The sequence below is a fragment of the Pseudoalteromonas luteoviolacea genome (assembly GCF_001750165.1).
Classification (GTDB): Bacteria; Pseudomonadota; Gammaproteobacteria; order Enterobacterales; family Alteromonadaceae; genus Pseudoalteromonas; species Pseudoalteromonas luteoviolacea_G.
In genome coordinates this window covers 1250686-2173431 of record NZ_CP015411.1, presented here as the reverse complement: position 1 = coordinate 2173431, position 922746 = coordinate 1250686, and the positions used below count along the sequence as shown (strand labels likewise).

Here is a 922746-nt window from a genome sequence, read left to right as displayed (position 1 = left end):
CATCGTTTGCGTTCGTGATGGCTTAAATGGTGCCACACACCATCTAACAAAATAAAGTCGTAAACATGCTCTTTGGTATCAAGTAACTTTAAATCTGGTAGACTATCTTCTAACCACACAATTGGCATGCCTTCATAACGCACCTTGGCTTTATCTAAAAAAGCAGCCAATGGCTCTACCGCATCTACCTTGTAACCTAACTCACAAAGCGCTGCAGCATTTTGACCGACTCCACAGCCAGCATCTAATACCTTAGAACCTTGTATAGGTAAGAATGCTAAAAAATCTTGATTAATATCTTCAAATTTCAATCCAAAACTCGCATTGGCAAAAGATGAAACATTACTTTCATATCCACAAGTTCCAGGAACCATATATATCCTTTTAATTATGTTAAATAACGCCAAAAGTACAAAAGCTATATTTACTCTACTCTATTCTTTAAAAATAAAAGTACCTTATTACATCTAAAAATCTTATAAAATAATTATGGTAAGGGTTAGCAAAATTAGTTGCCCAATCAGTAGATACTAAAATTTTCTAACTAATACAAAACGAAACGTAATCAATAAAATTTAGGTAAAGCTCGCCACGTCAGTTACGAAATAAATTAAAAACTCATTTTAAATACATGCACAAGAAAAAAGGTATTTATAGAATTAACCAAACATATAGCATCTATAACCATTATTATTAAAATACATACCAATTAATTTCTATCATCCCTTCCAAGGTGGAAAAAGTCTATTTTAATAGTTTATATGTAAAAATAAGCACCCTTGAATTTAATATTATTTATACAGGTTTAATTTTTGAAGTGAGAGTATTTTCAAAGCATAAGAGAATATTAGAGGATCTCATCTATATAAAAGAAGCGCTTCGTGCCATTAAAGTCAAATTCGACTTCATCATCCAATTGCTTACCTTTTATTGCCTTGCCCATTGGAGATAGCAAAGTCACTACTAATATCTGAGTATCTAGAATTGTAATTTTTAAGCCTCCTTCCTGTGGCCCTATAAAATACCAATAACTGCTGCCCTGATCGTCACTCAGTTTAACTAAACCCCCCTCTTCCACTGACTTCGTATTTTCAGCCTTAAAAACGGACTCAAAAGCGCTTATTGCATTATGCGCTTGTTCTACTCGCTCACTTTGGCCTTCAGCTAAATAACCTGATTCAATACTCAAAGAATCATACTGCGTTTCTGCCGCACTTTGTTCATGGATCGCGTCTTGTCTTGCACTATTTGCTGCTTCCTGTGCTTCGTATAACTTTCTCTCCAGCGCCATCCTGAGTGCTTCAATAACAACGATTTTTTTCATTTTTTATCCAAACAAAAAAGGGCCTTTCAAGGCCCCTAAACTACTTTATCAGAACTGCTAGAACAAGGACTCAAAGCTTCCATCTGGAAACAAAATACCCGGAATGCCCCTAATAGTTCGTACGTCAGCGACAAGTTTATCACCAAAGTAGAATCCACCAGTATACAAATCTTTCTTTTTCTTAATGTCTACCCAATAGCCGTCTTTACCACGTACGATCACATTAATGTTTCCAACGAGATTTGTAACTGTAATTTCACTAACATGGTCACCAAGAATAAGAGAAATATCTGCGGTGGTGAAATTTGATAGGTCATCTGGCTCACCAGTCACTTGTATTCTAAGATCCTTTCCTCCATTAAGTGCCAACTCTAACTGTGCACCAAGGACAAGATCCATATCAGAACGAAGAGCCAACGGTGAACGTTCATTCGCATATAGTCGCAGTGGAGTTACTTGATTTGGTGTCGTTAGAACACCATCAACTGACAGAAAAGGGAGTATTGACTTTGTATTGCGAATGCTCAGATTTTGCCGTAGGTAATCAACATGAATGTCACCAGTCAAATCCGCATCCCCCTGTAAAAGCGTTATTTTTCCGGACGCATTTGCGACTCCAATAACTTCACTTGCATTATTAGGGTCGAAGCTCCCTTCGCTAACGATTTCAAATACATCGAATGTATATTTTAGTTTAGTACCAGGCTTTGATATTTCACCAACTCCAAGCCCCAATATTTTATCACCAAGAGTTGGGCTGATCCGCCATTCTGGCACTGAGATATCAACGTTCACTTCAAAACCTTGCCTTACTCCAGTTACAACCCACCTAAAGCCTCCCTCCGTTTGATAGTTAATATCCAAACCTGGCAAGGTATAATTTCCCGGCACCGAATTTTCAAAAGGAGAAACATGCTTAACAACATCACCAATGACCTCAAGCGCGATCAGAAATGCGTCTTGAGAGTCATCATTGACCAACTCTTCTACCTCTTCGAGTTTAACCTTCAGATCTTCACTGTATTGCTCATCTTGCAAGCGTAAAACACCAATAGCGTTTCGAACTTCGTTCATTAAATCATTGCTATATGGCTCAATTTCAGTATGTAGTTGTCTGCTTGAATCTACCCTAAGCAATTCATTTACTTCAATTAATACCTTTTCAGATACGCCTCGATACAAAGCATTGGTTTCTTCAGTAATGAGTATCTCGATTAGGTAGTCATTGGCAAGCTGCCTATAAGGAACTAACGCCGCACTGTTACCACTTAAGCCCTCCTCAATAGCATTAGCAAATAACTGGCTATCTTGCTTGTTTTGATTATGCTGATGCATGACATCGATATAAGTCATTACATCAGAAACATATTCTGCCTTTTGCTTACTCTGAATAGTACTTTGGGTTAGGTGATTGTTAGGCGCCGCTGTCAGAGACCAGATTGAGCTATCTAGTTTGGAAGCCGCTAATGCGCTATTAAAACTCGAGAATAATACTTGGTTAATACCTGGTACTGGTAGTGCGACTAGCTCAAAATGAACTTCTGCATTAATAGGTTCACCAAAATCGATTTCATTATTGCCATTCAGATCATTAGGGTCATTTAATAATGAGCGACCACAACCAGATAATATTGGGCATGTAACAGTATTACTATTTGGTGTATACATAAAGTTATACTGCCCGCTCACAGGAACTGTTAGCGCAAACTGATTCAACGAGTCTACATTATGGATCAGCTGTGAATTATCGCTGAGATTTGTCACTGTCACCTTACCACTTTTATCCACAAAATCAGGTGCATAAAAGCGCATATTAGCTTCAAAATTCTCAGTAGTATCATTGCCAAAGCCTGGTTGAATATCAGAGACTTGAGGGACATCAGCACCGCTTCCACCACAACCAGCTATCAATGCTATAAGCAAATATAAACCACTTACTTTTTTCATTATTATTCTCCTACAACACTAAACGGATAAACCAATTAATGTTTGCGTAGTGTGCGTCATCAAGATCTAATCGGTCTGTTTTGACAGAAAGCCCAAAATAGTCATTTGCAATACCTAACTCAACAGCCTTAGAGTTTGTCTCATACCCTGAAAATACCCGCCAACTATCATTAAAGTGGTAGTTTATATTTCCTTGTATAAAGGTATCTTTATAAAATCGGCGAGTGAATACATCGAATGATACACGGTTATTTAGGCGATATTGCACATCCAAGTAATATCTGGCGTCATGTTCAAAGGAATAATCTACTTCACGGCCAAATGCAGAGGTTCGTAATCGGATAGAAGGGGCTGTTTCGATACTGTCGCCTTGTTCAGTGAAAGGCACATCTGTCGTTAAACCATTGACAAAACCAACACCTGAATATTGTGTTTCATTGATTAAATCAAGCCCTTTGAAAGATAAAGTAAGGTCGTCATTGACTTGCCATTTGATGGCCAAATCAATCGAATACCCCTCGCCTTCAGGACTCTGTTCAGGAGTAAATGACTTAAACAAGATATCTTTCGAGAAAAAATATTGTGTTTGTAATGCGCCCTTTATTTCATCGCTAAAAACAGTCCCATCGACTACCGCATCTTGAAAATGCGCACTCTGATAGTAGGTGACCTTGGGTACAATCGTTAGAGACTCATCAAAAAAATCAAAGTCATAAGAAATAAATACGCCATGAGATGTGGATTGCTTTCCCTTCAGATAATATCGATAGTTCCTTTCCTCAAATGGTAAGTCGTTTTTTTCTAGATAAGTGAAAAGCGCAGTATCTGGGTCAAATTCAAGCGCATAGTTGTATCTGCTCTGAGCACCAACAGCAACGCCTTTATATTTCACTCCAAGCTCAAAAACATTAAATGTAAAGGCACTGTCACCCGATTTAAGCGGTTTATCAAACTCATCGAGAAAAGATTTAACGGGTTGTGCTTCTGTATATATTTCTGAGTCGAACGTGTTAATTATTTCAAAATCACTTGAATAAGTAGAGCTTGAGAAAAGTACTGTAAGAAGAAGTGCATTGGGTTTTGTCATCATTATTAGATCAAAGGCGGTAAAAACCGCCTTCCTTTATTATTGTAGAGAAAGATTAGTTGATGTTTTGCCCTAAGAAATCGATATCAGTGTAATCGATCACTTGTCCATCAACATACGTGACTCTAAATCCATTTGTGATCTCAATGACGTCGCCAACCTTAACTGGCGTCGTATCATTGTAAAGCGTAACATCACCAGTAAGTGGCCCGTCAGTATCAACTAAATTGACGTTGAATACATAGCCATTAAACTCATTTAGCATAATTTTAGCTAAACCAAGTTCATCATTGTCGTCTTCATTTTTAAGCGCAAAATCAGCTGTAAAAGAAAGGCCTTCGGTAACACCTGACATAACAATACTTGCATGTTCAGTCGCACCACTGACAAACAATGGGACGGCATTGCCAGCACTGTCGGTGGATGTCAGCTCTGATGCTAAAGTACCGTTAAATCCATACTGTCCATCAACAAATTCAACGATATTGAATGTCTTAGCACTAGAAGCATCAAAGTTTCTCGCGTCTTCAATTGTCGTTATGCTGCCGTCAATGAAAATCACAGAACATGACGCGTTTGGCTGTGCAACTACGTCTAAAGACCAACGTTCACATTCCGCCAAATCAGGGGATTTAACCAATACAGTTTGGCCATCAGTTGACTTTAATGTACCAGTCCAAGTCAAAATAATTTTACTTGTCGCGCCAGAATTAACCTGCGCGTTTGCTAGGATATGCTCATCACCCTGTGTATTCGTTAGCTCAACTTCATAGGTATCTGTATTGTAGCGGTAAGTCCATTCTGGGTAATTAGGCGCTGTCCCACTGTGAGAACCTGAGTCCAAATTTTGATCCCAAATATCTCTGACTACGTCATAAACCACTTCGCCGGCATTAAATACTGCATCCGCACCTTCTTTGGTGACAAATGCAATTGATGTCATTTTATCAGTGCCTGATTTGCCTCTCGCATTATCAGTCGCAGATGAGACACTACTATTTAAAGTTCGAATATCTGATTCAGTTGCTTTAAAAGTAGTTACACTTGCAGTCACTGCTTGCTGTATTGTCGTTGACTCAGTGACAAACTGCTGCGCTTCTGTTCGCTGCGCATCTGTCGTTGCCAGCGCTAAATATTCCTCAGCACGTGTTTTTGCAAGATCAACATCGCTTAAAATTTCAGCCGTCAATGCGTTTAACGCACTGAATTTATCAACAGCACTTTGTGAACTTGCCAATGCTGCTTCTAATGCTGTTAAATCTGTACCTGCGGAAGCGAATAAATTGGTCGCATCTGAAAATTGAGATTGAACATCAGCATTGGCTGTGTTGAATGTTTGCTCGCTTTCTTTAGCACGTTCAATCGCCGCTTCTGCAAGTACCTTCGCAGCACTTGATGCGTCATCCAGCAATGCAACTGCCTTTTCTCTCTCAGCATTTGCACCAGTTACCATGCTGGTAACATTTGAACTCAGTGAAGCCGTATTGTTTACAAGTGTCTGTGAATCAGTCGCTGCTGATTGTGCATCTGTAGTCAATGCTAACAGCCCCTCAGCACTTGCTAAAATCTGCCCAGCTCTTGAGACCAATACAACAGTATCTTGTTCCAGATTAGAGCTAACAAGCTCAGCGATGAAGTCATCAGCCACCTTCAAATAGTTCTCTTTCTCCTCTTGAGTTTGCGCAGTTTCACCTAAAGCTACTACTGCTTGCAAACCTGAAATCAACCCATTGTAGGTAACATTTAAAGAAGAAAGTTGTGTTTGAGATTGAGTCAAAGAAGCCAAAAGTTCAGTTAAGCTATCGTTAATTAGACTGCTGTCATCAGCGTTACACTCATCCCCCTCACAGCCCAGATCTTCAACTGCGTTTTTGGAATCTTCTGCAGCGTCTTCAAGCGCATTTTCGTCAGTTGCACCCGATTCAATGGCTTTATCTCGAGCATCTTTAGCTTTTTCAGCAAGCTCATTTAACGAGTCGTCATCAAGTTCAGGAGCGACTTCTTTCAAAGCAGCCTTTATCGCTTCGACATCACCACTTGCTATCGCTACAAATACAGTCGCTGTTTTGTTCACCTCTTCTTGAAGAGTGGCTGCAAGTTGAGCTACAGCTGCATCTTCACTGCCTTTAAAGCTGCCGTCAGTAACACCTTGTTTTAACGTGTCAAGCACAGTATCAAGCGAAGAGCTCCCGCCAGAATTAGACGCAATGTTTTGAAGTGTGGAGGCAACATTGATGAGTGCTAACGTGCCCGCATCAATAGTGTCCTCTGACGTTACATCGGTAAAATCAACAGCACCACCCAAAGAAATATCTCCAGATAACAACACGGCGTCTTTGGCAGCTTCTGGACCAAGTAAGAGTAGTAGCGTATTCAAACTAGCATCAGCCACAGTTTCAGAGCTTACGACGCCGCCGTCTTGCGACACTTTTTGTAATAACTCAGACGCCAAAGTTGTGAAAATTGTCGCATTTGCTGTATACGCCTTTGTCGTACCCTCAGCACCTTTAGCTTGGCGACTGGCTTGCGCTGTAATTTCTTTTACTACATTAAGCGTTAGGTCATCTTGATACCATTCGTCGAAATCAATTTTTGAGTTTGAGTTGACGTCATTTTCTGAGCTTGCCGAGAAATCACCGCATCCTAAAAGTGCATCGCACTTAATAAAGCCACTTGTTTTCGTTGTTTTAATCGTGATGTAGAGTGCACCGCTAAACTGTTGATCAATATAAAAACCATATGTACCATCATCGGCGGTCAGCAGTGACTGTGGACTCTCGCTTACTATTTGTGACTTGGCTAATTCGGCTGCAACCGCCTCACTCGTACCTGTTGCTGTTTTCTCAACTGTTACTAATTCACTTCTAAAAGCGACGTCAACCAACTCACCATTTTTTAATTCTTTTACAACGAGCTCTGCACCTCGGAGTGTTCCTTTAACAGCTTTACCAGAAACAAATACATTAAAATCAACAGAAGCAGTGCCTTCGATATTTGACGGTAGAGGCTCCACAGGAACCATACTTGAAGAGTCTTCGCTTTCAAAAAGACTACACCCAGATAACCCAAGTGTTAATGCGACTGAAACTGAAAGAGAGGAACGGTAAATTTTTTTATTCACCACAGGAGGCCTCCTTAAATGCCTTAGGATTTTTCTTTTAATTGTTTTAAGCGTAGTTGCTAAAGAGTAATTCTCTAGTATATAAGCAACTTTTTTCTAAAATTCTTGTTAATTAATTTGCACTTACCCTTCAGTAAACCGCTTTTAGATTTGCAATATCCTGACCAATAGAACACAAAAAAACAACAATCCAGAAACCAGAAGCATACACAAGCCACACAATGTTACTTATATGAAAACAAACTAATCAAAAAAAATCAACAAAACAATTAACTCTGCACATGAACAAAAACCATACACGCTTTTAAAGATAAATAAATACAATTAAAAACAATAATTTAAGTGAAAAAAATAAAATTGAGAAAGAATTATATTTTATAAATGTTGCAAAACACACAACCCAAAACAAAGAAGAGCAAAAACCACACAGAAAAGTTTATTTTTTGTTTATGCTACCATAATGACAACAATAAACTTTTGGCAATAAGCAAAAAATCGGAACGGATGTACCAGCGGTAGAATTGAAAGAAATGCATTTAGTGGTTGGTGTTTAGTGAGTAACACTACAGGCATTTTAGCCGGTTAATAAACAACTTACGGATTGTGTTTAGCGATATGAAAAGAAATACAGCGACTGACTTGGCATGAAACGATTAAAAGAAGGAACCAAAATTTGCCATTGCATCTCAGCTAAGCTACAAGCCCCTACCATCACTTCTGCCTGCCACAAATTGGAGTCTACTTTCGTAAACGTAATCGGGATTTTCCCCATATACATAGAAACCCCTTCTATATACGCATTATTTAGGTCAATACCAGGCTGTGCTTTAACAGTAATAATGAAAGGTTCTTCGGCTCTTATATACTTACTTGACAGCCAAAATTGAGTTGTAGCGTTTACTTGGCAAGGCGCAGATTTCACACAACTTTTAGTTTTGACTGAACTTTCACTTTTTTCTGAACTTTCATGTATACTTGTAGATAGCTCTGAGCAGGACGTAAGTAAATAAATTGAAATTATCAAAGCGAATGTTGAAAAATAGCGCATAATCTAAGCTGACTGAAGTCAAAATTGTGTGCCTATGATACTACGCTTATCAAGCTTTGAGAGCCAGCCAAGGTTTATCTAAATCTCAGGTTAATTGACCGTGGTCATGAAAACTGGACGGTTTTAAACTACCTGCTGAAAACTTGATTGATGTCATGCTTTGGGGTGTTTTAGGTATCTTTTGTTTTGCAAAAAAATTATTATTTCCTTGCAAAAATAAGGGTTTCTCAGGCTCGCTTTGGCTTATTTAGCGTACGCAAAGCGGGGCTGTTGAAATATAAAAGAGGGCCTGTTTTACAGGTTAATCATTTCTAAACGCATTAACTGCAGCGGAATCCAGAAAATGAGCCAAACAGTAGCATCACAAACTGAGTACAACTACAAAGTTGTACGCCAATTCGCTATTATGACAGTGATTTGGGGCATCGTTGGCATGGGTGTAGGTGTCTTTATCGCAGCGCAACTTGCTTGGCCTGCTTTAAACTTCGACATTCCATGGTTGACTTACTCGCGACTTCGTCCGTTACATACGAACGCTGTTATATTCGCCTTTGGTACTAGTGCACTATTTGCAACGTCGTATTACGTTGTGCAACGCACGTGTCAAACGCGCCTTTTCTCCGACAAATTAGCTTCATTTACATTTTGGGGCTGGCAAGCAATTATCGTTGCAGCCGCAATCACACTGCCTTTAGGTATCACAAGCTCGAAAGAATATGCAGAGCTAGAGTGGCCTATTGATATTGCAATTGCAGTCGTTTGGGTAACTTACGCAGTCGTCTTTTTCGGCACATTGATTAACCGTAAAGTGTCTCATATTTATGTCGCAAACTGGTTCTATGCAGGATTTATCATCACTGTTGCTGTCCTGCACATCGTTAACAGTATGGCTGTACCGGTATCACTAACTAAATCATACTCTATCTACGCAGGTGCAGTAGATGCGATGGTACAATGGTGGTATGGGCACAACGCGGTAGGTTTCCTTCTAACCGCTGGATTCTTAGGTATGATGTACTATTTCGTTCCTAAGCAAGCTGGCCGTCCTGTATATTCATATAGATTATCTGTTGTGCATTTCTGGGCGCTGGTCTCACTCTACATTTGGGCCGGCCCTCACCACCTTCATTACACCGCTTTACCTGATTGGACACAGTCACTAGGTATGGTCATGTCAGTGATTTTATTTGTGCCTTCATGGGGCGGCATGATCAACGGTATTATGACGTTGTCCGGTGCATGGCATAAGCTTCGCACAGATCCTGTATTACGCTTCTTAGTCGTATCACTCTCTTTCTACGGTATGTCCACATTTGAAGGTCCAATGATGGCTATCAAGTCTGTGAATGCACTATCACATTATACAGACTGGACTGTTGGCCACGTTCACTCTGGAGCACTTGGTTGGGTTGCGATGATTTCTATTGGTGCTATTTACCATTTAATCCCTGCACTATTTGGCCATGCAAATATGTACAGCGTTAAACTTGTCAACACACATTTCTGGTTGCACACAGTAGGCGTTGTTTTATACATCGTAGCAATGTGGATATCAGGTGTAATGCAAGGCTTGATGTGGCGCGCAGTGAACTCTGATGGCACATTAATGTATAGCTTTGTTCAATCCTTAGAGGCTTCATATCCATTCTACGTGATGCGCTTCCTAGGTGGTGTGTTCATCGTAGTCGGCATGCTAGTAATGGCTTATAACGTATACCGCACTGTTACTGCAAAAAGTGGCTCACTAGCTACTGATGCAAACACACAAATGGCTTAAGAGGTATCGACTATGAGCAATAATAATTCGACAAATAAACACGAAATAGTAGAAAAGAACGTTGGTTTGATGGCGATTCTCACAGTGTTTGCGATTAGCTTCGGTGCATTGGTAGAAATAACGCCACTCATGTTCCAAGATGACACAACACAGCCAGTTGAGGGGCTACGCCCATTAACTGCACTTGAGATGGAAGGCAGAGACATTTATGTCCGCGAAGGCTGTTACAACTGTCATTCACAGATGATCCGCCCATTTAGAGACGAAGTAGAACGATATGGTCACTACTCTGTCGCTGGCGAATCAGTTTGGGACCACCCATTTCAATGGGGCTCTAAACGAACCGGACCAGATCTAGCGCGTGTTGGTGGTCGTTATTCTGACGACTGGCATTATGCGCACCTGATCGACCCTCGCTCCGTAGTTCCTGAATCAAATATGCCAGGTTACCCGTGGCTAGAAGAGAACGTACTGGATGGTAAATTAACCGCTAAGAAGCTTGAAGTCTTTAAAAACTTCGGTGTGCCTTACACCGACGAAGATATCAAGAATGCACAGCAAGCAGTTGAAGGCAAAACCGAAATGGAAGCCTTGATTGCTTACTTGCAACAGCTTGGCACACATTTGAAGTAATTTATTATGGATTACGGCACATACAGAGGCATTTTAACTCTGGTAATTTTAGTACTGTTCATTGTGATTGTTGTGTGGGCTTACAGCAAACGTACAAAAAGTCGTTTTGATGATGCTGCAAAAGCTATATTCGACGATGAAATAAAACACGACAACACAATTTCAAAAGAGGAAAAGGAGTCTGAAAAATGACTAGCTTTTGGAGTATTTGGGTCATCGTATTGACCTTAGCATGTCTGGCTCTCATTTTTGGCCTACTAATTTGGAACCTGAAAAACTACACGGGTGTAGAAGAAGGTGCTAGTTGTGGTCATGAGTTTGACGGCATCGAAGAACTAAACAACCCACTACCGAAATGGTGGACATACATGTTCTTCGCAACATTCGTTTGGTCTGTATACTACCTAGCAATGTACCCAGGTTTAGGTAACTTTGCGGGTCTACTTGGCTGGACTAGTTCAAACCAAGGTGTCACGTCGCTTGAAGAATCTAAACAAGCGGTATTGGACGCAAAAGACAAAGGACTTTGGGTTCAATTAGACAAGGAGTTTGAAGCAGCGGATGAACGCTTTGGTCCTATCTTCAAAGCGTTTGCAGAGCAAGATGTATTAACACTGGCCAAAGACTCAAACGCACTAGAGATTGGGCAAAGACTATATGCACAAAACTGTGCACAATGTCATGGTTCAGATGCTCGCGGTGGACTTGGCTTTCCTAACCTAACTGACAAAGACTGGTTATATGGTGGCAGCCCCGATCAAATCAAAGAAACCTTATTGAATGGTCGCATTGCTGCAATGCCTGGTTGGGAAGCGGCACTAGGTGAGCAAGGCGTACAAGAAATGACAGCTTATGTGCTGAGCCTTTCAGGCCGTACTGTCAATCAAAAAGATGCCGATGCCGGTAAAGCTAAGTTTGGTATGTGTGCAGCGTGTCACGGTGCCGATGGTACAGGCTCTGTAGCTCTTGGATTACCATTTGGAGCACCTGATTTGACGGACAACATCTGGTTATACGGTGGCTCTAAACGTGCCGTTGAAGAGTCAATCCGTCACGGCCGCGCAGGTGTCATGCCAGCATGGAAAGACATTTTAGGTGAAGATAAAGTGCACCTATTAACAGCCTACGTATACAGTTTATCTCAAGAGAAATAAACGTTATCTGAACGCGTAAGCCTCCTTTATTTGGAGGCTTACTTATAGTAAAAACACAAAAAGAATACATATTTAATAATCGCCGAAACAGGCACCAACAACATTGTAAAGTAGTGACTAATTATGAATCCAACTCCGTGGTATAAGAATTTTTGGCCTTGGTTTTTAATGTTTTTTCCACTTGTAACCATTATTGCATGCGTTTTTTTAGTAACTTACGCTGTTGGTAACGGTCCCGATATGGTCGTTGATGATTATTACAAAAAAGGTAAAGCCATCAACCTTGAATTGAGTAAATTCAATAAAGCGAAAGCATTGTACCTGCACGGCGATTTAATCGTTGAAAATGATCGTATTAGTTTTGACTTTACAAAAGGCGACCGCAGTAATGTGAATGCACTAAAAGTGTCGTTTTATCATCGTACCATTAAAGAATACGATTTCTCTACAACTCTACTTGCCAATGCCAGCGGCACTTTCACAGCGCTGCTGGATAATGAGCATAAAGGCGCATTTACCGTCTTTATTGAACCAATGGACGGCAGTTGGAAGATGAAAGAGAATTTGCAATTGCCAACAGATAAGCCAGTTTCTATTACACCTCAATACAAGTAATTCTTATGGCAAAAAGTTGTTTTCATTGTCTTGAAGCTGTGCCTTCTGGCTTTCAAGGTGAAGTTATTTTCGAAGGAATCGCAAACCCTGTTTGCTGTACAGGTTGCCAAGCTGTGGCAGAGACCATTCTTGCACAAGGAATGAGTGACTATTATAAATTTCGTACCGAAACAAGTGGTAGAGTCGAAGAGCTAGTACCAGAACAATTAAAAGAATTAACCAATTACGACAACCAAGATATTCAAAAAGATTTCGTATCTGAGCAAGGTAATTTAAAAGAAGTATTGCTCAGTGTTGAAGGAATAAGCTGCGCTGCGTGTGCATGGCTTATAGAAAAACAGTTGCTTGCGTTACCAGAAATTAAACGTGTGGATGTGAATACATCAACACACAGAGCAATGATCTTGTGGAATAATGAACTGACTCAACTCAGTGAAATCATCGGGGCACTTATGCAAATTGGATACAAAGCGTATCCATTCCAAGCTGATGAAGAAGCCGCACAGAAACAAGCCGCTTCAAAAGCTTATATGCGCCGCTTGGGCGTAGCCGGACTGATGACAATGCAAGTCATGATGTTCGCTTTTGCCATGTACTTTGGCATGTTTTCAGGCATGGAAGATGGGTTTGAGCAGTACTTCCGTTGGATTAGCTTGATTTTAGCCTCCCCCGTTATTCTCTATTCTGCCCTTCCATTCTTAATCAATGCGATAAAAGGCCTTAAAAGTCGGCAACTCAATATGGACCTGCCAGTATCATTGGCAATCTTTGGTGCTTATGGTGCGAGTTGTTATGCGACTGTGATGTCTGTCGGTGAGGTTTATTTTGAATCCATCTGCATGTTCACTTTCTTATTGCTACTTGGTAAGTATCTAGAGTTCAGAGCCCGCATGAAAGCGAGTGAGTTCACCGCTAATTTACAGAAACTATTGCCTCTTACCGCTCGGCGTATAGCTGGCGCAGCTGAGGAAGTCATTGCGGCCAAAAACCTACAGTTAAATGATTTAATCTTAGTTAAACCCGGCGAGACAATCCCAGCAGATGGGATTGTCGTTGAAGGCACCAGCACAGTCGACGAGTCAATGATGACAGGTGAACACCTCCCAATCAAAAAGTTTGCCAATCACCAAGTCTACGCAGGCACGCTGAACCATGATGGCGTGATCACTTTAAAAATAAACAAAGTTGGGCAGAACACTTTGCTCAATCAGATCATTAAGCTTCAACATAATGCGTTAATGAAAAGGCCTAAAATTGTTGAAGTTACCGATAAGGTCGCTCAATGGTTTGTCGCCTGCTTACTGATCTTTGCCTCTATTACAGCAATTGGTTGGTATCATGTCGAACCAGAGCATGCATTTTGGGTAACAATCGCAGTTTTAGTTGCAACCTGCCCTTGCGCTTTGAGCTTAGCTATCCCTACAGCGTTAACGTGCGCAGTTGCAACACTCACCAAAAAAGGTATTTTGATAAAAGAAGCGCATGTGTTAGAAACGGCGCCGAAAGTAAGTCGATATGCATTCGATAAAACAGGTACCCTCACTGAAGGTCGGTTCACCATTTCTGACATTACAATTCTAGATCAGCAATATGCCGAATCGATGATTTTATCTCTTGCAAGCGCACTGGAGCGTTACTCAGAGCATCCAATAGCAAAAGCTTTTGTTGACGATAACCCAAGCTTTATAGAAATACATCAAGCTCATGTTTCAACAGGGCTCGGAGTGAGCGGTGAGTTTGAAGGTAAACATATCGCAATCGGTAAACCTAGTTGGTTTGGAAGTCACGCATCTTTTGCACAGGCAACACTGTTTGTCGATAAGCACCCCATCGCCGACTTTTACCTTCAAGACAAGGTAAGAACCAGTGCACCTGAAGTCATTGAATATTTACAATCTCACAGACTAACTTGCCATATGTTAACCGGTGATAGCTCAAAAGCGGCAAGTAACTTGTCCAACGAACTAGGGTTAGATTCATACAAGCAAGCATGCGCACCAAAGGATAAACAACAAGAAGTTGAACAGTGGTCAAATAGAGGACATATTGTAGCTATGGTTGGCGATGGCGTGAATGATAGCCCGGTATTTAATAGTGCTCACCTTTCTATTGCAATGGAAACTGGCGCGGATATTTCAAAAAACACCGCAGATGTAGTACTGTTAAATAGTGATCTAAATTCACTGAAAACGCTACAGGGTGTGGCTGTAAAAACCAAGCAAATCATTAAACAAAATTTGACGATTTCGCTGCTTTATAATGGTTCTATCTTACCTTTGGCTGCACTTGGACTCGTCCCACCTTGGCTCGCTGTAATTGGTATGTCAGCAAGCTCAATTGTGGTCATTACTAACTCATTAAGGTTGCTAAAGTTATGAGTATTATTTACGTATTGATCCCTATCGCTATTTTATTTGTCGTTATCGCCATTGGGGTATTCTTTTGGGCTGTAAAAAGTGAACAGTTCTCAGATTTAAACAAGCAAGCCCATAGCATTTTATTTGAAGACGACAAAGAGCAACATAAAAAGAGTAACGATGGAAATTAGTTTTGCCAGTGCTTTTTTTATGGGCCTAATGGGAAGTGGACACTGTCTTGCAATGTGTGGTGGTATTGCATCAAGCTTGCAGCTTGCACAATCAAAACAAAAACCATTTACCGTCGCTTTTTTATACAACCTAGGTCGGCTTTTAAGTTACGCTACGGCCGGTTTATTAGTGGCTACCTTGGGAGCGTCACTCGCAAAGCAGCACACGGGATTTGGCTTAGCTTTATCTTATTTAAGTGGTGTGTTTATGTTACTTGTAGGCCTCTATATTATGCGCCTTGCAGGGACGTTAAACTGGCTAGAAAAACTGGGAAATATCATAATTTGGCAACGTCTCGTAAAGCTAAATCAACACATTTTGCCAATCGATACCAAAACCAAAGCGCTTGCTTATGGCGCTTTATGGGGGTGGCTTCCTTGTGGCCTAGTATATAGTGCGTTGATATGGAGCCTTCAAGCAACGAGCGCGCTGTATGGTGCGTTGACTATGGTCGCATTTGCTTTAGGCACTTTCCCTGCCTTACTCGTTGCGGGGCAGTCAGCTCAAATGCTCAATAAGTTTTTAAATCATACAGTGACACGGGTTGCACTGGGCAACCTCTTTGTGTGGTATGGATTTTACTTGATTATCATCACTAGTAATAAACTAGTAGATTAATCTAGTTTTCTGCTTGCGAATATTAGATAATGGCAAGTAGTACATAAGCAGTTAAAAGCAGGAGTTTTTAAAAGCTTATATGGTGAAAATTTCGAAGTACTTAACTTAAATAAAAATATTTGAGTTTTTGTTTTTGGCAATTTTTGAATTTATTTATTATGTGCGTCTAAGAGTAATGGATTAATTATGGATTTAAATAATCGCTCCAAAAGTCAGTGTACAATCAGTTGTACAAATTGCAGCATAAGCCAGCTTTGCCTGCCTTATTCCCTGAATGGTAATGAAATGGACAAGCTCGATGAAATTATCGAACGTAAAAAGCCTTTACACAAAGGGGACTTTTTATTCGAGTCTGGCTCACAACTTCAAGCAATTTATGCAGTCAGATCTGGCTCATTTAAATCTTACACCCTGTCTGAACAAGGTGATGAGCAAATAACTGGGTTTCATCTAGCAGGTGATCTAGTCGGTTTTGATGCCATCAACAAGATGCAACACCAAAGTTTTGCTCAAGCCCTTGAGACATCAATGGTGTGTGAAATCCCGTTTGAAACACTCGATGAGCTAGCTGGCAAGTTACCAAAACTTCGACAACAAATTATGCGATTGATGAGTAACGAAATCAATTATGATCAAGAAATGTTATTGTTGCTCAACAAAAAAACGGCTGAAGAAAGACTCGCAACCTTTATTTTTAACTTATCGAATCGCTTTGGTGAACGTGGTTTCTCTCGAAAAGAGTTCCGCTTTACTATGACTCGAGGTGAAATAGGCAACTACTTAGGCCTAACAGTTGAAACTATCAGCCGCCTGTTAAGTCGCTTTCAAAAAGCAGGGTTAATTAAGGTGGAAGGTAAATTTATTACCATTCTAGAGCCTGAAGGCTTAGCTGCTGCTGCAGGTATTACTGCTTGATCTAAACCAATATTTGTGCCGAATTCACTTTATACCTTGGCTATATCAGTTACACTCAAAGTATATTGATTAGCCAAGTGCCATAGGAGGCTTTTATGGACAAAATAAAGAGAATTCTCACTGTTATTGATCCCACTAAAGAGCAACAAAATAGCCTTGAACGCTCGATTAGTCTCGCCAAGAAAACCGGTGCAAAAATAACAGCATTTCTTTCAATCTATGACTTCTCGTATGAGATGACGACTATGCTCTCTAAAGATGAGCGAGAAGCAATGAGACACGCGGTCATCAAAGATCGAGAGGAATGGATTAATGTCTTTATAGAAAAGTATGCTGACCTCGATATTCGAGCAAAAGTCGTGTGGCATAACCGCCCTTATGAAGCCATTATTGAAGAAGTACTAGATGAGCAGTTTGACATGGTGATCAAGTCTACACATCAGCACGATACATTAAAGTCTGTGATATTTACACCCACTGATTGGCACCTAATACGAAAGTGCCCTGCTCCTGTACTTTTAGTAAAAGAGCACGCTTGGCCAGAGCATGGTGAAATCATCGCAGCAGTAAACTCTGTAAGCGACAGCGAACAACACCAAGAGTTAAACAAACGTATCATTAAAGACGCATTATTTATCTGTGATCTCGCCGATGCCTCTTTAAGCCTAGTCAATACTTATCCTGCGACGCCCGTCAATATTGCAATAGAAATCCCGGAGTTTAATCCATCTCAGTATAGTGAAGCGGTTAAAAAGCATCATGAGGATGAAACCTGGTCTTTAGCCAGTCAATTTAACATAGCAAGAGAGACTTGTATCATCGAAGAAGGGCTACCAGAAGATGTGATCCCTTCTGTCGCCGAGAAAAAGTCAGCTGAGCTTGTCGTTATTGGTACAGTCGGAAGAACTGGGTTAAGCGCAGCGTTAATAGGCAATACCGCGGAACATGTTATTGACAGCTTAGATTGCGACGTTTTAGCACTCAAACCTGACGGCTATAAGAGCCCACTAGAAAACTAACCCCTCTGCAGTCCGATTTTTAATATCGGACTTTTCTTAAATGTAGTAACAACATCCACCATATCTGTGCTTAAAACTTTCAAACATAAATAGATAAGCTAACGCTAAACAATACAAATAAAAACAGCTTAGAAGCTCTTAATAACTGATTGATTTCGACAATTTGTGTGGCCTATACGTTTTAAAATTTAAGGCCTGTCTGTATGACAGATCTATATATTACAGGCATTCATCAAGTTCATGACTTGCAGGCACTGCACAATACTTCCAAAAAAATAATCACAGCTCAGGTGATTTTCTTCTTTCAATATTCTGATAGTACAAAGCAAAATATGTAATTGACATAGTCCATTTGGCATATAATTTTTATAAAAAAGGGCCAAATGGCCCTTTGAGGAATAACCCAGTGCTCTACTAAAACACTAGTTTTTGTAAAAATAACTGTCTTTCGTAATTGAAATACTGCTATCTTCATTCGCGGAAATTGTAAATTGAATTGGGGTTCGCTTGCTGAGAATATCATAGCCATCAGCCGCAATCGTTACAGGCACAAGTAACATCTTACCGCCTTGTATCTCAATTTTTTGTGGGGCATTTAGTTTTGCATTACTTAAGCCACTGAAGCTCACTTTGTATTGCAGCGTTTGCTGCGTCTTATTTATAATGCTTAATGTGTATGGGTTTTCGACTAACCCTTCGTAATTAACCCGATAAAGCGCATTACGATCACGAATAACTGATGCTTCAATGGGCGTGCGATTAAATGCCCAAATAGCCATGGTTACGAGTATAACCGCAAATAGTCCTGCATAGCCGACAAGTTTAAGCCTCAAAGGGCTTGAGGTTTTTCCAGCTGTTTGATTTTCACTAACATACTGTATTAATCCTGTTTGATAACCAAACTTAGACATGGTGTCATCACACGCATCTATACATAACCCACAATTGATGCATTCATATTGAAGACCATTCCGTATATCTATGCCCGCAGGGCACACTTCAACACACAAGTTACAGTCTACACAATCTCCAAGCCCTTGCGCTTTATGATCAGATTTTCGCTTCCTTGGACCACGACTTTCTCCGCGCGATGTATCATAAGTTACAAGTAAGGTGTCTTTATCAAACATCACTGATTGAAAGCGTGAATATGGGCAAGCCACATTGCACATCTTTTCTCTTAAAAAACCGGCATTTCCATAAGTACAAAAAGCAAATAGAAACACCCAAAAACTTACTAAACCAGACCACTCTAGCGTGAACATTTCTATATATAAAGTTTTTGCTGGCACAAAATAGGCCATAAAAGAGGTCGCGGTAAATAAAGAGATCAATAACCAAATCGCATGCTTAACTGTTTTTCGAAACGCTTTTTGGGTAGTCCAATTGGACTTATCAAGTTTAACTCTCTGATTTCGAGTCCCCTCTACTCGATGTTCAACCCAAGTAAACATTAACATCCAAATTGTTTGAGGGCAGGTATAGCCACACCATACTCGGCCTAGCCAATTGGTGACAAAAAACAAACCAAATGCGCCTGCCATAAATACCCAGGCTAAAATCATAAAGTCATGAGGTAAAAATGTTTGGCCAAATATTCTAAATTGCTGACTAGCAACATCTAAAAGTACCGCTTGTTGGTCCTTGTATGGGATCCAAGGAATGGCAATAAATATCAACATCAAAATCCAACCGAGGTTACGGCGGATTGACTGAAAGAACCCCTTTTGCTCTCGAATATATATCGGCCCTTCTTGTTTATAGGGCTTAATGATCATATCCTCTTCTTTAATATCAAACTTCATATTACTTGCTTACGGTAAGTGGAACACGATTATTAGTTTGCAACTTTCAGACCAAACTGAAAGATATATAAACCATTGATATATAAAAAATATTTATAAAAGCACCTTCTCACTAAACGTGATATTTCACGAACCCTCATTAAATATCACGTTTTTTATCAATCCCTAACTTTTTCATCTTAGAGCGCAGTGTACTTTCATTTAATCCAAGCTTTTCAGCGGCACCGTGCGCACCTGAAATTTTCCAACCGCTCATCTCTAACACTTTAATAATATGGAGCTTTTGAACTTCATCCAAACGAACTGCTGTCTCACCTTTAATGGCAACATTCTCATCTATGTGTAAAGGCTGTGACAAATGCAATGTGTAACCGCTTGCTAAAATCGCTTCACGCTCCAAAATATTCTGAAGCTCTCTGATATTACCGGGCCAATCATAGGACTCTAATTTGATTAAAGATGCTTTCGCTATCCCCTTGATTTGCTTGCCTAACCGAACATTAAGCTTATTAATCATGTTGGCACACAGCATAGGTAAATCTTCTGCTCTTTCACGAAGCGGAGGCACTTTAATAGGGAATACATTTAATCGATAATATAAGTCCATCCTAAACGCTCCCTCTTCCACCATTTGCCACAGGTCTCTGTTTGTTGCTGCAATTACTCGTATATTAACGGATATGGTTTTTGTTCCACCGACACGCTCAAACTCTTGCTCTTGTAGTACACGTAGTAGCTTGCTTTGCGCCTCCTGAGGTAGCTCACCAATTTCATCTAAAAACAAGGTACCATTGTGTGCAAGCTCAAAACGCCCTTTTCTCTTATCATGCGCACCTGTAAACGCGCCTTTTTCATGACCAAATAATTCTGACTCTAACAAGCTTGGCGAAAATGCAGCACAATTCACACGTACAAAAGGCATTTTTGAGCGACCACTTAAGGCGTGTAGGTTTCGTGCAACTAGCTCTTTACCTGTACCATTTTCACCTAAAACAAGCACTGTACTGTCAGTTGTACTAACTAACTTGATTTGCTCAAGCATACGGTTGAAAACATGGCTTTGGCCCACCAAACCAGAACCTTGCCAATTTTGATTAATTTCGGACAACAGATAGCTATTTTCGTCTTTTAATTGCTCTGATAAAGATTGCACTTGCTTGAGCGCATCACGAAGTGCTTGCTCTGTTTCCTCTTGCTGTGAAATATCGCGAAATATCGCAACAGCCCCTATCACTTGACCATCTCGATATACAGGTGTCGACGTATACTCAACCGGAAAGCAACTCCCATCTTTACGCCAAAAAACCTCTCCTTTCACATAACGCGTTTCACCATCAAACATGGTTTTATAAATTTGGCATTCATCGGCTGGGTATTCGCTACCATCTGGGTGGCTATGATGGTGATACTGATGGATCTTCTTTCCAAGTAATTCTTCTGCTCCCCATCCTGTCATTTTTTCTGCTGCAGGGTTAATAAAAACAGCATTACCAGACAAGTCAAAGCCATATATCCCTTCGCCGACGGCATTGAGTAAAAGTTTTGGATCATTCAAAAAATGCTTAATAACAGATGACATCATCAATCCTCGTGATATTTCACGATTGATAGTACGCCAATCTGTTTTATCTAGCGAGAGTTGTTCATTGAAAGGATGATCTTGGTCAAAAATGGGATTTATTCTGCGTAAGAAATAAAAAAGCCCAGTTACAATGAACTGGGCTTTTGATCTTTAGGTTAGACTAATTAGACGTATTCAACTTCGATGATTTCGTATTCAACAGTACCGTTTGGAGTTTGAATATTAACTGAATCATCTAGCTCTTTGCCGACTAAGCCACGAGCAATTGGTGAATTGACAGAAATTAAATTGTTTTTAATGTCTGCTTCGTCGTCGCCAACAATTTTATAAGTTACTTCTTCATCAGTATCTACATTAACAATCGTTACTGTACTACCAAAAATAACCTTGCCATTATTGGCCATCTTTGTGACGTCAATTACTTGAGAAGTCGATAGTTTAGCTTCGATTTCTTGAATTCGCCCTTCACAAAAACCCTGCTGTTCACGCGCAGCATGATACTCAGCGTTTTCTTTTAAGTCACCGTGTTCACGCGCTTCGGCGATGTCAGCAACAATTTGGGGGCGAACCACTTTTTTCAGATGGTTCAGTTCTTCACGAAGCAACTCTTCGCCTCGTACAGTCATCGGAATTGATTGCATAAGTCTCTCACTTACCACCAAGGCCAAAGGCCTTGGCTTATATCCATTAGTTCAATCGCTGGTGTAATTCTTGTACAGAGTTTACAGAGCTTCTGTCATCTGCGGCATGCGCAGTACAGTTTGCAAACGCTGCATTTAGCGTGGTGGTGTAGTTAGTCTTATGCTGAAGTGCACCACGACGTAACACCTTCGAATCTTCAATCGCTTGGCGACCTTCAGTAGTATTTACGATGTAGCTGTACTCACCATTCTTGATACGGTCAAGAATATGAGGACGACCTTCAAATACCTTGTTCACGCGGCGAACTTCAATGCCAGCTTCTTCTAGTGCTTTAGCTGTACCGTTCGTTGCATCAAGCTCAAAACCGATAGCTTTCATCGTTTTAGCAAGCTCAACAACGCGTGACTTGTCGCTGTTACGGACAGATAGTAACGCGCGACCGCCACGTGGTAAAGCGTTTGATGCACCTAATTGAGCTTTTGCGAATGCTTCGGCGAAGTTTTCACCAACACCCATGACTTCACCCGTTGAACGCATCTCTGGACCACGGATTGGGTCAACACCTAAGAACTTAGCAAAAGGAAGTACAACTTCTTTCACGCTGTAATAAGGAGGAATAACTTCTTTCGTTACGCCTTGGCTTTCTAGTGATTGGCCAACCATACAACGTGCAGCTACTTTCGCAAGTGCAACACCTGTTGCTTTAGAAACAAATGGTACTGTACGCGCTGCACGAGGGTTAACCTCGATAAGGTATACTTTGCCATCTTTCACAGCAAACTGAGTATTCATTAGACCGACAACACCAAGCTCTAGCGCCATGTCACGTACTTGCTTGCGCATAACGTCTTGAATATCTTGCGATAGAGAGTGTGCTGGTAATGAACATGCTGAGTCACCTGAGTGAACACCCGCCTGCTCGATGTGCTCCATGATACCGCCGATGATCACGTTTTCACCATCACAGATAGCATCAACGTCAACTTCGATTGCATCATCTAGGAAGCGGTCAAGAAGAACTGGTGCTTCGTTAGATACAGATACCGCCTCAGTCATGTAACGACGTAAGTCATCTTCGTCATATACGATTTCCATCGCACGACCACCTAGTACGTATGATGGACGAACAACTAATGGGAAACCGATTTCTTGAGACTTAGCAACCGCTTCTTCTAATGAAGTGACTGTCGCGTTCTCAGGCTGAAGAAGGTCAAGACGTTCAACAAGTTGCTGGAAACGCTCACGGTCTTCTGCACGGTCGATTGCATCTGGAGAGGTACCAATTACCGGCACACCATTCGCTTCAAGGTCACGCGCTAATTTCAGTGGTGTTTGACCACCGTACTGAACGATAACGCCTTTTGGCTTCTCAACGCGTACAATTTCTAGCACGTCTTCAAGTGTAATTGGCTCGAAGAATAGACGATCTGATGTATCATAGTCTGTAGAAACTGTCTCAGGGTTACAGTTAACCATGATAGTTTCGTAACCATCTTCACGCATTGCAAGCGCTGCGTGTACACAACAGTAATCGAATTCGATACCTTGACCGATACGGTTAGGGCCACCGCCGATAACCATGATCTTGTCTTTGTCAGATGGCGCTGCTTCACACTCTTCGTCATATGTAGAGTACATGTACGCTGTGTCTGAGCTGAATTCTGCTGCACAAGTATCAACACGCTTGTAAACAGGTAGGATTTCTAACTGATGACGCTTCTTACGGATTTCTTTTTCAGACACACCTGCAATTTCAGCAATGCGCGAATCAGCAAAACCCTTACGCTTAAGGCGACGTAAGAAATCTTTGTTAAGACCGGCAAGACCTGCTTCTGCAATTTGAGCTTCATCTTTAATGATGTCTTCAATCTGAACTAAGTACCAAGGGTCAATCTTAGTTAGCTCGAATACATCTTCAACACTCATACCGTGACGCATTGCATCTGCAATGTACCAAATACGCTCTGCACCTGGCTCGCGTAGCTCACGGATGATGGTTTCTTTTGCTTTAGGGTCATCAAGTGCAACGATTGGGTTGAAACCTGTTGCGCCCACTTCTAGACCACGAAGTGCTTTATGAAGAGACTCTTGTTGGTTACGGCCAATCGCCATAACCTCACCAACAGACTTCATCTGAGTCGTTAGACGGTCATTTGCGCCAGCGAACTTTTCAAAGTTAAAACGAGGGATCTTAGTCACAACGTAGTCAATTGAAGGCTCAAATGATGCTGGTGTCGCGCCACCAGTGATGTCATTTTGAAGCTCATCAAGCGTGTAACCTACAGCCAGTTTTGCTGCGATTTTCGCGATTGGGAAACCCGTCGCTTTTGAGGCTAGTGCAGATGAACGAGATACACGTGGGTTCATCTCAATGATAACCATACGGCCATCTTTTGGATTTACACCAAACTGAACGTTTGAACCACCTGTTTCAACACCAATCTCACGCAATACCGCCATCGAAGCGTTACGCATTAACTGATACTCTTTATCAGTCAGTGTCTGTGCCGGTGCAACTGTGATTGAGTCACCCGTGTGAACACCCATTGGATCAAAGTTTTCGATAGAACATACAATGATACAGTTGTCGTTTTTGTCACGAACAACTTCCATTTCGTACTCTTTCCAACCAAGTAAGCTCTCATCAATTAGAAGCTCATTCGTAGGTGAAAGGTCTAGACCACGTGTACAGATTTCTTCAAACTCTTCCATGTTATAAGCAACACCACCACCGGTACCACCCATTGTGAAAGAAGGACGAATAATACATGGGAAACCAATACGCGTTAATACGTCTTTTGCCTCATCCATTGAGTGTGCGATCTCTGCTCGAGGACACTCAAGGCCAATGTTTTTCATCGCGATGTCGAAACGCTCACGGTTTTCTGCTTTGTCGATTGCATCCGCAGTTGCACCAATCAGCTCAACGTCGTGTTTAGCCAGCACACCGTGCTTGTCTAAATCAAGCGCACAGTTTAGTGCTGTTTGACCACCCATTGTAGGAAGAACCGCATCTGGCTTTTCTTTTTCGATGATTTTTTCAACAACTTCCCAGTGAATTGGCTCGATGTACGTTGCATCAGCCATTTCTGGATCAGTCATAATGGTTGCAGGGTTCGAGTTTACAAGAATGACTCGATAACCTTCTTCTCTAAGCGCTTTACAGGCCTGAGCACCAGAGTAGTCAAATTCACATGCTTGGCCGATAACAATTGGGCCTGCGCCCAAGATTAGAATGCTTTTTATGTCGGTACGTTTTGGCATTGTTACTCCAGTAATAAATTAGGCTTTGCGTGCTTGCATTAATTCAATGAAGTGGTCAAACAACGGCGCTGCGTCGTGTGGACCTGGGCTTGCTTCAGGGTGACCTTGGAAACTGAAAGCTGGCTTATCAGTGCGGTGAATACCCTGTAACGTACCGTCGAATAATGACTTGTGCGTTGCACGAAGATTGTCAGGTAAGCTTTGCTCATCAGCAGCGAAACCATGGTTTTGCGCTGTGATCATCACTACGTCACGGTCTAGATCTTTAACCGGGTGGTTACCACCGTGGTGACCGAACTTCATTTTTACTGTTTTTGCACCAGATGCTAATGCCAGTAATTGGTGACCAAGACAAATACCAAAAATTGGAGTGTCTGTTTCAAGGAAAGACTTGATAGCATCGATTGCATAAGTACATGGCTCTGGATCACCAGGTCCATTTGAAAGGAAGATGCCGTCTGGGTTTAATGCCAGTACTTCTGCAGCGGAGGTTTCTGCAGGAACAACCGTTAGCTTACAGCCACGGTCAACTAGCATACGTAAGATATTTTTCTTTACACCAAAATCGTATGCAACAACATGGAACTGCTCTTCACCTTGCTCAAGCGTTTTAAAGCCTTCGCCTAGTGTCCAGCTACCTTCATTCCAAGGGAAAGAAGATTCTGTTGTTACAACTTTTGCTAAATCCATTCCTTTTAGGCCAGGGAATGCCTTAGCCGCTTCAAGCGCCTTTTGCTCGTCAACGTCATCACCTGCGATGATACAGCCGTTTTGAGCTCCCTTATCACGTAGGATACGCGTCAGCTTACGCGTATCGATATCCGCTATCCCTAAAATATTACGTTCTTTCAAATAATCACTTAACGATTGTTCGTTACGGAAATTACTTGCTAGTAATGGTAAGTCACGAATCACAAGGCCTTTAGCCCAGATTTTGTCCGCTTCTTCGTCTTCACTGTTGGTACCAGTGTTTCCGATGTGCGGGTAAGTTAAGGTGACAATTTGTTCCGCGTAAGACGGATCTGTCAAGATTTCTTGATATCCTGTCATAGACGTATTGAATACTACCTCACCAACAGAAATACCGTCGGCGCCGATGGCAGTACCGCGAAACACCGTACCGTCTTCAAGGACTAACAGAGCGGATTTAGTCAAGTTAACCTCCATAGATATAAAAAAACGGGATAAGCAAACACGCTTTTTTCCCGTCTACAAAGCGCTTGGTAACACGCAGTAATTAAATTTTGGCAAATTCGTTACAGTCTACAGCACTTTCTGGGATTCGTCTAATGATTAGAGTAAAAAACTTGAAAATAAGCACTTAAAAGTCATTTTCAAGTGAAACCGCCAAAAAAATAAACAAACTACTTCAAACCTAGGACATCTTGCATGTCATAAAGTCCTGCTGGTTTGTTTTTCAACCACTGTGCAGCCCTTACTGCACCTGATGCAAACGTTAACCTTGATGCCGCTTTGTGGGTTAATTCAAGCCTTTCACCCATGGTTGCAAAGTAAGCTGTATGTTCACCAACTATGTCACCTGCTCGGAGGACTGAATAGCCAATTTCATCTTGACTTTTCGCTTCATGAACATTAGTGCGGTCATACCTCGCGACAGTGTCATGATCCCACCCTTTCGCTTCTGCAATCGCTTCCCCGATTGCCAACGCAGTGCCTGACGGTGCATCAATCTTATTTCTGTGGTGGGCTTCAAATATTTCAATGTCCATTTCATCAGCAAGCTTGGTTGCTGCCGTTTGCACCAAGTTTAATAAAAGGTTTACGCCGACACTAAAATTGCGCGCAAATACAATGGGGATGTGCTTACTGGCTTCTTGTAACTGTGCCATCTCTTGATCAGATAGACCGGTTGTACCAATCACCATGGGGATTTTTTTACTTACTGCCGTTTTTAGGTGAGACAACATACCTTCAGGTAACGTAAAGTCGATTAACACACCAGCTTGCAGGTCTTCACTGTTTTCGGCGCTAAATTTAAGCGCTGATGTGTGCACAGGTTGCAGTGCCTTGACTTGCGTATCCAGATATTGCGAGCTTTCTCTCACAAATGCGCCAGCTAGTTCAACCTCTTTTTCAATTTCTACCGCTTCAATCAGTGCCTGTCCCATTCTGCCGTTTGCACCAAATACACCTATTTTTGTCATTACTTTCTCATTCCTAATTTTTATCTACGCTTCAGATGGGTAGACGATAATCAATTCGCCCTCTTCATTCTATATGCGCATTTTCTTCTAGCACTTAATCGAGTAAACAACTCATTGTCACATGCTTGTACCGGCCTAGAGTTTAGCGTATCTCTATGCCATAGTCAGTTATTCAATAATTATAATAAAGACCATAGACTTTAGACGTCTAAACATTTAAACTTCCACCTTCGCCGATTTAATTATTGCGGGCGTAGAAGTTTAAATACAGCTAATAATAGCCCTGTTGGCTGTGGTTATGTCTACTTACACTGCAACTTAAGTAGATACTGTTTTTTGGGGAGTGCTATGCAGCCATCTTTTGACAACACACGTGCAAAGTTATCTTTGTTACCTTTACTTACCTTTGTTGCCCTATTTCTAGGCGCAGGTTTATACCTACAATCACAAGGCGTTGACTATGCCTTTTACCAATTACCCGCACCGGTGGCTATTTTGCCAGCGATCGTGCTTGCTTTTTGGTTAAATAAAACGTCAATCAATCAAAGCGTTGAAACTTTCATTAAAGGCGCTGGACACAGTAATATCATCACCATGTGCCTTATCTACTTGCTAGCTGGTTCTTTCTCGGCAGTCGCAGGAGCCACAGGTGGTGTTGATGCGGTTGTAAACGCGGGTCTATCACTAATTCCACCGGCATTTTTACTGCCAGGCTTATTTTTAATTGCTGCAGTTGTATCGACTGCCATGGGTACATCTATGGGGACTATTGGTGCAATAGGCCCGATTGCCTACGCTGTATCTATAAAAACAGGTATTGACCCAGCCCTGATGGCCGGCACAATCGTCTCTGGTGCGATGTTTGGTGACAACTTATCTATTATTTCGGATACCACAATCGCAGCGACACGTACGCAAGGTTGTGAAATGAAAGACAAGTTTAAAGAGAATTTAAAAATTGCTTTACCTGCGGCCTTCTTCACTGTGCTGCTTTTGGTATTCTTGACCCCTGAGCCTCAAGCTGTTGAAACTAAAGATTTCGATTGGTTATTGGTGCTACCTTATGCATTTATTCTAGTTCTTGCCGTCATGGGCTTGAATGTATTCGCTGTGCTCTTTAGCGGAATCATTTTTGCGGCTGCAGTTGGCTTTGCCGGTGATTATGAAGGCGGCGCATTCGTTAAAGACGTATATAAAGGCTTCACTGATATGCAGGAGATCTTTTTACTATCGATGTTTATTGGTGGCCTGTCTGAGTTTATTCGTATTAATGGCGGCTTAGAGTACATAGCAACTAAAATCCATAAAATCACGTCTAAGCTTGGCAAATTGAACAGTAAAGTTGCTGATCAACTTGGTATTGCCGCCTTGGTTATGACTAGCAATATGTGTATTGCAAACAACACGGTAAGTATTATCGTTGCAGGACCTGTTGCTAAAAAATTAGCGGACGATAGTGATATATCACCAAAGCGTTCAGCAAGTTTATTAGATATCTTCGCGTGTGTAATGCAAGGCTCTTTGCCATATGGCGCACAAGCATTATTGCTAGGCGCGACTTTCAGCATCAGTCCTTGGGATGTGTCTACATCTTCATTCTATTGCTTTATTTTAGCTTTCACTGCGGTTGCTGTGATTATTTTACGCCGTAATAAAGCCTAACTTGATCTGTGCACCTGTTTTTCGGGTGCACATAACCTCCTGAATTAATATATAATTACAAAGTTCCTCAACTTTTAAGATATATTAATGAACAAAAAAATCTCTCTGGCACTATCCACTGCCCTCACTTGCATCGCTTCTTCGACGTATGCTGCAGATTGGAGCAATACGCAGCTCCATATCAATCATGGGAAGTTTAAAAACCCTTTTACAAAAAATGAGGCAAATACTACTGTATATTCATTGCAGCACAGCTCTGGTTATCAATATGGAGATAACTTTTTCTTTATAGACTATCTTGTCGATGATCTAGATGATAATTATCAAGATAGAGACTTTTATGGAGAGTGGTACTCAACATTTAGCCTGTCAAAAACAGCTGGATTTGAATTTAAAAATAATGCGATAAAAGACATAGGGTTAGTTGCTGGCTTTAATATGGCTGGCGACTCTAAAGTAATGAAATACTTGCCTGGTGTAAAAATCTCTTGGAACGCTGAAGGCTTTAGCTTTTTATCAACCTTATTTACAGCTTATATTGACGACAACGAGGGCGTAGCCAGAGGTGGTGCACCTGCGGAATCAAACAGCTGGATGATAGATATAGCTTGGGGATACCCTTTTAGTATCGGCAATCAAAAATTTGAAGTGACCGGGCATGTTGAATATATCGCCCAAAGAGAAAATGAGCTAGGTTTTGACGTTAAAGGCTGGCTACTGGCTCAACCTATCATTCGATGGGATTTGGGTCACGCACTTGAAATGCCAGAAAGCCAACTGTATTTGGGATTAGAGTGGCAATATTGGCGAAATAAGTTAGGCACTGACACCAATGAATCAGTACCTCAAGTACACGTCGCTTGGACATTTTAACTAGGTTAATCACACCGAGGCGCTAATCAGTGCCTCTTGAACCGCTTAAATTTCACTCTCTTGAGCATTACTGCACTTCTCATCTAAAGTAAGCATATAAAATAAGAATAATGTATTAAAGTCTTTCATTCTTCTGCCGATAATAGTACGTATTTTAAGTAGTGGTGTTTTATAGGTACTTTATTGCCAAGGATTTTATGATGAACTTTTTACATGAAGTAAGTGTGGCTTATGGCCATAAACTAGCGACAGACCTTCAGGAAAGGGCCGCCAAAAGAGAGCAAGAAACCTTAGAGGTAGAAAATAATACTTCCGATGTGGAAAGTAAAGATGGCGATTCCACAAATAAAACAGATAAAGCTTCAGAGTTAGAGGGCACCCATAAACTCTCAGACAAAGAAAAGGAAAAGCTTTCTGGCCGAGAAGCGAAAGAAAAAGCCGAAGATAAGTACGGCGACATTCCCGATCATATCCGTCGAATGTTAGAACGTTTAGAAGAAATGAAAGAAGAGCTAGACCTAGTTAAACAAGAAGTCGCTGAGCTCAGCGCCAAAACTGACCACAATGACGAAGCACAAAAAGCCTATTTCGATTCGAGAAACCAGTATTTCATGCAATTACAAATCCACTACTTCGACATGATAGAGAGCGTAAAAGATGCAATGAAAGAAGCCGGCATTACCGACATGAGTATCTTGATAAAGGCCATTGCATAGATGGCCAAAAAGTAAAATTAAACGTGTTAATTACAGTTAAAAATAGACTAATGAGCTAAATCAAACACACTCAAGATAATTACCCTCACGAATTCCCGCATTGGTCTTCAAAAACTATCGAACTCTTATCTCCTACCAATGACATCCCCCCCCCTCTAATCGAGCACGCTAATACAGCAAGGTAGAGCGCAGATTTCCAGCTATCTGTTCAAATTAAACCCAAATATTACACTTTATTACACCGTGTTTACTCTCTAAATTTCATGTAATAAGATCTTGATAAATTTACCTAAAACATATAATTGCATTTTGCAAAATTAATGAGTGATATCAGTTTGAAAATTATTACAATTAAGGTTTTTAAGTTAACAATTGCACATAAAAACATATCACTCTGTATCCCGCCATTAATTGTTAATAATGTTTAATTACTGTAACTCGTGTTTTAAACAGGAATTACTCGATTGGCCTTTTGTCGTCTTTAAATGACCCAAGAGCACCATAAACGGACATTAATTTAAAAAGCTTATTACCATTATGTCATTAACACAGTTTTCAGATTCATATATCGATGAACGATTTGAGTCTTCTAATTACGAATTACTAAGTAAGATTGGTGAGGGTGGCTTCGGTAAAGTATTCAAAGCCAAGCAAAATAGCACAGGACAAATTGTTGCTATTAAATTTCTCTCAATAGAACCTCATTGTGAAGAGCAAAAAAAACAAAGGTACATTGAACGATTTAAGCGTGAAACATCATTAAGCAGTCAATTACAACACCCCAACATCGTTCGGCTTTTAGATCAAGGTCAAGTTGATGACAGTTTACTTTATGGCGTATTCGAATTCGTTGAAGGCTATTCATTACGTGAACACCTACTGATCGAAGGTCCTTTTAGTGCACCTGACGCAACAGACATTATGTCTCAAGTTCTTGATGCGCTCATTCACGCTCATGATAAAGGTATCGTTCACCGAGACATTAAACCAGCAAACATCATGCTGAGTAAAACAGGTGCTAAGCTACATGCAAAAATACTGGATTTTGGCATCGGTACACTTACTCAAGATAGCCGCCAATCAGACTTTAAGACGCTCACTTTAACCCAAGAAACGCTTGGTACGCCTTCATACAGTGCTCCAGAACAGCTCAGAGGAGAGCCTGCAACTATAAAAACGGATTTGTATGTATGGGGCTTGGTGTACTTAGAATGCTTGACTGGGATACCAGCTGTTAGTGGCACGAGTATAGCTTCAATTTATCATAGACAGCTCAGCGACGCCCATATCCCTATGCCCAGTCCTATCTTGGGGCATCCCCTGTCCGGATTACTACGTCGTGTGTTAAATAAAAACGCCATCGAGCGAGTGATCACCGGCGAAGAAGCATTTAATGAGCTTAAATCCATCAATGTGGCCAATTTAGTAGGCACATTAGCGCAGAGCAACGCAAAGCAATTTGTCGAAGATGAAACGCTTGTTATGCAGCAGTGTTCAGAAACATCCGGCATCCCCTATACCTACACCTCCCTCACTGAAAAAAAACAAATTACAACATTAGCAGTGCGATTTAGTACATCATTTATTGACTCTCGAGACCATGATTTGGATGTGATAGATACACTATTTAAGTCACAACGAAATCATTGCTTGGATATTGCCGTCCGCTTTGGTGGATTTCACGTAGGCAGTGTTGCTGATACATCTTTATTTTATTTTGGCCACCCTACGGCCAGCGATAATGATACTCGACTATGCGCTAGAAGCGCACTGGAAATCATCAGCGAAATCTCAAAACGCAACGCGTTAATGAAAGATGCACATGGCGCACAACTTAACGTGCATATAGGTATACATACTGGGGTATTTGTCATTTATGCTAATACAACTCCAGAAGGGCACGCTGCCAATGCTGCGATGGTGCTAGCAAGAACAGCAAAAGAGAGACAAGTTTTATGTAGTGCAGAAGCTCGGGCTATTCTAGACCCTTACAGTGAGTTTGATAATTATGTAGACCTAAAATTAGGCTTGTCTTATAGTCCTGAGCAAGTATATGAATTAAAAGGTGAACGCCAAATCGAAGCCTTTGGCTTTATGCGAGGAACGCGTAATAACCATACTTTTATTGGTAGACAAGAAGAGCTCCATAATCTTCTAACTGTGATCAAGCATTCACCTGCTCGCAAAGCCCACATCAGTGGAGAAGCAGGCATTGGTAAATCACGCCTTATTCAAGAAGTCAGACATAATACTACAGACTACCAGCATCTTATTGCTCAATGTCTACCAGAACACAAAAACAGTGCGCTTTACCCAATCCTTAACTTAGTTAAATACCTATTTAACACCAATGAGTTAAATTATGACTCTGCATACGAAGTATTCTCCAATGTGATAGAGTCGCAGCCAAAAAGCTCTGAATACAATAGAGAGCAACTCATCTTAATTTTACTTACATGGTTAAACATCGATTTAAAAGAAGGCAATCAACTTCAAACTATTAACCCAGATGAGCAAAAACAACACTTATTCGAAGGACTCTCTCGACTTCTTTTAACAAAACAATTTGGTATAAATGACAATAAGCTATTTATAATTGAAGATATTCACTGGGCTGATAATACAACTCTTGAATTTATATCTCATTTCATGTCTCAGCTTTCTTCTGCAGAAGCTGTGCTAACTACTTCTAGAGAAGCGGTTCCAAGCCAACTTGTAGATCTTCATATTACCGAAGTGAATATTAATAAACTCTCTTTTGCAGCTACTGAAGAATTTATTTACACGCTTTTTGAGCACAGAAATGTCTCTTCCAATGTAATAGATACATTGATAAATCGTACTGACGGAGTGCCTCTATTCGTTGAAGAGCTTGTAAGCATGCTGAAACAAAGAGAATTGGTTGACTACAAGCACGGTGTAATCGAATTTACCTCTCCCGCACGATTGGACCAAGTTCCCTCAAGTTTACGAGAGTCATTACAGCAAAAGCTAGATTGTTTGCTTCATGCAAAAGAAACAGCGCAATTGGCCTCCACTATTGGTCGAGAGTTTGAATACGATATACTTGTTTCAGCTTCACCTTTGAGTGAAAGCCAACTTCAAAATGACCTCATTGAGTTAATTAATGCCGATTTAGTTTTTTTACAACGTCGAACCAAGTCTGATAGTTACATTTTTAAGCATGCTTTAGTGCGCGATGCGGCTTATGATTCATTGTCTGTCGAAAACAAAATTAAAAATCACAAAAGCGTTGCGGAATCACTTCAATCGGCCTCACAAAATGACGAGCAAAATGTTGTTATTGCTGAACATTTTTATATGGCTAAAGAAGTGAATATAGCAGTCTCGGTCATTTCGGATTATGCAGGGTACTTGCTAAAAAGAGCAGCTAATCAAGAAGCGGTTTATATTGTCAACAAGGGCATAGACTGGATCGAGTCAATGGGTACAGACTGCCCGGAAAATGAGGAACTGTATGTTAAGTTGCAGCAATATTTAGCGTTTGCCGAAATGGGCTATTCGGGTTTTGGGTCTAAACAAATTTCACAGAACCTTGAACTTCCTCAGTTACACGACAATAAGCTGGTTCCACAAAATACCGTATTTGACGAGTTTTTAAAATTTCAAACACTTATCTTCAACGGCGAAAGTACAAATGCACTAAAGCTGGCATATCATATTCTTGAAAATAGCGAACCAGAATTTAAAAGAAGCAATAGCCTTCTCATTTCACCATATCTGGGAAATGCCCATATGTTACGGGGTGAATTCCAACAAGCAGAGTATATATGGAACAAATGTTTGGATGAATATGATGATGAACTGGACAAGGACATATATCTAAAGGCAGGTGTTGATCCAAAATCTTATGTTATCTACGTCTCTGCAATGCAGCATTGCTTACAAGGCAATTTAGATAAAGCTTTTGAGAATTTAGAAGTCGCGAAGAAAAAGAGTGATATACCCGGCCATGAACTGTGTTTTCACTTAGCCGTTCATTTCGATTTTATCGTCTGTGTACATACAAATAACAGAAAGCGAATAGATGATCTCGCCAGACATCACTATGACATGTTCAAAGAAGACTTTAAAGACCTTTGGATTGTTGAAGGCACTAAAATGCATTACCAATGGAGTATCAATGATATTTCTGGTTTCGAAGAATATATTAACCTGCAAATAGAAAGTGGTCGCTCTGGCGTAATTAGTACATGCCAATATATGTATGCTGATTGTTTGAGTAGAAAAAAGCTGACAGATAAAGCAATTGAGGTTTGCCGAGACGGTCTAGATAAAATGCAACGAATGGATCTAAGTTGGAATGCGCCATTTTTAAGATCTGTCCTGATTAAATCCATTTACAGAAACACCGGAGTTATTAAGGAAATTGAAATAGATAATATTATGGACCAAGTAAAGTACTTCAATCGTAATGACAACAAACTAGGCGCTCTAACCTTATTTTATAACCTTGCTTTGATTTTGTTTGTATCCAACATAAATATTATAGAGCGCTACCGCTCTGCTGATCTCAAGCCAATACCCGGAACAAACCTATTTGTAAGAATCGAAAAGTTAATCACAAAGCAAGGGAATAAATAATGAAAACACACGTTGCATTAATGGGGGTGCTCAGTTCATTGATATTCCCTCAAGTTGGATTTGGCACAGAATCTAGCGATGACTCTGACGCGCTGTATTTAAACTATCACTTGCCAACTTCGCCAATTAATAGTCCGACAGTCCTTGATCACATATCAGGTATCAACAACGCAATGACTGATTTCCTGAACTATGGTAACAATCAATTTTTAGCTCTAAATGGGTTAAGTTCGACCTTTAATTGCGAAGAGTGTATTGCAATAAAGGCACTGCCAGTCAACCCCATTTGGCTTTCTTGGACCACCACCAATGAATATATACAAAAAAATAATCCCAACAGTCGGGATAAATACATTGATCCCAATGAAGTTTGTAAAATACCTCTTCAAAATGGTGAACAGTCCAGTAAATATCGCTTTTTAGCTGATACCAAAGTCCCAGACTCAAACCCAGCTACCCCTAATACCTTAAGAGATAGCGCCGGAAACTTGATTCATTATGAAGTAGTCATGAACGATGTCATTGAAGATTATTTAGATGCATTATTATCAAAAGGGCCCATAACCGAACAGACCAAGTTCAATTTCCCTACGGAAACACTTATTAAAGAAGGTTCACTTGTCTTAAAACTCGCATGGAAAGAATTGCAAAGTGATGATGGCGAGCGATACTTTAGGCAACCAGCCTATATTTTTGATGGCAATACATGTAGGCATGCAAATGTCGCTTTAATAGCTATGCACATAGCCTATCGCTCTGAATATCTACCTCAATGGTCTTGGACCACATTTTCTCATATCGATAACAGCCCAAGTATTGGCTACAACAAAAATACAAACAAAACAGAAGTGCCAATGCGCTCACTATTACTTAAAAAATGGAATCTATACGATAGACACTCGCCATCAGAAGTAAAAGTTAACACATTTGACGAAGCTTACTCAGGCTACAACGCCCGGATCGCTAATGTCAATGAGTTCGAATTTGCTGACTTCACAAATATATTAAGAACCAACCCAGATGTAGCATACAAAAAACTTGTTAGAGAGATTGAAACAAACTTTCCCAATTCTCCATGGAAGTTTTATCGTCAGGATGCTACACAATGGGCACAAAATATAATGGAAACAGACTACGCCAATTATTCTAATTTAGACCAGCTTTGTAATGTGGAAAATAAAATAAGATTTGATAACGACAAAGGAGAATATGTTGTTGTCCCCAATAAAAAGGTATGTGTTGTACCTAAACACTTAAGTAATACAGCAATAGAGCCATATAACCAAAAAAGCAGCTGCATTAATTGCCACACACCGACTCACTTAAAGACTCAAAAAAGTTCTAATTTCACATCAAAAGATTTTTTATTTTTTCCTAACTCACTAATAAAGAAGGTTTCACAATGAAAATTGATAACAATATTATAATTAAAGATTATAACTCTAATGTTGCCGCAAACATGACCCAGTCGGACCGAATTGCCATTATCGACTCCATGTCACGAATTGCAGGAAGTGAAGACTTAAGTACTGCAATGGCTGACTATGCAAGCAAAATAGGTAAATACACACATCAAATTAAAGAGCTTGAAGACGCAAAGCCACAATCGGACTTGGTTAAGTCAAATATCAAAGAAATTACAAAAATGAGACAAACAGAAGTTGACGGAATGACAGCGCTGTTAACAGGTAACCAAGAAGTTCCTGAAAAAGGTTATTTAACGACAACACTAGCACAAGTTCTAATTGGTCAACTAGAAGCTTCAAATGATCCAGACTACATGAAGTTTTTCCTCGGTGATGTGTCATACACTGCAACTTGGTAACAGAAGTTTAGGGTTAGGGGATCAACTCTCTAGCCCAGCTTTAATATTCAACAATGAAAAATAATCAAACAAATATCAAAGAACTTACTCCATTATTGGTGGATAAATTTAAATTAGATCGTAGTCAAGTTACCTTATTACGAACGCTCGATTCAATGCATCCAAAGTGCAGTTCAATTTACATAGAAAAGAGCTTATTTAATACCAGGAAGCTGGACGTTTCAGTGTCAATTCAACAGCCCCAATGCGTGCATTGGTATGAATATGACGCTGGTGATAATTTTCGTGGTGGTGCTAATTCATTTATTTCCTTTCCAAAAGAATATGTTAAAAAAGACCAACAACTAAAAAGTTTTATATACGCACAATTACAAAACTCAAGGCTCGCCTGTAAAACAAGTTTTTTAATGCTTAGGTTATTTAAACTTCGTCGTACCTTGCCTATTGAACATTATGGTTACATGGGAGCACGTAAGGCAAAAAGCCTGAGAATATGTTCTGCGGCCTTGACAATTAATGAGCTGACTTTCCAAGTGCCTAAACTCGTTACACATTACGATGAGCTTTTTAAAAAGCTCAGCGAAGCATTTAGCTTTAAATTATCGCAGAATTTAAGTCATGAATTATCAGGGCCCGTTGGTATTGAAGTCCATGCCAAAGGACAGCATGTGACTGCTACATGGCTAACATTAATTACAACACTTATCGAGCTAGAGCTTTTAGATGAATCGCATGCACAAGAAGCAAACCCTTTTATCCAAAAGCATTTTCAGCTTTCTAAATACAATCCTGATAACGTGTCTCTAGTCTCTCCAGCTCATTTCAAACTTGTATTTCATAAAATGCACCTGATAGAGGTAAAAATATACTGCAAAGCAAATACCTTTCCCTTCTTTTAACCTAAGTTATATAAAGATGAGCTGACTATGGATATCATTGGCTGAAAAACAGCTTATAACCAAGTCCTCATCTAACACCTATCAACAAAATTTGGCTTACAACGATTAAACGACTCTTGGCAGAATACACCAGCCCAATCAGAGCCTCAGATAACTAAATGATTGTCGTATAGGCAGACTTACTCAAACTGAAACACAACTATAAGCGGTATTTAATAACCTTTAACATGCATGTTTACACGGTTATTCATAATCCATGATTATATCCACACATCATTATCAGCGGTCAGCTCTCCTCCTGTATCTCCTGTGTTAATCACACCTTTGGGTTCGATTATTAAGAGATGGCATTCTTCCAATGCGACAGGTTTGTGCTCTACCCCTCTTTCAACCACAAACATTTCACCACGATTTAAATGCACAGTTTTATCTCTAAAATAGATATCCAACGCCCCTTCTAAAACGATAAATGTTTCATCTGTGTTATCGTGTTGATGCCAAGTAAACTCTCCTATTACTTTGACAAGTTTAAATTGATAATCATTCATTTGCGCCACTACTTTAGGTGACCAATGGTCACTGAATAATGATAGCTTATGTTCAAAATTAATCGCGTTTTGGTTTTTCATTGTCTACTCACTCTAATGCTCATAAAAAGAATATGTTGCAAAAGAGCATGAATCAAATGTACATTTTTCAGATAAATATGAATATTGTACATACTATGAATTTAAGACAGTTTGACCAGAATTTGTGGCTTGTTTTGGACGCTTTGTACCAAACACAAAGTGTGTCAGAAGCGGCTGAGTTGTTAAGCTTAAGCCAATCGGCTATGAGTCACGCACTGAAACGTTTACGAGTTGCATTTGATGACCCTTTATTCGTCAGACAGCAAGGTGAAATGAAACCAACAAAGAAAGCGCTTATGATACAGCCTCTTGCGCAGCAAGGTGTCGCATTACTCAACCAAGTTGCCAGTAGCTTGGATAAATTTGATATAACTACATCCAAACGACAATTCACTATTGCTACTACAGATTTCATCGCAAGACTTTTTGTATTTCCGTTACTGAATAAACTTTCCGCTACCCATTCAGGTATTAAAATAAAAGTTGTGGATTTAGAGTCCGAGCTGCCTCTATCGGCTTTAACCATTAATCAAATCGATCTCGTTTTGACCTTTAATCACACTGATACCTTGGACTCAGATATTGAATATGAAACATTATTAAGCGGGGATTATCGGGTGATCTCACGCAGAAACCACCCACTTTTTAACAATGAGATGTCATTATCCAGTTATCTACAAGCACAGCACATTTTAATCTCTCCTTGGGGTCAAGAATACGGTAGTTTGGATATTGAGTTGAGTAAGATTAATACAGAAAGGCACATTGCAGCCATAACTCCACACCTCATGCAGGCAATCAGCTTAGTTGCAACTAGTGACTTGATAGCAACGGTCCCTACACGTGCAATCTCATCTACCGAGCAAGATTTGATTGATATTTACACACCGCCAATTGCCTTACCTCCTTATCGATTATACATGGCTTGGCATCGCGCCTTTGAATTGGATCCAGGACTGAGCTGGTTAAAAAAAGAACTCAGCGAGATTGCAGCAATTGCAATATCATCAGCCTAAATGGTCAAAAACACATTAAAGTTTACATTATAGATACAAAGGTGTTGCACTTGAGATTTTTTTATGACAACTTGGGCTTAGGCTAAGCCTATAAAATAAATAAAAATTATAGAGTAGTAAGTTATGACAGGATCTCTCAAACTATCACCAATCGCGCTTGCACTGCTAGCAAGCAGCGCATCTTTTGCACAACAAACCGAATCAACAGATACAAAAATTGAAACTATCTCAGTATTAGGCTCTAAAGTTTCAAATCGTACTGCAACTGAATCAACGTCACCCATTGATATTCTTGATACAGAGCAGCTCAACAAAGGAGGCTACACGGAGCTTGGACAGAGCTTACAATCAATCGCCCCTTCGTTTAACTTTAGTAGAACTCAAGTTTCTGATGGTTCCGACCTATTCCGTCCGGCCACATTAAGGGGGCTACAGCCAGATCAAACGTTAGTACTTATCAATGGTAAAAGAAGACATACTCAAGCTATTTTTGGTCTAACCGGAACCGTCGGCGCTGGTGCTGCTGGTACCGATATGAACTCCATTCCAATGATGGCATTAAAAAATGTCGAGATCCTGCGAGATGGCGCCGCTGCTCGATATGGTTCAGATGCAATTGCAGGGGTGATCAATTTATCTTTAAATGATTCAACCGGAGTAACCACTGGTTTTTTCCAAGGCAGTGCGACAGGCGAAGGTGATGGGGATACCTATGCTTTCGGTTTAAACCGAGGCTTTGATATAGGCAGCGAAGGCGGTTTTGTAAACTTATCTCTAGAGTATCGAGATGCAGAGGGTACTAACCGCGCTGAACGTGATACTGGTGGTTCATCGACAATCCCTGCAGGAGAATTATCCGACACGGTCAGGTGGCGACAAGGTAACTCCGATAGTGAATTTACTTCACTTTTCTTCAATGCTGCGTTGCCATTTGGTGATAAAGAGCTTTATTCATTTGGCGGATACTCCAATAGAACCGCTTTTGGTAATGGTTTTTACCGTGACTTTAACCGTGCAGAACGCAACGTGCCACAGGTATACCCAGACGGATTTTTACCTCGCATAGACAACGAAGCGGATGACATTTCGTTTGCAGTTGGCTTTAAAGGAGATATCAACCCCGATTGGAGTTTCGATTTCTCTAGTGTCTATGGCCAAAACAAGTATGGCTACTCATCATCAAATACCATTAATGCTTCCTATGCAGCCGAGTACCTTGCCAACAACCCCAATGCCAGTGATGAACAGATTGTAGAAAACGCGGGCCCTAATGGAGGTTATTCCGGTGGGTTTAGATTTGATCAATGGACAACCAACTTTGACTTAAATGGTGTTATTGAACGTGGCGATGCCGAACCTATTTATGTGTCGATTGGTGCTGAATACCGTAAAGAAAATTACGAAATTGTGCCTGGTGAAGTTGCATCGTACGCATGTGGTGCTTCGAACGCAGCAAGCTCATTCCCTTCCGTGATCGACTCTAGCGTTTTTGCAGATTGTGGATTCCAAGCTTACCAAGGGCTAAGACCTGACGCAGCCAATGAAGCTGATCGTTCAAGTCATGCTATTTACATTGAAGCAGAAACCTTACTGAATGAGTATTGGTTAGTCAGTGGTGCACTAAGGTATGAAGATGTATCAGACTCAGGTGACGAAACCATTTGGAAACTCGCAACTCGCTATGAAGTCACAGAAGATCTGGCTGTCAGAGCTGCGGCATCAACTGGATTTAGGGCCCCGTCATTACAACAAGCCGGTTACAGTGCATTCACTACAAGTTTAGGTGGCGACGGTTCACTTGCGACTTCTTTTACAGCAACTGCGGGTTCACCATTCCCAAGCGCTTTAGGTATTGATGGCTTACAACTTGAGTCGTCTGATAACTTAAATTTAGGCTTTGCATGGGACGCTAGCAATGATTTATCCATCACATTAGACTTCTATCAAATCAAGATTTATGACCGTATAAATTTAGGGAGTTTCATTGGCGTTGACAGCGAGGCGCTTGAAAACTTCCCAGAAGCCAATACAGCGCTTAAAGCTTCGGGTGCAGTGCAAGCTAACTTCTTCTCAAACTCGCTCGACTCGACAACCAAAGGGATTGATTTAATCGCATCCTACACAACCGAGATTGCTGCAGGTGAGCTTGAAGTCACATTTGCTGCAAATAAAAATGAAACCACAATTGATAAAATACATACGCCAGAGGGCATATCTGAAGACATCGCATTAGATGAACAAACGCAGTCATTCTTAACCCATGGCCAACCACAAGAACGTGCCACACTTACTTTTGACTATAAAAAAGATGAATGGTCTTCGCTACTTCGTTTAAATTATTTTGGAAAAACCGAGGTTTCGTACTTTGCAGGCAAACACATTGTCTTACCTGACTTTTTATCACCGACTAATCACTGGCAAGAAAACAGTGTTGTTGAGTCAGCCGTGTTAGTCGACATTAACTTTGCATACCAAATCAATGACAACTTTGATTTATCAGTCGGTATAGACAATTTATTTGATAAAACACCAAACGAACTGGGAGAAGATGAGGTGCTTAACTTTATCACCAATGGCGCAATGCGCTACCCACTTAGAGCTCTGCCATATGGATTTGATGGGATGACCTATTACGCAAAAGTTAACTTTAGCTTTTAAATGACACCTTCTATGTATTGGCCATATGGCCAATACATAGACATGCAAATTAACTAAATATGTCATTCTTACAATTTCTCTGATTGAAAAATCACCATATTTATAAAAAATAACGCACACGTTTTTATTTTAAATAAACACACATTGCATGGTGTCTAATACTCACCTATCAATATTTTTACCAATTTAAATCAATTCTACATTTTATTACTTCAATAATTTTCAACTAAAAAATCAATTCAAATTCGGCTGTTTGACAAAAATTCCGCATTGTTCCTAATATAAAAAACGAACAAATTTCAACCAGAAATATCTAAAATGAGACTTAATATGATTCTTCTCTGCGTTAAACAAAGGTATTTAAATATAATTATGCTGTTGTTTAGCACATGTTCTGTGCAAGCAATGGATGAAACACAACTCATTGAACAATGGCTCAATCTTGAGAAACAAAAAAGTGCTTTGACTACATCATGGATGCAAAGAAAGACACATTTACAACAAAAAAGTTTACTACTCTCAAAAGAGCAAACTGCACTGCAAAAGCTAATCAGTAATAGTAATAAAAATCAATCTCTTGTATCAGAAAAACGTGCTAAGCTCACATCACAACAGTTCACCTTTGAACACGCCAATGCCGAACTCACTCACCAATTAGATTTGTTGTCAAAGCATCTTAAATCAGTAATAACTAAACTACCCCCACCGCTCCAACAGCAATGGAAAAAGACGTTATCAAGGCTAGATACAGAGTCTAATTCAATTCGATTAGAAGTGGCTCTCAATCTAATAAAGCAAGCATATAACTTTGATAAAAGGGTGGTTTTTCATACTGGTTTAATTGAGCTAAATGAGCACGAATCTATTTTGGCTGAACAAGTGTATTTAGGGCTAGCTCATGGATGGTATATCTCAAAAGATAAACATTATTTTGGCTATGGACAAAATCAAGACAATAAATTTCAATGGCAACACAAAGATCAGGTGAATATTCCCCTCACCCAAGCACACATATCCCAAGTTACTTACATCTTAACAAACCCGATGCGCGCAAAATACGTTCAGCTGCCATTGGCAATAAACTCTCGCAGCAGTGGTGCATTATGATTCATCGAGTTTGTTACATAGTACTGATAATTACGTGCATGCCTTCAATGGCTATGGAGCCAGACTTAAAAGCGGAACTAATCAAGCGCATAGCCAGTGCACAACAGCAACTCACCGCTGCTCAAATGCGCATAAACGACGAGCACAAAAAGATTGCCAATCAACTTCAGGCCCAACTAAAAACCGTAAAAAAACTGCGTAATGAAGCCAGAAATATTCGACGTTTAGAAGATGAGCAACTACTCAACGTTAATCAGTTGGAGCAGCGTAATCAACAATGGGTAAATCAGAAAAGTTATCAAGCACAGCTCATAGCTGCATTTGAAAAAACCACGCAAAGTCATATTTCGAATGACAATGGTAACATTGATATCAATCGCATTATTAGCACTTTCAATAAAAAGCTGGAACCTACATTTAAACAAAAACAATTGTTCGGCAGTGATAACACACTTGCGACATTTGATGTGATTAAAATCGGCCCTATTGAGTATGCTATTAATAACAAAGAAGCAGGCATTGTATCCAAAACTACTGATAACGGTACACCCATATTAAAGCAATTCCACCAGCAAAATACGCTATTTAATGACTTAGCCCATTTAAAAAGTTCTGGCTTTGGCTTTATTCATTTTGACCCTACTCTTGGCAATGCTGATAAATTAGCGCAAAGTCAGTTTTCCTTTTTCGATTACCTTAACAAGGGTGGCACATGGGCTATTCCGATTATCTCATTTGCACTCGCAGCGCTCATCATTGGGCTTTTCAAAGCAATTCAACTCTCGAGGCTACCACACATAAATACGGTCACGGCACAAGTCATCAAATATGCCAATAAACCGATATCTCCCATAGAGTTGAAAGCGCTTTACGTTAAACTCAGCACAATTGAACAGGCCCTGTTTAATATTGTACAGCAAAGCGAAATTTCTCAAAAAAGAGATGACCTGTTATTGGCAGAGTTATCAAAACAAAAAGCGCTGAATGAAAAATATATTGGTGTAATTACAACCTGTGCAACAGTTGCTCCCTTGCTCGGCTTGCTTGGTACAGTATCTGGCATGATCCATACATTTTTGATGATGAATATTTTTGGTTCAGGTGAGGCATCTGTAGTATCTGGTGGGATATCACAAGCATTAATCACAACAGAGCTTGGACTAATTGTGGCAATACCTGCCCTGATCGTCAGTGCACTACTCACACGGCGTGTGAAAAGTTTTCAATCTTCATTAGAATCTCTGGCACTGCACTTGAGCAAACTTGAGATCAGCCAACAGGAGCAAATACATGGCTGATATTACTCAAATACTATCTAATGGCGTCGTGATAGCCCTATTGTGTATCGCTAGTCTAACTTATTATATTATTTTTGATCTCTACTGCCACCCTTCGCGAGATGACTGGGAAACCAATGTAAAAAATTGGCAGGTTGCCCTACTCGCATTAATTGCCGCACTTCCTTTACTTGGGTTACTCGGAACCATTCAGGGGTTGCTTAATACTTTTGAATTCATGTCAATTTTTGATGCCCTAAATCAGCAAGCGGTAATGTCTGGTGGCATTTCAAGTGCCCTTATCACAACCAAATTAGGCCTCGTTTTGGCTATTCCTGCACTCATCCTTCGTCAACTTTTACTTTTCAAATTCAAAGCGCTACGAGGTGTAAAATGAAGTCTTCATTTGAACAACAAACTGGGCGCGAACAAACCGATGATATTGATTTGGCTCCACTACTCGATGTGGTGTTTATTCTTTTGATTTTTTTTATCGTCACTACGGTATTTGTCAAAGAAACAGGTGTCGAAGTGGATAAACCATCTTCTATCTCAAGTAAAAGCTTAGCAAAAAACGTCTTTTTACTCGCCATTACCAATGACGGTCAAGTTATTTATGATGGCACCAATATTGGTATAAACGGGATACGCAGCACTCTTGAACACTTAAATCGTAAAGAAGCAAGACCGCTAATCATCCAAGCAGATAAAGCAGTGACTACAGAGCAGCTCGTTAAGGTGATTGACCAAGCTAAGTTGGCTGGTATCACTAAGATAAGTTTGGCAACACAGGACTTTCAGTAATGCGAATGCCCCAATTGAGTGTGGCTAAGTTCACCTTGATGGTCTCGGCTATAGGACTTTCGTCCATTTTATTTATCGTATTAATACTTCTCGATGGCACAAACACTACACCGCCAGATCAGGTAAAAATTGCTCAACTCGATGTTACTATGTTCATTCCACCACCGCCTCCTCCACCACAAATAACAACAACCAGTGACACAAGCCATGACACGAGTACACTCAATGTCCTAGACCTCACAGGTACGGTAAAAGTCAATTATGGCATTAAAAATAATATGGCAATGCCAAACATTACAGATATCTCAATGCCCAAGTTTTCGCTTAAGCGATTTGAGCTACGTGATTTCTATACTTCCAAGATCCCGATGCTAGAGGTAGAAAAGCTAGACAAAGTACCTAAAGTCGTCTCACAGCGTTACGTAAGGCCACCAAAGTCAGTCCGCAAGTATGGAGAAAAAAGGATAAAAACAACGGTTGAACTAATCATCGACCAATCAGGCAAACCCTTTATCAAAAAAATCATCGACCCGGCATTCCCAGAAATGATTGAAACCATAAAAACGTGGGTTAAATACGCCAGATTCGAGGTTCCGAAAAAAGAAGGAAAAGCCGTACAAGCGGTGTATTTGTACGATATAAATTTCAATTATGGGTAATATAATGAATAACAAAATTACGCTAACTCTTTTATTTACAATGAATTTTTTCGTCATATTTGGCGTAAATGCGCAAACGTATAAACTAGAACTTGAACCTGTGAAATTTGTGATACCAGGATTTAGCGAACAGTATTTAGAGCGCGAAGTGTCGCTTGCACCAGATGAATATGAATTAGCTGAAAAACTCAGAATACTACTTAATAACAATGATTTTCAGCAAGTTAAATCAGAACTCGATACCTACTATGACGTTGAACTCAGTCCTGCTCTTTTAATGATTAAAGCCCAAGTCTATTTCTCATTCAAGGCGTACAACCAAACTATTCACTTGTACCAATTGGTATTAAAACGCAAACCTCAGTTAGTACGTGCCCATGAAGAGCTTGGGGTGCTTTACCTGATCACAGAAAACTTTATTCAAGCGAGGCAACACTTTGCTAAAGCCATTGCGTATGGATCCAACAACGCCTCAGTGCACGGACATTTAGGTTACCTAAACCTCCAACAGCATGGCGGACTCAGTGCCGTTTATGCCTATCAAAAAGCATTTAGCCTAGAGCCACACAATTCGCAATGGCAGCAGGGTTTGTTAACCTCTTTAGTACAAGCCAAGATGCATCAACCTGCACTTGCATTGCTAAATGAACTCATTGCACAAGATAAAAACAATCAATCATACTGGTTAACCAAAGCTGCTATCCATATTGAGCAAGATACCCATGAGCGCGCTCTACAATCATTAGAATTCGCGCTATTACTTGGTGATATCCCACAACAAAACTTATTAATCATGATCAACCTGCATTTTGAACAAGCACAATTTGACCGTGCAGTTGCCTTACTTAAAACACATGTCAAAAGTCAGCGTCTCGTATTTGAAGATATTCGCAATTACCTGCTTTGGCTCAATCAAGCCAACCGCTGGGAAGATAGCCAGTGGTTAATCACAAATCTGAGTGAACAAAGCGCATTGAGCGCACAAAATAAAAGCCTTATGCTCTCGACTCAAGCACAAATACTTGAAGCCAAAAACCGTCATACCGAGGCTTTAGCGCATTATCAAAATGCGTTAGATACAGATCCAAATAACCAAAATGCACTACTTAGCTTTGCCCACCTGCTGCTACAACAGAAGCATTATATCAAAGCTGAGCAAATGTATATTCGTGCTGAAGCATTTGAGGCATTACAATTGCAAGCGCTATTAGGTCGTGCCCAACTATATATAAATACAGATGATTTAAAGGCAGCTTATCAATTACTCATTGACGCAAAACGCGCATACCCAAATACCTTGCGTATTCAAGACAAAATAAACTTACTTGCAAATATCATTGATATTCAAAATACCAACACATTATAAGGAGCATAAGATGGTTCGTATCACACTCTGGTCTATTTTTGTCACATTAGTAACAGGATGTAGCTCAACAAAGTACACCTTCGACTATGCCAATTGTGGTTCAGAAAGCTGGCAAGCACTGGGTCATAAAACAGCCCTATCAGGCGAAAATGTCAGGCTTTTTGACGCTGTAAAGAAAACCTGTGGAGATACTCTCCCCCCCAATGCACAAAATCAATTTGTCAGTGGTTATAGCGCAGGCTTAATCGAATACTGTACTTATGAGACAGGATATCAGCACGCAACTGAAGGAAGTACCCAAACTGATATTTGCCCTTTTGATTTACAACAAGCTTATCGAAAAGGGTTTGCACTTGGGCAACGTAAACGCACAGAGATTGACGAGTATATGGCAAGACAAAAAAGAGAAGTATACCGACATAAACAAAATCAAATAAGCAAAGAAAAGCCAAGACTAGAAATAAGGTAAATTAATGGGTTGCCAATTGCTGACAATCAGTTTTGAATAGTCAGCATGCCCACTTCTCAACACCCAAGCGTGACTTAAATCTCCCCCCTGAACCATTTCTCTTCTAAAGAAAATGCGACATTCATTATTTATGTTGTAGATAAAATAAAACATCTAAGTTCAGCTTTAGTTTAGTTACGCCTCATTATAATATGCAACTTCAATTTGAAAGGAGTATAGTCAATTGAAAAAGCTTACCATATTTACTGCAATCATAATGCTATCAGCCAACTCACATGCGGCTAAAACACAAAGCCCCCCGCTCATAAAGCACAGCAATGTAAAAGCGCACAGTACTTGTTTTGGTTTTAGTTATGAAGCTTGGCAAGCAACCATGAAAAATAAATATACCAGACGGTTAAAATCAGACGAAAAAGTCGATATGGCCATGAAGCGGTTTGTTAAATGGTTTCCAAAAAGCCAGTTTAATGAATATAAAAATAACTTGGCTTGCCAGCATTTTACATATTCTGTCGACGGCTTAGAAGTTGACGGTTATGTCATTAAACCCAAGTCCCATGAAGGCAAGCTCCCTGTCTTAATCTACAATCGAGGAGGGAATGGCAGCTTTGGAAACATGACTTTGGGACCGCTCATGGCGAATTTATTTCCCCTTGCTGATAAGGGGTTTGTGATCATTGGCAGTCAGTATAGACAAAGCAAAAAACCACAGGTCCCATTAGATGAATTTGGCGGGGCAGATGTCAATGACGTCGTAGCACTTAACGAGCTTATCCCTCATATTCACGGTGCTGACAGTCAACGAGTAGGTATGTATGGCGCAAGCCGAGGGGCAATGCAAAGTTACCTTGCAGTCAAAAAGATGCCCAACATAAAAGCCCTTGCCGCCATTGCTGGAGTTTCTGATCTCGCAAAACAGCTCGAAAGAAGACCAGAAATGGAACGCGTTTATAAACACAGGATCCCTAATTATAAAGCCAATAAGCAACACACGTTGAATCAACGTTCAGTGCTACACTGGGCGAATACACTGCCAAAAAATACCCCTATCCTGCTTTTACACGGTACCGATGATAGACGCGTCTCTCATGAACAATCCGTCGAATTAGCCAAAGCGTTTGCCTTGCACGACATTGAGCACAAACTGGTCCTATACCCAGACGATTATCATAACTTAAAGTTGAACAAAAAAGAGTCATTCGAGGAATTAGCAAATTGGTTTAATGCGTATTTGTGATGAAGCTAAAGACTCATATTGATAGCTGAAGTGACAGAAAAGCGAGAGTACAATAGCTAATTAACCATTAATTGTTGTACGTCGCCACTTAGCAAATGTTTCGTTTTACGCATAAGGCGTCTATATGAGACAATAAACCTAGAAATTTTGAATTAACGAAATTAGATAGTTCCGTGCCAACTCGTATCGTGTAATAAGTAACAGATTCATACACACTTAACTGACGCAGCGAGAAACACTAACAAAGACTATAAATACAGTGTGTAGATAACTGATCGATATATGAATAAAACAGAGCAACATCAAGCGCCAAACAATAATGACAACATCCCCACAATCTATTGGCACGATTACGAAACTTGGGGGGCAAGCCCTCAAAAAGACAGACCCAGTCAGTTTGCAGGTATCAGAACCGATTACGACTTAAACATTATTGGCGAGCCACTTATTGAGTATTGCCAACCTGCACCAGATTATTTGCCACACCCAGAAGCCTGTTTGATCACTGGCATTACACCGCAACATGCACTGAAACACGGCTTGCCTGAAAGCGAATTTATGGCAAAAATTCACGCCGAGTTTAGTAAAGCAAATACCTGTGTTGCAGGTTACAACAGCATTCGCTTTGATGATGAAGTAACGCGTTACAGCCTTTACCGTAATTTTTACGACCCTTATGAGCGCGAGTGGCAAAATGGGAATAGCCGTTGGGATATTATTGACTTAGTCAGAGCGTGTTATGCGCTGCGCCCAGAAGGCATTGAATGGCCATTGAAAGAAGATGGATCACCAAGCTTTAGGCTCGAAGAGCTCACTGTTGCCAATGGCATTGAACACAGTGCGGCACACGATGCCTTGAGCGATGTTACCGCAACCATTGCCCTGGCTAAGCTGATCAAAGAAAAACAGCCAAAACTTTATCAGTTTTTCTTTAACTTAAGAACCAAAAAGGCACTCACTGACATTGTTGATGTGTTTAACATGCAGCCTTTAGTGCATACCTCATCACGCATCCCAGCAACACAAGGCTGCACGACTTGGATTGCGCCAATGAGCTTTCACCCAGTTAATAAAAATGCCGTGGTGTGCTTTAACTTGACGCATGACCCCAGCGTGTTAGTTGATTTATCTGTTGAAGAACTACGCGAGCGGCTATACACCAAACACTCTGAGCTTGAAGACGGTATGCTACCTGTTGGGCTCAAGCTTGTGCATTTAAACAAGTGCCCTATCATAGCCCCTGCAAAAACCTTACTACCAGAAAATGCAGCGCGGTTAGGTATTGATAGAGAGCAATGTTTGGAGCACTTAAAGTTTTTAAAAGCACACCCAGAACTGCGCGACAAAGTCTCTCAAGTATTTGCTGAGCAAGGCGACTTCAGTGATACAACCAATCCTGACTACCAGCTTTACAACGGCTTTATCAGTAAAGCTGACAAAGCCAAACTAGCGATTGTTCGCAATGCCTCACCGGTCGAATTAGGCAGCTTAGCACTTGAATTTGAAGATCCGAAATTCCATACTTTACTGTTTAGATATCGAGCGAGAAACTGGCCTGAAAGCCTATCTCAGTCTGAATTAGAAACATGGAGAAAGTATTGCCAAGGTAAGTTAATGCATGGTGAAGACAACCCGTCAATCAATGCGCAAGACTTCATGCTGACACTTGAAAACCTTGTCTATGAACATGAAGGCAACGAGAAAAAAGTCACCATACTCAAAGCGCTTTATCACTACGCACAAAGTTTATAAAGAAAAAGAGGCTGTTTCTAACAGCCTCTTTTGCATGCATTTATAAATGTGACTCATACACAGCAAGTGCTTGCTCTAAATCTGCAATTAAGTCTTCAACATCTTCCAGACCGATATGCAATCGTATAATTGGTCCATGCTCCCAGCCAGTTGTTGTTCTTAAGGCGGACATTGAGCGATTCGCTGTCACTAAGCTCTCAAACCCACCCCAGGAAAAGCCCATTTTAAAGTGATGCAAGCTATCTAAGAAGCGATTAATGGCTTTTTGATTTCCGGTTTTCATTACAAATGAAAACAAGCCATTACTGCCATCAAAGTCACGCATAAAGTGTTCATGACCTGGGTTTGAAGGCAACGCTGGGTGGCGAACATGATCCACAAGTGGATGCTGCGCGACCCACTTTGCCACCTCGATTGCACTTTTCTCATGTTGCTGCAAACGCACCGGCATCGTGCGCAAACCACGTAATGCAAGGTATGCATCATCTGCCGAGGTGCACTGGCCTAACAAATAAGAGTTTTCTCTAAGCACAGGCCAATATTCTTCATTGGCAACCGCCACGCCCATCATCACATCAGAGTGACCAACAATGTATTTAGTCGCTGCTTGAATACTGATATCAACACCATGGTCAAGTGGGCGATAATGCCAGCCATTACCATATGTATTATCTAACATGGTCATTAAGCCATGTGCTTTGGCTTCTTTAACCAGAGCTGGGACATCTTGGACTTCCATGGTAATTGAACCCGGCGATTCTAAAAACAGCACCTTGGTATTATCTTGGATCAGCGCTTTAATACCGGCCCCAATCATAGGGTCATAATAAGTTGTGGTGATCCCAAGGCCTGCTAAAATCTTGTCACATAAATCGCGTGTTGGCTCATAAGCGGTGTCCACCATCAATAGGTGATCACCAGCTTTTAAAAATGACAGTAAGCTTTGGCTAATGGCCGCTGCACCACTTGGATACAATGCGCACCCTGCACCATTTTCTAATTCAGTAATGGCATCTTGCAGAGCATAATGCGTATTTGTGCCTCGGCGGCCATAAAATAAAGTGCGATTGCCGCGCTCTTTAATCGCTTCATGCATATCTGCCACAGAATCAAAAACCACGGTCGATGCACGTTGTACAACCGGGTTCACAGTTCCTTGAGTATATTGAGATTTTCGGCCTGCACTGGCTAACCTAGTATTTTTTTTCATTCGTTACTCTTTTTCTGGAAGTTGACGCCAATGTTCAACTAAAAAACGTGATATTGAGTCAGGTCTAGTCAATTTTAAACCAGGTGCATCATCGCCCCATTGACCAAAAGTATCAAGGTCGGCTCTTGAGAACCAATGGGCTTGCTCAAGTTCATCCTGCTCAACAAAAATATCTGTGGTCTTAGCCGTTGCGATAAAGCCTAGCATCAATGACGATGGAAATGGCCAAGGCTGAGATGCCAAATACTGCACGTCATCCACAATGACACCGGCTTCTTCTTCTACTTCTCTGGCGACTGCTTGCTCTAATGTTTCACCAGGATCGACAAAGCCTGCAAGCGTTGAATATACCCCTTCTGGCCAAGCCTCTTGTCGGCCTAATAAGCAACGTTCTACACCATCTTTAAATGTATGCGTGACCAACATGATCACAGCGGGGTCAGTTCTTGGGAACGTCATATGCTTACACGCTTTGTTTGTGCAGAGTCTTGCATGACCGGCTTCAACTGGGATATTTTTGTGACCGCATCGACCACAATAACAGTGCGTCTTATGCCAATAACTTAGCCCCCGAGCTAACACGCCAATAGAACCACTCACCCGCTCGAGTTTAGGGCCCACTTTTCTCATGTCAGCAAAGCGATATTGTCCTTCAGTATGCGCTTCTGTGCACACATTTAATTGTTTTTGTAACTCACTCAAATCAATACTGGACACATCTAAAGCAAAATAGGAAAACTGTTCGTCTTTACCTAAAAAAACGGCGTCTCGCCTATCCAGATGTTCTATTTGTGACTGCCGAATAAAGGCTAACTCGGTTAAGTCGGCTGTGAAAAGGTTTTGATCATTATGAATGAGCAACCAGCGGCTTTTCTCTCCATATTGAGTTAAAAGCCAGTTTTTATCTTTACGCTGAGCTGACGCTCTATCTAGCGTCATTTGTGTATAGTACAACAAGCACTTTGTCCTTTAATGTGGGTTACCTAACTAAAGCAGAAGCTCATTTTTAATTAAATAACTGGATCGTCCGTTACCATAAAAGGCATATTAAGCACAGCCAAACCGCCATTATTTAATCAAAGAAAACACGACTATTAATGTACAAAAACTAATTTTAGTCTCTATGCTGTCACGCTAACAATAGTCACGTTGTTTGCCAAGTATTTAGGCAAAAAAAAAGCCCTTTCGGGCTTTAAACTACAGTGTGAATTCACACTACAGAGAGGCAAGATGTGCTTGAAGCTTTTGGTTTTCAGCTTCGATGTGTTTGTAAAACTCAATATTGTCTAACTTGCTGGCCGCAGCTTCGTCAATCACAATAACCGCATCACGGTGTAATTGTAGTGCTGATGCAGGGCAAGACGCCGTTAACGGGCCTTCGACTGTTGCTTTGATTGCTTCAGCCTTGTTTTCGCCAGTCGCTAACAACACAACTTTCTTAGCATCTAAAATAGTACCGATCCCCATCGTAATTGATAGATGTGGCTGGTACTCATCTGGGCCAAAGAAACGTGCATTATCGTCAATCGTTTCCTTGGTCAGAGTTTTAACACGCGTCCTTGAGGTCAAACCTGAAGACGGCTCATTAAAACCAATGTGTCCGTTACGACCAATACCAAGCAATTGAACATCAATACCGCCAGCAGCAGCAATATGAGCTTCGTACTCTTGGCATGCTTCAACTGGGTTTTTAGCATTACCCGGTGGTACATGTGTATGGTCTTTGTTGATATCAACATGATTGAACAGTTGCTCATTCATGAAGTAGCGATAACTTTGTGGGTGCGTGCCCTCTAATCCTAAATATTCATCTAGGTTAAACGTAATCGCATCTTTAAAGCTAATATCGCCCTGTTTGTTCTTCTCGATAAGGTTTTGATACAAAGCAACAGGTGTCGACCCAGTTGCTAAACCCAACACCGACTCTGCTTTGCGATTTAATTGTTTTTCAAATATATCTGCACCATAAGCAGCGACTTCAGCAGCATTTTTTAAAATTACTATTTGCATGATATTAAAGCTCGTTGTTGAGTTTGAAATAAGAAAAATGGGATCTGAACCCTGCTTCGCGTGCAATCAAAACAAGGTCAGATCTAAACCTAATTGGGATACACTGTATTAGGTTATTACCATTATGACAACGCTGTCATTATTATCAGAAAAAAAGTCTTTGTAAAGTAAAAGTGAAGAAAAATTTGTATTTTTTTTGAGCCAATGAAAAACGGCCATCAAAAGATGGCCGTTTTTCTCAATACTTTACAGATTAAACACTAACAAATATTTTGCGCTTATACATCCAGTGAAGAACCAGCAATTGGACGAGCAACAGTGCTATAACAGCAAACAGAGGCTGCCAATCAGGCCCAACTGCATTGATAAAGCCACCAAACACACTCTTACTGACAAATTCCCAATTCACTAAACTCGATGCCAAATAAATAATGATTGAGTTAGCACCGATAATTACAAATGGATACGCAAACCTTTGGCCGTTCAAAATATCCACCAAGGCGAAAAATACAGCGAGTAAAATAGCACTCCAGCCGACAGTTACTAGCACAAAAGAGCTTGTCCATAACTCTTTGTTCACTGGAAACTGTAAATGCCACAACCAACCAAGAGCAACACTCAATGCACCTGCACCAAATAGCCAAGCGGTTGTTTTCCACTGCCCTATTTTATCTGCACGTGCTATCAGCTGCCCTGCAAATACCCCTACAATCGCATTCACAATAGCAGGTACACTTGATAGTATTCCTTCAGGATCTACCGGTCTGTTTTGATATGTAATACCTGGTAGTAAGTTTTGATCAAACCAAGCATTCCAACTATGAGTGCCCGGTGCAGCTAATTGACCAGCGCTGCCACCTGGCACTGGAATAAAGTTCAGTAGAACCCAATATCCGACTAAAATACCGCCAGCAACAATGCCCGTTGTTCTAAGACTCGTATGCCACACCAACATCGCACAGAAGAACCAAGCAATGGCAATACGACCAAGCACGCTAGAGTATCTAATTTCATCAAGCGCTAAAGGAATACCAGTACCCCAGCCATGGTTGTACATAATGCCTAAACCACACAGTAAAAATAGGCGTTTCACTGCTTTTTGATAATAGGGTTTGCGCTCACTAAAGGGTAAATGGTCAATTCGCTTTGGGCTCAAGCCCATAGCAACACCAGATAAGAATATAAACAGGGGAAATATTAGGTCGTAAAATGTAAACCCATGCCAAGGACTGTGCAAAGTGTGTGCTTCAAATAGTTTCCAGCCTTGCCACCCAGTTAGCACAAACAGTGCCGCAAAAATAGATTGACCACCCAAAATCCAAAACATGTCCATGCCACGCAGTGCATCTAATGAAGCCAATCGTTGTTTTTTATTCGTCATCAATACCTTTCCTGTAAAAACAAAAAATCCCCGCTAAACTGCAGCGGGGTTTTTTACCCAGGGAACTTTAAATTTTTTTTCCGCCAATGAAGTTACTCAGAACTTCTTGACTGTTGTTTAATACTACAAAGTCTGCATCAGCCCCTTCTAAAAGGTGGCCTTTGTCAGATAACCCTAAGTATTGAGCAGGATATAATGAGGCCATTCTCAATGCCTCAGTCAATGTCACATCAAGCGTGTTAACAGTGTTCCTTACAGCGCTTGCCATATCAAGTACACTGCCCGCCAACTCACCGGTTGTTGAATTCAACCTATCACCCGTTCTAATGACCTTTCGACCGTCAAAAAAGTCGAATTCCATATCATTGGTACCAACAGGAGGCATTGCATCCGTAACAAGCATAATTTTACCACGTTGCTTTGAACGGATCGCAAGTTTTGCTGATGCTGGGTGCACGTGATGGCCATCAACAATAAGACCACACCACGAATTATCTTCCCAAAGCGCGGCGCCAACAACCCCCGGCTCTCTAGATGTGTAAGCTGACATCGCATTAAATAAGTGCGTAAAGCCATCCACACCAATTTCTAGGGCAGCCATGGTGGTTTCAAAGTCAGCATTTGAATGACCAACACTTACTTTAACACCTAGGTCAATTAAGCGCTTGATATCTGCCAGTGGTACCGTTTCAGGTGCCAATGTGACCATCTTTATACCAAGATCTTGTCTCGCATAAATTGCAAACTCGTCTTCAGAAATCGGTCTAATATATTGCTCACTGTGAGTACCTTTTTTAGGGTGCGACAAATGCGGCCCTTCAAAATGAATACCAACAACTCCAGGCTCACCCTGCGCAATCGCTTGTGCAGTTGCGTCAGCAGCGCGTGCCATCACCTCTACTTTATCTGTGATAAGTGTAGGCATCAGCGCAGTTGAACCATACTTAGCGTGCGCTGTAACAATGGTTCTTAAACATTCAACAGTTTGTTCCGCATTAAAAAAGCCGCCACCGCCGCCGTTTACCTGCACGTCAATTAGACCTGGTGCTACCAAACCTTCTAAGATCTCAGCTTGGTCTTCACAGTCTTGAGTCGAAAATGAAATTTTTCCATCAACAACCAAAAACTCAACATTATTCTTTAATTTGTGCCCATCAAAAAATTGACTCGCCAAATACTTTTTCATTCTCATACCGCCTTTTCAGACTGCTGCTCAACACTTTGGATTGCAAAGAAAATTGCGCCCATTTCTGGAGGCTGTTTAGGAGATTCAACAATCTTTGCAATTTCAGGGTCAAGCCATTTACGTAATGGTTCAGATAAGCCACCTATCATTGATAGACGCGGCGGGTTATTCTCCATCAAACGATGTGCGAGTTTACTAATATAATCAGCACCATCTCTGACGATATTCAAAGCAACTTCGTCTTTGTCTTCTGCCGCTGCTAACACGAATCTAGCTAATTGCGCATAACTGCTCGAAGGCTTACCCGCCATTTGCTCGGCAATACCCATCGCTGTTGTGGTATTAAAGTGCTGTTTTAACGTGTCACTTAATGACGTTGTCGGACCAAGTTTATCGATTGAAAGCAATGCAGCTTTTACCGCTTCAAGTCCCATCCAAGCACCACTGCCCATATCACCTTGCGCGAATCCATGACCACCATAATTAACAGAGACACCATCCACCATGGCAAAACCACATGAACCAGTACCTGTAATGATTACAGCGCCATCACCGCCTTCATGCGCACCAATACAAGCAGTATGAAGGTCAGTTGTTAGAAACATCTGCTTAAACGGATGATCCCATCGCATTATTTTTTCATGTAGTGCTGGCAAATTCACTCCCGCAAGGCCAAGACCTGCATAGAGATTATGAACTGCTTCAATTCTTAGTCCTGCATCCTGCAGTGCCAATTGAGTCGATACCATAATTGACTCAATGGTTCTTTCAAAACCATGAAGAGGATTAGCAGGCCCACCGAGACCAGTTCCCAAAACGCCGTTTTTAATTGAGTAGATGGTTGCTCGGCATTTTGTACCGCCCCCATCAATACCTATATACAACTGGTCTTGTTCAACCTGTTTAGCCATCATTAAGCGACCCCTAAAAAATAAGATATGAACGCGAATTTGTCCGCGACACAGTATTCAGTCATGTTGATTTGATGTTACACAATAAATGACAGCGTTGTCATTAAGTTTTTTATTATTTTTTCTCAGTTTGAGAAATTTTAATATTGCACACTTTGAACTAATTGTCAGGAAAATTTCAAAAGTCAGCTGTATATAAACACAAAAAAACGGCCATAAAAAGGCCGTTTTTTATTTTATAATCAATTACTTACTTAACACCCAACTCTCTTAGGCGTTCTTGCAAATATAAGTCTGCTGTATAACGCTCCGATAATACAACCTCTGGCTTCGGGTGTAAAAACAGCGGTAATGAAATTCGTGATTTATCACTCGCCTTACCCGTAGGGTTGATTACTCTATGAATTGTAGATGGGAAGTAACCGCCTGAAGCTTCCTGCAACATGTCACCAATATTGATGATCAATGAACCAAAATCACATGGTACATCTAACCAGCTGCCGTCACCTCTTTGAACTTGTAAACCTGGCTCATTTGAAGCTGGTAAAACAGTTAATAGGTTAATATCACCGTGTGCTGCCGCACGAATAGCACCAGGCTCTTCGTCTCCAGTCATCGGTGGGTAGTGTAAGACGCGTAATAACGTCTGATCTGAGTCTTTGATCATATCTTTAAGATCGATCGAAAACTTCGCACGTACATCCTCTGGCGCTTCCGCTTGAACCCAGCTTAATAGCTCAGCTGCAAACTCGTTTGCAAGGCGGTAGTATTCCCTGATCTCAGCTTCAAGCTGAGCAGGAACGCGACCTTTTGGATAAACGTGAAAATATTCCTTAATATCTTTTACAGTAAAGCCTTTAGCGACTTCTGAAACTTCCGGTGGGAAATAGCCATCTTGAGTGTCCTTGTCAAATAGGAAGTCGTGCTTTTCTTCTGTGTAGAAGAACTCTTGCCAGTTTTTATATATAGACTCTACAAGCTCTTTCGGGATTGGGTGATTTTTAAGTACACCGAAACCTGTGTTACGAAGAGACTCAACAAATTCTTTTGCTGCTGTAGATGACTTATAATCAACTGTAGGTAGCTGTTGCATAGTGGTTCCACCAATTTTTTTGCGTGACTTCAATTCAAAACATTAATCATAAGAATTATTTATAATTAATACTCGAACAAAGATATAATATCTTTGCCCGCGAGCTTAGTGAAATAAAGCCTCCTACATAAGGACTTATGTCCTCGTTGCTATTGATAATTGTCAATCGTTGATTCAGATCAATCTGAATTTTCAGGGATTTCTATCATCCACTCTAACCCTCTTCCCCTATCAAGTAACTGATAAGCACCTTTAAGCGCTGAGCTAATCAAATTTGCCGTTACCGGTGCACTCAATCCAACGTGGCCACTATTACCTCGTTTTGTGGTAATAAAGGGTTTTAGCAGTTCATCAATAGAAATACCTTGCAGCCCCTCTCCATGATCGTAATACAAAAACTCAATGTGCTGCTCTTTTAATGCCACCTCAATCGAAATTGCTTTGTCGCTTTTTAAATTGCCGTGTGCGACAGAATTCTCAATCAAGTTATTAAATACTGACATCAGAATGTCTCTATCAGACACAAAACTCGCTTCTACCGCGCTGACCTGAATCTGAACATCTTTTTTCCCCCAATCAGATTTTAGGTCGTTTAGCAATGCAATCACACTCAGCTGAGTTGGCGATGTCGGACGCTCGACCCTTGCAATTTCTTTTAACACTTTTACAAACTGCGCTACACGTAACAAATTTCGCTCACACAATGCCACGCCTTGTTTTGACTCACTCAAACCATCCATGAGCTGCTGTGCGCTCAAAGTTTCCTGTTCAAAGGCACCCAATAATTGCGTCAATATACTTTCGAAATGCGTCACCGCTGTGATGGCAGCGCCCAGTGGCGTATTTATCTCATGAGCAATACCAACCACCATTTGATTCATGACTTGAGAAAGCTGCTGCTTCACAGCTAACCGATGCGCATCCAACAACTTCAACTGGGTATTGACTCTGGCTAATACTTCGGCCGGTTTAAAAGGTTTAGTGATATAATCAACACCACCTACTTCTAAAGCCTCTACTATATTATCAGTCTCTCGCTCAGCACTGACAAAGATAACCGGAATATCACGAGTTTTTGCAGAGCTCTTAAGCGTTTTACATAATGCTAAACCATCCATAACTGGCATATTGATATCAGATATAACCAACTCAGGTGAGTGTTCATGCGCTATGTTTAAAGCAATCTCACCACTGATCGCTGCAAACACTTTATGTCCTTCATCCCTTAATATCAATTGCAGAATTTGTAGGTTTTCCGCGACATCATCAACTATGAGTATTTCTGCCATTTTAGCACCCTTCTACTTTATCCAGCTCCTTCAGACAATTCACACCGCTTGTTAATTACGTGCGTGCGACTATTGTTAATATTAGTCAAGTTTTGGAAAGTAAGTTATGTCAATAAAAACAATGTTTCATTCGTTTTTTGTACTACTCCCTGCACTGCTCGTTATCAGCCTAATCGTTATGTCTAATTGGGAAAATAAGATGACGAATCATGAGCTCCAAATCGAGCAACTCAACGACCAATACGATGTATTAAATCAATTACAAACTACAAATTTGGCTTTATTTTTCAGTATAAATACTCACATTTCAAAACAAGATACAACTAAGGCTAATACACGCATTCAAACACAGCTTATTAGCTCAAGAGTCACGCTAGATGCTTTGACAGAAAAAACTCGCACTTACCCACAAGATAGTTATTTAACTCACGCCTTTAACACCTATAAAGTGATGCAAACACTTTATGAATCAATTGACAAAAAAGGCTCTAACCAAGCTCAAGACAATGCGTTAATCGATGTCCATCAACAAACAACCAATGCCATAGATGTCGCCATTAAATCAACCAAACAACAGCTGCAACAAGCAAAACAACAGCTACACCAAGGCAGCAGCGACTTGCTTTTCTACCTCTGGGTAAGCCTGATCACACTGCTGCTTTTCGCCTTATTTATTTTCTACTACTTGAATAAGAGACTGATCACCCCCTTTACTTTGCTGCATCGAGCATTCTGTATCGATAAAAATTATAATGGCCAGAGTATTTCACTGCCTGCTGAGCTTCGAGGCGAAGTTGCTGACATTGTTCAAGCTGTGTCGTTGACGTATAGAAAGCTTGATGAACGTGCTGATATTGCCAAGATAAGGCATGCATTTAGTGAAGAAATTCGTCATTGTAACTCACCTTCTCAGATGAGGACTTTGGCTGCCAACTTCTTCGCTGACCACTTTCAAAGTCCAAGTGTTTCACTCTACCGTTATGAGGATGATCATTTTATTCAACAAACTTTAGTGGGGTTTGCAGCTTATTTCGATGAGCAATCTGTACAAGTCAGCAAACTCGTCTCTCAAAGACAAACTCAGGCGTATGTGAGTGAAGGTCAAAACGCAGTGTTACATAAAGATGGCTTAACTTTAGAGGTACACACGGTTTTGTATATCCCCCTGATAATGAGTGACGAACTGACAGGCACTGTGGTGATCACATTCACCCACCCGCCCAAAGAAGTACAAAAACACTGCCTCAAACTGTTATGTGAAGATTTGAGCATACAGTTAAGGTTAAGTGAAAATACCCAAAAGCAAGTTGAAGCTGAAAATGCACTGGCTGCTCACCTTGAGCTCACCTTGCATATTATTAACGCCATTCCAAACCCAACTTATTACAGAGATAAAAAAGGTACCTTTATGGGCGTAAACCGTGCTTTTTTATCTTTTATCGACAAATTTGAAGTCGAAGTGACTGACTCTCATTTGAATGATGTGTTTGATGGACAAACCGCAGCATACTTAGATCATAAATCTCAGCGCACTATCGATCAAAAAGAAGCGCACTCATTTGCCCTTTCCATGGATAATCACCTTAAAGAACCCCGAGAATTAGTTGTCTACGAAGCGCCCTTCTTCGATAGCCTTGGTAACGTAGGTGGTGTTGTAGGTACATTCTTAGATGTCACCGAACGTAATGAACTTGAGCGTCAAATGCTCAGTGCAAAAGAAGAAGCGGATAAAAATGCGCAAGTAAAAGGTGAGTTTCTCGCCAATATGAGTCACGAAATCCGCTCTCCAATGAATGCCATAATTGGTATGGCACATTTAGCAATGAATTCAGATCTATCGCCTAAGCAGCTGGGCTATGTGACGAAAATAGATTACGCGGCCAAACAGTTACTTAAGCTTATCAACGATATTTTAGATTTCTCAAAAATTGAAGCGGGGAAAGTTGAAATTGAGCATGTCCCATTTGAATTGGATAAGGTACTCGATAATGTCACGACCATTGTTGGTATAAAGGCACAAGAAAAACAACTCGATTTGGTCTTCGATATCCCCTCAGACTTACCAAACAATTTTCTTGGTGACCCCTTGAGGCTCTCGCAAGTGCTTATTAATCTTGCAGGAAATGCCGTCAAATTTACAGAGTATGGCGGCGTTACCTTGTCCATTACCATGCAAGATATTCAATCAGATAAAGCTAAGTTAACATTCTCTGTAAAAGATAGTGGTATTGGTATGAGTACGGAGCAACAAACAAAGTTGTTCCAATCTTTTTCTCAAGCTGATACATCCACCACACGTAAGTATGGCGGAACGGGACTTGGTCTCACTATTTCACAACAATTGGTAAAACTACTTGGCGGTGAAATATTCGTTGAAAGTGAACTTAATAAAGGCTCAGAGTTTTACTTCACCTTAGCAATGGAAATCAATAATTACGCTTCAACTGCTGTAGAAAAACCGCTTACATTCAGTGGTAAAACAGCTTGTGTTATCGATGACAATGAAGATGCAAGAGATATTCTCGAAACCATGCTCCAATCGCTCGGTTTCAGTGTCACGTTATTTGAAAGTGGCAAGCATTTTGTCGATCAGCTAAGCCCGACTACCGAACAGTTCGATATCATTTTTGTTGACTGGCATATGCCTAATTTAAATGGTATCGACACCATTGAATATTTAAAGCAGCAAAAGCTACAAAATTACTTCGTACTGGTCACTGCGCACGGTCATGAAGTCGGATTCAAAGAAACACACCAAGCCATGATTGACAGCATGCTGTTCAAGCCTTTTAATCCCTCGAGCTTATTAGACTGCTTACAGGAGTGTTTTGGTGTCGAAACTGTCCAACTAGTAAAACAAGAACCAATAGAAAACCGTAACGCACTTAAAGATTTAAACATTTTGGTTGCAGAAGACCAACCCGTTAATCAGGAAATTGCAGTCGAAATATTAACTTTCCATGGGGCGCAAGTCAGCGTCGCGTGTAATGGCGAAATGGCATTAAAGGCAGTGCAAAATAAACAGTATGATATTGTTCTTATGGATATGCAAATGCCCGTCATGGATGGGGTTGAAGCGACAAAAGCCATTCGTGAAACAATACCTGCCAAACAGCTTCCGATCCTCGCGATGACCGCCAATGCCATGGGACCTGATATTGAGTTGTGCTTAAATGCAGGCATGAATGGGCATGTATCGAAACCAATTGACGTTGAAGGACTCATCAAATCCATTTTGGACACACTTGACAGCGACATTCCAAAACAAGAAGCTCCAGTTGCTCAACAACCACAGCATGAGCCTGACATTGACCTAGTTTTAGACGGCGTAAACATTGCAGAGGGCGTGCAACGGGCCGCAAACAACGAAGCCGTTTACTTTAAACTACTTGATAAATTTATAACTCAACAAGTAGAGGAAGTGATTAATTTAAAACAATCGATCAGTATGGGAAATTTAGAGCTTGCACTGGATATTTTACATGCCATGAAAGGTGCCGGTGCTAACCTCTCTATGGATTACTTCTCAGAAGTTGCAGCTACTTTAGAAGAGCAAGTAAAACAAGATAGCATTGATTCTGAGCACATAGATACACTAGCCAATTATCTTCAAGAGCTCAAAGGAAAGGCTGCGTTATTGCTAGAGCGAAGTCAAAAGTCTACTTCCCCTAAACAGACATACTCACTCAAAGAGCTTGCTCAAGCTTTAAAAGATTATGACTCCAAAGCGACCGAAATCGTTGAACAAATTGATGCAAATGAAGGGTTGGATAAGGATACTTTAAAAGAGCTTAAAGTGATGGTATCGAGATTTCAATTTTCAGAAGCCTACGAACTTCTTCAGGCAATACCCAGTGAGAGTGAATTAGAAAGTTAAGAAATAAAGCCCACCAAATAACATGGTGGGCTAATAAAACGATTAAAGGCCTAGTTCAGCCATAAAATCATCATCAGCAGCGTCTTCTTGAGGTTCTGCTTGTTTTGTCGCTTTTGACTTTGTTGACGTTGAGCTTTGATTCGCAATGATGTCATCTGGGTCAACAGATTCTGCTATATCAAAATCATGTAACTTAATAAACTCTGTTTTGTCCATTGCCAACTCAAGGTAGAAAATATTCTGTCCTTGCGTGGTAAAAGTGACTCGTCTTGCTTGTGGTCTATCCATGGTTGTATCAACCGAGATTTGAACCTGCTTGTTAATTGCCATCATTTTCGGCTGGTTTTGCGTGATTGAGGTATGTAATTGCTCTCTCACTTTACCCGTGAAATCACCAACAATTTGGTTCATCAATTCGCCCATTACATTTGATACATCGTCTGATAAGTGGCTTTGTGCAATTTCACTTTCCGGCATGCCCATGTTACGCATGTAATCTTGATAGATTTCCATCGCCGCCTGAGCAGTAAAATTAGTCACAACTAACCCTGTAAACCCGCCATCGAATAACACAAAGCAACCAATATCCGGTCGCATGCAAGTACGCGTAATCTTTTGCACCATCGCAGAATAGGATATCTGATTACCACTCGCTGAAGAAAGTACCTCAGTCACTGAGTGACACAATGTTGATAGGATATCTTCTGTACTGACAACTTTATTTTTCGCCATTTTTTATCTCATTTTTTACTTCTTATGACTAATAGTAGCCAAGCTACTCAATTTATCACTGACTATCCAGTATAAAATGCTAAAATAGCGAGATTATTTTTGTATGAGAGTAGTATTGTGACAGGCAAAGACAGTATTTATGCCGCAGAGCAAGAGGTAAAAGACTTCACATTTGATGCCAATGTCGTTGAAGTGTTCCCAGACATGATCCAACGGTCAGTTCCTGGATACGCAACAATGGTCAGTACGATGGGAAAACTGGCAGGTCAGTTTGCGCAAAGTAATTCAAACTTATATGACTTAGGATGTTCTTTAGGTGCTGTGACGCTCAGCATGCGTCGCAATATCGATAAAGAAAACTGCCATATCATCGCCATTGATAACTCAGCACCTATGGTTGAGCGCTGCAAGTTACACCTGAAAGGCTTTAAATCAGACGTTCCTGTCAATGTGGAATTGGGCGACATTAACGACATCAACATTGAAAATGCAAGTGTCGTTGCGATGAACTTTACACTTCAGTTTATCCCTCAAGACCAAAGACAGGCTGTGCTTGAGAAAATCTACGCAGGCTTAAAGCCTGGTGGTGTTCTGCTTCTATCTGAAAAGATAAAAGGCGAAAACGACATTAAAGATAACTTGCTTATCGACCTTCACCACGACTTCAAGCGTCAAAATGGATACTCAGAGTTAGAAATTAGCCAAAAAAGAACAGCTATCGAAAACATCATGCGTACAGATGCTTTGAGCACACATATTGAAAGACTTGAAGAAGTTGGCTTTTCTAACACCCAAGTTTGGTATCAGTGCTTTAACTTTTGCTCAATGGTCGCAATAAAATAACGAGGATATTATGAATACTTGGTTTAACGACTTTTACGCAGCCATTGCGAAAAACCAGCTCAGTCATTGGTTAGATACTTTGCCTGCACAGCTTACACACTGGCAAAAAGAAGCACAGCATGGTGATTGGCCAAAGTGGGAAAAGGTACTTAAAAACTTACCTGAGTCAAATACAAACCACATAAATATCGCGGATCGCGTGGAGTTTGGTTTAAGTGAAGAGCTTTCAGAAGGTCATACAAAGCAATTAAGCCATCTACTAAAGCGCATGATGCCATGGCGAAAAGGGCCTTTTCATATTCACGGTATTCACATTGATACTGAATGGCGCAGTGATTGGAAATGGGACAGACTACTGCCACACATTAGTGATCTACACGGTAGAACCGTTTTAGATATAGGTTGTGGCTCTGGATACCACTTGTGGCGTATGAAAGGCGCAGGTGCTGATTTCGTAGTCGGTATAGACCCATCAGATTTGTTTTTAAGTCAATTCCAAGCGATTAAACACTTTAACCCAGATCCAAATGTACATTTATTGCCATTAGGTGTAGAACAATTACCGGAGCTTAAAGCATTCGATACGGTATTTTCTATGGGTGTGCTTTATCACAGGCGCTCACCTATCGACTTTTTAAGCCAACTACGTGCACAATTACGCAAAGGCGGCGAGCTGGTTCTTGAAACTTTAGTCATTGAGGGCGATGTGAACACGGTGCTGGTACCAACCGACCGATATGCCAAAATGCGTAACGTCTGGTACATCCCAAGTTGCGATGCTCTCAAATTGTGGCTCGAGCGTGTTGGCTTTAAAAACGTTCGTGTCGTCAACAAAGACACCACTTCATTAGATGAACAGCGCAAGACTGAATGGATGGAAACGGAATCACTTGCAGATTTCTTGGACCCATTAGACCCAAGTAAAACCATTGAAGGCTACCCCGCTCCTCTGCGCGCTATATTCGTTGCTGAGGCATAAACAATAACGCTTTAAATAAAAAAGCCGCTCTATGAGCGTAATGCCGATCAGTTAAGAAATATTTTAATGATCAGTTGACTGATCTTTTCAAGGCTTCAAAATCCGATATCAGTATACTGGTATCGGATTTTTTAATGGAATTGTCAGAAGCACTTGCACGCACATCTATCTCTCGCCTCACTGAATTTAAAAGCTTGGCTGATGTTTTAGAGCCAGAGATTATACAAGCCTGTTTAGAGTCCAATAGTGTAGCAACATTGCGTAAACGCAAGCTCCCAATGGATGCCATGATTTGGGCAGTCATTGGTATGTCCTTGTTCCGAACTGAATCCGTTCGTCAACTAATTAATAAGTTAGACATCGTCTTGCCTCAAGACGTGGACTATGTCGCCCGAAGTGCCGTCACTCAAGCTAGAAAAAAGCTAGGTAGCAATGTAGTACAAGATGTTTTTTACCGTACAGCCCAAACTTGGCATGAACGTGCGGAGCATCCACATTGGAATGGACTTAATATTTACGGTGTTGATGGTGTAGTTTGGCGAACGCCTGATAGCGCAGCAAATAGTGCGACCTTTGCTCGAACGGCCAATAAAGCCAGCTATGCTGGTTATCCGCAAGTCAGAATGGTCTGTTTAATGGAGTTAAGCAGTCATCTCATATTGGGGAGTGCCTTTGATAGTGTAAGTGAAAACGAGATGAACCTAGCGAGCAGGCTCATTAACCATATTCCAAATAACAGCTTGACGCTATTCGATAAGGGGTTTTATTCACTTGGCTTGCTACATGAATGGGAGCAAAAAGGGAGTAACACGCATTGGCTGCTCCCCCTCAAGAAAGGGACCCAGTATGAAGTGATTGATAGCTTAGGGAAGCAAGATAAGCTGGTTCGTTTGACAACGACGCCGCAGGCTAAGAAGAAGCGCCCTGACTTACCCGACTCTATAACCGTGAGATTATTGACAAGGCGAGTGAAAGGAAAAGAAGTGAGTGTACTCACATCAATGACGGATGCAATGGCATATCCAGCTTCGGAGATTGTAGATTTATATGCACACCGCTGGGAAATTGAAATGGGCTATCGAGAAATGAAGCAACATCTATTGGAAAGTCGATTCACCTTGCGCAGCAATTTACCGGAGCTAATTCACCAAGAGCTATGGGGCTTGTTACTGGCTTACAACCTTATCCGTTACAAAATGGTATTAATGGCTAAATCACTAAAAAGTGTTTATCCAAATCAACTTAGCTTTAGAGATGCCTCATCACATATCATCTACAAACTTACTCAAATGCCTATATATGCTCCAGGAAATGTGCCTAAAATCATCCTGGATATAGAAAGAAATGCGAGTCAGTTTAAGCTTGAAGGAAAACGGGAACGAAGTTACCCGAGGGTATTGAAGGTGTCTAAAAACCGATACCCAGTTGCTAAAAGTACAAACGCCGCTCACCTTAAGTGAACGGCATTACTCTATGAGCGGCTTTTTTATTACTTACCCTGCTGGATAAATGTAACTCGACTGCAAGCCTAAAGGAATTCCTAAACCCCAATAAGCCAACAAGAAGATACTCCAACCAACTAGAAAAGCGATAGAGTACGGGATCATCAAGGCAATTAGCGTTCCAATACCTGTATTCTTAACATACTTTTGGCAATAAACCACAACCAGTGGGAAGTATGGCATTAACGGCGTGATGATATTTGAACTTGAGTCACCTACACGGTACGCCGCTTGAGTCAAATCAGGAGATAAACCTAATTGCATAAGCATAGGTACAAAAATTGGGCCCAGCAGTGCCCATTTAGCTGAACTTGAACCGACAAATAAGTTAACAAAAGCAGTAAGGAAAATAATGCCTACTACAGTCACTGAACTTGGTAATGCGAGCGCCTTAAGTACTTCTGCACCTTCAATCGCCAGTAATGCACCTAAATTAGACTGACTGAATGCACTGATAAATAGCGCACAGAAAAACGCCATGACAATATAGTAAGCCATGCTTCCCATTGACTTACTCATGGCATCAATCATATCTTTTGATGACTTAAAGGTACCAACCAAGAAACCATAGACCGCACCTGGCACCCAAAACAATAAAAAGATTAAAGGTACAATAGATTGCATAAGCGGCGCTGTGAATTCGGTTAGCGAGCCATTTGGACTACGTAATGCAGAATCTTCACCACTTGCGGCATAAACTAATAACGCAATACCTGCCAACATTACACCAGAGGCTGCTAAAAATGCGCGCTTTTCTTTTGCGTTCACTTCATCAAAAGAAGGTAAGCTGTTTGTGTCACCATCAATCTCTGTATTTTTAAGGCGAGGCTCAATGATTTTGTCAGTGATATACCAACCCAATAAGATAATGAACAAACTCGAAGCTGAGGTAAAGAACCAGTTGTTCAGCGGGTTAATTGCAATCTCAGGGTCGATAATGTGTGCTGCGCTTTGCGTAAAGCTTTGCAGTAAAGGATCAATACCCGATGGAATGAAGTTCGCACTAAATCCACCACTTACACCTGCAAACGCTGCTGCAATACCTGCAAGTGGGTGACGGCCCATGGCATAGAAAATTACGCCAGCCAATGGAATAACCAATACATAACCGGCATCAGTTGCTGTGTGGCTTACAATCGCAATTAAAATGATTGATGGAGTCAATAATGCTTGCGGTGTGCGCTTTAACATGAGCTTCAAGCCTGTGTTAATGTAACCAGAGTGCTCCGCAACACCAACACCTAACATCGCAACTAAAACAACACCTAATGGTGCAAACCCTGTGAACGTCTTAACCATGTTGGCCAAGAAACTGGCAAGTGAATCACCGCTTAGTAAGTTATGAACAACGATAGCTTCACCAGTACGTGGGTCTATCGCATCAAACGTCGTGCTTGAAAAAATCCAAGAAAGGAACCATATCAGCAACATCGCTGATAAGAAAATAATAGCAGGATCAGGGAGTTTGTTCCCCACACGCTCGATCCCATTAAGAAAACGTGCAACTGCCCCACTCGGCGCTGCCGTTTCAGGTGATTGACTCATAATTATTCCCAAACAGTAAAATTAGCTAACTTTAACTTAACAAAGCGAATGAAAGCAATCAATCGTCCCTTAATTACCAACTGGTTGACTACTTAACGTGCAAAAACAACAAAATTTGCCTCTAGTGCACAAAATTTAGAAGGTACGGCTATACTCTTTTAACGTCCGTGTAATCAGCTTAGTTTGATGTCCAACATCAAGATGGAAGAACTATGATAGAGATAGATAATGTCGTTCTTAATGATGTAGAAAAAGGTTTTTCTCTCCCACCAAAGCCAGAACTGCTCACACAGTTACATGAGCTACTCCAATCGAGCGAACCAGAGCTTGGGCAAATTGCAGATTTAATTGCCACAGATGTTGCAACATCTGCTGCGGTTTTGAAAGTTATCAATTCTTCATCGTATGGCTTTTCAAGAACAATCACGGATATTCGCCAAGCCGTCATGTTTCTGGGGCTAAATAGCGTAACACACCTAGTTACCGGCTTTCTGTTAAAACAGGCGTTTGACCAATCACGGTGTTGCATCAGCTTGGAGCGGTTTTGGGATACTGCAAACGAAATTTCAGAAGTAGCAATGATCATTGGACGCAAAATCCCAGTACAGATCCCCTTAGAAAGCCTTCATATGCTGGGATTATTTCACGATGCGGGGATCCCAGCCATGGCATTAAAGTTTGACGACTATGCAAACGTACTTTCTTGCGCAAATAGCAACTACGATATGCTACTAATTGACCAAGAAGAAGCTATTTATAATACCAACCATGCAACAATTGGCTATTTTTTAGCGAACAGTTGGAACCTCCCTAAGCCAATTTGCAAACTTATTCTCAGACATCATGATATGGAGTTTTTCAAAGAAACTCATGATGTTGAACATGCCTGCACTATGGCTACACTCAAAATGGCCGAACACCTGGTTCAGGTAAACAAACGATTTGTGTCTGTACCAGATTGGGCATATATAAAAACTGATGTTCTTCATTTATTAGAATTAGACGAGGACGCTTACCAAGATATCAAAGATGATGTCGAGGAAATTTTTAACTAACAGTTTGGTTTCTGGCAAACTAGATTTACTGGTCTGGTCTCGTTTAGTTTGCCAAATTTACTTCTAATTTATTTTCCTATCTTTTACTAACCCATCGTGTTTTTAAATAAATGTAAACAAAATCACATTTAACACTTTGATTATGTTTTTAAAAAGATTAGAATAGTCAGTTCCAAATTCAACTACAAACAGGGTGTTTTTTCAGCATGAGTGATAATACTCATGGCTGATTAAAGGAAATAGAGTGCAGTATTCAGACCTAAAAATTGCAATAGTCGATGATAATAGCGACAACACCAGATTTTTAGAAGCTTTGCTAAACAAGCAAGGTGTGTCTCATGTTCGTTCATACCGCTCAGGTCAAGCATTCGAGCGTTCTGCAAAACAAAACACATATGATATTGTTTTTTTGGACAACCGAGTTGACACCATAAAAAACCTCTATGACCTTGTTAGCGAACTGGTTTATAACGAAACTCTGCCACCGACGACCAGGCTTGTGTATATGGCAAAGAGGCAAAGTGCATTTGACTATGCTTGTGAATACCCATTCCACAGCAACCAATTATTGGAAGTCCCATACACGCCGCAAGATCTTGCGACGATATTAAAAGAACATACGCTACAAGTTAACGAGTTCAAACTTGCTTACCAATTTATCAGGGCTAAAAAGTACAAGAATGCATTATTAAAACTCAAAGAGTTACGTAATCAAGAGTACCCCAACTATTTAAAAAAAGCGCGTAATCAGCTGCTAGTCAATTTATTACTCAAGCTTGGACACTATTCATTAGCAAAAAAGCTACTTTTACCATTGGCAGACCGTAACATCCAGTGGGCAAAGTGGTCGTTATTTCATGTTAACTATGAGCTGAAAGACTTTGAAGCGTGTAAAGCATTTTTGTCTGAGCCACAAACCCGACAAGATTACCCTATTCGCGTTTTTTATTGGCAGATATACATCGCTTTCCAAACGAATAATCGAGATCTAGCGACAGCTCAAGTGTTGGCATTTCCAATAGAAGATATGTCTCCGAGTATGTTCCGCTTAAGCCTTATGGTGTTGCATGTTTGCAAAGAGCATGATGCCATTGATAACTTAATTAGACGCAAAGAACGCACTTATAATGAAGATCCGGCTTTATCTACTTTACTGTCTGCCCTATCCATTAAGATTCGCTTCTTAGAAACGTTAGATAGCAAAGAATCAATTGACTCAAAAGTACTTAAGTCAATCCAAAATGATTTAAAGTCTGCCATAACAAGACATGCATCAAATATGCAAAAATACTGTGCGGATGAATTCAATTTACTGCTGATCATGATGATGTTGTTAGAAGGTAAAGAGGCGGATGCTAGCGCTAAGCTTTTACAGCTCAGTCAGAGCATGTTGGACGATCCTAGTGCAGCGACTATCATTGCTTACTTATTCTACCTCGTAAAGGATATGGAGCACTCTAAAGAAATGCTGTTTAACGCGCATAAGGCACTTGGTAAGCAGCATAGAAATAGTCACTACGTGTTAGCGGGCTTGATGCATCGAGAAGTGTTCGCCAAAATTTATAAAGACGAATCTGACCAGCAAGAAGCTTATATGCTGTTTGCCTCCCGATTATTCGACTCTGGTGAGTATAGAGACACAATTAAAATGTGCAGTAAAGCACTTCGAAGCGGTATTAACGATCAAGCATTAAATGATTTGTTACTACGTTCAAGCCGAGAAGCTGGATTAAAAGAACAAGATTATATTCATTATTTGAAGTTAGGAAAACCACGAGAGACTATCGTCGGCTAGTAGATATTTAAACCCTTACTCAAAATCTTTTAGCACATACTCAACCAGGCTGAACTTATACTCAGCCCATCATAATATATATACATTCAGTCGTAATTCTCTTGCATCATTATTCTCAGCCTGCTTAGACTACTTTTGAAAATAATAACGACAAGAAAAACTATGTTTAAAAAAGCACTCCTCAGTTCAGCCATAATCTTAGCCTCTCACTGCACATTCGCCAATACTCTGATCCTAAAAGCGGATGCCGCTCTAGATGTTCATACAGGCAAGCTCATTACACCAGCAACCATTGTGGTCAAAGATAAAACCATTGTTTCGGTTTCCCAACACACACCCAAAGAGCAAATAAACAAAAATACCGAAGTCATTACTTTACACGGACATACATTACTCCCAGGGTTATTTGATATGCACGTACACCTTACCGGAGATTCAAAGGTACATGGCTATGAAAGACTCAGAAGAACAGTACCTCGCTCCGCTATTACAGGCGCCATCAATGCAAAACGGACACTGGAAGCAGGTTTTACCTCTGTCAGAAACTTAGGAGCTTCAGGGTTCGCAGACCTTGCCATAAGAGATGCCATTTATGATGGAGATATACCTGGTCCACGCGTATTTGCATCTGGTCCGGCCATAGGCATAACCGGTGGACATTGCGACACTAATGCATTTACGCATGAGCACAGGGTGACTTCTGAAGGCGTCGCTGATGGCCCATGGGCAGTACGCCATAAAGTACGTGAAAACGTAAAATATGGCGTTGATGTTATTAAATTCTGTGCAACAGGAGGAGTTATGTCCCAGGGCACAAAAGTTGGTGCTCAGCAATATTCATTTGAAGAAATGCGAGCGCTTGTAGATGAAGTACATATGCGAGGCCTGACTGTTGCCGCGCATGCACATGGAACAAACGGTATAAAGTCTTCTATTCGAGCGGGTGTTGATTCTGTGGAACATGTGAGTTTTCTAGATGATGAAGCAATACAGCTTGCACTAAAACATGGCACTTATTTCTCTATGGATATATACACAACTGAGTACATATTAGGAGAAGGAGCAAAGGCTGGTATACCCGAAGAAAGCCTTGAGAAAGAGCGCCAAGTAGGTTCAATACAACGTGATAGCTTTACCAAAGCAGTTAAAGCTGGAGTAAAAATGGTATTCGGGTCAGATGGTGGAATCTACCCACACGGTGACAATGCTAAACAATTTAGTAGAATGGTCCAGTTTGGTATGACTGAACTTCAGGCACTGCAAGCCGCAACCATTAATTCCGCAACACTACTCAACTTGCAAGGCCGTCTTGGTTCTCTAGAACAGGGGAAATTCGCAGATATTATTGCTGTTCCAGGTAACCCCCTAGATAACATCAAAGTCATGGAAAGCGTCACACTGGTTGTAAAAAATGGCAAAGTGGAAATGGACCAACGCTTATCTGAATAAACGTTTAATCACAATAGTAAAACCCACTCCAAAATGGATAGGCCTTTAAACAGCCTATCCGCTGCCGTTCAGTTTATACTCAACAGTCTACCTTACAAATAGCATCCAAATCGCTTCTGCCCCAGTAGCCATATAATGACTGGTCAATACTATTTCACATACTTCTTGTGTTGCAATATGAACGCCTCAAAGCACATGCTCAGTAAATTAGTACAGAGAAACTTTACATTGCACTCCCGAATATCTCGATGACTCAATGTTGCTAACAAGGACAAACGTGAGCAACCATGATTGCAACAATCACACTGTATTTTTATTCAAGCGTATTTAGACTTCTGCGTATAAATAAATATCAGAAATTTGCAATCCATAAAATATAACAGGAACAAGAATGATACTTGCGATGATAAACGATAGCGTGAGAGACTTCTGTTCCTTGCTTTTGACAAACCTAAGGCCGAAAGTAACTGCAAGTAATAAAGGAAGTAAGTAATGTACTTTGATTAACGGCACTAATACAAACAATCGAGTGACTTCAACTGGATTTGGCAAATCATAAACTTGAATTGCGAGAGGGGCTCCGACTAAGGTTCCAAGAGCTAATGTCGTGACGTAAAGAAGTATTAAGAACCACCAAGGCGTGGTTTCAATAAATTTGATCATATTTCTGTTTGTTTAACCGTAAATTAACGCAATATCACAGGTTTCTCATCACAGACATGATGAGACCCCATCTAAGGGTACCAATTTTATTTCATATCCCACGTAAGTAAACAGTTAAATCAAACTAGTTGCCCTTTCGTATATGTTCTTGTGACAACTAAGCCTCGGGTGAATGAACAATATGTACCGAATATAACATTTACTATCAGCCGATTAAGCGTTAATTACAGTAAGCCCCTCAACCTAAATGAACTGCCCGTCTATTTTTCTTAACTCAAAAACAGGCAGTTAAATACTAGGATTGCTTCACCTTATTTTGTGATTAGCATGGTATCTAGCCTAAAGCCTTCTTTTTTATCCTTGACCTTCAGTACAATTTCTTCTGTCCCATCTTGGTTAAGGTCATAGCTATAAATATCACCTGAGGATTTTGGTAGAGTGCGTTTAATGCGCTTTGCTCTGCGCGATAATCCCCTTTTTTCATCGCCAAAATAGACTTTGAGTTCATTAATATCTGCTCTTATCAATAAATCTGTTAACCCATCACCGTTAAAGTCTTTAAAAATAATGCCTCTACCAGTGCTGCTACTCGACTCATTCATATTCATTGCGATTTCAAAACTTTTCTTTGCAGCTGCCTTTTTTGAAAATTGATTGCCGCTTTTTCCTTTGAAGATACTAATTGAGCTATCGAGCACCACCTCTTTATTTTCCATCGCAGCACTGGCAATTGAGAGAATATCCATAAAGCCAATATCAAAAGAGATCACAGCTAAGTCATCACGCCCGTCTCCATCAAAGTCGCTAATGTGGGCGATCGAACTAGTTTCCTCCAAAATAAGCTTAATATCTGGACTGTCATTAAAAACCAGCCCTTTGCTCGTCTGCCGCGAGAAGAAAACTCTATGTATACTTTCACTGTCAAGATCCTTTTCTTCATCGCTACCCTCAGACAAACTTTCAATCGTATGAATATCAGGGTATCCATCATTATTAAAATCACTTAACTTCTCGATGCGCTGCTTCGCACTTTGATCAAACATCACGAGTGTTTGCCGTTGCATGCTAGGAGCATCGCTTGTCGCTAAAAAATACTGAACTGTTTTTTCCTCAAAAAACATAAAGTCTCGAATTCCATCTCCATTTACGTCAGCCAAGGTTGGGAATTGAGGCAAGGTGTGACTGATCGTTAAGTTTTGATCAGTCACATGTGTCACTGTTTTTGCACGTAAAGGAAGTGAAGAAAATTTGAACTCACCGGTGTTTTGTTGAATATAAATAGTCTGCTCTTCAATACCGGGTATGTAAAAGTCAGTGAGGCCATCACTATTTACATCTAACGTAAACGTTTGATGTTTAAACAGAGAAAAAGCCTCCGATTTAAATGCTGTGCCTATCTCTATCAGTTTATGATTCTTAGTCTCATCTACGTGATAAATGCCCTGCTCAGTTAACACAAATGCTTGCGCCCCTTGATGATTTTTAAGTTTACCAAGACTATACATAATCGGCTTTTCCGGTAGCGCTAATAGAGCGACTTGCTTAGTTTTAAAATCTATTTTTTGTAAATAGGTAGACTCACCATTACCGGCGACGAAAGCGGAATCTGTGTCTGACATAATAAGCTTGCCATCGGCTTTGAACTGTAAGTCAATTGAGTCATCTGCGTAAATTAAGCTGCTAAACAAAGCAAAAGTGAGTAATTTTTTCATATTAAAAATCCATTAAAAATACGTGCTATTCATCTGTAATATTTAGATATAATTTAATGTCGTGTTTGCGCTTAGCGCATACCTTCTGCCTTTGGCCATTTCCATGCATAGAACATCGTCATGAAAGACAACAACACTTCTAGCGCAGTAAGATACAAATAAAAACCCCACCGTGTTTCTAAATTAAGTGACACCAGCAATACAATAAACAAACTTGGAATAATGATATTTAACTTTCGATTTATATTGGGTTTTAATGCCAAAGTTAAAAAAATCATGACACTTGGTATGGACATTAGTAATGCGACAGCAAAGAACTCATATTGGATCCCCTTTCTATCTGCGCTGACAAGCAACGCCTCAGACATAACACCTGGCACGTACACTTCAATATAATCACCGTAGACATAGCAAAACATCACTGCTATCCAAAGCGCTGAGATTTTGAGCTTTACATTTATTTGATAATCTTCAAATGGAATGGAAATATCCTTCGTCGTATTCATATTTGCTCCGTTGTTATAATTTAAGCCCTAAGTTGGACAATAGTTGACGGAACTAAACGATATAACTTATAAGTAGTTAGGTCGTCCGAGACTATAAGCGCGGACACTTTTTTATGATTGTGTCTCTCAACGGAAAGTAATAAAAGGAACAAAGTTTGGTCGATCCTATCGAAATTATCCTCACTATGATGATTGTTGGGCAAGTATGTATCGGTGTGCCTATTCTTCTCTCACGTGTAACAACGCATGCGATGAACTTGCCATTGGCGCTATTTTTACTCGCAAGCGGAGTGTTGGCCTTAAATTCAACTGTCTCATCGGTGTTGCCTACTTACTATGCAGTGTACACAGCCGTCGCATTTCCAGCTTTGTTCATGCTCTGTCCTTCTTTGTGGTTGTATGTTCACGGCCTGACAGCCGATACATCTTGGCGCTTACATAAAAGATGGCTTAAACAGTACGCTTTAATAATCCCGGCCCTATTGATATCAATGGTAATATTATTTTTACCTAAAGAGATGCACACCGCCATTTTCATAAATGATAAGGAAGTCAATGACCCGATTGTCAGCACCTTACTCATAGGTATATTGATCATGATGCTACTTTGGCTATTGCAATGCGTTTATACGCTGTTAAAGATTATTCGCAGATTGAATCTGTACCGGAAAAAGTTAAAAAATATTTTTTCAAATCATGATAAAAAGGACCTTAGCTGGATGAATTGGCTGCTTTTTATTGCTGTCAGTGTATGGGTGTGCTCTGTAGTGACCGTTTTTTCATCAAGTTTATTTGACCAAGCCCTGTTTAATAGCAATACAGAAATGCTCCTTTCTGTATTGTTGTTCTGGTCCATAACCCACTTTGGGCTGCAACAAAAACCCGCATTAGCACGTCTAGGTGACGATGCAATAAGTGGCGATACAAGCAAAATTATCAAGACCGACGATAATCTCATAAATGATCATCACTGCCCGACTAAGAAATACCAACGGTCCGCTTTAGATCAAACGCAATCAACACGAATTGCAACGAAAATAAACTCAGCAATGGAGCAAGACAAACTCTATTTAGATCCAAATTTGTCACTACAAAAGCTCTCAAAACACTTAAATATTTCACCAAATTACCTATCCCAAACGCTGAACGAAACGTTGTCCGTTAGCTTTTTTGATTTCGTAAATCAATGGCGTATTGAAGCTGCCAAACCTAAAATATTAGCCAATAGCAGTACTGTGCTGGATGTTGCATTGGAAGTAGGCTTCAATGCACGTTCGTCATTCTATAAAGCATTTAAACAGACGACGGGACTCACGCCCAGTGAATATCGTAAACATGTAAAAGGTTAAACCCCACTCGTATACTTTGAAGAAAGCGATTTGAACACTGCCCTCCTTGTTAGGTCTTAAAGGTGAATTTGCACCATGGTGACATGGCGCTAATTCACTTTAGGGGAATGCTAGCAACTCTTGAAATAGAGCTTAAAAAGCTAGCGTAAACGCGGGTATATCTCAGGGATCACAACTTCATTCAGCGCTATCATTTCATAGTAAGCAGCGATTTCTTCTTCAGTAAAGTCCCCTAACTGTATCTCGACGTACATCTCATAACCATGCGACTTTTGTGTGCTTGGTACCGCACCCAATTGATAGATGTAATCTAAATAGTGTATTGGGTCTACATCAGAACCCAGTAGCGCATCTTCTAAAATAACAGGAGTAATACCTGCTTCAATTAGTTTATAGACCGCATCATACAATCCTAACTGAGATACTACGCCAGAAATCACCGCTTGCGTCTTTCCCGCAGCTTTAATATCAGCAATCACAGGGTCAATTTTTTTAAAGTTCACAACATTGGTATTTTTACGATATTTTGATGTGTAAGGCTTTCCTTTTTTATTCACATGAAAACTCGGCATATAGCTAAATAAAAACTCCTGCTCTAAACCTAAAAATGTAAACCTAGGCTCTGTTGCTGGCTTATTGTCATGTTCAGCTTTGTTCAAGCTCGCATCATCCATATTAAAATTAATCATCGCCATTTTATGGCGGTCGCCTTGATACAGCTCATCTCGCTTACCGACTGCGTAGCGTGGACTGTAGATCAATTTGTCCTTAGATTCCATCGACTGCATAATTTCACTGACCTTTGCCAGCTTAACCCCTGCTTGCTGTAAACGCTTGAAGGTTGGTCGTTCATAAATTTCCGTAGAGAACGTCGCGTCACTCGCTAAATAAACATCAAAGCCCATATTTTTAAGCCCTAAAACCGTTTGCATAACGCATACATCGGTTTCTGCACCTGCAACAACCACCCGAGAAATACCTAAATCAGACCACGCTTTCATTGCTGCGTGAATGTCAGCTTCTCGTGTTGAATTAAACGTTTGCTTGAAATAGCTTTGAGTGTTTTCATCAAGAGCTTGCTCAATACGCGTAATGTAAGGCGTATAATCTAAACCTGCATCGGTTTCGAAAGCTTCATAAGTAATAGTGGTTGGCATATTTAAATCATTGGCTTTTTGCGCCAGCTGTGCAATTCGATCAATGCTAGAGTGCAGCTGAGGATCGACATTTTGCGCCGGTATTTCATACTCTGGATAGAAAACCTTGACCCAAAAGTCATCACTGTCCATCACATACCCTTTTTGAGCATCAATAATGAGCAACCCCGTATTTTGGGCACTCAGGTGAACGTGTTCACTTTTTTTGGTTTCATGAGCTAATTGCAGCCTGTCATCAATGTTACAAGCCGACAGTCCAAACGCCAATGACAGTACTAATAAAGACTTTTTCATAAATCACCTATTTAATTATCCTTTTCAAAGCAAGTTAACGGTTAATTTTTAAACAGCCATCGATACTTAAACGTTTTGTTAACAAAGTCAAGCGAGGATAAATCAAGCTATTTTTTGCCTCAGTAATTACCTGTGAATGAATAAGGTTAAAAATTTGATGTAACAGCTCAAATGAAATGATGGGTGTGTTTCCACCCCTTTTAACAAGCATAAAACCTTAAATAAGACTAAAGTTACTACCACACTATCAGCATGAACCTTATGCCAACCGCTGGTTATACTTTTTGATTTTATTTTATAACCAACTGAAAAATATACTTACTTTCTAATAATCTAAACATCAATTAAAAGTCACTCTAACTTCAAGTCATTAAAGTCAGTTCTGGTACATTCCTCTATTGAAAAGACAGCTAACGGACCAAATACCGGAGAACACATGCTCAAAACAACGTATTGCTTTTTAATTGCTACGGGCTCTATTTTTGCAACCAGTTCCATCATGGCTAAGGAAATAGCAACTGAATTGCAAGGACCCTACTTAGGACAAACACCACCAGGGAAAACTGCCAAAGTCTTTGCGCCTGATTTATTGAGCACACAGAAAGACAGAGAATACACTATTTCGTTTACACCAGATTTGAAGGAACTCTATTTTACGCGTATGGATGCCGATACCAACAAGTGGTGGACAATGACTTACAAGCAGAGGAATAATCGCTGGTATGGTTCGATATTAGCGCCAAGAGTTGGCCGCCCCACTCTATCGCCCGATGGTAATACCTTACACCTTGGCAATAAGTATATTGGTAGAACAGACAACGGATGGTCACAAGTTAAAAGCTTAGGTCCAATGTTCGATAACAAAGATTGGGGCATTATGCGTTTATCTTCATCATCTTCAGGTACCTATATCCTCGATGATTATAAAAATGGTGATGTACTTAGGATCTCTGAGGTACAAAATGGTGTTCGGCAAGCGCCAAAACCATTACCTGCACATATTAATACAGGAAAATGGAACGCTCATCCTTTTATTGCACCTGATGACAGCTATATTATTTGGGATGGAGAAAGAACCGAAGGCTTCGGAGATACAGACCTTTATATCAGTTTTCGAAAATCTGATGGAAGTTGGGGTAAAGCGCTTAATTTAGGCCCCACGGTGAATACAGGTGCCGGTGAAGCTGGTGGGTATATATCTCCAGATGGTAAATATTTCTTTTTTAACAGAACGACAAATACAGGAAATGGTGATATCTACTGGATAGATTCTAAGTTCATTAAAACACTTAAATCTCAAGTCTATACTAAAGATTAACTGAATTAAATCTAGCGTGACATTTCAGGCCGCACTGGGTGCAGCCTGATTTTCTTTAACTCAGCGACAATTGTTATTTTTAAAGCTGAGCTCAATTAAGTCAGAAATAACAATACTTAAAGCAAGAAAAATAACACATACGTAAACGACATTTGCACTACGTTGCCACTGGTATTACAACACCTCGTGAATACTTAGAACCCACTAATATATATTAACTTTATCACCCTGCATCATCCTACACCATCCAGGAGAAGGATAAATAAGTATACGTCACAGCTAAGCGCTATCATATATCAAAATGTGCCAGTTTTTCCTTCCTATATTTTTACACGCTATATTAAAATCCCATTTAATTATTTTAAATTTAACAATAAAATTTAACGCTTAACTAAGTAAAAAACCACTTCCAAACTCGGACTTAAAAACACTCCAACTTTAATACCTGTAAAATATTATATAATTCATATAATGTGAACAACCTCACTTTCAACTTAAAGCTCAACCACTTACTCTCGAGAAAAGAATTTCGATTCCAAATATTATAATATTAATATAATCACCCACCATGTAGACTTGTATAACAAATATAAACTAAAATTAGAGTTCATTTATTGTCATAGCTAATATATTTACAAAAGGGATTCACAGTGAAAAAGCTATTACTTTCGTCACTTTATGGACTATCTGCACTTACTACAATACATAGCAACGCTGCGCTTGCTGCGCCTTACCAAGTTGACCTTCACAGTTATTTCGAAGGTATTTCATTTCAACAAAATGATGAATCAACTAATGCTAACAAGTTTAGGTTGTCGCTTGGCGACATTAAAGTCACTAACATAAAAGAAGGCAAAAACACCGTTGAAGTAAAACTGCTAGATAAAGGCGGTAATAAACATGCAGCTTGGATGTGTAACACAAATGTAGACTACTCTGAAGAGGATCCAGGAAACATCCGGTTTTTGAGTTGTACCGGTGAGGGCTCTATGCATGGCTATCAATATATAGACATGGACCCTAAAGATTATACTCTGAATTTCTATCATAAAGACTCGCTGTTCCAAACCTATGAGTTTGCCCTTGAACAAAATGAATTTGTGAAACAGAAGAAAAACCTAAAGGTTGCAAGTTTATGGGATGACTATGCCGCGATTGGTGAAGCGCGGATGGATATTTGGCAATCAAGTTCACTAGAGCTAATCAAACCAGCGCCAAACACCCTTGACAGTGCACCAGGTGGTACCCGTTTGAATTTTCAACTTATTTATAAAGATAACGTCATAGGTGAAGGTCGCGGTTCAATGACAACCTATGAAGGCCGTCTTAAGTTCACAGGAGTGAGCTTTACCAAACCACATGAAGAGCGAGGTGGTCGCATCGCTGTCTCTAGTATGGAAGATGGTGAATATCACATTATCGCTTACAAAGAAAAAAATATCCCAGTTGAGTCATACACGTTCCGAGTAAAAGATGGAAAAGTTGTCCGAGCGGGTCTCCAGCTTAATAACGACGAAAGCGGTATTTACAGTGATACTGGTATGAATTGGTTTTTAAAAAGTACTGTTAATCTAGATGAACTAGCTAAAAGTGCCACCTACCCAGAAGATCCAAAGGAAATTCGTAAAAGAGAGCAAGAAAAGCAGCGCCTTGCTGCTGAAGCAAAGAAAAAAGCGGAAAAAGAGCAAAGAGCTAAAGAAGCTGCAGAGAGAAAAGAGCAACAGCGTATCGCACAAGCAGAAGCGAAGGCTAAGAGAGAACAAGCTAAGCTAGAAGCTGAGCAAAAGAAGGAACAAGCTCGATTGGAGCGAGAGCAACAGCAGGCAGAACTTAAAGCACAAAGAGAGCAGCAGCAGGCCGAACTTAAAGCAAAAAGAGAACAGCAGCAACTTGAAACTCAAGCAGAAATGGAGCAAGCAAGAGAAGACGCGTTGCAAGCTAACTCAGGCGCAGTCTCGTTCAGTTTAAATCAACTATTGCTAGCACTGACATTGATGTCTTCAGGTTTACTTATCGCAAAAACTCGTGTTTTAACCAAAGTGCCACAAATTGGCAAAACGGTCTTAGCCATTGAAGGTCAATCATTGTATGTTGGATATGCCGTAGTTGGATTAGGGGTGTTTGATTTCTTAACTGATTTATTGTCTTTTTCTCCAATAATTGGAGGAGGCTTGACTCAAGCAGCTGCAATTGCCAGTGGTGTGTTGTTGCTTAAAAATGATGCAAAGCTTAATCAAATTCAGCCATTTGTAAAATTGAAAAGTGCGGTAATGCCTTACGAAGAGCAAATCGGATTAGCTGCCATTGCTATCGGTGTTCTACACCTACTTGTTGGTGGCCTTCCATTGATTTAAATATGCCTTTTTAACATCAAGCAATCACTACGTTGTCAAAGGCTTTACAAAGTTACTTGTAAAGCCTTTTTACTTTGCACTTTCGCTAAAGCAATGGCATCCACTAAACCACCAATATATTCTCTGCTTCGAACTAAATTTAGATAGAGTACCTGTGAAAGCCGAGGTCTAAATATTCACACTTTTTATCGCAATCGAACTAATCGCTTTTGACGTGTTGGCTCAGTGAGGTATAGAAACTGCGAATAGTCATGCGCTGCATTGATCAGCATTTTACCTTCATTATTGCCAATCCAAGTTACATCTGAATTACCGGACGATAAATCATACTCTACCAATTTATACTGGCTACCCTGTTCCAAAGTGACAAATAGCAGATTTGACTCAGTCGTTACACCAATTATCCCTGCCGCTTGCGATTGCCAAACGCGCTCAACTTCACCAGCACCAGTGCGCTTAAATACCTCAGATGTATTCGAAAAGTAAATATTATCTGCTTTATCCAACCCCATCGAATAACAAGACAATCTCTCACCTTTAGCCTCAAAATCCTTCAACTCACCTGTTTTCAAATCGAACTTTGCCGCATGAAACCCTACTCCATCCGATGAACGGTAAGATACCAATAAAGCATCACTATGGTGATATGCTTCACGAAGATAGAATGAGCTGTGTACATGTGGGATTGCCTCAACTTTATTTGAGGCAACATCAATGCGGAATATTGTATTTTTGCTAGCCGTGAATACAGATTTGCCATCTTTGGACCACGCAATGCCAAACAGCTCAACATTGTCTGGATTTTTAAATAGCAGCCGCTCTTTCCCCTGCTCATATAAAAATAATTGCTTTTGACCAAAACGATGTGACTCAAACACAAATACCGAGGACTCTGGTGCAAATACAGGCAAAAAGTCCACAGAGGAGGAGTTGACTAAGCGCTTCAAAGTCTTAACGCTTGCTCGATTCGCGCTTAAAATATCAACGTCCACCTTCACAAGCTCCATAAAAATCTCTTCACCGTTGTATGAGTAGCTCGCGTCTCGCACAATCTGATAATTTTTAAACGGTAACTTAGTCACGCTGCCTTGCAGATCAATCGAGAGTATTTCATTGCGTTTACTCAGCAGTATGCTTTTTTTATCTGGATGCCAGCTTAGTCCACTTAATCCATCTTCAATCGTTACAAGCGTCTTCGAGTATCCACTATTTAGGTCAAGTAAATCTACTCGGTACTTATTTTGACCTGCTTCAAAACCTAATGCTATAGATGCTTCATCAGGGGATAAAGACTGCATTAAGAGCCAATCAGTTTGTTTTGACTGATGTAAAACGCGCTTGTCCTTTGTAATAAGATTATATGAAACTAGCTGAGTATCACTACTTGCCCGGCGTTTTTCAGTAAAGTAAACCGTATTATCCGTCGCCCAGTCCAATCTATGGCTTGAGATCACATAATCTGTTGTACGGTATGCCTCCTCTTGATCAAGGGGCAGCATTGAAACTAGATCCAGTGTGGTAACTTGTAATGATGAACCTACCTGTTCTTTTAATGTAAAAACCAAGCCATTACTGTTTGGGCTCCAACCTAAGCTTAAATAATCTCCCGGCTGGCGAGAAATGCGCTTTTCCATTCCTGTATCAAGTTGTTTAATCCATATATGTTTACTGGTTGCTTCGTCTCGTATGAACGCAATATACAAGCCATTTGGTGACGTCATAAAAGCGAATTCATTACCTGAACTACTACTAATTGGCAACAGATCTGAAAAATCGTTTTTGTAAGGCTGTTGATTTGAAAAGAGGGACACAAGCGCCAAAACAACTATCAAAACAGCAATACCACCCCCAAACACACACTTTAAAGTGTTTGATTTAGGACTTGGCACTTCTAAGCTGTATCCTCTTTTAGGATGAGTAATTAGCAGAAATGGCTGTTTAGCGTCGTCATCAAAAGCCTTTCTCAGTATAGCAACACATCGTTGAACAGAGCTTGGGTTAAAAATTGCTTTCGGCCACACTGCGCTAAAAATCTCTTCCTGACTTACCACCTCACCTTTATGGGAGTACAAGTAAACCAATACTTCCATGACTTTCGGCTCAATGTTGATTACCTCGTTAAAAGCTGTAATTTGACACCGTTTAACATCTACGTGATAACTCCCTATTTTAAACTTCAACTTCACAACTCCCAAATAAGCTTACGATTCATATACTAAGCTTTTCTTAAGGCAATCTCTAGCTGGATTTAATAGCATAAATAGAACGCTTTAATACACGCTGTCCTCTCACTTAATAAAAAAAAGAATGAATGATGGCTGTACTTTTTACCTTAATAATTTTACTCAGCGCGTTTTTATTATTTCAAATTCAACCAATTTTAACTAAAGAACAATTATCACAGTTTGGTGGGGGAGCGTCTATTTGGTCAGCTGGACTATTTTTCTTTCAGACGTGCGTGCTGTTGGGCTACTTATATATCCACCTTATCCGCCACTTGCGACTACAGTGGCAAATTGCGTTACACCAAGTCCTTTTAATCATAGCTGTGGCGGTTACATATACACACGTGGAACAAAGTACGCTCAACACACTGCCACCTATATGGTCAGTTGTTGTGTCACTTGCCGTTCAAATAGGTCCTATTTTTATCATGCTAAGTACCACATCCGTACTGTTACAAAAATGGCATTGTTTATTAAACCAAAGCCCAGTACCCTATCACTGGTACGCTCTGTCAAACTTTGGCTCCCTAATCGCACTGCTAACATTTCCATTTATATTTGAGGTTTACTTCGCTCTCACTACACTCAAAGAATTATGGTTTCTAGCTTTACTCGTATTAGTGACACTCCTCTTCGCGCTGATGGCATTGCTCACACACAAAGTGTCTCGAAAAACATCGGTAAGCCCAACAAAGCCGACCAAGACTATTTTCAATCATCACCTCCTATGTATCACTTTGGCAGCACTAAGCTCTCTACTGTTAAGCTCTACCACCTTTATGATTAACGTTAACATTCCGCCAATGCCTTTAACTTGGGTTATTCCTTTAGCGATTTATTTGATCACTTTTATCATTGCGTTTTTACTTCCAGTGCAAAGCGGTAGTTTTTACTCTAACTCCGCTTTAGTCTTTGCGACTTTGGCGGGTATTTTAATGTACTTTTTAGGTAGTAAATTTAGCGCTGCCGCTCAGTTCAGCATGTATACACTCGTATTATTTATTTGTACATTAAGCTGCCACAGAGCATTGAGACAAATTGCGCCTAACCAGCATTCAATGACATCTTTCTATATCTGTATTGCTTTTGGCAGTGTACTTGGAAGTTTCACAAGTTCAGTTTTTGCACCTGTCATCTTTAACCTGCCATTAGAGTATCCTCTTACGCTGCTCGCAATTTTTTCATTACATCTATACAACTACACCCAATGCTCTGTATCCAAATACATGAAACTCGGATACCTGATTATACTCATGTCAGTTACGTTTAGCTTCGTTCTATTGAATAACGCGTATACAACACTTAACGTGATAACCAAAAGGAACTTCTATGGCATGCTAACCGTTAAAGACCTCACAATTAACGATACAACTGAACGCCGCCTTATAGATGGGACAACAATTCATGGTTACGAGCTAATGGATGGTGCAAGCCCAAATACAGGCTATTACCACGGAAAAACAGGGATTGCTAAAGCGATAAAGACCTTGCAAGCAAACGGCCCAATAAACATAGGGATTATTGGCCTTGGTGCAGGTGTGCTAGCAACGCAAGGCAGAAAACATGACACGATTACTTTCTATGAGTTAAACCCAGCCGTTTACCACGTCGCTAAAAAGTATTTCAGCTATCTGAATAATAGTTTGGCCGATATCGAGGTAAAAATAGGTGACGGTCGACAGTTGATTGCTAAAGAAATATCCCAAAGTGCCTTTCAACAAGATGCGATTGTTATTGATGCTTTTACCAGTGATGTGATTCCTACGCATTTACTCACCACTGAAGCATTTGAGTTGTATTGGCAAAGAATGCGCAATAACGGTGTATTAATCATGCATATTTCCAATAACCATATTGATCTCATGCCTGTTATGGCAAACCTAAGCTTACGTTTTAATAAATCATTATTGCTTTTTGATTTTAAAAGCAGTGCAAGCTCGCAGCTGGGATCTAGATGGCTCATCATGACAAGCAATGAGGTATTTATTGAGTCAATGCCAACATCTACTCTAGTAAATAGATACGTATATATAAACCAATTCACAGCACCATGGACAGATGAAAAACACAGCTTATTACCGTATATAAAGCTATAATTTTAAATTTTACTTAGATATGGCCTTGTGTAGCCAATGTTATATTTGACTACACAAGTGCTGCTCGCCACATATTGCTTAACTTACATCTTTAATATAACTAATTTTGTCATTTTTAAATTCAAAGTAAGACTTACCTTGTGTCGTCAGCGCATCACCCTCTTTTAGCCCATTTGACAGATCAACTGCAAGTACGCCTAAATAATCAATATCTACCTGAGCAGTGGTGTCGTTGATAATCAAATTGGTGACTGTTTGGTTTCTTTGACTAAACAGTTTTGCAGACTCATTGGCAAGATTCTCAAACTCTTGCTTGCCTTCGGCCCTGACATTCACTTCGCCATTAGATTCATTTTCAAACACAATACTATCATCAAATAACGACAGCATCCCCCCGATATTAAAATCATTGTAACTCTCGATATATTGATTTATGAGTGTAGCTTTTTCTCGCTCCAACATTCTAACATCCTTATAATTATATATATTTGCCTAAATACTAACCTACCGACAAAACAATAAAAAATCAAAAGGATCGCCGAACCAAAGCCCCCATTTTAAAAAAGTTTATTATATAGAATATAAAAGTTGCTAAAGAGCGACAAATTCTCTTTAGCAACTTGGTTTACTGATTGGGAGATTGTTTTATTGAAAATATTCGTCCAAAGCCACTTTAAGGTGTCTTTGCATTGCAGCTCGATGATACTTTCTAACACCATAACTTTGCTCTAGGTGTATAAAGCGTTTTGATGATGCCTCAGCACTTTTGTGACAACTATCCACAGAATCATTGCTGTGGCGACCTTGCACATTCCAAGTGCCGCCTAAACTTTTTGTGTCATTGCCATACACACATGCCTTAATTACCCCCTCGTGTTCAACACTTCGACGTATAGAGTGCAAAATACTATGCTCATTAGGATTTGTTGAATATCGGACTGTTTCACTCAGATTAAGCATTAAATCGTTATCAGTACCACACTGCGCTTGTAATTTGGCTCGTGTTGTTTTTCCAAAACCATGGTATTGGATAAATACTGTAGATAAGTCGTAATCGCTCATGTATTCATGGACCACTTGAAATAACGATTCAGTTTGATGCGCAACATCACTGGCTGAATAATTTGTACCTGTACACTCGCTAATATCATGACTGCTGTCTCGTCGTGTGCCAGCCAACATGAGTAACTTAGTTTGCGTATATAAAAAAGCGTCTATTGCCTGTGTGCCCGTAAACGAGTCTCTCTTCGGGTGTGGTGCTTGTAGCACAGCATTGCTGCCTAACGTGTTAAGCACATATGTGCCACCGCCAATAAACTTGTCGCTTGGTAGCTGATATTTCTCTTGTAGTAAATAATAAGTTTTATCTGTGTCTACATCATTAAACTGAATGACTTGATAATCTAATTCATTTGCAAGCTCACTGGCCGTCGGCCAATCTTGCTGATGAAACACTTCAAATAACATCCGAAACTGCGTTTGATACTGATGGCTTGGTTGCACCCACTTGTTGTCTGCTTTAGTGCCATAATTGTAAGACTTTAAATGTTTATCTAACTCCCCAGACATGACAACCAAGGCTTTACTTGGGAAACTTACAAGGGTGAGTAGCAATAGTAGTAAGGTAAAAAGCACGTAAATTGCCAACGGGCGTGCGCCATTCGGTAAGCGAGTAGTATCAGTTTCAAATAGTTGCATAAAACACTCCAGCGGTGTGTGTCGAGCTGTTATAAGCAAGCATCCCTGGGCAGCCAGTACCAAAGTACCAATTTTCAGCAAGTGACCATGTCAAAAGTTGCAGTTATTATTACCAATATCTAAACAAAAGCTCTACCTAAAGCTAGAAAAATGAGCTTTTGGTATTACATCATAAAAGGAACATACACCCTTAAAAATCACAAATAGCTCATTTATTTCAAGAGCTTAAAGCACTGATACGACCACTTTGTGATTTTTACATTTCACGATATTGCAGAACGGATGTAAAAATACAAAATAAAGCAAACTAAATCAGTAGGATAATTAAAATTTCGAATTATTTTCAAATCTGATAGGTATTTTTTATTCGAGCAGTAGGTATTAGATTGGGCTTGCCAATCTAATACCTCTTAATTAGAAGTGTTCAAAGAATTGAGCTTGAGGAGATCTAGTTAATGCGTCTGGCCACACCGTTGTTACTAGCCGTTTAGATTGCGCCTTGGTATGGCCAAGTGCTAATAAAAGCAAACCAATCATCAAGCATGTCCTTCCAGAGCCGCCCTTGCTGTGCACTGCAACAGTTTTTCCTTGCGTTACAACATGTAAAATGTGCTGTAAATGCTTTTGCCAGCGCAAGTTAAACTCTTTATCTGGTACTCCGTCATCAGGCATCGGAAATTGCCACCAATACAATTCAACACTGGCACAACCAGCCTGTAACCCAGTCACACCGCTTTGAATGAGCTCTTCATCGCTCATAAGCGTGATCACACCTGCTACATTCGCCTCTTTAAGTTGTTTCAACGACGTGAAGAGTGCAACGCCCTTCGTACCCGGACAAGGCGTCAAAAAGAACGTGTGTCCTGACTCAGTCTTAAACGTGTCAAATGGATGTGTTGTCATAGTTATACCCCTCGCTCTATGATCTCACTGTTTTACTTAGGGCAAAGGATTCCCCCTTGAGGTCACATATAAGTCATACCAATCATGTCTCTCAAGGCAAACATCAATTGCCTGTATCGCATTTGTTAATCTTTTTTCATGGGTTGTACCAATCACTGGCTGAACCCTAGCTGGATGGCGTAGTAAAAACGCCAGTACAATTGCTTCCGTACTCACTTGATACTTATTTGCTAGTGCTTTAACTAATTCCGTTGTTTTTCGTACTCTTAGCTCACCAGAGTATAACCCTTGTTCAGAAAATTGCCCCTTTGCCATGCTACCCCATGCTTGCAATTGGATTTCATGTTGTTGACAGTACTCTAAAGTACCACTTACAAAGTCAACTAAGTGATTACCCTGACTGCCTACCATTACTCCATCATCCAACCAATCGAGCTTTGCCAAGCTCATCTCAATCTGATTCGAAATTATGGGCATATCTAATGCTGCTTGTAAGAAAGAAATTTGATGCAAGTTCATATTCGATACTGCAATATAATTGATTTTTCCCTGATTTTTTAGATTAGAAATTTGTTCTGCCAATTCTTCAACCTGCATAAGTGGGTCTGGGCGATGGAGCATCAACACATCAAGATATTCAATGTTCAAGCGTGACAATATCCCATCTACGGAGTGTTTCACCCACTCTCTCGAAAAGTCGTATCGCCCAACGTGCTCGCCACTTTTTTTACGGATACCACATTTCGATTGAATTACCATGTTCGGCCTCAAATCAGGCCGTTCAGATAACACCCTGCCAAACACTTGTTCAGCTCGCCCATCTCGATAAATATCTGCATGATCGAAAAATTGGATATTGGACTCTAGGGCACAGTCAATGATCTTATGCGCTTGCAATACATCAGCTTCCAAAATGTGGGGCCCTTGGCCACCTAGTCCCATGCACCCATATGCAATAGGGCCTACTGTTGGAAAATACTTTTTAATTGGTAAGTTGGTTTTCATACTTTACTCCAGCTAGTCGAAATACATATCTGGCTATATGATATTGTTCTTTATTTTGAATAAAAGTATGGAAATTAGAATTCTGTGTTCATTAATTTGAACAATTAATGTTGGAGTAGAGCGAGTGAATGAACATAAACGCATTGAATTGCTGCTGCTTTTTGTCAAGCTAGCAGAAGAGCTTAATTATACAAAAGCCGCAAAATCGCTTGGGATCTCCAAAGGTCAGCTATCGGATAAAATAAAGCGATTTGAGCAAGTCCTGAATGCCCCATTGCTAGTAAGAACAACTCGAAGTGTAAAACTGACCCAATACGGCCAGCAAGTATTTGAGCACGGAAAATCAATCAGGGGTCAATTGTTCGAACTTGAGCGCAGCGTCAATACAGAAAAAGTCGACGGTATGATCCGACTGACTGCACCACGTATGTTTGCGCAAATACACTTGCCAAGACTCTGTGTAGAATTTAAAAAACACTACCCAGAAGTTGAATTTTCAATTAATTCTAGCTATACAACACATAATTTAAATAACAAAGATTTTGACATCGCATTTAGGGCTACAATGTCTCCCCCGCAAGATATGGTGGCTATCAAGCTATTTGATTACCGACATATCATTGTCGCATCACCCAGTTACATAAATGCCCACTCTGCTATTAACCAACCCTGTGATTTATCCGAACATGCCTGCATAGTCGCCAATGGTCAATCTAAATGGTACTTTGAAAACGAAACAGTTTTGGTAAATGGATGGATGTCTAGCAATGACAATACCCTCATCAAACAATATGCCATTGAAGGCGCGGGGCTCATACGCGTTGCGAATTATTTTGTGCAAGCACAATTGGATAATGGCCAACTGATTGAGGTGCTAAAAGCATATCAGTCACCACAAAATGGGATGTATCTTTTCTACCCTCAATCAAGCCAAAAAGCACATAAAATCAGAACATTCATCAATTTTATAAAGAACTATTTTACTTTGAATACCAATTAATTAGCGTCGCAATTTTCCAGCCAAAGATCTAATTTAGATGCTCTCTGATATCACTCGCAGCGGACCTTTGGCAAGATAAACGGCAAGCTAACCCTTATACTTCCCCCGCTGTTCACTTTTTAAACTACACATTACTCCCTCCATACGCATTAGTCCTCGTGTAGTTTCATGATTTATGAATCTTTTTATCATAAATTTCACTTGGATAATTTTTTTAACACGTTACCATAGCAATCAAAAACAAGGATCTAACGTGTTATCAAGCATTATGTCTAAAAGTCAGGCGCTTGGACCTGGCATATTGATGGCCACGGCATCAGTAGGAGGCTCTCATCTTGTTGCAGCAACTCAAGCTGGTGCGCTTTTTGGTTGGCAGCTACTTTGGTTAATCATTGCAGTAAACGTACTCAAATACCCATTTTTCCGCTTTGGCGTAGAATATACCCTGCGCACTAACCAGAGCTTGGTACAAGGCTACAAAGATAAGAACCCTTCTCTTTTTTATCTCTTTTTCATCGTCAATTTACTTGCAGCCGTTGTAAATACAGCTGGTGTACTGCTGATTACCGCTGCGCTTTTGCAATATATACTACCCGGTGATTTTTCCCTCACAACGCTCAGTTTTGGACTGCTGTTTGTGTGTTTGGGCATCCTCATCTTTGGTCATTACAAACTGTTAGATAACTCTAGTAAGGTGATCATGGTCTTCTTGTGCATTGCCACAGCTGCTGCTTTCATCGTTGCCTTAATAAACGGTCCCGCTCACCCAACGCCGCAAGAAGCTCCTTCCCCATATGAATTGGCATTATTGGGCTTTATGGTTGCGTTGATGGGTTGGATGCCCGCCCCAATTGAAGTTTCAGCCATCAATTCTCTATGGCTAAAGAGCAAATTAAAAACCGCTAAACTAACCAGACAACAGAGCTTGTTTGATTTTAACCTCGGCTACGCCATGATGCTTGTACTCGCCTTGGTGTTTTTCGCACTCGGTGTGTTACTTCAATATGGTCAAGAACAAAAAATTGAATTGGCAGGCGTAGCATTTTCAAAGCAACTGATTGACATGTACGCAATGACGATAGGTGAATGGTCTCGCTGGTTAATCGCCGTTGTCGCGTTTTTATGTATGTTTGGCACAACCATCACGGTATTAGATGGTTACGCAAGGACATTAGATGAATCCCTAAAAATCATCAAGCCGCATGATTACAAGCACAGTTTATCTTTATTGATAGGACTTCAATCTGCGCTGGGTATGATCGTTGTTTTGTTCTTTAAAGGCAATTTAAAAGAAATGCTGATGTTTGCTATGACAATGGCTTTTTTAACTACGCCATTTTTTGCTTGGTTAAACTTATCTTTAATCAAAGGAGAGATATACGAATCACTGCCAAAACCCGTCAAAGTTTTATCCACGTTGGGACTAATATACCTCGTCTCGTTTTCGCTGTTGTTCGTCGTATGGCGTTGGGTTTTATAACAGATAAGGTATAAACAAAAGTCACTCATGACCATGTGTCATGAGTGACTATATATTACGCAGCTAATGTCTTAACTTGCTCCCAAATACTAACAACGTGCTCTTTGTCTTCATCTGTTAGTTCGCCATTGCGGTAGGCTTTTACAAGGCTTTCTTCTATCTTAGTATTTAACTCTTCTGGTTGTAAATTGAGCTCCTCAACTTGAGCGTAGCCCACAGCCAAATCAAAATGACCTCGCAAATAGCCACCAGCAAAGAGTTCATCATCATCTGCACGATCAACTAATTCATCAAAAAACTGCTGTGCAGCCTCTACATAGGTTTCAAATGACATTTCTTCTCCTCACTTATTCTTGATGCCCAACGGCATACATCACATGATCATTATATCCTGTGACGACTTTAATATAGCCACTCAATTCATCATCAAGTGTCTGGTCGCCCGTATCTGCTATCAATGGACGACCATCTAATGCTTGTAGCTTGCGCTTTGTCGCAACTACAATAATGTTTTCTTTACCAATTTGTTTAATTAATTCTGGACTCAGCTGCTGATTACCACGACCAAAAATATGGCCCTGCCCACCTATCAAGGTAATCACTAGTTTCGTCGGATGGTCTTTGGTCAACGCAAGCAGTTGTTTTGCGGTTAAGTCCTGTCCTAACAGCTCATGATCTTGAATCAAGTCAACCCCTAATAAGGTGTTCTCTAAGCCGAGCTCTTCCATCACAGCTTCAACCGTCGAGCCTGATCCCATGATATAACGGACTTCTTCATCCATTTCAGAGATAACAAACGCGGCAATATCAGCCAAAACCAATTCATCACTTTCTTTGCCGCCGTTTTTGACACTCTGCACATAACGTACTTCGCTGGGAACTTGCATTTCACCATAACGTTTTGCTTTAACCGTGCCGGCTCTAAACGCAGCTTCATCGATGTCCATTACATCTGCTTCAGCTAAGGTAACTAACTCACCTTTGATCAACATTTCAACCACTCGACCCGCAGCTTTTGGCGTAATGGCATAAACACCACTGTGGATCTTGCAACCCGCAGGTACACCCAACACAGGAGCTTTATCATCTACCACGGAACATATATTTCGTGCCGTGCCATCGCCACCTGCAAACAAAAGCAGATCAACCCCTTGTTCAATCAATTTTTTCGCGGCACGCTCTGTATCCTGCGCAGTCGTCTGGTCGTTTACTGTATAAATAACATGTGTATCAAAACCAAGCTCTTTTGCTATACGCTCCCCCATCTCACCTGATGCCGTATATACTTGAATTCGTTCATGAAAAGGCAATAACTGTTCTAGCGCAAGCTTTGTTCGATTGTTTGACTTGGGCTCTGCACCAAGCGCCAATGCTTTTTGTGCTGTATCAACACCATCGCTGCCTTTCAAAGCCACTGAACCACCTAACCCCGCGACGGGGTTAACAATTAAACCGAGTTTAAATGACATCTTCTAACTCCTGTGGGCAATCCCAAGAAAACTGTTCTTTTTGTAATGGCCACGGCGTATTGTAAAACGCCGATAAAGCTTTTAGTAACTGTTCCGTACGATTATTAAAGCCACTGTCTAGCAATACCAAAACTTGCTGATAAACTCGCTTTTGAAAAGTAAATCGACAAGTTTGCTCACCATTTAAATTATCTACCGATACATTAAAATCAAAGCCCGCAGCAACACTCAGTGCCCACTCAATGGCCTGAGGCTTTACTTCAACACTTTCAAATTCAGCTTGTTGCGCTTTATCACGGCCATCTGGGCAATACCAATAGCCATAATCTTCCAATAAGCGGCGCGCTTCTCCCGCAACTAACCAGTGGGCAATTTCATGTAGTGCACTGGCATAAAAACCATGAGCAAAAACTACCTGATGAAAAGTACACTCATCACTGGCAGGTATGTAGATGGGTTCATCATCACCTTTAACTAGACGAGTATTGTGAGTACTTAAAAACTGAGTATCGAATATATTTTTTAGATCAGATATACGGTGCATAAACGCCAATAAAGCGCGGTTTTTCAATGGGCGCTGATTGTACGTACTTTTGGTATGAAAGTAAAAATTATGACAAGAGTTCTCATCACTCACTGACGCTAACATGACCCAAATACTACATAATGGCGCCAATTAAACTTAGCGCCATTATTGAAGTACTATGAGTTTACGCGTTTTAAACCAATACTGCGGCTAAAGCGTTGCACCTTTTCGACTAACAAATAATTCACGGGGACTAAAATGAGTGTAATTAAAGTCGCAAATATAATGCCAAACCCCAAAGAAACAGCCATCGGTATCAGAAATTGTGCCTGTGTCTGTTGCTCAAATAAAAGTGGCATCAAGCCAAAAAAGGTCGTGATACTAGTCAGCATAACAGGCCTAAATCGAGCGGCGCCAGCAGTTAAAACGGCACTCATTAGCTCTGCACCTTTCGCACGCTGCTTGTTAATATAATCCACGAGTACTAATGAATCGTTCACAACCACGCCAATCAAAGCCAACATGCCCAATAAACTCATGATGGTGAGTTCCATAGACATAATCCAATGGCCGATCACCGAACCTATTAATCCAAATGGGATCACACTCATTACGATTAAGGGCTGTATATAAGACTTAAACGGGATAGCCATCAGCGCATAGATAATAAAGAATACAAACAAAAGTGCCCAACCTAATGACCCAAACGACTCCCGCTGCTCTTTGGCTTCACCCTCGAGCGAGTGCGTCACCCCCGGGTACTGTGCAACGAGCTGATCCAAAAACACCTTCAACTCTTCTTGTAATACAGTCATATTAGTATTTTCTTTTTCAATATCAGCGGTAATATTGACCGTTCGATATCGGTCAATACGATAAATACTTGACGGGCTCTGGCCTGGGGAGAGCGTCGCAACATGGTTTAAAGGTACTGCGCCTTGGTTTTGCGTATTAATTAGTAAAGTGTTTAATGTGGCTAAATTACTGCGCTCGCTTAACGGTAAACGAACCATAACGCGAACATCGTCTCGACCACGCTGGATCCGCTGAACTTGCGCTCCAAAAAATGCACTCCGGATCTGATTTGATACCTCTGTCCTTGTCAGACCAAGCGCTTTACCTTGCGCGGTTAGCTCAATTTGCAACTCTTCTTTACCATCACTTAGACTATCCGTAATATCAAATACGGTAGGAAACGTCGCCAAATTAGCCTTAACCTGTTGTGCTGCTTCTTTGAGTACGACTAAAGAAGTACCTGTCAGTTGTACATCAATGGGGTCGCTAGAGCGGCCAATTTCAGCCCGAAAAGTTAAACTTTCAGCACCTGGAATAGTGCCAATTAAAGTACGCCATTCTCTCACTAATTGCCTCGAGTCAACACTGAGTGTTCGCGATTCTGGGGGAGTTATTTCAAAACGCACACGCCCAGAATTTGATGCACCACCTCGCCCTCCCGTTGTCGCTAAAATATGTGTAATCACGCTTTCCCCAGTATTTGGGTCAACATATTTATCTTTGAGCACCTGTGCTTTGTCAGACATCAAATCAATATATTTTGCAGTCACCTCAAAAGGTGTACCTGTTGGCAAAGTTAGATTTGCACGCACGGTTTCACTAGGGATCCGTGGAAAGAAAATGAACTTAGTCCAGCCGCTAGTAATTAGCGTCAAAATAATTAAAAACCCCCCTGCAAAAGTACTCAACGTTGCTGCCTTGTTAGAAATCGCGATTTTTAACGCTGGCTGATAGTATTTTAATATCGCACGCTCGAACCCATCCGCAAAGCGCTGTTGAAAACGACTAAACCGACCCGCTTCTTGCTCACTCTTTCGGGGTTTTAAGTGCTTTAGATGTGCTGGTAATACGAATTTAGATTCCACTAGTGACATTAATAGCACAGGGATCACAACAGCCGGAATTTGAGCGAAAATAGCACCTCGAACCCCATCAATAAATGCCAACGGCAGAAATGCAGCCACGGTTGTTAAGATACCAAATGTCACAGGTGTCGCTACCTCTTGCGTGCCCTTTATTGCCGCTTCTTCTCCAGATTCTGCACTATTCAAATGAGTATAAATATTTTCGCCCGTCACAATTGCATCATCCACAACAATACCCAGAACGAGAATAAATCCGAACAAACTCATTATATTGAGACTGATCCCAAACAGCGGCATCGCTAAAAATGCCCCCATAAAAGACACAGGGATCCCTATAAAAACCCAAAATGCGATGGCTGGACGCAAAAATAGCGTCAACAATGCTAAAACTAAAATGCCACCTTGAAGTGCATTTGAGGTCAACGTCGAAATTCGGTTTTTGACGATCACTGAGTCGTCGTCCCAATAACTTAACTCATAGCCCTTTGGCAGCGAATTTTGTCGTTCCTCGATATATGCCTTAACTCTATCTGCAACTTCAATTGCACTTTGTTGACCTATGCGATAAACCTCTATAAATGCGGCTTGCTTGCCATTGAAGCGTGTACGAACGGGAGTCTCTTCGAATCCATCTATAATGGTCGCTATATCAGATAAGTAGACAACCGAACCATCCGCACTGGTTTTTATTGGAATACTCGCAAATTCATTTTTGCGATATGCCTGCCCTTTAGAACGCAGCAAAATATCCCCGCCTGATGACTTTAAATTTCCTGCTGAAATATCTGCACTGGACTGCCCAATCAAATTGGCCACTTGCTTTATCGATAAATCATATTGTCTAAGCTTATCCTGGCTGAGTTCAATGGCAATTTCGTAGTCTCGTACCCCATCTAGTTCTACTTGTGTTACCCCATCAATACGTAATAAATCATCTCGAACTTGCTCTGCAAATTCACGGGTCTCTTTCTCCGAATAACTCGCAGCCACCGTCACTGTAATCACATCGCGTTTTCGTTCTGCCAAGGAAATTACGGGCTTCTCTGCATCCGATGGAAAAGTATTTATCGCATCTACCCGACTTTTAATATCCGCTAGCATTTCTCTGGGGTCATAGCCTGAGTCGACTTCAACCCTGACATTTGCTGATCCCTCTGAGGAGCGACTAGAAATTTGCTTTACTCCTTCGAGATCTTGCACCGCCTCTTCAATCCGTATTGAGATCCCCTGCTCAACATCTTCTGGCGTTGCGCCCCGTAGAGACATATTGATGCTTATGACATCTAATTCAAAAGAAGGAAAGACTTCCAATGGGATTTTTGTCGACATTGAAAACAAGCCGCCGAACAATATAGACAACATCAATAAGTTTGCAGCGACTGGATTACGGGTAAACCAAGCTATCATATGCCAGCCTCCTTCACTTTTTGCTCACGCTCAACCAGTAATTGCTCGACACTTATCCCGCGTTGCTCCGCCAGCCTTTTTAACCTACTTTTCTGTTTATCCGATAATTTTTGCCATGTAGGCGATTCAGAAAGCATATCCTGAACACCACCAGATTTACTCCGATTCAACACTACTTGTGTACCTGAACTTACTTGCCCAAGTGGTGTAGTAACCAATCGCATACCTGCGACAAGCCCCGAGTCGACAATGGCGAACTCATCATTTTGCCAAGATACGGTGATATCTTTACGCATCAATAAATCTTTCTCTTCAAGGATATACACGTAGGTACCCTGATAAATAGCGCTGCTTGGAATCGCAATCGCACCCTCTAATGTTCGCCCTTTTATTTGAGCATTCACGTACTGTCCAATCTTGATAGCAAAATCACCTGCCTGCTCGACCGAAAACGGGTCCTCCAACTGTGCCACTACATACAGCTGCTGAGAAAGCTCACTAATAGCGCCCTCTGTACGAACCACCACCCCACGCCATTGCTGCGCTTTAACTAGATCTGAATACAACAAAACCTCAGGGTTAGGAATATCGGCTTTACCATCTCTAAAGTGCTCTGGTAGGCGCATGAATGCCAAATCTCGGTTGTTAATAGGCAATCTTATTTCGACGTAGTCTGTTGCATACATCTCTGCAAGTTGGCTGTTATTACTAACCACTTGTCCAAGATCGACCTTTTTACTGAGTATCCGACCATCAAACGGGGCAACTAAACGAGTACGTTCCAATGCTAATTCAGCCTTTGCGAGTTTTGCCTGAGCAGATAACACATTGGCTTTTTGCGCCTCTAATTGGGGTTTTCTAAGCACCAAGTCACTGGCTTTTCCACCATCACCTAATCGTAGCCAATCAACTTGCGCTTGCTTTCCTCTTGCTTCTTCTTCTAACAAACTTTGTTGTGCATTGAGTAGTTCAGCTCGGGCAACTTGAACTTCTGCTTTGTAGTCTCTTTCATCAATTTGCAGCAGCAATTCGCCTTTTTCGAAAAAGCCGCCATCTCTGAAACTGTCGCTTATATAGCTAATTTCACCAGAAACTTGAGCTACGAGGACACTTTGTGTACGCGGTTTTACAATGCCATAGCTGTCAATCATCATGGTAAAAGGTTTCTCTTTAACCACCTCAAAATCTACAACCATTTTTGCTTGTGGTTTACCCTTACCCCGCTTCGATTGGGGGGGATTGGATGATATAAATACAACCAGTAAAACAGACACGGTGAGTATCGCTATGGGTAGTATAAATCGTTTAGCCAATGTCATTGCTCACTTCCTCAGGCTTTGTCTGTTGAAAATCGCCACCAAGAGCTAGATGAAGCTCTACTCGATTCTTGATTAGTTCATTTTTTATGGATATTAGGCTGCTCTGAGCATCAAAAGCGCGCTTTTGCGCATCTAATACTGTGGTATAGCTCACTAGCCCTTTTTGGTACTGTTCAAATGATAATTGCTCTGCTAGCTGGGCATTTTTTTCAGCCACTAAAGTCTCTTCATAACGTTGCTTGAGCGAAGTTTCTTCACTGATTTTATTTTCAACTTCAGCAAATGCGTCTTGTAGGCTGTTGAGATACTCTAACTCTTTTGCTTTAAGCTCGGTTTTAGCCAACTCTTCTTGAGCTGCCAGATTTCCTGCATTGAATATCGGTGCTGAAATACCCGATAAAAGTGACCAACCTGCATTGGATAGAGACAAAGCATCTCCGAGACTGTCTCCACTTGGGCCATAACTGGCGCTCAAATTTATACTTGGGAAACGTTGTTTATGTGCGTAAGCCAAAGCAGCATCTCGCGCTAATAATTCGTACCAGCTAGATATAAGTGATGGCTTTCGACTAATTAACGCCGAAGGTACCCCTACCGGAATCGTTGATTTTAACAACGGTAATACAGCATTCACGGCCAATGCACCTGTTGGATAGGCTCCAATTAATCGCTCTAAGGTGCGAATGCGACTGCCAACCGTCGCTTCTTGTTGTGCTAATTTTGCTTGTTCATTATTGAGCTCCGTGCGCGCTAGATAAACGTCTAACGCGCTGTTCAGTCCTTGCTTGTATCCTGACTCAATGATATCGAGGTTTTGCTTCACCACTTGTAAACGACGACTTAAGAGTAGCTGTTGCGACTTTCCTTCTATCACTGAAAACCAGCTTATAATTACTTCCGCAACTAGATCATACCTTTGTTGTTTAAAGCTTTCTAAGCTCGACATAACTTCCAGATTTGCCTGACGCTGTGAGTCACTTAACTTGCCCCACAGGTCAAGTTCATACCCCACTTTCAGCGATAGTGCATGATCAGATGAGAATTGCTCTAATGCAGACTTTCGTCTACTACTATCCAGTGCAATTGTGAGCGTTGGCCACAATGCACTGCCATTGATGATCAATCGTTGTCTTGCAGACTCAACTTCTATCATTTGTTTGCGAAGCAAAAAATTATTATTTAACGCTTGTTCTACCAACTCATGTACTTGCGTGTTTGAAACTTCATTCAGCCAATTGCTCTGAACCCTTCCCTCTGTGTGCAGGTAATGCCAAGTGGAAGGCGATTTAATGTTCGCAGCATAGTTTTCATCAATATAATGTGTCGCTACGCAACCACATATCAGAGAAGACATAATTGCAACCAACGCCGATTTTAGCCTCATTCTTTTATTCCTATAGGCTGAGTTCTACATTACTATTTTAGTGTACTGTCAAGTATTGCAATGGCCCAATCAACTTTACATAGCCTTACATTCAGCAATACTGGTAAATGTATTCATACACAGTGAAAAGGGTTTACGATCAAAAAACTTACTCTGAGTATGGCCCTCTTAATACCAGTCACAGAATGAAAAGCCACTTAATCACACAAAATATAAATAACAACAACCATCCACCATATTTACAAAATCAACTCAATAAAAACAAAAAAGAAACTTTTTTCACTCTTCGTGTTATTTTTTTGGAAACAACCTGTTTATACATAGAAACAAACAACAAAATGGAAATATAAAATGAACAACAGGTTAAACATTGTTACAGCTGGTTTATTACTGGCTCTAGGGCAAGCAAACGCCCAGACATTCGATAATAGTGCTCAAGAATATGACCCATCAAAGCATGTTTGGGAATATACATATAAACTAGCTGGTGGCGATCCACTTGTTGTACATCAATGGCACTTACAAAATAACGGCCAGCATGCAGGCGCAGTGACGCCAGGTGTTGCAGGTATAGACTTAAACTTGGACTTTACTCATCGCCGCGGCATATTAGGTCAAGGCATTAACATTGCCATTATCGATGACGGATTAGCTACATACCATCCAGATCTTGCGCCAAATGTTGTACAAGGAAGCACATTAAATCCTGACCCTTATATTTATCAATATTACAACCGAGGTCGTTTAACTACTGATAGTCACGGCACTAAAGTGGCAGGCATTGCCGCTGCTGCTGCATATAATGGCCAAGGTGGTCGTGGTGTCGCTCCAGCAGCTACCCTGACTGGTGCTAACCTAATTGGTAAAGATCGTAATTACGTAGGTCGCGATGTTGCGATTCGCGCGGTAATGGATATGGACGGCGCTGTTCAGCCAATGAATAAGCACACTGATGCACGTGTAATCAACCAAAGCATTGGTTACTCTTTTTCTGACGCAAGTATTTACGGGGACTATAAAGCTTTCTTCGATAATATTGACGAAGTCACTAAAAAAGCAGTAACAGAAAGTCATGGTGGTCGTGGTTCAATGGCTGTAAAGTCTGCGGGTAATAGCCACTTTATGGGTGGACGCTGGTTAGATAGAGATAATGGCCTTCTTACACTATTTTATCCAAATGGATATGCATTACCTTCATATGATGCATCTATAGCCGATCCAACAAATGCGAACTTCTGGAACTTGACGGTTTCTGCCTTAAATGCAAAAGGCAACCTAGCTGCATACTCTACAGGCGGTTCAGCAGTATTACTTACAGCACCTGCTGGTGAATGGGGCCGTTATAGCCCTGCTACAGTGACTACAGATTTACCAAAATGGTGTACTGATGCAACTGAAACGCAGTGTGAAAACCCAATGTACTCTTTCAATATGAATGGTACTTCAGCAGCTGCTCCTGCATTATCTGGCGCGGTGGCATTGATCATGTCTGCGAATCACCAGCTTTCATGGCGTGATGTAAGACACCTTATGATCACCACAGCGACCAAAGTAGATGCCGATGCCAAACCTCGTATGATTGGTGATTATGAAGCGATCCCAACTTGGCAAACTAATGGTGCAGGCCATTCTTTCCATTATGACTATGGCTTTGGTTTAGTAAATGTTGATGCTGCTGTAGAAAAAGCATTGCAGACAGGTCCAATCATGGGCGACTTGCAAGTCAAGTCATATGACGTCCCAGTTGCTGCTGATGCCTTGATCTATGACGGTGATTTTTCAGGTACTGAGTCTGTCCATACTCAAAAAGATGATCTTACTGTTGAAGCTGTAAAGGTTAACTTAAGTCTAGACCACGAGCGTCTTGGCGACTTGTCTGTTGAGCTTATTTCGCCGAGTAATACTCGCAGCGTTATTTTGACTGCTGGTACTGATATCGAAGGCAACAAGTTTAACAACAACGTTATTCTATCCAACCATTTCTACGGTGAATCAGCTAAAGGTGATTGGAAATTGCGTATCATCGATACCAATGCAAAAGATTCTTGGTCTGAGCGAGTATATGACTTAGGCACGGGTAAATTTGTTGAAGATTCAATCACGGTTGTGCCTCAGCGCAGTGACAAGATCCAAGCAAATAATACTAAACCTGGTCAGTTGACAGGTTGGAGCATCACGTTCTACGGTCACTAATTAATCTAAAGTAGAGAGCTATTAATAGCTCTCTATTTCCACCCATACCTACGTCAAAATCTCATATTTCAAACAATCAACCTAATTTCGTTTATACATTCAATTATATTCCTAGAATGAAAGCCCCTTTCATTCTTATTCTAAAAAACGTTCAAGTAATAAGACTCAACGTTTATTACGGAACTTCCAAATTGTCGACAAGTTACTCATAAAAAACACAGACACAATAATTAAAAACCTTTGTTATTTAACAAAATAAACCAAAAAAATTAAAACAAAACAATTTTATTGATCTTTGTTATTTTATTTGAAATGTGGCGTTTATTAATTTAAACATAAAACAAACGGAAATTAATAATGAATAATAAATTGAATATCGTTACAGCCGGTTTACTACTTGCGCTAGGCCAAGCAAATGCTCAAACATTTGATAACAGCGCCCAAGAATATGACCCATTTAAGCATGTATGGGAATATACATATAAACTAGCTGATGGCGACCCGCTTGTGGTGCATCAATGGCACCTCCAGAATAATGGTCAACACGCAGGGGCTATCACACCAGGCGTCGCTGGAATTGACTTAAATCTGGACTTTACACACCGCCGAGGCATTTTAGGTCAAGGCATCAATATTGCAATCATTGATGATGGCCTAGCGACTTACCACCCAGATCTTGCACCAAATATGGCTCAAGGTGATACACGCAACCCTAATCCATATATTTATCAATACGAATCAAGAGGCCGTGTAACAATCGATAGCCATGGTACTATGGTTGCTGGTATTGCAGCCGCTGCTGCGTTCAACGGTCAAGGTGGCCGTGGTGTTGCTCCAGCTGCAACATTAACAGGTGCAAACCTGATTGGTAGAGATCGCAACTACGCAGACCTTGACTTGGCAATTCGTGCAGTTATGGATATGGATGGTGCAGTTCAACCAATGAACAAGCACACTGATGCACGTGTGATTAACCAAAGTATTGGTTACACTTTTTCTGACGCAAGCATTTACGGTGACTACCGTGAATACTTCGACAATCTAGACAATGTTACTCGTATTGCTGTCACCGAAAGTCATGGTGGCCGCGGAGCAATGGCTGTAAAAGCTGCTGGTAATGATCACTTCATGGGTGGCCGCTGGTTAGACCGAGACAATGGCTTGCTCTCTCTATTCTATCCTAACGGTTACGCACTACCAGCGTATGATGCATCTCTGGCAGATCCGACAAATGCGAACTTCTGGAACTTAACCGTTTCAGCACTGAATGCTAAAGGGAATCTTGCTGCATATTCTTCTGGTGGTTCAGCAGTGTTACTGACTGCACCTGCCGGTGAATGGGGCCGTTATAGCCCTGCGACTGTTACAACAACTTTACCTAAGTGGTGTACTGATGCAACTGAAACACAGTGTGAAAACCCACTTTACACATTTAACATGAATGGTACTTCAGCAGCTGCACCAGCGCTTTCTGGCGCAGTCGCACTTGTTATGTCAGCAAACCACCAGCTTTCATGGCGTGATGTAAGACACCTTCTGATCACCACTGCAACTCAAGTAGATGCTGATTCTAAACCTCGTATGATTGGGGATTACGAAGCAATTCCTGCTTGGCAAGTAAACGGTGCAGGTCTTCCTTTCCACTATGATTATGGCTTTGGTTTAGCAAATGTAGACGCTGCTGTGGAAAAAGCACTACTGACTGGCCCAATTCTAGGCGAATTACAAGTTAAATCTTACGATGTACCTGTGGCAGCTGACACATTTATCTATGACGGTGACTTCTCAGGCACTGAGTCAGTTCATACACAGAGTGAAGACCTAACTGTAGAGGGTGTACGTGTAAACTTGAACTTAGAGCATGACCGTCTTGGTGACCTATCTATCGAGCTTATTTCACCGAGTAATACTCGCAGTGTAATTTTAACTGCCGGTACAGATATAGAAGGTAACAAGTTTAATGGCAATGCGCTCTTGTCTAACCATTTCTACGGCGAATCTGCTAAAGGTGATTGGAAGCTACGAATCATCGATACAAATGCTAAAGATTCGTGGTCTGAAAGAGTATACGACCTTGGTACTGGTAAATTTGTTGAAAACTCTATCACAGTCACGCCACAGCGCAGTGATAAAGTTCAGCCAAATAATACTCAACCAGGTCTATTGACTGGCTGGAGCATCACGTTCTACGGTCACTAATCCAAAAAAGAGAGCTATATTAATAGCTCTCTTTCAACCTGTATGTTGTTATATAGCCACACTATGCTGGCTTTAACGTAACCAAATGCACTGCACTTCCAACCAAAAGCAAAATACATTTAAAAACAAAGTAATGCTGACCTTTTGCTAGAGTTTGCAAGTTTTCTCCACTGAGCGACCACAGCTGTCGTAGTGGACACTTTTAGAAGGTCTAACATAAAAATCAAAATTAGCTCTCCCAAGAACACATTTAAAATGTCCACAAAGCAATATAGCAACAACAAGTTTTGTAAATAATTTCGTAGCACTAAATTCCTTTTAAATAAGGACAACTAGTTTATCTTATTGAATATTTTTGAGTATTAGCGAAGCGTTGCATCACAACGCCAGCTCGGTTGAAGTGTTCTTTGGTAACAACTCATGCTTACTACTGTTAAGTTTTTCCATTTCGCATAATATCCTATATATGCTTGAGCTTGCCCTTTTGAATAACCATAAGCCGTATAGGTTTGATCAGCAGCTACTGCATAAAATGTACTTAATAGTGCAACCGCTGCCATTAGTTTCTTTGTGTTTTTCATACTATTCCTTCATCAAATTCAATTTATACAAATAATTATCTAGTCACCTGTAAAACTTCAGAAAATATCTGTTTCTTTATATAAGTTTCTACTACTTGACCTGTCAGATTCTTGTACAAGCTGCTCATACGCCTCTAACTTACTTATGTGTTTCTCAAAACAAAGCATACTTGTCACCAGATCGTTATTTCTGCACAAATAGAAAACATCAACAAAACTTGGTGAACTACATCATTTTTATAATAAGTATCAGCAGTTGAAGGCATAAAAAGTGAATTTATAAAAGTGCCGAATTTGATTGTTCTTTATTTATTTCAGCATCTTTTTTCAACAAGAACAGCGGATATGCTCAAAAATAATACAATCAAATTAACTATGCTATTGATTAAAATTCAAGATGATGGTTAATTAAGGGAAAAGTTAATCAATCAACGCTGAAAAAAGCCAGTACGATTAAGAAGCTTAACGTGATGTAAATGGCAAGATGAAGTTTGCTTGTTAAACATTGAACAGAACTTAAGCAAGAGAAAACACCATATTTTTATGGCATTTTCTCTCGGTAAAGTATTAGCCGTAGTAAGCTTCACCCGCTTCTGCTTTCGCTTGTAATGGCTCTGATGGGGTAAACACGTCATTTTCAGTTGCATAGGTAGATAGCTCTGAACAAACCTTATTAAGACCGCGTTTATCCATATAACTGAACGGACCGCCTAAAAACGGTGGGAAGCCAATACCAAAGATTGCACCAATGTCACCATCTCTTGGCGAAGCGATGATCCCCTCGTCTAAACAGCGTGATGCCTCATTGAGCATTTGAGCAACACAACGATTTGCAATTTCTTGCTTATTTAAGCGCGGAGCTTGTGTGATGCCAAGTAAATCATAAACAGACTCATCCACTTTTTTGCCTTTTTTACCTTCATAGGTATAAAAACCACGGCCAGTTTTTCTGCCTAGGCGCTTACTGTCTATCATACGCTCAAATGCATTTGGACCTTTAAATCGCTCTCCCAGCTCTTTCTCAAGAATTGGGGCTATCTTAGACCCTATGTCGATACCCACTTCATCAAGCAATGCAAGTGGGCCTACAGGAAAACCAAACTCAACCAGTGCTTGGTCTATCTTGTCAATCGGTTCACCTGCAAGGAGCAAGTTGGCTGCTTCATTCACATAAGGTGCTAGGATCCGATTGACATAGAATCCAGCTTTGTCTTTTACCACAATTGGGGTCTTACCCTGCTTACGCGCAAAATTAACTGTTTTGGCGATGGTCTGCTCTGAAGTACCCTCGTGAGGAATGATTTCTACCAGCGGCATTTTCTCTACTGGAGAGAAATAATGTAAGCCAATGACATTTTCCGGTCGAGCTGCTTTTTCTGCAATTTGAGCAATTGGAAGTGAAGATGTATTACTAGCAAAGATTGTAGAATCTGCACATTCACGCTCAATATCAGCCACCATACCTTGTTTTAAAGCAAGATCTTCAAACACCGCTTCAATCACGATATCAATATGCTCAAAGCCACTATAATCTGTTGTGCCCGTAATGCTATTCATAGCTGATTGCATTTGCGCTTTGGATAAAATACGACGCTTTTGCTTTTTAGATAGGATATTATAACTGTAGTTAAGTGCATTACTGATCCCCTGATGTGCGACGTCTTTAATGCGCACACGTGCACCAGCCTTTACCGCGCTTACGTGGGTGATACCGGCTCCCATTAATCCACCGCCAAGTACCGCCGCTCGCTCAATTTTCGCAGTATCATCACTTTGCCACTCTTTTTTCATCTCTGTGGTTGCAAAGAAAATACCTCGAAGTGAACGTGACACATCTGTCATGACAAGATCTGCAAACCCTTCAGCTTCAGTTTTGTACGCTTTAAGCTCATCAAGTTCTACTGACGCACGAACAGCCTTGATAATTGCCAATGGCGCTGGGTAGTGGCCCCCTGTTTTCTTTTCAACATTCTCTTGTGCTTTTTTGAAAATAATATTGCGACCAAAAGGATTAGACTCTAACAACTGGCTCAGTTTATCTAACTTTGGTTTGCGTACTCTGGGCTTGCCTTTGCGAGCCAATTTAACAGCGACATCCATTAAAATACTATATGGTACGCTTTCATCGACTAAGCCTGCTTTAGCCGCTTGCTTTGCTCTAACTTGTTTACCGGTTAACATCCACTCTAATGCTTTTTGGATACCAACCAATTTAGGTAGTCTCTGTGTACCACCACCACCTGGTAATAATCCAAGTTGTACCTCAGGCAAACCAAGCTTGGTTTTGTCATCACTTGTACATACGCGGTAATCGCATGCTAATGCAAACTCTAAACCACCACCTAAAGCAGCCCCATGAATAGCAGCGACTGTTGGAAATGGTAGTGCTTTCATTTTGAAAAATGCTTGCTGACACATTTCAGACAGACGCAGAGCATCTTCACGTGTGTTGGCATTGTCGAGCATTTTGATGTCTGCACCAGCAATAAAGTTATCTGCTTTGCCGCTTACGAACACCATACCTGTTACATCATCTTTTTTGCCTTGCTCTAAAATCTCTAATAGCTCATCCGCAAAAGAATCACGCAACGTGTTCATTTTCTCGCCAGGCACATCAATGGTAACCAATGCAACTTGGTGACTGTTTAATTCATAACTAAATACTGACATTTATGCACTCTCCAATACAAAAGCCGCACCTAAACCACCTGCTGCGCATGCGGTTGTCAATGCAAGCCCACCACCTCGGCGTTTTAATTCATTTAAGCTTTGCGTAATAAGTCGGGCGCCCGTTGCCGCAAATGGGTGTCCATATGCCAATGAACCGCCATTAACATTGAATTTATCCATGTCTATTTCGCCGATAGCTTTATTACGGCCAAGCTTTTCTTGCGCAAATTTATCTGATGCAAACATCTTTACATTGGCAAGCGCTTGCGCCGCAAACGCCTCATGCATTTCAATTAAATCGAGATCTTTGAGTTCGATTCCTGCTCTATCTAATGCCAAAGGTGTTGAATGTGCAGGACCCATTAACATGTCTTCGTGCACACCAATTGCGGAGAAAGCATAAGAACGAACATAACCAAGAATTTCATAACCAAGTGCTTTTGCTTTGCTCTCACTCATCATTAATACAGCAGCGGCACCATCAGTCAAAGGTGTTGCATTAGCGGCAGTAACCGAGCCGTGTTTCCTGTCAAATACAGGACGCAACTTGGCATAGCCCTCTAGTGAGGAGTTTGCACGTATATTGTTATCCCTATCAAGAAAACTCTTGTAAGGCTCAACATGCGCAGTCATAACCTCAGGGGATAATAGACCTTCGTCCCAAGCTTTTGCCGCTAGAGAGTGGGAACGATGCGCTAACGCGTCTTGTTCTTCACGGCTGATCCCATGCGTTTTTGCCATTTGCTCCGCAGTATCACCCATTGAAAGGCCCGTTGAATACTCAGCTACTGCTGGTGGTACTGGTAATAAATCTTTTAATCTTAACTTAGAGAAAATCTTCAAACGCTGGCTCAAGGTTCTTGCTTTGTTGAGATCAACTAGACTCCCTGCCAACTTCTTGCTTACACCAATCGGCAGAACTGAGGACGAATCAGCGCCTCCAGCAATACCAACAGCACTGTACCCTGCGATGATCGACTCTGCGACATTCGCCACGGCTTGGAAACTGGTTGCGCAGGCACGAGAAACTGAATAAGCATCAACAGAGACGGGCATACCAGTACCTAATACGATTTCACGTGCAATATTTGGCGCTTCTGGCATTTGTACCACTTGGCCAAAGACTAGCTGATCAATTTCTTTTTTGTCGATATTCAGGCGCTCAAGCATTTCGTTGACCACGGTTTTACCGAGGTCAAGTGCTGGCACGTGGTGATAAGCCGTAGCTTGTTTTGCGAAAGGAGTACGTAGGCCACTAACAATAGCAATACGGTCTCCATTTATTGTTTTTAGAATGTTTTGTTCAGACATGAATTTGCTCTCCCGCTGACAGGTCTGACCTGTTATTTTAACTCGATTCTAAACAACCGAATCCATTCTGCCAATAGAAAAATGGAAATTGTGTGTAAAAATCTCAGCGCAAATTAAACTTAGCGTGATTTTTACACAAATCAAAAAGCTTCTGAAAAATATATTAAAAATATGGAACTAAACAAAATAAAAGAGTCTAAGAAAAGTGCGAAATTACACCTCAAAAGCTTGAGTTTTCCGTTTCAATCCATATAAATAAGCAACAAATTTGTCAGAACAAGGACAAACAAGCATGGCAGTTAATGAGTTTACTGAATTAAAAAAATACTTAGACACACAAATTATTGGTCAACCTGACCTTACTGAAGCACTATTAATCGCTATATTAGCAGATGGACATTTATTAGTAGAGGGGCCTCCAGGCCTTGCAAAAACCCGTGCAGTCAACGCGCTTGCAAAAGGCATTGAAGGCAGCTTCCAGCGTGTTCAGTTTACCCCTGACTTATTACCTGCAGATATAACTGGTACTGATATTTATAGGCAACAAACCAGTGAGTTTGTGTTTGAAAAAGGCCCCTTATTCCATAATCTTGTACTCGCAGATGAGATCAACCGAGCACCTGCAAAAGTTCAATCCGCTTTATTAGAGGCGATGGCAGAGAGACAAGTAACAGTCGGTAAAACAACCTACCCGTTACCTGAATTGTTCATGGTTATGGCAACACAAAACCCACTTGAGCAGGAAGGTACTTACCCACTCCCTGAAGCACAGCTGGACCGATTCCTACTGCACCTCAATATTGATTACCCAAAGGCACAAACTGAATTAGAAATACTGCGACTCACTCGCGGTGAAGCACTCAGTACAGAAGCGGTAAAATTTAGCCCAATCAGTCAACAGACTCTCTTCGAAGCAAGAAAAAAGGTGCTTGAGTTACATTTGGCTGAACCACTAGAGCTATATTTAGTTCAATTGATTATCGCTACTCGCGAAGCTTCCCAGTTAGATGCACAACTTGGCACATGGATAGAATTGGGAGCAAGTCCTCGTGCAACAATCGCATTAGATAAGTGTGCACGCGCTCATGCATGGTTGCAACAGCGTGATTTCGTAACACCAGATGATATTCAAGCTGTTTTACACGATGTCCTTAGGCACAGAATTATCTTAAGCTATGAGGCACAAGCTGATGGTATTACTAAAGATCAGGTTATTAGCCGAATTCTTGAGTTAGTGCCAGTCCCTTAAAGTGTAAGCTTGGTTTATGAAAGCAAATATTGATATCCAAAACTGGTTTAAAAACTGTCATACCAATGGTGTTGAGCTTGGGCTAAAAGAGTTGCTTTATTATAAAAGCAAATCTCGTCTGCTTGATTTGAAACCAAAGGGCCAAATCCGCAGTGCGCAAGCTGGTCAATATCTCGCGCCACACAAGGGGCGAGGTATGGAGTTTGCCGAAGTTCGTCAGTACCAATATGGCGACGATATTCGCGCGATAGATTGGCGCGTAACAGCTCGAACAGGTGAAGCGCATACAAAGCTTTATCAAGAAGAAAAAGAACGCCCTGTCTTCATCTTTACTGACCTATCAAACAGCATGTTGTTTGGCAGCCAACTGCTGTTAAAATCGGTGCAGGCTGCCCATTTGAGTGCATTGGTCGCATGGTCAGCCTCACTGCGTGGAGATAGACTAGGCGGCATTGTATTCTCAGAACACAGTCATCACGAGCTCAAACCGACAGCCAGAGACAAAGGTGTGTTAGCATTTTGCCACCAATTGTGTGACGTTCATGAAACAAGTCTCACTCGTCGAGACAATGAAAGTATCAGCCGTTTTAATGACAATCTAAAAAGACTGAAGCATTTAGCAAAACCAGGCAGCTTAATTTATTTAATTTCTGATTTCTCAGACTTGAATGATGAAAGCTTCTCACTGCTTGAAGGACTGAGTCGACACTGTGAATTGATAGGATGCCAGATTAGTGATCCCTTTGAGCACACATTACCAGCATATAGTCAAGCGGTTGAGATCCAAGGAACACAGAATACTTGGACACTACCATTAAGTGATAAGCAATTCAGAGATAAGTTTGCCAAGCGAGCACAACAAGTGTTCAGCGAACGCCTAAAACGCTTGCAGCGTTCAGGCATGATGATGCTTAACTTTTCTGCGGATACTCCTTTAGAAACTCAGCTCTCTAGGTAACTGTTATGACTCAATCTCCATTAGATGCCCTCCATGATGTGATGCCACCAGAGCAAGTGAGTTGGTGGCCTTTATCAATGCCAATGTGGGCACTCATTTGCGTTTCTATTATTTTGCTAATAGCCTTGACTGTTTGGCTATATAAAAACTGGCAATTTGGCGCTGCTAAAAGAGAGGCGATAAAATTAAGCCAGCAACACCAGCAAGACGCCCTTGCATTGCATGGCATAGTAAAAAGACTCACTAAACACTACTACGGTGCATCAGTCGCCTCTCAGTCGAGCGCAGCTTGGTGTCAGACATTAAATGCCATTTCAAAAGCACAATTCAAAGAGCAAGATATTACATCCTTTTATAAACCGGATAATCAAAATGAACATGTTGAACAGCTTATGATGGCAATTAAGACGTTTAAAACTAAGGAGTGCTTAGATGTTTGAATTTGAGTGGCCCTTAGCTTTTTTGTTGCTTCCACTACCTTGGATTATCGCAAAAGTAAAACCTGTTGCATTACAGGCCCAACAAAAAATCCGAATGCCAAGTTATGCCATTTTGGGTGGTATGGGAACACAAGAGCAGGCCCTATCTCACAAAAAAAATTGGTTGGAAATGCTCATTTGGTTGCTGTTGATTACTGCTTTGAGTAATCCGACATGGTTGGATGACCCTATTACTTTGCCAAGTGAAGGCAGAGATATCATGATGGCGGTGGATCTCTCTCATTCGATGGCTGAAGAAGACATGGAATATAACGGCCGTTATATAGATAGGTTATCCGTTGTCAAAGCGGTACTAGGTGACTTTATTGAACAGAGGCAAGGCGATAGACTCGGTCTGATTTTATTCGCTGATACTGCTTTTTTACAAACACCTTTAACCAAAGACATCAACACTGTAAGCCAAATGTTGCAGGAGTCGCAAATTGGTTTAGTGGGCAGAGCCACAGCTATCGGCGACGCATTAGGTCTTGCTGTAAAACGCTTCAATCAAAAAGAAGAAAGTAACCGTATTCTAATACTGCTGACAGATGGCCAAAATACGGCGGGTAACCTGCAACCAGAAGAAGCATTAATTTTAGCCAGAGAAGAAGGGATAAAAGTATACACAATCGGTGTTGGCTCAGATGGACGCAGAGGCAGGGGTTTCTTCTCGCTCGGCGGGATGTCAGGTGCGAGTATCGATGAGCAAACACTGACCCATATTGCCACAGAAACAGGTGGTCGCTATTTCCGCGCAAAAGATGTGCAAGGCCTTCAACAAATTTACTCTGAATTAGATAACCTAGAGCCCATCTCAGCAGAAGATGAAACATTCCGCCCTAAAATCGCGCTATTTTATATCCCACTGCTAGTAGCCCTCGCAGTATGGAGTTTGGCACTACTTATTCGCTTTGTAATGCAGTGGAGGCAAGGTAATTAATATGACCGAATTTCAATTTATTAGACCAGAGCTGCTCTGGTTATTAATACCTTGGACCATCATTTGTGTTTTGCAGTGGTACAAAAAATCCAGCAATAAACAATCGCAATTAATTGCGCCGCATTTGGCCAAAATAGTTTTAACCGAAGGTAAACAGAGCAAATCAAATCATTCTTCTTGGTTAACTAGCCTGATTCTGTTACTTGGAATATTGGCCGCATCTGGACCAAGTATTGAAAAGCAAAGTGTTCCCGTCTTTTCGGCAAAACAAGCTAGAGTGCTAGTCATGGACATGTCTTACTCCATGTATTCAACCGACATTGCTCCAAATAGGCTCACACAAGCAAGATTTAAAACACTGGATATGTTGCAGCAGTTCCGTGAAGGCGATACAGCTTTGGTAGCTTACGCTCAGGATGCCTTTATTGTGTCGCCTCTCACAAGCGACATCAATACCCTTGAAAACCTAGTTCCAAGTATTAGCCCAGACATCATGCCAGGCAAAGGTGCAAACGTACTTGCAGGTATTGACCAAGCAAAAACACTTCTCGAACAGGCTGGTTACCCTTCAGGTGAGATTATTTTAATTACAGATGAAATTGAACTAGAAGATGCGCAAGATATTCAGAATATGCTCAGCGGATCTGGGTATCGATTACATGTTTATGGCGTTGGCACCGCCCAAGGTGCTCCTATCAGTGTACCTGAAGGTGGATTCTTAAAAGATAGATACGGGCAAATCGTTGTACCTAAGCTTTATGCCGATAGATTACGCTCTTTAGCTCAGAGATTAGGGGGCAAGTATGCTACTTACTCACCGGATAATTCAGATATAGAAACCTTCGCGATCGAGAATACGCAGGACATTGAATCTTCCAATGAGCCAAATGAAACACTCTGGCGTGTTGATGCAGGTCAGTACCTACTATTTGCAATTATTCCTCTTGCGCTGTTGGCATTTCGTAACAATGCAGTGGCGTTGGTAATCTGCATTGTATCTTTTGTGCCAAGCTCACCTAGCTATGCTGCTGATTGGCAATCTTGGTTCAAAAACACAGATCAAAATGCGATGTCAGCTTATCAAGATGAAAACTTCGATCAGGCCAGTGCAGCACAGAATGCGACATTGCGTGGCGCAGCTCAGTACAAACAAGGACAATACGAACAAGCTGTTAAGACATTGCAAAACACCGATACTGCGATTGGTCAATACAACCTTGGCAACGCATTAGCACAATTGGGCAAGCTCGATGAAGCTGCAGATGCATATGAGAATGCTTTGAGAAAAGACCCTACCCTTACACAAGCTCAAGAAAACAAAGAGTTAGTAGAGCAGTTGAAAGATCAGCAGTCTCAACAAAATCAGGAGAAAAATAACCAAGATCAAAATAACCAAGAGCAATCTTCTGAGCAGCAAAACGATCAACAACAAGGTGAAGGTGAAAACCAAGAGCAATCAGATCAAACTGAACAACAGAGTCAATCTCAAAATGAGCAAGGAGATGAATCTGAGCAAGAAAACTCTGAACAGTCAGAGCAATCTAAAAGTGACGAGCAATCTGATAACCAGAATAAGCCTGAGTTAGCAAATAAAAAATCGGATGAAGAAGGCGAGCAAGAAAAGGAACAGTCGCAACAAGCGCAATCACAGCAAACGCCACAAAGTGAGTTATCAGATAACGAGCAGTCGCAGCAAATGGCACAATCTGAAATGAGAGAGCTCACACCGGAGGAGAAGGAAAAAGCACAACAATTGGACCAGCTACTTCGAAGAGTGCCAGATGACCCTGCGATTTTATTGAAAAATAAAATGCTTTTGGAATCACGACAAAGACAACAACAAAGACAACCAGTAGGAGCTGAAAAATCATGGTAATGCGATTTGCTTTCTGTTTTATTTTATTCGCTGTCGCGCTGCCCGCTTTGGCCATAGACAGACTCACAGCCAGTGTCGATAAAAACCCTGTATTGGTTGGGGAATACTTTACTTTAACCATCGAAGCTAATGGTAAGGTATCAGGTCAAATGCCTGATACCTCAGCAATTTCAAAAAACTTTGTGACTGGACCGATTAGTACCAGCTCTCGTACCCAAATAGTTAATGGCAGTATGAGCAGTGCAACAAGCTGGCAAATGCAAGTCATGTCTCGAAGTGCTGGAGAGTTCACTATTCCCGCATTCGATATTTCTGGAACAAAATCTCAACCAATTAATTTACGCGTTGTAGCTAGGGAATCTGATGAGAGCCAACAAAAAGATGTTTTCGTCACTACTGAGCTGTCGCCAGAATCCTTATATGTGCAACAGGCAGCTCTATATACTGTAAAGTTGTTTATTGGCAAAGATTTGCTTGATGCCCAAATGACTCAGCCTATGATGGATGAGGGTTCTATTACCCCTATGGGTCAGCAGGAAGAGAGCTATGAAGTACTCGATGGCCGCCGCTATCGAGTGATAACTAGGAAATACCTTGTTCAACCGCAAAAAAGTGGTAGCTTCACTATTGAAGGTCCAATTTTTAATGGCCAAGTTCGTGAAGGCTATCGCCGAATGGCTGTGAGTGCAGTGGGAGATGCAATTGATATTGAAGTCAAGCCAATCCCAGACGATTACAGAGGCGCATGGTTACCTAGTGAGTTGGTCAACCTAGCCGAAGAATGGCAACCAGAAGATAAACAAGTAATTGTCGGTTCACCAATTACCAGAACTTTTACACTTACTGCACTCGGTATTACTAAGGAGCAGATGCCAGACCTAGATATTCCCAGTGTAGATGGCTTTAGAATTTACCCAGATGAAACAGACAGAAATCAGATGGCTAGAGATGGGCGCGTTATTTCACAAATGGTTGCATCCTATGCCCTACTCCCCCAAAAGCCTGGTAAATATACGCTACCCGAAATACAGCTTCCATGGTTTAACACTGTGATAAACCGCATTCAGTATGCTACTTTGCCTGCGCGAACTATAGAAGTTATCGCAGACCCAAATCAGCCACAACAGCCAGTAGTCCAGCCGCAAACTAATGCCATCACTCAGCCTGTGGCCCCCCCCTCTGAACCAGAGCCAACGATCATCTACAAAGACTCAGAAAAGTCTTGGTTAGACTGGTTGATAATGTGTTTGGGGTATGTACTTTGGTTAGCTACGCTTCTGACTTTTTTGTTTAAAAAGTCACCAGCACCACTACAGACTTCATCTACAAATGATCAAGCAACGGTTACTACTGATGCACAGACGAAGCTAAAACTATTAGGAAAGGTAGCAAAGCAGAATGACCTCAGACAATTTTATACGCTATTGCGTGCTTATGTTGAGCTCGAGTATCAACAATCACTGAAAGCGTGGCTTAGCCAACAACCAACCGAAATTAGGGAAGAAATTGCAAAGTTGCAAGCATCCCTTTATAGTTCAAATAAACAGCAAGTTGAACTCGTAACGCTATACAATTATATGAATAAAATTAAAAAGCGTTCAAAATCAGACGCTAAGATTCACCTAGAGACGCTTTACTAAAAAATATGGCGAAAAGTGAAATAATATTGCTAAAGGCAAGGTCTAGTTAGCATGACCCAAAAACAAAAACGTTACGAATCTTTGGTTCAGGTTTACCATACAGAGCTATATCGCTTTGCTTACTGGTTATGTCAGGACCCTACCATTGCAGAAGATTTGGTTCAGGAAACATTCCTACGTGCATGGCGCTCACTAGATGCACTGCAGGATGAAAAAGCCGCCAAATCTTGGTTATTAACCATATTACGACGAGAGAACGCCCGTCGTTTTGAACGCAAACAATTTGACTATGCTGATGTAGAAAACGACACAATTGTCGACACTAAAAGTACAGCATTGGATGATGAAATGGAGCAAACTGTTGTGCAAAGACAGATCAGTCAGTTAGCTCCTGAGTATAGAGAGCCTTTACTACTTCAAGTAGTTATGGGTTGCTCTGGTGATGAAATTGCCGAAATTTTAGAGTTAAATAAAAACACAGTAATGACCAGATTATATAGAGCGAGAAATCAGCTAAAAGAGGCATTAACTAACGTGAACGAATCAGCAAAGGGGGCATCAAACTGATGGATGATTTAGAATTTCGCCGTCGCCTGTTCGCCGATCCAAGCGATGAGCAATTAGTAAATGAAGCTAAGCAAGATCCAGCTAAAAAGCGCTTAGTTGACGAAGTGCAAGATTTTGATGACATGATAGGCGATGCGTTAAATGTACCTGTGCCAGATGGCTTGCAAGCTAAATTACTTGCAAACATGCACGACCAAGACACGAAAACTCACTCTTCCGACAACGTGGTAAAACTGGCTTGGTATAAACGCTTTACTGTGCCCATTGCCTCAGCTGCATCTGTTGCATTAGCTGTTATGGTGTATTTTAGCACTGCAGTACACGCACCACTGTATGCTGGAGAGCATGCGCTTGAACATGTTTATTACGAAGAAAGTGCGTTAACCTTGAACAAAGAAGTTAACCTTCAGGTAGTAAACGAAAAACTAGCGATGTTAGGCGCTAAGTTTGTATCTTTACCTGGAAAAATCACCTATGCAACATTCTGCAATTTTAAAGGCCAACGGAGCTTGCATTTAATTTTCCAATCTGATCATGGACCAATGACTGTATTTATTGTCCCAAGTGAAAGAAACGACTATCGCCAAGGCGATACTCTGTTTAGTGATAGTCGCTTCAGTGGTTCTATTAGTAAAGGCGCTAACGCAGACACGATTTTGGTGGCAAAGCTAGGTACACCACTCGAAGACTACCAAGGTGAAGTCAACAACTCCTTACAATGGCTATAAAATAGGGCGCAAAAAGCGCCCTATTTGTTCCCATAAACATCCTATTTCAGTTCAATTTCTTTTTTAATTTCATTAGAATGTGTCTCAGTATTTAAACTTAGAGGAAAACCATGAAACAATTTTTTGTTTTATTGACTATCGTTTCAATGTTGTTTGCAACTGCTTTTGACGCTGAAGCGCGTAAAAAGTTTGGCGGCAAGAAAAAAGGTAAAACACATCAAACTTCGACTGTGCAGCAAAAGAAGCAAGTGGATACTAAATCACTGGCTGCACAACAAGGTGCAAAGAAAAAATCAAGCAAAAAAGGCATTATGGCTGGCGTGTTAGGTGGCCTTTTAGCTGGTGGTCTAATAGCAGCAATGATGGGTGATGACTTTGAAGGCTTCCAGTTTCTTGAAATGATTCTTTTCGCTATCGCAGCGTTTATATTGTTCAAGGTGATCATGGGCTTTATACGCAAAAAGCAACAGCCGCAAATGGCTGGCGCGCCAAATTTTGCTCAGCAGCAAAATCAGCCTTTCTCTCAGCCTCAACAGTTTCAGGCTAACCAAACTGCTGGCGGCTTTGGTACACAGCAAGATGTACCATTTAACTTACCTCGAGACTTCGATGTAAACGGCTTCCTTCAAGGCGCTCGTTCACATTATCAAACTATTCAAACAGCATGGAACAAAAAAGACTATGCGACAATGTCTGAATACCTTAGCCCTGAGCTTGTCGAAGAGTTCCGCCAAGAGCGTGAACAACAAGGCGACGTAGCAACTGAGGTTATGTTTGTTGATGCAGAACTTGCTCGTGCAGATGTAAGCGCAGAAAAATGGGAAATAAGCGTTATGTTCCGCGGTAAATACCGCGACCAAGGCGATATGCAAGAAGAACCAATTCATGAAATCTGGCACTTAGAGCGTAAAAATCAAGGTGATGCACCTTGGCTAATCGTTGGTGTAGAAGATCTAATTGAAAGCTAACCGCATAAAATAAAAAGGGCTCTAAGGAGCCCTTTTTCATGCATATTCTATTTTATACAAAATTCCCTGTCTTTATTCAGCACTATCTCCAAATCACATATCTGGGGTAACACTTTGATCCCCCACTCCGTCAGTCGTTGAAATGGCTGAATAAAGGCTTCTACCTGTGGCTCGCTCATCCCTTTGCCACAGCGTGCGATTAGTTTCTGTTCTTGCTCTAAACGCCACCGAAAAACACACTCAAAGGTTTGCCCATTCAAAAATACCAACTTATCAAACAATCGAAATAATCGTTGATAATCAGTCTGGAGAAAGGTATTCACTTGTGAGCGATACAAATTCTTTGGGTCTATTTGCGCTTCAAAACTATTACAACTCTCGTTGAGCTGCGCTTCTGATTGCTGTGGCAATCCTAAGCACCAGCCTTCAACCACCAATACATCGAGTTTAGAATTGACTAGAGTCCATTTACTCTCAGGGTAAGGTTCATCAGACGCTTTATCAAATCTAGGTAAAACGAAAGTTTTGCCTTGCTTGAAGTAATTAATAACAGCAATTGCTTGTTCAATATCATGTGTCCCTGGTGCACCACGAGTCGAAAATGGTGATGAGAACTGCTTGGATAAAGCCAACCGCTTCGCTTTACTATAATAAAAATCGTCGATGGATACAGACTCAGCTAAAACTCCTTGGCTTTTGAGATAAGCAACAAAATAAGCTGAAAGGGTCGACTTCCCACTACCTTGACAGCCACTCACAGCAACACATAGAGGCTTAGGTTGCTCTAAAGTGGTTTTTTTAAACCACGATAGGGCTTTATCAGACTGGTAAATATAATGTATTGGCAACTGATGTTCTTCGCAGAACAACTGCTGCCAAAGTTCAACCTTTCCCATTTACATCACTTCAAATTTATAGCCAACACCATATATCGAATGAATAAACTCACTTTCTGGTGCTATATCTTGAAGTTTTTTCCTTATTTTTTTTATATGGCTATCAATCGTTCTATCACTTACAACGCGATCATCGTCATAAATTGAATCCATTAGCCTTGCTCGATTATAAACACGTCCAGGATGCCTAAACATGGTTTGTAGCAACATGAACTCAACATGCGTTAAATCAGTGCGTTGTCCATTGTAATTTACGAACAACGTCTCTTCATCAAGTATCAAACCCGTTTGAATCGGCAAGCTGTTGTTTGTACGTCTCAATATGGCCTTAACCCTTGCAACCACTTCTTTTGGACTGTATGGCTTGCAAACATAGTCATCCGCGCCGACTTCTAAGCCTAGTAAGCGATCTATTTCTTCAACCTTCGCTGTGGTCATTATGATTGGCACTTCAGAGTCTTTACGGACTTGTGTACAAATTTCAATGCCATCAACAGATGGCAGCATCAAATCTAAGAGAATAATGTCTGGTCCATACGTTCGTACTTTGCTGAGCGCATCAGCACCATCCATCACGATATCAAACTCATAGCCTGCTTGTTCCAAATATTTACCTAAAATTATGGCAAGCTTCTCTTCATCTTCAATGATAAGGACTTTCTGCTTAATCATTTTAATACCTTAGTCGTTTTACTTTTTAGCGCGCCAGGTTTCAATCATTATGATATATAGTGCCATGAACCTAATTCGACGTTAATTTATTTTGTTACTGGTAATGTCACATCAACACTTACGCCGCACAACTCACTTGCGGTAGCAGTTATTGTTCCGCTGTGCGCTTGCACTATGCTTGCACAAATTGCGAGGCCAAGACCAGAGCCTCCAGATGCCCGATCCCGAGCTTTATCAACGCGATAAAGCCTATCAAACAACTTGGGCAATAATTCGGGCTCTACACTAGGGCTACTATCTTGCCAACGGATCAGCACTTGGTCCTTTTGCATGGTGATCAGCACCCTTATCTTGCCCGGTAATGTTTCACTTGAATCTGTGTAACGTAATGTATTTTGCATAAAATTGCCAAATAGTTGCAGCAACCTTGCCTCGTCACAATAAAGCATCGTTCCAGGTTGGCCTTCAATGGTCCACTCAAAATGCTTGCTTTTCAGTGTAGCTAAATGCGAATCAAATGTATGCCCAATGATCTCTGTGATATCACATTCTTGCATATGGTAACTAAGTGAGCCTCTATCTGACATAGAGAGCTGATGCAAATCATCAACTAACTTTGTTAATCGATTAATCTCATCATAAAGCGAATGCAATTGCGCCTCATCAGACTCGATAATGCCATCGATCATGCCTTCAAGTTCGGCCTTAAAAACAGCAATTGGTGTTCTTAATTCATGCGAAATATCGGCTATCCATTGTTGACGAGATTGCAGATTGTCTGCCAACGTGATTGCTAATGTATTCAAATCTTTCGCCAGTAACCCTAGTTCGTCTTTACTGAATGATTTAAATGGCGGCTCATAATTACCAGCAGCTATCTTTTTCGCCGCAGCCCTGAGTGACAAGACTGGCGCAACCAAAAAGCGGCTGAAAGGGATTGCCAATAAGCTACTTACCAACATAGCTATAACCGCTATGCCTAAAAACCAGTGTTGCTGCCTGCTTGCAAACAATGAGTCTAACGAGTTACTAATTTCAAGCCCATTTTCAAGCCCTATAAAGCCAAGAAGTTGTCCAGTGTTATCATCGCTTTGATACACTTCAACCCAAAGCGTCGTGTTTTTGCTATCTTTTCTACCTTTTAGTAATTCACCGGTAGCGGACTTGAACACCAATCGAGACTGCGCCCCACGCATGTGCCTTGGGGGACGTTCTTCTCTTCCTGCTCTTCGCTCTGGTGGCTTCGCATCTGTATTTGGTGAACTACTTTCCGGCCTGTGATGTCTTGGTGGCCCGCGTCGAGATGGACGTTTTACCATTTCATCTATTTCAGCCTGAGAGCGCCCGTGATATTCACCAACTAACCTTGTCCAATGCGGGCTTCGTCTAGTCATCCAATCTTGACCATACTTGTCAAAGTTTTCTCTGATAGTTGGCAATAACGCGGTCAATTTAGCTCGGCTGCTATTTTGCAAATATTCTTTGAAACTCTTTTCAAAAGCGAGCTGATTTGCATAATACACCGCAGATATAAGCACTGCATTTACTAACAACAAAATCGCAAGCAGCTTTCTTCTTAGGGTTAACTTCATTGAAACTCCATAAAAGTCAAAGATGCGGTTATCACTATCGCCAAAACTAATGCCAACCTATATCAATAAAGATCACATCAGTATATATAAAAGATATGTTTCTAATTTACTACAAGTAGTATCGGATAAGATTGTGCAAAAACCGTGGAAGTTAGAGATACGAAGACAAATCGTTGCCTTCGTATTAATTGTAACAGTGACTAATTAAATTGGACGATTTCTAGACCTACAACATATCTGTCAGTTGCATTTTCATCGCTACTACATCGAACAACTTTAGCACTGGCATTAAAAGGCGGGATAGTGGTACTTTTGCTGTTAATGAATACAGTTACCAGCTCACCAACTTCAAGCGGCTGTTCAATCTCTACCGACAAGCCTGTCGCACTGAGATCCTGACATGTACCAAGAAATTTTTCTCCAGATTGACTAACTGTAACCTCAGCCTGCGCATTGACCATCATGCGCATAAAGCGACGTTTATCTTCATGGATCATAGTGAGCTCCTAGACCATATTTTTTATTTTTTCCAAAAGCGATTGCATGGCAAATGGTTTAACAACATATTCATCACAACCCGCTTCATATCCTGCTTGTTTTTCTTGCTCAGATTCCAAACCTGAGACCATCATTACCGGTATATCTTTGGTTTCGGGTGTATTTTTCAACATGCGGCAAGTGTCATACCCGTCTAAACCAGGCATGCAAACGTCCAATAAAATAACGTCTGGTGGATCAGCTATTGCATTTGACAAGCAACTGATCCCAGATTCTGCATAACTGAATTTAAACGCATCCGACAAAGCCATCGACAACATCTCGTAGTTAAAGTACTCATCATCAACAACTAGCACATGCGGTGTTCTACTCCGTCTTTGCTGCGTGGACATAGTCAATGTCGCTTCCTTATCACAATCCAAAAATTTATATCCTCTTATTAAGGTAATTGGCTCAAAGCAAAATGCAAGTCAATTCCTATAAATCCAATTCATTTAGTGCATTCGTAACACGCTTAGATGAAATCGGATAAGGCGTACCTAATGTTTGAGCGAATAATGACACTCTTAGTTCCTGAATCATCCAAAAAATATGTGCTAGATTTTCAGGTACAGGCATGCCCTTTGGTACCTTATTACACTTTTGCGCATAAAGCTCACTTACCTTTTCTAACTCTAGTACGCATAAACGATCTCGGTTAGGATCAACAGGTAATTTTTCTAACCGCTTTTCAATTGCTTTCAAATAACGCAATAAATCTGTAATTTTATCAGCACCGTGCTCACTGACAAACCCTCTGAATATCAGTGATTCAAGCTGAGATTTGATATCACCATGTGCGGTTATCATAGTCAAATCTACACGCCCTTTCATACGCTTATTCACACTGTGTGCGATACTTAGTACTTGCTCAACTTGCGAAGCAATTTGCACCACTTTATCGCCAAGTTCACCGCGAATAAACTCTTTCGCGCGCTCAAATTCGGCTTCATCTCTAACGGTATCAAACTGTTTAAGCAAGCTATCTACTCCAGCCGCTGTGCAATCTGAAATCAAATCATGAATTTTACCAAATGGATTGAAATACAAACCTAACTTCGCTTTGTTAGGTAGGTGTTGTTGCAAATATTTAACCGGTGAAGGGATATTGAGCAGTACCAGTCTACGCAGGCCTAAACGGTGTGCTTGAGCAGCTTTCTCAGGGTGGTCAAATAACGTTATCGCGGTACTGTCTTTTTTATCAACCAGTGCTGGAAAAGCCTTAATTTCATAACCGCCCTGTGTTTTGGTGTACTCTTTGGGTAATTCGCCGAAAACCCACTCAGTGAGCTCTTCTTGCTCAATGCCCTTTTCAGCCACCTTAGATAAAGTTTGAGACACTTTACCCTGAAGCTTCTCTTTAAGTGCATCTAAATCAAAACCATGAGCAATCACTTTTCCTGCATCATCGACCACTTCAAATTGCATCTTCAAGTGGTTTTCAAGCGAGCCTATATCCCAATCAGTTTCACTAACTTTAACACCAGTCATACGTAACAACCTAGTCGCCAAAGATTCAAGCAAAGGCCCTTGCAGTGGCTCAATCGAGGCTAACACCGCGTCAGCATAGTTAGGTGCGGGTACAAAGTTTCTGCGCAGAGTCTTAGGTAAGCTCTTAATGAGTGCACAGATCAACTCATGCCTCAGCGCAGGTATATGCCAATCAAAACCTTCATTTTGAACTTGATTCAAAAGGGCTAAAGGAATATTGACGGTCACACCGTCAACCGCTTTTCCAGGTTCAAAATGATAATTAAGAGGTAGCGTCAAATTACCTTGCTGCCAAATATCTGGATAATCAAAAGCGGTGACTTTGTCAGCATCGTGTTGCATTAATGATTCTCTGCTCATATGCAACACACGTTTATCACTTTGCTTTTTAAACCAGTGATTAAATGTAGCTCGGTTATTTACATCACTGGGAATGCGCTGGTCATAGAATTCAAACATTGCTTGCTCATCCACCAAAATATCTCGGCGTCTGGCTTTATTTTCTAATGATTGGATCTCGTCAACAAGTGACTGGTTGTATTCTAAGAACTGTGATTTTTGTCCCAGCTGCTGGCCGATAAGCGCCTCTTTAATGAATAACGCCCGGCTAATAACTGGATCAATTTGGCTGTAAACAGTGCGCTTTCTAGAAACGATGGTCAAACCATAAAGCGTTTGTTGTTCAAACGCGATGACTGCACCTTGCTTTTTCTCCCAATGAGGCTCACTGTAACTGCGCTTCACCAAATGTTGCGCCAAAGGAGCAACCCATGCCAAGTCAATTTTTGCATTGATCCTTGCATAAAGCTTACTTGTTTCAACAAGCTCGGCCGACATTAGCCATTTTGGACTTTTCTTAAATAATGCAGAGCCTGGGAAAATATGGAACAAACTGTTTCTTGCTCCTTTATAGTGCTGCTTTTCGTCTTTCATACCAATATGACTGAGCATGCCGCTCAGCAAAGATTGGTGGATGGCATCAAAACCTGCTTCGTTGCCTGAACCTTTAAAGTCCATTTCGTCGCACACTGTTTTTAATTGGTAAACGATGTCTTGCCATTCACGGATCCGCATATAGGCCAAAAAGTCTTTTTGACATTGCTTTCTAAATTGGCTTCGCGACAGCGCCTCTTGCTGCTCTTCTAAATATTGCCACAGATTCAAAAACGCCATAAAGTCTGAATTTGGGTCGTCAAAGCGGCCATGCTTTTCATCTGCCGCTCCGCGCTTTTCTTGAGGCCTTTCTCTAGGGTCTTGAATGGAGAGCGCCGCAGCAATAACGATCACTTCGTTTAAAGCGCCTTGTTGTACTGATGCCATCACCATTTTTGCCAGACGCGGATCAATAGGTAAACGGCTTAACTTTCTACCATCTTGAGTCAACTTGGCGTTTTCTCTGCGCGAAGCAGGCTTAACGGCTCCCAGCTCTTCAAGCAACGCCATACCATCTTTGATATTGCGACTATCTGGCGCCTGAACAAATGGGAACTTTGCGATATCACCAAGACCAAGCGCAAGCATCTGCAAAATGACTGATGCAAGATTGGTACGCAGGATCTCAGGATCAGTAAATTCTGGTCGCCCTAAGAAGTCTTCCTCAGAGTACAGACGAATACAGATACCCGCAGCGACACGGCCGCATCGGCCCATTCTCTGGTTTGCACTCGCTTGAGAAACCGCTTCTATCGGTAGACGTTGTACTTTTGTTCGGTAGCTATAACGACTTATACGTGCGGTGCCTGGATCTATAACATATCGAATACCAGGAACTGTCAATGATGTTTCAGCTACGTTAGTAGCAAGCACTATTCGACGATGACTGTGCGCCGCAAATATTCGGTTTTGCTCCGCATTAGATAAACGCGCAAACAACGGTAAAATTTCAACGCCTTTTAAATTGCGCTTTGATAATGCATCAGCTGTATCACGGATTTCTCGCTCGCCATTCATGAAAATGAGAATATCACCGGAGCCGGCTTCACACAGTTCATCTACTGCGTCAAATATCCCCTGTAGCTGGTCATTTTCAGCTTCACTTTCTTCACCAGACACGTCGATTACGGGGCGATAGCGTACTTCAACCGGGAAAGTTCTTCCTGATACTTCAATAATTGGAGCATCGTTAAAGTGCTTTGAAAAACGCTCGGGATCAATGGTTGCAGATGTAATAATCACTTTAAGATCTGGACGCTTTGGAAGTAAGTTCTTCAGATAACCCAGAATAAAGTCGATATTAAGGCTTCGCTCGTGTGCTTCATCAATTATGATGGTGTCGTATTGATTTAAAAATCTATCTTGTTGAATTTCTGCCAGTAAAATACCATCTGTCATCAGCTTAACGTAACTTCTGTCAGAAACTTGATCACTAAATCGGATTTTAAAACCAACCTCTTCACCAAGCTGACAACCTACCTCTTCTGCGATACGATTGGCGACACTTCTAGCTGCAAGTCGACGGGGCTGCGTATGACCAATATAACCATCGATACCACGGCCAAGCTCAAGACAAATTTTTGGTAATTGAGTCGTTTTGCCTGAGCCCGTTTCACCGGCTACGATAACCACTTGATTCTCAGCAATCGCTTTCTTTATGTCTTCTTTTTTCTGGCTTACTGGTAAGGATTCAGGATAGGTAACTTGAGGTAGCCCCTCTTGACGCTGGGTCTTCAACTGCTGGCTTCGCGCAATGGACTCACCGATCTGAGCAACCACTTTTTGTTGCTTTTTCTCATCGGCTATTTTTTTAACACCTTGCAGACGTTTTCTAAATAAAAACTGGTCCTTCTTTAAGCAAAAAGGAATATCTGAATACAACGACTTTAAGTCCACTACACGACACCTTGAAAATTCCAAAATCGTCGCGTAGTTTACCAAAACCTGAGTAATCTACCCAAGTAAAAACAAGTTTTTAAACAAATCTGTTGCCTGATTCGTAGGTATCGTGCAAATGTTTGTCAAAAGCGAGTAAAACATGTGCTCTCGTAATTACCCCGACTAACCGGCCATCTTCGTCACAAACCGGATACAACTTAGGTTTGTCGTTAGACATCCTATCTGCTATTTGTAAAATGCTGTCATCGGGACTTACGCATACAGGTTGCGTATTCATAACATCTGAGACGATACTGTGGGATTCATTTTGATATGTTGCCTCCAGCATTTTTTTAATACAATCTTGCTCTGACAAAAAACCAATGACTTTGTGGTTATCATCTAACACAGGCCCACCTGACTGACCGCTTTGCAAAAGCTTCTCAACTGCCATTTCAATACGCATATTTGAATTAAATGTTACTGGTCTGTGATTACAATAATCTGCTACTTTAACTGATTGCATTGTTTATTCCCCCAAATAAAATGCCAGCTACCAATATAATAGTAGCTGGCACTGAAAAATTTGCCTAAGAATCAACAATTGAACGAGATTATTTAAAAATACCTACATAGGTTGCAGAACGGTTAGATTTACTCGCCCTATACATCCCTTTAGTATTAAAAGGCATACTGATGTTGCCTTCTTTATCGACGATGATCACCCCACCTGTGCCGCCATCTCTATGCATAGGGCCAAAAATAACATCTTGCCCTGCTTGCTCTATCGTTTTATTTTGATAGGCGACTCTTGCGCAAATATCAGCTGCTACATTATAGCGAATAAAATACTCACCATGTCCTGTCGCTGACACTGCACAGGAACTATTATCGGCAAACGTACCTGCTCCTATGATAGGTGAATCCCCTACTCGTCCAAAACGTTTTGCTGTCATCCCCCCTGTAGAGGTTCCTGCAGCCAAATTCCCATTTTTATCGAGTGCCACAGCACCAACTGTCCCCATCTTATACTGCTCTGGAAGTGCTTGGTGCAAGGCTTGGTAACCTTTAGTGCCACTTTCTTTTTGTTTTAGTTTTTCTTTTGCTCGTAATAAAGCTTCATGCCGATGCGGTGTATTAAAATAAGATGCAGGAACCACTTCAAGCCCTTGCTGCTTAGCAAAAGTTTCTGCACCTTTGCCACTAAGCATGACATGAACTGAGTTATCCATCACTTCTCTTGCTAAATTTATGGGGTTTTTAACATGCATAACACCAGATACTGCTCCTGCTTGCCGATTTTTACCATCCATGATGGACGCATCAAGCTCATGATGGCCGTCATAAGTATATACAGCTCCTTTGCCTGCATTGAAAAACGGAGAGTCCTCTAAAATATTAATCGCAATGGTGATTGCATCTAGACTATCACCGCCTTTGTCTAATACCTTATACCCTGCTTCAACGGCCTCTTTTAGCTTTAATCGATAGGCTTTTTCTTGCTCAGGCGTAAAACGACTTTTTTCAATCGTGCCAGCCCCACCATGAATAGCGATTGCAAAATTTTGATTTTCTTGTGCAGGCAATTGAAAAGCCGTGACCATTGTGATTATGGCAGAAAGAGTTTTTAACATGCGCATCCTGAGTTCCTTATAATTGTTCGTGCTTCTTTCAAGTAACAAAGCAAGATAAACACAAGAAAACATATCTGCAACATTATGCGTCAAAAGGTATTAAGTACTGAGGAAAACTGAGATATAAAAACAAAAAAAGCACCCTAAGGTGCTTTTTTCAATGAAGCTAAAAATAAATTAAGCTTCTTGAGATTGTGCTTTTAAACGCGCTAGACGAGCAACTTGGTGAGTTGAAGTCAAGAAAGCGAAAATTGGTGCTAAATAGCCACGCTTACGTAGTTCTAAAAACTCTTCGTCGCTTAGTTCATTTAGCTTACGCTCATCAACAAGGTAGATACCATTGATGTCTTTTTTCTCACCAGCAATTTCTACTGTTAGTGTTTGCTGAACAAGAAGCTCTTTTTCAGCAAGATACTTAGTGAATACTTCAGTAACACGAGCAAACTCAACATAGTTTACTAGCGCTTCTTTACGTGCTTGTAGGTATTCTGTCTCTTTGCCATCAGCAAATAGCGCATTACCAGCTTCTTCGCTAACTAGCGGGCTTGCTTCGTCAATAACAATACCGAACTGATCTTCTTCAGGGTGCTTAACAAGACCAAACGGGTAACGAGCAGCAGCTAGAGGAGCAAAGCCTGCCTGCCATTTGCCATCTTTTACATAAAGGTTTTCTCCTGGCTCAAGACCGAAAAGAGCAACAGCTTGGAACTGGCCTGATTCAGTATTTTTAACAAACGCCATTGGAAACTCTGTTGCTACACGAGCAAACTCATGCGCAACAACTGGGATTAGGTGCTGTGATTTAAGAAAATCAACGTTGATGCCATTTTGTACCTTAAGGTTAGCATGCTTCTCGTTGTGTAAAGGCTGCACTTGTTGCTCCGCCATAATACTACTCCATTCAAATTCGTAATTATTACTTTTAGTGGCCTTAAGGCTAAAGGTTTTGGAAACAAAAGAAAAGAGTATTAAAGCTTTAATTTTGATTTATTAACAAAAAATTTTTGTTAATTGTTCGTTCTTTGTCTCCAGCGTATTTTTAGTAATAAACGGTGGCATAAAAAACACTCGACCATTGATTGATTTACAAGCAAATGCGCAACCATGTAGTTTTTTAGAGAACAAAAAACATCAAAAAAATAATAATTACGAAAAACGAGATAGCCAAAGTTAGCGCTTCTGAACACCCTTTCCACGTATATAAAATTGGCTACGGCAGCAAAGTTAGAAAAGTGAAAAAAGATTGCATCAAAGTATTGGCCTAAATGAACTTTGCCGAGTGGTTTTCTCATTTCATTTTTTACTGCCCCATATCCTAAATATGATTTTGATTTTTCCAATATCGAAAAGATGCAAGCTAATTATGTGCTCGTAACATTTAATGGCCACAAACTCACACCGCGACAGGCAATTCCTCACAGTGAACTAACAGCTCAAATTAAATCGCACTCGTCAATTATCTTCGTGATGAGGGAGTTGGTAGTACTGGCTATTATCAAAACAAGTCGCAGGGTATGAAAGAACAACGCCGCAAAACAATGAGGCTTAAATCCAATTGCAAGTTGAGAGCTACTATCATTGCATTGTAGCCAAAAGCAGTCAGATAGCCGAGACACATATCTACTCTACATAAGCGTAATGTACTTTGAAGCTATGTTGACGACATTATTACCTTTCCAAGTAGTAGTTTACATTCTACTTGTATAAAGCCTCAATCTACTCCTACACCCACTGTTAGTGATGGAAGACTAACCATAACTTACTTTATAAAGTTCACAAATGTGAATCAATAATTCGCTGGCTGTAAAATATAACTTTTCATAAGGAGCTAAAACAGCCCCTATGATGTTTAATTATTACTGCTTAGCAACACCAAATTGACGGATTTTCTCAAGTAAAGTTTTGTTATCACACGCCAATTCCATTGCCTGCTTCTGCTGATACTTAATCGTACTAATTACATCAGACATCCTTTGTGTCTCAGCAGGTGAAATGCGATTTGATTCAACATTAGTCGGATATGACATCCCATAAAGTACGTAGAGATAGTTATCTACATCAAACACATCAAATTTGCCACTAAAATCATAATGTGTAGGGGCTTTATAGAGCCAAAGCTGAAGCTTCTCTTTTAATGAATCAGGGATTGAGTCCGGATTTCTGTTATCAAGCCAGAATGCACTATCTTCTCTATCAGAAATGCAATAATGAAGCTTTATAAAATCTATCACCTTGTTCCACATATTAGTGACTGTATCATTAAAATGGGGTGAAACAACATCGAAGGCAACTTTGCTAGTAGGCAAGGTCTCCGCCAACATTTTTGCAGTCACATCAAAGACTAACAAACCAGTGGCTTCCAGTGGCTCTACAAACCCCTGAGATAGCCCAAGTGCAACGCAGTTTTTGCTCCAAGCTTTGCTTCTATAACCCACATGCATATCAATTGTTCTGACATTCAACTTATCTAAATCAGTACCAATGTAACTTTCTAACTCAGCATAAGCCTGCTCTTGAGTCGTATGATGAGAAGAGTAAACATGACCAATTCCTTTGCGGTTATATAGACCAATATCCCATATCCACCCTGCTGATTGTGCTGTAGAACGGGTATAAGAAGGGATCTGCTCATTTTCGCCATAAGGCACTTGCACAGCAAGGGCTTTATCAGCAAAAAGTACATCACCTTTAGGCACAAAAGGAACTTTCATTGCTTTGCCTAACAGCAAAGATTTAAATCCTGTACAGTCGATATACAAGTCGGCTTTTTCTATTCCAGCATCGGTTACTAAGTGTGCGACTTCCCCATCATCACACATCACAACTTCTTCTAAGTCACTATATTGATGAAACACACCTAACTGACTTAATGCATGATTTTTCAGTAACTCTGAAAATGCTCCTGCATCTAGATGATATGCATAACTTGCAGCACCATCATATTGAGGTTGAGTGATAAGCTTTGGAGATAAATTATGATCGCAAAGAGTCGATTGAAAACCAACAAAGTCAGCAAAATTCGTTTTTGATTGTTGGTTTAGCCATGCTTTTACTAAACCAAGTTCTGAACTAAAAAAGTCAAATGGGTGATAATATTGATGTATATTACCATTGCTCGGTGCCATCCAATTTTCAAAAGAGATACCTTGCTTAAAAGCGACATTACATTCTTTGATAAATTCGCCTTCATCAATACCAAAATATTCGAGCGTTTGCCTCATCATTGGCACCGTGCCCTCGCCCACACCTATCGTCGGGATATTGGCAGATTCAATTAATTTAACTTCTGTTTCAGAACCAAAGAAACGCTTGCCTAAGTGGTTCGCAGCCAACCAGCCCGCCGTGCCACCACCAACAATAACAATTTTTTTAATCATAACAAATACCAAAAAAGGAGCCGAAGCTCCTTATTTTACAGATTACGAGTTATTAGTAACGTACTGAAACGCCTAGGCTATAACGTGTAGCCTGCTCGTATTCATAAAGAGGGAAACCGTCGCTGAAACCATTATTCGCTTCAATAAATGCGTTATTTCCGTATTGCTCTGCTGATTCACCAGTTAAGTTCACAACATCAAACTTAATATCGATGTTATCGTTAACGTGGTAAACTGTGCTCAAATCAACTGAGCCAAAGCCTTCATGCAAGCGGTTACCGTAACCACCTGTTTCACGGATCATATAACTGCTACGGTAGTTGTATGATAGACGAGCATAGAACAAGTCATTCTCATAATAACCAGTTACGTTATATGCATATTTTGAGCTGTCGCTTAATTCGATGTTACCATCAGTGAATACGCGAGTCACTTCACCGTTACCATTAGTAAACTCAGTAGTGTCAGCTTCACCTTTAGTGTACGTGTAGTTCACCATTGAACCGAAGCCATTACCAAAGTCTTGCTGGTACTGGAATTCGATACCTTGTACTTTACCACCTGGGCCATTGAAGTTTTCTTCAATTGTCCAACCGTTAACAGCTTCTCTGTCTGGTAATGTTGGCAAGCCAAGTCTAGTAATGTCATCAGCAGTTGCGTCACGACGGTTAATAACAATAAAGTTATCTACATCTTTAACGAAAGCAGTTAACGCTAATAGTGAGCTTGAATTGAAGTACCATTCAATACCAACTTCAGCTTGGTTTGCAGTGAATGGAACTAGACCTGGGTTACCTAATGCAACTCTTTGGTCATCGTTTTGCTCGTTATTTACACCCGATAGTGAAGGGTTGAAGTACATGTCATTGTACTGTGGACGCGTCATTACTTTAGAAGCAGCAACACGTAAAATCTTGTCATCAGCAAGGTCATATGCAAAGTTGAAGCTTGGTAAAACTTCGCTGTAATCAGCCGCTTCAACAGTACGTTGACTTGCTAAGCCTTCTTTGTAATAAATAGAAGATGCATCTGTTTGAGCGTAACGAATACCGAAGTTACCACGGTAGTTTTCACCGCTGTACTTAGCCATCACATAAACTGATGTATTTTCTTCTTCAATGTGGCTGTACGCACCAAAGTCTTCTGTTCTGCCTTGAATACTCGATTTAGCCCAATTTTTCATTGCATCGATATCGTAACGACGGATCTGAAGGTTATCAGCACCCACATCGAATGAACCGTGGTCTGTGCCGTCAAGCACGTATACTGGGTCAAAACAACCTGTAGTTACGTCTTCTGAACATAGATTTTGGGTGAATTCAAAGCGGCGGCTTGTTGCTTCGTGCTCAGCGTATCTGAAACCAACTTTAACTGAGTTGATGAAATCATGGTCAAGCATATATTCAAAGTCTGCTTGAATAAATTGCTCTTCATCCGTCTTTGGTGTTGCATTGAAGTTGCTGCCAGTACCCATTGCAAATGCACCATGAGGTGTTGCATCAGTTACACCTGGAGTGTAAGTAGCTAGGTCAAAGCCCTCAGGTAAGTTCCACTTATGGTGACCTGAAGTGAAGTCATATGTACCCGCAGAAATATCAGCATTTGAATTCGGGTTCATAACCATTTCGAAGTCTGTACCACCTGAAGACGTCGTTTCACCGAAAACAAGTTCTAGTTTGTAGTTATCGCCAGCGTACTCTACTTTGAAATCAAGGTAATCTGAGTTCATCGTCGCTTCACGAGGACGCATTTGTGCAAATGCAACGTTCATAGCACCAGCTACTGGTACACCAGGGTTCGCTTCTGAACCATTACCATGGATATATGCTGTCGTTGCGTCATCAGCACCACGCGTCAACCACATTGCATAGTTTGTGTTGTTAGCATCCATCTTCATATCAATATAGTTAACAACAAAACTTAGAGAATCAGTTGGTGCATATTCGATTGCAGTAGTGAAAGCACTGCGCTCACGCTCTTGTTCGAAACCTACTGGACCACTACCCCAAGCCCAGAAAGCCTCATTACCTTGACGTTGAAGCTGACGAGTTTGCTGAACTGCTGAGAATAAGAAACCTAGGTTTTCGCTGTCATTTTTCCAGCTGTACATACCTGAGAACTGTGGATCCGTTTCACCTGAATCATCAGAGTGAGAGAACTCAAGTGAACCATAAATTGTGTTTGCATCTAGCTCAAGTGGAGTACGTGTATTAACAATAACAGTACCACCAACACCGCCTTCAATGATGTCAGCTTGTGACGACTTGTAAACTTCTAGGCCGCCTACTAATTCTGATGGCAATAACGTATAGTTGAATGAACGCTTAGCCGGCTCTAATACGAACCAACCAGTTGAAGCTACGTTTTGACCATTTAGTGTTGTCTTAGTGAAGTCAGCACCAGCACCACGGATAGAAACAGCATCACCTTCACCGAATTGACCTTGGATTGTGATACCAGGTACACGCTTTAAAGACTCTGCAATGTTTTTGTCTGGAAATTTACCGATATCTTCTGCAGTGATTGCATCTACAACGCCGTCAGCGAAACGTTTGGTATTAAGAGACGCTTCTAATGAGCGACGAATACCACGAACTTCAATTACTTCTACGTCTTCTTTAGCTTGAGTACCGCTATCAGCAACTGCTACACCAGATACACCTGCGGTAAACGCAAGACCAATGTTTGCAGCTAGTAAACTTTTCTTAAAATTATTAGCTAACACAGGATTCCCCTTGAATCATTTTGTTGGTTTTTAAATCACTTCTGCCCAGTGATGATGACAACGCTGTCATCTAATAACAAACCATACACCCAAAATTACATAATCGCTACATGTTTTTTAAACAAAAGCTTTAAAAAAATTCAATTAGATTTTTAAGCTTTTGATTTATATAGCGTTATCTTATATTTGGTTATACTTTGTTACAAACGCGATCTAATATAGCATATTAGATGCATAAATCTGTAGTTAATAAGGTGAATGATACAACTTTTTTGTATCTAATTAAGTGACTGCATAAATTTAATGCAATAATTGAAGAGTTAATCAAAATAATAGCCTGGGCAGAAGCTGTTCAAGGTGATAACAACTCTCAATGACAACGCTGTCATTTTAGATGATTTTGCGCTTCGTGTCCAGTAAAAGCAAAAATACCCTACCCTTGCGGGACAAAAAACAAAGGTTAATGGATCAGATTGAAAATTAAGAAATTAATTTAATAAACTCGCATGTTGATTACATAAATCACAATAAACTTCGGCAGAAGTACGTAAAACTTTTTTTTATTCAATATAACAAATACGAATAAAGTATGTATTAAGTGCAAACCTTTAGACTCTATGTCCAAAAAATTTAACTGCCACTAAACATTATTGTGTGTTTTCACTGTGTAATAGTGATCCAGAATAGCTGTACACTTGATTAACGCATTTTAATTTACAGAGCGAGTACTTGAAAAGCAGCTCTTTCAAAAAACATATACTGTGATAGTGAAAAATAGATTTGCTCAATTCAAAGAGTGGAATAATTAGGAGAAATAATACAACTATAAAAAGGATTTTAAAGTGAGTAAAAGAAAAAGCGCGCTCTACGCGCGCTTTTGCAAATAAAAAGGTTTAAGGGCACCAAAATACACTAAGTTTTAAATTCGGCAGTCTTAATACAGCTCTTAAAGGTATATCCAATTCAGAGCCATCTTGTTTTGCTTCTTCATAAACTGCACGCTTTGCATCTCCACTAATAAGTAAAATTGCATGTTGCGTATTTGCTATCCCAGCCAGAGTTAAACTGATACGCTCAGTAATACTGCCCGTCACTTCGCTCTCAATAGCGTTAATGGCACATACTAATTGTTCGGTTTCAAGTGCGGACTCTAAACCCTGTGCATGTGGGAATAAAGAGGCGGTATGTCCGTCAGGACCCATTCCTAAGATCGTCACATCAAATGGCTGTTTTAATCCTTGGTAACGCGCTTCAACTTCTTCTTGACCATTAGCTGCTGTGACTTGGCTATTTTTCATAGTCACAAATGAAGCTTTTGACGCTTTATCTTGCAGTAATGTCGAGTTAATGAATGCTTCATTTGACTTTTCATGGCTTGGCTCAACCCAGCGCTCATCAACCATCGCTACCGTAATTTTGCTCCAATCTAAATCCAAACCAGATAGGCGCTTATAAGCTGGTGCAGGAGATGAACCGCCAGAAACCAAAATGCTTGCAGCGGCGTCAGTTTCTATGGCATGGCTTAATGTATTTTCTAAAATCGAAGCCAAGTGCTCAGTCATTTCGTCTTTCGAGTCGAAAAACTTTTCCGTCAATATTGCCATTAGTTATTCTCTCCAACATTAAACCAAGCATGGCCTTTTTCTTCCAATAACTCATCAGCCGATTCAGGGCCCCATGATCCTGCTCTATATAATGCAGGCGTGCCCTTCTCTTGCCATCTAGCAATAATAGGGTCAATCCATTTCCAAGCTTGTCTTACTTCATCACGGTGAATGAATAGTGATGGGTTATTTGCAGCCGCATCTAACATCAGACGCTTATACGCATCTGAGTGGAACCCATTAGGGTACTTTTCACTCAATTCAATATTCAGTGTGACAGGCTCTAGTTGCATCTCTAAATTATCTAGCCTTTTCGACATCAACGTAAGTTGGATACTTTCTTCTGGCTGAAGTCTAATAATCAAGCGGTTAGGCAAAATGGGACCAACTGTATCATCATAAACATTGTGAGATACAGGCTTATATTCAACAACGATTTCCGCACAGCGTTGCTTCATGCGTTTACCGGTTCTTAAATAGAAAGGCACACCAGACCAGCGCCAGTTATCAATATGAGCTCGGATCGCGACGAAAGTTTCAGTGGTACTTGAGCCTTCTCCCAGTTCCTCCAAATAACCTGGAACCAAAGTGCCGTTCAAATCGCCAGGTACATACTGCCCTCTAACAACATTATCATCAACAAGGTCATCAGTTAACGGCCTCAAAGCTTCTAAAACTTTTAGCTTTTCATTTCGTATTCGGTTGGCATTCAGTTTATGTGGAGATTCCATAGCAACTAAACAGAGCAACTGAAGTAGATGGTTTTGAACCATATCTCTTAAAGCGCCTGCTTTGTCATAAAAACCAGCTCGACTCTCTAAACCAACTGTTTCTGAAATGCTGATCTGAATATTATCAATTGTTTTAGCATCCCACAGATTTTCAAACAACACATTAGAAAACCTTAGTGCCATCAAGTTCTGAACTGTCTCTTTACCTAAATAATGGTCTATACGGAATATTTGGTCTTCGTCAAAGAACTTAGCAATTTTTGAGTTGATTTCTTCAGCAGAATCTCCGCAATACCCTATCGGTTTTTCAACAACGACACGAGAGTTTTCACTGATTAAGGATTTCTTAGATAAAAGTTCGCAACATGTGCCGTAAACAGCAGGAGGAAGAGAAAGGTAAAAAACGCGAGACTTATTGCTGTCATCTTGCTCTAGAATATCTCGGAGGAGGTCCCAATTATCATCAGCTTCTGTGACATTAACCACAACTGGGACTAAAAATTGAGAAAAAGCATTCCAGTCGGCTTGGTTGTATTCGCCTTTACCTAAATGTTCTTGAAGCGCCTTGCCTGCATTTTCAACGTATTCATTTTTTTTACTTTCTTCTCGAACAGTCGGTAGAATTCTACTACCTTCGGGCAAGTTGCCTTCTTGATATGCACGATACATAGCAGGCAACAATTTTCTCAACGCTAAATCGCCGCCCCCACCAAAAATTACGATATCAAAAGGATTAAGCATAATTATTTCTCACTAGGTTAGGTGCGCGGTCATTACTCAATAGAGAACACGCGCTAAAATCAAAACCGTTTGGTGTTTTAGGTAAACATGCCAAACACAACTTCACTTATAGGTTTGAATTCGTTCTCAGACCACATGATCACTTTGGTTGTAGAAGGAAATACCAAGTAATGCATTATATTTTTTATTTAAACAGTCTTAAAAATGAGTCTTAGGGGCTCTGTAATTCCTCTCACAAAAATACAGGCCCTAAGTACTCCAGCGCTACCCGTTCAAAGGTATTCTTTACTATCGCAGCTGAGAGCTACGATTTATTTATTTCTTTTTTGCTTGTAGTAAGCAATTAAACCAGATGTAGAGCTATCATGCTCGTGACTTACATCTTCTTGCGTCAATTCAGCTTCAATATTACTTGCCAACCCTTTGCCAAGTTCAACACCCCATTGGTCAAATGAGCAGACATTTAAAATAATGCCCTGACAGAAAATCTTATGTTCATACAAGGCAATCAGCTTACCAACTGCTTTAGCGTCGACCTTATCTAAGATAATTGAAGTCGTTGGACGATTACCTTGGTGAATTTTATGTGCAACCAGCTGTTCAATTTCACTTTCTGACTTACCTTTTGCAGTCAAGTCTGCTCGAACTTGTTCTTCATTAACACCAGCCATCAATGCTTCAGTTTGTGCAAAGAAGTTCGACAGTAATACATCATGATGCTGACCAAGCTCAATTTGAGGCTCCACAGACGCGATAAAATCAGCTGGTACAATAACGTTACCTTGGTGCAAACACTGATAAAAAGCATGTTGGCCATTGATACCTGTCATGCCCCAAATAATTGGCACAGTTGTATAAGGTACAGTTTGCCCTGAAAATGTTACATGTTTACCATTGCTTTCCATTTCACCTTGCTGAAGATATGCAGGTAACATATGAAGTGCTTGATCATAAGGTAAAATAGCTTGAGATGTATATCCCAGAAAACTCGTATTCCAGACACTCAATAACGCCATAAGTAAAGGAACGTTATCTTCAAAGTCAGCAGATTTAAAATGCGTGTCTATTTCAAAAGCACCTTCAAGCACTTCTAAAAATGCATCGTAACCAAGATATAAAGCAATCGGCAGACCTATTGCACTCCAAAGAGAGAAACGACCACCAACCCAGTCCCACATGGTAAACACGTTTTCATCAGCAATGCCAAATGCACGAGTTTTCTCTAAATTTGTACTCACAGCAACAAAGTGCTTTGCTATAGCATTCTTGTCTTTTGCACTTTCTAAAAACCAGCGAACAGCTGATTGTGCATTATTCATTGTTTCAGATGTGGTAAATGTCTTTGAAGAAATCACAAATAATGTCGTTTCAGAATTCACCTTTTCTAAAACTTTTGATAGCTGCACACCATCAACATTTGAAACATAATGAACATTTAACTTACCGTCACTGTAAGCACTCAGCGCTTCAGTAACCATCTGAGGGCCTAAATTTGAACCCCCGACACCAATAGCGACGATATCTTTTACAGGTTGACCAGTATAACCGGTCCATTCACCGTTACGAACTCGTTCAGAAAAGGCTTTAATTTTTTCAAGTTCGGCCTCTACCTCTGCAGTAACATTCACTCCATCGACAAAGATTGGGGATGCTTCACGATTTCTTAATGCAACATGCAGTACAGCTCTGTCTTCTGTGATGTTTATTTTCTCACCAGAAAACATTTTTTCACGCCAAGCAGCAATATCAGTTTCTTTAGCCAGCTTGATTAACTGTCCAAAAGTGTTGTCATCAATTAACTGCTTTGAAAAATCAAATAAAACGCCAGGTATTTGGCGAGAAAATTTATCGAAGCGCCCGCTATCAGCCTCAAAAAGAGTCTTTAAATGCTGTTCTTTTAGTTGTTCTGATGATGCTGATAATGCTTGCCAACTTTGTAACGTTGTACGGCAATTCATAATTTTTCCCCTAGCGATGATTGTGTGCAAAACCATAAAATACACACATAAACATATTCGAGCGTTAACCATAAGTTAAAATGACAACGCTGTCAAACTGCATGTTCCTCATTTTACTTTGCATATAATAACTGATTTTTTATTTTTTGACACCGGTATCATTAAATAAATTAAAGTTATTCAGTTATTGTTAAAATACGCACATGTTTAAATTTGACCATTTCATGAAAAGCTGAAATATACTATATTGCCCTATGACGCATGCTCACCTGTGCTGATTGGCACTAAAAGTGAGAAAATTAAAAGCCTGCGAGATCTTAAGACTCAAATTTTGGCCAAAAATTTAGCCTATACCCTATAGAAGAAAAAAAATGAAAGTAACCATCAACGACGTTGCAAAACATGCTGGCGTATCAATGAAAACTGTATCAAGGGTTATCAATAAAGAACCCTCAGTAAGAAAAAAAACTTATGATTTGGTTATGCAAGCAGTAAAAGAACTTGATTATCAGCCAAACACTGCTGCCCGGAACTTAGCGGGTACTTCTTCTTTTGCAATAGGTTTGGTTTATGACAACCCTAATGCCTATTACGTCATTGATATGCAAAATGGTGTTTTATCTAGATGTAAAGATGAGGGGTATGAACTCGTTATTCATCCATGTTGTGCACAAGATCCTGATATGCACAAAGAGATTGCCACCATGATACAGCGTTCTCGATTAGCAGGGCTCGTACTAACACCTCCCCTTTCTGAGCAACAGGACATTATAAATATGCTCGATGAGTTAGGCGTCGCCTATGTTAGGTTACTATCTGGGCAGAGTGAATCTAACTCAAGCGACCCCGATACTGCATCAGAAACTAAAAATAACAATTGCATTTACGTAGATGACTATGCAGCGGCATATGAAATCACCGTACACCTTATTAATTTGGGCCACAAAACAATTGCTTTTGCTTGTGGAGATTCTGAGCACAAATCAACAACTGAACGACTTGCAGGTTACCAGCAAGCACTGGAAGATCACGGCCTCAGTATAGAAGAGGGGCTTATTTATGAAGGAACCTATTCTTTTGAGTCTGGAGTTGAAGGTGCCAAAGCCCTATTGAAAGATAATAATGCAGCCAAAATAACTGCTATTTTAGGCGGAAACGATGAAATCGCAGCCGGTGCATTATTTGCCTCTAGGCTTATGAATATCGCAATTCCTGAACAATTATCTATTTCTGGGTTCGAGGACTCTCCCTTCTCAAGGCAAACATGGCCCAAGCTGACCACTGCACATCAAGCTAACAGTGTGATTTCAGAGCACGCAGCAAGGCTCCTTTTCTCCAAAACACGTGGTAGCCGAAAGCAAGATAAAGATATCATTACTACTTTTACCCCAACAGTGGTGGTTAGGGAAAGCACTGGACCAGCTCCAGTTTAATTAAATTGGGGCTGGTGCTTAGAGTCGTGCCAGCCCTTTGCTTAAGTTAGCGACTCTTTTTATTCCCAAAGAAAGTAATATTTCTACAGCTAACTTCGAACGATTCCCACTTCTACATACAACCAGATAGGATAAATCATCTGATAACCTGCCATCGATATAAGCATTCGCCAAGCGCCCTAATGGAATGTTAATCACCCTTTTCTCTAGCCCTTTATGCAGTTTTTCTGGTATTTGACCTTGAGATAAAAAGTGTTCTCCCTCTTCCCTTACATCAAGTACAAATGCATTATGGTTATCTATCCAACTATTTGCGGCCTGTTGATCAGCGGGTTCATCATATTCAACTGAGGTGGCTTCAAAGTTAAGCCCACTTAATGAGGTCATTTTTGAACATAGTGGAGTGCCTTCATCTGCAACGCCTGAGGCATAGAAAAGGCGGTACGTACTAGTATCTGTATCAGCCATGGTTTGAGTTACGAATACTCTTTTTCGAGTGTTGTCATTGGCAACACTGAAAATAAAAGACTTTTTACCGCCTGTCGTTTGCAATGTCAAACCCCAACCCTCGCCACTCTGGTGACAAGCGTCTTGTACAAACTGCTCCTCGGTCACAATATCTACTGATTGCCCAAAAGTGTGCTTAATATTTCTTATCAGATCATTGCTTCGATCAGCCAAATCATCTATCAAAAAAGTTACCTCATTCAACCTGTTATTTTTTAACAATCGCTGTAACTTTGGTAACAAAGACTGGAGCGGGCTAAAGACTACAGCTTTTCGATCTTTAGAAACAAATAAACAAGAGTGCGCATCTTGATGATATAGTTGTGTTAAGCCTAATAAATTCGAAGGTTGCTCACTTTGTACGAAAGGTTTAATTGTGCGGATTGCATGACATGCTTTTTCAATCAATACCGAACTGTCTGCAGGTCCAAAAGACAAACGAATTGCGTTTGAACAGCACCAATCACTTAGCCCCATAGCCTCTAGCACAAAGCTGCTATTTGCTCCAGAGCTACATGCAGAACCGCCACTGACTCTAATTCCAGCAGCATCCATTAAATCTATGACTTCTTTGCCAGTGAAATCATCCACAGAAAAATTAAGTGTAGTTGGTACAGAATCCTCAAAACGACTATGAAAGGTTATTTTAGGAAACGTATAAAGCAATGCATCAATCAGCATTTTACGATGCTGCTGTAGCTTTTTAATTGAATTGAATATATGGCTTTGAGACTTTAGTAATGAAAACAACGTACAAAGGCCTGCGATACCAGGTAAGTTCTCTGTACCAGAACGCATACCAGACTCTTGACCACCACCCGCTATAAACGGAATGTATGGCTTTCCAGCCCGAATATATAAAAAACCAATACCTTTGGGGGCGTATAATTTATGTCCCGAAAATGGCGCATAATCAATGGAAATGGCATCCATGTTAAGTTCCATTTTTCCTAATGCTTGTACGCAATCAACAAGCCATGCAACACTCTGATTATGGACGCGTATCACCTTTTCTAGTTCATATAAATTTTGCTTTACACCGGTTTCGTTATTCACCGCCATTGTACATATCATCACCGCATTGGATACGTTCTTCGCAATAAACTCATGATCTAACATGCCTCGATGGTCTACGGGGATCTCTAAAATCTTTGCATCAAGGCCAAGCATACTATTCCAATATTTAATCGTATTTGGGACAGCTTTGTGTTCCGTTGCTCCATACAGTATTGCTGGCTCTTCTAATTTATGAGGTGTGTGTTTCAAATAATGGCTTATCGCAGAGACAACCGCAGTTTGGATCCCCTCAGTGGCACCAGAGGTAAATAACAATTCGCCATCGGTAGTGCCTAAAACAGTTTTCCCAAGTAGCCGTGTTTTTTCTAGCAAGTCGCTGGCTGCAATCCCTGCCAAATGTGTACTAGATGGGTTGCCAAAATTAGCAGTCATGGTATGTGTGACTTGTTCTAAAATAGGGCTGATCACTGGAGTAGTCGCGTTTGCGTCAAGATAGATTTGCTCTTGGCCTTTGTGGTTCACGTGCACAACTTATAACTATATGAACTATGTTATTCCATTTTACACGTAAACACTCTTCCAATTAAAGATAATTAATTCCTTGAGTACAAAAAAAGAGCATATTTGCTCCTTTTTATCTAATTAAGCTGTGTACTAATTTGAAGTTGTATGGCGCTGGCTGGTAGACCAAGCATTCCCTAACGCTTTCACTAACGACGCCAAAGGAATCGCAAAAAACACGCCCCAAAACCCCCACAAACCACCAAAAAATAAAACAGCAACAATAATATATACAGGGTTAAGGTCGACGGCTTCTGAAAATAACAATGGTACGAGCAAGTTACCATCTAACGCTTGTATTATGCCGTATACGATAAGTATGGTCCAAAACTCTGGGGCTAACCCAAACTGAAACAGGGCCACTGCCGCAACAGGGATGGTCACAAGTGCTGCACCTATAAATGGAATTAACACAGACAAGCCAACTAAGGTACCAAGCAATGCAGCATAACGTAAATCTAAAACAGCAAAGGCAATAAAGCTTGTACCGCCAACGATGACTATTTCAATGACTTTACCTCGAATATAGTTCATTATCTGATGGTCCATTTCTTCCCAAACTTGCGTGATTAGTTTCCTATCTTTAGGGATTAGCTGCTTAATGCCCGTTGTTAAATTTAACTTATCTTTGAGCATAAAAAATACCAGTAATGGGACGAGTATCAAGTAGATTAGCCAAGCGACCAAATCTTTAATTGAGGTCAAAGAAACCGAAACAATCACCTCTCCTAATGCCAATACTTTGCTCTCGACACCCGTAACAATGTTCTGGACTTGCTGTACTGAAATTAAATTGGGGTAATCTTCCGGCAAATGAAGTAAATAATCGCGGCCTTTCTCTATCATACTCGGTGCTTCTTGTACCAAATTACTTGCCTGCGACCATAGTACAGGGACAATTACGAGTAGTAGCGCCAATACAATTCCTATGAATCCTAACATCACAACGCTGGTCGCCATTAAACGACTGGGTATTACTTTTTGTAAACGCGTTGCAGGCCAGTCTAATAAGTAGGCAATAACTAAAGCAACTAAAACAGGAATGACAAATGCGCCAAAGAAATACAGCATAGTCGCCATAAATACGAGCATCAGCAGCAATGTGACCGAGTCAGGATCAGAAAATTTCTCTTGGTACCAGGACTTAATTAATTCAAACATCCGTGACGTGAACCTCAATATAGTTAAAACTGCCTTTATTTAAAAAGACGTGATGATACGAATGGGCACATAAATAGCGTTGAATATCTGACATATCTTGCTTGTCAGAGTAAATAAACCTTAACTTTCCAACACTTAAACTTTTTAGCTGCCATTTAAACTGCACAAACAACTGTGGACATTGATAGCTTCGCAAATCAATAACCCTTGGTTCTTCATTTCGCGTTTTACACAAATTCTTTAGCCCCCTGTTAACCTCAGGTTAGACCAAGGTTATGACAAAACACATGCGATACAATTTAAAAACATTAGAAACCAATTATATACTCCATTTTCGCCCATCGTATTTTCAACCCAGTTTATAAATTACTCGTCTATCAAAAAGCAAGCGAAAAATCATGTATTTTGCGAGTAAAGCGGCGTCTTTCAGTAGCTTGAACAATGCCAATGGTTTATTCTTATAACAACAACAAGTTTTACGGGAAACCACATGCCAAAAGCAAATAACAAGGCACGTTTGCCGGCGAACCCCACACTAAAAGAAATCAATTGGTACAAAAAACAAATCAATTGGGGGGAGCTCCCGCCGTTTTATCACCTAGTCGCTTCGTCAGTTAGTGAGAGCGAAGGTATTTTTCAGCATGGTTTTGATAATGCAATAAAAAGACTGTTAGACAAGCGCAATTGGAACTTACAGCTTTTAGACGGATATGAAGATGACAATGGTATCGTCCACTGCGACAGTGCACCAAAAATCTCTCTCCATCAAGCTTTCACTGAAAGAGGGTATGAACTTTGGGCATTTCCAATCGCACGCAATGTAAAGGTAGACTCTTACCTTAAAGATAATAAATACTTAGAATTTAACGTATGGGATCCCCATACTATGAAGACCCTGATTAGATTCAGCCAAATGCATAAGTTTATTAGGTTTTATTTTGAACGTGGGGATATCGCAGACAAGGCATTAATACTACACGCTCATAAAGTTGTTCATCAAACCATTTCGCTTTTGAAAAGAGAATTGAACGTTATCAATGTCGATGGGGTCTCAATAAAGGATTTTTATTTATTATGTGAGAAAGACGCCCGAGCTTGTGAAGATGAGATAAATCTAGCTAAAATTATGCTCGGTGACGATTATAAGAAGGATTAGAATGCGACTAAAACAAGCACTTATTGCGACTTTATGTGCACTAACAATTGGTTACACCGCTCCAAGTACCGCCTCGGACTTTAAACTTCCTGACCTTGGTACCTCGGCAGTTCAAGTTTTGCCTATTGAAAAAGAGCAAGCCATAGGTGAAGTTATGATGATGCAGATCCGTTCAAGCTCACCCCTTGTTCAAGATCCGGTACTCAATGAATACCTTTCATCGCTTGGTAATAAACTGGTAGCCAGTGCAAATGATGTACGATTTCCTTTCAAGTTTTTCTGGCTAAACAACAAAGCCATCAACGCATTCGCATTTTATGGTGGTCATGTTGGCGTACATACAGGCTTAATTGCGCAATCAGATAATGAAAGCCAACTCGCATCAGTGCTTGGTCACGAAATTGCACATGTCACACAACGGCATTTGGCGCGCAGAATTCAGCAAGCTAAAGATAACAGTGCGCTTACTATCGCAGGTTTAATCACCGGGATTCTAGCGACTGTTGTCGCCCCAGATGCTGGCATGGCAATTTTAGCGGCAAACAGCACTCAAGCGAGCCTTAGTCAACTTACACACAGTAGAAAAGCAGAACAAGAAGCTGATAGATTTGGCATGCAAACTCTTCAAAAAGCGGGATATGATCCATATGCTGCCAGTGAGTTTTTGACCAAGCTAGCTGCTCAAGTACGCTTTAAAAATAAACCACCTGCGTTTCTACTGACTCACCCACTACCTGATTCTCGAGTGTCAGATGTCAGACTCAGAGCACAGCAATATCCCAAAAAATATGTGCCGAGTAGCGCTGACTTTAATTACGCTAAAAGCCGCGTAATGGCTCGTTATCAATTAGATAAAGAAGATGCTCAGGCTTACTTCGAGAATATATTGCGCACCAGCTCGGACCTTGATAAAAGCCAATATGAGTACGGCCTTGCCATCTCTTTACTTGACCAAAAAAAGTATGACCAAGCCGATAAAATTATCAGTAAGTTACTTAAGCAAAGTCCTAACAATCTTTTCTATTTGGACGTATATACAGATATCAAATTAGGGCAAAAGCAATTCAATAAAGCTATCTCGCTTTTAGAGCAAAAGCATCAGCTACGTCCTAACAATCAAGTCATAACGCTAAACCTAGCTAACAGCGCCATTAAAGCGAAAGAATACGACAAAGCAGAGCAGCTTCTAAAAGTTTTCTTATTAGATAAACCGAATCATGTGCTTGCCAAACAATTACTCACTGAAACATATGAACTGAGTGAGAATAAAGCGGCTTATCATGAATCAAGGGCAAGTTTGTTGTCTCATTATGGCGCTTTTATGAAAGCAGCTGACGAGGTTCAAAAGGCACTCAACTTCATAGAAAAAGAAGATGAGATCAAAAAACTACGTTTAAAAGCCCTACTGGCTAAGTATCGTAATATGCAGAAAGAGCTTGCCAAATTGTAATATCGTCAACGGCCTATCTAGCAATTTATACCTATTTATTAAGTTAATGCAAAAGATAGGCACGCTTACTTTGATAAGTTACAATCAACAAAAATATAAGTTACCGTTTAGTAAGGTTCAATATGCCAGTCACTATTTATCATAATCCTCGTTGTTCGAAATCAAGACAAACACTTGCTTTATTGGAAGAAAACGCTATCCAACCTGAAATCGTAGAGTATTTAAAAAACCCTATCGATTCAGCGACACTTGATTCCCTAATCACTCAGCTAGGCTTTGAATCAGCACATCAATTAGTGAGAAACAAAGAAGCTGTTTATAAAGAGCTGGGATTAAGTAAAGACAGCGATGAACAAACATTAAGAAATGCAATGATTGAAAACCCCAAATTGATTGAACGTCCAATTGTCGTAAACGGTGACAAAGCGGCACTGGGGCGTCCACCAGAATCAGTTTTAGATATCATTTAAGCTTATGCCAACTATTTTAGTTTTGTACCATTCGAGTCACGGCTCGGTAGAGTCCATGGCCAATGAAATAGCAGAAACACTCACTGCGCATGGCGCCACTGTGCGGTTGAGAACCTTTGTGCAAAAACACGCACATGACATCGTAGTAACCAAACAAGACCTCATCGAGTGCGATGGTTTGGCATTTGGTACGCCTACACGTTTTGGTATGATGGCAGCCCAAGCAAAATCATTTTGGGAAACAACCAGTGATATTTGGCTCAAAGGGCAACTAATTGATAAACCAGCATGCGTTTTCTCCTCTTCAAGCAGCATGCATGGAGGTAATGAAGCCACATTGCTCAATTTATCCCTTCCATTGTTACATCATGGCATGATGTTAATGGGTGTCCCTTATGATGTGCCAGAGCTTTTATCAACTGAAAGTGGTGGTACGCCTTATGGTGCCAGTCATGTTGCCGGTATGGATAACAACTCGCAGTTGACCGATACTGAAACTAAAATCTGTCGAGCTGTAGCAACTCGACTTTTTACAGTTGCAAAGAAACTATTATGAACGATACCCCAAAACAACCGAAAACAAGGCTATTCCATCGCTTAGCGCTTTTTGGCTACTTTGGTTTACTAATTTTAATGCCTGTTTGGCTATTTCTTCTCTCCCCAAGAGAAGGCCACAGTGCAGGGTTTATCTTTGTCGTTTATATTCTTCCTTTATTACTACCACTCAAAGGCATAGTACAAGACAAGCCATATACCTTTGCATGGGCCAACTTTATTGTTTTAATCTACTTTATACATGGCTTTACACTGCTGTGGATAGCAAAAGATGAGTGGCTTTGGGTAAGCCTAGAGCTGATTTTTGCCACATCGATGTTCATAGGCTGCACTTATTACGCAAGACATAGAGGCCAAGAGTTGGGGTTAAAGATTCGTAAACTTAAAGAAGACTTAGCAGATGAAAAGGAAGCCCATCAGCATAACTCTGAATAATCTTTGTGCTTTATAGGTACCTAAAAGCTAAATAGCCACGCATTGACGTGGCTATTTGATAATTAGCAATGGTTAAGCTCGACCACCTGTGATCTTATTTGCTCTCCCCTCTTCTTTTGCCTTATCAGCTCTTCGTCGTCTCGCTTCTTTTGGATCCGCAATTAGAGGACGATAAACCTCTATACGGTCACCCTCTTTGACAACTTGATGCAATTTTACTGTCCGATTCCAAATCCCTAAATTCAAGTTTGTGGGATCAATCTCAGGGCATCGCTCTAAGATACCTGACTGCATAACTACATGTTCGGCAGATGTTCCCTCAGCAACATCAACAGTTAAACATGTCGCTTTTTCTGGCAGGGCAAATACAACTTCAACCTTAATCATTTATCTTACCCCGTAGACCGACTTTGCACGCTTGGTAAACGCAGCAACCATATTTTTTGCAACTTCGTTAAACACTTTACCAAAAGCAAGTTCAATAAGCTTACTGGCAAATTCGAACTCTAATTTTAAGTGAACTTTACAAGCGTGTTCGTCCAATTCAACAAATTCCCAGTAACCTTGTAGTGATTTAAATGGACCATCAACGAGCTGCATTTTAACTCGGTTGCCTTCAAATTGATTTTTAGTAGTAAACCACTTGGTCAAACCTGCTTTTGAAATTTCTAAACTAGCTGTCATTTCTTGCGTTGAGCTACTCAACACCTTTGCACCAGAACAGTTCGGCAAAAAATCTGGGTAAGCATTTACATCATTGACCAAATCAAACATTTCTTGTGTGCTGTACATCACCAATGCACTTTTTTCTACTTGTGGCATACGATCTCCAAACTTGACTGTCCCAATTTTACCAAGCTTTTAAAGATTTATCTTGTTTGCAGCGCCACTGTGAGCGAAAATATGGCATAAAAATTAAATAACTCTGTTTTCCAATTCGATTTGTAGGTAGACTAAGCCATTATGGCAAAGAAAAAATCAAATAAATCAACAAGCAATACCATAGCGCTCAATAAAAAGGCGCGCCATGAGTATTTTTTACACGATAAGTTCGAAGCAGGTATGGAACTACAAGGTTGGGAAGTCAAAAGCATCCGAGCTGGTAAGGTTAATATCTCAGAAACTTATATCCATCTAAAAGACGGTGAAGCATTTTTACTTGGCAGTCAGATACAGCCTTTAAACAGTGCCTCTACTCATGTTATCTGTGATCCGCTTCGCTATCGCAAGCTACTGCTCAACAAACGAGAAATAGACAGATTAATCGGGGCCACTGAGCGTGATGGCTTTTCTTTAGTTGCGACAGCAATGTATTGGAAGAAGTGCTGGGTCAAACTAGAATTCCACCTTGCTAAAGGTAAGAAGATGCATGACAAACGTGCTGACATTAAAGACAGAGATTGGTCTCGCGATAAAGAAAGACTTATGAAGCACAAAGTTTAATGTCTTAAAAATACAGCCTAATTGCTTAGGCTGTATCAAACTAAGCGTTTCTAATTAGGATAAGAGAGCCTCAACTTTAAACGCAACATTCTCTGTACTATTTTCTTAGTCTTTAGTTTAAAAAGCGCTCGCTGTTGCTGCGACTCTGAAGCGGTTATTTAATGTTGAGTATTATTTACTAGTAGTTCCTTCAAGCGTTTTTTGCTTTACTACACCTAGCTAAATCCATTTTAATAGTAATCATTAAACCTATCGCCCCTAATCATCACTAAGCCCACTTCGCCATCTATATCAGCGACAATACCACCACTAATTCCATCCCTGTTCACATCAAATTAAACAACGCATTGCCTCTTTAATAAACCTCTCAAGTCATTACAATTTATATGTGCAAAAAACAAAAATATATTTTAACAAAAGTGGTATTAAGGAGAGTGCGAAGACTAAAGAGCGGTTATTACAAACAAAAAAAGCCCCGAAGGGCTTTTCGTTATGAACTAATTTAAAATTAGCCTTTATACTTTTGAACAACAAGCGTCGCATTGGTGCCGCCAAAGCCGAAGCTGTTCGACATTACCGTGTTTAGTTCAACATCACGACGTTCTGTTACGATGTCTAAGCCTTTTGCTTCTTCATCCAGTTCATCAATATTGATTGATGGCGTGATAAAGTTATTTTCAAGCATCAGTACTGAGTAAATAGCTTCGTGAACACCTGCTGCACCCAGCGCGTGGCCAGTCATTGCTTTAGTCGCACTGATTGCAGGTGAGTTATCGCCAAACAGTTCCTGAATTGCGCCTAGCTCTTTTACATCACCCACTGGCGTTGAAGTCCCGTGTGTATTTAGGTAATCAATGTCACCTTCAATAGTAGCCATTGCTTGCTTCATACAACGAACGGCGCCTTCACCTGATGGCGCAACCATGTCGTAGCCATCTGAAGTCGCACCATAACCCACGATTTCACCATAAATATGTGCGCCACGAGCTAGAGCATGTTCAAGCTCTTCAATAACCATGATGCCGCCACCACCAGAGATAACAAAACCATCGCGATTTGCATCGTAAGTACGTGATGCTTTTTCTGGCTCTTCGTTATATTTGGTTGATAGTGCACCCATCGCGTCGAATTCCATTGCAAGTGTCCAGTGAAGCTCTTCACCACCACCTGCAAAGATAACATCTTGCTTACCAAGTTGAATTTGTTCTACAGCATGACCAACACAGTGTGCAGAAGTGGCACATGCTGAACTGATTGAATAGTTCACACCTTTAATCTTAAAAGGCGTTGCAAGACACGCTGATGTTGTACTTGCCATAGTACGAGGTACCATGTAAGGGCCAACACGCTTTACGCCACGCTCACGTAAAATATCAGCGGCTTCTACTTGATACTTAGAAGAACCACCACCAGAGCCAACTACAAGGCCAGTACGTTCATTCGAAACTTGATCTTCTGATAAACCAGAGTCTTCGATAGCTTGTGCCATCGCAATATATGAATACGCAGCAGCATCACCCATAAAACGGTGTGCTTTACGATCTACTAACGCTTTGACGTCAATATCAATTTTACCTGACACATTACTGCGTAAATTCATGTCAGCAAACTCTTGGTTAAAAGCAATACCACTTTTACCCGCTTTCAAAGATTCTAATACTTCTTGCTTGTTGTTACCGATGCTTGAAACAACACCGATCCCCGTAATTACGGCTCTTCTCATGGGTAATTCCCTTAGAACTTAAAAAATTTAGGTGTATTCTACGCATAAAATACTGATCAAGTGGTCAGCTTTCCAGCGTACACACGTACTCTGAACTGATATTTGTGAAATTGCAACGGACTAATGCAAATAAAACCAGTAAAATACTTATAATTTATGAGCATTATACCAACGTATTTCTATGATAAGTAACGCACAAATCCATTTTAATGATTCCGGCACGCCCGTTGCGGACAATTTTGACGACGTTTATTTCTCGAATGATGATGGCCTAGCCGAATCAAATTATGTGTTTTTTGAGCAAAATGAATTGCCGGCGAGATTGACCACACACCCAAGGAAACACTTTGTTATTGCCGAAACCGGGTTTGGTACAGGTCTAAATTTCCTGAATACTTGGTCACAATTCAAACGCACTGAAAACTTGGCTGTTGAACGACTTTATTTCATATCGTTCGAGAAATACCCGATTAAGTTAAGTGACTTAAAACAAGCGCTAAAAGCTTGGCCCGGACTCAGTGAACTATCAGATCAGCTATGCCAGCAATACCCCTTGGCACTTCAAGGCTGCCATAGATTAGAGTTTGACCAAGGTCGAGTTATTTTAGATTTGTGGTTCGGTGATGTACAAGACTCAATGCCACAAATTGCTTACCAAAGTAAAGGCGTGGTAGATGCTTGGTACTTAGATGGATTTGCCCCGAGTAAAAATCCAGATATGTGGCAGCAATCATTGTTTAATGCGATGGCACACTTGAGCCAAGAGAATGCAACCTTTGCTACCTTTACAGCGGCGGGTTTCGTTCGAAGAGGCTTACAAGATGCAGGATTTGAGTGTAAAAAAGTCAAAGGCTACGGTCGTAAACGAGAAATGGTTGTTGGTAAACTAAAAACAGCTACTGAGCACGCAACTACACCTATATATTATCAACAACACAAAGCAGAGCTCTCTAGTGTTGCTATTATTGGTGGAGGCATAGCCAGCAGCTGTTTGCAATATCATTTGGCCAAACGTGGTGTGCAAAGCAGTTTATTTTGTGAAGACGATGCACTTGCACAAGGTGCCTCTCACAACTTACAAGGTGCGGTTTATCCAAACTTGCAGGCCGAATTTGGGATCCCTTCCGAGTTTTATGCACATAGCTTTTTATACGCTCGACGTTTTTACGACCAACTTCTCAATAATGGCTACCACTTTGACCATCAATGGTGCGGTGTCCTGCTACAAAGCATCAACGACAGTAAAAAGACACAACACAACAAAGTGGCCGAGAGCAACATTTTTCCAAAGCAGCTGATCAAAGCGGTTGATCAAACCGAAGCACAAGAAATTGCCAATATTGATACACCGTACGGTGGACTATTTATTGAACTTGGCGGATGGGTTAGCCCTCCTATGCTCACTAAAGCTGTATTTAATGCTGCACAAGATCTGCAAGCTAGCAAGTGCCACTTTAATACTCACGTTGAAAAACTAGATAAGAAAGTAGATGGTTGGTACTTGACGACAAACGAAGGTCAATTGGGTCCATTTTCAGATGTGTTTGTTTGCGCAGGTGAACACTCAGATCGGTTTGAACAAACAAAAGACATTGGCATTCACGGCGTCCGCGGACAAGTCTCTCACATCAACGAAGGAGTCGCCTCATCTAAATTGGCTACAGTACTTTGCCATAAAGGCTACTTTACTCCGAGCCTTAATGGCCTTCATTGCATGGGCGCAACTTTTGAAAAACATAGCAAATCAAGAGAAGTCACTGAGCAAGATAACTTCACCAACCGTGAACAACTTGCTGGCTTTTATCAAGGTACTGACTTCAATAATAGTTTAGGCTCAATTGAAAGCGCTAAAGCTGCTGTGAGATGCTGTTTTAACGACCACACCCCTATGATCGGGCAAGTCCAAGACAAGCATGATTTGCTGCAAGCATACGAGAATATCAAAAAAGGTAAGTTCTATGACTTTAACGACCAAAACTTACCCCATAAAGGGCTGCATGTAGTTACCGGATTTGGTGCAAGAGGGCTGTGCACTGCACCTCTTGTTACTGAGCATCTGGTTGCAAGTTTAACCCAAGAACCTTTGCCTTTTAGCGAACGCATTAACGAGGCACTGCACCCTGCGCGTTTGGTGATCAGAGATATGATCAGGAATAAAATCTAAGCATTTTATGAACTGATGCGACCAAGCCCGCTATTAGGGCTTGGATATTTGTATTATCACTCGACGGTTTGCTTCTCGCCCAATCGGCGTCGTGTTAATTGCAACGTGACGCTTCTCGCCAAATCCATCTGTCATAATTTTGTCAGATGGTACACCTTTGCTAGCCATGTACTCTTTTATGGCCATCGCGCGTTTCTTCGATAAATTTAAATTAATGTTTTTACCGCCATAGCTGTCTGAATATGCAGAGATATAAATAGAGTCAATGTCCGGGTCATTGTTTAAATACTCCCCGATCATATCTAATCGTTTACGAGACGACTTGGTCAATTCGCTTGAGTTTTTACGATAGTTCATCACCACAAATGCAATGTCTTCAAAACTGTACGGCAACAAGTTGTCTCTGCACTGTAAAAAGTCCCAATAAGACTTTTTGAAGTTTACAGACGATAAAGAAACAGCAATCTGATCATGCTTGTTATTCCAATCTTGATAGTAAAAGGTAGGTTGATACCCTTTCTCAAGTTCAGTAAGCATTTCCCACGCAACAGGATTTGATAGTTCCCCATCAAACTTTTTAAGCAAAGCCATCTTACCCATTGATCGAGCTGGCAGCCCTGCACGCCAACTAGGGGGAACAGATTCAAGACCTGCAAAATCATAGTCTTCGGGTCTAATAACCATATCAAGATTAAAGGTGAGATCTTTATTTTTACTTGCTGTCGCACTAAAAATGGCTTCACCGTAATACGGCACATCATGGGAGAGTGTGCAAGATAACCGCGTTGTTCTATCAACCATCCACTTGGAGTTATCAACCGAGGCACTATATTGCCGCATCGCACTGTGTGCACTAGTCGCAAACACACATGTGATAACAGTCGCTAAGATATTGAAATGTAAACTCACTTTGCTTCTCCAAGCCTTTGCACAACTAAATAGGCCAATTTTTTAGTGCCTATTTCATATTTCGAGATATTATGAAGCAATAAACATACCGCCTTTCGAGACAATAAATCGACAGAAACTAAAAATATCTGCTTGTTCGCCCGATCCTAATTAGCATCTTGCCTTATGATCAGTATAATAGGCGCCTAATTTTAGAAATCCAAGTTTATCATGGCAGAACAAGAGCAAACCCTATTCGCGAAACGCTTCAGAGGCTTTTTCCCCGTAGTAATTGATGTTGAAACAGCTGGCTTCAATAAAGAAACTGATGCCCTATTAGAAATTGCCGTCAGTTTATTAAAAATGGACGACCAAGGTGAGCTCAGCATTGATAAAACAATCCATTTCCATGTGGCACCTTTTGAGGGTGCTAACATTGAGCAATCTGCCATCGAGTTTAACGGCATTGACCCTTTCTCTGAGCTACGTGGTGCAGTAGAAGAAAGTGAGGCAATTAAAGAGATCTGCAAGGCTGTTAGAAAAGCGCAAAAAGATGCAGGGTGTCAACGCTCTGTTATCGTCGCTCACAATGCTGCGTTTGACCATGGCTTTTTAAACGCAGCCATTGAACGCAATAACATAAAACGCACGCCTTTCCACCCTTTTGTTAGTTTTGACACAACCTCGTTATCTGGCCTTGCTTTGGGCCAAACCGTACTTGCTAAGGCGTGTCGTGCAGCAGGAATAGAATTTGATAACTCTCAAGCACATTCTGCACTGTACGACACTGAGCGTACTGCAGAGTTGTTTTGTTATATCGTCAATAAATGGCAAGCCCTTGGCGGATGGCCTTTACCACAAAGCGAAGAGCAAGAGAACGCTGAATAAGAGCAACACAACATTTCGCGAGAATTAAAAAAAGCAGCCTAGGCTGCTTTTTTTAATTTTGAAACTCTTGGGTAATTTTCCCAGCGTCTAACTTAACAGAGTGAGGGGGGTAAATTCTGGAAAAAGAACGGCTATCTTTTGCAATAGTCAATTCAATACCTGGATGCATTAACTCGTTAACTTTAACACGGCTTAGTTTCACCAAACGCATGAGCTTTTGAGCAACAAGCTTACAATTACGCACATTTCTTTTATAGTGCGCGTCTAAACGCTGCTCTGTCGTTGCAAGCTTTTTGAGGTAATTATCACGCTTGTCTGAAGCAGGTGTTTTCTTAGCTTTAATTTGAGCGCGCTTTACAGCTAATAATTTGTCCGACAATAATTTATCGAGCTCTTTAAACTCCTTTTCTTTTTTCTTTAAATCATACCAATCTTGCGCCAGCACAATGCGAGTACGTGTGCCAGAAGGAGCGCCCACTTCACCAGCTTCAATGCGCATCGCATTGTAAACATTACCACCGATAAGTTTGCCTCTTGGCGTATCGCCTTTACCGACGCGTATCAAACGCTTTGACTTTAAATCACAGTGTAATGCTTGACGTTCAATGAATAAATCTTGTTCTGATTCTATGTGACAATATTGTCCATAGCCAACAGAGATCGTTCTTTTTGCCTTTATGACACAAGAAAAGTCCTCACCTTCAAGACGCTTCCTCCCTATTGCCCCCAGCATGACAGTCACCGCACTTGCACTTTCTAAGTGAGCTGATTCTACGAACCCTATCACCGTGATATCTCCGGTGGCTTTTATCTTCATACCATCTTTGACATCACCGCTAACAACCACACTGCCATCAAACTCAATATGCCCGGTTGTGACGTCAACGTTGTCATAACATAAAACATCGTCCACGCGCATACCACGAGGAACGGCTACCGGTACCCCTTTTGCGTTTGCTATCAATAAATTTGGATCTTCTGGGCTAATTTTAGTGCCTTCTGAAACCTGTAACGTGAAGTCTTTGCCTGGCTTAGGTTCTAAAATATCACCAAACACCGAGTAGCCCTTCTCTCCTGGTGTCGGAGGAACACGTTTCATCAAAGGACTGCCAGGTTTCACTGTGATAATGGCGCCCAAATCACGCATATCAACTTTTCCGCCCGATTTTTCCTGTGGACTCAGCACTCTGTCTTGTGCTGTCATACACAGTCTAACAAAACGCGCATCGGTGCCATCCTTCGCCCTAACACCATGAGCCACGATACCTGAATACACACTACCGGGAGATTGTTCAAACTGTTGTCCCAAGAATGTATCAAGCGCCCTTTCATTGATCCCCTTTACCACACCTGCATTGGTCAATGCATCTCTTGCTTCATCTATCGTGATTAGCTTACCGCCCCTTGCGGTCGTCAAGCGCGCTTCTGCTAACATGTTATTTTCTTCCACATGCACGACGATAGAAGCATCAACAGCCCTTGCAACGATGAGAACATCTTTCTCTCTATCATCTGAAGGAGCAAACAATTGACCAATATTGGCGTGAATGACATCAAAGTCGGCATACGAGGATTGTTCTAGCAGCTCAACTAGCTGTGCAGCACTCGCGGGAAATCCCGAATGCGCAGGATGTTCCTTCATAGAAACATACCCAGACTCCTCATCAAAACTAAACAACGACATCACTTCCTTCCTAAATACTCTTGCATATTTTACTTTTTTTTATGCAACTTCCACCATTTCAGCATATCGTCTTAACAATGTTAAGTTAAAAACGGCCACTTTTAAGGCAAATTATGAATGATTGTAAACGTATTAAACGCCAAAATAGTACAAGTTGCTATTATTACTAAATTTATCGGAAAAATGCGTGATTTCTTTAGTAAAATTCACAATATGAGACTTTATTATTAGCTGAACTCAAGTGTAAAACTTGTCAATTGATTAGCCGCTTTTCCTGCTTTGGCATCATATTCGTTTGAAAATGCCTTAATTCAATTTCACATATTTTTTTAATTAGCAAAATCTATCATGGAATTTTATGCACTTTTTGAGCCATAAAAAATTGTAAATACACTGCTCAGATCACTGACCTGTTTACTGATTTTGTTTGCGACTTTATCAAAAAGGCTGGAAAACGTTATCAACAAATTATGGAGGAAGTAAGAAGTTATATGTATACAAGAAAACTCATTCCATAACTTGGTCGTACCCATAATTCAACTTTGAACTAATGTCATATTTACTCAACAAAGTACGGTTAATGTTCTTATTGAGGTGTTCGTCTTAATAATATTGGTTAAAGTGAGTGCCAAACAGGTGATGTCACGTCACTGTGGATGATAAAACATGAACAAACAATACCTAAAACTTATCACTCAAGGTCAAGATTTTGGTTATATAACTATTCGCAGTGAAATATCTGGCTTATTTTATGGTAATGGCTTGGTCGAGCAAGCAACAGAGTTTGAGCTTATACCCTGTAGCAGGGATTATAGTGCCTTTTATTACAAAATAGCCAGCAGCCAAAAAAGCTACATGGACTTATCCGTCGCATCCAATGTTATCAAGATCACACAAGCTAATAACCCTGAAATCGAGAAGGTTTGCGCTTGGAAAATAAACCAAAACAACCTGCATGCGCTTGTATATGGGCAAACTTCAATCAAAGCCTTGGGCAGATCTACTTTTAAACATAACTCAAATATTCTATATGCAGCCCCTCCTTGTAACCAAGATTTTAGTCGGTTAGAAGTCGCGATGTGTGACATACCTCATTGCGGCAGTAAACAGTTAAGTGAATCACTGTAGTAAATGTGACTTTTTGAGCTATTTAAAATAATTTCATTATCTTTAAACAATGCACTGGACAAACAGTCATGTGCTCATTGTGTAGTTACAATTAAGCACATGAACACGACTCCTTAATCAGAAGTATTTAAAACATCACAAATACAGTGCATACTTTCACTACATTAGGCCGCTGCGCTGGCAAAAGCGTGTCACTCAAAAAGTACTGAACAACTGCTTTGCGCTTTTAGTTGTAATAGCTTTGCACTCAACTGCTCATTCATTGCTATCTGTGCAAAGTTGCCGGTGCTAATTCGCTTTACACCAAGCTGTGTCAATGTATCTATGTCTGGCAAAGAGGGGATGGCCATCACATTGATCGGTAACGATGTTGCTTTAACGACTTTAATAATATCTTGTTCATGGGCAATGCATGGGAAAAATAACCCATCCGCTCCTGCAGCTTGATAACTACTCGCTCTTATAAGCGCTTCATCTACTGCATTTTCAACCCTCAGTAAAAATGCATCACAACGCACATTAATAAACATAGGGACATCACGAGCGGTAAGCTCTGAACGCACCTCCTGCAACAATGTGGCAAACTCATCTTTATTACACAATGTGCGAGCTTCTTTTACTCGGCTATCTTCAATGTTAACTCCCACAACCCCCAATTCTGCCAGCTGCTGAATATGATTGGCGATAGTGTGCGGCTTGGTGCTAAATCCGGACTCAATATCGACACTTAATGGCAAGCTGCTCGACGCTGCGATCCTTCTAACAACAAATAATAACTCTTCAAAAGGTATGTGTTCGCCATCTTCGTAACCGAGCACCGCAGCCAGTGCCGCACTGGAGGTGCCAATTGCTTGATAACCAGCTTGCTCTGCACATTTTGCACTCGTTGCATCCCAAACGTTTGCCAGTAGCAGTGGTGTATTCTGTTGGTGAAGCTGTTTAAATTCAATCATCATTGTATCCTTATCTTTTATTTATTAATTGTATCGTTCTGTGCTCAATGGCTGCATTTTTGCAGTCTCGATTAAAAAAGACCAACGATGAAAATCGACTTTAACTATAAGCTCTGCTTATAATAAAAAAATAAATTCAAGAGCTACCAAAGTCACGTGTTTAAAAATATCAATCTACTAGTCACGTTTGAGTGTGCAGCAAGACACAATAGCTACAGCCATGCAGCACAAGAGTTATGTATATCTCAAGCTGCTGTTAGCCAGCAAATACGACAGCTCGAAGCCATACTCAATACCCGTTTGTTTATCCGCAAAGGAAAGCGAATGCTACTAACCCAGCAAGGCGTTGCCCTTTTCGATCATGCTCAAAACGGACTCACGATATTAAATAAGGGAATAAACCTAGTTCAAAGAGAAGGTATTGATGGTGAACTCACTATCACCTCCACGCAGGCTTTTATTTCGCTTTGGCTGATGCCAAGGTTACAAGGCTTCACAAATCGTTACCCTAATATTCAAATCAGCGTTTCTTCTTCAGCAAACTTTGTTGATTTGAAACAATCGCATATAGACTTAGCAATTCGATTTGGCACCTCTGTTGAACAACATACTCCAGATAATTTTAACTGCGAATATTTTGGTGAATCATCCGTTTACCCTATCTGCTCAAGTAGCTTAGCGGCACAACTAGATTTAAACGATCCAGCCAACTTATTGTCCCAACATATCGTCTCTTTAACTCATGCAGGCCCTTACGATTGGCCTAGCTGGTTTAACGTAGCTGGTGTAAAAGGGGTTGAGCAGCATACTCTTTGGACAAAAGTAAACTCGACTGATATGGCAATTAGTGCGGTTTCGAGTGGTCATGGCGTTACACTGGCTGTCCCATACTTATGTCAACAGCAACTAGATAGTGGTACTCTTACTATTCCCTACAAACTGCCGCACCCAAATAAAGTTAAGAGATATTTTATCTACGATCAAAACTCTCCAAGACTGGCAAGGCTTAAAATATTTACCGACTGGCTCAGCAATGAAATGAAGCACTGCTAAGCCATATGGTGCTGTTAGCTCTAGTTACAAACACGCACCGCTTTTAGCCCCCTCTAAGCTTATAGGATTACTAGGGCTCTCAATTTGATAGTACAGAGATAATATTTGCCACTCATTCTCTTGTTTATAGAGTTGGATGCTATTGACACCCGTAAAGTCAGGCTTCTTTTGGTCTTTATTGAATCGAGTCTCTGCCACACTATATACTTGTGCAAAACGATCATATCTCTGCACTTTTCTAACCACCTCACATTCGAAAAACCCCTTTTCAGGCACTTTATCTAACAAAGTAATGAACTCTGCACCCGAAACGGCCATCAAATTAGACTTCGCATTCGCTTGTTGAACACCAAAAATTTTGGCTTCTGCATGAAATAACGCTTTCAATTTTTCAATATCTGGCTTTTCTTTTGGAGCATGGGAAAGCGCTTCAAATAATGCGCCGACAACCTCTTCTGGCGCGCTACTTGCACTTGCACTATTTGATAGTACTGACACAAACAACATAAAACTAAATCGCATCTTATTTTCCATTCTTCTTATTATTATTGAACTTCATTATTTACCATTTTTTATGTCTGTTCCAACTTATTAAGACCTAGTCAATAAGTAGGTTGTCGTCACAGTCAAAATCACCTCTTTTACTATTACCTATAAATAATTGTCGCCATGGCACGTGGAAACCAGATGAGTTAGTTTACCCCGCATCAACAACTTAAAGTCCGACTGAGATAAATGAATACAATATTGCTTAATGTGCTCCAAGCTCACGCTCGAGAGCCGTTTCTGTACATTTTATAGTGATGGAGAAACACGCCTTAGAATAAAGGCAATAAAAGGCTATCAGGTTAGAAATCTGATAGCCTAAAAATGCAGATAAATAATTACGCTCATAATGAGCATAAGGTTAAGACCTTATACTCCACTTTACCTACTTTAGGTGTTTATCAAAAAATACCAACATTGCTTTTAAAGTCTGGATACGATGAGGTTGATAGCTCAAATGATGATCGCCATCTTCTAGCTCAATATAAGTCACATCTTTATTTCTATCTCGTAATTTATTGACCAGTTTTTTGCTTTGACTTACTGGGACAGTGACATCTTCTGTACCGTGAATAAGCAAAATAGGTTTTGAAATAAACTCTGACAAACTTACAGGCGACACCTTTTCTAATTGAGACCGATCACCTCCTAATTGCTTTCTTACCACGTCTTTGTTGGTAAAGTAACGGGCTTGTGAGTAAATTGATTCTAAATCCGTCACCCCAGCAAAGCTCGCCGCACACATAAAGGTTTCTGGGTGTTTTATAACAGCCATTATTGCTGCATACCCACCGTAGCTGCCACCAGCGATACACATTTTATTTTTCTCTGCATACCCCTGCGCCACTAACCATTTCGCGGCGTCATCTAAATCGTCCTGCATAGCCTTACCCCAACCGCCGATTGCAGCTTGGGCAAATTCGAACCCATAGCCATACGAACCTCGAAAGTTTGGCTGCAACACGATGTAACCGTTATGAGCGAAAAACTCTGACCAGTAATCAAAACCCTGATAATCTCGAGCATAGGGACCGCCATGTGGCAACACAATTGCAGGGTATTTTCTTCCAGATTCATACCCTTTCGGTAATGTTATATACCCCTCGATTTTAACCTTATCTCTCGCAGTATACTCAACCAACTGCTTTCCAAGATAACTACTCTCATCAATTAGCGGGTACTGTTTCGCAAGATATTGAATTGAATTTTTCGCCGTGTCTCCTAACAAATAACTTCCTGGGTCCTTGTCAGAGCCACTGTACACAATATACCGAGTACCCGTTTTATCCATATCGATAATGGTATTGCTTGCGCCAGGCAGAACTTGCGAAATAGATCTTTGCAATGCTTGCAAGTCACTGTCCCAATATTGAATGGAATTGTCCACATGTGCATGAGAAAAACCGGCGACAGCTCCTGTTATAGGTGAATACACAAGCGTTCCATCAACATCATAATTTGGATCATGAAACACAAGCTCTCTTGTCAACTTAGGATCCTTGAGATCGACTTTGAAAATGGAGTCTTTATCATTGTGAACTGCTTTTATATATAAAAGGGAAGGGTCAATATCAAAACCTAGCACTGAGACTTTATCTTTCGAAAAAACTTCGTAATCAAAAATGGTTTTCCATTTTGAAGTTTTGTCATCTAACAAGCGGTAATAAATACGTGTCTCGTCCCTATGATAAGACATTCGAACATTGCCCTGTCTATCAGCTACCCAACTATTTATATTCGATTTGTATCTAACAACACGTTTGAGTTTGCGCTTTTTAACATTCAGTTTATATACACCTGGACGATTCGGCTGCTTTAAATCGATTGAAAGCAGAACATGTTCTGGGTCGTCCGGCAGCATACTAATAACATGGTCTTTAAATTGAGCGTTATGTTGACCTCGTTTAGGACGCACAACCAATTTAGCGCCTTTACTTATGTTATTTAAATCAAAGCTGAGTAGCTCTGTGCGTGTATACCTCACAAGGCTCTCTCTTTTAGTATATGATATGCCAAACAGCAGAATATCGTTGTTTAACCAGTCAAACCAATTTAGCTTAGCATTTAAATTATCAGTTCTTGTTATTGCTGTTATTTTTCCAGAAGCAATGTCACGTACAGCTAAAATCAACTCCCCTTTGTTATTTATAACATAAGCGTACTTAGAGCCATTTGGCGAGAGGTTGAATTCACTTACATGCGGCAGACTTGCATATGCCTCTACAGGTAGTTTTTCTTGTACGTGTGCATAAGCGTTAAATTGAAAAGTTGACAGCCAAAATGCCATCAAAAAACATAATGCTATGGGCATTATAAACCTTATAGTCGTAAATTTTAGACCGAATTATCAAACATTGAATCAATAATATCTATTATTTTTTCTTTAAAAGCGCATCAAGTAATTAGCATTACAGCCTAACTAGCACAGCTCACTTATATACAAAATGAGCATTGATAAATTAAGTGTGTATAATGTACATCTAGCCTGTAATAAAAGCCTGATCACAATAAAAAACACAATTCGTTTAAAAAAAGACCAAAATAGTTAACTTTTCGATATTGCAAGCTACAATCATCCATCTTAATGCACAAAGTCCGGTAGCTTTAATGACACACTGTCAATTAAATTAAAATCAAATACACAAACTGCAAGGTAATGATTTTTATATAAAAAACAAAATTAACCCATATCAAAAAGGTACAAAAACCATACTTATTGATGAAATTTCACTTTCATGATTGACTTTCCCCCACACATAACAATAATTCGACTCTTTGAAATAATCATACTTGGGGTTTGAACATCAATGTTTAGTTTTGGCAAAGAAAGAAAAGCACTACAGCAGTCGTTAGCTCAAGTGACCGATGAAAAGCAAGCATTTGAGCAAACATTGGCATCCGTAGGACGCTCTACCGCCATCATTGAGTTCACACCCGACGGAAAAATCATTACTGCGAATGACAATTTCCTCCAAGTCATGGAATACGAGTTAGAAGCACTAGTTGGTAAACATCATCGTATTTTCTGTGATAGGCAATATACGAGTTCGGCAGATTACCAAAGCCTCTGGCAAAACCTGAATCGAGGTGAGTTTTTCTCTGGCACCATTGAGCGCTTTACTCGCTCTGGTAAGCAACTTTGGCTTGAAGCAAGCTACAATCCCGTTTTCAATTTCGAGGGAGATCTTGTCAAGATCGTCAAATTTGCGTCTGATGTTACTAACCGAGAGCATAGTGCAGTGTCACAGCAAAACCTGATTAATGCGCTTTACCGCTCTATGGCTGTCATTGAGTTTGACATCTCAGGTAACATACTGACAGCTAATGATAATTTTTTAAATGCAACTGGCTACCGTTTAGAAGAAATTAAAGGTCAACACCATAGTATGCTTTGTCCACAACATGTCGTTCAGTCCCGTGACTACACGGCGCTTTGGAACCAGCTGGCTGCTGGTCATTACTTTAGTGGCCAAGTCGAAAGAAAAAATAAGTTGGGTAATGAATTATGGCTTGAAGCCAGCTATAACCCTATTATCGATAAAAACGGAAAAGTCATAAAAGTCACTAAATTTGCATCCGATATCACAGATCGCATTATCGGTACACGCCAAACTCAAGAAAATGTTGGGTATGCTTCAAATCTTGCTGACAAATCGGCGCAAAAAGGCACTGAGTCTGTCACGGGAGTCATTGAGCTGATGAAATTATTAAGCGATGACATGAGTACTGCTTTAACCAAAATAGAGGCTTTGAACAAGCAATCAGACCAAATCAACAACATCGTATCCACTATCAGCGCTATCGCAGAGCAGACTAACTTACTTGCGCTCAATGCTGCCATTGAAGCAGCTCGCGCTGGTGAACAAGGGAGAGGGTTTGCTGTTGTAGCCGATGAAGTGCGTCAACTTGCAGCCAGAACCAGCAGTTCAACAACTGAGATTGCAGAAGTTGTTAAAGCAAACTTGGCACATTCAGCAGATGCATCTGCATCAATGAGAGCAAGTGCAGAGCAAGTAACTTCGGGCGTAGCGCTTATTGAAGAGCTCAACACCACCATCAACGAAATTAACCAGCAAGTGGATAGTATCGTAAATACTGTCGCGAGACTGAATTAGGTTTCATCATATTGTTCGTTACTAGCAAGCGAGAACATCGCATAATAGTGATAAAATAACCATTGATTATTAACAGTGACTGCACCACATTAATTCACTCTTAACGTCTGAGTTACCTAGTAATCATTTTATTCTTTTTTAAATTTTGCTGCTTTCAGCACCTCGTCTAGAGTGGTTTAAAAGCAGCAAAAATAGCAAGAATTACCCTACAAATAAGTAACCAATTAAGCGGGGTTCGCCACAACCTAAACCTATTACCAGCATCATATAGATTAAGTAATTGTCTAACCTGTTCGAACTAAAAAATTTTTTACTTCTAGAATAAGTTCCTGATTAAAGTTAAAGTTTTCATTAAACAAAACCCAACCATCAGTTCCCATAATTTCTAACTTCGTTATTTTTATACTTTCATGATAATCATAAAATCCAGACACTTTGAACACGCCCCAAGGCGTGTTAAGTCTATTTATTTTAAAGGACTTCATACGTACACCGTTTAACATTTATAAGCGGTTCCAGATACTTGATTTTAGCTTTAAAATAACGAAGCTAGTTCTAATTATGTTTTTTACATTTTTGCACGAGCAATAGAAGGGCGGCTACTGCCATACTCAAAACCGCTAGTGCCACAGTGATTAGCATCAACCGCAACGCTAACAGGCTTATTTGCTGTTTTTGCTGCAAGTAACATTGAATAAATGTAATCAACATTCGTATTGTTAGGATCTACGATATAAACATTATTGCTTGTTCTAGCGCAATTTTTAGGATTCACCCAAACAGCATTACCACCCTGTGTTTCAAACGACACCAACAAGTAGCCTTCTTTATACCCAGCAGTTAACTGATCCACATAAACATCCACGAACCATTTGTCAGCGCTATGCGCTTGCGAGGTTGAAAAAAAAGAGAGAAGTAATAAAGTACATGAAAAAAGCCTAAACATAATAACCCTAATTATCTATTTTAAAATAATATTTTATAAACAGTTGAATTTAAAATCAAAGATTTTTAATGAGAAATAACAATCAAGGATTAACCTAAACGGCTATTTCTATAAAAAATAACAGTTGAACATCATATTATTACTTTTTAATGGCACACTAACTTAAACAGCATAGATAAAAGCCACCATAATTATGGTGACTTTTAGTCAAATTAAAATCTCGATTTTGCTTTTATTTCTACCTCTTTAGGCACTAAAAACACCCCTGAAATCGCTTTTAAGTTCGCCTTTTTTCCCTCAGGTATTGAAAAGGTAAACTTATGTGCCAACTGAGCAAACAAAGTATGAATAATATACTTACCAAAATGCTCACCTAAGCAACGGCGCTGGCCTAATCCAAATGGAAACGCCTTACCCTGCTGCTTCTTACTCAACTCGCCATTGTCATCTAAAAAACGCTCAGGAATAAACTCATCTGGGTTTTCCCACAGAGTTTCATCACGTGTAATACTGTAGTTATTAATCACCAAAGGTGTGCCCTCAGGAATAAAGTAACCATCCAACAAGGTATCCTTGCTGGTTGCATAATTCGCGGCCGGCATCGACGTGATAGAACAATGGCGCAGCACTTCAGCAATAAAAGCTTGTGTATTCAGCAATAAAAGCTTGTGTATAAGGTAATTCAGCTTTGTGTTTGTTCAGTGGTACCTCATTACGTCCAACGACTTCGTCTAATTCTTTTTGCACGCGCGCTTGATATTCCGGATATGCAGCTAAATAAAGTAGCGCCCAACGCATCGCAAACGCGCCTACTCCGCCACCAGCACCAGCAACCTGAGTCAAAGAACCAACAACAATTTCCTTTTCACCAATGTTAAGGGCCGCTTTTGTGTCATCATCAACACTGGCATTTGCGGCAAATAGATAATCACACAAATCGCGATATTCTCCTGCCACATAACCCTCTTTGCGTCGCTTGACATTGAATGAGACATACTGATCAAGACCATTTAGGTTAGAGCTAAATTTTTCAATTGCATCACCATATTGATCGTAATACTGCTCTTGCAAGTCCTTTGGCATCAGTTCATGGCGAGTACTATTGATAAATCCATTAGGCAACCAGCTTAAGCTTTTTTCATCAAAGATACTCACTTCAAACTCACCAAAACGGTCATCAAACATGACTTTGTGTAAGAAACTAGCAAGTTTTAACGACACTTCCCTGTTCGGGTCAAACGCGATATCCCCCTGTGCTTTCCAGACTTCTGCTATGTCATTGACCTCCGTGGTCATCCAAGATTCAATCTGATCCTCATTCCACTCAAAGTTCATAGTCAATCCTTCCCTTCGAAGGAAAAGCGCAATGCTTTCCCTAACCTACCATTTGCTTACGGTCGTACTCTTCGATGGCATTTCTAAAAATGGTTGGCGCCTTCCAACCTTCACAATCAAAGCAACAGCCACCAAGCAAACGAATCACTTCATCGCGTAAGTCCGGATTTTGCATCTGGTAGCCAAAAAAGATTGGGTAAATCCAGAAGTAACGAATAAGGTCAGCTGCGATTTGCTGCCCACCATTACTCCAGTCTCGATAAGCATAAAATGGGGTTTTCCAATCATTGCCGTCTATCGCTTGCTTAATAGCATCTGCTGCGCGGATCCCCTCTTTCATGGCAAACGAAACGCCATAAGAAAAGATAGGGTCTAAAAAGCGATGCGCATCCCCAATACACAACCAGCCATCACCAACAAAAGGTTCAATACGGTAAGAAAAGTCAGCCATCGATTGTGACTCTCCAACACGCTCTGCATTTTGGAAGCGGCGTCTGATCTCAGGGCTGATATTTTCCATACCCCAAGCAATGGCATCGTCTGGGTTTTTACATTCTTTGTAATAGAGATCTTTGGGGATCACTATCCCTAAACTGTCTGTGTCTGGTGAGATTGGGATGATCCATGACCAGTGATACTGCTTCGAGTATAAAATGGTGGTGTTTGTCGAAAATGGCGGTAAATCACGCTCAACCCCTTTGTAGTGAGCAAAAGAAGCAATCTGCTGCGAAAAGAACTCAATTTCACGTTTACCGGCAATGCCCTTTCTCGATAAAAAGGTATTTTGACCACTGGCATCCACCAGTACTTTAGAGCGCACTTGATGTTCCATCCCCTCGGCCTTGTAAATAGCACCAACGACTTTACCTTCATGTTTAATAACATCTTTTACTAAGCCTTGTTGATATTCCACACCATGCTCAAGGGCTTTGCGCTTTAACATGTTGTCAAAGTCACTGCGTCTCACCTGCCATGTAGGCGCAAGAATAGGAATGAAAAACTCATTTTTAGACACAGACCCAATCACATTCACGCCTGGTTTGTCAGGAAACCCTGCCGCATTCATTTCATCTGCAAGGCCCAAATCTCTGATGATCTGGCCCGCATTACCCGTTAGGGATTCACCGATGTGAAAACGTGGAAACTCATCTTTTTCGATGCATAATACGGATAGACCCTTTTTGCGACACTCAATACCACACAGGCTACCTGCTGGACCGCTGCCAATAATGACTACGTCGTAACTTTTAAATGCGCTCATGCCATATCCACCTTAGTTAAGAAATCTTCAACAACCCAAACAAACTCTTCAGGGCGCTCAGATGCTGAGAAGTGACCACATCTAGACAGTCGCGTAACCGTGGCGTTCTCGAGTTTCTCGGCCGCTTTTTCACTCCATTCAGGCGGAATGATCTGATCATGATTACCCGCGACAAACAGTGTCGGTACCGTGACGTTTTCAAAGGTCGTTGCCATCGACTTTTTGGCATAATCATCTAAAAAAGTGTGGTACGCAGGGCGTGACAAGACATCATTTAATAAATCTTCAAGCGCAGGGGTCATTTTCGGTGGATGATAATAAGCAGCCGCTAAGAACTGCTCAGGATTGGCAGACATCTTCTTCAGCTCTCCCCACCAGCTATCGACATCTTCGACTAAGCCAAAACCAGTGCACACCAGAGCTTTTACTCTTTCTGGGTAACGTCTAGCAATTTCAGTTGCGATCATGCTGCCAGCAGAGTTTGCAACTAACACCCATTCTTGCTCTTCCAATGTTTCCAAATACTGAAGTGTGTATTCGACATGGTCTACATAAGAAGGGGCATCGTTGGCACTCTCGCTTAAGCCAAATCCGGCTAAATCCAATGCAACCGCATTATGACGCCCTTGCACAGAGCGCAGTGTTGAAGACCAGGAGGTCGATGGGTTACCAAGCGCGGGCAATAAAATCCATAAAGGGCCGTCCCCTTTAACACGCAAAGTATGCTGCTTGAAGCCGCTACCTGCTGGAACGAGTTCACTCTTGATACCGTAGCTTTCTTGTAATTTAACCAAACGGTCTAGTTCAGAGGTGGCCTCTTGTTCTTGCGCTTTACCCTCTGAACTTAACGCTGTTATTAATGCACATAAGGTTTCTATATTTTCAAAATGAACAGGTGTAATGTCATGCTCAGGAATTTTCGCACCGTAGCGCTGATCAACATGTGCCAGTAATCTGACCATAGATAGTGAGTTTAAAATCCCAAGCTCCAAAAGTGGTGTATGTTGATCCAGATCGGGCGCCGCCCCTTCCAATAAATCTTGATTTATAAATTCAATTAGTTCTTCAATCATCCTAGTTTCCTATCTAGTCTGGCAATATTGTTGACCTGCAACAAACACTCAAAACACCTCAATGTTTATCCGTATCCTCAGGCTCGTTTTCTGTAGGCACTTGACTCTATCGGCCTTGAACGGGTGCTCTATGCCCAGCTCGTTCGTCTGTAAAAACTTTATCTCTATCGTGGTTTTTCGAACATAGCTCCTGTGGACTATCCACTTGGTCCGAACGGACTATAGGCAAGGTGACGTAAAAAAATTAACTTGATGGGACTATCACTAAAAAGGAAGCAAGGGTATATGAAACAGGGTAATAACCATTTGGTTAAACCGGTCAATCGAGAATCAACGCCGCATTTGGAACCAATTTATCAAGCCATAGAGAACAACCTCGGATTTATTCCAAACGGTATCCTTACCATGGCAAAAAACCCTATGCTGGCGCAGGCGTTTGGGCAGCTATTTGGTTGCCTGAGCAAGTTTGAACACATTGATAATGAACTCAAATGGGCCATAGCCACCATCAGTAGCAATGCTGCAGGCTGTCAGTACTGCCAAGGACACTTTTCACATATTGCCAGTCGCGTCAATGTCAACAAAGCCAAGGTATTAGCTGCCTTTGAATTTGAAACCAATGTGCTTTATGACCAAGCCGAGCGTGCTGCGCTGCGTTTTGCGTTTGCATGCAGTACTTCACCTGCCCACTTAGAAAAGTCGCATTATGTAGAGCTCGGCAAGTATTACTCTGAACAAGCTGTCATTGAAATTGCAGCTGTTGTCGCTATTTGCGGTTTCTTAAATCGCTGGAATACGGCAATGGACAGTCAGCTAGAAGCCGACCCTGCAGCCATTCTTGATGAGATCAATCAAATTACTAAATTCACTGTATAGGGATGTCATAATGCCTGAGATTACATTTGTAGATTTTGCAGGAAACGAAACCAAGGTCGATGTACCAAATGGCACATCTTTGATGCAAGCTGCCATGGAAAATATGGTCGAGGGCATTGAAGCTGAATGCGGTGGCTCTGGTAGCTGTGCCACTTGTCACTGCTATTTAACGACTGATTGGCAAGGAAAAATTGCTGCACCAGACAGTAGTGAGAGTGACATATTAGAGATGGTCTCTGAGCCCACAGATTTGAGCAGACTTAGCTGCCAAGTACTGGTCTCTGATGAGCATCATGGTTTGCAAGTACATTTGCCAGAATCACAATATTAAGGAGTTTGATATGCAAAGGTGTGTCATTATCGGTGGAGGTCATGCAGGTGCACAAGCATGCATCAGTTTGCGCAAAGAAGGATGGACAGGGCAAATCGTACTGCTGACCGATGAAGACAGCCTGCCCTATCACCGCCCACCACTATCGAAAACCTACTTACAAAACCAAGTGACTGCGGAAAAACTGCTGATCCGCCCTCAAGGCGCGTACCAAAAAGAGAACATCGAATTTAGGTTAAAAACCCGAGTAAAGCGTATCGAGCCTGCGCAGCAACGTATTGAATTACATAATGGCGAGCACCTCAGTTATGACAAACTGCTCATTTGCACCGGCAGTCGCGCACGGACAGCGGACTGCATGGGGGCGCAATTAAACAATATTTTTTACATAAAAACCTTAAACGATATCGAAAAGCTCTCTCTCGCTATAGGTGAAAACAGTAATAAGAAGCGTATCGTAATGGTTGGAGGCGGCTATATTGGCCTAGAAACCGCCGCGGTGCTAAAAAAAAATGGGCCATGATGTCACCATTATAGAACGTGAATCCCGACTACTTGCGCGTGTCACGGCGAAACGTATTTCCGCGTTCTATCACAAACTACATAAAAGCAATGGCATTAAAATTTTTACACAGACGAATGTGGTGGCATTTCAAGGCAAGGATGCTGTCAGCACCGTATTGTGTGAAGACAAAGTGATCCCCGCCGACATTGTAGTTGTCGGAATAGGCGCTCAAACCTACACCGAACTTGCACAAGAGGCTGGATTATTAGTCGAGCATGGCGGCATTGTGATAAACGAGCTTTGCCAAACCACTGACATGAACATTTATGCCGCAGGTGATTGCACCATAGGTATTGAACACCACAGTGGCCTTGCAACACGCATTGAATCTGTACCCAATGCTCTGGAACAGGCAAAAACAGCCGCCGCGACCATCTGTGGAAAATATAAACCCGTCACAGCAGTCCCTTGGTTTTGGTCAGATCAATTTGATTGCAAAATACAAATTGCAGGTCTCAACCAAGGCTACGATGAAACCGTTTTACGTCAAAAAGACGACAAAGCTTTATCTCTTTGGTATCTAAAACAAGGCAAAATCATTGCGGCAGACTGTATCAACTGCGCAAAAGAATTTATGGCCGCCAAAAAAATCATCGCTAACAAGCTCGATGTGCCAAAAGCACTGTTGAGTAACACAGATATTGACCTATTTAAAGCGTTAGCCCAATTAAGCTGACTCGACAAACCGACTCACATAAAACGGCGCACACCCCAAGCGTGAAAGCCCAAAAGAGCCCTAATCGGGCTCTTTTTTTATTTGCTTGTTTGCGTGACTTTGGGCCGCTTTTTCACACTATATGCTTTAGGGTTAAATGGATGGAGTAATTCGGCTACGAAAGATTTGCCGTAACTGTCTTTCACCCCCAGCGGTTCGTCACATGGTCCGGGTACTCGATAAGTGCCAAAGGCGCGGTCAAAAATAGAAAATACAGTAGCAAAATTAGTGTGATAAGCCTCACGATTGGCGGCATGATGCCAGCGGTGCATAACCGGAGACACAAAGACCTTATTCCATTTACCGTAATTCCAAGGCAAATCTGCGTGAATAAAATAACCGTAATAGTTTCTGACCACATTATTAGCCACAATTGCGTACGGCGGAATCCCCATTAATATCAAAAATGAAGTATCTATGATCATGGTTGTGAAAAAATTCACTGGGTGAAAACGCTGCAATGTTAGCCAAGTCATATGCTCGTCAGTATGATGAACTCGATGCGAAGGCCACAGTATTTTTGAATGCTCAAAACGATGTCGCCAATAACCAATAAAGTCTCCTAAAAATACGGCAGCCAATATCACCAAAGGTTCCGGTAAAACATACCAAAAAGATCTGTCTATGATACCTACAGGGTATGAATAAAAGAACGCATATAGTCCGCCCGCTACAGGTATTAACAGTAATAAATTTAATCCCATCCAACCGAGGTTAAATGTGCCCGAAGCCAAAGCGCAACGAGCCTGTTTGAGCACTTTCTTTCCTTTGACCAATACAGCCAGCAGCATAAAAAACAATGCTATTAACAATAAATTAGAAAAAGCGATTAATATCTGCTTTGCTGCAACTTCCAAAAACTCCAGCATTACCTTAATTTACCGATAGAGATGACATGACCTACTTTTTAACAATGACAAGCGCAAAGAACAAGTCAGCTTGATATAAACGTGCACACCGTCTGTTTAAACGGTATACACGTTCAACTTTACGAATGGATGGGGCTGTGAACCGTACGCGGTTTTGCTACGCCAAAATCTTCTAAAACACTGTATAAACATGGCAATACCAATAATACTAAGCAAGTCGAAGTAATAATGCCAAATACAATACTGGTTGCCAGCGGTATTAATATTTGCGCTTGCAAGCTGGTCTCAAACAGTAAAGGCGTCATGCCAGCAACCGTTGTTACCGAAGTTAACACCACCGCACGAAATCTATCGTGACTAGCCATCGCTGCGGCTTCATGTACACTCATTCCCTGCTTCACCCGGCTTTTCACAAACTGAACCAGCAAGATGGAATCATTAACCACAATGCCCGCTAAAGAAATAAACCCCATCAAAGAAGGCATTGAGAAATTTATCCCCATGATAAAGTGGCCCCAAATCACACCAATCATGGCAAGTGGAATTGAAACCATCACGATAATAGGCTCAATATAGCTATGAAATTGCAGCGCCAATAGCAGAAAGATCCCAATCATACCCAATAGCATGGCTCTGCGCATTGAGGCTTGAGTAATCCCTGCATTTTTGACCTCACCTTCAATGCTGTAGCTCATTGAAGGATAGCGAGTCTGCAAGTCTGTAAGAAATGCTTTTTTTAAATCTCCCACCACTGCTGACGCCGTATTCAGCTCACTATCTACATCAGCATACACGGATACACTGGTCAAACTATCAAAACGATTAATCACTGCAAATCCGCGTGTTTGTTCAATATTCACCAGCGCTGAAAGTGGAATGGCGACTCGGGAAACAGGGTGAATGATTGGAAAATTATCGAAGTCTCTATAATCATTCATACTGTCTTCGCTGAGCTTGACTGTCACCTCATAGTCTTCAAGGCCAATATGCGTTTCTAGTAGCTTAGTACCTTGAAAAGCAGGCCTTAACTGATTGGCAATGATCATGGAGTTAATCCCCAAGTCTAATGTACCTGACTTAAGCGTTAAGGTGTATTCAGGTTTGCCCGGCCGTAAATCATCCGTGATATTTTGTACACCTTGATAGCCCTTTAACCAAGCTTTTAATTTGTATGCGGCATGGGCCAAATCGGTGGTGTTATCTGACATCAAACGAATATCAATCGCACGTCCTTGTGGTCCAAGTTTAGGCTCTTTAAATGACAGGGTTAGTGCCTCTGGCAAAGTGCCAAGTTCAGTCCGCCAAAGATCAGAAAAAGCCTGAATGGTGGTTTGACGCTGCTCGGCACCGAGCAAATCAACAGAGATATAAGCAAGATTGGCCCCCTGATCTTGATAGTCTGGATTTTCTCCATACGTGATGGTCATCGCTCTGACCAGCTTTGCACCTTCATCTTTACTAAGTTTTTCGTTGGTGCGCGCTAAGGCAGCTTCAATCTTGCCCATAGTTTGCTTTGTGACTCCGAAAGGCGTGCCATTAGGCATCAAAAGCCTTCCCTGCAAAACATCCCCGTCAATATCAGGAAAAGCGGTAAATTTTAACGTCCCAGAGATCAACATACTTAGCGAAAAAAAGAAACACGCAATCACAACGCCAATCACTAGGTATCTGTACTTTATTAGGCGATGGTTTAAAAACAAAATCGCATCATTCCAGCGACGAAACTTCGCTTCAAAACGACTTCGAATATCGGCTACTTTTAAGGACAAAGGATTATCTCTGGTTTTAGATTGCAGAGCATGAGATAAATGATTGGGTAAAATCAAAAAGGCTTCAATCAAAGAAACGGTGATAACTGAAATCAACACAATGGGGATCACCTTGAGGATCTGACCTAAATTCCCTTCAATAAACACAAGACCAATGAAAATACATAGTGTCGTCACAAAAGAAGACAACACGCCAGGCAACACAACCAGCGTGCCTTTTAACACAGCCTCCTGAACTGCTAGACCTTGCTCAATTTTGGTACCAATAGACTCGGCAATCACAATGGCGTCATCCATCAAAATCCCAAGCGCCAATAGCAGTGCCACCATAGACAACATGTTGATAGACACACCAAAATGCAGCATTAAAAAGAAACTCGCTAAAAATGAAACAGGCAACCCCATCATGACCCAAAAAGCATATTTAAATGAGAAAAACAGCCACATCACACCAAAAACCAATAATAGGCCTTGCCAAGCATTACTGATCAACAGTGATATTCTATCTTTCACCAAACTGGTGTTATCACTGGTTAAAGTGAGTACCACACTATCAGGCAAGCTGGATTTAATCTGTAAAAGTGCGTCCTCAGTGGCCTTGAGTACTCGCAAACTGTCATCCACTGAGTTCTTTTTCACGGTCAAAATTGCAGCTTGTCGACCATCGTAGTAAATTCGCTTTTCATCTTTTTCAAACGTATTATGCACCTGACCTAAATCAGCCACGGTCACATCATTTCCCTGTGTGCCGGACGCCACAACCAACGCACTCAGTGAATCGATATCTTTTCTTTCGTCCATCAAGCGAATTTGTGTATCCGCATTTTCAGTGTTGAGTGTACCTAATGGCAATTCAATGTTTTGACTAGACACACGCCTCCCCAGCTCTTCCATGCTCAGTCCATATTGACGTAACGTCTCCTGTGACGCACTGACTCTCAGCTGATGTTTTGAAAAATCATTAATTTCAATTATGGGAATATTTGGGTCACGTAGTAGACGTTGCTTAACTTGCTCAGCCAATGCTTTTAACTCTACACGTGTTAGATCATTGTATTTTGATGTCAGTGCGATACTGACAACGTCTTGTGTTCTACCACGTTCCTGAATGGTCCACTGCTCAACCTGCTCTGGAAAATCATCGATGGTGTCTAACGCATTTTTTACATCTGTTGTAAATTGCTCAAAGTCCCCCTGCTCAAACATTTTAACTGTCATTTGGCCAATGTTTTGTCTCGCGACGCAATGACGCTCTTCTAAAAAGCTGATCCCATCTAAAGCTCGCTCAAGGCTCAAACAAATTTTTTGTTCAACATTCTCCGCGGTTGCCCCTGGATATGGCACCACAATATCGATCTGATAGCTTTCAATTTGTGGTAACGTTTCTCGCTTAATTTGTGGCAAACTGAATAGCCCAATTGCCAAAAATAGCACCATTAAAATATTAGCAGCCGTCGGGTGCGCAATGAAAAAACGTATCATATCAGTGCCGCTCCGCTGCTGTCGTATCACTTAGCAATGCTGTAGAGGTGAGGTTTAATTGAGTCCCCGAAATTGCAGGAAACAAATCTGTAGTGATGAGCTTAGCGCCAACAAGTGATGGCTTATCTAGTAGAAAGGTATCCCCTTGCTTTATTGCACCATGCAAAGGAAGTTTTGTTAATTTATCATTTTTATCCGCCAATAACGCATGACCATCTCGAACAAAATGCCGCGGGATCACTACAAATGCTTGTTCACTGGCAGACAAAGTCACTCTCGCTCGCATACCGGCAAGCAGAGGTGGCTTTTCACCCAATGAAATTTGCTGATAACTATCAGAGATAGATACCACAACACCCACAGTTTGGCTTTGAGGATCAATTTCATCACTGAGACGCTCAATCGATGCAGGCCAGTAAACCCCGGGCTGGGCCAATATCTCTATTTTTGCCTCAAGACCTTGTGCTTTTAAGTAAGCCGCCATCCCATCCTCTGAGATATTTTGTAAGTTGGGCGCTTGCTTAAAAAATCCAGAAAATTGGTTGAATGTTTGATAAGTATATTGCGCGTTTATCAGCACTTTTTCGATATCACTGGCACTGAATAAATTTGCGCCTTTGGTAACTAACTGACCTTGCTCAATATTGACGTGATGAATTCGGCCATTAAACGGCAAGCGAACTTTGGTGCGTGCGATATCAAGCTTGGCTTTATTAACATCAGCATCGGCTTTTTTAACTTGCGCCTTTAACGCCTTCACTTCGAGCGGTAACAAACGCCCTTGATTTAAGTTTCGCTGCAAGTCTTGTTGCTGCACCAAGACATTTTGCTGACCCTTATCAAGTTCAGTTTGAGACACACTCGCCCCAGCAAACAAGCGCTTCAGTCTTGAAAATTCAGCTTCCGCTATCTTTAACTTATGTTGGCTCAATTTAATATCTAGTTGATTATTATTAATTGACGTTTTTTTTGCTGCAAGTTCAACTTCAGCGCTGGCTAAACTCGCCTCCGCTTTAGCCAACTGTAATTGGTAATCACTGTCATCAATCTCTAACAACAGTGTACCTTGTTTAAAGATCTCTCCTTTTTTTAACGCTGGATGTAAATAAGTCACAGCGCCTGAAACTTGTGCAAGGCTGTTGAGCTGAATATTAGGTGTGACTTTTCCATACCCAACAATTTCTGGCCTCACTGATTCCATCACTAGTGCTCGAAATTGAGCCGCTTGTCCAACTTGCTCAGTGTTACTGTGTTTAGTCGATGATGCTAATTTAACCACTAGAATCACAAGCACTGCCCCCACTAAAATGGCGATAGGCAAGTTTTTTTTCGCGCTAAGATCCCACCTCATTGATATCACTCTCCTTAAGTCCGTAAATGAAATGCTGGTATAAATCCTTTGCCCATGCTTCACCTTGGATTTCAGAGTCATCAATTTGCCAGGCCTGCTGACGCAAGGTTTTTAAAATATAGGGTGAAACAACAAGTGTAATAAGCTGAAAAGCTGCTAACTTTGCTTTTTTATGATCCTCTGAGCCTGTTTCTTTTTGAATCAAAAGAGGTAAAAACTTTGAAACACGCGCTGGAAACGAAGCCATAAAGGCTTGTGCCAAAGGCGTTGTTTTATTAAGGACTTCTTCACTCAACAGATGCACAATACCAGGGTGAGTTTGCAAAATTTCGCCAAAGCGGAGTATAAATTGATAAACGGGCTGAGATTGCTCTGTTAAACCTTCAAACTGAGAAAACTGTTCGTCTGCAATGGTCTGAATTAATTCAACAAATAGATTTTCTTTACTGCCAAAATAGTATTTTATCATGGCCGAATTAATACTTGCTTCAGAGGCGATGTCCCGGATAGTAATTTGACTATATGACTTAGTATTGAGCAGTTGCTTCGCTGCTAATATCAGCTTGGTTCTCTGCTCAGCTTGCTTTAACTCACAGACTGGGCGACCCCGTGTGGCTTTTTTATTGGTATCTGGTTCCATCTTGTTTTCTTATTTTTTTAATCAACTGGTTAATTAAATAAAAAGTCTAGCCCACAGTCAAATAAATGTTCAAACTTTAATCACATTATTACGTTACCCAACCAAAGCTCATAACTTGTGAAAGACACTTCCAACACAATAAGTAATAACAAGAAACTAACTAATTGCCCTACCTTCACTTTAGAGCAGACATAGGCACCAAGCGGCGCGCCAACTACGACAATTGGGATTGCAGCTAACAAATAGCTTTCTATTTTTGGCGTAATCGTCCCTAAATACCAAGCATTTACTGCACTACCAACAAGTGAAGTAAATGCCATTACCACCACAGATGTTGCCGTTGCTTTTTTAATATCTGCATTGTAAGCGATCACAAGCAATGCAAATAACGCAATATCAGAGCCAGAGCCGACAAGACCACTTGCAATGCCACCAACGAAAGCGACTGCCATAAAACGTAGCTTACTGGGCTGAATTTGTTGTGCACTCTGTTGATGGTGAGCCTTTCTCCACCAGCGAAGCAACATCGTCATAGCAAAGCACAGCAGCAAAAAGCTAAAAATTGATTTAACTAATAGCCGAGGCGCTATCGGAGCAACATACATTAAACTCAATACAACACCCAATGCAGACATAGGCAGTGCAAGTAATACCAAATTAGTATAAATAGGAATACGACGGCACAAAATTGTGATTGTCGCCGCAGTCATCCCAAAGCTTTGAATTGCTAGAGAGAATACTTTCGCTGTGTTGGGCTCAATGTTTAGCACTTTGGTCATCACAGGGAATGCCACAGCACCTCCCCCTAACGCGGTTCCACCCGCAACAAAAGAACCTAATGCCATAGTAGCTGCAATTTCTATTTCCTGAAGTACTTGTAGCATCGCGCTTGAAAGGCCTTGCATCCAAATCAATGTGGCATGTATCAGCAATGTAAAATACAGCGGCCAAGTTGATGGCTGTCTTAATTTTTCAATCATAGTATTTTTCGTGTCCCAGCAATCATGACTCGCAGTTTATCAAAGTGGAATTAGCGCTGCGAATAGTCTGATTGGACCATACTCGACTGTGAGTAGCTCTACACAATATCGATGTCTCGCAGCTTTTTAGATAACAAATAAAAAACTTTTTACTTACGCCCCGTAAATTGATTTAGATCAACTTGACAAACAACGAAAATTACAACCTCATTAAAAAAACTATAAATATCTTTTACTTAACAAGATAAACCTCACAAAAATAGCGCGTAAAAAAAAGCCATATAAATAAATTTATAGATAAAACACTGACTGTAAAACACACTTTTTTAAATTTTTACACTTATTTACCACACAATTCGTTCACTTTTCGTTGATATCTATTAGCCGTTCATGTTTAATTAATCAGGCGATTAATTAAATAGGCACCGTCACATGAAAATTAAACTTGCTGGCTAACAGGCTAAGTTGATACGCCTATCGAAATCGTATTTGTAAAGGAGAATGCATATGTTTTTGGGCTGCACAAAAGAGCTTTCGAGCGTACTTAAAGCAATCGAGTTGCTAAAAACGTCAATCATTGAACGTTCATTGGATGAAATAATTTTTCAAGAAGCGATGTCGTTTGCTGAATCGGACGGGCTATATTTAGCTCTGGTTGATAAATCCAGCTTAGAGGTAAAATCCGAGTTTTCACGTTCATTTCCAACAGAATTCAAAGAAGACTTACTCAGCATTGCCAAGGTGAAAAAGTTTAAGAACATAAATTTACTTAAGACTTTATGTAAAGATCGTAACCCGCTATCCGATATCACTATTTATGATTTGGATAATCCAAATTCAAACTTTCTCACACTGGTTGCATTTAATAACAAACGTTCAAATCGTACTGCTCCAGCATCTTACTTAATTGAGCTCGTACTTCCTTATTTGCACAAAGCACAAATTTCTCGATATCAATCAGATAAGACTACACGTTCACCAATCCACTCCCTTACCAATAGAGAAAAAGAGGTATTAGATTGGATTTCTTCTGGTAAAACAAATGGAGAGATAGGCATGATTTTGGGCATCAGCCAATACACGGTCAAAAACCATGTTGCCAAAATCTTAGAAAAGCTTAATGCACCAAATCGCTCAGCAGCTATGGCCTTAACCAAGGAGCTGGGGTTCAGCTAGCTTAGGCCCTAAATAGGCCAGCAAATACAAATTAATTCATTTAATTGGCCAACTTGGGGGCTTTGCCCTCAAGGAGCATTAAATTTGAATGTTATGAGATTCAGACCACACCCTAAGAGATTCAAGGATTTCAAGTGCAGAGCGCCCAAACTCGGTCAGCTCATAAGTTACAGCAACTGGCCTATTACTGACCACCTTACGGATCACCATGCCTTCTTGCTCAAGCTCTTTTAATCGTTGATCAACCATCTTTTTTGTCGCGCCACCTAACATTCTTGTTAAATCATTGAATCTAACAGGCTCATCTTTCAAGTGATAAATGATCGAACCTTTCCATTTCCCGCCGATCAAACGCATCCCCTTTTCTATTGCACAGGGCTCATCACACATATTCAAAACTTTTTTACGTCCTTTAGCATCTGTTTTTATTGAGCTTTTCATTTTATTCACCATGAAAACAGCTAGGTTACTAAAAGTATACTAGTTGTTATTTAATTGCAGGTACCTAAACTATACCTAAAACATATTGATTATTAAACATACCACTGGGGAGTAAGCCATGAGCAATATATTAATCATCAATGGACACCAGTATTACCCTTTTTCAGAAGGGAAGTTAAATGCAACACTCGTGGACACTGCCACCACACTACTGCAAAGCAAAGGTCACCAAACCAGAATTGTCACCATGGAAGAGGAAATAGATATTGAGCAACAACTTGCTCACCACCAATGGGCCGATTTTATCTTGTTTCAATCCCCTATTAATTGGATGGGCGTCACTTGGTCATTTAAAAAATACATGGATGAAGTTTATACAGCTGGCATGGCTGGCGCATTGTGTCATGGCGATGGTCGTAGTGCCCAACACCCGACCAAAAACTATGGTAAAGGTGGCACACTGCAAGGTAAAAAATATATGTTATCTGTCACCTTTAATGCGCCAAAACAAGCATTTGATGACAAAACTGAGTTTTTTGATGGCAAATCTGTCGATGATCTACTATTTCCAATGCATATGAATTTTAAGTTTTTCAATATGGCGGCTCTGCCTACCTTTTCTTGCTTTGATGTCATGAAAAACGCGGATATTGAAAATGATTTAATCCGATTTTCCGCCCATATTGACCAATATTTTTAAAGGAGAGTTACCATGTCTCAAGATTACACAAACAAACTTCATGCTGGCAGCACCTTTCCTAAAAAGACAGCAACACTCAAAAGTGGCGAAGAGGTTGTGCTAGGAGCGCCAAGAGCAGGTTTTGATTGGCAATTGATCGTCGTTTATCGCGGTAAACACTGTCCATTGTGCACTAAGTATTTGAACCAATTACAGAACCACATTGAAAGCCTTGCAAAGATTGGGGTAGATGTGATTGCGATCTCTGGCGATAGTAAAGAACAACTGATAACTCATACATCCCAGCTCAATACAGAGTTTGATATTGCATATGGAATGACACTTGAGCAAATGAAGGAGTTTGGTTTATATATTTCAGATCCCCGTTCAGATCTAGAAACCGATCATCCATTCGCAGAACCAGGGCTCTTTGTGGTCAATGAGCAGGGTAATATACAGGTGATAGATATTTCTAATAACCCATTTGTTAGGCCTGAATTAGAAGCTCTTGTCAGTGGCTTAACGTGGATTAAAGATCCTGATAATAATTATCCTATAAGAGGAATGCACCGCTAGATCCCTAATTGGCTGAGCAGTACTGAAATGTAATGAGTACTGCTAGATAATTTAGGTCCGTGTTACAATGATACTGACAATATCACACTATTTTGCGAGCCCGCACTGCGTTTGTGTGGGTCATGAAATATGTCGACTACTGAAAACCCTGCTTTTTTCATCATACCCGCGGAAGCTAAGTTCTCTTCGTGCCTTTCAATTAAAACCGATTCAACCCCTTTGCTTTTAGCCAACTCAATACTATTGATTAACAGCTGCGTCGCGATTCCTTTTCCACTGTAGTCTGGCGACACAACAACATCGCCGATAAAGGCAACCTTATCCAAACTGCAATATTGACTCAGATAGTCTGGACTGACTCTGCCATTAAGCAAAACTGCAAAACCGACAATTTGCTTACCGTCTAACGCTACAAGCGCCTCTGCCTCTTGCTGTTTAATTAATGTAAACTCCCCTTCAACACCATCTTGCGTAAGATAGTTCCATTCATTTGGCCCATATTTCCACAGCAAAGACTTTAAAACAGGTAACTCTGTTACTTCAGCTATTTTATATTGAATCATTCTCTAGACAGTCCTTTAGAAAATTTCGTGTTTATTTATATATAGTTTTAGCTTTGTTTTTAAAAAACAACACGCTGTATATTATTCTATAATAGAACGTTAGTTAATGGATTTTTTGGCGCAATAAAAACTAAAAAAGCGCCACTTTTAAAATGGCGCTTTCAATCAAAAATTTCAAAGTTTAGTCAAAATATGGATGAAAATACCGTAAGCGAACTTTATCTTCTTCTGTACAAGTTTTCGAATCTTGATACATACAAAATGTTATTCCATCTACAGTGTTGCTCTGTGGAACTATTTCGATCACGTAATCATAGCCATCATCTAATGTTATAAATATTTTCCCGTTTTTAAGTGAGTATTCGAATTGGCCTCGGTTGGGGATATACAAATAACGACCATTAGCATCATAACCACCAGACCAGACTTCGTTATTACTACCTAACAAACTAAAATTGATATGAAACTCAGCAAAACCGTCTTCGAAAGCTATCTCCTGTTTGCGCATTAAAAATAATTCATACGCATTAAATTGACTCTCTCTGATAAAATATACATGGTCTTCATCACGTGCCACTGGTGTATAAGAATAAGCTTGATATATCGAACACTGAGAAAAATCAGTACACCACTTAACATAACGATCTTGATTATGGTCATAATGTAAACTCTGTTTAAATTGACCATTTTCAAAGTACCCTTGTGATTCTGAAGTCTTTACACCTAGGTGTACTGTCATATCTTCATAAATTTCCATTGCACTATCGAATGTATCCAATTCTTTACTTTGTGATTTGAGCCAACGACCAACATAATCTTCTTGCTTGAAGTCAATTTGTTGTGACTTAATCATCAAGCCTGTTTGCCTAAATTGCGTGGGTCGAAAAGGATAAATAGATCCAAGTTCCCGAATAAATTGAAACCCTACGTTATCGTCACGTGTTAATGTGAAACGTTCTACACTGGTATCTGAAAATGTAAGGCTAAGTACATTGCCACCATGCATTTCCCAAGTAAACTCTACAGGAGTTTCATCATTAAATAATGTCTTCGTGCCCACTCCATCAGCAAAGTGATAGGTGTAGGCTGAACTACCTAACGTGATAATCCAATCACCGTATAGTGTCTCTTCTGTTACCTGCATACCATGAAAAGCATCAACACGAGTCGTTATCTGTTCAGAAACCAATGTATCCACTACTTTCCCTAAATTATAAACATCGACTGTCGTGGTGATAGCGAATTTATCTCCACGCTCTTCTACCTCAACTTTGCTGATATTTTCAAAGTAGCCATCTACAAATGAAATAAGAGGTCTAGCAGTGAGCACAATTTTGCTACCCGAAACTTCAATATCCATAAATGATACCGTGTCGATTGGGTGATCAAGTGCGACATATTCATCCCAACGCTGCTCGATCGCGTAATATTGAGAATTATTTGATTCTGAGATTAAAAAATAACTGGTTGCTTTTGGCATCTCTTCATATTTTGTATACCAAAGTTGTTTGTCGCTTTCATGGCATCCTATTGACACTTGATATACACACACTTCTATAAAGCTGTCTGTTTCGTTCAATAATGAAACACGCATCAGTGTATCATCAATACTGTATTCGATATTACCTTCCACGATTGCCATCGGGTAAACCACGTCATCAAAAGAAATCGTGCTACTGCCTGTAATTCTATCTTGTCTAACGTTAATTTGAGGGCTTTGTCCAAGTGCTGATTCTACGTAAAATCGAGATGAATTTGAAAACATCAAAGAATTAAACTCATCGTATTCATTACCTGAGGCATAAATGTAGTGGAGTATCCCCTCACTGGAAATATACTCATCTTCAGTATTAGGCTCGTGAACGACCTTTCTATAAACAATATAGTGATTATCCTCGATAGCTAAAAACTCATACTCCATGTAACCGTTAAGCTTGCAGTACTGTGAAAGTTCGTAGCAAGTATGGTAGCCATTAGTTTCATCGCTAAAGCGTTGTCTATAAAAACGGTTGTTTTCTAACTTTCCATGAAAATATGAAGTACGTTCTGAAATACCAACTTTGACATCTAAATTTTCGGATATTCGAAGGTGGTGTAAACTCTGACCACGACCAATAAACCCTATCCAACTGCCAGAGATTTGCTCTTGTGTTACCGTCAAGTTTGCCTGTTTTGCCACCATAATGCCTGACAGTGAATTTGTGCTTTTAACTGTCTCACCCTCAAGGTGCCTTTCTTGGGCAACAAAATAAAACCCTGAGATACTTGATTTTATAAGCCAAAACTCAACCTGCCTGTCTATTTGTTCACTGGTGTAGTTAATAACAAATGAATCATCTTCTAGTTGCCAAGTTGCTTGCAAAGCTTGATTATCAAATGTAGCAGTACCGTCAGCGTTAAATGTTAAGCGTTCAACAGCACGATCACTGTTAGTAAAATCATTGTCGCGAAATTCAATTAGCCAAGTTTTATCGATTAGCTCTTCAGCGGTGACAGACTGCGCGGCCCGTTTGTCACTGAGTTTATATACCCTCAATGTATCGAAGTCAGCATCTGAGTTATGCTCATCATTGATAAACTCTTTTGCGTGTGTATTCAGCTCAACGATACTTGAACTCTGGTTAGTATGTAATATATCTAACGTCAATTTTGACGATTTACGTACAATATGTTCAATTATTGGGTTACCAAACTCATCTAAGACATACCACCCATTTTCATCAACCTTTTCTCTACTTGAACGATAAAATATGGCGGGCTCAGCAAGTTCCAAAACAAACTGGTCATTCAACAAACTTACTTTGCTCACTGCTACCGTATTCTCAGTGACAAATTCTCCTTTCCCACTCTCATTGAGTGATAAGTTAAAAGCTGGCTGATTATAGTACTTAGGTTGATGCAGTATAAATTCACCCTGTAAAGATGTTTGTTGCTTCGCGACCAAATTGTCGTCTTCTAAAATCAGGTTTTTAACTTTCTCAAAGTGCGCTTTATCCTTCGCTCTGACCATGTTTTCAAAATAATTTGATTTTTCCTCATTACTAACCAATTCCAATGTAGAGGCAATACCATCAGGCAGATTGTAACCTTCTGAATCCACAATCACTTTGATAATTGTCGCCAAATTCAGTAAAGACTCTCCATCTATTGACTGTAACGCATTACGAAGGGTTTTATCGTCAGTTATTTTTATAAGCCCTCGCTGCAGAAGTGCGTATTCCGCAGTTGTTACATTAGTAACATTCACTGAGAAGTTCTCATTGTTTGTTAAGATACCGTCTTCTCCAGCTTGGGCTTGAAGTGTCTCAAAGGTACCAAGCTGAGAAACAAACTCTACATCAGGCTGTGCGCTAGACCCTAAAGCAACCACCTTAAGCATTTCGTCTACTTCACTTTCATCAACCTCAAGGGCTGCGGTATACTCCCCAAGTTCATTTGCTTCAACTTCAACACGAGAGTCACCTACACGCAAACTAACTTGAGCATGCGGGACAGGACTGTCCGTTACAACCCCTTTTACAGAAAGGCTCTTAGTTATTCTTTTGAATGAAACTGAGTGAACCTGTTCAACTTTTTGCTCTGAGTCATCTATAACTGAAACGGTAAAGTTAACACTATGGTCTTGAGTGATATCAGGAACTGTCAAGCTAACGCTATGATCACTCGAGTTACTCATAGCTAGGTCCAAGCTCGAATCATGTGACCAATTAACAGACTTAATTTTACCCTCACCTTCAAAATCCATAACTAAACTGAAGTCAGTTTTCTCTTCAACATCTGATGGTCCCGCAATTGTTATTGTTAATGGCTGGGGTTCAGGCTGAGGGTCAGGCTGGGGTTCAGGCTGGGGATCCGGCGTCGAAACCGGCTCAGGTGTCGTCGGTATTTGGTCAACTACGGCTGTTGGCGTGTTCGGCTGCGTTTCATTGTTTGAGCTTGAACTACCGCATCCCATCAATATTATGGAGGCGACAGTCGAAACCCAAATCGGCATTTTATAATATTTATTTGTGTACATATTTAGCTCAAAAAGAAAATTTTCCTGTATAATTATTGTTTAGCTCTCATTATTGCTACAGGCGCAATATACTACACATGGAACATTAAAACAAAATAAATGAAACATTTGAGCAACTTAAATACCAAACACAAAACATGAGAAATCAATATGTAAAACTCACCCTCAACGACTTACATACACAACACATTATTTATCATGGAAATCTAAAAATTTTAAGTCTCCAACTATTTTGTCTCACCTTTACTTCAGTTCTTGTCTAAATATATGTAGCCACAACATTAAGGTTATTTTTCTGTCTTACACAAACACAGTTTTTGATTAAAAAAAACTCGATTTAGCTCATAGTAAATACAAAGGAAAAGTCATGAACAAGCGACAATTAGATGTAGTAGCAAGTGTGAAAAAGATGACAAGCGCTTTTCATCAAGGCAATTTAGAGAAACTCAAACTACGGCGACTTTTTAACCAAACCAATGGATGCAGTGCTATAAAGCTATCTCTGTGTTTTAAAGAAGCATTAGCGATAAGGCCTGTTATTACTTATCCAAACAAGCATCAAGTCATTATTGCAGGAAACTTAGCAATACATACTGCGTATCGGGTGATGAAACCACGCTTCCTTCAGGAGAAGTCATACAAGAGTGTGGATCACCTCGCTTTGCTGAACGAGCATAAAGTTCTATGCACCATGGCAATGTAATTATGCTTAGAACCAAAAGCTAGCCTGGCATATATTCTCGGAAAGATTTTAGAGTTTGCTCACCACCAGTCTAGCGGAATTTTTTCCTGCACTCCGAAGCTTTTTGAAAACAACTACAAACAACTACAAAGAACCAGAACGGACGTCGCAGAGTTTACCCGTCAAAGCTGCCGGCTTATCAGTGAACAAGCCTCTTGCCACTGCTGTAAAAGGCTAGTTGGAGCCCGCCCAAGAAATTGTGTTACTTCCGGTAAATTGAAATTTACGAGCACTAATCAAATTGATTTTCTTAAAATTAAAAAACGTTTATCACAAACAATAGATTCACTGAAAACACGGCTTGCTCAACGATCAGCTCTAGCATTTGATGCAAGGAGCCAAATCCTTCATATAACTCTTAAGCAAGCACAGTCTTACTACCATTAACCTTTGAATTCATGAGAACTAACCAGTGTGCTCATTAACTTGAGCACACCGAACTATACAGCAAATAGGTTCCAAAACGCCTTAGATTTAAATTCTTATAACATCACTACCTTGATCAAAAATGGTAAGGTTAAGCTCTTGGACCAACTTATCTAGCTTTGAGTGATTCTGTTTGTCTAAGATTGTTTTGTATATCCATGTATAGTAGGGATTACTTTCAAGCAAAGCCCTTGCATCACGCTCACCAATCAATGAGGCCATAGCGCGGTACTCAAGATAACAAACAACTAAGTGTGTAAGCGTTCCCCCCTCATCTCCACTGCCCAATGGTCGTTTATATTCCACTTTTGGAAACTCTCTTTTTATTGCACCGCGGAACTCATCGATCGAACCTTTACCATTTAATACCACATGCCAGTGAAATTGTTCATGAAGAAAAGTGGACAATACCCTGATATCACTTTCCAAATAGGCCTTTGCAGTATTCATCGTTAATACTGGGTGGCTATGCGGTACTCTTGCCTTTTCATTTACCAATACCTTACTTGTATAAAACCACTGGTCAATATCGTATTTTTTGACTAGCTCATTTAAAGTACTTTCTATTTTTAGTTCTTTATTTGAGCCTGCTGAAGTTGTTATCGAAATATTAGCATTTGATAAAAATGGTATAGTTATTAGAAGCGCTAAAAAAGTGTTCTTTATCATTGTCTTTTCTTATTATTTTTCAATGTCATTAAATATACTCTATCAATTATAAATAGAAAATGAATGAAGGAGTATACCTAAATCAATTAAATAACGTTTCAGTAGAAACACTCTTAAATTTAGATTAAATTACAGAGCACTACGGCATCTACCTTTTGCTATCACATATGAAGTCAGTAAAAACGCAACGCCCATCACTCCATTTGTATAAAAATCAAGTGACAAACCAGCTTCAAAACCCTTTACTAATGCAACAATCAACATCAGTACCCAGCAACTCACTGGAACAAGCAATAAAAGTCCGATATTACGCGTAACACGTTCAGTTAAAAAAGCCACCGCATTAAAAGCGAATGATACTGCCGTGCAAATCATAAAAATGCCGATCAACACTGCAAAGCCTAATGATGGCCGACCAGTAAGGCCCTCGCCGAATATTGATATGATAAAAATCCAAATAGAAGCCAAAAGAAGTGATATTAGAGACATAATTGCAAAGCTCGCCCCACCAATCGCAAGCCTACGAGCCTGATAAACAGCATTTGGATACAATTTTAGAACACCTAATGTACAAGAAGCCAATGCAATAACTGCAGGGACTGCTGCCCAAAGTAAGGACATCTGGTAGCCTGAAAAATGTCGCATCCATAAGCAAACGGTGTTGATCAACATGCAGCAGCCTGCAATTAAAAACAACTTTGTGTCCCAGTGTGAAGTAGCGTTAACAGTTCCTGATATGTTCATGTTCTTTTTCTCCTAAAGTATTGAGTACATATACATCACAGTTATCATTGCCTCGTAATTGCTATTTAAGCTCTGCCTGTGATTTGATGACTCTAGTATGTGAGAAAAGGTAACTATAATCGTTCTGATGGGCCCGTTCGGTCTTTTTATTACAAATATTTTCAGCAACTTATAGACAAGATAATTAACTAGTTTGATAACAACCAGTTGTCGGCGTGCTCAAAGAGACCATACAAATTAAAAGGAGGTTTCTATTTCGCAGTCCATAAATGCGCTTTGAAGACTGAGAAATACACTGCCTGACTAACCATCTCTCGGCTATGACAACAGTATTTGAAATAGGTAATCCCCCTATCACTATCAAATCACAGGTATGACGAACATGTTCAATCACATTTATGCAAATAGCGCTTGAATGGTCCTCAAAAGCGCAGTGGTACTTTGATATAGCACTAAGTTAATCACTATGAAGCATATTGATATTTTTGATAAAAAACAAAATAAACAGGCTTCTAACGGTACGTCAAGCAAAATAACACAACCTATATACTTTGATATATCAGCGCTACACTAACCAAAAGGTTCTTCCATAAAAAATAAGGCGCATCACACGACAGTATTAGCGCCTCAAGTGCTCTGATAAAAGCGGGGGTTTTAATCTCATTGAGAACCACACCAGCTTCCAACCACGCTTTCTACCCTTAGGGTAGATTTACGCATTTGTATAATCATCAAAAAGTAAATATGGGCAGTTAAGCTTATTTGATACTGCTTTTACTACGGATGTTTTACTAGAACCGGATGTTCCGATTATTGCAATTACCTGTATTTTTAGCATTTAACAACCCATACCGCATATTAATGTTTGGCAAATAATTTACAGCGCCATGTAAGCCCAACCATGACTATTGCCAACAAATTAACTGTGACAGAAAAAACATCAAAATTAAATGATGCACCGATGGAAGAAAATGGATTAAACCCAATACTCGACTCTCCCCATTTGACTGTTGCTATTTGCAGTAAACTAAGAACTAATATCGGTTTTATCATTCGTAAAGGGGTATATTTCCAGCGATATAAGATGTATACATATAACCCCACTAAAAAGGCCATATAACCTGCTTTAATATAACCCGATACATTAATAAAGCTATCACTCTCTGTTACGAATAAAATTAAGGTTACTAGGCTTAATAAGGCCGTTATCACAATCAATACAAAATTTGATTTGTAACTTTTTAATTTTTTAAGCCGGTCTTCAACTTCTAACTGCATGACTTACTTTGCTCTTTTTAACGTCTCTAAATCATTGCCAACGATGGCTTCTAGGTGCTCAGTCACCTTCTCTACTGGCCAATTCCACCAAGCAATATCTTGAAGCATTTCGATTACATCTTGCTCAAAGCGCATTTTAATCACTTTGGCTGGATTTCCTCCAATAATACTGTATGGAGGTACGTCTTGGGTAACCACCGACTTGCTAGCAATAATGGCCCCATTACCAATTTTAACCCCAGGCATAATGGTAGATTCATACCCAATCCAGACATCATTGCCTATTTCTGTATCGCCTTTGAAAGGTAACTCACCACCCTTGGGCATGACTTTCTCCCAGCCATTGCCAAAAATTTGAAAAGGATAAGTCGAAAAGCCTGACATTTTATGGTTCGCGCCATTCATAATAAACTTCACGCCAGTGGCAATTGCACAATATTTACCAATTATCAATTTATCACCAATAAAATCAAAGTGGTATAAAACGTTTTTTTCAAAGTTTTCGGGGCCTTCTGGATCGTCGTAATAGGTGAAGTCACCGACATCGATATTTTCTGATGTAATAAAGTTTTTTAAAAAGCCAACTTGAGGAAAGCCAGCTAGTGGATGTTTATTATTTGGATTTGGTCCTGTCAAAAAATTTTCCTTATTTATGTTTTTATATAATCAAAGTTTAAATATTCGGGCGGTACATGCTCAACCAACCATACATTATTGTGCGTTCTATAAAACTGTGCACCTTGCAAGTACATTGCTTTAGCGTCAATGCCAAGCAAGATAGGTTTGCCATAACGGCTACTTTCATTGCAGTGTCTGTCGACTCTGTTAAATGAACATGATGACGTTGGCCTTTCACCAAACCGATTTCTTTTATGGACTGGATAAATCGACTTGCAGTGCCATGAAATAAGATATCAGGAGGTATGGTGGCTTCTAATGCCAGATCAACATCAATCGAGTGCCCTTGGTTAGCGCGTATCATTAGCATCAACAATCGATTGAATAAGTTCTAGAGATAAAGCGTGTTCATGATAGTTATTGATTAAATCATCTATTAAGGCCCAGCCTTGATTATTTAATTGAAGATTTGCTAGCTCCGGCCTATGTCGTAAAACTAGACTTAGGTATTTAGATATTTTTTTATTATTCATCAGTGCTTAATTTATCCTAATTACGAGGATAAATTAAGCACTATTTTATAAAATATTAATTGAAAATTCCCTCAGTAATGACTTAGCTGAAGATATCGAATCGTTGGCGGAGCCGACATAAACGATTTAAGCTGCTGTAATACACCGTTGTCACTAATGAATTGCATATATTTTTGATGATGAGAGACACTTTGCCAGTCTTCATCAATTACCATCACAGCGCTGTTCTCATCAAAACTGATGCTTACCCGCTCACACCCCGAAAAACATCTTACAGTAGGTACATTGGCCAATAAAAACGCTTCTAATTCACCTGTTTTACCCTGTGTCAGGTTACACTCTATCACTACTTTTACAGACATACTCACTCCGATTTATGAAAGTAGTAGTGAGTATATCTATGACGAATTTATTGAATGCTGCTAATACAAAAAAATGCCGTTTTTCGGTCAAAACCAGCTTTTCTAGTCAAAGCTTAATACCATCTTGCTTTGGCGTTTCACCAAACTGGTTTTTATACGCTTTAATAAAGTGAGAAATATTAGTGTATCCGACTTCTAATGCAATATCTGTAATGGGTAAGCTCCCTTGCTCCACCAATGTTTTTGCGTACATCACGCGTTGCTTGATGAGCCACTGCTTGGGTGGCTCGTTAAACAACTGTTTAAAATCTCTTTGAAAACCAGAAACACTGCGGCCAGACAATTTCGCTATATCTGCAACCGAAAACTTTAACACCGCTTTGTTCTCCAGTAACCTTTTGAGGTTTCTTCTTGCTGGTAGCGAATGATCAGCAATATTCAAAATCGACACTAGTTCATCGCCCAGTACGTGTAACAATAGGTGCAATAGCTCGGTGAGTTTAAGATTTAATATAGGCGTAATATCTATCCCCTCATCTACACACATTCTTAGCTGTTCAAAATAGCCGCTGATCAGACTATGCTCCATGTGTACTGAAGGATTAATTTGCTTCTGCCCTTTTGGCATCAAGAGCTGATTAGAAAATATAAACTGCTCGACAATGCTCCTATCAAAAAACACCAACCAAGCCTTTAAATTTTGCGCGCTGTGTACAAAATCAGAGTGCAAGTTTTGCCCCTGACAGAGCAAAACTGACTGCCCGCTACTGAGCTCAATAGCTTGATTATCCCAACAGGTGAGTGTCTCTGCGCCAGCCTCTACATAGACTAAGCAAAGCTGGTTGGTATAAAACTCGATATCAAGTAAGTTCTGCTCTAAGTCTTTGCTATAAATAGCCGAGCCGTTCAATGCAGCCAGCTTGCATACATCAGAAAGTGCCCCTAATGCCTGTGGGATCACCAATATATTCTGCTGACAATAGTTTGCCGTATTCATCCTTGCCGCCTCATAACCTTGAAAAATGACAAATAAGTTACATGCAGCTAATTTAGACTATTTTACTACGGTTAGTGAAGTACGATTTAAGAATTAAACGCACTTCCCAATAATTTAATTTGCTTGGCTTTTACATCAATCTGCAAATCACAACCCAGCGGTAAAATCACCTGAGGATCTGTATGTCCAAAGTCTAAATTGGTGACAATCGGCAAGCTATGACACTCAAACTCATCTCGAACAACAGACAAAATCACCTCATCCAGCTGAGCTTTTTCATCTGCATTGTAATCCCGAGCACGACCGACCAATAACCCAGATAATTGTTCAAATACACCCATCACACCATAATTACGAAGCCAATATTTCACATAATCAAGGGAAGGTTTCTCTTGAGAGGTCTCTAGAAATAACACTTTGCCTTGCCAGAAATCAGCTGCAGGCCAAAACTGTGTACCTTTTAACATTTCGAGTACTTCAATACAGCCACCAAAGAGCTGCCCAGACACTTTGTCTGTATCAGCCAAATTACCAACAAAAAACCTTGGCCCAACATTCTTTTGTATTGGGTTTAGTTGACCAGCTGTAGAAACGTCTGACCAATCTGGGTACCCATCATAAAAGTGCACAAATGTTGGCAAGATTGTGTCCACCAGTTCACCATGCAAAAATGCTTTAACGTAAGCTCGATACTCGTCAGACAGATTGTGTAGTTGAGCAAATCCCGCCATAACGGACGGTCCATTGAATGTTACTAAACCTAACTGGTTCAAAAACACTGACACCGCAGTAAAGTCAGAATACCCCATAAATAACTTGGGATTAGCTTGAATGATCTCTGGGTCTAAATACTTCAGTATACGCGCAGAGTCTTCTCCACCAATCAATGAAATAATGCCGTGCACATTATCATCTGCGAAGGCGCGATTAATATCTTCCGCTCGGGCTTTTGGGTTCTCAAAAACGTCTTTGGCACTCATTTTAGTCGTCGGGTACTCAAGGATATTAAACCCCATTTCAGTGAGGTTTTTAATTCCCATTTGATAGATATGCGGAAAAACACAAGACAGCCCTGCGGACGGTGCCAAGACGGCAATATTACTGCCTTTTTGTAACGGCTTTGGCTTAATCATTCACATCCCTTTTAATCTGTAAGCTTCAACATACTGTCTATCTTAATCAAATGACTAGGTAAAATGAACTGCTATTGCAACAGATGAAATGGTCAGTGAAAAAGCACAGACTAATACTGAATAAAAGTAGATAAGACTATGGCTAAAGATGAGATGTAAAAGCCCTAAACTGAGTTAGGGCTTTTAATATTTAGCTTATTTTTTCGCTGCGATGGCTGCACGCGCTTTGTGCAGTTTTGTATAGCTTTCAATCAGTTTAAGGTGCTTATCTAGCCCTTCTAATTGCATGTTTGTTTCTGTTAAACCGTAAAACTTCACGTCACCATTGATTGAACCAATCACGTTATCCATGTTTTCTTGTCCAAACATGCGAGTCAGGTTATGAATATAGTCTTCAATCTCTAGTTCTTCGTCTAAGGCGATTTCAAGCACTGTGTGCATCGCTTGATAGAAGAGTCCACGCTCAACGGTGTTGTCGTTGTATTGCAGGAAAGACTCAACCAAGTCCATAGTTTCTTCTAAATCACCTAGCGCCAAATAAATCAGTAATTTCAGCTCAAGGATAGTAAGCTGACCCCAGACTGTATTTTCGTCAAACTCAATACCGATCAAAGTGATTATATCTGTGTAGTTATCTAGCTGACTTTCTTCTAAACGATTCACCAAATTCGCCAACTCTTCATCAGACAGTCGGTGTAAGTTAAGAATATCTTCACGGTACTGAAGTGCTTTATTGGTGTTATCCCAAATAAGGTCTTCAGCTGGGTACACTTCCGAATAGCCAGGGACTAGAATACGGCAAGCCACACCTAAATCTGTAAATTCAGCAATATACGCTTCTTTACCAAGGTCTTTTAAGATTCCAAATAGCTTGTCACACTCATCTTCGTTTGTGCCAGAGAAATCCCACTCCACAAAGTCATAGTCTTTCTTCGCACTAAAGAAGCGCCATGAGATCACACCGGTTGAATCAATAAAGTGCTCAACAAAGTTTTCTGGCTCAGAGACTGCCATGCTGTTAAAAGTTGGACGAGGTACATCGTTTAAGCCCTCGAAACTACGACCCTGCAGTAGCTCTGTTAAACTGCGCTCCAGTGCAACTTCTAAACTTGGATGTGCACCAAATGATGCAAATACGCCCCCTGTTTTTGGATTCATCAGCGTCACACACATCACTGGGAACTGACCCCCTAATGACGCATCTTTGACCACTACTGGGAAGCCTTGCGCTTCAAGCCCCTTGATACCGTCTACGATACCTGGGTATTTAGCAAGCACCTCTTCAGGTACATCTGGTAATACAATTTCTTGTTCTATGATTTGCTTTTTAACTGCACGCTCAAAGATTTCAGACAAACACTGTACCTTGGCTTCTGCCATATTGTTGCCCGCACTCATACCGTTACTTAAGAACATGTTTTCAATTAGGTTTGACGGGAAGTAAACCGTTTCACCATCAGAGTGACGCGTATATGGAATTGAGCAAATACCACGCTCAACATTACCAGAGTTTGTATCTATCAGGTTTGAGCCCTTCAATTCGCCCTCTGCGTCATACACATCGCGCGTGTATTCGTCCAAAATCTCGCTCGGTAATTCATCGCTTGGACCCGGCTTAAACCACTTTTCATTTGGATAGTGTACAAAGTCGCTGTTTGCGATTTCTTCACCGAAGAATTGGTCATTGTAGAAGAAGTTACAGTTCAAACGCTCGATAAATTCACCCAGTGCAGAGCAAAGCGCGCTTTCTTTCGTCGCACCTTTACCGTTGGTGAAACACATTTGCGACGCCGCATCTCTGATATGCAGTGACCACACATTTGGCACGATGTTGCGCCATGACGCCACTTCAATCTTCATACCCAAATCAGATAAAATACCCGTCATATTGGCAATCGTTTGCTCTAATGGCAGATCTTTACCAAGAATGAATGTATTAGCATCTTGCTCAGGATTCACCATCAACATAGCTTGCGCATCATCGTCTAAGCTTTCAACATCTTCAATTTGAAAATCAGGGCCCGTTTGAATTACCTTTTTCACCGTACAACGGTCGATTGAACGTAGGATGCCCTTTCTGTCTTTTTCAGAAATGCTCTCAGGAAGCTCAACCTGAATCTTAAAGATTTGATTGTAGCGGTTTTCTGGGTCAACGATGTTGTTTTGCGATACACGAATGCCGTCTGTCGGGATATCACGAGATACGCAGTAAACCTTCACAAAATAAGCCGCACAAAGTGCTGATGAAGCTAAGAAATAATCGAATGGGCTCGGTGCAGAACCATCACCTTTATAACGGATCGGCTGATCGGCAATGACACTAAAATCGTCAAACTTAGCTTCAAGTCTAAGGTTGTCGAGAAAATTAACTTTAATTTCCATTGAATTCTTCCACAGTTTTGTGCAGCTGCTCGGAAACGCGCCCCAACAGCAAAAAATTATCTTAACTGTGCAATTATCTTCTTTTTCGTGCCATTAGTCTTGGGTTAATTGCAAATATCAGTAAATAAAGTTGGCTTTTAACCCCGAACAGCAGAGTTGTGGGTGAAATTCATACTTTAACTTAACCAAGTACCCTAAAAGAGCACTTAACCCACCAAGTTAACTGAGGGCATATTAGACGCCCTGCTGCACCATCTCTTTTATTTTCAGTGCTTTTTCAAAATGATCTAATTGGTGCGTTTGGATCCACCATGTTGCCGCTTCCATCAATAGCTCGGGATCGCTATTTTTGTTCGCAAAGAAAGCATAAAATGATACCCCGACGTCCTCTCCTTTTTTCTCAATTTTCTGTTCACACACTTGAATGATTTTATCTCTAAGGCTTTGTCTCATAAAAATTTTTATTATTTTAAAGTTTTCGCCATGTTACTTGCATTGCACCCATTTCTCAATCGCTGTCAGATAACCCTTTGCGGCTTTACACCTTTACAGGTACTTGAAATGAAAACGTTACCCCACCTGTGTCTGTCATTTCGATATCACGAATGATTTCAACCAAATGCCCCTTTTCATCCAATTGATAGCCTTGAGACTCGATGATATTAAATAACTGCTCCAGCGCAGCGGCGTATCCCGCATCAGACACCACATACACATCACAGCAAAAATAGTGCCCTTCAGCCACGGTTCGCGTGTGCTCAGATGCAGAGGCTTGCCAATCGCCAATATGGGTTTCGATATCTTGCCAGCTCTTTTCTAATTGGTTGATTGGCGTCGTCGCCATGATCCGCGTCGACTTCTCACCAAAGGTATCAAAAATCGTATCCCAGTCGTTACTCACATGCGGCAAATACTTCATTCCCCTTTGCGGATACCACACCAGTTCACAAGGCAACTTGGCTGCAAGCTTGTTTTCAATCGTGCCCTGCTCAGCGGGGTGAGCAAGCTTGCCAATGATTTCAGCCGTTTGACGAGGGGTGCCACTGACGCCCAGCGCCCTCACTTGTTTTGCGGTTAATCCGATGGCTTTTTTAAGCGCTTTACCCAGTGACTGAGATGACGAAAACCCACACTCATGAGCAATATCAATGACCTTATAATCTTGCTCAGCAAAGAGATAATGCACCACATATTGCAAGCGTAAACGGCTCAAATATTGCCCCGGCGTTTCATTAAATAGCTCAGTAAACTGGCGGTGAAAATGAAAAGGAGAAATGGCACTTTGTGTCGCGATTTGCTCCCAACTTAACCCTGAGGATAAGTCTTCATGCATTAACGTCAAAGCAGTAGCAAAACGAGTTTGCACGTTTTCAGGCAAAGCGTCGAGCAACGCATACTCTGGCACTAACACAAACGGCGTTGGTTTTTGATCAGACATAAGCAAGATAATTGTGACGAATGCCGCAACTATCTCGCGCTCTTCAAGGAAAAGCAAATCTCACCGTGTAAGCAATTGTAACTAGGTACCTTGCTGCAATAACTCAGTCACCTGTACTTTAGGCTGTTTGCGACAAAACAGCCCAAGCAATATCGGGATCAATACCAAGGTCACCAAGGTTGCAAACAACTCTCCAAAAATCAATGACACCGCCGCTGGTTTTAAATATTGCGCCTGCTCCGCTTGTTCAAACAACAGTGGCAGCAAACCACATACCGTCGTCACTGTGGTAAGGAATATGGCTCGAAAACGGCTTAATCCAGCTTGAATTAAAGCCTCATTCAATGGTGTGCCAGTTCGGTATAAATAGTTAAAGCGGGTGATCAATACCAACGAGTCATTGATCACTATACCCGTCATCGCCATCATGCCAAACATCGACAATAAACTAATTGGCAGGTCCATAATGTAATGCCCAAAAATAGCCCCAGCAAAACCAAATGGGATCACCGCCATAATGATCAAAGGCTGCCAATAAGATTTAAGCGGAATTGCCAATAAAATATAAATGAGGATCACTGTCATCCAAATGGCGGATTTAAACCCTTTAGATACCTCTGATATCTCTTCAAACTCTCCACCGGCTTTTATTTTTACACTTGGATACGCTTGCTCCAGATGACTAATCTCTGATTGTAAATTTGACATCACCTCTTCTGGCGATTGGATATGCCTGTTTTGCTTCCAATATACATTGACGACTTCCTCGCCCTCTCGTCGATAAATCGTCTCTGGCACTTGCTCAAAACTCAGCGTGGCGATATCTGCTAATCGCACGCTATGTCCTGACTCTAGTGTCAATATGCTGTGCTTTAACTGCTCGATACTTTGCCGCTCTTGCTGTGCATACCGCACTATGACCTTGGTCTCTTGGCCTTGATCTAGCAATCGGTGTATTTCTCTGTGACCAAATGCATCTCCGGTAAATTGAGCAATGTGATGCTGAGTAATTCCTAATTGCTGGCCATAATCATTTAACTTGATACGGACTTGCCACTGCCCGCCACTGGCGTCGTCATAAATATCTGATACACCCGACTGCAAAGCCAATGCATCAGATAGCAGAGCACTCACTTGCTGAGCTTGCGCTTTTTCAGGCGCAATAATCGACACAAACGTCCCACCTGCAGGTGCTTCCGATGCCGAAAATTGCACTGAATCGGCCCCCTCGATGGCACCAGTTTGCAAACGCCAGCTATCGGTTAACTCATGACTGGGGACTGCACTGAGCGCTTCATTAGAAAGCTCCAAAGTAATTTCAATATCGCCATAACCATCAGACCAAGCTAATGCATTCACAAATGGCGTCTGCTCGAGTCTGTGCTCTGCTTGAATGACATCTGATATTTGCGTCGCAGCGCGCTCTAATTGGTTTAACGCGTTCGCTTGTAGTGGTAAAGGCGCGCCATCTTGCAATGACACCTTAGCGGTAATGTAACGCCCAGGTATCTCCGGAAAAACCGCGCTTCGAATCGTTCCTGTGGACCACATGCCATAGGCTAATGTAATAAACGCACAGAAGAACAATAAACTGGCTATTTTATATTTCATTGCAAAGCTAAGAGCTGGTTGGTAAGCCTTGCTTTTTAAGGTAAGTAAAAAGCTCTGAGCTTGCATTTGCACCCAACTAACCAACGACCCGTTTTTGGATTGACGCGTGGTCGAAGTGCTCAGGTGAGCAGGTAAAATAAACTTGCTCTCTATCAGTGAAAACAGCAAAGCGAGGATAACCACCACTGAAAAGCCTGCTAATAGCTTGGCCAAATCATTGTTTATCCAAAGCATAGGAGAAAACGCAGCGATGGTCGTCAAAGCGCCAAATATGGTCGCCACCGACACCGACTGTACGCCTTTAAATGCAGCAAGTTGACTGTTTTTATGTACTCCCCGCTTTTCATGAATAGCTTCTCCGACAACCACCGCATCATCGACTAAAATACCCAAGACTAAAATAAAGCCAAATAAGGTAATGTCATTAATACTGTGATCGGTCAGCTGCAATGCACCCAAAGTACCAAATAGCGCGACTGGAATACCCGCAGATACCCAAAATGCCAATTTTAAGTCTAAAAAAATACCAAGTAATACAATCACAATGAGCAGCCCTTGCCATGCGTTGTGACCTAATCTGAATAATTGATCTTCTATATACGGAGCCATATCAGCCATGGTGCTTAGCTGCACATCAGCCGGTAGGTGCTTACGCATTTGTTCAAGCGTGTCATTGACCGCTTTGCTCACATGCAACAAGTTATCTGACTGACTGGTACTGACCAGCAGCGCAATGGCATTTTCTCCGTTGTTACGCACAATCGAACTGGTTTGGGCAAAGTCGCGATATACCTGCGCGATATCAGATAATTTAACCGTACCCTGCGCATTCGCCACAACGGGGATATTTTTTAATAATTCAGTGCTATCGGCATACCCATCACCACGCAGCAATAAGCGACCACTTTGGCTTTCAAGCTCTCCGGTTCTGGTTTCTATAGAAGCCTGCTCTATCGCCATCGCAACACTTTCCAGTGACAAGCCAAGCTGAGCAAGTTTTATTGGATCTGGTTCAACCACCAATTGCGGACTGCGACTGCCCCAGTTATCAACAGATGAAATATCTGATTGTTTTTTCAATGCCACTTCGATTTGTCTGGCAATCGGCTGTAAATCCGTATTAGCTCTGGGCGCAGAGACAATCACAAACGCCGCTAAATTAGTAAACTCGTCTTTACTTACAATCGGTCTTTCTGCCAATGTCGGAAACCCCACAATGGCATTGACCCGATTACGCACTTCACTCAATAGCTGTTCGATATCCGTATCCGGTGTTTTACGAATGCTCACCGTTGAGCTCCCTGCACTGGATTCACTCACCACTTGTTTCACACCAGCTATACCGCTAATGGCCTCTTCAACGCGCTGGGTGATCCCCGCATCAATTTGCTCAGCACTGCCACCTGGGTACGACACAGACACTGAAATCGTCGAAGCCGGGATTTGCGGAAAAGACTCAACCCGCAGTTGCCCGAGTGCTAAAACGCCACTGGCAATAATGGCAAACATCAACAAGTTTGCCGCAACCGTATTATCAATAAACCATTTAGTGAGCCAGTTCATCAGACACCTCCCCTGCACCTGTGCTGTCTGCTAATTGCATATCCTGTGATATCGGCTCAACAAGTGTACCAATTATCATGCTAAGTAAAGGATACACAACCACTTGCTTGGCATTGACACTGCTTTTTTCGAAGCGAATATGCACAGCACTTGAGCTTTTAGAAAGCACCTCAATGGCTTCTTTTTGTAACGTATTATCAATACCTAGCGTCCAAACATATCCGTCTCTCGTCACTGCGCTTTGCGGCACTTGATAAGATAAAACAGGCTCTGAAAATGCCATGCTCACCTGCACTGGTTGATTTGGCAAAAGCGCAGTAGGTTGTTCATAAGGATTGGCGACCTGCAACACGACTTGGCGCTGCCGAGTGGTTACGTCCAAATTGGGCGCAACATACCTGAGCGAGGCCGGCCACTGTTTATTAGCACGATCTGTGACATGCATTGTTATTTTTTTATCTTTCAGCTTGCCTTGTAGTGTTTGCCAAACAGGCTCGGACACCGGCACAATCACATCTATGCTGTCGCTTGCTGCCACTTCAAACAAAGCCTCCCCTGCGCTTAACCAATCATTTGGACTCACAAACCTTGATAAAATAACGGCATCAAAAGGCGCACTCACTTTTGCTTCTTGCACTCGCTTTTCAGTACTTTTAAGTGCTTGCTTTGCTTGTGTTAAGTCTGATTTTGCCGCTGCGACTTGTGGCTCTCTTTTGGCGAATGGACTTTGATTATTCGGCGACAGCATACTCAGTGCCACCGACTGCTCATGCAGCTGACGCTCTAATTCAAGTTTGGCATGTTCAACATGACTTTTTGCCTCTGCCAATTCAGACTTTAGATGCGTCATATCCAATTTGGCTAACAGCGTCTGCGCTTTAATTAAGTTACCTGGTTCCAAGTGCGTATCTAGCCAAGCTAGCTGACCATCACTGGTTACTTTCAATTGCGTCAAAAAACGCGCCCTTGTATTGCCTATGAGTGTCACTTCAGGATGATGTGCCTTTGCCACAACGGTCACTGTTGAAACTGATTGTTTCACTGGTTTTTTGACAACGGTAGGCCTTGCTTCAACAGCCAATTGTTCAACAATCACCAGTGCGACAAATATCGAAAATAGCCCTGCCGATATCGCCATTATTATTTTATACTTCATAGCTTGCTTCCTTATCATTGAGTGCCAATTCGTTTCGATTTAAGCGCTGTGTAATTTCATCTAAACGGGACAGTACCTGCAGTGTTACGGGCAACATGATTGCTGTATCAACAAATTCCAGTGAATAGGTAAGAATCGAAAATACATCGCCTGTGGAAGGGTTTGGCAACATATTCACCAACCATAAATTGCCAAGTACTGAAACAAACAGCAGTGAAAATATCAAGCCATATACCAGTGCCTCGGTATCAGAGAGTGCAATTTCATGCTTTTTAAGTTTTTCTAGGTGGGCGCTTAGAGCGGCAAAAGGCTTGTGACTTAAAATATGCACCTGCTGCTCTGTTTGGTCGTTCAACTTGCCGTTAAGACGTTTAAAAGTATCGTGACAAAATCCGTACACCATCAACATGGCACAGCTGGCCGCTAATACATTCAAAGCAAAATAGCTATGAAATGTCGCGAGTATGATCACAATTGAAACCAGTTGGATCCCCGCAGTCATCAATGCGGGTAAATCATTTTCTAAAAAATCCACCAGTTCTCTGGACATCAAAAGGCGTGCATTTTTGGCAGAGATATCAGCGCCACGTAAATTATGCGCAACCGTCTCGGCCAACTTAACGCGAATGCCCCCATATACCCGTGTGTCGTAAAATCGGCGTATCACGCTCACGACCACCAAACCAAATAAACAAGCGGCAAAGACCACTAACGGCAGAAAGTCTTTTGACAGCACACCATCAATGGCATAGCCAATTAATAAAGGAAGTAAAATAAGCAGGATATTTTCTGCTATTACCATTAACCAAGTTATCGCCACCTTTATTGGGCTTAATCGTACTACTGAAAACAGTGATATAGAATTTTGATTGGACATAACGCGCTCCTAAGTACTACTAGCGCGCAGTATGACCAATTGAGTGGAAGAAAAAGTGTCCCCAGTTGCTGTTTTGTCACTATTGCTCTTAAAAACGCACAATAGTTTGAACATAAGTAGAATTGAACGGCGTGTGCATACAAACTTGACCACACGCCATTTTAACTAACTAGACCTCTTCTCCATGTGGTGTTTCGACTAAGTGAAATGACGCACCTTTGTCTCCGTACACGTACACCTGGCAGCCTTGCCAATTTTTCGGGATATTCCACTTCAATCCAGGCTTTACATCATACGATGAGAATTGATTTTTACATCTGACTTCCAAAGAAGATAAGCTGCCATTGATATCAGCAATCGTAAATGCGTTTCTTACCAATTTATGGCTCCACAAAGAGCGCTTGATTTTCCCTTTGACCCAAATCGTTTTACTGTCGTCTTTTATTAAGGCGCGGGCTTTATCGATAAATGGCTTTAACTTGTTAATCGACGCTTGTGCATCAGGAAATTCAGCCAAGCGCTCAAATGTATGTAGTGCATAAAAGAGCAGATTATGCTCTAGGTTTAAAACGGTTGCTCGACTCAAAAAAGCAATAAACATATCATCGGGGATATACCCTTTTCTAGCTTTTATAACTCTTATGATCGCATGCAGCTCGCGATATTTATCTCCAGTAGCAGCATAATAACGCGCTTTTGCTACCCAGTAATATGTATCTTCAGTAAAGTTTTTAAGCTTCCGTTCTCGCATTTCACCAAATAACTCAGGGATTGATTCCAAATCATTGCTATCAATTTTTTTACCGATCTTTTTATAACGGTTCAAAAATGAAGAGGAAACACTACGAGGCGCATCTTGGAGATAAAATGACATTTGAACTTGGTTTTTACATTGCTTAACTGGTTTACCATTTTGCAACGCAGGCTTAAATTTCCATTGATTCACCGCCTTAAGTGCTGAACGCTCAAATGAAGCATGTCCTGACGAATGTTCTATAACTGGTGATTCAACTTCGCCTTTCTCATTGATGACATAACTTAATTGTACCCACCCTTCTCTTCCGCGATCAGCAGCTAACCTTGGAAATACTGCGGCGGACTTCTCTATCGGAACTGCATCGATAACCTTTCCAATTAAATCCTCATCGGTTTGTGCCGCTTTTGCAGCATAAGGTAAAGTAGACGCAGCGAGTAGCAATGCTGACATTAAATTCATATTCTTCCTTTTAGATTGAAATAAAGTACATGCCAAATAAAAAGTTTATCAACGATAGATTTCAAAACGCTCACTTTATCATCGATTTAACTCGATCATTTATACCTTGACCATTGCAGGCATATACTGCTTTTATTTTCGCATACCACAATAATAAAAATAAACAAATCACGAACCTTTTTTAGGTAAAAAATTGACCAAACAACCGTTTAGCAAAAAAACTAAAAAACACGCCACACAGAAAGTTAGAGTTTTTAATCCATTAAACATGATAAATTTTCAATAGCTTTAATATTAATTAATACATATGCTCGAAAAACTTTCTGTACACACATGTACAGAAAGTGAATCATATCATCAACAAGTTTGAATAAAAGGAAGCTTTATGAAACTGACATTAGATAAGAAACGCATTAAAGATCTAAGCCAAAACAAACAAGAATTATCTGGCGCACAAACACCCAATGTAGCAGGAGGCTGTAACTCAGGCTGGACTAATTGCTTTGGCAACACCCTCGCGTGTTGCTCGCAAGGCACATGCTACAGCCGCTATTGCCAATAATCGCCTAGAAAGCTAACCAAGCCACAGCATTATCGTGGCTTTTTCAATTGATGTAGTCCCACTTTACAAAGCGCAAAAAAAGGACTCAATTATTAGTGGTAATAGAAGTATTTATTGAAATAACTTCAGCAGTTTAAACACCAAAAAATAGCTAACAAGATCAATTAATGCCTATTAAACGCGAATATAATGCAGGGCAAGATCATGAACTTTACCTTGACATAAATTTATGATCTTATACTACTTTTCAAATTAAGCAGCCCAATTATGTCAGCCAATACATTGTTCGAACATTTCTCTTCCATTGATGACCCACGCCAGCAAGGCAAAGTGCAACATCCATTATCCGATATTCTGTTTCTAACTATCAGTGCCGTAATCGTAGGTTGCCAAGGTTGGGAAGAAATTGAAGATTTTGCCCATGACAAACTATCTTGGTTACGTAAATTTATACCCTTAATTAACGGCGTGCCTCGGCACGACACGATTGCTAGGGTTATAAGCCGCATCGATATGACCCAATTTCAAGCCAGTTTCTCTCAATGGATGCAAAGCTGTAGCGAGCTTACAGACGGTAGTGTGGTTGCCATTGATGGAAAAAGGCTAAAAGGTTCGTTTAAACAACCTGATAGAAAAGATGCTATCCACATTGTTAGTGCGTTTGCCTGTGAAAATGGCGTGACGTTAGGTCAATGTAAGACCGACTCGAAGTCCAATGAAATCACAGCTATCCCAGAGTTGCTTCAGCTGCTTGAGCTAAAAGGTTGTATAGTGACCATTGATGCAATGGGCTGCCAAAAGGAAATTGCAAAGCAAATTGTAGAAAAAGAAGCAGACTATTTGCTGGCACTCAAAGCCAATCAGGGCAACTTATTTGAACAAGTAAAACAACTTTTACAGCCAGAAATATCACGCCAAATAGCATCAGATAGTCTATTAAATGAAGTCGATTATCAACGAGGTCGAGAAGAGTTTCGAGCGGCTGTTGTCTGTCATGATATGGCCCTAATTCCCGCGAGTGCGAGCTGGGCCAATTTACAAAGTGTAGGCGTGATAGTGTCTTATCGTAAACCGAATAATCAAAAGCAAGGCGAATTAACATATCGATATTACATAAGTTCAGCAAACTTGAGCGCGAAAAAACTAGCTGAGGCCACACGAGCGCATTGGCATATTGAGAACAGGCTTCATTGGTGTTTGGATGTGGCAATGAATGAAGATGGCTGCCGTATACGCCGTGACGGTGCTGCGGAAGTGTTTGCTGGTGTAAGGCATATTGCATTGAATTTATTAAAGAAAGAAACATCCTTTAGCAAAGGTGTGCGCGCTAAACAGCTAAAAGCAGCGAGAAACGAGTGCTATCTAGAAAAGGTATTGAATAGCAAGTAATTTTTCATGCTCTTGCCCTAGAATATAATGCAGCTAAAAAGAGATGTATGACTGGCGTGTTGTTCAATTGAACTTTAATAGTATATTTGTGATTTTTTGAATAATTAATACAAAGAGTTTAATTATCCGATGCGATCCTGATAATGAAGGTAGATTTGACCTGCTAACTGCTCAACTAAGGCTAAATTTTCTATGCGGTTATCATACTCTATCATCGACAATCCACCATTGCATGCTCCCCAAATAGCGCATGCCATTGCGGCTATGGTGTCAGCATCACCTCCTAAATCACAAATCGCTTGCACCATGTCAGAAAATGATTGCCTTCTATATGTAAAAGCAAAATAAAGTGCTGTAATGCAAGACTCACTCGCGAGCATGCCATTGCCAAACTCTGTCTTAATAAATTGCATAGGTAACGCCTTACCACTTACAACATAATCCAAGCACTTACTCAGTCTAAATTTATATATAGGTGCTACGGCACCCGCACACAAAGCCTGTAAAATACCAATGCTTTCCACATCTTTTAACGACAAACGCGTTGCATTTGCTATCAGCAAAGCTCCTTCTATCGCTTCGGGGTGGGCATGCGTGATCTCTGCACTTTTGTGTACATAATCACTTAAAGTATCTTCGCAACCTAGACAACATAAAGCTGCGATTGGCGCTCGCATAGCAGCCCCATTGCCCATAGAACCTTGCGCGAATTTTTTTCGATTGAGACTCTCCCATGATTGCCCGCTTTTGATACCTTTAAGCAAAGAAGCTGCGCTTGGGCCATACCCTCGAGACCACCTATAGCTTTGAGCAAATGTGTGTGCGAGATGCGTTTGATCCATGTGTTTTTGAGTTAAAAATGACTGTGCAATATCAATAGACATTTGCGTATCATCTGTATACCTTCTTTGACCTGTTTTAGTTCGCCCTAAAAAGCGCCATAAAAGCCGCTCTACTGGACCCCCTTCATAAGAAGCCGCCAACGCATCACCAATCGCAAGCCCCTTGAAGCAACCAACAAACTTACTTTTTTCAATCATTATTTAGGCTCCAAAGGTATTTTCAAAAGACTAAGTAATAAAAGTTAATACCTAATTCTAGCTGAATACCAAATGAAAGCACTGCAAAACTATATTTACCATCAATGACTTAAATACCTAACACCCACCCAAATGTAAATTAAATATTAATAAATGAAATTAAATGTTACAATTATTGTGGCTTTAACGCCTATTTTATAAATACAAGGAATGAAGATGGAAAGAAAAACTAAAAAAGTCGCCTTATTATTAAGCGCACTATTAGCCACAACCAGCCTATCAACTTTAGCTGCTGACAAAACACTATACCGTGCTTACAAACATGGTAATCACTTTTACACAACCAACGTGACTGAAATGCTTAATGCAGTAGGCTCTGGGGGCTTTACCTATGAAGGCCCAGCTGTCATTTTAGTTAGCTATGACGATAGCGATGCTAACAAAGCATTTTATCGCATGCATAACCCAAATGCAGGGCCTGGTGGAAATCACTTTTACACGTCAGATGTAAACGAAGCACTTAATATCAAGTCTTTAGGCTATGAGTACGAAAGCACTGAGGGATATACCACTCACTCTCAAGCTAAAACTATCTATCGTGGTTTTAACAGTGAACTGGTTAACCATTTTTATACTGCCGATGTAGTTGAAATGCTTAATGCAACTTCAACTGGCGGTTACGTTTATGAAAAAGAGGAAGGCTACGGTAAATAGACTCAGTCTGGCATCAGTGCAATTTAGCTGATGCCTTTTAGGAAATGAATATGACAAACTCTAAAACCCAATATTTATTTATTTTATTAACGTTTATATTGTTGCTTGCCAATGTTGCAGCGCAGCTTGAGTTAACCGCCCTCTCAGAGCGGATCGCACACCTTGAGACGCAGTTAGCATTAAAACCACAGAAGCAGAGCCCATCCGAATCAAATTTAGATGTAGAGCTGGAAGATATACAAAATCGTCTACTTACACTAGAGCAATCACAACACGCTTTTACTGACCAAAAAATCACTAAAACTCAAAAGCCAAACACAAATCAAGCAACACTTTCAGATGAAGACAGAGTAGAAAAAGAGTTTTTAACAGGCAGAACCCAGTGGCAAGATAAGTATTTACCCACTTTACACGCTGACTCTGATAAAAAAGCCACCATGATGGTCAAGCATTTAGTCAAAAGCAATACATTGACACAAAGCCAGCAACAGCAAGTGTTCTCAATTTTACGAGACAACTTTGTAGAAGCTGCCTACGTCATTGCTGATACCGACGCTTACCCCACATTTGCAGACTTTACCGCACAAATCCAGAGCCTTAACCAACTAAAAACCAAACGTTTGACGCAAATATTAAGCGACGAGCAGCTTTCACAACTTAACCAAGTAGATTGGCACAGTCGATTTAAACAGCATGCACTACATTAATGGCATGAACGGACATAGTTCAGGATACTTTACAAACAAACCGGTTAGTTAATCAGCAACTAACCGTAACCGTCACACAAAAGCCATAAAAACTATTGCTAAGCCAATATATTAGGGCTACAATGCCCGAAAATAACAGCTTAACTTAGAATTAAAAGTAAACTGTTATGTACTGAATGAAAGATTTCAGGGGCTGATTAGGATTCGACAGGATTCATGAAGCCTGAGGTGCATGTCGAGGGGCGGTTGGCCTCGTAAAAAAGCCGCATTTAAAGTAATCGCAAACGACGATAACTACGCTCTAGCGGCATAATAAGCCCGCTAGCACTCCTCCAAGAAATGCTTGTGGTTCTGGATTTGGAGTGTCACCCTACATAAGATCGCTACGGAAACCCTGGCCGGGGTTGAAGGGCTAAATATAAGCGGCCTCGCCTTTACTTATCGTGTTCGTCCGAGACTTAAAGGTTAACCAATAGACGATACTAAACATGTAGGACCGAGGGTCGACGCTTTCTGGACGGGGGTTCAAATCCCCCCAGCTCCACCACATTAAGTGTTATAAAACAGCCAGTTAGAGAACTTCTTTAACTGGCTTTTTTGTTTCCTGAATGTATCGATAGAGGTACATAGTGTAACTGCCCCAATTTTAGTACAGCCCATTAGTAGAATTATGCTGCCTCAAGATAGCTCATTGGAGTTTGGTCTCCTAGTGCATCGTGAGGCCGTTCATAATTATAAATATCTAACCATTCATCTGTAATGTCACGAACCTGCTGAAGTGACTCAAACAGATATAAATCCAACACTTCTTCTCGATAGCTGCGATTAAATCGCTCAACAAAACCGTTCTGATATGGACTACCTGGTTCAATAAACTCAAGTTTTATGCACTGTTCTGCAGCCCCGCTATCTAAAGCATTTGACGTAAACTCAGGACCATTATCCACTCGAATTTGTTTTGGCTTTCCACGCCATGCTATGACCCGTTCTAGGACTCGGATAACTCGCTCAGCCGTGAGGCTTGTATCAACCTCAATGGCTAACGCTTGACGGTTGTAATCATCCAGCACATTCAGTGTTCTAAAACGATGTCCGTAGCTGAGCGCATCGCTCATAAAATCCATCGACCACGACTCATTATGTTTTCCCGGTGCGCTTAACGGCTTTGGTGTGCGTGTTGGTACACGGCGTTTTCCTTTTCGTCTAAGGTTAAGCTTGAGCATGTTATATACTCGCTCAACACGCTTTTTATTCCATACTTTGCCTTGATGTCTAAGTCGTTTAAACAGCTTAGGCATACCCCATCTAGGATGCCGCTCAACAAGCGTCAGCAAAGAATCAATCACATCATCATCCGACGGTCGCTTGCATTTATAGTAATAAACACTGCGACTCAAACCAGCTACGTCACAAGCAAATGCAACACTTACCTCAAATCTCGCACATAAATGCTCGACCCAAGCTCTGCGTCTACTCGTTTTTACAGCTTTTTTGAGATGATTTCCTCGAGCATTGAGTGTTTTAAACTGAGAGTCGCAAACATATCTTTTAGCTTGCGATTTTCATCTTCAAGCTCTTTTAAACGTTTTACATCAGAGGCTTCCATCCCACCATATTTAGAACGCCACTTATAAAATGTACTTTGACCAACACCATGTTTACGGCATATTTCCGGTACAGGCACACCTGATTCAGCTTCTTTGATCATGCCGACGATCTGTGTTTCAGTGAACTTACTTTTTCGCATCGTAAAATTTCCTTCTTATATTGATAGAAATTCTACTTATGAACTGTTTCAGTTTATGGGGGAGTTACAACATGATGAGCACGCTAAGAACGACGTTCAGACCTATGTTAAATCTAAGGGCCTTGAGCCAATAATTCTGCATTTACAGGCAAGCGGCGGAAGAACAATTATAGAAAAAATAGATCACTACAGTAACGTTGGGTTTGGAATCGTTTTATATACGGAATGTGACGTTGGGGCAAAACGGGATACCCTTATCTATAAGTGGCGTGCTCGGCAAAATGTAGTATTTGAGCACGGTTATCTAATAGCAAAACTATCAAGAGAAAGGGTGGCAGCTCTAGTAAAGGGTTCGGTAGAAACTCCTAATGATATTAGCGGAGTGGTATATGTAGCTATGGATGCGGCTGGCAGCTGGAAAGAGCAGCTAGATACGGAGCTTCGAGGTGCTGGGTACGAAATATAAACAGCTAACAAGGCTAATTCACACAGACAATCTTTCGGAACCTTCTCTCGTACCACAAATGGGCAGGTCTTGCATTGTTCCAAATTGCTGATGATTTACGACGTCATTCATAGATATTGCGCTGAAATAGGTTTAGGGGGATAGAACAGAAATGACCATAAAGAAGATTACGATTGAACATGTTAAAGGCATTTCAAATCGAAATTTTGAATTAAATATATTGGCTAATAAGCCTAGCTTGTTGGTTGCTCCAAATGGGTTTGGTAAAAGCTCGTTTGCAACTGCATTTAATAGTTTGAAGACCAACAAGCTTTCGGTTCATGAAGATCATCATCACAGGAGTGATCCAGCTTTAGCGTCAAAGTTGACAATTGAATACGAAAATTCAGAAAATACAATTTTTACACTGGAGGCTGATGATACTCATAATACAATTTCAGAACACTTTTCATGGTTTGTTATTAACAGCCAAATTAAAGCTAAAGGTGTTGGACGAAATTTTGGTGGTCGCACAGCTGTAAGTGCATCTATATCAGTGGACCCTGTTATACTTATAGAGACGACTCCGGCACGAGAGACATTCGAATATTCACATCGAATTCAAAAAACTAGTTTTGGTTGCAACGGAAAAATCCTTCAAAATATATCTTCTCACTTAGAAAACCTGGAATTTATTAGTAGTCTTGGAGATAAATTACATTTATTTGACAGAATGTCTCAGGTAAGAAATCAGAGGAAAATCGACAATTTCATCTTCGATGTAAACGCTCAAAACGGCACTACAGAACATATTTTAAAGTGGATTTCCAATAATAAGCTCGATTACTTATCCGGAATTGAACCACTCAATGAAATATCAAACACAATATTGAATTCTAACTTGGGTGTAACTGACTCCGTATCATCTTTTTTGATAGGTTTGCAGTTGCATAGTGTCTACAGGCAAGATAAAGCAAAGTTCAAAAAAGCACAGAAATACAGTGGTTATAAGCTAGAGAAAAATGAATACAAAGAAATTCTAAAAGCTTTTAATAGCTCATGGTGCAGGATTGCACCTAAAGAATCAGGGAGGAAATTAATAGTTGAATTTCCAAAAACCACCCATATTTCAAACGGTCAAAGAGATGTAATCACTTTTGTTGCATTACTCTATCGGGCTCAAAAAAAGTTAACTGGAAACAACTGCATTCTTGTTATTGATGAGGTTTTTGACTATTTAGATGATGCAAACTTAGTCGCCGTTCAGTATTACATAACTAAGTTGATCGATCAGTTCAAATATGAAGGACGTCGTTTATACCCTCTAATTTTGACTCATCTAAACCCGTATTACTTCAAAAACTTCGCTTTTAGCAAGCAAAAAGTTTACTACCTGGACAAGCGAAATATTGAGCCTAATTCCGCAATGGTTAAATTATTAAGAAAAAGAAATGAACCTTCAATTAAAGATGAAGTTTCAAAATATTTATTACACTTTAATAATGGTGAAATTAATAAACGAGCAGAATTTAATGCACTTGGCTTAAGAGCAACTTGGGGGGAAGGCAATAATTTCTATAGCTTCATTGAAGAAGAAGCCAGAAAATACCTTAAGGATGGCGAGAACTTCGATCCATTAGCTGTTTGTTGTGCTGTAAGGATTTCAGTTGAAAAGCGTGCTTATGGGCTTCTTGCAGACCAAGCGCACAAACAAGAGTTTCTTAGTACGTTTAAAACACGAGATAAGCTTTCTCGTGCAGAAAGCCATGGAGTTTCAGTCCCTGAATATTTCTATTTGTTGGGAGTTATTTATAACGACGGAATGCATTGGCGAGAAAACCAAGACAATATTTCACCTATTGCTGCAAAACTAGAGAATCAGACGATAAGGAGCTTGGTGGAGAAAGCAATGGACGCATAAATAAATACAAAACAAGGTGCTACTTTACGGCAAAGTACGGCACTTTTAACGTTTTCTTATCTTATGGTGTTAACATCTTATGGCACATTTACGGATGTCAGATTTGATTATGTCCCAATTTTCAAATCTGACTGACCTATGTTAAGGCTTGTTCAAATTATTTGTGATAGGTGCCGCATTCCCTCTCAGTAAGGGCGATAAATATTGCACTCGGATATGAAGACGGATATTTTTCCATACTCGCTAAAATTAGACTGTTGCGCTCAGCTCGCTTGTCTCCAAAGTACCAATCAATAACGCATTTTCCAGTCTCTTTACTTTTGGCGGCCGCGACATGCCCAAGCGCATACATCGCGCCTTGAATCCAAAACTTTTTATAAGAATTATCAAGCTCTAAAAACTCAGCGTTCGTCATTCCAGCAGCAACAGCCTGAAAGCTTACTCCAACGGACAGGGCTACATATAACAAAAACTTCTTTAATTTATATTTGAAAGTTGATAAAGGTATAATAACTGCGTACTCAGCAAGGGTTTAATGGTGCGTCTCACCACACTTACAGCCTGTTGAATCCTTGCTAATCTATTTATACGTAACGGGAAAATGGATTATGCCAACTTTCAAATAAAAGTTAACAAGCTCAAAAATTTGAGATGTTTTAAAAGACTGCTAATGCCCAAAAGTAACAACAACAACCACCCTAAGCGGGGCTCTTCGATCAAAGTTCAGCCCATCCGAACACGACAAGCAATCAACACCATCAAAGCACACTTAAAACATCAACCCAGAAACCTTTGCTTATTTACCCTAGGCATCAACACGGCCTATAGGGCCAATGAGTTACTATCACTCACCATAGGGCAAGTCGTACATCTGCAAGTGGGTGATTATTTAGAGCTTAAACAATCCAAAAACAAACAGTACCGCCCAATCACGTTAAACACCTCAGCCATCACCGCAATACAAAGCTGGCTAGAACACCACCCAGACCGCTTAGATCCCTCCGCCCCTTTGTTTGTGTCATTCCGAAGGCTGAGGAAACCACTCACTGTACCTGCGTTAAATCGGCTAGTTAAAAGCTGGTGCGAGCATGCAAAACTCAATGGTAATTTTGGTTCGCATACGCTCAGGAAGACATGGGGTTACCACCAACGTGTTGAAAACCATGTGTCAGTAGCACTACTAATGCGTGCATTTCGCCACGCGACCGAAGCCCAAACCCTGGACTACCTTGGCATCATCCCCGATGAGATCAAAGATATGTACCTAACACTAGAACTGTAAGCTAATATACGCATATCAGGTAAGAGCTCTCATTGATAGAAACAAAGACAGCCAAGTACATGCTAAATGAATCACCACTACTTTCCTACATCTTGAAAATAAAGTGTTATTTTTTTTGAGTTAACTTAGAATGCGAATTGCTCATTTTAGGCTCAAGGATTGCAAATAACGTGGATGAACATAAGGTACTAATTCTTACTTTGTATCAAGGAAGGTGGATTGATAAGACAAAAAATATCAAATCTCTTGAACCTTACCGTGGAGGCTTCAAAGTCGAGTTTGGAAATGGGACATATCGGTATGGTCACTCAAAAATAAAAGTGTTCCGCAACCCCGTCGAAGTAGATACCAGTGGATGTGAGATTTTCGTTCATAACATGCCTCTGAGTACGGGCACATATGAGGTTTTGAGGTTCTCTGAGCACTTTTGCATATTTGAAAATGGCAAGAAAAAGTATTACCCGATAGGAGCAGTTTCCTTCGTGAAAAATATCCTTCAGTCGCCCAATGCTTTGGGAATTGTTGATTACTATTCAAAGCTTGCAGAGCTTAAGCAAGAAGAAAAAGAATCTAAACACTTACATTATTACTATTCAAAAAAGCTTCGTTTGATCTCCGATGAATCAATAGCGGCAAGATTTATAGACAACTCCACACCAGCTACTATAGAGCACAATGAGACACTGATTTTTCCATTCGGCGTTAACCTCTCTCAACGCACAGCATTAAAGAGAGCTTTAAGTTCGCAACTGAGTTTAATCCAGGGGCCTCCAGGTACGGGCAAAACGCAGACTATTCTGAACCTGATAGCCAATTTAGTTATGCAAGGTAAGTCTGTAGCAGTCGCAGCAGGAAATAACTCCGCCGTAGCAAATGTTTTCGAGAAGCTAGAAAAGTCAAATCTTGGTTTTTTGGCAGCTACACTTGGGAGCAAGAAAAATGTCACGTCATTCTTTAGTAGTCTGCCCAATAAGCCAGATATGTCTGACTGGCAATTATTGCCCTCTGAGCAAGCTTCTACAACACAATCATTAGTCAAGCTGGATATGCGGATAACACAGCTTTTAGAGAGCAAAAACCAGCTTGCAAAAGAGAAGTCGTACTTAGATAAGTTGGCGTTAGAAAAGCGGTATTTCAATAAGAGTTTTGACACTACGCCTTTCGAGTTAGATAGGCTATCGATATTTCAAAGATGGCAGACTCCTGAAGTACTTAAATTTATGGCAGACTTTGAATACCACTCACAACTAGGTTCTCTGACTTGGAAGACCAAATTAAAGTGGCTAGTCAAGTATCGAATATACAAGTTTGAGGAGCTCAGTGAGTTTGACCTAAGTGTATTCAGGCGTCTTGTAAGTACCTTTTACCAAACAAAAATTGAAGAGACTGAACAGGTAATAAGGGTATTGCAGCAGCAGCTTGATAGCGAGGGATTTGATACGCTGTTAGAAAGGCAAACTGACCTGTCCATGAAGCTATTCAAGTCTTTTGTCGCTGAAAAGTACTCAGATACAGAATTTAAAGAAACCAATGCTAATAGTTACAATAAACGTGACTATCAAGATTTTGTGACCCAATTCCCTGTCACTTTGAGTACGACTGATTCATTAATGTCAAATAAGCCTGACGCCGTATTGTTTGACGTCCTGATCGTCGATGAAGCCTCACAAGTGAATTTACTGTCAGGCTTTTTAGCTATGTGCTGTGCTAAGAACATGGTTGTTGTAGGTGATACAAAGCAGCTTCCTCATATCGCAAAAGAAAAGCGACAAGTTGATATTGAGCATTTGTATGGAGAAACATCACCATACAATTACAAACGGAACAGTTTGTTAGCAAGCCTGATTAAATTGTTTCCATTAAGCCCGACAACTCTGCTTAAAGAGCACTATCGCTGCCATCCTAGAATTATCGAGTTTTGTAACCAAAAATTTTATAACGGTGAACTCATTGTTATGACTGATGGTATCACTGAACCATTTCAAATCGTCAAAACAGAAAAAGGAAACCATGCCGCACCTGCTTTAAACAGTAAGGGCCTAATAAACCAAAGAGAAATTGACGTTATAGAGCAAGAGGTTTTGCCCGTTGAGCTGGCACATACATCTTCAGAGGATATTGGCGTTATCACCCCCTACCGTCCGCAGGCTAACAAATGCAACGATCATTTTGGGCAAAGAGGCATAGATGCTGATACGGTTCACAAATTTCAAGGTCGTGAGAAAGACACTATCATTTTCAGCACTACCGCCAACAAAATAAATAAGCATATTGATCAACCTGAATTAATCAATGTCACTGTGTCGAGAGCAAAAAACCGACTGACCTTCGTTTCATCGCAGAGCCTTGTTAAAGAGAGTGGCACAAATATTGGTGACTTGATGCGTTACATCGAATATCAATCGGAATCACAGGTTATCTACGAAAGTTCTGTTGTTTCAATATTCGATTGTCTATACAGCGAGTACTCAGAGAAGCTCAACGCATTGATGACCCGTGTAAGGAGAAGCTCGGAGTTTTTATCCCAAGATTTAATGTCAGCATTGATAGACGAGTTACTCAATACGGGTGATTATTCGTGCTTAGCGTATAAAAAAGACTATCCGCTGTCATTTTTGTTCAGCAAGTTCGAGCACTTTACAAACCGAGAGGCTGAGTTCATCCAGCACCCTTCCAGTCATGTCGACTTTATCGTCTACAACACCATGGACATGCAGCCAGTGTTAGCGATAGAAGTTGATGGATATACCTTTCACGACTTAAATCCGCTCCAGCTTGACAGAGACGCAATTAAAAACAGTATTTTTAACAAAACTCAGCTACCTCTGTTCAGGTTCTCGACCAAAGGCAGTTCAGAAAAAGACAGACTGAAAGCGTTACTAGCCCCTTGGAAAGTTCGAGCTAGCTAATATAGAAACGTTTGCGCCTGTATAGTGAAACCAAGTAAGGTGTTCTTTTGTCCAAGGCATTTTTATAAAGCCCTTCTTTTATAACCTGCCTTCAAGCAACCACTGGTACTGTCGTCTTGCTGAAGATATTATGTCTGAAAAGCACATGACTTTAACATGTGGCTCCCTACGCTCTTGCGTCGGTAAATCTCCTCCCAAACGTCCGCCAATCAGAATTACATTAATTTGCTGATCAATCCCATTCTGATGAAAGTCATTTCTATAAGCTGTTGCTTGCTGGTAATCAGCAAAAGTAAGGCTGTGACTTGGCCTTTTAAATTCAATAAGCAATCTCTCACCATTATGGTTTTGAGTTAAAAATAAATCTGGTCGCCTATCGGCCCTATCTCCAATATATTTTTTCCCCAAGTACTCTTCAACCTGGCGTTTCAACGTAGTATTTGAACTAAATAAACTGTGCTCAACACCGAACATCCAGAGATTTCCCTCAATGGCCTTATGAACATGACTTTCAAGAGTTTCAGATCTCAAACATATTTCTTCTAAATAATCCAAAAAAGATAGACGATGTGCAGCTTGCTCAGCTACTGACGCCATTTCAACAAAACCAAACTCTTCTAACGCCTCAGCAAAGCGAGAAACCTCCGAGTTCCGTGCAGCATTAATGTGCTCAATGACCGCTCTATAATCACTATGCTCTAAAGCATCTAATAAAACGTTCACTACAGGCTCTAACTTACTCTCAGGCTCCTGATAGAATCGATCAAGCACTTTTTTGATTGCTTTATCTGCGAAGTCACGCCTATTTTCCGGTAGCTTTGATATACGTTCCAATGCTTTTTTGCGTAGCCTAGCTTGGGCCAAATGCATTTCTTGTCCATAGACACTTTTTAATTGTGCTTGGAGGAGAGGTTGAAGGGCCTCAGTTAGCTCTTTTTCAGTTTGGCTTCCCTCTATCAAGGCCCCCCAATCAGCTGTAATATCGTCATCATTCCCTTCTAGGTCTACTTCACCATATAGCTTTTCAAGTAGCTTTTTGGGGATATCGTCACTTTTATCTAACCCAAAAAATATTGGATCCCCGATTACTTTTCCATTTATCCGAACAGATATCCCTGGCTTTCTTAATTTTCGTTTTTGATCGGTAACCGTGCAGCGCAACGTTGCCTTACTCTTTCCTAGCAATATCTTCTCTTCTTTATACTCTCCTTGAAGATCATCGACACCTAACTCCTTCCCATTTACAAAAATATCGAAATTACTTTCTCGTCCATACTCAGCCAGCAAAATTTGCTTTAATTTTTGAGCCGTTGGGTATCTTAGACTCTGATTCAGATGCGACAATGTGATACAAGTACCTGAGTGTGTAGTACTATCCGACTCTTCAATCTCTAGCGGCATATCGGGTAACCCCTCATACCTTTCTAATAAGCTTTTGTCGAACGAAAATGCTGAGTACTTATTCCTGGCCCATGTTTCTAGTCTCATTGATGATGTAATCATCAAGCCAGCAAATTTACCTATTCCTTTTCTCCCCTTCACTCGCCTGCGCAGATTTGGAGAAAAGTCGCCATTGCGGTCTCTCCGGTTTCTGGCAATATTTAAATATTCACTTTGCAATTCATTTATAGTCATCCCCGAACCATTGTCTTGAACAATAATTGGATCATCAGATAAGAGCTCTGGCAATGTTACGCAAACTTTTGTTGCTTCTGCATCCCAAGCGTTATCTATCAATTCTTTTAAAGCTTTTTCAGGAGATCTGTAATTTTCACTTAATAAAAATGCTAGTCGTGTATCTACTTTAAAAGAATGTTGTGTCATCAATTATTTCCTTGACTGAGAGCTGAAACCTATTGTTCGAGCACCTGCTTCAGGTTGAAAACAGAGCGCATTTGTAAATATAAGTATGCTCTCTTTTTAATTGAAAGAAAACATTTCAGCAAATCCACAGGTTGTTTCTGTATGAGCCAATAACATACCTTTAAGTGTCACACAGAATGTATTGCCTCAACTCCCAAAGCAGGAGTTAAGGTTATTTTGGTTCGGATTGCTTGTTAGATCTTTACTATTTCACTAGCCTGCATGGTTCATATACCTACTGGTCTGAGGCTCAAATCTACGCTTCTTATGACCAAGTGAAGTGTCCTGCAAAATATCTTCGATTCTCGCCATTTCATCGAACAATTGGTTTAACTCATTTTCCGTAAGTTCCACCACATTAAGTGTTATAAAACAGCCAGTTAGAGAACTTCTTTAACTGGCTTTTTTGTGTCTGGAATAAAGTGTCCACATTGTGACCACATATTTTTAAAACCACAAACAAACCCCATCCCCGCGCGGGGCGGTCACTCGCCGTGACAGGCACTTAATTTGTACTCTTTCATACATTCTTCTCGCATCAATAAAAATAACGGACCCCCCTACGGGCTACCCCCGTGATTTATTCTTGACCCGTTCATCATTTCTGAAATGGTCGTTGTCACTCAATTAAGCGCGGGCTAAACCGCTCGCAAGCGAGCAACCCTAACTGAATTGATTAACACTCAGAGCACTTGAAAGGACCATTTGTCATGACTAAGAATCAAAAGTATGAAGCGAAGTTGAAAGCACAAGGATTAAAAAAGACAACCGTATGGCTGCCAGAAGAGCTAGAACCGGAGTTAAAAGAGTTGCTGGAGTTCTTCAAAAACAACAAGCACTGTGACCCAGTTCTGGTTGCTCGCAATCGAGAGACGAATAAGTTTACGAAGATTTCTTGAGACGGTACTAGCTCTGGAAATTGGAACTTGAGGGCTAGAGGGCTAGAATTTAGATAGGCTGACACAGAATTCTGAGCGCCCTCTTACAATAACTTCTCATCTTCACCTGTCAGTTGTGCACTTGGCTCTTGCTGTGCACTTAGCCCCCGTTGTGATTTTATCTCTTCAAACCTGAGATAATATTTCCTGAGCCCTTGACCACACATACCAGAAAATGGTTTGCCACATTTAATCAATTCCTCACGGTCAACTACATCTATCGGGTCAACAGTTTCATCTTGCCAATTAGCAAAGTTATTTATTACCATAGCAGATGTTATTTCAATATTCTCAGGCCAATCATCACTTGGGTCGCTTGTAAAATAAGCAGAACATCGTAGTTCTTGTCGGTCTAACAAAACATAAAACTTGTGTCTCCAGTACTCTTCATTTTCATCACAAATTAATCTATACGTTTTTGTTTGGATTAATTTCTTTAACTCCACGTATCTCGTAATATGTCTGGCTGACGTAAGCCAGTTTAATCTACTAGCCTTTGGTGCTTTTTCAGCACCCCCTTCAGATAAGACTTCAAAACCCCACTTAAGAGAGTTCAAGGCTTGAGCAAAAATTTCTTTATCGCTTGCGACTTTATCTTCATCTTCTTTTTTTAAGTTCGATGCTTTATAGCTTTTGTAAGCAAAATAAATTGATATTAATGTCGCCACTGACACTAATGTTCTAATAATTTCCATGGTAAAAGTGTAATTGATAACTAAACCCCTTCATTATTGTGATTTAAGTGTAAATTTATTGAAATAACAACTTACATTAAATTAGCTAATATGAGAAATAAATAGGTCATCGTTGACCACACCTTATATTGAATTTTATCACCCAACCAAGACGCTCAACTTTTCCTCCGAACTCGACTACTAAAAAGCCTTATCAAATTTACTAGTTTGCCCTTTGAAATTGATGATAAAAAAGGTTTGCATATATTGAAAACTAACGTCGACTATCTTTCCAAAAGCGTTTGATCGCGATAAAGACAAAAGCAATTAAAGCGCCAAATGCTAGCTTGTCATATTTCCTTAAGAGCTTATTTGTTAGTACTTCTGAAATGTGGTTATGTGATTCCAGTGAATCCATATGCACAACAAGACTTTCGCCTATGTAGTGAATACCAAAGTAGATGGCGATTCCTATGATAAGGATGAATAACACAGGTTTTAACCTTGAAAACACTGAAGAGTATTTAGCCATCCGGTTTGGCCCCAATTGATAGTTACCCTACGACGGTAACAATTAACACTCTTCAGAACAATCAGAGACTTTAATATCCCCCTTAAGTTAATCCACCTCAATGGCCGTGCATTCAACCCTAAGGGCCGAATCCACACCTTCGACAACAACATACCCTTGGTTAATGCATTCAGTGAATAGCTTTAATTCGTCTATATCAATATTATTTGTTGGGACAGGCACTCGAAGCTTCAATGGGAAAATGGCAATGATGGGCTCATCCTTCAAACTTTACTTACTCCAGAAAAAAGGCAATCAGCTTGAATTTATAATTGATAGATTCGGTGGGGGCCAAAGCCATTTTGAAGAATTTGAACCCGCAAACCTGAAAGAATTAAATTTACAAGGCATTGAAAAATATCAAGATCTTTTCATTTTTGGTATGGCAGAAGATATTGTAAAGCTACTAAATGGCGAACTATATCGTTGATCATTATCGATACCTAAGCTGGCAACTCAGAAGTAGGTTCACACTTTCAAGGCCAGAACCTAACAGGGCGTTTTATCCTTTCAAGCCACCATGTGGACTATGAATGTTATAGAACGCCTCCCACTCAGCCAGCTTAGCCTCTAAATCAATGTCTCATTTATACGCTTACCTTTAGGGTGAGAGCGTTCAACTTTATCATTAAGTGTAAGTCTCGATACCTCGGCTGACAATCCATAAGTAGGCTCTCACTCTCATCTCCTATTAAATCTTCTTGTGCACTTAACTCTAGTTGCGCCTTTATCTCTTCAAACCTGTTATGATATGAATTCAGTACTCGCCCACCCCCCTAAAATAAGTTTAATAATATAGCCAAGCTATAAACCACAAGCAATTGAAGGTTATTCGAATGTAATTTTCATTAGTGAAGGCAAACTATTTCAGACGGCTTATGCAGTAGAGTCTATGGAAAAAATTTCGGTAGAGCGCAAAGTGAGTTAGACCCTGAGAAAGCCATATTAAACAGTGATCAAATACCATAACGAGTCGATTCAATTTCATAGAACCAAAGTAGTATTACCCCACAACGAAAATAGATGAGAGAAAACAGAATACGTTACCGACACAACAGAGGCCTCAAGGATTTCAGTCTGCATTAGAATAAGTAGAGGTTTTATGAAAGCCTCTACACACAACCTAAAATTCAGTGGTTATCCTTTCTTAACACTCAGAGTTAATAAGAATAAACTGTATAATCTCGATCTGGTGAAGGGCTATGATCATAACCTAAGTCCCAGGCTTCAACAGCACGCGTAGTGCCACCTGCATTTTTGCAAATAATTTCAGATACAACGTACCTATATACATATTGTCCATCCGCTAAAGCCGTGCCTTCGGTAGTAAAGTGTGCACTATTAAAAGCCACCCCTTGTTTGCTTTCAATAACGCTAGGAGTTTGTCCAACTAAGTTTGAAAAAGTACACAGGCCATCTGGTGCATTATTATTTACAAAGGCTGCTGATACATAATTAATATTTGCATAGTACCCAGCATGACTGCCATTTACCCAATTTGATACCGTCATCTCGCTTTCCCAATTAATGACTGGAGCAGCAGGAATTTTGTGATATACAGTATAAGTTTTACTATCACTATGACAAGTGATCTGTAAAGACTTAGGCGTGCTTTCAAAACCACTCGGTAATGTACCTGTAATGGCCGTGTTTCCTTGTACAGGTAACTCTGCCAACACTTGCCAAGTATTTTCATTGATTACTTGCGCATTGGGGCAGTTCACATCAGTTCCTGTTACAAAAAATCGCGCTGAAAGATACGATGCACTGCGGCTTTGCACCTCAACTTCACTAATTGGACCCTGTGCATAATACGTATTAATACCTGCTTGTGAGTCTGTATCATAGATCACTTCATTAGAAACTGCTGACATAGAGGCCATTGCACATATTAAAGCTATTTTATTAATCATTATCATTCCTTTATAATTTTGGGTGGCTGCAGTGCCAAAGATGCTCAATTAATAGACACCGCGTTCCTACTATATTTCCAAGCTGCCGTCTGTCAATATCGACTAATCGCCCATTTCAACTTTTACCCAAAAATGCTAGGCAATAAAACATAAGTAGGTTTAATGCCACCCATAGGTAAGCTTTTGTTCGTCTACATACGGATTGCACTCGTTAAAACAATGTAATTTTAAAAATCATAAAACTTCGTCTTGTATGATTTACTCATGAAAGCTTGTATTAAGAACTCGCAGTCCTTTCCTGAACTTTAAGCCAATCCAGCTAAAATCAAACAATATCGGCTATTTATCATCTAAGTACCTTATACAGGGTAACGAGAATTCATTACCGAAAATTAAATACATTTCATACACAAGCTCAATAGTCATGTAGGTTTTACCATTCTCAAAATTGCTGATTGTCGCCTGGTCAACATTTAGCTTATCCCCTAATTGCTTTTGCGTTAAGTTTCTATTTTTTCTTATAATTTTTAAGTTATGCTGCATTTCTAACATTAACTTGTTAATTACCAATCTGCGCTTCACTGCGTCATGTCTCATAAATCTGCTAACCATATATTGTCCTTATAAAAGTGGTTATTGATAACAAACGGAAATTATTAATACGCTTTTGAGTAAACATTACTAGAGCGACATCTAGGCTACGCACGACAGATACTATCGTCATGAAAACCAAGGAACTCAAAGCCAAGATATTTACTTATGAAAAATCAATGTTAATATCGTGAAACAATGCATGCGGAAAAATCTCCGAATGAACAAAATGGAAGAGGATAAGGAAAGTGATAAGTGGTGATGACCTAAAAAGCATGAGAGTCAATGCAGGTTTAACCCAAAAAGAGATGGCTGACAAACTAGGCATATCCAGAGAAACCGTAAGTAACTATGAATTAGATGTCGGTCAGCCCAAAATGAGGGACTTCTTAAAATGGCTAATTTTTTGCAAAATTGATACCCGCTCTGTGGTCAACCAGATTGATGCAATACAGAGCCAAGTCAATAAAAATATCAAAGTAGAGCAAAATAACAGAAAGAAAACGAAGTAACAGTAAGAAAACGAAGTAACAGTGAGAGGAACTTAACCCAAAAAAATAAAGAAACACTTTCAATACTTAGTATTTAAATATTTATAATTTAAAGTTAAGGCACTATATTGGCTTGAATTATAAAAAATTTAATCTCAAAATAAATGTAACATTTACACCTACGATAAAAACTACTCATGCTATCACGCTCAATTATAGATTTTAGAAAGCAACATAAACACATTATTAGCCTATGAAAACCTCCTTTTTGATTGTGTTAAGCGTCGTAGCAATTTTAGCTTTTTTTATACAATTAAAGACCCCCTTTGTAGTAACTCCCTTGTATATACTACTTTTATGCTTTGCCCTCTTTGCTGGACAAGTATTAAAGGATATAAACATCTTTCACACATCTCTTTTTTTACTGACCATCAATAGCCTAAACTATATAATTTTCATCTCAGGACTTATAGACTTAACAGCAATTGATAATGATTATCTAAGCCAAGGGACTTATGTTTTTGGTGTACAGTTAATCGTGAATTTTGTCGCATTTTGTGTCTTTATTTTCAGAGTGCAGTTATCTAGACTTATTTCAAGTTCGAACAATATTAAACTCACATATTTCGATGCTTTATATCATTGGTACTTTTTGTTCCTGATGCTGGTATGTTTTCTAGCCCTAATTGAAAACTACTTGAGGATTGCTTTAGATTTTACTTCTACTTTTGTTTATGACACATTTGAGTTACTTCACTACCTTCCTTGGTCATTAACCTGTGGCACACTGTTAGCTATGATCATTTATTCAATAAAAGAGAAGAGCGGTTAAAAATCGACATCCATTTAGCTTATAATATCGGTGCTAAGTGCAAGAATACAAAAACAAAGACGCTTGAGTAGCACATTGTTTAGCTATTCCACTTGAAAAAGTGGCACCGACCTTATTAGACGAGAATGTTAAGCCAACCTACTCGTTTTATGTTTATCTCTATGCTTCTGAACATAGCTTTTTGCAGTTAACCCATAGTGCTTTTTAAAACATGCGCTGAAGTAGGATGCAGAGTTAAACCCAACAAAATCAGCCACCTCTGCTACGCTTTTACCGTGTAATAAAGGTGTTATTGACTGATACAAGCGATAATTCCTCAAGTATTCATTAGCTCCCATTGACATGACCGCGCTCAACTTACGATGCAACTGACGTTCACTTAGCGCCATCTCTTTGGCAAGTTCTGGCACTCCTACCTGAGGGTCTTGATAAGATTTATGGATCACACTATCGAGTTTATCGAGAAAGTCATAAATATATGGTTCATCTTTAAAACTAAATTTGGGTAACAATGGTAAACCATCGGTTTGGCTCTCACAGGGTTTCTCAATACGAGAGTGCCATTTTGCTATGTTTGCTGCATGGTGCATAAATACGTTGCGTACTTTTAATTCAAATGCCTGAACACTAAAAGGCTTGGTTATATAGTCATCAGCTTGACGACTCAACCCCTCTAGTTCTTTTTGTTCATTTAAATTCGCAGTCAGCAATATCACTGGAATATGCGCAGTCAGGGCATCCTGCTTCACCGAGCTTAGTAAACCAAACCCGTCCAATTTAGGCATCATGACATCAGATATAATGAGATCAGGCAGCAGTTCTTTTGCCATTTGAACTCCTTGTAAACCATCAGAGGCTTGCTCTACCTGATAATCAACACTAAACACGCTATGTAATAGCGTAAGCATGTCAGGGGTATCGTCGACAATTAAAATTGTTTTATTGCTACTATCATGCAGCTTATTTGTCACCACTTTATCAAGCGAGGAGCAATTAACATTCGAAAATGTCTCAAAAACCAAGCTAAACTCACTTCCCTTGCCAATGTCAGAGATAACGTCAATAGCGCCATCTAACTCGTCTACTACCGATTTTACGACACTCAGGCCAATGCCTAAGCCTACATTTTGTAAACGGCCATTCTCTGCCCGATACTCAGGAGAAAATATAGCTTTCTGCTCAGCAACTTCAATACCTATGCCAAAGTCTTTGACCCTTAGTCTACACCTTGGTTGAGTAGATGATGAAATCATCTCTAGACTGATCACTACCTCGCCACCATCGTGACTGTATTTAACGGCATTACTGAGTAAATTACTGACACACTGCTCAAGTTGATCTGGCCGTGCTTGAATATAAATATCTTTTTCTATGCTAACTGTTAGTTCAATGCCCCGCTGATGGGCAACAGGAAGAAATGCAGCAACTTGCTCTTGGCAAATTTGAGACATACAAAAACTTGTTATAGGTACTTGTGCCGTTTCAAGTGCCAAGGATGATTCTTGGTTTAAATTAGAAACCTGCATCAGTTGCTGAATTAGCACTTTGAGGCGTTTAGCATTACTCACAACAATATTGGCCATTTTGCTGCGTTCATCAGAATGCTGTATTTTTATCAATTGTTCTGCAGGCCCCTGGATCAGCGACACCGGAGTCATCAATTCATGTGACAGTGTTCTTAGTAAGGCTGAACGCTGTGCTTGAGCATCAGCCAAGGCTTCTGTTTTTTCTATCAGCAGCTTATTTTGTTTACTTATTTCTTGAGTTTGAGTAGCAACTTCTTTCTCTAGCGCTATTTGAATGCGCCTGAGGGTACCAATTCGAGCACGGTATAAAACAAACAGGGTGAGTAATGCCAATAAACCATATAAGCAAAATGCCCATACAGTTAGGTACCAAGGTGTTTGAATAACAAAAGAAAACCGACCTACATTACCCGACCAGTTACCGTCACTATCTGTGCTTTTCAGTAGCAGAGTATATTCTCCATGTGCAAGCTTTGGGATCATCAGCACTCGGCTTTTACCAAGCTCAACCCAAGTATTTGCAACTCCTTCTAGCTTATACTTAAATTGCTGCTTAACAGCACTTGAGAAGTTTGTGTTAGCCAGAACAAATCGAATACTTGCGTGGTCATATGGTAAAAGAGGCATATTTGTTTGATTAAAATAGCTTTGAGTTTCACCGTCTGTAAACGTCAATTCAAACTCACTGACTTTAGGTGAAGCCTCTGAAAAGTCGAACTTATCAGGATTAAAAATACTTAATCCATCTGGCGATGCGAACACCACTTGCTGATTTAAGCCATCGCCGGCACCACCTAAATACCCTTGGGGGTACAAGCCATCCCCTTTATCAAAGTGACGCACAGAAACGTTTGTATTTTCACGAGACCAGCCCATTAACCCATGACTACTTGCGAACCATGCAAAGCCATTATCATCAAAGGCGATACTTGTATCTGTTAAACTTTTAATTTTGTCTGGTAGTTCTAGCCATGCCTGTGTTTTTAAATCAAACACTCGTACATCGATATCTGTCTGGATAAATAACAGTCCCTGTGGACTGACAGATAAATCATATACTGCTGTGGTAATGTCATTGGCCAGTGGCATACCTACTGTCAGTTTTTCAGAGCGCATATCAAAAGCTTGTAACCCCTTTGATGTTGCAACCCACAAAGTATCTTCATATAACGCAATACTATGTACCTCATCACTTTTCAATGAAGAATTACCCGTGTGAAATCGCTCTACTTTTCCAGTAACTGCATTTAAATGAGTCAATCCATCAAAGCTGTGAGATAACCACACAGAGTGATCACTTTGTGAAGCAATCGCATAGATCGAGTCTGGTATTTGATAATTTGAGAAGTCGAATTGTCGAATAACTTTCAAACTATCTGGTTCAATTTGAACAAGAGTTTGATATAAACTAACCCATACGCGGCCATCAGCAGATTGTGTAATTGCTTGCGCTGATAAATCATCGGTCTCTAAACACGCTTCAAATACGCCCTGTAAAGAATAACGACAAACACCTGCCAATTGATCAGCAAACCAGATAGCATCTTGAGTCATCAAAATATCGTTAATTTCATATTGGCCAGTTTCGCTTGGGTGGGCGAAATATTGGTTTTTTACAGCATTATGATTTGCTGAGCTAAAAGTGACACCTTCACTGAAGCTACCATATGCCGTCACTTGCTCATCCTGATATAAAGACAGTAAAGGGGGTAACCCTTGATTACTTTCTACTGTACCATCATTTAAAGTGAGTAAACCGGTATTAAGTGAGGCCGCCAAAAACTGTTCTTTGTTTCTTAATAAATCAAAAACATAGCCAACTGTATCAAACTCGTTTTCATCTATATATCGCATTGATACTTTTTCCGTTTTCGCGCTATACGTTGCTAAGCCTTGTCCATGAATTGCCAGCCAAATACGTCCGTCACTTAAGCGCCATACCCTATCAGCGAAAACAGTTTCACCTACATCATTTTGCAAATATTGAACCTTAAATGTGGTCAAATCTAGGAGTAAAACACCGTTTTCGGTGGCCAATAATAGTTCATTCGGTCCTGCTTCTGTCAAAGACAACACATGAGGCGTGATTTGCTTTTCGTTCAACGTCAAAGCCATGGGCTTCAATTCATTGTCAGTATATTGGAACAATCCAGTGCTTGCGCCAACCCAAACAGTACCGAGTTGCGATTCAATAACACTATAAGCATTTAACTGCATACTTTGTTGACTAGGAGTTATGGGCTCAAACCGCTCGCTATATGGCTCAAGCAACTCAAGGCCCTGTTTACCAGCAACCCACAGGCGATTGTTTCTGTCGAATAACAAATCTCGAACTTTTAGAGACAAACTGAGCGTTGGTGTCGTATGTGCTGAAAAACGTTTCACATACATGCCATCAAACCTTGCAACCCCCTGCTCCGTAGCCAACCACATATAACCTAGATGGTCACGTTCAATATCAAATACACGATTACTCGGTAACCCGTCACCAACCCCTAGTACATTGGAAAAATTGGGCTCAGCGCTGCCCTTACTGCAAAAAAGTGCAACAAAAATAAGGAAGTAGCTAACAAAAAATGTCGATGATAAATTATGAATCATGTTACTAGGGTGTTGTTATATTTACTTATTTTTATATTTGTGGTTGAGAACCATTGTACCTATTTGACATAATAGCAACAACCTAATAATTATAAAACTTTGTAGTTAACTTTCCTTTTTGGCAGAAAATTACGCTTTTTTGTCTGTTTTTAACTACCGAGTTTAGCCCAAATTTGCTTAAAATTTTTCATATCGAATGCGCTTTGCAAATTCTAAAATCTCTGCATAGCAGTATTAAAATAACAATCGAAGCAGTAACTTATAAACCTGCGTATTAAGGAACATGCATGTTTAAAACTCAATTAAAAACACTCACGTTAGCAATATTATGCGGCTCTCTTTTTACAGGCTGTGGTGGTAAAGGCGGCTCCGGCTCACCTTCTATTGAACTCAATAATAAAAACACCAGCACGCCTCCTGTTCAACATAATGGGAATACAGGATCCCAAACACCTGAGAGTGACTCAGGATCTGCAGATAATGCAGACTCAACTCCTCCTGTAGATACAGATCAAAGCCGGTATGCTAGGCGAGGACGCGTTATTGATGGCTATGTAAAAGGCGCAACAGTTTGGCTTGACCTAAACAGCAACGCCAAAAAAGATGAACATGAACCTTTTGTAATTTCAACAGACAAAGGCAGCTACGAACTTGAACTGACTGAAGAGCAGGCCCAATGTGCGGCTTATGTACCTACTTACGTTGACGTCCCAGTAGGTGCCATTGATGAGGACTTAGGTGAAGTAACAAAAGCATATCAGATGGTATTGCCTCCGTCTTTCACAACACCGGATGATGAAACCTTGCAACATATAACACCGTTAACCACGGTATTATGGCAATCACTTTATAAATCCGATGAATTTAAAAACACCACTTGCGCTGAAATCATTGCCGACAACAAGCTAAAGAAACAGCTACAAATTGTTTTGAGCAAGAGTATAAAGCAAGTCGTTGATCACTATAATATCTCAGAAGAGCAGCTATTTAGTGACTACATTGAGAGTGGCGATGAAAGCCTAAAAAAATTAGCTGAAAACATTGTTAAAGGACTTCAAGCAAGTGTTGAAAAGTACCTTGCCCTTGCAAAAGAATATCTTGATGCGCATGAGATCCGTGTTCTTCATTACCAAGACACGCCTCCTGCGCAACCACAAAGCGAAGAGCGTGTTTGGTATAGAAGCATTGTGATATATGCTGAAGACGATGCGCCAATTGTGAATGAAACAGTTCGAATGGATGAGAACTTAGAAGAAGTTCTGTTTGTACACTACGATCGTAAAATTACAACTCAGCCTTGGGGTGATGGTCATAACTATAGACGATATGTAGATATGGAAAAAAACACACTGGACGATCTAGGTGTTTGCCACCACTCAGAAGTTTTGGAAATAAAAATTGGTGATATTACCTATTCTTTAGACAACTACAAATCAGTTGATCGCACCTCTCACGAAGAAATGTGTAATAATAAAATTGATTTTAGTGACGCACCATACAGAGGGTTGTCGGTTAGCTATAGTAAAAATGGCGTCAATTACTTAACGTCCATAACACAAGATAAAAATTCGAAAAACGATCTACCTGACTGGGTTAATTTAGCTGACAAACCAAATCTCTTAGATATATTAGTTTTAACTTATTATTTTGTTCAATCTGGACACGAGTTTGACAAAGACATTACTATTCCTTTTTACTCTTGGGAAAAGCGTATTACTGATGACTCTAGCGAAAACCGCATTACGACATATAAGTATAGTGATGGTACATGGAAACGCGAAACTTACCGAGATGACGGCACTTATATTACGCATTGCAGTAACGATGGTGAAATATGGGAAGACTGCGAAGGGTAACACCTAGATAATAAACAATCATTACTAATATTGAAATCTCCCTATAAACGGTGCAAAACCTGCCTAAATTGCACCGTTTTTTATATTGCGTCACCTAAGCTTTTTTTTAAAACCATGCCATCGTAAAAGTTACGATATTTTTAGCTTCTGAGATTCTTTTATTTAAAAAACATTCGAGTGATTAATTTAAAAATACAATTTCACTGAACACATAATAGATTTACATTCAATCCATCACATAAAATAATAAACCATTATACTAGTATGAAAAATTCAATTTTCGTAGCAACCCAAACCTATACCTAGGCGATACTCTCCACCAGAGTTGTAGATCAAAAGCTTGGCATCATTGCACTAATAATTATGTACAAAACGCCTTTATAACACTCAAAAGGTTCAAAAAATAGGTCGCGAAAAGGGCAATGCATTGAATAACAAGCCAACTTTGGACAGTGCACAGGTACAAATTTCGAGAGAAAGCCTTTTACATCGCTTTAAAGATAAGTGCAACACCGCTACAATTTTTGCATCCACTAGTACAATAGCATGAGATGTGATAAATAACTTTCACGCAACTTTCGGCAGAAAAGCCCGCAAATTAATGAATAAATCGCACCAATAAAACATAAAAAACTGATAAAATAACACTTTAAATCCCATTAAAATCAACAATAAAATATAAAACCATCTTCCATACTACAATACTTTGGCATTAATCACCTCAATACAAAAACAATAAAAAATTTAATTTTTTTGGCTTTTGCAGTTTATTTCTCGAACACACCTTGATAATATAACTTTCAACAAATGAAAAATTTAATAAACATCAGGTTAAATTTATATCGAGTAAATCCTAGTTATTTTTAAATAACATGATTATATTAATATAAGCTGTTAATTATCTCTAAATACTTGCCACGGCAGTATTATTAATGATAGCTTTTGTTAAATTTGTTATCAAAAGGTAATGTTGGAAATATGAAATTGAGAATTCGACAACTAGGACTGTTTAATGGCTTATGGGGAGAAGCTGCCAAGTCGATTAAATCGATGCGTAAAGACGCAGGCTTCACTCAAAGTCAACTAGGACAAAAGCTAATTCCAACGGTGGATCAAGCTACTATATCCAATTGGGAAACTGGTAAAACACCAGTACCTTTAACAAGTTATTTTTTAATTTGTTTTATATGTGGGTTTAGTCCAGAAGAACAAACCAAGCAACTACTCGAAAGTCAACAACCAGAAAACAAAAGAAATTAAAAGGACGTACCTGATGTTTAGTTATGAGAGTTTAACGAGTCTACTTGACTATTATGGCTTTATAATTCTTCCCTTTTATATTTTCGCACTGATAATCAGTTGGAAGAATTTAAATTTTAGATATTTATTATTATTACTAATAGGTATAGAGGCTTTTGACTCAGCAATGTACTTCAAAGCAGTTTCTTGGGGTAATGTATATTACTTGTGGGGATTCTTTATGTGTACTTTATTTATAGTACCAGTCCTTACAAGAAGGCTTATTGCTGAGAAGTTGGAACCAAATATAGAATTTTTCAGAAAAGCAAAGAAGAATTATAGATTTACGAGGCAAGAAGGTGGATTACTATTTCTTTTCTATGTAACAGCAATAACATTTTTAATTACTTTTGCCGAAGTAAACCTATATAAATTATTTTTAATAGATAGCTATCCATTCAGACTATACATATACGAACCAACTCACATATTAATATCAGTATCTGAGTTATTCCTAGTGTTTAGTATGATTTTAGATAAAAAAGAAATTGTCAATGACAGCGATAATAGTTTGGCACATGACAAATTATAAGGCTGATATATAAAATTTGAAACATAGAACTAAGGAAATAAAATGAAAGAAATCGAGAAAGACTTACTTGCATATGTATTTGGTGGCGGACCTGCAAATGGTGGTGGCGAATATCCTGTCCGTGCCGAATAAAGCCCATTGTGATTTAAAGTCTAAGCTTACTCGCTTAATGAAATTAGACCTTAGTTCCATGAAGTGCAAATTAAGTAAAATTAGAGTATGAAATTCGACTTTACTCGAACCCAAATATGAGAAATAAATTTGTGATGTTTTTCATTAATTTACTTATTTGCTTGTTTTTATCAGTTGAAGTTCAATAAAGGACTATTGTATTACTCATAAATAGGAATTTTGGTTTAAATAATCGACCTCAAAAATGAGGTCGAAACCTTTAAATTACAGTGAAAATTTGAAGGTCGTAAAAACTATTCTAGTACTAAGTTGCCACTAAAGAGACGTTAAGCGTCTTTGTTAAAAATGATTATACCTACTGTCCATTCATTGTTCACTACCCATCTCCCATCATTCCTACAGGTGGGTGCAAAATAGCGAACATAAATATTCACATTTCCCTGAACGTTCCAGAACTCAAAGCGTTTTCCCTACACTATATCTTATTAGTTATAGACTAACGTAAATAAAATTATAAACTAGCTGATAACTCACTCACTTCACACTTGAATAAAGGGTCCTTTAATTGTTTGAAGCGTTTTCTATAAACACTATCTACCATGGTATCAGCTTCATTAGCTTGCCTGTCATCTTTATTGCATTGCTTGTCGGTTGGAAAAGTATTAATACACGCTGCCTACTAATACTACTGGCTGCCCTTGAGCTCATTGCTACGATAATAGCTGAATTTGCGCTAGACTGGCGTAATTACTATTATTTATGGATATTCCTAAATAGCCTACTCTATATTTATGTTGTACTTGCTAGAAGGCTTATTATTGCACGCTTACAAAAACGCAGCCGACTTTTTAAAGATGTTCTCGATAACTTTTATTTCACCAAGCAAGAAGGTGCATTGTTATTTATCTACCTGTCCTGTTCAGTAATTACCTTTATAGCATTGGTAGAAGTAAGCTTGTATGTCATATATGCTATTAACTCCTTTCCATTTATTAAATATTTTTTTAGCCCATTACTGACGCTACTTTGCTTGCTCGAAGCCATCGTAATACTTTGGCTTGCAACAAGAACAGTCCCAGTGGATGAAGACGTTCTTACGATAAAAAATAACAGAAAATGTGCTCTAACATCGCAAAAACGTCAAAACTCTTCAAGTGGAAAGTAGCTTGTATACATAAGCTATGCAATTAACACAAAACCATTAATGCAGCCCTAAACCTGGTATATAAATTTAGCTGTGTAAAATAAACCACTGAGTATATACGTTTTATGTGGCATAAATTTCAGTATAAGTACCATGCTAAAAAAAACGATTATTTTGAATAAATAACTTATACAAACTTGTTTTTATCATACACACTAAACGTTATTTATCCGCTCATAGTTCACTTCATTAAGCCAAGATTTTTCTGGTATGCATCTATGATGCCTTTGATATGCTGACTGTTTTTAAGAATAGACAAATTGAGCCTTTGCAACTGCTTTTCTGTTAACATCCCAGGGCGAAGCATATAATGAATTGGGTTTTCATAAATGCGGACTGTGGTAGATTTTATTTTGTTTATATATTCTGACCTTTGCAGTAAATAGGCACCGGTTAAATAGTCTGCTACCGCATATTCAACTCGCTTTTTATTAATTAAGTCAAATCGCTCATGGGCAAAGTTTGTTTCAACCACACAATCTTCACAAGTGCGCCTAAAGTCTGCAAATGGCTGCCCATACACACTCCCGCGACTGACTGCGACGAGATTTTTTCCAAGGCCCTCAAGTAAATTAAAAGATGTCACGTTAGCAAGGCTCGACATGTCTTGTTGATTTTGTTTGTGCGTGAACAATAGCATGATTTCTTGTCGATAAGGTATGCTGAATTCAGCGTACTTTCGTCTAGATTGCGTAAAACTTGCGGCTGGGATTAAATCAACTTGGCTCTCTTGAAACTGTTTAAACGCTCGACTAGAAGAAGGTAATTCAACATATTGCCAGCAAAACCCTGCATCCCTTAAAATCAGCTCTACGATCTCAACTTCAAGACCAACATAGTGCGCGCCAATACGTTCAGAATAGGGCGGCCAGTTACCACTGGTGCTTACTCTCAAGGTTTTCTCACAGTTTATCTGCGCACCACTTGCTTTGCTTGCAAGTAAAATAAGCGAAAAAAAACACAGTGCCTTCCCCCACTCATCAAGCATTTTAATTGCCAACTTTCTCAATCTTAACTTTGCCTTAGAAGCTCTCATTAATTACATTATAAGCATTAACTGGATTCATAGCAGCTCGGTTGTCTTGGGCAAGCTGTGCCACGCGTGCAAATGACTCTAACATCGTTATTGATGCCTCGCTCTATCCAATTAATATTAAGTATTTTTGCCACACTCATTAATTGTTTTTTTAGATGCCACGGCACCACACTGGCACCTCCTTGTTTTATGCATAATGCTTGCAGCTCTTGTACAACCTCCTCGGCACTATACCCTTGCGCATCGATGGCTGGATTCAGGTCTATACCAGCACACAAAACATGTGCATTCTCTACCAAGTCATTTACTTTTAGTGACTCACAACAATATAAATGTGGTTTTCCATTGACGTTTAGAATAGATAATTGTGCGCTGGACTGCTCAGTTTGTGCTACAAACTTTCTAAATACAGCCCAATGCTGGCAAGGATCTTCTACACTGCGCATGTTTCCCCAAGGCAGTGGGATCCCATTCCCACGATATACAGCTTTCAGCTTACCAGGTAAATAAGCATCAAAGTAATGCCAATGCGGATATGGAGAGACCACGGTCATGCGCCGCATTGCAACCGATGGCGAAATATTTAAATGCTGATGAATGTCAATCTCATAGCCATACGAGTCTAATAACTGCCGGTAAGCCACTTTTGGGCAAAGAAGCGCGCCGGCAAAAAAGCTGGATTCAAAATCATGCCACGCGGTCAGGATATCTTGCGCATTGGGCGCAGTGTCGGAAGCTGGCAATACAGCCGTATTAAATCCGCCAGTACGCAAAACACAACGCAAACCTTCTAGTTCATGTAAAACACTGTGACCTATATGCACGGCTAGATCATACTTCAGTCTTGCTGGGTTTTTCTCCAAAGTTCGATTAATGTGCACAATATTTGGTTCACTAAAATAGGATGTGATTAAGTGGTTAAACACATGACCACTGTCATCCATCACTTCATTGGGCACCTTATCGAACCATTTAACCACTAAGCCTTGTTTTTTGAGCAACATTAATAATGCTTCAACGCTTAGATATAAATTTTTGCCACCTACTTCATCAGCCGCACGTTCTAGGTCGGGAAAATGATTCTGATGATGCTCTTGGTGAGCGCGGATCAGTAAATGTGCAAACTGACGTCCGCTGATCCCTGTTTGCGAAAGCATTTCTGGTATCGCGATTTGTAAAATGTCATTTGAAAATAAAAAGTTGGGCTCAAGCGCCATGCCCTCTATTCCACCGGATCGCCCTTTTTGTGGCGTAATGTCATCAGGCTCTGGGTCTGTGTCTAAAAACCAAGAAAGAGGCTTTTGAAACACCTCGGCAAAGTTGTCTAACATGCCACTACTTGGAGTACGTTTTCCCCGCTCAATCATAGATAGATATGACACCGATGGCGCTGTGTGCGGGTCAACTCTGATGCAGCGAGCAGACAGATCTTCCAGCGTTAAATGGTTACGCTTTCGAAGGTTGCGAATTTTGGTACCGAGAAAGTGAGACTTACGCATCAATTCTGACGATTTTTTCATTTTTAATACCAATCCTTCTAATTTAAGCGACTTTCATCAATGTTCGCGACATTTTTAAACATGTGCATGATATAAAAGAGCATAAACTCGAGCATTTTACAACAAGAGGTCAGACCAGGCTTTGTAAAATTTACACTGTAAAATTCTTTTTGTGAAATTTATTGATATTTTTTTATACACTGAAATTGTAGTCAATTAATCAGCGAGCGTTATGAGACAACCATAACGTCACAACAATTTAATTTCGGTAACTGGGGATACATCAATGAAAGCACAACTTCAAACCACACCACCACTGAGTGAAGAATGCCAGAAACTCATCATTGCAAAACAATTTTTAGATCAACACTGCCCGCTCGAATTCGGTTCACATACTCAAGTGAGTGCTTACGTTGTTTATTACAATCATCTCATGGTTTTTTTTGAAGACGGGCAACATTGTGGGTTGAAAAACACCAAGCAATTTGTCGCGCTTTGTGGCCACAAAGAAGAGCCTACAACTATATTGCTACAAAAAGATGATGGCCTACATATTGAGCTGAGCTTTAATATCGCTGGTGAAAATGGAAAATATGATAAAGCCCATATTAACGACGTACAGTATGAAACACCATTTAGTTCGATTGATACACAAAATCGTCAACACACCAAACTTTGGATGAGTTTCATTGATGGCGTTCAGCACACTTTACTCGATGAGCCTCGTTGTAAATGTTATCGCAGCAAAAACGGTGAAGATTACGAAGTATGACAATTACTGCAAATTACATTTTTTATTCTTTATGAATTTTTATTCTGGCCGCGTATGAAATCGCGGCCAAATGTGAATACTTACTCGCATCAAATCTATAACTTTCCAATGCATAACGCCCTGTTGTTATATTTCATTTCATGCATTCAGATTATTTTCAGCTAACCTCAATATAATCGCGCACCTATTTAACTGCGGCGGGTAACAATGAATAGAGTATTCGATTGGATAAAAAGCATGAACTGGATGCTGTGGGCACTGATCTTCGGTATTGCAACAGGGCTCATTTTTGGTGAACGCGTGGCGTTTTTACAGCCTATTGGCGAAGGTTTTGTCAGCTTAATGCAAATTACTATCTTCCCCTATATTGTTGTCAGCCTCGTTGTTGGCCTAGGCAAATTCAGCCCAGATCAAGTAAAAACTGTACTCGCCAAGGCCGCCATTACCATGATAGCACTTTGGGTAATAGGCCTTGCCGTGATTTGGTGCTTTACGTTAACTTTACCAAGTCATGATGCTGGTACCTTCTTTTCTCCAGCCCTTGTAGCACAAGCGCCAGAAGTTAACTTTGTTCAGCAATATATTCCCTCTAACCCTTTTGCATCTATGGCACAGGGAAATGTACCTGCTCTTGTAATATTTTGTATCGCATTAGGTCTTGCCCTTATTTCAAACGGTAGAAAAAACCAGTTACTTGATGTACTTGAGGTCGTCGGACAAGGTTTGACTGTCATGTCAAAAAAAGTAATTAAGTTTTTCCCAATCGGTATTTTCTCGATGACTGCAAGTACCGCGGGCACCATCGGACAAGAAGAGCTCAGTAATCTGCAAATTTATTTAGTCTTAGTTATTTGTTTAGGCTTTTACCTGATGTTTGCTTTACTGCCTATGCTGGTTGCTGCACTGACACCGGTAAAATACCGCGACTTAATCAAGGTAATGCGTAACGCATGGATAACGGCATTCAGTACCGGTAACGTGTTTATCGTGCTGCCTGTCATCACAGAAGGAATTAAAGCACACCTTCAAAAAATTAAACGTAGCGATGAAGAGTCTGATCATATTGCTGAAGTATTAGTGCCTATTGCATACACCTTCCCAAGCCTTGGTAAACTAACTACTTTAATGTTTGTCACTTTTGCTGCTTGGTTAACAGGTAACCCAATTTCCATTGAGCAAATCCCAAATGTAACCCTCTCTGCAATGCTCAGTTACTTTGCCAACGTCCACATTGCCATTCCTTACATGTTGGATAGTTTAAAGATCCCAGCTGACAGCTATCAGTTATATTTATCCATGTCTGTGTTGACTGCAAAGGTCGTCTCCCCAACTACGGTTGTGTATATTTTCGCAGTAACGTTGCTGTGTATTTTCTATAACAAACAACAATTACATTTAAAACGCATACGCTCTGTGTATTACCTAACTTTACTGTCAGTATTCCTACCTGCCTTTATGGTCTTAAGTTTTGCGACTAATAACTATTTGGCCAAAAGTACCAAAGGTGCCGACGATGTAATTGCTAATATGGTGGTTTCAGATCAAGTACCAAGCGATGTACTTAACCATGTACCTAAAGCCTATCAAAGCGGCGAACTCTCATTAACCAATATAGACATTATTAAAAAACGAAATCTGCTGCGCGTAGGCTATTTGGTAGATAATGTGCCGTTCAGTTATTTTAATCAAAAAGATGAACTGGTTGGATTTGACATTGGGCTTGCGCATAAGCTTGCGTCTGATTTACAAGTAAAAGTTGAATTTATTCCTTTTAAAAAGCACCAATTGCCTGAATATTTAAGCAAAGGTTATTTCGACATCGCTATGTCAGGGCTAGAGATGAGCGTTATGGACTTAAGCAGTGTGCGCTTCACCAACCCTGTTATGGAACTGCAACTGGCGCTAGTGGCAAAAGATCATAGGCTCAAAGAGTTTGCATCGAGAGAACTCCTGTTAAATAAAGATAAACTCAACCTTGCCCATGTTGAATACCAACCCCTTATGCGAGATGTCGCCAACAGATATAAGCAAATTCAAGTTACACAACTTGGTAATCACCAGTCATTTTTTGAAAAAAGTAGCGACTTTGATGCCCTTGTTATTAGTGCTGAAGCGGGATTTGCGTGGAGTATGTTTTATCCTGAATATGGCGTCGTTGTACCAAAAGGGGCTGAGCTCAAATACCCTGTTGGGTTCGCCGTAGCAAAGCGTAATGTCGATATTTTGAATTATGTAAATACATGGCTATCCATCCAACAAAGTAAGGGCGCGATACAGAGTAACTATGATTATTGGATTTTAGGTAAAGGCACACAAGTTAAAGAGCACCGATGGTCACTCCTTGATGAACTTACGGAAGAACTCAATCCGTGATAACAAAAACGCCAGTAATCACTGGCGTTATCTCTTTCCGGCTTAAGCACAGTAAAAAGTACACTACATATATATTTGCACAAACCCTACGGTACTGGCACTCAACTGCAACAAAATGGCTAATAGCAACTTGAGTTGAAATGACCATTTACTGGTTTTGTGCTGAGTAAAGTGCATAGTGAGGTGAGTAGTACAGTGCAACGCCAGCATAGATAACAAGATCAATGTTTTTTCAGATACTCTTTGCTTGTTGCTTTGCGCATACGACTTGTCTTTGTAAAATGCTAGATACATCATGGCGTTCGTCAGTACTAGTACCGTCAACACAGTCATAAGCAGAACAATACTGTGCTCAACCACGGGGATCGTCAGCATAGCAAGCGCCACCAAAGACACGGCTACACAACACTTGCTCACATAGATAATAAAAGTATTAAATAGCATAACGGTGTACTTTTATGCTAATTACCGAGTTAACAATGATCATCGCTCCGCCTCTTTCTCCATATCATCACCCATCAGCCTTTTTTGATTAATGAGATTAAACAACTCTACGGTCGCCATTGCATCATTGAGAGCCCTATGATGACCTTGAAGCGGTATATCTAAATCCTGACAAATTTTACCAAGAGAGTAGGACGCATGCCCAGGGATCCACTTGCGACCCAATTGCACAGTACATAGCTTAGCGCGCTTATATTGCCTCTCCAGTCTCGCAAACTCGGCCTTTATAAAGCCAAAATCAAAGTTAACGTTGTGCGCGACAAAAATAGCATCTTTACTAAAAGCATCGATATCGTCAACGACCTCACTAAATATCGGCGCGTCATTAACCATCTCATTGTCAATGCCTGTCAATTCGGTGATATAACGCGGGATCCGCCTCTTGGGATTGATTAGACTGTGCCATTTTCCAACAATTTGCCCATTAACAACCTTGACCATGGCAATTTCAGTGATTTTATCATGCTCTTTTTTTCCACCTGTCGTTTCTATGTCCACAATGACATAAGGCTGCATAGGTTGCACTTGCCACTGAACTGTTTGTATCCCCACGTCAAAACCTGATTCAACTAGTTTTTTTATAGTGATCAATTGATTACGGCGCAAGCTATCTCCTGGCGCTTTCACTTCGATAAACCTAACGCCATTTTGACAGACCATTAAATCCGGATATCCATCTTTCAACCCATTAAAGTCTTTACTCATTGCTCGCAAGTGGTTACACACCGCGTCGATAGGTGCATATTTAGCAAACTCAAACAGTTGCGCTAGGCCATCTGGGTGCCAGTACATTAAACGATTATGTGACCCAAACTTTTCTGACGCCTGTTTAACTAACCAACTTAATAGCTGTGCATTGTCACAAAAGGCGCTTAAACGTTGCTCTATCTCTGACTTAAACACTTGATAAAACGAGTTATCTTTTATGCACTTGGGTGTGCGTTCAAACTCATTAGAAAATGCATTTCGGGGATCTTCAAACAACTCATACCAAAAGCTTAAACAAAATAAGGTACGCCACAATCTATTTTCACAGTGATAAGCTGTGGTGCCTGAACGTCCATAAAGCTCTACAAGTCCCTGTTCTACATAACCAACGTACGCCTCATCCAGTGCTATAGGTTCACCGCTGTCTCTAAGCATATCTGTTAATAGTGAGGTTCGAGTTTGCGTGAACTTTAGTCGGTAAAAGTCCTCTGCAAAAAAGAGCAGCTTTTCGTCGCCAGGCGCATCCAACAGCTGCTCGATCAAGTTTTTACACTGCTGGTGTTCACCTTTGCCGTATAGTAAGCGGATATACTTTTCTTGCGCTTTAGGGTGACCACTCAAAACCAGCAATGATTCACTCAAGGCGCTATTTTCATCAGCCACCAAATTAGCCAGTTTATAACATAAATGATCGTATTTTATTTGTGCCAACTGGCCAATAGGCTGAGGGTATTCATGTGCTGACACACTATTAGCTAATTTGAGTGCAGACTCTTGCGCTAACCCTTTTAAATCGAGGTATAAATTACAATACAAATAGGCACTGAGCGCTTCTTGTTGATGCTCAAAATGCGCATTCCCCTGCACTCTGCCATTTTGCGTATGCATAACGCCTAAGTCTCGCATCGAGAACTGCGTCAATCCACCGCCTAATTTGCCAAAAAATAGAAACAAAAAATAAGCTAAATCTGACTTAAAAGGAGATGAAAAGTATGTTCCTATTATGGCTGATGATGGATCAAGGTTATCTAGCTGGGACAAAATATAATCGAGCCAAAGCGACTTTTTAGCTGATTTAACAGGAGTACCAGATAAGGCATGCGCTTTGGCAAGCGCAATCAGCTGGGTTTTGTTAAGCTCAGATACTAGACTCGCCAATGCAGACTTATCATCTGCGTGTTGTAACCAGCCTGCGCGTTTTAATTCATTATATGCCTGACCAAAGTCTTGGATTTCCTCATAAACAAGCTCGTCTGCACATACAAAATCACGTTTCCTATTTACTACACGAACCAACAAACACTGACTATCTTGAGAGAGTACCTTAAAGCCATTAACTTTTGCTCGCTGATTTTCACTGAGTAAATCCCAACTTGTTTGCGTTAAGTAATCAAGTAGCTCATAAAAGTGCGTAAGATAGTATTTTTCTGGCAGTGTTTTCAAAACTCAAGCCTGTATATTTAAACAGTACTTAAATATGCCAAATTTCCTGTCATATGGCTATTAATTTTTACTCAGTCACATCAGAGCGCGCGTTTTGTGTACTCAAATGCGCTTTCAGGCATTGCAACAAAGTTCCAGGTTGAATTGGCTTTGTCAAATAATCATCCATGCCCGCATCACGACATTTCTTTTCATCCCCACTCATCGCATTCGCAGTTAAAGCAATGATTTTAATGTGTTGATTGCTCTGCCCTGCCTGCCCTTGCCTAATATGTCCAGTCGCTTCATAGCCATCCATTTCTGGCATCTGACAATCCATCAATACCAAATCATAGGGTTTTGAATGCTGACAATGACGCAAAGTATTTATCGCTTCCTGACCGTTTGTGACCACGTCAACAAATTCAATACCCAACTTTTTCAGCATACTTGTTGTGACAATTTGATTTACATGATTATCTTCGGCGAGTAATAATCTCGGTTTTGGATCCCACACAACAGGCTCTTGATCATCACTCTCTTTGAAGGATTTTAAATAATGAGACGTGACTATTGGTTTCGCATTCGCAAGTGCTTCGCCATCCTCTCCTACTACAGATAGCGCATTATGCAAATCTGTTGTCGTTGCAGGCTTTGGAAAATATCCAGAGAATCCACGTTTTGCAAAATATGCCGCATCACCTTGGTGACCCATCGAGGTCATCATAATGAGCTTGATACTGTTAAGCCTTGGATCTGCTTGCATTTCAGCACCCAACTTAGCACCGTCCATCACTGGCATTTGCATGTCTAAAAGCGCGATATCGAATAGTGTTTTATTTGGGTCTTTAAGCCTCGTCTCACATTGAGACAAGGCCTCAATCGCCGAAGCGGCTTCTGTAACCGAAGCGCCCCAGATTTCTAATTGCTCACGCAAAACCGTACGATTTGTCTGGTTATCATCCACTATTAGTAACTCTAGCTTACTAATGTCAAATTTAGGCATTGGCCGATTATTTTGCTCGCCGATGTCTAACATGATTGAAAAGTAAAACTCACTCCCACAACCTTCTTCACTTTTCACCCCAATACTGCCCCCCATCAGCTCACACAGCTTTTTAACGATGGACAAACCCAATCCAGTGCCACCATATTTGCGCGTGGTTGAGGAATCAACTTGTGAAAAAGTCTCAAATAACTTGTGCTGTTTTGATAGCGGTATCCCGATACCACTGTCGATAATAGAGCAGTCTAAACGTAATTTATCTTGCACTTTGCACAACTCAGCCCGGATGATTATTTCACCTTCATCGGTAAATTTAATGGCGTTACCTACGAGATTTGATAACACCTGTCGCAAGCGACTCGGATCACCCTTTACTACCGAGCTGTCTACTTTGACGATGTCTAAAATCAGCTCGATACCTTTACTTTGAGCTTGTAAGGCGGCAGATTCCGAAAAATCCCCAAATAGCTCTCTCAAATCAAAGTCCAGCAGCTCCAACTCAAGCTTTCCTGCATCGACTTTTGAGAAGTCTAATATGTCATTGATTAAATTAAGCAGAGAGTTTGCACTATTCATCGCTAATCGAGCACGATGTTTTTGTTCATCATCTAATGGACTATTCATCATTAAATTTAACATGCCCAAGACACCATTCATTGGCGTGCGGATCTCATGACTCATGGATGCTAAAAAAGCGCTTTTCGCTTCACTGGCTTGCTCGGCTTGTACTTTGGCATCTGCCAACGCTTTTTGTTGGCGGATCTGCTCAGTTACATCCTGTAAAATGCCCACATAAGCAATCAACTTTTTGTTTTCATCCAAAACTGGGCCTATGTGCATATTGTTCCAAAATGGCTCACCATCTCGACGATAATTGAGTATCTTTTCTCTGTGAGGTTGCTGTAATTTGATGGCTTCACGGATCGCCTCAACCGCATTTGGTGATGTTTGCTCGCCTTGTAAAAACCGACAATTTTTACCAATTACAGACTCATCATACCCAGTAATACGTTTAAAAGCTGAATTAATAAAACTCAGTGGCATGTCTTTTTTATAAGCGTCAGTAATAACAATGCCTACATCACAAGACTCAATGGCATACGCTAACAAATCATTATGCTCTTTGGCCTTTTTCAATGCTTCTTGGTACATCTTCTGGTCGGTAATATCGGTGAGCGAGCCCGACATTCTTACTGCTTTGTTATGCTCATTGCGCAGCGCCAACCCTTTTGAGCGATAAAAGCGAAAATCCCCATTAAAATTTCGCATCCTAAACTCAATATCAAAAGCCTCACCGCTTTCTAAATGCGTATTCAATGCACCAAATGTATTGGTTTTATCTTTTGGGTGTACCGCCCTTTCAAGGCTTTCAAAAATATCAGGAAATCCGTTAGTATCATTGCCGTCATAGCCCAACAATTCTCGAAATCTCGGTGAAAAGAACATGCTCCCCTTTTCAATGTCCCAATCCCATATTCCATCATTACTTCCTTTGATTGCCAATTTAAAACGCTCTTCGCTTTTCTGCGTTTCTTTTTGTGAGAGCTGCAACTGCTTAAAAGGGTTTAACAATAGCTGACGACCGAAAAAAAACAGCAATAAAAAGGACAACAGCAAACTAATCACCACCGCTTTTGCTATGGCTAAGATGAAAGTATTTACGCTGTTTTGAATGATTTGTTGATCAATAAAAAACTTTATCTCAACATCGGTATCAGGAAGTTGGCTTTCAAATAACTGTAAGTACTCGAGCCCAGTCTCTGCGTTACTATACTTGACCCATTGCCCCAGCAGTTCAACGGCCAATTCACTTTGGCCCATATCAATCGCGAGTAAGGATGCCAAGTCTGTTTTAAACTCAGAGATAAGCACTCCTTCAGTAAAACCGTTATATTCTATAGGAACGGCTAAAACAAACTGAAAATCTTGCTCTTCATATTTAAGCACCACGGCTTGACCCAGCTCTCCCAATAACATCTGGTCAAGCCAAGGCTCGCGGCTAAACTTACCACTGTATAAAGGAGAATTAGTGAACACCGGCTCTGATAACACGTTGTACAAATGCAGTGGAACATGCGCACCAAGCACCTTGTAGTCTTTTAAAAAGTCAGAGAGCGATGCACGAGATATGTCGCTGCCCATAACTGCATTTGACAACATGGGGATCTTGGCCAAATCCTTTAATAAGATTAATCGCGTGGATATAAACTGACCAAGGTTACTTACCGCCAGCTTTGCCTCGGTTTGCCTAGCCTGAAGTTGTAACTCTTTTACTGAGCTGTCGGCCCTCGTGCCAACTAACGACAAACTAATCACAATTGACAAGACCAAGCTACACAATAAAAATGCATAAAATGCTCTGTCAGAAGACATGCTAAAAACTTTGTTTAGCCAACGAATCATGAATTATCCACCAGCACTTTAGTGCTGCCATTAGACTGAAAATACGCCATACACAAGTCATCAATGCCTAATGCTTCATGCGCATCTGGATTTTGAGTACTCCACCTTGAGTATGGATTCTGATAAGTTTTGATAAGCCCTTTTACTGGTTGATCGATTTGCTCAAGCGCATTTCTAAATGCCACTCTGTCTTTAGACATATCACCAGTAAGTTCAATTTTATCTATTGCTGCCAAAGCAACTTTTGCAATGTCATAGCCATGAATAAAGCCTGTGGGGGCAAATAGGAAGTCACGCTCTGCAAATTCATCGGCAAACATGCGTTTAGCATTATTCCATACTTTGCCTGCTTGTTCAGACAATGGTCGCTGTTGAAATGAAAAACAACTTTGAATAAAGTGCAAATCGATACCGGATGCCAGCTCTACTTTTGCCTGCTGAAAAAAGTCTCCGCCAGTAATGCCCCAATGGCTAATAATTGGAATTCGTTGCTCCTTTGGATAGTCAGCCATCGCTGAGACCAGCTGCTTGCCTTCAATGGCATTACCAACAAACAAAATACAATCACTGTCTTTTGCGAGCATTTCTCTGATATGAATTTTTGCGCTGCTTTCCTTCATGCCCCAATCAAACCAAGTCACCGTGGCCTCTGGGTTACCCAAAGCTTTACCAATTGATTTGTAGTTTGATTTGCCCCAAGGCGTTCTTTCTAAGAAAAGGTGAGGGTTTTTGCACGCGCGTTGATTAGCAAACTCCACAAGCTTGATACCCGCTTTGGTGTCATCCACAGACAGACGAAATACCCAATTTTCGCCCTCATCATAACGTGTAATGGGGCCACCTGCCGCCCAAGGCACCAATAAAGGAATTTGATTTGTATTAATAAACTCACGGTATTTTATGTAAGGTGAAGAATGTAACCCACCCAGCACAAACAGCCCTGATGGATCTTTCAAAAAGCGCTTAAAGTTCAGAAAGCTGCGATTGCTATTACCACGATGATCACGAGACAAAAGCTTAATTTTAAAGCCTTGGGCTTGACTATCTACCTCTTCTAAAGCACTTAGAAAACCCATTTTTATCGCGACAGCAGATTGTCTATGGGTACTATAGTCTGAATCATGATAAACATGTAACTCAGGTAAGCTTTTATCTTTTGCAAATAAACCAGTCGACAAAGCAACACAGAGCACGGCGCAACAGTATTTGAACATAAGCACGAATCAATTATTTTTAGCTACTATAAAGTTAGTCTATCTTGCCTATGAATTACAATTCCATCAAAGTATTAAATATCAATTAATTGTCTAATCGCTTGCCAAGTCTGTGGACTATTTATAACCCTACCGTGGCCTTGACCTTGCGTGCTATGTAAACTGGCATGACTGTGTTTCTCTACCTGTGTCAAAGTATGCTGGTATGGCGCGTATTTGTCCTCTTTGTCATGAACCATAAAAAGCTGAGATTGCTTAGCCAAGTGATTTTCTGCTTGCAGGGACTTAAATACCATATCATGCTCTGTCTCTACTTCATTAAGTAGTCGCTCAACCAGTTTATCCGTTATCCCTGTAGAATAAATACGCTCCTGAAATGAATTATAAAAGTCAAACGTGGGAGCAATCATGACATGTTTTGTATTATTCGTTGCATTCACAGCGCTGATTGTGCCCATTGAATGACTCACTACCCCTTTGATTTCATTACTATCAAACTCTACTAAAACGTGTTGTAACCCTCTTATAAACAAAGGTAAATTTGCAAACTTACCCGCACTTTTACCATGCCCATAATGATCAAAGCCCACCACAGAAAACCCTTCATCAATGACTTTTTGCATCAATGGATAAAATTGACTCACGCCGCCAGACCAACCATGGGTGAATACAAACTTTGGACCTTCTCCACCTTCTACCAAGTTTAGGGCACCATAGGGTGTTTCAAGTTTACGGCGACTCATTTGCTGTGGTAGTGCGATTTCTTTGCGCCCAGATGCAGGTGTTAACAGTAGTTTTCGAGTCGCATTTAAACTCATCTTAGGAGCAACTTTGGCCATGAGACTCGATACACCTCGGGTGATATGGAAGCTCATAGATTTCTTATTCTTGTCTGAAAAATATATTTTACTGCTCATTCGATTTGGCTCCATATTTGTCTAACAATGCATTAAACCCTGTTTGAAAGCGACTACGCTCATCATCTTCAAGTGATAACCAGCGCAGATTTTGACTTCCGAGATATAAAGAATACAGTTCAAACACAAATTGCTTTGGACAAGTGTCTGCTGCAAAGTCTCCATCTTGAATAGCTTGTGAAACGATATGCTGTAAATAACTCAACCAATTTTTTAAAGTGGCTTGAATATGCTCCCTAAGCGCGCCTGGTTGATCATCAAACTCAGCTGCTGCATTGATAAAAATACACGTTGCCGCGTCTGGCTTATACCAATTAAGCCAATTTTGACAAAGCTGGTTTAACTTTGCCAAGCCCCTCGTATCTTTATCACACGCTAAAATAACGTGCTCTTTAAACAAGTCAGATGCATATTCAAGCACATTTAACTGCATGGTTTCTTTAGAATTAAAATGTCCAAACAGCCCAGATTTAGACATGCCTGATGCAGTCGCCAACATGCCAATCGTCAAATCATTAAGGCCTGTTTCAGAGGCCAATGCCAAGCCTTTGGCTAAAATTTGCTGTTTAGTTTGTTTACCTTTACCCATAACACTCTAAAAAAGAACGAACGTTCGTTTTATATTAATAGATACACTAAAGAGATCAAGGTTTATTTAATGTAGTCTTTTTTCAGCTTAGAGAGACTATTCTAAAACCACTTAAAAAACAGAAAATTAACGGCATAAAAAAAGAGCGCATAACGCGCTCTTTTACTTTGCTTAACATGCTAACCCACGTTAGCTGCCAGATCCTGCATCCCCACTCATTTGACTTTGGATGTAGTTTTGAATACCAATCAAATCTATCAGGCCGAGATGTTGCTCAAGCCAATAGATGTGATCCATTTCTGTATCATCAAGCAAGGCTTCTAAGGTTTCTCTTGTTACGTAATCTTGCTCTTCTTCACACACCGCGATGACCTTTTTAAGATGATCTTTCACCACCACTTCGGCAGCTAAATCATTTTCGAGCATCTCTTTCACATTACTGCCGACATTGATAGGCGCACGTGACGCTGTGTCAGGTGTTCCCTCTAAAAATAAAATCCGCTCAGTAATGCGCTTAGCATGATCCAACTCTTCTTCATATTCATGAGATAATTTGTCATGCAAACGCGCCATTCCCCAATCTTCATACATTTTGGAGTGTGCTAAATATTGGTCCATAGAACTGAGTTCAAGGGTGAGTTGCTTATTTAGCAAGTCGATAACTTTGTTGGAACCTTGCATAATTTAATCCTCTATCTGTGATTGAAGATAGTTTTCAATACCCGTATTCTTAATTAAGAAATCTTGAGTCTCGAGCCAGTCCACATACTCTTCTTCATACTCTAAGATGTCTTCGAGTAACTCTCTACTAACGTAATCTTGCTCTTTCTCGCATAAGTCAATAGCTTCGCGCAATGCAGGTAACTGCTCGTGCTCAAAAGCAAGGTCGCAACTAAGCATTTCTTCGGTATGCTCGCCAATGCGTAACTTTTCAAGATGTTGTAAATTCGGTAAGCCCTCTAAAAATAAAATGCGCTCAATCAAATCATCTGCTTGCTTCATATCCTTGATTGATTTTTTATAGGCTTTTTCGTTTAGCTCTTCAAGTCCCCAGTTTTTGTACATCCGAGCGTGTAAAAAATATTGGTTAATGGACGTGAGTTCGAGTGTCAAAATTTTATTCAAAGTGACAATTACTTGCTTACTACCCTTCATAGGGCCCCCTAGTGGCAAATCAGTTAGACGCTATTTAACACTAGTCCAATATTCGTACTTGGCAAGACTAAATGAAAATAACAAAAAAGTTTTAATATCCTTTTAAAATAAATAACTTATAAAAGAATTAAGAACAATTTTCATTGCCAATAACAATTGAATTTAGGTCTCGATTAACACTTTAAACACGCCGTTGTGATTACCTAACTTGGCTACTTAACTTTCTTCACAGTTTCGACGCCTAAGCGCTTAGCGAGCCTAACTAAATTTGCTCGGTCGATATTAAGTGCTCTGGCTGCCGCTGCCCAATTGAGCTGATGGGTGTTAAGCGCTTTTAAAATAAGGCTGCGTTGAAAATCTTCCGTGGCCTCTTTTATTGGCTGCAACACACTACCCTGTTCAAAACGCGCATAGCTTTCCAGCTCCCCTTTTGGAGATTCAAAACTGAGCTCACAGTGGCTAGGCATAATTTTTATAATGTCTTTTTGCCAGTTTGAATGCTTAGCTTTAAGCGCCGCGCGACTCAAGACATGTTCCAACTCTCGAACGTTACCCGGCCAATCATGGGCTTTTAAGTATAGGAGCAAGTCATCATCTAATAAAAGTTGAGACACGCCTAACTTTTTGCGAAGCTGCTCTACAAAATAACCTGCAAGTGGGACGATATCTGTGCTGCGGTGTTTAAGGGCTGGAACCTGAAGCGGAAAAACTCTTAAGCGATGATACAGATCTGAGCGAAACCGACCTTCATCCACCTCTTTTTGTAAGTCCCTATTGGTAGCAGCCACAATCCGAACATTCACAAAATGCGGCTTATCGCTGCCTACGGGCTGGATCTCCCCGCTTTGCAAGGCCCGCAATAATTTGCTTTGAATATGCAGCGGTAATTCACCAATTTCATCTAAAAACAACGTGCCCTGATCGGCTACCATGAACTTGCCTTCTCGGTGTTTATCTGCACCTGTGAACGCCCCTTTTCGATGACCAAAAAACTCACTTTCTGCTAGATTGTCAGGCAAAGACGCACAGTTTACTTGTACAAATGGTCCAGTACTGCGATTAGATTGCGCATGTAATTGCCGCGCTACCAACTCTTTACCTGTGCCAGTTTCTCCCTGAATAAGCACGCTAAGATCTGAATTTGCAACTAGGCTAATATCTGATTTAAGCTTTTGCATTGGCACAGACTCACCAACCATGGTGTATTGCTGATGGCTCAACTCATTTAACATCGCAATTCCGGACTTGGCGCGCTTAGACAATCTATGCATATTGTCTACTGCACTAAAGTGGCTGGACACCGATGCTTGCACCATAGCAAGTAATGAAGCGCCATAACCGTCAAAAGCATACGGGCTTAAACTATCAAATGTGATCACACCCAACAGCTTATCTTGCTCGTACATTGCAAAGCCCATGCAGGCATGCACTGGTAAATCACCCGTCTCCGCAATCAACATACCATCATAGGGGTCGCTCAGTGGACAATCAGCAGGAAAAATCACCGGTGCCGTTACGCTTTGCGCTATGTCTTTGAGCCTTGGGTGCTCTGATAATTGAAATCGTCTTCCCATGACTTCTGGCGCCAGCCCTGTTGCAGCCAGCGGAACCAAGGCTCCTTGCTCGTGACCTAGCACCGCTATCGCATCTGCACTAATGAAGGCTTTAAGCGCATGCATCACCGCACCACAATATGACACTAAATCAACCTCGTTATCTTTTGGTAACGCCTCAGCAAGTGATTGATTAAAAGTAATTAATTGGGATAACTCTCTTTTTTCCATGTCATATTGACTCACTTATTATAAAAAGACTCCATTAAAAATATGTCAAATAGACTCTAAAGTAAACCCTTAGAATCATAACCATATGTTTTAATTGAATTAAAAAGTTGGCACATCTTGTGCGATATGTGTGACAGGAATACAAACTAAGTGGGTATACATATGCAAATGCAACAAGAGAACTTTACGGGCGTTTTTACTCGTTTACTTTGCGCTTCGAATTGGCTACTTGTCACCAGTATAGTCGGCTTTAGCGTCGCTATCATCGCCAGTTACCCACTTTCTCACCTGCTCTCTATACCCATACAGATCAGCGCGCATATTGGTAGTTTACTGTTCGCTACCCTATTAAAGATTAGCTATGTAGTAAGGTGCTTGTGCCAGTACAGCTTAGGTTTGGAGGTACGCTAGTGACAATGTTACCCATTGAAGAACCTCTATCAAAACCCATTCTTTTAAAGCCATCGACTTGGCCATTTTTGATGTTGGGATTTAGACCCTTATTTTGGCTATCAGCAATTTGGGCGGTCGTTGGCATGTTAATTTGGGCAGGTGTTTTATCCGGCATTTTACACTGGCAAAGCCAAGTTCCTGCAACACTTTGGCATGCCCATGAAATGTTATTTGGGTTTGCCAGTGCCGTCGCTATCGGCTTTTTGCTCACAGCATCTAAAAACTGGACCGGGATCCCAACGATAAATGGCGTTCAGTTGCTATTGCTGTGCAGCTTATGGGTAGCAGCGAGGTTGATTTTTGTATTGCCCGATACCCCTTACATTTGGCTCGCTATTTGCCAAGGCTTATTTTGGTTACTGAGTATTACACATCTGGCCAATACCTTATTGCAAGCTAAGAGCAAAAATAACTATCAATTTATCGTTATTTTGTCGCTCATGGCGAGTGTCAATTTGACCTTCATATGGTTGATTGCAACACATAACTACCTGTTTGCACTTGCTTTGTCACATATTGGTATACTTGGCTTTACGTTTTTAATCAGCATCATTGCTGGGCGCGTATTACCGTTTTTTATTGCAAGAGGCCTTAATCTGCAATCACAAACGACGACCCCTCTGCTCAATCTCGCATTGTTTTGGAGTGCTTTATTAGGGCTTATCGGCTTCTTCGCTCACCATGTATTTAATAGCCCTATAAACCCAGGCTACCTACTCATTTTAACAGGCCTGTTGCATATTGTTCGAAGCATTTATTGGTTCAAATTTGCAATCTGGCAAGTCCCCTTACTTTGGTCGCTCTATATCGCATATTGCTTGATGGGCATGGGCTTGATCGGATTTGGCGGTGCCTATTTGAACTTTGTGTGGCAAGCCAAAGACGCTTTGCACTTAATTACCATAGGTGCAATGGGTCTGATGATTTTATCAATTATGTCGAGAGTGTCACTGGGACATACCGCAAGACCACTCAAGGCACACCCGCTTCTGAGTGTGGCATTTGCACTGTGTTTTCTATCAGCCCTGATCAGAAGTCTATTTCCTTTATTTATCAATCCGCACGATGCATGGCTTGCCAGCGCTATTTTATGGTCTGGTGCATTTACCATTTTCGTTGCGATTTACACCCCTATTTTAATGAAATCTCGCCTCGACGGGCGTCGTGGTTAATTGGAGAATACCTATGTTATCAACTCAAACAATTAAACTGGTTAAGGACACCATTCCTCTACTCGCTAATGCAGGACCTGCGGTCACTGATCACTTTTACAAACGTATGTTTAGTCATAACCCTGAGTTATTAGATGTCTTTAATATCAGTAACCAAAAAACCGGCAAGCAACAATTTGCGTTATTTAACGCGCTGGCGGCTTATGCAACGCACATAGATAACCCGGCAGTATTGTCGCAGGCTATTGAACGCATCAATCATAAACATGCCAGTTTAAACATTTTGCCTGAGCATTATCCCATTGTAGGTACCCATCTATTGGCCACATTACAGGAAATGTTTCCCAATGAATGTACACCGGAGATCATTGATGCTTGGGCTCAAGCCTATGGCGCTTTAGCTGACTTATTCATTACCCAAGAAGAAGCAATCTATCAAAATAATGAACATAAATCTGGAGGCTGGCGCGGTCGTCGTCGCTTTGAAATTACCAAGATTGTAGAAGAATCAGAGGTCATCAAGAGCTTTTATTTAACGCCGTTGGATAAACGACCTGTGGCTAGCTATCAAGCGGGGCAATACCTGGCCGTTGATTGTGAAATTCAAGGGTCTGAAAATCGCCAGATCAGACAGTACTCATTGTCACAATCAAGTCAAAGCGATCATTATCGTATTTCAGTCAAAAAAGAGGGATTGGTTTCAAGCTACTTACACACACTTGAGCAAGGCGATGAAATAGATGCATACCCTCCTGCTGGTGACTTTATTTTGTTAGCGTCAGATGCTCCTAAGGTATTTATCAGTGCAGGTGTCGGGATCACACCAATGATGGCGATGTTGCAAACAATCAAATCAAACGCATCAAATACACCTTGCTGGTTCTTGCATGCGGCACGTACGCATGCTGAGCACGCATTTTATGACCACGTAGAGGCTTTCAAACCACAGCTATCCTCTCTACAAAGCCATTATTGGATAGAGAATAATGCCAACGGACACCGCGAGGGGAGAATGTACCTAGCTGAAATATCTTCTGAATTACCATTAGAAACCGGTGAATTTTACCTTTGTGGACCAAGCGCATTCATGGCGTTTATAAAAACCCAATTAATTGATTTGGGTGTTGACGACAGTCGTATTCTTTACGAGGTGTTTGGCCCTCACCAAGCACTATAACCTTTTAAAAAGAGCCGAATGGCTCTTTTTTATTCACTGTATATTGTTGGAGTGCGGATTGCCTAAAATTTAAAGCAAATTCAAAATACAGCGCACACATATGCGTCAACACAACAAAGTGCGTTAACAACGCCAGCACAAAATAACAACCAAGTAGCACAATCAGCACATACACAGCTCTGAACGCGTATTTGATTTCACCTATATGACCTTAAAAGAGCAAAATGAGGCAGCAATGACACTTTATCAATCAGATTATTTGACCATGGGTGAAATGGCACTTTTAACTGGTCGATATGGCCTTATTAAACATGATGGTCAACTGGGTGGTACCACGTTAAATGACGCCAACACCAAACCATTTAACGTGATAGAGCAAATGCGAGAGGACCTCACTTATGTAAAATTAAAGCACCTAGCAAAGTCTGATGTGGTAAACAATCATGAAACATTGCTTAAGAAAATTGAACACCACCAGAATGGTATCAATACACATGCTTAATCATTCAGACAGATAAAATATTCTCAAAACAATTTGCTCCAGCTCAAAGCTCATCACTTTTTATGATTATAATTGCATGCAATGGAAATCAAATTTTATAATTATTATTTATATCAATCATCTAAAGAAAGTTACGTTTATAAAAACACTCATTAAAATCAACATTCTGTCTATTTTTTAATCTTTTGGCTTGATCTCTGAAGTACTTGCTCTAGTTTTAATGTTACTAACTTGTAACAATTGGAGCATATACATGAAAAGGTTTATTTTGACTCTCATTTTAGGTTTTACTTCCTGCTTTCCACACTTAGTCCACAGCCAAGACACACTAGAGTATCCTGTCGTGCTGGTACATGGCTTATTTGGATTCGATAACTTGCTCGGGGTTGATTACTTTTATCGAGTCCCTTCAATCATTCAACAAGAGGGTGGCAACGTATTCGTGGCAGAAGTCTCCTCTGCGCATAATTCAGAATTAAGAGGTGAGCAACTGCTTGAACAAGTCGCTTTGATCAGAGCACTAACGGGTAAGGACAAGGTAAATTTAATTGGTCACAGCCAAGGTGCACAAACGATCCGTTATGTGGCATCAGTAAAACCACAATGGGTTGCATCGATAACCAGTATTGGCGGTGTAAACTGGGGGAGTCGATTTGCCGATGTCGTTAGAGGCGGTGTTGACCGAGGCTCTTTTTCTGAGCAGTTTTTGGCATCGCTCGCCAATGCATTGGCTGGCTTAATTGATTTACTTTCAGGAAAAGCCACTGCACCCAAAGATGCTTTACAAGCGCTTGAAGCATTAACCACCGAAGGTACCCTTGCATTTAATCAAAAATATCCAGAAGGTGTGCCAAACCAATATTGTGGTCAAGGCAACATGCTTGAGCACAATGGTGTTTATTATTTTTCTTGGAGTGGTGCTAAAGCATGGACCAATGTGTTTGACCCAGCCGATACACCTCTGGCTTTTATTTCACAGGTTTTTGACGAAGCCAATGATGGACTGGTGTCAACCTGCTCTAGCAATTTAGGACAAGTCATAGGCAATGATTTTAAAATGAACCATTTAGATCAAGTCAATCAGACCATAGGGATCCACCATCTATTTGAAACTGATCCGTTAACTTTGTACAGACAACATATTATTCGCTTAAAAGGGCTAAACCTGTGAAAGGAAAACATCTGTTAACGGTGACGATTGTTGGGGCGCTATGCGCCTTGGTTTTGTGGAAAATTAATACAAACACGCAAAGCGCTGAACAAATCGCACTGCACTACCCTACTTTTCAAAAACCTACTGTTCAAAAACTTAAAACACATGCAGAAACCGAGATTTCTGTTAGCTCAAACCCCATGCCAATATGCAGTTCAGTGAAAAAGTTACACAAAACATACATAGACGATTGGTTAATCACCTTGCAGCATAAACAGCAAGTTGAAAGCTGGCCTCAGTTTATTCATCAGCTGCCAGTTTGCTTACAGTCACTCGCCCATGATTACATGTGTTATAAAATGGCACTCACTAAAGTGGACCCTTTTTTAAACATACATGAACGCTTTGAAGCTTTAACGGCCTTGCAACGACAATACTTTTCCCAGCAGGTTATCGATGCATGGTTTGAAGATGAAAACAGCTGGCACACGCACACCTTGACACGTTGGCACATTCTCTCTGACAAAACTCTCAGTGAAGACATGCGCAAATCACTACTCGATGCACATATCTCTCAACTGCCAGACGCGCAGCGACAGGTAATTGAATCATCGCAGCGCTTTTTAACACTAAAAAACAACTGGCATTCTATGGACTATAACCAACTTAGTGCAAACTTTGGTGATGAGGCGGCCCAGCGACTTGTTGCATTACAATCTAAGCAACAACTGTGGCAGCAAAGAATTCAACACTACAAGCAAGCTCGCCAAGCGATTGTGGCGCAAGCCCCACTTGAACAGCACAATGAAAAAATAACGACTCTCAAACATAACTTGTTCGACAGCAATGAGTTAAAGCGTCTAGATGTTATTTTGGCTCGTGAGCAGGCTCAATCACCATAATTACATCTGCTCACCAGTAAGTTAGGCTAAAATACTCTCTCGCCCTGTTTTTTTGACGTCAGAACAAATGCTTTTTTCAGTCCTAACCGTTTATATTTCGCTGTTATTTCAACAGAGCTAAGGGCATTATCACCGTAAAAAACATTATGGAATGACAGGTTCTTCGTGTGATCCACATTGATAAACTTACCCATAACAATAATTTGGTCTATCTCACGGCCATTGCCATGGTGAGACGCTTGAGGAGACAACATCAATCCCTCCAAATACTGGATTTTCTCACCCTGTTGCATATAAATGCCAGCCAGTACTTGCTTGAAAATAGTCTCTTTTGCCTGCTTAAATTCAGTGAAAGACAGGTGTCTATCTTTATCTGTATCCGCCGCTAAAAAGTTAGATGCCGATAGCGATATCACGGTATAAACACCTGTTTCATCGAAGTTAAGCGTACCACGCTCAGCGACCATAAGGTGTGCATTAGCAGACACGCTGAACACCAAAAAACACATACACCAAAAGTGATTTCTAAAATAAGTCATTACATCTACCTTTTTTATAATTCACCTTTCACACAACGCTGAAAATATGGGTAACTGTCCGTTGCATAATAATGATAAATACCTTCAGGAAACTCAGGTGTTACACCAAAACGTCCGTTACACTCGTCTAGATCTCCGCTACCCGCCACGTATTCCCAATCCTGTGCAAAGGTGCCTAGTGCATAGACAGAAGTAGATGGGCGATTGCTGCTGACATTTTCAACCAGTTGATAACTACCTGTGATCACTTTAAGCGCGGACTGTGCATCATCTGCATCGCTATATCCATATCGCGCATAAATTGGAAAACCATCTGCCGCCCAACCGATTAATGTCATGGTTGAATCTGAGCCACCGCGCAGTGTTACAAACCCTTCTGGCATACCATGGTAATGATATGAGCCATCTGGTTGCACATGAGCGTTATTGTCATCGGTACCAAAATCAAAGCTCGTTTGACCCAACGCTTCAATGCTCCAGTTTCCTGTATTCCCCACTAGCGAACAATCATTGCCAGAGTCATCACAGGAGCCAGCTGTATTGGCATCAATTTTTACACCATTCAAAACATAACCAGTTGCACCTCTTGGGCCACCGAGCGTTGAAGTGGTCTCAGTTTTTGTTGGTGTCAGCGAGTAACTGATCGACACTGACGTTTCACTGATCGTATTAGGATTGCCTGGATTTGGGAAAGTACCTGTTTGGTGGTCGGGAATACCATTTGCTGTTAATGTTCTTGCACTGCCTGTGCAATTCCAATCGGCATTGCTCGTCGCTTGGACCGATGCAGAGTCATTAAACTCATTATAGAAATAATCACATAACACACCGTCAGTTGAACCTGATGTCGCAGCCGTCCCATTGTCAACATCATCTGAACTATCCGTGCTGCCACTCGTGTCGCCTGAATTGTCAGTGCTGGTACCACTTGTTGAAGTGTTGCTGCTGGTATCTGAAGTGCTATTCGAGCTACTAGATGTACTGGTATCTGCTGTGTTATTTACACTTTGCTGTGTAGTTGACTCAGCTTGTGTGTTATCACTACTACTGGAGCCACACCCTGCCAACATTAACATAGTCGCACTTGCTGTAAGTACAGATATGTTATGAACAATTGAACCTTGCTTCATATCAACACTCCCATAGAGAAAGAAACTTTCGTCACCCAATGTGGTTAACTATTGCTGTTTTTGTAACTATAGGAGCTAATTGTGCAAACACTGTGCAATAAATGAAATATTTTAAAAATACATTTAATTTATGAATATAAATTTAAGCCTAAATCTAAATCTCTGCATTGAAATGTGTAGGGTTTGCCTCTATCAAATTTACCATCGGAATAAATAACGGTTGTGGTAAGTTATCCCATGTAAACCACTGCCATTGCTTACATTTATGCGGTTCTAAAATTTGTGCATCTCCTTCATCACATCGCGCCTCAACAAAGATAGTGATGTAATGTTTATCTTCACGCTCAAAAAGATCATTCGTGAAACCAACTTGTTTAACATCCTCAACCGTTAATCCGGTCTCCTCAAGTACCTCACGGGCTGCACAAGACTCAATACTTTCGCCAAATTCTAAATGACCACCCGGTGTTGCCCAGGTGTTTGCGCCATGGGCCCCAATGCGCTCACCCAATAAAATTTGATTGCCTCGCTTGATAATAACACCAACCCCGACTCGAACTACTTTACTCATGGGATTTCCTTTTATAAATGAGTGGAGCTGGATTTTAACTATCTAAAAGGCATAGGCAAACAAATATTGCGTTGTAACTCAGTTAAAATTGAATTCCAACTGAGTTCTAGTTCAATTGAGTAAACCGCCGCTTAGATCACCCACAAATCCATGAATCGGTTTACCGGTGTTTTTAACAAGAGGTGTTTATCAGCAAACAAATCAATAATTTGATTACACTGCCCTTTAGGAAAACGAGTTTCCAAGTTTCGTTTGAATTTTGCTTTTAATACAGGAATGCCTTCTTCGCGACGGCGGCGATGGCCAATTGGGTACTCCACCTCAATTTTGTCGGTGCAACTTCCATCATTAAAATGGATCTGAATGGCGTTGGCAATTGAGCGCTTGTCAGGGTCATGATATTCTTCACTGTAACGCTTATCTTCGATAATCACCATTTTATTTCTAAGTATATCGATTTTCGGGTGCTGCAAATGAAACTCATCTTCATAATTTTCAGCACTCAATGTGCCAAATAATAGAGGGACTGCGACCATATATTGCAAGCAGTGATCTCTGTCAGCTGGGTTTGCCAACTCACCTACTTTAGAAATAATTCGGATTGCAGATTCATGAGTTGTTATTTCTATACGTTTTATATCATCAACTCGGTTTAAGACTTGCTTATGAAGCGTGACAGCAGCTTCACAGGCGGTTTGCGAGTGAAACTCTGCGGGGAAACTCAGTTTAAAAAGAATGTTTTCCATCACATAAGCGCCATATTCTCTTTGGAAGCTAAACTTTCGCTGTGCTTGGGGCTTCAAAGCAAGATCTTTATTCGTTTGACTAAAAGATACATCATAAAAGCCCCACTGCGGTGCACTCAACACCCCAGGTATGCCCATTTCTCCCTTAATCGACATATCGGCTAACCTTACTCCTCGTGAAGTCGCATCCCCTGCTGCCCAAGACTTCCGTGAGCCTGCGTTAGGCGCGTGTCGATACGTCCGAAGTGATGAACCATCTACCCATGCTTGAGAGATAGCCGCCATAACTTGCTCTCTATCACCTCCCATAAGATCAGTTACAACTGCCGCAGTCGCAACGCGCACAAGTAATACATGGCACAAACCAACCCGATTAAAGCTATTCTCTAGCGCCAGTACACCTTGCACTTCATGTGCTTTAATCATGGCAATAACAACATCTTCGATAGTTAACGGAGCAAGCCCAAGACTCATATTTTTCTGAGATAAGAAATCTGCAACCGCCAAAACTCCACCAATGTTGTCCGAGGGGTGCCCCCACTCAGCCGCTAACCATGTATCATTGAAATCCAACCAACGGATAATACACCCGATATCCCAAGCCGCTTTCACAGGGTCTAACGTAAACTGTGTGCCCGGAACTCTTGCACCGTTTGGTACCAAAGTCCCTTTTACCAATGGCCCCAGATGTTTTGTACACTCTGGAAAACTCAAGGCCAATATTCCACACCCTAATGTATCCATTAAACAATAGATAGCTGTATCAACCGCTTCTTGAGAGTCAACTTTATAATTTATAACGTAATCGGCTATGTCCTGAATTTCCTGATCGTAACTTGGGCGGTTTGCCAAATCGACATTTGCACTCATAGTGCCACTCCTGTGGTTCGCTGTTAGATGATTTTCATGCCAAAAAGTAATGCATTGCATAACTCAGTCACAAAATGAATGGTTGAGGTATAATTTTAGTTAATGTAAGGATATGCACCACAACCTTTGCAAATGATATTTATTTTCATTATCATTTGCAAATAACGATGCGAGAAGTGATTTAAATGCTTTGATGTATTATTAAAAAAAGGATAAACATGTCAGCCCAACTACTTACATTGGTGTCGTCCACTAACTCAGATTCTTTGACGATAAAATACAATCGTTTGATAGACAGTGCACAAACCGCATACCTGTTTGGTCATCAAGAAAAAGCTGCTAACTGCTATCAAGAGGCATTTAAAATTAGTCTCAAAATTTTACAGCAACCAAGTGCAAACAGAGTCTCGATTAACCGCATAGTTGAGGTGTGCAATTACTGCTTTGATTATTGTCCAATTTTTGATGACTCTGATGACTTTTGCTTTTTAGAAGCTGCAGCAGATACGCTAGGCAAACTAGTACAAAGCCAAACAGACTTAAAAATAAGAAAAAAAGCATTGGATGGGTTGAAGAATATTGCATGTTTGGCATGTGAGCTTGTTCGCTTTAACCAAAGTATTCGCTGTCAGGTTATTATCGATCACTATGTGAAATTAGAATCAACACATGCAAGATATTTATCTCATTGAATAAAAAATGAAAATGGCTGTGCCACAATCTAGCACAGCCTACCTAAATTAACCAAAATTAACCGTATACGCACCTATATAAGTTTTTTGATTACCCACTTTTTTACTTAAACGGCACTCTAAACTGTAGGCAGTGCCCACGTCTCTATTACTGTCACCAATCGTGCCTGCAGAGACAGACTGGTATAAAAATCCTGGATAGCTAGATAAGGTAAAATCTTTTTTTATTAAAGAAGGCTTTGTTGCATAGTGTGACCAATGTCTGCGAACTAAACTACAATACACTGTACGGTGTGGTTGATGCCAAATATCAAGCCCCTGAAACTTCAGTCCCACTTGATTTCGAATGGGGCATCGTATTGTTAAATCCTGAGTTAAGGATGCGTTTGTCACACCCGCTTCTTCAAACGCAATTTCACCATACGCGCCAACCTGCTTACACTCAGTTGGATCAACTGACACTCTTACTTGCGCACTCGCTACACAAGACATTAATAACCCTGACACTAATAGTATATTTTTCATCATGTTTCCTTCATTTTAACCTTTACTAGAAACAAAGATGATTACACAAAATATACACACTGTTAATATTTATTATTCATAAAATAGCCTTGATTAAGCCGTCACTCATTCACAACAACAATACCGTCGTTATGTTAATTGGCAAAAAAATTGATAAATACCCCTGATTTTTGCGCAAAAAACCTATATCAGGTTAAGCAGCATACACAGTCAACAGAACAAAACCCATACGCAGAGTAACAAGTACGTGTCGCATTCATTTACACGACACACACTCCTTTATTCGCGTTCTCAGCATGCATTAGTTGCAAGTTGCACCGCTTTATTCTCAACTTGTGCTTGATCTTGTCCCACAGAAAATACGGCGATTGTTTGCGGCCTTGCCTGTTTAAAATGGTGCACCGCAATAACACTTCCAGGCCCCATCCCCGTATGCCCTGCTGTTTTGAGCTTACTGTCATCATTACACATCAAGCCCAAACCGATTGCAGGTTGCGTCCAAGGCCGCTCTCCTACATTCACTTTTAAAGGAAGTGTACGCAACATTTGCGCGACTGTATCAGTGCTGAGTATCTCGCCGTTAAGCAAATAATGTAAGAATAACGCCGCGTCCCCAACCTTTCCTGCTATCAGGCCATGGTAGCACCAGTTCGGATCATAGCTTTCTTTACTGCCATAAAGTGTGCTAAAAGCCTTACTATTATTAACTAATATCGCACTATTCAGGCCAAGCTCTTTGACTAAGAGTCGTTCAACTAAGTCACAGAGTCCAGTGTCACTCAATCTCTCCACTTGTTGTCGTAGAAGTAAATAGCCAATATTTGAGTAACACCATCCACCCCCCGGTTCAAAGCGTAAAGCATCAACATTTACTTTTTCAAATAGTGTCTCTATCGACCAAGGCTTTTCATTGTTTTCTACAGCTTTATGATATTCAGGCAAAAAGGAGTAATCCCCTAATCCAGAGGTATGCTGCAGTAGCTGTCTGTAAGTAAAAGGCTTTCCTGGGTAATTATCGTCTAAATTTAGCTTCCCCGTATCACAAAGCCGCATAACCAAGACCCCAATCACGGTTTTAGTAAAACTCCACCAAGGCACGATTTCACTGCTTTGCTCATGCACCAGCACTCCCTCATCAACTTTGTTGTATATCATTGAGTACTCCACGCTTCATATTGCACAACATTCTATTTATGACGGTCGGTCCAAAATAAATTAAGTGTGCTAGGTTTAGTTTTACGCAAGGGTAAATGCTTGTTCACTCTTGTTACAATTGGTGAAATTGAATACAACCCCATAATAATATTAAAATTATAGTATTATCATGAAATTATCTCACCTATACTTTTATTGCTCTGTTGAGAATGTTAGTTTAATGACTTGTTTAAAGTGATAGCTCGATATTGATAGGCAAAAGACAATGACTCAAGATACCAAAATTTCTAATATTCTCGTTGTTTGCATGGGCAACATTTGTCGCTCCCCTACCATGGAAGCAGTCTTAAAGGCTAAAACACAAGCCCAAGGCTTATCTCTAAATATCGATTCTGCTGGCACCATTAATTATCATGAAGGTAATACGCCAGATAGCCGCAGTATGAAAGCAGGTGAGCGCCGTGGCTATAGCTTCGCACATATTCATTCTAGACAAGTACGTCCAGAAGATTTTGAAGCATTTGATCTCATTCTATGTGCTGATAAATTGAATTTAGAAGATCTTAAATCAGTTTGCCCGCCGCAGTACCAACATAAAATCGAATTATTTTTAGACTACGCCAATGATGACGTGCAAGAAGTGCCTGATCCCTATTACGGTGAAGGAGATGGATTCGAATTGGTTTTAGATCTCATCGAAAGGGCCAGTGATAATATCATTAAGCGATTATTAACTTCTTAACTTGTAAAACACTATCAGACAGTCTGTCACAAAATATAGAAAAGTGGGCTAGACGGCCACTGCAGATATACCCATAACAAAAACATACTAATAATAAGCCACAGCTTAAGGAAAAGAGATGAAAGAGTTGTCCATCGTTTTAATCGGAGATTTTGATCCCACAGTCCCTGCCCACCAAGGGATCCCTCTCTCTGTAGATTTAGCCGCAGAAGACCTTAAACTTAAAGTCACAGCTACTTGGCTTGGCACTGACAAAGTAAAAGACACCGACCTCTCACAATTTGATGGTATCTGGTGCGTGCCCAAAACCCCCTATGTGGATCCTGAAGGTGCAATCACAGCTATCCGTTTCGCAAGAGAAAATTTGATACCATTTTTAGGCACTTGTGGTGGCTTTCAGCATGTTGTTGTTGAGTATGCTAGAAATGTTATCGGTTGGTCTGATGCCGCACATGGAGAATCAGAGCCTGATGCCAAGCGACAGGTCATATCTCCTTTAAGCTGCGCATTGGTTGAAACAACGGAGAAAATCAATCTTTTTGCCCAAAGTCAATTAGCTAGTATTTACGGATCTTTGACGATTCAAGAGGGGTATCGCTGTCGTTATGGCCTAAACACGACTTTTCGTGACGCATTACTTCAAGGACCTTTAGTCGGATCTGCTGACGATGATACAACTGAAATTCGCGCGGTTGAATTAACTATTCACCCATTTTTTATCGCCACGTTATTCCAACCTGAACGTGCTGCATTAAGTGACAAGCGCTCACCGCTTATTCATGCATTTATAAACGCATGTGCGCAAAATCAAGCTTTAACTAGACAATAGTAATATACACTTGCCTTTTAGGGCTTGATTAGGTAAAAAGCCTCCACATTATCTGGAGGTGTGAATTGTCTGACTTTGACATTGAAAACATATATGCGCAAATAGCCGATGATTTGCGCTCAACTGGTTTGAGCATTATTGAAAATGCCATGGACCCAATTATTATTCAAGCTCTCAACCAACGCATTGCAAGTTTAGAAGAAGATACTTTTCAAACCGCAGGTATTGGTCGACAAAGTGACCATGAAAAAAATGCCCTGATCCGACGGGACAAAATTCGTTGGCTTGATAGAAGTAATGAGCTAGAGGCTGGGTACTTGCAAGCGATGGATGACTTAAAAGACTACTTAAATCGACGCTTGTTTATGGGTCTATTCAGCTATGAAAGCCACTTTGCACATTATGAAAAAGGTGCTTTTTACAAAAAACATCTTGATGCGTTTAAAGGCAAGGCCAACCGAGTCCTCACAACGGTCTTTTATCTTAATGAAGACTGGCAAACTGAAGACGGTGGCGAGCTTGTCATTTATCAAGCTGAAGACCACAACAAAGCATTGTGCAAAGTACTCCCCCAGCAAGGCACACTGGTTACATTTTTAAGTGACGAATTTCCTCATGAAGTGTTAGCTGCTAACAAATCAAGATATTCAATAGCAGGCTGGTTCAGAATTAATGCAAGTACCGCAGCACATATCGACCCACCACGCTAACTTGTTACGTGTGCAAAGATAGTAACTACTATCTCTGTACACTTCCTATTCACATACGATACCTCTACGCTTCATTACAATATTTAACTGTTAATTCCTATCAATTACAGATATCTTGGCAAAAAAGTTTAAGGAAAATACCATGTTTAAACTGCTCGTACCAATATTGATAATGAGTTTATTCTCAGGCTGTATATTCGTATCAAAGGAGGTGCAATATTATGACGAGCAATGTCATATAACAAAACGCAAGCATGTATTAAGCACTGAACAAATGGCTTCAATTGGTAACTGTTCAGGTACCGCATGTGCAATGGTTATGGCCGGTGCAGGTATCGTCTCCGCAGCAAGCCTTGTTGTTTCTGGGACCGTTGTAGTGACTCAAAATACGCTCTCGTGGCTCGAACAAAGCAAAGGGTGTACAAAGTCAGAGCCAAAAGATACGTAGATATTAACTTTATAACTACAAAAAAGCCCGCTTTCTAAGCGGGCAATTGATTAGCTATCAATACAAGAAAAGCTTTTAACTTTCTCGCCATGTAAGTTAAATATACTTATTTTGTAAGTCAAATCTGACTCTCCTTTATCCATCTTCACAGCATATCGCCAAGAATGCGTTGTGCGCCCCCTGAAAATAGAATAGCTATCCTCTATTAGACGGCTATCTTTATACACTTCCCAACGCATAATCGCCGCAGTCCTATGACCAGTATCCATTCCTTCCAAGTCGACAAACGCTTCTATGTAACATTGCTTCGGTTCGTTTGAAGTATGATTTTCCTGTCCAATTGGGACTAACTTATCACGCCAACTCTGCCCAAGATGGCGATCCCAAACATAAGTGCCCTTACCTCTCACATTTAATGAGAAATCCAGCTTAGTAATTTCATATTTCTTAATTATCAGATCAGTCAATGAAGATTTGACATCCGATGGTGTACTTTCGCTTACTATCAACCTCGCTAATGTGCTCATCGTAGGTGCTTCAAACTTGTCCAGAAATTCCAATGGATATTCCAAACAGCGTTGTGCCTGTTTATCATTTAATGGATTTTGACAGTACATCATTAAACGTAACAAACTTTCTTCCCTATGCTCACTAACGTCTGTTATTGAAGATAATATTTTGTGTGCTGTGACAATATTTTTCTCAGTTCCGATACCTTTAAAATGAAGCTTCGCTAGGGAAACTTTAGCATCTCTATTGCCCTTTTGAGCCCCTTGTGCAAAATAGTACTTTGCTTTGACAAGGTCTTTAGGGCGCCCTAACCCTTGTTCAAATAAAACACCCAGGTTATAGAATGCTTCACCATTATCGAACTCAGCCGCACGCTCATTATAACGCACCGCTAAGTCATAATTTGGAGTCATCAGTACATCTTCGTTGTCGTAAAGTGCGGCTATTTCTAAAGCTTCTTTTGCAAGTAGCGCTTTCTCAGCTTCAGATTTAGGTAAGAGCGGTTCTAAATCAAGTGCCCTTTCAAGAAAATCAATCACCGATAGGGTTTCTTGTCGCTGTCTAAACCAGTTTGACTGACCATGACCTGCGTGCTTAAAAAAGAGTGTTTCTACCTCTTTCTCATGTATATCTAATACTTGCTTTAACCTATGACTATGTTCAAAGTGCGCTATGTAATCTCTGCGACCTGCAATCAAAAACACAGGGGCATTCAGTTTTTCAACAAGATAAACAGGTGAAGGTTTGCTGTAAGCTTCTTCTTTAGCACCTACTGCCCCTTCTATTCTCTCTACCATTGCTTCTTTGCCATGAAAGTTCGAGCTAGAAAATAAATAAGGGATGTCATAAATACCGTAGGCAGCAATAACACAATCAAAACGCTGTGGCTCATTGATTGCGAGCATAATGGATGAGTAGCCGCCATAGCTGCTTCCCATAGCACATGTTTTTGAAAAGCTATAATCAGCTTCTAATTTGTCTAAAACAGTTAAAATGTCATCCTCAATCTCAGCACCTAATGCCCCAACGCCTAGCTTTTGAAACGCTTTACCATAACCTGCAGACCCCCTGAAATTGACTCTTAAAACCGCAAATCCTCGATTTGCTAAGAGTTGGATTTCAGGACTGTACTCATTACTGTCTCGGATACCAATTGGTCCTCCATGAGGCATCACAATTAAAGTATTGCGATCATTTACAATGGGTGTTGTTAATAAGCCTTCTAGCAGAATACCATCAGCTGTCGTGGCTTCAATGAGCTGCGTGGGCGCAAGTTTAAAATCCTCTAGCACTTCATAAGCGGAAATTAAGCGGGTGAGTGCGTCTGATTTAGTGTTAAAATGATACCAAGTTCCAGCATGTATCGGTGACGTTGCTAGCAATAGATGATTGTCGCCACTTTTATCAATTGCTAACGTAGACAGAGACATCCCCTCTAGTTCATTAGACAAACGACCCTTTAAGCTTGCTTTCTGTTTGTCTAAATATTCATTGTAGGGCCTACCATGGCGTAAATAAGAAACACTGATAACCTTACCGTTTTCTATTTCCGCCCCTATAACATCGTATTTATCATTACCGTATATTAAGTCACCGATTTTATTTTCTTCTAGAGAATATGAATATACTGACGCTTTATCACTGTCTTTATTACTTAGCACCACCATATTTTTGCTATCCAAAAATCCAATGGGTAAAAAGTAACTGCTGCGACCAAACTCTGCGGTGAGTAACAGGGACCAGTTACGATCACTTAGCCCTCTAGATGATATCGCAACCTTATCACCCTCCTCTTTAAAGCCGATCAGTTTCTCAATACTAGATTCATAGAATAACTGGTCTTGACCGTACTGAGTATAGAATAAGCTTTTAATCACCGGTTTTTCACCAGAGAACAAACTATCTATATTCACCAATGCAACTTGATTCTTATCTCGTTTTGTTCTCTCAGAGATAAGTATATGTTTATTATCTCTCGGGAACCCATCAATAACAGACCAGTTTTTATTTAGCCTAACCTCTTTAAAACCAGATTCGGTTTTTTTTGCTAGAAAAGTGTAACTCAAACTTTTTGCTTGTAATTCAAGTAAAAGCACATCGTTACTCACCCAGTACTTTTTAATTAATGGGTTTGAAATATGAACATTTTTTATGGGAAGGGCTGTATGATCCTTTACATTATAATTTACGATCAAATAGCTTTTTTTGCCCCTTTGAGTATACGTAACATTATCCCCATCTGGCGACAGACTGAATCTCCCGTATTCTGGTGCTGTAATTAATTGCTTAGAGTCTATTAGCTGTGCTTCTGTGTAAAAGCTCATGATAAACAAAAAAATCAAAACAAAAAGTTGTTTCATAAGCTTTGATTACTCCATAATTTTAGGTAGTCATCCTTGCCGGGGCCACCATATACAATCGCTTTACTGGCTAAAATTGTTGGGAATTGTGCCTTCAAAAACGCTAAGGCTAGAGATGAGTTATTGATAAGTTCCATATGGTATCGCAGCGAGCGAGCAAACATTTGTGTTCTCAGTTCAATATCTCCACCATAGTTGATCTCGCCTTCTTTAATTGTAAAAGTCCAATACTCTTGGTCATCGACATATGCACGATAATATTGGCTAAATTCAATTCTAGTTAACCTGTATTCACCTGCCTGCAAAGCCAGTAAAATATAATTACTCCCCGCAGCTAAATCTTGGCGAGTTATTCTGATATTTTTAGGTCCCTCAATTTGAATAGACTTAAGTCGGACATTACTATCGATCCCCAGCAGTATATAGCCAGAGCTTTCATTTACTAAAATGTCTTTATCATCTTTAATGGATTCAACATTAGTAGCACATCCCCCAAGAAAAAATAATAGAAAAATTAGCAAGAACTTCACTTATCTCACTCTCCTAGAACTAAAAAGTAGCTTTAAATTTCAACGTATTATATATTTTAAAATTCAAACACAATAGTAATTAATTTATGTTTATCGAGGCCCGTTTCTTGACGGCAAAATGAGCTCTACCGATAACCCACCTTGTGCTCTATTGCGAATACTGATGTGACCGTTGTGCGCATCGGTGATTTCTCTACATAGTGCCAGTCCCAGTCCCGTTCCACTGGACTTGGTTGAATAAAATGGTAACAGTGCATTGGTCAATACCGCTTCACTCATGCCTGGACCTCTATCAGATACCGTTATGTAGATACCGTCAAAGGTTGAATGAACTTTCAGCGTTATTGCGTCAATTTCTGAACCAGACTCGTGGGCATTTTTTAACAGATTAATCAGTAGTTGCTCCAGCTGTCCTTTATCTGCTGACACCACATCGACATCGCAAGAAACTGTGCAAGGCCACTGCATTTTTAGAGCTTCCAATAAAGGAGCTAGCACAATAGGCTTTATCTGAGGCGCAGGCAACTTAGCAAACGTGCCATAACCTTGAATAAACTCACATAAGTGCTCAATACGCTCTTCAATGGTGCTAAACACGCGATTGAGTCGCGCTTCATCGAGCTTATTAGCTATGATTTTACCACTGTGCAGCATGGATGAGATTGGCCCTAAGGAGTTATTCAACTCATGACTGATAACACGTATTACCTTTTTCCATACCGCCACTTCTTGGCGGTTTAGCTCTTTCGTTAGCTGCTTAAAAATAAACAGGTTATGGGGCTGGTTGTTTAATAAAAGCTTACCGACTGTGCTGTGCCATCTTTGATCCTCTCCAGATGAAGGCGTAACACTTACCAGCCCATCGGTCCCATGCTCAATGGCATGAATTATTTCTTTCGGGGTCTCTGGAAAAAGGCTTTTTATCGATTGTCCCTCTAGTGCTGTCGAGCTCGCCATCAATGTTTGCGCGCTGGGATTAGCAAACACCACAGTGCCATTTTCATCCACCAGAAGTAATGCCTGCGGAGCACTTTGCAGCATTTTATCTAACATCATTTCGCGTTGATAAAGCCACTGCTTTTCGTTTCGCAATTGCTTAGCGGTTTCATTGTATAAGCGACACAAGTCGCCAAAGCTGTCTTTTGACTGGTAAGCTAATTGATTTGAAAAGTCACCGTCTTTAAAGTTCAAAAGACCAATCTGAAGTGCATCTAGTGCTTGTAAGAATGAGCTAAAGAATAAACGTAACAATACACAGGTAAGTATCCAGCTAGACACAGAAATCAAAAACCACATTGACCAAGAAACAAAAAATGCCACGGGTAAGCACGCTAATAGCGTGCTTATGCCAATAGCGATACAGGCTTTTCTAGTTAACGCCTTTTGGGTATTTTCCATTAATAGTCAATTCCATGCTTTTGCAAACGCCGATATAAGGCTTGGCGACTCATACCAAACTGTCTCGCCACCTTGGCTATCACCCCTTCACATTGATGCATTGCCTGCTGTAATTCTTGCTTTGTAGGCTCATGATTATGTGTCTGCATAGTCTGAGTCTGAACTTGGCTCAGCCCAAAATCCATTGCATCTAATTCGCCTTGTGGCTTTAAAACGCCTGCGCGCTTGCAGGCATTTTCAAGCTCTCTCACATTACCTGGCCAACTGTGGGCACAAAGCGCTTTTTCTGCACTCAATGACAACACTCTGTCTGGTAAGAAGTGGTGCACCAAGGGAACGATGTCATCTGTTCTTTGCTTTAAGTTTGGTAAGTTAATCTCAATCACATTTAAGCGATAATATAAATCTTCGCGAAAACGCCCAGCAGCAATATCATTCAACAACTGTGCGTTAGTTGCAGATATAACACGTACATTTACTTTGCGTGTTTCAACCGAGCCAAGACGCTCAAACTCGCCGGTTTGCAGCACACGAAGCAGTTTCATTTGACCTGATAACGGCAGGTTACCAATCTCATCTAAGAATAAAGTACCACCATCGGCGGCTTCAAATCGACCTATGCGCTGCTTATTCGCTCCCGTATAAGCGCCCGCTTCTGCGCCAAATAATTCAGCTTCAATCAGGCTATCAGGTAAAGCCCCAGCATTTACGCGAATAAAAGGCTGATTGGCTAGTCGAGAGTTTGCCTGAATTATTTCGGCTACCTTTTCTTTACCACTGCCATTTGCGCCCGTAATAAGCACCGAGACATCCGACTTGGCCACTTGCAATGCCATTTCAACAGCGCGCTGCATCGCAACGCTTTTATAAATTAAGCCGCATAGTTGCGCATTTGCGTTAAAATCTGCCCGCTCTTGCTCTTGACGGTGCAACTGTTGACTATCTTGATTGGCTTTTCCAAGTGCGATGAGATTAGCGACACTTGTAAGTAGTTTTTCGTCATCCCAAGGCTTTGCAAGGTAGTCCGCAGCGCCTGCCTTAACTAAGGAAATGGCCATCTCTAGCTCTGTCCACGCAGTTAATAGAATAATGGGCAAATTAGGATTGATAGCGCGAAGCTGATAAAACAGCGCTTTGCCTTCTTCACCGGAGGTCGTATCCGCAGAAAAGTTCATGTCTTGAATGGCTAAATCAATGCGCTGGTAACGCACAATTTGCTCTGCTTCAAAAGGAGATGAAGCAAGCGCAACTTGATAGTCATGTAATTCAAAAAGTAGTGACAATGACTGCAAAACCGCAGGATTATCATCAATGATCAGTATTTTATCCATGTGCTTATTTTTATTATGTTACACCCCAATGAGTGTAACATAATATCGCTCCGTCTTTACTCTAAATACTACGTGTCGCGACACTTGGCGAAATGTTCGCCGCACGCTGTGCTGGTACAAGCACAGCAATTAAGCTCATTAATACCATCGCAATTGCCGTTAATAAAATAGACATACTCTCGAGAGGTGGCACATCATAAATACCCATTAACTTTCGTCCAAGTAACAATGCCCCTATTACACCTATCAGCATACCAAGCGAAGTCACCACCATATTCTCCAATAAAAAATGCTTGAAGATGGCTGATTTTCGAGCGCCTAACGCACGCCTTGTACCTATCTGTTTGGTGCGTTTGCTGATATTAAAATGTGTTAGGCCAAAAATACCGAGTGCCGTAATGACACCTAAAAAGACCACTATCGAGATAAGCATCTTGATCATCAACCTATCACTTGCATAGGTATCGGCTTTTGATTTATCCAGTGCTTTAACATCCATGACCACACGTCCACGGCTTAATTCCAATAGCAGAGGCTCAATCTTGTTCATGACTTCAGCGCGTTGGTGCTCTGTTGTTTTAACAATGAACTTCTGATACCCCGTACTATCTTGCAATGGTAAAAGTACCAAATTGTCGGCTATATTGGATTTAGGCCACTGACTTTTAATGGTATCAATAATGCCAATCACCTTAGCCGCATTGTTACCACTATATAAAGTCTCGTTTAAACCCTGGCCTTCCCCAAATAGCGCATTGGCCACAGTTCTGCTTACAATTGCAACGGTTGGATACTCTTTTTTCCTATCATAAACAACATCGTTTTCGGTAAAGTTACGGCCTTCGTTTACCTCAAGACCCAGCGCACCGACCAAGGTATGATTGCCATATAGGTACCCTGAGTCCACAGACTTACCTTTGAGTTCATCAGGATCCGTGCTGAGCGTCCAAGCGCCGCCGCTTCGAGTCAATGGTACTGAGCTAACTGCTAACGCCTCTATCACACCCGGTAGTTCTTTCAATTTTTGAATATCTTCATCAAACTGCTTTGCATTATCAATGCGCTTATCGTACGTCACAACAAGATATGAAATAATACTTTGCTCATCGTAACCCGTTTCCTGATTCATGTTTTCCAACCTATCGAATACAATCGACATGGCATTACTGACCAGTGCAAGCGTAATCGCGATTTGCAATACTAACAATATCGCCCCCGTTTTAGAGCGCTTTAATGCACTTAATATTGGTTTAATTTCTGACATATTCCGCACTCCTTTACTGTACTTTTAAGTGTGTTGCTGGAGAGGTTTTACACACCACCCAAGCTGGGAATAAACCTGCAATTAAGCAAGCTAAGATGGAAATAGCTGGAGCAATCAGCAGCATTTTCCAATCCATTATAGCGATTAAGTCATACCCACTCATGGTACCTCGAATGCCAGCTAGGCCGGCTTGGGCCAACAACACACCCACAATCGAGCCAAGCAGTCCAAGTAATGCGACCTCAACTAAATGCTGACTAAATATCTGTGTCTTACTCGCACCCAATGCACGTCTAACCCCAGCATCCGGTGCGCGCTTCATAAATTTTGCTAGCAACAAGCCTAGAATATTTGCGACACACACGGCTAAAAACATAAAGCTCAAACCGACAAGGATTTTATTGTCTGAGCTGACTACATGGTTATATTCCAGCCACTGTGGTACCGTCTTGAGATTGTAATCGAGCGCCTTTCTATTGAATCGACCAAGCTTTTGCTGCGCTGTCATATAATCCATGACAAACTGTCCATACATACGCTTTTGCGACTCTGCATCAAACTCAACCCAAAATTGCAGCCAAACATTTTCTGAGTTTAAAAAGTCCTCAAATGAATTAATATCTTCACTCTTCCAACCGTTGGTGTTGCCCCAGCTTGGCACCTTGTACGCTTCGATATGAGTAAAAGGCACAAATACTTGCTCCGATGCTTCAAAAGGATCATTATTTACATCGTAGAACTTAACTGTGGGCAGCCAATTTTTGGTTACGCCAACCACTTCATGCAGGCGTTCACCTAAATATATTGACTCTCCAAGCACATCTGTTTTTCCAAACAGCTTGTTTGCGAGATCTTCACTTATCACAGCTACCAGTGCAGCTTGCTTACTTTGAGACTCACTCCATACATTGCCATGTAAAAAAGGCACATCAAACAGTTTAAAAAAGTGGCGACTGGTAACCCGTAAACTCTGAATAAAGGGTACATTGTCAGGTCTGTCAATGTGCACAGCAGCGCCTGACTTGAACATAGCAACCCGTTTTTCCAGCGGTGAGTGTTCGAGTAAATATTTGGCATCGGGATAAGTTAACTGCAAAGGCACGTCATCTTCTGTCCGCCACGTATACCCGTCATCTAATACCTGTAATTGCACAGCGTGTAATTTGTCACTTTTATGGGCAATGGGATCTGCACTCATCATGTGATAAACGGAAAGTGTCGTCATAGTCACGCCAATCCCAATGCCAATAGCGATAATCATCAACATACTGACAAACGGCGTTTGCTTGATATTTCGCCAAGCCAAATCGCAATAGTGTAGCAACATATTAAGCCCCTACCGTTTTGTTGATTGTCTCGCGAGCCACATGTCCACCTTGATAAAGCGTAAAGTCAGCAACCTGCCCATCTACAATCTGGATATTTCGCGGTGTTCTTCTTGCAAGTTCTTGGTCGTGCGTCACCATCACAATGGTGGTACCGGATTGGTTTAACTCTTCAAGCAATGTCATGACTTGTCTTGCCATTAAGCTATCAAGATTACCAGTTGGTTCATCAGCTAATAAAAAGCGCGGCTCTCCTGCCAATGCACGTGCAATAGCAACACGCTGCTGTTGCCCGCCAGAGAGCTGCTGAGGCAAGTGACGAGCTCGACCTGCTAATCCCACTTGCTCAAGGCATTGTTCAACACGCTTTTTGCGCTCTTTGGCTTTAATGCCGCGATAGCGCAGAGGCACTTCAATGTTTTCAAACAAATCCAGATCGGGAATTAAATTAAAACCCTGAAAAATAAATCCAATTTTTTGATTACGTAAATCAGAGCGCTGATTGTCATTGAGTTTACCGATGTCGATGCCATCTAAAGTATATTGGCCTGATGAGTAAGGCTCTAGGAGACCTGCAATATTTAAAAACGTCGTCTTGCCAGAACCAGATGGTCCAGTGACCGCAATAAACTCGCCTTCTTCAACCGTTAAATTGAACTCTCTCAGTGCCTGTGTTTGAACCATTTCTGTTTGATATAGCTTTCCAATATTTTGCATATGTAGCATGATATGTTTCCTTTATTTTTATCTAATTAGCACTGAGTCAGCATTGCTGAACGCATCATAGCCAGAGATGATGATTTCGTCACCTTCTTGTAGGCCAGTAATGATCTCAATGTCTTTTAAACTGCTTGAACCTGTTGATATTTCAACTTTTTGAGCAAAATTGTCGCGCAATCGATAAGCGAAATAGCCGCCATTATTTAAAAATGGGCCACGCCTTACTTTCAGCACGTTTTCTTTATTTTCTAATTGAATTCGGGCATGCACACGCTGGTTTTGGCGAATGCCCGTAATATCTTGATTAGTGAACTTAACTCTTGCGGTGACTTCACGGTCGCTCACTTCAGGCGAGATAGCGCTCAGTTGACCAACAAACTCTGTTGCCCCGACACGCATCAGTACGACCATTTCTAGCCCCAGCTCATTGGCATAACTTTCCGGTACTCTCAATTCGGCTTCATATGCGGACAGGTCGACTAATGTCATAAGGGGCTGGTTCTGGCTGACTGCAGCCTTATTTTGCACCAACAAATTGCCAACGATGCCACCTACCGTTGCGCGTATTTGTAAGTTGGTGACCCGTCGTTTTATTTCCTCTACCACCAACGCTTGCCTCTCAAAACGGCTCTTTGCAGAGGCAAGCTCAAATTTCAGTGTGTCGCTGCCTATATCCGCTTCTTTTTGCGCATGAGAGAAGTTAACTTTTGCTTTCGCGTAATCGTCCTGCGCCTGCTCTAAGTCAATCTGGCTAATTAAGCTAGACTGAATTGAAAGCTGAGCGCGGCGGTTTTCACGCTCGGCAGCCTCAAGCGACACTTTTGCCAAATCTAAAGATTTCTCAAGTGTCAACGCTTGACGACGCGCTTCCAACTGCTGCCTCTGCCACTCACTTTCAAGACGAGAAAGTTCAGACTTTTGCTGTTTGAGTTCACTGCTCAATTCTGGGCTGTGTATGTATGCGACGACCTGCCCCGCTTCAACGCTGTCACCTGCACTGACATGCAAAGTTGTCACACCGACTTCTGGGCTATACACGGTTGGAGCATGTGCAGCAACAATTCGCCCATGTGCACCAATTTCTCTGGTTAACTTACCTACTTCAACAGTTGCAATATCAAGCTGTCCTTTATCTACAGAGCGCTGCGCTTGTGGCGACATAAATAACCACAAAAATATCAATATGAGCACAATTAACCCCACGATCCCTCGCACTGACTTGCGCTGAAAAAACGCTCTGCGCTCTGGCACATATTGATCCTGTCCACTGGTATCTTTAATCATCTCTGTCTCTCGTTTTTATCCTGATACGAAAACAGATACCAATACCATGCCAATTTTAAAACACTGATAAATAACAACTTTATAATTAATAAATTAATTCTGAGCGTCCGCGGACAGAAAATGTGTCCGCAGCGGACAGGTGAGAGAACTGTGTATTCTAATATGTATTCACCTACTTATAATGCATTGCGAAGGTGCAGTTATGAAAAGAACAAGATATAGTTATAAGGATATAATGATGACAGGAAGCCCTATGCGTACACTAATTTTGATACTTGTTTTTATGCTGAGTTTTTCAAGCTTGGCCATGCCAGAAAGTATTATTCTTGTTCGCCATGCAGAAAAACATAAAGGTGTCGATCCAAGCTTAACTCAGCAGGGAATTAAACGTGCTAAGATGATTGCACAAATGATGTTGCCCTACGAGCCTACTAAACTTTACTCAACCAATTATAACCGCACTAAGGCAACGCTTGCTCCTTTGGCAGATTTAATTGATACGCACATTTCACTTTACAATCCTGGAAAACTGAATGAGTTTGCGAGCATGTTAAAACAACAAACAGGAACAATCGTTGTCGCAGGCCATAGCAATACCACGCCCGTTTTGGTGAAGATTTTAACTGGGCGAGAGGTCAGTATTGCCGAAGAGGAATTTGATAAAGTATTTGTTGTAACATTTGAAGATGAGACGGCTAAATTGAAAGTCCACAGCTCAAATCAGTGAGCAGCACCTAGCCCCTCCCTATTGCTGTGTAATAGTGTGTAATGTTTACACAGCAACAATCCATATATAGTGTACCCATTACTTTGAAGAGCAGTCATATTGATAGCTGCATCGTCTTATACATAAATGGAGTACCAGAGACATGTCTTTCATTTCACCCCCTGGATCTTACAAATCAAGTTGCCGTAATGTTCATTTTGAGGGGATTCCCGGTGAGGAAGATTGCTATATCATCGCATTATGCCAAAAAGAGGATGGTAGCTGGGTTGAAAGCAAACTCAAGTACGATATCGCCAATATCAATGGCAAGCTGACATGGGCGCCAGATAGAAAGTAATATTCCCTTTTATAAATACATGCAATTCTATGTCGATACCGGGTCTAGGCATGGACCCTTTTTTCCTCTCACAGTAATGCAAAAATCGCATCTAATCCCGCTGAGATTTTTTCGGGTTCTTGCCCTGCGAAACCGAGTCGTATATGCGTTTCTCTCTCTACTTTTGCATGACAAAACGCCTGCTCTGTATGCGCAAAAATCCTTGCCTCTTCAAGCTTGGCTGGTAAACCTGATATATCTCGTTTTAAGTCTACCCAGAATGCCATGCCTCCATCTGGCTGCTTAAATTGAATATCAAAGCCTTGGTTTTTGAGTTCATTGAGTTTATCTGCCATCAAGTCACAGCGCTGCTGATACAGCTTAGTCATTCGACGCAAGTGCCTCTCAAAGTAACCTGTAGCCATCCAATCAGCGATGGACAGCTGCATCAACACGTCGTTTTTATGATTAATAAGCCTTTTTATTCCTACCAGCTGCTGGAGAACAACTGGTGCAGCCGTTACATACCCCAGTCTTGCCCCCGCGAACATGATTTTTGAAAATGTAGACAGGTAAATTATAATTTGTGCAGGGTCATTCGCAGCCATAGGTTGAAGCGGCGGGCATCGATAATGAAACTCATGATCATAGTCATCTTCTATGATGAATACACCATAGTGCACACATAGCTTGTATATCTCCATTCTTCTTGCAACAGACATAGTAAGGGTCGTGGGATATTGGTGCAGCGGCGTTAAGTACAATAAACGAATCGTCGAGTTGGCAAAACACTCAGCTAATGCGTCAACACATAAGCCCTGTTCATCTTGTTTGATATCGTAAATAACCCCACCTGCAGCCATAAATGCCTGTCGTGCCGGTGGATAACCAAGTCGCTCCATTGCAACCCCTTCACCAGAGTTCAAAAATGCCTGCGCGGTTAAAAACAGCGCTTCTTGAGAACCGTTGCAAACCAATACATCATCACAAGTTAAACCTCGGGCTTTACGTAAGTATGCTTTTAACTCTGTACGTAATTCAGGTTCTCCCGCCACATTTTGATAATGAAGTGCATGAGCATGACTAGTGCGGCATACTCTGTTAATGCTGCGTCTAAACTCATCAAATGGAAACTGAGATACATCAGGCAGCCCGCCCGCAAAATTATATTTGTATTCATCTAAAACTGGTGACTGACTAGTGGGTATCACAGCTGCAAAATGTGGAGTGATTGGCTCAAAAGCTGTGTCTTGTTCACTGGCTTGCGTGCTACGAAAAATAGGTAACTGACTATTTACTTTATAACCTTTACGCAACTCAGACACCAACCACCCTTCTGCGACTAAGTTTTGCAATGCGTTCATCACAGTGTGTCTGTTCACAGAGAAAAGCTGCCCTAGAGCTCGTGCAGACGGCAACTTTTCACCTGGTTTTATGTGGCCACTTTGAATAGCTGAGCGCACTTGCTCAGCCATTTGTATATGTTTAGCTTTATTTTTTTTATCTAGTGGACGCCCAGTAAACATCATTTTATCGGCAGCTATGTTACGTGTTATTGAGCGTACAAAAATCTCAGCCTGCCATCAAGCTGGTATAGGCAAATATTAAAATCTGGTTGTTTAATCCTGACCACAAAAGCGTAATCTGACACTACAGTAAACACATATCGTCATAACCTAAGGAGAAATGTATGTTAAAAGCGATATCATTATGCTCGGACAAAGTACGTTTAGAACCCTTATCCTATTCACACCTCGATGCGTTGCAAAAGGTCGGTGAAGCCGAAGCGCTTTGGCGCTGGGTCCCAAGTAAATATTGTCAAAGCCCACAGATCTTAAAAGACTGGTTTGAACAAACCGCACAATTTGACCCACAAGAACAAATTGTCTTTGCCATTATCGATATTGAAACTAACCAAGTTACCGGCAATACACGCATATTTAGACTAGATACCCACAACCTCCAAGCAGAAATTGGCCATACCTTTATAGGCTTAGACTGGCAGCGCAGTCACATCAATACACACGCAAAATATTTACTGCTTAAACATGCATTTGAAACGTTAGGATTAGTCAGAATTGAATTTCAAACTCATGAGCAAAATCATAAATCCCGCAGCGCCATTGCACGTTTAGGTGCGCACTTCGAAGCCATTCACCTTAAAAATAGAAAGTTACCTGATGGCAGCTTTAGAAATACAGCGCGCTTTAGTATTACAGATGATATGTGGCCCGACATTAAACAACGATTGGAGTCATGGTTATGAGGTATCCGATCAAAGATTACACCGTGCAAGAGGACGACCAGCTGTTTGAAGTAATTGAACGTTTTCCATTGGCAACATTCATCTGTAACGATGATAAGCAAACACATATTTGCCATCTTCCTGTCAGCCTTTGCCAAAATACACGGACACTCTACGGTCATGCGGTTGCATCAAACCCGATTAAGCATTGTATTTCGTCGTCCGTTGAGATTGTATTTAGAGGACCAGATACGTATCTATCACCTAATCAGATTGAGGGAATTAGCCTTCCGACCTGGGATTATGTCACGGTACAAGCTTCAGGTATTCTGAACCCTATTCATAATTATGAGAGGCAACTTGAGGCTATGGAGCATATTTTACACGCATTTGAGAGTAAGCAAGATCCGTGGCGGCTTACGTCTGTGCCTGAAAACAGATTAAAAGCTATGTGCAAAAGTTTAATATTTTTCGAAGTTAAACTGGAATCTGTATCTGGAAACTTCAAATTAAGCCAAAACAAAACTATAGAAACACGGGCTGATATTGCTAACTTACTGCGCAACACCAACCCACAAATGAGTCGTTACTATAAGTAACGCTCATTGCTAAAGTGCACTTCCATCGCAGTAGCTAATCGCTTCCCAAGGGTCGTAAGGCCCAGATTTATTAGGCTCAAAATTGTAACTCCAATGTCTTGCTTGGTATATCACCCCTTGATAAGCAACCTTTTGCCCTTTGACATCGTAAGCTAAATCAGCTTGCCAAGCACTTGCCGCACAGCCCCCCATTTCATAACCAACAGTGATAGGAATACTCAACTCACGACCAAAATCAGGCTGTAACTGTGTCACCATTGCGTCTAATTTATCACTGTGATGAAGCACAATCTCGCCTTTACCTTTGCGCTGATTGAAAAAAGGAAATGCCAATCCATCATGCTCACTGTCATGAACTTTTAACGTATAGCAACCAGCGGGCACATCGAGTGCTAACTCATGCCAGCTCGAGTCGGCAAACATATCCCAACGACTGACGGTCTTTTGCGATTTATTTAACAGCGACACACTGCTCTCCGAACCGTCTTTACCTGTAAGCAAATGCAGCATGGCACTGGACTCAATCGACATTGGTGCCTTAAATCGAGCAACTTGGCGATTATTAGCCACCTGTTGATCATACTCACTTCGTACACTAACGCTGAGCTTCGCAAGCTCTGGAGAAAAATTACCCAAAAACTGTGATACAAAAGCAATGCGTTTTGTTTCACCCGCTTCAATTTCACCTTGCCAGTGGTATTGATGAGTGCGCAAACCTTGAATACCGTAATCAAACCACAGCTCATCAACCTTTGACTTCCCGAGATTCTTTACTTCTACCTCGATTTCTCCACACGACAGCCCGACTCGATCCGGCATAGCTGAATTTGGCTTCACGATGGAGGTGAGTGCAATATCTTCTTCAATTTCCCGCTCACCATAGGTGACCAACACCGCATTGACAATATACCTAGGTGCATCTTTGCCATATTGAGATGGCTGCCAGCTATACGCTTGCCAATCTATATCAAATACAGACTCTCCCTTAGCAGCAATACTGACCGGATAGGTAAAAGGCTCAATGGCTTCCCCTGGGCACCAATTGGCACGGGCGAACAGGTAGGTGCCCCCTTGCGGAAAAGTAGCACTCTGATCACAATCTTCCCGCCATAAGTTTTGCTGAACTATAAGCTTGCCATCTTGCTCTAATGTAAAGTACCTATCACACCACTCTCCACACAGCTCTGCTTTGCCATCAGGGTTATCATAAGACAATGCATGTCCATGCGCCGTAACAATCATCTTAATTTCGGCGTATCGTTCATCAGCTTCAAAAGTTACCGCTTTAGCAGGTAAAAACTGTGCAAAATCCTCGGCTGTTTTATATGGCCACCCCTCAGATCCTGATTCATAGAGAGGGATAACACGTTTCACCGATTTCGCATGATATGCTGATTGTGAGATAAGCTTGGCGGCAATACCAAAGGCACTTTTTTTAGCTCCCCAACCGCCATAATGCACGTTAAATGTCCCCTCCCCGTTTAATACTGGCGCAAGGTGTGACACGTCAAAATAAAAAGTGCGGCGCCAGTTTCTATCAAACCCATGCATTCCTCTTTGCATGTAACCGGCGTAGGGAGTGATCAAACGTCCAAGCTCAAAGCGCTCATCCCCTTGATGCCATTCGAAACGGACTGTGTAATCCCAATCACTACAGCCATGCTCTGCACATCCTAACTCGAGTTCCAGTATATGCCTTGACTTTAAATCTGCTGGTCGCAGGTTAACCGCGAATCCATGATCACCATGTTGTGTAAATGATGTGTATTCTGTCAATATTTGTGTTGTTACCAATGCATTAGTAGCAAACAACTTTGGACATGCAAATATCAAAATCCAATAAAGTATAATCCGCATCGCTCGTTCCTTGGTTACATAAAATTAACACAACCATACGGATATGAGTGAAACAAGTAAAGGCACTTTGTTCCTTTTTCACCCAGAAATTAACGAGTGATATAGGCTTTATAATTTATTATTTAACGCAAAAAGCCGCCAAATGGCGGCTGGTTGGAAACAACATAACAAGTAAACAGGCTGAGAGTTTATTCTTTTTCTAACAATTCTTTTGTGCCAATGGCAATTTTTCTCGGCTTCATCGCCTCTGGGATTTCACGCTCAAGGTCAATTTTCAGCAAACCATTTTCTAAGTCTGCACCAATCACTTTGATGTGATCACCCAACTGGAATTTTCGCTCGAAATTGCGCTCCGCAATGCCTTGATGAATAAATTTTCGCTCGGTAGTAGAGACTTTATTTTGCTTCTCACCTTTAACCGTCAGTGTATTATTTTCTGACTCGAGTGACAGTTCTTGTTCACTAAATCCAGCAACGGCCATAGTAATTTGATACTTATCTTCATCCAATGCTTCAATGTTATAAGGGGGAAATCCAGACTGCTTTTCAGAGCTTCTTTGAGCTGAGTCCATTAATGATGCTAGGTGATCTAAACCGATGAATGAACGATAAAGTGGTGATAAATCTACAGTACGCATAAGTGTATCCTCATAAAGCGATATTAAGCCAAATTCACTCTTAAAAAAGCAGAGAATTGGCATATTAAACAATATGTTAATTATATTTAAGGTCCCTTACGGCGACCTCATAACTTTATCTATGGACGAAGCGAACAGATTTCAAGAAAAATACTTAAAAAAATACACGAAAAATTATAAGTCACTGTTTTAAATGAATTAAAACCAACAACCCTAGCTAAGCATTAACATTTGAATGTGTCTCTGTTCAAAACAGTGTAGTATCTGCGCTACTGGCACTTTCTTTAAATAAAAACCTAAGTTCCTGAGGTGGCTTTTTCAAACTCCCCAAAATGGCACTGATTCTTTCTGCGTTATCACCAAACGCTTCAACCATACCAACTAACTCATCACTGGAACTGGCAATAAGCTCATCTAGATCATTTTCATCTTGAAGGTCAAACTGAGAAATGAGACCAGAGTCAAATAGCTGTTGCTTAAGCGTAGTATTCGATTTGCTTTTAGTTTCTTTCAAACTGGCTAAAATTTCTTTATTGGTTTTTTCTATTGATAAAATTTGCTCGACCATTTCGGCTCTTCGGTTTAAATTGCAAATAGCGAGCTCTAGCGCATCCATAACATGGGCACAAATGTCACTCAACTCGCCGACATTTTTGACCAACAAAATACTGCTGCGCCAATTAAATACCATTGGCCCGTGGCCGAATTGATGTACTCGCTCAAAATCCTCGTGATGGAGTAACATTTCCTGCTCAAGTTTAGCGACACTGTCAGATGTGCTGCGAAACAGAGCTCGATTTTTAAAATGAATAACTGCCCGAAGTCCCAGACTCGACAGCGTGTTTATAAATATTTTTTGTAACACGACAAGTTCACTACAATAATGCGTCGCTTGCATAAACAAACCGATTGATTTCATGCACGCATTTTGCCTTTGTAAATCAAGTAATAACGACTCTTTTTGCGCTATATCCGCATGCGCTTCAAAATAATCATGGTCAGCCTCGAGGATAGCGACCACTTTGGCTTTGAGTTCATCTGGGTGCGTGGTTTTACACACATATTCGTTGGCACCAATCTCGAATGCCTTCAGGCGGCAATCAGAGGAGGATAAATTGGAGATAAACACAATGGGCGTATGTCGCAAGTGCTCAATTTTACGAAGCTCACAGCAAGTGGCATAGCCATCCATACCCGCCATCACAATATCCAATAAAATTACGTGAGGCTTTAACTCTATGGCTTCTTGTAGCCCTTCTTCACCACTTGACGCCACACTCACTTCATAATCAGCAAACGTCTGCGAAAGCAACGTTCGATACGTTTTATCATCATCGATCACTAAAATACGGACGCTCATCCTAGCTCCAATTGCTTTGTTATCTTCTCTCAATATAGACGTTAAACGAAACTACGCCGTATTTAGCTTCCATTTTTTACAAATAAAAAAAGGGCTGCGATTACGCAGGCCCTTTGGTCCCTCTACGGAGAGTGTGAAAAACGAAGACAGTACCTATCAACTACTAGAACTGAATATTCATACCTGCATAGACGTATCTGCCCAACGTATCATACGTGTATGGGTCCGTGTTTGAGTCGTTGTTACCTGAGTAATATGGCGGTTGTTTGTCGAACAGGTTGTTAATGCCACCAGTCAACTTGATGGTCTCACTGACAAAGTAACTACCTGAAATATCGTGGTAAGTGACACTCGGTGTACTTGGCGCATAGCAGCTACTTGGATCTTCCAAACAACTAAAGCTGTCCATTCCAGACAAATATCGCACTTTGTAGTTAGCACTCCACGCATCGGCTTTAACTGCCAAACTTAAACTTGATTTTATGTCGGCATACCCACCCAGACCAGACGTGATAAGCCCCGTGTAATCAACCGTTTCTCCAGCCATCGTAATGGTTCTTTCTTTTAAGATTGAGGTATCCCATCCCGCTCGCCAAGCTAGTCCCGCGGCATCAAAATTGTAAGCCACATTGATGTCATAACCTTGCGTCGTTTCATCACCAATATTTTGTAATTGGTTGTTAAATGTTGCCTTACCATTCGCTATCTCAACATTTGCTGACGAGCAAACAGCCGAATCTTGATTGATCAAGTCGCCGCTGCTGTTTACACAGTTATCAATGATATATTGATTGTTCACTTCACTAATGGCATTGGTGATTGCAATATCATAATAATCAACGGTCAAAGATAGCCCTTCGACAAAGCTCGGCTCATACACAAAGCCAAATGTTAACGTATCAGCCTCTTCTGGGGTTAGATTTGCGTTTCCACCAACGATAACTTCAGCTTGGTTGTCTAGTAACGGATGAGATATCTGCTCAAAAGATGGCGATTTTCCACCATATAATTCATCCACCGTTGGAGCACGAAATGCCGTTGATTTAACCCCTCTGAACATCAACTGCTCATTTAATTTCCAAGTAAAACCGAGTTTCCACGTTGAGTCACTGCCAAAGCTCGAATAGTCAAACGCTCTCACAGCAGCACTTAAATCTAAATTTTGTGCAAAAGCTACATCTGCAAGTACAGGAATGGCAAACTCAACAAACGCTTCATTCACATCATATGAACCACTTGTAGACTCAACTTTCGGGTCGTTAGCTAACCCCTGAGATGTCAGAGAATCTGGCGTATACCACGCTTTTTCAGTCCTTTTTTCAATCCCCGTCGCAAAGCCCAAATACCCTGCTGGCAATTCAATGAGTTCACCGGCCAGTGACGCACTGAAGTTCAGCATCTGGCTGCCTCCAGTATTTTGCTCGGTATATAAGTAGTCCGTCATGTTTTCGGCTGACCATGCAGATTGATCAAGAGGATTGAAATTTCCAAGTTCAATGTCTTCGGTCAAACTCCCTATATTGTGTAAGTTAGAGAGCTGATCAACTGAGTCGTTACGACCAAAATTGACTGCAACATCCCAACTCCAATCATTCTTTAAAAATCCCTCGACACCAACGACTGTCCTGACTGTATCAACGACTTGTGAAAAGTCACGAGTGCCAGTATCAGACATTCGACGACGGTAGTGAATCGTGTCGCCATACTCTGCACCATGCTCTAAGAGATCATCGCCCATCGACTCTGTGTAAGTAAAATCAAACCAAACCGGTTGAGGTGCCATTTGTTGTTCCGACCAACGCTTAGAGTACATCGCTTCGGTAAACAAAGTTGCGCTATCACTCAACTCATAATTAACTGTTCCCGTTAAGTTCAACCTTTGCATCGGCGTGTACAGGTAGCTATCAGATGCGTAGTTGTACGGATCTGTCTCAGGGTTATATTCAGCATAGTTGCCGTCTTTATCCCCTTGGAGCTCTTTCCCATTCTCAAGGTACAAATGGCCATTCGGCGTAATGGTCGAGCCTCCACAGGCCAGTGATTTTCCACCATCTACTTCACTAATTGGGCAGGATGAAAAGTCTCTATCTGCTTGACTGGCGGAACCTCTTTCCATGTACTGAATGCCAAATACCATATTGCCACGGTCGAAACTGGTGCCTACAGTCAAATCAATATTGTGCTGCTCAGCATCTCCCTCTCCAGATAAACCGGTTTGCGCGTTAAGTTCTGCACCTTCAAAGTCATCTTTCAAAATAATATTAACTACGCCAGCAACGGCATCTGTACCATATACCGCAGAAGCACCATCTTTAAGCACTTCGATATGTTTTATCATGGCAACAGGAATGGTATTGAGATCCACCGTAGATGCAGCACCAGTGCCTGAATTAATCATTCTTCGACCGTTTACTAACACCAATGTACGTTGTGCGCCAAGGCCACGTAAATTAATACTCGCATTTCCTCCTGAACCATTATTAACCCCAGGATTGGTCATTGCGCCAGCTGCTGCGGTGATATCCTGTAGTACATCATCTATGGTGACTGCACCACTGGCTTGAATAGCATCAGCGCCAATGAACGTAACAGGACTAGCAGTTTCCATATCAGATCGCTTTATGCGAGAACCTGTCACCTCTATTTTTTCAATTTGTGTGGCTTGATCATTTGCAAACACAGGGGTTATTGCACTTCCTGTCGACATTGCAATCGCAATACTGATGGCGGTTTTTCTCATAGATACTTTCCTAAATAGATATTGTTTTGACTTGCCATGGCGCTTGCTCAGACATTAGAACTGCTAAAATGAATGAAAAATTAATAAAAGCGCAATAAAAAACCAAAACAGTTAAAACACCTGCGAGAGAGCCACAACCTGAATATAAAAACAATAAAATATTATTTAAAACAACATGATATATACAATGAAAAGATAAGAAAAGATGCGTAAAGATGCGTTTTAGGTTGTAAAGTGATGTTACTATGACTGCTTTTTCAAAGAAAAACCGATTTTACAAACAAGTAAAAATGCAAAATACGCAATGGTTTTAATGAAAAATTTATACGAGTGCCATTGCGCATGATCATAAAAAATCAACGGGTATAAATATATTAATATCAATGAGTTGATTTCAAAAAAATACAATAGTTAATATTTATTATAAAAAATGTGAAATAAAAAACACAACTTGTAGGTCTTGCTTTAAGTCATTCAATTAAGGAGAGAATTATCATGACAACTTTAAGTAAACCTGCAACTTATTACCCAAACTATGAAGTTAATGCAGATGACATAATGACGGTTATAGAGATCTGTCACCCGGATAGCCCATACAAAAAACGTGCTTTTGACATGATTCAAAATGCTGAGGTTAAAAAAAGGCATCTAATCATGCCTTTAACAGACGTGGTTAAACAGGGCGACTTCGGTCAACGAGCTAAAGTATATCAGGATGCCGCCATTGAAATGGCAGAAAAAGTCGCGCGCGAAGCGATCCACAATGCGAGACTAAATGTCGACGAAATTGATATGGTCATTGCTACTTCATGCACTGGATTCATGATGCCCTCGTTAACAGCGCACCTTATTAATCGACTATCACTCAGAGCAGACACTAAGCAAATCCCAATTGCACAACTAGGCTGTGTGGCTGGTGCGTCGGCTATAGGGCGTGCATTTGAATACTGTGAACATCGTCCAGACCGAAATGTTTTGATTGTCTGTGTTGAGACCTCATCGCTGTGCTTTCACAAAGAGGCTGGTCGTCTACAAGACTTTATTAGTAACTCACTATTTGCAGATGGCGCAGCTGCGGTAGTGATGCGAGGAGACGATCAGGTTTCGGGGCTAAGATTGACTCACAATCAGAGTGTGACCATTGAGGACACAATGCCATACATCGAATACCAACTAACAGATAAAGGCTTCAAGTTTTCACTAGATAAAGATGTAATGCACTCCATTCCACATGTCGCCCCTTACCTTCAGTCCTTTTGCCAAGACAAACTCGAGGTCAATGCAAATGATGTCGACAATACAATATTCCACACCGGTGGCCGACGAATTTTGGATGAACTGGAGCGTTGCTTAGACCTCGAACCTGACAAAGTGAAGCACTCACGCGCTTGCTTAGCTGAGACTGGAAATACTTCCAGCGTCGCGGTTATAGATGTATTGCGACGCACCTTTGAACAAGCTACAAAAGGAGAAACGAGTTTACTGGCTGCATTTGGGCCCGGGTTTACATCCGAAATGAGTGTTGGTATTTGGCAATAATATTGATAAAAAGAAGAACGGTACAGATGGGAGATAAGCCATTTTACTCAACAAGCTGAGATAAATGGCTTGCCTATTAGTTAAGCATCTTCTTCGAGTTTTAGAAGCAGCGCTTTTATGCCGCCTTTGGCACTTAAAATATGATGCTTTAGGTAATCACATGCGCCGTCAATATCTTTATCTCTACATAATTGTAGTAACTTACGATGCTCTTCTGGCGCAGTATCAATGCCACCAGCCAACAGAATATGCATACGTACATAACGCTCAGAGTTTTTGCTGTACACCGCAACCAGCTCTCTTGTTTGAGGCCGAGCAGCCTTTGAATAAAGCTTATCGTGAAACTCCGAATTCAGTTTACCTGTCGCAAGTTGAGAGTCTCCAGCGGCAATGGCATCTTCAAGATCGGCTAAAATAGCTTCAGCTTCAAGCAAGTCGCGATTGGTTAGATGAACCACCGAATGCCTAAGCAGCTCTGCTTCCAGCAAAGCACGTAAATCAAATATCTCATCGATCTGCTCGGCACTGAGACTGGTTACTGTTGCTCCTTTATGGGCTTCAAAATTAACTAATCCTTCTGCTTCTAACTGCAACAGAGCTTCACGCACGGGAATACGGCTAACATTGAGCTCTTCCGCTAGCGCTGCTTGACGCAAAGGCTCCCCTGCCTTTATCTCTCCGCTTAAAATCTTATCTCTAATCGCTTCGGCAACAAGTTGAGTTCTAGTTTTATGTACAATCGCCATGGGGTTAATCAAAAATTTACAGTGACTTACATTATACGTAGCTAAATCTAAAATGCACGCAGGCCACCTTTTATCTTTGTATTAAGCGTGATAGCCAAGCCTCTAATAGATAAGCTTGGCTAAAAGACTGTTGTTAGATATCACCTTGTACACATAGTGGACGTAAAAAGCGTAATATTGCCCTCGTACCAACAGATGTACTTTTTACATCAGTTGATGACGGAAAAGGCCCTCCATGATTCATAGACATACACACTTCTACACCCGTCGGTGCTTGATTATAAATTAGACGCCCCACTTTGTATTGCAGCGATTCAATTAACTCCTCTTGTATATGGAAATCGTCAATTTTGCCATAAACACTCGCTGTTAATTGACCATCAAGTGCTGAAATTGCACGCATTAGCGCTGCTTCGTCTTGATATTTAACCAAAATAGCACACGGACCAAATACTTCTTCTTGTAGTTGTTTACTTTGCGCAAAGTCATCAGCGCTGCATGTGTAAAGCTGTACAGCTGCATGGTATTGCTTACTGAGTTTGCCTTTGGCCAATAAAGTCGTATTTGGATCCTTAAATAAAGCATCAGTGCGCTTTATAAATGCATGCAAAATACCCGGTGTAAGCAATGTATCAGAAGGGGCTGATTCAATCGCATTCACCGCAGAGCTCTCAAAATCGATATCTTCAGCAGGCACAAACCATACACCAGGACTCGTACAAAACTGACCATGGCCCATGGACATTGAATTAACAAGCTGCTTCGCCAAAGCTACTTTTTGCGGAACATCTTGTCCTTTCAAAACAATTTGCGGGTTTACACTGCCAAGCTCTCCATATAACGGAATGGGCTCTTTTCTATCATTTATAGTTTTTAACAGCGCAGTTGCAGCCGAGAGCGACCCTGTAAAGCCAACCGCTTTCACACTTGGCGCCCTCACTAATTGATGAGAAAGCTGATGTTGACGTCCTTGGAGCATAGAAAATACCCCATTCGGTATCCCACACTGCTTAATGGCTCCATCAATGGCTTTGGTCATCAATTCATTGGTTGCAGGGTGCGCTGGATGCGCTTTAACTATCACAGGACAGCCAGCCGCCAGCGCCGCAGCAGTATCTCCCCCTAGAGTCGAAAATGCATATGGGAAATTTGATGCGCCGAATACTGCAACAACACCAATAGGAATATGGGTTAAAGCCGTTCTAGGCTTTGCTATCGGCAATCTGGTTTCATCACTGTCATCAACACACTTTAATTGCAAAGGTTCAAGCTCTTGGAGCAACACGTCAGCAAAAGCGCGAAGCTGATTAATGCTCCGCAATCGCTCCCCTTCTAGGCGCTGACGCGGTAAATTAGTTTCTAACATCGTCGTTTCAATAAGCACATCTCCAAGGGCGGCTATCTCATCTGCGATGGTGTTTAAAAAGCGTGCTCTTTGGTGCTCAGAGACTCGGCGATATGCTTTAAATGCAAGTTCAGCTGACGCTGTTGCTTGGTTGACTTGCTCCAACGTGGCTTCATAGAAAATCGAAGGTAGGCTTTCATTGGTACCAGGACAAAAGCCGTTAAAGATCTCACTATGCTGATTATGTTGCCAAACTCCTGCGATATAACTCTGTCCGTTTAATGTCATTATTAACCCCAATTATTGATAAGTTTGAAAAGCATCGCTAAATTACTTGGAAACCAAACGCATAAGGATCATCGTCATCCACCGTTATGCAGTTTTTACCCGTGCGTACGGCCCAACCTTGTATGCTAGGACGAATTGCCAACTTTCCCGAAATCTCTAAGACTTCTTCCACACGGCCAATAAACTGGCTACCTATATAGCTTTCATGAACAAAGTCCTGCTGCTGATTTAGATGCCCCTTAGTAAAGAGCTGTGCCATACGCGCACTGGTGCCAGTACCGCAGGGTGAACGATCAATGGCTTTGTCACCGTAGAACACTGCATTGGCAGCGGTAGAATCAAGGTTTTGTGGTTTACCAGTCCAAAGTACATGAGTTGCGCCGCGTACATCGGCTGATTCAGGGTGTATGCACTCGATGGTCGCATTTACGGCATCTCGTACCTCGCGGCTCATTTTGATTAACGTGTCGACGTCTGTACTCTCTATCCCTTTAAAATCTCCCTGAGGCTCAACAATAATGTAAAAATTTCCACCATATGCAATATCAATGGTTAATTCACCGAGCGTGTCAATATGAATGCTCTCATTTGTATGTGCCAAAAATGCAGGCACATTGACAAGTCGAACCCACTCAACTTTGCCTTGACGCATTTTATATTGTGCATCCACTCTCCCTGCTGGGGTGTCAATTTTCACCAAGCCTGTTTCTTGGGGGTGTATTAAACCCAATTCAAGTGCAAAAGTGATCGCTCCAATTGTGCCATGCCCACACATAGGCAAGCATCCTGATGTTTCAATAAACAAGATGCTTATATCACCGTCTTCGCTGCATGGCGGATATAAAAAAGCACCTGACATCATATCGTGGCCTCGCGGTTCAAACATCAAGGCTTTGCGTATCCAATCAAACTCAGCTAAAAAGTGCTGTCGCTTGTCAGCCATTGTGGCCCCCCGAAGCGCGGGGTGGCCACTGGTAACAAGGCGCACAGGGTTGCCACATGTGTGGCCATCAATACAAAAAAATGTCCCCCTGTTCATGTATGAAACCCTTAATCAAGTTTAAATTTCTTAAGATCAATGCGGTGAGTGATCGCGTCATCATATATACGACTCACATAAGCTTTTTCGTCTTGAGTAAGGGGTAGACGTGGCAAACGCGTTTTTTCACTGCCGCGACCCGCTAGCTGCTCAGCGTATTTAATGCATTGCACCAAAGTAGGCACAGTATCTAGGCGCAGCAAAGGTAAAAACCAACGCCAAAGCTCAGTGGCTTCTTCGTACCTTCCTTGCTGTGCCAGTTTATAAATTGCCACAGACTCCCTAGGAAATACGTTCGTCAGACCAGAAATCCAACCTGTTGCACCTAACATCAAACTTTCCAATGCGATGTCATCAACGCCACCAAAAATGACAAAGCGCTCACCCAATGCTGACCGTAGCTCACTGATCCGGCGTGTATCTTCTGTTGCCTCTTTCACGGAAACAATATTTTCTTCCAGCGCCAATATCTTCATACCTTCGATAGAAACATCTACACCATAGGTGATCGGGTTGTTATAAATCATAATGGGCAATGCTGTAGCCCTTGCTACTTGTTGGTAATGATGAACAGCTTCTCGCTCTGTTGATCGATAGACCATACCCGGTAGGACCATAAATCCGTCAACACCAATTTCCTCTGCGTCTTGAACAAATTCCACAGCCAGTGAGGTTGTGGTTTCCGCCACGCCTGAAAGTAACGGTACCCTGTCGGCGACAACCTCTTTAGCTGCTTGTAAAACTTTTCGTTTTTCATCCGCACGTAAAGAGCAATTTTCACCCACAGTACCTAACACAATTATCCCATGCACCCCATCCTCAATAAGCGAATTGATCATCGATTTCGTGGTTTCAAAATTAATTGTCTCGTCTTCGTTAAACTGTGTAGTCACTGCGGGGTACACCCCTTGCCAATCTACGTTCATGGTTTTTCCTCTGTTATCATTCTTGCTTTTTACTATAGGTATATTGTATACAATAATCAATATACAATTTACAATTTACAGGAAAATCGTAACCTTGATTAAAGCACATGCCAAAGCTCCCTAAACAACTGAAAAATATAGATTTAGATAAACCAAAAAAATATTGCTGCTAGGAAATCAAAAAATGCAATTTAAAATGAGTACAACAATATGACTAAAAATAAAAAAATTGCTGTCATCGGCGCAGGCATAATAGGCTTGTGTAATGCTTTGCAATTACAACGTCAGGGGCATCAAGTTCACCTGTTCGATCCAAACGGAGTAGGAACGCAATGCTCTATGGGTAATGCAGGACACTTTGCCACAGAACAAGTATTTCCTTTAGCCGACAAAACACTATTTAAAAAACTACCAAATATGTTGTTTGATACACTAAGTCCTCTACGTATAGATTGGCGATATTTTGCAAAAGCACTGCCTTGGTTTGCTCGATTTTGTGGCAATATGCCAACACTGAAATACCACAAAAACACAGAGGCTTTAAAAGCCCTAAACCATGCAGCAATCGATGCCTACAAACGACTCTTGGGTGGCAATTTTGACGAATATATAAAGCGTAATGGAAGCTTACTTACCTTTGAGAAATTCGATTATGATGAGATAGAAAAGCTATATCAGGCCTATGTATCAAAAGGCGTTAGCGTTGAACTACTCGACCAAGAAGCGACACTTGCCTTAGAGCCTCAGCTACACAATAAAATTAACTACTCCTTACTTTTCAGAGATGCAGCACATACGCCTGATCCTTATAAATTATCAAATGCCCTCTTTCAGGAGTTTGTTCGCTTGGGGGGACAGTTCATACAACAAGCCGTGACCAACTTACAGCATCATGAAAGCGTAATCGTGACAACTGATACAGTTAGCCCCCCTGCTCACTTTGATAAAGTAGTGATTTGCACTGGTGCATGGAGTAAGCAACTGTGCTTACAATTAGGCTATAGGCTGCCACTAGAGGCTGAACGAGGTTATCATAATATGCTCAGTACGCATGCATTGAGCCGACCTGTAGCCTCAGCCGACCGCCAGTTTATTATGACACCTATGCAACACGGGCTTCGCCTCGCTGGTACTGTTGAATTTGCAGGTCTTAATAGCCCGCCATTTTATGCAAGAGCTGCTTCATTACTTATCCATGCTAAAGCTATGCTCAAAGATTTTGCCCAAGTAAAACAAGGCCGTTACTGGATGGGAGCACGACCCTCTTTACCAGACTCACTACCTGTTATCGGCAAAGCTCCAGAACACCCCAATATACTATTTGCGTTAGGGCACCAACATTTAGGGCTTACACAAGCCGCGATCACCAGTGAACTCATCGCAAATATGGTTGCAAATCAGCCAACTGTATTTGATATTACCCCCTACAGCATCACGCGTTTTCAGTAGTACTCGATAATAACGACATAGGATACATTTATGATAGGTATAGGCTTTCAATCAAAACAAGCAGCACTTGATAACCTCAACTCAATGACTTCAGGGGTACAACCCATTATCGAAGAAGACTACCGAACTCGTATTGCCAAAGCACAGGCCTACATGCAAGCTAATAAAATCGATGCTTTATTCCTTAATGCTGGCACTAACTTAAAATACTTTACAGGATTAGGATGGTCTGCCAGTGAGCGGCTCGTTGGTGCATTACTGCCTGCACAGGGCGAGGTTTGTTTTATTGCACCATTTTTTGAACTCGGCACAATCAGCGAATATCAAGTCATGAAAGGGAAAATACATGCTTGGCAAGAAGAGCAATGCCCTTATCAACTTTTAGGGCAAACAATCGCAGAGTGCGGAATATCGCCAAATGCCACTTTAGCCATTGATGAAAGTACGGCTTTTTTTGTAGTCGATGGGATCAATAAAGCTAACCCACTCTTGAATGTCATTAATGGACATCATGTTACCAGTCACTGTCGGATGCACAAATCAGCAAACGAAATCGCCTTAATTCAACGTGCTATGGATATGACTTTGGCAGTGCAACAAGCCGCAGCGTCCATATTACATGAAGGCATCACAACCACTGAAGTCGAAGCGTTCATAGCACAAGCACACAAAAAAGTAGGCGCTTCAGGTAGCTATTTCTGTATTGTTTTATTTGGTAAAGCCTCTTCATTTCCACATGGTGTAAAGGAGCCTCAAACACTGAAAAAAGGCGATGTTGTACTAATTGATACGGGCTGTAAACTGCACGGTTATCTAAGTGACATTACCCGTACCTACGTCTTTGGCGAGCCAACTGATTTCCAAAGAAAAATATGGAACCACGAAAAACAAGCACAATTGCATGCCTTCAATGCGGCCCAAATTGGGGCAACATGTGGTGACGTGGATCATGCCGCAAGGAGCTACTTTGCTGAACACAACTTAGGGCCAGATTATCAATTACCAGGCTGCCCGCACCGAACAGGACACGGGATTGGTTTGGATATTCATGAACAGCCTTACCTTGTTAAAGACAATCCACAGTTATTGGCTGCGGGTATGTGTTTTTCAAATGAACCGATGTTGGTGATCCCAGAACAATTTGGTGTCCGTTTGGAAGATCATTTCTACATGACTGAGTCAGGACCTAAATGGTTTACAGAGCCAAGTTATAGCATAGATGACCCATTTGGATTAGAAAAATAGAACCAATAGCGCCGCAGGGCAATACCTGCGGCATAGAATAAAATAACTAAGGCTTACTTTGCCCTGTAAGATTTGCTGTATAGTTTTAAATTAAACCTGAAAGTCGTATTTCTACCATTGACTGCCGACAGTTCTCCCAGTTTTTCTTACTGAAAATGCCTTGCTGGTATTGCCGTTCGCCGTTTATGGTTCTCTTATGGGATGAGAAATAACCGAGTCAAAAACCGTGCTAACTAACACTGAATCTTAATTAATTTACCATTCGGTAAAAAGATTTTATGTTGTAGCCCGTGTAACAGGTAAATGCTGGTTGACTATAATCAAAGGCGCAGCGCACAAGCCAAACTAAGTTTGTTCATAGAATGGATGAAATTGTTTCTTTTTTTAAAAACAAAGAATCTTATATGTGAAAAGGTGAGGTTGTAGAACGGCACCATTCGCTCATAACTGCCAGTTAAATGAAGCCTAAACCTCTTCATCTTTGCCGTAAGTTCAGGTATGAGCGACTACAGTTCAAACAATCAAATTAGTTTTGTTGGTCACGGATATTCTTCAAATTTACACTGCCTGAACCATCATTTATCAACTCGAACGATTGTGCATTACGCACAGAAATACTACCCGAGCCGTCATCAACAGACACTTTACCTGTAACGTTATCAACGACCACCTTACCCGAGCCATCTTCTATCCATACATTACCTTGAATATCCTCAACTAAGATTTTGCCTGAGCCATCATCAATATCTAATTCACCTTGAACACTCGAAATCTCAATGCTGCCAGAACCATCATCTATATCAAGAGAAGTAAAGTTATCCATAATATTAATCGAACCAGAGCCATCATCTATGCGCTTAACACTTGCATGTGACACATCAATTGAACCTGAGCCGTCTTTGATCTGCGTAATTAGATTTTTTGGCGCGGTAATTGAGAGGTGAACTAAAGTGTTGTTAACCCCGTTATGGCACACATTGGCTTTTAGCAAAGCTTTTTTTCCATGCTGGGACAGGTCTAAGCAATAATCCCCCCCTTCGCTTGACTGAAAAATTTCGGCTGTAACGCTAATTTTGTCAGTGTCTTCTCCTATCAATTTCAGGCTACCCGCGCCTGCATCGATTTTAAATTGCTCAACCTCTTTGGTTGATAATGTCAAAGAGGTGCTTTTTACAAATTCATAATCTGATGAGTAATATTGATTTGCAGACACAGAAAGTGAAGATAATGCCAGCGCTGTAATCATGAGAGCTTTCATCTTGTTGTCCTTTTTATATGATAATTACATAGTTAAGACGCGGCTAATTTGTGAAAGGTTTAAACACTTTTTATTTTTTCTGACATGGTGCTGAGCCAGTCTAGAAAGCAACCAAACTCACTGATTAGAAATTTAAACTCATTTTGAAAAGTATTATGCTAAATCGTGTTCGCAAAATGATTTTTCTGAGGGCAAGCTATATATTTTACCAATCGCATGTGCATACATCACCTTCATTGTTTGCCATACGTTCAAGTAGCGTTCTTCATGCGCATCTGTACTGAACCCCAATTTTTCGTACATGGTTATAGACTGTTAAGGTGAACTCCCCCCCAGATACGCTTTGTAAACGAGGACTACTCCCCTTGATAAAAACTTGCAAAATACTTAATGACAGGCAGAAGAACGTTACAACCAAACGCGATTTAGCAAATATAAAAACCTTCTATTCATAGATAGAATTGTGAAATGGTGTGGCCTATTAATACTGTAAACACTATTAATATCGAATAATATTAATGTAATAGCGATAGCGACTTATAAAGCCGCCGCTTCTTGATACCTCAATTAATCTCTCATTTATTTGCAACTAAATGAGAGATTAATTTGGTAGGGTTCGCCCATTGAGTCTTCTGCAATACCACCACCAATCCACATTGCAGTACCAAGATCATCCACATGCCCACCTCCTAAAATTGACATACCTGCTCCCGCAACTTCGACTGCCTCAGCTAGGTTTCTATTTTTTAGGTACTCTTGTTCTGGCATCGAGCCCATGTAAGTTATCGTTTCATTGACAATATAAGCTCGCGTGCTGCCATTCTCACTACAGTAATGATTAGCTTGGTCTAATGCTTCCTCGCCCGCTTTTTGTCGAGTTTCAGACGTTAAGTTTACGTAGTGTTTTCCGTCTTGAGATGGTCTTACATTGTTATGATGCGCACAGCCACTCGCTAATAGAGCGATCATTGATACAGTTAATAATTTTTTCATTGTTTTCCCCAATCATGTTTGATGAGGAAATCATAGTTCAAGGGGGTGTGTGAATCAGTCAGGGAATGTGTGAAAATGTAAAATACGCAACAAATAAACTGACAGTTAAGTAGCCATAGAAGTGATAGGCAATAGTAAAATCACCATAGGTCTTGAGCAAAAAGCACGTAACTTTAGCTTCTAGTATTACATACACCATAAGCCATCATTGCCGCCTAATTTAAACTTCATTTAGTCAAAAAAGGAATTACTTTTGCTAAAGAGCGTATAACAAAACCACACAAGTGCAAATACGAAAAGATAATACATCATAAACTCTTCCCACTTTAAGTTTGCCCCAACTCCACTAACCGCTTGGGAGCAAATACTATTAATAATTCAAAGTCATTCTAACACTCATTATGGGAACAATTAAGGTACAAAGGGCATGTGTTGAAAAAGTTATGAAGAAATTCATCATTTATAAATATTAAATAAATAATCATATCCACTTGATTTAACAACGTAAGATATCATGTCCAATCATGACTCAATTTTCTCCACATCAACCTCGTCGTTTCATGACTCATAACAAACACACTGTGTAGTACGTAATGATAAACTTCCGGCTGCTTTACTGTGTTATTGATACGGTAAACTGAGGGCTTCACTTGGCTCAAACACCCCATTCAAGTACAGCTCATACGTTAAGAAATTGACGCCCTCTTCGAATAACCTTATCTAATAAAGCCATTCTCTTCCCCAAACAACATCACCAATGTGGGTATTTATTAACCGCAAAGAATATGTACCGGTTAAAAAAACCTCAAACAAACCGAATAAACATGCATCAATGCGTGAATTTATATATCATCCGCGCGATTAAAACTAAAACGTAGGACAACAAGTATGAGTAATTCACAAGTGGGGGGCGCGAATGATGCTATCAATACCAGCGAACCACGCTGGTCCCAACATGATACTAATTGGGTTCTCAGTCTATTTGGTACAGCAGTAGGCGCAGGTATTTTATTCTTACCAATCAATATCGGTATTGGCGGATTTTGGCCCTTATTAATCATGGCCGTACTTGCTTTTCCAATGACATATTTAGCGCACAGAGGTCTTGCACGTTTTGTATTGTCGTCAAAAAATAGTGACTCAGATTTCACCGACGTTGTTGAAGAACATTTTGGTGCCACAAGTGGCCGCCTAATATCTCTGTTGTACTTTTTCTCTATATTCCCAATACTACTTATTTACGGTGTCGGATTAACCAATACTGTTGATAGCTTCATGGTAAACCAATTAGAAATGGAGTCGTTACCACGAGTCTTACTTTCAGGTTTACTTGTTGCTGGTATGATTGCAATCATGCTAGGTGGTGAGAAATTGCTTCTCAGAGCCTTTGCGGTACTTGTTTACCCACTAGTGGGTGTGCTGCTATTCCTTTCTTTATACCTTATCCCAAATTGGCAACTTCCGACAATATCTGCACCTGATGTAGGCTCATTGACTGAGACGCTTTGGCTGTCAGTGCCTATAGTTGTATTTTCTTTTAGCCACGCAGCGGCAATTTCTAGTTTTGCTAACACACAACGCAGACACTATAAATCAGAAGCTACACTCAAAGCTGAGAGTATTCTTCGCAACACTGCACTCATGCTCATTGCATTTGTCTTGTTGTTTGTATTTTCATGTATTTTCTCTCTAACTCCAGAACAAATGGCTGAGGCTAAAGAGGCAAATGTATCTGTGCTTTCTTATTTAGCGAATGTATATAACAACCCATTTATTGAAACGCTCGGTCCATTGGTTGCATTTATTGCCATTACTTCTTCATTCCTAGGACATTTCTTAGGAGCAAGAGAAAGCTTTAACGGACTAATCACAAAGCAAACCTCTCTCAGCTACAAAGCAGCTGACAAGCTAGGCGTTGTCGTAATGTTCATCTCTATTTGGATTTGTGCAGTGATTAATCCAAGTATTCTAGACATGATGGGCGCAATATCAGGCCCGATTATCGCTTTGATACTATTTGTAATGCCAACCATCGCAATTTATAAAGTCCCTGCGCTACACAAGTACAAGGGTAACCTCAGTACGTACTTTGTACTTACAGTAGGTTTATTAGCGGTATCGGCCTTACTCTTTAATATGTAAGCCAATAAAAAAAAGGTGTAATTGAGCTAATTACACCTTTTTTTCATTACTCTTTCACCAAGTAAGCCTGATCTCTTCCATTTGACTTGGCTTTATACAGGCACTCGTCCGCTTTTTGGATCAGTTCTTCTACATTGTCGTATACACCATACTGCCCCACAGCAACACCAGCACTGACTGTCACCACATCAAATTCCGATTTACAATGAGGGATCTCTAGCCCTCTAACCGCATGCACAATCGACTGCGCAATTTTCAACGCCCCTTCTTCACTGGTGTTAGGAAGCAAAACAGCAAACTCTTCACCACCATATCTAAATACACTATCAAGTGGTCGGTTCACCATTTTTACAGCAACTTTTGCAACCGCTTTGAGTGCATCGTCACCATGTAAATGCCCATATTGATCATTAAATAGCTTAAAGTAATCAATATCTAACATAATAATAGACATACACTGTTGTTGCCTGAGGTTCTGCCGAAATAAACGTGTACACTCCATATCAAAGTAGCGCCGATTAAACACCTCTGTCAGGCCGTCAAAAAAGGAGTACTGCTTTAATATGTCGGTTTGACGTTTATATTTTAAGTGGGTTCTAACTCGGTTAACTAATGTTCTGGCCACAATGGGCTTACCTAAAAAGTCAACAGCCCCAGCATCCCAGCATAGCTCCTGCTGATTTTCATTCGTATTGGAGGTTACAAATATAATGGGGATGTCATTTAACTCATCCATAGCTTGAATTTTTTTACACGCTTCAAGCCCTGTCATTCCTTCTAGGATCCAGTCCATTAATATTAAATCTGGGGGAGATTTGAGGCAATAACTTATAGCCTCTTCGGCACTGTCAACAGCTTCGACACGGCACAACCCATCTAAGCAAGCTCCCAGCACTTTTTGCGTCAGTGCTGAGTCTTCTACAATTAAAACTAAACTATCACTGAGGTCGTCAATTTCCTTGAACACGTTGCCCTCTAAAAATAATTAGATATGCTTACGTTGTTTATAGCGAATACTTCTGCACCTCACAAGAACAAAAAGTGAAAACTTATAAAAAATACTTTTATGACCTGAGGATTATTAAGTAAGGTATGTCGTCAACCTTAGTTTAATGATTTATCAGGCCAAAATTTTGTCCCTTTGACCGTTGCCTGCAGCGCAAGGCCACTTTGAGTTAATGTATAAACTGACATGTTGCCGTAATAAACTTCGCCTTGAATAGCCGCTCCCTTATCTGAAGCTTTTGCAGCTGCATCTGCGTTACCTCCGAAAGTCCAACCATGATTTACGAATGTATCCAGTGCTTCTGCGGTATGGAACACAATAACCAGCCGATAATCTTTAACACCTAACCCAAGGCCTACTCCACCCTCAGCCATATTCATATAAGTAAACTGGCCTGTTTGGTTATTTTGCACCACCCCATAACCGGTACCCGCAGAGACCAAAAGTAAATTGATATTGGCATTAGAAAATACAGCATAGCCCACAGCAGAGCGTAGCTGCGCTCGGGTATCAGGTTTATCTTTATATAATTGAGAAAGCGTTTCATTTTTCATCTCAATGATTTGAGCACGCTTTTGCACATTGTCTCCCGCCCCCATAGACGCACAACCCGAAACAATTATCATGACCAACATAATGCTTATATTTATCAACTTCTTCATTTTAAAACTCCTAACAACAGTACCAGGCGCTACCAGTGAAACATCATTCACGCCACGTGGGGCTAAAATGCAAGATTGAAGTTTAGCGTAAGATGAACAAAGGAGAATAAAAATGTACAAAAGTGTAATGGCAGCACAAAACGCCATTGACCCAGATAAGCAATAAAAAACAATAAAACGGAAATAAAAAGGCCACCATTAAATGGTGGCCTTAAACACATCATGGGTAATCATGAAAGGGATAAATGTGAAAACAACTTCATTGTAGCGATTAGGTAGTAAATTAAAATCATATTATAACGGTTAATTAGTTCGGTTTTTTCGATGATTCATATAAACTAAGCTAAGACCGCAGTTCATTCAGACTAATAACTAACTTTTTTTACCTTTCGCTCGATTTATTGTCTGCGACCTTTTACCATAGCTAAAAAATTTACTTTAATTCTATGTACTATCTCTCTTTTGTTACCTTGGTTTGGGCATTTTCTTTCAGTTTGATTGGCGTTTACCTCGCGGGTCAAGTCGACTCTTGGTTCGCAGCTTTTAGCAGAGTAGCAATTGCGTTCCTGGTTTTTTTACCATTCACAAAGTTATCAAATGTATCAGCACGCATCGCACTGACATTGATGGCAATAGGTGCAATTCAAATTGGTCTAATGTACGGCTTTTACTATCACTCTTTTCTCTATTTAAGTGTACCTGAAGTGCTATTATTTACCGTCATGACGCCCGTTTACATCACAGTTATTAATGACTTACTTGAAAAAAAGCTTCAACTACATTACCTATTCGTGGCTTTACTCGCCACAGCAGGTGCAATTACTATTCGCCAAGCGAGCATAAATGAAGATTTCTGGTTTGGGCTATTGCTGGTCCAAGGCGCCAATCTATGTTTTGCGCTTGGACAGGTTTTGTATAAAAGACTACCAACGCAAGCGCCTTTGCCCCCACAACATACCTGCTTTGGCTTTTTCTTTTTAGGCGCCCTGATTGTCTCAGGGCTGAGTTATGCACTACTTGGCAACAGTGAAAAACTGCCAACCACGGAGCTACAATGGGGCATATTAATCTACCTAGGACTCATCGCCTCGGGGCTCGGCTACTTCCTATGGAACAAAGGTGCTACACTGGTTTCCGTTGGTAACTTAGCAATTATGAACAACGTCTTGATCCCCGCAGGTGTCTTAGTCAACATCATCATCTGGAATCGACAAGCAGATCTGTTGTCACTATCGCTAGGCAGCAGCATTATTTGTGCCGCTTTATTTATCAATTACTTTTTTGAAAAAAATGCGGCCCCCCAAAAGTGACGTTCATAACAATCTATAGCGTCTTTAAAAAGTGAATCTTACTGTCTGTGCCATCTTGTAGTGGGTGGCACGCCACAATTCTATAATTGTTTTTTAATAGCATCATTAGCATATTTTTAAATCTATTCATCGACTTAACTGTGATACTTTCAAAACCCGAAGCCCTACACCACCGCTCTTGTTCATTTAACAATGTTTGAGCGAAACCCTCACCTCTAAACTCTGGCACAACCGCACCGAGCCAACTGTAAAAATGTTTCTCTTCGATGGCGTACCCAAGCTTATATGCGATAGGCTTGCCATCTCTTTTCGCAACCAGCAGCAATACTTTTTTACCTTGTAAGCGGGTTTCTATAAGCTGTTTTGTTTTTGGTGTCGAAAACTCAGGAATTTGATTTTCAATCTCCATGAGCTCGTCAATACTTCCCCGCTCAATTACGCAAGCCATAGGTCACTCCTGTAATTTTTTCATTTTATCAAAGCAGCAACAGCTACCTCTAAGTTAGTGATTTCATTTTATTGATTATCCCGCGCACTGTAAAATGGTATCAGAGTTACCCCTATGAAAAATATATACTTTTCATATCAATAAACAAGAATAAAAAAGTTCAAAAAACACACAGAAGACCGCAAAACAATTCCAAATATCACGTCAATTAGCTCACAATCCACACATCTCAGTTATAAAATTGTAAAAAACCTTTGACAAAGTTCAAAATACAACCAATCATTTAAACCGTTCCAATTTTTTTGGCAATTATGAATCGAGCAAAAAAATAAAATAAACAACGAGCCAAACAATATTGGGACTAGCCACAATCAAATTTTTTTGGAACGATACAGGGTTGAATATATGAAAACGCAAATAAAACAAAGTTCACTAAAAAAAACCAGCCTAGCCTGTTTGCTTGGTGCTTTACTTTCCACCTCGGCGGCTGCGCAAACGGATCTGACTTCTGATGACCCAAATGCCATATCCGCATCCGGTGAAAATGGCACTTTTGAAGAGAAAACCAAAGCCTTTGATAACAATAATTACAGCAAATGGTTGACCTTTTCATCTTCAGGTTGGATAAGCTATCAGTTTTCACAGCCACAAAAAGTTACCTCTTACAGCATCACCTCAGCAAATGATGCACCAAGTCGTGACCCGCAAGACTGGCAGCTGCAAGGTTCAAATGACGGCATTAACTGGGTGGTACTCGACACGCGTTATAACCAATCTTTCAATGCACGCTATCAAACAAAGCAATTCACGGTCGCTAACCCACAAAGCTTTGCATTTGTAAAAGTAGATGTGTCATCAACCAATGGCGCAAACATACTGCAAATCGCTGAAATCGAGATGTTTGCCGAAAATATAACGCCACCAAGTAGCCTACCTATCACGCAAAGCAATAGCTTAAACGCAGGTCAATGGCAGCACTTTGGCCCGTTTAATGTTGCCAATAAAATCATTGCAACAACCTCTGGTACGGGTGATGCCGATCTGTACATGAGAAACGCAGCTCAACCAACCACACAAGTATTTGACTGTAGCAGCACAACGCCAGATGCCAATGAGTCATGCACCTTACAAGGTAACGATGTGTATGTGTCCGTATATGGATACTCTAATACCAGCTACACCATTAATATAAAAGAAGAGACAACCACTCCACCAAATGGAGAATGGAAAAAGCCACAAGTAAACTTTGTCGATGTAGATCCTCAAACGCAAGGGTCCATTTTATTCAAACGTATCATCTCAGATCCTGCTGGACATATGGCCAATCGCTGTGTTGATGTGGCTAAAATCCTGTATCGCGACCCGGTTGAATCAAATCGTTTTAGAAACCTGCAATTTGAGCTTAGAGCGAAAGATCATTGGGGCAATGAGTTTGTTGCATACAAGATGGGACAAGATGGCTCTGGCGAAATGACCATTGTTGTAAGCACCAGTCACCTAGAGAAAATTTACCGTGACAGTGGTAACTCAGATGCAGCTATTCGCGATGAAATCGACGGCATTTTGTCTCATGAGGTAACACATGGATATAACAATTCTCCACTGACTCACGACAACTATGGAGATGGAAAAGCCTACTGGGCGTATACTGAAGGGCTTGCTGATGCAGTGAGAATTGGTGAAGGCCTACACAAAACTCGTACGCCTAATGTGACCGACCCTAAAAAATGGCTGGGTGGCTACACCACTACGGGTTTCTTCTTGCATTATGTCCGCGTGACACACGATGCTGACTTTTTATATAAGTTCAATAAAGCAGCTAAAGATTTAGGTAATTACACTTGGTCTTTTGATGCCGCTTTCCAGCAGACTTTGGGCAGAGGTGTAGATGAACTGTGGCAAGAGTACGCCACATTCATCAATAACGGTGGTCAATTGCCTTATTAATATAACTGATGAGTGAGCCTGTAAAGTGCTCACTCTCTAAAGGCTTATGTCAATTAAAACACAAAATTGATTGTACACCCACACAACCTTTATCGCATAAAACCCCGCCCTTCTTGCACATGCAACTTAAATCCTTGGCCCCAAGTAGAACTAAATACTTAGCATATGTCTCGGTTGTACACTATGCTGATGATAGTCAAGATAATTAATTGCAATATAAAGCTAAGTTTAGGGGTATGTGCGCTATGGCAGACAAAGCTAAGGTGCTTATTGTTGACGATGAACAAGCTGTAAGGGATATGATCACCGCCGCCTTAAAACCTTTTTTTGTGTGCGAACAAGCAGACTCGGCGACACAAGCTTATGACATTCTTGAACATTTCACACCACAAGTCGTTTTAATGGATATTAGTATGCCAGGTATAGATGGCTTGGCTGCATGTGAAAAAATTAAAACTGAGTTATCTACAACAAATTGTGCTGTCTTTTTAGTGTCTGGATACAACAACTTAGATATGAGATTACGTGCCTTTGACGTAGGCGCTGATGATTTCATTGCTAAACCTTTCCAGATGAAGGAGCTTGTCACCAAAGTACAAAAGGTCAGTGAATTTATTCAGTCACAAACCACTTTAAAAGCCAGTGAACAAGAGTCCATCACACTCGCTCTGTCTTCAATGCAGCAAGCCTCTCATTACAGCTTGGTCATGCAATTTTTTAAATTACTCAATCAATGCAGAAACCAACAGCAAGTCGTTAACCAGTTTTTTTCTACCATGAAGCAGCTAGGTATGCTCAGTAGCATTATGATAAACCAAGGCAGTATGCAATTTTATGGTCCAAATGAGTCACAAATAAGCCCGATTGAGCAAAATATTTTTGAATTACTTCGCTCCAAAGGCAGATTACATCACTTTGGTAGGCGTCTAATTGTTAATGAAAAAAATGTCTCTTTCTTAATCAAGAATATGCCAGAGTCACCAGAAGAAAGCGGCGCCATTCAAGATATTTCTGTCGCGATTATTGAAGGGGTTGAGTCCAAATTGTTAGATTTGGCGCGTCAGCAAGCTATGGAGCAAATTGTTTTGGACATCACCAGTGGAATAAGCTCTTTACAAAGTATTTCTGACGAATATAAAAGCTTAATACTTGATGTTACAAACGATTTAAATCAACAGATTTCTTCCAGTTTTCATATTCTCGATTTAACCGAAGAGCAAGAGCTTTTCATCGCGAACCTCATTGCCAAAGAGGCCAAAAAACTCAGTGCCCTTGAGCCGAGAATGGATCTACTCAAGACAAACCTAACAAACGTCATTGAGCAAACAGAAAAGTACTTCGCAATGGAGAAAACATCGGTGCCAGAGGCCGATACTAATATTGACTTCAGTTCCAATAAACCAGAGCTATTCTGAACACAATTGAGCAACTCGATTAAGTAATTCTTGCGGTCGAAAAGGCTTTCTTAAGAGGTTGTCATATAGTTTCCCATCAAAATCGGTAACTTGTTCAACATCTACATAGCCACTTATCATCTGGATTTTTATTTTTGGGCATCTTTCCACTGCTTTTTTAGCTAGACTGAACCCGTTTAAATCAGGCATAAGTACATCAGAAATGACTAAGTCATACTGGGTATGTGCCATAGCCTGAAGTGCATCACTCCCATTATCAAAAATGTCCACCTGATGCCCTACTTGTCGGAGCAACTTAGCAACGACATCAGCAAGCGATAATTCATCGTCTACCACAATAATTTTAAACGGCGTGTGCTCAGCTTGGCTGGATGCAACTTCAACATGGGGATTTTGAGAGGGTTTATAATCCACCACAGGGAAGTAGATTAAAAATTGCGTCCCTTGCTCACTCGTTTTTACTTCGACCTGCCCCTTACTCCGTTGAATGAAAGCATACACTTGACTCAGCCCAAGACCAGTGCCTTTGTCTCCTTTTGTCGAAAAAAACGGGTCAAATATACTGTCTATATATTCATCAGGAATACCTGTGCCCGTGTCTACCACATCACACCTAACATGGAGACTTGGCGAATTACCGATCAAGTCATTTTGATATAGTTGGGTCTGGGTTGAAACGGTCACTGTCCCGGCATCTTCAATTGCATGCACACTATTGATAACCAAATTTAATATCATGTCGTCAAAGTCATGCTTATCAACACTGACATTGGGAAGCTTTTCAGCTAACTGAAACACCAATCGGACGTCAGCTTTGAGTGACTTTTCCAAAAGCTGACGACTATCCACAAGCGCATTATTCAAACAAAATATTTCTGTTAATTCACTTTCCTTGCGCGAAAAGTTCAACAGTTTCTGCGTTAAGTTAGTTGCACGCTCGCCTGCTTTTATGATCGCTTTGATATGGCTTGCGATATCTTCATCAAGCTCAGGTTGCATTAGCACAATATCGCTATAGCCCAGCATTATACCAATTAAATTATTGAAATCATGTGCAATACCACCTGTTAATTTGCCTAGTGCATCCATTTTCATAGAGCGCCTAAGCTGCTCTTCTTTTTCTTTGATATTGGTCAGGTCAACACAGTTCCCAATGAACCTTCTTACGCCATTTGGCATCAGCGGCAGCTCGCTGATTGATAAATGCATGGGGAAAACACTTTCGTCTGCGCGCTGGCCAACAACCTGTCGACCAATTCCGATGACCTGCTTGTGGCCTGTTGTCATGTAATTTGAAATAAATGTATCGTGATGTTTGGCAAATTCATTAGGCATAAGCATTTTGACATTTTTACCGATAACATTCCCTGCTTGATACTGGAACGCAACCTCCGCTGCTTTGTTAAATGTTAAGATCTGTCCTTTATCATTAATGGTGATCACAGGGTCAACCATTGATTGCAACACTTCGTCTTTTTCTGCCTCTTTTAATTCCAAAGACTCAATAACCTCGTGCAACATGGTAATGTCAGATACTAAAGACGCATATCGAGGCGGCTCATTTTGGGTTTCAAACACCATAAAGCTTTGCCATTCTGTCACTCTTTGCTGCCCCTGTGCATCTGTAATAGCAATCAATTGCTTTGCAGATGACTCATTTGAGACGGTACTTAACAAATAACTCTCTAACTCGGTATTAAACTCTGAGGTCACCACTTCAGCTAAATTACTGCCCACAAGTTCGTTCTGCCCAACACCAAACAAACTGGATGCAGCTTGATTACAAAATACAATGGTTAATGACTTATCCCATTCAATAATTGCCAATGGGGCATGTCTCACAAGCCCGGCAAGCCTTTTTTGAGTCTGTTGTAATGTATGATCTGTTCTCTTTTGCGCAGTAATATCAGAAATAACCCCAGCCATGGCAAACTTGCGGTCAGATCTTTTAACAATAGGAAATAAGGTAATGGCACTATAAAACGTTTCCCCTTTGTGCTTGTAATGTACCTCTTCTCTTATATAGCTTTCGCCACTCATCACCGAGTCCATGCGTTGTGAGATAAAATCAGCGATGTTTTTCGGACAAGCTTGAAATAAATGCTCTGCGTTCTTGATCGACTTATCAATAGATAAAAACCGTTTTAACTGGCTGTTGAGGTAAGCCACTTCCGTATTTTCTTGCAGCAGAAAGACACTTTCGGGAATATTTTCAATAATAGAGTAAAACTTACGCTCACTGAGTTGTAGCTGTAAGTTCAATTCGAACTCTTTTTGCTGGTCGACGAACGCAACCAAATAGCAGGCCAAAGTCTGCTTTTTCATATTGAGCTTGGTGACTGACAAGTTGATTGCATGCCACTTATCTTCAAATAACCAAAAGCTTTTGACGCTCTTGCCTTGGTTTCTTTCAGCCTCAATAGATAAGCTTAATAACTGTTCATCATCACAAAAATGAGACAACTTAAAGTGCGAGTTAAAGTGCGCGAGAGGTTGTAATTGAGCGCTTAAATAAGACTCTGCAACATGATTAAGATCTAAAATACTGCCCTTTTCATCGACAATGACAACGGCATCTGTTATCCCTTCAAACAATGCCTGAAAGTAATCTTTTTGCTCTTTTGTCGCGGCGTGGCTGCTTGCTAGTTCTTGGAATAAACGGTTACTTCTCCTTGCTAGCTCACTAAGTTCATCCATGCCATTAATCTCTATCAGTGTCACATCTTGTTCTGAATTATAAGTGTCAAAATGGCGGAAGATTTTTTGTAAGCGCTTCTGAATAGCAACATGGAATATAAATGCGACAAGTAAGGCAGTGACCAACATGATCACGAACAGGGGTGTAAAGGCGTGCATGGTCGAATTATGGATATACCTAGATGCTTTTGAATAATCAGCCAAAATCATCAAAGATTTCGACGGATTATTTGGCTTGGTATTGGAAACTGACCCAATTAGCACCAACATTTTTGATTTTTGGTCAAAAAGCGTCAGATCTTGTGATGAAGATAAAGCTTCAGCTATTAGTTTTGACCATTCAGGCTTTAATTCAAAACTCTGTGCAACCCCTCCTAACGGGGTACCAACAAAACGGTGATTGGTGCTTGTTTCAACCGCGCCATACTGATTTAGTACCAAAGCCAAAGCGACCTCAGAGTGCGTCTTCATTAAACTTAAATACTCTTCCATCGCATCTAAACGGTTCTGTGCATTCATAAATTCAATAGCAGATTTAGCCTGAACAAATAAGCTTTTTACTTCATCGATACGAGTGGTTAAATGGCTGTCTGTCGTTTGCTTTAATGTGTATAGTTGCAAAGTCGCAACCTGCGCTAATAAACCAAAAACAACGACAACAAAAATTTTTAGTGCGATGGGAATACGTGCAAAGTTTCTAAATCCTTCCATTAGTTAACCTACCTTGCCGCATTGATACAGCGGATGAAATGCCGATAAACTAACTTGGATAACACACTGAGAGTTATGATTAAAATTCACCAACGCACACACCTTTTTACAAAGCCAATGCATTGAGCATAGTACAAGGAGATTAAATAACCTATTTGTGAAAAAGGCTAAAATAAAGGGCGATGAGGAGAAAGTTCTGAAGTTGAAAACCACTTATGAAAAGTGGCTTTCATACATTAAGCTGAGTTAATTATGACATGATGTGCTTCTGCATGTTTTAATATTAAGAAGATGGCTATAAGCAACAATTACACTGCCAATAACCGTTAAAATAGACTCCCCAAACTCTCCAAACTCTCCAAACTCTCCAAACCAATCATGTCCAAATAGTGCAGCAACAGTCAAAACAGCCAACCCGACAATACCACCACCAAAAATTTGCCATTTACGATGAGTTTTGCAACCACTATATAAAGCCACAACACTGGTTAACAAAACGCCTACCAACAACATTTGATGAAATGCTTCCTCTTTTAGAAAACTGGTCGCTAAAAATGGCAGTGCTAAAACCATTAACGGTAATAATAGACAATGTGCTAAGCACAACAAAGCGAGACCTATTGATACCCGATCTCCTGTTTGCTGAAAACTTCCTAGCATTTATCTCTCCAATAAAAAGATACAATATAACATATCCATAAAATATAGAAATGCCGCCAGATAAGCAACTTATATTCTCTAACAATACAGAGAGCTTAAATACTTGAGCAAAATAGTCACAAAAAGTACATGACAAAATCATCAAGTTTTATTCGCTATGCGATTTGATACCCTTGAGAAAAACCACAAACAGATGAAAAAATTAAAACTTTGCAAACAAACAATTAACTTTATTAATTTTTTTTCAGTACACTAGCCACAGCAATCAACAGTTCACAAGGATAATCTATGAGTACGACCACAGCAGACATTGAGTTAGCACAACAACAAGAGTCACCGTTGCTAACTGCACCAATATTTAAACAGTTTTGCTTTTTAGCGATCCCTACAATTTTAGGCATGTTAATTAGCGGTTTATACAGTTTTGTGGATGCACTCTTTATTTCTCAGGGTATAGGCGCTCAAGCAATGGGGGCCGTTTCAGCCGTATTTCCAATCCAAATGCTTTTAATCGCCATAAGCACAATGCTTGGCAGCGGTATGGCATCACTGATCTCAAGATACCTTGGCGCAAAACGTCAGGCAGATGCTAACCAAGTATTTTCTGCCTCATTTTTACTCGCTTTGAGCGCAGCTTTAATATTGTGCTTGATAACCTACTTTAATTTAGAAAACATCTTTAACGTCTTGGCGGTACCTGAATCATTAAAGGTACAAGCGCGCAGTTACATAACACCTATCGTATTGTTTTGGGCTGTCGGTTTTGTATGTAACCAAATCACTGAGGGGTTTAGAGCATCAGGCAATCCAAAAGCAATGATGCAAGTGCTCACCACAGCCTCAGTTTTGAATATCATACTTGATGCCATCTTTATATTTGTTTTTGAATGGGGAGTCGCAGGTGCTGCTTGGGCTACTATTTGCGCAATAAGCATCGCACTTATAATGGCGTTACAACTTCAAGCTAAAGGAGAAAGCAAGGTTCAATTCAACAAACAGCAACTCTTTAGCCCTTTAAAAGTGCATACTAAGATTCTCAGCCTTGGTTTACCAGTGTTGTTATCTCATGGTGGTTTCTCAGTCATTCTTGCTGCAACCATCTATTCTATATCTACCGTTTTCACAGAAAACTCTGAGCCTCTCATTACTGCCCATGGTATCTTGGTGCGTAGCTATATGTTTTTGTTCCTACCTATTATTGGCATGATGGTCGCGCTTCAGACACTGGCGGGGTTCAATTATGGTGCTGGACAATACCAAAGGGTATATAAGGCCTATATAGTAGCCTGCATCATGAGTGTTGGTTGGGGGCTTATCGTCACCTTTATACTATGCCTCAATGCGCAGTGGCTTATCGCGCTATTTACTCAAGATCAGCACGTCACCGAACTTGGCAAACAAATCGCCCTTATCTCATTTTGCGCATTTGCGCTATCTGGGTTTTGCATGATGTCGAGCGGCCTCTTTCAAGGTATGGGCAGAGCACTTCCTGCCACCATGCTTGATGCTGCGCGTACCTATATTATACTTTTACCTCTAATGGCAGTGCTGCCAGATACGTTTACTCCCGACGCATTATGGTGGTCTTTCCCGATTGCAGATACAGCTGGCGGACTGTTTGCTCTTGCCTTCTCAGTATTTACACTTAGAAAACTAATGAAAAATAACCAGATCAACACCAAGTTATAAAAAATTCATCTTAGTTTTCACATTGCAAATAAACAAATACCGATTTACCTATTGTTTTACCACTTTAGGTAATCGGTACAAATCCAAAGCAAATTCGCAATAAAAATTCAAGTCTTCATCAACAAGTTTTAATCTCTGTTTAATCTAACAAAAAGATCTATAACTAGATAACAAAAGCCCGCCATTTCATCTTAAAACTGATTTAAATTCAGAGTATTAATTGATAATCCATTTTGGCTATTTGCACTGTCTGTTCCCAAGTAACCGCTATCATGTAATACGTTGAAATCTCACCTCCACAATTCCTACATATTTATCCCTAAATTGAAAACAAAAATTCATGTACCAATCATGAAACTGGCACACTGTTTTATTCTAAAAAAATGAATTAAATCCAAAATCGCAATAAAGTAAATACTCAAATTGCAATAAAGTAAACAGTTTAAGAATTATTACAGACCGAAAATATCATTATTTTAGTAACATTCTCGTGATCAATGTTAATTATTGCAAACGATAGTGGTATCATGCCCTCCAGCAATTACAGCGAGTTTAATTAATCATAATCTATTGATTTTATGGAATACGAATTTAACAGTTTCGTGTTTCAGTGAATAAACCGGCTTAACAATGATTTTTAATATTTAAATAATGTTAATTATTAATGAAGTTTCATTTAGAGCTACAAGTTTTTAGGAAAACTCAAGGAAACATGGAACATGACGGTTAGAGAAAATACAATCTCAATCATCGGGGCGGGCATTTCAGGTATCATTTGCGCGCTAACGTTAGCAAAATCAAATGAGTGCAAAAAGAAAACCATTCGAGTTTATGAACACAAAAATCGCGTCGGTGGCCGAGCACATGCGATAAAAGTCAATGATCATTATGTCGATCTGGGTGCAGGACGCTTTTCTTCAGGGCTTCATCATAATGTCAAAGAGCAAGTGAAATCCTTAAACTTGGCCTATGAAAAATTCCCTTTTACACAACTAAAGCGCCCACAAGCATTGCATAAAAGTTTAAAGAGTATTCTGAAAAACTTGAAACCTTTGTGTGACGAGCATGCGCATGACTCATTTGAGGAGTTTTTAACGATTTACGTAGGCGGAAGTCAGGCCCGAGAAATGATAAACGCACTGGGTTATGACTCCCTATCATTACCAAACATTACGCCACATATTGCTTTCGATATCATTGAGAAACATCCCGAAATCCAAGGTTTTTCCGACAATGCAGGTTATGAGTGGTTTAACCTAAAAGAAGGGTTTTCTGCTCTACCCGAGCGTTTATATGAGCAAGCTTTAGCCCACGGCGTTGAATTTCACTTTGGCCACGAGTTAATCAAAATAGATGCTGACAGCAACACTCCGACGCTGACGCTTTTGAAAGACAACCAACAGGAAGTCACCATTAACGAAGGTGAGATGATTTTAACTTTTCCACCAACTGCAATGAGTAAGCTCAATTGCGGCTTTCCGCAAGATTGGAGTAACTATACATACGGTTCGATTCCCCTGTTCAAGGGCTTTTTATTCTATGATACACCTTGGTGGCAAGACTTGGATTTAGCAGATCACGTTGTAATTGCAAATAACCCAATCAGAAAACTGTATTTTAAAGACAACCGGTATGTATTTTTTTATACCGATAGTGACTACGCTAACTTTTGGCGTGACGCCACGTTAAAAGGTGAAGCACATTACTTACAAACAGTTAAAGAACTGATGGCAGATGCTTTAAAGTGTCATGTTAGTCAGCTCCCTGAACCATCTACACACACCTACAAACACTGGGTCCATGGTGTTGAATTTTCACAAGAGTCTAGCCCCAATCATCCAAAAACATTAGAGCATAAAAAGTCACATATTATCTCAACCTCGGACGCATACACACCTCACTGTGGTTGGATGGAAGGTGGCATTATTGCTGGCACCAATGCAGCTAATACAGTACTCGAAAGGGTAAGAAAAAGACAAGCGCTTAACCAAGAAGATTGCGAACTTGCGCACATTTAATTGTCATTAGACATAGACATAATGAAGAAATCAGTAACTAGGAAGTTTTTATAAATGAGTATTCTCGATTTTCCCCGAGTTCATTTTAAAGGGGTTGCGCGTGTTAATGTGCCAACAGGTAATCGTAATATCAACAACACGTTAGATATATCGACTAACACCGCTCTCAAGGATGGTAAACCCTATGATGTGTCTAAACCACCACACGCCTTTCATGATTACATGAAGTCAATGGGCTCTAAATTTAATGCACAAGGGCAAATTGACGAAGCCGGTGAGTTTAACCTCGCTGCTGGTTATAACATGCGTGGCAACAACCATTTCAGTTGGGAAAATACGCTTGTCACTTCTGTTCAGTTACGCCCAGGTGAGTACATTTTTGATGATAAGCTCGTCGGGAATAAACTGTCTTTGTGGGGACATTATAACGAATATCTAAGAACCTCATTTAATCGCGCACGCTGGGTTGATAATGATCCTACAAGGCGAGATTCAGCCTTAATTTATGCAGGTCAGCTCACTATTACAGATCCTAATTCGTCAGCTAATACTGCCCATATACTTTCAGCAGATATAGACTGCACGCATGGTGTTCGCTGGCTAAATAGCGGTTATATCGAAGAACCAATAAACCATTTTCTCTATGAAGAAATGAGCGAAGCTCGACTGTTTCAATTCACAGTGAGCAAAGACAGTAAAGACTTTATACTCAACCAACTTGGTTTAGATTCTGAGTTTTTAACTGAATTAAGAAATAAACTTCAAAACCCAGCTGTAAAAGGCCTGCTTATTCAGTACTGTGTAAGCAACTTGTCTCCACCCAAAGCGCCTAATATGCCTGTCTTTTGTGACTTGCACGGCACTATAGGTTTATGGCACGAAGACGATATGGACACTTGCCCTACTGGCAGAATCTTAAGACCAGATAACGGCGAACAATATGCACCAATCGCCTTATCAATAAGAGGTAACTGGTTAAGTCTAAATACCGCTATTAGTTTACCCCACCAGCGATATGAAGAAGCCATACCAGTTGACAATGGCATGCCGCCAAAACTCAGTGAAAAAGTAGATCTTGGCAACCTATATTTAAAGTCAAGTAATGGTCAAGTGATCGCCATCATACCAAAAGACAGCTATCTAAATAATGCAACAAATTCTGGGATAATTGACATCCCGCTTCCAGAGTTTGACAGCCAGTTCGAACAACAATCATTGAAGTTATGCTCCGAGCGTCATACTTGGTATGAAAGTGATTGGTACATTCAAGCTGAGCAGCATATTATCGCCATGGAAAGCCCTAACTCTGTTACAGGAGAGCCTAGTACGGTTGAGTTAGGTGTTCGCAGTTATTATCGCGGAAAACCAGCATCAATATCTCAATTAGCAACACATTCGCTTACACCTAACACTATCATCAGCTCTGCTTACCTTGATACTGACGAAAATGGCCGTGGCAGCATCATTGTTGAGAGTCAATCACCAGGCGGCGCTGAGCTATTTTTAGGGGAATTTTATAGTCCAGTGCAAGTGAGAGTGCTCCCAGATGCTTGGGCACTTGCAGATACACCGACAGAGCAAGTTGACTATGATTTTCTCTACCAGCATGTCATGGCGTACTACGAACTATTTTATCCATTTATGACCGAAGCCGTATTTAGCATGGCGGATAAATGTAAGTGTGAAACCTATGCCCGTTTAATGTGGCAAATGTGCGACCCTAAAAATAGGGATAAAAGTTATTACATGCCAAGTACGCGTGAAATGCCGGCCGCACACGCACAATTATTTTTAAAATACCTATGCAATGTTGAGCAGTCTGCCATGCCCAGTATCTTGCCTAATGAACAGCCAAAGGCACAGATTAGTGGCAATATAAAAACAAAAGCACAGCTCATTAACGCATTAAAAGATGCCGTAGATCTTGAGCTCTCGATTATGTTGCAATATATCTACAGTGCCTATTCGTTACCTAACTATGCTATTGGTGAACACTTTGTATCGATGGGCCGTTGGAGTGAGCAACAACTCGAGTTAGTTAACGGCGGCGAAGATAGGCGCTTAAACAGCGGATGGCGTGGCGCGTTACTCGAAATAGCCCATGAAGAGATGATCCATTATTTGGTTGTAAATAACCTTCTAATGGCACTTGGTGAGCCGTTTTACCCTGGTAAGCCTATACTTGGGGAAGAAGCCAAAAACAAATTTGGACTTGATACCGAGTTTTCTTTTGAGCCTTTCTCTGAACATATCATTGCGAAGTTTGTGCGCTTTGAGTGGCCTGCATTTTTTCCAACTGTTGGGAGGTCTATCGCAGACTTTTACGATGACATTACTAAAGCTATTGAACAAATACCCGATTTATTTAGTGAAAAGCGAATCAAACTCGGCGGTGAGCACCACTTATTTTTAAATGAAATTATCAATCGTGAATATCCCGGTTATCAATTCGAGGTGTACGACAAAGAAACAGCACTATTTGCGATTAACTTTGTTACAGAGCAAGGTGAAGGTGTTGCTGCTGACTCACCACAATTTGAAGTCAGTCACTTTAATCGCCTGAGAGCGATCTCAAAATCTCTAACAAATAGCGACATTCCGTTCGAACCTGCTTACCCAGTACTAAAAAATCCGGTGTTTGAACCAAGAACGGGTTGTAACCTTGTTACAAATCCCGCAGCCGTAGAGCTTATGCAGTTTTATAAAGGCTGTCACGAACTGATGTTTCAGCTCATGATGCAACACTTCGCCATTCAACCTCTGGGCAGCATGCGCCGCTCTCGTTTAATGAATGGCGCCATAGATTTAATGACCGGTATTTTAAGGCCATTATCAGTCTTAATAATGACCTTACCATCAGGTACGCTGGGCAGAAATGCTGGTCCACCCGTACCAGAACCAATCGAAACACACGTATTTCCAGACTTAGAGCAAGGGTGTATGGCTATATCAGTACAGTGTAAAAAGCTTGCAGATATGGGCAGAGCTATGGTCTGTGCAAAACCTCCAACAACACAAATTGAGTTATTAGAGTTTTTTCAAAATCAGATGCATGAAATCGCAACTGGCAAACTTTCAAGGGAAGCTTAATCATGAAGAAAATAATCGTCATTGGCGGCGGTCTAGCCGGTGGCCTGACAGCCATATACTTAGCAAAACGTGGATACGATGTACACATCATAGAAAAACGTGGAAACCCCCTACAGAGCCAGGCCGACTATATTGACCAAGTTAGCTCACGCGCCATTGGTGTAAGTATGACAGTAAGAGGGATTGAAGCCGTTGTCGCTGCGGGGATCCCTGTTGAGGAATTACAAGCATGTGGCGTTGAAGTATCTGGTATGTCATTTTTTATCAAAGGTGAGCCTAAAACACGTGAGCTGCCGCCACTTGATAAGCTAAAACCATTGTCATTAAGCCGCAGCGCATTTCAAGTTTTACTCAATAAATACGCAGAACTAGCAGGCGTTCATTACCACTATGACCAGCGTTGTATTGAAGTTAACTTAGACAGCAGCTCAGTCATGACCAAAGACAGTAATAACAACTTTGTGACCCACAAAGGTGACTTATTGATCGGCGCTGATGGCGCGCGTTCATGTGTTCGCGAGGCCATGCAATCAAACTGTCGCCGCTTTGAGTTCCATCAATCTTTCTTCAAGCATGGTTACAAAACGCTCGTGGTTCCTGACGCCTCAAAAGTGGGTTTACGTAAAGACTTACTCTACTTCTTTGGTATGGATTCTGGTGGCCAATTTGCAGGCCGAGCAGCCACCATACCTGATGGCAGTATTAGTTTTGCGGTGTGCTTACCTTATACAGGACAAGTGAGCTTACACAGTGATGACAGCACTGCGATGCGAGCATTTTTCGACCAGTACTACCCTATGGTCCCAGAAGATATTCGCCAAAATATGTTCGAGCAATTTATGGTGAAACCAAGCAACGACTTAATTAATGTTCGTTCTTCTACCTTCCACTATAAAAACACTGCGCTTCTGATTGGTGATTCAGCGCATGCCACAGCACCATTTTTGGGCCAAGGTATGAATATGGCACTTGAAGATGCATACGTGTTAGATACTTTATTTGAGCAATATGGCGATGACTTTGACAAGGTACTGAGTGAATTCACTGAGCTTCGCAAAATCGAGGCGGATGCAATGCAAGATATGGCGCGTGCAAACTACGAAGTCCTTAGTTGCTCTGATCCAATATTCTTTATGCGAGCACGATTTGCCCGTTACATGAACCAGAAGTTTCCAGACCATTACCCGCCGGATATGGCAGAAAAATTATATTTCACTTCGATGCGTTACAGTGAACTTAGAGACAAGCAAGAAAAGCAAAACGTTTGGTATAAAATAGGGAGAATGAATTAATGAAGATTTTAGTTGTTGGTGCAGGCCCATCAGGCCTGATGTTCGCAAGTGAAACAAAAAAATTAAAACCAGAGTGGGATATTCGCGTCATTGAAAAGAATCACCCTGATGCAAACGTTGTTGGCTGGGGTGTGGTATTACCAGGCCGTGCCCCGCACCATCCTGCGAATCCTCTGTCTTACCTAGCTAATCATGAAACGCTAGACGCGCAGTACTTAGAAGACTTTAAGCTCACTCACCATAACCAAAGTGCGCTCAAAAGTACCGGCGTGACACTATGTGGTGCAGAGCGAAAGTCTATGGTGAGAGAACTTAGACAACTTTGCGTCAGCCTAGGAATTACCATTGACTATGAACAGCCAGCCCTTGAAGATGCTGAATTGCTATGCAATGACTATGATTTAGTCGTGGTCTCAAATGGTATCAACCACACCACCACATATTATCGTGATGCACTAAAGCCAAAAATTGAGTTCGGTAAAAACCGCTATATGTGGTATGGCACACCCAAGACATTTGATGCCATGAACCTGATTTTTAAATCGCATTCAAAAGGTATTTTTGTAGCACACTCTTATAAATACTCAAGCACTATGAGTACATTCGTGGTCGAATGTAGCGAAGAGACCTATCAAAAATCCGGCCTAGATGAGATGTCAGCACAAGACGCTGAAAAGTTCATCGCATCAGTTTTTGAAGATGACTTAGACGGCAATCCTGTAATGGCGCAAGAAGGCTTAAAGTGGCGTAACTTTATGACTCTTAGCCACGAACAAGCGTTTGATGGCAATGTCGCACTACTCGGTGACGCGCTGCAGTCTGGTCACTTCTCAATCGGTCACGGTACAACCATGGCGGTGGTTGGTGCACAGATCTTAGTAAAGGCCGTGTATGATAACCCAGACAACGTGCAAGCAGCATTAACTGACTTCAACCAGCATGTAATGCCTATCATGCGCTTATTTGACCAACATGCCACTATCAGTCGCTTATGGTTTGAAACCGTTGAAGACAGAATGCATTTATCACCACCAGAAATTGCACAGAGCTTTGCAGATCGCCGCAGCGAATTGCCGCCGCTGCCAGCTGCTCTTGGTCAAGCACTAGAGAGAGCGCTGGCTCGTGGAGAGAAGTAATATGGACCTGCAAAAACAAAAGCAGCGACCAAAGCTACCTACTCAGTGGAGCACCAGCTATGTTTCTTACTGGCAGCCTATGCAACCAGAAGATCACATTACATCTGGTTATTGCTGGTTTGACTATACCCGCAACGTGTGCAGAATTGACGGTCTGTTCAATCCATGGTCTGAAGAAAAGACAGGTCACAGGTTGTGGATGTCTGAAATCATGTACCCTGCAACTAACGAATCTTTCAAATCAAAAGTTGCATATGGCCGTGAACATATGGACAAGCAGAGCACTTTTGAAGAGCAAGTCTTAAACGACGAAGTTGACCCGTGCCACGAGTTAATTCTAACGCAAGATGTACTCGAATTGTGTGACGCTCAGTTCCAAGGAACATGCGAGGTATTAGGGTTTGAAGCTGATATTTGGCATTTCCAACGCCCCAATGGTAAAGGTCCAGCCACATATTACTTCAAAGCAGATACCAATCAACTTTTAAGAATGGTCACAGGTGACCCTCAAAAAATGGCTTCAGTTCGGGATTTCCCTAATTTCAATACCCGTGAAATAGATCCGGATATCTTCCAACATGTGCCATTAAAACAACCTGAATAATTACCCAAGCGTATTGGGAATGAGGCGTGCCGGCCACATTTAACATGTGGCCGGTCACATAATTATCTTTCAAAGAATATTCAAACCAAACGCCTGCTTCACTCTCCCTAGTACTTGCTGTGATTTTTGATTTGCCTGTTCTGTGCCAGCCAACAAAATTGCTCTCAGCTGCGCAGGATCAGCAATGTATTGTGCTCGTTTAGCTCGAATTGGGGTGATCAAATTCACTAAACAGTCTGCTAATACGCCTTTTAATTTGCTGTCTCCCAAGCCGCCTCGACAGTAATGCTCTTTGAGTGCTGCTACATAGCTTTTATCTTCATGGAAAGCATCCAAGTAAGTAAATACAACATTTCCCTCAACCTGACCGGGATCATCTACACGAATATGATTAGGATCTGTATACATAGCGCGTACAGCTTTGACTATTTCATCATCAGTACTACCAAAGGTGATCACATTACCAAGCGATTTCGACATTTTGGATTTACCATCAACGCCAGGTAGTCGGGATACCTCACTCAATAACGGCTTGGCCTCGATTAAAACTTGCTTACCGGCAACATTGTTAAGTTTACGCACAATCTCGTTAGTCAATTCAATCATGGGGAGTTGATCTTCACCTACAGGCACCAGTGTTGCGTCAAATGCTGTGATATCCGCCGCTTGGCTTATCGGGTAACTTAAAAATCCAGCGGGAATAGAAGCGCCAAAGTCTTTGCTGGCAATTTCCGCTTTAACTGTTGGGTTACGCTCTAATCGAGCGACACTAACAAGGTTTGCGTAATACATAGCAAGCTCGGCTAATGCAGGAAGCGCTGATTGCAAACAAATTGTGGTTTTAGTTGGGCAAATGCCGACGGCCAAATAATCAGCCATAACATTAAAGATGTTGTCTGCAACTTTTTTGGGGTTATGACCATTATCTGTTAACCCCTGCATATCCGCGATCAAAATTGTTTGATTATACTCTTCTTGCAAAGATACACGGTGCTGCAAAGAACCTACAAAGTGGCCTAAATGCAATGGTCCGGTTGGTCTATCACCGGTCAAAATGGTATGTGTCATAGCTGTCTCCTTGTTTATTTACTACCGAAAGAGACAGTGTTTGTGTACCAACCCTCACCTTTCGGCAGCAGTTGAACACACGTATTCAAGCGCCGCTCTATTAAGAGCGCCACCAAGAAAAATTGATAAGAAATTCAGAAATATAAGTATTCATAACGTGCTTAAGCTAACACAGGACAAGTCATTCAGCAAGGCTATTTTTTAGACTCAAACATATTCTCTCAATATCTCTGATAGTTATATAAAAAGCCTCAAGTACAAAAGCAAGAGACACAATAAAAATTCACAAGCGTGAAAAATATTCAACTCACTCTTAAAACAGTCAAGAATTAATAAAAAAACAATAAAAAACAAAGCCTTATAAAACACTAAATTTATATTAAAACGATAAAAACAACCTAACACTCCACAAACAAGAGAATACAAATATTTATCATTTGCATATAAATTCACAAAGAAGTAGCTTGGTAAGCCTGCTTAAAAAATGTGTAGCTCGTTTTTAATGCCAATAACTAAGATGAGCACACCCGTTTTACTGAATTGGGTACACTATGAAACGATATTTATTTGATAAAGACCTCGATAAGTCTAGTTGTGGTGTCGGCTTTATTACTCACAAGCAGAGCTTAAAAACACATCAACTTATCCAACACGCACATCAGGCACTATGTATGATCCCACATAGAGGTGGTATGAATGCCGAAGGAATTGGCGATGGCGCTGGTGTAAATATTGATTTATCTCTCACATTTTTTAGAAAAGTGACTCAACACTCAAACCTTGAATTAGGTGAGTTTGGCGTCGCCAACTTTTTCTTACCCAATGACATTGCCAATCGTGAAGAAGCAATATCATTGATTAATCGAGTCCTGACTGAACATAAACTAGAAGTCATAACAACACGAGATGTCGAGACGGATAGCTCTGTACTCAACCCTGACAGTCAAAAAGCACAATTAGTAATAAAACAATTTGTTTTTACAAGACCCGTTCATATTAGCAGTCAATCCGTTTTTGAGTCGCTAATACATCAAGCACTAGAAGATATTGAGCTTCATGCGTTTACCACCGAGTCTCTTCGCGGATTGTATCCACTATCAATGAGCTCACAAACGCAAGTATTGAAGGGTCGATTAAATAGCTGGGAAGTAATCCCCTATTTCAAAGATCTCAGCGATCCAGAACAGCAGGTTCACACTTTATTTTTTCATACTCGGTTTTCGACCAATACAGCGCCTAATCCTATGTTTGCGCAACCATTTCGAAGAATGGCACACAATGGCGAGTTAAATACTGATAGGAAAAACAGACTCAGTGAAAATGCCATCGCAAAATACAAAAACAAACGTTTAATATTTCCAGCAGGCCAATCGGACTCGGCTCGGCTTGATCAAACCCTTGCAAGGCGTGTTATCGAAGATGATATGCCGATTGATGTGGCTGCGCTGGCTATGATGCCTCCAGCTTGGGAAAACGATGAAAGCTTGTCTAAGCCTGTGCGTGCTATGCTTGAGTACTTCTCATTATATGAGGAAAAAAACGACGGCCCCGCTGCCTTTATTTTTGGCGACGGCGTAAAGGTTGGCGCACGATTAGATAGACTGGGGCTGAGACCACTTCGAAGCGTTGAAACCCATGACTATCTCGCAGTAATGAGCGAAGCTGGACAAATTGACTTTCCCGAAGAGGAAATTGTTCGTAGAGGCCGCATTGAAGCTGGCGGCATGATTGTCTTCGATCATCAACATAAAGAAATAAAACTTACAGCTCAAATCTTAGAAGAGCTCGCTGCAGAGCATGATTATACGGCCTTGTTAGACAAAGCAAGACTCACGCTAGAAGAGATCCCTGCTGTTGAATGTAGTGACTTGACGCAAAATGCTCAACTCAATATTGCAGCGCAGCATGTTGCATATAGCATGAACCAAGAAAGCTTTAAGTTTATGCTTGACCCAATGCTGCAAGATGGCTCTGAAAAAATATCAGCAATGGGCTATGGTCTGGCTCCCAATGTGCTTACTCGTGAAGAAGGAGGTGTATCACGCTACTTTAGTCAGCGTTTTGCACAAGTGACAAATCCGCCACTAGATAGCATTCGCGAAGTCGATGGCATGACATTGCGTGTAGCGCTGGGCGCAAAGCCCAATATTAGTCCAACTAGCCACCGCCAAATTGTGCTCAACTCACCGCTTTTAAAACCTCAAGATTTGGCGAAGATCACTACCCAAACAGCACTCAAGGTGAGTACTTTGCCTATGCTGTTTAATGTTGATCCAGAACATATAGACCATCAACAGCAATTGCTTGATGCACTCAAAACTCTGGCTTGTCGCGCCGAGCAATTAGCTCAAGACGGTTGCGATATTATCATCTTGAGTGACCAAGCGGTTACCCATCAGCAGGCCGCTATTCCGGCATTATTAGCTGTTGCGACCATTAATCAAAAATTAATCGCTGAGGGGCTACGCTTTAATACCAGCTTAGTTTGCCATACCGGTCAAGCTGCCAGCACCCATGATCTTGCTTGCCTACTTGGATTTGGTGCATCAGCTGTTTGCCCTATCACGGTCTACAATCGCGCTGTTGAACTATTCGAAAATGAACAAGCTGTGCTCGATGCACTGGCTCGGTATCAAAAAGCCGCTGAAAAAGCCTTGATGAAAACCATGGGTAAATTCGGCTTGTGTACCGTTGAGAGCTACATTGGCGGCGAGTTTTTTGAGGCCAACTTCATAGATACACACGATCCATTACTCAAAGTAATTTTCCCCAATATTCACTCTCCGGTTGGTGGGGCGCGCTTTAAAGACCTTGTCGAAAGTGCAGTGAGCTGGCATAAAAAAGTATTTGAAGTCCAAGCTGAAGATCAAATACCTGTACTCGGTTTATTCAAAGAGCGTGCGCAAGGTGCGGGTCACAGCTTTGGTACAACCGCCGTACGCGAATACATTAATATGACGGAAGAGAAAATCCAATATATTGATGAGTCTCAATTGGAATCCACCGACACTGGTGTGATCTTGCCTGACGACGATGGTTATAAGGACTTAGGTTTCGAAGCCAGAACACCTGAGCAAATTGCGCAATTTAAAATAACGCAAGCTTACAGAGAGTTCAGCCACAACTTACTAATTGAACGTCACCACCGGCCGGCGGCGCTGCGTGATGTGCTCGCCCTCCCCTTGGATTTTACCCAACTCAATAATACACAAGCATTTATTGATGCCCTCAAGTTGATTGAAATTTCGGGCTCCTTCCAAGTGCATGTAAGGGGATTAAATGTTGAACCTATCGCACAGCACAAATGGTTATTGAGCCATAGTGCCAATAATACAGATACCAATCACTGTCTGGCTGAGGCGCTCAACCAGCTATTCAAAACAGAAGTGTATGAAGTTCTACCAGCCAATGACAAAATACTCATTGAAACGCGAACTAACTCCACACTTGATAAACTATGTAGCAAATTAATAAGCGGTGCAGATCAAATTTCTCTTACTGATGTGCAACCCGCTCATGAGATCACAGCAACATTCGCCTCAGGTGCCATGAGCCATGGCGCATTGGTCGAAAAGGCCCATGAAGCCGTTGCACAAGGCACAAACATCGCTGGAGCCATGAGCAACTCAGGTGAAGGCGGCGAAAACTCGCGCCGCTACAATACGGTCAAAGCCAGTAAAATAAAACAGTTCGCCTCTGGACGCTTTGGCGTTTGGACTGGCTATCTTGCCGATCCTGCGCTGCAAGAAATCGAAATCAAAATTGGCCAAGGCGCAAAACCAGGCGAAGGTGGACAACTGCCAGCGCCAAAAGTCAACGTAGTGATCGCCGCTGCGAGAGGTGGCACGCCTGGCGTCGAGCTGGTCTCTCCTCCACCACATCATGACACCTATTCAATCGAAGATTTAGGTCAGTTAATTCATGATGCGAAAGCCGCGCGGGTACGTGTCATTGTCAAGCTAGTATCTTCTGAAGGCATTGGCACTATTGCTGTGGGTGTCGCCAAGGCTGGCGCAGATGTTATCAATGTCGCAGGTAATACCGGCGGTACAGGCGCTGCGCAAGTAACCAGTTTAAAACATACTGGGCGCGCTGCTGATATTGGCATCGCGGAAGTGCATCAAGCACTGGCCGAAAATGGCTTACGCGACAAAATAACGCTTCGCTGCTCTAATGCACACCAAACCGGTAGTGACGTGGTTAAATCAGCGATGCTTGGAGGGGATTCCTTTGAATTTGGTACCACCGCTCTGATGATGCTCAAATGTGTGATGGCCAAAAACTGTAATTTAAAATGCCCAGCTGGATTGACCACAAACCCAGAAGTATATCGTGGCGACCCAAGAGCGCTTGCACAGTACTTTATGAATGTGGCCCACGAAGTTCGTGAAATCTTAGCCAGCATTGGTTATCGCTCTTTAGCTGAAATTCGAGGACGCTCAGATCTTTTGCATTTAGTATCTCACCCTGCCATGGTCGGTAAGCTAGATATGACAGCAATGCTCAAACCTGCTCAAGAAATAAAGATTACTACACCAATTTATTTGGAAGCCAATTTTGATATCGACAGTACATGGTTACAACAATTAGAAAGTCATTTTCTTGCCACCAAGCTAACACAGTTTGAAAGCGAGCCAGTCAAGCTTAACAACTGTAATAAAACCGTGGGTGGTCAATTGGCTATCGACATTGAGCGTATTTTGAATTACCGCTTATCGGATACCGACATTGAAAACCACCCCGCCATAATGTGCCTTGAAAATGGCCGTAAAACACTCAAGCCTAATAGCATTAAACTGCATACCACCGGCTCTGCGGGTCAAAGTTATGGTGCTTTTAATAACTCAGGCATGCTATTAAGACATATAGGCACTTGTAATGATGGCGTAGGAAAAGGAGCAAGTGGCGGACAAATCATTGTCAGCAGTGGCCAAAATTCAATCGAAGAAAATGTCCTCATTGGAAACTTTGCCTTGTTTGGTGCAACAGGTGGGCAGCTTTACGTCAATGGTCAAGCGGGAGATCGATTTGGCGTAAGAAACTCAGGTGCCGTTGCTGTAATTGAAGGCGTTGGCGACTTTTGCTGCGAGTATATGACCAATGGTGCCATTGTGAATATCGGCGCATATGGAAAGGGCTTTGGTAACGGCATGAGCGGGGGTACCGCTTATCAGTATGACCCGTCAGGTCGGATAAGTGAGCTGTGCTCTCAAGATTCAGTCACCGCTTTGCAACTAGGAGAAGACAACGCGCTTTGCAAAGGACAAGAGCAAGCATTATTACAACACTTAACTGATCATGTTACAGCAACAAGTTCCTTAAAAGTTAAGGCGCTTTTGGATGGCTGGCAAACAGCCAAGCAACACTTTTATGTGTTAATCCCAAATGCGCTGTTCCAGTATCACTGTGCGGATCGCATTGTGCAAACGCTCAATAGACGAGCCATGTTGGAAGAGCTATCACAAGGCTGGGCTGATCAGTCAGTTAAAACAATAAAGCATGCATATCAAGACTATCACAACACCAATGTCAGCTTATTTGACGGCGAACTTCCTGCATATGGTGACTGCGATACCGATCTTGTTTATCGATACATTAGCAGCGCAGGAATTTTGCACAGAGCAGATCAGCTGGTGCAAAAGCAACATGCGCAAGGCTATACAGAGGTAAGCGCACATTATTTGTTTGATACTTTAGACCACAAACTCATCGATGCCTTGGCTAAAGATGCCAAAGAAGCACTTGCCAGTTATGACGACCAAGCGCTTAGTTGCTTACTGGCGCAAAAGCGTGTGCAAGACTACAAAGAAGCTCTCTCACTCAGGGAGGTATGTGACTCACCAGCGATTGGAACAAGCGTGTGGATCATTCACAGAGACAAAGCGGTACAACAAGCCTTACGTGAATACCGTTGTTTAAATGAGTTACTCGCCACACATTATTGCCATGTACTTTCAGAAGCCGTCAGATACGCTGCGTAAGTAGGAGAAGATTATGGAACAAATTAAAAGCAACAAAAAAGTCCCGTTTTTACCACAGGATATCCCATTTAACGACGATCAAAGACAGTGGCTAGGCGGTTTTTTAGCTGGACTACACACTCGCTTACTAGTCAAAGAAGAACATGTATCAACCACCAACGCACCACAGCAACAGGTTAAACCCATTACCATCATTTATGGTTCTCAGACAGGAAATGCTGAGGGTGTTGCCGAAGAAGCCGCTGAAATTGCTAAAAACCACGGCCTTTCCCCTGTGGTACTTGATATGGATGATGCTGAATTGACTCAGCTCAGCCAAGCTGAACGACTACTGGTGATCACCAGTACATATGGTGAAGGCGAGATGCCTGATAACGCACAAGCACTGTGGGATGATATCTCCAGTGACACTGCGCCTCGCTTCGTCAACACCTATTTTTCGGTGCTTGCCCTTGGTGACACCAATTACGATGATTTTTGCCTTGCAGGCATTCAATGGGATGAACGCCTTGAAGCACTTGGCGCAACACGTATCGCTGATAGAGTTGATTGTGATGTGGCCTTTGAGTCACCCGCTCACGAGTGGATCGCTGAAACCTTACCCACCATTGCACAAAAGGGTACTAATGGGCAGAGTGAAGTTGTCGCCAGTCCACCACCTGTAGCAAGCAAAAAAGCCAAACCTAAATTCACCCGAGAAAACCCATTCGAAGCCGAATTGATCCATGCCTATACACTGAATAAGACAGGTTCTGGTAAGGAGACATGCCACTACGAGTTTTCGTTACTTGATTCAAAAGAAGTGTATGACGCGGGGGATGCCATTAATTTAATCCCTGTTAACCGCGCTGATTTGGTCGAAGAATTAATCGCATTACTTGGGGCACGCCCTGAGCAGCAAGAGCAGTACGACGGTCATACGCTTGAGCTACAAACTATTTTTAGTGAACATTTAGAGATACGCATACCTAGCAAAGAGTTTGTCGCTGAAGTGGCCGCTCGAAGCGGTGACGCAATATTTATCACTAAACTAGAGGAAGACGCTCAAGCCTTAAATGATTTTATCTGGGGGCTTGATTGTGTCGACTTATTAAGAAAGTATGCGCCCAATGCATTTACCGCAAGCGACTTTATTCGTTTAGCCAAACCGCTTGCACCAAGAGCTTATTCAATCTCTTCGAGTATAAAAAAACATGACAATCAAGTGCATTTGACCATCGCCAGCGTCCGTTATGAGCAAGAAAACCGCGCCCACAATGGAGTCTGCTCCACCTTTTTGGCCGACGTCTGTAAACCCGGTGATAAAGTGAAATGCTACTTTGCACCAAACAAACATTTTTCGGTACCTGAAGACCAATCATCGCCAATTATCATGGTCGGTCCAGGAACCGGTATTGCGCCATTTAGGGGCTTTTTAGAAGAACGCGCAGCCACTCAAGCCACTGGTGATAACTGGTTGTTTTTTGGCGATAGACAACAGTCATGTGACTTTTTATACCAAGAAGAACTCGAGCAAATGCAGCAAAGCGGCATACTTACTCGTTTAGATTTAGCATTCTCTCGTGACCAAGCGCAAAAAGTCTATGTACAAGACAAAATGCAAGAACAAGGCAAAGAGCTCTTTAGCTGGCTAGAACGCGGTGCCTATTTTTATGTGTGTGGTGATGCGTTCAGAATGGCAAAAGACGTTGATAAAGCCTTGCATGACGTCATTGCCAAGCACGGCGGTTTTGATGAAGCGCAGGCCCAAGCCTATGTCGCAAGCCTTAAAAAACAAAAACGTTATGTGCGAGATGTGTACTAAAATTTAACAAATCAGTACAAAGAGGTTGCTAAGCAACCTCTAATGACTACACATCTTTATTTTTGAGCGCAGTAGAGCCTCGCTTTGCTTGTGCACTGATAGCTACCACCGTAGGCTGACCAATAAACATTAGCACTCGAGGAGTTACCTACAAAACTTGGGAAAGATTGACCTGGTCCTGCGTAACAAGTCCAACCTGTGTCCTCTTCAGTCCATACACTCGCGTTAACTTGACTCAAAGATTCATCAAGATTGATTGGATGAAGAATAGAACTATATAGCTTTAAATCACTCCCTTGATTTACGACTTGAGTGCCATCTAATAAATAATATGCTTTAGACGTAGCAATAGGCGAAGCCGCATTTGAAATATTCCAAGCTGTATAAACACCGCTAGGTACATTCACCGACGAATCAGCTGCAGTTTGACAAAATTCATCAGCTTTATCTCTACCATAAACATCATAACCACTATATTCTTGGCTGGTTACAAATATGACTTTACCTGACTCTGGAATCTTAATCGTATCCCCTGAATGAACGTCCCCTTTTAATAATAATACCCAACGTGAATCATCACTAGGAGACAGGTTACTATCACTGGCATTAATACCAACTTTTGCTAGATACAAATCTCCTGAACTGCCCTCTCTAACCACCTGACCACTGCTGTAACTATTGTTTGATGACCAAACTAAATTCGCTGTATCAATATTTAAACCACCTACATAATCTTGCGCATAGGCGCCAGATGCAGATAAAAGTAAAGCAATCGCCGAAAGTGTTTTTCTGAGTTTCATACATATTCCCTTTATGTATAGTTAAAAATCACACAGAATATAGCACAAGAAAATAATAATATAAAAAATTAAGTTAAAATATTAATATAATAACTTATATTACTTAATTAAATATAGATATTTAAAACTTAATCTTGACTAGAAACACCAAACATATCAGCAGTAAAAATACCAATCCCTTGCTCTCTTAAATCACTTTTTGGTGAATAAGGCTGTTTTGTTTGATATAAGTAAACTTCACTACCATTTTGCTGAGCTCGGGCCGCAAATTGCTCTGGCCATCCCCACAAAATCTTACCAAACTGTTCTGGAATAACGAGCGTTGTATTACTACAGGAGCCAGGATAATAACGCGACCAACCAATAAAGATATACTTTACAAGACAGCGTTTACCCACTTCTTTTGAATACGTCATTTGCTCAGGGAATTGCTCAACAATCTCCTCCGATATACTTTGAATACCCATAAAGCTAATTCGGCTGCGCTGCTCAGCAGTCAGCTTATTTAAATGGCTTGTCACAACTTCTATTGACTCAGGACCTGCTGTTTTCACATTAAGTAAAAACGACTTTTCCGGGAATTGTGTAAGTACTTCAGATAATGAAGGAATTAGGCCAACACCTTTGCCCCTGAGTGGGTACGCTTCCTCTTCACCGACACTATAACCATAACCTGCATCTAAAGTTTTTAGGTATTCCATGGTTTGCTTTGACGTCACTCCTTCGCCGTTCGTGCGACAATCAAGAGTCCAGTCATGAAATATAGCCAGCTGTTTATCCGCTGTGGCATGTACATTCAGGTGTACTGTATCTGCACCCAATTCAAATGCTTTTCCTATTGCAGGCAGGGTATTCTCGATAAATGGATGTTCAACAGACGTCAATCTGTTTGCTGTACAAGTTTCGTTAGTCACACCTCTATAATCGGTAGGTTGGACTAATCCTTTGTAAGAGATAACTTTTCCGGGGTTTTCCAGTTCAAGGTCTGGTTGCCTTGCAACTAAAATGATGAGTATTAAAACGGATATACGTACAGCCCAGTGTTTCATGAATTCCTCAAAAGTATGCCTTTAAGTCTCGCATTTTAGCAAACTTGCTAAACTTAAGGAATTAACTGCTTCCCTATTCTGGCACAATTGAGACAACGAATTTGTTAAAAACCAACATTAGCTTTATTTTTATTCATCTGTGCGATATTTGTAGCGCTTGACTCATGTGTGTTTTTTCCTCAACGCTTGCATTAACTTTTTCCGTGAGGAATTAGGATAAATAGCCTCCAGTTCTCAGCCACATCATTTAAGTTGCTCAACTCACTGTGATGATTGCAAATGCACCACGCAATCGTATGGGTAAAGGTGGCTTTTACACGATACAGGTATACATATATTGAATAAGTAAAATTCACCATTTGAACCTTGTTTTAAACACACTCTTCTCACATATTTATCATTTATAGTTCAGGCTCAATTTGGCAAAATATTGCATTCTCTTTTTTCATGAAAAAATAGCCAGATAATCATGGATAAAGTTGAAAGTTAAAAAATAACTAAAAAAATAAGGGACACCTTATGCTACTTGAAATCGCAATCGGCGATGCTTACGGCGCTGGTTTTGAATTTGCAAGCAAAGAGAAAGTTGTGAATTTTAATAATTTAACAGCCTATCATGAGCATGGACTAGGCATCGCGCCTGGCCACTACACAGATGACACCCAAATGTCGTTAGCGCTTGCAGAACTCATAATAAGCTCAGCGCCTTGGGATGAATACACCATCACACAAAAATTTATTGAATGCTTTAAACGAGACAAGCGCCTTGGCTATTCCAAAGGCTTTTATGCATTTTTGGAATCAATTAATTCAGCTGATGAGTTTTTAGCCAAAATTAAGCCCAATAGCAAAGCCAATGGTGCTGCAATGCGCTCAGTTCCGATTGGCCTATTCCCAAACATTGAAGATGTACTTAGCAAAGCCAAATTACAAGCTAAACTCACCCATAATACCAACATTGGTATCAACTCATCTCAAGCTGTTGCGCTGGCCAGTCACTTCTTTTATTACCAAATAGGGCCTAAACAGCAACTTGCCGATTTTGTTCAGTCTCATACCGAAATTGAGTGGGACCGTCAGTGGCAAAAAGAGGTCGCATGCTGCGGCTATGAAACCATCAACGCACTACTGACCGTGTTATTGAATGCCAAAAGCTATTCTGAGCTGTTAATCAAATCGGTGGCATTTGGCGGTGATGTGGATACTGTCGCAGCGTGTGCATTGGGTATTGCAAGTTTAAGTGATGAGTATGTTAATGACCTACCTGCATTTTTATACGACGAACTTGAAAACAAACAATACGGTAAAGACTATTTAATAAAGCTCTCTTCTGACTTACTAGAAACTGTAAATAAGCTAAGGTAGCCAGTTGCCCTCTATATTACCTCACTGGTGGCAACAAGGGGGTAATATTACTACCATAATATGAAAAGACGACTTTTAGATGCTTATCTATGCTTCTCAGCTCTGCACGGCAAATATGTTTAAACTTTAAATTTGCTGAGCCCCTGTTAGAATTTAAAACTAGATTGCGTCTAAACCACATACGCAATTGTGCAGTATGTAGCGGATCATGACCGCTTAAGCATACTGATATAAATTTGCGTCCAGCATCAATGTAATCTGTGAGGTTATCAATATTGGCAGGACTATGCTTGAGTATCATTGACTTTACTGCAAACTCAGCGCTGGCAGTTTGATATGCTTGTTCAAATACATCTTTGGCAATCACCTGATGATAGTCCATAACTCAATATAACTTGATCTTTGATATTGATAATAATAATCAATATCAAAAACTCTGTAAACGTCACAGACTATTTAAATCATTAACCCATAAACGTCACTTTGCAAATAAGGCCATCTTTCACCTCGTAAGCTGCTATCACCTTAATGCTTTTATCAACCTCTTTGCTTGGTAATGTCGATGACTCAGCCAACTCATGATCAATTAAAAAGTGCTCGTGCACAATGCGCTTTAATGAAGTTGCGTGCAAGTAGCTTAAGCTGGCAAATTTTTTGCCATAGCGTTCAATCAAGGCACCTTTACCTTTGAACACTAAAGTTTGTGATTGGTAAATTTCTACATCATCGCTGTACGTTGCAGCAAAGGCGTCAATATCTTGATTATTATAAGCCTCAAGTTGACGATCGACGATGGTAATGGTGGCTTGCTCTGTTTCTGTATGCATAAATAAGGTCCAAATTATTATTAACTTGGACCGGTATACTATACAAACACATGTCGGGTGTTAACCGTTAGACATGAAAGATTTCCACCAAAAGGCATTATTATGCGCCTCTCCGGCAGTAAGTACTTCGCCAACAATGGGCGTATTGATTGTCACCTGATGCAGTTGAGCAGCTTTAGATACACGCTCTAACGGCTCATACCAAGCGTGGAATGCCAAGTCGAACGTACCATTATGAATAGGCAACATGACCCCTGCATTCAAATCAATATGTGCTTGCACGCTTTGTTCGGGCGTCATGTGGATATCAGCCCAATCTTTATCATAGGCACCCGTTTCAATAAAGGTGTAGTTAAATGGCCCGTAGCGTCGGCCTATGTCTTTAAAGCCATCGAAATACCCAGAATCACCGCTAAAATAAAGACTTTGCTCACCCGCTTTTATTACCCATGAGCCCCACAACGTTTTATTCCCATCGCCCAGTCCCCTGCCAGAAAAATGCTGTGTCGGCACAAAGGCGACCAAGCTCTCGCTGTCAACATGCTCCTGCCACCAGTCAAATACTTTAATCTTGGCTTTATCTACTCCCCACTGAGCAAGGTCCCCTTCCACGCCAAGTGGAACAAAAATTTCCTGCGTTTTATCCATCAAAGCCAACACGCTGTCTTTATCTAAATGATCGTAGTGATTGTGAGAAATTAAAATACGCTCAATTGGCGGTAAGTCTTCAAGAGAGATAGGTGTTTCTTGAAAGCGCTCAGGCCCTGCAAAACTAAATGGCGATGCGCGTTTAGAGAACACCGGATCTAACAACCAATATTTACCGTACACTTTTAATAAGACAGATGAGTGGCCTAACTTGATCATGTGGACTTGTGTGTCCGATAGCTCTGACAACATGGATTTAGTCTGTTGCACCATAGGTAATGGCTTGTTAGGCACAGGCGAAGTTTTTGACTCCGTTATAAAGCGCCAAAAAATACCCAGTGTTTTACTTAAACTTGGCGGTTGGGTTTCATTGGTGTTGTGAAACTGGCCTTCTTTAAATTGTGTTGAGCGATAACCCGCTTCATTCACTTGTGCGTCTAAATTTGACACCATAGAACATCCTCCAACCGTTAATCCAAATAATACTGCTGCTACAAAAGACACTTTATATTTAGCTTTCATATGCCACCACAAAAAGTAAACTACACGGTGCAGTTTTACACAAGAAACAATAAAAGTAAACTACACAGTGCAAGTTTTATTGATTTCAGCTACACTAGCCCCATCAAAGTGAGGAGTTAATTGATGAAGCTATCAGAGAAAAAACGCTTACAAATCATTCATGCAGCAGAACATTTATTTGCTGAACACGGTGCGCAACAAACTAGTATGGATTTGGTTGCCCAAACCGCAGAAGTATCTAAACGCACTGTATATAATCACTTTGATAGCAAAGAAGCGCTACTTTACGCCGTGATTGAAAACATGCTCAGCCAAGTAACCCAAGACCAAGAGCTTGTTTATACGAATGACAAACCTATGCGCGATCAGCTTATCGACATCGCAAAATCAGAAGCAGACATGTTGACCTCTGCTCCCTTTTTGCGCATCGCGCGGGTGGCTTTTTTAGAACTGTTGCAAAACCCAGATATGGCTGCACACTTAAATAACACCAAAGTGGGCTGTATGCGCTACTTCGAAACCTTTATTGACCACGCAATCACCGCAAAGCAACTGGAAGTCGATGATATTACTTTCGCAGCCAAGCAATTTGTCTTTCAGTTAAAGTCCTTTATTTTTTACCCTCGCCTGTATGGTTTTGAGCTTGATGCTCACATCACCCAAGACAAGGTCATTGAAGAAACCGTCGATATGTTTTTAGCACGCTATCAAATTAAAAGTGAGCGATAAATGAAGTTAGGTAAACGACTTGCACAAATTAGCCAGCTTGTTGACAACCAATACTCACACATTTGGGATTGCTGTTGTGATCATGGCTTTTTGGGCGCAAATCTACTAGATAAAAACCTTGATGCGACGGTGCATTTTGTTGATATTGTCCCCCATTTAATGCAGGCTTTAGAGGCTAAACTAGAAGAGTTTTACGCAGACAAACGTACGCAATGGCAAACCCATTGTATGGATGTTGCAAAACTCCCCCTTAAGGAAAAACCAGGGAAGCACCTTGTCATTATTGCCGGTGTTGGCGGTGACCTATGTGGTCGATTTATCAAACACATACTCGCCAATAATCCAAGTTCTGACATCGAGTTTTTACTCTGTCCTGTGCATCACCTTTATACTTTGAGACAAACGCTTAATCACCTCAATTTGAATCTGATTAATGAGACATTAATTAGCGAAAATAAACGCTATTACGAAATACTGAAAATCACCAATAGCCCTGCAGTACAAGCACACTCAATCTCACCTGTAGGTGAAGCGATATGGCAATTTAGTGATGCGCAATCCTCTGCCAATGCAAAAGCCTATTTAAGTAAAACCATCGCTCACTACCAACGTATTAATCGCGGTGACAATGACGTGTCAGATATCATTGCAGCATATGAAGGTGTGAAGGTCGCGCCCAAAAACGAATAGGCAACTTGGCAAGCGAGTAAAATCAGCGATGGCTTTATTTCAAGCCATCGGCTCTTCTCTAAATGGTGAATTCCTTTTATTTAGCAATCGTAAAAATATCGCGATACACCCCATCTGGGAAGCAGTACCTGTCCGTTTTAACGCCTCCTAAGCGCTCAACCAATGCTCGCGCAGCTACATTGTCATCGTTCATATAAGTTTGTACTTGTGTAAACTTTAACTCTGCATAAGCATACTCAATCGCCACTTTAGACGCCTCAAGGGCGTAGCCTTTGCCACGCCCCTCAGGCAACAACCACCAGGTCAGTTCCGTTGGCCAGTTGTATCCGCGCCAAAAACCACATGTGCCAATATAGCGCCCAGTTTCTTTTTCTTGTATAGCCCACACCCCAAAACCATATAAAGCCCAACACCCCAGGTCGGCTTTAAGTCTAGCGAGCACTTTTGCTGGCTCAATCGGCCCGCCGTACATTTTTGATGCACTACCATCAGTATAAAACTGCAAATAGGCATCTAAGCACGCTTCATTTGGCGCAACTAGCCTGAGCCGTTCAGTGTCCAAGGTTTTAATTGTTGTCATTGCATATCCCGTTGTGATGTTATTTTGACAGCGCTAACCTTGCTGCCAGCGCCAAAAACAGCGCACCTAAAATGCCATCAAAATGTTGGCTAATATTAATCTTTCTTGCAAATATCTTTGCTACCTTACTGAAAACAAATGAAAAAACAAAGTTAACCAGCAATACAATCGTACATAGCAACACGCCTAAAATGATGATCTGCATACTCATTGGCTGTGCATCATTGGTAAATTGCACTAAGAACACACTAAAAAATAAGATGGCTTTTGGATTCATCAAATTATTTAAAAACCCTTTTAAAACCAGATTACTAGACGATAGGCTCGGGGTTTGTACTACGTTTTCATGCTGTTGAGCATTCGCCCACCATGTGCGCAGCATAGTCACGCCAAGCCACGCCAAATACAGCGCACCCAGCATTTTTATAATCATGACCAAAGGAGGAAACTGTTGCATTAATTGACCCAGTCCCAAAGCGACAGCAAGAGTTTGTACAATGCCTGCGACAAAAATACCAATGGATATTCTGACTCCTGCTAATACACCTTGCCCAGACGAGTAAGCAGAAATAAGGACCAGATCGGGCCCTGGTGACACCGCGAGTATTAAACAGGTCATCACAAAAAGTGGCAAAATCGAAAGTTCTAGCATAAATACAATCTCCATCGTTATTACTGCAAAAAACCAACAAGTTTGCCACACATACTCCCTTTAAATAAATACGTCTTAATGATTGATTTTTATATTTTATGTACAGTGTTAAGTCTTAGATATACTCTCATGATCGGTTTCACATGTAGTCTTACTGACGGATTGCTGAGCCGAGCCATACCAGTTCACTTTGCGAGTTAAAATCATCACTAATGACAAGACAATAAAGCACATTAAGCTACCCATAAGGAGTGCATAGTCCTCTGCCCCTAACATGCCATACAGCAAGCTGTATAACATCGCCAAGCCAAGACTAAAGTACACACCTAATTTGGCATTGTTTAATACTCCAGCTACATACCAACCAAGCAAACCTGTTGCACTCAATGTTGAAATCACATACGCAAGGCCAAAACCCAGGTGTTCACTCAAAGAGATCAGTAACAAGTAAAAAATGGCCAAGGTGACCCCTACAAAGCCGTATTGCACAGGGTGAATAGGCTCTGAGCGCACCAATTCGAGTAAAAAGAAGCTTGCCATTACAAGTAAAATAACCAACAGTGCATAGTTAATAGCGCGATGACTTTTTAAATAATGATCAACCGGGTCAACAAGGGCAACGCCCAAAGTACGGTTCATAAGTTCTGTACATTCATTACGCATCACGCAACTGGTAAATATGCTTTGCATGTTGGTAGAGAAATAACTAGCTTGCCAACGCGCAGTAAAAGCTTCGTCACTGATGTCCGAACTCAGTGGTAAATACTCTCCTTCAAAACTAGGGTGAGGCCAGTTTGCTGACATGCTTACATGGGTTTCACTGCCAAGCGGCGACACAGCAAGGCGGATCATGCCTTGCAAATGTAAATCAGCAGAGAAAGCCAATGTTTCTTGTGATAACGCAGAAACAGCAATTGGCGCATGAACTCCCTCTTTTATGCTGGTAAGCAGAGTGCCTGGTAACATGTCTACTTCTTTGTTCGCTACTTTAAGCACAGAATCTAGACCTATGCCGCGAATATCTTGAATACCAAACACCAAATTTACTGACAGTATTTTGTCAGCCTCAAGCTCATTAAGATGCGCCACTGAAAATTCACCGGAGATGGTATTAATAGAGCGGTATAAAGTGGCTTTATAAATGCTACGATACTTCTCAAACGTATCTAACTTTGCATGAACTTTCAGTGTGTCAGGCAGAACAAACGCCTTATTTTTAATGGTTTTGGTTTCCTGATTACGCATTACTTCCCGCTCGTATTCTATGTATAAAAACGGGCCAATCAGACGCTGCTCGTCACTGCTGCTTTTGGCAATTTCTTGTTGCACTTGTTGCTGTATTGAACTTCGTTCATCAATTAAATCGGCAATGAACATGATGGGGATCATCAGAAAAAGTAACACGCCAATTAAAGTGGCAAACTTAATTCCGATTTTTTCTTTATTGTGATTATTCATAATTAACTCCTCAGGTTTACCAACACTGTATCAATCTCGTTTGGTATCTCTGTGGAGTTAATATGGAGTCTTTATGGAGTTTTAATCGCGAGTGTGACTTCAACGCCCTCTGGCTGATTGCAAACATTTAAATAGCCAAAGTGTAACTTAGCCACTTGCTCAACAAAATTCAGCCCAAGCCCTGTGCTTTTATTGCCATTGGCTCTTGGCAGTGAATAAAACCGCTCTGTTAAACGAGGTAATGCATAGTCGGGTATGTGTTCGCCTTGGTTAAAAATCACAAAGCAGCAATGCTTGTCTCGCGGCTCAATGCGCACTGTGATCTCGCCGCCCTCTACAATAAAATCTAACGCATTATCAAACAGATTCAATAAGGCTTGGCGTAGTAAAAACTCATCTCCGACAAGCGCAATATTTTGACTGTCATCAAACTGATACTTCACTGATTTTTGCTCAAGCTTAATGCTCAAGATATCTGCAACTGAATTGACCAAATCACGGCTTTGAATATCGCTGGTTTGCTCAAGTTCAGGCTGCTTTTCAAGTTTTGCCAATACCAGTAATTTATCAATTAAGGATTGCATCCGCGCAGACTCGCGCTCAATGTTGCTTGCAAATTGTTGCCGCTTCCTCTCTTCGAGGGGCATTTGGAGCAATTCACTGGCGCCTTTAATCCCAGACAGTGGGCTCTTGAGTTCGTGAGTTAAAGTTTCAACATACGTGGCGACGTAATCTTTGCCATCTAGCTGATTTCTCATCTCAGAAAGCGCATCACTGAGTTGCGCATATTCGTAAAACACCCTAAAAGTCGGTTTACTTGCCTTTTCGCCTCGCCCCATTTTATACGCGTAGACAGACAGTTTTTTCAGTGCTGAGTTAATCCGCCAAGCTACCACGGCACCAACCAATAAAACCATCACGCTCATTATGCCCAGCCAATTAAACACTCGCTCCTTGGAGAGCTCTATAAAAGGCTGAACAGAGCGATTAGCCTTAGCAACCGTCAAACTGCCGATGGTTTTACCTTGATGGATAATCGGTGCCGCAACATGCATCACCGTTGAAAGTGGGTCGTTGGGGTCAGTAGCCGTTGAACGCGCGCCGTACTCGCCTCGCAAAGTCAGATAAACGTCATTCCACCTAGAAAAGTCACTGCCAATATCTTGCTGCCACGAGTCCGCCACGACAATCCCATGACTATCAGTAACGTAAATACGATGAGTCATCGACTTTTTATCTACGCCCCAAATCGCCGCATCTACACTACGATTACCAAACTGCTGGAGTAAATCAGCTATTTTACTGTTTTGTAGTGTGTCATTTGCCAAATCATCCGCAATCAGCACAGCGAGCAAATTCGCCATATCTACCAAGGTTTCTTCTGTTGTCTGTCTAACCGTTGGCTTAATTTCTTTGATAAGCGTCGAGCTAACAAAGTAAGTCGTCATGATCACAATAACGAAATAGAGCAAAAACAATCTGATCCCAAGCGGAATTTTAGGCCATCGCTGCATCATAACTCCGAGTATTCAAAATAATACCCAAATCCACGTTTGGTCTTAAGGTGTTCGCTCATATCTACTGCTTTAAGCTTGTTACGAATGGCTTTAATATGAGAATCAATATTGCGCTCATAAGCCTCTTCTGCTGGCATCTGGGCAAAATCCATCAATTGTTGACGACTCAATATGCGCGGTGATGACTGCAACAATGCGTCCAACACCCTAAACTCCAGCGCAGTCAAACCAAGCCCAACACCACCTTTATAAAAATCATAGTTTTCAGACACTAAGCCACTTGATAATTTCTTTACTGCTGCGGGCAATGATGTTTGACGAGGCTTGAGTCTGAGCTTTACTCGAGCGAGCATCTCTCTTGGGCTAAATGGCTTAGTAACATAATCATCTGCCCCAATCTCTAACCCTACAACACGGTCAATTTCGTCAGCGCGGGCAGTTAAGAATATAATAGGCAATGCCGAAAATTCTCGGATCTGTTTACATAATTCAAAGCCATTACCATCAGGTAAGCCAACATCAAGAATCAATAAGTCCGATTGGTTAGTTTGTAAGTGAGTAAGGCCAGCCCCCGCGGTATTGAACCAGACGACATTGAAGCCATCCATCTCAAGTACATGTGTCAATGTATCTGCAATTGCAGGTTCATCTTCAATGATGACAATATTCAAAAGGCCTCCACTGTAAAGGCAGTCAATTTGCTTAGAGTTTGAAACGCTCAGTATAGGTGAGAGTAAAATGATAAACTACAAAAAGCATATTAAAAACGGGATGTTATGACAATAATTTAAACTAATCCGCGGTAAATTTAACCAGTTTCACCGCAACTGGGCTATCTAACTGATCGAGTGTATTCATAATACATTGATAAGACCATCGTGTAGAGCGGTTACCAGAACCTGCACCAATCAAAGGCATTGCAATGTGCTTAAAATCTTGTTGCTGAGCAAGCAAAATGGCACTCTTAACAGACTGCGTCACTGAATATTGTGTGGCAAACCAGCATAAATTTATGCCCGCAACGTGAATAATGCCTTTATAATCCAAGCTACCCGCAGAAGTCAGCCTAGCTTCACCAAGCGGGATTGCACCAAACTTTGCAACCTCTTTAAAAGGCATAGTCCCCGCTTTTCGTTTAATTGCCCCTGATACGCCCTGTGGCAGCAATAACCACCAAGGAATGATATTGCGATTCCAGCTATTTACTATCGCATCCACTTTTTGCTCTAACAAATCGCCATGTACTACGGTGACGTCAATACTCATAACATACTCTTCTTCACTTGTGTAAATATTTCACTAATAACAGGCACAACCGACAATACAAGCAGTCCAGCCATAACATAATTAAATACTTGTCTGGCTTTACCTTGAGTGAACACACGCTTTAGGGCCGTGCCACATAACAGCCAGCTTCCAACACACGGAAATGCAGCCACCAAAAAGACCAATGCTATGGTGATATTTTGCAATAGATATCCTTCACCCACTGTTGTAAACGCCGCAATGGCACCTGTTGCGACTATCCAAGCCTTCGCGTTGACCCACTGAAATAAAGCACCGTTAATAAAAGTCATTGGCTGCTGTGTTTTATGTTCCAACTCACCAGCCGCAGTGCGGGCAATGAGCCATGCCAAGTAAAAAAGATAGAGCACACCAGCACACTTGATAATGAAATGTAAGCTGGGAAAGAGCGAAAAGAGTTGACCAAATCCAAGTCCAACCACCATCAGCATGACACTAAAGCCTACACAAATACCCGATAACAGCGGTAATGTCTTTTTAACGCCAAAATTTACCCCACTGGTCATCACCATAATATTATTTGGTCCCGGCGTGATGGAGGTAGAAAAGGCGAATAAAGCCACTGCAAAAATGTATTCCATCTTTTTCATTCCTGTCGTTATTACCAGCTGCACCCATTTACCTAATATTCATACACAGTAGGACAGCGTTTGTACACAAAAAAGACAACTATCCGACTTAATAGCCCCGAAAAATCACCATTGGGAATTTTTTATTCCTAATTTTAGCTAAAGCCTACAATTATATAAGCCTTAGTCTAGAGTTAAGAGTGAGTATAGTAATTTATACTGATTAGTATTGGGTTACGGACTGAACAGGGAAAGATATTTATGACTTATACTAAGCTACTCGTCGTTGATGATGATGCCATTGATAGAAAAACCGTAATCAAAACACTCTCTGGCGAGCAACAGCATTACGATATTGTTGAGGCCAATAGTCTGGTAGAAGCTTATCAATTAATCCAAGACATGCAGTTTGATGTCATTTTGCTCGACTTTAACATGCCTTTAGTCAATGGTGTTGAAGCCATCATTGATTTACGTGGAGACTGTCACCTCAAGCACACCGCCATAGTGATGATCAGTAACCTTTATGATCACCAGCTCGTACTAGATTGCATCAACGCGGGGGCACAAGATTTTTTGCTCAAACACGAAATTACCAGCTCACAACTTGCACGCTCCATCTTGCAAGCCAGAAAACGCCATGAACTTGAGCAACAACTCCACGATAGCTATCAACACATAAAAGACTTAGCCGAGAAAGATACCCTCACAGGGCTATACAATCGCTTTCATTTTGAAGAGGTTCTCAGCCGCCTATTGCTAACCCGTACTAGACGGAATGACGAAATTGTCGCAGTTATGATGCTCGACTTAGATAAGTTTAAACACATTAATGATCATTTTGGTCATGATGCTGGAGACAGACTGCTAATAGCCGTTGCAGGCAGAATCAAAGAGATATTAAGAGAAAATGAGTTATTAGCCCGCCTTGGAGGTGACGAATTTGCGTTTGCCTGTGGCGAACTCACCAATATTTCTCAGACTAAAGTGATTGCTAAACGTATATTAAGCACGTTTGAAATACCTTTTGAATTAGATGGACATGCCATTCATTGCACTGCCAGCATTGGCATTGCTTTAGCCCCCATTAACGCAGAACACGCGAAAGATTTAATCAAACTTGCTGATATCGCCATGTATCGTGCCAAGCGTCAAAGTGGTGAACATATTGAAATTTTTCAAGACAATGTCCAAGAGACTTTTTTACTCAAATACAAGGTAGAGACCGAACTTAGGCAAGCCGCATTTAATCATGATTTTCAACTCAACTATCAACCCATCATCAACAGTAAAACAGAAAAAATTGAAATCATAGAGGCATTGATCCGCTGGCCTTTTGCACAGACAACACAACTGCCTAATGAGTTTATTCCTATCGCTGAAGAAACCGAACTGATCCAATCTATCGGTAAATGGGTACTCGAGTCAGCACTCGGACAATTTGCAGGTATGCTTAAAACAGACCGCTATGACCTCAAACTGGCAATCAACATCTCTGCAAATCAACTCGCTACCAGTGGGTTTTCGTACATGGTGATTGAAACGCTCAGCCAGCTAAGTATCCCAGCAAATAAATTGATCCTCGAGCTCACAGAGTCAGCGTTATTGCAAGATTGCTCCATCATCAATGAAACTTTAACCACACTATCAGAGCATGGGGTGAATCTGGCACTGGACGATTTTGGCACGGGTTTTTCTTCACTTCCCCATTTACTGAAATCGCCCATCAAAATGGTTAAAATTGACCGTTCAATCATTCAAAGTATCTCACATCCGGACTCAACCAACCATGATATGCTCAAAGGGTTGGCCTATATGCTCTCTAAACTTGACTTTAAAATGGTTGCCGAAGGCGTAGAAACCGCACCACAAACCTCGGCCTGTAACGAGCTGAATATCCATTTTTTGCAAGGGTATTTGTTTTATCAGCCCATGACGGAGCAAAAAGTAAAACAGTTACTTGAAGATGAGCAAAGAAACTCAGGGCATCTATCTGTGGTAAACAGTCAAACAGAAATCAGCCAACTTGGTGGCAAGACTGACAAATAGTATCCCTCGTAATTTGTCAGCTCTATGGAATCAAACAATTCAGCTTTGTGCAAGCAAGGTAATTTGCTCTGTAAGGTTATTAACACCAAATGACCCTTTAATAAAATAGCCTTTAACAAAAGAATGGCTTAACGCGACTTGTTTGTCTTTTTCTCTTTCAGAACTACTAAACATAACAATAATGATGGCGTCCAAAGCAAACTTTTTTCTAATCACTTCAAACTGCTCTAAAAACTCAAATCCATTCATTAAAGGCATATTAATATCTAAAAAAACAAATTTAGGTGGGTAAAGCGTATCAAATAAATCGAATAACTCTTTATCGTTTTCAAAAAAGTCGACCGCCTTTTGGCCATCACTCGCTTCGAAAACTTTACTGATGGGTAGCTGTGCACTATTCAACTGCCGCTTTAGGATGTATCTATCATCCTCATTATCATCAACAATTAAAATAGAAAATGGATCCATTATGTATTCCTTTTTAGATAGATCAAAAAACGCGTCCCCTTTTTGGACGTTTCAAACTTGATGTAACCTTGCATTTTATCGACGTGCTTTTTAACTATGGCCAAGCCGAGCCCAGACCCTGACGATAAATGAGGGTGAAAGCGTTTAAACATCTCAAATACTTCATCATGGTGTGCCTCTGGGATACCCACACCGTTATCTTCCACCTCGATTACCAACCAGTCTGCTCCATCACCTTTAACAGTGATCTTCACAAAATGGTTAGATTTGGCACTGTCTATATATTTAAATGCATTCGATAGAAGGTTTTCAATGATTTGTTTATACCGTGCACGCTGACCTAAGATTACTGGTGGGTGGAGTGCAACAGAAACCTCGAAATCCACCTCTTTACTGTGAAAAAATGCATCTCTTTTTACTTTAATTTCTTCTATCAAGTCATGAATATCAAATGCTTGATTTTCTTCTGTTTGCAGATCCACGCGAGTTAAAGACAAAATATCATCTACTAAAGATTCTAGCTTGCTGGCTTGATTAAAAATCCTTTCCACATTGTTTTTGGCCTCCGTTAAGTTACCCGCTTCCATATCTTCTAGTACATACTTGGCTAATTGCTTTGACGCCGTGAGCGGTGACTTTAAATCATGTGATGTGCGATACGAAAATTGACTCAACTCTTCATTGGCTGTTTCTATTTTTTCGATGTTATCACCCAGTTTAACTCGCATTTTTTCTAGCGACTGACTTAACATGGCAAACTCAAGTGGCGAGCTAATTACCAGCTTGTCGTCCAATTTTAATCTGGCTACATTTTCAGAAAATTGAGTAATTTTATGTAGAGGAGCAATAAACAGATAGCGGTAAATGAATGATGTTATTAAAAACAGTAAAACCAAAATAAACACACAGACCCAAAAAACCACAAAACCAATTTCTAATAACAGGTCACTGGTTTTGGCTAAGGGATATATTCCGAAGATCTCCCACTGCCAAGGTTCATATGAATGTCTTGTATAAAAATAAAGCTCACCTCCTAGCTCTATTAGTTCAGCTTCATCAGCATTTCCAATATCTAATGGTTGCAACGCGTCTAACGACGCGACATTTAAGTAAGCACTGTTGTAAAACCACCTTTCTAGCGTATTATCAAAAACTAGAAAACTGCCATCATAATGTTCATAGTTCTGATTAATCTCTAAAAGTACCTCTTGTTTGTAAGCGTCTACATAATCTGCATAGCCATCTAGCTTATTTTTTATTAAAGCTTGGTTTCTTGACTCCACATGCAAACCGATAAAATCCTTGGTATGAATATCATTAATCAATCTCAACTTATCAAAGGTTGTTTGTTCGATAAATTGATAGGCAATAACACCCACAGCTGCTGGACCAATAACAACAATCGGCAAAAAAACAATAAAAAGCAGGTATTTCAGCTTCATATCATCGCCCAACTAGTGATAAACATGCTCACCCGCTAGTTTGAGCAAGCTAAATGGAATAACAATACCCAAAGATGTGGCCGTCTTAATGTTAAAAGCCAAAATGTTTTTCTTTGTCGAACCTGCTTCAATATGGCTTGGGTGCATACCATTCAAAATACGTAGTGCCATTTTCGCAACTTCAGCTCCTGCTTCCTTTGGGTCAGGAATTACCGTAAATAAAGCACCTTGTTTCACCGAGCTAATATTTGCACCATATAAAACTGGTTTGAGCCCTGACATAAACGGAACAAATTCACTTTTTTCACTAAAAGGGCCATTAACAGACCAAAAAAAGTCTATTTTAGACTTCATTTTCTCAGCATTAGAATAAGCCTGAGTGTAAGTAGATTTTAAAGCTTCAGTATTCCCATCGTTATATTCAACTATATTTTTAATCAATTGAATATTGTTATAATCCTTAGCAATTTCCTCTATGCGTGCAATGTCTGTCAATGCTGCTGAATAACTTGTTGCAACAATCCCAATGTTTACTTCCTTCCTATGGAATAGTTGATTTACTATCTCTAATTTCGTCCCCCTTTCTACAGAATACACTTTGCCCGTAATAAAATCGTTACTGGGATCTGTTTTCAGTAACAACCCTGCGCCTTCAGGGTCAGCTACAGTGATAAATACCATGGGAATACCTTTATTTTTTAAAACTTTATTACCAATTTTTGCTGCTAACGTCCCGTTTGCTACCAACAAATCAAAGCAGTCACACGCCAACTGCTGCTTGATATGACTCTCAATTAAACTACTTTGGCCGTTGCCGTCAAACACCTCCACATTGACCAGCTCATCTAAGCGCTTTAATGTCGACATAATATGTTTGGTATGTGTCGTTATAATGGGAACCTGTAGAGTCTCTACAATGAGTACGTTTTTCGCTTCACTATTTAATGCCATCACTAAAGTAAATACAGCAATAATCCTAACTAACAACACATTCCTCTCCTTATAAAAAGTAAAATTGCTCGCAGACTTACCAACAGCTCCTCGGCACTGTGTTTATACTCCTTGTGCTATCGTTAGGTTTCGAGACACTGTAAAGTTGAGTTTGCTTCCAATTTCATCACCACTGTCAGAAAAATATATCTCTCCACAATGTATGTTCACTATTCTTTTAGCTGTTGCTAATCCGAGCCCAGACCCTAAATACACGTCTTTATTATGTAAACGCGCCAATGGTTCAAATACTTTTTGCCTAGCATTGCTAGGTATACCTAAACCATTGTCTTGCACAGTGAAATGCCAATAAGTTGGGGTTGTTTCGCAGGCAATTTTGATAACAGGCTGAACCTCACAATATTTAATCGAGTTTTCAAATAAATTTTGAAATAACTGAACTACAAAACTTGGAATAGCTGTGATTGAAGGAAAAGCGCCACACTCAAATACCGCGTCGACAGACTCTATTTGAGATTTCAAATTACTTTTAGCAAGCTCGATACATTTGTCGATATCTGTCGCTTCAAAAAGATGCGATTCGCCCAGATCTAGCCGCGTATAACAAACCAGTGCATTGATAAGATCGTACATTTGTTTAGACGATTGATTTATGAGTTCTAGCTTCTTTTGCAAACTATCAGGGATAGAATCTTGATAATTCAAAGCCACCAAACCACTCATTCTGCTGATGGCATTTGCAGGCTGCTTTAAATCATGGGCTAACACATAAGCAAACTGAGATAACTCTCGATTTTTTTCCTCAATTCTTTTATGCAAACGAGCTGAGTCCAAAGCATTCTTGATTGACTTCATAAGAGACAATTTAGTGAGGCCATTTTTACTAATGTAGTCAGACGCCCCTTTTTTTATTGATTCTGCTGCTACTTTTTCACTGCCTTGTCCAGTGAGCATTATAATTGGCAGTGACGGATAAAGATGATTGAGTGATGTCAGTATGCTGAGCCCATCACTACCAGGTAAAGAATAGTCTAATAATACAATATCAATGTTTCCGAGTTGCAAGGCGTCTAACCCCTGCTCTGCTGACTCAGCCTCCATTACATACCATTCGCGTTCGCAGCTTTTGAGTGTGCGCTTTAAAAAATATCGATCATCTTCACTATCATCAACTAATAATATATTCAAAAATTTCACCTGCATTCCTTCACTGTCCTAGTCTCCTTAAAAATCCGTCTGGGTTCAACGTGCTCTATATTCATTGCATAGCGCTTTATCGCTCCTCAAAAACAACTTGGGAAAAAGTACAATAAAAACGTGTCCCCACATTCAACTCAGACTCAAACCACAAACTACCGCCATGATTTTCGACAATTTTTTTCGCAAATGTTAAACCTGCCCCCGTCCCACCTGCATACTCCTGCTGGGTATTTAGACGCTTAAAAATTCTGAATATTTCATCGCTATACTTCGCCTCAATACCAATCCCGTTGTCTTCAACACAAAAAGCGCTATGCCGTTTACAATAGTAAATCTTCACCACTTTTCTATCTGAACGATTGTATTTGTAAGCATTAACGACCAAGTTATAAAAAAGCTCTTCGATATGGGTGTGATTGCCGATAATAATGGGTAAGTTATCGCCCAGGAAAACTTTAGCATTATGTTCATGTAGGGCTTCTTTTAATCGGCTAATTACTCGGTTAATCACCATACGCATACCTACATGCACTGTGTGCTGCTCTTCTCGGCTCAATCTCGAAAAATAGAGTAAGTCTCGGACCAGGTACTCCATGCGAGTACCCAAATATGCAAGTCGTTCTAATTTATAGATACCGTCTTCCCCCAAAATGGCGGCGTAATCTTCTTTTAAGAACGTTGCATGGTTTTTAATGGCTCTTAACGGTTCTTTTAAGTCATGAGAGGCAATATAAGCAAAATTATCCAGCTCTTCATTTGACTTTTTCAGCTGTGCAATCAGCGTCTCTTTTTCTGTTTCTAATTCAACCCGTTCAGAAATATCCCGAGCAACACAGCACCATAACAACTCGTCACTAACCCAAAAATGAGAAATACCAACACTGACAGGAAATCGCTTTTCCTCAGCTCTGACTCCCTCAGTCGTTATATTCTCTTCAAAGAACTGACCCTCCAGTTTATTATTCGTTATGCGATTTTCACGATTTAATTTCTCAAACGCATTATTGAAAGAGTCTGAAAACAACAAAGAGACATGCTCTCCAATTACAGTTTCTAGTTTCCTTTCAAAAATTCGCGCCACAGAGCCATTGGCATTTCTAATAACCCCATTACTATCTATGGTTAAAACTGCATCTATAGCACTCTCAAGCGCTGCTCTATATTCGATGCTTCGAGCATGTAACAAGCGTTCAGCTTTAAGCCAATTCAAAAGATAAAATAAAGAGGCCCCCGTTAAAAGTGAGAGCAAAACTCCGACGATCAGCGCTATATAATGAATGTAAGACCCATCTTGGACAGCCCTGTGTTTTTTTGGCCAAATGGCAAACGTCCAAGTCACATTGTACAAATTAAAGGTATGTCTATACCCTACATCAGGGTTAAAAGAGGAGCCTATATCTGCCCTAGCATACATAGGCTCCTCTTCTACTGATATCTCAATATTGTAATCTTGAAAAAAGGCATGTGGCAGCAGACTGTCAACTAAGCTTTTAACAGAAAACACCCCGACAATAAAGCCTTCAAATTTGCCCTCAATAAAGATAGGAAAATAGGCTAACAACCCTTTACCGCCTTGCACAAGGTCAATTGGCTTAGTTACTGTGATTTCTTTCGACGCTTTTGCTCGTTCAAGCGCAAGCCGGCGTTTTTCTTCAAATGCAAGATTCAAGTTAAGTGCGGCTTTGTTATCGCTTAGTGGTACAATCCACTTAACGATATACTCATTATTGACCCACTCAATGGCACGTAGTCCAATATGATCGTCCACATAATCTTTCGCATCTAACTGCCACTCAGAATACGGTGACCCTTGTCTTGCAACCCACCGATTTCGCATTCTTTCCAGAGCATTCATGATAAGCGGAAACGTTTTGACAAATTGATGCTCAATGAGCTCCGTTTTAGCAAATGACGTTTGCTTAATTAAATGTCGTTCTTGTGTATCAGAAAGCTGCCAAACCCCAATAAAAACACCAATACTTGTCAGTACACCAGATATCATTATAACTAGAGCAGATTTGAACCGGTGTTCCGTGTTACCTCGTAGTACACCCACAAAGTATCCTTATTTAAGAGGTTCGTTATAAACGAGTAATACTAAGTTAGTAAATAATTCGTATTTTGGCTAGCCAAATATTTGCCTCTAAACTAGGCTCTTTACAAATGAAATGTCGAACGAGAGTCCCTATTGACTGTACTTTCGTGACAAGGAGTGCAGCAAATGAACATATTGCTGGTAGATGATGAAAAAATAGACCGAGAACTAGTCAAAGAGGCACTATACTGCTCCGGTAAACGATTTGATATCAAAGAAGCGACTAGCGCACAAGATGGCTTATCTGCAATTAGCCAAAACGCATTTGATATTGTATTACTAGACTACCAAATGCCCAATCAAAATGGCTTACAGTTTTTGATGGCACTCAAAACGCAAAACATATGTGAACACTGCGCAATTATTATGATCACCAATAACCGAGATGAAGACCTGCTGGTTAATTGCATTAATGCCGGCGCGCAAGACTTGCTCCTCAAAGATGAAGTCACCTCAACCCAACTTGTACGCTGTATAAAACAGTCTCAAAGACGCATTGAACTGCAAAATAAATTGTCTAAAAGCTATCAGCAGGTCAAAGAACTCGCCGAACGAGATACATTAACAGGCCTATTTAATCGTCGTTATTTTGAAAATGCGCTCACCTCATTACTTGTCAATATGCGAAGCCTAGAGGGCTATATTGTCGTGATGCTGCTGGATATAGATAACTTCAAAATGATAAATGACAATTTGGGACATTCAGCTGGGGATGCAGTTCTAAAAGAGTTTGCTAGCAGACTGAATTCAAACTTTAGAGAAAGCCCACTCTTTGCAAGGTTAGGCGGAGACGAATTTGCCTTTGTTTTTTCCGGCATTAGAAGCTCAAATAGCGCTCTGACCATCGCAGATCGCTTGTTAACCACTTTTGAAGAGCCGTTTCATTTTGAAGATCACCAAATATACAGTACAGCGAGCATAGGTATTACGTTATCAGCATCAAAAACCACCTCTGAAGATATGCTCAAACAGGCTGATATCGCTATGTATAAAGCGAAAAAAGAGAAAAGGAACAAAGCCTGCTTTTTCGATGAGGCTTTAGAGGCTGAGTTTTATCGACTGTTTCAGATTGAAAACGAGCTTAGGTTAGCAATTAAAACGAATAATTTTGATATCTTCTTTCAGCCAATTTTCAATCAAACCGGCACGGCGATTATTGCAACTGAAGCGCTAGTCAGGCTACCTAAAAGCGATTTAAACGCATCACCTGCTGAGTTTATCATTGCCTCTGAGAAATTAAGGTTGATTGAAACCTTTGGCAGAATGATCATTCAAAAGTCGCTCTGTAAATATGCTCAACTTTTAAACTGCACCGCTTGCGATACGATTGCACTTTCAATCAACCTTTCACCGTTACAGATCCATGATTTAAACTTAGGGTCATTTATCGCTGAACAGGCAAAACTATATCAAGTAGACCTCAATAATATTATTGTCGAGGTCACTGAAACCGCCTTATTGGAGAACAATAACATCACATTAGAAACACTGAAGGTAATAAAAGAACACGGTTGTAAAATCGCGTTAGATGACTTCGGCACGGGATTTTCTTCAGTATCTCACTTGTTAAACTACCCTATCGATATAGTTAAATTGGATAAAAGCTTAATTGAGAGAACAATAGATGACAAAAAAGCATGTGCAATGCTTCAGGGTCTAACAACCATGCTTCATAAGATATCAATCGAAACTATTGCTGAAGGGGTTGAATGTGAGGCGCACGTTGCCATATGCCAAAAAGCAAACGTATCAAGGCTACAGGGCTATCATTTTGGCAAGCCGATGCCAATCGAAAGCTTGATTAAAATATTAAGTAGTTAATACAATTATGTAGTGCATCAAACGTTTTATCTGACGCACTAAAAAACAGAATATACTAGGCTTTTTTCACAAACTTCGCTGTGACCATCATTTCACCTACACCATCTACTTTGCAATCAAGTTCGTGATCTTTTTTGTCTAGAACTCGTCTCACCAAAGCTTTGGTACCAATCTTAATCACTTGTGAGCTACCTTTGATTTTAAGGTCTTTCACAACCGTAACTTTATCGCCATCGACAAGCAAAGTGCCATTGGCATCTTTAACTTGCGGCGTATCATCTTCTTCTACTTCTGACGGGTCCCACTCATATGCACATTCAGGACAGATCAACTGACTTTGATCTTGATATACATACTCAGAATTACACTTTGGACATGGAGGGCACGACATACTTTACTGCCTATATAAGTTTCTTTGTGGGCATGATAATCCCTAGACGTCGACATCGCGAGAAAAAATCTCTGCAATATGCAACTTTTTAGGCTAAAACACGCTTTTTAATGATGTTGGTCAAACTAGATTGTGAGTAGCACTGCCGCTCATATTAAATTAATACCCGACCAGCTCACCATACCCTATACCGTTGTAACCACCAGAACTCACAACCCGACCTTCCCAATAAGGTATGCTTAGTTTATTTCTCGAATCTGAGTTTACTGCTTTTATTTCAATAGGTTCAAAGCCATCTACAGAGAGTTGCCATGCAATTGGGTAAGTCACATCATCCAATTCTATGCGCTTGATTACTACCAGCTCAACTTGCTCATTGCCAAATGCACGCGTGTTGCCATCAGCATCAATAGAGGTTGCACTACAGTATTCATACCCTTTACCAGTGGCATGAATACAAAATGCCATTAACCCCCCATCTTGAGGGTTTTCTGCCTGTAAACTAAACCAGTCCCAACCAGCTTGATTCGGATTTATAAAGGCGGCTGACCACTCTCTATCTAACCAAGCTCTTCCTGTGACGGTATACACTTTTTCGTCGAAGATGAGTTCGCCACTCACATCTAAGAATGGATAACTGTAATACATGGACGCATGACCATCTTGTGTTTTTTGACTAAAGCCTTGTTTTCCATGCAGTACTCTGGGACTATTATCCATGTTAAGCGCAACACGATAACCCTCTTGACTGGCATGTAAACTCAACGGCAAAAAGGCCCCCTCAGTACTTTGCATCGACCAATTTTTCAGCCTTGCCTCAAAAGGCGATGCTTGGATAATCACATCTGATGCACGACCTGATTTTTCAAAAGCGACATGTTGTGTATCGGTTTGCACTGCAAAATGCGCAAAATAAAATTGTCCATCCCACCAAGGTCCTGTTGGGTCAGCAGACAGTTCAGGTCGGCTTACGCGAAATAAGGTCCATTGCACTCCAAAATCTTGGCCGCTGTCACTTTTAAGGTTTGCAGTGACGTACCACCACTCGATCCCCTGAGCAGGGTGTGCGCCATGATCTTCTGGAAAAGTTAATACATTACCTGCACTCACAGGGTCGCCACTTTGCATCGAAAATGGATGGGTTGATGCTGGCTTTTGAGCAGGTTCGCTACACCCTTGCAATAAACTGGTGATACAAAGCCACACGCATAATTGAACTATCGTTTTTATTTTCATTTGCTTCTCTACAACTGTGCCACACTGTCTGCGATATTGCGCTTTAACAGCCGCAGCATAGGCAATGCCCCAACAATCATGGCAAGCACTAGCACCACTATGCTAAAGGCCAATATTGCCCACCAATCAAGCACCATGGCCATACTCCAACCAAATGCCAAAGGCATCACATAGGTTAATAACACCCACCCTAATAAAATACCCAGAGGTATCGCCAGCATGATGGTGACAAGTAAAATAATCAATGTTTGGAGTAATTTGGCAGCCAATAACTGCAATCGCGTGACACCTAAAGTCTGTAATGTTGCCATTTGTTGGAGCTGTCGCCTACCCAGTGTTAAAAAGCTCACCCACACGCCAAATAATGCAATCAACATGATGAACAAGTTAAGTGCATGAGTAACACTAAAAGTATTCTCAAACAATTGCTTTGCATACTGTTTAAACACTTTATTAACGCTTATCTGAGTACTCTCTATGAACAGATGCTCTACTAAATACTTAGTCATATCGTTGATATCAATATCAGGTGCTAGCGTCAAAGAGAAACCAAATGCTTGATAACTAAAACCACTGCTTTCAATCACACCTGTTGTGGTGAGCAGTGTAGCCTCCTGCTCGCCATAATCGTAGAAAATCCCCGTAATTTGACAACTAAACTGCTTATTCCCTTGTTTTACTTGCACAACCTGATCTGTTTCGATGCCATAAATACGCCACCCAGGTTCATTCACTAGACATTGGTAGACAGCATCAGTTGTATTCGATAAGTGCTCACTTGTTACAGGTTTACCACCCAACAATTTAACCTGCTGATGCAAGTGTGCATCACGTCCAAAACTAAGCAGTTTGATGGGTATTGTATCTTGTTCACGAATAACCTCACTGCGAGCTTGCCAATAAACCCCGACGCGTTCAATTTCTGCCATTTGCTCAAGGGTGTGGTGCATGTTGCTCGACACTACTGCAGGGCGGACATAAAGATCGGCACTGAGACGATTTTCTAAATGACCATCCAATGTCTGACTAAAACTCTTCACCATCACCAACATACCAATGGCAGCGCCCATAGCCATTAATGTCGCGAGCACGGCGCTTAACAGCGATTTAATTTGGCCTTGGCTATCAGCTTTGAGCCATAAAATCAGTACAGAGTGCGTCGGCCATTGACTAGAAAATACCCTTGAGATAATGCCTGGTGTGATACAAAAGAAAATCAACAAAATCACCGCACAAAGTAGCAACGCCACCAGCTTACTCTTCGCCAGTAAGGCAAGTAACACCGCAACGATGCAAAGCGCAGCTAAGCATAACCAGAAAACCTGCTTATGCTTTATCACCTTCGCCAAACGATTAGATAAGAAAAAGATTGATAAAACAGCCGTATTAAGCGCAAACCCTAGTGCCACCATGGCCCAGTTTAAGTCAACAGTGAGGCTTCTATCCAATTGATAGAAACTACGCAGTACTTGCGTCACATCAGCAACTAAAATATTGGCAAGCGTTACACCAAGCAGAGCGCCAAAATAGGCACATAACAGCCCTAAAGCGCCGAGCTCAATGAACATGGCTTGCTTTAATTTAAGTGGTTGACAACCCAGTAAATAAAGCTGTTTGAGTTGCGCGGCCCGAGAGGAAAAAGCCAGCTTAATGGCATTAAAGCTTAAAAATGCCCCCACTATATAACCGAGTAACGCCAAAGCTTGCAGGTTGAAGAAAAACGGACCTGAGAGTGTATCAAACGCCTGTGCATCCGCCCGCTCAACTCTGGCTTGGCCTTTCAATTGTTTAGTCAGTGCAAGCTCATCGACTTCATCTAAATCAAATACTTCAAGATAACTTACTTCACCCTGAGCATTGAGCAGTTTATCTGCCAAACTAATGTCCATCAGAGCTTGAAAGCCCAAGCCTTCCATGGGCGAAACAGCATAGCTCATACCATTTAAATTGAGTGTATTGCTCTCTAGCCGAGCAAGTAACTTGGGGTCCAAATAAATCGTATCGAATAGTGAGCTTGCTTGGCTTTTTGGCTCTTTGTAACTGCTATCTTTTTTGTTCAGTGCGGATTGCGAAATCCAGTGTAATAGGTTCACCCCTTTAATATTGAGCCATTTGCCACTTTCAAGCTGTACTCGGCCTTCAAGTACCACCTCGAAGTGAGTCTCGGTTTGCCATGATAACTGCTGCCTAACACTGACAGGCAAGCGTTCGCTGCCAAGTGTCGGTTTGATAAAGTGCGAAACGGGTACTTCTAACAATGCACTGCTATTTGAATAACGTTTGGAGGCCTCCAAATTAAGGCCAAAAATAGCACTGATCAAAGCAGTGCCTAAACTAAACCCAAGTACAAATAAAACCAGTAGGCCTTTGTGTCGCACATAAAACTGCCAAAAAGCAAACAAAATTAACTTAAATTCAGTCATGCAACTGTCCGTTTTTCAATCTTATTTGCCTTTCAAATTGAACAGCCAGCTTTTCACTGTGCGTCACCATGATCAGATTAATTTCATGCTCTTTACATAAAGCTTGAAGCAGCTCTAGCACTTCTTGACTACGTTCACTGTCGAGGTTACCTGTGGGCTCATCAGCTAAAATGACTTTTGGTTTATTAATTATGGCTCTTGCGATGCCCACGCGCTGCTGCTCTCCCCCACTAAGTTCACTGGGAAAAGCCGACAACTTATGTGCAATGCCAAGCCTAGTAGCAAGCGCTGTGAGTGCAGGTTTTGTGACTTGAATCCCATTTAAGCGAGCCTGAAAAGTGATATTATCAGCCACATTTAACGCTTCTAATAGTTGATAATGTTGGAATATTACACCGATTTGGCGACGATAGAGTGCCAATTGGTTTTCATCGAGCTCAGATATTATGGCGCCATTGACATTAATTTCGCCACTGTCTGGCACCAGCAGGCCTGCCAGTAAATTTAATAACGTCGTTTTCCCTGAACCACTGTCCCCAACTAATGCTATCTGCTGAGCGTCTTGAATGGTCATCGATACATTGTCAATGATACGCCTATGAACCTCACCATCGGCTCTCGAAAATACGACATTTTTTAACTGGATCATATCAGCCTCTTTGTAACAACATTGTCATTATGCTTCCAAAGGCGCCTCCAATCTAGCTAATCACCAATTTAAATTTGTAACATGATATAGATAACCACATGAAAAATTTAACGATTACGACAGCTAATCATATCCATCAATAGAGGGTAACAGTGCAACTTTAAACCAGTAGTCTTTAAGCACTTTAAACGCATTTGCCAAGTCATCAAACTCAACGGGCTTTTGAATATAAGACGCCGCGCCCAACGCGTAACAAGACTTTATATCCTGCGGGTCGCTTGATGTAGTTAATACCACAATCGGAATTGAGCACATTTTAGGATCTGCTTTAAGGTCTCTGAGTAATTGTCGACCATCCAGACCGGGCATGTTTAAATCAACCAGTGCCAGTACCGGTCTCTTTAAGTGTTCATGAGAACCATATTTTCCACTTTTATATAAAAAGTCTTTTGCATCTTGGCCTGATTGGCACCACTGTATTGGATTCATAAAGTGGCTTTTTCGCAAACTTCTCAATATGGCCTCAAAATCATCTGGATTATCATCCACCAGTAAGATCAAACCTAAATCTTTATCCATCATTCACTCCCCTAGCTTTAGCGTAAAGTTAAAACAACTGCCATGGCCAAGTTCCGATTCGACCCAAATATGTCCGCTGTGCCTTTCTACTATCTTTTTAACAAATGTCAGTCCCACACCAGTACCTCGCACCGCATCATCTTCTTCATTCAGTCGCTTGAAAATCCGAAACACATCTTCAAAAAAACATGCATCAATGCCGATCCCGTTGTCTTTGACATAAAAAACCCGGTTTTCAAGCACATTTGTATGCGGATTCATACTGGCTTTAACGCCAATTTCAATCTGTTTGCGAGGACACTTGTTATATTTCACGGCATTAGAGATCAGATTACGAAATAGTTCTGATACACGAGGTTTATCACACGTAACCCTTGGCAATGGCGACGGGATCAACAGTTCGACACTTTGCGTGGTTTCTTCTGGTAATGTCAGCTCCGCGACATTGTCAATTAACGCATTTAAATCAACTTCTTCAATGGCTAAATCTTGCCTACCCAATCGCGAGTAATACAATAGACTATCGACCAACTTTTCCATCCGTGTACATAAAAAACGAATTCTTGAAATCCTTCTCAACCCCTCGCTTCCGAGGGAGCCAGCATGATCCTCTTCTAAAAAAAGCGCGTTGTTAGCAAGCCCTCTGAGCGGTTCTTTTAAATCGTGAGATGCGATATAGGCAAATTGGTCAAGCTCAGAGTTGCTGATTTGAAGTTTTCTAATGTAAGTGTCGATGGCTATTTCGGCCGCTTTTCGTTCCGATATATCTCTGACTGTACCAACAAACATGGTTTTACCTTGCACAGTCATCTCATTGACACCCAGCTCTAACGGAAATAGATGACCACTGCTTCGTCGACCAGTTATTTCGCGGCCAACTCCAATGATCTTTTTATCTCCCGTCGTGTGATAATTATTGAGGTAAGAATCGTGCTCAGATTGATACGGCTCAGGCATTAACATTTTGACATTACGTCCAATGACATCTCTTGCCCGATAACCAAAAATATTTTCAGCAGCCGTGTTAAAACCGTGGATCACTCCTTTCATATCAATCGTGATAAGACCATCTAACACCGTATCCATAATGGTCTCGATATGCTCGACATACGACTTGATTGATAGATCAGCCTGTTTACGCTCTGAAATATCTCTCACAGTACACAAAACCACCTCATCCGCAGGCAACACGCTAATAGACAACTCAAGAGGAAATTCGCTGGCATCTTTTTTAAGCGCAAGCAACTCTATGCCTGTACGACATGGCTTCCTGTATAGCTGTGCTATTTTTTCGTCAGTCACATTGTGTAAGTATTTAAAGTATTTAGCCTGCTCAGATCTAGGGATAAGAAATGTGATGTTTTTCCCTAATACTTCTTCTTTGCGGTAGCCAAAAATTTGCGTCGCAGAAATATTAAAGCTAAGAATGTCTCCCTGTAGATTGGTCATAAAGATCCCGTCTATGACACTGTCCATTACAGTTTCTAACTGTAATTCTCCGAGTTTCGTCACGCTTCGGCCGTTTCCTAACGTTGAGCTTGTTAATAAAGTGTAGTCAACGAAGTCAGCCTGTGCAGATTAATCTTTATTTATCAGTCCCTAAGATGAGACTAGTTGAGTAATTGCCATTTGCGAACAATTTCATCGTAGCGCCCTGAAGCTTTAATCGCGACAAGTGATTCTCGCAATTTTTTTGCCTGCGATTTTGAGAACTGTAAATTGGTTGCGAGGTGCAGCTCTGATGGGAAATCATTAAGAGTCAGTTTACTTTCTAGCAATGCAGGGTCTAGCCCTAACTCGTCTAATTCGCGCTGCAACGTTCTCGTATTTGTTAATATAAAATCCGTTCGGCCTCGATATAACATGTGCCACATACTTTTATAATGCGATGCTAAAACAAGATCATGCTCCTCCGAGAAGCCAGCTTCCTTTAGGTAATACTCACTGTAATAACCCCGAATAGTGCTAACGCGAAACCGTTTAGCCTGTTCAAGTGAAACCAAAGACGCTGAATTTGTTTTTAGACCGATTAATGATGCGGAGCTCTGGCACATGCTACCTAAAAATTGATAGTTTAATGCGCGACTTGGTGTTTTTAACCAGGCCAACATCACCACATCTGACTTGGTTTGCAGCTCATAATGCGCTCTAGCCATGGGTAAAATATCAAACTTAGCGTCCAGCCCACTGTGCGCTTTTAGTGCCTTAGCTATTTCAACTAACACTCCATCTGGTTGCCCATGCGCGTTCAGATAATGATACGGAGGCAGATCTTCTGCAACAAATCTGATGGCATTTGCGTGCGCATTCGTGTAGCTCATCGCAACGACAGTAATAATAAAGTGGATAAAAAAGCGAAATAACATTTTTTTTATTCTTGCAATAGACGTGTCGAGTTTGACTGGTTTTGGATGAAAGATCAACACACATATTTCGGCGTTTCACCTACTTATGCATTCCCTTTACCCAAAGCAATCTATCTGATTTATATTACAAAAATTAAAATTTGGCGCTAAACTTAACACTCTAGTTTATAAAGCTTCTGGTCTTATGAGTTACACATATACAAACATTCCAGCTACCCTTCTCAAGTTAGAAGTAGACGGCAGGGAAATCCAAGTTATGGAAAATAATACACTGCGCTGGTTTAATATTGACGGCATCATGCAATCAGCCATGTCCATCTCTGAGCCAAGCAGCTTGGTGTTTCCACATATGTTATTTATGGCAATTCCGACCTATGAAATCACCACAGTAAATCGGGTACTCGATATAGGATTAGGTGGTGGCGGATTGCTGCGCTTCCTCAGAGATAAATACCCCCAAGCACACATAGAAGCAGTAGAAAAAAGCCAACATATTATTGACCTGTACAGGCAGTTTTTTAACCCCAATGAAATTGAAAGTGTAATTCATTGCAAAGATGCCCACGCATTTGTCACACAACAAACCACTACCCTACCTTTTGATTTGATAGTGGTTGATATCTTTGACTCAGAAACACTGCTGCCCTTTATTTTTGAATCGCAGTTTTATTCCAATCTAAAAGACCTAGTTGCCAAAAAGGGCTGGATAGCACTGAACACCGTATTTACCAAGCGTGAGCAAATAAGTAAGCTATCAGATGTGCTGACCAAGATCTTTCCTGATACCACAATTTATGGCTTCAAGGCTGCTCAGTTTGCCAATATTGTTTGGGTGATCGCTACTGACAACCAAGCACTCAACCCAATTTGGCAGCAGCAAGCATTCTTTAGCACAAGTAAAATCGATGGCCTAACATACTTGCTTGATGACTAACTACTCCAACCCAGTTACAGCTGGTGTGATTGCTTATCTATCACTGCAATTTTATATGCAGCTTTAAGCATCACACCAATGGCAACAATATTTAATACAATACTAAACCACGCCTCGAATATCAGTAGATCAATCTGAAAGTTGCGCATATAACTTGCTAGTTGATCAACAATTTCAATTGAAATACCAATCACAATGAGCATAAACCCATAATATTCAGAGGTTTCATTTAGCAATTTGTGCTGCTCCAAATTTGGGTCTTGCTTGCTGTCCCAAGCTCGCTTTGAGAGGATTTTTCGACCATCCATGACTGCGCCAAAACCAATCAGCAAAATGGTAATGGTGGCTTCATTATCAATGATATTTTGGTAGCCATGCTCATCCATATGTCCAAATAAAAAACGTAGATCTTCTACGGTAATATTGGTCACTAGCAAACAGATCAAAACTAATGGGAATAATAAAAAAGCTCTATTTAACGCGACTGTGTAGATCAACTGACTGGTTCTCGATTTTGGCATCTTGTGCTCAGCGGCTCGATTTAAAACATTTCAAACGCTGGATCTTAGCCATTTATCAAAGATTGACAAGCCTAACTAACGTATTTCTTATATCCAAGGTACACCTTTAGACACCATAGCCGGTCCAAGTTTACAAAACTGCTATATTTTCTTAATTGCTTTTACCCCTTTTCCCCAGCATCAACCTCACAAAGGCCTTAAAAGGCAAAACTTGCATCAAAATAGCAATTAAACCCCAACGTTTTGTAATATAAACCACCCGCTTTTTTTGCTCTATCGCACGTAGAATTTGTAAGGCCGCTTTTTCCACAGGTGCAAGCCAAAAAATACCATCGCCTTTAGCCATATGGGTATCCACAAATCCTGGGCGTATATCTGTGATATTGATGTTTAGTCCAGCCTTGTAGGCACGGCAATATAGACCTTCTAAATAATTTGACATATATGCTTTAGTTGCATTATACGATGGACAAGGCCCACCGCGCAGCGCCATAATCGAAGAAGTAGCAGCGATGTGCCCTTGGCCTTGTTTAGCAAAATAGTGGTAGGCTGTATTTGCAATTGCGGTAAACCCTGACGCATTCACAGCGATAGTATCAAGCTCTCCATGCAACGGAAATTCAGGTTCACAGCTCCCCATACCTGCGTTAATAAGCACAATATCTACACCCTGCATTTTATCTAGCAATTGCTCAAACTTTTCAGCCGCATCATGTGGTTTTGAAATGTCCATTACACACGCAAACGCCTCACTCGATATAGATTGCTGTAATGAAAATAATAGCTCTTTTCGCCGACCCGTTAATCCCAATATATAGCCTTGCTGGGACATATGAATCGCTAATGCTCTACCAATACCTGATGTCGCACCAATAATAATTGCTTTTTTCACCATACCTGTTTCTCGTTTTTGTTATTTTTATGGACTTGGAGTGAGTACTGTTGCAAATGCCCCAATGGTATTTATTGCCTCATCAAGACTGTGCCCAAGTGAACATTGAGATATATGCTCAATACCTATATCTGTATGCAAGTAAATGTACATAACTACCATAAGAAAAAAAGAAAAAGGAGTTAAACAGGGAGTAGAAGCACAAGCAATTACCTGTGCTCCTTTACTAGCTTAGTTTACATCAATGGTTACGGTCGCAGGTGCACTGGTAATATCGTATAAATTATTGCCTTTAATTCGATACCTAAACGAATCTTGGCCTACAAAGCCAGCTTTAGGTGTGTAAGTAATAGTGTAATCGTCATTAACCGTCACACGACCATTTTCGGCCCAAGCATATACCTCGACACCAAAATAGTGTGGCACGTTTGCATCATTGGCTTTAACATGAATTGTCACAGCCTGATTGACTGAGGTCTGAGCATTATCATCGCTCGGGTAGTAGTCATAATCGATATTAAATGCCTCATCGAGGCTGACGCGGATCACGCCCCATTCAGATGTTTCACCTGCTGGGTTAATAACACGAAACGGGATTGTTTCTAGCTTGTTTGTTCCATCCGAAACCGCTGCATAATATAAGAGCTTTCCCTTAAACTCTATCCAACGTCTATCTATAATATTATATGCAACAGCTTGGCCATAGACCGTACGAACTTGATCGTAAAAACCAATTTGGCTGTAAGACTTATCCGCATTTAATTGGATCCTAAGTTCATTGTTTGAGTAATTCGGATCAGTGACATGACCATTGCCAAATATATCGAACTCTTCTTGTATTTTCAGGCCCGAATTAAATTCGTATGTTGTTTTATTTAGCACAGGTGCGGCCTGCACGAAGTTAGCTAGCAAGCCTGCGCTTAGTGCTACAGCCAATACCTTATAAGTGGTTTTGTTCATTTAAAAATTTCCTTTTATTTATCTTCGTTGTTATTTTCACAATATTTATACTGAAAAATAATACCCCAACCTCAGTATGAATATATTTATACTAAATTATAGGGTAATTAATCAAATTGATATCTATTACAACTTTTGCCCACTGAAGCATCTCAACCACATAAAACCAGGCAGAGTGCTACATCTCATTTGGCAAAGGCCTTTCTAAGACGAAGTAAACCCCGTTAAATTAAAGTGTATTGAAATGCAAATTTGAATGGATGTTAATTTAGTTTTTGAAGTGACATATCTAGCACTCCATGTATATCACATAAATTCAGTCTATCTGAGCAGTTATTACTGACCCGTATTTTTTATCTAAAGGCCACCCCTTCGCTACAACTAAATTCCGATAAAAAATTTAGGAGTTCGATCATGTTACTTTTAATACCCGTAACAGGTTTTAAGTCTTCAATTATCGCTTCTTTTTTATCAAGACCTATATCCTGTATCAATAACACATACTTCCATTTATATACATCTGGCGAGTTCACATTTATTTCTTTCCTCAGAACCTTGTGAATAGCTTCAATATCACATTGGTAAGCGGACTCATACAATAGCTTTTCTTTCTCATCCTTTGTGTAATTATCAAACATACCTTTTCGGTCACTATAAATAACTCTTTTAGCAGAAGAAAACCCCTCTGCTACAGCTTGATTAACAAACTTTATATATTTCTCTTTGTCAATTGTGCCATCAAGCAGCAAATCTTATAAATATCAAGGCATTCATTAACTGTATCTGAGTTAAGTACATTGACACTGTGCTCTTCACATAATTTATATGAAAACATCGGTCTTGATTTAGAACATAAAGCCACCCCCGCTCTGTCATCAACCCCATGGCTGTAAAAACTGTTCATCAAAAAAAATATAAATATGCATTTAATTGCTTTCATTTACTCCCCTTTACTACCAGTAAACGCTCCCATTCGCCTTGGCTGCGAAAGTGCATGGAGCCGCCGCTTTGAGTTATCATAATTAGCCCCTCAAGTACAGAAACGGTTAGGGTATTTTTTGATATAACACCCATTTATATAAACCATTGAGACTGAACCTATAAGGTGTCGTCCCTAATTGCAATGAGTGTTATTAATATTTAATCAAGCCTAAAATCATAACAAACACATATTTATCTTGTGTTTATAATCAGCTATAATTCACGGTTTACAATAGAGAAGACAGTATGTTGAAATGGTTTCTTTTGATATTTTTTGGATTAGCTAGTTTTAGTGCTCTTTCAGTGTCTTATAAAATAGAAATTTGTGCAATTCAGTCGCATATAAATGGAAATGCATTTATACAGCCTTGTCCAGATACCAGTGGTAAAAAATGGTATTCAAGAAATCGATGTAGTGCGGGGGATTGGATTTCTTGGAGTATGTCTAATATTGGTGGGCAGGTTATGTATTCAACTGGATTGGCTGCTTATACTACTGGGGCAACAGTTGAGTTGAATTTAGATGGCAGCTCGTGTCATGGTGCCTATGATACAACAGAAGTGATAAGGCTAGTTAAGTAATATTATATTTTTTAGTTTTTCGTAAATTTTGAGATGACACCCATTCATATAAACCATTTAGGCTGTACCTGTCAGGGCCGCCCCAAATTGGAATGGGTGTCATTTATATTTTTCTGCTCAAAAGTGCATAATTTACTTATGCTACATAGGTACTTTACTCAGCTTACTATTTCGCAGTGCTTGTGATGGCACACACTGATACCGACTTTCAAAGCTGCGCCTAATCGGTGCCAGACCCGAGTTGGAATTCATTTGTGCATAGACCTCTTCTTACACTATCCCCAAATAAAGTGAGTATTGTCTATATTTTTGTAGTTTAAATCGCAGCTGTCGCCTTTAAAAAATTTTAAAATTTTTTATCTCATGAATTGCATTAGTAAAGAGTTCGTATATAGAACATTATTCGTATAAAACTCATATAATGATTAAAAAGTATAACTGTTCTTAAATCGCAATTTAGCCAACGTTGCTTGCTCGTTGTGATCGAAATTACGCTATTTTGGGTAATTTTTTATCCTACATAGCTAAGTTACCACCTTAACTTATCGAATTGCACTTATCGCAACATCATAAAAATCGACATAAATACCTGCAATTTATCTGTAATATTCGATATCTATAAATAGGACTCCGAAATATAAGGCTGTATCGGAACTAAGTATATAAAACCATAATCGGCTTATTCACACTTATGGTGATCAAACGAGTCTGAGCCGAGTTTGTTATTTGAATTTAAAAGGAATATTTAAATGAATACAAAGTTACTTTTCAGCGCAGCTATGATCTCAGCTGTACTTACTTCTTCTTATGCATTTTCAAAAGAATTACAAAGTGCTGGAGATATGGAATATAAACTAGGTAATAAAGTCTATAAAATTCCTTCAAGCCAATCTGCCAATGTTGATACAATAATCGAGTTAATTGACTCTAACAACGATGTATCTGAATTCGGTGTAAACACATTCGAATTAGAAAGCACGCAAGTATCAAGCTCATCATTCAACATCCAGTCAGGTAATTTGGTTGTGTTTAGTGGTTATAGCGCTACTGATGTCAACGCATTCGATGCAACATTCAGATTTACTTGTCCGAGCAACATGTTTTTACAACGTGTATCCAGCTACCATGAAAATTGGGCTGAGGATCGCCGCTTTAGCTTTGAATGTGCAAAGTTTAAAACAGCGTCTGGCAGCAAAGTATACCGCGGCCGCGTGAGCTGGTCTGGCTATGCAAATGAGTTCGACTATGCGATGAATTATACTTGTCGTCACGGGGAGTTTTTAGTCGGCGTTTATGCTGAGCATGAAAACTGGGCTGAAGACCGCAGATTCAAATTTGCTTGCGCAGCGATGAACGAAGGTTCTGCATACGGTACACAACTGGAGCCAGAACAATGTCACGAAGATGGCCCTTCTTCACTAGATCGCCCATGGGATTTAGGTTCTTCTCGTGGCGCATTAGTTGGCATGAAGAGCGAGCATGTAAACTGGGCTGAAGACAGAAAAACGACTGTTACCTATTGTTTGAGTGCAAACAGCGGTTGGTAATAATCGATTGATACATTATTTTTTAAGTCACGTCAGGGTTTCTAGTATAAATAGAGACCTTAGTCGTGGCTTTTAGTCTTACTTGAAATTTTACAATTTACAATTTAAAAATGCAGATACCTGCACTTTTATCAGTTATGTAAAAGATAGTACAGTGCTGATCAAAGAAATATTGATATTAAAGGAAAATAAATATAGAGATGACACCCACTGATTTCAACTGTCGAAGCTGCGCTTATCAGGTGTGACCCAGATTAGAATGGGTGTTGTGTTTATTTTTTACTAGAAAATAACCTTCTTAAGTTTGGGTTAAAGTCACTAAACCCATGATTATTAATCCATTTTAACAGACAGAAAATGGCTAATGCTGAGCAAAAGCCACTTGAGTTTTTTATCAAATAGCTAAAAGAGTTGATTATCTGAATAAACCTTTACCGAATCTATTATCATAGAACCGAGAGTGACATTCTCATTATTGTTTAATCGTTCGGTATAACCGCTGCTTTTAATAATTTCACATAACTTTGTTCTATTGTTATTTTCAAAACCTTTTCCGACCTCTATTGAAAATATTAACTTAGCATGGTTTGGTGTAACATTCCGTTGATGTGTTTTAATTTCAAGCGCTTCCTGTGTATACGTTACCACGTTACTACCGTCTCGAATTAATGTGTATGTGTCACCAGTACCTCCTTCACCACTAGTGCCATCCGTTCCCCAATATAATCCAATATTTTTACTGTGTCCGTTAGCAGCAACGTGATCACTTACAGAATGACAGCCAGCAGAATAATTAAAACTATAACAACTCAAATGACTTACCTCATTTGAACTATAATGTGAATGCACATTGAAAAAATGCATACTTTTCCTATGCGGGTATATAGATGGAACATACTCATCAATATCGATCTCCTGACCAATAGCAGGGTTTATTCTTGGTGAATCTAACCAAATAGCAGGTTGTGCGCCTTTTAAAATACCTACATACTCAACATCCACTTCCACACGCCCCCTAAGAAATGATTTATTTGACGTTGCATACCCAGCTGTAATTAAAAAAGCTGTTTCTAAATTATCGTCATATTCACCTGGCAAACAATGTAACAACCCATCATTTGTTACTTTTTCACCCCAAACATACTTAGGACTATTATCACTATAAAATGTGGGGTTACCATTACTGTCTAGCTTTTCTATTTCAAAATGACTAACACCATAAGAGGTATCACGACCATCGTATAAGTCTAATGGGATTCTTTTTACATTATAATTGAGTACAAGCTTATTATTTGATTTGTCGTGAAATACAGCATCTTTTGTGTAATGATTAAAGGAATATTTTCGCCAGCACTCTTGGGTGTTTTTCCTGTAAGTAGAATTTTCAACATCACGATAAGATTCGCAAATATTCGCATTATATCTCCACTCGCTACCTGTCGAGTCAAATGCATCAGCAGTGCCTGTAAAGTCCTCATTTATTACCATAACATTTGCAGCAAAGGATTCAGAATCAACTAGTCCACCACTATCTGTTACTGTTAGAGTAATTACAGTGGAACCTGTCATGTTGTTTGCAGGTGTAATTGTTATGAACCGACTGTTTCCACTACCACTTAACTCAATATTGTTATTAGGTATTAATGCTAAATTATCTGTTGTAGCAGTTACAACTAACGAGTTTGCAGCGGTCTCTACATCACTTACGTTAAAGCTTGCTGTAAAAGCAGTATTGGCTACAGTATTTTGAGCAAAAATAGGGGATATACTAGGAGGTGTATTAGGCGGGCTTGGCTTAACTATAACACTAAGCTCTTGAACAGAGCTACACATGTTTTTCGCATTACATGCCTCGACAAAAAAACGATGTGTACCAACACCTGACATATATCGACGAACTGAAGTCCATGAATAATCAGCTTTAAATGTAAACCTAGACCCTACGGGTTTTTGAGTATAAATATTATATTTAGCATTTGCATAAAATACCGAAGGTTTTAGCCAGCTGAGAGTCACCACTTCACCTTCAAATACAGAGTATTTTGATGCCTTTAGCGAGCGGACTGGGTTTGGCTTAATTACTTCTACTGATTTTATTGAGGAACTTGGACCACATTCATCGTTAGTATTACAAACTTCCACTTCAAAATTGTGAGTACCAATCCCTTCCATATATCGACTAATAGAAGTCCATTTATAATCCGAACGAAATTTCCACCTATTTGAACCAGGCTTAGTGACATAAATGTTATAATATAAATCTTCCGTATAACCAGGTGGTTTTTGCCAACTTAGGGTAACTGTGTCACCATCTGTGACCGTGCTTTTTGAAACAGAGAAAGCACTAACGTTTCCTAGAGTGCTTGCTACGCTAACATGGCTACTCAATGAAGTAGCTACAAGTAGCAGAACTATCCAAAAACATTTCGACATAAATATTCCTTATTTAATTGTTCGTTATTTGATGGCTTCGCCATGCATGATAAACCTTAGTAAGTTTAACTCAATGATCATTTTAGATGACACCCGAATCTATTTAAGATCGTATCTATTTAAGATGACACCCATCTCTATTTAAACCCAACTCCCCACGGTGAATTTCTAAACATAAACAAACCTCTCAAAATTGCTTAATTCACTTAAGCTATAGAGGTGATTTACTTTGAGATTTCTATTTTTCAAGAATTTCAGACATGACTAACAACATAGCTTTTATATGCTAAGTTGAAAATGAAATATTTGGACGCCTTAAAGGTTAAGCGAGTAGTTGACTGCACTGTGTCAAATTACCTCGTGGTTTTAACTTTAAGTGTTCACAGTATTTTTGTTTTGCATCCGGCTTGCCCACTGGATGATTATTGAGATGACACCCATTACTACTAGCTTTCGAAGCCTACCCTATAAGGGATGACCCACACTGAAATGGGGGTCATGTTTATTTTTATAATTCCCAGTAAACAGTCTATATTGACTGTTATAATTATGGGTTGGTAGAAAGAATAACCTCATAAAAAGTTCGGTTTGGAGTACCAATACTGCAACGATCACCAGCTGTTGTAGCAACATCAACCCTATGTCTAGAGACTTTTGCTGCCATTAAAACTGATAAAGCCTCTTTTTTGGCATCTTTGTCCCAACCTGCAAAGTTAACCCAAGATGAACCACTAGTAGATTCTGGGCTTTCCATTAAGACAACCTTATCAAGACCAAGCTGATTATTGATAACAATTCTTCCTACATATACACCAGTGCACTTGTTAAATGCTGCTAAAGCAGGAAGAGACGATGCTAACAATACCAACCCAAATAAAAATTTCATATTTACACACTCTAAAATACAATTAACTTACAAATTTTAAACAATACCATAAACGGGACACAGTATAGGTATTCCCAATGTGAAATACGATTTACAAAAATTGCCTAGAATTTTTTGACTCTACAATTGCGTCCCTTAGACAGGGGTGCTATGAATAATTGGCTACTATTTAACAGGTGATAAAAATGAAGGTTAGCGTAGTTGTTCCAGCTCATAACGAAGAAAAATATATTGGTAGATGCCTGAAATCAATCCGAGCTCAATTGATACCGAATGATGTGCAAGTCGACATCATCGTTGTTTTGAACAGATGTACTGACAAAACACAGGAAGTAGCTGAGGTATACGGCGCTATGGTGGTTAACAATGATTCAAAAAATCTATCAGAAATCAGAAACACCGGCGTTGCACACGCAAAAACTGAATGGGTTGTCACCATAGATGCTGATAGTTGGATGTCTGATGGCGTTTTGGCTGAAATATACAGGCATTCAAAACGTACAAACGTGTTGGGTGGGGGAATACGGATTAAACCCGAAAGACTATCTCCTGGTATTGCCGTTGGGTATAGCATGATGCTCGTCCCTTCATTTTTTCTTGGACTATCTTTTGGTATGTACTGGTTCAAAAAGTCTGATTTTGACGCAATCGGCGGATTCGATGAAAAACGCCATATTGCGGAAGACGTCGACTTTATGCACAGGCTCAAGTTGCATGGTCGCAAATCAGGCAGGCAACATACAATAATTACCTCTGCGTCTGTAATCACATCTTGCAGAAAGTTTGACGAATTCGGAGATTGGCATTTTGTTCGTATTTTCGCGAATCCATGTCAGGTTCGAAGCGCCATGCTTGGAGAAGATCGCGAGTATCTGGATAAAAATTGGTACGATGTTAATCGCTAGCGGCTCTGCAAGGTAACTGAATATGGAATCACAAGGCAGTATTCTTGATATGGCTAACTTCTGCAACAAGTTCTTTTTTAGTTATCATGGACGCTTTTTAATGTGGTGGCTGCGCTGAATAGCGCAGAAATCATACGTTTATTTCGTAAATAATTACGTAAAAAATACTATTAACTATGTGTTACACGGAGGAAGTGAAATGATTAAGAAACTAGACGGAATTTTTATTTTTCTTGTTTTATTAGGTGGTGTAGGGTTTGGAATAACTGTGTTCGCTACATATATGTTTCCTGAAAATATAAATTTTTTGAATATGCCCAAAGAGTTTTCCTTTGACCAACTCTCTTGGCCAACTATATGTCTCATTTACTTCTTAACTGGGGTGATTAATGTTTGTCGTGTTATGGAACCCACAAAGATAATCTGTAGGCTTTGTATTTTGGCAAATATTCTGAGTTCGATTTATGCTATTTCACTATCATCTTTGTCTCTGCCTGTTATCTTCATTCCGGCTTGGATAAATACCTGGATCCTCATCATGATGACGTTGTTTTCTGTGTGTTCTAGTATTAAACATGCGCAAACTCCCGCTATGCAAGAAGCATAAGCGGACGTAGTTCTTTTAAATATTAGAAAATCGAAACGACAATAAAAAAGTTACGGACAAATAGACGGGGATGGAAAGGGGTCAAGTCACTTGCTTCACACTACTTTAGACCCTAGCTTCATAAGTATGCAATTGAAGGTTTGAGCTAATAGAAAATAAGGTTAAAAGGCTCGAGTCGCTTGTTACATAATAGAGATTATAAAAGGGGAAAAAGTGAGGTGTTGATATAGAATTAAGTGTGACGAATTAAACAAAAGCCAGTTCAAATTTGAGATAACACCCACTGATATCAACTTTCGAAGCCTACCCTATCAGGGGTGACCCACATTGAAATGAGAGTTATGTTTAATTTTTGCCTACTATATTTTTAATACCCCCCAAAAACTTCAAACTGAATTTATGTTGAAAAATATAAATCATGTTCATTTTCACGTTATTAAAATTAGCAAAGCTAAATCAATTATAATCAAGAATTCATTGTTAAAAAATTACTTTTGTCACTTTTTAATCTTCAACTTTTAGTTATTCTGTTATGAGCAACTCAGGGGCAGAGACTTATTCTGAGCCTGTGAATTTTATTATTAAGGAATAACATGAAAAATTTACTTTTGTCATTATTATTAGTTTCAGGCTTTAGTTATGCTGGTATGAATACACCAGGAACAACGACTTACTCTGCGCCTACGAATTTACATGTTTTTAACAGCAACGGGGATACATATGTAAATTTGCCGGCGACTGGGTGTTCTACCTCAGTCTACCATTTGAGTCCATCTCACAAGAAATATGATGCAATCTTCTCAATTTTACTCACAGCACAAACAGCAGGTAAAAAAGTTAAAGTGAGATTTGATAAATGTGTAAACAGTACAAGTAATCCATTCGGTAATATAGTAGGGATTTACCTTAAAGATTAAGAAGGTGCTCTTTGTAATTTAGTTTAAGGGTGATTGACTGTAATTCTATGAAATAAACTAGAATGAAAATACAGAAATAGTAAAAGTTGAAATTTTTTAAATAGTTTTAATTAGCATTTTAGGCTTGGCATTAGTATGTAGTGGCAAATCAAGCCCTTGAATCACAACTGGAAAAAGTGCATGATTTTCAGTGATTATAGTCATGCATTCTTCATCATGTATTATGGTGTTGTTTCTCTCAATATCGGAAAAGTAATTAAACATGAAAAAGCTAATCATGACATATATGGTCACTCCGTGTATGTCATGCTTATTTGTTTACGAATACATATGAAAAGCTCTACAAGTGGTTACCTCTATTTCGCTGACTGGCTCAACTTTCTAGCAACAAATAAAAAAACTGCCTCCAATTAAAATATTGAATAGAAGATAATGATTTTCCGTTTGATAGGTCAAGCCCCCCACTTCTGTTCCAAACTTATAGTTTGTGGAGTTGCCTAAAAATGAATATAAGCTTATGTGCCCTAAGAGGGTTAAAATCCCCCCAAAAAAATCGATAAAAATTTGAAAAATTTCACCCGTATTTTTCCACTCGTACTAAATCTTTATTATAGCGTTTAAAGTATGATTACTTACATGAAACCCGCCTTTGTTGCGATGCCCCATTTATACCACTTGTAAAGCTACCTAACAGTATCAAACTCAACTAGAAATGAACCTAACTTAAGCGCTTATTTATGTGACAAAAACAAAGGGGACATATACCCCAATGTTCATTTTATGTTTTATTTCTGTTTACCACACTCAAATTCTAAAGTTTGCAATTCAGCTTTTGACGAATTTTCAAAATACAAATTTAAAAAAGACTTTTTATTTCGCAATTTGCATGTAACAAAATTTACATACCACCCTTGTTTTTTACGCAACCCCATGTAAATAAATGACTTTACTCACTTACCAAAGTTAACTTTTCAAAACCTTAGTAACCAAACGCCATCAATGTATATAAAAACGTTAATAATAAGTACCTAAAACTTGTTCACTAGTGTGGTTTTATGTATATTGCGCGGATTTCAATTAACAAAGGTAATGGCTATTTCCTCAATAACCATTTTGATAGAAGTAACCATCGCATGTTTTTAATCATGACTAAGTAAGTACTGGTTATAACTGGCGATGCTACTGCGCATATTTAAAAGGAGTCTTACGCATTGATTAGCGTACTACAAAAACCCAAGTTACTCTGCACAATTGCAATGCTTTGCTTTATGCAAATGACAGCAATTGCTTCAAAAGCGTATGCCAAATCTGGCAGCTTATTTATTCCTATTGGCGTAGGTGAACAATTTATTGTTATCCCACGCCCTATTGATGCCAATGAATACAAAGCAAAAATTATCCAAGATAATCATGGTCGTTTACTTACTTGGTCTGCAGATCTCGGCGCTGAAAAATACGCGATTCAAGTATTAAATGACAATGGCCAATGGGAAACCCTATTATACACAACTGGCAATTCGATAAGGCTTGATGACAGATTTAACGACTTTGCGCAAGTTAGAGTAGCGGCGTGTTATAGTAGTAGTTGCTCTCTCGTTGCGTCTGGCAGTGTCGTTCAAAACATATTTGATACTCAATATGCTGATCTAACCACATCTGCACCAAACAACGCGTCATACATAAGCCCTAGCGCACCACATGTAGATAATGTGGGCACAATTAAAGGCAGTGCTGCGGTGAGCGGCGGCGGGGCATCTTATTCAATGCCGATTGAGTTAACGGCTGGACGTGCAGGCATGCAACCAAGTGTATCGTTAAATTACTCTTCACGCTCTGGTGGCGGATTGGCAGGTAAGGGCTGGTCGCTATCAGCTGGCTCCGCCATTACCCGTTGTGCAGCTACTTATGCACAAGAAGGTTACAGCGAAAATCCACAGTATGACAATGATGATAGGTTATGTTTAAACGGGCAAAAACTGATACTAATTAGTGGTCGGTATGGTCAACACGGTGCAAAATATAGAACTGAAATGGACAGCTTTGCGCTTGTTACACAAAGTGGTGCTCTAAACTCTACCAACAGTTTTTTCAGTGTAAAATATAAAAACGGCCATGTGAGCGCTTTTGGCGCTTCTAGCAATAGTCGTGACATCCGAAGTCAACACAAAGGACCCTACGCTTGGTTAATTGACTATACTCGTGACGCTACCAATAAAAACTTCATTCATTATAATTATGTTGAGTACGGTAACAACGAATTACTCTTAGACAAAATTAACTACACGGGTAACAGCAAGTCTCACGAAGGGATCCATAATATCCACTTTGAATATGAGCATTCTGGTGATCCAACCACTAAATATCTCCACGGTATTTCCTACGACAATACCCAGCGACTTAAGCGCATTATTACAAAGCATAATACACATCAGACACGTGAATACACCCTAGCCTATAAGACTAGTCTGGCCTCAGGTTCGGATCTTCTGGCTTCAGTAGAGCTGTGTTACGGTACAACTGGTAGCAACTGCTTACCCAAAACGACTTTTGATTGGGCAGATCAAGCGACTAAGGTAAAAGGCACGTTTGTCGACATCAATGCAGGAAAGAGTATTTCTGCGGTCTTACCTAATGGCGATAGAAATGGTGATGGCGCACGTGACTGGCCTGGTTTCTATATTGATGCTGAAGGCAATACCACACGCAATACACACCCCATGACAGATTGTGAATTTTCAGGTACCAGCGGCTCTAAGGTAAACTGTAATTCGCAAACCGCAGACTTTAACTTAGATGGACTGACAGATGACTTTGACTTTGTCCCTGGCTCATCTGGTTCAAAGAAAAAGCTTGTGATCTATCGTAGTAACAAAAACGGTACGTCGACCAAAATTAATACCAATATTGAAATCCCCCAACTCTCTTCATTTTTACATGTTGGTGATATGAATGGCGATAGTTTACCTGACCTCGTGATTTACGAGAAAACAACTTCATATAGTGCAGACTCTATCAATTTCTATTACCACAGTGGTAATTTTGGCTCGCCGTATTCATCGTCATATAAACAAGAGTTATTTAAAGTGAATAAGCGCTTGAATACAGCCACACCTTCTGAATCATACGCTCTAGGTGGGGATTTTGATGGCAATGGCATCCCTGATTTCTACCGAGTATCTCACGGTACAAACGACAAAGGTCAAGGCGCATTGACATCCATTCAGCTTATGTCAGCTAATGGTAGACTTTTGAGTTCATTCCCCAAGACTGTTAATTTGGGTGATGAAAGCGATTATATTCATAGACACGAAAATGCATGGGCTCGTTTTTATCGCTTTGCTGACTTAAATGGTGACGGCTTAAAAGATTGGTTCGGCTGGTATAAACCTAAAACCAATGGAAGTAAACTATATGTAAGATATAGTACGGGAGGTGGCTCTTTTTCTGCTCCAGTTTATACGGGGACAAATTTACATAGTCGTACATTTATATTTGAAGAACGCTTTGGTTTCGGCGGTGATAGAGAAAGCATACGAAGCGCCATTATACCAAAGTATGGCGATGCCATTAAAGTAGCTGACATTGATGCAGACGGTAAGGAAGAGCTATTGATGCCGAGCGGTATCAAAGTACGAGGCTGTCACAACGTTAGTCATTTCGAGTTTAGAGGAAGCAGTGTTACTGAGCTATGTGGCGAAGAAATTTATACTGAGACAGTCCCAAGCGGTAACGGAAGAATAAAGTCAGTTGCTGGTAGCTATGACCGCAGTATCTACTCATTTGTAAAACTAGAGTTAAAAGATGGCAACTTCGTTAGATCTAGCACTGATTTTATCGGTTCAATTTACCAGTCTGCAATGGTTGATGCACAAGGAGATGGTTTACCTGATCTGGTGTTCAATTATGGCTGTGAGCGCGGATCGAGTAGCTCTAATTGCCGTTTCTTAGATCGCACCCCAACGGGTTATGCAGAAGGTAAAGTTAACATTAGCCGTAACTATGGTACAGGTTCTGGAACTAATGGCAGTCGTTACCGCCCTGTAGATTTGCTGAACTCAGTGACAAACGGAGAGGGACTAAAAAGTGAATGGCAATACCGTCCACTTTCTTCATCTGTGAGCACAGGGATCACTGGTCTTTCAAAGCTGTATCAAAGTGACACGGCTACTGTTAAAGGCTATCAGAACTTTACTTCTAGCATGTATGTTGTTAATGAGTTCAAGCAGGATAATGGTATTCGTGGTGATTTCGTTCGCAGATATGCTTATCGCGGTGCTTTATTTAATAATCAAGGCAGAGGATTTACTGGCTTTAGATCGATAATTGAAGCGGATATAACCAAAGGCTTAATCACACAGTCTGATTTCCGCCAACACTTTCCCTACTCAGGTAAGTTAAAGAGAAAAGCAACATTTGCACTATCTGAATACCCCAAAAATGGTAGTGCTCTGAACTCAGTTGAAAACCAAGCGATTAGCCAGTCAGAGACATCATGGGCTGATAACTCAAACCATAAAGTCTCAGGCGTTTATAATATTTACGCTAATTCTAGTTACGAAGTAACGCGTGATTTAGACACCAAGAATGTGCTTGTAGAAAAACGCACAACCGTGCTTTCAATTGATGCGTATGGAAACATAATCAAATCAGAGCAGACACTTGATGATAATACAGGTGTGGTCAAAACCATCACAGAAAATACTTATCAAAACAACGCGTCAAATTGGTGGATAAACAAATTAGTTACAAGCACTGTAACCAAAGAGTTTGTTTCTAGCCGAAGCAGTAATGACCCCTATTATCAATACCGTGGCAGTGAAAAGCCGCTAGATAGTACGACTAGAATCACAACAAATTACAGTAACTTCAATAACGCTCGTAAAGCTGAAAAAGTTGTTGTTAGTGCTTCTTCAGGGGAAGGTCATCAGACGGAGTACCAGTTTAATAGTTATGGCTTACCGACTAGAACCACCAAAACAGCGCGAGTATATAATGATGCAAGGTGGACCAACCAAAGCAGATCAGAAAGCATATCATATACCTTAAATGGAGGCTCAGCTTCAGCCAGTGGTTATTATGTTTATGAGATGGTAAATGCAAAAGGACACAAAACACGGATTATTACAGATCCCAAAACAGGCCTCAAAAAAGAAGTACACAAACAAGTAAATTCTACAAACTATTTAACTAAGAACTTTGGGTACGATAATTACTTGCGCCCATACAGCCAAAAAATAGCTGGTTCTCCGACTTTATATACTGCGGTGCAAAGAGCAGGAAATTTTGCGCCTAGCAATGCCGTTAAGCAAATCAAAACTGTTGCTGCAGGCGCGCCTGAACAGGTGGTGTTTATAGATAAGCTTGGCCGAACGATTCGTACTATGATCATGGGGCAAGATAATGCTTGGATTATGACAGACACTACCTTTAATGCAAAAGGATATCCGTTATTTGAATCTCAACCATATAAATCGGGACTAACTAAATACGGTGTACACTACGAAAACTATGATGTGCTAGGCCGTGTTGACCGTAAAGTCACTGACCAGCAATGTAGTCCGTTTGCAAGTGGCACAATGACCGCCCAATACACTTATAATGGCTTTAAAACTAATATTAATGTGTCTGAATCGTGTTATAACATTCACCTAGGTGAAATGAGCCGCAGCTATAACGGCCTAAATCAATTGATCGAAACAGTTGATGCACTTGGAGGTCGCACACGCTATGCCTATAATGGTCAAGGGCTACCAATTGTGATTCGAGATGCCAATGGTTTCAATATTTTAGCCAAATACGATGCTTTTGGTAATAAGCTTCGAGTGGTAGATCCTAACCAAGGCAGCACAAACTTTGTATATAACGGATTTGGAGAGGTACAGCGAGAAACACGCGGTAATTCTAAGTCTGTCCATTATAACGTAGACGTTTTAGGCCGTATCATTAAAAGAAACGCTACAGGTGAGAGCTCCTATAGCTATACGTTTGATACGCGCTCATACGGCCAGTTATCTAGTTCAGTAGGCAATGGGGTTACACATTCCTACCTCTATGACAATGTCGGTCGTCCGATATCGCATACAGTGAGTGGCGATAATCATAGTTTTACAACTAAAACATTCTATGATGCTAATTATGGTCGAATTAAGGGCATGCGTTACCCAAATAACCTGACTTTAGAATATATTTACGACGATAAAGGGTACCAGACTGAAACTAAAAACAAGGCCAGTGGCTATCGTTTCCAGCAAGTGACAGCACGCGATGTTTTTGGTGCAATTCAGTCTCAGACTTTAGGAAATGGTTTAAAAACCAACACCTATTATAGCCGTCAAACCGGTCAAATGGTTGAGCATTATACCCATAAAAACAACACCAACCTGCTGTCTATCCAATACACCGCATACGATGGATTTGGTAACCTTAAAGGTATGTCAGTAGCGTCCGGTAGCATTGCTGATCGTAATGAATATGATGAAACATACCAGTACGATCATTTACATCGTTTAAAGTCAAATCAAATTCAAGGGTATACCACCATCAGCTATGCTTACGACGCCGTAGGTAATATAACGAAAAAGTCAGACTATGCATCTACCTACAATTACACCACACGCCTATCAGGACACAGTGGCGGTGGTGCAAATGCGGTAAAACAGGTAAACAAAAACGGGCGATGGGTAGGCTTTAGCTATGATGGCCGTGGTAATATGATAAGAGGTGATGGCCTAAGCGCAGCAACTTATAACGCAATGGATAAACCAACACGTATTACTAAGCATGGGATCACAGCAGACTTTGTTTACGGCCCCGACCATATGCGCTTTAAGCAAGTTCAATCGGGTAAAACCACCTATTATGCAGGCAAACATTATGAAATTGACGTTGAAGGAAACAAAACCACAACACGCGCCTACATAGGTGACGTTGCGGTTATTTCGACTAAGTCAGGTTCAAGCCCTTATATCCGCTACTTACATAAAGACCGCTTAGGCAGTGCAAGGCTTATTACAAATGCTAATGGTTATGTTATCAGTGAGCGTAACTTCGACCCATTTGGTAAACCGCGTGCAGCATCGGGCGCTTTAAAGTTCACTGCAAAGTTAGATGATATTAAATCTGCTAAAACCAATCGTGGATTTACTGATCATGAGCATTTAGATGCGCTGCAGCTCATTCATATGAATGGCCGAGTATATGACTATAATCTAGGGAGGTTTATGAGTGTAGACCCAATAATTCAGTCTCCTGGCAACTCACAGTCCGTTAACCCTTATTCATATATAATGAATAACCCACTCGGTGGTACCGACCCAACAGGGTATTCATCGGCGTGTCAGTCTAAAGGGACAAGGGCTAAGTCAGAGCCTACGCCAGGTTGTGCAAACGCAATGAGTTATGAGGTTGGTGACAAAGACAAGTTTTTTGTTGATGGCGGCAATTTGATTGTCGATGTAGGTGGTAAAGGTGAAAACTTTATCAAAGTCGATACTATGAAGCGCAGTGGTGCTAATGGTGTTGTTCAAAATATAGATTTGATTAAAGGAACAGTAACCTTTGATATAGGTTCACAGGAAAGTAACAATCACTCTTTACCAAACAGTCCTATGAGAAACGGCCACAAAGTTCGTCAGAGAGATGGGACAGTGTTTACTCCAAGTAAAGAAAATGGAGTGCTTTCAGTAGATGCTGATGGTGTACCTAAATTTGACAAAAACCATGATGATTACCATGAATACTACTTAAATAACTCTTGTAGTAAAGCCATTCCAGGTTGTACTTTAGAACGAGTTCGCCAAGGCTTAGTAAGATACCCCGCGCCAGGGGCCAATGGAAAAAGTGCCACACAAGATGAGCAAATAGGTTACGCTCTGGGAGTTGGATTAGTACGACACGAAATTTCTAAAAATGGGACTGTTATTAACGTTACATTACCACCAAATGAGAGTGGTATATTTCGACATATATTAGCTCCAGGTATAGTGCGACGCTGGGTTTCAGAAGATAGAAATAACGTTTATATTCACACTTATGGGGTAGGAACCGGACCATTCGCGACACTAAATGAAGGTTTAAAAAATGTCGTTTGGTATCCAGTTGACACCGGGGCTTTTGATTGGGCGACAGGTCCAAATAGGTAGTTTTAATGAGAAGTGAAATTAAATTTTTCAATGTTTTTATCGAAGTTATTATAGTGACTTCATTATTAATAAGTATCACTTATTTAATAGATGAGTTGAGTGGCTTTATAAACTTGAGGAAGTCACTCGGATTATGGGGTGGAATTGTTTTTGTGTTTAGCCCACTTATAACAACACCATTAGCTTATATTTTTTGGAAGCATGGCATATCTAAAAGGTATAAGTTTTACCTTATATTTACATGCATACACGCTTCACTAGGAATGTTTTTGTTATATGCATTAATAAACAGCCAAGTATGATTTAATAAAATTAATATTTGACACACCAAAACGAAAAAAGCACGGTTAATTAACCGTGCTTTTATTTTTCTAGCCTTATTAAAATAGCACTAAAAATTAAACATAACACCCACCTCTATTTTTACCACAACTCCCCACGGTTAATTTCAAAACATAAACAAACCACTCAAAAGTGCTTCATTCACTTAAGCTATAGAGGTGCTTTACTTTGAGGTTGTTATTTTTTCAGGGATTTTAGACATGACTAAGCGAGCAGCTCACTACACTGCGTCAAATTGCCTCGTCGTTTTAACTTTAGGTGTTCACAGTATTTTTGCTTTGCATCTGGCCTGCCCACTGACCCTTTAAACACGCTCGTAAACTGGGTAGTAAGCTTTAACTGGACAATTAAACATGACACCCATCTCTATTTATACCACAACTCCCCACTGTGAATCTCAAAACATAAACAAACCACTCAAAAGTGTTTAATTCACTTAAGCTATAGAGGTACTTTACTTTGAGGTTGTTATTTTTGCAGGGATTTTAGACATGACTAAGCGCATAGCTTTTACAAGCTACGTTGAAATTGGGGTGTTAATGTATATTAAAGACTAAGCGAGTAATTCACTACACTGCGTTAAATTGCCTCGTCGCTTTAACTTTAGGTGTTCACAGTATTTTTGCTTTGCATCTGGCCTGCCCACTGACCCTTTAAACACGCTCGTAAACTGGGAATTAAACATGACACCCATCTCTATTTATACCACAACTCCCCACTGTGAATTTCAAAACATTAACAAACCACTCAAAAGTGTTTAATTCACTTAAGCTATAGAGGTGCTTTACTTTGAGGTTGTTATTTTTGTAACAAATTAAACATGACACCCATCTCTATTTATACCACAACTCCCCACTGTGAATTTCAAAACATAAACAAACCACTCAAAAGTGTTTAATTCACTTAAGCTATAGAGGTACTTTACTTTGAGGTTGTTATTTTTGCAGGGATTTTAGACATGACTAAGCGCATAGCTTTTACAAGCTACGTTGAAATTGGGGTGTTAATGTATATTTGCTTTGCATCTGGCCTGCCCACTGACCCTTTAAACACGCTCGTAAACTGGGTAGTAAGCTTTAACCAATTCTCTGGTTGGATATTCAGCCTTGCTAAGATTGGTTGAGAATCTGTAATAAATCCGCGTTTGTCTTCACGAATACATCGACCTGTTAAATCAACCAGCTCAACATAATACTTGAATTCAAATGGTAAGCCTTTTGCCATGTGTTTCCTTGGGTTACCTGCAAAACGCAGTAAAGACTTGGGTTGTTTACCCACTTTTGCTGTTTCAATACGTTTTTTAATGCTGGTATGGTCTGACTCTTCTGGGGTCTTAGCCATTTTGGCTCTAACAAAAATTAAACATGACACCCATCTCTATTTATACCACAACTCCCCACTGTGAATCTCAAAACATAAACAAACCACTCAAAAGTGTTTAATTCACTTAAGCTATAGAGGTGCTTTACTTTGAGGTTGTTATTTTTGCAGGGATTTTAGACATGACTAAGCGCATAGCTTTTACAAGCTACGTTGAAATTGGGGTGTTAATGTATATTAAAGACTAAGCGAGTAATTCACTACACTGCGTTAAATTGCCTCGTCGCTTTAACTTTAGGTGTTCACAGTATTTTTGCTTTGCATCTGGCCTGCCCACTGACCCTTTAAACACGCTCGTAAACTGGGTAGTAAGCTTTAACTGAAAATTAAACATGACACCCATCTCTATTTATACCACAACTCCCCACTGTGAATCTCAAAACATAAACAAACCACTCAAAAGTGTTTAATTCACTTAAGCTATAGAGGTGCTTTACTTTGAGGTTGTTATTTTTGCAGGGATTTTAGACATGACTAAGCGCATAGCTTTTACAAGCTACGTTGAAATTGGGGTGTTAATGTATATTAAAGACTAAGCGAGTAATTCACTACACTGCGTTAAATTGCCTCGTCGCTTTAACTTTAGGTGTTCACAGTATTTTTGCTTTGCATCTGGCCTGCCCACTGACCCTTTAAACACGCTCGTAAACTGGGTAGTAAGCTTTAACCAATTCTCTGGTTGGATATTCAGCCTTGCTAAGATTGGTTGAGAATCTGTAATAAATCCGCGTTTGTCTTCACGAATACGTCGACCTGTTAAATCAACCAGCTCAACATAATACTTGAATTCAAATGGTAAGCCTTTTGGCATGTGTTTTCTTGGGTTACCTGCAAAACGCAGTAAAGACTTGGGTTGTTTACCCACTTTTGCTGTTTCAATACGTTTTTTAATGCTGGTATGGTCTGACTCTTCTGGGGTCTTAGCCATTTTGGCTCTAACAGGATTCAAATCCACATACGCTAAACATGCTGCTAAAGCGGCTTCATCTAACAAGGCTTGTGATTTAAATCGCCCTTCCCAAAAACGGCCTGTGCAACCATCTTCTTTATTGGCTTTGCGTGCGATGTCTTCATTGAGTGTACGCATAAACCAACTGATATCCGCTAGACGATTTCTATATTTATCAATCAGCTCTGACAGCAAACAACGCTCTGAATTGGTCAGTGACTCTCCACTGACAAACTTATGAGTCAGCCAAGTCCCTTTAAATTGTTTATGCCAACGAATCAAAATAGCTTTATCATTTAGACGTTTTGCTTTTTTATCATCAACATACAAAACAATATGGGTATGGTTACTCATCACCGCATAAGCACATACATCAATACAAAATACCTTAGCTAGCTGCAATAACTTCTCTTCAACCCACTCTCTTCGATGCTCAAACGACTTACCTGTTACCTTATCTTCTCCACATAAAAACGCACGTCTTACGCAGCGTGATATGCAATGATAGTACTTGGTATCCACCAAGCTAACTTGTCTCTTCCTTGCAATTGCCATAAAAAAAGCCATCCATACTTTAACAATCATTAAAGCATAGACGGCTTCTTACACTATCCCCAAATTGGAATGGGTGTCATGTTTATTTTTATCTTCTCCGCATAAAAACGCCCGTCTTACGCATCGTGATGTAACTCCCCCATAAACTGAAACAGTTCATAAGTAGAATTTCTATCAATATAAGAAGGAAATTTTACGATGCGAAAAAGTAAGTTCACTGAAACACAGATCGTCGGCATGATCAAAGAAGCTGAATCAGGTGTGCCTGTACCGGAAATATGCCGTAAACATGGTGTTGGTCAAAGTACATTTTATAAGTGGCGTTCTAAATATGGTGGGATGGAAGCCTCTGATGTAAAACGTTTAAAAGAGCTTGAAGATGAAAATCGCAAGCTAAAAGATATGTTTGCGACTCTCAGTTTAAAACACTCAATGCTCGAGGAAATCATCTCAAAAAAGCTGTAAAAACGAGTAGACGCAGAGCTTGGGTCGAGCATTTATGTGCGAGATTTGAGGTAAGTGTTGCATTTGCTTGTGACGTAGCTGGTTTGAGTCGCAGTGTTTATTACTATAAATGCAAGCGACCGTCGGATGATGATGTGATTGATTCTTTGCTGACGCTTGTTGAGCGGCATCCTAGATGGGGTATGCCTAAGCTGTTTAAACGACTTAGACATCAAGGCAAAGTATGGAATAAAAAGCGTGTTGAGCGAGTATATAACATGCTCAAGCTTAACCTTAGACGAAAAGGAAAACGCCGTGTACCAACACGCACACCAAAGCCGTTAAGCGCACCGGGAAAACATAATGAGTCGTGGTCGATGGATTTTATGAGCGATGCGCTCAGCTACGGACATCGTTTTAGAACACTGAATGTGCTGGATGATTACAACCGTCAAGCGTTAGCCATTGAGGTTGATACAAGCCTCACGGCTGAGCGAGTTATCCGAGTCCTAGAACGGGTCATAGCATGGCGTGGAAAGCCAAAACAAATTCGAGTGGATAATGGTCCTGAGTTTACGTCAAATGCTTTAGATAGCTGGGCTGCAGAACAGTGCATAAAACTTGAGTTTATTGAACCAGGTAGTCCATATCAGAACGGTTTTGTTGAGCGATTTAATCGCAGCTATCGAGAAGAAGTGTTGGATTTATATCTGTTTGAGTCACTTCAGCAGGTTCGTGACATTACAGATGAATGGTTAGATATTTATAATTATGAACGGCCTCACGATGCACTAGGAGACCAAACTCCAATGAGCTATCTTGAGGCAGCATAATTCTACTAATGGGCTGTACTAAAATTGGGGCAGTTACAGTGATATACAGTGATAATACTTGGTATCCACCAAGCTAACCTGTCTCTTCCTTGCAATTGCCATAAAAAAAGCCATCCATACTTTAACAATCATTAAAGCATAGACGGCTTCTTACACTATCCCCAAATCAAGATGGGTGTCATGTTTATTTTTATTTTTATTTTTATTTTTATTTTTATCACCAAATTGAAATGGGTGTCATTTATATTTCTAATATTTACACTTGTATATAGCACTCCACATGGACCAGAAAGTCGATAGACGCGACCACACAGGTCAAATAGGCGTGACCAGAAAGTCGGCGAAACGTGACCAGAAATAGAAAAACCCCAGCAAGTGCTGGGGCCTTATGTTAAGTGTCTTTAATGTTTAAAGTGACATAAATGGAACGTCCATATATCACCTGCATTCTACAGTTCAGATTCTAATTGTATCCTACTTTTATGCGGTTCAAGTCGCTCAATATCTCTTATGGCTCCAGAGAACAACCCAAAATGACCAAATTCATCAGCTTTGAATATTCCTCTAATAAGCACATACCCTCGCTTACTTTTTTCTTTACTATTCGGCTTGATATCTACCCAAATAGAATTTTTCATTATCGCTTGTTCAAAATCTGATTTATGTGCATAAACTGCGTTCTCTTCAAACTCTAAATTTAAAAAGCCTATAAATTGAACTTTTTTGTCATGATACTTATCAGGAGTAGCTAACAATGCATATATAGACACTGAAATGAATCCAATATCAGGGCCAGAAGCACTGACTATTTTTGTATTAATGAATGATACTAACAACAAGAGAGCTAATATCATTTTAAGTTGGTAAATTCTACTCATAATTAACCTATTTAAAGTTACACTTCCCTTCACACACCTGAATTTTTGATGCAGTTCTAGATCTCACAATTAAAGCAGGTACAATTGGTTTACCCGGTCTCATGCCAGATAAGTATGAATACTTAAACCATTCATATTTGTTGAACATCATAGTAAATTTTGAGATGACACCCATTCATATAAACCATTGAGGCTGTACCTATCAGGGACGCCCCAAATTGGAATGGGTGTCATTTATATTTTTTATGATATCTCGAAATTTGCTTCGCTTTTAAAAATGTGCCTGTCCATTTTTACGTTTTCATTTTTACGTTTTTTCCGTCCTTCGTCGATAAATTTAGCATGCTCAAACAAAGTTTTTGAATTGTTCATAGAAGCTGAGTTCAAAAAGTATGGCTTCAATCCAAGTATTCCTATTAATCATGATTATATGTACTCCATTGAATTGTCTGTTAACGATGAGACCGTTCACATTTGGTTGGGGGAAAATGAAGAAGATTCAAGACCACCTTGGTGTCAATTGTTGTTTTGGATTGGAATATATGTATTATTTATATGTGGATTTAAAGAATTTTATATCCTACTTAAGTTGAAAAGGAATTTTAATATGACAGACGATACATCAGTAAAAAACGCTATAAATGCCTTTTACAAAGGCGCAGGGCTAAATCTTACGTTCAAAGGCGATGTCAATGATCGTGTAGCTAAAGTCTTTGGTGAAATGATCTTTGCAACTCAGAAATGCACAACTGCATTAAACTGGGTTCCAAGGCCCAGTGGAGGGAAGGCAACAATATCTTGGGTCGTAAAAAACTTTTCTCAAAGTGTTTTAAGGCAGATAGAATCAAAGCAATCATTAACGTGTGCTAAAGAGGTAGTTCGTAACTATAGGACTAAACTACAGATTGCAGCATCAGGCATATAAAATGAACATAATAATTTCTTTTTTATTATTGATTATATCTAGCAATGCACTTGCAAGTGCTATATTGCAATTCCCAAAATTAAAGTGCTCAACAGGTACCTTACAGTTAAATATTGTTGATGTATCTTTTTGCCCACTGACAAGCAACTTAGAAAGAATAAGCTTTCTTGGGTTGACTGAAAAAACGGTAACCATACTCAATAATGGTGAGGAATTAACGATTGGTCTTAACCCTCCAGATATTTCAATCTCAAATCTCCATAAGAAATTTAACCTGACTGTGCATGAGTTTTTTTTGAGCTTGTATGAAGGCACATTAAAAACTGATAATTTGGGGCTAATAAAAAAAGCGTTTGATATAGATAAATCAAATAAGATGAAAGTTTATAAAAAAGGCAATTTATTCGCTTTTACTATCACAGGGAGTAATGTTGAGTATGACAGGGTTTATCTAAATAAAATAGATAGTGATATGATTTATCAAATAACAGGTGAGTTTGATGAAAAGGGGGTTTTAGATATTCTTTCAAGGATAGAGTATTAATCTGAGGGTAAAGCAAATGTGATAAATATGTCACTCCTTTACCCCAAATTAAGAAAGTTCGATTGGGTAGTTATTACTACTTTTTTACTTTTTTACTTTTATCTTGCTAAATATCAGTCGCATTTCAGTGAGCCTGAATCCAACTGAAAAGGGTCTTGTTTCCTAAATAATTGAACTTCTGATCTTTTGTGTAAAATTAAACATGACACCCATCTCTATTTATACCACAACTCCCCACTGTGAATTTCAAAACATAAACAAACCACTCAAAAGTGTTTAATTCACTTAAGCTATAGAGGTACTTTACTTTGAGGTTGTTATTTTTGCAGGGATTTTAGACATGACTAAGCGCATAGCTTTTACAAGCTACGTTGAAATTGGGGTGTTAATGTATATTAAAGACTAAGCGAGTAATTCACTACACTGCGTTAAATTGCCTCGTCGCTTTAACTTTAGGTGTTCACAGTATTTTTGCTTTGCATCTGGCCTGCCCACTGACCCTTTAAACACGCTCGTAAACTGGGTAGTAAGCTTTAACCAATTCTCTGGTTGGATATTCAGCCTTGCTAAGATTGGTTGAGAATCTGTAATAAATCCGCGTTTGTCTTCACGAATACATCGACCTGTTAAATCAACCAGCTCAACATAATACTTGAATTCAAATGGTAAGCCTTTTGCCATGTGTTTCCTTGGGTTACCTGCAAAACGCAGTAAAGACTTGGGTTGTTTACCCACTTTTGCTGTTTCAATACGTTTTTTAATGCTGGTATGGTCTGACTCTTCTGGGGTCTTAGCCATTTTGGCTCTAACAGGATTCAAATCCACATACGCTAAACATGCTGCTAAAGCGGCTTCATCTAACAAGGCTTGTGATTTAAAGCGCCCTTCCCAAAAACGGCCTGTGCAACCGTCTTCTTTGTTAGCTTTACGCGCAATATCTTCGTTGAGCGTTCGCATAAACCAACTGATATCAGCTAGGCGTTTTCTGTATTCATCTATCAACTCTGACAACAAACAACGCTCTGAATTGCTCAGTGACTCGCCACTGACAAACTTATGTGTCAGCCAAGTCCCTTTAAATTGTTTATGCCAACGAATCAAAATAGCTTTATCATTTAGACGTTTTGCTTTTTTATCATCTACATACAAAACAATATGCGTATGGTTACTCATCACCGCATAAGCACATACATCAATACAAAATACCTTAGCTAGCTGCAATAACTTCTCTTCAACCCACTCTCTTCGATGCTCAAACGACTTACCTGTTACCTTATCTTCTCCACATAAAAACGCACGTCTTACGCAGCGTGATATGCAGTGATAGTACTTGGTATCCACCAAGCTAACTTGTCTCTTCCTTGCAATTGCCATAAAAAAAGCCATCCATACTTTAACAATCATTAAAGCATAGACGGCTTCTTACACTATCCCCAAATTAAGATGGGTGTCATGTTTATTTATGGACCAGAAAGTCGATAGACGCGACCACACAGGTCAAAAAGGCGTGACCAAAAAAACGGCGAAACGTGACCAAACATGAAAAAGCCCCAGCAAGTGTGCAGGGGCTTTGGATTGGGTGTTTTTTATTTCTTCAAATTAGAATGGGTGTCACCTATATTTAATCGGCGTGTCAGTCTAAAGGGACAAGGGCTAAGTCAGAGCCTACGCCAGGTTGTGCAAACGCAATGAGTTATGATGTGGGGGATGGTGATAAGCTTGTTAAAATGAGCGATGGAAACGTCTATTTGGATCAAGGTGGTGATTCACTTATCAAGGTGGATTCAATTAAGCGAAGTGGTGCAAGTGGAGTAGTTCAAAATATTGACTTAATTAATGGAACTGTGACCTTTAATTTAGGGTCTCAGGATAGCATCGCTGCTAGTAGTGGTATCAATCAAGGTAGTGTCAATGATACCGGTATTGTTGATTCTCTCTCAAAAATCAAGAGCTCTTTATATGAATCTATTGGAGAAGCAGCTGACCAATGGTCGAGTATAGATAAAACAGGGAGAGAACAGCTTCTTAAAGAATCACTGTATCTCGGATTGAATGGTATTGGTAGTGTTGCTGGAGGTTTGATGCTTGCGCTACCAGAACCAACGACTGCGACTAAATGGTTAGGAGGAGCATTATTTGCAAAATCTGCCGCTGGGGCTGCACTAAATATAGCTAACATTAGGGAAGCGTGGTCAGGAGGAAAAAATTATGAACCAAGCTCTCTAGCGTCCTTAATCACAAGTAGCTCAAGTAAGGAGGTTCAGGCTATGGCTAACGTTGTTGATTTATCAATTGATTTTGCAAGTGGCCGAGCTGTAGCAAATACGATAATCAAACATATTCCTCAAACAGGAAAGTATGGGACTTCAAAAAATACAACGGTTCCTTATACCCTACAACATAAAATAGGAAAGCCGGCGTCAGCTCTAGCTAATACTCTTTCGATAGGGCAGTCTTCAATTATTATTAATGATAGTGTGAAATCAATTCAGAAGGATCTTCGATGATTAAAGTAATCGTTATAATAGTTTCTACATTTGCTGTATTAATCGGAATGGTAGGGGTTGGATTTAGTAAAAATATTGGGTTTGATGGTTATGACACTTTGAAATTTATGACGGTTTCATTAGTGGTTGGATATGGTCTAGGTTATGAACTTATTTACAAGGAATGGAAGTTAAAGAAAACGTTCATTGTGACCTGTTTGTTGCCTATAGCACTTGGTGCGATTTTATATTTTATCCCCTAAATCACAAGTATTATCTTGGACAGTCATTCAAATAACCTATCGAGCCACCGATAGTTAAGGTGATAGTTAATAGTTAAGATGACATATATGGACACTCCATTTATGTCAAGTTAAGCAAATCTATCGGGGCAGTTTTTACTGCCTCGTTATCGTTATTTTATTCCCTACTAGCCGCATTTCGATGATTAACCACTTGCAATAAAGCGTTGCTCTGACATATATCCGGGCTTAACTGTTATTCAGCGCCCCTAATGAGCTGCGAGCCTACACACCCTAAATTGAAAAAATTAAAAATTAAACATGACACCCATCTCTATTTATACCACAACTCCCAACACCCAATCCATCAAATTAAAAATTAAACATGACACCCATCTCTATTTATACCACAACTCCCCACTGTGAATCTCAAAACATAAACAAACCACTCAAAAGTGTTTAATTCACTTAAGCTATAGAGGTGCTTTACTTTGAGGTTGTTATTTTTGCAGGGATTTTAGACATGACTAAGCGCATAGCTTTTACAAGCTACGTTGAAATTGGGGTGTTAATGTATATTAAAGACTAAGCGAGTAATTCACTACACTGCGTTAAATTGCCTCGTCGCTTTAACTTTAGGTGTTCACAGTATTTTTGCTTTGCATCTGGCCTGCCCACTGACCCTTTAAACACGCTCGTAAACTGGGTAGTAAGCTTTAACCAATTCTCTGGTTGGATATTCAGCCTTGCTAAGATTGGTTGAGAATCTGTAATAAATCCGCGTTTGTCTTCACGAATACATCGACCTGTTAAATCAACCAGCTCAACATAATACTTGAATTCAAATGGTAAGCCTTTTGCCATGTGTTTCCTTGGGTTACCTGCAAAACGCAGTAAAGACTTGGGTTGTTTACCCACTTTTGCTGTTTCAATACGTTTTTTAATGCTGGTATGGTCTGACTCTTCTGGGGTCTTAGCCATTTTGGCTCTAACAGGATTCAAATCCACATACGCTAAACATGCTGCTAAAGCGGCTTCATCTAACAAGGCTTGTGATTTAAACCGCCCTTCCCAAAAACGGCCTGTGCAACCATCCTCCTTATTGGCTTTACGTGCTATATCTTCGTTAAGCGTTCGCATAAACCAGCTGATATCCGCTAGGCGTTTTCTGTATTCGTCTACCAACTCTGACAACAAACAACGCTCTGAATTGCTCAGTGACTCGCCACTGACAAACTTATGTGTCAGCCAAGTCCCTTTAAACTGTTTATGCCAGCGAATAAGAATGGCTTTATCGCTTAGCCGTTTTGCTTTTTTATCATCTACATACAAAACAATATGCGTATGGTTACTCATCACCGCATAAGCACATACATCAATACAGAACACCTTGGCTAGTTGTAATAACTTCTCTTCAACCCACTCTCTTCGATGCTCGAATGACTTACCCGTTGCTTTATCTTCTCCGCATAAAAATGCCCGTCTTACACATCGTGATATACAGTGATAATACTTGGTATCCACCAAGCTAACCTGTCTCTTCCTTGCAATTGCCATAAAAAAAGCCATCCATACTTTAACAATCATTAAAGCATAGACGGCTTCTTACACTATCCCCAAATTAAGATGGGTGTCATGTTTATTTATGTTTAATGTTTATTCTCATGTTTATTCATTACGCCCAAACTCATCGTAAATATAACTTTTTGACCAATCACTCGTATATTCATAGGCTAAACGATGCTTTTTCGTGTTATCGAACACCCATGTAGAGAATTTAAGATGGGTGTCACGTTTATTTTATCCTATAACGACAACGAGGCAGTAATAACTGCCCCGATAGATTTGCTTAACTTCACATAGATGGAGTGTCCATATATGTCATGTCTATTCTTTTTTACATTCAAGGTCGAATAAAATCGGCCCCTCTATATAAGGATAGATATATTTCTTAAAGTCCATTTTACTGTAATACCCCAATTCCAACAGCAGTTTTTTTTCTATCATCATTTGATCATAGTTCATAGGGTCTGCATAATATTTAGAAAGATTAAAGCTACACCCATTTGACTTCAGTATTTTTGTCAAAAAGCCATAAACTGATTCATCTAGTATAGCTTTTTCAAAAATCCTTCTATAGTCATGTTCCTTTACTTCATCCCTAAAGTTATATGGCCACCAATCACTATCATTGGCAAAATTAATTAACGGCCAGTTAGAAACTCTCCACACAAAGTTTATTGTAAACCGTCTTTTTTTAAGAATCTCATTGAGTATATCCTTCTCTGATAGCAGAGAAGATGCTGACTCAATCACTCGTTGTAAGTCTGGTTGATTAATTTCACTTTGCTTGCAATCAACTCCTGAAATCAAGTCAAAATGAGAGTCACTATCCCTGTACCGAATAAGAGCCTTACATTCTGAAGAATCATTGGAGTAGTATTCATGCCAGCCAAAATTATTCTTGTAAAGGTAGCCAACTTCAACAACTCTTTCTATTCCTTGAGAAGAAAAAGCGTTAAAAACCATAAAAGCAAAACTAATAGTTAATAATTTCAATCCTTTAACTCCGAAAAATAAATGGAAGATTTAAATGCTTTAGACGGTATAACACCATTACCTACCAGCTTAGAACCGTCAAATAAATCTATATGATTGTAGCCACCTGGTGAAGGGTCTCTAAAGAATATTATACCTTGCTTGCCTTTTATAGATGTAAAATTAGTAACCAAATTGGCGTTATCATAAACTCCCAGATAAAGTGCTAAATTTTGAGCTCCCAAAATATACCTGTTCCCTTGCCCGTCACCAGTAGTAACAAAGTCGGTGTTCTTAAAAGCATTAAGCATATCGTTATAGCCAGCTCGGTTAAATGCATTACTTACTCTTGCCGCACAAGAGCCCCCGCTGCTGCTGAGTATTGCGTTTTCAGCCCATTTTTGGAATTTCTTGCCTTCCATCATATCCCAACGAGACTGATAAGCATTACTGAGTTTTTTGTGTAAAATTAAACATGACACCCATCTCTATTTATACCACAACTCCCCACTGTGAATCTCAAAACATAAACAAACCACTCAAAAGTGTTTAATTCACTTAAGCTATAGAGGTGCTTTACTTTGAGGTTGTTATTTTTGCAGGGATTTTAGACATGACTAAGCGCATAGCTTTTACAAGCTACGTTGAAATTGGGGTGTTAATGTATATTAAAGACTAAGCGAGTAATTCACTACACTGCGTTAAATTGCCTCGTCGCTTTAACTTTAGGTGTTCACAGTATTTTTGCTTTGCATCTGGCCTGCCCACTGACCCTTTAAACACGCTCGTAAACTGGGTAGTAAGCTTTAACCAATTCTCTGGTTGGATATTCAGCCTTGCTAAGATTGGTTGAGAATCTGTAATAAATCCGCGTTTGTCTTCACGAATACATCGACCTGTTAAATCAACCAGCTCAACATAATACTTGAATTCAAATGGTAAGCCTTTTGCCATGTGTTTCCTTGGGTTACCTGCAAAACGCAGTAAAGACTTGGGTTGTTTACCCACTTTTGCTGTTTCAATACGTTTTTTAATGCTGGTATGGTCTGACTCTTCTGGGGTCTTAGCCATTTTGGCTCTAACAGGATTCAAATCCACATACGCTAAACATGCTGCTAAAGCGGCTTCATCTAACAAGGCTTGTGATTTAAACCGCCCTTCCCAAAAACGGCCTGTGCAACCATCCTCCTTATTGGCTTTACGTGCTATATCTTCGTTAAGCGTTCGCATAAACCAGCTGATATCCGCTAGGCGTTTTCTGTATTCGTCTACCAACTCTGACAACAAACAACGCTCTGAATTGGTCAGTGACTCTCCACTGACAAACTTATGAGTCAGCCAAGTCCCTTTAAATTGTTTATGCCAACGAATCAAAATAGCTTTATCATTTAGACGTTTTGCTTTTTTATCATCAACATACAAAACAATATGGGTATGGTTATTCATCACCGCATAAGCACATACATCAATACAAAATACCTTAGCTAGCTGCAATAACTTCTCTTCAACCCACTCTCTTCGATGCTCAAACGACTTACCTGTTACCTTATCTTCTCCACATAAAAATGCGCGTCTTACGCAGCGTGATATGCAATGATAGTACTTGGTATCAACCAAGCTAACTTGTCTCTTCCTTGCTATTGCCATAAAAAAAGCCATCCATACTTTAACATTCATTAAAGCATAGACGACTTCCTAGACTAATCCCAAGTTTGATTGGGTGTCACATGTATTCCCGTTGGTCACATACACCGCTATATACACTTGTATATAGCACTCTGCTTAGACCAGAAGGTCGATAGATGTGACCACCAAGGTCAAATAGGCGTGACCAAAAAATCGGCGAAACGCGACCAGAAACAAAAAGCCCCAGCAAGTGTGCCGGGGCCTTAGATTGGGTGTCTTTTATTTCTTCAAATTAGAATGGATGTCACCTATATTTACTTTTCTATATTCTAGCGCTCTTCAAGCTACACTCTGAGCTCATAATCACCGGCTTCTGTATATCAAGTTCAACATTGACTTTTTCCCAATTCTTACTTTTTGCTACCTGGTGAACATTTAAGGGCCCATCTACAGTGTGGTCTAAAGTGTTTATAAAATAATATTCACACTCTCCTTTTCCGACCACTTTCAGAACGTCGTCTATAACCTCGGATATAAGAGGTTTCCTTGAAGCATATATTACATTATCCACTAATAAAAATTGAGATAAAGAAGCTGAAATTATAACGCCTTTGCTTCTCTCCCCCCCCTCGTAGATAATAAAGTTTTGTTCTCCGCCCGCAAATGCAAAATAATATTCTGCTGCAATTTCAACGGTACCATCTTTTACGCCCGGGCCACAGCCTGACAAAAAAAACGCTATTAAAATGATAATTGTATATCTCATTCTTTCCCTATTTAGTTACTATATACTTTGGTGAGCCTGAATAATGAATTGTAAAATCTAATCCAGATCTTGTCCCCGCAACTGAAGCCAAATAAAACCCACCATAAGTTAAAGTGTTTCGAACTGCGTATTGTATCCAAGTAGGATACTGCGATCTCAAATTGAGCGTAAAATCATAAGTCCCACTTGATATTTGTATAGAGCCATCAGACTTCATTGAGAGTGCTGTAGACCCATGTACAAGCCAGTCCTTTCCATCAACTACTTTCCCGAATGCAACACCTGCCTCATTAAAATTTCCTGTTACTGTAAGTTTCGTAGCATCGACAGTTAACTCAAAATTTGGATCTGTATTAGCTCTCCAAATCTCATTGGCTTCCCAAAGCTTTAAGTGCCCATCTTCTAGATACTCCTTAGCTAAAGCCTCGGCTGGGTTTCGTTTTTCTCTTAAACTCTCACCCGCCTGATTCAACACATACTGCATTGCCCCAGTACGAGCACCATTAGCAAACTTTCCGCCTGTTATCTGCGATACTGTACCACCAATTACCGCTGAAATAACCGTGCCTGTCGCTATTTGATGGAATTCTAGCCCACTTCCACCAGGTAAAAACGCGCCGCCAGCACCTTTGGTTACACCTGCACTCACAAACCCATGACCAAACTGTCCTCCGCTAGCTATAGACGCAATACCACCAACAACTGCATGAGCCGAAATTTGGCCAGCTATTTGGCCGCTTGTTAATAAGTTACCACCAAACTCTGTTAGCATATCACTATTAACGTGCCATTTATTGTAATCACCTAACGCTTTAAAATGCTCCCCAACTTCATAAAAAGCCTGAGCCGTCACCCCTGCGATTATTCCAGCCTTAAACGCCTGAGACGAAGAGCCGCCCATTGCGCGCGTAAACTCATAATTCCAATATGCCGCACAAGCGCCTACTGCTGGACCGCAAGCCGCCGATGCTAAATTACCAGCAATACTAACCACTTCTGGTCCAAATACTTTGACAGCAGCTTTTATCAGCCCTCTTTGCACCTTTTTCAAAGCACTAAACAAATACCCACTCGGATCTGTATAACTCAGTGGATTATTCAGCACATAACTATAGCGGTTATAGTTCTGCAAATTACTCGGCGCTTGCACAAACGGGTCTGTTTGCATAAACCGCCCAGTATCTGCATCGTAGATCCGACCATTCATATGAATGATGCGGGTATCGTCACCAAACTTGACCGGTTCATGGCCTGTATACGCCCTTTGATTGCTCGCGACAGTCCAAAACAGACCGGTTTCAAGGGCCCAGTTTTGTTTGTCTAACTCGTTGTTTGGCACAGGTACTTCTGACTGCTTGCCAAATACATCATAGCTAAAGCGCTTTAACAGCTTGCCACCGTTATTGACGACTGCAACAACCGAGCCTTGATGGTCTGTAAATAACCATTGCACACTCTCTTGGCCATTTTCATGGTACGTTTTTACCGCGTCATTACCTATATTACGGCGAATATACGTTTGCGTAGATAAAGCCTCTGAACCACGCTCTTTGACGATTTCAAGTGCGCCGACGTAGTAAATGGTTTTATTGTGCTCAACACGTTTAAAGCGTCGGTTATTGGTATCATAACTAAACTGAACCAATTCACCGTTGACTGTGATATCCGTGGCCTTATTGCGTGCAGAGTACACCACACTGCGTTGAGACGCAGTCACGCCATGGTTGGTCATCACCGCGCTGATTTGATTGCCATTGCTATCATAATCAAACACTTCTATTTGGTTGCCCTTCACACGCTTTGAAATCGCATGTGGCTTGGCCCCATCATAGTGCTGCGTCCAACCAGACTTTGCGGTGAGGTTACCGTTTGCATCATAAGCAAATGCCACGCTCCCATCCACCGTTGTAACACGGTTTAGCGAGTCATATTCAAATCTAGTGGCTTCAATTGCCCCACCATCTAAAGTAAATGCGCTGGATGTGAGGTTACCCAGTCCATCAAATTCATAGCTATGTGATTGAATATACTCATGGCTGCCCCCTACATTTAAAGTGCTCAAAAAGCCGGTATCACTGTAACCAATCGACATGGCAAAGCGACCTTTATTGTAGTGAGTCACACGCCCAGCACCATCTTCTTGCGAAAATTGATAATAGACTGCCCCATTGCTTCCCTCGCGCGCTTCTTGCTTTTTGACAACCTGACCAGCGTGATAGGTAAAATGAACACCCTGTGCTTCTATGTATTCATTTCTCTGCTTAAGGCGACGATAATCATCAAACTGTTGGAATACGCGACCAAACTCATCAAATGTCGTCAGCTGCACAACACAGTGACTGGCACTCACGGATGCGAGGGTTGCGGATATTCGAACATCTTTGCTTGAGGGTTCATACGACACATGGTCCACACTCTTACAATCGAGTGCCGAACTATCAAAGTCTGTGACTGAGGCAACGCCCCGCCCAAACTCATCGTAAATATAACTTTTTGACCAATCACTCGTATATTCATAGGCTAAGCGATGCTTTTTCGTGTTATCGAACACCCATGTAGCAACATTAACCGCGTTGACTTTGTGAGATGTTTTACGACCAGCTTCATCGTAATCAAATAGATGAACATTTCCGTTAGCGTCTTCTTGCTCTATTAATTCACCAAACCCATTGTAGGTATCAAATTGAGGTGGGTGTCATGTTTATTTAGATGGGTGTCATGTTTATTTTGTTTGCAGTGATAGTACTTGGTATCCACCAAGCTTATTTGTCTCTTCCTTGCTATTGCCATAAAAAAGCCATCCATACTTTAACATTCATTAAAGCATAGACGGCTTCTTACACTACCCCCAAATTAAGATGGGTGATGAGATGGACACTCCCAAATCGGCGTCAATGCGCCAAACTGAAGATGTTAATAACGACAGTTAACAGGAGCATCCATCATGAATAACGTTAGTATATTGAGCATCGATTTGGCAAAAAATGTATTCCAACTGCTGGGCATCGATCAATTCGGTAAGCCTTGCTTGTCAAAGCGACTATCTCGAGCAAAACTTCATGAAGCTCTATTCAACTTGCCCGCCTGCGAAGTTGTTATGGAGGCTTGCAGTTCTTCTCATTATTGGGGTCGCGTATGTTTGGCCGCTGGCCATCAAGTTCATCTCATTCCCGCGCAACATGTAACTCCGTTTGTCCGTGGTAATAAAAATGATAAAAACGACTGCTTGGCAATATACGAGGCAAGTAGAAGGCCCAACATACGATTCGTTCCAGTGAAGACTGAGCAACAGCAAGCTGTCCTTATATTACATAGGATGCGAGAAAGAGTATTAGCTTCCCGCACAGCTTGTATTAACCAAACTAGAAGTCTACTGCTGGAGTTTGGTATCCACATTCCTAAAGCATACTCGATATTTAAACGAGCAATTCATGAGCTATTATCCGAATCTATTCAACCTGTTATTCGACTTATGCTACTAGAGGTGCTCGAAGAATTAGAAGGCTATGACAAGAAAATTAGGTTGCTAGATTCCCTGTTCCGACAGTCGAATGCTCAAAATAGTAGCGCAGAGATTATGCAATCAATACCAGGTATAGGCCCCATAATCGCGTCTGCTTTCAGTGCCAGTATCGACAAGGGCCAAGCATTTAAATGTGCCAAAGACTTTAGTGTGTGGCTCGGCCTCACCCCCAAACAATATGCTTCAGGTGAGACTAATCGCCTAGGCGGCATTACTAAACGTGGTGATTGTTACCTTAGAAAGCAACTTATTCATGGCGCTCGCACTGTTGTGAATCATGCTCATAAAAAAGATGACGATTTAAATCGCTGGATAACAGCTTTAAAGCAACGAAGAGGTGTCAATAAGGCTGTTGTTGCAACTGCACACCGCCTAGCAAGGTTGATGTGGATATTACTTCAAAAGAATGAATTCTACCGACCAATGTTTAACAATACGGTAAAGCAAAATGCGTAGCATAATTTCAGTTTGGTTGTTGGGAAACTCGGACGTGACAAGGGTAACATAACCCGAGTGGGTGTTGTGAGCACCTAGCAACCTCCCAACATATAGTTGCTAAAACTAGATGAAAAAAGGCCTAGCCTGTCTACATAAAACCCGACAAAGGCACGGTATTTAAACCGATTGGGTGTTTTCAATTTAGGGTGTGTAGGCTCGCAGCTCATTAGGGGCGCTGAATAACAGTTAAGCCCGGATATATGTCAGAGCAACGCTTTATTGCAAGTGGTTAATCATCGAAATGCGGCTAGTAGGGAATAAAATAACGATAACGAGGCAGTAAAAACTGCCCCGATAGATTTGCTTAACTTGACATAAATGGAGTGTCCATATATGTCATGTTTATTTTTTTCGACCAGAAACAGAAAAGCCCCAGCAAATGTGCTGGGGCTTTATATTGGGTCTCTTTTATTTCTTCAAATTAGAATGGGTGTCACCTATATTTTTCAAATTTAACCCCACCCTTGGAGACTCAATTAGCATATCGGCAATTAGCTTAAGCTCTTGTTCCTTCATATTAGACTCCGAAACCCAAGGCGCAAAGTTATGACGAATGACTTTCATATCTATCCCTAACTCGCGTGCGGCCATTATTAACTTTAAGTATGCTACAGGATCCGTTGGATCAATATGTAGTAAGTTTTCAGCAGCCTTATATGCTTCTTCATAATTTCCTTCTTTAAACTGTACTACATAGTTAGCTTTAATGATCTGATATTCATCAACTATGCCTTTATCTTTAGCAAAGGTTGTAGGTGAACATAGCGCGATTAGCACCACACTCACAAATATATAGAACTTATTCATCGAAACTCCTTAATAAACAGGTCAAAGCCACTTATTATTACACCTCTAGTTCGGTAAATATAAGAGACCTTTACCACTCGCCGGCACAGTCTTCATAAACGTACCCCATTGATTTGGGTTAATAGTCATACATCCAGCAGAACCTTTCCACGTGTTGCTATATCCTTTGTGTACACGGATAAAATTAGCTGTACTTCCTTGCTGAGGAAAATTTGGATTTGGAGCTGTAGTTGGAATAAAGCCATCTCCATTAACTGACAAAGCAGGTTGGCCTCTATGTAATCCGTGCGTTAAATCGTACTGTCCTCCCTGTACTTGCGGGTATGCATCTGTTCCGCTGACATTTGGATTTCTAGGCTTAAAGGGGTTTGGTGTGCTGCTACCTTCAAAAGTACCAATAACATTTCCATGCTCATCTAGAACTGTAACCTCCTGATTATAAACCACATTCTCTGACGTTCCGACTGCACCAAACCTAACTTCCCATTTTCCGCTACCTTTGCCAACACCAAAGGATGCATAAATCTCTCTAATCGACTCACCCGCCTGATTCAAAACATACTGCATTGCCCCAGTACGAGCACCATTAGCAAACTTTCCGCCTGTTATCTCCGATACTGTACCACCAATGACAGCTGAAATAACCGTGCCTGTCGCTATTTGATGGAATTCTAGCCCACCACCACCAGGTAAAAATGCACCGCCAGCACCTTTGGTTACACCTGCACTCACAAACCCATGACCAAACTGTCCTCCGCTAGCTATAGACGCAATACCACCAACAACTGCATGAGCCGAAATTTGGCCAGCTATTTGGCCGCTTGTTAATAAGTTACCACCAAACTCTGTTAGCATATCACTATTAACGTGCCATTTATTGTAATCACCTAACGCTTTAAAATGCTCCCCAACCTCATAAAAAGCCTGAGCCGTCACCCCTGCGATTATTCCAGCCTTAAATGCTTGAGATGAGCTCCCGCCCATTGCGCGCGTAAACTCATAATTCCAATATGCCGCACAAGCGCCTACTGCCGGACCGCAAGCCGCCGATGCTAAATTACCAGCAATACTAACCACTTCTGGTCCAAATACTTTGACAGCAGCTTTTATCAGCCCTCTTTGCACCTTTTTCAAAGCACTAAACAAATACCCACTCGGATCCGTAAACGACAGCGGGTTATTCAGCACATAACTATATCGGTTATAGTTCTGCAAATTGCTCGGTGCTTGCACAAATGGGTCGGTTTGCATAAATCGGCCGGTGTCTGCATCGTAGATCCGACCATTCATATGAATGATGCGGGTATCGTCACCAAACTTGACCGGTTCATGGCCTGTATACGCCCTTTGATTGCTCGCGACAGTCCAAAACAGACCGGTTTCAAGGGCCCAGTTTTGTTTGTCTAACTCGTTGTTTGGCACAGGTACTTCTGACTGCTTGCCAAATACATCATAGCTAAAGCGCTTTAACAGCTTGCCACCGTTATTGACGACTGCAACAACCGAGCCTTGATGGTCTGTAAACAACCATTGCACACTCTCTTGGCCATTTTCATGGTACGTTTTTACCGCGTCATTACCTATATTACGGCGAATATACGTTTGCGTAGATAAAGCCTCTGAACCACGCTCTGTAACGATTTCAAGTGCGCCGACGTAGTAAATGGTTTTATTGTGCTCAACACGTTTAAAGCGTCGGTTATTGGTATCATAACTAAACTGAACCAATTCACCGTTGACTGTGATATCCGTGGCCTTATTGCGTGCAGAGTACGCCACACTGCGTTGAGACGCAGTCACACCATGGTTGGTCATCACCGCGCTGATTTGATTGCCATTGCTATCATAATCAAACACTTCTATTTGGTTGCCCTTCACACGCTTTGAAATCGCATGTGGCTTGGCCCCATCATAGTGCTGCGTCCAACCAGACTTTGCGGTGAGGTTACCGTTTGCATCATAAGCAAATGCCACGCTCCCATCCACCGTTGTAACACGGTTTAGCGAGTCATATTCAAATCTAGTGGCTTCAATTGCCCCACCATCTAAAGTAAATGCGCTGGATGTGAGGTTACCCAGTCCATCAAATTCATAGCTATGTGATTGAATATACTCATGGCTGCCCCCTACATTTAAAGTGCTCAAAAAGCCGGTATCACTGTAACCAATCGACATGGCAAAGCGACCTTTATTGTAGTGAGTCACACGCCCAGCACCATCTTCTTGCGAAAATTGATAATAGACTGCCCCATTGCTTCCCTCGCGCGCTTCTTGCTTTTTGACAACCTGACCAGCGTGATAGGTAAAATGAACACCCTGTGCTTCTATGTATTCATTTCTCTGCTTAAGGCGACGATAATCATCAAACTGTTGGAATACGCGACCAAACTCATCAAATGTCGTCAGCTGCACAACACAGTGACTGGCACTCACGGATGCGAGGGTTGCGGATATTCGAACATCTTTGCTTGAGGGTTCATACGACACATGGTCCACACTCTTACAATCGAGTGCCGAACTATCAAAGTCTGTGACTGAGGCGACGCCCCGCCCAAACTCATCGTAAATATAACTTTTTGACCAATCACTCGTATATTCATAGGCTAAGCGATGCTTTTTCGTGTTATCGAACACCCATGTAGCAACATTAACCGCGTTGACTTTGTGAGATGTTTTACGACCAACTTCATCGTAATCAAATAGATGAACATTTCCGTTAGCGTCTTCTTGCTCTATTAATTCACCAAACCCATTGTAGGTATCAAATTGAGGTGGGTGTCATGTTTATTTTTTTATATGCAGTGATAGTACTTGGTATCCACCAAGCTAACTTGTCTCTTCCTTGCAATTGCCATAAAAAAGCCATCCATACTTTAACATTCATTAAAGCATAGACGGCTTCTTACACTACCCCCAAATTGGAATGGGTGTCACATGTATTTTCCCTATCCCCAAATTAAGATGGGTGTCATGTTTATTTTTCTTGACATAAATGGAGTGTCCATATATGTCATGTTTATTTAATGTTTCAAATTAAAACTCAGCCCTTATGTTATGAGCCTCTTCACATTCTTCAATTGTCGGTTGTAATGCTTCAATATATGCTATTAACTTACGAGATGGTCGTGGTGGACCATTTTTTAGCATTTCTTCTACGTCACTCATTGCTTTCTCTGCTTTAGTAGAAAAGTTATTTAGCTCCTCCCCAAACACTTTATAATCTTGGTTAGAAAACTTGACTGCAGCCTTACGTGCAATGCAATTAATAAAATTACCGTAATTAATCTCGCTCTCCTCATCATAGATATCAGCGTGAATTATCATGGGCAAATTATTGACTACTTTTTCAATTGAGCCCATATTAGCTCCTTTTGACTGCATCGCAGCGATTAAAAAAACAATTGAACATATATAACTTTTACTCAAAATTAAAACTCCTTTTTCACTGCTCTCGGGCTTTGTTATAAGACATCTCAAATGCCTCCAATAACGTTAAGTCAACTGGCTTGAGAGTTTTGGCCGGAAAGTTTTCTTGCTCGCTTGCAAGTTTATCAAGTATTTCCAAATTGCTTAAGCCCATCTCTTTTAGTAGGTATAGATACACCCAAAGTAACTCTGAAGGCGGAACAAATTTTGACACAGGATATTCATAGATCAAAGAATATATATCTTTTGCTTCTTTGGCCGACTCTAACTTAGTTAAAAATTCATTCAAACTAAGATACGTAGCAGCAGAATAAAGCTCCATTTGACCAGTAGGTGCTTCTTCCCATGCTACACTGCTAAAGCTGATGCATCCTTTGTTATCATCGATCAATGCCCTTCGATGATACTCATTAGCCAATGTCTTATGTTCAGTAAATAATATTGTCATGAGCTTTCCAAACAATGGGCTCCATATACAAAACCCAACTTCATACAGTTCTTCCCAAGTGTCATCTTCCAAACTTACTTCCCAAATAAAGCCCGGGAAAAGCTCTCTCTTTAACACCTCTTTTTTTTTGTCTGTAAAACAAAACCCAGAGTGTAATAACTGTTCTAATAAACTAGCCACCTGTTAACTCCAATATCGCATTTGTAAATTGTTTACCTTCATTAATCCCTACGCTAATGCCTGTTTGATTTGGCTTTACAAACTCCCAGCTTATACTGTACTGACCTGGATTTAGAGGGACTGAACCATTTGGTAATCCTTTTCCTATTAGAGTCATATTCGTTGCTTTCATGTCAAAATAAACTTGTCGAGAAGTTGTAAACGCTTGAGTAAATCCACGATAACCCATCGCTTTTCTGGATACTGGGGACGTTGAAACCCCATAGTTTCCGGAGCGAACAAATTTTACTTCAACTAATTGCCAATGCCTAACACCATTTATATCTTTATATGCTACTACATCATACTCCCTACCTCGGATATACCAATCACCATCATATTTAGCCGATACTCTCCTCTTAACGATATCCCATCCATCGTCTCTAAGTCGGCTACGAACAGCCCTTTCTGCATCTCTCCATCCTGCTATTTTTTTCCTGTAGTTCGTAGCTTCTGCATTTAGTAGGTGCATCATCGCCGCTGTCCTAGCACCATTAGCAAACTTGCCACCAGTAAGCAGACTCGAAGTACCACCAACAACCGCTGCTACCGCTGTCCGTCCTGCAATGGCCGCCCATGATCGATTATCCATATCAAAACCAGCATTACCCATTGCCATCTTAGTAAAACCAGCTGATACAAACCCATGACCAAATTTACCACCAGAAGCGACAGATGAAATACCACCAACCAAGGCGTGGCTTCCTGCCCATTGCAATTGCTGGCCTAACTGTAAATCTGCAAAACCAAAATCTTTTGTAATTTTGAATTCACCTTTAAAATGCTCCCCAACTTCATAAAAAGCCTGAGCCGTCACCCCTGCGATAACTCCTGCCTTAAACGCCTGTGACGAAGAGCCACCCATTGCGCGCGTAAACTCATAGTTCCAAAATGCTGAACAAATACCTACTGCCCCACCACAAGCGGCCGATGCTAGATTCCCTAGCGTATTCGTTACTTCTGGGCCGTATACTTTTGCATGTGCTCTTATAAGATTTCTTCGTACCTTCTTAAGCGGCTTAAAAATGTACCCACTCGGATCTGTAAACGACAGCGGATTATTCAACACATAACTATATCGGTTATAGTTCTGCAAATTACTTGGCGCTTGAACAAATGGGTCGGTTTGCATAAATCGGCCGGTGTCTGCATCGTAGATCCGACCATTCATATGAATGATGCGGGTATCGTCACCAAACTTGACCGGTTCATGGCCTGTATACGCCCTTTGATTGCTCGCGACAGTCCAAAACAGACCGGTTTCAAGGGCCCAGTTTTGTTTGTCTAACTCGTTGTTTGGCACAGGTACTTCTGACTGCTTGCCAAATACATCATAGCTAAAGCGCTTTAACAGCTTGCCACCGTTATTGACGACTGCAACAACCGAGCCTTGATGGTCTGTAAACAACCATTGCACACTCTCTTGGCCATTTTCATGGTACGTTTTTACTGCGTCATTACCTATATTACGGCGAATATACGTTTGCGTAGATAAAGCCTCTGAACCACGCTCTTTGACGATTTCAAGTGCGCCGACGTAGTAAATGGTTTTATTGTGCTCAACACGTTTAAAGCGTCGGTTATTGGTATCATAACTAAACTGAACCAATTCACCGTTGACTGTGATATCCGTGGCCTTATTGCGTGCAGAGTACACCACACTGCGTTGAGACGCAGTCACGCCATGGTTGGTCATCACCGCGCTGATTTGATTGCCATTGCTATCATAATCAAACACTTCTATTTGGTTGCCCTTCACACGCTTTGCAAAATTAAACATGACACCCATCTCTATTTATACCACAACTCCCCACTGTGAATTTCAAAACATAAACAAACCACTCAAAAGTGTTTAATTCACTTAAGCTATAGAGGTACTTTACTTTGAGGTTGTTATTTTTGCAGGGATTTTAGACATGACTAAGCGCATAGCTTTTACAAGCTACGTTGAAATTGGGGTGTTAATGTATATTAAAGACTAAGCGAGTAATTCACTACACTGCGTTAAATTGCCTCGTCGCTTTAACTTTAGGTGTTCACAGTATTTTTGCTTTGCATCTGGCCTGCCCACTGACCCTTTAAACACGCTCGTAAACTGGGTAGTAAGCTTTAACCAATTCTCTGGTTGGATATTCAGCCTTGCTAAGATTGGTTGAGAATCTGTAATAAATCCGCGTTTGTCTTCACGAATACATCGACCTGTTAAATCAACCAGCTCAACATAATACTTGAATTCAAATGGTAGGCCTTTTGGCATGTGTTTTCTTGGGTTACCTGCAAAACGCAGTAAAGACTTGGGTTGTTTACCCACTTTTGCTGTTTCAATACGTTTTTTAATGCTGGTATGGTCTGACTCTTCTGGGGTCTTAGCCATTTTGGCTCTAACAGGATTCAAATCCACATACGCTAAACATGCTGCTAAAGCGGCTTCATCTAACAAGGCTTGTGATTTAAACCGCCCTTCCCAAAAACGGCCTGTGCAACCATCCTCCTTATTGGCTTTACGTGCTATATCTTCGTTAAGCGTTCGCATAAACCAGCTGATATCCGCTAGGCGTTTTCTGTATTCGTCTACCAACTCTGACAACAAACAACGCTCTGAATTGCTCAGTGACTCGCCACTGACAAACTTATGTGTCAGCCAAGTCCCTTTAAACTGTTTATGCCAGCGAATAAGAATGGCTTTATCGTTTAGTCTTTTTGCTTTTTATCATCTACATACAAAACAATATGCGTATGGTTACTCATCACCGCATAAGCACATACATCAATACAGAACACCTTGGCTAGTTGTAATAACTTCTCTTCAACCCACCCTCTTCGATGCTCAAATGACTTACCCGTTGCATTATCTTCTCCACATAAAAATGCGCGTCTTACGCAGCGTGATATGCAGTGATAGTACTTGGTATCCACCAAGCTCACTTGTCTCTTCCTTGCAATTGCCATAAAAAAGCCATCCATACTTTAACAATCATTAAAGCATAGACGGCTTCTTACACTATCCCCAAATTAAGATGGGTGTCATGTTTATTTTATAACTTCTCTTCAACCCACTCTCTTCGATGCTCGAATGACTTACCCGTTGCTTTATCTTCTCCGCATAAAAATGCCCGTCTTACGCATCGTGATATACAGTGATAATACTTGGTATCCACCAAGCTAACCTGTCTCTTCCTTGCAATTGCCATAAAAAAAGCCATCCATACTTTAACAATCATTAAAGCATAGACGGCTTCTTACACTATCCCCAAATTAAGATGGGTGTCATGTTTATTTTTTCTTATAGACTTCATCAGACGTAATACTGAAAAAATCCATCAGATAGAGGTTGAGATGACTCTTTTCGATCGCAGTAATAGAAGCAATTCTCCAGAACTAAAAATAGTAACAGAGCACCTAAATAAATTTCGAACACCCAGCCATCGAATAACCTTATAGCCTCATCCAAGCTTGTTACACTAATGTTTCTAATCTGGTCTTATGTACTGATAAAGCTGGTCATGAAAAATTGACTTTATGGTCATACAACTTTGACTTTTCTGGTCCTATCGAGCGATATTTACATTTGTATATAGCACTCCACTTGGACCAGAAAGTCGATAGATGCGACCACACAGGTCAAATAGGCGTGACCAAAAAAACGGCGAAACGTGACCAGAAACAAAAAAGCCCCAGCAAGTGAAGAAAACCAACTTCACCTTACCAACTGACTATGCATTATTGAAAAATCCACTGTACTTACATGAACTTCCACGCCAACACTGTTACCACTTCCCCTTTGACTATTTTTTGTATTTTTGTCCATAAATACAATGATATATTCATCTGAATTAGTATTAACAGTGATATGGTAGTCAAGCAGACTTAGCTCATACCCCTCTAATATTTTTACAGCCACCGTCAAAGCTCTTAATTCTCCACCAGATATTTTAATAACCCTCTCCATTTTATCTTCCTTTGTAACATCACAAACACCTGCAAATGAAATAAAAAAACTCAATAACACAATTACTCTAATATATACCTTCACCTTAATTCCCCTTAAGCCCATAAACAATATTTTTATATGGATCAAAAGCTAGTAATCTTCCACTAGGAGTCCCTAGGTATCCTCTATAAATCCCCCCAATACTTGCATCATTTCTAATACCATTTAAGTCTGGAGTAGAGAAATTATCTGAATTAAAATGATCACGTTTAGGGTCGCTTGTTCTTATCGCCTGGCCTGTTTTACGATTATATATAGAGTAATCACCGTGTGTATGATAATCACCCACAACAATAGCAGCCTCAGGCACTAACGCTAAAGATTTGTTTAAGTCAAAACCTTGATCAGTTCCTTGCAAAGGTGTCGTATAATGATACTCTCCATCTTCCACATAAATAATGCCCCCATATTCTAGATTATCTTTTATTGACTTTTTATTCGCAATTTCTAATGCCTCTCTTGCTTTTAAATCTTGTTTGCTCAGAGTAACTTGAGATTCTGATGGAGCTTCAGAAGAATTTAATTGGTGGTTTCTTTTTCGCCACTTACCACCACTCCAATCTGCTGTCAATGCAGCCGAGAATGCACTACTAAAAGCACCATTAGCAAACTTGCCACCAGTCACTTTCGATAAAATTAAACATGACACCCATCTCTATTTATACCACAACTCCCCACTGTGAATTTCAAAACATAAACAAACCACTCAAAAGTGTTTAATTCACTTAAGCTATAGAGGTACTTTACTTTGAGGTTGTTATTTTTTCAGGGATTTTAGACATGACTAAGCGCATAGCTTTTACAAGCTACGTTGAAATTGGGGTGTTAATGTATATTAAAGACTAAGCGAGTAATTCACTACACTGCGTTAAATTGCCTCGTCGCTTTAACTTTAGGTGTTCACAGCAAATTTTGAGATGACACCCATTCATATAAACCATTGAGGCTGTACCTATCAGGGACGCCCCAAATTGGAATGGGTGTCATTTATATTTTTTTTTTATATTTTTTTATAGCCTCATCCAAGCTTGTTACACTAATGTTTCTAATCTGGTCTTATGTACTGATAAAGCTGGTCATGAAAAATTGACTTTATGGTCATACAACTTTGACTTTTCTGGTCCTATCGAGCGATATATACAATTGTATATAGCGTTCCACATGGACCAGCAAGTCGATAGACGCGACCACACAGGTCAAATAGGCGTGACCAAAAAATCGGCGAAACGTGACCAGAAACAGAAAAGCCCCAGCAAGTGTGCTGGGGCTTTGGATTGATGCCTTTTATTTCTTTAAATTAGAATGGGGATCACCTATATTTTTCATTTGGTATTTGTACTTCCTCAACTTTTTCTTCGCGCAACCATTAATAATAGGTTAACAACAAAAAGAAAAAATCCCGCTGTTCCTATAAAAAACTGTAATCCAGGTTTTTCGAAAAAATGCTCTGCAATAGAAAAGCTCGAAAATAATGCAAAAAACTGTATGAGGTATAGATAATTATAGCGTTTTCTTTTCCATAATATTTTAATGAAAAAATGTGTACAAGTTAAAATTACAGCTATCAAAATTACAAAAACTTCGTACATATTAATTCCCATTGCTCAACTTAGTTATATTCTCTAGGTTTTGTTTTATCGAATATAAATCATTAACCATTAACGGCGTACTCATTGCTCCATATATTGACACCGCTTCTAATGAATTGGCAGGTGAATGGTAATAAATAGCTCCACCTTCTAATGGTGCAAAGATTTCAGGCGTATATTTCATACTAGCCAGCGTAATTCCAATATCCGCTGCATAGAAAGCCAATTCACCATATTCAGGTGAGATTTCAATGTAAGTACTTTTAGCAAAGTTTTCTGGTGTATTTGGATACAATCCGGATAAATCGCCGATTGTCATTAACCCTTCCTGCATATTTCCAGCTCCATGCATTATTAGTAACCCTCCTAACGGAGCCCCAGCAACACTCTTACCAATAAGTGAACCTGAAACTACTTGAGTGGCTCCTCCTACAACTTGCGCTTCAGCTTTAAAAATAGACCACCACCGACCTATAAACTTCTTCGCCCGACTCCAATTAGAAGGCGAACCCGCCTGATTCAACACATACTGCATTGCCCCAGTACGAGCGCCATTAGCAAACTTCCCACCAGTTATCTGCGATACTGTACCACCAATTACCGCTGAAATAATTGTGCCTTTGGCTATTTGATTAAGCTTTAAGCCACCACCACCAGGTAAAAATGCACCGCCAGCACCTTTGGTTACACCTGCACTCACAAACCCATGACCAAACTGTCCTCCGCTAGCTATAGACGCAATACCACCAACAACTGCATGAGCCGAAATTTGGCCAGCTATTTGGCCGCTTGTTAATAAGTTACCACCAAACTCTGTTAGCATATCACTATTAACGTGCCATTTATTGTAATCACCTAACGCTTTAAAATGCTCCCCAACTTCATAAAAAGCCTGAGCCGTCACCCCTGCGATTATTCCAGCCTTAAACGCCTGTGACGAAGAGCCGCCCATTGCGCGCGTAAACTCATAGTTCCAAAATGCTGAACAAATACCTACTGCCCCACCACAAGCGGCCGATGCTAGATTCCCTAGCGTATTCGTTACTTCTGGGCCGTATACTTTTGCATGTGCTCTTATAAGATTTCTTCGTACCTTCTTAAGCGGCTTAAAAATGTACCCACTCGGATCCGTAAACGACAGCGGGTTATTCAGCACATAACTATATCGGTTATAGTTCTGCAAATTACTTGGCGCTTGCACAAACGGGTCTGTTTGCATAAATCGGCCGGTGTCTGCATCGTAGATCCGACCATTCATATGAATGATGCGGGTATCGTCACCAAACTTGACCGGTTCATGGCCTGTATACGCCCTTTGATTGCTCGCGACAGTCCAAAACAGACCTGTTTCAAGGGCCCAGTTTTGTTTGTCTAACTCGTTGTTTGGCACAGGTACTTCTGACTGCTTGCCAAATACATCATAGCTAAAGCGCTTTAACAGCTTGCCACCGTTATTGACGACTGCAACAACCGAGCCTTGATGGTCTGTAAATAACCATTGCACACTCTCTTGGCCATTTTCATGGTACGTTTTTACCGCGTCATTACCTATATTACGACGAATATACGTTTGCGTAGATAAAGCCTCTGAACCACGCTCTTTGACGATTTCAAGTGCGCCGACGTAGTAAATGGTTTTATTGTGCTCAACACGTTTAAAGCGTCGGTTATTGGTATCATAACTAAACTGAACCAATTCACCGTTGACTGTGATATCCGTGGCCTTATTGCGTGCAGAGTACGCCACACTGCGTTGAGACGCAGTCACGCCATGGTTGGTCATCACCGCGCTGATTTGATTGCCATTGCTGTCATAGTCAAACACTTCTATTTGGTTGCCCTTCACACGCTTTGAAATCGCATGTGGCTTGGCCCCATCATAGTGCTGCGTCCAACCAGACTTTGCAGTGAGGTTACCGTTTGCATCATAAGCAAATGCCACGCTCCCATCCACCGTTGTAACACGGTTTAGCGAGTCATATTCAAATCTAGTGGCTTCAATTGCCCCACCATCTAAAGTAAATGCGCTGGATGTGAGGTTACCCAGTCCATCAAATTCATAGCTATGTGATTGAATATACTCATGGCTGCCCCCTACATTTAAAGTGCTCAAAAAGCCGGTATCACTGTAACCAATCGACATGGCAAAGCGACCTTTATTGTAGTGAGTCACACGCCCAGCATCATCTTCTTGCGAAAATTGATAATAGACTGCCCCATTGCTTCCCTCGCGCGCTTCTTGCTTTTTGACAACCTGACCAGCGTGATAGGTAAAATGAACACCCTGTGCTTCTATGTATTCATTTCTCTGCTTAAGGCGACGATAATCATCAAACTGTTGGAATACGCGACCAAACTCATCAAATGTCGTCAGCTGCACAACACAGTGACTGGCACTCACGGATGCGAGGGTTGCGGATATTCGAACATCTTTGCTTGAGGGTTCATACGACACATGGTCCACACTCTTACAATCGAGTGCCGAACTATCAAAGTCTGTGACTGAGGCAACGCCCCGCCCAAACTCATCGTAAATATAACTTTTTGACCAATCACTCGTATATTCATAGGCTAAGCGATGCTTTTTCGTGTTATCGAACACCCATGTAGCAACATTAACCGCGTTGACTTTGTGAGATGTTTTACGACCAACTTCATCGTAATCAAATAGATGAACATTTCCGTTAGCGTCTTCTTGCTCTATTAATTCACCAAACCCATTGTAGGTATCAAATTGAGGTGGGTGTCATGTTTATTTTTTTATGTTTATTTTTTTATATGCAGTGATAGTACTTGGTATCCACCAAGCTAACTTGTCTCTTCCTTGCAATTGCCATAAAAAAAGCCATCCATACTTTAACAGTCATTAAAGCATAGACGGCTTCTTACACTATCCCCAAATTAAGATGGGTGTCATTTATATTTTTGTAATAACTTCTCTTCAACCCACTCTCTTCGATGCTCGAATGACTTACCCGTTGCTTTATCTTCTCCGCATAAAAATGCGCGTCTTACGCATCGTGATATACAGTGATAATACTTGGTATCCACCAAGCTAACCTGTCTCTTCCTTGCAATTGCCATAAAAAAAGCCATCCATACTTTAACATTCATTAAAGCATAGACGGCTTCTTACACTATCCCCAAATTAAGATGGGTGTCATGTTTATTTTGTTTATTTTCCTATGAGAAGAGCCTCCATAGTATTCAGGTCCACGAATGTTATCGTGTTTGAACCCAGGTTTTGTTTCGGCTAAAAACTCCCATGGCCTTGCCCTTGCGACCATATCGACGTAAGTAGGATGATATTGTTGCTTTTCCAGTGCATAAGCGCAGGCCCTTTCAAAAACAGCAGCACCAACTTTATTACAGCATTTCTGAAGCGCTATGCACCGCTTACCAATATGTCGAGAGCGCGTGTTTCTGGTAAAGTCATATTGCTTTAGCGTCATCTGTTGAGCAGCAGCACCTATCTCATGCCCCCAAGCAACAAAAAACTCTTTTGTTTTTTCAGCATCCCTTTGGTGGGCAATAGGCATATGTTCTCGAACAATCGTCGCGCCACTCGTGTGCTTGCTTACTTGGTGTTGGGTAACGAGTTTATGTTGGTAGAGTATATCCATTCGACCATTTTCATACACGCGTATTTCCACCCGCTTTCCAATATACTTATGGGGTACAGAATAAAGATGCCCTCCATATGAAATCAAGTATGTTTTTGGAACCGTTAATAATTTCTGATAAATGATGTGCTGATATTCATTAATCAAAACTGAGCGGTCCAACTCAAACTAGCACTTTGAATTATTTAAACCTTCTATACTACATCTCACACGGAAAATGTATTATGCACAATACCCTCTAATTTATTTACACTTATATCTTCAAATAATATTTCGAACATAATTAGATTAACATAAACAATATAAAGAAGATCACTTTCATCTATACAATAGTTATACAATTCGACAAATGGAGCAGAAAGTATCCCAAAGAAATTCCATAATTCAAACTGAACTAGTGATTTTGGTATATTTGTTTTTGCCCCCCGATTAGAGTTATTTATTATACCAAAATGTGAAGTTATACCAACTCCTCTGAAGCAATTTTTATTTTCACGAAAAATCAAACATACCTTATAATAATCTGTTAGATGCTTTGATATAATATGTACTTTTTTATTGGATAGGCTTCGATCATAAGTAAACCCATAAGCTTCAAGTCGAGTTTCAGAGAGCAACTTTATTATATTATCTTTACAAAATTTCTTATCATACCCTTCTAAGAAAACTACTCCGCTTCTGTGAAGCATTTCCTCATAATCTATTAATGTTTTTTGATACCAGTCAGTATAGTGTTCACTCTGGCTAATAGAACGAATTTTCTTTTGTAATTCAGAAGAGACTAGATCTAATGGATCTTTACTTTCTTTATACTTATCTTTACAGCGTAGTTCTAGCTCATTAATGAAAGGAGAGGTATATCCTCCCATAGATGCTCTAACTTTAGTATCCTCTATTTTGTATTTTTGATGAGCACTCTCATCCAGTTTAAAGTCATCAATAAGGTATTTATAGGCATCATCTAGCAACATGTAGCTAGATATTCCACGCTCTAGAAGTTGGTTTTTTCTTGCCTTTGCATCATCAATTAATGGCAAAAAAAAATCTGATAATTTATGGTGATAATATAGGAGGTTATTCAAATTCATTCACATACCCACTTTCATTCTAAATAATATCAAGGCTAAAAGAAAAAACATTTATTACTCGACTGAAATTTACAGTCATATTATTGATTATCCTTCAACCCTTAAAATTTAAGTACTAGCTAAAAAATAGTGAAGGATAATAAAGTTATGTAACTAAACCATACTATCCTTCCAAAGCTTTTATAATTTTCAATTAATAACAGGGCAAGATCGGATACTACTTTGGTTACTGCCACTGTTGATAGCAGGAACAGTTTTATCAACTGCTCTCTGATAGTTCAACAAATTTTGCGCTGTCATCTTATGTGCATCATAATAGAATACCCCACTGTGGTCATTCGCATACAAAACTATTTCATAGTATGCATCTTCAAAAAACATTGCTCCGGCTCCCATTAAGTCTGTACCAAGGAGTTCAACACCCGTACCAGCAACAAATGGGGATCCGCCTGATGTATAACTTGACAATTGGTTTTCAGCAAGGACATTCAAAGGGCCACTGGAGTAGCTAATTGGCTTCAGCTCCCATACTTTATTTCCTAAAGTATAATCTGGACCACAAAAATTAAACATGACACCCATCTCTATTTATACCACAACTCCCCACTGTGAATCTCAAAACATAAACAAACCACTCAAAAGTGTTTAATTCACTTAAGCTATAGAGGTGCTTTACTTTGAGGTTGTTATTTTTGCAGGGATTTTAGACATGACTAAGCGCATAGCTTTTACAAGCTACGTTGAAATTGGGGTGTTAATGTATATTAAAGACTAAGCGAGTAATTCACTACACTGCGTTAAATTGCCTCGTCGCTTTAACTTTAGGTGTTCACAGTATTTTTGCTTTGCATCTGGCCTGCCCACTGACCCTTTAAACACGCTCGTAAACTGGGTAGTAAGCTTTAACCAATTCTCTGGTTGGATATTCAGCCTTGCTAAGATTGGTTGAGAATCTGTAATAAATCCGCGTTTGTCTTCACGAATACGTCGACCTGTTAAATCAACCAGCTCAACATAATACTTGAATTCAAATGGTAAGCCTTTTGGCATGTGTTTTCTTGGGTTACCTGCAAAACGCAGTAAAGACTTGGGTTGTTTACCCACTTTTGCTGCTTCAATACGTTTTTTAATGCTGGTATGGTCTGACTCTTCTGGGGTCTTAACCATTTTGGCTCTAACAGGATTCAAATCCACATACGCTAAACATGCTGCTAAAGCGGCTTCATCTAACAAGGCTTGTGATTTAAACCGCCCTTCCCAAAAACGGCCTGTGCAACCATCCTCCTTATTGGCTTTACGTGCTATATCTTCGTTAAGCGTTCGCATAAACCAGCTGATATCCGCTAGGCGTTTTCTGTATTCGTCTACCAACTCTGACAACAAACAACGCTCTGAATTGCTCAGTGACTCGCCACTGACAAACTTATGTGTCAGCCAAGTCCCTTTAAACTGTTTATGCCAGCGAATCAAAATAGCTTTATCATTAAGACGTTTTGCTTTTTTATCATCAACATACAAAACAATATGGGTATGGTTACTCATCACTGCATATGCGCAAATATCAATACAAAACACCTTAGCTAGCTGCAATAACTTCTCTTCAACCCACTCTCTTCGATGCTCAAACGACTTACCTGTTACCTTATCTTCTCCACATAAAAACGCACGTCTTACGCAGCGTGATATGCAATGATAGTACTTGGTATCCACCAAGCTAACTTGTCTCTTCCTTGCAATTGCCATAAAAAAGCCATCCATACTTTAACATTCATTAAAGCATAGACGGCTTCTTACACTACCCCCAAATTGGAATGGGTGTCACATGTATTTTCCCTATCCCCAAATTAAGATGGGTGTCATGTTTATTTGTTATTTAAAGTATGAAATGATACATCCTTGTTTTCGATTTTTTTTACAGAAAACCTATGAGGGCTTGATAAACCAATATCACTATCAGCACCTTCATATATTAAATTTAATAAATCATTTGGCCCACTCTGTATCTTTTCAAGACTGCTACCTGATTGACAGCTCATTGATATAGATAGAAAAACCATTAAAAACAATTTGTACATAACTCTTTTCCTTTAGAAACACCAAATCTAAGACCTTTATTAACTATCATGGTTTCTGGTGACATCGTAGAAGCATCATAGTAACGAATTGAAGAATGGTAAATGAATTGACACCCAACTGTATTTATACCACAACCACCCCTCGACATGTTTCAAAGCAGAAACAAACTACTAAAAGTTGCTCAATTCGCTTTGAGCCTTTGATAAATTGCTTAACTTGATAACTTTGTCGGGATTTCAGACATGACTAACCACGTAACTTTTAAAAGTCACGTTGAAATTGGCGTGTTAATGTATATGAAGGACTAAGCGAGCAATTCACTACACTGAGTGAGATTGCCTCGTCGTTTTAGTTTTAAGTGCTCGCAATACTTTTGTTTCGCATCAGGCCTACCCACTGAACCTTTGAACACCTTGGTAAACTGAGTGGTGAGCTTTAACCAATTCTCTGGTTGGATATTAAGTCTGGTTAAGATTGGTTGAGCGTCTGTAATAAATCCGCGTTTGTCTTCACGAATACAACGCCCTGTCAAATCAACGAGCTCTAAATAATATTTAAATTCAAACGGTAACCCTTTTGGCATGTGTTTTCTTGGGTTGCCTGCAAAACGCATGAGTGACTTAGGTTGTTTACCTACTTTTGCTGTTTCAATGCGCTTTTTAATGCTGGTGTGGTCTGATTCTTCAGGAGTATCTGCCATTTTTGCTCTGATTGGGTTTAAATCAACATATGCTAAGCACGCTGCCAACGCGGCTTCATCTAACAAGGCCTGTGATTTAAAACGCCCCTCCCAAAAGCGGCCTGTGCAACCATCTTCTTTATTGGCTTTACGCGCAATATCTTCGTTGAGCGTTCGCATAAACCAGCTGATATCCGCTAGTCGTGTTCGGTATTTGTCTATTAACTCTGACAGTAAACAACGCTCTGAGTTAGTCAGTGACTCGCCATTGATAAACTTATGCGTCAACCAAGTGCCTTTGAACTGCTTGTGCCAGCGAATTAGAATGGCTTTATCGTTTAATCTTTTTGCTTTTTTATCATCTACATACAAAACAATATGCGTATGATTACTCATCACCGCATAAGCACATACATCAATGCAAAACACCTTAGCAAGTTGTAGTAGCTTCTCTTCAACCCACCCTCTTCGATGCTCATAAGACTTACCCGTTACTTTATCTTCTCCGCACAAAAACGCGCGCCTGACGCATCTTGATATGCAGTGATAATACTTGGTATCCACCAAGCTAACTTGCCGACTTCGCGCTGTTGCCATGATTTTAACGCCTAACTTTTAACCGTTATTTAAAGATAGGCGACACTCAGTTTTTTGCCAAATTTAAGTTGGGTGTCTTCTTAATCTCTCACAATTGCCATAAAAAAGCCATCCATACTTTAACATTCATTAAAGCATAGACGGCTTCTTACACTACCCCCAAATTGGAATGGGTGTCACATGTATTTTCCCTAGACGGCTTCTTACACTATCCCCAAATTAAGATGGGTGTCATGTTTATTTTTATTTTTATTTTTATTTTTATTTTTATCACCAAATTGAAATGGGTGTCATTTATATTTCTAATATTTACACTTGTATATAGCACTCCACATGGACCAGAAAGTCGATAGACGCGACCACACAGGTCAAATAGGCGTGACCAGAAAGTCGGCGAAACGTGACCAGAAATAGAAAAACCCCAGCAAGTGCTGGGGCCTTATGTTAAGTGTCTTTAATGTTTAAAGTGACATAAATGGAACGTCCATATATCACCTGCATTCTACAGTTCAGATTCTAATTGTATCCTACTTTTATGCGGTTCAAGTCGCTCAATATCTCTTATGGCTCCAGAGAACAACCCAAAATGACCAAATTCATCAGCTTTGAATATTCCTCTAATAAGCACATACCCTCGCTTACTTTTTTCTTTACTATTCGGCTTGATATCTACCCAAATAGAATTTTTCATTATCGCTTGTTCAAAATCTGATTTATGTGCATAAACTGCGTTCTCTTCAAACTCTAAATTTAAAAAGCCTATAAATTGAACTTTTTTGTCATGATACTTATCAGGAGTAGCTAACAATGCATATATAGACACTGAAATGAATCCAATATCAGGGCCAGAAGCACTGACTATTTTTGTATTAATGAATGATACTAACAACAAGAGAGCTAATATCATTTTAAGTTGGTAAATTCTACTCATAATTAACCTATTTAAAGTTACACTTCCCTTCACACACCTGAATTTTTGATGCAGTTCTAGATCTCACAATTAAAGCAGGTACAATTGGTTTACCCGGTCTCATGCCAGATAAGTATGAATACTTAAACCATTCATATTTGTTGAACATCATAGTAAATTTTGAGATGACACCCATTCATATAAACCATTGAGGCTGTACCTATCAGGGACGCCCCAAATTGGAATGGGTGTCATTTATATTTAATTTATATTTTTTATGATATCTCGAAATTTGCTTCGCTTTTAAAAATGTGCCTGTCCATTTTTACGTTTTCATTTTTACGTTTTTTCCGTCCTTCGTCGATAAATTTAGCATGCTCAAACAAAGTTTTTGAATGGTTCATAGAAGCTGAGTTCAAAAAGTATGGCTTCAATCCAAGTATTCCTATTAATCATGATTATATGTACTCCATTGAATTGTCTGTTAACGATGAGACCGTTCACATTTGGTTGGGGGAAAATGAAGAAGATTCAAGACCACCTTGGTGTCAATTGTTGTTTTGGATTGGAATATATGTATTATTTATATGTGGATTTAAAGAATTTTATATCCTACTTAAGTTGAAAAGGAATTTTAATATGACAGACGATACATCAGTAAAAAACGCTATAAATACCTTTTACAAAGGCGCAGGGCTAAATCTTACGTTCAAAGGCGATGTCAATGATCGTGTAGCTAAAGTCTTTGGTGAAATGATCTTTGCAACTCAGAAATGCACAACTGCATTAAACTGGGTTCCAAGGCCCAGTGGAGGGAAGGCAACAATATCTTGGGTCGTAAAAAACTTTTCTCAAAGTGTTTTAAGGCAGATAGAATCAAAGCAATCATTAACGTGTGCTAAAGAGGTAGTTCGTAACTATAGGACTAAACTACAGATTGCAGCATCAGGCATATAAAATGAACATAATAATTTCTTTTTTATTATTGATTATATCTAGCAATGCACTTGCAAGTGCTATATTGCAATTCCCAAAATTAAAGTGCTCAACAGGTACCTTACAGTTAAATATTGTTGATGTATCTTTTTGCCCACTGAAAAGCAACTTAGAAAGAATAAGCTTTCTTGGGTTGACTGAAAAAACGGTAACCATACTCAATAATGGTGAGGAATTAACGATTGGTCTTAACCCTCCAGATATTTCAATCTCAAATCTCCATAAGAAATTTAACCTGACTGTGCATGAGTTTTTTTTGAGCTTGTATGAAGGCACATTAAAAACTGATAATTTGGGGCTAATAAAAAAAGCGTTTGATATAGATAAATCAAATAAGATGAAAGTTTATAAAAAAGGCAATTTATTCGCTTTTACTATCACAGGGAGTAATGTTGAGTATGACAGGGTTTATCTAAATAAAATAGATAGTGATATGATTTATCAAATAACAGGTGAGTTTGATGAAAAGGGGGTTTTAGATATTCTTTCAAGGATAGAGTATTAATCTGAGGGTAAAGCAAATGTGATAAATATGTCACTCCTTTACCCCAAATTAAGAAAGTTCGATTGGGTAGTTATTACTACTTTTTTACTTTTTTACTTTTATCTTGCTAAATATCAGTCGCATTTCAGTGAGCCTGAATCCAACTGAAAAGGGTCTTGTTTCCTAAATAATTGAACTTCTGATCTTTTGTGTAAAATTAAACATGACACCCATCTCTATTTATACCACAACTCCCCACTGTGAATTTCAAAACATAAACAAACCACTCAAAAGTGTTTAATTCACTTAAGCTATAGAGGTACTTTACTTTGAGGTTGTTATTTTTGCAGGGATTTTAGACATGACTAAGCGCATAGCTTTTACAAGCTACGTTGAAATTGGGGTGTTAATGTATATTAAAGACTAAGCGAGTAATTCACTACACTGCGTTAAATTGCCTCGTCGCTTTAACTTTAGGTGTTCACAGTATTTTTGCTTTGCATCTGGCCTGCCCACTGACCCTTTAAACACGCTCGTAAACTGGGTAGTAAGCTTTAACCAATTCTCTGGTTGGATATTCAGCCTTGCTAAGATTGGTTGAGAATCTGTAATAAATCCGCGTTTGTCTTCACGAATACATCGACCTGTTAAATCAACCAGCTCAACATAATACTTGAATTCAAATGGTAGGCCTTTTGGCATGTGTTTTCTTGGGTTGCCTGCAAAACGCATGAGTGACTTAGGCTGCTTACCTACTTTTGCTGTTTCAATACGTTTTTTAATGCTGGTATGGTCTGACTCTTCTGGGGTCTTAGCCATTTTGGCTCTAACAGGATTCAAATCCACATACGCTAAACATGCTGCTAAAGCGGCTTCATCTAACAAGGCTTGTGATTTAAACCGCCCTTCCCAAAAACGGCCTGTGCAACCATCTTCTTTATTGGCTTTGCGTGCGATGTCTTCATTGAGTGTACGCATAAACCAACTGATATCCGCTAGACGATTTCTATATTTATCAATCAGCTCTGACAGCAAACAACGCTCTGAATTGGTCAGTGACTCTCCACTGACAAACTTATGAGTCAGCCAAGTCCCTTTAAATTGTTTATGCCAACGAATCAAAATAGCTTTATCATTTAGACGTTTTGCTTTTTTATCATCAACATACAAAACAATATGGGTATGGTTACTCATCACTGCATATGCGCAAATATCAATACAAAACACCTTGGCTAGTTGTAACAGCTTCTCTTCAACCCAGCCTCTTCGGTGCTCATATGACTTGCCCGTTACTTTATCCTCTCCGCATAAAAATGCGCGCCTTACGCATCGTGATATGCAGTGATAGTACTTGGTATCCACCAAGCTTATTTGTCTCTTCCTTGCTATTGCCATAAAAAAGCCATCCATACTTTAACATTCATTAAAGCATAGACGGCTTCTTACACTATCCCCAAATTAAGATGGGTGTCATGTTTATTTGTTATTGGCTAACAAAGAATCTGAACGAAATCAGAGCAAAACCATACAAAGAACAACTCCCTTTAAGTCATAGATTTAAAACTGACTTGGCAGAATACTTACAACTTTTTCCAAACCGTCAGTTGTACCCCAAATTATCACTTCCTCACAACTGACCAACCCGTTTTGGTTGAATTTGATTGACCAACGTGGTCGCGGCTAATCGACTTCATGGCAACAGTAAAGTGACACCGCTGGTCACATACACCGCTATATACAATTGTATATAGCACTCCACTTGGACCAGAAAGTCGATAGATGCGACCACACAGGTCAAATAGGCGTGACCAAAAAATCGGTGAAACGCGACCAGAAACAAAAAAGCCCCAGCAAAATGCTGGGGCTTAGGATTGGTGTCTTTTGTTTCTTCAAATTAGAATAACCTTTAGTATTTTCTTTCCACTCCATCAACGCCTTTTATATGTGATATGTTCTCTTCTGAATTTAAGTCATACGACTGCAGCCCCAGATCCAAAAGAAACTGATCTATTTCAATTATTGACTTAAAGTAATCAGTTCTTTCAGAGTAAATCTCCATAATAAAATAACTATCCTCTTTATTTGCACCATATATGTATTCACCTTCGACAATCCAAGCTCTAACATTCTCGACTAACATAGTTTCATTTTCGCAATTAACGAGATCATAATTCGATTGGAAATATTTTTGGCTAATACAAACATCACCTACAATAACTCCATTAAATAAATAACTCTTATCTAATATGAGATACAAAACCAAACAAAACAATATAGCTAGAGGCGATATAATAAAAAGTTTAACTTTTGTCATTTGCAACTCCCTGAACCTTTATATTTTTTAGACCAACTATCGGTAATATCATAGGGTTCCCCATTAGGATTCCAAATCGGAGGTGCGAGACCAAAGATATCATTGTCAATAAGATCATATGGATCCGTAAACTCATCAAAAAATTGGAAATCGGTAACTCCAGAGTATGAGAATCGGCCGTCCATTGTAACATCTAAAATACCTAAAAACTCTCCACTTATTGTTGCAGAACCAATAAAAAACTTATCAAGTGTAAAGTCATAGCTATTCTTAAAGCTTACATTCAAGTTATATGTACCTGGTGCGCTATTTTGAGCTAAGTTATATGCCTTTGCGTATATTTGCTTAGAAAAACGCCCTGCCAGTCCAACATACTCTGATGTTCCTTGGATTGTTGATAAATGACCAATTTGGCGTAAAGTAACATCATCTCCTCTATTTCTAAAGTGATCTAAAGCTTCACTATTGCTCCATGCTAAGCCATAGATATCAAACAACGAAATAGGATTGCCATTTGTGTAATTGTATGTATTTAGCCCGCCATGGATTCCAATAGGATCAGACTGAATATAACGCCCAATACTCGGATCATAATCACGGAAATAATTATAGCTGTAGCCAGATTCAACATCATGATACTGCCCTGGGAATCCAAAACCTTGCTGTGCTACTGTGGCTTTGTAGCTTTGCCCAAACGGCAGTGTATTACTTCGCCATGTTAATTTACCAGAGATATCAGTTTGCACCATCGGTGACCCTAAATGATCATTGTGCACGTAGTCAACCACATGAGAACTGCCCATATACCTGATTCTTGCAACACGTTGCTTGTTCAAATATATGTATTCTACAAGTGGCTCCCCCTGTGCATTGGACTCCGCCATGAGTAAATTATTTTGATCAAAGTGGTAATGTGTCGTGGTTTTCTCACCGTTGGAAGCAGTCTGAACCTTAGCAACCCGCTGCCCTTTTGCGTTGTATACGTACTGTACTTGTGAACCATCTCTAAAGGTAATTTCACTTAACCGATTTGCTGCGTTATAAACAAGTGACTTGCCATTCAAGGTATCCACCGTTGTCTGGCCATTAACATTGTACTCAAACACCCGTTCAGGTTTGCTAATCGGCAAAACTAGCTCAAGTTGATTACTGTTGAGTGCATATTGGTAACTTTCGTCTTCCAGCAACTCACTGTATTTTGACAACCATCTGCGATTAAGCCTATTACCAACTTGGTCATAATCGTAGCTCAGTTGACCATAATCACCTGAAGCAAAAATTAGCCTGTCTAGGTTATCGTATTCAAAGTACTCAGAAAGGGTATCATCTTTAACATTAACAATGTTGGTAATTTGATTTGCTTCATCATATACATAATGGCGATTTAGCAAGATATTTAATCCACTTGTAAGTAGGATCTCTCCCATTCGCCCATCTGTATCATAAGTGTTTTGCTGCATAATACCGTTCCCATAGGAGATCAATTCAGGCTCCGCAAATGGGAGGTATTCTACATTTTCAACCAAGGTGGTTGTGTTGCCTGCAAGTGAATTACTAAAGAGTGTATTGACCCGTCCAGCCTCATCATAGCCATATCTAACAACCATACCACTTGGATAAATCTGAGAATCTAACAGCCCATTATCTTTATAGTTAAAGCCTTGGCTATATTGCCTGCCTTCGATTTGGTAGGTTTTCGAAGTTAGATAGCCTTGTCCGTTGTACTGGTATTGGCTATCGCCACTGTTATCGAGAATGCGTGTTACTTTTCCTATTGCACCCGATACCGCTGGAGGCTGCGCGCTATCGAAAACCTGCTCATCATACTGATAAAATATATCTTCATTAGCAGCACCAGCAAAGTGGATATGAGTGACCCGCCCAATAGCATCATATTCATAGCTAACCACCTGTCCTGCGTTGTCAACTTTTTCGATAACTAAGCCCGCAGCGTTATGTTTATACACGGTAGTACCTGTATCAGGACTTATCTGCTTAACTTTTTCACCAAAGCCATTGTATTGGTACTCTGTGATTAATCCACGCTGGTCTGTTACTTGGGTAACTTTATCTTGTGTATCATAGTATTGATGAACTACACCACCGTCTGAGTCGGTTGTTTGTACAAGCCTGTTTAAAGCATCAAACGCATGATGTGTCGTATTACCCAGACCATTTGTCGTTGAGGTCACCTGTCCATTTCCATTGTACTGGTAGGAAACTTGGGAGTTCATTCCAACTGATGCAATTAATTGGCTCAGTTCATTAAATTGTTGTCGCTGTTGCTTTACTAGCTCACCACTGTGACTAAACACATTCGTCCTAATTGGGTTGCCTTCAAGATCTCTGACATATTCAACCTTTTCACCTAGGTGATTGCTCATGGTTTTGACTCGATAAGCTTCATCATAGGTATATGCTGTTACACCGCCGTTAGGATATACGATACGCTTAATCAGGCCTTGTCCTAGATTGTCACCACTATTGGCATACTCATAGAACGTGGTAGCTTTTACAACTTTGGCATCAACAGATGTAACTTTAGTTTTGCTACTGACCCAGCCACTCTCGTTATAAGTAAGCTCAGTCATAGAGCCATTCGCGTGAGTAATTACTAAAGGACGCCCGGATGGATTGTGTTTAGTCACTTCAGTTTTATGTCCCAGAGCATTCGTTACTGAAATCTGGTTACCCAATTCATCATATTCGTACGTCGTAACGTCAGCCACATCCGTACGCGGCCCATCTACTTCAACAACTAAACCTCTTGAGTTGTAATCATAGTGAGTCGTACGACTCGGAAATACTTCCATCAGATTTTGCAACCAGCTTTGCTCTGCAGTCAAATCGAATGTTGTATGACTCAACAGTAAACCTGAATCCGAATATTCAAACACTTGCTTAGCTTTCTCTGTTTGGATAAGTTTCTTTATCGGGTATACGTCATGCCATTCCGTTAAAGTCGCGCGTTCAATATCTGTCCCTAACGCTTCCGTCCTGCTTATCTCCAGATCTCTGTCATTGTACGAACATAAATTTTGAGATGACACCCATTCATATAAACCATTGAGGCTGTACCTATCAGGGACGCCCCAAATTGGAATGGGTGTCATTTATATTTTTGTATCATCTTCTTGCGAAAATTGATAATAGACTGCCCCATTGCTTCCCTCGCGCGCTTCTTGCTTTTTGACAACCTGACCAGCGTGATAGGTAAAATGAACACCCTGTGCTTCTATGTATTCATTTCTCTGCTTAAGGCGACGATAATCATCAAACTGTTGGAATACGCGACCAAACTCATCAAATGTCGTCAGCTGCACAACACAGTGACTGGCACTCACGGATGCGAGGGTTGCGGATATTCGAACATCTTTGCTTGAGGGTTCATACGACACATGGTCCACACTCTTACAATCGAGTGCCGAACTATCAAAGTCTGTGACTGAGGCAACGCCCCGCCCAAACTCATCGTAAATATAACTTTTTAACCAATCACTCGTATATTCATAGGCTAAGCGATGCTTTTTCGTGTTATCGAACACCCATGTAGCAACATTAACCGCGTTGACTTTGTGAGATGTTTTACGACCAACTTCATCGTATTCAAATAGATGAACATTTCCGTTAGCGTCTTCTTGCTCTATTAATTCACCAAACCCATTGTAGGTATCAAATTGAGGTGGGTGTCATGTTTATTTTACCTCGTATTTTACCTCGAAATGCGGCTAGTAGGGAATAAAATAACGATAACGAGGCAGTAAAAACTGCCCCGATAGATTTGCTTAACTTGACATAAATGGAGTGTCCATATATGTCATGTTTATTCTCCTAAAATTAGCTATTCTCAAAATGAGATTGCCAGACTTTTTCATTTTCTTTTCTGAAAGACTCTATTTCCTCGAGAATTTTTAATTCATCGCGAGATTTAAGAAACTGGACAAACTCTATAAACTTAACTGTTTTCGGATTATGCGGGTTTAACCGTTGAACTAAGGGCTCTGCTTCAAGAATAACATTAAAGTCCCTTTCGATATAAAATTTAAGTAAAAGATAATCAGCTTTAGCGAAGCTAGATAGCCTATCATAATCAGCTGATAGAAGACCTGCGATATTAAGATAATCTAGGCGTAATTTATCTCTGATCATTTCACATTTTCCCACAAGAAAGTTTGTCAACTCTTGGTCTGATGATGATGAGCTCTTGTCCAAATACAATGCTCTTTCAGCTTCTGAAATATCCACATCTATTTGTACTGAGTACGGAAAGATAAATGGAAAGCATATATCAGGAAAAACCCAGTAAAAAAATTTGGTGCCAGAGGAGTACTCACTAAACCCTACCCCTCCTCTGACATTTTTAGTTGCTGAGTCTAGTGCTAGCATCCAAGTTTTTCCTTTTTTAAAGTTGTCCACAAACATGTCGGTGTCTTTAATCAGTTGTGTAATTATTTTCTTTTTCATTGGATTCCACCTGTAGCCGGCATAATTAATATTAATTCTGTAGCACTGGGCAAGTTTTTCTTATATTGAAGTTTTTGGTATGGATAAATTACTGGTATACCGGTTTTTAATTCAAATGCAAGATGCGGTTCTGCCTCTGGCCCCCATGTTGCGTCAGGCCGGCTGGAACCCGAAGTTGCCCAGGGCGCCTCAAAGCCCAGCAGATAACTTGGCCCTTCCCCCCTATAACCATCAATCCCAGTTGAATCAATTAGCCTTGAGAACTCTCTGTGAATTTTATATCCCCGTACCATTTTATACAGCCAATCAGGCAGTGTAGTCGAAACAGCTCCTGACATATCAATGTTATTAGATGCTTCTCCAGCCAATTCTATAGAAAGTTCAATAATTTTAGACTTCTTGTTTTCATGGCTTGACCCATTGAAGTGCTGCTTCCAGCTTTCACTGACCTGATTCAACACATACTGCATTGCCCCAGTACGAGCGCCATTAGCAAACTTCCCACCAGTTATCTGCGATACTGTACCACCAATTACCGCTGAAATAATTGTGCCTTTGGCTATTTGATTAAGCTTTAAGCCACCACCAGGTAAAAATGCACCGCCAGCACCTTTGGTTACACCTGCACTCACAAACCCATGACCAAACGAAAAAATTTTGAGATGACACCCATTCATATAAACCATTGAGGCTGTACCTATCAGGGACGCCCCAAATTGGAATGGGTGTCATTTATATTTCTTCAGAGCAACGCTTTATTGCAAGTGGTTAATCATCGAAATGCGGCTAGTAGGGAATAAAATAACGATAACGAGGCAGTAAAAACTGCCCCGATAGATTTGCTTAACTTGACATAAATGGAGTGTCCATATATGTCATTTATATTTTTACTGTCTTGCTACTGAACTTCGATCAATACCAAGCTAGGAAACGAAGAATCATCAACCCAAACAGAGACTTTAGCTTTATCTCCTTTTACGTCCACCTGAAGAATGGCCTCATCTTCACTGGTAGATACTGCTAACTTTTTCCCCGGAGTACAAATAACCCCATCAAAAACTCGTTCACACGAATTTTTATCTAAATCATCACGCTGATTTGATAGCTTTATTGTTACGTCACCATCAACATCAAGTTGTGTACCAATTGATACACACTTTTCATTAGCAGCAACTAAAACATTATCAATATATTCTGGAATTTGAATATCTTGGTTCGCCGAATCATATAAAAAAACTATTGCATTCGGCACTGGTAAAGTTATTTCCATTAATTTCCTCTCTTTAATTTCACTTGCCTAACTTGACCACCTTGCCTACGGGCACAATTAATGCAGTGGGGGAAGAACTCTTTCGGATCACCGAGAGCTTGTGGAGGTTGATGATCCGCAACAGCATTCCCACTTTTAGTTCCTGGATCTTTTGTACCGCAGGTATGACAACCGTATTTTTTCATGAGCTCATTCACTTGCCTTTGCTCAGTAGCGGTAGGCCTGCCCATATGACTAGGAATCGATTCTTTAGCATATGGGCCTGGTTGTAACGTAGACGATTTATTCTTGATACTGTAGAACTTCCTTGCTTGCTCATATGCCTTATCGGCTGGCATATGCAAGTCGTCCATCAGCTCCTGAGTATATTCAGCTATCTTTTGCTGTCTAGTCCTATCATCACCAAAGAAATGCCTTTGTAAATCTTTAAGAGCTTTTGCTATACCTTTTCCAGCATTCCCCCCCTTTGCATTATACAAATACTGGAATGCACCTGTCACTGCAGCATTGGCGAATTTACCTCCAGTTAACTTCGACACAGTACCTGCAATAACCATGGATTGAACTGTGCCCAATACAATATAATCCATGTTTACAATACCAGAAACTTGTGCTCCTTTGGTCAGACCCGCACTCCAGAAACCATGACCAAATTTACCGCCCTGTAGCTCGGATATAATCCCACCTGTAAGTGCATGCGCACCTATGTGACCTGCACCTCCTGTTTTCCAGAAAGCCCCTCCAGTATTATCAAAAGCATCGCCGATTTGTTTGAAAGCCAATGCTGAAAAGCCTGCTATCGCGCCAGCTTTAAATGCCTCTGATGAGCTCCCTCCCATGGCACGAGAATAGTTATAACTCCAATATGCACTACCGAATGCGCCCCCAAATTTAGAAAAGACAAAATTTCCTACCATGTTTGTTAATTCGGGACCATATATTTTCGCATGCGCTCTAATAAAGTTTCTGAAAACTTTTTTAGCTGGCTTCGTAAACAAATACCCACTCGGATCCGTAAACGACAGCGGGTTATTCAGCACATAACTATAGCGGTTATAGTTCTGCAAATTACTTGGCGCTTGAACAAACGGGTCGGTTTGCATAAATCGGCCGGTGTCTGCATCGTAGATCCGACCATTCATATGAATGATGCGGGTATCGTCACCAAACTTGACCGGTTCATGGCCTGTATACGCCCTTTGATTGCTCGCGACAGTCCAAAACAGACCTGTTTCAAGGGCCCAGTTTTGTTTGTCTAAGTCCTTGTTTGGCATAGGTACTTCTGACTGCTTGCCAAATACATCATAGCTAAAGCGCTTTAACAGCTTGCCACCGTTATTGACGACTGCAACAACAGAGCCTTGATGGTCTGTAAATAACCATTGCACACTCTCTTGGCCATTTTCATGGTACGTTTTTACCGCGTCATTACCTATATTACGGCGAATATACGTTTGCGTAGATAAAGCCTCTGAACCACGCTCTTTGACGATTTCAAGTGCGCCGACGTAGTAAATGGTTTTATTGTGCTCAACACGTTTAAAGCGTCGGTTATTGGTATCATAACTAAACTGAACCAATTCACCGTTGACTGTGATATCCGTGGCCTTATTGCGTGCAGAGTACACCACACTGCGTTGAGACGCAGTCACGCCATGGTTGGTCATCACCGCGCTGATTTGATTGCCATTGCTATCATAGTCAAACACTTCTATTTGGTTGCCCTTCACACGCTTTGAAATCGCATGTGGCTTGACCCCATCATAGTGCTGCGTCCAACCAGACTTTGCGGTGAGGTTACCGTTTGCATCATAAGCAAATGCCACGCTCCCATCCACCGTTGTAACACGGTTTAGCGAGTCATATTCAAATCTAGTGGCTTCAATTGCCCCACCATCTAAAGTAAATGCGCTGGATGTGAGGTTACCCAGTCCATCAAATTCATAGCTATGTGATTGAATATACTCATGGCTGCCCCCTACATTTAAAGTGCTCAAAAAGCCGGTATCACTGTAACCAATCGACATGGCAAAGCGACCTTTATTGTAGTGAGTCACACGCCCAGCACCATCTTCTTGCGAAAATTGATAATAGACTGCCCCATTGCTTCCCTCGCGCGCTTCTTGCTTTTTGACAACCTGACCAGCGTGATAGGTAAAATGAACACCCTGTGCTTCTATGTATTCATTTCTCTGCTTAAGGCGACGATAATCATCAAACTGTTGGAATACGCGACCAAACTCATCAAATGTCGTCAGCTGCACAACACAGTGACTGGCACTCACGGATGCGAGGGTTGCGGATATTCGAACATCTTTGCTTGAGGGTTCATACGACACATGGTCCACACTCTTACAATCGAGTGCCGAACTATCAAAGTCTGTGACTGAGGCAACGCCCCGCCCAAACTCATCGTAAATATAACTTTTTGACCAATCACTCGTATATTCATAGGCTAAGCGATGCTTTTTCGTGTTATCGAACACCCATGTAGCAACATTAACCGCGTTGACTTTGTGAGATGTTTTACGACCAGCTTCATCGTAATCAAATAGATGAACATTTCCGTTAGCGTCTTCTTGCTCTATTAATTCACCAAACCCATTGTAGGTATAGCGCCACGTACCCGCATCTAAATCGGTTTGGCTCACCTTTAATCCAGTTTGTAAATTATAGCTATTGACGATAAGCACTTTGTCGCCGTCAGCACTGGACTTAACGGTTTCAACTTGGCCAAGAACATTGTACGTATAGGTTAAAGTATGACCTCCATTGTCGGTTTCGGTTTCTTTTTCACCGTACACGTTAAACGTTGTGATTTGGGTTTGTGCATTGCCAGGTACATTACCCGTTACCTTACTGGTCACTACGCGACCAGCATTAGATGATGTCGTCACAAGGCCTGTTTGATGGTCTGTCACCTTGACTGGGTTATCAAATACATCAAACACCGTCTCAATACTTGGCTGACCCGCTGGGATCTGCTTAACAACTCGACCCCATGCATCATAATGCTGTTGTGAGAACAGCCACTGGCCACCAGCGGTCAGCGCTCTAGTTCCAATTTCTCGACCTTGTTTATCTAAAAATTGTTGGCTCAACAGCTCCGTATTTTTATAGCTATTAATTGCGACTGCACAGTGGTTAACATCGTACGGACATTCAGCCCTTAATGTATATTGCTGTGCGCCCGTCGCTGAATAGCGCCCAATTGCCCCTCCAAACTCATCGAATTTAAGGTACTGACGCACACCATCTGTATTGGATGTTTCTGTTGCTTGTCCGAACTTGTTGTATCTATGTACATTGAAAGTCCTAAATAAGCCATTGTCCTGAGCTTTAATATATCGTCCATCAGCATCGTAACTGGTTACTTCAATCCGCTTGGCATTGCCCCTACACCCGGTTGTTTTACCACCTGTTTCTTTGCGTGTAACGTTGCCAACTGCATCATAGAAATAGCTGGTTTTTAGGTACTCATCACAACCACCTGTCGGGTTTATCTCTTCCCACGCAAGCATGCCATCAAGTGGCCCACCTGCGTAGTAACCAAACTCACTGTCTTTCACAACTGATAAACCGTTACTGCGTGTTGTGGTGGTCCGTGCAGTTTTCAAGCGTCCCAGCTCTAACCAGCCTTCAACACCGTAATAAGTATTTTCTGTTGTGACTGATGACAATAAATTGCCGTTTGCATTGTTTAAAAAGGCACTGGCAATAAGTGAGTCATATTGACTTACCGTCATGTCGATAACATTGGCAAACCGATCTTGGTTCATCACTGTTTCACTACAGTCATAGCCAGACACATCATATAGGGAACGCGCGTAGTCTATATCCATTCGAGCAGAGCACTCTCTACTTGTATGTGTGTATACCGCGAAGTAATCTGGCACCATGTCATTTTGGTAAGCACATGATCCCGTTGCGTTATCACACCCATTCACATGGTATCGGTACTGGTTCCCTGCATCACTGATAACCAGAGTATTGTTGCCCGTCGTCATGGTTTTAAGCGTGCGTGTTGGCATACCAATAAATGGGAACGCTTGACTATATTCAGTTCGCGTTTTAAAGGTAACTCCGTCTTTTTGGGAGGTGGTTGTCAATGCTTCAAAGCCCAATGACCCTCTACCGCCAAATTGCACACGAGCACCTTCGTAGTGGTAATCAACCGCTAAATCTACCTCTGAGGTGATATCCTGTATTGTCTGCTGCGACCCTGTTGTTACCCGCTTTACTAAAAACGCACTGCCATACAAGTCACTCACTCGCGTATTTGACTGTTGGGCAAGTAACGCTGATTTACTGTGGCTGCCCAGTGTATACACACTAGGATCTGACGCTAAGCCATAGTTGATCTTAGTTTGGTTGCCATATCCTTGGGTGATCTGTCGCAGTTGAGCAGGTGGTTCCGCATTGTATACCGCTTCTTTAACTTTCAGCGTGTTACCAATATTCAATATCAGCTCATCGACACCATCGTGGTCATAATCTAAAAAGAAAATACCATCTGTCACCGAAAGTTGATGACCCAACTCATAAACAGGGCTGTGGTCATCAAGCATGAAGCGACTTGTTGCTGGCTTCCAGTCGTAGCGATACAAATAGTAATTTTGATTTAGCAGGTTTCGGCCCGTTACATACAGCTCAGCAATGCCATCTTTATCTAGATCAGCCTGTATAGGCGCAATATGGATATCTTCCGCGCTGATATTGGCGTTCGTTGGCGTTTCCAAAGTGATTTCCGCACTTTTGGCCAAGTAGCTACCCGAAAACGATTTTAACAGTGAAAAAGCCCACTTTTTATCGGCGTTCACATAACCCAAATCAACAATACCATCGGCATTGATGTCCATTGGCATCAACCGACTATTTACAAGATACACAACTTGACTATCACCAAATTTATGTTTGTCCGCCCCAGAGTCATATTGATTGAAGTGAACAAAAACAACATCCTCTTTCCCTTGAGTGGTGCATCCTGACACAGAACATTTTGACGTCACAACATCGGCTAGCCCGTCAAAGTTCACATCCAATAAATAAAAAGGTTTGTCGTCATTGATGTAGTTCAATGCGACCGTTTCTGACATAGACGAGAAGTCCTTATACCTTTGGTTCCACATTTGTTTAAAGGTGTTATAACCTTGACCACCTGTGTAAAGCAGATCTGAGAACCCATCGCCGTTGAGATCCCCAAGTCTCAATTGATGCATTGAAAGACTACCGGGTAAGGCTTCCCTGTGCCAACGACTGCCGTCAAACGTAAAGTATTCCCACTTAATTGATGCGTCACTTCTTGCGTTTGACGTTCTAATTAATAGCCCTTGTCGACCATCGTCTTCTTTATCCAGCGCCAGTATTTCTAGATTATCAGCGGTGTTATTGGTATCAATGAGGCTACAACTTTGTGAAGAGACAGACTCAATAATACACAGTTGATGTTGCCGTGAGTCATGAGTTTGAGACAGGCTGATCAAGGCCGGCTTGCCATTACCGAGCAAGTCAGCAAATGACGTCCCAACCACTTTTTTGCTGGCTGGCGCACTTACCAGCGTGGCAGAAACAGAAAGATCTGGCTGAGCAAAGGTCTGTGTATAGTCAAAGACCACCGGCTTTTTACAAATTTCCAATCTATTGCTGGCACATTCTCTGACACTTTTTAATAACCGAGCACCATTTGCGCCATGCTCAAAGTTTAGGTCAATATGGCTAAGTATTTCACTGCCGTTATAAATTGAAATATTAACCAATTCAGCTTGTGACACCATGACTTGACTTGCCGGTGAATAATCATAAGCTAACTGTCGAGCGGCTCCTTTTTGATATCTGAATTTAACGCTGTACTTACCTGTTCCATCAAGGTTGCCACTGTATTCAATTTTGCTCAACACGGTTTCAAGGTCACCTAAAACCGGCAAATCTTGGCTTCCTTTACTGTAGTGATAATGCACAATGTTATGGGCATTCCCTTCACCAAGGGCCGCAATTCTGTCCATACTTTGACGCAGTAACCAACCATGGGACGACGTGCCGCCTAACTCACTTTCTGGTGAGCCGCCGTAAATACGCTTGCTGCCATCTTTACCATATACTGCGAACTGTTTGGTACCCGATAGCTCAGGCGCCTCTACGACCACGCGAATTTGCGAGTCCAATTCACTGCGATACTGCGCGCCAATTTCGCCCTCGATCACATCATTGGTGAGAATAAGTCGGCTACCATCCAAACAATACCTGTCATGCCCTGCAATCCCAGGTTTAATTGCCTCAAATTTGCCATCATGTAATTTTGTTTGTCTGCAACGCGTAATACTTGACCCCGCAGATAACTGCCAACCAAATGCCACAGATGAAGGCCCAGACTGACTGTTATAAGTCAATGCGACCTCAGGTGTTACACCTGCAATGCCTTTAGGCAATGGCAAAGGTATTGAGTACGTTGCCGCACCTTGCTCATTCACTCTAAAGCTACCACTTGTGGTGGCTAAACTGTGATGTTGTGCAAGCTGCTCAGCACTTGGCCCCTGATAATGCTCAGCTCGGCTAGGCGCTGACAAAGGATGAATTTGACCTTGGATCGTGCTATTAGCAATGTCAATAACCTGTCTGGCAGAGGGTTGAGAGCAGGCTCGATGAATACGGGTTTGTCCAGCTAACGTAATTTCTTTCTCTATACAAGCTTTAGCAAAAAACGTATGACTGCCATTAGGGTAAACCGAGCTGGTCGTCGCCGTTTTATTACTGGCTGGCAGCACTATTGGCCCAGTGTTATCAGCTGGGTTATAGAGTTCGAAATAGTCTACATTTTTATAGTATTCAAGAAACGCTGACAGGGTGCCTGCTTCAACTTGATTTAACGCCAGGCTCGGTGGTGTGAGCAAACCATCTCTTGGGTCCATCTTATTTGTACCCAGTTCCGATTCAATCCAATCATTTACGCCATCACCGTCAGAGTCAGTTGTTAATTCACACTGGCTTGTTTCATGACACAGGCCGTAGTAATAAAACAGTGAGCTTCTGACTACCGGCTTGTATCGCTCAGACACTTCATTAGATCCGTTCATCAACTTAACAATAAAGTCAGTTCTTGAAAGACCTGCGTTTAACTGGTTAACCCAATACAAACGGCCAGAACCTAACATCTCTTGTTTCACTGCAAAAAAGATAGCATTACTGATTGAGTCATAAAAATGGGCACTGGATAGACTTTCAGGGTGATTGCGCTTTCCTTCATCAGATTGCAACATTGCGTCGACAACCTCTTGAATAGTCACATTACTGTAGCGCACCGTATAGGTTAAAAATGACAGCTCAAAGCGGCTCAACTCACGCTTTAAGATGACATAGCCGAGCTTCAACAAAGTATATGTTGCCTCATGATCGGCATTGGTCGGCACCCAACCTGTTGGAATGTCCCTATTAAAACCATCAAGCAACGCAGAGCGCTGTAGATCGCCCCAGTTGAGCCTATCGAGCCCAGCACTGCCTCGTTTTATTACATGCAGCTGATCGCCTGAGGTCGTCACCCATATTTCATTGTCGCCCACCAACATGGGCTTTTGAATTGTACGAGCGCCTAATTTATATACATATTTGGTTTCACCATCTAAAGCATTGAGCGCATATAAAGCGCCGTCATCAGAACCGTAAAATAGCGTCGCATCAGTTTGCCTTTCGCCCACTAATAAGCCTTCGGCTTCTATGGCCCCCTGCGTGGTGTTTTTCCACAATTGCGTGCCGTTTTGGTTCCAGGCATAAATACTGTGATCGCGAGATCCAGCAAAAATAACATCCGTGCCAATACCCGATGAAGTGACAATGGCACGTGAAGACAAAAACCCACCTGTTGTATTACACCACTTTCGGTTTTGACCAGAAAAAGCACATAATTTATTGTTCATACCCACATAGATTTGACCACTTTTTCCTAATGTAGGGGTGTGGTTGAGCGGGTCGATAACCTCACCAATGTGCTCACCGGTGCTGTATTCGACAATTGGGCTGTTAATAAACTTATTTTTTACGCCAACAGAAATCCCGCCTTGGTGATAAGCATGTTTCACATCGGTTGGTAAATTTCTAACCGTCAACACTTGAGCGCCATTTGCGCTCGTTGTGAGCGTGACATTACTGGCTGCAATTTGATGCGGGATCGCCGTCAGGTTTTCTTGAATAAAGATCGGCCCTTGCTGATGAAAGCCAGCACCCTGTATCTCTAAACAGTCACCCGTGGTACACATTTTTGCCAAGCTAATAATAGGCGGAGCATGTTGAAGCGTTAACGTTTGTCCTCGTGCGCATTTATTTGCGTTATTTACATTACACGCACTAATCCGATAGTTTACCTCGTGTTGTATGGCAGGGCTTTGGACAGAGAAAGACCTGTTTCTGGTGTTTGATAACAGCGTTCGCCAAGGTCCCGAAGCAACTTGGCTTTCTAGTTTAAATCTCACAGAGCTGCTATTTTGGTCCTCTGAACTCCACGCCAAGGTATAAGGGCCGCTTGGTATGTTATCTATATCCGTCGTAAACCTCGGCGGCAATGGCAAGCCCCCTTCGTTATTATTGGTGTAGGTCACACACAAGTTTCTAATGCTGTTGTAATTTGTACTACTCGATAGGTTGCCATTACGCGCTACGGCGCAATAGGTAAAAGTTTCATTAAACGTGTCAGACGATTTACGTATTTCTTTTTCAATCTTGAGGCTATCACTATTAAAATGAATATCCTCGAACTGCTTCCACTGCTGTGGGTCATTCAGATTAGTGCCCGTATTATTGCTCGCACGTTCAAAAATAGAATATTTATCGGCAAAGTTGACCGGCGGCATGGTTAGAGTAAAGTGCCCAGGTGCGTCTGCACTGGGGGTAATACTGAGTCTAGGTGTAGTCGGTGCAACTGACTCAATAGTAAAACGATATTCGCCTACACTCTCATACCGCATCTCAGTCTGATTGACTGCTATGCGTGCTCGTACTTTAAAAGTTTGTTTGTCACTCAGTGTGTTGCCGGGTTTCCATTTGATGGGAAATACGCTCGGTAACCCCTGTTCATCCAAATTTCCTGGATTGATCGCATCGGCTACCACAACGCCCGACTCTCCACTTTTATATAGCTCTATGGCATTAATTTTTGCGCCTAAATGGGCACTGCTCAATGCCCCCAATTTCACATGGTATGTATATGTAGTATTTCGATTGTGGACTTTACTGTCCGAGGGCGGATCGTTTAATAGAATAGCTACAGGCACAAAAACAGTGAGACCGACTGAACCGGGCACCCATTTATCTATTACATCATCTTTAGCTAATATCACCACAGTATACTGCGCTGTAATATTGCTTGATGGGGCTTTAAAGGAGAGCGCGTACTTGTCGTTTTGGTACACCAAGCTTCCAGATCTGTTATGGTTACTAGGACAAGACGTTATATTTGATTGCGAACCGGGCACGACACAGACTTGTAATCTCTCTTGTGCTACCCGTGCGCCTGCATCCCACGCCTTAAAGGTCAGGGTGACGGTTTCATTGGCGTTTGCAAATTCGTTCGTTAAAGCTATCTCGGTAATACTTGGTAAAGACGCGGTCTTAAGGTGGATAGCATTGGATGTACCACTGCCTGAGCGTGCGGTAAATGTCGTATCCTCAGTAACAGAAAAGCGTTCGCTACAAGCCGTTTGCTTTTTATTACCACTCTCAAAGCATGAGAGCGTTTCAAAGACACCCGCTAACGTCAGCGTGCTCGCATTTTTTACGGTTGTATCGTTTATGATTGCACTGCTTGGCCAATTATAAGACTGAGCATCTGGATCATCGATACTGACAACAGCATGGACATCTGTACCTACAGTTAAAACACTGTTATTGGCGAGCTCATTGCCATCGACATCATAAACTTTTAAAGTGACTTGCGAAGGCCTATCCTCTTCTGTCGCTTTATGTACAGTTATAGTTTTGGAATCACTGATATTAATATCATTGGTCGCTTTAACCGTGTAATGCACATCATTATCATACCCTACCGTGATATTCGCGCTCTGATCTGAGCTCGAATTTGGATTAAAGGTTTTGCGATAACCTCCATCGATACAGGCACCTGCCGTATTACTTTGGCACAAGGAAAAAGATTCAATCTGGCTGGCTGAGTCCGTTACACGTGCTGTTAGGGTAACTTTAGTATCATCATTTGCATCACGCGTATGCCCAAAAGCGATGCTCGGCTTTGAGTAGGGTTTAACTTCAAGCGTTCTATTACAAACAACAGGATCCAAATTAGCTCCATTACCCCAACTGAATATAGATATAAATCGGTAGCTCCCAACCCCAAAGTCACGCGTCGTTTGATAGATATGGCCATTTGGCGCTGTAATATTCGTCACCGTGCCATTGGTGAACATCATGACATCCGCAAATCTCGATGCCATTCTTGGGTCAGCTAGTTCGACGGTAAATCTTTGACGTGTCTTGCCACTATCAAGACCCACCGTTTTTGTTCCGCCCAAACAATATTGTGGCTTACTTGACGCATTTGCCTGAGTTGCAAAGCCAATACACATCAATAAATACAAACATAAGGTGTTAAATTTACTCATGCTGACCTCCTGGTTGCTTGACAGCATCTTGCACTGTGGCAGTCCATTCCACTTCAAACATGTTGTCGATTTTTACCGACTCCTCATTAAGCTCTGCCAACTCCATATTAGAAAGCGCTCTCAATGGTACTGTAAAGGAATAGAGTGGAGGATCTATCGGTCCAATTATGGGCCCCCCCGGATTGTCTCCCGGGTCAACACCGGGATCGCCGGGGTTAATTGGTTCAGCGCTACTTCCACCACTATTCGAAAACTTAATCGAGGTCAATTTGGTTTCTTGTGAATGAATATCTTGATATTGGAAATAGACTCGGCCTTCTCTGCGATTGATTGCGGGGGTCGCAACGATAGACTTACCTAGCATAGACGCAGGTAAGTTTGATGTTTTACGCAACTCAACCAAATTAGACGTATATTCAAGGACGAGTCCCTTATGACTAACAAAGATAATGCTGCTATCGACTTTATTGGGACCTTGGTAAAGATCCATAACAAGTGCACCTGCTATCACAGCATCGGTTGTTGTTTTGCAAGATTTACGCGTCGAGTAATTCACATTTAATGAACAAACAGCCCCTGAGCCATCAATTTTACTCACCCCAAAATATAAGTTGCCCTGCTCGACCAAGGGCTTATTAACCACTTTACCATCTAAAGGTATTGACCATACTAGTTCAGGTGTTGCTTTTGAATAATCTACTTTATGTAGGTTATTGGCCTTGTCGGCGACAAATAAATAACGATAGTTACCTTTAACTAGCGTACGTGGGATAATATCTATCCCCAAATTACGCAGTGGCATTAAATAGCCACTATCATTGATGGGGTCCTCAATTTTTGCATGTTTATATATTAACGTACTTGACTTTGTTCTAACCCCGCCAACACCGAGCGTTTGTATTGTGTACTTGGTATTTTCATTTATTCGTACTGGTACACTGCCATTTTTTGGTAAATTGGTTAAATACACTCTGCCATTTTTTAACAAGTTAACAGTATGCGCACCACTGCTTTTCCAACGGATTGTAGAGGACTCCCAAGGGTATATAGCACCTTTGCTATAGGACAGCTCTTCAATAGCATGTAAATAAATTGATGCATGAATACGTTCAGAGATAATACCATCAGCACATCCAAACCGATTACAAGGGACAACTAAATACCGTACATCTGAACGCGGATTAGTAATTTCAATCGAGTTTGTATAGGTTGTATATTCAGGTAAAGGGAAGCTATTAAATTGACTCATGCCTCCACCTGGATCTTGACCATACCTTGCTTGATATATTGTGTCTCCGGGGTATGGGATCACGGCATACTCAGTTGCGCCTTCAACTTTGGTCCATGATAACTTATCTTTTGTGCCTTTGACGTGAAGTGCCACCTCACCATCCGATAGCCGTGGTTTTAGATTAGAAAACCCAAAACAAGAAAAGCTAATTGATGAAACCAGCACAATATTTAAAAATTTAATATTAAACAATTAAAACAACTCCCTGCAATAAATCCGCACGAAATTTAACACAAAATAATCACACCATAAACATAACAAACAAGAAAAACAAAAAATTAATACTATTATAATCAGGTTAATAAACAACCAATCAAGGAATATAAATTTATTAATCAACAACCCATAAAAAATCACCAAAAAAAAGAACCCTCATTAACAAAAAAGACAACTTTCAGGGCAAATAAACAGCTCTTTTTCATCGTTTAGTGAAAAAATAGTTTTATAAAAATAATAATCACCTAAATTAATACAATTACGTTTTCCAAGTGTTACTGCTAGCAATAGGCTTTATTACAAAGAACCCCACTCAAATGAACAGCTATTCTCTTTATAACTAAGCCAAAATCAGGTTTGCGACATGCAACAAAAGTTGTCACCGAAAAGGTCAACTGGGCTATGGTGGTTACTTCCCTTATTAACAGTGTTTTTTAATTAAGAGTCTTTAATTGTGTCGTCAGTTTTTGCCATAACTAAAAGCGTAATAAGTTAGTACGTTATATTTCCCCGATTAAAAATCACACTAAACAATACTGCTTTGGTGTATCTATGCTTAGTTTTAGGCAAATTATTTTTTAGTGTTTATTTATACGAACTGTTAATTCACTCACTTTTTATGCTGCTTATATCAAAAGGAAAAGTGCTACTAATTAAAAAAGAGCCCTGATAAAACGTCTTTTAAACAAAATTAAACGCATCAACTTAAGCCTTATTGATGCCATTAACTTTGTCTGTAATATTGACGCCTATGCAGAGCTCAAAGAAGAAACACAGAGTTATTATCGCAAGAACTGCGCAGTTGCGGGCTTGCAAATAAAACTGAACTATTGATATTACTTACAATTCATAGAGTTCAGATAAGCGAAGGCCAAGTTACATTTACATCCTTGATAAGTTGAAAACCCGACATGCACAGGCAATAATCAGTGAGCGATTTGCTTTCATAAGGAATGAATATGCCTCACATTAAGGTAAGAACGACCCACAGATTAAAGTCGAAAAACGCCCCCGTCTCTCATCAATTAACCCTAGGTCTCTAACATGTTGCAAAATACACATAGCCTTATTATTTATGCTCTGATTATGTTTGTCGCAGGCCTTGGGATCCCTGTCATGGCAGCCTTAAATGGCGGCTTAGGGAGTAAATTACAAAACACAGCCCTTGCTGCGGCAATTTTATTGTTTATTGGGCTTTGCATAGCCCTTATCTATTTATTTGCCAGTAACGGGGTGCCAAAAACACTGTTTGTGGCAGACACGCCTTGGTATTTTTATTTAGGTGGGTGCTTTGTGATGTTTTATATTTTAACCATAACTTGGGTCGCCCCAAAGTTTGGTATTGCCAACGCCATTACTTTTGTGTTGCTTGGCCAATTAGTTGCAATGACGGTCATTGACCATTTTGGCTTTTTTGGTGTGAAACCGTTTGAATTAGATTTAAAAAGACTAACTGGGTTAGTTTTAATGATAACTGGCGTTTTACTCGTACTGAGCAAACCTCAACATGCCTGACACGTTACCAATCGTCGAATAAACAACGACTAAGCACATAGGAGTGCGCTGTGCAAACAAGAATACTGATAACACTTGCTGGATGGCCAGCAATCATTGCCAGACTTGGCAATGACACTTGCGTGATGATTTGGTCTGCGCTGGTCGAAAGCATACAAAGTGATACCCAAACCCCTCTTATTGAACACAGCTATGGAGAAGCAGAACTTTGCTTTGAGAGCGACCGATTTGCCAATAACAATGACGCTGCACATTATATAAGTCAGCGTTTATGTGAAGAGTTAAATAAACGACTAGATTCATCGTTAGTGCGTTGCTCAGATATTCAAGTCAGCGCGCAAAGTATTTCATCCGTAACCCCTCACAGTAATGCCATTCGCTCAACAGTCAGCAAAGCCCACTTAGAAGTTGACACCGCCGGAGCAACTGAACTTGACGACATATTGGCGAATAAACGACTCGAGCCATACTGGCAAAGCATTCAGTATGTTCAATTTGACAGACTATTTGGCTATGAAGCACTCATCAGAGGCCCCCTTGACTCAAGCTTACATCGGCCAGATAAACTCTTCGACGCCGCGTTAGCCAACGGACGACAAGATGAAGCTGAATTACAGGCATTACTCACGCACTTTAAGGCACACACAGCAGTATGTAACACACAAAAAGCTTGTATGCTCACCGTTAACCTATCGCCAAAAATGCTTTTTTGCGAGCAGGTCAACCACCTACTACTCACTCACCCTTACCCCGAGTATATTTGTCTTGAGTTAACAGAACATGTACCCGTTAACGATTGGGCATCGCTGCAAGAGAAAATGACGTTCTTACGTCAACTTGGCTATCAAATTTGGCTCGATGATGTTGGTTGTGGATTTTTTGAAATCGAAACCATCAATATCGCAAAACCAGATGTCGCAAAACTGTGTATCACTATCATCGGCCAGCTACCTAACAATCAACATATTGTCAATGAATTAAAACAAGTGATCCAAACCGTACACCAATACGGTGGCAAAGTCCTCGCTGAAGGCATAGAACATGCTGAGCAACTATCCATCGCAAAATCCATTGGTGTTGACTTAGCCCAAGGCTACTTTTTCGACAAACCCAGTCCTGTCAAAATGCTCTGCTAAGCAAGGTAAAAAACGGCATTCAATAAAGTCATCTTTATGACGCTTATTAATGCCTTCATTCAGCTATCGCTCCTTCTTCCTCTATTTTTGGATGTCATAAATTCTTGATGTACCGACTATATGCTAGCGCCTGTCTCAATCAAACGATGCTTTAGCGCACACAATAAAAATATGGAGTATAAAATGAAGAAGGTGAAATTGAGCCTAATAACCTGCTCACTGATGGCATTACTTAGCGCGTGTAGCGGCGATGATGGTAAAGATGGCCCAGCTGGTAATAATGGCGTTGATGGCACGGCAGGATCAGATGGCCAAGCAGGTCTTGCCAGCCTTATAAATCAGCAAACACTGGACATGGCTCATAGCCAATGCTTTTTTGGTGGCATCGCTTTGCACTCAGGGTTAGATCTAAATCGTGATCAGATATTAGATAGCTCAGAAGTAAACCAAACCAACTATGTATGTACTCCAACACCTATTAATGCACAAGGAAGTAAGCTACCTTACTCAGCGATGAGAGCAGATTTACAAAACGGCAGTATTGCAGGCAGTCGCTTTGAGATCCGAAATGGTGGCTATGGCTCAGATATGGTGGCTCATCCGGGTCTCAAGAACCAATTTTATGCGCTGACTGATCGCGGTCCCAATGCCACTTATACCGGTGACTATGGCAAAGGAAAAACATTTCCTACCCCTGACTACACACCTCGCATTGGCCTATTTGAGCTAACGACTTCTGGCACCGTGATCAAATTGAAAGATGTTCTGCTTAAGCGCCCCGACGGCACGCCAATCTCCGGACTGCCAAATGCTTCAGATTTAGGCGGCACAGGCGAGACGCCTTATCTGGTAGATGGACAACCTATCCTAGTAGACCAAAGTCAACCGTACCACCAAACGCAAAACCCCATTAAATTAGATAATTACGGGCTTGATGGTGAGGGCCTTGTGGCGCTATCTGATGGCAGTTTTTGGGTGAGTGATGAATATGGTCCGCATATTGTCCATTTTGATAACGAAGGTAAAGAGATAGAACGTATTAATGCATTCGCTCACGATGAACGTACAAGTATCACGCTCCCCAAAGAGTATGCTAAGCGCAGAGCAAACCGAGGCATGGAAGGACTCGCAATTACGCCTGATGAAACAACCTTGGTCGGTATCATGCAATCAACCCTGTATAACCCTGATAATACGGTTAAAGCACTCGATATTACTCGTATTGTCACGATTAATTTAAAAACGAAACAGATTGCTCAATACCTCTACAAACAAGAAAAAGCGCAAAATTCAAACTCCGCAATTGTCGCGCTCTCAAATACAGAGTTTTTAGTGATTGAACGTGATGGTGCTTTTTATGAGCAAACGCCAGACGCGATGAAACGTATCTACAAAATCAATCTCCTTGACGCCACGAATTTGGAGCAGATCACACCAAGCAATGAGCTGACACAAGACGATAATTTAGGGTTATTAATCGCAGGGCAAACTTTGGAGCAAACAATATTAACTTCAGGCTGGGACACACTGACGACACATGGGATAACTCCCGTTAGTAAGTCATTGGTGTTAGATCTAATACAAGAGATCCAATACCCCCATGATAAGCTTGAAGGCATGTGGTTAATTGACAATAGTCGCTTGGCAGTACTGAATGACGATGACTTTGCAACCTGGTCAACAGATGGCGTACTAGAACAAAAATATTTAGATACTGCGAAATCAATTGTAGATAGTAATACACTCTACTTTTTTGAAAATCTCACGCTTGATAAATAATATAAATAGCGGCTTCGGCCGCTTTTTTTCTATTTAATAGAATAGACAGGAGTAATTTAGCTATAAAATAGAGAGATACTAAATACATTTAGCAAATAACATTAAACACTTCACCTCAGAAAAAACCAGTCAAAGCATATAATATTCAGCATTGATTTATCGTATACTCATTACTCTTAATCGATACCTTAATAATAACACATCTATAAAATCTACATCGATAAAAATAGAATGAAGGAATAGTTACCGTGCTTAAACAATGCATATTACTTATACTCGCTGTATTTTCGCCTATATTATTTGCTGCACAAGTGTTTACATATATCGAAAAGCACCCTGATAATACATGGACAGTGACCTATCGCGTTGATACACCAGTTAATAAGCTTGTATTTAACAGGACACCCGATAACTCAAGAGTAAAAAGGTGGCAGCCCAATAGCCCAAACTATGTGATAAGCTTTAGCGAGGAAAATGTACAAGAAAGTATCACCAGAAAAGATGGACACCCATTCTCTCAAGTCACAATAAAACTCACTCCAACCTATACGCCATTGCCAAAGGAATATGCGCCCTTTTCCCCATTTTCAGACAATGGCATACTGATTCATTCGGCACGTTTTTTTGCTTGTGCATCGACCTGTAATGAAGGTGCGAATGCGTGGCCAATCGAAGTCAGAGCTTCAGGCAATCATATGATTGTTGATGGCAAAGTGCATAAAGACCAGGCACAGTGGATAGCTAAAAACAGTGGTCAAAAAGTGTATGTTGGACAAACAGCGCCAATTGAAGATACTCACTTTGTTAGTCTAATTGATGGACACTTGCCCTCTACTTTGAAGAAACATATCGAACAAGACTTACCGAAACTGATGGACTTTTTTGCAAACAAAATGGGCCCATTAGATTATCGCCCTGCCTTATTCGCTTCATTCAGTGACACTACCGACGGTAAATATGGCCGCCAAGGTGGTACGTTATCCAATCAAATTTTTATGCATTGGTACGGGAACAAAGCCATTGAACAAGTCGATAGTGAATCTATTTTTTGGTTTTTTGCGCACGAAGTAGCTCACCTCTATCAAAAGCAAGGATCTGATATTGAGACCCCCACAGAAGCATGGTTACATGAAGGCGCAGCTGAGTTTTTGGCGGGGATTGCTTCTGCAAAAGTGGCAAACAACACTGACTTGCTCTCACAAAAGGTTGCGATTGCACAGCACCAATGCATTGAGGGGCTAGCAGATCAGCCAATCTATATTCGCGCTGTAAAATCAAACCCCAGGTTACACTACAGTTGTGGATTAGTACTTATTAATGAAATCAATGATGCATTGACCGCTCGCAAGAGCACGTTCGACATTTTTAGTGCATGGCAAGTATTCAACCTGCATATAAAGTCTGGTAAACCTGCGTCTGTTGCTACTTTTATTGAAGGGATGAAGCCTTATTTATCTCAGGAACTAGTCAGCTCATTGATGCTGTTAACGCAAAGTGCACACTTTAACGCCGCCACCTTTTTTAAAAAATTAGCCAAAATACAAAATGGCAACACTGTTTGAATTAAGCTGTTTTGTGAGCATGAGCACTTGTCGTGTTTACAACAGGCAAAGTGCTAAATACTCACCGCTGTCGCACAAGTTCATTTATTTTTGGAGCTATTAGCTCACCCAAAAACGTAAAAACCGGTGAACAATCCCCCACTCAACCTTGCTTGCAATAGAGTGTTTTACCGTGGCTTTGCTACTTTTTTAAATTCAATAATGGACTTGTAGAATGGATATTGCGCAGCTTAATTTTTCAGTGTCGTTATTTGAATAGAAGCTAATTTTTCTGTGTCGGTAACGCTGATTGCTCACTTAACACCCCAGACCATTTATGTTTTATTCTCGTCAAGGTGCCATTCTCGCTGATCCGCTGCTTCCCCAAGTCAAACTGCTTAAGCAATTTTTTAGCCATCGGGTTACCATATGAAGCGGCAATAAACTCTTTGTTGCTATCAAACATCGGTAGCTTAATGATGTCACCTTCTAAATCATGTTGCTGCAAAACAATGTCCCAAACTCCTTCATAACCTGCAAAGCCTTGCACTCGTCTACTTTTCAACATTTCGAACCCTTGAAATATGCCTCCCACATCATACTTTTTAATATTAGTAGCCTGATCCCACTTGGCACCGTAATTGAACCCCCGCATTTGCGCAATCGTCTCACCCTCAAAGGTCGATAGCGACTTCCACTCAATAGATTGTTCCTTTAAAACATAGATACGGTAGTACACCGTGTTGACATACTCCTTGGAGTATCGATACACTTTTAGGCGCTCTTCACTGATGCTAACTGGAAAGATTAAATCGACTCGACCATTATCAAGGTAGGTCAATGCTCTGGCCCAAGGCACGACCCAAAGCTCTACTGTGTAGCCCATTTCGTGAAAGCTCTCACGTACTACATCCCACGCAAACCCTTTAAATACCGGGCTATCTTCTCCAGGTGCAACCTTGACCAAATGAGTATCACCATTGTCTAAAAACCCAAATGGTGCGTAATCAGGTAAAGTGATCACTGACACCGTTTTTGCACCTGCCTGCCAAGCAAAGCCAAATGTTAAACATATTGTGACCAATGCTCGCAACAATAGGACCATTATACCGCCTAGAAAAACACCTTTATTAAAAGCTTAGTTAAGTTCGTCATATCTGACAAAACAAATCTGTTCCCCCTATATAATTTGCTGTTAAATAAAGCCTTTAGTATCAATTGAATTTGCAAAAGCAATCTTTTATGTACTAGCTTAACCAAATACCGATACAATATTAATGCCCAACAGGTTCAACTTTGAACATGGGAAAAATGACAATAATAAAAATTCAATGGGGATAAGATGCGTTTAAAACTGACTCTTTTTATGCTGGCTTTGTTGATAAGCTTATTTATGTGCAGCTCGACTACTGCGCTTGAGCATCGACTACCACAACACATCCAACTCCAACATCAATCTATTCATCTGCATGTAGATCCAGATAAAGCCACCTTTTCAGGCACCACAACCCTTAATATTATGCTCACCAAACCCACTCACGTAGTCGCTTATCATGGTAAAGGGTTGACTATCGATCACGTCTCTTTGATACATCAAGGAAAAGAGACGCCGCTGAGTATCAGTGCGCCAGATCACTATGAGATTATTAAACACGATTTACCCACAGAAATTAGCGGCATAGCCAAACTCAAAATCGCGTACCGCGCTCAAATATCTGAACATGTTGAAGGGCTATACCGTGTCCAAAACGACCAAGGCCAAATTTACTTATTGTCTCAATTTCAATCTATGGAAGCACGGAGAGTCTTTCCAACATTCGATGAGCCCGATAAAAAGGCCACGTTTGCTTTTAAGATAACCACCCCTAAATCATATACTGTACTTCACAATACTCTACCGAGCGCCATTGAGCTTAAGGGTAAATTGAAGACAACACAGTTTGCCAAGACCCCAAAGATGAATACCGATATTCTGGCGTTAGCACTGGGGCAATTTGCTGAATATGATGTAGCCAAAAGCCGCCTAAACACCAAGGTATTTAGCCCTAAAAAATCGCAAGTAAAAGTCCCTGCCTATTTTAAAGAAGTCGTAGATGGCTCACTCACCTTTATCGAAGACTACTTAAATAGCCCATTCCCCTTCGAGCGGCTTGACTTTGTGGTTGGCAACTTTGGCAGTGTTGCAGCGATGGAAAACTTGGGCTTAGTCGCATTGAATGAAAACCAAGTCCCTACCCCAGATGCAACGCCTCGTGCACATTGTCAGTTTAAAAAGCTCATTGCCCATGAAATCGCCCATAGCTGGTTTGGTAACGACATAACCATGGCATGGTACGATGATTATTGGCTCAATGAATCTTTTACTGAATTTATCGCCGCGAAAGTGGTTCAAACCCTTTACCCAGAAACGGCTTCTTGCACGTATGTACCGCAAGCAAAGGCATTCAATGACGATAACCAACATGCAACCCCACTGATTTTTGACGTAAAAACACGTGAAGATACTGTGGCATATGGCCAACTCTATTACACCAAAGGCCGCGCTATTCTAGACATGCTTGAACAGGCTTATGGCACAGAAACGCTGCAGCAACGGTTGCAACTTTATGTGAAAAAATTTACTGGTAAAAATGTCAGTACGCGCCAATTCTTGGCTTTATTACCCGATACTAAACTGCAAAACATGATCGCCAGCTTTACCCAAAATACTGGCTACCCACTCATCACCATGACCAAAAAAGATGGTCACTACATGTTAGCGCAAAACGATATATTAAATAGAAACGATATGCTCTGGACAATTCCAGTATCGCTAAAGCTATGGGATGGAAAACAAGTCTCCACACAAAAGCTGATATTAGAAGACGCTGAACTTAAGATTACTCTCCCTGCCAATGTTCACAGTATTTTCCTAAACACAGGAGGGGCAGGCTACTTTCGTTATGTCGATAACACAGGACTCAATGAGTTTCCTTTTGACAAACTCAGCCCACCGGAGCAGGCCTCATATCGAGATAATCAACAATCTTTAGCGATCAGTGGCCACATTGAATACTTGGCGTATATTGATAGTGTGGTACGTGAGTTAAATCAAATAGCACTCGACTCTGAGCAAGCCAATACACTTATCAACGAATTACACTACGTATTCATTGACCATATTCAGCTTGGCCACCAGCAGCCATTCGCTCGCTATTTGAGTACACAGATCACACATCAACCAGATTGGGCGGCTCTACTTAAAAAGCCATATGGCGGAGATGTATTGCAATTTTTTGGCCTTTACTTAAAAGCACCTGACGCAATAAAAGCGGCAATAGAGTATTACAACAGACCTAATAGTCACCAACATCCGCATTTTGATAAAATGATTGCCGTGCTTGCAAGTAGCACAACCAATACTCAATACAAACAGTTTGTCACGCAGTTCAAGCAAATGCCCAGTCAGGTAAAAGACAGCATGTTACCGGCACTGGGATATGTGGATAATGCAGAGAAAGTAAAACTGTACTATGACTTACTTATTGACGACGCCACCAAAGGCATGGTCATCGATGTAAACTTTCAGTATCCGGCTTTCAATCCTGCCCTCAGAGTCATTGCTGCTGATTTAATCGCAAAAAGGAAAGAGGCAATCTTTGCTCGAATCGCCCCCGCTGCATTACAGTGGTTTCCATATAGTTTCATTACATCCTGCTCTAAAGCCCAACAGCAGGCTGTCAGTAAATTATTTAAAAATTGGTTACATATTGAAGGCCTTGAAGAAAAGCTAAATGTCGTGCTGCATAATATTGAGCAATGTACTGCCCGCTCGAAGAAGATCAGCCAAAGTCTGACATCAGTACATTAAGCAAAATAAAAAGAGCTGTTAACAGCTCTTTTTATTATCACCCAAAGGCACGGGCTTTTTGATAAGCGGGACGAGCTTGAACACGAGCTAGATAAGCTTGAATATGCGGCCGATTATCAAGCAATTTTAAGCTGCCAGCGATTTCTAATGAAATCGTCATCATGATATCCGCAGCACTGAATACGTCGCCCGAAAAATATAGTTGCTTAGCAAGTGTCTGGTCTATATAGGTCAAATCTAAATTCAACTCTTTGGCAATATATCCATCGAGTGGCGCATCACCTGAGCGTGTTTCCATTTGCATAAGCAAGTAGGTGATCACCGGCAAACCCAAGGACCCTTCCGCAAAATGAAGCCACTCTAAATAGGCATAATATGCTTCGCTGTCTTTGCTGGGGCGCAGGCTGTTTTGTGTACTTTGATCCAAAATGTACTCCAATACAGCGCCTGACTCACAGAGTATATGACCGTTATGCTCTATCACAGGTGCCTTATTTAACGGATGCACTCGCCCTAAGCTTGATGGGGCAAGCTTGGTGTTTTCATCTCGTTGATGATGAATGACATCAAAAGGCATATTCAGCTCTTCAAGCAACCAAATAACCCGCGTCGAGCGGGATTCATTCAAATGGTGAACGGTTATCATTAACGCACTCCCGATCACACTAACTGACTGACAAGTAACTCGCCGACTGCATGTGCACTGGCTGGGTTTTGCCCTGTGATGACTCTCTCATCTACTACTGTAAAACTCTGCCAAGGCTGTACTTTATGAAACTGCGAAGCCGTTCTTGTTAAGGACTCCTCTAACAAGAATGGAATGTCGTCAATGGTGCCAAAATCTACTTCTTCTTCTCGCGTGAATGACGTGACTTTTTTATCCGAAATCAGCGCGTTACCACTACTCAAAGTAATAGGTAATAAAGCTGCTGGGCCATGGCATACCGCAGAGATAACACCGCCTGTTTCGTAATGCTTTGCAGCCAATGCCGCCATCGTTTTATCAGTCGCCAAATCGCTTAACAGGCCAAAACCACCAGGGTAAAAAATAGCACCGTACTCATCAATATTTACTTCAGCAATACGTTGCGTATTATCAACTTTTTGTATAAATGCAGCATCTGCCAAAATATCACTGTTTACATGATCGCCCTCAATATCAGTGCCATATAACGGCGCTTTACCGCCTTTGAGTGACACAATATCAAACTCAATTTGATGCGCATTCAGAACAGCAACAACATGTGTTAGTTCAGGGGCATACGTTCCATTGGGCTGATCAGTATTACCCAAAGTCGCATGATTTGTGACAGGAATAAGCACTTTTTTCATCTCTTTTGTCCTTTGGCTTAAGTTATCTTGAAAACTACTGTATATTTTTTCTATATAAATGATAATTAGCTAATTCAGTGAAACACTTTTGCCATTTAGCAAAAGTGTTGAATTCATTGTTCAAGCTGACACTTAAGAATAGGCGTTATTTGATGGATAGCTTTGAAGGCGTATTTGAATTTGTTGCGGTTGCGGAAAGCGGCGGTTTTTCATCAGCAGCAAAAGTGCTCAATTGCAGCACTAGTCACATTAGCAGACAAGTTTCTCGACTAGAGCAGCGTGTGGGCTGTAGCCTCTTTGCTAGAACGACACGGCAAATCAATCTCACCGAAAATGGGGCCTTTTATTACCAACAATGTAAGCAGCTCATTACTGGCTTACAACAAGCCAATGAGCAACTCGCTCAACAGCAATTTAATCTAAGCGGCACGCTGCGTGTTAGTGCCGCTGGCGGCTTTGCCGAAAATTATATCGCCCCTGCCCTAATGGCTTTTGCCAAACTACATCCAGAGCTGTCTATCGACATCGATTTTAACAGCCGAATGGTTAATTTTGTTGAAGATGGCGTCGACTTCGCCATTCGTTATGGCGAACTCCATGATTCTAATTTAATTGCCCGTAAGCTCATAAGCCGTAACATGATGGCGGTAGCAAGCTCTGACTATTTAAAAAAAAATGGCACGCCCACACACCCATCAGAGCTCAAAAAACATAACTGTATTATTGCTAACAACGACAATTGGTCATTTCTGGTTGACGGTCAAAAACAAAATTTCAAAGTCAAAGGGAACTGGCGCAGTAATAATGCGAATGTCGTGGTGTCTGCTTGTATAAAAGGGCTTGGCGTCGCCTATATGCCGGATCGCACTTTTGACAGTGCCATTGATTCACAGCAACTCACACCTATTTTAGAGCCATTTTGGAGCTCTGGTGCAACCAGCTGGATCGTATACCAAAACCGTCAATTTCAACCTTTGCGCTCACGTTTGGCCATCGACTATTTGCTTGAGCATTTCAAAGACTTCTAATCTACCTTATATCCTTCAAGGCAAGTTTAGCTGTTATAACCTGTAATGTTTTTTCCTTGTACTGACGATTACCATCGAAGACGATATTAACCCATATTAACCCGCTTACAGCGTGTTTAAGGAGAAGTCGATGTGTACTCGAGTGCTAAATAACCTCAACCGCAAGTACATTGCAACCGCTAGAAACATGGACTGGATGTTCCCTTTACCCACTAGCTTATTTACCTTTGATAAAGGCCTAAACAAAATAGGCATGCCTATTTCAGATAAAAAAGAAGATAACGAAAAAGCGCTAAAATGGTGCTCAAAGTATGCCAGCGTCGTTGCCATGGTCGGTGATGAACAAAGTGGCTGGGCATCTTCTGATGGCATCAACTCTATGGGTCTAGTAGCAAACGTACTCTACGATTGCAATGCCACCTATGCCCAAAATCAACCCTGTAAAGACGGCAAATTAAGCGTGTTGCGCTGGGTGCAATATGTCTTAGATAACTTCGTGTTTGTAAAAGAAGTGGTCAGTGAATTTGAACAACAAAAGATTGAGTTAGTGCCTGCCGATGTACCCAATAGCAAAGGAAAACCGGCAACTTTACACTTATCCGTATCGGACGTAACCGGTAGCTCTGCCATCATCGAAATATACAACGGGCAGTTTTACATCCACAGCAAAGATGTCTATGTAGTCATGACCAACGACCCGAGCTATGACAAACAACTAAAAATTGATGCCTATTGGCAGTGGCAATGGTCAGATGACAATATTGCCGCCAGTCACACCATACCGGGTGGACCATTTTCTGCGGACAGATTTGAACGTGCATTATTCTATATTAGCCATATGAATGCCCCGACCAGCCATGATGAAGCACTCGCTCAAGCAAAGTCAGTTGTCGCGAATGCCTGTGTGCCATTGGGTTATAACGTACAAATGACTGAAAGCCCCAATATTTCCAATACGCTGTGGACCACCTTGGCAAATCACAACGAGCAAAAGTATTATTTCTGTAATGCTCGCACTGCCAATACCATTTGGGTAGATTTAAACACGTTCGACTTCAATGAACCGGTCAAGCGCCTTGATATGGTCTCCATCAGCTCAGAAAATCAGGTCATCAACCATAGCTATGAAGGCCAAGTCAACGAGCTACTCACGCCAGTATTAGACCCATACAGCCCCAACTTATTTATCCCCGATGCGCTTTGTCGAATTGGTGCCTAACTTGTACTCACTCAGCGTCGGATCCAGCCGATGCTGAGTAACAGCCTATTGCCCTGCTCAACTTTAGTCACAGCATGCACGCAACAATCAGGTCGAAAGAACTTTATTCTGTTTGACTCGTAAAGAGGCGACTGGCATATAAACTCGCCGCCTTTATTGGCTTTTTTTAATACTAGGTTCAGCCTAAAGTGCCGGCCCGAAGAGACTTCATCAATATGTTCTGGCACCTCACTGCCCTCTGGAAACTTTAACAAATAAACGTCAAATTTAATCGCCCAATAAGCGCCCATAACCAACATTTTTTGATAGCCTGATTTTTGTCGACCTTTTTGCCATCTAAATAGCCGTTTTAGCATGAGTCACCTCTTGTATGCCAATCCAGAGAGTACAGCCTAAATTACCTTAAAAAACAGGGGTTGAGAAGTATGAAATTCACAGCAAAGCGGGGAGAGATTGAGATGAAAATAAGAAAGAGCCCACCATAAAATGGGCTCTAAACAACACATTTAGAACGAATATGTCACTCTTGCACCGATTTCACGTGGGTCGCCTAAATCCACACGAGAATCGCCATTAGATGCTTGAATTTGACCCCAATCACTATAGTGCTTATCCAGCGCGTTTTTCGCATACGCTTCAAACTTCAGATCATCCATTTGATAACCCGCATTCACATTCATCAAGGTAATTGCTTTTACTTTATTGGTATTTGCCGCATCCGCATATACTTCGCCGGTGTAACTTACGTTCGTTGTAAAGAAGTAGCCACTCTTTGCAAAGTACCTCATGCCAACCACCGCGGTATGCTCTGGTGCATTGGCAAATTGATTACCTGATAAGTCATCACCTCGGACATTTAATTCTTTGTATTTAGTTTTCGAAATCGAGCCACCTAAGAAGATGTCTAATTCATCCGTCACTGCATAATCAAATGACACTTCTACCCCGGATAGCTCAGAAGCACCGGCATTGACCACCATTTGGAATGCATCATTACTGGTATTTGGCTCTGGCACAGACACTTGTTGGTCTTCCCAGTCGGCATAATACATATTTGCATTGAACACCCCGTCACCATCTAACACAACAGCACGTACTGCAAACTCGTAATTCCAAAGCTCTTCTGAATCAAATTCATTGATACCATTGAGCAGTAACATCTCGGTACCGCCAGAACGATAGCTCTTTTTCACAAAGAAACTCGTAGACACATCATCATTCCAGCTGTAAGTTAGGCCAGCATGCGGCAGAAAGTTTGAAAAATCCGTCTCTGCAACAGAGCGCGGTGTATTTGTTGCAAGCGCACTTAATTGTACATTCGCAAGCGTAATCACTTGGTTCAATGTCATGCCTGTGCCTGGCAACTCAAAACTGCCTCTTGGATCGCCCTCTACGAAAGTGTCTGCTAAACCAGCATCAGACTTTGCGATGTTTTGAGAGATAACTGTTTGCGTTTCTTTGTCATAACGCGCACCAACTGTGAACAACCAATTATCATCAAACTTATATTCCCACTCAGTAAAAATGGCTTGGTTCTCTATTTCAACGTCGCTTTGACCATCTGAATAAAGATCCCAATGTTGTGGGAAAATACCTTCCGCTAAGAACAATTGTGGATTCGGTTGTGTCAGTAAACCGCTCAATGCCCCTGTTGCAGGCATCTTAGTCACGCTTGACTCAAAGATATTGAAAAGGCTCACAAGATCAAAATGATTATCAGAAATATTGCGACGAATACCGTCTACTTTACTGATGTAAATACCTGTACTACCTCTTAGCTTATCACCCGTATAGTTAAACCTTAGCTCTTGAGAGAAATTCTTATCTTCATCGTTACGCGTAATAATCCCGCCAAACTCTTCAACTGTTTGCTTCGTTTGGTCAATGTCGTCAATGCGGATCCGCTTACTATTTTGATAAGCACTGATACTGTTTAAATCCCACTCATCATTAATGTTGTAATCAACTTTAAACGATAAGATATCTGCTTCAATATCATGGCGAGAAACTTCGTTACTGGTCGAGATACGCGCTTTTGCATCATAGTCATGATCGTTTACACGCCACTCACCAAACCCGCTGTCAGTTCGCTGATAACTTAAGATCATGCGCAAATCGTCATTTGGCTCAATCAATAACTTAGCGCGGATTGACTGATCGTCATCATAGCCGTAATCATCTTCACCGCGAGTTACGTTTTCAATAAAACCATCAGCACTGGAGTCCTCAATCGCCACCCTAAGTGCCAAAACATTATCAATGATATTGACGTTTGCAACACCTTTTAGCTCTTGTCTACCATAGTTACCAAAACCGACACTTACAGCGCCTTCATTAGCATACACAGGGTCTTTAGAATTAATAACCACGGCACCCGCTAAAGCATTTCGACCAATGTTGGTTGATTGCGGTCCGCGTAAAACTTCAACCTGCTCAATGTCCCATAATTGACTTGCACCTTCACCTTTTGCCCAACCAGATAAGGTCACACCATCAAATACAACCGAAGCAAGCTCAGCACGATTTGGCTGTGTAGGTGAGCCACTGTTTACACCACGAATAGTAAAACTAAATGCGTCACCGACAACACCAGGCGTTAACTGAAATACATCAGATACATCCGTTAGATTGTTTTTTTCGATTGCCACATCGGTAAATACTGCAACACTTTCTTTCGTGTCTTGCAGTGAATTTTGTATCTTCTGACCTGTTACAGTGACCACTTCGATTTTAGAAGACTGCTGAGATTCTGTATGATCATGTGCGAACGTAGAAGCAGAAAAAAGCCCAGCAAGACAAGCTGCTATGGCTGTTTTTTTCGGGGTTGAAGTCATGATAGTTCCAATATAATAATTGTTGTTAAGAAAAGCGCGCAAGTATTGTATTGAAAATCACACAAATAGCAATGATAAGAATTATCATTAACAAAGCAGTAATCAAACTTACAAGTGAATATTCCCAATAAATATTCACTTGTAAGTAATAAAAACAAGTTCCCAAATCAAACACACCCCATTCTTAATCCCGCTAAACTGAATAAAAATATAGGCTTACTTCACACTATAAAACTTGCGAGACTACACAGAGGTCTTTGCAGATGGTTCGATATATGCTGTGTGTTTTCGTCAATACAACTGAGTCACAGATCCAAACCCCGATTGTAACGAAGTACCACAATAGAGTGCTGTAGCACCTGCTAATATAAAAATTAAAAAAGTGGGCAGTTACGATATATGAGGGTTTTTAATGACAAATCCGCGCTCAGTCCCTGAGATAAAGCCTACTTTTTCATATACACCATGGGCGGCAGTTCGAGTTTCCCCAGACAACAACATGACTTTATAGCACCCTTGCTGCCAAGCCAGCTCAACGGCAGCTTCTATCACCTTTTCACTGAGCCCTCTGCGTCGAAATCGAGTGCCAGTAACGACATGCTCTATGACGGCAAACGGCCGTACATCGTTTGTTAACGTTGGTGCAATCGTCAGCTGGCAAGTTGAAGCGACCTCACCTTCCAGTTCAGCAACAATAAGGTGGTTATTTGGATCCTGTTCAATAATTTTCCAACCGGACATTAAGGCATCATGAGTCAAATCAGGGTCATGTGGCCTAAGTTCTTTAAACAACTGCATAATACCTGCTAAGTCTGATTGCATTGCCACGCGGATAATCGCCATTTTACTCACTCCTTTTAAGACGTCTAAGTTTCCTTGTTCATGTGCTTCTTAATAGTGGCACAAATAGCCAACAACTGACTACTCTAACACCACAATCTCATTTTTACTGGACGCCAGCTTTGAAAACAGGACATCACCGTTAAGACTCGCTCAGTCCAGCGTACACTTGGTAGCAGGCTATACCCTATTTTTGGGTGCGTCATAATTAAAGCGGGTGTTTTGGCATCATCATTGAGTACTTTGCGCAACTGTGCGATACAGCGTTGGATGGCGTTTGGACCAACAACCATGTTTGGCCAAATTTGCGTTAAGAATTGCTCATGTGTGACAACTTCTCCTTGATGCTTCGCCAAAAGCGCCAACACTTGTAATACTTTCGGCTCTACACTACGTACTTTATCGTCGACACGAATTTGAGATCGGTACATATTTACGTGAAATTCATTAATGTAAAACTCTTTCAAAGCACAGCTCTCTCAATTCAATATTATCCCTAACCGCTAGCTGACCTGACACAACAGCAATTCAATACCCGCTTTTTTTAACATGCTTGTACCTCTATGTCATTATATTTTCGCCATACACACTTAACAAAAATACTAATAACCCCATGATTAGAATGAAAATATTTTTCCAAAGCAAAGATCCCACACCTAGTTTAAAAAACCATCAAGAGTAAGCATTTGAGTTGATATTAAGAGATGAAACCATGCTATCGCTCAGTGAAAATCACGTTATTTTCGGCTTCTTAGCGACATCAAAAAACTCACTTAGATTATTGGGAAGTAAGGTGAAACATTTCAAATCGTGCGAAATGAAGTAGTCACGATCGCAGCTATAGAACCAAGTTAGACGACAGCTGGAACAGTGAATATAGCAGTGAACAAGCTTGGGTTAAGCTCAATAAATAGCGTGATTTAAAGTGTCAAAACACAGCTCTTACAAATACATCAGTACCAAAAAGATAGAGAGCTAACATTTTGCCTCAATCTTTTAGCCATAAAAGCCATATTTTTAACTCTGAAAACCCATCAAGCTTTCACCTCATATAACTCCAAAGGCAACCCATCAGGATCTTGGAAAAAGGTAAAGCGTTGCTGTGTATATTCATCCACTCTAACCGATTCAGTCACAACACTGTATGCGTGTAAATGCGCAATCGCGGCGTCTATATCTTCCACCTGAAAGGCCAAATGGCGTAATCCTGCGGCCTCAGGGCGACTGGGACGTTTGGGAGGGTTAGGAAATGAGAAAAGCTCTATTTGACGGCCATCAGGTAATGCAAGATCCAATTTGTACGAGTCTCTTTGTTCACGGTAGTTTTCAGCAAGTACCTCAAAACCAAGCACCTCTGTATAAAACGCCTTTGAGACTGCATAGTCAGTGCAAATGATTGCGATATGATGAATACCCTTAAGCATATTTAACCACCACTTAAAATTTAATACCGATCATAACGATGGAACAACAAGTGACGCTATGTCATACAAGAAAATTGCGCTAGATTATAAATGAGTAAGACATTTATTTCAGATAAAAATGTATGCCAATGTATCACAACGCCAAAATTCACTGCTTCAATGGCAATACCCACAAGGTTTAACCCAACCTAGCTGCTTTATTAAACCAATATCGAAAGTTACCTAAGCAATAATAACTAATATAAATAAACCAAAAGTCACGATTATCACTACAAAAATCAACCGAAGCAGTTTTAAGACCAGCGAACCTGATTAATAAATTAATAAATTAAATTGATATAAAACCCAAAAAATAAAGACCAACCTCATAAATAAAAAAAGAGCTCCTTATTCATAATATATTGATAAAATGAGATATAAATAAAAAACACCAATAAAAATATAACATCACCTTCTTAACAATCGCCCACTTTTAATCATTACACATTAAGTAAAATAGAAAATAACATTTTACACCGCCATCAATATATGTAACAAAATAAATCAAAAAGGAAATCTATTTAATATTAAAAAGTTACACAACCAGCTCACAATTGAAGGAGACAAAATGTTAAAAAAGCTAATAACAACAAGCATGCTGTTAGCATTAGGATCAGTTACACTCCCCTTGTATGCGCACACTAGCTCAACAAATGGTGTCAGCTCATTGCAACGCATACATAAAGACTATTCTTTATATTTTGCCAATGAAGAGCAAAGGGTTGAATATGCTCAACGATACCATGGACAAATTATCAATACCTTACACAATGCGCTGATTGTTTCTCTTAGCGAAAAAGAATTTTTATCCGCTCGCGCCTCAGGAGCAGTGATTTTAGAGCACGGACCCGCTTTGCCTGTGAACCGTGCTGCAAATGCATTGGTTAAAACGAGTCAAAGCACACTAACTGCGACACAAACTACTGGGATCCCAAACTTCCCGTGTTATCCAACACTCGAAGAAACACATGAAATTGCAGAGCAACTCGCTAAAAAATATCCAAATTTTGTAGAATTAAAGCATATTGGGCAGTCATGGAAAAAAGAACAAGGTATTGGCGGCCACGACCTTACTGTACTGGTGATTAAAAATAAAAAAAGAAACAAAAATAAAAAACTTCCCACTATGTACATGCAAGGCGCTCTGCATGCCAGAGAATATACAGCAGGAGCAACAACCATCAAGTTCGCACAGCACCTGTTAGAAAATAGACGCACTAATCCTGACATCAAGTGGATTTTAAATCAGAGAGAAATTCATATTTTGCTAATAGCCAACCCTGACGGTCGAAAGTATGCAGAGCTTGGTAAGCGTTGGCGAAAGAATACCAACACCGCCTATTGCGCCACAAACGAAGAACAAATCGGTGCAGACTTGAATCGAAACTTCGACTTTGGCTGGAACTCAACACCAAATTCCTCAGATGAACAATGCGCTAATACATATCAAGGTCCAGTGGCAGCCTCTGAACCAGAGACTCAAGTTATACAAAACTATATAAACAGTATCTTTGAAGATAATCGCGGGGAGTTAGACACAGACGCAGCACCGTTAGATACTGCTGGGCTATTTTTAGATATGCATAGTTATGGTGGTATGATCATGTGGCCTTGGTCACACTTACGTACACCGCCCCCCAACTCGGCGGGGTTATCTATGTTAGGACATCGACTGGCTGCTTATAGTGGCTATGAGGCTCATCAAGTTGGTAGTCGTTTTCATGTTGGCGGTTCTGCCGACGGCTATGCCTATGGCCACTTGGGTGTTGCATCTTTTACTTATGAGTTAGGAAAAGAATTTTTTGAGCACTGTGGCAACTTTGAAGGTGAAATCTTCCCCAACACGTTAAAATCCCTCATTTACGCCGCAAAAGTTGCAAAAGCGCCTTATAAAATATCCGGCGGCCCTCAGATACTTGATTACAAATTAGAAGGAGCCGGCGATGTTGCAGTACCACCAGGTACCCCCATCAATTTAACCGCGGGCATTTATGATGACTTTTTTGGTTACTCATCTTATGCACCATTACCACCAAGCCAAGCCGTCAAAAATGTTAAACTGATCATTAAAAAGCAAGGTGAAGGCGTTGTGCAAAGGCTTAAACTCCCTGCTGCCGATGGCATTTATGACTCATCGAGAGAACAGTTAAACTACGCACTCGATACAAGCAACTGGGACGATGGTCGTTACACTTTAATACTCAAAGCCCAAGATGTTACTGGTCAATGGGGTGTTAAATACGCGAAATACTTGACGATTGATGATGATGCAAGTGCACAAAATCAAGCGCCAGTTGCCGATTTTACCCCTACCTGCACTTACGGCACTTGCCACTTGGACGCATCAAAAAGCACAGATGACAAACCTGGCTTAAAGTACCGTTGGTTTATTGGTTCTGAAACATCCCGCGAAGAATATTCAGGTGAAAAGATAGAATATGTTCATGAAATGGCAGGCACTTATTACGTCTCGCTTGTTGTAGAAGATGCCAATGATATTTCCGCAGTGAAACATGCCGTTCTTGATTTAGATGGCAGGTATTTACCTATTCCTAACTTTACTTATCAGTGCAGCGGTCTCACATGCGAGTTTGATTCATCTAGCGCATCAGATCCTGACGGTCACATTGTTGAACGATTATGGCGCTTTGGTATCGATGCTTACTACCTACCGGGTAATGTGAAAGAGACCTTTACATTCCCAGCTGCGGGGGAATACAGAGTGGCGTTTGTCGCGCGAGACAATGACGGACAATACAATGAAACCTATCAATTCATCACTGTAAACTAAAGTAACTCTATAATGCTCAGCAACATAGATGCTGCTGAGCATTATAATATCGGTAATTACTTAGCCAACATCATTTCTTTAGCCACAATCGCGGCAGAATACATAAACATCGTAGATACGATACGCTCATCTTTAATCACTGCTTTTTTATCTTTCATCGTGGTTTTGTTTTGCGCAATCGCACCATTTTTATTTAATTGCTCTTCAACTAAGAATGGCAATAAAGTGCCTTGCTTTGCCCAGCTTTTGCGTCGCTCCGTTGAATTTGGAAAACCAGCGACTTTTTTACCTTTAATCATAAACTCACCTGAAGATAACTTCACATTCGAAAATGCGCCAGCACCATGTCCCGCTGAGCCAACAATGCCGCCTGCTTCATAGATATCTGCGATGATTTTTTGCAAAGCTTTATTGCTTGCTACGTCAAACAATGGACCATAACCACCGCCTATGTACACACCCCAATATTGGCTTGGGTCAATTTGAGACGGACTCAATGTATTATTGGTTTTTTCAGTAAAGCCTTCGTATTTCATGGTATAGGCACTGATACCGTAGGCTTCCATTTGAAACTCGACTTTACCGCCTTTTGGTGAGACAAAATCAACATCAACTCCATGACTGACAAAAACATGATATGGTGGTGCCACTTCCCATAAATTGTTTCTTGCATCACTTTTATCAGGATCTCCCATATCTACCAAGTTAGACGTGATAATAAGTACTTTCTTTCTATCGTTAGCCGATAAATCAAAAGATGACAAGCCACACAATAGCAACAGTAGAGAAACTAAATACTTCATATTTATCCTTATTATTTTTTAACTACATTAAGCTTTGACGCGAATAAAAACGAAAAGGTTTAAACATAAATACAAAATTTAAAAATATTTTTTTAAGAAAGTTACCAGCAGCACAAAATAGAGCAAACAATCTATTGATTTACTTTTTTTATACATTTTAGCTTATTTATTGGTGGGGCTTATTCTCATCAATAAATCAAAATTAAAAGGAAAATTAATGAGTACAAAAATACTATTATCTTTGATCGGTGCATTCATGCTGGTAGGTACGCAAGCTGGCGCAACTGACTACAATGACCCTAACTTTCGCTACTATCGTGTCACTTGTATCGACAAAATAACACACACTAACGTGTGGTTTGACATATCTAGAGAGTGGGATTACACATGGACATCCAGATGCAACGCAGTAAATGGGTATTTAGATGTTTATAAAGCTTATTGGCGTGAAGAACGTTAAAGCTAAACCTATGCAAACCCTTGATCTAATTCGCTACTAAAGAAAAAGGGTTTGCTAATAGACACAACACCACTTAACTAAAGTCAATTTAGATGCTTTTTTAAGTGCCCTAAAAATGATTTAACCTTCGGAAGCGGATATTTTCGTCCAGAGTAAAATGCATTCAATACTAAATCCTCTGGCTCACGGTCTAACTTAATATCTATGAGCTGACCTTGCTCAATCGCTTTTTCGCAGGCATGGTAAGGTAATATCGCAAAGCCAAGCCCTTGTATGGCGGCGGCCCTCGCCATATTGCCACTATTCACTTTAAAACTAGATTGAACTTTTAATAAATAGTTGTCTTTAAAACGCCAAGGAGACCCTTGCATCACAGTTAGGGAGGTAATACAAGGCAGTAAACTCAATGCCTGTAAAGTTTTTGGTTTTGAATAACGCGCCAACAGTTTCGGCGCAGCCACAACACAGCTTGGCCATCGAACAATCTCTTTTGCAACCCAGCCCGAGTCTGCGATATTGCCACGATTAAAGCTCATGACAATATCAAAACCGTCCACAACGCCCTCTCTCGTCTCTAATTGAGTATCACAACTCAATTCTATTAATGGGTTTTGAACGACAAAACTTGCAATTACTTCTCCCATAAATGGGAGATCAGGCGTTATTATTTTAAGATGCCCAGACACTTGATGTGATTGTAAGGATGTTTCTTGCAAAGCCCCCTGTAAAGACTCCAACAGCGAACTCGTAGAATAAAATAACTTTTTACCAGCCTCCGTCGGGCGCATTTTCCGTGTTGTGCGTTCAAATAATCGTACATTAAGTTGCTGCTCCAGCAATGCAACATGACGGCTGACATTCGACGTTGGCAATGCCAACTGCTCAGATGCTAGCTTAAAGCTTAAGTGCAAAAATACAGCCTCAAAGCTCTTTAGCCATTTTAACTCTACTTTATCCAACATAATTAACCCATATTGTGGGATTATGAAAATCAATATCACCAATTTATCCCACTATTTAAATTTGTCAAAGTCTGGCTAAGATTCAAATGGAGATAAATAAAATGCAAAATACTCGACGTATAGCAATTATTGGCGCAGGTATCGCAGGCCTAAGCATGGCTATTTTTGCCACACAACAGGGTTTTGATGTAGAGGTGTTCGAAAAACAAAATGAAATATCACAGATTGGGGCTGGCGTAACACTTTGGCCTAATGCCATGTATGTGTTAGATAAGATGGGATTACTCCAAGCTATATCAGAACTTGGAGTACAGCCCAATTTTGTGCAACAAATAAACCAACGAGGACAAGTATTGTCGAACCTAGATATATCACAACTTAATCAACTATGCGGATATCCCAGTATTAGCATTTTGCGCAAAGACCTGATGCAATGCTTGTATGATAAAGTAAGGGCGCTTAACATCTCATGCCACTTTGGCAAATCTATTGAGAGCAAAAATATCTCAGCACTTGCTAAGCAATTTGATTTGGTAATTGGTGCTGATGGCAGAATGCATTCACAAACACGCAAAGTGATTTTTGATCAACCAGTTGAACCTGTTTATCAAGGTTTCATCAATGTTATTGGGGTAAGCCCTACCCTATCCAATTTGGTTGGGAATGCTATCCAAGAGTATCGTGATGACGGGTTGCGTTTTGGTATGGTACCCGCCAGTGCACATTCATGTTACTGGGCCGCTGCATGGCCTTGTAGCATCGATAAAGCAGCTACTACTGCTCAATTTATTGACGAAGCAAAATATCGATTTAGGTACTGGCCAACGGTGATCAACTCGCTTCTCTGTGATGCTAATCTTGATTCCTGTCGTCATATTTTTGTTCACGACCTTGAGCCACTTCCTTATTGGCATAAAGAAAATATTGTCATTATCGGAGACGCTGCACATGCCTCACTGCCAACATCTGGGCAAGGCGCTAGTCAAGCTTTGGAAGATGTGTGGCACCTAATCAATTTGCTCAACCAGCAACGACAAGTACCTAAGGCCCTGAATCACTTTTTCAATACCAGAATAAACAAGACCACCACAGCGCAAACAATAGGTCGGCTTTTGGCTAGGCAATTCTTCTCTGACATACCTCAGCAGCCGGTAAAAATGGCCCCTGCGAAATTACGTATGCTTTGGATGCAAGGTTTAACCTCTCCTAATCTACTTTCATAGCTCGTTCGTGAAACATCGCCTTTTAAACTTTCCATTATGGAAAGTTTTTACTTGCCAAGTTGGAAAGTGTAGGCTAAATTTTAGTTTCCACTATGGAAAGTTAAGGACAGCAAACAATGAAAGACGCACAAAATAAAATCACAGAAATAGATAAAGATGCAGCAACACAAGCGCTTGCAAGCATTCAATCCACACAGCAAGAAACCATAGAACATAGCCGCCCGCCAATGTGGATAAGCGCCATCACAGGTTTGAGCTATGGCGCAATTGTCGCAGGATATGGCTTAATGCGACACGAAAATCAATGGGCGTTAATGATGATCGTCGGCGGGGTCGTATTTGCGTTATCAGTCGCAATTTACTTATACCGCTGTTATTTATTAGGGGTCAAGCCTGCCATACTGCCCCGCTCCAATGCCAGTAAAAAGCTCAATATTTATAGCGCACTATTTTTTGCAGTAATGGTCGTTGTAAGCCGCGAACTTACTCTATTTACTGAGTTGAATTTTATTCCTTGGGTATGCGGCCTACTGTGTGGTGGTGTGCTTGTTTGGTTACAACGAATGTATCCGACAGGTGAAGTTGTCAATGTGGAGCGCCCAAATGAGTGATTTAGACCCCATTATCCATGCGCCAAACCGCTTACAGATATGCGCCATGCTTGCCACCAGCGCAGAGCTCGACTTTAAACTGATTAAATTGCAGCTAGATGTCAGCGATTCTGTGTTATCAAAGCAGCTAAAAGTATTAGAAGAGGCTGAGTATATTGTGACTTCAAAACGCAGCAACCAAGGCCGACCTTGTACGTGGGTATCTTTAACTGACTTGGGTAGAGCCGCGTTTAGAACACATGTAGAGGCATTAAAAAAGATCATTCAATAGGCTTGTAAAGCGCTGTATAGTGCACGGCGCTTTATCATGCTTGTTGCAGCTTTTAAGTCTAAATTAATATTTTTATTAAATTAATTTTCTTCAAATACACCAGTGCCAAAAAAAGACTAGCTGCTATGCTTAGGATTTAGTTGTAGAGAAGAGAGCCAACGTTTGATGTTTTTACGTTGTACCATTTGGATACTAGTCTTTGCTAGCAACATTGTAATTGCTGCCCCATTCACCGAGGCAGAATTTGAAGAGATCAGAGCAGAAATACGCAGTGCATCTTCTCAATCCCCTCTAGAAGCGATATCGACCACAGAGTACTTTTTATTTAAATTCGATAAACAACTGAGTACCAGGCAAAAAATCCGTTTATTATATGGCAAGGCTTGGTTTCAAATTCAAACCGATGATCTACACAGTGCAATATCGACTTTGTCACAATGTAAAAAAATGAGCATTGAAGTCTCAGATCCCACCATTTTATACAGTTATTATAGCCTCACTGCAGGTGCATTAACTCGCATGGGGCTATATGAAAGAGCACTTGAAAACTATCTAGAAAGCTACAAGCTCGCAGCCCTTATGGATACCGAATTATTTCTGCGACAAACAGAAAATAATATCGGTAATGTGTATTTAAAATTAAGCCGCTATGAAGATGCCCAGTCCTACTTTCAGCGCTTTTATCAAGATGCTAAAGACAGAGGACTTGAACAGCAAACGGCTGTTGGGTTGAACAATATTGGGGAAGCATATTTTGGCCTAGGTGAGTATCAAACCGCACTAGATTTTCACAAGCAAAGCCTCAGTCTTCGAGAACAAAATAACTTCACCTACCATAGTTCATGGTCCCATCATAATCTAGGTAAAACTTACATTGCCCTTGGTGATCTTGAGCTGGCAAAACGCCATTTAGAACTTGCAACCACAATACGCCAAAATAGTAACGCCATCGCAGATAGCATAGGGCCAAAAATAGATCTGGTAAAAATCAAACTTTTACAGAAAGAATACCAAGGTACTGAAGAACAGTTGAACGAAATTGTTCAATTAAGCGATAAACACACCAGACTCAAAGAAAAATCAGAAGCCTATCAATTACTCGTAGAATATTATAAGAAAGTCAATGACCTAAATAGTGCACTCGATACATCAAATTTACTCATGCAAAGTAAGATTGAGTTTTTGCAGGGCCAAGCAGAAATAGGCGTCGCTTTTCACGCAGCTCAAATGAACTTAGCCATTAAAGAGCGAGATATTGCCAAGCTGACCCAAGAGAATACATTGCATAAAATCAACTCTCAAGCAGCTAAAGAACAGTTAATTATTATGCTTATCGCCATGTTTGTTATCGGGCTTATAACTTGGTTTTTTGTACGTCGTATTAAAACCAAAAACCTTGCTTTAACTGACACACTCAACAACCTGAAAGCAACTCAAAAGCAGCTCCTCGAAGCTGAAAAGATGTCTGCAATGACTACCTTAGTTTCTGGCATGGCTCATCAACTCAATACACCGTTGGGCTTGGTTGTCACCTCTGCGTCATGCCTAGAAGAAAAGCTCAAAGAAATACGTGAGTTACTGTCAAACCAAACACTGAGTGCCAAACACTTAAAAATATTCTTAGAAGAAGCGTCTGAAATGCTTGCCTTGACAGCGAATAACTCCAATCGAGCGGCGGATATGATAGCACGGTTTAAGTTAATCGCTGCTAATTTAGACACCAGTGAATCATCTCTCTTTGAGGTACTTAGCTTTCTAACTAAAAGGTGCTCCCTTATCTCTCAAAGCATCGATCCAGATATCATTTTAACTGTAACAGGCGATCCCGTAGATATTCATTCACACCCAGAAACCTTGGTAAAAGTTATCTCTCAGCTCGTCAATAACTCTTGCGCTCATGGTTTTGACCTGCAAGCATCTAAGTGTATTAGCATTGATGTTCAAGATAACAATCAGTATGTACTCATCACTTATCAAGATAATGGTGTAGGAATTTCGGAGGAAGACCAAAAACATATGTTTGACCCCTTTTACACAAGCCAACTCAGCACAGGAAAGTTAGGACTAGGGCTAAATATCGCTTACAACTCGGTTGTGCATGTCTTGAAGGGTGAAATAGGCTATGAATATCAATCAACTGGAGCAAAGTTTGTGATTAAGATACCAAAGAAAAATTAGAGCAGGTAAACATCGATATAAAGAAAGAGCGCTCCATATTTGTTCATTTTTATTCAGGGACATGATATCAGCCGAGATAACTCATGAGCATTTCGCGTAGGCATTTTCTCAATAGATCATATTCCTCTGTAAGCTTATGGTTAAAAAAACAACCTCATTGTTGAATGTATTTCCTTTGTAAATTTACCCACACGGTCGTTTATTAAGGGTTACTTACACTCTATAACCTCAAAGAACACACAATAACCACTGTAGATAAGCATATCAACAGTTCCTTTTCTTAACTAATTCCGCCTTTTTAAAGCAACGTTTATATTTATATAGTAAACGTCACCGCTATAAATAATTAGCAACCTAGCACCTTATAAACACAATGAGATTTAATAAATTAAAAACCCATAATGACAAATAAAAAATTCCTTTCACTTAAAAAAACACCAAGAAAAAAGTAACTAATTGGTTAACTGTTAACAAAATAAGAACATACGTTCAATAAATAAACAGGCTTTATTTAAAAAGTAATAATTACAATAACTTCAAGGTAAAATAACAATAAACAATTGATTTAATATTTATTAAATATTAGAATCCCGTCGTATAGTTACTAACCTAATAGTTAGATTAGCTACTATAATTTAAAATTAATTAAGGACTTAAAACAATGAAAAAGAATTTATTAGCTGCTTTAGCTCTAACTTTTGTAACAAGTGCAAACGCTTCAGGCCCTAACCCATATTCAGATTGTGGTATCGGTGCAGCTTTATTCCCTAACCAAAGCGCAGGTGCTGTTAGCTCAAACATTATCTGGGATTTAGGCGTAACAGCGATTACTTCAGCAACTATGAGTCCTGAGACTTGTAATGCTAAAAACACTAAAGTTGCTAAATTCATCATCGAGAGCTTTGACTCTCTAAATGAAGATACAGCTCGTGGCGAAGGCCAACACCTAAACACACTTTTAGAAATTGCTGAAGTTTCTGAAGCGCAAAAAGGTGACGTTGTAGCTAAACTACGTGCAAATGTAGCGGTTTCTATGACTGCATTCGATACTGAAACAACTAAAGTTGAGAAGTCTCAAGCTTACTACACAGCTTTAATGACAGCTATCTAATGCTATTTGATGCGAGATTAGGATAATCTCGCATCAAATTTTTATGTATGCGAAATTTAGTCAAATCCCTATGCCTATTAGCGTTCAGCATGAATGTATACGGCACTGATAAAGAAACGTTACATCATCTATCTACTGACAAACAATGGCTAAAACTCCTAACAGTTTATAACGGCCAAACCCCCAAAGTTACCGACGAGGCATTTCTTCTCACTGCAAAAAGTGAATTTAGTAGTCTCAAAGAGCTCAATGCAACCTTAGAATCATTTACAAAACCCGTATCAGGAGATATCAACCTGCACGGTCAATGCAAATACCCAGCGAGATATATTTTTCTCAAGGAAAAATTAGACTTTAAGGCTCTGGATATTGAAGAGGTTATTTGCCCTGAATATTCACAGTACACAGATGTTCACAAACAACACCAGCTAAGTTTAGTTTTTGCCACTGGTTTTTTAGGTAACCCAGCTTCTTACTACGGCCATTTGTTATTAAACGTAAACCAAAAAAACAAAGCTAACTTAGATAAAGCATCAATAAACTTCGGTGCAGATATACCTGCCAACGAAGGAATGCTTGCATACATTATCAACGGGATCGATGGAAGCTATAATTCTTCGTTCACAACCCAGCCTTTCTTTTATCACTTTAATAACTACAACGAAACAGAACATAGAGACCTATGGGAATACCCGATTGCACTAGCACCAGAACAATCTGAATTAGTTTTAGCACATTTGTGGGAGCTGATAAACGTTGATTTTCAATACTTCTTCTTCAATAGAAATTGTGCATACTTCATGGCAAGGGCTATCGAATTAGTATTAGATGAAGATATTATTGAAGACTCTAAGCTATGGGTTGGGCCACAAGAAGTCATCCAAAAGCTGCATTTGAGTTCATCTCAAGGCCAGCCTGTGTTAGGAGACGTCAAGTATCACCCATCGCGCCAAACAAGATTGTATCAACGTTTTGCAAGCCTAACCGATACCGAAAAAGAAACCGTTAGAAATATTGCACTTGCACCAGACACACTATCACTACAAACACTTGCGCACTTGGCACCAAGCGCAAAGTACCGAATTATAGATACTCTCATTGACTATTATCAATTTGTTAGAAATAAAGAAGATAAGCAAGATAGCAACAATCTATATTACAAAAAAGCCGTGGTGCTAAGATACCAGTTGCCAGTGGCTGCAGCATCTCAAAGTTTTCATTCAAATAATACACCCGCTTTGGGCAGAGGGATATCTCGTAGCTATATCGGATTTGATAGCTTAGGCACTGTCATTGGTATAAGGCCCTCTTACTATGACGCACTTGATGCATCATACGGCCATATCAAACATGCTGAATTAAAAATGGGGGAGTTCGAGGTCATTATTGACTCTGGAAATGTGGACCTGTATTCAGTTACCTTGCTCAGTATTGAGAGTATTAAGCAAAATTACACGTCACTACCTGGAGATGAAAACAGTTCCTGGTTCCTCACAGTTGGGGCAGAGCAAGAGACGCTCACGTGCAGCAGCTGTCTAATGCCCAAGGTAGAATTAGGTAAAGGCTTTTCTTACACATACCTAAACTCCAGCCTTGTGCTGTCAGGATTCGCAACCGCTGGATTCAAATCTGACGATTTAGAAAGTGATGGATTTTTTGCCGGCGCTAAACTAAAAGGAAGCTGGCTGATGTCTGATATGTTTAGCGCAGCAGCGACTTTGAACCACACACATTATTTGGATGATACTGCGAGTACTTTATTAAAAATAGAACAAAGAACTGCTATCGCGCAGTCAGCCGATTTAAGGCTCTCATGGAGTCATGACTTCGAGAATGACTCGAATAAAGTGTCATTTAATGTTGGGTATTATTGGTAGTAAATGTTGTTCAAATACATGAGTTTTATGTTGTTTTGGCTTCTAGACTAGAAGCCAAAATCTTTTATCTTTCTCACTCACCCATGTTCTCACCAAGCCAATATACACACGTTTTTCTTAAATATTCACTATGCTTTTTATTATTCACCAACTTCAGTCATGATTAGACGCTTATAGCTCACACTGAAAATCAACAAATAGAATTTTTCAGCGCAGAGAAATTGTAATGGCATACATTCCATAAAAGTTCAATAAACTTACAATTAGCGTTGAGAGAAAGGTGAGTTTAATAAAAGATGGATAAGGACAAGGCAGAAAAGAGAATAACTCAGTTTTAAGTAGTTATTTTAAATAGACACCTTCAAAAAAGAGTAATTCTCCTCCTTACTATTTAGTAAGGTATATTGCCCCAATCAGTTGTATATTTACATTGTGTTGAGGCATGCCTTATCGCTACAGGCCAGAAATACTTATAAATTGCGCGCCATGACAAGTGTCATTGTTATAATTATAGATTCTCACACTCGCCTTGCTCATAGCGGCTGCTAACGCAATTGAAAAAGCCTGATCGTATGAAGATTGAGATGGTGCAGCGTTTGCGTAAAACTCAATATGCCCGTTTGCACACGGCCCTGTACCACCTGTTACTTTTACATAAAAATTGTCTTTATTTGCACCAGTGTTAGCAATCTCAGTAATTTTTGCCCCTCTGACTAATTCGCCAGATACAGCATTAAACGAAAAAGCAATTGACATGGCAAGAAGAAAACGTTTCTCGTTGATACATCCTTTATAATATATATTTAATAATATCAGAAAGTTTTAAGTACTAACATTAAATGCAGCACGCTAGAAAAATAAGCGTACTGCCAAAACGAATTTTATAAAAAATTAATAGTATGACTCTTGAAGTGCAACAAGGTCAATTTCACAACTATTATCCGTTTGTGAGTAAATACGTATTTGTTTACCCGATATCTGAGCTGCTAATATTACACTTAGCATGTGACTCACAGATGCTTCAGTTTTTTTACTATATGTAATAATACCAAAAGGTTTACCCTGCTCTTTACAACCAGGAGTGCTCGATTTTGCTGCCAGTTCAAAATATACTTTGACAGACTTGTTATCATTAAAGCTATAGACTTTTGTGCCCACAACTTTACCAAAAGCAATGTCTCCAGCAAAACCAGCTGCAGAAAACATAACTGCCCCAGCGATTAAAAGATTTTTTAACATACTACTACCTAGAAAAATTAAAAAGCTATTATACAAAAAAATAGATAGCAATATAGTTAATTTGAACAGGAAATACTTTAAATTATGCAAGATGATTGTTTAAAAAATGTACCTTGATAACTTTCTTTATTACGCGCACGCTCATTAGGCTGAGTTTTAAGAGCAACTACCTCCCCTTGCTTATCACGTTCAAAAAAAAACAATACCAGCGTTGAATTCCATCACTTTAAACTCATCGACATTTTGAGTTTTTATCCACGATAATAATACTACCCAACTGCTTTATAATTAGCTGACTTTCTAATACTTCAATACCAATATCATGCTTACTATTTGCCGTATAACAGCCTGTATAATCCTGAATCTGTAAGTCAGAAAATGTCATTGACACATCAATATTTCCATCAACTATGTTAGAAACATAGTGCGCCAAATATTTGGAGTTATTGTCTAAGTTCATCCTTATTGCAATTTCTCTTGCCGTTTTGTCAGCTAATATTTGTTCTGTTGTTTTACCATCACGGAATAACTGCTCTAGACGCTTAAACCAAGCAACATAATTTTTTCGATACTCGACAAACATTTTTTTATCTAGAATGACTTTACCATGTGGAGCTACAATCAGGGTGTCTTCGTTGATGAATTCGAGCGCTTTTTCTCCCCATATCCTAAAGCTTTTCATGCCCAACACACCGGGACCTACTTGGTATTGTGGCCTAATATTTTCACCTATAAAAAATACATTTCCTTTTTTTAGATAAATCGCGGCATCATCAAATGCTGGTGGAAACGCGTTATTTATCCTTGCACACAAACAATTGTATCTCTTAAACTTAGATGGCAATCTTACAGCAGTTCACACTCCACTCCCCCTCGTTGATATCTACCAAGACAAAGGAAATAACCGACTTTTAGGAAAGCAGTTAAAGGATACTATACCGACTATTGTGCTACTCAATTTAGATAACCAACAGTTTCAATCTTTATATTTTGAAGATGCTGACAAAGCGTTAATGACTAAAAGCGATGCACTTTTTATTATCGAAGACAAAGCAATTTATAACGTAATTGACGCTGAGCGCCATGAGATCAAATCAATTAGTAATATTAAAACTGATGCGTTATTTACCTATCAAGAGTAGCTATATATCATTTCTTCGACCAATGACCTTTGGCGGTATCATCCAAGGTTAGATAAGTTGACTTATCTCGCTAAATTGGACAGCAGAATAAATAATATCAGTGATATCAATGTAGCTGAAAAAACAATCTACCACTCTAAATTCGTAGCCATAAAAAAGAACTCATGCTACTCGACTTAGAGTAATGTTTTGAATTTTTACTTTATAAAGTTAATACTAAATCACCCTATAGAAAAACTAAGAAAATACAGAGAAATTAAAACTTGAAAAAAACAAAAAAATATTTAAAATAAAATAATATAATAATTTTCAATTTAAATAATTAAAATTAGTTTAGGTATTAAAATTTATGAAGTTCATTAAACGAACCATGCTATGTATGTTGCTGTCTACAAGTGCACTCTCAAGTTATAGTACAAGCGCGAATACAGCTTGGTGTTCAGGAAAAGTGAAAAACGTTCAAATTACCACCACCAATGCATTAATAGCTTCATTCGAAGGGGTTGGAACTTACCCTTTATCAATTAACGATGCGAGCATTTGTAATCTCAGTCAAGAGTATTGTAAAAATATATATAGCTCCCTTCTCGTTGCGTTTACAACAGATAAGTCGGTGACCTTTTGGTTTAAGAATGCTTCTGCTCCCAGAACATGCCCGTCTGCTCAGTATTCTGATTTCAGAAAATTTGGCCAATATAACTTTATGGTAGCCAGATAGACCCTTGGTAGAATTGAGCTTTACTTACGATTAAAGTAAAGCTCACAATACACGCAAATACGTCTTAAGTCATTATCGTTGGTGCAGATATAATAAGGTCGAGCGATGCTGTAATGTAGCTCACCAACAAACATTATTGCGCCTGAATGAGCTCATACATGACAAGGGCTAACCCCATCTAAAAGAATAAACTGCTTCCCACTAAGATCTGCAATTGCAAATCATCAAGTAATGGCATTATTGAACACACTGTTTTTATAGCGTTAACTCTCTTTGGTCGTATTTTTTGATTGCCGTGATCGTAGTTAATCAATACACTCTCGAATACTAAATCACAGTAACGTTCAGGCACTCTCGAGATCAAAAGTAGGTGTTTGTGGTTGGTCAAATAAGGGAGTAAAAAAGCAAAGGCAGCATTTACCGCCCTTGCCGTTTTGGCTTAAACCGGACGAAGTTGCTTCAATCTTCTAGCTGAGAACATTGCCAATGCAAAAGCTATCAGTGTACTGACGATTAGCTGCCAAATATTGATCTCTTTATCGAGTGGTTTAGCCTCAAACAGTGGAAAGTTTTCTACATCTGTTTTTGTGACTGGCTTATCAAAAAACATAAAATCATAGAAAAAATGACGGATCTGTTGATGATATTCAACCACCTGCATGCGGTAATCGGCCTGATCTGCACTGCTGGTATTTGCCAGCTGGTTTAACGTAAGTTGAAAGAGCAATGCCGGTGAGAACGCACTTGCATGCTGCAATGCTAGTTGACGCGCTTGATTAGTATCACGATATTGCTGCCACAATTGCGCGACCTCAACATCACTCAAATGCTGCTGGGCATAATACCATTTCCAATCAAATGCCTCGCCAAGTGGTGCAGTGTCTTTCCAATTGGGCTCGTGCTGTAAAAATGTGTCTAAAGTTTGTTGCTTATCTTTATCCCAGCCATCATTTAGCGTCACACGCTGTGTCAGGCTAATTTCAAGCGGCGCATTTGTTTGGTATTGGTTGGATAAGTATAAGTGCACCGTACTGGGTACCAACATAGCTAAAACAACCCAACTACTTAAATAGGCCAAGCTGTTAAACACACTGCTTTTACCAAAACTCATAATCAGTGTGGCAATGGCAAACCAAAATATCATGTATAACGTGCTTGCTAGCAACACTGTCCAAAATACCCCATCAAATGGCAGCGATAAAAGCATTGCAGCGCTGACAAGTAGTAGTATTACCAATAACCAGATCACAACAAAACGTAATGCAATTTGTTTGGCAACCTGACTAAACGCACTTTTAGGCAATGCATTTAGCATACGCCAGCGCCCTGCATGCTGCTCATCAGAGATCAAGGTGACGGTGAGGATCCCTATCACTAAGGGTAATAAGTACACCAAGACAAAACCCAAATCTAACCCGCCAGTGCGCTGCTGTGCAGGATTCACTATTTCTCGATTAAATATCTGACTTTGCAATGCTGTCGCTCGCACCTTGCTAGCTACCATAGAGGAGTGGCTCTCCCCCACAAATAACGCAGCCCACGGACTTAGCTTCCACTCAGTCGGCGCACTGGCATAATAAGCTAAAGAACCAGGAGCTGGCAGCGTTTCCCTTTTATTGACGTGTTCTCGCTCCTTTTGAAAAACAATTTTTGATTTGTACTGGTCAATGCGCAGCGTTTTATATCCTTGAGCGCCTTGGTAAATCGCAAATACCCCGGCAATCACAAAAAGTAATAACACCAGTTTATTAATGGCCCCTGAGAACAGTCGCTTACACTCAAGTTTAAACAGTAGCATAAACTCTCCTTTGCATACCTTTAGAGTTTAAAGAACCAAACATGACAACAACCACCAGCAGCGGTAGCAACCAAGCCAATGAAAATGGACTCAACGACCAACCAAGTACTGGAGACTGATAAGTAAAAGCCTCAAATTCCTGCCAGTAAGATTTATTGATACGCTGATCTCTGTCGTTATGATGATCTATTTCTTCTGTGTGTAACTTATTAAGTTTTTGAATACGTGCGTAGCGATGTGCTTCGGCTTGCTGTTCAAAATCTAAAAAGTGTCTCGTGTCTGTACGCGTGAGTGCCATTGAAAAATCTCGAACGAACAAGTAAGGGTTGAGCCAATAAAATTGACTAACAAAACGCTGCTGTGCCGAAAACTGTTCAAGCTGCTTTTCGTAATGCTTTTTATAAATCTCTGCATTGAGCTTTTCACCCTCTTGCATCACCAGTCCCTTATAATTTACTGGTAGCTCTTCTACCGTGCTTACACCATATTTTTTCAGGGTCTCTTCACGGAATTTATTAAAATATGGATCGTTAGGGTTGTGGCTATCTCCAACTTTACGATTGTCCAGTTTTATCGCCAGCTCAAAGTCGTTACGCTTTTGGTGAGGGTATTGATTATGGGCAAATTCGGCGAGCATACGCGGCATCAAAATGGTCAAAATAAACCAAATCGACGTCAATAATACCAACGCTTGCTTTGGTGCTTTCACTAAACTGGATACGAACAACGTCAAACCAATCCAGAAGAGGCAATAAAGCACATAGACCGTAAATAGTAACAAGAGCCTCAGTGGCGCTTCAGAAGAAAATGCAGCCCCCGTGCTTGCGGCCAATACTAAGGCTAAAACAAATACAGGCAAAATGAATATCACTGACAAGAATAAATAACTAAGACTTTTACCTGTGATCAAATCCCTAAATGATACTCCCATGGACATCAACTGACGTAACGTACCACTTTTTTGCTCTCCGCTGATGCTCGCAAAACCCAGCGCAATAATGAGCAACGGCCAAATGGTCAATAGGATGTTGGCGCTACTTAGCTCAGAAAATCGCAGTAAAGTACCACCGTCTTGGTCGTTGGCAAAATTGGCACTATTTTGCTTGTGTGCCTCGAGGAAAACACTGTTTCCAACCCAAGAATTCACACCTAGGTCAAAAAAGCTCAGCGCGCTGGGGGTTCGAAATGCAAAATGGCCAAAGTGTGCTACTCGATGTGGGTGTCGGTCCGGTTGCGCTTCCCACTGCGCTTCAACAAGTGCCTGTGCTTTGGCTTGAGTTTGTGCATTATGTTGATATTGCTGCCAACCAGTAAATAACGCGATTGCTAGTAATAATTGGATCATGATGAAGATCAACCACAAGCTAGGGCTTTTACGCTTACTGGCTAATTCATGGCAAAATATCTTCATTACTCTTTGATTAATCATGTAATTATATTTCCTGTATAAACACAGTAGTTTTCAACTTACTGTCACGACGACTGCTAGCTTGCCTCACGGATCACACTTTTTCCTGAGATTAACTCATGGTAAGTATTCTCGAGTGTGTTGAGTGGCAGTTGTTGATTATCAAGTAATGTCAATAATTTACCCTGGTCCATGATCCCGATTTTGTCAGCCAATGTATGAGCACAGTAAAAGTCATGCGTTACCATTAAAATCGCTGCGCCTTTTTGAGCAAGTTGCTCAACAATGCGAATAAACTCTAGAGTCGCACTGGGATCAAGGCCTGAGGTTGGTTCATCCAATAAAAGTACTTTCGCTTGGCGAATTATCGCAAATGCAATACCGACTTTTTGTCTCATGCCTTTAGAGTAATTCTTTAATGATTGAGTTCGCGCACTTGACTCTAAGCCTGTTTCATCTAATGCCGCATTAATTTGCGCTTCTGTGACTGGTAAATCTGATAAGCTTGCTAAATATTTCAGGTTATCAATGGCATTAAACTCTTGATATAAATTCACTTGCTCAGGTAAATAAACAAGCTTTTCTTTTGAACCCGCGCTGCTGTGGACATCAATGCCATCAATTAAAGCTTGCCCGCTATCCGGTTGTAAGAAATTAAGAAAAATATTCAACGTTGTGCTTTTCCCCGCACCATTTGCACCCAACAGGCACATGATTTGGCCAGCGTCGACTTTAAAGCTTAGGTCGTTGATAACCTGTTTATCTGAAAAGGACTTTTTTAAATTTATGGCTTCTAACACAAAACACTCCTTATACTAAAAAATTCCGCAAGCGATCATGTCATTTGCGCCTAACCCTTAGGTGCAACACGTATCGCTTAAGCGGAACTTAAAATAGATAACTCTAATAATATTGCTTAGTTATAACATAACATTTGTTGATTAAATAGAAACATTTATCATTTAACTTAATGGGACTAGGAAACTAGCAGTCCCCGTAAATGCTCCGCCTTCAACGTGAATTTGTGCATTTTTGTAGTACATAAGGTCTTTTGATAGCTGTTTTTTGCAATGTTTCGGGAAAAAGCCTTCAAAGCGCACTTCTTCGGTTGTATTAATTGTACGCTTAAATTTAATGTCTAAATCTCGTAAATACACTTCACCTGCTTTTTCAGTGAGTTGGTTATCCCAACAGCCGTATATAATCCCTAGCTGTGAAATCCAAATCATTGCGCTTTGCGCACTGAAGTGAAACTGCCCGTCTCCTGGCATTTGAAAGTGCTCAACGTTAATTCTGCCATCGATATAACCCGGCTCCAAAGATACTGAACTAAACGACATGCGCTCTTCACGCCAACCATTCTCTAAATAGTCAGACATATACGCACGCTGTTGTTGTGGGGTGAGATGAATCATTTGATATTCCTTACTTAATGGGTAGAAGGGCTGGTTGATTGACTTTCGTCTTCTTGAGTCGATGAAGTACTTAACGCCAAATTTAGTAACGCCGTGACAAGGCCAATTAAAATTAAGCAATACCATGCTAAGTGTTCGCTGATATTTGACAGGTCAAATGCGACACCAACAACGCTACTACCAGCTATCAAACCAACCCCAGCAAATAGATAAAAAAAGCCATAATGAGTGGCGACAGATTTGTCTTTTGCCAACTCAGAGATCTGACTCATAATGAACGGGAAACTCACCATAGTGCCTACTGTAAAAATGACAGCGAGTAAGCTAAGTGGTAAGTAGTACAACACCCCCTGCTCATAGGGCCAACTAGGTATTAACGTTGCGAACGACAATCCCATCAATGCAATGCCAATACTTATCCACTTAGTGGGCGTTAGCCAACGCTCACATAACTTTGTGACAGGAAATTGTAAAAATATCGAGATCAGAGCACACAAGGTTAAAACCCAGGCCACATCTTTCGCCGTACCTTGCTGTTCAACAATATGCATCGGAATAGCAAAGGAGATCTGATTGATCAGCATAAAATACCCTGCCATCACGGCCGAAAACGTTAAAAACGCACGATTTCCCAATACGCCTGCGACCATCGCTTTCACACCGCCGCCTTGAGACGTCGCTGATGGTTTTGTATCCCCGTCCTGTTTTTCTTTTTGCTGACGTTCAGGGATCAAGACTGTGAATACCACAGCAAATAATGCAAACGGTAACGCTGATATAATACATAAAATATCAAAGCTAATACTCAGTAAAAGTACGCCGCACACCGGGCCCAACAGCTCCCCTCCGTTTCTCGCAACACCAACAAGAGAAAACATTTGCGCACGGCTGAGCACGTTCTGTTTTGAAAAATAAGCCTGCGCCGCAGGGGTAAACAGTGCCCCTGCAAATCCAGTCAAAAATGCCGCGAGAAATAACAATGCCGTAATGTCAGAGAACAAGAACAGACAAAAGCCAACCGAACGAAGTAAACAGCCAATAACAATCAGCTTTTTCTCACCAAATAAATCGGCCAGCAAGCCGCCAACAAGAAATAACCCCTGTTGACAAAATGAACGTACACCTAATACCACGCCAACCAATGTTGCGCTTAATAACAGGTCTTGTTTTAAGTAACCCGCTAAAAACGGGATCAGCATGTAAAAGCCGAGGTTGAAAACAAATGCAGCAATCAGCATCCACCGATATTCTGCCGTTAGCTTGAAGTAAGAAGTGAAAATTGACATAGGTTTTATTCAGGCTTATGCGCTATCAAAATTGAATGGAAGTTATCCGCGTAAGTTTGGATTTTTAACTTCAGCTGAAATGGTGCCAAGCCTTGTTCATCAATGCTCGGATATAGTAACGTACGCAAATTATATGCTGTACGCACTACTAACAGTGCACCTGGTTTCATCTGTGAGTATAAGTGACTAATTATCTTTTCTTTCAGCGATTCATCACCTACCAGTGCTGCCAACCAAATCACATCATATTGCGCCAAGTTACCTTGCGCACAAATATCATTGTGAATGAAGGTCATCTGATGTTCTGGAGAAAGCGCACCACATACCTGCTGACCAAGTATGAGATCTGGACCATTGATATCTAGGTTATCAACCTGTAACCCACTTTTGTGTAATGCCAAAGTTGTCAATGGCAACGCACCAGAGCCCACCATCAACACCTTGTTGACCGGAAATTCAGCCAGTGAATGTATGGCATTTATCTCCATACCGGTAGCGCGTTGGTAATGTTTGTAATACGGATACTCTTCGCTCAAAGTGTGCTTAGCATCATCACTGTCGACAATACGCTGCGCCCAATGTCGCTCATACAAACTTGATGCTTGGCTGAACAGCTGTTGGATCCCCGGTTTAATCGCTTGGATCTCCGGCTGGGCTAACACATTGTCTGCAAACTCACTGCCATGCTCGTTCGAAAGCAAGTCTAAAAACTGATGGAAAGTTGCCATATTGTCTGGCGTGATTTCAAGTGCGGACATTGACTTGATGTGTTGAAACCCATCCACAATTTGCGTCGCGTGAATGAGTGCCTGATTTGAAATATTCATAACTAAGAATTTACTATATTGTCCCTGTTTTATGTTATAACATATCTTACAAGTAACCTTGATGTAAACCAATTGCGTTGAATAATTTTATTTAGCTTAGTAACTTAGATAATTGAGCAACACAAAATTTACGATTAAAATAAATACAGACAGAGTCTTTTTTCATGGCAATAAATAAAAATAAGTCTTATTATCATACACATACAAGGCGTTTACTCGTCTTGCTTGCTGTATTAATTTTAGGTGGTTCTGCATGTGCAGCCCTGATCTTTTTTGGTAAAAAAGAAGTCGAATTAACCCCTCCTTTAGACACCCGACCCAAGGTCATTGCACAGCCTCTTACTATTGTTAATTATCAAACAAAGATTTCATTGTCTGGCGTATTGCAACCGGCTGAGAAGACTGATGTCGCCTTTGAGCTCAATGGGAAAATAACATGGCTAAATGACAAGTTTGTTGAAGGTGGCATCGTTAAAAAGGGAGATTTCTTGGCAAAGCTAGACCCATTTGATTACGAAACTGAAGTGAAGGATAAACAGGCTAACCTCGCGCTTGCAAAAGCTAACCTTTCAGAAGAGCTTGCAAAAGCAGCCGTTGCCAAAAAAGAATGGGCACACAATCCGAACAGCACAGCCTTAGCGCTCAGAAAACCGCAAGTTGAAAGTGCCAAAGCACGTTTAAAAGCAGCACAAGCTAGCCTAGAAATGGCCAACAAAAACTTATCTAGAACAGCGTACTATGCACCATTTGATGCGCTGATCGCCAGCCGCAAGACAGGTCTAGGTCAAGTAGTCTCTAAAACACAAGCACTTGGTCAGTTGATTAATTTAAATTATGGCGAGATCCATGTTCCAATAGCTGGATTTGACCGCTCATTCCTACCTGCTCTACCGCTTGAAAATGTTCAAGTAAGTGCACAAGGTGCACTTCGTACAGGTACTTTAACACGACACCTTGGCCGATTCAGTGAACAAACACGTATGGCGTATTATGTAATTAGAATTAATGATCCTTACGCTCTATACACAACTCACAACCCACTATATTTTGGTCAGTTTGTAGAAGCAAAAGTAAACGGTGTCACACTGAACAATGTACTTAAAGTTCCACAAGCTCAACTCAAAAATAACGCCGTGTGGCTTCTAGATTCAGACCAGGTTCTTGCAAAGCATGTAGCGCCCATAATTCGTAAAGAGCAGGATTTCGTGCTAATACAAGCGCCGCTTGAAACACATTACCAGCTAGTCACTCAATTACCTGAATATCCACAACATGGCATGCAGGTCAATCTACAGGCTTCCACTGTGCAATTGGCAGGTAAAGGAGTTAAGCAATGAGTCAGCAACAAGGTCTGATAGGCTATTTTGTAAATCATCCTGTCGCAGCTAACTTATTGTTACTACTGATTGTATGTATGGGTTTATTGGGCTACAACAGTATTCAACGACAGACTTTTCCGATTTCTGACAACAATAAAATCACCATTAGAGCTGTGCAACTTGGCGCATCAGCAAAGGAAATCGAAGAGAATATTCTCATCAAAATCGAGCAAGCACTTAAGCCTCAAGTAGGTATTAAACGTGTGATCAGCACCGCTTCTGCCTCTCGAGGCCATATCGAGATTCAACTACATAATAATGAACACGTCGCTTCTCGGCTCGATGAAATCAAACTCAAGCTCGACAGTATCGCCACCTTCCCAGTCAATATGGAACCCTTGCTTGTTTACGAAAATGTTCAGAGACAGCGCGCCATTAGCGTTGTGGTATCAGGTCTAGATGATCCACTTGCATTGAAAACACTCGGTGATGAAATGAGAGACGAGTTATTGCAGCTAAAAGGGATCTCTCATGTCGATCTATCTGCCATGCCTGATTACGAAGTAGCAATAGAAATAGAGCCAAATAAGCTAAGAGAGTACAACTTAACACTGGCGCAAGTGGTCACGGCACTGCAAGCCCAGTCTGATAATCTGTCTGCTGGACAAATTAAAACCGCCAGTGGCAACATTTACCTGAGATTAGAAGAGCGTCAATATAACGGGTTAGGTATTGCTGACGTGCCAATTCTCACCGGACTTTTAGGTGAAAAAGTATATCTTAGAGATATTGCGGTCATCAAAGATGGTTTTAGAGAATCACTGAATCAAGGTCGATTTAATGGTCAACGCGCGCTTTATATTATGGTGCTGGCGGCAAAAGAGCAGTCACTGACAGATGTGGTCGATACCGTAAAACCTTACATTGAACGCAAGCGTCAAACACTGCCAAACGAGGTTAGTCTCTACGAATTTGTTGATGTAACCTATTACTTGGACGGGCGTTTAAACATGATGCTGAACAACCTTACCCAAGGTGCTATTTTGGTCTTCATCGTGCTGGCTGTATTTTTGCGAACACGCTTAGCCATATGGGTGATGCTTGGCTTACCCGTTGCCATGCTTGGCGCGTTTTGGCTAATGCCATTTTTTGGGGTCACCATGAATTTGGTGTCACTGTTTGCTTTTATCATGGTGTTGGGTATTGTCGTCGATGATGCCATCGTTATCGGCGAGAGTATTTGCGATCAAATAGAAAAGCATGGTCATTCCAATCAGCAAATCATAATAGGTACCCAAAAGGTTGCCATGCCAGCCACATTTGGCGTACTGACCACAATCGCAGTATTTATGCCGTTTATGTTTAGTACTGGGCCTAATTCAGGGCAGTTTATCGCCATCGCGGGCGTGTGTATTTTGTGTTTATTCTTCAGCCTCATTGAATCAAAACTTATCTTGCCGGCTCATTTAGCCTCTACGCCTATACCTGAGCTACCACAAACACATTGGCGAGTGCGCTTTAATCACGCACTTCAACAAGGTCTAAAAAAGCGATATGCGCCACTGCTAAACAAATGTATTCACCATCGCTACGCAATGATCTCTGCATTTATCTGTATGCTCGTTTTTGCCGTCAGTTTATTACTGAGCGGCCAAGTGCGCTTTACACCTGTACCCAAGGTTCCCCACGACTACCCTTCAATTAATATTCAAATGAATCACAATGTTTCAGAGGCACAAACACTCGCTGCCGTTGCACAAATTGAAAATGTCATCAAACGCGTGGAACAAGAAATCCAAGCGGAAACCGGAAAGAGCATGGTCGATGCCATGTATACACGAGTTGATCATCTTACCGAAGCAGAGGTGGTGACGCCTTTAGTGGCCGAAGCAGAGAGACCGTTTGACACCTTTGAGCTCGCAAGGCGCTGGCGAGCAGCCTTACCCATAATTCCCGGTGTGAAAAAGTTCACCATTGAGTCTGATGTTATCGATATTGCTGAAAAAGGTGACTTGCAATATCAACTCTTTGCCCATGACATCACCACATTGCAATTAGCCAGTAAAGATTTCATTGATAGGCTCAATGAAGTTGAAGGTGTTCATAGTGTCTTCTCGTCACTAGATGCCGCACAAACGGAGTATCAAGTACACCTAAAACCGTTAGCACATCAGTTACAACTTACGGCTAAAGATGTCATTACACAACTATCTGCTCGATACTATGGCATTGAGCTGCAGCGAGTCATGCGAGAGGGTCAAGAAGTCACTTTCATGGTCAAAGGTACACAGGCCGACCGCGAGAAAGTCAGTACAATCGACCAAACTCTCATTACCTTACCAAACGGTGAGCAAGTGTTCTTTGGAGACATAGCTAAAACCATAGAAGTACCGGGGATCTCTGTGATCACGCGTGAGCAAGGGCATCAAGTGATAACGATTAGCGCCAATGTTGACGAACAACAAGTCGCGATTAGTGATGTATCAACATTGATTGAAGAGACCGTTTTACCAAAACTAAAAACCTCCTACCCAGCACTTATGACACAACTCGGTGGCGCATTACTTGAGCAACGTAAAGAGCAAAGCCAAGTGGTTAGCTTCGCGATAGTTGGCCTGTTGGTTGTCTATTTATTATTAGCACTACCACTTCAAAGCTATATACAACCTATCATCGTGATGTCAGTTATCCCTTTTGCTTTCGTAGGCGCGCTGTGGGGGCATTTCATTTTAGGTTACAGTTTAAGCATGATGTCTATTTTTGGCATCATCGCAGCAGCTGGTGTGGTGATCAATGATTCTTTAGTCATGACACATGTGATCAATAAAAATCGAACATCAGGCCTCGATATTAAAGATGCTGTTGTGCAAGCGGGTGTTTCCCGCTTCAGAGCCATTTTATTAACATCGCTCACCACTTTCTTAGGTTTGGTACCCATCATGTTTGAATCAAGTCTTCAGGCACAGTTTGTCATCCCAACGGCTATATCCCTCAGTTTCTCTGTCCTCTTTGCAACCATTGTCACCTTAATTATGGTGCCATGTTTATATGTGGTGTTGGAGGATATTAAAGGCATATTCAGTGGTCTGAGACGCCAATTGCTATCACAAAACGCATAAAAAAATGCCTTGGCTGGGAGACTAGCCAAGGCATTTAATTACGACTTATAAATATTGCTGTCTATTTTAGAACTTATAAGAGGTTGACAACAGAACCTTACGAGGTTCACCAGGTTGTACCCAGAACTGAGTATACGAGTTAGTGAAATGTGTACGGTCAAAGGCATTATGAACTTGGGCTTTCACCGCCCACTGATCGTTAATGTCATAATTTGCAAACAAGTTAGCAGTCACGTATGAAGGGAGGTAAAAATCAGAACCTCGCTGACCTAGTCTCTCATCCACATACTGAAGACCTGCACCGATAGTCAAGGCGTTACCACTGATCAAATAATCTTGGCTAATTTGCAAACTTGCTGAGTTTTCAGGAATGTTTAACAGGTCGTCCCCTTTTTTAATGGGTGCATAAATCCCTGTATCCACATAATCTTCTTCTACCTGTGCATCTAGGTACATGTAAGAAAATCTCACTTCGATATCAGCAGGCAATTGTCCGGCAATATCTAACTCATAACCTGCACTACTCGCTTTACCAATCGCACTTTGACCACCGGATATGGTATCAACAACGATGATATTTTTTTGCTCACTGTCAAAGTATGCAAGTGTGATATCAAGATTATTGTCTAATAACGACCATTTACTACCAAACTCTAGAGAGTCAGTTTCATTTGGATCGAACGTATTGCCTTTGACATCAGCGCCAAAGTTTAAACGATACCCCTCACCGTAAGTAGAATATACAGACCAGTTATTCGCTATTTGATACACCACACCTAGCTGCGGGCTGAAACGCGTTTCAGACTGATCTGTCTCAAAGTTCTTAACTTTATCATCTAAGGTTTGCTTCATAGAATCAAAACGACCACCGATACGCACTTGCAGTGCATCCGTCAGCTCGATTTGATTTTGAATATAAATACCTGTCGCCCATTGGTTTTGCTGACGAACAATCGCTGGTAAACGTTTGCCAGCCGTTACTTGGCCATATACAGGGTTATGAACATTGATGGCATACATATCCTGATCTGATGGATTAGTTGCTAACGGCGCACCTCTGGCAACTAAATATGCTCTATCGTATTCAAACCTATCATAGTCAATACCAGCAATAATATTGTGTGTTATTGAACCCGTTTCAAACTCGCCAGCCACTTCAAAGCGCACTACATATTGGTCTGTATCATAACGGCGCTCACGATGCTGCCTCGCTAAAGTTTGACCATCAAGATAAAACTTCTGGAATTGAGGCGCAATTTCCGCGTCACTGGAAATACTATCTAGTTCAGTTTGACGATATGCCACAGCAGAGCTCAGTTCCCATGTGTCATTAAGGTCGTACGTCCACTGCAACTGATGGCCGAGTACACTCGTAGTTGTAGGACCATCTCCTGGTTCACCCAAGAAACGTTCTATCGGCATAAAATCGAAATTACCACCAATGGCAATAATACCGCGGTCAAATGGGATCTCGTGCTCAGCGTATTCTAAGTCATAAGAAATACGTGAACGTTCACTTTGGTCAAACACCAATGAAGCCATGATCCCCTGCTTTTGCGTTTCTATGGTGTCACGAAAGCTATCTTCTTCTTGATAAAAGCCAATAAAACGACCGGCAACGTCATCAGAGATAACAGCGTTGATATCGGCTTCGAAGCGGCGATGCGCGCGATTACCAGCTGTAAGTTGTACCGAGCTCGCATCTTCAAATGACGCTTTTTTAGTCACCAAGTTGATAGAGCCGCCAGGTTCACCTCGACCATAGAGCGCGGCTTTAGGCCCTTTTAACACTTCAACACGCTCAATACCTGACACATCACGCGGCCCAGAAAAACCACGTCCAGCATTAAAGCCATTAACTAGGTAATTACTTGGTACGTTTTCGTCACCAAAGAATCCACGAATTGCATAGCTGTCCCACAGGCCACCAAGACTGTTTTGACGGCTCACTGACGCAGACATATCTAGTACATCAGTCAGATCCGTCAAACCTGTATTTTCAATTAACTTAGCATCAAATTCAAAAATAGATTCAGGAGTTTCAAGGTGAACAAACTCACCTCGATAAGCTTGGCGCTCACCTTTAACTTCGATTGTTTCCATGCTGTTTTGAGCTTGAGCAGAGAAAATAGCAGCAAGAGAAAGAGACAGTACGCTTAAACGACAAGCATAGTTTAGGGGTTTCATTACCAATCCTTTATTTGATATGTTATAACGTTTTTAGGTACTTTAACATGTGTTCCTATCTCTGTTAAGATCTATTCGCAACAACTACTTATAAATTGGACTTAATTAACTATATGCTTTTGCTACTTAACAGCATTGAACTTTCAGTAGCTTGCCCTCGTTGGGAGATCTTACGAAATTTCACTATAGAAAAAGCAAATGCATGAGTGTAGAAGTTGATGATAAAAAACGTGAACACTGCCCTGTAAGTTAAGCAATGAATTAATACCACATTAAAAAAATAATGCGCCTTCGACATATATCTGTCGCTAACTATATAAATCGACAATCATAGTACGTATTTTACATTAAGGTAATGAGACGGGATTTAGTAAGCTATCGCTAACATATGTATATGCAGCTTTTTGATTAGAATAAAAAAGTCAATTATTTCTGAAGAAAATTCAAAGTCGATATTATTTTTAACGGCTTATTAGGGGCCATATCTAACAGCCCCTAACATGCTTATTTAAAATATACTTAGGATCCCACCAAATAGGTCTCCAATTGCACCACCCACATTTTTAATTGTCCTCACAAACTCTTTACCCACCGACACAACGAATTTGCCGGTGTTAAATTGTAAGTCCAAATCCTTACCAAATATCTCTATAGAAATAGCAACTTCGCCTAAGTCGACTTGGACCTCACCAGACAAAACGCCCAAGGTGTCATATTTGGTTTGGAATCCATGTTTATCTAGTTTTACACCCAAATCAGCGACAACCACTGAGGCAGAAGCTTCGATACGATCTTTTGATGCCACAGCATAAGCGGACGCAACTAAAACATTCGCGCTCATTTCAACGCCATCTTTACCAGCCGACATATCGAGTGAGGTTGTACCTAGTTTGCCTAAATCTAATTGGGCTGTAAGATTTACGGTATCGTTGTCAAATGATAAGTTTCCGTTAAGTTGTATATTGCCTCGAGAAATTTTGACTACATCTAAACCTGACAAACCATCTTGAGTAAAGCTTCCATCTGGCTTCATTAAGTTTAAATCGTGCCATAGCGTTGAAAAGTTTAGACTTCCTGGACCCTCATTGCTCACCCATTTAGAAGCTACCGCATCATGATCCATCAAACTTGTATTAAAGTCATAGCGCCCAGAATTAGTATAACCGGAGATCTTTTTATCAGAAACTGTCGAAAGCTGGCTTCTGCAAAGGACAGAAGGGTAATCTGGTCCACAAGCAAAGCCGGCATCATCATAGTAAAGATAACCACGGTGTTGACCGTGAGGAACTGAAATGCCATTCGTAGGGTATTTATCGCCAAAGACAGGCGCAGCAGTTGGGTCCAATAACACAGTAACGAGGTTGTTTATTTTATCACTTTCTCTAATACGGTTACCCAAATTATGGGCAAATACACCGCCTCGACTAAAACCAACAAGCACAACATCCCATTTGTATTTACGATCATTTAGAAAATCATAAACAACATCACCTAAATCACGTACCTGATCATACATATTTTCATCAGAGTCCCACTCAACCTGCATATGCCTATATTGAGCATATTCAAGCGTGTTCTCCAAAATACGATTTTCCAGCTGAGTTTGCCAAGGGTCCACGCTATTATCACTGCGTTTAAAGCCTGATATTGAAACAAATAGTGTAGGACGTTTCGAGAATGTGACCTGAGATTTAACTCGCCCTTGATAGACCGAAGAGACTGAAACTGAGTGTAACTCATCATCGCGCAGAGTGAATTTACCCACTTTGTTATTCAAAGCATACGTTTCTTTTTCAACAATTGGGATCATTATTCCATTCACAAAAATAGGAATAAACTTTTTCTCTGTGTCTATTCTCCAAGCATCTGCTGCTTGTTTAAGTGCCTTTTGCTTTGCAATACATTGATCGTATTGCCTCTGCATCATTTCGGCTTCATCGTCAAGAACCATACCCATTTCTTGCTCAGAGGGTTTATAGCATATTGAAGCATGTGCATTAGCTATAAAAATACTACATAGTAGTATGGCTATCGTCATTAGCCTTTTAAACATTTTATTTCCTTTTTATTAAAAGATATCAACACAGACATATAATACACCAAAAAAAATTATAATTAACCACGACAAATTAAAAAACATAGAATTTATTAAAAAACAAATAAACCAAAATAAATAAAAATTAACAACAACTTTGAAAAGTAAAAAATAAGTGCTTCACTTATAAAAATTCAAATACTGAATAAATAAGCAATTAGCAAGATATAAAAAAGTTCAACTAACGGAAGAGCAATCAGGTACTCGCTTTACTCTGTCATTGAAGCCCCTTACGTTGCCTAAAAACCGACCTAAGACTTCACTATTACCAACTACGTTTTAAGGGAAGATTTATATAAACGTGGAAAGCCAAAAGAAATAACAAAGAGATTCGATATTTAATATGAAATTTTTAATATAAACCCACCAATAAAAAATTTAGGGCTATTAGCTAACTTCTTCTCTTAATATAAACTCATACAAACGGCCTTGAAACCGGAAAATAAATAAGGCAACTGATATTGATTGCTATTTACCACACTACCTTGACCTTATTTAGAGGTTGCAAAGTGTAAAACTCAAACAGCTATATTCGAGCTGTAACAAAGCGTAATGGTTTTTTGTTTTAAATTTGCTCTAACTTATACATAGTGTTTTGTTTTCTCTGCCAGAGAACAAGCTAGAAAGTAAGCCACCGTCAAACTGAAGGAGCAATACCATGTCTCATGTCACCCCAAAAAAAACCAGTGACCAAACCTTAAATTTATCGGCCTGCGAACAACCTCACCATATTGTTGGGGGAGAAACGTTAGCACAATATAGAGCAAATCAGCGCCATGAAGCACGATGGAAACATGTAGATGTCGGCGTCAGTGAAGCTGATTTAGATAATAACTTTGAATTTTTAAATGGGGCTGTGCTTAATCGCTGTGCGAACGAGCAATTACTGTTGACCACCACAGGGTTATTCGGCCCAATAAGAACCGGTACCTTAGTTCATTTGGATCCGCATGCTAAAAATATAGTTGTTCAGAGCGATCGTGCCCCTCTAAATCCTGAAGCAGACCTAGTTACTCGTTTAAATAAGCTGCACGATGAAACGACACTTAACCCACCGGGGAACTGTCATGCACTCTCGGTTACAGGGTTTTGGACTTCTGCGACAAGCGGTGCAGGGATCCCAGGACTAGATGGATCTTCTAATGTTTTTGGCAGTACAGGGCAATTAATCTGTGATCATGAAAAGCTCGAATTTCCTGTTCTAAGTTATGGTGATGACCCTCAGTCACAACAGACATATTTACAAACGCTTGCGTATTATGGGGGCACTTTATTAAAGCCGAAGGAAGAATTTGCATTAGGGTTTACTCAAGACTTGTGGGGGATCCAATATGATCAGAAACTCCCAGAGTACGTAACCGATTATCAATTTGGTGCCCATAAAGGTGGAGGCCTATTCGTCGAACACCACCCTTTTCCACATATTTGGTTACCCGCTGTTGGGCAAGATCCTGTATTTGAGCGAGCTACAAAGTCTCGTATTTTACTTGGCCGACGCCAAGATATAAATCACGAGGACGGCTACTATCGCACCGTTACTACTCAACATTTTCATTTTACCATATTTGAAGTACCCAATGATGGAAGCGCGCTCGCCATACGTCCTCAGTGTATTCACAACGATAGCTTTACTGACGGCGCACAAACTGTATTCTTGGCGAATACACCTGCCAATACTGTGGCAATAAGGCAAAGCGCTCCCTTAACAGATATGACGTTTGATAAATATACGACCACGAATTTATAATTCAATGTTCTGGCTCTGGTCAAAAAGTTAATAAATTTGTGTCAGAGCTGGACCAAATAAAAAGTCTTGGAAAACCAATTAACATGCACATTAGGCCACCTCATTATCGCCAATAGCGTTAACATCTGACTGATGGCAATTACCAAGATAAACTAAATAGCTGTTAGCGAATCGGCTTGCGATAAACGCTGAGTCATACGAAGAATTATATTCTAATATTAAAAAACAAATACTTAAACTAGTTTAAAGCGAAGGTTTATTTGAACTCCCTGCCTGTTTTGTATATTTAAAATACTTCTTTTTGCTTCTATTTCAAGCTTTAGATAATCCCCCTAGCCTACTCCTGATATTTAAATTCACCAAAATAATATCATCATTACCTATTTACAAATTTCTAAACCTGATTAAAATACCACCTATCGATAATGATAATCATTTTCAATAAGGAGGATATATAATGATAAAAGTACTAATGTTTGCACTAACCACCGCAGTTGTTTCAGCAATACCAGCCAAAGCAGACGCAAGACCTGGCCCCGGCAGGTTAGAAGTATTTTGCCACAAAAATGGCGTGTTACTGTGGCACGAACAGTTCTATCGCTTCGATGAAGACTTTGCGTATCGCGCTGCAGCTTATTGCGAAAGAGTTGAGGGCGGTAAAGCCACTATGAAGCAAATAAGAAGATAAGGTAATAAATCAGAGCAGATTACCTTAAGGCACGATGCCTTTTGCCTAGCCAAAATGAATTCGTCGCGGAAAATTGTTTAACAAGAAAGTGAGGCTAATGCTTTGACTATATGCGCTTGAATAACAGCGCGGCTTCGCATTTCCACAATAAGAATAACCACGCACTTTAGTGGTTATTCTCTCACCCTAGCTAGGCTATTTATTGATGCGTTGTAGCGAAAACGTGCTTTGTAATGTTTGTTGTGGGCCAACTTTAGCTGCTCCGCCAATCAAAAACAATGTGTTGTTCAACGTGACAGAGCCATGACCATGACGTGCCAGCGGCATGTCCGGTAGTGATGACCACTGATCTGTTTCAGGGTCATAGCTCCAAGCAGAATTGAATGCCTTTCCTTTTTCCCACTGATGATTGGGACCAAACACCTCGCCACCCGTTACGATAATTTTACCATCTAATACACTGGCTGAAAGTCCTGCAGATGCCACTGGTAAAGAACTTATCTCGGTCCAAGTGTCCATTTTTGTATCATATACCTCTGCATAGTCCAGGTTTTTACTCCCTTCGCCCAAAGCTCGGCCACCAAAAACATAGATTTTGTTTCCGATCACTGCACTTGCAGCAGAACTTCTCTCAATTGAAGGTGGTTTTGCTTTACGCCAATACGCATTGTTAACCAACACATAATGTGCATTCGAATCAATTTTTTTGCCTGTTTTAGATGACATTGTTTTTCCACCGATAACATGTATGTATTTACCCACATTCGCATATACGGATTCGGCTAAAGGGATAGGTAAAGACGGCCCTGATCGCCATTTTTGAAATTTACCATCCAATCTAAATACAGTTCTTTGTATTTGCCAAGCATCACTCTTTGGCCCTGTGTAGCCACCAATTCCGTACACATAATGTCGATTACTTACCATACCTATATGGTGACGTGATTCTGGCAATGACGGTGCTTTTTGCCAGCGACCAGTTGGAGGATTCAGCAAGAAGACGTCTTTACTTGGACCAAGTCCAAAAAACGAAGGAGATTGAGATGGCGTAAACCCTCCCCCGACAATGATCCGCTCTTTAAATACCGAAGGATAAACCTCTTGAAAAGCGATAGGTAAACTAGGCGCTTCTTGCCAAATATAGCTGCTATTATCTGAGGTATTTTGACCTGACCATACATTACTCGTATATAACCCACTTAACAGAAAGCAGCTTTGCAACACTAGATTCATTTTTGCAGACAAAAAACGCATTGGTACTCCTTAAACTTGGCTTTAAAAATTATACCGACGATGTCATGTAGAGGATCAATAGAAACTCACTGCTTATGATAAATAACACATCCCATACAATTGTAGATAGAAATGCGCTAAAGCACTGGAAATTCAGTTAAACACCCAGCAATTAATATCACTTCGACTGCAAAACAAGTGCTCATAATGCTTATTTATGGGCGAAGTGTTCCTCGGAAAAATGTACACTCATCAAAAACTATAAAAATAAGGACTTAAGGTGACTAGGATACTCCCAATATTGCTCATTACGCTTTTTTCATTATTTAATATTAGTACTGCTAAGGCACAAAATTGGCAGGAAGCGACTCAGTTTTTCTAGTCAGAGCTTTCAGAACTGGGAGTCGTTGGTGGGAGTGCTATCTTAATTAAAGGTGGCAATGTCACCGATGCTCTTTACTTTGGCTTGGCCGACAAAGAACAAGGCTACTCAATTAGTGAAAAAACACTATTTCACTGGGCTTCGATCACAAAAACCTTTACCGGTATCGCTATTATGCAGCTCAGAGACAGAGAGAAACTCAAATTATCAGATCCTGTCATTAAGTATTTACCTGAAATCACAAAGTTTCATAATACATACGACAACACAAATCACATTACGATTGAAAATCTACTGACCCATAGCGCAGGTTTTCGTATGTCTAGCTTCCCATTTAAAACAAAATCTTGGCAACCACATGAGCCTGCTGAGTTTTCACAACTTGTCGCTATGATGCCCTATTCAGAGATCAAGTTTAATCCAGGTAGCCAATATAGTTATTCGAACCTTGGTATTAACTTTTTAGGAGAAATCATTAAACGCGTAACAGGAGATAGCGTAGACAGCTACATTGATAAGAATATTTTTAAACCGCTAGGCATGCATCATGCTTATTTTAACGCAACTCCTTACCATTTAAGTAAGTATCGTTCTAACAACTACGCATTTGAAAATGGGAAACTTATCGCGGGCGGACCTGAATTTAATACAGGCGTCACCAGCGCAAATGGTGGGATTAACGCTCCTATAATCGATATGGCAAAATATGTATCATTTTTAATTGGCGAGCAGGACAACCCCACATATGAAAACGTGTTAAAACGGACTAGTTTATTAGAAATGTGGCAGCCTAAATTTAATACAGGAGCTAATAAAAGTAGACATATCGGTCTCACCTTTTTTATCCGACAGCATTTTAATCAAACATATATTGGACACACAGGTAGCCAAAAAAACTTTTACAGCTCTATGTTCATAAATCCAGAAGCGCAAACAGGACACCTTTTTGTCTACAATACATCGAAGCTAATCCCTGACGAGACTGGAAAAACGATGGCAATGACTATGCCTATTTACAGAGAAATGCAAATGAAACTATTCAACCTTATGAAAAAGTAGTGTCAGCCAGACTACCTTTTACCCAATATAGGACAGATAAGAACACTCCCGAACAGTAATAACGTACACATATATTGATTGGTACAAACGAGGCGTACCAATCAATTTTAAAAGCACTAATGAAAAGAGAGTATGTACGTTTAATTTAAATACCAAAATACGACTTCAAACTAAGGACAAAGACCTGTATGCATAAGTAATCACTTCGCTTCCGGCGACGTGACAAGTTGCTTTTTATCACCGAAAAATAGGATACCTTTAGGATTTTGCGTTCAATTGGCCAAGCGTTTAAGCGAAGAAGGAAAAAATAATCATTAAAATCATAAGCTTCAAAACATAAATTTATTAATTAAAAACTCTAAACCAGCCCCATCAAACTTTACACTAGCGTTACACATACTTAATATACAGCGAGTTTTATCTACTATATCTAGTAAGGGAAATTATGGATGTTTTAGACACCGTCATCTATTCCAGTATGTGGGGCGTTATCTTACTTGCACTTGTGCAAGCAATGAACAAGCCTAAACAACCGCAAACTACGTATCTTATCGCGCTTTTATTCTTGCTGCTTATACATGTTAGCGGAGAACTCGTCATTTATACCGGTGCGTATCAGTACTTCCCTGCATTAGTGGGAATGCAGATGCCAGTACGTATTTTACTAGGCCCGGCCTTATTTTTTTACGCATGTGCAACCATGTCACCAAACCTCTCTATATCCAAGAAAAGCTATGCCTTGGCCATGATTGGCCCTATTGTCGCTATCCTAGTGATGCTGCCATTTGCTCTAGGGTTCACATCTGCTGAAAAGCTAGCTTTGGCAGATCCTGCGACACGCAACCCAGAGCATTTTAAAGTTGCCTTATACACTTGTATTGCAAATATGGTGGTATTTATGGTGTTTAACGCTTTTTATTTCATCAAAGCACTACAAATACATGCCAAACATCGTCAACAATTAATGGAACGTTTTGCCGAAATACAATCAAGATCGTTAGATTGGTTTAGAGTTATGTTGGTGATGTGGGGCATTGTTTGGCTTTGCTACTCCCTATCTTATGTTCCAACATTAACTGGATGGAAATTGCCATGGTTAAAGCTTTTACCATTTTTTGAAGCAGCCGTTTTACTGGCTTTCGCACAATTAGCACTTAACCAGCCTATCTTAACCAAAGAAGATAAAGGGCAGCCCATGTCTGTGCAATCAAGAGTTGCAACATTGAGCCAAGATAAAATGGATTCAATATCAGAAGAGCTGAAGAATATTATGATTAAGCAGCAAATATTTATGGATGAAGAGCTGTCTTTAAATAAACTCTCAAAGGCAATCAGTGTCAGTGAAAACCACATTTCAGAAACTTTGTCGCAGCGATTAAAGACTAACTTTTTCCAGTTTGTTAACGGGTATCGGATTGCTGCGGCTGAAAAGTTGCTGCAAGAAACCGATAAACGCGTGTCCACTATTCAATATGAGGTCGGATTTAACTCAAAGTCGACCTTTAACACTGCGTTCAAAAAAGCAACAGGATTGACCCCTTCGCTATATAGGAAGCAAGCCACTTTAGTAACCCACTAAAAAATATACGAATAAAAAGACCGAACGGGCCCATTAGGACGATCTGGGCACAATTTACGACAACAATAGACCCATCTTAAAAACGCACTGTCGACATGCACACTGAAATAAAACATGTCGGCGACCAAACAAATAAAAGGGTTTTATTTATGTCTACTTTACTTGCTACACGCATTGCCGGATTACTTATCCTGATCTCAACCAGCTCATTTATGTATGCCGATTCCATCATTTATGAGCTACTCACTAAACCAGACTTTTTAGAGCAAGCTGCACTTAACAGATCGTCACTGGCGTTTGCGGCGTTATTAGAGTTTATTAACTGCGCTGCGGTGATTGGTATGTCAATTCTGATTTATCCAACCATCAGACAATACAGCGAACGCGTTGCCATCGGATACGTCAGTGGTCGTTTGATTGAAGGTGCCACCTTGATCACCGGTGCAGTAACGCTGATGACATTAATCGCCATGGGTAAACAAGTCATTGAAAACCCCGAGGTATCGAGCGAATACCTGTACATGATGGGCAGTGCCCTTAAATCTGAGCGCTGGTTTGGATTTTTAATGGGGATGTTTTCTTTAGGTTTGTGCGGATTTTTACTGAACATCACTTTATATCAATACCGCCTAATTCCAAGAGCAATTTCAGTACTTGGCATGATAGGTTACGCAGTACTATTACTCAAAGTCGCTTTTGACTACTTTGGTCTAGATTTCTCAGGTGCTTGGATGTATATCCCAGGTGGCATATACGAATTACTCTTTCCACTATGGATGATTTTTAAAGGCTTTGATTTAAGCGCAAAGCCAAAAGTTCAAGCTTAATTAATAAAACCCACCAAGGAAGCTAAATACGGCTTCCTTTTTCTGTTTTTAAGCTCACTCATCGCAGCCTCCTCTTGAAAGACTCCGTATAATTCACAAAGCACTGTATAAAACATAGCTTTGGCCGCAATAACACTTTAATAAAATGCTCAGATAGAGAACTGTAGACCGCTACCTTTCGTTCAGAAGCGAGCCAAATAAATGAGGTCATAATTGAAGCGACTGCAATTTATTAATGCATGTCTTATGCTAATAGCCACACTGACCCCTACCACGCCAGTAAGGTTTGTATTTAAACAATGACAATTAAACATCGGCAGGGAATAAAAATATTCGCATTACAGAACATAACCTTACGCGCAACATAATTAGATAAATACAATTAAATGAATGCAATTAATTAAAGACGAACTACATTCCTACAGTTTAATGACAAAATCTAATGCCGCATACTGCCAACTAGTTCGCAGATCTAAAATTGCTTTTACCAAAAATGGCCACCGCCATAGCAAGTTCACATTAACCTCTCATCAGTACAGTGCTGAACTTAATGGAACAGCAGCTGCGCGATACACACCAAACGAACATAGCTTGCTTGCCTGTATTTCATTAAAAATATATAGGTACCATTTATAACCTACTCAAAAATATACGAATAAAAAGACCGAACGGGCCCATTAGGACGATCTGGGCACAATTTACGACAACAATAGACCCATCTTAAAAACGCACTGTCGACATGCACACTGAAATAAAACATGTCGGCGACCAAACAAATAAAAGGGTTTTATTTATGTCTACTTTACTTGCTACACGCATTGCCGGATTACTTATCCTGATCTCAACCAGCTCATTTATGTATGCCGATTCCATCATTTATGAGCTACTCACTAAACCAGACTTTTTAGAGCAAGCTGCACTTAACAGATCGTCACTGGCGTTTGCGGCGTTATTAGAGTTTATTAACTGCGCTGCGGTGATTGGTATGTCAATTCTGATTTATCCAACCATCAGACAATACAGCGAACGCGTTGCCATCGGATACGTCAGTGGTCGTTTGATTGAAGGTGCCACCTTGATCACCGGTGCAGTAACGCTGATGACATTAATCGCCATGGGTAAACAAGTCATTGAAAACCCCGAGGTATCGAGCGAATACCTGTACATGATGGGCAGTGCCCTTAAATCTGAGCGCTGGTTTGGATTTTTAATGGGGATGTTTTCTTTAGGTTTGTGCGGATTTTTACTGAACATCACTTTATATCAATACCGCCTAATTCCAAGAGCAATTTCAGTACTTGGCATGATAGGTTACGCAGTACTATTACTCAAAGTCGCTTTTGACTACTTTGGTCTAGATTTCTCAGGTGCTTGGATGTATATCCCAGGTGGCATATACGAATTACTCTTTCCACTATGGATGATTTTTAAAGGCTTTGATTTAAGCGCAAAGCCAAAAGCTCAAGCTTAATTAATAAAACCCACCAAGGAAGCTAAATACGGCTTCCTTTTTCTATTGCAGCCGAACACTCCCCTGAGCAAAGGCACTTTATAATAATTGAAGTCAACTTTTGGGTGACCTAACAATAGGGAAAGTCATTTCAAAACATGCACCTTTAGCTTGTTCTGGAGCGTATCTAATGCTGCCCTGCAACACATACGTGACCAAATTAAATACCATGTACAAGCCCAGCCCCACTTTCCCTTGATGTCGGGCTGTTGTATAAAATGGCTCGAACATATGCGCCACAGCTTGCTGTTCTACCCCTTTACCATTATCGGAAAAACGTAAAGTTACTTGCTCATTATCAACTGTCACTTTGATAGATATTTGCCCTTTTTTACCTTCAAAACCATGCAAGTAAGCATTTAAGTACAGGTCTTCAAATATCTTTGCTAGCGCTTGTGAGTCACACTTGACATAACACTTGTCCGGGCAATCAATGTTAACCATGACATCTGTATCTTTGCCATGGAAGCCAATAAAGCCCTCAATACAGGCTTTGAGGTCAACACGACTTTCACTACTCACATATTCGTGAGCTGATGCTTGTTTGAAACGCTTAATGAGTTGAGCCGCTCGCTCTGTATTACTGTCTATCAACTCTATACTCGACAAAGACACATCAATAAACGTTTTTGTATCACTAAGCGTTAACTTACTGCCTTCTAATTTAGATTTAAATTCATACAACTCTTTCAGTAATATAGAGCTTGCAGTCACCGTTGTCCCAAGTGGTGTATTTAATTCGTGAGAGACTCCTGCGACCAATCGGCCTAAAGACGCCATTTTTTGCGCTTCCACTAAATTGGCTTGGGTGGATGTCAACTCATCTAGTATCTCAGCGAGTTCATCTCTTGATTGCTTTAAACTCAGGGTACGTTCTTCTACTCGTTTTTCAAGCGTTGCATTGAGCTCAGCCAACGCAAATTCTGACGCTTTGATTTCTGATATGTCTTTTATCGTGCCACTGACTCTCAGGGGCGTACCATCTTGCGCTCTGGCAGTTACTTTACCTCTATCTAGCACCCACAACCATCTGCCACTTTTAGTCATAACGCGATAATTTACTTGATAAAAATCACTGTCGCCTTGCAAATGTCGATTAAACTTAGCATAAAGCTGTTCATAATCCTCAGGGTGAACGCTGTTTTTTATTGCACTCAAATCAGACCCAATTTGCTCGCAGGGCAGGCAGAGTTTATTCATTTGGTTATCTCTTGTTATCATCCCTGTTTGCAGATCCCAGTCCCACAGTTCATCGCCACTTCCCCAAAGCGCATGACTAAGCCGCTCCTTAACTTCACTCACTTGTTTTAATACCGCTTGCTCAATTCTGAGTTGCTTATTTTTAGTGCGCCAAAAATAACTAAATGAGAAAAAGCAGAACAAAAAAAGCATGCCTATCAAAAACACTACTTGTTGCACAGCCTGTTTTTCTATCTCCAAATCTTTAATGCGATTTTGTTGTACTAAACTTGCGATTTCACGCTCTTTTTCACTCACCCCAAATTCAATCGCCAAGGCACTTATCCGGTACTGGTTATTTTTCTCTTCCCACTTATTTTTTAAAAACAAATGCCCTTTCGTATAGTTTAAAGCTTGCTGGTGCATACCCAAACTTTCAAAAATCTTAGCCACTTCTAGCTGACAGTCCATGAGCAAAGGCTCTCTCTCATGCTCTCTGGCTATCTTTATCGCGACCATGTATGCGTCTATCGCTTTTTGCGGCTGCTCTCTCACCACATAAAGCTTCGCCAATGCCTGATATATCTCAGCTATTCTATCTTCCCAAGGGGAACCTTGATAAAGCGGTATACTTTGCTCTAAATAGCTCTGCGCTAAATCAAGCTGTCCAGTGTCAATGTACAAACGTCCTAAGTCGAGAAAGGTTGAAATATTGGGGTCCGGCCGATTAATTTCTTTCTTTAATGCAATCGCCTGCATTAAAACATCTTCTGCTTCTTTATACTTTCCAGCCTCACGATACACACTTCCAAGTCGATTGTAGGTATGGATCATACCCAGTTTATAACCTAGCTCTTTTTTAATGGCTAAAGACTTCAAGTGCATTTCTATGGCTTTCTCAAACTTACCAACCGCATCAAAATACGTACCCATATTACTGTAAAATATGGACTGTTGATTTGGATTATCGAGTGTGAGAGAGAGCTGTATTGCTCTATTTTGGTGAAACAATACTTTTTCGTACAAATTCATTTTGCGATACAGTGAGGCCAAACTTTGGTGAATTGATGCAGAGAGCGACGCATCATTAAGCTTGCGATACAAGCTCAAGCTATGTAAATAACTGCCTAGCGCCGATTCATAATCACGAATTTTACTATACAAGTGTCCTGAGAGCCGTTTAGCATTTGCTAAAAATCGCTCATCTTCGGTTGACGTTACTTGCTCTATCACATCAATTAACCGCGCTCGAGCCAAGTCATATTTACGCTGGCGTATCGCAATGTTTGCGAGGACAAGTTGCACGCGCATTTCATTGGCTTTCAATGCACTCTTTCTTGCATACCGCTGCGCTTCTATCGCTGTTGCATTGGCTTTGTCTAAATCACCATATGAAATATATGCTAGGGCTAGGTAACTGAGCAACCGTGCTGACTGGTCGTTACTTGGGTTTTGGGCCAAAAGCGCGAGCCCCTCCTCTGCATACGCCAAAGCTTGCTTGGTTTTATAATGAAAATTAAGTCGCACATACTCGATAATGGCCTCGACTTTTTCGCTGCCTTGACTACTTTCGATTCGATTAAGTATTTGCTCATTAGATGGATTCGCAGCCGTTATAAAGCTTGCCAGTAACACGGTAATGCAAAATAAAACGGCACTTTTTTTCAAGGCTAATTCGAACATCTCAACAACCTTTATTTGTGCTCACGTATATAAAATTATTCTTTTATACACCGAGCGACTCTATGGCCTAAGTTTAGCTGGTTGTGAAAATTCTGTTTAAATGGATTTAAATTAAGCTTAGTACTTCGAAATGTATATGGTTACCCTCATATACAATTGACAATAACAATAATGTTAAATGGAGTGCAGCCTTAAAAAGGCTGATATTTAATGATGAACAACAGGGACAACCCCCTCAAATTTAAATCACTGGATACAGCAACGAACTCAGAACTTGAACGTCTTACTCGAGGTGTTATTGATACCTGTGATATAGCACCTTTATCACGCTTTGATCTGAACGCCGCGATGGATGCAGAGAGTAAAGATCTACAATCACGCTGTGATGACTATAAAAATGGCTTTGCTGAAGTCAGAGCCCGAAGACAGATCTCTGATACGGTGCCAGATGAACACATACAAGATCAAATAGTAACGTTACCTTGCGGCGCACTCTGGTTGGCTGGGATCTACCGTAATCATCAAGACCAAACCTTAATCGAGATTATCGGGGAGCGTACCGTTGAATTCTCTGAACTTCAACGCTACTTACCTGATATATTAAGCTTTTTTAGTTGGTGTCAGCCTGAAATCGTGTCCGTATGGTCCAAACCACATAGCGAACACTTTAAACTGCTTGCAAATTTACATGGCGCCGAAGTAGAAGACTGTTTTTGGGGAGCTGAAACGACCAATATTGATATCCCCAAAACCAATGAAATCACTCTTGCCCCTTTTAATATGACTGCTGACTGGCGTTGGTATGAACAGGAATATCAGACCTTTCATCACGATGTACCGCATTTAAAGGAACGCCTTGAAATTGAAGAGACAGAGTCGGTCGCAGAGTTGGTAGAAAAAAACTTGGCTTTTATTGCTTATCTCACGCAGCAGCCAACACAAAAGGTTGGTGTTGTATTGTTGGAACCTTGTACAGAGCTTGGTTATAAAGGTTTACTGATCAATGAGTTTATTATTGCGAAAGCATTCAGAGGTCGAGGTTTTGGACCAAAAATACAAGCAGCCATCATTGACAAAATACGCGAAAGTTATGACTTTGTTTGCGGCTATATTTACAGTGGTAATCACGCCTCTATGAACAATGCTAAATACACTCGCTCTTTACTCAGAACAGAGATCACACTCCCTATTGAGCATTTTATTACGCCGAACTAACCTTGTTAATGTAAGTAAAAGCCACGCTTGAATCTCAACCGTGGCTTTTCAAATCAGCTTTGAGTAGGGTTAATTACAATCACGTACCCACTGCCATACTTCCCATTTTGAAGAATGATCGGCTGGTGAGTCACCTTTATTCCACCACTGTGCCTCATAAATACTGCCATTTTGCGAAACTTGGTCACCTTGTAAATATACTTTACTACTTAACCATGCATCAACAGCACAGCCTCCACCGACAGATACTGTCACTTGCTGCGTCTTAGTTGACTGCAACCCTTCGGCATCTTTCACTGTCAGTGAGACACTATAAGTGCCCGCTGCGCCATAACTATGTGTTGGATTTTTCAGTTGACTGGTTGTGCCGTCACCAAACTGCCAGTCATAACTGACAACGCCTTTATCATCAAATGATGTATCAGTAAATGCTACTGACAGTGCACTTTTCGTGAAAGAGAAGTTTGCAACTGGTGGCGTATTATCAACAGGATCTGTATCCCCTTTTGGGATCACCCCGCCAAAGTGAGTCGCGACTTCAGGCCAAATTAGTTCAATTCGCGTACCACGATTCAATTTAGTTGTACATTGCGTGCTATTACCATAATGGTGCAGTGCAATAACATTATTATCATGCGCGGAGACAACTGGCGAACCAGAAGAGCCACCTATGGTGTCACATTTATATCCCATATCAGTATCGGAGCCACGACCTGCTGTTACCGTTTGATCAATTTGGCAATAACCGCCCGCATTTTGATCACTTTCAATCGCCAGCTCTTTCGGGTTACCGCTGCCATGCTGTGGAATGAAAATACGCTGTCCTTTTTGCTGAGCAGACACATCTAATCCAAAATGGCCGAACTGTCTGATTTTCTCAAAGTTACTAACGGTAAATAGCGTATAGTCTAGCCTATAATCCGTAGCAAGTAGCTGATCTGCCATTACTTTAACCGTACCATTAGTACTGCCAGAGCCACATACGGAACGTTGATAGTTAAACCATACCTCTACGTTTTTCGCATCAGCCGCCGAATCAAAACAGTGATTGTTGGTAAACATATGGTTACCTGCGCCGACACGCCAAGCGGTACATAAACTGCGTCCTCCGATCAGCAAACGGGCAACTGGACGACTGCGTTCATACTCTACTGGATGAGATGTTTCCCAACAGGCAACATCTCTGCGTTCATTAATACCGCAAGTTGAGTTTGGCTCAATCAGATCAAGACCAGACATAATCTCGTTCGAAGCAAGCTCCGTATCAGAGTAGCCAGCAAAAAAATCGGCAACTTCAATACCATGACCTTGTTCCCACAGGCTTGGCTCAGACACAACTAACTTAAGCTTAATTGCATCTGCTGATACTGACATCGATGAAAAGACACCGCTGTCACTTTGGTCATAACGGTAAACTTCTTTACCTTTTAAATCGCTCACTTCAAGGTAAGCGCCTTTTGGCAGTGAGAATTTCGCGAAATTAACTTTAATAAAATTTGCGTTTGGGTAATTAATAACATGTTCAAACTCATTTTTATCTGAGTTTGATACACTGTTAAGGCCTAAATTCAATTGATAAGAAACCGCTTGAGCGACTTCTGTTTTTTGCGCCACGCCAGTATCTTGAATGCTAGCATGTGTACCACTTGCAACGACGAGTGCGCAAACAGGGAGTAGTGACTTGATTACTTTACATGATGTCATGAGGTTAAAATCCTTTATTTGTAATTATTGTGCTTTTTTAATAAAAGGCTTATGAAACTTATGTTATTACAAAGTTAATTTCAAGAGCAAAATAAACTAAAAAATGTAAATTTCAAACAAAGATAAATCGTTTTATAAACAATAGAACACCTTGATCTTCGTGTGAAAACGACCACCGATTAAAAAATAAAAGAAAACAAATCATTGACTTAAAAAATCAACCTCTTTAATTGGCAAATCATCACAGTCTCTAAAATAAAAGCAAAATAATCGAAACTGGTAAATTTATCAGCTTACTTCAACAACAACTCTCCTGCTAAATTAAATCAAGTCCCCATATTGGTACTTTTAGTATTTGTCAATTTAGCTCAAAAAACACTAAACATTTAAGAAGGAAGTTCAAATAATGAAAAAACAACTAGCAGCGAGCCTATTTTTAGGTTTCTCTTCTTTAACTGCATTTGCTCAAGAATGTAAAACAGAGGTTGAAACGGTTACCACCAACTACTATGGAGGCTTAGCAAGCTGCCATGTTTATATGAATAGCACTTTCCAACGTGTAGAACAATACATCCACCTTACCACTCAACCTCGTACTTTTATTGGAGAGTGGATAACTAACCCTTCAACTAATCGCCGAGACTACGCCACTTGCTTTGCGAATGTGCCCTTTTCACACTCAGATACAAAAACCACAAACATCAAATACTGTAAAGATAAAGTACTCATTGAGGCACGTGGTGGTTCACCGGAGCAAGCCCAGTCTTTTTTAAGACAACGTGGTGCAACAGAAATTGGTGGGTGTAGACCAGACTTTTACGATCAACCAATGAGCTTTATTTGTGTTGGCTATATCATTGATTGGGTTAAACAATAAAGCATAACCTGTTGTCTATTTGGTAGATAATAACGAATTAACACCTTTCAAATAGACAAGCCTCCTCGAGTGTATGTCTCAAGATTGGCTATGTGAAATCATTGCGAATTATCAATGAAAATCAAACTAGATTGAGAAAGAACAACATAAAGTAATAACCACCTCAAAGTTTCATCAACACGCTCACCTAACAATACAGATGGTCACATAAAAATTGATGCAGATTACTGTAGCAATGAAAACGATATAAACGCATTTGCATACAATGAGTTGTAGAGTATATATGGTGAGCCCCGTTGCTGAACAAACAGAGGCTCACTTTTTGGGCATGACAATCCTGAATTGAAAAATTACATGTTCATAATTGTACTTAATCGCTTTTTAATCACCGGATTGGTTTGCGATTGATACAGTTGTTCCAATCGCTCAATGTTCATTGCAGATAACTTATAATTTGCTTGCTGATAAACACGTGCAAACGCATCAATTTCAGCCATTTGTGGAGACGACAACAAACTTGTAACCACTTGATCTTGATAATCCGCCATTCTCCCTAGTGATTTGATGGTATTTTTACGTACCTGCGCATCTGAGTGATGCAGTAACTCGGGTAACTTGGCTATGAGCACTGGATTTTTAGTATTTGCCATCGCCAAAATCGCCGTTGATAACTGTTTTGGATGTTGCATTTGATGAGCTAAATAATCAGCTACTTGTGATGATTGTGCTGGTGAAAACTTACTCATTGTTCCCATGCTTAACAACGCCATGTCAGACAGCACAGTATTTGTATCCTGTTCTACTAGGCTCCTTAAACTTGAAAAACCAACATCAGATGCATTTTCAAAGCGCCCAAGTGCCATAACAAGCTTTTGCTGGACTTGTACACCAAGACTATCATCAGTCAATAAATCTGAAATCATCTGCTCTGCTTGCATCGTTTGCGCTTTTTGCAATGCGTAAATAAAAGCAGAAGACAAACCGTCATGTGCTTTAAAAAGGGCTTTCAATTCGCTCTGATCAAAGCTTTTCAACATATATAAACCAATTTCTTTGGCCAAGTTTGGATCTAAATTACTCTGCAGTGACTGTATAAGACTGATAAAATTATCATTCGTCACTTTAACCTCTGCTTGACTCGAAGGTGTCGCGGGTTGAATGGATTGATTGTGGTTGGCAACCCAATCAACGGGATCAAATGATGTATGCTTAATTGGCGTCACAGTGACTGTTTGCACAACCTCATAGCGCTGCCCGTTACGTTGCCAAATTTGTTTATTATCGTACTCTAGAGTTAACGGGTAGCCAGGTTCCTCTTTATTAACGGTGATTTTCCACAGCTCCTGTTCTTGATTGTCTGCATATTTTTGCTGCGCAGTTATCACTCGTTCAATCACATTCTCTTGTTCAATATATTGAAAAGTCTTAACACCCAAAGCATCTTCAAATGTTAGAGGCGACTCCAATGAATAACTCATTAAATCCAGCACTTTTGATACCACAAAGAGTGGGTGCTGCTCATTCAAGCCAAGCATATCTAACTCAGTAAATCGCCGTGACTGATACTTCACCAAAAATGGTAATTGGGCTGGCATCGTTTGCAGTTTATTATCTGTCATAAACACAATATCGCTGAGCATCGCTGCAGACTTTGTCGAAGCTGTGGCATGTGGCTGAAAGTGCATTTGCCAACTCAGCTCAGAAAATGTCATGGCACTGCCGCTGTCACTCAACACTGCTGAGTGAATATCGACTTGGTAAGCGAAGAAGTATGTTTTAAGCACCGACTTGTCCTCGGTCATTGACGTGGTATCTGTCAATTTTTCCTGATGCGGTGTCTGACTCGAGGAAAAATTAATTACCATCAAACTAATAAACAATACCGCAGCGACGCACATAAAAATTGTTTTTTTCATGAAATCTTCTCAAAAGTGGTGGCTGGTTGAGCCACCACTACTTCTGTTGTTATAGATTTTCCCAAACAGGGCTTGCATACTCGTACAACACGGTTTCACGTGTATACAGTGGATCCCACTTCATCACATCCACATTAAACTGCAGTAACCCCCACAACTTCTTACAGTAAGCTTGAATCTTACCGTCACCACCTGTGAGCTTGGTGCTAATTTTAAGTTCTAAAAAGCCTTGCTCAATGACTTGCGAGTCCTGCACTACACGACGAATGCCCGCCTCTACATAGCCTTTTCCTTTCACTTTTAGCAGATTTAACTTACCTTTCACACCCGCTTCAGAAATCCCATGACCAAATGAACCGTAGGCTGAGCTTGACACCAAACCACCAACAAATGGTTCAACAGATGCATAGATGTAGTCAGGACGTCTCACGCCATCGACTTCGTATGGCTCTTCATTACCATGACCGCCAATCACACCTCCCACAGTAAATTCAGCGCCGGCTTCAACACCTGCTCCAAATTTAACTCCCACTTTTAATAACCCTAGCGGGTCTAGCGGAAGCTCAACTTTAGGCTTAATTGGCTCTGGGATCAGATCAAAATAGTACTCAACTGGGTAGGTAACAGACGCATTAAGCAAGTCATCACAATTAGGTTTAAAACTCGCGACAGTGTCATCGCCTACAGTAAAGTTAAAGCTCATACCTTGTGTACAGTCGAGTTTGCTCGGATTAAACGAAAACTCAAGCTCCCCAATAGACATTTTAAAGTTGCGATTGTGAAGTTTCACCCAGTTGCCAGCTTGATACGCCCCTTGCGTTGCGCCATTGCTTACCTGATCGACATACATCCAACCCTGCTGATCACGATATTGGTGTGATTGACCAATCACATTGTTTTTTTCAATCGTTCTTACATTGCGCTCCACGTAGCCTGGATCTTTATATAAGTAGGCGTTTGCAACAGGTGACAATGTAATAGCAGAGATAACGCCTAACAATGCAGCGTATTTGAATTTCATGGTTATCCTCATATTTTAAAGTGTTCAAATGTATATATGTTGCGCAACAAAACCAAGATAACACACTTTTTTTACACTTTGCTTTCATTTTTACCTTTTATAGATAAATAAAAGTTTGAAAATAATCAGAACTCCACAAATAAATACGTACCCTGATACACACTAATACAACATTTAAAATAATAACCATCTACATTATTGTTAACTTTTAAATAAAATTTTATTATTAATTTAATGCCATTGAAAAAAACACCAAAAATCAATTTAAAAACAAATACTAAAAACCATGAAGCTTTAAGCACAAAAAATCAGATAGTTTTAAAAATAAAACCAATATGCATAATTTTCATTTGAATTAATAAAACAGAAACAATACTGTCTAATTTTCAAACAAAAAAGGAATTAATATGTATTCAAAAATAAAAGCTATATTCATCACTGCTGTTGCCGCGACAACATTATTTGCATCATTGGCATCCACAGCATCAGCCAGAGAAGTCAGTTATAGTACACATTACACATACGTCACTAAAAGTCAGGCCACAGCTAAGTTTAGAAATGAGTTTAAAGCAATGTACCCTGGCATCTATATCATCTATACAAATTGTTACTATCCAATAGGTGCTGGAATGCCAGTCTATATTTGTGAAGGAAAAGGTAGAATATAAAAAGCAAACTTAGTAACCGAAAGTTAGGCTGTGTTTCGGTTATTTGATAAACAAGGTTAAAAGTTAAGAAACCTATTAAAAGATCGTCTCTCCAACAAGTCCCTCTCTATTGCACGCTTAAAGAAGACCTAATTTTTAGTTCTAAACAAAGTTAAAGCCACTTAGGTAAGTAATGTAGTTCACTTTTATGCATAGTGAAAACACCATCAGTTGTAAAATTACTCAGCCCTTCACTCCAACATAGTTTATAAGTGCAACAACCTACAGCACTGTTGCACTTGCATACAAAGTTAATGCATAGCTTTATATTCCATTAATCGCATAGCTATTCACAAGTTAGATAAAATATTTTACAGTACGCGCAATTGAGTTATTGAGAGCCCTATGCTTAAGCCCGTATCACATGTATTGATTATCGTTGCTGTGTTAGTTGCCTTTATCGGCCAGTCGCTTGCATATAACTTTGTTATGTCCTTTGAGCAAGGATTAACGCTTGTTGCTGATTCAGACTCTCAACAGATATTAGAAGGTGGTACTCAAAACGAAGACGATTGCTGTGAGGTCGATTGTTGTGAGGACGAGTGCATCTGTCCATCCAATGCATGTATGACTTTTGCTTATGTAAAACCAGACAATCACTCCGTATCATTCTCTAAATATCACCACATGTTGTTCAATATCTCCCGTGAACACCCAATCAAAGTACAAGATTCACTTTTTCGTCCCCCTATTTTTGCCTCTTAAGGGTTAGTGCGCCCGCAATTCGCACATTTAAACAACTTTTAAATAATTTTGCGCAATATGCGACCTGTTTTCGCATGCTTAGAGGTAAAAATGCTAAACACCTATTCTACAATCGCCATATCGGCGATGCTGCTGCCATGTGTATCTTACGCGGGTGAACATCACCATCATGAAAAAAACCATGGTGACCACCACGACCATAACAATAAACACGTTGAGAAAATCCAAGTTACCGCATCTAGACTTGGTCGAATCGTGACAGAGTCAGCGACACGAACCGAAGTCATCAATGCTGAAGAAGTGCAAGAAAAAGCACTGATGAGGCCGGGCAATATTTCAATGTTGGTTGCTGAAACCGGAGGCGTCAGAGTACAAAATACGTCCCCTGCTTTGGGCAGTGCCAATATTAGATTGCAAGGCTTATACGGCCGTTATACCCAGCTATTAAGCGACGGCTTACCTTTATACGGCGGCCAAAGCACATCAATCGGATTACTTCAGATCCCACCAACAGACCTTGCCAATGTAGAAATCATTAAAGGCTCTGCATCATCACTTTACGGCGGCTCGGCACTTGGCGGTGTTATCAATCTAATATCGCGAACGCCTTCTGACGAGTTTGAAGGAGAAGTTTTGTTTAATGCCACCTCTAAAGATGGCCAAGACATCACAGCTTATGTCGCTTCGCCAGTAACAGATGAGATCAGTACCTCCATAACCGCAGGTGCTCATCACCAAGCTGCAAAAGACCTTGATCATGATGGTTGGATAGATATGGCCGCGTATAACAGAGCAACTATGCGGCCTCGACTATATTGGTCTAATGACAACGGTGCAAATTTATATGCCACGTTTGGCGCCATGACGGAGCAGCGCACAGCCGGTACACTTGAAGGTGCAGTCATGCCTGATGGACAGCCATTTGTTCAAGCACAAGATACAACAAGACTCGACAGCGGCTTCATTTTTGAGCAACCGCTTGGTGAGATATTCAACCTGAATGTGAGAGGTGCAGCAATGCATCAAGATCACGAGCATCAATACGGCCAAGTACTGGAAAATGATACGCATGAAAGCTACCTGCTTGAAACGAGCTTATCAGGCTATACAGATGACGTGGCCTGGCTAGTAGGTATTGCGCATCAAAGCGATAAGTTTTCATCAGATAATTACCCTGAGTTTAACTATACGTTTGAAGTTCCAGGCTTATTTTCACAATTAGACTATGACATCACTCACGACATTGCTATGTCATTAAGCGCCCGAGCTGATTGGCACAGTGAATATGGCACGCAGTTTAGTCCTCGAGTTTCAGTGCTCTACAACCCAAGTGATTGGACTGTTCGCGGCTCATACGGAAAAGGGTTCTTTGCACCAACCCCCTTTATCGAAGACATTGACGATACAGGTCTTTCTCGACTTGCACCGATATCAGACTTAGACGCCGAGCGCGCAACCACTGCATCCATTGATATTGGCTATACTTTCAATAATGTTGAGGCCAGCATCACTTTATTTGCCTCTGACGTAGATAATGTCACGGAACTTGAACCGCTGGACAATCTTAGTACCTTATCTGGTAAAACTGTGCGTATCATCAATGCATCTGGACAAAGTGAAATTCGCGGCACTGAATTGTTACTACGTTATCGTTGGCATGACATTAAATTGACCGCCAGCTACTTATATACCGATGCCAGTAAAGAGACATTAATAAGCTTTGGTCAAGAGCCTCTTGCTTTAACACCAAGGCACTCGGCTGGTGCGGTGATCATGTGGGAAGAGCATGGCAGTCACTTAGTCGGGTTCGAAGCATATTACACTGGTACACAAAAACTAGAAAACAATCCATATTTAGACAATAGCGATCCTTATTGGCACTTAGGGTTGCTCGGTCAAATCACGCTGGGTAATGTCAGTTGGTTTTTAAATGCAGAAAACTTATTAAATGTTCGCCAAACAAAAGACTACGCTTTAGTGCTCCCACAACAAGCATCTAGTGGACGTTGGACAACCGATATTTGGTCTCGAAATGATGGATTCACCGTCAATGCGGGGATTAGAGTGACATTTGGCTAGCGGTAAATTTGATAGCTAGCAATAAGGGAAATAGATGAGCGTCTATTTCCCTATCTCATCAACTTTATAAGTGACTAGCAAATAGAGGTAAGCGTTACTGTACTCGAGTAAATTCCATCTTCCAATTCACTTCCCATGTTTCGCCACCATCTTTAGAAAATGCTTGTTGCCAAGTTGGCATTTCAGGGTTAGTTGAATCCCATACAAACCTGACTTTAATTGGCACTCCGTTATATACCTCATCAGCATAAAAACGCCCGACGCCGTTAGAAAATTGACCCACTACCGGCGTATCCATTGCGGTTGGATTTCGTCCATCAAGCCACCAAATAGACCACTCATTGGTTTGACTGTTATAAGAGCGTATCGCTTTCGCTCTCACAGATTCATTAGGCATATGTAAATGGTTGTCTTCCACATTGCCAAACCCACCCAGCGTTTTAACTGTCGATGACTGCCCGTCAAATTCAATCCACTCCTGCGCGCCACTGAGAATATCTTTTAATCGACGGTGTTTCACTTGCCAATCGCCAATAATAAAATCAAAATCCTTTGGTTCATTGTGCTCTAGTGCTTGAAGCATGGCTTTTTCCTGTTGTTTGTTTTTAATTTTGATACACAATACCACAAACACTGTATATTTAAACAGTGTTTATAAGGGATATCTAAAAAGCAAACCGTTAGATGTGCCAATCTATGCAACGTAAGCATACGAACACAGTATACTTGCGGGATAATTGAGCAACTATTTATTGGCAGATCGCAATATTGCGGCTTCCATCACTTCAAACACACTGGTGTTATCTACATAATTTCCATTCCATTTATAATGCTCACCCCAAAGCTTCGCAGCTTTCGGATCTGTGCGGATGAACTCATTAAAACTGTCAGCGCCTTTGCCAATGACCCAAAGTGGTACTAATTCGTTGGTGTGATTTCGTGATGCCCATTGGTATCCTGGTATATTGCCTTTACCACGGTTTTGCACTGCTAAAAAGGCATTAAATTGGTCTTCAGCAGGATTAAACCGTGCTGTTTGTAAAGATTCTTTGCTTCGATCCATTGCCACAGCACCACCTTGACCGTTTGTCCAAGTGCCCTCTCCCCAAATACCACCACATTCGTGATCAGAGGTGATAATCAGCAAAGTTTCGTTCCAGCTAGAATTGGTTTCAACCCATTTAACTACCGCATCAACCGCTTGGTTAAAATCAATTTGCTCTTCAATAAATCGAGGCATGTTATTAGCGTGCCCCATCCAATCAACAGCGCCACCTTCAATCATCGCAAAAAAGCCGTCTTGATCTTGGTTCAATACATTCAATGCGCCAACACTCATGGTGGCCAAACTTGGTACATTGTTATTGTATGCCATACCTGAAGGCGTATGTGCGTCATTTAAGCCAGTTCGACTAGCCTGTAAAGTTGAACCTGAACGAACAATGCCTATTACACGCTCAGGCAGCGCTTTTCCTTGCGCCAAAGCTTCAAACTCAGATTTTGAGTCAATATAACGCGAGGTTTTCTCATCGGAGTTTTCACGGATTGCATGATAGGTTTGCTCCCCACCAACATATTTAAAAGTTTGCTTTTCTGACGCTTTCAACTCACCACTTGAGTCATACACAGGGTGACCCGCTCCCATGATTACCGACAGCCCAGAGTCATGCATCTCATTAAATATTTCGGCGTAGTTGTTACGAGAAACATTGTGTGCAACCGCCGCCGCAGGCGTTGCGTGTGAAACCATCACAGATGTCACTGTACCGGCAGATAAACCCTGTTTCATCGCAATTTGTGCAATCGTGTCAAACTCCTCACTATTACTCCAATCCATATTAATGCGCCCTACAGAAGTCTTTCGGCCACTCATCAAAGCAGTCCCAGCAGCAGCACTGTCCGTGTAAGAGGTATAACTGCCCGACTCCAAATAATCATTAAGCATGGCATTTTCAAATCGTTGCCAACGCGTTTGCGGATCGTAGCCTTGATCAACTGCCCCAGCGGCTTTTGATAAATCTGTACCTCTGGCTAAGGTATTACCGTTTTCATCAATTAAGTTTAACGCGCTGTGTGCCAGACCAAGCACTAATGGCTTAGTGCCGTCTGGACGTTGAACTTGATACGTTTGCCGACCAGCTAGTCCTTGATAGTAATCCGCAGCTAACCAACCATTAAACCCAATACCATCAGACACCATTAAAATAATATTCTTAGGACCACTTGAATCCGAGACCTTAGGTGTTGAGTCAGGCAACATGGTACAGGAGGCTGTTAGCAGCATGGCCGTGATGAGAGTTGGCTTAAAGAATTTTTGCATTTTGATCTGTTCGTTCAATAAATTTATGGCTACAAAAATATATCAACGCTAAATTACCGTTGTAAGAAACATGCGACCAGTTGTATAACAAAGCAGCCGAATTGCGTTATGTTATAAAATAACATTATAATCCACTTGAATTGACAACAAGTATTTTTCAATTGTGCCCAAGAGAGACAAAACAATTACTCAACAACAAGATCAGAGTAGTAAATCAATTGGCCTTAAGAACAAAAATAGGAATGCTAGACCAAGGAAAATGCATAAATCTTGATCCACTTTATTGACTGATAATTTGCAACAATAAGCACAATTTGTACCTTATAAGTGTATTTTCGGTTCAACTGTTAGTTTTATGCGATAAAGTCCAACAATGCCGTATTGTTATTATGTATCATCTAGGAACAACTAAAAATATTAAATTTCACTACCTTTACTAGGGGAAATCCAGTGTTAAGAAAAACTCATTTGGCTCTAGCTATATCAGCAGCCATGTTACTGAACGGTTGTTCAGACGCGCCAGAGCAGCAGCAAACGGCACAAGTAGAAGCAACGGATACGGCATCTTCAAAAGCTGCTGCAAGCAATATTGCACAAAACCCATTCTTCCAAGAATGGAACACACCATTTGGTGCACCGCCACTTGGTGACATCAAAACTGAGCATTTCTTACCTGCATTTAATCAAGCAATTGTTGAGCACAAAAAAGAGATTGATGCGATCACTGAGAATGAGCGCACGGCTGATTTTGATAATACCATCGCAGCAATGGAGTTGGCAGGTTCAACGCTAAACCGCGTTTCAATGGTATTTGGTAACCTAGCCAATACTGAATCAAATGACGAAATGCAGTCTCTACAGCGTGAAATCTCACCAATGCTAACACGTCACTATAGCGACATTCGTATGAATGAAGCACTTTTCAAACGCATTGCAACAGTCTATGACAACCGCAAATCAGCACTATTGAATGCTGAGCAAACGCGTTTACTTGAGCGTGTTTACAATAGCTTTGTGCGTTCAGGTGCGAAGCTTACTGGTGAAGAGCGCGCTGAATTTGCCAAGATTAATGAACGTCTTTCATCGCTAACTACTGAGTTTGGCCAAAATTCACTGAATGATTCACGCGCTTTCACTTTAGTATTAGAAGAATCTGACTTAGCAGGCTTACCTCAGGCTCAACGTGATGCAGCAGCAGCGGCGGCCGCGGCAAGAGACCTATCTGGTAAATATGTCATTACGCTTAACCGCTCTAGTGTTCAGCCTTTCCTACAATTTTCTGACAGACGCGACCTTCGTGAAAAAGCGTTCAAAGGTTGGGCAAACCGTGGTGACAACGACAATGAATTTGATAACAAAGCTATCATTGCAGAAATCGTCGAACTTCGTTCAAAACGCGCTCAACTATTAGGTTACAAACATCACTCTGAGTATGTACTAACTAACTCAATGGCGAGTAAGCCTGAGACAGCAATGGACCTACTATTAAAAGTATGGGAACCAGCTGTTGAAAAAGCAGAACAAGAGCGTGAATGGATCAAAGAGCTGATGGCAGCTGAGGGCGTTACGCACAAGCTTGAAGCATGGGATTGGCGCTATTACGCAGAAAAAGTACGTAAAGCAAAATTTGACCTAGACCAAGGTCAAATCGCTGAATACTTTGAACTAAACAACATGATCGAAGCTCAGTTCTACACAGCTGAGCGCCTATTCGGTCTTAAGTTCGTTGAGCGTACTGATATCCCTGTATACAACCCAGTTGTTCGCGTTTGGGAAGTACAAGACAAAGCAGGTAAAGCAATCGGCCTATTCTATGGTGACTACTACGCACGTTCAACAAAGCGTTCAGGTGCTTGGATGAGCTCATTCCGCTCTCAGCAAAAGCTTGCTGGTGACGTTAAGCCGCTTATTCTGAACAACATGAACTTAAACAAGCCTGCTGAAGGTGAGCCTACGTTAATGAGTTACTCAGATGCCGTAACGTTATTCCACGAATTTGGTCACGCACTTCACGGTCTACTATCTAACGTAACTTACCCAACGCTTTCTGGTACAAATGTACCTCGTGACTGGGTTGAGTTCCCGGCACAGTTATTTGAGCACTTCATTGCTCAGCCTGAAATGCTGAAAAAGTTTGCATTGCATTACAAAACGAACAAGCCAATGCCTGAAGAATTGCTTGAGAAAATCAAGCAAGCTGGCACGTTCAACCAAGGTTTTGCAACTGTTGAATTTACCGCGTCTGCACTCGTTGATATGGCATACCACCAGCTGACTGATGTCAAAGATCTAGATGTTCGCGCATTTGAAAACAAGATCCTGACTGGCTACGGTAAGCCTGAAGAAATCATCATGCGCCACCGCAGTACACACTTCGGTCATATCTTTGCCGGTGGTTACTCATCAGCATACTATGCATACATGTGGTCTGAAATCTTAGATGCGGACGGTTTTGACGCGTTCCTTGAGAAGAAAGACATCTTCGACAAAGAAACTGCCGAGCGCCTATATCAGTTCATCTACAGCCGTGGTGATACATTGGACTACTTTGAAGCATATGAAGGCTTCAGAGGCAGAAAACCAACCACTGACGCACTATTGCGTAACAGAGGCTTAGACTAAGTCTTAACGCCAAAGCCGAAGTCACTGTACTTCGGCTTTACTTTTCCCGTTAGTTCAGGTTGCCCCTTTTTAAAATTTAGTTTGACACGCAGTAAATCAATGCCCTTGGATTACCAATAAAACGTAAATAAATAGCGCCATCACCTTTGTGTTCTCTGAACAACCAAATATTGAAACTATCAGTGTTCACCTGTTTGCGATTTAATCAGAATCATTTATCTAAAATCCCCTGAAAAAAAGCGCCTGTGTAAATTTAACAACAAAAAAATATAATCAATAAATTGAAGTTTACTTTAAGCATATGAGTGGCAGAACCATGCTCTGGTATGGGGGAATAACCATGGTAGCAAGAAAAAGAGCTGCATTTAGCAGCCCTTTTCAGTTAAATACTATAGTTTCGTCATCTTATAAACATTACTCATATTTACATCACCCAAATAGAGTTGCTCGTGTATAACTACGTGATTCAATGACTCTTGTACCATTTTGTACTGAGTCGTACTCCACTCCTCTTCTGGACACATATTATTTACCAGCTCTTGTGGGCATTGCGTTGCAATCACACTGCCATCATCTTGATAAATAACCTTATATTCAGAAAACGTTGAAGCTGTTTTATGAATTTTCAAAGTGGTCTCTGAGAACTCATATACCGAGCCTGAGTCGCCTTTAAAGCTGCGATTGATAAAACTCTCTTTATTTATACTATCGTTCACTTCGGACAGGATACTTAAAAATCTTGAGTATGTTTCTCCATAACCTTCAACTGCATGACTAGCTAGAAATGTGTCGTTATTATTAGCTATTTTTACAAAATCTACTTCTGTATTGATACCTTGGTATTCGATTGCCAATTTAGCATCAAACACTGTGATCATTGCTTCTTTCTCGACCGGATTTTGAAACAAAGTACCCAGCTCTATTTTGCTTGAAAGCTCATCAATTATAGTAAAGTAACTCACTCGGCTTCGCTTCGATAAGATGGATTCAATGTCATTATCTAAATAAAACGTTGATACATATTTTTTACCCTGCTCTGGGGTCATGTTTGCTGTTTTCTTCGCGCTAGCTATCACACTGATGCTATTTTCACTGACAAACGTTGCCTCTATTTGCGCTTTAACATCATCACTAATCTCACCGCTAAACCCTTCTGCTGAAGATAGCTCTCGACTAATTTCAATATCAAAAACCGCATAGTCATCAGAGCTATATAGCAACTTTAACGAATTATATTTATGTTTGAAAATATAGTGTGTGAGCTTCTTGCTTGTAGGTTCACTGAAGTAATCATTATAACGCACTTTATTATCGTCGTTATGAATACTAACAGTCTGATTATCGATTATCTCAGCGCGTACTAAAGCTTGATCTAACTGGTGCGTGCCACCAAAATATTGTTGATTGATATTCAAAGACAGGACTGCACTTTGACCTTCAAAATCAATCTCTCCCATTAATAAGTTTTCGTAATTAATATAGCCATTTGAAGGGACGTGATACTGCATTGTTTTTGAGATTTGTGGTGACTCTTGCTTCGTAAGCGTTGTTACCTGCTGATGTTCAGTCGCATCTTCAAATACAACACGTAGCTTGGAATCAGATTGTGCAATAATTCGAAACGGAAATGCGTGACGGCCGAGATCCCCTTCCCCACATTCAAATTTTTCAACATAGCAGTTTAATTTATAAAAACCTGGTGCGTCTGTGCCCTCATTCTCGTATGCGAGATAAGTAAACTGGTTATTGAGGATAGACACACCTTGCTGTGCACTATTAAAAGCAAAAATAGCTTGTTTATCTTGGCTTTCCCAACCGCCAACTAATGAGTCATAGTGAATATCGATCTCTTCCCACTTTTCTGGATTGTCTTTGACCGAGATTTTTAAATTGTAGTCAGCACGGTCTTTCCCATCAGAAAGCGTTACGGTAAACGTATGTTCTCCTACAGCAAGTAAGTCTGGAGTCGCCGTAATCGTTAATGTATTTTCCTTGTCTGTATTAACGATCCAATGAGGGGCATTTGATGTTGTCACAGTTATATTATCTAACTCTTTGTCATCTAGAGTAAATGTGAATATACCCGACTCCAACGCGAGTACTTCTTGCTCTAAATTACCAACAAGTGTAGGCGCTGTATTTGACGTAGGCTCTGAGTCTGAACCACCACAACCTGAAAGCATTGAGGCTAATAAGCCCGATAAAAAAATCTTTTTCATGTAAAATTATAGTCTTTAAATATAAATTAATTATATTTTACATAAAACAAAACCCACACCTCAATACAAAAAACAAATAACACAAAAAAACAACAACTAGTAAACATACAAAGAACTTTTTTAAATCATTACTAAAAGAAAATAAATTTAATCATAAAAAGCCCCATCTATCATTTAATAAACAGAGCCTCTCTTTTTAATTTAATTTTTAAAAAATATTTTCACATGTTTATTTATCTTAAGTAATGCAATTTAAATCTATTTAGCTAATCTGCTTTTCTAAATATCTGCAATGCAACCTGTGAAGATAAAAATAAGGTGAACGTAAACAATAAACCAAACAGCATCACAGGATCGTACCCCTCGACTATCGTTGAAATAACTCTCGCTATAAAGTTAAAAAAGAAATACATAGATGCAGGTAAAATAAGTAACCATGCTTTTTTATAAATACCTATGGCAGTAATGATAGCTAAACTCAAAGTGGGTGCACCCAGTGTACGTAAGTTAGTAAGCCCATAATCTGTAACGGCATTAAAACCACTGGGTTCATTAATAAAGGAAGGAAATAACATGGCCGTTAATGCCGCCGAGCCTAAAATAAGTACAAATATGCCACATAAAACTTGTGCGAATTTGATCATAAAAAGTGCCTATATCTCTGTTAGTTAATAACAAACATGTTATTTGAACTGACTAAGCGTAACTTGCACTATTCGGTCACTGATTTGCACTATTCAGTCAGACCGAGCTTTTCTCAACTCGGTAGGCGTGACATTAAAGTGCTGTTTAAACGCCCTTGAAAAGTAACTAAGCTCTTCAAAGCCACACTCAAGCGCAATATCTGTGACACGATCATTAGTGGTGTTTATTAACTGCGCCGCCTTTTCTAAGCGCTTTATCACAAGGTACTTATTGGCACTCGTACCATAAACTTGTTTGAATTTCCGATTAAAGGTCGATGTGCTCATATGGCATAAAAACGCCATTTCTTCGACCTTTAAAGGAGAATATAAATGTGTCTGTACAACCTGCTGTAACTTAGGTTGATTAGGAATAAAAAGTTCACTCAATAAAGACGTGATTTGATCGCTAACATCAACTTGCATGATGAGCTCTATCAGTTCTTGTATCTTTAAGACGATTAAAGTCTCTGTGATGTCATCTGGTTGAGAAACATACTGTTTTAGCAGTGTAAAATACCCATTAAGTAACGTGTGTTTTGGGAGCACCGCGGCTGAACCACAGTGTGAATCGTTTAAGTTTGAGTGAGCGCCCACAAATCTCTGCGGCAATGTATTCTGATATATCGATTGAATGAAAGACTGTGTTAACCTTACTCCCACAAATTCAACTGCGTTACCCTGTGGGCTGTCCAACCAACGATTAATGAAGTTATCCGCCTTCATCAGTAACGTATCCCCAGGCTTTAAAGAGATGGTTTTACCAGCGCAAATTAACGATGATTGCCCTTTGAAAATATGGATCAACCGAGCTTCATTGACTAAACCATCTTGATAAGTAAAGGGCGCAGAAAACTGCCTGAGTCCTACCACCACTTGAGCGTTGTAGCGCAGGGTCTTTAAAACTGCTTTGTGTTCTGGTGTCATCTTACTGAGTCAATTTTATGGGGTATCAAACAGTGTAAAGGAATGGGTTGTGTCTGTCTTGCCTATATACCTTAACGCTGAGGAGTTTAATACGCACATTGTGAACACATGAACTCATTCACAGTGCACTCTAAAGCCTAAGTTTGATCAACTTGTCGAACTGTTTTTATGGCTATTAGCATGCCATTGGGTTTTATACACTCTCTCTGGCTACTTCAAATAAGATGGTACTGACCGCTTTTCTTAGATTACTTGCAGGCAGTAAGGTTTCTGGGAGTAGTTTTGCACAAATAGACTCAGTATAACCCTGTAATAAAGAATCAAGTTTTCGGGGACTCAAAGTGCCCTCTTTTATACCATTAAAGGTATTCATAAGCCCCTGTCTATTTTTTTGCAGCTCCAAAATAACGGCACTGCGGATAGGGCTGTTTTGGCAAAGATGTTTTTTACATGCGCGTATAGCTACCTCCATAAACGCAGCAATTTCTTCGTTGCTGTGAGTTGGCTTATTTAAGCTTTTACGTTTACCCTGTTCTCTCGATATAGGGGTAATGCTGTTTTTAAAACCAAGGGCTCTTTCACCAATTAGTTCCATTTCATCACTTGTCAACATCTGTTCGCCAAATCGCGCAAAGTACATCGCTTTATCCGTTTCGTTTTTTAGGATAATTATGCGGGTAATTTTTCCGGTGTACATTACACTTTATTACACGCCCTGTTATAAAATTTAAATTTGTTGCGCCATATACAAAGCGATACAATACGGCTTTTAATCTACAGAGCCTGCTATCGTGCAATTTGAAGTTGAAGCCATTGGCCATATAGAATCTCCATACAAGCAAAAATTTGCCATTCCAAGACAACCAAGGCTAGTACCAGAGGCCACCGCAAAGCTGATATTCGGTGAAGCATTTAACCGTGAAGAGTTTGTACGAGGCATTGAAGAATTCACACACCTTTGGCTGCTATTTAGATTCCACGAAACCGCTGACAAAGGCTATTCAGCACTAGTGCGCCCACCCAGACTTGGTGGTAATGAGCGCAAAGGCGTATTTGCTACTCGCGCAACCTTTAGGCCGAATGGCATAGGCATGAGCGCAGTAAAGTTAGAAGGTGTCGAGTATAAAAATGGTCAGTTGGCGCTGCTGCTCTCTGGCATCGATTTACTCGATGGCACGCCAATTGTCGATATAAAGCCTTATCTGCCCTATTCAGATGCACTGCAAGATGCCTCAGCTGGATTTGCCGATACACGCCCCGAAACAGAAATGACGGTCTCTTTTAGCGAGCAAGCTCAAGACTTTATTCAAAAACAGCGCCAATATCCGGAGCTAATGAACTTTATCAGCAATGTCTTAAAGCAAGATCCAAGACCAGCTTACAAAAAGAAAAAACTACAAACACAAAGCTATGGCATGAGTCTTTACGAATTCAATATTCGCTGGCAAGTTGAAGATGAACATAACCATGTCATCGAAGTGAGCGCTGAGAAGCCGCAAACAGCCAAAAAACCACAAGATTAAATATCTTTACAGCGAAAATAACTCTTTTTAAGCACCTTAGGCACTGTTAAACTACGTGCCTAATTAAAAACACATAACATTGAACGGAACAAGCATGCGTACCAGTCAATATATTTTAGCGACTCAAAAAGAGACGCCTTCTGATGCCGAGGTGGTCAGCCACCAGCTAATGCTACGTGCGGGTATGATCCGCAAACTCGCTTCAGGCTTATACACTTGGTTACCGTCAGGTTTAAAAGTACTTCGTAACGTAGAAACTATTGTACGCGAGGAAATGGAAAAAGCTGGCGCAATCGAAATGTTGATGCCTATCATCCAGCCTGCTGATCTGTGGGAAGAATCTGGCCGCTGGGAACAGTTTGGTCCAGAGCTATTAAGAATTACTGATCGCCACAATCGTCCATTTGCACTTGGCCCAACACACGAAGAAGTGATCACTGACTTTGTACGTAAAGAAGTAAGCAGCTATAAGCAATTGCCTTTAACACTTTATCAAGTACAAACTAAAGTACGTGATGAAGTACGTCCGCGTTTTGGTGTAATGCGTGCACGTGAATTCACAATGAAAGATGCTTACTCTTTCCACCTAGATGACGCTTGTCTTGAAAAAACATATCAAGTGATGCACCAAGCATACTGCAATATTTTTGAGCGCCTAGGTCTAGATTACCGTCCAGTTATTGCTGACACAGGTTCAATTGGTGGCAGCGTATCACACGAATTCCATGTACTTGCAGAGTCTGGTGAAGATGCTATCGCGTTTAGCACAGAAAGTGATTACGCGGCAAACATCGAAAAAGCTGAAGCACTGGCACCTACAACTGAGCGCGCAGAGCCAAGCAAAGAACTGAATACATTTGATACACCAAACGCAAAAACCATCGCAGAGCTTGCTGAGCAACACGGTGTTAAAGCGCACAAAGGCGTTAAAACACTGATTGTATACGGCGCTGAAAACGAAGACGGTGAGCGTGGTCTGGTTGCATTAATCGTTCGTGGCGATCACGAATTAAACGAGCTAAAAGCTGAAAAGCTACCGCTTGTTGACTCTCCGCTTGAAATGGCAAAAGAAGAAGACATCGTTGCTGCAATTGGTGCAAAACCTGGCTCACTTGGCCCAGTTGGCCTTGATATGCCAGTGATTGTTGACCACAGCGCTGCTGTTATGTCTGACTTTGTTGCAGGTGCAAACAAAGACGGTGTGCACTACAGTGGGATTAACTGGGGACGCGATGTAGCCGAGTTCACAACTGCTGACATTCGTAACGTGGTTGAAGGCGATCCAAGCCCGTGTGGTCAAGGCACTTTGCAAATCAAACGCGGTATTGAAGTGGGTCATATCTTCCAACTTGGTAGCAAGTATTCAGAAGCAATGAATGCCGGCGTACTAGGCGAAAGCGGTAAAAACCAAGTTATGACCATGGGTTGTTACGGTATTGGTGTATCACGCATCGTGGCTGCGGCGATTGAACAAAACCACGATAAGTTTGGTATTAAGTGGCCACAAGCCCTTGCGCCGTTCGATATTGCAATCGTTCCGATGAACATGCATAAGTCTCACCGTATTCCTGATATCGCAGAAAAGTTTTATGCGGACTTAAAAGCAGCAGGTCTTGAAGTATTGTTTGACGATCGTAAAGAGCGCCCAGGCGTCATGTTCAACGATATGGAACTCGTGGGTGTACCATTCACCTTAGTCATTGGTGAGCGTAACCTTGATAACAATCAGGTTGAGCTGAAAAACCGCCGTACTGGTGAAAAAGTCATGTTAGACATTGACTCAGCGGTTGCTGAAATCACTAAGCTAATGGCTTAACTCTTCCCAATTTTAAAAACGCGCCTAAATGGCGCGTTTTTTGTTTTTGAGCGCAACCTTTGAAGAAAATGTCATCTTAGCGTCTCAATACTGATAAACGTTTGTCATCTCGTGCCTTTACCGTAGACATTATTACGCTTGAGAGTAAACAAGATGGAGCAAACTTACTACCCCAGCATATGGATTTCAGATGTGCACCTCGGTTATAAAGACTGTAAAGCTGAATTCTTATTGGACTTCTTAAATTGTACTCGCTGCGATACCTTGTATTTAGTGGGTGATATCGTAGATCTTTGGTCTTTAAAAAGGCAATTCTACTGGCACCCAAGCCACTATCAAGTTTTAGAATGTATTCAGAAAAAAGCAGAGTCCGGTACGCGTGTTATTTATATCCCGGGTAACCACGACGAGACGTTTCGCAATTATGTGGATATGACACTGTTTAATGTTGAAGTGCACCACACATACGTGCATACCACCTCAGCAGGTAAGCGTTTCTTATTGCTACACGGCGATGATTTTGACTCGGCCACCCGCTACAACAAATTAATCAGCATTATTGGCGATCAAGCCTATGATTTTTTACTGTTTTTAAATCGTTGGACCAACCGCGTGCGTAAGCTCTATGGCGGACACTATTGGTCGCTGGCCTCTTGGCTTAAAAACAGGGTGCATAAAGCTCGTGCAGCCATCGCCGCATTTGAACAAGCCGCTGTGCACGAAGCAAAAAAACAAGGTATGGATGGCATTATCTGTGGCCATATTCACCAGCCCAGAATTAATGTCACCGACGGCATCGTATATTGTAATGACGGTGACTGGATCGAAAACTGCACGGCACTTGTTGAAAATGAGCAAGGGCGCATTGAGCTATTGCATTGGTCTGATATACAAAAAGTATTGAATGTCGTTGAGTTAGACACACAAAATTTAGACGGCGTCAAAGCCGCCTAATTGCTATCTAAATTGCTATCTAAATAACACGGACTCTTTGCTAAACCAGCGTATACAAAACATCAGCAATGCCCCTGCAAGCAGTGCTGATGCAACAAAAATCATCACCACGGCACTGTAGTCAACAGTGCCTTTGATGATCTCTTTAATCGCTAAGGATACATTGGTAATGGGGATCCAAGCTGTGGTGGTATTGAGCGACATATTTGGCATCACTGACACGACAATGGGCACAAACACCAACATACTCAGCGGCCCCATATAGTTTTGTGCCTCTTTAAACGAGCGTGCATAGATTGAAATTGCCAACACCAAGGATGAGAGCATCACAGCCACAGGCAGTAGCAGTGCAAAAATCAGCATAAAGTCTGCAAACCTCACACTCGAAAATGCATCTTTAATGGTATCCAATATCCCTATTCCACCTGCAATGCTTATCCAAATAGCCATACTAGAGACGGTCACCAAAGCACAGGCAATAGAACTGGCTAATATTGTTAAAAACTTACCCAGTACCAGCTGTGTGCGCGTGACAGGTGTCAACAACAGAGTTTCAAGAGTCCCACGCTCTTTTTCACCTGCGCCCAAATCAATCGCAGGGTAACTTGCGCCCATTAAAACAAGCGGGATCAACATATAAGGGATTAATGCACCGAGCTTTTCACCGTAGTTTTCACGTTTATCTGCGGTATCCACTTTGGTAATGGTGATCGGTTTTAGAATTGCACTATGATGAGATTTAGGCGCCCCTAATGCTTCTAACGTAGCAGAACGAACGCCTGCAGCGTATTTATTAATAAGCTTCTCCAATCGCTTATATACAAAGTTAATCGATTGAGCATCATTAAATACCACATGCCAGATGACTTGCTCAGGTGTAGTTGTCAACGGCTTAACCTGTGGCTTGGGGATCTCAATACCAACATCTATTTTCCCCGCCTTTACAGCGGCTTTTAATGCATCGATGCTGTCAAACTGCTCATCTCCTTCATACGGTTTAAAGCTTTTATGATAAAACAGCATTTGCTCGAACTCTGATGAATGTTCTGCATTGGCAAGGTAGTAAGTATGCACCTTTTGCTCCGCTTCAAAGGTAGTTTTTGACGCTAAAAACCCAAGTAAAGCAAATAAGATAGGAAAGATAACGATTGGCAGAGCAATGACGAAAAACAGCGTTTTTCTATCACGCAGTAGCTCTTTGACTTCCTTTAAAAATACTTCAAACATCTGCACATCCGTGATTCACAATATTTAAAAACGCATCGTTTAGCTCAGTACTCTGCCCAGCTGTTTTAAACGCCTCAATACTGCCAGAAAAACGACTTTGGCCTTTATCTATCAAGCACACGCTATCACATAATAAAGCGATTTCATCAAGGTGATGGGTAGAAAACACCACTGGGGTATGCGCAGATTTGAGCTCACGAATAAACTGTATAATGGTTTGCTTGGTCATAATATCTAAGCCTGTGGTTGGCTCATCCAGCACAACGACATCAGGTTGGTGCACCACAGCTCGGGCAATATTGGTTTTTTGTTTCATGCCTGTTGATAAATGCTCAGCGCGTTTATCTAAAAAGTCGTCCATCGCTAATTGACTAAATAATTCATCACAACGTACTTTGAGGGCTTTGCCTTTTAAACCATGCAATTTGGCAAAGTACTCGACATTCTCTTTTGCCGTTAAACGTCCATATAAACCCGTTGTACCAGACAAAAAGCCAATGGCTTTACGACCTTTCAAGGGATGTTTCACAATGTTATGTCCAGATATTTCAATGCTGCCTGCATCAGGTTTGAGGGCGGTTGATAACATGCGTAACGTGGTAGTTTTGCCCGCGCCATTGGGGCCAAGCAACCCCAATACTTCACCTCTATCACAGCGAAAAGACACATCTTCTACAGAGTGAAAGAAGCCATCACGCTGCCTTGCATCACCACGACTGGTGGTATTTTCTAACTCTTTTGCGAGCTTAAAGCGTTTTTTCAGTCCGTTTACTACTATCACTTATCTTCCTTCTCTTAGGTCTAAAGTAGTTTTCATTCGCATAAAACGCTTCATCTTGCGTGTCAAAGTGCCAATCAGGTATGCCCAGCAGAGGAATGGGTGACATCTGTTTATTGTCATCCAACACCTTATCCGTTGTGATCAACTCAACCACGCGGCTATCCAAGTGTGCGTATTGCTCAAGTAAAGGGAGTGCAGCAAAAGACTCGTCAACTTGAATACATAGCAGCTTACCCGTAAGTCCGATGAACGGATTGGTCAGCATTTCGTAATTGGCATGGCCAAAAATAAAAGGTCGAGCTTCTTTATGCCACTTATCCTTATGTACAAAAAATGCGTCATGCCATAAATGCGAACGCAAATCTTCTTGCCATTGCATATGAGGCACCGCGAGTACCAATCCGCATTCATCAAACAAGGTTAATGCATTGCGTTTGCGGCTGCGCTCTTTTAATCCGTGCTGCGCAATTTCTTCAATATGCAGTTTATTAAGTAGACTTTTCGTTTTTGGAAATAAACACCAGATCATCGCCCCGAAAAAGTCATGCCAGTTATTTTCTCGCGTTGGTATCTGACCAGTTTGCGCAATGATCTCCTCGTAGTAGCGTGTTTCTTCTTCCAGCTTACTATTTTCAGTAAAAACAATATGCTTACCCTGCGCGTTTTGCTGATTAGTTTGCCCATTTAACCATTCAAAGCTTGGCCAGGTATCAAAGGCTTGTAAATTAAATATTGCCTGTAAATGCGCAAAAGGGGCTTGCGCAAACAATTGATTTTGCCAATTTTCAGGGGGAGTAAACTTTTTCATGCTGACTGTGCGTGCTCATTTCGCAAATTGTACTATTGCGCGCATTTTACCAAATACACGCGAGGGCGCAAAAAGATAAATAACGTCTGCGTACTTTTCCATCTAACTAGCACCATACATCGGCTAAAGTCGAATTTACTTTGCAATTATGGTATTAATTAGCCTGGAAGTAATCTCATAAAAAAGAAAGGTCATGAAACTAAAATTAACACTGAGTGCTCTGTCGCTTGCCATTTTAGCAGGCTGTGCAACGACAAAAAGCAACACACCTGAAGACATTGTCACGGCATATAATAGTATTAATGCCGTGCAACTAGGTGAACACATCAAAACGCTTGCCTCTGACGAATTTGAAGGCCGCGCGCCATCAAGCAAAGGCGAAGAACTAACGCTTGCTTATTTGACTAAACATTTCAAAGCATTAGGTTATGAACCAGGCAACGGCAATAGCTTTTTGCAAGAGGTACCGCTGGTATCAATCGAAGCCGATCCTAACATGACGCTAAAAATCGGTGAGCGCAGCTACCCGTACAAAAAAGGCATGGTGATGGGCACAAGCCGTATCAGCCCTGCACAGTCTCTAAACAACTCAGAGTTAGTATTCGTGGGCTATGGCGTCAATGCGCCAGAATATGGCTGGAATGACTACGAAGGTTTGGATGTAAAAGGCAAAACAGTTGTTATGCTGGTAAATGATCCGGGCTACGCAACAAAAGACCCTAAAGTGTTTAACGGTAATACCATGACTTACTATGGACGTTGGACATACAAATATGAAGAGGCAAGCCGTCAAGGTGCAGCTGGTGCCATCATTATTCATGAAACAGCGCCAGCATCTTATCCATGGGAAGTGGTTGAGAACTCTTGGAGCGGTGAGCAGTTTGGCTTCCAAAAAGAGAACAACAACATGGACCGCGTTGCGGTTGAAGGTTGGATCAGCGTTGATGTTGCAAAAGAGCTCTTTGCAGATGCGGGCCTAAACTTTGAAGATGCCAAAAAGAAAGCTGCTGAAGGTGCATATCATGTAGACATGGGCGGCTTAACTGCGTCTGTCGATGTGAAAAGCACTATCAAAAAATCAGTATCATATAACTTTATCGCCACGCTACCGGGTGCTAAAAAATCTGATGAGCACATCATTTACTCTGCGCACTGGGATCACCTAGGTGTCGATCCTAACCGCAAAGGCGATAAAATTTATAACGGTGCACACGATAATGCGACAGGCACAGGCGGCATCATTGAAGTGGCAGAGGCATTCGCTAAATTACCGCAGCGCCCTGATCGTTCGATCACCTTCTTAGCGGTCACCGCAGAAGAGCAAGGTTTACTAGGCTCTAAATTCTACGCTGAAACACCTGTGATCCCAGCAAACCAGACCGTTGCAAATATCAACCTAGATGCCCTTAACTTACTTGGTAAAGTAAAAGACATCAGCGTTGTTGGCCTTGGTAAATCATCACTAGATGGCGTACTTAAAGAAGTGGCTGATGAGCAAAACCGTTCAATCTCCAATGAGTCAAACCCATCTGCAGGTATTTACTATCGTTCAGACCACTTTGCTTTTGCTAACATGGGTATCCCAGCTATGTATGCAGGTGGCGGCCATGAACCATTCGACGATGCTACAGCAAAATACCGTAAGCGCATGAGCCTTGTGCTACGAGGTTGTTACCATCAGCCATGCGATCGCTATAGAAAAGAGTGGGATCTCAGTGGCGCAGTCCAAGATCTTCAACTATTTTTCAAAGCTGGTTACTTAATTTCTCAAGAAGAAGCGTGGCCAACTTGGAGTGCAACATCTGAGTTTCAAAGAAAATAAATGGAAATGATATTGATTTTCATTTAATTTAACACTAAAGTGCAACTGTTATTAGGTTACCGGTTGCACTATATGCTCTCATACTCTCGTTCTTATCCGTTCAAGGCGGCTTCTCAATTTGCCTATTTGGCAGCAAATAAGCGGTTGATTCTCCCGCTATTATTGATAGCAACTTTATTTTATGCACCTATCCGTGACATCGCGTTAGGCACACTAGCAGACGCTTTTTTCCAAGTCAGTGTGTTTGTTGCTGGTACCTTGGCAATTTATTATTACCTCGTTGAAAAACTCCCTCAGTTAGAACTCAGTTACTTAAACAAAAAATCTCCAGCGCTTGAAGTCACCATGGCAGCAGTGCTTGGCGCTTTACCCGGATGTGGCGGCGCCATCATCGTCGTAACTCAATTTACCAAAGGGCAAGCAAGCTTCGCTTCTGTTGTAGCGGTTTTGACAGCCACCATGGGTGATGCGGCATTTTTACTTTTAGCTAAAAAACCGCTTGAGGGCATGAGCATCATTTTGTTAGGTATTGCAGTAGGCACTATTAGCGGCTTGGCTGTTAACCTTTTTCACAAAGCGGATTACTGCAGGCCCAAAGCCAACGACAAACAAGTAGAAGACTGCGACCCACCCACTTTTGCAGTACGCATGAGTGAACCAGTATGGAAAATTGTGTTATTTCCTTGTATTGCGATTTCGTTAGTAATGGCATTTAACATGGACTTGGGTCAGTTTGAACAACCTATCGAACTGCTGGGTGCGGGCATGGCTATCTTTGCAGTGGTTATATGGGCGCTGTCATCTAAAGGTAAAACTTATAAGCAAATTACGGCAGAAGAAGAAGAGGTTAAACCCCCTTCTCGATTAGCTAAAATCCTTCAAGACACGCATTTTGTCACTGCATGGGTTGTGGCAAGCTTTATGATTTACGAACTATCGGTCGCGTTATTTGGCTTAGACTTAGCAGCTTGGTTCACAGAATATGCGATTTACGCGCCGCTTATTGCGATTATGATCGGATTACTGCCAGGTTGTGGTCCGCAAATCGTGGTAACCAGCCTATATATTCAGGGTGTATTGCCATTTAGTGCACTGGCAGCCAATGCTGTAGCCAATGATGGCGATGCGCTATTCCCTGCGATTGCACTGGCACCAAAGGCAGCACTTTTAGCAACTGCCTATTCAGCAATTCCAGCTTTGTTTGTCGGGTACGGTATTTACTACTGGAACCTACCCTAACCAATTTTCAATTAGCATATTCACAACCAGAACAAAAAAGCGACCTCATGGTCGCTTTTTCATATCTGTTATTTATCGAACTCGTTAAGTTACTTTTCTATCCAAGGTTTAACACTGACCAAGTTAGCAAGCACGTTGAATCGAGTATCATCATTTTCCCAGCTGTCATTTACATGAAAACGGCAACGATTCAATTCGCAGCTGACGCCCTCACCACTTAAAGCGACATCGTTTTCAAACTCCACCGTAACACCGTTTTGATCAGGCAATATGAAAGACAATAGCTTACCCACAAATACACCTGATAAATCGCTCAATAGCGTCTCAAACTCTGTGTGTAGTTGATATAGCTTGTGCTTTGTTAAATGCTGGTTTTCAAAGTATGCAGATTCAATTTGGATCTTAATCTCGCAATAAGTCGCAGTCTCAGGTTTTACAACTACCACCGCTTTGTCTTTATCAAGCTTTTCGTCAATTGGTAACATCAACTGTGCATTTTCAGTATAGTGCAGCGGCATTGAAGTTTGCTCAGTAACTATGTTTCCCTCTGCAATGGTGCATGGCCTTTTACTCTCACCTTCAACCAAGTAGAAGTTCACTCGAGCAAACTCAAAATCACCTTTTTTGACCACCTTGAGGCGGTCATAAAAGCCCTCATAGGAGGCTACAAACTCTTCAGCGAAACAACCAAAGCTGCTAGATAACAGCAGCAATGGTAAGATCCTATTCTTCATCAAAATAAGCCTTGTTATGTCTGATCATATCATTGAGTTCTTCAATGTAATCTTGTCCACGTTCAGAGTATGACATTAAACCCGGGGTTAAAGCCGTTGCAATGATCTCTTTTTTATCCGCCCTCAACTGTGCGCGAACTGCGCGGAGCTCTCGGTATGCATCATGTGTATTTATATTTCTAAAATACGAGGTAACCGATGCCCTGACCGATTTAAATGCCGCCACTTCATGCGCGGCCTCATCAGCACGACGCTTCGGGATCATCCCGCACCCCGAACGATAACACCACTGCCCAAAAAAGTTTAAACCAATACGTGCAAACCGAGATGTACCCCAAGCAGATTCATTGGCCGCCTGCATTAATGCCAACTCTTTGGGTATAATATCAACTCTATCAAGGGCCAATTTTAAACTCTCAGAAGTGATCTCACTTTGATCTATCTTATAAAGTTGAAAAATAGTTTGCACCCGTTCAATTTGCACATCACTGAGCAGCTCTTCAAACTGCAACATCATGAGTGCAATCTCAATACTGGCTCTTTGTTGCAGTATCACCTTATTTTCGGCCTCTACATGAGGTTTGATAAAGTCGAAAAAAGTTTTTTTCTTAGTTGCGATATCTTTGATCGAGCCAAAGTCAGGAAGTTGCACATTATGAAGTGGCTGCTCAGGTATTTCGACTTCAGGGATCTCAACGATAACTTCTGGTACTTCTATTGGCTCTGGCTTTTCCGGTGGTTCAGTTATAAATGGATAAATAATTGCGTACAAAGAGACAGCAATTAATAAAATCTTAATCAAATTAGAACGCATGATTCTCCTCTCACTAGTACCTACCAAACGAGCTATCTGAACTTCCTTTGTCAGAGAAAGACTCGTTGTACTTAGTTCATCTCATAAAACGGCGACCGATTATAGCAACAATAGTCGTTAAACGCGAATTTATGCCAATCCGTCGCTAAAATGAGCTTTTTCCTAACTATTCCAAGTAATTACAATTTTAACTTTGCATCGCTATACTTAGCTTACAAAGATGGAATAAGACAATAACCAGTCACATAGAGTACCTTATGACCCAGCCCGTATGGCAACAAAGATTACTTGATCAAATAAAAAATCGCCCCAACGATAATCGCTCAGCGTGGCAAGTAGATCGCTCTCGAATTATCCACGCTGCCGCCTTTAGACGCCTGCAATCAAAGACGCAGATCATGAGTATTGGCGTGAATGACTTTTATCGTACACGACTAACGCATTCATTGGAGGTATCTCAAATAGGAACAGGCCTATTGCGCCACCTCAAATTGCAAAACCCTGACTTTGAGCACTTCCCTTCTGCTAGCCTCATTGAAACCATCTGTCTTGCCCATGATATTGGCCACCCCCCTTTTGGACATGGTGGAGAAATCGCTCTCAATTATTTGATGCGTGATTACGGCGGCTTCGAGGGTAATGCACAAACGCTCCGTATTGTGACCAAGTTAGAGCCCTACTCAAATGGCTATGGTATGAATTTGACCAGACGTACGCTACTCGGTTTTATAAAATATCCAGCGCACATCTCTGCATTACAGCTTAAGCCTCAAAGCATTAGTCCTCATCAACGTTTTATCTATACGCAAAAATGGTTTCCTGCCAAAGGCGTTTACGATTGTGATAAAGACGTTTTTGATTGGATATTGTCGCCTTTGTCTAACAAGGATAAAGCCCTTTTCACAATGCACAGTCCCATTGATGAGTTTAAGTCTAAGACTGTCTATAAATCTCTTGATGCGGCCATCATGGAATATGCGGATGACATTGCTTATGCTGTGCATGATTTAGAAGATGCAATTGCCACTGGCACACTCAGTGAGCGCGACTGGTATAACTATGCGATGCCTGAGTTCAAACAAATTAACTCACCTTGGCTTGAACAAAACCTATCAAGTTTAACGCATCGCCTCTTTTCTGATGATGAACCGCTTAGAAAAGACGCCATTGGCGAACTGGTCAACATTTTCATTGTTCACTGTGCTTTGGTTCAGCACGATGCCGACTTTGACGATCCACTACTTAAAAATACCGTCAAACTCAACGATGAATTTGAAGCCATCCTTAAAGTACTCAAGCAATTTGTCTATCAAAGACTCATTCGAGAACCGACCATGCAGCAAATTGAGTTCAGCGGTCAGAATATGCTGATTGACCTATTCGACGCATTTTCCAGCGACCCAATGAGATTGCTTCCTTATACCGCCCAGTCTCAATATGAGCAAGCAGACAGTGACATAGCAAAAATGCGGGTACTTACAGATTATTTATCTGGCATGACTGATGAGTATGCAAGGCGCTGTCATGCTCGATTATTTGGCAATAGTATGGCCAGAATATAAATCTGTTGGGGTGTGAACAGGTGAAGCGATAGAGCTTTGCCTGTACTCTTATTGGCCAAGCCATGTAAGGACAATTTCATTATCCTCACAGAAAAAGTGAGGCCTGTTTGCACCAGGTACACCGTTTTGCTCACATGCTGGATTGTCACGAATGTGTAGTTTGCTTTTTATACACAAATGCTAGCCTGTATATGATATTCATTCATCTCAAAAAGGACTAACAATGAAATTAAAGCTACAAAAAGGCAACTTAAAAAACTTGTCTAATGACAGTGCCGCACTAAACAAGCTAGTAACTAAACAAGCTAGTAACTAAACAAGTTAATGGTGGACGCAGATGGTACGCAACATGGAAATGCACAACCGGTTGGCATCGTTGTGAGCCATAAATAACGGCTTAGCCGTATATGTCGATAAACCTTTTAACTTATACGGCTTAAATAAAAATATAATAACCAACATTAAATAAAACTTAAGAAAAAGATTTTATATAAAAATAAAATTGAATAATGATCAATTTAAATTTAGCCAATCAATCTTACCTTGTTTAACCAATTTATCGACATATTGCTTTTCTTGAGCCCAAGGGTGTCGTTTCCAACCTTGAAAACCAAACCCAGTTATAGTGACATGTTGACACCTTTCGATGAAGTAGTGCATGGCAAGCAACCCTGAACTTGGACATACGGGTTTACATTCAGGTTTACCTAGCTTTAAAAGATCTGATAAAACCGAAGCGCGATAGCGCTGATCAATTCTTTGAATGATCTGCTTGTCGTCAACGTGCCTTGCTATTTTATCGCCAAAATCTATTTTCCCTTTTCGATTTATTGCTTTAAATAATATTTGTTTGAAAATACTTTGTTTTGGGTCAGTTAGCATAACTTGACTGAGGTTACTTAAGTTGAGGCGGGGAAACTGCTGGGCAATCTTCATAGCTTGCCTGCCGCGACTTGATAACCATAAATCAGTACACTTGGTGCCCAGATGAGCAGGTAGTCCTGCGCAAAAATTAAATCGCACTACACGGTCAAACTCTTCAACTTGCTTGCTTATATCAGTATTAACAGGCCCATTACCTATAATAAGTACATTTTTATTTTGCATTTTCTAATATCCTTTCAAAAAATCACATAATCGGTTTTTCATAGAAGTTCATATAAAATCACCAGCCAACCTAAAAGCCGGAAGATTATATTCTGATAAAATGAATCGGAAATTAATAGGAAAAATAAAGAAAATTACAAACAAACACAAAGTAAAACAATTTTTAAATTGCTAATTATTATTTTAATTACTAGGTAAAAATAAATTTTCAAATAGAGGATAATCGCGGTGCATTGTTAATACACCGCTTTAGAATGGTGAGTTATTTTAACTTCTCGCTGACAATTGGGTAATGATCCCAGACATTTTTATCTGCAAGTGAACGGACTAATTTAACGTACTCTGCATGTGTCCAAGCCAGCGGTGTTGCCGAATTAGTGCCTTCACCCAGCTGGTAACCAAACGGGTTAACACCGACGCCATCCCAAACTTGTTCTGGTAGCATCAAACCTTCATTGGCAAAGTGCTCCATGCCACGCACATAGGTATGCTTTATACGCGTCACAACGTCTTTGGTTAAGCCCTTAGTCGCAGCGGCAGCCGCTATTTCATAATGGCCTTTTTCACCAGTAAAGAATGGCCATACACGACCACGCTGTCCCGGTGTATTTTGACCGCCCTCAGCATAGTTAGTCCCTTTTACTTCATCTTCGCCATAGCCATCATTACCGTAACGACGGTAACCAGGGTACGAATTTGGATCGCCTGCAAAGGTAAAGCTGTATTTTACACGCAAGTTTTCAGGTAACGTTTCATCTTCGTACTCTGGCAGTGTTTTCAAAATGCTTGGCGCATCAGCACCTCTTACACCATAACGTACCAACTCTAAGAAACCACCATCAATAATCTGACGCTTATCAAGTCCTGTACGGCCATTGTTATCACCCAATTTTGTGGAGGTGTTTGGGTTCTCATCACGTGCGATACGGAAGAAGTATTCACCATCTGTGTCTTGGCCTTTCAAGTTACCTTCGGTGGTAAACATGAGCTTTTCAACAGTGTCGTTATACTTTTTAGCAGTATCTAGATACCTTTGCTCCCCTGCTTTATCACCCGCTAACTTGGCAATATCACTTGCCGTCACCAGGCCAGCAATAATCGCTGCAGTCGTCGAAGGTGAATACCCGTCTTGCTCTTCCCAGCGCTCTTGCTGGGTCGCAGGTGGCGTAATTTGCGTATCATTCCACAAAATCTTTGCTAAACCGCCATCTACTAGGAACTCTGCCGCAGGCTTGAGCATGCGCTCGTACCAGTAAACTAGCTTTTCATCGCTTAACACACCCGCTTGCCACAATTTCCAAGCAAGCATGACCGGCATCGCGGTTTGGTCGAGCTGAACACCTACCCACTCTAACTCCCCGTCAACATGCGTTTTTTGTAAAAACCAGCCGGTATCGCCTTGATTACCTGGCGTGCCATCCATCACTTGAACTTTTTCAAGGTATTCAAATGAGGTTAGCGCTGTATCTGGGTCGCCCATCGCCATGAACGCCATAGCAACTTGATAAAAGTCACGTACCCAAACCGCTTTATATCCTGTGTGACCTTGCTCAGCAGCAACTGTGTCACCCCATGGGTTAGACAGTGATGCAATGAGTGCGCCGGCGTGCGTTTTATCTTCTTGTGCTTTTAACACTAATGCACTGACATTTAATAGTTTACCGCTGTCTGTGGTGTAGTTTGCTAGACGCTGCATCGGTTTAAGGCTAGTTAAGTAATCTTCCCAGCCGATATAATCGCCTTGCCCATTGTAGTGTGCAAGAACTTTGTTATAACCTTTATTTAGCGCAGCAGCACCTTGAGCAAAACTCTCTGCTTGTGACTTGCCAAAGCTCAAAGCAAGATCAAAGGTCGCAGACCCCTTAACTTCACCAAGCTCTGCAAGCCAGTTTACATTGCCTTTTGTATCACCCGTCCTTTGGTAAGTACTTGTCAATGCATGACTTTTCTTAAGTTCATTCAGATTGTCACTACTACCTGTAAAACCGACCGATGCTTGCTCAAACCCTGTGCTACTTTGCAAAGTTAAAAAGTTATCGGCTTCCCAAGCAACCAGACCTTTGTCTGTCACGGTTGCTGAGTCATTCAGACCGTTGTTATTCACATATGGGTTAACGTTCACAAACGCTTTTACACCGCTCAGCTGCGTGTCCACTTTTGCTCTGACAAATAAAGTCTGGCCATCAGGGTCCGTGAAAATGTGTTTTTCTAGTGTAAAGCGACCTTGCTTGTCTGTACTAACAACTTTATAAGCCAGTGATAAAGGACGGCCTTGATTATCTTTATAAAGATAATCAATAGACACCTCTAACTCATCGCGCTCTGTCACAGTAAAGTCTTTACCTGTCACCACAAACTGCATATCACGAATTTGCGCTTGATGAATAAGGCCAAACATGGTCTCAGTGATCATGCCCTTGGCAATTGAAAACCAAACTTTAGATACTTCACCTGTTTGTGCATCATTTGCATACTGGCCATTTTTATAGACTTCATAAGACGTGCCAATGCCCGTTTTATCTGAATAAGTCCAAAACGGCTTATCGCCCGGCGCACCGGGTGCGGTTTTAATCTGCTGCGTATTCGTTGCGCTACCACACCCGATAAGGCCTGCGGCAATTAATGCCAACGACAAACATGACAATTTTTTCATTTTTACTCCTCAGTGGCTGCTTTATTGCGCGCTTGTTTTGACACGTGCAACAGACAGCGCCGCTAAAATAAACGACACACCACCAATAACTAATGCATAAATAGGTTGATTCTCGAAAACGTTTCTTAAGATAAGGCCAAGTACACTGGCTGCCAGCAATTGAGGGATAACAATAAAGAAGTTAAAAATCCCCATAAACACGCCCATTTTGTGCGCTGGCACCGCATCGCTTAACATGGCATAAGGCAGAGATAGAATGGATGCCCATGCAAAGCCGATACCTATCATTGGTAGCCATAGCAGGCTTGGATCTGAAATAAACAAAAAGCTCAAGAGCGCACCAGCACCTAAAAGCAGGTTTAAGCTATGCGCCCACTTAAGGCCAACATGTTTAACAAAAAATGGGATGCATACGGCTGCCAAAGCTGCAAAACCATTGTATGCGGCAAATAAAATGCCGACCCAATCAGCCCCATCATTGTAGGCTTTCGAGGTTACATCCGTCGTACCATAGTGAAAACTGGTCACCGCCGATGTCGTATAAATCCACATCGCAAACAAAGAGAACCAGCTGAAAAACTGTACCACCGCCAATTGCCTCATGGTTTCTGGCATAGTGAATACGTCATAAATAACTTCGTAAAAACCGCCGCTTGTACGCTGTTTGTTTTGCAAGTAACCCGCAATCAGAATAATCGCTGAGAACGACAGTAATAGTGCACTTAACAGATAAAGCTCTTTTTCTAGCTTTAACACGGTAACACCTGCCAAAATAAGGCCACCAATCGCGCCGCTTACAAGTGCAAACTTAGCAAACTGAATGCGCTGCTTTGGCTGTGATGATGCTTGTTTTAGTTCTGGTGATTCAAATTCAGCTAACTGCTCTGGCGTATATTCTTTGGTTTTCAGAATGGTCCAGCCCACTGCTAAAAATAAAATCACACCACCGAAATAAAAGGCATATTTTACAGACTCAGGGATTTCTCCAGGCGCTGCTGTGTTGCTGATCCCAAACCAGTTGGTCATCATCCAAGGCAATGCAGAGGCGATAATAGCACCAATGCCAATGAAAAAGCTTTGCATGGCATAGCCTGTTGCACGCTGCTTTTTATTGAGGTTATCACCCACTAATGCACGAAACGGCTCCATCGTGACATTGATTGACGCATCCATGATCCACAGCATACCGGCTGCAATCCATAGTGTTGGCGAGTTTGGCATGATGAAAAGTGACAGGGTCGTCAGTATCGCACCGTATAAAAAGAAAGGACGACGGCGGCCAAGGCCTGTCCACGTTCTATCGCTCCAATAGCCGATTATCGGCTGTACAATCAATCCAGTGAGTGGCGCTGCCACCCACAAAATTGGAATATCATCCACTGATGCGCCTAGCGTTTGGAAAATTCGGCTCACATTACCGTTTTGTAACGCAAAGCCAAATTGAATACCCATAAAACCAAAGCACATATTCCAAATTTGCCAGAAACTCAGTTGTGGTTTTTGTTTTTGCATAATTAGTTCTCTAGCTCATACACAACACTGGCAAGCGGTGCCAAAGTGATGTTGAGTTGATTATTTTTAATGACAAGTGTTGGGTGAGACTCCAACTTATCGACGACTTTACCTTGCCACCCCTCTGGTAATTCAATCGTAACCTTCTGCGCATTATCAGCATCAAAGTTACTTGCCACAATGACTTGCTGAGCGGCATTATCACGTGCAAACGCCATCACATTTTCAGCTGGCTTGTTAGCACTATCTAATGTGTTCAGTTGCACCAGTGCGCCATGTTGAATAGCAGGCATTGAGCTTAAGTTCATGAGTTTTTTATAATATTGACGTAATGCCTTTTGCGCATCACTTAGCAGGCCACCGTCAAATTTACCATTATTCATCCAAGCCTGATGTGCAGGTACACCGATATAGTCAAAAATGCTGGTGCGGCTAGGTTTCCCAAAGCCAGCCATCTCTGAACCGTCTTCACCGACGGATTGCCCAAAATACAACATAGTGGGTGCTTTACTGATTAAATGGCTCACCACCATCGCCGGCTTGCCTTTTTCAGCGCTGCCTGCAAATTCAGCGCTGGCGATACGCTGCTCATCATGGTTTTCTAAAAAGTGCAGCATGTGTGGTGCAATATCAGACACGCTTAAATGCGCATCCATCACACTTTGTGCATTGCCAGTGCCTTGCATCAATAACTTCAAGCTGTCATAAAAGCCCACTTTGTCGTATAAGAAGTCCATTTTACCTTGGTGAATATAAGGGCGATAAAGGGTTGGGTTATACACCTCAGCCAATAAAAAAGCGTCAGGGTTTTGCATCTTGATGGAAGAATTTAAAAAGCTCCAGAATTCAACTGGCACCATTTCAGCCATATCATAGCGGAAACCATCTACCCCTTTATCAAGCCAATATAAGGTGATGTCTCTAAACTTATACCAGCTATCCGGTAGGTCTTTATCTTGCCAGAATGCATGGTGAGCACGGTAGTCTTGTGTTTCCATTTCAGCAGGCAGCGTTGGGAAGTCATAGCTGCCGTCGGGGCGAACACCGTAATTAACTTTAACGGTTTCATACCAATCATGAATATGCGGCTGCGCAGCTCGTGCGCCATTCCCCGTCCATTTCGCAGGTGATTCTGTAAATTGACTATCTGCAAGTGGATGAGGCTTACCACCCAGTACTTGGTAATCAGCAGAGGTAGGGACTTTGAAATCCTGCCCGGTCACATAATAAAAGTTGTTATCACGGGCATAAGTCAGCGACGTATTGTCTTGTGCGCCAAAATCTTCTGCCCCTTGCGGCGCACTCAAAGATTGGTAATTTCTTGCAACATGGTTTGGTACGATGTCTATCACCACTTTCATGTCTGCATCATGAGTACGTTCGATCAGCGCTTCAAACTCTGCCAGACGCTTTGCAGGATCTTTTGCTAAATCAGGGTTAACATTGTAGTAATCTTTGATTGCATAGGGTGAACCTGCACGACCCTTCACCACATCGGGATCATCAATACCAATGCCATATGCACTGTAATCGGCGACTAAAGCATGGTGTAGCACGCCCGTATACCATACATGAGTCACGCCCATGGCTTTAATTTCCGATAACGCCTTTGGCGTGAAGTCTTCGAATTTGCCAACGCCATTTTGTGCCAATGTGCCCCAAGGCACATTATTGGTGTTTGTGTTACCAAATAGCCGTGTAAATACTTGGTAAACGACAGGCTTTTGCTCTTGTTGTTCGGCTTGCTTACTGTGCTCAGCTTGTTGAGAAGACTGACATGCTGTCAGTAAAACACTGCCCGATATTAAGCTCAGTGCAAGCACCAAAGGTTTTATTGTCATTATCTTGTTGTTGTCATATTGGTATTTTAATTGAGTCTACTGACTTGCAGCCCAGTGTTGAACCACTTGCATACGTATTCAAAGCGGTGATTAATTTGTTATTCATATAAAAAAACGCGAAGTATGATAGATACTTCGCGCCTTAACAATATTGTTAAAATACACCGCATTATTTCGTCATTTTATCGATAAATGCTTGGTGGCTTGGCAGCTTGTTTACTGTGGTTTGCAATAAGACTTTTAAGCTATCCAATAAGCTTTTTAAGTGCTCGTCATCAAACTGCTCTGCCAATGGATGATAAGTCTTTGGCACCAGCCCCTGCCCCACCATCACTTGTTGCCATGCCACGTTTTGAAATAAGTCATCAGTTTTCGCTGCGCAGTGGCCGGTTTCCTCAAAGAGCGTGATTTTGCTGCGTAAACTTTCTGGGATCGACATATTTTTACACCATTGCCAAAATCGCGAATCGTCTCTTTCAGTCAGTTTATAGTGAAGGATTATGAAGTCTCTCACTTGTGCCATTTCATTTGCAAACTCCATATTGACGTTTTCAATAGCACTGTCCTTTATTGCATCAAATGGAAAGTGTCTAATTAAGCGTAATATAGATGTTTGAATTAAATGAATACTGGTTGATTCAAGAGGCTCTAAAAATCCACTCGCCAAGCCTACTGCAAAGACATTACCTTGCCATTGCTTACGACGCATACCAGTTTTAAACTTAATCAATTTAGGCTCAGCCATAGGACGACTTGGCAAGCTGTGTAATAACGCTTCTTTGGCATCTTGCTCTGAGATAAATTTGCTTGAAAATACATAACCATTGCCAACCCTATGTTGCAACGGTATTTGCCATTGCCAGCCCGCATGTTTTGCAATTGAGCGAGTATAGGGCTTAATATCACCACCAAGTTGTTCACTGGGCACTGCCCACGCACTATCACAAGGCAGCCAATGAGACCAGTCTTCAAATCCAACATTCATCGTTTGGTCAATCAGTAAGGCTTTTAAACCGCTACAATCAAGATATAAATCAGCACTATATCGCTCACCATTTGCTAAAAGTACTGCTGCGATATGCCCTGTGTTAGGATCAGTCTTTACCTCAGTAATTTTCCCTTCGACTCGCCTAACACCTTGATTCTGAGAGTGCTTACTCAATAACTTAGCGTACAAACCTGCATCAAAATGATAAGCATAAGTAAGGCCTTGTAATTGTGTACTAGGGATATGTTGCAAGTGTGCAAATCGGTTGACTTTTGCCGCTTGAGTATTCAATGAATACTCAGCCAAGCAGTCTGTTAACCCCTGCTGCTTTGCTTTGAGCCAAACTTGAAAAAAGTCGCAAAAAGGAAAGCTTTTACCCACTTCACCAAAGGCATGCATGTGGCGGCTACCCTGATACCCCCACCCTTCAAACTCAATACCTAGCTTATACGTCGCTTGAGTTTGTTCAATAAATGTGCGCTCATCGAGCCCGAGTGCGGCATTAAAATTAACCATCGGCGGAATGCTGGCTTCGCCAACGCCGACTGTGCCAATATCATCTGACTCAATCAAAGTGATGTTAACCTGATCTTTAAGTACTCGCTTTAGCAATGATGCACTTAGCCAGCCTGCTGTGCCACCGCCAACAATTAACACATTTTGAATTCGTTTAGCCATGCTCACCTCTATAACAATAAAAAAGCCTTATCGCGGTACGATAAGGCTCTTTCTATATTCTCAAGTTAATGCTCTACTTAAAACTTGTAGCTTGCACCCAACAAGAATACGCGTCCATACTCTTGATAATCTCGAATTTGTAAGTGATTGTCACCAGATAAAGACGTAAATGGTTCTTCAGTAATATTCTGTGCTTGTAATGTCACAGTTAATCCTTCTAAAGACTTAATGCCTGCTTCACCAAAGTCATAACCTAGCTGCGCATCCCAAATTGTTTCACCCAAAATATCCACTTGTTCAGTTTTAAAGCCAGTGCCGTACACATCACCTTTAAAGTCAGAGCGTTTACGCATGCTTGCTCTAAATTGGAAGCCATGATTTTCGTAGTAGAAAGTCAAGTTACTCATTTTCTTAGACAAACCTGCAAGTTCAAACACTTGGCCGTTGTGATCTTCAACATCTTGGAATATACGAGTATGGCTCGCAATTAAACCAAAACCTTCCATACTACTGTGAATAATCGTGAGCGGGAATGTCACTGCAAATTCATAACCATACAAATCACCGCCCCCGCCGTTTACTTTAAGTTTACGGGTTGCTGTAGAATTTGCCGGTACTTCACCCGTTTTAGGGTTCACAACACCAGATAAGTCTTCTTCAGTCGATGAGTCAAAAATCCATGTCTTTATGTCTTTATAAAAAGCGCCAACTGTAAAGTAACCTTCTGAGTGATAGTAATTCTCATAAGTTAAATCAAAGCCGTCAGCCTCTTTTGGTTCGAGCTCTGGATTACCGCCAGTAATCTCCCAATAGTTACCATTTTCATCCGGTACATCTTTATATGCTCTGATGACAGACGAATTCATATCAGACATTCTTGCGCGAGAAATGGTTTTTGCATAGCCAAATCGAAGCATTTGCTCGTCATCAATCGAAAGGGATAAGTTCAAGCTCGGTAGCAAGTGACTATAATCATGATGCTCATTACTATCTTCGAGTATTACTTGACCTTGTGCATCCACACCGGCTTTCGAACCTTTAGTCTCAACTTCAGTTTTGACATAACGCAGGCCAGTATTACCTTTCAATGGCATACCTGCTACTTCCATATCAATATTTGCTTGCACAAACGCAGCTGTAACTTCTTCATTTACTGACCAAGTTCTTGCTGCATGGCTTGCATCCGTCAAGCTTTCTGCAAGTAGCGAGAAATAACCATCCGCTACCATTGCACGCGAATCATAGGCAATCATATCGCCCATACCGATAAAGTCTAAGTTTGCAGTGCCTAAACGGTATTGCTCAGGCACCGTAAGCAAACCTGTATTGTCTGGGTACGAGAAATCTTTTAGAGTCATGAAATAACCTTCAGACACTCTAGATTTATCTCGATCTTTATAAGAAATACCTGCTTCAACAGAACTGATATAATCATTATCTAACGCATGCTGTGCAGCCAATCTCAGCGCATTGATTTCATCCTCAATCACTGGTGCATTAATGAAGCCATCTTGTAAGGTATTTTTAAATGGATGATCGTCTGCGTTCGTACCATATTTCTCATTAAGTGCTGAGCTCCCACCCCATGATAGTGGGCCACCAACTTTGATTAAGTCGTAATCACTGTAATCCAGCTCATGAGTAAATTGTGCTCCGGTGTTGCCAGTATTAAAGGTATAACCGATATTGTCAGCAGCACCACGCAAATCACCACGGCCAGTGCCAGAGTAACTCTCTAAACTCCAAATTTTGTTCTCAACGCTCGAGTGACTTAAATCAACTTCTATGGTTGTCGCATCAGTTAGCTCATAAGTTGCGTTGAAACCAAATGCCTGCATTTGCGCGTCTTTAGAATCGTAATCATTGCGTACAACTGCCCTTTGGCCTTCTGTTATTGCACTTGTAATAAAACCTGAAGCTTCATCTATCGACACACTTTGCGGGTCAAGCAGGCCTTGGCCCCAAGCAAATGGAATTTCGATACCACGTAAGATTTTGTCTTCGCTAAAATCAATATAAAGCGCATCAAATACCATAGACAACTTGTCATTTGGTGCAGCTTCAAAGACAAACATGACAGAATCACGCTCAAGCGTTGTAGAGCGAACAAAGGGTTTGGCACCACCTAAAATTGAGTACTGCTTACCATTTTCTTCAAACTCTGGGTAACCCCAAGAATTCCAGCGCTGCTCTTGGCTTGGTGAAGAAGTGGTGGTCAGAGCAAGTGCAACCCCCATGGTGTCATCATTGAACTTATCAATATATGAAAAAGTACCACGCATACCTGTATTGTCGGCATCAGGGTTTAGTTTGCCTAAATCAGACTTTTCATATAGCGCGTTCACTTGCACAACACGATCACTGACACTTAGCGGACGTACAGTTTGCATATCAATTACACCCGCCACACCTTCAGCATCAAGTTTAGCGCTCGGCGTTTTATAAACGGTTACACCGCTCATAATTTCTGAAGGGTATAAATCAAACTCTACACCGCGGTTATCATTGATTGACACTTGTTCGCGGCCATTCAGCGTGGTTGCACCTTCATTTTCACTAAATCCACGCACCGTCACTCTATTAGAACGGCCATCCAGCCTTTGCGATGTTATACCTGGAAGTCGAGCAATTGACTCAGCAATTGAAGAATCTGGCAATTTACCGATATCTTCAGCAGAAATAGACTCGACTACTTCAGATGAAAAGCGTTTGGTATTAATTGACTTAACAATACTTGCACGGAAGCCACGTACTTCTACAACTTCCACTTTCTTTTGGTCATTTTTTACCGACTCTTCACTTTGCTCAGCAATTGCTTGATTGCTTAAACCCGCAGTAACGAGTGCCAAGGTCAACATACTTGGTTTGAACGTAGACATAATGTTTTATCCCAATTAGCTTTTTGTACGTCGCTTTGTTGTTATTTACCTAATACAGAGATTGATATCAAAACTGCAAAAATAAATTCATTTGACGTTAATTTTGTTGTCACCCGCAATATTAGCGCTGTGGCTCGGCTCGTCACAACTTTATGCATACGTATTCAAAGATTGATGAGCGGGTATGCTTATCGAAAAAATTGGGGTTTAAAGATTGTAACCCATTATTTTTATTGAGCTTATTTAGAAAGCAATCAAATTTAACAACTTGAGCAATGCATTTAATTATATTTTACAAGCGTGTAACGCAAGCGATAGCTAACCAAAGTATGGCATTAAAAATCGCATATAAATGCGTGTTGAATAAGTTAGCATGAAATTGGTATTACCAATTTTAGCAATCCAAGCGCTTATAAAACCTGACCCCAAACCTTGTTCACTATAAATTGGTAAAGTTGAATTAGTAAACCTTCAAATGTCAGAATTTTGTCAAATATCCATAATATTTTAAATGCATACGTATGCAGTTTTTTTACTCAAATGCATGCATGCCGTATGCTTTTCGACAATATTAACGACCAGAACCACTTTATACTTTTAGCTGACTTAACTCGCTTTAAGAAGTGGCTTCACTGCACAAAGCTGGAGAATCGTGCATGGCGCAAAATGAATGGTGGAAAGGTGCGGTAATCTATCAGGTTTACCCACGCAGTTTTAAAGACACCAAAGGTGATGGTATTGGTGACCTTAATGGCATCATAGAACGTCTTGATTACATAAAATCATTAGGCGTTGATGCGATTTGGATATCCCCATTTTTTAAATCGCCGATGAAAGACTTTGGATACGATATCAGTGACTATCGAGATATTGATCCTATGTTTGGTAATATTGAAGACTTTGACAACTTGATTGCTCAAGCGCATCAGCGTGATATAAAAATTATAATTGATCAAGTTCTCAGTCACACGTCCAATGAGCACCCGTGGTTTGTCGAAAGCCGTCAAGATAAAAACAATGAAAAATCTGATTGGTACGTGTGGGCAGATGCTAAACCAGATGGCAGCCCGCCTAATAATTGGCTATCCATTTTTGGCGGTGTTGCGTGGCAATGGGAGCCAAGAAGATGTCAGTACTATTTACACAACTTCTTGACTGAGCAGCCAGACTTAAACTTCCACAATCCGCAAGTTCGTCAAGCGGTGTTAGACAACGTCAAATTCTGGCTCGATAAAGGTGTGAACGGCTTCCGTTTGGACGCGATTAACTTCTGCTTCCATGATAGTGAACTGAAAGACAACCCTGCTAAACCAAAAGAGTTGAGACAGGGTCGAGGGTTTAGCGAAGACAATCCTTACGCGTTCCAGTACCACTATTACAATAATACTCAACCGGAAAACTTGGATTTTATGGCTGAGATCCGTGCCCTACTTAACGAGTATCCGGGTACGGTCAGTTTAGGGGAGATTTCATCAGAAGACTCACTTAAAACCATGGCAGAGTACACATCCGGTGGTGACAAACTGCATATGGGATATAGCTTTGAGCTACTGACCAATGACTACAGCGCTGAATATATTCGCGAAACGGTGTCACGCCTAGAGGCTGTGATGACCGAAGGCTGGCCATGTTGGGCATTTAGCAACCATGACGTTGAACGTGTAGCCAGTCGCTGGTCCAAAGACGGCCAAACGGTGAACCCTCAGCAAGTGAAAATGCTTACCGCTTTACTTGGCTCACTACGTGGCAGCGTGTGTATGTATCAAGGTGAAGAACTTGGATTAGGTGAAGCACAGGTTGCATTTGAAGATCTTCAAGATCCTTATGGGATCACTTTCTGGCCAAACTTTAAAGGCAGAGATGGCTGTCGTACTCCCATGCCATGGTCAACTGAGCAAGCGCATGCAGGTTTCACCGATGGCAAGCCTTGGTTGCCAGTCGCAGAAGCACACAGCCAAACAGCCGTCAATCTGCAAGAAAAAGATGATGATTCTATCTTGGCACAATATCGCGCATTTTTAGCGTGGCGCAAAACACGCCCTGAACTGATTAGCGGTGATATTGAATTTATTGCTACGGATGAGCCTATTTTAGCCTTCTATAGAACACAGGAAGACAAAAAGTTGCTTTGTTTATTCAATTTGACGGAACAAACCTCTGAATTTGTGGTCGAACAAAGCATAAAGGATTCCATGGATGAACTGGCACACCATACTGGTACGCTACAAGCAAATAAAGTAACCCTGCCCGGTTACGGATGCTACTTCGCATCTATCTAATACAGATGACCCCTAAAGCCCCCAAGAGGGGCTTTCTCAACCTCTAAGCAGCTTTTTTAATACCCCAGCTCTTAACGCCTTATGGTAAAACCACCCTTGATGTACATTCACACCTCGCGCGCTCAAGTAGTTAGCTTGCAATTGTGTCTCAACACCTTCTGCAATTAACTTTTTATCCAATTTGTCAGCCATTTCTATCACTGCGTTTAAAACTGGAGATTGCAAGTTAGCAAGCCCGATGGAGGCAACAAAGCTTTGATCTATTTTGAGAAGATCAATTGGAAAGCTTTGCAAATATTGCAAACCACAATAGCCTGTCCCGAAATCGTCGATTGCAATTTCAACCCCCAAATCTTTCAGACGTTGTAAGACAGACTTGATTTTCGTTTCAGACAATACATCACGTTCAGTAAGTTCAATCGTTAAATTATGGAAAACCGACTTAGCTTCACACAGTTTTTTTATATAGCTCGGACATCCTAGTAAATAACCGTTCACGTTGAATGACACTTTAAAATCAGGGTTAGCAGCTAAAACAGATCTTAAATCCGCTATCGCTTTATCAATTTGATACAGTGACATCTCTAATATCGTACCGTCTCGCTCCGCTTCAGGTACAAAATAAGTCGGCCCTAACTCCCCTTCAATGGGATGCATCCAACGGATCAACACTTCAACACCCATTACAGTTTGCTGCTGTGCATCCACCAGAGGCTGATAGACATTGAACAATTCATGACGGGTCAGTGCACTCAACAATAGAGCCCGGCTGCTGAGTACACGTTTATCATAATGATTCAGTATCAAGACCAGACCAAGCCAAGACAAGCTATACATAAAACACAGAGCCATTAGCCAGATTGGGCTGGGTAGCCCCATAAACCGTGCATTCTTAGTAACCAATACAGACAGCTGAGGCACATTTGGAAACGGTTTCAAATATAGAAATTTACGCGTTTGGTCATCAAACTGTTTTTCCAACTCCATACTCTGCAATAATGGAAAAAGCGCGTGGCCAAGTGGTAAACTATACTCACCTTGCAAAAATATAGGCACGCCTGTATCACTGTCTACAATTGCAATATAATCGAGGCCATTATACTTACTGGGATGGAGCATGTCGTTTATCCAATCAGTAGGTAAAAGTGCATTCACTTCATAACCATCATGTCGAGTTCTTGCCAATACAAATGCCGATACCTGTAAAAATTCAGAGATAATAGGCCCGTGATACCTAAGCCCTCGCTTTTTAGGGGGTTCACTGATAAACATAGGCGAAGGCAGTAATCCAAACGAGTTACAAATTAGCTCTCCATTGGGGTTAACTATGCCTATTTCACTCACTGCTGGGTGTTTAAATACAAACTGCCGCATTTGCCAAATAGCTGAATCAGAGCATTGAACATCTATGTTATCGGCATGATGTAAAAAGGTATCCACATTATCCAACTGAGTGCCAAACTCAATCATCACTCGTTCAGCTATCGCCCTTATAGATGCTTTATTAAATTCAGCATGTTGGATATAGATAAAAATGGATAGAAGACCAAAAAGAAATGAGCAAATCAACCAAGAAACAACAACATTCTTAAAGCGATTGGTCCAAGCAGATAATCTCTGACTCAAGTCATATTCCCAAGATACAGTGAGTGACAAGAGTTTAGTGAATTAATATGACCAATATATGACAAAGGGTTTACTCTAACGAGTAAACCCTTTGAGGGAAAGCCGTACAATTAATATGACATAAATGCCAAATAATTTAGCTTACAGGTTTTTGCTTGTGCCTACTTCAACACGAGTTTTTAACTTCTGACCTGGTCGAAAAGTTACAACGCGCCTTGCAGAAATAGGTATATCTTCTCCAGTTTTTGGGTTTCGACCTGGACGTTGTTTTTTATCACGTAGGTCAAAGTTGCCAAAGCCAGAAAGCTTTACCTGCTCTCCGTTTTCAAGCGCTGAGCGGATTTCTTCAAAAAACGCTTCAACTAAGTCTTTGGCATCCTTTTTATTTATCCCCAGTTTTTCAAATAGGTGTTCAGCTATGTCGGCTTTAGTAAGCGCCATATCTAGTCCCTCAACGATGCATTAAATTGTTTGGCCAATTCGGCCACGACTCTGTCTACAACTTCGTTGATATCTTTCTCTTCGAGCGTTTTATCAACGTTTTGTAGGGTTAGGGCAATGGCTAAACTCTTATAATCAGGTTCAATACCTTTGCCCTTATACACATCGAATAAGTTTAGGTCAACTAATTGATTTCCGCCAACTTTCTCAATGCTTTCTAAAATATCGCCTATTTTTACATCATCTGCAACTAAAATAGCAATATCTCTGCGATTTGATGGAAATTTTGAGATATTAACGGCTTCAGGTAGCTTTCTTTGTGAAATTGCATTCACTTCCACCTCAAATACAAACGCTGTATCGTTTAATTCCAGCGATTTTTGTAGTTGAGGGTGTATTGCACCGATAAATCCAACTTTAACGCCATCAGCATAAATAGCTGCCGATTGACCAGGATGTAAACCATCACTCGCTTCTGCTTTAAAGCTAAATCTAGCAGGGTCATTGCAAACTGCAAGTAATGCTTCAACATCACCTTTAATATCAAAGAAATCAGCCTTGCGAGTTTCGATTCCCCAATGCTCATTATGCGTATTGCCATAAACAATACCGCCAATCACAGCACTTTGACGAACACCGTTTTCTGCATTTTCATCTTTAATGAACTTTAAACCATGCTCAAAGAATCGAATACGTGATTGCTGACGGTTCTGGTTATATACTAATGCATTGACAAGGCCCGGCATTAAACTCACACGCATTGCCGACATTTCAACCGAAATCGGGTGTGGCAATACAAGCGCATCGCTTTGTGGATGTAGTAGCGCTTGCTTCTTAGGATCTACGAAGCTATATGTGATTGCTTCTTGGTAACCGCGTGCAACAAGCTCATTACGGAAACGAGAAACTGGTACAGATGCCTCTTGGTGATCTGTCATTTTAAGTGCTGCAGTTGGCGCAACATTTGGAATGTTGTTGTAGCCAAATACGCGTGCCACTTCTTCAATGAGATCTTCTTCAATACTGATATCAAAACGGTAACTTGGCACTTGTGCTTGCCACTGACCCGCTTCAACCGATACTTCAAGACCAAGGCGTGTCAAAATGTCCGTTACTTTCGCATCTTCAATGTGATAACCGATGACACGGTCTAAACGCTCACGGCGAAGTGTTACTGATTTAGCCGCTGGTAAATCTGCATCAGAAACAGCTTCAACAACTGGGCCCGCTTCACCACCAACAATGTCAAGTAATAATGCAGTCGCACGCTCCATCGCGTCACGCTGTAGCTGGTGATCAACACCGCGCTCGTAACGGTGAGAAGCATCAGTATGTAAACCATAGCTACGCGCTTGACCAGCAATCGCGAGTGGATTAAAGAATGCGCTTTCAAGTAAAATGTCTTGCGTGCCTTCTTTAACACCAGATGCTTCACCACCAAAAATACCCGCCATAGCCAGTGCTTTTTCGTGGTCAGCAATCAGTAATGTTGATGTATTAAGCTTAGCCGTATTGCCATCTAACAAAACTAATTCTTCGTCTTGCTGTGCTTTACGCACTTTGATACCACCAGAGATAGAGGCTAAATCAAATGCATGCATTGGGTGACCTAGCTCAAGTAACACGTAGTTTGTGACATCAACAACAGGATCGATTGAACGGATACCTGAGCGGCGCAACTTTTCTACCAACCAAAGTGGTGACTCAGCGTCAAGGTTAATACCCTTGATAACACGACCTAAATAACGAGGACATGCGTCGCTATCTACTAGCTCAATCTCAATCTTGTCATCAATGGTTGGCTCAACTGCGTTGATTGCAACTTCGGTTACATCTATACCGTTTAAAACGCCCACTTCACGTGCAAGACCTTTAATGCCTAGGCAGTCACTGCGGTTTGCAGTTAAATCAACATCGATGGTGACATCATCAAGTGCGAAATATTCACGAATATTTTGACCAATTGTCGCATCAGCCGATAATTCTAAAATACCATCAGAGCTTTCTGCCATACCAAGCTCTTCAAACGCACACAGCATACCGTGAGAAGGCTGACCGCGTAGCTTCGCTTTTTTAATTTTAAAGCCGCCAGGTAAAACCGCGCCAACTTTAGCAACCGCTACTTTTAAACCTGCACGGCAATTTGCTGCGCCACATACGATGTCTAGTAGTTCTTCTTCGCCAACATTTACTTTTGTCACGCGAAGCTTATCAGCATCTGGGTGCTGACCGCATTCAACGACTTCACCGATGACTACACCATCAAAATCACCAGCTACCGGATCTACACCATCGACTTCTAAACCTGCCATAGAAAGCTGTTCAGAAAGAGCATCCGTATCAATCGCAGGGTTTACCCACTCTCTTAGCCACTTTTCACTAAATTTCATTTTTTTTGGTTCGCTCTTATCTGAATTGGTTTAGGAATTTTAAATCGTTTTCGAAGAATGCACGCAAGTCGTTCACGCCGTAACGTAACATTGTTAAGCGCTCTACACCCATACCGAAGGCAAAACCAGTGTATTTTTCAGGGTCAATTCCGACTGAACGTAAAACATTTGGATGCACCATGCCGCAACCCAATACTTCTAACCATTTGCCATTTTTGCCTTTTACATCTACTTCAGCAGAAGGCTCAGTGAACGGGAAGTAAGAAGGACGGAAACGAATTTCCATGTCTTCTTCAAAGAAGTTACGTAAGAAATCGTGCAAAATACCTTTGAGCTCAGTAAAGCTCACATTCTCATCAACCATTAGGCCTTCAACCTGATGGAACATAGGAGTGTGTGTTTGGTCGTAGTCGTTACGATAAACACGTCCAGGAGAAATAATGCGAAGTGGAGGCTGCTCAGCTTCCATCGTGCGGATCTGTACGCCACTTGTCTGAGTACGTAAAACAAGCTTTGGATTAAAATAGAACGTATCGTGGTCAGCACGCGCAGGGTGATGCTCAGGAATATTCAAAGCATCAAAGTTATGAAAATCATCCTCAATTTCAGGACCTGATTTCACTGCAAACCCGAGCTCACCAAAAAATGATTCAATACGCTCAATTGTACGTGTTACAGGGTGCAGACCACCTGTCGGCGCTGTACGCCCAGGTAAAGTCACATCTATTGTTTCAGCTGCTAATTTTTGCTCAAGGGCAGCATTTGCAAGTGCTTCACGTTTTTCGTTAATTGCAGTTTGTACCTGGTTCTTTGCCTGGTTGATTACTTGGCCCGCTTCTTTACGCTCTTCTGGCGCTAGCTTGCCTAAGGTTTTTAATAGCCCAGTAATCTCACCTTTTTTACCAAGGTAGTTAACTCTGACTTCCTCAAGTTGCGCAATCTCACTGGCACTTGAAACGGCTTCAAGCGCTTGCGCTAAAATATTCTCTAAGTTCATTCTATACCTGATCTGGTTGAGGTAATTTGCCTTTTCTGAATCAGTTATGATAACTGAAAGATGGGGCTAGATTCTAGCCCAAATTCACAGCTTTAGCGTTGCTTTTATAAAAGGAATGGTAAGTTTTCGCTGTGCGGCCATAGATGCGTGGTCTAACTTGTCCAAAACATCCAGTAATGCACGCATGTCTCGGCTTAATCTGGTCAACAAAAATCGTGCACATTCATCACTTAATTCAAGCCCACGCATATGTGCACGCTTAACCAAAGCCTCAGCTTTGTCATCATCACTCATTGAACGGATTTGAAAGGTTGTCCCCCACGCTAATCGTGACTCTAAGTCGGGCAGTTCAATATTGAGCATATTCGGTAAAAGATCGGCAGTCATCACCAAGCACTTACCCGCTTCATTGAAACGATTAAAAAAGTTAAACAGTGCTTTCTCCATTGCTTCATTTCCAGCAACTAAGTGCACATCATCAATACACACTACATCCAGTGCATCCAAGCCTTCAAGCACAGCAGGACCAAAGTTAATCACTTCACGAAGTGATAATAATATCGTTGAAAGGCCAAGCTCTTGTGCATGAATACACGTTGCATATAACAAGTGTGACTTGCCCGAATCTGCCAAGCCACATAAATAAGTAAATTGAAAATCTGATTGAATATCACTTAACGCGTTTTTCAAATGCGTCACTTCAAGTGATTTTTCACCACCAAAGTAAGACGTAAACGTCTCATCATCAGGCAGTGTTACCGGTAAAGCCAACTGCATCGGATCTAACATTATTGCTGCCCTACCCAGCTATACCTTAAGTTTTCAGAGCTAACAACCTGATGAAAAGCCCGTGGATCAACATAGACTTCGAAAGACTGCTCTAGCTTAAGCGATTTTTGTAAATCAGACACCGAAGATAAATGCTCTACTTCAAATTGAACTTGCTGTTTACTTCGATAAACAACATCAACACTATTCACGGTACTAATGGTCAATAACTCTCTTTTCGCGCGCTCTATTTTATCAAATGTTCTCAGTCCATCGACGGTGATCACCGTACTATTCGTGGCGTAAGACTTGGTTGGGTCAATGATATATTCACTGGCAAGCGCCGCCGACATATCATTGATCATAGAAATTAATAATTGCTGTTTGTCACCCACAAGTTGCACCGATTCAAACATCTCAGCATCGGTGTAACGCCAGTCCAGTTGCCAACTACTCGAGTTAGGTTGCTTGAACAAGCGCCCTGTGATCACGCGCTCAGCATTGTAACGGGCCGATGCGGCTTCAACAGGTTCAGAGAAATTACCCCATACTTCTGCGATACCAACCTGCGAACGATCAGTTAAATCCATGAGTGGCACGACAACGGGGATCCCCCACTCTGCTGCCGTATCATAAATAAGTCGCTCTAATTGAGGGTAGCTCTCTTGAGTCACAAAGTCGCGCCTCAGGTTATCTTCTATCACTAACCAAATAGCAATCAGAGGACGTCGGTTACCCCAAAGCCCAAAACCACTCTCTCGCACCAAGTTTTCTACTTTCTCAGCCTCAAAGCGTACTCTAATTTTTAGCTCTTGGTTGGCATGCTCAATATATTCGTACTTAAGCATGTAGTCTGAAATACGCCTTTTGCTTTTTTTAATCAATGGGTGATTGCTATGCCCGGCCTTCCCAGTGAGTTTTTTAATCACCTGATCCAACGCATCTTGACTTGCCTTAGCTCGCGTGGCGCGCGTTTTGTCGTCCACTACTAGCGTTGCCTCGTAAAGATCCGTCACTTCTATCGCAAAGGCAAAGTTGCACATCCAAAATAGACAGATAAAGAAGAGTTTTTGTGCCATTCGCAACCATCTAATAAAAATAAAGTTTGATCCTAATGCAATCATACACGCTGGTAAAGCAATGGCGATACATTTACTTGGCAAAATAAATTTGATTTTTCCCTTTTCCTTTCGCTTCATACAAAGCCAGATCCGCATCATGGATCAAAGCTTGCGCATCGAAAGATTGATTGATCACAGAAGCGATACCAATACTGCAACCACATTGTACTTCTACTCCAGACTCTAGAGTGATCGGGGATGATAACGACTTTAACATGCGCTCAGCCAGTTGATTTAAGGATTGCTTGTCTATTTTTTCCGTCAACATCACGACAAATTCATCTCCTCCCAAACGACATACAAAGTCATAACTTCTTAGGGTCTGATTGAGTCGCTCACTCACTGTTTTAAGGACCAAATCTCCGCTTTGATGACCGTGATTATCATTGATAGGTTTAAAATCATCTAGGTCAAGGTACAGCACATAAACAAGAATATCTCCGCGTTGCGAACGCGCAGATAAACGCTCTAATTCCTTGAATAAATATTTCCGATTGGCAAGCCCAGTCAAGCTATCATGCAGAGAATCGTGCTCAAGCTGCTGCTGGAGAGACTCTCTCACTTCTATCTCATGTTCAAGCTTCGTTAAGCTTTCTTTTAGTTCTGACGTCCTTTCCTGCACCTTATGCTCAAGCTCTGTCTGGTAGCTTTGTAATGATTTATTCGCTTCAATCAAGGCTTGCTGATTATTAAATGCATCGAGTGCTGATGAGATCACATGGCTAATGGTATACAAGACATCAACAATCATGCCTGAATATTCATTTTCTTTTCGATAAGATTGAATAATGAATGCCCCGAGGTGCTGACTGCGATTGACCAACGGAAAACAAAGCCACTGCATGGGTACTGAGCCCAAGATGTTTACTTCACCAATCTCAATTAACTGTTCAATTTCTGATTGATTGAAATTACACACTTTATGTGATTTCAAGGCAAAGGCTGTCAATGAATGTGAAATATCGTCTAAAGACAAATTCTCTAACTCTTCTGCCTCGATATCGTCTTTAACATCATGAAAGTATGGAAAAGATAAATTACCATTTTCTTGGTACAAGACCACGTAAAAATTGTCTGCATAAGTCACTTTTTGTAATATGCAATGAATATCCAATAAAAAGCGTTGTATTGAATCTGATGTATTCAAACACGCTACTATATCCGTCATGCTATCGATCACATAGCCGCTGTCTACTGCTTCTACAGCTATTTTTTCCATTGCGTATCCCTCTATAACTCTTAACGCTGTTATCTAAGCTCAACTGCTTAAAGTTTAGACAAAACTTTAACCTTTTGCAGTATTTGAAAAATGACATATTTGTGTAAACATTACAATTTACACTATGTTTACAAAAATAATAATTATTATGAAAACCTTTATGGAAAGACAAACTTTTATTGTCTTACATGTACTTGCCATTGTAACGGTTATCGGCAGTATGTTAACAGGCTTTAGAATTTCAATTGTCAGCCAAGATTGGTTCGCGGCTGTATCAATATTACTCCCACAAGGGTTAATACATGCGTGGCACCTTGGATTTGCAGTGGGGTTAACTCTGCTTGCCACCGCATATGTAGGGTATTCTTTGCGTGCACCTTTTCGAAGCTACCCATCCATTTATCATAAATGTATTAATTACTTAGGATACCTAAGCATTTGTCTTATCGTGCTCTCTGGGTGGGCTGTTTGGGCAAACTTTCATAGCCATTATGCGCGCGGTATTCACCAAGTTGCCATGTGGTTAATGGTTAGCTATTTCATACTTCACGCTTGGATTTATATATTGCAAAAAGGACGTGGCGTATTTGGTGCAATATTGCCCAAACGATTTAAGTTCGCACACATTGCCATCACACTTTGTCTAGTGACACTGGGATTGTTTATCCACACATTCACATTGAATACAAGCCACCAGCTTGAAGTACAAACAATCGCTGACAACGTCTTTATCGATATCGATGGTAAAGCTTCAGAGGCACAATGGCAGCTCGCACCAACGTTTAAAGTCACTACCATAGGCGGCGCGAACTTTGAAAATGGCAGCACTGAAGTGTCTATCAAAGCACTGGCGAATCAATATGAAAGTTACTTTCTCATCTCATGGCAAGACAAATCAAAAAGTACCAATCATTTACCACTACTAAAAACAGCTGATGGTTGGCAAGTACAAGAAAACGGTTTTTATCGCTTCGATGAACGCACATTTTATGAAGATAAATTTGCCGTCATGCTCTCCGAAGGTTGCCAAGCCGCAGGTGACAACACCTATCACGCTGGTAGTAAACCACTGAAAGATAAACCGAAGAATTGGCATGGTAAGGGGTATCACGCCAGCCTAGATGGCAAAGTCAGAGATCTATGGCATTGGAAAGCGGTTAGAACCAATGACATGTACCTTGCTGATGACAACTTTATTGGACCACCCAGTGAACACCTCAAGGGCAAACGTCGTTACTCAGCAGGTTACCAAGCCGACGGAAAAGAAAGTGGCGCTTATGTTATGAACTGGCAATGGTATAGCAATACAGGAATATCACCTAAGCGTTTACCTATACATGTGCAATCCCATCAAGCAGTACTACCTTGGTTTGGCTCAAAGCCCTACCAACATCAACAAGATATCTATCCTATTGGGACTTTTTTGCCATCGGTTTTGTATCGTTCTAACCGGTTTGAAGGTGACAGAGCGGATGTCAGAGCAAGAGGAGAATGGCAAGACGGGCGCTGGACATTAGAGTTAGTTCGCAAGCACAACACCCAATCTAAATATGATATCCCACTGAAAACAGGAACCTGTATGTGGGTATCAGCGTTTGACCACGCACAGATTGCACACACTCGGCATATAAAGGCGATAAAATTGAGGTATGCACTATGATCCTACGGCTTTTTATCTCCGCGCTTATTGTTGCAACATTTGTTGGTATTTGCTTAATGCCTCAAGCGCAACCTAAATTAAGCCAGCATCCACGGTTTACAAAAATAACCCAAGAAGGCAAAGCGCTTTCGCCGTGGCAAGGACCTTGGGCTTGTGTGCACGACGCACAAAATCAACTGCTTTGGGAAGTAAAAACAGATAACGAAACCATTCATGATGGTTATTGGACATATTCTTGGTTTAACGGTGTTCAGGGCAAAGAAAACTTTGGCGATTGTTATTTTGAACCCAATCGATGTGATACCCATGACTTAATACGCCGTACCAATAAACAAGCCTTATGTGGCCTCACTCAATGGCGCTTACCAAGTGCACAAGAGCTAAGCAGTTTAATACAAAACCCCACTTCTCCTGCCCACCCCTATATCGCCAATGATTTTTTTGTACATATTAAAAAAGGGGATTATTGGAGCGCGGATCACAGCCAACCGTTATCAAAGCAATACCGTCAAGGTGGCAATGGTGCAACCGCGATTAATTTCCATTTTGGTAAAAGTTACACACTGCCTTACCGAAATGCCGCATTTGTGATGCTGGTCGCCGATCTGCCAGCAGCAAATACTTCACCGCAGCTAAGTCGTCGCGAAATAATTACACAACAGAAACAGGAATAATAACTATGAGAGCGCTCCATTTTGGCCTCGCTTCAACCTTGCTCATGGCAGGAAGTTGCTATGCCGGCAGTGATTACCACCGTATCGTTTGGGATGGTAACCCTAGCAGCCAAGCAACCATTGGTTTTACACCGACCAGCGGCTCAAATCACGTGGTGAAATACGGGACTAGTACTGACGAGTCTAGCTGGACTACTAAAGCCGTCACTGCCAGCCATAATTTCGCAGGTAGTTTAAGCAACCAATTCGTTAAGCTGACCGGACTGCCCGCAGATTCCGCTATTTATTATCGAGTGTGTGATAGTACAGGGTGTGGCCAACATTTATGGTTTAAAACTGCGCCAACATCTACAACCACTGGCTTTGTTGCCATTGCCGGTGGTGATACCCGCACAGGCTGGACCACGCGCCGTTCAGGCAATCAAATGGTGGCAAAAATCAGACCGCTATTTATCATGCACGGCGGGGATTATACCAACGCCAACTCGGCATCTGAAATGAAGGAATACCTCAAAGATTGGCAACTTACATTTTCGAGTGATTTAATTGGTGGACAAAACTATAAACGTGTCTATCCGTTTGTCGCCACACATGGCAATCATGAAGATGATAACTATAAGACTTTATGCCAAGTGTTTGGAGTTGACTATAACAATGACGGTCAATGTACCAGTGCTGATACCTACGGCGCGTTCAACGTGTCCAATTTGCTTCGCGTTTATACACTCAACAGTCAATATAAAAACAGCGGTTGGTCAAGCTATGCGACGGCGATGAATAACTGGTTAAAGCAAGACCTACAGAGCCAAGGTAGCAGTGCTAAATGGCGAGTAGCGCAATATCACAAACCCATGTATCCGCACTACTCTGGCAAGTCTGATAACACCATCTTGCATACTTGGTGGGCAAACAACTTTTATGATCATGCCATGAACCTAGTTGTTGAATCTGATACACACATCAATAAAATCACCGAAGCACTTAAGCCATCAGGGAGCAACTTTGTCAAAACGACCTCTGGCGGTACTGTGTATGTTGGTGAAGGAAGTTGGGGAGCGCCAGCGCGTTCAGCGAATGATCCTAAGTCTTGGACCATTGACTTGGCGAGCATTCAGCAGTTCAAAGTACTGTCTGTCACGCCAAATAAACTTGAAGTGAGAACGGCTCAGTTTTCTTCTTCAACTAATACCTTATCCCGTGAGCAGCGCGCCGCTGATCCATTAGCATTACCTGGTAATGTAAACTGGTGGTACGCAAGTAGCTTAGGCGATATTTTACCTCTGGTCCAAAGCACCTCTGGCCGCTCAATTATTGATACACCTGATCTGCCAAACCCTAATGTACTTGAAAATGATGTACCGGCTACTGGTTTAACGGGTTCAAAAGGCAGTAAAACAGTTTACACTATGGACGTCCCAGCCAATGCCAATCAGCTATCATTTACGACTAGCGGTGGCACTGGTGATGTAGATATGTACGTGAAGTTTGGCGCTGAACCTACAACAGCAAGCTATGACTGTCGTCCATATAAAGACGGCAACAATGAATCTTGTACGATTTCCAATGTTCAAGCTGGCACATATTACGTGATGCTGAATGGTTATGCAGCATACAGTGGCGTGTCTTTGGTCGGGTCATTCAGTGCAACAACCAACCCAGGCAATAAGCAGCAATGGACAGGACTGTCAGCAAGTAAGTCAAACTGGACTCACAAAACATTTGACGTCCCAGCAGGGACAAGCAAGCTGACGGTTAAAATTAGCGGCGGCACGGGGGATGCGGACCTTTATATTCGCGCAGGTATCCAACCGACAACGTCAAGCTATGATTGCCGTCCCTATGAAAATGGTAATGCCGAAACTTGCACCATTACCAACCCGACGGCAGGGACATGGCACCTCGGCGTGAGAGCTTATGAAGCCTATAGTGGAGTGACATTAAGCGCCGAATATTAATTTATGTGTAAATTGCCCCTTGCGAAGTACAGGTTTGCCCCTATCATGTTGGGCATAATCACAAGGGGCAAGTTATGAACTTCTTACATACTATGGTGCGCGTAAAAGATTTAGACGCATCACTTAAATTTTATTGTGACCTATTAGGGCTGGTTGAAATTAAACGTAAAGAAAGCGAAAAAGGTCGTTTTACTTTGATTTTTTTGGCCGCACCAGGTCAGCTTGAACAAGCACAAGAAACTTTTTCACCAACAATTGAACTGACCTACAACTGGGATAGTGAAGATTATACCGGTGGTAGAAACTTTGGCCATTTAGCATTCGCAGTTGATGATATTTATGCGTTGTGCGATAAAATCCAGCAAGCTGGTGTCACGATTAACCGACCTCCAAGATGCGGACATATGGCATTTATAAAATCTCCTGACGGTATTTCCATTGAGCTACTACAAAAAGACAAGCCATTAGAGCCACAAGAACCGTGGTTATCAATGCCTAACACAGGCACGTGGTAAAAATTTAAGTAAAGCGGGTTCACTCCGCTTTACTCTGATATATGATATGAACTCACCAGCTCCTTCATGTACTTTTTGAATCCGATAGAACCGGTTGTGCTGAGTAAAGGGGTAAAATGCGCTTTCTTCGATCTTGGTACAAGGATAGCCCTGTAGTACTTCTGATGGGATTGATGCGACAACGATAAGCTAGTCCACCAGCCATTTTTCTTGGCAAAGTAAAAAAAGGTCGGCCTACTAATCACTGCAAAATCGAGTTGTTGTTGCAAAATCAACTCAAGCAACTCTTTTTCACTGCTAGCATCTACCCTTGTTAACTTCTCTCTGCGTTCAGCTTCTGCCAGCTTCGGATAAAAATACCCTTCCACCCCGCCATATTTTTTCCCATGTAATGAAGCTTGGTTTTGGTATTCAAAAGGCTTCTTAATGCTCGACACAAATTCATCCGTGTCGTAAAACAGTGGGTCGCTCCAGATAAACTGTTGTTGCTCAATATCTCCAAACCACTGCGGATTAACACCCAATACCGCTCCCGCTAAATTATCACGATCAAGACGTTGGCGAATTTGCTCTTTATTCATAAAAACCAATTCATATTTAAGAGTTGGCTGAAATTCATTGAGCAAATTGACAATATCAAAATACAAGCCTTTTTTATCCGCCAAATTTTCTATGTATGGCGGTTTGTTGTGGTAAGTGTACAGACTAAGGCGGTCTGGCTGAGCACTTTTAACACTCAGTGATAACAAAGCAAAAACGCCTAAAACAAATAACTTTAGCAACATAAACCCTGACAATAACTAAACGGCTCTAGGTGTAATTTATCCTGTCACCGTTCAGTCATCAAGTTTTACATAATAAAGTTATTGGCAGTAGCCCTCATTGTATTTAACCAATAAAGTTGACCCTTGATGATTACCCGACACTTTTAGGTAACCCCAATATTGAGTTTGCCCTGAAAGGTTAATGCACTCATTGTTTCCATCTTTGGCAGATCTTGCATCAACATTTGTCTCATTTGGCCATCCTTGATTACTGTACTCTAACGTTAAGTCGCCACTGCCATGGGCTGTTTGAATACTAATACTGCTCTGCGCTTCCACATTTTCAAGACTAAACCACATTGGTGTCTGACTCGCTAAACATATGGGTGTGCCAGCTGCTACTCTACCACCAGATAAACCACCTTGTGTTTGACACAGATCTGGCAACGTGGACACAGGCGGCGTGTAATCAGCCATTAATGTAACGTTATCAAATTGGTTATAGCCACGCAGCATGATGAAGTAGTCTCCCCCTATTGGCTGAGCAGTATCACATCTCTCCGCATTGCCACTTAAGTATGGGCGACAGTCATAGCTATCCAAGGTTGGCAACTGAGCGTGTTTCACATAGAGATCAACATCACCAGTACCACCTGAGGTGGTAATAGACAAATCAGTCGCACCGGACGGTAAGGTGATTTTAAAATATTTAAAGGCATCTTGCGCTGCTGATACACTAACAGGCTGCGCTTTATTCAGTGCGATCACGTCATTTGAATTCGCAGATATTGTGACCGTCGTTGAAGCGGTGTATTGCGCCCCTTGGGGATCACTGACGGTAAGCGACACCGTATAGGCTCCTTGCGCAACATAGGCATGACGAGGGTTCGCGTCGCTACTTTGACTACCATCACCAAATTGCCACAAATAGCTCAATAGTTGCCCTTCAGGATCTGAACTACCTTGACTGCTAAATGCGATTTCACTGTCAGTACTGCCTGCATATGGACCATTAATTGACACTACTGGCGCTTTATTTCCATCGCCACCGGCCAGCTCTTGGGTCCACTGAGTAAACTCTTGTTCATAGCGCTGTGCCCAATCATCAATTGTTGTTTTATATCCAGACCAATTGCCTTGTCTAGTTTGTGACAGCATCACCTTAAGCTCTTCAAAATGACGCTCAAACATAAAACGTACCGCCAAATAACCCCACCGATAAATTCTATCTTGATCAAACCCAGCATAAGTCGTGGCAAATATTTCATTGAGCTGATAAGTACTGCCATCTTTTATCGTATCGATGGCTGCTTGGTTGTCATTGAGATTAGCCACATATTCAGCAACCCCTTCACTCCACCAAACAATCGCTTCCGTAGGCGCATTAAAGTCACCGTATAAATCAAATCGTCCGTCTAGGTAATGCACATACTCATGCTCTAGATTCCAAACAAAATGGTCCGCTTTAGCATAGCTCGCCTCATAAGCAATGAAGTTAGCCTGGTTGCCAACTTTACTTGGATCGCCCTCTAAGTACATACCACCATTATTGGTATCAATCTTAAAGATCGCCTTCGCGTACTTACCATAATCCCCACTGCTATCAAAAATATTCACTTGCAGCATCGTATTGTTGTCATCAGCGACTGGGATTTGATTGGTCGCTAACATCTGATGAAAGCGGGACTCTTCGAGCGCCATCGTTTGACATGCCGATTCATGCTGCTGCAAAGTCATATTTTGTGACCTGATCCGAATCGTCGAGCTACATTGATAGGTTTGAGATAAGGCTTTTTGCGTCAGTACCTCTTCAAAATTACAAATGTCGAAGATATCACAGTCAGCGTAATAGGTGGCAACATCTGCCGCAGCCAGCCAAATACCGTCCCCATAGCCAAAGCTTTCAAACCGGCTAAATAAATCTTTTAGAGCGGTATCTACCAATGGCTGCATAGGCGCATTCTTGTAAGTTTTTAATCTGGCCAGTTCACTGGCTGAATTGATGATGAGATACTCGGAATCTGAACCAATCATCCAATTTTGCTTGGTAAAGTTGGCTAAGATATTTACCAGCTCCGTATCAGATTGCACCTTTGCAACGAATTCAGTATTCCATTGGCCTCGATACAATATGGTGAAAACACCATTAACTGCACTGCGCATATACCATTTGTCTGCAAAAGAGTGATCCCACTTCAATAGCCATGATTTCACGACAGGTAAATAGACATCCTGCATTTCGGAGGAATCCATTGCAGTAATCACTTCTTTCAACACCTTTCCATGCGCATCAGAGTTGGTGTAAAAGTGCGGGCTTTTAACAAATTCATCAATAGCGGCACGTACATCAGACTTTAATTGTGCACCGAAACTCACCGAGTCATTGTAAAACTCTACATAGTACCCAGCACGGATAAATAGGAATAAGGACTCTAAAGGTGCACTGCCACTGCCGTCATAACTCGCTGATAACGATTTTGCACGCAGTGCTGCTGCTCGCATTTTCTCTGTGGTAAATACGGCCGTTTGAATTTGGCTCGTGGCACTAAATAACTCATTCACACAACTGGCGCCTTGTTGAAGTACCAGATCGACAATCGTGCTCGAGCTCGCCTGCGCTAGCGCAGTCAGATCGCATTGCAAAGTGGCGTTCACATTACGTGTTGTCACAACGGCAGAGTTAACAAAGCTGTGCTCATGCTGCAACATCTGACTTTGTGCTATGGGAGAATTATCAAGCTGGTGCTGGCCATGCTCATCACCGTGACTTAAGTGCAGCGGTTGTGATGTAGCAAGTGGTTTAAATGTTCGCTCAGTTGTTTGATGAGCGAAAGATTGTAAACTACATATCACTATGGGCAATGCCATAGCAAGTGATTGTATTTTCATAATATTACCTTTTTATATGTGTATCCAAACCCGTTGTCGGGAACACTTTTTTAACACAAACGCAATATTGCATACAATATATTTTATATAATATTATTTCATAAATAGCGGTTTAAATTCTTTATCTTGGTATTTAAAATACTGAATTATTCCAACGTAGGCGGGGGTTGCTCTATCGCTCAGTACAGAGGTAAAGCAATATAATCAATCAGTTATAATGAAAGTTGTGATCAAGCTTGTATTCACAAGCAAAGAGTGTGTAGTTGCTTATCGCGTAAATCGAAGTTACTGAGGTATGTTTTTGTTCACATATTGAATGTGCACTACACCCTGATTACGCATAGTAACCAATAGAGTTTGTTTTTCTAATCGCAGCGGATACTCGCCATCAGGCAGATTCTTACTCGCCAAATTATTCAGCCCTGTGATTAAACCTAAAGTCTCTACCTCATGGTGAGAGGGGATATTCACTTGTCCACGAGTTTTAAAGTAATCAACGCCTTTATCGACCGCACCTTCAACAACAGATTTGGCAATTTTTCTACTCGCTTCATTTTTCAACGCTTTAAAAAATAATGATTTAAATATAGTCGCAATCATGACTGAGCCTTAATTCAGAAACTTAACTTTATTGTGACATATGAAATTATTACACTCCATTACACCACTATATTTAAGCATCATATTGTTTTAAGATCCGTCACGAAATAGATACAAATCGTATCTAAATGTGTCCTGTGCCTAGAGATAGAATTTATAGCAACGTGACCTTCATATCACGCCAAGGTTTATTGACGCTAAGTAGATCGCCGTCTAATTTCATATAATGTGCGACGCCATTTATTTGATTGTACCCTGCAATTTTAGCGTGAATCGCTGCACCATATGTAATCGCTTTCAGTGCCTCTATCGGCGAAATACACTGGCCCGTATCCAGTGTTCGCTCATCACAAGAATAATTATTAGGCATGGCTTCAATATCTCGGCCTATTGCAATGTCAGCTAGCCTCAACGGACACAAAGGCTCTCTTGGAAAGTCACTGTGCAGACACAGATTGCACCCATGACTTAAAATGCTATTACAAGGAACAAAAAGCTCATCATAGTGATAATCATTGACCCACTTATAACCACAAGTTGCTAGCCGCCCAACCGCGATACCAACCGAGGTCTTTTTATCCAAGCGCCCAAGCTGCGAAAGCTTCATCACCTCACATTGGTCTATACGCGCATGATCATCAATATGACTTTGATATGTGTAATAAGTTGAAAAACTCTGAGTAATTGGAAAACACATGGACAGTTTTTCCAGCAATAATTCAACAAAATGGCTTTGCAAAGCCACTTCAAAATGACTAATGCCCTGTTTTTGAGCCTGCTCGACAATATATTCAAATGTTTTTGGCAATGCGCTCAATTGCCACAATAGCTCCTTATTGCTAAATGCCCAAGGCAATAGTGACATCCCCTCAGCATTAACAAAGCCCAACGCTTTAACAGAATCAATAAATCCGTTAAACGAGGGAGTGCGTCCAATTGCACTATTTTGGATTTTATCTAGTAATTGTGTATTCACATATGCGACGGAGAAGTTACTACTAACAATACAGATTGGGCGTCCCAAAGATAACGCATCAAGAGATTCAACACTCAGTTCATCCAAAGGTTTATCCCAATTCACCAAATACGGGTCTAAACCAAAGCAAAATAAACAGTCATCTTTTTCTAGGCTACTGTTTAAGTAATCTAATGTATTTAAGATATAAACTAAGTTGTAATCATGGTAAACACGCTTCGCACTTCCACACAACCCAAATAATCCGATATCGGCATAATGACGACATAACGCTGACTCGACTAGATAACTATGTACACTCACACAACTGGGTGCTATCACTTCACCGGGTTGCAAACGATGACATCGCACCATAGCTGTATACTTTTTTGCATTTTCGTATACATCAGTAAATTTGCCGCTATCCAATAGTTTACCGTCATAAATTGCGAGAGCCTCTTGTCTATCCGGTGTGTGCGATACATCAACATAAATGGCTTTTTCATGACGCCCATCATAAATATCAATGTAGTTTTCGGATGACTGTTCATTGTTTCCATTGCCACACTGAGTAAATAAGCAGGGGGAGTATTTGTCTGCAAGCCGATTTAACCACGTTTGCATAAATGCGCTCTCCATAGGATGGTTTTGCAGCATTGGATTAAGAAAGTGCATAGTGGCCTCACTCCTAAATCGGTCAGTGACAATTCTGTTTGAACTTGCGCATCGATACGGTTAAAAGCATGTCAACCGTATTAGGCTAGTCAAACAAGTGCATTAAGAACATTACACCTTATTACAGCATCAGTGATGTCGTGCTACTGAGGGAGTGTCTGTGACTCTATAGGAAGATTTAAATCACAGTCATGTGCCTGCTCACGTTTTTCATGTAGACTAGCAAGAAAAATTAATTTCTTTTTATTAATTAATTGGTTCCGCTACTTGGAAGTATCATGGCGAATTTTTCTACTCACCTCAAAGCATCTACCGTTATCAGTGCGACGCTCAGCTCCGTTTTATTAAGCATGGCAGAGGTTAATGGATTTCAAGCACTCGGCTTATTTATTGTTGGCGCACTTGCAGGTTTATTGCCCGACCTTGATTCCGACAAATCTAAATCACTTAATAGTCTGTTTAGTATCTTTGCGCTACTAGTCGCTGGGATCTTACTCCTCAATAACGACTTTAATTCGGTCATAGAGACGTGGCTAGTTGGCGCCATGGTGTATGTGTGTTTTATGTACGTAATAAAACCTATTTTTGAACATTTTACAGTTCACCGAGCCACCTTACACTCGATATCGGCGGTATTGATGTTTAGTATGCTGACCTTGCACGCGGCTCTGCTTGTTGGTGTCACTCTACACATTGCATTACTGAGCAGTATTTTTATTTTTACGGGCGCAATCACCCACCTCATATTGGATGAGTGTTACAGTGTAGACATCGATAACAAAGAGCTTAAAGCCTCATTTGGTACAGCAATGAAGCTTATCGATCTGCGCTACCCAGTTACCTCTTTATCGCAAGTAGTAATAACCGCTGGGTGTATCTACTTTACACTCCCCTACTGGACAGATATTTCAGCGCTGTTCAGCGCTTGGTCGGCAAAACTACAGACTTTAAGCTTTTTACCTGACACAAATAACCTCCCTTGGAACAATTGGACATCGTAACCAATATAGCGCTTAAACCTTTGCAGGCAGTGCAAATGCAAACAATACTGTACAACTGAATTCGACGCAGTAATTTCGTATAGATAACAAGTTGTGGTAAGTTACGCGCTCAAAATTATTCGTTACCTTAAATGAAGGATATCCGATGGCTGAGTTTTTTAACCAAATCAGCGGCCTGTTGTGGGGACATATTCTTATATACCTCCTGATCGCAGCCGGTGTTTTCTTTACGATCCGACTTGGGTTTATTCAATTTGCTCAATTCCCACATATGGTCAAAGTCATGGCCAACAGTCGCAGTGGCGCAGGTGAAGGCATCTCTTCATTTCAGGCATTTTGTACATCACTCGCAGCACGTGTGGGCACGGGCAACATGGCCGGTGTGGCCGTCGCTCTTTATTTAGGTGGTGCAGGTGCAATTTTCTGGATGTGGCTTATTGCCTTAATTGGTATGGCAACCAGCTTTGCAGAAAGTGCGCTCGCCCAGCTTTATAAAGTGAAAGACGAAGACGGCAACTACCGTGGTGGACCGGCTTATTACATGCAGTATGGCTTGAACAAGCGTTGGATGGGGATCTTATTCTCACTCTGTCTGATCCTTGCTTTTGGCTTAGTATTCAATGCAGTACAATCAAATTCCATTGCGGCAGCATTTGAAGTGGCATTTGATGTACCTAAATATGTAATGGGTATTGTGCTTGTTATTGGTTCGGCATTCATCATTTTTGGTGGCCTAAAAACCATTGCACGTTTTGCTGAGCTGGTTGTGCCATTTATGGCGTTAGCTTATTTGCTAGTGGCGTTGTATGTCTGTTTTAGCAACTTTGAGCTACTACCAGATGTATTCATGCAGGTTATTAACAGCGCATTTGGCTTAGAGCAAGCTGCTGGCGGTGCTGTAGGTTACGCCGTTATGCAGGCCATGATCCAAGGTATTAAGCGCGGTTTATTTTCTAACGAAGCTGGTATGGGTAGTGCAGCAAACGCCGCTGCAAGTGCGACACCAAACCCAAATCACCCTGCATCACAAGGTTATGTGCAAATGCTCGGCGTATTTGTCGATACGATTGTGATCTGTAGTGCAACCGCAGCCCTGGTTTTACTGTCAAACCAATTAGTCCCTGACTCAGGTGTAACAGGCATTGCATTAACACAGGCAGCGCTTGTGGAGCATGTGGGTGAATGGGGTGCAATCTTCATTGCCGTTGCTATTTTCTTCTTTGCCTTTACATCTATTGTGGCAAATTACAGCTACGCTGAAACCAACCTAATGTTCTTACAAGAAAACAAGACAGCCATGATGGTATTCCGCCTGTGTGTATTAGGCATGGTGATGTTTGGTGCTGTTGGCGAGCTTGGCTTGATTTGGACACTGGCTGACATCTCAATGGGTATGATGGCCATTGTGAACGTTGCTGCGTTATTCATGTTGTCGGGGATCGTGATCTGGCTTGCAAAAGACTACAAAGCCCAGCTTAAAGAAGGTAAAACACCTAAGTTTGATCCAAGCAGCCGACCTGAAATAGCAAAAACACTGCCTAGAGGTATTTGGCGCAAGTAAATTGCCAATCACTTTTATCTAAAAAGCGGCGGTTAAACTGCCGTTTTTTTGTTCTTCCCTCTCTTCAAAACCGTTAAATCCACTAAATTATAGTAAGAGCCCATTAACAACAGGGTGAACACCATGCTTAGAAAGACAACAATTGTTATAGTATAACACTTCAAATATAATGCGCGGCAACCGTCACACAAGTGTGAAAAATTGGAGTATGTAATGCAAAGTGATAATCAGCCGATCTCGGCGATTCCAACCAACATCATCACAGGTTTTTTGGGAGTTGGTAAAACCTCCGCAATTAAGCACCTGCTTGCGCAAAAACCTGAGGATGAAAGGTGGGCCATCTTGGTCAATGAGTTTGGTGAGATTGGTATTGATGGTAATTTACTCAACGGCAAAAAAGACGAACAAGTTTATATTCGAGAAGTCCCCGGTGGCTGTATGTGCTGCGCATCTGGTTTGCCAATGCAAATTGCGCTCAATCAACTGCTCAGCGAAGCCAAGCCACATCGCTTACTCATAGAACCCACAGGGCTTGGGCATCCCTTGGAAGTACTGCAATTATTGTCAAATCAATACTACCAGCAAGTACTAAGCCTTGAAAAAGTAATCACCCTAGTCGATGCACGCAACCTCAAAGATACCCGCTACACAGAGCATGCCACGTTTAACCAGCAAATTGCCATCGCTGATGTTGTGGTCGGCAATAAACTTGATTTATACCAAGATTCACAAAAAGCACACCTCGCGCTCTTTTTGACTGAAAAAGGTTTTGATAGCAAGCAATTAGAGTTTTGTTCACATGGACAAATTGAACCTCAATGGCTCAGCGGTAAAACCATCAATAACGCTAAACCGCCTTGTCATCACCACCATCACCATGATGCCGATCCCGAAAGAGAAATTAACGCAGAGCCTTTCCCTGAAGATGGCTTCCTAAAAGCTCAAAATGAAGGAGAAGGCTTTGTCAGTGTGGGCTGGCGTTTTTCCCCCGAGCAAGTATTTGACCGAGATAAGCTGAGAGTATTTGTCACAAGCGTCGACGCGGAACGTTTAAAGGCGGTGTTTATCACCATGGATGGCATTTTTGGCTACAACAAAACAGCCGATGGCACGACAGAAATAGAACTAGACGAATGTATTGAAAGCCGTATTGAGATCATTGGTGAACACTTAAGTGATGATCTTGAAACAAAGCTTATCCACTGCTTAACAACCTAACAATAAAACTTATAAGCACTAAACATTAACATAATGCGCTCAAACAACATTAATTAAAGAACAATACTATTAATACAAAGAGCAACCCAAAGGGTTGCTCTTTACTCATTATCTTACAAAGATATAAGTTGTACCACCGACTATTTTCGAACCAATATTGGTCGATTTAAAGTACGTTCCACCATAAATATTCGCATAGTTAAGCATGGAGAAATTACCACCTTTACCATCACAAACCCCATCTTCAAACCAATAAAGTCTGAATATGCTTTCCCCTGTTAAACCGTGATTTAAGCCAAGCGTGTCTTGCAGTGGAACACAGTTGGCGCTTTCGAATTTAGAGATATCAGCAATGCCATAATAGCCTGCATCACGCATAGTCAGCATCATCTCTTGGCTATTATTCTTGAAATGGAACCACTGTGGATCAGTCAAATGGAAATTATCCACAAACGAAGTGATATTTTGCGTCTCGGTATAATGTGACTCATAGTTATTTGCACTGCTGTACTCTTTACCCGGCACATAGCGAATGGCCATTAATGTCCAGCCACCACCTTGATTTTCCATATCACAGAAAGTAGTAAATTCAGCCAGACCACCTACCCCGTCAGGATCCAACGTATAATAGCCGGACAATGCATCTGGGTTTTTCTCTAAGATCATTTTACAACTTGCGCTACCTGACGCCGGTTGAATATTTTTGTTTGCACGAATAGTTACTGTATCACCACCAGTGGTCGTAATATCTTGCGCAAATAAATGACCGTCGATATCTAGCATGTTGATCACTTCATGCATATGAGTGAGTTCAGCATCTTTTGACTGCTCTTCTTGTAAAAACAGCTCATGGTTTTCAAACTTAATTGTCTGCTCGTTAACTTTAGCTTGATTTAAGTTGTAAGTTTGCCCTGAGTCCAACTGACCCGTTTTACTCGGCGCGTAAACAGCCAAATAAGCAACTTTTTGGGAAACACGAGTATTTCCAGTTGTTTGTAATTCTTGATATTGAATTTTAGCGTCAAAACCGATCTGGTTAACATTATTCGCTCTGGCAACGTATGCAAAACCACTGTTATCAGATTGCGGGCTTAGAAATAAATAGGGTACTTGATCATACTGCTGAGAAAATTCAAACGTTTGACTCGCAGTACTCATATCAAGTACACCCACTTCCCAGATTGACCCATCGGCCATAGTGTGGATACCAGCCCCTAATGTAAGCGTCGAGATGGTTTCGTTGGTATGCGTACCATCTAAATACTCCCACTCTTTATAACTTAAGCTAAACGAGCCGTCAGGGTTCTTTTTCAGTGCAACAGCACCTGGATCTGCATGTAAATTGCTGGCAACACCTGTTACCACCACCTCATTGGATGTTGCTGGCACCAGCACATCATTATGACTGACTGTATTTTCAACCAAAACAACAGCGTTTACAGAACTTGCAGCGAATACGGCTGCTGACAGTAGAGCAAGTTTAAACATTTACTTTTCCTTATGTTTTACTAGGTATGAGGCCGCATCATTGCAACCCTCGCAATTATGCTAACAAAGCGCCCCCCTTTTTGACATACGAAAAAGTTATTTTTATTTAGTTAAATCAATATATTAATAATATTATATCTTAAAAAATACGCCACAGATACCGTACTCATAAGTACGACAAACCCTAAGCGAAAAACACCTCATTGGCCCAATTTAACAGGGTAAAATACACCACTCAGCATTTAAAAACGGCTTTATGACCATTTAATGTCCAAACAAACCAATTAGTTATTGCCTTTTAAAATAAAATCATTATAGTGACAACCAAGTCGGCATATAGCGCAGCTTGGTAGCGCACTGTCATGGGGTGTCAGGGGTCGCAGGTTCAAATCCTGCTATGCCGACCAGCTTTTCCTTACCCTATTCAATTATTTATATTATTTTCTCTTCTTATTTTTCGCACTAAGCATCAGCAATATCAAACTCTATATCGCACATTTATCGCACCATATTTATCTAAAATTATTTTCTCTTTTTTTGGCTTGGTTCTGGTGCTGTGGGGGGGATATATAGGAAGACAGCTAATGGCACTTTACTTCACGCAGTAATCTCTAACTGGGTCTTCACATACTAGATGGGCTGTTGATAAAGTAGGAGCTATAACACTCTACGATGTATGCAAAGGAAATATTTCTGAGATGAGTAACGAAGTGACAAATAAATTGGAATTTAAACTCTGTGAAAGTCTGCCTTTTAAACAGTTGTTACAATTTGAAAGTGATAAAACTGTATATTTAGGCACCCCGTTCTATGGTTACCCCATTTTTGAATTTAACAAGCATATCCAACTAAAAAACAAGATCCTTCTTGACTCAAATATTTTCAGTAATATAAGGAAAAACTCAAATAGAGATGTAATTGTGCCTTTGCTTACACAAGCAGGTCACATGCAAGCTGAAATATCTCACATATTTGCTGCTGCCGAACTATTTTTGAACCACAGCAAACCGATTGATGCAATACAAGAATACTACGACTCCCTTGAGCAAAACTTTAACTTAAGCGTTCCAAGGCAAGATAGGCAAGCCTTCATACGTCTAGTAACGAATGTGTTACCAGGCATTTCTCAAAATATTGAAACACTGCAAAATTGGTTGATCGTGGCAAAGTATATCTACAATAGGAAGACCGGACTAAAAAAGCACGTCATAGAACTTTCAGAGCTTATTAAATACAATCATTTGCCAATTTTTAGCTTCATTTTCCATACCGTTCTAGTCTTTTTCCATGTAAAGGAAAATAAGCATTTGTATCGTCGAGAGTTTTATAAAAAGATTCAAAGTGATATGGCTTATAGAGCAAGCCTTCAAGAAGAGATAAAAAGTTTAAATAATGTAGCAAGAGATATAGCTCTTTTCATGGCGACAACGGAAATATTCTATAGCTTTGACGACTCGATCAACGATTTCTCATGGATTGCTTCTTCTGACCCAACTATTGGCCTTATTTTACAGGAGGTTTGCTTTGCCGAAATCACTAGCATAAAAAAACTAATCAACACAAATTCTTATTCTACATTGAATATACCAAAGGTAGGTCTAAGGCCCTCAGGTTCATCATATAAGGATCTTGAACCTCTAATATCTCAATATCCACCCACTGAAGAATTCAACACTCTTAGTCGACAAGATTCATTAGCCTTAAAAAAATCTAGACTAGCAGTGTTAGCACAGAGACTACTTTCAATCCGATATGAAGAAAGCTCTTAGCCTGTATTTAACACCAATACCTTTTCACAGTTCGTAATCCTAACCCAGCCCTCTCGGCAACTTGCCTCTGAGTTGGCTTTTTGCCTGTTTCATTGATCAATTCATTAAAAGCTTCTCGCACGAGCTCTCGAGAGCTATTTCTCTTCTTAATAGCAGTATCTTTGGCCGCTTTTTTCTGCCTTTGCTTTATTTCATCACTTGATAACTTAACTTTGGGCTTTGTAAACAAGTATTCAGGACAGTAGTCAAGTAAGTCTTCTAGGTATTCAGCTAGTGTTTCTTTTTTGTATTTGTAGAAAGTGCTTTTTGCCGTTTTTGTCAGTCCGTCTAACTCTTCGAGTGAAAAGCCTATCAGCTCACCATTTATTTTTACCAGCTTTTCAAAAGCAGAGTCTTTATTTAAATGTTGCAAGGCAACAAACAGAATGAATGCTGTTTTATCACGTTTGCTTTTAGGAACCTTGCCTTGCTTACGAAAATGAATTTGAATGGTGTTTATACATTTTAGCCACCAATCCTTAATGTTGTGACCGTAACGCCTTTGAGTTTGTTGTTTAGGCTTATTGCTTTTAGGTTCATTTGGCAACCTAACAACTCTCAATTCTTTTTCTAGTCTCAAGCTATCTCTTAATGACTCCAAATTGAGATAGTTCAGTAGCTCTTCAAATTGGTACTTTGGACCACCGCCAAAAAACCTTGCTTGTAAACCCGTTCGCCCATGAACAGAGCCTGGTATACGTAGATTTCCATAAGCCCTTTTTGATGCGGTTGTGTCGATGCACCATAATGCGCATATGCTTTGTAAACTTTCGATTAATAAATCGTGTTAAAAATGACACCCACTTCTATTTGTACCACAACTCCCCACGGTGAATTTCAAAACATAAACAAACCACTCAAAAGTGCTTCATTCACTTAAGCTATAGAGTTACTTTACTTTGAGGTTGTTATTTTTTCAGGGATTTTAGACATGACTAACCGCATAGCTTTTACAAGCTGCGTTGAAATTGGGGTGTTAATGTGTAACTACCCCAGCTTTAGTAAAGTTCATTAGTAGAATTATGCCGTCTCTACATAATGTAACTGCCTCAGTTTTAGTACAGCTCATTGGAGTTTGCTCTCCTAGTGCATCGTGAGGCCATTCATAATTATAAATATCTAACCATTCTTCTGTAATGTCACTAACTTGCTGATGTGACTCAAACAGATATAAATCCAATACTTTTTTTGGATGCCTTGGACTATTCAAAAATGGGTATCATATTTATTTGAGCCAAAAGACAATATGCGTAGCAGTGAGGTATGGTTGCATAACTAAGGCCATAGCGAGCCTCAGTTTTTAGTTTAAATACTTAGCCATCATCAAAGTTAAAAAATTATTATTCTAATAGCTCAAATACATTTAAACCTTTTGTTATTATGGTGCGTCAAACAAGACATAAATAAGAATAAAAGGAATAACAACTCAATGATCAGAGCTTTAAGAATCATATGCGCAATTACAGCTGCTTCATGTATCAGTATTATTTCGGCAAATACCCTGGCAAGTAGTCACACGCCACAAGCTTTGCAACATACCCTCTCGGCAAAACAAGCCAGCGAAGATTTTGATCAATGGTTCAATTGGTTGCACCAAACTCATCCAGATTTATCACATAGTGTGCACGATGTAGATAAGTTCTACGACGCTGTCTCACAAATAAAAACCGAGCTGAACGCGCCAATGACTGCAATGACTTTTTGGCAAAAAATAGCACCACTTAATTCAATGCTTGCTGATGGGCATTTAAAAGTGGGTCATGGTTCATCTTCACAGTGGAGGGAATGGGTAGCCCAAGGCGTAACCCTATTCCCTTTCGAAGTGAGCATCAAAGATGATGGTCTATACATAGCCCGCGATCTGGGCGAACAAAGTAGCAAATATAAAGGCGCAAAAATACAATCTATTAATGGCACAAATGCAGAGGCACTGTTAAAGCAATTACTCGTGAATACCCATGGTGATACACTCGCATTTCGCAAAAATGTATTACAAAGCCAATTTAACCGATTGTATTATATGACGTTTGGTCCACAAGCGTCGTTTAAAATCGCGTTTCAACAAAACAATAAAATAGAACATGTTACGCTCAATGCAAAAGCCGCTATTCCAACCGCGCTGGCAAAATCGTCGTTTGCAGATGAATTTAATGTGTCTTACCATGATAAAACAGCGGTTCTACAGGTAAACACGTTTGCGTGGGATGACTTCAAACAGTTTTTAAAATATATGGACTCAGTATTTACTGAGATAAAAGAGAAACAAATTAATCATTTAATTATTGATATTAGCCGCAATGGTGGCGGAAACGATGACATGTGGATGGCAGGTATTATGCGCTACATCGCCGATAAGCCGTATCGCCACTTTTCAACTTACCGTTCAAAAGTGCTGCTAAAATACAGAGATCCAGGCCAACTCGTTGGTGCTATTGAACAAGGCGAAAACACCCGTTTAATCGAACCTGAAACACACTTACCTAATTTCTATCATGGCAAAACGTCATTGCTAATTGGCACGGGTACTTACTCATCGTCAATCGTCTTTGCTAATACTGTGCAAGATCACCAGTTTGCTCAGCTGATTGGTAGGCCAACTGGTGGCCGAAGCACACAAAGTGGTGGCATTCAATTTAAGCATTTAACTCACAGTCAGCTTCAGATGATTTCACCTCGTTTTATTCTTACCCGTCCAAGCGGTAATCAACAAATGACGCCTGTTCAACCCGACCTAGCAGTTGAACAGCTTGCGCTTGCAGAAAAAGTAAAAGCGATGCTTTAACTTTACCTTTAAGCAATCGTCATGTGCCACAACATGGCGCTTGCTTTAATGTTCATCGCACCACCAGCTTCCATCAATCCCCAAATATGCGTGTATTGTTATCTAAATCTCTGAAATAAGCGGTAAGTTTAGGGCCGCATTGCCCAAGCTCCTCTTCACATCCCCTCCTTATTCAACAGTTTAATAATGTAACCAGAGCGAGATACCTCTCGTTCTTTAATCGAGCAAAAATTATTAATGTGGTCATGGATAGCGGCAATCAAATGAACAGGTTGAAGCCGGACAGGCAAAAGTCTGCCCGTCAATGATAAGCAGGCCTCATTCACTGAACTCCCCTTCAAGTCTGCACTTATAAACGCCACATTGCTGCTGGAACGATAAAACACGCATGGTCCGAAATTTGCTACTTTTAGTCCATACGTTTTATCTGCTTATAGTTGAAAGGAACAACTACGCAGTCAAAACACTCTAGACAGAATCTCAAAAGGAGCTGAATTATGCACATTACCCATTACGCAGGTGCAGGAGAGTCCTATTACACTCGCACTCAGTCTGTTAAACATAAACAAGCAGACAAAGAGCCGAATATGCCATCACAGGAGGCGCCTTTTTCTACTCGCCTTGAAGGCAAAGTGAATTTGACTTACCTAATCAAGCCGGAACACGTCAAAGTAGCCGATAAAGATCAATTCGCTATGTTAAATCAAGATATGCGTCCACTGTCTTCCAAACATGCAGACTTGGCGGACTACTATAAACAACATGGAGAACAACAAGACGTTGTTGGTATGATCAAGGTTGACGGTCAGGTTATGGCCTACTTACGTGGGGATGGCTCTTATGCTGGTCGAAGTGGAGTACAGGGCTTGTTCCGTCAGGCTGGAGGTGATGTGGAGAAATTGAAGTCGTTAGTCAGTCAACATTACCCTGGAAATGGTAAAGTCGAGTTTTTTGAACAAGGTGAAGGGCCAACAAATGCAGAGGCCTTTGAAATGTTTAATGGCAGCACTTACCAAGCCTACTCCCAAAAGCAAATCGCCATTCATAAAGAAACCGAGTTCAATGAGATGCTGGCGCAAGATCAAGCATATCGAAGAAAGTTGATGTTCGATCAGACACCTCAAACGGCTGTATTTCGTGTCGGTGGCCAAGTAGTTGGCAGTATGGATGAGCAGGGCTTTGCTGATGTAGGTCAAAAATTGACTACTATGGCTGATCAGCGTGGTATTGAACGAGATCAGCTTAAACCTCTGTTTACATTGGACTTTGATAGGTCACCTGAAGACTTTAAAGCAATGCTACATAACGTGTTTGGTGATGATGTACAGCTGGAAACTTTCAGCTCACAACAAGCCCCAAGCCGCGCAGAAGTTCGAAATATGGGTTTGTAGAGGCCATTAAACATGTTGTGAGGGTCACCTGAGAGACAAGCTCCCAGTAGAAGACGCAAAGCATCAGGCGCGTCCATTGATAATTTGGAGTTTAATCAATCATCCTGACCCTTTTGAGTGAGTTCTTAATTTTGAGCTTATACCCATTCACTCTACTCCCTCTCTACCCAATTTATCCCCTATACGAGTACAACCTAACCGCTAACCCTACTGTAAAGACCGTTGAAGAAGTTGAACTGCCGTATGATTTGCGTTAAACGCAATAATTGGGCATAGTCTCGGCAGGTTACAAAGTTATAATGGATGCACTCACCTTTCAGGATAAAGGCCCACATAGCTTAAAATTATGTGTCATTTCTTTGTGTCATTTTATTAATTTAGGATACGTATTAAGGTTCTAATTATGCTTAAGATGCCACACTCTGTACTTTGGGTTTATGCAATTTCTACAGCCACACTTTCAACCTTTGCCAATGCAAATAGCTGTGAGGGAGAGTTATTTTCTATTAACTCTGGTCGTGGTGCGCCAGGAGTACTATTTAGCTTGCAAGAGCAAGACAAGACCGCCAAAGCATTGTCTATGGCAGAATTTAGTTCAGCGGCGATGGCTTATGATTCAACGCTGAAACGTATGTACTATACCTCTTCACCAATGCCATTTGAATACAAGGTGGATTTAAGTGAACTAGATGCACCCGCAGAGGTGCTTGCGCAGATCCCCGTTCAGGGTGACCGATTTAAGTACAATCGCTTAGCGTACTACGATTTCGACACCAAAACACACCACAGAGTGGACGGTATTACCAAGTCTGTAATTGGTATGACATATGATGCGCAAAACGACCAACTGTTAGCTAATAGCTACACCAAGTTATACAACATTGACAAGTCAAACGGCAATGCAACAACCTTAATGCACTTTGACGGTGTTGAAGGTGGGTATCGCGGTGATTTAGTGATTAAAGGTGGAGAACTATATTTGGTCACTTCGAGTGCTGTGTACTTAATTGATCGTAGCGATCCTCAGAACTACAGCATGAGCAAGCTGTCTGACCATAATTTGATTGCGGTAACAGGCGCCACCCTTGCGCAAAATGGCGACATGCTCATTAGCCGTACAGTCATAAATGATCATGGTCATCAAAATCAATCTGAGCTTTACAAGCTAAATCCAAACACGGGGGGTACGTGTTTAGTGGCGACTTTACCACTGCGTATCAACGATTTGGCAACCAATATCGACAGCTCAGTTGCTTGCTATACCCAAGACCCTTGCGCGTTAGACAACAAAATTACTTTGCTTTCTAACACCATTGTGAACGACTTAGATCACACATGGCGCACCTATGACTTTGGTAGTACAAACTTTTATGCCCCCGCTGTATTTACCTCAGCACCTACCTTTAATGGTGGCCATGGTGGTGTAAACCGTTTACAGAATGTATCCCCAACGTCATTTGAAGTAGCGTTTAAAGAGTGGAATTATCTAGATCAAGTGCATCCCAACAAAGAGTCATTTGATTACATGGCACTTGAACAAGGCCGCTATACGATGGCAGATGGCACCGTAATAGAAGTAGGCAGTTTTGAGCTAGATGGTACGAAGCACTTTGACAATATTAGCTTTGAACAAGCATTTTCTGCAAACCCTTATGTATTTTTACAAGTTCAAACCTATGAAGGTGGACACACCATTGCAACGCGCGTAAAAGACATTTCAACAACTGGGTTTAAAGCGGCATTCTTTGAGCAAGATACGCTAAATGAAGGCCATACCACAGAAGTGGTGTCTTATATTGCAATTGTACCAAGTACAGGCTCGACAGGCACACTCGAAACCCAAACCGGTGCAAAAGGTTACAGCTTATTCAGTGCCAACATTGACCATAATGGTGGTCAAATTGGTGAGCACTTTTATGTCTTAGCTGAAGAAACCTCTAAAGATGCCGAAACTGCACATACACTTGAAACCTTACATGTTTTAGATGTGGCGGGTATAAGTCTAGTTCAGCAAGTCAGTAGCAATGGTGGCGATAATTTGAGTATCCGTCGTATTCAGCAATAAGTACTTTATTTAAACACCAAAAAGCCTTTACAGATATTCCCCGTAAGGGCTTTTTACTCTTTCCTTATTTAGTCATCGTGAAAGGCTTTTCAGAGTACAAAATTCAACTCAAATTTATACCACCTCAATACTCCAGTAGGATCCCATACCAAAAAACTACTCATACTTGATCAAACCATCTTTAAACATTAAATAAATTTAATGTTGCAAATAGAGTAATTTAATTCTCGGTGTTTAGCATAAACCCTAGCTTGTACCAACACAGTGAACAACATGGCCTATCTAATACGTTTTTTAAGTACACCTTTCATCGCACTTGCAATGACAGTTTCATCTTACGTTGAAGGAAGTAACGACACTAGTCGTATTGAATATTGTAAAGACTGCACTAATGGCGTGATTAAATTTCACTATCTCTCCGAGATATTGGAAAGCCGCCAGAAGATTGATATTTATTTGCCTAAAGATTACGAATTAGGAGCTGAAAATATCCGCTACCCGGTTATATACACCCTAGATGGCTGGACACTGTCTGAATTGGTTGGGGGTGTAGTTAGACACCTAAGCCAAACTGCTTCTATGCCAGAAGCAATTGTTGTATCCATTGACCAGAACTCTGCAAAAGGTATAACTCCACAATTATACAACAGTCGCAGTGGTTGGTCTGATAACCCCAAAGATAAAGCGTTCTGGTCTGATGAAAATGGGGCTGAAGAATATCTTAACTTCTTAAAAAACGAGCTGATGCCATTTATTGACCAGCACTATAGAACCAACGATTTTAAGGCTCTAATAGGCATGTCGCCTACCGCAAGCTTTGCCATGCACAGTCTAATTACCCAACCGGAACTATTTGATGCACATTTTATGTTTGCCGCAACGGATGTCATTGGCATGGGATATACACCTGAAACGACTTTAATAGACAGTTTAGTGCAAACATTAAGTAAAAGACCTGAGCATAAAGGCTTCTTATACGTCGCCTCATCCATGCGAGAAGCTCACAAACAGCCAGCTCAGCAAAATAATAGCGAAGCATTAACTGATGCTTTAAAGCCATTTAAAAACTTTAAAGTAAAAGTTGAGCACATCAAAAACTATGGCCACTATCCAATGGCTGTTCAAGGGCTGCTATCCGGACTTGATTTAATTTTTCCTCGCGCAAAATTTGACTCCAGCACAATACTTAACCACATGCGTGAAAATCCACAAAATGGTACTGTTACGCAACAATTAACACAACACTATCAGGAACTAAGTGAATATATTGGTTTTGAAATTAAGCCTTATTCAAACCTGACTAGAAACGCAAACAGCCTTCGCTCAGTGACAAGAATGTTACGTAAAGAAGGTCGCTTTGATGAAGCTGTTGAATTAGGCGAGTTATGGGTAAAACAACAGCCTAAATCAGCTTATGCGCACCATAAACTCAGCGAGACTTATCTTGCTGCTGGTTTATATAAAGCCGCAAAAAAGCAAAACTTACAAAGCTTAAGTATTGCCAAAGCGAATAAAGACCCTAATATGGCACATTATATAAATCAAAAATTAAAAATAGCAAAGCAACTTGGGACTCCTGTACAAGCAACATCTAATAACTAAGCTGTTTGTTACACAGTAATAAAGTCAAGATTTTACTTTAGTTGAGCCAAATATATAAAAATATACAACATGAATATTTTATTAATCGAAGATGATAAGCCGATAGCACAGTATATATCCAAGGGGTTTAAAGAAGCCGGTCACAATGTTGAGTGGGTAGATAATGGGAGAATAGGTTTTGCATTAGCTGTAGAACATCCGTTTGATGTGTGTATTGTCGACAGAATGCTGCCAGAGCTTGATGGATTAGCTATTATCAAAGGGCTTAGAGCTATAAATAATTCAGTGCCAATCCTTATTTTATCTGCTTTATCGGACGTGGATGAACGGGTAAATGGCTTAACGTCAGGCGCAGATGATTACTTGGTTAAGCCATTTGCCTTCAGCGAACTAGAAGCCAGAGTTCACATCTTAGCGAGTCGCCCTAAAGCGTTGCAGCTAGACGAGACATCTTCAATCCAATTTGAAGACATAACACTGAACTTAATTACGCGTGAGGTCAGCGTTAATAATTCAATTATCGACTTGAAAAACAAAGAGTTTGGTTTGCTGGAAGTCTTTATTCGTCAGCCTAATAGAGTTTTCTCCCGAACCATGTTAATGGAAAAAGTATGGGGCTATAACTTTGATACCCAAACCAATGTGATTGATGTGCATATAAGCAACCTGAGAAAAAAAATAGAATCAGTCAGCACACAATGCTTTATCAAGACATTACGAGGCATTGGGTACGCCTTAGAAAGAAATCATCATGAATAGTTATATCGGCAGACTCGCTTTAGTTTATATCTGTATCTGCGTTGTCACGCTCATTATGCTTTTTCCGATTTATAAAGAAATCGAATCGCAACAGAAAGTCAATATTCAAAATATATTGGTGCCCGACTGCCCTTATTGTGAGTTACGTCGAGCGTATATACAAGACGGTCCTTCGGCGTTGAAGCAATATCTCAATCAAGACTCTAAATGGATTAGTTCTAAATTTGTAGCGCTTGATGAAATAGAACGCTTTTCAACTTCTGTTTGGTTACAGCAAGAGGTCAGTAAAGCTGCAGAACTCATAGGCCCAGACAGGCTATATGTCACATTCAATACAAACCCCTCTGTCGGTAAGAAGCTGACCCTGATCTATTTAGAGCTCGATAATTATGTCGTATTGGAAGAAAAGCTTTTAGAACCTGAAAATAAGGCAATTGAAGTCACGGACCAAGCTAACAATTACTTAACACTTAGCTTATTGATTACGCTATTTATCATCTGTACTTTCTTGCTGTCGACATTGTACATATCACGCAAAATCTATAAAAAAATAAACGATATCAGCCTTATCTCTGAGTCCATAAGCAAAACAGGTGATTTATCGAAAAGAATCCCGGTAAATGATGACAACAACGAGTTTAATCGCTTAGCAAAGCAATTAAATCAGACTTTTGCAACCATTGAAGCAAAAGTCAGCGACATAAGAAACATGTCTAACACCCTAGCACATGAGCTAAAAACGCCTTTGACCCAACTTGCCCATCAGGTTGAAGATTTAAACATCCCTTATGACGAGTATGTCATTTTAAAAAATAGCACCGAAAGAGCAGCAGAAGTATTTAACTCCATATTACGGATCTCGCGCTTGGAAACAGGCAATGCCCGACTGATAAAAGAGCTCTCTGATATTGAAGGTATTATTATTGACTCAGTTGACTTATTGTTACCGATAGCCGAGTTAAAAACGCAAAAGTTACAAGTGAATACCAAACCAATGCGGGCCTATGTAGACAAAAACCTAATTTTCCAAGCCTTTCTCAACCTATTAGATAATGCAATCAAGTATTCACCGAATAAGTCTGATATTGCGATTTTCACAGACATCAACGAACACACATTATTAATATCAATCCAAAATACATGCGAGCCAATACAACAGGAAGAGCTCGATAATCTGACGAGTCGATTCATTAGAGGCTCAAATGCCAACAGTAGTGATGGGTTGGGGTTAGGATTAACATTAGTGAATGCCATCATCGTCGCACACCACGGAGAATTAAAGCTTGAAACAACAGGCAAAGAGTTTAAAGCGACATTATTAATTTCTCTCTAAAGTACTTAATTGAATTAGTCTCGACTTAATCAACTATCGTGTTTAATGAATAAAAAATTTACTACTAGATCTGATGTCTCCTGTGACACGAAAAAATCGAGTTGCTTGTACTTCAACAGAGCACAGCACTGCTGGTGCCGCATTACTATTGCAGGGGGGATAGTACCTAAGCGTTAATCCCAAGCAGGGCATACATTAAAACTTTGGCAAAAATCATCATAACTCACTGCGCGTCCATTTAGTGTAAGCTTATTTTGATTAAATACTTCTATCGTATTAAATGGCGACATCAGACTCGACTCACCCACTTCGATGATCAATTTAGCCTCCAAAACATGGCTACCTGAAATCTCTGGGCTAAAAGTTAATAGTGTTTCATAGTCATAAAGAATTGAAGCACCTGAGCGTAAGTAACCACCCACTCTTGTATTATTAGAGGGTGTCACTGGTGATGTTTGCCAATTGCTGCGCTCTAAAGCATATTGCTGCGCGTCGAAGACCGCTGTAAACACCGGCATAAACTGCTCTTTTTTATACACTCGGCTTTCACCCAATAAATTCAGTCTGGCGGAGACTCTGCCTTTGGTCACCAGTAGCCCAACAAAGCGATACGGACCATCCGCTTTGGCAAGTGCTTTATTGCTGACATTAAACATCACTTCATTGTTACCCGCTGCCAAGTCGACAGAAAACGTAGTAAGACCTAAATCAGTGTTATTTTCAGCGAAAGTTTTTAAAGACACCTGATAACGGCCAGATTGCTTTACGTACACAGGAAAGCTGACATCGATACCAGAATAATATCCATCAGCCAAAACGGGTGCTTCGGTGATCTCAGGCGTGATCTCAATGTCATCTCGGCATAAATCAGCATAAGTCGTATCAGTAGTTAAAACATGATCAGGTAACAGTGCTGCTAAATGAATGCCTTCTGCGTCAACTTTATTCACCCAGAACTTAGTTAATTGATATTGAGATGTTTTATTCAAATTAGCTTTGAGCGCATCACGTGAGTAATTTAAATTTATGACTGATGCACCTGCTGGCAAAGACACATTTTTATTGCTGAGAAATTTATTCTCACCATCAGAAGCATCGAGATTCACGACATACTGACCAGCTTCCAGCACTTCTAAATTCACACGTGCATTAATTGCTTCAACACACCCTGTGCTGCCTAATACTTTGTCATACGTGATGCCATTAACGTCAATAAAAGGGCTCTTCACATCAAGCATCATACCGTCTGTACGGCGAACCATGCCATTGCTGGTATTAATATCAACCGTCATACTTACTTTATATTGACCAGGTTTACCCAGCAGAAAATCAATACTGTAAATCCCATCAGCTTTTTGTGCGTCAGCTTCTTCCCCATTATCTTGTGCAATCAAAACTGTGTTAATGCCATCAGGGCCTGTTATAGTGAACTCAGGTGAAGCGCCTGCGATCGGTAAGCCCTTATCTAAGATAATCACAGCCAGAGGGGCCACCTCGTCTACCAAGTACTCAGTGCGCGCAATGGCCATCCCGACTTGCAGGTTAGAACGCATAAATACCGTGCTCATCACCACCATATCATAGGTCGCAGTAGGAAAACGAACAACTGCTTTCCATTGGCCTGATTGCGGTTGCAGCTGCTCTGGAAGCAAGAAAATACCGCCAGGTAATGGATTAACGGCATCTAGTTCTGCGCCCGCGATAAACTGCGTTTTAGGATCATTGATATCCACAACCACATTACCTCGTGGATCAAACAGTTGAACACTTGCGCCATCCACAGGTACAACTAACTCGACACGAAAACTCTGTGCGCCTTGTACGTCAAATAGTAATGTCGCACTTTCATCTCCCGTTTTAATCGGCACAGATGGCGTGGTCGGCGAATTTGCCACGATTTGCCCTTGAATACCTGCCGAAGCGGACGTTGCCACAAGCATTACAACTAATATTAGGCTTTTAGCGATGATGTTATCTGTCCAGTATTTAAACGTTTTAAATCTTTTTATCATCTTTCAAATCCTTTTATTTAAGATGTACTGTGTTGTTAACTATACGCGTAATGTTTTGTGCATTTTTCAGCGTTGAATGGTTCGCCATTACATTACCAAGCGCTTGACCATAGCTGGGATTTGCACTGTTTAACGTCACAACAATATCGTTATTTTGAGGTTGAATAGATGAGGTCGCCGCATATTTCAAAATAGTAATGGTACGATTCCTTTGTTTTGGCCGCGCAGGTAATCTTTTAGTGATAATCTCAACTGTATGTGCCGAAGAAAAATCTCTTAAAACGCGCCATGCACGCTCAGCGCCATACCGGGAAACAGCCCTTGGTGGTCAAATCAGTCATACAAGCCGCGACATGCTCACACACCCAAACGAGGAACTCAAGTATTCAGCATGTTCTTATCTGCCAAATTAACACCACCTTCATCATGTGCGATCGGCCAGACTAGCCCCTTTTATCTACCTAATAGATAAAAATTGTACTCATCATTAAAAATTGATTCTTATGAGAAAATTACTAATATGAATGCCGCAGATCCCCCTACTTTCTTTACTCATATTGATTGCAAAAGCACAGACCTAAAAATGAAACATATTAGACTAAAGTATGAATCATGAACTGTGAACAACAACATAGTTTAGATATGAGGTGTAATTTCAAGCTTGCTCAATACACTCGCTAATCAACACGTGGAGTTACTGAGACTAGTTTTTTAGGTAATTTCAATTAGCATGCGCTGCCATCAGCAGCAGTGAAGACAACTTCAATGACATGAAAGGCCTGTAAGTATTAGGCCTCTATCTCCACGCCTAAAGTATGGTAATAAGACATTGAATTGCGTGATTATCAATCACCAAATACTAACTTATTGTCATCTAAATCTCTGACATAAGCCGAAAATTTGGGGCCACGCTGTTTTGGTTCGCCTTCACAACTACCACCAAGTGCAAGCGCCTTGTGATAGAGCCTTGCCACTTCAGCGGCACTACCTACGTTAAACCCCAACATCGTGCCATTGCCATTTGTCGCGGCTTGTTGATTAAACGGGATCGCAACAGCGAATGCTGAATCGGGATCTTCTGCTTGCCAAAACGTCATTCTCTCGCTGCTATAGGTTTGCATGAATGATGTGTGCTCAAATAACGCATTGTAAAAAGTAATCGCCGCAGACATGTCGTTTGTCCCAACAACAAAATAGTTCATTTTCACTTAGCTCTTCCTTTTAATGGATTCATATTTATTGTCTGAGCAGTATATGCTTGCCCCCTGACACCCCATGTCAGGAGTGCCTAAGTGAAGATCCACATATATTTAAATCACGCCAAAAAAGGATACGTAAACAGGCTAAAGTGCATGAGGTTAAAAGCAAAATGAATATAAATCGGTACCAAAATATTACCTGTTTTTTGATAGCTATAAGCACAGCCCAAACCGAGTAGCGAAGCTATCAAGGTATAGGCTAAGCCACCAGGAAAATGGACTACACCAAACAAGACGCCTGAAAAGACAACCGTTAGCCAAAAGCCAAACTTGCGATGTTTAAAAGCTTGGAAAAATTGCGTCTGTATAAAGCCCCGAAAAAATGCCTCTTCTGCATAACATGTGATGAATAAATTGGTAATCACCCAACCCAGTAAAATTGGGCTCAGCTTTGGGTCCCATTCAACTAAACCGGAAAAAACGCCACCAGCTAAGCCAATTAAAATCACCAGTGTTGATACGGCAAAGACCTTCACGGCATCTTTGCCAGTCGAGGATTGAGTACGCGGAACAACCAAAGCCATCAAAGCAATTGCAACCATCAACTTGTCAAAGTTTAAATGCTTCGAAAATGGCACTGCATTGTCGCTCACTAAATAAGATTCTATTACTAATGGGTTATTGAAACCGGGAAAGGCATGAACAAAAAACAAAATGGATGTAACAAAAATACCGATCCCAAGTAGCCAGCGAACACCAGCATGATTGAATAAGCTGAAGCCAAAACTCATCGCAAATAGGCTGAAGATCCCGAGCAAGCCAGCAACATCAACAATACCAAAATAGTAAGCAAATAAGGTCGATAAGGCGGCCAAAGCGATTGCTGTTCGTTGCAGCAAAAAAGAAAGGGTACAAATGGACAATAATGCTGGAAGAAAAGAAATGACGATCCCAGCGTTTAACGTCAAACCAAATAGTTCAAAAGGTGAATTCATCTTCAATGCTGCTTAATTTGTACTTTCACCCAAAAATGGGGAAAAATAGTAACTTTTACAACATTGTACGTTAAAGCACCTTATGAACTATATTAATTTTTAACTTAGCGTTCAGCCCAGCAATACTGGGCTTAACATTAATTACAAATTATTGCTGTTGGACAAAATACCGGCGCAGTATGGCATGCACCATAATCTCTGCTGTACGCAGACGCACCACCGCCGATTTGGCGTGTTTGTTTGTTGTTTAAATTTTTATGACTGCTTAGTTCTTTTAAGTTTACTTTATTCAGCTTCATACTAATTCCTATTTATTTTTCAACCTTTATCAAGTAGACAAATGCACCTCGTTGTTGCACTTATCTAAATACGACTGTGTTTAATTAATGAACAAGATGCAAGTTAAAAAATTCGAAATGCACATAAAAAAACACATAAACTTGATTTATAAGCAGTTTGTAGACATTGAAAAATAATCATCTCCTGTGAATTAGTCAGAATTGAGGTAGAGTAAACTTGAAATTTATTTCTATTAAAGAAACGTGAAACTATCAAAATAGGCAAAGCCAAGTGCGTAATGCGCTAGCTTTGCAAAAAGTAAATTTACATCATCAGTTCAAACTGAGTTTGAGCAACTACTTTACCATTCACTTGTAATTCTACTTTGTGTATACCTGGATAATAAGTACGCGTTGTGATCGGCTTTATCGTGTGTTTCTTTTTTATTTTTGTGGTGCTATGCGGTGCTAACTCCTGTGTATTCCACTTAAACACTTTAGGTGACGTTGAGCCATTGGCTTTTTGATGATGCACAATATAATCTATCATCAAAGGCTGAGCCATATCACTGCTACTTGAAAGTTCAGCGGTTAACTCTATGTGATTGCCAAATGCGAGCGCTGGTGAAGACACCCGTAATATCGCTGATGATAATACAGCCTCTGAGTACCCCAATACGAGTAGCGTTTCTGTGTGGCCATTCTTAAGCAAAGTCCGACACGCATGTTTAACGAGTGCTGTCCGCTCAGGTGATGCTTGTCTCAGCCAGCGTTTCGCAGTTTCGCAAACGGTGTCAGGGTGATCTTTAGCAATATCATTTAGGTTATTCGCCACTGATCGCCTGACATATTCACTGGGATCATCTTTCAATAATTCCAATAGGCTTATCACCGGCTCGGGGTTTTCAACATATTGTTTCAATCTCAGGCCCCACGGTAGCCTTGGTCTACACCCTTCACTGGCAAGCCTTCTTACATTTAAATTCTCATCACGTGTCCAAGTTTTCATCACGCTTAATGTGCGATCAGGATCTGCGTCCAAAAAATGCCGTATCGCAAATTCAGCCGTATTACGCTTTGTCATCTCTTTTAGCAAGCCCATGGCACGATCAAAATGCCCATGCCCCCTGATAGCAACGTATTGCGCCATAGGTAAAATTGCCCAACCAGAGATACCGTGCTCATTGCTGGTTGCGAGACTCCAATCTCCCTCGATTGTATCTCCTAAAGACTGTTCGATGATCCTGGCTGCAGCTTCAAAGTCATCAGGTAGATACGCTATCATCGCCTCACAAATTCGTTGACTGCGTTGTTTAAACTCCAATCCATCGAATTGATTGTCGATATGTGAAATAAAACCATCAGACGAAAATTCAGAGAAATTGCGATGAAAATGCAGCGCCATAAGACGAACAAGTTCTAGATTAAAAACATGCTTAAAAGGTTCTGGCATTGTGCTTAAACTCTCGTGGTAACAACGGGCTTACTAGCTTGTAAAATAACATGAAAAGTATAGTAGGTGCATTAATACCTAATGTGCAAATGCACTAAAATGAAAAGCCGACTCATCGATACGGTCCTATCGGATAACCAACAAACATCTCAAAATGCTGTCATACTTCCGATGATGCTAGCTACAATCTCGCATGGTTTTGTCTGTGCTTAATTAGCAATTAGCAATTAGCAATTAGCAATTAGCAATACAGTACTTTGAAACCGCCTGTTCAAGATCAATTCCCCATTATATTTCACACGACTGATCTTGAATATGTAAGCACTTGAGATGTAAACTAAGTGTAACATCAATGTTCCAAAAAAGGAGCTTCTCATGGATAAATCCATACCTGCAGCAGAGACTGGTAGTCAGTGTAATAAAGCAGAGGAAACATTAGAGCAAGTCACTAAACAAAGTGAAGAGCAAATGCAAACAGGGCCTATTACAAGTGGCAAGTTCTTTGAAGCCTTAAGCGATATTTATGTCAGATATTGTGATATTTCAGCTAAATTAGTACGTAATGATAGAAAGATAGTCGCATTTAGTGTTGGCTATGAAACACGTAAAACAAATGGCTTATGGAGCACTCACCCCTGTTATAAAGTCCACTTTTCTGATCAAGAGATTTTACCCTTTTCAATGAAGCAATCATTGAACACGTAATCGAATATGGGTCAGGTTTACGATGCCAATAGGTTGGCATCATCCCTTCAAACTCATCTTCAGCACTTACAAATTGAGTAATACATGGTGCTAAGTGATATGCGCAGTGATTAGAATGCCTTCAATCATGGATCGCAGATCCGATTAGTAACGGCCAAAATACCATATCATTGCCTAGCAAGGATCTAGGCAAGTCGGTCATTAAGCGGCTTTGCAAGCAATCAAGTTGGCACTATCACAGTCGTGAAAAGATGGATATTATTGTTCTGCTGTTCACTTCTATCCTTAATCACAACAAACTAACTCTTTGCCTCATACATTACGTGCCTGACTGCCAATGAAACAATCAGCTTAGAACTTGTAGCCAATGTTAAATAGTAGTCCCACTTCCCTTTCTTCTTCATGCTTTTTATGGCCAAAGAGCGCATGATACTCATCGGTTCGAAAATAACTTATGCCCGTTCCTATCTCCCAACCTGAGTTGTGAAAACCATTAAAGTGGTAGTTATAGGTCAGCCCTAAAAAATCTGTATCATCATTAAATACGCCATAAAATCTGCCAAAATTTACGCCCATAGAATGATGAGGCTTGTCAGGAATTTGAAATTGCGCACCTGCGGTCACACCGATAAGCCCTAAGGCTGCGAAATACCTGCTGTTGTCGACTTTCACAGCGGCCTGCACACCTAACACCCCTGCATACTGTGACCCAATTCCTGTCGCAAATTCAAACTCAGCAGAGAAAGCGGAAAATGATGAAAGTACCATCGCAATGGGGAGTATTTTTTTTCGCATTAACTAGCTCCTTATAATGCATAAAAATAAAACATAAATAGATTCACTGTCCAAGACCTGTGACAATCTAATTTAACATTTAACAATATGCAATGATATTTAAACAAAACCTATGAGCCTCCTATATAAATAGCAACCAATAGCCTATTAATAAGCTAGTTATTTAATAGATGAATAATACTAATTACCTAACATTTGTTTTGAACCTAATAAACTGATAATTTATTATTGGTTTTTATATTAATTTATTTAACAAGGAAAGTTTTATCATGAATGTTCATCGAAGGGAGCGTGTTTTAGAGCTGTTTTTACCCCTACTCTTTGCAAAGTACCTGGCAAGATCTCCCAAACTGCTTATAGGAATAATTGTTTTTTTAGTATTTTCCATCGTTTTTATTATTCAAGTCGCTGCATTTGCAATTTATTCATTTCTTTTTGGCACACTCCTATTTATCGGCTGGCGATGCTGGCATGCAACTAAACGACTGTTTAAAAAACAAAAAAGTCATAATCAATAAAAATGTGCCACCCCGTACAACGAGGTGACAGAGTGGATTACTGCACAAGCTGGTAACTGTTACCTAATTCATCTTGCATTACATACGCTATACCGCCAACCGCAGTGACATTTAATGGCTCGGTCAAAATACGACTTGAATAGTGCCAACCATCGGGTAAGTTTAGCCGTGTTTCTAACTCCTTTAAGTCATCCATTTGCAATGACGCATCCGAAATACGGCTAAACGATTGCATCACATAAACTTGCCCCGTGTTATCGGTAATTTCATACACGCGTCTACCTTGGTAAAAGTGCCAAGTATTACTTCTAGTTACTGCACCGGCTACATACGGCACTTGCTCACCACCTGCCACACTCAAATCAGCAGTTGTGAGCAGGCGCATTTTAACATCGCCAAATTGACGAAACTCAGTGTCTGCGTCAAGCGTGATTGTGTCACCATCTCGGCTTTCGTCCACCACAAAAAAGCGTGGTCCATTTGGAATGGCATCCAAGGCCCCGTATTGCTCGGCAACATCATCAAATTCAATGGCATCCCACTGTGTTTGCTGGCACATATCAACGCCAGGGGTGCCCCATACTTGCGCAACCACCTTACCGTCTTGCTGATACGGCAATAAAATTTCACAATAGCGCATGTTGTAGCTTGGTCCACCGGTAACAAGTGGCTCAACTACCGTAGTCGATTGCAAAAACGCTAAAAAATGTAGCGCCAACTCTTCTCCTACATCATCTTGAATAAAATGCCCTGCAAGAAAACGTCGGTGATCAACCCCGTCAGCCCCCGGAACATGATCGACCCACTTTTGTTGGTTAGACTCGCTTCCAAGCCCCGTGTCGTACTCGCCAGCATTAAACATAAATGGGTTGTGAAACGCTCCTAACGTTTGCCACGCTGGTAACGTTTGCATCTCAATACCAGATAACATGGACGGAAATGCACGAATCGCCGCTTTATAGTGCACATTTGGATACGGCGCGTTGTATGCTGTGACCTCCGCATCGCTCAATTCAATTGCTGAAAGCTTTTGCACCACATCACCCGCTATCAACTCAGGAACAGTGGCTGCATAATTGATCCATTGCTGAAACCCTTCGACACGGTCACTGGACCGTGAATCAAAAAACGTACTCGCATCTAAAGTGATCGACTCATCAATCTCAAAGCTCGGTAACTGATAAGGGTTACTGCCGGTCGGGATAATCGGCATATCACCGTTAGCGACCACGATTCTGGCAAACCGCTCAGACATATTACCTGCTATTCTCAGCCCGATAAGGCTGCCCCAGTCTTGCACAAGCAAATTGATATCTGTGAGCTGTAACTGATCAATAAATGCCTTAGTCCAAGCCACATGATGTTCATATTGATGAACTGCGGTATTCACAGGTTTATCCGACTTACCCATCCCCATATTATCCAGTGCAATGACACGATAGCCGGCATCTGCCAAAATTGGGATCATTTTTCGATATAGATATGACCAACTCGGCTGACCATGAAGTAACAGTACCACTTCACCCTCTTTTGGCCCTTCATCTACATAATGTAACCTCAGCCCTTCTAGCTCCAAATAGTTGGCTGAAAAGTCATAGCCGGGCAAATCGTCAAAACAAATATCTGGCGTTCTAATAAACTCCACGCCTTTGGCTGTAGTCAATGTCTTAATCTCTGCCTCTAAACACGCATCGCTCAGTGGACCGGTGGCAGGTCTCGTCTCAACAGGTATTGGCGTGACGGTTTCCTCTACTGTCACAACTTCATCATCGTTATCGCTACATGCGGCTAATAAGCCACTTAGTAAGCACACTCCAAGTACTTTTTGTAAAGCCACCACAGAATGTTTTAACTTAAATTGTTTTTCTCGAATGTTATAAACCATGTTTGTTTTTCCTTATGTCTCAGCGAACAATTGCTCGTCGTGTTGAGACATAGGAATATCACCGCAAATAGCTGTGACGTAGTCAGTTGTGTGTAGATGGTGTAAAAGTCTGTATCAACGGTGTTTTCGCGGCGTATCATCACAACGAATTTGCTTGTACCATGCAGCATGTCGCTAATTGCTGGAATACAAAGTGGATAAATTAGATATGCCACCGAGTCAAATTGGGCTATATAACAAAAGAAAAACGCAAGCTTGGATATTTTTACTGATTTGGCCTTGGTTCAATATCTTGCTGCTGTCGAGCGTATTATTTGTGCTTGATGCCTTCACACTACAGTTATTTGCTCAGGCTACATTCAAGGTTTGGAGCGGGTTTGGCGCAGGTTACCTTTTGTTTAATGCCTTAGAGCCTGTGTTAGCGCGACTTTTTCCACCACACCTACGTCACAATATTTGGATGCTTAGGCCGTTTGTCATCATAATACTCTATGCACTCATTGGCCCAATTGTGAACTTACCCATCAACCCCGCAGCCCCTCAAGTGACTTTTTTACCGATTGTCATTATGTTACTTGAGACCTTGGTTTACATTGCGGTGATGCTCATGTTTAAACAGCAAACATATCACTTTCAATCACAGCTACAAACACAAAAAGCAGAACTACAAATACTAAAAATGCAGTCTAACCCACACTTTTTATTTAATACGCTTAACCTCATCGCAAGCGAAGTGACACATAACCCACAAAACGCAAAAGGCTTAATTTACGACTTGAGCGACCTACTACGTCAAACCATTCAACAGGCCAAAAAGCAATTTATCCCTCTTGAGCAAGAGCTAAAGCTGGTAGAACTGTATTTGGTTTTACAGCAAAAACGTTTTGCCGACAGGTTCACCTTTGATATTGATTGCCATAGTGCATTGGAACAGCTGCCTGTCCCCTCTTTACTCTTATTACCTATTGTCGAAAACGCCGTGAAATACGGCATTGCGCCCTATGCCAAGGCGGGCCATATCAGTATCATTATTGAAGAACAAGACACTGATCTGCTGATTGAAGTACAAGATACCGGTGTGCAGTTTGATGACAAACAAGTTGTACAAGGTGAAGGGCTGCGTATCACAACTGAAACCCTCAAATTACACTACTTAAGCAATGCCTCATTATTGCTAAAATCCAGTGACGAAGGCACCAGTGCATATATCAAATTACCAGCATAACATTGAGAAAATATGAATACTAAAACCGTGATCATTGTCGATGACGAACCCGCGGCCAGACAAAACTTGAGAGATGTGATCCATGATTTTGCTGAGCTACACATTGTTGCTGAAGCGGCCGATGGCACATCCGCCATTGAACAAATAACAAACAAACGTCCTGATATCGTCTTTCTCGATGTTGAGATGCCAGAATTAAATGGCTTTGATGTTGCCAAAGCGACCCAAGATATAAACTATCAGCTTATTTTTATGACCGCTTACGAGCACTATGCCCTAAAAGCCTTTGATACCAAAGCCATTGATTATTTAGTCAAACCAGCAAGGCCAGAACTCATAACAAAAAGCATCAATAAAATAATCCATCAACAGAGCTGCTACCACACTAATAAACCGTCCGAACGCCTAATCCTCCGCGATCACGCTGAACAAAAAGTCATTGAATTTGACCATATTAACTTTATCGAAAGCATTGGTCGATATCGCCGAGTTCATTTAACCGAGCACGGTGCTCAAGCGCATAACACTGAAACCATTATCTCTGAACACACTCTCGATAGTTTTGAAGCGCAGCTACCAAGTTCGCAATTTTATCGTCTACATCGAAGCTACATCATTCATGCTATACGGCTCATAGAATTTAAATACCAAAATCGAAAGCACTTTGTGCGACTTGCTGGTACCGATGCACCCATCCCTGTTTCACGCAGTTATGTCAGCACTTTAAAAGCGCATATTGCTCAAGGCGGTAAATAGATAAATAGCACTTCACTTTTAAACAAACTTCTGCAACCTTTGGCTATTTTTTCACTAAAAATAGGGCTTTTTCACACACATTTTATATTTTACCTTACCTAAACTTTTTATAAATACTTTTATAAAGTGCTAATTTATAAGGTGTTTTGTTAAATTTTAGTTGCAAAAAAAGTATCAACTGATAATTTACGACAATCGATTAAGGAAGAGGTACAAGGGTGTGGCGGTGAGTAGCACAAGAAGGATCAAGACAGAAAACTTTAGAGCGTATGTCCAACGCTCAATGCGGCAGCTGCGCAAAGAAAGAAAATGGACACAAGAACAATTAGGGAAAAAGCTCGGTGTCGACCAAGCATCAATTAGTAATTATGAGTCTGGCAAAACAGATATGACATGCACTCAACTATTTGAGCTATTTCTTATATTTGGTAAGGATTTGAGCGGAGTCTTCGAATTTAAATCTTCAACAATTACCAATAGACAACAAGAAAAACAAGGAAAGGAGTAACCAAAATCATGTATGAAATTTATTCATTGGTAGATCATGCACAATTAGCTTTTATTGTATTAGGGTTACTTATTAGTTGGAAAGTTCCCACTGCAAGATGGTTTTTTATTTCATATCTTGTAGTTATCTCAATTAATATGACCATGTTTCCAATTACATTCGAATGGAAAACACATTACTACATTTTCCAAGCCTTTCTAAATATTGTATTTATATTACCAATAGTTTATCGTAGGGATTTAGCATTATTTCTATATAACAAAACAGGCGCTAACTTTTATAAGCAAGTCTATGAAAAACAAAAGCTGTCCTCTCAAGAATGTATGATTTTAATCATTTTTTGCGGGGCTGTTCTCGTTAATTCATACACGTGGCTTGAGGTGTTAGCATATAAGTATTATTGGATTGATAATGCTTACTTTAAGCTATACTTTAGAAATAATATCATTACGATTATACAACTTATGCTTTGTGCTTGCTTTTTATCATATGCACTAAAAGCAGAATCGAGGGAATTGAATTATGAGAATACTAAATAAAGATTTATCGGCATTTATAGTTGGCGGTGATGCACGTGCTCCGGAGCTTCCACACAGAGCTCATGCTATAAATCTGCCAGATAATAAGCCTATAGCTAAGCAACAAATACATCGCAAAAGTAGCTAAACACTATTCAGTTTAAACTGTATAGAGGGAATTGATATATGAAAGTACTAATAAAGTAAGAACTCAAAAATATCAGTGAAGTTTAATTAGGCTTTTGTTAGCAAATACTGCGAGCTAAAGTTGTATGAAAGGATTTGTATTGTGAAAGTTTTAGAAAAAGAAATATTTATACATATTGTTGGAGGCAATTCACGCTCCCCGCAACTACCTGCTCAATATCAAGTTACAGAGATTATAGGTACAAGGAACGACAATGAAGCAACTAAGTAAAGAACTTTTAATGACCATTATGGGTGGTAGTGCAGACGCACCAGGGCTACCCCATAGGCCACAGTCTATTGAATTTCCAAATAGTAATCCTGAAACTAAACGTTAAGAGTAATATAGTATCTAACTCCTATAGCCAAAGCAATTGAGCTGTTTGGCATAAACCAATACAGCAGTATTCAGAGAAAGAAATAACTTTTCTCTTAAAGAGTAAGCCATCACAGATGCGCTTACTCTTATGAATATTTACATTTTTCATCCACTATAAAATACTTCTGACGACTCGATACACCTAAACTCTCTGAGCAAAAAAGCGCTATTCGCCCCCGCAATTCTTTACACCTTATAATTTAAATTCTGCTTTTTTCCCTGCGCCAATAAGCTGCTGTTTTGGCTGTACTAAACTGGTATAAGCCCGACCGAGTGACTTGGGTAGTATCAGAGAGACTGAATTCAACTGCTTATGAGGAGATACGCAGCCCAGCCTGAAATAAGCGCGGCTATGGTGCCCTTTATGAAGCTGAATAAGCTTTGCGGGGAATTGATTCAGTTGGCAGTTAAGTAATGCACCATTTGCCTGTACTTTTGTATGTGCAAGTACAAGTTCCTGTAGCTGTTTACGTTTTACTTGCTCTGATTGCCCATCTTGCAATACCAACTCAGTATCTCCGAGCAACCATGCCTCATTACTGTGTAATAAACTCAGCCAATGACTAAAATCCGCATTAACGAGCACATCAATCTGCCCACTACGCACCGTTATCGTTGCTGTAGTCTCTTTTAGTGCATGTGCGTGGGTTATGGCACTTGTACACAACATCACCGTATAAATACTAAAAGATAAAAAGTGTTTAAACAGGTTCATCGGCAGTATGTCCCAGTTTGAATAGCACCACTATTAGAAATGGCTTTCATTTCAAATTCATAACAATTGGCTTTGTCTTTACTGGGTGAATAAGTGACATAATAATTCTCGCCTTGATAGTCGTAACGCATGGTTCGTTTACCATCGGCATCTACAGTATGCGTTAAGTTTTGCACATCACCTGAAGGCGGTCTCAAATTGGCGCGATCTGCCCCACCACTCAATGGCGCAACGCGCGGTAAATCACGAGTATCCACTTCACCGACTAAGCACTGAAACACATAAGGGGGCGCAGCGGATAAATGATATCGATAACCAAATGTGTCATCAGCAATACCATTACACAACTCCAAATCTCCTTGCGAGATAGCACTGCCATCAGGGTTGTTAAAGCCATAGAGCGGATAACCATCGTACCCCCAGCCGATAATGGTATCGTCGCTGAGCGTCTCCATCGCATCCATCATACAAGTGGGTGCAGCATGATAGTGATAATCATCCCCTCTGCCCGCATGACCACCGCAATTATCTAATTGCCCAAGTGCAACCGTATCAACACTTGGGTCGTAATTAAACAAGTCGAGTTCACCCGCAGCAGAGTAGTCATAAATGGGCACCCCATTTATTGCCACACCGAGCGCTGCATCAATCGTCGTAGGGCTAGCCGCAGGTTGCGACTCCAATTTAATTGGCGCGGCATAGCCAACCGCAGGGACAGGGATCTGTTCATTCGTTGCCTTTATACCGTTCATCAAGTCATGATTGGGGTAAGTATCTGACGTGATATAGGCATAACTATCATCACAGGTTACAACAACATCACTTTCCGGAGACATCTCCACTGATTGGCGAATGAGTTCACAACGTGTGAGTTCCGTTTGCACATCACCGCTGAGCGTATATTTGAAATCTAACGAGGCACTAAGCTCCCCATCGCTGTAGCTTATTTGCTGGGTATATTCGCCTGCTGTTTGCTCAGAGGTATCAATAGCTTGCGGTGTAAAAGTCAGGCTGTCGCCATTGTTATCATTACAAGATAAATAACTGCTAACAATCAAGCTTGACTGGGATAAAGACACTTCCGGCTGGCTGCTTTGCAAGCAGCTCGGTGCTTGATTTGTGATTTGATATGGCAACGCCACTTGCGTTTGACCACCTTGGCCATCGGAGATAGTTATAGTTTGAGTGTACGAACCAGATGCAACCCCATCACTTTGAATTGTACTTGGCTCATAACTCAGTGTATCGCCATCCGCATCGCTGCATTGTAATGAGTCACTGACTGCGACAGCACCGCTGCCTCGTGGTATATCAATCGAATTGACGGCGCATTGTGGTACTGTGTTTTCTGTCGAATTGGTCGGTGATGACGCATTATCCGCACCGCCTCCACCACAGCCAGTGAGTGATAAAAATAACAGGGTTATACTGCTTAATTGAAATGCCGACATTGCCATTGTGTGCCCTTTTAATAATAAAACCCCAAAACTCATGGAATTTTTTATTCAGGTTATACAAAATAAACCAATAACACTATTGCAAAATCAACAAGTAATCAAAAAGCACATAACCCTAATCTGAAGATCAGGCAAAAAGTCATTTAAAAACCCAGCATAGTGCATGGGTTTTCTGTCACTTCTCATCTCATCCGAACAGTTATGATGTACGATGCCTGTGTACTTCATTAGCTTAAAACCCAACCTATCCCCCAAGACAAAGACATGGTAAACATCACTGCCCATGAGATTTGTCTTAGCACCATTTTAGTTGCAAAGCGCCACTGCATTTCCCGAATAATGGTGAGCAGTGATACAATACAAGGCAACATCACTCCCGCCAAATACACCGCACATAACAATTGAACGTCTGTGATTTCAGCGATTTTTAGCCCTTGTGTACTACTATCAATCAACCCAATCGCCAAACCATCTTTACGAATGGCGCCCAAGATCACTGCAATTGCTGCGCTCTCAGGTAAATTGACCACACTCATCAATGGCGCTATCACGCCAATTAGCGCATCGAAAAAGCCAAGCCATGCTAAAAATCCAGCCGCTAAACAGATCCCCACAAAAAGCGGGAATGCCGTCATAAAAAATGACTTGAGCACATCCATCATTTCATTGAATGCAAAACGCCAATTAGGCGGCTGTAAAAACCCTCGATTCAATAAGTTATGAGAGGCAGCTGCTTTTCGTTGTGCCGCAGAGGTTGTCGCAATCAAATAAATGCAGGTAGTCACGGCTAAAATGATCAAATACGGTAAGGTTAAATAGGGCTTACCCGCTGCGGAGAACACCGCAACAGTGGCTGGCAATTGATATGAGCAAGCAGAGCCAAACGATATCGCCGATACACAGCTGCCACGAGTACAGCAAGAACAATTGCGGGTTTGAATTATCGCAGGTACATTGCAGCCAAATCCCATGATCACACGTACCAAGTCACGACCACTTAATCCGAGTTTGTGCATAACTGGGTCTAAACGATAAGACAGTCTATCTATGAGCCCTGTGGTTTTATACAAGGAAATAATAATCGAAAAAATGACCACCGTCGGCAATGCATACAGGATCAAAAATGGCAGCATAGACACTAAACCATAATCGCCCACCATCATATGGTTAAACGGTTCAGGCAAATGGGAGAGCTTTGCTTTAATCAAGTCGACTGGCTGTTCAATCGTCGGGTACAACCAATCGGCAAATGTATTTGCATTGGTCACGGCAAGCCATGCGGGCAGCACCAGTAATACAAAGGACAACAAAGGAGCCAAACCGGTTTTTTCAAAAAACAATAACTTGGGTTTTACCGACCAATTAGCCGTTAGCGTTGGTACCCTGTTTGGAAATCGAGATGGACGCGATAACGCCCGCTCGATTTCTGTCAGTTGCTGATCTGAAATTTCCCGATTATCAACAGTTACCCAAGCCAAATTAGTGCTTTCTCGAAGTCTCGCCAGCTCCTCCTTAACGCCTGCCTTGTCTTTCACTACATCCCAGTAAGTTAAAATTACAATGCCTGTTTGCCCTTTTGCCAGGTGCCATAGGTCAGACAAATCACTCTGTAAATCAGACGCCTTTAGCGTCAAAATAATATGCTCACTGGTTTTTAATCGGCTCAAAACTTGAGAAGTCACCACACTGTCCATACTGGTTTGAATACCAGGGGTGTCAGTGATTGTTTGGCCATTCCATGAGTACTCTTTGCAAAATAAAGAGCTACCTTGAAAGTTGCTTTTACCTGACTTTTTACCAATCAAGTTTTCCGTGAACGCGGTTTTACCCACGCTCTCTTTACCAATCAATAACCAATTATTTTTTTGTTTTTGCTCTGGGTAAAAAGTTTGTACATCAATAAACTGCGTCATTAGCAGAAGCACTCCTGCTGCTTGCAACAATCCATATCTTCAAGCACCATGCCTGCTTGGCGGTAATGTTTCATCACAGACATATCAAGCTCTAGTTCTGAACCAATGACCCTGCACGGCGCAGAAAAACGACCTCTAAACTTATAGATAAAACACAGCAGAGTTGGATCATGATAAAGTCTCGGCCCTGCTAAAAATAGATTTCTGCGTTTAGTCGACTCATCGAATGCGCTAACCCATGGATAGCCATTATCTTGATAGACAAAAAGGTCTGACACTGGCCCAAGATCCATCTCAAAGCCGGTGCAGTTTATCGGTGGAAATGGCGTACGCACCTCGTTGCCATCGGTAGATTGGACAACATACTCATCGCCCTCTTTGTACACAGAGCTGACTTCAAATTCGCCGTCATAGTCAATGTCCTTATTGTCTGCAATCGACTTCATTCGCTCCATGGTATACGGAGATAAAACTTGGCTGGGGTCGTAGGTATCGGCGTCATTTGGCTTACAATCGAGTAGCGTGACTTTATTTGCTGATTTTGCCAAATTAAACGTGGCATCAACGCCACTCTCATACCCGCCAATAACCACATAGTGACCTTGTTCTAATGATTGCCAATCACGAATATGGGTATTGTGCTGACACAGCTCTGCGCCACTAAAGGCATTCATACTGGGTGATTGAAATTCGCCACCAGCCCAAATTAAAAATTTACACTTAATCTCAGAATCACTTGTTCGTAAATAAAACCCATCACTTGGCCCTATCGATGAGACTTCCAGTAGCTCAGTCTGTGTTGTAACCGGAATTTTGTAATGGTTAACCACCATGCTGAGATACTTCGCATACTCTTTGCCGCTCAAGTGCTCTTTACCTGCATTAAAAGCAGGTGAAGTATCTGGGGTGATGGCGTTTAAGTCTGTCTGGTGATAGCCATTACAAGGAAAGGAAGGGGTAATAAAGCGCATACTTTCTGGCCATCTTAAAAAGCTCTCCCCCACCTCGCCTCGTTCAAGCACAATGAGTTCTTCATCTTCAATCCCCATTTGCTTTAATAAAGCTGCACACCCAAGCCCCGCAGGGCCTGCACCAACGATTACGACTTCCGTTTTGATCATGTGAGGTTCACCTATTTTGTTAAAACTTAAATTTGATACGATATAACACAACAATATACACAAATGAAAATGAGAATTCATCGCAGTAATGAATTAAACTTGCTGGTCGTACCCTTAAACCTAGAGGCCAATGGTAATTCCAATGGTGAAATCACCAAAATATGTTATAACATAACAAATAAGCAAAAATAGTGGTATATCAATTATGACCTCCGCAATTGAACAAAAAATTATTAATGCTCCTGAGTCAGACTATATGAATGACGAGCAACTGGCATTTTTCAAAGAGCTACTCATTGAGCTACACGACACTACAAGAGCTCGAATAAAAGAAGCCAAAGAGGAAATGCTTAACCAACCAGATTTACCAGACTTTAACGACCGGGCCTCTTGGGAAGAGCAATGCGAACTCCTTATGCGTATTGTAGACAGAGAGCAAAAGTTGCTGCCTAAAATTCAACTTTCCCTTGAGCGCATTCGTTTAGGCACCTATGGGTATTGCCTCGAAACTGGCGAGCCCATCGGAGTCCAACGACTGATGGCAAGGCCAACCGCAGAATACTGTATTGACGTTAAAGCATGCCAAGAGATGAAGGAGCATTTAATCCGCTCTTAATCGGCACATTCATTCTTTTTTCAGTAACGATAAGGTAGCAAGTTATGTTACATACACCGTCAAAATTACCTGTTACAGTACTTTCCGGTTTTCTTGGTGCGGGGAAGACCACACTGTTAAACCACATACTCAATAACCGAGATGGGCTAAAAATAGCGGTTATTGTCAACGATATGAGCGAGATTAATATCGACGCCGCCACCGTTAAAAATGAAATCGGCGTTAATCGAGCACAAGAAAAACTCGTCGAAATGAGCAATGGCTGTATTTGCTGCACGCTACGAGAAGACTTACTTGAAGAGATCACTCAGCTCGCCAAAGAAGGGAAATACGATTACCTCGTTATTGAATCCACAGGTATATCTGAGCCTCTCCCTGTGGCTGAAACCTTCACCTTTACTGATGAAAATGGCCAGAGCTTGTCTAATGTTGCCACCTTAGATACCATGGTGACGGTTGTCGATGCCCTTAACTTTTTAAAAGACTACGGCCAAGCCCAATACTTACAAGACGTTGGAGAAAGCTTAGGTGAAGACGACCACCGCAATGTTGCTGACTTGTTAGTCGACCAAATAGAGTTTGCTGATGTGATTGTGATCAATAAAACCGATCTGGTCACTGAGACTGAGCTACGTCGTCTACAGAGCATCTTAAGTACGCTCAATACCGAAGCCATTCAAATACCCGTATTAAACGGTCAAGTGCCGCTCAAACAGATCCTTGCAACAGGTAAGTTCAGTTTTGAAAAAGCGCAGCTTGCACCGGGATGGCTAAAAGAGCTACGTGGTGAACATGTGCCAGAAACAGAAGAATTTGGCATCAGCAGTTTTGTGTATGCCGCACGAAAGCCTTTTCACCCTCAAAGATTTTATGACTTTTTACACAGCAAAGATAAAAAAGGGAAGCTCATCCGCTCTAAGGGCTTTTTTTGGCTTGCATCCCGCCCACAGTTTGCTGGTAGCTGGAATCAAGCAGGCGGTATGGCGCAATATGGCGTGGCGGGTCTGTTTTGGAAAGCCGTCCCCCAAGAGCAGTGGCCGACCGATCCAGAGTATATTGATGCAATACAAGATATGTGGGAAGAACCTTACGGCGACATGCGCCAAGAGCTCGTGTTTATCGGCCAAAAACTCGATAAACAAGCAATTATCGACGCACTGAATGACTGTTTGCTAACCGATGAAGAAATGGCACTCGGTATGCAGCTTTGGAGCACACTACCCGATCCATTTCCAGAGTGGGAAACAAGGTAGGCTACAATGAGGCAGTTCACATCAAAGCGCTGCCTCAAATTTATCTTATTGATTTATTACAGCTCAGCTTCCAACACAGCAAGCGCGCGCTTTTCCGCATCATCGACTACACCATCGGCCTCGATAACTTTAATAACAAGCTCTTTGACAAATTTCCGCATTGGCTCATCAACAATGTGATGCATCCTGTGCTGAATGAACGACTCAATGTCATTTTGCTGCACAGCTAGCACTGCTTTACTCAAGCTGTCTTCGAAATAGTCTTCCAATCCAATTGTCGAATTCCACTGAAGTTCATTAGCCCATTCATACACTACGCGCTTTTCACTGTCATCTATTTTGCCATCTACACCGATAAACAATAAGGCAAGGTCTAATAGCGACTCTTTTTGTAATTGATCAATACAAATCCCCGTATCAAAATGACTTAATAGTTGCTCAAATTTCATTATTTCACCTGTCCTTTTTTGTCCAAAATCACACTGACAATAACCTTAATCTAGTTTTTTACGTTTGTCATAACAATTTAGTGCAGTGCAACAGTCAATACTTTTAATGGCGTCGTTAAAACAATATTGATAGAGTGCCCTAAAAATTAAAGCACCTTCGGTTTCCCCGATTATCAATAAATATAAGCTAATAAACAAACAGTTTAAAAAATAGGAATATTTATGCTCAGCAGTATCCAGAGCGCTTTTCTGCTTGCCATGGCGACTTCACCATTGATGAGTAATGCAAGCAATCACCATGTCGTGATCACACACCCCCAGCAAATTAATGGTCCCATAACAACAAACGAAATAGAGCCACGTATTGTCGGCGGCAATGAAGCGGCCCCTTATTCCTACCCATTTATGGGAAGCCTCTACTTAAAAAAAAGCGACACAAACAGCGAGTTTTGGTGTGGTATATCATTTATCGGCGATAACAAGGTTCTGACGGCAAGCCACTGTGTTGCAAACCACAGTGCTGACCAGTTTATCGTAAAATTTGGGGGCCATGATGTAACAGACAGTGCGCAGTGGCAAACATATCAAGTAGAGAACATGGTCATGCATGAGCACTACAAATTGAGAATGGATTACGATAATGACATTGCCGTTTTAACACTGGGCCGTCCGGTTACAAACATTCAACCCATTAAACTTGCCACTCAAGATGTGAAAAATACGCTCGTCGCAGGCGATATGTTACGTATCATCGGCTGGGGTAAATTAAGCGAAAAAGGCGCGCTAGCAACGAAGCTGCAAGAAGTCGACGTGCCTTTTATAACCAACACTGTGTGCAATGGCGCGACCCATTATAATGGCCTCGTTTCAGATACTATGATCTGTGCAGGCTTTGATGAAGGTGGCAAAGATGCTTGCCAAGGCGACAGTGGTGGCCCTTTAATTGTTAAGCAAAATGATGAATGGATACAGCTAGGCATTGCAAGTTGGGGAAATGGCTGCGCCCAACCAAATCGACCTGGAGTTTATACTGATGTTGCTTCCTTGTTTTATTGGACTTATGCCAATACCAACGAGTTTGGGTTTTCTGCACAGTTACGCGACTTATATTTACCAGATGAGCCTGCGGCTTCGATTTCTGGATCTTTTACAAACACACTAGATACCACACTGTCTATTGCTGAATTCACTTTGGTAAGCGAGCCTAATAAATCCACACATGATGTAGAAATAATCAGTCAAAATTGTGCTAATTCGACCCTTATCTCGATGCAATCATGTCAATTTGAAGTGCGTACACAAGATGCTGTCCCTTATGGGCAATACACATTTGACGTGTCAATTGAGGAGCCGGGAAAAACCACCTACTCCAGTGAGCTAAGTTATCATAAAGTTACCGATATCAGCGCTTCAGTGAATGCGCATTTATCGACACCGGATAACATAAAGTGGTCAACTGGAGGAGATGAAAAATGGTATACCGATACAACCGACTCAAGTACCAAAGCACTATTGAGCGGTCAAATTACCGATAAACAAACGACGCCTTCTTTACAAAAGCAATCGCAAAAAACATATCTACTCTTAGAAGTAAATGATGCCCACATAAGCACAGTCAGCTTTGACTATTTGCTTTCAAGTGAGAAGGATCATGACATGCTCAAAATAAACCATAACGGAGCAGAGATCCATTCTGATAGCGGTCAAAATAAGGAATTAGTCAATGTCAGTATTGACCTAGAGAAAGGCCCTAATCAAATTCTCATTGAGTATAGTAAGGATCATAATGGCTCCGTGGGCAACGATAACGTTGCTATTCAAAATATCTCGTTCACTTCTACAAACCAGTACCCTAGCGCAAATATAAAACAGGCTAGTATTGACGTGCGTAGTGGATTTGATTACGTGCTAGATGCTAGCCAATCATCAGACTCTGATGGTGATTCAATTACTTTTCAGTGGATTGACTTAAATGACCCCAAGAAAGTGATTGGCACCGAAAGCACGCTTCCTCTCACCGCACAGAGTACATCTCAGGATATATCGAAAACATATCAAGTCTTAGTTACTGACCAGTACAATGCCACTTCAACTGCCCAGGTAAACGTTCACATAGCAGCAAACAGAGCCCCTGAAATTCACTTTAACAATCGTGATTTTATTGCCAGAAGTGGCGCTGAATTTATCATCGATGCGAGCGCCACAACTGACCCAGAACAAGATCTGCTGCACTTCACTTGGCACTCACTCAATGCACCAAATAACGTAATAAGTAATACAGATACGCTTACCATTTCGCCGAGTCAAGACGTTGAGCACTCAACTATTCGTTATCAGCTCACAGTGACCGACCATCTTGGCGCAAGCTCAACGCAGATCATAGAAGTTCAGGTTGTTAAGAACACTGCCCCAGAGCTCTCGTTGGTAAGTCACACCCAAATGGTTTCCTCAGGAGAAACTGTCTTGATCACCTCTCAGGCAGCCGACCCCGATGGCGATAATATCACCTATATTTGGGCACAAACGTCTGGCACTAAAATCTCTTTTCCAGATCACACCGAGCAACTTAGCTTTGTTGCCCCTGAAGTTACTCAAGCTGAACGCTTGACGTTTAGCTTAACGGTCACAGACGCTTATGGGTCATCACAATCTAAAAATATCGGCATTACGGTTAATGCCAAAAAAGACAGCGGTTCATTTAGTTATATCACTTTGCTGCTTATGCTAATGACTACCGGTATGAGAAGACGGTTCGACCGCAAATAAGTTGCAATTCAAGCCTTCTGAAACACCAGAAGGCTTTTGGCAACTGTGTTGGCTGGTCAATATCGCTGTGTTTTTATAAGGTGAAACTGAGTTAACAATAATCGCTTTATTTACTAGGACCCAGTATTATTACCCTATTCACTTTTTATTGTTCCTATGCTGCATATAAGCACTTTTTCAAAAAAAAACTACACCCTAACCACAAAATAAACAACAACTAAAGCACGAATAAATTACAACTAAAAAACGAATAAATTACAATAATTAGAACTATCACTTCAATTATTTAAAACACAACGTTATTATATACGACAACAAAAAACACACAAAAGGCAACATTTTTTAACAATTCCGTTCTCATATAAGCCATATTCTAAGAGTTTCATTAAGTATATAATTCAATCAGAAAATAGGACTAAAAATGCTCGTTAAGTTGAAAGGATTGCTTCTTCTCGTGACTGCGATTGCCCCAGCCATCAGTAATGCGATTGAAAAAAATTCTCCTGTAATTTCGCCTAGCACATACAACACAACACAATCTTCTATGGAGATTACTCCGTATATCGTTGGTGGCAATGAGACAACCCCCTTTGCCTACCCATTTATTGGTAGTTTGCAAAAAAATGGTGTGCATAATTGTGGAGTCTCTTTTATTGGTGATAATAAAGTGCTCACCGCAGCTCACTGTGTAAAAAGAGGTTACACTGAGTCATTCACCGTTAAATTTGAAGGGCATGACTTAAATGACCAAGCACAATGGCAAACCTATCAAGTGATGCGTGTGCATATGCACGATAGTTACGATTGGGTTTTTGACAACGAACAAGCTTATGACATTGCCATTTTAGAACTTGACCGCCCGGTAGAAAACATCACACCAATTAAACTTGCCAATTCAGACATTCGCAGTAACTTAGTAGCAGGCGAAACGCTTAAAGTGATGGGATGGGGACGCTTAAGCTATGGCGGAAACACCCCCAGCAAACTTCAAGAAGTTGACTTACAATATGTCCCGAACGAAATTTGTAATGATGCAGCGCATTATGATGGTGACATAACTGACTCCATGATGTGTGCAGGGGTTGAGGCTGGAGATAAAAGCCCTTGCAATGGTGACAGCGGGGGTCCACTTATCGTCAAAAAAGAAGATGAATGGATACAAGTTGGCGTCGTTAGCTGGGGCATTCAATGCGGTGCGCCTAATAAGCCAGGTGTATTTGCTGATGTAGCAAATGTATCTGATTGGTTATTTGGACGAACAATTGAGTTTGGCTTTGAGACTGAGAGCCAACATGCTTTCATCAGAGCAGAGGCGCCAACGGTTATAACAGGCGAATTCACCAACACGCTCAACACACCGGTTACAATTACAAACTTGCGATTTCCTGATGATTCGGACCCCTCATTGCTTGACCCAAATCCAACAAATGTTGAATTAATTGAGAAAAACTGCCCTAACCTGACACTGGAACCGCAACAAACATGTCAATTTAAAGCTCAGCTACCTGAGCAATATGACCATAGCACTTATAAAGTATATGTCGATATAAGCGCACCTATGGAGACAAGCTACTCTGAATATTTAAATTTTTACAAAACCCGAGCAATCGAAGAAGATGTCAATCAACACCTATCAAGCCCAGCACACATTGAATGGTCAACGGGTGGAGAAGCGAACTGGTATACAGCAACCACTAACGATGGAGAAAAAGTCTTAGTTAGCGGAGATATGATAGATAATTCAGACGACCCTAACCATAAACTAGCTTGGCAAAAAACCTACATAACGGCTGATATAGACAATTTACATATCAGCGCAGTGAGTTTTGACTACCTTGTTTCTAGTGAAAAGTATGATGACTTTGTAGACATTTTCCACAATGGCAAGCAACTACTTAGAGACAGTGGGCTCCAAGAGACCAAAACAAATATAAACATTGAGCTAGAGGCCGGTCGCAATCAGATTGCGATTTTATATAACAAAGGGTATGACACCTCTGAAGGGAGTGATAATGTCACTATTTACAACTTTTCAACCACCTTTGTAAATGAAGCACCAACAGTGGTTGTTGAACACTCAAATGTTGAAGTGCGCAGTGAGGTAGGCTTTAAATTAAACGCGAGCCAATCAAGTGACCCTGAAGGTGATAACTTAACCTATCAATGGCGTGATATAAATTCGCCAAATGACATCATCGTCACAGACAGCGTATTGCAGCTCACCGCTGAAAAAGTAGCCGTAGATACAGTTAAAACCTATCAAGTAACGGTCATTGATGAGTATGAGGCCACGAGCACAACACAAGTGACTGTGCACATACGTGCAAACAAAGCACCTGAAGTAACTTTAGCGAGCGATACACAAACTGTACCTGTTGGCAACGAAGTCGTAATTACGTCAACGTCTTCCGACCCTGACAACGATGAAGTGACTTATGCTTGGAAACAAACCGCGGGAACACAAGTCACACTTCCTCAAAATAGTCATCAATTGAAATTCACAGCCCCACAAGTCACACGAAATGAAACCTTAACTTTCTTACTCACTGTGACTGACTCATATGGGCTCACAGCCTCGCATGAGATGAACATAAATGTAACCGCCCCCGCGTCTCGGTCAAATAATGACTCAGGCAGCAGTGGTTCATTCGGTATCTTCAGTATGTGTATATTCGCGCTGCTTATTAGATTAAGGCGCGATGAATTTAAAAGCTAAAATTCATATTCATGGAGTAAAAGCCTTCCCCTTTTAACGGCTTTTACTCTTTTATCTAGCGTGCTCAAAAATCAATGGCCTCCCCTTCTTCACAGACGCACTTTATTCAACCTAATACTCTTTGTATTTCCCATTCCTAAAATGAGATTTTGATTTCGATATGGCTTTGCATTTTGAGAACCCGCGAAATCGAAAATAAAAAAACACAATAAAATCAAAAAGTTAAAATTGGCACTGCGATTGCAATCAGTTAAATCAGCAAAATTGCATCTTGGAGAAAATCATGAAATACAAACTATTGAGCTTGTGCCTATTGTCTGCAGGCGTGAACGCAGCACCTTTCGATACTTGCCCTTCTAAGGCATTTTTAGTGCAAGGAAATACAGCATCCATCTTTGGCGTAAATTTAGTATCTGGTGCATATACAGAGTTCGCACCAAGCGTTGGCACCAACAACAAGCTTAATGGATTTGGATTTAGTCTCCACGATCGATACCTATATGGTTGGGATTACAGCCGCAAAGACATTGGCCGTGTAGGCAAAGACTATACGTTAGAACCTTTAAACACCATTGGTTTCCCTGACACTAATTTTTACGTAGGCGACGTTGCTATCCACGAAAACGCTTATTATGTTTACAGAAAAGGCAGTTCATACGGTTTGTACCGCGTGTCGCTTGATGAAGCGAGCAACGACTATTTACAGGCAACGCGTGTCATCAATGGTGGTGACCTCAATTTAAATATATTCGATATGGCGTTCGCCCCCAACGGCGAAGCTGGTATGGCGTACAGTGTGGATAGCAATGGTAATTTGCACCGTATCAATGCAACAACCGGTGAGAGCGCAGTACTAGGCAATGTTGGCCAGACCGGTACGTTTGGCGCAGTCTATTTTGATATCGACAATAATTTTTATATCAGCCGTAACCAAGACGGCCATATCTATCAAGTAAATATTAATGATCCTGCTGATACACAGCTGTTCGCATACGGTCCTAGTTCAGGTTCCAATGACGGCGCGCGCTGTGCAACCGCCCCAATCATTGATGAAAGTGAAGACCCTACCATGGACTATGGCGATGCACCAGAGAGCTACGGTACATCTTTAGCTGAAAATGGTGCCCGTCACGTAGCCGGAGACCTTTACTTCGGTGATGGCGTTAGCGCAGAGCATTTGCCAAAAGCGCAAGATGATGACGATGGTGTTAGCTTCGTTACAAGTATTGAAACAGGATATGATGCCCTCATCTCATTTACGCTCTCAACAAACGGTTACGTTAATGCATGGATAGACTGGAATCAAGATGGTGAATTCCAATCATCCGAGCGCATCATTAGCGAATATTCAGGTGTGGCAGGTGAAAACCGCGTATTAATCCCCGTACCAGTCGATGCAGTAGAAGGAAATACATGGGCACGCTTTAGAGTATCAAACAATCAAGATATCGCACCAACAGGTGGAGTGGATACTGGCGAGGTAGAAGATGTTGCTGTCTCTGTGGTTGCAAGCAGCCTAATTGAGTCGTCTACAGCTTGGCAAACCGCCGCATTTGAAGACTTATGGCCGCAAAAAGGCGATTATGATTTCAATGATGTGGTTGTAAGATATAGAGCAACAACTGGCCAAATTGGTAACCAAATCGTACGATACAAAGTGGAAGGTGCATTGGTTGCTGTTGGTGCAGGATACCACAATGCATTTGCACTTCGTTTTAAAGATATAGCTCGAAATCATGTCAATGAGTCACAAATTAAGCTAATCGTTGATGGCGTAGAGTCTCAGACTAGTCCGCTTGAAGCAAATAGAAATGAAGCCATCGCCGTTATCTTCGCAGACACAAGAGACATGGTACCTACACAGGAAGGCTGTAAATTCTTCCGAACAGAAGAAGGCTGCAGTGATATTCAGCGTGCGCCTATTCCATTTGAACTAACTCTGCCATTGTCGACCACCTACAACGCCAACGTAGCGACACTAAACAAGTTAGACCCATTCATTTTTGCAGTAAATGGTCATTACCACGGACCATATGTTGACAGCAATAATGGTCGCGGTTGGGAAGTACACCTGAAAAACCAAGCGCCAACAGAAGCATTTGACAGTAGCTATCTTGACCAAGGTGATGATACATCATCAACAAATGGGTACTTCCAAACTGGCACAGGTTTACCATGGGCATTGATTATTGATACAGATTGGCAGCATCCAAAAGAGCGTGTTGAAATGTCAATTGCATACCCTCAGTTTGCAGAGTTCGCATCATCAGCAGGCCAGAACAACGTGACTTGGTTTGAGAATCCTGTCGCAAATTACCAATACACCATCAGCAGCGCATCACAGAACTAGGAGCAGACCATGAACAAGTTAATTATCACTCTAATGACATTAGTACTTACAGCATGTGGCGGCGGTTCTGGTGGCTCTGAAGGGCAAAGCAACCCAACCCCAACCACTTCGAGCAACAGCCCAGCGGCAGCTCCAGCGGCAACGAGCACGAGCACGCCTGCCACGGCGCAACAAGATAATACTGATACAGACGACACAGCAGCGGCTCAACCACAAGGGGAAGGAATGGAAAGTATGGATGTAGATGTCACTTTTGATTTTAGAAGTAATGTCGCTGTAGAGGTGTCATTTGGTCAAAATCTGGTTAGTGAGCGAGCGTTCGTCAACATTTGCAAGCAAGGTGAGAGCATTACCAACACAAGTAACTGTTTTTTGAGAGCACCGCTTGACAGTAACGGGTTTACAACACAAATACAGTTACCTCACGCAGATCAGAAACTTAAAGCAGAAATTTGGTTCTACAGCACAACAAAAGAGCCTCTGGTATACAACTGGGAGTTAGATGCAAGCCAAGAGCAGCAAGTCTGGAACATCAACTAATAAAGACTACGGGAGCATGATAAACATGCTCCTTTTTTTATTCTCACAATGTGCTTTGAATCCCAACAACGTCTAGAAATTTGATATTAAATCGACATCATCTAATTCTCTAACTCTAAAAAGTAAATGTTTGAATGAAAAAGCGCTAAATATCATCAGCTCTAATTTACTGATTCAATTCTCATTAGGCCCTACTTTTATTTTCAACAAGTATTTTTAATATTCGTTCCGACACTCGACCACTGAAACAACAAAAACACACATTTCACATTAAATTCACAAAAATACATTACATTCAGCACCAACCGCAATATAATAACGATTCTCATTTCCAAAAAGGATAATTACTAAAATGAAATTAATCTATGTGTTATTACTCTTGCTATTCACTGTGCCTGCATTTGCAAAGCAACCTATACGAGTGGCAGATATTGGCGTAATGGGTCTAGCATCGCATGACCTTTTTCAGTGGAATTCACGTACGCGTGAAAATGAAGAAAACGGACGCTTTGATTTAAGTACAATATTTGACTATGCGGATGGCACAAAAATCCATCAAGGAGGCAATCCTAAAAACGCGTCAAACACTGCCGTCTATTCTGTAACTCAAAGCCTAGTTAGTTACTATTCTGGTAAAAAAGCCACACTACTAATGTCAAGAAAAGTAACTGAAGAACAAGCACATATAATCGCTCGACAACAGACTGTTACATTCTTTATCGGGATGGTAAAAGAGTCCTATGAACGTTTTACAAACTCCAGGTTTCCAGATTATGCACTGGCTCAAAACGTCAATGATGACGAACAAGCTGTCATGCGTGCTCTTCATGATATATTACCCGGAAAAATTATCGTCAACCGTAATCTCACACAAGAAGTCTTAGTTGTGACCGATTATAAACTGGCCATGACGCAGCTATCGGCTTCTGAAATGATGCAAATGGTAAAGTTTTTTGATGGTAAATACGACGAAGAATACTTACATGTTGTCGTGCCAGGATTCCCAGATTTTCAAATCATCAATTTACAAGAAATCGACCAAAAATTTATTGCAGAGCAAACAAATTACAACCTAGCTCATATGCTAATGGAGTTACATTTTTACGGTAAATTCCCTTTCTTCGGCAACCTTGTTGATTTTACCAGCTTTGGGTTTCACTTAGAGAACTTATTTGCAAAAGGTATCTGCAATAAATATGTAGATGGCAGCCCAAACCCTTGGAACTCTATCGAAATAGATTGTTACTAATGCATTTGTGCGCTTTTCGAAAGTACTCGCTTTCTATTTGCTAGCGACGTTAAATGTATGCCTTTCTAAAAGCGCACTAGTAAAATGCTCAATGCGCTTTTTACTTTATCTAAAATTAAGTAATTTAAAACCTTTAGCGACCAGCCTTGCCCATTTAGAACGACAAGGCTTAATAACGAAACATGTATTTACAGTCGCTCTCTATCACTTGGTCAGTGTTGACTTCAACTTTCTTGTACTGACTTTACTATTAGGCAGTTCAATGTAATCGTACAGTACCTCATAATTTACATTTATCAGTGGTGTGAACAAAATTATTTTTGGCATCCAAAACATAATGCACGGTCTGGATCAGTTAGGTTAGGTGTAGTCAAATTAATGTCTTTACAAAATACACTCAAAAAGGGCTTTACGTTGGCTCATAACAGCAAGCTTTAATAGCCTTCCCTGGCTATTTATATAAACAAAACTTAATTACAGTAATTATCGACAAAAGTTAAATCATTAATATGCTCTGGCGCGTCCATAACATATGTCGAAACCGCGGTTTGAGCGTTAACTGTGTAAATTTTCGCGTTTTCACCTGAAACCCTTCCTGAAACGTACAATGTGCCACTGTCAGAAATTGCTAAACCAGACGCCCAATTGATGCCGTGATGCCCAATCAAGGTTAACTCCATTGAACTCTCATCTATTGAATATAAAGACTTACCAGTTAACACATATAATGTGTTGTTATCAGCAGAATACGCGATGTCACCGTGAGAGAAAGAATCACCTGAGTAACGCATTTTACCTAACACAGTTTTTTCGCCAGTTTGCAAGTTGTAGTCATACATATAAGTTTTACTGGTGGCGCGCAAAGATTGGCCACTTGCTGTGACTGCAGAACGATAAATTGGCCAAGATTTAGCATCTGCCTCAGCAACTTGCACACCCGTTTCTAAATCCAGTGACCAAAGTTTTGAAGCTTTAGTGCCTTTATCCAGCTGCTCCATGAAATAAAGCTTACCATTGTGACTAGCAATGTTTGATGCCGTATTTTGAGCGCCGGCCACGACACTAAACGTGTTTGTCTGTAAATCAAACTTATAGACATAACCCGTTTGAGCTGAGCCATAATTATTAATGCCAAAAATGCCCGTGTGGCAAGCTCTTTTTTCTGTTACGGCTACATTGTCAATAAAGCCCCCTAAGCTATCGTTCGTGCCAGATCCTGTAAAACGGATTTCCGAACTGCTGGAGACCGCCTCAACAGACAATGTAAAAGATTGCCAACCTCTTCGTGTTGCGTTTAAATTTAACACCGTTGTGCCATTCCACTTTACATCAACTTTGTTTGTCCGATTGTTCCCTGTAACACGTGGTGAATAGTAGAACGATACTTCGTATGTTTTTCCAACCTCGGTTGCCAAAGTTTGAAACACACTGTGATTAGCCGTCGAATCTAGCTCAATATATTGGTTGCCATCTGCGGCAGTAATAATACCAAGGCGCGATGTTTGAATTTCAAACCGTGCACCTTCGCTTTGCCACCCTGTCACAGAATCAAGTAGTGTCCACTTTGAATTTACGGCATCTTCTTCAAAAGATCCGTTTGTGACTAAATTTTCGGCATTTGCAATTTGCGAAGCAAAAAGCGTAGACATTGCAAAAAGAGATAATTTCATATAGGTATCACTCCAAGTCTTAGTCGTGCTCGCAGCACGTTCAAAAAAAATTTATCACTTATATTCATAGAGTTAAATCAAAGATTAAAATTCTATTATTGCCAAATTTCGCTTTTCACTCTCATGAAGGTTCGTGATCTGAATTTCACAATGATTAGAACTGCACAAATGATGCCTAAACTGAAAGATTGCTTATTTATCTGGTAAGTATTATAAATATCAATATGTTACATTATATTTTAAGCGCAAACGCCCTCCCTTCGGCTAAAAACTCAAAACCCGATTTTTCCACGATATTTACTCACCAATTCATACGAGTTAAAACAAGCTTTTTAAAATACACACTGCGATCACTAGAATAAAATTCCACCAGCTCGAACTTTAAACAAATCCCTGTATTTGGGTCTAAGTTGACACTTACGAAACACAAAAAATGATAGGATCAAGTGCTTCGAATAGCGGTATTCTTCGTCATTACCCAGTCTTAATGAATTAGCTTGCGCCTTTGAAAGAGTATCTGATTGATGGAAAGCTGGCGGCCCAGACTCGTGCCAAGGCCAAACTAAAGATATAGCAATTTAAAACTGCTTAATATTAGATAAATACAAAGTGGTTTGTCGGTGGCCTGATATGATTTAAATTAATTTATTTTTATTTCATAGGACAGACTTTCACTAATCCTCTATGGCTTTAGAAGTTTACTCATCAGCAAAATAGCATTGACCATCAAAACTTTACATGACCATTACACTATATAAGGTGTATGCAGCTTTTGTAACGTTTATCAGCGGTTCGAAATGAGTTGACCAACTCGTATACAAACCACTGAAAAGGGGGATTCAAAGTAGATTAGTTTGCCTACAACTAGGTTAACTCATTGTCTTTAGTTAGATCACTCTTGTTTTGGACTTTTCCTATACTGAGATATGGTCTTTCCAAATTCTGCTTTAAAACAATGACTAAAGTAACTTGGAGAAGAAAACCCAACCTCTTCAGCAATCTGCGCTATCTGTAACCCAGAGTTAATAAAGCCCAACGATTGTCTTAAGCGATATTTTCTTAAATATTCTGAGAAATTATGATCCAAAAGATGCGCTAATTTTCTGTTTAGTTGCCGTTCACTGATATGCATCTCAGAAGCAGCTATAGTCCGGCTAAATGCCTCATCTTGATAATGCTCCTCAATGATTTTCTCAAACCTCAAAATAAATTCGTGGTCAAGCTTCATCATATCATTTTCAGCACCCAGCACAGGTCTGGCTACACCCAGGTCTCTACCTAAACTTTGACGCAGCATTTTTCGGATAGAGATTAAGTTCTCCACCCTCAGTATCAGTTCATGATTATCAAACGGCTTACCAATATACTCGTCAGCTTGATATTTCCATCCCTCAAGCCTGCTTTCACTGTCACTCTTCGCAGTCAACATTATGATCGGGATATGACAAGTAAGTTGGTTCCTCCTCAACGTTTGAGTCAATTCATATCCGTTTAACTTAGGCATCATAATGTCAGTAATGATCAGGTCAGGGATCGAATCTGTCGATTTTTCAATGCCTTCAAGTCCATCACTCGCAGTCAAGCAATTATATGATGGCTCTAAGAGCTGTTGTAAAAACCCTCTTAACTCTGTGTTGTCTTCAACAATTAATACACTCAATTTTCCTTCTTGGTATGAATAAGGCACTGTGTGAAACTCATTGAACATGTCAGGTGTCAGTAAAGGAGTATTTACTTGCGCTGGCACGCTTGGTTTATGTGCTTCACTAAAGCATTCGCTGGCTACTTCACATTCGACAGGGAACAACAGTGAAAACTGACTTCCTTTACCTAGTGTGCTTTGCACTTTAACCCGCCCTTGGTTTGCGAGCATGAGTTCTTGCACTATCGATAAACCAATACCGGAGCCACTAACTAGCTCTGCATTTTCAGGCGGTGGTAAACGATGAAACTTGTCAAATATAACCGCTTGATCACGCGCATCTATCCCCATTCCATCATCTGAAATTGTGAGTACAAAAAACGCTTCACTTTTTTGAAAGCTCACTCGAACCTCACTTCCCTCTGAGGAAAACTTAACTGCATTAGAGAGTAAATTACTTACACAGATTTCTAAACTGTCAGACACCAAACGTAAATAGACCCCGTTCATACTCGAACAAGATAAAGTCATACCACGATCTGTAAGTGTAGGTGTATAAGATGCAATAATGGCGTTTAAGCTTTTCTCTACATCATATACAGAAAATGTATGTTGTGGCTTAGATTCTAACTTAACAAGCTGTAGTAATTGATCTACGAGGTTTTTTAAGATCAAAGTATTGCGTTTTGCAACCGCTAAGATTGCAACATGCTTAGATTGTTGTACCTGCCCCAATAGCTGCTCTATCGGGCTTAGTATTAAAGTTAATGGCGTTCTAAGTTCATGAGAGATTTGCGTAAACATATTGTTTTTTTCTTTTAATAAAGACTCTATCACATGATGCTTTTGCGCCAATTTTTCATTGGCTTCTTTGAGCTGCAACGTCTTTAAATTAACAGCTTTAGATAACTCGTTTGCTTTTAACTTAAGCGCTCTTTGTTTTAAGAATACGATGATCCAAACGAGGCAAATAACTATACAAAGGTAAATTCCGTAAGCAGGCCAAGTTCGCCAAGGGGGTGGCAGCACTTTTATATCGAGTGTACGTTCTTCCATTGAGTTGGCTCGCTTGACTCTTAACATGTAACTGCCCTCAGGTAGCGTACTGTACGTTGCAACCCGACTCTCTGAGCTAGCTGTTAACCAATCAGTATCAAGACCTTCTAGTTTATACTCAAATTGCTGAGTTTCTGGTTTATTAAAATCTAGCCCGCTAAATCGGATTGAAAACAAATAATCTCGATGTGTGAGCTCTAAGTATTGAGACTCTTCAAACGGGAGCTGTTTTTGATCCTCACGAGTTTGAACAGAATGGTTCACTTGATTGGCAATTCTAAGTTCAGTAAATATAGGTCTAGGCTGAACAATAGATTCAATATGTGTTTTTAATACGCTTGGACTGAAATAAGAAATGCCATTATGTGCAGTGAGATAAATACGTTCCTGATTGTCAATTTCAACCGTAACTGCCCCTTTATCTGTATACCCTTCCGTTTTTAATCCATCAAGTGAATCAAATTTGAGCACTGTCTGACTGTCAGGGTGGTATGCAACCAAGTCCGGACCGCCTATCACCCAAAGCGTACCATCTGCATCTTCTGTCACCCCAAAAATATGATTAATCTTTACTTTTTCTACTTTACTCCATTTTAAGGTATTGTTATCCAACAGCCATAAGCCACTATTATATGTTCCTCCCCATATCCTGTTTTTCCTATCAACATAAAGCTTGTCAATGAACGGTTTTACTTCACCGCTATAGTCAGTCGAAATAAACTGCTCTGTGTCTAAGTCGAAAAATGCAGGCTCCAAAGTGCGGCTAGCAACCATCAACGTGTTATTATCGATTTTAGCAATATCTACCACAAATCGTTCAGGCGCATATTGCTTAAACTCGGTTGTCTTTAAATCAAGACTAACCAGTCCATTATTTTTTTTCTGCCCACTGAGTAGACCTAACCAAAGCTTATTTTTATCTTTTTTATCAACAACTAATTTGGTGATTGTGTTAGATGGTATATCACTGTTACTTACATTGAAATGTGCTAAAATGTCACCTTTATCATTAATCTTGTACAAACCTTGCTTTAATGTCGTTATCCAGATATGTCCCTCTTCATCTTCATAAAACGACAGCGCATCCCAAATCTCAGTTGACACAAGTCTCGCAGTATTCAACTTAGCATCTTGTACAATCACTCCTTGCTCTGTGCCATACCAAAGCTTATCGCTGCGGTCTTGAAACATTGTACGTGTAAGAGACTGGCTTTCTGTATCCCAAACCTGATGGTTGAACACAGAAGCCGTTGCAGTTGATTGAAACAGCCCTGCATCAGACCCAATCCAAAGGCTTCCCTGTTCATCCGTACCTATAAAATTAACTACTTTAGCAAAGAAATCATGTTTATTATTTCCATCAACTCGCTGAAAATCATCCGATTTTTTATGATACAAATTTAATCCAGCACCATAGGTACCAACCCAAACCCTACCCAAGCTATCTTGATAGATTTCATTTATTGCGTTTGTAGACAAAGTCCGCTCATTATTTTTTTCTGACCAATAGCTTTTATATTTATCCAGTTGGGGGTTATAGACTGTCAGTCCATTATCTGTCCCAATCCATATCAGCCCATCTTTAGATTCAAAAATACTACGAACAATGTTATCTGCTAAACTGGGCGTGTTCTCTTTGGTAATTTGCTGCGTTTTTAATGAATCCAGCTCATGCAGGAAAACACCTTGCTTTAAGGTCGCAATCCATAATTGATTTTGACTATCCTCATATATATCCCAGACTGTTGCTTCTTCTGCGATTTGAAATGAAGGATCTATTGATGTTAATTTTTTTGAGTTAAAAATAGTATATTTAGAAATACCATCTAAGTGCCCAACCCACAGAGCACCTTTACTATCAATATAAAGCTTTAATATATGTGCATTGTGAGTTTCTTCATTAACAACATCTGCTTTTATCAATCTTTTTGAGTACTTATCGAGGTAAAGGAGTCCTTTTCCATACGTAGCTACCCACAGTGTACCAAAGTCATCAAACACTATGTCTATCACATCCTCTGTCGAATCAGCCTCAACAGAGTAATGTATGAATTCGAAACCATCAAAGCGAAACACACCGGTGTCAGTTGCTAACCACTTAAAGCCTAATGGCCCGGATAATACCTTTTTCACGTCACTAAACTTTTGACTTGTTATGTGAGTGAATGCAGGAGGAGTCAACTGCAAAGCAGCAGACACCATTGGTAAGAAAAATAGGTAAAAAAGCCATACTTGGATTATTATTTTCATTTTATTCTTATTATACTTAGACAAAGCCTCACCGCTAAAACTAGCAAATAAAGTCAAAAAAACCAAACTCTATAAGTTAATGATTTAAATGTTAATAAATATCAAAGTCTCAATTTTGTGAGTGATAGTCCTAATATTAATAACACAAAAACCCTGTATCAGATAACTTTAAAACATGTCAAAAAGAGAGCGAAAGAAAAACCCCTCTTAAATAAAAATGGAAATTCAAATACGGCTTAAATTTTTATTTCTGAATAAATTATAGGTCACTACTTCAAGTTAAACACTGACCAACACAGCCTACAAATTAAAGGCCATTAATAACCTTTATGACGTAGAAATAACTAAAAACTCAATAAACAAGGTATTATTATGAAACTTAAAATAAATAAAAAAGCAATTAAATCTCTTTCTAGCAATGCTCCAATTCAAAATACACAGACACCTAAAATAGGTGGCGGCGCAGGACCTGGCGCAAACTCTCACCTAAGCGTATTAAGCTGTGGTTGCGATTCTCGTGACATAACTATTTGTACATACACTTGCTATTAGAAATTATACTCTTACCTATTAAAAGCTGGGCTTAGGCCCTAATGCCGATCAGTTAAGAAATATTTTAATGATCAGTTGACTGATCTTTTCAAGGCTTCAAAATCCGATATCAGTTTACTGGTATCGGATTTTTTAATGGAATTGTCAGAAGCACTTGCACGTACATCTATCTCTCGTCTCACTGAATTTAAAAGCTTGGCTGATGTTTTAGAGCCAGAGATTATACAAGCCTGTTTAGATTCCAATGGTGTAGCAACATTGCGTAAACGCAAGCTCCCAATGGATGCCATGATTTGGGCAGTCATTGGTATGTCCTTGTTCCGAACTGAGTCCGTTCGTCAGCTAATTAATAAATTAGACATCGTCTTGCCTCAAGACGTGGACTATGTCGCTCGAAGTGCCGTCACTCAAGCTAGAAAAAAGCTAGGTAGCAATGTAGTACAAGATGTTTTTTACCGTACAGCCCAAACTTGGCATGACCGTGCGGAGCATCCACATTGGAATGGACTTAATATTTACGGTGTTGATGGTGTAGTTTGGCGAACGCCTGATAGCGCAGCAAACAGTTCGGCCTTTGCTCGAACGGCCAATAAAGCCAGTTATGCTGGTTATCCGCAAGTCAGAATGGTCTGCTTAATGGAGTTAAGCAGTCATCTCATTCTGGGGAGTGCCTTTGATAGTGTAAGTGAAAACGAGATGAACCTAGCGAGCAGGCTCATTAACCATATTCCAAATAACAGCTTGACGCTATTCGATAAGGGGTTTTATTCACTTGGCTTGCTACATGAATGGGAGCAAAAAGGGAGTAACACGCATTGGCTGCTCCCCCTCAAGAAAGGGACCCAGTATGAAGTGATTGATAGCTTAGGGAAGCAAGATAAGCGGGTTCGTTTGACAACGACGCCGCAGGCTAAGAAGAAGCGCCCTGACTTACCCGACTCTATAACCGTGAGATTATTGACAAGGCGAGAAAATATTATTCTGGACAGGCACTTTTATTTTTCCTTTTTTAGTGGAAATCAAATCACAGCAATATATTTCAAAACAATGGGATTGATTGATGGGCAAATCGGCCAAAGCCCAACTTATGGTAGCAATAAACATAACTTAGGAATATTTTCATTTGATCGAACAAGAGGAGTTTAGATTGAAAAGTACGACTAAAACTATTTTTTACTAACCAACCCCCTTATACCAATTCATGTCATTTTTAGCGGCATGTGCTCTTAATACAGTCTGCGAACCTGCAAAGTTACCGTAGTCACTTCCAAAACTCAGTGCCCTATCCAACCATACCGTTTCTTCAATTCTAAGTGATACTAGAATATTGGGTATATTCTTTGGTATGTATCCCCTCTTTTTGCGGTGAACATGACGACCCGTCCAGTCAACTAGCTCAAGGTAATCCAACAATGAGAAGGGTAATGTGTTTTCATGCTCTCTTGCGCCAAATGGTTTTAGTGAATTAGGTTGTTTGGTTTGGTGACTGGTTTTGTTGTTTTGGTTTGATTTTTTTGCCTTTGCTTTGGCATTTTGAAGGTGCTTTATACGCTCTTGAATCGAGGTGAAATCACTATCCTCTAGATTATTTGCCACCTTTGCTCGAATTGGGTTTAAGTCTACATAAGCCATACAGCTGAGCAATGCCGTTTCATCTAACAAGGCTTGTGATTTATATCGCCCTTCCCAGTATTTACCCGTGCAGTCATCTTCCTTGTTTGCTTCTCTTGCAATGAACTCATTGAGGTTTTTCATGAACCAGCTAATGTCATACAGCCGAGAACGCCACTTTTCTACTAACTCAGATACAAGCAATTGCTCCGCTTCACTGAGAGCGTCACCGTTTAGTTGTCTATCAATGACTGGACTACCTTTGTATAACTTGTACCACCTAGCTATCACCTCATTATCTGACCAACTAAGTGCTTGCTGTCTATTCACTTTAACCACCAAATGATAGTGATTACTCATGATGGCATAAGCCGCTATATCAATGGCAAATACACTGCTCAGCAGCTTCATTCGCTCTACTAACCATGTCCGTCTATGGTCAAAGTTTTTACCTGTATACGCATCTTGTCCACACAAAAAAGCACGGCGTACACACCGCGCTATCAAGTGATAATAAGATGTCGACGACAAATCTATCAGTGCGTTCCGTGCTCTTGTCATTCCTATTCAACTCAACTTTTAACTGGATATTTAAACAGTAGTTAAGTAACGCAGTTTATGCAAAGAATTTGTGCCTGTCCTTTATTGTTCTCGCTTTATTGTTCTCGTCCTTTATTGTTTGTCCTTTATTGTTTTTTATTGTTCTCCTCTTGGATGTAGGTCGGCACAAGGCGCGCAGCACCGCCATCAAACAGAAATTATGAATTTACTCAAAAACAATCCGACTTACCGCACTGTCTCATCATATACATGATGGTGTAGCTTCGCTCGTCAATGTTCAGGAAGTTTCGCCCTTAACAGGGAGCTAATACCATTTTTCAATAATATAATCAGGAATAAGATCAACAGGTACTTCAAACTTAGTTTTTTCTGGTATCTCAGGCCTGTCAAGTGGCGATTCCATTTTGGTTTTTAGAACCACTTCAGATCCTTCAACTGCTTTTTTAATATCCATACCATATCTGATCGCCACTATGCTGAGCAACAACGCAGGTATACATATAAAGTGATTATGATCTAGCGCTTCTTTTAAATACTTCGCTTCATGTTTATGGGCTGCCAGCATATTCTGGATACCATCAACTACAAGTGATAAATTACCATCTAAAACTCCTTTTAACGCATTAACAAAGCCCGACTTTATATATTTTTCATTCTTTTTATTTTCAATTTTCTCTAAGCTAGGTATTAATGCTTTTACACTGTCAGCATTCTTAAGCCAAAGTTCTACAAAAGCAACATATACCTCTGAAGGCGCCTGCAGCCTAGAACTTGTGACCCCCAGTTTAGATATCACATATGCTGATTCATTAGCCTGTTCATAATCCCCAACCAAAAGTGCGAATATGAAAAGTGCGTACTGATGAGAGTGATCTTGCTCAAATAAGTTGGCCCCCACCGAGTTTTTAGAATTCGCAATCACCTGGCTGAATGCTTCTTCGGCTTTGGCGTTTTGACCAAGAAGTTGTAACAACACACCTCTGCCAAAGTAACTACCCGCTAACGCGCCATAAGACCAAGCTTTGCGCTCAGCAATCGCATCTTCAGGCACCAAAATATTTATCATCCCTTCATTTGAGCCTAATCGATACTCAAGTTCCAATTGTGTCTCGTGTGATAAACCTTTCATTTATTTCTCACATCATTAAAGGAGGGCCAACGGCCCTCATATTTAAGATTAATTTTTTATTGGCAGTTCTATAATAACAATTTCATCAATTTGTGAAGAGCCTCCAACACCTAACTCAGGGTGAGTCGTTAAACCTTGTGTAACCCCTGCGCCGACATGTCTGTCCTTCACGACAGTGTACCGAGTTTTTACCTTTCCTTGTTGAAAAGCAACAAAAATTTTCTGCTTCTCAACATTGCTTAATCCAGACGTGCGCCCTAGAGCCCCTCCAACCGATGTTCCATTACCAAACAAATAAGCATTCGTCAGCTGGCGGTTTCCTGTTGATGTACTTAAACCTGACAGCCCTGCATTGCCGCTTCCCGATACAAATTTAGTTTCGTCGATTATATAGTTGCCATTGGTGTCTTTGAAAATGTTATCCAGACCGTTTGCCGATGGATTTCCACCACAGAAAACACAAGAAAGTCCCTGTGAACGAGCATACATTTCTGATGCGCTTTCACCAACCAGCCCTTTGTTTGCTTTTGTTAAATTATTAGGGTCTAAGCCTAGGCTCTTCACAAAGCCATGACCATCTTGTAAGGCAACATTGGTAAAGCCCATATCATTTCGACTGGCTTTGGTGACAACTGAATTCCAACCACCATGTAGCGTCTGTAAACCTGCAGCACTGATATTACTGTTTTTGTTTAACTGAGCTAAGGTTACATCTGCATTTGGCATCACCTGTTCAAAGGCATTTTTATATTGACTTAGATTCGCCACATCAAAGTAACTATCAGCCACTTTGTATCCCGCTTTACCAATATCAAATAACGGAATAAAGCCAACACCAGCAAGAGCAACATCAGAGAAACTGCCATCATTAAACACAAGGTCAAAGGTAGTAATCCCTAAATTTCTAACATCACCAACAAAAAATAAATCCGCGACAAAAGCAGAGCCATCATTTACACTCTGTAGCAACGGATCATCCCAGGTTTTTGTGCCAAACTCCCCCATCAATACGCCATTAAGTACTGCCTCACCAATATTAACCACATCGGTAAACCAGGTATCATTCGTTTGCTGTAAGTCCATAGGCTCAAATGCCTGTTTACCACCTGCATTACCGCCATTGATTAAATAACCAGCCGCACCTGTATTAGGGTCTAATACAATGTAACCAACACCGTTCCACTCACCAATTAGCATCTGCTCCTTCGGAGTGATAACTATTCGACCACTGTTTACAGCATTGCGCATACTGGTTTCAATATTTGCGGGCATGTTGATTTCAGCAAGTGCCGCATCAACATTACTTGCTTTTACGACGTAAATTGGCACTTCATGCTGCGCTGCAAACCGTAAAATCGACATGGTTGAGTTAGATGGCCAACCAAGTGTTTTCTCAAATACCGCGTGCTCTAAACCCGATGCCGCAATACCAGTTGCAAACAGCACTGCTGCTCTATCAACACGCTCACTTTCCTTATATGAGAATATGCTATACACATTTCTTGGAGCATCAATACCCCTGCTACCAACTGCCATACGGTATTGACCATTAGGCTGACGCTTTGCCGTCAAGTCAATTGACATCAACGCCTCAGACACTTTATGGTAAATCATGGCACCAGAGCCAGAGCTGACATTGTTAATCGCATTATCTAATTGCTTGTAATATGACAAACCCAAAATATGCATTAGCTGACCAGAGTATCTTTCATCCATTGCATCGTTTCGGTACAACTGTGAAGCATTTTCTAAGACTGCCAGCTGCTCTTCAAAATACGTATCACTAATATGCTGCGGGTCTAATGCAATAGCATGAATACCACCAACCGTAATATAGTGAGTAGCCGAACCATCGTTCTTTGAACCATTAAAAAATGTTACTGTAACTTGTTGATATTCACCTAGACTAGCCGCAGAACCTCTGGCTAATACAGTACCATTTGACTTTAATACTGGTACAAGTTTGACTTCTTTATATAGCAGACCAAGTACACCACCATTTGCTGTAATCTTATTCTTGTCGGTGGTAGTGGCACCTTCATAACTCAAGGTTAATCGGCTTCCAATTACATCGCGTAAGTCTACTGTATGGTTGATCCCTGCGACCGTTACTTTGATGCGGTGCTTATGATTTGTGCTGAAAGATTGTGACTCGCTCGCAGAGCCAACTTGTTGGTATGGGAGAGCATGACCAAAGCCATTGTACATATCTTTTACTGGCTTTCTTTGCTGAACAACATCTTCGTAGCTTAATAACCGATTCGCACTCAGGTAATTTGCGATCATATCTTGAGAAGACTCAGAAAACTCTTCAGCTATCTGAATGTCTGGTATCATAATCCCATTGGGGTTGTTAAGCGCACCGCTATCGCTTAACCCATTCAGTAAACTGGACGGATTTACCCCAGCCAACGCATTTAAGTTAAACTTATTTGGAATAGTATGCGCTTTAAAAGAGGGATCGACACTCACCCAGGCTGATGATGATGTTTCTTTCACTTTTAACCACACGTGGTTAAACTGTGCAATGACCAATTTACCAGTTGAGTCTACAGACCCTGATACCTGATAACCTGAAGTATGTAAGATATGTGCGGCTTCCATCGCGTTATCAACACCAACAAACTTCTTCAATTGCTCACCCGACACTTGAACACGACCAAATACATATCTCCAGTCATGCACCAGAGCATTGTTTGCTATCACGGCAGCATATAAAGACGCCAATTCAAATGGGTTACCTGACTTATCCTTAGCAACCATTGATGGACCCTTAATCGCTCCGTAGTAATATGGATAAGTCTCATACTGGCTCAGCATTTCGTCCAAGAAAACACTTGCACTAGTTGCAGTCGGACAACCTTGAGCACACAAAGTTGCATCAGTGGACTGTACGCTTTCGTTTCGAATATCAAGCATCTGATGCGATGAATCAGAATGAAGGTACAATCTTGAGTTAGACTTTAAATCAAGAGGAACTATATGCACTGAATTCGGCAACTGACCTGAGTCTATTGCTCTAAACGGCTCTAGTTCTCCATTTGCAAATTGATGAGCTTGCTCATCAACTATTTGTGAAGCAGCAGATGCTCCAGAAGCTGTAAGTATTGTAAGCAGTGAAAGCGCCCTCACAAACGGCTTTACACCTTTAAATTTAAAATTCATTTTTTGATCCTTAAATAAAATCAGGCAACTAATCCTTGCCCAAAAAAAATTAAAAAAATGTGTTTATTTTTTAATCTTCACCTCCAAATTAAGACAAAAAGGTCCCGCTTCGTCAGAAATGACAAAGTATAAATAAATTAATAAATTTGAATTATTTAACAGTGGCTATTTTATTTATTCATAAGAAATAAGCTAAAAACACCGTCAACGTATATGCTTTTTTAAATCACTGAGTTAATTTGGCTCCGCTACGTTTATTTCCTAATAGTTTCACTAAGAACATAAGAAATAAAATCATGAAACCTAAGTAAGGAACGAAAAGAATTGAAATAATGATTGCAATTATTGATAAAGCTAAGTTCACAGCTTTGAAATGTGACTTTTTAATCATGTAATAGCTTATAGCTATGATAAATACATAGGATATTTGCGCACCAAAAATTTGCCATATATCTACCCTCGCTAACACATCTGTAGATGTAAAAATATATAACCTAGTACCAGTAAAAAACAACACCGAAAATGCCAGATAACCGGTCGCCAAACTTACATCACGGAACATACTAACTCCCTAGCTTGTTAATGATTATTTTCATATGGTTAAATATTAACCTCATTTACGTTTGGATAAAAGATAAATTTGTATAATTTTTGTTTAAAATTTGAAACGTAAAATTTAACTTAACATTTCATTCTGCTACGCCAGTTTTAGATCGACCTTTATAAAAGCAAGCGCTTACTACAACCAAAAATCAGACAAGATAAGATTTAAAAACACTGGTTAAATATCATGACACCGAAAATTAGGGTATTCTTTCGACATAACCAGCTTCGACCAAATCAATATTGTTAAGCGATGCAACGTAAATAGTCAAAATACGTGTTCATATGAAGAGATTTTGGTGATACCCCAAAGACAACGCTGCCTGAGATACAGCTTCGGACGCTTTAGTGGATGTGTTATAAGCCTTTTTTGGCGGGTAAAATGAAAGTCCATATAACCTAACATTATAAACGTTCATTATATTTTAATCCAAATAAAAACAACCATTCGTAAAGTTAAAAAAGTTTATTGAAAGTCATGAAAATAGGAAAAGAAAATCAATCTACAAAAACAAAGAATTTGGAAAGCTAAAAAACCATGATAAATTCGGGGTCATACCAGTTATTTTGGACAGGCACTTTTTTTCTATTTTGGACAGGCATTTTTTCCTTTTTAAGCGAAGTTCAAATCACAGCAATATATTTCAAAACAGAGAGCTTTATTGTTAGGCAAAGCAACCAAACTCCACCTTATGGTAGCAATAAACATAACTTAGGAATATTTTCATTTGGTCGAACAAGAAGAGTCTAGATTGAAAAGTACGACCATCACTATTTTTTACTAACCAACCCCCTTATACCAATTCATATCATTTTTAGCGGCATGTGCTCTTAATACAGTCTGCGAACCTGCAAAGTTACCGTAGTCACTTCCAAAACTCAGTGCCCTATCCAACCATACCGTTTCTTCAATTCTAAGTGATACTAGAATATTGGGTATATTCTTTGGTATGTATCCCCTCTTTTTGCGGTGAACATGACGACCCGTCCAGTCAACTAGCTCAAGGTAATCCAACAATGAGAAGGGTAATGTGTTTTCATGCTCTCTTGCGCCAAATGGTTTTAGTGAATTAGGTTGTTTGGTTTGGTGACTGGTTTTGTTGTTTTGGTTTGATTTTTTTGCCTTTGCTTTGGCATTTTGAAGGTGCTTTATACGCTCTTGAATCGAGGTGAAATCACTATCCTCTAGATTATTTGCCACCTTTGCTCGAATTGGGTTTAAGTCTACATAAGCCATACAGCTGAGCAATGCCGTTTCATCTAACAAGGCTTGTGATTTATATCGCCCTTCCCAGTATTTACCCGTGCAGTCATCTTCCTTGTTTGCTTCTCTTGCAATGAACTCATTGAGGTTTTTCATGAACCAGCTAATGTCATACAGCCGAGAACGCCACTTTTCTACTAACTCAGATACAAGCAATTGCTCCGCTTCACTGAGAGCGTCACCGTTTAGTTGTCTATCAATGACTGGACTACCTTTGTATAACTTGTACCACCTAGCTATCACCTCATTATCTGACCAACTAAGTGCTTGCTGTCTATTCACTTTAACCACCAAATGATAGTGATTACTCATGATGGCATAAGCCGCTATATCAATGGCAAATACACTGCTCAGCAGCTTCATTCGCTCTACTAACCATATCCGTCTATGGTCAAAGTTTTTACCTGTATACGCATCTTGTCCACACAAAAAAGCACGGCGTACACACCGCGCTATCAAGTGATAATAAGATGTCGACGACAAATCTATCAGTGCGTTCCGTGCTCTTGTCATTCCTATTCAACTCAATTTTTAACTGGATATTTAAACAGTAGTTAAGTAACGCAGTTTATGCAAAGAATTTGTGCCTGTCCTTTATTGCTCCTTTATTGCTCCTTTATTGCTTCCTTCCTTTATTGCTTCCTTCCTTTATTGCTTCCTTCCTTTATTGCTTCCTTCCTTTATTGCTTTATTGCTTTATTGCTTTATTGCTTTATTGCTTTATTGCTTCTTTATTGCTTTATTGCTTTATTGCTTTATTGCTTTATTGCTTCTTTATTGCTTCTTTATTGCTTCTTTATTGCTTTTATTGGCTTTTAAACCTTAAATATATTCCTCTAAAAAAGAACTTTATGAATTCGACACAAACCCGTCGCATTCTTACTTTTATCTGTTTGTATAGTAACATTACCACCAGACACCTTTGATGCAAGTAAGCTGCTATAAACGATATCTTTGTTTGAAGCGTTATGTTGTAAATAATAAGTCATACCACAACCGCTTGGAATTGAGGAGCCACTCTCTAAAGTAACCCAGACTCCATACGGATCACTACCATTGGCCCATACTTGAATATTACTGATTTTTCCAGATGCATTTGCCCATGTACTCGCATTGGATCCAAAAGAAATAGCCACAGTGAGTAGTCCAATAAATAGATTTCTTTTCATTTTACAGTCCTTTTTTTAGCTTTTTTTCGAAGTTCTGCCAGAAAGCATCTGACGTTTTTAAATCATCGAATTTGATTACTTCTAGTTCGATAGATACAAAATCAATGTTGCTATTTTCTTCTACTTTAATAACCAAGCTTGTGTTTACCGAATCTGCATCGTTTTTTGCAGCGGTGAACTCAAGCTTTGACAAACTAAAACCTTCAGCGCTTGGAAAATAACCTTTAAGTAGAAAAGCAATATTTTCGATATATTTGGCTTTATGTATTTCAATTTGTTTATGAAAGTCTTTAGCTATACCTTTATCTATTGCTATACCTACAGCAAGACCAGCAGCACCAAGAGCACCAACCAACATCGGTCCCGAATTTGTTCCCTTTCCTATATATGACACCTCTGGGATTTCAGGGCTAAGAGATGGTGTAACTCTTGACAAGGTACAACCTGTCATTTGGAAGATTATGATAGATAGAAGTAATAATATTCTTATATTCATGCTGGTAGTTACCGATAAAGGCTTTAAAATCTAGATTAAAAAAGTTTGAGGCTATTGCAAAAATTTAAAATATGATTGATTTTTATACTTTTATCGCTTTGCAATTTCAAACTATACATAACTATTATAAAAGAACTTAGTTCAATAAATAGATAAAATACAACAGAATTATACACCTATTATTGTTTTCTTAAAACTACTCTGCGCAACTAAATTAGGGTGCATTAATTCACACTTTTAAGTAGCACACACATTCTAAGCTAAAAATATTAAATTTTTTGATTTAAAACTTAGACGTATTCAGGAGCCATGTTATTTATAAAATAATGATAGAACTAACTCTGCCTTATTAGTTAAAGATACTTATGAATATTAAAAATTGGTTTGAATACAATCAAAAAAGTAGCTTTTCAAAAGGCATTAGAAATCGCTTGCGATAAAAATGTGTTTGTCGTTGAGGTTGAGGTAAGCAGAAATCAAGGAGTCAGACCTTGAGCTATACCGAATATGTGAGACGATCTAAAAGTAGGCTATGCAGGGTTATAATTCAATTTTTATGCGGGGTCTTACTACAAATTTGCAGACTTACACTTCAAACAACAACATGAGGAAATTTGGGTGGTAGTCTTACCAGCCACATCCCGGCACACAAGTCATCCGCTGTGGCTGCTTCCTTCCGGACCTGACCAGGTTCACGAACTATTGTTGCGAGAGGACCAATAAGACTACCATTGAGGGCCTTGTTTGGCGCGGGATGAATTATGGCGATTTTCTCACTGGGATGCAAGTGAAAACTAAAAAAGCTTGCTCGTTTGCTGTTTGTTTAAGCAAGTAAGCAAGCTTTTGATTATTTAAGTATTAAATTTGTACTAATTGGCAATTGCACGCTGAAAAGCTTGTAAGCGTTTCTTCGCTTTTTTCATATTTTCAGGGCCCATACGCAAAAACAGTTTTTGTGCATCAGAGAGCTGCTCCCACTCGGCATAAGCATACTTATACGTCACTGACTCTTGAATAAGTGGTAAGTTTGATTCTGGAATAGGTGTTTCTAACAGTTCGCCAAGCGCTTCTTGAAGCGTGTAATCAAACTCATTGCCGTTATAGCCAATTTCTTCATACGCTTCACTAATAAGCGGCTTATATTGCTCATATAATCGAACAAGCTGAGCTGTGCTCATTGCATTGAGCATATTTACATACGGCGTATAACGCTCAAAGCTGTTTGGATCTGTGATGATCAAATCATCTTCAATCACCATAAAGTTATCTGTGGGCTTACTCACTGGATAATGTTTTTTAGCTACTTTACCCTGCGCTAAGTTGTCAATAAACACCACACTGCGTCTAACCATGTCTTCAGTCACTAATAATTCCATCGCTTGCTTGCTTAAATAACTTGCTACCGAATCACGTACACTGATATCACTATCATCAAGGCTAGGTAACACTGGTTCAACAGGTTCCACAGGTTTCGGCTCTGGTTCGTTAACTGTTACCACAGGTTCTGCAATCCCTTCATCAACTGGAGTTGGTTCTGAAGTTGCCATGATGTCTGCTTTTTTCGTTTGCTCAACTTCTTGACGTGCCGTGTTTACGACGACTTTAGGTGTTTCTTCAGGCACTACGACATCCTGTCGAAATTTAGTATTGTCTGCAGGTTTACTTTCTTTATTTGCTAATACAAATACAGCCACAATGATCAAGGCAACCACTGCAATTGCCGCAAGAAGTAACTGACTGTTAGAAGGCTTTTTATTTGTCCTTGGTTCTGCTGAACTGTGCTCTGACATGGAGGCTCCGTAAAATTCGCTTAAAAAACTTGGCAACTAAGGTTATTTGCTTAGCAGTACGTCGTTAATTAAAACACAAACTAAAAGATATCTCATCTGCGTCAACGCGCATTAACGAGAGTTTATCTCAAACTCGCATCTGTTTGCTGACAATTACATGAACGCACGTATAAACAAACGTCATCCAGACAAAAAACCACATAATCATGACATTTTTTAACGTATTAAAATTTGTCAAAATTCCGTAACAAGCTGATATTTATAAGAGATGTAAAATACACATTCATCTGTAATTGAGTATAGTATAAGAAAGAGCGGAGCTATCACCTTTGTGATTAACAGTCTATTTTCGAAGGAGCAGATTTGAAAAAAGCACAATGTAAAATTGGCAAACCACATATTGCACTGTTACTCACTGGGGGCGGTGCACGGGCAGCCTATCAAGTAGGAGTATTAAAGGCGATTGCGCTTAGTTTGCCGCGCAGCGCTCCCCTCCCATTTAAAATCATTAACGGTACTTCCGCTGGCGCGATCAACTCTACAGGGCTGGCTTGCTATTCTTCCAATATGCATTTGGCAATTCGAAAAATTGAGTGGATCTGGAAAAACTTTCATACCAATATGGTCTATAAAAGTAGCCTGTTTGGTGCTTTTGGCCATCTGACTAATAATGTCATGCGCAGTTTTCAAGCTGACTATTTAAACCATCCACCAGCGAGCTTGCTCGACAATACGCCCCTTCGACAACTGCTCGAAGAAGTGATGGATCTGGCGCGAATTGACCGCAATATCCATCGCGGCTTTATTGATGCTTTGTCTGTCACCGTATCAAGTTATTCCAGCGGAAAGTCAGTGGCCTTTTTCCAAGCCAAAGACGCAAAGCCTTGGCAAAGAGCCAAGCGCGAAGGTATTCAAACCCAACTCAATATTGACCATCTAATGGCATCCAGTGCCATACCTATGGTATTTCCGAGTGTGCGCGTAAAACATAATTATTACGGTGATGGATCCATTCACCAATTGTCCCCACTTAGCCCCTCGATTCACCTAGGCGCAAGTAAAATATTCATCATAGGTGTTGAGCAACCTAAAGTACAAAAACCATTGGGTTACGAACCCCACTTTCCGGGTATGTCGGTGGTTGCAGGTCACTTATTGGACAGTATTTTTAGTGACACCTTGCAGTCCGACTTAGAACGTCTTGAACGTGTTAATCGCACTATCAGCCTACTTCCAGCCAGAGAAAAACATAAAGAGCTCAAACGCGTCGATACCTTGGTTGTTAACCCATCTCAAAACTTCAATGAACTGGCACTCGACTTTTATGATGATTTACCAATTGCGGTGAAGCTGCTACTTAGAACCATCGGCGTAAAGAAGCACTCCCAATCGAGTTTAACCAGTTACTTACTGTTTGAGAAAAGCTATACCCAAGAATTGATCAAAATCGGTTATGAAGATGGCCTTGCTCGATTAGACGAAATAAAAGCGTTTTTAGAGTTAGACTAGGGTAACCCATCTAAAATAAATTGCTCAGCACGCTCTACCCGTCGAGGCTTACCTTTGAGCAGTAATACATCGCTTGCTTGCAAGATAATATCTTCATCCGGCATTGGAATTTCGGTGCCATCACGCCGTAAAGCTTTAACGACAACTTTATGACGCACTAACTGAAGTTGAGAAATTGTTTTCTCAACTGCGTACGCGTCTTCTGGCAATGCGACTGCATGCAAATACTCTAGGCGATCTGTCACAAAGCTGGAATGTGAATGGCTATTACCATATTCACTCATTTCGTCGCTACTGCCAGTAAAAAAGCCATGCAAATACTCATAGCGATTTTGCCGTTCTTTACTTACGCGTTTGAATATCCGCCGCATCGGTACTCCTGACATATAGAGTACATGAGATACCAACATTAAACTTGCCTCTAAAGATTCAGGCACAACCTCTGTCACTCCCAGTTGCTTTAAATCTTCTAGGTGAGTGTCATCTTGCATTCTCACCAAAATTTTAACTTCAGGCGCGTAATGTTTAAGTGCATCGATAACGATCTGGCTTTGCTCAAAATCATCCATAGTCACAATGACTAACCTTGCTTTGTTCACACAAGCAGACTTTAATATGGCTTTTTGTCCTGCATGACCAAAAATGACAGGCTCACCAGCTGTTTGTGCTTCTTGTACAATTATTGGATTGCGCTCGATGGCTACATAAGGGATAGCTTCTGGTTTCAAAAAACGAGCAATAGTTTGTCCAACTCGCGCATATCCAAAGATGACGACGTGATCTTTAACCGTGTCTTCTTTAAATCCGGCATAGGTAAAATCAGACTTATGTTCACCATCGAGCTTAAATAATTTTAATAGTCGATCTGTTTCACTCATTAAATAGGGGGTAAATGCCATTGAAAGAACCCCAAGCGCGATTAAAAATGACGCGGTATCTGGCGCTAATAAATGATGCTGCCCAGCAAGCGCAACTAATACAAATCCAAATTCCCCCATTTGCCAAAGCATAACCCCGGAGGCGAGTGCATCACGTTTACGCTCCCCCATCATCTGCGCACTAACATAAACTATGCTCACTTTAACCGTAAGTAATACCGCCATTGCCACAACTATGTAGCCAAATGCACTTATCACATAAGCCACATCAAGCTGCATACCAACAGTAACAAAAAATAACCCCATAAGAATATCTCTAAAGGGCCTTATCTCGGCTTCTAATTGATGTCGATATTGGCTTTCTCCAAGCATCATGCCCGCTAAAAATGCACCCAGCGCCATTGAAAGCCCAAATGCATAGGTCAAAGCACCGGCACACAAAGCCACAACCAAGGTCGTTAAAACAAACAGCTCATCAGTTCTTGCCAGCGCAACCTCATTAAAGACCTTCGGTAATATCCATTTTCCAATCGCCCACAATAACAGGCATACAAATGCGCCTTTGGCGAGTGCCAAAATGAGCGCCCCGACCAAAAATTGGTTATCAGTACTCGCCATCAGCGGAAACACAATCAACATGGGCACAACAGCAATGTCTTGAAAAAGTAGCACGCCGATAGACAACTGCCCTTTACGCAAATTCAACATGCCTGACTCTTTCATGATCTTAACCACCACGGCTGTGGATGACAAAGATACAATACAAGCAATTATCAACGACTCAGACCAACCAAATCCAAAAAATGACACTAAAAAGGTGCCAATCAGAATAGATAGCAATACTTGAGTGCTTCCTAATCCAAATACAACACTACGCATCGCCATTAATTTAGGTATAGAAAATTCTAACCCAAGACTAAATAGCAAAAATACAATTCCAACTTCAGCAATTAAATGGATTTCATGGCTGTTGTCCATCAGGCTATAACCTGCCGCCACTAGACCAGTGAGTAAATAGGCCAAAATAGGTGGCAGCCCTACCCTTTTAAAGGACCAGACCAAGATAACAGCACATAGAAGCAGCGCAACAACATCAGTAAAATGACCATGTATCGCGGTCATAAACACGGTGACGATTCTATCGGAAATAAACCCGGCAAAATTTTGCTGCAAATGGCCTCCTAAGTGTCAAAGAAATGTTGCGGTGTATTTTTCACACAATTTAACTATAGCAACCAACTGTTTTTCAGCCAGTTTAATTTTTTGGCACGAAACTAGCTTATTTGTTCGGGAATGTTGTAATTAGGGGAATTACCAGATGGAAAATGTCCATATTTTGGCACAACGAACGCCTACGCGCGGTGATTACGTTCCGTTCACGACCGAACAATACGTATCGCAAGCGCCTGAACAACCGAATGTGCTCGTTGAAAAGCTGCAAACAACGTTGGAGATTAACGGTATCTTAGATATCTTTGCATCCTACGTTAAGCGCATCACTGATCTTGCAGGATTGCAGTTTCATACCAATCAAGGACTGTTTCAAACTCAACAAAGTGATAACCAACTTAAACCTTATACGTTTGACCTCGATTTAGAGGGCCAACACTTGGGGCAATTGGTCTATTTCAGTAAATATAGTTTTAGTGGCACAATACGCGCACGATTAATGCAGCTGCATACTTGCCTATTATACCCATTAAGAAATGCGCTGATGTATCACCGTGTACTACAACTGGCAACTAAGGACACGTTAACCGGACTGTATAATCGCAGCCAGTTTAATGAATACCTCGAGACTAAATTAGAGCGCAGCCGCAGACAGCACAGAAACTTTAGTTTAATGCTGTTGGACCTCGATAATTTTAAACAAGTGAATGATGCGTTCGGCCACAAAACAGGCGATGAAGTACTTGTCGAATTTGCCAACATATTAACATCTAGTATTCGTGCTACAGATGCGGTGTTTAGATTTGGCGGCGATGAATTTGCAATTCTGATTGATGATCCAGCGTTTACAACAAATAAAGTCATCGCAGAGCGCATAATGGAGCGAGTAAACACGAATACCCTGTTGGCAAAACATAACGTCACCACAAGTATTGGTTTCACATTGGCTTCAAGCCAAGATTGCTCTAATGAAATCTTTGCACGTGCAGACAGCGGTTTATACAAAGCAAAAGCGGCTGGCAGAAATTGCGCACGCGCAGTATAAACCCACAGGTACTTATCATCCCCTAATGATAAGTACCACTTTTTAACCCTGACTATTTTTTAGCTGGAATAACCACAGCAAAATAGCAAAGCCACAAAAAAAGCCGTTAATAACCCAACCCAATGCCCAAAAGTCAGGAAGATCACTAAACAATATGGACAACATGGGCGCAGCCAATCCTAAAATGAAGTAAATCCCGCCTTTACCATGCCAATAAGCAAGTAACAACACCGCCGATAGTGCCCCAATACTCAGCGCCAAAATAAGGTTTGCCACATTCAGCGGCGAGCTTATCGATAATAATAAAAATATCAGTGCACATATTAAAAAGGCACTGGGTGCTTTAGGTGCCAGTGACCCACCAATCTGTTTATTTCTTTGCATCTTCAACCTGCCAGTTAATTCCTGAATGCGAAGCATAATCTGCATTGACCAATATCCCCGCCACCGCGACCAAGGTGTCGTTGTAATAAACCATCGGCTTCGCCCCTCTTTCCCAACTAGGCACTTTTGCTTCTTTGAGCCAATGTTTAACCGTATTTCGCCCTGGTTTTCCAAAAGGCTTAATTTTCTCATTAAGTCGCGCAAATCGAATCGAAATAGACTCACTTTCCAAAGGCCTACGAATACCTTTTCCTTCTATGAGCACTAAGATTCTGCCATCACTAAGTACCGTTCTTGTAGCCAAATCCGACAAAGGAATATCAACTAATTTTGTGGCCTCATGGACCACCCAGTACATTAGCCCGTTGTAGCATTTAACTGAGCCAGCTCGCAATTGCACATGAACTTGCGCATCTTCTTTTGCATGAATGACCTGCTGCAAAATCTGAGTAAGCTGCTTTTGTGATGGCATGCTTACGCCTTTGCTCTCGAGCCAAGCTCGCACCAGGTTGCATTGCCTAAGGTGGGATAGTGCGGCTAGACTAGATATATTGATTTCTTTGCCATGTCGGCAAGCTACCAAATCCCCCTGCGTTATTTCGTCTATTAAACTCTGTTGAGCCTGCAATAAAGAAATAGACCTTATAACACTGGGTACAAACCCTTTAAAGCGAGATTTTAAAAGAGGTATTACCTGATTTCGCAAAAAGTTGCGATCAAATTCATCATTTTTGTTAGATTCATCTTCGATATGAGATAAACCAAATATTTGTGCAAATGCCTCAATATTTTTGCGTTCAATCCCGAGCAGTGGCCTGATGCAAAATCGACCACTTGCAAGCTGGGTAGTTGCATGCATTGCACCAAGCCCTTTTAGCCCAGAACCTCTTTTCAAACGAATAAAAAAAGTCTCAACTTGATCATCGGCATGCTGACCAAGTACTAACGTCGAGTTTTGCGCTGCATGTTTATCAAGTGCGTCGTAACGTGCATCTCTGGCCTGCGCTTCTAAACTGGTCCTAGCTTGCGCTTGAATATTAACCGACACGGTCCGAAAAGAAATATTAAGACTTGCACATAACTGCTCACAAAACTGCTGCCATTCAAATGAATTACCAGATAAACCATGATTCACATAAATCGCGTCTAGCGTTATCTCTGCATTTAATTTGACGTATTGTTGGCATAGATGAAGTAGTACAACCGAATCAACACCGCCAGATAAAGCGACGGTGAGCCCTTGCCCTAAACGACTCCCACATTGTTGCTCAAGTGCGCTGGAAAATTGTTTATATATGCCTGTCGATTCCATATTCTTTCCTCATACTTTCAACAGGCGTTATACCTTATCCTATATAAATTGCAATGAACGCACAGCTGAGTAAAAGATTATAATGAGCTAGATCACCCCAAGTTCAAAACTTAACTCGCTAAACTCTATTTTATTCTTTTACTAAAACCGTACTTAAAATCGGTAAAAAAGGCAGTATTTTGCCTTTAATTAAACCAAAACCAATTAATAAAACAATTTTAATCACTTAGCGTGACCTAACGTTGATATATAACAAAATTCATTTTCAAATTTTACATGGATAAAACAAACCCGAAATTAATTGACATTAGTGCTAAAATCTAGGTAAATCCCTACTTATGTTTAAAAAGTCACATTATCTTGCTGGTCTGTTTTCAAGATCCAGCTCGGGGCAGTATAATGTGCACAAAATTGTATGTGATGACAGAGAACGCGCCTTCACGAAGGAAAAACAGTTAAAAAATGAAGAAGGTAAATGTCGCTAAAATTCGACATCTTCTACAAAAACTGACTTAAATAAGCAATATTAATACTTAGTTTAAGCTCCATTTAGCAAAATAGACTATGCTAAATAATAGGCTGAAAATAACTGAGTCACGGCATTTTAAATCTGTACTCTCTACATAAAACCGAGACAAACTTTAAAAAATTATCAGATAGGTTAGAAAATGAGCTTAAATTATCTAGAATTTGAACTTCCAGTAGCTGAATTAGAGCAAAAAATTAAAGAGCTACAAGCTGTTAGTCGCTCAGGTTCTTTGGACCTAAGTCTGGAAGAAGAAATCAGTAAATTAAAAGAAAAAAGTGTACAGCTTACTGAAAAAATATACTCAGAACTTAATCCTTGGCAGCTGCTACAACTAGCTCGCCATCCAATGCGTCCACATGCGAGCGATTTTATCAAACGCATGTTCACAGAATTCGATGAATTTGCAGGTGATCGTGCATTTGCTAATGACCCAGCAATTATTGGCGGTACTGCGAGACTAGACGGCAAACCAGTTATGGTTATCGGCCAAGAGAAAGGTCGTGATACAGCTGAGAAAATCAAACGTAACTTCGGTATGCCACGTCCAGAAGGCTATCGTAAAGCAAAGCGCCTTATGGAAATGGCTGAACGTTTTAAGATGCCTGTCATTACATTAATTGATACGCAAGGCGCGTATCCAGGCATTGGCGCAGAAGAGCGTGGCCAAAGTGAAGCAATCGCTATGAACTTAAAAGTGATGGCTTCTTTAAAAGTACCGACAATTTGTAGCGTTATCGGTGAAGGTGGTTCAGGTGGTGCACTGGCAATTGGTGTAGGCGACCGCGTTAATATGTTACGTTACAGCACTTATTCAGTGATCACGCCTGAGGGCTGTGCTTCAATTCTTTGGAAGAGTGCAGAAAAAGCCCCACTTGCAGCTGAAGCGATGGGTGTATCTGCACAGCGTATCAAAGACAACAACCTAATCAACGAAATCGTTGCTGAGCCTCTTGGTGGCGCACACCGTGATTATGATACAGCGGCAAGAAATCTAAAAGCACAGATCATCAAAGATCTTGATGACGTATCTAAACTTAGCCAAGAAGAAATGCTTGAGCAAAGATACCAACGCCTGATGTCTTTTGGTTACTGTAGCTAATTGAATTAATAATAAAAAAGGCCACCCAATGGGTGGCCTTTTTTATTTTCTGTCTACCTAGAGTTAATCAAAGATCAACTCTACGTCTTGCCCTGTTAACTTTTTCAGTGCTCGCATCAATTCATCACTGGGTGTCACACACCACTGTGTTCCTAGTGTTAATTCTGCAGTTGCATCAGGACGCTGATACTCAATGACTACCTGACATGTACCAAACTTGTATGGCTCCAATACCCGTTTTAAGTTCTCACCAAAGCCCGCGTCAATTTGTGCCATATTGAGCTTCATCTTCATCGAGTTAACGCGTTTCTCACGCGCTTGTCCTATGGTATTCACATCTCTGGCAGTCATCGTAATACCGCCGGAGAAATTATCAAAGCTCACCTGACCTGAGATCACCAAAATTTGGTTAACCTGAAGAAGGCTTTCGTACATTTCAAATTGCTCAGGGAAGAAACGCACGTCAATACGCGCACTCTTGTCATCGAGCGTGATAAGGCCCCAGCGATTACCTTTTTTGTTTATCAAGGTCCGAGCATTAATAACCAATCCAGCGGCTGTCGATTGCATATCCCTGTTAGTTGGTTGTAGGTCTACCAATTTTCCAGAAGTATAATGCTTGAGCTCTTTTCGATATTGGTTAATCGGATGTCCGGTCAGATATAAACCAAGCGTTTCCTTTTCCCCATTGAGCCACTCATTGTCGCTTAGCGGCGGTGCCTGAACAAATGCTTGCGCGACTTCCTCCGGTTCTACCGCGAGTAAGCCAAATAAATCTGATTGGCCCAACTGCTCCGCTTTATGATGCTGCTCGGCAGACTTCATGGCATCCTTTAAGCTCGCAAGTAAGGTGGCACGTCCACCTTGCTTCTTCTCTGGACCAAGCTTGTCTAGAGCACCTGCATAAATGAGTTTTTCGATAACACGACGATTGAGGCGCTTTAAATCTACACGGGCACAAAAATCAAATAAGTCTTTAAACTCACCACCCTGCTCGCGTGCTTCCAGAATAGCCTCAACAGGGCCTTCCCCTACGCCTTTAATCGCACCAATACCGTAAACTATCTCGCCTTGTAAGTTCACCGTGAATTTATAAACCCCCGCGTTCACATCAGGAGGCAACAAGGTCAATTTCATGTTTTCACATTCATCAACCAAGGTAACGATTTTGTCGGTATTATCCATATCCGCAGACATTACCGCTGCCATAAACTCAGCTGGGAAGTGCGTCTTCATCCAGAGCGTTTGGTAAGAAACCAATGCATATGCGGCTGAGTGAGATTTGTTGAAACCATAACCGGCGAACTTTTCAACAAGATCGAAGATCTTCATCGCTAGTTCACCATCAACCCCATTATTGATCGAGCCTTCTTCAAAGGTTGAACGCTGCTTTGCCATCTCTTCAGGTTTTTTCTTACCCATCGCACGACGAAGTAAGTCAGCGCCACCTAAGCTATAGCCAGCAAGGACCTGAGCGATCTGCATAACCTGTTCCTGATAGAGGATGATCCCGTAGGTCGGCTCTAGGATAGGTGCTAAGCTCTCATGCTGATACTGGGCGTCAGGGAAAGAGATCTCTTCTCGACCATGCTTACGGTCAATGAAGTTATCTACCATGCCCGATTGCAGAGGCCCCGGACGGAATAAAGCAACCAGTGCGATCATATCTTCAAAGCAATCTGGCTTCAGACGACGGATCAGATCTTTCATACCACGAGATTCAAGCTGGAATACCGCAGTTGTCTCCGCTCTCAACAGCAATTCAAAACTGGCATGATCATCAAGTGGAATAGCGTTGATATCAACAAACGGTTTTTGCTCTCGCGCCAAACGTTCGTTGGCCATATCTAATGCCCACTGTAGAATGGTCAGTGTTCTTAGACCGAGGAAGTCAAACTTAACCAAACCAGCCGTTTCTACGTCGTTCTTATCAAACTGGGTAACTGGAAATTTACCCTCTTCGTCACAGTACAAGGCTGCAAAATCTGTAATACTGGTTGGCGAGATAACAACACCACCGGCGTGTTTACCAGCATTTCGGGTACACCCTTCAAGAATACGGCATTTATCGATGAGCTCTCTCACTTCATCATCGCCGTCGTAAGCTTCAGGTAGTCTTGGTTCAACTTCAAAAGCTTTGGCAAGTGTCATGCCCGGATCGCCCGGCACTAACTTCGAAATTCTATCGACAAAGCCGTATGGGTGACCAAGCACTCGCCCTACGTCTCGAATTACCGCTTTGGCCGCCATCGTACCAAAAGTGATGATCTGAGATACCGCCTGTCGCCCGTAAAGTTTAGCAACGTGATCAATAACTTCATCACGCCTATCCATACAAAAGTCGACATCAAAATCGGGCATCGAAACACGTTCTGGGTTCAAGAATCGTTCGAAAAGTAAGTCAAATTCAAGTGGGTCAAGATCGGTGATCTTCAGTGCATATGCAACCAATGAACCTGCACCTGAACCTCGACCAGGGCCAACTGGAATATTGTTATCCTTACTCCACTGAATGAACTCCATTACGATCAAGAAGTAACCTGGGAATCCCATTTGGTTAATTACGTCTAGCTCAATCCTGAGGCGTTCATCATACTCAATACGCTTAACTTTGCGGTCTTCTTCATCAGGGAATAAAAACTGTAAACGTTCTTCGAGGCCATCTTCAGACACCTTGACTAAAAATTCATCAATTTTTAGATCGCCCGTAGGGTAGTCTGGAAGAAAGTAGGTACCAAGCTGAACCGTCACATTACAACGTTTAGCTATCTCAACGGTATTTTCTAGTGCTTCTGGAATATCACTAAACAGCTCTGCCATCTGTTCAGGTGTTTTAAGATACTGCTCTTTAGAAAAGCGCTTTGGCCTATTTTTATCTTCTAGTGTATAACCATCGTGGATTGCTACACGAATTTCATGGGCTTCGAAGTCTTCCTCATGTAGGAACACCACTTCATTAGTGGCAACAACGGGTAGGTTGCGTTCCGACGCAAGCGCCACAGCCGCATGTAAATATTCTTCTTCTTGTTCACGATCAGTTCGGTGTAGCTCGAGATAGTAATGATCAGCAAAATGCTCCTCATAGAAAGCTAATGTTTCTAAAGCCAATTGCTGGTTACCTTTAAGTAAAGCTTTACCAACATCCCCATCTTTTGCGCCAGAGAGTAAGATTAACCCCTCTTTGAACTGAGCTAACCAAGCTTTATCAACCACAGGGCGATGAAATACATGGCCTCTTAGAAAAGCTTCTGAGATTAGTAACGTAAGGTTTTTATATCCTTCATTATTTTTTGCCAATACCACAATACGGCAGGGCTCATCAGGAAACTCGTCGCTTTTCAGCCATAGATCAGCCCCTACCATGGGCTTTATTCCCGCACCATGAGCACCACCATAAAATCTCACCAAACCACACAAGTTCATTTGATCAGTGATCGCGAACGCTGGCATTTCAAGTTCTTGAGCTCTCGCAACAATCGGTTTAGTTTTTGCCAAACCATCGACCATTGAGAAGTCACTATGCACGCGTAAGTGCACAAAATTAGGCGTTGGCATGGTTACGACTGCTCCGCGATAATTCTTTGTACTGGCTTAAAGCTCTTACGGTGATGAGGTGTAATACCATGTTGTGCAAGCGCTTCAAAATGCGCCTTGGTAGGGTAGCCCTTGTGGCCCGCAAAACCGAACTCAGGATACTGAGCATCTAACTCAATCATTTCATTATCACGTGTGACCTTGGCTAGAATTGACGCTGCACTGATCTCAGCAACAAGACTATCGCCTTTCACAACTGCTTGTGCAGGAACCGTAATATCAGGCACACGGTTGCCATCGATAAAAACAAATTCGGCGGGAATAGATAAACCTTCAACCGCTCTTTTCATTGCCAGCATAGTAGCATGCAAAATATTTAGCTCGTCAATTTCTTCAACCGAAGCGCGAGCAATACAATAACACAAGGCTTTCTCTTTAATCTCTTCAGCCAATGCGTTGCGCTTTTTCTCAGAAAGTTTTTTTGAGTCAGTTAAACCTTCAATTGGCTTAGTCGGGTCCAATATAACAGCAGCAGTAACCACATCTCCAACCAATGGACCACGGCCTACTTCATCTACCCCTGCTATGAAATTAACGTTTGGACGCTCAATTTGCATTTATAACCTCCGCTACAGCAATTGCTGCCTGTTCGCTGGCATTTAAGCGAATATCTTTATGTATTTCGTAAAAGCGTTCTATCAATGCCGAATTATCCCCTCTTAGCAAAGGTAATAGCGCATCGGTCAATGCATCAGGGTTACAATCTTCTTGTAAAAATTCTGCGACCAAAGGCGCGTCAGCTAGTAAATTTGGCAATGAAAAATGCTTAATATTGAACGTGAAAAATGTGCTGAATATTTTATAGCTCAGTGTTTTCAGGCGATAACCTACAACCATCGGCTTTTTATATAGCATCGCTTCGAGCGTCGCGGTGCCTGATGCAAGCAGTACTGCATCTGAAGCCGTCATTGCTAATGATGACTGGCCATCTAACATAATAGGTCGTAGCTCAGGCGCAACTTTATTTAGGATTTGCATGAACTGTTGTTGGCGTTTTTCATTGACCAAAGGCACCACAATTTTAAGATCTGGAATTTTATCAACTAATTGTTTCGCTGTTTGTAAATAGGTTTCACTCAATAAACCGACTTCTGAGCCTCGACTACCTGGTAGCAAAGCCAATACCGTGTCTGATTCATTCAAACCAATTTCTTTTCTTGCTGCTAACGAGTCTGACTCTAGTGGAATTTCATCCGCGAGTGTATGACCAACAAATGTACACGGCACGTCATATTTATCATAAAATGCCTTTTCAAATGGCAGTAAAGATAAAACCAAATTAGTTGCTTCGGCAATGGTATGAATACGCTTTGGTCGCCAAGCCCAAACTGATGGGCTCACATATTGAATCGTTTTAATGCCCGCAGCCTTCAGCGGCTTTTCAACACGTAAATTAAAATCCGGTGCATCAACTCCGATAAATACATCAGGTGGATTTTGAATAAAATAATTGACTAACTCTTTACGAATTTTGAGTAAGCGTGGAAGTCGGCCTAATACTTCCACAAGCCCCATCACAGCAAGCTCTTCCATATCAAAAAGACTCTTACAGCCTTCAGCTTGCATTTTAGGACCAGCAATGCCTACAAATTGGGCATTCGGAAAGCGCTTTTTAAGCGCTTTAATAAGGCCTGCGCCAAGAATATCGCCGGATAATTCACCTGCGACAATCCCCACCGTAATTGATTTTTCGTTTGCCATTTTTGTTCTTCTAGAAAATAAAAAACGCCATACTTAGTATGGCGTTATTATATCAGAACCAGCTCTTTGTTATGCTAAAAATTGCGACATAGAGCAAAGTTCGATTAGCGTACTAACCCACGCTCTGATGTTTCAATAAAATCAAGCATCAGTTGTACAGAAGGGTACTGCTTAGCTTCATCTTGTAAAGCGGCTACTGCTTCATCTAACTTAAGGCCTTTACGGAAAAGCATTTTGTATGCTCTACGTGTCGCCATAATTTCGTCAGATTCAAAACCACGGCGTTTTAACCCTTCAGTGTTAATCGCAACAGGCCTTGCAGGGGTCCCTGTCGTTGTTACAAACGGTGGGACATCTTGGTTAACACCAGAATACATGCCAACAAACGCATGTGAGCCAACTTTACAAAACTGGTGTACACCTGAATTACCAGCAAGGATAACCCAATCACCAATATGTACGTGGCCAGCAACACTCGCATTGTTGGCAAATATGACGTTATTACCAATCACAGCATCGTGCGCAACATGGGTGTATGCCATGAATAAATTGTTACTACCGATAATGGTTACACCTTGATCTTGGATAGTGCCGCGATGAATCGTCGCACACTCTCTGATCACATTGTTGTCACCAATAATCAGTTTCGTTGGTTCATCCTTGTACTTTTTATCTTGACAGGCCTCGCCTACTGACGCGAACTGAAATATGTGGTTACCAGAGCCGATTTCACTTGGCCCTTTGATAACGACATGAGACTCGATCTTACAATCATCACCGATAACCACATCATTACCGATATAACTGTATGGTCCGACTGAGACGTTATTTCCTAATTTAGCGCCTGGCTCAATAATTGCGGTAGGATGGATCACGCTTAAAACTCTCTTCTCGCACACATTATTTCTGCACTACATACAACGTTGCCGTCTACTTTCGCTTCACCTGAAAACTTCCAAATGTTGCGACGCTCTTTAACAAACTGTACGTGTAAATGCATCGTATCGCCAGGAACAACTGGCTGCTTAAACCTTGCATTGTCAATGGCTGCAAACAAGTATAGCTCATTCTCACTGCGATTCTCGACCGTTTTAAAGCCAAGTAGACCCGTTGCTTGAGCAAGTGCTTCCAATATCATAACACCCGGAAAAATTGGCTGATCTGGGAAGTGGCCTGTAAAAATGGGCTCATTCGCTGTGACATTTTTCACAGCATGTAAATATTCGCCAGGCTTATGATCAATAACCTTATCCACTAGTAGCATAGGATAACGGTGAGGAAGTAACTTCAAGATTTCTTGAATATCAAAGCTGTTTAATTCGTTGGCCAAAATAGTACCTTTTATTTATCCGTCTGGTTTAACTGCTCGGTGAGAGTCTCTAATGCTTTTATGCGTGCTTTAAAGTCGGAAAGATTGCGTAAATGAGCGATATTTTTACGCCATTCTTTGTTGGTAGTGTGAGGCATGCCTGAAGAGTATATACCGGGCTTAGAGATGCCCTTTGTTACCATGCTCATGCCTGTGATAACAACACCATCACACACCTCATTGTGACCATTCACAGCGACCATACCGCCAATTTGACAATATTTACCAATTTTAACGCTACCAGCTAGCACCGAACACCCGGCAATGGCTGTGCCGTAACCAATTTCAACATTATGTGCAATTTGAATTTGGTTATCCAGAATAACGTTATCATGAATTATGGTGTCGTCTAATGCACCTCGGTCGATAGACGTACATGCCCCAACTTCCACTCGGTTGCCAATAATGACAGTACCAAGTTGTGGAATCTTGACCCATTCTCCAGATTCATTTGCATAACCAAATCCGTCACTGCCGATCACACTGCCCGATTGGAATAAACAATGCTCACCAATCTCAACTTCGTGGTAAATAGTGACATTTGCCCAAAGTTTCGTACCTGCACCAATGCGAGCATGCTGGCCTATAAAACAGCCTGCTCCAATTTCAACGTTGTCACCAATAACAGCACCTGCTTCAATGACAGCATTGGCTGCAATCTTTACGTTTTCACCTAAGTGAACACTTTGGTCAATAACGGCTGTACTGTGAATGGAACTGGCAGCACTGGGGGTAGTATCCATATACTGTGCAAGTTTGGCATACGCCACATAAGGGTTATCACAAATTAATTTGTTACCCGAAAAATAATCCGCATCATCCGCTGATAATATAACAGCGCCAGCTTGGGTTGAATCAAGCTGGCTGCGGTATTTTTTATTTGCCAAAAATGCGATCTCTTGAGCATTCGCATTCAATAAAGTGGCAATTTGTACAATTGGCTGATCAGGGTTGCCTTCAATTTTAGCACCCAAATGATCAGCCAGTTGCGACAACGTATAGTGTTTAGTCATTACTTTTTGCTAACTGCTTCAACAATATCATCCGACAGATCGCTAACTTTATCAGGGTTGAAGTAGATTGTCGTTTCTTTTAATCTAACTTCGTCAAACTTTCCTTTTTTAGCAACACTTTCAATTGCATCCAAGATCATTTTTTGTACTTTTGCTAGCTCTTGGCTTTGGCGCTGTTTAATTTCTTGCTCAAGTGGACGGCCCTTTTCAGCAAGGGTTTGTTGCATACCTTGAATTTTGTCACGTAGCGCAGTTTTTTGATCTTCACTCATTGTCGCGCTTTCACGCTTGAACTTTTCAGCTTCAAAACGAATGTCACCTTGTAGTTTTTCAAGTTCTTGGCGACGCTCCGAAAATTCACTTTTCAGTGTTTGCTCAATTTTTGCCATCTGAGGCAACTGTTGATAAACAGTTTGCATATCAACAATACCCACTTTATGTGCGAATGCGTTGATAGAATTACCCATTAAAAGCGCAGCTAAGATACCCATAGCAGAGGTTTTAAAAATCTTTTTCACAATAAACTCCTTAGAATGTATTACTGATGTTGAAGCTGATGTTCTTAGTATCATCGTCATCTTCTTTTTTCAGTGGATACGCAAAACTAATTAACATTGGTCCCATTGGTGATATCCATTGAATAGACATACCTGTTGAAACCCTAAATCGACTTGGATCAGAGAAATCTGACAATTGCTTGTATTGGTGTTCTGGTAAGTTGGCGTAGCGGTCAACGTCAAACTCAGTATCCCAAACGTTTGCAGCATCGACAAAGAAGCTAGTACGTACTGAGCTGGTATTTTCTTCGTCTAAAAATGGCGTTGGTACAATCATTTCAGCACCGAATACAGCTTTCGCATTACCACCAATTCGACCTCCTTGTTGTAATCGATCAAATGCAGGATCACCACCAATCACACCACATTCGGTGCCATCTGGTAGACATGTACCGGGCACTGGTTGAGGAGTGCGGTGAACTGCGCGTGGTAAAATGGTATTTCTCTCGAACCCTCTCAGTTCCATTTCCGTAATTCGATAGAACTCTTGGAAAGGCAATACTTGGTCAAAGCCATTCTGTTCACCATAGCCGTTACCATAAGCGAGTGACGCTCTGGTCGAAAATACCCAGCGATGGTCATTACTTACTGGCCAATAAAAACGAGAATCGTAACTCAGTTTAAAATAATTTAGATCTGAGTTAGGTGTGGTGATATTAAAGTTCGCATTTTGACGAGAACCGTCGGTCGGGAACATACCACGGTTTACAGTAATACGTGACCAACCAAAGCCCAATTCATACTTAGTAAAATCATAACCGCCTGCAGGATCATCCAGATCTAAGAAACTTAATCTCAGAACACGCGTTTGTTCGTAATCTGCAATTCTATCAAGCTCTTCTTCTACCCAACGGAAACTAAAGTTTAACCGGTTAACTGGGTTAATTGGGATACCAAAATGAGTACCAAGGCCATAACTACGAGAATCGTAATCGATCAAGCCTATCTCTGAACCGTCGAATTTACTGAAGAAAACACTACTACCTTGAGAGATCCCGTCTGGAGTAAAATATGGATCAGTATAGGACACACTGTAACGGGTTGAGGCCTTTGAAGTGTTGATATTAAATGCAACTTGGTTGCCTGAACCTAAAAAGTTTGACTCGCTCACACCAACGTTAAATTGAAGGCCCGCATAAGACCCATAAGCCACACCAGCTTGGAAACTACCGGCAGGTTGCTCTTTAACATTAAAGTCAATATCAACTTGATCATCTACACCTGGAATAGGTTTTACTTCAAAGTCAACTGTCTCCATATAAGGTAAACGTTGAATTTGCAGTTTAGAGCGCTCTAAGCTTTGGTTTGACAACCAAGCACCTTCTAACTGAGTCATCTCTCTTCGCACGACATGATCAGCGGTACTTTGGTTACCATTAACAAGTATCCGACGGACATAAACACGTTTTCCAGGGTCCACTGAAAGCGTTAACTGCACTTCTTTATTTTCATCGTCAATATCAGGAATGGTACGAACTTCTGCGTTCGCATAACCAAAGCGAGCTAAATAACTCTTGATAAACTCTTCTGATGAAGTCACCAAAGAGCCATTATATAACTCTCCAGATTTCAAAGGGATCACGCTTTTAATCAGTTCTTCTCGGCCAAGTAAATCACCAATGAAGTCAAAGCCTTTAACCGTGTATTTTTCACCTTCGGAAATATTTGCAGTTACATAAACTGATTCGCGTTCAGGGCTTACCGATACTTGAGTAGAGTCGATATTAAATCTCAAGTAGCCTCTATCCAAGTAGTAACTACGGATCTTCTCTAAGTCACCTTCAATTGTTTGCTTTTGATAGCGGTCACTTGAAAGAAACTTCCACCATGGTAAATCTTGCTGTGACTCTACGAGACGCAGTAACTGCTCATCAGAAAAGAGCTCATTACCAACTAAGTTAATTTGGCGGACAGATGCAGCGTCACCTTCGTCAAATTCAAATTTTAGCTTCACTCGATTTCGTGGTAGTTCAACAATGCTAACTTCAATTTTAGCGTTATATTTACCGATACTATGGAAGAACTCAATCAGGCCTTTTTCGATGCCATCTATCACAGTTCTATCAAGCGTTTCACCTGTACGGATATCTTTGCCGTCTAGGCTCTCTTGAAGCTGTTCATCTTTGATGTCTTTATTACCATCAAATTCGATAGAGGCAATTGTAGGTCGCTCTTTCACTTTGAAAACAATTTGATTGCCATCACGGAATGCTGAAATATCATCGAAGTGCCCCGAAGAAAAGAGCGCTTTGATGGTTTTAGAAACCGTATAATTATCAACTTCATCGCCAACGTTAATTGGTATATGAGTTAAAGCTGCACCAAGTGCAACACGTTGTAACCCTTCAACTTTTAAATCTTCTACGATAAAGGAGTTTTGCCCTAGAGCGGCAAAACTAGCGCCAAGTAAACTCGTTACAGCTAAATGTTTTTTTATAGGCATTTTTTTATCTTTATCCTTTACAGCTTACGGCGAACTAAACGCCACGTGCGCTATCGCCCTTATTTTAAGAGCCTAGAGCCTCGATACATCATTAAACAGTGCAAAACAGGTCAATGCCAGTAACATCATTGCTCCCAGCTTATAACCTAACTCTTGTGTCTTTTCAGAGACCGGTTTTTTCCGAATTAGTTCAATTAAGTAATACATCAAATGTCCACCATCCAACATCGGCAGCGGTAAAAGGTTGAAAACCCCCAAATTGACGCTAATTAATGCTAAGAAGCTTAAAAAGGCAATTAATCCATAACTAACACTGTCTCCAGCCCCTACTGCAATACCAACAGGTCCACTGATATTTTTTACAGATACTTGCCCCGTGATCAGATTACCTATCATCTCGAAGCTCAACATTGTAAGGGCATAGGTTTTCTGAACGCCAAGCAAGATACTATCGAATACACCATACTGTCTAGTCTCAATGTATCCTGCCGGCCAACTTTTCTGTTTCGGTACAACTCCAAGGTAACCTATCGTCGTGCCTTGAGCGCCCTCTCTCGAATCTGGAGTAATATTGAGTGTGATCTTCGTGTCGCCTCTTAACACTGTAATGACACTTTGTTCGTTAGGTGCAAGTTGGACAAGCTCTACAAATTGCGTCCAGCTAGAGATAGGCATTTGGTTAAAAAACAAAATCACATCGCCTGTCTGAAGATTGGCACGTGCCGCCGCAGACCCATCAGCAATTAAGGCTAACTCTGTAGTAATGTCTGGCCGAAATGGTGTAATACCAATAGATGTTAAAGGTGCGACATCTCGCTTGTCCAGCTTCCACCCTTCTACATTCATCGTTCGAATAGCAATTTGACCACGTTCGTCAATCACTTTAACGTCTAACCTGTGCTCTCCTAAACCAGACATAACGGCAAAGTTAACTTCTTGCCATGACGCTACCTCATCACCACCAATTTTAGTGATCTGGTCACCTGGCTGCATACCCGCATGAAAAGCGATTGATTCCGTTGTAACTGAACCAACAACTGGCTTAACATTTTGCACCCCAACGATGTACATAACCGCCAGTGCTAAAATAGCGAATAGGAAATTAGCTATCGGCCCTGCCGCTGCCACGGCCATACGTGCATACACCGATTTACTATCGAGCGTGAGCAGTTTGTCTTGCTCCAGAACTTCATCAACCCGTGAGTCAAGCATTCTGACATACCCACCAAGTGGGATGGCAGAAATTGCATATTCTGTTCCCAGTTTGTCATACCAAGTAAAAAGCGGCTTTCCAAATCCAATAGAAAAGCGTAGAACTTTTACCCCAGCCTTTCTGGCAACCCAAAAATGTCCATATTCATGAACCGCTACCAAAATACTTAGCGCGACAATAAAAGAACCCAGATTCCAGAAAAAATCAAACATTAACCCGCCTGCCTTGCAATAAGCGCTTGAGCCAGTCGACGTGCTTGGGCGTCTGCATCCATAATTTCTTCCAAGCTGTTTAGTTCACCTAGCAAACTACCGCTGAGTACTTGCTCATTCACTTCAAAAATTTCCATAAAACCAATTTTTCCTTGTAAAAATGCAGCGACTGAGATTTCATTCGCAGCATTCAGTGTCGTCGTTGCAGCTTGCCCTAAACGACATGCTTCAATCGCCAACTTAAGATTTGGGTAGCGGTTATAATCCGGTTCAGTGAATGTAAAGTCTTTCATACTAGAGAAGTCAAGAGGTTGAACACCCGCGTCAATACGCTCAGGGTAAGCCAAACCATAAGCGATTGGGGTCCGCATATCAGGCTGTCCCATCTGTGCAATCACAGAGCCATCTTGATATTGCACCATAGAGTGGATCATACTTTGAGGATGAATAACAACGTCTATATCATCAGCCTGACAATCAAACAGCCACTTAGCTTCTATAAACTCAAGGCCTTTATTCATCATTGTGGCCGAATCAACTGATATCTTCTGGCCCATTGACCAGTTTGGATGTGCGACAGCTTCAGCGACCGTGACTTGAGACAAAGTATCTATGTCACGATTTAAAAACGGACCGCCTGAACCAGTTAGCAGTATTTTATGAATACCAAGAGGAGAAAAGTCAGTCGTCGTCCCTTGCTGCATTTCACGGGGCATACACTGGAAAATCGCGTTATGTTCACTGTCTATAGGTAATAAAGTGGCATTATGCATTTTGACCTTGTCCATAAATAATTTACCAGACATGACCAAAGACTCTTTATTCGCAAGCAATACTTTTTTGCCAGCCTCAACCGCAGCCAACGTTGGCAAGAGACCTGCAGCACCGACAATCGCAGACATAACAATATCAACATCATCATGTGATGCTACATCGCACATAGCCTGAGTACCACTCATGACTTCTGTTATTAAGCCACTAACTCGCTCTCTGAGCGATTTTGCTGCGCCTTCGTCGTTCATCACGACATATTTCGGGTTATGCTCAACAACTTGTTGATACACGGTGTCAACATTTTTGCCTGCCACCAAAGCAAATACGTTATAACGCGTTGGATTACGACCAATCACATCCAAAGTTGACGTACCGATAGAACCACTTGAACCGAGAATAACAACCTGCTCAGCGGGCATAACAGCTATGCTCATAGCGTCACCGTCCAAGCATAAAACAGGGCAAACATCGGAGCCGCAGCCGTCAGGCTATCAATGCGATCTAAAATACCGCCATGTCCTGGCAAACAACTTCCTGAATCTTTTAAACCAGCTTCTCGCTTAAACATACTTTCGAGCAAATCGCCAATGGCTGAAAACAATGCAATTACGACAGTTAATACGCCGTATAATAGCCACTGTTTGTGCTCTACATTTGAGCAATAGCAAAAAATTAATACAAACACTACCGCCGTGATTAACCCACCAATGAGCCCTTCGATTGTTTTGTTGGGACTCACATTAGGCATTAATTTTCTTTTACCTAAATTTTTACCAGCGAAATACGCGCCGATATCAGCACTCCATACAATACCCAAAACGACCATGATAAGTACCGAACCAAATTGTTCAGATGCTTGATATTCGGCACTTCTTAAAACATTTAAAGCAAGCCACAAAGGAATGAGCGTTAAGAAGCCTGCAATCGCTGGCATCACAAGCCCTTGGCTCCATGACTTTGCCATTTTAGGATAACGCATTACCAGTAATGTGGCGACAATCCACCAAGCAGCTGCGAGTGTGAAAACATAATTAGCATCCGCGACTAATTTACCTGAATGCCAGAGACTCTCAATCGGCCAGTGAAAGTGTAATATGGTAATAAATACACCGGTAATTGCGACGTACACTAAACGGTATAATGGCTTAGATATCCCCATCAGAGACGCCCATTCCCATGCACCTAACAAAACAATAGATGCGGCAATCACACTAAATAGACTTAGTGGAGTGTAAAATACTAAAATCAGCGCCAGCGGTGCAAGCACAGCCGACGTCATAATACGTTGTTTTAACAAACTGAATACCTTTAACTTGTTGTATTGCTCTCGGCGAGTAGTTGTTTTATTTGTTCGCCTGTGCAACCAAAGCGCCTCTCTCTTGAAATATAGCAAGCGATTGCTTCTGAGAAAGCCTCTTCGTTAAAATCAGGCCAAAGAGTTTCTGTGAAATATAACTCTGCATAAGCAGCTTGCCATAGCAAAAAGTTACTGATCCGATAATCACCGCCAGTACGTACCAGTAAATCAAGCGGACTTTGATCTGCCATTGACATATTATTTGTCAGTGCATCTTCAGTAATATCAGTAACATCCAGTTCACCGCTTTTTACTTGTTCAGCAAGTGCTTGGGCAGCATTGGTAATATCCCAACGACCGCCATAATTTGCAGCAATATTCAACTGCAATCCAGTATTTTGGCCAGTCAAAGCATGCGCATCATGGACTTTATCCTGCAAACTTGTTGGAAACTTTGATATATCACCAATTATGTTTAGTTTTACATTATTTTTATGTAACTTTTTTACTTCTTTACTTAAGACGAAAAGGAATAATTCCATCAAGGTACTTACTTCGTCTTCAGGTCTACGCCAATTTTCACTGCTAAATGCGAACAGAGTCAAAGACTCAATACCTAATTTTGAGCAAAACTGTACAGCGCTGCGAACAGAGTCGACACCTTTTTTATGACCATAAGCCCTCGGGCGCTTGCGGGCTTGAGCCCAGCGTCCATTGCCATCCATAATTATGGCAACATGCTTAGGTAGTGATTGTTGAGAAATCGCGTCAGCGTTTAAAACCATAGTACTATTTTAAATAAAAAAAACGCCGCCTAGTATAGCGCAGTCATCGCTGCAAACCTAATAAAATTCTTGATCTTCAAACTTAAGACAAAGTGATTACTTTTCACACTGAATTTAAAAATGTGTGTAAATAGAGCAAGCTACGGGCTAGCACGTCAGCCTTGTTGGGCACAATACAACAAAAAGCCGCTAAAACGCGGCTTTTTGAGTAAAAAAACAGATCAATATAGAATTAAATTTCCATCAACTCTGCTTCTTTTGCACTTAATTGTGTGTCCATCTCTTTGATGTGTGCATCGGTGATCTTTTGAATTTGATCCTCTGCTTGACGCGCTTCATCTTCAGAAATTTCTTTATCTTTTAATAGTGCTTTGATGTCACCGTTCGCATCACGACGAATGTTACGAACTGCAACACGACCACCTTCAACTTCACCACGTACGATTTTAATTAAATCTTTACGACGTTCTTCAGTTAGTGGAGGTAGAGGTACACGAATAACTGTGCCAGCAGACATAGGGTTAAGACCTAAGTCTGAAGCCATGATTGCCTTTTCTACAGCCTGCGCTAAAGATTTATCAAAAACATTAATAGCAAGTGTACGTGAGTCTTCAACTGTTACGTTTGCTACTTGGTTTAAAGGTGTGTCAGCACCGTAGTAGGATACTGAAATACCATCTAGTAGTGCTGGGTGTGCACGGCCTGTACGAATTTTAGAAAGTTGGCTAGCAAGTGCTGCCACACTTTTTTTCATGCGCTCTTGAGCGTCTTTTTGGATATCATTAATCACAGTTGCAATCCTATTTTTACTGTTCCAACCTCAACAATACATGCTAAATGGCTGGGTTATTCTATAAGAATGGGGCCTCAAGCCCCATTCTCAATTGCTATTTACTCTGCCGCTTTTTTTGACGTGATCAAGGTGCCTTCATCTTCACCCATAATAACACGCTTCAATGCACCTGGCTTGTTCATGTTAAATACGCTCAGTGGCATATTGTGGTCACGTGCCAAAGTGAATGCAGCTAAATCCATTACCTTCAATTCTTTATCAATGATTTCGTCATGGGTAAGCTGACTATACAAAGTTGCTTCTGGATTTTTAACAGGGTCATCACTGTAAACACCATCCACTTTAGTTGCTTTGATCACTGTATCAGCTTCAATTTCAATACCGCGCAAACACGCAGCTGAATCAGTTGTAAAGAACGGGTTACCAGTACCTGCTGAAAAGATAACAACACGACCTGATTTTAACAAGCTAATTGCCTCAGCCCAATTGTAGGCATCACACACGCCATTTAGTGGAATAGCTGACATCAAACGGGCGTTTACGAATGCTCTGTGAAGTGCATCACGCATTGCTAAACCATTCATCACTGTCGCCAGCATACCCATGTGATCACCAACAACACGGTTCATGCCCGCTTCTGCTAACGAGCCACCGCGTAAAAAGTTACCGCCGCCGATAACCAAACCCACTTCTACGTCGAGTTCTACAAGCTCTTTGATTTCTTGAGCCATACGATCCAATACTTTTGGATCAATACCAAAGCCTTCATCTCCCATTAAAGCTTCACCGCTTAATTTAAGAAGAACGCGTCTAAAAACAGGTTTTCGATTGATAGTCATAATTTCCGGGCCAAGTTAAAATTGAGACAAAAAATAACCGCGCTTATGATAGACATAAATGCGCGGTTATTTTAGAGAATTTTCTTCATTGACGCAAAAGCAAATCAACACTTTTATGTCAATAAGATTATTCTATTGCGATTATTCGCCTTTTGCAGCTGCGATTTGAGCAGCAACTTCAGCAGCGAAGTCTTCTTCTTTCTTCTCGATACCTTCACCTACTTCTAGGCGAATGAATGAAGAAACTGTAGCGCCTTTTTCTTTCAGGTACTCACCAACAGACTTCTTAGGCTCCATGATGAAAGCTTGACCAGTAAGAGAGATCTCACCAGTGAACTTCTTCATACGACCAACAACCATTTTTTCTGCGATTTCAGCAGGCTTGCCTTCGTTCATAGCGATTTCTACTTGAACCGCTTTTTCTTTTTCAACAACGTCAGCTGGTACGTCTTCTGGCTTTAGGAAGTCAGGCTTAGAAGCAGCAACGTGCATTGCAACGTGCTTAAGTGTTTCTTCGTCAGCATCACCAGTTACAACAACACCGATACGGTCGCCGTGACGGTATGCAGATAGCTTGTCGCCATCGATGTACTCAACGCGACGAACGTTGATGTTTTCACCGATTTTAGCAACTAGTGCAACACGTGTTTCTTCGAACTTAGCTTGAAGGTCAGCAATTGTTGCCTTAGTAGCAACAGCGTCGTCAAGAACAGTGTTAGCAAAACCTAGGAAGTTTTCGTCTTTAGCAACGAAGTCAGTTTGACAGTTAACTTCAAGAAGTGCAGCAAAACCTTCGCCTTGCTTGATAAGGATTGTACCTTCAGCAGCGATGTTACCCGCTTTCTTAGCAGCTTTAGCAGCACCACTTTTACGCATGTTCTCGATCGCTAGATCGATGTCACCGTTAGTTTCAGTTAGTGCTTTTTTACAATCCATCATGCCAGCGCCAGTACGCTCGCGAAGTTCTTTAACTAGGGCAGCAGTTACAGCCATTAGAATATCCTCAATTCTGAATTCGGTTTTTTGATAAGCGAATTACCGCTTGTAAAGAATATCAAGTCTTCATCACAATTGGATGAAGACTTGATGACAGCTAATTACTCAGCTTCTACGAAATCGTCGTTTTCTGCTTGAGCAACGATGTTGCTTTCACGACCTTCAGTGATAGCAGTTGCAACAGCGCCAGTGTAAAGCTGGATTGCACGGATCGCATCGTCGTTACCTGGGATGATGAAATCAACACCATCTGGGTTTGAGTTAGTATCAACAACAGATACTACTGGAATACCTAGGTTGTTAGCTTCACGGATAGCGATGTGCTCGTGGTCAGCATCGATTACGAAGATAGCGTCAGGTAGACCGCCCATATCTTTGATACCACCAAGGCTCTTTTCAAGCTTTTCCATTTCACGCGTTTTCATTAGCGCTTCTTTCTTAGTAAGCTTCTCGAAAGTACCGTCTTGGCTTTGAGCTTCAAGGTCTTTAAGACGCTTGATTGATTGACGAACTGTTTTCCAGTTAGTCAACATACCACCTAACCAACGGTGATTTACGTAGAACTGCTCACTTGAGATAGCTGCTTCTTTAACTGCTTCACCAGCTGCGCGCTTAGTACCAACGAAAAGAATTTTACCTTTGTTAGATGCAACGTTTGATAAAAACTTAAGTGCATCGTTGAAAAGTGGAACTGTCTTTTCTAGGTTGATGATGTGAACGCGGTTACGTGCACCGAAGATGAATGGCTTCATCTTAGGGTTCCAGTAACGTGCTTGGTGACCGAAGTGAACACCAGCTTGAAGCATATCGCGCATTGAAACGTTTGCCATTGTATTTTCCTCTATTTTAGTAGGGTTAGGCCTCCACATATCCCATAGCACCAACATGCTTATTGCGTATCATTTGTCGATACAAACATGCACCCAAGTGTATGTGTCGATATGTGTGTGTGTTAAAATTAAATTTTGCGTGTCTTAAGTACAAACAACCATCAAGATCAAATCGAGAAGATTTATTTGTAAAAAGACGGCGCGCTTTATACCATATAAAATAAATTAACTCAATGATGAGACCAAAATTTGCTCGTCATTGCTTTGTGAAAAATATGACTTGGAGTCTCAATGAGTGCAGTGATTAAAACCCCTGAAGAAATCGAAAAAATGCGTGTTGCCGGTAGGTTAGCGGCTGAAGTGTTAGAAATGATCGAGGAGTATGTGAAGCCTGGGGTTACCACAGACGAATTAAATACAATTTGTCATAATTACATTGTAGATGTGCAAGGCTGTATCCCTGCACCACTCAACTATCACGGATTTCCAAAGTCAATTTGTACATCTGTTAACCATGTTATCTGTCATGGTATCCCGAATGAAAAACCTCTAAAAGATGGTGATATCGTTAATATCGACGTGACCGTTATCAAAGACGGTTACCATGGCGATACATCAAAAATGTTTTACGTAGGCACGCCAAGTATTCAAGGCAAACGCTTAAGTGAAATCACGCAAGAATCTCTCTATCTTGCTATAAAAATGGTGAAACCGGGCGTGCGCCTTGGTGATATTGGTGCAGCAATTCAAAAGTTTGCTGAAGGGTTCAATTATTCAATCGTACGTGAATACTGTGGTCACGGTATCGGTGCACAGTTCCACGAAGAGCCTCAAGTTATGCACTACGGCAAACCAGGTACTGGCGAAACTTTAAAGGCGGGTATGTGCTTGACCATTGAACCTATGGTAAATGCGGGTAAGCGTCAGTGTAAGTTACTTAAAGATGACTGGACTGTGGTTACGAAAGACCGCAGTTTATCTGCTCAATGGGAACACACTTTACTCGTCACCGACAATGGCGTTGAAATCCTAACACACCGTAAAGACGACACAATTGATCGTGTAATTGAGCACGCTTAAGCCAATTGATGCTGCTTGTGCTATGCAAGCAGCATCATTAAGCACTGCTTAGTTTGGAACCTTATTAGGTAAAAAATACCCATTTAGCACCCCAATTCTATAAATCCCGCAAAAAACGTACTTTCGCTGCTTCAAGTCATCCCAATATACAAGTAAACTGATTCCATCTTGTGTTCCAAGGATCTCTCGTGGCGTTACCAAACAAAGTAAAGTTGTTACTTGAACAAGCTGAACAACTCAATGATTATAAAGGTTGTATGACCTACTTTTACAAGTGGCTCAACAATCAATTTTCAAAACAGCCAGTCAGATTGCTGATCAAAGCACGCTCTGAGTTCATAGATACACTCCTAAAAAAGTTATTTGTGCAAACTGGTTTATCAGAGTTTCCACAATTGGCATTAATAGGAATTGGCGGGTATGGACGCGGTGAGCTACACCCCTTTTCAGATATTGATTTTTTGCTATTGACCGATGGCGAACCCAGTAGCGAGCTGCGCAATGCACTTGAAGAATTTGTTACCTATTTATGGGATTTAAACTTAGACATAGGGCATAGTGTCCGAACACATGAGCAAGTATTAGAACAAAAACGCAAAGATGTGCACTTTACGACAAGTTTGCTAGAAAGTAGGCTCATTTGCGGCAATCTCGTCGAGTTTGAACGATTAAAAAGCCATATCGTCAAAACCCCTATTTGGCGATCCGATGATTTCTTTATCGCTAAAGTCAAAGAGCAAAAGCTCAGACGCAAAAAGTGTCATGGTACAGCATACAACCTTGAGCCAAACATAAAGGAAAACCCAGGTGGTTTGAGAGACCTACAAACTATTTTTTGGGTTGCTAAAAAGCACTTCCATGCGGAAACATTAGAAGAACTGATTGGCCATGGCTATTTGACCCATGAAGAATATCAGGAGCTGATGGAGTGCTTGGAAAATTTATGGAATATTCGTTTTGCGCTGCACCTCGCAGCTGGTCGCAGTGAAAATAGGTTACTCTTTGATTATCAACCTCATGCCGCTGAATTGCTTGGCTTTGGTTCGGAGGGCAAGCCTTCGGTCGAACGTATGATGAAGCGTTTATTTAGGATCATGAGTCGTGTTCGTGAGATGAACCAAATGCTACTCGCCTACTTTGAACAGAGTATCTTGCCTGATCACGATGCACACCTTATCACGCCTTTAGACGCACATTTTGAACGTATCGGCAATAAAATACGGGTGAAAGATCCCTCCGCATTCTTTTTACGAGAAAACCTCATCGTACTTTTTGAACATATCGCAGACAATACTGACATCACAGATATTGATCCGAACACGATTCGCTCAGTAAGACAAGTACGCAGACGCTTACTTGGAGATTTACAAGACTATGCGGCTTGTAGAGATGCATTTATGCGCCTTCTGAAGCACCCAAATGGCATGGGGAGAGCGTTCACTTTAATGCACAAACACGGCATTATTGCAGCCTATTTGCCGCAGTGGCGCAGCATATTTGGCCAAATGCAATTTGACTTATTTCATGCCTACACAGTAGACGAGCATACGCACAAGCTGATAAATAACATCCATAAATACCGTGACAAGCAACTCAACAAAGACTTTCCAATTTGTGCTGAGATAGTGACGCGCATGGATAAGCCAGAATTGCTGTATTTAGCTGGCATCTTCCATGATATTGCCAAAGGCCGAGGAGGTGACCACTCAGAGTTGGGCGCCGTTGATGCCAATGCCTTTGCCAGCATGCACAAACTTACCCCCTCCGACGCAAAGCTTGTTGCGTGGTTAGTTGAGCATCACTTGCTTATGTCTGTAACCGCCCAGCGTAAAGACATCAATGATCCAGACGTCATTAATGAATTCGCCTCTAAAGTGAAAAACGAACGTCAGCTCGATTACTTGTATTGTTTAACCGTTGCAGATATCCGCGCGACCAATGACAATTTATGGAATGATTGGAAAAACACCCTACTGCGTGAGCTCTATTTACATGCACAGCGAGCTTTAAGGCTAGGTCTTGAGCACCCCATGGATATGCGTGATCAGATCCGTGATAAAAAGGCTCAAGCGATGCAAAGACTAGTAGAACTCGGCTTTGATGAAGCCCATGTCGTACAACTTTGGTCACGGTTTAAAGCTAACTATTTTACAGGCTTCAGTGAAGAGCAAATCTCATGGCAAAGTGAGTACCTACTCTCTCTTGATAAAGAAACTAAATCAGGAGTTGCCGTGTCTGAAAAGCCAATGCATGGTGGAACACAAGTTTTTGTATACGCGCCTTATGAGGCCAGCTTATTTGCCAAGCTTGTGTCTGTTATTGGCAGTAAAAAAGCACAGATCCAACATGCGCAGGTTATGACAACGAAAGATGGCTATGTGGTCTTTAGTTTTGTGATCTTAGAAGTCAATGGCGATGCCATCAGCGGTAGCCGCGCAAAAAATTTACGTAGAGGGCTCGATAGCATCCTTGCAGATCCCAAGAAAAAAATACGGCTCAAGAAAAATCGCTCGCAGCGATTTAAAGACTTTAATATTAAGCCTAAAGTCATTGTACGCCCACATGCCCGTGTCGACAGAAACTTGGTAGAGATACAGGCCGTTGATATTCAGGGTCTATTAACTAAAATTGCGGAAGTATTGCAGGTTCATAACCTTCATATCCACGCAGCACGGATCACCACTGTTGGGGAGCGTGCAGAAGACTTTTTCGTAGTCTCAAATGAACATTATTTAGCATTAAGTGAAGATGAAAAAACAGCTTTACATCATTCACTGATGAAAAAATTAAACGCCGAATCTGAATAAAAGAGGAAACCATGTCGGATTTAAAAAGTATTATTGAACAAGCGTGGGAAAACCGCGATAGCATCACACCATCATCTGTTGCACCTGAAATTAAAAATGCAATTGTCGACTCTCTAGAGCTACTAGATAAAGGCGCTGCGCGAGTTGCTGAGAAAGTTAGCGGTGAGTGGGTTGTTCACCAATGGCTAAAAAAAGCAGTGCTACTGTCTTTTAGAATTCGTGATAATCAGCCAATGAACGATGGCGTAAATCAATTTTACGACAAAGTACCACTTAAATTCAGTGATTATACACCCGAGCAATTCCAACAAGGCGGCATGCGCGTTGTACCTAATGCAGTCGCGCGTCAAGGTAGTTTTGTTGGTAAAAATGTGGTGCTTATGCCTTCTTACGTCAATATTGGTGCGTACGTTGACGAAGGCACAATGGTCGATACATGGGCAACTGTCGGCTCATGTGCACAAATTGGTAAAAATGTTCACTTATCTGGTGGTGTTGGTATTGGCGGTGTTTTAGAGCCACTTCAAGCTAACCCAACAATTATTGAAGACAACTGTTTTATCGGTGCACGTTCAGAGATTGTTGAAGGTGTAATAGTTGAAGAAGGCGCTGTTATCTCAATGGGTGTTTACATTTCGCAAAGCACGCGTATTTATGACAGAGAAACCGGTGAAATTCATTATGGCCGAGTCCCAGCAGGCTCTGTTGTAGTTCCGGGCTCACTGCCTAGTAAAGACGGCACACACAGTCTGTACGCGGCAATCATCGTGAAAAAAGTTGACCAACAGACACGTGAAAAAGTCGGTGTAAATGCCCTACTTCGCTCTGTGCAAGACTAACTCATACCGAGCCGTGCGCCACTTAGGTGCACGGCTGCTTATAAATTCAAGCGTTCAATTCATTATTTTCAACCCTGTCAATCTGTGATTAAAATAGCAATACACCCAAACATGGAAAGACAGAATGATAACAATATTTCGCAAGTACCTTCTTTGCGTATTCATCATATTTTTAGCTGGATGTTCAAATACGACAACCATTCACATTTACGCTAAATACATCCCAGGTGAATCTCTTATTCAATTGAAACAAGCATTAGAAGAAGAAGGTTTCAACGTCGAGACCAATACTCTCGCTTTTCCAACCAGCATTTCCCAAAATACAATGCTTCATTCGCTTATGCTGCAAGACCCAAATGCAGTAGATACTGCCAAGCAAACGGCCAACAAAAGTGGCTTTAAGATCTCAGATATTCAAGCGCTTAAAGAAGGTAACCATTGGTACACCAAAAACGCCATTGCAATTTATCCCTTTCCAAAAGATAAACAGAATAGTCCCCTCCTTAAGGCAGATTTAGCACAGCATTTTAAAACAACCTCATGTGACAATGAATATCAGCTCAAGCTCCATCAAAATGGTGCCTATCAGCTCTCTGGTCAGAACATCTCTGAAGAAAATAAAGGTTTTTTTAAAAGGTACTTGGCACTATGTGCAATATCCATATATGGAGCTCAGACCTTATAAAGGTATTAGCTGGAGCCGCTATTTTGAAATACACCAGTTAGTCACTCGAGATCAAGTCAGTGAAATTGAATTAATACAACTAAAACCGATTGAAAAACACTATGTAAGCCAACATTGCGTTTATGAATTCGGCACGCGTCTTTAATTTTTAAGTTTACCGAAAAAACAAAAAAGGTGAGCCGAAACTCACCTTTTACTTTTATCACTACTGCGTATTACAGGCCGCGATTCATTTCATCAAATTTTGCTTCAATCGTTGTAGAGGGCGGCGCCGTCATTAAGCTCACAACAACAATCGCAATAGATGCGGCAATAAAGCCAGGTACAATTTCATAAATAAACCCACTTGGGCTCTGGCCTGCGATTGTGAATGGCGCATAAATCCAGATAAGCACAGTCACAGCACCAACTACCATACCAGAGAGTGCGCCTGAGAAGTTCATACGCTTCCAAAATAAGCTAAACAGGACCAATGGGCCAAATGCAGCACCAAAGCCTGCCCAAGCATTACTTACCAAGCTTAAAATGGTACTTTCTCTGTCATGCGCAAGATAAATAGCCAGTACAGACACCGCCGCGACACTAATACGCCCTACCATAACCAACTCTTTGTCAGTCGCATTTGGTTTAATAAATACCTTATAGAAGTCTTCAGTTAAAGAGCTTGAACTTACCAATAACTGAGACGAAATAGTACTCATAATTGCCGCTAAAATCGCTGCAAGTAAAAAGCCTGCAATCAATGGGTGGAACAGCAACTCAGATAAAACTAGGAAGATAGTCTCTGCATCTTTAACAACGATACTATTTTCATGTGCATAAGCCGCGCCAAACAAGCCCGTAGTGATCGCACCCACTGTGGCCACAATCATCCAGCTCATACCGATGTTTCTAGCTGTTGGCATATCTTTAACACTGCGAACAGACATAAAGCGAACAATAATATGCGGCTGACCAAAATAGCCTAAGCCCCAGGACATTGCAGAAATGATACCAATCACGCCACCAGCACCAACCCAAGTCAACATCTCTGGATTTAATTCATTCAACGTCGAAATTAACGGTTGTTCTAGTAGGCTAAATGTCACCAAAGGCACTAATACAAGGGCAATAAACATAATGCAGCCTTGTACAAAATCCGTCAGACTCACCGCTAAAAAGCCACCAAATAACGTGTAAAGTACAACAACACCCGTTGTCACATACAATCCCGTTTCGTAGCTCATGCCAAACGAGTTTTCAAAGAGTTTACCGCCTGCAACAACCCCTGATGAGGTGTATAAAGTGAAGAAAACAATAATAACAATCGCTGATACAATACGTAGTGCGTTGCTGTTGTCTTCAAAGCGATTTGCAAAATAATCTGGAATTGTGATTGCGTCATTGGCAACCTCGGTGTAGACACGTAGTCTTGGTGCTACAAGTAAATAGTTTAAGAACGCACCAATTACCAAACCAACCGCTATCCAAGTGCTACTGAATCCAGTTAGGAACATTGCACCTGGCAATCCCATTAAGATCCAACCACTCATATCTGATGCACCTGCTGATAGGGCTGCTACACTAGGTGGTAAATTACGCCCCCCTAACATGTAGCCTGATACATCATTGGTAGATTTACGATAGGCATAAAGGCCAATAGCCAACATTGCAACAAAATACAAAGCCAGCGATATCATCGTGCCAATTTCCAAAATGACCTCCGTTAACAAGAGCTTCTCTCCGAATAACAGTAAACTGACTTCTTAACTGATATTGGAACAAAAGCCAAAAACAAAGGCGCACTATATCATGGCTCCCTCTCACCCCCAAGTAAGTCTGTTTAAATAGCTGCTATTGCACATTTCACACTCTAAAATATTACCCTTTAGTACGAAAATACTAAGAAAGTGTAAATTTTATAATGAAATACGTTGTAGATTGCCTTATATTGAAATGAAATGAAGTAACGATTGGGTGTCTCGTTCCATGTATTTTTATGCCGCTAGGCAACCTATTTTAAACATCAACAAAGAAGTCGTTGGCTATGAGCTGCTGTTTCGCGACGGCGTTGACAATGTATTTCCCAATGTAGATGACGTCGAAGCAACATCAAAATTAATTGAGGGCAGTCAATTTAACTTCGGATTAGAAGATCTCACTGATGGTAAACCTGCCTATATCAACTTTACCCTAGAAACCATAGTTAAAGGTTACCCGACTATGATGGGACGTGATCAGTTGATAGTAGAGATACTAGAAACAGTTCAACCCGGCAAGCGACTGTTGGCTGCGGTACAAGATCTTAAAGAAAAAGGCTACAAACTGGTTTTAGATGACTATAAACATCAGAAAGTGTGGCGCCATTTCTACCCCTACATTGATCAAATCAAAGTAGATATGCTGGTGACTAGCGTAGATGAGATCCATGAGCTTAAAGAAGCTATCGCTCCACATCAAGATATTGAACTTGTTGCCGAGAAAGTAGAAACCTATGAGCAATATCAGCTTGCGCTTGATCTTGGGTTTACCCTGTTCCAGGGGTTTTTCTTCGCTAAACCTGAAATGGTACAAACAAAAGCCCTTCCGCCATCAGAAATGGCTTTAGCTGAGCTTTTATATGAAACATCTAGTGTAGATGTGGACCTAAAACGCATTACGCAAGTCTTCGAGCGCGATGTAAACCTCAGCTATAAATTGTTGCGTTACTCGAACTCGGCAGCTTTTAAACGCAGAGCAGAAATTTCTACGATCAAACAAGCTCTCGTTGTACTGGGCAATCAAGAACTGAAAAAGTTTCTATCTTTATTATTTGCCTCACAAGTTGCCTCAGAAAAACCCATGGAGCTTATCCGCCTGTCGCTTACACGCGCGAGATTCTGTGAGCTTATTTCGATTAAACACAATGAGATGCGTGATACTGGCATGGCATTTTTAACTGGGATGATGTCATTAATGGACGCGATCTTAGATGAAACCATGCAAAGCGTGATGCAAAAGCTCCCTTTGACCATAGACATCAAAGATGCATTGTTACAAGGTGAAGGCATGTTAGCGCAATATTTAAGCCTCGTTATGGCTTATGAGCAAGCCAACTGGGCTGGCGCATCAAAACTCACTGAGCAATTAAATTTGCAGGCTCAATCACTCCCAGAACTGTATTCAGAAGCCCTACAATGGTGCGATCAACAAATTGAGGCAATGGGCATTTAACCCTCACAAATACAAGTGGTGATAGTGTCAGTCACCACTTTTGATACTCTTAAACTTTGCGTTAAATCAATTTCTTTCAACTTGTTGTCATAGTGCGACATTTTGTCACATCCCAACTTGTCCCTGCATCAGTAAAATACTTATCAGAATAAACTATTGATAATTAAATCAACGTGATCATTAAAAATTACGTTGGACATAACTCTGAGGACAAACATGAAGAAGCGTCTGATCTGCACAGCGATAACAGCATCCATTGCTTGGCAAGGACAAGCACAATCCGAACAAACGATGGAACATATCGAGGTCATTGCACCTATGCATAGCCCACTCGATATCAAAACAGATCCTAAAGCAACACGGCAACCTTTGCCTGCGCAGGATGGGGCTGACCTTCTCTCTAGTATCGCTGGTTTTTCACTCGTCAAAAAAGGTGGCGCAAGTAGCGACCCTGTTTTTAGAGGCATGGCGGGCTCTCGTATTAATATTATCACTGACGGTGGTGTCACGTTGGGCGGTTGTGGCGGTCGAATGGATCCTCCTACTGCTTATATTACGCCGCAAACTTACGATACCTTAACCGTCATTAAAGGGCCGCAAACTGTTTTATATGGCCCTGGCAACAGCGCAGCAACCGTGGTATTTGAACGTGAATCTGAACGCTTACTTGAAAGTGGTACTACGGGTTTTGTGAATGCTACACTTGGTGACTTTGGAAAGCGCGTCATAAACAGTGATATAAAAACAGGAACACAAGATTATTTCGCACGAGTTGCTACCAGCTACAGTGAAGCTGAAGATTACCAAGATGGCGACGGCAATAGTATTCATTCAGCATATGAAAAATGGAATTTGGATACACAATTTGCATACACCCCAGATGATACAAGTTTATATAGTTTAAGCCTAGGTCGCAGTGATGGTGAAGTGGCGTATGCCGATAGAATGATGGACGGAAGTCTCTTTGATAGAACGCAAGTTGCTTTAAAAGTATCAAAAAGTGAGCTGAGTGGTTTTGTAACTAGCATCGAAGCTAATGTATTTTATAACCATATAGACCACATCATGGATAATCACAGTTTACGCCAATTTACGCCTAATATGATGATGAAAACACCTGTTTCCTCAAACCCTGATAGAAGCACTTTCGGTGGTAAAATATTACTCAATTCAGAGCTAAACGAGAGAACCGCTTTAGCCTACGGATTAGATCATCAACAAAATCGCCATCGTATTCGGATCAGTCGAGATCTAGAAAATACGCCTATCGACTCATTAGTTCGAAAAGAAACGGCTGAATTCGAGCAAACCGGCCTATTTGCTGAAATTGAATATAGTTTAAGCCAAAATAGTCAATGGGTGAGCGGTTTAAGAGTCGATGAGTGGGAAGCAACAGATAGACGTCAAACCCGTACTGTGATGATGAATGTCGTTCCCAACCCAACAGCAGACCTCACACGAGATAATACTCTAATCAGTGGCTTTACACGTTATCAGGCGCAATCTGAAAACAGCAGTTATTATATTGGCCTTGGCCGCACAGAACGCTTCCCAGATTATTGGGAAGTGATGGGAGGTGGTCGTGGAGCTGTCGATAGCCCAAGTGCATTCCTCGTAGAACATGAAACCACAGACCAATTAGATATTGGTTGGCTTGGTCAATCGAAATCTTTTACCAACTCAGTTTCTGTATTTTTCAATCGAATAGACAATTACCTGCTTACAGATAATCTGTACGAAAAAATGGGCATGGTCAGTAACGTGACTCGTAATATTGATGCACAAACCTATGGTTTCGAGGCAGAGAGCCGCTTCAACGTCAACAAAAACCTCATGGCGACAGCAAGTATAAACTATGTAAAAGGTGAAAATCGCACGGACAATATTGCCCTTGCTCAGCAGCCTCCGTTACAAATTCGCGTTGCGCTCAACTATACAAAGGATAAGTGGCAAATTGGCGGCTTATGGCGAGTAGTCCAAGGTCAGCATCGAGTAGCTATTGGCCAAGGAAATATTGCTGGACAAGATGTCTCACAGAGCCACGGTTTTGGTACACTGGCGCTCAATACGTCATATTCGCACTCTGAAGACCTGGTCTTCAATTTAGGTCTCGATAATGTCTTCGACAAAACATACGCGGAACATTTAAGCCGCTCAGGCGCAATGGTCAGTGGCTACGCCCAAACAGCTAAGGTCAATGAAGCTGGCAGAACAGTATGGTTCAATATGAACTGGAAGTTTTAAGCGTGGCTTAAAATTGAAAAAGCCAGCAAATGCTGGCTTTTTTATTTTGATTAGAGATTTTCTAAAAAATCATCATCAAAGTCTTCTGGCTCTTCTTCCATAGGCGGGTTACCATCATGCAGCTCATAAAGTTGCCTTTGGAAATAGACATCTTTCAAGAAAGTATATGGATCTAATGACTCATTTAATAACTTTTCTTGTGACATCAATGAAGCACGCGCCTCAACCGCTCGAAGTGCGAAAACAATCAAAGTTTGAGGTGTCGTCAAAGCGATTTCAGGTAACACTATATTGTCGACTAAATCCCCAGTAAGGTTTCTAGCAGTCGACGGTCCCATGGCGGGTAACATGAGGTATGCGCCATCTCCTACGCCCCAAACACCCAACGTTTGGCCGAAATCCTCGTCTTTATGCTCTAGGCCCATTTTTTTCGCTACATCAAAAAAGCCCAAAATCCCCACAGTGGAGTTAATTAAAAAACGAGCAACATTAACCCCTGCATCACCCGGCTTTCCCTGCAACGCGGCATTGACTGCGTCAGTAGGAGCAGCAATGTTTGTGGTAAAATTAACAAGGCCACTTCGAACTGGTGCAGGTGTAATTGCAACATAGCCCTTTGCTGCTGGGCGCAGAATATAGGCATCTAGCACATCCATATTAAAATCATAAATGGGCCGATTCATTGATTGTAGTGGATCACGAGGATCTTGCTTCTCCTCAGGGACCTGCGCACAGCCAACAAGCATTAACGCAAGTGCTGCACCGACAATTTTTTTATACATTTAGCTTCCTGTGCTGGTTATAACACGACTTATAGTGACATTAACCTGTTGGTGCGTATCGTTATTTATCGTGATCACGTCGGAAGTGCCTTCAAGCTCACCAGCTTGTGTCATAACCGAGTCATCAACAGAAATACGCGCCGTTATCACAACTTCATTAAAATTCGATAACTTCAGATCTGGCAACATTGCCATACTATCATTCAAAGTGACAACTAAAGGCAAGTTAAAAACTGTAAGTTTTTGCACTGCAAGCGGCATTCTTGGTCCGTTTGCTGCTTTTGCGAACACAAACAAGGTTGCGTTGTCTGGCAATTGACTCACAAGCTTATCATCAATGCGTACCTTCACACTCAATTGAGGCCCAGCTCCAACAGGCACAGTCTCCGTTTCTCCTAATTTGCCTGCGATCTCATCAATACGTTGCTTTATCATGGCGTAACGCGGGTCATTAGGCTGCACGGTTGATAGTAATACCTCAAATGCAGATTTCGCTTCAAGCCAGTCCTCGCGCTCATAAGCAATTAACGCCAACAAAGAAATTGCATCAATATTCTGCGGATCTTTGCTCAGTACACGCGATAGCATCTTTGCCGCGCGATTAATACTCTGCTCAGAGCCTTCAATGAGTAATGCTTGGCTATAGTTTACTAGTACATTGTGATTATCAGGCTGCATGATTAACGCTTTATCGAATGCTTGCATCGCCATTTCATAATCATTTAATGACATAGCAACACGCCCAAGCAACATCCACGCAACGGCATCATCACCACTATTGGCTAGTTTGGTACGCAGTCCCAAAGCAAACGCTTGTAATTCATTTGCTGACAATGGCGTACCCATTTTTAGTACTGCTCGCTCACCATATTCAGGCAACTTTTCAACTGCTTTTTGCCAACTAGCAATTTGTTGATGGCTACCTGTGAAATAGTAAAACACACTACTTACAACCAAAGTAAATGCAACCCCTGTCGCACCTAACACTAAATTATTGCCTCGGGTATCTAACGTTTGCTCTGGCGATAACTCATTGAGAAGACGTCTTTTCATCTCAATGACAGACTCTTCAAAGTCATTGTGTGCAATTCGCTGGTTTTCAAGTTCGCCTTTTAGTTCATCTAACCTTTGATGATAAATTTCAATACGTTGTGCATTTGCATCATGATCAACAGAAACAACTTTTTCTTTGCGTATGAAAGGAGTTACCACAAACAAGCAACTCAATATTGCCAACAGTGCAAACATCCCCCACATGTAAGTTAACTCCATCATTGCTGGCGCTCCTTACGTTGATACTGTGCAATTAATTGCTCTAGGCGTTTATCATCGGCGGCACTCCATGGTTGCTTTATGGCAGCCTTTTTTTGTCTAAAGACGATAAACCCAAAGCCCAAGACAACGATGATCACAGGTAACACCCACAGGATGATAGTGGCAGGTGTCACTGGCGGCTGATAATGCACAAAGTATCCATACCTATCAATCATGTAGTCAATCACTTCCTGCTTCGAGTTCCCTTCGTGAACCAGCGTCAAAACCTTATCGCGTAAATCCTTTGCCACAATTGCATCTGAGTCTGCAATATTTTGGTTCTGACACTTTGGACAACGCAGCTCCAATGTTAGCTCTTTGAACGTTTGGGCTTGCTCTGCATTTTTAAATTCATATTCATCTTCAGCGGCATTGACGACAGCCGCACTCAATAACAGCGCCATCACCAATAGAAATACGACTCTGATCTTCATCATTGCAGCTCCTCTAGCGCAGGTAAAAACTTACTCCGCCACACTCTTTGATTAATATCCCCAGTGTGATGCAGTAAAATAGTCCCCTTTTTATCAACTAAAAATGTCTCTGGAGCACCTGATACACCAAGATCCAAGGCAAGACTTCGTTCTAAATCAAGAATATTAAATTGATAAGGGTTTCCAGCTCGGCTTAGCATGGTGTCCACTTCTTTTCTGAGCGCATTCATATCAAAGTGGTCACCAAAATCAGGGTCATAGGCTTGTTCATAGTACAAACCTACTATTTTAACACCTTGCTCTCGTAGCTTAGTCAAATAACCAAGTTCAGCGATACACGTGGGGCACCATGTACCCCACACATTCATTAAATACACTTCTCCTAATAGATCTTTCTCAGTCCAGCGCTTATTTTCATCCATTAAATCTGGCAAATTGAAACTTGGCATAGTTTGCCCAAGTCGTCCTGTTTGCAATTCTCTTGGGTTACCAAATAAGCCTTGATATAAAAACACGCACAGTAAAACGAAAATTAAAAATGGCAGAAAGCCCAGTATTTTACGATTCATAGTTACGCCTGAGCTCCTTTTTTCACACGACGGCGATAGCGTTTATCTGCCAGTACAATAAAACCTGCCAATGAAATTAAAATCCCGCCTAACCACATCCAACGCACATAAGGCTTATGATAAATTCGTAGTGACCATGCTCCTTGACTCATCTGCTCACCCAGCGCCAAGTACAAATCTCGGAAAAACCCATCGTCAATGGCAGCTTCAGTCATAAACTGCATACCAATATCGTACAAGCGCTTTTCCGCATAAAGTTCTGTAACCAACTCATCATCTTTAAGCACCGTTACGACTCCTGCATGACCGCTATAATTTGGCCCTCGGATCTCTTTGACCCCGTCAAACCGGTACTGGTACTCATTTAACGTCGCAATATCTCCAGGTTTCATGGCAACAGCACGCTCTACCGAATAGGCAGAAGTCAATGTGACACTGGCAATAACAAATGCAAGTCCCACATGCCCTAATACCATGGCCCAGTAGCTCAAACCTAAACGTTTAAAACCTTCAGATATCGAAGCCTGTAACGAGATTTTTTGCAGTAAATCCGATACTGTAGAAAACATTATCCAAACTGCCAATGCCGTTGCCATAAAGGTCAAGGCAGAGACTTGCTCATAGTTAGAAAACAACCAGGCAGCAGTCGCCACAAGGCTAAGCGCAACATTGACCAACCATTTTTTTGCCAATGGAGATAATTTGTTTTGCTTCCAGCGCAACATTGGGGCAATCCCTAACAACAACGCAAAAGGCACGATTAAAATGGCAAACATTTGATTAAAGAAAGGGACACCAATAGAAATCGACCCAAGACCGAGCTCTTTATGGATCATGGGCAGCAAAGTACCTAATAATACAATTAAGGTTGCAACCACTAAGAAAATATTATTGAGCCATAAAGCCACTTCTCGAGAGGCAAAGCGATAACGACCTTCGCTATGAACTTGTGATACGCGTGCGGCATATAAAGCTAAGCTGCCACCTACCACAACCGCTAAGAACGAAAGTATATACAAACCCCGATCGGGATCTGTAGCAAATGCATGTACAGAGACAATGATACCGGAGCGGACAATAAAGGTGCCTAACAAGCATAAACTGAATGCAGTGATTGCGAGTAAAACAGTCCAAGATTTAAACACACCGCGTTTTTCTGTCACAGCCAGAGAGTGCAGTAGCGCTGTTGCAACTAGCCAAGGCATTAAAGATGCGTTTTCTACCGGATCCCAAAACCACCAGCCGCCCCAGCCAAGCTCAGCGTAAGCCCACCAACTCCCTATGGTGATCCCCAAAGTTAAAAATGCCCAAGCAACCATAGTCCAAGGACGCGACCACTTCGCCCAAGTATTGTCTAACTTACCTGTTAAAAGTGCCGCAATGGCAAAAGAAAATGACACCGACAACCCGACATAGCCCATATACAGCAATGGTGGATGTATGATCATGCCAGGATCTTGCAACAGTGGATTTAAATCACGTCCTTCAACTGGGAAGTATGGTAGCAAGCGCTCAAACGGGCTCGACATCCACAAAGTATACAGCATAAAGCCAACGCCAAGAAATCCAAGTACCCCAAGTACGCGCGCTCTGAGCACCCAAGGCAATGATTTTGACATTAAAGCAACCAGAGCGGTCCAGCTAGACTGCATCACTAGCCAGAGTAAAATCGCACCTTCATGTCCGCCCCACGTTGAGGTCACCTTGTAGTACCAAGGTAAGGTGCTACTTGAATGGTGTGCCACGTACGCAACGGTAAAATCATCTGTCAACGTAATATAAATAAGAATACCAAATGAAAATAAAACAAATAAACACTGCCCTAACGCTAAAGAGGGAGCGGCACGCATCAATCTCAAATTACCGGTATAAGCCCCCCATAATGGGAAAATACACAGGAGTAAACTTAGCGCCATAGCTAAAACTAGCGCGAAATAGCCTATTTCTGGGATCATACTAATTCTCGCTATTTAAGTTGTATTTTGGTTTTTCGTGCTTGATCCCCTTAACTGCCTCAGCCACTTCAGAAGGCATATATTCTTCATCGTGTTTTGCCAAGACTTCAAAAGCCTCTATCACGTTTGGCTCAATTAATGTCCCCTGAGCTACGATCCCCTGCCCTTCACGGAACAAATCCGGCAAAATGCCCTGATAACGGATAGTTACCAATGGTCCCGTATCTATAAGCTGAAACTCCACATCAAGCGAAGTCTCATCACGTACTACAGACCCAGGTACAACCATTCCACCAATACGCAGCTTTTGCCCTATTGTTGGCTTTTCTAACTCCGGCCCTTTGCCATTCACTAATTCACTCGGTGTATAAAACAAATTGATATTTTCTTGCAGTGCATAAAGTGTCAAACCCACCGCTGAACCAATACCAAAAATCACCGCCAATACAGTAAACAATCGTTTTTTGCGCCTTGGGTTCATACTTGGGCCTCCATATCTTTGGCCTTTTTAATACGCTCTTCTCTGGCCATTTGAGACTTCACTTGTTGCTTTAATTGTTTGCCTTCATAAAGGGATCCAAATAACAAACCCAATATAATGGCTGCGCAACTGCCAAAAGACAGCCATACATAAAAACCATAACCACCCATGGCGATAAAGTCGCTTAATGATTCAAACTGCATAATCAACCTCGACTAACTAATTGACGGACCCAAGGACGATGCTGCTCGACCTGCATGATTTCATTCTTGAGGCGGATTAAGGTAAGTGTTCCGACTAAAGCCGCAAATCCAAGTATATTGATTAGCAAGGGCCACAACATAGAAGGGTCGATTGCTGATGTATCAAATTTAGTAATTGCGCCACCTTGATGAAGCGTATTCCACCACTCTACTGAAAAGTGAATAATCGGTAAGTTAACCACACCCACAATCGCTAAAATACATGCAGCTTTTCCACCTGCTTTTTTATCTTCAAAAGCATGAAATAGAGATAACACACCAAGATACAAAAATAACAGGATTAATTCTGAAGTCAGCCGTGCGTCCCACACCCACCAAGCGCCCCACATTGGTTTGCCCCAAGCAGATCCGGTGATAAGTGCAATCGCAGTCATAGCCGCGCCCACAGGCGCAATTGCAATGACAGCTAACTCTGCATTTCGGAGCTGCCAAACCAGTGCAATGATGGCTGCAATAGCCATAGAAGAGTATGCCCCCATCGACAAAATCGCCGAAGGCACATGAATAAAGATGATCCGGTAACTATCCTTCTGTTGGTAGTCTGCAGGAGCGTACGCAAGCCCCCAAACCCATCCAACCACAATACATAGCACCGACACCACAACAAAGTACGGAAGCAAGGTGTTACACAATTGGTAAGCACGCTCCGCTTTGGCATAAGGATGTAACCACTTCCACATTTTAACTTACACTCACTCTTAAAGCTGACGATATGGCAATTGGTGCGGTGACTAAAGCGACGGCTAACATCGCACCAAGGATTGCAAGTTGCCCGCTATACGCTAATGACATGATGCTAGTATCAATAGCGGACGTTGCAAAAATAAGTACTGGGATATAAAGCGGTAACACAAGCAAGCTCATCAAAATACCGCCCTTTTGCAAACCGACTGTCAGGCCTGCCCCAATAGCACCGATAAAACTCAACAATGGGGTACCAATTAATAACGTTAACATAGTGGCACCGAGCGCTTGTGACTCTAAATTCATCAACATAGAAAACACAGGTGCCATGACTACCATTGGCAGTCCAGCCGTTGTCCAATGTGCGGCAACTTTAGCCAGCACGGCCAGTGACAATGGATATGGAGAAGCAATCAACTGCTCTAATGAGCCATCCATGTAGTCATCACGAAAAATCTTATCTAACCCTAACATAGTTGATAAAAGCGCGGCGACCCAAATAATACCCGGCGCCATTCGTGCTAATAACCCCGGCTCTGGACCAATCGCAAGCGGGAATAAGGTAATTACAATTAAAAAAAACAGCAGAGGGTTCACTATTTCAGCACGCTGACGAAATGCCAATGCGACATCTTTTTTATAAACGGAGCAAAATAACGTCCAGTATGAATGACTAACTTGCATCAATGACGGTACTCCAAAGCCAAGGTTTGCAAAGAGCTAAACGTATTAGTGAGGTCCTGATGAGTTGTTAACAAAATCGCGCCACCTTTGTCTAAGTGTCGCTGAAACTGTGCCTGTAACATGGCTACGCCCTTTTTATCGAGTGCAGTAAAGGGCTCGTCTAAAATCCACAGACTGGCATTATTGAGCCACAAACGCACCAAAGCAACACGACGTTGCTGGCCTGCAGACAAAGTTCTCACGGGGACATCTTCTAAACCGACAAGACCTAACTTGCCAAGGAGGGTATAAATTTCCGGTTCAGTACTTTTATAACCATGTACAGTTAGCCAATGCATGACATTTTCATAGGCTGTGAGCTGTTGATTAACACCCGTTTTGTGGCCAATAAAAAGTAATGACAGCGCAAATTCATCGTAATCTTCGTTTATATTTTTCTTATTAAACAGAACACTACCTTCATCTGGCTGAGAAAAACCGGCAATAATTCTAAGCAACGATGTTTTTCCTGCACCATTTGGGCCTTCTATTTGCATGATTTGACCAGATAACAATGAAAAGTTAAGTGATTCGAACAAACAACGGTCTTGTTTGATACAAGTTAAAGCCTTAATCTCTAGCAAAATTTGTTATTCTCACGACCCTAAATGTGGGCGTAAGTCTATCATAGTGATATTGTAATACGAATAATACCTTGTGACCGATTACCGAAAATTTGATTTAGAATAATGAATAAGCAAACAATTCCTGTACAACATCCGGCAAATGTGTCACCGACAACATTATCTTCACAAGGTAGCAACAACCAGCCGCAATTAGAAGCAGATAAAACGTTTTTAGCCCGAAATATTGTCATTAAGCCAGACTCGATTCAAATGGAAGTTGCACTTGAAGGCCGATGGCAACCCGTGCGCTTAAGTAGCGAAGCCAATGTTGATCAAGTTCTGAAACTGCCTGAAGCACAATTAAAATTAGATGCGACAGGCACAGTACTGACACTCGCTACACCTGAAGCTAAATTATCACTAAAATCAGCACAATCATTATTAAGTTTACTTGGAGTTTTAAAGGGCTTTGGCGACCACAGCGCTATACAAACCGATTCTCACGTCAAGCAATCACCTAGTTCACAACTGACTTTGCCAAAACTTGGGATCAATGTGCCAATTCCAGTAAGCATTGCAACTTTACTACAGCAAGAATCCAAATTGGTCGCTAGCTTAAGTGCTAAAAATGATAAAATATTGATGCAGGTATTCAATATGTTTGGTGACAAACTACATCAAATGCCTGTTGCAAAAAAAGCCATTGCGCAATTAGTCAGTCAACTCAGTCAGCAAGCCTCTAACTATGTGCAACTCGCCCAAAATAAAGGCACATTGAAACTTGGCCGTCATCAACATGATATTGCACACATCCAAACATCGACACCCATTGAGTTGAAACAATTACAAAAACAGGTATGGCATGGCGCTAAACTCAGTCCACACCAAGATGGCATAGAAGTAGCCATTGCCTCGAAATCGACTAAGGTAAAGCTGGCCACATCGCTAAAAAGTATCCTTCCAAAATTAGATACCCAAGTATTTCAAACTCAATTAAAACAAGCGATTCAGTCATATCAAGAGCAAACCTTACAATATGATAAACCACTCTTTAATGTCTCGTTGGCAGATATAAAACAAACAGTCAAACAAGCACTGCAAGCCATTACACAAACCCCATTTTTTAATCGTGCAGCTTCACAAGCAACAACGCAAGCGCATAGACAACTTAATCAACAAGTTCCGGCTATCGCTTCCACAGTTAAAAACTATTTACATCAACCACTCATTACACCAGCTGCAGTACGACCAAATAATCTGGCTTTGATGGCGCTCTCTGATGGCATTAAGCAAAATTTTGCGGGGCTTGATAAGCCAGTCAATCTGCACGGTTCACAAACACAACAAGGTAATACAAAAACAGTATTAACGACTGCTAAAGACTCACAAAAACCACCTGTTATACACCTTAAAGGTGACGGTGCATCGGCCAATAAAACGCAAAGCCCCCCTAGACAGCCTATGTCCGCCAACACCTTAGTAACAACTCAAATCAGCGGTGCAAAAATACCTTTTGAGATGCGTTTGCAATTGATCCAACAAGTACTTGCAGCTGCCTTGCCAAAAAGCGATGAACTAATTGCTTCCAAGCAGCTGGGCATGACACAAACAAAGTTAGCAGCGCAAACACAAATAACTGATATGATACCACTGCGCGGAGCACAAAAATCGCCAAGCACGGCACCCGCTTCATTGCCTCTAACACACATTCTCAACAAACCATTAAGAGCAGCTTCGTTACAACAAGAGCAACCACCTGACCCCAAAGATCCCGCATTACTCAGCGAGAAAATTTCTGAAAAGATGACCTTTAAAAGTGGTGATTCTGTAGACCTTACACGACTTGTGCACCAAGCTTTTTCACGCTTGATGGATGAAGGAAAGGCAACCCCCGAAATCGTTAGTCAAGACTTATTTAGCCGCCTACCAAGCATAGCTACACCTCTCAATACTAGCGTACCCATGACTAGCTTTACCCAAGCGCTAGACAAGTTAATTGTTGCATTGATGGGTACACAGTTAAGTAGCCAGCATGAGAGCCTACTACCCAAAAATGTATCTCAGGAACAACGAGTCGCGAGTATGGTAGAAACCTTATTCCCAGGCAATAAGTTGCAACAACCAAAGCAATTTATCCAAGCTGTGAATTTATCAGCACAACAAAACTTAGTAGAAGAGTTAGGCTTTATTCAAAACGCCATGTCAGTCAATAATCAAGCTCAAGCGTTGGGTCAAAAATTTGACAGTGAAAGTCAGCTGCTGATCAATTTATTTTTACCAATGAAGACGCCGCCAGAATGCAGACAAAGCGAGCTTCAAATTGGAAAATATAAAAAACCGACAAAGGCTGGGTTACCAGAAAAGCAAGTATGGTTTGTCAGGCTAAACTTTGATTATGAGGCGCTTGGTCAGCTCAGTGTCCAGGCTGAGCTGATGGATAAAGCTGTCGATTGCGAAATTGTCGGCGACAGCCCGAGTGTCTGTCAGCTAGCTGAACCACATTTAGATGCGCTTAGGAGTAAACTGGCTGCTCACGGCTTACAAGTGGGTGATATCGCGCTGCGTGAAGACGCAGTGCAGGTAAAACAGTTTTACGATAAGCACGCTATCGTAAATATTAAGGTATGAATATGGAACAAAAAACAGCCGTTGGGCTCTTATACGAAGCAGGAAAGTCACCAGAGGTAGTCTGCAAAGGCTTTGGCGAACTCGCGGAAGAAATCATTGCCTTAGCCAAAGAAAAAGACATCATGATCCACGAAGACCCTGCACTAGTAAAAACTCTAGGGCAGTTAGATTTACACGAAGAAATCCCCAAAGAGCTTTACTATGTCATCGCTGAATTAATTGCGTTTTCTTATGTACTACGCGGTAAATTTCCTCCAGGTTGGAAAAACTTCCAAGGTAAACTTAATATTAAAGCCTAAAGTATCATCAATTTTATGAATAGATCAGGTTTATGAAGAGGCTAATACCTTATCTGTGCACACGATAAATCGCACGTAATGTTTGATGCAACAAGATATTGAGTTTCAGACCAGCATACAAGCTTCAAGCGAAGTGGCATCTGAATAGCATGTAATCAGTTTTTTGCGGATCTGTAGGGTTGTAGAAGAGAAAGGTGTATGAGGACAGATAGCACTGGATGAACATCATATTTGAACCCATGGTCAAATAAATGATCAGTGCTGATGATATAACAACACTGATCCTAGTATGTAAAATCTAACTTATCTTACGTAAAGCCACATATTCTGCGCATTGTAATGGTATGGACCATTACCACCCACACCCCAGCCATTACCAAAACGTTCGATGATAAATTTTGTATTTGAATAGTCATACACAGACGTTTTGAACTTAGCTGAGTTTAAGAATGAATAATCCTGCCCTGCACCGGTACAACCAGAAGACTCTGCATGAGCCAATACATCATCAGTTAATGAGCTGGCTAAAGGTGTGCAGTTCGCAGAGTTTAAAGTCACCATGTCTAAAATTGCTGCTGTGTCGTTATCTGCAGTTACTAACATTTCTTGTGCGGTATATTTGAAACCTGCCCACTTTTGGTCTGTGATAACATTTGCTTTTTGATCTAATGAGAGTAATTCATCTACTTGGATATTTGGCTGTGTTTTACTTTTAATGCCAACTAGCGTCCACCCACCGCCATGTGTTTCCATATCACAATACACTTGATATGGCGATTGAACATTACTTGGTTTAATTGAATATATTCCGCTGCCAGTGCTTAAACCATTGGCAAGTATTTCTGCACAACTACTGCTTACGAGCTCGGAGTGCTGCTTATGGAAAGTAAAGTTTGCAGATGTTATGTCGCCAGTATCCTTATTATATACAGACAATACATATTTATATTCACCCGCAGGAAATTCTGGTAAAACACTGATCCTAGGCTGTGTTTGAGAAAATACTTGACCAGCAGTTAACGTTAGGTTTGCTGCGTTAGAGCGGTTATAAAGCTCACCATTAGGAAAAACCAGCGTATCATAATACCTTAAGTTCAATACATCATTACCGATATTTTTAATCGCTCTGTCAAAACTTACATTACCACCAGTTACTTCCACAATTGGAGACACGTCATCTGTAGTGGCTTCAACAACAACATTTGCAGATAACGCTGAAGAGAATAAAGCTGATAATAAAAGCGTCACTTTATTTATTTTCATTGGGTAAATCCTTGTTTTTTATAATAAAGTATTGTTAAGACAATCATATTTTATAAACCACTTTCCTAGTTACACCTCATAGAAAATAACACCAGTTAGATATCTTCATAAAAACATAGAGTTTGGAAAGTCATTCACACAGAAGAAAAGTACCACTTTGGGGAGAAAAATAAAGAAAAGAAACAATAAAAAATAAAATATATAGATAAAATTAAGAATTAATTATGAAAAAAGATAACTAAAATACTTAATAAGAAAACAGCTAATGAAATTATAAAATAAACCCAACCCACCAGGGTGGACAAAAAACAACCGCGCACTCTATTTAAAATTAAGAAATTAAATAATATATATTTATTTAAAATAATAACCATGAGGAAAATAACCCACAAAAAATAAAAATCACATTAACACTACTTAGCTTTCCATTACCTATGCAGCCCATCAATAATTAGACCCCTTATTAATTTAATATTAAAGAAAAGAAAAGTTCGAATACACTTACTTTAAGAAAATAACAAATTTTATTTATTAAGGCATACACAGTATGTCATCAAAGGTAAGTATTTAAGAGTTTATAATAAAAAGTCTTAAATCGATTAAAACGACTCATAAAGCCCCGCCCAAACTAATAAACGAGAAAAGGGGTTCGTTACCCAATACTGCTGTAAAGATTTAACTAATCTTCGACTCCACACCCCATCTAAGTTACCGTTAGTCAAATAAATAACAACCCTATAATCACTGAACTCTGCATTAAAAAATGCAGACACCCTTAACAACGCTCCTCCATCATGCCCTACAATGTGCCAATCGCCTTTCTTTTCATAATCCCAGCCAGATACGAAGAAATTAGCCTGTCCATTTAAAAGCTTCTGTGGGTGCCAAAGCTTAGTCAATAACGCCTTATCGACTAATTCTCCTTCCATTAAACTTGATAGAAAAGGTTTAAGTCATAAGCAGTAGAATAAACGCCAGTATGGGCAGTGCTATAGCTTGGGAATACATACTGATTAGGTTTGAGCTTATCACCACTATTTGGCAGATATGAAGGCACAACGTCTCTTGGGACCTGCACAGCCTTTAAGAAAGTATTAGACATCATTAATCGTTCTTGGACTAATGACTCATAAGGCTGGCCTGTAACAGACTCTAGCAAGGCACCAATAAGAAGATAATTAATTTGGGTATACTGTACTTGAGTATTGAACTCAAACACACGCTCTTTATCACCTAAAGCTTTAATAACGTGTTCAAAGTTTTGTGGTGCGCTCACTTGCTGATTTGTAACTGAAAAATATTCAGGTATCCCAGAAGTATGGTTCAACAATGCACTTATTGGAATATCCAGCCATTGACGAGGCAGCTGAACATACTTACCGATTGGTTCATCTAATGAGAGCTGTTTTTTTCTACCAATTGAAAAACAAGGACTGTCGCGAACAGTTTGCTAACAGAAAAAATGGGAAAGACGCTATGCTCATTCAGGGTAGAATCATCCCTGCTTTTTGATGCCTCAAACGCATATTTAAAGGTAATATCACCATTATCGTTAACTAACACTGCTTGAGCTGGGATCCCATGTAACTGTGCATTATTCTCAACTTGATGAATTAACTTATCGCGAAAAGACAAGTCGTTTTGCATACACCCAGTTTGCAACCACAAAGCAATAAATACGACTAATCTATGAGCCACGCATTTTTCCCTGATAAATATCCATACCAATAGTGATCAATCCATATGCCTTGTTAGATACACAATAAATCACTACCTCTTAACAAACCTAATAGCAACTTATGTTTGGACAATAAAAAAGGTGCCTTACAGCACCTATTTTAAGATTTATTGTGTAGAGACATCAACAGCTCAGCTTCGGCTCTAGGGAGCTCACACTCTCTCATTATTTCTTCAAGATCAGCACCAAGCTCAACCATTTTGACTGCGCGAGAGTATATTTTCGCGTCGGGATCGTCATATTTTTGTGCTGCTTGTTGCTGAGCTAACTCTTTAACATAGCCTTCACTTTCAACAAGCCGTTTTCCTATGCTTAATACACTCGCTCTAACTTCTGCGATTTCACTTCTTAAAATACTTATTTGCTCTGTGTCATTATGTACTTGTTTATGTAATTTAATATTACTATTTTGCATCTGTTGCAGGCGTTTACTAAACATGAACAACAAACCCAAGCATAACAAGCTAATAAAGCATGAAGCTATCACCAGTATAATAAGTACATCATTTAACGTTACTGCCGCCACAACTTACAGATGACTCAACTCATCCCACTCATCATCGCTGAGTAGTTTATTAAGGTCAACCAAGATTAACAACTCACCTTCGCGATTAGACACACCCTGAATAAATTTGGCACTTTCTTCAGTGCCAATATTTGGCGCACTGTCAATCTCTGAGCTACGTAAATATACGACCTCAGCGACACTATCTACCAAGATACCTATTACTTGCTTTTCAGCCTCTATAATAACGATCCTAGAGTTATCTGTAACTTCCGCACTCATCAACCCGAAACGGGCGCGAGTATCAATAACGGTTACAACATTACCACGCAGGTTAATGATACCCAGTACATAACTTGGCGCCCCCGGTACTGGTGCAATCTCAGTGTAACGCAGCACCTCTTGTACTTGCATTACATTGATACCGTATGTCTCTTCCTCTAGTTTATATGTCACCCACTGTAGGACTTCATCATTACTATCGGCATTTTTATCTGCAGAAAGTATTCTTTCTTGGCTCATGATTAAACTCCAGATTGATGCTAGTTACTGCTCTCGGCTATCGAGGCCTTGCTCTAGCAACCTATTTAAATTCTCTACGTCAATAAGCGCACACATTTTTTCTTTAATAACGCCTGCAAGCCATGGTCGCTTTCCGCATGCTGTTCGCCACTTAACATCATCAGCTGTGAGCGTAATATTATTGACTAATTTTTCTGCTAGCAGCCCCCACTGACTGTCGCCTAGCATGATTAAATACTGGTAGTTCAGCTGTGACTCCAACTCAGGTGTATACTTTTCTGGCATAACCCAACGAGCTGTATCAACAACATTCAGCTTTTCTTCACGGTTTAGCATTACACCTTTAAACCACTTTGGTTTTCCAAATAATTGGTTAACCTCTGTCAGCTGATGAATTCCACCTAATGCTTGCAATGGAACAGCTAATGTCAGACCTGCAACCTCAAAAAACAAAGCTTGAAACTCTCCTTCAATGAAAGCTTCTTTTGCTGCACTCTGCGCAGGTGCTTGTTCTTTGATAATAGTTGTATTTTCAGTTATCTCAAGCTCTTGGACCGGCAACACAGGAGTTTCTTGCAGAACTTCTTCTACAGCAGCCTCAGAGGTCTCGACTTTCAGCTCAACTTCACCTGCAGGTACTTCAACTACATTTGCTTCTTCAAGCAGTTTTTCTTGCTTTTGTGCATCCGGCACAGATTCAAGCAACCTCGCAACGGGCGCAAGTGCAACATCTTGATCTTCCTCTTCTTGCAACAAGGCGCCAAGATATTGTTTCATCACTTGTTCGTTTGCAAACAGGTGCTTACTCATTCTTACCTCTTTCTAATTCACCAATATGCTCGAGTAACGCTCGATATGCATATACACCTCTTGATTTCGGGCAGAATTGTACCGGAACCTTCTGTGCCAAGCTAGCATCTCTGAATTTTGTATCAACGGGGATAACGCCAGGCCATACTTTATCCCGATATGATTCAACCAAAGATTTATACGCTTCCAAAGATGCTTTGGTGCGTTTATCATACATTGTAGGGACTATAGTATATTGATATTGTTTAGAATGCGAACTTTGCATTAATGTCATTGTGCGCATCATTCTATCCAATCCCTTTAATGCCAGAAACTCGGTTTGCACCGGAATGAGTATACGTTCACTGGCAGCTAAAGCATTCACCATTAATACCCCTAAAACCGGTGGGCAATCTAAGATGGCATAATCATAATAGTCACTAATTTTTGCCAGTGCCTTTTTCAACACCAACCCCATACCTGACCGGTTCCCCATGCTTCTATCTAACGTTGCTATGGCCATTGTTGCAGGTAAAATATCTAAGTTTTCAACAGTTGAAGGGCACAAAGATTGTAATATTTCTTCGCTTTGCATATTGGAGCCGCGAATGAAAATATCATATACGCTCACCTCTAAGTCTTCAGAATCAATTCCAAAGTAATAAGTCAGTGAGGCATGTGGGTCAGTATCAATCAATAATACCCTTTTTCCTTCGGCGGCTAAAATACCCCCTAAGCTTACCGCTGTGGTCGTTTTACCCACACCACCCTTTTGATTCGCAACCGTCCAAATTTTCACTTTATTATTCTATTCCTTTGTGACTTTTCATGACAAAGCTGTATCAAACAAACATATATATCCTAAGCAATACCCAGCTCTTTATTGATGCGCAACGCTACATCTTGAAGTGCAAGGCTTTCAGATGACAGCCCTGCAGCAGCAACGGCTTGAGGCATGCCATATACCACACAGGTTTTTTCATCTTGCGCCCAAATAGTTGCGCCTACCTGCTTCAGCATACGAGCACCATCTCTACCGTCAGCCCCCATACCGGTCAGCACAATTGCAAGTACATCACCTGAGTAAGCTTTTGCAGTACTCGCAAATGTCACATCTACACAAGGTTTATAAGTAATTCTGGGGCTATCGTCTTCAAACACTTTAAGCGTTTTACTCCCACCACGAGCTTCTACCATCATTTGCTTACCACCTGGTGCTAAATACGCCACACCTGGCATCAACTTATCGCCTTGCTCTGCCTCTTTTACCTTAATTTTGCACAAACTATTGAGTCGCTGCGCAAAAGCAGGCGTGAAAGCAGCAGGCATATGCTGAATAAGCAATATTGGATGAGGGAAATTCGCAGGTAATTGAGTCAAAATAGTTTGCAGAGCCACAGGGCCACCGGTGGAGGTGCCAATAGCGACTATCTTGTATGCTTTACCAGACGCTTTGAAATTTCTTTGCAGTGTCGTCTCTTGTGCAGCTTTTTGAAAACTTCTATCTGGCTGAGCCACAGTTGTACTTGAACGTAAGCTAGAAGTTGGCTTCGCAGCGGGGCTAACCGGTGTCGATGGTTTTGCTGACGTCATCGGTCTTGTAAATCGACTGACTCGCTTACGACCAATTTCTTTTACCTTTGTCTGTAATGCTCGCGTGGCTTCTTCACTATTTCGGGCAATATCTTCAAACTTTTTAGGTAAAAAGTCTACAGCCCCAGCGTCAAGTGCATCTAATGTTGCACTTGCTCCTTCTCGTGTTAATGAAGAAAACATTAAAATTGGCGTTGGGTTACTTTGCATTATTTTTTTTACAGCACTGATACCGTCCAATACCGGCATCTCTACATCCATTGTGATCACATCTGGACGTAGCTTACTTGCTTTTTCAACAGCTTCTTGGCCATTAACTGCAAAATCAATAACCTCAATTCCTGCGTCTTTCTCTAGTATTTCACTTACACGACGACGAAAGAAACTTGAGTCATCAACAACTAATACTTTTACTGCCATTGGCATCGCTCTTTTTTAATGTTACAGATCCGAAAAGTGGTGCCTTTAGCACCACTAATTCGGTGACAGCAAAAAGCGTCTAACGCTATTTGCCTGCGTAATGCTTCAACATACTTGGTACGTCAAGAATCAGCGCAATACCACCATCAGAAGTGATAGTGGCACCAGCCATACCAGGTGTGCCTTGTAGTAGGGAATCAAGCGGTTTAATTACCACCTCTTCTTGACCTATCAGTGAATCAACAACAAAACCGACTTGCTGAGTGCCTATTTGTACAATAACCACATGCCCTTCAGCTTTCTTCTGATTAATATCAGTTCCTTTAACTAACCAATGCTCAAGATAAAACAGCGGTATCGCTTTCTCACGAACAATTATTGTAAGTTGCCCATCGACCACATTGGTTTTCGTTAAGTCAAGATGGAATATCTCACTGACGCCGGCAAGAGGTAACGCAAAAGTTTGCTCTCCTACCATCACCATTAGCGTTGGTAATATAGCCAGTGTCAGTGGTACCTTAATTTCAAGAATTGTACCCACACCCAGCTCAGACTGAATGTTCACTTGACCATTAAGCTGCGTAATTTTCGTCTTAACAACATCCATACCCACACCTCGTCCAGAGATGTCGGAGATTTCTTCTTTAGTAGAAAATCCAGGTGCAAAAATTAGGTTATATGCTTCAGTATCTGACAATCTGCTTGCTTGATCCGAATCAATAACCCCCTTGCTAATCGCGATTTTCTTCAATTTTTCAGGATCCATACCCGCACCATCATCTCTGATAGTTAACAGAATATGGTCACCTTCTTGCGATGCTGAGAGCGTAACAGTACCTGTGCGTGATTTTCCACCCGCTTCACGTACATCTGGCATTTCAATGCCATGGTCAACAGAGTTTCTAACCAAGTGAACCAATGGATCTGCCAAAGCTTCTACTAAGTTTTTATCTAGATCTGTATCTTCACCCTCTAGAATCAAGTTGATGTCTTTTTTAAGGCTACGAGCAAGGTCTCTAACAACACGCGGGAATCGGCCAAATACTTTCTTAATTGGCTGCATTCGGGTTTTCATAACAGCACCCTGCAAGTCTGCCGTGACCACATCTAAATTCGATATGGCTTTACCCATGGCTTCACTATTGCTGTTATTTGCTAAGCTCACTAAACGATTTCGAACCAATACAAGCTCACCCACCATATTCATGATCTGGTCTAGCCTTTTTGTATCTACTCTAACCGTTGTTTCAGCTTGTGCAGCTGGTTTTTTTGGTGCTCCGCCTTTTGGCTCTGCTTTTGCAGGCGCAGGTTTTGGAGCCGCTTTGGCTGCTGGCTTAGGTGCCTCGGCTTTTGGCGCAGGTTGCGGCTTAGCTACTGGTGGCGGTGGCGGTGCAGCTTGTGGAGCTTGTGGAGCTTGTGGAGCTTTTGCAGGCTCGGAAGTAGCCTTACTTTCCTCTAAATTCTTTGGCGCTTGACCTTTACCATGAAGTTCATCAAGTAACGCTTCGAAATCTTCATCATTGATTTCGTCATCACCACTTTCTTGTGAACTTGCAGATGCTGTGGGAGCGGCAGGTGCTTCCGGCGAAGCACTCTGAACTGGGGTGTCTTCACTCGACGCAGCACCAAACTTACCAACGCCATGAAGTTCGTCTAGTAAACTATCAAATTCATCATCGGTAATGTCCCCATCATTCGCATTTGCTGGCGGAGTGGACGGTGCCACAGGAGCTGCCTGAGGTGCTTCAACGGCAGGACCATTGCCTGACCCATGAAGCTCATCCAACAAGCTTTCAAATTCTTCTTCTGTAATTTCATCAATGCTATCTGAGGTTGCAGGCTCTGAGCTCTCCTCACTACCTATATCAAACAGCACATCATCTTCAGCTTCCTGGACGGGCTCGGGTGGCGGTGCTTCAGCAACAGGCTCAGCAGCTGGTGTTGAAATTACCTCATCAGCAGATTCTGGCTGACTTAATTTATGTAAGACGTCGAGTAACTCTTGGTCTGCAGGTTCCGGTTGCTCTCGATTTTGTATGCAAGCGAACATGTCGTTAATGGTATCAAGTGACTGTAATATCACGTCCATTAATTCAGGGTTGACAGAGCGTTGGCCTTGGCGCAAAACATCGAAGACATTTTCAGCACCATGACAAGCGTCTACCAGCTCGTTCATACCTAGGAAGCCTGCTCCACCTTTTACTGTGTGGAAGCCTCTAAAAATTGCATTGAGTAGATCTTTGTCATCTGGGTTATTTTCTAATTCAACAAGTTGCTCAGATAACAGTTCGAGTATTTCTCCAGCTTCAACAAGAAAGTCTTGTAAGATATCTTCATCGACTTCAAAGCTCATTATTATACTCTCCTATTAGAAACCCAAACTAGATAACAAATCATCAACTTCATCTTGACCAGACACAACATCGTCTCGTTCCTCAGCGTCAATGATAGGTCCTTCAGGACCCGCTAGTTCATCAGTGGTGGTTTCAACTACTTCTTGTGGTTGTTGAGCCGTGCTAAGTTGACCCACTTCTGACGTGCCAAACACAGTTAAAAGATGAATTAAGCTGTCTTCGACTTCTCTCACCAGTTCTATGACTCGACGAATAACTTGACCAGTCAAATCTTGATAATCTTGTGCCATTAAAACATTGGTCATCAAGGTCTGTAACTCGTCAGTACGGCCTTGTGAAGATTGCATAAAATCATTTAAGTCGTGACAGAGAGATTTAAACTCTCCAAGCTGAATGTCACGACTCATCAACCTATCCCAAGTAGGCTTTATTTCAGAAAGCTCGTCAGCCAACTGTTGAGCAAGCGGTAAACTAGCTTCCACCGCATCCATGGTCTTGTTCGCCGCATTTTCTGTCATTTCCATGACATAGTTTAAACGTTGCTTTGCATCTGGTAAGGCTTCTGTAGTTAAGTCTGATAAACGCGTGTCTAACTCGAAGTTTTTCAACGACTCGTGTAACTGACGTGTCAATTTTCCGACTTCAGCAAATAACTCAGATTGTTCTTTGTTAGTTGCTTCAATTAAAATTTGATCAGCTTTTTCTTGTTCACCATTCTCAAGATACTCAACAAGTTGCTTTGCTTGCTCTAATGTAATTTGTGGCGCAGAGGATTCTGACATAAGCCTATCCTTACTTGTAACTAGCCTAAGCGTTCAAAAACTTTTTCTAACTTAGTTTTCAGTGTTCCAGCGGTAAAAGGTTTAACAATGTAACCGTTTACCCCAGCTTGCGCTGCTGCAACAATTTGTTCTTTTTTGGCTTCTGCAGTTACCATTAATACTGGGATATGCTTGAGGCTATCGTCAGCTCTTATTGCTCGAAGCAAGTCGATGCCTTGCATGCCAGGCATGTTCCAATCAGTAACAACAAAGTCAAATTCTTGATTTTGCAACATTGGAAGCGCAGTGCTGCCATCATCTGCCTCTTGAACATTTGTAAAGCCTAAGTCTCTCAACAGGTTTTTGATAATTCTTCTCATTGTAGAGAAATCATCAACCACGAGAATTTTCATGTTCTTATCCAAAACTTCCTCCGGTGAGGTTTGAACCTATAAAAAAATAAAATGTACTCTAATTTATCCAGTCATTTATCTTGGCTCTGAGTTTAATCATTGCCTGACCATGAATCTGACTAACTCGAGATTCGCTCACATCTAGGATCTGGCCAATCTCTTTTAAATTCATTTCATCGTTGTAGTATAGAGATAAAACCATTGCATCTCTCTCTGGCAACGTTTTAATTGCCTCTACTAACGACTCATTAAAGCGCTCATTCTTAACGTTATTGAATGGTTTGTCTAGCGCTAAATCGCTGCCCGCAGGTGAAATTACGTCTTGGTCGACTCCTAGGTCTTCAATACCAATAATCTTACTTGCATTCACGTCATGTAAAATATGATGGTACTCATCTAAGGGAATATCAAGTTTTTCAGCGATTTCAGTGTCTTTAGGCTCGCGACCTAAGGCGGTTTCTAACTCTGAAATTGCTTCTGCGACCATACGACTATTTTTGTGGACAGAGCGTGGGGCCCAGTCTCCACGGCGTATTTCATCTAACATAGCACCCCGAATGCGGATGCCTGCAAACGTTTCAAAGCTTGCGCCTTTGCTGGCATCAAAATTTTTTGTTGCCTCAATCAAACCTATCATGCCTGACTGAACTAAATCATCGAGTTGAACGCTCGCAGGGAGCCTTGCAAGCAAATGACAAGCAACTTTTTTGACCAAAGGTGTATGACGCTCGACCACCTTGTTGAGGCGGTCTGCTGTTTGATATCCCGCCATTCGATTGACCGGTGTAGCCATAATTACCCGTTAACTAACTGCTCAATGAAAAACTCTAAATGACCTGAAGGCTGATGTGGCACTGGCCATTTCACAGCTTTGCTCGCTAACCCTCTAAATGCCACGGCAGCAGGAGAATTAGGGTAGAGTTCAACAATTGTTTTTTGGCGGCGCGAAGATTTGCGCATGTTTTCATCGAAAGGGATTGTAGCGACGAGTTCCAAGGCAACATCTAAAAATCTATCCGTCACTTTTGAAAGCTTCGCAAAAAGCTCTTGGCCTTCTCGAAGGCTTCTTACCATATTCGCTACAATTTTAAATTTATATACGCCATGCTCTCGGCTTAACACCTTGATCAGTGCATAAGCATCTGTGATCGAAGTCGGTTCGTCACAAACCACGACCATGACATCTTGGGCGGCTCGAGAGAAACTTAAAACCATATCGGAGATACCTGCTGCGGTATCCACAATTAAAACATCGAAATCGTTGCTAAGCTCACTGAAGGCGCGAATTAAACCAGCATGCTCTGCGGGACTTAACTCAACCATATTTTGAGAACCTGAGGTCGCTGGGACAATTCTTATTCCCGCAGGGCCTTCAACCAATATCTCATCCAGCTCACATTCACCGGATAGCACGTGAGATAAGTTGCGCTCTACTCGCAAGCCGAGCATCACATCACAATTCGCTAATCCAAGGTCAGCATCTAAAACTAATACTCTATGGCCCTGTTGTCCTAACGCAATTGCAGTATTTAATGAAACATTAGTCTTGCCGACTCCTCCTTTACCACCAGTTACTGCTATTACTTTTACTCCGTGGTTACTTTTTTGATTCATTTTACGCAGGCCACTTGCTTGATCTAAAACTGTATTAATCATACATTCCTACTGTCTGGGACGCCACTGCTTCACGTCGTGAATGTTGTGCTTTTGTTCTTTTTAAATACAACTGCTCAGCCTTTTTAACTAATTTTTGAGCATTTGCAACACGAATGTCCTCTGGCACTCGCTGTCCGTTGGTAAGATACCCTATTGGCAGACGATTTTGAATCGCAATACTAATAATCTCACCTAAACTTAGACATTCATCAAGTTTTGTAAAGATGCAACCACTCAAATTTACTTTTTTGAAATGGTTAACCGTTTCCTGCAAAACATGCATTTGCGATGTCGCGCTAAGCACCAAATAACTGCGAATATCTACGCGTGAACTGCGCATCAATGTATTCAGTTGCTCGGTTAAACGCAAGTCTCTTTGACTCATGCCTGCAGTATCTATTAATACTAGTCGCTTATTTCGCAAATGATAAAGAACTTCTGCTAACTCATTTGCATCTTTAACTTGCTTAACCGGACAGCCAATAATTCTACCATAAGTTGCTAACTGCTCGTAAGCACCAATTCTATATGTATCTGTGGTAATTAATGCAACTTTATCAGCACCATACTTCTGCGCGCCAAGCGCTGCCAACTTTGCAACCGTCGTTGTTTTACCCACCCCTGTTGGGCCGACCATCGCATAAACACCGCCTTGACGAAGGATGTCATTATTGGTGGTGTGCATCTGATTTACGACCATATTTAAAAGTGCATTCCACGCTTCTTTTCTAGAAACGTCATCAGGTATAAAACATGCCATTTGCTCAGCTACTTCCGAGCTTATTCCCATGCCTTGCAAACGATTGATTAAACAAGCTCTGGTTGGATCTCTGCGATCCATCTCTTGTTTCATTAGACCAGACACCTGATATTCAAGTAATTGACGAATGGCATTCATCTCATCACGCATAGAGCTCATTTCATCTTGAGATGCGCTATTTGTCGTTGGCTGTGCATCTATATCGGCTTCTAATTCGTCACCAAAATCCCAATCAGATGTTAAGGGGTCTGTTTGTTGTACAGGGCGAGTACGTGTTGGGCTAGGCTGAGCCTGCTGAGTCTGCTGAGTCTGCTGAGTTTGGTTATATACTGGTCTTTGCTCTTGCTGAGGTTGGAACAAGTCACCTGTATCAATACCTGACTGTGAAAACATAGAAGCAAGCTCAGGAGAACGAGGTTTTGGAGCTTGACGCTCTAAGAGCGCTTCTAGGCTATCAGCAACTTTTGCCTGTGGCTGTGCTTGAGGGCGACGTGTTTGAGGCTTGACCACTCGAGCTGGTTGACTATACGTTGACTTTTGCGTTGCAGCTGGACCTGGTTCAGGGCGTGCTTCTACTGGTGCAGGTTGAGCCTGTGGTGCAACTCTATCATTATCAATAGCTGCGACAATTTCAACACCGTCAGCTAGTTTTTTGTTTGACATGATTACAGCATCCGCACCTAATTCATCTTTTACTTCTTTCAAAGCCGTACGCATATCTTTTGCGAAAAATCTTTTAATTTTCATGACTCAGCACCTCGTTCCTCTATTATTGCCCAACCGAGCTAATAATCTTGATTTGTCTCTCGTCCGGTACTTCCTGATAAGACATCACTCTTAAACCAGGAATCGTATGCTTAACAAATCGAGATAAAACACTTCTTAACATACCTGAGGTTAATAAGATGGACGGCTCGCCTAACATTTCTTGCGTTTGATGCGCTTCTCTCAATGAACCTTGAAGTCGCTCTGCAAGACCTGGCTCTATGCCTGCCCCCTCATCACCTGCGTTCTGAAGTGACTGATGCAACATCTGTTCCAACTCAGGCGCCAATGTTATGACAGGTATCTCATCAGCGTTGCCAACCGCGTCTTGAACGATAAGTCTACGTAGTGAAATTCTTACTGCAGCCGTTAGTACATCAGGGTCTTGGCTTCTTGGTCCATACTCAACTAAAGTCTGCACAATTGATCTCATATCTCTAATAGCCACACCCTCGTTAAGCAAGTTCTGGAGTACTTTCACGATTGTAGTCAGAGGTAAAACATCTGGCACTAACCCTTCAACAAGGCGTGGGTGAGTCTTAGCAAGCATGTCTAATAAGTTTTGTACTTCCTCGTGACCTAATAACAGTGACGCATTATTAGTCAGTAATTGGCTGATATGCGTAGCAACCACAGTCGCCGCATCTACTACTGTATACCCTAAAGAATGTGCTTCATCTTTTTGATCCGGTTTTATCCACACGGCATCTAGACCAAAAGCTGGGTCCTTTGTCGCCACACCTTGAAGAGGGCCAAAAACTTGACCTGGGTTAATTGCAAGCTCATCGCCATGTTTTAGCTCTCCATCCCCTGAGCCAACCCCCATCAATGTAATCTTATATGCATTTGGGTCTAGCTCAAGATTGTCACGAATGTGTACTGGCGGGACAAGAAATCCAAGTTCTTGAGATAGTTTTTTACGTACACCTTTAATGCGACTCAACAGCTCGCCACCTTGCGCTTGATCTACTAATGGGATCAATCGATAACCTACTTCAAGACCAATTACGTCAACAGGTTGAACATCATCCCAACCCAACTCTTTTTGATCTTGTTGTTTGTTCGCAACCTGAGTGCCTTTCGCTTCTGATTCAGCTTGCTCAGCAGCAGCTTTTGTCTTTTGTTGCTTTGAATAATAAGCAAGTCCACCAATCAGGCTGCCTAATCCAAGGAAAGCGACATGAGGCATGCCAGGAACTAAGCCCATCACAATCAAGATACCAGAGGCAATGTAAAGTGACTTTTCGTTACCTAACTGCTGAGTTACCTGCTCACCCATGTTGTGAGATTCATTTTGACGCGTTACAACAATCGCGGTACCGATGGATAACAAAAGAGAAGGTAGCTGTGCCACTAGACCATCACCTATTGTTAGAAGTGTATACACTTCCATCGCACGTGAAAACGTCAGGTCATGCTGCACCATTCCGACGAATAATCCGCCAATGATGTTAATAGCCAAAATAACGATGCCCGCAATGGCATCACCTTTTACAAACTTACTGGCACCATCCATTGAGCCATAGAAATCGGCTTCTCTTGTAACTTCATCACGGCGAGTACGTGCTTCTTCTGCTGAAATGAAGCCTGCATTTAAATCGGCGTCAATTGCCATCTGCTTACCCGGCATCGCATCAAGGGTAAAACGTGCTGATACTTCTGAAATACGGCCCGCACCTTTGGTAATTACTACAAAGTTAATGATTATTAAGATAAGGAATACAACTAAACCAACGGCATAGTTACCACCAATCACCACAGAGCCAAATGCCTCGATTACTTTACCCGCGGCATCTCCACCATTGTGGCCTTCTAGTAACACAACCCTTGTACTGGCTACGTTTAATGCTAATCGCATTATGGTCGCAATAAGAAGCACAGCGGGAAACATACCGAACTCAAGCGGTTTCATGGTATATACGGTGACTAACAACACGACTAAAGCTAAAGCTATATTGAAAGAAAATAAGATATCCAAGAGAAATGGGGGCATAGGTAAAATCACCATACCCAAAGCAGCTAAAACCAGCAAAGGGGTACCGATGCCTTTAGCATACTCTTTTTTATCTCGATTAATCTGTTGTAGAACCGCTTTAAAATCCATAACTTATCAACTTCAATTTATTGACGCAGATTAGTTAAAGCAAGCTTTGTTCCAACTATTAATGTTTTAGATCATCAGGGATAGGTAAGTCTTTACTCAACGCAGTAGGCCTTCTGCCTCTTCCCTTGTTGAACTTTTTGAGCTGAAAAACATATGCCAAGACTTGCGCGACCGCGGTGAACAACTGATCAGGTATTTGATCACCCACTTCTGTCGTATGATACAAAGAACGGGTTAATAGAGGAGACTCAACAATCGGGACTTCATTGCCTTTAGCGACTTTACGAATTTGCATTGCCAATTCATCCACCCCTTTTGCAATAACAATAGGTGCACCCGCCTTTTCTGTATCGTACTTTAATGCAACGGAGTAATGCGTTGGGTTTGTTACTACAACATCAGCGTCTGGCACATCTTGCATCATACGCCGTTGTGACATTTCACGCTGCGTCCGTCGGATCCTCGCTTTAATCTGCGGGTCACCCTCAGAGTTTTTATATTCGTCTTTCACTTCCTGCAATGTCATTTTTAACTGTTTATGATGCGTATGACTTTGATAAGGTGCATCAATAGCAGAAATAATAATCATGGTGCAGCTGAGTGCCAGGAAAAGCCAGGCCAAAATCTCCAAAGAGTGAATAACACTGCCTGGAACTGATTCAATGCTCAAGTGTAAAATGTCATAAAACATCCACTTGATAAACAAAATTGCAAAACCTGCGACTAACACAAACTTCAAAATTGACTTAACAAGCTCCACCGCAGCTTGGGGACCAAACATCCGTTTTATTCCCTTTAGTGGTGACATCTTGCTTGCTTTAGGCGCAGCGGCTTGCCAGCTAAAGTTAAACCCTCCCAGCAAAGTATTTCCAATAACACCGGCCACTGCAATAATCAGAACAAACATAGACATAGGGAAAAACAACTCGGAAAAGGCATCCCCCCAAACCGAAAACATTTTTGTTGTATCGTATGTTTCATTTCTATTTAAAGTTAGCATTCGGCCCATGATATTATATAGGCCTTTGGCAATATCCGCGCCATAAAGAATGAGCGCGACCGCAGAGAAAATTAAAACAAACGTCGTGCCCAACTCTTTAGAGCGTGCCACCTGCCCCTTTTTTCTAGCATCGCTTATTTTTTTTGCGGTGGGCTCTTCGGTACGTTCTTGACCCGAATCTTCAGCCATCTGACTCTCCTATACTGAGCAACCAATCAAGTTACACATTAGCTCTGTCATTTTAAGCCACTGAAATTCATACTGCATGGTAAAATTACCGAGCGTTGCCCAGATAATCATTAACCCTGCAACCAAAGTAAATGCAAAACCGACCGAGAAAATGTTCATCTGCGGCGCTGCTCGAGTCATAATGCCAAAAGCGAGATTAATTACGAGCATAGCGGTCAATGGTGCTAGAGATAACGACAGCGCAGTAGCAAATAACCATGAGCCCCATTTAGCAATATCATAGTAATTATCGACATGCCACCAATCACCACCAATTGGCCAAGATTGAAAACTAAATATAATCATTTGAAACATCATCAAATGACCATTGAAAACAAAAAAGAGTAGTGTGGCCAAAATTAAGTAAAACTGGCCTACTGCAGGTACACTCAATCCATTTGACGGGTCAACTACTGATGCAAAACCCAAACCGGTTTGCATCGCTAAAATTTGACCTGCCAATATAAATGTATTGAGTAACAACAAAGATGCAAAACCAATCGCGACTCCAATGATCATTTCTTGGATAACAACCAATATCATATGAAATGAAAATAAGTCAGTGAATTGAGACTGAGGGATAGCTGGCGCCACTGCCAGTGTCACGACCATTGAAAGGCATATTTTAATACGCTTAGATACACTCTGAGCACCTAAGCCAGCCATTACCATGATCATCGAACTGATACGAATGAAAGGGATTAAATAATCACTTAGCCCCTGCATGATATCCGAAAATAAAAACTCCATTTTAGCCTGCTATTTCAGGGATCCGCATAACCATTAGTTTGAAAAAGTCCATCAGCTCTTGCGTCATCCAATGACCACCAACGATTAAAGCAACCAGTGTAATGATGAGTTTTGGCAAGAAACTTAAAGTTTGTTCATTGATAGATGTTGCGGCCTGAAAGACTGATACCACTAGGCCGACCATCAAACCAGGTACAACAATTGCTGACACAAGTTTAATCACAACAAATAAAGAGTCACTTAAAATATCAACGAATACTTCCGGTTCCATCTTAAACCCCCAAGCCAAAGCTTCTGGCCAGCGTTCCCATGACTAATGACCACCCATCCACTAATACAAAAAGCATGATTTTAAATGGTAATGAGACAATCATAGGAGACAGCATCATCATACCCATAGCCATTAATACACTAGCAACAACCAAGTCAACTATCAAAAATGGGATGAAAAACATAAACCCAATAATAAACGCGGTTTGCAATTCACTGGTTACAAATGCCGGAATAATCACAATAAACGGCGTATCTTCTGGGCTATCTAATTTGTCATAGCCGGCAATTTTAGCAAAAGTCTCCAGATCTTTTATCCGCGTTTGAGAAAGCATAAACGCCTTCATTGGCTCTTTGGCAGCGTGAAGCGCTTGGACAGACGTCATTTCCTCATTCATATAGGGCTGAACAGCTTCGTCGTAAATTTTACTAAAAATCGGAGCCATGATAAAAAAAGTTAAAAACAACGACATTCCAACTAAAATCTGATTAGAGGGAGACTGCTGTAAGCCAATTGCTTGACGTAATATCGCCAATACCACAATAATGCGTGTAAAAGACGTCATCATGATTAACGCAGCAGGTATAAAACTGAGCGCCGTCATGATAGCCAAAACTTGAATCGTTACTGAGTATTCTTGAGAACCATCGGGGTTTGTAGTTACGCTGAGCGCTTCGATGCCATCATTAGCGCTCACCTGCGGTAGAAATAGGGTCAATCCAAATAGGATTAGGAATCGAAGCATCATATTCACTTTGTTTTTTTTATGGGTTGATTCATAAAACGACTGAGCTCCTTCACAAAAGGGGCCGATTGGTTTTCGCTTAAAGGGGTTTCTAATTGATATAAATAGTTTATATTTTGAGGCGTAACACCAAGTAAATGTTGCTTTTCGTCGATTTCGATGACCAATAACCTTTCTCGCGTGCCGAGCGGTAAACTACGAATTACTTTGAAATCTTGATTGTTCCCCACATTGGGGTTAACTCGCTTGACTAACCAAGCTAAACCTATTATCAGAGCAACAATAGAAGCCAACGAGAGCATCACTGTGACGATTTCCAAACTCGGTCCCTGAGGCTGCGATATCGCAGCCGCGCTTGTAAACATTATCCAAGTCATTTTAAATCGCTTATCTGAGCTTTTTAATTCGCTCGACTTGGCTAATAACGTCGGTTAAACGAATACCAAACTTGTCGTTTACTACAACCACTTCACCGTGCGCTATCAAAGTGCCATTGACCAATACATCCAGTGGTTCACCCGCAACTCGATCCAGTTCCACAACCGAACCTTGGTTCAGCTGTAATAGGTTTCGAATATTGATCTTAGAACGTCCAACTTCCATTGAGATGGTTACTGGAATATCTAGAATTGTATCTAACTTTCTTTTTTCATCGGCACTTAGGTTGGCATTGCTTTCTTCAAGCTCTTCTAGCTCAGCAACTTCAGCGCTGCCTTGATCGGTATCTTCAGCCTCTGCAAGCGCTGCCGCCCATTCGTCCATTGTATCTTGATCATCACTCATGCACTTACTACCTTAAAAACTTGATCACCAGTCAAGATCCACACCTTCTGATAGGTGCAAATCTTCTTCTAATTCAGCTAATTCTGCATCCGAATCGAGCTTTTTACCGCCTTTGGTAAAGACATGAAGCTCGGACTTCACAGATTCCGGACGCTTGATTTTCTCACTTATTTGTAATGCGACGTTATCTCTTGAACGGCCCATCTTCGCCCTAAAAGTAGGTAACTCTTCAACAAATACTGTAATGTGTTCCGGCATCTCTACAGGAATAATGTCTCCAGCTTTCAGTTCCATTATTTGCTGCAGCGATAAATCCACTTCTAGCAACTGCGTTGACATTTCAACTTCTACATCCATGATTTCATCACGTAGGGCCTTACTCCAACGTAAATCCGTATCTTCAGTATCTGATTGAACACCGGCATCGAGTAATTCTCTGATGGGCTCAAGCATAGAGTAAGGTAATGAGATATGAAAATCTCCTCCCCCACCGTCAAGCTCAATATGAAAAGAGCTTATTACAACCACTTCCGTTGGCGAAACGATATTCGCCATTGCAGGGTTAACCTCTGAATCTAAATATTCAAATGACACATCCATTACTGGCGCCCAAGCTTCTTTGTAGTCTTCAAAGATAATCTTAAGTAACATTTGAACAATACGACGTTCAGTAGGCGTGAACTCACGTCCTTCAATTTTGGCATGATAACGCCCATCACCACCAAAGAAGTTATCAACCAAGATGAAGACTAATCGCGCCTCCATCGTGATTAGGCCAGTCCCTTTAAGTGGGCGAAACCGCACCATATTCAAGCTCGTCGGTACAAACAGTGTATGGATATACTCACCAAACTTGAGCATTTGAACGCCATTGATGGACACCTCAGCTGTGCGTCTCATCATATTGAACAAACTAATGCGCATATGTCTTGCAAAACGTTCGTTTACAATTTCAAGGGTAGGCATTCGACCACGAACAATGCGGTCTTGAGAAGAGAAGTCATACTGTAAGGCATTTGCGTCCTCACCGTCTTCTCCCGTGGATACTTCATCTTCTTCAACTTCATCGACGCCATGGAGTAGCGCGTCGATTTCATCTTGTGATAATAAGTCGCTCACAATATCGTCCTACTGCATTACAAAACCAGTAAACAGCACACGTTCAATAACTTTGCTGCCTTCGACGCCTTCCATTGCAGCTTGCACTTTGTCCAATGCAGTCAGTCGAAGCGTTTCTTTGCCTGCACTCGTACTTAATTCATCTGCGGTCGTAGTAGAAAAGACCCCCAATAAAGTGCCTTCAATCAAGGGAATGTGTTTTTTAGCCACCTCTTCATTGACATCACCTCGCACAAGTAATTGCACTTTAATCTGCACAATTCTATCTCTACTTGCACCTGGTACATTGAATACAAAAGGCCTTGGCATCGCAACATACAAAGCACTACCCATTTCAGCTGCATTTTGCTCACTTAAGTCTTCTTGAACAGCTGTTGACTCCTCCGCAAGTGAAGCTTCCTCTTCCTCACCACCTGACATTAAGAAGAAACCCGCTACACCACCTAAAATCACTACCACTGCTGCAATAATGATGATGAGTTTCTTTTTCGACCCACCCGCTTCTTCTATTTCTAAATCGGTTTCTTCTGCCATATATGCGCTTCTTATAATTCAATATTCTTTTTTAATGATAGCAGTTGTTAAGCATAGTAATCTATCGCTGAGTCACTTTGTTTTCTGCTAGTCACTGATTGTTCTTTATTATTTTGCGCTTCGCTGCTCTCATTAGCAAGTTTTCCGTGACCATTTTGCTCATTCCCTTGCTGACCACTGCCTCCTTCGGCCTGTTGTTCGATATTGCTGTCACCGAGTTGAATACCTTGTTCCTCTAACATTTCTTTAAGCTTTGGCATTGATTCTTCAAGTAACTCTTTTGCTTGCTGGTTTTGTACTACAAAGTTCACCTGTGCTTGCTCTGCATCAGAGCGAATGCGAATGTGCATACTCCCCAACTCCGCCGGGTTCAAACGGATTTCAGCTTCTTGATTATTTAAGTTAATCATCATGTTAACTTTATCCTGAAGCATTTTTGCCGCATCACTCTTTGCTAGGTTAAGGCTTTGCATCAAAGCAGGGTCAGCTTGCAATTTAACCTGAGCTGAGGTTTGTTGCTGAGCCGTTTGTTGAACTTGGCGAGTTTGCTCTACTTGATGAATAACTTGCTCAAATTCCTCTTTACTCTGAATTTGCTCTGAGCCTAAGCTTCGGATCGCTTTAAAAATATTTTCAACATTAGCATTGGCAGTTTGACGTTGGTTACCACTGTTATTTTGTGACTGCTCACCATCTAACTCCGTAGCTATTTCAGGGGCTTCCTCACTTAACACCATGTCTGCGCTTTGTTTTGTAGGTTCAGTCACAATCGTCTCTTTCATAGATGTAACTTTAGTAGAATTGTAGCTCATTTCAGGCTTAGCAACCTGTTGAGTAGTGAGTTCAACCGCTGCATTACCCAACTTGACTTTAGTATCAATTGACTTATCTGTTATTTGTTCTGTGTCCTCAATACTTTTTGGTTGCTTTGAATTTGCATCGGGTGCTGGTTTACCCGTTACTAATGTATAGATCGCACTTTCTAAGCGCTTTACCTGAGGTTCAGACGCTTTATCACCGCTTAACTTTTCATTTAAGGCGCTCTCCAATTGCTTTTTCTCTTGAGGAGAGAGTTGCTCAACCATGGCTTTTAGTTCAGAGAGAACTTTGGTATTTGGCAATTCTTTGTCATGACCTTGCGCCGTACTCTGTATTAAGGATTTTGCTTGTAGCTCAGTCTTAGAAAAATTGTCATCAGCTTGAGTCGTCCCTTTAATTTGCGTCACCTGCTCCTCCTGAGCAACGGCTTTTCTAATCTGTGAGGCCAAATATGAAGTATCACTCTTAGGCGTGCTTTCAACCGACTTCGTAACATCATTTAGAACAGTCTTTAATTCTGTGTGACCTTTATTAGATTCTGATCCTATTTTGGTATCAACCGCATCCACTTTTACTGCTTTACTTGTTAACTCAGGCTGCACTTGAGGTTTTGACTCGTCAGCGGCAACAGTTTTATTGTGTAAGAACCATTCACGTGATTTTATTTCACCGTTAAAAACTTCTTTATCTGTGTTGAAGTGTTTTTGTGGCAGCGGGTTATTGATAGCTTTTTTTACGTCATCTTGTACATGACTGGGATCACCAACTGGCCCCTCAGAGTAACGAGGACCTGGGTCAACAGCTTTAAACCTTTCAGCTCCGGTAAGTTGGCCTTGCTTTTGAGGTATATCCTCACTTAAATGCTTATCTGATTGCAATAACGAGCCTTTAGTGTTTTCAGTATCAGCTTCAGACTGCTTACCTTGAGTGACTATTGGGCCAATCAGGTCGATAGGCCCTTTTTTACCCTTATCAATGTTGGAGCTATCAGGCAGTACGTCAACTTTACCCGCATGCTCTCGCATCGCTTTTGGAACCGGTGCTAAATGATGCTCCACATCGGTTTTTTGTTTGTTTGAAGCTGTTATTTGCGATAACAAATTATCAGGTGTTTGTCCTGTTTCTTTTGGCTGCGCATCAATGTCTTCTGACATCTCTACCTGCAACATGATATCTGGACCAGTCTTAGGTTTAGGCAAGTGCGAATCATCTAGTTTTAACGGCTCGTCAGGACTCGTTTGTACCTGAACAGGCTCAACTTCGCCTGAGTCTGTGTCACTCTGTGATGCAGCTTGCCTGCGCTGCGCTTCAGCTTTTGCTTCTGACGCTAACGCAGCACTTTTAGCTTCTTCTTGCTCATTTGCCTGCGCCAATACAGCCATGAACCCTTGTTCTGCTGACCTTTCATCTGCCTGTCTATGTTGAGGTGAAACTGAATTGTTCATACCTACATCTAGCGAAACATTAGCCATACTCTCACCTTTTAATGTGGCAACCTAAGACCGCTTGCCTACTTCAAATACCAATTTTGTTATAAAATGCAATTTTTAAGCCATTAATTGAGCACTTTATTTCTCATAAACATATTTGTTGCAAATTCATCTAGCATTTTTTGCTCCGCCTTTGCTTGAATACGTTGTTTTTCTTCTTGTTTCTTCTCAATCAACTTTGCGATTGCTTTTACTTTTGCCTGCTGACTCAACCAGAGCTTTCTCCGCTGCTCGACAACCCGCTTTGCCGTTGCCACTGTATTTGCTTGTTGCTTAATTGCCTCTTCAATTTTATTTATAAAACTGTGATATTGAGTAAACCCGCTACTGCTTAAGCCTTGCTGAGCCTTAGTGTGCAATTGTTGTGTGTATTCCAACCGGAAATCATTCAACCCTTTGAGCTTCTGTTGATTGTCAATTAAACTATTTTCAGCCTGAATAAAGTTAATTCGCAATGAATCTTCTTTATCTGACTCTAACTTATGTAACAAAGATAATTTATCCGTCGCCATTAGCCTTGTCCTAATAGTTGTGATAAGCCTTGCAAGCATTCATCGTAATTAAGTACGTCCTTCATGCCTTGTTGCAAGAAACCATTAACATTGGGCATCATTGCAATGGCTTGATCTAGCATGGGGTCACTGCCTTTTTGATACGCGCCCAATGTGATCATGTCCTTGTTTTGTTGATACATAGAGTAGACTTGCTTTACTATTCTAGCTTGCTGCATATGTGTATCTGACACCACTTGTGGCATTACACGGCTAATGGACTTTTCTATATCAATTGCAGGATAGTGACCACTATCTGCCAGCTCACGGGACAAAACAATATGCCCATCAAGTATGGCTCTCGCAGAATCTGCAATGGGGTCTTGCATATCATCGCCCTCACTAAGCACTGTAAAAAAGGCTGTAATAGAACCTTGGCCTTCTCCACCATTACCAGCCCTTTCAACCAAAGCGGGTAACTTAGCAAATACAGAAGGTGGATAACCTTTGGTTGCAGGGGGCTCACCAACTGCGAGTGCGATTTCCCGCTGAGCCATCGCATAACGAGTCACTGAGTCTAGTAACAACAAAACGTTTAAGCCTTGATCTCTAAAATACTCTGCAATAGTGACTGCACTCTCACAGCCTTTTAATCTCATCAAAGGGGAGGCATCAGCAGGAGCGGCGACAACAACTGAACGACGACGCCCTTCAGTACCCAAAATCTCATCAATGAATTCTTTAACTTCTCGGCCACGCTCACCGACTAGACCGACGACAATAACATCAGCTTCACTGCCCCGAGTCATCATGCCTAATAAGACTGATTTACCAACACCACTTCCGGCAAACAGTCCCATTCGCTGCCCTTGCCCAACAGTGATAATTGAGTTAATTGCTCTCACGCCAACGTCCATCGGCTCTTTAATTGGACGTCTAGCCAATGGGTTTATCGGTGCTTGTGCGAATTTTAGACGCGCCTCTGCTTGGATAGCGCCGAGCCCATCTAAAGGCCGGCCCAAGCCATCGACAACTCGACCTAGAAGGCCCATACCAACAGGCAAGCCGGCTTCTTTGACTTGTGGGATAACTCTTGCACCTGGCAGTACACCAGAAATGCGGTCATTCGGCATAAGATAAAGCACATCGTTATTGAAACCAATCACCTCGGCATCAACAAAACCATTTATCGTCTCTATTTTACACTGACTGCCCACCGCGGCATTGAGCCCTTTTGCTTCGAGGGTCAGCCCAACAACACGTGTTAGGCTGCCTGCCACGGCAACACCAAATGGATGAATATGTTTTTGGTATTTATGTATTCGTTGTGCAAAAGACGAATTTTGCTGTTCTAGCTCTGACATTTAACATGGCGCGATAATTCTTAGATACCGCTATCATGCAAAAACTTCTCCAGAATTTCAGAAAGCCTTGTTTTTATCGTCAAATCAATAGAAGAAATGGGGGATTTAATCTCACAACCACCGCGTTCAAATGTCGGTTCAGGGATTAGCTGCCATTGCTGCTTTTGTATCATTTCTGCGCCGTAAGCTTCCTCAACCAAGGTCAGGTCGTCAGGATGCAAGTGCACTTTAAGCTGCACTTCGGCTATGGGTAGCGCATCTAAGCCTTTCTTTAACGCTTGTAAGATTAAGTCTGGATTCGCTTTAATTTCGTGGAAAGTAATTTGTTGCGTCAATAAACTGACAAGCTCAATCAGTTGTTTTTCACAGGCTTCATCAACTTGCTTGAGTGGTTCATGAATTTTTTCAATTAGTTGAGTGAGTGTTTGTAATCTCTCTTCAACTAACGGTTTTGCATCTTCAAGGCCTTGTTGTTTACCTATTGCTAACCCTTCTTTTTGCCCAGCTTCATTCCCTTCTTTTGCGCCCTTCTCAAACCCTTCAATATAGCCTTGTTCGTGGCCTTGCTTCAGACCTTCATCATAAGCGTCTTGCCTGATTTGCTCGAGCTCTTCCAGAGTCAAAGTAGGGATCTCCGGCTCAACTGTTTCCGGCTCAGTATTGCGCTCTGTCTTGGTATAAAGTTCTTCAAGTGGAGTCCCCATGGCTGTAGAGCGCCCAGTTAAGCCGCTGAGGTCCTCTTTTACATCTGGAATAGGCCAGTCTTCTAAATGTTCAAGCAAAGCATCTACTGCTTCCCCGTGAACTGGCCGGCCACGCTGAAATTTAGGTTCTGACATGGTTTACAGGAACTCCTCACCACCACCGCCGCCGAGCATAATCTCTCCCGAGTCAGCTAAACGTCTGGCTGTTGCCAATATTTCTTTTTGTGCAGCTTCAACTTCACTAATTCGAACTGGAGGCATGGCTTCCAAATCATCAGCCATCATTTCGGCAGCACGCTTCGACATGTTGCTCAATATCTTATCCTTCAAGGAATCATCAGCCCCCTTGATGGCTTTCATCAGAACATCTTGCTGTACCTCACGCAGAATCGCTTGAATCCCTCTATCTTCTACATCCATCAAGTTTTCAAACACAAACATCAAGTCTTGGATTTGTTGTGACATTTCTTCGTCATGCTCACGAATAGAATCCATCAACTGACCTTCTACATTGGTATCTAGATAGTTCATGATGTCTGCTGCCGCTTTTAAGCCGCCCATTTTCGCAGCTTGCGCACCAGCTTGACCTGCAAATTGTTTTTCCATGATTTCATTTAGCTCTTGCAGTGCTGCTGGCTGAACTTCTTCTAAGTTAGCAATACGCATCGTCAGATCTAATCTGACTTTCTCGGTGAACTGAGACAAGATTTCTGCCGATTGCTCTGGCTCTAAATACGATAAAACAATGGTTTGGATCTGCGGGTGTTCATTACGAATAATGTTGGCAACCTGTTTGGAGTCCATCCACTTCAAGGAGTCTAAACCTTTGGCACCTGACCCCATCACTATCTGGTCGATCAAGCTTGCTGCTTTATCTTCACCTAGAGCTGCCGTCAATGCCTTTTTAATAAAGTCTTCAGACTGGAAACCAATAGTACTAAAGCTTTGGATCTGCTCAATAAATAAATTATGTACAGCGCTGATTTTTGATTGCGATAAATCGTCAATCGCCGCCATCGCCATACCCACTTTTTGAACTTGCTTCGGCTCTAGGTGTTTTAAAATTTGTGCTGCATCTTCTTCTGTTAAACTTAAAAGTAAGATGGCGGCTTTATCGACGCCATCAAGCTTCTCAACATCGAACGTTGGAGGCAGTTGTTTTTGTTCTTCATCACTCATCTTCAGTTAACCACGCTTTGACCACTTGAGAAGAAAGCTCAGGCTCATTGGCTACTAATGCACGAACCGCTTTCAGTAGATCTTCATCACCATGTAAGTCTGGCAATTGTAATGTACCATCAGAGGAGAAGCCAACTGCTGATTCATCAAAGTCATTACTTAGCATATCTAATGTACTATCACCTAAGTCTACACCAGCAGTCAGTGCATCCTCATCATAGTCCTCAAGAGTATCATCTGGGTAAATAAGTCTTTTCAGCATAGGGCGAACTACTGCCATAATCAACACGATGATAACCAAAGCACCGGCTGCAAGACGCGCAACCTTCATAAACCACTCTTGCTCCCAAAGTGGCAGCTCTGATGCCTCTAAAATGTCTTCGCGTACAAAAGGTACCGTCACAACTTCAAGCGCATCACCTCGTTGCATGTCAAAGCCAACACCACCTTGAAGTAGGCGACGGATATTATTCAATTCTTCTTGTGCTCTTGGCACCATTGATACGTTCCCTTCAGCATCAGCCTTTGCGACGTAATCAACAGCAACGGACACACTTATGCGGCGTATTACACCAGTCTGTTGACGCTTATGAGAAATCGTCGTATCAAGTTCATAGTTACGCGTCGCCTCTCTTTGTGAGCGACTTGGAGTAGTTCCTTTACCACTGCCACCTGCACCAGCTATTTCAGGAATATTAGAATCCATTGGCGGCTGATTAGTTAATGCACCTGGAATTCCTGCGGTGATCCCGCCAATATTGTTTTCTTCAAAGGTTGTTTCGCTGCGTACAGCAGGTAAGTCTGGGTTAAAGCGCTTGTGCGTCTCTTCAACCGCACTAAAGTCCATTGTCAAATCAACTTGAGCAGTGAAGTTACCTAACCCCACAACAGGGATCATAATGCTGTCAATTTTCGATAAATATTCAGACTCACGTTTGCGCTCAATTTCATATTCTTTGCGAGAACGTGCAGCTAAAGAGTCTTGAGAACCTGAATTTAATAAACGACCATTTTGATCAGTTACAGTAACCCGTGATGGCTCAAGCCCTTGCACCGCTGACGCGACAATATCTACTATTGAGTCAACTTCCTCACCATCGAGTGTGCGACCACGTTTCATGGTTAACACAACTGTTGCAGAAGGCTTTTTCTCACGACGAGCAAATACATTTTCTTTTGGAATCGCTAGTAGCACTTTGGCTCTGTTAATATCTTGAAGTTCTTCTATCGTGCGTGCTAGTTGCTGTTCTCGGCTGTGCTTTAACCTTTCTCTTTCGAGACGCTGGCTCACGCCAAAACCCATATCTTGCATCAAAATATCTGTGCCAGAGGTCGGTGACTGAGTAAACCCATCACGTGCCATTTTTAATTTGATATCTTGATAATCGGTTTCTGCAACCATGACGGTATTACCGTCTAATTCATACTCAATTTTTTGCGCATCTAGGAAATCCAAAGTCTGAACGAGTTCATCCGTTGGATATTGACCAAGCGGTCGCATATCAGGCTGACGAGCCCAAATAATGATGAAAATAGCAATTGCCAAACAAATTGCCAGTGCGATCACGAGCGTAACTTGACGCAGCATATCAACGCCACTCAATGCGCTAAAATAACCAGACTTTTGCTCTTGCTGGGTATCTGCGCCTTCAGCTACTGCACCTGCTTGGCCGTCTGAAAGTGCTAGATCTGTCGTTTGATTTGTAGCCACAGTTACTCTCCAATCTTCTCTTCAATTACACCGGCATGCTCATAATGTCTTTATAAGCTTCGACAAGTTTGTTACGAACTTGTACGGTTGCTTCAAAGGCCACAGATGATTTGTTTTTCGCAATCATTGCCTCGGCAAGAGAAACACTACGATCGCCCATTTCCACTGCCGTCACTTTAGATTTTGTATCTCTTTGTAAATCTGCAACCGTGTTAAGAGCGTTTTGCAAAATATCGCCGAACTGCGCGCTAGAAGTTGCAGCACTTTCTTGAATTGGCAATTTAGCCTGTGGTTGAACTCTACCGGCCTGAGATGCCATTGACTGCATTTCTTGGTATAAACTGGTGTTTTGAATTTTCATGTTGCTCACCCTGTCAATTCTGATACAAGGTATAATGCACCATTCATGCCAACTTTAAATTATTTATAATCAATAGCTTATCAACAAATTGGAGAGGACGTTTTTTTGACAGGTTATAAAGCAACCAGAATAATTCTGGTTGCTTTATTAAAAAGTTAAGCGGGTACAGGCAAACCTAAATCTCGCATCTTAGCAAGTTTATATCTGAGCGTTCTTGGACTGATCCCAAGTATTTCAGCAACATCTTTACGCTTACCATTGCAACGGGTGAGTGTATCCAAAATAATTTGATGCTCTTTATCTTGTAGCTCTTCCTTATAACTCATGCTATCACTCTGATTCATTGAGGCAGCCTCGGCAGCAGGTTCAGAATGATATGGAGAAGCATCAAGCTCAACTGGGGTTGGAGTAAATGCAGACTCACTAACCATTTCAATTGGTGTCAAGTTTTCAATAAAAATATCAGCATCAGATACTTGGCCACCCTGTTGTAGTATTAGGGCACGTTGAACGACATTATCTAATTCTCGTACATTGCCCGGCCATGCATGTTGTAACAGCTTTTGCTGAGCAGCAGTAGTGAGCGACGGCACAGGTTGACTAGACTTCTGACAATGCCTTTCAATTAAATGTTTAGCCAAAGGTACAATGTCTGCTGCCCTGTCTTTTAGTGGTAGCCACGTCAATGGAAAGACGTTCAATCGATAATACAAATCTTCACGGAATTTACCTTCGGCGACAGCATCTTTTAAATCTCGGTTACTGGTTGCCAAAACTCTGACATCTAGCTCAATCGTTTTTCTACCACCAAGTCGCTCTACTTCCCGCTCTTGCAATACACGGAGCAACTTCGCTTGTAAGCCAAGATCCATTTCCGTGATCTCGTCCAGCAAAATAGTCCCTTTTTGTGCTTGTTCGAATTTACCCGGGCAAGCTTGGATCGCGCCAGTAAAAGCACCTTTTTCATAACCAAATAAAGTCGCTTCTAACATATTTTCAGGAATAGCAGCGCAGTTAATCGCGACGAAAGGCTCATTTTTACGCTCAGAGCTATCGTGGATATAGCGTGCCAACACTTCTTTACCTGAACCACTGGGACCTAAAACCATAACACTGGCATCGGACAGTGCCACTTTTTTGGCAAGGTTCAATAACTGAAGGCTTTTTGCATCTGCAACAATAGGACCATCAGTTTCTTTTTCTTTTTCCGGCATGTATCGGCTAACCATATTGAGTAGCACCTCTGGCGCAAATGGCTTTGCCATGTAGTCAATCGCCCCCAAGCGCATAGCTTCAACAGCATCGTCAATGGTGGCATATGCCGTCATCATTAATACCGGTAAATTTGGAAAGTTCAATTTGATACTTTTGAGCAGATCTATACCACTCATTTGGCCCATTTGAACGTCACTGACAACGAGTGAGAAACTTTGCTGCTTAAGCAATATCATGGCTTGTTCAGCGCTATCAGCCTCAACACAATCAATGCCAGCAAGCTCTAGAGTGTCCAATAGTGCTTCACGTAAACCTGCGTCATCTTCAACGACTAGAATTTTATTGCTCATACAACCTCCTGAAGTTGAGTATGTTGAGATATGGGTAACAGCATACTAAAGCATGCTCCTCCGTTTGACGTATTGTTTACTTCAACACGTCCTTTATGCGAGTTTGCCACTGAACTAACAACCGCTAACCCCAGTCCAGTGCCTTGTGATTTAGTAGTAAAGAAAGGTTCAAATAATTTATCTGCCAAGCTCATATCAACCCCTGGTCCGTTGTCACAAACCGAAATACGAACATGATCTTCTTTGTCACGCACAGCGCTTAAGGTAATGAGTGCACCAGAGCCTATCACCTGTACGCTGTTGTGGATCAAGTTTTGAACTGCGCTGGCGAGTGCTGTCTTGTTACCAATAATTTCAATGTCAGGATCTGGTAAGATAACATCCAGCTGAGCATTATGGAGTGATACCATGGCATCGGCTCCAGCCTTCACTTCATTAAGAAGTTGCTGCATAGAAACTTGTTCAATCACTTGCTGTTCGCCACTTTTGGCAAATAGCAGCATATCATTAACTTGATTCTCAAGGTCTTTCAGTCGCGACATCAGTTTATTGTGAAACTTTTCTCGGGACTTAGTTGGTAAGTTCTCACTACCCAAGTTAGCACCATAAAGCATAGCGGCAGAGAGAGGTGTTCTGACTTGGTGTGCAAGTGATGCCACCATTTTTCCAAGTGCACTTAAGCGCTGCATATGTGCAACACGCGCTTGCAATCGACGCGTCTCGGTCAAGTCAGTCATCAAAATTAACTGACCAGGTTCAGGTGTAAGCGCGGTGATTTCCAGCTTAATTAAGCGCCCATCCCGCAACGACACTTCATGACCGTCATCTTGTTGCGGACTAAAAGAACGCTGAATTATGTTAAACCACTTTTCACCCTCAAGCGGTTCACCCAACATATCTTTAGCAATTTGGTTTGCTTTGGCAATCATGCCTTGCCCATCTAAAACAACGATGCCTGCGGGCATAGTATCAACCAAATGGCTCAACCAGCTTGCTTGCTGTCGCAAGTCGCTCAGCTCACCAATATACGCTTCTTGCAGCAAGCAAGGGTTAAAATGGTTTTCTGGCACAAATTGTGGATTTATCACTTTCGCTAACGCCATGACACTACTCTCATGAATCTTCCTAGCATGAATAAAGCAAATGACGTGCCAGATTTATTTTTCAATTTTTACAATAACTTACTATTGATTTTAAGCAGACAAAACTTTGACACACGTATTATAGGTACTCTCCAAGCTCTTATTTCATGTAAAATACAAAAATGCTAAACGTGCGCTAACGAGTACAGTTAAACCTTGATTTTAACTACTCAATGTAAGATAAATGCTTATACCTTTATGACACTCTATCTAGGAGCATATTTATGTGCAAAAGATGCTTATGGCTTGATGAGAGTAAACCTGATTATGTTGCATACCATGACCAAGAGTGGGGCGTACCCGTCTGGGACGATAACAAGCTATTTGAATTTATTACCCTCGAATCGGCACAAGCTGGATTGAGCTGGTATACCATCTTAAAAAAGCGCGCAAATTATAGAGCCGCTTTTAAAGAGTTTGATGTGCAGAAAGTCGCAAATATGTCAGAGCGAGATGTCGAGACACTGATGGAAAATAAAGGAATTGTGCGTAATAGAGCCAAAATATTGGCCACCATTAACAATGCACAGCGCTTTATTGAAGTACAAGCGACCTATGGTAGCTTTGCTAAATATCAGTGGGCATTCGTAAATTTCAAGCCCATCATCAATGACATTAAAAGCAAAGAGGACTACCCTGCCACCAGTGAAATAAGCGAAAAGTTTGCCAAAGACTTAAAAAAGAAAGGGTTTAAATTTTTAGGACCCACTACAGTTTATGCGCATATGCAGGCTTCTGGGATGGTTAATGATCATGATAACGACTGCCACGCCAAGCAGCCGCTAATTGACCTGTTGGCTACGCTAAACATAGCCGATGAACTAAACAATGCGTGTGGTTAATCTGACCTAATCTCTGTTGAGATTATACTTCTTCATTTTTTCCACAAGTGTTGTGCGCCTTACACCCAATATTTCCGCGGCTCGTGCCACCACGTAATCGTATCGCTCCAATGCTTGAGTTATAAGGCTAACCTCTAAATCTGCTAAGTAATCTTTTAATTCGATCCCCTCATCAGGCAGTAAACCAAGCATAGGTTGCTCAGGCGCTATGATCTCCTCTTCCTCCTCAAAATCACTAAAACCTTCACTAAACAAGTCATTGAAGGCATCTCTTTCCATAAGTTCTTCAGGATATTCAGGCTCAAAAGCTTCCACTTCAATATAACGATACTTTGTTGGTAAATCTGTAACATCAACCAATTTGTCAGGAAACATAATCGCCATTCGTTCTACCAAGTTAGCCAACTCACGTATATTTCCAGGCCATGCATGTGACTTAAGGCTCTCAACCGCTCTATCAGTGAACTTCACGCCTTTATTACCTTGCTCTGTTACTCGACGAAGTAACTCTTTTAACAACAAAGGAATATCATCAACACGCTGACTCAAAGACGGATTTTCTATTGGAAAAACATTAAGACGATAAAATAAGTCTTCTCGAAACTTACCTTCTTCTATCATCTCTTCAAGATTGCGGTGCGTTGCAGCAATAACACGGACATTCGCCTGAATAGGCTTGGTTCCACCAACTCGCTCATAGCTGCGCTCTTGTAAAACACGCAATAGCTTAACTTGCATTTGTAGTGGCATATCGCCAATTTCATCTAAAAATAGGGTGCCATTTTGAGCAAGTTCAAAGCGCCCTTTTCTCGCAGAAATAGCGCCTGTAAATGCGCCTTTTTCATGGCCAAACAACTCACTCTCAAGTAGCTCTCCAGGTATCGCGCCACAATTTACTGGTACAAACGGGCCATCCGAACGATTTGAAAGCAAATGAACATTACGAGCTACAACTTCCTTACCTGTTCCTGACTCACCTAAAATCAGGACATTGGCATCCGTTTGTGCAACTTGTGAAATAAGGAAGCGAACTTCTTTGACTGCATCCGTATCCCCAACAAGGCCATCAAATGACTTCGCATCTCTACCTTGCTCCGTTTGACCCGGTAATAAGCTTAAATACTGCTGACAGTCATGTAACAATTGCATTGTCACATCGTGGCTAAATGGTTCTGTGATCAACCCAATTACATTTGCCAGGGATAACAAAGGTCTTAGCGTCTCTCCGACTAGTATAAACGGCTGCGCAGGCAGGCTTTTTATGTGGCGCTCATGATCCAATCCGTCGAGTGCACCCAATACGACTTTGCATTCTTGATATTTTTTGACCAACTCAGGGGAAAAGTCAGATTCAGCAACCACGCATGCTGGTTGCCCACAAAATGACAACGCGGCAGCTAGTCCAGAAGCGCGATTATTGTTGTTATCGATGATCAGTATCATTTGGACTGGATCCGAGAGTATTTATAAGTCTATGAGTATGATTGTAAGGGAGTATCTTAGGGATGCAATACCTAAGTGGCAAATTATTGACGTAAACGCCAAATAAATGCCACGGAGTATGTTTTTAATCAATACAATAGTATTAATTTATTACTGAAGGAGGTTTAGCACGGATGACGCAGATTGATTTGCTTGTCCTCTCAAAGCTACAGACGTTTGCGACAGAATATCATTTGCTGTTCTTTGTGCTGCTGCTTGTGCGAAGTCAGTATCTGCGATACGACTTTGGCTTTCTGCAATTCTGTCACTCTGGTTGCCTAACCCTCTTATGGTGCTATCCAACGTATTTTCAAACGCACCTAACTGAGATCGTTGAGTATTAACATCTTTAGCGACCTGATCTGCTGCTGTAATGGCAGCTTGCGCCCCCGCCTGCGTCGAAATATCAACACTTAAAATACCAGCCGCTACAGTGCCGTCTGTCGGAGTAAAGCTTTGAGTAGTGTTAGCATCAGGGCCTACTTGAAAACTTGCCTGCTCCCCATCAAATAACGGGTCACCACCAAATGTCGTGTTCTCAAATGTCTCTGTAATTTGAGTTTGTAGCTGAGATACTTCATCTTGCAAAGCTTGCCTATCACTGTCACTCAAAGCACCACTTCCCGCTTGAATTGACAATTCTCTGATACGACTCACCGCATCATTCACACCAGATAATGCAGAATCAGCTGTCTGAGAGTAAGAAATACCATCGTAGGCATTACGGATAGATTGATTGTAGCCTTCTTGCTGAGACGTTAAACGATTAATAATTTGTAATGCCGCAGCATCATCAGCTGCTGAGTTTACCTTTTTACCGGTAGCAAGCTGCTGGTTTAATTTATTATTCGCTTGCTCTGTCTTATTAAAGAAAGAGTTACTCGGTGAATTAATCTGTAACATGACACCTTCCTCCGCAATACTAATAACCTTAGTCTACGCCTATTAGTGCAAAAAGTCACCTAAAGCCTAAAATTCACCTGCCCTCTCTCGTTAAATACTGCAAAATTTAAAAAAGTGATATAAAGTATTGAGTAATCAATTTTTTTAGGATTCAAGGGCGAATTCTTTACCTAATACTTTTTTCCATAGCGTAAAGAAATCATTGCACCTTTAGACGGGTAAAATATGTTTGATAATAAAACAATCTTGATTACTGGCGGAACAGGATCGTTCGGGAAAAAATACGTAAAGACTCTACTAGAAAGGTATAACCCTAAAAAGATTATAGTTTTTTCTCGTGACGAGCTTAAGCAGTTCGAAATGCAGCAAACTTTTAATGCGCCTTGCATGCGATACTTTATTGGCGATGTGCGCGATAGAGATCGACTTCGTAGAGCCATGCAAGGTGTTGATTACGTCATCCATGCAGCCGCACTTAAACAAGTCCCAGCCGCTGAATACAACCCGATGGAGTGCATTAAAACCAACATCAATGGCGCTGAAAATGTCATTGAAGCTGCGCTAGATTGTAATGTGGATAAGGTCATCGCATTATCTACTGATAAAGCCGCTAATCCAATCAACTTATATGGTGCAACCAAACTTGCCTCTGACAAACTTTTTGTTGCTGCAAATAACATGTCGGGCGGTCATAAAACCATGTTCTCAGTTGTCAGGTATGGCAATGTAGTTTGCTCTAGGGGCTCAGTGGTCCCAGTCTTCCAAACTTTTGTTGATGAGCAACGAGACCACATCCCCATTACTCACCCAGATATGACAAGGTTTTGGATAAGCTTGCAACAGGGTGTTGATTTTGTTCTAAAGAACTTTGAACGCATGCTAGGTGGCGAAATTTTTGTACCAAAAATCCCTTCCATCAAGATTACCGATTTAGCAACAGCCATGGCGCCAAATATCAAGCAAAAAGTCATTGGTATACGGCCTGGTGAAAAGCTACATGAAGTAATGTGTCCTGAAGATTTGTCCTTTGACACTTATGAGTTCGATGATCACTTTGTTATTGCACCAGGTATTAAATTCAGTAGTCGCGTTAATGCGTTTGACGTCAATGCGCTTAATGAAAAAGGCAAACTGGTTGCCCCAGGGTTTGAATATAATTCGCTAACCAACCCTGAATATCTGACGATAGAAGAGATAGCTGAATTTAATAAACAGGCCTTGTTATGATCCCATATGGAAAACAAGCTATCTCCCAACAAGATATTGATGCAGTCATTGAGGTATTAAATTCACCTTGGTTAACACAAGGACCCAAGGTGCCGGAATTCGAAGCTGCTGTCAGTCAATACTGCCAAGTAAACTTCGCCACAGCGGTAAACAGTGCAACGTCAGCGCTTCATATTGCTTGTCTCGCGCTTGGTGTCGGTCATAATGACATTGTATGGACGTCCCCAAACTCGTTTGTCGCATCTGCTAACTGCGCCTTATATTGTGGTGCGAAAGTCGACTTTGTCGATATTGACCCTCATACTGGCAACCTATGCGCACAAACACTCGCTGCAAAACTAGAAATCGCACAGCAAAATAACACGCTTCCTAAAGTAGTAATTCCTGTTCACTTTGCTGGACAGTCTTGCGACATGGCAGCAATTCATACACTTGCTAAGCAATACGACTTTAAAATCATCGAAGATGCATCTCATGCTGTCGGTGGGAAATATAAAAATAGCCCTGTTGGTAACTGCCAGTATTCTGACATCTGTATTTTTAGTTTTCATCCTGTCAAAATTGTCACTTCTGCAGAAGGTGGAATGGCATTGACCAACAATAAGGCATTGGATGCGAAATTAAAGTTGTACCGTAGTCATGGTGTAACGGCAGATCCTAGTCTGCTGGAGAATGACCCGCACGGACCCTGGTATTATGAGCAGCAAGTACTAGGTTTTAACTATCGAATGACAGACCTACATGCTGCACTTGGGGCCTCTCAACTTAAGCAATTAAACCAATTTGTTAGCAAACGAAATACACTTGCTAATTACTATGATACTCTGTTTGACGCACATGCAAACGTTCACCCTTTAAAGCAATGTGGTGGCGTGTACAATGCGTATCACCTTTATGTGGTTCGAATTGTTGACTGCACTGGCGAGTTACACGAACACTTAGTCAAAGAATTAAGAGCAAAAAATATATTTTGCCATGTACATTACATTCCGATTTATTTACAACCATATTACCGTCAACAAGGTTTCTCCCAAGGTTACTGCCCTAATGCAGAGGCTTACTACCATAGTGCAATCACTTTACCTTTATTCCCTGAATTAACTCAGCAGGAACAGGAATATATCGTTGCTACGCTCGTCGATGTGCTCGACGTATTGAGCGATGATCAACTATAGGAAAAATTCATGTCAAATCGCTGTTTAAAACTCGCATTCATCGGGGGCGGCGCAAATTCAGCTGTAGGTTATGTGCACTTTTCAGCCGCCCAATTAGATAACCGGTTTAAAGTCGTTGCAGGTGCATTTAGCCGCGACAAAAAGCACAATCAACTGACTGCGCAGCAATGGGGTATTGCTGATGAACATACCTATGATGACTGGCAAGAAATGCTCCAGCAAGAGCGAAATCACATTGATGCAGTTGTGGTGCTCACCCCCACTCCCCATCATTTGGAAGTACTTGAAGCACTCTTTAAACTTAATATTCCGACTATATGCGAAAAGTCTTTGGTATGCGGCAGTGATGAAGTGCAGCAGCTTGCAGCACTATACGATGCCAAAAAGCACTTTCTTGCTGTGACATTTAACTACTCCGGCTATGCCATGGTCAGAGAGCTCAAAAACCTGATACAACACAATAAACTCGGTGTGATTCAGAAAATCCACTTAGAGATGCCACAAGAAGGGTTCAAAAGGCCACCAGCCATCGCAGGTAAGGCATCACCTCCTCAGGCTTGGCGATTGAAAGACTACGCAGTTCCTACTATTTGTCTTGATTTAGGTGTACACCTACACCACCTTTCTAGTTACTTACTCGACTTAGAACCTGAAAAAACCAGCGCTCTGTTTGCAACACACTCAGAGTACACTAACTTAGTCGATGACGTGCAAATGCTGCTTAAGTATCCCAACAACGTCACCGGTAGCATGTGGATGTCTAAAACAGCCATAGGTCATAGAAATGGGCTTAAAGTGCGCGTCTATGGGACCGAGGGCAGTGCAACTTGGTATCAATTAAACCCAGATGAGCTTGAGTTAAATTATAACGACGGCCGCAGAGAGATCCTCGATAGAGCGGGTCAATGTCAGTACGCGAATCAATTCAGGTACAATCGAATGAAGCCTGGCCACCCAACTGGGTTTGTCGAAGCATTTGCCAATTTATACACCGACATTCACCACGCGCTTGTTAGCTACTTAGATAAAACAACGAATACAAACGAGTATGTATTTGGATTTGAACAAGCTCGTGATGGCCTCGCATTATTTGAGGCGGCTACGCGTTCAAATGAATCTGGTAGCTGGGAAAACATAAAGTAAACATAAGAGAGTGAAGGACAAGCCTTCACTCTCTTATTGGTTTTGTAACTTCACATCATTTCTTAAAACTTTACCCATTTGATTTCGTGGCATTTCGGGTAATCTCACCAAGTGTCTGGGCTGCTGATAATCCGTCAGTTCCTGCAAACACATTAAGCGCAGTACTTTATCTAATGATTCATCACTACGCTGTTCATAAACGACTTTGATAATCTCACCCAACTGAGGCTCTTCAACACCAAATGCGACACATTCAATAATGTCGGGATGACGCTTTATCACAGATTCAATATCTTGTGGAAAGATATTTATCCCTCCACTGGAGATCACTTCTTTCTTTCTGCCAACGTAGTATAAATATCCCTGTTCATCAATATACCCCAAATCACCAGTATAAAAATAACCTTGCGCATCATACGCCTCATGAGTCGCATCAGGCATTTTATGATAGCCACTGAAGCCTGTAATTGTCTTGCAGGCAATTTCACCAATCTGGCCTGCATCAAGCAGAGCACGCTCAGGAGAACAGATTTTTATATCTACAAATGGCAGTGGTTTTCCAACACTGCCATTTTTGTTTGGCAGATCCGATACACAAAAATCCGTTACTACGCCCACCTCAGATGCACCATAACATTCATGAAAGGCGCAATCGAGTTTCTCTAGTAATGCCTTTTTAGAATCAGCATTTAGCACCGCTGACGACGACACCAAACACCGCAGTGAACTCAAATCGAACTCAGGACCTCGATAAGACAGTAGACTCTCCAACTGTGCAGACACTGCAAACAGGAAACTGATGTGATGTGTTTCAATCGCATCTAACCAGCTTTGCAGCACAAACTTCACCATGATCACCGTGGTTGCGCCCAACATTAAAGGCATAAGCACGCCGCGCTGAGCTAAGGAATGATAAAGTGGTGTTGCAACCAATACTTTGTCTTGTTTATCTAAGCCATAGTAATTTTGTGTTGCTTCAATGGCTCTTTGCACCTTACAGTGCTGACTTAGAACAATCGGTTTAGGTGCGCCAGTCGAGCCAGATGTCATGGTCAGTATAAACGGCGCATGTACGTCAATATCGTTTTTCAAATCTGTCGACGTATCAACACAGGGCTCTAAAAATACTTGCTGCCAGGTAACCTCCCCAGCAACGCTTTTTTCAAAACTGATCAGCTTATCTCGTTCTACCAAATCTTTCTCAAGTAACACTTTACTAATGGTTGGCCAAGCTAATACAGCAGCAACAGGCGTTTTCTTTAACGCAACTTCTAATGCCGCGCCCTTTAAACTCATTGGCAATGGCACAATCGCTAACCCCATTTTGGCAGCTGCCATCAGGACAATCGGGTATTCAATACCATTGGGTGCAAACAGCGCAACTCGGTGACCAGGTGTTAGCCCCATCTGAAAAAAATAGGATGTTAATCGACAAACTTTATCGTCTAACTCTCGGTAACTTAGGCACGTATGTTTAAATATCACCGCCGTTTTATCTGGCATCGATAAAACGTTACGTTTGAAGATTGAATAAATTCCATCCATTTTAGCCTCCGCCGACGGGGAACTTTGCAACATAATTAAACTCTTCCTGTGATGCTTGAGAGAATAGTTGCTGAGTAACTAGATACGCTTCTGAATCCGTTCTTAAGGCAACAAACCCTTCTTTTTGATTCAGCAAGTTGACGAACTTATTGTCTTTATTGATCACGGCAACCCAAACCGCTTCAGGGTGTAAATCATGGCAATAGGTCAATTGCCATTTTAGGATCAGTTGTGCGTGAACGAAGTTAACTTTATCACTCGCAGCAAACCACCCACCGAATAAATACTCTTTATTATTATGACGATACACTTGGTGCCATACATATACTAACGGCTCGTTATCTTGTTCCAGCACATAAGAATGGCGTTGATTATTGTACCACCACGTATAATGGTCGATGGGTTTAATCGTGTCAGTTATTGTCATTCGCCACATATTTTCCTGACGATTACGCGCCGCTAAATATCGATTTATATCACCATCAGTAATAGTTCGAACTTGAAGTGAGCTACTTATCTTTGATACCACTTCAGGCGACACTTTTACAGGCTCAGGTAATAATAGAGGATCCGCGCATATTCCTTGAGTAATATAATCAGCAATACGACAAGCGCCTTTTCCATCTACGTCAATGGGTGGGCTACTTCTCAGTTGTGTTTGTCTATCTCGGTGTTCATACAAGGTCACGATTAGCCGAGCCACTTTTTCCGCTGGATATGTCAGTAATGCTTCCACATGATGAAAATGCCCAAGCTGCTCTAAGTCTTCTATATTATTCTCTTGATTCGCAGCAAGAGAAAATGTCAACGCGGGTGTTTTAGTTGCAGCCAATTCGTATAAAGAAGTCCCTAGCGCCCCAACAAATAAGCCTGTGCTCCGATAGTATTGCGCCAAGCTCTGTGGCGAGTGTATCAGTTCTACTTGTTTAAATTGCTGACCCAATGCCTCCAATTCATGTGTATTCTTAGCTTTAGGACCAACAATGGCTATCAGCTTGACTTCTGGCAGTACCAAACACAACTGCTCAATGATTTTAGCAAGTGCGCACCAATCACCGCCGCCACCTAAAGAAAAGGTAATGCATTCATCTCGAGAAGCGGCAAATTCGCTTTGGTAATATTCGGGTGACAAAATCGCAAACTGCGGACCAAGCATTAAATCTGTATCGGGTGGTGTTAAGGCATCATATCGGCTTTGCGTTGCATTGCCTGCCCACTTCATATCAACAACCGCATCAGCACAATGTTCACGGGCCAAGTCATCGAAAGCTAACAGTTTCAGTCCTGCTTGTTTCGCTGTATTTTCCCACTTTAAACCAAAATTATAGCCATCCAATACAAGCCACTTAGTTGGCTGTTCAAGGGTATTTAGATAGTTAAGACAGAAACTAGCGTCATCCTCGCAATGGTTAAACGGCGGAACAGTCACGCAAATTGCATTGAGCTCAGAAAAAAAATGTTCAATCACATTGCTTTGATCAACAAAAAACAGCGTTTGCTCATTTCTTTTTTCCAATTCTAACGCTAACCACTTCATTCTCATAAAGTGGCCGAGCCCACATTGCGTATCAACACGAAACGCTATCATGCTTTACCCAAAACCGCAGATACGAGATTACCAACAATGGCATTTTTTTCATCCAACAGTAGCTCAGGAGATACTTCAACAGAAAAATGCGCCTCTATTCCCATGGTAAGGGTTAGGATCTCAAACGAATCCAACGCCCCTTCTGTCACAAAGTTATAGCTTTCGAGCGAAGAGGAAGCCAATAGCACTCCTCGCTCCTCCAAGAATTGCTGGATGTAGTCAAGTAAAGACTCTCTAGTAGCCATTATTGTAAATCCTCCCAGCTCAACTGTGCTCCACAAGTTAGCGCTTTATTAACACGACGACCAATCAGGTTAGGCAACTCTTTTGGCATAATCTCACCTCCACCGGGTCTCATTTGTCTTAAATGCTCAGCAGTCAGTACCTCATTCGCTTTGATATCTTTCACAATGTATACACAGCGACGAGCTTTTGACGCCTCGCTAGGATAGTGTACCGTGCCCATGGCTTTTTCAATTTGACGCACACCATGTACCAACGCCTTTAACTCATCGGGGGTCATTGAGAAAAAACTATCTGCGGTATTGTCTTTTTTATCTAATACGAAGTGCTTTTCAATCATACATGCGCCAACTGCAACCGACGCTAAAGGTACATCATTCCCAAGCGTGTGATCCGACAGCCCAACAGGACAACCAAACGCATCACGCATATGTGGAATTGTTCTCAGATTTATCGACTCTGCAGGCGCAGGATACGTGCTCGTGCACTTCATTAATGCCAACGCTTCAATACCCGCATCTTCAGCAACTTTAACGGCTTCGGCAATTTCTGTCAGCGTGGCGCCACCAGTAGACATGATCACTGGTTTTTTCGTCGCTGCAACATCCCGTATCAATTGATGGTCAATCAGCTCAGGAGAAGCAATCTTGTATGCAGGTGCATCAAATTGCTGCAATAGGTCTACAGCCGTCTTATCAAATGGCGATGAAAAACAAGTTAGCCCAAGTTTTGCTGACAATTCAAATAGCTCTGCATGAAAGTCCCAAGGCATGTAGGCATCTTTATACAAGTCATGCAAGTATTGCCCCTTCCAAGGGCCTGTTGCTTCAAAATGTGGTAACTTGCAATCCATTGTCAGGGTATCTGCGGTATAAGTTTGCAATTTTATCGCATCGGCACCAGCCTCTTTTGCTGCATGTACCAACTCTTTCGCTTTACTGAGCGATTGTCCATGATTCGCTGACATTTCAGCAATGACGTAACATGGAAAATCATGGCCGACTTGGTGGCCGTTAATTTCAAATGACTTTTTAAACTTCATATTATTCTCGCTTTTCGAGCGCCATTGTTATATTTCAATCAGTTACAGGCTCTTAGGCACGGCATAAAATTGCGTCTCTAAATACCAGTGTCCTTCTTGGCGTAGATAGAAATCATACTTTCCGGGTGCAAAGTTTTCTATTAATAATGGAATTTCCCATAAATCTTGTGGCCTATGGTAAAGAGACAATGCCAACGTTGGTTCATTAGCACTGATATAGTGCTGCGCTTGAACCAATGCGTCATAGTCCGCACCTTCAATATCCATTTTCAAAATATTGCACTGCACCCTGTTCATCAACTCACCTAGATCAGCAGCCTCTACGGTATGCTCACTGTCTACTTGTTCGTCAAATACCACTTCTACTGTGGACGCTGATGCGTTCTCATTTACAACTAAAGCTGCATTTGCAGGCAAACCCACTGCGACCCTTTCAACGGCAATAAAATCTTCTGGCAATGACATACTTTTCAATCTAGCTTTAAGCTTTTCTACATTGCTCACACAGATTTCTACACCGGTATATTTCTCAATTCTTTCGCCATAGCGTTGATAAAAACCAGCAAACGTATCCCCATCATATATGCCCACGTCTAATACATTCAGTTGCGGATAATCGTATAGGCCTTTAACTTGCGGCGGGAAATACATCTCGTACTGCTCAGGTAATGCATAATCTTCTGCACTCGGGTTTGAGCGATAACGTACGATCTTATCAAAAAGTTGCTTTGAAGTAGCATCGGCCCATAATGGTGCTAATTGCTCGCATTTACTAACATTAACTTGACTTGAGGCGGGCGCTTGCATCCATAAAACACCGCACTCGTTTAAGTTTGTCAAAGATTCTGGAAACGCAGCAAATACATCTAATGTCTCAACAATATTGGTAAACCCTTTAGCCTCAATGGATTCAGTGACACCAGCAAATCCCAAAATGGTCACCAAGACTGGTAAATCAGTAGCAAACTCTTGATCTCCAAACACTTCAACAGGTACACCACAGTAGCTGTCGAATCTAGGGGCACGATCCAATATCGCCAATGGTAAAAGATCAATTTTTTCAAGATAACGTAGAAGTGCTTGCCCATAATGACTGGCACCGTAAACGTAAAAACCACCACTTTCTAATTTCAATTGCAGCTCCCAGTGTATTTATATTTTATTCAATAGTTTAAGCAAATTTTAGACCGATATGGTCAATGTGCTTGTCTTAATTTGAAAGGAGGAGACACCGACTTTACTTATAAACAGCCACCACTATACTATGAAACCAATGTTTTATCTTCAATAACAATACATTATGAACAATATTCAGATTATTATTCAAGCACGTATGACATCGACAAGACTACCAGGTAAAGTGATGATGGAGTTGTGTAACTTGCCTGTACTGCAAGTCATGATGGAGCGATTACCCCATCTAAAAAAACACGTCATTATCGCCACTACCGATGATGGTTCAGAAAAGCCCATTACTGATTTATGCGATCAGCTGCAAATACCTTATTACCGAGGCAGTACGGAGGACGTACTTGCAAGGTATTACCATGCAGCGAAAAAATTTGGTGCGACTAAAGACACAACCATTGTCAGATTGACCAGTGACTGTCCGCTTATCGATGAATCGCTTTGTCAAAAGGTCATAGATAAACACCAAGAAGGACAGTACGATCTCGTCAACTTAGGACCTCATAGCGGCTACCCTAGAGGGCTAGACTGCAGTGCATTTACATTCAAGCTGCTCGAAGATACACACAACAAAGCAAGTACGCCAAGCGATCGTGAGCATGTCACTCTTGGTATCTGCAAATTTAACTCTTGTAGCCAGTATACATTCAGCGCAGAACATGACTACAGCCATTACAGACTCACGCTTGATGAGCCTGATGATTACAAAGCGATTAAGCAAATATACCTAAAAATGGAACATAAATTTAACTTTTCTTATGAATTACTAATAAAAACGCTCAAGAAACACCCCGAACTTGCCGATATAAATAAGCATGTGGAGCAAAAAAGGACGTAACCCACTATGAATTAACGTAAAATTGACTTATAGTTTACACGCAGTTTAGCTCGGGAACATATTGATGATACAAAAAAATATTTTAGTCACAGGTGCAACGGGTTATAAAGGTACAAGGCTTGTCCCTAAACTTCTTGATAAAGGCTATAAAGTCGTTGCACTCGATACACAGTGGTTCGGTAACTTTTTACCACAACATGAAAATCTCACCGTAGTAAAAGGAGATGTTAGGCATACATCTGACATCAACCTTCAAGGCATAGACAGCATCATCCACCTAGCGTCTATAGCAAACGACCCATGTGGGGACCTCGACCCTAAGTTGACTTGGGAAGTCAGTGCGCTTGCCACCATGCAACTCGCAGATAAGGCAAAACGCGCTGGCATTGAGCAGTTCATTTATGCCTCATCTGGCAGTGTCTATGGCGTCAAAGACGAACTTCAAGTAACAGAAGATTTACCGCTAGAGCCGATTTCTGAATATAACAAAACGAAAATGGTCGCAGAGCGGGTCTTAATGAGCTACGCCAATGATATGGCAGTGCAAATCGTTCGTCCTGCAACAGTATGTGGTTTGTCTGATCGCATGCGTCTTGACGTTTCAGTGAATATGCTAACCATGCAAGCATTATGCAACGGCTTGATTACCGTATTTGGGGGCGCGCAAGTAAGGCCAAATATACATATAGACGACATCACAGATCTCTATGTATTTATGCTGGAAAACCCCACAAAGACCAGCGGAATCTTCAACGCTGGTTTTGAAAACATATCCATTATGGATATTGCCAAAATGGTCCAACAGAAAGTCGATTGTAAAATCGAAGTTACTCCATCAAATGACCCCCGATGCTATCGCATTAACTCAGACAAATTGCTGGCTACGGGTTTCAAGCCTAAAAAAAGTGTCTCAATTGCCATTGATGAAATTGCTTCAGCGTTTCACGAAGGCAAGTTATCCAACCAAGACCGCTACTACAACCTGAAGTGGATGCAACAGGAAGTATTAAAATGAGTTCACACAATGCACTACCAAAATTACCTGATATTTCAATCGTGGACACTATTACGCAAGAGTATGTCAATAATTTGAGTTTGGTATTGCAACAACTCAACCACCAAGACATAAAAAGTTTTACTCGTGCTTTGATGTCAATGCGCAAACGTTCTGGCACGTTGTACATCTGCGGAAATGGTGGCTCAGCGGCCAATGCGATTCATTTAGCCAATGACTTTACGTTTGGTATTTGCCCCTCTGGTGATGCATTAAAAGTTGAAGCACTGAGTGCAAATAGCTCAGTTTTAACGTGCTTAGGCAATGATATTGGCTATGAGAATATTTTTAGCCACCAGCTGAAGGTAAAAGCGAGTGAGAAAGATATTTTACTTGTTTTGTCCGGCAGTGGTAACTCCTCAAATATCATCAATGCAATTGAACAAGCCAAGCACCTTAAAATGATGACCGTCGGTATTTTAGGTTATAGCGGAGGCGGGGCAAAACCGCGGCTAGATTTGCCCTTTCATTTCAATATCGATGACATGCAAGTATCTGAAGATATGCAGGTCATTCTTGGCCACATTTTAATGCAATCACTTCATCAACTGATATTACAGGAGTCTTAATGCTAACCGTAGTATATGGTATTACATCTTCTACCGATATGTTCATGAAGTCTGAGTTTAATCACGGTAACAACGTATTTGCTTGTACTTATGGCAAGGAAGAATACCAAGGTCAATTAGCACACTCACTGGAAGACTTAGCCCAGTTAGATCCAACCTCAATCTCACGCGTCGTCATTTGCTCAGAGTTTGTACAAGACATTTTAAAGTCACTCAAAAGCATTCATGTTGATATCAGCAAATGCTTCTTCTTCAATCATATGCGTGAACAGCTAGTCCCCTGTGATAGCTTACTTACAAACTCGATCTGCACAGACTCCACGTTATACGCTATTTACGATCTCGCCTATAACTTGCCGTGCTTTGACGTGATCACCTTTATCATTTTAGCTGAACAAGAACGTTTAAAACAAAACAAGCAGTACATTCAATTTATTGTACTGCCTAGCTGGAACGACAGTGATGCTGGTGTAAATGTTTTCCACACCAAAGATGATACGCAATGGCGTTTAGAGAAAGTAGTAAAGCCCATGCTCTCATGCCTACCCAGCTGCATTTCCGTAGAACAGCCTTTGAATCGGAATCAAATAGAAGTTTACCAAGCTTTAAATGTGGTCACTTACCCCGACAATTATTTTCAGAATAACCGCCAGCCCGCTGGAGACTTTAAATTACTAAAACGGTTGGTCGAAGAAAACGCAAATTTAAGTGTACTGACTCCCCCTAAGCAAGCACAAAAAATCATTGAAGACTACATGAGACATTATACTCAGGGCAAAAAGTTAATCACACTCACTTTGAGAGAATATGACGCAAATCCAGAGTACCGAAATAGCAAACTATCAGACTGGCTTAGATTCGCACAAACTTTGCAAGGCAAAGGCTTCTATCCTCTAATCATTCGTGACACCTATGCGATGGGTCAACCACTACCATCGGAGTTCAGTCACATTCCAACTTACCCTGCTGCTTCCATCGATGTGCATTTGCGATTAGCACTGTACCAAAGCGCCTATATCAATATGGGGATAGAAAACGGCCCCCTGTATTCAATTAGTTATCTAAAAGGCGCGCGCTCAATTATTTTTCGCAGACAAAGTAATGCCATCCCTAACCTGTCAGAACGCACCAATCAAAATTTCTTTTTCAAAGTTGGTGAGAATCATTTTTTCAATGACAACCAATTTCAAATCAATGCTTGGATGGATGATTCATTCGATAACCTTTTGACTCAATTCCAACAGCTAGATGAAAGCATACAACGCAGTGAGAAATAAATTATGAGTAATTCACCTATTCTTGTACTTGGTAGCAACTCCTTCTCTGGCGCCTCATTTTGTTCTCATTTGATAAAGCAAGGATTAGAGGTAATCGCAGCCAGCCGTTCCCTCGAACCTAATGAAGCACTGCTGCCCTATAAATGGCATAAAAACCTAGATTTAGTGACATTTCATCAGCTTGATCTAAACCATCATCTTGATGAAATCATGTCATTAATCAAGCAGCACAAAGTACGCTACATATATAACTTTGCCGCCCAAAGTATGGTTGGTCAAAGCTGGCAGCATCCTGAGCACTGGTTCATGACAAATACCGTCTCAACCGTTCAGTTTCACAATGCATTACGACAATATGACGGTCTTGAAAAATACATTCATATATCAACACCTGAAGTTTACGGCTCATGCTCTGGGTTGGTGACTGAATCGACGAGCTATCATCCAAGTACCCCATATGCGGTTTCTAGAGCCGCCGCAGATATGAGTTTACACACCTTTAATGAGGTTTATGATTTTCCAGTTGTATTTACGCGCGCTGCCAATGTTTTTGGTGAAGGGCAACAACTTTATCGGATCATTCCCAAAACAATTTATAGCGTGCTGAATAACGAAACCTTCCCACTTCACGGAGGGGGGCACTCAACTCGTTCGTTTATTCATATGGATGACGTATCACATGCCACTCAGTTAATCGGCGAACAAGGTAATACTGGCGATATTTATCATATTTCTACATCTGAAAACATCACCGTCCGTGCGCTTGTTATGCGAATTTGCGAGATGCTTAACACGCCTTTCGAGCAAGTCTGTCATGTCAGTGAAGATCGTTTGGGGAAAGATGCCGCATATCTACTAGATAACACAAAACTCAAATCAGAACTGGGCTGGCAAAGCCAAGTTTCCCTAGATAATGGGCTAGATAGAACCATTGGGTGGGCTAAAAACAAATTAGATGTCCTAAAAACGTTACCCAAAGAATATGTTCACAAACCATAGCGAGTACAGTGATGGGACGAGAAATAGACTTATTACACAATTATCCAAAATCCAAGCGTGATTTATCAGGTAGGCTGGAATCAAAAACCGATGCAGTCCGAGCGATAGCTCGCCAATTTGGTAAAGAGTTTTTTGACGGGGATCGAGAGCATGGCTACGGGGGATTCAGTTATCACCCTCGTTTTTGGCAACCAGTTGTACCTGATTTTATTAGTCATTTTTCTCTTCAAGAAAGTAGTCGAGTATTAGATGTGGGCTGTGCCAAAGGCTTCATGTTATATGATTTGCTCAATGCAATACCGAAACTCAATATACAAGGCGTCGATATTTCCGAGTATGCGCTAGAACATGCAATTCCTGAAGTGAAACCTTTCGTGTCCAAAGCTTGTGCCTCTGACCTGCCATTTGAAAACAACAGTTTCGACGCTGTGATTTCAATCAATACAATTCACAACCTGGAAGAAGATGCCTGTGCACAAGCTTTGCAAGAAATAGAGCGTGTCTGTGCAGGAAATAGCTTTGTTACTGTCGATGCGTATCGCAATGACGATGAAAAAAAGAGAATGGAAGCTTGGAACCTAACCGCCAAAACCATGAAGCACGTTGATGAATGGAAAAGCTTCTTCAATAAAGTTGGCTACAGTGGCGATTACTACTGGTTTATACCCTAAAAGAGAGGAATTCAGATATGTTCGAAACTAAAGCAAAAGAAGTACAAAACCAGTCTCAGTTCGACGATTATAATTCACAAGGCGGCGTCACTCTTGGCCCCTACACTTCTCATATTTGGAAAACAGATCCAAGACATCTCGGCTTTTTGTTGGCGCGCTATAAATTTGTCGCAAAAATGCTAGAAGGTAAAAAGTGGGCCCTTGAAATGGGGTGTGGCGATGCGTTTGGTACACCTGTTGTACTGCAAACCGTTAATAAAGTGACGGGTGTCGATTGGGAACCGCTGCTAATGGAAGATAACGCGATCAGGCTTGCCGACTACAATTGCGACTTCCAGTGTCTGGACATAACAAAAAATGTCCCTGAAGGAGAGTTTGACTGTGCATTTTCACTGGATGTTATAGAGCATATCCCAACGGAGCGAGAGCACCTTTACATGGAGAATATCTGTAAAAACTTATCCCAAGACGCAATTTTTATCGTCGGCTGTCCTAATATTACAGCCAATGAGTACGCTTCTGAAGCCAGTAAAATTGGCCATATAAATTTAAAGCATCATCATGAATTACGTGCCTTGATGAAACAACATTTTGATAACGTTTTACTCTTCTCAATGAATGACGAAGTGGTGCATACGGGATACTACCCAATGGCACATTATTTATTTGCTGTAGGTATAGGTAAAAAAGCACATGGCTGATTTGAAGCATATCTATTTTCAAACGCTGAGAATTAGGAAAATAGAAGAAGCCATCGCTGCCAAATATCCAGAACAAAAAATGCGCTGTCCAACACATTTATCTATTGGACAGGAGCTGGTACCCGTTGCTGTTTCAAACTTTCTAACACACTCAGATAAGGCTTATAGCTCTCACCGTGCACATGCGCACTATCTTGCCAAAGGCGGTAACTTAACTAAATTAATCGCCGAGTTATATGGCAAAGTGAGTGGCTGTACAGCTGGTCGGGGCGGCTCCATGCACTTAAGTGATTTGGATTGTGGATTTATTGCCAGCACAGCCATTGTAGGCAATAGTATTCCGCTTGCCACGGGCAATGCACTGCATCAACAGTTAACGCATTCTGAGGGATTAACCATCAGCTATTTCGGTGACGGTGCGACAGAGGAAGGGGCCTTTTATGAGTCGTTAAACTTTGCTGCGTTAAGATCTTTGCCTATTGTCTATGTGTGTGAAAACAATCAATACTCGGTGTACAGCCCTCTGTCCGTTAGGCAGCCAAACAATCGTAGCATCTCCAAATTATCAGCTGAAATAGGGCTAAAAAGCTTCTCAGTCGATGGCAATAACCCCACGCAAGCACTGAAAGTTGCTCAAACAGCGATTAACCATGTTAGGGATCATGGTAAACCTGTACTTGTCGAGTATTTTACTTATCGTCATCGGGAACATTGCGGACCACATTTTGATGATGACTTGAGCTATCGTAACCAAGAAGAAGTGCAAGCATGGCTTGACAATGATCCACTCACCAACCTTGAAAAAGCCCTAGATAAGGACCCCGAGTTTAGTGCGTTTCAAAAACTTGCAATAAACGAAATCAATCAAGAGATTGAGCAAGCTTTTGCCGCAGCAGAAACAGCCTCTTTTGGGTTAATCGAAGATAATGAGAGGTTTATCTATGACTGATAAAACGACCAGTTTTGCGCAACAAATTCTTGACGCTCAGCATTTAGCAATGCAGGAAGATCCTAGCATGATCTGCATGGGTCTTGGTATCGATGACCCTAAAGCAATTTTTGGTACGACTCTGGGGCTGCAAGAAACATTTGGTGAGCAGCGAGTTTTTGACATGCCAACTGCAGAAAACGCCATGACCGGAATTGGCATTGGCGCCGCGGTGGCTGGCACACGTGTATTGATGACCCATCAACGTGTAGACTTTTTTTTACTTGCCATGGACCAACTTGTCAACAATGCAGCTAAATGGCATTACATGTTTAATGGCCAAATGGCCGTGCCTTTGACAATCAGGCTTATTGTCGGCCGAGGTTGGGGACAGGGCCCCACTCACCAACAGAGTTTACAGTCATGGTTCTCACATATACCAGGGCTAAAAGTGGTGGTGCCAAGCTTAACAGAGAATGTCGGTCAGTTACTGTATAACGCTATCATGGACAACAACCCAACCATCTTCCTTGAACACCGATGGCTGCACAATCAAATTGCCCCCAATAAATCTGCTTGCCAGCCTTTCACCGAAGTACCACAGCATACGAGAGTGCTGCGCACAGGTAGTGACTATACAATTATCAGCAACAGCTATATGTTGTCTGAAGCGCTTCAAGCACAAAAGTATTTGCAACAATACGATGTGCACTGTGAAGTCATAGAAATTGCCTCACCAACGAACATTGATTGGCACATCATTTATCAATCAGTCAGTAAAACAAAACGGTGTATCGTCACGGATATGGGCCACACATTCTGCTCTTTAGCCAGCGAGATTGCCAATAGAGTATACAGTCACTGCTTTGACACATTGCTTTCGCCTGTATCCGTCATCGGACTCCCAAATTACCCAGAGCCAACGAGCTATGGTTTAACCAAAGAATATTACCCAGATGTCAATACAATTATTAAAACAGTCTCAGACAACTGCGGTATAGAAATTGCACAATTAAAGACACGTCAACACCATGATGTTCCTGGAGAATGGTTTAAAGGGCCCTTTTAGTTATGGATTTAAAAATTACAAATAAACTCGCGTTAGTAACAGGTAGCAGCAGAGGGTTAGGTGAATCTATTGCGGAGTCTCTTGCAAAAGAAGGCGTTAACGTCATTTGGGCTGCTCGAGATCTTGAACAACTCAAAGAAAATGCAGCGCGCTGTGAGCGAGAATATAACAACAAAAATATTGTCATTGAAGCAAATCTAAAAGATAGCACCGGTGCAGCACAGTTAGCTGAAAAATTAAAAGCACAAAATCTTATACCGGATATTATCGTTAACAATGTTGGCGGTAATTTAGGCGTCACAGATCCTCTCTCAGACGTCACCGCATGGAAAAACGTTTTCGACTTTAATTTATTCAATGCAATCGAGTTAAACAACCACTTTATTGACAGCATGGTTGATAAAAAGTGGGGGCGGATTTGCCATGTCTCTTCTATCGCTTCTCTTGAGAACCAAGGCGCCCCCCAATACTGTGCAGCCAAAGCCGCACTGAATGCATATGTTCGTAGCGTAGGAAGGTATGTATCTGAACACAATGTCATTATGACAGGAATTTTACCTGGGGCCGTGTTCACTGAAGGTGGGTACTGGGACGAAACCAGCAAAACACGCCCAGAACACGTAGAGAAATATCTCAATGAAAGAATGGCCATTAAGCGATTTGGCACCAGAGAAGAAGTTAGCGAACTAGTCGCATTTTTAGTGTCAGATAAAGCATCATTTTGTGTCGGTACTTCATTGCTAGTTGATGGTGGTCAAGGCCGCGTCTTTTATGAGGGCTAATTTATGAATCAAGATCTGAGAAAACGTATAGCAGAGATCATTTATCAGGCAAAAGAAGGGCACATACCAAGCTCCTACTCAATTGTTGATATTATCAATCATCTATACACATCAGTACTGTCTTATGACAGCAACAACCCAAATTGGGAAAAAAGAGATTACTTCATCCTGTCAAAAGGTCATGGATGTGCGGCCTTATGGGTAGTGCTTGAAAAGCTCAACTTATTGCCAGAGCGAGCTCTGGAACAATACTCTCAATTTGGTGGGATCTTGGGTGGTCACCCTGATAGAACTAAAGTCCCCTTTGTTGAAGCATCGACGGGCTCACTGGGACATGGTATGCCAATGGCAGTAGGCTGTGCACTTGCGCATAAAATAACGGGGAATGACAATAAAGTGTTTTGTTTGGTGGGGGACGGTGAGTGCCACGAAGGGACTATCTGGGAAAGCGCCCACGTTGCGGCCAACCGCAACCTCAACAACCTCACTGTCATTGTTGATTGGAACCAATCTGCCGCGCAGTTGTGCCCAACCGATGATCTCCCTGCAAAATGGCGCAGTTTTGGTTGGCATACCGTGGTTTTTGATGGTCACGATCAAGCTCAAATCGAAGCGGCTTTTTGCCAAAATGACGCTAAAGCCCCCACTGTTTTAATTGCAAAAAATATCAAAGGCAAAGGGGTAAGTATGACTGAAGGTCACGGCCCTTGGCACCATAAAATCCCATCAAAAGAAGAACTAGAACATATTTTGGAGGCACTGTCATGAGTAATTTAAGACAAGCATTCGCAGATAAGATGCTTTCTGTTGGTGCCCAAGACCCTCGTTTAGTGGTGATGGTGGGAGACATCAGTCATGGTATTTTAAAACCTTTCGCTGCAGAGTATCCACAAAGGTATTATAACGTGGGTATTTGCGAGCCAACCATTGTCGGTATGGCAGCAGGCATTGCAAGCACGGGCCTTGTCCCTGTCGCCCATACTATCGCACCTTTTCTCATTGAACGTTCTTTCGAACAAATCAAACTAGACTTTGCATATCAACAGTTAGCCGGCAATTTTATTACCGTTGGCGGCGCTTTTGACTACGCTCAGTTGGGGTGCAGCCATCATTGCTACAATGATATCGCATTAATGTGCCAATTGGACAATACGGTGGTCACAAGCCCAGCCAGTGATTATGAATTTTCTGAATTATTCTCGCAATGTTACGACCAAGGTACAATTAACTATTTTAAGCTCACTGAAAACCCGCACAGTATCGACTTTACTGGGAAAGTAGAACTTGGCAAAGCCATCGTAGTTGAGCAAGGAAACGATCTAACATTGATTGCTGTAGGACCTCAATTGAAACAAGCTGTGTCGGCATATGAAAACCTCACTGCTCATGGACATAGTGTCGAATTAATCTACATTCATACAATTAAGCCTTTTGATGCACAAACAGTTATCGATAGCATAGCTAAAACAAGAGCAGTCATTGTATGTGAAGAGCTGTCGGAGCATGGAGGTGTCTATGATGTCGTTATGCGCCACTGGGCAAGCCGTGACAAAGCGCAATTTAAGCAGTTAGCAATTAAAGAAATGATCCATGATTACGGAACCTACGAGCAATTGTGCCAAGTTGCTGGTTTAACCGAAAAGCACATTAGTGATCACGCAATTACCATGCTTGAGAAAAAAAAGGCGTAGTTATGTCAGATGAGCACGACTTAAATAAATACCGCAATATTAATTATGACACACGGCAATCGTGCTCCGTATGTGGCTTTAAAAATACCGTACCAGTGCTGGAATTACCAGCACTGCCACTGACCGAAGTCTTTATCAATCAGCCCGGCATTCCAACACTTGGGGAAACAGATCAATCACTGCATTGCTGCCCAAAATGTGGCCATGCCCAATTACAAAATGTGCTCGACCAATCATTACTTTACTCTAGTAAAACAGGCTATGAATTTAGAAGCTCTCAAAGCTACACAGGGAGAAAAACGGCAGAATTCTTCAAGCAGTTTTTAACCTCACTGAACTTTAAAGAACACTATAACTGTGCGCTAGAAGTCGGTTGTAATGATGCCTATTTACTCAAAGAATTGAAGCCAATAGCAAAAGAGCTAATTGGTATCGACCCAATATTAAAAGGCCATGAAGCTGATATTAACGATGAGCAAGTCACGGTATACGGTGAGTTTTTTGAAAGCTGTAACGTGAGCCAATCGCCTGACTTGGTCATATGCAAAGATGTCATTGAACACGTCACTGATCCCAAAGCCCTTATTCAAGAGCTTGTCAGCGTAGCTAAAAACAACGCTCTGTTTTTAATCCAAGTGCCTATCTGGGATAAACTTGTCGAAAATTACAACTTTGACCATGTTTTCCACCAGCACCTGAACTATTTCAGCTTGGCTTCGTTTACCACCCTTTTAGAATCACTTGGGTGCTCACTTATTGACTGGACCGTCAATGAGCAACATTGGAATAGTGCTATTTTTGCATTTACAAACCAAACAGCGGCAACCAAAGGTCGAATCCAAACCGTCGACATCGAGTCTGTCGGCGCCAGTATCAGAGTATTTCAACACCAAATGCAAGCTTGTGAGTTGGCATTAGAAACTGCCGCGCGTCAACTCCCTGTTTATGGCTACGGTGCCGCACTGATGCTACCGGTGATCAAATATCACTTTCCCAATCAGCTTGACGTTATTAGTCAAATTTTTGATGATAACCCAAATCGAAATGGTCAATATTACTTAAATTCAACCACACCAATTGTATCCACCGAGTGCGCTGAAGGTCTTAATGATGCTGCCGTTATGCTCACAGCATTTTCTTCTCGCTTAAATGCAAAAAGGATGCTAGCAAGACTGAGTAATGAAATTCAGCCAAAGCAAATTTACTACCCGTTTTCTTTATTAAGCGGAACGATATAGGGGTGCAACACTATGTCTTCTTTCCACAACAAACACGAGCTCATCACCAATAAAATTTTCAGCGGTGAATTGATAATGCCTCATAGGTATGTCTTTGTGCTGACAAATCTCTGTAATCTTGACTGTAGTTTTTGCTTTCAGGACAGAGATCGACGCGACGATGCAATGACCACTGAGGACTGGTTAAAAGTCGTTGAGCAACTGCCAGAATATGCGCGTGTCACTTTCACTGGTGGTGAGCCCTTAGCGTTTAAAGACTTTGAAGTCATTGTCAACGCAGTAGCAAAAAAACATGATTGTAATATGATCACCAATGGGCTGTTACTCTCTGAAAAGAAAATAGACTTTATATTGAGTAAGAAAAACTTCAAAGTCTTGTCTATCTCAATCGATGATATCGGCAACTTAAATCGAGATGTAAAACCACGCCAATGGGAGAAGTTAGTCAGCCAAATAAACTACTTTCACAAGCGTAAAGCCGAGCTAAATAGCGATTGTGTGTTAGACATTAAAACCGTTGTGTTAGACAAAAATGCAAAAGACTTACTCACGATACATAAGTACAGTGTTGAAACGTTAGGTGCTAATACCCACGCTTTCCAATTCCTTAAAGGCAGTCACTTACAGCATTCTGATAAAATGCATGACATGGTGGAGATGTATGCAACCTCACATGCGCCTACCTACGAGCACTTCGACGTGATCTTAGAGCAGTTAGAGCTAGTCAGACAATACAATCAGCACAGCCAATGCAATGCCTTTGTTCACCCAAAGATTTGTGATTTGAGCTCAGCCGAGCCTATACCCAAAGTGTCTTATATCAACAGTGAGCGATTCCGTCCCAAAGATTTTCAAGCCTGCAAATTTCCTTGGTCTAGTGTTCACATTAACGTTGATGGCAATTTATTCCCTTGTATCGCTGTCAGTATGGGTAACGTAAAAGATACCGCGTTAGAAGACATTGTTACTGGGGAGCTATTCACTGAGTTTAAAGATGCTTTATCCAAACACCTTGTGGAGGGCTGTAACCGCTGTGGCTGGATAAGACCTAACCCTAAATTGAATATCATTGACTCTATTACTTTAAAGTAGGTAACTATGGATAAAACAGTCATCCTTGGCGGTAGTGGTTACATCGGTAGCAATGTGAGCAAAGCCCTTCATCAGCAAGGGATTGAAGTCGTTGCGCTCAGTCGAAAAGACGTAGATCTTGAAGATAGCGCAGCGGCTGTCTCAAAGCTAGCCGGACATTTGTTAGATGCTGAAAATCTAGTTATCTGCTCAGCCATTACCCGCACATCGGCAAATGACACCAACAGCTGCAACCAAAATATTAAGCAACTCCAGACAATTATTACCGCTTTACAGACTTACTTACCAAAGCGAGTGATATATCTTAGCGCCGCAGATGTATATGGTCATTATGGAAGTCGCGCCACAGAAAGCGCCGTATTAACACCGCAAAATGAATATGGCGCATTTAAAGTCTTTGCAGAAAATATGCTGCGGATCAACTTTGCTGCGCGGTGCAAGCTTTCCGTGCTGAGGTTTTCAGGTGTGTTTGGGGGTGATCAAGATACCACTAGTCTCATTTATCGCTTGCACAGCTCTGTCATCAACAAAAAGACTATTTCTTTGTCAAATAATGGCTCAAGCAAACGTGACTTTGTGCCTGTTACACTATTAGCTGAGGCGATTAAACAGCTAGTCAGATGCAACACCTGTGGTACGTTTAATGTCTCAACCGGGCAAGAGCTAAACATTGTCGAACTAGTAAATTTAATAGAACATAACTGCGACAAAAAAGCGGAGCTTAATTTAACCTCTGATAAATCAGATAGAGATTTTGATTTGTCTTTGGATAATTCAAAATTAATTTCTCACTTTCCTACACTGTGCATACCAAACTTGTACGATGCCTTAACGCGCTTTTTATGTGAGTTACCCCATGAACAATAGTATTCCCAATGAGTTTAGTGCGGCCGTGTTAACTAAGACAAATAAAGCACTGGAAATCAAATCAATAAAAACACCAGAATTAGAATCAGGACATGTGCTTGTAAAAATAAAGCAAGCGGGATTGTGTCGTAGCCAGCTAATGGAAGCACGAGGGCATCGAGGTGAAGACAAATATTTACCGCATCTACTTGGTCATGAGGGTGTGGGACAGGTCATTGCAACAGGGTCTGGGGTCACTAAAGTTAAAGTCGGTGAACGCGTCATATTAGGCTGGCTCAAAGGCAGTGGCATAGACACAGGCGGTATGGTGTTCTCGTCAGTCAGCGGAGAACAGATTAATGCTGGGCCCGTCACGACATTTTCAGAATATACTGTTGTAGCAGAAAATAGAGTAACCCCCTGCCCTGATGATATTACTGATGATATGGCGGTGCTTTTGGGCTGTGCGCTGCCAACCGGCGCCGGCATTGTTCTTAATCAAGCAAAACCAACCCCAAATGACACGGTGGTGCTGGTTGGTCTGGGTGGAATTGGGTTAAGCGCCCTCCTTATGCTGTTGCACTTCCAACCAAAATCAATCGTTGTCATCGATGCCAACCCCAGTAAGATAGCGTTAGCCAAATCACTGGGCGCTACTCACGGCTTTGAGCTTGATGAAAATTTGCAAAATACCCTCAGTGAGCTATTCCCTAGTGGCTTTGATATCGCCATTGAATGCGCGGGACAGACCAGCTCCATTGAACTGGCGTTTGAGCTGATTAATAATTCAGGAAGATGTATTTTCGCTTCTCATCCACCAAACGGTGAAAAAATACAACTCGACCCTCATGCGCTTATTTGCGGCAAAAAAATTGAAGGTTCTTGGGGCGGAGGTTCAAATCCGGATACCGATCTGGTCAAAATTGGCCGTATCTTACAAAGTATGACGCTACCAACCGAGTTATTCGTATCTCATAGATATTCTTTAACTGACATTAATAACGCATTCGACGACCTTGAGCGAGGTGCTGTTGTCCGAGCGATGATTGAGTTTGAATAGCATGTTCAGGGTAAATGAAAGAAAGGCTAAAAGATGAAAAATACAGTATTAGTACAAGGTAATTTTGACGTTTTACACCCTGGCCATATTCGTCTTTTAAACTTTGCTAAAGAGTGTGGAAAAGAGCTCATTGTCGCCGTTAACTCAGACAAATCTATGACTGTTAAGAGTCGAGTTTCAGAGCGTCATCGTTTAGAAATGGTGCAATCATTAGAATGTGTTTCAAATGCATTTCTTACGGACTCAACACCAACAGAAGTCGTTCGAAAGTACAAACCAGACTTGGTAGTCAAAGGTAAAGAGTTTGAAGATAGGCCAAACGATGAACTAGACGTTTTGTCTCAATACGGGGGCAAACTCATTTTTGGCTCGGGTGAATTCGAATCAAATGCTGAACAATTTATTAAAAAAAATCGCCCAATAGATCGCAGCTTTGATTATTCGGAAGCCATCAGTTATGCGCAAAGGCATGATATACAATTACAAGAAATCGAAGATTGCCTAAATAGAGTGAAGCAAGTAAAAGCACTCGTGATTGGCGAGGTCATTGTCGATGAGTATGTTCAAGGAACCGCTGTTGGGCTGTCCCAAGAAGATCCCACCATTGTGATGACACCAAGTAAAAAAGAGACGTTCTTGGGGGGGGCAGCCATAACTGCAGGACATATTAAAGCAATTGGCGCACAAACGGTGCATTTGATATCTGTGCTGGGAAATGATGACGCGGCATCGTATACCCAAACACATATACGAGATTACCAATTAGAACCTCATTTTTTTACCGATGAAAGCCGCCCCACGCCTCTAAAAACAAGATATAGAGCTAGTTCCAAAACACTGCTGCGAGTTAACCAAGTTCGCCAACATAAGATATCTAAATCACTTCAACAGGATATTTTCTCCACCGTAGAATCGTTAATTCATGATTTAGATTTAGTGGTGTTTTCTGACTTTAATTATGGCGTTTTACCCCAGAAGCTAGTTGACCAAATTACCCAACTTTGCCAACAACAACAAATCAAAGTTGTCGCAGATAGCCAAACCTCGTCACAAGTTGGAGATATCTCTCGTTACAGGAACATGGACCTCATCACGCCTACCGAAAAAGAGGTACGTGTTGCGCTGAACAACCCAGATGACGGTTTAGTGATCTTAGCTAAAAAACTGTCAGAGAAATCTAACCCGAAGAATGTTGTTATTACTTTGGCTGAAGAAGGGATCTTCATCCACAAACCAAGTGATAATTGCCAGCAATGGGAAAACGACAGATTACCCGCAGTGAATAAGAACGCAGTTGATCCTGCCGGTGCTGGTGATTGCTTTTTGGCCGCCAGTGCTTTAGCACTCACTGCAGGCGCTACATCCTGGCAGGCATGCTACTTGGGCAGCATCGCATCCGCATGCCAAGTAGGCTCTGTAGGTAACACACCACTGGAATTAACCACGTTAAAAAAAGCCGTTATGGACTCGTTTAGTTAAATGAAAGCTATTTTACTTGCAGCGGGCCTTGGCACACGCCTTCGCCCTATTACAAACTCTATTCCGAAATGCTTAGTACCAATAAATGGTAGACCTTTGCTCGATTTTTGGATTGAAAAGCTTATCAAATTAGGTGTCGATGATATCCTGATCAATACTCACTATTTTTCTGAACAAGTAGAACGATTTGTCCACCAACATCCTCATAAAACTAAAATAACCTTGGTAAAAGAGCAGACGCTTTTAGGTACGGGTGGGACACTCATAGCAAATGAAGATTTTTGGAAAAATGATACAACGCTCGTCATTCACGCCGATAACTTTTGTCAAGATTCTCTAGATTCATTATTATCTGCACACAAAAATCGACCATCTCGATGCCATGCCACGTTATTACTATTCGAAACAACAACACCACAACAATGTGGTATCGTAGAATTAACCCATGACGGAGTTGTGCAGGCCTTCCATGAAAAGGAGTCTAATCCACCGAGTAACCTCGCAAGTGGGGCATTATTCATTTTTTCTGAACAGGTCCACAAAAACTGGTTATCCCACTTCGAACGAGATAAATTTTACGAAATCAGCGTAGATTTTATACCACTGATGATTGACAAGTTATACACTTATAAAACTTCTGACATTTATATAGATATTGGTACGCCAACTGCATACCAGAACTTGCAGTCAAAAATAAATTAAGTAAAAAATGAATATTGTCAAAGAGCTTCTCAAAGCGCCACGCAGTAACAATGCGCTCTATGTCGGCGGTAAACACTACTCTTATGATAGTTTGCAACATATCGCTAGCTCTATCATGATTCAACTCCAGGATGATACCGGCCCAATCGGGATCCTATGCTATCGAGATATTAGCTATTATGCCTTAGTATACGGCTGCGCGATGTCTGAGCGCACGTTCGTTCCGCTCGGTGTAAAGTTTCCAATCAATAGGCTTATTTCAGTAATTGAGCAAAGTGGCATTCGTCAGATAGCCTACAGTGAAAGCTATCAGCATATCGCTACTGAGCTCAAAGAAGCCCTTCCAAACGTGACGTTTTATTGTGCCGATAGCCCAACACAAACAGCAAATCTGAGTTTGCCACTCTCTGATATAATAGGTAACCATCCGGCGTATATTCTGTTCACTTCAGGTTCAACAGGCCAGCCTAAAGGTGTGCCTATTAGTTATGCTAATTTAAACAGCTACCTCGGCTATATGATCAATTATCTAGGGCTCGATGAGACAGATAAAGTCAGTCAATTATTTGACCCTACTTTCGATCTCAGTATTCACGACATATTTGTTACTTGGCTCAGTGGCGCATGCTTATATGTGCTGCCAGAAGAAGCGATGATCGCCCCAGGTAAGTTTGTGAAAAAACATGATCTTACCGTGTGGTTTAGTGTACCTTCAACCGCAGCAATTATGGGTAAATTAGGTATGTTAAAACCCGACTCTTACCCAAGTTTAAAATTCAGTTTATTTTGTGGAGAACCACTCCCTATCGCACTAGCTACGCAATTCCAACAAGCAGCATCCAACAGCACCGTCATCAATCTATATGGACCAACTGAAGCAACAATCGCCTGCTCACTCCATGTATTTAATGCTAAGCGGTCTTACGCTCACTGCTATACACCAATTGGCAAGCCTTTTCCTCACATGCACTTTTCTCTAACAGATCAAAATGAGCTTTTAATATCAGGTCCACAAGTGTTTTCCGGTTATATAAATAATGTAGAAAAAACAAACAGTTGTTTAGTGAAGATTAACAATAAAAGTTGTTACCACAGTGGAGATATAGTTAAATACAACAAGATGGACGAGCTAGAGTATGTATCAAGAAGCGATGACCAAGTGAAAATTCAAGGCTATCGCATTGAACTCTCTGAAATCGACACACTTGCAAAATCAATTCTGTCTAACCCTTTGGTGCAAAGTGTTGCTACCCCTAGAGGTGCACCACAATCCATCACTTTATTTATTTGTGGTAATGCCGATAAAGAGCTAGAGCAGATTGCTATCAAAAAACTCAAAGCCAAAGTTCCTGCCTACATGGTACCAAAAAATATCTATTGGCTAGATAGCATGCCTTTGAATTCAAATGGTAAAATAGACAAGTTAGCTTTGTATGCAATGTTGGAGAAAAAATGAGCTTAGCAAGAAATATTGAAAATACTATTTATCAAACATTGATTGAAAAACATGGTGAAGACATTACCAATACTATTAATAAGGACGAGAGCCTAATAACTGCAGGTTTGTTAGACTCCATGGACTTTATAACGATGCTGATGAATCTTGAAAACACGTTTGATATTGATATCGATTTTGAGGACGTCGACCCTGTCTCTTTTACCGCGATAAATGGATTGGTTAAACTACTCAGCGAACAAGAAAATGCCTAATAAAGTCGATTGGCAAACAATATACACCACTGAGTATGTCAAAGCACCTGAATGTTGGAAAACATGTGGTGGTTATTGTTGTAAGAATTTTTATGGTGAGCACTTTAATATTCTGGATAAAAATGGGGTGTCTTTACCACTGCTCGAGTCAGAGTATAAATACTACCAGTCTATTGGTGGCATAACCAATATTACTGAACCTCCCAAAAAGCGAACATTTAAACTCTCTAATGGTAAATCATTTAGCATTTATTTACTGTCTTGCAATTGTGGCGGGGTTTGTGAACCACACGGCCATCGCCCATTAATATGCCGCATTTATCCTTATTTTCCAGTTGTGGACGCAACAGGTACCATTTACGACTTTGAATATGCCGCATTAATGGATTTATTTTACCGTGATCCAGATGTAGACCATAAATGTACTTTAGTTAGAGAACAATCCATCCGGATTAAAAGGGAACTTTCCGTTAGCCTCAAGCCACTACTAAAGGATCCCGAAGTCGTATTCGTTTTTCGCTGTCTAAAAGAGCTTGTTGACCGTCTTAAAACGAAAATGGATGGACACATCAATACTTTAGACGATAAACAATTGAAAAAATTTATCACTAAATACGAGTGGATGATTCTTTCAGGCAAACCGTGGAAGGATAAAGCATTCTCTGAGCGCATTGACCAAATATATGATGAAGTCAAAACGGCATTTGGTGGAAAGGACTTTTTATGAAATCAGCCTCTGTAGAAGCAATTAAACAAACACTTTACGGCCTTGGGATAAAAAAGGATGACAACGTCTTCATTCATTCATCTCTCTTTTCAGTAGGAAAAATTGATGACGTCCAGCCTCAAGACATCCCTAAGGTCCTGCTGTCTTGCTTTGAAACAGTTATTGGAAACAAAGGCAGCATTTTCATGCCTTGTTTTAACTATGACTTTCCAAAAACGCGCCATGCGGACCTCACTATCCAAGAAACAACGCTTGGTTTTTGGCCTGAATGGTTTAGAAAACAAAAAAATGTGGTTAGATCAGCTCATCCAATGTTTTCTATTTGTGGTGCAGGAGCAAGTGCACACAAAATATGCCAACCCGAACGGCCTGAATTATACGCATTTGGTCAGGGTTCAACATACGATCGCCTCATCGAATCAGATAGTGTATTAGTTTTACAAGGGATCGGCTTGAGGGTAGCCACTGTCGTTGTACAAATAGAAGCTATGCTAGGGTTACCCTATCGTTTTAATAAACCTTTTTTTGGTCAAGTGACACTCTCAACAGGGCAGACTATCGAAGATAACTTTTATCATTTCTGCTTTCCCTTAAACAATGCCTATAGAGAAGATTATGCTGCACTCGAAGCCTCATTGCTATCAAGCGGCGTAATGCTGAAGAAGCCTTTTGGACGCGGTTTTATTTTTGCGGTGAGAATGAAAGCGCTCTATGAATTTATTAAGAATTTCACAAAAGATGATCCCTTTGCGCTATTAAATTGCCGTCCTCAATATTTATATCGCTTTGAGAACGGCAGTGAGATAGCTTACACATCACCTATCAAGTGATTTATTTCATTATAAGCAGCGATAAGTACATCTGCTTGTCGCCACTGCTTGCCGCCCGAGCGCCCTGAAATAATCATATTGTCCACGCTGCTTTCAAGTGTATGATAATTTTTATCATTATTCTTCTCGAAAGCCTCTGTCGGGACTGGGAAAGTATTATGAATAACCTGCTTAACATGAGCGATACACGAAGATTCAATATCAATCACCCCCATGCCCTTGAGTTCCTCAATGATTGAATCAATTCGATAATTTTCAACTTCGTCAGGTTTACACAGAATCTCAGCAGATAAAGTATTTGTCGTACTATTCGGATTTAAATTTGGGTACAAAGTCAATCTAAAAATATCTGTGCTCTTATCCCAAACCCACAAATAATGAGACTGCCTGTCCAACAGCGCCTTGTCTAAATTTAGATGAAATACGATGGCTGTTCGCAATTCAGGTTTATTTGCAACAACAGGCAAACCCAGTGCTTTAAGCGCAATAAAAGGAGGCGCACTCCAAAACAATAAGTCACACTCCAATGGACTGTCATGACCTTCAATAAACACTTTTTCAACTTGACGTGCACGGGTTTCCAAAGAGCGGATCTTACAATTGCACCTTACATCGACCCCAGCTAACTCAACCTTAGTTTTAAGAAAATCAACCCATGCTTGAATCCCTGAGTTAGTCGTTGGATAAAAATAATCAGGTGTTGTAGAGGCATCTCTGCGCTGCCTAGCCAAAAAATGTTCATGTGTTTGGTAACCCAACTTTGCATCAAATACAGGCATATTTTTGAGTTCATTTGCAACGTCAGCATCAAATGCAAGGATGCGTGTAAAACCAAATAGACCTGCCCCCATTGTCAATGAATTAAGATCTGTATGCCTGCCGTATAGCTTTTTTAAAATTGGTATTACAATGTGGTCTGTAAACGTCTCACCTAATGATGCTCTGCAGTACGGGACGATAAGATTTTCATCTGGAAAGTCTGTGCTTTGGATCATTTCAGCACAACCCTGATAATAAACTTCTTTATCAAGCTTTTTACTATCTGCGAAAGGAGAGCTTAGATCCCAGCTGTTTTGAAAATAATTGCCTGATTTAAGTTTTGTAATGACATTCCAATAATTTGAACGCTCTGCTTCAGTTCCAAATAACAGATCATCGAGTTCTGAGATCCCTGTTGCATTCGGGATATGAGACCCCATATCATAACTGGCACCCCGTTCATCTTGTATGGAGCGAAACAAGCCTCCGACTTCACTCCCTTGCTCTATCAGTGTAACTTGCTTGAAACGACGTTTAAGTAACAATGCAGCCATTAAACCGCATATACCACCACCGACTACTACTGCTTTATCGTGCATAATCGCCTCTAAACTTGAATTTAAACACTTATATACTGCCTTTGAAGCCAGGATTTACACCTGATCTAAATCAGCTTTAAAAGCAGTTATTGACCACTGCGCAGCAATGATTTCACCTGATGAATTTTCTGTCTTACTCAATAAAATATCAACAAATTCAAAATGGCTAAACAACTGTAAACTATCTTCTTTTGATGCAAAATAAAGGCCATCTATATCGGTAAATCCTGAATACGTGAGCTCAGTTGTAAAATTTCGAGACGTATTCTTTGCACTCCTATGTGCAGGATGAAGATCTGAATAAATCTGGGAATATATGCGCCCACCAGGTTTAAGTACACGCGCAATGTCTTTAAGCGCTAATTGAACTTGTGGCCTAGGTACACAATTTAAAGCGCTACGATCAATTACCAAATCGAATGTGTTGTCTTGCCAAGGTAATTCGACAAAACTACCCACTTTTAAATCAGCCGATAGGCCATCCTTCCCAATACGTCGCTTTGCAAATTCAATTGCACTAGGGGCACAATCTATACCCGCAACATCAACGCCTTCCGATGCCATAAAATAAATATTATTTCCAGCACCACATCCGACCTCCAGTACCCTGAGATCTGGAGTTTTACTTCTGAGCTGAAAGACCAATGATACAATATCGCTAAACGGATATCGGTTTAATTGCTTGCCTGACCGATAAATTGACTCCCAATTGGCCATTATGTCATCTCTAATAGCGCTTGTTCCTCAAGCTTATTGATAGCACTATACATATCAGAAACACATTTGTTTTGTTTATCAGCGATATCTATTGTGTCGTGCTCACCATCACTGTAGTTCAAGAGCATTTTAATATCATTGAGTTCATCAAGCTGACTCGTACGCTCTTTACTAAAAAAGCTCAATGTCGGGTACAGACCACGCTTACCTAGATTTGGCTCTCCAAATGGGTACTTGTTTTCAAATGTCGCCACCTGCTCGTGTGCCAATAAGATCTTTTCAAGTTTATCTATGCTGTCTATTAATGGCGCTATACCCATTTTTTCCTTGTTATCTAACGACGTATGATATTCCTTAAATCCACTGTGAAAACAACGGCTCACACAGCACACAGGTAGCTGAAATCCAGGAGAATTATACTGCCTTTCATCAGAGCCACTAAGCGGGCTGAAAGGAATATTTTGATGATTAAAACCATGCTCATTTAAGTGATAAAGTAATTTATCTAGCACTCCATTGTCATTGCGACTGTGTTTAAAGACGAGCTCGTCAGGCTCTCCCCCCATGCAATTAATCACCAAACCTGACACAAGGTTTTTTCTTAACCCCTCCCCTTCGAGGTGCAAAAGCCCTAAGCTTCCTATTGTTTCAGGATGTAACGCAAAGCGGTAAGTATATCGCCGCTTTGGCCATTGTTTTATACGGTGATAAAGACCGAGTAAAACGAGAGGCCCGCTAAGCTCATTATTCGCCATAGATGGGTGGCACAAATAGGAGCTAAGTAATACTTCTTTTTCTGACTCCCCAGCTAAAACCGTTTGCGCAATATCCAGTGAACCATCTACAAACTCACTTTTTACAACCGCACGATATTGACCTGGTTTTAAATTATCTCTGACTTCTTGAGAAACACAGAACCCCCACCGCTTTTTATAGTAGCTTGTAACATAAGGGATTGCCTGTGGTAATTCGGGAAGGCTATAAAGGTGGTCCTGCAACTCATCCAATCCCATCTCTACATTTACAGGTTCAGAGTAGTTAACCACCTCTAAATTTAGACGTTTCATATCAGCTACTTTTTCACCATCAGGTCCAAGCACATATGCATCTTCACAATGCCACTCTTTAGGGACTTGCCAGTCAAAAATCATGCTTCCGGAACGAATCGAGCTAATTTCAAGTGGCATAAAACGATTGAAGATGCCATAACTCTGACGCAAACCAGGACCCGTTATAGAGCGTAGTATTGGAAAAAGCTCGTCATACAGTTCACTATAAAATGCTTCAGTTTCGTGATATTGCACGCGTTACTCCTTGCCCAAGTCACATTTAGTTCTGTAGTTATGCTGATAGTAATCTTTCATTTCAGTCACATAGCCTTGCCATAACACATTCACTTTTTCATAACTTTCCAATGTGAACTGCTCATCTGTATAGGTATAAAGTAGGGATAGCATTGGGCAATGGTAATATAGCAGTGCACCTTTAATCATATGATGTAAGTGGTGTAATGCGGTATTACGCAATGAATAAACATACCTGGCCTGACGCATTAGGTTCTCCGAAGCCTCTTTTATCGTACCCACAGGCTCTTGTGCTATACCCAAAACATGATCACAAATTTCGTTAAACGCACCTACCCCCAAAAGGGTATCATCAAAATCAGTTAAATTAAGCTGCTCAAAATAATCACTTTTTAAGAATTCAATTTGATGATCTATATCTCTGCTCGTCGGCAAAGGTATAAGTTCTTCCGCACGGACTGGGTGAGCCCCTTTTAACTTTGCGCCATTACCTATGTTGTATACAGACCTATAAGGGTAGTGCCCTATTAACTTTTCTAACTGACTGTGTGCAGCCATAAATAAGTCATTGGTTTCAACTTGCCCACCAAAGTTTGCAGGTAAATACTTTCCATCCATCCTAATGCACACAAGACCATCTTCATTCTCATCTTCTAGGTTGTTGCGATAGATGCTGTCTTTACTGTGGTGCTCACCAGTCATTAAGTTGCCATTATCTATGCCAAATAGATAAATATTTTTAAAACCAGCAAACATAGCAAAAGACAGTGCTGTATTAGCCACTACAGGGTTACAATAAGGCATTAAAGGGATGCCCTTATTGTTTAATGTTTGGCTCATGACTTCCAACAAGAACGTTCCCGCCTCGTTACCTTTACCCGCAATACCAGCCCATTTATATCTATCCGTGTTATCTGGGTATAATGTGTTGAGTCCTATTAAGTTCGTTTTTTTATACTCTTCTGCAGGTAAGATATCACCAAAAATTTTGTAATTAGAATATGGCCTTTCAACCAATACATGAAAGTCACATTGAATGCCTTTGTTGTAAAGCGATGTGATCGCTGTCCCTGCTGCAAAAATGATGGCTTTGTTCGCATTTTCCTTGATAAACTCCTCAGCTTCATCCAAAGAAGGTCCATTGCCAACAATGAAGATAGGTGTTGATAAGTCCACTCGATTTTGCGTTGGTGAAGCCAATATTGGTGTATTTTTTTCTACCAGATGAACTGTATGCGACATTCCAGTGATAGCATCATTGAAAAAGCCGTGACCATATTGGAATCTAAAATACTGCATCGACCATTGCTGTATCAGTTCAATAATTTCTGGTAAGGGCGTGTGTTGATAGCAAAATGAGCGAACGACAGAAAATGCACCGATGTCATCTGCTAGGGTTTCAAGGTCCTTGATAAAGTTATCCTTATCAGCCCCTAACTGGAAAAATAATGCCCCGCCGTTGTTGTCGACTTTTTCGATGATTGAAAACCAATCAGTGCAAAATAAGCTAGCAAAAAAAACTTCAAAGTCAGGCTCTATTAAAAAGCAATAATCAAAATTGGTCTTTTCTAGCAATAGCTCAATATGATAACCCAGGCCAATACCAAAGATCAGCGCAGTGGGGAAGTTTTCAGGTAATTTTGAAATACGCTCTTGCTGCTGAGACTGAATTTCTCTAAATGCCTTAGTTAATGCTCCCATATACCTGATATGAACCCGCTCATCGTCGTCATTAACTGGACAGGAAGTATAATCTGTAGCACTAAATGTGGGATGTTGAATACTATGTTCTACTTGCTTTGTAACCTGTGCGATTGGATCATCACTATAAATTGGCGCTTTATGATTTTTTGGTACAAAGTTGCCATAACCTGTAGATGTCACATGAATACAGAAGTCATCACGCAATTCATATTCACTGATTGCTTTCGCAATATCAGGAAAGTACTTTTCAAAACACGAAATGTTGCGCGCAAACCTTTCATTCGCTTGTGTTGCAAACTTTGTTTCTCTTTCTTGATGTTCTACGGAACTGGATAATTGTTCATCAAGCTGTTGAATTTGTTCTTCGAGGGATTTTTGGCTCATAAGTAATAGGGTATTTGATTATATACTTTTGTATGCGTTAATCTTTTTTTTGTTGCCTAGGTGCATTGACAGCTGGGAACTAATATCCGCTTTTTGCGTTTGCAACTTTGCATTTAAATCAACGATATTTGTATAACAACTTTGAAGATGTTTAACTTGAGTGTCAGACAGATCGAGTGAGGTGTTTGAGAATATACTCTTTAGTACAGTATCTAACTTGCTTAAAATGGTTTCTGCACTGTCTAGCTCACCCGCTACACAGTGAGCTTCCAGTTTTTGTAAATAGTCAGCAAGCTTATCCAGCTCACCCGACATTGGCATCTGCACCATTTTGATTTAAAGTTTTTTCTCTAACATCGTAAGGGATCGCATCCCATGCAGATTTAATCTCTTTCAACAAGTTAGACACTTCTTCTACAATCGCTGGATCGTTCTGCATGCTCGCATCCAATAAGCGCTCTAGCATATAAGTGTACAATGCATATAAATTTTCAGTGACTTCACCACCGACTTCAAAATCAAGGCAGTCTCTTAATGCACCAATAATTGCAGAAGACTTTGAGATATGCTCAGCTTTGGCCTCTAAGTGCTTTTTCTCAATCGCGACTTTTGCCAATACCATTTTCTCGATTGCACCAGCCATAAGCATTTGGATTACTTCGTATCTATCAGCACCTGCTACTCGCGTTTTAAGTGCCTCACGCTGATAATTTTTGACTCTTGCGTTATACATAACGGCTCCTTAATTTGTTATTTCTTAGTAAATCCAGGCAAATTAGCAAGCTGAGCACCAAGGTAGTTTTGAGTTTGTTGCATTTGAGCAATCAACACATCCAAACCTGCATACTGCTTACGCAATCTATCTTCCAAAGATGCCATTCGATATTCATGATCAATAACATCATCTTCAAGTTCCTTAATTTGACTATTCAAGCTGTCTTCCCGCTGCTTAAGTAATCCACTTGAATCTACGTAGTTACCAAGTAAAGTTTCAAGTTCTTTGGCAACCCCATTTTCTCCTGCAAACGCTGTGCCAATATCATCAAAGTTAGAATCCATCGCATCGTTTATGCTGCGCACTAACGACGATTTCTCGAGATAACCTTCTTTATCAACACCCAAACCTATATCGAATATAGACTCAAATGGTCCAGCATCAGTCAATGACTTTGATAACGCAGAAATCAGTTGGTCATCTAAGCTTCGCATCGAAGAATCACCATTAAGTGGTTCACCGATACGCGTCCTAAAGCCAATTTGCCCTATAACTGCATTGTAGTTTGTGATCAGTTCATCAATTAGGGTATTTACTGATTCTCTATCATAATCAATGTTTAGTTTAGCAGTTTCATACTCTAACGTCGTAGCATCTTGCACACTTTTAGCTTTTGCCGTGATTGTCATATCTTGCACGGCATCTTTAAACGTGTTTGTTTCACTGGTCACAACTAAACCATCAACTAAAATTTTTGCATCTTGCGCTTTATCGTCATCCGCAATCACCATGCCGCCTGTCGGGTTTGTTGTCGCATCATGGGTTTCAATTGCATCAAGCTCTGCTGTATCACTAGTAATTACTAAGTTATTGTTTGAACCAGTAACACTTGAAGTTAAAACCAATTTACTACCGATACCTGTATCGCCAGTATTGATGATATTTGCTGTCACGCCAAAATTATTGTCATCCGCATTAATGGCATCTCTCAATTCATTTAGAGTCATGCCAGCGGTCACGGTAAGATTAAAGTTATTTGTACCAGCTGCAAATGTTAGGGTTCCGCCTGACGCACTTACAACGGCATCGGCACTCGCAAATGCACCGTCCGTACTCACTGCTCGACTACCTTGCGCTAACTGAGTAACAGCAATATCAAAGTTACCAACAGAAATATCGGATGTCGGCGTAACACTGATAATATCTCCACTTGTAGGTTGCGTAATATTCGCAACCCGTTTATTGAAATTATCAATGTCCGCCAATTTTTCGACAGTGTCGTTGAGGGTAGATAAGGCAGACTTCACCTCGCCAATCGCTGAGAGTTCGACGCTTAAGCGCTCGTCCTTAATTGCAAACTGTTGCATCTTCGGTCTATTTTCAGCATCTACAGACGCTTTAATAATACTCTCAAGATCCAAACCGGAGCCTACCCCAGCTGATGTAATAAGTGGCATTTTGCTACCTCCAACAAATAATCAAGCCGTTCTGTCGAACAACAAGCCTTTTCCTGATACCTTATCGGCAAATTCATCTAAAGCCTTAGCTACTTCTCTAAAATCTTCAGAAGGAATTTCTCTGATAACTTCTTCGCTATCCCTGTCAATTACTCTGATAAAAGGTGGATCACCATTTTCATCAAACTCAAAAGACAAATTAGTCGAAGTAACAGGTAAAACATTATTTAGCCTATCAAGATTAGCTTTCACCTCCTCAAAAAGTTCAGGTTGTACTTTACTCCCCTCTTCTTTCTGTTCTCGAGATAGTTCAAGTTTGCTCGTATCCTCAACGGCTCGTAATGTTTCACTTCCTTCTTCGGGCTTTATCCTATCAGGAGCTGGCACCATGCCGTTCGTTCCAACTCCAACAGCTGATTGAACGTCTTTCATAATACACCTCCAAGTAACAAGCCTAATTTATAGTATACGTCAAGTTTGTATTGAGTCCCAAACTTGACGCAACCATAACGTCAAATTAACCAAGTAGAGAGAGTGCGACCTGAGGTCTTTGGTTAGCCTGACTTAGAATTGAACTACTTGCCTGCTGTAGTATCTGCATTTTGGTTAAGCTAGCAGTTTCTGTAGCAAAGTCTGTATCTTTGATACGTGAACGTGCAGCTGATAAGTTTTCAGATACATTCGATTGATTTCGGATAGTTGATTGGAATCGGTTTTGAACCGCACCTAATTCCGCACGTTTTTTATCCACAACAGCAATCAGAGCATCCATACCAGCTAACACTGCTTGTGCATTCGCCTGAGACGATACGCTGACAGTTGCGGCTTGGAATGTATCACTGAATGTATAGCTATTGGCTGCGTTAGAAATCGAACTTACACCGCTAACTAATCCTGATAGGTCATTTCCTGCAATAGAACTTGCGATGCCAGCAATACCTGATAAGGTAAAACCACCATTTGCCGTCAAGTCATTTGATGTGCTCGAAACGTTTTTCATACTGAATGCAATTGTTTGCACTGCATCAGCACCAACCTGAAAGCTAGCATCATATGTGCCATCTAAAAGGTTTTGACCACCAAACGTTGTATCTGCAGCAACACGGTTAACTTCTGAAGAAAGTGAACGGATCTCTTCTTGGATCGCCAATCTATCTTCATCTGTATTCGAGCCGTTTGAAGCCTGTTGAGCAAGTGTTCTAATACGTTGGAACATTTGCGTCGCTTCATCCAGCGCGCCTTCTGCAGTTTGCGCCAGTGATATACCATCGTTTGCATTTCGAATACCTTGATTCAGGCCATTAATTTGTCCTGTCAAACGGTTAGAAATCTGCAAACCCGCTGCGTCATCTTTCGCACTGTTGATACGAGTACCTGATGACAATCTTTGGAATGAAACATCCAAAGCATTTGAAGAGTTGTTTAATTGCCTTTGCGCATTCAAAGAACTCACATTGGTGTTTACGTATAAAGCCATAATAGCCTCCGCTTTATCAATTTTTGTCGCTAGAACGGGATACCCCTACCCTGTTTTAGCGATTGCTAGAGTCCTAAAGTTATAGTTCTCTAACTCCGCTATCGACTGATAAAGCGAAAGCTTTAGCTTTATTTGCAAATTTTTTAAAAAATAATTTTATTAACCTTGTAATAAACTCAATGCAGCTTGTGGCCTTTGATTCGCTTGGCCCAAAATTGTTTGGCTAGCTTGTTGTAAAATTTGATTCTTAGTAAGCATAGCTGTTTCGTGTGCGAAGTCTGCATCGCGGATACGAGATTTTGCAGCCGCCAAGTTTTCAGAAATATTCGATTGGTTACGGATCGTAGATTGGAATCGGTTTTGCACGGCACCAAGCTCAGAACGTTTTTTGTCAACAACGGCAATCAAAGAGTCCATACCGGCCATAACAGCTTGTGCATTAGCCTGAGTAGACACACTGATTGTTGCAGCTTGATACACATCACTGAATGTATAACTGTTCGCTGCACCTGAAACAGCACTCACACCGTCAGCAAATCCAGATAGATCATTACCAACAACCGCACTGGCAATACCAGCAATACCAGAAATAGTAAAGCCGCCATTGGCAACCATCGTATTTGCGGTCGCACCAACGTACTGCATACTAAACCCAATTGTTTGAACAGCGTCAGCACCAACTTGGAAGTTGGCTGCATATGAACCATCAAGTAAATTTTGCCCACCAAATGTTGTATCAGATGCGACACGGTTTACTTCAGCAGACAAAGAGCGGATCTCTTCTTGAACAGCTAGACGGTCTTCATCAGTATTTGAACCGTTCGCCGCCTGCTGTGCTAAAGTACGAATACGCTGGAACATAGATGTGATCTCATCCATTGCACCTTCAGCGGTTTGCGCCAGTGAGATACCGTCATTCGCATTTCGGTTACCTTGATTCAAGCCTAAAATCTGAGACTGCAAACGGTCAGAGATTTGTAGACCTGCCGCATCATCCGCAGCACTATTAATACGCAGACCAGATGAAAGTCTCTTAAAAGAGGTATCTAATTCTACACCCGACTGTTGCAGCTGTCTTTGTGCATTCAACGAGCTGACGTTGGTATTTACATATAAAGCCATGGTTCACTCTCTCTATTCAAACGCTCTATCAAGAGCGGTTATTGAGTACAAGGAGGCAATCCGAATCGATAAATTTTTTTAGCGATGGGGCAATAAACTGCCACTTGCACAACTATATCTAAGTTTGAATAAGTAAAAGCAAACAATATGCCAATAAATGAAATGATTTTTTGACTACAAACCAAATCAAACAATAAGGATATGATTTTAAAAAAGAAAAAGTTATTCAAGAAATAAAAAAGGAGGCTGCGCGCCTCCTTTTTTTAAGTTTGAGAGTGAGTGTCAATATTTTATTCTAAATATTGGCACGGAAAGTGCTAACATTAATGTGTTCATTGAAAACATGAACTGTTTTGGATTTTAAGCTCCTCCGCTTTATCATCCAATTCCGGTGTCAGTGTTAATACCCCATCAAGCACTGACACCACATTCCCCCGCTTTACCTTCTAGTTTAATTATCCAAGAAGACTTAGTGCAGCCTGAGGACGTTGGTTAGCCTGACTTAAAATTGTTTGGCTCGCCTGTTGTAGAATCTGCATCTTAGTAAGTGATGCTGTTTCTGTAGCAAAGTCAGTATCTTTGATACGAGATTTTGCAGCTGATAGATTCTCAGAGATATTTGACTGGTTACGAATCGTAGATTGGAATCGGTTTTGAACCGCACCAAGCTCCGCACGCTTTTTATCAACTACCGCGATAAGTGCATCCATACCCGCTAATACAGCTTGAGCGTTTGCTTGAGATGATACGCTGATAGAGCCTGCCTGGAACGTATCACTAAATGTATAACTGTTCGCTGCATTTGAAATAGCACTGACACCATCAGCAAAACCTGATAAGTCATTTCCAGCTATCGAGCTTGCGATACCAGCAATACCTGACAATGTGAAACCGTTATTTGCCGAAATATCATTAGTTGTGCCGGCAACATTTTTCATACTGAAGCCAATTGTTTGTACTGCATCAGCACCAACTTGGAAGCTTGCTTCGTATGTACCATCTAACAGGTTTTGGCCACCAAAAGTTGTATCTGCTGCAACTCGGTTAACCTCAGCTGATAGAGAGCGGATCTCTTCTTGAACCGCTAAGCGGTCTTCATCGGTATTTGAACCGTTTGACGCTTGCTGTGCCAATGTACGAATACGTTGGAACATCGAAGTAACTTCGTCCATCGCGCCTTCAGCTGTTTGAGCTAAAGAGATACCGTCATTCGCGTTACGGTTACCTTGGTTTAGACCGTTAATCTGTGAAGTTAATCGGTCAGAAATTTGTAGACCTGCCGCATCATCTGCTGCGCTGTTGATACGGAAGCCTGAAGACAAACGTTTAAATGAAACGTCTAGGGCATTGCCTGAATTGTTTAACTGTCTTTGAGCATTCAATGAACTTACGTTAGTATTTACATAAAGTGCCATGGTAATTCTCCCACTGTAAACTGAGTACTTACTCTCAAACTTGTAACTCTTGTCACCTTCAAGTTATTTGAACTGTCCGGCTTGGTTAATTAAGTTATCGGACGGCAAAAAGTTTCCTTTAGATTTTTTTTCAATTTTTTTATAAGTCATTGAAAATAAATTAGTTAAAAACATTAAATCGCTTTATTTAGAATAGTAGGAAAGGAGTTTCCGCCTGCTAAAATAAAAAAATATGGATAAAGTTTTTAAATCTAATTCAAAAAGTTACTGAGAAAATTGTGATATTTGGCAGGTTACGATATAAAAAAGCCGCCAAGTGGATGGCGGCTCACTAAGACTATCGAATGTAGTCTAATAAAGACAAGTTGGATAAACGCCCATAGGTGGCTTGCGACGCCTGTAATTGTGTCTCGTGCTTAGTCAACTCTGTGATGGCCTCTGCCATATCAAGTTCGATCAAATCTGCACGCGCTATCTTATTATTAATATCCAAATCAGTATTAGCATCAATGATTCTTGTTGCGGTGTTTTTCCGCCCCCCAAGCCCAGATTGGATCTGTGACACCGTATTTTTGGCATTTTCTAGCCCGATCATAGAGTCAGCTAACACTTGTCGATAATCTTTATCGGATAGAGTTGGGTCTTGAACCGCATTAATTAAGTTCTCTAACGTGTTTAATACATTATCTTTTTTTGGCGCTTCCAACTCAAAGGTTATCGTATCAGCAGCACCTGAAACCCCAGTAAAACTGAACTCCATTCCCGCCACTTTTATATTGTTCTCTGTATAAGTTCCTGATTCAAATACCGTCGCACCTTGACGTAATTGATAAGTTCCTGGTGAGACTGTGCCATTCAAAACTACTTGAAATTGATTCGAACCGGCTGGTGCTGTTGGATCAGGGTTGTAATTAGCTTTATGGAAAATATCAAAAGGACCTTGCTGAGTTACGTATACATCAGCACTCACTATGCCCCCTGTTGGAGTTGCAGTATTGGAGGCCACATTTAATCGCTGCTCAACACTTTCAAAAACGTCGAACCCGTTATCACTTGACTTGATCTCAACACCTTCAGCAACCTTAATCTTATGTTGCCCTTGGTCTCCCTTGTATGCATACCTATTGTTTAAGCTGTCATACTCATACGTCCTGTTATTGTCTTGATAACCAGAAAATATGTATCGACCATCTTCTGTTTTTGAATTCATTAACTCTAAAACAGCTGTTTGTATCGCTTCCAATTCTTCAGATAATGACGCTTTATCCGGTGCGGTCAAGGCACCATTACCAGCATTAACTGTCAATTCAATAGAGCGTAACAATGACTCTTTGATGTTAGTAAGTACACCCTCTTGCGTATCCAAACGGCTTTTTAACATCGTCAAATTTTTATCATATTGCTCATTTGTTTGAATTTTATCTGAATATAGTAGTGATCTTGCCATCGCAGAAGGATCATCTGATGCAGATAATACACGCTTTTGTGTATTAACTTGATTCATCGATTTATTCACTTCTTGCTGACTATTCAAGATAGAATTCAAGTTATTCTTAAAAATCATGTTATGAGATAAACGCATAATTACCTCGCAGCATTAAGTAGAGTGTCAAACACGGTTCTTGCGGCACTTAATATTTGAGCCGAAGCAGAATATGACTGCTGAAAACGTAGCAAATTGGCTGCCTCTTCATCTAGATTTACGCCCGCGACAGACTCAAACCATGCTTCAGACTGAGCAGCCAATGCATCATAAGCTGCCCCATTAGTTTTTGCCTGATTTGCAACTACACCAATTTCAGTGACTAATCCTGCATACGCTTCATTGAATGTTTTTAAATTATCCGCAACCGCTGTCGTTATGACATTTTGTCTGACTAATTCACCAGACTGCAATTCACTTAATAAAAGTCCATTTCGGTTGTCGTCAAATCCACTTTCATTAAATTCAATAGTATAGGTATCACCAGTCGCCGGTTCACCATCAATGTTAAAATCAAAACCATAATTGGCAAATGCACCACCAGCCGCGGCTAAAATATTTTCTCTAGGCGCTGGGGCAGTAAAAGTGGTAGTGCCGCTGGCATCTGTTATCTGATACTCATCAGGATTACCCGTTTTGACTAACGTGATAGCGCCATTGGTCAGTGTTGGCGGCGTAGTCGCTGAAAAGTTACTCGTCGCCGGGTCAGTGTTAGAAACACTGCCTACTGAAATCATCGCATTGCTGACGTTATTTACTGAAGACTCGGTACGGATAGGAGATGCTAAAGCAAGTGACTCTGGTCTATCCGTTGCCAAAGCAAGGGTACTGGCAGCCGCAGAGTTTAACTTAATATCAAAAATATCTCCGTTGTTTGGTAGCGCAGCTGCGCCACTCACGTCGGTAAAATTAATTTGTAAACCATATAACTCTGCGCCAGTAGGCGTGACCGTTTGAGAGTTTAAAGGTGCAGTGTAAGGAACCGTTGTTGCATTACCAATGGTATTACCTTGAGCATCAATTGCTGCAATGGTTACATTACCTGCATTATAAGTCACTCTAAAGTCTGTAGCAGGGATCTGTTTACCTTGACCAGGCTCCAATGTTGCAGCTAACTGAGTAGTGCTGGTGTTACTACTATGCGGAAAACCAGCTGTCGTCGGGATGGTAAATATATTACCCCCCAAATTACCATCAAGATCCATACCCAGCTTGTTCTGCTGGTTAAAGGCATCAGCTAAAGAAAGCGCAATTTGTCCAAGCTGATTTTGGGCAGGGATTAAAATTTCATCCCTAAATGCTAAAAGCCCACCAATTTTACCCTGTAATTTGGTTTGATCTACTTCTAATGCGATAGCGGCACCTTCCGTGATATCTAGTTTAAGTTCCTTTTTATTTGGATCCGGATCGCCATCTAATGAAAACAGGTTAAAGGTACCATTTTCCATTACAACCGATTGCCCAGATCCTAAAAACACCAACTTTTCACCGTTAGAACCATCTAATGTTTCGATATCTACCAATTCAGACAGATCTTTAATTGCCTGATCTCGCTCATTTAGTACCGAGTTTGCATTGTCGTTATCCGGGTTTGCGTTAAGTGCACCAACCTGACCATTGAGATCGCTAATTTTTTGAATTAGGTTATTTGCTTCTTGTGAATAAATCGCCAACTGCTCGTTCACAATATTATTTTGATCAAACACAATGCCTGACAATCGATCCATTTGATCAATCATATTTTGCGCATCTGTTAGAAATAATGAGCGTGTAACTGTAGAAGAGGGCAAGTTCATTGCTTCTTGCAAGTTGTTAAACAGGGAGTTAATACTGGAGTTTAAATTATTGGAGTCTTCCCCAAACAAAGTGTCCACTCGACTAGATTCAGTCACAAACTGGTTATAATAAGACTGACTCGAGATGTCTCTATACAATTGTTTTTGGGCAAATTCATTTAATAAACGAACCGTTTCTCCACGACCAACCTGATTCCCAACCATGGTTGCATGTTCAGTACGCTCTCGAATGTAGCCCACCGTATTTAGGTTTGCTATGTTTTTACTGGTCGTTTGCAACAGTTCACTGCTTGCTCTAACGCCAGAGGTGCCAATGTTCATTAAATTAAAAGACATCTTAGTTTACTCCTTGACGTATAAATGAAGACACAGCTGATTGGAAATGACTTCCACCTAACACATTTTTAATTTTGTTCGCATAGTTAGGGTCAGTTGCATAACCTGCTTGTTGCAATGCATCTAAGTATTCACTTGGCTTAGAGGCTTTTTTGAGTGCTTCCTCATAACGAGGGTTCGACTGCAAAAAGTCCACATAATCACTGAAGCTGTCTTTCAAAGATTCATATGCTCGGAAATTTGCTTGTTTTTTAACAGGCAAGCCCTGTTCAAATTCGAGTGTCATTTTACTGGCACTGTCTCCTGTCCAGCGGCTATCCGCTTTGATATTAAATAAGTTAAAACTGCTATTGCCATCTGGTTTCGAGATTACATGTTTTCCCCAGCCAGTTTCTAAAGCGGCTTGAGCGACCATTACAGCGGGGTTTAAGCCAATTTTTTCAGCGGCAGATTTCGCGTAATTCCACAGCGTATTTATAAATTCTTCAGGACTTTCAAAGCTCTGAGGCTCAGCAAATTCTGGTTGAGCGACCTCTTGTGCAGCTGGTTCGTCTAATTTGAGTGGTTCAGAGGATCTTTTTTGTTGGGCTTCGCCATTAGCGATTTTATCGCTTTGGATTTCTGCACCTGTGCGTATTACTGAGGACGGCATATATCCATCTTTTTGTGGAGATAATTGCTGTACTATTAAGTCTGCAAGCCCTAAGCTGCCTTTATTTGATAGTTCTAGCGCCATTTGCTGGTCATGCATATCACGATAGAACTTCACGCTACTCGAGTTAAATGGGCTATCTTTGTCTTCAAAAGCTTCATTGGCTTTACGCATACTCGTTAACAGCATTTGCGTGAAGATTGATTCAAACTGCTGTGCAGCCTTTTTTAGCGCTTGCTTTGATGCATCACCATCACCAGCACTTTTTAACGCATCTTGTCTCAATGAGTTAAGGTTGTTTAAATCAAAAAAGCTTTGATTATGTGTCGGATCAGTATTCATGGTTCAAAAACACGTCGTTAAAAAAGGGATATAACTATTAATGCAATTATTAAGCCAAAAAAAGCCTCATAAATATGAGGCTAACTTATTGAATATAAATAGAACACTATATGACAACTAATTGACCATGTATGGCACCTGCTTCTTTGAGTGCTTCCAATATCGCCATCAAATCGCCAGGTGCCGCACCGACAGCATTAATTGCGCGAACCAAATCATCTAGACTACTGCCAGGATCGAAAACAAATGCTCGAGAATCGTCTTGATCTACATCGACAATACTTTGCCTTGTCACTACAGCATCCGCTTCAGTTAAAGGCTGAGGTTGTGATACGTTTGTCTGCTCCGCAATTGTCACTGTCAGTCCACCGTGCGTAATCGCTGCTGGTTGTAATTTCACATCTTTACCAATCACAATAGTGCCAGTTCTAGAGTTGACGATAATTTTGGCTGACGTATCAGCAGGCTTAAACTCAAGGTTTTCAAGTGTAGATAAATATGCCACACGCTGTGACGGATCTCGCGGCGCAATAACTCGGACAGAGGCTGCATCTAAAGCACTCGCACTGTTTGGTCCAACTAACCCATTGATTGTATCGGCTAAACGTTTAGCTGTTGTGAAATCAGGACGGTTAAGATTAAACGTAATATGGTCGCCCTGTGTAAATGGACTTTTTACTGCACGTTCCACCATCCCTCCATTGGGGATCCGGCCAACGGTTGGTGTGTTTATTACAACTCGGCTTCCGTCCAAGCCCTCAGCACCTAGTCCACCAACGATCATACTACCTTGCGCAATCGCATATACATTACCATCGACACCTTTCAAAAACGTTTGCAACAATGTCCCACCTCTTAAGCTACCTGCACTGCCAATAGAAGACACTGTGACATCAATACTTTGCCCAGGTTTTACAAAAGGTGGTAAATCCGCATGCACGGCCACGGCTGCGACATTTTTGATTTTTGGTTTCAGGTTACCAGGTAAAGTGATCCCAAAGCTGTTCAACATTGCTTTAAAGCTTTGCTCTGTAAACCGGCTTTGCTCACCTGTCCCCGGCAGACCAACCACCAAACCATAGCCTATCAGTTGGTTACTTCTCACTCCTTCCACCACACTGACATCCTTAATTCGCTCAGCACTTACACTAAGTGAGGCCGCCAATGTAAAAATTAAAATAAGAGTTTGCAGAATACGCATGATCTACTTCCTTAAAATGGCATCAATGTGCTCATGAAGAATTTAGTTAGCCAACCTGCACTCTGAACTTCTTGCGTTTGACCTTTACCAGAGTATTGGATCCGAGCATTAGCAATTCGATTAGATTGTACTTCGTTTTCATAAGACACGTCTTGCGGTCTTACTAAGCCTTCAAGTCGGATAAACTCTTCCCCAGTATTCAATGTTAACCACTTTTCTCCGCGGATCACTAAGTTACCGTTTGGTAATACACGCATAACATTGACTGAGATGTTACCAAACAAACTATTTGACTGGTTGGCCTGAGCATCACCCTGATAAGAGGAGTTTGCGCCCATATCCAGTTGAATGGCATCTCCACCAATATTTACAGGTACATTGCCCAAACCAAGGAATGGGTCAACATTTACTTCGCTATCTTTATCTAGTTTCGAGTTAGCAGCTTTTGAGGCTTGAGTAGACTCCCTCAATACCACAGTAATAATATCACCTACTCTGACTGCTTTTTTATCTGAGTACAGATCATTCGAATATGAATTGAATAATGACCCCGTCGATACAACAGGTTCAGCTTCCGTTTCAGGATACATAGGAGCGTAATAAGGATCATCTCTTACAACGTTACTATTTTCCGTAGACATGCATCCACTTAGGCTAAAGCCCAACGCAAAGACTAAAATACATTTACGCATGATCTGTCCTACCCTATTACAGTTGTTGATTGATGTAACTCAGCATTTCGTCAACAGACTTAATTACTTTTGAGTTCATTTCATAAACACGCTGGGTCTCAATGAGATTGACCAGCTCTTCGGTCACATTTACGTTGGATGTTTCAAGTGCACCCTGTACCATAGAACCAAGGCCTTCAACACCTGGGTTACCCTGCACTGGCGCACCACTAACCGCTGTTTCTGTGTATAAGTTTTGACCTATCGGCTCTAGACCAGATGGATTAATAAAGTCACTGATCACAAGCTGACCGATGACAGTGTTCTCAGCTTGACCATTAATACTGACCGACACTTCCCCATCTTGAGAGATAGTGATGGAATTTGCATTGTCCGGAACCGTCATTTCTGGTTGAACAGGAAAGCCTGCGCCAGATGTGACTACACGGCCGGTTTCATCTGTGGTGAACTGGCCATTTCTTGAGTACGCAATCGTCCCATCAGGCATTTGGATCTCAAAAAAGCCCGGCCCTTGGATCATCCAATCCAAAGAGTTTTCCGTGCTTATCATATTCCCTTGAGAAAAGTTCTTTTGGTTCGCAACCACTTTCGAACCTGCACCAAGCATCAAACCCGACGGCAGCTCTGTATCCTGAGATGAACGACCACCTGGCTGATTGATATTTTGATAAAGCAAATCTTCAAAAATCGCTCTACTCTTTTTGTAACCAACAGTACTGGCGTTAGCCAAGTTATTGGAAATGACCGAAATATCAGTCTGTTGAGCATCAAGCCCAGTTTTACTTATCCACAATGCTGGATTCATAATCTTTACCTCACTCTCTTATACTATGCGCAGGAGCGAAGTGTGTCGCTCGTCGATTTCTTCTGCTGACTTCATTAACTTAATTTGCATCTCAAACTGTCTTTGGTGATTAATTAAATCCACCATCTCATGAACAGGATTAACATTAGACATTTCTAAATAACCACTCATCACTTTTGCCGTTGGAGATACTTCGCAAAAACCACAATGACCATCATCTAACTGATCTTCTTGTGGTCTAAATAAACCATCGTTGCCTTTCTCAAGTTGATTATTATCAGCGGTAATTATTTTTAGCCGATCAACGGTTTCTAAGAAATTCGCGGGAGCCCCCTGCGGGCGAACTTGAATAGAGCCATCATCACTAAATACCACTTTATCGATAGGTAAAGGCAATATAATTGGACCCCCTTCGCCAATTAATTGACGACCATGACTAGTAACCAACGCGCCGTCACTAGTAATGTTAAGCGTACCTACTTTTGTATATGCCTCTTCACCACTGGCATCCATAACACTGATCCACGATTTCTCATCAACCGCGATGTCTAAATCACGACCTGTTTCTGCAACCGCGCCGCTTAACATATTTGTACCTGGGCGTTCTTGCATGGCAAACACACGTGTAGGCAAACCTTCTCCAAACGCCTGCATAGAGCGAGCCTGAGCAAAGTCAGCCTTGAAGCCTGTGGTATTAGCATTAGCTAAGTTATTAGCTTTGAGCGCTACGCCACGTAAGCTTTGTTTAGCACCTGACATGGCGACATAGAGCATTTTATCCATGAGAACGACCTAAAACTGTTCAATATATGGTGATAAAAGCAATATTAGTGCCAGAGTGAGTGTCAAAAAATAAAAAAGCCGCAAAAGCGGCTTTTATAGAAGTGGTTTATCCTATCGGATCTGAAGAATGTTCTGCTGAAGTGTTGAGTTAACTTCAAGTGCACGGGAGTTTGCTTGGAAGTTTCTTTGTGCACTGATCAAATCAACTAACTCATTCGTTAAGTTTACATTAGATTGCTCTAACGCCGATGAATTGATAGTACCTAGAGTACCTGAACCAGGTTCACCTGCAATAGGCTCCCCAGAGGTTAGACTTTTCTTCCACCCTGTATTACCAGCTTCCGTCAAACCTTGTGAATTTGAGAACCTTACCATCGCAACCTGGCCTAAGAAAGTAGAGTCACCGTTACTGTAAGACGCCACAATTTTACCATCAGAACCAATATCAATACCTGCTAGTCGACCCGTTGTCGCGCCATCCTGATCCAGTGCTTTCACTTCAAAACGGCTGGCAAACTGCGTCGGTAGTTTATTGGTTGTATTGGCTTCATCACGCCAGTTCAATTGAATATCAGATGGAAAGGTTGCACCATTGGTTAATAACCCTGATACATTAGCTGCGGTTAAATTCAATGAGTTAAAGGTTGTGCCCGTATTAGCTGTTTCTGCAGCGCCAGTATGTGCCGGAAAACCTTGTGCATTAAATCCAAACTCCGTAATAGGCGTTATGGCTGCAGGGGCAACAATTTCGCTACCATTTGCATCAAATGGCTTGCCACCTAACGTTGCATAAACCTGCCACTCATTTGCATCAGTTGCAGGATCTTCTTTACGGAAGAACAACTGTAAAGTATGTGGTTCACCCAAAGAGTCGTACACTGTCGTCGACGTTGAGCTGTTATAAGATGCCGTTGTATCTGGATCAAATGCAATGGTTGGTGCCGTCGCTGTTGAATCTAAGTTAAATGATGAATAAACATTTGTCGTGGCACGAGGAGAACCTGATGCGTCCGGTATCTGCAGTGGCGACGATGTACTTAAACTCACCGAAGTTGTATCACCTGTACTTGGATCAACAGGGAAGCCCTGAAGAAAGTTACCGTTTGCATCCACAATAAAGTTATCTTTGTTCAGCTTAAATGCACCTGCACGAGTGAACGTATAATCTTGGCTGCCTAAATCTTCACTTGTTGCAAAGTAACCCTCACCTGTAATAGCAAGGTCAAGTGAGTTTTGTGTAAAGTTCAATGAACCTTGGTGGAACTGCTGAGCAACCATCGTCGTAGACACACCATCACCGTTTTTGGTCTTACCAGCACTAAACACTGACGAAGCATATACCGAAGCAAACTCTGCTCGAGACTCTTTAAAACCTGTCGTATTTACGTTCGCAATGTTGTTAGCTGTGGTGTCCAAATCTTTTTGGGCTGCAGCTAATCCTGTTAAAGCAATATTAAAACTCATACTCTAATACCTCTATAAATGAAGGTTAAATCTTTTGATTAAGCTATCTCTGCAACGTCAGATAGTCTAACTGCACCAGCTTTAGTATTAATGACAATGCCCTGAGAGCCATTGACATTGACACTATCAATATTTCTAAAAGTCGCTGTAGGCAAAGACTCAAACTTACCGTTTAACTGCCCTTCAGCTTTAATTGTGTACTCACCTGGTGGTGCTGGTTCATCATTGTTTGTTAAACCATCCCACTCAAAGCGTGTTGCTCCGACGCTCTGCTTTCCTAGCTCGATTTTTCTAACAAGCTCGTTTTTATCGTTAACAATACTCAGCGTTAGCTTTTCAACAGGTTCAGCCACGATAATGGAGCCCCTTGCCTGCATACCTGGACCATGTTCTATCGTGTCAGACTCAAGTAAAGCCTTTTTACCGATCAAAGTAGAAGCTTGAAGTGCTGAGTTTGATGTCATTGAAGCAGCTAACGATTCAAACTTTGTATTTAAATTTGATATACCCTCTGCCATCGTAAAGTTGGTCATTTGGGATATCATTTGATCATTATCAGCAGGCTTACTCGGGTCTTGAAAAGACAACTGCTGAGTAAGTAACGCAAAAAAGTCTTCCTGCTTTAACTCATCATTTTTCTCAGTTGGCACTTGCTTATCTTGCCAACGCAACGAATCGACAAAGGACGAAGTTGCGGAATTGACATCATTACTCATCAGCTATACTCCCAATTAGCGCTGACCAAGCAACAGAGTTTTACTTAACATCTGCTTTGCTGCGTCTGCTACTTGAACATTCGTTTGGTACGAGCGTGAAGCGGAAATCATATTTGTCATTTCTTCCACAACATTCACATTCGGTTTATAGATATAACCATCTTTATCAGCACTGGGATGATTCGGGTTGTATTCAACCTGCAGAGGTTTGTCACTTTCAACAATCCCCAAAACCTTTACTCCCACAGACGAACTTAATGTATTCGGATGTGCAGCCGCTGCTTTATTTAATTCAGCAGCAAATACTGGATGCCTTGCACGATACACTTTGTCCTGACTAGAGCTGATGCTGTTTGCATTGGATATATTACTGGCAGTGGTATTCAATCGCACATTTTGTGCACTCATGCCAGAGCCAGCAATATCAAAAACGTTATATAAACTCATAATTAGGCTCCTTGACCACCACCAAGCGCTTTTTTCAAGCTTTTAAATTTACCACCCAAAAAGTTCAAACTAGCTTGGTACTCTAATGAGTTCTGTACATACAAGTTTCGTTCCACTTGTATATCAACTGAGTTACCATCACCCGTATCTGTTTGATTTGGATTACGAAATTGTTCAACACCATTGGCTAACCTAGTCCCACCGCTGATGTGTTTTTCGTTGGTACGGGTCATTTGATTGCCGCTTTGTTGTGCCGACTTTGCCGCATTGAGTGCTCGACCAAAGTCGATATCTTTTGCTTTGTAACCGGGAGTATCAGCATTTGCGATATTGCTTGCTAAGATCTCGGCACGTTGAGAACGGATCAGCATTGTATGCTGATGCACTCCAAGCGCTTTATCAAAACTAATTGCCATAACCAACTCCAAAAATTTGACTATATACAGGTTAATGCAAAAGTAAGACCAACTTTGACACTGGTAACCTTTATTAATTAAATTGATTATTATCAATAATTTAGGAAGTGTTATATTCCCTTTTGTGTCAAAAAAGTATTTATACTATTTACTAGTCAGTAGAATAAGCACATTTTGTTCCACCAATAACAAGAACTAAGAAGCTGTTACAGGTTTAGCAGCATACATAGTGAATACTCTGCTTTTACATAAGAAAGGTGATTATCGTGCAAAAGGTTAGCGACAGCGAACGAAGTGAGTACGCTCTTTTTGCGCAAGGTGATTATCGTGCGAAAGGTTTATGACACAGCGCACAGCGCTGCCATTCTTTTCGCGCAAGGTGAAATGACCCATTTTAACAAGAGATAATCAATCCCCCTATAAGCGTAACAACAGAGTCAAAACAAGCAAAACATGGATCCTGAAACCAGTTCAGGACGACATACTGGAAAAGGTTAATGACAACGAACGCAGTGAGTACGCTCTTTTTGCGCAAGGTGATTATCGTGCAAAAGGTTAGCGACAGCGAACGAAGTGAGTACGCTCTTTTTGCGCAAGGTGATTATCGTGCGAAAGGTTTATGACACAGCGCACAGCGCTGCCATTCTTTTCGCGCAAGGTGAAGTAACCCATTTTAACAAGAGATAATCAATACCCCCCTATAAGCGCAGCAGCCGAGTAAAAACTAACAAAGTCTGGATCCTGAAACGAGTTCAGGACGACATGGTGCAAAAGGTTAGCGACAGCGAACGAAGTGAGTACATTTCTTTTGCGCAAGGTGCAATAAGCCGTTTTAGCTGTTGACGAGGGACTTAAACGCAAAAAACCCGTCGCATTTCTGCAACGGGTTTCTTTTATTTGGCGCTTGGCAATGTCCTACTTTCACATGGGAAACCCCACACTATCATCGGCGCTATTTCGTTTCACTACTGAGTTCGGCATGGAGTCAGGTGGTTCCAAAATGCTATGGTTACCAAGCAAATTCTTGTCGTGCAAATGGTTAATGACGTCTTTTTGTCATTTCATTTGCGCAAGGTGAATTGATGTCTCATAAGAGTTTATCTATTCACAATGCTAAAATCTGGAAGCGTAATTAAATTCTTATCGTCTACTTTCTATTCTTAACTTCTAACAAGCTTAAAACCACTTTGGCGTTGTATGGTTAAGCCTCACGGGTAATTAGTACGAGTTAGCTCAATGCCTCACAGCACTTCCACATCTCGCCTATCAACGTTGTAGTCTTCAACGGCCCTTCAGTTAACTCTAAGTTAAAGTGAGAACTCATCTCGAGGCTCGCTTCCCGCTTAGATGCTTTCAGCGGTTATCGATTCCGAACGTAGCTACCGGGCAATGCTATTGGCATAACAACCCGAACACCAGCGGTTCGTCCACTCCGGTCCTCTCGTACTAGGAGCAGCCCCTCTCAATTCTCAAACGCCCACGGCAGATAGGGACCGAACTGTCTCACGACGTTCTAAACCCAGCTCGCGTACCACTTTAAATGGCGAACAGCCATACCCTTGGGACCGACTTCAGCCCCAGGATGTGATGAGCCGACATCGAGGTGCCAAACACCGCCGTCGATATGAACTCTTGGGCGGTATCAGCCTGTTATCCCCGGAGTACCTTTTATCCGTTGAGCGATGGCCCTTCCATTCAGAACCACCGGATCACTATGACCTACTTTCGTACCTGCTCGACGTGTCTGTCTCGCAGTTAAGCTGGCTTCTACCATTACACTAACCGTACGATGTCCGACCGTACTTAGCCAACCTTCGTGCTCCTCCGTTACTCTTTGGGAGGAGACCGCCCCAGTCAAACTACCCACCAGGCACTGTCCTCAATCCCGATTAGGGACCTAAGTTAGAACATCAACACTACAAGGGTGGTATTTCAAGGTCGGCTCCACACAATCTAGCGACTGTGCTTCAAAGCCTCCCACCTATCCTACACATGTAGGGTCAATGTTCAGTGCCAAGCTGTAGTAAAGGTTCACGGGGTCTTTCCGTCTAGCCGCGGGTACACAGCATCTTCACTGCGATTTCAATTTCACTGAGTCTCGGGTGGAGACAGCGTGGCCATGGTTACACCATTCGTGCAGGTCGGAACTTACCCGACAAGGAATTTCGCTACCTTAGGACCGTTATAGTTACGGCCGCCGTTTACCGGGGCTTCGATCAAGAGCTTCGACAAAAGTCTAACCCCATCAATTAACCTTCCGGCACCGGGCAGGTGTCACACCGTATACGTCATCTTACGATTTTGCACAGTGCTGTGTTTTTAATAAACAGTCCCAGCCACCTGGTCACTGCGGCTCTCGTTTGCTTACGGAGTAAATCCTTCACAAACAAGAGCGTACCTTCTCCCGAAGTTACGGTACAATTTTGCCTAGTTCCTTCACCCGAGTTCTCTCAAGCGCCTTAGTATTCTCTACCTGACCACCTGTGTCGGTTTAGGGTACGATTCGATATAAACTGAAGCTTAGAGGCTTTTCCTGGAAGTAGGGCATCAACAACTTCACCACCGTAGTGGCTCGTCTCGACTCTCAGCCTTAGCGACCCGGATTTTCCTAAGTCACCAGCCTACAGCCTTTCACATGGACAACCAACGCCATGCTTGCCTAGCCTGCTCCGTCCCCCCATCGCATTTATACCAAGTACGGGAATATTAACCCGTTTCCCATCGACTACGCTCTTCAGCCTCGCCTTAGGGGTCGACTCACCCTACCCTGATTAACATGGGATAGGAACCCTTGGTCTTCCGGCGTGCGGGTTTTTCACCCGCATTATCGTTACTCATGTCAGCATTCGCACTTCTGATATGTCCAGCATGCCTCCCGGCACACCTTCAGCCACTTACAGAACGCTCCCCTACCCCGCGAACAAAGTTCGCAGCCGTAGCTTCGGTGGTATGTTTAGCCCCGTTACATCTTCCGCGCAGGCCGACTCGACTAGTGAGCTATTACGCTTTCTTTAAAGGATGGCTGCTTCTAAGCCAACCTCCTAGCTGTTTTAGCCTTCCCACATCGTTTCCCACTTAACATACACTTTGGGACCTTAGCTGACGGTCTGGGTTGTTTCCCTCTCCACGATGGACGTTAGCACCCACCGTGTGTCTCCCGGATATTACTTTACGGTATTCGGAGTTTGCAAAGGGTTGGTAAGTCGGGATGACCCCCTAGCCTTAACAGTGCTCTACCCCCGTAAGTATTCGTCCGAGGCTCTACCTAAATAGATTTCGGGGAGAACCAGCTATCTCCCGGTTTGATTAGCCTTTCACTCCTAGCCACAGGTCATCCCCTAACTTTTCAACGTTAGTGGGTTCGGTCCTCCAGTCAGTGTTACCTGACCTTCAACCTGCCCATGGCTAGATCACCGGGTTTCGGGTCTATACCCTGCAACTTAAGCGCCCAGTTAAGACTCGCTTTCGCTACGGCTCCCCTAAATGGTTAACCTCGCTACAGAATATAAGTCGCTGACCCATTATACAAAAGGTACGCAGTCACCCTCGAAGGGCTCCTACTGCTTGTACGTACACGGTTTCAGGTTCTATTTCACTCCCCTCACAGGGGTTCTTTTCGCCTTTCCCTCACGGTACTGGTTCACTATCGGTCAGTTGGGAGTATTTAGCCTTGGAGGATGGTCCCCCCATATTCAGTCAAAGTTTCACGTGCTCCGACCTACTCGATTTCACTTCAGATAAATTTTCGTGTACGGGACTGTCACCCTGTGTCGTCCAACTTTCCAGAAGGTTCCACTAATTACACTGAAGCTTAAGGGCTAATCCGATTTCGCTCGCCGCTACTTTCGGAATCTCGGTTGATTTCTTTTCCTCGGGGTACTTAGATGTTTCAGTTCTCCCGGTTTGCCTCTTACAGCTATATATTCACTGTAAGATACCGCTGTGCGGTGGGTTTCCCCATTCGGAAATCTAAGTCTCAAGTGCCTCTTACTGGCTTGACTTAGCTTATCGCAAGTTAGTACGTCCTTCATCGCCTCCAACTGCCAAGGCATCCACCGTGTACGCTTAGTCACTTAACCATACAACCCAAAGTAGTTTCGTCGTTCTTTATCCTGAATGCTTCATTGCCATCAGATATTGCTTGGTCACATAGACGAGCTATGCTCCCGGCGACAATATCTTCGGCGGCTTCGCCTCAGAATAAATAACTTTGAACCTACGGCATATTTCAGCCAGTTGTAAGTCAAAGACAGTTTTAACTTCGCCAGAAGTTAAGTAATACTAAAGTAGACGCTAATTAATCAACTAAATGATTAATCGGCATTTTCTTTCGAAAACTCTGAATAACAATTACTTGTTATTCGAGAATTTAATTATCAGCTTTCCAAATTTTTAAAGAGCAATATTAATTAGCTTTAAAAGCTAACTAACAATCATCTGTGTGGACACTTCGAACAAATTCGTTCTAAATCGTTAAGGAGGTGATCCAGCCCCAGGTTCCCCTAGGGCTACCTTGTTACGACTTCACCCCAGTCATGAATCACTCCGTGGTAAGCGCCCCCCCGAAGGTTAAGCTACCTACTTCTGGAGCAACCCACTCCCATGGTGTGACGGGCGGTGTGTACAAGGCCCGGGAACGTATTCACCGCGGCATTCTGATCCGCGATTACTAGCGATTCCGACTTCATGGAGTCGAGTTGCAGACTCCAATCCGGACTACGACAGACTTTAAGTGATTCGCTTACTTTCGCAAGTTCGCAGCACTCTGTATCTGCCATTGTAGCACGTGTGTAGCCCTACACGTAAGGGCCATGATGACTTGACGTCGTCCCCACCTTCCTCCGGTTTATCACCGGCAGTCTCCTTAGAGTTCCCGACCGAATCGCTGGCAACTAAGGATAGGGGTTGCGCTCGTTGCGGGACTTAACCCAACATCTCACAACACGAGCTGACGACAGCCATGCAGCACCTGTATCAGAGTTCCCGAAGGCACCAAACCATCTCTGGTAAGTTCTCTGTATGTCAAGTGTAGGTAAGGTTCTTCGCGTTGCATCGAATTAAACCACATGCTCCACCGCTTGTGCGGGCCCCCGTCAATTCATTTGAGTTTTAACCTTGCGGCCGTACTCCCCAGGCGGTCTACTTAATGCGTTAGCTTTGGAAAAGTTGTCCGAAGACCCCAGCTCCTAGTAGACATCGTTTACGGCGTGGACTACCAGGGTATCTAATCCTGTTTGCTCCCCACGCTTTCGTACATGAGCGTCAGTGTTGACCCAGGTGGCTGCCTTCGCCATCGGTATTCCTTCAGATCTCTACGCATTTCACCGCTACACCTGAAATTCTACCACCCTCTATCACACTCTAGTTTGCCAGTTCGAAATGCAGTTCCCAGGTTGAGCCCGGGGCTTTCACATCTCGCTTAACAAACCGCCTGCGTACGCTTTACGCCCAGTAATTCCGATTAACGCTCGCACCCTCCGTATTACCGCGGCTGCTGGCACGGAGTTAGCCGGTGCTTCTTCTGTAAGTAACGTCACAGCTAGCAGGTATTAACTACTAACCTTTCCTCCTTACTGAAAGTGCTTTACAACCCGAAGGCCTTCTTCACACACGCGGCATGGCTGCATCAGGCTTGCGCCCATTGTGCAATATTCCCCACTGCTGCCTCCCGTAGGAGTCTGGACCGTGTCTCAGTTCCAGTGTGGCTGATCATCCTCTCAAACCAGCTAGGGATCGTCGCCTTGGTAAGCCATTACCTTACCAACTAGCTAATCCCACTTGGGCCGATCATAAGGCGAGAGCCGAAGCCCCCTTTGGTCCGTAGACATTATGCGGTATTAGCCATCGTTTCCAATGGTTGTCCCCCACCTTACGGCACGTTCCCAAGCATTACTCACCCGTCCGCCGCTCGTCATCTTCTAGCAAGCTAGAAATGTTACCGCTCGACTTGCATGTGTTAGGCCTGCCGCCAGCGTTCAATCTGAGCCATGATCAAACTCTTCAATTAAAAGTTTTTGAAACCGAAGTTTCGTGCTCAATGAATTCTGTATAAATTGACTATATAGTCACTCATAAGAAATTGAGACTCTAATTCTTTTGCTCCTGAATCAAGAGCTGTTAGAACTCAATCTGTACGAGTGCCCACACAGATGATTGCTTCATATTTTTAAAGAACAGTGTAACTAACTCTTGGTTAGTTACCGCAGCGTTGCTGCGAAGTGGAGCGCCATATTAACCGCTTCACTTTTAAAGTCAACTAGAAAATTTAATTTTTTAATTAATCTTCCAATTTAACTTTAACCTTTACTTTGGTTTGCGCTTTCTCTCGCATCCCGCCGTTTCAGTGGGTGCGCATTATAGGGAGATCCTAACTTTGATCAAGTGTTTTTTGAGAAAATTTATAAAAAACACCTAAACGATTAAAAATCAGTCCGAAACGTGTAAAAACACAAGCCTTGTCATCATTTTTTAATCAAAATGTCATGATTTTTCGAAAAAGGAATTTAAGTATTGTACATATTTGAGAAGTTGCAAGAATTTATTGGCGCGATCTTCTCACGCCAATAAACCAATATGCTATCGAGACTAGTAAAGCAAGCTGTATAGCTTTCTGCGGAAAGTCGCTGCCGCAGCATCTCCTTCAGGTAAAGAAGCAATAATGTCTAAATAACCTTTTCTGGCCTCGCCAAAAGCCAGATCTTTACTCAATACTTTAAACAAAGAAGTCAATGCGTCTTCTTTTTTACCGGCATCAACTTGCGCTTGGGCAAGCTCGCACCACAATGCTAGGTCTTCTGGGCTTTGTTCAACTGCTGCTACAAGCCTTTTGATTTCTGGTGATTCTTGCGCCTCTTGCGCTTGAACCAACTTAGCCTGCAGATTGTTATAATAAGCATCATGCTGATCATCAGGGATCGTTGCAAGTAATGCGGCAGCATCATCTGTTTTTTGTATTTGAATGCAAATGTCTGCAAATACCAGATTTACTCTTGGGTTACCTTTAGCAATCTCATACGCCTGTTTAGCATGAGAATATGCTGCATTTAGATCTCCTTCACTTAAAGATTGTTTTGCTTGATCTAATAAGATCAACTCTGGTGAAGGTAAATGCTCCGTAAGCACTTTAGTTATTTCTTCTTTTGTTTTAGCACCTGCTAATACATCGACTGGTGAACCTGCCTTTAATACCACTATAGTAGGAAGCGCTTGTAAGCCAACTTGCTGAGCAAGCTGACCTGCTAACGCTTGTTGAATATCACAATCTAATGTGGCAACTGTAATGCTACTCTTATAATGCGTAGCTAATTCATCCAAAATAGCAGCTTGAGCTATACAATCAGGGTGTTGAGCACTGTAAAAGCTAAGCAATACAATATGCTCTGCCGATGATGATGACAGTACCTGCTGAATATTTTCTGGCGTTAATGTGATTTTGTTTTCCATAATCGGTATTCTTAAATTAGATTCTAATAGCTATATAGTGTCTTGTTTGTACTTTACAAGGTCATTCTTTCCAACTATTTACTTTTTCCTTTTGTATAAGCTGACTTACGGCGAGGTTTGCGGTAATTACCTTTCTTTTTAAAACTACTTGTTGTCGAAATCCCTTTTAGCGCATTTGTATTCAGTGTTTGCGATAACCCGACTAATTCAGATAACTCACTTTGAAGAGGAAGCATAAATTGATTATAAGAGGCAGCTTTTTGGGCAATGTTCGTTAACTGCGATTCCCACAATGCAGTTCTATCCGGTAACGATAGATTGTTAGGTATTGTATTAATGAGACCACGGCCCAGCTCTGTGGACTTAATTGATTTTCCTTCCCTGTTTAAAAAGTTTCTTTTAAATAAAAGTTCTATAATACCTGCCCGTGTCGCTTCGGTTCCTAAACCATCCGTTTCTTTTAGCACTTTTTTAATATCACTGTCTTTTACATAGCGAGCAATACCAGTCATCGCACTCAGTAATGTCGCTTCTGTGTAAAAACTTGGAGGCTGAGTATGCTTTTCAATCACAACCCCTTCGATACAATGCAGAGGCTCTCCCACTTCAAGTATAGGTAATTGCTTTTTCTCTTCTTGATCTTTCTTATTTGATTTATAAAGTACTTTAAAGCCCATATCGATGACTGTATCGGCCTTTGCAATGAACTTGCCGCCAGAGATCTGTAAATGTGCTTTTGTTTGAGAGTATAAATAAGCAGGGTAAAACTGTGCTAGATATTGCCTACAAATCAATCCATAAACCTGTTGTTCTTGATGACCTAATTGTGCTGTTTTTAAATGCTTTTTAGTTGGTATGATTGCATGGTGTGCCTCTACTTTTTTATCATTCCAACATTTGCTTTTAAGGCTCATATCAGCATTTTCTATATGCGATTTTTCCTCTCCTTTATTATTGAGCATCGCAGCCAATATATCACTGCGTTCGTTGAAGTGATCTTTCGGTATATACCGGTTATCCGAGCGAGGGTAAGTTATTAACTTATGTTTTTCATAGAGAGATTGACAAATATCCAATACTTGTTTCGCTGACATAGCAAACCGCTTATTTGCATCAATTTGCAGTGCCGATAGGTTATAGGGTAGCGGTGGATTTTGTTTTTTCGGGATTTGCTCAAGTTCAATTAAATTCGCTGGTGTGTCTTTTATCCTACTGGCAACATTTTCCGCCAACGACTTTAATAATACGCGCTTTTCTTCATCCATATACGCCAAGCAAGCCTCACTTGGGATCCATTTTGCGTCAAACTGCTCACCAGTTTGCTTTTCAATGATGGCGTTGACTTCATAAAAAGGCTTTGACACGAAGTTTGCAATCTCTTCATCACGACGGACAACCAAACCCAACACAGGTGTCTGTACTCTGCCGACTGATAACACCCCTTGAATACCTGCTTTTTGTCCTGCCAATGTAAATGCACGCGTCAAATTCATACCATACAGCCAATCTGCTCTTGCCCTAGCTAACGCAGATATACTGAGTGGCATAAAATCAGCATTAGATTTAGACTGACTAAGTGCTTTTTTTACAGCACTGGGGTTTAAGTCGCTTATCAGCACCCGTTCAACTAATGACTTTTTGGCTTGAGAAAGCTTCGCTTCTTGAATGACTTCGTCAACAAGTAGCTGCCCTTCTCTATCTGGGTCTCCTGCATGAACCACAATACTCGCTTGCTTAATTAAGCGCTTTACCGTCGCCAATTGCTTTTTTGTTTTTGGTTTAGCCTTGAACTTCCATTCCTGTGGAACGATCGGCAAATCTTGTATTAGCCATTTTTTATAACGCTCATCGTAGTCTTCAGGCTCAGCTTGTTCTAACAGATGACCAATACACCAAGTGACACAATCACCATTACCCACCTCTATAAAACCATCTTGCTTTTTATGAGGTTTTGGAAGTACGTCGGCAATTGCTCGCCCGAGTGAAGGTTTTTCTGCTATGTATAGCTTCATAAAATTCATTAACTGTATATATTTACAGTTATTCTAGCCAACTCTATTCAACAAATCTAGAGTCAGATATATGTTGAGCTGATAATTCCGTCACTGCACGATAATCTTATATAATTAGCTGTATAGAATAATTTATGTCTTTAATAGATTCAGCTGCCCATGTTTTTGCTCGACTAGTTGAGTCATCGCGCTGGCTGCTAACTCAACTTCATCAGCATACTTTGCTCTTCAGCTGAGGTCGCAATTTGAGTAACTTCATGAGAAATATGATGCAACTCTGTTACGAGCACTTGCATTGTACTAGCCGCTTGCTGGCTCAATAATGTCGCATCATTGCCTTTCTTAACCGTTTGCTCAATGACTTGTTCAGAACCTGTGATCTCATTTTGTAAATTTTCAATCAATGTAGCGATATCGTCTGTAGATGCTTGTGTTTTTGAAGCTAAGGACCTTACCTCATCAGCCACCACTGCAAATCCTCTTCCCTGTTCACCAGCTCGTGCAGCTTCTATTGCTGCATTTAAGGCTAATAAATTTGTTTGCTCGGCTATAGCTCGGATCACATCAAGGATGTGGGAAATATCGTTACTGCGCTTAGCAACTTTGTGGAATGCAGACTGTGCAGTTGCAACTTGCTCGGCAATCTCTTCCACCTTAACCGTTGTTGCCACAATCCTCGTCTCACATTCTTTGACCGCTCCAACAGCTTTATCCGTCGTCAATGCCGCTTGCTCAGAAGCTCTAGCAACTTCACTTGCTGTCGCACTAAGTTCATTAATCGCTGTTACAACACTATCAATTTCAATATGCTGATTTGAGACCTTGTTTTTTATGTTTATTGCAGCTTCAGTGGTAGCATAAGACTGTTGATATGATTGCTGAGCAAGTCCCTTTAAATCTTTGATCATGTCTCTCAGCTTATTAGTGAATAAATTAAAGCCATTCGCCAAAGAAATTAACTCTGCATGATGTGCTACATCAAGATTATGAGTTAAATCGCCTTCACTAGAGGCAAGGTTGCTAACCCGGGTTTGAATATATGAAAGCGGCTTGGTAATGGTATTAATTAAATAGATACTCAAAGCCAAAGCCACAGTGACAATCACTATTCCCAGCATCAACATCCAGATCCCAAGGTCTTCAGTGGACTGATGCAACTGCTTCTCAATCATAGAGGCTGAGGATAAAACTTCTTGCTTTGGGACTTCAATTACTAAAGACCAGACCGTATTTGCCAATTGGATCGTGATTGGACTGGCAACAAAAATGGAGTTGCCAACTTCTTGATAGCCTTTATTCATATGCAAAGATGTGAGTTGCTTAGCAAATGAACTTTCTAAAATTTCAGTGAGAGGTTTACCCAAACTATCATGATGATGACTTGCACCGGCAACCAAGCCAAGCTCACTGAGTAATAATACCTTTCCTTGTCCCTGATAAAGCTGACTTGAAAGTTCTTGCACTAATCTCTGTAGATTTGGCAAGTTGACATCCACACCAATAATCCCCTTAAATCGTCCATGTTGTGTAATAGGCACGGTCAGTGATGTCATCAGCATTTCATTACCTTTGGAAATTTCGTATAAATACGGCTCCATAATGCATGGCAATTTGCTTTCTTTTGCACATAAATACCATTCAGCCTCACGTATACCATAACGATTGAGTGCTTCTGAATATTTTGCTGAGGAGGACATGACGCTATGTTGAGTGATACCCACACTATCTTGAGTAAAATACATTTCAAGTGTACCACTTCCTAAAACCGAGTGCGCAGCACCATTAGTAAAATGCATATCTTTATGATCATAGGCATTTTCTTCAAAATGCACATATACAGAAGAGAGATCAGGGCTTGCTTTCAAGGCACCTCTAAGCATTGACTGAATATCACTACGATCAAGAGGAGCAGTTATTGTCGATTCTAATGCGCCCACCAATGTATTTGGTACACGATACGCGGAGTTTAAAAAGGCAGCAATTTTCTGTGCGTAATAATCTCCTTGAGCAGCCAAGCGGGTATTAATTTCCGATAGAATTACAGATTGTATTTGCTCACTTTGTTTTTTATTTTCATCTTGTAAATGCAACCATGTTGTTATCACGAGCATTGCTATTACTGCCATTATTATCGTAATAACAAAGAACATGAGTTTGTATTTGATTGAGATTTGTCGCATAAGTGACCTTGTAATTCTAATTTGACTAACCACAGGTGAGTATAAAAACGCACGAAGAGTGAACTGTTAGAAGTTGGTTCTTTAATTTCTAAAATTGATTATGCTACAGAAATATTAAAGATTAATTGACAATAAGTGTTTAAATTGAAATGTGCAAGAATAAATTAATCTATATAAATTATTAAATTAGAATATAAATATTGAAGAATCGAATGGTGGGGTAACAAATAAAACTGGGTGCCTACACACCCAGCTTGAAATAAGGGTTTAATCTTCTTCTATTTTGTCTTTACCTGTCGTCTTATCTGTCGAATCAATTCGGTGATGAATTGCCGACTTAATCAACATATAACCACTGATTGGCGCGGTAATAAGTAAAAACAAGGAAATTAGAATCTCTTTTAAACTAAGCCCATCACCATATTGACTGTAATGTGCCATCGCGGCAAAAAGCAAACATGCCATGCCTAAAGTGGTTGCTTTAGTCGGCCCATGTAGGCGCATGAAAAAGTCTGGCATTTTTACTAAACCGATTGAGCCTACTAGTACCAAGACCCCACCCATTAACAGCAAAACTGAAATTAAAATATCCACTTACATGGCCTCCTATTCAATAATATCGCCACGAAGCAGGTATTTACACACCGCAACCGTACTAACAAAGCCAAGTAAAGCAATTAACAACGCAGCCTCAAAATACAGCGACGTCCCCATGTTCATTCCATATAGAATAATTAACGCAATGGTATTAATGTACATGGTATCCAGTGCCAAAATTCTGTCTGGCACTGATGGGCCAACGACTAAGCGCCATAAGTTTAACAGTAGCGCCAAACCAATCATGGCAAAAACAATTAAGATGATCGTGTCTAACATTCAAAGATCTCCTTCAAAGGCGCCTCATAACGAGATTTAATGGTATTGATCAACGCCTGCTCATCATCCAAATCTAAAACGTGGATAAGTAAGTATTTTTGACAATCCGGTGCTTCACCCTCGACTGTCTCTGGCCAAGGGTATACCTCAGCACTAACAGTACCTGGCGTTAACGATACCGTGCTCGCTAAAATAGTAATAGGCATAGCCTCATTTAAATCTAGCGGCACTTTTACAAAACCCGGCTTTAACTTTTTAGTCGGACCTAAAATTTTAATCGCAACTTCGATATTGGCAGTCAAGATATCATACAAAACCAACATTAAATGGCTCAGCGCTCTAAACGGTCTCACAACCAGAGGTTGCTTAGTTCTAAAAGGGTGTGTGATCAATGGGATCACAATCGCCAAGATTAAACCTAATACAACATGACCGAGGGCAACAGTATTATTGAGCAAGAGCCATACCGAAAATAGCAGTAAACTTCTAAACGGAGTAGGTAACCATTTGTATTTAGCTTCTAATCTCATTTACTTGCCTCCTAATACATGTTGGATTAGGCCGTAAAAGTTGTGTAACTCAACTGCTGCAAACTGGGCATAGTCAGTAACTGGCCCTGCAAAAATAACCATCAATGGAGATGCCGAAACCAACATCAACACGGCAACCATCTGCACAGGATGTGCGTTTTCTTCGGTATTCGCTTCACCTTTGCCGGTATGATGCCAAAAAACAGTACTACCGGCTTTTGATACGGAAACCAATACAGCAAGACTAGCAATTAAGTAAATTGGCCAGAACCAATGTCCATGTGCTGACTCCAACGTAGATTCTAAGATCCAAACTTTACCAATAAAACCTGACAATGGAGGCATACCAATGACAGTTACTGCCGCAAAAATAAATGCTCCACCAAGGAACAGCGGCTGCGCTACAGGACGACCCGCTGTTATACGGTCGCTCACTTTACCCCTTTGCTTACCCACTAAATCAGCAATTAAGAATAAAGCTGCTGAGACAAGTGTTGAATGCACTAAGTAATAAATTGCTGCGGCGCTGCTATCAACTGTTTGTGCAGCGACAAGTGCCACCAAAGTGCCAACAGAAACTACCACTAAGTTTGCAACCATCTTACGAAGATCTTGGCTTGCAAGCACACCGATTGCACCCATTACGATAGTTGCCAGCGCAAGCCACCACAACCAATGTTGTGCCATATGGCTCAACTCGCCTGCTTGCTCACCAAAAATTAAGGTGTAAACGCGCATCATCGAGTACACACCAACTTTAGTCATGATTGCAAACAAGGCAGCAACAACTGGCATGGCTGTCGAGTAAGTATTTGGTAACCATAAATGAAGCGGTAATAGAGCACCTTTTAGAGCAAATACGACCAGCAGCAACAAGCCACCTATCTTAGCCAGATATACATCATCGCCTTGTAATTCCATCACACGTGTTGCCATATCGGCCATATTTAATGTACCCAAAGTACCGTATAAAATACCGAGGGCAATTAGAAACACAGATGAACCAACAAGGTTTAAAATAACATATTGCAATGCTGCACGGGTATTGCGTTTATCGCCACCATGCATCAGCAATGAGTAGGATGCAATCAACAACACTTCAAAGAAAACAAATAGGTTAAATGCGTCTCCTGTCAAGAAAGCACCGTTCACACCTAAAATTAAGAAATGTAAAAGTGGGTGGAAAAAACTACCTTGCTCGTCATCACCAGCGCAGCTATAAAGCGCACAAACTAAGCCTAAAAACGACGTGAGCGAGACCAGTAAAGTCGAGATAGGATCCGCAACCAACACAATACCAAATGGCGCTGACCAATCACCAATAGCGTACACTTGCGTCCCATTTACTTTTACATAAGCAAGCAGTGACACAGATACCACTGTCGTTATCAAGCCCATCAAAACAGAGACGTAACGCCTAATTTTTAAATTTTTTCCACATGGCGGCATTAACATAAGCACTGCCGCCAACATAGGCAGTAAAACAGGTAAAGAAGTTAAATGTTGACTCATGCTTTACCCTGCTCCTTCACCTGACGAGAGTTCGTTTTCGATTTATCAGGTACTACCCCATTAACGTGATCATTACCTAAATCAGCACGACCACGGATCGCTAAAATCACCACAAATGCTGTCATCGCAAAGCCAATTACGATAGCTGTTAAAACTAGCGCTTGAGGCAGTGGATCAGCGTAACTTTCACTGTAACCAAGTACAGCGGCTTGGTTCATTGACAAACGACCTGATGCAAATAAAAACAAGTTAACCGCATACGAGAGCATGGTCAAACCAAGTACAACTGGAAACGTTCTTGCGCGTAAAATCAAAAATACACCGCAGGCCACTAACAGGCCCACGCATGAAGAATACAAAAGCTCCATTAAATATTCACCTCTTCTTTGGGTGCATTTGCAGTCACTTTACCAAGACTTGCTAGTATCATCAGCGTTGCGCCAACAACGGTGATATAAACACCTAAATCAAATACTAATGCACTGGCAAGCTCAATCTCACCAATCAATGGAATATCAAAATAATCAAACCACGTAGTCAGGAATGGACGTCCAAATACCCAACTACCTAAACCAGATAACATCGCTATCGCAATACCTGATGCGATAATCTTTCTGTAGTTCAAGGTAAATCGCTCTGCAATCCAATTTGAGCCATGTGCAATGTATTGCAAAATAAAGGCAATTGCTGTGACTAGACCTGCTATAAAGCCACCACCAGGTAGATTATGCCCTCTTAAGAAAATATAGAACGACACTAATAGCGCAAGTGGTAACAAGCTTTGAGAAATTGAAGCCAATAAAAGCGGATAACGCTCTTTCGCCCAAGGTCTGCCTTCAGAGTCACTGCCCGGCATAAACAACGGCAAATGAATAATCAGTTTGTATATACCCAGAGCAGCAATACCCAATACAACGATTTCACCAAGCGTATCAAAGCCCCTGAAGTCAACAAGAATGACGTTTACGACATTAGTGCCACCGCCGCCAGTTTTCGCGTTAGCTACGAAGAAATCAGAGATAGAAGTCAAAGGTCGTGTGATCAGGGCATAACAAATACTGCCGATAATGACACCAATCGCTGACGCGATCCCCAAGTCTCTCAGCGTTCTAATCGAGCTAGATTCTTTTGGCGTTTTCTGGGGTAAAAAGAACAATGCCAACATCAATAAAATAATTGTTACCACTTCTACCGTTAATTGAGTCAGTGCAAGGTCTGGTGCGGAGAAACGAGTAAATGCCACAGATACCATCAAACCCACAACAGATATCATCAACAGCGCAACCATACGCGTACGGTGCCAAATCACAGTGCTAATCGCACCAATCATTAATAGTCCTGCGCCAATGCCATTATGAATATCAACGGGTGTAAGTGTATTCTCACCCACTAATTGACTCATCTCAAATAAAGGCCAACCTGCGCTGACAAGCACAACCAGCAGCATCAGCATTAAATAACGCTGCAATGAACCATTTTCAATAGCACTAATTTTGTTTTGGCTCCAGATCACCACAGAATGCATGGTCTTCTCAAAACCTTTTTTTGCATTAATTGGTGGTAGAGATGCTTGGAATTGGAATAGGTATTTGCGCTGAGTATATATCAGTAAACCGCCACAAACAGCAATTGCACTCATTAGCAGAGGTAAGTTCAAGCCGTGCCAAATGGCGATGTAGAACTCAGGCGGCTCGCCACCTAAAACAGCGCCAGAAGCCAGTCTTAAAATGCCGTCGACAATAAAGTTCGGGAACATGCCCACAATCAAACATAGCGCGACCAAAATCTCAATCGGTACTCGCATATAACGCGGTGCTTCATGAGGTTCTTTAGGTAAATCAACCGGATCACCATTAAAGAAAACATCGTGAATAAATCGCGCTGAATAAGCCACGGAGAAAGCAGCAGCAATGGTTGCTAAAATAGGGATAAGCCATGACATTGAACCCAGTAACTGCTGATGCAATGTCTCCGCAAAAAACATTTCTTTAGACAAGAAACCGTTTAACAGCGGAACACCCGCCATCGATGCAGCTGCAACCATCGCCAATGTAGCGGTATAAGGCATAAAGCGCCACATACCATTGAGTTTACGCATATCTCGGGTGCCAGTTTCATGATCAATGATGCCGGTTGCCATGAATAGCGACGCCTTAAACGTGGCATGGTTAATGATATGGAAAATAGCCGCAACAGTTGCAAGCTCAGTATCCAAGCCCAGTAACAGGGTGATAAGACCAAGGTGACTGATAGTCGAAAATGCCAGTAGGCCCTTTAAGTCATGCTTAAATAGAGCGATATACGCACCGACAAGTAGCGTTATAAGGCCTGTCAAACCTACTAAAATGAACCAAATTTCTGTGCCCGCCAAAGCTGGGTAAAAACGAGCTAACAAGAAAATACCCGCTTTAACCATAGTCGCGGAGTGTAAGTAAGCACTTACAGGCGTTGGTGCGGCCATAGCGTGAGGTAGCCAGAAATGGAAAGGGAATTGAGCAGATTTAGTGAATGCGCCTAATAGAACAAGTACTAATGCCACTTCATATAAATCATGCGATTGGATAAGCTCACGACTGGCCAAAATAATGTCTAAGTCGTAACTTCCAACGATATTCCCGAGTAACAGTAAACCAGCCAATAATGCTAAACCGCCGCCACCAGTAATTGCCAGCGCCATTTTTGCGCCTTTACGCGCTTCTGATTTATGCCACCAATAACTTATCAGCAAAAATGAACTGATACTGGTTAATTCCCAAAACACCCACAATTGCAAGACGTTGTTAGACATTACAATGCCTAGCATGGCTGTCATGAATAACATTAGATAAGCATAAAGCTTGGGCATTGAGTCATTTTCACTCAGGTAATAGCGTGCATAGAAAATAACTAATATACCAATACCTAAGATCATAAATACGAATAAAAGTGCCAAACCATCCAAACGGAAAGACACGTCAAGATCGAGTATTGGTACCCAATCTAGCGTTGCGCGAACAGCTTCCCCAGCAAACACTGCGGGAGCTAAATCAATGGCTAATAAAAGAGCCACAGTAGGTGCAATCAAGGTGATTGCAGTAGACTGATTGCGAGAGAGTTTACCTGTTAACGATGAGAGTAAACTACCTAACAAGGATATCAATGGTATCCAAAGCAAAGTCATAAAGAAGCCTTATATCTTCGATGCCGTTCATCACTATTAAATGCACGTTATGATTACGTCATGGCGATCGTGTTCTGTTTATTTTTTACGTGCATTTTTATCACACATAACGTCTACCAGTTATACTTTATTAGTGTTTGACTTGTCTAGGGTTTCACGTACTGGCTGTTTAAATTGTAGACAAGATTAACAAACAATTCAGATCCTGTTCATAAAAGGTACGCTCATTTAACTCAGATCAATGCTTGGTATTTAGCTCGTTGAGATAAACTTGATAATCGCTGGGCACTGATAAAGTTTTATTTAATGACTTTAACCATAATCCTAAATAGTGGTTTGACAAGTGAATTTCGTGATATTGCATTTTTGATGCGATATGTTGCGGTTTATAGGATTGAAGCAGGCCAAATTTACATGTATCACTTTGATACCAACCTGATGGTGCAGTTTTTCCCACATATAAATTAGGAGCTTTAAACCCCTCTGTTTTACAAAGCCAGTCTGCTTTGCTACTTGGCACTGGATATTCATCTTCAAAATACGCAAAATGCATCAGCTCATGGATGAATAGCTCAAACTCACTTTTGTGATGCAAACGCATGACGCCATTGTGCACATTAGCTAGACCCTGCTCTTCAGTCATAATTACCAAATGTCTTGCCCGTAATATCGTACTTTTTTGTACTAGCGGCTTTATATCACATTGAATGAATGCTGATGCGTGACTATTGCACTGTGTTATATCACCAATATAAAGCGGTTCTGATAAGCAATAAGGCAAAACATCGGATAGCGCATTTTGAACATACTGCTCTTTTAGTAACTCGAGTTGCTCTAGCCCACTCAACGTCTCTGCCAATAGCAAGATTGCATGATCACAATTATTTACTTGCGTGTGCTCATCTAAAACTTTCAAGCCCAATTGCGCGACACTGGCTTTGTTCAACACATCAACAGAACGGCCCAACCCCATGGCACTAATAGATGCGTATGGTTCTATATTTCCAACACGTGATTGCACACGTTCCATAGCATGGAATCGTTTTTTTTCTTGTAATAACGCCAGTAAGCGGATATGTGAAGCCTTGGGAGTCTTGTTCCAATATTGTTCAAATAGCAACCACGCCTGTTCGCTGTTATCATGCTTGAATAATCGAAGGCTCCACTCAAAAGCAAAAACAGCATAGCCTATACGACGTAACACAAAAACTTGTTCATCACTGAGTAGCTCTGGTACCTTTGTCAGTGTTAAATAAGCACTACTTAGTGGGTTGTAAGTTTGGGCGGCTTGCGCCACCAAATAAGAGATCTGGGTCGTAAGCGAGACATTTCGAGATGAAGTTTGCTGGCTGCTACTTGGCACAGCCAACAAAATAAAGGCAATGCCAGTAAGATACTGACGAAACATCACTTAACTTGATCTAGCACGCAACAAAGCTTCTCTGAGAAGGCGTAGCTCTAACTTCGCATACTTATGTTCAACAAACTCATAAACATTAGTCGCCAACGTCAACCTAAAATACTCTGCAGCCTTTAGAAAACTACCTGTACTCAAATGTAACTTAGCTATGTAAAAGTATGCTTCACAAAGTCTTTGTGCGTATTCTTCTTGAGACTGGGCCCCTTCTGAAATACCGGTAAGAAACTGCTCTTCGCTTAATTGATTTAAATAAAATTGAACAATTTGTGTAGACCAGTTCTGATTGTCCAATTGCAAACTATTTTGGTTCAATTGAGCCTTTGCTGCAATAGGATCAACTGAACTGTGCGCTATATACAACCATAGCATTCTGTAAGCATCATCTGGTGCGCTGGATAAGAAACGTTCAAAATCATCCACCGCGAGTTCCGCTCTACCACCATAATAAAGCGCAATACCACGATTTAAATACGCATATTCATAACTGGAGTCCAGCTCTAATACCGAATCAAAGCTTTCATAAGCCTCTGTGAACTCTTGACGTAAGGTATGATGTATTCCTAGGAAGTTATAGGTTTCAGCTAAATCAGGCTTTAGTTTCAAAGCACGGTTAAAGTCAACCTGAGACAACTGGGGCAGACCTAAGCTGTCGTACAACTTACCACGAATATGGTATAACTCAGCTCTTTGGTTGCGAGTCAACTCCGCACTATTTAATAGCTCACTGTATCTAGCCACCTCAATTTGAGCACGGGGGTCTGGCTGTAGAGGCTCGGTAAATGGTACAGGTAACAACGGTTGTAGCATTTCTTCAATGCTATCTTGCTGTGTACTCTGACAGCCCATTAAGCTCAATCCTAGCAGTGGTAATAATAAAAATCTCAAGGTGTATCCCTCTTTGGGCTAGATAATTGATTATGTCAGCCATTAAAGCACAAAAAAAGGGGCCATTCAGCCCCTTTTAACGAAACTTATTGTTTCTTTACAAAAAATTACTCACCTTTTGGTGCTTGCTCTGCAGCAGGCTCTGACGGCTCAAGTGCTTCTTTAATGCTCAGACGTACACGACCTTGACGGTCTACTTCTAGCACTTTTACTTTCACTTCTTGACCGACCTTAAGGTGATCAGAGACGTTATTCACACGCTCTTTGCTGATTTGAGAAATGTGTACAAGGCCATCTTTGCCAGGTAGTACATTTACAAACGCACCAAAGTCAACGATACGGTTTACTTTACCGTTGTAGATAGTGCCAACTTCTAGCTCAGCTGTCAGAGCTTCAATACGTGCAATCGCTTCTTTCGCGCTGTTACCGTTAGTTGCAGCAATCTTAACTGTACCGTCATCTTCGATTTCGATAGTTGTGTCAGTTTCTTCAGTTAGCTGACGGATTGTTGCACCACCTTTACCGATTACATCTGCAATCTTCTTCGGTGGAATGTTCATCGTATAAATACGCGGAGCGAACTCAGAAAGTTCTTGTGAAGGTGCAGCAATTGCTTGGTCCATCACGCTAAGGATGTGCATACGTGCCGCTTTAGCTTGGCTAAGTGCGATCTGCATGATTTCTTTCGTGATACCTTCAATCTTGATGTCCATCTGAAGTGCAGTAACACCAGCGCTGCTACCTGCTACTTTAAAGTCCATGTCACCTAGGTGGTCTTCATCACCTAAGATATCTGAAAGAACAACAAACTCTTCGCCTTCTTTAACTAGACCCATTGCGATACCAGCAACAGAAGCTTTAACAGGCACACCTGCGTCCATCAGAGCAAGAGAAGTACCACATACAGATGCCATCGAAGATGAACCATTTGATTCTGTGATTTCAGATACAACACGCACTGAGTATGGGAATTCTTCTAAGCTTGGCATGACAGCTTGGACACCACGCTTTGCAAGGTTACCGTGGCCGATTTCACGACGCTTTGGAGAACCGATGAAACCCGTTTCACCTACACAGAATGGAGGGAAGTTATAATGAAGCATGAAGTGGTGCTTATGAGTACCAACTAGATCATCCATCATCTGTGCGTCACGCTCAGTACCTAAAGTAGCAGTAACTAATGCCTGAGTTTCACCACGTGTGAAGATTGATGAACCGTGTGTACGTGGAAGTACACCTGTCATTACGTCAAGTGCACGTACCATATCTGGTTCACGACCATCGATACGTTTCTCACCTGCAATGATACGACCACGAACAATTTTCTTCTCTAGAGAGCTGAATAGTTTACCCACTTCTTGCTCGTCTAGCGCTTCGCCTTCAGCAAGCTCAGCAGTTAGCTTTTCAATTACTTCTGCTTTTGCTTCAGATAGCGACTCTTTACGTGCTACTTTGTCAGTAATACGGTAAGCCGTGCCTACTTTTTCTTCTGCAATTGCAGCGACTTTGTCTGCTAGTGCAACGTTTTTCTCAGGAGCAGCCCAATCCCAAGCTGGTTTGCCAGCTTCAGCCTTAAACTCTTCAATTGCTTTGATGATAGCTTGAGACTGATCGTGACCGTATACAACCGCACCTAGCATCTCTTCTTCAGTTAAGATTTCAGCTTCTGATTCAACCATTAGTACTGCATTTTCAGTACCCGCTACCACTAGGTCTAGCTTGCTTTCAGCTAGTTCAGTTACAGTTGGGTTAAGTACATACTGACCATCGATGTAACCAACACGTGCTGCGCCGATAGGACCATTGAATGGTACACCTGAAATAGCAAGTGCCGCAGAAGTACCGATCAACGCAACCATGTCAGGCTGGATTTCTGGATCTGATGAAACAACTGTCGCGATAACTTGAACTTCGTTCACGAAACCGTCTGGGAATAGTGGACGAATTGGACGGTCAATTAGACGCGCTGTCAGTGTTTCTGAATCTGAAGGACGACCTTCACGCTTTAAGAAACCACCAGGGATACGGCCAGCTGCGTACATTTTTTCTTGGTAATTAACCGTAAGTGGGAAGAAGTCCTGACCAGGCGCTGCTTCACGCTTACCAACAACAGTCACTAGTACTGATGTATCACCGATGCTTGCTAAAACCGCACCGTCAGCCTGACGTGCGATTGCACCTGTTTCCAAAGTCACTGTATGTTGACCTAACTGGAATTCTTTAATTATTGCTTGCACAAAAATATTCCTTAAAAAATATATTAAAACGCCAACAACAACCAATTACAGTCTTAAATAGAACAACCAAAATTACTGGTTACTCATATAGTTCTACTTAAGCACTACAATTGGCAGAAGTATCGGCGCTTGCTCAGCACTATGCATGAGCGAGGGTAAGTATACTGCTAGTACACGCACAAAAAAAGGGGCGAATTCGCCCCTTTTTTATTGTCGGATAAAAATCCAACAATTCATCAAATTCTTAGCGACGTAGGCCAAGCTCTTTGATCAACGCAGCGTAACGCTCAACGTTCTTACCTTTAAGGTAGTCAAGAAGGTTACGACGTTGGCTAACTTTACGTAGTAGACCACGACGAGAGTGGAAGTCGTGTTTGTGGTCAGCAAAGTGGCCTTGTAGTTTGTTGATATCAGCAGTTAGAAGTGCAACTTGAACTTCTGGAGAACCAGTGTCGCCTTCTGCGCGAGCGAATTTTGCTACGATTTCTGCTTTTTCTTTGTTGCTTAGTGACATAATAAACTCCAATTTAAATAAATTTAATGCTTCAGCCGATCACTAATTCAGCCAAAGCGACAAAGCGGCGGCATTGTATCAGTAATTGATGCCGCTGACAAAGCTATTGTGCGCTAGATAGAGCTCTTTTTGCTTTTAGGTGGCCATGCTTGTTACGTTCGCCAATACCGATAAACGTATCTTCAGCCATTACCTTTATAACGCCTTCAGGTACCTCACCCACCACCACGGTTTGTCCATGGCTAAAAGCAACACCTTGCTCTTTGGTTAAAGTAATCGTCGGTAAGTCGACCAGAGCGGTGTCCATCGGAAGCAGTAACTCGTCAATGTATGTTGATGGCTCAACACCGTCCGCTTTAGCTTGTTGTAACTTTTCTTCTAATGCTTCAATGGTGATCATCTTTTCTGCTGGGTAGTGACCAACACCACTGCGATGTAGCATGATCACATGCGCACCACAACCTAGCTTCTCTCCTAAGTCGTCCACAATAGTGCGAATATAGGTGCCCTTTGAAACGTGTACGGTCATCTGGATTTGCTGACTTTCAACGTCATACTCATCAAGCGTGATACTGTACACATTTATTTTGCGGCATTTACGCGGTACTTCAATGCCTTCACGTGCATACTTATATAAAGGCTGGCCTTGATATTTAAGCGCAGAATACATCGAAGGGTATTGATCAGACTCACCTAAAAAGCTAGCCACTTCCTGCTCTAATTGCTGTTGCGTAATTTCCACAGGGCGTGTTTCAACGATTTCACCATCCGAGTCAGACGTCGTTGTACGTTCACCCAATTGTGCACGCACAACATAAGTTTTATCAGTGTCCAATAGGAACTGCGTAAACTTTGTTGCTTCACCAAAACAGATTGGTAGCATACCTGTTGCAAGTGGATCTAACGCACCAGTATGACCCGCTTTTTGTGCAAAGTAGATACCTTTAGCCTGTTGCAAGGCTTTGTTAGATGAGATCCCTTGTGGCTTGTGTAAAAGTACAATGCCATCAACCGGGCGACCTTTACTACGACGGGCCATTACTCTTCACCACCTTCAACTGAATCCGTATCTTCACCGCGCTTTTCTTTATCAGTGCGGATCACTTCATCAACCAGGTTAGAAATACGCATACCTTCCATTAGTGAGTTATCAAGTACAAATCGTAACTCTGGCATAATACGCGCACGGATACGTTTACCCAGCAATGAACGGATATAGCCCGTTGCATCATTCAGAATTGCTAGGTTTTGCTTCGTATCCTCATCGCTTTTACTGTTTAAAACAGTTACGAAGATTTTTGCGTAGGATAAATCACGAGATACTTCAACTGCTGATACAGTCACCATACCTAATCTTGGATCTTTAATTTCTCGTTGCAAAATAACCGCAATTTCTTTTTGAATTTGCTGTGCAACGCGATCCGTACGAGAAAATTCTCTCATTGTCACCACTTATATAAACTATTGATTTTTATGCTATAAAAACCCAAAAAATACAAACACAAATGGGGGCGAATGCCCCCATTTCAAGGTTTAGACCCTGTGAGAATTACAGTGAACGCTGTACTTCAACAGTTTCAAATACCTCAATTTGATCGCCGACTTTAACGTCGTTGTAGTTCTTAACGCCGATACCACATTCCATACCGTTACGAACTTCTTGTACGTCATCTTTAAAGCGACGAAGTGACTCAAGTTCACCTTCGTAGATAACCACGTTTTCACGTAATACACGAATTGGTGCGCTACGCTTAACGATACCTTCAGTTACCATACAACCAGCAACAGCACCAATCTTAGGCGACTTGAACACGTCACGTACTTCAGCAAGACCAATGATCTCTTGTTTGAACTCAGGCGCAAGCATACCAGCCATTGCTTGTTTCACTTCTTCGATCAGGTCATAGATAACGCTGTAGTAACGAAGGTCAAGGTTTTCAGCTTCAATTACTTTACGCGCTGATGCATCAGCACGTACGTTGAAACCAACGATGATAGCATTTGAAGCCGCTGCTAGTGTTGCATCAGTTTCAGTGATACCACCAACACCGCTACCAACAATCTTCACTTTAACTTCGTCTGTAGACAACTTAGTTAGTGAATCAGAAATTGCTTCGATTGAACCTTGAACGTCTGCTTTAAGTACAACATTAACTTCAGAAATATCACCTTCAGTCATGTTAGTGAACATGTTTTCAAGCTTCGCTTTCTGCTGACGTGCAAGTTTCACTTCACGGAACTTACCTTGGCGATATAAAGCAACTTCACGTGCTTTACGCTCATCTTTAACAACCGTTGCTTCGTCACCTGCCGCAGGTACACCTGAAAGACCTAAGATCTCTACAGGGATTGAAGGACCAGCTTGTGAAATTTCTTTACCGTTTTCGTCTCTCATCGCACGAACACGACCGTACTCAAGACCACAAAGAACGATGTTACCTTGCTCAAGCGTACCGCCCTGTACAAGTACAGTAGCAACTGGACCACGACCTTTGTCTAGGCGAGATTCGATTACAACACCTTGTGCCATACCTTCTTGAGGCGCTGTAAGCTCTAATAGCTCAGCTTGCATCAAGATAGCTTCAAGTAGGTCGTCAATACCTAGACCTGTTTTCGCTGAGATATGAACAAACTGCGTGTCACCACCCCACTCTTCTGGAATAACATCCAATTGAGCAAGTTCGTTTTTAACGCGATCAGGGTCAATACCCTCTTTATCCATTTTGTTTACAGCGATGATAAGCGGTACTTCAGCAGCTTTTGCGTGCTGTACAGCTTCTTTAGTCTGCGGCATTACACCATCATCAGCAGCTACAACCAGTACAACGATATCCGTTGCTTTTGCACCACGTGCACGCATTGATGTAAACGCTGCGTGTCCCGGAGTATCAAGGAACGTGATCATGTTGCCGTCAGTTTCAACATGGTATGCACCAATGTGCTGTGTGATACCGCCAGCCTCGCCATCAGCAACTTTCGCTTTACGAATATAGTCTAGCGTTGACGTCTTACCATGGTCAACGTGACCCATTACAGTAACAACCGGTGCACGTGGACCAACACTTTCGTTGTCACTGCGATCGTTGAGTACTTTCTCTTCAAGTTCGTTCTCTTTAACAAGAACAACTTTATGACCCATTTCCTCTGCAACATACTGTGCAGTTTCTTGGTCAATAACCTGGTTAATCGTTACCATTTCACCAAGCTTCATCAGTGTTTTAACTACTTCAGCACCTTTCACAGCCATGCGTGATGCAAGCTCTGATACTGTAATAGTTTCACTAATACGTACTTCTTGTTTAACTTCTGCCGCAGGCTTTTGGAAACCGTGCTGAAGAGAAGTAGGCGCTTTAAGCTTGCCTTTTTTACCACGTGACTGTGCGTTATTTTCGCCTTTCGCCTGTGGCTTTTTCTTTTTCTTACGACGTGCACTTTTTTCTTCACGTGCATCAGATTCATCTTCTGCTTCACGTGCGTATGTAGAAGTCGTCATGTGGTGATCTGCAGAAGCTTCGCGTTTTTTGCGCTCTTCTTCTTCAGCTTTCCAGCGTGCTTCATTCTCTTCTGCTAGACGACGAGCTTCTTCTGCTTGACGTTTTGCTTCTTCTTCAGCTTTTTTCACAGCTGCTGCTTCTGCTTCTGTACGAAGACGTTCTGCTTCGATTTTCTCTTGCTCTTGTTGGGCGCTATCCACTTCTTTACTCTGCTGTTCTTTCGCTTGACGTTCTGCTTCTGCTTTACGTTTGGCTTCTTCTTTAGCTTTGCGCTCAGCTTCCTCTTTGGCTTTTCGCTCTGCCTCCTGTTGGGCGTTGCGTTCAGCTTCTTCTTTCGCTCGTTGCTCAGCTTCTTGTTGAGCTTTCAATTCTGCTTCTTTGCGCGCAGCTTCCTCTGCAGCTAAGCGTTCTTGCTCTTTTTGCTGCTCGATTGCGCTCTTTTTAACGTAAGTGCGCTTTTTACGTACTTCTACCTGAACCGATTTAGCTTTACCAGTAGAACCAGTAACACTTAATGTACTCTTGCTTTTACGCTGAAGAGTCATGCGCTCAGGGCCATCTGAACCTGTACCGCCATGTTGCTTGCTCAAATGATCAAGTAACTTGGCTTTCTCAGATTCACTTACCTGATCGCCTTTGGCTTTGGTGATCCCTGCATCTGTTAACTGCTGTAGTAATTTATCGACAGTTGTACCAATGTTCTCGGCTAGTTTCTCTATGCTCACTTCTGCCATGCTATGCGTTACCTCCCGTTAATAAACTACTCTTCACTAAACCAGCAAATATTACGTGCAGCCATAATAAAGTCGCCCGCTTGCTGTTCAGATAATTCAGTGATCTCAACTAATTCGTCGATACCCTGTTCTGCTAAATCTTCTAGGGTGATAACGCCTTTGCTCGCCATCACAAACGCCAAGTGACGATCTAAACCTTCCAGGTCTAGTAGATCTTGAGCAGGCTCGGCACCTTCTAAAGACTCTTCATCACGTAATGCTTTAGTCGTTAATGCATCTTTTGCACGTTTACGTAACTCTTCAACTGTTTCTTCATCTAATCCCTGAATTTCAAGGAATTCAGCAACTGGTACATATGCCACTTCTTCAAGTGTTGAGAAACCTTCGTTGATTAAGAACTCAGCAAAGTCGTCATCAATGTCTAAATTGTCAGTAAATAAGCTGATCAGTTTATCAGATTCTTCAGCGTTCTTACGCTCCATATCTTCAACTGTCATTACATTCAATTCCCACCCAGTCAACTGACTAGCAAGACGAACGTTTTGCCCATTACGACCAATTGCTTGCGCTAAATTATCAGCCTCAACAGCAATTTCCATCGTGCGTGAATCTTCATCCATCACAATCGACGCAACTTCTGCTGGTGCCATTGCATTAATTACGAACTGAGCTGGGTTGTCGTCATATAATACTATATCAACACGCTCTCCGCCTAGCTCTGTAGAAACAGCCTGTACACGTGCACCACGCATACCAACACAAGCACCTACAGGATCTATGCGCTTATCATTTGATTTAACCGCAATTTTTGCACGTGAACCAGGATCACGAGCTGCACCTTTGAGCTCGATCATCTCTTCACCAATTTCTGGTACCTCGATGCGGAATAACTCCATCAGCATCTCTGGTTTAGAACGCGTTACAAATAACTGTGCACCGCGCGCTTCCGGCTTCACTTCATAAAGTAGACCACGAACACGGTCACCTGGACGGAAACTTTCACGTGGTAGCATATCTTCACGGTAGATGACTGCTTCAGCGTTGTTACCAAGGTCAATCACCACGGTATCGCGTGATGCCTTTTTAACAACACCAGTAACCAGCTCACCTTTTTGGTCTTTATATGCATCAACTACCAATGCACGCTCAGCTTCACGTACTTTTTGCACGATCACTTGCTTTGCCATCTGAGTTGTAATTCGGTCAAATTGAATTGATTCAATTTGCTCTTCTACATAATCACCAAGTTGTAATTCCGGCTCTTCTACTTGAGCTGCTTCAATGGTAATTTCAGAATATGGATTTTCTAATGAACCATCTTCTAGCGGCTCTGCTACCTGCCAACGACGGAATGTATCATATTCACCCGTTTTTCTATCGATAGAAACACGTACTTCAATTTCACCGTCATGTTTTTTCTTTGTGGCAGTCGCCAGTGCGAACTCTAACGCCTCAAAAATTTTCTCTCTTGGGACTGCTTTTTCATTGGATACAGCTTCTGCAACCAACAAGATCTCTTTTGCCATAGGTTTTGCCTCGCTTGCCCTGGTCCTTCGCACTTAATCTTAAAATTTGGCTATGATATTAGCTCTTTCGACGTTACTAAGCATAATGTGGTGCTCTTGTCCGTCGACAGTCAGCGTGATCATATCGCCTTTAACTGCTACTAGGTCGCCTTTGAAATTACGGCGACCGTCTTGTGGAAGTTTAGTGCGCAAACGCACCTCTTCACCTTGCGCGTCCTCATAATGAGCTTGTTTGAATAATGGTCTATCCACACCCGGTGAAGACACTTCTAAGTTGTATTCATTTGTAATGGGATCTTCTACATCCATAATCGCACTGATTTGGCGACTTACTTCTGCACAATCGTCAACATTAATGCCATTCTCATGTTCAATGTACACCCTAAGTGTAGAATGACGACCAGCTTGCACAAACTCTAGACCGAGTAACTCAAAACCACATGCTTCAACAGCAGGCTCTAGCATTACGGTTAAATCTTGCTCGAGTTTTGACACAAATTACCTCCATACAAACAAAAAAAGGGCTCATGGCCCCATCAATTCAGCTGCATGTTCCTGGGCCTAAATTGCTAATATCTAGCACCAGACACAACAACGCCCCGAACCAAGCGGGGCGTCACACCAAAAACAAACTGTGTGGCCAAAGGCCGTGCTTGGTTGCGGGCTGTACCAGCCTAAATTAAGCTTGCGCTTAAACGCAAAACGCGCATTACTATGAATGCGCGACCTTTAAGAAATATCAAATTTCTTAATATTGGTTGCGGGAGCCGGATTTGAACCGACGACCTTCGGGTTATGAGCCCGACGAGCTACCAGGCTGCTCCATCCCGCGTCCACATGCAGCAATATGCTGCTCAATTGGCGTGTATTATAGAGATTGTTCCATTAATACGCAACAACTAACTAGATAAAATAGACAGACCTAAACAATACCCTCTCAAATCCATTAGTTCTTTAACAATCATTAACATACAATACTTGTACCTGTTTTAGTTTTCTCTATACTGCACATTTCTTACAATTAGGAGACAATAATATGAATAAAAGGTCATTCCAAGCAACAATTGCTGCACTGTCTACTTTCGTTTTTAGTGGTGTCGCAATTGCCAATTCATGTGCTAGTGCAGGCCCGCAAACTCCACGCGATATAGATAACCTTGAAGGTGAAAATAAGCGTATTTTCAGTCTCGCTCCCCCGTCATCACAAATGAACTTGTGTAACATCCACTTTCATAAAAATGCAGAACACAAAGCTAAAGATTTCTCCGTATTTGCTGGCGACGGAAAATATGGTGGCTACCAGTGTAATGCAACATCCAGCCTAACTCCGGCTGAATTAAAAGCGCCAAAAGGCAAAGTATGTAAAAACGTTAAGCCTGGTGACACCATCGAAGTACACTGGGTACATAGCTCTTGTGATGTGAAGCCTGGTAAAGGGCTTGGTGCTTGTCTTAATGATCAATGTGCGAACCCAGATCTGCGTGTAGAAACGCAAGTGTTCCTGGTTGTTAATGATGAAAATGCATTAGACTTCAATGATCTGAGTTATGATGGCAACATTGTGAATGGCTATCATCAACCGAAGCATATCCCTAATACAACGGGTAAACCGGTCGAATTCCTTGGTTCAACAACTGGACCTAGCTACAACGATAAGCAGTGTTCTCCTCTACAAGTAACGTGGAGCGTTCGTCCAGCCTGTGCAAAAGTTGATATAAACAGCTTAGCGAAGTGGTGTGAAGATAATGTATTCGAAGAAGATCATGCCCACGGTGTAAGACAGTTAGTTACTGATCCTAAATTACTTTCACCTATCAAGTAATTCCATAAATTAATGCAGAAATGTACAATTTTCATTTCTGCATTATTGACAATTAAGTTTGCAATCATAAAAGTCTCATGGCTATACTTAGGTTTGATGTGGTTTTTTTATACAAATTAAAGTCTCATCGTAAGCAGTCACCCAAGTTTATTTTGTTTTGTTTGTTGTATCAGTTTAAGTGATTACGAAACAAATTTGATTAAAAAACTTGAGCACGGATCCGCTCTGATCGTAATTGGAGCGATTATGAGTATTTCACCCTATCAGTATCAACTTTTAAGCCAGACTTTTGCGACGATTAAGCCAAACTTTCACTGCTTTTGTGTGAGTTTCAACCATCGTCTAAAAATGCATCCCATGTCGATGGTCATTCCCGACGGGGAAGCACAAATATTAACCATCGAATACCAACTTAGGGCATTCATTCAGCAAAGCCTGATACGTATGGCGAACCAACAAGAACTATGCCGTTATATAGCTGAAAACGCCTCTACATTTAAATCGCTCCGTCCATCAGCCTGCGATATACGAATATTGTGCAACTGTTTCTTAGATACGCTTAAAGTCCACTTAGGTAAACAGTTTACATTAGCTGTGAGAAATGCGTGGAAACGTGCTTTGCACATTGTCGCAAACGTACTCAAAGCGGAACTATTTGGCATGTCAAATATTGTTTACTTAGATCAAATTAGACAAAAGAAACAAATTGGCCACTCTTGAAGTAAAGATGACAACCTAGCACATAATCAGTAGACTGACCCCAAATTAGGTTAATAAGGTGAGTTTATGAAACGTATCGCTATTTTATTGGGTTTAAGTGCATTTTTGACCACAGGCTGTGATGTATTTGAGAACTCCAAAGCCCAAATTGAAGCGCAGTACTTAGCTGAAAATCAAGAGCTGCAAGCAGTGATCGAACAGATCCGTGAGCAGGGACTAGAAGCAATGGCACACAGTGCACAAGCAGGCACGATGGCCAGTTGTGTAGCGAGCAAACTGGACGGTGACCCGATGGGCGCGTTAGTAGAAGTAGAAGGTGCTCTTCAAGATGGCGCAAGCGTCGCTGAATTGGCAAATTCAATTGCCAGCTTAACAGATCAAGAAATTAGCTTAGAAAGCATACCTGAGTTATTAAAAGCAGGAGCAGAAACAGTTACATATTTAAAAACACTATTAGAAACGTATGACTTAGCCGAACTTCAAACACAGTTCGCTACATTACTTGAACAAGGGCAAACCAAAACCGAAGATATCGGTACTCATTTACGTGGTTTAATCGAGCAATGTAATTAACTATTGCTGGTCATGCTGTATCAAAGCATGACCAGCTTATCCTTCTAAAAGAGTCTCCAACGACGCTTTTTCGTGCGTACCTTATGAACCCAATTTACTTCTATCGTCGTTACAGCAAGAACATCACTGTGTGTTTTAGCAATCAATTCATAACTTACACTTTCAATAGAACCAAAATTTAGTGTATACGAGAAACTATCTGTATTAGCCCAACACTGTAATATACGTTTAGACTCACTTTCTCTAAGGCAATAATCACCTGCAGTTGGTGCCGATATATCAAACACAACATCTGCATAGCAGGTACGTCCTTGGTTGAGCGCAACACATTTTGTTGGTGATGCATTCAATATTCCTTTACGTTTTTCATTAGCAGTAGACTCTGTTGTCATCATTGCCAATGAAGCCCAAATAACCCAAGTGAATCTAGAATACATACTTCACTCCAGTAAAAAATACTCGAGCGTAGTTAGAATCAACTAAAGGGCTGCTCTTGACCCCACCAGATCCAATTAATACTGAAGCACCTGCACTATATACCCAATCTTGTGCAATCGGATAATTAACCTGAGTTTGCACAAATACCGTCGCGCCATCCCCTGCTGTAAAACCATATAAATAATCGTTCACTTCAGAAGGTGATACGCCATAAAAATAATTATTAAAGTTTTGAGAGTAGTAATTAGCACCAAAATTTAACCATAGATCCCAGTTACGTAGCTCGAAGTTACGCGTGGCTTCTATATGGAAAACCCAGCCCCTTGAATCGCCAAATACATCATATACCAGCTCTGCAACAGCCAGAAAATCACCTATTGTTCGGTAATATGCCAGTCCTAAAGATTGATCAACTTTACGTTGATTAATGGTTTTTAGCGCTTCAACTCGCTCATCTTCATTGGAGTAATAGCCTTTGTCTGAAAATGGGATTTGATAGTTGCCAAAAATTGCATCTAGCCCCCAGTTTTCCTCTTGGATCAACTGATAACCCAAATCAGATCCACCAAAAAAGTCGCCCGAATGCGTGTTCAGGTAAAACTGTTTATATTGGATTTTGGCATCAATCAAAGGTGATAGGGAAGAAAACTCATGTTTAGCACCAATTAACTTTGGTAGTTTCGTGTTGACGTAAAAGGCACCTATACTGAGTTGCCATTCAAAGTCGTTTTCATCGTACCAAGGTTCAGCATATGCCTTACCCACAATGATGAAATACATTGTGAGCAGCATGGACGTTATTTTTTTCATTACTTATTATCTTTATTTAGCGTTTGTGCCGAATTCAATTACAGATCATACCTGAGCGTTTCTCATACAACAAGAAAACAATTCCCTCTCTTCATTTTCCAACTGAACTTGATATAGCGTATTGAGATGTAAATGTCGCTGGTTAAAAACTGGGTCATCATTTCTATCTGATGATGAAGCTGTAGTAGTTAATTCCATTTAATATCTTCCATTTATCGTCACTTAAATCAAAAAGGAATCTTGGCAGAGCATATATGTGTATGTCGAATAAAAAGGATATCGTATCTAATACATTTTTGCTCAGCTAATAAGTTTGAACATTACTCAACTTACTGAGTACTGCATCTGTGTAACTAGAGTAGCCAGTATGAATCTTATCTGGCCTGCAATGACCCTATCAAAGTTGTCACATAAGTATAACGGAATACAAAAATAACACCCATTAGATATAGCCTTAGATGCCCAGGACATTGACTGAACCAAAGCCATCAACCCACCACTTGTGGTTTAAACAGCTACTTCTAGCCTAAGTATTTAAACAGTATGCGTTTATAAATCCGTTCTATGGCCAATAGATCTGCTATTGCCACATGCTCATTAACTTGATGTATGGTTTCATTTTTTACACCACACTCTATGACTTGTGTCTGTTCGCTTGCAAAAAAACGACCGTCGGATGTGCCTCCGGCTGTACTGAGGGATGGATATTGACCTAGCTCTTCAGAGATGACATTTTCAATCAAGGATAAGAAGCAATTGTCTGATTTTTTACCTGTGTAGAAGGATTCACATGGGCGTTCCCAATTTATTTTAATGTCACCTTCCATATTTTGAGCTATATCGGCAAGCCTTTGGCAAATATCATGGCTTTTGTATCCGTGACTATAACGTACATTAAATGTTACTTCACATATGGCTGGTACCAAATTATCTACAATGTCGGGGACAGTTAATCCTGTGACCTGAAGAGTTGTTTTTGAACCCGGCACATCCTTTGTCCACTCGAGATTAGATAACTGAGTGACCAGTTTTCCAGCGATATGCGCAGCATTGAGCGCAAATTCAGGATAAGCAACATGTCCAGATTTACCATGTACAGTAAAACGACCTGAGATAGCCCCCCTACGTCCATTTTTTATTGTGTCGCCTACTTGCTTGTGAGATGTTGGCTCACCTACGAGACAAGCGTCTAATGATATTCCGTTTTGTCGAAGATACTCAGCAATAAGTACAGAACCATCAGTCGCTTCGCCTTCTTCATCAGACGTGATTAACCAAAAAAAAGTACCGTATTTAGCTTGGTTAGACTTACAAAAGGCCTTTGTGGCATTTAGCATTGCAGCCACAGACCCCTTCATATCAGCAGCTCCTCGACCATAAATAACGCCATCTATAATATCACCAGAAAATGGCTCGACTAACCAACCCTCTGCGGTTGCCGGCACAACATCTACATGCCCGGAATAGGCAAAAGTCGAACCCTGACCAAACTGTCTGTGGGCAATCAAATTTTTGACTCCATTTGACTCCATCACTTCTATATTAAAATCGAGTTGGGATAATTGGTGAGCGAGATACGCGATTGTTCCAGCATCATTTGGTGTCACTGAGTTGGCTCTGATCAAATATTGTAAAATAGAAACAACACTTGGAAAGTTTTTAGCGTTTTTTTGAAGTGGGTAAGGCATGAGCAACCATTTATCTGACTTTTTTCTCATTAAACGTAAGAAAGGTGTCCAGAATATGACTGGCTAATTGCATATTTATGACTAAATCTGAGTCAATCTAGTCCTGCTAAATTGTACTTATATATAATTTGCAACTCTCATACATGATAAAACTTAATCCAAATCAAACTTTCAAAAAATTCTGAAAGATGAAAAGTCAAATTTGATCTAGAACAGCTTTTTTTTCATCAAAGTCCTTACTATGGAGTCATTAAAAAGAACCACCTTGTTTAGGTTCAGGAGATGAAAATGAATAAACTAACAGCTGCTTTGATTTCAACTTTATTAGTAACAGCGCCACTTGCTCATGCACAATTTAGTGTTAACGTAGGTGCTATTCATGTAAACCCTATAGACTCGGCATCTGCAATTAATGAAAACAAAGCACTAGGCCTGTCAGCAGATTCAGACACGCAACTTGGTATCACATTCGATTATCATTACAACGACAATATTGTTTTTGAATTAGTGGCTGCGACCCCCTTTTCTCACACTGTTGAAGGGGCAGGTGGTTTAGCAGGCAATGACATCGCGAATATTAAACACTTGCCGCCAACGCTTTTAGCGCAGTACCACTTTTTTGATAAAAGCGCCAAACTACGACCATTTATCGGCGCAGGTTTAAATTACACCGTATTTTTCGATGAAGAGCCAACTGCTGCTTTAAAACAAACACTTGGCACAGACGATGTAAAAGTAGACTTGGATAACTCATTTGGATTGGCTTTACAGTTAGGCTTAAACTATGAAATTAATGACAAATGGGGCTTACATGTCATGGTATCAAAAATGGATATAGATACAGATGCAACGGTTTACGCGAATGGCACCAAAGCTTTAACATCAGATGTTGAAATCGACCCATTTGTTGCAATGATTGGCGCTAAATATACGTTCTAATCTAAGAGTAAATTTCTCAATCTTGGCCACTTACGTGGCCTTTTTGTTATTTGCCTTTTTTTGCTCAAGCATTTCTTTCCAATGTACAACTTCAGTCGGGAGTTCAGGCTGTTCTCCTTTAAACTCAGCAAGTTCTAATAAATCCTCAACTGCAACAATTCCCTGTCGGCTTTTAAATACGCCTCTGACATAGGCTATCGCATGTAACCCTTTTTTAGAATGAAATTTCTGCTCTATGTAAAAGTATTTATGATCCCAACCCACCACACGCGTGGTCACAGAAAACCTTTGCATAGGCTTGATATCACGGATATAAGTAATGGCCGTCGCATTAACTATCGGAAACCACTTTCTTTTTAGAATTTTATTTAAAAGCCCTAATCGCTCTGTCATCCAAGTTCTAGCAATGTCCATCATCGCCAAATAACGAGAGTTAGTAAGGTGCAAATTAATGTCACAGTCAGTTGGCAATGCTCTAAAGTCAATAGTTGTTGGATCCAACATCCCTTCGTAGTTTTTATTTTGTTTAATTTTCCAAAATAGAAGCAATAGTCGAAAGTATAAATTCATGTTTCAATTGGTCTAACCAGTAATTTGTCTTGCCAGTGTATCATAGCCTTTAATTGCAACAAGCGTGTTCAGTTATATATTTAATGACATGTTAAATTTTGAGCAACTTGCTTTATTTTATAAACTGGATTAAGTTTTCTTTATCTTCGAGATAAGTATTTATTTATGAATAATATATTCAAACTTAGCTTCTTTATTGCCACCCTAAGCTTTAGTAATCATACCCTTGCTAACTTTGATTTAGCAGGTAAAGGCATGGTGACTTACCCAACGGGGATCACCAAAAGCTTTGATTTTGGTTTTGGCTGGCAATCGGCTGATAAAAAATTTCGCATCGGCAAAAAAGCGTACTCTATGTCTCAGTTGCCTGAGTCTTACTCTATTGCATTAACGTTAAGTAAAGATGAGTCTCGAGTTTGGATCCAAGAGTTTAATGCTGGTTACATCGAAGCTTTTGAGTGGCAAATTGGTACCAATAAGCTGCAATTAGTGAAAAAAGACTTTAAGGTGCCAGTTAAAGGGGATTATCTCCTCACTCTCAACAACGTAGATTACTTCCTTAGCCGAAACAATGTCAGTATTGATGTGCATTTCGATGAGTCTGGTGTCAAGCATGTCAGATTAGAAGGAGTTACAAGAAGCATGGGTACCAAAAAATAGGTACCCATTTAACGGTGCACTAAACTTTAACCGTTTTTCGATTAATGCCGTACTCTCTGAGCTTGTTTGCGACAGCTGTGTGGCTCAAGCCTAAGCGTTTAGCTAGCTGCCTTGAACTCGGGTATGCAGGATAGAGCTTTCTTAACAAGGTCGCTTCAAAACGCTTTACCGCTTGTTCAAGTGTGCCTTCAAAGTCTGACTCGAGATATCCTAAATCATGAGTGAACGTCGGCAGCTGCATATTCTCAATACGTAGCTCTTTATCATCAAGTAATGACACTGCACGATAAATTGCATTTTCAAGCTGACGGACATTTCCAGGCCACGGGTACTGTTCTAAAAACTCTAAACACTCAGGGTGTAACGAAGGCACCGCTTGACCGTTTTGTTGCGCATATTTCTGAATAAAATGCTCTGCTAACGGTTTAACGTCTGCTTTGCGATCCCTTAGTGGCGCTATTTCCAAAGTCAGTACATTAATACGATAGTAAAGGTCTTCTCTAAAACCGCCCTCTTGAACCATAGCGGGCAAATCTTTTTGCGTTGCAGCGATAATACGTACATTGACCTTTACTTCATTTTCATCACCCACCTTTCTAAAGGTGCCATCTTGTAAGAAGCGCAGCAGCTTAGTTTGCAACTGCTCAGACATTTCTCCCACTTCATCAAGAAATACGGTACCACCATCGGCTTGCTCTAATACACCGCGTTTAGTGGGCACTTGCTCATCAAAGCTCGCGTAACCGAATAACTCTGACTCGGCTACATCATCTGGTAGAGAAGCACATGACAACGCAATAAAAGGCTTCAAAGATCGATTTGAAGCGTAGTGACATGCCCTTGCCAGCAATTCTTTACCAGTTCCCGTTTCACCCGTAATTAAGATAGGCGCTTCTAATTGTGCCATCTTGCGCGCTTCACGCACTACGCGTCTCATCGCTGTACTTTGATTATGGATGGTTGCAAAGCTTTCTTGGCCATAGCGCCTAAAAGCACTGACCTGTTGCCCTAAACGACTTTGCGACTTAATGTTAATTACCGCGCCCGCCAAGACATCCCCTTCTGTTCCCTGAGGCACAGAAATAGGTAAGATATCAGCAATATAGTCTTCACCAGCAACTTCTACTCGGGTTGTTTGGCCCAGTACTTCGCTGCCTTCAAGCCAACGGGTAAAGTTAAACCCTTTCAATAGTAAATTAATACTACTCCCGATGACTTCATCCAGTGATAGATTTAAATCTCTGCACGCCGCATCATTACAATGTCTGACACCCCCCTTGGCATCAATTGAAATCACCCCATCAGGCAATGCGCTTAATAACGTGTTTAATTCATTGTGCTCACGCTCTGATGGCAAGAAAGCCGTAGTACGAACATCCTCAACGCCATCAATGAGCCTAATTTCAGGCATGATTTTCTGAAACTGCTCAAATTCAATGGGGGGAAAGCTCACATACATACGGCAATTCACAGAATCAACTTCAATCCCTTTTAAATCAACTCGATAGTTAACCAATATATTGAGTATTTCCTGTGCAATACCTATACGGTCGGCGCAATGAATCTCTAAACGCATCTGTTCCTCAAAACGGTTTTTTACCTCTGGGCGGATCATACTCTAAGAATAGTCATCAGCCTAGCAAATTGTAAACATTTTTGGACAGATATTTTATAAGTCATAATTAATGATAATGACCTATAATAAATACATGATATACAAAGCATTTAAATAAGAATAAAAGATTGCAAGCTGATCACCATGCAATTTATAATACTAAATAACTAAACAATGTTAACATAAGTGGTTGGAGAGCCAATGAAAGCAAAAATAGTAGCCATAGTTCTAACATCCATTTTCATTAGCGCGTGCTCCGTTGAAGATCCCTATGAAACCGGCCCCACTGAGTCACAACAAACTGAACAAGCAGAGCAAGATAAACAGCAAACAGAGTCAATACAGTGGCAGATAAGCCTTTTAGACGCTTCGGATAAAGGTGTAGAGAATGCATCTGTCATTATCGAAGGTAACACTTATCAAAGCGATACAAATGGCGTCATCTCGATACCCGCCTTAAAACAAGGTAATTATAGTATTACAGTGCTTAAAGAAGGGTTTGAACCGTTATTGAGCACAGTGCAGGTGTCTAACACAAACTCTCAGCTCAAGTTACACATGAACGCAAAACCGGCTGACTCACTAACTTTATTTTTTGCCGGTGATACGATGTTTGGCCGACGTTACATGGATCCGAGCTTAACCACCATGGGGAACTCTGTGCCCGATGTAGAAGGTGCGCTTATTCGAGCAGGATCAGCCGCGCAAGATACCATAGAACTTACTCGCTACATTAAGCCCTTGGTAGAACATGCTGATTTCGCATCGGTGAACCTAGAAACGCCTATCTTAAGTACCCCAACAAGTGTTCACCCAACTAAAGAGTTTGCATTCTTCTCATTGCCTGAAACACTCCAAGGGCTTACCGAAATTGGCGTCGATTACGTTGCTCTGGGTAATAATCACGTCTACGATTATTTGCAATTAGGTTTGCAAGATACTGTAAAATACGTATCGGAAGCAGGACTGCTTTTCAGCGGCGTAGGCAATAACAATACAGAAGCCTACGCGCCACTTGTCACCACAGTCAAGGGCATGTCAATCGGACTCGTCTCTGCAACTTCTATCACTGGCGATGACAACCCCATTAATTATGTCGCAGAAGCACAAAAAGGGGGGGCTGCAGATCTCACTGAAAGTCAGCAAGCAATCTCTGCTGTGGAGCAAGCAATCACACAAAGTGATTATGCTGTCGCCCAACTACATGGGGGTGATGAATATTCGTATGCGCCCACTCGATATATTTCGAATCGCTTTAATTTGCTCAGTGGCCTACAACCCGACCTATTAATTGCACATCACCCGCATGTTGCCCAAGGGTTTAGCTTACTGAATAATACACCTGTGCTACTGGGACTGGGTAACTTTGTGTTTGAGCAAAACCGAATAGAAACGCTACTTGGAGTCGCCGTGCTCCTAGAAGTGTCCCCCAAGTCAACACCAAAAACCACTCGTGCCAGAGCATACCCTATATACTTAGAAGACTACCAACCTAAATTAGTCACCGGCTTTTTGAGCGACTATTTAATGAGGCGACTAGGTGAATTCTCGCAAGGGGGAGTCTCTGTGATCCCAAGACAAGGGTACGCAGATATTGACTTTTATACTACCCAGGCCCCAAACCCCGTAGAAACAGCACAAGTTACACTCAGTCCCGGCCAGCATATTGTTGATTTAAGAGAATTTGTACCGAGCAACGCCTTTTTAACTAAGGTATCCTCCAACACTCCTGTTTCGCTGAAGTTAGGTAGAGATTTAATGTTGTTTGGTGACTTCGAGGATTGGGATAACGATGACACTTTTGGAGAAGTTTCACGTTGGGAAAATGAAAGCGACAATATCACCCCCTGTTTAACTGGCGCACGCAACGGCAGACAGGCAATGTGCTTAGTACGTACTCAATTTGACAATCGACCATTACGCATGCCTTTTAAACATACGATTAGAACCATGCCAATTACACCCAACGAATCTACTTTAGAGGCTTATCATGAGATGAGCCTGTATGGGTACAGTAAAGGGATGAATGCGGGGGCGCTGGATGTTGAACTATCCATCACTACATCGGAAGACAATTTACTCTTTTCTGAACAAACCTTACGTATTGCAGAGCCTGGTGAATATGATTGGCGCAAGTTTGAATATAGTTTCTCTTTGCCTGATGATACAAACACGCTAGGGCCAGAGCAACTGCCTGCTCGTGCAGTCAAGCTCACGTACTTACACTCGCCACCTGACAATGGTGAAGCCACTCTCATCTTAGATGATTTAGCCTTAATATCATGGCAAAAAGATATTTCGTTGTCCGACAATATTTGGCAAGACAACACCATTCATGGCCTAGACTTTTTGAGGGTTACAACGCAACAGAACGTGACTTTATCTTTTGAATTTTCAGCTCTTGATTAGGTAATTCAAAGTGTCGATAAAGCAGCAGTTTTTTATTATCAAACGGCAAAAGACTTTTTGGTCTACTATGCTGCTATGCGCGCTCATTTTATTGGTCACGCTAAGTGGTACCTTGGACAAGCTTAATGCACTTATTTATCTTGAACTTAGTCAAAATCTTAACCGACAAAGCACACAGATAGTTGTGATTGAGTCAGATAACCTGGTAGCCGAGCAAACAGAGATCATCTCAAAATTAAGATCGCAGCAAGCAAAAGCGATTGTCATATTCAATCATGTGTCAGGTAATCAGCAGCTTTCTTTTGATAACGTTTACTTTCCTTACTCAGATCCAAGGTATTGCTTACCTAAAGTAGAGTCTTGGCTAGGCTATGAAATCGTTATTCAAGATACGCCACAAACATGCAAAAATGTTTGGCAAAATATTTTTGACCCAAAATACAACGCACAAGGTAAATTAGTAGACTTTTCACTCGCACCACAAGCATTGACAAAATTTAGCGCCAAGCGACTGCTCTCCAATGATATTTTTTCGGCTCAACTACAAGATAAAGTGGTGTTAGTTTCACAGCGCCAATTAGCATTTGCATTACCTGTAAGAGCACCCAAAATAAACTCTTTCAAAGATCCAGTTTACCTACACGCATACATTGCAGATAACTTTGCCGAGCAGACACTGGTAACACTCATGCCTGTCTCGTATGCAGCTGCATTACAGCTTTTAATCTTAACGATTCTGATCATAACCTTTCAGCGCTCAAGCTTTAACACGGGATTACTTATTGCATGTGCGGTGATTTTAACTTCCACTCTCTCAGCATATGTTGGCGTACGTTTTTTTGACTATTTTCTACCAACTGGGCAAGTAATTTTTACTAACCTTGTAACTTTGCTTTGGGTTTTCTTCTCTCGAAAATGGGTGGAAGAAATAGAATTAAATGACATTATCGGTAACGTGCAACAACGCATGATGGGACGATATCTACCGCAAGCTTTTAGTGCGCAAAGTAGTCCTTGGGATGCAATAATTACATTAGTAAACCAGCAACTTGCGCTCAATCGGTCTATCTTTCTCGCGCGCACTGAAGGCGATCATAGGCTCCATGAGATCCGTGCTATCAATTGCAGCCTTTCTGATATTCATGAAATGCGCAGAGACTACGAACGCCCACCCTATTCAGATGCTATTAAAGCGTTTGGCGCACTTCATATCACACGACCATTCTTCAACGATCTCAAAGAGGCAGAAGCACAATATGTCGTCCCTCTCATGTACGCTGGTGATATTCGAGGCTTTTGGGCTATGACCGTTGAGCCTAATGAGTACTTTGATGAAGAGCGCTTCGTGCAGAATGTCAATCGATTTGCCAACCAAATTGGTGAGCTCCTATTTCATTTTCGAATATTCGAAAATCAACAAAAAGCCAATACCAGTGCGCTAACCAAAGTATTAACCCTCGCATTGCAGCAACCTTTGAGCCAACAAGTAAAATCATCTATCGGCGATATGGAACAGAAGCTCTCAACACTTGAGCACGTATTTAATCAAATCCACACTGCCGCAATTATGTTTAATCTATTTGGGCAGGTGGTACAAACCAACCAAAAAATAGAAGAGATAGCCAAGCATAATGAGATGTCACTATTTGAAATGACCGCACTGGATTTGTTAGAGCGCGTCACACATTTAGACAGTGAAAAAGCCAAAGGAAAGTTGCGTTACATTACCTTACAGCAAGGTGAGCTCTACATGCCTGCTCAGTTAGGGCAAGCCACTTTCATTTTGAGCATTCGCTCATTACGTGCATCTCGCTCCACCAGCAGTATCGGCGAGCCTTTTGAAGTGGGAGGTATCCTGTTTGAATTTATTGATATTTCCTACTTGATTAAGCAATTGGAAGATCCAGCTCTTCTATTAAAACAGCTTGAAATGATGCAACCGGTTGATCCAGAGGATCACGAAATTAAGGTGCAGACTTAATGGAGTGGGTGCTACAACTCTTTCCTACTGGCAGTGGCCTGGGCCAATCGGTTATCACAACTGTTTGGGTAGGTATCGCCGTTGTTTGTATGCTGAATTTAAGGTTTGGATTTCCTCTAACCGGCTTGGTTGTACCGGGTTATTTAGTACCATTATTTATCGTCACCCCCGTATCTGCTGTCGTGATCATTATAGAAGCCATCGTTGTTTATGCAGCGATGTTATTTAGTGCAAAAACGATAATGGAACGTTTTGGCTATAGTGAAATGTTTGGCAGAGACCGGTTTTTTGCCATCATTCTGATCAGCATTTTAGTTCGGGTCGTGATGGATACTCTGTTTTGGCCTCTTGTTGCAATGTACTTAGCACAATGGGACATCACTTTTGATTATTCTAGCCAACTATATAGCTTAGGGTTAGTCATCATTGCTCTAACCGCAAACGTTATGTGGAATGGCGGATTCAAATACGGTATGCGTGTCACACTGATCCAACTTTTTGTGACATATCTATTGGTTCGTTTTGTTCTGATGCCTTTTACCAATTTCAGTATCGCCAATCTAGCAATCATGTATGAAGCGGTTGCGGCCTCAATTGTCGCTGCTCCCAAAGCCTATATTATCTTGGTGATCACCGCTTTTATTGCTTCTCGTGCCAATATTAAATATGGGTGGGAATTTAACGGCATTATGCTGCCAGCCCTTCTGGCTTTGCAATTAATGCAACCCAGCAAATTACTTACGTCATTTGCTGAAACCGCGGTGATCTTAATACTTGGTGGCTCGATATTAACCTTTACTCGGCTACGCCATGCAAATTTTGAAGGAGCGAGATTACTGCTGTTCTTTTTCAATATCGGTTTCTTATACAAGATTGTTTTGAATTATGTGGTCGTTCATTATTATCCCACATTGAAGGTCACAGATACATTTGCTTTTGGCTACATGTTATCGACCTTGCTGGCATTAAAAATATATCAAAAAAATGCCTTGGGATTAGTAATACGTGCAACTTTTCAAACGTCTATAGTCGGTGGACTCATTGCGATCACCACCGGCTTTTTAATCATGTTTATTCCTGCAATTTTTGCCACACAGCCTGCCCAAGTTAGCTCAAATGACAATACCGAAATTGCACTAAGCCAGCAAATAAGTGCGTATAAAAGTTACCTTTATACACAACAAAGTGAGCCTGTATCGATTAGCCAGTATCAGCAGGCGCAATCCATCCAACATTTTGTCAGTGCGATTCGCGTACTCAATAGAGATCGAAAAGACCAAGAAAACATCATTTTAGCAAGACGTCTTTTAGCTCAGGCACAATTTTCTTTGTCTGAAGATGAGCAATATATATATATCAAGGATACAGATACGAGCAGTGTAAGAGGTTTTTTTGCATTATCTAAACAGTCTAATAAATCCCATGTAATTAGCGTCCCTTTTCCTTCCAGTGAACGTGTCGCAAGCGATGCTGCGGGTCTTTTATTTGAATTACTTGGTAGTGATGCCCTCGTGCTAGGTACGCAATTCACCCCCTCAATAGCTACACAGCAAGTGTCACAACAAAGTCCCTATTACAACGCTTTTTTCTCTGTCTTTGAAGAGTTAGAAGTCTTACAAATACGTTCAGTCAACCAATACACACGTGTTCACCTGCAATTGAGCCCATACGGCGTAAAAAGCCAATTCTGGATTTTTAATCAGCTACCCACTTCATTGTCTCAAAGGCAGCTAACAAACTTAATGGGGTTTGAACGCGGCCAATTTGGAATGTTGCACAGTAGTAGTCTTCCAACCCCCGATTTTAACGGAAGAATGGTTGAGGCATATATTGATGGAGCGAGTTATTCCAACTTACTGTCTGAAGTGGTGTTGAGCGCAGATAGTGGCAACGATGTCGCAGCCTCTTTTACTGACGCTAACCTCGACGAGGTCATTGATAGCTTTGCCCCCTATATCAGTGCAAAAGGCAGTAACCATTATCAAGAACTTAATAACAACGAAGCGGCCCTCTGGGAATTTGAAATTCTTGGCCCCCTTTACAAACTGGTGGCTCAGCAATCCGATCGAGACTTTGACCAAGATGAGCTTAATCGTTTGGCGCGAATCAATCACATTGCCAACATGATGGGCTACCAATTACAAATTATAGATAATGATCAGGCACAATATATTGTCTTAGCGCCGCTTAATAACCAACAAAGCCTACAGCAAGGGCAAGGCCTATATGTTATTAACCTTCACCCAAGCGCTATGCTCAATATCCAAGTTCCGCGACCTTTATTTGAAAGTAACACGCTGAAATTTTCAGGTCAGCTTTTTGCTAGCACTGGGGCCAAAGCCCTATTGATTGCCGGCGCACACCCATATGCAAATGAACAAGCCAATGTAATGGCCCCTGGAAATGTGAGAAGTCTATTTAACGTGATGCACCAAAGTACGTTACGATACTTCGCTGAACAGCCTGTTCTAAGCCTGCAAGTGCGCAGCCACAGTGCACCTTCGTATATTAGGCCCAGTGCTATCGCGTTTCAGTTTACCCATCCAGATGTACAACACACTGAAACATTAGACGCGCTGCAAAAGACTTTAAATGACCTAGGTGTTAATACCCAAGTTGTTGGCGGACAAGTAGAGACCCGAGGACTAGAAATAGGCACTTCACCACAATCAGGATATCGCTTATTTAGCCCCGTCAGTGAATTAGCGACATTGTGGCTTGCTTCTGATTTCAAGCAGCATTTTGCGATTTCTGAGCAAGCTCTATTACAACGGTTATTAGCTGTATCAACACTACCTGAAGTCAAATCATTGAATACATTGGTATTAAGCCCTAATGACTGGGTATTGGATAGTCCACCTTCTATACATAAGGTTGTACAACTCGCCGAACAATACTCACAAGACCAACATTTACCTCTCCTGTCTGAGTTTTGTCAAAAGCATTCTGAGTGTCAATTGCAAGCAGTGCGAATTGAGCAATCACAGCAACTGGCGCTCACTATTAAACTGCAAAACAAATTGCTTGCGATTTATACGCCCACTAGCAACAAGGTATTGACAATAAAGGACTTCAATTACGCTATAGGGAGGCCAATGCATGTATTGGATTAAAAAACTACTCCACCTAGCTACCAGCTCAGTACTACTTTTATTAATATTATGGATAAGTTTTAAGGGGGCTTTATGGCTGGTGTCTGCGGAGCAATTAGAAGAGCGCAGCGAAGAAGAAACGCGTTCAGTTGTACATTGGCTGCCGAACGACAAATATATCGCCTTTAATTTTTCATCATCCAGAACCCGCTCTGTTAGATTATTATCAAATGCCATCTTTGAGGGTCAACAAGTATTTGATGAGCCAGTTAACTATGCAATTGAATACCAACTGTTTGATAATCAGGGAACACTGTTAGATAAGCACACTTATCATCATGCCTCTAAACTAGTACTGGCTGCACAAGAACAACAAGTAAAACAGATTATCGAAGACAGAAAGGCCTTGTCAGTTGCCTCTGGGCAATCTTTTTATATCGATGTTTCTCGCTACCCTACCGCAAGTCAAATTAGATTAAAGCTCATCCCTGAAGAGGACACGCTCAGAGGCGTTGTTGTTAGGCTCCATGCGCAAACTCCCACTGATACAGATGATAGTCAACAAATTTGGTTAAAGTTGCCACTTGATTGGCGAGAAAGAATGTTAAACTATCACACACTAGGTGGTAATGCCCTCACAGCTTGGGAACTAACCAATGCCGTGCGATATGACTGGCAGAAATTAGCACCTCAGGGGATCCCAAATATTGATTTTGTCAGTGACATATTATACGAGACCCTTCCCTACAACGTCATAACCTATGACTTCTCCGCGCAGCAGTGGGATCTAGATAGCTTTTATACCGCACCAAATTTAACGGCAACTTTTAGAGTCAAAAGCGCTGAGCCACTGCATTTTTCAGCCAATGTGCCTCTGAGTACATTACGCCTTACATGGCATGACCTGAGCCAACAACATGCCCCATTTGAACTTCAAGCTGTAAATGTGAGTGACAATTTATATAAAATTGAGCAAGTCCGCCCTGGGCTATTGACAGTACAGTCACGCCTACCTGCACTCACTCAATGGTTTCAGCTGGATCAACCTATTGCGGCGTTACACAGCTACTACTATGTTCTAACAACAGATACGCCTGCTATGTACACCGTTGCAGGCGGAAGTGATGTAGTTTTAGACATCAGAGGCTTAGATGCTGAAGACTCACATGCATTGATCACCCTATACGACGCACAAAATAGCGCTTTTGCCCGCCATAAAATAAACTTAGAGTCTCGCATTTCGCAATTTGATCGATTAATTACACCGGAAACACTGCGCCAAGCTGTCAATGAGAGTGAGAAGTACTACCTCAGGCTACCTAAAAATGCAGCTAAACTCAGTATCTCAAGTCAGAGCAGCGTCGCCGTTAAGTTACAAAGCAGACGTCGTGATTTCCACTATCAGAATGTCGTCTGTGAGCAATTATGTGACAACCCTTTGACCAATTTTGTTGAAATTGGCGCATGGTTCGCACAAAAAGCCACCAATGAATTTATCTTTACTGAGTTACAGCAAATTCTCAAGGTGCGCTTATTCGAGGCGCCGCCATTACCTGTTCTTAAAGAAACAGACTATGCATCAGAAGCATTGTTTGACCAGCACCCAATTTCCAACACAGCACTTGTCTATAGTCCTGCTAACTACTTTGAGCCTCTCAGTGAACCCACACCGGTGCACTTTAGACAACTCGATAGCATCCATTCAATAAGTACTGTTCAGGACCCTACGCTTAAGACCCCGAGTGTCATCGCTTTAATGAAAAGCTTACCACAATATATAGAGTTTAACGCAACAAACAATGCCAACGATGACAAGTTAATTGCTAGAGCAAACATGGCAAACAGCTTGTTTATAAATCAAGGTAATAACCGCAACTTTATCAAAACAAGGCTATACAAAATAAACCGTGGTGATGTGCTGTCGTTAAATTATCGAGACAAACATAAGCCTTTATCAATTGTGATTAAACCTTTTGTTTATCCAGCTTCAAAGAATGAGCAAATCCCACTTATTATCAGTACACACCTTAAAGGGCAATACCAAGCGGGTATAACTAATGAGTATACAGTTGCAGCAAAAAGATATGCGCTGATGCCATCACAAAACCCTGCATTTATGTTACATCCACAATCAACCGATATTGTCAGCTATCCGTCCATTACAATAAAAATAGGGACAGACATGCAAACACTTGAAAAATTTGCTATCACAGCTGAAGATGACATGTGGATAAGTATTTTAGAAGAACATAGCGCACAACCACTTACTCCATTATGGTGGCAAAATGAAAATACATAACATTATCTCGGCGCTCATTAGCATTACGAGCTTTAACAGCTTTGCACAGACGCAATTACAATGGCAGCAAATCAGTAGCTGGGTGGCAAAGCCTCAAGCCATTGCGCCCTGGGAATATCAGCAACAAGGGACTTTGCGAAGCCCCATACATACATTGATCGCCAACTCTGCACTCAATGGAGGTGGTGTATTAACTTACCGTGTGGCGGCTCCCCCTTGCTTTGTCTCGGTGCCACATCAATTTCATGACAAATATACACTCAAAATCGGGCAGTCTTTGTTTGAAAACACCTGTAGTATGATGGTGTATAATACCCACCACAGGCACAGTCAAAGCCCCGATGACTTGCCAATGGACTACTCTAAGCGCAAGCAAGGGATACATATAGCTGCGGTTAAAGCATTTCACTATACCCATCCCAATGCTGCAATTTTTCAGCTACATGGGTTTAATCAAAAAAAGCGCAAATCTCCTGAGGGGAAAAAAGCAGATTTTATCCTCAGCCAAGGTAGAAGTTATAATGCCAAACTGACCAAGCTACAAGGCTGTTTAATGGGGTTAAGTAGTCATACGTTCATTTATCAAAAAGATATTTTCGAACTAGGCGGTACAAAAAATGTTCTTCACAAAATAGGGCTGGCCCCTCACCGGTTTATTCATATAGAAATCAGTAAACCAATGCGAAAAAGACTTATCTCTCAATCAACCAGTATGGAGCAATTTGATTTATGCCTCTCATATTCACGTTGATTGCGATCTTCAGCTTAATCAGTGCCGCCTGTCTTGCGCAAGATGCCAACATGCAAGCTGATGTGCAATGGTATGACATAGAGACTTTAGAACTTGAGCGCAGCGCCGCTGATATTAGCCTCGTCCATCAGCAAGCTAAATATTTATTTTTACCTGCAGGCCAATGGCTTTCAACACCCTATGACACACTTGAATCGTTGTCGTTTTGGCAAGGTCAAACCGTCAATGCTTTAATGCAAGTCACTGACCAACAATGGCTATGTCAACAGAGTATGTGTCAGATAAGTGCTTCTACTCGGTCACGTATTTTCAAAGTCATCAACCACCAGCAAGATGGTAAGTTTAAAATATGGAGAGGCTATCAGCATACCCATAGAGATCCTTTTCGCCGTGCAGTTGAATTACCCATGCCCGGAAAAACCATCGCACTGGCACAAGAACACACCACACTCTACCCATTGCACAGTCAGCAAAGTGTAAAGGTGTATTTTAAACAGGCTAAAAAGTTAAAGCTCACCGTGCATCGTGATTTATATGATTTACAAAGAGGTGGCAAAGTAGTCGCGTTAGTGAATGATATACCGATCAGCATAATCAACGTATCAGAAGCCCAAGCGCAAGAGTACACACGACACAAACTAGGTGTAGGTAATGTCGACTATCTGGCCGTCCCTGCAGATAGTTATTTAACTTTATCAAGTAGCAGTCACACTTGGGTTAAACTCGAGCAAATGCACCGTGCTATCTATGATCAAAATGCCGCAATAAAGCATCAAGAAAAGCTACTTAATCCATATTGGGTCAATAATTTAGATAATGCGTTACACACAATCTATTTTGACAATAATATCAACCAGCTCACACAGTTTAGGGCTGAACAGGCCACTGCCCTTGAACTAAGACGCCATCAAGACTTTATTAGCACAATATCAACGGGAACATTTTTGTCCCCCCTGAGCAATGGGTCAAAACCATTGACGACACATAAAAGACTGGTTGCGGTTTACCAAACAGCGCGCACCGCAAAACAACAATTATTCCAAAGTCAGACAAACAATATGTTGCAGTATAACCGTCTTGCCAAGTCACTGACTTTTGATTTGAGCCAGGAACAACGGGTCACAAATAATGCGCTTTTGTATATCAGAACGAATCGTTCAGCGGAACTGGTAGTCGACATCAACACTGTGCGCCATAAAATAGCCGTGAACCCAAAACACGGGTTTGCGCCCATAAGCTTGGATATTGCTATGGATACAGATCATATCCGAGTTTTTTCAGCCAGTGATGCAAAAATAGAAATCGCCCTACAAATTCGAACTCTATTACCACTGCCCAATAACGAACTACTTTATTCGCAACCAGGCAAACTCGCACAAAAAAGCCCAACCACCTCGGCTCTTTTATCACGAATACAATCCGATAAGGTAAAAAGCTACATCAATAGCTTATCCAACTTCAAGCTAGACACTAACTCAATAACCACTCCTTTAACAAACCACAAAAAAAGTCATTGGATGTACCAACTCGGTGAGGTCGAATACCTCGCAAAACAGTCGCCTACTAAAGCACTGCCCAAACTCAGGACTTTATTGAGTAGCCCTTTTACTGATGTGCAATTACGTGCTTGGCAATTGCGTTTAACCTTGCTGACACAACTTGACCGAGACAATGTTGTTCTGCGATATCTAGGTGCGCTGCTGCTAAGTCCAAACACAGCTTTAAGTAATTTTGCCGCAGAAGGTCTACTAAGTCGTTATCAGCAAACTAACCAAGTTTTTAATATTCAGGGTTTATGTGCGTTGAAACAACAGCTCAAAGGGTGTGCCGAGTTGCTGAGCAGCACTTTATTATCCCAAGGCAAGCTGCTCGAAACACTATGGCTAGATCATGATAAACAGCATATTTCAGGCCATATCTATAACCGGTTAGGTTACACTACCTATGACGGGCAATTACCTGAGGTACAACCTAGATATGATATTGTCCACCACAAACAAGTCCAATTGGTTGCTGAAACCGCCGCCTATAAAGCTTATCAAATTGGTGAGCAGCCAATATCTATCACAGCCCATTCAGATATCAATATTCAAGTAAGTGCGCGAAGTTTTGGTATGCAATCCGATGAAAGTAGTATCGCTTGGTTACATCTTGATAAAGACAACCAGCTTTATTTTATGCCAATTTATAGTGATATATTGTCGACCACATCAGTCACGACGCCAATTGAAGCACCTTTATCTGTCGCGTCTAACAGTATGATCTCAATGCACGCAGGTGAGACACTCACATTAAGCAGCAAACAAACCACATTTGCACAAATTCAGATCTTTGATAAGGCCCACTTTAACCCTTACTCTACACAGCAATTGAGTAAATTTGCACTCGGTACGCCATTTTTGGATTTATTACATACCACCAATGCACAAAATACCGCTGCGTTCACAACATTGCTCAATAACAGCTTATATCGACTTGAAAACAGCACGTTAGCTGAACATGAGTTTACCGCCTTATTCTCCAAGCTTAATGGGCTAGACATGCCAGCTTCACTGTCAAAACTTCACGACCGTGTACAAAGCTTTGGACATTGGGTCCCCCTGCAAAAGTACCTGAATTATGCTGGCACTCAACTTGTTGACCTCTCACCAATAGAAACACGTAGTATTGCGGAACAGATCAGTCGCCATACTGCCAAAAGAGATGATGTCAAAGGGATTACGATCCGGCCGTATCATACATTGTCTCTAGATTTCAGTGAGCTAAAAGCAATGCAAATACGGCTGATATTTCACTTTTCTGATGCTGAACTGGTATCAAATGCCGCCACTTTGGTCGCAATAGATACGGGCAAAGACGAAGTTGCTTGGCCCGTATCTGATCGGCAAAGTCCATTTGGTTTGACCCAAAGTGAACTGGACAACGGCATTGTAAAGGTCCGTTGGTTAAACCCCTATTTATCGCAAATTCTTCAAGTTGAAGTACAGGTGAAAAGTGGTAGGACTTGGCAGAGTATTGAGCTGGACCAGCGTCAACTGTTCTATTATGCTACGCGCTCGCAACCAATCTTAGCGCAGCTCGATAAAGACGCTTTGGTTAAAATTGAACGCTTTAAAAATAAACTCCGCCAAGAGGAGGTTGGTTTTTACCCTGCTGGTAACATCGAAATCCCGAGCGACTATGCGCGTCTTGCAAGACTATTTGCTTGGCGACTCAATATGAATCGTCAAAAACTGGCAGTTGCTCCTCCAGTTACCCCTCTAAAACTAAACAGAGCAGAATTGAAGTTCGAGCGACTTGCTAAGCACTTCAATGAACCATTGATCAGTGCCAATGGTAATCGGACGCATATTGAGGGGTTTATGCGCTATGACAGAGATGGTATTTTTCAAACCAACGATCCGATCGACACAGCCCATCGCCTTGATTTTGGAATACGACTCAGGAATCGATACCGACAACACTGGTATCGACTTGAAGGGGCTTATAGAATCAATAATTTACGTTATGAGTCTTTAGCAATAAACGGCATATACAATTGGTTAGATCACGACAGCCCTTGGTATGGTGAAATTGGCGTATATAACCGCTGGCAAGAGGCAGAGCTGGCTCAAGAAAGCCACTTAACTAGCCATATAGATGCAACCATCGGACAAATTTGGCGCGATGATGTCTCTGTTAGGCATCAATGGTGGTGGCAACCTTATTATTATTATACCAGCATAGATAAACAAGAATATTTAGATGATCCATTCATCAGTCAAGATATGTATAACTTTTATCGTGCTGACCATATGCATGGCTGGCGAAGCGGTTACCGCATCCGCTATCAACCTTGGGTAGATAGCCAATTTAACGCCCAAATAAGTACCACTTCCAATGAAGATTGGACGAGCCTAGACACTGCAACGTTTAGCGGTAATTGGCAACAATACTACGAAGGGCATATTTTTACTCTGGGACTCAGCAGTAGCTACGTATTTGCCGATCAAAATCGTCCAAACGCAACTTGGCAGTATTTAACCTCGCTGAGCTGGCAAACATTGTTTGATTTCAGCGAGCAAACAGCGGGGTGGATCAGCTTAAACTGGACCCAAGATTGGTTTAGAAACAACCATAACGTGCGCTTCGAGGTGACTTTAGGTAACTTACAAAATACCGGTTTTGCTCCATTTGCCCATGACGAAATTATATTTGAATCTCTACAACTGACCCATTTTTTAGAGCAAGACATCAATGGCAGATAAAACATTAAAACGACAACTAGAAGACCTATTGTTTGCCGACACAGAGCAATTTTGGCTCAACCTTTATCAGCATAAATATCAAAAACTCGTAGACGAATTAGCCAGCTGGGAGTTAGTAAGAAACAAACCAGAACAAGAACAGACTTCATACTGGCAGCTACTACAAACCATCGCTTTTTTGCGTCATAAAATCGAGAGCTTTCACGGTAACTTACAAGCCATTGATGCTGATTATAAAAGCTTTATAGAAAGATTGAACAAAGCAGAATTAAAAGCAGAAAAAGAATTACACATTTTAAAGTATGCCGAGCAGCTTGGCGCCTCACGACTTGATTTACAAAAAGATAAACTGGCATTCGCACGTTGGTTCGACGAAGGTGCCGTTATTGCACGTTACCAATCTAAGGTGTCCGAAATTGAGCAAGACTTAAAATTCTTAATTGCCAAATTAGGCGCGCTTACCAACCGGTATCTGCGATCCAGTAAAGATGACTTAAATACTGCTTGGCAAAAACTCGACTTGCAACCATTCTTTATTCATTTACTCGCACACAGTAACAGTCTACATATTCGACACGGTATGATCCGTGCACTCGTCAATCAAGTCTCTTTGATCCATGAATTTAGCGCTGACCCTGAACTAGATGCTGAGCTGGTAGCCCAGCTCATTGAACTACTAGAAGCTGACAATACGCCTTACCTTGCTATCATCGATATTTTAGAAATCCTGATCCATCAAAGGCCCACGTTCATTCGTAGCTTTATGTGGGCAAAAGTTGCCGAATCGATAAATGATTTTGCTGAAAAACCTAAAAATAACGACCAGCTCTTTATTTTGGTTGCGATGCCTAAGGTACTTATACAGCAAAGAAATTTAACCGATTCAGATATTAAACTACTCCAACAACTCAGTACTCACCCTTATCACCGGGTTAGACAAGCAACGATTGAATGTATTCCTAATTATGAAGATAGCTTTGCCGTTGAATTGTTGGAGAATCGATTTCGTAATGAGACTGAAAATGCCATTCGGTTTACACTGGTCAAACAGCTCACCGCAGCGAGGTTTAGCGAAAATGGCTTTGCCTTTAAACATTGGAAGCAGTGTTTGCAAAGCGACGAAAGCTTCGAAATAAAGCGTATTGTTTTAGAGCAAAGCGCAAGGCTCATGCTCAATATTCAACTCGAAACTGACGACCCTGATTCTGTCTTTGAACAATTTATCGACATTCTTAATCTTCAGCTAGAGCAAGAACCCAATATTGCGGTAAAACGCTTTATATCTCGAACACGAGAACAACTAAATAGCTTTTATATACAAGAGCTTATCGTTAGCATTGAAGACCAACTCGCATTAGACAACACGATTACAGCGCCAAGCAATATTGATCATCAAGATTTGGGCAGAGCACTCAGCTATATTGCCCAGTCAGAGCTTGGCTTTAATGGTTATCAGCGAGATGGCCAATGGCAGATCCACAATGGTACGTTAAAGGGCCGGAGGTTTTGGCGATTCTGGCATGAGTTCTTCACGCCCAGCACTGATAAACGCCAAAGCTATAGCCATACCAAAGCCAAAAAACCTTCTGCAGAGCTGCATGTACCGAGTTGTTCAACAGCGGAGATCAGTGAAACCAATGTCCCCGGAGAGGCGCTCTACAATTTAAAAGAGCACAGTGCGAGACCTTACCTACCACTGCCAGACTATTTACTGTCGATCCTGAGTCAAGATCACCTTCCTGAGCAGGCAAAAAGCTATACACCAGATGGTATTTTAGTCATTACTCGCCCCCCAAAGCTCATTCAACGCATCCGCGCATATTGGCATATTTCTTTAAAATTTGCGGCATTAGATAGGCTTAGAAAAGGTGGGGATCTCGAACAAAAAAATTATATTGATGCAATCAGAAAGCTTGGTTTTCAAATGGAATTTATCGGCTATGGCTCAACACTTAAAGCGCAATTCCCCGTTGAATCAAGTATTGCTAAGCTCTTTTCACGCGCTTCTATCACCACTGCGCTCATTAATATAGGCCTTGGTTTTAAAGAATACTTATACTCAATATACCAAAATAGTATCGGTCAACTGGTATTTTTTGTCTGTGCATTTATAGCCTATTTTTGGTCCCGACATATTAAAGTAAGCCAAGATATACAACGTAATCGTAAACAAATTCCTATCTCAATAGGTGGCTGGGGAACACGAGGGAAGTCAGGCACAGAACGTTTAAAATCTGCTTTATTTAGTAGTATTGCATTAAAAGTTATCACCAAAACAACGGGGTGTGAAGCTATGATGATCTACACCACCAGTAATGGCGACCAGCATGAACTGCCTTTATTTCGACCTTTTGATAAAGCCAGTATTTGGGAGCAAAGCGACGTCTTAGCATTTGCCAAATCAGTCAAAGCAGACGTGTTTTTGTGGGAGTGTATGGGGTTAACCCCACGCTATGTGCGGATCTTGCGTCGCTGGATGAATGATAACTTCGCAACGATCACCAACGCCTACCCTGATCATGAGGATATATTAGGTCCAACAGGCTTAGATGTTGCCACTGAGATGTCTTCATTTATTGGGTCAAATACACAAGTATTTACTGCTGAACAGAGTATGTACCCTGTACTCAATAAATCAGCAGAACAAAAAGACTCGACGCTCATTCAAGTTCATTGGGGGGAAGGCTTCCAAATTACAGACGATATTAGGGCCCTCTACCCCTATGAAGAACACCCTGATAACATCGCATTGGTGTGTAAAATGGCGCAATACATCGGGATTAACAAGGACTATGTTTTTAAAGAAACAGCCGAGCGCATCGTACCTGATATAGGTGTGTTACAGCACTTTGAACAAGCGCCAATAGGTAATGTCACACAGTCTTTTGTCAACAGTATGTCAGCTAATGAACGGCTTGCTACGATAGAAAACTGGAGACGCCTCAACTTATTTGGTCAGAGCCAACAACCTAAAGTGCAAACTATCGCCCTTATCAATAATCGCAATGACCGAATTGCTCGCACCAAAGTTTTTGCTCAAATACTGATTGAGGATTTAACTTTTGATTACATTGTGGTGATTGGAACAAATGTTGACGGTTTCCTTGCGTACTTTAAACAAGCATTACATGCCCGCATAACTCGTATCATTGACAATAATGATAGAGAGGACCTTGCAAAATTACTCGAACAATTTAAGTGTTTGGCCTCAGATCAAATGCTCTGCGATAAATTAAATGCGCTGCTACCAGAAGCACATTTGGATTGTCAGACATTACAGAACACAGAGCATATGGCTGCATTTTTTGAACAACATGTCAGTAGCGGGCGCCAACGTCGTTACTTGAATCACTTAGTTGAAGGCTGGCATATGGCTCATACAATCATGTCGATAGAAGAACTAAAAACACACCAAAAAGAAATCTCTGAACACCTAAATTCATTACTTTCTGCACGCACTCGACTGATTGAAAATCCGTACATTAGCGCCGATGAGCTCACAAAAAAAGTCGCTAAACTCGGACTGGATGGGCAACATCAGCTGATTGTTGGAATGCAAAATATCAAAGGTGCAGGACTTAATTATGTATATGCATGGCAAAAGTGGCACCACTTACATCAAACTTGCGAGCACTTGCTGACTCCTCACATAAGTCAGGCGCAATTTAGACAGGGACTACTTAAACTCGCTCAAACTTCTCGAATTGGCGCAATAGAGCACGACTATTTCAATGACTTTCTTGGTAAGCTAAGTAAATTACCGCACGCGCAAAACGAATTTAGCCAAGCTGAAATAGCGCATTTAAAAGAGCGCCTACAAAGTAAAGACCCTAAATCAAAGGAGGAGACTAGCGACGTAAAACAAAACCGTGTGACTCGATTTGTACTACAAGTCGTAGAATCATTTTTAGATGCAGGCGCAGCTGTTAAACGCAAAAAAACGGCACAACAAGTATATAAAGACATCGCTTCACAGCGAATAACACTTGAGAAGGCCATTGCAGTATTGGCAGCGTTAAACCGAAGCCAGAAACCCGGTTGGTTGGCCCTTCAACAGAAACGGAAGAAAAGTCACCACTCAAAAAATTAGTACTTTTTAACTAATTCCATATGAAATTTAATTTTAAGAATAATAAATTCCAGTCATTTTTTGTTTTTTAATTGACCTGAACACGCAAAACTAGGAAAATAAGATTAGACAAAACGAAATTAATTAACATTTTACTAACAATGGATGTTGTGTAATCAAGTTGGGAGTATTATATGAAGCTATCCACGTCATCTGTATTATTCATTACTGCATTGACAGCAAGCCAGAGTGCTCTGGCGGACAATAATTTAATTGCCAATGGTTCATTTGAACAATCAGGAAATATTTCAGGGACATGGAAACTCTTCGACAACCTTTCTGGCTGGGAGCGCACAGGTGCTCGTTTTGAAATTCAAACTGATAGATTAGGTTTAATCGCACCACAAGATGGCACTCAGTATCTCGAGTTAGACTCAACCAGTAATTATACTGCTTACCAAAACATTGCGACCGAAGCAGGTAAGCGTTATGTGGTCAGCTTTTATTACTCACCTCGAGTAAAAAACAACAACCAAACCAATCAAGCAACTGTAACTTGGGATGGACAAGTTATCGCTAACCTAAATGGCGCTAGCCAAGGCTGGCAACATGTCACAGTTACCGTTACAGCCAATGGTTCACAAAGCACGCTTGCGTTTACTGGTAGCGGCACGTCAGATTCATATGGTGCATTATTAGACAATGTATCCGTGACCGCGGATTGCGTAACCGGATTGTTTGGCATCAACAATTACGGCAACGCTGGCGAAGGTTACATCTTTAATTTCAATTTAAATACGATGACTTACAGTAAGGTTGCAGGCGTTTCTCATACAGCTTCTAATATCGCGAGCAAAGACGGTGTGCTGTATTTCATGGAACAAAATGACAAGCAAACCAAAGCTTCTACATTATGGTCACTTGATTTAGATGGCAATATTGAGACGGCTGTTGCCAATGCGACCTCTTGGCCTATTTATCGTTCAGCAGTGAGCGACGATGGAATACACCTTCGCGCTACAAGTAAGACTTACATGTATGACTATAACCTACAGACAGGTGAAAAAACGGTATTAGGCAAGCTGAAATATTCAGGCGACGACTTTAGCCACGGTGATATCGCATACTCAGCGGATAACAACACCTTATACGTCTTAACAGGTAAAGCACTCTATACCCTAGATACAGCAGATATGAGTCTCACTAAAATTGGCGAACATGGCGTAAACTGGGCTTCTGGTTTGGCGATTTCCGAGACGGGCACTTTATATGTATCTGGCCGACAAATCGGACAGAACGCGAAAATTTACTCGCTTAACCCAAATACCGCAGTGGCGACTGAAATGATGGAAGGTCCAGCACATATCAGTGACCTCACCTTTGTTGATAATTACTGTCGCTAATAATTATGAATCTTGAAAAACCAGCCCTTTGGCTGGTTTTTTTATACCACAAAGCGTCTAAACCTAGCTGGTAAGGCTTCCCCATCGCCTATGTGCTGGGTATACTGACGCGTTTTTCTTGCATAGTTAGTCAATACTGACTTCGCATGTAGGACTTTTGGGAACTGGCCTCCCATTTAAAGCTGCGTGAAAACTAACACTCAAATGGGTAAATAGTTTGCCGCGACAATAAAGGCCAAACAACACACATGTGATAAATCTGGAAGTAATTAATATGAATTCAATACCTAATCGAGGTGAGTTTTTAGGTCACCCTAAAGGCCTATTCTTACTATTCGGCACGGAAATGTGGGAGCGATTCGGCTACTACGGGATGCGTGCAATTTTAGTACTTTATCTAGTAGCTCAGGTGCAAAATGGCGGTTTTGGCTGGACCAATGCCGACGCACTTAGCTTGTACGGTACCTTTACCATGGCCGTATACCTAACCCCCTTATTTGGTGGCTGGCTAGCAGATAACGTACTAGGACAGCGCAAAGCCATCATTATTGGTGGTATTTTAATGGCCGCAGGCCATTTCATTATGGGTATCCCACACAGTGTCATAGCCGGCCAAGAAGAAAATGTCTTTTACGTTGGTCTAACGCTACTTTGTATCGGTAATGGTTTATTCAAACCAAACATTTCGACCATGGTCGGCGACTTATATGAGGACGGTGACAAGCGTCGTGACGGCGCATTTACTATCTTCTATATGGGGATTAACTTAGGTGGCGCATTAGGCCCGCTTGTCGCCGGCTATGTCGCCTCCGAAATCAACTGGCAAGCAGGTTTTGTAGCTGCGGGCATCGGCATGGTGATCTCTGTTATTATGCAAATGTTATTGAGCAAAAAGTACTTAGGCGATATTGGTGTTATTCCATCCGCAAAACTATCACAGCAACAATCAGAATCAGGCAAGAAAGAGCCGTTAACTCAAGTTGAAAAAGACCGTATTCGCGTCATTTTTACGATGTCTGTATTTAGTATTATTTTTTGGATGGGCTTTGAGCAAGCCGGTGGACTCATGAACCTATTTGCAAATGACTACACTGATCGAATGCTGATGGGTTTTGAAATCCCAGCATCTTGGTTCCAATCTTTAAATTCAATATTCATTATTATTTTTGCCCCCATTGTCGCCATGATTTGGTTGAAATTGGACAAACGTGAACCTAATTCCCCAGTCAAATTTGCCATTGGCTTAGTCTTCTTAGCGCTTGGCTTTTTAACTATGATGTTTGCATTAATGACTGAAGGCGCAGCACATGGTGGTACACTGCAGATCAGCATGATGTGGTTGGTACTTTTTTATTTATTCCATACCCTGGGTGAATTATGTTTGTCTCCAATCGGTCTATCCATGGTGAGCAAGCTTGCTCCACTGCGACTTGCATCATTGCTTATGGGTATTTGGTTCCTATGTACAGCAGTCGCAAACAAAATCGCAGGCTTTGTCGGTTCGTTTATTGGTGAAGGCCAAGAAGCAATGGGCAACGCTATGGGTATCTTTATTGGTTTAGGCGCAACAGCACTTCTTTCTGCACTGGCCATGTACTTACTCAGTAACAAGCTAGTTGACTGGATGCATGGTGCAGAAGGCGACAATGAACCCCACACGCAAGCACACTATCTTGAAAAAGAGCTCGAAGTGACTGGCGAAAGACAATAACGCATAAATAAAATTTACGGAAAAGCCGCACTTTTCAGTGCGGCTTTTTTCATGTCGCAACCTTAAAATGTATATATTAATTTACAGCATACCTGCTTTTTACCCAAGCGGTTCACATTGCGCACATTACTGTAGACTTCTTGAACAATCAAAACAAAAAACAAAAAACACTTTTAAATCAAAATTTTAAATTTATTTTTCAATCTAAAGAATATAAATTAATGACCTAGTTTTCAGTTTAATAACCGCTTTTCAATCTAAAAAAATTGTCTATTGCCATTTTGTCTTAAAACCGCACCAAACGTGCAATCAAATTTACAAAACAGTCATGAGGGAATTGAAGCAGAAACCTTTCACTTTAGGTCATTTTGATTAATCATCCACTGCATAAATTACAACAAGCAATCCAGTGCTTAATGCAGGAGAATGACAATGAGTGAAGTAAATAATCCTCTTGGCCTTGTAGGTATCGAATTTACTGAATACGCAACCCCAGATGCAGATTACATGGACAAAATCTTTGCTGATTTTGGTTTCTCAAAACTTAAAAAGTTTAAAGGCAAAGATATCGTTCATTACAACCAGAATGAGATCCATTTCCTATTAAACAACGAGCGTGACGGTTTCTCTGCTGAGTTTGCTAAGTCACATGGTCCAGCTATTTGTTCAATGGGCTGGCGTGTAGAAGACGCACAAAAAGCGTTTGACATTGCTGTAGAGCGTGGTGCAAAACCTGCGACTGATTCTGCAAACAAAGATCTACCATACCCTGCAATTTACGGTATTGGTGACAGCCTAATTTACTTCATCGATGTATTCGGTGATAAAGGCTCTATCTTTGAAAATGATTTTGAAGATTTAGCTGAGCAAAACATTGTTGAAGACAAAGGTTTCATTCGCATTGACCACCTAACTAACAATGTTTACAAAGGCACAATGGAAACATGGGCAAACTTCTATAAAGGCGTATTTGGCTTTGAAGAAGTGCGTTACTTCGACATCAAAGGTCAAAAGACTGCACTACTTTCTTACGCACTTAAATCACCTTGTGGCACTTTCTCGATTCCAATCAATGAAGGTAAAGATGACAACAACAACCAGATCGATGAGTACCTAGATGAGTACAATGGTCCGGGCGTACAGCATCTTGCGTTCTTAACAAACGACCTTGTTGGCTCTCTAGATAAGCTAGACAAAACAAACATCGCAACGTTAGATATTGTTGACCACTACTACGATACAATTTTCGACCGTGTTCCTTGGGTTGCTGAAGATAAGCAAAAAATCAAAGAGCACCAGATCCTAGTAGATAGCCAGAGCGAAAACTGCTACTTACTTCAAATCTTCACGAAGAACCTATTCGGTCCTATCTTCATCGAGATGATCCAACGTGTTGATGACGGTGGGTTCGGTGAAGGTAACTTCCAGGCTCTATTTGAGTCAATTGAACGTGACCAAGAGCGTCGTGGTGTGATTTAATCACTTACCAGTTAAGACAAATTAAAAAGCAGCTTTTCTAAGCTGCTTTTGCTATTTAAACTTGGCCATATTCTGGCGAAAGCACAAATAAAAATGCATAGTCATATGCAGCTTGTAGAAAAAAGGAAAGACCATGTCTTTTATCAATGAAACACACGATATTAATTTAAAAAGCTGGGTTGCAAGTGCAAACCAAGCAGGTAACGATTTCCCAATTCAAAACTTACCATTTGCTTCATTTCGTCGCAAAGACAGCAACGAAGAGTTCCGTGGCGGCGTAGCTATTGGTGATCAGGTACTAGATCTAGCAGTCGTAGCAACTGCAAATATCTTTGACGGTGTAGCGCAAGAAGCGGCTGAAGCGGCAAATGCACAAGCACTAAACGAATTCATGGGTTTAGGTAAAGCACATTGGTCAGGCTTACGTTTAGCACTTTCTCGTGCATTACGCGAAGGCTCTGAGCACCAAAGTGTCCTTGAGAGCGCCCTTATAGCACAAGATGACGTTGAATATGCACTACCTTGTCATATCGGCGACTACACTGATTTCTACACATCAATCTATCACGCAACTGCTGTAGGTAGCTTGTTCCGCCCTGATAACCCATTGCTGCCTAACTACAAATGGGTACCAATCGGTTACCATGGCCGTGCTTCATCAATTGATGTATCAGGTCAGACTTTCCCGCGCCCTAAAGGGCAAACTAAGGCACCAGATGCAGACGCACCATCATTTGGCCCGTGTAAGCGCCTAGACTACGAGTTAGAACTCGGTATTTACCTTGGTAAAGGCAATGAATTAGGTGAAGCGATTACAATTGAAGATGCAGAAGACCATGTATTTGGTTTCTGTTTATTCAATGACTGGTCAGCACGTGACCTACAAGCATGGGAATATCAGCCTCTAGGTCCATTCCTTGCGAAAAACTTTGCATCTACAGTGTCACCTTGGATTGTAACTACAGAAGCGCTTGCGCCTTACCGTACTGCGTGGCACCGTGATGAAAACGACCCTCAGCCAATGAGCTACCTAGAGTCCGCACAAAACCGTGAAGCAGGTTCATTTGATATTCAAATGGATGTACTTATCGAAACTGACAAGATGCGCAGCGACAAAGTCGCACCGAGCAAAGTATCTGAGTCAAGCTTCAAGCACAGCTACTGGACGGTTGCACAAATGGTAACTCACCATACAGTCAACGGTTGTAACTTCTTACCAGGGGACATGTTAGGCTCTGGCACACAATCTGGCCCTGAGCACGAAGAAGCAGGTTCACTTCTAGAACTTTCTCGCGGTGGTAAAGAATCGATAACACTAAGCAACGGTGAAGAGCGTAAGTTCCTTGAAGATGGTGACAAAGTGATCATGCGTGGTTGGTGTGAAGCTGATGGCTTTAACCGTATCGGCTTTGGTTGTGTAGAAGGCACTGTGCTTCCTGCAAAATAATTGAATAAAATAATTTCATTCAAATCAAAGGCGTGCATAAACACGCCTTTTTTTTATGCTTTTATACTGGATTTTTGTATAAAAATTGTTAGAGTTAGGCGTTATCTAATTTTTAAAGTGTTATGTTAAGCGTTATCAAAAGCCTAGTTTTAAAGCTATTTCAACCCAAACAAGTTATGCTACGTCAAAATGGCGAAGTTAGCTTGTTGACTGTGCCTGCTTGGGTTCAAATCGCCTGTGTATTGTGTTTAATCACGACTTTCACTTGGCTGAGCTATACAACCTCAGAATATTTCTCACAAAAAACACATCTGCTCGAAATCTCGAAAGAAGTCTCGAAAAAAGAATCTGAATTTCTAAGTAAACAAGCAGCACTTGAAGCACAACTTGCTCAGCAACAAACACGTATTGCACAGCTTGATGCGCAGCACGCAGTATTAAACGAATTGATGGCGTCTTTACCGAATACCATCACTGAAGGTGACATTAAAGCGAACGATTCCACGTCTTCTGAAATACTTGAAAATAAAGCAGAACATACAGAAGCGACAGACCTACATGAAACGCATTCTGAGTCGTTTCATCATCATGCAACTGAGCTAAACGATGCTCAGGGCAAGCTTCTGATGCAGTTACACAATTTAATTACCAGAAGAAACGAGATATTGCTTGCCAGTATGCAAGAAGCTGGTATCGAAGCAAACTCCACCAACAACGCTCAAGGTGGTCCATATCACCAAGTCCAAAGCGACAACTTGCCAAAAGCTTACCTCAACGCCATAGATAGTTCAGTGCAGTTAAACCAGCTTGAGAGTTTGGTCCAAAAACTACCTGCCAGTATGCCAGTAAGAGAAGATAAATATTATATTTCCAGTACTTTTGGTTATCGAAAAGACCCAATTAACGGTCGCCGTGCTTACCACAAAGGCGTCGACTTAGCTGGATGGCACAAAACAGAAATCATCGCCCCCGCAGATGGTAAAGTGGTCAGAGCTGGTAAGTATGGTGGTTATGGCAAATTTGTTGAAATTCAACATGCCAATGGGATCACGACCCGTTACGGACATTTACACACAATTAAAGTTAAAAAAGGTCAAAAAGTTAAGCAATCTGATGTCATTGCACTAATGGGTAGCACAGGGAGAAGTACCAGTACACACTTGCACTACGAAGTATTACAGGATAAAAAGCATATTAACCCTGTTAAACTTGCAAGAGTACTCGAACGTGTTCAATAAATTAAAAAATAACAAATCCTCAGCGCTCTACGTTGCCATGATCTCCCCAAACACCAAAGTCATCGGTGATATTCACTGTGATGGCGAAATACAAATTGATGGCATTGTGTCTGGCAATCTCGAAGTAGAACACTTGGTCATTGGTGAGCAAGGGACCATAGAAGGCAATATCAAGGCGACACAAGTCCATGTAAAAGGCACAGTGAATGGCTGTATCTCAGCTCAACAAGTTCGTTTAGAGCCTTCAGCCAAAGTGCATGGTGATATCATTCACGATACATTGAGTATCGAAGCAGGGGCGCATATTGAGGGCCAGCTCACGCATAAAACTGACCTCTCAAATGTCACTTCCATTGAAAAGCAAGAAAAAGCCTAATTTCGTGCGGTAATATACATTGTGACATCGGCGTGAAACACTTTCACGCCCTCAGCATTATATACCTCAACTGGCACTATCAAGTCCTCCTTATCTCGCCATTCATGAGGTAGTGGGATCACCGCTTCGGCCTTCAAATCACTGTCAGCCTTTTTTAGGTATTGCACAGTCATCCCTTTAGGGATCCACCTATGTGTTTGAACAGGCACTGTCGCATCAGTGACTACACCAGCGCATAGCTCAGCTAAGTTACATTGTGCAATTGCATGGACTGTTCCTATATGGTTATGAACCGCTTTGCGATTTGGCATATGCGCACAAATTCGACCAAGACTTAAATGAGTGATTTTAGGTTTAATAGTCGAAAAATAAGGCGCTCTTTTACACACAGCCTTGCTAAATAGCCAACTCCCAAAAGGTAACCAGCTAAATCTTTTATAGGTTTTTAAAAGTGAACTTGGCATAATTTATCCTGTTTTTTATCAAACCTAACACATCAGACCAGTCAACTCTAGTGTTATCAGCATATAAGAATATCCATATATCTATATATCTATATAGACTATTCAAAAAGGAAACTCCTTTGAGAAGAAAAAGTACAACAAACAACCTGAGCCAATAAAAGGTAAAGCATTGTTTTAATGACTACTAGCCATTCATAATTCTTATTAAATCCTTTCGATTAATAAAATATTTCCGTATTACGGCGATTTGTCCTGTCTTTTTTCCCATCACACAATACAATAGCGTCGAAAAGGAGACAGCATGCAACAGCACACCAGTAAATCACTTATTTTCATCCTAGCCCTTTTAGTTATATTTTGCCCACTCGGTATTGATTTATACTTACCCGCCTTTGTCGATATGCAAAATGCCTTGGTAGTCAGCGAAGCAAAAATCCAACAGACCGTCAGCATTTATATGCTTGCCGTAGGTCTTGGACAATTGATTGCGGGGCCACTAGCAGACAAGTATGGACGAAAGCCAATCGCGCTTTCAGGGGTAAGCCTATTTATGGTCGGCGCAGCATTGGCAACGGTTGTCGAGTCATGGGAGTCTGTGATGTTTGCTCGAGTACTGCAAGGACTTGGCGCATGTGCCACTTTTGTCAGTGCTTTTGCCATTGTTCGGGACAGCTTTGGCAACAAAGGCAGTGGACAAATGATCACTTACTTAAATGGTATAGTCTGTTTTATCCCTGCGCTCGCGCCTATTTTAGGGGCCTGGCTTACTGTTGAATTCGGTTGGCGTAGCAACTTCACATTTTTGTTTGCTTTTGCTGTATTTGGGCTTGTCTTGTTGTTTTTTATTTTTAAAGAAACGAAGCCGGAAGATTCCATTTATAAGGGACACATCTTAGATTTACGTCGGTTTGGGCCTATGATAGGCAATCCGAAGTTCATATTTAACGCTTCTATTACCATGGTATGTATGTCTGCCATGCTCGTATTTGTGGTTGGCGCACCAGGCTGGATAATGTCCCACTTAAACCTGCCTATGGCGGACTTTACTTTCTGGTTCGCACTCAATGCATTCATTAGTATCGTATCCAGTTTTGTTGCTCCACAATTTATTAAACGCAATAGCCGCCGAGCATTACAGTTTGGCTTAACATTATTTTGTGGTGCAGGCATGATCACGTTGGCCCTGCCACAAACTGGCGCAGCCTATTTCATGTTACCAATGTATATCGCATCTATCGGATTTGCTTTTACCATTGGTGCTGCAGCTGGAAACGCACTGGCTGAGTTTCCAAAACAGGCAGGTACCGCTTCAGCATTAATAGGTCTTATGCAAATGAGTGGTGCGGGATTACTTGCCATCTTAACACAGCCATTGGGGCTCATTGCCCCCTTGCAATTAGCGTTACACCTATGTTTAGGATTGCCGTTCTTACTGCTGCTCTTTTCGAAATATAGACAGGCATTACACAGTGCCAATTAACATGACACTTTTTTCTATTCCGTCGTAAATCTGTCATATGAGAGAGGTAAACTGTTTCTAATAGCTGCACAGGCTGTTGTTTGGAAGGCATAGCACTTCTTTTTAGCATTTATTTATATCGAATCAATATCCCCCAACCTTGTTATGCGGGTTTTATAACTCGCATAGTTTTTAAAAATTGCAATAAAACAGTTTCAATCTTCTTCCGAGTGATTAAACTACCCTCTAACTGTATTACATTTAATCTACTATGCTGAATCCTGAATTTTTAATTTCGTTCCTATTTGCAAGCTTCATTATTGCCGTAGCACCGGGGCCTTCAAATGCATTTTTAATGGCACAAACCTTTACGCATGGTAAAACTGCAGGAATGCAAAGCGCATTAGGCTTTGCACTCGGTGGAGTGGTGCACACTATTTTTGCCGTAATTGGACTGTCTGCTATTTTAAAAGCGTCAGAGACGGCCTACACAGCCGTTCAGTATCTTGGTGCCGGATATCTTGCTTATCTCGGAATAATGACCTTTAAAGCAACCTTATCGAATACCCATGACGAACACTCTGAGGGTGATAATAGTACACCGAGCAAATCCAGTAAGAACGTGACTTTTCAAGCCATGATGACCGAAGTACTCAACCCCAAGGTCGCACTCTTTTTTATCGCCTTTATCCCCCAATTTGTTGATACCAGTTTAGATACTTCCACAACCGTTCAATTGGCATTATTTGGTCTACTCTACCCCATATTGGCCTTTCCTGTAGATTGTGTATATGTATATGGTGGAGATAAGATTGCCGGCTACTTTCGCACGCACCCAAGTGCGCCTATTTGGATTGATAGAATTTCGGCAGCCATCTTTATCGCATTAGCTGTAAACCTCCTACTGTAAGGAAAGATATGAAATACACACAAGCTAAAATACCTGCGACTAAACGTATTGCTTTGGTTGCCCATGATGGCAAAAAATCAAGTATGGCTCATTGGTGCAAAACACATAGAGCTGTTTTGGCGAAACATATTTTGAATGCGACCGGCACAACAGGTGCATTGATAGCATCACAAACAGGGCTAGAAGTTACACAGCTAATGAGCGGGCCAATGGGCGGAGATCAACAAATAGGGGCCAAAATTGCTGAGCAACAAATAGACATGTTGATATTCTTTTGGGACCCTTTGTCATCTCAGCCCCACGACCCTGATGTTAAAGCCCTGTTGAGGCTCGCTGCTGTTTGGAATATTCCAGTGGCGTGCAATGAAGCCAGCGCAGATATGCTACTGACTTCAACTTTGATGAATACTGAGCTGCCAAGAACACAGCCCGATTATTCAGCGTATATTTCTAATCGTATTCGTTAACGATAAATCCGCTCAGCCCACTTTGTTAAGCCAGCGGTGACACTACCGAAGTTGTCACCGTTCAACATTGGGGTATCGCCCAACTTTGCCTGTAATGCACTTTTTAACAAAGGCGATTGTGCACTGCCCCCGGTCAGATAAATTGCATCAGGTTTAGTACCGGCGTCTGAAATCGCTTGCTCGGCAAGTGCCACAACTTGCTGCAAACTTGACTCAACAGATTCGGTTAATTGAACAAGATCGAGGTTTTGCACCAATTCATTTTCAATAAATGATAAATCAACTTGATGCGCACTATCATCACTCAACGCAATTTTCGCAAGTTCAGCTTGCCTGACAAACTGATGTGTCATCTTGTTTGCTTGGATCACTTGCAAGCGCTTTAGCTTTTCAGGCTCACAGACATCACGCAGCATGGTATTCAGCTCACGACCAAAGGCACCGCTGTAAAAATCACTCTGCAATTGAATGTCATTAATTTTGCATGCTTGCCAAAAAGCTTGTTTTGGCAGTGGTAGGCCGGATTTAAACTGTCCGCCTAAACCACACACAGGCATTAACTTATGAAATGCAAGAGCAATGTCTAAATCGTTGCCCCCGATCCGTTTCCCCGTATGCGCCAAAAAGTGGGCACTTCGATCTTCACAATCCCGATAACTTGGGCCCATTTGTACAAATGAGCAATCACTGGTACCACCACCAATATCAACCACGAGTACTTTTTGATCCTGTTGCAGATCTGATTCAAAATCAATACCAGCGGCCAAGGGTTCATAGAGAAACTCAACATCAGTGAAACCCGCACGTTTCGCCGCTGTGGTTAAAATGGATATCGCTTGGCGATTACTATCCTCTCCCCCGACAGCTTGGAAATTAACAGGGCGGCCAATCACCGTTTGTGTAAGCGCTTTACCTAAGTGTTGTTCAGCGCGGGTTTTGAGCACTAAGATCATGGCTGTGGCAATATCTTCAAAAAATGCGATTTGTTCAGGCTTCAGTCCTATTGCACCAAAGAATGACTTTGGCGATTTAACAAAATAGCCCTCTTCTGGCATAGAGATGTATTCTTCAATCGCTTCTTGACCAACAAAAACGCCCGTTTCTTGTGGCATCAAGCCTAAGTCGCTACGAGCAAATTGTGCACTTTTCAATATGCCATTTCTCTGTGCTCTGAACTGGGACTGTGCACTCTCTTGAATGCCCTTTGCAACATATTCAGAGATAAGCGAGTTATGTAGTGCATATAAAGTTGAAGGAAGGTAACACTTCGAGTTTTCCAAAGGGATCAACTCGACCGCACCTGCGCGCATTACACCCATTGCACAATTTGAGCTACCATAATCAAACCCAACGACCATTTTTACCTCGCATTCGCTCGCAAAAAAGGACGAAATTTACCATAGCTCAAATAGATTTAAAAGACTCTCGCTCCTTACAAAGCATCACGTGTGCGTAAAAAGCTGGCAAATCGTGGTTTGCCGTATTTGGTAAGCCCTTGGTATTGAAATGTTATTGTACTTCCGATAGCGGGCGGGGACATACGCTGCTCGTCTGTGAACCCTGTACCGATGTTAAATATAACCCCTTCCATCGTTTTAACCCTGATTGCGCCCATCATTCCCTGATATTTACCTTTACCTGGTAAATACGCCAACACAATCGCTTCCGCATCAAACTTTGGTTTATATTTGAGCACCTGAGCTGTTCTCCCAGCCTGATGGGTTGCTTGTTTTTCATGTAATATTACCCCCTCACCACCACGCAACAGAACCTGAGTATAAAATTCATCTAATTGAGCTTTATTCGTAAAATGGTGCTGAGGAATAGGCTTCACATGGATACTGTGTAACCCGTTAACAATACCTTGATATTTTTCAAAGCGTTGCTCAAAGGTCAACAGCGGATCTGGGGCATCAAAAATAAGGTAATGAACCTGCTGCCAATTGTCATGATCAGGCACCTTTCTGCGCACCAAACTACTGACAAACGCAAAGTTGTTATACCCTGCCCATAATTCTCCATCCAGCCAACGATTAGGTAATACGGCTGTAAACCATTTTGGAGCATGAATTATATGCCCAGAGCGGGTTTTGAGCAGCTTGCCATCCCAAATTGCACGTACACCATCATACTTTTCACTTATCAAATAATCACTGACGGGTTTTTGCTTCTCATACTCTTTAGCAAGTTGAACATCTGGTGCAATATTAGAAAAAGAAGTGGGGCTGGCGCAAACAATAAGGGCTGTACAGAACCCAAAAAAGACGTGTTTCATGCTACTTTCCTTTGCAGATAAAAACAAAAAATAAAAGCCATCACAGCTAAACATCTTGTCAGCTTTTCAATGGCTCTTATTTAAAATAGCACCTTTAATCAACTTGTACAGTTTAACTCGGCTTTACGATTTGCTGCCACATTGCATCCAAGCTTTCGCTTCGCCATGTAGCTTTGGAAAAATCTTGGCCTGCTGAGTGTAAATGGGATATCACCACCGTTTTCAATCCTGCAGCGGTAGCAGATGTTAACCCTGTTTGTGAATCTTCTACGGCAATGGCATCTTGTGCGTTAATATTAAGCTTGGACATAGCCAAACAATAGGGCTCTGGATGTGGCTTAGGGTTAGTGACATCATCCTTGCAGACAATGCATTCAAAAAATTCTAACAACCGATAATGTTTTAACACAGGCATCGCTTCATCTCGTGTGCTGCCTGTTACCAATGCCAACGTATAATGCTGCGCACACAGAGAAAGGACATCGACAGCATGGGGCATCAGTTTAGGCTTTTGACTAGCAGCCGTTTCTATAAACTGAAGATTTTTTTGTTTGGCGAGCTCATCACCTGAATAACGTAGATTGTAGCGCTGCTGTAAAATATGGCCCGTTTTGACAGTGGGCACGCCTGAAAATTCATCGCAAAAATCAGCCTCACTAATAAAAATATCAAATGGTGCCAAAACCTTACACCAGCTGGTGTAGTGGAGCGCTTCTGAGTCTACCAACGTACCATCAAAATCGAACAATATTGCCTGTAAACCCATAAACACTCCTTTTTTATTTAACCTTTTAATGCAGTCGGCGGCTCCGCATAAGCTTCTTCACCCGTCTCCACTTCAACTAATTCATAGCCACGTTGTTTGCGCACAACTTTAAGTACAGGCTTTTCAAAAGCAGACTTAAGTCTATCAGAATCCGCTTGTAACTCTTCAATTGTGTGACCAAAAGGAGCGGCACCTGTCTCTGACCAATTAGTCACTTTACCATTGATATTGTATTCAACTTCATGAATTTGGTATAGCGGTGACTCACTATCTTTACCTTCACAAAAAATCACGCGATAGTTCCAAAACCCAGACATGTTTAACTCCTCTTACTAAAACTACGATGCGACTGTATCAGCTAATTCCGACAGTTGCATTAAAGAAATAAAAAACCCGTGTTATTTATCCAATAACACGGGTTTAAAATTGACTAATTCATTTCAGTTACAAATTAAAAGAAACGAACCTTGAACTCAGCACCAATGAAGCGCTCTTCATTCAACATACCAGTAAGGTTGTTGAAATCCACACCACCAATTACACGCTGTGTATCAAATAAATTACGTACAAAAACAGATGCTTCGTATTCGTTGTCACCCGAAGCCCATGCGTAACCTGAACGCAGACCTACTTCAAACAGTTCTTTACCAGTAAACTCTGCTGCTCTATACAAGAAAAAGTCGATTTTACTTCGGTAAGATGCATCTGCATATGTGAAGAACTCACCATCGCCAATCTCTGTCGAATAACGAAGCGTTGCATTCACAATCCACTTTGGCGCATGAGGTAATGAGTTACCGTCAATATTTGCAATCTCATCCATGCCATCGCCATCAGCTGCAAATGGGTTAGCTACTTGACGGAATGGGTCTTGAATCGTACATGCAGATCCACAAGCACCCACTTCAAGATCGGCATCATCTAACTCTGTTTCGTTATAACTTAAGTTAAACGTTGCGTTTAGTTCATCAGTCAGTACCCACTCAGTATCAAGTTCAAAGCCGTAACCATTCGTCTTATCAGCATTAAGTAGACGGTTAAAGTTTGCACCTCCACCAACAGCGGTTAATTGCTGATCGCTCATCTGGTAATAGAATACAGTTGCATTAACACGACCTTGGCCGTCTAGCACATCTGACTTTACACCAAACTCAATTGAGTTAGTTGTTTCAGAGTCAGCAACAGTCACTACATCACCAAATAAGATACGACCTTGAACACTTGGTGCTCTGAAGCCGTTTGCCAAACGAGCAAATAGATTAACGTCATCAGTTAATTTATAAGTTGCACTCAAATCCCAGCTAACGTGGCTGTCACTTGGATTAGCAGTACCCACTAAAGAGTCAGCCGCTCCAACTGGGCTCTTAGTGCGCTCTGCACGGAACTCTTTTTCATCATCCGAATAACGGAGACCTAGAGTGACATCCAACTGATCACTTACTGTATAGTCAAATGAACCGAAAACTGCCCAAGCTGACGTTTCTTGTGTTTGTACAGCATAACCGTTTTGTAATCCATATGCGCCAGCGGTTGCATCAAAAACAGTTGTATCATAACTAAAGCTTTCAATGGTCATGTCTTCTTCAAATAAGAAAACGCCAACTTGATAGTTAAAATCGCCAGAGTAATTACTAGAGAGACGTAATTCTTGCGTATATTGGTCATGGTCAGGTAAACCATCAGCAGTTTCTGATGGGAAAGCAATTACACCTGGACCAGATTGAGGTAAAAATACTGCACCATATCCACCATCAATGTCTGCACGAGAGTAAATCTCAGCACTTTCCCAAGCAGTGATTGACGTCACTGTGTGTTCAGCAAGATCCCACTCAAGCTTTAAACTTAAGCCTTGCGTTTCTACTTGCTGTGTCGCGCGTGATGCAGCATCATGGTATACGACATCATTGTCATAAGCTGGGTTGATGTTGTTCGAACCTTTCTCAATTAGATTTGCACGGAAAGGGATTGGACGACCGTCAAGGTCACGGACGTGATAGTTTAACAAACCTGTAAAATCATCACCTTCGTATAAGAATTGAATACGTGCTGCTTTTTCGCTGTAACCGCCTAATGAGTCATCTTTAGCGAACTCATTTGTCACACCTTCAGGAGAGCGAACATCAATGTAGTCTGGCTGCTCTTGCCATAATACAGATACACGTGTAGAAATTTTGTCAGTTAGACCTGTGCCTACAGCACCTTCAAAGTCAACAGACTCACGGCTACCATATGCCACTGACGCATAGCCATCAAACTCTTGGCTTGGCTTTACAGAGTCAAATTTAACTAGACCAGCTGGCGTGTTACGGCCAAATAAAGTGCCCTGTGGACCACGTAATACTTCGATACGCTCAATATCAAAAACAGGGAAGCCTTTTAGGATAGGGTTTTCTTGGACAACTTCATCAACCACAAGTGAAACAGGCTGAGATGCATTCAAATCGAAATCGGTGTTACCAAGACCGCGAACATAAAAGCGCGGGAATGTACGTCCAAACGAAGATTCAACCGATAAGCTCGGGATCTTAGCGTTCATAAAGCGGATATCCATACCAGCAGAACTATAGGCGTCTAAATTATCACCTTGTAATGCAGACACTGAAACTGGCACTTCTTGTGCATTTTCAACCCGTTTACGTGCGGTGATTTGAATCACTTCCAGTTGATTGCTTTTCGCTTGCTCTTCTTCAGCTAGCGTAGTGAATGAAGTACCTGCCACAGCAGAGAACAACGTTGCATTGATTAAAGTTGCTAACGTAGATCTTTTCATTGCTTTCATGTTGGTTTTTGACCTTATTAATGCACTCTTTGAGTTCAACGGTATATTTGGGCGCCGTATCACATTGGCTATGGCGTTCAATTTTGCGCGTTGATGACAAACAACGCGGACCTCGATCTCGAGAGTGCAAAACGACAAAACGAGGCTGAACGCGACGGGCGTAATTATAGCAGCATATTTTTAAAATGCTTCTAATAAACACATAAATTACACACATTTTCACAACGTTCGACGACGTTAGGTCAAATTTAACAACTTTTAGCTACAAAAAGCGGACATTTGTCCTTATAAACTGTTCAACACTATGTTCCAGAAATTATTTTTTACCCAATTAGTAAACAAAAGATCAATATTTCATTGATGAAGCAAAATAAGGTCAAACTAGTCTCTGCAATAAAAAAATGAAATATCTTTAGTTTGCACTGATGACCATCGCCCAAAATGGTAACCGGTGTCATGAAAGCTTTGTTATCTTATCGAACTGTAGATTGAGATAAGAGGACATTAGACCTCTGCTATCACATTACAACAGATAAAAGTAAGAACACACCACAGCCCAATAGTTCAAAAGTGGAATTAAATTTTTATTCAAAATAACATAGAGGCACAGCAGGCATGACATATAGACTGCAAAATTACATAACTTTACTCAAGGTATGTTATTTCGATTGCAGTCCTAGGAACATTAACAGGAAGGAGAATGAAGCCCTTTATAAGTAGACTTGTGTGTCCTAGGACAATACTCTATCACGGCCACACCAGCAGTAGGAAAAATAGGCATCTCACCAGGTACAAGTTGATCCACCATATAACTGACGATCGGCATATGAGCAACAATCAGCCAATTATCTAACGCCTCATTCATACTAATAAGCGTTTCAAGATAATCAACAGCAAAAGAAGCATTACCGCTGGGTATCACATCGTTACAGGTCTCTGTATAAGCAAATTCATTGCTTTGCTTTACGGCTTCAGCTGTCTGTTGTGCGCGAGAATATGGGCTTACGAGTAATGCATTTGGTTGATATGACTGAGATAACCATTTTCCCATTTCGAACGCTTGTACTTTACCTCGTTCGGTCAGTAAGCGAGCGGCATCATCTGCCTGCATGGGGCCGGCTTCACCATGACGCATTATCAATATTGTTTTCATAGCTCTCCGAAAAGTATTGGTTTTTTATCTCTATTCAGTAGTAAACCTAGTTGCATGTCCGCTATATTAAAACAAAATACTTAGAACTGGTAAGTGGTTTACTACTTTTAAGACTGTCTCACTTCTTATATCGGCGGCGTAAACTTGAAATTAAGCAACAATGATAATAAACAATATAAGCACATAACACTGGACAATGGTCTTAGGGTTTTACTCATAACCGACCCGAGTAGTGAGAAGTCCGCTGCCTCTTTAACTATTAATGTAGGCCACTTCGACGATCCAGTTGGTCGCCAAGGCATGGCCCACTTCATTGAGCATATGTTGTTTTTAGGTACAGAGCAATACCCAATTAAAGGGGAGTTCTCGCAAATTGTTAGTCAAAGTGGAGGAAACAGCAACGCTTGGACGGGCACAGAGCACACTTGTTACTTTTTTGACTGTCTTAGCACCAAGCTAGACCACCTACTTTCGCGCTTTTCTGACTTTTTCATTGCCCCCTTGTTCGAGCAAAGTGCTTTGACGGACGAGCGCAATGCAATCGATGCTGAGTTTAATCTCAAAGTCAAAGATGATAACCGTCGAATTATTCAAGCCCACAAAGAAACTGCCAATCCAGCGCACCCTTTTACCAAGTTTTCAGTTGGAAATCATGACACGTTAGGCGATAGCCATGGGGATATCCGACGAGAAATCATCAGCTTTTTTAAACATCACTACCAAGCGCAATGGATGACCTTAGTTATTGCTGGCCCTCAAAAGACTAACCAGTTAGAGAAGCTTGCTCATACTCACTTTACGGCTATTAAAGGAAATATTAAGCATCTAAAACCGCAAATATCGGTGCCCTTCTACCGCCCAGAAGATCTTGGGATAAAATTACATATCAAACCAAGGAAACACTTACAGAAGCTTATTGTCAGCTTTGCAATGCCCAATATTGATGAACTTTATCGCTATAAAAGCTTAAGTTTTTTAGCTCACTTGCTTGGGTATGAAGGCGAAGGCTCGCTCTATGCAATACTTAAAAAAAATGGCTGGATAAATGCTTTGTCTGCAGGCGGCGGAGTCAACGGCAGTAACTTTAAGGACTTTAATATCAGCTTTGCCCTGACAGACTTGGGAATTGAATTTTACGAAGATATCGTCGAACTCTTATTTGAGTATATCAGCTTGATCAAAGAGCAACAGCAGATACTGCCAGCATTATACGCGGACAAAAAACAATTGATGGAATTGGCTTTCGATAATCAGGAAGTGAATAAGCTCATCGATTGGGTCAGTAATGTTAGTGTGAATATGCATCATTATAGTCAAGAGTACACACTTTATGGCGACTACTGCATGGAACATTTTAACCAAAGTCTTCACACTGAATTATTAGGTTATCTATCCCCTAACAATATGCGACTCGTCTTAATACATCCAACAGCAATCGATGAGGAAGGCGCTGTCAATAAAATCGCTCAATGGTACAACACGCCCTATCAAGTCGCTCAAATAGATAAAGAGTGGCTTGAAGCACTATCCCGCGTACACGAACCTTTGCCCGAAATGCGCCTTCCCAATGTCAACCCGTATCTAAGTAACGAAAATACTTTGTATGATATTGAGTCAACAACCCATATTCCGAGTCAATTACAAGAAAGACCGGGGTTCGCATTTTGGTTTAAGCAGGATGCAACATTCAGAGTGACTAAAGGGCATTTCTACCTTGAAATCGATTCTGAAGCGTCTATTTCTAACCATAAAGCAATGGCACTTACACGACTATTTGCTGATTTGTTTATGGATAGCGTTGCTGAGCAGTTTTATTCAGCAGAACTTGCCGGACTCAGCTATCACCTCACATCACATCAGGGAGGACTAACACTTCATACAGCGGGGTTATCGTCTTGCCAGTTAAAATTAGTATCTCAGCTTGTAGAGGCATTACAAAAGCAGCCTATCAGTGCTGCTCGATTTGCAGAATATAAAAAGCAATTGATACGTCATTGGCAAAACCATAACAAAAACAAGCCAGTCAGTGAGCTGTTCAGTATTTTAGGCGCAAAGCTCATGCCGTGGAACCCAACACCAAATGATCTCGCCAAAGCGCTTCAAAACGTCTGCTTTAATGAATTTAATTCATTTCGAGAGTCATTTTTTACCTCCATTCATGCAAAAGCATTTTTACATGGTAATTGGCAGCTGCAACATGCGGTTGATATTAAGCATCAACTGCTATCCAATTTTGCCAAAAGTGAAATTTTGGAAGACTTAAAAAAGCCGCTCAATACAATTGAGACGTACTATGAGGCTACTCTGACTAATGAGCAAAGCGAGCATGCTTTTATCCACTATATTCAAGCCCCAAATCACAGTGTGCAAGATAAAATAAAAATCATGGCTTTCAACCAGCTGGTTAGCCAACTCTACTTTGAAAAACTACGCACAGAACGCCAGCTTGGTTATTTAGTAGGCGCAGGTTACGCACCATTTAATAATAGAGCAGGCATTGCCTTTTATATTCAATCGCCTAAATTTAATAGCGGTGAACTTTTCCAGCAACACCAATCTTTTATTGATGACTTTGTTACAAATATAGACGATCTAGATGGTTCACATTGGACAGATGTAAAATCAAGTCTTCAATCACAAATTGCAGAAAAAGATAAAAACTTGCGTTTACGGTCTCAACGTTTTTGGATAGCGATAGGTAATGAAGATCATACTTTCACGATGCAAGCCCAATTGTTAGAGGCTTTAGAGCACCTCACATTTAGCGAGCTCAAGGATTTCATCTTTACTGTCACCAAAAAAGATTTTCCAAGTATTACATTGCGTATAAATTAAGGCTGTAAATTCCCCCTGGAGCGATACTTAATAGGGCATCGCTCTCTGTCGAACAGCTTCCCCTTTAACATCGCAACAAAAAAGGTACAAAAAACCTTAAATCTACCTAACTCTTTCCACATTTCATCAATTATGCTTTGACTCGGGCTAGTTATTTCGATTAGATTAACGATGAATGTTTTAATCTTGTACACTATGGTATATAAAAAAAATATAAGTAATTTATTGGCTCTTATTTATCTTTTCACTTCGAGTACCTCTGTACAGGCACACGTCTTAGAGCCCTTAACAAACAACAACGCTCTGCTTGTTCTGGTTGCTGTTGTCTGTTTGACGCCATTTTTTATCATGCTGTTACTTAACCGTAGAGCCACTCAAAAACTCGACCACCTCAGAATGTCAGAAAAGTGGTTAAAAAGCACCGTAGAAGGAAGCGGTGATACACTCTGGGACTGGAATATTCAATCCGGTGACATAATTCGTATTAATGATAAATATGCGTTGAATGAAGAAAAGAGTAGTCACTTTATACCTAATGCAAGGCGTATACACCCGCAAGATATTCCCCTAGTCGAAAAACAATTAAAATTACATTTTGCTGAAAAAACTGCATTCTTTGAAGCATCCTACCGCTTAAGAGATAATTTAAACCAATATCATTGGGTGCTAGATAAAGGCAAAGTCATCAGTAAAGATGACAATCTCAACCCGCTCAGAATGACAGGTACTGTGCGAGATATAAACCACCTCAAAAGTACAGAAGAGCGGCTAAACTTATTTGCAAAATGTGTGGAGTCTTTGACTGATGCTATCGCAATCTATGACCATAATTTTAAATTGGTTGATTTAAACCCAAGCTATATTCGAGTCTTTGGTGGAAAACGAGCACAGTATGTCGACTCAGATTTTCAGCTTCCTGGATATGACACCCGATTCATAAGACAGATTAAATCAGCGTTAAAGGAAACGGAACACTGGCAAGAAGAGCTAAAGATCTATGACCAAAAAGGTAACATGTTGCCCATAGAAGTGAGTATTGATGAAATTAAAAATAGTCATGGCCATGTCACAAACTATGTCGTGGTATTTTCTGATTTAACAGAACGAAAAAAAGCAGAATCACAGCTTCATAACCTGTCAAATCGAGACCGTATTACAGGGTTACCAAATAGAAACCTATTCTTTACTAATTTAAAAAAGTTATCGCAGCAAGGTACACATCACGCCCTACTTGTTTTCGATTTGGATAACTTCAAAAAAATCAATGATTCACTAGGCCACCAGCTGGGAGATAGCCTGCTTTCAAAGCTTGCTATGCGGCTAAACAAGCTATGCCGACAACAGGATACCTTCTACCGTCTCGGAGGAGATGAGTTCGCTTTGGTAATGTCTGGCACTAATGACATACATACCATTACTAAAGTAGCAAAACAGTTTTTAGCCGCGATCGCTACGCCATTTAAAATGGCGAATCATGAGCTTGTGATCACCTCTTCTGTGGGCATAGTCTTATTCCCTGAAGATGGAAAAACACCCGAGATACTATTGAAAAATGCCGATACTGCAATGTATCACGCAAAACAAAAAGGCAACCACTACTTATTCTTTAATGATTCAATGAATGAGCAAGCTGTGAAACGCTTACAAATCGAGAACCTGATGCGATTTGGCTTAAAAGAAGACCACTTTGTTGTTTATTATCAACCCAAAATGGATATTAGAACCGGTAAACTCGTTGGCATGGAAGCATTAGTACGCTTTATTACACCGAAAAAAGGCATCATTAGTCCAGGCGTATTCATCCCCATAGCCGAAGAAACTGGCCAGATTATCGAGATTGGCGAAGTGGTCCTCGATAAAGCCTGTAAAGATGTCAAACGCTGGGTGGATAAGGGACTCTTCAATGGTAGAGTCGCTGTCAATCTGTCTGCCAAGCAGTTTAGTTTGCCAGATCTCACCGCTCGAATAGATATTATCTTGCAAAAAAATCAACTTCCCTCTTATTTTCTTGAGCTTGAGATAACCGAAGGGACTGTAATGGATGACCCACAAGAAGCAATTTCAATTATGCGCTCGTTAAACTCACGTGGCATTCACCTAGCCATGGATGATTTTGGTACAGGTTACTCTTCGTTAGCCTATTTAAAACAGTTTCCATTAAACACATTAAAAGTCGACAAAGCTTTCATCGATGACATGGGCAGTGAAAGAGGACGTAATATGGTCGACTCCATTGTAACCATTGCCCACAACTTAGACCTGCATGTCGTGGCTGAAGGCGTAGAAGAAGAAGAGCAGCTGGCACTTTTAAAACAACTAGAGTGTCAAACAATTCAAGGGTATTATTATTCTAAACCTCTTTCCAGCGATGAATTTGAACGCTTCTTACAATCTGAATTAGAAAATAAACCAAGCCTACAATTAGTTAATTGATATATACCCTTCACTGACACACTAAACTTTAGCAATGAGCACTCAAATGAGTGAAAGATACAGATACTTCTATTGGCAGCCTTATAGCCACAAAACAGTTCAAAAACCCACCAAACCTGCATTTTTACGAATAAAATCCAAACAAAAACACAAAATTGTTGCAAAATATTGCATTATTTAATTTAATACCAGTCTTGAAGATACAAGTGACTGCCAGCTATTTGATAGTGAAAAAAAGTACACTGTTGTTGAGCTTTAAAAAATCCTTAATAAACAAAACATTACTGGATAATGCAGACAAATTAGTACTTTTATGCACCAAAATGTAAATTTCATTATGTTTTAAACTGCATATTGACGTTAAAAGAATATCAAAATCACTTTTTTACATGGCGAAATTTCGAGTTTGGTAAAACGTAATAGTGAATTTACGAATACTAAGCTAAAGTAAGTATTAAGTAGTTCAGGTAGTACTTGTTAGATCAATTGGTCATGGTGTAGTTAGCAGCTACATAAGAGTGGAGCTTTTTAAGTCTGCTTGAGACAGTTTAAAGGTGAGAAAGTCAAATTAGACATGTTTTTCGAACTTATCTCATCTAATTTAATAAATTTCAATGGATTGTGATTTCGGTTTATGTAATTAGATGAATAATTATTTACGTGAATATGTCAACTGTATTTGTTATTTCATGACATTTTGCATAAGAAGACTTACTCATTACAGAATTCTCTCAATAGCTGCTAAAATTAGCCCCATGTTGTTTAAATTAATATAGTTTTTTCAAGGACACGGGCTATGGATCAGAAGAGTGTACATAATTTTTTACAGGCGAAGCCTGGGACCTTTATTACCAAGCCATTTGCACAAGAAGTAGATGTGTATAAAGTGCAGCATAAAATGTTTGCAACGCTGTACGAAGGTAAAGAAGGCCAAACAAATGAAAATGGTGAACCAGTGTGGTGGCTTAACCTTAAGTGCGATCCAGATGAAGCATTGTTACTTCGTGACAAGTATTCGTCAATTGTACCTGGGTACCATATGAATAAACGCCTTTGGAACACCATCGTACTTGATGGCAGTATTCCTGAAGACGAATTAAAAAAGTTAATCGATGACTCATACAATATTGTTGTAGACAACCTGCCTACAGCACAGCGTGAAGAGTTAAACCGTATCACTACCGGTGGTAATTAATTGGCCTCCCTCGCACAAAGTGCGAGGGCCATTTAGCGCCCAAAATAGCAATCTGTCCAAATTTATTGGCCTACAATTTTAACTATTCTATAGCCCTTCCCCTTTTGTCACTTAACTGTAAATCTTCTGTGCTTAATTATGCTCCGAAAATAATGACATTTTGGGACAATAACGATGAAACAATTCATACTTCCTGTACTGATTTCCACTTTACTAGCTGGGTGTACTTTTGATGGTGAAGATGGCACTAATGGAATCGACGGCAAGGATGGAAGTAATGGCCAAATCGGAGAAGTTGGCAGCCCTGGAGAAAAAGGGGACAAAGGAGAAACTGGAACGAATGGCTTAGATGGCACGCCTGGCATAGACTCTTTCCAACAACTCACGCCCTCTCTTGTTGGTAGAGCTGTACTCAATGCACAAAGCCCAGAGGGGGCTGCAGAAATTGTCGCCTACCACGCACAAAAACAACGTATCTTTGCGCTAAACAGCTCCTCATCTCCGGCAACTATAGAAATCGTCAATATTTCAGAAATAGATCCACACACATTGACTCACAATGCAGAGGGAGTTGTAACAAATACCAACCTACAAAGTAATGCAAGTATTAATCTGAGCGAATTTGAAAGTGGTGATGCAAACAGCCTCGCTATTTATAATAATTTACTTGCGGTCGCAATCGCCAAAGAAACAGGCCAATCAGGTAATATCGTTTTTTTTGATATTTCTGCTGATCCTAAATTTATTAAAGCAGTGACTGTTGGCGACTTACCAGATATGGTCACATTTAGTCCTGATGGTAAAAAAGTCGTGGTTGCAAACGAAGGTGAGCCTAACGGCGATTATAGTATCGATCCTGAAGGCAGTATTGCCATAATAGATATCAACGATAACCAAGTGGCTGACACCGCGACCATCCTGAATTTTAATCAGTTTGACGGGCAATCAGCGGCACTGAAAGCACAAGGAGTCGTGTTCGCAAATCCAACAGGGCGCACAATCAAAGGAAACAGCATTAACACCACTGTCTCTATGGATCTTGAGCCTGAATACGTCACAATTAGCAAAGATAGTCGCTATGCCTACGTTTCGTTGCAAGAAAATAATGCCATTGCAATAGTTGACCTCTTAGATAATAGCTTATCTATACATGGTCTTGGCTTCAAAGACTGGGGAAACTGGACACTGGATGCATCTGATAAAGATGACGCCATCAATTTTGCCTCCTACCCCGGATTATATGGTATGTATCAACCAGACACAATTTCGGCTTATCAGTGGCAAGGGGCAAATTTCATCATTTCGGCCAACGAAGGAGATGGGCGTGAATACTTTTTTGATTCACCTGACGAGGCTACCTGTTTAGCTGACGGCGGGCTATCATTTGATAGCGATGACGGCTGTCTTGCATACACCGATGAAATAAGAGCAGAAGATTTAACACTCAGTAATAACTTCGACTATTTAAACAATGACGACCAAGACATAGGCAGATTAAAAGTGAGCACCGTATTAGGTGATTCAGACAATGATAACCAATATGAAGAGCTCTATACCTACGGAGCACGCTCATTCTCAATCTGGGATCATCATGGTCATAAAGTATATGACTCTGGTGACGAGATTGGGAAAATCACATCAGCCATTCATGGCTCAGCATTTAACAATGATGAAGACGAGAATAAAGGCGATACACGTTCAGATGCCAAAGGCGCTGAGCCGGAAGCACTGGCAATTGGTCAAATCAATGACCGTACCTATGCATTCATTGGGTTAGAAAGAATGGGAGGCATACTGGTCTATGATGTCACTAACCCGTTCAACGTTACCATGAATACATACATGATAAATAGGGGTTTAGAAGCCGGCGAGCAGATCAGCGGCGACCTTGCTCCAGAAGGTATGGTGTTTATTGATCAAGCGCAAAGTCCGACAGGAGAAGCTTTGTTAGTTGTAGGTAATGAAATTTCTGGCAGCGTGTCAATTTGGTCTTTATCCAGTAAATAAACAATTTTGACATTTGGGCATCGCTGTCTACGATAAAACTTGCATGCTCCTAATCAATTGGGGAATACATGAAACGCATAGCAATTATCACCAGCGGCGGCGATGCACCCGGTATGAATGCGGCAATACGTTCGATTGTATTGTCATGCCATGATCAAAAAATCCAGTGTATTGGCTTTTACCATGGTTACAACGGACTATTAAATGATGAATATCGTTACCTATCGGCCGATTTAGTGGCTCCTATTATTCAACATGGCGGCACGATTTTAAAAAGTGCACGCTGTCAAGAAATGCATCAAGATGAAGGTCTCAAGCAAGTTGCAAATACGCTGACAAAACACAAAGTCGATGCCTTAATTGTCATAGGAGGTGATGGTTCCTTTCGCGGGATGATGGCATTACAAACCTATTGGTCTGGCAATCTTATTGGGATCCCTGCAACTATTGACAATGATCTTGCCTGTACTGACACAACCATAGGCTTTGCCAGTGCAGTTAATACGGCAACACAAGCAATAGACAAAATTCGCGATACCGCAAACGCATTTGAACGCGTTTTTATCGTCGAGGTCATGGGTCGCCACAGTGGCCATATCGCGTTTAATGTCGGACTCGCTACAGGAGCAGAATCAATCCTGTCATTTGAAAACTGTAATATAAATAGTTTAGATCAAGTAAAAACTGACTTAGTCGCTAAAATTCAATCGCAAAAACAGACTAATCAAAATGGGTTTGTCATAGTGCTTGCTGAAAATCTCTGGCCAAACGGGCCTCTGGGTTTAAAGAAAGATCTACAAGATGCAGACAAGATTGAAAGTGCGGTATGTGTATTAGGGTATATACAACGCGGTGGCAGTCCCTCACCAGAAGATCGCATATTAGCGACAGAGCTCGGCATTGAAGCGGTCAGAGCAGCTCAAGAAAGCACTGGCGTCATGATCGGTAAAGTGGCAGGACAAGTCACTCGCCACTGTATTATCAGAGCCACGGAACAAAACAAACCAGTAGACCAAGCATTACGCTCGGCCTACCATCAAATTAGCATCGGTTCTTAAAGCTGATCAACCATAAATAGTAAATAAATCAGCATTCAGCCATAAGTGAACAGCAATGCTTGCCGCATATCCTAGAGCGATAACCGGGGTCCATTTAAGATGTCCAAAAAAGGTATAGTTTCCTCTCGCTTGACCCATCAAAGCCACTCCTGCTGCTGATCCTATTGAAAGTAAGCTACCGCCCACCCCTGCCGTCAGGGTGATCAATAACCATTGACCATGAGACATTTCTGGCTGCATTGACAACACAGCAAACATCACAGGGATGTTGTCAATTACGGCTGAGATAACACCTAAAAATACATTAGCACCTGTGGTTGACCACCCACCGTACAGCACATGAGACATCAAATTTAGGTAACCCAAAAACCCAAGGCCGCCAACACACATTACTATTCCGTAAAAGAATAATAAAGTGTCCCACTCTGCTCTTGAAACCTTACTAAAGACATCAAATGGTACGACACTACCCAGCTTTTTCAATCGTTCTTTATCACCCTCACGCTCTGCCATCGCCTTTTTACGAGCCAATGAACCCGGTAATGTCACCCTTAAAAAATAACCAAAAAACTGTAAATACCCCAATCCCATCATCATACCAAGCACCGGTGGCAAGTGAAGTAAGCTATGACACATTACTGCGGTTGCAACAGTCAGTAGAAATAACGTTAAAATACGAAGCGCCCCGCGCTTTAACTCGACACTTTCACAACTAGCCGCAGGCTTTTTGTTTGCCACAAAAAAGCTCATAATGGCCGCGGGTACCACATAGTTAGCAATTGATGGAATCAGCAAAACAAAAAACTCATTAAATTTCACCATACCCGCTTGCCAAACCATTAAAGTCGTAATATCACCGAAGGGGCTAAAGGCGCCTCCAGCGTTTGCAGCAACCACGATATTTATACAGCTTAAATTGATAAACTTCTTATCCCCTTCAGCTACCTTCATCACTACTGCGCACATTAACAAGGCAGTTGTTAAGTTATCTGCAATTGGGGAAATAAAGAAAGACAAGAATCCGGTTAACCAAAATAGAGTTTTGTAATTAAACTCTTTTCTCACCATCCAAGAACGCAAAGCATCAAATAATCTGCGCTCTTCCAAAGCGTTGATATAAGTCATCGCCACCAGTAAAAACAGCATCAACTCAGCAAATTCAAGTAAATTATGACGAAACGCATGCTCTGTAGCATCTGGCATGCCCTGCTCAATGTAAAACGCACCAATTAAAATCCATATCAAGCCTGCCGCAACCAAAACGGGTTTAGACTTTCGCATATGTAATTTTTCTTCAAGCATCACCAGTGTGTATGCAACTACAAAAATAGCGATACATACAAATCCCAGAGTGTTGGCAGTCAAATCGAGTTGAGTGGTAGCAGCAAACGCTGGAAAGTTTATCCCCAGCAAACAGAACAACAGCAGGCAACTGTTCCCTACAAGTTTCATTTCAAGGTGTTTCCTTGTCTAGTGAGTACATCTTCGCCAGAAAGTAACACACTTTTTACACTTGCGACATTGTACTCTAGTCTAATTTTACAGCTAATTTACGAAACTACAGGTTAAAGCATGACATTTTGTCATAGCCTTTATGATAAACAGCAAATATGATTATTTTGTTACTTAATCATTATTGCGTTATTTTGAATATAAGTTGAAATACTGGAAAGCATTAGTGCTGAGAGGGGCACGCTACAAGTTCCCGACCATGTAACGTGCGCCATTTTTATTTTTGATGGCTGAGTTTATCCAAGCCAAGAATTAGAGCTAGCCCGAATATTGCAAGCGCAATACATACGGCCAATTGAGCATCTTGGCCTGTAAGTTGTGTGAATTCCATTGGTGAAATATTTTTTTGCATTAAAGGTTTTTCTATTCCGCTCGAATTCACATAGGTAGATACCACTTTTTTCCATGGCCACAACATGTTCAATGAACCGACTAAAAAGCCAGCTAACAATGCAAATGTAACTTGTTCATATCGTGCCAAAAGCCATGATAAAAAACGTGAAAAAACCATCAAGCCACATATACACCCTAACAAGAACAATCCTATCAATAAAAATTCACGCTCATTGAGTGCTGTAAGAACATGACCGTACATACCCAACAGTAACAGAATAAAGCTGCCTGAAATACCAGGTAGTATCATTGCGCAAATTGCGATGCTGCCAGCAATGAAATAAAACCATGGCTGCGCCTGCGCTTCTGCAGGGCTCAAAGAGGTGATCATGACAGCAATCACAATCCCGCTTAAACAACTGACAATGTGCTGTATCTGCCAACGCTCTACTTGTTTGGCAATATATACAAAGGAGGCAATTATCAAACCAAAAAAGAATGACCAAACAAAAGTCTGATGATTTTCGAGTAAATAAGCAATAATTTTTGATAAAGAAAGCGCACTTGTAAACAGCCCGCCAAACACTGCAAGTAAAAAATTACCATCAATATGTGACCAAGCGTCCTTAATTTGGCCTTTTAACACCATTTTTAAAACAGCCATATCAACACTTTTTATCGCAGCTAATAACCGAGCATAGATACCTGTTATAAAAGCCACCGTACCACCCGATACCCCCGGTACCAAATCTGCAGCCCCCATGCCTGCACCTTTAAAAAACAACCAAATGTAATCACGTTTACTGTCTGCTTTATTAGACACCAGCTAATCTCCATTTCTTCTTATCTGCTTAGTGTACCAAATTCCAAAATTAAAATACTAAAGCTCATTGCTTTTTAGCCGATACTAAAGACAATTACCAACCTGCTGATCTATCGATGTTATGAAAAAACAGACTTTTTTAAATTTGATGCTTTGCATATCCGTTCTGGTTGGTTTTCAAGGTCTGTGCATGGCTGCTGAGCATATTGCTCCAACACCCAAAACCAAGATCATTGAGTCAGATCTTGGCTATTATTTATCAAGCGACTCCTTTGTCACCATCAAAGACGATGAGCGAGAGATCCCAGTTCTATTTTCCGAGTATATGAGTGGCAGTAAACGTGGCATTATTGTGATGCTGCCCGGCATAGAACAATCCCCATTACAGGGAAATGGATTAAGTTTTTTAAGAGAAGCGCTTAATGATGATGGCTACGATACCTATGTGATACCTTCACCCCAATTCGATCTCAATGCAAGTCTGATCCAAGACGGTATTATTGAAAGCCAACCGAAATCAAAACAAAAAATGGCTATTGCCCCTGTCAGTGAGTCAGCATTAAATGAATATAAGCTTGAGCTCGTTGCTCGTTTTGATGCGCTTTATAAAACGCTTGCATTACGTGAGCACGAACATATTGCCATTGTCGCATTTGGTAATAGCGCAGGGTTATTTGCGGAACATTTAGCAACCCTACCCAAAATTCGTATTGATGCTTTGATAACGGTCAGTGCTCAACTTGCTAATCCAAATAGAAATAAACACCTCGCTGCAAGTTTGTCACTTGTCAGCCCGGCACTACTTGATGTGTTTTATTCATATGATAACCCAGCTGTTCTTCATACCATAAAAGACAGACGCCGCTGGGCGAAAAGAAATAGTAAATACGATTATCGACAAAGAGAGTTATTTGGCCAAAGCTCTCAAATGCATCAGCAATACAGATTAAAAAAAGAACTATCAGGGTTTTTGAGACAATTATAAAATACTAATTTTTGAGTGCTTCATAAGCAGCTTGAATGCTCTGCGATTTGGCTTTAGCGACTTCCATCATATGCTCAGGCAAGCCTTGCGAGACCAATTTATCAGGATGATGCTGCGCCATTAGTTTGCGATAAGCGCGTTTAATTTCTTTTTCACTCGCTCCCTGCTCCAAGCCTAACACAGCTAAAGCTTGATGCCTCGAAACCTCTGGCTCAGGTGCCGTGAAACTACGGTTTGACTTCTGATATTCACGATGGCCGTTCTGACTTGACTGATGACTACGTTGTTGAGACTGCCATTGAGCGCGCTGCTGACGGAATTTAAACTCAGCCTGATAGCGTTTAAGTACAAAATTAAAGTGCTTTGCACCAATGCCTAAGTATTTACTTACCAACTTTAAAAGTTCCAACTCTTTTGAAGAAAGATGGCCATCTGAAAACGCCATTTGAATTTGAATCTCTAAAAAAAGCTGCAATAAGTCGTAGCGCCTGGCAAAGGCTTCTTTAAAATCACCAACACATTCTTTAATGGAAAAATCGCCGTGTTTACCTGAATTAAAAGCACTTTGTGCTTCCTTTCTGTCATCGCCATGCAGTGCCATATCATCCATAAACGCTGACGCCGCTTGAATATGCATTTCGCTGACTCTGCCATTAGACTTTGCAATATGGCCCATAACAGCAAAACAACTAGAAAAAAATAAAGCTTGGCGCTCATTTAGGTCATCACCGTTAAAGAAGCCTTGAAACCCTCCTGCTTTATCAAAATCCTGCTTTAAACTTTTATCGAACAAGTGGCCTAAATAGCCTCCCAATATTGCACCTAACCATTTTCCAAATAAAAATCCGAATCCAGCTCCGAGTATCTTACCCCACATGATTTGCCTCCACGGCTGCATTTATCTCTTTTAATCGCTCAGGCGTACCAATATCATGCCATTGCCCTAAATACAGTTCACTAGAGAGCACCTGATCTCTTATCGCACTTCTTAACATGGGACCTAAAGGGACTTTGGAAACAGTAACATCTTTGAAAAATGCTTTGTGATATAAACCAATACCTGAGAATGTGTATGTTTGCTGATTTAGTGACTGATGTGTCAAGCAAAAATCACCATCAAGGTTATGAGGCGGATTTTCAACGAGAACGATATGAGCTTCACCGGGCATCAGCTTTAATTGCGTCAAGGCATGTACGTCATAGTCAGTAAAAATGTCTCCATTTATCACGATGAATACATCATTATCTGTGCACAGGCTTGGCAGTGCTTTCGCTATACCACCTGCAGTTTCGAGGCCCCCATCATGCTCATAGCTGTACTCAATCTGCATACCCAACTGCTCACCCGCACCAAAATACTGCTCAATTTTCTCACCGCACCAAGCCAAGTTGATCACAACTTGCTTAATGCCTGCTTGCTTCAGTCGCTCTAGGTGGTAAGCAATTAATGGTTTACCTGCGACCTCGAGCATCGGTTTTGGCATCTGGGCTGTCAGTGGCATCATCCGCTGACCGCGGCCAGCAGCTAAGATCATTGCTTTCATAACGACTCTGCTAACTTTTCTTCTATCATGGGTATTATCTCGGAATGTAGCCAAGTTGCAAGCCATTGAAACTGAGGGTACATCTGTGCGGCTTCTATAACATACTCTAGCGTTGGTAATATATTTGGCAGGTATCCTGATTTACCGTCTCTCAAATACAACCTAACGAAAATGCCAGCGGCCTTTAAATGCCTTTGCATCCCTGTAAAATTAAAATACTCAATATACTGCTCATAAGTCATATTACTTAATAGCCCTGCATTAAATAACTGACAAAAACTCTCTTCTCTGAGGCGTTCAAATTGCTCAACGGGCAGTTTAATATAACAATCTTTCAGTAGGGAAACAGCGTCGTAGCATACTGGACCCACAACTGCATCTTGATAATCAATTAACCTGCCTTGGTCTTTACAATACATCACATTACGGCTATGAAAATCTCGATGCATTACAACTTGAGGTTGCCTTAACATAGACTCCGTTAACAATATTGTCAGCTGCTGCCAATTCTTTTTAAAATCATTGGTACTAGAGTAACCAAGCCATTGCTCCAGCAGCCAAAATTTAAATATATCCATTTCTTGAGTAATGAAGGCTGCATCATATGGGTTCATCCATTTCGATGGACTGAGCTTGGCAATTTGAGGTAGCCATGAAAGTAGAGCTTGATAATGATCATCACCATCTTGCTGAGCAACGATATCAGCCAAATGCACTGAACCTAAATCTTCAAGCAAGATAAACCCTAGCTCAACATCAACAGCTAAAATTTTTGGTACAGCCAAACCACCATCTGCAAAAACCTGATTTAGATGCACAAACGGTTCAATGGAGCCCTTTTCAGGTGACACATCCATTAAAATGTATTTGGTTTGCTTGAATTGAATCCGAAAATATAATCTAAAACTTGCATCACCAGTAATCGCATCAATACTATAAGCATCAAAACCATCAGTAAGTCGCTTTAGTTGCTCATCGACAAACTGTGTCCTATATTGCGCTCTTTTTAATTCTATTGCCGGAGTTAAACTCGCCATATTTTCACCATTTACTGATCTTAATTACTGTATTTAGCACTATTTTCATTTATCATGTCTGGCTCAATCGTGGTGCTAGGTAGACAAGGTCGATAAATGAGCAAAAATTGGGGCATTTTAGTCCTACCCCTTATTAGTACACAAGTTATCGCTAATTCGAACACTGTTAGCGGACTCTGTAAAGACTATCTTCAACCAAAAGACTGGCAACCTATGCAAGGCTTGCTGCCTGAAACCATCGATATTCAAGCAAATAAAGTTGAATTACAAGGCACTGATAGCGCAGAGTTTTCAGGGGACGTCGCCGTGAATACTCAAACAATGACAGTCACAGCAAAGAGTGCTCTCATTGACAAGCGTAAAGGGTTGCTAAACGCCTCAGGCCCATTGCTATTTCAGGACAATTACACCATGGTAAATAGCAGCGGTATGTATGCTGATCTAAGCCAAAGTGAATTTAGCTTGCTTGGTGCCCAGTATCAATTAACTCAACAGCTTGGTAAAGGCAAAGCAGAAAAACTACGTGCCACATCAACCCAAGTTGACTTATTCAACTCAAGTTTTACAACTTGCCCGAGCAATACCCCTTTTTGGGAAATTGAAGCCAGTTCTATTACACTAGACAAAGAAAAAGGTTGGGGCGAAACATATAATACAGTTCTTAAAATACTGGATACTCCAGTGATTTATGTGCCTTATTTCACATTTCCAATTGACGATAAAAGAAAGTCAGGTCTATTAACACCCACTCTATCTAGCTCAAATCGCTATGGATTAGAAATTGTTACTCCTTACTACCTCAACCTCGCAGAAAATTATGATGCACTACTCACGCCAAGATACATGTCTAATAAAGGACTGCAGCTGCAAGGTGAGTTTCGTTATTTAACTGAGCAGCATGCAGGTATATTTGCGACTGAATTTCTTAGCGATGACAAGTCTGAACCGGATTTGGAAGAGCGTTACTTAGTCCATTGGCAACAAAAAAGCTATTTTGGTGATAACTGGCGCGCCAATATTGATGTCACCAATGTCAGTGATGATAATTACCTAACAGATTTGGGATCAAATTATGCGAACCAAACTGACACCCAATTATCAAGGAAAGCTCAATTAAGTTACCTTGGTGAAGACTGGTTGATCGACTTGCAGTTACATAACTTTGAAGTACTCGGTAATCATGCAGAATCATACGCAGCATTTCCCGAAATTACCGTTAAAAATCGAACTGCAGAAAAATACTTTGGTGTGGATTGGCAATTTACTGGGCAAATGAGTCATTTTAAAAATGATGATGCCGAAATAACGGACGCAACTAGAATTCACTTAGAACCAAGCGTCACATATAACCTGAACGACTATGCTTGGTCATTCGATTCAAAACTCTCGCTGCTACATACACATTATGAGCAAAACGGCAGTTTCAATAAAACAGAATATGCTGAGTCAATATCGCGTACCCTGCCTCAAGTTAGACTTCATGGCCAATTAAACCTTGAACGTAGTACGAATTTGTTGCTTTCTGATGGTATTCAAACCTTAGAGCCACAAATACAGTACCTATATACCCCAGAAAAAGACCAAAGTAGGATTGGATCTTACGACACAGTTAAAATGCAGGACGATTTTTTCGGACTATTTAGAGAGCGCCGTTTTTCTGGCGTAGACTATATATCTGAAGCAAATCAGTTTACCCTTGGTGCCACAACACGCTTACTAGATAGCAAAAATACTGAACGTTTTAGTTTAAGTGTTGGCCAAATTATCTACCTCAGTAACTCAGCTAAACCAACAGAAAGTGCATTAGACAACCGCTTTGGCGAGAAAAACTATAACGCATTATTCGCAGCAGAGACAAAAATACATTGGCATCCAAGGTGGTACTTCTCTGGTGGGATACAGTACGATGCCGATGAGAAAGATTTAATACGCTCGCATATGACAATTGACTATCGAGGTAATAATAAAAAACTGGTACAGTTGAACCATCACTACGTAAATGATGTCTCAGGTAATGAGATAGATCAGGTTGGCATCTTCACCAGTCTACCAATTGATGACAATTGGCAAGTTGTAGCAAGTTACCACCGAGATTTGACCAGCAAACGCAGTATTGAAGTTTTTGCCGGCGTGCAATACGAATCATGCTGCTGGGCTGTGCAAATCACAGGAAACAGAACGATAGAAACTGACTTGAATCAATCTACGAGTTTTCAAGACCCAGTTTTCGACTCAAGCATAAATTTTAATTTTGTGCTAAAAGGGTTGGGAAGTAAGTCAAGATACGATGCAAGCCAATTACTTAAACAAGGTATATTTGGCTACCGTAGACCCTATTTTTTAAATAATTAACAACAAAGACTCTTATGAATTTCAAAAAGCTGTTACTCATACCCATATTAAGTGCTGCACTGTGTCAGCCAGCACTTGCTGAACGTATACAAATTGACAAAGTAGTTGCCACAGTAAATGATGGCGTAGTACTACAAAGTGAAGTTGACCAAATTGTAAACCGAGTCAAAGATCAAGCTAATCAGCAAGGTACTGAGTTACCATCAGATAAAGTGCTGCGTATTCAAGCCACTGATAAATTAATTGATGAGACCCTTATTCTTCAGTTAGCGAGTAGAATGGGTTTAGCAATTTCTGACGCACACTTGGACCAAACTTTAGCAAATATTGCTAAAGAGCAAGGAGGCACTGTAAGTGATTTACGACGCTCTATTGAACAGTCAGGAGATAGCTTTCAAGCATACAGGGAAGAAATTCGTAAAGAAATTACGATAGGACAAGTTAAGCGCAGTGCTGTAGATAGAAGGGTTTATATTAGCCCTCAGGAAATCGAAAACCTCAATAAAATCTTAGCGCAGCAAAGTGGTCAAAGTGAAGAATATAACATTGGCCATATTCTTATTAAAATCGATAGCAAAGCAAACCCTGAAGAGATTGCTGAAGCGAGAGAGCGTGCAGAAAACGTTATTAAATTCTTAAATGAAGGTAAAGAGTTTAAACGAATTGCCATCGCTTCTTCTGGCGGGGCAAATGCACTGGAAGGTGGTCAGTTAGGTTGGATGGGTATCAACGAAATGCCAACCCTATTTGCCGAAGCCATTAAAGGTAAGAAAAAAGATGAACTCGTTGGGCCGCTGCGCTCAGGTGCTGGCTTTCATATAGTCAAAGTTCAAGACGTAAGAGGCCGTGAGCTTGTAGAGACGGTTGAAGTGCGTTCTAGACATATTTTATTAAAGCCTTCGATTATTTTAAGTGAAGAAAAAGCGCGTGATATGCTCGCTGGCTTTGTTAAAGATTTACGAGCTGGCACAGCTGATTTCGCAGAGCTAGCCAGAGAATACTCAGAAGATCCAGGATCAGCGTTAAAAGGTGGTGAATACGACTGGACCGATCCTTCTACATATGTACCAGCTTTTAGAGAAAATTTAATGGGTCTTGAACAAAACGAGATCAGTGAGCCATTTCGTAGTACATTTGGTTGGCATATTGTCGAGCTTCTAGATAAGCGCGTTGCAGATAAAACTGAGCAAGCCAAAATGAACCGTGCTCACCAGCTGTTATTTAGAAGAAAATTCAAAGAAGAAAGCTTCAAATGGATGAGGGAAATGCGAGAGCAAGCTCACGTTGAAGTTCTTGAAAGCAAATAAGAAGAGCAAATATGAGCTTGAGAATAGCGATTACGCCTGGAGAGCCGGCTGGCATTGGCCCTGATTTAGTCATTAAGTTGGCACAGCAAAGCTGGCCAGCCCAGCTTGTGGCTGTTGTCGACAAGTCCATCTTAGAGCAAAGAGCGGCTGAACTCGGCTTAGAGGTAGAGTTACTCGCATTCGATCCTACACAAGATGTTAAGCCTGCTGCTGCAAAACAACTTTACTACCTTCAGGTCGATAAAGGATGTGATGTTGTTCCCGGTCAGCTAGATGAACAAAATGGCCAGTATGTATTAGATACACTACGAATTGCCTCAGAAAAAAATATGGATGGCACTTTTGATGCTGTTGTAACCGGCCCCGTTCACAAAGGCATTATCAACAGAGCTGGGATATCCTTCAGTGGCCATACAGAGTACTTTGCACACCAATCAAATACACCTGATGTGGTCATGATGCTTGCAACTACAGGTTTACGAGTCGCTTTAGCAACAACACATATTCCACTCGCTTATGTATCAAAGGCGATTACTCAAGAGCGTCTGACCAAAGTCGCTAATATTCTATATAATGATCTACAGACTAAGTTTGGTGTAACAAACCCTCGGATCTTAGTGTGCGGATTAAACCCTCACGCAGGTGAAGGTGGACATTTAGGTAACGAGGAAATAGATACAATCTCGCCAGTACTAGAAAAGCTGAATAATGAGGGGAAAAACTTTATTGGACCTCTCCCAGCTGACACGCTTTTTCAAGCAAAGTATCTGGACAATGCAGATGCTGTACTTGCGATGTATCACGATCAAGGATTACCTGTGTTAAAATATAAAGGATTTGGTAACTCAGTTAATATCACTTTAGGATTGCCTTTTATCAGAACGTCCGTGGATCATGGCACAGCCCTAGATCTAGCTGCATCTGGTGATGTAGAAGTCGGTAGTTTTGAATTGGCAATTCGTGAAGCAATCAAGCTTGCAAGCAAGAAAATACAGAATTCATGACAGATAAAGTACATTTGGGCCACCGTGCCCGTAAAAGATTCGGCCAAAACTTCTTAAATGATGACAATATTATCGACAAGATTGTAACGGCTATAGATCCAACACCAGATGATAACCTCGTTGAGATTGGTCCCGGTTTAGGTGCAATCACCGAGCCCGTCGTTGAACTCAGTGGTAAATTGACTGTTGTAGAACTTGACAGAGATCTCGCAGAACGCTTGATTGCTCACCCTACTATGGGTAGCAAACTTAGCGTACATCAAGGCGATGCTATGAAGTTTGACTTCGCTAGCTTAGTCAGTGAAACAGCAAAGCTGAAAATTTTTGGTAACTTACCTTATAACGTGTCAACACCACTGCTATTTCACCTCTTTGAATTTGCTGACCACGTAGAACACATGCATTTTATGCTTCAAAAAGAAGTCGTAAATAGAATGGTCGCAGGGCCTGGTTCCAAGGCTTATGGCAGATTAAGTGTAATGACACAGTATTATTGTCACGCAATGCCGGTTATTGAAGTACCGCCTACTTGTTTCAAACCAGCACCAAAAGTAGACTCTGCAGTCGTGCGGTTAATACCAAAAGACGCAGCTCAACGTAGTGCAAAAAGTACTAAAATATTGAATACCGTGTGCTTAGAAGCGTTTAACCAGCGCCGCAAAACGTTGCGTAATAGTCTATCGAATCTACTAACTGTAGAGGAAATAACTCAACTAGGTATTGATCCGTCACTCCGTGCGGAAAATATCTCTCTGTCTCAATTTATCGAAATTGCTAACTGGATCTATGACAATAAACAGTGAAATAGGCAATCCAATAAAAGTCTCTGTTGAGACTTTTTATGTGGAGGCGCAGTCTCAACCGGAAAAAGATAAGTACGTGTTTGCTTATACAATTACCTTAAAAAATCATAGCCTTTGCAGTGCAAAATTAGAAAGCCGTTATTGGTTGATAACAGATGCAAATGGCAAAGAAACAGAAGTCGAAGGAGAAGGTGTTGTTGGTGAGCAACCAACGATTCGCCCTGGGGAAAGTTACCAATATACGAGCGGTGCTGTTTTAGATACGCCTGTGGGGACAATGGAAGGTTACTATCTGATGCGAAATGAATTTGGCTCAGAATTTAAAGCGCCAATCCAAGTATTCAGACTGAATCGCCCAGACATACTGCACTGATTAGAGCATGGCAAATTACGCAATTGGTGATTTACAAGGGTGCTACACGCCATTTAAACAGCTTTTGGCACAGGTAGATTTTAATCCAAGTAGAGATCACTTATATCTCGTAGGAGATCTGGTCGCAAGAGGACCAGACTCCCTAGCTTGCTTAGAATATGTGTACTCGCTACAAAGCTCAGTAACAGTCACACTCGGCAATCATGACTTACATTTGTTATCTACAGTACTGAACAATAAACCAGCTAACCCTAAAGACAAACTAGAGTCATTACTTTCAAACCCAGCGCTACCCGATTACATCGCTTTTTTGCAGTCACAGCCTCTGTGTATTTACCTGCCGGAGTCCGACAGTTTTATTTCTCATGCAGGTATACATCCTCACTGGGATATTGAACAAGCACTCGAGTTATCAAAATGGGCACAGTCTTGTTATCAAGGCTCAACGGCTGCAAATTACCTATTAAAGATGTATGGTAAGCACCCCGCTATCGATTTAACATCATCCAATCCTCAACTTAAATTCAATACCATTGTAAATGTATTTACCAGAATGCGATTTTTGACAAAGCACTGGGAATTGGATTTTGACAACAAGGGGGAAGTTGATAATGATGAATTACTGCAGCCTTGGTTTGCTCACCCACGATTTAAAATGAGCCGAACACGTTTCATATTTGGGCACTGGGCAGCGCTGCAAGGACAAACAAGTCTCAATCATGTAGTTGCTTTAGATACAGGTTGTGTATGGGGTGGTCCAATGACCTTGCTTAATTTGTCCACAAACGAACAAATTACCAGCAATTAGTCAAAACCTATCCGTTTTTACTGAATTTTATATTCACATCTGCTATAAAATACTTAACTAATGCGCAATAAATCCGATAAGTAGTTGTACTGCTTTAACTTGATGGTATGTTTGTATGAATTTAACCGTTAGCCAACGTATTTGGGGTGGCTTTATAATAATTACCCTGCTTTTATTATCTATCGGTGTGAACTCACTGCTCAGGATCGCAAATATCGATAGTTCCACTCAACTGGTCAATAATTTGTCTCTTCCAGCGTTAGATAGAAGCGCAGCGTTACAAATTGAGTTTACTCAAATGAGTAAAATTGCTCAAGCTAGCTTTTACACTCAATCGAGCAATGATTTAGGCAGTTTAAAATCCGCTTTTAGCACCCGACAAAAAGCATTTGAACAGAGCTATTCAGAGCTTAACCAAACGGTCCAAAATGACCCCACTCTATCGGCAAGTAGTCGAGATGTCGCTGATAGCTTTGGTACTTTTTCCAAATCCGTTACATCGCTATTCGCAGATAAGTCGCTGGAGCTTAGCTTAAATAAGCAGCTTGTTGCACAATTAGAAGAGGCTGAAATAGCCGCAGAAGACGCCGCAACCGTGGTGTTGGATATCTTGGACTTAGATGGTTTTGAATCATTGAATGTTCGCGCCTACCAAGCTGCGAATAAGCTAGAGAATTCCTTTAGCTCTTTAGCCACAAGTAGTGCTGATATTTTAACGATTGATGATTCAAGCACATTAGATATTGTCAAAAAAGAGCAAAGCTACGTGTTCGAAGATGTCGACCGTAACCTAGAATTAATGCGCAGCACTGTCGCTCAACTAGATGAAGATTTACTCAGTGATTTAGATTCATATTACAGCGCGCTTAAAGAGCAACTGCAAGGCAGCGACAGTATCGCAAATAATCGCCAGCGCTTGATCACCGCACGGATTAATACCCAAAATGAGCTAAACAGCGCAGAGAAAGCGACCGAAAAAGCACTCGCACAATTAGGTGAACTCGTAGCGCAATCAAAGCAATTAGCATTTGAAATTCAAAGTGAAGTGACTGAGGATGTATCATCCGCAAATATCGCAACATGGACTGGTATGATATTAGCCACCTTGCTGGCTATTGGAATTGCTTACTTTACGGTAAGTCGTATCACTAAGCCGCTTTCAGAAGTCAACCGTGTACTTGATATTGTTGCAAGAGGCGATATGACGCACACACTCGATGCTTCAGCTAAAGATGAGTTTGGTGAATTAGCGCAGAGCTGTAATACCCTAATCACAAGCTTAAAAGAGTTGATCACAGGTATTGTCTCACGCTCTACTCAATTAGCAGCAGCTTCAGAGCAAACCTCTGCCATTACATCAGAATCTAGCCAGGCGATAAAAAGTCAGCAGTCGCAAGTTGAGCAAGCTGCAACTGCAACCACGGAAATGAGCAGCACGGCGCACGGTGTAAGCAACAGTGCCCATCAGGCACTTGACGAAATTAAAAATGCAGACCAAGAAGCTGAGCGTGTTAAAGGTATTTCTCACGACAATAAAAGAACGATTGAGCAATTGGCACATGAAGTAGAGGAAGTCTCTACCGTTATCAACAAACTTCATCATGACAGCTCAGCAATAGGCGGGATTTTAGATGTGATCCGCGGCATCGCAGAACAAACTAACCTACTGGCTCTAAATGCCGCGATTGAAGCAGCCCGTGCCGGTGAGCAAGGGCGTGGATTTGCGGTAGTTGCTGATGAAGTGCGTTCCTTAGCAAGTAAAACCCAAGAATCAACCCAAGAGATTCAGTCAATGATTGAATCCTTGCAAGCGGGTGCAGAAGAAGCGGTAACAGCTATGTCTAAAGGTCAACAACAAGCTGAGTCGTGTGTGGCACAAAGTGATATCGCCAACGAAGCGCTAAACTCTATCACCGACGCAGTATCAAGAGCACACGATGTAAGTGAGGAAATCGCTACAGCCGCAAATGAACAACAACAAGTATCACAAGAGATCAGTGAGCGCTTAGAGTCAATTGTTACAATTGCTGAGCAAACAGCAGAAGGTGCAAATCAAACGACTATTTCGAGTTCGGAAGTGGCTAAATTGGCTGAAGAATTACGACAATCCGTCTCACAGTTCAGAGTTTAATTAGCCCAAAGTGAAAAAAACTAAAATTATTTTTATTAAATATAGCTAAATTCAGTAAAGTTTTAATAATTTAATTGAATTAGTTGCAACAAATTAAACTTAAATGTAATAAAAACAAAAAAACCGCCTTCAATGAGGCGGTTTTTTTACTTCCTCAGTATTAAAATAGCGCTTTAGTTTTCGCAACTATATTTTCAACTGTGAAGCCAAAGTGTTTGAATAGTTCACCTGCAGGTGCAGATTCACCAAAGGTACTCATACCTACGATAGCACCATTTAAACCAACATATTTAAACCAGAAATCTTCAATGCCTGCTTCAATAGCAACACGACGAGTCACTGAAGAAGGTAATACCGATTCTTTGTAGTCTGCAGACTGCGCATCAAATACATCTGTAGATGGCATTGAAACGACACGAACTTTCTTACCTTCTTGACGTAATTGGAAGGCCGCCTCTACAGCTAACTGAACTTCTGAGCCTGTTGCGATCAGAATAACCTCTGGATTAGAATCACAACTTAAAATGTAGCCACCGCGTTTAATTGCTGCGACTTGCTCATCCGTACGAGGTTGTTGTTCAAGGCCTTGGCGAGTAAATACTAATGATGTTGGACCATCTTTACGCTCTACTGCTTGCTGCCAAGAAACTGCAGATTCAACCTGATCACATGGACGCCAGCTGACAAGATTAGGTGTCATACGCATATTGGCAAGCTGTTCTACAGGCTGGTGCGTTGGGCCATCTTCACCCAAACCAATAGAGTCATGAGTATAAACAAAAATACTCGGTTGCTTCATAAGTGCAGCCATACGTACAGCATTGCGTGCATACTCCATGAACATTAGGAAAGTCGCACCGTATGGGATAAAGCCCTTGTGTAAAGTAATACCGTTCATGATCGCAGACATGCCAAATTCACGTACACCGTAAAAAATGTAATTGCCTGACGCATCATCTGCTGTTAACCCTTTTGAACCCTCCCAAAGGGTTAAGTTTGAACCTGCAAGGTCCGCTGAACCACCCATAAACTCAGGTAAAATTGGACCAAATGCATTTAGTGCATTTTGTGATGCTTTACGCGTTGCTGGATTTGCTGGGTTAGCCTGCAATTGTGCAATGTATGATTCTGTTTGCTCAGTCCAGTTCGCAGGCAGTTCACCTTTAGTACGACGCTCAAATTCGGCCGCAAGTTCAGGGTAATGCATCTGGTATTCAGTGAACTTAACTAACCACTCGCTTTGGATCTGCTGCCCATGTGCCGCACCATCCCATTTAGCATATATATCTTCAGGGATTTCAAATGCATCATGTTTCCAACCAAGGAACTCACGTGCAGCTTTAATTTCATCATCACCTAGCGGGGCACCGTGACAATCATGGCTACCTGATTTATTCGGAGAACCATAACCAATCACTGTTTTACAACAAATAAGCGTTGGCTTGCCTGTTTCTGCACGCGCAGCGTCGATAGCCGCAGCAATTGCTTCACTGTCATGGCCATCAACAGCAGGGATTACGTGCCAACCATACGCTTCAAAGCGTTTTGGCGTATCGTCACTAAACCAACCTTCCACTTCACCATCAATTGAGATGCCATTGTCATCCCAAAACGCGATCAATTTACCTAGACCTAGTGTGCCTGCTAGAGAGCACGCCTCATGAGAAATACCTTCCATCAAACAGCCATCACCCAGAAATGCATAGGTGTAGTGATTAACAATATCGTATTCGTCACGGTTAAACTGAGCTGCTAATGCTTTTTCAGCGATAGCCATACCGACAGCATTAGTAATGCCTTGGCCTAGAGGACCCGTTGTTGTTTCAATACCTGGTGCATACCCATACTCAGGATGGCCTGGCGTTTTAGAGTGCATCTGACGAAAGTTTTTCAGATCATCAATAGATAACTCATAGCCACTCAAATGTAATAAAGAATAAATTAACATTGAGCCGTGGCCATTTGATAATACAAATCTGTCTCTATCTACCCACTCTGGGTTGTTTGGGTTGTGCTTTAAATAATCGCGCCAAAGTACCTCTGCGATGTCTGCCATGCCCATGGGTGCCCCTGGGTGGCCTGATTTAGCCTTTTGTACAGCGTCCATGGATAGAACGCGAATTGCGTTTGCAAGTTCTTTGCGAGATGGCATGGATTCTCCTACCTTTAAGTGTTTGCACGGGTGTTTTTAAAGGCCCATTCTTACCTAATAAAATTACCACTGCAATTAAAATCACAATAAAAGTTATAAATTCACATTGTTTTTAATGCATAAAATGCAAGTATTTAAAAATAGACGTCTAGGCGTAAAAAAACTATGCATACTTTTATGTTTTGGTTAGAATAACTCCCTAAATTATTCAAGCGCTGTTTTACGCATGTTCGCGAAGCGCACTATTTGTGAGTATATAATAATGGCGAAACACTTATTTACTTCAGAGTCAGTTTCTGAAGGCCATCCGGATAAAATTGCGGATCAAATTTCAGATGCAGTATTAGATGCAATTCTTGAGCAAGACCCTAAAGCACGTGTTGCGTGTGAGACCTATGTAAAAACAGGTATGGTCATGGTTGGTGGTGAAGTAACCACAAGTGCTTGGGTAGATATCGAAGAACTAACACGTAAAACAGTACGTGAAATTGGTTACACGCATTCAGATATGGGCTTTGATGCTGACTCTTGTGCAATCTTAAATACAATTGGTAAGCAATCACCTGATATTAACCAAGGTGTAGATCGCTCTCGTCCAGAAGATCAAGGTGCTGGTGACCAAGGTTTAATGTTTGGTTATGCATGTAACGAAACTGACGTTTTAATGCCTGCTCCAATTACCTATTCTCACCGTCTAGTACAGCGTCAAGCTCAAGTACGTAAAGACGGCACACTACCTTGGCTACGTCCAGATGCAAAATCTCAGGTGACTTTTGCTTATGAAAATGGCCAACCTGTTGGTATCGATGCGGTAGTGCTTTCTACTCAACACTGTGACTCAGTATCTCAGGATGATTTAGTAGAAGCTGTCATGGAAACCATCATTAAGCCAACACTACCAAAAGAACTAATCACTGAAGCCACTAAGTTTTTCATTAACCCAACTGGCCGTTTTGTAATTGGTGGCCCAATGGGTGACTGTGGTCTTACAGGTCGTAAAATCATCGTTGATACATACGGTGGTATGGCGAGACACGGTGGTGGTGCTTTCTCTGGTAAAGATCCATCTAAAGTTGACCGTTCAGCAGCTTATGCAGGTCGTTACGTGGCTAAGAACATCGTTGCCGCTGGTCTTGCAGACAAGTGTGAAATCCAAGTTTCTTACGCAATCGGTGTTGCAGAGCCAACGTCTATCAGCATTGATACATTTGGTACAGGCAAAGTTGAAGAGGCACGTTTGATCGAGCTTGTTCGTGAGCACTTCGACCTACGCCCATATGGCTTACTTACAATGCTTGACCTTGAGCGCCCAATTTACCAGCCAACTGCGGCATATGGTCACTTCGGTCGTGAAGAATTCCCATGGGAAAAAACAGACAAAGCTGAAGCACTTAAAGCAGCAGCTGGCGTATAATTGCCAAACTTATAAAAAGGCGCAATATGCGCCTTTTTTAACCTATCAAAAACTCTTCAACGTCCTCTTTTACATCGTTATAGTCATCATCGCTCAGATCTAAAGCGAGCATCACATCGTCTTTAAAAGCATGCCAATCAGCACAGCTTCTAAAATGCTTAATCTCAAAACAAAAATTCTCTGCAAGCTTCAGAGTGGCCATTATCTGCTTTTCTACACCAGAATCATTATCTTGAAAAAACACCGGATCATGATGTCGTAAAATAATTTGGCACACCCTTTTTGGCAAATGCCAAGAGCTCGCCAAATAGTACCCGACAACAGTATGGTTTGTCGGGTACTGTTGCGCTTCATATTCTATTAATGGGTGCTCTGGACGCTGCGCGGCACGCATCAGTACATCATGATAATCTTTAAAACGCATCGCCATTGCAGGGACCCCAGCATCATGAAAAAGACCTAGCAATTGCAAATCTTCAACTGGGATCGCTGAGTTTACTTTTTTCCCAATGAGCATAGCGACTTGCGAAATATCAGAGGCACTGTCCCAAAAACGCTGCAAAGAAATACAGCAGTCGTCTTGCTCAAAAGCACTTTTTAACAAATGCCCTGTAACAACCTGAGTAATACAGTTCATACCCAAAAACATTACAGCCTGCTTAATGTCTGTAACAGTTCTAGACATGCCATATGCAGGAGAGTTGATAACTTTCAATACTGCAGCAGATGTGGCTACATCTTCTGTAATAATCGCAGCCACACGATTTAATTCAGGTTCATCTCTATTTAGTTCATCTTGTAGACTTTGTAAGATTTCGGGCTTGGCAGGTAAGCTAAACCCTGACCTTAAATCTGCTAAAACTTTGTCATCAATTTCTATCATAGGTCACCTATATGGCGGCTTTGATTTTAGTGTAGTAGATGAACTTTGACCTGTCGCGACTATTTAGTAATGTCTAATAGTTACCTATTTAGATAAGATTGAATAGCATTATATTAGTAATTAGGGGCGCAAGATTCTCGGTGGGAAGCAAATACTAAGAGGCAACAGCGCTCGAAAGTATATTTTTTACCGGCTGAATTTTAGTTTATATATATAGACCTAGGACGCTAAAAAGTGCCCTAGATTCAGTATTATGAAGCCCAGTTCTTACCAATAAGGCTCACAATTAATTGATGCGTCTCGACTCTGATCCATTGCACTGATCAAAAAATCCGACTTTTGCTGTAACCAAACCAAAATTTCAGACAGTGGTTGAGCTTCTTGCCCTTCACAGAGCTGCTGTAAATAATGCAATGTTTCCAGTTCATAAATACCAGCGAGAATGTCCATCCAAGGCGCTCTAAAGCTCAGCCTTAGCTCTTCATCAAATAGCCCACCTAAACAGCTACCACTCAGTAACATCTCTTCAATACTTGAACGTGTTTGAACATACTGCTCGAGAGACATGGCGCTTTTCTCAGGAAAAATAGATTTAAGCTTTTTCCACTCTAAATCGAACGTTTTTTTGGCCATCGAACGGACACTGCTCTGCGCCGATTTTATTGCATTTTGATCCCACTGCTGTCGCCAACTTTTTTCCATTAACCAACGAGTCAATGACAATAATAGCTTGTTATATCGCGGACAGTGGAACAGATCTTCTAAATCCGTTTTGGTCGGCTGAACACTTTTCAGGTCATTAATCACTTGAGACAGCTCTGGTGCACCATGAATGCGTTTGTAGTAAGCATGTCTTTTAGATGTGTACGTCTTTAAATAGATGGCACTCTCTACCCAATCAAGCTCCCCTAACAACCACTTTAGTTCTTTGCGTAGGCTATCCGTAGTTTCTCTTGCAACAAACTCTTCGAATAACCAAAAAGCATGCTTAATTAAACGGACTCCATCTATGATACGTTTTAAAGTTTTTAAGCTTGGCTCATTGACATAACATTGCTCATGTTTTTGAACCAGTGCAATTGCGTAGTTAATGGTTTTTATAAACGCTTGCTCTTGATTCATATCGCTAGATAACGGTACAAACCCGATTTCTTTGTTCGCTTGTAACGGCTTATCATCCGCTAAACGGTACCCTCTGGCAGCTTTAGAGTAATACCCTAGCCTTAGTCCGACCTGTGCGACCAGTTGCTCTGCCAATAAAAATAAATCAACGCGCTCTCCTTCTACCAGCTCTATCTCTAGTTCAGAAATCGCTTCAGACTTACCGCTGGCCGATACTTCGCCTTTATCCAATACCACTTCAATTAAACTGCCCGATTCGGTTTCTATCAGCCAGGTTCTTCTGATGAAATTTGTGCTAAATATCGGAAATAAGTTTTCGGCAATTGACTCTAGTCGCATTCCAATTGGCCAAATGCTTGCATCAAAAGCAAAAATATCTGGTTTTCTTGTTTTTAATGGTAAATTGTATTCTGGGCGTTGATGAAGACCCCCTAGTACCTCACCAGAAAGCTTGATTGTCTGCTCACAGTCATCGTCTTGACAACGTGTGCGAAGCCCTATATCTAACGCCCTTAATTCTCTACTAGGCGTATCATAATATGCATTTTCTAAATTTTTTGCCGGCTTGTTATTAACCCGCTTTGCAAACTGAGTGATCAATGCTGGAATAAGCGGAACTTCGTTGTCTGAAACCAAAAACTTCAGTTCTATTTCAGTGTCCATTAGGAGGTAGGTTACCTTTGTAATATGAGAACGTTCAAAATATACAAAGACACCTAATTTTGCAATCTTTTCCCACAAACAAAGGGTAAATGAATGCAAATTGCATTAAGTTGCATACTTAACAACTGACTTCCATAACCGCGACAACGGCCACCAATACAGTGCTATTTACACTATTTCGGAACACATATCACCACGAGTTTGAAACAAGATAACCTTTACTGCAATGCACATAAAGAAATAAAAAAACATGATCACACCTTAATCCCTTGCCAAGCGCTTTTTAAAGCCATACTATTTTCATAAATTCATATAAACCTTAAAAAAATAAGGGCTCGAGAATGATCAAACGCCTCGTATTGCCACTTTTGTTTGTTTTTGCTCCTATTGCACTTCATGCAGAGGAAGACAATCTGGACGCCCCACAAGAACAAACGGCGCAACAAAATACACCTAATGGTTTTATTGTTGATAACCTCTACTTATTTATGCATTCAGGCCCTGGGAAAAACTATCGAATTCTAGGCTCCGTTGAAGCAGGCACCCCTGTACAAATAACCAACGAGCAAGAAAATAATTTTGTGCGGATCATAGATAACAAAAATAGAAGCGGTTGGGTTGAATCACAATTCGTCACTGCAGAAACTGGATTAAAGCAGCAAGTTAATCAATTGAATGAGTCGCTTGCAGAAGCTGAGCGTCAACTTGACGGCCTAAAAGCATCAGTCCCCAATTTACAGAACGATTATGCATTATTGGAGTCTCAAAATATTGAATTACAAGCCACGATTCAAGATCTGAACATTCAACTGCAGCAGCAAACCGAGTCAAACCAAAATCAAGTCAAAGAAGAACAGCATAAGCTGCTCACCTATGGGGGAGGAATTGCTTTGTCTGGATTAATCTTAGGTGTTTTATTGACTTTATTTTTATCACGTAGAAAAAGATATGACGGCTGGAGTTAAATAATAAAAAACCCACTTTGTTAAACAAAGTGGGTTGGTTTTAAACATCTAACACCATGATAGATAAAAAGAGTACGCAGCCAAAAGAAAAAAACAATGCCCCAACATCGGCTGCAAACAATTCAAACATATGGTTTTTAAGCTTTGAATCGCCTAGGCTGTTGATTTTCCCAACAGAAGAACATTCAGCCAGATTGTATTCGAATGATGCTTGTTTACCAATATCAAACCTATCTAGTGATAATTCATGGTATATGCGGGGGTAAGCAGAGCTCAAGTAGCGTTCAATTGTCTTTAGTTTATTGATACTTAATTTTCTGCAAAGTAACGCCCCACCAAAACTAACGATTATCAGAAACAGATATGTCAAGTATCACCTCCTTGCCATGACGATACCTGTACCCATTTAAATCACATACAAAAAAAATTGCAAGTTAAAATTAACAAATACACAACACTATGTGTGTTGAGCTCTATTGAATACTGAGTAGCTCCACCTCAAAAATTAATAGAGAACCTGCACTGATTTTACCCGCTGACTTATTTCCATACCCTAGGTCAGGATGGATATAAAGCTTAAATTTGTCACCTTCTACCATCAGCTGTAGCGCTTCTTTCCACCCTTCTATCACCTGCTGAGGGGTAAAGTTTATTGCTTGACCGCGATCAACAGAACTATCAAAAACCACTCCACTGAGTAAAGTTCCATGGTAATGCACACGCACACTGTTTTTGATCGTAGGAAAGACAGTCCCGTCTCCTTTTTCTAATATTTCATACTGCAAACCACTCTGAGTCGTTATCACCCCATCCTTCTGAGCATTTGAGGCTAGAAACGCTTCCGCATCATGTCGATTAATTTGCGCAATTTGTTTTTGTTTCTGGTTACCATTGTAAATAAACCAAGCCAGTCCGAGGGCTAAAATGGTCACTACGATACTTGTTACGGACATATCTATTCCTACTCCGTGTCTTCTGATGTTTCTTTTTCTTCACCATTTACAACTTGTGCGATTTGCTCAAGTCGTTTTAGTGCTAATTGATTGATTGTACCTTGCGGATATATCTCATTATTGGTCGCCTTTCCAGCTGGAACATCCATCAGAAGTTCAAGAGCTTCATCAACACTCTTTACTGCATACAAATGAAACTTCTTTTTTTCAATAGCTTGAACCACATCGTCTGCTAGCACTAAATTTATCAAATTTGAGTGTGGGATAATAACTCCCTGCTTGCCTGTAAGACCACGCATTTTACAGAGCTTAAAAAAGCCCTCTACTTTTTCATTTACGCCACCGACAGCTTGAACTTCACCATGTTGGTTAATAGAACCGGTTAACGCCAGAGATTGCGCTATCGGCAATTGCGTAATGGCAGAAATCAAACCGCATAACTCGGCTAAAGACGCACTATCACCATCTATATATCCATAGCTTTGTTCAATGGCGATATTCGCGCTCAAAGTTAAACTAAATTGCTGCGCATATTTATTTCCCAAATAGCCTGTAAGCAACATAACACCTTTGGAGTGAATAGATTTTCCTAGTTCAGCTTCTCGCTCGACATCAATAACACCATCTGAGCCTGCGTATACTGTTGCTGTTATTCTCGCAGGCGTCCCAAAAGCAGTATCACCGATATGTAAAACCGTTAAACCATTCACTTTGCCTACAGCTTCTCCTTGAGTCGCAATAAGCGTATGCCCTTCTTCGATATCACTGAGCATATTTTCGCTAAGCTGACCGGTGCGATATTGCTTACCTATCAGGGCTTCATTGATATGATGCTCATCGATGGTCTCTTCATTATCTTGCCTTGCATAATAACTAGCTTCAGCAACAAGCTCTAAAACGTCCGCAAAACGCGCTGATAACTTGCTTCTATGTTCCGCTTGACGATAGCTAAATTTTAATAGTCGAACTAAGCCTTCAGCCGTCAATCCGCAGTTTAGTGTTTGTTCACAATATTCCTGTACTTTGCTGACAAATTGATATTGAAGCCTGTCACTAGAGGGCAAGTAATAGTCAAAATCAGCTAATACACGGAACAACTCACCAAATTCCTCATCGTACTCACTGATCGTGTAATACAGATCTCTAGAACCCAATAAAATAATTTTGACATCCATTGGGATCAATTGTGGCTTTAATGTAAAACTACTACCTACCGAGCTGTCTTGAAATGGCAAATCATTTTTTATCTGGTGCGTTTTCAATGATAACTTCAAACCATCCCAAACTTGCGGTGATGATAATACTTTATCTGCATCCATAATTAAGTAGCCGCCATTGGCACGATGAAGCGCCCCAGCTTGAATTGAGCGATAGCTGGTAATTAACGACCCTTGAGAACTTTCATATTCAATTTTGCCAAATATATTGCCAAATGTAGGGTTTGGCTCGTACACAACTGGAGCTGGCGCACCGTCTTTATATTCAATGAGAATATTCGGCGCGAAAAAGTCAGTTAGCATGCCTTTTGCGTCAAAATCATCCTTTTGCTCATCTGTACTTGCCGAATCATCATCTAACCAATCTAAAACCGCCTCAACAATTTCAACTCTCAAGTCTTTCAAGTAACGGATAACGCCAATATGACTTGCATATTTATGCTCAAGCGCTTTAAGCAATGGTTTAGTCGCCAACTCTATCGTGGTTTTTTTTAATTTTCTGAGCTTTTCTGAGGATTCTCTTTTCCAGCGCGGCAGTTCTATTAAGGCTTCTATTAAGCCGTCTTCAAGTTCATCGATGGCGTCGAAGAATTGGGTTTGAGCCTGCTCCCCAAGCGCATTGAACTCATTGTCATCCAGCTGCTTGCCATTCACCACAGGGACGAAACTCACCGCACCATTTTCTTCAAGCATTACCACACTTTTGTTGATTGCCAACTGCTCAACCGCAGTGAGTGCGGCATTATATTTATTATCAAAATCCCTATCTATCGACTTTTTTTTGCGCTGATAACCCGGGTTATCAAATGCCGCGGGGAAAGTATCCACCACCTCATCCAAAAAAGCGTCAATGTCGTCCGCTAGCTGACGGCTTTCCCCCGGTTGCATAAACATCGTTATTGGCTCTCGGTGGTCTTCATAGTTATTGACGTAAAGCCATTCTTTTGGCGTTGGGCGTGTTTTACTATGGGCTTCTAGCTTATCCTTGACCATGGTAAAACGACCGGTAGCCGCTTCCCCCATTACGAACACATTATAACCAGGCAACTCCATACCAAGTGCAAAATCAAGCGCACTTTGTGCACGTTGTTGACCGATAAAAGGTAAAGACTCTGGATAAGGGTTTTGCATACATGAACGTATATGCTGCAAAGAAACTGTCGGAGTCAATTGCTCCGAACTCAGTGGCTTAATTGTTTTAGTCATTCCTGATTTCTTTATTGTTCACCTTAAAAAATTAAAGCACGATGGCTAAGGCGTGAGCGCTTTTCTTAAAAACGTATCATGTCCACATTCGCTGCAAGCTTTTATTTCAATAGAGTGATAAACATCGATTTTATTGCCGCAATTCTTACACACTAATTGCCCCAAAGCTATCCATTCACCCTCTTTATAAATACCATCATGCGCAAAATCACTCATCAATGCATGCCACTCAAGCTGCGTCCTATCCTCTAAATAAGCCAGCTCATACAAAACAGACTCTTTGAATTCTTCCCATGCAACCCCCTCATAGTAGTCCTGAAACTCCGAAATATGCTGTAAGTCACGCTTAAAATAGTGTCGATAATCACTGAGTTTATTTTTCCCAAACTGTCGCCACTTTTCTTCTTCCTGTAAAAAGTCATCCATCAACTTTTTAAGCTCATGTTCCTTCACGTCCTTACACCACTTGGAAAAGTCACTCAGCCATTGTTGATAATCTGCCATGTCGCCTCCTACCCAACTACACTCCACAAGTTGTGTGCATGAACTTCAAATAAACCAGAGTGCATTACTAAAAAACTACAAAAACAATTGATTTATGGAGTCATCACAACAAGCGTTGGATAATATTACTAATATAAGCCAAGTATAGAGCACCGTTCAAAAAGGGCCATTGAGCCTCAGCCAATGAACTATTTAGTATGCTGATAATTGAACCAAACGAAATCGACTAAAATCACATTAATCAGCTGAAAATGCTTATCAGACGCTGTGATCAAGCACAGTTTTCGGGTATGCTATTGACCAATTTTACAATCAGTTTGCAAGAAGTCTGGAAACGTCAATGCAAGAGCAATACAACCCACAAGAAATCGAACCCAAGGTTCAATCCTATTGGGAAGAAAACAAAACATTTAAAGTAGTCGAAGACGAAAGCAAAGAAAAATACTACTGCTTGTCTATGTTCCCTTACCCAAGTGGTAAACTCCACATGGGCCATGTCCGTAACTATACAATCGGTGATGTTGTGTCGCGCTTCCAGCGCTTGCAAGGCAAAAATGTCATGCAGCCTATGGGCTGGGATGCATTCGGTCTACCAGCTGAAAATGCGGCTATCAAAAACAATACGGCACCAGCCAAATGGACTTATGAAAACATCGACTACATGCGTGGTCAGTTAAAGCAATTAGGCTTTGGATATGATTGGGATCGAGAAATCGCGACTTGTCACCCTGAATACTACAAGTGGGAACAATGGTTCTTCACAAAACTGTATGAAAAAGGCCTAGTGTACAAGAAGATGTCTACCGTAAACTGGGATCCAGTTGACCAAACTGTCCTTGCGAATGAGCAGGTGATCGATGGTCGCGGTTGGCGTTCAGGCGCACTTGTAGAACAAAAAGAAATTCCTCAGTGGTTCATTAAAATTACTGATTATGCGCAAGAACTACTTGACGATTTAGATAAGCTTGATCATTGGCCAGAACAAGTTAAAACCATGCAGCGCAACTGGATCGGACGCTCTGAAGGTTTAGAGATCGACTTTAAGCGTGCTGATAACAACGAAAGCTTCACTGTGTATACAACACGCCCAGATACCTTTATGGGTGTCACGTATGTTGCCGTTGCTGCTGGTCATCCAATTGCTTTAGAAGCGGCACAAAATAACCAAGCTGTTGCTGCATTTGTTGAAGAGTGCAAAAACACCAAAGTAGCTGAAGCTGATTTAGCGACTATGGATAAAAAAGGTATCGCAACGGGCTTTACCGCGATTCACCCATTAACAGGTAAAGAAGTACCTATCTGGATTGCAAACTTTGTATTGATGGATTACGGCTCTGGTGCCGTGATGGCGGTACCTGGTCACGACCAACGCGACTATGAATTTGCAACTGCTTACGGCCTTGAAATAAAGCAAGTAATTAGCCCTGCTGCAGATGCTGAACAGTCAGCTGATTTAGCGAAAGAAGCATTTACTGAGAAAGGCGTGCTAATCAATTCTAGTGAATTTGACGGACTAGATTTTCAAGCTGCTTTTGATGCCATTGCTGAAAAATTAGAAGGCATCGGTGCCGGTCAGCGTAAAGTTAACTTCCGCCTGCGTGACTGGGGTGTAAGCCGTCAGCGTTACTGGGGCTCTCCAATCCCAATGCTAAGTAAAGAGGATGGTTCTGAGCTTGCGGCCACTGAAGAAATGCTGCCGGTTCGCTTACCTGAAGACGTCGTAATGGACGGAGTAACTTCGCCAATCAAAGCCGATCCTGAATGGGCGAAAGCAACTGTGAATGGTGAGCAAGCTTTCCATGAAACAGATACATTTGATACCTTCATGGAGTCTTCTTGGTACTATGCGCGTTATTGTAGCCCACGTTACGATGAAGGTATGTTAGAGCCAGGTGCTGCAAACTATTGGTTACCTGTTAACCAATATATTGGTGGTATCGAACACGCTATTTTGCACCTACTTTACTCTCGTTTCTTCCACAAGCTACTAAGAGATTTCGGATTAGTTAATTCTGATGAGCCATTTGAGCGTTTATTATGTCAAGGTATGGTATTAGCTGATACGTATTTCCGCAAAGATGAAAAAGGCGGTGATATCTGGATTTCTCCCCTTGATGTTGAAACTGAAAAAGACGACAAAGGTCGTATCATTAAAGCTTGGCATAAAGATGATGGTCAGCCTGTTATGTCTGCCGGCATGGGTAAAATGTCTAAGTCCAAGAATAATGGTATCGATCCACAAACGGTTATCAAGCAGTATGGTGCTGACACGGTTCGCTTATTTATGATGTTTACAGCACCGCCTGAGCAAACACTTGAATGGTCTGACTCTGGTGTTGAAGGTGCACAACGATTCCTTCGCCGTGTATGGAAATATGCGGTTGACGTGAAAAATGCGGGTCACGCAGACTTAGATCTCAGCAAGTTTTCTGGCAACCAAAAAGCACTTCGCCGTGAAATTCACAAAGCCATTGCCAAAGTTTCTGACGATGTTGAGCGTCGTCAAACATTCAATACTGCAATTGCTGCGATCATGGAATTATCTAACAAGCTACTTAAAGCGCCACTAGAGAGCGAACAAGACATTGCACTTGCGAACGAAGCGCTCAATGCCATGATTATTATGCTTGCGCCAATTACGCCACATATGTGTCACGAGTTATGGCAACAACTTGGCCATGACGGAGATGTACTAGATGCATCGTGGCCTGTGGTAGACCAAAGTGCTTTAGTGGAAGATGAAAAGCTTATCGTTGTTCAAGTTAACGGTAAACTGCGCGCTAAGCTAACTGTGGCAGCTGATGCAACTCAGGAACAAGTAGAAGCGATTGCATTTGCCGAAGAAAATGTGACTAAATTCACTGACGGAAAAACCATCCGCAAAGTAATTTATGTACCAGGCAAACTACTCAATGTGGTTGCAAACTAATGATTGGCTTTGTTCAGCAAGTCATTTCAACAGCGGGCCAAATTGGCTCCGCTGTTCGCTCGCTTGCAGACATTAAAAATAGACTGGCAATTTTGCTAGTCTGTTTTGCTGTCACAGGCTGTGGTTTTCACCTCAAACAAGCGTCCTATATTCCTGAAGATTTACGGGTGCTGCATTTAACAGGAGATGATCAAAAATCTGCGTTATACGAACAATTAAAGTATGAACTGCAGCGTTCAAAAGTAACACTTAATGATCAAATTGATAGTCAAAACTCCAAGCTCACAGCTGAACTACATCTATACCAAGATGAGTTAAACAGACAAACGTTAAGCCTCTTCCAAAATGGACAAGTCGCACAGTATGAGCTTGCATACAAAGTTTCATATCGCCTTGCACGTCCAGATCAGGCTCCCATTGAGCAAAGCTTTGAACTCTATCGAAACTATCAAGATGATCCAACCAACTCGCTTGCCAAGTCTAAAGAACTAGAAATTATTTTGACAGAAATGCGCAAGTTAGCCACCAAAAGAATTATTCGCGAATTGTCACAACTCTAATGCGCTGTTATGCAAATCAATTAGCAGGTCAGTTAAGTAAAGGCCTGCACCCTTTCTACCTTGTTTTTGGTGAAGAGCCATTCCAAGAAGGTAATTGTGTTCTCAATATCCGCCAAGTAGCCAAAAAGCAAGGCTTTGATGAGACGATAAAGTTCGCCTTATTACCAGGCTTTGATTGGCAGGAAATCATTGCCCAATACAATAGCATGTCTTTATTTAGCGCCAGAACGGTCATTGAGCTGGACTTAAACCAGCAAAAGCCACCAACACAAGGCGTTAATATCCTCAAAGAGATTGCAGCCAACATAAACCCTGATGTCATTTTGATCATCAAAGGCGCAAAAGCAGGCCAAGATATTCAGCGTTCTGCTTGGTTCAAAGCACTGGATAAAAGTGGCTTGTTTGTGCCCTGCTACCCTTTGACAGGCTTCCACCTTGAAAAGTGGCTTGATGAAGAATGTAAACGTCTAAAAGTTAATTTAAAAAGTGATGCTAAGCGCAGTTTATTATTGGCCACAGAGGGTAACCTACTTGCCACTTATCAAGAGCTAGAAAAGCTATCTTTACTCTATAAAGACACTCTTATAGATCAACAACAGTTGATGGGCGGCCTACTCAATCAAGCAAAATTTGATATTTTCGATTTGAATGAAGGCCTTCTAAAAGGCAACCCCAAGTACATTATCAAAGTGCTAAATAAACTAGCGACCGATAATGTCGAGCCGACTAGCGTTGCGTGGACCCTGCAAAATCAAGCTCAAACACTTTTAAATATGAAACGTGCACTAGTGCAAGGCCAACCAATTAGCCAATTGTTCAAACAGTTCAATGTCTGGAAAAATCAACAACAACCAACACAGCAAGCTTTGGATAGACTGCCAATATCTCAGTTAGAAAATATCATAATATTGTTAGGACAATTTGACTCAGCGTTTAAAAGCAATGCACTGAACGCACCATTTCAAGGTCTCGCACATATTGCGTTAAGCTTCTGCCAACCTGTCACCTTTTCAATGCCATTTACCAATGATAGTGAACAACTGGGCGGAGTATACTGATGATTGCACTATTTGGCGGTACATTTGATCCGATCCACCTCGGGCATCTCAATATGGCAAACCACTGTCTAGATGAGCTCTCTTTGAGCTCATTGGCATTTATGCCCAATGCAACACCAGTTCATAAAAAAGGCCCAAGCATTTCTACAGAACATCGCATTGCAATGTTAGAGTTAGCAACGCAAGATCAGCCAAAGTTTCACATTGATACTCGAGAAGTTAAGCGTACGGAACCCTCATTTACAGTGCTTACTTTAAAAGAGCTCAGAGCAGAATACCCAGAAGAACCCATCGCGTTTTTAATGGGCATGGACTCTTTTAATGGATTCAGTACTTGGTACCAATGGCAAACTATCACGCGACTATGCCATATAGTGGTTTACGCAAGACCAGGGGACCAATATGCGCCCTGTGAACAACTAGAAGCCTATTTGACTCACGCCAAAGCCACCTCACCAAGCGATTTACATCAAACACCCGCTGGTAAGTGTTACTTTTTGACAGGTAAAGCTTTTTGCGCAGCATCCAGTGAAATTCGCCAAGCCATAAAATTTGGCAAAACCGTTGAACCTTGGTTGCCCAAGCCTGTCTTAGCCTATATCAATAACAATAAGTTATACGCACTTTAGCTGTCGCTAATCAGCTTGGGAATTCTGCTCAAAATCATGTTAGAATTGCGCCCTTAATTGAAGTGTACACAGTAAAGAGATTCTGATTTGGATTCAAAACAACTTTTAGACTTTGCATTAGATAAAGTCGACGATATGAAAGCGCGTGATATTGTTAAATTAGATGTACGTGAGACATCATCAATCACTGATTTTTTAGTCATTTGCTCAGGTAATTCTAAGCGTCATGTACAATCTATCGCCGATCATGTTGCAAAAGAGGCGCGTCATGCAGGCGAAACACCTCTAGGACACGAAGGGCAAGATGCTGGTGAATGGGTACTGGTCGATCTTGGTGATGTGGTTGTACATGTGATGCAAGATCAGACCCGCGATTTTTATGATTTAGAGAAGCTTTGGGGCTAACGTGAAAATTCAGTTAATTGCGGTTGGTACTAAAATGCCAGCTTGGGTAGAAACAGGATTTAAGGAATACCAAAGACGCTTCCCCAAGGATATGCCATTAGAGCTGATCGAAATTGCCGCGGGTAAACGTGGTAAAAATGCTGATATCAAACGGATCTTGCAACAAGAGGGTGAAAAAACCCTCGCTGCAATCCCAAAGGGAAATCGAATCGTTACGCTTGAAGTAACAGGTAAGCCTTGGGATACGCATCAATTAGCGAATAACATGGAAAAATGGCAGCTTGATGGCCGAGATGTCAGCTTACTCATTGGTGGACCAGAGGGCCTCGCACCAGAATGCATAACAGCATCTGAGCAAAAGTGGTCACTTTCAAACCTCACTTTGCCACATCCGCTGGTCAGAATTGTCGTAGCTGAAAGCCTATATCGTGGCTGGAGCTTAAACAATAACCACCCTTACCACAGAGAATAAATATTTCATGATAAAAAACCGGCCAACGATCCGCGACCACAGCGCAGAAGCCAATTTGTTTGCACGCCGCGCGTTTGTTGGCTTTGTTTTTGTCGTCATTCTCATTGGCGTGCTACTGAACAATATATACACGTTACAGGTTGAGAAACACGAGACGTATCAAACGCGTTCAAATGATAATCGCATCAAAGTTATCCCAATTGCACCCAATCGTGGACTCATTTACGATAGAAACGGGGTGCTGCTAGCCGAGAATAGGCCTGTTTATAACCTTGAGGTGATCCCAGAGCAGGTGGATGACCTTGATAAGTCGCTTGAATTAATAAGTGAAATAATTAGCATCACTGATGCACAAAAAAATACGGTTAAAAAAAGTAATCGTCGCTCAAGACGTTTTAAAAGCCAAGTGCTCAAAGCCCGATTGAATGAGCAAGAGGTTGCCATTTTTTCCGTCAACCAGCACCGATTTCCGGGATTCAGCGTAGAAGCAAGGCTTGCTAGGCATTATCCTTATGGCGATGCACTCACCCATGCGTTAGGATATGTGTCTCGTCTCAATAAAAAAGAACTCAGTGAACTTGAATCTCAAGGACAGGCCAAAAATTATCGTGCTACACATGACTTTGGCAAACTGGGTATCGAAAAATTCTATGAACAACGCTTGCATGGTCAAGTAGGATCACAACGCGTAGAGGTGAATAACCGTGGGCGTATAATTCGTTCACTCAGCATTGAGCACCCTAAACCAGGTGAAGATCTGGTGCTCACTTTAGATATTGGCTTACAGAAAATTGCCCAAGAAGTACTCGAAGGCGTGCGCGGTGCAATTGTCGTTATGGACCCAAAAGATGGCGGGATCTTAGCCCTTTATTCAAACCCCAGCTACGATCCTAATTTGTTTGTACATGGGATCAGTAGTAAAGATTATCGTGCATTACTTAACCCCGATAGGCCTTTAATAAATAGAGCAACTCAAGGGCGATATGCGCCTGCATCGACGGTTAAACCTCACCTTGCTATTTTGGCTTTAGAAGAAGGCATTGTTAAAGAAGATACCAAAATATGGGATCCTGGTTTTTTTCAAATTCCCAATGTCGAACACCGTTGGCGTGACTGGCTGAGATGGGGGCACGGACACGTAGATGTGTATGAGGCGATTGAGCAATCTTGTGACACCTACTTTTACGAGACCGCTTACAAACTTGGGATCACCAAAATCAGTAACTTCATGAGTCAATTCGGCTTTGGTGATTTATCTGGTATTGATATCCATGAGGAAACACCGGCAATCATGCCGACAACCGAGTGGAAGCGACAGCGTTTTAAAGAGTCTTGGTGGCCTGGAGACACCATTTCCGTAGGCATTGGGCAAGGCTATTGGACAGCGACGCCGATGCAAATTACCAATGCTGTTTCTATTTTAGTAAATAAAGGGATACATCGCCCTCCCCACCTCGTGCAGGTCGCAAAGCAAGATAACGATGTAGAACAAATGTATACCGAAGAAAAACCGCCAGTGGTGTTAAAGAACCCACATCATTGGAAAATAGCGTTAGATGCCATGCATAACACGGTAAAAAAAGCCCGAGGTACTGCACATAAGGCATTTTTAGGTGCCACTTACGACCCTGCTGGAAAAACAGGCACAGCCCAAATTGTGAGTATTGCTCAAGGCGAAAAGTACGATGCTGAGAGCCTCAAAGAAAAACATCGAGATAATGGTATTTATGTCGGCTTTGCGCCGTATAACGACCCGCGCATCGTAGTAACCGTTATTGTTGAAAACCAAGGTGGCGGGTCAACTATTGCAGCACCCATTGCACGAAAACTGATGGACTATTACTTCGAAACTTACCCAAGCCATACGGAGGGTAAATGAATCAATTAAGACAGCGCCGTTCTTTTTGGCAACGCATTCACATCGACTTCCCGCTATTTGCAGCATTGTTACTTATGATGGCTGGCAGTTTAGCCGTAGTTTATAGCGCCAGCGGCCAAAACATGGATATGATGGCTCGCCATGCAACACGCATGTTAGGTGCTGTTATTGCACTTGTTGTCATGGCTCAAATTTCACCAAACACGCTCAAAAGGCTTGTTTTCCCGTTATATACAATTGGGCTAATTATGCTGATATGCGTCTTCTTTTTTGGTGTCACCATAAATGGCGCTAAGCGATGGTTAGATATAGGGATCACTCGATTCCAGCCTTCGGAGATAATGAAATTAGGTGTACCAATGATGGTGGCTTGGTATATCGGACGCCAGCAACTACCACCAAAGATACTGCACATCATTATTGGGTTCGCTATTGTACTTGTACCAACAATCCTAATCCAAAAACAACCTGATTTAGGTACCTCTTTGCTCATTGCAAGCTCTGGCATATTTGTCTTGTTTTTGTCTGGCCTGAGCTGGCGGCTAATTGGCACCAGTGTACTTCTGGCTATCCCCGGGGCTTTTGCCATGTGGCACTTTGTAATGCATGAATACCAAAAGCAGAGGGTTTTAACCTTACTCGACCCAGAGAGCGACCCACTTGGAGCTGGATATCATATCATTCAATCAAAGATAGCCATTGGATCCGGTGGCATAGAAGGCAAAGGGTGGCTACACGGTACACAGTCTCAACTCGAGTTTTTACCTGAACGACACACTGATTTCATCTTCTCAGTCCTCAGTGAAGAATTTGGCCTGCTCGGTGTCGTAATGTTACTTAGCGTTTACCTATTCATTATAGGAAGAGGCCTTTACATCGCTGTCAACGCACAAGAAGCATTTAGCAAATTACTGGCAGGTGCACTCACACTCACATTTTTCGTCTATATTTTTGTCAACATTGGGATGGTTTCAGGATTATTACCCGTGGTTGGCGTTCCTTTGCCTTTGATTAGTTACGGCGGTACATCAATGGTTACACTGATGGCTGGTTTCGGTATCATTATGGCAATAGCAACAGATAAAAAAATGCTACTCAAATAATTTATGAAAAAAACTCTATTTATCCCTTTAAGCGCCATAATATTCCTAAGTGCTTGTAGCAGCCGGTACCATACTAGCCAAGATAAAGCGCCATTACGCGCACCTACGCAGCTTGAAATGCAAGATGCCAAAGTCACTAATGAACGCAAAAGTGTCAGTGCTGGACGCCCATATACAGTTTTAGGAAAAAGCTATACGCCTATTTCTGATGAAAAAGGTTTCACCCAAACAGGCACTGCTTCTTGGTATGGCCGAAAGTTTCATGGTTACTACACATCCAACGGTGAAACCTTCAACATGTTTGATATGACCGCTGCGCACAAAACACTGCCGCTACCGAGTTTTGTCAAAGTCACTAATTTAGCAAATAATGTGAGCGCGATTGTCAGAGTGAACGACCGTGGTCCTTTTCATGATGATAGAATAATCGATCTCTCATATGCCGCTGCCTATAAACTTGGATATCACTTACAAGGTACAGCTGAGGTTAAGATAGAGGCGATTACCATTGACCGCAAAAGCCCAAGATTAACTTATGTCCAAGTAGCTGCTGGCAGCAACATGGAGAATGTGCAAGCACTCGCGACTCAGCTTTCGAATAAGTTTGAATTAGGTACACCTATCGCGTTTGAAGATAATCTCTACAAATTGCGACTTGGACCGATTTTGGATGACCAGACAGCACAAAAGGTGCTACAAACCTTACAAGAAGGTGAATTTAACAAAGCTTTCTTGCTTTATAGCGAATATGAACTTTAAAATATTCTAAATCTGAATTACGTAATTTTTGTTCCGCGACTTAAAGCCAGCATGTAAGTATACTGTTCGGTATGTAGGACAAAAACAAAACCAATTGGGCGATGCAAAAACGAATCACCGCCCAAACTAAATTGAAAAGCGAGCATGATGACAGTATTTAAACCAAAAGTAGTTAAAAAAATCCTTGGTGTCGTGTGTTCTTTGTCATTATTTTCGGCAAGCGCACAAATCATACCTTCTCCACCACAAATGAGTGCAAAAGGTTATTTCCTAGTTGACTTCACAACAGGTAAAGTCATTGCTGAAGGTGAACCAGATACCAAGCTTCTGCCTGCTAGTTTGACAAAAATGATGACCAGCTACGTTATCGGTACAGAGATTTTGGCGGGTAACATCGCCCCCACTGACATGGTCACTATTAGTGAGAATGCTTGGGCTAAAAATTTTCCAGAATCGTCAAAAATGTTCATCGAAGTCGGTAAAAAAGTCAGTGTTGACGACTTAAACCATGGCATTATCATTCAATCAGGTAATGACGCATGCGTTGCCATGGCTGAACACATTGCCGGCAGCGAAAGTGCATTCGCAGATTTAATGAATGCGCACGCTGAAAAGCTAGGGATGACGAATAGCTTCTTCATCAATAGCCATGGTTTGGATGCCCCTGAGCAATTTACTACACCAAGAGACATGGCAACGTTAGGTGCAGCTCTGATCCGTGACGTACCTGAAGAATACGCACTGTATAAGCAAAAATCTTTTACCTTTAACGGCATCAAACAATACAACCGTAACTCGCTATTATGGGATGCAAGCCTAGATGTCGATGGTATTAAAACCGGCCATACTGCGGAAGCTGGCTACAGCTTAGTCACGTCTGCTACAAAGGGTGATATGAGATTGATCGCCGTTGTGATGGGCACCGAAAGCGAGCGCGCAAGAAAAGTCGAAAGTAAAAAGCTATTAAACTACGGTTTTAGATTCTTCGAAACAATCACACCTTACAAAGCAGGTGATAGCTTCGCTGATCAGCGTATCTGGATGGGTAATAAAGAGACGGTATCTTTGGGTATTACACAAGACACACCCATTACGATCCCTCGTGGCCAACGAAAAAACCTAAAAGCGCACTTCGAACTAGATCAAACATTAACTGCGCCACTTGCTAAAGGCAGTACTGTCGGTACGCTATTCTTGCAGTTAGATGGTGAGGATATTGCGCAATACCCACTGGTGACGCTTGAAGAAATTGAAGAAGGTAGTTTCTTCAGCCGCATATACGACTACTTACGTTTACAGATCATGCAATAACCCTGTACTCAGTATGTATATAAAGCAACGACGCCTCAATTTGAGGCGTTTTTTTTTGCCATAAAAATGATAGAATGCCGCCATTATTGAGGTAATGATGCCTAAGTGAAAACAATTCACATTACACAATCATTGCTTAGTATCTGTAGTGAGGAAACCGTCGTGGTAACACCTGTAAAAAACACTAAGTTTGATGAGTACTTAGAATTTCCCTGCCCATTCACTTTTAAGGTTATGGGCTTGGCAAATGTTGATCTGACAGATCAGATTCTTACCAAAATGCAAGCCATTGCGCCTGGCGATTACGCGCCAAAGGTCAAGCCTAGTAGCAAAGGCACATATGAGTCTGTGACTTTAGTTGCAACTGTGACTTCAAAAGAGCACATTGAGCAGATATACACTGAACTGGGTAGTATCGAAGCGGTTCGTTACGTACTGTAGTGAAGGAAGTCCATGAGCAACCATAGCATCATCATTCGCCATCTCGGGCGACAAAGTTACGAGCCAATTTGGCAGAAAATGCAACACTTTACTGATCAGCGTGATGATTCAGCAGCTGATGAGATCTGGTTAGTTGAACACAGCCCTGTTTTTACACAAGGTCAAGCTGGAAAAGCCGAACACTTAATTGCACCAGGCGATATTCCTGTCGTCAAAGTCGATAGAGGCGGCCAAGTAACTTACCATGGTCCTGGCCAGCAAATGATGTATGTGCTGTTCAACCTACGTCGTTTAAAAATTGGCGTACGAGAACTGGTTACTTGGCTTGAAGAGACCATTATTGAAACTTTGCAAGAATACAACATCAATGCCTATGCTAAAGCTGATGCGCCAGGTGTTTATGTTAACAATTGCAAAGTTGCCTCTTTGGGCTTGAGAGTTAGACGAGGCTGCTCATTCCACGGACTTGCACTCAATGTCAATATGGACCTCAGTCCATTTTTACGTATTAATCCATGCGGCTATGCAGGCATGGAGATGGTACAAACTAGCGATTTAAATGGGCCTGCTACGCTTGAAGAGGCGGGTAATGGGCTCATCAAACATATGCTAAAGCGTATTAACGCTGAGCATGTTGTTCACACTGAAGGGTTTGAGAACGAATGAGTAAACCAGTCAAAATGGAGCCGGGTGTAAAATTACGCGATGCCGAGAAAATGGCATTAATTCCGGTCAAAGTACTACCTACTGAACGAGAGCAAATGCTCCGTAAGCCTGAGTGGTTAAAGATCCGCTTGCCAAAATCAAGTGAGCGAATTGAAGGCATTAAAAGTGCAATGCGTAAGCATGGCTTACATTCAGTTTGTGAAGAAGCATCTTGTCCAAACTTATCTGAATGCTTTAACCATGGCACCGCAACTTTCATGATTTTAGGCGCTATTTGTACTCGTCGTTGCCCATTCTGTGATGTTGCACACGGCCGTCCGCTAAAACCAGATGCCGCTGAACCGGAAAAGCTTGCACTAACCATCAAAGACATGAAACTAAAATACGTGGTTATCACATCAGTTGACCGCGATGACCTTCGTGATGGTGGTGCACAACATTTCGCTGACTGTATCAGAGAGATCCGTAAACATAATCCAGGGATCACCATTGAAATTCTAGTGCCTGACTTCCGTGGTCGTATGGACAGAGCACTTGAGATCCTGACAGAAACACCGCCAGATGTGTTTAACCACAATTTAGAAACTGCGCCTAGACTATACAAACTAGCGCGGCCAGGCGCAGATTATAAGTGGTCTCTTGAGTTATTACGTCGCTTTAAAGAAGCTCATCCAGAAGTTAAAACCAAGTCTGGTTTAATGGTGGGGTTAGGTGAAGAGATACCTGAAATCGAAGAAGTATTAAGGGATCTTCGTGAACACAACGTAGACATGTTGACTGTTGGTCAGTACTTAGCGCCATCCAAGCACCACCTGCCTGTTAAACGCTATGTGCCACCAGCAGAGTTTGATGCCCTTAAAGAGTATGCCGACGAAATTGGCTTCTCACACGCCGCATGCGGTCCGTTTGTACGTTCAAGCTATCATGCAGATCAGCAAGCTGCCGGTAAAGAAGTTAAATAACGTTATTTAACACTCAAAAAAGCAAGCATCGGAGCTTGCTTTTTTTGTGCTTATTTCACTACTTTACAATTGTTTGATCTTCCCAAAGATGGATCTTATTGGGATTTGTAAGATTAAATACTTTAACAACCATAGTTTTGCCCGCCGCATTCTCACACTCAATAATTTGATATAAAACTTGATGTGCGGGGTTTGTTATAACTTCATTTTTAACAAACACGTCAGAATGAAATGGTCCTTTGCGATCTTCGCCATGAAATAAGCCTAATGACACTCCACGATTTGCAACCGTTGTACAATAAGATTGCGTATTTTGATTATTCACCTTCAAAAGACTATTAATACGATATGCCGAATGGTATCCATATGAATAAGGGATATGAATAAACTTTCCCTTTGGTGCCAATGTGACTTGCCAATCCACTATTGGTGCACCAGGTACATTAACCAGTACGTTATAGTCTTCGCCAAGTGCATCGATGCAATTAATGTGTACCGTCTTGGAGTCTTGTAACACCGCTTCATCATGAAGATCTGCTTCTAACGTTAAACTCTTTGTACTATGCGTATCGACAGACACACTTAAGTTTGCAAGATTGATGTGCGTCTCATTAGAATAGACGTTGGCATTGTAGCAGGTACTCAGCTCATCTCTGAGTTGAACATTAAGCGTTAATTTATGTGCATGTTCACTGGTGATCATTGCACTGCTCACAGGGCCTACAGCATAATGTGTAACCCGCTCGAAACCATCTTCATCTGCAATATTTTGCGCAAGTGCAAATACATTTAAGCTCGTTAATATCGAACCCAGTGCGAACGAAAGTTTAGACATAGACATGACAATTTCCTTTTCATTGAGAGAAACCTGTATAGTCTGTACTTCATACTCAGCTATGTGTTGGAGTAACCCTAGCAGCAGTTCACACCAACTACAAAATGCTCAAACACCTCAGAAAAAACAACAAAATAAAGAATTTATTCAATAGATTTATCAGTTTATAAATCAGCTCTATTCCCCCATTAGACAACACTTAGATTTAAATAATACTTCCTAACAGCACCATACAATTCCTATGTATTTCACCATAATTAATTATCAATTTTGCACCACACTGATACTTATTAAATTACGCACATTAGCAAAGTGCGTAATTTAATAAACGGTTTCTACGTGACTCACCTTGCGTTATATTTTACGCAATCACATCAGGGCTGTTTCTCACACCTTCGATAACTTGGGTAATATCCATCAAATAGACATCCTCAATCAACGAAATGACATCATTCCATCTCGGATTATATTCATTATTTTCCCATCGCCTTAGCGTTCTCTCTTCAATACCATAACAAGCGGCAGATTCTGCTTGCGTATAGCCTCTGCACTTTCTTGCATACTTTAGTAATTGCGCGCCTTTCGGCGTACGAATCAGTTTAGATGACTGAGGAGTTACATCATCACTTCGATGAGCAGACACCAAGTGCTTAGATAGTCTAGTTTTCATTTGAGTGTTGAATGTTAGGTGTTTGGCCATGTTCACTTTCCTTATTTTTTTACGCAAGTGAGTACGTCTGCACCCAGAGGTGCCCTACTAACTGTTATAACTTACCGTAATTAATGCATACTGAACCATATATAAGCTCGAGTGCGTAATTTTTTATAAAGTATAGAGCAAAAAATTACGCACAACAACCATTAATTAAATTAAATCTGCGTAAAAAATTGCATTGAGTTTATATTTAAAGCTCCTTATAATGACGGACATGACGCTTAATCTATGTGATACAGGAAATAAACCCATTATGGACGGAGTAAATTACCTCAATACCTTGGCGGCTAGAGTCGAGGAAGCAATTAAACCGCACAGTATAAGGGCGTTTGCGTCAAAAATTGATGTTTCTGAAGGCACGCTGCGTCGAATATTAAAAGGTGAAGATCCAAAACTTAGTATCATTGAAAGAATTGCCACTGAAGCTCAAGTCAACTTACTCTGGTTAATTACCGGAGAAGAAAATGGCGTAGATAACGAAGAAAGTGCATTACACCCAGTTGTAAAACTGGACGAGTTTAATGATGCCTTTGTTTTAGTACCTGGTTATCACGTTTCAGTTAGTACTGGCTACGGCGCATTCAATGACCAAATGCAAGTTTCTAGGCATCTAGCCTTTAGAAAAAAATGGCTTGAGTACAAAAACCTTGAGAAAAGCAAACTAGCGGTGGTATTCGCCAAAGGTGACTCTATGGAGCCAACCATCCATAACAACAACACCATTTTAGTCGATTTAAGTGATAAAAAACTCAGTGAAGGGCTCATTTATGTTGTAAGACTCGGTGAAGAGCTCTACGCAAAACGTTTACAGCAATATTTAGATGGCTCTGTGAGGCTTATCAGTGACAATAAGGAATATGTTGAGCAGGTAGTTAAACCTGATGAAATGGAACAGCTTGAAATTATTGGTAAAGTGGTATGGATAGGAAAAGATTTGACCTAAACCTTCTCCTAGAAAAAAGTGTGGACTACCCGCCCACACGTATTAGCTTATAGTTTTTGCCAGGCACCACTTTTACCTGGTTCATCACCTTTAGTCCACCAAAGCGCTTTGTAACGCGCACATTGGTTTGTTGCATCGCAATGGTTCACTTCAGAGCCAGCGTTGTAAGCAACATTAATATGCCATGGAAACTCAACTTGGCTGATCAAGGTCCATGCATCTGCAAAACGCGTTGGCTCAACACCAGATACCCAGTACTTAGCTTCCCATACTAATGTTTGCTTAACTTCTTGATCAAAATGACTCACTCGATCGCCAGTATTGTAAACTGTAACAGGATCATAGGCTGGATGGCCACCAGTGCCTTTAGGAGTCACCGTCACGGTCACTGTATCAGAATAACTATCAACACCATTGTCAGATACACTTAACTGGAACACCAATTGTTCAGGTTGCGTAACTTCTGGCGCTGAAAAACTTGCTTTACTAGTATCCGCCCCAGCAAGTACAACGGCACCACCTGAAACTTGGCTCCAAGTGTAAGTAAGCACATCTCCATCAGCGTCTGAAGTTGCACTGCCATCTAACGTGACATTAGCAGAGCCCGAATCAACTTGTTGATCGGCACCGGCATTAACTACAGGTGGTGTATTAACAACACTATCACGAACTGTAATCACGACTTCATCGCTGGTATTTCCGCCTTTTCCATCATTAGCACTAAAACGTAAAGTCACCGTCGCTTCACCGACTACATCAGGTGCCACAAATTCTAGGTTCAATGCACTGGTAACGCCTAAAGCAACCGCAGGACCAGACACTTGTTGCCACTGATAAGTAAGTGCATCGTTATCAACGTCGTTCGCTGTTGCAGAGAGCTTTACTACAGAGCCTGATAAGACACTTTGATCCGCACCGGCATTCACCACTGGAGCACGGTTAGAGCCGTCAACTAGCGGATGACCAAGCGACTCATGCATCCAGTTCAAGATATCACCATTATCAGTGTCGATTTCCCAGCCGAACATACCTGCAAGCCCTTCTTGGAACACAAGTTCACCTTTAGCTTTAATCGACCTTTGATCATCGTAGGAGATCAGATCTCCAGTACTCGGACGATAAATGTATGGTGCCTGTGCAACGGTATCATAATGATATTCCCAATCAGGGTGTTTTGCCCATTGCGCAATATTTGCGTACATCAGTGTGCCAGGTTCAAGCTTAAATGCATCAGCTGGTGCTGATGGACCCGTTGCTTTACCTTGCATATGGTGCGTCCCAGGCGTGTGTTCAACTCCTGTCCAGCCACGCCCATACATTGCGATACCAGCAATCAATTTATTGCCAGGTACACCTTGCGCCTTAAGCAAATCAATACCTGTTTTTAGGTTGTATTGTGTTGTACGTACATCAGAAGGTTTAAAGTCTGATGGATATACCGCGGTCTGGTGACCAAGACCCTCTAAATCCCATGCGCCAAAATAGTCGTAGGACATCATCAAGATATAGTCCATATACTTAATTGCTTCGCCGTAATTGACCTCATCAAGCTTGTCAAACCCAACGTTGATTGCTGATGTCAATTCATAATTGCGGCCTGTACGCAGCTCTTCTTCATCAAGCATTGCACGTAACTCTTTCATCAACTTGATATAAGTTGCACCATCACTTGGAGAACCTAAATTCGGGTTTGCAGCTGCAACACCAGGAAACTCCCAATCAATGTCGATACCATCCCAAAACTGCCATGTTCTTAGGTATTGACGACAAGATTCAACGAAAGTCTTACGCTTCGCATCATCAGCCATAAAGTAGAATGGATCAGATAACGTCCAACCACCAATCGATGGAATGATTTTAAGGTCAGGATAGCGCTGTTTTAAGGCCATCATTTGACCATAGTTTCCTTTGATAGCATCCTGATTTACCTGATCACCAACAGGCTTCATATAAGCAGCCCAAGGATCAGGTGGCGCAAGCTCAAAATCGCTTAAGCCAGCAGTAACACGCTGAAAGGTGTCATATCCTGTGGGGTTTTCCTTTTTGAAAGACTCATTCGGCCCAGCAATCGCGACAAATCCATAAAAAATATGCGTCAAGTTTTCAGCTGGAATATTATCAATGTAATAATCCATGCCTTCTACACGATAAACAGACCACTCTGCTGCATATGCAGCAACTACTTTGCCTGTTGTATTTACATAAGAACGATTGGTCATCTCAATGGGGAAACGCGGATCATTCACTTTCATCGGCAACGGATCTAAATGACTTCCCGCTGTGTCTGCGACCACTAGGACTTTATTATTCGTGCTATCACTACAGCCATCAATGTTACAAAGCTGAACCGTTAAATTAAATTTTCCACCTTTCGTAAATGTTAATGTTTCTACACCCGATTGCGAGCTCCCGACATCTGTTAAAATACGACTGTGAACAACTTGTCCATCCAGTAGTACCTTAACTGTTTCGCCAGCTTCACCAGTCCATTTTGACCAAGGTACAGAAACATCTACACTTGGCGCAACGACTACGTCTTTGTATGCCAGTGAATCTGTTATAGTGACTAGACTATGCTTTTCGACCATCCATTCCACTTTTGGCGCGCCAGGAGCCACAGCAAATGCAGGAAGGGAGGCGATAAAACCAGAGACAAGCAATGCCTGCTTTACTCTGTTTAATGCCCTGTTGTGTGATGTTTTCATTTTATTTCCTTCAACATGTTTTTATTGTTAAGCAGGTCCTATTTTCCCGCCTTTTTAAACTTCAAAGGACCTGTGCTGCCCCCTGAAGCATATTCTCCGACCAAAAACTGTCCATCTTCAGATAAAGTCAGGGTATGGACCCCCTCGGTCGTCCAACCCGGTATTTGTTGCGTTACTTGCACCTTGACAGTAATCGTGTCGTGCTTTCTTATTCCATTGCCATGCTCAACAAAAGGCGTTCCTTTAAACTCCAAATAATGTGCGGTAAAAATCTCATCTCCATGCTGAGATACAATTAAGTGGCCATTGCTAAAATTGCTATTATTCACGTCATGCCATAATCCTGCGATACGGCGTTCAAGCACTTTTTCATTGGCGCTTGAGGTTAAAGAGACAGCGCTGTCATCAGCATTGGAAAAAAACGCACAATTAAATGTCAAAAGCATAAGTAATGGATGAAAAGCTTTACGCATTGCCAAGAGCCCTCGAGTTAAGTTAACAAATTCAGTAATTTTATTAACACCAATGTACCTAATATAAAGCAAAACACAACCCACTATCGGGACGAAAAAACGACTAACCCAAATAGGTTTGAGAAAAAAATTTCTCATATCGCCTTTTTTGAAACGCTATAAACTTGAATTTTCAGCTTTTAAAAAAATCAGACCAAATATGTCGAATGTAATAAAATAGTAAAAATAATTGACTAAACGACTTAGAGAAATAAATCTGGTACCACTTCGGCGCGAGAAAATAAACGTAATCTAGCAAGAGAATTCACATTAATCACAGTAGCCTTATTACACATAACGACCAAGGCTTATACTTAACTACTGAACTAAAAATAAACAATGCACGGTCAATTCAATGTACAGTTTATATTGAAAAGGAAAATATATGACAAAAAGTCCTTACACCCCCGAAAAGGTATGGCAGTGGCAAAGCGGCAATGGTGGAAAGTTTTCCAGTATCAATCGCCCTACAGCAGGACCAAGATTTAATAAATCTTTACCAGCAGGTAAGCACCCACTTCAACTTTATTCCTTAGCCACGCCAAACGGCGTCAAGGTAACCATTTTACTTGAGGAGCTACTTGAAAAAGGCATTGCAGACGCTGAATATAACGCATTTTTAATTGATATTATGGAGGAGGACCATTTTTCATCTGGATTTTGCGATATCAACCCTAATTCAAAAATCCCAGCTCTCATTGATAATAGTCAACAACCTGCCATTAGAGTGTTTGAGTCTGGTGCCATTTTGTTATACCTCGCAGAGAAATTCTCTGCGTTCATTCCAAAACCTCTTCATTTGCGAACCGAGTGCCTAAACTGGTTGTTTTGGCAAATGGGTTCCGCACCTATTCTAGGTGGTGGATTTGGACACTTTTATGCTTATGCCCCAGAAAAGCTTCAATACCCGATTGATCGTTACACCATGGAAGTAAAACGACAGCTCGATGTGTTAAATATACATTTACAAGATAACACCTATCTGTGTGGCAATGAGTACACCATTGCCGATATTGCAATTTGGCCTTGGTATGGCGTATTAGTGACAGGTGGTCTATACGATGCTGCTGAGTTTTTAAATGTTGACGCATATCCACACGTTCAACGCTGGGCAAAACTCATCAGTACCCGAAGTGCTGTAAAACGAGGAAGAATGGTCAATCGGACATGGGGGGAAGACAGCGAGCAACTCCATGAAAGGCACCAAGCAAGCGACTTTGACTTGAATACTCAAGATAAAAAATAATCGTTCAGTAAACTCAAACGTTCAGCACCACAGCAAGGTGCTGAACCACACATTACTCATCAGGCTGTTTTGACATAAACTCACTCATTCTTTCTTGCAACTCCGTCTCTGATAAATCTTCAATATGAGTTGCAATCGTCCACACATGACCGAATGGGTCTTCAAGTGTACCCGCCCTATCACCATAAAATTGATCCTCAACCGCTCTAATTTCTTTTGCCCCCATCGCCAAGGCTTGTGAAAACACAAAATCCACATCTTCCACATAATGCATCAAAGAAACTGCTGTGCCCCCCAGCTGCTTCGGCCCCTTAAAATGCATATCAGGACATTCATCACTGATCATAATATGGGAGTCTCCAACCTTAAGCTCAGCATGTGCAATTGAACCATCAGCCATATTGAGTTGCATTACAAGGCTGGCACTGAAGACTTTTTGGTAAAATTGGATCGCCTCTCCAGCACCTTGTACGATAAGATAAGGCGTTATTGCGTGGTACCCTTGGGGAATTGCTTTGACCGCCATTATTTCAATCTCCTGAGATATATTATGCCACTAAAGCTAGCCTAATATTCTTAAAGTACAACTTTATAACTAGCTTGATGTCTCACTTAACAGATCTAAATATCCTACTTTCCTTCCGCAAAAAAAACGCTAAACTATGCGTTTTTATCGCATTTTGGGGTCACTATGCAGCGCAAAAAATTAGTTAACCAACTTACAGAGTTACTTAAGCCCTTTCAAATAAATGACTTTTGTCCTAACGGTTTACAAGTTGAAGGAAAATCAGAAATTAAAAAGGTAATTACCGGTGTGACTGCCAGCCAAGCCTTGATCGACGTTGCGATAGAGAAACAGGCCGACGCAATTTTGGTTCACCACGGTTATTTTTGGAAAGGTGAAGATCAACCAATTACAGGCATGAAAAAGCGTCGCATCCAAAGTTTACTAGCTAACGACATAAATTTACTGGCATATCACCTACCTCTTGATGTTCACCCAGAGCTTGGCAACAATGCTCAACTTGGTCATTTACTTGACCTTATTGTCGAGCGTCCATTGGAGCCTTGGAATAAGAACAGTGTCGCTGTCAAAGGCAAGCTGAAAACACCTATGACAGTTGAGGAATTCACACAGTTAATCGAAAATAAATTAGACAGAGCACCACTGGTTAATCAAGCTGGTGAACATAAGATTGAGACAATTGCTTGGTGCACCGGCGGTGGTCAAAGCTTTATTGATCTAGCCGCAAGCCAAGGCATTGATGCCTACTTAACAGGTGAAGCATCAGAACAAACAATTCATAGCTCAAACGAGCAGGGCATTCACTTTTTTGCCGCTGGACACCACGCGACAGAGCGATACGGTGTTAAAGCGCTGGGTGAGTATTTAGCTGACAAATATGACCTCGATGTCGAGTTTGTCGATATTAATAATCCGGTCTAAACCCAAATGATGAAAAAGCAGCACACCCCAACAAACCCCAAAGATCGCCACTTTTGTGATATCGCTGGCAAGTTCAAAAATAACATTTACGGCACGACTAAAGGTCAGCTCAGAGAAGCTGTACTAAAGCGAGATTTGGATGAGTTGGTCCACTGCTATTTTACAAATAAACCACTCAACATACTCGATGTAGGTGGTGGCCAGGGGCAACTTGCACTCTACCTTGCTGAATGTGGACATCAAGTTACCTTACTTGATGTATCTGCATCTATGCTGGAATTCGCTCAAGGTCGAGCCGAGTCTAGTGGCTTATCTGAAAGTATGACTTTTATTCATGCACAGCTACAAGACATTCCTTCTTTGGCCCTAGGACAGTTTGATTTGGTTCTTTGCCATGCCGTTTTAGAGTGGGTTGTCGAACAACAACACGCTTTAGCGATATTAAAAAGTTGTTTAGCCCCTCAAGGGGTTTTATCACTGATGTATTTTAATAAGGCAGCTCAACGCCTAGCAAACATGGTTTATGGCAACTTTGATTACGTATCAAATGGATTAGAGGTAAAACAAAAAGTCGGGCTTAGTCCAAACCAGCCATTAGAAAGTGAGGATGTTGAAGACTGGTTAAATGCATTATCCCTTCGCACTATGCGCAAAACAGGTGTGCGTTGCTTTCACGATTATTTGCGTGAACTACATAAAGCACAGGACCAATTCGAGCAACTATTATCTCTTGAACTTAAATATAATCGTTCTGAACCATATGCATCGATTGGGAGATATACACATTTACTTTTACAGATGAATGAATAGAAAACAGCCTTAACACATCAATACCCACCACAGTACGAGTGTTAAGGCCAAGACATTTGCTGTAAGAGAGCAGCCTCTAAAAGTTGACATAGTTGCATGAATTTGTCCCTTGAATCACTTTGAAAAAAATTGAAAAGCATAAAAATCAGATGCTTAACTTTTAATCTTAAATTTTTTCATCATCAAAATGCAGTAATACATAGTCGTATAGCGCTTGCTTTTTCGTTGCGACTCCCTGACCGCCTGCCGAAACAATCACTTCTTGCTGTTTTTTTGATTCAACCCAAGTGTATACATAAAATGGCGTTTCATCTCCCGCCGCTCGCATTGCTCTAAGTAGCTTTAGGCCGGCTAGAGGCTCTCCATTGCGGCCCATATCTGAAATAACGACGGTATATTCATACATGCTTAATAGGAGTAGCGCTTCTTGAGTCGACGCTGTGTTATAAACGCCAATTTTTTGCTTTAGAAAATACCCTTGCTCTTTGATGTTGTTTTTAGGATTATCATCCACCCATAAAATGCGTCCTTTCGCATCGATTGGCTCACTAACCTTAAAACTGATATCTTGTTCGTGAACGACGGCATGGTTAATGATCAACCATATACATGCACAACACATCACCAAGGTCACCCCTATCCAAAACTTTAAATGTGCACCGTCCGAACTATGCTCTGCTTTTAGCATCGCTAATTGTACCTCGGCAGCATCCACATTATGGCTACACTGTATTGTCACCTCAGGATTAAACTTATACCCCTGCCCCCTTACAGTAAATATTAAGTCGTGTTGCACTCCAAAACGCCTCAACAGGCTTCTGGTATCAGATATTAAACGCGGTAAAGACCATGGAGAAACAACAGAGTCAGGCCATAAATACGCAACCAGCTCATCTTGGGTACAAACTTTTGGGTGGGTATCAATTAAGTAGGCTAATAGCTTAAAAGCGCGTTCTTCGAGTACCACGCTTTTGCCGTCTACTTTGAAGCTTTGCTCTCGACTATTCAACCCCGCATTGGAAAATTGATATTCCATATCTCTATGATTTCCATTTAATTAACTAACAACCATAAGAATTCATAGACTATACCAAACTCTTCAACAGAGCTAGCCTCACGTGCTAGTAATAATGTCTAATAGAGCAGCAAATTAAATTACCTAGCTTTGTGTAATACCTGCCATACAATTCACTCATATTCGGCTACTCGCAGTGCAAATCCAACAACTCAAATCACACCAAATGCTTGAAATTAACGGCAAACGTCAATCAACAATTGATTTGCGATACCTGAAATCACCTCTGGGTCTTTTTGTGCTTGAGAAAACGTCCTGAGGCCATAAATACCGACAATTAAGCTTTGTGCACGCTGCTGAGGATCACGTGGACCGCTTATCACACCCTCTAGCTTTGCCTGAGAAAATACATCTTTCATAAAGCTTTGCCACATCACACATTGCTGACTCAATACTACCTGGGCTTGTTCATCTGTTTGCGCAATTTCGTTAATCGCTTTTTGACTTAAACAAGACTGCGTTGGATCACCACTAATACACTCTGCAACGATGCTATCTAAGTATGCCCTCAACCCACTTCGCGCATCGACTTGGCCATTAAAGATTGACTTAAGCTCTTCACTTCTATCAAGGTTATACTGTTCTAACGACGCTAGTAATAATCCCTTTTTATTTTCAAAAGCGCAGTAAATCGAGCCTGGGTGCAATCCTGTGGCAAGCTTTAAATCTTGCATGCTGGTTTTATTATACCCTTTTTCCATAAATGCATTCATAGCCGCTCTCAGAACAACTTCTCTATCAAACTCTGCGCTTCTCATAAACAAACTCAGCTAAGTACTTTATGCGTATCTTAAACAAATTTGAACAAATGTTCAAAAATAGTATTGAATGATCGTTCAAATAAAGCTATCTTGAATAAACATTCAAAATACAGAGAACAACAACCCATGACAGACATACTATTTCAGCCTTATCAACTCAACTCGACTATTTCATTACAAAACCGCGTGTTAATGGCGCCACTAACCCGGTGTATGGCAGATGATAATCTTGTGCCAACTGATGACATGGCAGCATATTACGCAAAGCGCGCAGATACCGGATTAATTATTTCTGAAGCAACGATAATTCGTCCTGATGGACAGGGCTATCCAAATACGCCTGGTTTATTCACACCAGAGCAAATTACCGGATGGAGAAAGGTCACTGATGCAGTACACAGCAACGGCGGGAAAATTTTTGCTCAATTATGGCATACAGGTCGAGTAGCACACCCTCATTTCTATGCGGGTGACACGGTAATTGCCCCCAGTGCAGCAGCAGTAGAAGGTACTGTGCCCCGCATGAGGGATCTGACCTATCAAGTACCGACACCGGCAACAACTAAACAAATCCAAGAACTAGTCAATGACTATGCGCAAGCAGCTGCCAATGCAATTGATGCAGGTTTCGATGGTGTGGAGATCCATGGAGCAAATGGTTATCTCATCGATCAGTTTTTACATTTTGACAGTAATAAACGCACAGACAATTACGGTGAAACACCTGAAAATATGAGCCGTTTCGCATTAGAAGTTGTCGATGCAATCGTGGGTCGTATCGGCCACGATAAAACGGCACTGCGCCTATCACCAGGTGCCTACTTTAATATGGCGTCAGACCCTCGTGACAAACAGGTATTTGATTATCTTTTACCTGAATTAGAAAAGCGTAATTTGGCTTTTTTACACATTGGCATATTTGATGATGAGATGACCTTTGAACATTTGGGTGGAAGAGCGTCTGACTATGTCAGATCACGGTACAAAAAAACCTTAGTTGGGGTTGGTGGATTTACACCACAAACTGGTTCAGCAGCCATCGAGGCAGACCGATTTGACCTACTCGCAATTGGCAGGCCATTAATTGCAAACCCCGACTATATTGCAAAGGTCAAAAATCAACAACCACTAGTTGAATACAACGAACAGATGCTGACGTCCCTTGTTTAAGTATCAAAAAGGGTTACTGCTTTATTAGTGGTAGCCCTTGCGCCTGCCAACCCAACATATCCCCCTCCAAATGAAGCAGAGTAAAGCCGCGTTTAGTTAACTCATTCTCAAAAATATTCGCCCGCCTTCCCGAACGACAATAAACCACAAGTGTTTTATTTTTAAGCTCATTGAGTAGAAAGGACTGCGCTTCAATTTGGTCATATGGGATATTGATCGCCCCTTTAATATGACCGCCACTATATTCCTCTACTGTACGGACATCTATGATGGTATAAGGTGCATCAGACATCTGATTAACTAGCAGCTCACCAGCTTTAACACGTTGGAGATTTGCGTTCACCACCGCACTTAAAAACAACGATAATACAATCGAAAACTTTACAAAAACCACTTTCAATGTTTGCCCTGACATCCGCATCACCTCACTTTCTTCCCAAACTATTGACAAAATATAATACGTGATAAGCCTATATGGAAATGTAATTTAATTCGAACAAAGTTGGCTGTTTAAGATTTTATCGAAAAAATCAGATATTTTATAATATTCTATTTATATGATTTTTATAACAAAGTTAAATTTAGCATCGCCATATATTCGTCTACTAGCCTTTAGTCTAATACCGAAATTCCCAATACCGACTATTACTTACTGCACGTACGATTGGACAATTGGTTAGACAACTTACATTTATTAAAAATTGAGTTTTTAGTCTAATATTAAATTGTATTGTGACTCAGGTAGTCACCAATCGTGCCTGAAATACATACGAAATAATGAGTATTTGTCTTTTATATTAAACAAATTGGTTATTATTTCGTCACAATAGACATGAACAATAACGTTAGTTTTAACCCTTCACTGAATGCAAACAGCTTCAGTGATACGTGGCTTAGTTGTGCGGTTGTTTTGCCACTTTATGTTCGGAACAGCACATTATGGAAAATAAAAAAATAGCAGTAGTAACAGGCGCTTTAGGTGGTATAGGTACAGCGATCACACAAAAGCTAGTTGAAAATAATTACTTTGTTATTGCAGTCGCAAGCCCAAGACGTAACGAGGCAGATTTTGATAGCTGGTGCAATGAATCCAATATCAATCCGAAATTTGTTTCACCATTATTTTTAGATGTCACTGATGCGCAAGCATGTGGTGACAGCATTGAAACAATTATCGAAAGTCACGGCAGAATTGATGTGTTGGTAAACAATGCTGGCATTACACGTGATGCTTCATTTAAAAAAATGAATGCACAGCAATGGCACGACGTCATCGATACGAACTTGAATTCGATGTTCAATATGACTCAACCACTTTTTGCACATATGTGTGGCAATAAGTCAGGTCGAATCATCAACATTTCTAGCGTTAATGGTCAAAAAGGACAATTTGGTCAAGCAAACTATGCTGCAGCCAAAGCTGGAATGATTGGCTTTAGCAAATCGCTCGCTTATGAAGGTGCAAGAGCAGGTGTAACGGTTAATGTGGTGGCACCCGGATATACAGAAACACCGATGGTAGCGAAAATGCGTGAAGACGTATTAGAAAGCATTAAGGCGCAAGTACCAATGCAGCGACTGGCGACACCTTTGGAAGTTGCTGAAACAGTATGCTTTTTAGCATCTGATGGTGCCGCATACATTACAGGTGAGACACTGGCCTTAAATGGCGGCCTGTATATGAACTAAAAACTCAACGATACCATTTAGAAAAGGTAACTTTTCTGTAGTAGATGGGTATTGCATTTTAAAACGGATTATCTCTCAATAGGAAGCAAGCCATGTACAACGACTTTTTTAAATCAATCACAGAGCAAAGCGAAAAGTTTTTTTCACCTGCAATTCAGTTCAATCAACTTGTTGCAAAAAATATCGAGCAACTTGCGAAGATTCAACTAGATGCAGCGCATTCGTTCACAGAAACATCTGTTGAGCAACTTAAAACAGCGGCAGAAGTAAAAGACGTGAAGTCTTTCATCGACTTTAATGCTAGCCAGCTAAGTGCTGTTAATAAACTAAGCCAACAGCTTATCGAAGATGGTCAAAAGCTTACTCAACTAGGTCAAGAGTTTAAAGATAACCTAGAGACTATCTCAAACGAGACTGTTAAAGCGGCAAAAGTTTAAAGCGTTTATCAGCCTAGCTCAATTCGTATTGAGCTAGGCTGATCTGCATTATTCTATGCAATTACCACTGACAAGCTTATTTATTTCGTCATCAAGACTGTGAGTATGAGTACTCGAGAACATATGTGCCAATAAACAACGTCGACTCAAACTCTCTTTTAAAGGTTTGTTCAGCACATGCAGCGCAGCTTTTAAAGCAATGACTCGTCTGTCACACCTCCTATTAGGAAGCATAAAATGGATACCGACAATAAAGATTTTACTCAGACCATGACCGCTTGGTGGCAGTATAATCAAGATCTCTACAGTATTTTCTCTCAAAATCTTTTTAATAATAGTCCGGTTCAAAAAGCGCTCAATGAGCAAAGCGCTGAAGACTTTGGTCAGTGGGCTAAAGAGATCACTAAACAGCCAGAGCTATTCGCAAAACAACAAATTAACTGGTGGCAAGAACAATTAAAAATTGTTCAACAAACTTGGGAGCAAACGCTCAACGCATCTAGCGAAGAGGTTATTTCAACAGAGCGAGGCGACAAACGCTTTCTCGCTGACGAGTGGCAAGATAACCCTTGGTTCAGCTATATCAAACAGAGCTACTTGCTGTTTGGTCAGTCACTATTAGACTCCATTCGTCAAACACCAGGGTTAGATGAAAAGCTCAAAGAAAGGCTGGAGTTTTTTGCTCGACAAGTTATAAATTCAATTTCTCCCAGTAACTTTATTACCACAAACCCTGAATTGTTGAAATTAACCATCGAGTCTGAAGGACAAAATCTAATTAATGGACTTGAGCTATTCAAGAAAGATATGGCAAAAAGTGGGGACATGCTTAGGATCAGCATGACCAGTGAAAATGCATATGAGTTGGGTAAAGATCTTGCTACAACACCGGGCAGAGTCGTGTTCCAAAACCATTTATTTGAGCTGATCCAGTATACAGCAACAACCAAACAAGTGCACAAGACACCTTTGCTATTTGTACCGCCATATGTAAATAAGTACTACATATTAGATTTAAAAGAAGAGAATTCTTACGTAAAGTGGGCTGTAGACAATGGCCATACTGTATTTATGATTTCATGGAAAAATCCAGATCCAAGCATGGCGGAAGTGGGATTTGAAGATTATGTTGTCGATGGTGTCATAGCAGCTTTAGACGAAATAGAAAAGCAAACTGGTGAAGCTTATGTCAATGCCATTGGCTATTGCATAGCAGGTACGCTCGTTGCAACTGCCATGGCGTATTTTACTTCTAAACGTATGAAGCAAAAAATTAAAAGCGCAACTTTATTAACAACGTTATTAGACTTCTCACAACCTGGTGAGCTTGGTGTATTTGTCAACGAAGGCACTATATCAGCACTAGAAGCATATAACCTGCAAAATGGTGTCATGCATGGGCATCTATTGGGTGTCTCATTCAGTATGCTCAGAGAAAATAGCCTTTATTGGAATTATTATGTGAATAATTACCTCAAAGGCCAACCACCAATGGACTTAGACCTGCTGTACTGGAATGGCGACAGTACAAACCTAACCGCTAAGTGCCATAACTTTATGTTGCGAGACCTATATCTGGAAAATAAATTAATCGCCACAAAAGAAGTCGACGTTCGAGGCACAAAGATAGACTTGGCTAAAGTCAAACAGCCTATCTATGCTTTATCTACACGAGATGACCATATTGCTCTGTGGCAGGCCACATTTAAGGGATTCCAATATACCAGCTCTAAAACGACATTTGTATTAGGTGAGTCCGGCCATATTGCAGGTGTCATCAACCCACCTAAAGCAAATAAATACGGTTTTTGGTCGGGCCCCGCGCCACAAGGCGACGCCAATGCATGGCTTGAAAAAGCAGATCATACTAAGGGCTCTTGGTGGGGTCATTGGGCTAAATGGATAACCCAATTCACGGATGAAAAAGTACCTGCTCGCGCTGTTAAAACTAAAGCTAATCCGGGTATTTACGACGCGCCTGGGGAATATGTAAAAGCAAGGTTGTGATAATTTGAATAGGTAAAGAGTCCACTCTTTACCTATTACTTTACTGTGATGAATACTGAGTTGATAAATTAAGTATTTGACGGTCTGAAATAGCAGGAAAGTCCTCTCTTTCACTATATTTCTCGTAAAGAGACATAAATACTTTAACTTTGGCAATACTATCTAATGCACTTAAAAACTGAACACTCGTATGGTGGGTACCTGGTGTAATATTCCCTCTGCAACATGTTTGATAAATCGCTAAAAGTTTAGCTAAGTTATATTGACTACCCGCGACTTTCAACCGCTCCTCAGCCTCAATAAAAAATGCGACACCGCTCCAATAGACTCTTTGATACGCACGCAGCTGCCACATATTCTCAGCCACGTTTGATAGCCTCCCCTTAAACTTTGCCGTGGCTGCTTCACCACGGTCTAGGCCCTCAGTAACACGCTGCACAAAGTTCCTCTTGGAGAGGATACCAGCCTGTAGCATTACAATATTTTGTAAGTAGGTTGCCAACCCTTCACCTAGCCAACTATCACCATAGCCAAAAAAGGGATGATACAAATGTACAAATTCATGATACAGCGTCCAATCCACTTTTAGCTGAGTCAGTGAAGCATGTTTGTTGATATGTAAGGTAATGCCATCGTGTTCGCCACGAGATACCTCTCCCCAGGGTACCGGCTCGCTGACATGTTCATTAAGATGAATAAATACAGGTACAATAGGCTGTTGTAGGTCAGTCAGTGTCGAAGCGGTTTGCTTTAAACCATACTCCAGCCAATTTTTCACTTTTTCAACGGTGTGTTTGTTAGGTGTTTGACCGTGTTGCCACACAATCTCTATATCAGCACCGAAGACGGATAAACTAAAACTCGCTAGACATATCACAAAACCACAACGACATATTTGCCTCATATACACTCTTTGAAGCGATCAATTCAACATGCCCAATTATAGCGCCATTTGTAAGCCATCGTAGGAAGCTTCTGTATGTGAACCTTTATTAATCGTGAAGTGTTTACCACCAAAGCGGACTCTACCTCGCTTACGCTCAATGATCTGTTCAGCTAAACCTTTATCATCGACTAAATCAACAAACTGCTTGCGAGCACGGTGGATCTGTATGTTTATATGACTCTCACTTATCCCCAAGTCTTTTGAAAGCTGTGACACACTTACCCAACCTCGTTCATTTTCCTCATCAACAGCCGCTTCATCGCGCGCTTTATATCTAGCCAATAGCGCAGTTAAATAATGATGCGTTCTAATATCAAAATCTAACATTTCACCATTGTGATTTACCTTCAACTCAGTGATCTCTTCATCTAAGCTAATATCAAATACAAACTCAAGACTAGATTGATGTGCTTTGTCAATTGGCATTGTCGCTTCTTGTGAGGCAGCCTCAACCTGAAACAGATACCATAACTCATTAGCAACACATAGATTATCACTGTCAGTTAGAGATACAATTTTGCCACTCTCTAAGTGCTCATAGCACCAACAAAGCTTCTCATTGTCATAGAAAACGACTAACTCAGGGTTAGATTCTGACGGCAAGAAATGATATTTCTCTAGCGGAATAACTTCGTCCGGTTGTTCATTACAAGAAGGGATTAACAAATCTTTAGGCGGCGAAATTGAGTCAACAATAAATGTCTGCGGATGCATTTCAGAAAAGGTAATTTCATCATCCACTTTAAGGTGTATCGCTTGATTGTAGGCAATGCGTTGACCATTAAGCCATACACCATTTTTACTCAGATCACGCAGTTCCCAATCCTGACCATTATGTTCAATCACCGCATGAATACGTGAAATTTCAACGCCACTTATATGAGTATCAACAGAATAAGTCAGTCTGCCAAAGCGGTGAAACGCTTTTAAGTAGATAACATCAGAACAATCCTTTACTTTAAGCTTAGCCATGGGTTCACCTATTCCTAATTTGACACTCTATATTGCGAAAAATGATTAGAGAAAACACCCCTCTTTAATCACCTACATAGTGTAACCTCAATAACCTAACAAATACATTACGCTTCATTACACGATTAATACCCCTTTACCTATTACATGCAGTTCAATCAAGCGGTCTCTGGTAATCTCAATCAAAATTGCCTAAAGTTATCAATGGCTGCCTTAAAATAAACCATTATATAAATTATGTCGCGTCCCATGTTTGCACTACTAGTGTTTGTAATTACCCTGTGCCTACTTGTACCAGCCAGTGCAAATGGGAATGCAAAGCCGCGTGTCACAATCTTAGTAGATGATAGTTATCCACCCTATTCCTACGAAAGTAATGGCTATCTATATGGTATTTATATTGAACAAGTTAGACTTGCTGCGAGGCAGCTATCCGATCGTTACCAAGTCATTCTAGAGCCAATCCCCTGGAAACGAGGTGTAGCGGCAATGGAAAATGGCGAAGCATTTGCATTACTCCCCCCCTACATCCATAAGGATAAGCGACCTTATATTTGGCCATACTCTACTTCCCTCGGAGAAGAGGCGGTTGTTGCTTTTTGTAATCCTGGGATCACATTACAAAACATTCTTGCACGTTCACCTCAATACCCCCCAATTAACATTGGTATCAATGCTGGCTTTTTAATCCTTGATAAAGAACTCATAACAGCGAGAAAAAAGGGGTTGATTAAAATTTGGGAAAATAAAGATACACTCACCAATATCAAAAAGCTGTCCAAGTTTCGCCTAGATTGCTATGTGAACGATAGGCTGTCGACACTTATGGGGTTTGAGTCGGTAAAGCGAGAGCTTACAAATTTAAATGTCGAGCAATTTAAAGAAGACCGTATTGTATTAAGTCGTACTGCACACATAGGCTACACCAAAGATAATGGCGAGAAATTCCCATATAAATACGACTTTATTAAAAGAATGAATGAAGCATTACTGAGTGTACAACGGCAGATAAATGAATAAATGTCATTCAGTTCACTATGGTGAGAGGATACCCCGAAGGGCACCTCTCTACACGTACTAAAAGATGTGCTCTCAACGCATCCAAACTTTTATTTCAGCTAAACCATTGGACTGTAACAGTTGCAACTGAGATTCAACATTCTGACTTTGCTCAAACTCAAATGCATCCAACTCATCGTCAAATACCACAGTCCCAGCACCATCTCCACCGCTTCGCTTCACTTGATGAAGCGCAATATCGGCAAGGTTTACTGATGCTTCCCAGCCAATTACATGACCACCTAACATTTGTAGTGGATAGAATGACCAACCAACAGATACCGTCATTTTGGTTGATTTGCCATTTGGTAAAGTAAAATCAAACTCGCCGATAGCCTTGCACAACTCTTTGACATACTGGTCAACATCAGCGCATTGGAAGTCTCGTAATAGAAGTAAAAACTCATCACCACTCCAACGGGCGACATAGTCAGATCCTTGTGTCCGAGTATTAAGTAATGTCGCTAATTGTTGTAGACAGCTATCACCGCCAATAGGTCCGTTGGCATCGTTTATTTTACTGAACTTATCAATATTCAGGATCATTAATACAAGGCTCTTCCCTTGTGCCTTCAACGAGTTCGCATTACGCTGATAATGCTCAATATCCTTAGGTAACTGGTCAAATAAAAACCTGCGACTTTTCAATCCAGTCAACTCATCCGAATGACTTACTAGTTTTAACTGCGTATTCACTTTATTGAGTTTTTCATTCGCTTTTCTCAATTCAGTCGTACGCTCTGTAACCAACTCTTCTAACGCTGCTTGCTTACGCCTCTCTTGCGCTCTGAATACCCAAAATACTAGGTAGAACAAAAATATGAAGCCACACGTGATAATCAGTCTAAAAAACACTGTTTCATCAAAGCGACGCGGCAACGTGAGCTTAACCGCCTTAGAATGCGCCTCTTGCCAGTCTTCACCACGACGCTTTACTTCCAATTTAAATGTAAACTCACCGGGTGGTAAATTTGTGTAGATTGCTTCACGGCGGGCCAATGCATCGCGCCATTGGTCATCATGCCCTTCCAGTTTATATCTAAACTCAATACTTTGTGGAGCATAAAAATCAATCGCTGTGTAACGAATGGTCAAGTCTCTTTCGTTTGTATCAAGTATTATGCTCTCTACTATTTTGTTCGGTGTAAGCTCTCTCGTTGGCGTTGTGATCCCTTCAAAGCGTGGTTCAAGTTCACTGTCACTGAATAACTTTACACTTTTAGGAATACGCACCACACCTTGCAAACTGGGATATAATAAAACTTCATCAACTTCAACTACCGAGTCATGCCCAAGGCCTGTACAACATTGACTTGGCATTCCATCTAATTGGCGGTCGAAAGGGTTGATGACTTGCTCCACCTTCAGGTTCTCAATTTCTTGAGCAAACTGTTCTATTGACATGCGATATACGCCTTTCATAGAACTTACCCATATAAAATTTTGTTCTTTGTCGAAATGTAATGACAAAATAGGACCATAGGGTAACCCGTGGGAAGCATCTAATTGATACCAGTCGCCAGACTCAGTACGATAATATAACCCATCATAAAATGTGCCGACTAAAGTGGTATAATTTTCTACATGCAAGATACTGGTAACATAAGCAGTTTCTAACGATGTTTGTCCACCTATTTTTTCTATTCCTCGTTCGTTGTATTTATAAGCACCTTTGTCAGTACCAATAAAACCATAACGCGGAAAATCTACGACATAGGTAACAAACTGACTACCAAGGAAAGCATTGTAAGTGAAAGGCGTTAACCCATTATAATCGAGGCGATATAAGCCTCTACCTGTCCCGATCCAAAGTCCGCCTTGGTTAGAAGGGCTAATAGTAAATACTTGTGTCTGACGAAATTCCCGATTTGGTATGGCCAGTAACTGACCATTGTCATAAATGACCACACCACGGCCGGTGCCTAAATAAAGGCGACCATCCAAAAACTCCATATCATGGACTTCAACGCCTTTAAGTTGCGCAGGTGTAATAATTGGTTGATAATTATCATCTTGATCAAGCATACCCACCCCTTCTCGGGTGGCAACCCAGACATTACCTCTGGGTCCCATTGTCATTGCCGAAATTGCTTGTTTACCACGCAAACCAGCTTGAAAGCGCTCTACTCGACCTGAATGAGCAAGCCACAGACCTTCATTAATACTTGCCAACCATACATTGTTACTTTTGTCGATGAATAAGTCTGTAAACCAAATGCCTTGATCTAATTGAACCAAATCAACAGATTGCCACTCGCCACCACTTTCTTTATAAAGTAAACGACCATAGGTAGAGACCCATAATCCCCCTTGCTCATCACTCAAGAACTTATACACAGCGCTATTGCCAATTTCATCAAATCGACGTAGGACTTCATCAAAGTCGAGGAAAAAAGCCCCTAGTTGGGATGCCAAAAAGAGCTTGCCATCCACCCAAGCAAGATCGTGTATATTGGTTTGTGCAAGCTGTCTTGGTAGAGAGATTTTGCTTGATAACTCTAATCGCATACCATTAGAGCCAACAAATTGAGCCTCTCCTATGCGCAATAGATGGCGCTCATTAACAACCCAAATACCATCTGGAGAAGGAGCCATTTTTGTCACTGCACCAACTATCTGGCTGATGTGAGTGAGCGACAATTTACTGTCGTCTAAGTTGTTTTTATCCAACATTAAACGCTTTGCAGAAATGTAATAAAGCCCATTTGCAGCGACCCAAATATTTCCGCTGTTGTCCTCAATAATATCCTTAACATCAGCTTGAATTTTGAATTTCTGCGCTTTCATAGTTTGTGGATCTATGCGCAATACGCCTCGTCGCGTACCTACCCACAACATGCCAAAGCGATCAACCACAAGTTTATTGATCGCGTTACTTACCAAGAAGTTCGTATTTTGAGTATTAAAGTTGACGAACTGATGTCCATCGAAGCGACTCAGACCAAATTGTGTTCCGAGCCAAATATAGCCTTGCTGATCTTGCACCACACTTTTAATACTCTGTGATGGTAAATCATTTTGCATATTCCACTGTTTTACAACATAGTCGTTAATCGCTGCATTCACATTGAATACAACCGCCATAATTAACAGTAGGAAAAACTTGTGCATAGATTCCCTCTTTCTCAACTTTAATTTAGCCGCCTAGGACCCCTGTTTTAAACAAAGCTTGAATACAAATCAATGAAAAAATACCTGCCAATACATCATCGGCCATGATCCCACGACCACCATGTAACTTCTTGTCTAACATTCTAATCGGGCCAGGTTTCGCAATATCAAAAAAGCGAAACAGCAAAAAGCCCACCAACAATGACTGCCAGTTGATTGCGGCGCCTATCATCGTAATATAAAAACCAACGACTTCATCCCACACTATGGCTGGATGATCATGAACATTTACGTCGCGTGCAGTTTTGCCACAAACCCAAACACCAAAAATTGTCATGAGAATCGCGAGACTAACTTGAAACCAAATTGGTAAAGTCATCGTAGCAAATATGAAAGGTAATGCAGCTAAGGTCCCAACTGTACCTGGGGCTTTAGGCGCAAGGCCTGTACCAAACCCCAATGCAAAAAACTGATGTGGGCGTTTGAGATTGAATTTTAACGACTTATCCAAGCTCGCTCCTAATTAAAGTGTTCATAGCCAGCTTGCTCTTTAATAGAGTACTTCTCGCCATCTTTGTAAAGCTCTACAGAGCCAAGTGTATTTGTTACTTGCCCTATGCATGTTGCTTCAACACCATACTGCATTAACCTTGCTTCGACGGCACTTCTGTTATTGTCATTTACTGTAAAAAGTAATTGATAATCATCACCGTATGACAAACTCAGCATCTCTCTCAGTGCTGTGTCTTCTAACGCTCGTAAATCATCAGAAATTGGCACCTTATCGATATCGATATCAGCCCCAACCATTGAACGATCAACAATATGCTGAAGATCAGCAAGTAAGCCGTCAGAGATATCAATACAGGAAGTCGCAAGGCCTCTTAAAACCTGCCCTGCCGCAACGTGAGGTTTTGGATAGTGTAGCTTTTCGACTACGCGCTTATGTTGCTCAGAACTGAGTTCAATGCCGCGTTTACGCGACTCAATCGCTAAAGCAGCGTCACCTACAGGCCCAGTAATATATATCCAATCGCCAACGTTGGCACCAGAACGTGTTAAAGATTTACCCTTTGGAATGATGCCTTTGGCGCAAATCGTGATGGTTAAAGGTCCTTGTGTGGTGTCTCCACCTATCAGCTGCACATTGTAGTATTCAGCAATTTCGTGCAACCCTTCGGTAAACTCCTCCAACCAAGCCATATCTACATTAGGTAAAGTGAGTCCAATAGATATCCATGTGGGCTCAGCCCCCATTGCGGCAAGATCACTGAGGTTTACCGCTAACACGCGATGACCTAACGCTCTGGCAGGAATGTCGGAGAAAAAGTGTACACCTTCAACTAAGGTGTCTGTGGTTACTGCAAGTTGACAGTTCTCGGGAATATCAACAACAGCACAATCATCACCAATACCAACGGCAACATCACGGCGAGTTATGCCTCTGCCTTTGAAGTAATGATTAATTAACTCAAATTCCTTCATACATTAAAAAAGCCGGCCAACGCCGGCTCTCCTCATGATTCTGCTTATTTGCGGATTTTCTTAACTGCTTTGTCCAACACGCCATTTACAAATTTATGGCTGTCTTCTGCACCAAACATTTTGGCCAGTTCAATCCCTTCGTTGATAGCCACTTTATATGGCACATCTTCACGGAACTTAAGCTCATACGCACTGACGCGTAAAGTCGCTAATTCAACCATATCTAAGTCGTCAAATGGACGAGATAGGTGAGGCTGAATCGCTTCATCCAACTGTTTATGGTTTACTGCAACACCACGTGCTAAATCTTTAAAATACTCCACATCTACTTTTGATACGTCGTTTTCGATTAGCATTTGCTGTTCAATATCAGCAATAGGGTTGCCACTTAACTGCCATGAGTAGACAGCTTGCAATGCAAGCACACGCGCTTTACGTCTAGCTGCTGGTTTCACTTAGATTCCTCTTAAATTTGCTCAAGTACGTTAACCATTTCTAGAGCACCAAGTGCAGCTTCGCCACCCTTGTTACCCATTTTAGTTCCCGCACGTTCGATAGCTTGCTCAATACTTTCTGTCGTCAATACACCAAAAGCAACTGGAATATCGTAGTCTAATGAAACGCATGCTAGTCCTTTATTAGATTCGTTAGCAACCAAATCAAAGTGTGGTGTACCACCACGAATAATAACGCCTAGCGCGATAATAGCATCATGCTCTTTTTTCATTGCAACACGTTTAGCTGCAAGAGGTAACTCAACTGCACCTGGCACATATACCACTGTGATGTCTTCATCTTTTACGCCGCCTGTGCGTTTAAGTTCATCTACTGCACCTTCTAGTAAGCTGCTGCCGATGAAATCGTTAAAACGAGAAATGACAATGGCAAATTTTTTACCTGGTGCGAACTTGTTACCTTCAATTATTTTCATTAGATGATTCCTGATCAGTATTAGCAATAGCCAAATTGACGCGCATAATAGCACATCTTAAAGAAAAACACCTACTGTCCAACCAGACAGTAGGTGTAAAAAGTGATGACCGAGATTATTTCGGCTCTACATAATCGACAACTTCTAAGTGGAAGCCCGAAAGTGCGTGATATTTCTTCGGCAAACTCATAAGGCGCATTTTCTGAATGCCTAAGTCAGCTAGAATTTGAGAGCCCACGCCAACTGTACGAGAAGTCCCTTGAAACTTACGGTAATTGATTTTTTCACCTTGGTCTTCGGCAGCAAATGCCTTAACTAACTGTTCTAAATCTTCAGTTTGCTCGCTCTTACCTAAAATAACTAGCGCCCCTTCATTTTCAGAAATGTGCTTCATTGCGCCATGAAGTGTCCAGCTACGATCTGCACTTCTATCAGACAATAAAATATCATTAAAGGTGCTTTGTAAATGAACACGTACTAGCGTTGGTTCATTTTCTTTCACTTCGCCTTTAAGAAGCACATAGTGAAGTTGATTATCGATAGTGTCTTTATATGTAACTAAATCAAACTCACCAAACTCTGTTGGTAACTTACACTTAGCTACTCTTTCTATCGTAGTTTCGTTCAAGTTCCTATATTCAATTAAATCAGCAATAGTACCAATTTTAATATTGTGTTCTTTTGCAAATACCTCTAGTTCAGGGCGCCTTGCCATCGTGCCATCAGGGTTTAAGATCTCTACAATCACTGATGAAGGCTCAAGGCCTGCCAAACGAGCCAAATCACAACCCGCCTCAGTATGACCCGCTCGAGTCAAGACACCACCTGGTTGCGCCATAATAGGGAAAATATGACCCGGCTGAACAATATCTTCAGGCACCGCGCCTTTAGCAACTGCGGCTTGCACTGTTCTTGCCCTATCTGCTGCTGAGATACCCGTTGTTACACCTTTAGCCGCTTCAATTGACATTGTAAAGTTAGTAGAAAACTGAGCGCCGTTATTTCTAACCATTAGCGGAAGGTCGAGTTGCTGACATCTCTCTTGCGTCATAGTTAAGCAAATAAGGCCACGGCCATAGGTCGCCATAAAATTAATCGCTTCGGACGTGATATGCTCTGCCGCGATGATTAAGTCGCCTTCATTTTCTCGATCTTCATCGTCCATCAAGATAACCATTTTACCGGCTTTAATGTCTTCGATGATTTCTTTTGCGCTGTTTAAGCTCATAATTTTCCCATTAATTACTTTGTTTGAATGGCCAATTACTTAATAAAGCCAGCTTGCGCCAACAAACTGGTTGTGAGAGTCGATTCACTTGGCGCGCTTTGATTGCCTTGCACTAAACGCTCCAAATATCTAGCAATTTGATCAACTTCTAAATTCACCAAAGTGCCAACTTTAAAGTCTGCTATTGTTGTTTCTTGTGCTGTGTGAGGCACGATGGTAAGTTTAAACTTACTTTCTTCAATGGCATTGACAGTCAAACTGATCCCATCAATAGCCACCGAACCCTTATATGGAATATACTTCAACAATTCGCGAGGCGCCGATAGCCAATAATCAGTTGCGCGAGCGTTGGCCTCAACGGCTACAATGCTTGCAATACCATCCACGTGACCTGATACTAAGTGTCCACCAAGGCGAGATATTGGCTGCAGCGCTTTTTCCAAGTTAACCTTTTGACCAACTTTATATTCGCCAAATCGGGTAAGCGACAAAGTTTCATTTGATACGTCAGCCCTAAAGCCATCATTGAACTTTTCTACTACAGTCAAACACACACCATTTGTTGCAATACTGTCCCCAAGCGCGACATCAGACATATCCAAATTTTGCGATTGCACTTTAACGCTCAAATCGCCTTGCTTTAAGGTCAGTTCGGTCAATGTGCCGGTTGCTTCAATAATACCTGTAAACATATTTACTCTTATTTCTTGATCGCACTAATGCGGATATCTGTGCCAACTTGGACACTCTCAATTATTTCTAGTTCGGGAATTTGATCCATCTCGGTCAATACCGAGCTGTTAAACAATCCTCTACCACCTTCACCAATAATTTTGGGTGCCATGTATATGATATATTCATCTATTAAATTTTGTTGATGCATTGCACCACACAAAGTAGCACCGGCTTCCAACCATACTTGGTTAAAGTTTTGCGCTGCCAAAAATATCATCGCAGCATGTAAATCTAATTTACCTGCTACCTCAGGCAAGCAGACTTGCTCTACGAAATGAGGCCATTGATGCTGATTATCAAGTTTGGTACGTAAAATAATGATTTTAGAGTCATGACTAAATAATTTTAGCGTCGGGTGTAACCGATTTTGAGTATCAATAATTACACGGACAGGCTGGCGCAATTGAGTCAGTAACTCTACTTTACCACAATCACTAAATTCATCGGCCCGCACATTTAGTTTAGCATCGTCAACCAATACCGTATCTGCACCGGATAAAATTGCACAGCTCTGTGCACGAAAGCTTTGTACATCTTGTCTAGCCTGGGGCCCAGTGATCCACTTACTCTGTCCATTTTGTAGTGCTGTTTTTCCATCCAAGCTAGCTGCAAGCTTTGCAATAACGTAAGGCTTACCGGTTTCCATTCTTTTTAGAAACCCTTTATTCAACGCACGCGCAGCGCCTTCCATTAATCCAAAAGCAGTTTCAATGCCCGCTTCTTCGAGCATTCTAAGGCCATTGCCAGCAACTTGTGGGTTGGGGTCAACCATGGCACACACAACTCTTGCTACACCAGCATCAATTAAGCCTTTTGCACAAGGCGGTGTACGACCATAATGGCTGCATGGCTCCAGCGTTACGTAGGCTGTGGCACCTTGAGTATTGCCAGCAGCTTCTCTGAGTGCATGCACCTCAGCATGAGGACCACCTGCTTGGATATGAAAACCCTTACCAATGATCTCGCCCTCTTTAACAATAACGCAGCCTACATTGGGATTTGGTGTTGTTGTGTATTGCCCTTGCTTTGCAAGTTCAATGGCCATTGCCATATAGTTATGATCAACCTGCGTAAAGTCCATTAATCACCCAATCTTGCGATTTCTTCACCAAACTCTTTAATGTCTTCAAAACTGCGATAAACAGAAGCAAATCGAACGTACGCAACTTTATCGAGTTTTTTTAGTGCCTCCATAATGCATTCGCCGATCATTTTACTATTCACTTCGCGCTCACCAGTTGAGCGGATCTGTGATTTGATTTGATGAACAACCTCTTCAACTTGTTCTGTACTGACGGGGCGCTTTTCTAACGCACGATGTAAACCATTGAGCAACTTATCTTCGTTAAAGGGCTCTCGCGTGCCATCTTGTTTAATCACTCTGGGCATTAATAGTTCTGCCCCTTCAAACGTGGTGAAACGCTCATGACAAACTATACACTCGCGACGGCGTCGTACTTGATGACCTGAAGCCACCAAACGCGAATCAATAACTTTAGTATCTTTTGCCGTACAAAAAGGACAATGCATATATTCTCACTGTTGGGTAATATTTTTATATGCTGCGTTTAATTATCTTCGAAACCAAAACATAACTGGTGCATGCGTTTAAAACGCAAAAGTAAGAGATAACAAAAAGGCCGCATAAAAGCGGCCTTTATAATATCAAAAATAACGCAAATTGTGAGTTTAATTATGCGTAAACAGGTAATTTAGCACAGATAGCTTTTACCTTTTCTTTCACTTCTGCCTGAACTGATTCATCGTTGATGTTATCTAAAACATCACAGATCCAACCAGCTAACTCACCTGCTTCAGCTTCTTTGAAACCACGACGTGTGATAGCCGGAGAACCAATACGAAGACCTGATGTTACAAACGGTGAACGAGGGTCATTTGGTACTGAGTTTTTATTAACCGTGATGTTTGCACGACCAAGCGCTGCATCTGCATCTTTACCTGTGATGTCTTTATCGATTAGGTCAAGCAAGAACAGGTGGTTGTCTGTTTTACCAGAAACAACTTTATAACCACGCTCTTGAAGTACAGCAACCATCGCTTGTGCATTTTTAACGACTTGAGTTTGGTATGTTTTAAACTCTGGCTCTAGTGCTTCTTTGAATGCAACCGCTTTTGCAGCGATAACGTGACATAATGGGCCACCTTGACCACCAGGGAATACAGCACTGTTTAACTTTTTATAAACGTCTTCGTCACCACATGCTGAAACAATCAAACCACCACGAGGGCCAGCCAATGTTTTGTGCGTAGTTGTAGTTACAACATGCGCATGAGGCACAGGGTTAGGGTATACACCTGCCGCAACTAGGCCAGCTACGTGAGCCATATCAACAAGTAAGTATGCGCCAACTTTATCCGCGATTTCACGGAACTTAGCCCAGTCAACGATACCTGAGTATGCAGAAAAACCACCAATGATCATTTTTGGCTTGTGCTCTAGCGCTAAAGCTTCAACTTGTGCGTAATCAATTTCGCCTGTTTCTTCATTCAGACCATACTGAATCGCGTTGTAAGTCTTACCAGAGAAGTTAACGTGAGAACCATGAGTTAAGTGACCACCATGTGCAAGGCTCATACCTAGAACAGTGTCATGTGGTTGAAGAAGGGCTTGGAAAACCGCAGCATTAGCCTGTGAACCAGCGTGCGGCTGTACGTTTGCATAATCGGCACCGAATAGCTCACATGCACGGTCAATAGCTAGTTGCTCAACCACATCTACGTGCTCACAACCGCCATAATAACGCTTGCCAGGGTAACCT

Annotated in this window: 746 protein-coding genes, 2 tRNA genes, 3 rRNA genes, 2 other RNA genes and 9 pseudogenes (2 of these 762 cut by a window edge); 308 read left to right on the top strand and 454 right to left on the bottom strand. The window is 41.1% G+C overall.

Annotated features, from left to right (window positions below):
- From S4054249_RS09240 to S4054249_RS09215, 6 genes are all read right to left on the bottom strand, one after another.
- Positions 1-374, bottom strand: partial view of a class I SAM-dependent methyltransferase gene (locus S4054249_RS09240; RefSeq protein WP_046355364.1) — the 5' portion only. The gene continues 226 nt to the left of window position 1, outside the view; only the first 374 of its 600 coding nucleotides appear in the window; the start codon lies at positions 372-374; the stop codon falls past the left edge of the window.
- Positions 375-847: 473 nt separating this feature from the next.
- Positions 848-1324 (bottom strand): GreA/GreB family elongation factor, encoded by a 477-nt coding sequence (locus S4054249_RS09235; RefSeq protein WP_046355365.1) that lies wholly within the window; start codon positions 1322-1324, stop codon positions 848-850.
- Positions 1325-1381: 57 nt separating this feature from the next.
- A complete protein-coding gene (locus tag S4054249_RS09230) occupies positions 1382-3271 on the bottom strand; it encodes a hypothetical protein (protein WP_046355366.1) in 1890 nt (629 codons plus the stop codon).
- Positions 3272-3281: 10 nt separating this feature from the next.
- A complete protein-coding gene (locus S4054249_RS09225) occupies positions 3282-4361 on the bottom strand; it encodes a hypothetical protein (RefSeq protein WP_187301387.1) in 1080 nt (359 codons plus the stop codon).
- Between the two features lie 52 nt (positions 4362-4413).
- On the bottom strand, positions 4414-7482 hold the full coding sequence (locus tag S4054249_RS09220; protein ID WP_046355367.1) for a hypothetical protein: 3069 nt from the start codon (positions 7480-7482) through the stop codon (positions 4414-4416).
- A gap of 604 nt (positions 7483-8086) precedes the next feature.
- Entirely contained in the window at positions 8087-8401 is a 315-nt protein-coding gene (locus S4054249_RS09215; RefSeq protein WP_145925002.1) for a hypothetical protein, read from the bottom strand.
- Between the two features lie 469 nt (positions 8402-8870).
- Here S4054249_RS09215 and ccoN point away from each other — a divergent pair, with 469 nt between their 5' ends.
- The 11 genes from ccoN to S4054249_RS27145 all read left to right on the top strand — a co-directional run bounded on the left by ccoN (position 8871) and on the right by S4054249_RS27145 (position 18184).
- Positions 8871-10304: a cytochrome-c oxidase, cbb3-type subunit I gene (gene ccoN, locus S4054249_RS09210; RefSeq protein WP_046355369.1), complete on the top strand. Its 1434-nt coding sequence runs from the start codon at positions 8871-8873 to the stop codon at positions 10302-10304.
- A 12-nt stretch (positions 10305-10316) separates the two neighbouring features.
- Complete coding sequence (ccoO, locus tag S4054249_RS09205) at positions 10317-10937, top strand: cytochrome-c oxidase, cbb3-type subunit II (RefSeq protein WP_046355370.1); 621 nt, start codon at positions 10317-10319, stop codon at positions 10935-10937.
- 6 nt (positions 10938-10943) lie between these two features.
- The gene (locus S4054249_RS09200; protein WP_046355371.1) at positions 10944-11129 is read left to right on the top strand and encodes a cbb3-type cytochrome oxidase subunit 3; all 186 of its coding nucleotides are present in this window, start codon (positions 10944-10946) and stop codon (positions 11127-11129) included.
- Positions 11126-12091 carry a cytochrome-c oxidase, cbb3-type subunit III gene (ccoP, locus tag S4054249_RS09195; RefSeq protein ID WP_046355372.1) on the top strand — a complete coding sequence of 322 codons (966 nt, stop codon included), beginning with the start codon at positions 11126-11128 and terminating at the stop codon, positions 12089-12091. Before S4054249_RS09200 ends, ccoP begins: the two co-directional genes overlap by 4 nt.
- Positions 12092-12214: 123 nt before the next feature.
- Positions 12215-12706: a FixH family protein gene (locus tag S4054249_RS09190; RefSeq protein ID WP_046355373.1), complete on the top strand. Its 492-nt coding sequence runs from the start codon at positions 12215-12217 to the stop codon at positions 12704-12706.
- A 5-nt stretch (positions 12707-12711) separates the two neighbouring features.
- Complete coding sequence (locus S4054249_RS09185; RefSeq protein ID WP_046355374.1) at positions 12712-15084, top strand: heavy metal translocating P-type ATPase; 2373 nt, start codon at positions 12712-12714, stop codon at positions 15082-15084.
- On the top strand, positions 15081-15254 hold the full coding sequence (gene ccoS / locus S4054249_RS09180) for a cbb3-type cytochrome oxidase assembly protein CcoS (RefSeq protein ID WP_039609023.1): 174 nt from the start codon (positions 15081-15083) through the stop codon (positions 15252-15254). Before S4054249_RS09185 ends, ccoS begins: the two co-directional genes overlap by 4 nt.
- Positions 15244-15912: a sulfite exporter TauE/SafE family protein gene (locus S4054249_RS09175; protein WP_046355375.1), complete on the top strand. Its 669-nt coding sequence runs from the start codon at positions 15244-15246 to the stop codon at positions 15910-15912. Before ccoS ends, S4054249_RS09175 begins: the two co-directional genes overlap by 11 nt.
- Before the next feature lie 186 nt (positions 15913-16098).
- The gene (locus S4054249_RS09170) at positions 16099-16827 is read left to right on the top strand and encodes an FNR family transcription factor (protein WP_039609025.1); all 729 of its coding nucleotides are present in this window, start codon (positions 16099-16101) and stop codon (positions 16825-16827) included.
- 95 nt (positions 16828-16922) lie between these two features.
- Positions 16923-17846, top strand: coding sequence for a universal stress protein UspE (gene uspE / locus S4054249_RS09165; protein WP_046355376.1), 924 nt, complete (start codon positions 16923-16925; stop codon positions 17844-17846).
- Between the two features lie 203 nt (positions 17847-18049).
- Positions 18050-18184 (top strand): hypothetical protein, encoded by a 135-nt coding sequence (locus S4054249_RS27145; RefSeq protein ID WP_256370552.1) that lies wholly within the window; start codon positions 18050-18052, stop codon positions 18182-18184.
- Positions 18185-18268: 84 nt separating this feature from the next.
- On the opposite strand, the gene ccoG is transcribed toward S4054249_RS27145, so the two are convergent.
- The 6 genes from ccoG to dapB form a co-directional block, all read right to left on the bottom strand.
- Positions 18269-19651: a cytochrome c oxidase accessory protein CcoG gene (gene ccoG, locus S4054249_RS09160; protein WP_046355377.1), complete on the bottom strand. Its 1383-nt coding sequence runs from the start codon at positions 19649-19651 to the stop codon at positions 18269-18271.
- Between the two features lie 139 nt (positions 19652-19790).
- Positions 19791-21230: a sigma-54 interaction domain-containing protein gene (locus S4054249_RS09155; protein WP_046355378.1), complete on the bottom strand. Its 1440-nt coding sequence runs from the start codon at positions 21228-21230 to the stop codon at positions 19791-19793.
- A 167-nt stretch (positions 21231-21397) separates the two neighbouring features.
- Positions 21398-21874, bottom strand: a complete 477-nt coding sequence (greA, locus tag S4054249_RS09150; RefSeq protein WP_039609029.1) for a transcription elongation factor GreA — start codon at positions 21872-21874, stop codon at positions 21398-21400.
- 46 nt (positions 21875-21920) lie between these two features.
- On the bottom strand, positions 21921-25139 hold the full coding sequence (gene carB, locus S4054249_RS09145) for a carbamoyl-phosphate synthase large subunit (protein WP_046355379.1): 3219 nt from the start codon (positions 25137-25139) through the stop codon (positions 21921-21923).
- Positions 25140-25157: 18 nt separating this feature from the next.
- Positions 25158-26294 (bottom strand): glutamine-hydrolyzing carbamoyl-phosphate synthase small subunit, encoded by a 1137-nt coding sequence (carA, locus tag S4054249_RS09140; RefSeq protein ID WP_039609524.1) that lies wholly within the window; start codon positions 26292-26294, stop codon positions 25158-25160.
- A gap of 209 nt (positions 26295-26503) precedes the next feature.
- Positions 26504-27304 carry a 4-hydroxy-tetrahydrodipicolinate reductase gene (gene dapB, locus S4054249_RS09135; protein WP_046355380.1) on the bottom strand — a complete coding sequence of 267 codons (801 nt, stop codon included), beginning with the start codon at positions 27302-27304 and terminating at the stop codon, positions 26504-26506.
- Between the two features lie 348 nt (positions 27305-27652).
- Here dapB and S4054249_RS09130 point away from each other — a divergent pair, with 348 nt between their 5' ends.
- From S4054249_RS09130 to S4054249_RS09100, 7 genes are all read left to right on the top strand, one after another.
- Entirely contained in the window at positions 27653-28966 is a 1314-nt protein-coding gene (locus tag S4054249_RS09130; RefSeq protein ID WP_046355381.1) for a Na+/H+ antiporter NhaC family protein, read from the top strand.
- A gap of 87 nt (positions 28967-29053) precedes the next feature.
- Positions 29054-29839: a nucleoside-binding outer membrane protein gene (locus tag S4054249_RS09125; RefSeq protein WP_046355382.1), complete on the top strand. Its 786-nt coding sequence runs from the start codon at positions 29054-29056 to the stop codon at positions 29837-29839.
- A 197-nt stretch (positions 29840-30036) separates the two neighbouring features.
- Complete coding sequence (locus tag S4054249_RS09120) at positions 30037-30555, top strand: hypothetical protein (protein WP_145925001.1); 519 nt, start codon at positions 30037-30039, stop codon at positions 30553-30555.
- A 537-nt stretch (positions 30556-31092) separates the two neighbouring features.
- Positions 31093-35160 (top strand): TOMM system kinase/cyclase fusion protein, encoded by a 4068-nt coding sequence (locus S4054249_RS09115; RefSeq protein ID WP_052960921.1) that lies wholly within the window; start codon positions 31093-31095, stop codon positions 35158-35160.
- Entirely contained in the window at positions 35160-36566 is a 1407-nt protein-coding gene (locus S4054249_RS09110) for a hypothetical protein (RefSeq protein WP_046355384.1), read from the top strand. The genes S4054249_RS09115 and S4054249_RS09110 overlap by 1 nt, the downstream gene beginning before the upstream one ends.
- Positions 36563-36985 (top strand): hypothetical protein, encoded by a 423-nt coding sequence (locus S4054249_RS09105; protein ID WP_046355385.1) that lies wholly within the window; start codon positions 36563-36565, stop codon positions 36983-36985. Before S4054249_RS09110 ends, S4054249_RS09105 begins: the two co-directional genes overlap by 4 nt.
- A gap of 53 nt (positions 36986-37038) precedes the next feature.
- Entirely contained in the window at positions 37039-37884 is an 846-nt protein-coding gene (locus S4054249_RS09100) for a hypothetical protein (protein WP_046355386.1), read from the top strand.
- A 260-nt stretch (positions 37885-38144) separates the two neighbouring features.
- Here the strand turns inward: S4054249_RS09100 and S4054249_RS09095 are convergent, their stop codons facing one another.
- Complete coding sequence (locus S4054249_RS09095; RefSeq protein WP_046355387.1) at positions 38145-38513, bottom strand: cupin domain-containing protein; 369 nt, start codon at positions 38511-38513, stop codon at positions 38145-38147.
- Positions 38514-38590: 77 nt separating this feature from the next.
- Between S4054249_RS09095 and S4054249_RS09090 the strand changes: the two genes are divergently transcribed.
- From S4054249_RS09090 to sbcB, 11 genes are all read left to right on the top strand, one after another.
- The gene (locus S4054249_RS09090; protein ID WP_046355388.1) at positions 38591-39529 is read left to right on the top strand and encodes a LysR family transcriptional regulator; all 939 of its coding nucleotides are present in this window, start codon (positions 38591-38593) and stop codon (positions 39527-39529) included.
- 123 nt (positions 39530-39652) lie between these two features.
- Positions 39653-42187, top strand: a complete 2535-nt coding sequence (locus S4054249_RS09085; protein ID WP_046355389.1) for a TonB-dependent receptor plug domain-containing protein — start codon at positions 39653-39655, stop codon at positions 42185-42187.
- Between the two features lie 372 nt (positions 42188-42559).
- Entirely contained in the window at positions 42560-43294 is a 735-nt protein-coding gene (locus tag S4054249_RS09080) for a DUF3450 family protein (RefSeq protein WP_046355390.1), read from the top strand.
- 38 nt (positions 43295-43332) lie between these two features.
- Positions 43333-44592, top strand: a complete 1260-nt coding sequence (locus S4054249_RS09075; protein ID WP_046355391.1) for a MotA/TolQ/ExbB proton channel family protein — start codon at positions 43333-43335, stop codon at positions 44590-44592.
- On the top strand, positions 44585-44968 hold the full coding sequence (locus S4054249_RS09070; RefSeq protein WP_046355392.1) for a MotA/TolQ/ExbB proton channel family protein: 384 nt from the start codon (positions 44585-44587) through the stop codon (positions 44966-44968). The genes S4054249_RS09075 and S4054249_RS09070 overlap by 8 nt, the downstream gene beginning before the upstream one ends.
- A complete protein-coding gene (locus S4054249_RS09065) occupies positions 44965-45375 on the top strand; it encodes an ExbD/TolR family protein (protein ID WP_046355393.1) in 411 nt (136 codons plus the stop codon). The genes S4054249_RS09070 and S4054249_RS09065 overlap by 4 nt, the downstream gene beginning before the upstream one ends.
- Positions 45375-46034, top strand: a complete 660-nt coding sequence (locus S4054249_RS09060) for a hypothetical protein (protein ID WP_046355394.1) — start codon at positions 45375-45377, stop codon at positions 46032-46034. Before S4054249_RS09065 ends, S4054249_RS09060 begins: the two co-directional genes overlap by 1 nt.
- 4 nt (positions 46035-46038) lie before the next feature.
- The gene (locus S4054249_RS09055; RefSeq protein WP_046355395.1) at positions 46039-47400 is read left to right on the top strand and encodes a tetratricopeptide repeat protein; all 1362 of its coding nucleotides are present in this window, start codon (positions 46039-46041) and stop codon (positions 47398-47400) included.
- Positions 47401-47410: 10 nt separating this feature from the next.
- The gene (locus S4054249_RS09050) at positions 47411-47869 is read left to right on the top strand and encodes a DUF2799 domain-containing protein (protein WP_046355396.1); all 459 of its coding nucleotides are present in this window, start codon (positions 47411-47413) and stop codon (positions 47867-47869) included.
- Between the two features lie 223 nt (positions 47870-48092).
- Complete coding sequence (locus tag S4054249_RS09045) at positions 48093-49106, top strand: alpha/beta hydrolase family protein (protein ID WP_230851828.1); 1014 nt, start codon at positions 48093-48095, stop codon at positions 49104-49106.
- A gap of 282 nt (positions 49107-49388) precedes the next feature.
- Positions 49389-50858, top strand: a complete 1470-nt coding sequence (gene sbcB, locus S4054249_RS09040; protein ID WP_046355397.1) for an exodeoxyribonuclease I — start codon at positions 49389-49391, stop codon at positions 50856-50858.
- A 40-nt stretch (positions 50859-50898) separates the two neighbouring features.
- Here sbcB and S4054249_RS09035 read toward each other — a convergent pair whose 3' ends face one another.
- The 8 genes from S4054249_RS09035 to S4054249_RS09000 all read right to left on the bottom strand — a co-directional run bounded on the left by S4054249_RS09035 (position 50899) and on the right by S4054249_RS09000 (position 59938).
- Positions 50899-52068 (bottom strand): cystathionine beta-lyase, encoded by a 1170-nt coding sequence (locus S4054249_RS09035; RefSeq protein ID WP_046355398.1) that lies wholly within the window; start codon positions 52066-52068, stop codon positions 50899-50901.
- Between the two features lie 3 nt (positions 52069-52071).
- Positions 52072-53025, bottom strand: a complete 954-nt coding sequence (gene nudC, locus S4054249_RS09030; protein WP_046355399.1) for an NAD(+) diphosphatase — start codon at positions 53023-53025, stop codon at positions 52072-52074.
- Positions 53026-53283: 258 nt separating this feature from the next.
- Positions 53284-54078 carry a glucosamine-6-phosphate deaminase gene (gene nagB, locus S4054249_RS09025; RefSeq protein WP_039609051.1) on the bottom strand — a complete coding sequence of 265 codons (795 nt, stop codon included), beginning with the start codon at positions 54076-54078 and terminating at the stop codon, positions 53284-53286.
- Between the two features lie 253 nt (positions 54079-54331).
- The gene (gene nagX / locus S4054249_RS09020) at positions 54332-55459 is read right to left on the bottom strand and encodes a transmembrane glucosamine N-acetyltransferase NagX (RefSeq protein WP_046355400.1); all 1128 of its coding nucleotides are present in this window, start codon (positions 55457-55459) and stop codon (positions 54332-54334) included.
- A 67-nt stretch (positions 55460-55526) separates the two neighbouring features.
- Positions 55527-56651: an N-acetylglucosamine-6-phosphate deacetylase gene (nagA, locus tag S4054249_RS09015; protein WP_046355401.1), complete on the bottom strand. Its 1125-nt coding sequence runs from the start codon at positions 56649-56651 to the stop codon at positions 55527-55529.
- Positions 56648-57559 (bottom strand): N-acetylglucosamine kinase, encoded by a 912-nt coding sequence (gene nagK / locus S4054249_RS09010; RefSeq protein ID WP_046355402.1) that lies wholly within the window; start codon positions 57557-57559, stop codon positions 56648-56650. The genes nagA and nagK overlap by 4 nt, the downstream gene beginning before the upstream one ends.
- 247 nt (positions 57560-57806) lie before the next feature.
- A complete protein-coding gene (locus S4054249_RS09005) occupies positions 57807-58649 on the bottom strand; it encodes an isopenicillin N synthase family dioxygenase (protein WP_046355403.1) in 843 nt (280 codons plus the stop codon).
- 179 nt (positions 58650-58828) lie between these two features.
- Positions 58829-59938: a response regulator gene (locus S4054249_RS09000; RefSeq protein ID WP_046355404.1), complete on the bottom strand. Its 1110-nt coding sequence runs from the start codon at positions 59936-59938 to the stop codon at positions 58829-58831.
- A gap of 106 nt (positions 59939-60044) precedes the next feature.
- Between S4054249_RS09000 and S4054249_RS08995 the strand changes: the two genes are divergently transcribed.
- Entirely contained in the window at positions 60045-63815 is a 3771-nt protein-coding gene (locus S4054249_RS08995; RefSeq protein WP_052960923.1) for a response regulator, read from the top strand.
- 42 nt (positions 63816-63857) lie between these two features.
- Here S4054249_RS08995 and S4054249_RS08990 read toward each other — a convergent pair whose 3' ends face one another.
- Entirely contained in the window at positions 63858-64547 is a 690-nt protein-coding gene (locus S4054249_RS08990; protein ID WP_046355405.1) for a DUF3334 family protein, read from the bottom strand.
- Positions 64548-64664: 117 nt separating this feature from the next.
- Between S4054249_RS08990 and cmoA the strand changes: the two genes are divergently transcribed.
- The 3 genes from cmoA (at position 64665) to S4054249_RS08975 (ending at position 67829) form a co-directional block, all read left to right on the top strand.
- The gene (gene cmoA, locus S4054249_RS08985; RefSeq protein ID WP_046355406.1) at positions 64665-65390 is read left to right on the top strand and encodes a carboxy-S-adenosyl-L-methionine synthase CmoA; all 726 of its coding nucleotides are present in this window, start codon (positions 64665-64667) and stop codon (positions 65388-65390) included.
- Between the two features lie 10 nt (positions 65391-65400).
- Positions 65401-66369, top strand: coding sequence for a tRNA 5-methoxyuridine(34)/uridine 5-oxyacetic acid(34) synthase CmoB (gene cmoB, locus S4054249_RS08980; RefSeq protein WP_046355407.1), 969 nt, complete (start codon positions 65401-65403; stop codon positions 66367-66369).
- A 134-nt stretch (positions 66370-66503) separates the two neighbouring features.
- Positions 66504-67829 carry an IS4 family transposase gene (locus S4054249_RS08975; protein ID WP_069949063.1) on the top strand — a complete coding sequence of 442 codons (1326 nt, stop codon included), beginning with the start codon at positions 66504-66506 and terminating at the stop codon, positions 67827-67829.
- Between the two features lie 33 nt (positions 67830-67862).
- Here S4054249_RS08975 and S4054249_RS08970 read toward each other — a convergent pair whose 3' ends face one another.
- Positions 67863-69416, bottom strand: a complete 1554-nt coding sequence (locus S4054249_RS08970; protein ID WP_046353951.1) for an AbgT family transporter — start codon at positions 69414-69416, stop codon at positions 67863-67865.
- Positions 69417-69628: 212 nt separating this feature from the next.
- On the opposite strand from S4054249_RS08970, the gene S4054249_RS08965 reads away from it, so the two are divergent.
- The 3 genes from S4054249_RS08965 (at position 69629) to S4054249_RS08955 (ending at position 73715) form a co-directional block, all read left to right on the top strand.
- The gene (locus S4054249_RS08965) at positions 69629-70471 is read left to right on the top strand and encodes an HDOD domain-containing protein (protein WP_046353952.1); all 843 of its coding nucleotides are present in this window, start codon (positions 69629-69631) and stop codon (positions 70469-70471) included.
- A gap of 244 nt (positions 70472-70715) precedes the next feature.
- Positions 70716-72266, top strand: a complete 1551-nt coding sequence (locus tag S4054249_RS08960) for a response regulator (RefSeq protein ID WP_046353953.1) — start codon at positions 70716-70718, stop codon at positions 72264-72266.
- Between the two features lie 162 nt (positions 72267-72428).
- The gene (locus S4054249_RS08955) at positions 72429-73715 is read left to right on the top strand and encodes a metal-dependent hydrolase family protein (RefSeq protein ID WP_046353954.1); all 1287 of its coding nucleotides are present in this window, start codon (positions 72429-72431) and stop codon (positions 73713-73715) included.
- A 327-nt stretch (positions 73716-74042) separates the two neighbouring features.
- Here the strand turns inward: S4054249_RS08955 and S4054249_RS08950 are convergent, their stop codons facing one another.
- From S4054249_RS08950 to S4054249_RS08940, 3 genes are all read right to left on the bottom strand, one after another.
- A complete protein-coding gene (locus S4054249_RS08950; protein WP_046353955.1) occupies positions 74043-74378 on the bottom strand; it encodes a hypothetical protein in 336 nt (111 codons plus the stop codon).
- A 311-nt stretch (positions 74379-74689) separates the two neighbouring features.
- Positions 74690-76090, bottom strand: a complete 1401-nt coding sequence (locus S4054249_RS08945) for an FG-GAP repeat domain-containing protein (RefSeq protein ID WP_046353956.1) — start codon at positions 76088-76090, stop codon at positions 74690-74692.
- Between the two features lie 71 nt (positions 76091-76161).
- A complete protein-coding gene (locus tag S4054249_RS08940; RefSeq protein ID WP_046353957.1) occupies positions 76162-76596 on the bottom strand; it encodes a DUF6326 family protein in 435 nt (144 codons plus the stop codon).
- Positions 76597-76751: 155 nt separating this feature from the next.
- Between S4054249_RS08940 and S4054249_RS08935 the strand changes: the two genes are divergently transcribed.
- Positions 76752-77945 carry a helix-turn-helix domain-containing protein gene (locus S4054249_RS08935; RefSeq protein WP_046353958.1) on the top strand — a complete coding sequence of 398 codons (1194 nt, stop codon included), beginning with the start codon at positions 76752-76754 and terminating at the stop codon, positions 77943-77945.
- A 140-nt stretch (positions 77946-78085) separates the two neighbouring features.
- Here the strand turns inward: S4054249_RS08935 and S4054249_RS08930 are convergent, their stop codons facing one another.
- Positions 78086-79396: a cysteine hydrolase family protein gene (locus S4054249_RS08930; protein WP_052960795.1), complete on the bottom strand. Its 1311-nt coding sequence runs from the start codon at positions 79394-79396 to the stop codon at positions 78086-78088.
- Between the two features lie 436 nt (positions 79397-79832).
- Between S4054249_RS08930 and S4054249_RS08925 the strand changes: the two genes are divergently transcribed.
- Together S4054249_RS08925 and S4054249_RS08920 are read left to right on the top strand one after the other, a co-directional pair.
- Positions 79833-80714 carry a TolB family protein gene (locus S4054249_RS08925; RefSeq protein WP_046353959.1) on the top strand — a complete coding sequence of 294 codons (882 nt, stop codon included), beginning with the start codon at positions 79833-79835 and terminating at the stop codon, positions 80712-80714.
- A 650-nt stretch (positions 80715-81364) separates the two neighbouring features.
- Entirely contained in the window at positions 81365-83068 is a 1704-nt protein-coding gene (locus S4054249_RS08920) for a cell envelope integrity protein TolA (protein ID WP_046353960.1), read from the top strand.
- Positions 83069-83253: 185 nt separating this feature from the next.
- On the opposite strand, the gene S4054249_RS08915 is transcribed toward S4054249_RS08920, so the two are convergent.
- Entirely contained in the window at positions 83254-85248 is a 1995-nt protein-coding gene (locus S4054249_RS08915) for a winged helix-turn-helix domain-containing protein (RefSeq protein ID WP_230851827.1), read from the bottom strand.
- A 134-nt stretch (positions 85249-85382) separates the two neighbouring features.
- Here S4054249_RS08915 and S4054249_RS08910 point away from each other — a divergent pair, with 134 nt between their 5' ends.
- Entirely contained in the window at positions 85383-87389 is a 2007-nt protein-coding gene (locus tag S4054249_RS08910; RefSeq protein WP_052960796.1) for a spermidine synthase, read from the top strand.
- 78 nt (positions 87390-87467) lie between these two features.
- Here the strand turns inward: S4054249_RS08910 and S4054249_RS08905 are convergent, their stop codons facing one another.
- The 4 genes from S4054249_RS08905 to S4054249_RS08890 all read right to left on the bottom strand — a co-directional run bounded on the left by S4054249_RS08905 (position 87468) and on the right by S4054249_RS08890 (position 90995).
- Positions 87468-87851 carry a nuclear transport factor 2 family protein gene (locus S4054249_RS08905; protein WP_046353962.1) on the bottom strand — a complete coding sequence of 128 codons (384 nt, stop codon included), beginning with the start codon at positions 87849-87851 and terminating at the stop codon, positions 87468-87470.
- A gap of 183 nt (positions 87852-88034) precedes the next feature.
- Positions 88035-89087 carry a hypothetical protein gene (locus S4054249_RS08900; RefSeq protein WP_046353963.1) on the bottom strand — a complete coding sequence of 351 codons (1053 nt, stop codon included), beginning with the start codon at positions 89085-89087 and terminating at the stop codon, positions 88035-88037.
- A gap of 414 nt (positions 89088-89501) precedes the next feature.
- Positions 89502-89990: a hypothetical protein gene (locus S4054249_RS08895; RefSeq protein ID WP_046353964.1), complete on the bottom strand. Its 489-nt coding sequence runs from the start codon at positions 89988-89990 to the stop codon at positions 89502-89504.
- A 36-nt stretch (positions 89991-90026) separates the two neighbouring features.
- Positions 90027-90995, bottom strand: coding sequence for an aldo/keto reductase (locus S4054249_RS08890; RefSeq protein WP_046353965.1), 969 nt, complete (start codon positions 90993-90995; stop codon positions 90027-90029).
- Between the two features lie 124 nt (positions 90996-91119).
- On the opposite strand from S4054249_RS08890, the gene S4054249_RS08885 reads away from it, so the two are divergent.
- Entirely contained in the window at positions 91120-91995 is an 876-nt protein-coding gene (locus S4054249_RS08885; protein WP_046353966.1) for a LysR family transcriptional regulator, read from the top strand.
- A 268-nt stretch (positions 91996-92263) separates the two neighbouring features.
- Positions 92264-93475 carry an NRAMP family divalent metal transporter gene (locus S4054249_RS08880; protein ID WP_046354052.1) on the top strand — a complete coding sequence of 404 codons (1212 nt, stop codon included), beginning with the start codon at positions 92264-92266 and terminating at the stop codon, positions 93473-93475.
- Between the two features lie 55 nt (positions 93476-93530).
- Here the strand turns inward: S4054249_RS08880 and S4054249_RS08875 are convergent, their stop codons facing one another.
- The 6 genes from S4054249_RS08875 to S4054249_RS08850 all read right to left on the bottom strand — a co-directional run bounded on the left by S4054249_RS08875 (position 93531) and on the right by S4054249_RS08850 (position 101460).
- The gene (locus S4054249_RS08875) at positions 93531-93809 is read right to left on the bottom strand and encodes a YfcL family protein (RefSeq protein ID WP_046353967.1); all 279 of its coding nucleotides are present in this window, start codon (positions 93807-93809) and stop codon (positions 93531-93533) included.
- Positions 93810-93822: 13 nt separating this feature from the next.
- Entirely contained in the window at positions 93823-94944 is a 1122-nt protein-coding gene (locus tag S4054249_RS08870) for an ATP-NAD kinase family protein (protein WP_046353968.1), read from the bottom strand.
- The gene (locus S4054249_RS08865) at positions 94934-95488 is read right to left on the bottom strand and encodes an elongation factor P hydroxylase (protein WP_046354053.1); all 555 of its coding nucleotides are present in this window, start codon (positions 95486-95488) and stop codon (positions 94934-94936) included. Before S4054249_RS08865 ends, S4054249_RS08870 begins: the two co-directional genes overlap by 11 nt.
- A gap of 158 nt (positions 95489-95646) precedes the next feature.
- Positions 95647-98757, bottom strand: a complete 3111-nt coding sequence (locus S4054249_RS08860) for an efflux RND transporter permease subunit (RefSeq protein ID WP_046353969.1) — start codon at positions 98755-98757, stop codon at positions 95647-95649.
- Positions 98754-100076 carry an efflux RND transporter periplasmic adaptor subunit gene (locus S4054249_RS08855; protein ID WP_046353970.1) on the bottom strand — a complete coding sequence of 441 codons (1323 nt, stop codon included), beginning with the start codon at positions 100074-100076 and terminating at the stop codon, positions 98754-98756. Before S4054249_RS08855 ends, S4054249_RS08860 begins: the two co-directional genes overlap by 4 nt.
- Positions 100063-101460 carry a TolC family protein gene (locus S4054249_RS08850; protein WP_046353971.1) on the bottom strand — a complete coding sequence of 466 codons (1398 nt, stop codon included), beginning with the start codon at positions 101458-101460 and terminating at the stop codon, positions 100063-100065. Before S4054249_RS08850 ends, S4054249_RS08855 begins: the two co-directional genes overlap by 14 nt.
- 351 nt (positions 101461-101811) lie before the next feature.
- Here S4054249_RS08850 and S4054249_RS08840 point away from each other — a divergent pair, with 351 nt between their 5' ends.
- Positions 101812-103653, top strand: coding sequence for a S8 family serine peptidase (locus tag S4054249_RS08840; RefSeq protein ID WP_052960797.1), 1842 nt, complete (start codon positions 101812-101814; stop codon positions 103651-103653).
- Positions 103654-104010: 357 nt separating this feature from the next.
- Complete coding sequence (locus S4054249_RS08835; RefSeq protein WP_052960798.1) at positions 104011-105852, top strand: S8 family peptidase; 1842 nt, start codon at positions 104011-104013, stop codon at positions 105850-105852.
- Positions 105853-106214: 362 nt separating this feature from the next.
- Here the strand turns inward: S4054249_RS08835 and S4054249_RS08830 are convergent, their stop codons facing one another.
- The 3 genes from S4054249_RS08830 to fadI form a co-directional block, all read right to left on the bottom strand.
- Positions 106215-106433 (bottom strand): hypothetical protein, encoded by a 219-nt coding sequence (locus S4054249_RS08830; protein WP_046353973.1) that lies wholly within the window; start codon positions 106431-106433, stop codon positions 106215-106217.
- Positions 106434-107000: 567 nt separating this feature from the next.
- Positions 107001-109103, bottom strand: a complete 2103-nt coding sequence (gene fadJ / locus S4054249_RS08825) for a fatty acid oxidation complex subunit alpha FadJ (RefSeq protein WP_046353974.1) — start codon at positions 109101-109103, stop codon at positions 107001-107003.
- Positions 109104-110414: an acetyl-CoA C-acyltransferase FadI gene (gene fadI, locus S4054249_RS08820; protein ID WP_046353975.1), complete on the bottom strand. Its 1311-nt coding sequence runs from the start codon at positions 110412-110414 to the stop codon at positions 109104-109106.
- A gap of 292 nt (positions 110415-110706) precedes the next feature.
- Between fadI and S4054249_RS08815 the strand changes: the two genes are divergently transcribed.
- The 9 genes from S4054249_RS08815 to S4054249_RS08775 all read left to right on the top strand — a co-directional run bounded on the left by S4054249_RS08815 (position 110707) and on the right by S4054249_RS08775 (position 119819).
- Entirely contained in the window at positions 110707-111663 is a 957-nt protein-coding gene (locus S4054249_RS08815) for an AAA family ATPase (RefSeq protein ID WP_046353976.1), read from the top strand.
- A gap of 16 nt (positions 111664-111679) precedes the next feature.
- A complete protein-coding gene (locus S4054249_RS08810; RefSeq protein WP_046353977.1) occupies positions 111680-112621 on the top strand; it encodes a DUF58 domain-containing protein in 942 nt (313 codons plus the stop codon).
- A gap of 5 nt (positions 112622-112626) precedes the next feature.
- Positions 112627-113061 (top strand): DUF4381 domain-containing protein, encoded by a 435-nt coding sequence (locus S4054249_RS08805; protein WP_046353978.1) that lies wholly within the window; start codon positions 112627-112629, stop codon positions 113059-113061.
- Entirely contained in the window at positions 113054-114040 is a 987-nt protein-coding gene (locus S4054249_RS08800) for a vWA domain-containing protein (RefSeq protein ID WP_046353979.1), read from the top strand. The genes S4054249_RS08805 and S4054249_RS08800 overlap by 8 nt, the downstream gene beginning before the upstream one ends.
- A 1-nt stretch (position 114041) precedes the next feature.
- The gene (locus S4054249_RS08795) at positions 114042-115916 is read left to right on the top strand and encodes a VWA domain-containing protein (RefSeq protein WP_046353980.1); all 1875 of its coding nucleotides are present in this window, start codon (positions 114042-114044) and stop codon (positions 115914-115916) included.
- Positions 115910-117556, top strand: a complete 1647-nt coding sequence (locus S4054249_RS08790; protein WP_046353981.1) for a BatD family protein — start codon at positions 115910-115912, stop codon at positions 117554-117556. Before S4054249_RS08795 ends, S4054249_RS08790 begins: the two co-directional genes overlap by 7 nt.
- A 51-nt stretch (positions 117557-117607) precedes the next feature.
- The gene (locus S4054249_RS08785; protein WP_046353982.1) at positions 117608-118123 is read left to right on the top strand and encodes a sigma-70 family RNA polymerase sigma factor; all 516 of its coding nucleotides are present in this window, start codon (positions 117608-117610) and stop codon (positions 118121-118123) included.
- Positions 118123-118851, top strand: coding sequence for a DUF3379 family protein (locus S4054249_RS08780; RefSeq protein ID WP_046353983.1), 729 nt, complete (start codon positions 118123-118125; stop codon positions 118849-118851). The genes S4054249_RS08785 and S4054249_RS08780 overlap by 1 nt, the downstream gene beginning before the upstream one ends.
- A gap of 110 nt (positions 118852-118961) precedes the next feature.
- The gene (locus tag S4054249_RS08775) at positions 118962-119819 is read left to right on the top strand and encodes a Tim44 domain-containing protein (RefSeq protein WP_046353984.1); all 858 of its coding nucleotides are present in this window, start codon (positions 118962-118964) and stop codon (positions 119817-119819) included.
- A gap of 47 nt (positions 119820-119866) precedes the next feature.
- Here the strand turns inward: S4054249_RS08775 and S4054249_RS08770 are convergent, their stop codons facing one another.
- The 9 genes from S4054249_RS08770 to S4054249_RS08730 form a co-directional block, all read right to left on the bottom strand.
- Complete coding sequence (locus S4054249_RS08770; RefSeq protein ID WP_046353985.1) at positions 119867-120715, bottom strand: hypothetical protein; 849 nt, start codon at positions 120713-120715, stop codon at positions 119867-119869.
- The gene (locus S4054249_RS08765) at positions 120716-121387 is read right to left on the bottom strand and encodes a response regulator (RefSeq protein ID WP_080928247.1); all 672 of its coding nucleotides are present in this window, start codon (positions 121385-121387) and stop codon (positions 120716-120718) included.
- 86 nt (positions 121388-121473) lie between these two features.
- A complete protein-coding gene (locus S4054249_RS08760; RefSeq protein WP_046353986.1) occupies positions 121474-122979 on the bottom strand; it encodes an ATP-binding protein in 1506 nt (501 codons plus the stop codon).
- Between the two features lie 200 nt (positions 122980-123179).
- Positions 123180-123476 carry a PilZ domain-containing protein gene (locus S4054249_RS08755; protein WP_046353987.1) on the bottom strand — a complete coding sequence of 99 codons (297 nt, stop codon included), beginning with the start codon at positions 123474-123476 and terminating at the stop codon, positions 123180-123182.
- A gap of 9 nt (positions 123477-123485) precedes the next feature.
- Positions 123486-123869, bottom strand: coding sequence for a response regulator (locus S4054249_RS08750; RefSeq protein WP_036977231.1), 384 nt, complete (start codon positions 123867-123869; stop codon positions 123486-123488).
- A gap of 85 nt (positions 123870-123954) precedes the next feature.
- Positions 123955-127836 (bottom strand): ATP-dependent RNA helicase HrpA, encoded by a 3882-nt coding sequence (gene hrpA / locus S4054249_RS08745; protein WP_046353988.1) that lies wholly within the window; start codon positions 127834-127836, stop codon positions 123955-123957.
- 79 nt (positions 127837-127915) lie between these two features.
- The gene (locus S4054249_RS08740; protein WP_046353989.1) at positions 127916-128344 is read right to left on the bottom strand and encodes a CBS domain-containing protein; all 429 of its coding nucleotides are present in this window, start codon (positions 128342-128344) and stop codon (positions 127916-127918) included.
- 88 nt (positions 128345-128432) lie between these two features.
- Positions 128433-129422 carry an isoaspartyl peptidase/L-asparaginase family protein gene (locus tag S4054249_RS08735; protein WP_230851913.1) on the bottom strand — a complete coding sequence of 330 codons (990 nt, stop codon included), beginning with the start codon at positions 129420-129422 and terminating at the stop codon, positions 128433-128435.
- 207 nt (positions 129423-129629) lie between these two features.
- Positions 129630-130340: a SapC family protein gene (locus S4054249_RS08730; RefSeq protein WP_046353991.1), complete on the bottom strand. Its 711-nt coding sequence runs from the start codon at positions 130338-130340 to the stop codon at positions 129630-129632.
- Positions 130341-131116: 776 nt separating this feature from the next.
- Here S4054249_RS08730 and S4054249_RS27290 point away from each other — a divergent pair.
- Complete coding sequence (locus S4054249_RS27290; RefSeq protein WP_430454557.1) at positions 131117-131245, top strand: DUF6445 family protein; 129 nt, start codon at positions 131117-131119, stop codon at positions 131243-131245.
- Positions 131246-131308: 63 nt separating this feature from the next.
- On the opposite strand, the gene S4054249_RS08720 is transcribed toward S4054249_RS27290, so the two are convergent.
- From S4054249_RS08720 to pgi, 5 genes are all read right to left on the bottom strand, one after another.
- A complete protein-coding gene (locus S4054249_RS08720; RefSeq protein ID WP_046353993.1) occupies positions 131309-132829 on the bottom strand; it encodes a tryptophan halogenase family protein in 1521 nt (506 codons plus the stop codon).
- Between the two features lie 52 nt (positions 132830-132881).
- Positions 132882-135554, bottom strand: coding sequence for a TonB-dependent receptor (locus tag S4054249_RS08715; protein ID WP_046353994.1), 2673 nt, complete (start codon positions 135552-135554; stop codon positions 132882-132884).
- An 893-nt stretch (positions 135555-136447) separates the two neighbouring features.
- Entirely contained in the window at positions 136448-137158 is a 711-nt protein-coding gene (gene pgl / locus S4054249_RS08710; RefSeq protein ID WP_046353995.1) for a 6-phosphogluconolactonase, read from the bottom strand.
- Positions 137158-138630 (bottom strand): glucose-6-phosphate dehydrogenase, encoded by a 1473-nt coding sequence (zwf, locus tag S4054249_RS08705; protein WP_046353996.1) that lies wholly within the window; start codon positions 138628-138630, stop codon positions 137158-137160. The genes pgl and zwf overlap by 1 nt, the downstream gene beginning before the upstream one ends.
- 311 nt (positions 138631-138941) lie before the next feature.
- The gene (pgi, locus tag S4054249_RS08700) at positions 138942-140588 is read right to left on the bottom strand and encodes a glucose-6-phosphate isomerase (RefSeq protein WP_046353997.1); all 1647 of its coding nucleotides are present in this window, start codon (positions 140586-140588) and stop codon (positions 138942-138944) included.
- 371 nt (positions 140589-140959) lie between these two features.
- Here pgi and S4054249_RS08695 point away from each other — a divergent pair, with 371 nt between their 5' ends.
- Positions 140960-142021 (top strand): LacI family DNA-binding transcriptional regulator, encoded by a 1062-nt coding sequence (locus S4054249_RS08695; protein ID WP_046353998.1) that lies wholly within the window; start codon positions 140960-140962, stop codon positions 142019-142021.
- Between the two features lie 18 nt (positions 142022-142039).
- Here S4054249_RS08695 and S4054249_RS08690 read toward each other — a convergent pair whose 3' ends face one another.
- Positions 142040-144073 (bottom strand): aminotransferase class V-fold PLP-dependent enzyme, encoded by a 2034-nt coding sequence (locus S4054249_RS08690; protein WP_046353999.1) that lies wholly within the window; start codon positions 144071-144073, stop codon positions 142040-142042.
- Positions 144074-144199: 126 nt separating this feature from the next.
- Positions 144200-145267, bottom strand: coding sequence for an AI-2E family transporter (locus S4054249_RS08685; protein ID WP_046354000.1), 1068 nt, complete (start codon positions 145265-145267; stop codon positions 144200-144202).
- Positions 145268-145757: 490 nt separating this feature from the next.
- On the opposite strand from S4054249_RS08685, the gene S4054249_RS08675 reads away from it, so the two are divergent.
- From S4054249_RS08675 to S4054249_RS08655, 5 genes are all read left to right on the top strand, one after another.
- On the top strand, positions 145758-146423 hold the full coding sequence (locus S4054249_RS08675; RefSeq protein ID WP_046354002.1) for a hypothetical protein: 666 nt from the start codon (positions 145758-145760) through the stop codon (positions 146421-146423).
- 1 nt (position 146424) lies between these two features.
- Positions 146425-147873, top strand: a complete 1449-nt coding sequence (locus S4054249_RS08670) for a beta-barrel assembly-enhancing protease (RefSeq protein ID WP_046354003.1) — start codon at positions 146425-146427, stop codon at positions 147871-147873.
- A gap of 122 nt (positions 147874-147995) precedes the next feature.
- Entirely contained in the window at positions 147996-148343 is a 348-nt protein-coding gene (gene arsC / locus S4054249_RS08665; RefSeq protein WP_046354004.1) for an arsenate reductase (glutaredoxin), read from the top strand.
- Between the two features lie 4 nt (positions 148344-148347).
- Complete coding sequence (gene wrbA, locus S4054249_RS08660; RefSeq protein ID WP_046354005.1) at positions 148348-148899, top strand: NAD(P)H:quinone oxidoreductase; 552 nt, start codon at positions 148348-148350, stop codon at positions 148897-148899.
- Positions 148896-149333, top strand: coding sequence for a DUF2069 domain-containing protein (locus tag S4054249_RS08655; RefSeq protein ID WP_046354006.1), 438 nt, complete (start codon positions 148896-148898; stop codon positions 149331-149333). Before wrbA ends, S4054249_RS08655 begins: the two co-directional genes overlap by 4 nt.
- Before the next feature lie 72 nt (positions 149334-149405).
- Here the strand turns inward: S4054249_RS08655 and S4054249_RS08650 are convergent, their stop codons facing one another.
- Both S4054249_RS08650 and S4054249_RS08645 read right to left on the bottom strand, forming a co-directional pair.
- Entirely contained in the window at positions 149406-149720 is a 315-nt protein-coding gene (locus S4054249_RS08650) for an RnfH family protein (protein ID WP_046354007.1), read from the bottom strand.
- A complete protein-coding gene (locus tag S4054249_RS08645; RefSeq protein WP_046354008.1) occupies positions 149721-150155 on the bottom strand; it encodes a type II toxin-antitoxin system RatA family toxin in 435 nt (144 codons plus the stop codon).
- A gap of 141 nt (positions 150156-150296) precedes the next feature.
- Between S4054249_RS08645 and smpB the strand changes: the two genes are divergently transcribed.
- The gene (smpB, locus tag S4054249_RS08640) at positions 150297-150776 is read left to right on the top strand and encodes an SsrA-binding protein SmpB (protein ID WP_023401520.1); all 480 of its coding nucleotides are present in this window, start codon (positions 150297-150299) and stop codon (positions 150774-150776) included.
- A gap of 508 nt (positions 150777-151284) precedes the next feature.
- Here the strand turns inward: smpB and fabB are convergent.
- Entirely contained in the window at positions 151285-152499 is a 1215-nt protein-coding gene (fabB, locus tag S4054249_RS08635; protein WP_046354009.1) for a beta-ketoacyl-ACP synthase I, read from the bottom strand.
- A gap of 181 nt (positions 152500-152680) precedes the next feature.
- Between fabB and mnmC the strand changes: the two genes are divergently transcribed.
- Positions 152681-154663: a bifunctional tRNA (5-methylaminomethyl-2-thiouridine)(34)-methyltransferase MnmD/FAD-dependent 5-carboxymethylaminomethyl-2-thiouridine(34) oxidoreductase MnmC gene (gene mnmC, locus S4054249_RS08630; protein WP_046354010.1), complete on the top strand. Its 1983-nt coding sequence runs from the start codon at positions 152681-152683 to the stop codon at positions 154661-154663.
- A gap of 33 nt (positions 154664-154696) precedes the next feature.
- On the opposite strand, the gene S4054249_RS08625 is transcribed toward mnmC, so the two are convergent.
- A complete protein-coding gene (locus tag S4054249_RS08625; protein WP_419555187.1) occupies positions 154697-155554 on the bottom strand; it encodes a flagellar protein MotY in 858 nt (285 codons plus the stop codon).
- 228 nt (positions 155555-155782) lie between these two features.
- On the opposite strand from S4054249_RS08625, the gene rnt reads away from it, so the two are divergent.
- Positions 155783-156439, top strand: a complete 657-nt coding sequence (gene rnt / locus S4054249_RS08620) for a ribonuclease T (RefSeq protein WP_046354012.1) — start codon at positions 155783-155785, stop codon at positions 156437-156439.
- 52 nt (positions 156440-156491) lie between these two features.
- On the opposite strand, the gene S4054249_RS08615 is transcribed toward rnt, so the two are convergent.
- On the bottom strand, positions 156492-158123 hold the full coding sequence (locus S4054249_RS08615) for a DUF342 domain-containing protein (RefSeq protein ID WP_046354013.1): 1632 nt from the start codon (positions 158121-158123) through the stop codon (positions 156492-156494).
- Positions 158124-158789: 666 nt separating this feature from the next.
- Between S4054249_RS08615 and S4054249_RS08610 the strand changes: the two genes are divergently transcribed.
- Positions 158790-159251 (top strand): hypothetical protein, encoded by a 462-nt coding sequence (locus S4054249_RS08610; protein ID WP_046354014.1) that lies wholly within the window; start codon positions 158790-158792, stop codon positions 159249-159251.
- A gap of 191 nt (positions 159252-159442) precedes the next feature.
- On the opposite strand, the gene S4054249_RS08605 is transcribed toward S4054249_RS08610, so the two are convergent.
- Positions 159443-160207: an isocitrate lyase/PEP mutase family protein gene (locus S4054249_RS08605; protein WP_230851825.1), complete on the bottom strand. Its 765-nt coding sequence runs from the start codon at positions 160205-160207 to the stop codon at positions 159443-159445.
- Positions 160208-160360: 153 nt separating this feature from the next.
- On the opposite strand from S4054249_RS08605, the gene S4054249_RS08600 reads away from it, so the two are divergent.
- Complete coding sequence (locus S4054249_RS08600; protein ID WP_046354015.1) at positions 160361-161257, top strand: LysR substrate-binding domain-containing protein; 897 nt, start codon at positions 160361-160363, stop codon at positions 161255-161257.
- A 24-nt stretch (positions 161258-161281) separates the two neighbouring features.
- On the opposite strand, the gene S4054249_RS08595 is transcribed toward S4054249_RS08600, so the two are convergent.
- Positions 161282-161779 carry a hypothetical protein gene (locus S4054249_RS08595; protein WP_046354016.1) on the bottom strand — a complete coding sequence of 166 codons (498 nt, stop codon included), beginning with the start codon at positions 161777-161779 and terminating at the stop codon, positions 161282-161284.
- A gap of 409 nt (positions 161780-162188) precedes the next feature.
- A complete protein-coding gene (locus tag S4054249_RS08590; protein ID WP_046354017.1) occupies positions 162189-164114 on the bottom strand; it encodes an alpha/beta hydrolase family protein in 1926 nt (641 codons plus the stop codon).
- Between the two features lie 658 nt (positions 164115-164772).
- On the opposite strand from S4054249_RS08590, the pseudogene S4054249_RS27215 reads away from it, so the two are divergent.
- Positions 164773-165846, top strand: a pseudogene (locus tag S4054249_RS27215) (methyl-accepting chemotaxis protein); the annotation flags it as partial.
- Between the two features lie 356 nt (positions 165847-166202).
- Here the strand turns inward: S4054249_RS27215 and S4054249_RS26900 are convergent.
- From S4054249_RS26900 to S4054249_RS08555, 6 genes are all read right to left on the bottom strand, one after another.
- A complete protein-coding gene (locus tag S4054249_RS26900; protein ID WP_081333490.1) occupies positions 166203-166421 on the bottom strand; it encodes a hypothetical protein in 219 nt (72 codons plus the stop codon).
- A 65-nt stretch (positions 166422-166486) separates the two neighbouring features.
- A complete protein-coding gene (locus tag S4054249_RS08575) occupies positions 166487-166771 on the bottom strand; it encodes a hypothetical protein (protein WP_145924999.1) in 285 nt (94 codons plus the stop codon).
- Between the two features lie 305 nt (positions 166772-167076).
- Positions 167077-167523, bottom strand: coding sequence for a cytochrome P450 (locus tag S4054249_RS27100; protein WP_167354834.1), 447 nt, complete (start codon positions 167521-167523; stop codon positions 167077-167079).
- Entirely contained in the window at positions 167495-168199 is a 705-nt protein-coding gene (locus S4054249_RS27095; protein ID WP_046354022.1) for a cytochrome P450, read from the bottom strand. Before S4054249_RS27095 ends, S4054249_RS27100 begins: the two co-directional genes overlap by 29 nt.
- Before the next feature lie 40 nt (positions 168200-168239).
- Positions 168240-169460 (bottom strand): NAD(P)/FAD-dependent oxidoreductase, encoded by a 1221-nt coding sequence (locus S4054249_RS08560; RefSeq protein WP_046354023.1) that lies wholly within the window; start codon positions 169458-169460, stop codon positions 168240-168242.
- The gene (locus S4054249_RS08555; protein WP_046354024.1) at positions 169457-170533 is read right to left on the bottom strand and encodes an alpha/beta fold hydrolase; all 1077 of its coding nucleotides are present in this window, start codon (positions 170531-170533) and stop codon (positions 169457-169459) included. The genes S4054249_RS08560 and S4054249_RS08555 overlap by 4 nt, the downstream gene beginning before the upstream one ends.
- A gap of 285 nt (positions 170534-170818) precedes the next feature.
- On the opposite strand from S4054249_RS08555, the gene S4054249_RS08550 reads away from it, so the two are divergent.
- From S4054249_RS08550 to S4054249_RS25855, 4 genes are read left to right on the top strand one after another with little or no spacing between them, the layout of a single operon-like run.
- Complete coding sequence (locus S4054249_RS08550; RefSeq protein WP_046354025.1) at positions 170819-171409, top strand: carboxymuconolactone decarboxylase family protein; 591 nt, start codon at positions 170819-170821, stop codon at positions 171407-171409.
- 10 nt (positions 171410-171419) lie between these two features.
- Entirely contained in the window at positions 171420-171740 is a 321-nt protein-coding gene (locus tag S4054249_RS08545; RefSeq protein WP_046354026.1) for a 2Fe-2S iron-sulfur cluster-binding protein, read from the top strand.
- Positions 171741-171750: 10 nt separating this feature from the next.
- Positions 171751-172263 (top strand): NAD(P)/FAD-dependent oxidoreductase, encoded by a 513-nt coding sequence (locus S4054249_RS25860; protein WP_052960799.1) that lies wholly within the window; start codon positions 171751-171753, stop codon positions 172261-172263.
- The gene (locus S4054249_RS25855; RefSeq protein WP_052960800.1) at positions 172253-172981 is read left to right on the top strand and encodes an NAD(P)/FAD-dependent oxidoreductase; all 729 of its coding nucleotides are present in this window, start codon (positions 172253-172255) and stop codon (positions 172979-172981) included. Before S4054249_RS25860 ends, S4054249_RS25855 begins: the two co-directional genes overlap by 11 nt.
- 77 nt (positions 172982-173058) lie before the next feature.
- Here the strand turns inward: S4054249_RS25855 and S4054249_RS08535 are convergent, their stop codons facing one another.
- From S4054249_RS08535 to S4054249_RS08515, 5 genes are all read right to left on the bottom strand, one after another.
- Positions 173059-173889 (bottom strand): sterol desaturase family protein, encoded by an 831-nt coding sequence (locus S4054249_RS08535; RefSeq protein WP_046354027.1) that lies wholly within the window; start codon positions 173887-173889, stop codon positions 173059-173061.
- Between the two features lie 119 nt (positions 173890-174008).
- Entirely contained in the window at positions 174009-177140 is a 3132-nt protein-coding gene (locus S4054249_RS08530) for an efflux RND transporter permease subunit (protein ID WP_046354028.1), read from the bottom strand.
- Position 177141: 1 nt separating this feature from the next.
- Positions 177142-178491 (bottom strand): efflux RND transporter periplasmic adaptor subunit, encoded by a 1350-nt coding sequence (locus S4054249_RS08525; protein ID WP_046354029.1) that lies wholly within the window; start codon positions 178489-178491, stop codon positions 177142-177144.
- Positions 178475-179131, bottom strand: coding sequence for a TetR/AcrR family transcriptional regulator (locus S4054249_RS08520; RefSeq protein WP_052960801.1), 657 nt, complete (start codon positions 179129-179131; stop codon positions 178475-178477). The genes S4054249_RS08525 and S4054249_RS08520 overlap by 17 nt, the downstream gene beginning before the upstream one ends.
- An 80-nt stretch (positions 179132-179211) precedes the next feature.
- The gene (locus S4054249_RS08515) at positions 179212-180111 is read right to left on the bottom strand and encodes a sulfite exporter TauE/SafE family protein (RefSeq protein WP_046354030.1); all 900 of its coding nucleotides are present in this window, start codon (positions 180109-180111) and stop codon (positions 179212-179214) included.
- Positions 180112-180618: 507 nt separating this feature from the next.
- Between S4054249_RS08515 and S4054249_RS08510 the strand changes: the two genes are divergently transcribed.
- Complete coding sequence (locus S4054249_RS08510) at positions 180619-181287, top strand: response regulator transcription factor (RefSeq protein ID WP_052960802.1); 669 nt, start codon at positions 180619-180621, stop codon at positions 181285-181287.
- A gap of 78 nt (positions 181288-181365) precedes the next feature.
- Here the strand turns inward: S4054249_RS08510 and S4054249_RS08505 are convergent, their stop codons facing one another.
- A complete protein-coding gene (locus S4054249_RS08505) occupies positions 181366-181728 on the bottom strand; it encodes a winged helix-turn-helix transcriptional regulator (protein ID WP_046354031.1) in 363 nt (120 codons plus the stop codon).
- A 118-nt stretch (positions 181729-181846) separates the two neighbouring features.
- Here S4054249_RS08505 and S4054249_RS08500 point away from each other — a divergent pair, with 118 nt between their 5' ends.
- Together S4054249_RS08500 and S4054249_RS08495 are read left to right on the top strand one after the other, a co-directional pair.
- Positions 181847-182428 carry an NAD(P)H-dependent oxidoreductase gene (locus tag S4054249_RS08500; protein ID WP_046354032.1) on the top strand — a complete coding sequence of 194 codons (582 nt, stop codon included), beginning with the start codon at positions 181847-181849 and terminating at the stop codon, positions 182426-182428.
- 12 nt (positions 182429-182440) lie between these two features.
- A complete protein-coding gene (locus tag S4054249_RS08495; protein ID WP_046354033.1) occupies positions 182441-182983 on the top strand; it encodes a redoxin domain-containing protein in 543 nt (180 codons plus the stop codon).
- 62 nt (positions 182984-183045) lie between these two features.
- Here S4054249_RS08495 and S4054249_RS08490 read toward each other — a convergent pair whose 3' ends face one another.
- Together S4054249_RS08490 and S4054249_RS08485 are read right to left on the bottom strand one after the other, a co-directional pair.
- The gene (locus S4054249_RS08490) at positions 183046-183546 is read right to left on the bottom strand and encodes a GNAT family N-acetyltransferase (protein ID WP_046354034.1); all 501 of its coding nucleotides are present in this window, start codon (positions 183544-183546) and stop codon (positions 183046-183048) included.
- A gap of 181 nt (positions 183547-183727) precedes the next feature.
- Positions 183728-187564, bottom strand: a complete 3837-nt coding sequence (locus S4054249_RS08485) for a hypothetical protein (protein WP_046354035.1) — start codon at positions 187562-187564, stop codon at positions 183728-183730.
- 367 nt (positions 187565-187931) lie between these two features.
- Here S4054249_RS08485 and S4054249_RS08480 point away from each other — a divergent pair, with 367 nt between their 5' ends.
- On the top strand, positions 187932-188267 hold the full coding sequence (locus S4054249_RS08480; RefSeq protein ID WP_046354036.1) for a hypothetical protein: 336 nt from the start codon (positions 187932-187934) through the stop codon (positions 188265-188267).
- 513 nt (positions 188268-188780) lie between these two features.
- On the opposite strand, the gene S4054249_RS08475 is transcribed toward S4054249_RS08480, so the two are convergent.
- The 15 genes and pseudogenes from S4054249_RS08475 to S4054249_RS08405 form a co-directional block, all read right to left on the bottom strand.
- Complete coding sequence (locus tag S4054249_RS08475) at positions 188781-189401, bottom strand: hypothetical protein (RefSeq protein ID WP_046354037.1); 621 nt, start codon at positions 189399-189401, stop codon at positions 188781-188783.
- Between the two features lie 129 nt (positions 189402-189530).
- The gene (locus tag S4054249_RS08470) at positions 189531-190145 is read right to left on the bottom strand and encodes a hypothetical protein (RefSeq protein WP_046354038.1); all 615 of its coding nucleotides are present in this window, start codon (positions 190143-190145) and stop codon (positions 189531-189533) included.
- Positions 190146-191003: 858 nt separating this feature from the next.
- A complete protein-coding gene (locus S4054249_RS08465; RefSeq protein WP_046354039.1) occupies positions 191004-191423 on the bottom strand; it encodes a hypothetical protein in 420 nt (139 codons plus the stop codon).
- Positions 191424-191426: 3 nt separating this feature from the next.
- Positions 191427-192059, bottom strand: coding sequence for a Vat family streptogramin A O-acetyltransferase (locus S4054249_RS08460; RefSeq protein ID WP_046354040.1), 633 nt, complete (start codon positions 192057-192059; stop codon positions 191427-191429).
- 37 nt (positions 192060-192096) lie between these two features.
- Positions 192097-192574, bottom strand: a pseudogene (locus S4054249_RS26810) (RNA 2'-phosphotransferase).
- 71 nt (positions 192575-192645) lie between these two features.
- The gene (locus tag S4054249_RS08450) at positions 192646-192936 is read right to left on the bottom strand and encodes a hypothetical protein (protein WP_046354041.1); all 291 of its coding nucleotides are present in this window, start codon (positions 192934-192936) and stop codon (positions 192646-192648) included.
- Between the two features lie 106 nt (positions 192937-193042).
- Positions 193043-193933 (bottom strand): helix-turn-helix domain-containing protein, encoded by an 891-nt coding sequence (locus tag S4054249_RS08445; RefSeq protein WP_046354042.1) that lies wholly within the window; start codon positions 193931-193933, stop codon positions 193043-193045.
- An 86-nt stretch (positions 193934-194019) separates the two neighbouring features.
- Complete coding sequence (locus tag S4054249_RS08440; protein WP_046354043.1) at positions 194020-195066, bottom strand: S66 family peptidase; 1047 nt, start codon at positions 195064-195066, stop codon at positions 194020-194022.
- A gap of 195 nt (positions 195067-195261) precedes the next feature.
- Positions 195262-197448, bottom strand: a complete 2187-nt coding sequence (locus tag S4054249_RS08435; protein WP_046354044.1) for an OsmC domain/YcaO domain-containing protein — start codon at positions 197446-197448, stop codon at positions 195262-195264.
- Positions 197449-197682: 234 nt separating this feature from the next.
- Complete coding sequence (locus tag S4054249_RS08430; protein ID WP_046354045.1) at positions 197683-197901, bottom strand: DUF6500 family protein; 219 nt, start codon at positions 197899-197901, stop codon at positions 197683-197685.
- An 85-nt stretch (positions 197902-197986) separates the two neighbouring features.
- Positions 197987-198886 carry a helix-turn-helix transcriptional regulator gene (locus S4054249_RS08425; protein WP_046354060.1) on the bottom strand — a complete coding sequence of 300 codons (900 nt, stop codon included), beginning with the start codon at positions 198884-198886 and terminating at the stop codon, positions 197987-197989.
- Between the two features lie 81 nt (positions 198887-198967).
- Entirely contained in the window at positions 198968-202060 is a 3093-nt protein-coding gene (locus tag S4054249_RS08420; protein ID WP_046354046.1) for an efflux RND transporter permease subunit, read from the bottom strand.
- On the bottom strand, positions 202044-203216 hold the full coding sequence (locus tag S4054249_RS08415) for an efflux RND transporter periplasmic adaptor subunit (RefSeq protein ID WP_046354047.1): 1173 nt from the start codon (positions 203214-203216) through the stop codon (positions 202044-202046). Before S4054249_RS08415 ends, S4054249_RS08420 begins: the two co-directional genes overlap by 17 nt.
- Positions 203206-204093 carry an ABC transporter six-transmembrane domain-containing protein gene (locus S4054249_RS08410; RefSeq protein WP_046354048.1) on the bottom strand — a complete coding sequence of 296 codons (888 nt, stop codon included), beginning with the start codon at positions 204091-204093 and terminating at the stop codon, positions 203206-203208. The genes S4054249_RS08415 and S4054249_RS08410 overlap by 11 nt, the downstream gene beginning before the upstream one ends.
- Before the next feature lie 169 nt (positions 204094-204262).
- On the bottom strand, positions 204263-205309 hold the full coding sequence (locus S4054249_RS08405; RefSeq protein WP_046354049.1) for an energy transducer TonB: 1047 nt from the start codon (positions 205307-205309) through the stop codon (positions 204263-204265).
- 385 nt (positions 205310-205694) lie between these two features.
- Between S4054249_RS08405 and S4054249_RS26535 the strand changes: the two genes are divergently transcribed.
- Both S4054249_RS26535 and S4054249_RS08400 read left to right on the top strand, forming a co-directional pair.
- Positions 205695-205871: a hypothetical protein gene (locus S4054249_RS26535; protein ID WP_155401323.1), complete on the top strand. Its 177-nt coding sequence runs from the start codon at positions 205695-205697 to the stop codon at positions 205869-205871.
- Positions 205872-206138: 267 nt separating this feature from the next.
- Positions 206139-207260: an ISAs1 family transposase gene (locus S4054249_RS08400; protein WP_069949061.1), complete on the top strand. Its 1122-nt coding sequence runs from the start codon at positions 206139-206141 to the stop codon at positions 207258-207260.
- Positions 207261-207382: 122 nt separating this feature from the next.
- Here S4054249_RS08400 and S4054249_RS08395 read toward each other — a convergent pair whose 3' ends face one another.
- Positions 207383-208300, bottom strand: a complete 918-nt coding sequence (locus tag S4054249_RS08395) for an ADP-ribosylglycohydrolase family protein (RefSeq protein WP_046354837.1) — start codon at positions 208298-208300, stop codon at positions 207383-207385.
- A gap of 216 nt (positions 208301-208516) precedes the next feature.
- On the opposite strand from S4054249_RS08395, the gene S4054249_RS08390 reads away from it, so the two are divergent.
- The 3 genes from S4054249_RS08390 to ssrA all read left to right on the top strand — a co-directional run bounded on the left by S4054249_RS08390 (position 208517) and on the right by ssrA (position 210268).
- Complete coding sequence (locus S4054249_RS08390; protein WP_046354838.1) at positions 208517-209014, top strand: hypothetical protein; 498 nt, start codon at positions 208517-208519, stop codon at positions 209012-209014.
- 50 nt (positions 209015-209064) lie between these two features.
- Positions 209065-209721: a hypothetical protein gene (locus tag S4054249_RS08385; protein ID WP_046354839.1), complete on the top strand. Its 657-nt coding sequence runs from the start codon at positions 209065-209067 to the stop codon at positions 209719-209721.
- 189 nt (positions 209722-209910) lie between these two features.
- Positions 209911-210268, top strand: a transfer-messenger RNA (tmRNA) gene (ssrA, locus tag S4054249_RS08380).
- Positions 210269-210389: 121 nt separating this feature from the next.
- Here the strand turns inward: ssrA and S4054249_RS08375 are convergent.
- Positions 210390-211468, bottom strand: a protein-coding gene (locus S4054249_RS08375) for an IS3 family transposase (RefSeq protein WP_145924997.1) whose coding sequence is annotated in 2 segments (ribosomal slippage) — positions 210390-211216 and positions 211216-211468 — 1080 coding nt in all. Because the reading frame shifts where the segments join, the coding sequence is not laid out codon by codon here.
- Here S4054249_RS08375 and S4054249_RS08365 point away from each other — a divergent pair.
- Both S4054249_RS08365 and S4054249_RS08360 read left to right on the top strand, forming a co-directional pair.
- Positions 211449-211934: a TIR domain-containing protein gene (locus S4054249_RS08365; RefSeq protein ID WP_230851820.1), complete on the top strand. Its 486-nt coding sequence runs from the start codon at positions 211449-211451 to the stop codon at positions 211932-211934. The genes S4054249_RS08375 and S4054249_RS08365 overlap by 20 nt on opposite strands.
- A 151-nt stretch (positions 211935-212085) precedes the next feature.
- Positions 212086-213834 (top strand): hypothetical protein, encoded by a 1749-nt coding sequence (locus S4054249_RS08360; protein ID WP_046357319.1) that lies wholly within the window; start codon positions 212086-212088, stop codon positions 213832-213834.
- Positions 213835-213991: 157 nt separating this feature from the next.
- On the opposite strand, the gene S4054249_RS08355 is transcribed toward S4054249_RS08360, so the two are convergent.
- A complete protein-coding gene (locus S4054249_RS08355; protein ID WP_046357318.1) occupies positions 213992-214303 on the bottom strand; it encodes a hypothetical protein in 312 nt (103 codons plus the stop codon).
- Positions 214304-214504: 201 nt separating this feature from the next.
- Between S4054249_RS08355 and S4054249_RS08350 the strand changes: the two genes are divergently transcribed.
- On the top strand, positions 214505-215116 hold the full coding sequence (locus tag S4054249_RS08350; protein ID WP_046357330.1) for a tyrosine-type recombinase/integrase: 612 nt from the start codon (positions 214505-214507) through the stop codon (positions 215114-215116).
- Positions 215117-215286: 170 nt separating this feature from the next.
- On the top strand, positions 215287-218025 hold the full coding sequence (locus tag S4054249_RS08345) for an AAA domain-containing protein (RefSeq protein ID WP_052961057.1): 2739 nt from the start codon (positions 215287-215289) through the stop codon (positions 218023-218025).
- A gap of 78 nt (positions 218026-218103) precedes the next feature.
- Here S4054249_RS08345 and S4054249_RS08340 read toward each other — a convergent pair whose 3' ends face one another.
- Positions 218104-219849: an ATP-binding protein gene (locus S4054249_RS08340; RefSeq protein WP_046357317.1), complete on the bottom strand. Its 1746-nt coding sequence runs from the start codon at positions 219847-219849 to the stop codon at positions 218104-218106.
- A gap of 749 nt (positions 219850-220598) precedes the next feature.
- On the opposite strand from S4054249_RS08340, the gene S4054249_RS08335 reads away from it, so the two are divergent.
- Positions 220599-220787, top strand: a complete 189-nt coding sequence (locus S4054249_RS08335; protein WP_046357316.1) for a hypothetical protein — start codon at positions 220599-220601, stop codon at positions 220785-220787.
- Positions 220788-220870: 83 nt separating this feature from the next.
- On the opposite strand, the gene S4054249_RS08330 is transcribed toward S4054249_RS08335, so the two are convergent.
- Both S4054249_RS08330 and S4054249_RS08325 read right to left on the bottom strand, forming a co-directional pair.
- Positions 220871-221521 (bottom strand): hypothetical protein, encoded by a 651-nt coding sequence (locus S4054249_RS08330; protein ID WP_046357315.1) that lies wholly within the window; start codon positions 221519-221521, stop codon positions 220871-220873.
- A 253-nt stretch (positions 221522-221774) separates the two neighbouring features.
- On the bottom strand, positions 221775-222032 hold the full coding sequence (locus S4054249_RS08325; RefSeq protein ID WP_046357314.1) for a hypothetical protein: 258 nt from the start codon (positions 222030-222032) through the stop codon (positions 221775-221777).
- 172 nt (positions 222033-222204) lie between these two features.
- On the opposite strand from S4054249_RS08325, the gene S4054249_RS08320 reads away from it, so the two are divergent.
- Entirely contained in the window at positions 222205-222501 is a 297-nt protein-coding gene (locus S4054249_RS08320; protein WP_145924996.1) for a hypothetical protein, read from the top strand.
- Between the two features lie 730 nt (positions 222502-223231).
- Here S4054249_RS08320 and S4054249_RS08315 read toward each other — a convergent pair.
- Both S4054249_RS08315 and S4054249_RS27285 read right to left on the bottom strand, forming a co-directional pair.
- Positions 223232-223984 (bottom strand): hypothetical protein, encoded by a 753-nt coding sequence (locus S4054249_RS08315; RefSeq protein WP_046357312.1) that lies wholly within the window; start codon positions 223982-223984, stop codon positions 223232-223234.
- A 339-nt stretch (positions 223985-224323) separates the two neighbouring features.
- Positions 224324-224527, bottom strand: coding sequence for a helix-turn-helix transcriptional regulator (locus S4054249_RS27285; RefSeq protein ID WP_419555175.1), 204 nt, complete (start codon positions 224525-224527; stop codon positions 224324-224326).
- Positions 224528-224823: 296 nt separating this feature from the next.
- On the opposite strand from S4054249_RS27285, the gene S4054249_RS08305 reads away from it, so the two are divergent.
- Positions 224824-225087, top strand: coding sequence for a helix-turn-helix domain-containing protein (locus S4054249_RS08305; protein ID WP_046357311.1), 264 nt, complete (start codon positions 224824-224826; stop codon positions 225085-225087).
- 939 nt (positions 225088-226026) lie between these two features.
- Here S4054249_RS08305 and S4054249_RS08295 read toward each other — a convergent pair.
- Entirely contained in the window at positions 226027-230025 is a 3999-nt protein-coding gene (locus S4054249_RS08295) for a response regulator (protein ID WP_046357309.1), read from the bottom strand.
- A 287-nt stretch (positions 230026-230312) separates the two neighbouring features.
- Between S4054249_RS08295 and S4054249_RS08290 the strand changes: the two genes are divergently transcribed.
- From S4054249_RS08290 to S4054249_RS08275, 4 genes are all read left to right on the top strand, one after another.
- Complete coding sequence (locus S4054249_RS08290; protein ID WP_046357308.1) at positions 230313-231881, top strand: hypothetical protein; 1569 nt, start codon at positions 230313-230315, stop codon at positions 231879-231881.
- A 978-nt stretch (positions 231882-232859) separates the two neighbouring features.
- The gene (locus S4054249_RS08285; RefSeq protein ID WP_046357307.1) at positions 232860-233141 is read left to right on the top strand and encodes a helix-turn-helix domain-containing protein; all 282 of its coding nucleotides are present in this window, start codon (positions 232860-232862) and stop codon (positions 233139-233141) included.
- Positions 233142-233154: 13 nt separating this feature from the next.
- The gene (locus S4054249_RS08280; protein WP_046357306.1) at positions 233155-233712 is read left to right on the top strand and encodes a hypothetical protein; all 558 of its coding nucleotides are present in this window, start codon (positions 233155-233157) and stop codon (positions 233710-233712) included.
- Between the two features lie 697 nt (positions 233713-234409).
- A complete protein-coding gene (locus S4054249_RS08275; RefSeq protein ID WP_046357305.1) occupies positions 234410-235009 on the top strand; it encodes a hypothetical protein in 600 nt (199 codons plus the stop codon).
- Between the two features lie 220 nt (positions 235010-235229).
- Here the strand turns inward: S4054249_RS08275 and S4054249_RS08270 are convergent, their stop codons facing one another.
- Positions 235230-236084 (bottom strand): substrate-binding periplasmic protein, encoded by an 855-nt coding sequence (locus S4054249_RS08270; RefSeq protein ID WP_080928414.1) that lies wholly within the window; start codon positions 236082-236084, stop codon positions 235230-235232.
- A 17-nt stretch (positions 236085-236101) separates the two neighbouring features.
- Complete coding sequence (locus tag S4054249_RS08265; protein ID WP_046357303.1) at positions 236102-237604, bottom strand: DUF3612 domain-containing protein; 1503 nt, start codon at positions 237602-237604, stop codon at positions 236102-236104.
- 265 nt (positions 237605-237869) lie between these two features.
- On the opposite strand from S4054249_RS08265, the gene S4054249_RS08260 reads away from it, so the two are divergent.
- The gene (locus S4054249_RS08260; protein ID WP_046357302.1) at positions 237870-238355 is read left to right on the top strand and encodes a malate synthase; all 486 of its coding nucleotides are present in this window, start codon (positions 237870-237872) and stop codon (positions 238353-238355) included.
- A 246-nt stretch (positions 238356-238601) separates the two neighbouring features.
- A complete protein-coding gene (locus S4054249_RS08255) occupies positions 238602-240728 on the top strand; it encodes a cation:dicarboxylate symporter family transporter (protein ID WP_419555174.1) in 2127 nt (708 codons plus the stop codon).
- Between the two features lie 63 nt (positions 240729-240791).
- On the opposite strand, the gene S4054249_RS08250 is transcribed toward S4054249_RS08255, so the two are convergent.
- From S4054249_RS08250 to norR, 9 genes are all read right to left on the bottom strand, one after another.
- On the bottom strand, positions 240792-241172 hold the full coding sequence (locus S4054249_RS08250) for a DUF1294 domain-containing protein (protein WP_046357300.1): 381 nt from the start codon (positions 241170-241172) through the stop codon (positions 240792-240794).
- A gap of 39 nt (positions 241173-241211) precedes the next feature.
- Positions 241212-243383: an exonuclease domain-containing protein gene (locus tag S4054249_RS08245; protein WP_046357299.1), complete on the bottom strand. Its 2172-nt coding sequence runs from the start codon at positions 243381-243383 to the stop codon at positions 241212-241214.
- A gap of 67 nt (positions 243384-243450) precedes the next feature.
- The gene (locus S4054249_RS08240; protein ID WP_046357298.1) at positions 243451-246771 is read right to left on the bottom strand and encodes a response regulator; all 3321 of its coding nucleotides are present in this window, start codon (positions 246769-246771) and stop codon (positions 243451-243453) included.
- The gene (locus tag S4054249_RS08235; protein WP_230851819.1) at positions 246768-247985 is read right to left on the bottom strand and encodes an ABC transporter substrate-binding protein; all 1218 of its coding nucleotides are present in this window, start codon (positions 247983-247985) and stop codon (positions 246768-246770) included. The genes S4054249_RS08240 and S4054249_RS08235 overlap by 4 nt, the downstream gene beginning before the upstream one ends.
- Before the next feature lie 74 nt (positions 247986-248059).
- Positions 248060-248902 carry an alpha/beta hydrolase family protein gene (locus tag S4054249_RS08230; protein WP_046357297.1) on the bottom strand — a complete coding sequence of 281 codons (843 nt, stop codon included), beginning with the start codon at positions 248900-248902 and terminating at the stop codon, positions 248060-248062.
- The gene (locus S4054249_RS08225; RefSeq protein ID WP_046357296.1) at positions 248892-249491 is read right to left on the bottom strand and encodes a TetR/AcrR family transcriptional regulator; all 600 of its coding nucleotides are present in this window, start codon (positions 249489-249491) and stop codon (positions 248892-248894) included. The genes S4054249_RS08230 and S4054249_RS08225 overlap by 11 nt, the downstream gene beginning before the upstream one ends.
- 189 nt (positions 249492-249680) lie before the next feature.
- Positions 249681-250172, bottom strand: coding sequence for a bacterioferritin (bfr, locus tag S4054249_RS08220; protein WP_046357295.1), 492 nt, complete (start codon positions 250170-250172; stop codon positions 249681-249683).
- 3 nt (positions 250173-250175) lie between these two features.
- Positions 250176-250646: a bacterioferritin gene (gene bfr, locus S4054249_RS08215; RefSeq protein WP_039609178.1), complete on the bottom strand. Its 471-nt coding sequence runs from the start codon at positions 250644-250646 to the stop codon at positions 250176-250178.
- A gap of 212 nt (positions 250647-250858) precedes the next feature.
- Positions 250859-252445: a nitric oxide reductase transcriptional regulator NorR gene (gene norR, locus S4054249_RS08210; RefSeq protein ID WP_235611268.1), complete on the bottom strand. Its 1587-nt coding sequence runs from the start codon at positions 252443-252445 to the stop codon at positions 250859-250861.
- Between the two features lie 147 nt (positions 252446-252592).
- Here norR and S4054249_RS25850 point away from each other — a divergent pair, with 147 nt between their 5' ends.
- From S4054249_RS25850 to S4054249_RS08185, 6 genes are all read left to right on the top strand, one after another.
- On the top strand, positions 252593-252841 hold the full coding sequence (locus tag S4054249_RS25850; RefSeq protein WP_230851817.1) for a hypothetical protein: 249 nt from the start codon (positions 252593-252595) through the stop codon (positions 252839-252841).
- A 5-nt stretch (positions 252842-252846) separates the two neighbouring features.
- On the top strand, positions 252847-254055 hold the full coding sequence (locus S4054249_RS08205; protein ID WP_046357293.1) for an NnrS family protein: 1209 nt from the start codon (positions 252847-252849) through the stop codon (positions 254053-254055).
- A 13-nt stretch (positions 254056-254068) separates the two neighbouring features.
- Positions 254069-255232, top strand: coding sequence for an NO-inducible flavohemoprotein (hmpA, locus tag S4054249_RS08200; RefSeq protein ID WP_046357292.1), 1164 nt, complete (start codon positions 254069-254071; stop codon positions 255230-255232).
- 235 nt (positions 255233-255467) lie between these two features.
- The gene (locus tag S4054249_RS08195) at positions 255468-255734 is read left to right on the top strand and encodes a hypothetical protein (protein WP_145924994.1); all 267 of its coding nucleotides are present in this window, start codon (positions 255468-255470) and stop codon (positions 255732-255734) included.
- A 253-nt stretch (positions 255735-255987) separates the two neighbouring features.
- Positions 255988-256905: an esterase/lipase family protein gene (locus S4054249_RS08190; RefSeq protein ID WP_046357290.1), complete on the top strand. Its 918-nt coding sequence runs from the start codon at positions 255988-255990 to the stop codon at positions 256903-256905.
- Positions 256902-257789 (top strand): lipase chaperone family protein, encoded by an 888-nt coding sequence (locus S4054249_RS08185; RefSeq protein WP_052961056.1) that lies wholly within the window; start codon positions 256902-256904, stop codon positions 257787-257789. Before S4054249_RS08190 ends, S4054249_RS08185 begins: the two co-directional genes overlap by 4 nt.
- Positions 257790-257815: 26 nt before the next feature.
- Here the strand turns inward: S4054249_RS08185 and S4054249_RS08180 are convergent, their stop codons facing one another.
- The 4 genes from S4054249_RS08180 to S4054249_RS08165 all read right to left on the bottom strand — a co-directional run bounded on the left by S4054249_RS08180 (position 257816) and on the right by S4054249_RS08165 (position 261645).
- The gene (locus tag S4054249_RS08180) at positions 257816-258328 is read right to left on the bottom strand and encodes a hypothetical protein (RefSeq protein WP_052961055.1); all 513 of its coding nucleotides are present in this window, start codon (positions 258326-258328) and stop codon (positions 257816-257818) included.
- Between the two features lie 14 nt (positions 258329-258342).
- Positions 258343-259458, bottom strand: a complete 1116-nt coding sequence (locus tag S4054249_RS08175; RefSeq protein WP_052961054.1) for a YHYH protein — start codon at positions 259456-259458, stop codon at positions 258343-258345.
- A gap of 154 nt (positions 259459-259612) precedes the next feature.
- Positions 259613-260029 (bottom strand): nucleotide triphosphate diphosphatase NUDT15, encoded by a 417-nt coding sequence (locus S4054249_RS08170; RefSeq protein ID WP_046357289.1) that lies wholly within the window; start codon positions 260027-260029, stop codon positions 259613-259615.
- Between the two features lie 131 nt (positions 260030-260160).
- Entirely contained in the window at positions 260161-261645 is a 1485-nt protein-coding gene (locus S4054249_RS08165) for a bifunctional 2-methylcitrate dehydratase/aconitate hydratase (RefSeq protein WP_046357288.1), read from the bottom strand.
- Positions 261646-261863: 218 nt separating this feature from the next.
- On the opposite strand from S4054249_RS08165, the gene S4054249_RS08160 reads away from it, so the two are divergent.
- Positions 261864-262337, top strand: coding sequence for a hypothetical protein (locus S4054249_RS08160; protein WP_046357287.1), 474 nt, complete (start codon positions 261864-261866; stop codon positions 262335-262337).
- Positions 262338-262385: 48 nt separating this feature from the next.
- Here S4054249_RS08160 and S4054249_RS08155 read toward each other — a convergent pair whose 3' ends face one another.
- Together S4054249_RS08155 and S4054249_RS08150 are read right to left on the bottom strand one after the other, a co-directional pair.
- Positions 262386-262862 carry a hypothetical protein gene (locus S4054249_RS08155; RefSeq protein WP_046357286.1) on the bottom strand — a complete coding sequence of 159 codons (477 nt, stop codon included), beginning with the start codon at positions 262860-262862 and terminating at the stop codon, positions 262386-262388.
- Between the two features lie 291 nt (positions 262863-263153).
- Positions 263154-264017, bottom strand: coding sequence for a serine hydrolase domain-containing protein (locus S4054249_RS08150; RefSeq protein WP_046357285.1), 864 nt, complete (start codon positions 264015-264017; stop codon positions 263154-263156).
- A gap of 283 nt (positions 264018-264300) precedes the next feature.
- On the opposite strand from S4054249_RS08150, the gene S4054249_RS08145 reads away from it, so the two are divergent.
- The 4 genes from S4054249_RS08145 (at position 264301) to S4054249_RS08130 (ending at position 266746) form a co-directional block, all read left to right on the top strand.
- The gene (locus S4054249_RS08145; protein ID WP_145925073.1) at positions 264301-264759 is read left to right on the top strand and encodes a low molecular weight protein-tyrosine-phosphatase; all 459 of its coding nucleotides are present in this window, start codon (positions 264301-264303) and stop codon (positions 264757-264759) included.
- A 118-nt stretch (positions 264760-264877) separates the two neighbouring features.
- The gene (locus S4054249_RS08140) at positions 264878-265588 is read left to right on the top strand and encodes a CTP synthase C-terminal region-related (seleno)protein (RefSeq protein ID WP_046357283.1); all 711 of its coding nucleotides are present in this window, start codon (positions 264878-264880) and stop codon (positions 265586-265588) included.
- A gap of 65 nt (positions 265589-265653) precedes the next feature.
- Positions 265654-266298, top strand: a complete 645-nt coding sequence (locus tag S4054249_RS08135) for a 2OG-Fe(II) oxygenase (protein WP_046357282.1) — start codon at positions 265654-265656, stop codon at positions 266296-266298.
- Between the two features lie 142 nt (positions 266299-266440).
- Positions 266441-266746: a hypothetical protein gene (locus tag S4054249_RS08130; RefSeq protein ID WP_046357281.1), complete on the top strand. Its 306-nt coding sequence runs from the start codon at positions 266441-266443 to the stop codon at positions 266744-266746.
- 50 nt (positions 266747-266796) lie between these two features.
- Here the strand turns inward: S4054249_RS08130 and S4054249_RS08125 are convergent, their stop codons facing one another.
- From S4054249_RS08125 to S4054249_RS08090, 8 genes are all read right to left on the bottom strand, one after another.
- The gene (locus S4054249_RS08125) at positions 266797-269616 is read right to left on the bottom strand and encodes a prolyl oligopeptidase family serine peptidase (RefSeq protein WP_046357280.1); all 2820 of its coding nucleotides are present in this window, start codon (positions 269614-269616) and stop codon (positions 266797-266799) included.
- Positions 269613-270146: a hypothetical protein gene (locus S4054249_RS08120; RefSeq protein ID WP_046357279.1), complete on the bottom strand. Its 534-nt coding sequence runs from the start codon at positions 270144-270146 to the stop codon at positions 269613-269615. The genes S4054249_RS08125 and S4054249_RS08120 overlap by 4 nt, the downstream gene beginning before the upstream one ends.
- 90 nt (positions 270147-270236) lie before the next feature.
- Positions 270237-271544: a sensor histidine kinase gene (locus tag S4054249_RS08115; protein WP_046357278.1), complete on the bottom strand. Its 1308-nt coding sequence runs from the start codon at positions 271542-271544 to the stop codon at positions 270237-270239.
- Positions 271544-272875 (bottom strand): sigma-54-dependent transcriptional regulator, encoded by a 1332-nt coding sequence (locus S4054249_RS08110; RefSeq protein WP_046357277.1) that lies wholly within the window; start codon positions 272873-272875, stop codon positions 271544-271546. The genes S4054249_RS08115 and S4054249_RS08110 overlap by 1 nt, the downstream gene beginning before the upstream one ends.
- Before the next feature lie 61 nt (positions 272876-272936).
- Positions 272937-274139 (bottom strand): ABC transporter permease, encoded by a 1203-nt coding sequence (locus tag S4054249_RS08105; RefSeq protein ID WP_046357276.1) that lies wholly within the window; start codon positions 274137-274139, stop codon positions 272937-272939.
- A gap of 13 nt (positions 274140-274152) precedes the next feature.
- Positions 274153-275466, bottom strand: coding sequence for an ABC transporter permease (locus S4054249_RS08100; protein WP_046357275.1), 1314 nt, complete (start codon positions 275464-275466; stop codon positions 274153-274155).
- Position 275467: 1 nt separating this feature from the next.
- The gene (locus S4054249_RS08095) at positions 275468-276190 is read right to left on the bottom strand and encodes an ABC transporter ATP-binding protein (protein WP_046357274.1); all 723 of its coding nucleotides are present in this window, start codon (positions 276188-276190) and stop codon (positions 275468-275470) included.
- Positions 276191-276208: 18 nt separating this feature from the next.
- Positions 276209-277468 carry an efflux RND transporter periplasmic adaptor subunit gene (locus tag S4054249_RS08090; protein ID WP_046357273.1) on the bottom strand — a complete coding sequence of 420 codons (1260 nt, stop codon included), beginning with the start codon at positions 277466-277468 and terminating at the stop codon, positions 276209-276211.
- Between the two features lie 253 nt (positions 277469-277721).
- Here S4054249_RS08090 and S4054249_RS08085 point away from each other — a divergent pair, with 253 nt between their 5' ends.
- Both S4054249_RS08085 and S4054249_RS08080 read left to right on the top strand, forming a co-directional pair.
- Complete coding sequence (locus S4054249_RS08085) at positions 277722-278195, top strand: SixA phosphatase family protein (protein WP_046357323.1); 474 nt, start codon at positions 277722-277724, stop codon at positions 278193-278195.
- Positions 278196-278337: 142 nt separating this feature from the next.
- Positions 278338-278532 (top strand): CVNH domain-containing protein, encoded by a 195-nt coding sequence (locus S4054249_RS08080; RefSeq protein WP_046357272.1) that lies wholly within the window; start codon positions 278338-278340, stop codon positions 278530-278532.
- Positions 278533-278600: 68 nt separating this feature from the next.
- Here the strand turns inward: S4054249_RS08080 and S4054249_RS08075 are convergent, their stop codons facing one another.
- On the bottom strand, positions 278601-280037 hold the full coding sequence (locus S4054249_RS08075; protein ID WP_046357322.1) for a PLP-dependent aminotransferase family protein: 1437 nt from the start codon (positions 280035-280037) through the stop codon (positions 278601-278603).
- Positions 280038-280201: 164 nt separating this feature from the next.
- Between S4054249_RS08075 and S4054249_RS08070 the strand changes: the two genes are divergently transcribed.
- Together S4054249_RS08070 and S4054249_RS08065 are read left to right on the top strand one after the other, a co-directional pair.
- Positions 280202-280777 (top strand): GNAT family N-acetyltransferase, encoded by a 576-nt coding sequence (locus S4054249_RS08070; protein WP_046357271.1) that lies wholly within the window; start codon positions 280202-280204, stop codon positions 280775-280777.
- Positions 280774-281355 carry an FMN-binding negative transcriptional regulator gene (locus S4054249_RS08065; RefSeq protein ID WP_046357270.1) on the top strand — a complete coding sequence of 194 codons (582 nt, stop codon included), beginning with the start codon at positions 280774-280776 and terminating at the stop codon, positions 281353-281355. Before S4054249_RS08070 ends, S4054249_RS08065 begins: the two co-directional genes overlap by 4 nt.
- Before the next feature lie 9 nt (positions 281356-281364).
- On the opposite strand, the gene S4054249_RS08060 is transcribed toward S4054249_RS08065, so the two are convergent.
- From S4054249_RS08060 to S4054249_RS08045, 4 genes are all read right to left on the bottom strand, one after another.
- A complete protein-coding gene (locus S4054249_RS08060; protein WP_046357269.1) occupies positions 281365-283212 on the bottom strand; it encodes a peptide-N-glycosidase F-related protein in 1848 nt (615 codons plus the stop codon).
- A gap of 188 nt (positions 283213-283400) precedes the next feature.
- Entirely contained in the window at positions 283401-283850 is a 450-nt protein-coding gene (locus S4054249_RS08055; protein ID WP_046357268.1) for an Hsp20 family protein, read from the bottom strand.
- Positions 283851-284097: 247 nt separating this feature from the next.
- The gene (locus S4054249_RS08050) at positions 284098-285210 is read right to left on the bottom strand and encodes a response regulator (protein WP_046357267.1); all 1113 of its coding nucleotides are present in this window, start codon (positions 285208-285210) and stop codon (positions 284098-284100) included.
- Between the two features lie 163 nt (positions 285211-285373).
- On the bottom strand, positions 285374-287950 hold the full coding sequence (locus S4054249_RS08045) for a TonB-dependent receptor plug domain-containing protein (RefSeq protein ID WP_046357266.1): 2577 nt from the start codon (positions 287948-287950) through the stop codon (positions 285374-285376).
- 495 nt (positions 287951-288445) lie between these two features.
- On the opposite strand from S4054249_RS08045, the gene S4054249_RS08040 reads away from it, so the two are divergent.
- Complete coding sequence (locus S4054249_RS08040) at positions 288446-289489, top strand: type III polyketide synthase (protein ID WP_046357265.1); 1044 nt, start codon at positions 288446-288448, stop codon at positions 289487-289489.
- A gap of 80 nt (positions 289490-289569) precedes the next feature.
- On the opposite strand, the gene S4054249_RS08035 is transcribed toward S4054249_RS08040, so the two are convergent.
- From S4054249_RS08035 to S4054249_RS08020, 4 genes are all read right to left on the bottom strand, one after another.
- On the bottom strand, positions 289570-290235 hold the full coding sequence (locus S4054249_RS08035; RefSeq protein ID WP_046357264.1) for a GntR family transcriptional regulator: 666 nt from the start codon (positions 290233-290235) through the stop codon (positions 289570-289572).
- Between the two features lie 133 nt (positions 290236-290368).
- On the bottom strand, positions 290369-291868 hold the full coding sequence (locus tag S4054249_RS08030; RefSeq protein WP_046357263.1) for an aldehyde dehydrogenase (NADP(+)): 1500 nt from the start codon (positions 291866-291868) through the stop codon (positions 290369-290371).
- A 37-nt stretch (positions 291869-291905) separates the two neighbouring features.
- Positions 291906-292907 carry a 4-hydroxyproline epimerase gene (locus S4054249_RS08025; RefSeq protein WP_046357262.1) on the bottom strand — a complete coding sequence of 334 codons (1002 nt, stop codon included), beginning with the start codon at positions 292905-292907 and terminating at the stop codon, positions 291906-291908.
- Positions 292908-292918: 11 nt separating this feature from the next.
- Positions 292919-293833, bottom strand: coding sequence for a dihydrodipicolinate synthase family protein (locus tag S4054249_RS08020; RefSeq protein ID WP_046357261.1), 915 nt, complete (start codon positions 293831-293833; stop codon positions 292919-292921).
- Between the two features lie 210 nt (positions 293834-294043).
- Here S4054249_RS08020 and S4054249_RS08015 point away from each other — a divergent pair, with 210 nt between their 5' ends.
- Positions 294044-295282 (top strand): NAD(P)/FAD-dependent oxidoreductase, encoded by a 1239-nt coding sequence (locus tag S4054249_RS08015; protein ID WP_046357260.1) that lies wholly within the window; start codon positions 294044-294046, stop codon positions 295280-295282.
- A gap of 30 nt (positions 295283-295312) precedes the next feature.
- Positions 295313-296527 carry a M24 family metallopeptidase gene (locus S4054249_RS08010; RefSeq protein WP_046357259.1) on the top strand — a complete coding sequence of 405 codons (1215 nt, stop codon included), beginning with the start codon at positions 295313-295315 and terminating at the stop codon, positions 296525-296527.
- A 526-nt stretch (positions 296528-297053) separates the two neighbouring features.
- Here S4054249_RS08010 and S4054249_RS08005 read toward each other — a convergent pair.
- The 3 genes from S4054249_RS08005 to S4054249_RS08000 all read right to left on the bottom strand — a co-directional run bounded on the left by S4054249_RS08005 (position 297054) and on the right by S4054249_RS08000 (position 298778).
- A complete protein-coding gene (locus S4054249_RS08005; protein ID WP_052961053.1) occupies positions 297054-297785 on the bottom strand; it encodes a hypothetical protein in 732 nt (243 codons plus the stop codon).
- A 153-nt stretch (positions 297786-297938) separates the two neighbouring features.
- Positions 297939-298088, bottom strand: coding sequence for a hypothetical protein (locus S4054249_RS26530; protein WP_155401401.1), 150 nt, complete (start codon positions 298086-298088; stop codon positions 297939-297941).
- A 276-nt stretch (positions 298089-298364) separates the two neighbouring features.
- Positions 298365-298778, bottom strand: a complete 414-nt coding sequence (locus S4054249_RS08000; RefSeq protein WP_046357258.1) for a hypothetical protein — start codon at positions 298776-298778, stop codon at positions 298365-298367.
- Between the two features lie 888 nt (positions 298779-299666).
- Here S4054249_RS08000 and S4054249_RS07995 point away from each other — a divergent pair.
- Positions 299667-300920, top strand: a complete 1254-nt coding sequence (locus S4054249_RS07995) for an aromatic amino acid transport family protein (RefSeq protein WP_046357257.1) — start codon at positions 299667-299669, stop codon at positions 300918-300920.
- Positions 300921-300966: 46 nt separating this feature from the next.
- On the opposite strand, the gene S4054249_RS07990 is transcribed toward S4054249_RS07995, so the two are convergent.
- The gene (locus tag S4054249_RS07990; protein WP_046357256.1) at positions 300967-301887 is read right to left on the bottom strand and encodes a GGDEF domain-containing response regulator; all 921 of its coding nucleotides are present in this window, start codon (positions 301885-301887) and stop codon (positions 300967-300969) included.
- A gap of 137 nt (positions 301888-302024) precedes the next feature.
- On the bottom strand, positions 302025-302588 hold the full coding sequence (locus S4054249_RS07985; protein ID WP_046357255.1) for a YSC84-related protein: 564 nt from the start codon (positions 302586-302588) through the stop codon (positions 302025-302027).
- A gap of 446 nt (positions 302589-303034) precedes the next feature.
- Between S4054249_RS07985 and S4054249_RS07980 the strand changes: the two genes are divergently transcribed.
- Positions 303035-303898, top strand: coding sequence for a carboxylate/amino acid/amine transporter (locus S4054249_RS07980; protein WP_046357254.1), 864 nt, complete (start codon positions 303035-303037; stop codon positions 303896-303898).
- Between the two features lie 13 nt (positions 303899-303911).
- Here the strand turns inward: S4054249_RS07980 and S4054249_RS07975 are convergent, their stop codons facing one another.
- A complete protein-coding gene (locus S4054249_RS07975) occupies positions 303912-304346 on the bottom strand; it encodes a GNAT family N-acetyltransferase (protein WP_046357253.1) in 435 nt (144 codons plus the stop codon).
- Between the two features lie 405 nt (positions 304347-304751).
- On the opposite strand from S4054249_RS07975, the gene S4054249_RS07970 reads away from it, so the two are divergent.
- Both S4054249_RS07970 and S4054249_RS07965 read left to right on the top strand, forming a co-directional pair.
- Positions 304752-306293 carry a basic secretory protein-like protein gene (locus S4054249_RS07970; protein ID WP_046357252.1) on the top strand — a complete coding sequence of 514 codons (1542 nt, stop codon included), beginning with the start codon at positions 304752-304754 and terminating at the stop codon, positions 306291-306293.
- A 245-nt stretch (positions 306294-306538) separates the two neighbouring features.
- A complete protein-coding gene (locus S4054249_RS07965) occupies positions 306539-307708 on the top strand; it encodes a response regulator (protein WP_052961052.1) in 1170 nt (389 codons plus the stop codon).
- On the opposite strand, the gene S4054249_RS07960 is transcribed toward S4054249_RS07965, so the two are convergent.
- Entirely contained in the window at positions 307700-311116 is a 3417-nt protein-coding gene (locus tag S4054249_RS07960; RefSeq protein ID WP_046357251.1) for a hybrid sensor histidine kinase/response regulator, read from the bottom strand. The genes S4054249_RS07965 and S4054249_RS07960 overlap by 9 nt on opposite strands.
- Positions 311117-311362: 246 nt before the next feature.
- Positions 311363-311776: a MerC domain-containing protein gene (locus S4054249_RS07955; protein ID WP_046357250.1), complete on the bottom strand. Its 414-nt coding sequence runs from the start codon at positions 311774-311776 to the stop codon at positions 311363-311365.
- 288 nt (positions 311777-312064) lie between these two features.
- Here S4054249_RS07955 and S4054249_RS07950 point away from each other — a divergent pair, with 288 nt between their 5' ends.
- The 6 genes from S4054249_RS07950 to vioE all read left to right on the top strand — a co-directional run bounded on the left by S4054249_RS07950 (position 312065) and on the right by vioE (position 321605).
- Positions 312065-313465 carry an MATE family efflux transporter gene (locus S4054249_RS07950; RefSeq protein WP_046357249.1) on the top strand — a complete coding sequence of 467 codons (1401 nt, stop codon included), beginning with the start codon at positions 312065-312067 and terminating at the stop codon, positions 313463-313465.
- A gap of 719 nt (positions 313466-314184) precedes the next feature.
- Complete coding sequence (locus tag S4054249_RS07945; RefSeq protein ID WP_046357248.1) at positions 314185-315483, top strand: FAD-dependent oxidoreductase; 1299 nt, start codon at positions 314185-314187, stop codon at positions 315481-315483.
- A 54-nt stretch (positions 315484-315537) separates the two neighbouring features.
- Positions 315538-318573, top strand: a complete 3036-nt coding sequence (gene vioB / locus S4054249_RS07940; RefSeq protein ID WP_046357247.1) for an iminophenyl-pyruvate dimer synthase VioB — start codon at positions 315538-315540, stop codon at positions 318571-318573.
- 2 nt (positions 318574-318575) lie between these two features.
- Positions 318576-319865, top strand: a complete 1290-nt coding sequence (locus S4054249_RS07935; protein WP_046357246.1) for an FAD-dependent oxidoreductase — start codon at positions 318576-318578, stop codon at positions 319863-319865.
- Positions 319865-321001 (top strand): tryptophan hydroxylase, encoded by a 1137-nt coding sequence (locus tag S4054249_RS07930; RefSeq protein ID WP_046357245.1) that lies wholly within the window; start codon positions 319865-319867, stop codon positions 320999-321001. Before S4054249_RS07935 ends, S4054249_RS07930 begins: the two co-directional genes overlap by 1 nt.
- Position 321002: 1 nt before the next feature.
- Positions 321003-321605 (top strand): violacein biosynthesis enzyme VioE, encoded by a 603-nt coding sequence (vioE, locus tag S4054249_RS07925; protein ID WP_046357244.1) that lies wholly within the window; start codon positions 321003-321005, stop codon positions 321603-321605.
- A 69-nt stretch (positions 321606-321674) separates the two neighbouring features.
- On the opposite strand, the gene trpS is transcribed toward vioE, so the two are convergent.
- Entirely contained in the window at positions 321675-322673 is a 999-nt protein-coding gene (trpS, locus tag S4054249_RS07920) for a tryptophan--tRNA ligase (RefSeq protein ID WP_046357243.1), read from the bottom strand.
- Positions 322674-323224: 551 nt separating this feature from the next.
- Here trpS and S4054249_RS07915 point away from each other — a divergent pair.
- Positions 323225-328654, top strand: coding sequence for a glutamate synthase-related protein (locus S4054249_RS07915; RefSeq protein WP_046357242.1), 5430 nt, complete (start codon positions 323225-323227; stop codon positions 328652-328654).
- Between the two features lie 13 nt (positions 328655-328667).
- Positions 328668-330458 (top strand): sulfite reductase subunit alpha, encoded by a 1791-nt coding sequence (locus S4054249_RS07910; RefSeq protein WP_046357241.1) that lies wholly within the window; start codon positions 328668-328670, stop codon positions 330456-330458.
- A 56-nt stretch (positions 330459-330514) separates the two neighbouring features.
- Here S4054249_RS07910 and S4054249_RS07905 read toward each other — a convergent pair whose 3' ends face one another.
- Entirely contained in the window at positions 330515-331258 is a 744-nt protein-coding gene (locus S4054249_RS07905; RefSeq protein ID WP_046357240.1) for a hypothetical protein, read from the bottom strand.
- Between the two features lie 128 nt (positions 331259-331386).
- Positions 331387-332307: a glycerophosphodiester phosphodiesterase family protein gene (locus tag S4054249_RS07900; RefSeq protein ID WP_052961125.1), complete on the bottom strand. Its 921-nt coding sequence runs from the start codon at positions 332305-332307 to the stop codon at positions 331387-331389.
- 519 nt (positions 332308-332826) lie between these two features.
- Here S4054249_RS07900 and S4054249_RS07895 point away from each other — a divergent pair.
- On the top strand, positions 332827-333672 hold the full coding sequence (locus S4054249_RS07895) for an ADP-ribosylglycohydrolase family protein (protein WP_046357918.1): 846 nt from the start codon (positions 332827-332829) through the stop codon (positions 333670-333672).
- Positions 333673-333688: 16 nt separating this feature from the next.
- Here S4054249_RS07895 and S4054249_RS07890 read toward each other — a convergent pair whose 3' ends face one another.
- The 3 genes from S4054249_RS07890 to S4054249_RS07880 all read right to left on the bottom strand — a co-directional run bounded on the left by S4054249_RS07890 (position 333689) and on the right by S4054249_RS07880 (position 335600).
- The gene (locus S4054249_RS07890; RefSeq protein ID WP_046357919.1) at positions 333689-334054 is read right to left on the bottom strand and encodes a hypothetical protein; all 366 of its coding nucleotides are present in this window, start codon (positions 334052-334054) and stop codon (positions 333689-333691) included.
- Positions 334055-334136: 82 nt separating this feature from the next.
- Positions 334137-334499 carry a nuclear transport factor 2 family protein gene (locus S4054249_RS07885; RefSeq protein ID WP_046357920.1) on the bottom strand — a complete coding sequence of 121 codons (363 nt, stop codon included), beginning with the start codon at positions 334497-334499 and terminating at the stop codon, positions 334137-334139.
- Positions 334500-334559: 60 nt separating this feature from the next.
- Complete coding sequence (locus S4054249_RS07880) at positions 334560-335600, bottom strand: MBL fold metallo-hydrolase (protein ID WP_046357951.1); 1041 nt, start codon at positions 335598-335600, stop codon at positions 334560-334562.
- Positions 335601-335792: 192 nt separating this feature from the next.
- On the opposite strand from S4054249_RS07880, the gene S4054249_RS07875 reads away from it, so the two are divergent.
- Positions 335793-336398 (top strand): TetR/AcrR family transcriptional regulator, encoded by a 606-nt coding sequence (locus S4054249_RS07875; RefSeq protein ID WP_046357921.1) that lies wholly within the window; start codon positions 335793-335795, stop codon positions 336396-336398.
- Positions 336399-337088: a tRNA (adenine(22)-N(1))-methyltransferase gene (locus S4054249_RS07870; protein WP_046357922.1), complete on the top strand. Its 690-nt coding sequence runs from the start codon at positions 336399-336401 to the stop codon at positions 337086-337088.
- A 76-nt stretch (positions 337089-337164) separates the two neighbouring features.
- Here the strand turns inward: S4054249_RS07870 and S4054249_RS07865 are convergent, their stop codons facing one another.
- The 7 genes from S4054249_RS07865 to S4054249_RS07835 form a co-directional block, all read right to left on the bottom strand.
- Positions 337165-337668, bottom strand: coding sequence for a GNAT family N-acetyltransferase (locus S4054249_RS07865; protein ID WP_046357923.1), 504 nt, complete (start codon positions 337666-337668; stop codon positions 337165-337167).
- 19 nt (positions 337669-337687) lie between these two features.
- The gene (locus S4054249_RS07860) at positions 337688-338320 is read right to left on the bottom strand and encodes a LysE family translocator (RefSeq protein ID WP_046357924.1); all 633 of its coding nucleotides are present in this window, start codon (positions 338318-338320) and stop codon (positions 337688-337690) included.
- Positions 338321-338428: 108 nt separating this feature from the next.
- On the bottom strand, positions 338429-339778 hold the full coding sequence (gene creD / locus S4054249_RS07855; RefSeq protein ID WP_046357925.1) for a cell envelope integrity protein CreD: 1350 nt from the start codon (positions 339776-339778) through the stop codon (positions 338429-338431).
- Positions 339779-339849: 71 nt separating this feature from the next.
- The gene (creC, locus tag S4054249_RS07850) at positions 339850-341292 is read right to left on the bottom strand and encodes a two-component system sensor histidine kinase CreC (RefSeq protein ID WP_046357926.1); all 1443 of its coding nucleotides are present in this window, start codon (positions 341290-341292) and stop codon (positions 339850-339852) included.
- Positions 341292-341966, bottom strand: a complete 675-nt coding sequence (locus tag S4054249_RS07845) for a response regulator (protein ID WP_046357927.1) — start codon at positions 341964-341966, stop codon at positions 341292-341294. Before S4054249_RS07845 ends, creC begins: the two co-directional genes overlap by 1 nt.
- 121 nt (positions 341967-342087) lie before the next feature.
- Positions 342088-342561 (bottom strand): macro domain-containing protein, encoded by a 474-nt coding sequence (locus S4054249_RS07840; protein WP_196764507.1) that lies wholly within the window; start codon positions 342559-342561, stop codon positions 342088-342090.
- The gene (locus S4054249_RS07835; RefSeq protein ID WP_046357928.1) at positions 342558-343181 is read right to left on the bottom strand and encodes a LysE family translocator; all 624 of its coding nucleotides are present in this window, start codon (positions 343179-343181) and stop codon (positions 342558-342560) included. Before S4054249_RS07835 ends, S4054249_RS07840 begins: the two co-directional genes overlap by 4 nt.
- Before the next feature lie 249 nt (positions 343182-343430).
- Between S4054249_RS07835 and S4054249_RS07830 the strand changes: the two genes are divergently transcribed.
- Entirely contained in the window at positions 343431-345218 is a 1788-nt protein-coding gene (locus tag S4054249_RS07830) for a putative bifunctional diguanylate cyclase/phosphodiesterase (RefSeq protein WP_052961126.1), read from the top strand.
- A gap of 39 nt (positions 345219-345257) precedes the next feature.
- Here the strand turns inward: S4054249_RS07830 and S4054249_RS07825 are convergent, their stop codons facing one another.
- From S4054249_RS07825 to S4054249_RS07805, 5 genes are all read right to left on the bottom strand, one after another.
- Complete coding sequence (locus S4054249_RS07825) at positions 345258-345686, bottom strand: response regulator (RefSeq protein ID WP_046357929.1); 429 nt, start codon at positions 345684-345686, stop codon at positions 345258-345260.
- The gene (locus tag S4054249_RS07820; protein WP_052961127.1) at positions 345686-347128 is read right to left on the bottom strand and encodes a sensor histidine kinase; all 1443 of its coding nucleotides are present in this window, start codon (positions 347126-347128) and stop codon (positions 345686-345688) included. Before S4054249_RS07820 ends, S4054249_RS07825 begins: the two co-directional genes overlap by 1 nt.
- Positions 347129-347140: 12 nt before the next feature.
- On the bottom strand, positions 347141-348118 hold the full coding sequence (locus S4054249_RS07815) for an ABC transporter substrate-binding protein (protein ID WP_046357930.1): 978 nt from the start codon (positions 348116-348118) through the stop codon (positions 347141-347143).
- Positions 348119-348181: 63 nt separating this feature from the next.
- Positions 348182-349276 carry a sensor histidine kinase gene (locus S4054249_RS07810; RefSeq protein ID WP_167354833.1) on the bottom strand — a complete coding sequence of 365 codons (1095 nt, stop codon included), beginning with the start codon at positions 349274-349276 and terminating at the stop codon, positions 348182-348184.
- A 76-nt stretch (positions 349277-349352) separates the two neighbouring features.
- Positions 349353-351335, bottom strand: coding sequence for an ATP-binding protein (locus tag S4054249_RS07805; protein ID WP_145924992.1), 1983 nt, complete (start codon positions 351333-351335; stop codon positions 349353-349355).
- Between the two features lie 165 nt (positions 351336-351500).
- Here S4054249_RS07805 and S4054249_RS07800 point away from each other — a divergent pair, with 165 nt between their 5' ends.
- Positions 351501-353195, top strand: coding sequence for a two-component system response regulator (locus tag S4054249_RS07800; RefSeq protein WP_046357932.1), 1695 nt, complete (start codon positions 351501-351503; stop codon positions 353193-353195).
- Positions 353196-353250: 55 nt separating this feature from the next.
- On the opposite strand, the gene S4054249_RS07795 is transcribed toward S4054249_RS07800, so the two are convergent.
- The 7 genes from S4054249_RS07795 to S4054249_RS07765 form a co-directional block, all read right to left on the bottom strand.
- On the bottom strand, positions 353251-353586 hold the full coding sequence (locus tag S4054249_RS07795) for a zinc ribbon domain-containing protein YjdM (protein WP_046357933.1): 336 nt from the start codon (positions 353584-353586) through the stop codon (positions 353251-353253).
- Positions 353587-353745: 159 nt separating this feature from the next.
- On the bottom strand, positions 353746-354822 hold the full coding sequence (locus S4054249_RS07790) for a lipocalin-like domain-containing protein (protein ID WP_145924991.1): 1077 nt from the start codon (positions 354820-354822) through the stop codon (positions 353746-353748).
- A gap of 8 nt (positions 354823-354830) precedes the next feature.
- Positions 354831-357245 (bottom strand): ABC transporter permease, encoded by a 2415-nt coding sequence (locus S4054249_RS07785; RefSeq protein ID WP_046357934.1) that lies wholly within the window; start codon positions 357243-357245, stop codon positions 354831-354833.
- Positions 357238-357894 carry an ABC transporter ATP-binding protein gene (locus S4054249_RS07780; RefSeq protein ID WP_046357935.1) on the bottom strand — a complete coding sequence of 219 codons (657 nt, stop codon included), beginning with the start codon at positions 357892-357894 and terminating at the stop codon, positions 357238-357240. The genes S4054249_RS07785 and S4054249_RS07780 overlap by 8 nt, the downstream gene beginning before the upstream one ends.
- Before the next feature lie 123 nt (positions 357895-358017).
- Positions 358018-358476 carry a response regulator gene (locus tag S4054249_RS07775; protein ID WP_046357936.1) on the bottom strand — a complete coding sequence of 153 codons (459 nt, stop codon included), beginning with the start codon at positions 358474-358476 and terminating at the stop codon, positions 358018-358020.
- Entirely contained in the window at positions 358477-359985 is a 1509-nt protein-coding gene (locus tag S4054249_RS07770) for a sensor histidine kinase (RefSeq protein WP_230851815.1), read from the bottom strand. It lies immediately after the preceding gene.
- Positions 359986-360083: 98 nt separating this feature from the next.
- The gene (locus tag S4054249_RS07765; RefSeq protein WP_080928453.1) at positions 360084-360839 is read right to left on the bottom strand and encodes a substrate-binding periplasmic protein; all 756 of its coding nucleotides are present in this window, start codon (positions 360837-360839) and stop codon (positions 360084-360086) included.
- A gap of 256 nt (positions 360840-361095) precedes the next feature.
- On the opposite strand from S4054249_RS07765, the gene S4054249_RS07760 reads away from it, so the two are divergent.
- The gene (locus S4054249_RS07760) at positions 361096-361773 is read left to right on the top strand and encodes a spermidine synthase (RefSeq protein WP_046357937.1); all 678 of its coding nucleotides are present in this window, start codon (positions 361096-361098) and stop codon (positions 361771-361773) included.
- A gap of 14 nt (positions 361774-361787) precedes the next feature.
- Here the strand turns inward: S4054249_RS07760 and S4054249_RS07755 are convergent, their stop codons facing one another.
- The 4 genes from S4054249_RS07755 to S4054249_RS07740 form a co-directional block, all read right to left on the bottom strand.
- Positions 361788-362294 (bottom strand): hypothetical protein, encoded by a 507-nt coding sequence (locus S4054249_RS07755; protein WP_046357938.1) that lies wholly within the window; start codon positions 362292-362294, stop codon positions 361788-361790.
- Between the two features lie 151 nt (positions 362295-362445).
- Positions 362446-363189 carry an SDR family NAD(P)-dependent oxidoreductase gene (locus S4054249_RS07750; protein WP_196764506.1) on the bottom strand — a complete coding sequence of 248 codons (744 nt, stop codon included), beginning with the start codon at positions 363187-363189 and terminating at the stop codon, positions 362446-362448.
- 228 nt (positions 363190-363417) lie between these two features.
- Complete coding sequence (locus S4054249_RS07745) at positions 363418-364146, bottom strand: Ig-like domain-containing protein (RefSeq protein ID WP_046357939.1); 729 nt, start codon at positions 364144-364146, stop codon at positions 363418-363420.
- A gap of 353 nt (positions 364147-364499) precedes the next feature.
- Positions 364500-364895: a hypothetical protein gene (locus tag S4054249_RS07740; protein WP_046357940.1), complete on the bottom strand. Its 396-nt coding sequence runs from the start codon at positions 364893-364895 to the stop codon at positions 364500-364502.
- Between the two features lie 478 nt (positions 364896-365373).
- Here S4054249_RS07740 and S4054249_RS07735 point away from each other — a divergent pair, with 478 nt between their 5' ends.
- Together S4054249_RS07735 and S4054249_RS07730 are read left to right on the top strand one after the other, a co-directional pair.
- Positions 365374-365709 carry a hypothetical protein gene (locus tag S4054249_RS07735; protein WP_046357941.1) on the top strand — a complete coding sequence of 112 codons (336 nt, stop codon included), beginning with the start codon at positions 365374-365376 and terminating at the stop codon, positions 365707-365709.
- Positions 365710-366458: 749 nt separating this feature from the next.
- Entirely contained in the window at positions 366459-367256 is a 798-nt protein-coding gene (locus S4054249_RS07730; protein WP_046357942.1) for a dermatopontin-like protein, read from the top strand.
- A 402-nt stretch (positions 367257-367658) separates the two neighbouring features.
- Here the strand turns inward: S4054249_RS07730 and S4054249_RS07725 are convergent, their stop codons facing one another.
- Both S4054249_RS07725 and S4054249_RS07720 read right to left on the bottom strand, forming a co-directional pair.
- Positions 367659-369689, bottom strand: coding sequence for a hypothetical protein (locus S4054249_RS07725; protein WP_046357943.1), 2031 nt, complete (start codon positions 369687-369689; stop codon positions 367659-367661).
- Between the two features lie 547 nt (positions 369690-370236).
- The gene (locus S4054249_RS07720; protein ID WP_046357944.1) at positions 370237-370575 is read right to left on the bottom strand and encodes a hypothetical protein; all 339 of its coding nucleotides are present in this window, start codon (positions 370573-370575) and stop codon (positions 370237-370239) included.
- 185 nt (positions 370576-370760) lie between these two features.
- Here S4054249_RS07720 and S4054249_RS07715 point away from each other — a divergent pair, with 185 nt between their 5' ends.
- From S4054249_RS07715 to S4054249_RS07695, 4 genes are all read left to right on the top strand, one after another.
- Positions 370761-371480, top strand: a complete 720-nt coding sequence (locus S4054249_RS07715; protein WP_046357945.1) for a glycosyltransferase — start codon at positions 370761-370763, stop codon at positions 371478-371480.
- Between the two features lie 199 nt (positions 371481-371679).
- Positions 371680-372087 carry a hypothetical protein gene (locus S4054249_RS07710; RefSeq protein WP_046357946.1) on the top strand — a complete coding sequence of 136 codons (408 nt, stop codon included), beginning with the start codon at positions 371680-371682 and terminating at the stop codon, positions 372085-372087.
- A 593-nt stretch (positions 372088-372680) separates the two neighbouring features.
- A complete protein-coding gene (locus S4054249_RS07705; protein ID WP_046357947.1) occupies positions 372681-373004 on the top strand; it encodes a hypothetical protein in 324 nt (107 codons plus the stop codon).
- A gap of 1211 nt (positions 373005-374215) precedes the next feature.
- Entirely contained in the window at positions 374216-381145 is a 6930-nt protein-coding gene (locus S4054249_RS07695; protein WP_052961129.1) for an RHS repeat-associated core domain-containing protein, read from the top strand.
- Between the two features lie 1326 nt (positions 381146-382471).
- Here S4054249_RS07695 and S4054249_RS07685 read toward each other — a convergent pair.
- The 3 genes and pseudogenes from S4054249_RS07685 to S4054249_RS07680 all read right to left on the bottom strand — a co-directional run.
- Positions 382472-382840: pseudogene (locus tag S4054249_RS07685) on the bottom strand (transposase); the annotation flags it as partial.
- A 211-nt stretch (positions 382841-383051) separates the two neighbouring features.
- Positions 383052-383201, bottom strand: coding sequence for a hypothetical protein (locus tag S4054249_RS26885; RefSeq protein WP_430522136.1), 150 nt, complete (start codon positions 383199-383201; stop codon positions 383052-383054).
- 198 nt (positions 383202-383399) lie between these two features.
- Positions 383400-384371 (bottom strand): transposase, encoded by a 972-nt coding sequence (locus tag S4054249_RS07680; RefSeq protein WP_069949089.1) that lies wholly within the window; start codon positions 384369-384371, stop codon positions 383400-383402.
- 198 nt (positions 384372-384569) lie between these two features.
- Here S4054249_RS07680 and S4054249_RS07670 point away from each other — a divergent pair.
- A protein-coding gene (locus tag S4054249_RS07670) for an IS3 family transposase (protein WP_145924990.1) occupies positions 384570-385648 on the top strand; the annotation gives its coding sequence in 2 pieces (ribosomal slippage) (positions 384570-384822 and positions 384822-385648; 1080 coding nt in all).
- A 39-nt stretch (positions 385649-385687) separates the two neighbouring features.
- Here S4054249_RS07670 and S4054249_RS27280 read toward each other — a convergent pair.
- Positions 385688-385750, bottom strand: a pseudogene (locus S4054249_RS27280) (Mobile element protein); the annotation flags it as partial.
- 347 nt (positions 385751-386097) lie between these two features.
- On the bottom strand, positions 386098-386526 hold the full coding sequence (locus tag S4054249_RS07665) for a hypothetical protein (RefSeq protein WP_052960894.1): 429 nt from the start codon (positions 386524-386526) through the stop codon (positions 386098-386100).
- A gap of 223 nt (positions 386527-386749) precedes the next feature.
- On the opposite strand from S4054249_RS07665, the gene S4054249_RS26880 reads away from it, so the two are divergent.
- Positions 386750-387451 carry a hypothetical protein gene (locus tag S4054249_RS26880; RefSeq protein WP_069949058.1) on the top strand — a complete coding sequence of 234 codons (702 nt, stop codon included), beginning with the start codon at positions 386750-386752 and terminating at the stop codon, positions 387449-387451.
- 1 nt (position 387452) lies between these two features.
- Positions 387453-387995, top strand: a complete 543-nt coding sequence (locus S4054249_RS07655; RefSeq protein WP_046354380.1) for a hypothetical protein — start codon at positions 387453-387455, stop codon at positions 387993-387995.
- Positions 387996-388397: 402 nt separating this feature from the next.
- Here the strand turns inward: S4054249_RS07655 and S4054249_RS07650 are convergent, their stop codons facing one another.
- Positions 388398-389369: a transposase gene (locus S4054249_RS07650; RefSeq protein WP_069949088.1), complete on the bottom strand. Its 972-nt coding sequence runs from the start codon at positions 389367-389369 to the stop codon at positions 388398-388400.
- A 314-nt stretch (positions 389370-389683) separates the two neighbouring features.
- On the opposite strand from S4054249_RS07650, the gene S4054249_RS07645 reads away from it, so the two are divergent.
- The gene (locus tag S4054249_RS07645) at positions 389684-390502 is read left to right on the top strand and encodes a hypothetical protein (protein WP_046354537.1); all 819 of its coding nucleotides are present in this window, start codon (positions 389684-389686) and stop codon (positions 390500-390502) included.
- Positions 390499-390744: a hypothetical protein gene (locus S4054249_RS07640; protein ID WP_046354538.1), complete on the top strand. Its 246-nt coding sequence runs from the start codon at positions 390499-390501 to the stop codon at positions 390742-390744. The genes S4054249_RS07645 and S4054249_RS07640 overlap by 4 nt, the downstream gene beginning before the upstream one ends.
- A gap of 564 nt (positions 390745-391308) precedes the next feature.
- Here the strand turns inward: S4054249_RS07640 and S4054249_RS07635 are convergent.
- The 6 genes from S4054249_RS07635 to S4054249_RS07610 form a co-directional block, all read right to left on the bottom strand.
- The gene (locus tag S4054249_RS07635; protein WP_069949087.1) at positions 391309-392280 is read right to left on the bottom strand and encodes a transposase; all 972 of its coding nucleotides are present in this window, start codon (positions 392278-392280) and stop codon (positions 391309-391311) included.
- Positions 392281-392610: 330 nt separating this feature from the next.
- Positions 392611-393282, bottom strand: coding sequence for a hypothetical protein (locus S4054249_RS07630; protein ID WP_046354342.1), 672 nt, complete (start codon positions 393280-393282; stop codon positions 392611-392613).
- Positions 393279-393743 carry a T6SS effector amidase Tae4 family protein gene (locus S4054249_RS07625; protein WP_063881504.1) on the bottom strand — a complete coding sequence of 155 codons (465 nt, stop codon included), beginning with the start codon at positions 393741-393743 and terminating at the stop codon, positions 393279-393281. Before S4054249_RS07625 ends, S4054249_RS07630 begins: the two co-directional genes overlap by 4 nt.
- 193 nt (positions 393744-393936) lie before the next feature.
- Positions 393937-394908, bottom strand: a complete 972-nt coding sequence (locus S4054249_RS07620; protein ID WP_069949086.1) for a transposase — start codon at positions 394906-394908, stop codon at positions 393937-393939.
- 301 nt (positions 394909-395209) lie between these two features.
- Positions 395210-395653, bottom strand: coding sequence for a hypothetical protein (locus S4054249_RS07615; RefSeq protein WP_046354646.1), 444 nt, complete (start codon positions 395651-395653; stop codon positions 395210-395212).
- Between the two features lie 7 nt (positions 395654-395660).
- Positions 395661-398204 (bottom strand): RHS repeat domain-containing protein, encoded by a 2544-nt coding sequence (locus S4054249_RS07610; protein ID WP_069949056.1) that lies wholly within the window; start codon positions 398202-398204, stop codon positions 395661-395663.
- A 393-nt stretch (positions 398205-398597) separates the two neighbouring features.
- Here S4054249_RS07610 and S4054249_RS07605 point away from each other — a divergent pair, with 393 nt between their 5' ends.
- The gene (locus S4054249_RS07605) at positions 398598-399632 is read left to right on the top strand and encodes an IS110 family transposase (protein WP_046354329.1); all 1035 of its coding nucleotides are present in this window, start codon (positions 398598-398600) and stop codon (positions 399630-399632) included.
- 450 nt (positions 399633-400082) lie between these two features.
- Here the strand turns inward: S4054249_RS07605 and S4054249_RS07600 are convergent, their stop codons facing one another.
- From S4054249_RS07600 to S4054249_RS07515, 18 genes and pseudogenes are all read right to left on the bottom strand, one after another.
- Positions 400083-400481 (bottom strand): tetratricopeptide repeat protein, encoded by a 399-nt coding sequence (locus S4054249_RS07600; protein WP_046354328.1) that lies wholly within the window; start codon positions 400479-400481, stop codon positions 400083-400085.
- Between the two features lie 45 nt (positions 400482-400526).
- Positions 400527-403115, bottom strand: coding sequence for an RHS repeat domain-containing protein (locus S4054249_RS07595; protein ID WP_069949055.1), 2589 nt, complete (start codon positions 403113-403115; stop codon positions 400527-400529).
- A gap of 399 nt (positions 403116-403514) precedes the next feature.
- The gene (locus S4054249_RS07590; RefSeq protein ID WP_145924989.1) at positions 403515-403907 is read right to left on the bottom strand and encodes a hypothetical protein; all 393 of its coding nucleotides are present in this window, start codon (positions 403905-403907) and stop codon (positions 403515-403517) included.
- A 16-nt stretch (positions 403908-403923) separates the two neighbouring features.
- Complete coding sequence (locus tag S4054249_RS07585; protein WP_046354106.1) at positions 403924-404535, bottom strand: hypothetical protein; 612 nt, start codon at positions 404533-404535, stop codon at positions 403924-403926.
- Positions 404528-406354, bottom strand: coding sequence for an RHS repeat-associated core domain-containing protein (locus S4054249_RS07580; RefSeq protein ID WP_069949054.1), 1827 nt, complete (start codon positions 406352-406354; stop codon positions 404528-404530). The genes S4054249_RS07585 and S4054249_RS07580 overlap by 8 nt, the downstream gene beginning before the upstream one ends.
- 198 nt (positions 406355-406552) lie before the next feature.
- Positions 406553-407523 (bottom strand): annotated as a pseudogene (locus S4054249_RS07575) (transposase).
- 89 nt (positions 407524-407612) lie between these two features.
- Positions 407613-407765 (bottom strand): annotated as a pseudogene (locus S4054249_RS25835) (transposase); the annotation flags it as partial.
- A 506-nt stretch (positions 407766-408271) separates the two neighbouring features.
- Entirely contained in the window at positions 408272-408607 is a 336-nt protein-coding gene (locus S4054249_RS07570) for a hypothetical protein (protein ID WP_046355108.1), read from the bottom strand.
- 1 nt (position 408608) lies between these two features.
- Positions 408609-409214, bottom strand: coding sequence for a DUF4329 domain-containing protein (locus S4054249_RS07565; RefSeq protein WP_063881429.1), 606 nt, complete (start codon positions 409212-409214; stop codon positions 408609-408611).
- Between the two features lie 941 nt (positions 409215-410155).
- Positions 410156-412756, bottom strand: coding sequence for an RHS repeat-associated core domain-containing protein (locus S4054249_RS07555; RefSeq protein ID WP_069949053.1), 2601 nt, complete (start codon positions 412754-412756; stop codon positions 410156-410158).
- 326 nt (positions 412757-413082) lie between these two features.
- Positions 413083-413238 (bottom strand): annotated as a pseudogene (locus S4054249_RS07550) (transposase); the annotation flags it as partial.
- Positions 413239-413291: 53 nt separating this feature from the next.
- Complete coding sequence (locus S4054249_RS07545) at positions 413292-413864, bottom strand: Mu transposase domain-containing protein (RefSeq protein ID WP_430522138.1); 573 nt, start codon at positions 413862-413864, stop codon at positions 413292-413294.
- A 119-nt stretch (positions 413865-413983) separates the two neighbouring features.
- Positions 413984-414865: a hypothetical protein gene (locus S4054249_RS07540; protein WP_046354322.1), complete on the bottom strand. Its 882-nt coding sequence runs from the start codon at positions 414863-414865 to the stop codon at positions 413984-413986.
- Between the two features lie 189 nt (positions 414866-415054).
- Positions 415055-415438 (bottom strand): hypothetical protein, encoded by a 384-nt coding sequence (locus tag S4054249_RS07535; protein WP_046354321.1) that lies wholly within the window; start codon positions 415436-415438, stop codon positions 415055-415057.
- Between the two features lie 198 nt (positions 415439-415636).
- Positions 415637-416608 carry a transposase gene (locus tag S4054249_RS07530; RefSeq protein ID WP_069949085.1) on the bottom strand — a complete coding sequence of 324 codons (972 nt, stop codon included), beginning with the start codon at positions 416606-416608 and terminating at the stop codon, positions 415637-415639.
- A gap of 119 nt (positions 416609-416727) precedes the next feature.
- Entirely contained in the window at positions 416728-416940 is a 213-nt protein-coding gene (locus tag S4054249_RS07525; RefSeq protein ID WP_046358674.1) for a hypothetical protein, read from the bottom strand.
- Positions 416941-417245: 305 nt separating this feature from the next.
- A complete protein-coding gene (locus tag S4054249_RS07520; protein ID WP_069949051.1) occupies positions 417246-418217 on the bottom strand; it encodes a transposase in 972 nt (323 codons plus the stop codon).
- A gap of 502 nt (positions 418218-418719) precedes the next feature.
- A complete protein-coding gene (locus tag S4054249_RS07515; protein WP_052960894.1) occupies positions 418720-419148 on the bottom strand; it encodes a hypothetical protein in 429 nt (142 codons plus the stop codon).
- A gap of 288 nt (positions 419149-419436) precedes the next feature.
- Between S4054249_RS07515 and S4054249_RS26875 the strand changes: the two genes are divergently transcribed.
- Together S4054249_RS26875 and S4054249_RS07505 are read left to right on the top strand one after the other, a co-directional pair.
- Entirely contained in the window at positions 419437-420084 is a 648-nt protein-coding gene (locus S4054249_RS26875) for a hypothetical protein (RefSeq protein ID WP_069949050.1), read from the top strand.
- A gap of 1 nt (position 420085) precedes the next feature.
- Complete coding sequence (locus S4054249_RS07505) at positions 420086-420628, top strand: hypothetical protein (RefSeq protein WP_063881417.1); 543 nt, start codon at positions 420086-420088, stop codon at positions 420626-420628.
- A 402-nt stretch (positions 420629-421030) separates the two neighbouring features.
- On the opposite strand, the gene S4054249_RS07500 is transcribed toward S4054249_RS07505, so the two are convergent.
- The 9 genes from S4054249_RS07500 to S4054249_RS07460 form a co-directional block, all read right to left on the bottom strand.
- Entirely contained in the window at positions 421031-422002 is a 972-nt protein-coding gene (locus S4054249_RS07500) for a transposase (RefSeq protein ID WP_069949084.1), read from the bottom strand.
- A 511-nt stretch (positions 422003-422513) separates the two neighbouring features.
- A complete protein-coding gene (locus tag S4054249_RS07495) occupies positions 422514-422921 on the bottom strand; it encodes a hypothetical protein (RefSeq protein WP_046358472.1) in 408 nt (135 codons plus the stop codon).
- Complete coding sequence (locus S4054249_RS07490; RefSeq protein ID WP_046358471.1) at positions 422918-426034, bottom strand: RHS repeat domain-containing protein; 3117 nt, start codon at positions 426032-426034, stop codon at positions 422918-422920. The genes S4054249_RS07495 and S4054249_RS07490 overlap by 4 nt, the downstream gene beginning before the upstream one ends.
- The gene (locus S4054249_RS07485; protein WP_069949049.1) at positions 426035-426466 is read right to left on the bottom strand and encodes a hypothetical protein; all 432 of its coding nucleotides are present in this window, start codon (positions 426464-426466) and stop codon (positions 426035-426037) included.
- A gap of 292 nt (positions 426467-426758) precedes the next feature.
- Positions 426759-427385 (bottom strand): hypothetical protein, encoded by a 627-nt coding sequence (locus tag S4054249_RS07480; RefSeq protein WP_046355166.1) that lies wholly within the window; start codon positions 427383-427385, stop codon positions 426759-426761.
- A complete protein-coding gene (locus S4054249_RS07475; RefSeq protein ID WP_069949048.1) occupies positions 427382-428071 on the bottom strand; it encodes a hypothetical protein in 690 nt (229 codons plus the stop codon). Before S4054249_RS07475 ends, S4054249_RS07480 begins: the two co-directional genes overlap by 4 nt.
- A 212-nt stretch (positions 428072-428283) precedes the next feature.
- Positions 428284-428655, bottom strand: coding sequence for a hypothetical protein (locus S4054249_RS07470; RefSeq protein WP_046354153.1), 372 nt, complete (start codon positions 428653-428655; stop codon positions 428284-428286).
- A complete protein-coding gene (locus S4054249_RS07465) occupies positions 428655-439253 on the bottom strand; it encodes an RHS repeat-associated core domain-containing protein (RefSeq protein ID WP_069949047.1) in 10599 nt (3532 codons plus the stop codon). The genes S4054249_RS07470 and S4054249_RS07465 overlap by 1 nt, the downstream gene beginning before the upstream one ends.
- A complete protein-coding gene (locus S4054249_RS07460; RefSeq protein WP_063881486.1) occupies positions 439246-440736 on the bottom strand; it encodes a hypothetical protein in 1491 nt (496 codons plus the stop codon). Before S4054249_RS07460 ends, S4054249_RS07465 begins: the two co-directional genes overlap by 8 nt.
- 1068 nt (positions 440737-441804) lie before the next feature.
- On the opposite strand from S4054249_RS07460, the gene S4054249_RS07455 reads away from it, so the two are divergent.
- The 4 genes from S4054249_RS07455 (at position 441805) to S4054249_RS07440 (ending at position 446752) form a co-directional block, all read left to right on the top strand.
- Positions 441805-442275, top strand: a complete 471-nt coding sequence (locus tag S4054249_RS07455) for a DMT family transporter (protein WP_046358287.1) — start codon at positions 441805-441807, stop codon at positions 442273-442275.
- Positions 442276-442325: 50 nt separating this feature from the next.
- On the top strand, positions 442326-443411 hold the full coding sequence (locus S4054249_RS07450; protein WP_052961166.1) for an EAL domain-containing protein: 1086 nt from the start codon (positions 442326-442328) through the stop codon (positions 443409-443411).
- A 183-nt stretch (positions 443412-443594) separates the two neighbouring features.
- Complete coding sequence (locus S4054249_RS07445) at positions 443595-445190, top strand: esterase-like activity of phytase family protein (RefSeq protein ID WP_046358286.1); 1596 nt, start codon at positions 443595-443597, stop codon at positions 445188-445190.
- A gap of 248 nt (positions 445191-445438) precedes the next feature.
- Positions 445439-446752 carry a hypothetical protein gene (locus S4054249_RS07440; protein WP_046358285.1) on the top strand — a complete coding sequence of 438 codons (1314 nt, stop codon included), beginning with the start codon at positions 445439-445441 and terminating at the stop codon, positions 446750-446752.
- A gap of 262 nt (positions 446753-447014) precedes the next feature.
- On the opposite strand, the gene S4054249_RS07435 is transcribed toward S4054249_RS07440, so the two are convergent.
- On the bottom strand, positions 447015-447836 hold the full coding sequence (locus S4054249_RS07435) for a substrate-binding periplasmic protein (RefSeq protein WP_046358284.1): 822 nt from the start codon (positions 447834-447836) through the stop codon (positions 447015-447017).
- Between the two features lie 237 nt (positions 447837-448073).
- Here S4054249_RS07435 and S4054249_RS07430 point away from each other — a divergent pair, with 237 nt between their 5' ends.
- A complete protein-coding gene (locus S4054249_RS07430) occupies positions 448074-450581 on the top strand; it encodes a M1 family aminopeptidase (protein ID WP_046358283.1) in 2508 nt (835 codons plus the stop codon).
- 37 nt (positions 450582-450618) lie between these two features.
- Here S4054249_RS07430 and S4054249_RS07425 read toward each other — a convergent pair whose 3' ends face one another.
- Together S4054249_RS07425 and S4054249_RS07420 are read right to left on the bottom strand one after the other, a co-directional pair.
- The gene (locus S4054249_RS07425; RefSeq protein WP_046358282.1) at positions 450619-451227 is read right to left on the bottom strand and encodes a glutathione S-transferase family protein; all 609 of its coding nucleotides are present in this window, start codon (positions 451225-451227) and stop codon (positions 450619-450621) included.
- A gap of 14 nt (positions 451228-451241) precedes the next feature.
- Positions 451242-451913, bottom strand: coding sequence for a type 1 glutamine amidotransferase domain-containing protein (locus S4054249_RS07420; RefSeq protein WP_046358281.1), 672 nt, complete (start codon positions 451911-451913; stop codon positions 451242-451244).
- A gap of 152 nt (positions 451914-452065) precedes the next feature.
- On the opposite strand from S4054249_RS07420, the gene S4054249_RS07415 reads away from it, so the two are divergent.
- Positions 452066-452941 carry a LysR family transcriptional regulator gene (locus S4054249_RS07415; RefSeq protein ID WP_046358280.1) on the top strand — a complete coding sequence of 292 codons (876 nt, stop codon included), beginning with the start codon at positions 452066-452068 and terminating at the stop codon, positions 452939-452941.
- Positions 452942-453071: 130 nt separating this feature from the next.
- The gene (locus S4054249_RS07410; RefSeq protein ID WP_052961165.1) at positions 453072-454160 is read left to right on the top strand and encodes a linear amide C-N hydrolase; all 1089 of its coding nucleotides are present in this window, start codon (positions 453072-453074) and stop codon (positions 454158-454160) included.
- A gap of 11 nt (positions 454161-454171) precedes the next feature.
- Here the strand turns inward: S4054249_RS07410 and S4054249_RS07405 are convergent, their stop codons facing one another.
- The 5 genes from S4054249_RS07405 to gloA2 all read right to left on the bottom strand — a co-directional run bounded on the left by S4054249_RS07405 (position 454172) and on the right by gloA2 (position 459258).
- A complete protein-coding gene (locus S4054249_RS07405) occupies positions 454172-454516 on the bottom strand; it encodes a hypothetical protein (RefSeq protein WP_046358278.1) in 345 nt (114 codons plus the stop codon).
- A 150-nt stretch (positions 454517-454666) separates the two neighbouring features.
- Positions 454667-456994, bottom strand: coding sequence for a TonB-dependent receptor (locus S4054249_RS07400; RefSeq protein WP_046358277.1), 2328 nt, complete (start codon positions 456992-456994; stop codon positions 454667-454669).
- A gap of 390 nt (positions 456995-457384) precedes the next feature.
- Complete coding sequence (locus S4054249_RS07395) at positions 457385-457837, bottom strand: GNAT family N-acetyltransferase (protein ID WP_046358276.1); 453 nt, start codon at positions 457835-457837, stop codon at positions 457385-457387.
- A gap of 83 nt (positions 457838-457920) precedes the next feature.
- Entirely contained in the window at positions 457921-458265 is a 345-nt protein-coding gene (locus S4054249_RS07390) for a winged helix-turn-helix domain-containing protein (protein ID WP_046358275.1), read from the bottom strand.
- A 603-nt stretch (positions 458266-458868) separates the two neighbouring features.
- Positions 458869-459258: an SMU1112c/YaeR family gloxylase I-like metalloprotein gene (gloA2, locus tag S4054249_RS07385; RefSeq protein ID WP_046358274.1), complete on the bottom strand. Its 390-nt coding sequence runs from the start codon at positions 459256-459258 to the stop codon at positions 458869-458871.
- A gap of 607 nt (positions 459259-459865) precedes the next feature.
- On the opposite strand from gloA2, the gene S4054249_RS07380 reads away from it, so the two are divergent.
- On the top strand, positions 459866-462088 hold the full coding sequence (locus S4054249_RS07380) for a M14 family zinc carboxypeptidase (protein ID WP_052961164.1): 2223 nt from the start codon (positions 459866-459868) through the stop codon (positions 462086-462088).
- Positions 462089-462144: 56 nt separating this feature from the next.
- Here S4054249_RS07380 and S4054249_RS07375 read toward each other — a convergent pair whose 3' ends face one another.
- A complete protein-coding gene (locus S4054249_RS07375; RefSeq protein WP_046358273.1) occupies positions 462145-462891 on the bottom strand; it encodes a type 1 glutamine amidotransferase domain-containing protein in 747 nt (248 codons plus the stop codon).
- Positions 462892-463108: 217 nt separating this feature from the next.
- On the opposite strand from S4054249_RS07375, the gene S4054249_RS07370 reads away from it, so the two are divergent.
- Entirely contained in the window at positions 463109-463351 is a 243-nt protein-coding gene (locus S4054249_RS07370) for a hypothetical protein (RefSeq protein ID WP_046358272.1), read from the top strand.
- A gap of 83 nt (positions 463352-463434) precedes the next feature.
- On the opposite strand, the gene S4054249_RS07365 is transcribed toward S4054249_RS07370, so the two are convergent.
- Positions 463435-464313, bottom strand: a complete 879-nt coding sequence (locus S4054249_RS07365) for a LysR family transcriptional regulator (RefSeq protein ID WP_046358271.1) — start codon at positions 464311-464313, stop codon at positions 463435-463437.
- Positions 464314-464414: 101 nt separating this feature from the next.
- Here S4054249_RS07365 and S4054249_RS07360 point away from each other — a divergent pair, with 101 nt between their 5' ends.
- The 6 genes from S4054249_RS07360 (at position 464415) to S4054249_RS07335 (ending at position 471584) form a co-directional block, all read left to right on the top strand.
- Complete coding sequence (locus S4054249_RS07360; protein WP_046358270.1) at positions 464415-465536, top strand: FAD-dependent oxidoreductase; 1122 nt, start codon at positions 464415-464417, stop codon at positions 465534-465536.
- Between the two features lie 116 nt (positions 465537-465652).
- Positions 465653-466147, top strand: a complete 495-nt coding sequence (locus tag S4054249_RS07355; protein WP_046358269.1) for a hypothetical protein — start codon at positions 465653-465655, stop codon at positions 466145-466147.
- Complete coding sequence (locus S4054249_RS07350; RefSeq protein WP_046358268.1) at positions 466140-466418, top strand: transcriptional regulator; 279 nt, start codon at positions 466140-466142, stop codon at positions 466416-466418. Before S4054249_RS07355 ends, S4054249_RS07350 begins: the two co-directional genes overlap by 8 nt.
- A gap of 165 nt (positions 466419-466583) precedes the next feature.
- Positions 466584-468596 (top strand): tetratricopeptide repeat-containing sensor histidine kinase, encoded by a 2013-nt coding sequence (locus tag S4054249_RS07345; protein ID WP_046358267.1) that lies wholly within the window; start codon positions 466584-466586, stop codon positions 468594-468596.
- 661 nt (positions 468597-469257) lie between these two features.
- A complete protein-coding gene (locus tag S4054249_RS07340; RefSeq protein WP_046358266.1) occupies positions 469258-469707 on the top strand; it encodes a DUF3015 family protein in 450 nt (149 codons plus the stop codon).
- Between the two features lie 89 nt (positions 469708-469796).
- Positions 469797-471584, top strand: a complete 1788-nt coding sequence (locus tag S4054249_RS07335; RefSeq protein ID WP_046358265.1) for a DUF4105 domain-containing protein — start codon at positions 469797-469799, stop codon at positions 471582-471584.
- Positions 471585-472037: 453 nt separating this feature from the next.
- On the opposite strand, the gene S4054249_RS07330 is transcribed toward S4054249_RS07335, so the two are convergent.
- The 3 genes from S4054249_RS07330 to S4054249_RS07320 form a co-directional block, all read right to left on the bottom strand.
- Complete coding sequence (locus tag S4054249_RS07330; RefSeq protein WP_046358264.1) at positions 472038-472340, bottom strand: DUF5992 family protein; 303 nt, start codon at positions 472338-472340, stop codon at positions 472038-472040.
- A 135-nt stretch (positions 472341-472475) separates the two neighbouring features.
- On the bottom strand, positions 472476-472823 hold the full coding sequence (locus S4054249_RS07325; RefSeq protein ID WP_046358263.1) for a hypothetical protein: 348 nt from the start codon (positions 472821-472823) through the stop codon (positions 472476-472478).
- Positions 472824-473055: 232 nt separating this feature from the next.
- The gene (locus S4054249_RS07320) at positions 473056-473637 is read right to left on the bottom strand and encodes a hypothetical protein (protein ID WP_046358262.1); all 582 of its coding nucleotides are present in this window, start codon (positions 473635-473637) and stop codon (positions 473056-473058) included.
- A gap of 4 nt (positions 473638-473641) precedes the next feature.
- Here S4054249_RS07320 and S4054249_RS26275 point away from each other — a divergent pair, with 4 nt between their 5' ends.
- Together S4054249_RS26275 and S4054249_RS07310 are read left to right on the top strand one after the other, a co-directional pair.
- Positions 473642-473965, top strand: a complete 324-nt coding sequence (locus S4054249_RS26275) for a hypothetical protein (protein ID WP_145924987.1) — start codon at positions 473642-473644, stop codon at positions 473963-473965.
- 349 nt (positions 473966-474314) lie between these two features.
- On the top strand, positions 474315-474683 hold the full coding sequence (locus S4054249_RS07310; protein WP_046357179.1) for a hypothetical protein: 369 nt from the start codon (positions 474315-474317) through the stop codon (positions 474681-474683).
- A 439-nt stretch (positions 474684-475122) separates the two neighbouring features.
- Here S4054249_RS07310 and S4054249_RS07305 read toward each other — a convergent pair whose 3' ends face one another.
- The 6 genes from S4054249_RS07305 to S4054249_RS07280 all read right to left on the bottom strand — a co-directional run bounded on the left by S4054249_RS07305 (position 475123) and on the right by S4054249_RS07280 (position 481417).
- On the bottom strand, positions 475123-476481 hold the full coding sequence (locus tag S4054249_RS07305; protein ID WP_046357180.1) for a DUF3526 domain-containing protein: 1359 nt from the start codon (positions 476479-476481) through the stop codon (positions 475123-475125).
- Positions 476468-477910 carry an ABC transporter permease gene (locus tag S4054249_RS07300; protein WP_046357181.1) on the bottom strand — a complete coding sequence of 481 codons (1443 nt, stop codon included), beginning with the start codon at positions 477908-477910 and terminating at the stop codon, positions 476468-476470. Before S4054249_RS07300 ends, S4054249_RS07305 begins: the two co-directional genes overlap by 14 nt.
- 56 nt (positions 477911-477966) lie before the next feature.
- Positions 477967-478689, bottom strand: a complete 723-nt coding sequence (locus S4054249_RS07295; RefSeq protein WP_046357182.1) for an ABC transporter ATP-binding protein — start codon at positions 478687-478689, stop codon at positions 477967-477969.
- A 162-nt stretch (positions 478690-478851) separates the two neighbouring features.
- Positions 478852-479304 carry a hypothetical protein gene (locus S4054249_RS07290; RefSeq protein WP_046357183.1) on the bottom strand — a complete coding sequence of 151 codons (453 nt, stop codon included), beginning with the start codon at positions 479302-479304 and terminating at the stop codon, positions 478852-478854.
- A 14-nt stretch (positions 479305-479318) separates the two neighbouring features.
- A complete protein-coding gene (locus tag S4054249_RS07285) occupies positions 479319-480590 on the bottom strand; it encodes an MDR family MFS transporter (protein WP_046357184.1) in 1272 nt (423 codons plus the stop codon).
- 5 nt (positions 480591-480595) lie between these two features.
- Positions 480596-481417, bottom strand: a complete 822-nt coding sequence (locus S4054249_RS07280; protein ID WP_046357185.1) for a nicotianamine synthase family protein — start codon at positions 481415-481417, stop codon at positions 480596-480598.
- A 164-nt stretch (positions 481418-481581) separates the two neighbouring features.
- Here S4054249_RS07280 and S4054249_RS07275 point away from each other — a divergent pair, with 164 nt between their 5' ends.
- Both S4054249_RS07275 and S4054249_RS07270 read left to right on the top strand, forming a co-directional pair.
- A complete protein-coding gene (locus S4054249_RS07275) occupies positions 481582-482754 on the top strand; it encodes an efflux RND transporter periplasmic adaptor subunit (RefSeq protein ID WP_046357186.1) in 1173 nt (390 codons plus the stop codon).
- Positions 482751-485855 carry an efflux RND transporter permease subunit gene (locus S4054249_RS07270; RefSeq protein WP_046357187.1) on the top strand — a complete coding sequence of 1035 codons (3105 nt, stop codon included), beginning with the start codon at positions 482751-482753 and terminating at the stop codon, positions 485853-485855. The genes S4054249_RS07275 and S4054249_RS07270 overlap by 4 nt, the downstream gene beginning before the upstream one ends.
- 66 nt (positions 485856-485921) lie before the next feature.
- On the opposite strand, the gene S4054249_RS07265 is transcribed toward S4054249_RS07270, so the two are convergent.
- Positions 485922-488042: a TonB-dependent siderophore receptor gene (locus S4054249_RS07265; RefSeq protein WP_046357188.1), complete on the bottom strand. Its 2121-nt coding sequence runs from the start codon at positions 488040-488042 to the stop codon at positions 485922-485924.
- 508 nt (positions 488043-488550) lie between these two features.
- Positions 488551-490095: a hypothetical protein gene (locus tag S4054249_RS07260; RefSeq protein WP_046357189.1), complete on the bottom strand. Its 1545-nt coding sequence runs from the start codon at positions 490093-490095 to the stop codon at positions 488551-488553.
- 700 nt (positions 490096-490795) lie between these two features.
- Between S4054249_RS07260 and S4054249_RS07255 the strand changes: the two genes are divergently transcribed.
- Together S4054249_RS07255 and S4054249_RS07250 are read left to right on the top strand one after the other, a co-directional pair.
- Positions 490796-491884, top strand: coding sequence for a hypothetical protein (locus tag S4054249_RS07255; protein WP_046357190.1), 1089 nt, complete (start codon positions 490796-490798; stop codon positions 491882-491884).
- A gap of 457 nt (positions 491885-492341) precedes the next feature.
- Positions 492342-492572, top strand: coding sequence for a hypothetical protein (locus S4054249_RS07250; protein ID WP_046357191.1), 231 nt, complete (start codon positions 492342-492344; stop codon positions 492570-492572).
- Between the two features lie 195 nt (positions 492573-492767).
- On the opposite strand, the gene S4054249_RS07245 is transcribed toward S4054249_RS07250, so the two are convergent.
- Positions 492768-493826, bottom strand: a complete 1059-nt coding sequence (locus S4054249_RS07245) for a Kelch repeat-containing protein (protein WP_046357192.1) — start codon at positions 493824-493826, stop codon at positions 492768-492770.
- Between the two features lie 376 nt (positions 493827-494202).
- Here S4054249_RS07245 and S4054249_RS07240 point away from each other — a divergent pair, with 376 nt between their 5' ends.
- From S4054249_RS07240 to S4054249_RS07225, 4 genes are all read left to right on the top strand, one after another.
- Positions 494203-495246 (top strand): serine hydrolase domain-containing protein, encoded by a 1044-nt coding sequence (locus tag S4054249_RS07240; RefSeq protein WP_080928408.1) that lies wholly within the window; start codon positions 494203-494205, stop codon positions 495244-495246.
- Positions 495247-495691: 445 nt separating this feature from the next.
- Positions 495692-496825: a helix-turn-helix domain-containing protein gene (locus S4054249_RS07235; protein ID WP_046357194.1), complete on the top strand. Its 1134-nt coding sequence runs from the start codon at positions 495692-495694 to the stop codon at positions 496823-496825.
- Between the two features lie 149 nt (positions 496826-496974).
- The gene (locus tag S4054249_RS07230; RefSeq protein WP_069949046.1) at positions 496975-497652 is read left to right on the top strand and encodes a DUF4386 domain-containing protein; all 678 of its coding nucleotides are present in this window, start codon (positions 496975-496977) and stop codon (positions 497650-497652) included.
- Between the two features lie 793 nt (positions 497653-498445).
- Positions 498446-499123 carry a DUF4386 domain-containing protein gene (locus S4054249_RS07225; protein ID WP_069949045.1) on the top strand — a complete coding sequence of 226 codons (678 nt, stop codon included), beginning with the start codon at positions 498446-498448 and terminating at the stop codon, positions 499121-499123.
- Between the two features lie 93 nt (positions 499124-499216).
- Here S4054249_RS07225 and S4054249_RS07220 read toward each other — a convergent pair whose 3' ends face one another.
- Entirely contained in the window at positions 499217-502024 is a 2808-nt protein-coding gene (locus S4054249_RS07220) for a tetratricopeptide repeat protein (RefSeq protein ID WP_046358192.1), read from the bottom strand.
- Positions 502025-502234: 210 nt separating this feature from the next.
- Between S4054249_RS07220 and S4054249_RS07215 the strand changes: the two genes are divergently transcribed.
- Complete coding sequence (locus tag S4054249_RS07215) at positions 502235-503239, top strand: hypothetical protein (RefSeq protein WP_046358191.1); 1005 nt, start codon at positions 502235-502237, stop codon at positions 503237-503239.
- A 69-nt stretch (positions 503240-503308) separates the two neighbouring features.
- Here S4054249_RS07215 and S4054249_RS26870 read toward each other — a convergent pair whose 3' ends face one another.
- A complete protein-coding gene (locus S4054249_RS26870; RefSeq protein WP_052961153.1) occupies positions 503309-504943 on the bottom strand; it encodes a PKD domain-containing protein in 1635 nt (544 codons plus the stop codon).
- Between the two features lie 406 nt (positions 504944-505349).
- On the opposite strand from S4054249_RS26870, the gene S4054249_RS07205 reads away from it, so the two are divergent.
- Positions 505350-505820 (top strand): hypothetical protein, encoded by a 471-nt coding sequence (locus S4054249_RS07205; RefSeq protein ID WP_046358190.1) that lies wholly within the window; start codon positions 505350-505352, stop codon positions 505818-505820.
- A 350-nt stretch (positions 505821-506170) separates the two neighbouring features.
- On the opposite strand, the gene S4054249_RS07200 is transcribed toward S4054249_RS07205, so the two are convergent.
- Together S4054249_RS07200 and S4054249_RS07195 are read right to left on the bottom strand one after the other, a co-directional pair.
- Positions 506171-507736 (bottom strand): HEAT repeat domain-containing protein, encoded by a 1566-nt coding sequence (locus S4054249_RS07200; RefSeq protein WP_046358189.1) that lies wholly within the window; start codon positions 507734-507736, stop codon positions 506171-506173.
- Between the two features lie 49 nt (positions 507737-507785).
- Positions 507786-508757: a hypothetical protein gene (locus S4054249_RS07195; protein ID WP_046358188.1), complete on the bottom strand. Its 972-nt coding sequence runs from the start codon at positions 508755-508757 to the stop codon at positions 507786-507788.
- A gap of 407 nt (positions 508758-509164) precedes the next feature.
- Between S4054249_RS07195 and S4054249_RS07190 the strand changes: the two genes are divergently transcribed.
- The 3 genes from S4054249_RS07190 to S4054249_RS07180 all read left to right on the top strand — a co-directional run bounded on the left by S4054249_RS07190 (position 509165) and on the right by S4054249_RS07180 (position 512248).
- Positions 509165-509425 carry a hypothetical protein gene (locus tag S4054249_RS07190; RefSeq protein ID WP_046358187.1) on the top strand — a complete coding sequence of 87 codons (261 nt, stop codon included), beginning with the start codon at positions 509165-509167 and terminating at the stop codon, positions 509423-509425.
- A 384-nt stretch (positions 509426-509809) separates the two neighbouring features.
- A complete protein-coding gene (locus tag S4054249_RS07185; protein ID WP_046358186.1) occupies positions 509810-510169 on the top strand; it encodes a hypothetical protein in 360 nt (119 codons plus the stop codon).
- Positions 510170-510259: 90 nt separating this feature from the next.
- Positions 510260-512248 (top strand): TonB-dependent receptor plug domain-containing protein, encoded by a 1989-nt coding sequence (locus tag S4054249_RS07180; RefSeq protein WP_046358185.1) that lies wholly within the window; start codon positions 510260-510262, stop codon positions 512246-512248.
- Between the two features lie 94 nt (positions 512249-512342).
- Here the strand turns inward: S4054249_RS07180 and S4054249_RS07175 are convergent, their stop codons facing one another.
- Positions 512343-512831 (bottom strand): hypothetical protein, encoded by a 489-nt coding sequence (locus S4054249_RS07175; RefSeq protein WP_046358184.1) that lies wholly within the window; start codon positions 512829-512831, stop codon positions 512343-512345.
- Positions 512832-512993: 162 nt separating this feature from the next.
- A complete protein-coding gene (locus S4054249_RS07170) occupies positions 512994-514568 on the bottom strand; it encodes an alkaline phosphatase (protein WP_052961152.1) in 1575 nt (524 codons plus the stop codon).
- 450 nt (positions 514569-515018) lie between these two features.
- Here S4054249_RS07170 and S4054249_RS07165 point away from each other — a divergent pair, with 450 nt between their 5' ends.
- Positions 515019-517190: a M3 family metallopeptidase gene (locus tag S4054249_RS07165; protein WP_145924985.1), complete on the top strand. Its 2172-nt coding sequence runs from the start codon at positions 515019-515021 to the stop codon at positions 517188-517190.
- 389 nt (positions 517191-517579) lie between these two features.
- Here S4054249_RS07165 and S4054249_RS07160 read toward each other — a convergent pair whose 3' ends face one another.
- From S4054249_RS07160 to S4054249_RS07145, 4 genes are all read right to left on the bottom strand, one after another.
- Entirely contained in the window at positions 517580-519409 is a 1830-nt protein-coding gene (locus S4054249_RS07160) for a hypothetical protein (protein ID WP_046358183.1), read from the bottom strand.
- A gap of 266 nt (positions 519410-519675) precedes the next feature.
- Positions 519676-520053 carry a hypothetical protein gene (locus tag S4054249_RS07155; RefSeq protein ID WP_046358182.1) on the bottom strand — a complete coding sequence of 126 codons (378 nt, stop codon included), beginning with the start codon at positions 520051-520053 and terminating at the stop codon, positions 519676-519678.
- Positions 520054-520146: 93 nt separating this feature from the next.
- A complete protein-coding gene (locus S4054249_RS07150) occupies positions 520147-521019 on the bottom strand; it encodes a helix-turn-helix domain-containing protein (protein WP_046358181.1) in 873 nt (290 codons plus the stop codon).
- A 193-nt stretch (positions 521020-521212) separates the two neighbouring features.
- Positions 521213-521716, bottom strand: coding sequence for a hypothetical protein (locus S4054249_RS07145; RefSeq protein ID WP_155401419.1), 504 nt, complete (start codon positions 521714-521716; stop codon positions 521213-521215).
- A 94-nt stretch (positions 521717-521810) separates the two neighbouring features.
- On the opposite strand from S4054249_RS07145, the gene tsaA reads away from it, so the two are divergent.
- From tsaA to S4054249_RS07130, 3 genes are all read left to right on the top strand, one after another.
- A complete protein-coding gene (tsaA, locus tag S4054249_RS07140) occupies positions 521811-522542 on the top strand; it encodes a tRNA (N6-threonylcarbamoyladenosine(37)-N6)-methyltransferase TrmO (protein ID WP_419555209.1) in 732 nt (243 codons plus the stop codon).
- Between the two features lie 94 nt (positions 522543-522636).
- Positions 522637-524358, top strand: coding sequence for a proline--tRNA ligase (locus tag S4054249_RS07135; protein ID WP_063881467.1), 1722 nt, complete (start codon positions 522637-522639; stop codon positions 524356-524358).
- Between the two features lie 153 nt (positions 524359-524511).
- A complete protein-coding gene (locus tag S4054249_RS07130) occupies positions 524512-525312 on the top strand; it encodes a UDP-2,3-diacylglucosamine diphosphatase (protein WP_046358177.1) in 801 nt (266 codons plus the stop codon).
- 15 nt (positions 525313-525327) lie between these two features.
- On the opposite strand, the gene S4054249_RS07125 is transcribed toward S4054249_RS07130, so the two are convergent.
- Genes S4054249_RS07125 through S4054249_RS07115 form a run of 3 tightly spaced genes read right to left on the bottom strand, consistent with a single transcriptional unit; the run spans position 525328 to position 528128 of the window.
- Positions 525328-526539 (bottom strand): ABC transporter permease, encoded by a 1212-nt coding sequence (locus S4054249_RS07125; protein WP_046358176.1) that lies wholly within the window; start codon positions 526537-526539, stop codon positions 525328-525330.
- Positions 526532-527320 carry an ATP-binding cassette domain-containing protein gene (locus tag S4054249_RS07120; RefSeq protein ID WP_046358175.1) on the bottom strand — a complete coding sequence of 263 codons (789 nt, stop codon included), beginning with the start codon at positions 527318-527320 and terminating at the stop codon, positions 526532-526534. Before S4054249_RS07120 ends, S4054249_RS07125 begins: the two co-directional genes overlap by 8 nt.
- A complete protein-coding gene (locus S4054249_RS07115) occupies positions 527286-528128 on the bottom strand; it encodes a DUF3025 domain-containing protein (protein WP_046358174.1) in 843 nt (280 codons plus the stop codon). The genes S4054249_RS07120 and S4054249_RS07115 overlap by 35 nt, the downstream gene beginning before the upstream one ends.
- Before the next feature lie 193 nt (positions 528129-528321).
- Between S4054249_RS07115 and S4054249_RS07110 the strand changes: the two genes are divergently transcribed.
- Positions 528322-529950: a M28 family metallopeptidase gene (locus tag S4054249_RS07110; RefSeq protein WP_046358173.1), complete on the top strand. Its 1629-nt coding sequence runs from the start codon at positions 528322-528324 to the stop codon at positions 529948-529950.
- A 72-nt stretch (positions 529951-530022) separates the two neighbouring features.
- Positions 530023-531189: a putative manganese transporter gene (locus tag S4054249_RS07105; protein WP_046358201.1), complete on the top strand. Its 1167-nt coding sequence runs from the start codon at positions 530023-530025 to the stop codon at positions 531187-531189.
- Positions 531190-531278: 89 nt separating this feature from the next.
- On the opposite strand, the gene S4054249_RS07100 is transcribed toward S4054249_RS07105, so the two are convergent.
- Both S4054249_RS07100 and S4054249_RS07095 read right to left on the bottom strand, forming a co-directional pair.
- Positions 531279-531923 (bottom strand): DUF2987 domain-containing protein, encoded by a 645-nt coding sequence (locus S4054249_RS07100; RefSeq protein WP_046358172.1) that lies wholly within the window; start codon positions 531921-531923, stop codon positions 531279-531281.
- Entirely contained in the window at positions 531913-532737 is an 825-nt protein-coding gene (locus S4054249_RS07095; protein WP_046358171.1) for a glucosaminidase domain-containing protein, read from the bottom strand. Before S4054249_RS07095 ends, S4054249_RS07100 begins: the two co-directional genes overlap by 11 nt.
- A gap of 257 nt (positions 532738-532994) precedes the next feature.
- On the opposite strand from S4054249_RS07095, the gene S4054249_RS07090 reads away from it, so the two are divergent.
- On the top strand, positions 532995-534299 hold the full coding sequence (locus S4054249_RS07090; protein ID WP_046358170.1) for an anti-phage deoxyguanosine triphosphatase: 1305 nt from the start codon (positions 532995-532997) through the stop codon (positions 534297-534299).
- A gap of 513 nt (positions 534300-534812) precedes the next feature.
- On the opposite strand, the gene S4054249_RS07085 is transcribed toward S4054249_RS07090, so the two are convergent.
- The 6 genes from S4054249_RS07085 to S4054249_RS07060 all read right to left on the bottom strand — a co-directional run bounded on the left by S4054249_RS07085 (position 534813) and on the right by S4054249_RS07060 (position 545957).
- Positions 534813-535406: a glycosyltransferase family 29 protein gene (locus tag S4054249_RS07085; protein WP_046358169.1), complete on the bottom strand. Its 594-nt coding sequence runs from the start codon at positions 535404-535406 to the stop codon at positions 534813-534815.
- Positions 535407-535668: 262 nt separating this feature from the next.
- On the bottom strand, positions 535669-538059 hold the full coding sequence (locus S4054249_RS07080) for a glycoside hydrolase family 15 protein (protein WP_046358168.1): 2391 nt from the start codon (positions 538057-538059) through the stop codon (positions 535669-535671).
- Positions 538060-538080: 21 nt separating this feature from the next.
- Positions 538081-539571 carry an MFS transporter gene (locus tag S4054249_RS07075; RefSeq protein ID WP_046358167.1) on the bottom strand — a complete coding sequence of 497 codons (1491 nt, stop codon included), beginning with the start codon at positions 539569-539571 and terminating at the stop codon, positions 538081-538083.
- 2 nt (positions 539572-539573) lie between these two features.
- On the bottom strand, positions 539574-541412 hold the full coding sequence (locus tag S4054249_RS07070) for an alpha-amylase family glycosyl hydrolase (protein WP_046358166.1): 1839 nt from the start codon (positions 541410-541412) through the stop codon (positions 539574-539576).
- A 169-nt stretch (positions 541413-541581) separates the two neighbouring features.
- The gene (locus tag S4054249_RS07065; protein WP_046358165.1) at positions 541582-543078 is read right to left on the bottom strand and encodes a tryptophan halogenase family protein; all 1497 of its coding nucleotides are present in this window, start codon (positions 543076-543078) and stop codon (positions 541582-541584) included.
- A 77-nt stretch (positions 543079-543155) separates the two neighbouring features.
- Complete coding sequence (locus S4054249_RS07060; RefSeq protein WP_046358164.1) at positions 543156-545957, bottom strand: TonB-dependent receptor; 2802 nt, start codon at positions 545955-545957, stop codon at positions 543156-543158.
- 656 nt (positions 545958-546613) lie between these two features.
- Between S4054249_RS07060 and S4054249_RS07055 the strand changes: the two genes are divergently transcribed.
- The gene (locus tag S4054249_RS07055; protein WP_046358163.1) at positions 546614-548236 is read left to right on the top strand and encodes an alpha-glucosidase; all 1623 of its coding nucleotides are present in this window, start codon (positions 546614-546616) and stop codon (positions 548234-548236) included.
- Between the two features lie 36 nt (positions 548237-548272).
- Here S4054249_RS07055 and S4054249_RS07050 read toward each other — a convergent pair whose 3' ends face one another.
- From S4054249_RS07050 to S4054249_RS07020, 7 genes are all read right to left on the bottom strand, one after another.
- Positions 548273-549862: an EAL domain-containing protein gene (locus tag S4054249_RS07050; protein WP_046358162.1), complete on the bottom strand. Its 1590-nt coding sequence runs from the start codon at positions 549860-549862 to the stop codon at positions 548273-548275.
- Between the two features lie 141 nt (positions 549863-550003).
- The gene (ihfA, locus tag S4054249_RS07045; RefSeq protein ID WP_023400419.1) at positions 550004-550303 is read right to left on the bottom strand and encodes an integration host factor subunit alpha; all 300 of its coding nucleotides are present in this window, start codon (positions 550301-550303) and stop codon (positions 550004-550006) included.
- 2 nt (positions 550304-550305) lie between these two features.
- Positions 550306-552693 (bottom strand): phenylalanine--tRNA ligase subunit beta, encoded by a 2388-nt coding sequence (pheT, locus tag S4054249_RS07040; protein ID WP_046358161.1) that lies wholly within the window; start codon positions 552691-552693, stop codon positions 550306-550308.
- Positions 552694-552709: 16 nt separating this feature from the next.
- Positions 552710-553690: a phenylalanine--tRNA ligase subunit alpha gene (pheS, locus tag S4054249_RS07035; protein ID WP_039609339.1), complete on the bottom strand. Its 981-nt coding sequence runs from the start codon at positions 553688-553690 to the stop codon at positions 552710-552712.
- A gap of 84 nt (positions 553691-553774) precedes the next feature.
- Complete coding sequence (hda, locus tag S4054249_RS07030; RefSeq protein WP_046358160.1) at positions 553775-554479, bottom strand: DnaA regulatory inactivator Hda; 705 nt, start codon at positions 554477-554479, stop codon at positions 553775-553777.
- Positions 554479-555537: a DUF2066 domain-containing protein gene (locus tag S4054249_RS07025; RefSeq protein ID WP_046358200.1), complete on the bottom strand. Its 1059-nt coding sequence runs from the start codon at positions 555535-555537 to the stop codon at positions 554479-554481. The genes hda and S4054249_RS07025 overlap by 1 nt, the downstream gene beginning before the upstream one ends.
- A 73-nt stretch (positions 555538-555610) precedes the next feature.
- A complete protein-coding gene (locus S4054249_RS07020; protein ID WP_046358159.1) occupies positions 555611-556798 on the bottom strand; it encodes a sensor domain-containing diguanylate cyclase in 1188 nt (395 codons plus the stop codon).
- A 160-nt stretch (positions 556799-556958) separates the two neighbouring features.
- Here S4054249_RS07020 and S4054249_RS07015 point away from each other — a divergent pair, with 160 nt between their 5' ends.
- The 4 genes from S4054249_RS07015 to gloA all read left to right on the top strand — a co-directional run bounded on the left by S4054249_RS07015 (position 556959) and on the right by gloA (position 561602).
- Positions 556959-558458 (top strand): ethylbenzene dehydrogenase-related protein, encoded by a 1500-nt coding sequence (locus S4054249_RS07015; protein ID WP_046358158.1) that lies wholly within the window; start codon positions 556959-556961, stop codon positions 558456-558458.
- Positions 558455-559132 carry a DUF1566 domain-containing protein gene (locus S4054249_RS07010; RefSeq protein WP_046358157.1) on the top strand — a complete coding sequence of 226 codons (678 nt, stop codon included), beginning with the start codon at positions 558455-558457 and terminating at the stop codon, positions 559130-559132. Before S4054249_RS07015 ends, S4054249_RS07010 begins: the two co-directional genes overlap by 4 nt.
- Before the next feature lie 5 nt (positions 559133-559137).
- Complete coding sequence (locus S4054249_RS07005; protein ID WP_046358156.1) at positions 559138-561087, top strand: pre-peptidase C-terminal domain-containing protein; 1950 nt, start codon at positions 559138-559140, stop codon at positions 561085-561087.
- 74 nt (positions 561088-561161) lie between these two features.
- Positions 561162-561602, top strand: coding sequence for a lactoylglutathione lyase (gene gloA / locus S4054249_RS07000; RefSeq protein ID WP_046358155.1), 441 nt, complete (start codon positions 561162-561164; stop codon positions 561600-561602).
- A 29-nt stretch (positions 561603-561631) separates the two neighbouring features.
- Here the strand turns inward: gloA and S4054249_RS06995 are convergent, their stop codons facing one another.
- The 4 genes from S4054249_RS06995 to S4054249_RS06980 form a co-directional block, all read right to left on the bottom strand.
- The gene (locus S4054249_RS06995; protein WP_046358154.1) at positions 561632-562387 is read right to left on the bottom strand and encodes a transporter substrate-binding domain-containing protein; all 756 of its coding nucleotides are present in this window, start codon (positions 562385-562387) and stop codon (positions 561632-561634) included.
- A 78-nt stretch (positions 562388-562465) separates the two neighbouring features.
- Complete coding sequence (locus S4054249_RS06990) at positions 562466-565255, bottom strand: collagenase (RefSeq protein WP_046358153.1); 2790 nt, start codon at positions 565253-565255, stop codon at positions 562466-562468.
- Between the two features lie 285 nt (positions 565256-565540).
- Positions 565541-565855: a hypothetical protein gene (locus S4054249_RS06985; RefSeq protein ID WP_046358152.1), complete on the bottom strand. Its 315-nt coding sequence runs from the start codon at positions 565853-565855 to the stop codon at positions 565541-565543.
- A 154-nt stretch (positions 565856-566009) separates the two neighbouring features.
- Positions 566010-567485 carry a hypothetical protein gene (locus tag S4054249_RS06980; RefSeq protein WP_046358151.1) on the bottom strand — a complete coding sequence of 492 codons (1476 nt, stop codon included), beginning with the start codon at positions 567483-567485 and terminating at the stop codon, positions 566010-566012.
- A gap of 278 nt (positions 567486-567763) precedes the next feature.
- Between S4054249_RS06980 and S4054249_RS06975 the strand changes: the two genes are divergently transcribed.
- The 3 genes from S4054249_RS06975 (at position 567764) to S4054249_RS06965 (ending at position 571265) form a co-directional block, all read left to right on the top strand.
- A complete protein-coding gene (locus S4054249_RS06975; RefSeq protein ID WP_052961150.1) occupies positions 567764-568486 on the top strand; it encodes a metal-dependent hydrolase in 723 nt (240 codons plus the stop codon).
- Positions 568487-568631: 145 nt separating this feature from the next.
- Positions 568632-570047, top strand: a complete 1416-nt coding sequence (locus S4054249_RS06970; RefSeq protein WP_046358150.1) for an alanine/glycine:cation symporter family protein — start codon at positions 568632-568634, stop codon at positions 570045-570047.
- A 213-nt stretch (positions 570048-570260) separates the two neighbouring features.
- Positions 570261-571265: a CobW family GTP-binding protein gene (locus tag S4054249_RS06965; RefSeq protein WP_046358149.1), complete on the top strand. Its 1005-nt coding sequence runs from the start codon at positions 570261-570263 to the stop codon at positions 571263-571265.
- A 108-nt stretch (positions 571266-571373) separates the two neighbouring features.
- On the opposite strand, the gene S4054249_RS06960 is transcribed toward S4054249_RS06965, so the two are convergent.
- Positions 571374-572753 (bottom strand): fibrinogen-like YCDxxxxGGGW domain-containing protein, encoded by a 1380-nt coding sequence (locus tag S4054249_RS06960; protein ID WP_046358148.1) that lies wholly within the window; start codon positions 572751-572753, stop codon positions 571374-571376.
- Positions 572754-573083: 330 nt separating this feature from the next.
- Between S4054249_RS06960 and S4054249_RS06955 the strand changes: the two genes are divergently transcribed.
- Positions 573084-573160: transfer RNA gene (locus S4054249_RS06955), tRNA-Pro, on the top strand.
- A 291-nt stretch (positions 573161-573451) separates the two neighbouring features.
- Entirely contained in the window at positions 573452-574522 is a 1071-nt protein-coding gene (locus S4054249_RS06950) for a hypothetical protein (protein ID WP_046358147.1), read from the top strand.
- A gap of 7 nt (positions 574523-574529) precedes the next feature.
- Here the strand turns inward: S4054249_RS06950 and S4054249_RS06945 are convergent, their stop codons facing one another.
- The gene (locus S4054249_RS06945) at positions 574530-575141 is read right to left on the bottom strand and encodes a hypothetical protein (protein WP_046358146.1); all 612 of its coding nucleotides are present in this window, start codon (positions 575139-575141) and stop codon (positions 574530-574532) included.
- 396 nt (positions 575142-575537) lie between these two features.
- A complete protein-coding gene (locus S4054249_RS27275) occupies positions 575538-575741 on the bottom strand; it encodes an integrase core domain-containing protein (RefSeq protein WP_052961149.1) in 204 nt (67 codons plus the stop codon).
- Between the two features lie 249 nt (positions 575742-575990).
- On the opposite strand from S4054249_RS27275, the gene S4054249_RS06935 reads away from it, so the two are divergent.
- From S4054249_RS06935 to S4054249_RS06910, 6 genes are all read left to right on the top strand, one after another.
- Complete coding sequence (locus S4054249_RS06935; RefSeq protein ID WP_046358145.1) at positions 575991-577343, top strand: S41 family peptidase; 1353 nt, start codon at positions 575991-575993, stop codon at positions 577341-577343.
- A gap of 497 nt (positions 577344-577840) precedes the next feature.
- Complete coding sequence (locus S4054249_RS06930; protein ID WP_046358144.1) at positions 577841-578734, top strand: hypothetical protein; 894 nt, start codon at positions 577841-577843, stop codon at positions 578732-578734.
- A gap of 403 nt (positions 578735-579137) precedes the next feature.
- Complete coding sequence (locus S4054249_RS06925) at positions 579138-580799, top strand: hypothetical protein (RefSeq protein WP_052961148.1); 1662 nt, start codon at positions 579138-579140, stop codon at positions 580797-580799.
- Between the two features lie 273 nt (positions 580800-581072).
- A complete protein-coding gene (locus S4054249_RS06920; RefSeq protein ID WP_046358143.1) occupies positions 581073-582401 on the top strand; it encodes an alpha/beta hydrolase-fold protein in 1329 nt (442 codons plus the stop codon).
- A 69-nt stretch (positions 582402-582470) separates the two neighbouring features.
- Complete coding sequence (locus tag S4054249_RS06915) at positions 582471-583160, top strand: response regulator transcription factor (protein ID WP_046358142.1); 690 nt, start codon at positions 582471-582473, stop codon at positions 583158-583160.
- Positions 583153-584493, top strand: a complete 1341-nt coding sequence (locus tag S4054249_RS06910; protein ID WP_046358141.1) for a HAMP domain-containing sensor histidine kinase — start codon at positions 583153-583155, stop codon at positions 584491-584493. Before S4054249_RS06915 ends, S4054249_RS06910 begins: the two co-directional genes overlap by 8 nt.
- Before the next feature lie 173 nt (positions 584494-584666).
- On the opposite strand, the gene S4054249_RS06905 is transcribed toward S4054249_RS06910, so the two are convergent.
- The 6 genes from S4054249_RS06905 to S4054249_RS06890 all read right to left on the bottom strand — a co-directional run bounded on the left by S4054249_RS06905 (position 584667) and on the right by S4054249_RS06890 (position 590430).
- Entirely contained in the window at positions 584667-586505 is a 1839-nt protein-coding gene (locus tag S4054249_RS06905; RefSeq protein ID WP_046358140.1) for a hypothetical protein, read from the bottom strand.
- A 13-nt stretch (positions 586506-586518) separates the two neighbouring features.
- A complete protein-coding gene (locus S4054249_RS26865) occupies positions 586519-586695 on the bottom strand; it encodes a hypothetical protein (RefSeq protein WP_155401418.1) in 177 nt (58 codons plus the stop codon).
- Between the two features lie 655 nt (positions 586696-587350).
- Positions 587351-587707, bottom strand: coding sequence for a VOC family protein (locus tag S4054249_RS06900; protein WP_196764540.1), 357 nt, complete (start codon positions 587705-587707; stop codon positions 587351-587353).
- Between the two features lie 113 nt (positions 587708-587820).
- Entirely contained in the window at positions 587821-588699 is an 879-nt protein-coding gene (locus S4054249_RS06895) for a CPBP family intramembrane glutamic endopeptidase (protein ID WP_046358138.1), read from the bottom strand.
- 137 nt (positions 588700-588836) lie between these two features.
- Positions 588837-588998, bottom strand: a complete 162-nt coding sequence (locus tag S4054249_RS26520; RefSeq protein WP_155401417.1) for a hypothetical protein — start codon at positions 588996-588998, stop codon at positions 588837-588839.
- Positions 588999-589302: 304 nt separating this feature from the next.
- Complete coding sequence (locus S4054249_RS06890; RefSeq protein ID WP_046358137.1) at positions 589303-590430, bottom strand: DNA alkylation repair protein; 1128 nt, start codon at positions 590428-590430, stop codon at positions 589303-589305.
- Positions 590431-590805: 375 nt separating this feature from the next.
- Between S4054249_RS06890 and S4054249_RS06885 the strand changes: the two genes are divergently transcribed.
- Complete coding sequence (locus S4054249_RS06885; protein WP_046358136.1) at positions 590806-591135, top strand: hypothetical protein; 330 nt, start codon at positions 590806-590808, stop codon at positions 591133-591135.
- A gap of 351 nt (positions 591136-591486) precedes the next feature.
- On the opposite strand, the gene S4054249_RS06880 is transcribed toward S4054249_RS06885, so the two are convergent.
- Complete coding sequence (locus tag S4054249_RS06880) at positions 591487-591930, bottom strand: hypothetical protein (RefSeq protein ID WP_046358135.1); 444 nt, start codon at positions 591928-591930, stop codon at positions 591487-591489.
- A gap of 269 nt (positions 591931-592199) precedes the next feature.
- Between S4054249_RS06880 and S4054249_RS26860 the strand changes: the two genes are divergently transcribed.
- On the top strand, positions 592200-592448 hold the full coding sequence (locus tag S4054249_RS26860; RefSeq protein ID WP_046358134.1) for a hypothetical protein: 249 nt from the start codon (positions 592200-592202) through the stop codon (positions 592446-592448).
- A gap of 37 nt (positions 592449-592485) precedes the next feature.
- On the opposite strand, the gene S4054249_RS06870 is transcribed toward S4054249_RS26860, so the two are convergent.
- On the bottom strand, positions 592486-594333 hold the full coding sequence (locus tag S4054249_RS06870) for a haloalkane dehalogenase (protein WP_052961147.1): 1848 nt from the start codon (positions 594331-594333) through the stop codon (positions 592486-592488).
- A 193-nt stretch (positions 594334-594526) separates the two neighbouring features.
- Between S4054249_RS06870 and S4054249_RS06865 the strand changes: the two genes are divergently transcribed.
- From S4054249_RS06865 to S4054249_RS27140, 6 genes are all read left to right on the top strand, one after another.
- Positions 594527-595558 (top strand): sensor histidine kinase, encoded by a 1032-nt coding sequence (locus tag S4054249_RS06865; RefSeq protein ID WP_046358133.1) that lies wholly within the window; start codon positions 594527-594529, stop codon positions 595556-595558.
- A gap of 12 nt (positions 595559-595570) precedes the next feature.
- Entirely contained in the window at positions 595571-596314 is a 744-nt protein-coding gene (locus tag S4054249_RS06860) for a LytR/AlgR family response regulator transcription factor (protein WP_052961146.1), read from the top strand.
- A 226-nt stretch (positions 596315-596540) separates the two neighbouring features.
- The gene (locus tag S4054249_RS06855; protein ID WP_230851814.1) at positions 596541-596822 is read left to right on the top strand and encodes a helix-turn-helix transcriptional regulator; all 282 of its coding nucleotides are present in this window, start codon (positions 596541-596543) and stop codon (positions 596820-596822) included.
- An 8-nt stretch (positions 596823-596830) separates the two neighbouring features.
- Positions 596831-597361, top strand: coding sequence for a hypothetical protein (locus S4054249_RS06850; RefSeq protein WP_046358132.1), 531 nt, complete (start codon positions 596831-596833; stop codon positions 597359-597361).
- Entirely contained in the window at positions 597345-597488 is a 144-nt protein-coding gene (locus tag S4054249_RS26515) for a hypothetical protein (RefSeq protein WP_155401416.1), read from the top strand. The genes S4054249_RS06850 and S4054249_RS26515 overlap by 17 nt, the downstream gene beginning before the upstream one ends.
- Before the next feature lie 253 nt (positions 597489-597741).
- Positions 597742-597864 (top strand): hypothetical protein, encoded by a 123-nt coding sequence (locus S4054249_RS27140; RefSeq protein WP_256370546.1) that lies wholly within the window; start codon positions 597742-597744, stop codon positions 597862-597864.
- Between the two features lie 234 nt (positions 597865-598098).
- Here the strand turns inward: S4054249_RS27140 and S4054249_RS06845 are convergent, their stop codons facing one another.
- The 4 genes from S4054249_RS06845 to S4054249_RS06830 form a co-directional block, all read right to left on the bottom strand.
- Positions 598099-598620: a hypothetical protein gene (locus tag S4054249_RS06845; RefSeq protein ID WP_046358131.1), complete on the bottom strand. Its 522-nt coding sequence runs from the start codon at positions 598618-598620 to the stop codon at positions 598099-598101.
- A complete protein-coding gene (locus S4054249_RS06840; protein WP_052961145.1) occupies positions 598617-600077 on the bottom strand; it encodes a YHYH protein in 1461 nt (486 codons plus the stop codon). The genes S4054249_RS06845 and S4054249_RS06840 overlap by 4 nt, the downstream gene beginning before the upstream one ends.
- 227 nt (positions 600078-600304) lie before the next feature.
- Positions 600305-601990, bottom strand: a complete 1686-nt coding sequence (locus S4054249_RS06835) for a nucleoside recognition domain-containing protein (protein WP_046358130.1) — start codon at positions 601988-601990, stop codon at positions 600305-600307.
- Positions 601990-603111, bottom strand: coding sequence for an NAD(P)/FAD-dependent oxidoreductase (locus S4054249_RS06830; RefSeq protein ID WP_046358129.1), 1122 nt, complete (start codon positions 603109-603111; stop codon positions 601990-601992). The genes S4054249_RS06835 and S4054249_RS06830 overlap by 1 nt, the downstream gene beginning before the upstream one ends.
- A gap of 205 nt (positions 603112-603316) precedes the next feature.
- Between S4054249_RS06830 and S4054249_RS06825 the strand changes: the two genes are divergently transcribed.
- Both S4054249_RS06825 and zigA read left to right on the top strand, forming a co-directional pair.
- Positions 603317-603727 (top strand): TraR/DksA family transcriptional regulator, encoded by a 411-nt coding sequence (locus S4054249_RS06825; protein ID WP_046358128.1) that lies wholly within the window; start codon positions 603317-603319, stop codon positions 603725-603727.
- Between the two features lie 44 nt (positions 603728-603771).
- On the top strand, positions 603772-604980 hold the full coding sequence (zigA, locus tag S4054249_RS06820; protein WP_046358127.1) for a zinc metallochaperone GTPase ZigA: 1209 nt from the start codon (positions 603772-603774) through the stop codon (positions 604978-604980).
- A 56-nt stretch (positions 604981-605036) separates the two neighbouring features.
- Here the strand turns inward: zigA and S4054249_RS06815 are convergent, their stop codons facing one another.
- The gene (locus tag S4054249_RS06815) at positions 605037-605429 is read right to left on the bottom strand and encodes a hypothetical protein (RefSeq protein ID WP_046358126.1); all 393 of its coding nucleotides are present in this window, start codon (positions 605427-605429) and stop codon (positions 605037-605039) included.
- Between the two features lie 222 nt (positions 605430-605651).
- On the opposite strand from S4054249_RS06815, the gene S4054249_RS06810 reads away from it, so the two are divergent.
- The 5 genes from S4054249_RS06810 to S4054249_RS06790 all read left to right on the top strand — a co-directional run bounded on the left by S4054249_RS06810 (position 605652) and on the right by S4054249_RS06790 (position 615050).
- Positions 605652-608195, top strand: coding sequence for a serine protease (locus S4054249_RS06810; RefSeq protein WP_046358125.1), 2544 nt, complete (start codon positions 605652-605654; stop codon positions 608193-608195).
- Between the two features lie 421 nt (positions 608196-608616).
- A complete protein-coding gene (locus tag S4054249_RS06805; protein ID WP_046358124.1) occupies positions 608617-610911 on the top strand; it encodes a serine protease in 2295 nt (764 codons plus the stop codon).
- Positions 610912-611194: 283 nt separating this feature from the next.
- Positions 611195-613261 carry an LruC domain-containing protein gene (locus S4054249_RS06800; protein WP_046358123.1) on the top strand — a complete coding sequence of 689 codons (2067 nt, stop codon included), beginning with the start codon at positions 611195-611197 and terminating at the stop codon, positions 613259-613261.
- 9 nt (positions 613262-613270) lie between these two features.
- Positions 613271-613801: a hypothetical protein gene (locus S4054249_RS06795; RefSeq protein ID WP_046358122.1), complete on the top strand. Its 531-nt coding sequence runs from the start codon at positions 613271-613273 to the stop codon at positions 613799-613801.
- A gap of 352 nt (positions 613802-614153) precedes the next feature.
- On the top strand, positions 614154-615050 hold the full coding sequence (locus S4054249_RS06790; RefSeq protein WP_046358121.1) for a hypothetical protein: 897 nt from the start codon (positions 614154-614156) through the stop codon (positions 615048-615050).
- 470 nt (positions 615051-615520) lie between these two features.
- Here S4054249_RS06790 and S4054249_RS06785 read toward each other — a convergent pair whose 3' ends face one another.
- Positions 615521-616720, bottom strand: a complete 1200-nt coding sequence (locus tag S4054249_RS06785) for a DUF642 domain-containing protein (RefSeq protein WP_046358120.1) — start codon at positions 616718-616720, stop codon at positions 615521-615523.
- A gap of 892 nt (positions 616721-617612) precedes the next feature.
- The gene (locus S4054249_RS06780) at positions 617613-621668 is read right to left on the bottom strand and encodes a hybrid sensor histidine kinase/response regulator transcription factor (RefSeq protein WP_046358119.1); all 4056 of its coding nucleotides are present in this window, start codon (positions 621666-621668) and stop codon (positions 617613-617615) included.
- Between the two features lie 372 nt (positions 621669-622040).
- Here S4054249_RS06780 and S4054249_RS06775 point away from each other — a divergent pair, with 372 nt between their 5' ends.
- Positions 622041-622220: a hypothetical protein gene (locus tag S4054249_RS06775; RefSeq protein ID WP_046358118.1), complete on the top strand. Its 180-nt coding sequence runs from the start codon at positions 622041-622043 to the stop codon at positions 622218-622220.
- Between the two features lie 135 nt (positions 622221-622355).
- Positions 622356-623186 (top strand): annotated as a pseudogene (locus S4054249_RS06770) (IS4 family transposase); the annotation flags it as partial.
- 210 nt (positions 623187-623396) lie between these two features.
- On the opposite strand, the gene S4054249_RS06765 reads toward S4054249_RS06770, so the two are convergent.
- From S4054249_RS06765 to S4054249_RS06725, 9 genes are all read right to left on the bottom strand, one after another.
- The gene (locus S4054249_RS06765) at positions 623397-624392 is read right to left on the bottom strand and encodes a transposase (RefSeq protein WP_187301385.1); all 996 of its coding nucleotides are present in this window, start codon (positions 624390-624392) and stop codon (positions 623397-623399) included.
- A 304-nt stretch (positions 624393-624696) separates the two neighbouring features.
- Complete coding sequence (locus S4054249_RS06760; RefSeq protein WP_046358260.1) at positions 624697-625521, bottom strand: hypothetical protein; 825 nt, start codon at positions 625519-625521, stop codon at positions 624697-624699.
- A gap of 48 nt (positions 625522-625569) precedes the next feature.
- Positions 625570-628686 (bottom strand): hypothetical protein, encoded by a 3117-nt coding sequence (locus tag S4054249_RS06755; RefSeq protein WP_046358259.1) that lies wholly within the window; start codon positions 628684-628686, stop codon positions 625570-625572.
- Between the two features lie 226 nt (positions 628687-628912).
- A complete protein-coding gene (locus tag S4054249_RS06750; RefSeq protein ID WP_046358258.1) occupies positions 628913-629248 on the bottom strand; it encodes a hypothetical protein in 336 nt (111 codons plus the stop codon).
- An 822-nt stretch (positions 629249-630070) separates the two neighbouring features.
- Positions 630071-631066, bottom strand: coding sequence for a transposase (locus S4054249_RS06745; RefSeq protein ID WP_187301384.1), 996 nt, complete (start codon positions 631064-631066; stop codon positions 630071-630073).
- A gap of 323 nt (positions 631067-631389) precedes the next feature.
- The gene (locus S4054249_RS26510) at positions 631390-631722 is read right to left on the bottom strand and encodes a hypothetical protein (protein WP_046355119.1); all 333 of its coding nucleotides are present in this window, start codon (positions 631720-631722) and stop codon (positions 631390-631392) included.
- A gap of 1 nt (position 631723) precedes the next feature.
- Entirely contained in the window at positions 631724-632218 is a 495-nt protein-coding gene (locus S4054249_RS06735; RefSeq protein ID WP_196302562.1) for a hypothetical protein, read from the bottom strand.
- Positions 632219-632843: 625 nt separating this feature from the next.
- Positions 632844-632940: signal recognition particle sRNA small type (ffs, locus tag S4054249_RS06730), an RNA gene on the bottom strand.
- Positions 632941-633087: 147 nt separating this feature from the next.
- Positions 633088-634008 (bottom strand): DUF3014 domain-containing protein, encoded by a 921-nt coding sequence (locus S4054249_RS06725; protein WP_046355121.1) that lies wholly within the window; start codon positions 634006-634008, stop codon positions 633088-633090.
- 363 nt (positions 634009-634371) lie between these two features.
- Here S4054249_RS06725 and S4054249_RS06720 point away from each other — a divergent pair, with 363 nt between their 5' ends.
- On the top strand, positions 634372-635517 hold the full coding sequence (locus S4054249_RS06720; protein WP_046355122.1) for a patatin-like phospholipase family protein: 1146 nt from the start codon (positions 634372-634374) through the stop codon (positions 635515-635517).
- Here the strand turns inward: S4054249_RS06720 and S4054249_RS06715 are convergent.
- Positions 635514-637517, bottom strand: coding sequence for a cation:proton antiporter (locus S4054249_RS06715; protein WP_046355154.1), 2004 nt, complete (start codon positions 637515-637517; stop codon positions 635514-635516). The two genes, S4054249_RS06720 and S4054249_RS06715, sit on opposite strands and share 4 nt — an antisense overlap.
- A gap of 196 nt (positions 637518-637713) precedes the next feature.
- Here S4054249_RS06715 and S4054249_RS06710 point away from each other — a divergent pair, with 196 nt between their 5' ends.
- Entirely contained in the window at positions 637714-638610 is an 897-nt protein-coding gene (locus S4054249_RS06710) for a GGDEF domain-containing protein (RefSeq protein WP_046355123.1), read from the top strand.
- 42 nt (positions 638611-638652) lie between these two features.
- On the opposite strand, the gene S4054249_RS06705 is transcribed toward S4054249_RS06710, so the two are convergent.
- Positions 638653-638994, bottom strand: coding sequence for a hypothetical protein (locus tag S4054249_RS06705; protein ID WP_046355124.1), 342 nt, complete (start codon positions 638992-638994; stop codon positions 638653-638655).
- A complete protein-coding gene (gene tilS, locus S4054249_RS06700; RefSeq protein ID WP_046355125.1) occupies positions 638981-640306 on the bottom strand; it encodes a tRNA lysidine(34) synthetase TilS in 1326 nt (441 codons plus the stop codon). Before tilS ends, S4054249_RS06705 begins: the two co-directional genes overlap by 14 nt.
- A gap of 668 nt (positions 640307-640974) precedes the next feature.
- On the opposite strand from tilS, the gene accA reads away from it, so the two are divergent.
- Positions 640975-641934 (top strand): acetyl-CoA carboxylase carboxyl transferase subunit alpha, encoded by a 960-nt coding sequence (accA, locus tag S4054249_RS06695; RefSeq protein WP_046355126.1) that lies wholly within the window; start codon positions 640975-640977, stop codon positions 641932-641934.
- Positions 641935-641997: 63 nt separating this feature from the next.
- Here accA and dnaE read toward each other — a convergent pair whose 3' ends face one another.
- The 16 genes from dnaE to rpsB all read right to left on the bottom strand — a co-directional run bounded on the left by dnaE (position 641998) and on the right by rpsB (position 660350).
- Positions 641998-645489 (bottom strand): DNA polymerase III subunit alpha, encoded by a 3492-nt coding sequence (gene dnaE, locus S4054249_RS06690; RefSeq protein ID WP_046355127.1) that lies wholly within the window; start codon positions 645487-645489, stop codon positions 641998-642000.
- Positions 645490-645491: 2 nt separating this feature from the next.
- Entirely contained in the window at positions 645492-646085 is a 594-nt protein-coding gene (gene rnhB, locus S4054249_RS06685) for a ribonuclease HII (protein WP_046355128.1), read from the bottom strand.
- On the bottom strand, positions 646075-647229 hold the full coding sequence (gene lpxB / locus S4054249_RS06680; RefSeq protein WP_046355129.1) for a lipid-A-disaccharide synthase: 1155 nt from the start codon (positions 647227-647229) through the stop codon (positions 646075-646077). Before lpxB ends, rnhB begins: the two co-directional genes overlap by 11 nt.
- 104 nt (positions 647230-647333) lie before the next feature.
- Complete coding sequence (lpxA, locus tag S4054249_RS06675; protein WP_046355130.1) at positions 647334-648104, bottom strand: acyl-ACP--UDP-N-acetylglucosamine O-acyltransferase; 771 nt, start codon at positions 648102-648104, stop codon at positions 647334-647336.
- A gap of 2 nt (positions 648105-648106) precedes the next feature.
- Positions 648107-648559 carry a 3-hydroxyacyl-ACP dehydratase FabZ gene (fabZ, locus tag S4054249_RS06670; protein WP_039609409.1) on the bottom strand — a complete coding sequence of 151 codons (453 nt, stop codon included), beginning with the start codon at positions 648557-648559 and terminating at the stop codon, positions 648107-648109.
- 11 nt (positions 648560-648570) lie between these two features.
- Positions 648571-649611 carry a UDP-3-O-(3-hydroxymyristoyl)glucosamine N-acyltransferase gene (gene lpxD / locus S4054249_RS06665; protein WP_046355131.1) on the bottom strand — a complete coding sequence of 347 codons (1041 nt, stop codon included), beginning with the start codon at positions 649609-649611 and terminating at the stop codon, positions 648571-648573.
- A complete protein-coding gene (locus S4054249_RS06660) occupies positions 649611-650129 on the bottom strand; it encodes an OmpH family outer membrane protein (RefSeq protein ID WP_046355132.1) in 519 nt (172 codons plus the stop codon). The genes lpxD and S4054249_RS06660 overlap by 1 nt, the downstream gene beginning before the upstream one ends.
- A 10-nt stretch (positions 650130-650139) precedes the next feature.
- Positions 650140-652611: an outer membrane protein assembly factor BamA gene (gene bamA / locus S4054249_RS06655; RefSeq protein WP_046355133.1), complete on the bottom strand. Its 2472-nt coding sequence runs from the start codon at positions 652609-652611 to the stop codon at positions 650140-650142.
- A 72-nt stretch (positions 652612-652683) separates the two neighbouring features.
- Positions 652684-654036, bottom strand: coding sequence for an RIP metalloprotease RseP (gene rseP, locus S4054249_RS06650; RefSeq protein WP_046355134.1), 1353 nt, complete (start codon positions 654034-654036; stop codon positions 652684-652686).
- Positions 654036-655229, bottom strand: coding sequence for a 1-deoxy-D-xylulose-5-phosphate reductoisomerase (gene ispC, locus S4054249_RS06645; protein ID WP_046355155.1), 1194 nt, complete (start codon positions 655227-655229; stop codon positions 654036-654038). The genes rseP and ispC overlap by 1 nt, the downstream gene beginning before the upstream one ends.
- 11 nt (positions 655230-655240) lie before the next feature.
- Positions 655241-656107 carry a phosphatidate cytidylyltransferase gene (locus S4054249_RS06640; RefSeq protein ID WP_046355135.1) on the bottom strand — a complete coding sequence of 289 codons (867 nt, stop codon included), beginning with the start codon at positions 656105-656107 and terminating at the stop codon, positions 655241-655243.
- Between the two features lie 11 nt (positions 656108-656118).
- Complete coding sequence (locus S4054249_RS06635; RefSeq protein ID WP_046355136.1) at positions 656119-656892, bottom strand: isoprenyl transferase; 774 nt, start codon at positions 656890-656892, stop codon at positions 656119-656121.
- A 232-nt stretch (positions 656893-657124) separates the two neighbouring features.
- Positions 657125-657682, bottom strand: coding sequence for a ribosome recycling factor (frr, locus tag S4054249_RS06630; RefSeq protein ID WP_023401853.1), 558 nt, complete (start codon positions 657680-657682; stop codon positions 657125-657127).
- A 101-nt stretch (positions 657683-657783) separates the two neighbouring features.
- On the bottom strand, positions 657784-658524 hold the full coding sequence (gene pyrH, locus S4054249_RS06625) for a UMP kinase (protein ID WP_023401852.1): 741 nt from the start codon (positions 658522-658524) through the stop codon (positions 657784-657786).
- A 141-nt stretch (positions 658525-658665) separates the two neighbouring features.
- The gene (tsf, locus tag S4054249_RS06620; RefSeq protein WP_046355137.1) at positions 658666-659517 is read right to left on the bottom strand and encodes a translation elongation factor Ts; all 852 of its coding nucleotides are present in this window, start codon (positions 659515-659517) and stop codon (positions 658666-658668) included.
- A 104-nt stretch (positions 659518-659621) separates the two neighbouring features.
- Positions 659622-660350 (bottom strand): 30S ribosomal protein S2, encoded by a 729-nt coding sequence (rpsB, locus tag S4054249_RS06615; RefSeq protein WP_039609419.1) that lies wholly within the window; start codon positions 660348-660350, stop codon positions 659622-659624.
- Between the two features lie 291 nt (positions 660351-660641).
- Between rpsB and map the strand changes: the two genes are divergently transcribed.
- From map to S4054249_RS06595, 4 genes are all read left to right on the top strand, one after another.
- Positions 660642-661430: a type I methionyl aminopeptidase gene (gene map / locus S4054249_RS06610; RefSeq protein WP_046355138.1), complete on the top strand. Its 789-nt coding sequence runs from the start codon at positions 660642-660644 to the stop codon at positions 661428-661430.
- A 188-nt stretch (positions 661431-661618) separates the two neighbouring features.
- A complete protein-coding gene (glnD, locus tag S4054249_RS06605) occupies positions 661619-664237 on the top strand; it encodes a [protein-PII] uridylyltransferase (RefSeq protein WP_046355139.1) in 2619 nt (872 codons plus the stop codon).
- 11 nt (positions 664238-664248) lie between these two features.
- On the top strand, positions 664249-665076 hold the full coding sequence (gene dapD / locus S4054249_RS06600) for a 2,3,4,5-tetrahydropyridine-2,6-dicarboxylate N-succinyltransferase (RefSeq protein ID WP_046355140.1): 828 nt from the start codon (positions 664249-664251) through the stop codon (positions 665074-665076).
- A gap of 124 nt (positions 665077-665200) precedes the next feature.
- Positions 665201-665761: a hypothetical protein gene (locus tag S4054249_RS06595; protein WP_046355141.1), complete on the top strand. Its 561-nt coding sequence runs from the start codon at positions 665201-665203 to the stop codon at positions 665759-665761.
- Between the two features lie 215 nt (positions 665762-665976).
- On the opposite strand, the gene putP is transcribed toward S4054249_RS06595, so the two are convergent.
- Entirely contained in the window at positions 665977-667455 is a 1479-nt protein-coding gene (gene putP / locus S4054249_RS06590) for a sodium/proline symporter PutP (RefSeq protein WP_046355142.1), read from the bottom strand.
- Positions 667456-667729: 274 nt separating this feature from the next.
- Here putP and S4054249_RS06585 point away from each other — a divergent pair, with 274 nt between their 5' ends.
- Both S4054249_RS06585 and S4054249_RS06580 read left to right on the top strand, forming a co-directional pair.
- Positions 667730-668953, top strand: coding sequence for an EAL and HDOD domain-containing protein (locus S4054249_RS06585; RefSeq protein ID WP_046355143.1), 1224 nt, complete (start codon positions 667730-667732; stop codon positions 668951-668953).
- A gap of 216 nt (positions 668954-669169) precedes the next feature.
- Complete coding sequence (locus tag S4054249_RS06580) at positions 669170-671197, top strand: TonB-dependent copper receptor (protein ID WP_052960892.1); 2028 nt, start codon at positions 669170-669172, stop codon at positions 671195-671197.
- 50 nt (positions 671198-671247) lie between these two features.
- Here S4054249_RS06580 and S4054249_RS06575 read toward each other — a convergent pair whose 3' ends face one another.
- Genes S4054249_RS06575 through ccmA form a run of 10 tightly spaced genes read right to left on the bottom strand, consistent with a single transcriptional unit; the run spans position 671248 to position 678986 of the window.
- On the bottom strand, positions 671248-671979 hold the full coding sequence (locus tag S4054249_RS06575; protein ID WP_046355144.1) for an MlaA family lipoprotein: 732 nt from the start codon (positions 671977-671979) through the stop codon (positions 671248-671250).
- On the bottom strand, positions 671980-673254 hold the full coding sequence (gene ccmI, locus S4054249_RS06570) for a c-type cytochrome biogenesis protein CcmI (protein ID WP_046355145.1): 1275 nt from the start codon (positions 673252-673254) through the stop codon (positions 671980-671982).
- The gene (locus S4054249_RS06565) at positions 673251-673697 is read right to left on the bottom strand and encodes a cytochrome c-type biogenesis protein (RefSeq protein WP_419555189.1); all 447 of its coding nucleotides are present in this window, start codon (positions 673695-673697) and stop codon (positions 673251-673253) included. Before S4054249_RS06565 ends, ccmI begins: the two co-directional genes overlap by 4 nt.
- Positions 673698-673726: 29 nt before the next feature.
- Positions 673727-674296 carry a DsbE family thiol:disulfide interchange protein gene (locus S4054249_RS06560; protein ID WP_046355146.1) on the bottom strand — a complete coding sequence of 190 codons (570 nt, stop codon included), beginning with the start codon at positions 674294-674296 and terminating at the stop codon, positions 673727-673729.
- Between the two features lie 2 nt (positions 674297-674298).
- Complete coding sequence (locus S4054249_RS06555) at positions 674299-676251, bottom strand: heme lyase CcmF/NrfE family subunit (protein ID WP_046355147.1); 1953 nt, start codon at positions 676249-676251, stop codon at positions 674299-674301.
- A 1-nt stretch (position 676252) separates the two neighbouring features.
- A complete protein-coding gene (ccmE, locus tag S4054249_RS06550) occupies positions 676253-676732 on the bottom strand; it encodes a cytochrome c maturation protein CcmE (protein ID WP_046355148.1) in 480 nt (159 codons plus the stop codon).
- Positions 676729-676935, bottom strand: coding sequence for a heme exporter protein CcmD (gene ccmD / locus S4054249_RS06545; protein ID WP_046355149.1), 207 nt, complete (start codon positions 676933-676935; stop codon positions 676729-676731). The genes ccmE and ccmD overlap by 4 nt, the downstream gene beginning before the upstream one ends.
- 2 nt (positions 676936-676937) lie before the next feature.
- Positions 676938-677675: a heme ABC transporter permease gene (locus tag S4054249_RS06540; protein ID WP_046355150.1), complete on the bottom strand. Its 738-nt coding sequence runs from the start codon at positions 677673-677675 to the stop codon at positions 676938-676940.
- Position 677676: 1 nt separating this feature from the next.
- On the bottom strand, positions 677677-678363 hold the full coding sequence (gene ccmB / locus S4054249_RS06535) for a heme exporter protein CcmB (protein ID WP_046355151.1): 687 nt from the start codon (positions 678361-678363) through the stop codon (positions 677677-677679).
- Positions 678363-678986, bottom strand: coding sequence for a cytochrome c biogenesis heme-transporting ATPase CcmA (gene ccmA, locus S4054249_RS06530; RefSeq protein WP_080928301.1), 624 nt, complete (start codon positions 678984-678986; stop codon positions 678363-678365). The genes ccmB and ccmA overlap by 1 nt, the downstream gene beginning before the upstream one ends.
- A gap of 105 nt (positions 678987-679091) precedes the next feature.
- On the opposite strand from ccmA, the gene S4054249_RS06525 reads away from it, so the two are divergent.
- Positions 679092-681596, top strand: coding sequence for a flagellar hook-length control protein FliK (locus S4054249_RS06525; RefSeq protein WP_046355152.1), 2505 nt, complete (start codon positions 679092-679094; stop codon positions 681594-681596).
- 2 nt (positions 681597-681598) lie between these two features.
- Positions 681599-681895: an EscU/YscU/HrcU family type III secretion system export apparatus switch protein gene (locus S4054249_RS06520; RefSeq protein ID WP_039609437.1), complete on the top strand. Its 297-nt coding sequence runs from the start codon at positions 681599-681601 to the stop codon at positions 681893-681895.
- A 303-nt stretch (positions 681896-682198) separates the two neighbouring features.
- Here S4054249_RS06520 and S4054249_RS06515 read toward each other — a convergent pair whose 3' ends face one another.
- The 32 genes and pseudogenes from S4054249_RS06515 to S4054249_RS06355 form a co-directional block, all read right to left on the bottom strand.
- The gene (locus tag S4054249_RS06515; RefSeq protein ID WP_046355153.1) at positions 682199-683158 is read right to left on the bottom strand and encodes a fibrinogen-like YCDxxxxGGGW domain-containing protein; all 960 of its coding nucleotides are present in this window, start codon (positions 683156-683158) and stop codon (positions 682199-682201) included.
- 599 nt (positions 683159-683757) lie between these two features.
- Complete coding sequence (locus tag S4054249_RS06510; protein ID WP_046357608.1) at positions 683758-684087, bottom strand: hypothetical protein; 330 nt, start codon at positions 684085-684087, stop codon at positions 683758-683760.
- Positions 684087-684805, bottom strand: a pseudogene (locus S4054249_RS06505) (serine hydrolase domain-containing protein). The gene S4054249_RS06510 and the pseudogene S4054249_RS06505 overlap by 1 nt, the downstream one beginning before the upstream one ends.
- Before the next feature lie 191 nt (positions 684806-684996).
- Positions 684997-685422 carry a DUF2802 domain-containing protein gene (locus S4054249_RS06495; RefSeq protein ID WP_046357605.1) on the bottom strand — a complete coding sequence of 142 codons (426 nt, stop codon included), beginning with the start codon at positions 685420-685422 and terminating at the stop codon, positions 684997-684999.
- A 3-nt stretch (positions 685423-685425) separates the two neighbouring features.
- The gene (locus tag S4054249_RS06490) at positions 685426-685923 is read right to left on the bottom strand and encodes a chemotaxis protein CheW (protein ID WP_023401824.1); all 498 of its coding nucleotides are present in this window, start codon (positions 685921-685923) and stop codon (positions 685426-685428) included.
- A 24-nt stretch (positions 685924-685947) separates the two neighbouring features.
- The gene (locus S4054249_RS06485; protein WP_046357604.1) at positions 685948-686733 is read right to left on the bottom strand and encodes a chemotaxis protein CheW; all 786 of its coding nucleotides are present in this window, start codon (positions 686731-686733) and stop codon (positions 685948-685950) included.
- Entirely contained in the window at positions 686726-687511 is a 786-nt protein-coding gene (locus tag S4054249_RS06480; RefSeq protein ID WP_046357603.1) for a ParA family protein, read from the bottom strand. Before S4054249_RS06480 ends, S4054249_RS06485 begins: the two co-directional genes overlap by 8 nt.
- 62 nt (positions 687512-687573) lie before the next feature.
- Positions 687574-688725: a protein-glutamate methylesterase/protein-glutamine glutaminase gene (locus tag S4054249_RS06475; protein WP_046357602.1), complete on the bottom strand. Its 1152-nt coding sequence runs from the start codon at positions 688723-688725 to the stop codon at positions 687574-687576.
- An 85-nt stretch (positions 688726-688810) separates the two neighbouring features.
- Complete coding sequence (locus tag S4054249_RS06470) at positions 688811-691078, bottom strand: chemotaxis protein CheA (RefSeq protein WP_046357601.1); 2268 nt, start codon at positions 691076-691078, stop codon at positions 688811-688813.
- A gap of 15 nt (positions 691079-691093) precedes the next feature.
- Positions 691094-691861: a protein phosphatase CheZ gene (locus S4054249_RS06465; protein WP_046357600.1), complete on the bottom strand. Its 768-nt coding sequence runs from the start codon at positions 691859-691861 to the stop codon at positions 691094-691096.
- Between the two features lie 20 nt (positions 691862-691881).
- Positions 691882-692265: a chemotaxis response regulator CheY gene (cheY, locus tag S4054249_RS06460; RefSeq protein ID WP_010364893.1), complete on the bottom strand. Its 384-nt coding sequence runs from the start codon at positions 692263-692265 to the stop codon at positions 691882-691884.
- A 46-nt stretch (positions 692266-692311) separates the two neighbouring features.
- Positions 692312-693046 carry an RNA polymerase sigma factor FliA gene (locus tag S4054249_RS06455; protein WP_046357599.1) on the bottom strand — a complete coding sequence of 245 codons (735 nt, stop codon included), beginning with the start codon at positions 693044-693046 and terminating at the stop codon, positions 692312-692314.
- A 2-nt stretch (positions 693047-693048) separates the two neighbouring features.
- A complete protein-coding gene (locus S4054249_RS06450; protein WP_023401816.1) occupies positions 693049-693909 on the bottom strand; it encodes a MinD/ParA family ATP-binding protein in 861 nt (286 codons plus the stop codon).
- Complete coding sequence (flhF, locus tag S4054249_RS06445) at positions 693902-695416, bottom strand: flagellar biosynthesis protein FlhF (protein WP_046357598.1); 1515 nt, start codon at positions 695414-695416, stop codon at positions 693902-693904. Before flhF ends, S4054249_RS06450 begins: the two co-directional genes overlap by 8 nt.
- A 22-nt stretch (positions 695417-695438) precedes the next feature.
- Positions 695439-697538: a flagellar biosynthesis protein FlhA gene (gene flhA, locus S4054249_RS06440; protein ID WP_046357597.1), complete on the bottom strand. Its 2100-nt coding sequence runs from the start codon at positions 697536-697538 to the stop codon at positions 695439-695441.
- Between the two features lie 58 nt (positions 697539-697596).
- Positions 697597-698727 (bottom strand): flagellar biosynthesis protein FlhB, encoded by a 1131-nt coding sequence (flhB, locus tag S4054249_RS06435; protein ID WP_046357596.1) that lies wholly within the window; start codon positions 698725-698727, stop codon positions 697597-697599.
- Positions 698728-698736: 9 nt separating this feature from the next.
- Entirely contained in the window at positions 698737-699516 is a 780-nt protein-coding gene (gene fliR, locus S4054249_RS06430) for a flagellar biosynthetic protein FliR (protein ID WP_046357595.1), read from the bottom strand.
- 1 nt (position 699517) lies between these two features.
- A complete protein-coding gene (gene fliQ, locus S4054249_RS06425) occupies positions 699518-699787 on the bottom strand; it encodes a flagellar biosynthesis protein FliQ (RefSeq protein WP_046357594.1) in 270 nt (89 codons plus the stop codon).
- A 1-nt stretch (position 699788) separates the two neighbouring features.
- The gene (gene fliP / locus S4054249_RS06420; RefSeq protein WP_046357612.1) at positions 699789-700532 is read right to left on the bottom strand and encodes a flagellar type III secretion system pore protein FliP; all 744 of its coding nucleotides are present in this window, start codon (positions 700530-700532) and stop codon (positions 699789-699791) included.
- 5 nt (positions 700533-700537) lie between these two features.
- Entirely contained in the window at positions 700538-700897 is a 360-nt protein-coding gene (gene fliO, locus S4054249_RS06415; protein ID WP_230851813.1) for a flagellar biosynthetic protein FliO, read from the bottom strand.
- 22 nt (positions 700898-700919) lie between these two features.
- The gene (fliN, locus tag S4054249_RS06410) at positions 700920-701315 is read right to left on the bottom strand and encodes a flagellar motor switch protein FliN (protein WP_039609453.1); all 396 of its coding nucleotides are present in this window, start codon (positions 701313-701315) and stop codon (positions 700920-700922) included.
- Positions 701316-701339: 24 nt separating this feature from the next.
- Entirely contained in the window at positions 701340-702434 is a 1095-nt protein-coding gene (gene fliM, locus S4054249_RS06405) for a flagellar motor switch protein FliM (RefSeq protein WP_039609454.1), read from the bottom strand.
- A 9-nt stretch (positions 702435-702443) separates the two neighbouring features.
- Complete coding sequence (gene fliL, locus S4054249_RS06400; protein ID WP_046357592.1) at positions 702444-702968, bottom strand: flagellar basal body-associated protein FliL; 525 nt, start codon at positions 702966-702968, stop codon at positions 702444-702446.
- A gap of 47 nt (positions 702969-703015) precedes the next feature.
- Positions 703016-705259 carry a flagellar hook-length control protein FliK gene (locus tag S4054249_RS06395; RefSeq protein ID WP_052961090.1) on the bottom strand — a complete coding sequence of 748 codons (2244 nt, stop codon included), beginning with the start codon at positions 705257-705259 and terminating at the stop codon, positions 703016-703018.
- A gap of 83 nt (positions 705260-705342) precedes the next feature.
- Positions 705343-705789: a flagellar export protein FliJ gene (gene fliJ, locus S4054249_RS06390; RefSeq protein WP_046357591.1), complete on the bottom strand. Its 447-nt coding sequence runs from the start codon at positions 705787-705789 to the stop codon at positions 705343-705345.
- The gene (gene fliI, locus S4054249_RS06385) at positions 705789-707132 is read right to left on the bottom strand and encodes a flagellar protein export ATPase FliI (protein ID WP_046357590.1); all 1344 of its coding nucleotides are present in this window, start codon (positions 707130-707132) and stop codon (positions 705789-705791) included. Before fliI ends, fliJ begins: the two co-directional genes overlap by 1 nt.
- Positions 707133-707152: 20 nt before the next feature.
- Positions 707153-707971, bottom strand: coding sequence for a flagellar assembly protein FliH (gene fliH, locus S4054249_RS06380; protein WP_046357589.1), 819 nt, complete (start codon positions 707969-707971; stop codon positions 707153-707155).
- 3 nt (positions 707972-707974) lie between these two features.
- Positions 707975-709015, bottom strand: coding sequence for a flagellar motor switch protein FliG (gene fliG, locus S4054249_RS06375; RefSeq protein ID WP_023401801.1), 1041 nt, complete (start codon positions 709013-709015; stop codon positions 707975-707977).
- Positions 709008-710726 (bottom strand): flagellar basal-body MS-ring/collar protein FliF, encoded by a 1719-nt coding sequence (gene fliF, locus S4054249_RS06370; RefSeq protein WP_039609459.1) that lies wholly within the window; start codon positions 710724-710726, stop codon positions 709008-709010. Before fliF ends, fliG begins: the two co-directional genes overlap by 8 nt.
- A 25-nt stretch (positions 710727-710751) precedes the next feature.
- Positions 710752-711087 (bottom strand): flagellar hook-basal body complex protein FliE, encoded by a 336-nt coding sequence (gene fliE / locus S4054249_RS06365; RefSeq protein WP_046357588.1) that lies wholly within the window; start codon positions 711085-711087, stop codon positions 710752-710754.
- A 155-nt stretch (positions 711088-711242) separates the two neighbouring features.
- Positions 711243-712652: a sigma-54-dependent transcriptional regulator gene (locus S4054249_RS06360; protein WP_046357587.1), complete on the bottom strand. Its 1410-nt coding sequence runs from the start codon at positions 712650-712652 to the stop codon at positions 711243-711245.
- On the bottom strand, positions 712649-713755 hold the full coding sequence (locus tag S4054249_RS06355) for a sensor histidine kinase (RefSeq protein ID WP_046357586.1): 1107 nt from the start codon (positions 713753-713755) through the stop codon (positions 712649-712651). Before S4054249_RS06355 ends, S4054249_RS06360 begins: the two co-directional genes overlap by 4 nt.
- Positions 713756-714018: 263 nt before the next feature.
- On the opposite strand from S4054249_RS06355, the gene S4054249_RS06350 reads away from it, so the two are divergent.
- Positions 714019-714636: a DNA-3-methyladenine glycosylase I gene (locus S4054249_RS06350; RefSeq protein ID WP_046357585.1), complete on the top strand. Its 618-nt coding sequence runs from the start codon at positions 714019-714021 to the stop codon at positions 714634-714636.
- A gap of 6 nt (positions 714637-714642) precedes the next feature.
- On the opposite strand, the gene S4054249_RS06345 is transcribed toward S4054249_RS06350, so the two are convergent.
- Together S4054249_RS06345 and S4054249_RS06340 are read right to left on the bottom strand one after the other, a co-directional pair.
- Entirely contained in the window at positions 714643-716079 is a 1437-nt protein-coding gene (locus tag S4054249_RS06345; RefSeq protein WP_046357584.1) for a sigma-54 dependent transcriptional regulator, read from the bottom strand.
- 150 nt (positions 716080-716229) lie between these two features.
- A complete protein-coding gene (locus S4054249_RS06340) occupies positions 716230-717021 on the bottom strand; it encodes a flagellin (protein ID WP_046357583.1) in 792 nt (263 codons plus the stop codon).
- A gap of 225 nt (positions 717022-717246) precedes the next feature.
- Here S4054249_RS06340 and pseB point away from each other — a divergent pair, with 225 nt between their 5' ends.
- The 3 genes from pseB to S4054249_RS06325 are packed head-to-tail and all read left to right on the top strand — an operon-like array spanning position 717247 to position 720566.
- Positions 717247-718248, top strand: coding sequence for a UDP-N-acetylglucosamine 4,6-dehydratase (inverting) (gene pseB / locus S4054249_RS06335; protein WP_046357582.1), 1002 nt, complete (start codon positions 717247-717249; stop codon positions 718246-718248).
- The gene (gene pseC / locus S4054249_RS06330; protein WP_046357581.1) at positions 718245-719423 is read left to right on the top strand and encodes a UDP-4-amino-4,6-dideoxy-N-acetyl-beta-L-altrosamine transaminase; all 1179 of its coding nucleotides are present in this window, start codon (positions 718245-718247) and stop codon (positions 719421-719423) included. Before pseB ends, pseC begins: the two co-directional genes overlap by 4 nt.
- Before the next feature lie 9 nt (positions 719424-719432).
- A complete protein-coding gene (locus tag S4054249_RS06325) occupies positions 719433-720566 on the top strand; it encodes a Gfo/Idh/MocA family protein (RefSeq protein ID WP_046357580.1) in 1134 nt (377 codons plus the stop codon).
- Positions 720567-720599: 33 nt separating this feature from the next.
- Here the strand turns inward: S4054249_RS06325 and S4054249_RS06320 are convergent, their stop codons facing one another.
- The 5 genes from S4054249_RS06320 to S4054249_RS06300 are packed head-to-tail and all read right to left on the bottom strand — an operon-like array spanning position 720600 to position 726118.
- Positions 720600-722111 (bottom strand): class I adenylate-forming enzyme family protein, encoded by a 1512-nt coding sequence (locus tag S4054249_RS06320; protein ID WP_046357579.1) that lies wholly within the window; start codon positions 722109-722111, stop codon positions 720600-720602.
- Position 722112: 1 nt separating this feature from the next.
- Positions 722113-723699, bottom strand: a complete 1587-nt coding sequence (locus S4054249_RS06315; RefSeq protein WP_046357578.1) for a PseG/SpsG family protein — start codon at positions 723697-723699, stop codon at positions 722113-722115.
- Complete coding sequence (locus S4054249_RS06310) at positions 723696-723944, bottom strand: acyl carrier protein (protein WP_046357577.1); 249 nt, start codon at positions 723942-723944, stop codon at positions 723696-723698. The genes S4054249_RS06315 and S4054249_RS06310 overlap by 4 nt, the downstream gene beginning before the upstream one ends.
- Positions 723944-724984, bottom strand: a complete 1041-nt coding sequence (pseI, locus tag S4054249_RS06305; protein WP_046357576.1) for a pseudaminic acid synthase — start codon at positions 724982-724984, stop codon at positions 723944-723946. Before pseI ends, S4054249_RS06310 begins: the two co-directional genes overlap by 1 nt.
- A 42-nt stretch (positions 724985-725026) precedes the next feature.
- Positions 725027-726118 carry an FkbM family methyltransferase gene (locus S4054249_RS06300; RefSeq protein WP_046357575.1) on the bottom strand — a complete coding sequence of 364 codons (1092 nt, stop codon included), beginning with the start codon at positions 726116-726118 and terminating at the stop codon, positions 725027-725029.
- A 166-nt stretch (positions 726119-726284) separates the two neighbouring features.
- On the opposite strand from S4054249_RS06300, the gene S4054249_RS06295 reads away from it, so the two are divergent.
- From S4054249_RS06295 to S4054249_RS06190, 22 genes are all read left to right on the top strand, one after another.
- The gene (locus S4054249_RS06295; protein ID WP_046357574.1) at positions 726285-727010 is read left to right on the top strand and encodes a cytidylyltransferase domain-containing protein; all 726 of its coding nucleotides are present in this window, start codon (positions 726285-726287) and stop codon (positions 727008-727010) included.
- A gap of 64 nt (positions 727011-727074) precedes the next feature.
- Entirely contained in the window at positions 727075-728025 is a 951-nt protein-coding gene (locus tag S4054249_RS06290; protein ID WP_046357573.1) for an NAD-dependent epimerase/dehydratase family protein, read from the top strand.
- Positions 728022-728633 carry an SIS domain-containing protein gene (locus S4054249_RS06285; RefSeq protein ID WP_046357572.1) on the top strand — a complete coding sequence of 204 codons (612 nt, stop codon included), beginning with the start codon at positions 728022-728024 and terminating at the stop codon, positions 728631-728633. The genes S4054249_RS06290 and S4054249_RS06285 overlap by 4 nt, the downstream gene beginning before the upstream one ends.
- Entirely contained in the window at positions 728633-729910 is a 1278-nt protein-coding gene (locus tag S4054249_RS06280; RefSeq protein ID WP_046357571.1) for a hypothetical protein, read from the top strand. The genes S4054249_RS06285 and S4054249_RS06280 overlap by 1 nt, the downstream gene beginning before the upstream one ends.
- A 3-nt stretch (positions 729911-729913) precedes the next feature.
- Positions 729914-730909 (top strand): NAD-dependent epimerase/dehydratase family protein, encoded by a 996-nt coding sequence (locus S4054249_RS06275; RefSeq protein WP_046357570.1) that lies wholly within the window; start codon positions 729914-729916, stop codon positions 730907-730909.
- 11 nt (positions 730910-730920) lie between these two features.
- Positions 730921-731580 carry a class I SAM-dependent methyltransferase gene (locus S4054249_RS06270; RefSeq protein ID WP_046357569.1) on the top strand — a complete coding sequence of 220 codons (660 nt, stop codon included), beginning with the start codon at positions 730921-730923 and terminating at the stop codon, positions 731578-731580.
- A 17-nt stretch (positions 731581-731597) separates the two neighbouring features.
- Entirely contained in the window at positions 731598-732281 is a 684-nt protein-coding gene (locus S4054249_RS06265; protein ID WP_046357568.1) for a class I SAM-dependent methyltransferase, read from the top strand.
- Positions 732274-733230: a thiamine pyrophosphate-dependent dehydrogenase E1 component subunit alpha gene (locus S4054249_RS06260; protein ID WP_046357567.1), complete on the top strand. Its 957-nt coding sequence runs from the start codon at positions 732274-732276 to the stop codon at positions 733228-733230. Before S4054249_RS06265 ends, S4054249_RS06260 begins: the two co-directional genes overlap by 8 nt.
- The gene (locus S4054249_RS06255) at positions 733223-734278 is read left to right on the top strand and encodes an alpha-ketoacid dehydrogenase subunit beta (protein WP_046357566.1); all 1056 of its coding nucleotides are present in this window, start codon (positions 733223-733225) and stop codon (positions 734276-734278) included. Before S4054249_RS06260 ends, S4054249_RS06255 begins: the two co-directional genes overlap by 8 nt.
- Positions 734279-734280: 2 nt before the next feature.
- Positions 734281-735060 carry an SDR family NAD(P)-dependent oxidoreductase gene (locus S4054249_RS06250; protein WP_046357565.1) on the top strand — a complete coding sequence of 260 codons (780 nt, stop codon included), beginning with the start codon at positions 734281-734283 and terminating at the stop codon, positions 735058-735060.
- A 3-nt stretch (positions 735061-735063) separates the two neighbouring features.
- Positions 735064-735828, top strand: a complete 765-nt coding sequence (locus S4054249_RS06245; protein WP_046357564.1) for a transketolase — start codon at positions 735064-735066, stop codon at positions 735826-735828.
- Positions 735825-736751 carry a transketolase family protein gene (locus S4054249_RS06240; protein ID WP_046357563.1) on the top strand — a complete coding sequence of 309 codons (927 nt, stop codon included), beginning with the start codon at positions 735825-735827 and terminating at the stop codon, positions 736749-736751. Before S4054249_RS06245 ends, S4054249_RS06240 begins: the two co-directional genes overlap by 4 nt.
- 2 nt (positions 736752-736753) lie before the next feature.
- On the top strand, positions 736754-737989 hold the full coding sequence (locus S4054249_RS06235; protein ID WP_046357562.1) for a class I SAM-dependent methyltransferase: 1236 nt from the start codon (positions 736754-736756) through the stop codon (positions 737987-737989).
- Between the two features lie 96 nt (positions 737990-738085).
- A complete protein-coding gene (locus S4054249_RS06230; protein WP_167354832.1) occupies positions 738086-739081 on the top strand; it encodes a radical SAM protein in 996 nt (331 codons plus the stop codon).
- Between the two features lie 6 nt (positions 739082-739087).
- Positions 739088-739948 carry an NAD-dependent epimerase/dehydratase family protein gene (locus S4054249_RS06225; RefSeq protein ID WP_046357560.1) on the top strand — a complete coding sequence of 287 codons (861 nt, stop codon included), beginning with the start codon at positions 739088-739090 and terminating at the stop codon, positions 739946-739948.
- Complete coding sequence (locus S4054249_RS06220) at positions 739938-740987, top strand: zinc-binding dehydrogenase (RefSeq protein WP_046357559.1); 1050 nt, start codon at positions 739938-739940, stop codon at positions 740985-740987. The genes S4054249_RS06225 and S4054249_RS06220 overlap by 11 nt, the downstream gene beginning before the upstream one ends.
- A 33-nt stretch (positions 740988-741020) precedes the next feature.
- The gene (locus S4054249_RS06215) at positions 741021-742466 is read left to right on the top strand and encodes a PfkB family carbohydrate kinase (RefSeq protein WP_046357558.1); all 1446 of its coding nucleotides are present in this window, start codon (positions 741021-741023) and stop codon (positions 742464-742466) included.
- Positions 742467-743168: a nucleotidyltransferase family protein gene (locus S4054249_RS06210; protein ID WP_046357557.1), complete on the top strand. Its 702-nt coding sequence runs from the start codon at positions 742467-742469 to the stop codon at positions 743166-743168. It begins immediately after the preceding gene.
- A 7-nt stretch (positions 743169-743175) separates the two neighbouring features.
- Entirely contained in the window at positions 743176-744624 is a 1449-nt protein-coding gene (locus S4054249_RS06205; protein WP_052961088.1) for an AMP-binding protein, read from the top strand.
- Complete coding sequence (locus S4054249_RS06200; protein ID WP_046357556.1) at positions 744621-744878, top strand: phosphopantetheine-binding protein; 258 nt, start codon at positions 744621-744623, stop codon at positions 744876-744878. The genes S4054249_RS06205 and S4054249_RS06200 overlap by 4 nt, the downstream gene beginning before the upstream one ends.
- Positions 744838-745605 carry a hypothetical protein gene (locus S4054249_RS06195; RefSeq protein ID WP_046357555.1) on the top strand — a complete coding sequence of 256 codons (768 nt, stop codon included), beginning with the start codon at positions 744838-744840 and terminating at the stop codon, positions 745603-745605. The genes S4054249_RS06200 and S4054249_RS06195 overlap by 41 nt, the downstream gene beginning before the upstream one ends.
- Positions 745602-746435 (top strand): AAC(3) family N-acetyltransferase, encoded by an 834-nt coding sequence (locus S4054249_RS06190; protein WP_046357554.1) that lies wholly within the window; start codon positions 745602-745604, stop codon positions 746433-746435. The genes S4054249_RS06195 and S4054249_RS06190 overlap by 4 nt, the downstream gene beginning before the upstream one ends.
- On the opposite strand, the gene S4054249_RS06185 is transcribed toward S4054249_RS06190, so the two are convergent.
- From S4054249_RS06185 to flgB, 22 genes are all read right to left on the bottom strand, one after another.
- Positions 746414-747793, bottom strand: a complete 1380-nt coding sequence (locus S4054249_RS06185; protein WP_230851811.1) for an NAD(P)-binding protein — start codon at positions 747791-747793, stop codon at positions 746414-746416. The genes S4054249_RS06190 and S4054249_RS06185 overlap by 22 nt on opposite strands.
- 54 nt (positions 747794-747847) lie before the next feature.
- Complete coding sequence (locus S4054249_RS06180; protein ID WP_052961086.1) at positions 747848-748510, bottom strand: class I SAM-dependent methyltransferase; 663 nt, start codon at positions 748508-748510, stop codon at positions 747848-747850.
- Positions 748510-749814, bottom strand: coding sequence for a DUF4910 domain-containing protein (locus tag S4054249_RS06175; RefSeq protein ID WP_046357552.1), 1305 nt, complete (start codon positions 749812-749814; stop codon positions 748510-748512). Before S4054249_RS06175 ends, S4054249_RS06180 begins: the two co-directional genes overlap by 1 nt.
- Before the next feature lie 3 nt (positions 749815-749817).
- Entirely contained in the window at positions 749818-751902 is a 2085-nt protein-coding gene (locus S4054249_RS06170) for a motility associated factor glycosyltransferase family protein (protein ID WP_046357551.1), read from the bottom strand.
- Positions 751903-751920: 18 nt separating this feature from the next.
- Positions 751921-752217 carry a hypothetical protein gene (locus S4054249_RS06165; RefSeq protein ID WP_046357550.1) on the bottom strand — a complete coding sequence of 99 codons (297 nt, stop codon included), beginning with the start codon at positions 752215-752217 and terminating at the stop codon, positions 751921-751923.
- Positions 752207-752635, bottom strand: a complete 429-nt coding sequence (fliS, locus tag S4054249_RS06160; RefSeq protein ID WP_046357549.1) for a flagellar export chaperone FliS — start codon at positions 752633-752635, stop codon at positions 752207-752209. Before fliS ends, S4054249_RS06165 begins: the two co-directional genes overlap by 11 nt.
- A 17-nt stretch (positions 752636-752652) precedes the next feature.
- Complete coding sequence (gene fliD / locus S4054249_RS06155) at positions 752653-754074, bottom strand: flagellar filament capping protein FliD (RefSeq protein WP_046357548.1); 1422 nt, start codon at positions 754072-754074, stop codon at positions 752653-752655.
- A gap of 21 nt (positions 754075-754095) precedes the next feature.
- Entirely contained in the window at positions 754096-754506 is a 411-nt protein-coding gene (locus tag S4054249_RS06150; RefSeq protein ID WP_046357547.1) for a flagellar protein FlaG, read from the bottom strand.
- A gap of 85 nt (positions 754507-754591) precedes the next feature.
- The gene (locus S4054249_RS06145) at positions 754592-755551 is read right to left on the bottom strand and encodes a flagellin (protein WP_046357546.1); all 960 of its coding nucleotides are present in this window, start codon (positions 755549-755551) and stop codon (positions 754592-754594) included.
- A gap of 159 nt (positions 755552-755710) precedes the next feature.
- Positions 755711-756673: a flagellin gene (locus tag S4054249_RS06140; protein ID WP_046357545.1), complete on the bottom strand. Its 963-nt coding sequence runs from the start codon at positions 756671-756673 to the stop codon at positions 755711-755713.
- 455 nt (positions 756674-757128) lie between these two features.
- Positions 757129-758088, bottom strand: a complete 960-nt coding sequence (locus tag S4054249_RS06135) for a flagellin (RefSeq protein WP_046357544.1) — start codon at positions 758086-758088, stop codon at positions 757129-757131.
- Between the two features lie 337 nt (positions 758089-758425).
- Positions 758426-759670, bottom strand: coding sequence for a flagellar hook-associated protein FlgL (gene flgL / locus S4054249_RS06130; protein WP_046357543.1), 1245 nt, complete (start codon positions 759668-759670; stop codon positions 758426-758428).
- A 2-nt stretch (positions 759671-759672) separates the two neighbouring features.
- Positions 759673-761703, bottom strand: coding sequence for a flagellar hook-associated protein FlgK (gene flgK, locus S4054249_RS06125; RefSeq protein ID WP_046357542.1), 2031 nt, complete (start codon positions 761701-761703; stop codon positions 759673-759675).
- A gap of 1 nt (position 761704) precedes the next feature.
- On the bottom strand, positions 761705-762697 hold the full coding sequence (flgJ, locus tag S4054249_RS06120) for a flagellar assembly peptidoglycan hydrolase FlgJ (RefSeq protein ID WP_046357541.1): 993 nt from the start codon (positions 762695-762697) through the stop codon (positions 761705-761707).
- 106 nt (positions 762698-762803) lie between these two features.
- Positions 762804-763898, bottom strand: a complete 1095-nt coding sequence (locus S4054249_RS06115) for a flagellar basal body P-ring protein FlgI (RefSeq protein ID WP_046357540.1) — start codon at positions 763896-763898, stop codon at positions 762804-762806.
- Positions 763899-763909: 11 nt separating this feature from the next.
- Positions 763910-764590, bottom strand: a complete 681-nt coding sequence (gene flgH, locus S4054249_RS06110) for a flagellar basal body L-ring protein FlgH (RefSeq protein WP_046357539.1) — start codon at positions 764588-764590, stop codon at positions 763910-763912.
- A gap of 16 nt (positions 764591-764606) precedes the next feature.
- The gene (flgG, locus tag S4054249_RS06105; RefSeq protein WP_023401742.1) at positions 764607-765395 is read right to left on the bottom strand and encodes a flagellar basal-body rod protein FlgG; all 789 of its coding nucleotides are present in this window, start codon (positions 765393-765395) and stop codon (positions 764607-764609) included.
- A gap of 18 nt (positions 765396-765413) precedes the next feature.
- Positions 765414-766178: a flagellar basal body rod protein FlgF gene (locus tag S4054249_RS06100; RefSeq protein ID WP_039609505.1), complete on the bottom strand. Its 765-nt coding sequence runs from the start codon at positions 766176-766178 to the stop codon at positions 765414-765416.
- Between the two features lie 111 nt (positions 766179-766289).
- Positions 766290-767642 carry a flagellar hook protein FlgE gene (gene flgE, locus S4054249_RS06095; protein WP_046357538.1) on the bottom strand — a complete coding sequence of 451 codons (1353 nt, stop codon included), beginning with the start codon at positions 767640-767642 and terminating at the stop codon, positions 766290-766292.
- A 38-nt stretch (positions 767643-767680) separates the two neighbouring features.
- Positions 767681-768358 (bottom strand): flagellar hook assembly protein FlgD, encoded by a 678-nt coding sequence (locus S4054249_RS06090; protein ID WP_046357537.1) that lies wholly within the window; start codon positions 768356-768358, stop codon positions 767681-767683.
- A 15-nt stretch (positions 768359-768373) separates the two neighbouring features.
- Positions 768374-768805: a flagellar basal body rod protein FlgC gene (gene flgC, locus S4054249_RS06085; RefSeq protein WP_039609508.1), complete on the bottom strand. Its 432-nt coding sequence runs from the start codon at positions 768803-768805 to the stop codon at positions 768374-768376.
- A 2-nt stretch (positions 768806-768807) separates the two neighbouring features.
- Positions 768808-769221, bottom strand: a complete 414-nt coding sequence (flgB, locus tag S4054249_RS06080) for a flagellar basal body rod protein FlgB (protein ID WP_039609509.1) — start codon at positions 769219-769221, stop codon at positions 768808-768810.
- Positions 769222-769718: 497 nt separating this feature from the next.
- On the opposite strand from flgB, the gene S4054249_RS27135 reads away from it, so the two are divergent.
- Positions 769719-769844, top strand: a complete 126-nt coding sequence (locus S4054249_RS27135; protein WP_256370545.1) for a hypothetical protein — start codon at positions 769719-769721, stop codon at positions 769842-769844.
- Positions 769845-770123: 279 nt separating this feature from the next.
- Here the strand turns inward: S4054249_RS27135 and rrf are convergent.
- From rrf to S4054249_RS05970, 22 genes are all read right to left on the bottom strand, one after another.
- A 5S ribosomal RNA gene (gene rrf / locus S4054249_RS06075) occupies positions 770124-770238 on the bottom strand.
- Positions 770239-770418: 180 nt separating this feature from the next.
- Positions 770419-773300: ribosomal RNA gene (locus S4054249_RS06070) — 23S ribosomal RNA — on the bottom strand.
- 395 nt (positions 773301-773695) lie between these two features.
- Positions 773696-775228 (bottom strand): 16S ribosomal RNA (locus S4054249_RS06065).
- Together the 16S, 23S and 5S rRNA genes form the textbook arrangement of a ribosomal RNA operon.
- Before the next feature lie 578 nt (positions 775229-775806).
- Complete coding sequence (locus S4054249_RS06060; RefSeq protein WP_046356582.1) at positions 775807-776664, bottom strand: tetratricopeptide repeat protein; 858 nt, start codon at positions 776662-776664, stop codon at positions 775807-775809.
- Positions 776665-776738: 74 nt separating this feature from the next.
- Entirely contained in the window at positions 776739-778676 is a 1938-nt protein-coding gene (locus S4054249_RS06055) for a DNA topoisomerase III (RefSeq protein WP_046356583.1), read from the bottom strand.
- Between the two features lie 197 nt (positions 778677-778873).
- The gene (locus S4054249_RS06050; RefSeq protein WP_230851809.1) at positions 778874-780802 is read right to left on the bottom strand and encodes a methyl-accepting chemotaxis protein; all 1929 of its coding nucleotides are present in this window, start codon (positions 780800-780802) and stop codon (positions 778874-778876) included.
- 321 nt (positions 780803-781123) lie between these two features.
- On the bottom strand, positions 781124-781420 hold the full coding sequence (locus S4054249_RS06045; RefSeq protein ID WP_036975084.1) for a Na+/H+ antiporter subunit G: 297 nt from the start codon (positions 781418-781420) through the stop codon (positions 781124-781126).
- 42 nt (positions 781421-781462) lie between these two features.
- Complete coding sequence (locus S4054249_RS06040; RefSeq protein WP_023397675.1) at positions 781463-781732, bottom strand: K+/H+ antiporter subunit F; 270 nt, start codon at positions 781730-781732, stop codon at positions 781463-781465.
- Positions 781726-782262 carry a Na+/H+ antiporter subunit E gene (locus S4054249_RS06035; protein WP_046356584.1) on the bottom strand — a complete coding sequence of 179 codons (537 nt, stop codon included), beginning with the start codon at positions 782260-782262 and terminating at the stop codon, positions 781726-781728. The genes S4054249_RS06040 and S4054249_RS06035 overlap by 7 nt, the downstream gene beginning before the upstream one ends.
- Positions 782263-783774, bottom strand: coding sequence for a monovalent cation/H+ antiporter subunit D (locus S4054249_RS06030; RefSeq protein ID WP_046356585.1), 1512 nt, complete (start codon positions 783772-783774; stop codon positions 782263-782265).
- Complete coding sequence (locus tag S4054249_RS06025; protein ID WP_046356586.1) at positions 783771-784142, bottom strand: Na+/H+ antiporter subunit C; 372 nt, start codon at positions 784140-784142, stop codon at positions 783771-783773. Before S4054249_RS06025 ends, S4054249_RS06030 begins: the two co-directional genes overlap by 4 nt.
- Positions 784142-786934, bottom strand: a complete 2793-nt coding sequence (locus S4054249_RS06020; protein ID WP_046356587.1) for a monovalent cation/H+ antiporter subunit A — start codon at positions 786932-786934, stop codon at positions 784142-784144. The genes S4054249_RS06025 and S4054249_RS06020 overlap by 1 nt, the downstream gene beginning before the upstream one ends.
- Before the next feature lie 238 nt (positions 786935-787172).
- Positions 787173-788342 carry a hypothetical protein gene (locus S4054249_RS06015; RefSeq protein WP_052960995.1) on the bottom strand — a complete coding sequence of 390 codons (1170 nt, stop codon included), beginning with the start codon at positions 788340-788342 and terminating at the stop codon, positions 787173-787175.
- A gap of 3 nt (positions 788343-788345) precedes the next feature.
- Positions 788346-789200: a lipoprotein NlpI gene (gene nlpI / locus S4054249_RS06010; RefSeq protein ID WP_046356588.1), complete on the bottom strand. Its 855-nt coding sequence runs from the start codon at positions 789198-789200 to the stop codon at positions 788346-788348.
- 146 nt (positions 789201-789346) lie between these two features.
- Positions 789347-791476: a polyribonucleotide nucleotidyltransferase gene (gene pnp / locus S4054249_RS06005; protein WP_046356589.1), complete on the bottom strand. Its 2130-nt coding sequence runs from the start codon at positions 791474-791476 to the stop codon at positions 789347-789349.
- Positions 791477-791720: 244 nt separating this feature from the next.
- On the bottom strand, positions 791721-791990 hold the full coding sequence (gene rpsO / locus S4054249_RS06000) for a 30S ribosomal protein S15 (protein ID WP_036975065.1): 270 nt from the start codon (positions 791988-791990) through the stop codon (positions 791721-791723).
- Positions 791991-792093: 103 nt separating this feature from the next.
- Complete coding sequence (truB, locus tag S4054249_RS05995; protein WP_046356590.1) at positions 792094-793029, bottom strand: tRNA pseudouridine(55) synthase TruB; 936 nt, start codon at positions 793027-793029, stop codon at positions 792094-792096.
- The gene (gene rbfA / locus S4054249_RS05990) at positions 793029-793433 is read right to left on the bottom strand and encodes a 30S ribosome-binding factor RbfA (protein ID WP_046356591.1); all 405 of its coding nucleotides are present in this window, start codon (positions 793431-793433) and stop codon (positions 793029-793031) included. Before rbfA ends, truB begins: the two co-directional genes overlap by 1 nt.
- 106 nt (positions 793434-793539) lie before the next feature.
- A complete protein-coding gene (gene infB / locus S4054249_RS05985; RefSeq protein ID WP_046356592.1) occupies positions 793540-796218 on the bottom strand; it encodes a translation initiation factor IF-2 in 2679 nt (892 codons plus the stop codon).
- A gap of 26 nt (positions 796219-796244) precedes the next feature.
- On the bottom strand, positions 796245-797744 hold the full coding sequence (gene nusA / locus S4054249_RS05980) for a transcription termination factor NusA (protein ID WP_046356593.1): 1500 nt from the start codon (positions 797742-797744) through the stop codon (positions 796245-796247).
- A 39-nt stretch (positions 797745-797783) separates the two neighbouring features.
- Positions 797784-798239 carry a ribosome maturation factor RimP gene (gene rimP, locus S4054249_RS05975; RefSeq protein ID WP_039611540.1) on the bottom strand — a complete coding sequence of 152 codons (456 nt, stop codon included), beginning with the start codon at positions 798237-798239 and terminating at the stop codon, positions 797784-797786.
- Between the two features lie 260 nt (positions 798240-798499).
- Positions 798500-798576 (bottom strand) — tRNA-Met (locus S4054249_RS05970).
- A gap of 204 nt (positions 798577-798780) precedes the next feature.
- On the opposite strand from S4054249_RS05970, the gene S4054249_RS05965 reads away from it, so the two are divergent.
- From S4054249_RS05965 to S4054249_RS05955, 3 genes are all read left to right on the top strand, one after another.
- The gene (locus tag S4054249_RS05965) at positions 798781-799566 is read left to right on the top strand and encodes a delta-class carbonic anhydrase (protein WP_046356594.1); all 786 of its coding nucleotides are present in this window, start codon (positions 798781-798783) and stop codon (positions 799564-799566) included.
- Positions 799567-799812: 246 nt separating this feature from the next.
- Positions 799813-800286: a globin gene (locus S4054249_RS05960; protein ID WP_046356595.1), complete on the top strand. Its 474-nt coding sequence runs from the start codon at positions 799813-799815 to the stop codon at positions 800284-800286.
- 66 nt (positions 800287-800352) lie between these two features.
- Positions 800353-800859, top strand: a complete 507-nt coding sequence (locus tag S4054249_RS05955; RefSeq protein ID WP_046356596.1) for a lipoprotein — start codon at positions 800353-800355, stop codon at positions 800857-800859.
- A 44-nt stretch (positions 800860-800903) separates the two neighbouring features.
- On the opposite strand, the gene S4054249_RS05950 is transcribed toward S4054249_RS05955, so the two are convergent.
- From S4054249_RS05950 to dapE, 4 genes are all read right to left on the bottom strand, one after another.
- Positions 800904-801296: a DUF3019 domain-containing protein gene (locus S4054249_RS05950; protein ID WP_046356597.1), complete on the bottom strand. Its 393-nt coding sequence runs from the start codon at positions 801294-801296 to the stop codon at positions 800904-800906.
- The gene (locus S4054249_RS05945; protein WP_046356598.1) at positions 801286-802107 is read right to left on the bottom strand and encodes a MipA/OmpV family protein; all 822 of its coding nucleotides are present in this window, start codon (positions 802105-802107) and stop codon (positions 801286-801288) included. Before S4054249_RS05945 ends, S4054249_RS05950 begins: the two co-directional genes overlap by 11 nt.
- 45 nt (positions 802108-802152) lie before the next feature.
- Positions 802153-802305, bottom strand: coding sequence for a hypothetical protein (locus tag S4054249_RS26505; protein WP_155401387.1), 153 nt, complete (start codon positions 802303-802305; stop codon positions 802153-802155).
- 323 nt (positions 802306-802628) lie between these two features.
- Positions 802629-803795: a succinyl-diaminopimelate desuccinylase gene (dapE, locus tag S4054249_RS05940; protein WP_046356599.1), complete on the bottom strand. Its 1167-nt coding sequence runs from the start codon at positions 803793-803795 to the stop codon at positions 802629-802631.
- Between the two features lie 288 nt (positions 803796-804083).
- Between dapE and S4054249_RS05935 the strand changes: the two genes are divergently transcribed.
- Complete coding sequence (locus tag S4054249_RS05935; protein ID WP_080928372.1) at positions 804084-804734, top strand: OmpW/AlkL family protein; 651 nt, start codon at positions 804084-804086, stop codon at positions 804732-804734.
- Positions 804735-804764: 30 nt separating this feature from the next.
- Here S4054249_RS05935 and S4054249_RS05930 read toward each other — a convergent pair whose 3' ends face one another.
- Complete coding sequence (locus S4054249_RS05930; protein ID WP_046356601.1) at positions 804765-805304, bottom strand: thioesterase family protein; 540 nt, start codon at positions 805302-805304, stop codon at positions 804765-804767.
- 165 nt (positions 805305-805469) lie between these two features.
- Between S4054249_RS05930 and S4054249_RS05925 the strand changes: the two genes are divergently transcribed.
- Positions 805470-805964 carry a hypothetical protein gene (locus S4054249_RS05925; RefSeq protein ID WP_046356602.1) on the top strand — a complete coding sequence of 165 codons (495 nt, stop codon included), beginning with the start codon at positions 805470-805472 and terminating at the stop codon, positions 805962-805964.
- Between the two features lie 19 nt (positions 805965-805983).
- On the opposite strand, the gene tyrR is transcribed toward S4054249_RS05925, so the two are convergent.
- Positions 805984-807540: a transcriptional regulator TyrR gene (tyrR, locus tag S4054249_RS05920; RefSeq protein ID WP_046356700.1), complete on the bottom strand. Its 1557-nt coding sequence runs from the start codon at positions 807538-807540 to the stop codon at positions 805984-805986.
- Between the two features lie 240 nt (positions 807541-807780).
- Here tyrR and S4054249_RS05915 point away from each other — a divergent pair, with 240 nt between their 5' ends.
- From S4054249_RS05915 to S4054249_RS05855, 13 genes are all read left to right on the top strand, one after another.
- The gene (locus S4054249_RS05915; protein ID WP_145924982.1) at positions 807781-809988 is read left to right on the top strand and encodes a CapA family protein; all 2208 of its coding nucleotides are present in this window, start codon (positions 807781-807783) and stop codon (positions 809986-809988) included.
- Between the two features lie 10 nt (positions 809989-809998).
- Positions 809999-811969 (top strand): hypothetical protein, encoded by a 1971-nt coding sequence (locus tag S4054249_RS05910; RefSeq protein WP_046356603.1) that lies wholly within the window; start codon positions 809999-810001, stop codon positions 811967-811969.
- Positions 811969-815082 carry a poly-gamma-glutamate biosynthesis protein PgsC/CapC gene (locus S4054249_RS05905; protein ID WP_046356604.1) on the top strand — a complete coding sequence of 1038 codons (3114 nt, stop codon included), beginning with the start codon at positions 811969-811971 and terminating at the stop codon, positions 815080-815082. Before S4054249_RS05910 ends, S4054249_RS05905 begins: the two co-directional genes overlap by 1 nt.
- Complete coding sequence (locus tag S4054249_RS05900; RefSeq protein WP_046356605.1) at positions 815069-817360, top strand: hypothetical protein; 2292 nt, start codon at positions 815069-815071, stop codon at positions 817358-817360. The genes S4054249_RS05905 and S4054249_RS05900 overlap by 14 nt, the downstream gene beginning before the upstream one ends.
- On the top strand, positions 817347-818111 hold the full coding sequence (locus S4054249_RS05895; protein WP_052960996.1) for a hypothetical protein: 765 nt from the start codon (positions 817347-817349) through the stop codon (positions 818109-818111). The genes S4054249_RS05900 and S4054249_RS05895 overlap by 14 nt, the downstream gene beginning before the upstream one ends.
- Positions 818090-822358, top strand: a complete 4269-nt coding sequence (locus tag S4054249_RS05890) for a hypothetical protein (RefSeq protein ID WP_046356606.1) — start codon at positions 818090-818092, stop codon at positions 822356-822358. Before S4054249_RS05895 ends, S4054249_RS05890 begins: the two co-directional genes overlap by 22 nt.
- Positions 822348-826448, top strand: coding sequence for a capsule biosynthesis protein CapB (locus tag S4054249_RS05885; protein ID WP_046356607.1), 4101 nt, complete (start codon positions 822348-822350; stop codon positions 826446-826448). Before S4054249_RS05890 ends, S4054249_RS05885 begins: the two co-directional genes overlap by 11 nt.
- 173 nt (positions 826449-826621) lie before the next feature.
- On the top strand, positions 826622-827830 hold the full coding sequence (locus S4054249_RS05880) for a DUF642 domain-containing protein (protein ID WP_046356608.1): 1209 nt from the start codon (positions 826622-826624) through the stop codon (positions 827828-827830).
- A gap of 274 nt (positions 827831-828104) precedes the next feature.
- Positions 828105-829541 carry a peptide MFS transporter gene (locus S4054249_RS05875; protein WP_046356609.1) on the top strand — a complete coding sequence of 479 codons (1437 nt, stop codon included), beginning with the start codon at positions 828105-828107 and terminating at the stop codon, positions 829539-829541.
- A gap of 432 nt (positions 829542-829973) precedes the next feature.
- Positions 829974-831020: a 4-hydroxyphenylpyruvate dioxygenase gene (hppD, locus tag S4054249_RS05870; protein ID WP_046356610.1), complete on the top strand. Its 1047-nt coding sequence runs from the start codon at positions 829974-829976 to the stop codon at positions 831018-831020.
- 133 nt (positions 831021-831153) lie between these two features.
- Complete coding sequence (fahA, locus tag S4054249_RS05865; RefSeq protein ID WP_046356611.1) at positions 831154-832467, top strand: fumarylacetoacetase; 1314 nt, start codon at positions 831154-831156, stop codon at positions 832465-832467.
- Between the two features lie 122 nt (positions 832468-832589).
- On the top strand, positions 832590-833705 hold the full coding sequence (locus S4054249_RS05860) for a peptidoglycan DD-metalloendopeptidase family protein (protein ID WP_046356612.1): 1116 nt from the start codon (positions 832590-832592) through the stop codon (positions 833703-833705).
- Complete coding sequence (locus S4054249_RS05855; protein WP_046356613.1) at positions 833695-834081, top strand: bactofilin family protein; 387 nt, start codon at positions 833695-833697, stop codon at positions 834079-834081. Before S4054249_RS05860 ends, S4054249_RS05855 begins: the two co-directional genes overlap by 11 nt.
- Here S4054249_RS05855 and S4054249_RS05850 read toward each other — a convergent pair.
- Complete coding sequence (locus S4054249_RS05850) at positions 834078-834545, bottom strand: hotdog fold domain-containing protein (RefSeq protein WP_046356614.1); 468 nt, start codon at positions 834543-834545, stop codon at positions 834078-834080. The genes S4054249_RS05855 and S4054249_RS05850 overlap by 4 nt on opposite strands.
- 301 nt (positions 834546-834846) lie before the next feature.
- Here S4054249_RS05850 and S4054249_RS05845 point away from each other — a divergent pair, with 301 nt between their 5' ends.
- The 3 genes from S4054249_RS05845 (at position 834847) to S4054249_RS05835 (ending at position 837381) form a co-directional block, all read left to right on the top strand.
- The gene (locus S4054249_RS05845) at positions 834847-836025 is read left to right on the top strand and encodes a multidrug effflux MFS transporter (protein WP_046356615.1); all 1179 of its coding nucleotides are present in this window, start codon (positions 834847-834849) and stop codon (positions 836023-836025) included.
- A 250-nt stretch (positions 836026-836275) separates the two neighbouring features.
- Entirely contained in the window at positions 836276-836914 is a 639-nt protein-coding gene (locus S4054249_RS05840; protein WP_046356616.1) for a LysE family translocator, read from the top strand.
- Positions 836915-836922: 8 nt separating this feature from the next.
- Positions 836923-837381 (top strand): methylglyoxal synthase, encoded by a 459-nt coding sequence (locus tag S4054249_RS05835; protein WP_046356617.1) that lies wholly within the window; start codon positions 836923-836925, stop codon positions 837379-837381.
- Here the strand turns inward: S4054249_RS05835 and yegD are convergent.
- The 6 genes from yegD to sixA all read right to left on the bottom strand — a co-directional run bounded on the left by yegD (position 837378) and on the right by sixA (position 844354).
- Positions 837378-838739, bottom strand: a complete 1362-nt coding sequence (gene yegD, locus S4054249_RS05830) for a molecular chaperone (RefSeq protein WP_046356618.1) — start codon at positions 838737-838739, stop codon at positions 837378-837380. The genes S4054249_RS05835 and yegD overlap by 4 nt on opposite strands.
- A gap of 74 nt (positions 838740-838813) precedes the next feature.
- The gene (locus S4054249_RS05825) at positions 838814-839656 is read right to left on the bottom strand and encodes a DNA ligase (protein WP_046356619.1); all 843 of its coding nucleotides are present in this window, start codon (positions 839654-839656) and stop codon (positions 838814-838816) included.
- 112 nt (positions 839657-839768) lie between these two features.
- Complete coding sequence (locus S4054249_RS05820) at positions 839769-840422, bottom strand: HAD family hydrolase (RefSeq protein ID WP_046356620.1); 654 nt, start codon at positions 840420-840422, stop codon at positions 839769-839771.
- A gap of 17 nt (positions 840423-840439) precedes the next feature.
- Positions 840440-840739 carry a hypothetical protein gene (locus S4054249_RS05815; RefSeq protein ID WP_046356621.1) on the bottom strand — a complete coding sequence of 100 codons (300 nt, stop codon included), beginning with the start codon at positions 840737-840739 and terminating at the stop codon, positions 840440-840442.
- A gap of 134 nt (positions 840740-840873) precedes the next feature.
- Positions 840874-843201: a TonB-dependent receptor gene (locus S4054249_RS05810; protein WP_046356622.1), complete on the bottom strand. Its 2328-nt coding sequence runs from the start codon at positions 843199-843201 to the stop codon at positions 840874-840876.
- A gap of 685 nt (positions 843202-843886) precedes the next feature.
- Positions 843887-844354: a phosphohistidine phosphatase SixA gene (gene sixA, locus S4054249_RS05805; RefSeq protein ID WP_046356623.1), complete on the bottom strand. Its 468-nt coding sequence runs from the start codon at positions 844352-844354 to the stop codon at positions 843887-843889.
- 144 nt (positions 844355-844498) lie between these two features.
- Here sixA and S4054249_RS05800 point away from each other — a divergent pair, with 144 nt between their 5' ends.
- The 5 genes from S4054249_RS05800 to S4054249_RS05780 all read left to right on the top strand — a co-directional run bounded on the left by S4054249_RS05800 (position 844499) and on the right by S4054249_RS05780 (position 853882).
- On the top strand, positions 844499-847189 hold the full coding sequence (locus S4054249_RS05800) for an insulinase family protein (protein WP_046356624.1): 2691 nt from the start codon (positions 844499-844501) through the stop codon (positions 847187-847189).
- A 348-nt stretch (positions 847190-847537) separates the two neighbouring features.
- Positions 847538-849622 carry a putative bifunctional diguanylate cyclase/phosphodiesterase gene (locus S4054249_RS05795; protein ID WP_080928376.1) on the top strand — a complete coding sequence of 695 codons (2085 nt, stop codon included), beginning with the start codon at positions 847538-847540 and terminating at the stop codon, positions 849620-849622.
- Positions 849623-850418: 796 nt separating this feature from the next.
- A complete protein-coding gene (locus S4054249_RS05790; protein WP_046356625.1) occupies positions 850419-850817 on the top strand; it encodes an MmcQ/YjbR family DNA-binding protein in 399 nt (132 codons plus the stop codon).
- 174 nt (positions 850818-850991) lie between these two features.
- Positions 850992-852824 (top strand): choice-of-anchor I family protein, encoded by a 1833-nt coding sequence (locus tag S4054249_RS05785; protein WP_046356626.1) that lies wholly within the window; start codon positions 850992-850994, stop codon positions 852822-852824.
- Between the two features lie 68 nt (positions 852825-852892).
- On the top strand, positions 852893-853882 hold the full coding sequence (locus S4054249_RS05780; protein WP_046356627.1) for a 6-phosphofructokinase: 990 nt from the start codon (positions 852893-852895) through the stop codon (positions 853880-853882).
- Between the two features lie 6 nt (positions 853883-853888).
- On the opposite strand, the gene nhaD is transcribed toward S4054249_RS05780, so the two are convergent.
- Together nhaD and S4054249_RS05770 are read right to left on the bottom strand one after the other, a co-directional pair.
- Positions 853889-855334, bottom strand: coding sequence for a sodium:proton antiporter NhaD (nhaD, locus tag S4054249_RS05775; RefSeq protein WP_046356628.1), 1446 nt, complete (start codon positions 855332-855334; stop codon positions 853889-853891).
- A 277-nt stretch (positions 855335-855611) separates the two neighbouring features.
- Positions 855612-856550, bottom strand: a complete 939-nt coding sequence (locus S4054249_RS05770) for a DUF368 domain-containing protein (RefSeq protein ID WP_230851807.1) — start codon at positions 856548-856550, stop codon at positions 855612-855614.
- 121 nt (positions 856551-856671) lie between these two features.
- On the opposite strand from S4054249_RS05770, the gene S4054249_RS05765 reads away from it, so the two are divergent.
- A complete protein-coding gene (locus tag S4054249_RS05765) occupies positions 856672-857535 on the top strand; it encodes a DUF3530 family protein (protein ID WP_080928373.1) in 864 nt (287 codons plus the stop codon).
- A 4-nt stretch (positions 857536-857539) separates the two neighbouring features.
- Here S4054249_RS05765 and djlA read toward each other — a convergent pair whose 3' ends face one another.
- From djlA to S4054249_RS05750, 3 genes are read right to left on the bottom strand one after another with little or no spacing between them, the layout of a single operon-like run.
- Positions 857540-858412 carry a co-chaperone DjlA gene (gene djlA, locus S4054249_RS05760; RefSeq protein WP_046356629.1) on the bottom strand — a complete coding sequence of 291 codons (873 nt, stop codon included), beginning with the start codon at positions 858410-858412 and terminating at the stop codon, positions 857540-857542.
- Positions 858402-859079, bottom strand: coding sequence for an N-acetylmuramate alpha-1-phosphate uridylyltransferase MurU (gene murU, locus S4054249_RS05755; protein WP_046356630.1), 678 nt, complete (start codon positions 859077-859079; stop codon positions 858402-858404). Before murU ends, djlA begins: the two co-directional genes overlap by 11 nt.
- Complete coding sequence (locus tag S4054249_RS05750) at positions 859076-860116, bottom strand: aminoglycoside phosphotransferase family protein (RefSeq protein WP_046356631.1); 1041 nt, start codon at positions 860114-860116, stop codon at positions 859076-859078. The genes murU and S4054249_RS05750 overlap by 4 nt, the downstream gene beginning before the upstream one ends.
- 96 nt (positions 860117-860212) lie before the next feature.
- Between S4054249_RS05750 and lptD the strand changes: the two genes are divergently transcribed.
- The 7 genes from lptD (at position 860213) to S4054249_RS05715 (ending at position 868894) form a co-directional block, all read left to right on the top strand.
- Positions 860213-862468, top strand: a complete 2256-nt coding sequence (lptD, locus tag S4054249_RS05745) for an LPS assembly protein LptD (protein ID WP_046356632.1) — start codon at positions 860213-860215, stop codon at positions 862466-862468.
- Positions 862469-862482: 14 nt separating this feature from the next.
- Entirely contained in the window at positions 862483-863775 is a 1293-nt protein-coding gene (gene surA, locus S4054249_RS05740) for a peptidylprolyl isomerase SurA (protein WP_046356633.1), read from the top strand.
- 11 nt (positions 863776-863786) lie between these two features.
- A complete protein-coding gene (gene pdxA / locus S4054249_RS05735) occupies positions 863787-864779 on the top strand; it encodes a 4-hydroxythreonine-4-phosphate dehydrogenase PdxA (protein ID WP_046356634.1) in 993 nt (330 codons plus the stop codon).
- Entirely contained in the window at positions 864776-865582 is an 807-nt protein-coding gene (rsmA, locus tag S4054249_RS05730) for a 16S rRNA (adenine(1518)-N(6)/adenine(1519)-N(6))-dimethyltransferase RsmA (RefSeq protein WP_046356635.1), read from the top strand. Before pdxA ends, rsmA begins: the two co-directional genes overlap by 4 nt.
- Positions 865566-865955, top strand: a complete 390-nt coding sequence (gene apaG, locus S4054249_RS05725; protein WP_046356636.1) for a Co2+/Mg2+ efflux protein ApaG — start codon at positions 865566-865568, stop codon at positions 865953-865955. The genes rsmA and apaG overlap by 17 nt, the downstream gene beginning before the upstream one ends.
- Before the next feature lie 7 nt (positions 865956-865962).
- Positions 865963-866763, top strand: coding sequence for a symmetrical bis(5'-nucleosyl)-tetraphosphatase (locus tag S4054249_RS05720; RefSeq protein ID WP_046356637.1), 801 nt, complete (start codon positions 865963-865965; stop codon positions 866761-866763).
- A 115-nt stretch (positions 866764-866878) separates the two neighbouring features.
- The gene (locus S4054249_RS05715) at positions 866879-868894 is read left to right on the top strand and encodes a methyl-accepting chemotaxis protein (protein ID WP_046356638.1); all 2016 of its coding nucleotides are present in this window, start codon (positions 866879-866881) and stop codon (positions 868892-868894) included.
- 160 nt (positions 868895-869054) lie between these two features.
- Here the strand turns inward: S4054249_RS05715 and tkt are convergent, their stop codons facing one another.
- Complete coding sequence (gene tkt, locus S4054249_RS05710) at positions 869055-871046, bottom strand: transketolase (RefSeq protein WP_046356639.1); 1992 nt, start codon at positions 871044-871046, stop codon at positions 869055-869057.
- 262 nt (positions 871047-871308) lie between these two features.
- Here tkt and metK point away from each other — a divergent pair, with 262 nt between their 5' ends.
- Complete coding sequence (metK, locus tag S4054249_RS05705; RefSeq protein ID WP_046356640.1) at positions 871309-872460, top strand: methionine adenosyltransferase; 1152 nt, start codon at positions 871309-871311, stop codon at positions 872458-872460.
- Positions 872461-872497: 37 nt separating this feature from the next.
- On the opposite strand, the gene S4054249_RS05700 is transcribed toward metK, so the two are convergent.
- Complete coding sequence (locus S4054249_RS05700) at positions 872498-873343, bottom strand: HDOD domain-containing protein (protein WP_046356641.1); 846 nt, start codon at positions 873341-873343, stop codon at positions 872498-872500.
- 267 nt (positions 873344-873610) lie between these two features.
- Complete coding sequence (locus S4054249_RS05695; protein ID WP_046356642.1) at positions 873611-875128, bottom strand: CYTH and CHAD domain-containing protein; 1518 nt, start codon at positions 875126-875128, stop codon at positions 873611-873613.
- Between the two features lie 341 nt (positions 875129-875469).
- On the opposite strand from S4054249_RS05695, the gene S4054249_RS05690 reads away from it, so the two are divergent.
- Positions 875470-876093, top strand: coding sequence for a TIGR04211 family SH3 domain-containing protein (locus tag S4054249_RS05690; RefSeq protein WP_046356643.1), 624 nt, complete (start codon positions 875470-875472; stop codon positions 876091-876093).
- Positions 876094-876133: 40 nt separating this feature from the next.
- On the opposite strand, the gene S4054249_RS05685 is transcribed toward S4054249_RS05690, so the two are convergent.
- From S4054249_RS05685 to S4054249_RS05670, 4 genes are all read right to left on the bottom strand, one after another.
- Complete coding sequence (locus S4054249_RS05685) at positions 876134-876463, bottom strand: hypothetical protein (RefSeq protein WP_046356644.1); 330 nt, start codon at positions 876461-876463, stop codon at positions 876134-876136.
- Positions 876464-876566: 103 nt separating this feature from the next.
- Entirely contained in the window at positions 876567-877046 is a 480-nt protein-coding gene (locus S4054249_RS05680; RefSeq protein ID WP_046356645.1) for an FKBP-type peptidyl-prolyl cis-trans isomerase, read from the bottom strand.
- An 8-nt stretch (positions 877047-877054) separates the two neighbouring features.
- Positions 877055-879469 (bottom strand): Lon protease family protein, encoded by a 2415-nt coding sequence (locus S4054249_RS05675; RefSeq protein ID WP_046356646.1) that lies wholly within the window; start codon positions 879467-879469, stop codon positions 877055-877057.
- A gap of 45 nt (positions 879470-879514) precedes the next feature.
- Positions 879515-879973, bottom strand: coding sequence for a zinc ribbon-containing protein (locus S4054249_RS05670; RefSeq protein WP_046356647.1), 459 nt, complete (start codon positions 879971-879973; stop codon positions 879515-879517).
- 340 nt (positions 879974-880313) lie between these two features.
- On the opposite strand from S4054249_RS05670, the gene leuS reads away from it, so the two are divergent.
- The 13 genes from leuS to lipA all read left to right on the top strand — a co-directional run bounded on the left by leuS (position 880314) and on the right by lipA (position 893147).
- Complete coding sequence (leuS, locus tag S4054249_RS05665) at positions 880314-882902, top strand: leucine--tRNA ligase (RefSeq protein WP_046356648.1); 2589 nt, start codon at positions 880314-880316, stop codon at positions 882900-882902.
- A complete protein-coding gene (lptE, locus tag S4054249_RS05660) occupies positions 882902-883462 on the top strand; it encodes an LPS assembly lipoprotein LptE (RefSeq protein WP_046356649.1) in 561 nt (186 codons plus the stop codon). The genes leuS and lptE overlap by 1 nt, the downstream gene beginning before the upstream one ends.
- Positions 883462-884520 carry a DNA polymerase III subunit delta gene (holA, locus tag S4054249_RS05655; RefSeq protein WP_046356650.1) on the top strand — a complete coding sequence of 353 codons (1059 nt, stop codon included), beginning with the start codon at positions 883462-883464 and terminating at the stop codon, positions 884518-884520. The genes lptE and holA overlap by 1 nt, the downstream gene beginning before the upstream one ends.
- Positions 884520-885149 carry a nicotinate-nucleotide adenylyltransferase gene (gene nadD / locus S4054249_RS05650; protein ID WP_046356651.1) on the top strand — a complete coding sequence of 210 codons (630 nt, stop codon included), beginning with the start codon at positions 884520-884522 and terminating at the stop codon, positions 885147-885149. The genes holA and nadD overlap by 1 nt, the downstream gene beginning before the upstream one ends.
- An 87-nt stretch (positions 885150-885236) precedes the next feature.
- A complete protein-coding gene (gene rsfS, locus S4054249_RS05645) occupies positions 885237-885554 on the top strand; it encodes a ribosome silencing factor (RefSeq protein ID WP_046356652.1) in 318 nt (105 codons plus the stop codon).
- Position 885555: 1 nt separating this feature from the next.
- The gene (rlmH, locus tag S4054249_RS05640) at positions 885556-886026 is read left to right on the top strand and encodes a 23S rRNA (pseudouridine(1915)-N(3))-methyltransferase RlmH (RefSeq protein WP_046356653.1); all 471 of its coding nucleotides are present in this window, start codon (positions 885556-885558) and stop codon (positions 886024-886026) included.
- 7 nt (positions 886027-886033) lie between these two features.
- Positions 886034-887905, top strand: a complete 1872-nt coding sequence (gene mrdA / locus S4054249_RS05635; protein WP_046356654.1) for a penicillin-binding protein 2 — start codon at positions 886034-886036, stop codon at positions 887903-887905.
- A complete protein-coding gene (gene rodA / locus S4054249_RS05630) occupies positions 887902-889008 on the top strand; it encodes a rod shape-determining protein RodA (RefSeq protein WP_046356655.1) in 1107 nt (368 codons plus the stop codon). The genes mrdA and rodA overlap by 4 nt, the downstream gene beginning before the upstream one ends.
- A gap of 3 nt (positions 889009-889011) precedes the next feature.
- Complete coding sequence (locus S4054249_RS05625; protein ID WP_046356656.1) at positions 889012-889767, top strand: septal ring lytic transglycosylase RlpA family protein; 756 nt, start codon at positions 889012-889014, stop codon at positions 889765-889767.
- A gap of 147 nt (positions 889768-889914) precedes the next feature.
- Positions 889915-891078, top strand: coding sequence for a serine hydrolase (locus tag S4054249_RS05620; protein WP_046356657.1), 1164 nt, complete (start codon positions 889915-889917; stop codon positions 891076-891078).
- Between the two features lie 162 nt (positions 891079-891240).
- Positions 891241-891519 (top strand): DUF493 family protein YbeD, encoded by a 279-nt coding sequence (ybeD, locus tag S4054249_RS05615; RefSeq protein WP_039611602.1) that lies wholly within the window; start codon positions 891241-891243, stop codon positions 891517-891519.
- A 12-nt stretch (positions 891520-891531) separates the two neighbouring features.
- Entirely contained in the window at positions 891532-892185 is a 654-nt protein-coding gene (gene lipB / locus S4054249_RS05610) for a lipoyl(octanoyl) transferase LipB (protein ID WP_046356658.1), read from the top strand.
- A complete protein-coding gene (gene lipA / locus S4054249_RS05605; RefSeq protein WP_039611604.1) occupies positions 892182-893147 on the top strand; it encodes a lipoyl synthase in 966 nt (321 codons plus the stop codon). Before lipB ends, lipA begins: the two co-directional genes overlap by 4 nt.
- A gap of 58 nt (positions 893148-893205) precedes the next feature.
- On the opposite strand, the gene S4054249_RS05600 is transcribed toward lipA, so the two are convergent.
- The gene (locus S4054249_RS05600; RefSeq protein WP_046356659.1) at positions 893206-893988 is read right to left on the bottom strand and encodes a hypothetical protein; all 783 of its coding nucleotides are present in this window, start codon (positions 893986-893988) and stop codon (positions 893206-893208) included.
- Positions 893989-894343: 355 nt separating this feature from the next.
- On the bottom strand, positions 894344-894682 hold the full coding sequence (locus S4054249_RS05595) for a helix-turn-helix transcriptional regulator (RefSeq protein WP_230851804.1): 339 nt from the start codon (positions 894680-894682) through the stop codon (positions 894344-894346).
- Positions 894683-894902: 220 nt separating this feature from the next.
- On the opposite strand from S4054249_RS05595, the gene S4054249_RS05590 reads away from it, so the two are divergent.
- Entirely contained in the window at positions 894903-895640 is a 738-nt protein-coding gene (locus S4054249_RS05590; RefSeq protein ID WP_230851803.1) for an XRE family transcriptional regulator, read from the top strand.
- A gap of 47 nt (positions 895641-895687) precedes the next feature.
- Here S4054249_RS05590 and S4054249_RS05585 read toward each other — a convergent pair whose 3' ends face one another.
- Entirely contained in the window at positions 895688-898345 is a 2658-nt protein-coding gene (locus tag S4054249_RS05585; protein ID WP_046356661.1) for a glycosyl hydrolase family 18 protein, read from the bottom strand.
- A 38-nt stretch (positions 898346-898383) separates the two neighbouring features.
- A complete protein-coding gene (locus S4054249_RS05580) occupies positions 898384-898818 on the bottom strand; it encodes a hypothetical protein (RefSeq protein WP_145924981.1) in 435 nt (144 codons plus the stop codon).
- 424 nt (positions 898819-899242) lie between these two features.
- Between S4054249_RS05580 and yghU the strand changes: the two genes are divergently transcribed.
- Positions 899243-900103 carry a glutathione-dependent disulfide-bond oxidoreductase gene (gene yghU / locus S4054249_RS05575; protein WP_046356663.1) on the top strand — a complete coding sequence of 287 codons (861 nt, stop codon included), beginning with the start codon at positions 899243-899245 and terminating at the stop codon, positions 900101-900103.
- Positions 900104-900155: 52 nt separating this feature from the next.
- Here the strand turns inward: yghU and S4054249_RS05570 are convergent, their stop codons facing one another.
- Positions 900156-900629: a VOC family protein gene (locus tag S4054249_RS05570; protein WP_046356664.1), complete on the bottom strand. Its 474-nt coding sequence runs from the start codon at positions 900627-900629 to the stop codon at positions 900156-900158.
- Positions 900630-900794: 165 nt separating this feature from the next.
- Between S4054249_RS05570 and S4054249_RS05565 the strand changes: the two genes are divergently transcribed.
- Positions 900795-901550 (top strand): Nif3-like dinuclear metal center hexameric protein, encoded by a 756-nt coding sequence (locus tag S4054249_RS05565; RefSeq protein ID WP_046356665.1) that lies wholly within the window; start codon positions 900795-900797, stop codon positions 901548-901550.
- Between the two features lie 6 nt (positions 901551-901556).
- Positions 901557-902360, top strand: coding sequence for a methyltransferase domain-containing protein (locus S4054249_RS05560; RefSeq protein ID WP_046356666.1), 804 nt, complete (start codon positions 901557-901559; stop codon positions 902358-902360).
- Positions 902361-902526: 166 nt separating this feature from the next.
- Here S4054249_RS05560 and S4054249_RS05555 read toward each other — a convergent pair whose 3' ends face one another.
- Both S4054249_RS05555 and S4054249_RS05550 read right to left on the bottom strand, forming a co-directional pair.
- Entirely contained in the window at positions 902527-903396 is an 870-nt protein-coding gene (locus S4054249_RS05555) for a winged helix-turn-helix domain-containing protein (protein ID WP_052960998.1), read from the bottom strand.
- Between the two features lie 215 nt (positions 903397-903611).
- Positions 903612-904193 (bottom strand): TetR/AcrR family transcriptional regulator, encoded by a 582-nt coding sequence (locus tag S4054249_RS05550; protein WP_046356667.1) that lies wholly within the window; start codon positions 904191-904193, stop codon positions 903612-903614.
- A 129-nt stretch (positions 904194-904322) separates the two neighbouring features.
- On the opposite strand from S4054249_RS05550, the gene S4054249_RS05545 reads away from it, so the two are divergent.
- Positions 904323-905366, top strand: a complete 1044-nt coding sequence (locus S4054249_RS05545) for an alkene reductase (protein WP_046356668.1) — start codon at positions 904323-904325, stop codon at positions 905364-905366.
- Positions 905367-905379: 13 nt separating this feature from the next.
- Here the strand turns inward: S4054249_RS05545 and S4054249_RS05540 are convergent, their stop codons facing one another.
- Positions 905380-905781: a rhodanese-like domain-containing protein gene (locus tag S4054249_RS05540; protein WP_046356669.1), complete on the bottom strand. Its 402-nt coding sequence runs from the start codon at positions 905779-905781 to the stop codon at positions 905380-905382.
- Positions 905782-906305: 524 nt separating this feature from the next.
- On the opposite strand from S4054249_RS05540, the gene S4054249_RS05535 reads away from it, so the two are divergent.
- The 3 genes from S4054249_RS05535 (at position 906306) to phaC (ending at position 909499) form a co-directional block, all read left to right on the top strand.
- Entirely contained in the window at positions 906306-907055 is a 750-nt protein-coding gene (locus S4054249_RS05535) for an SDR family oxidoreductase (RefSeq protein WP_046356670.1), read from the top strand.
- Positions 907056-907147: 92 nt separating this feature from the next.
- Positions 907148-907492: a phasin family protein gene (locus tag S4054249_RS05530; RefSeq protein WP_039611615.1), complete on the top strand. Its 345-nt coding sequence runs from the start codon at positions 907148-907150 to the stop codon at positions 907490-907492.
- 237 nt (positions 907493-907729) lie between these two features.
- Complete coding sequence (gene phaC, locus S4054249_RS05525; protein ID WP_046356671.1) at positions 907730-909499, top strand: class I poly(R)-hydroxyalkanoic acid synthase; 1770 nt, start codon at positions 907730-907732, stop codon at positions 909497-909499.
- A 40-nt stretch (positions 909500-909539) separates the two neighbouring features.
- On the opposite strand, the gene S4054249_RS05520 is transcribed toward phaC, so the two are convergent.
- A complete protein-coding gene (locus tag S4054249_RS05520) occupies positions 909540-910403 on the bottom strand; it encodes a hypothetical protein (RefSeq protein ID WP_046356672.1) in 864 nt (287 codons plus the stop codon).
- A gap of 36 nt (positions 910404-910439) precedes the next feature.
- On the bottom strand, positions 910440-911417 hold the full coding sequence (locus S4054249_RS05515) for an FHA domain-containing protein (protein ID WP_046356673.1): 978 nt from the start codon (positions 911415-911417) through the stop codon (positions 910440-910442).
- A 249-nt stretch (positions 911418-911666) separates the two neighbouring features.
- Here S4054249_RS05515 and S4054249_RS05510 point away from each other — a divergent pair, with 249 nt between their 5' ends.
- Entirely contained in the window at positions 911667-912437 is a 771-nt protein-coding gene (locus tag S4054249_RS05510) for a transporter substrate-binding domain-containing protein (protein WP_046356674.1), read from the top strand.
- 72 nt (positions 912438-912509) lie between these two features.
- Here the strand turns inward: S4054249_RS05510 and S4054249_RS05505 are convergent, their stop codons facing one another.
- The 10 genes from S4054249_RS05505 to glyA form a co-directional block, all read right to left on the bottom strand.
- Complete coding sequence (locus tag S4054249_RS05505; protein WP_046356675.1) at positions 912510-915587, bottom strand: ligand-binding sensor domain-containing diguanylate cyclase; 3078 nt, start codon at positions 915585-915587, stop codon at positions 912510-912512.
- Positions 915588-915612: 25 nt separating this feature from the next.
- Entirely contained in the window at positions 915613-916098 is a 486-nt protein-coding gene (locus S4054249_RS05500) for a phosphatidylglycerophosphatase A family protein (RefSeq protein ID WP_046356676.1), read from the bottom strand.
- An 8-nt stretch (positions 916099-916106) separates the two neighbouring features.
- Entirely contained in the window at positions 916107-917072 is a 966-nt protein-coding gene (thiL, locus tag S4054249_RS05495) for a thiamine-phosphate kinase (protein ID WP_046356677.1), read from the bottom strand.
- A gap of 44 nt (positions 917073-917116) precedes the next feature.
- Positions 917117-917527, bottom strand: a complete 411-nt coding sequence (gene nusB / locus S4054249_RS05490) for a transcription antitermination factor NusB (RefSeq protein ID WP_046356678.1) — start codon at positions 917525-917527, stop codon at positions 917117-917119.
- Positions 917528-917538: 11 nt separating this feature from the next.
- Positions 917539-918003 carry a 6,7-dimethyl-8-ribityllumazine synthase gene (gene ribH / locus S4054249_RS05485; RefSeq protein ID WP_039611622.1) on the bottom strand — a complete coding sequence of 155 codons (465 nt, stop codon included), beginning with the start codon at positions 918001-918003 and terminating at the stop codon, positions 917539-917541.
- A gap of 115 nt (positions 918004-918118) precedes the next feature.
- Positions 918119-919231, bottom strand: a complete 1113-nt coding sequence (gene ribBA / locus S4054249_RS05480) for a bifunctional 3,4-dihydroxy-2-butanone-4-phosphate synthase/GTP cyclohydrolase II (RefSeq protein WP_046356679.1) — start codon at positions 919229-919231, stop codon at positions 918119-918121.
- A 35-nt stretch (positions 919232-919266) separates the two neighbouring features.
- On the bottom strand, positions 919267-919923 hold the full coding sequence (locus S4054249_RS05475; protein WP_046356680.1) for a riboflavin synthase: 657 nt from the start codon (positions 919921-919923) through the stop codon (positions 919267-919269).
- 8 nt (positions 919924-919931) lie between these two features.
- Entirely contained in the window at positions 919932-921047 is a 1116-nt protein-coding gene (ribD, locus tag S4054249_RS05470; protein WP_046356681.1) for a bifunctional diaminohydroxyphosphoribosylaminopyrimidine deaminase/5-amino-6-(5-phosphoribosylamino)uracil reductase RibD, read from the bottom strand.
- On the bottom strand, positions 921047-921496 hold the full coding sequence (gene nrdR, locus S4054249_RS05465) for a transcriptional regulator NrdR (protein WP_046356682.1): 450 nt from the start codon (positions 921494-921496) through the stop codon (positions 921047-921049). The genes ribD and nrdR overlap by 1 nt, the downstream gene beginning before the upstream one ends.
- A 163-nt stretch (positions 921497-921659) precedes the next feature.
- Positions 921660-922746, bottom strand: the 3' portion of a protein-coding gene (gene glyA, locus S4054249_RS05460) for a serine hydroxymethyltransferase (protein ID WP_023398518.1). Its footprint extends 170 nt past the window's final position; the window shows 1087 of its 1257 coding nt (coding positions 171-1257); its start codon lies off the right edge, out of view; the stop codon is at positions 921660-921662.

Bases quoted from the DNA above. Each gene is read 5' to 3' on its own strand.
- S4054249_RS09235 (WP_046355365.1), bottom strand. From the start codon at position 1,324: ATGAAAAAAATCGTTGTTATTGAAGCACTCAGGATGGCGCTGGAGAGA.
- S4054249_RS09230 (WP_046355366.1), bottom strand. From the start codon at position 3,271: ATGAAAAAAGTAAGTGGTTTATATTTGCTTATAGCATTGATAGCTGGT.
- S4054249_RS09225 (WP_187301387.1), bottom strand. From the start codon at position 4,361: ATGATGACAAAACCCAATGCACTTCTTCTTACAGTACTTTTCTCAAGC.
- ccoN (WP_046355369.1), top strand. From the start codon at position 8,871: ATGAGCCAAACAGTAGCATCACAAACTGAGTACAACTACAAAGTTGTA.
- ccoO (WP_046355370.1), top strand. From the start codon at position 10,317: ATGAGCAATAATAATTCGACAAATAAACACGAAATAGTAGAAAAGAAC.
- S4054249_RS09200 (WP_046355371.1), top strand. From the start codon at position 10,944: ATGGATTACGGCACATACAGAGGCATTTTAACTCTGGTAATTTTAGTA.
- ccoP (WP_046355372.1), top strand. From the start codon at position 11,126: ATGACTAGCTTTTGGAGTATTTGGGTCATCGTATTGACCTTAGCATGT.
- S4054249_RS09190 (WP_046355373.1), top strand. From the start codon at position 12,215: ATGAATCCAACTCCGTGGTATAAGAATTTTTGGCCTTGGTTTTTAATG.
- S4054249_RS09185 (WP_046355374.1), top strand. From the start codon at position 12,712: ATGGCAAAAAGTTGTTTTCATTGTCTTGAAGCTGTGCCTTCTGGCTTT.
- ccoS (WP_039609023.1), top strand. From the start codon at position 15,081: ATGAGTATTATTTACGTATTGATCCCTATCGCTATTTTATTTGTCGTT.
- S4054249_RS09175 (WP_046355375.1), top strand. From the start codon at position 15,244: ATGGAAATTAGTTTTGCCAGTGCTTTTTTTATGGGCCTAATGGGAAGT.
- S4054249_RS09170 (WP_039609025.1), top strand. From the start codon at position 16,099: ATGGATTTAAATAATCGCTCCAAAAGTCAGTGTACAATCAGTTGTACA.
- uspE (WP_046355376.1), top strand. From the start codon at position 16,923: ATGGACAAAATAAAGAGAATTCTCACTGTTATTGATCCCACTAAAGAG.
- S4054249_RS27145 (WP_256370552.1), top strand. From the start codon at position 18,050: ATGACAGATCTATATATTACAGGCATTCATCAAGTTCATGACTTGCAG.
- ccoG (WP_046355377.1), bottom strand. From the start codon at position 19,651: ATGAAGTTTGATATTAAAGAAGAGGATATGATCATTAAGCCCTATAAA.
- S4054249_RS09155 (WP_046355378.1), bottom strand. From the start codon at position 21,230: ATGTCATCTGTTATTAAGCATTTTTTGAATGATCCAAAACTTTTACTC.
- greA (WP_039609029.1), bottom strand. From the start codon at position 21,874: ATGCAATCAATTCCGATGACTGTACGAGGCGAAGAGTTGCTTCGTGAA.
- carB (WP_046355379.1), bottom strand. From the start codon at position 25,139: ATGCCAAAACGTACCGACATAAAAAGCATTCTAATCTTGGGCGCAGGC.
- dapB (WP_046355380.1), bottom strand. From the start codon at position 27,304: ATGACAAAAATAGGTGTATTTGGTGCAAACGGCAGAATGGGACAGGCA.
- S4054249_RS09130 (WP_046355381.1), top strand. From the start codon at position 27,653: ATGCAGCCATCTTTTGACAACACACGTGCAAAGTTATCTTTGTTACCT.
- S4054249_RS09125 (WP_046355382.1), top strand. From the start codon at position 29,054: ATGAACAAAAAAATCTCTCTGGCACTATCCACTGCCCTCACTTGCATC.
- S4054249_RS09120 (WP_145925001.1), top strand. From the start codon at position 30,037: ATGATGAACTTTTTACATGAAGTAAGTGTGGCTTATGGCCATAAACTA.
- S4054249_RS09115 (WP_052960921.1), top strand. From the start codon at position 31,093: ATGTCATTAACACAGTTTTCAGATTCATATATCGATGAACGATTTGAG.
- S4054249_RS09110 (WP_046355384.1), top strand. From the start codon at position 35,160: ATGAAAACACACGTTGCATTAATGGGGGTGCTCAGTTCATTGATATTC.
- S4054249_RS09105 (WP_046355385.1), top strand. From the start codon at position 36,563: ATGAAAATTGATAACAATATTATAATTAAAGATTATAACTCTAATGTT.
- S4054249_RS09100 (WP_046355386.1), top strand. From the start codon at position 37,039: ATGAAAAATAATCAAACAAATATCAAAGAACTTACTCCATTATTGGTG.
- S4054249_RS09095 (WP_046355387.1), bottom strand. From the start codon at position 38,513: ATGAAAAACCAAAACGCGATTAATTTTGAACATAAGCTATCATTATTC.
- S4054249_RS09090 (WP_046355388.1), top strand. From the start codon at position 38,591: ATGAATATTGTACATACTATGAATTTAAGACAGTTTGACCAGAATTTG.
- S4054249_RS09085 (WP_046355389.1), top strand. From the start codon at position 39,653: ATGACAGGATCTCTCAAACTATCACCAATCGCGCTTGCACTGCTAGCA.
- S4054249_RS09080 (WP_046355390.1), top strand. From the start codon at position 42,560: ATGCTGTTGTTTAGCACATGTTCTGTGCAAGCAATGGATGAAACACAA.
- S4054249_RS09075 (WP_046355391.1), top strand. From the start codon at position 43,333: ATGCCTTCAATGGCTATGGAGCCAGACTTAAAAGCGGAACTAATCAAG.
- S4054249_RS09070 (WP_046355392.1), top strand. From the start codon at position 44,585: ATGGCTGATATTACTCAAATACTATCTAATGGCGTCGTGATAGCCCTA.
- S4054249_RS09065 (WP_046355393.1), top strand. From the start codon at position 44,965: ATGAAGTCTTCATTTGAACAACAAACTGGGCGCGAACAAACCGATGAT.
- S4054249_RS09060 (WP_046355394.1), top strand. From the start codon at position 45,375: ATGCGAATGCCCCAATTGAGTGTGGCTAAGTTCACCTTGATGGTCTCG.
- S4054249_RS09055 (WP_046355395.1), top strand. From the start codon at position 46,039: ATGAATAACAAAATTACGCTAACTCTTTTATTTACAATGAATTTTTTC.
- S4054249_RS09050 (WP_046355396.1), top strand. From the start codon at position 47,411: ATGGTTCGTATCACACTCTGGTCTATTTTTGTCACATTAGTAACAGGA.
- sbcB (WP_046355397.1), top strand. From the start codon at position 49,389: ATGAATAAAACAGAGCAACATCAAGCGCCAAACAATAATGACAACATC.
- S4054249_RS09035 (WP_046355398.1), bottom strand. From the start codon at position 52,068: ATGAAAAAAAATACTAGGTTAGCCAGTGCAGGCCGAAAATCTCAATAT.
- nagB (WP_039609051.1), bottom strand. From the start codon at position 54,078: ATGCAAATAGTAATTTTAAAAAATGCTGCTGAAGTCGCTGCTTATGGT.
- nagX (WP_046355400.1), bottom strand. From the start codon at position 55,459: ATGACGAATAAAAAACAACGATTGGCTTCATTAGATGCACTGCGTGGC.
- nagA (WP_046355401.1), bottom strand. From the start codon at position 56,651: ATGAGAATGAAAAAGTATTTGGCGAGTCAATTTTTTGATGGGCACAAA.
- nagK (WP_046355402.1), bottom strand. From the start codon at position 57,559: ATGATGGCTAAACAGGTTGAACAAGACCAGTTGTATATAGGTATTGAT.
- S4054249_RS09005 (WP_046355403.1), bottom strand. From the start codon at position 58,649: ATGCAACAGCTACCTACAGTTGATTATAAGTCATCTACAGCAGCAAAA.
- S4054249_RS09000 (WP_046355404.1), bottom strand. From the start codon at position 59,938: ATGGCAGAAATACTCATAGTTGATGATGTCGCGGAAAACCTACAAATT.
- S4054249_RS08995 (WP_052960923.1), top strand. From the start codon at position 60,045: ATGTCAATAAAAACAATGTTTCATTCGTTTTTTGTACTACTCCCTGCA.
- S4054249_RS08990 (WP_046355405.1), bottom strand. From the start codon at position 64,547: ATGGCGAAAAATAAAGTTGTCAGTACAGAAGATATCCTATCAACATTG.
- cmoB (WP_046355407.1), top strand. From the start codon at position 65,401: ATGAATACTTGGTTTAACGACTTTTACGCAGCCATTGCGAAAAACCAG.
- S4054249_RS08975 (WP_069949063.1), top strand. From the start codon at position 66,504: ATGGAATTGTCAGAAGCACTTGCACGCACATCTATCTCTCGCCTCACT.
- S4054249_RS08970 (WP_046353951.1), bottom strand. From the start codon at position 69,416: ATGAGTCAATCACCTGAAACGGCAGCGCCGAGTGGGGCAGTTGCACGT.
- S4054249_RS08965 (WP_046353952.1), top strand. From the start codon at position 69,629: ATGATAGAGATAGATAATGTCGTTCTTAATGATGTAGAAAAAGGTTTT.
- S4054249_RS08955 (WP_046353954.1), top strand. From the start codon at position 72,429: ATGTTTAAAAAAGCACTCCTCAGTTCAGCCATAATCTTAGCCTCTCAC.
- S4054249_RS08950 (WP_046353955.1), bottom strand. From the start codon at position 74,378: ATGATCAAATTTATTGAAACCACGCCTTGGTGGTTCTTAATACTTCTT.
- S4054249_RS08945 (WP_046353956.1), bottom strand. From the start codon at position 76,090: ATGAAAAAATTACTCACTTTTGCTTTGTTTAGCAGCTTAATTTACGCA.
- S4054249_RS08940 (WP_046353957.1), bottom strand. From the start codon at position 76,596: ATGAATACGACGAAGGATATTTCCATTCCATTTGAAGATTATCAAATA.
- S4054249_RS08930 (WP_052960795.1), bottom strand. From the start codon at position 79,396: ATGAAAAAGTCTTTATTAGTACTGTCATTGGCGTTTGGACTGTCGGCT.
- S4054249_RS08925 (WP_046353959.1), top strand. From the start codon at position 79,833: ATGCTCAAAACAACGTATTGCTTTTTAATTGCTACGGGCTCTATTTTT.
- S4054249_RS08910 (WP_052960796.1), top strand. From the start codon at position 85,383: ATGGCTGTACTTTTTACCTTAATAATTTTACTCAGCGCGTTTTTATTA.
- S4054249_RS08905 (WP_046353962.1), bottom strand. From the start codon at position 87,851: ATGTTGGAGCGAGAAAAAGCTACACTCATAAATCAATATATCGAGAGT.
- S4054249_RS08900 (WP_046353963.1), bottom strand. From the start codon at position 89,087: ATGCAACTATTTGAAACTGATACTACTCGCTTACCGAATGGCGCACGC.
- S4054249_RS08895 (WP_046353964.1), bottom strand. From the start codon at position 89,990: ATGACAACACATCCATTTGACACGTTTAAGACTGAGTCAGGACACACG.
- S4054249_RS08890 (WP_046353965.1), bottom strand. From the start codon at position 90,995: ATGAAAACCAACTTACCAATTAAAAAGTATTTTCCAACAGTAGGCCCT.
- S4054249_RS08880 (WP_046354052.1), top strand. From the start codon at position 92,264: ATGTCTAAAAGTCAGGCGCTTGGACCTGGCATATTGATGGCCACGGCA.
- S4054249_RS08875 (WP_046353967.1), bottom strand. From the start codon at position 93,809: ATGTCATTTGAAACCTATGTAGAGGCTGCACAGCAGTTTTTTGATGAA.
- S4054249_RS08870 (WP_046353968.1), bottom strand. From the start codon at position 94,944: ATGTCATTTAAACTCGGTTTAATTGTTAACCCCGTCGCGGGGTTAGGT.
- S4054249_RS08865 (WP_046354053.1), bottom strand. From the start codon at position 95,488: ATGCACCGTATATCTGATCTAAAAAATATATTCGATACTCAGTTTTTA.
- S4054249_RS08860 (WP_046353969.1), bottom strand. From the start codon at position 98,757: ATGATAGCTTGGTTTACCCGTAATCCAGTCGCTGCAAACTTATTGATG.
- S4054249_RS08855 (WP_046353970.1), bottom strand. From the start codon at position 100,076: ATGACATTGGCTAAACGATTTATACTACCCATAGCGATACTCACCGTG.
- S4054249_RS08850 (WP_046353971.1), bottom strand. From the start codon at position 101,460: ATGAGGCTAAAATCGGCGTTGGTTGCAATTATGTCTTCTCTGATATGT.
- S4054249_RS08840 (WP_052960797.1), top strand. From the start codon at position 101,812: ATGAACAACAGGTTAAACATTGTTACAGCTGGTTTATTACTGGCTCTA.
- S4054249_RS08835 (WP_052960798.1), top strand. From the start codon at position 104,011: ATGAATAATAAATTGAATATCGTTACAGCCGGTTTACTACTTGCGCTA.
- S4054249_RS08830 (WP_046353973.1), bottom strand. From the start codon at position 106,433: ATGAAAAACACAAAGAAACTAATGGCAGCGGTTGCACTATTAAGTACA.
- fadJ (WP_046353974.1), bottom strand. From the start codon at position 109,103: ATGTCAGTATTTAGTTATGAATTAAACAGTCACCAAGTTGCATTGGTT.
- fadI (WP_046353975.1), bottom strand. From the start codon at position 110,414: ATGTCTGAACAAAACATTCTAAAAACAATAAATGGAGACCGTATTGCT.
- S4054249_RS08815 (WP_046353976.1), top strand. From the start codon at position 110,707: ATGGCAGTTAATGAGTTTACTGAATTAAAAAAATACTTAGACACACAA.
- S4054249_RS08810 (WP_046353977.1), top strand. From the start codon at position 111,680: ATGAAAGCAAATATTGATATCCAAAACTGGTTTAAAAACTGTCATACC.
- S4054249_RS08805 (WP_046353978.1), top strand. From the start codon at position 112,627: ATGACTCAATCTCCATTAGATGCCCTCCATGATGTGATGCCACCAGAG.
- S4054249_RS08800 (WP_046353979.1), top strand. From the start codon at position 113,054: ATGTTTGAATTTGAGTGGCCCTTAGCTTTTTTGTTGCTTCCACTACCT.
- S4054249_RS08795 (WP_046353980.1), top strand. From the start codon at position 114,042: ATGACCGAATTTCAATTTATTAGACCAGAGCTGCTCTGGTTATTAATA.
- S4054249_RS08790 (WP_046353981.1), top strand. From the start codon at position 115,910: ATGGTAATGCGATTTGCTTTCTGTTTTATTTTATTCGCTGTCGCGCTG.
- S4054249_RS08785 (WP_046353982.1), top strand. From the start codon at position 117,608: ATGACCCAAAAACAAAAACGTTACGAATCTTTGGTTCAGGTTTACCAT.
- S4054249_RS08780 (WP_046353983.1), top strand. From the start codon at position 118,123: ATGGATGATTTAGAATTTCGCCGTCGCCTGTTCGCCGATCCAAGCGAT.
- S4054249_RS08775 (WP_046353984.1), top strand. From the start codon at position 118,962: ATGAAACAATTTTTTGTTTTATTGACTATCGTTTCAATGTTGTTTGCA.
- S4054249_RS08770 (WP_046353985.1), bottom strand. From the start codon at position 120,715: ATGGGAAAGGTTGAACTTTGGCAGCAGTTGTTCTGCGAAGAACATCAG.
- S4054249_RS08765 (WP_080928247.1), bottom strand. From the start codon at position 121,387: ATGATTAAGCAGAAAGTCCTTATCATTGAAGATGAAGAGAAGCTTGCC.
- S4054249_RS08760 (WP_046353986.1), bottom strand. From the start codon at position 122,979: ATGAAGTTAACCCTAAGAAGAAAGCTGCTTGCGATTTTGTTGTTAGTA.
- S4054249_RS08755 (WP_046353987.1), bottom strand. From the start codon at position 123,476: ATGATCCATGAAGATAAACGTCGCTTTATGCGCATGATGGTCAATGCG.
- S4054249_RS08750 (WP_036977231.1), bottom strand. From the start codon at position 123,869: ATGTCCACGCAGCAAAGACGGAGTAGAACACCGCATGTGCTAGTTGTT.
- S4054249_RS08740 (WP_046353989.1), bottom strand. From the start codon at position 128,344: ATGCAATCAGTTAAAGTAGCAGATTATTGTAATCACAGACCAGTAACA.
- S4054249_RS08735 (WP_230851913.1), bottom strand. From the start codon at position 129,422: ATGGTCACGGCTTTTCAATTGCCTGCACAAGAAAATCAAAATTTTGCA.
- S4054249_RS08730 (WP_046353991.1), bottom strand. From the start codon at position 130,340: ATGGCGGAGCAACAAGTGCAGCCTTTACACAACGAGAAGCATGCTAAC.
- S4054249_RS08720 (WP_046353993.1), bottom strand. From the start codon at position 132,829: ATGATTAAAAAAATTGTTATTGTTGGTGGTGGCACGGCGGGCTGGTTG.
- pgl (WP_046353995.1), bottom strand. From the start codon at position 137,158: ATGGCAATATTGACGGAAAAGTTTTTCGACTCGAAAGACGAAATGACT.
- zwf (WP_046353996.1), bottom strand. From the start codon at position 138,630: ATGCTTAATCCTTTTGATATCGTAATTTTTGGTGGGGGCGGCGATTTA.
- pgi (WP_046353997.1), bottom strand. From the start codon at position 140,588: ATGAATTGCCGTACAACGTTACAAAGTTGGCAAGCATTATCAGCATCA.
- S4054249_RS08695 (WP_046353998.1), top strand. From the start codon at position 140,960: ATGAAAGTAACCATCAACGACGTTGCAAAACATGCTGGCGTATCAATG.
- S4054249_RS08685 (WP_046354000.1), bottom strand. From the start codon at position 145,267: ATGTTTGAATTAATTAAGTCCTGGTACCAAGAGAAATTTTCTGATCCT.
- S4054249_RS08675 (WP_046354002.1), top strand. From the start codon at position 145,758: ATGCCAAAAGCAAATAACAAGGCACGTTTGCCGGCGAACCCCACACTA.
- S4054249_RS08670 (WP_046354003.1), top strand. From the start codon at position 146,425: ATGCGACTAAAACAAGCACTTATTGCGACTTTATGTGCACTAACAATT.
- arsC (WP_046354004.1), top strand. From the start codon at position 147,996: ATGCCAGTCACTATTTATCATAATCCTCGTTGTTCGAAATCAAGACAA.
- wrbA (WP_046354005.1), top strand. From the start codon at position 148,348: ATGCCAACTATTTTAGTTTTGTACCATTCGAGTCACGGCTCGGTAGAG.
- S4054249_RS08655 (WP_046354006.1), top strand. From the start codon at position 148,896: ATGAACGATACCCCAAAACAACCGAAAACAAGGCTATTCCATCGCTTA.
- S4054249_RS08650 (WP_046354007.1), bottom strand. From the start codon at position 149,720: ATGATTAAGGTTGAAGTTGTATTTGCCCTGCCAGAAAAAGCGACATGT.
- S4054249_RS08645 (WP_046354008.1), bottom strand. From the start codon at position 150,155: ATGCCACAAGTAGAAAAAAGTGCATTGGTGATGTACAGCACACAAGAA.
- smpB (WP_023401520.1), top strand. From the start codon at position 150,297: ATGGCAAAGAAAAAATCAAATAAATCAACAAGCAATACCATAGCGCTC.
- fabB (WP_046354009.1), bottom strand. From the start codon at position 152,499: ATGAGAAGAGCCGTAATTACGGGGATCGGTGTTGTTTCAAGCATCGGT.
- mnmC (WP_046354010.1), top strand. From the start codon at position 152,681: ATGATAAGTAACGCACAAATCCATTTTAATGATTCCGGCACGCCCGTT.
- rnt (WP_046354012.1), top strand. From the start codon at position 155,783: ATGGCAGAACAAGAGCAAACCCTATTCGCGAAACGCTTCAGAGGCTTT.
- S4054249_RS08615 (WP_046354013.1), bottom strand. From the start codon at position 158,123: ATGTCGTTGTTTAGTTTTGATGAGGAGTCTGGGTATGTTTCTATGAAG.
- S4054249_RS08610 (WP_046354014.1), top strand. From the start codon at position 158,790: ATGAACAAACAATACCTAAAACTTATCACTCAAGGTCAAGATTTTGGT.
- S4054249_RS08605 (WP_230851825.1), bottom strand. From the start codon at position 160,207: ATGATGATTGAATTTAAACAGCTTCACCAACAGAATACACCACTGCTA.
- S4054249_RS08595 (WP_046354016.1), bottom strand. From the start codon at position 161,779: ATGCGATTTAGTTTTATGTTGTTTGTGTCAGTACTATCAAATAGTGCA.
- S4054249_RS08590 (WP_046354017.1), bottom strand. From the start codon at position 164,114: ATGCCCATAGCATTATGTTTTTTGATGGCATTTTGGCTGTCAACTTTT.
- S4054249_RS26900 (WP_081333490.1), bottom strand. From the start codon at position 166,421: ATGTTAAACGGTGTACGTATGAAGTCCTTTAAAATAAATAGACTTAAC.
- S4054249_RS27095 (WP_046354022.1), bottom strand. From the start codon at position 168,199: ATGAACTTTGAGTGGAATGAGGATCAGATTGAATCTTGGATGACCACG.
- S4054249_RS08560 (WP_046354023.1), bottom strand. From the start codon at position 169,460: ATGAGCGCATTTAAAAGTTACGACGTAGTCATTATTGGCAGCGGTCCA.
- S4054249_RS08555 (WP_046354024.1), bottom strand. From the start codon at position 170,533: ATGATTGAAGAACTAATTGAATTTATAAATCAAGATTTATTGGAAGGG.
- S4054249_RS08550 (WP_046354025.1), top strand. From the start codon at position 170,819: ATGAAACAGGGTAATAACCATTTGGTTAAACCGGTCAATCGAGAATCA.
- S4054249_RS08545 (WP_046354026.1), top strand. From the start codon at position 171,420: ATGCCTGAGATTACATTTGTAGATTTTGCAGGAAACGAAACCAAGGTC.
- S4054249_RS25860 (WP_052960799.1), top strand. From the start codon at position 171,751: ATGCAAAGGTGTGTCATTATCGGTGGAGGTCATGCAGGTGCACAAGCA.
- S4054249_RS25855 (WP_052960800.1), top strand. From the start codon at position 172,253: ATGGGCCATGATGTCACCATTATAGAACGTGAATCCCGACTACTTGCG.
- S4054249_RS08535 (WP_046354027.1), bottom strand. From the start codon at position 173,889: ATGCTGGAGTTTTTGGAAGTTGCAGCAAAGCAGATATTAATCGCTTTT.
- S4054249_RS08530 (WP_046354028.1), bottom strand. From the start codon at position 177,140: ATGATACGTTTTTTCATTGCGCACCCGACGGCTGCTAATATTTTAATG.
- S4054249_RS08525 (WP_046354029.1), bottom strand. From the start codon at position 178,491: ATGAGGTGGGATCTTAGCGCGAAAAAAAACTTGCCTATCGCCATTTTA.
- S4054249_RS08520 (WP_052960801.1), bottom strand. From the start codon at position 179,131: ATGGAACCAGATACCAATAAAAAAGCCACACGGGGTCGCCCAGTCTGT.
- S4054249_RS08515 (WP_046354030.1), bottom strand. From the start codon at position 180,111: ATGATTGAAAAATTAAGACAGCCATCAACTTGGCCGCTGTATTTTACA.
- S4054249_RS08510 (WP_052960802.1), top strand. From the start codon at position 180,619: ATGTTTTTGGGCTGCACAAAAGAGCTTTCGAGCGTACTTAAAGCAATC.
- S4054249_RS08505 (WP_046354031.1), bottom strand. From the start codon at position 181,728: ATGAAAAGCTCAATAAAAACAGATGCTAAAGGACGTAAAAAAGTTTTG.
- S4054249_RS08500 (WP_046354032.1), top strand. From the start codon at position 181,847: ATGAGCAATATATTAATCATCAATGGACACCAGTATTACCCTTTTTCA.
- S4054249_RS08495 (WP_046354033.1), top strand. From the start codon at position 182,441: ATGTCTCAAGATTACACAAACAAACTTCATGCTGGCAGCACCTTTCCT.
- S4054249_RS08490 (WP_046354034.1), bottom strand. From the start codon at position 183,546: ATGATTCAATATAAAATAGCTGAAGTAACAGAGTTACCTGTTTTAAAG.
- S4054249_RS08485 (WP_046354035.1), bottom strand. From the start codon at position 187,564: ATGTACACAAATAAATATTATAAAATGCCGATTTGGGTTTCGACTGTC.
- S4054249_RS08480 (WP_046354036.1), top strand. From the start codon at position 187,932: ATGAACAAGCGACAATTAGATGTAGTAGCAAGTGTGAAAAAGATGACA.
- S4054249_RS08475 (WP_046354037.1), bottom strand. From the start codon at position 189,401: ATGATAAAGAACACTTTTTTAGCGCTTCTAATAACTATACCATTTTTA.
- S4054249_RS08470 (WP_046354038.1), bottom strand. From the start codon at position 190,145: ATGAACATATCAGGAACTGTTAACGCTACTTCACACTGGGACACAAAG.
- S4054249_RS08465 (WP_046354039.1), bottom strand. From the start codon at position 191,423: ATGCAGTTAGAAGTTGAAGACCGGCTTAAAAAATTAAAAAGTTACAAA.
- S4054249_RS08450 (WP_046354041.1), bottom strand. From the start codon at position 192,936: ATGTCTGTAAAAGTAGTGATAGAGTGTAACCTGACACAGGGTAAAACA.
- S4054249_RS08445 (WP_046354042.1), bottom strand. From the start codon at position 193,933: ATGAATACGGCAAACTATTGTCAGCAGAATATATTGGTGATCCCACAG.
- S4054249_RS08440 (WP_046354043.1), bottom strand. From the start codon at position 195,066: ATGATTAAGCCAAAGCCGTTACAAAAAGGCAGTAATATTGCCGTCTTG.
- S4054249_RS08435 (WP_046354044.1), bottom strand. From the start codon at position 197,448: ATGGAAATTAAAGTTAATTTTCTCGACAACCTTAGACTTGAAGCTAAG.
- S4054249_RS08430 (WP_046354045.1), bottom strand. From the start codon at position 197,901: ATGAGACAAAGCCTTAGAGATAAAATCATTCAAGTGTGTGAACAGAAA.
- S4054249_RS08425 (WP_046354060.1), bottom strand. From the start codon at position 198,886: ATGTCTGATCAAAAACCAACGCCGTTTGTGTTAGTGCCAGAGTATGCG.
- S4054249_RS08420 (WP_046354046.1), bottom strand. From the start codon at position 202,060: ATGAACTGGCTCACTAAATGGTTTATTGATAATACGGTTGCGGCAAAC.
- S4054249_RS08415 (WP_046354047.1), bottom strand. From the start codon at position 203,216: ATGAAGTATAAAATAATAATGGCGATATCGGCAGGGCTATTTTCGATA.
- S4054249_RS08410 (WP_046354048.1), bottom strand. From the start codon at position 204,093: ATGTCCAATCAAAATTCTATATCACTGTTTTCAGTAGTACGATTAAGC.
- S4054249_RS08405 (WP_046354049.1), bottom strand. From the start codon at position 205,309: ATGAATTTAATGTCAGCATTGCTACTCGCTGCGTCTACTTTACCTTAT.
- S4054249_RS26535 (WP_155401323.1), top strand. From the start codon at position 205,695: ATGAAACTGACATTAGATAAGAAACGCATTAAAGATCTAAGCCAAAAC.
- S4054249_RS08400 (WP_069949061.1), top strand. From the start codon at position 206,139: ATGTCAGCCAATACATTGTTCGAACATTTCTCTTCCATTGATGACCCA.
- S4054249_RS08395 (WP_046354837.1), bottom strand. From the start codon at position 208,300: ATGATTGAAAAAAGTAAGTTTGTTGGTTGCTTCAAGGGGCTTGCGATT.
- S4054249_RS08390 (WP_046354838.1), top strand. From the start codon at position 208,517: ATGGAAAGAAAAACTAAAAAAGTCGCCTTATTATTAAGCGCACTATTA.
- S4054249_RS08385 (WP_046354839.1), top strand. From the start codon at position 209,065: ATGACAAACTCTAAAACCCAATATTTATTTATTTTATTAACGTTTATA.
- S4054249_RS08360 (WP_046357319.1), top strand. From the start codon at position 212,086: ATGACCATAAAGAAGATTACGATTGAACATGTTAAAGGCATTTCAAAT.
- S4054249_RS08350 (WP_046357330.1), top strand. From the start codon at position 214,505: ATGCCCAAAAGTAACAACAACAACCACCCTAAGCGGGGCTCTTCGATC.
- S4054249_RS08340 (WP_046357317.1), bottom strand. From the start codon at position 219,849: ATGACACAACATTCTTTTAAAGTAGATACACGACTAGCATTTTTATTA.
- S4054249_RS08335 (WP_046357316.1), top strand. From the start codon at position 220,599: ATGACTAAGAATCAAAAGTATGAAGCGAAGTTGAAAGCACAAGGATTA.
- S4054249_RS08330 (WP_046357315.1), bottom strand. From the start codon at position 221,521: ATGGAAATTATTAGAACATTAGTGTCAGTGGCGACATTAATATCAATT.
- S4054249_RS08325 (WP_046357314.1), bottom strand. From the start codon at position 222,032: ATGGCTAAATACTCTTCAGTGTTTTCAAGGTTAAAACCTGTGTTATTC.
- S4054249_RS08315 (WP_046357312.1), bottom strand. From the start codon at position 223,984: ATGATTAATAAAATAGCTTTAATATGTGCAATGGCCTCTATGTCAGCA.
- S4054249_RS27285 (WP_419555175.1), bottom strand. From the start codon at position 224,527: ATGCAGCATAACTTAAAAATTATAAGAAAAAATAGAAACTTAACGCAA.
- S4054249_RS08295 (WP_046357309.1), bottom strand. From the start codon at position 230,025: ATGATTCATAATTTATCATCGACATTTTTTGTTAGCTACTTCCTTATT.
- S4054249_RS08290 (WP_046357308.1), top strand. From the start codon at position 230,313: ATGTTTAAAACTCAATTAAAAACACTCACGTTAGCAATATTATGCGGC.
- S4054249_RS08285 (WP_046357307.1), top strand. From the start codon at position 232,860: ATGAAATTGAGAATTCGACAACTAGGACTGTTTAATGGCTTATGGGGA.
- S4054249_RS08280 (WP_046357306.1), top strand. From the start codon at position 233,155: ATGTTTAGTTATGAGAGTTTAACGAGTCTACTTGACTATTATGGCTTT.
- S4054249_RS08270 (WP_080928414.1), bottom strand. From the start codon at position 236,084: ATGAGAGCTTCTAAGGCAAAGTTAAGATTGAGAAAGTTGGCAATTAAA.
- S4054249_RS08265 (WP_046357303.1), bottom strand. From the start codon at position 237,604: ATGAAAAAATCGTCAGAATTGATGCGTAAGTCTCACTTTCTCGGTACC.
- S4054249_RS08260 (WP_046357302.1), top strand. From the start codon at position 237,870: ATGAAAGCACAACTTCAAACCACACCACCACTGAGTGAAGAATGCCAG.
- S4054249_RS08255 (WP_419555174.1), top strand. From the start codon at position 238,602: ATGCTGTGGGCACTGATCTTCGGTATTGCAACAGGGCTCATTTTTGGT.
- S4054249_RS08250 (WP_046357300.1), bottom strand. From the start codon at position 241,172: ATGCTATTTAATACTTTTATTATCTATGTGAGCAAGTGTTGTGTAGCC.
- S4054249_RS08240 (WP_046357298.1), bottom strand. From the start codon at position 246,771: ATGATTCGTTGGCTAAACAAAGTTTTTAGCATGTCTTCTGACAGAGCA.
- S4054249_RS08235 (WP_230851819.1), bottom strand. From the start codon at position 247,985: ATGTTCAAATACTGTTGCGCCGTGCTCTGTGTTGCTTTGTCGACTGGT.
- S4054249_RS08230 (WP_046357297.1), bottom strand. From the start codon at position 248,902: ATGAGCAGTAAAATATATTTTTCAGACAAGAATAAGAAATCTATGAGC.
- S4054249_RS08225 (WP_046357296.1), bottom strand. From the start codon at position 249,491: ATGGGTAAAGGTAAACAAACTAAACAGCAAATTTTAGCCAAAGGCTTG.
- bfr (WP_046357295.1), bottom strand. From the start codon at position 250,172: ATGCAAGGTTCCAACAAAGTTATCGACTTGCTAAATAAGCAACTCACC.
- bfr (WP_039609178.1), bottom strand. From the start codon at position 250,646: ATGAAGGGTAGTAAGCAAGTAATTGTCACTTTGAATAAAATTTTGACA.
- S4054249_RS25850 (WP_230851817.1), top strand. From the start codon at position 252,593: ATGCAAATGCAACAAGAGAACTTTACGGGCGTTTTTACTCGTTTACTT.
- S4054249_RS08205 (WP_046357293.1), top strand. From the start codon at position 252,847: ATGTTACCCATTGAAGAACCTCTATCAAAACCCATTCTTTTAAAGCCA.
- hmpA (WP_046357292.1), top strand. From the start codon at position 254,069: ATGTTATCAACTCAAACAATTAAACTGGTTAAGGACACCATTCCTCTA.
- S4054249_RS08195 (WP_145924994.1), top strand. From the start codon at position 255,468: ATGACACTTTATCAATCAGATTATTTGACCATGGGTGAAATGGCACTT.
- S4054249_RS08190 (WP_046357290.1), top strand. From the start codon at position 255,988: ATGAAAAGGTTTATTTTGACTCTCATTTTAGGTTTTACTTCCTGCTTT.
- S4054249_RS08180 (WP_052961055.1), bottom strand. From the start codon at position 258,328: ATGACTTATTTTAGAAATCACTTTTGGTGTATGTGTTTTTTGGTGTTC.
- S4054249_RS08175 (WP_052961054.1), bottom strand. From the start codon at position 259,458: ATGAAGCAAGGTTCAATTGTTCATAACATATCTGTACTTACAGCAAGT.
- S4054249_RS08170 (WP_046357289.1), bottom strand. From the start codon at position 260,029: ATGAGTAAAGTAGTTCGAGTCGGGGTTGGTGTTATTATCAAGCGAGGC.
- S4054249_RS08165 (WP_046357288.1), bottom strand. From the start codon at position 261,645: ATGAGTGCAAATGTCGATTTGGCAAACCGCCCAAGTTACGATCAGGAA.
- S4054249_RS08160 (WP_046357287.1), top strand. From the start codon at position 261,864: ATGTCAGCCCAACTACTTACATTGGTGTCGTCCACTAACTCAGATTCT.
- S4054249_RS08155 (WP_046357286.1), bottom strand. From the start codon at position 262,862: ATGAAAAATATACTATTAGTGTCAGGGTTATTAATGTCTTGTGTAGCG.
- S4054249_RS08150 (WP_046357285.1), bottom strand. From the start codon at position 264,017: ATGATATACAACAAAGTTGATGAGGGAGTGCTGGTGCATGAGCAAAGC.
- S4054249_RS08140 (WP_046357283.1), top strand. From the start codon at position 264,878: ATGAAAGAGTTGTCCATCGTTTTAATCGGAGATTTTGATCCCACAGTC.
- S4054249_RS08130 (WP_046357281.1), top strand. From the start codon at position 266,441: ATGTTTAAACTGCTCGTACCAATATTGATAATGAGTTTATTCTCAGGC.
- S4054249_RS08125 (WP_046357280.1), bottom strand. From the start codon at position 269,616: ATGAAACAACTTTTTGTTTTGATTTTTTTGTTTATCATGAGCTTTTAC.
- S4054249_RS08115 (WP_046357278.1), bottom strand. From the start codon at position 271,544: ATGGAAAATACCCAAAAGGCGTTAACTAGAAAAGCCTGTATCGCTATT.
- S4054249_RS08110 (WP_046357277.1), bottom strand. From the start codon at position 272,875: ATGGATAAAATACTGATCATTGATGATAATCCTGCGGTTTTGCAGTCA.
- S4054249_RS08105 (WP_046357276.1), bottom strand. From the start codon at position 274,139: ATGTCAGAAATTAAACCAATATTAAGTGCATTAAAGCGCTCTAAAACG.
- S4054249_RS08100 (WP_046357275.1), bottom strand. From the start codon at position 275,466: ATGTTGCTACACTATTGCGATTTGGCTTGGCGAAATATCAAGCAAACG.
- S4054249_RS08095 (WP_046357274.1), bottom strand. From the start codon at position 276,190: ATGCTACATATGCAAAATATTGGAAAGCTATATCAAACAGAAATGGTT.
- S4054249_RS08090 (WP_046357273.1), bottom strand. From the start codon at position 277,468: ATGATTAAAGATACCAGTGGACAGGATCAATATGTGCCAGAGCGCAGA.
- S4054249_RS08085 (WP_046357323.1), top strand. From the start codon at position 277,722: ATGCGTACACTAATTTTGATACTTGTTTTTATGCTGAGTTTTTCAAGC.
- S4054249_RS08080 (WP_046357272.1), top strand. From the start codon at position 278,338: ATGTCTTTCATTTCACCCCCTGGATCTTACAAATCAAGTTGCCGTAAT.
- S4054249_RS08075 (WP_046357322.1), bottom strand. From the start codon at position 280,037: ATGTTTACTGGGCGTCCACTAGATAAAAAAAATAAAGCTAAACATATA.
- S4054249_RS08070 (WP_046357271.1), top strand. From the start codon at position 280,202: ATGTTAAAAGCGATATCATTATGCTCGGACAAAGTACGTTTAGAACCC.
- S4054249_RS08065 (WP_046357270.1), top strand. From the start codon at position 280,774: ATGAGGTATCCGATCAAAGATTACACCGTGCAAGAGGACGACCAGCTG.
- S4054249_RS08060 (WP_046357269.1), bottom strand. From the start codon at position 283,212: ATGCGGATTATACTTTATTGGATTTTGATATTTGCATGTCCAAAGTTG.
- S4054249_RS08055 (WP_046357268.1), bottom strand. From the start codon at position 283,850: ATGCGTACTGTAGATTTATCACCACTTTATCGTTCATTCATCGGTTTA.
- S4054249_RS08050 (WP_046357267.1), bottom strand. From the start codon at position 285,210: ATGAGCGTCCGTATTTTAGTGATCGATGATGATAAAACGTATCGAACG.
- S4054249_RS08045 (WP_046357266.1), bottom strand. From the start codon at position 287,950: ATGAGAAAAACCGCCATCAGTATTGCGATTGCAATGTCGACAGGAAGT.
- S4054249_RS08040 (WP_046357265.1), top strand. From the start codon at position 288,446: ATGACAACTTTAAGTAAACCTGCAACTTATTACCCAAACTATGAAGTT.
- S4054249_RS08035 (WP_046357264.1), bottom strand. From the start codon at position 290,235: ATGGCGATTGTACATAAAACTAGAACTCAACTTGTTGCCGAAGCGATT.
- S4054249_RS08030 (WP_046357263.1), bottom strand. From the start codon at position 291,868: ATGACATTAAACGGACAGAGTTATATCGCAGGAGTTTGGCAACATAAT.
- S4054249_RS08025 (WP_046357262.1), bottom strand. From the start codon at position 292,907: ATGAACAGGGGGACATTTTTTTGTATTGATGGCCACACATGTGGCAAC.
- S4054249_RS08020 (WP_046357261.1), bottom strand. From the start codon at position 293,833: ATGAACGTAGATTGGCAAGGGGTGTACCCCGCAGTGACTACACAGTTT.
- S4054249_RS08015 (WP_046357260.1), top strand. From the start codon at position 294,044: ATGACTAAAAATAAAAAAATTGCTGTCATCGGCGCAGGCATAATAGGC.
- S4054249_RS08010 (WP_046357259.1), top strand. From the start codon at position 295,313: ATGATAGGTATAGGCTTTCAATCAAAACAAGCAGCACTTGATAACCTC.
- S4054249_RS08005 (WP_052961053.1), bottom strand. From the start codon at position 297,785: ATGAAAGCTCTCATGATTACAGCGCTGGCATTATCTTCACTTTCTGTG.
- S4054249_RS26530 (WP_155401401.1), bottom strand. From the start codon at position 298,088: ATGTACGAAAAATTGGGGTTCAGTACAGATGCGCATGAAGAACGCTAC.
- S4054249_RS08000 (WP_046357258.1), bottom strand. From the start codon at position 298,778: ATGAAAAAATTATTAACTGTATCAATGATCGCTCTATTAGCGAGTGGC.
- S4054249_RS07995 (WP_046357257.1), top strand. From the start codon at position 299,667: ATGAGTAATTCACAAGTGGGGGGCGCGAATGATGCTATCAATACCAGC.
- S4054249_RS07985 (WP_046357255.1), bottom strand. From the start codon at position 302,588: ATGAAGAAGTTGATAAATATAAGCATTATGTTGGTCATGATAATTGTT.
- S4054249_RS07980 (WP_046357254.1), top strand. From the start codon at position 303,035: ATGTACTATCTCTCTTTTGTTACCTTGGTTTGGGCATTTTCTTTCAGT.
- S4054249_RS07975 (WP_046357253.1), bottom strand. From the start codon at position 304,346: ATGGCTTGCGTAATTGAGCGGGGAAGTATTGACGAGCTCATGGAGATT.
- S4054249_RS07970 (WP_046357252.1), top strand. From the start codon at position 304,752: ATGAAAACGCAAATAAAACAAAGTTCACTAAAAAAAACCAGCCTAGCC.
- S4054249_RS07965 (WP_052961052.1), top strand. From the start codon at position 306,539: ATGGCAGACAAAGCTAAGGTGCTTATTGTTGACGATGAACAAGCTGTA.
- S4054249_RS07960 (WP_046357251.1), bottom strand. From the start codon at position 311,116: ATGGAAGGATTTAGAAACTTTGCACGTATTCCCATCGCACTAAAAATT.
- S4054249_RS07955 (WP_046357250.1), bottom strand. From the start codon at position 311,776: ATGCTAGGAAGTTTTCAGCAAACAGGAGATCGGGTATCAATAGGTCTC.
- S4054249_RS07950 (WP_046357249.1), top strand. From the start codon at position 312,065: ATGAGTACGACCACAGCAGACATTGAGTTAGCACAACAACAAGAGTCA.
- S4054249_RS07945 (WP_046357248.1), top strand. From the start codon at position 314,185: ATGACGGTTAGAGAAAATACAATCTCAATCATCGGGGCGGGCATTTCA.
- vioB (WP_046357247.1), top strand. From the start codon at position 315,538: ATGAGTATTCTCGATTTTCCCCGAGTTCATTTTAAAGGGGTTGCGCGT.
- S4054249_RS07935 (WP_046357246.1), top strand. From the start codon at position 318,576: ATGAAGAAAATAATCGTCATTGGCGGCGGTCTAGCCGGTGGCCTGACA.
- S4054249_RS07930 (WP_046357245.1), top strand. From the start codon at position 319,865: ATGAAGATTTTAGTTGTTGGTGCAGGCCCATCAGGCCTGATGTTCGCA.
- vioE (WP_046357244.1), top strand. From the start codon at position 321,003: ATGGACCTGCAAAAACAAAAGCAGCGACCAAAGCTACCTACTCAGTGG.
- trpS (WP_046357243.1), bottom strand. From the start codon at position 322,673: ATGACACATACCATTTTGACCGGTGATAGACCAACCGGACCATTGCAT.
- S4054249_RS07915 (WP_046357242.1), top strand. From the start codon at position 323,225: ATGAAACGATATTTATTTGATAAAGACCTCGATAAGTCTAGTTGTGGT.
- S4054249_RS07910 (WP_046357241.1), top strand. From the start codon at position 328,668: ATGGAACAAATTAAAAGCAACAAAAAAGTCCCGTTTTTACCACAGGAT.
- S4054249_RS07905 (WP_046357240.1), bottom strand. From the start codon at position 331,258: ATGAAACTCAGAAAAACACTTTCGGCGATTGCTTTACTTTTATCTGCA.
- S4054249_RS07900 (WP_052961125.1), bottom strand. From the start codon at position 332,307: ATGAAACACTGGGCTGTACGTATATCCGTTTTAATACTCATCATTTTA.
- S4054249_RS07895 (WP_046357918.1), top strand. From the start codon at position 332,827: ATGCTACTTGAAATCGCAATCGGCGATGCTTACGGCGCTGGTTTTGAA.
- S4054249_RS07890 (WP_046357919.1), bottom strand. From the start codon at position 334,054: ATGGACTATCATCAGGTGATTGCCAAAGATGTATTTGAACAAGCATAT.
- S4054249_RS07885 (WP_046357920.1), bottom strand. From the start codon at position 334,499: ATGCATACAGAAACAGAGCAAGCCACCATTACCATCGTCGATCGTCAA.
- S4054249_RS07880 (WP_046357951.1), bottom strand. From the start codon at position 335,600: ATGGTGTCAAATTTAGACGCACAAGTGAATGAAGCGGGTTATCGCTCA.
- S4054249_RS07875 (WP_046357921.1), top strand. From the start codon at position 335,793: ATGAAGCTATCAGAGAAAAAACGCTTACAAATCATTCATGCAGCAGAA.
- S4054249_RS07870 (WP_046357922.1), top strand. From the start codon at position 336,399: ATGAAGTTAGGTAAACGACTTGCACAAATTAGCCAGCTTGTTGACAAC.
- S4054249_RS07865 (WP_046357923.1), bottom strand. From the start codon at position 337,668: ATGACAACAATTAAAACCTTGGACACTGAACGGCTCAGGCTAGTTGCG.
- S4054249_RS07860 (WP_046357924.1), bottom strand. From the start codon at position 338,320: ATGCTAGAACTTTCGATTTTGCCACTTTTTGTGATGACCTGTTTAATA.
- creD (WP_046357925.1), bottom strand. From the start codon at position 339,778: ATGAATAATCACAATAAAGAAAAAATCGGAATTAAGTTTGCCACTTTA.
- creC (WP_046357926.1), bottom strand. From the start codon at position 341,292: ATGCAGCGATGGCCTAAAATTCCGCTTGGGATCAGATTGTTTTTGCTC.
- S4054249_RS07840 (WP_196764507.1), bottom strand. From the start codon at position 342,561: ATGAGTATTGACGTCACCGTAGTACATGGCGATTTGTTAGAGCAAAAA.
- S4054249_RS07835 (WP_046357928.1), bottom strand. From the start codon at position 343,181: ATGGAATACATTTTTGCAGTGGCTTTATTCGCCTTTTCTACCTCCATC.
- S4054249_RS07830 (WP_052961126.1), top strand. From the start codon at position 343,431: ATGACTTATACTAAGCTACTCGTCGTTGATGATGATGCCATTGATAGA.
- S4054249_RS07825 (WP_046357929.1), bottom strand. From the start codon at position 345,686: ATGGATCCATTTTCTATTTTAATTGTTGATGATAATGAGGATGATAGA.
- S4054249_RS07820 (WP_052961127.1), bottom strand. From the start codon at position 347,128: ATGAAGCTGAAATACCTGCTTTTTATTGTTTTTTTGCCGATTGTTGTT.
- S4054249_RS07800 (WP_046357932.1), top strand. From the start codon at position 351,501: ATGAACATATTGCTGGTAGATGATGAAAAAATAGACCGAGAACTAGTC.
- S4054249_RS07795 (WP_046357933.1), bottom strand. From the start codon at position 353,586: ATGTCGTGCCCTCCATGTCCAAAGTGTAATTCTGAGTATGTATATCAA.
- S4054249_RS07790 (WP_145924991.1), bottom strand. From the start codon at position 354,822: ATGAAAATAAAAACGATAGTTCAATTATGCGTGTGGCTTTGTATCACC.
- S4054249_RS07785 (WP_046357934.1), bottom strand. From the start codon at position 357,245: ATGACTGAATTTAAGTTAATTTTGTTTGCTTTTTGGCAGTTTTATGTG.
- S4054249_RS07780 (WP_046357935.1), bottom strand. From the start codon at position 357,894: ATGATCCAGTTAAAAAATGTCGTATTTTCGAGAGCCGATGGTGAGGTT.
- S4054249_RS07775 (WP_046357936.1), bottom strand. From the start codon at position 358,476: ATGATGGATAAAGATTTAGGTTTGATCTTACTGGTGGATGATAATCCA.
- S4054249_RS07765 (WP_080928453.1), bottom strand. From the start codon at position 360,839: ATGTTATTTCGCTTTTTTATCCACTTTATTATTACTGTCGTTGCGATG.
- S4054249_RS07760 (WP_046357937.1), top strand. From the start codon at position 361,096: ATGGAAAATAATACACTGCGCTGGTTTAATATTGACGGCATCATGCAA.
- S4054249_RS07755 (WP_046357938.1), bottom strand. From the start codon at position 362,294: ATGCCAAAATCGAGAACCAGTCAGTTGATCTACACAGTCGCGTTAAAT.
- S4054249_RS07750 (WP_196764506.1), bottom strand. From the start codon at position 363,189: ATGGTGAAAAAAGCAATTATTATTGGTGCGACATCAGGTATTGGTAGA.
- S4054249_RS07745 (WP_046357939.1), bottom strand. From the start codon at position 364,146: ATGAACAAAACCACTTATAAGGTATTGGCTGTAGCACTAAGCGCAGGC.
- S4054249_RS07735 (WP_046357941.1), top strand. From the start codon at position 365,374: ATGTTGAAATGGTTTCTTTTGATATTTTTTGGATTAGCTAGTTTTAGT.
- S4054249_RS07730 (WP_046357942.1), top strand. From the start codon at position 366,459: ATGAATACAAAGTTACTTTTCAGCGCAGCTATGATCTCAGCTGTACTT.
- S4054249_RS07725 (WP_046357943.1), bottom strand. From the start codon at position 369,689: ATGTCGAAATGTTTTTGGATAGTTCTGCTACTTGTAGCTACTTCATTG.
- S4054249_RS07720 (WP_046357944.1), bottom strand. From the start codon at position 370,575: ATGAAATTTTTATTTGGGTTGGTATTGTTAGCATCGTCTCTTCCTGCT.
- S4054249_RS07715 (WP_046357945.1), top strand. From the start codon at position 370,761: ATGAAGGTTAGCGTAGTTGTTCCAGCTCATAACGAAGAAAAATATATT.
- S4054249_RS07710 (WP_046357946.1), top strand. From the start codon at position 371,680: ATGATTAAGAAACTAGACGGAATTTTTATTTTTCTTGTTTTATTAGGT.
- S4054249_RS07705 (WP_046357947.1), top strand. From the start codon at position 372,681: ATGAAAAATTTACTTTTGTCATTATTATTAGTTTCAGGCTTTAGTTAT.
- S4054249_RS26885 (WP_430522136.1), bottom strand. From the start codon at position 383,201: ATGTTTAATTTTCAGTTAAAGCTTACTACCCAGTTTACGAGCGTGTTT.
- S4054249_RS07680 (WP_069949089.1), bottom strand. From the start codon at position 384,371: ATGGCAATTGCAAGGAAGAGACAAGTTAGCTTGGTGGATACCAAGTAC.
- S4054249_RS07665 (WP_052960894.1), bottom strand. From the start codon at position 386,526: ATGAGTAGAATTTACCAACTTAAAATGATATTAGCTCTCTTGTTGTTA.
- S4054249_RS26880 (WP_069949058.1), top strand. From the start codon at position 386,750: ATGGGTGTCATTTATATTTTTTATGATATCTCGAAATTTGCTTCGCTT.
- S4054249_RS07655 (WP_046354380.1), top strand. From the start codon at position 387,453: ATGAACATAATAATTTCTTTTTTATTATTGATTATATCTAGCAATGCA.
- S4054249_RS07650 (WP_069949088.1), bottom strand. From the start codon at position 389,369: ATGGCAATTGCAAGGAAGAGACAAGTTAGCTTGGTGGATACCAAGTAC.
- S4054249_RS07645 (WP_046354537.1), top strand. From the start codon at position 389,684: ATGAGTTATGATGTGGGGGATGGTGATAAGCTTGTTAAAATGAGCGAT.
- S4054249_RS07640 (WP_046354538.1), top strand. From the start codon at position 390,499: ATGATTAAAGTAATCGTTATAATAGTTTCTACATTTGCTGTATTAATC.
- S4054249_RS07635 (WP_069949087.1), bottom strand. From the start codon at position 392,280: ATGGCAATTGCAAGGAAGAGACAGGTTAGCTTGGTGGATACCAAGTAT.
- S4054249_RS07620 (WP_069949086.1), bottom strand. From the start codon at position 394,908: ATGGCAATAGCAAGGAAGAGACAAGTTAGCTTGGTTGATACCAAGTAC.
- S4054249_RS07615 (WP_046354646.1), bottom strand. From the start codon at position 395,653: ATGAGATATACAATTATCATTTTAATAGCGTTTTTTTTGTCAGGCTGT.
- S4054249_RS07605 (WP_046354329.1), top strand. From the start codon at position 398,598: ATGAATAACGTTAGTATATTGAGCATCGATTTGGCAAAAAATGTATTC.
- S4054249_RS07600 (WP_046354328.1), bottom strand. From the start codon at position 400,481: ATGAATAAGTTCTATATATTTGTGAGTGTGGTGCTAATCGCGCTATGT.
- S4054249_RS07580 (WP_069949054.1), bottom strand. From the start codon at position 406,354: ATGTTTAATTTTGCAAAGCGTGTGAAGGGCAACCAAATAGAAGTGTTT.
- S4054249_RS07540 (WP_046354322.1), bottom strand. From the start codon at position 414,865: ATGAATTTGAATAACCTCCTATATTATCACCATAAATTATCAGATTTT.
- S4054249_RS07535 (WP_046354321.1), bottom strand. From the start codon at position 415,438: ATGTTTAATTTTTGTGGTCCAGATTATACTTTAGGAAATAAAGTATGG.
- S4054249_RS07530 (WP_069949085.1), bottom strand. From the start codon at position 416,608: ATGGCAATTGCAAGGAAGAGACAAGTTAGCTTGGTGGATACCAAGTAC.
- S4054249_RS07525 (WP_046358674.1), bottom strand. From the start codon at position 416,940: ATGTACAAATTGTTTTTAATGGTTTTTCTATCTATATCAATGAGCTGT.
- S4054249_RS07520 (WP_069949051.1), bottom strand. From the start codon at position 418,217: ATGGCAACAGCGCGAAGTCGGCAAGTTAGCTTGGTGGATACCAAGTAT.
- S4054249_RS07515 (WP_052960894.1), bottom strand. From the start codon at position 419,148: ATGAGTAGAATTTACCAACTTAAAATGATATTAGCTCTCTTGTTGTTA.
- S4054249_RS26875 (WP_069949050.1), top strand. From the start codon at position 419,437: ATGTGCCTGTCCATTTTTACGTTTTCATTTTTACGTTTTTTCCGTCCT.
- S4054249_RS07505 (WP_063881417.1), top strand. From the start codon at position 420,086: ATGAACATAATAATTTCTTTTTTATTATTGATTATATCTAGCAATGCA.
- S4054249_RS07500 (WP_069949084.1), bottom strand. From the start codon at position 422,002: ATGGCAATAGCAAGGAAGAGACAAATAAGCTTGGTGGATACCAAGTAC.
- S4054249_RS07495 (WP_046358472.1), bottom strand. From the start codon at position 422,921: ATGACAAAAGTTAAACTTTTTATTATATCGCCTCTAGCTATATTGTTT.
- S4054249_RS07490 (WP_046358471.1), bottom strand. From the start codon at position 426,034: ATGACACCCATTCCAATTTGGGGCGTCCCTGATAGGTACAGCCTCAAT.
- S4054249_RS07480 (WP_046355166.1), bottom strand. From the start codon at position 427,385: ATGAAAAAGAAAATAATTACACAACTGATTAAAGACACCGACATGTTT.
- S4054249_RS07475 (WP_069949048.1), bottom strand. From the start codon at position 428,071: ATGGTTTATATGAATGGGTGTCATCTCAAAATTTTTTCGTTTGGTCAT.
- S4054249_RS07470 (WP_046354153.1), bottom strand. From the start codon at position 428,655: ATGGAAATAACTTTACCAGTGCCGAATGCAATAGTTTTTTTATATGAT.
- S4054249_RS07465 (WP_069949047.1), bottom strand. From the start codon at position 439,253: ATGAGTAAATTTAACACCTTATGTTTGTATTTATTGATGTGTATTGGC.
- S4054249_RS07455 (WP_046358287.1), top strand. From the start codon at position 441,805: ATGTTGCAAAATACACATAGCCTTATTATTTATGCTCTGATTATGTTT.
- S4054249_RS07445 (WP_046358286.1), top strand. From the start codon at position 443,595: ATGAAGAAGGTGAAATTGAGCCTAATAACCTGCTCACTGATGGCATTA.
- S4054249_RS07435 (WP_046358284.1), bottom strand. From the start codon at position 447,836: ATGGTCCTATTGTTGCGAGCATTGGTCACAATATGTTTAACATTTGGC.
- S4054249_RS07430 (WP_046358283.1), top strand. From the start codon at position 448,074: ATGCGTTTAAAACTGACTCTTTTTATGCTGGCTTTGTTGATAAGCTTA.
- S4054249_RS07425 (WP_046358282.1), bottom strand. From the start codon at position 451,227: ATGATAACCGTTCACCATTTGAATGAATCCCGCTCGACGCGGGTTATT.
- S4054249_RS07420 (WP_046358281.1), bottom strand. From the start codon at position 451,913: ATGAAAAAAGTGCTTATTCCTGTCACAAATCATGCGACTTTGGGTAAT.
- S4054249_RS07415 (WP_046358280.1), top strand. From the start codon at position 452,066: ATGGATAGCTTTGAAGGCGTATTTGAATTTGTTGCGGTTGCGGAAAGC.
- S4054249_RS07410 (WP_052961165.1), top strand. From the start codon at position 453,072: ATGTGTACTCGAGTGCTAAATAACCTCAACCGCAAGTACATTGCAACC.
- S4054249_RS07405 (WP_046358278.1), bottom strand. From the start codon at position 454,516: ATGCTAAAACGGCTATTTAGATGGCAAAAAGGTCGACAAAAATCAGGC.
- S4054249_RS07400 (WP_046358277.1), bottom strand. From the start codon at position 456,994: ATGACTTCAACCCCGAAAAAAACAGCCATAGCAGCTTGTCTTGCTGGG.
- S4054249_RS07395 (WP_046358276.1), bottom strand. From the start codon at position 457,837: ATGGCGATTATCCGCGTGGCAATGCAATCAGACTTAGCAGGTATTATG.
- S4054249_RS07390 (WP_046358275.1), bottom strand. From the start codon at position 458,265: ATGTACCGATCTCAAATTCGTGTCGACGATAAAGTACGTAGTGTAGAG.
- gloA2 (WP_046358274.1), bottom strand. From the start codon at position 459,258: ATGCTTAAGGGTATTCATCATATCGCAATCATTTGCACTGACTATGCA.
- S4054249_RS07380 (WP_052961164.1), top strand. From the start codon at position 459,866: ATGTTAAAAAAGCTAATAACAACAAGCATGCTGTTAGCATTAGGATCA.
- S4054249_RS07375 (WP_046358273.1), bottom strand. From the start codon at position 462,891: ATGAAGTATTTAGTTTCTCTACTGTTGCTATTGTGTGGCTTGTCATCT.
- S4054249_RS07370 (WP_046358272.1), top strand. From the start codon at position 463,109: ATGAGTACAAAAATACTATTATCTTTGATCGGTGCATTCATGCTGGTA.
- S4054249_RS07365 (WP_046358271.1), bottom strand. From the start codon at position 464,313: ATGTTGGATAAAGTAGAGTTAAAATGGCTAAAGAGCTTTGAGGCTGTA.
- S4054249_RS07360 (WP_046358270.1), top strand. From the start codon at position 464,415: ATGCAAAATACTCGACGTATAGCAATTATTGGCGCAGGTATCGCAGGC.
- S4054249_RS07355 (WP_046358269.1), top strand. From the start codon at position 465,653: ATGAAAGACGCACAAAATAAAATCACAGAAATAGATAAAGATGCAGCA.
- S4054249_RS07350 (WP_046358268.1), top strand. From the start codon at position 466,140: ATGAGTGATTTAGACCCCATTATCCATGCGCCAAACCGCTTACAGATA.
- S4054249_RS07345 (WP_046358267.1), top strand. From the start codon at position 466,584: ATGTTTTTACGTTGTACCATTTGGATACTAGTCTTTGCTAGCAACATT.
- S4054249_RS07340 (WP_046358266.1), top strand. From the start codon at position 469,258: ATGAAAAAGAATTTATTAGCTGCTTTAGCTCTAACTTTTGTAACAAGT.
- S4054249_RS07335 (WP_046358265.1), top strand. From the start codon at position 469,797: ATGAATGTATACGGCACTGATAAAGAAACGTTACATCATCTATCTACT.
- S4054249_RS07330 (WP_046358264.1), bottom strand. From the start codon at position 472,340: ATGTCAATTGCTTTTTCGTTTAATGCTGTATCTGGCGAATTAGTCAGA.
- S4054249_RS07325 (WP_046358263.1), bottom strand. From the start codon at position 472,823: ATGTTAAAAAATCTTTTAATCGCTGGGGCAGTTATGTTTTCTGCAGCT.
- S4054249_RS07310 (WP_046357179.1), top strand. From the start codon at position 474,315: ATGAAGTTCATTAAACGAACCATGCTATGTATGTTGCTGTCTACAAGT.
- S4054249_RS07305 (WP_046357180.1), bottom strand. From the start codon at position 476,481: ATGCTACTGTTTAAACTTGAGTGTAAGCGACTGTTCTCAGGGGCCATT.
- S4054249_RS07300 (WP_046357181.1), bottom strand. From the start codon at position 477,910: ATGATTAATCAAAGAGTAATGAAGATATTTTGCCATGAATTAGCCAGT.
- S4054249_RS07290 (WP_046357183.1), bottom strand. From the start codon at position 479,304: ATGATTCATCTCACCCCACAACAACAGCGTGCGTATATGTCTGACTAT.
- S4054249_RS07285 (WP_046357184.1), bottom strand. From the start codon at position 480,590: ATGTCAATTTTCACTTCTTACTTCAAGCTAACGGCAGAATATCGGTGG.
- S4054249_RS07280 (WP_046357185.1), bottom strand. From the start codon at position 481,417: ATGAATATTTCAAATCAGGCACTCATTCACGCGACGCAAATTGTGGAT.
- S4054249_RS07275 (WP_046357186.1), top strand. From the start codon at position 481,582: ATGGCAATAAATAAAAATAAGTCTTATTATCATACACATACAAGGCGT.
- S4054249_RS07270 (WP_046357187.1), top strand. From the start codon at position 482,751: ATGAGTCAGCAACAAGGTCTGATAGGCTATTTTGTAAATCATCCTGTC.
- S4054249_RS07265 (WP_046357188.1), bottom strand. From the start codon at position 488,042: ATGAAACCCCTAAACTATGCTTGTCGTTTAAGCGTACTGTCTCTTTCT.
- S4054249_RS07260 (WP_046357189.1), bottom strand. From the start codon at position 490,095: ATGTTTAAAAGGCTAATGACGATAGCCATACTACTATGTAGTATTTTT.
- S4054249_RS07255 (WP_046357190.1), top strand. From the start codon at position 490,796: ATGTCTCATGTCACCCCAAAAAAAACCAGTGACCAAACCTTAAATTTA.
- S4054249_RS07250 (WP_046357191.1), top strand. From the start codon at position 492,342: ATGATAAAAGTACTAATGTTTGCACTAACCACCGCAGTTGTTTCAGCA.
- S4054249_RS07245 (WP_046357192.1), bottom strand. From the start codon at position 493,826: ATGCGTTTTTTGTCTGCAAAAATGAATCTAGTGTTGCAAAGCTGCTTT.
- S4054249_RS07235 (WP_046357194.1), top strand. From the start codon at position 495,692: ATGGATGTTTTAGACACCGTCATCTATTCCAGTATGTGGGGCGTTATC.
- S4054249_RS07230 (WP_069949046.1), top strand. From the start codon at position 496,975: ATGTCTACTTTACTTGCTACACGCATTGCCGGATTACTTATCCTGATC.
- S4054249_RS07225 (WP_069949045.1), top strand. From the start codon at position 498,446: ATGTCTACTTTACTTGCTACACGCATTGCCGGATTACTTATCCTGATC.
- S4054249_RS07220 (WP_046358192.1), bottom strand. From the start codon at position 502,024: ATGTTCGAATTAGCCTTGAAAAAAAGTGCCGTTTTATTTTGCATTACC.
- S4054249_RS07215 (WP_046358191.1), top strand. From the start codon at position 502,235: ATGATGAACAACAGGGACAACCCCCTCAAATTTAAATCACTGGATACA.
- S4054249_RS26870 (WP_052961153.1), bottom strand. From the start codon at position 504,943: ATGACATCATGTAAAGTAATCAAGTCACTACTCCCTGTTTGCGCACTC.
- S4054249_RS07205 (WP_046358190.1), top strand. From the start codon at position 505,350: ATGAAAAAACAACTAGCAGCGAGCCTATTTTTAGGTTTCTCTTCTTTA.
- S4054249_RS07200 (WP_046358189.1), bottom strand. From the start codon at position 507,736: ATGAAAAAAACAATTTTTATGTGCGTCGCTGCGGTATTGTTTATTAGT.
- S4054249_RS07195 (WP_046358188.1), bottom strand. From the start codon at position 508,757: ATGAAATTCAAATACGCTGCATTGTTAGGCGTTATCTCTGCTATTACA.
- S4054249_RS07190 (WP_046358187.1), top strand. From the start codon at position 509,165: ATGTATTCAAAAATAAAAGCTATATTCATCACTGCTGTTGCCGCGACA.
- S4054249_RS07185 (WP_046358186.1), top strand. From the start codon at position 509,810: ATGCTTAAGCCCGTATCACATGTATTGATTATCGTTGCTGTGTTAGTT.
- S4054249_RS07180 (WP_046358185.1), top strand. From the start codon at position 510,260: ATGCTAAACACCTATTCTACAATCGCCATATCGGCGATGCTGCTGCCA.
- S4054249_RS07175 (WP_046358184.1), bottom strand. From the start codon at position 512,831: ATGCTTCAAGCACTAGAGCACAATGAACCAAAGGATTTTGATTTTATT.
- S4054249_RS07170 (WP_052961152.1), bottom strand. From the start codon at position 514,568: ATGCAAAAATTCTTTAAGCCAACTCTCATCACGGCCATGCTGCTAACA.
- S4054249_RS07160 (WP_046358183.1), bottom strand. From the start codon at position 519,409: ATGAAAAAGATTTTTTTATCGGGCTTATTAGCCTCAATGCTTTCAGGT.
- S4054249_RS07155 (WP_046358182.1), bottom strand. From the start codon at position 520,053: ATGATCAAATTCGCACAAGTTTTATGTGGCATATTTGTACTTATTTTA.
- S4054249_RS07150 (WP_046358181.1), bottom strand. From the start codon at position 521,019: ATGACACCAGAACACAAAGCAGTTTTAAAGACCCTGCGCTACAACGCT.
- S4054249_RS07145 (WP_155401419.1), bottom strand. From the start codon at position 521,716: ATGTACACCGGAAAAATTACCCGCATAATTATCCTAAAAAACGAAACG.
- S4054249_RS07135 (WP_063881467.1), top strand. From the start codon at position 522,637: ATGCGTACCAGTCAATATATTTTAGCGACTCAAAAAGAGACGCCTTCT.
- S4054249_RS07130 (WP_046358177.1), top strand. From the start codon at position 524,512: ATGGAGCAAACTTACTACCCCAGCATATGGATTTCAGATGTGCACCTC.
- S4054249_RS07125 (WP_046358176.1), bottom strand. From the start codon at position 526,539: ATGTTTGAAGTATTTTTAAAGGAAGTCAAAGAGCTACTGCGTGATAGA.
- S4054249_RS07115 (WP_046358174.1), bottom strand. From the start codon at position 528,128: ATGAAAAAGTTTACTCCCCCTGAAAATTGGCAAAATCAATTGTTTGCG.
- S4054249_RS07110 (WP_046358173.1), top strand. From the start codon at position 528,322: ATGAAACTAAAATTAACACTGAGTGCTCTGTCGCTTGCCATTTTAGCA.
- S4054249_RS07105 (WP_046358201.1), top strand. From the start codon at position 530,023: ATGCTCTCATACTCTCGTTCTTATCCGTTCAAGGCGGCTTCTCAATTT.
- S4054249_RS07100 (WP_046358172.1), bottom strand. From the start codon at position 531,923: ATGAAGAATAGGATCTTACCATTGCTGCTGTTATCTAGCAGCTTTGGT.
- S4054249_RS07095 (WP_046358171.1), bottom strand. From the start codon at position 532,737: ATGCGTTCTAATTTGATTAAGATTTTATTAATTGCTGTCTCTTTGTAC.
- S4054249_RS07090 (WP_046358170.1), top strand. From the start codon at position 532,995: ATGACCCAGCCCGTATGGCAACAAAGATTACTTGATCAAATAAAAAAT.
- S4054249_RS07085 (WP_046358169.1), bottom strand. From the start codon at position 535,406: ATGCAAAATAAAAATGTACTTATTATAGGTAATGGGCCTGTTAATACT.
- S4054249_RS07080 (WP_046358168.1), bottom strand. From the start codon at position 538,059: ATGAAAAAATTGTCATGTTTGTCGTTGGCATTAATTGCCGCAGGCCTT.
- S4054249_RS07075 (WP_046358167.1), bottom strand. From the start codon at position 539,571: ATGCAAAAACAAAAACCACAACTGAGTTTCTGGCAAATTTGGAATATG.
- S4054249_RS07070 (WP_046358166.1), bottom strand. From the start codon at position 541,412: ATGACAATAAAACCTTTGGTGCTTGCACTGAGCTTAATATCGGGCAGT.
- S4054249_RS07065 (WP_046358165.1), bottom strand. From the start codon at position 543,078: ATGGCTAAACGAATTCAAAATGTGTTAATTGTTGGCGGTGGCACAGCA.
- S4054249_RS07060 (WP_046358164.1), bottom strand. From the start codon at position 545,957: ATGTCTACGTTCAAACCAAGTATGTTGACCTTGGCACTCGTTACTGCG.
- S4054249_RS07055 (WP_046358163.1), top strand. From the start codon at position 546,614: ATGGCGCAAAATGAATGGTGGAAAGGTGCGGTAATCTATCAGGTTTAC.
- ihfA (WP_023400419.1), bottom strand. From the start codon at position 550,303: ATGGCGCTTACTAAAGCCGACATAGCTGAACACCTATTTGAAAAACTG.
- pheT (WP_046358161.1), bottom strand. From the start codon at position 552,693: ATGAAATTTAGTGAAAAGTGGCTAAGAGAGTGGGTAAACCCTGCGATT.
- pheS (WP_039609339.1), bottom strand. From the start codon at position 553,690: ATGAACTTAGAGAATATTTTAGCGCAAGCGCTTGAAGCCGTTTCAAGT.
- hda (WP_046358160.1), bottom strand. From the start codon at position 554,479: ATGTTAGATCCGATGCAGTTGGCTTTACCGGTAACACTGCCTGATGAT.
- S4054249_RS07025 (WP_046358200.1), bottom strand. From the start codon at position 555,537: ATGGCACAAAAACTCTTCTTTATCTGTCTATTTTGGATGTGCAACTTT.
- S4054249_RS07020 (WP_046358159.1), bottom strand. From the start codon at position 556,798: ATGGAAAAAATAGCTGTAGAAGCAGTAGACAGCGGCTATGTGATCGAT.
- S4054249_RS07015 (WP_046358158.1), top strand. From the start codon at position 556,959: ATGGAAAGACAAACTTTTATTGTCTTACATGTACTTGCCATTGTAACG.
- S4054249_RS07010 (WP_046358157.1), top strand. From the start codon at position 558,455: ATGATCCTACGGCTTTTTATCTCCGCGCTTATTGTTGCAACATTTGTT.
- S4054249_RS07005 (WP_046358156.1), top strand. From the start codon at position 559,138: ATGAGAGCGCTCCATTTTGGCCTCGCTTCAACCTTGCTCATGGCAGGA.
- gloA (WP_046358155.1), top strand. From the start codon at position 561,162: ATGAACTTCTTACATACTATGGTGCGCGTAAAAGATTTAGACGCATCA.
- S4054249_RS06995 (WP_046358154.1), bottom strand. From the start codon at position 562,387: ATGTTGCTAAAGTTATTTGTTTTAGGCGTTTTTGCTTTGTTATCACTG.
- S4054249_RS06990 (WP_046358153.1), bottom strand. From the start codon at position 565,255: ATGAAAATACAATCACTTGCTATGGCATTGCCCATAGTGATATGTAGT.
- S4054249_RS06985 (WP_046358152.1), bottom strand. From the start codon at position 565,855: ATGATTGCGACTATATTTAAATCATTATTTTTTAAAGCGTTGAAAAAT.
- S4054249_RS06980 (WP_046358151.1), bottom strand. From the start codon at position 567,485: ATGCACTTTCTTAATCCAATGCTGCAAAACCATCCTATGGAGAGCGCA.
- S4054249_RS06975 (WP_052961150.1), top strand. From the start codon at position 567,764: ATGGCGAATTTTTCTACTCACCTCAAAGCATCTACCGTTATCAGTGCG.
- S4054249_RS06970 (WP_046358150.1), top strand. From the start codon at position 568,632: ATGGCTGAGTTTTTTAACCAAATCAGCGGCCTGTTGTGGGGACATATT.
- S4054249_RS06965 (WP_046358149.1), top strand. From the start codon at position 570,261: ATGCAAAGTGATAATCAGCCGATCTCGGCGATTCCAACCAACATCATC.
- S4054249_RS06960 (WP_046358148.1), bottom strand. From the start codon at position 572,753: ATGTTTAAACTTGCTCTACTGTCAGCAGCCGTATTCGCTGCAAGTTCT.
- S4054249_RS06950 (WP_046358147.1), top strand. From the start codon at position 573,452: ATGAGTAACGAAGTGACAAATAAATTGGAATTTAAACTCTGTGAAAGT.
- S4054249_RS06935 (WP_046358145.1), top strand. From the start codon at position 575,991: ATGATCAGAGCTTTAAGAATCATATGCGCAATTACAGCTGCTTCATGT.
- S4054249_RS06930 (WP_046358144.1), top strand. From the start codon at position 577,841: ATGCACATTACCCATTACGCAGGTGCAGGAGAGTCCTATTACACTCGC.
- S4054249_RS06925 (WP_052961148.1), top strand. From the start codon at position 579,138: ATGCTTAAGATGCCACACTCTGTACTTTGGGTTTATGCAATTTCTACA.
- S4054249_RS06920 (WP_046358143.1), top strand. From the start codon at position 581,073: ATGGCCTATCTAATACGTTTTTTAAGTACACCTTTCATCGCACTTGCA.
- S4054249_RS06915 (WP_046358142.1), top strand. From the start codon at position 582,471: ATGAATATTTTATTAATCGAAGATGATAAGCCGATAGCACAGTATATA.
- S4054249_RS06910 (WP_046358141.1), top strand. From the start codon at position 583,153: ATGAATAGTTATATCGGCAGACTCGCTTTAGTTTATATCTGTATCTGC.
- S4054249_RS06905 (WP_046358140.1), bottom strand. From the start codon at position 586,505: ATGATAAAAAGATTTAAAACGTTTAAATACTGGACAGATAACATCATC.
- S4054249_RS06900 (WP_196764540.1), bottom strand. From the start codon at position 587,707: ATGAACTATTTTGTTGTTGGGACAAACGACATGTCTGCGGCGATTACT.
- S4054249_RS06895 (WP_046358138.1), bottom strand. From the start codon at position 588,699: ATGAATTCACCTTTTGAACTATTTGGTTTGACGTTAAACGCTGGGATC.
- S4054249_RS26520 (WP_155401417.1), bottom strand. From the start codon at position 588,998: ATGAAGCTGAATAAAGTAAACTTAAAAGAACTAAGCAGTCATAAAAAT.
- S4054249_RS06890 (WP_046358137.1), bottom strand. From the start codon at position 590,430: ATGCCAGAACCTTTTAAGCATGTTTTTAATCTAGAACTTGTTCGTCTT.
- S4054249_RS06885 (WP_046358136.1), top strand. From the start codon at position 590,806: ATGGATAAATCCATACCTGCAGCAGAGACTGGTAGTCAGTGTAATAAA.
- S4054249_RS06880 (WP_046358135.1), bottom strand. From the start codon at position 591,930: ATGCGAAAAAAAATACTCCCCATTGCGATGGTACTTTCATCATTTTCC.
- S4054249_RS26860 (WP_046358134.1), top strand. From the start codon at position 592,200: ATGAATGTTCATCGAAGGGAGCGTGTTTTAGAGCTGTTTTTACCCCTA.
- S4054249_RS06870 (WP_052961147.1), bottom strand. From the start codon at position 594,333: ATGGTTTATAACATTCGAGAAAAACAATTTAAGTTAAAACATTCTGTG.
- S4054249_RS06860 (WP_052961146.1), top strand. From the start codon at position 595,571: ATGAATACTAAAACCGTGATCATTGTCGATGACGAACCCGCGGCCAGA.
- S4054249_RS06850 (WP_046358132.1), top strand. From the start codon at position 596,831: ATGTATGAAATTTATTCATTGGTAGATCATGCACAATTAGCTTTTATT.
- S4054249_RS26515 (WP_155401416.1), top strand. From the start codon at position 597,345: ATGAGAATACTAAATAAAGATTTATCGGCATTTATAGTTGGCGGTGAT.
- S4054249_RS27140 (WP_256370546.1), top strand. From the start codon at position 597,742: ATGAAGCAACTAAGTAAAGAACTTTTAATGACCATTATGGGTGGTAGT.
- S4054249_RS06845 (WP_046358131.1), bottom strand. From the start codon at position 598,620: ATGAACCTGTTTAAACACTTTTTATCTTTTAGTATTTATACGGTGATG.
- S4054249_RS06840 (WP_052961145.1), bottom strand. From the start codon at position 600,077: ATGGCAATGTCGGCATTTCAATTAAGCAGTATAACCCTGTTATTTTTA.
- S4054249_RS06835 (WP_046358130.1), bottom strand. From the start codon at position 601,990: ATGACGCAGTTTATTGATGTACAAACTTTTTACCCAGAGCAAAAACAA.
- S4054249_RS06830 (WP_046358129.1), bottom strand. From the start codon at position 603,111: ATGATCAAAACGGAAGTCGTAATCGTTGGTGCAGGCCCTGCGGGGCTT.
- S4054249_RS06825 (WP_046358128.1), top strand. From the start codon at position 603,317: ATGACCTCCGCAATTGAACAAAAAATTATTAATGCTCCTGAGTCAGAC.
- zigA (WP_046358127.1), top strand. From the start codon at position 603,772: ATGTTACATACACCGTCAAAATTACCTGTTACAGTACTTTCCGGTTTT.
- S4054249_RS06815 (WP_046358126.1), bottom strand. From the start codon at position 605,429: ATGAAATTTGAGCAACTATTAAGTCATTTTGATACGGGGATTTGTATT.
- S4054249_RS06810 (WP_046358125.1), top strand. From the start codon at position 605,652: ATGCTCAGCAGTATCCAGAGCGCTTTTCTGCTTGCCATGGCGACTTCA.
- S4054249_RS06805 (WP_046358124.1), top strand. From the start codon at position 608,617: ATGCTCGTTAAGTTGAAAGGATTGCTTCTTCTCGTGACTGCGATTGCC.
- S4054249_RS06800 (WP_046358123.1), top strand. From the start codon at position 611,195: ATGAAATACAAACTATTGAGCTTGTGCCTATTGTCTGCAGGCGTGAAC.
- S4054249_RS06795 (WP_046358122.1), top strand. From the start codon at position 613,271: ATGAACAAGTTAATTATCACTCTAATGACATTAGTACTTACAGCATGT.
- S4054249_RS06790 (WP_046358121.1), top strand. From the start codon at position 614,154: ATGAAATTAATCTATGTGTTATTACTCTTGCTATTCACTGTGCCTGCA.
- S4054249_RS06785 (WP_046358120.1), bottom strand. From the start codon at position 616,720: ATGAAATTATCTCTTTTTGCAATGTCTACGCTTTTTGCTTCGCAAATT.
- S4054249_RS06780 (WP_046358119.1), bottom strand. From the start codon at position 621,668: ATGAAAATAATAATCCAAGTATGGCTTTTTTACCTATTTTTCTTACCA.
- S4054249_RS06775 (WP_046358118.1), top strand. From the start codon at position 622,041: ATGAAACTTAAAATAAATAAAAAAGCAATTAAATCTCTTTCTAGCAAT.
- S4054249_RS06765 (WP_187301385.1), bottom strand. From the start codon at position 624,392: ATGACAAGAGCACGGAACGCACTGATAGATTTGTCGTCGACATCTTAT.
- S4054249_RS06760 (WP_046358260.1), bottom strand. From the start codon at position 625,521: ATGAAAGGTTTATCACACGAGACACAATTGGAACTTGAGTATCGATTA.
- S4054249_RS06755 (WP_046358259.1), bottom strand. From the start codon at position 628,686: ATGAATTTTAAATTTAAAGGTGTAAAGCCGTTTGTGAGGGCGCTTTCA.
- S4054249_RS06750 (WP_046358258.1), bottom strand. From the start codon at position 629,248: ATGTTCCGTGATGTAAGTTTGGCGACCGGTTATCTGGCATTTTCGGTG.
- S4054249_RS06745 (WP_187301384.1), bottom strand. From the start codon at position 631,066: ATGACAAGAGCACGGAACGCACTGATAGATTTGTCGTCGACATCTTAT.
- S4054249_RS26510 (WP_046355119.1), bottom strand. From the start codon at position 631,722: ATGAAAAGAAATCTATTTATTGGACTACTCACTGTGGCTATTTCTTTT.
- S4054249_RS06735 (WP_196302562.1), bottom strand. From the start codon at position 632,218: ATGAATATAAGAATATTATTACTTCTATCTATCATAATCTTCCAAATG.
- S4054249_RS06725 (WP_046355121.1), bottom strand. From the start codon at position 634,008: ATGTCAGAGCACAGTTCAGCAGAACCAAGGACAAATAAAAAGCCTTCT.
- S4054249_RS06715 (WP_046355154.1), bottom strand. From the start codon at position 637,517: ATGACCGCGATACATGGTCATTTTACTGATGTTGTTGCGCTGCTTCTA.
- S4054249_RS06710 (WP_046355123.1), top strand. From the start codon at position 637,714: ATGGAAAATGTCCATATTTTGGCACAACGAACGCCTACGCGCGGTGAT.
- S4054249_RS06705 (WP_046355124.1), bottom strand. From the start codon at position 638,994: ATGCAAAGAAATAAACAGATTGGTGGGTCACTGGCACCTAAAGCACCC.
- tilS (WP_046355125.1), bottom strand. From the start codon at position 640,306: ATGGAATCGACAGGCATATATAAACAATTTTCCAGCGCACTTGAGCAA.
- accA (WP_046355126.1), top strand. From the start codon at position 640,975: ATGAGCTTAAATTATCTAGAATTTGAACTTCCAGTAGCTGAATTAGAG.
- dnaE (WP_046355127.1), bottom strand. From the start codon at position 645,489: ATGCCAACGCCTAATTTTGTGCACTTACGCGTGCATAGTGACTTCTCA.
- rnhB (WP_046355128.1), bottom strand. From the start codon at position 646,085: ATGCAAATTGAGCGTCCAAACGTTAATTTCATAGCAGGGGTAGATGAA.
- lpxB (WP_046355129.1), bottom strand. From the start codon at position 647,229: ATGGCAAACGAAAAATCAATTACGGTGGGGATTGTCGCAGGTGAATTA.
- lpxD (WP_046355131.1), bottom strand. From the start codon at position 649,611: ATGACTAAACACTATACGTTGTCGCAACTGGCTGATCATTTGGGTGCT.
- bamA (WP_046355133.1), bottom strand. From the start codon at position 652,611: ATGCCTATAAAAAAACATTTAGCTGTAACGAGTTTACTTGGCGCTAGT.
- rseP (WP_046355134.1), bottom strand. From the start codon at position 654,036: ATGTTTGATTTTTTCTGGAATCTGGGTTCTTTTATTGTCGCGCTAAGT.
- ispC (WP_046355155.1), bottom strand. From the start codon at position 655,229: ATGCCCGCTGAGCAGGTTGTTATTCTCGGTTCAAGTGGTTCTATCGGT.
- S4054249_RS06635 (WP_046355136.1), bottom strand. From the start codon at position 656,892: ATGGTTTTAAACGCTGACGCGATTTCTCAACAATCACTACCTAAGCAT.
- pyrH (WP_023401852.1), bottom strand. From the start codon at position 658,524: ATGACTATCAATCGAAAACCTGTTTTTAGACGCGTTCTTCTTAAATTA.
- tsf (WP_046355137.1), bottom strand. From the start codon at position 659,517: ATGGCTGTAACTGCTGCCCTAGTTAAAGAACTTCGCGAGCGTACTGGC.
- rpsB (WP_039609419.1), bottom strand. From the start codon at position 660,350: ATGGCAAACGTTTCAATGCGCGATATGCTTCAAGCTGGTGTTCACTTC.
- map (WP_046355138.1), top strand. From the start codon at position 660,642: ATGAGTGCAGTGATTAAAACCCCTGAAGAAATCGAAAAAATGCGTGTT.
- dapD (WP_046355140.1), top strand. From the start codon at position 664,249: ATGTCGGATTTAAAAAGTATTATTGAACAAGCGTGGGAAAACCGCGAT.
- S4054249_RS06595 (WP_046355141.1), top strand. From the start codon at position 665,201: ATGATAACAATATTTCGCAAGTACCTTCTTTGCGTATTCATCATATTT.
- S4054249_RS06585 (WP_046355143.1), top strand. From the start codon at position 667,730: ATGTATTTTTATGCCGCTAGGCAACCTATTTTAAACATCAACAAAGAA.
- S4054249_RS06580 (WP_052960892.1), top strand. From the start codon at position 669,170: ATGAAGAAGCGTCTGATCTGCACAGCGATAACAGCATCCATTGCTTGG.
- S4054249_RS06575 (WP_046355144.1), bottom strand. From the start codon at position 671,979: ATGTATAAAAAAATTGTCGGTGCAGCACTTGCGTTAATGCTTGTTGGC.
- ccmI (WP_046355145.1), bottom strand. From the start codon at position 673,254: ATGATGGAGTTAACTTACATGTGGGGGATGTTTGCACTGTTGGCAATA.
- S4054249_RS06565 (WP_419555189.1), bottom strand. From the start codon at position 673,697: ATGGCGCTGTTATTGAGTGCGGCTGTCGTCAATGCCGCTGAAGATGAA.
- S4054249_RS06560 (WP_046355146.1), bottom strand. From the start codon at position 674,296: ATGAATCGTAAAATACTGGGCTTTCTGCCATTTTTAATTTTCGTTTTA.
- S4054249_RS06555 (WP_046355147.1), bottom strand. From the start codon at position 676,251: ATGATCCCAGAAATAGGCTATTTCGCGCTAGTTTTAGCTATGGCGCTA.
- ccmE (WP_046355148.1), bottom strand. From the start codon at position 676,732: ATGAACCCAAGGCGCAAAAAACGATTGTTTACTGTATTGGCGGTGATT.
- ccmD (WP_046355149.1), bottom strand. From the start codon at position 676,935: ATGCAGTTTGAATCATTAAGCGACTTTATCGCCATGGGTGGTTATGGT.
- S4054249_RS06540 (WP_046355150.1), bottom strand. From the start codon at position 677,675: ATGTGGAAGTGGTTACATCCTTATGCCAAAGCGGAGCGTGCTTACCAA.
- ccmB (WP_046355151.1), bottom strand. From the start codon at position 678,363: ATGCAAGTTAGTCATTCATACTGGACGTTATTTTGCTCCGTTTATAAA.
- S4054249_RS06525 (WP_046355152.1), top strand. From the start codon at position 679,092: ATGAATAAGCAAACAATTCCTGTACAACATCCGGCAAATGTGTCACCG.
- S4054249_RS06520 (WP_039609437.1), top strand. From the start codon at position 681,599: ATGGAACAAAAAACAGCCGTTGGGCTCTTATACGAAGCAGGAAAGTCA.
- S4054249_RS06515 (WP_046355153.1), bottom strand. From the start codon at position 683,158: ATGAAAATAAATAAAGTGACGCTTTTATTATCAGCTTTATTCTCTTCA.
- S4054249_RS06510 (WP_046357608.1), bottom strand. From the start codon at position 684,087: ATGGAAGGAGAATTAGTCGATAAGGCGTTATTGACTAAGCTTTGGCAC.
- S4054249_RS06490 (WP_023401824.1), bottom strand. From the start codon at position 685,923: ATGAGCCAAGAAAGAATACTTTCTGCAGATAAAAATGCCGATAGTAAT.
- S4054249_RS06485 (WP_046357604.1), bottom strand. From the start codon at position 686,733: ATGAGTAAGCACCTGTTTGCAAACGAACAAGTGATGAAACAATATCTT.
- S4054249_RS06475 (WP_046357602.1), bottom strand. From the start codon at position 688,725: ATGGCAGTAAAAGTATTAGTTGTTGATGACTCAAGTTTCTTTCGTCGT.
- S4054249_RS06470 (WP_046357601.1), bottom strand. From the start codon at position 691,078: ATGAGCTTTGAAGTCGATGAAGATATCTTACAAGACTTTCTTGTTGAA.
- S4054249_RS06465 (WP_046357600.1), bottom strand. From the start codon at position 691,861: ATGTCAGAATCCTCTGCGCCACAAATTACATTAGAGCAAGCAAAGCAA.
- S4054249_RS06455 (WP_046357599.1), bottom strand. From the start codon at position 693,046: ATGGCTACACCGGTCAATCGAATGGCGGGATATCAAACAGCAGACCGC.
- S4054249_RS06450 (WP_023401816.1), bottom strand. From the start codon at position 693,909: ATGATTAATACAGTTTTAGATCAAGCAAGTGGCCTGCGTAAAATGAAT.
- flhF (WP_046357598.1), bottom strand. From the start codon at position 695,416: ATGAAAATTAAAAGATTTTTCGCAAAAGATATGCGTACGGCTTTGAAA.
- flhA (WP_046357597.1), bottom strand. From the start codon at position 697,538: ATGGATTTTAAAGCGGTTCTACAACAGATTAATCGAGATAAAAAAGAG.
- flhB (WP_046357596.1), bottom strand. From the start codon at position 698,727: ATGGCTGAAGATTCGGGTCAAGAACGTACCGAAGAGCCCACCGCAAAA.
- fliR (WP_046357595.1), bottom strand. From the start codon at position 699,516: ATGGAGTTTTTATTTTCGGATATCATGCAGGGGCTAAGTGATTATTTA.
- fliQ (WP_046357594.1), bottom strand. From the start codon at position 699,787: ATGGAACCGGAAGTATTCGTTGATATTTTAAGTGACTCTTTATTTGTT.
- fliP (WP_046357612.1), bottom strand. From the start codon at position 700,532: ATGCTTCGATTCCTAATCCTATTTGGATTGACCCTATTTCTACCGCAG.
- fliO (WP_230851813.1), bottom strand. From the start codon at position 700,897: ATGTTTACAAGCGCGGCTGCGATATCGCAGCCTCAGGGACCGAGTTTG.
- fliN (WP_039609453.1), bottom strand. From the start codon at position 701,315: ATGAGTGATGATCAAGATACAATGGACGAATGGGCGGCAGCGCTTGCA.
- fliL (WP_046357592.1), bottom strand. From the start codon at position 702,968: ATGGCAGAAGAAACCGATTTAGAAATAGAAGAAGCGGGTGGGTCGAAA.
- S4054249_RS06395 (WP_052961090.1), bottom strand. From the start codon at position 705,259: ATGGCTAATGTTTCGCTAGATGTAGGTATGAACAATTCAGTTTCACCT.
- fliJ (WP_046357591.1), bottom strand. From the start codon at position 705,789: ATGGCGACGGATAAATTATCTTTGTTACATAAGTTAGAGTCAGATAAA.
- fliI (WP_046357590.1), bottom strand. From the start codon at position 707,132: ATGTCAGAGCTAGAACAGCAAAATTCGTCTTTTGCACAACGAATACAT.
- fliH (WP_046357589.1), bottom strand. From the start codon at position 707,971: ATGTCAGAACCTAAATTTCAGCGTGGCCGGCCAGTTCACGGGGAAGCA.
- fliG (WP_023401801.1), bottom strand. From the start codon at position 709,015: ATGAGTGATGAAGAACAAAAACAACTGCCTCCAACGTTCGATGTTGAG.
- fliE (WP_046357588.1), bottom strand. From the start codon at position 711,087: ATGAAAATTCAAAACACCAGTTTATACCAAGAAATGCAGTCAATGGCA.
- S4054249_RS06360 (WP_046357587.1), bottom strand. From the start codon at position 712,652: ATGAGCAATAAAATTCTAGTCGTTGAAGATGACGCAGGTTTACGTGAA.
- S4054249_RS06355 (WP_046357586.1), bottom strand. From the start codon at position 713,755: ATGGCGTTAGCGAAAGTGATAAATCCACAATTTGTGCCAGAAAACCAT.
- S4054249_RS06350 (WP_046357585.1), top strand. From the start codon at position 714,019: ATGTGCAAAAGATGCTTATGGCTTGATGAGAGTAAACCTGATTATGTT.
- S4054249_RS06345 (WP_046357584.1), bottom strand. From the start codon at position 716,079: ATGATACTGATCATCGATAACAACAATAATCGCGCTTCTGGACTAGCT.
- S4054249_RS06340 (WP_046357583.1), bottom strand. From the start codon at position 717,021: ATGTTACAGATTAATTCACCGAGTAACTCTTTCTTTAATAAGACAGAG.
- pseB (WP_046357582.1), top strand. From the start codon at position 717,247: ATGTTTGATAATAAAACAATCTTGATTACTGGCGGAACAGGATCGTTC.
- pseC (WP_046357581.1), top strand. From the start codon at position 718,245: ATGATCCCATATGGAAAACAAGCTATCTCCCAACAAGATATTGATGCA.
- S4054249_RS06325 (WP_046357580.1), top strand. From the start codon at position 719,433: ATGTCAAATCGCTGTTTAAAACTCGCATTCATCGGGGGCGGCGCAAAT.
- S4054249_RS06320 (WP_046357579.1), bottom strand. From the start codon at position 722,111: ATGGATGGAATTTATTCAATCTTCAAACGTAACGTTTTATCGATGCCA.
- S4054249_RS06315 (WP_046357578.1), bottom strand. From the start codon at position 723,699: ATGATAGCGTTTCGTGTTGATACGCAATGTGGGCTCGGCCACTTTATG.
- S4054249_RS06310 (WP_046357577.1), bottom strand. From the start codon at position 723,944: ATGGCTACTAGAGAGTCTTTACTTGACTACATCCAGCAATTCTTGGAG.
- pseI (WP_046357576.1), bottom strand. From the start codon at position 724,984: ATGAAGTTTAAAAAGTCATTTGAAATTAACGGCCACCAAGTCGGCCAT.
- S4054249_RS06295 (WP_046357574.1), top strand. From the start codon at position 726,285: ATGAACAATATTCAGATTATTATTCAAGCACGTATGACATCGACAAGA.
- S4054249_RS06290 (WP_046357573.1), top strand. From the start codon at position 727,075: ATGATACAAAAAAATATTTTAGTCACAGGTGCAACGGGTTATAAAGGT.
- S4054249_RS06285 (WP_046357572.1), top strand. From the start codon at position 728,022: ATGAGTTCACACAATGCACTACCAAAATTACCTGATATTTCAATCGTG.
- S4054249_RS06280 (WP_046357571.1), top strand. From the start codon at position 728,633: ATGCTAACCGTAGTATATGGTATTACATCTTCTACCGATATGTTCATG.
- S4054249_RS06275 (WP_046357570.1), top strand. From the start codon at position 729,914: ATGAGTAATTCACCTATTCTTGTACTTGGTAGCAACTCCTTCTCTGGC.
- S4054249_RS06270 (WP_046357569.1), top strand. From the start codon at position 730,921: ATGGGACGAGAAATAGACTTATTACACAATTATCCAAAATCCAAGCGT.
- S4054249_RS06265 (WP_046357568.1), top strand. From the start codon at position 731,598: ATGTTCGAAACTAAAGCAAAAGAAGTACAAAACCAGTCTCAGTTCGAC.
- S4054249_RS06260 (WP_046357567.1), top strand. From the start codon at position 732,274: ATGGCTGATTTGAAGCATATCTATTTTCAAACGCTGAGAATTAGGAAA.
- S4054249_RS06255 (WP_046357566.1), top strand. From the start codon at position 733,223: ATGACTGATAAAACGACCAGTTTTGCGCAACAAATTCTTGACGCTCAG.
- S4054249_RS06250 (WP_046357565.1), top strand. From the start codon at position 734,281: ATGGATTTAAAAATTACAAATAAACTCGCGTTAGTAACAGGTAGCAGC.
- S4054249_RS06245 (WP_046357564.1), top strand. From the start codon at position 735,064: ATGAATCAAGATCTGAGAAAACGTATAGCAGAGATCATTTATCAGGCA.
- S4054249_RS06240 (WP_046357563.1), top strand. From the start codon at position 735,825: ATGAGTAATTTAAGACAAGCATTCGCAGATAAGATGCTTTCTGTTGGT.
- S4054249_RS06235 (WP_046357562.1), top strand. From the start codon at position 736,754: ATGTCAGATGAGCACGACTTAAATAAATACCGCAATATTAATTATGAC.
- S4054249_RS06225 (WP_046357560.1), top strand. From the start codon at position 739,088: ATGGATAAAACAGTCATCCTTGGCGGTAGTGGTTACATCGGTAGCAAT.
- S4054249_RS06220 (WP_046357559.1), top strand. From the start codon at position 739,938: ATGAACAATAGTATTCCCAATGAGTTTAGTGCGGCCGTGTTAACTAAG.
- S4054249_RS06215 (WP_046357558.1), top strand. From the start codon at position 741,021: ATGAAAAATACAGTATTAGTACAAGGTAATTTTGACGTTTTACACCCT.
- S4054249_RS06210 (WP_046357557.1), top strand. From the start codon at position 742,467: ATGAAAGCTATTTTACTTGCAGCGGGCCTTGGCACACGCCTTCGCCCT.
- S4054249_RS06205 (WP_052961088.1), top strand. From the start codon at position 743,176: ATGAATATTGTCAAAGAGCTTCTCAAAGCGCCACGCAGTAACAATGCG.
- S4054249_RS06200 (WP_046357556.1), top strand. From the start codon at position 744,621: ATGAGCTTAGCAAGAAATATTGAAAATACTATTTATCAAACATTGATT.
- S4054249_RS06195 (WP_046357555.1), top strand. From the start codon at position 744,838: ATGGATTGGTTAAACTACTCAGCGAACAAGAAAATGCCTAATAAAGTC.
- S4054249_RS06190 (WP_046357554.1), top strand. From the start codon at position 745,602: ATGAAATCAGCCTCTGTAGAAGCAATTAAACAAACACTTTACGGCCTT.
- S4054249_RS06185 (WP_230851811.1), bottom strand. From the start codon at position 747,793: ATGCACGATAAAGCAGTAGTAGTCGGTGGTGGTATATGCGGTTTAATG.
- S4054249_RS06180 (WP_052961086.1), bottom strand. From the start codon at position 748,510: ATGGCCAATTGGGAGTCAATTTATCGGTCAGGCAAGCAATTAAACCGA.
- S4054249_RS06170 (WP_046357551.1), bottom strand. From the start codon at position 751,902: ATGAGCCAAAAATCCCTCGAAGAACAAATTCAACAGCTTGATGAACAA.
- S4054249_RS06165 (WP_046357550.1), bottom strand. From the start codon at position 752,217: ATGTCGGGTGAGCTGGATAAGCTTGCTGACTATTTACAAAAACTGGAA.
- fliS (WP_046357549.1), bottom strand. From the start codon at position 752,635: ATGTATAACGCAAGAGTCAAAAATTATCAGCGTGAGGCACTTAAAACG.
- fliD (WP_046357548.1), bottom strand. From the start codon at position 754,074: ATGCCACTTATTACATCAGCTGGGGTAGGCTCCGGTTTGGATCTTGAG.
- S4054249_RS06150 (WP_046357547.1), bottom strand. From the start codon at position 754,506: ATGAAAGACGTTCAATCAGCTGTTGGAGTTGGAACGAACGGCATGGTG.
- S4054249_RS06145 (WP_046357546.1), bottom strand. From the start codon at position 755,551: ATGGCTTTATACGTAAACACCAATGTGAGTTCTTTGAATGCGCAAAGG.
- S4054249_RS06140 (WP_046357545.1), bottom strand. From the start codon at position 756,673: ATGGCTTTATATGTAAATACCAACGTCAGCTCGTTGAATGCACAAAGA.
- S4054249_RS06135 (WP_046357544.1), bottom strand. From the start codon at position 758,088: ATGGCACTTTATGTAAATACTAACGTAAGTTCATTGAATGCTCAAAGA.
- flgL (WP_046357543.1), bottom strand. From the start codon at position 759,670: ATGCGTTTATCTCATAACATGATTTTTAAGAATAACTTGAATTCTATC.
- flgK (WP_046357542.1), bottom strand. From the start codon at position 761,703: ATGTCTTTTAATTTAATGAACATTGGCACCTCTGGCGTTAGAGCAAGC.
- flgJ (WP_046357541.1), bottom strand. From the start codon at position 762,697: ATGAATACTGATCCGACACATAATCAAAGCTTTTTTGATTTAAACAAC.
- S4054249_RS06115 (WP_046357540.1), bottom strand. From the start codon at position 763,898: ATGCGTATTCTGCAAACTCTTATTTTAATTTTTACATTGGCGGCCTCA.
- flgH (WP_046357539.1), bottom strand. From the start codon at position 764,590: ATGCGTAAATGTATTTTAGTCTTTGCGTTGGGCTTTAGCCTAAGTGGA.
- flgG (WP_023401742.1), bottom strand. From the start codon at position 765,395: ATGAATCCAGCATTGTGGATAAGTAAAACTGGGCTTGATGCTCAACAG.
- S4054249_RS06100 (WP_039609505.1), bottom strand. From the start codon at position 766,178: ATGGATAAAATGCTCTATGTCGCCATGTCAGGTGCTAAACAAAGCTTA.
- flgE (WP_046357538.1), bottom strand. From the start codon at position 767,642: ATGAGTTTTAATATTGCTTTAACAGGATTAGCTGCAGCCCAAAAAGAT.
- S4054249_RS06090 (WP_046357537.1), bottom strand. From the start codon at position 768,358: ATGAGTAATGATGTCAATTCCGCAACTTCGTCCTTTGTCGATTCGTTG.
- flgC (WP_039609508.1), bottom strand. From the start codon at position 768,805: ATGAGTTTATATAACGTTTTTGATATTGCTGGCTCTGGCATGAGTGCA.
- flgB (WP_039609509.1), bottom strand. From the start codon at position 769,221: ATGGCAATTAGTTTTGATAAAGCGCTTGGAGTGCATCAGCATACAATG.
- S4054249_RS27135 (WP_256370545.1), top strand. From the start codon at position 769,719: ATGACAACGAACGCAGTGAGTACGCTCTTTTTGCGCAAGGTGATTATC.
- S4054249_RS06060 (WP_046356582.1), bottom strand. From the start codon at position 776,664: ATGGAAAACAAAATCACATTAACGCCAGAAAATATTCAGCAGGTACTG.
- S4054249_RS06055 (WP_046356583.1), bottom strand. From the start codon at position 778,676: ATGAAGCTATACATAGCAGAAAAACCTTCACTCGGGCGAGCAATTGCC.
- S4054249_RS06050 (WP_230851809.1), bottom strand. From the start codon at position 780,802: ATGGCAGTAATAGCAATGCTCGTGATAACAACATGGTTGCATTTACAA.
- S4054249_RS06045 (WP_036975084.1), bottom strand. From the start codon at position 781,420: ATGGGTGGGGTCTTGGTACTAGTAGGCTCAATCGGTTTAGTAAAAATG.
- S4054249_RS06040 (WP_023397675.1), bottom strand. From the start codon at position 781,732: ATGTTAGACACGATCATCTTAATTGTTTTTGCCATGATTGGTTTGGCG.
- S4054249_RS06035 (WP_046356584.1), bottom strand. From the start codon at position 782,262: ATGAGATTAGAAGCTAAATACAAATGGTTACCTACTCCGTTTAGAAGT.
- S4054249_RS06030 (WP_046356585.1), bottom strand. From the start codon at position 783,774: ATGAGTCAACATTTAACTTCTTTACCTGTTTTACTGCCTATGTTGGCG.
- S4054249_RS06025 (WP_046356586.1), bottom strand. From the start codon at position 784,142: ATGGAGCTTTTGTATTCTTCATGCGTGGGCCTGTTAGTGGCCTGCGGT.
- S4054249_RS06020 (WP_046356587.1), bottom strand. From the start codon at position 786,934: ATGACTTTGCTTTGGATACCATTGATATCCTTGTTAGGTAGTTTACTC.
- S4054249_RS06015 (WP_052960995.1), bottom strand. From the start codon at position 788,342: ATGTTTCGTCAGTATCTTACTGGCATTGCCTTTATTTTGTTGGCTGTG.
- nlpI (WP_046356588.1), bottom strand. From the start codon at position 789,200: ATGGGCTGTCAGAGTACACAGCAAGATAGCATTGAAGAAATGCTACAA.
- rpsO (WP_036975065.1), bottom strand. From the start codon at position 791,990: ATGTCACTAAGCAACAAAGAAAAAGCAGAAATCGTAGCAAAATTCGCT.
- truB (WP_046356590.1), bottom strand. From the start codon at position 793,029: ATGGCCCGTCGTAGTAAAGGTCGCCCGGTTGATGGCATTGTACTTTTA.
- rbfA (WP_046356591.1), bottom strand. From the start codon at position 793,433: ATGAGAGAATTTTCTCGTACGGATCGCGTTGCACAGCAAATTCAAAAA.
- infB (WP_046356592.1), bottom strand. From the start codon at position 796,218: ATGGCAGAAGTGAGCATAGAGAAACTAGCCGAGAACATTGGTACAACT.
- nusA (WP_046356593.1), bottom strand. From the start codon at position 797,744: ATGGCAAAAGAGATCTTGTTGGTTGCAGAAGCTGTATCCAATGAAAAA.
- S4054249_RS05965 (WP_046356594.1), top strand. From the start codon at position 798,781: ATGAATAAAAGGTCATTCCAAGCAACAATTGCTGCACTGTCTACTTTC.
- S4054249_RS05960 (WP_046356595.1), top strand. From the start codon at position 799,813: ATGAGTATTTCACCCTATCAGTATCAACTTTTAAGCCAGACTTTTGCG.
- S4054249_RS05955 (WP_046356596.1), top strand. From the start codon at position 800,353: ATGAAACGTATCGCTATTTTATTGGGTTTAAGTGCATTTTTGACCACA.
- S4054249_RS05950 (WP_046356597.1), bottom strand. From the start codon at position 801,296: ATGTATTCTAGATTCACTTGGGTTATTTGGGCTTCATTGGCAATGATG.
- S4054249_RS05945 (WP_046356598.1), bottom strand. From the start codon at position 802,107: ATGAAAAAAATAACGTCCATGCTGCTCACAATGTATTTCATCATTGTG.
- S4054249_RS26505 (WP_155401387.1), bottom strand. From the start codon at position 802,305: ATGGAATTAACTACTACAGCTTCATCATCAGATAGAAATGATGACCCA.
- dapE (WP_046356599.1), bottom strand. From the start codon at position 803,795: ATGCCTTACCCACTTCAAAAAAACGCTAAAAACTTTCCAAGTGTTGTT.
- S4054249_RS05935 (WP_080928372.1), top strand. From the start codon at position 804,084: ATGAATAAACTAACAGCTGCTTTGATTTCAACTTTATTAGTAACAGCG.
- S4054249_RS05930 (WP_046356601.1), bottom strand. From the start codon at position 805,304: ATGAATTTATACTTTCGACTATTGCTTCTATTTTGGAAAATTAAACAA.
- S4054249_RS05925 (WP_046356602.1), top strand. From the start codon at position 805,470: ATGAATAATATATTCAAACTTAGCTTCTTTATTGCCACCCTAAGCTTT.
- tyrR (WP_046356700.1), bottom strand. From the start codon at position 807,540: ATGCGTTTAGAGATTCATTGCGCCGACCGTATAGGTATTGCACAGGAA.
- S4054249_RS05915 (WP_145924982.1), top strand. From the start codon at position 807,781: ATGAAAGCAAAAATAGTAGCCATAGTTCTAACATCCATTTTCATTAGC.
- S4054249_RS05905 (WP_046356604.1), top strand. From the start codon at position 811,969: ATGGAGTGGGTGCTACAACTCTTTCCTACTGGCAGTGGCCTGGGCCAA.
- S4054249_RS05900 (WP_046356605.1), top strand. From the start codon at position 815,069: ATGTATTGGATTAAAAAACTACTCCACCTAGCTACCAGCTCAGTACTA.
- S4054249_RS05895 (WP_052960996.1), top strand. From the start codon at position 817,347: ATGAAAATACATAACATTATCTCGGCGCTCATTAGCATTACGAGCTTT.
- S4054249_RS05890 (WP_046356606.1), top strand. From the start codon at position 818,090: ATGCCTCTCATATTCACGTTGATTGCGATCTTCAGCTTAATCAGTGCC.
- S4054249_RS05885 (WP_046356607.1), top strand. From the start codon at position 822,348: ATGGCAGATAAAACATTAAAACGACAACTAGAAGACCTATTGTTTGCC.
- S4054249_RS05880 (WP_046356608.1), top strand. From the start codon at position 826,622: ATGAAGCTATCCACGTCATCTGTATTATTCATTACTGCATTGACAGCA.
- S4054249_RS05875 (WP_046356609.1), top strand. From the start codon at position 828,105: ATGAATTCAATACCTAATCGAGGTGAGTTTTTAGGTCACCCTAAAGGC.
- hppD (WP_046356610.1), top strand. From the start codon at position 829,974: ATGAGTGAAGTAAATAATCCTCTTGGCCTTGTAGGTATCGAATTTACT.
- fahA (WP_046356611.1), top strand. From the start codon at position 831,154: ATGTCTTTTATCAATGAAACACACGATATTAATTTAAAAAGCTGGGTT.
- S4054249_RS05860 (WP_046356612.1), top strand. From the start codon at position 832,590: ATGTTAAGCGTTATCAAAAGCCTAGTTTTAAAGCTATTTCAACCCAAA.
- S4054249_RS05850 (WP_046356614.1), bottom strand. From the start codon at position 834,545: ATGCCAAGTTCACTTTTAAAAACCTATAAAAGATTTAGCTGGTTACCT.
- S4054249_RS05845 (WP_046356615.1), top strand. From the start codon at position 834,847: ATGCAACAGCACACCAGTAAATCACTTATTTTCATCCTAGCCCTTTTA.
- S4054249_RS05840 (WP_046356616.1), top strand. From the start codon at position 836,276: ATGCTGAATCCTGAATTTTTAATTTCGTTCCTATTTGCAAGCTTCATT.
- S4054249_RS05835 (WP_046356617.1), top strand. From the start codon at position 836,923: ATGAAATACACACAAGCTAAAATACCTGCGACTAAACGTATTGCTTTG.
- yegD (WP_046356618.1), bottom strand. From the start codon at position 838,739: ATGGTCGTTGGGTTTGATTATGGTAGCTCAAATTGTGCAATGGGTGTA.
- S4054249_RS05825 (WP_046356619.1), bottom strand. From the start codon at position 839,656: ATGAAACACGTCTTTTTTGGGTTCTGTACAGCCCTTATTGTTTGCGCC.
- S4054249_RS05820 (WP_046356620.1), bottom strand. From the start codon at position 840,422: ATGGGTTTACAGGCAATATTGTTCGATTTTGATGGTACGTTGGTAGAC.
- S4054249_RS05815 (WP_046356621.1), bottom strand. From the start codon at position 840,739: ATGTCTGGGTTTTGGAACTATCGCGTGATTTTTTGTGAAGGTAAAGAT.
- S4054249_RS05810 (WP_046356622.1), bottom strand. From the start codon at position 843,201: ATGAAAGCAATGAAAAGATCTACGTTAGCAACTTTAATCAATGCAACG.
- sixA (WP_046356623.1), bottom strand. From the start codon at position 844,354: ATGAAAACAATATTGATAATGCGTCATGGTGAAGCCGGCCCCATGCAG.
- S4054249_RS05795 (WP_080928376.1), top strand. From the start codon at position 847,538: ATGCTGTTACTTAACCGTAGAGCCACTCAAAAACTCGACCACCTCAGA.
- S4054249_RS05790 (WP_046356625.1), top strand. From the start codon at position 850,419: ATGGATCAGAAGAGTGTACATAATTTTTTACAGGCGAAGCCTGGGACC.
- S4054249_RS05785 (WP_046356626.1), top strand. From the start codon at position 850,992: ATGAAACAATTCATACTTCCTGTACTGATTTCCACTTTACTAGCTGGG.
- S4054249_RS05780 (WP_046356627.1), top strand. From the start codon at position 852,893: ATGAAACGCATAGCAATTATCACCAGCGGCGGCGATGCACCCGGTATG.
- nhaD (WP_046356628.1), bottom strand. From the start codon at position 855,334: ATGAAACTTGTAGGGAACAGTTGCCTGCTGTTGTTCTGTTTGCTGGGG.
- S4054249_RS05765 (WP_080928373.1), top strand. From the start codon at position 856,672: ATGAAAAAACAGACTTTTTTAAATTTGATGCTTTGCATATCCGTTCTG.
- djlA (WP_046356629.1), bottom strand. From the start codon at position 858,412: ATGTGGGGTAAGATACTCGGAGCTGGATTCGGATTTTTATTTGGAAAA.
- murU (WP_046356630.1), bottom strand. From the start codon at position 859,079: ATGAAAGCAATGATCTTAGCTGCTGGCCGCGGTCAGCGGATGATGCCA.
- S4054249_RS05750 (WP_046356631.1), bottom strand. From the start codon at position 860,116: ATGGCGAGTTTAACTCCGGCAATAGAATTAAAAAGAGCGCAATATAGG.
- lptD (WP_046356632.1), top strand. From the start codon at position 860,213: ATGAGCAAAAATTGGGGCATTTTAGTCCTACCCCTTATTAGTACACAA.
- surA (WP_046356633.1), top strand. From the start codon at position 862,483: ATGAATTTCAAAAAGCTGTTACTCATACCCATATTAAGTGCTGCACTG.
- pdxA (WP_046356634.1), top strand. From the start codon at position 863,787: ATGAGCTTGAGAATAGCGATTACGCCTGGAGAGCCGGCTGGCATTGGC.
- rsmA (WP_046356635.1), top strand. From the start codon at position 864,776: ATGACAGATAAAGTACATTTGGGCCACCGTGCCCGTAAAAGATTCGGC.
- apaG (WP_046356636.1), top strand. From the start codon at position 865,566: ATGACAATAAACAGTGAAATAGGCAATCCAATAAAAGTCTCTGTTGAG.
- S4054249_RS05720 (WP_046356637.1), top strand. From the start codon at position 865,963: ATGGCAAATTACGCAATTGGTGATTTACAAGGGTGCTACACGCCATTT.
- S4054249_RS05715 (WP_046356638.1), top strand. From the start codon at position 866,879: ATGAATTTAACCGTTAGCCAACGTATTTGGGGTGGCTTTATAATAATT.
- tkt (WP_046356639.1), bottom strand. From the start codon at position 871,046: ATGCCATCTCGCAAAGAACTTGCAAACGCAATTCGCGTTCTATCCATG.
- metK (WP_046356640.1), top strand. From the start codon at position 871,309: ATGGCGAAACACTTATTTACTTCAGAGTCAGTTTCTGAAGGCCATCCG.
- S4054249_RS05700 (WP_046356641.1), bottom strand. From the start codon at position 873,343: ATGATAGAAATTGATGACAAAGTTTTAGCAGATTTAAGGTCAGGGTTT.
- S4054249_RS05695 (WP_046356642.1), bottom strand. From the start codon at position 875,128: ATGGACACTGAAATAGAACTGAAGTTTTTGGTTTCAGACAACGAAGTT.
- S4054249_RS05690 (WP_046356643.1), top strand. From the start codon at position 875,470: ATGATCAAACGCCTCGTATTGCCACTTTTGTTTGTTTTTGCTCCTATT.
- S4054249_RS05680 (WP_046356645.1), bottom strand. From the start codon at position 877,046: ATGTCCGTAACAAGTATCGTAGTGACCATTTTAGCCCTCGGACTGGCT.
- S4054249_RS05675 (WP_046356646.1), bottom strand. From the start codon at position 879,469: ATGACTAAAACAATTAAGCCACTGAGTTCGGAGCAATTGACTCCGACA.
- S4054249_RS05670 (WP_046356647.1), bottom strand. From the start codon at position 879,973: ATGGCAGATTATCAACAATGGCTGAGTGACTTTTCCAAGTGGTGTAAG.
- leuS (WP_046356648.1), top strand. From the start codon at position 880,314: ATGCAAGAGCAATACAACCCACAAGAAATCGAACCCAAGGTTCAATCC.
- lptE (WP_046356649.1), top strand. From the start codon at position 882,902: ATGATTGGCTTTGTTCAGCAAGTCATTTCAACAGCGGGCCAAATTGGC.
- holA (WP_046356650.1), top strand. From the start codon at position 883,462: ATGCGCTGTTATGCAAATCAATTAGCAGGTCAGTTAAGTAAAGGCCTG.
- nadD (WP_046356651.1), top strand. From the start codon at position 884,520: ATGATTGCACTATTTGGCGGTACATTTGATCCGATCCACCTCGGGCAT.
- mrdA (WP_046356654.1), top strand. From the start codon at position 886,034: ATGATAAAAAACCGGCCAACGATCCGCGACCACAGCGCAGAAGCCAAT.
- rodA (WP_046356655.1), top strand. From the start codon at position 887,902: ATGAATCAATTAAGACAGCGCCGTTCTTTTTGGCAACGCATTCACATC.
- S4054249_RS05625 (WP_046356656.1), top strand. From the start codon at position 889,012: ATGAAAAAAACTCTATTTATCCCTTTAAGCGCCATAATATTCCTAAGT.
- S4054249_RS05620 (WP_046356657.1), top strand. From the start codon at position 889,915: ATGACAGTATTTAAACCAAAAGTAGTTAAAAAAATCCTTGGTGTCGTG.
- lipB (WP_046356658.1), top strand. From the start codon at position 891,532: ATGAGCAACCATAGCATCATCATTCGCCATCTCGGGCGACAAAGTTAC.
- lipA (WP_039611604.1), top strand. From the start codon at position 892,182: ATGAGTAAACCAGTCAAAATGGAGCCGGGTGTAAAATTACGCGATGCC.
- S4054249_RS05600 (WP_046356659.1), bottom strand. From the start codon at position 893,988: ATGTCTATGTCTAAACTTTCGTTCGCACTGGGTTCGATATTAACGAGC.
- S4054249_RS05595 (WP_230851804.1), bottom strand. From the start codon at position 894,682: ATGGCCAAACACCTAACATTCAACACTCAAATGAAAACTAGACTATCT.
- S4054249_RS05590 (WP_230851803.1), top strand. From the start codon at position 894,903: ATGACGGACATGACGCTTAATCTATGTGATACAGGAAATAAACCCATT.
- S4054249_RS05585 (WP_046356661.1), bottom strand. From the start codon at position 898,345: ATGAAAACATCACACAACAGGGCATTAAACAGAGTAAAGCAGGCATTG.
- S4054249_RS05580 (WP_145924981.1), bottom strand. From the start codon at position 898,818: ATGCGTAAAGCTTTTCATCCATTACTTATGCTTTTGACATTTAATTGT.
- yghU (WP_046356663.1), top strand. From the start codon at position 899,243: ATGACAAAAAGTCCTTACACCCCCGAAAAGGTATGGCAGTGGCAAAGC.
- S4054249_RS05570 (WP_046356664.1), bottom strand. From the start codon at position 900,629: ATGGCGGTCAAAGCAATTCCCCAAGGGTACCACGCAATAACGCCTTAT.
- S4054249_RS05565 (WP_046356665.1), top strand. From the start codon at position 900,795: ATGCAGCGCAAAAAATTAGTTAACCAACTTACAGAGTTACTTAAGCCC.
- S4054249_RS05560 (WP_046356666.1), top strand. From the start codon at position 901,557: ATGATGAAAAAGCAGCACACCCCAACAAACCCCAAAGATCGCCACTTT.
- S4054249_RS05555 (WP_052960998.1), bottom strand. From the start codon at position 903,396: ATGGAATATCAATTTTCCAATGCGGGGTTGAATAGTCGAGAGCAAAGC.
- S4054249_RS05550 (WP_046356667.1), bottom strand. From the start codon at position 904,193: ATGAGAAGCGCAGAGTTTGATAGAGAAGTTGTTCTGAGAGCGGCTATG.
- S4054249_RS05545 (WP_046356668.1), top strand. From the start codon at position 904,323: ATGACAGACATACTATTTCAGCCTTATCAACTCAACTCGACTATTTCA.
- S4054249_RS05540 (WP_046356669.1), bottom strand. From the start codon at position 905,781: ATGTCAGGGCAAACATTGAAAGTGGTTTTTGTAAAGTTTTCGATTGTA.
- S4054249_RS05535 (WP_046356670.1), top strand. From the start codon at position 906,306: ATGGAAAATAAAAAAATAGCAGTAGTAACAGGCGCTTTAGGTGGTATA.
- S4054249_RS05530 (WP_039611615.1), top strand. From the start codon at position 907,148: ATGTACAACGACTTTTTTAAATCAATCACAGAGCAAAGCGAAAAGTTT.
- phaC (WP_046356671.1), top strand. From the start codon at position 907,730: ATGGATACCGACAATAAAGATTTTACTCAGACCATGACCGCTTGGTGG.
- S4054249_RS05520 (WP_046356672.1), bottom strand. From the start codon at position 910,403: ATGAGGCAAATATGTCGTTGTGGTTTTGTGATATGTCTAGCGAGTTTT.
- S4054249_RS05515 (WP_046356673.1), bottom strand. From the start codon at position 911,417: ATGGCTAAGCTTAAAGTAAAGGATTGTTCTGATGTTATCTACTTAAAA.
- S4054249_RS05510 (WP_046356674.1), top strand. From the start codon at position 911,667: ATGTTTGCACTACTAGTGTTTGTAATTACCCTGTGCCTACTTGTACCA.
- S4054249_RS05505 (WP_046356675.1), bottom strand. From the start codon at position 915,587: ATGCACAAGTTTTTCCTACTGTTAATTATGGCGGTTGTATTCAATGTG.
- thiL (WP_046356677.1), bottom strand. From the start codon at position 917,072: ATGAAGGAATTTGAGTTAATTAATCATTACTTCAAAGGCAGAGGCATA.
- ribH (WP_039611622.1), bottom strand. From the start codon at position 918,003: ATGAAAATAATTGAAGGTAACAAGTTCGCACCAGGTAAAAAATTTGCC.
- ribBA (WP_046356679.1), bottom strand. From the start codon at position 919,231: ATGAGCTTAAACAGCGCAAAAGAAATCATCGAAGACATTAAAGCCGGT.
- S4054249_RS05475 (WP_046356680.1), bottom strand. From the start codon at position 919,923: ATGTTTACAGGTATTATTGAAGCAACCGGCACATTGACCGAACTGACC.
- ribD (WP_046356681.1), bottom strand. From the start codon at position 921,047: ATGGACTTTACGCAGGTTGATCATAACTATATGGCAATGGCCATTGAA.
- nrdR (WP_046356682.1), bottom strand. From the start codon at position 921,496: ATGCATTGTCCTTTTTGTACGGCAAAAGATACTAAAGTTATTGATTCG.